Origin of the sequence: Rathayibacter sp. VKM Ac-2805 (assembly GCF_009834265.1) — a bacterium.
Classification (GTDB): Bacteria; Actinomycetota; Actinomycetes; order Actinomycetales; family Microbacteriaceae; genus Rathayibacter.
The window spans coordinates 1-907,000 of the sequence record NZ_CP047185.1; the positions used below are offsets into that span (position 1 = coordinate 1).

Consider the following 907,000-nt stretch of genomic DNA (forward strand, 5'->3'; position numbering starts at 1 on the left):
ATGGCAGACGACACGTCGATGGTCGACGCGTGGAACGTGATCCTCGGCGCACTGTCCCAGGACGAGCGGATCACCGCTCCCCTCTACGGGTTCGTCTCGCTCGTGGAGCCCAAGGGCATCATGGCGGGCACCTTCTACCTGGAGGTCCCGAACGAGTTCACCCGCGGGATGCTCGAGCAGCGCGTGCGCGTGCCCCTGCTCAGCGCGATCGGGACGCTCGACGACTCCTTCGGCGTCACGACGTTCGCCTTCGTGGTGAACCCCGACATCGAGCACGAGCCCCTCAGCTCCCCGTCGTCGCAGGAGTCGATGAACCCGTTCGAGCCGATCACCGCCTCCTCGGCGACGGTCGCGCCGACCCGCGGGGTCGAGGAGCTGCGGACCGTGCCGGCGACCGACACCCGGCTGAACCCGAAGTACAGCTTCGACAACTTCGTCATCGGAGGCTCCAACCGGTTCGCGCACGCCGCGGCCGTCGCCGTCGCCGAGGCTCCCGCCAAGGCCTACAACCCGCTCTTCGTCTACGGCGACTCCGGGCTCGGCAAGACGCACCTCCTCCACGCCATCGGCCACTACGCGATGAGCCTCTACCCGGGGATCCGCGTGCGGTACGTCTCGAGCGAGGAGTTCACGAACGACTTCATCAACTCGATCGCGAACAACCGGGGCAACGCCTTCCACGGCCGCTACCGCAACGTCGACATCCTCCTGATCGACGACATCCAGTTCCTGCAGGGGAAGGCGGAGACGCAGGAGGCGTTCTTCCACACCTTCAACCAGCTGCACGACCACAACAAGCAGGTCGTGATCACGTCCGATCTGCCGCCGAAGGCCCTGACGGGCTTCGAGGACCGGATGCGCTCGCGCTTCGAGTGGGGCCTCATCACCGATGTGCAGGCTCCCGACCTCGAGACCCGCATCGCGATCCTCCGCAAGAAGGCGGTCAGCGAGAAGCTGCTCGTGCCCGACGACATCCTCGAGTTCATGGCGTCGAAGGTGTCGAGCAACATCCGCGAGCTCGAGGGGACGCTCATCCGCGTCACCGCGTTCGCGAGTCTGAACCGCACGCCGGTCGACATGTCGCTCGTGCAGACGGTGCTCAAGGACCTGATCACGCTCGACGAGGACAACGTCATCTCGCCGGTCGACATCATCAACCACACCGCGGACTACTTCAAGCTCACGGTCGACGACCTCTACGGCTCGTCGCGCTCGCAGGCCGTCGCCACCGCGCGCCAGATCGCCATGTACCTGTGCCGCGAGCTGACGAACCTCTCGCTGCCCAAGATCGGCCAGCTGTTCGGCAACCGCGACCACACCACGGTCATGTACGCGAACAAGAAGATCTCGGAGCTCATGAAGGAGCGCCGCAGCATCTACAACCAGGTCACCGAGCTGACCACCCGCATCAAGACGAACCGCTAGCCGGCAGTCGTGCGGTCCCCGGGACCGCCTGTCGCGGGTGGCGCGCCCCGAGGTCCATCAGCGTCCGTGCCCGGTGGTCGGGTAATCGCTCCCCTCCTTCCTCGCGTGAGGGGAGGCGGAGGCGACGGGGGTCGCGGCGCGAGCAGCAGGACGTCGGTGTCGGCGCGCGTCGAGATCGGGCGAAGGAGCCGGCGGGGGTCTCGATACGCCGCGCTGCGGCTACTCGACCAGCACGAACCGGACGTGCTCAGGGGTGCTGCTGAGCGGCTGAGCGGCCGGCGTGCGATCGGACGGTGTCGATCCGCCGTGCGTTGGCCCGGAGGGCAACGCGGGGGAGAGGGAGCGCGCACTGTCTTCCGGGCCGCTCGGACGGCGGCAGCTGCCCTCGACGGTCTCCGTCGTGACCGGAGAAGTCGTCGACGGACTCCTCGGACCTTCCGCGCGCGCCTCGGACACGCCGCCTCGCGCACCCCGGAGGGCCGATTTCCACAGTGTGAGGAACCTGTGGATAACTGTGGACAACCGCCTCGGGACTGTGCGCCGGGAGAGCCCGCCTGTGGAGGGCGACCGGTCGGCTCGGATCCCTCCACAGGGCGTCCACGGGCCCGCTCACACTCCCTCCACAGGGGCGGGTCCCTCCGATCCCACCCAGGAGTAGGGGTCCGAAGCGTTTTCCACAGTTTCCACACGTGTTAACACTGTTAACGCAGTTCTCTCTTTAATGAAGCCTCGACCGGCAACCTCTCCACAGCGGCTCGGGAGTGCTCGGCGGTCCACCCCCTTCCGAGCTCGTCGAGCCCGGCGGGTACGATGGGCGACGGTCTTCGTCCGCGACTCGTCAGGGGTGTACTCGTGAGGTTCCAAGCCAACCGCGATGTCTTCAGCGAGGCGGTGTCCTTCGCGGTCAAGCTGCTTCCGCAGCGCACGACCCTGCCGATCCTCTCCGGAGTCCTCATCGAGGCGACCGCCGAGGGTCTGACGCTGTCCTCCTTCGACTACGAGGTGTCCGCGCAGACGCAGATCGCGGCCGACGTGGAGGAGACGGGGACCGTGCTCGTCTCGGGCCGTCTGCTCGCCGACATCGCGAACCGCCTCCCCAACGCTCCCGTGCGCATCGCCACGGAGGAGTCGCGCGTCTCGGTCTCGGCCGGCTCGGCGCACTTCACGCTCCTGCAGATGCCCGTGGAGGAGTACCCGAGCATCCCCGAGATCGACGCCTCCACCGGCCTCGTCCCGGCCGACGCCTTCGCGGCCGCCGTCTCGCAGGTGGCGGTCGCCGCCTCCCGCGACGACGTGACCCCCGTCATCACCGGCGTGCAGCTCGAGATCACCGAGAACACGATCGGCCTCGTCGCGACGGACCGCTACCGCGTCGCCGTCCGCGAGATCGACTGGGACAACGGGGACAACCCCGCGCCCACCCAGCCGCTCACCGCCCTCGTGCCCGCGCGCACGCTGCAGGAGGTCGGCAAGACCTTCGGCCACTCCGGCACCGTCTCCGTCGCGATCACCAACCGCGACGAGCGCGAGCTGATCGCCTTCACCGCGGACCGCAAGACCGTCACCTCGCTGCTGATCAAGGGCAACTTCCCGCCCGTGAAGCGCCTCTTCCCCGCCTCCGTCGAGAACTACGCGGTCATGTCGACCAGCGACCTCATCGAGGCCACCCGCCGCGTCTCGCTCGTGCTCGAGCGCGAGGCGGCCCTCCGCTTCAGCTTCAGCAGCGACGGCCTCACCCTCGAGGCCATCGGCTCCGAGCAGGCGCAGGCGTCCGAGAGCATCGACGCGATCGTGACCGGCGACGACGTGGTCGTCTCGCTCAAGCCGCAGTTCCTGCTCGACGGCCTCGCCGCCGTCCACTCGGAGTTCGTGCGCATCGCGTTCACGAAGACCGAGAACCCCAACAAGCCCGGCCCCGTCCTGATCACCGCGCAGACCTCGCGGGAGCAGCCCGGCAGCGACAGCTACCGCTACCTGCTCCAGCCCAACCTGCTGCTGCGCTGACCGCTCCCCGGATCGCAGAGCCGCGACCGCCCCGCTCCCGACGAGCGCCCGCCCGCCGGACAACGAATCCAGGAAGGTTCACCATGCACATCGGACTCGTCGGCCTCGGCAAGATGGGCGACAACATGCGCTCCCGCCTCCGCTCCAAGGGGCTCGAGGTCACCGGCTACGACCGCAATCCCGACGTCTCGGACGCGGCCTCTCTCGACGAGATGATCGCCGCACTCCCCTCGCCCCGCATCGTCTGGGTGATGGTGCCGGCCGGGGAGATCACCGACGCGGTCGTCAAGGACCTGTCGGAGAAGCTCAGCGAGGGCGACCTCGTCATCGACGGCGGCAACTCCCGCTTCACCGAGGACTTCAAGCACGACGCGCTGCTGAAGCCCAAGGGCATCCACTACATCGACGCGGGCGTCTCCGGCGGCGTCTGGGGACTCCAGAACGGCTACGGCCTGATGGTCGGCGGCCCGAAGGAGCTCGTCGAGTACGCCATGCCCGTCTTCGACGCGCTGCGCCCGGAGGGCCCCCGCGAGGAGGGCTTCGTCCACGTCGGCGAGGTCGGCGCCGGCCACTACGCGAAGATGGTCCACAACGGCATCGAGTACGCCCTGATGCAGGCGTTCGCCGAGGGCTACGAGCTGCTCGAGACCCGCAGCGACATCATCAAGGACGTCACCGGCACCTTCAAGGCCTGGCAGCGCGGCACGGTCGTGCGCTCCTGGCTGCTCGAGCTCCTCGTCCGCGCCCTCGAGCAGGACCCGGACTTCAAGAACATCGAGGGCTACGTGCAGGACTCGGGCGAGGGCCGCTGGACCATCGAGGAGGCCATCAACAACGCCGTCCCGGTGCCCACGATCAGCGCCTCGATCTTCGCCCGCTTCGTCTCCCGTCAGGAGGACTCCCCCGCGATGAAGGCCGTCGCAGCGCTCCGCAACCAGTTCGGCGGGCACTCCGTCAAGGCCGTCGACTGAGTCGGCTGGTGAGGACTGCCTCCGGCAGTCCTCACGTCGGTCGGCTTCCCGAGGGGGGCGCGTTCCGTAGAGCCGGTGACGGACGGCGGACTGCGGCCCGCCGCCCCCGTGAGGCAGGGATGCTCTCACGGAGGCGGCGGGCCTCCGGCCGCCTCCACCTCGCCACGAACGTCGGGCGGCGGGCCTTCGGCCGCCTTCACGGGCGGGGACGGGGCTCCGCCGATCACGCTGGTCGAGTAGCCCCGCGACGGCGCATGGAGACCAGCCCGACGGATGGTCTTGCCAGCATGCTGGTCGAGTAGCCCCGGAGGGGCATATCGAGCCTCGAGGCGAGGGCCTGGCGGGAGCTGGGAGAGCGGATCGCAGGCGCCGGGGCGGGTGGACCGGCCGAGCGAGACGGGCGAGGAGCCCGCAGGGGTGCAGTGAAGGCCCGCGACGACGGGTGGAGGAGAGGAGCGCGACGTGCAGGTGACGCAGCTGGCGCTCAGCGACTTCCGGAACTACGAGTCGGTCGATGTCGAGCTCGTGCCCGGACCGAACCTCTTCGTCGGCCGCAACGGCCAGGGCAAGACGAACCTCGTCGAATCGCTCGGCTACCTCTCCACCCTGGGCTCGCACCGCGTGTCGAGCGACCAGGCGCTCATCCGCGCCGGCCGGGACAGCGCCGTGGTGCGCGCCCGCCTCCGCAACGGCGAGCGCGACCTGCTGGCCGAGGTGCAGATCAACCGCTCCTCCCCCAACCGCGCGCAGATCAACCGCGGCGGGATCAAGCCGCGCGAGCTCCCCCGCTTCTTCTCCAGCGTCCTCTTCGCGCCGGAGGACCTCCTCCTCATCCGCGGCGACCCGTCGGCCCGCCGCCGCTTCCTCGACCAGCTGGTGATCCTCCGCTCCCCGCGGATGAGCGCCGTCCAGGCCGACTACGAGCGGGTGCTGCGCCAGCGCAACTCGCTGCTCAAGTCCGCACGGGCGAGCGGCGTCCGCGACCCCTCGAAGCTCGGGACCCTCGACATCTGGGACGAGCGCCTGATCGCGCTCGGGACCGAGATCATGCAGTCGCGCCTCACCCTGGTGGAGGAGCTGAGCGGACCGGTGCGCGCCGCGTACGAGGCGGTCGCCGGTGCCGACCAGCGTCCGGTGCTCCGCTCCCGCCTGAGCATCGAGGGCGCGGTCGACGACGACGGCGAGCCCGTGGAGCAGCCGGGCGCCGCGTCACCGGCGGCGGGCGAGGGACTGGCGGAGGCGTTCGCGTCCGCGCTGGCCGGGGTGCGACGTCGCGAGCTCGACCGGGGCGTCTCCCTCGTCGGCCCGCACCGCGACGACGTGCAGTTCGAGCTGAACGCGCTGCCGGCCAAGGGCTACGCCAGCCACGGCGAGAGCTGGTCGTTCGCGCTGGCGCTGAAGCTGGGCGCCGCGGAGCTGCTCCGGCGCGACTCCCCCATGGGCGATCCGGTGCTGATGCTCGACGACGTCTTCGCCGAGCTGGACGCGCGCCGGCGCGAGCGGCTCGCCTCGGTGGTCGCCGACTACGAGCAGGTCCTGATCACCGCGGCCGTCTTCGACGACGTCCCGGAGGCGCTGGCCGCGCACACCGTGCGGATCGAGGCCGGCCGGATCGTCGGCACGGGCGCCGCCGCCGCGCCGATCGCCGTGCCGGAGCCGATCGCACCCGACTCCGCCTCGTCCGATCCTGTGTCCTCCGACTCCCCTCCTCCCGGTCCCGAGTCCTCCCGCTCCTCTTCTCCCGATCCGGTCTCGTCCGACTCCCCTTCTCCTGGTGCCGTCTCCTCCGCCGCGGCCTCCTCCTCGGAGACCGCGTCCCCAGCGCCGGCGTCCACAGATCCCGCGTCCCCGGAGCCGACCGCCCCCGCCCCGTCGGAGCCGTCCGATGGCTGACTCCCCCCGCCGCGGAACCCCCGCACCCGACTCCGAGGCCGCCCGCGTCTACCGCCACCTCAAGGAGGTGTTCGGCGCCGACGGCCCGCGCCGCATCCGGAAGACCGTCGAGCGCGCCGAGCCCAAGGGCGACGCGATCCCGTTCGGCAAGGGCCGCGACCCGCACGACCTCGGCGACGTCCTCGACTCCCTCACCGTGAAGCTCGGCTGGACGGCGCCGCTGGCGCAGGGCGACCTGATGTCGTCGTGGACGGCGATCGCCGGCGAGGAGACCGCGAAGCACTCGACTCCGGTGGGCGTCGTCGACGGCGTGCTGACGGTCGCGTGCGAGTCCACGGCGTGGTCGACGCAGCTCCGGCTGATGCGGATCGAGATCATGAACCACATCGCGGTGAACTTCCCCGACGCGGGCATCGCGTCGATCCGTTTCCAGGGCCCGGACGTCCCGAACTGGAAAAAGGGTCCCAGGTCGATTCCAGGGCGTGGTCCGCGCGACACCTACGGCTGAGGACGCATTTTCGGTCGACCGCCGATCTTTCGCGCCTCAGATCGCCGTCCAGCGCTTCGGATCGACCCGGCACGCGGTAGAATGGAGGGCCGCCGAACCGCAGTGACGCCGCCGCGCGGGCGATCTCCAGATCACCGTGCGCGTCGCGACGGACCGTCAGAGGAGAACTCCACAGCTATGACTCACGAGCCGAACGACTCCACGTCACCCGCAGCGAACGACCTGGACGCGAACGGCTCAGCAGCCCCCTCCGCTCCGCACGAGAGCATGTCGACCAAGTCGTCCGGCGACTACGGCGCGAACCAGATCCAGGTCCTCGAGGGCCTCGAGGCGGTCCGCAAGCGCCCCGGCATGTACATCGGATCCACGGGTCCGCGCGGTCTGCACCACCTGGTCTACGAGATCGTCGACAACGCCGTCGACGAGGCGCTCGCGGGCTACTGCGACAACATCGAGATCCTGATGCGCGCCGACGGAGGCGTCACCGTCTCCGACAACGGCCGCGGCATCCCGGTCGACATGCACCCGACCGAGGGCATCTCCACGGTCGAGCTGGTCCTCACCGTGCTGCACGCCGGCGGCAAGTTCGGCGGCGGCGGCTACGCGGTCTCCGGCGGCCTGCACGGCGTCGGCTCCTCCGTGGTCAACGCGCTGTCGACGCGCCTCGACGTCGAGGTCAAGCGCCAGGGCGCCGTGTACCGGATGAGCTTCACCGACGGAGTGCCGGACGCCCCGCTCGAGAAGGGCGAGGCCAGCGACGAGACCGGCACGACGATCACCTTCTGGCCCAACGCCGGCATCTTCGAGACGGTCGAGTTCGACTACGAGACCCTGCGTGCGCGCTTCCAGCAGATGGCGTTCCTCAACAAGGGCCTGCGCATCGCGCTGACCGACCAGAACGAGGTCGAGTTCGAGGGGGAGGGCGAGAACGAGACCGAGGGCGACCGGACCGACGTCTTCCACTACGAGAAGGGCCTCGTCGACTACGTCGAGTACATCAACTCGCTGAAGAAGTCGGACCTCGTGCACTCCGAGATCATCGACTTCGAGTCCGAGGACACCGAGCGCCGCATCTCGCTCGAGGTCGCGATGCAGTGGACCACCGCCTACACCGAGAGCGTCCACACCTACGCGAACACCATCAACACCCACGAGGGCGGCACCCACGAGGAGGGCTTCCGCGCCGCGCTGACCACGCTGGTCAACCGCTACGCGCGCGCGAACAACCTGCTCAAGGAGAAGGACGAGAACCTCTCGGGCGACGACATCCGCGAGGGCCTCACCGCCGTCGTGTCGATCAAGCTCGGCGAGCCGCAGTTCGAGGGCCAGACCAAGACGAAGCTCGGCAACACCGAGGCGAAGGCGTTCGTGCAGCGCGTGGCCGGCGAGCAGCTGGCCGACTGGTTCGACCGCAACCCGAGCCAGGCGAAGGACATCATCCGCAAGGCGATCCAGGCGGCCTCGGCCCGCATGGCGGCGCGCAAGGCGCGCGAGACCGCCCGCCGCAAGGGCCTGCTCGAGGGCGGCGGCATGCCGGGCAAGCTCAAGGACTGCCAGTCCAAGGACCCGTCGATCTCCGAGATCTTCATCGTCGAGGGCGACTCGGCGGGCGGATCCGCGGTGCAGGGCCGCAACCCCGAGACGCAGGCGATCCTCCCCCTCCGCGGCAAGATCCTCAACGTCGAGAAGGCGCGGCTCGACCGCGCTCTCGGCAACAACGAGGTCCAGGCGATGATCACGGCGTTCGGCGCCGGCATCGGCGAGGACTTCAACCCCGACAAGGCGCGGTACCACAAGATCATCCTGATGGCCGACGCCGACGTCGACGGCCAGCACATCACGACGCTGCTGCTGACGCTCCTCTTCCGCTACATGCGCCCGCTGATCGACCTCGGCTACGTCTACCTCGCGCAGCCGCCGCTGTACCGCCTCAAGTGGTCGAACTCCCCGCACGAGTACGTCTACAGCGACCGCGAGCGCGACGCCCTGATCGCGCACGGCTCGGCGACCAACAAGCGCATGCCCAAGGAGAACGGCATCCAGCGCTACAAGGGCCTCGGCGAGATGGACTACAAGGAGCTGTGGGAGACCACGATGGACCCCGCCACGCGGACCCTCCTCCAGGTCACGCTCGACGACGCGGCCGCGGCCGACGAGATCTTCTCCACCCTCATGGGAGAGGACGTCGAGTCCCGCCGCTCCTTCATCCAGAAGAATGCGAAGGACGTGCGCTTCCTCGACATCTAGCTGTCGAGGAAGCGGACGTCCTTCGAGAGGCGGCAGTCTGCGGATCGCACCGCGATCCGAAAGGCGGCAGCCCCGCGGCACACGGCCGCGGACCCGTCCACCTGAAGAAGGTGACGGCGGCCCCCAATGGGCCGCACGAACATCGCCGAACCGCCACCCGTCCCCGACACACCACCCACCGACACCTGACACCCAGCGCGACCGTCGCCCCCGCTCCTCCGGGGCACGGACCCACCTGAGAGACCAGAGACCATGGCAGAAGAACCCACCACCCCCACCGGCCCGGACGAGAGCGACGACATCGTCACCGAGACCGGTGTGGTGATCCACGGTCACGACAAGATCGAGCCGGTCGACCTGCAGCTCGAGATGCAGCGCTCCTACCTCGACTACGCGATGAGCGTCATCGTCGGGCGAGCCCTGCCGGAGGTGCGCGACGGCCTGAAGCCCGTGCACCGCCGCGTGATCTACGCCATGTACGACGGCGGCTACCGCCCCGACAAGGCGTTCTCGAAGTGCTCGCGCGTCGTCGGCGACGTGATGGGCCAGTTCCACCCGCACGGCGACTCCGCGATCTACGACGCGCTGGTCCGTCTGGTGCAGCCGTGGAGCCTCCGCTACCCGCTCGCGCTCGGGCAGGGCAACTTCGGCTCCCCCGGCAACGACGGCGCGGCCGCCCCCCGGTACACCGAGACCAAGATGGCGCCGCTCGCGCTCGAGATGGTCCGCGACATCGACAAGAACACCGTCGACTTCCAGGACAACTACGACGGCCGCACGCGCGAGCCGGCGATCCTGCCGGCCCGGTTCCCGAACCTGCTCGTCAACGGCTCCGTCGGCATCGCGGTCGGCATGGCGACCAACATCCCGCCGCACAACCTGCGCGAGGTCGCCGCCGGCGCCAAGTGGGCGCTCGAGAACCCCGACGCGACGCGCGAGGAGCTCCTCGAGGCGCTGCTGCAGCGGATCAAGGGACCCGACTTCCCCACCGGTGCGCAGATCCTCGGGGTCCGCGGCATCCAGGACGCGTACCGCACCGGCCGCGGCTCGATCACGATGCGCGCCGTCGTCTCCATCGAGGAGATCCAGGGCCGCACCTGCCTCGTCGTCACCGAGCTGCCGTACCAGGTGAACCCGGACAACCTGGCGATCAAGATCGCCGAGCTGGTCAAGGACGGGCGCGTCTCGGGCATCGCCGACATCCGCGACGAGACCTCCGGTCGCACCGGCCAGCGCCTCGTCGTCGTCCTCAAGCGCGACGCCGTGGCGAAGGTGGTGCTGAACAACCTCTACAAGCACACCCCGCTGCAGGAGAACTTCGGCGCGAACATGCTCGCCATCGTCGACGGCATCCCGCGCACGCTCTCGCTCGACGGCTTCATCCGCGCGTGGGTCGACCACCAGGTCGAGGTCATCGTGCGCCGAACCCAGTACCTCCTCGACGAGGCGGAGGCGCGGATCCACATCCTGCGCGGCTACCTCAAGGCGCTCGACGCGCTCGACGAGGTCATCGCCCTCATCCGCCGCTCCCCCACCGTGGAGGAGGCGCGCGACGGCCTGATGGAGCTGCTCGACATCGACGAGGTGCAGTCCCGCGCCATCCTCGACATGCAGCTGCGCCGCCTCGCGGCCCTCGAGCGCCAGAAGATCATCGACGAGCACGACCGGATCCAGGCCGAGATCGAGGACTACAAGTCGATCCTCGCGAGCCCCGAGCGCCAGCGCACGATCATCTCGGACGAGCTCGACGAGATCGTCGACCGCTTCGGCGACGACCGCCGCACCGAGATCCTCTTCGGGTTCGACGGCGACATGAGCGTCGAGGACCTGATCCCCGAGGAGGAGATGGTCGTCACCGTCACCCGAGGCGGTTACCTCAAGCGCACCCGGAGCGACTCCTACCGGGCCCAGCACCGCGGCGGCCGCGGCGTGCGCGGCGCGCAGCTGAAGGCCGACGACATCGTCGAGCACTTCTTCGTCACCACCACGCACCACTGGCTGCTGTTCTTCACGAACACCGGCCGCGTGTACCGCGCCAAGACCTACGAGCTGCAGGAGGCCGGCCGCGACGCCAAGGGCCAGCACATCGCGAACCTGCTCGCGCTCGAGCCGGGGGAGCAGATCGCGCAGATCCTCGACATCCGCGACTACGAGGCGGCCCGCTACCTGGTGCTCGCCACGCGCGACGGCCTCGTGAAGAAGACGGCCCTCTCGGAGTACGACACGAACCGCTCCGGCGGCATCATCGCGATCAAGCTGCGCGACGGCGACGAGCTCGTCTCGGCGCTCCTGGTCGAGGAGGACAGCGACGTGCTGCTGGTCTCCCGCAAGGGCATGTCGATCCGCTTCACCGCGTCCGACGAGGCGCTTCGTCCGATGGGCCGCTCCACCTCCGGAGTCCGCGGCATGTCGTTCCGCGGGGAGGACCGCCTCCTCGACGCCAACGTCGTCAGCGACGAGGGCTTCGTGTTCGTGGTCACCGAGGGCGGCTACGCCAAGCGCACCGCGGTCGACCAGTACCGCCTCCAGGGACGCGGCGGGCTGGGCATCAAGGTGGCCAAGCTGGAGGAGAAGCGCGGCGACCTCGTGGGCGCCATCATCACCGGAGAGGACGACGAGGTGCTCGTCGTGCTCGCCAGCGGCAAGGTGGTACGCTCTGCGGTGGCCGAGGTACCGGCCAAGGGTCGCGACACCATGGGAGTCGTCTTCGCACGATTCGCTGAGGACGACCGCATCATCGCACTCGCCAAGAACACCGAACGCAATCTCGACGCCCAGGACGAGGATCCCGACGCCGCGGCGCCGGCCGAGTCCGCCCCGGTGTCGGAGGAGGATGGGTCCGTAGATGAGTAGCACCGTCGCCGAGAAGCTCGCCAGGAAGTCCGCGAAGAGCCCGGCGGCGAAGCAGGTCCGCCTGAAGCTCGTCTACGTCGACTTCTGGTCGGCCGTGAAGCTCTCGTTCCTGCTGGGCCTGACGCTCGCGATCATCACGATCGTCGTCGTCTACCTGGTCTACACGGTCCTGGCCCAGACGGGAGTGTTCGACGAGGTCAACGGCCTCGTGCAGGACATCGCCGGCGCGGAGGCGTTCGACCTCAACACGATCATCTCGCTGCCGCAGGTCATGGGCTTCGCGATCGTCGTCGCGGTGCTGAACACCATCGTCACCACCGCGCTCGGCGCGATCGTGGCGCTGCTGTACAACCTCAGCGTCAAGATCACCGGCGGCCTCCTGGTGGGCTTCACCAACCAGTAGGGCGCACGGTCCGGCCGATTGGGATTCCTGCTCGATGTCGGGTAGAGTCTCCTCTGGCCATTCCGGGGGTATAGCTCAGGCGGTTAGAGCGCTTCACTGATAATGAAGAGGTCCCAGGTTCAAGTCCTGGTACCCCCACCCGGTCCGAACGGCCCGTCACCTCGCGGTGGCGGGCCGTTCGACTCTCGGAGACGGATCGCCCCGTCTCCGGCCCGGGGCCTTAGCTCAGTTGGTAGAGCGCCTGCTTTGCAAGCAGGATGTCAGGAGTTCGAATCTCCTAGGCTCCACACTTCCTCCCCGCTCGCGGGTGCTCCCAGTCGCCAGATGCGCCCATGCAGTTGTGCCGATGCAGCTCGGACGGCTCTCGAGGGTGCACGAAGCAGGCATATCCTCGCAGCAAGGCGCCGCGGGCCGTCCACTCGGAGCGACCACCGCATCTCCGTGCTGGGACGATAGTGTGACCGTCGTGGGGGACGCGACGGAGAAGAAGGCTCAGAGGCGCGGTCTGCGGTTCTGGGAGATCGTGGTCTACGTCATCGGCGCGGCTCTGGTCGTGCTCGGCGGTTGGGTGTGGGTTCTTCGCGCGAGCGTCGAGGGGGACCTGTCGCTTCGCTTGTCGCAACTATGGGACTCCATCGGGCTCATTTCGCTCGGTCTCGCCATGGTTGCCATCGGACTCACTCTCTCCATCCTTCGCGTGCAGAATCGCGAAGCCGCGCGAGCCGACCGCGAGACGAAGACCCGCCAGGACCAGCACGAAGAAGTGCTGAGGCGGGTCGAGGCCATCGCCGAGAGAACGCACGTCGCCGTCAGCGAGACGGGGGTGGACGTCAAGGACATGAAGCAACTCCTCGGGTCGCAGATCGAGTCAGCTCAAGCCGCGAGCCGGTCGGAGCCGGAGCCGGATCCGGGAACGTCATCGACGACGGAGTCCGAGACTGACGCGCTCTTCGACGACCTGTCGCTCGAAGGTGTCCGCGATGGCGACATCTCGAACCTCCCGCTCGATACCCACGCTCTCGCAGACAACCGACTGCTCGAAGAGGTGAGAATGCGCGAGGGTGTCTTCTATCCTGTCGGTGCTGTTCCCATCGGCGTGCTCGCCGACATCTTCGACGCTTGGGAAGCCGCCTATCCCGAGTCGAAGGCTCAGTGGAAGGTGGGCGCGCTCGTCGGCGCGTACCGCTCCTACTCAGCGAAGGCTCTGGCCAAGGGGCGCCGGTCGTTGCAGGGCGCGCCCTGGTACGTCACCTTCCGTCCTTCGCACGACACTCTCGTCACGTACTACCTGTCGAGATCCGGCCGTCTCCGGCGCGGCCAGACCGAGCGAACACCAGTCGTGAAGCGTCTGATGGGCGAAGGTGAGGATGCGCGCTGGGTGCCTCTCAGTGATGCACCCGACTTCACATGACGCGCTCACAACCGACGACGTAGACATCAACACGACGATCGGGCGATGGAGCCCCGGCTCACCCTCGGCTCGCACGCGAGTCCGCCGTGCTGACGATTGAGCGGTGTCGTCGCGCACCTTCGGGGCGAGCAGACACCGTCACGGGTGCGAGTACGTCGCGGCGCAGCTAGCCACTACGTCGAATCTCCTGCGCTCGACGGCTCCACCGCGAGTCCTCTGCCGTCGCCTGACCGCCGTTGGTCGCGGAGGGTCCGCGTCGGGGTCCACGGGCCGGCGGCCTCTCCTGTCGCCGACCGTGCGGTCGTGCGATCGAGGCCGCCGCTCGGACGGCCGCCCGCTCAGCGGTCCACGCAGGCGAGGCCGAGGAACTGCTGGACCGAGAGGGTCTCGGACGTGCCGTCGCGGATGTCGCCGACGATGATCTCGCCGACGGAGAGCGTGTCGAACTGCTCGGCCGTGAAGACGACCGGGCGGGCGAGCACGGAGCGGTCGGTCGCGTAGGCGCCCAGCGCGAGGTCGACGCCGAGCGGGAACCGCTCGATCACCGTGTCGGCCGGCCAGACCGTGGATCCGGAGAGGTCGGTCGCGCCCAGCTGCGTGACCGGTGACGGGGAGACCCAGCGGGTGACCCTCCGCAGCCCGTCGCCGATGGTCAGGGGGGCGGAGTCGGAGGCGGCGAGGTCGAGGCCGTCGACGGATCCCGAGCACACGACGACGACGCCGAGGACCTCGCCGCGCTCGCCGCCCCGTCCGAGCCCGACCGCGGCCGTGGTCACCGGCTCCTCGGAGGCGCATCCCGAGAGCGCGAGGGCGCCGAGCAGAACGACGGTGCTCGCGAGCGCAGCGCGACGGTGCATGGGTCCTCCCGCGGCCACCCTACGCGGGCAGGGCGAGGGCCAGAGCGGCGAGAGCCTGCGGGAGGGAGGGGGCGCCCTCCGCCCGGAAGACCACCTCTCCGGCCGTGTCCCGCACGACGACCATGGGGGTCGAGCGGATGCCGGCGGCCTCGGCCTCGACGGGGTGGAAGGCCACGTCGCGCTCGCGGATCTCGGCGGCGGGGACGAGCTCCGCGGCCCGCTCCAGCACCGAGCGCGCGGCATGGCACGCGCCGCAGAAGGCGGAGGTGTAGAGCTCGACGATCACGACGAAGGGAACGCCGGGGCGCGGCCGGGGATTCCCGGGCACCGTCAGCGGAGGAGCCAGGCCTCGTTCATGGTGAGGGCCGCGTCGACGAGCTCGACGCGCTCCAGCTCCTCGACGTCGCTCAGGGGGAACCAGGCGGCGGCGTCCGTGGAGCCGTCCACCTCGTGCGTGAGCTCGCCGCCCACGATGCGGGCGCGGTACACGACGCGGATGGCGTGCAGGGGGCCGGCCTCGGGATCGCTGCGGCGGTGCGCGGGGATCACGTGCGAGTCCACGCCGATGAGGGCCTCGAGCTCGGCACGGTAGCCCGTCTCCTCGAAGATCTCGCGGACCGCGGCGTCGGCGGGCGACTCGCCCTCGTCGATCCCGCCGCCCGGAAGCGTCCAGGCCGACCACGGCCCCTGGCTCCAGTGCGCGAGCAGCATCCGCTCGCCGTCGATGATCACGCCGTACGCGGCGACCCGGATGTCCACCGCAGAAGCCTAACCCGGGCATACGAAGGAGCCGGACCCCCTGAGGGGCCCGGCTCCAGCGACGAGAACGTCAGGAAGCGGTCGAGGCCGCGTTCTGCGCGGCGCTCTGCGGCTCGTCCTCGGCGACCCACAGCTCGTCGTCGGCGCGGAACGTCTGCCAGACGGCGTAGCCGATGCCGCCGACCGCGACCAGCGCTGCGCCGATCGCGAAGACCGTGCCGACCTTGCTCTTCTTCTTCGGGGGAGTGGTGAGCTCCTCCCAGCGCGCCTTCGAGATCTCGGCGAGCTTCGCGCGGTTCTTCGAGTCCTTGGCGGCCTCGAAGGCGGCGGCGGCCGTGCCGCCCACAGCGGCGAAGGTCGGGACGACTTTGTGCTTGTAGGCGTGGCGGGCCGAGGAGTACGTGCCCTCGACGGCCGAGACGCCGTTGTCGTAGACCGGCTTGACGCGCGAGTCGTACGTGTCCTTGACGAAGGGGACGAGCTCCTTCTTGGCGTACTTCGACGCGTGGCGGCGGCTCTTCTCGAGCACGGAGGCCGCGTGCGCCAGCACCTCCTGCTGCTCGCCCCAGACCGCCTCGGCGTTCTTGCGAAGACGCTTGAGGTCCTTCTTGTGCTTACGTGACAGACCCATGTTGGTCCTCCATCGGCTACGAGCAGCGAACGCCTCAATACTGCCACTCATCGATCGGCGTCCGCATCGCGCACCCAGCGCATTGACACCGGGCGTTGCAGGGGCCTACAGACGCGCTGTGCGAGAATCCGAGCATGCCTTTGCACACCGCAGTCGCGACGTTCCACACCAACAAGGGCGACATCGTCGTCAACCTCTACGGGAACCACGCTCCCAAGACGGTCCGCAACTTCGTCGGTCTCGCGACCGGCGACATCGAGTGGACCCACCCCGCCACGGGTGCGAAGACGAAGGAGCCGCTCTACAACGGCACCGTCTTCCACCGCATCATCCCCGACTTCATGCTCCAGGGCGGCGACCCGCTCGGCCAGGGCATCGGCGGCCCGGGCTACCAGTTCGACGACGAGATCAACTCGGAGCTCGACTTCACCCAGCCCTACATCCTCGCGATGGCGAACGCCGGCAAGCAGGCGGGCCGCGGCACCAACGGCTCGCAGTTCTTCATCACCGTGGCGCCGACCACCTGGCTCCAGGGCAAGCACACCATCTTCGGCGCCGTCGCCGACGAGGAGTCGAAGAAGCTCGTGCAGTCGCTCTCGGCGGTCCCCACCGACGGCCGCGACAAGCCGCTCGAGGACGTCGTGATCGAGAGCGTCGAGATCACCGAGGTCTGATCGCCTCATCCACCACTCATTCGAGGGCCGGGTCCGTCAGGGCCCGGCCCTCGTTCTCCCCGGAGGCACGTCCGTGACCCAGGTCCCGCCGAGCAGCACCTACTCCTGCTACCGACACCCCGACCGGCAGAGCTTCGTGCGCTGCCAGCGGTGCGGCCGCACCATCTGCGGCGAGTGCCAGACGCCCGCTCCGGTCGGCGTGATCTGCCCGGACGACATGGCGCAGCAGCGCGCCACCGCGCCGCGCACCCGCGGTCCCCTCCTCTCCCGAGTGCGGGCCATGACCCGAGCCGACCAGCCGACGGTGACCTACGCGATCATCGCGCTCTGCATCGTGCTGTGGATCGTCGAGATCCTCCCCTTCGTCGGCGGTCCGGCGGTCAACGCGCTCCTGTACGCCCCCGCCTACACGCTCCCCGGCTTCGGTGCCGGCTTCGAGCCGTGGCGGATGCTCACCTCGGTGTTCCTCCACAGCACGTCGCTCTTCATCGTCATCCCGTTCCACCTGGTGCTGAACATGTACACGCTGTGGGTGTTCGGCATGGTGCTCGAGCGCATGCTTGGCCGCGGGCGCTACCTCACCCTCTTCCTCCTGAGCGGTTTCGCCGGATCGGTGGGCGTCCTGCTCCTCGCGAACCCGTTGACCCCGGTGATCGGCGCCTCCGGTGCGATCTTCGGGCTGATGGGCGCGTACCTGGTGATCCTCCGGCACCTGGGCGGTCAGGCGTCGCAGCTGCTGGTGCTGGTCGGACTGAACCTCGTCATCGGCTTCCTGCCCGGGATGAACGTGGCGTGGCAGGCGCACGTCGGCGGTCTGGTGGCGGGCGCGCTCATCGGGCTGGTCTTCACGAAGACGCGGCAGCGCGCCCAGCGGCGCACGCAGAACCTCCTCGTCGGGCTCATCGGAGTCGGACTGGTGGCGATCACCGCGGGCGCCTACGTCCTCGGCTGATCCCCCCTCCCGCAGCGGCGGGTCCGGCAGTGCCTCGCGCACTCCCGGGCCCGCCGCTTCGTCGTTCCCGCGGCGACCGTCTCCACCGCTGTCCACAGGTGCTCTCAACAGGTGGGGAGGAAGTTATCCACAGAGTTGTTAACACTGGGGAGAACGTCCCGGGTGTCCTCCTCGGGAGGACGATCCGGGGACGGCGGCGCGTCCGAGGACCGGCGGACTGGTGCGGATCCGGGCCCTCCTCGCCTCGAGCAGGCCAGCGCGGCGGGGACCGCGGAGTTCTCCACAGGAGATTCCACAGCTGGGGATAATTACAGCGGTGTAGTTCTCCGGCGGACGGCCACCAGGGCCGTCGCCTCACGGTCGTCGTCGCGGTGCAGCGAGGTGGCGAACCCGGCCGCCTGGAACGCGGAGGCACTCGCCGCGGCCTGATCCGCGCCGACCTCGATCACGACGACGCCGTGGGGTGCGAGCCACGCTCCCGCCTCCTGAGCGATGCGGCGGTGGAGGGCGAGCCCGTCCGACCCGCCGTCGAGCGTGAGCATCGGCTCGTGCACCCGGGCCTCCGGCGGCATGAGCGCGATCGCCGCGGTGGGGACGTAGGGGGCGTTGACGACGACGACGTCGATCCGCCCGCGCTCACTCCGGGGGAGGGCGTCGAAGAGGTCGCCCTCGTGGACGTCGGCGCGGCCTGCGAGCGTGCGGCGCGCGCAGGCGACGGCGGCGGGGGAGAGGTCGGCCGCGAGCAGGCGGACGTCCGGCCGCTCCTCGGAGATCGACCGGGCGAGGGCGCCGGATCCGCAGCAGAGGTCGAGCACCACGGCACCGCCCGGGAGGACCTCTAGGGCGCAGTCGACCAGCCACTCGGTGCGCACGCGGGGCACGAAGACGCCGGGTGCGACGGGGACGCGCAGGCCGCGGAAGGCGACCCAGCCGAGGATCTGCTCGAGGGGCTCGCCCGTCTCGCGGCGGCGGAGCAGCAGCTCGAGGTCGGAGGAGGAGTCGGCGGCCTCCTCGAGCAGGCCCGCCTCCTCCTCGGCGAAGACGCAGCCGGCGGTGCGCAGACGCTCCACCGACGACGAACGCCCCGTCGGCGGACCGGACGGGGCGTCGTTCACGACTGGGGGAGGCTCAGCGCCAGCGCGTCGTCATCAGGAAGCCGATGAACGCGATGCCGAAGCCGATCAGGATGTTGAGGTTGCCGAGATCGGGGATCGGCAGGGTGCCCTGGCTCACGTAGAAGACGATGATCCAGGCGAGTCCGAGCAGCATGAAGCCGAACATCACCGGCTTGAACCAGACCGGATTCGGTGCGTTCTCGCCGGTCCGGGCCTCGTCGCGCTCGGGCTTCGGGCTCTTCGTCGCTCGTGCCATGCCGACCACTGTACCGGGCGGAGGCTCCGGGCCGGGAGCGCCGGGGCTGCGCGGGTGCTGTGCGGACTCGCGGAGCGGCCGGTGCAGGCGCTCGAGTGGTCCCATCGGCCCTCCTCAGGCGGCGACTCGGGAGGGCTCTCCACAGGTCCGGATCATGCGCCACAGCCGGTCACGGCTCGCGCCTAGACTCGTCGCATGACCGCCCAGAACCCCGACGGGGCGGCTCTGCGGCCGCGAGCGAAGCGACGGAGGGCCCGCCCGGTCCGACGACTCTCGTTCTTCGGAGTCGTCGGCGAGCTCCTGATGACCGCCGGCGTCCTGGTCCTGCTCTTCCTGGCCTGGCAGCTCTGGTGGAACGACGCGGTGATCGCGGGCCGGCAGACGACGCAGGCCGCGGAGCTCCGCGAGACCTGGGGCGACTCCTCTCCGGCACCGCAGCCGACCGAGGCCGCCCCGGCGGAGCCGGTCGTCGCGTCGGTCGCCGCCCTCGACACCTCCTTCGGCAACCTCTACATCCCGCGCTACGGCGAGGGGTGGGTGCGCACGATCGCCGAGGGCATCGACGCCGAGAACGTGCTCGACGAGGGGAGCATCGGCCACTACCCCGGGACGCAGATGCCCGGCCAGGCCGGCAACTTCGCGCTCGCCGCGCACCGCAGCGCGTACGGCGGAGGCATGCACCTGATCGACGAGCTCCAGCTCGGCGACCCGATCTACATCGAGACGGCGGACGGCTGGTACACCTACCGCTTCCGCAATCTCGAGTACGTCCAGCCCTCCGACGTCCAGGTGATCGACCCGGTTCCGTGGACTCCGGACGCGGCTCCGACCGATCGCCTGATCACGCTGACGAGCTGCAACCCGCTCTACTCGACGGCCGAGCGGATCATCGCGTACGGCGTCTTCGACTCGTTCCAGCCGCGGTCCGCGGGCGCCCCCGCCGAGATCGCCGCCTCGCTGGCTCAGGAGGGCTGACCGTGTACGCAGCGCTGTGGCGGCTTCTGCCCGGGCCGTGGTGGGTCCGGCTCCTGATCGTCCTCGTCCTCGTCGCGGCGGTCCTGGTCGCGCTCGACGAGTGGGTGTTCCCCTGGGTGCAGTCGCTCGTGCTCGACCGGAACGTGACCGTCGGCTCGTGACCGGCGGCGCGGCCCCGCGGATCCTGGTCGTCGACCACCACGACAGCTTCGTCTTCACGCTCGTCTCGTATCTCCGCGAGCTCGGTGCCGAGGTCGACGTGGTCGAGTTCGACGACCTCGGGACGACGGCGCTCCTGGCTCTCGCGGAGGAGGCGGACGGAGTCCTGGTCTCACCCGGACCGGGCCGCCCCGAGGACGTCCCCGCGTCGACGGCGCTCGTGCAGCGGGCGGAGGCGACCGGGCGGCCGCTGCTCGGAGTCTGCCTCGGCCACCAGGTGCTCGCTCACGCTCTCGGCGCCCGCGTCACGGAGGCGCCGGAGCTGCTGCACGGCCGGACGTCCGCGGTCCTCCACGACGGAGATCCGCTCTTCGACGGCCTGCCCTCCGGCTTCGCCGCGATGCGGTACCACTCGCTCGCGGTCGACCGCGAGAGCCTTCCCGAGGAGCTGCGGGTGACGGCGCGGACACCGGAGGGAGTGGTCATGGCCGTCCGGCACCGGAGTGCTCCGCTCGTGGGCGTGCAGTTCCATCCGGAGTCGGTCCTCACCGAGGGCGGGCGGCGCCTTCTCGAGAACTGGCTGCGCGAGGTGAGGCCGGGCGGAGCGTCCGTATCGGCCGACGACACGCCCGGACTCTCGATCCCGGCTCGATGAGGCGGAATTCGCCGGGCTTATCGGGCTCGTTATCGAGTCGAGAGCATTGAGAATGATCAGCGACCACCGTCCCCCGAACGGGGATGCCGCCCTGAGTGCGTTCTCACGTAGAAATCCGCCATCTGACGGCTAAATGACGGCGGGCGGAGGAGAATGCCGCGACAGGGTATGAGTGTGACCTTGTCCACCCCCTTGCGGACCCCCCGATCAGGTGGCGGGATTTGACGGGCTCCCGGCGGAGGATGCGGCCCCTTTTCCCTGCATAATCAGAGGGCGTCGACAGGGGGTCGGCGCCACAAGAGAAGTCCGGGGGGACCAGATGGTCGCATCGATCTCCTGGGCTTTCTCGGGAATCCGAGAGCTCGAGAATCTCGGACCGCGCATCGTCATCAAACCCGGCACCGTTCCGAGCATCACCGGTTCGGGATTCGGCACCGCCGATCTGAGCGTCGTGCTGATGACGGTCTCGCCGCTGCGCGTCCTCCGCGGGACGTGGCCGGCCGACGACACCTCCTTCCTCACTTTCAGCTTCCTCATCGACGGCTTCGTGCGCATGGTCGCCCCGGACCGAACGGTGCTGCTGCGTCCGGGCTCGATCTCGTACCAGCAGGGGACGACGACGTTCACGACCGAGTCGACGACTCCGGCCACGATCCTCCACCTCTCGCTGCGCGCCGACGAGATGCGCCGCTACGGCTTCGACACGTCGGCCTCGGTCTACGCGCTCGATCCCGACGCCCGGTCCACCCGCGCCGCATACGCCTTCACGACCGCCTTCGCCCTCGCGGCGGAGTCCGGGACGGGGCTGCCCGGTGAGGGCGAGGTCACCGGCTTCGCCCATGTGGTCAAGCAGCTCCTCACCAGCGCGTTCCTCGCGGCGGCGAGCTCGCAGCCCGGCACCACGAGCGTCCGGGCCGCCACGCTCGGGCGCGCGCGCACGGTCATCGACCGGACGCACCGCACGCCGCGCTGCACCCCGGAGGCGGTGGCCGACGCGGTCAACGTGTCCACCCGCTCCCTCCAGCGGCTCTTCGAGGACGCGGGCACCACGGTCGCGAGCGAGATCGAGCGCTCCCGGGTCGCCAGCGCCGTGGAGCTCCTGCGCCGCCGCCCGCGGGAGGTCCCGCTCGAGGCGATCGCCGCCGCGTCCGGATTCTCCTCGGCGGACCACCTCCGCCGTGCGCTCAAGCGCCGCGAGGGGCTCACCCCGAGCGACATCCGCGGCAGGATCGCACGCCCCGCCGACGGATCGGCAGGCGGCGAGGTCGTGCGGCTCCAGCCCCCGCTCGCCGACGCGCGCCGGGCGTAGCCGTTCACCTCGGGGCTGTCGGCCTCGCGGAGCATCGACCCGACGAGCAACGTCCGGACGAGCCCTTCTCGGCGCGCAGAGCAGCGGCCCGGCCTCCACCGGGCGCCGTCGGCCGACGCCGCAGCCGCAGCGGGCCGCAGGCCGGGTCAGCCCGCGCAGTATCCGAGCTGGACGGTCGATCCCTGCGGGACGTCGCCCGGAGCCAGGGACTGGGTCGTGATGGGCGGGTTCGCCCGGGTCGCGTCGCAGGTCTCGTCCGGGACCTCGACCCCCACGAGCTGCAGCTTCTCGGAGGCGAGGGTGGCCAGCGCGCTGCTGAGGGACGTCCCGACGAGGTCGGGGAGCGTGACCTGGCCGGAGGAGACGGTGAGGTCGACCGGCGTGCCCGGGGCGACCTGCTGTCCCGCTCCGGGGGAGGCGGAGAGCACGACGTCGCCCGGGACGGTCGGCGAGTTCTCGCGGGTCTGGGAGCCCTCGACGAAGCCGACGGCGGTGAGCGCGTCGATGGCCTCGGCGAGGCTCTGCCCGACGGTGTCCGGCACGGCGACGGGCTGCGGACCCTGGGACACGACGATGCGGATGACCGTCTCGGGCGCGACGATCGTGCCCGAGCCCGGATCCGTGCGGATCACCTCGCCCTCGGGGACGGTCGAGCTGTACTCCGCGACCTGGCTCGGCACGAGGTCGAGCTCGGTCAGGGTCGACTGGGCGCTGTCGTAGGTGGTCTCGGTGAGGGTGGGGACCTCGCGCGACTGCGACGGGAGGGTCGACGCGGGCTGGAGCGTCAGCACCCAGATCACGAGTGCGGCGACGATCACGGCCAGCACGACGATCGAGGACCAGATCCAGAGGACCGGCGGGCGGCGCTGGGTGCGGACGATCGAGTTGTCCTCGGCCAGCTGGCGGAGGGCGAGCTCGGAGTCGTTGACTCCACCCTGGCTGCGGGCCGCGAAGAGCGAGGTGGTCAGCTCGTCGATCGGGCGGTGGTCGGGGAGGCGTCCGGCGGCGGCGTCGCGCAGGTCGTCGCGGAACTCCGCAGCTCCCTGGAAGCGCTCGTAGCGGTCCTTCGACAGCGCGCGGGCGACGACCGCGTCGAGCGCCGGCGTGACGGCCGGGTTGATGGAGCTCGGCGCCGGCGGCGTCTCGCTGACGTGCTGGTAGGCGACGGCCACCGGGGTGTCGCCGCGGAAGGGCGCACGGCCGGTGAGGAGCTCGAAGAGCACGATGCCGGCGGAGTAGAGGTCGCTGCGGGCGTCGACCTGCTCGCCCTTCGCCTGCTCGGGGGAGAAGTAGGCCGCGGTGCCGAGGATCGCCGTGGTCTGAGCGACCGTGGCGGCGGAGTCGGAGACGGCGCGGGCGATCCCGAAGTCCATCACCTTCACCTGGCCCGACGGGGTCAGCATGATGTTGCCGGGCTTGATGTCGCGGTGGACGACACCTGCGCGGTGCGAGTACTCGAGGGCGGTGAGGATGCCCTCCGTGATGCGGACGGCCTCGTCCACGTCGAGGGGGCCCTCGGCGATCAGGTCCTTGAGGAGGCGGCCCTCGATGTGCTCCATGACGATGAAGGGCCGGCGCGACTCGGCGCCGTTGTCGTCGAGCGAGACCTCCTCGCCCGCGTCGAAGACCCGGACGATCGTGGGGTGCGACATGCGCGACGCGGACTGCGCCTCCTGCCGGAACCGCAGGCGGAAGGCGGAGTCGGAGGAGAGGGAGAGCTTCAGCTCCTTGATGGCGACGGTGCGGCCGAGCCGGGTGTCGGTGCCGAGGTACACCTCGGACATCCCGCCGCGGCCGAGCCGGGGCCCGACCTGGTACCGTCCCGCGATCAGGCGACCCTCATCCGTCACGCGCACGCTCCCGCCCTGTACTTCCGTGTGGTGCGGCCCCGAGGAGCCACGGCAAGTGTACCTATGGGCCCCTGGTGTTCCGGGCGGGGGCGCGACGCGACGGCCCCGAGGCGCCGGGCCGGAGCGATGCCCCGGGCCGGCGCGCCGCCGCTACTCGGAGGGGGTGGGCGTCGAGGTGGCCTTCGAGGTGGGGGTCGGCGCCGGGGTCGGAGCCGGCTCCTCGACGGTGACGGACAGGGTGGGCGAGGCCGCCGACTCCGACTCGCCGCAGAGCACGGTGTACGTGACGTCGATCGTGCCCGCCGTGGTGCCGGCCTGGATCGTCGCGGTCGTCGAGTTCGACGGGTTGGTGCTCGTCACGCTCGCGCCCTCACCGGTCGCGGTCACCCGGTAACCGCTCACGGAGGTTCCGCTCGGGCACTGGTTGTAGTTGCTCCAGGTGACGTTGAACGTCGCGCCCGCCTCGACGCTGGAGGCGGCGGGGGTGACGGTCGGCACGGCGGTCGGTGCGTCCGGGGTCGCGACCTCGGTGAAGACGGAGACCTCGATGGTCGTGCCCTTCACCACGTTCGCGGTGGGGTTCACGTCCTCGACGAGTCCGACCTGCTCGGCGGTGGGGGCGCTCGGGCCGTCCGCGCGGCGGACGCCCATGCCCAGGGCCTCGAGCTCGGTCTCGACGTCGTCGAAGGAGCGCCCGACGTAGTCGGCCTTGTCGATGACGACCGTGTTCGAGGTCGGCGTCGGCGTGGGACTCGGAGTCTCGGACGGCGTCGGCGACGGGGCCGTGCTGGTCGTCGCGGTGGGGGAGGCGGCCGGGTCGCTGCTCCCGCCGGTCGTCAGGGCGAAGATCGTGCCCGCGATGACGACGGCGAGGATCACGATGAGGGCGATCAGCGGCCAGGTCCAGGGGCTGCGCCTGCGCGGCTCCTCGGAGGCCTCGAGCGGCTCCTCGATCGGCACGAACGGAGCGGCGGCCGCGGCCGCGGGCGCGCCGGAGGGGAGCACCGTGGTCGCCTGCGTCGCGCCCTGGTTGGAGGGGAGGACCGTGGTCGCCTGCGTCGCGGGCAGGTCGCTGAGGACCGCGGGGACGGCCAGCGCCGCTCCGCGCACGTCGCCCGAGCGCAGCGCCTGGGCCGCCCGCGCGAGGTGCGCGGCGGTGGCGGGGCGGTCGGCCGGCTTCTTGGCGATGCAGGAGTAGACGAGGTTGCGCACCGGCTCCGCGACCGTGACCGGCAGCTCCGGCGGGGTGTCGTTGATCTGCGCCATCGCGATGGCGACCTGCGACTCGCCCGTGAAGGGGCGGCGCCCGGCCAGGCACTCGTACGCGACGATGCCCAGCGAGTAGATGTCGGTGGCGGGGGAGGCGGGCTGGCCGCTCGCCTGCTCCGGGGACAGGTACTGGACCGTGCCCATGACCTGCCCGGTCGCCGTCAGCGGGACCTGGTCGGCGATGCGCGCGATGCCGAAGTCGGTGATCTTGACGCGGCCGTCCGGCGTGATGAGCAGGTTGCCCGGCTTCACATCGCGGTGCACGAGGCCCGCGGCGTGCGCGGCGTGCAGGGCGAGCGCGGTCTGCGCGACGATGTCGAGGACCTTGTCGGTCGACAGGACGCGCTCGCGCTCGAGGATGGTCGAGAGCGCCTCGCCGGGGACGAGCTCCATGACCAGGTAGGCCGAGCCGTCCTCTTCGCCGTAGTCGTAGACGTTGGCGATGCCCTCGTGGTTGACCAGCGCCGCGTGGCGGGCCTCGGCGCGGAAGCGCTCGAGGAAGCCGGGGTCGCCGAGGTACTCGTCCTTCAGGATCTTGATCGCGATGGTGCGGCCGATGACCAGATCGGTCGCCTGCCACACCTCTCCCATGCCGCCGATGGCGATCCGGGACTGCAGCTCGTAGCGTCCCCCGAAGGTGAGGCCTGTCGTGGGTCTCATTTGTTCAGCACCGCCTCTAGTACCTGTTGTCCGATGGGTGCGGCGATCAGGTTGCCGTACCCGGTCTGGCCGAGCCCTCCACCGTTCTCCACGAGCACGGTGATGGCGTACTGCGGGTCGTCCGCAGGCGCGAAGCCGGTGAACCAGAGGGTGTACGGGTCGTCCCCGCCGTTCTCGGCGGTACCGGTCTTACCGGCCACAGTGACGCCCCCTATTGTTGCATTCGTCGCCGCGCCGCCCTGGACGCTGGCGACCATCATCGCCTTGACGGCGTCCGCGGTCTGCGTGCTCACAGCCCGGCCGAGCGACTTCTCCTGGAACTGCTGCAGCACGCTGAGGTCCTGCGAGCGGATCGAGTCGACCAGGTTCGGCTGCATCACCTCGCCGCCGTTCGCGATCGCCGCGGAGACCATGGCGATCTGCAGCGGCGTCGCGCGCACCTCGTACTGCCCGAAGGCGGTGAGGGCCGTCTGGGCGTCGTCCGTCTTCGTCGGGTAGGTGCTCGCCTCGACCGACATCGGGATCTCGAGCTCGGTGTCGAAGCCGAACTTCTCGGCCTGCGAGCGGATCGCGTCCGCTCCCAGCTGCACGCCCATCTCGGCCATCGGGACGTTGCAGGAGAGCGAGACGGCGGTGGCCAGCGTGACCGTCTCTCCGGAGCCGCAGAGACCGCCTCCGGAGTTGATCACCTGCGACGAGGAGCCGGGCAGCGTGTAGGACTCGACGTTGGGGAAGCTCGAGTCGGCCGTGAAGCGGCCGGACTCGAGGGCGGCCGAGGCCACGACGAGCTTGAAGACGGAGCCGGGCGGGTTGAGCGAGCCGCCGATCGCACGGTTCACGAGGGGCTCGGAGGAGTCGTCGTTCAGCGCCCGGTAGGCGGCGAGGACGTCGTCGGTGTCGTGGGAGGCCAGCGCGGTGGGGTCGAAGGTGGGCTTCGAGACCATCGCGAGGATGCGGCCGGTGGCCGGCTCCGTCACGACGACGGCCCCCGTGTAGTCGCCGAGCGCGTCGAAGGCGGCCTGCTGGGCGACCGGGTCGATCGAGAGCTCGACCGACGCGCCCTTCGGGTCCTGGCCCGTGACGAGGTTGTTGATCTCGTCGAAGAACTGCGAGTTCGAGGTGCCCGAGAGGTAGTCGTTGAGCGTGCGCTCGATGCCGGTGGTGCCCTGGTTCAGGGTGAAGTAGCCGGTCACGGCGGAGTAGAGCGGGCCGTTCGCGTACTGCCGCTGGAACTTGTAGAGGTCGTCCGACGGCGTCGAGGAGGCGATCGGCTGACCGCCGGCGAGGATCGCACCGCGCTCGGTCGAGAAGCTCTCGTAGAGGGTCCGCGTGTTGCGACCGTCCTCGTCGAGGGAGTCGGCCTGGATCACCTGGATGGTGGTGGTGGAGAGGAAGAGGGCCACGAACATCGTCAGCACGACGAGGCTCACCCGTTTGAGTTCTCGGTTCATCGACGGATCACACCACCAGACGAGGCTGACTGCGGACTGTGTCGGACAGGCGCAGCAGCACCGCCACGATCATCCAGTTCGCCACGAGGGAGGAGCCGCCGGCGGCGAGGAACGGCGTGGTCAGGCCGGTCAGCGGGATGACGCGGGTGACGCCTCCGATGACGATGAAGCACTGCAGGGCGATCACGAACGAGAGGCCGACTCCCAGGAGGCGCCCGAAGTCGTCCTGCCCGGCGAAGCCGATGCGGAACCCGCGCGAGACCAGCAGGAGGTAGAGGCCGAAGATCGCGAAGAGCCCGGCGAGGCCCAGCTCCTCGCCGAGGCTGGCGATGATGTAGTCGGACTGCGGGACCGGCGTGAGATCCGGCATCCCCTGGCCGAGGCCCGTGCCGAGCAGCCCGCCGTGCGCGAGCCCGAAGAGGCCCTGCACGAGCTGGTAGCTGCCGCCCGGATCCGCCCCGTAGCGCTCGGCGCTGAACGGCTCGAGCCAGTTGGCGAAGCGGTTGCCCACGTAGTCGAGCGTCTGGCTCGCCAGCAGCGCACCGCCGAGGAACAGGCCGACGCCGATGAGGACCCAGCTGGTGCGCCCGGTCGCGACGTAGAGCATGACCAGGAACAGGCCGAAGTAGAGCAGCGCCGTCCCCAGGTCGCGCTGGAAGACGATGACGCCCATCGTGACAGCCCAGACCACCAGGATCGGGCCGAGGTCGCGCAGGCGCGGGAAGCGCATCCCGAGGACGGTGCGGCCCACCATCGAGAGGGAGTCGCGGTTGCGCACGAGGTAGCCGGCGAAGAAGACCGCGAGGGCGATCTTGGCGATCTCGCCGGGCTGGAAGCTCGCCACGTCGCCGATCCCGATCCACACGCGCGCGCCGCTGACCTCGCGGCCGATGAAGGGCAGGAGCGGCAGCAGGAGCAGCACGATCGCCGCGAACCCGGCGACGTAGGTGTAGCGGAACAGCACGCGGTGGTTGCGGATGACCAGCAGCACCACGATCGCCGCCACGACGGCCAGGGCGCTCCAGAAGATCTGCCGCACCGCCACCGACTCCCAGCCGGTCGCGCCGTCGGCGATGTCGATCCGGTAGATCTCGGCGACGCCCAGGCCGTTCAGCACGGTGGCGATCGGGAGGAGGAAGGGGTCGGCCGCCGGGGCCGCGAAGCGCAGCACGACGTGCACGGCGAGCACGAGCGCCGAGAGGCCGGCGCCCAGCGAGACCAGCGTGGTGTCGATCGAGCCGAGGGCGCCGAGCTGCACGAGCACGATGGCGCCGGCGTCGATCAGGCATGCGCCGATCAGGAGCAGGAGCTCGAGATTGCGCAGCTTCTGGCGGAAGAAGCCCTGCCGCTCGGGGGCGGGGCGGGCGGTGGCCGTGGCGGCGTCCGTCATGGTGCTCCGTTCGCGTCCGTGAGGCGCTCGACGATGTCGACCGCGCCGGCGTAGGAGTCGGCGCTGATCGTCTGCTCCAGCTGCTCGACGTCGTAGGCGCGGAGGGAGTCGAGCGGGATGCCCGTGTCCTCCTTCACCTCCGAGAGCGAGAGCGGGCCGACCGACTGCTGGATGCCCTGGTAGATGATCACGGTGTCCCCGTCGGTGCCGACGTAGAAGCGGGACTGCGTCCAGTCGTAGGCGAAGAGGATCCCGAGGAATCCGATGATGAGCACGAGGGACAGGCCGACGAGCCAGGTGATGCGGCGGCGCAGGTGCCGGCGGCGGTCCTCCTCGATCAGCTCGTCGAGGTAGTCCTCGGACGCGGGCTCGAAGTGGGTGGGGCCCTGCGCGGCGGGAGCCCGGGTGTGCAGGCGGAGGCCGGGGATCCGGACGCGGTTCTGCGAGTCGTCGGTGCTGAAGGGCGTGGGCGCGGCGGCGGATCCGACGACGACCGGCTCCTCCACGGGGGCGAGGATGCGCGCGGTGTCGCCCGCCCCGGGGATGTCGAGGACGACGACGGTGACGTTGTCCGGGGCGCCGTGCGAGAGGCTGTCGCGGATCAGGCGGTCGGCCACCTGCTGGGCGGTCTCGTCGCGGCTGAGCTCCTTGAGGATCTCGTCGTGCGGGACGACGCCGGAGAGGCCGTCGGAGCAGATCAGCCAGCGGTCGTGCGGCTCGGTCTCGAGCGTGAGCGTGTCGATCTCGGGGTTGGTGTGCACATCGCCGAGGACCCGCATCAGGACGGAGCGGCGCGGATGCGTCATCGCCTCCTCCTCCGTGATGCGGCCGGAGTCGACGAGGCGCTGCACGAAGGTGTGGTCGGTCGTGACCTGCTCGAGCCGGCCGTCGCGGAGGACGTAGATGCGGGAGTCGCCGATGTGCGCGATCGCCACCGACTCGCCGACGCGGGCGATCGCGCTGACGGTGGTGCCCATGCCGGTGAGCTCGGGGTGGTCGACCACGGCGTCGGCCAGCAGGGTGTTGGCCGCCAGCAGGGTGCGCTTGAGCTCGTCCTCGGCCTCGTAGGTGGAGGCGTAGACGCGGTCCGCCTCCGCGATGCGCTTGATCGCGATGGAGGAGGCGACGTCGCCGCCCGCGTGACCGCCCATGCCGTCGGCGACGACGAAGAGCTGCCGGCCCGCGTAGCCGGAGTCCTGGTTGTTGGAGCGGATCCTGCCGACGTGCGAGACGGCGGCGCTCTCGCGCACCGCGCCGTGGCCGGAGCCGCTCTCCGGAGTGGGGGCCACGCGCTACGACCGCCGCAGTTCGAAGGTGGTGGTTCCGACCTTCACGGGCGTGTCCAGCGGCACCTTGGTGGGCGCGCCGACGCGGCGGCCGTCGAGGAAGGTGCCGTTGGTGGAGTCGAGGTCCTGGATCATCCACTCGTCGTTCCAGAGGAGAAGGCGCGCGTGGTGGGTCGAGGTGTAGTCGTCGCGGATGACCAGCGTCGACTCCGCGGAGCGGCCGATCGTCAGCGGGTCGCCGGTCAGCTCGAGCTCGGTGCCCCGCTTGGGGCCCGAGGTGATCACGAGGCGCTGCGCCGTGTGGACGGTGGCGGCGCCTCCCTGCTCGGCGCGCTCGGCGGCGGCCTCGCGGCTCCTCCGGGCCGAGGGGGCCGACGGGGAGGCGGGCTGCGCGGGCGCGGGAGCCGGGGCGGCCGCGGCGACCACGGGCTGGGCCGCCGTCACGAACGGGGCCTCGGGGGACGCGGCCTGCGCGCCGGGCGGCAGCTTGCGCACGCGCTGCCCGAACAGGTCGGAGCGCAGCGCGTAGACGATGCCGAACACGAAGAACCACAGCAGCGCGAGGAACGCGATGCGCAGGAGGAAGAGAGTGAGCTCGCTCATAGCCGGTCGTCCCAGAATCCCTCGGAGCCGCGTCCGGCTGCCCTGCCGGACGACGGGCGGTCGGTGCGTGCAGGCGCGGAGCCCTGCACGACGCGGTAGACGATCGAGGTGCGCCCGATCGTGATGGTCTGCTCGGGGGCCAGGGGCGCCTGCGTGACGGGCCGGCCGTCGAGCTTCGAGCCGTTCGTGGACCCGAGGTCGTGCACCTGGGCGCGGGAGCCGTCCCAGAGGATCTCGACGTGCTTGCGGGACGTGCCCGAGTCGTCGACGGTGATGTCGGCGTCGCTGCCGCGGCCGATGACGGTGCGCGCCTTCGTGATCGGGTGCCGCCGGCCGTCGATGTCGAGGACGGGCGTGTAGGCGACGGTGCCCTTCACGCTGCGGGAGTCGACCTCGACCATGCCGTCGCTGAGCGCCGGATCGACGGCGAGGGAGATGTCGATCGGTCCGGGGAAGCGGAAGCCCTGCTTGGTGGCGTGCTCGGTGGCCACGGTGGTGAGCTCGTCGATCAGCGTGGCGCCGAGACGCTGCATCCGGTCGAGGTCGGTCGCGGACATCCGCAGGACGAGGCTGTTGGGGACGAGGATGCGGTCGCGGCTGACCACGGCGGCGGTGGTGTCGAGCTCCCGGCGGAGGGCGGAGGCGAGCTCGACCGGCTGCAGACCCGACTTGAAGGTCCGCGCGAACGCGCCGTTGACGACGCGCTCGAGTCCCTTCTCGAAGTTGTCCAGTATGCCCACAGTCTTCCGATCTTCCGGTTCTTCGCCTTCTCGGCGGTCGCGCACGGATCGAGATGTCTGCGCGCCCGTCGCCGCTTCCTCTTCTTGGTCTGCGCCGCGCACGGCTACGGGCATGTTACTGGGATGGTCTGGATGCGCGATCCTCCGCGGTGGTTTCGCGGCCGGAGTGCCGTGTGCGCGCTCTCACCGGGGCGGCCCGGTGGCGGCTCCCGGGGGAGCTCCGGCCCGGGGCGGCGGGTGCCGGTTCGGCTCGGAGGCCGGGGGATGCTACGATTTCTCGTCGGCGCTTCGGTGCCGCTGGTGAGCGCGAGTGGCGGAATAGGCAGACGCGCACGGTTCAGGTCCGTGTGCCCGAAAGGGCGTGGGGGTTCAACTCCCCCCTCGCGCACCAGAGTTCATGAGAACCGGAGTTCGTGAGAACCGGGTTCGAGGGAACCGGCGAGAAGCCCCCGATCGGATGTCCGGTCGGGGGCTTCTCCCGTTTCCGGGTGCGGTGCGCTCCGGGGCGGGCTCCTGTCGTGTCGTTCTCGCGGACGGCGTCCCGCGGAGGGGCGGTGTTCACCGGGAGGTCGGCGGGAGGTCGTCCGGCGCGGGCACGCTCGCGGGGTGATCGCCCTCCGTGCCGACGTGTCCGCCCTCGATCCGCGGGCGCTGCCCGAGCTGCTCCGACGTCTCCGCCGGCACCGGAGCGTGCAGGTGGGCGAGCGCCAGTGGATCGCGGTGCTGCCCGGATCGGGCCCGGTGCTGCTGACGGCCGGCGACCGCCTCGTGCTCGACCTGCTGATCGAGCGGCGCGCGCTGCTCCCCGTGGTGATCGACGCGCTCGAGGCGGAGGTGCGCAGCGGCGGCTTCCGTGAGCGGATCGCGCTGAGCTGGAGCACGCCGGACACGGTGCCCGTGCCGCTGCGCTGACGAGCCGCGGTCAGCGGCGGGTGAGCTCCACGACCGGGATGATGCGGGTGGTGCGCTTCTCGTAGTCGAGGAAGCCGGCGGAGGCGGTGGTGAAGCGGGCCCAGCCGGCGTCGCGCTCCTCCCCGGCGAGGACGCGCGCCCGGACGTCGACGGTGCCGTCGTCGGGGGTCTCGATCGCCAGGTCCGGGTGGGCGATCATGTTGTGGAACCAGGCGGGGTGCTTGGGCGCACCGGCGGCGGACGCGGCGAGCAGCCAGACGTCCTCGGAGGGGTGCAGCGCCATCAGCGGAGTCACGCGCTCCTCACCGGAGCGGGCGCCGCGGTGGTGCACCAGCACGAGGCTCCTCCGGAAGCCGCCCGTGGTCACGGTCCCGCCGTTCGCGCGGAACTCCTCGATGATCGTGTCGTTCCAGTCGGCCATGCTCGTCCTCCTCGACGCGGTGCCGGCACTCGAGTGCCGGGGTCAGGCTCGGGCGCCCAGGGCGTCCTCGCGGCTGCTGCTCCCACCCGGCGGCTGCACGCCCCCGGTGACGGCGGCGGGATCCGCCAGCGCCCGCCGCCAGGGTAGCTCCGCGGCGCCGACGAGTTCCAGCCTCGAGCGCAGGGCCGCGCGCTCGATCCGCACGCCGCGCGCGAGGTCGCTCAGGGCGCGGGCGGAGACGCGGGCGGCGAGGCGCTCGCGGTCGACGGTGAGCAGCGAGCCGAGGAAGCCGCCGAGCACGACCGCGGTGGGGTTGAAGAGGTTGATGTAGGTGGACAGGCCCTCCGAGAGCAGGTCGACCTGGCGGGCGACCTCGCCGAGGACGGCGGGGTCGCGGGAGGTGCCCAGGGCGATGTCGAGCTCGTCCTGGTCGAGGACGCGGGCGCCGAGGACGTCGAGGAGGGAGCGCATCCGGACCTCGGCCTCGAGGCAGCCGCGCCGGCCGCAGCCGCAGAGGCGGCCGTTCGTGGCGACGAGGGTGTGGCCCAGCTCGGCCGCGAACCCCGAGGAGCCCTGGAGGGGGACGCCGCCGATGATGACTCCTCCGCCGATGCCGCCCGCGCCGCCGGTGACGTAGACGACGTCGGCCACGCCGTGCGCGGCTCCGAAGAGGGACTCGCCGATGGCGCCGAGGGTCGCGTCGTTGCCGACGGCGACCGGGAGGTCGAGGGCGCGGCTGAGCTGGGTGGCGAGGTCGACGTCGCGCCAGCCCAGGTGCGGGGCGCGGTGGACGAAGCCGGAGTCGGCCTGGACGAGGCCGGGGACGGCGACGCCCGCGCCGACCAGCGTGCGGAGCGACTCCCGCTCGGAGCGGAAGCCCTCGACGATGCCGGTGACGACGCGGACCACCGTGACCGGGCTCGCGGGCTTGGGGGTGTCGAAGCGGACGCGGCGCAGCAGCTCGCCGTGCAGGCCGACCAGGCCGACGATGATCGCGTCGGTGTCGAGGTGGACGCCCACGGCCGCGAACCGGTCGCCGGGGACGACGGTGGCGCTGGGGCGGCCGATGCGGCCGTCGGGCGCGGTGGTCTCCTCCGCCACCCAGCCGAGCTCGCTCAGCTCGCCGACGAGGTTCGCGACGGCGGAGCGGTTCAGCCCGGTGAGGCGGCCGAGCTCGGCGCGGCTGGTGGGACCGGAGCGGTGCACCAGGGTCGCGAGGCTCGCGAGGTTCGTGCGGCGCAGCAGCGCGTTGCTGGAGGCTCCGACTGCTCCTGCCATGATCGCCTGCCTGTCGCTGGACCCCGACGGGTCTCGGATGCACTCGGGCGCGGCTCCCCCGAGGAGAAGCCGCGCCCGAGAACTGTAGAAGAGAAGGACGAGGAGCGCCGCTGGGCTGCGCCCGGCGTTCGCCTAGCGGCCGCCGGCGCGGCGCTTGTTGAAGATGTCGAACGCCACCGCGAGCAGGAGCACGAAGCCCTTGATCGCCATCTGCCAGGCCGCGTCGACCGAGAGGATGGACAGGCCCATGTTGAGCACGCCCATCACGAGTCCGCCGATGACGGCTCCGACGACGGTGCCCACGCCTCCCTGGACGGCGGCGCCGCCGATGAAGACCGCGGCGATCGCGTCCAGCTCGTAGTTCTGTCCGGCCGAGGCGACCGCACCGCCGGCGCGGGCGGTGCTGACGATGCCCGCGACTCCGGCCAGTGCGCCCATGTTGACGAAGATGAAGAAGTTGACCCACTTCGTCTTGACGCCGGACATCATCGCAGCGAACAGGTTGCCGCCCATCGCGTAGATGTGGCGGCCGAAGACCGTCCGGCCGAGCACGAAGCTGTAGGCGAGGATCAGCACGGCGAGCACGATCAGGATGATCGGGGTTCCGCTGTAGCCGGCGAGCAGCCAGGAGAGGGCCATGATCGCGATGACGGCGATGGCCGACTTCGCGACCAGCGAGCCGATGGGCTCGCGGGGCAGCTCGAGACGGCGGAGGGTCGCGCGGCTGCGGAGCTGCTGGGCCACGAGGACGACGCAGACGATCAGGCCGAGGACCAGGGTGAGCGCGTCGCGGCCGGCGATGCCGCCGAGGACGCCCGGCAGCCAGCCGGCGCCGATCGCGGTGAACTCGGTGGGGAGGCCGTTGATCGTTCCGCCGGTGAGGAGGACGAGGGTGAAGCCGCGGAAGATCAGCATGCCCGCGAGGGTCACGATGAACGCCGGTATGCCGACGAAGGCGACCCAGAAGCCCTGCCATGCTCCGACGGCGGCGCCGGTGACGAGGGCGACGACGACGGCCGCCCACCAGGGCAGGCCCCAGTTGTTCATCGCGATCGCCGAGATGGCGCCGACCATCGCCACGACCGAGCCGACCGAGAGGTCGATGTGGCCGGCGATGATGACCATCACCATGCCGATCGCGAGGATCAGCACGTAGGCGTTCTGCTGGATCAGGTTGTTGACGTTGCCGGGCAGGAGCAGGCGCCCGCCGGTCAGCACCTGGAAGAGCAGGATGATGATGGCCAGCGCGGCGAGGATGCCGTACTGCCGGAGGTTGATGTTCAGCCGGCGCGAGCGCTTGGGCGGGGTGGAGGGCGTGTTGGCGGGCGTGTCCGCCGGCGCTGTGGTGGTCGTGGCGCTCATCGGGCCTGTTCCTTTCCGGCGGTCATGTAGTGCATGAGGTGCTCCTGGGTGGCATCGGCGCGATCGATCTCGCCCGTGATCCGTCCCTCGGAGATGGTGTAGATGCGGTCGGCGAGGCCGATCAGCTCGGGCAGCTCGGACGAGATGACGACGACCGCCTTGCCCTGGGCCGCGAGCTCGTTGATGATCCCGTAGATCTCGTACTTGGCTCCCACGTCGATGCCGCGGGTGGGCTCGTCGAGGATCAGCACGTCGGGACCGGAGAAGATCCACTTCGAGAGGACGACCTTCTGCTGGTTGCCGCCGGAGAGCTTCCCCGTGACGGCCGAGACGGTCGGCGCCTTGATGTTCATCTTCGATCGGTACGAGTCGGCGACCTTGTACTCGCGGTGCTTGTCGATCACGCCGAGCCGGGCCAGGCGCGAGAGCGCGGCGGCCGAGACGTTGACGGTGATGTCGCCGATGAGGTTGAGCCCGTAGCGCTTGCGGTCCTCGGTCGCGTAGGCGAGGCCGTTGCGGATCGCCTCGTCGACGGTGCGGGTCTGGATCTCCTTGCCGTCCTTGTAGACGCGGCCGGAGATGCCGGTGCCGTAGCTCCTCCCGAAGATGCTCATCGCGAGCTCGGTGCGTCCGGCGCCCATCAGGCCCGCGAAGCCGACGATCTCGCCGGCGCGGACGGTGAAGGAGGCGTCGTCGACGACCACGCGGTTGATGTCGACGGGGTGGTGGACCGTCCAGTTCTCGACGCGCAGCTTCTCCTCGCCGATCTGCGGGTCGCGCGGCGGGAACATGCTGTTGAGGTCGCGGCCGACCATCGCGCGGATGATCCGGCTCTCGGACGCCTCCTCGCCGGCCATCGGGAAGCTCTCGATGGTGCGGCCGTCGCGGATGATCGTGACGGTGTCCGCGATGGCGCGGATCTCCTTCAGCTTGTGGCTGATGATGATGCAGGTGATGCCCTGCTTGCGGAGCTGGTCGATCAGGCCGAGCAGGTGGTCGCTGTCCTCGTCGTTGAGGGCGGCGGTGGGCTCGTCGAGGATGAGGAGCTTCACCTCCTTGGCGAGGGCCTTGGCGATCTCGACGAGCTGCTGCTTGCCGACACCGAGCTCGAGGATCTTGGTCGCGGGGCTCTCGGCGAGGCCGACGCGGGCGAGCAGCTTGGCCGCCTCCGCGTTGGTCGCGTTCCAGTTGATGACGCCGCGGGTCGACTTCTCGTTGCCGAGGAAGATGTTCTCGGCGATGGAGAGGTAGGGGCTGAGGGCGAGCTCCTGGTGGATGATCACGATGCCGTCGGCCTCGCTGTCGTTGATCGACCGGTACTGCGCCTCCTCGCCCTCGAACTCGATGGTGCCCTCGAAGCTGCCGTACGGGTACACGCCGGAGAGGACTTTCATCAGGGTCGACTTGCCGGCGCCGTTCTCGCCGCAGATGGCGTGGACCTCGCCGGGCTGGACCGAGAGCGAGACGCCGTCGAGGGCGCGGACGCCGCCGCCGAACTCCTTGACGATGTCGCGCATGATGAGGATGGGACTGGCCAACAGGGCCTCACTTCGTTGGGGGGGGGGGAGTGGTGTGCGGACGGGGAGGCGGGGGCGGGGAGGATCGCTCCTCCCCGCCCCCGCCCGACGGATCAGAGTCCGACGTCGCCGGCCTTGAGGAAGCCGGAGTCGACGAGGACCGACTGCACGTCGTCCTTCGTGACGACCTGCGGCTCCAGCAGGTAGGACGGGACGACCTTCTCGCCGTTGTCGTAGGTCTCGGTGTCGTTGACCTCGGGCTCCTCGCCCGCGACGATCGACTGCACCATCTGGAAGACGCGGTCGCCGAGGGTGCGGGTGTCCTTCCAGACCGTCATGGACTGCTCGTCGGCGAGGATCGCCTTGACGTTGGCCTTGTCGGCGTCCTGGCCGGTGATGACCGGGTAGTCGGCGCCGGGGGTGTAGCCGGCCGACTTCAGCGAGGCCTCGATGCCGATGGCCAGGCTGTCGTTGGGGGAGAGCACGACGTCGACCTTCTGGCCGCCGGTGTAGAAGGACGAGAGGCGGTTGTCCATCTCGGACTGCGCCTTGTCGGAGGCCCAGCCCTGGATGCCGATCGAGGCCCAGTCGTCGTCCGACGCGGGCGACTTGCCCGAGGGGACGGTGAGCTTGCCGCTCTCGATGTAGGGCTGCAGGACGTCCCACGCGCCGGAGAAGAAGAACTTCGCGTTGTTGTCGTCGGGGCTGCCGGCGAAGGGCTCGAGGGTGAAGGGACCCGCGGCGTTCTTCAGGTCGAGGGTCGACTCGATGTACTGGCCCTGGAGCTGGCCGACCTTGTAGTTGTCGAAGGTCGCGTAGTAGTCGACGTCCGCGGTGCCGTTGATGAGACGGTCGTAGGCGATGACGGTGGCGTTCTGCTTCTTCGCCTCGGCGAGGACGGGCGCGAGCGCCTCGCCGTCGATCGCGGCGATGACCAGGATCTTGGAGCCGCCGGCGATCTGGTTCTGGATCTGCGAGATCTGCTGATCGGTCTTGTTGTCGGCGTACTGGAGGTCGACGGTGCAGCCGTCGCCCTCGAGCTGCGACTGGAGGCCTTCGCCGTCGTTGATCCAGCGCTCGAGGCTGCGCGTGGGCATCGAGATGCCGACGGTGCAGTCGCCTTCCGCGCCGGCGCCGGCAGCGGCGCCTCCGGAGTTGGCGGGGCTCGCGGAACAGGCCGCGAGGCCGAGGGAGATGATGCCGGCGGCGGCCAGCGTGGTGATGCCGCGGGAGAACTTCATGGAGTGCATTCCTCTCTGAAAGCAGTGTCCGAGGGAGAGGACGACAAGAGGCGTGCACGTGTGGCGCACGTCGTCGTGTCGTCGCCCGGGAGGGCGGGAGAGCCCCGAGGGGCTTTGTCCACGGAGAGAACATATTCCTTCGATCGGGGGGAGTAAAGCGCGGGCGGCGAATTTGTCCAGGCGATGCCGAAATGTGATCTTCGGGACGCCGATCCCCGCCGTTGCTGCGGGAGAACGCTCTCAGCGCCCGGCTCCCGCCCCTCCGCCGGGCGCCCGTCGCCGTCCGCGTGAGGGAAACGCGAGGACTCCGGGCCGGGCCGTAGGGGAACCGTGAGGACCGCTCCGAGGAGCCCCCGCGAGGTGTTGCATCGCTTCCTGTGCCGCTTCCCGGCAGGCGTCCGGTCCCGGGCGTCGTCCGCTCCCCGGATGGAGTCCTCCGTGCTCGACCTCGCCTACCTCCTCGGCGTGCTCGCCCTCTTCTCGCTCATCGCTCTCGCCGCGAAGGGGGTCGAGCGGCTGGGCGGACCGCCCCCCTCGGCGACCCGCGGGACCCGCGAGAAGGAGGCGGGCCGGTGATCGTCTTCGACGCCCTCGCGGCCGTGCTGGCGCTCGCCGCCGTCGTCTACCTCGTCGCGGCCCTGATCCGACCGGAGCGCTTCTGATGGATCCGCTCCTCGCCGTCCTCCAGGTCGCGACCGTCGGCCTGGCCGTCGCCCTCCTCCACCGCCCCCTCGGCGACCACATGTTCCGCGTCTACACCTCGACGCGCGACCTCGCCCTCGAGCGCGGCGTCTACCGCCTCATCGGCGTCGACTCCGCGGGCGAGCAGAGCTGGCGCGCCTACCTCCGGGCCGTGCTGGCCTTCTCGCTCGTCGGCGTGCTCCTGCTCTACGGGATGCAGCGCCTCCAGGCGGTCCTGCCCGGCTCCCTCGGGCTGCCCGCGGTGCCGGAGGGGCTGGCCTTCAACACCGCCGTCTCGTTCGTCACCAACACCAACTGGCAGTCCTACTCGCCGGAGGCGACCCTCGGCTTCGCGGTGCAGCTCGGCGGCCTCGCCGTGCAGAACTTCGTCTCGGGGGCAGTGGGCCTGGCGGTGGCGGTGGCGCTGATCCGCGGATTCGCGCGCCGCTCCTCCGGCACGCTCGGCAACTTCTGGGTCGACCTCGTGCGCGGCACGCTGCGCCTCCTGCTGCCCCTCGCGGTGGTGGCAGCGGTCGTGATGATCGCGGGCGGCGTGATCCAGAACCTGAACGGCCCGCTGACGGTGACGACGCTCACCGGCGGCGAGCAGAGCATCCCGGGCGGCATGGTCGCGTCGCAGGAGGCGATCAAGCTGCTCGGCACCAACGGCGGCGGCTACTTCAACGCCAACTCCGCGCACCCGTTCGAGAACCCCTCGGCGTGGGTGTCGCTGCTGCAGATCGTGCTGATCCTCGCGATCCCGTTCTCACTGCCGCGCACCTTCGGCCGGATGGTCGGCGACGTGCGGCAGGGGCGCGCGATCCTCGCGGCGATGGCGACGATCTTCGTCGTGTCGCTCGCGGCCCTCACCGCGCTGGAGGCGGCGGGCGGCGGGTCCGCGGCGCAGGCGGCCGGAGCTGCGATGGAGGGCAAGGAGACGCGCTTCGGCATCGCCGGCTCCGCCCTCTACGCGACCGCCTCGACCCTGACCTCGACCGGCGCCGTCAACGCGATGCACGACTCCTTCACCGCGCTCGGCGGCATGCTGCCGATGCTCAACATGATGCTCGGCGAGGTCGCCCCCGGCGGCGTCGGCTCGGGCCTCTACGGGATGCTCGTGCTCGCCGTGCTGGCCGTGTTCGTCGGCGGGCTGCTGGTCGGCCGGACGCCGGAGTACCTGGGCAAGAAGCTCGGCCCGCGCGAGATCAAGCTCGCGAGCCTCTACATCCTCGTGACGCCGACGCTCGTGCTCGCCGGCACAGCCCTGAGCTTCGCGATCCCGGCGGTGCGGGAGGACGTGGAGGGCACGTCGATCCTCAACCCCGGACTGCACGGGCTCTCTGAGGTGCTCTACGCCTTCACCTCCGCGTCCAACAACAACGGCTCGGCGTTCGCGGGGCTGACGGCGAACACGCCCTGGCTCAACACGGCGCTCGGCGTCGCGATGCTCCTCGGCCGCTTCCTCCCGATCCTGCTGGTGCTCGCCCTGGCCGGCTCGCTCGCGGCGCAGTCGCCGGTGCCCTCCAGCGCCGGCACGCTGCCCACCCATCGGCCGCAGTTCGTCGGCCTCCTCGTGGGCGTCACGGTCGTCGTGACCGCGCTCACCTACTTCCCCGTACTCGCGCTGGGCCCCCTGGCGGAAGGACTGCGACTCCGATGACCACTGCACTCACCGAGGCCCCCGCGGAACCCGCGCGCCCCACCCGCGCCGCCCTCGGGCCGCGCCAGCTCGCCGCCGCCCTCCCCGGAGCGCTGCGCAAGCTCGATCCGCGCCTGATGTGGCGCAACCCCGTCATGTTCATCGTCGAGGTCGGCGCCGTGCTGACCACGGTGCTGGCGATCGCCGAGCCGTTCCTCGGCGGGCCGGAGGAGTCGGGCGGATCGACGGTGCCCGTCACCTTCACGGCCGGCATCGCGATCTGGCTCTGGCTCACCGTGGTGTTCGCGAACCTCGCGGAGTCGGTGGCCGAGGGCCGCGGCAAGGCCCAGGCCGAGAGCCTGCGCGCCACCCGCACCAGCACTCCGGCCCGGCGCGTGGTCGACTACGACCCCGCGGACCCCTCCGCCCTGTCGGCCCGCCTGGTCGAGGTCTCCTCGGCCGAGCTGCAGCTGGGCGACGTGGTCGTGGCGGAGGCGGGCGACCTCGTCCCCGGCGACGGCGACATCGTCTGGGGCATCGCCTCCATCGACGAGTCGGCGATCACGGGCGAGTCGGCCCCGGTCGTCCGCGAGAGCGGAGGCGACCGCAGCGCGGTGACGGGCGGCACGCGAGTGCTCTCGGACCGGATCGTGGTGCGCATCACCTCCCGGCCGGGCGAGACCTTCGTCGACCGGATGATCGGCCTGGTCGAGGGCGCGTCGCGGCAGAAGACGCCGAACGAGATCGCGCTCGACATCCTCCTGGCGAGCCTCTCGATCGTGTTCGTCGTGGTCGTGCTGACCCTGAACCCGATCGCCTCGTTCGCGGGAGCCTCCGTGAGCGTCCCGGTGCTGGTCGCCCTGCTCGTCTGCCTCATCCCGACCACCATCGGCGCCCTCCTCTCGGCCATCGGCATCGCCGGCATGGACCGGCTCGTGCAGCGCAACGTGCTCGCGATGTCAGGCCGGGCGGTGGAGGCGGCGGGCGACGTCACGACGCTCCTGCTCGACAAGACGGGGACGATCACCTACGGCAACCGCCGCGCGGTGGCGTTCCTCCCGCTCGACGGAGTGGCGCAGGCCGCCCTCGTCGACGCGGCCGCCTCCTCCTCGCTCAGCGACCCGACGCCCGAGGGGAAGTCGATCGTCGACCTCGCGGGCGACTCGGGCCGCCCCGCCGTCGAGCCCGCTCAGGCCGCCGTGGTGCCGTTCACCGCGCAGACCCGGATGAGCGGGCTCGACCTCCCCGACGGCTCCTCCATCCGCAAGGGCGCCGGCTCGGCCGTGCGCGCCTGGGTGGAGGAGGAGGGGCCGCTGCCGTCCGCGGTCGCGGCGCGCCTCACGGTGCTCGTCGACGGCGTCTCGGAGAGCGGCGGCACGCCCCTCGTCGTCGCGGTGAAGGACGCCCACGGCGCCCGCCTGCTCGGCGTCGTGCACCTGAAGGACGTGGTGAAGGACGGGCTCGCCGAGCGCTTCTCGGAGCTGCGCGCGATGGGCATCCGCACCGTGATGATCACGGGCGACAACCCGCTGACCGCGAAGGCGATCGCGGCGGAGGCGGGAGTCGACGACTACCTCGCCGAGGCGACCCCCGAGGACAAGCTCGCCCTGATCCGGCGCGAGCAGGAGGGCGGCGCGCTGGTCGCGATGACCGGCGACGGCACCAACGACGCCCCGGCCCTCGCGCAGGCAGACGTGGGCGTGGCGATGAACACCGGCACCTCGGCGGCGAAGGAGGCGGGCAACATGGTCGACCTCGACTCCGACCCCACCAAGCTCATCGACATCGTGCGGATCGGCAAGCAGCTGCTGATCACCCGCGGCGCGCTCACCACGTTCTCGATCGCGAACGACGTGGCGAAGTACTTCGCGATCATCCCGGCGATGTTCGCGGGGGTCTTCCCCGGGCTCGCGGTGCTGAACGTGATGCAGCTGCACTCGCCGGCCTCGGCGATCCTCTCGGCGATCGTGTTCAACGCGCTGGTGATCGTCGTGCTGATCCCGCTCGCGCTGCGGGGAGTGGCGTACCGCCCGGTCGCCGCCTCGCGCATCCTCAGCCGCAACCTCCTGGTCTACGGGTTGGGCGGAGTGATCGCTCCGTTCCTCGGGATCAAGCTCGTCGACCTGATCGTCGCCGCGATCCCCGGCTTCTGACCCGCCCGTCCCGACCACCGAAGACAGAGAGAAGAGACCATGTTCCGTCCCTACGGTGTCGCGCTGCGCGCGATGATCGTGCTCACCGTGCTGCTGGGAGCGGCGTACCCGCTCGCGGTGCTCGGGATCGGGCAGCTCGCCCTGCCCGCCCAGGCGAACGGCTCGCTGCTGCGCCAGGACGGCGCGGTGATCGGCTCGTCGCTGATCGGCCAGTCGTTCACGGACGCCGACGGAGCGCCCCTGCCGGAGTGGTTCCAGTCGCGTCCCTCCGCCGCGGGCTACGACGCCGCGGCCTCGACCGGCAGCAACCTCGGCCCCGAGAACGCCGACCTGGTCGCGTCCGTCGAGGAGCGCCGGGCCGCGATCGCGGCCTTCGAGGGCGTCGACCCGGCCGCGGTTCCGGCCGATGCGCTGACCGCCTCCGCCTCGGGGCTCGACCCCGCGGTCAGCCCCGCCTACGCGCAGCTGCAGGCGCCCCGCGTCGCCGCCGCCCGCGGGCTCGACGTGAGCGCCGTGCGCGCGCTGGTCGACGAGCACACCGCGGGCCGCGAGCTCGGGTACCTCGGCGAGCCGACGGTGGACGTGCTCGAGCTCAACGCCGCTCTCGCGCGGCTGTGACCGCTCCGGTGGCGCCTCCGGCTCGTAGAATCGCGATCGGCTCGTCGGGACCGTCCGATCGAGCGGATCGACGCCGGACCCGCGAGCCCGGGACACCCCGGATCCGCGAGCACGAGGGGAGGCCGGGAGCATGACGAAGGGCCGCCTGCGCGTGCTCCTCGGAGCCGCGCCCGGAGTGGGCAAGACCTACACGATGCTCGAGGAGGGCCGCCGGCTCGCCGCTGAGGGCCGCGACGTCGTGGTGGCCGTGGTCGAGACGCACGGCCGCACTGCCACCGCCGCGATGGTCGAGGGGCTGGAGGTCGTGCCGAGGAGGGCCGTCGAGCACCGCGGCGTGCTGCTCGACGAGATGGACCTCGACGCGGTGCTCGCCCGCCGGCCCGACGTCGCGCTGGTCGACGAGCTCGCGCACACCAACGCCCCCGGCTCCCGGCACGAGAAGCGCTGGGAGGACGTCAGGACGCTCCTCGACGCCGGCATCACCGTCTTCTCGACCGTGAACATCCAGCACATCGACTCGCTCAACGACGTCGTGCACGCGATCACCGGAGCGCCGCAGCGCGAGACGATCCCGGACGCGGTCCTCCGCGCCGCCGACCAGATCGAGGTCGTCGACCTGGCGCCCCAGGCGCTGCGCGACCGCCTCGCCGACGGCCGCGTCTACCCGCCCGAGCGCATCGACGCGGCGCTGTCCAACTACTTCCGGCTCGGCAACCTGACCGCCCTGCGCGAGCTCGCGCTGCTCTGGCTCGCCGACGAGGTCGACAGCGCGCTCCGCGACTACCGCGTCGAGCACGGCATCGACAGCACCTGGGAGGCCCGCGAGCGCGTGGTCGTGACCCTCACCGGCGGGCCGGAGGGAGAGACCCTGCTGCGGCGCGGCGCGCGGATCGCGGCCCGCGCCTCCGGGGGCGACCTGCTCGCCGTGCACGTGGTGACCCCCGACGGCCTCCGCACCCCGCGCCCGCACGTGCTCGAGGCGCAGCGCGTGCTGGTCGAGAAGCTCGGCGGCAGCTACCACCAGGTGGTCGGCGAGGACGTGCCGCGCACGCTGGTCGAGTTCGCCCGCTCGGTGAACGCGACGCAGCTGGTGATCGGCGTGAGCAGGCGGAGCCGTCTCGCCTCGGCGCTGACGCCCGGCACCGCGTCGACGGTGATCCGCGAGTCCGGCAACATCGACGTGCACATCGTCAGCCACTCCGCCGCCGGGCGCACCGCGGTGCTGCCGAGGCTCGACGGGGCCCTGACGCTGCGGCGCCGCCTCCTGGGACTGGCACTCGCCCTCGTGGGCGGCCCGCTGGTGACCTGGCTGCTCTCGAGCCTCCGCAGCGACGAGTCGATCACGAGCGACGTGCTCTCGTACCAGCTGCTGGTGGTGGTGGTCGCGCTGGTCGGCGGGCTCTGGCCGGCCCTCTTCGCGGCCGTGCTCTCGGGGCTGACCCTCGACTTCTTCTTCGTCGATCCGCTCTACACGATCACCGTCGACGAGCCTCTGCACGCGCTTGCGCTGGTGCTCTACGTGCTGAATGCGGCGCTCGTCAGCGCCGTGGTCGACCGCGCGGCCCGGCGGGCGCGGGCCGCCAAGCGGTCGGGGGCGGAGTCGGAGCTGCTGGCGACGATCGCGGGCGGCGTGATCCGCGGGCAGGGGGCGCTGCAGGCGATCCTCGAGCGCTCGCGCGAGGCGTTCGGGCTGACCGGCGTGCGGCTGCTGCGCGGCGGCGAGCTCGTCGCGGCGGACGGCGAGCCGCAGCCGGAGGGCGATCCCGCGCGCATCGCGGTGGGCGAGGGCGCGGTGCTCGAGCTGCACGGCCGTGAGCTGGAGGGGAGTGAGCGGCGACTGCTCCAGGTCGTCGCCGCCCAGCTGGACTCGGTGCTCGAGAACGCGGCCCTCAGCGAGACGGCCAGCTCCCTCGCTCCGCTGGCCGAGACCGACCGGGTGCGCAGCGCCCTGCTCTCGGCCGTCAGCCACGACCTGCGCCGGCCCCTCGCCGCGGCCACCGCGGCCGTCAGCGGTCTGCGCTCGCCCGAGGTGGTCTGGAGCGAGCGCGACCGGGAGGAGCTGCTCGCCACCGCCGACGAAAGCCTCACCGTGCTGGCCGCGCTGGTCACCGACCTGCTCGACGTGACGCGGCTGGAGGCGGGGGCGCTCGCCGTGGCGCTCGCTCCGCTCGACGCCGCCGACGTGGTGCTCCCCGCGCTCGACGAGCTCGGTCTCGGACCCGGCGAGGTCGACCTCGACCTCGATCCGGAGGGCCCGGCGCTGCTCGCCGACGCGGTTCTGCTGCAGCGCGTCGTGGTCAATCTGCTCGCGAACGCCGTCCGCTACGCGCCGTCCGGCACCCGGGTGCGCGTGGCCGCCAGCGCCTTCGGCGGGAGCGCGCAGCTGCGGATCGTCGACCACGGCCCCGGGGTGCCCGAGGAGCGCCGCGCGGAGATCTTCGTGCCGTTCCAGCGACTCGGCGACGACGACAACCTGACGGGCCTCGGCCTCGGCCTCGCGCTCTCGAAGGGGTTCACGGAGGGGATGGGCGGCACGCTCGAGACGGAGGACACTCCGGGGGGCGGGCTGACGATGGTGGTGACGCTGCCGCTGGCGCCGGAGACTGCTGCCGCTGCTCCTGCGGCTCACGTCGCTCCTGCCGCCCCGCACGACGGCGGGTCGGGCGCCGCCCCGCACGAGGACTCCGGAGGAGCCGCATGAAGATCCTGATCGCCGACGACGACCCGCAGATCCTGCGCGCCCTGCGCATCACCCTCACCGCCCGCGGATACGACGTGGTGACAGCCGGCGACGGCACCGAGGCGATCAACCGCGCGGTGGACGAGCATCCGGACCTCTACATGATCGACCTCGGCATGCCACGGCTCGACGGGGTGGAGGTCATCCACGGACTGCGCGGCTGGACGAGCGCGCCGATCCTGGTGGTGTCGGGGCGGACGGGCGCGGCCGACAAGGTGGGCGCGCTCGACGCCGGCGCGGACGACTACGTGACCAAGCCGTTCTCGATGGACGAGGTCCTCGCGCGCATCCGGGCCCTCTCGCGGCGGGTGCAGCCGGCCGACGGCGAGCCGCTGGTCGTGATCGGCGAGGTGACCGTGGACCTGGTGGCCAAGAGCGCGACGCGGGACGGCGCCTCCGTGCGGCTCACCCCGACGGAGTGGCAGGTGCTCGAGATCCTGATCCGCAACGCGGGCAAGCTGGTCACCCGCCGTTCGCTGCTGGCCGAGATCTGGGGCCCCGCGCACGTCACCGACACCGGCTACCTGCGCCTCTACCTCGCGCAGCTGCGCAAGAAGCTCGAGCCCGACCCCGCGCATCCGCGCCACCTGCTGACCGAGGCCGGCATGGGCTACCGCTTCGTGCCCTGACCGGCCTGTGCCCGGCGGGGGGAACCCCGGACCGTCGAGGGGGCCCGCTGGTCGTGGCTCCCGCGACGGTCCGGGATCGCCTCGGCGGAGGGGGGCAGGTCACCAGTCGTGGACGGTGCCGTCGGCGAGGCGATTGAAGGGCAGGTACGCGCGCACGTAGGGGTACTTCCCGGCGGCGTCGACGTCGAGCTCCACGCCCAGACCGGGGGCGTCGCCCGGGTGCAGCCGTCCCTCGCTCCAGGTGAACGACTGCTGGAAGACGCTGTCGGTCCGCTCGCCGTGCTTCATGTACTCCTGGATCCCGAAGTTGTGGATGGCCAGGCCCAGGTGCATCGCGGCCGCCATGCCCACCGGGGAGACGTCGGTGGGTCCGTGCATCCCGGACTTGATCTGGTACTGCGCGGCGTGGTCGAGGATCCTCCGGAGGTGGGAGACGCCTCCGGTGTGCGTGACCGCGCTCCGGATGTAGTCGATCAGCTGCTCGCGGATGAGGAGCTGGTAGTCCCAGACGGTGTTGAAGACCTCGCCGATCGCCAGGGGCGTCGTGGTGTGCTGCCGGACGAGGCGGAGGGCCTCCTGGTTCTCGGCGGGCGTGCAGTCCTCGAGCCAGAAGAGGTCGTACGGCTCGAGGGACTTGCCGAGGGCCGCGGCCTGGATCGGCGTCATCCGGTGGTGGCCGTCGTGGAGGAGGGGGAGCCCCGGCCCGAACTCGTTGCGGACGGCCTCGAAGACGCGGGGGACGTGGCGCAGGTAGGCGCGGGTGTCCCAGTCCTCCTCGGTCGGCAGACCGCCGCGCTGCGCCGGCTCGTGGTCGTAGCGCACACCGGCGTTGCCCTCGAGGACGGCGTTGGAGGCGATGCCGTAGATCGAGGTCAGCCCCGGCACCGCGGTCTGCACGCGGATCGCGCGGTACCCCTGCTCCTGGTGCTCGCGGATGCTGTCGAACAGCTCCGCGTCCGTCCGCCCGGACGCGTGGCCGTAGGCGAGCAGGCCGGTGCGGGACGCGCCTCCGAGCAGCTGGTAGAGCGGCATGCCGGCGGCCTTGCCCTTGATGTCCCAGAGGGCGGTGTCGACCGCCGCGATCGCCGCCATCGTGACCGGCCCGCGGCGCCAGTAGGACGACCGGTAGAGGAACTGCCAGGTGTCCTCGATGCGCGAGGCGTCACGGCCGAGGAGCAGCGGCACGACGTGGTCGGCGAGATAGGAGACCACGGCGAGCTCGCGGCCGTTGAGGGTCGCGTCGCCGAGGCCGGTCAGCCCGTCGTCGGTCGTGAGCTTGAGGGTGACGAAGTTGCGGTCGGGACTGGTGACGACGACCTCGGCCTTGTCGATCTTCATGGGATGCCTTTCGTGGTGGGGGATCGGGTCAGGGGTTCCGGCCGGGAGCGCGGTCCATCGAGAACGCGGCGGTCGAGAGGCCGGGCGCCACGGGCGCGGCCTGCCCCGTGCTCTCGCGGCGCTCGGCGATCTCGGCGACGATCTGCGCGTGCCGACGGTCGGTCAGCGGGTAGAACGCCATGATCAGCACCGCGAGCAGGGCCGCGACGGCAGGGATGAGGCCGGCGGCGGCGCGGATGCCCCACTCGGCGTGCTCGCTCTGCTCCGCGGCCCCGGCCACGTAGCCGCCCCAGGCCAGCGCGTACGCGGCGAGGGCGCCTCCGACCGCCTGGCCGGTCTTGCGGGTGAAGGAGAACAGGGCGTAGATCGTGCCCTCGGAGCGGATGCCGGTCTTCCACTCCCCGTACTCGACGGTGTCCGCCTCGATCGCCCAGACGAGCATGTTGACGAGCTGGATGCCGACGTAGGCGAGAACCAGTCCGCCGAAGCCGACCGCCACCGCGTCGCCCGGGGCGAGGAAGACGACCGTTCCGCCGCTGATCAGGACCCCGACTCCGGCCATGTAGGCGTTGCGCTTGCCGAACCGCCGCACGATCGTCGGGACGAGGGCGGCCAGGCCGAAGGTCAGGGCGAGCTGGATCAGCGACATCGCGGCGTAGAGCTGGACCGATCCGAGCACGTCGCGCAGGTAGTAGAGCTGCACGGTCTGGAGCGCGAGCGTCCCGGTGAGGAACAGGAACGAGCTGAGGCAGAGGAAGAGCAGCGGCCGGTTGGAGCGGAGGGTCGTCATGCTCTGACGGAACGTGACGTGCGCGACGTCGCGCTGGACGCGCTCCTTCGCGGTCAGGATCGTGAAGAGGTAGAGCGCGGAGCCGACGACGACGAAGCTCAGCGTGACGATCGAGAAGAGCGACTGCAGATCGGCGCCGGGGACGACCAGCGGGGCCATGAAGGTGCCGAGCCCGGCCCCCACGATCGCGCCGCCGATGGCGCGGGCGCTGGCGAGCTTCGCGCGCTCGGTGCCGACCTGCGTCATCGCTCCGGCGAGCGAGCCGTAGGGGATGTTGACGAGGCTGTAGGCGAGGCCGAGCGCGGCATAGCTCAGGTAGGCGTAGAGCAGGGTTCCGCTCTCGCCGATCTGCGGGACGGAGAAGGTCGCGGCCGAGAGCAGCAGGAGCGGAACCGACCCGAACATCAGGAAGGGCCGGAACTTGCCGAAGCGCCTGCTGTAGGTGCGGTCCACGACCCGGCCGGCGAAGACGTCGGCGAACGCGTCGAAGATCCGCACGACGAGCAGCAGCGTGCCCGCCGCGGCCGCGGAGATCCCGGCGACGTCGGTGTAGTAGACGAGCAGGAACATCGTGGCGGTGGTGAAGGCGAGGTTGTTCGCCGTGTCGCCGGCGCCGTAGCCCACGATGCTCAGCTTCGAGAGCTTCTCAGCGGCGGGCGCTCCGGGCGCGGTGGTGCGGGGGGTCATGCGGGCTCCTTTACCCGGGCGCGGACCCGTCGGGGATCCGCGCCGCATCGAGACGGTGCGAGGGTGGCAATCGGTTGCCGACAGTGCCGGAAGGCACTGCGCGGAGAGGCGGGGTGGAGGTCTAGGCCGCCTGAGCGGCGACCGCGGCGACGAGGGCCGGGTCGTCGACGAGGCGCGGGTCGACGAGCCGCAGCAGCGCCTCGACGGGCCGGGCGGAGCCGAGGGCGCGGTCGAGGGCGGGGCGCTGCGCGTCGGGCAGGTGGTCGCCCTGGAGCAGCAGTGCGATCCAGTCGGCGACGGCACGGAGGGAGGCGGCTCCGCCGTGTCCGCCCGCGCGCTCGGCGAGGAGCACGGGCACGATCCGGATGCGGAGCTTGGCGGTCGCGTCGGCGCCGATCTGCTCGAGGCGGTGCTCGATCCGGGGGTTGCCGAAGCGCCCGAGGAGGGCGGCGCAGTAGGCGTCCGCGTCGAGACCGGCGGGGAGGCCGGCCGCCGCCTCCGCCCAGAACGCCTCGACGGCGCTCCGGCAGGCGGGGTCGGCGATCGCCTCCGCGACGGTGGCGAGGCCCCGCCGGCGGCCGGTGGCGGCGAGGAGCGTGTGCGCGCCGTTGAGGAGTCGCAGCTTGCGCCGCTCGAAGGGCTCGATGTCGTCCACGAAGCGGGCTCCGGCGCGCTCCCAGGCGGGTCGGCCGGCGGGGAAGCCGCCGCAGAGGACCCAGTCGCGGAACGGCTCGGTCACGACGGACGCGGCGTCGCTGATGCCGGTGAGCTCGGCCGCCGCCTCCCGGTCCGCCGCCGTGGCGGCCGGAGTGATCCGGTCGACGGAGGTCGACACGAACGAGACGGTTCGGTCGATCCAGTCGGCGAGCGACGGGTCGAGCCGCTCGGCGAGCAGGAGCAGCCCACGGCGCACGAGAGGGCCGTTGCCGGAGAGGTTGTCGCAGGGGACGACGGCGAGCGGGCCGGAGCCGGCGTCGCGCCGGGCGGTGAGGCCGAGGAGGAGGCGGCCGAGCGCGGTCGTCGGCGCTCCTCCCGATCGGAGGGCGGCGAGGTCGCTCCGGACGGCGGGGTCGTCCAGGTCGGGGCCGCCGTCCGCGGCGAGACGGTACCCGGCCTCCGTGATCGTCAGCGTCACGATCGCCGTCCCTGGAGCCGCGACGAGCTCGACGAGACGCGCGACGTCCGCGCCGTCGACCGCCTCGACGATGCTGCCCACGACCGTCGCCGAGTCGCCCTCCGGTCCGCGCTCGATCAGCGTGAACAGGCCGTCCTGCGCGGCGAGCTCCTCGGCCGCGCGGGGGCTCCGGCCGGTGAATGCGGCGATGCCCCACTCGTGGTCGTCGTCGACGGCGTGCGTGTACCAGGCCTGATGCGCTCGGTGGAAGGCGCCGAGGCCGAGGTGGACGATGCGGACGGGAGCCGCCGGCAGGCCCGTGGACGCGCGATCGAGCGCGCCTCCTCCGCCGTGCCCGCTCACAGCTTGAAGACCTTCCGCGGCTGGGCGTCGACGAGGTCCAGGATGACGGCGCTCGCCGTCTCGGAGTCGATGCGCCCCTCGGCGACCAGGCGAGCGAGGAACGCGGCGTCCAGCCTCCGCGCCATGTCGTGACGGGCCGGGATGGAGAGGAACGCGCGGGTGTCGTCGATGAAGCCGGAGCTCCGCGAGAAGCCGGCGGTCTCCGTCACGGCGGCGCGGAAGCGCAGCACCGCGTCGGGCGCGTCGAGGAACCACCACGGCGCTCCGAGGAACACCGACGGGTAGTAGCCGGCGAGGGGAGCGAGCTCGCGCGAGTGAGTGCTCTCGTCGATCCCGAAGAGGACGAGGTGGAAGCCCGGTGCGTTGCCGAGCTCCTGCAGCAGCGGGCGGAGGGGCTCGGCGAACCGGGTCGCGACGGGGATGTCGTGGCCGGTGTCGGGACCGAAGCGCTCGAAGGTCAGCCGATCGTGGTTGCGCAGCACCCCGGCGTGGACGGTCATCACCAGGCCGTCGTCGACGCTCATGCGGGCGGACTGCAGCAGCAGGTGCGCGGCGAGGACGCGGCTGCCCTCGGCGTCGATCGTGCCGGCGCGGGCGCGGGCGAAGAGGGACTGCGCCTCGGCGGGGTCGAGGTCGACGGTCAGCGGCTCCAGCACTCCGTGGTCGGCGGAGACGGCGCCGTGGTCGAGGAAGTACCGGCGCCGGGCGCGGAGGGCCTCGAGGAATCCGGGGAAGCTGGACTCCTTCGTTCCGGTGGCGGCGGCCAGGGCGGCGACGCGCTCGGGCCAGCCGGGGGTGGAGGGATCGAGGTAGGCGTCGGGGCGGAAGGTCGGCAGCACGCGGCCCGGGAACGCCGGATCCTCTGCCAGAGCCCGGTGGACGGCCAGGTCGTCCAGCGGATCGTCGGTCGTCGCCAGCACCTCGATCCCGAACCGCTCGAAGAGCGCCCGCGGGCGGAAGGCGGCGGACGACAGCCGGGCCCCGATCGCCGCGAAGAGGGCGTCGGCGGTGGAGGCGTCGGGCTGCTCGGTGATGCCGAACTGCTCGGCGAGGATCGACTGGAGCCAGTAGCCCGAGGCGGTTCCCGCGAAGATCCGCCAGTGCGCGCAGAACGTGCGCCACACCTCCTCCGGGCCGGCGAGGCGCTCGCCTCCGGGGATGCCGAGATCGCCGAGGTCGATCCCGGCGGAGTGGAGCAGCCGGGTGACGTAGTGGTCGTGCCGGAGGAAGAGCTCGGACGCGTCGGCGAAGGGGCGGTCCTCGAGCAGGAGGCGCGGATCCACGTGCCCGTGCGGGGAGAGGATCGGCAGGTCGGCGACGCTCGAGTGGAGGTCGCGGGCGATCGCCCGGGTCGTCGGGTCGATCGGCAGGAGTCGGTCGGGATCGTTCAGCAGCTTCGTCGGCACGGGGCCATCCAAGTATGGGTGCCGGAAACTGTCAACCGATTGCCAAGACTGTCGCACCGGTTGGCGCGCCATGGCGCGGACCGGGGTCAGGAGTCGCGGCGGGGTCCCGTCGAGGCGCGCGGGACGAACTCCGTCGGCAGGTCGTCGGCCCGCTCCGGAGGCTCCTCGTCGCCGAGCACCCGGCGGACCGCCCGCTCGCCCATCCGGCCCAGCGGTGCGCTGATGGTCGACAGCGGCGGCGAGGTGAAGTCGCTGCCGAAGATGTCGTCGAAGCCGATGATGCTGAGCTGCTCCGGGATCGCGACGCCCGACTCCTGAGCCGCGCGCATCAGTCCGATGGCGACCAGGTCGTTGTAGGCGATCACCGCGCCGACGCCGGAGGCGGTCACCCTCGCGAGCGCGCTCCTCCCGCCCTCGAGGGTCGAGACGCCCGGCCCGATCTCGACGACCGTCATGCCCCGCTGCGGAGCGCGGTCGAGGAGGAGCTCCCATCGCGCGGCACTCATCCACGAGTCGGGCGGACCGGCGATGAAGGCGAGGGAGCGGTGGCCGAGGGCCGCGAGGTGGTCGAGCGCGGCGTCGATCCCGGGGGCGAGATCGGGCACGATCCCCGCGACGCCGGGGACCACGCGGTTGAGGACGACGACCGGGATGCGCCCGGCCAGCGCGATGATCTCCTCGTCGCTGAGGCGGGTGCTGACGAGGACGAGCCCGTCGGTGGAGGCGGCGATGCGGTCGGCCGCCTCGGCCTCGCGCTCCCCGGACTCCTGCGACTCGGCGAGGATCATCGTGAAGCCGCGGAGCGACGCCGCCCGCTCCGCTCCGCGCACGGCGGGGAAGAAGGCCGGGTTGGTGATGTCGGCCACCAGGAGCCCGAGGGTCGAGCTGCGGCCCGTCGGCAGCGCGCGCGCCATCGGGTTGAGCCGGTAGCCCAGCTCCTTCGCGGCGGCGCGGATCCGCTGCTCGGTCGCGGCGTTCAGCCGCCCGGGCGTGCTCAGCCCGCGGGAGACCGTGGAGGGGGCGACTCCGGCGAGGCGGGCGACGTCGTAGATCGTCGTCGCGGAGCGGCCGCGGCGTCTCGCGGCGGAGGGGCCGGTGGGCGCGTCTTCGCTGGGCACGATCGCGGTCTTCTCTCGAGGGGCACGGCGGCGGACGGGGCGCCGTCCGCCGCCCATGCTGCCACAGGGCCGAGAAGCCCGCCCGGCCCGTCGCTCGCGTCCGGGTCGGGCCGGATCGGGGAGCCCGCGCTCCGGGAGGCCGCCGTCGCCGGTCGGCCGCCCACCGCTCCGGCCCCTCCAGCGCGGGTCCGCGCGGCTCCGCCCCGTCAGCTCCGCTCCGGGAACGCCCCCTCCTCGCGGATCCGCTCGTTGAGCGCCGCCAGGAACACGCCCTCGTCGAGGTCGAGCGGTACCTCGCGTCCCGTCCAGCTCGAGTAGTGGATGGCGTTGGCGAGCCGGACCCCGAGGATCCCCTCCGCCCCGGGTGCGAGCAGCGGCGTGCCGTGCAGGATGCTGTCCGCGAAGTCCTGCAGGACGGCCGTGTGCTGCTCGCCCCAGACCGACGCCGACTCGATCCGCTCCGTCGTGGAGAGGCCCGCGGTGTCGTAGCGACCGCTGAGCAGGAGGCCCACGTCCTCGGCGCTGAGGGCGGCGCTGACCTCGCGCTCGGGGGCGTTCAGCCGGGTGATGGTCGCGACCCGGGAGTCGTCGACGACGATCCGGCCGCGGTCGCCGACGATCTCGAGGCGGTCGGTGCCGATCGGGTCGTGCGTCGTGGTGACCAGCACGCCGGTCGTGCCCCCGCCGAAGTCGGCGAGCACCGTCACCTCGTCCTCCACCGCGATGTCGCGGCACCGCCCGTAGCCGGCCTTCGCGACCACCGACTCCGGCACTCCGCACAGCCACTGCCACAGGTCGAGCTGGTGGGGCGCCTGGTTGACCAGGACGCCTCCGCCCTCGCCTCCCCAGGTCGCGCGCCACGCGCTCTGGTCGAAGTAGGCCTGCGGCCGCCACCAGGTCGTGATGATCCAGTTCGAGCGCAGGATCCGGCCGATCCCGCCCTCGTCGACGACCTCCTTGAGCCGGCGGTAGAGCGGGTTCGCCCGCTGGTTGAACATGATCGCGAAGCGCTGACCGGGACGGGCGGCGGCGGCCTCGTTCAGCTCCGCGACCTGCGCGGCGTAGACGCCCGCCGGCTTGTCGACCAGCACGTGCAGCCCGTGCTCGAGAGCGTCGATGCCGATCCCGGGGTGGAGGTAGTGCGGAGTGCAGACGACGACGGCGTCGACCTCTCCGCTCGCGAGGAGGGAGCGGTGGTCGGCGTGGAAGGACGCTCCGGGTGCGAGCGCGGCGGCCGCCGCCTGCCGGGCGGGGTCGACGTCGGCGACGGCGGTGACGACGAGGTCGCGCACTCTGCCGTCGGCGAGGAAGCGGGCGTAGGAGGAGCCCTGGGCGCCGAATCCGATGATGCCGAGGCGGACGGTGGTCATGGGAGGAGTCCTTCGTTCGGGGTGGAATGGGGGATCCGCGCGGGCGCGCTCGGGGCGTAGGCGGCCTGGACGATCGCGAGCGACCTCGCCGCCTCGCGGGGCGAGATCCAGAAGGGCTCGTCCTCGCCGAGGCGGGCGTAGAAGTCGTGCACGAGCAGCTCGTGCGAGGCGCCCCAGTACGAGCGCCCGCCGGATCGGCGCTCCGTGTCCGGGACGACCTCGACGGATCCGTCGTCGCGCCGCACGGTGAGGGCACCGCGCAACGAGACGGTGGCGCGCTCGGTGCGCAGGCGGAGCTCGACCGGCTCGTCCCACGCGTTCGCCACGGTCGCGTAGAGGACGCTGCGCGCGCCGGAGGCGTGGGTGAGCACCAGGTCGGCGGTGTCCTCGACCTCGATCGGCAGCAGGCGCGTGGAGGCGGAGCCGCTCACCGCGACCACCTCGCCGAGGAGCCACTGCAGGAGGTCGACGGTGTGGATCGCCTGGTTCATCAGCATCCCGCCGCCGCCCTCGGCCCGCATCCCGCGCCAGGGGCGGTCGAGGTAGTAGCCGGGAGCGCGGTGCCAGAGCACGGTCGCGGCCGCACCTGTCACGGCACCCAGGGAGCCGGACGCCAGCAGCTCGCGGAGGCGCTGCACGGGCGGGTTGTAGCGGTTCTGGAAGCAGACGCCGATGCGCGCCCCGCCCCGCTCGGCCGCGGCGATCACCTGCTCGCCCTCGGCGACGGAGGAGGCGAGCGGCTTCTCGAGGAGCACCGCGACGCCGCGGTCCAGGGCCGCGACCGCCAGCGCGGCGTGCGTGCTGTGCGGAGTGCAGACGTGCACGACGTCGGGGCGGACGGAGTCGAGCATCCGGACCGCCTCGGGGAAGCCCGGCACCGCGTGCCTCTCGGCGGCCGCGGCGAGCCGGCCCGGGTCGGTGTCGCAGACCGCCACCAGCTCCGCGCCGGGTGCGGTGCCGATCGCCGCGAGGTGGACGGAGGAGATGTCGCCGCAGCCGATCACCGCCGCGCGGACGGTCATCGCAGGTCGATCCCGAGCGAGGAGGCGAGCCCCCGGAAGGCCCGAGCGGCCACTCCGAACGACTCGGGGCCGGAGAATCCGCCGAGGGCGTCCGTGATCGCGAGGTGCGGCTCCAGCGAGGCGACGCCCGTCCAGCCGTCGTCGCGCAGGGCGGTGAGCGTCTCGCGCAGCTGGCCGTCGCCCTCGCCGGCGGGCACCACGGTGCCGGTCGCGGCCACCGCGTCCTTCACCTGCAGGTAGTCGACGTAGGGCCGCAGCGCCGTCCAGCCGTCGTCGAAGGGCCGCACCCCGCACTGCACGAAGTTCGCGTTGTCCCAGGCGAGGCGCAGGGCGGGCGAGCCGACGGACTCGACCAGGTCGAGGATCCGCTCGGGGACGTCGCCGTAGATGTCCTTCTCGTTCTCGTGCAGCAGCACCACGCCCTCGCGCTCGGCGCGATCGGCGAGCCTGCGCATGCGCAGCAGGACGTCGTCGCGGATGCTCTCGACCGGCACTCCCTCGCCCCGGTAGAACGAGAAGACGCGGATGCTCGGTGTGCCGAGGGTGTGCGCGACGTGGATGACGCGGTTGAGGCGCGCCACCTCGAGCTCGGGGTCGAGGGCGACGTCGACCTTGCCGATGGGCGAGGCGACGGCCGAGACGGACTGGCCGCCGCGCTCGAGCACGGCGGCGAGGCGGGCGAGGCGCTCGTCGTCGAGGTCGACGACGTTCCGGCCCCAGGCGCTGCGCACCTCGATGCTGTGCGCGCCGAGCGCTCGGAGGACGGCGACCTGGACGACCGGGTCGGGGTCGATCTCGTCGCCGAAGCCGGAGAGGGTCCAGGGTGCGGGGTTCGCGGGTGCGGTCGTCGCGGGTGCGGTGGTCACGGTGCGTGCCTCGTTCTCGTCGTCGGGAACCGGCGGGCAGGAGCGCCGCCGTGCCACGACCATACGCGTATTGGCAACCGATTGACAAAATCGGAAGCGCGCCTCTACCGTCGGGGGCGTTCCGGGCCGCGGAGACGCCGGCCCCCACCGCGACCGGGAGGACTGCCGTGACCAGGATCGGCGTGCAGGCGATGATGCTGAAGGACGCGTTCGCCTCGGCGGGCGCCTTCGCGACGCTCCGGGAGGTCCGAGCGATCGGCTACCGGTCGGTGGAGATCTCGCAGATCCCGCTGACGGCGGCCACCGTGGCCGAGCTGCAGCGGGCGCGGGACGAGCTCGGCGTCGAGATCGCGGCGATCTCGGCGGGCCTGGCACCGGGGGACTCCCCGGGCGCCGCGCTCGAGGGCGGGCTCGCCGGGATCGTCGCCGACGCCCGCGCGCTCGGCACGCGCACGGTCCGGATCGGCATGCTGCCCGCCTCCGCGGCGGCCTCGCCGGCCGCTCTGCTCGACTTCGCCGACCGCTGCCAGGCCGCCGCGGCGAGGCTCCGCGACGACGGGCTGCGGCTGCTGCTCCACAACCACCACCACGAGTTCGCGCGGCACGACGGCCGCCTCCTGCTCGACGTCGTCGCCGACCGGGCTCCGCTGCTGGGGCTCGAGCTCGACGTGCACTGGGTGCAGCGGGGCGGGCTCGATCCCGTGACGACGCTGCGCCGGTACGGGGAGCGCGTCGCCCTGGTGCACCTGAAGGACTACCGGGTCGGGCCGCCCGCCGACATGTCCGGCGGGTGGTCCGTGCACGCCTTCACCTCGAACGTGCAGTTCGCCGAGGTGGGGGAGGGCAACCTCGACTTCCCGGGGATCATCGGGACGAGCCTCGCGCTCGGCGTCGACCACCTCCTCGTCGAGCAGGACGAGCGCTACGGGCGGAGCGCGCTCGACTGCCTGCGGACCTCGCACGCGAACCTCGTCGCGATGGGCTTCGCCGACCTGTTCTGAGGCGCGGTCCAGGCTCCTCCCCAGGTATCGGAGCGGCCCGTTCTCCACTGATCAGGGGGCCCGGGTCCCCGTCGCGCCGGGCGCCGCGGCACGCTCGATCCGTCGACGGAGGAGGTGGTGGCGATGGTCGTTCCGGACAGCGTGCTCGGCGTGATGGCGCTCGTCGCTCTGGTGCTGCCCGGGGTGCTCTACGCCTCGGTGCGGGTCTGGGCGGCGGGGTTCCGCTGGACCGACCACACGGTCTCCGCGCGTCTGTTCGAGGCGGTCCTGGTGAGCATCGCGCTCGACGCGGCGTACCTCGTCGTGGCGGGCGAGGAGCTGATCCGCCTGGCGGCCGATCCCCGTGCGGCGGTCCTGCGGGAGCCAAGGGCCGTGGGCTGGTGGATCCTCGTGCTCGGAGTGCTGGTGCCGGCGGCGCTCGGCTCGGCGCTGCACGTGCGGCTGCGGTGGTGGCGGCCGCCGTGGCGGGTGCTCCGGAGGCGGGGGCTCGGCTGGGTGCGCGTCCCGGCGGGGCGGACGACGGCCTACGAGAGCGTGCCGACCGCGTGGGACAAGGTGGCGCCGAGGATGAGGGAGACGTGGGTGCGCGTGCAGCTGCCGGACGGTCGGCGGGTCGGCGGGTGGATCTCGGTGGCCAGTTTCGCGTCCACCTACCCCCGATCTCGCGACATCTACATCGAGGAGCAGTTCGAGGTCCTCCCCGACGGTGCCTTCGGTGCGAGAGTGGAGGGGACTCGCGGGGTGTGGCTCTCCGTGCCGGACCAGTCCGTGGTCGAGTGGACCGAGAACGCCGCCCCGAACGCTGAGGAGGAACGATGACCGAGAAGACGACTGCGAACTACGGCTCGATGGCCCGCGGCTACCCGCCCGCATACGGTCGGCCTGCTCCGGCCACCCCTCCGCCCGGACGGTCGGGGATCTACGTTCCGCCCTCGCATCCGGGCGCAGCCCCGGAGAAGAAGTAGCGGGATCCGCCGGGGTCCGCCTCCGCTCGGCGCAGCGGAGGACAATGGAGGGACCCCCAGCGAAGGAGACCACCGTGGATCAGCCGCGCATGAACGTCGAGTCGTTCAACCTCGACCACCGCACCGTCGCCGCGCCGTACGTGCGCCTCGCCGACGCGAAGACGCTTCCCGGAGGCGACCACCTCGTCAAGTACGACGTGCGCTTCACCCAGCCCAACCGCGGGCACCTCGAGATGCCCACCGTGCACTCGCTCGAGCACCTGTTCGCCGAGAAGTCCCGCAACCACTCCGACCGCGTGATCGACTTCTCGCCGATGGGCTGCCAGACCGGCTTCTACCTGCTCCTCTCGGGCGAGCCCGAGCTCTCCGAGGTGCTCGGCCTGGTCGAGGCGACGCTCCAGGACATCACCGAGGCCGACGAGGTCCCCGCGGCCAACGAGACCCAGTGCGGCTGGGGCGCCAACCACTCCCTCGAGGGGGCGCAGGAGGCGGCGCGCACGTTCCTCGCGCACCGCTCGGAGTGGGAGACGGTCACCGCGTGAGCACGGCGATCGTCCTGGTCGCGATGGACGAGGAGGCCGTGCCGTTCCTCGCCGCCGCGACCAGCGCCTCCGAGCCTCGCGCCGTCGGCAACGCGCTGCAGTGGGAGCTCGAGCTCGACTCCCGCGCGGTGCTGCTCGTCCGCACCGGCATCGGTCTCGTCAACGCGTCCGGCGGTCTCACCGGGGCAATCCTGCGGGAGGACGGCGAGCGGCCGCTCGTGGTGAGCGCGGGGACCGCCGGCGGCCTGGGCGCCGACGTCCGCGTGGGCGAGGTCGTGATCGGCACCGAGCACGTGCAGACCGACGCCGATGCGCGGGCGTTCGGCTACGCGCTCGGGCAGGTCCCGGGGATGCCCGCCCGCTACTCCGGGGACGACGCGGCGCTCGCCGCGGAGCTCGACCTGCCCGAGGGGCCGCCGGTGCGCCGCGGCCTGATCGTCTCGAGCGACGTCTTCGTCTCCAGCGCCCATGTGGACCGCGTGAGGAGCGACTTCCCCGGCGCGCTCGCCACCGACATGGAGTCAGTCGCACTCGCGCAGACGGCGCACGTGCACGGGCTGCCGTTCGTCTCGGTCCGCGGGATCTCGGACCTCTGCGCCCCCGGCGAGTTCGAGGCGCACGTCGACGACGCGGCCGACCGCTCCGTCGCCGTGGTGCGGGCTCTGCTGCGCGGGCTCGGCGACCGGGACTGACGGACGAGCGGCCCTCCGCGACAGCGCGGGAGGGCCGCCCCGCGGGGTCAGTCGTTGCCGACGTGCTGGTCGCCGGCCTCCTGGGCCTTGTCGACCTGGCCGGCGAACTTCCCGCCGGTCGCGGAGTCGGCGGCGTCGCCCGCCTTGTCGAGTCCCTTGTCGGTCAGCTCCTCGCCCTTGTCGCTGCTCGCGGCGTTCTTCGCCTTGTCCGCGAGTCCTCCGAGATCCACCATGGGGTCGTTCCTTCCGTCGATGAGCGCCCGTCGAGCAACGGGCCGTCGCCAGTCTCCGCCGCTCGGCGAGGGTCTGCGCGGGGGTTGCGGCTCACGGCCGCGCCGAGGACGATGCGCCTCCGGATCCGCTGTTCCCCCGGAGCCGCCGACGCGCCAGAGTGAGCGGTGCGCCCCCGCGCACCGACTCCAGGGAGACCCGATGAAGTACATGCTGATCATGCGCGCGACCGATGCGGCGAAGGAGGCCTACGCCTCCATCCCGTTCGACGAGATCATCACCCGGATGGGGCAGTTCAACGAGGCGATGATCGAGGCGGGCGTGCTGCTCTCGGGCGACGGCCTGGCCGACGACGTGGCCTCCTCCGGCTTCGTGGTCGACTTCTCCTCCGAGCCGCCGACCGTCGTCGACGGCGCCTACGGCCCGACCGAGTCGCTCTTCAACGGCTTCTGGATCATCGGGGTCGACTCGAAGGAGCAGGCCCGCGAGTGGGCGCTGCGCTGCCCGCTGGTGCCCGGCAACCGCCTCGAGGTGCGCCGGATCACCGACGAGAGCGACTTCGCGGAGTTCGCCGACAACGAGTACGTGCAGAAGGAGGCCGGCTGGCGCGAGGACGAGGCGGCCCGCGCCTCCGGGGACTGACGCGGCGGCGGGCGTCACGCCTCCGTGACGACGCCCGCCTCGACGTGCCAGTGCCGCGTCAGCTGCACCGTCTCGAGCATCCGCCGGTCGTGGGTGACCAGCAGCAGGGTGCCCTCGTACGCCTCGAGCGCCTCCTCCAGCTGCTCGATGGCGACGAGGTCGAGGTGGTTGGTCGGCTCGTCGAGCACCAGCAGGTTCGTGCCGCGGGCCTGCAGGAGCGCCAGGGCGGCCCGCGTCCGCTCGCCCGGCGAGAGCTCGCCGACGCGGCGGCCGACGTGGTCGGCCTTCAGCCCGAACTTCGCCAGGAGCGTGCGGACCTCGGCGGTCGGCCACTCGGGGACCAGCGCCTCGAACGCGTCCGCGAGCGGCACCTCGGCGGCGAGCATCCCGCGGGCCTGGTCGATCTCGCCGATCGCCACGCTCGCGCCGAGTGAGGCGCCGCCCTCCTCCGGCTCGGCGCGGCCGAGGAGGAGCGACAGCAGCGTCGACTTGCCGGCGCCGTTGGGCCCGGTGATGCCGATCCGGTCGCCCGCGTCGACCTGGAGCGACACCGGACCGAGCGTGAACGCGCCCCGGCGGGCGACCGCGCCGTTCAGCGTCGAGACGACCGAGCTCGAGCGCGGGGCGCTCCCGATCGTGAAGGCGAGCTGCCACTCCTTGCGCGGCTCCTCGACCTCCTCGAGCCGCGCGATGCGGCTCTCCATCTGGCGCACCTTCTGCGCCTGCTTCTCGCTCGACTCCACCGAGGCCTTGCGGCGGATCTTGTCGTTGTCGGGGGCCTTCTTCATCGCGTTGCGCACGCCCTGGCTCGACCACTCCCGCTGGGTGCGGGCGCGGGAGACCAGGTCGGCCTTCTGCTCGGCGAAGTCCTCGTACTTCTCGCGGCGCTGACGGCGCGCGGTCTCGCGCTCCTCCAGGAACGCGTCGTAGCCGCCGCCGTAGACCCGGTTGGTGCCCTGCGCGAGATCGAGCTCGAGCACGCGGGTGACGCTGCGGGCGAGGAACTCGCGGTCGTGGCTGACGAGCACCGCACCGCCGCGGAGTCCGCGGACGAAGGCCTCCAGGCGCTCCAGGCCGTCGAGGTCGAGGTCGTTCGTCGGCTCGTCGAGCAGGACCACGTCGAAGCGGGAGAGGAGCAGGGCCGCGAGGCCCACCCGCGCCGCCTGCCCGCCGGAGAGGGAGGTCATCGTCGAGGAGGCGGCCGCGGCGCCGAGCGACAGGCCCAGGTCGGCCAGGACGACCGGGGTGCGCTCGTCGAGGTCGGCCGCGCCGCTCGCGAGCCAGCGGTCGAGCGCGAGGGCGTAGCGGTCGGCGATCGAGCCGTCGGGATCGGGGTCGGCCAGCGCGGAGGCGGCGGCGTCGAGCTCGGCGGAGGCCTCGGCGCAGCCGGTGCGGCGCGCGATGTAGCCGGCGACGGTCTCGCCCTCGCGGCGCTCGTGCTCCTGCGGAAGCCAGCCGACGAAGGCGTCGCCCGGCGAGAGCACGACGGAGCCCTCGAGCGGAGCCGTCTCGCCGGCGAGGATGCGCAGCAGCGTCGACTTGCCGGCTCCGTTCGCCCCGACGACGCCCACCACGTCCCCGGGGGCGACCGTCAGGTCGAGTCCGTCGAACAGGGTGCGGTGCGCATAGCCTCCGGAGAGGCCCTTGGCGACGAGGGTGGCGGTCACCGGTCCAGCGTAGGCGCGGGCGACTCGCTAGACGGTCTGGTGAGCAGCCGGTCTAGGATGTGCGGATGAGCGACACGAGCCTGCGGAGCGGCGCCGGGTACTGGTACCCCGACGAGTCGTCCACCCGCCGTGCGGTCGAGGTGCTGAGCGCCATGCGCACCTACCGCGTCTCCGAGGTCTCGATGCGCCGCCGCACGCGCGAGCGGATGGCGATGGGCGAGACGGACCTGATCGCCATCCAGTACCTGCTCCGCCAGCAGCGCAAGGGCGAGCTGGTGACCGGCAAGGATCTGGCCTCGCACCTCTCCATCTCGTCCGCGTCGACCACGGTCCTCATCGACCGCCTGGTCCGCAGCGGCCACCTCGTGCGCAAGCCCAACCCGACCGACCGGCGCGGGATCGTCGTGGAGGCGACCGTCGACAGCGACGACGAGGTGCGCGCCACGCTCCAGGAGATGCACCGCCGGATGCTCGAGATCGCCGAGGACCTGGACGCCCCCGAGGCCGAGGTCGTCGTCAACTTCCTCCGCCGGATGAGCGCGGCCGTCGACGAGATCGACGCGGAGCACGGCGACGGGCACGATACGGACGAAGCGGACGACGCGGAACCCTCCGCAGCCAAATAGCTAGACGGACTAGTAATAAGCCGAGGGGCCTATAGTCTGGCGGCATGGGTCAATTCCTCTACGGCACTCCTCCCGCCGTCATCGAGATCGAGGACCGGACCCTGGCCCACCTCCAGATCGTGATCTACGCGAAGTTCCGCCGCGACGAGCGCTTCAGCCTCACCCTCGACTCGATGCCCGAGGGCGCGCGGGGCCGCCACTCCTTCTGGATGAACCCGAACATCGCCCTGCAGTTCCACTTCGCGGGGAGCCGGCAGCCGACGATCAACCCGACCTGGGTCGAGCTCCTGATGGACGCGGCGAACAGCGGCGGCGGGCTGCGCCTGCTCACCGAGCCCCCGTCCTGACCTGGTCCCGGTGAGGCCGACCCGGCCCGGACGACCGCGGAGCTCCCTGCACGACGGTGGATCCGCAGCACCGGCCTCCTGCGACAGCGCACGTGCCCCCGGCCGCCCCGTCTCCTAGGGTGGAGCGGGCGCCGCGGGGCGCGCGGAGGGCGGGGGACATGCGCAGGACGGTCATCGGAGCGACGGCACTGGCCGGGGTGCTCGCGCTCGCGGGGTGCTCGGCGCCCGCTCCGGCTCCCACGGTCACGGTCACCGTGTTCGCCACGGCGACGCCGACTCCGGTGCCGGACCCGACCGTCACGGCGGCGCTCCCGCAGGCGACGGCCACGGTCTTCGCGCCGGTCCCCGAGGCGACGGTCACCTTCACGCCGAACGCGACACCGGACATCCCCGAGACCGCCTTCGCGGTCGACAACGGCGCGGTTCCCGGGGCGAACGGCGAGCCGACCCGCGACGGGGAGGGGGACATCGTGAGCTACACCGTGGTGCAGGGCGACACGTTCTTCGACATCGCGCAGCGCTTCGGGATCCCGGTGCAGCAGCTGCTCCGGATGAACCCGACGATCGCCGGAGCCGGCGAGGCGGTCTACATCAATGCAGTCATCAACCTCGACGCGAGCACGCTGGGCTGAGCGGAGCGGCGAGCCGCGGAGGCGGTCGCCCGGAGCGACCCGGCTACTGCGACTTCGGCAGGACGTGGAACGCGACGGCCAGCGATCCCGAGATCATCAGGATGCCGCCGACGAAGAGGAATCCGGCGATGTCGGGCAGCAGGAACGAGTTGCCGAGAACGAGGATCCCGCCGAGGAACAGCACGAACGAGAGGACGACGCCCAGACCAGTCATGCCCTCATCGTACGCAGGTCACGGGAGCAGGAGGTCCGCGAGCTCCTCGGCACCGGACACCAGCGCGATCGTCCCGACCGCCTCGAGCGGCGATCCGTAGCCCCACTCGACCATGATCGTCGGCACGCCGTGGGCTGCGGCGCCCTGCACGTCGTGCTCGCGGTCGCCCACCATCACCGGCGCCGAGAGGTCGACGCCGAGCTCGCGGAGCCGGCGCAGCGCCTCCTCCACGACGTCGGCCTTGGCGCTGCGGACCTCGTCCTCGGAGGCGCCGCAGATCACCGTGAAGTACTGCGCCAGTCCGTAGTGCTCGAGGATGCGCGTGGCCGCCGACTCCGGCTTGGAGGTCGCGAGCGAGAGCGGCACGCCGGCCTCGGCGATGCGCGCCAGCACCTCGGGCAGCCCCGGGTAGACCGAGGAGTCGAACAGCCCGCCCGCGTTGTAGCGGCGGCGATAGACCACGAGCGCGGCCTGCGCCTCCTCGACGGTCATCCCGCCGAGCTCGCGGAACGCCTCGAGCAGCGGAGGGCCGACGTAGGCCAGCAGCTCGGCCGGAGCGGGCACGGGGCGGCCCAGCTCGACGAAGGTCTCGACGAGGGTGCCGGTGATGCCGGGGGCCGAGTCGGTGATCGTGCCGTCGAGGTCGAACAGGATGCAGGACCAGGTGCCGGCGCGCGCGTCGAGGCCGGTGGCGGCGAGGGTCGTGTCGGACATGGCGGGCTCCTGACCTCGGAGGACGGGGTGACGCCGGCGCTGCCCCGCCGGGGGCCACACTCTACGGCCGTTCGGCGTCCAGAGCCCGTTCGACGAACGAACGGGTGACGACCTGGGCGATCGAGCCGGGGTCGAGCTGCACGGCGACGAAGTCGGCGGTGCGGATCAGCGCGAAGGCCTCGCGTCCGGGGAGGACCAGCATCTGCACCCGCGGATGCTGCTGCCGGGGGACCGCGGTGCGCACCTCGTCCGTGGAGGTGAACAGCGGCAGGACCTGCTCCCCGGTGGTCGTCGCGACGGTGCGGACGTGCGGCACGCCTCCGGGCTGGGAGCCCGTGACGTCGACCACGAGGGAGCCGTCGAGGCAGGCCTCGAGCAGCCGGTCGACGGCCTCGGCGGTGGGAGCGGCGACGAGCGCCTCCAGTGCTTCCCGTGCCTCCGCATTGCGGTACGGACCGGGTCGCGCCGGGCGTGCAGGGGGTCCGCCTCGTCGTGCCATGACTCCACGCTAACGAAGACCCGGGCGTGGTCGGAATCGCCGGGACCGGTTCCCGGGAATGCGCGCGATCGGTGTCCGGAATCGTTACGGCCACGTGCGGACACCGTGTCCTCTATTCGACGGCTGATGGCGAAGTGCTCGAATCCGCCGTGATTGCCTCCGCTTATCCTGAACATTCCCCTCGACATGGCGCGAGAAAGCGACGAATGGCGCCATTCATGACGCAGTCGATTGTGAAAGGGGGTAATGTCTCTCCCGGTCCGGGTCGAGACAGTCCGGTCCCGCGAACTCCAGGAGGAAAAGTGGCCCAGAAGATCACGCTTGTCGACGATATCGACGGAACCCCTATCGATTCGGGTGACGGCGGTACCGTCCGCTTCAGCATCGAGGGCGCCAACTACGAGATCGACCTCGGCCCCGACAACATCGCCGAGCTCCACTCGGCCCTCGAGAAGTTCGTCTCGAGCGCCCGCCGCGTCGGCTCGCGCCCCGCGGCCGCCACGAGCGTCGCCACCGCCTCCAAGAGCGACCCCAAGCAGCTCAAGGCCATCCGCGAGTGGGCGAACGCCAACGGCCACCCCGTCTCCGACCGCGGACGCATCCCCTCCGAGGTCCAGGCCGCCTACCAGGCCGCCCACAAGTAGGAGCGGCCGCCGGGCCCTCGGCCCGGTGGGACGCCGCATTCCCGGGCTCCGGACCCGACGCGCAGAAGGCCCCCGCGATCCGATCGCGGGGGCCTTCGCCGTGCCTGTCGCCGTGCCTGTCAGAACAGGCGCGTGTGCGAATCGTCGGTGCCGCGCATGGCCTCGTAGTCGAGCACCACGCAGCGGATTCCGCGGTCCTCGGCGAGGGTCCGCGCCTGCGGCTTGATCTCCTGAGCGGCGAAGACTCCCGTCACCGGGAAGAGGTGCGGATCGCGATTCATCAGCTCGAGATAGCGGGTGAGCTGCTCGACTCCGTCGATCTCGCCGCGGCGCTTGATCTCGACGGCGACGGCGGCTCCCGAGGAATCGCGGGCGAGGATGTCGACCGGGCCGATCGCGGTCATGTACTCGCGCCGGACGAGAGTGTGCCCCTCTCCGAGGAGGCCGATCTGCTCGGCGAGAAGGCGCTGGAGATGCGACTCCACTCCGTCCTTCACGAGTCCCGGATCGACGCCGAGCTCGTGCGCCGAATCGTGCAGCACCTCGTGGATCGAGACGACGAGAGCGTCGCCGGTCTTGCGGTGCGCGACGGTCCACTGCTGCGTCACTCCCGCGGCGCGCGCCTCCTCGTCGGGCTCGCCCGTGATCAGCGTGCAGGGAGGGCTCATCCAGTTCAGCGGCTTGTAGGAGCCGCCGTCGGAGTGGATGAGGACGCTCCCGTCGGCCTTGACGAGCAGGAGACGGGTGGCGAGCGGGAGGTGGGCGCTGAGACGGCCGGTGTAGTCGACGGAGCAGCGCGCGATGACGAGACGCACCCGTCGAGGATAGACGGCGCGGCTCCGGCGGGCTCCCGGCTCAGCGCGCGGCGACGGGAGGCCGGCGGCCGAGCGGAGGAGCGGGCGGCGGCACCGAGAGCGAGGCGCGCAGCGCGACCGCGAACTCGGCCGGCGCCTCCGCCCACGGGTGGTGGCCGCTCGACTCGATGACGGCCAGGCTCGCCTGCGGCAGGAGCGCGGTGAGCGCCTCCAGAGCGGCGACGCCCGTCACCGGATCGTCCTCGCCGCCGAGGACGACCGCGGGGCAGTCGAGGCGCTGCAGAGCGTCGCGGATCGCCGCGGTGTCGTCGGAGCCGGCGGGAGTCGTGTGACCGGCAGCCCGGTCGTCGATCCCGAGCCAGGCGGTGCTGGGGGCGATCAGGAGCAGGTGGGCGACGCGCTCGGGAGCGTCCACGGCGGCGAGCAGGACGGCGCGGCAGCCGGAGTCGTGCGCGGCGAGATCGAGCGCGTCGACGCCGAGGTGGCGGCGCAGGTCCTCCACGTCGGCGGCCGTCGTGGCCGGGGGAGCGGGAGGCAGCTCCGCGGAGCCGCCCACTCCGCGCGGGTGCAGCACGAGGACGCGGCGCGTGCAGGCGATCGAGGCGAACGAGCCGAGATAGGAGGGGTGGCGCTCCGGCTCGCCGGGGACGACCACCAGGGGTCGCCCCTGACCGGCTCCGTGCTCGTCGACGTGGAGCAGGGCGCCGTCGCGCGCTCGGTACCGCATCCGCTCCCCCTCCGCCGCCGTCCTGGGAAGCCTAGGGGGAGGCGCGTCGGAGCGCCCGGGCCCCACGGGGGCTTGCGGAGGCGCGTGGAGCGGGGCGGTCAGCTCCGTCGGCTGCGGGCGGCGGGGGAGGCGAGCCCGGCGACGACCACCAGGGCCAGCACCAGGAAGAGGGCGTTCAGCAGGCCGTAGTGCTCGCCGAGGAAGCCGATGGCCGGCGGTCCGACCAGGAACGCGACGTAGCCGAGCATCGCCACCGCGCTGACGCGGGCGGCCGAGTGCGGCCCCTCCGCCGCGGCCGACATGCCCACCGGGAAGCCGAGCGAGCAGCCCAGACCCCAGGCGACCGCGCCGACGACGACGAGCGCGTCGACCGGGGCGAGGATGAACAGCATGATGCCGACGATCGCGAGCCCGGCGGAGGCGCGCAGCACCGGGACACGGCCGAAGCGGTCGAGCACGGGTCCGCCGATCACGCGTCCGACGGTCATGGCGGCGACGAACACGCCGAACACGACGGCGGCGGTCGTCTTGTCGGTGCCGTGGCCGTCGACCATCGCCAGGGTCAGCCAGTCGTTCGCGGAGCCCTCGGCGAAGGCCATGCCCAGCATGATCAGGCCGATGAGGACGAGGCGGCCGTCGCGCCAGACGCCGAGGGAGGCGGCGACGCGCTCGCGGACCGGCGGCTTCACCGTGGTCGCCGCGCCGGAGGTGTCGAGCTCCTCGCGGACCGGGACGAAGCGGATCGCGATCACCGCGGTCACGGCGATCACCACGGCGATCGCGCCGAGGTGGACGGCGACGGGCACGGCCTGGGCGGAGGCGCCCGCGCCGATCAGCGCGCCGGCCACGGTGCCGAGGCTGAAGAAGGCGTGGAACAGCGGCAGGAGCGTCTTGCCGAAGGCCTTCTCGTTGGCCGCTCCCTCGACGTTCATCATCACGTCAACCGCACCGTTGCCGAAGCCGAGCATCGCCATGCCGGCGAAGGCCGCGGGGAGGACGCCGATGACGTCGGCCGAGACGCCCAGCACCGCGAGCCCCGCCGCCGAGACGGTGAGGCCGAGCGCCATGCCGCGCCGGGCGCCGATCGCGCCCATGACCGGCGTCGAGAACGCGAGTCCGACGATCGCGCCGATCGACATCGAGAGGATCAGCAGGCCCACTCCGGCGGTCGAGAGCTGGAGCTCGTCGCGGATGGCGGGGGTGCGCGAGACCCAGGTGGCGATCGAGATCCCGCTGAGGACGAAGATCGTGAAGACGGCGTTGCGCCAGGCGACCAGCTGCGGGCGCGTGAGCGCGGACGTCGAGGTCATGGCGGTTCTCCTGGTGCGGGCGGGATCCGGACACCGGATCGAGAGGCACGGTCGAATCGATTCGAAGCGAGCCGGTCTAAGCTATCCGGAACCCCGGGGACGGTCAACCGACGACGAGCGCGCCGCCCCCACGAGGAGGAACGTGGAACCCCGCAAGAGCCCCCGGCCGACGCTCGCCCGCGTCGCGAGCCGGGCCGGAGTGTCCCCCTCCACCGCCTCGCTGGTCTTCAGCGGCTCCGGCCCCGTCTCGGAGGCCACGAAGGAGCGGGTGCTGCGCGCGGCGTCCGAGCTCGACTACGCCGGTCCCGACCCGCGGGCGCGCTCGCTCCGCCGCGGCCGCTCGGGGATCGTGGGGGTCGTCGTGGACGAGCGGATGCTGCACGCGTTCCGCGACCCGATCAAGATCGCCATGCTCGACGGGATCGCCGACGTGCTCGGCGGGGTCGACGCCGGGATCCTGCTGCTCACCGAGACCGGCGACGGCGCGGGCCTGCTGGCGACCGCCCCGGTCGACGCGATGATCCTGGTCGGCTGCAGCCCGTCGGTCGACGACTCCGTCGCCGTGCTGCGTCGCCGGGGGGTGCCGGTCGTCGTGGTCGAGGGCCTCTCGGAGCTGGGCGGCGCCGTGATCTCGCTCGACAACCGCGAGGCCAGCCGCACCCTCGCGGAGCACCTGCGCGAGCTCGGCCACGAGCGGGTCGCGGTGGTCTCGCTCCCGTTCGCGAAGGACCGCCGTCGCGGCGCGATCCCGGCGGGCTGGCGCTCGAGCCCCAGCATCACTCCGGTCGACCGCCTCCTCGGAGTGCAGGACGTCTTCCCGGAGGCGTCGGTCGTCGCCGCCGCGGCGAGCTCGGTCGACGAGGGCGTCGCCGCGGGCCGCACGCTGCTCGAGGGGGCGGAGCCGCCGACCGCGGTCGTCGCGCAGAGCGATCTGCTGGCCGCGGGTGTGATCCTCGCGGCGGAGGAGCGCGGGCTGCGCGTGCCCGAGGACCTCTCGGTGGTCGGCTTCGACGGCGTGCAGGTGCCCGGTCTCGCGGCCGAGTACGACCTCACGACGATGGCCCAGCCCGCGGTCGAGAAGGGCCGTGCGGCGGGACGGGCCGCGGTCGCGCTCCTGGCCGACGAGGAGGCGGAGGCGGTCTGCTTCCACGCCGTCTTCCACCGCGGGAACACCAGCGCACCGCCGCGCTGACCGGAGTTGTCCACAGGCTTCTCCACAGGGGAGGAGTGCGGTCAGCGGAGCCAGACGTCGCTGCGGACCCGGAGCCCGAGGGTGACCGCGCGGGCGCCGAGGAAGCCGACGGCGAAGGCGAGCCAGAGCGCGAGGAGGCGCCATTCGGCGGGCGCGGCGGGGGCGAGCAGGGCGAGCGGGACGAAGGCGGCGAGGTTCGCGAGGCCGCTGAGCGCCAGGTAGCGGCCGTCGCCGGCGCCGATCAGCACGCCGTCGAGCACGAAGACGTAGCCGCCGAGCGGAGCGGTGAGGCCCACGACGGCGATCGCCGCGGGCAGCAGCCGCAGCACCTCCGGGTCGCTCGAGAAGACGTACGGCAGGACACCGCTCAGACCGGTGACCAGCGCTCCGAGCACTGCTCCCGCACCGATTCCCCAGGTCACACAGCGTTTCGTGACGACACCGGCCTGCTCGGTCTCGCCCGCGCCGAGGAGGCGGCCCAGCAGCGCTTGCGCGGCGATCGCCACCGCGTCGAGGGCGAAGGCGACCGTCGAGAACAGCGTCATCGCCACCTGGAAGGCGCCCAGCTCCTCCGCCCCGAGTGAGGTGGCGGTCGCGACCGCGAGAAGGATCGCCGCGCGGAGGCTCGCTGTGCGCAGCAGCATCCAGCCGCCGGATCCCGCGGAGGAGGCCAGGCCCGCGAGGTGCGGCCGCAGCGGCGCGCCGACCCTCCGGGCGAGCCGCAGCGCGACTCCCGCGTAGGCCGCGAGCATGGCCCACTGCGCGATCACCGTCCCCAGCGCGGAGCCGGTTATCCCCAGGCCGGCCGGGTAGATCAGCACGGCGTTGAGAGCGGCGTTGAGGGCGAATCCGCCGGCGGCGATCACCAGCGGAGTGCGGGTGTCCTGGAAGCCGCGGAGGAGCCCGGTGAGCGCGAAGACGCCGAGCATGGCGGGGATCCCGGCCATGCTCACCGCCAGGTACCGCACGCCCGCCTCGGACACCGCCGGCTCCGCGCCGAAGAGCGCCACGACGGCCGGAGCGGTCAGCGCGCCCACCACGGCGATGCCGGCGCCGAGGAGCAGGGCCAGCCAGCCGCCGTCGATCCCGGCCGCCACGGCCCTCCGCTCGTCGCCCTCGCCGAGGGCCCGGCCGACCCGCGGAGTGGTGCTGTACGCGAGGAAGACCATCAGGCCGACGATCGTCTGCAGCACCGTGCCGCCCAGCGCGAGCCCGGCGAGCGGGACGGCGCCGAGATGGCCGACCAGGGCGGAGTCGGTGAGCAGGAACAGCGGCTCGGCGACCAGCGAGCCCAGCGCCGGGACGGCGAGCCGGAGGATGCTGCGGTCGAGGGCGGAGGTCACCGCTCGACGCTAGCGGCTGCCGCAGCTCCGGGACGGGCGTACCGTGGGCGGGATGCAGCGCTTCGGGATCGGGCTGGCGGCCGTGGGCCGGCCGGCGTACATCACGGCAGGGCGCGACGACGACCTCGGCCCCGCGGCCGAGCGGAGCGTCGACGCGCTGCGGGAGCGCACGCACCTGCTGCTCGACGCGGCGTGGGACGCCGGCGTCCGCTTCCTCGACGCCGCGCGCTCCTACGGGCGGGCGGAGGAGTTCCTCGGCGGCTGGCTCGCCCGGCACCCCGAGCGGCGGGCGGCGCTCACGATCGAGTCGAAGTGGGGCTACGAGTACGTCGGCGGGTGGGCGATGGATGCGCCGGTGCACGAGCGCAAGGAGCACTCGGTCGCGATGCTCGACCGCCAGTGGCCGCTCACGCTCGACGCGCTCGGCTCGGCGCCCGACTCCTACCTCGTCCACTCGATCACTCCCGAGAGCCCGGCCCTCACCGACCGCCCGCTGCTGGACCGCCTGCGCGGCCTCGCCGGCTCCGGAGTGCGCGTCGGCCTCTCCACCAGCGGACCCGAGCAGGCGCGCGTGATCGAGCTCGCCCGCGCGATCCCGGAGTCGCCGTTCAGCGCGGTCCAGAGCACCTGGAACCCGCTCGAGCAGTCCGCGGGCCGGGCGCTCGCCGCCGCGCACGACAACGGCTGGCTGGTGGTGGTCAAGGAGGCCCTCGCCAACGGGAGGCTCGTGGCGCACCCGATCGAGCACGCCGGCGCCGCGCCGGACGCCGTCGCCCTGGGGGCCGCCCTCGCGCAGCCCTGGACCGACGTCGTGCTGAGCGGCGCGGCGACTCCGGAGCAGCTGCGGGCCAACCTGCGCGCGCAGCCCCTGGAGCTCCCGGACCTCCCGGCGCTCGCCGTGGATCCGGCCCGCTACTGGGCCGAGCGCTCCGCTCTCGACTGGACCTGAGAGCACTCGAACGAAGTGAGGCGTGCGCTCCGGCGCCGCACGGGATAGCGTTCCTCTCAGCGCCCCGTCTGCCCTCTCTGCGAGGGCTGGCGCGCGGATCGGCCCTCGTGATATCGCCCGAGGGGATCCGCCCCGGCCCGCCACCCCTCTTCGAGTGCGGGCGAATCGAGCTTTCCTCCGCGCCCGTCCGAGCACCTCCGCCGGTCCTAGCGTGACGCGCAGGTCGTCGATGCGGCCGGCTCGCCACCACCCCCAGGCGAGCGTTCGATCCTCGATCCGACGCCCAGCGGAGTGCCCCCATGTCCCGTGCCCGAACAGTCCTCCTCGTCACCGCCGCCCTCGTCGCGGGCCTGCTCACGGCGCCGAGCGCCGCGTCGGCCGCGACTCCCGGGACCACTCCCGTGACGGGCTTCGAGAGCGGCTCGGCCGCGCTCACGACGGTGACCGGCACGGCCTCCACGGCCGTCTCCGACGACAGCACGGAGGGCGACTCGTCGCTCGAGGTCTCGTACGACGTCACCGGGGGGCTCGCCGAGCTCGGCTTCGACCCGCTGCAGGCGCCCGTCATCCCCGCGCCCGCCTCGGCCCTGACGGTCGACCTCCGCGGCGACGGCTCCTACAACACCGTCTACCTGCGGGTCCGCGACACGAGCGGCGAGACCTTCGTGCACCGCGTCGACGCGATGCGCTCGACCCAATGGCAGACGCTCACCGTCGACCTGACCGCGGAGCCGGTGGCCCGCGACGGCGGCGACGGCAACGGAGTCATGGACGCGCCGCTCACCGTGGCCGGCGTCCTCGTGGTCCGCAACGGCGAGCAGCCGCCCACCGGCACCTTCGCCCTCGACGACGTGCGCGCGGACACCACCGGCTGGACCCTCCCCGTCGCCGCGTCGACCTACGTCGCCGCCGGGGCGAGCGCAGCGCTCTCCTTCGACGCGGGAGCCGCGGGCGACTGGGAGCTGCGGCTCGCGGACGCCGCCGGGCTCTCGCGCACCCTCACCGGCACGGCCGGCGCGGCGGGACCCGTCGCCGTCGACTGGGACGGACTCGACGACTCCGGAGCCGCGATGAGCGGCGACGTGCGCGCGGTGCTCCGCCAGGACGACTCGGCCGACGGCTCCCTCGGCGCCGCGACGACGACCGGCGTCCCGTTCCTGCTGACCCTGGCCGCGGCCGACGACCCCGACGCGACCTCGGTGGTCGAGGCCTTCGACGGCGGGGACGCCGGCTGGGGAGTGGCCACCGGATCCGCCACCCTGCGCCGCGCCTCCGCGGCCGAGGCGAAGGGCGGCGCGACCGGCACCGAGGGCACCGACGCGCTCGCCGTCGACTACGACCTCACCGACGGCATGGCCGGCATCACCCGCACCGCGCCGCTCGACGTCGCCACCGGCCCGGTCACGGGACTGAAGGTCGACCTCAAGGGCGACGGCAGCTACAACACGGTCTACCTCCGCGTCACCGACGCGAGCGGCGAGGCGTTCACCTACCGGATGGACGCGATGCGGCAGACCACCTGGACCACGGTGCCCATCGACCTCACCCAGGACCCGGTGCTCGCCGAGGGAGGCAACGCCGACTCCGTGCTCGACATGCCGCTGACGCTGACCGGCTTCTACGTCGTGCGCAACGGCGAGCAGTCCGCCACCGGCTCGCTCGTGCTCGACAACCTGCGCGCGGTGAGCAGCCGGTGGACGATGCCGGTCGCCGACACCGAGTTCCTCGTGCCGTCGGAGGGCGGAGTCGCCAGCCTCGCGTTCTCGGCCGCCACGGCCGGCGACTGGATGATCGTCCTCCGCGACGGCACCGGCCGCAGCCGCTCCCTCACCGGCACCCTCGCGGAGCCCGGCGAGACCGCCGTGCAGTGGGACGGGAAGGCCGACGACGGCCAGGAGATGGACGGCCCGATCCGCAGCACCTTCCTGCAGGACTCGACCCCGGACGGGCAGTTCTCCGCGTCGCGGACCCGCTCGGCGACTCCGACCCTGCTGACCGTCGCCGCGGCGCAGCCGTCGACGACCAGCGTGGTCGAGGGCTTCGAGGGTGCGGCGTCGGGCTGGAGCGTCGCGATGGGCTCGGCGGCGGTCTCGCGCACCAGCGCGCAGAAGACCCAGGGCTCCTACGCCCAGCGGATCGACTACGACGTCTCGTCGGGCCTGGTCGAGACGGTGCAGAGCACCCCCGCGACCGTGATCGCGAAGCCGGCCTCGTCGCTCCGGATCGACCTCAAGGGCGACGGCACCTACAACACCGTCTACACGCGCCTCCGCGACGCCTCGGGCGAGACCTTCACCTACCGGCTCGACGCGATGCGCTCGACGGCGTGGGCGACGATCGACGTCGACCTCACCGCTCCGGCCGCGCTGATCGAGGGCGGCGACGGCGACCAGGTGCTCGACTTCCCGGTGAAGCTCTCCGGCGTGATCATCGTGCGCAACGGCAGCCAGCCCGCCACCGGGACCGTCGTGCTCGACAACCTGCGCACCCTCGCCACCGGCTGGTCGCTGCCGACGGCCGCGACCGCGTTCTTCACCCCCGGCGCCTCGGCGACCACCTCGTTCTCCTTCACCGCGGCAGGCCCGGGCGACCACCGCCTCGAGCTGCGCGACAAGGAGGGGCGCGTGAAGACGATCACCGGGCGTGCGGCCGCGGCCGGCCCGGTCACCCTGACCTGGGACGGCTCGGACGACTCCGGGACCCGCATGCGCGGCGACGTCAGCGGCGTCTTCTCCCAGGACGGGACGGACGACGGCGTCCTCGCCTCGAACGCCACCCGCAGCGGGATCCCGCTCCTGCTGACCCTCGCCGAGATCGACGCGGACGCGAGCCTCGCGCAGTCCTTCGACTCCGCCGGGACCGACTGGGTGCAGGCCGCCGGCACCGCGACCCCCTCGACCTCGGCCACCCGCACCGAGGGCTCGGGCGCGCTGAGGATCGCCTACGACCTCTCCCGCGCGGACGCCGAGATCGAGACCGCGACGACTCCAGCGCCGCTGCTGACGCAGCCCGCGACCGCGCTCAAGGTCGACCTGCTCGGCGACAGCAGCTGGAACACCGTGTTCCTCAAGCTGCGCGACGCCACCGGCGAAATGTTCTTCTACCGCGTCGACGCGATGAGCCTCAGCCGGTGGACGACCGCGACGATCGACCTCCGGTCGCCCGCCGCGAACACCCACCTCGGCAACGACGACGGCGTGCTCGACTACCCGGTCTCGCTGGTGCGGATCAACGTGGTGCGCAACGGCGCCTCGGCCCCCGCCACCGGCACCGTCGTGCTCGACAACCTGCGCGTCCTCGACAAGGACTGGACCCTGCCGACCGCGAGCGCCGCCCGCTTCTCCCGCGAGAACGCGGCCACCACGACCGTCCGCTTCACGGCGGGCGGGCCCGGCGACTACGCCCTGGTGCTGCGCGACAGCGCCGGCCGCACCCGCACCTACGGCGGGACCGCCGCCGCCGCGGGCGAGATCACCGCGACCTACGACGGCACCGACGACAGCGGAGCCGCGATGGCCGGCAGCATCGCCGGACGCCTCACCTGGGACACGACCGCCGACGGCGCGCTCTCGGGAGCCGCCACGGCGACCCGCCCCTACCTCACCGGAGTGAGCGCCCGGGTCACCGAGGCGTCGCCCACGTCGATCAGCGGCATCAACAGCTTCCTCACCGAGCAGGACTCGCCCGTCGAGGCCGACCGGCAGGCCGCCCTCCTCGAGGACGCGCAGGTGCGCTGGGCCCGCGAGGAGTTCGAGTGGAAGCGCGTCGAGCCGCGGAAGGGCTTCTACGACTGGGCGAAGTTCGACCAGGCCGTCGCGATCAGCCAGGCGCGCAACGTCGACATGATCGGGAAGCTCGCCTACTCCGCGCCCTGGGCCTCGTCGGCCCCGGCCGGCACCGCGGCGGAGGACGCCCAGTACTACCCGCCGCGCAGCAACGCCGACTTCGCGTCGTACGCCGCGGCGACCGTGGCGCGGTACAAGGACCGCGTGCACGTCTGGGAGGTGTGGAACGAGCCGAACACCGACTACTACTGGCGCGGAGGCGCCACGGCCGGCCAGTACGGCGAGATGCTCAAGGCCGCGTACACGGCGATCAAGGCCGTGGACCCGACCGCGACCGTGCTGGTCGGCGGGCTCGACCAGTTCAGCGACCCGTTCATGGCGGGCGTGCTGGCGGCCGGGGCGGGCGACTCCTTCGACGGACTCGCGATCCACACGTACACGGTCGACGGAGCGCCCGAGACGGGAGCGATCCCGACCTACCTCGACGCGGCGCAGAACTTCCTCACCCGCAGCGCGCCGGGCCGGAGCCTGTGGATCACCGAGGTCAGCTGGGCGACCTGCACCACCTGCACCGGCGCCACCAGCGAGGCCGACCAGGCGTCGTACCTCTCGCGCTCCTACCTCGACGCCGCGGCCCGCGGGATCAAGGCGATCGCCTGGTACAACCTCGTCGGAGGCCCCGACCCGCAGGCGCCGCTGGACACCTTCGCGGTGACCGAGCGCTCCGGACGGCAGAAGCCCGCGTACGCGGCGCTGAAGGAGGTCGGCGCGGTCCTCGCGACCGGCACCGCGGTCGGCCGGGCGAGCGCGACCGCCTCCGCCTCGCCGGTGAAGGTCGACGACCTCTCCACCACGAGCGGATGGGCCGTGGCGCCGATCGGCGGCGGGACCGCCTCACTGGCCGCGACCTCGGCCGGCTACTCCGGCTCGGGCGCGCTGAAGCTGACCTACGACTTCTCCGGCACCTCGAAGGGCGCGCAGCTGCACACCTCGCGCACCCTCCCCGGCTCGCCGACGGCGGTCTCGGTCTGGGTCAGCGGCGACGCGAGCACCAGCCCCGTCTACCTGAAGCTGCAGGACGCGACCGGGGAGACCTTCCAGGGCCTCGTGGGCAACGTCGGCGGAACGCCTTGGCAGAAGATGACGCTGTTCTCGGACGGGCTGAACGCCAACTACACGCACTCCGGCGGCGACGGGGACGGGGTGTGGGACTACCCGGTGAAGCTCGTGGACGCCTTCGTCTACAAAGCGATGTCGGGCATCTCCTCCGGCACGGTCTCGATCGACGACGTGACGGCCGACTACGGAGTGAATCTGCACGGGACGGTGCTGCAGACGCCGACCGAGACGGTGCAGGCGCTCTACACCGCGGGCCCGTCGACGGCCTCGGTGCAGGTCTCGGGGGCGACGGCGTCGATCCGGACCACCGCGGGCAGCACGGCGCTGACCGTCGCCGACGGCCACGCGACCGCGACGCTCGGCCGGACGCCGGCGTTCGTGGTCTCGGCGCCCGCGGTGACCCGCCCCGGCGGCACGACGACGCTCGACTGGATGACCGGCGACGGCGCGACGACCAGTGTCGCGGTGCTCACGGCGTCCGGCGGAGTCGCGAAGCAGCTGACCTCGTCGATCCGCCACCTCGCGGGCCGGCAGACCCTCGCCTGGGACGGACGCCTGACGAACGGAGCCGTCGCCCAGGCCGGGTCGTACAGCATGCGCATCACGACGACGACGCTCGACGGACGCACCAGCGTGCAGAAGGTCGCGTTCACGCAGCCCTGACGCGGGCCGCTGCGGGGCGGCCGCCCCCTCGACTCCCGGAGTCTCGGGGCGGCCGTCCTCCTCGACCCTTCAAAAGTCGTCGCATTCGGCGTCGAGTGCGACGACTTCTGGACAATGGGGAGCGACGGCCGGCGCTCAGAGGGCGGCGAGGATGGCCGCCGCCGTGGCTGCGTCCGTCACGAGCGTGTTGATCAGCGAGCCGCGGACGGCGCCGATGATGCTCGCGGTCTTCTCGGCCCCGACCGCCCCGCCCACGGCGTGCGGCACGGCCGCCAGATCCTCGCGGGAGACGCGGACCATCCGGTCGCTGCCGGGGAACTCGAGGGCGCTCCCGTCGGCGTGGAAGAAGTCGAGGCACGCGGAAGCGCACCGCCCCCGGAGAGACGGCGCGCTTCTGCGGCGGATCAGACCGCGACGAGCCAGGTGAGCTGCGAGTGCGGCTCGACGATCAGCGGGCCGAGCTCCCTGTTGAACTCGGCTCCGTAGTCGGCCGAGATGTGCGCCTGGAAGGCGTCCTCGTCGCGGTAGACCTCGTAGACGAAGAACCGGGCCGGATCGTCCTCCCGCCGGTAGGGCGTGAACTCGACATTGCCCGGCTCCCGGCGGACCAGGACGGCGAGGTCGGCGATCATGCCGGCGACCGTCTCCTCGTGACCGGGCTTCGCGGTGAACTCGGCGTAGAGGATGCGGGCGCTCATGCCGTCGCCGCCCCGGTCATGATCGCGACCGCGTCGGTCATCGAGTGCGACTGCGGGGTGATCGTCGCGGCCTTCTTGCCGAGGCGCTGGATGTGGATCCGGTCGGCCACGTCGAACACGTGCGGCATGTTGTGGCTGATCAGGATGACCGGGATGCCGCGGTCGCGCAGATTGCGCACGAGCTGCAGCACCTGGTTCGACTCGCGGACTCCGAGGGCGGCGGTCGGCTCGTCGAGGACGACGACCTTCGAGCCGAACGCGGCGGCGCGGGCGACGGCCACGGCCTGGCGCTGTCCTCCGGAGAGGTTCTCGACCGGGACCGTGACGTCCTGGAGGGTCGAGATGCCCAGCTCGGTCAGCTCGGCGCGCGCCTCCTTGCGCATTCCGGCGGTGTCGAGCATCCGGAAGACGGAGCCGAGGATCCCCTTCTTGCGCTTCTCGCGGCCGAGGTAGAGGTTCGAGGCGACGTCGAGCGCCGGGGAGACGGCGAGGTTCTGGTAGACCGTCTCGATGCCGGCGCCGCGGGCGTCCTGCGGGCGCTTGAAGGTCACCGGCTGCCCGTCGAGGAGGATCTCGCCCTCGTCGGGGATCTCGGCGCCGGTGAGGCACTTGATCAGCGTCGACTTCCCGGCGCCGTTGTCGCCGATGATGGCGAGGACCTCGCCGGGGTAGAGCTCGAGGCTCACGCCGTCGAGCCCGACCACGCGGCCGAAGGTCTTGACGAGGCGCTTGGCCTGCAGGACGGGGGTGCGGGCGGCGGCGGGAGCGGTGCCCGCGGCGTCGATGAGGGTCACTTGCGAACCTTCCGGATCCACTGGTCGACCGAGACGGCGACGATGATGAGGACGCCGACAGCGAGCGTCTGGTAGAGGACGTCGAGCCCGGCGAGCGAGAGCCCGTTGCGGAAGACGCCGACGATGAGGGCGCCGAGGAGCGTGCCCCAGACCGTGCCGCGCCCGCCGAAGAGGCTGGTGCCGCCGATGACGACCGCGGTGATGGAGTCGAGGTTGAGGTCGGCTCCGGCGTTCGGGCTCGCCGCGTTGGTGCGGCCGATCTGGATCCACGCGCCGATGGCGAGGATCGCGCCGGCGGCGAGGTAGACGCTCATCAGGACGCGGTTCACGCTGATGCCGGCCAGGCGGGCGGCCTCCTTGTCGTCGCCCACCGCGTAGACGTGGCGGCCCCAGGCGGTCTTGCCGAGGATGAACGCGATCACGATGTAGACGAGGAGCATCAGCAGGACGCCGTAGCTGATGCGGACGCCGAGGATGTCGAAGGTGCCGCCGGTGGAGGGCAGCAGGGCCGGCATGTCGGTGCCGCGGACCGTCGAGCCGCTCGAGTAGAGGAGCGTCAGCGCGACGAAGATGTTGAGCGTGCCGAGGGTGACGATGAACGGGGGGAGCCGGAGCTTCGTCACGAGCAGGCCGTTGAAGGCGCCCGCTGCGAGGCCGACGATCAGGCCCAGGAGCAGGGCGACGACCGCCGGGAGCCCGTTCTCGGTCGCGGTCTGCGCGATGACCATCGAGGTGAGGACCATGACCGCGCCGACCGAGAGGTCGATGCCGGCGGTGAGGATGATCAGCGTCTGCGCGACGGCGAGGGTGCCGACCACCGCGACCTGCTGCGTGATGAGCGAGAGGTTCGACGGGTCGAGGAAGCGGTCGTTCAGGAGCCCGAAGACGATGACGGCCAGGACGAGGACGACCGCCGGGCTGACGGCCGGATAGCGGTGCAGGACTCCGCGGACGCGGTCCAGCGGCGTGCGGCGGTCGAGGAACTCGCTCGCGAGGTCGAGTGCGGAGGTCGGCGGATTCGGGTCGGTGGTCTTCTGAGCCACGATGGCCTTTCTGGAGTCGCTGGGAGCGGGAGGAGGAGGGCGGGGCGCCGGAGCGCCCCGCCCGTGGTGGGCTACTCGCCCCAGCAGATCCCGGCGGCGTCGTCGGAGGTGATGCTGTCGAGGCCGTCGACCGGGGTGTCGGTCACCAGCTGCGAGCCGGTGTCGAAGAAGTCGAGGCCCTCGCTGGTGCTGGGCTTGGTGCCGTCCTCGGCGAGCTGGGCGATCGCCTCGACGCCGAGCTGGGCCATCTTCACCGGGTACTGCTGCGCGGTGGCGCCGATGAGGCCCTCCTTGACGTTCTTCACGCCGGCGCAGCCGCCGTCGATCGAGACGAGCAGGACGTCCTTCTCCTTGCCCGCGGCCTGGAGGGCCTGGTAGGCGCCGTAGGCGGCGGGCTCGTTGATCGTGTAGACCACGTTCACGTCGGGGTTCTTGGACAGGAGCGTCTCCATGGCGGTGCGGCCGCCGTCCTCGGCACCCTGGGTGGCCTCGTTGCCGACGATCTCGTAGTCGCCGCCGCTGTAGCTGCCGGTCTTCGCCTCGTCGCCGTTGGTCTGGTCGTCGGCGACGTCGATCCCCATGCCGGTGAGGAAGCCCTGGTCGCGGTTGTAGTCGACCGAGACGACCTTGTCGTCGAAGAGGTCGAGCATCGCGATGGTCGCCTTCTTCCCGTCGAGCTGCGCGGCGGTCCACTCGCCGATGGCCTCGCCGGCCTTGAAGTTGTCGGTGGCGAAGGTGATGTCGACGGCGTCGGCGGGGTCGGGCGCCGTGTCGAGGGCGATGACGAAGAGACCGGCGTCGCGCGCCTTCTGGATGGCGTCGACGACGGAGGGGCCGTTCGGGGTGATCAGGATGCCCTTGTCGCCCTTCGAGATCGCGTTCTCGATGGCCTGGATCTGGGTGTCCTCGTCGCCGTCCTCCTTGCCTGCGGCGAGCGTGAGGTTCACGCCGGCGGAGGTGGCCGCCTCCTTGGCGCCGTCCTCCATCGCGACGAAGAAGGGGTTCGTCGTCGTCTTGACGATGAGGGTGACGCCGACGCCGTCTCCGCTGCCGGCGGTGGAGCCGGCGTCGGACGAGCCGGGGCCGGAGCTGGAGCAGGCGGTCATGCCCAGGGCCGCGAGGATCGCGACGGAGCCGAGGCCGATGTACCGGGTGAGGCGAGGGGAACGGTTCGTCATTGAAAGTCCTGTTCATAGGGCGGGAGCAGCCTCCCGACAACGATGTCAGAGGTAGGTCTATCGGGTCGGTGACGCTAAGGTCAAGCGATCCTCCAGAAAGCGAGACCCGACCGTGACATCGTTGTCAGATCGAAGCGGCGCCGGTGCAGGCCGCCGTCCGACCATGAAGCACGTCGCCGCTCTGGCCGGAGTGGGCATCAAGACGGTCTCCCGGGTCATCAACGGCGAGCCGAACGTGTCGGCCGCCACGATCGAGCGGGTGCAGGCCGCCGCCTCGCAGCTGCAGTACCAGCCGGATCTGCACGCCGGGAACCTCCGCCGCTCCAACGGGCGCACCAACACGCTCGGACTGCTGGTGGGCAGCGTGGCGAACCCCTTCTCGGGTGCTCTCCACCGTGCCGTCGAGGATCTCGCGAACGAGCGCGGGGTCGCGGTCTTCGCGTCGAGCCTCGATGACGACCCGGCCCGTGAGCGCTCCTCGGTGAACGCCTTCGTCTCGCGGCGCGTCGACGGGCTCATCCTGACCACGGTCGCGCCCAGCCAGGCCTACCTGGGCGTCGAGGTCGACCGCGGCACGCCTGCGGTGTTCGTCGACCGCGTCCCCTCGGGGATCACGGCAGACGCGGTGATCACCGACAACGCCGCCGGCATCGCCCGCGCAGTGGGGCACCTCGCCTCCTTCGGGCATCGCCGCATCGCGTTCCTGGGCGACCGGCCCGAGATCTTCACCGCTCAGGAGCGGGAGCGCGGCTTCCTCGAGGAGATGAGCCGGCTCGGTCTGCCGGTGCCGCCCGCGTACGTGCGCCACGGCGCCCACGACGAGCACGCGGCGGAGGAGATGGCGACCGCTCTGCTCGACCTCGAGGTGCCGCCGACCGCGATCGTCGGCGGGCAGAACCTGATCACGATCGGCGTGCTCGCCGCGCTCCGCCGTCGTGGCGCGCACGGAAGAGTCGCCCTGATCGGCTTCGACGACATCCCCCTGGCGGAGCTCCTCGAGCCCGCCGTCTCGGTGATCGCGCAGAACCCCGCGGTCATCGGGCGGACGGCCGCCGAGCGGGTGTTCCTCCGCCTCGACGGCGAGGACGAGCCGGCGCAGACGTTCGTGATCCCCACCGAGCTGATCGCCCGCGGCTCCGGCGAGGTGCCCTGCCCCGACTGAGAGGCGGTGGGACGGGATCTGATCTTTCTCGCAGACCGCTCTTGAATTGTCCGGAGGACAGTCCGTAGATTGCCCAGCAATTGACAACGTTGTCACTCGTGACACGCGCAACGAAGGGCGTTCTTCCGTGCTTTCTCCTCATCGCTCGCTCCCACGGCGCAGCGGCCTGGTGGCCGTCGCCGCCGCGCTCTGCCTCGTCGGCGGCGGGCTCTCCGTCCCCGCTGTCTCCGCCGCTCCGCTCGACGCGGCAGCGGAGACCTACCGTCCGGCGATCCATTACTCGCCGACGAAGAACTGGATGAACGACCCGAACGGGCTCGTGTACTACGAGGGGGTCTACCACCTCTACTACCAGTACAACCCGCAGGGGACGCGCTGGGGGAACATGAGCTGGGGCCACGCCACCAGCACCGACCTCACGCACTGGACCGAGCAGCCGCTCGCGATCCCGGGCGATGCGGAGTCGGACATCTTCTCCGGCTCGATCGTCGTGGACAAGGACAACACCTCCGGATTCGGCACCGCCGAGAACCCGCCCCTGGTGGCGATGTACACGGCCGCGTACAAGACGGGGGAGCAGGCGCAGGCGCTCGCGTACAGCACCGACGCCGGGCAGACGTGGACGAAGTACGAGGGCAACCCGGTCATCGACCGTGACCAGAACGACTTCCGCGACCCGCACGTGTTCTGGTACGACGGCGGCACTCCGGAATCCTCCTACTGGGTGGTCGTCACCGTGGAGGCCGACGACCACAAGGTCCTCCTCCACAAGTCGACGGACCTGCGGAACTGGACCGAGCTCAGCGAGTTCGGCCCGGCCAACGCGACCGGAGGCGTCTGGGAGTGCCCGGACCTGTTCCCGCTGGCGGTCGACGGCGACCCGTCGAACATCAAGTGGGTCATGGTCGTCAACCTCAACCCGGGGGCGGTGGGCGGCGGCTCCGGCGGCCAGTACTTCGTCGGCGACTTCGACGGCACCACCTTCACCTCCGAGTCGACCGTCGGCTCCGACACCCTCCCCGAGGGCACGACCCTCGCCGGGTTCGACGACGGGACGTACAACGGCTGGACCGTGGACAACGAGCCCGGCAACGGGAAGAACGGGCCCTTCGGCTCCGCCCCCGCCACCGGTCCGATCGACGGCCAGCAGACCGTCACCGGCTTCTCGGGGACGGGACTGATCAACGGCTTCAACGACGGCGACTGGCCGGTCGGCACGATGGAATCGCCCGCCTTCACCCTCGACCAGGACCACCTGAACTTCCTCGTCGGCGGCGGGAACCACCCGCACGTCGACGGCACGCAGCTCGCCAACGACCCTCCCGCAGGCAGCGAGCTCCTCTTCGAGGGCTTCGAGTTCCCGGACCAGCAGAGCCTCGCGGACAACGGCTGGACCGTGACCGGCGACTTCGCCGGCGGCACGAACCCCTCCACGAACGGCGGCGAGTTCTTCCTCGGCCAGAAGCGGATCAACACCTTCGAGGGCGGTCCGAAGGGCGACGACAACACCGGCACCATGACCTCGCCGGAGTTCACGATCGACAAGAGCAGCCTCAGCATGCTCGTCGGCGGCGGCTTCCGCCCCGAGGGCGACGCCCAGACCCTCGAGGTGCAGCTCGTCGTGGACGGCGAGGTGGTCGAGACCACGGCCGGGACGAACGACGGCGCCCTTAACTGGAAGAGCTGGGACGTCTCGGCGTACCAGGGGAGGACGGCGACGATCGTGGTGCAGGACGGCGCGACCGGCGGCTGGGGCCACCTCACGGTCGACCACATCGTGCTCGCCGACGCTCCGGCGCAGGTCCGCTCCAACGAGACGAGCGTGAACCTCGTCGTCGACGGGGAGATCGTCCGCACTGCGACCGGCAGCGACAGCGAGACGCTGGACTGGAAGAGCTGGGACGTCGCGGACCTCGCCGGCCGCACGGCGCACCTGCAGGTCGTCGACAACAACCGCGCCGGCTGGGGCCACATCCTCGCCGACCAGTTCATGCTCGCCGACGAGCCCGCGCAGAGCCGCCTCGTCGACTACGACTGGCTCGACTGGGGCCGCGACTACTACGCAGGGGTCACCTTCGACAACGCGCCCGACGACAAGCGGATCATGATCGCGTGGATGAACAACTGGCAGTACGGCGAGGCCATCCCGACCGGGACCTGGCGGGGAGCGATGGCCCTCCCGCGTGAGCTCTCCCTCGAGACCGTCGACGGCGCCCCGAAGCTCGTGCAGAAGGTCGTCGATCAGACCGCGGCCCTCGAGCGCGGCGACGAGGCGTTCACGCTGGGCGCCACGGACATCGCCGACGGTGAGACCGCACTCCCGGCTGCCGCCGAGGGCAGCGTCTACAAGCTCGACGCCGTCTTCAGCGCCGGGGACGCGGACTCCTTCGGCCTCTCGGTCCGCAACTCCGCCGACGGCTCCCAGCGCACGCCGATCACCTACGACGTCGCGTCCGGTCAGCTGAGCGTCGACCGCACCCGCTCGGGCGACGTCGGCTTCGACGCCGACTTCCCGTCGGTCGAGACCGCACCCGTGGCGCTCGACGACGGCGAGCTGCACCTCGAGCTCTACGTCGATCACGCCTCCGTCGAGACGTTCGCGCAGGGCGGCCGAGCGACGATCACCGATCAGGTCTTCCCCGACCCGAGCAGCACGGGAGTCTCGCTCCTCTCCTCCGGAGGGACGGCGCGCCTCGAGAGCCTGACGGTCACACCGCTCACTCCGTCGATGTTCACCGATCCGGCGGCGGTCGCCTCCCTGACCCCTGCGGGCGCGGCTCAGACCGTCGAGACCGGAGCGGCGATCACCGGCCTCGGAGTCACCGCTGCGAACGCGGCCGGCGAGCCGGTGGCGGGCGCGGACGTCGCGTACACGATCGAGGGTCCGGCCCGCTTCGCCGGCGGAGGCACGACCGCCCCCGCGACGACCGGCGCCGACGGCTCCGCTCCGCTCCCCACGGCCACGGCGGGCCCCGGCACGGGTGCCGTCTCGATCACCGCGGTCTCGGGAGGCGTCAGCCGGCTCCTCCCCGCCGTCACCGTCGTCGCCCCGGCGACCCGGGTCGACGTCGACGTGACGATCACCGGCGTGAAGCGCGGCGGCTCGGTCGTGCTGACCGCCACCGCGACGAACGAGGGGAGCACGCCGGTCCGTCTCAGCATCCCGACGGCCTTCGGTGAGCTGAAGGTCGCCTCGCTGGCGGCGGGCCGCACGAAGACCGTCTCGGTCGACACGCACCTCTCCCGGGTGCCGTCGGGCTCGTTCCGCGTGACGGCGACCGCACCGGACGGGACCCGGGAGACCTTCCGGGTGGCGTACCGCGGCACCGGCAAGTAGCGGCGACGAGCGGCGAGGAGAGGGGCGGAGGCTCGGGGCTGGACCCCGGGCCGCCGCCCCTCTCCTGCGCCCGCTGCCGGATCGCGCGTCCGACGAACGCGTCCGGCACCACGCCCGGTCTCCCGCCGCGAGGGCGGGCATCGATGCATCACGAACGGTCGTCAAACGCGCCCGGAAGCGACCGTTCGTGACGCCTCGATCGCGGGCCGCGGAACGTGTGCGGGGAACGCTGCACGGAGAGAGGCCGTCAGGCGAGCGGCTCGCGGTCGCGCGTCAGCGGGGCCGCCCGCAGCGCCCGCATGTAGACCCCGTACCGCCGCAGCTGGCCGGCCGCCGCCGCGGCGCGTCCGGGGCGCAGGCCGGACAGCCGGTACACCAGCATCCGCGACGCCATCCCCGCGAGCACGACCGCCCGCCAGACCTGCTGCTGCAGGTCCGAGCGCGCCATCCGCCAGCCGTACAGGTCGAAGAGGTTGACGATCCAGGCAGTGCCGACGCGGCCGTCGACGCCGCTCGAGGAGCCGCCCATCGCGTGCAGGGCGTGCAGGCGCGGATCGAGGACCACGCGCAGGCCCTCGGCGCGCAGGCGGAGGCAGATCTCGACGTCCTCGGCGTACATGAACCAGCGGTCGGTGAGTCCGCCGACGCGGTCCCAGACGGCCAGCGGGATCATCAGGCAGCCGCCGCTCACCCAGTCGACGTCGCGCGGGCGGCCGTGCAGGTCGGCGGCGAACAGGTAGTGGCCCTCGAAGGAGGGGAAGCGGCGACCGAGGCGCGAGAGGCCGGTCTGGTGCAGGAGCATCCGACGGACTGTGGGGGCGTGGCCGGCGGCGACGATCACGACGTCCTCGCCCTCGTTCTCGAGGAGGGGGGAGACGGCGCCGATCGTCGGATCGCTGTCGAGAAGTGACGCGAGCGAGCCGACGACCTCCGCCGAGATCTGCGCGTCCGGGTTCAGCAGCAGCAGGTGGCGGCCGGTGGCGTGGGCGGCGCCGAGGTTGACGGCCCGCGAGAATCCGGCGTTCTCGGTGTTCTCGACGACCTGGACGTCCGGGTACTCGGCGCGCAGCACGGCGACCGTCTCGTCGCGCGAGAGGTTGTCGACCACCAGGACCTCGACGCTCTCGTCGCGGCCGGCGAGCGCGTCGAGGCAGGAGCGGATGACGCCGATGCTGTTGTAGGTGACGATCACGATCGACACGGACGGCCCGCTCACGGCAGCACCGCCACCATCGCGGCGCGCAGCCGGGCGACCACGGCGTCCCAGCTGTAGTACTCGAGCACCGGAGCCGGATCGAGCGGCTCCGGCGGGTCGGCGACGAGCTCGCGGATCGCCGCCGCGATCGCCGGCACGTCTCGCGGATCGACCAGGCGGGCGTGCTCGCCGAGGATCTCGCGGAACACGGGGATGTCGCTGGCGAGGATCGGCGTGCGGCAGGCCAGGGCCTCGAGGGTCGGCAGGCCGAAGCCCTCGTCGAGGGTGAGGAAGAGGAACAGCGCGGCGTTCTCGTAGAGCCAGCGCAGCTCCTCCGTCTCGATCCGCCCGAGCAGGCGCACCGAGCCGTCGTCGAGCGCGGCGCGCACGGCGGGAGGGAACTCGGTGGGCACTCCGGAGGCCTCGCCGACGACGAGGAGCGGGAAGGAGGGGGAGAGCACCTGGGCGGCGAGTGCGGCCTCGATCGTGGTCGCGAGGTTCTTGCGGGCGTTGAGGCGTCCGACGGCGAGGAGGAAGCCGTCGAGTCCGTCGACGCCCGAGGGCGCCATGGGCTCCGCGTCGGCGAACGCCCGGTTGAGGCCGAGGCCGACGGGCACGGCGCTCGGCGCGGCCGACGTGCGGACGATGCGGTGCGACTCCGCGACGCTGCTCGCGATCACCACGTCGGCGCGGCGGACGGTGAGAGGCATGAGCGAGAAGTAGGCGCGCTCCCTGCGGGTGAACCACTCCGGATTCGTGAGGAAGAGGAAGTCGTGGATGAACACCGCGGACCGCCCCAGAAGGGGGGTGAAGTTGTGCGTCAAGGTGATGTCCGGACGGAGTCGGAGAGAGAGCAGGGCGAGTTCGAGAACGGCACTGACGCCCTGCGGCCGGAGCCTTGTCGGTACCACTCGGGCGAGTCCCGCTAATTCCCGTCTCGCCGTCTCCACCCCCGTCAGGGGGACGGCAATGACAAGTGAATCCTCAGGAAAGAGTCGTGCCCAGGAGAAGGCGATCTCTCGCATGACCTCACGGTTCGAGATCGGGCCGCGAATCCACCAATTACCATCGAGCAGGACCCGTAGGGATCCTCGGTGCGAACCTGTGCCGGGCATTCGACCCCTGTCTGGGAATGGGTTCTCATGGATGTCCCGACTGTAGCGAACGGACTCCTGCACCGGACGCCCACGAGTACCGGCCCGAGGGCCGCCGCACCGAGGAGAGGGCCCCATGAGAGCTCGACGCCGCACTGCACTCGTCCGCTGGGCCGTCGCCGCGCTGGGGGCGGTCGTGGTGCTCGACGCGGTCGTCGTCGCCCAGACGCAGGTGGGCTCGGACGCGACCGCCGACTTCCTGAGCTCGGTCACGGCGCTGACCAACATCCTCTCGGTGGTCTCCTTCGCGATCGCGGGGCGGAGCGCCTGGCGATCCGCGCGATCCGGCGGCAGGAGGAGCGCCGCGGCGCACGGGGAGTCGCGGGCGGTCACCGCGATGCGCACCCTCAACGCCGCCACTCTGCTGAGCATGTCCGGCCTGTTCCTGGTGATCTACGGGCCCGCCGTACTCGGCGACCCGGCCCAGCTGAACCCGGGCACGGTGGTCCTGCACGTGCTCGTGCCGGCACTCGCGCTGATCGAGCTGCTCGCGGTCCCGGGCGCCCGCCCGGTCGACCTCCGGCTGGTCTGGGCGGTGATGGTGTTCCCCGTCCTGTGGTTCGTCTACACCTTCGTCAGGGGCGCCCTCACCTCGCGCTACGTGTACGAGTTCCTCGATCCGGAGCTCTCCGGCGGGGAGCGGATCATCGTCGGGATGACCGTCCTGATCCTCTCGATCTTCTTCCTGATGGGTGTCGCGATCCTGTCCCTCCAGCGGTGGCGGACGGCGGTCCGTTCGCCGCTAGTATGAGCGCCGATACCCGCCTTCGGGGGTGCAAGTAGGCCGTCGAATGAATGCTGTGCACCGTCGCATCGCCTGGTATTGCGACAGCAGAGTTTCGTCGGGCGCGCCCCTTTCTCACGGCGCCGCACAACAAAGGGAGAACCGGGACATGGGCAGGTCGGTCGCCATTATCGGCACGCGGGGCTATCCCAGTTACTACGGGGGATTCGAGACAGCCGTCCGACGTCTCGCGCCATTCCTTGCGGAGCAGGGATGGGAGGTCACGGTCTACGGAAGGCCGGGCACCACGGCCCGCCAGGACCCGGATCGCGACGAGCGGGTGATCACCCGGCAGACGCGGGGTGTCGAGAGCAAGTCGCTCAGCACCCTCTCCTACGGACTCACGGCCGCTCTCGACGCCGCGAAGCGCAAGCCCGACGTCGCGCTGGTGCTCAACTGCGCCAACGGCTTCTGGCTGCCGATCCTCAAGCAGCGCGGCATCCCCACCGTCGTCAACGTCGACGGCATCGAGTGGGACCGCGCCAAGTGGGGCCGGTTCGCGAAGTTCGTCTTCCACCAGGGTGCGGTCTGGACCGCCCGCCACGGCGACCGCATGGTCTACGACGCCGCGGCGATCGAGACGCGCTGGAAGCGGGAGTTCGGCCGCGACGGCGACGTCATCCCCTACGGCGGCGACGTCCCGCCGGAGCACCCGGTCGAGCCGGGGCTCACCCACCGCGGCTACGCGCTGATCGTGGCGCGCTTCGTCCCGGAGAACACGGTGCCCGAGTTCGTCGAGGCGGCCGAGCGGATCGCGCGGACCCACGACGTCGTCATCGTCGGCTCCTCCGGCTACGGCGGTCCGATCGACCAGGCGGTCAGCGCCCTCGCGCAGCAGAACGCGCGGGTGCACTGGTTCGGGCACGTCAGCGACGACACCCGGCTCCACTCCCTCTGGCAGCACGCCGGGGCCTACTTCCACGGGCACAGCGTCGGCGGCACCAACCCCGCGCTCGTGCAGGCGATGGCCTGCGGAGCTCCGGTCGTCGCCCGCGACACCGTCTTCAACCGCGAGGTGCTCCAGGAGGCGGGGCGCTTCGTCGCTCCGACCCCGGACGCGATCGCCGAGGGCGTGCTCTCGGTGCTGAACGACCCGATCGAGCAGGAGCGGCTCTCGTACCGGGGGCACCTGCGGGCCCTGCACTCCTACTCCTGGGCCGAGGTGAACGCCGGCTACGAGCGCTCGCTGCTCAGCGTCATCGCCGAGCGGGCCTCCGCGGGGGCGAGCAGGAGCCGGGCGTGAGAGCCCCGCGCGACCTCGGCTACGACGACCTCCTGATCGGCTACCACGTCGGTCCGCTGACCGGCGTGACGGCGGAGCGCGTGCGTGCCGCTCTCCGTGACGTCCTGCTCTCGCCGCGCGGCGCGGTGCTCCTGCGCCGCCGCAGCCGGTACCGCGGATGGCATCGGATCAGCGCGGCGGCGGCCCTGGACGCCTCGGAGCGCGCTGTCGACGTCGTCGCCGGCCCGCTCGAGCGCGAGGTGCTGGCGCACCGCCTGATCGGCGCGCAGTTCGCTCCGGGGGAGCTGCCCGTCCGCATCCTGTTCGACGGCGCGACGGTCGGCTTCACCCTCCCGCACAGCCTCTTCGACGGCACCGGAGCGACCGCGGTCGTCGCGCTCGTGATCGAGAAGCTGGGCGCCCCGGGGATCGACGCCGTCGCTCCGAAGCCGCTCGCCGCCGCTCCGCTGCGCGAGGTCGTGGAGCGCTTCGAGCTGACCGGCCTCGCCGGCGTCCGGAAGGCCCGCGACACCTTCCGCACGCTGACCGCCGCCACGGACGCGGGCTACCAGCTCGACGCGACCCTCTCGAAGCAGGAGTCGGACCGCCTCTCCCGCCTAGTGACGACGGTGCTCGATGCCGACGCGCTCCGCCGGATCGCCGCGACGCCCGAGACCGCGCGCGACGGGAAGCGCCCGGCCCGCCCACCGGTCTCGCTCAAGGTCGCGAGCCTCGTGCTCCGCTGCCTCCAGGACTGCGCCGCCGACGGCCTCGACTTCCGCGTCGTGGTCCCGGTCGACGGCCGCCGCTGGGTCGCCAAGGGCACCGAGGTCGCCGGCAACCTCTCGCCCTCCCTCCCGCTCGGCCGGCTCCGCGCCGACGACTGGTCGGCCACCTCGCTCCTCGAGCGGCTGTCCGCCGCGACGAAGTCCGGGCTCCCCGCGACCTGGCTGCTGGCCAGCGCGCTGGTGAGCGTGAAGAACCTCGTGCAGCACCCGCTGGCCGCGGTCCGCCCGCCGAGCGGGACGCCCCGCGTGCCGTTCGAGATCCACGTCTCCCTGCCCTCGACCGAGGTGCCGGTGCCCGAGGAGCTCCTGCCGCGGATCGAGGCGGACACCATGATCGGCGGGATGCCCGCGCACCTGCGCTTCCCGCTCGGCGTCTGGGTCGAGGTGGCTCCGATGCGCGACAGCATGCACCTGACCGTGCACGACGAGACCGGCACCTTCGCTCTCGACGGCTTCGAGGAACGGCTGCGCGCCGCCGTCGGCGCTTCGGCCGCGGAGGCCTCGTGAGCGGGCTGCTGCGCCTCCTGAACTCCCCGATCGCCATGCTCGCCAGCCGCCTCTCGGTGGCGGCGCTCGGGCTGGTGAGCGCCCCGCTGATCGCCCAGTCCCTCGGTCCGAGCGGACGCGGCGAGACGGCCGCGGCCCTCGCCTCGATGTACCTCGTCCCGATCCTGCTCGCTCTCGGGATGCCGCTGGAGATCCGCCGGCGCGTGCTCGCCGCGGCGGGCGACCTCGGCGCGGTGCGCACGGCCCGGCGGCTCGCGCTGCTGACCGCGATCCCGGCCGCGCTGATCGCCTGGCTGCTCACCTCGACCCTCCTCTCGGCGCTCGACGAGGCGGCCACGGTCGCGGTGTTCGTCGCGCTCACCGGCACCCCGCTGATGGTCTGCTGGATGATCGACATCGGCGTCGTCGGGGCGCAGCGCCGCTTCGGAGCGGTCGCACTGCTCCAGGCCACGCAGCCGCTGGTCTACGTCGGCGGGATCGTCGTGCTGTTCCTCCTCGACTCGATCACCGTCTCGGGCGTGATCTGGTCGAACTTCGCCGGCTCCGTGACGACGGCGCTGATCGGCTCGCTGCTCAACCGCCCCCGCGGAGCAGCACCGGCGCCCTGGCGGCCGCTCGTGCGCGGCTCCGTCACCTTCTACGGCGCGCAGGCCTCGGACGCCGCGTACCAGCGCCTCGACCAGGTGATCATGCTGCCGCTGATCGGCTCGCACCAGGCCGGCCTCTACTCCGTCGCCGTGACGATCGGCACCCTGCCGGTGTTCCTCGCGCACGCGGTCGCCGCTCCGGTCTTCTCGGACATCAGCCGGACGGAGGGGGGCGCCCGCGTCACCGCGATCGGCGACGCGCTGCGCTCGGCCTTCGCGGTCGGCCTGGCCTCGGCCGTGTTCCTCGCCGTCGTCACCCCCTGGGGCGTGCCGTTCCTCTTCGGCGACGAGTTCGCGGAGGCGATGCCCGCGGTCTTCTTCGCGATCCTCGGCTCCGTCTTCGTGGTCGTCACCGTCAGCGCCGGCGAGGTGCTCTCGGCGCGCAACCGCGGCATCAGCCTCACCGTCGCGCAGGGCGCCGGGCTGATCACCTGCCTTGTGCTCCTGTTCGCCTTCGGCCCGGCGAACGGCGCGATCGCCGCCGCCATCGCCAACGCGAGCGGGATCCTGATGGCGCTGGTGGTGATGGTGCTCGCGATCCGGCCCCCGGCGCGGACCATCGTCCCGCGGCCCTCCGACGTGCCGCTGGTCGTCCGGCGCCTCACGATGCGGGGCGGCGCGGCATGACCCGCACCGCGGCGCCGCTGCCCCGGGCCGGCTCCCGCACGGTCGCCCGCGGACCGGTGCGCACCCGCCGCACGCTCCGCGCCCTCCTCGGCCGTGACGGGCTCGGCCTGCCGTGGCTGGGCGTCCTGCTGCTGGTCTTCGCCCTCCCCGCGAACGGAGTCGCCTCCGCGTTCCTGCCGGGCGCCTCGGCGACCGCGTTCGGCGCGATCAAGGACGCCACCATCCTCGGACTCTTCCTGCTCGTGCTGGTCAGCGGGCGGATCAAGCGGGTGCCGGTGCCGATCGTCGTGCTCGTACTGATGATCGTCGGCCTCGGCGCCGTCTCGGCCGTGTGGACGGAGAACCCGATCCAGGCCGCCTACGGCTGGCGCAACGACTTCCTGCCGTTCCTCGCGCTCATCGTGGTGCCCGCGGTGCTCGAGAAGCGCCACCTCGGGATCCTCGCGGCCGCGTTCGTCGTCGCGCTGCAGCTCTCCTCGATCACGACCATCCTCACCTGGAACCAGGGGCTCGACTGGCTGTTCACCCTCGGGGTGTTCCCGCTGGCTCCCGGGACGCCGTTCCCCTCCTCCCTCTTCGTCGCCGGGAGTATCGTGCCCCGCGGCTTCAGCCCCTACAGCGCCCCGAACGAGAGCGCCGTCGCCGTCACGATCGCGCTCGCCGTGCTGTGGACCCGCCCCCGCTGGCCGCTGTGGCTGAAGGGCGCTCTGACGCTCCTGCCGCTGGTGGCCGTCTACCTGACGCAGTCCCGGAGCGGCTACATCGGCCTGGCGATGCTCGCGGTGACCCTGGTGGCCTGGGCGCTGTTCCGCGCGAAGCCGATGCTGGTGTGGGCGATGCTCACCGTGACCACGGCCGCGGCCGTCGGCGGAGTCACGCTCTACCTCTACATCGACAAGGTGATCTCGCACGTCGCCGACCCGTCGCTGATCGGCCACAGCGACAGCCTGCTCGAGAACATCCCGCTGCTCGTCGCGCACCCGTTCGGCTTCGGCCTCGGCAAGGTCGGCCCGCGCGCGCAGCTGTACTCGACCGACAGCGTCCTCGTCGAGAGCTTCTTCCTCGTGCTCGCGATCGAGTCGGGGATCATCGTGATGCTGCTGTTCGCGGCGCTGCTGGTGTACCTGTTCCTCCGCGGGCTGCGCGCGCCGACCCTCGACGGCTTCCTGCCCACGGCCGTGGTCGCGGGCACGCTGGTCAGCTACACGGTGCTGCCGACGCTCCAGGAGGGTCCGGTGGCGTACACGCTCTGGATCGTCTGCGGCATGGGCGTCGTGGCGGGGCGGGCCGAGCAGGCGGTGCGCGCGGGCGCCGCCCGGGTCCGCGAGCCCTCACCCTCGCGCAACGCCGCCCACCTCGACGGGCCGCGCGCCGGCACCGGGGCGCACGTCGTCACTCCCCGCGGGGAGGGGCGCCGGCACCGGCTGCAGCGCTCCCGGGTCTCAGGCGGACGCCGTCGCCGCGGCGGTGACGACCGTGCTGCGGGGAGCCTGCGCGACCACGGTCCCGAGGACGTCGCCCCCGACGTCCCGTAGCCGGTCGGCCGCGGCGACGAGGTCGGCCGAGGACGAGACCCCGGCGCCCGCGACGAGGACCGTCGTGGCGACCATCTTGCCCAGCAGCACCGCGTCGGTGGCCGAGAGGATCGCGGGGGAGTCGACGATCACGTGGTCGTAGCGGCGCGAGAGGTGCGCGATCACGCGCTCCATCGCGGGGGTGCCGATCAGGTCGCTCGGGTTCGCCTGGCTGCCGCCGGCCGTGAGCACCGTGACGCCCTGCGCGCTGACGGGCAGCGACCCGTCGGCGGGCAGGGTGCCGGTGCGGAGCAGGTCGGCGAGGGTCGGTCCGCCCGTGGGGACGCGGAAGACCGTCGACTGCGCCGGGTCGCGCAGGTCGGCGTCGATCAGCACCACAGTGCGGCCGATCTGGGCGATCGAGACGGCGAGGTTCGCGGCCACCGTGCTCTTGCCGTCGCCCTCGCGGGCGGAGGTGACGAGCAGGGTGCGCTCGTGGGTGCCGGAGCCGAACAGGAGCGTCGTGCGCAGCATCCGGAACGACTCGGCGACGGCGCTGCGGCCGTCCACGACGAGGGGGGAGCGACGGACGGCCGTGTCGAAGGGGATCGACTCGAGCACCGGCAGGGTGGTGCCGGCGGCGACGTCCTTGGCCGAGCGGATGCGGGAGTCGCCGAGCGAGCGCAGCACGACGACGCCGACGCCGAGGATGAGGCCGGTCGCTCCGCCGAGCACGAGGTAGACGAGGAGGTCGGGGCTGAGCGGCGAGCCCGGCACGGACGCCGCCTCGAGCACCTTCACGTCGACCCGGCTCGCGCCGCCCGTGACGGGGCGCTCGATCTGCGCGACGTAGCTGCGCAGGCTCTCGGCCACCGCGTCGGCGATCCGCGCGGCCCGCTCGGCGTCGGCGTCGACCACGTCGATGCTCATGATGACGGTGCCGGGGAGCGCGGCCGGAGTGACCTCGCCCGCCAGATCGCCGACGGTCATGTCGAGACCGAGGTCGTCGATGACGGGCTGCAGCACCGAGCTCGAGTCGACCAGCGCGACGTAGGAGGCGACCCGCGCCTCCGCGCTGGTGAAGGAGGCGCCGACCTCGGCGCTGGACTGGTTGTCGGCGGTCGCGACCGAGACGAACACGGTCGTCTGCGCCCGGTACTCCGACTCCGACGCCATGGTCGCCACCGACGCGGCCGCGAGGCCGAGGGCGACGAAGATCGAGATGACGAGCCAGCCCCGGCGGAGGAGTCGTCCGTACTCGCGAATTCCCACAGTGCCGTCCTTGTCGAGGAGGGATCCGGCGGAGCGGATCGAGACGATGAGCGTGCTGCTGTCGATCCTGGCAGAAGCGCGCCGCGTGTCCCCGGCGCCGGGCCGCAGCGGAAGCGCCGTCATCGCGGCGCGGACGTGAACGGGGCCGGATCCGTCGCGTTCGCCCCGGCCCGTGGCGTCGATCGACGGACGTCAGCCCCGCCGCACCCGCAGCCGCGTCTCCTCGAGGTCGAGCAGCGACTGGGCGTCGCGGAGGATGCGCTGCGGGTAGGCGCGGCGCGAGCGCGCGTCCAGCAGTGCCTCCCGCTCGGCCGCGACCACAGCGAGCCGCAGGGCCCGGTACAGGCGGTGCGGAGTGTCCGCGACCGACCGCTCCGTGCCGCGCGAGCGCTCCCAGGCGGCCTCGGAGCGGAGGAACGACGTCTGGCGCACCCGCTCCAGGACGTCCGGAGCGACGTCGTCGGCGCCCTCGACGGCGTCACCCGGACGCTCCAGCACCGAGAGGCCCTTCTCGGTGATCTCGTCGAGCAGGCCCGCGAGCGCGCGCTGGTCCTCGGGCACGTCGATCCCGCGGATGCCCAGGGCCCGGATCAGCAGGGGCAGCGTGCTGCCCTGGATCAGCAGGGTCGCGACGGCCACGGTGAAGGCGATCAGCACGAGCTGCGGGCGGTAGGGGATGTCCTCGGGCAGCGACTGCGCCGCCGCGAGGGTCACCACTCCGCGCATCCCGGACCAGCCGAGCACCAGCCCGCCGCGCCAGCCGATGCCGTTGCGGCTGAAGTGCCGGTAGTCGCTGCGCCGCAGCAGGTAGCGCCGCTTCGCCCTGCCGCGCTCCTCCTTCGGCAGCTCCTGCCCTTCGGGCGACTCGAGCAGCTCCTTCTGCTCACGGGCCCGTCGCTCGGCCCGGCGCGTCTGCCAGCGCTCGCCGAGGAGGACCGGGCCGACCCAGAGGAAGCGCACGACGATCAGCCCGACCACCGCGATCAGCCCGATCCCGACCGCTCCGGGCACGGAGAGGCGCGCGCTGTCGGCGTCGTGGATCAGCGAGCGGATCTCGAGACCGATCAGCAGGAACACGCCGTTCTCGAGCAGGAACTGCACGGTCCGCCAGTTGATCCGGTCGTTCACCCGCGACTGCGCGGTGAAGGCGCGGGAGGAGGCGTGCCCGGTGTGCAGGCCGGCGACGACCACGGCGAGCACGCCCGAGGCGCCCAGGCCCTCGGCGGGGATGAACGCGACGAAGGGGACGATGAAGGAGAGGACGGTGTTGAGCACCGGGTCCTCGAGCCGCGAGCGGACGAAGACGGTGACGACGCTGGCCACGAACCCGACCACGACGGCCACGACGACCGCGTAGAGGAAGTCGCCGATCGCGGCCCACGGCGTCGCGAGCGTCCCCGCGGCGGCGGCGAGGGCCGAGCGGAGGAGGACCAGCGCGGTCGCGTCGTTGATCAGCCCCTCGCCCTCGAGCAGGGTGAGCAGCCGCGGCGGGAGGCCGAGCCGCCGACCGACCGAGGTCGCGGCGACGGCGTCGGGCGGGCTGATGATCGCGCCCACGGCGATCGCCAGGCCGAGCCCGAGCTCGGGGAGGAGGAGGAAGAGGAGCGCGCCGACGCCGGCCGCCGAGATCAGCACCAGCACGACCGACAGGCCGGTGATGGTGGTCAGATTCCGGCGGAAGTCGATGAACGGGACGCTGAGCGCCGCCGCGTACAGCAGCGGCGGCAGCACGCCGTCGAGCACCCACTCGTGCGGGACGACCACCTCCGGCACCCCGGGGATGTACGAGAGGCCGACGCCGGCGAGCACGAGGACGATCGGGGCGGCGACGCCGAGGCGCCGCGAGAAGACGGCGACCGCGACGAGGACCGAGACGCCGACGATCGCGGCGATGCCCAGCTCCATCAGCGGAGGCTCTCGAGGGCGCAGAAGGGCATGGTCTCGTCTCCAGGGGTGGCGGGCGATCGCCCGGGACGAGTCTGCGCCTCTCGGCGGATGCGGGGCAGGGGGTTGCGAGCACCCGGCGTCCCGCGCCGGGGTCAGCCGTCGTCGCGAGCGGCGCGCCGGTCGAGCAGGCGGGCGAGCGCGAGGAGGAGCGCCATGGCGCCGAGCGCCGCGACGGCCAGGGCGAGCGCGGCGCCGGGCTCGAGCGTGATCCCGCGCTCGACGACCTGCGCCCGCAGCACCGGGTCGGCCGAGACGACGAGCAGGCCGATCGAGGCGGCGGCGAGGACGAGTCCGTAGAGGACGGCGCCGACGCGGATCCGCGGGCGGGCGGTGGCGGGGGTGGGCGTGGTGGTCATCGTGCGGCTCCGGTCTCGGGGGTGGGGCTCGGGGTGGGTGTCGGGGTGGCGTCGGCGTCCGGCGCAGTGGTGCCGGAGTCGGCGTTCGGTGAGGAGTCCTGGACGCGGATCGACCCGCCCTCCTGGGCGATGCGGACCACGAACGGCTCGGCCTCGGGATCGCCGAAGGTCTGCGTCCACAGCTGACGGCCGTCGGCGGTGCGGACCTCGCGGGGCGCGTCGATCGCGCCTCCGTCGGCGTCCAGTACGAGGAGCTCGGTGTCCTCCGTGGTCGCCTCGAGGCGGACCGCCGTTCCCGCCATCGTGGCGACGGACACGTGCCCGTAGCCGATCCAGAGGTCCAGCGGCTCGCCGGAGGTCTCGTAGCCGGGTGCGACCGTGACGCGCAGGTCGCTCGCCGCGAGCGTCGCGTAGCGGCCGGGAGCGGCGCTCGAGAAGCCGTAGGTGCCCAGTACGGGGAGCAGCTCGCGGTCGGTCGGCAGCACGGCGGCGCAGGCGGCCGTGACCAGCGCGACCGTCGCGAGGGCGACCAGCGCGATCGCGCGCCTCCGGAACAGGCCGGCGAGCACGATCACCACGGCGAGCACGAGCGCGGCCGAGGCGGCTCCGACGACGAGGGCCGTCGGCCCGGAGGCGGTGAGCGAGACCAGTGCGCCGGTCAGTGCGGCGGCGCCCAGGGCGAGCAGCGTGAGGCTCGCCCGCAGCCGGGGGTTCGCGGCGCGTCGGAGGCGCTGGCGCTCCAGGCGCGCGGCGGTGACGGCGGCGGCGGCGACTCGCGCCTCCTCCGCCCGGGCGCGGGCCGTCTCGCGGGCCGACGCGCTCTGCTGGGCGCGGAAGGCCTCCCGCTCGGCCCGCCAGGCCTCCTGGCGCTCGCGCCACTCGGCGACGGCCTCGGGGGACGAGGGGCGCTCGTCCTGCAGCCCGGGGTCGGGTGCGGGGTAGGCGGGAGCGGAGGGCGCGGGGTAGGGGAGCGTCGCGGAGGGGTGTGCGGACGGGGAGCCCTGGGCCGGGTGAGCGGCCGCGTCGTCCGATCGCCGGCTCCGCCGCACGATCCAGACCACGAAGGCCACGATCAGCCCGAGCACCACGAGCGACCACAGCGTCCGCCCGGTCGCGGGCGCCCAGGGCATCGCCCCGGTGTACGCGCCGCCGAGCGACCAGAAGCCCTGCGCCACCGGCAGCATCGAGGCGAGCACGAGGACGCCGATCCCGGCGTGCACCCGGTCGAGCGAGCCGCGGAGCAGCCGCTCCACCGGCAGGGCGCCGTCCTGGTCGGGCAGCAGCAGCCAGGCCGCGGCGTAGAGGAGGAGCGCGGGCCCGCCCAGCACCGCGACGACGAGCACGATCCCGCGCACGATCAGCGGGTCGATGCCGAGCCGGTCGGCGATCCCCGCGCAGACGCCGCCGATCCAGCCGGGACGGCGGGGCAGGTCGAGGCCGCGCAGCCAGAGCACGAAGCGGTTCTCGGGCGCAGGGGGCGGATCGGCGGGGCCGGAGGCTCCCGGGTCGGGGCTCTCGGGGCCGGTGCTGTCCGGGCCGGCGCTGTCGGGTCCGGCCGCTCCGGGATCCGTCCCGATCGGCGTCGTCGCTGTGCCTGCCGCCTCCGTGCCGTCCGGCTCCGCGGAGCCCGGCGGGGTCGTGCTCTGTCCTGTCATGCTGCGAGTCTCCCGTGCGCTCCACAACCCGGACCATCGGGGGAACCCCTGATCCGACCCCGAGAGCACCCCCGATCGCGCGGCCGACCTGTTTGGATGCAGGGGTGAGCACAGTCCCCGGCACCGCCGTCCGCCCCCCGCTGCGGCGCCCGCGGACGATGCTGCTCGGCGGAGTGTGCACCGCGGTCGCCGACCACCTCGGCTGGAGCGTGCGGAGGACCCGCGTCCTGGCCCTCCTCACGACCGCGCTCGGCGGGGGCGGCGCGCTCCTCTACCTCTGGCTCTGGGCGCTGGTGCCCCTCGCGCCGCTCGACTCGCGCGACGCGGATCCGGCCGTCCGCCGCTCCGCTCCCGTGGCCGGCCTGCTGACCCTCGCCGCCGCCGTCGCGGCGCTCGCCGTGCTGATCACCGTCGACAGCGGCGACGACGCCGACATCACGCGCGCGCTCGTCGCCGTCGGCCTGCTCGCGGGAGGAGCCGTCGGCTGGAGCCTCGGGCTCGACCGCGGCGACGCCGTCCGCCCCGCCCGGTACGGCTCCGCGGTGCGCCTCGCCTCCTGCGCGCTGCTGGTGCTCGCCGGAGCGGCCGTGCTCACCGGCCGCCCGAGCGCCCTCAACGCGGTGCTCGCCGTGGGCGTGCTGCTGATCGCCGCCGGCGTGCTGGCCGCGCCCCGGGTGGTGACCCTCTGGTCCGAGCTGATGGGCGAGCGCGCCGCCCGCGTGCGCGAGGAGCAGCGGGCCGAGATCGCCGCGCACCTGCACGACTCCGTGCTGCAGACCCTCGCGCTCATCCAGAACCGCGCCGGAGCCTCGAGCGAGGTCGCCCGCATCGCCCGCGCCCAGGAGCGGGAGTTGCGCGACTGGCTGTTCGAGCGCGACGTCCCGGTCGCCAACGACCTGGCCGCCGAGGTCCGGGCGATCGCCGCCGCCGTCGAGCTCGACTACCCCGTGCACCTCGAGGTGGTGGCCGTCGGAGCGTCCGTCCCCGGCGCCGCCGCGCTCCTCGCCGCGACCCGCGAGGCCGTGCTCAACGCGGCCCGGCACGCGGGCGGCGACGTCTCGGTGTACCTCGAGTCCTCCGTGCAGGGCGTCGACGTGTTCGTGCGCGACCGCGGCCCCGGCGTCGTCCTCGACGAGGTGCCCGGCGACCGCCTCGGCATCCGCGAGTCGATCATCGGCCGGATGGCGCGCGCGGGCGGCAGCGCGACCGTGCGCCCCGGAGTCGGCGGCACCGGCACCGAGGTGCATCTGCGGCTCCCCGCGGAGGTCGAGCGGTGACCCGCGTGCTGCTGGTCGACGACCACTCCATCTTCCGCTCCGGCCTGCGGGCCGACCTCGCCCCCGAGCTCGAGGTCGTCGGGGAGGCGGCCGACGTCGACTCCGCCGTCGGCCTGGTCGCCTCGCTCGCGCCCGAGGTGGTGCTGCTCGACGTGCACCTGCCGGGCGGTGCGGGCGGAGGCGGGGCCGAGGTGCTGCGGCGCAGCGCCGGGTCGTCGTCGCGCTTCCTGGCGCTGAGCGTCTCGGACGCCGCGGAGGACGTGGTCGGCGTGATCCGCGCCGGCGCCCGCGGCTACATCACCAAGGCCAGCTCCGGAGCCGAGGTCAGCCGGGCCGTGCTCGCGGTGGCGGGCGGGGACGCCGTGTTCTCGCCGCGCCTGGCCGGCTTCGTGCTCGACGCCTTCGGGGCGCTGGCAGGCGAGCAGGCGGAGTCGGGGGACGAGCTCGACCGGCTCTCGGCCCGCGAGCGCGAGGTGATGCGCCTGATCGCCCGCGGCTACGCCTACAAGGAGGCGGCCGCCGAGCTCTTCATCTCGGTCAAGACGGTCGAGTCCCACGTCTCCGCCGTCCTCCGCAAGCTGCAGCTCTCCTCCCGCTACGAGCTCACCGCCTGGGCCTCCGCCCGCCGCCTGCTCTAGGAGTCGAGGGCGGCCGGCGTGCGATCCGCAGGGGATCCGCGCTCTGCGGGACGCGCCGTGCGGCGGAACGCCCCTTCGCGCGCGGATCCCCTGCAGATCGCACGTTCGGCGGGCCTACGAGGGGCGCCGGTCCGGGTGCCACTGTGCAATTCGCAGGAGATCTGCCATCCAGGGGGCGCATCAAGTGGCAGAACGCCCCTTCGCGCGCGGATCCCCTGCGAATCGCACAGCCCACCTCACACCTCCGGGTCGCCCTCAGCTGCCGCGCGGCGGCGCGCTCCGAGTCCGAGCGCGGTGGCGCCCGCGGCCAGGAGTGCGGTGGCGCCCGCGATCAGGCCGACGCTCTCGACTCCGGTCGAGGCCAGTCCGCCGCCCGAGCCGCCGACGGGCAGCGGGGTGGGCGTGCCGGTCGGCGCGGTCGTGGGCACCGGGGACGGAGCCGCGGTGGGCGCCGCGGTCGGCCCGGCGGTCGGCGCCGTGGTGGGAGTCGCCGTGGGCGCGGTGGTCGGCGGGGTCGTCGGTGCCGTGGTCGGCCCGGCGGTCGGCGTCGGAGTCGGCGCCACCACCTGCGACGCCGGCAGGATCTGCACGATGGTCGGACGCGGTGCCGCCACCGCTCCCGCCGCCGTCGATCCGTAGTCAGGGAAGAACGAGGTCGGCGCCTCGAAGGTGCCCTCCTCGCCCGGGTGCTGCACCGCCACGAACACGTGCTGGTCGAGGTCGTGGACGATCGGTCCGCAGGTCTCGGCGTCGCGGGGCACCGAGAGGAACTGCTCCACCCTGCCGCGCGTCGCGCCCTCGAGCGCGACCTTGAAGAGCCCGTCGTTGTAGCCGATGCCGCTCGGGGCGCCGTCGGTCGAGATCCAGAGGTTCCCGACCGAGTCGAAGGCCAGGTTGTCCGGGCACGAGATCGGCGAGACCTGGTCCGCCGGGAAGCCGGAGAAGTAGACGACGTCGCCCTGAGCCTGGTCGCCGCAGAGCATCAGCAGGTTCCAGGTGAAGGTGCGGCCGGTCTGGTCGCCGCCGTCCTCGATGATCTCGACGATGTGGCCGTCGCGGTTCTCGGTGCGCGGGTTGACCTCGGTCGCGCCCTCCTTGGCGCCCTCGGTGCCGCGGGCGGAGTTGTTGGTGCAGGCCACGTAGATCCGGCCGCTGACCAGGCTGGGCTGCACGTCCTCGCAGCGGTCCATCTTGGTCGCGCCCGCGGCGTCCGCCGCCTGGCGGGTGTGCACGAGCACCTCGGCGACGCTCATCCCGGCGATCGTCGAGGCGCCGTTCAGCACCAGGGGCAGCCACTCGCCGATGCCGTCGAAGCCGCCGTCCGAGGGGACCGCCCCGGTGCCGGTGATCTCGGCCACGGGGGAGTCGCCGGTGAAGCGGGCGACGTAGAGGTCGCCCTCCTCCAGCAGGGTCTTGTTGTGGGCGCGGTCGCCCTCGATGTAGCGCTTCGTCGAGACGAACTTGTAGAGGTAGTCGAAGCGCTCGTCGTCCCCCTGGTACGCGACCACGCGGCCGTCCGGGGCGATGATGACGTTCGCGCCCTCGTGCTTGAGCCGGCCGAGCGCCGTGTGCTTCTTCGGCGTGGAGTCGGGGTCGAAGGGGTCGAACTCCACGATCCAGCCGAAGCGGTTCGGCTCGTTCTCGTAGCCCGGGGTGCGGGCGTCGAAGCGGGGGTCGTCGAGCTCCCAGAGGCGCGAGGTCTCGGAGTCGGCGAGGCCGTAGCGCTTCTCGGCGTCGCTCGTGCCGACGGCGCGGAAGTAGCCGTTGAAGTTCTCCTCGCCCGAGAGGATCGTGCCCCACGGCGTCGTGCCCCCGGAGCAGTTGCCGAGCGTGCCGAGCACGGTGCGGCCCTCGGGGTCGGCGACCGTCTTCAGCAGGTCGGTGCCGGCGGCGGCGCCGGTCACCTCGTAGGGGGTGTCGAGCAGGTAGCGGCGGTTGCGCTCGCCCCCGCGGACGTAGGCCCACGGGCGGTCGACCGCGGTGCGGACCAGCTCGACGACGCTGAGGCCGTGGGCGGCGCGGCCGACGGCGCGCACGCGCTCCGGCTCCGCCTCGAGCTGCGCGGCCGGGAACATGATGCTCTCGTTCGTGTACTCGTGGTTCACGACGAGCAGGGCGCGGAGGCGCTTCGAGCCCGGGATCTCGACGATGTCGGTGTAGTCGTTGTTGTAGCCGAACTGCGCGGCCTGGGCGGCCTCCGTCTGGTCGGCGATGTCGAAGGCGGGGCTGTCGGCGAAGAGCGGGTCGCCCCAGCGGATGATCGGCTGCCAGGCGAAGCCCTCGGGGACGGTGAACCGGTCGACCGTGTACGGCACCGGAGCGATCGGAGTGAAGGCGAGCGGCGAGCCGTCGGCCGCGGTCGCCACGGCCGCCTCGGCGGTGGGCGCTCCTCCGGCGGAGGCGACGGCGACGGTGACCGCGCCGGCCAGGCCGAGGCCGAGGGCGCTGCGGCGGGAGAGCTGCGACGAGACGATGTCGCGGAAGTAGCTGTTGTGCGACGTGTTGCAGGTCGCGGTGGAGCAGGCGTTGGCGCACTTCAGCGCGCAGGTGACGGGGCTGCGCTTGCCGCGCACGTGGCCGGCCATCGGGAGGAGGAGCGGGCGGCGGGCGGTGTCTGACATGGAGGTCCTTCGATCACGAGCAGGAGACGCGATCGAGGCAAGCAGGGGGAGGGGGCGCCGATGCCGCCGGGTGGAGGCTCCTCCCTGAACGGGACGTGAACGTTCTCACAAGAAGGTGAGGCTCACCTTCCCTCCCGGCGGCCCTCCGAGCGCGCCTCCAGGACCGCCCCGACGTTCCCCGCGATCCACTCGACGACCGGCAGCAGCCGATCCGCCAGCTCCGCTCCCAGCGGCGTCAGCCGGTACTCGACGTGCGGCGGGACGACCGGCCGCGCCTCGCGGTGCACGAAGCCGTCCTCCTCCAGGATCCGCAGCGTCTGAGCGAGCATCTTCTCGCTGATCCCGCCGATCCGGCGCCGCAGAGCGCCCCAGCGCAGCGTGCCCGGAGCGAGCGCCGCGAGCACCAGGACGCCCCACTTGCTGGTGACGTGCCCGAAGACCTCGCGGCTCGGGCAGTCGGCGGAGTAGACGTCCCCGGCGAGCAGGGGGGAGTCGGCGATCGTCATGGGGGTGCTCCTCGGGACAGGGGTGGTGACTGTACTAACGAAATAGTGGGTACTGCATTCCGGGAAGCAGGAGGAGTATTCGCCGGTTGCACCCTCCTGGCGGCGGACCCCGCCCGCCCCACCCGTCAGGAAGGACCCCTCATGACCCTCGTCGTCACCGGAGCCACCGGCCACCTCGGCCGTCTCGCCGTCGAGCACCTGCTCGCCCGCGGCACCGCCGCCTCCGACATCGTCGCCACCGGCCGCGACGCCGCGAAGCTCGAGGCGCTCGCCGCCGACCTCGGCGTCCGCACCGCCGTCGCGGACTTCGACGACCCCGCCTCGCTCGACGCCGCCTTCTCCGGCGCCGAGGCCGTCCTCCTCGTCTCGGGCTCCGAGGTCGGCAGGCGCGTCGCACAGCACACCGCCGCGATCGACGCCGCCGTCCGCGCCGGCGCGCGCCTGGTCTACACGAGCGCCCCGAAGGCGACCACGAGCGCGCTCATCCTCGCCCCCGAGCACAAGGCCACGGAGGAGGCGATCGCCGCCAGCGGAGTCCCCGCCGTCGTCCTCCGCAACGGCTGGTACAACGAGAACTACGAGCAGACCGTCGCCGAGCTCGCCTCCACCGGCAGCACCCTCTCGAGCGCCGGCGAGGGCCGCGTCGCCAGCGCCGCGCGCACCGACTACGCCGAGGCCGCAGCGGTCGCCCTGACCGACCCGTCCCTGGTCGGCACCGTGCACGAGCTCTCCGGCGACACCGCCTGGAGCTTCGACGAGCTGGCCGCGATCGTCGCCGAGGTCGCCGGACGCGACGCCGCGATCAGCCACGTCTCCTCCGACGAGCACGCCCGCGTCCTCACCGGCGCCGGCGTCCCCGAGGGCGGAGTCGGCTTCGTCGTCGGCCTCGACGCGAACATCGCCGACGGCCTCCTCGGCGGGACCGACGGCTCGCTCGCCCGCCTGATCGGGCGGCCGACCACGCCGATCCGCGCGTACGTCGAGGAGCAGCTCGGGCGCTGACGCTCCGGCGTCCCCGTCGGCCGGGTCCGGCTCGCAGGAGCACCCCGCTCCCGCGAGCCGGACGGTGGCGCGCCCGGCCTCCCGCGGCGCCGCGCCGGTCACTCCCTTCCGCGGCTCCGCGCCCGCCCTCCGCGGCTCCGCGCCCGACCCGCCGCACCTCGCGCCACCGTGTCGGCGCCCCGACGTAGGCTGTCCGCCATGACCTCGACGACGCCTCGCTCCGGTATCGACCGCTCCGAACTCGACCCCGCGACGCGCCCGCAGGACGACCTCTACCGGCACGTCAACGGGCTCTGGATCGACCGCACGGAGATCCCCGCCGACAAGGCGCGCTACGGCTCCTTCCACGTGCTCCAGGAGGAGGCGGAGAAGGCCGTGCGCGACATCATCGTCGAGGCGCAGACCGCGCAGCACGGCACCGAGGAGCGACTGTTCGGCGACCTCTACGCCTCCTTCATGGACGAGGAGCGGGCCGAGGAGCTCGGCGCCGCCCCGATCGCCGACGACCTCGCCGCCGTGCAGCGGGTCGACTCGATCCCCGGCCTGCTCCGCGCGGTCGGCGCCTTCGAGCGCACCGGCGTCCCCGGGCTCTTCGGCCTCTTCGTCGACAACGACCCGGGCAGCCCCGAGCGCTACCTCGTCTTCGTCAACCAGGGCGGCCTCGGCCTGCCGGACGAGAGCTACTACCGCGAGGAGGAGTTCGCCTCCGTCCGCGAGGCCTACACGCCGTTCGTCGCGCGGATGCTGGCCCTGGCCGGCATCGACGCCGCCGAGACCCGCGCCGAGCGCATCGTCGCCCTCGAGACCGACCTGGCCGCCGCGCACTGGGACAAGGTCCGCAGCCGCGACAGCCAGGCGACCTACAACCTCCGCTCCTGGTCCGAGGTCGAGGAGCTCGCCGCGGGCGTCGACCTCGGCGTCTGGCTCACCGCGATGGGCGCTCCGGAGGGGGCGCTCGCCGAGGTGGTCGTCCGCCAGCCGAGCTTCCTCCAGGGCCTCGCGGGCCTGCTCACCGAGGACCGGCTCCCGGCCTGGCGCGACTGGCTGTCCTGGCAGGTGATCCGCGGAGCCGCGGCCTACCTGTCCAGCGGCTTCGTCGACGCCAACTTCGACTTCTACGGCCGGACCCTCACCGGCACCCCGCAGAAGCGGGAGCGCTGGAAGCGCGCCGTGTCGCTCGTCGAGGGCTCGCTCGGCGAGGCGGTCGGCCGCACCTACGTCGCCCGCCACTTCCCCGAGACCGCGAAGGCCGCGATGGACGTCCTGGTCGCGAACCTCATCGAGGCGTACCGCCGCTCCATCGTCGACCTGGAGTGGATGAGCCCCGCCACCCGCGAGCGCGCGCTCGAGAAGCTCGCGAAGTTCACGCCCAAGATCGGCTACCCGGTCCGCTGGCGCGACTACTCCGCCCTCTCGATCGATCCGGCCGACCTGCTCGGCAACGCGCGCCGCGTGGCCGAGTTCGAGTTCGCCCGCGAGCTCGGCAAGATCGGCCGCCCGCTCGACCGCGACGAGTGGTTCATGACCCCGCAGACGATCAACGCGTACTACAACCCGGGCTTCAACGAGATCGTCTTCCCGGCCGCGATCCTGCAGTTCCCCTTCTTCGACGAGGCCCGCGACCCCGCCGCGAACTACGGAGCGATCGGCGCCGTCATCGGTCACGAGATCGGCCACGGCTTCGACGACCAGGGCTCGCGCTTCGACGGCGACGGCCGTCTCACCGACTGGTGGACCGAGGAGGACCGGGCCGCGTTCGAGGAGCGGACGAAGGCGCTCATCGCGCAGTACGACGCGCTCGCTCCCGCGACCACGCCCGGGCACTATGTGAACGGCGCCCTGACCATCGGCGAGAACATCGGCGACCTCGGCGGTCTCGGCATCGCCTGGAAGGCGTACCTGCTCTCGCTGGACGGCGAGGAGCCGCCCGTCGTGGACGGCCTGACCGGCGCCGAGCGCTTCTTCCTCTCCTGGGCGCAGGCCTGGCAGCAGAAGTCGCGCGACGAGGAGACGATCCGCCTCCTCGCCATCGATCCGCACGCTCCGGCCGAGTTCCGCTGCAACCAGATCGTCCGGAACATCGACGAGTTCTACGCTACTTTTGACGTCTCCGAAGGCGACGCCCTCTGGCTCTCCCCGAGCGAGCGCGTCACCATCTGGTAGTCGCCGCCGACCACCTCCGCACCACGGACGAGGAGCCCCGGGCATCGAGAGCCGACCGATGCCGCGGGGTCGTCCGCCGATCGCGCGTCCCGCCGGCGCGTGAGGACCCAGGTCCCCCCTCCGCACGACCGCACTCCCGACCCGTAGAGGGGCCGTACCCGTGGTGATCCCCACCAGCGAGACCCGCCGTGAGAGCCGACGCAACCGCCGGGGGCGCCACAAGGGCGGCGGTGACCGCGAGAACTTCCAGCGCGGCTTCGACGCCCTCGGCCGTCTCGCGATCGACGGGGTCGTCGTCTCGGCGCGCGCCGTCGACCTGGCGACCGGCCGCACCCTGTTCGCGGTCGACGACTCCGTCTCGATGCCCACCGCCTCCCTCGGCACCGTCGTGCTGCTGATCGAGGTCGCCGCCCGGCTGGCGAACGAGCCGCAGGAGAACCTGCGCCTGGTCGACCGGACCGCGGCGGACGCGGTCTCGGGCTCCGGGCTCTGGCAGCACCTCCAGGTGCCGTCGATGCCGATCGCCGACCTCGCCGCCCTCGTCGGGGCCTCGAGCGACAACCTCGCGACCAACGTCCTGCTGCGCCGCGTCGGCCTCGACGCCGTGCGCGAGCGGGCGGAGGCGCTCGGCCTCTCCCGCACCGCCCTGCTCGACGTCGTGCGCGACGAGCGCGGCCCGGACGACGCGCCGCAGCTCTCGATCGGCTCCGCCCGCGAGCTGACCTGGCTGCTCGCCACCCTCGCGAACGGCGAGATCGTGGACGCCGCCGTGAGCTCGCGGGTGATCGGCTGGCTCTCGCTCGGCACCGACCTCTCGATGGTCGCCGCCTCGTTCGGGCTCGACCCGCTCGCGCACCGCCACCCCGACCACGGGGTCCTGCTCGTCAACGCGACCGGCACCGACGTCGGCGTCCGCGCGGAGGCGGGCGTCCTCCGCGGCCCGCGCGCCGGAGTCGCCTATGCCGTCGCCACCCAGTTCGACGACACGACCCTGCACTACCGCCTCGCGGTGCTGGAGGGCATGCGCACCCTCGGAGCCGACCTGCTCGAGTACGTGCACTGACGGCTGCCGGGGCGGAGGCTCCTCCGGAGCAGGCCGACCCCGCGGGGCCCCTCGGGTGCCCCGTCAAGTCCGTGACCGCCTCCGGGGGCGCGACCTAGGCTGCCCGCAGCGGCGCCGCCTCCCGGGCGCACCGCGGAGAGGGAACCATGAGCAGCTTCGGCTTCGACGCCCCCGAGGACGTCACCGACACCACCCGCCCCGACGGCGACTCCCTGCCGGTCCCGCCGGAGGACCCGGCCGAGATCGACGACCCGGAGTCGATCGACGAGGCGCTCGACGAGGGCGCCGACGCCCGTCTCGGCGACGACCAGGACCCGCCGGAGCACCCCTTCATCCCGTCGCCCAGCTGATCGGCGGAGCCGGGCGCCCGAGCGGCGTCCGGCTCCTCCGAGCGGACTGCACCTCCGAGCGGACTACTCCTTCGACCCCGGCTTCAGGCGGTGCGCGAGCCGCTTGATCGGGTGGGCGGGCTCGCGCTCCGCCGGGTCCTCGACCTCGAGGCCGTAGAACGTGCCGATGTCGCCGACGAACGCCCTGCGGCGGGCCTTGTCGTAGGCGCGGATCTCGCGGCGGAAGGCGATCACCGTCGCGATGCACATCAGGATCATCACGACGCTGAACGGCAGGGCCGAGAGGATCGCGGCGGTCTGCAGGGCGTCGAGGCCCCCGGCGATCAGGAGCGACAGGGCGAGCAGCGCGGTCGCGACGGCGAAGAACACGCGGATCGGGTTGCGCGGCTCCGCCTGGCCGCCGGTCGCGATCATCGCCATGACCAGCGCGCCGGAGTCGGCGGAGGTCACGAAGAAGATGCCGATCAGGATGATCGCGCCGATCGTCAGCACCGAGCCAGCGGGAAGCCCCTGCAGCATCGAGAAGAGCGCCAGGTTCGTGTCCACCGAGCCGTCGGCACCGACGAGGCCGCCGTCGCCGTACAGCTCGCGGTAGATGGCGGTGCCGCCGAGGACGCTGAACCAGAGGAAGGTCATGATCGTCGGCACGAGCAGAACACCGCCGACGAACTCGCGGACCGTCCGGCCCTTGGAGACGCGGGCGATGAAGATGCCGACGAACGGCGCCCACGACATCCACCAGCCCCAGTAGAACGTGGTCCACGAGGCCTGCCACTGCTCGCCCTCGCGGCCGGAGTAGGCGCTGACCGTGAAGGTCAGGCCGATGAAGTTCTGCAGGTAGTTGCCGAGCGACTGCACGAACTCGCGCAGGAGGAACTGGGTCGGGCCGGCGACGAGCACGAAGACGAGAAGCGCCGCGGCCAGCAGCAGGTTGCCGGTCGAGAGCCACTTCATGCCCTTGCCCACGCCCGAGATCAGCGAGAAGACGGTCAGGCCCGTGACCACGGCGATGACCACGATCTGCACGGCGAGCGACGACTCCACGATGCCGCTCGCCTCCAGGCCCGCCGAGATCTGGGTGACGCCCAGGCCGAGCGAGGTCGCGACTCCGAACATGGTGCCGACCAGGGCGACCACGTCGATCGCGTTGCCCCAGCCTCCGCGGACCCGGCGGCCCAGCAGCGGCTCCAGCGCCCAGCGGATCGACACCGGCCGCTTGCGGCGGTGGATCGCGTAGGCGAGGGCGAGGCCGACCACCACGTAGATGGACCACGCGTGGACGCCCCAGTGCAGGTAGGTCTGCGAGATCGCGCTCTGCGCGAGCTCCGTCTCGGTGCCGGTGACGCCCGGGCGCGGAGTGGCGAAGTGGGTGAGCGGCTCCGCGACGCCGTAGAAGACGAGGCCGATGCCCATGCCGGCGGCGAAGAGGAGCGAGATCCAGGCGAGCATCGAGAACTCGGGCTCGTCGTCGTCGGCGCCGAGCTTGATGTCGCCGAAGCGGCTGACGCCCATCCAGATCGCGAAGGCCACGAAGACCGCGGCGATCAGCACGTAGTACCAGCTGAACGTGTTGACGACGGTGGTCTGCAGCGTCGAGAACACGGAGGTCGCGGCGTCGGGCGCGAGGATCGCGAAGGCCGCGATCGACAGCGTGAGGGCCGCCGCGGGCCAGAAGACCCACCGCGCGAGGCGGTGCGGAGGAGTGGGGGTGCCCGCGGTGGCGGGGGCGGTGTCCGGGGAGGACGGGTGCTCGGACATGGGGTCCTCTCGTCGGCGGCAACCGTCCACGGTACACGGGGGCCTGTCGGCGGCCCCGGCCGGGGGAGCCGGGCTGGCACGATCCGGCCCCGGTGCGGGAGGCTGGACCCGTGCAGTTCAGAGTCTTCACCGAACCCCAGCAGGGCGCGAGCTACGAGGACCTCCTCGCCGTCGCGCAGGCCGCCGAGAGCCTCGGCTACGACGGCTTCTTCCGCTCCGACCACTACCTCCGGATGGGCGACGGCGACCCCGGCGTCGGGCCGTCCGACGCGTGGACGACGCTCGCCGGCCTCGCCCGCGAGACCGAGCGGATCGCGCTCGGCACCCTCGTCTCCTCCGTCACCTACCGGCCGCCGGGGATCCTCGCGATCCAGGTCGCCCAGGTCGACGCGATGTCCGGGGGCCGCGCCGAGCTCGGCCTCGGCACCGGCTGGTTCGAGCAGGAGCACGCCGCGTACGGCATCCCCTTCCCTCCGCGCCGCTTCGACCTGCTCGAGGAGCAGCTCGAGATCGTGACGGGCCTGTGGTCGACGCCCGTCGGCGAGCGCTACTCCTTCGCCGGCGAGCACTACACGCTGACCGACTCCCCGGCCCTGCCCAAGCCCGCGCGCCTGCCGCTGCCGGTGATCGTCGGCGGCGGAGGGCCCAAGCGGACCCCGGCGCTCGCGGCGCGGTTCGCGAGCGAGTTCAACCTGCCCTTCCCCGAGTTCGACGCGATCCCGGGCGCCTTCGAGCGCGTCGACGAGGCGTGCCGGGCGATCGGGCGCGAGCCCTCGTCGCTCGTGCACTCGGTCGCGCTGATCGCGGTCGGCGGAGGCGACGAGGCGGAGTTCACGCGCCGTGCCGCGGCGATCGGCCGCGAGCCCGCCGAGCTGCGCGAGCACGGAGTGGCCGGCGGCGTCGACGAGGCGGTCGACCGCCTCGAGTCCCTCCGCGAGGCCGGCTGCGAGCGCGTCTACCTGCAGTTCATGGACCTGCAGGACCTCGACCACCTCGACTTCTTCGCCCGGGAGGTCCTGCCGCGCCTGTCGGCCTAGGCCGGCCGCGGCCTCTGCGCCGAGTGTCCAAAAGTTGTCGCACTGGACGCCGAGTGCGACAACTCCTGGACACTCGCGGGCTCTGGTCACCGCGCCCGGTCGCCCATTGTCCAGGAGTTGTCGCACTCGCGCTCGACTGCGACAACTCCTGGACACTCGCGGGCTCCGGTCCGCGCGCCCGGGCGCCCGCTCGCGCCGCCGCCTACGCTGGAGGGATGGCGGACACGATCGAGCGCGCGGACGAGCGCCTGGCGACCCGCTCGGCGGCCGAGGTCCCGTGGATCGTGCTGGTCTGGGACGATCCGGTCAACCTGATGTCGTACGTCTCGTACGTCTTCCGCAGCTACTTCGGCTTCGGCCGGGCCGAGGCGGAGCGGCTGATGCTGCAGGTGCACACCGAGGGGCGCGCGGTCGTCGCGACCGGCAACCGCGAGGAGATGGAGCGGCACGTGGAGGCGATGCACGGCTACGGCCTGTGGGCGACGCTGCAGAAGGCCGACGCGTGAGCGCCCCGCTGCGTCCCGCGGCCGCCGAGACCGGAGAGCACCCCGCTCGCGGCATCCGAGGACTCGGCTGATGCGCGCGTTCCGCCGCGACTCCTCCGGAGCGGCCGTCGCCCGTTTCGACCGCGAGGAGGCCGGGATCCTCCGCCATCTGGCCGGCGAGATGCTCGAGCTGCTCGATCGCGGGGCGTCCTCGGAGGAGGCCCGCTCCGATCCGGCGCTCGCCCGCCTCCTGCCCGACGCCTACCGCGACGACGCCGAGGCGGCCGACGAGTTCCGCCGCTTCACCGCTCCGGACCTCGCCGCCCGCAAGATGGACGACGCCCGCGCCGTCACGGCGGCCCTCGACGCCGGCGACGGCACGAGTCACGGCCGGATCTTCGAGGGGCTGGGCGAGGTCGCGGTCCGTCTCGAGGAGCCGCAGGCGATCGCCTGGCTCCGCGCATTGACCGATATGCGGCTCGCTCTGGCCGTGCGGCTGGGGATCGACGACACCGACGACGTCGTCCCGGAGGAGGGGAGCGCGGCCGCGATCCGCAGCGTCTACGACTGGCTGGGCGGCGTGCAGGACGGGCTCGTCCGCGCCGTCGACGTGTGATCCGCTCGTCCCTCTAGCGATTCCACAGCTGTGGACAACCCTGTGGAAAGGTGTGGAGAACCGGCTCCGGGAGCAGCTCCGAACGGCGGAGCGCCGGGCGCGGGGGTGTGGAAACGCGTAGCGTCCACCCTGTGAACACTCCGAGCACCGCCGACGCCCAGCGCACCGCCGACGACATCCAGGACTCCCGGGCGGTGCGGACCCTCGCCCGCGGCGGCTTCGCGGCGAACGGCCTCGTCCACCTCCTGATCGGAGTGATCGCGCTCGGCGTGGCCCGCGGCGGCGGAGGCGAGGCCGACCAGAGCGGTGCTCTCGGCGCCCTCGCGGCGCAGCCCGGCGGTCTGGTGGTCCTCTGGATCTGCACGGTCGGCCTCTTCGGCCTGGCGCTCTGGGGGCTGCTCGAGGCGTTCCTCGTCCGCCCGCGCGAGAGCGCCCTGAAGACCTGGGGCAGCCGGCTGAAGGAGGCGGGCAAGGCCGTCGTCTACGGCGCCCTCGGCGTGACGGCGCTGAAGTTCGCGACGGGCGGCGGGTCGAGCTCGTCCGAGTCGTCCGAGAGCGCGAGCGCGCAGGTGCTCTCGGCGCCGGGCGGAGTCGTGCTGCTCGTGATGGCGGGACTGGCCGTCCTCGCGGTCGGCGGCGTCTTCGTGTACCGCGGAGCGAGCAGGAAGTTCCTCGAGAACGTCGCGGAGCCGGGCGGCACGGCGGGCACCGTCGTCACCGTGCTCGGCGTCGCCGGCTACGTCGCCAAGGGCGTGGTCCTCGGCGCTCTCGGCGTGCTGCTGATCGTCGCCGCCGTCACCCATGATCCGGAGCAGGCGGGCGGGCTCGACGAGGCGCTGAAGTCGCTCGTGGAGCTGCCGGCGGGCGTGTTCCTCCTCGGCTTCGTCGCCGTCGGGCTCATCGCCTACGGGCTCTTCTGCTTCGCCCGCGCGCGCTGGCCGCGCCTCTGATGTCGGATAGCGGATCAGCTCCATACCTGTCACCCCCCTTCCGCGCAACTGGTCCCGCCGTCCCGGAGTCGGTGACACGCTGAGGCCTGTGAGTGCTGGAGGCGAGGACGCGACCGGAGGACGGGTGCGTCCGCCGCTGACGCAGGACGCCGCTCGTCTGCTGGCCCGCTCCGCCACGGGGGACGCCTCCGCTCTGGGAGAGCTCGTCGACCGCTTCGGCGGCCTCGTCTCGGCGTGCGTCGGCACGGTCCAGGCCGACCCGGCCGGCCGCGACCGGCTCTGCACCGACGTCTTCACCGCCGTCTGGCGCCGCTCCCGCGAGGGCGCCCGCTCGCCGGAGCCCGTGCTCTGGGTGCTCGAGGTCCTCTGCGAGACCCTCGGCTCCGCGCACGAGCTCGCCCGGCGTCCGCTCGGCAGCGGCCTGCTCGCCCTCGACTGCCCGGACCGCGAGCTCCTGCTGCTGGCTGCGGCCGGCGGCTTCTCGCAGGCCGAGATCTCGGCGCTGACCGGGGTCGACGAGCTCCGGCTGCGCTCGATCCTCCGGAACGCGCTCGAGACGCTCCAGGGCCGCGACAGCGATCTTCTGACGGCCTGATCGCCGGAGCCGTCGCGGGAGTAAAGTTGAGTCCGTCGAACTCAACTTTCGAGCCACGGAGGAGACCACCATCATGCAGGCCGGTCGGATGCCCCAGCAGGACGAGAAGTCCGCACTCGAGCAGTACGGCGTCAACCTGACCGCCATCGCGGCGAGCGGCAAGCTCGACCCGGTGATCGGGAGGGACGCCGAGATCCGGCGCGTCAGCCAGGTGCTCACGCGCCGCACCAAGAACAACCCCGTCCTCATCGGCGAGCCCGGCGTCGGCAAGACCGCCGTCGTCGAGGGGCTCGCCCAGCGGATCGTCGCGGGCGACGTCGCCGAGAGCCTCAAGGGCAAGCAGCTCGTCAGCCTCGACCTCTCGGCCCTGATCGCCGGAGCGAAGTACCGCGGCGAGTTCGAGGAGCGGCTGAAGGCCGTGCTCCAGGAGATCGAGGAGTCCGACGGCCGGATCATCACCTTCATCGACGAGCTGCACACGCTGATGGGCGCGGGCGGCGGCGAGGGATCGGTGGCGGCCGCGAACATGCTCAAGCCCATGCTGGCGCGCGGCGAGCTGCGGATGATCGGCGCGACGACGCTCGACGAGTACCGCCAGTACATCGAGAAGGACGCCGCTCTCGAGCGCCGCTTCCAGCAGGTCTTCGTCGGCGAGCCGACCGTCGAGGACACCGTGGCGATCCTCCGCGGGCTGAAGGAGCGCTACGAGGCGCACCACAAGGTGGCGATCGCCGACTCCGCCCTGGTCGCCGCCGCGTCGCTCTCGAACCGCTACATCACCTCCCGCCAGCTGCCGGACAAGGCGATCGACCTGATCGACGAGGCCGCGTCGCGGCTGCGCATGGAGATCGACTCCGCTCCCGTCGAGATCGACGAGCTGCGCCGCTCCGTCGACCGGCTGAGGCTCGAGGAGCTGGCGCTGAAGAAGGAGAAGGACGAGGCCTCGAAGGCACGGCTGGAGAAGCTGCGCGAGGACCTGGCCCGCCGCGGCGCCCAGCTCGAGGAGCTGCAGGAGCGCTGGGAGCGCGAGCGCGCCTCCCTCAACCGCGTCGGCGAGCTCAAGAACCGGCTCGACGCCCTGCGGATCGCCGCCGAGCGGGCGCAGCGCGAGGGCAAGCTCGAGCGCGCGTCGAAGCTGCTCTACGGCGACATCCCGGTGATCGAGCGCGAGCTCGCCGCCGCCGAGGCGGAGGAGGAGCCGGCCGAGGGCCGCATGGTCAACGAGCAGGTGACGGCCGACGACATCGCCGCGGTGATCGCCGCCTGGACGGGGATCCCCGTCGGGCGCCTCCTGCAGGGCGAGACCGAGAAGCTGCTGCACCTCGAGACCGAGCTGCACCGACGACTGATCGGCCAGGACGAGGCGGTGTCGGCCGTCGCGGACGCGGTGCGCCGCACCCGCGCGGGCATCTCCGACCCCGACCGGCCGACCGGCTCCTTCCTCTTCCTCGGGCCGACCGGCGTCGGCAAGACCGAGCTGGCGAAGGCGCTCGCCGACCACCTCTTCGACGACGAGAAGGCGATGGTCCGCATCGACATGTCGGAGTACGGCGAGAAGTTCGCCGTCTCGCGGCTGGTCGGCGCCCCTCCCGGCTACATCGGCTACGAGCAGGGCGGCCAGCTCACGGAGGCGGTCCGCCGCCGCCCGTACTCGGTGGTGCTCCTCGACGAGATCGAGAAGGCGCACCCCGAGGTGTTCGACGTCCTACTGCAGGTGCTCGACGACGGCCGGCTCACCGACGGCCAGGGGCGGACGGTCGACTTCCGCAACACGATCCTCATCCTCACCTCCAACCTGGGGTCGCAGTTCCTCGTGGACCCGGCGCTGTCGCGGCCGCAGAAGGAGGAGGCGGTCCAGCAGATGGTGCGCCAGGCCTTCAAGCCCGAGTTCGTGAACCGGCTCGACGACATCGTGATCTTCGACGCACTCGACCGCACCGAGCTCGGCGAGATCGTGTCGCTGTACGTCGACCGGCTGTCGAGGAGGCTCTCGGAGCGACGGCTCGACCTGGCGGTGACGCCCGCGGCCCGCGGGTGGCTGGCCGAGCGCGGCTACGACCCGCAGTACGGCGCGCGGCCGCTGCGCCGGCTGATGCAGCGGGCGATCGACGACCAGCTGGCGACGGCGCTGCTCGGCGGCACGGTGCGCGACGGGGACGTGGTGCTGGTGGACGTGGCGCCGGACGGCGAGAGCCTGTCGGTGACGGCGGGGATGCCCGCGTCGGACTGACCGGGGTGCTCGAGCCCTGTCGCGAGTCCGCAGACGTCGCGGTGGTCGCGGTCGAGTACCGCTACTCCTGCGTTCCCGCAGGGGGAGGAGCGCGGGGGCGGCGACGGGATGTCCCTCCACAGGGCGCGCGAGGGCGGGAGTCGTCCACAGTCGCGGGATCCGCGGCGCGCCCGTCCGGCGGGCTCCGTAGCGTCGGCGGCATGTCCTTCGAAACGCCCGGCCCCCGGATGGCCGACCTCCCTCCCGAGGAGAGGCCGAGGGAGCGCCTCCGCGCCTACGGACCGGAGGCGCTCACCGACGCCGAGACCCTCGCCGTGCTCATCGGGGCCGGCGTCCGCGGCGCCAACGCGACCGTCGTCGCGCAGCGCCTCCTCGCGCGCTTCGGCGGCATCGACGCCGTCGCCCGGGCCGGGGTGGGCGATCTGATGCGGCACCGCGGAGTCGGCGAGGTCGCCGCCTGCCGCCTGGTCGCCTCCTTCGAGCTGCGGCGGAGGATGAACCGCGCCTCGCGCGCCGCCCGGGTGACCGACGCCGCCGGCCTGGCCGGGCTCGTCGCTCCGCTGCTGGCCGCCCGGCCGGTCGAGACCGTGCTGGCGGTGGCGCTCGCCGAGTCCGGAGCCGTCCGCGACGTCCTGACGCTGGCCGACGGAGCCCCGGCGCACGCCGAGATCCCCGTCGCCGCCGTGCTCGCCGAGGTGCTGGCGCGCGGCGCGGCGGGCATCGGCCTGGCGCACAGCCACGCGGGCGAGGCCGTGGTGCTCCCCTCCGACCGTGCGGCGACGCGGGCGATCGCCGACGGGGCAGAGGCGTGCGGCCTGCGGTTCCTCGCGCACGTCGTGATCGGGCGCGACGGCTGGGCCGAGGCGCAGCCGTGACGCGGCGCAGGGCTGCTGCGAGGCTGCTCCGATCCGGCAGGACGCCTCCCGCCCCGCGCCGGACCGCCCCCGGCCGTGCCCCGGCTCTCCACCCGTGCCGCGTCGGCGCGCGTTCGTGCAAGCCCCCGCCTCTCCGGCACCCGCGGCCGGTCGCGGGCGTACCGTGGACGCCGACCCCACCCCCCTCCCGACCAGGAGCACCCATGCGAGCAACACTCATCCACGGCGAGCGCGACATCCGACTCGAGGAGGTCCCCGACCCGCAGCTCTCGACGGGGCGCGACGCGATCGTCCGCGTCACCGCGGCCTGCGTCTGCGGCTCAGACCTCTGGCCCTACCGCGGCGTCACTCCCACCAAGGAGGCGCACCGCATCGGCCACGAGTTCGTCGGCGTCGTCGAGGAGATCGGCGACGACGTGCACGACGTCGCGGTCGGCGACTTCGTGATCGCTCCGTTCTACGTCTGCGACGGCACCTGCGCGAACTGCGCCAACGGCGTCTCCACCTCGTGCCTCACCGGCGGCTGGTGGGGCGCCGAGGTCCGCGAGGAGGGCTTCGCGGACGGCGCCCAGGGCGAGAAGGTGCGCGTGCCCCTCGCCGACGGCACGCTCTTCCGCGTGGGCATCGACCCGGATCCGGCGCTCATCCCCAGCCTGCTCACCCTCGCCGACGTGATGGGGACCGGCCACCACGCCGCGGTCTCGGCCGGTGTCACCGCGGGCTCGACCGTCGCGGTCGTCGGCGACGGCGCGGTCGGCCTCTGCGCCGTCCTGGCGGCCAAGCGCCTCGGCGCGACCACGATCATCGCGATGTCGCGGCACGAGTCGCGGCAGAACCTCGCCCGCCGCTTCGGGGCGACCCACATCGTCGAGACCCGCGGCGACGAGGGCGTCGCGCGCGTCCGCGAGCTGACCGGCGGGATCGGCGCCGACTGCGTGCTCGAATGCGTCGGCACCAAGGAGTCGATGCAGCAGGCCCTCGACTCCGCCCGCCCCGGCGGCATGGTCGGCTACGTCGGCGTCCCCAACGGAGGCCCCGAGCTGCCCGTCCGTCAGATGTTCGGCTCGAACGTGGGCGTCAACGGCGGAGTCGCGCCGGTCCGCGGCTACATGGCCGAGCTGCTGCCGGACGTGCTCAGCGGCGCGATCGAGCCCGGTCTGGTCTTCGACCTCGAGCTGCCCCTCGAGGAGATCGCCGAGGCGTACGCCGCCATGGACGAGCGCCGCGCGATCAAGACCCTCGTGCGTCCGTAATCCCGCGGAGGGGCGCCGGCACGGCCGCGAGGAGTAGCCTCCCGCGCATGACCGCGTCAGCCCGCACCGCCGCGACGGCGCCCCTCTTCCACCCCGACCTCGCGCTCGGCCGCTTCCTCCCGCCGATCGTCCTCGGCCCGCGACTGCTGCGCCTCGCCACGCGACGCGCCGCCGAGGGAGGCGAGGCCCCGCCCGACATCGTGGTCGACGACGTCGAGATCCCCGCCGCCGGAGCCGCTCCCGTCCGGGCCCGCAGCTACCGGCCGCGCATCCTCCGCGGTACCGCTCCCGCGCTCCTCTGGGTGCACGGCGGCGGCATGGTGCTCGGCAGCCACCTCCAGGACGAGGCGTCCTGCATCGACTTCGCCCGCACCCTGGGCATCACGGTCGTCTCCGTCGACTACCGCCTCGCGCCCGCGCATCCGGCCCCGGCTGCCGTCGAGGACGTGCTGGCCGCGTTCGACTGGCTCGTCGAGCACGCGCAGGAGCGCGGCGTCGACCCGGCGCGCATCGCCGTCGGAGGCGCGAGCGCGGGCGGCGGCATCGCCGCGGGTGCGACCCTCCTCGCCCACGACCGCGGAGGAGCGCAGCCCGCGTTCCAGCTGCTCGTCTACCCGATGCTCGACGACCGCACCGTCACCCGGCCCGGTCCTCCTCCGCGCGGAGTCCGCGTCTGGACCCCGGGCAGCAACCGCTTCGGCTGGACCGCCTACCTCGCCGGCGAGCCCGGCGGCCCCGGCGTCACGGCCTACGCCGCCCCCGCCCGCCGCGACGACCTCACGGGCCTGCCGCCGGCCTGGATCGGCGTCGGCGGCCTCGACCTCTTCCACGACGAGGACGTCCGCTACGCCGAGCGCCTGCGCGCGGCCGGAGTGCCGTGCGGGCTCGAGATCGTGGAGGGCGCCTTCCACGGCTTCGACGCCCTGTTCCGCCGGACCGGCGTGGCGAAGCGCTTCTGGGCGGCGCAGGCCGCGGCGCTCGGCGAGGCCCTCCTCGCCTGACCTCCGCGTCGACGCGCCGGGCCGATTCCGTCTCCGGCGCTCGGCACTGCGAGGCTGAGGGGCGACGGCCGCCGCCCGCGCGTCATTTGTGCCGTGCCTGCCGCGCATCCCTCTCCGCCCGCCGCCCCGCCCCGTCTCCCGGAGGACCCATGGACATCGACCGCCTCGCCACCCGCTACGAGATCGCCCTGCCCGCCTGGATCGGTGACGCCCTCCGCGACGTCCCCGAGGTCCTCCCGAGCCTCGAGGACCGGATGGCCCTCGTGCACGCGCTCGCCGACCGCAACTTCCGCGAGGGGAACGGCGGCCCGTTCGCGGCGATCGTCGTCGAGCGCGACTCCGGTCGTCTCGTCTCGGTCGGAGTGAACGTCGTCCTCGGCAGCGGGGTCTCGTCCGGCCACGCCGAGGTGACGGCGCTCGGTCTCGCGCAGACCGCGCTCGGCACCTGGGACCTCGGCGGCGAGGGCCTCCCCGCGCACGACCTGGTCGTCAACTGGCGCCCGTGCGTGCAGTGCTACGGAGCGACGATGTGGTCGGGGGTGCGCCGCCTGGTCGTCGCGGGCTCCGGCCCCGAGCTCGAGGAGATCAGCACCTTCGACGAGGGGCCGATGCGCGAGGACTGGGCCGCGCAGTTCGAGGCCCGCGGCATCGAGGTCGTCGACGGCGTGCTCCGCGACGAGGCCCTCGACGTGTTCCGCGCCTACCGCGCCTCCGTCGACTCCGGCGAGGTGCTCGTCTACAACGCCCGCGCCGACTCCTGACCTCGCGGCGGGTCCGGTCCTCGCATCGGTTCCGCGCCGGACGCACGGGAGCCCCGCCTCAGCGGGGCCCCGTGCGGTCCTGAGCTGCCGGCCGCTGGAAGCGGTCAGCGGCGGCTCAGCGCCACCAGTCGTCGAACATCGACAGCGGCACCTGGCGCTTGTGCTCGGTCGCGGCGTACCGCGCCTCGATGGCCTCGGCGACGGCCTGGTCGACCTCGCCGCCCTCGAGGTACGTGTCGAGGTCGGCGTAGGTGAGCCCGAGGTTCGTCTCGTCGGTCTGGCCGGGGTTGTCGTCGAGCAGGTCCGCCGTCGGCGCCTTCTCGTAGAGCCGGGCCGGTGCGTCCAGGTGCTCGAGGAGCGAGCGCCCCTGCCGCTTGGTGAGGCCGGTGAGCGGGAGGACGTCGGCGCCGCCGTCGCCGTACTTCGTGAAGAAGCCGGTGACCGCCTCGGCCGCGTGGTCGGTCCCGACGACGAGCATCCCGGCCTGGCCGGCGATCGCGTACTGCGCGATCATCCGCATCCGCGCCTTCACGTTGCCCTTCACGAAGTCGCTGATCGGCTCGTCGACCGCGTCGCCGAACGCCGCGGCCACGCCGTCGACGCCCTGGTGGATGTCGAAGACGACCTGGCGGTCCGGGCGGATGAACGTGAGGGCGAGCTGGGCGTCCTCCTCGTCGGCCTGCACCTTGTACGGCAGGCGGACCGCGATGAAGGAGGCGTCGCCGCCGCTCGCGCGGACCTGCTCGACCGCGAGCTGGCAGAGGCGCCCGGCGAGGCTCGAGTCCTGGCCGCCGCTGATGCCGAGGACGAGGCCCTTCGCGCCGGTGCTGCGGAGGTAGTCGGCGAGGAAGCCGCTGCGCCGTTCGACCTCGACGGCCGGATCGACGGCGGGGGAGACGTGGAGCTCGGAGATGATCTGCTGTTGGACGTCGCGCACGGCTTCACGCTACTCCGGATGCTCCCCGGCGGCCCCTCCTCGCCGCGGACGCGCAGGCTCCCGACGCCTCCCCGAAACAGGGGCCGCCCGCCGCGTCCGCTCGGCGCGGCGCCTACCCGCGCTCGGCGACGATGCGGGCGATGCGCGCCGGGACGGTGTCGTCCTGCAGGCTCGTCACGTCTCCGAGCGGGCGGCCGTCGCGGATGTCGCCGAGCAGCCGCCGCATGATCTTGCCGGAGCGGGTCTTGGGCAGATCCGGCACCACCACCACGTCGCGCGGCTTGGCGATCGGACCGATCGCGACCGCCACGTGGTCGCGCAGGAGCACCGAGAGCGTCGTGCCGAGCGCGGCCCAGTAGGCCGGGTCCTCCTCGGCGCGGTCGACGGCCTCGTCGGAGGGGATGACGAACGCCGCGATCGCCTGGCCGGTCGTCGCGTCGGCGACTCCGACGACTCCGGCCTCGCCGACGGCCGGATGGGCGACGAGTGCCGACTCGATCTCGATCGTGGACAGGCGGTGCCCGGAGACGTTGATGACGTCGTCGACGCGGCCCAGCACCCAGACGTCGCCGTCGGCGTCGTACTTCGCGCCGTCCCCGGAGAAGAACCACCCCTGGGACGCGTAGCGGGCCCAGTAGGAGTCGCGGTACCGCTCCGGGTCGCCCCACACGGTGCGGGCGAGCGCCGGCCCGGTCCGGTCGACCACGAGGTAGCCGCCGGAGCCGTTCGGCACCCGCTCGCCGTGCTCGTCCACCACGAGGACGCCGAGCCCGGGCAGGGCTCCGAGAGACGAGCCCGGCTTGAGGGTCGAGACGCCCGGCAGCGGGCACATCACCGCGGCGCCGGTCTCGGACTGCCACCAGGTGTCGACGATCGGGCAGCCTCCGCCGCCGATCGCCTCGTGGAACCAGACCCAGGCCTCGGGGTTGATGGACTCGCCGACGGTGCCGAGCAGGCGCAGGCTCGACAGGTCGTACCGGGCGGGCACGCCCTCGGGGAACCAGGTCATCAGGGTCCGGATCAGCGTCGGCGCCGTGTAGTAGACGGTCACCCCGTACCGCTCGATGATCTCGAAGTGCCGGGCCGTGTGCGGGGTGCTCGGGGTGCCCTCGTAGATCACCTGGGTGAGCCCGTTCGAGAGCGGTCCGTAGATCTCGTAGGTGTGCGCGGTGACCCAGGCGAGGTCGGCGGTGCACCAGTGCACGTCGTCCGGCTTCGCGTCGAACACGGCCCAGTGCGTCCAGGAGGCCTGCGTGAGGTAGCCGCCGCTGGTGTGCACCAGCCCCTTGGGCTTCCCGGTCGTGCCGGAGGTGTAGATGATGAACAGCGGCGTCTCGGAGTCGAAGGCCTCGGCCTCGTGGACGTCGCTCTGCGCATCGACCAGCTCGTGCCACCAGACGTCGCGGCCCGGGGTCCACGGGACGTCGGTCTCACCGGTGCGGCGGACGACGAGGACGTGCTCGATCGACGCGACGCCCTCGACCGCCCGGTCGGCGCTCGCCTTGACCGGCACCGCCGCTCCGCGCCGGAACTGCCCGTCCGTGGTGACCAGGAGCTTCGCGCCGGTGTCCTCCACACGGAACCGCACCGCCTCGGCAGAGAAGCCGCCGAAGACGAGCGAGTGGATCGCGCCGATCCGCGCGATCGCGAGCGTGATGACGATGGTCTCGGGGATCACCGGGAGATAGACGACGACGCGGTCGCCCTTCCCGATCCCGAGCGCGGTCAGCGCGTTCGCGGCGCGGGAGACCTCGCGCTGGAGCTCGGCGTAGGTGATCGACCGCCGGTCGCCGCGCTCGCCCTCGAAGTGGAGGGCGGTCTTCCCGCCGCGTCCCGCGTCCACGTGGCGGTCGACGCAGTTGACGGCCACGTTCAGCCGCCCGCCCTCGAACCAGGTCGTGCGCGGCACCGAGAGCGAGCCGTCGGGCAGCGGAGCGGCAGGCTCCCAGCTGTGGGCGGTGTGCCACGGCTCCGCCCACTCGAGGCGGCGGGCCGCCTCCTCCCAGAACGCGACCGGATCGGCGGCGGCTCGCGAGTACTCCTCCGCGCCCGCGTTCGCCTGCGCGGCGAAGGCCGCGGGCGGGGGGAACCGGCGGTGCTCGTCGAGCAGGTTGGCGATCGTCCCGCTCACGCTCGGAGCTCCCTCCCCGGCGCTCACGCCCACTTCCTCACGGCGTAGCGCTGGAACACGCCGACGACGGCATCGGTGAGCTTGCCCAGCACGGCCAGCAGGACGATCGCCAGGAACACCCGGTCGATCCGGCCGTTGTTCTGGCTGTCGATGAGGCGGAAGCCGAGGCCCATCGAGGAGGCGATGAGCTCGGAGGCGACCAGGAACAGCCACGACTGGGCGAGCGCGAGGCGCAGCCCGGAGATCACGGACGGGATCACCGCGGGCAGCTGCACCGTCGTGAAGAGCCGGACGCCCGAGAGGCCGAAGGCGCGGCCGGCCTCGACGAGGTGCCGGTCGACGTGGCCGAGCGCCGTGGCCACCGTGGTGAAGACGGGGAAGAACGCGCCGATCGTGATCAGCGTGATCTTCGACTCCTCGCCGATGCCCATCCAGAGCAGCAGCAGCGGGACCCAGGCCAGCGACGGGACCGCCCGGATCGCGCCGAGCGTCGGCCCGAGGACGACCTCCCAGACGCGGGAGAGCCCGAAGAGCGCGCCGACCACGAGCCCGAGCGCCGAGCCGAGCGCGAACCCGATGAGCACGCGCTGCGTCGAGATGGCGACGTCCTGGCCGAGGTCGCCGCGCTGGGCGAGGTCGACGCCGGCCGCCCAGACCATCGCGGGCGAGGGGAAGACCGCCACCGAGACCATCCCGGTCGTCGTCGCGATCTGCCAGGCGGCGAGCAGCAGCACGGGCAGGATCGCGCCTCCCGCGACCACGAACCACCGTCGCGTGGTGAGCGGGTGGGAGCGGTCCTCGCGGAGGCGGCGCTGGGAGGCCGCGACCGACGGGCCCGCCGTCACGAGTCCGGGCTCACCCGGCATCGGCGCGGACAGCGCGCTCCGGCGCAGCACATCGGCGTCGGTCGCGGTGTCGTCGTCGCGGATCGTCATCGTCGGTCTCCTCGGATCACGGGGTCGGGGGCGGAGGGCGGGACCCTCAGGCGCCGATGGCGCTCGGGTCGGCCGCCGAGGCGTAGGTGTCGTCGAGCAGCGAGTCGAGCGCGTCGTCGACCTGCTGCTGCGAGGCGACGTCGCCGTTCTCGACGAAGATCGGGCCGATCACGGCGAGCACGTCGGTCTGCGCGGAGCCTGGGACGTTGTCGACGTCGAGGTTGCTGCGCTCGGTGATGACCGTCGTCGCCACCGCCACGTCGAGGCCGGCGACGGAGGCGAGGATGCTCGCCGTCTCGTCCTGGTTCTCGAGCGCCCAGGCGCGGGCGTGCTCGTACGCGTTCACGACGGTCTGCGCGAGGTCCGGCTTCTCGGCGAGGAAGCTCTCGGTCGCGTTGAGCAGACCGTAGGAGTTGAAGTCGACGTTGCGGTAGAGCAGGGTCGCCCCGGCCGCCTCGGCGCCGGCCATGATCGGGTCCAGGCCCGCCCAGGCGTCGACGGAGCCGTTCTGCAGCGCCGCCCAGCCGTCGGCGTGCTGCAGGTTCTGCACCGTCACGTCGCCGATGCCCAGCCCGGCGGCCTCGAGCGCCTGCACCAGGAAGAAGTAGGGGTCGGTGCCCTTGGTGGCCGCGATCTGCTTGCCCTTGAGCTGCTCGACCGACGTGATCGCCGAGCCGGCGGGGACGACGAGGGCCGACCACTCCGGCTGCGAGAAGATGTCGATCGTCCTGATCGGCGAGCCGTTCGAGCGGGCGAGCAGCGCGGCGGAGCCGGCGGTGGAGCCGACGTCGATCGCTCCGGCGCGCAGGGCCTCGTTGGCCTTGTTGGAGCCGGCCGACTGCACCCAGGCGACGGTGACCTGCTGCTCGGCGAGGGCGGCCTCGAGCCAGCCCTTCTCCTTGATGACCAGGCTCAGCGGGTTGTACGTCGCGAAGTCGAGCGTGAGCGTGCCGCCCTGAGTTCCTCCGGAGGCGGCGTCGGCGGTCGCGGCCGCCGCTCCTCCTCCGCCCTCGCCCTGCACGCAGCCCGCGAGGAGCGGGACGGCGGCGGCGGTGAGCAGACCGGCGAGAGCGGTGCGGCGGGTGAGTGGGGAGCTGGTGAACGACATGGGGGCCTCGGCTTCGGGGATGCGGTGACAGCGAGTGTGGACGCTGCAGGGGAGGGGCGGTGCGGGGAGGTGCTCGTGCGGTGGAGAGCGGGAGGAGGAGGCGGCTGGGGAGGGAGGTCGTGCCGCCCGGACCGTGCCGCCCGGGTGGAGGGACGCGGGTCGATCCGCCCGGGGTCAGTGCCGCTCGATGCCCAGCCCCGCGAGGAGCTCGGCCCGGTGCTCGGCGAGCTCCGCCGAGCCGCGGTCGCGGGGCCGCGCGCCGGGGACGGTGACGATCCGCTGGATGCGCGAGACGCCTCCGGGCTCGTCGCGCCCGAGGAGCACGATGCGGTCGGCCAGCTGCAGGGCCTCGTCGACGTCGTGGGTGACGAGCAGGATCGTCGCCGGAGCCGCCGCGTGCACGTCGAGCAGCAGGTCCTGCATCCGCAGGCGGGTCAGCGCGTCGAGCGCCCCGAAGGGCTCGTCCAGGAGGAGCACGCCGGGGTTCCGGGCGAGGGCGCGGGCGAGGGAGGCTCGCTGGGCCATCCCTCCGGACACCTCGCGGGGCCGCGAGCGGGCGTGCGCGGTGAGGCCGACCAGCGAGAGCAGCTCGTCGACGGCGGCGCGGGCGGCCGGGCGCGGGGTGCCGCGCGGCAGTCCGAGCGCGACATTGTCGGCGATGCTCCGCCAGGGCAGCAGCCGCGGCTCCTGGAACGCCACCGCGCAGCGCGGGTCGATGCCGGAGACGGGGGCGCCGTCGATGAGGACGGACCCCTCGGAGGCGGTGTCCAGGCCCGCCGCGATGCGCAGCAGCGTCGACTTGCCGCAGCCGCTCGGGCCGAGGATCGCGATGACCTCGCCCGCGGCGGCCTCGAGCGTCACGTCCGTCAGCACGGGGGCCCCGGGCGCGAAGGTGCGGCCGACCCCCTCGAAGCGCACGGGGAACGCCGACTGGCCGAGCTCGGCGTCGAAGGCCAGGCTCGTGCGGGCGGCGGGGGTGGCGGGCATGTCTCTCCGGGCAGCGGGACGGGCGGGCGGATCGTCCGATCGTACGGAGAGGCTCCCGGCGGCACAGCGGGGACCGACACGGGGAGTAACACAGGGGGTGGGACGCGGAAGGCCTCCCCGGTCCGCGGACGGGGGAGGCCTTCCGCCGGAGGGCTACGCCTGGACGAGCACGAGCTCCTCGAGGGGCAGGCGGGTGCGCGGCGCGGTCTCGCGCTCGCGGAGGGTCTCGTTCGCCAGCGCGTCGGCGTCGGCCGCGACTCCCACCGCGGCGATCGTCACCGGGTCGAAGCGCTCGTCGACGCCGAACGCGGCGCGGACGGCGTCCTTGTCGAAGCCGGCCATCTGGTGCACGTGCAGGCCCTCGTGGTGCGCCTGGACGCTGAGGTGGGCGATCGACTGGCCGAGGTCGTAGACGGCCCAGGGGCGCGGCTTCCCCTCGGAGTCGACGGTCTCGGCGAGCGCGACGACCAGGACGGCGGCGGAGCCGGCCCAGGCGCCGTTGAAGCCGGCGAGCGTCGCGACGATGCGGTCGAACCCGTCGGTTCCGCGGCGGGCGACGATGAAGCGCCACGGCTGCGAGTTGCTGGCGGACGGGGACCAGCGCGCGGCCTCGAGGAGGGACGCGAGGGTCTCGTCGGAGACGGTCGCGGTCGCGTCGTAGGAGCGGGGGCTCCAGCGCTCCGCGAGGACGTCGAGGATCGGGGCGCTGGTGCTGGCGGTGCGGGAGGCGGTGGCGGACATCGCGGGGCTTCTTCCGTGCGGGGGACTGGGGGAGGGGCTCCGTCGCCCGTGGAGCCCAACCGCCCCCGCCCCGCGGGCATTCCCGCGCGTGCACGGCAGGCGCCCGCGCGCGCGTTCGCCCACGGAGGAGCGGGCCGCCTCCGAGCCCCGGAACGGTACGGTGGGAGACGGCGTGGTCACCCCGCGCACCACCATCCACGACTCTGGAGGATCATCCATGGCCCAGCACTTCGACGTCGTCGTCCTGGGGGCAGGCCCCGGCGGATACGTGGCCGCGATCCGCGCCGCCCAGCTCGGCAAGTCCGTCGCCGTCGTCGAGAAGCAGTACTGGGGCGGTGTCTGCCTCAACGTCGGCTGCATCCCGTCCAAGGCGCTGCTGCGCAACGCGGAGCTCGCCCACCTCTTCCACACCCAGGCGAAGCAGTTCGGCATCTCGGGCGACGTCTCGTTCGACTTCGGCGCGGCGTTCGACCGCAGCCGCTCGGTCGCGGACGGCCGCACCAAGGGCGTCCACTTCCTGATGAAGAAGAACAAGATCGCCGAGTTCGACGGCGTCGGCTCCTTCACCGGCCCGCAGGGCCTCGACGTGCAGCTGAGCAAGGGCGGCACGGAGTCGCTGACCTTCGACGACGCGATCATCGCGACCGGCGCGAGCGTCCGCCTCCTCCCCGGCGTCGAGCTCTCCGAGAACGTCGTCACCTACGAGACCCAGATCATGACCCGCGAGCTCCCCGACACGATGGCCATCGTGGGCGCGGGCGCGATCGGCATGGAGTTCGCCTACGTCCTCAAGAACTACGGCGTCGACGTGACGATCATCGAGTTCATGGACCGCGCCCTCCCCAACGAGGACCCGGACGTCTCCAAGGAGATCCAGAAGCAGTACAAGAAGCTCGGCGTCGAGATCCTGACCTCGACCAAGGTCGAGTCGGTCGTCGACAAGGACGGCTACGTCACGGTCACCTACACCGCGAAGGACGGCACGCAGTCGACCCTCGAGGTCGACAAGGTGCTCATGTCGATCGGCTGGGTCCCCCGCACCGAGGGCTTTGGCCTCGAGAAGACGGGCGTCGAGCTCACCGAGCGCGGCGCGATCGCGATCGACGACCACATGCGCACCAACGTGCCGCACATCTACGCCATCGGCGACGTCACCGCGAAGCTGCAGCTCGCGCACGTCGCGGAGGCGCAGGGCGTCGTCGCCGCCGAGACCCTCGCCGGTGCCGAGACCCAGACCCTGGGCGACTACCGGATGATGCCGCGCGCGACGTTCTGCCAGCCGCAGATCGCCTCCTTCGGCCTCACCGAGAAGCAGGCGACGGACGAGGGACACGAGATCACCGTCTCGACCTTCCCCTTCATGGCGAACGGCAAGGCCCACGGCCTCGGCGAGCCCACCGGCTTCGTGAAGCTCATCGCGAGCAAGAAGTACGGCGAGCTCCTCGGCGCCCACATGATCGGCCCGGACGTCTCGGAGCTGCTCCCCGAGCTCACGCTCGCCCAGAAGTGGGACCTCACGGCGACCGAGCTGGCCCGCAACGTGCACACCCACCCGACGCTGTCGGAGGCGCTGCAGGAGGGCTTCCACGGCCTCAAGGGGCACATGATCAACATGTAGGGCTCGTCCCTCCACGGCCTCCGGCCCGCAGGATCCCGCTCGGCTCGTCCGCGGCGGATCCTGCGGGCCGGAGCCGTCTCCGGGGCGTCCGCGGGGCTCCGGCGCCGCTCCCGCTACCGTGGCCCGATGGATCCGCGCCTGCTCGACCGCCTCGCCGCCGACGCCTGGCCCGCGCTCGTGCGGCGCCCCCTCGGCCCATGGGAGCTGCGCGCCTCCGCAGGAGTCACCAAGCGCGCGAACTCGGTGCTCGCGTCCGGCGACGTCGTCGACCAGGAGGCGGCCCTCGACACGGCGGAGGCGTTCGCCCGCGAGCACGGGATCGCGCCCCTCGTGCAGATCGGGCCGCCGAGCCCCGCCGGTCTGACCGGGCTGCTCGCCGAGCGCGGCGCCGCGCCGATCGACCGGACGCTCGTGCTGACGGGTTCGGTGCAGGAGGCGCTCGCCGCCCTGTCCACGACGTCGGGGTCCGCGCCGTCGAGGCCAGTGCCGCCGAGGCCCGCGCCGCAGCCTCGCGTCCGCCTCGCCCCGGCTCCCGACGAGGACTGGCTCGCCCTCTGGTGGTCGGTGGACGGTCGCGGTGGCGCGGAGGAGCGTGCGGTCGCCGAGCGCATCCTCGCGGGCTGCCCCTCCTCCTACGCTCTCGCCGTCGACGGGGACGGCCCGGCCGCGACCGGCCGCCTCGCGCTCGTCACGGCGCCGGACGGCGAGCTCTGGGGCGGCCTCTTCGCCCTGGCGACCCGCCCGGACGCCCGGCGCCGCGGGCTCGCCTCCGCCGTGATCCGCGCCCTCCTCGAGGACGCGTCCGGCCGGGGCGTCGCGCGCTTCTGGCTCCAGGTGCTCGCCGAGAACGCCGGCGCCCGCCGCCTCTACGCGTCCCTCGGCTGCCGCGAGTCGTCCTGGTACGAGTACTGGCGCTGACCCGCTCGCGGAGGAGGAGCGGGGCGCCCGGGTCAGGCGTTCGCGAGCACGGCGCGGGCGACGGCCTCGGCCTTCGCCGCGTCGCCGGTGACGGTCACGCGCCACCACACGTCGTCGGCCAGCGCGTCGATCTCGCAGACGCCCGCCGCGCAGCCGGTGAGGGCCTTCTCGCCGAAGCCGTCGAGCGGCTCGAGCGGGATCGCCAGGCCCGAGGTCAGCGAGAGGTTCCGCCAGCCGTCGTCGCCGTTCGGGAGCGCGTCGACCGTCACGCCCGAGTAGGCGGCGCTGGAGGCGTCGCTCCAGCTGCAGGAGGCGTACCCGGCCCGGGCGGCGGCAGCGGCCGACGCGGTGGTCGGCGTCCCGGTCCCCGTCCCCGCGGTCGCCTGCGCGAGACCGGCGGCACCGGACAGCTGCTCGGCCGTCAGGACCTCGGTGCAGACGGGCGCCGTCGCGGTGACCGGCTCGTCGAGGCTGCCGAGCGCGGCGGAGGCGGTGCCGGTCGCCAGCGCGGCGAGGTCGACCGCGGCCGGGGCGCCGCGCAGCTGCAGCGTCACCCAGGTGGCGCCGGCGAGCAGGTCCAGGTCGCAGCTGCCGTCGGTGCAGGAGCCGTAGGCCTCGACGCCGGTCTCGAGGCGCGGGCCCGGACGGCCGGCGAACGCCTCAGCGGCGTCGTCGACCGCCGCCGCGGTGATCGAGGCGTCCTCGTCGTACCAGGCGCAGCGGAGCACTCCGCCGTTCTCCTCCGCGGCCTCGCGGATCAGCTCGCCCGAGGAGCGCGTCGTCACCTCGCGGCTGCCCTCGAGAGCGCTGCGGGAGACCCCCAGCGCCGAGGCCGCCCGTGTGGCGGGGAGGAGGGAGTCGCAGCCCAGGCGGGTCGAGGCCGTGGGCGAGGGCGTCGGAGTCGCGGAGGGAGTCGGAGCGGCGGTCTCGGACGCCGACGGGGTGGCCGCGACGTCCGAGCGCTCGGCCGACGTGCAGCCCGTCAGCGCGACGAGAACGGCGAGCGCGGCGCCGACCGTCGCCAGGCGCGGGAGGCGGGCCCTCACGCGGCCAGCTCGCGCTCGATCGCGGCCGTGAACGCGTCGATGTCGTCCTCCGTCGTGTCGAAGGAGCAGACCCAGCGGACCTCGCCGGTCGCCGGGTTCCAGTCGTAGAAGCGGTAGGCGGTGCGGAGCCGGTCCGCGACTCCGGGCGGCAGCGTCGCGAAGACCGCGTTGGCCTGGGTCTGCTGCGTGAACTCGAGCCCGGTGATCCGGCCGGCGGCGATCGCCTCCTCGAGCCCCGAGCGCAGGCGCGCCGCCATGGCGTTCGCGTGCCGGGCCGAGCGGAGCCACAGGGGCTCCTCCTCGCCGCCGTCGCCGAGCAGGGCGAGCAGCTGCGCCGAGATGAAGCGCATCTTGGAGGACAGCTGCATGTTGGTCTTGCGGAGGAAGGTCAGCCCGGTCGAGGCCGCCGGGTCGAGCACGACGATCGCCTCGCCGAGCAGGATGCCGTTCTTGGTGCCGCCGAACGAGAGCACGTCGACGCCCGCGTCGGTCGTGAAGGACCGCAGGGGCAGGCCGAGGGCGGCCGCGGCGTTCGCGATGCGCGCCCCGTCCATGTGCAGCCGCATGCCGAGGCCGTGCGCGTGGTCGGCGAGCGCGCGCACCTCCTCGGGGGTGTAGACGGTGCCGAGCTCGGAGGACTGGGTGATCGAGACCACGAGCGGCTGGGCGCGGTGCTCGTCGCCGAAGCCCCACGCCTCCTGGTCGACCAGGGCCGGCGTCAGCTTGCCGTCGGGCGTGGGGACCGTGAGGATCTTGATCCCGCCGACCTTCTCGGGTGCTCCGCCCTCGTCGGAGGTGATGTGCGCGGTGCCCGCCGACACGACGGCGCCCCAGCGCGGCAGCATCGACTGCAGGCCGGTGACGTTGGCGCCCGTGCCGTTGAAGACGGGGAAGGCCCGCGCCTGCTCGCCGAACTCGTGCCGGAACGCCTCCTGCAGGCGCTCGGTGTAGACGTCCTCGCCGTAGGCGATCTGGTGCGCTCCGTTGGCCGCGGCGATCGCGGCGAGGACCTCGTCGTGCACTCCGGAGTAGTTGTCGGAGGCGAAGCCGCGGACGTCGGGATCGTGCAGAGCGCTCATCCCTCCATCTTCGCAGCCCGCCGCCCGGAGGAGCCCGGGAGGCGCCCTCCGCGACGCCCCTCCTGCCCCCCGTTTGTTTCGGGCAGGTGAACGGACGACGACCCGAAAGCCGATCTCCGTCAAGAAGTTGGTATCGGCTGGGAGGCAGGCCACTCTTGACCTATGCGCATGGACACCTCGGGAGCTGTCCGCGACATGCCCGCCCCTCCCGGGGTGGACGAGATCGCGGCACGCTTCGGCGATCCCGTCCTCGCGTTCGCGCCCCAGCCGCGGCTGGAGGAGTTCGCCGCCGCGCAGACGATGGCGCTCGGCCGCTTCGTCGAGATCTCGCTCTCGTACTCGTTCTACAAGAACCCGCGCAACCGCGCCGACCCCGTCAACCACGTCCCGCTGACCCCCGAGCAGAAGCGCGCGATCGAGCGGGCCGAGAACGACCACCTTCCGCCGTGGATGGTCGACCAGGTGACGCGGATGCGGTACCCGGTCCTCTGGGAGGCGGTGCGCACCTCCGTGCCGATCCCCGCCGAGCGCAGCCGGCCTCTGGAGTCCCGCCTCGCGGCCCACATGGGCGACGTGCTCCGCAACACCTTCCCGGGCCGTGTGCGCAGCCGCCGCGGCGGGATGCCGGTGGTCGCGGCCGCTCTCCGCGACGAGGACGTCGTGCGCGGCGTGCCGGTGATCGTCGACGGGGAGGCGCTGCGCGGCTACCGGGTGGACACCGACCCGGACGTGGTCGCGATCGGCGCCCGCGTCGACGGCCGCTACATGACGGTCGTGCTCGACCGGAAGATCGTGCCGGAGATCCGGATGGAGTTCGTCCGCCGCACCCCGCCGCGCCCGGCCTCGAGCCAGCCCCGGCGCTGACCGCCCGACGTCGAGCACCCGAGAGCCGACCGCCCGCCCACCGCTCAGGGGCGCCCCGGCACCGCGATCCCGTGCTCGTAGGCGAACACGACCGCCTGGATCCGGTCGCGCACGCCGAGCTTCATCAGGATCTTCGAGACGTGCGTCTTCACGGTCGCCTCGCCCACGAACAGCTCGGCAGCGATCTCGGCGTTCGACCAGCCCCGCGCCAGGTGCACGAGCACCTCGCGCTCGCGGTCCGTCAGGTCGGCGACTCCGGAGTGCTCGGCGGCGGCCGGCGTGCGCTCGGGCACGGACGCGAACCGCTCGATCACGCGCCGGGTGACGTCGGGGGCGAGCATCGCGTCGCCGCGGGCGACCACCTGCACCGCCTCGACCAGCTCCTCCGGCGACGCGTTCTTGAGCAGGAACCCGCTCGCGCCGGCCGAGAGCGCCTCGAAGAGGTAGTCGTCGCGGTCGAAGGTGGTGAGGATGAGCACCCGCGAGCACAGGCGCGGGTCGGCCACGATCTCGCGGGTCGCGGCCAGGCCGTCGAGACCGGGCATCTGCACGTCCATGCAGATCACGTCGGGGCGCAGCTCGGAGGCGCGCTGCAGGGCCTCGAGCCCGGTGCGGGCCTCGCCGACCACCTCGATCCCCGGCTCCGACTCGAGGATGATGCGGAAGCCCACGCGGACGAGCTCCTGGTCGTCGACGAGCAGCACGCGCACGTGCTCGGTCATGGGCGGCCCCCGCTCGCTCGCTCCTGACGCCCCCGCGACGTCTCCGACGACGGTACCGGGTCGTCGGCGTCCGGCACGCTCGCCCGGACGGGGGACAGCGGCACCCGGGCGTGCACGAGGTACCCTCCGCCCCTCGGCCCCATCTCGATCCAGCCGCCGACCGCGGCCGCACGCTCGCTCATGCCGGTGTGCCCCAGTCCGCAGGAGGCGGGAGCGCTCGGGTGCGGGCCGGACCCGCCGTCGTCGGCGATCTCGAGCTCGACCGCGTCGGGGGCGTAGCGGAGGCGCACCTCGGCGTGCGCGCCGCGCCCCGCGTGCTTGCGGACGTTCGTGAGCGACTCCTGCGCGATGCGGTAGAGGCTGAGCCCCACCGTCGCGGGGATCTCGCGGGGCGTGCCGAGGGTGAGGAAGACGGTGGGCAGGCCCGATCCGCTGGACGCCGCGACCAGCTCCTCGAGCTGGGCCACCCCGCGGGTGGACGCGGCGTCGGTGAGCGGATTCGGGACCGCGTCCTCGGCGCGCAGCGCGACCAGGATGCGGTGCAGCTCCTCGATCGCCGAGCGCGCGTCGCCCTCGATGGCGCTGAGCGATGCCGCCGCCCGCTCCGGATCCCGCGCCAGCACCCGTCGCGCCGCTCCCGCCTGCACGCCCATCACGCTGACGTGGTGCGCGACCACGTCGTGCAGCTCGCGCGCGATCCGCAGCCGCTCGGAGGACACGGCCTGCCGCGAGGAGCGCTCCCGCTCGTCGTCGAGCTCGGCCGTGCGCGTCTCGAGCGCCTCCAGCCGGCGGGCCGACTGCCACGACGCCTCGCCGAAGACGTAGGCGCTGCCGAAGTAGAGCAGGTTCGAGACGACCGCGAGGGCCGACTCCGCCGCGTAGGGCGAGAGCAGGCCGGGGGAGTCGTCGACCGGCACGGAGCTGCCGAAGTACTCGCCCGTGGCGAGGGTGGTGAGCAGCCAGCCCAGCATCCCGACCGCGATCGCCACTCGGACGACGAGCGCCGTGCGCCGGTTCCGGCCCCACGCGCCGACCGTGTAGAGCGCGAGGAACAGGCAGATCTGGCCGAAGAGCGACTCCGGCACCTGGAGCACGATCCCGAGCGCGTAGACGACGGAGAGCCCGGCCGCCACGCTCGCGGGGAACCGGCGGCGCAGCGCGAGGGGAAGGGTCATCAGGACGGCCCAGTGGGCGCTGACGACGGGGTGCGCCGCGTCCGGGAAGCCCGCCGAGGAGTACAGCGCGACGGAGACGATCGTCGCCACCAGCAGGATCCCCGCAGTGACCGCATCGCGCACGTATCCGGCCCGGCTCGGCGCTCGCCGGATCCAGCCCGCGTCGAGCGGGTCCGCGGCTCCGTCACCTGAGGGCATGCGCCCCACGCTAACCGACGCCGGTCGGACGGGGCCCCGGGAGGCGGAGGAGCGCACCCCGCCGCCTCCCGGGCGCGACGTCAGTCCCGGCCGGTGATGCCCCGGGTCGAGGCGATGACGTCGCCCATCTTCTTCCCGAGGGCCTCGTAGAACATCGACAGCGGGAACTCGTCGTCCAGCACCGCGTCGGTGAGCCCGCGCGGGGCGCCGAGCAGCACCTCGTCCGGGAGCCCGCGGGCCCAGGCGGAGGCGGGGTGCGGAGTGAGAGTGGCCGCGATCAGCTCGTGCGCGGCCAGCCAGTGCGCCGTCTTCGGCCGGTCGATCGAGCGCCAGTAGAGCTCGTCGATCGCGTCCGAGAGGGCGACGACCACGTCGGCGACGCCGTCCCACTCGAACGCCAGCCGGGTGTCGGTCCAGTGCAGGACGCCGTGCTGGTGCAGCCAGGCGAAGAGCAGCTGGCCGCCGAGGCCGTCGTAGTTGCGCACCCGCGACCCGGTGAGCGGGAAGCGGAAGAGCCGGTCGAACAGGATCGCGTACTGCACGAAGCGCGAGCGCTCGGCCAGCGCCTCCTCCTCGTCGTCGCGGCGGTCCAGCGCGCCGAGGCGGCGCTCGATGGCGACGGCCTCGCGGAAGGCGGTGAGGTCGCACCGCAGCTCCTCCAGCGAGTAGAGGAAGAAGGGCATCCGCTGCTTGATCATGAACGGGTCGAACGGCAGGTCGCCGCGCATGTGGGTGCGGTCGTGGATGAGGTCCCACATCACGAAGGACTCCTCCGCCAGGCGCTGGTCGGCCAGCAGGCGCTGCGCGTCCTCCGGGAGCTCGAGACGGGTGATCCGGGCCGCCTGCGTGACGACGCGGCGGAACCGGGCCGCCTCGCGGTCGGCGAAGATCGCGCCCCAGGTGAAGGACGGGACGGAGCGCATCGCGACCGTCTCGGGGAACAGCACGGCGCTGTCGGTGTCGTAGCCGGCGGTGAAGTCGACGAAGCGCACGGGCACGAAGAGGGCGTTGGAGTAGTCCCCCGCCTCCAGCTCGGCGACGAACCGCGGCCAGACGACCTCGACGAGGACGGCCTCGACGTGGCGGTCGCGGCTGCCGTTCTGGGTGTACATGGGGAAGACGACGAGGTGGCGGCGGCCGTCGACGCGCTCGAGCTGCGGCTGGAACGCGGTGAGCGAGTCGAGGAAGTCGGGCAGGCCGAGGCCGTCGGCGCTCCAGCGCTCGAGGTCGACGACCAGCGCGTCGAGGTACGCGGCGTCGTGCGGGAACGCGGGGGCGAGGGTGCGGACGCCGGCGACGATCCGCTCGACGAGGGTGCGCGCCTCCTCGAGCCTCTCGGGCTCGGCGAGCGAGCCGTCCTGGGACTGGAGCGGCTGCAGCGCGGCGGCGGCCGCCTTCAGGTCGAGCCAGGCGGCGGACTCCTCCACGCGGTCCTCGACGACCTCGGGTTCTCCGACGACGGTGCTCTGCACGGCTTGCGACATGGTGATCCTCCTCACGCTGGTGATACGGGGCTGCAGGAGCGGAACGCGCTCCGACTCCGAGCGTATGGGCTCGTGCGCGCGCTTTTCTTGCGTCTCAGCGGAGCGAAGCGGCGATCTCGCGGGGGTGGGCGCACGTCTCCGCCGCCCCTCGGAGGCCCCGCAATCAGCGGTTGCCCAGGTGTTGTGCAGGTGCCACCCCCCGTCCGGGGCTAGATTCCTCACCGCTTCCGTTTCCCTCCCCTGATCGGGTCGAAGATGGGGCGACACCGTGTCCGCATCCCGAGTGCGGAGACATCCGATCGGACAGGCGCGCCGAACACCCTGGCGGCGCGCTCGATCGGCGAGCCATCCTGAGAGAGAGGATCGGAGCGCGTGACGGGACCCGAACCCGGAAGCGACCAGAGAACAGCCAGCATCGACCACCACCCCGAGAACCTCCGCCTGCTCCCCTGGCCGCAGGCGGACGCCTCCGTCCTGCGCGACACCCTCGCGCACGCGGGCGGCGGACTCGAGAGCGAGAGCGAGATCCTCGCGCGCCACGACCGCTACCTGCGCGGTTGGGCGGACGGCGACGCGTTCTTCTACGTGGTCGAGCTGGACGGACTCTCCGTCGGCTCCATCGGCTATTGGTACGGCTGCTCGCGCGGCGTCGTCGCCTACGAGGCGGCGTGGAGCATCGCTCCGCACGCCCGCGGCATCACCGCGGACTCCGTGCGGATGCTGCTCGAGGAGGCGGCGGCGTTCCCCGTGCCCCGCTTCGTGCACGCCTTCGTGGCGGAGAGCGACCTGGACGCCGGCGCGACCTGCGTCGAGGCCGGCTTCGACCGGATCGACCTCGTCGAGCAGGGCGAACCGCCGGAGCTCTACGTGGACTGGGCGTTCGACCTGGCCGCCGTGGCCTGATCAGATCCCGTGGCGCTCCAGCCACGGCCGCAGCACCGCGAGGAACTCCTCCGGGTGCTCGAGGCCGGGCAGGTGCGCCGCGTCCTCGAGCACGTGCAGCTCGGCACCGCTCACCTCGGCGGCGAGGTGCTCGCAGACCGGCAGCGACTCCGAGAGGTCGTGCGCGCCCGCCACGACGAGGGTCGGCACGGCGATCTCCCCGAGCCGCTCGCCCGCCGGCCCGGAGGGCTCGATCGGGCGGGGGGCCTCCGCCTCGTGGCCGACGCCCGTGAGCGCGAGCTCCCGGACCCGCGCGAGGAACTCCGGAGCGACGTCGTCCGCGGAGCGGTCGGGACCCACGGCCCAGAGCTCCGCCTCGACGATCGCCGCGGCCTCCCGCTCGCCCGCGAGCTCCAGCGCCTCGACCTCCCCGAAGCGGCGCTCCTCCTCCGCCGTCAGCGCGGGGTAGTCGAAGCCCGCCAGGCCCGGGGCGATCACGACCAGGCCGGTCACCCGCTCCGGATGCTCGAGCGCCAGGTCGAGCGCGAGTGTTCCGCCCCGCGAGCAGCCGACGACCACCGCGCGCTCGACGCCGAGGTGGTCGAGCACGTCCAGGGCGTCCCGGCGCGGGTCGTACTCCACGTCCTCCGTGCTCGTTCCGCCCGCGCCGCGGACGTCGTAGCGGACCACCAGCCGGTCGCGGGAGAGGTCGGGGACGAGCGGGTCCCACATCCGCAGGTCGGCGATGCCCGCGTGCACGAGCAGCAGGGCGGGCGCGGAGGCGTGGCCGTCCGCCTCCCAGTGGAGGCTCGCGCCGGGGACCTCGAGATGCGGCATGCCGCACACCGTAGGCGCGTCGCGCCGGCGCTGCAACGCCCGGCCACTGCCTAGGGTGGAGGCGCGACAGCGGACGGGCCGCGGCGGGGAGGCGGCGGCGTGGAGGGCGTGCTCACCGGCTTCTCGATTATCGGGGTCGTCATCGCGGTCGGCTACCTGATCGCGCGGTTCCGGATCGTCCCGCCCGAGAGCCGGCTGATCCTGTCGCGGATCGCCTTCTTCGTCACGACGCCGGCGCTGCTGTTCACCGTGCTGTCGCGGGCCGACGTCTCCGTCCTCTTCTCCTCGTTCCTCCTCGTCTCGCTCCTGACGGTGCTGACCGTCGCCCTGCTCTACGTGCTGGCCTCACGGCTGCTCTTCCCCCGCCCGCTGCCGGAGACGGTGATCGGGACCGCGGCCTCCTCCTACGTCAACGCCAACAACATCGGACTGCCGGTCGCCATCTACGTGCTGGGCGATCCGCAGTGGGTGGCGCCGACGCTCCTCCTGCAGCTGATCGTCCTCGCGCCGACGATCCTGACGCTGCTCGACGTCTCGACGAGCGGGCGGACCTCGGTCGGCGCGATCCTCACGCAGCCGCTGCGGAACCCGATGATCATCGCCTCCGCCCTCGGCCTCGTCGTCGCCCTCACCGGCGTGGAGCTGCCCGCGCCCGTGCTGCAGCCGTTCTCGATCATCGGCAACGCGTCGATCCCGCTGGTGCTGATCGCCTTCGGGATGTCGCTGCGCGGGCAGCGGCCGCTGGAGGCGGGGCCGGCGCGGGTCGAGGTGGTCGTCGCCTCCGTGCTCAAGTCGCTGGTGATGCCGGCGGTCGCGCTGCTGCTGGGGCGCTTCGCGTTCCACCTCGACTCCGAGCACCTCTTCGTGGTGACGGTGACCGCCGCGCTGCCGACCGCGCAGAACATCTTCACCTTCGCCTCGCGCTACGACCGGGGCGTCGCCGTCGCCCGCGACACGGCCCTCGTGACCACGGTCGCCGCGGTGCCCGTGCTCATCGGGGTGTCCCTCCTGCTGGGCTGAGCGGAGCAGCATCCCCGCCTCCCGCTCGGTCCCGGCGGAGGCGCCGGACGGCCCGCGCATCCGCGTCGCGTGTCCCTCGTCCTGGGACGGGGCCGGTGGCGCGGGCCCGGTCGCACTCCGCCGACCGTCGCTTAGGCTCTCTCGAATGAGCACCACCACGTCAGCCGACCGCTCCGCCCGCGGGAGGCCGCGCCGCCGTCGCGGCCTCTGGATCACGCTGATCGTCCTCCTGGTCCTGCTGATCGGTGCCGTCGTCGCGGTGCTCCTCGGCGTGCGCACCTACGACAAGGCGATGACCGTCCGCGACAAGCTGACCGAGGCGATCCCACTGGTGTCGCAGGTGACGGACAGGCTGACGACGTTCGACACCTCCGGTGCGGAGGAGACCGCGGGCCGGATCGCGACCCTCACCGGCGAGGCGCGCGACGAGACCGAGGACCCGGTGTGGCGGGTGATGGAGGTGGTGCCCGTCCTCGGGCCGAACCTGTCCGCGGTCCGCGCCGCGACCGAGATCGCCGACGACGTCTCCGGCCGGATCGTCACGCCGCTCTCCACGACCTCGCTCGACATCCTCAAGCCCGTCGACGGCAGGGTAGACCTCGCGGCGATCACCGAGCTGTCGCAGAAGATCACCGTCGCCAAGGAGGTCGTCGACGCGGCGCAGACCCGCGTCGAGGGCATCGACCGCGGCCCGCTGGTGCCGCAGGTGGCCTCGGCCCTCGACTCCTTCACTCCGCAGCTGGCCACCGCCACCGCGGCGATGGAGCAGGTCGAGCCGCTCACCGCGATCCTCCCCGACTCCCTCGGAGCCTCCGGCCCGCGCCACTACCTGGTGATGTTCCAGAACCTGGCGGAGTCGCAGGCTCTGGGCGGCGGCGCGTCGTCGGTGATGCAGCTCGACGTCGACGGCGGCGCGATCTCGATCGGCCGTCAGCTGGGCAGCGGCGACTTCCGCGGTCTGGCGCCCGTCACCGTCGACCAGAGCGCGCTCGACACCATCGGCGAGAACATGGCGACGACCTTCAACGTCTCGACCAGCCGCCCCGACTTCCCGACGGCCGCCTCGATCGCCTCGCAGTTCTGGGCGCAGAAGTTCCCCGAGCAGAGGATCGACGGCGTCCTCGCGATCGACCCCGTCGCCCTCTCCTACCTCCTCGGCTCGACCGGGCCGGTGACCCTCACCGACGGCACGGTCCTCACGAGCGAGAACACCGTCTCGACCCTGCTCAACGAGGTCTACTTCCGCTACCCGGAGTCGGTCGTGGCCGAGCGCACCGACGAGTTCTTCTCGGAGGCGAGCGCGACGGTCCTGGGGAAGATCCTCGGCGGGGAGATGGAGCCCACGAAGATGCTCCCGGCGATCGTGAAGGCGGTCGACGAGAGCCGCATCCTCGCCTACAGCTCCGACGCCGACGAGCAGGCGCTCCTCGCGCCCACGCCGATCGCGGGGGTCCTGCCGCAGACGACGACCGACGGCACGACCACCGGAGTGTTCTTCCAGGACGCCTCGGGCGGCTCGAAGATGGACTACTACCTGAGCACGGCGGTCACGCAGTCGAGCGCGGGCCGGTGCGCCGCCTCCGGCGCGGTCTTCACCACCTCCGTCACCGTGACCAACACGATCTCGAAGGCGGTCGCTCGGACGCTGCCCGGCTACGTCGCCGCGGCCGGCGGGCGCGGTGCGTACCCCCTGGGCGACTTCGTCACCAACATCTACGTCTACGGCCCTCCCGGGACCACGGTGTCGAGCGCGGCCTGGGCCGACGGCACGGGGTACGGACCCGAGAGCCTCGACGACCTCGGCCGTCCCGTCTCGAAGGTCGCGGTGCAGCTCTCGCCCGGCCAGTCCGAGACGTTCGACGTGCAGTTCAGCGCCGGCGACGCCTCCGGCTTCGGCGATCAGACCGTGCGGGTGACCCCGATGATCAACCCCACCGCGGTGACGCTGAACGACGAGCCCGCCTGCGGCTGACCTCGCCGGCGGTCGGCGCCCCGGGTCGGTGCTGGACCAGCGCTGACCGCGCCGACCGCTGACGCGCCCCCCGGGTAAGTGCTAGACCAGCGCCGAACCGGGGATCGAGCTCGTCACGAGCGAGGAGGCGAGGAACGCGGTGGCGATGCAGAGCACGAACCCGATGACCGGCACGAGGAACGCGCGTCGGCCCACGAGGTAGCGCACGACCGTCACGACCACGGCGATCAGCGTCAGCGCGGGCGGCCCGATCAGCGCGATCGAGACGCCCCAATCGATCCGGTCGAAGTCGCAGGCGAAGTTCTGGCCCTCGCACTGCGCGGGGAAGACCGAGAGGATCGCGGCGAGGTAGCCGAGCACGATCGTGAGCAGGCCGAGGGCGAGGCAGCCGAGGATCGAGAGCACGAGGTCCCAGCGGCGCCGGCGCGGCTTCCCGGCGGCGATGATCTCGCCCACCGAGCGGTAGGCGTCGGACCGGAACTCGTCGTGCGCGGCTCCGGGGCGGGCGGTCGCAGGGCGCGCCGTCGCGGGTCGGGCGGCGGGGCGGGAGGCGCCGGCCGAGGCGGCCTCGGCCCGCGCGCGCTTCTTCTTCGACGAGGCCATGCTCAGAAGATCATCGGGCGGTCGTCGTCGAGGGTCGTCTCCAGGTCGAGGTCGACCACCACCGGGACGTGGTCGCTCGGGGCGTCGCCCTTGCGCTCGTCGCGGTGGATCGAGGCGCCGGTGACGAGCTCGCCGAACGCGGGGGAGCCGAGCACGAAGTCGATCCGCAGCCCCTCGTTGCGCGGGAAGCGGAGCTGCTTGTAGTCCCAGTAGGTGTAGCCCTCGGGCACGAGCGGGCGGACGACGTCGCGCAGGCCCGCGTCCTCGAAGGCGGCGAAGGCGGCGCGCTCGGGGATCGAGACGTGCGTGGATCCGGGGCCGAGGCTCGGGTCGCCCACGTCGCTGTCGAGCGGCGCGACGTTCCAGTCGCCGACCAGGGCGAGCGGCAGGTCGGGCTCGGCGGCCAGCCACTCGCGGGTGCTCGCCTCGAGGGCTGCGAGCCACTCGAGCTTGTAGAGGTAGTGCGGGTCGTCGACCGCGCGGCCGTTCGGGACGTAGAGGCTCCAGACGCGCACGCCGTCGACCGTGGCGCCGATCGCGCGGGCCTCGAGCGGGTAGGAGCCGTCGGCCGCCGCCTCCTTCGCGAAGCCGGGCATGCCCGGGAAGCCGATCTGCACGTCCTCCATCGGCAGGCGCGAGGCGATGCCGACGCCGTTCCACTGGCTGAGCCCGACCATCTCGACGTGGTACCCGGCGTCGGCGAAGGCCTCGTGCGGGAACTGCTCGGGCTTGCACTTGAGCTCCTGCATGGCGAGGACGTCCACGTCCTCGCGCACGAGCCAGTCGACGACGCGGCCGGTGCGGGCCCGGATGGAGTTCACGTTCCAGGTGGCGATGCGCATCCTGGAAGTGTAGGAGCCGCCGCCGACACGTCTCCTGCGCGTCCTCCGCGCGTCCCGGCGGCCGCGGGCCGGGGTAGTCATCCCCTCGGCGGATTGCGGAACCGGTGTCGGTGGTCGATGGTTGTCTAGCGCCGTCCCGACCGGCCGTTCGTCGTGCCGTCCGGACGCCGCCGCCGCCCGCGCCGTGCGGGCCCGACGGGCTCCTCGGCGCTCCGCGCTCCCGAGCCCGGTCCCCTCCCCTCCCGCTCCTGCTCCGCCCCTCCGGAGGACCCATGATCCTGCTCCGCCTCGCCTCCGCCTACGCGAAGCCCTACGCGCGGTGGGTGGCCGCCGTCGTCGTGCTGCAGCTCGTCGCGACGCTCGCCGCGCTCTACCTGCCGAGCCTCAACGCCGAGATCATCGACCAGGGCATCGGCCGCGGCGACACCGACTTCATCTGGGGCACCGGCATGACCATGCTCGGCGTCTGCGTCGTGCAGGTCGCCGCGGCGATCGGAGCCGTCTACTTCGGCGCCCGCACCGCCATGTCCGTCGGCCGCGACCTGCGCCGCGACGTCTACCGCCGCGTCGACTCGCTCAGCGGGCTCGAGGTCGGCGGCTTCGGCACGGCCACCCTGATCACCCGCGGCACGAACGACGTGCAGCAGGTGCAGATGCTCGTGCTGATGACCCTCAACTTCATGGTGTCCGCGCCGATCATGTGCGTCGGCGGCATCGTCTTCGCCCTGCGCGAGGACGCCGGCCTCTCCTGGCTGGTCTGGGTGTCGGTGCCGCTGCTGTTCGTCGTGGTCGGCTTCCTGGTGTTCCTGCTGCTGCCGCTGTTCCGCCTCATGCAGGACCGGATCGACGGGATCAACAGCGTGCTGCGCGAGCAGATCACGGGCATCCGCGTGGTGCGCGCCTTCGTGCGCGAGCCGTTCGAGTCCGAGCGGTACCGCAAGGCCAACGCGGCGATCACCGAGGTGTCGATCAAGGTCGGCAACATCTTCGTGCTGATGTTCCCCGCGATCATGATGATCCTGCACCTGGCCACCGCGGCCGTGCTGTGGTTCGGCGGGCAGCGGGTCGACGCAGGTCAGATGCAGGTGGGCTCGCTCACCGCGTTCCTGCAGTACCTCCTCCAGATCCTCACCGCCGTGATGATGGGCGTCTTCATGGTGATGATGATCCCCCGCGCGGTCGTCTGCGCCGAGCGGATCCAGCAGGTGCTCGACGCCCGCACCAGCCTCACCACGCCCGAGGGCGGAGTCCCGACGCCCGCGCGCGGCCGCGTCGAGTTCTCCGGGGTCGTCTTCGGCTACCCGGGCGCCGAGCGCCCCGTGCTCTCGGGCATCGACATCGTCGCGGAGCCGGGCCGCACCACGGCCGTCGTCGGCTCCACCGGCGCCGGCAAGACGACCCTGCTCGGCCTCGTGCCGCGCCTGTTCGACCCGCAGGAGGGCACCGTCACGATCGACGGCGTGCCCGTCTCCTCCCTCGACCGGGCGCAGCTCGCCGAGGTGATCGGGCTCGTGCCCCAGCGCCCCTACCTCTTCTCGGGGACGATCGCCTCGAACCTGCGCTTCGGCCGCCCCGACGCGACGGACGCCGAGCTGTGGGAGGCGCTGCGCATCGCCCAGGGCGAGGACTTCGTGCGGAGCAAGGAGCACGGGCTCGACGAGCCGGTCTCGCAGGGCGGCACCAACGTCTCCGGCGGGCAGCGCCAGCGGCTCTGCATCGCGCGGGCCCTCGTCGCGAAGCCGCGGGTCTACCTGTTCGACGACTCGTTCTCGGCGCTCGACGTCGCGACCGATGCGCGGCTGCGGGAGTCGCTGGCCGACGCCACCACCGACGCGACCGTGATCATCGTGGCCCAGCGGGTGTCGACCATCCGCCACGCCGACCAGATCGTCGTGCTCGACGCGGGCCGCGTCGTCGGCCGCGGCACGCACGACGAGCTCCTCGAGACGAACGCGACCTACCGCGAGATCGTCGTATCCCAGCTGAGCGTCGAAGGAGTGTCCTGAGATGGCGCGCATACGCGACACCACCGCCCCCGAGGAGACGACGTCCCCCGAGCCCGAGTTCGAGCCCGGCGAGGGCGACGGCGGCATGTTCGGGGACGGGCCGCCCGCCCGCAAGGCGCAGAACTTCTGGCCCTCGGCCAAGCGCCTCTTCTCGCTGCTCGGCCCCGAGCGCGCCCGGATGGTCCTCGTGGTCGCCCTGGTCTCGCTGTCGGTCGTCCTCACCGTCATCGCGCCCAAGATCCTCGGGCAGGCGATGGACACGATCTTCAACGGCGTGATCGGCTCGCAGCTCCCCGCCGGCGTCCCGCTCGAGCAGATCATCGAGCAGCAGCGCGCCTCGGGCAACGGCACCTTCGCCGACATGCTGGCCAAGACCGACATCGTGCCCGGCGCGGGCATCGACTTCGTGGTCCTCGGCCGCCTGATCATCATCGTACTGCTGATGTACGTCGTCGCGTCGGTGCTCATGTGGGCGCAGGGCTACATCCTCAACGGCCTCGTGATGCGGGTGGTCTTCGGCCTCCGCCAGGACATCGAGGCGAAGCTCAACCGCCTCCCGCTGCGCTTCTTCGACACCCGGCAGCGCGGCGACGTGATGTCGCGCGTCACGAACGATGTCGACAACATCCAGACCGCGCTGCAGCAGGCCTTCTCGCAGCTGGTGCAGTCGGTGCTCACCATCATCGGCATCGCCGCGATGATGTTCATCGTCTCGTGGCAGCTCGCGCTGATCGCGCTGATCTCGATCCCGCTCTCGGGCGTGATCGCAGGCGTGATCGGCGCCCGCTCCCAGAAGCTCTTCGCCGCCCAGTGGAAGAACACGGGCGCGCTCAACGGCCACATCGAGGAGACCTTCTCCGGGCTCGAGATCGTCCGCGCCTTCGGCCGCGACCGCGAGATGCTCGAGGAGTTCGACCGCCGCAACGACAGCCTCTACACCGCCTCGTTCGGCGCCCAGTTCGTCTCGGGCATGATCATGCCCGCGATGACCTTCGTCTCCTACCTCTCCTACGTGCTCATCGCCGTGGTCGGCGGCCTGCGGGTCGCCTCCGGTCAGCTGACGCTCGGCGACGCGACCGCGTTCATCCAGTACTCGCGCGAGTTCACCCAGCCGGTGACCCAGCTGGCGAGCATGGCGAACATGCTGCAGTCCGGCGTCGCCTCGGCCGAGCGCACGTTCGAGCTGCTCGACGCCGAGGAGCAGGAGCCGGAGACGGCGACCGCGTCGCTCCCGCAGCGCACCGACGGCCACGTGGAGTTCGAGGGCGTCTCGTTCTCGTACGACCCGGAGCAGCCGCTGATCGAGGACCTGACCTTCTCGGCGCAGCCCGGGCAGACGGTCGCCATCGTCGGTCCGACCGGCGCCGGCAAGACCACGCTGGTCAACCTGGTCATGCGCTTCTACGAGCTCACCGGAGGGCGCATCCTGCTCGACGGCGTCGACATCACGAGCCTCGCGCGCGGCGACCTGCGCTCGCGCGTGGGCATGGTGCTGCAGGACGCGTGGCTCTTCCAGGGCACCATCCGCGAGAACATCCGCTACGGGCGCCTGGACGCGACCGACGAGGAGATCGTCGACGCGGCGAAGGCCACCATGGTCGACCGCTTCGTGCGCCAGCTGCCCGACGGCTACGACACGGTGCTGGACGCCGACGGCGGCAGCGTCTCGGCGGGCGAGCGGCAGCTGATCACGATCGCGCGCGCGTTCCTCGCGAACCCGTCGCTGCTGATCCTCGACGAGGCCACCTCCTCGGTCGACACCCGCACGGAGCTGCTCGTGCAGCACGCGATGAACGCGCTCCGCACCGACCGGACCTCGTTCGTCATCGCGCACCGGCTCTCCACGATCCGCGACGCCGACACCATCCTGGTGATGGAGTCGGGCCGGATCGTCGAGCAGGGCGCGCACGAGGCGCTCCTGAAGCAGCGCGGTGCCTACTACGAGCTCTACATGACGCAGTTCCGCGGAGGAGGCGACGAGGCGGGCGAGCACGCCGCAGCGGGCGCGCTCCCGAGCGGGGGAGGGGTCTCCCCGTAGAGTAGGCGCGTGACCGACGCACGCCAGCAGCTCATCGAGTACATCGGCTCCGACGCCGTCTTCCACGGGGACTTCACCCTCACGAGCGGCAAGAAGGCGTCGTACTACGTCGACCTGCGCCGCGTGAGCCTCGACCACCGCGTCGCGCCGCTGATCGGGCAGGTCATGCTCGACCTCATCGCGCCGCTCGAGCGCGTCGACGCCGTCGGCGGCCTCACCATGGGAGCCGACCCGATCGCCGCCGCGATCCTCCACCAGGGCGCCGCTCGCGGTCTCGCCTACGACGCGTTCGTCGTGCGCAAGGAGCCCAAGGACCACGGCCGCGGCCGGCAGGTCGAGGGCCCCGACCTCGAGGGCAAGCGCGTCGTCGTCGTCGAGGACACGTCCACCACCGGCGGCTCGCCGCTGAAGGCGATCGAGGCCCTGCTGAAGGTCGGCGCCGAGATCGCAGGAGTCGCCGTCGTCGTCGACCGCGCGACCGGGGCCCGCGAGATCATCGAGGACGCCGGCTACCCGTACTTCGCCGCGATCGGTCTGGCCGACCTCGGCCTGAGCTGATGGTCGACGAGGGGGGACGCGGCGGGGGCCCGGGAGGCGGCGACCACCCGGAGCCGGAGCGCCGCGGGTCCGAGGGCCGCGAGCCGGAGCCTGCCGGATCGGAGGCCTCCGAGCCGGAGCGTGCCGAGCCGGAGCGTGCCGAGCCGGAGCGACCCGAGCCGGAGCGTCCCGTCGGCAGCAGCGAGTGGCTGCTCCAGCAGCTCAGCGGCGGCCGCCTGAAGAGCATCTTCGACTCGCCCCGCCCCGTCCCTCCCGTGGAGGAGTCGCGCGCGGAGCGGACGTCCGGTCCTGCTGAGTCCGCAGCCGACGAGGCCCACGCGTCAGCGGAGGAGCGGAGCGTTGCGAGTGAGTCGGCCTCCTCTGCCGACGCGGCCGCACCGTCTTCGAGCGACCGCGACCGCGACAGCGACAGCAACTCCGACACTGCGCCGCGCCGTGCCCCTGCCGCTCCGGTCGGCCTGTGGCCGGGGGAGCCCGTGCTGAGCGCGACGCCCGCCGCCGAGGAGGCCGACGGCGACCTCCCGAAACCCGCGGACGACTCCGCTCGGGTGGAGGAGCAGGACGCCGACGCCGACCGCGGAACGGTCGTGGAGCCGGAGCGCTCCTGCGGCCGCGACGGCGTCCCCGCCGAGGGACGGAGCTCTCCGGGCCCTGACACGGGAGCCCCCGACACGGGAGCCCGCGCCATGGGAGCGCCCGAGACGAGTGCCCGTGAGGCGAGTGCCCGCGAGACGGGTGCCGGTGGGACGACTGCCCGCGACACGAGTGCCTCCGACGCGGACGTGTCCGACGAGGACGCCTTCGACGCCTTCTTCGCCCCCCTCCGCGACGACAACGCCGACGGCTCCGGCTCCGACGCCTCCACCGATGCCGGCCGCACCGAGGTGCACCGCCGCGGGGCGGACTCCGTGCGCCCGGTCCTGCCGCACACCGACCCTCCCGCCGACCTGCCGACCGCCCCCGCCGGACTGCGCAGCGCGCACCGGCCGGACGACGAGCCCGATGCCGGATCCTCGGCCGACGTCGACCCGGCGGGCCGCTCCGGCGTCCCCTACCCCGCCGACGGACGCCCGGTCGGCGCCACCCCGCCGACTCCGCGCGAGCCGACTCCGCCCGCCGTCTACGAGTGGCCCGACCCGCGCGGGGACTGGGACCAGCCGCCCGTGTGGGAGCAGGTCGTCGCTCCGCATGACGAGCCCGACGAGGACGGCGGCGACGAGGAGCTGTGGCGCGAGACCGCCGGCGCCTACTCGTGGAACCTCGAGCCGGCCGCCGAGCCCGCCGACCGCGCCGAGCCCGCGCCCTTCCGCACCGCTCCCGCGGCCGCCCACGTCAACGCCGCTCCGCCGCGGAAGCGCCGCTCCGCCCGGTCCCGACCCGAGAGCCGCGAGCGCGACTCGGCGCCCGCCGCAGCACCCGCGTGGCGCACGCTCAGCCGACGCCGGCTCCTGATCGGCCTGATCGCGGCGGGTGCGGTGATCCTCCTCGCCGGGCTCTTCGCGATCGGCATCGCCGTCGGGAGCGCCGGCGGCCGAGCAGAGCCGCAGGCCGCCCCGGTCGTCAGCGAGACGCCCACGGCGGAGCCGACCCCCTCGCCCACGCCGACCGCGACCCTCCCGACCGTCGGACCGCTGCCCGTCGGCACCTGGGCCTGGAGCGCGCTCCTCGGCGGCGAGTGCGTCGATCCCTTCGACTCCGTCTGGGCGGAGGAGTTCACCGTCGTGGACTGCGCGGCGGCTCACTCCGCCCAGCTCGTCGCCACGGCGGAGCTGACCGACGCGGCGTTCCCCGGCCAGGACGCTCTGGCCGTCACCGTCTCCTCGCTCTGCCAGGCGCAGGGCGTCGTGGACGTCGCGGCGGCCGAGACCTACGGCGACGTGCAGGTCGCCGGTGCGTTCCCCGTCACCCAGGAGCAGTGGGACGCGGGCGAGCGCAGCTACTACTGCTTCGTCGACCGGGCGGGCGGCGGCGAGCTGACCGGCTCCCTCGCCGGCACTCCCGCGGCCTGACGCGCGCCGTCCCTCGGGCCTCGGAGGATGCCGCCGGGCACCGGCCCGGTGCACCCGGCCGAGCCGCGGAGCGCCCAGTAGGATCGCTCGTCGTGCAGGAGAACGAGGCGACCCCCGCGACCGGACCCACCGCCTCCGTGGAGCTCACGACGAGCGGCGTCGGCCCCTGGCAGGGGGAGTGGCCCGAGGACGACCGCCTCGACCCGGAGCTGCTGGAGCGCGGCGACGCGCGCAACGTGGTCGACCGGTTCCGCTACTGGCGGATGGACGCGATCGTCGCGGAGCTCGACCGCACGCGGCACCCGTTCCACGTCGCGATCGAGAACTGGCAGCACGACATGAACATCGGCTCGATCGTCCGCAGCGCCAACGCGTTCGGCGCGGAGGGCGTCCACATCGTCGGCCGGCGGCGCTGGAACAAGCGCGGCGCGATGGTCACCGACCGCTACCAGCACGTCCAGCACCACGAGACGGTGGCCGACCTCGCGCAGTGGGCCGCGGAGGCGGACGTGCCCCTCCTCGCCGTCGACAACGTCCCCGGCTGCGTGCCGCTCGAGACCTACCGGCTCCCCGAGCGCTGCCTCCTGCTGTTCGGGCAGGAGGGACCCGGCCTCTCGGAGGAGGCGATCGCCGCCTCGGAGGCCGTGCTCGAGATCACGCAGTTCGGCTCGACCCGGTCGATCAACGCCTCGGCGGCGGCAGCCGTCGCGATGCACGCCTGGGTGCTGCAGCACGTCCGCTTCTGACCCCCGCGAGCCGCGGTGCCGTGTCAGGAACCGGCGCCCGGCCCGCTGCCGGGCCGCCGGGACTCAGACCGCTGAATCCGGCGGGAACTCCGACTCCAGCGGCTCCGACGACAGGAGCTCGTGCACCCCGCTCAGCACCTCGTCCGGGCGGAACGGGTAGCGCTCGATCTCGGCCTCGTCGCTGATCCCCGTCAGCACCAGCACGGTGTGCAGGCCCGCCTCGATGCCCGCGACGATGTCGGTGTCCATCCGGTCGCCGATCATCCCGGTGTTCTCGCTGTGCGCGCCGATCTTGTTCATCGCCGAGCGGAACATCATCGGGTTCGGCTTGCCGACGACGTACGGATCCTTGCCCGTCGCCTTCGTGATGAGCGCCGCGATAGCCCCCGTCGCCGGGAGCACGCCCTCGGCGCTCGGCCCCGTCGCATCGGGATTGGTGACGATGAAGCGCGCACCCGCGACGATCAGGCGGATCGCCTTCGTGATCGCCTCGAAGCTGTAGTTGCGGGTCTCGCCCACGACCACGTAGTCCGGCGCCGTCTCCGTCATGATGAAGCCCGCCTCGTGCAGCGCGGTGGTGATCCCCGCCTCGCCGATCACGAACGCGCTCCCGCCCGGCTTCTGCGACGCGCAGAAGTCCGCCGTCGCCAGAGCGCTCGTCCAGATCCGCTCCTCCGGCACGTGCAGCCCCGACCCGCGCAGCCGCGCCGCCAGATCCCGTGGCGTGAAGATCGAGTTGTTCGTCAGCACCAGGAACGGGGTGCCCGAATCGGTCCACTCCTGGATCAGCTCGGGCGCGCCGGGGAGCGCCTTGTTCTCGTGCACCAGCACGCCGTCCATGTCCGTGAGCCAGGCCTCGACTTCACTGCGGTTCGTCGCCATGGGTCGATGCTATCGGCGGCACCCCCGCGCACGACGGCGACGACCGGCGAACCGCCCGGCTCCCTCCGCTGACGCCCCTGTGGAGGGACGACCGTCGTGCGCCGGACGGCCGGACCCCGGACCCGCACAGCCCCGAGCGGGATAGCCTGGGAGGCATGAGTGGCGAGAACCTGCTGGGCCCCGAACCGACCCTCCTCCCCGACGAGCCCGCGGTCACCGCGGCCCTCGCGAAGCACGCGAACCCGGGAGCCGTCGAATTCGCCGCCCTCGCCGCCGCCCACCCGCGCTCCCCGCTGGCCTGGGCACTGCTCGCCGACAGCGTCTGGGGCATCGACGCGGCCCTCCCCTCCTACGCCTACGCCCGCGTCGGCTACCACCGCGGCCTCGACCTCCTCCGCGGAGCCGGCTGGCGCGGCCAGGGCCCCATCCCCTGGCGCCACGGACCCAACCGCGGATTCCTGCTCTCCCTCTACGCCCTCCGCCGCGCCGCCGACTCCATCGGCGAGACCGAGGAGGTCACCCGCCTCACCCAGTTCCTCCAGCAGGCCGACCCGATCGCCATCGAGGAGATCGAGCGGTACCACGAGGACGCGTTACCCCCTACCGCCGCCATCATCATCCTCGGCAACGACTAGGCGCCGCCCGGGTGCGGTTCTGGCGGCGTTGTCGTCGGGCGCCGTAGCGCCGCTACGGCTTCCTCCTCCGCCTTGCCAGAACCGCACCCGGACGCCGCCTAGCCCTGTGCTGGTGGGGTGGGCGCCGTGCCTGCGGCACGAGCGCGGGGCGCCGTGCCGGGGCACGAGCGGCCGCGGGGGGCTTGAGCGGGGGGCCGTGCCTGCGGCACGAGCCTGGTCCGGGGGGAGTGCGGGGGCCGTGCCTGCGGCAGGATGGGGGGATGGACGGCGGGGCGGTGGAGCGGCTTCTCGAAGGGCTTCCGGGGGCGGAGGCGGGGTTCCCGTTCGGGGAGGGGATCCGGGTGTGGAAGGTCGCGGGGAAGGTCTTCGCGCTCGAGTCGGAGCGGTTCGGGCGGCCGGTCGTGAGCGTGAAGGCGCTGCCCGAGAACGTGGTGCACCTGGTCGCGGGGGTCGACGGGATCGAGCCCGGCTACCACCTGAACAAGAAGCACTGGGTCACCGTCGACGCCGGCGGGACCGTCGAGCCCGAGCTGGTGCTCGAGCTCATCGAGGAGTCGCACGCGATCGTGGTCGCGAACCTGCCGAAACGGCTCCGCCTCGCCCTCGACGGCACGGCGTCCGGATCGCTGAACGAGGACGTCTGACAGCGGCCGGGACACGAGGACCCGGACGCGCAGACCCCCGAACCGGCTGAGCCCGGACGCGCTGCGCCCGAGGCCCCGACGGAGCACCGGACGCCTGACGGTGCCCGCGCGCGCAGTGCCTGGACGCGTGGGTGCACAGGACCCGCGAGGGGGCGCCGACGCCTGACGGCAGCTGGACGCGCACCGCCCACGACGTCCAGCGCCCGAGGCCTGCGACGACCCCCGGATGCACGGAATCCCCCGCCGCAGCAGGGGATCCCGGAACGTCTCGCGCGGAGCGGCTACAGGCCGTAGGAGCGGAGGTATGCGGCGGTGTCGTGCCAGCCCTCGACGGCGAAGCACTCGACGCCCATCGCCTTGACGGGGTAGTCGTTGCCGTCGGGGTCGAGGCGGTCGCCGACGAAGATCATGTCGTCGAGAGGGATGCCCGTCAGCTCGGTGAGCTTGTTCATCCCGTACGCCTTGTCGATGCCCTTGCGGGTGATGTCGACCGACGTCGAGCCGCCGGAGCGGACCTCGAGGTCGGGGAGCACGGCCTGCACGGCCTCGCGGAGGGTGTTCTTCTTCTCGCCGTCCGGGTCCCAGGCCTGCTTGACCTCGACGGGCGCGGACTGGCCGAGGGCCGAGAAGGTGATCTGCGAGTCGCGGTCCTCGAGGATCGGGCCCCAGGTCTCGGACTCCCAGTAGCCGAGCTCCTTCGCCTTCTCCTCGACGGCGGCGAGCGCGCGCGACTTCTCGTCCTCGGTGAGGTTCTCGGCGTAGATCTGCGCCCAGTCGCCGTTCTCGTACCGGTAGTACTGCGTGCCGCAGGTGGGCATGAGGTGCAGCTTCGCGAGGACCTCGGGGTCGGCGCCCTCGAGGCGGTCGAGCACCTGCATCCGGAACTGGCCGATCTGGCCGCCCGAGATGATGCACACCTCGGTGGCCTGGAGCAGCTTCACGAAGAGGTCGGCCATCGCCGGGTCGACGGGGGACTTCGAGGCGGCGAGGGTGTCGTCGAGGTCGAAGGCCATCAGGCGGGGCAGGGTGCTCATGGAACTCGTTTCACGGTCTGCGGACGGGGCGGTAACGAGGATACGGGGCGCCGCCGGAACGCGCTCGCGGTCGGCGCGAGCGGGCTCCGAGCGCAGACTGGGGGCATGACCGCCGCCACAGCTCACGACGGAGGACGCCGCTCCCTCCCGCGCACTCTCGCCCGCATCCTCCTGGGCCTGCTGCTCGTCACGGCCGGCACGGCGCACCTGACGGTCGCGCGTCAGGCCTTCCAGGCGCAGGTCCCGCCGTGGCTGCCGGCCGACCCGGACCTGGTGGTCGTCGCGTCGGGCGTCGTCGAGATCGCGCTCGGGCTCGCGCTCGTCGTGCTCGTGCGGTGGCGCGTGATCGTGGGAGTCGTGGTGGCCGCGTTCTTCGTCGCGGTCTTCCCCGGGAACATCTCGCAGCTGGTGACGCGGACGCCGGCGTTCGGCCTCGAGACGGACGCGGCGCGCGCGGTGCGGCTCGTCTTCCAGCCCCTGCTGGTGATCTGGGCGCTCTGGTCCACCGGCGCGTTCTCGGCCTGGCGGGCCCGCCGGTCGCGACGCCGCGGCGACTGAGCCGCCGGTCCGCGGCCCGATCGTCCCGCGATCCTCCGGAACGGCGAACGGCGGCCGGCGGGAGACCCCGCCGACCGCCGCCCGTGCCCTGCTCGGCTAGGCCGCGAGGCGGCGTCGCGCGACGACCAGCGCGAGACCCGACAGCAGCAGCACGAGGGCTCCGCCGATCAGGCCGGCCGCGTCGGCGCCGGTGTTCGCGAGCGAGCCCGGGCCGGAGCCTCCCGCGACGGGGGCCGCCGTGGTGGTGGGGTGCGGCGACGGAGCGGTGGTGGGCTGCTCCGTCGGGGTGCCGGGCTCGGTCGGCGCCGGGGTGACCGGGACCTCGGCGGCGGGCTCCGTCGTCAGCGACCAGTTGGGGTCGTAGAAGTCGGCCTGGTCGATCACGCCGCGGGCGGTCGACCAGTCGATGAGGAGCTGGCGGATCTCGAGACGCTCGTCGTAGACGAGCGGTGCCTGCGCGACGGCCGGGTAGGCGCCTCCGCCGCTCTGGCGGTAGTTGTTGACCGCCATCACGAAGCGCTCGTCGTCGGCGACCGGGGTCCCGTCGGCGTGGGCGAGACCGCGGATCCGCGAGCCGGCGGGCTGGGAGACGTCGACCACGTAGTCCAGGCCAGAGATCGCGTCGTAGTTGTAGTCCGGGATGCCGTCGGGGCGGTCCTCGGTCGTCGCGTTGGTGCCGGTCTCGGGGTCGAACACGGCGCCCTCGGCGGTCTGCACGAAGTAGCGGGCCGAGAACTCGAGGTAGTCGCGCACCTCGGCTCCGGTCAGCTCCACTCCGCGGAGGGTGTTCTCGTAGATGTACAGTCCCGCGATGTCGCGGATGCTGACCTGCCCCTTCGGGAAGACGGCGGTGCGCGAGAACGGCGACGCCTGCGAGATCACCGGCAGGTCGGCCCACTCGGTGCCCTCGAGCGCCGTCTCGACGGTCTCGGCCTGGACGGTGTTGATGAAGTCGATGATCGGGGTGTCCTCGTAGCGCGAGGTCGCGGCCGAGAGCTCCTCGACCGAGTCGGCGACGGGGGTGTTCACGTACTCGATCGTGGCGGCGTGCTGCTCGGCGAGGGCGTCGACCAGTGCGGGCGACTCCTCGGCGATGTCCTTCGCGTAGACGGGCTGCGTGACGGGTGCGTTCCCGGCCGACCAGTCGACCTCGAGGCCGCCCGCGGCGTCCGGCACCAGGTTCAGGGTGACCTCGGTGAGGCCCTGCGCCCAGAACTCGGGCTGGGTGACCAGCACCTGCTCGCCGGCGACGTTGGTGAACAGCGTCTGCGGCAGGTCCTTGTGGCTGTGGCCGGCGACGACCACGTCGATCCCGGGGACCTGCGTCGCGATGTTGTTGACGACGTCCTCGTTGAGGTCGGCGGCGTCGTACTCGGCGTCCGGCACCGTGCCCTGGCCGGTGTGCGCGAGGACGACGACCACGTCCGCCTGCTCCTGCACGATCGGGACCCACTGCTTCGCGGCGGCGACCATGTCCTGGAACTCGAGGACGCCGTCGACGTACTGCTTGTCCCAGACGCGGACGCCGGGAGTGACGAGGCCGAGGACGCCGACGGTGACCGTCTTGCCGTCGATCTCGCGCTCGATCAGCGTGTAGGGGTCGTGGTACGGCTTGCCGGTGGCGACGTCGACGACGTTCGCGCCCAGCAGCGGGGCGTTCAGGTCGCCCTCGTACGCGCTGAGCATGTCGAGCCCGTAGTTGTACTCGTGGTTGCCGACGACCTGCGCGTCGTAGCCGATGGTGTTGAACGCGGTGGCCATCGGGTGCGTCGTCTCGCCGGAGAGGACGCCTGCGGCGCCGTCGCCGAGGCCGTAGTAGTAGGTGAGCGGCGTGCCCTGGATCGCGTCGCCGTTGTCCATGACGAGCACGGACTCCTCGCCCTTCTCGGCGCGGAGGCGGTCGACCTCGGTCGCGACGCGGGTGAGGCCGAGCGCACCGTCGGCCGGGTACGGCGCGTTCGCGAAGTAGTCCCAGTCGTAGACGTGCCCGTGCGTGTCGGTCGTCGACACCAGGGTGAGCTCGACGCCGTCGTCGAGAGGGGCGGCCGAGGCGATCGGAGCGGCGGTGGCGGCTCCGAGTGCGACGACGGCGAGGAGGCTTGCGGCGCGGAGTCTGCGCATCGTGGTCCTGTTCGCGTGATGAGTGGAGTGTGAACGTCCTCGAATCTATGCGCCGCGTGTGAACTGCGCATGACGGGATCGAGAGCATTGCTCGGCGATGCGTCCGCGGTGCCGGCCCGGAGCCGGGGGAGTCCGCGGGGCCGACCCCGAGCGCTGGAGGCGTCCTCCGGCCCCTCCGCTAGAATCGAGCGGCTGGTCGCGCGGAGGCGGCACGACTGCCGCGCCGCACCCGCCCACCCCCGCCCCTCCCGTCGAGAAGGACACGCCATGCCAGCAATCGTCATCACCGGCGCCCAGTGGGGCGACGAGGGCAAGGGACGCGCCACCGACCTCCTCGGCAGCCGCGTCGACTACGTCGTGAAGTTCAACGGCGGCAACAACGCCGGGCACACCGTCGTCGTGGGCGACGAGAAGTACGCCCTGCACCTGCTCCCCTCCGGCATCCTCACCCCGGGCGTCGTCCCGGTCATCGCGAACGGCGTCGTCGTCGATATCGAGGTGCTGTTCCACGAGCTCGAGGCGCTGAGCGCCCGCGGCGTCGACGTGTCGAAGCTGCTCGTCAGCGCCAACGCGCACGTCATCACCAGCTACCACCGCACCCTCGACAAGGTGACGGAGCGCTTCCTCGGCAAGCGCCAGATCGGCACCACCGGCCGCGGCATCGGCCCGGCGTACGCCGACAAGATCAACCGCGTCGGCATCCGCATCCAGGACCTCTTCGACGAGAACATCCTCCGTCAGAAGGTCGAGGGCGCCCTCGACCAGAAGAACCACCTGCTGGTGAAGGTCTACAACCGCCGCGCGATCCTGGTCGAGCAGGTGCTGGAGGACCTGCTGCAGTACACCGAGCGCCTGCGCCCGATGGTCGCCGACACGTCGCTGGTCCTCTCGCAGGCGCTCGACGCGGGCAAAACGGTGCTGTTCGAGGCCGGCCAGGCCACGATGCTCGACGTCGACCACGGCACCTACCCGTTCGTCACCTCCTCCAACGCGACCTCGGGAGGAGCGGCCACCGGCTCCGGAGTCGCGCCGAACCGCATCGACCGCGTCATCGCGGTCATCAAGGCGTACACGACCCGCGTCGGCGCCGGACCGTTCCCGACCGAGCTCTTCGACGAGTGGGGCGAGTACCTCCGCCGGCAGGGCTTCGAGTTCGGCACCACGACAGGCCGCCCGCGCCGCTGCGGCTGGTACGACGCCCCGATCGCCCGCTACTCGGCGCGGATCAACGGCGTCACCGACTTCGTCCTCACGAAGCTCGACGTGCTCTCGGGCCTCGAGACCATCCCCGTCTGCGTCGCCTACGACGTCGACGGCGTGCGCCACGACGAGGTCCCGGTCTCGCAGAGCGACTTCCACCACGCGAAGCCGATCTACGAGGAGTTCCCCGGCTGGCAGGAGGACATCTCCGGCTGCCGCGAGTTCTCGGACCTGCCGCAGACCGCGCAGGACTACGTGCGCGCGCTCGAGGCGATGAGCGGTGCCCGGTTCTCGGCGATCGGCGTCGGGCCGGAGCGCGAGCAGGTCGTCGTGCTGCACGACCTGCTCGACTAGAAGCGGCGAGGAGCCGGGCCGGGCAGCCCTCTCGGAGGCGGCCGACGTGGTCACAACGGAGCAAGAATATCGGTGACCTCGCGGAGAGACGCGGATCCCGGGCCCTGTCGACGAATCCTTCCTGCGGTGTGGACACGAACGCCGCCGAGCGCGCCGGATAATCGGCGCATGCAGATCTACGCCGACCTCCCGGCCGTCCGCGCGCGGCAGATCCTGGCCGACGCCCTCGCTCTCGGCGTGGCCGTCGTGGCGATCGCCGCGGGGATCGCGGTCGGCTCGCTGATCGCCGGCCTGGCCGAGATCGGCCGTCGGCTGGAGAGCGCCGGCAGCGGCTTCGGCTCGACCATGAGCGACGCCGGGACCACCCTCGGCGGCATCCCCCTGCTCGGCGACGCCGTGCGCGCGCCGTTCGACGAGGCGAGCGGGGCCGGCTCCGTGCTGGCCGCCGCCGGACGCGACCAGCAGCAGCTCGCGAGCGCCCTGGCCGTGGTCGCCGGGCTCGCCGTCGGGGGTCTCCCGCTCCTGCTCCTGGCCGTGCTCTGGCTCCGGCCCCGGCTCCGCTTCGCCCGCCGGACCGCCGAGCTGCGCGCCCTCGGCTCGACCGGCGGCGGAACCGAGCTGCTGGCCCTGCGCGCGCTCACCCAGGCGTCCCCCCGCGACATCCTCGCCGCGCACCCGGACGCCGCCGCGGGCTGGCGGACCGGCGACCCCGCCGTCACCGCCGCGCTGGCGGCCCTCGCCCTCCGCCGGGCGGGACTCCGGCCCCGCTGACCCCGCAGGACCACCGCGGGTCCGCCGGAGGGATGACGCCGCGAGCCACTGCGGACGACGCCGGCGACACGGGTGCCTCCGTAGCGTCGAGGACATGCAGAACCAGACCTCCTCCGTCGTGGCGCGCGTCGAGGGCGTGCGCAAGCTCTACGGCAGCACGCCGCCCGTCGTCGCCCTCGACGACGTCACGCTCTCGATCGAGCGGGGCGAGTTCACCGCGGTGATGGGCCCCAGCGGATCCGGCAAGTCGACGCTCATGCACGTCCTCGCCGGCCTCGACACCGCCTCCTCCGGCCGCGTGTTCCTCGGGGACGCCGAGATCACCTCGATGAGCGACGCCGAGCTGACCGTGCTCCGCCGCCGCAGCGTCGGCTTCGTCTTCCAGGCCTTCAACCTCGTCCCCACGCTCGACGTGCGCGGAAACATCCGCCTCCCGTTCGAGCTCGACGGCCGCTCCGTGACCGGCGACGAGGAGCAGTGGATCGCCCGGCTGATCGAGTCCCTCGGGCTCCGCGAGCGCCTCACGCACCGGCCCCATGAGCTCTCGGGCGGGCAGCAGCAGCGCGTGGCGATCGCCCGCGCCCTCGCCACCCGGCCGCAGCTGATCTTCGCCGACGAGCCCACCGGCAACCTGGACTCGCGCACCGGCCGCGAGGTCCTCAGCCTGCTCCGGGCCTCCACCCGCGAGTACGGCCAGTCGATCGCCATGGTCACCCACGACCCGATCGCGGCGGCCTACGCCGACCGCATCGTCTTCCTCCGCGACGGGGCCGTGGTCGACGACCGCCGCGGGATGAGCGCCGAGGAGATCTCGCGCGCGATGCTCACGATGGAGGGCGCGGCGTGAGCGGCGTGCGCACGGGCTCGAGCCAGGGCGGGGGCGCCATCGTCACCGTCGCCGCACTCGCCGCGGCGTTCGGCGCCGTGCTCGTGCAGGTCATCGCCGACATGGTCGCGGCCTTCGCGGCAGCGGGGATCGACGGCATCGGCCAGGTCGCCCTCATGCTCGGGATGGTCGGCGCCGTCTTCTTCGGCATCGCGGTGTTCGTGGGCGGGATCGTCACGGCCAACGCGGTCTCGACCGTCATCGCCGGGCGCACCCGCGAGATCGCCCTGCTGCGCCTGCTCGGCGCCTCCGGCCGGTCGCTGCGCAGCGGGATCGTCCGCACGGGCCTCCTGCAGGGGCTCCTCGGAGCGGCGATCGGCCTGGTCGCCGGCGTCGCTCTCGTGGCGCTCGCCGCGGAGCTCGCCATCCGGAGCGGCACCCTGCCCCGCTTCGACTACCCGCTCGTCTCGCCCGGCCTCGTGCTGCCGCTGATCGCCGTGGTCGCCTCGACAGTCATCGCCTCGTGGTCCGGATCGCGCCGCGTGCTCGCGGTCGCGCCGTCGCAGGCCGCCGGATCCTCCGCCGAGCCCCGCTACGAGGAGCTGCGAGGCCGCACCGCCCGCAACGTCACGGCGATCGTCTTCGTCGTGGTCGGCGCGCTGCTGCTCGCCGCCGGTGTGGTGTTCGGGCTCGCCAACCCCGGCGGCGTCCTCCTCGGGCTGGTCGGAGGCATGGCGTCCTTCACCGGCGTGATCCTCGGGGCGCCCGTCCTGCTCCCTCCGCTCACGGCCCTCGTGGGCCGCGCCTTCGGCCGGGGCCCCGTCGCCCGACTGGCGTCGGCCAACGCCGTCCGCAATCCGGCGCGCAGCGCCCGCGCCGTCATCGGACTGGTCATCGGAGTGTCGCTGGTCACGATGTTCGCGGTCGCCGCCGCCACCTTCGGCACGATCATGGAGCGCTCGGGCGAGACGAATCCCGAGGTGATCGCGGCGTTCGAGCAGTTCATCCAGGTGAGCACCGCGGTGATGAGCGTCCTGCTCGGCTTCTCGGTCGTCCTGGCCGCCGTCGGCATGGTCAACACGCTGTCGCTCAGCGTGCTGCAGCGCCGGCGCGAGCTGGGCCTGCTCCGCGCGCTCGGCTTCACCGGCTCGCAGGTGCGGTCGATGGTGGTGCTCGAGGCGGCGCAGATGATCATCGCTGCCGCGGTGCTCGGCATCGTGCTCGGGATCGTCTACGGCTGGTGCGGCGCGATCTCGGTGTTCGGCTCGCTGCCGGGCATCGGACTGATCCCGCCGACCGTCCCGGTGCCGATCCTGGTGGCGGTGCTCGTGGTCGGTGTCGTGATCACGGTCGTCTCGGCCGTGCTGCCCGCCCGCCGCGCCACGAAGGTGTCGCCGGTCGCCGCTCTCGCCGTGGCCTGAGGACCGGCACCACGTAGAACCCGCGGCCCTAGGATCAGCGCCCTCACCACGGAGGACCCGGTGGCCGAAGGGCCGGCGCCGCGCAGAACCCGCAGCCGGAGGGCCGGCGCCCTCACACCACCGAGAACCCCGCGGCGAGGGGCTCCCGCCCGCTCAGCGCGAGCAGGAGCTCCTCGCCGCGTCCGGCTCGAGCGGCCAGCCCGCCGGTCAGCGCGCAGCACGCCTCGACGGCCTCGCCGGGCAGCACGTGCGGGATCCCGGTGGCCCGCGAGAGGTCGAGCGTGTGCACGACCAGCTCGAGCAGCCGGGTCCGGAGGTACTCGTCCAGCTCGATCGCGTGGCCGCCCACGGCGACGAGGCGGCCGGGACGCTGGGCGGCGACCAGCTCGACCGCGCGGCCCGCCGCCTCCGCCAGCGCCTGAGCCGGCCTGTCGCCGAGCAGCAGCCCCGCCTCGACCCCGCGCCGCGCCACCGCCGCGGGGTCGGCGACGTTCCCGGCCAGCGCGGCGTAGTAGTCGAGCGCGTCCTCGATGGTCGGCTCGGGCGGCTCCGGAGCGAGGAGGTACGCCTCGACGGTCAGCACCGCCCGCGAGGCGTGTCCCGCGAGGCCGCGGACGTCCCAGACACCGAGCCCCGGCTGCTCCCACTGGTCCTCCCGCACCTGCGCGAGCAGGCCGACGAGGGCGGCGGCGGCGGACTCGAACAGCGCGGCGGTGCTCATGGAGCCATGCTGGCACGGTGCCCCACACTGATCGCATGAGCAGTCCCCGCCGCCCCGGTCCCGTCACGCTCGTCGGCCGCTCGATCGTCCTCGAGCCGCTCGCCGTCGAGCACGTCGAGCCGCTCGGGCGGGCGATCGGGCGTCCGGAGGTGTTCGCCGGCGGCTACGGAGGAGGACCGTCCGGCCTCCCCGGCACCCCGGAGGAGTTCCGCGCCTTCGTCGACCGCTACTACCCCTGGGGCACGGGCCTGCCGTTCGCCGTGCTGCAGGAGGGACGCGTCGTCGGCACGACCTCGCTGGCCGACTTCGACGAGGCGCGCGAGGCGGCCCACCTCGGCTGGACGGCCTACGCGCCCGAGACGTGGGGCACCGTCGTGAACCCGGAGGCGAAGCGGCTGGTGCTCGGGCTCGCCTTCGACAGCGGCTACGAGCGGGTGAAGCTCCAAGCGGATGCGGTGAACGCGCGCTCGCGGGCCGCGATCCTCCGCCTCGGCGCCGTGTTCGAGGGGGTGCTCCGCCACGACCAGCGGCGGGCCGACGGCTCGTGGCGCGACACGGCCGTCCACTCGATCCTCGCGGCCGAGTGGCCGGCCGTCCGCGACGCGCTCGACCGCCGGATCGACGCGGCGCTAGCGCTCCCCGCCTCGCCCGCGCAACCGCTGACCGGGCGGCCGCCCGAGGAGTAGGAATAAGGCATGGAACGCATCCACTACGCCGGCAGCTCCGTACTGACGGGTACCGCCATCGCGCGGTCGCTGCTGGCCTACGCGGAGGCGCTGGCGCTCACCAAGGGGTCGATCACGGTCGACATCCCGATCCGCCAGGAGTCCGGCCGGCCCGGACGGGCGGCGCTGCTGATCGGACCGGCGAGCCAGCTGTTCTCGGAGTCCGAGGACGACGGAGCCGAGGAGCTGCTCGACGAGGAGCTCGTCGAGCGCTTCACCCGCGAGACGGCTCGCCTGGGTGTCTCGCACCCCGTGGCCGAGGAGGACGGCGGCGCCGGGCCCCTCTCCGCCGTCGACACCGAGATCCCGCACTTCCACGGCGAGGACGACTCCTGGTGAGCATCCGGGGCGCCGGTAGGATCGACACTCACGACTCCGCCCGATCCTTCGCGGACGGGCGACTTCCCGAACGGAGAACCGCCTGATGGGGCGACTGATCTACGACTCGACCCTCGAGGCCGACTTCGACGACCGTCTGCTGGCGCACCTGCAGATCGTGATCGGCTCGAAGCTCGCGCGCAACGAGTCCTTCTACTTCTCGTGGAAGGACTCGCAGGCGGTCGGCGACGGACGCACGTCGATCTGGCTGCACCCCGCCATCCCGTTGCGCTTCAAGTACCACGGCGGCCGTGCCCCGAACATCAACCCGGACTGGATCCGACAGCTGCTCGCCGACTCGCACACGGCGCACGGGCTGCGGATCAGCGAGGAGCCCCACGGGACCGCCCGTCAGAGCGAGGAGAGCATGCTGTGAAGCGCGTCGAGATCATCTACGGCGGAGCGCCGTTCAGCCTGAGCGAGACGTCGGCCGCGGAGGTGCGCGAGAGCATCGACCGCGCCCTGGACGGCTCCGCGTCGCGCTGGATCACGGTGAACCAGGGCGAGGGCGAGCCTCGCGAGACCTCGATCCTGATCACGCCGGGAGTGGCGTTCTCGGTCGCCGACGTCGCGCACTGAGGTCGACGCCGCGGTCACGGTGATCGCCGCCGCTCACGCCGCCGGCTCGGTCCGGGGCGCTCGCACCGCCGGCCCGCCTCGGAACGACTGCCGTCCTCAGCGCACCCGCGCCGCTCAGCCCGCCAGCACGCGGGGGAACTCCCCCGGGATCTCGCTCGCGAGGTACCCGGCCGGGCCGATCCGCGCGGAGAGGCGCGAGTCCGCCTCCGTGTGCAGGAACGCGCCCCACGCGGCCGCGCCCATCGGATCGACGCCGCGCCCGCGCAGGCCCGCCGTCGCTCCGGCGAGCACGTCGCCGCTGCCCGCGGTGGCCAGCCCGGGGTGCTCGCCCTCGATCCGCACCGCGTCGCCGTCGGGCGAGGCGATCGTGTTGAACAGGCTCACCACCGCGCCGTAGCGCTCGGCGACCGCGAGGGCGGCCCGCTCGACGTCGTCGACCTCCTCGCCGAGGAGCCGGGACGCCTCCTCCGAGTTCGGGGTCAGCAGGAGCCGGCCCGCGAGCCTCCGCGCGAGACGGCGCTGCCCGGGCAGGACTCCGAGCGGGAAGGCGTCGAGGTGCACGGCCGGCACGTCGTCGAGGAGCGGAGCGAGGGCGCGGAGGGTCGCGGCGGTCGCGCGCGGGTCGTCCAGGCCGGGTCCGATCAGGGCGACGTCGGCGGAGGAGAGCTCGCCGGCCAGGACGTCGAGCCCGCTGCCCGAGACGGAGCCGGTGCGCGTCTCCGCGAGCGGGACCACTCCGCACTCGGGTAGCGCGACTGCGGTGGCCGACGCGACCGACTCGGCGACGCAGAGCGTGATGCGCCCCGCGCCGGTCCGCAGCGCGGCGATCCCCGCGAGGATCGCGGCGCCGGGCGTCTTGCGGGCGCCGCCGACGACGACCACGTCGCCGCGGGAGTGCTTCGAGCCTCCGGGCTCCGGGAGGGGCCAGCGCTGCTCGAGCAGGGCGCGGGAGACGAGGTCACTCATGAGGGTCTCCTTCTCCGGCTGCGCGGTCGTCGTGCCGGGTGACGGGTGCGCCGGAGCGCTCGAGGTGGGACGTGCGGTTGAAGAGCTCGAGGCGCCACGCGTCGCCGTCGCGGACGAGACGCGTGACGGAGCCGTTGGCGACGGGCGTCGAGGCGCCGATGTCGAGCAGCTCGTGCTCGGAGAGGCCCTCGAGGACGTAGCGGAGGACGAGGACGACCGCGTCGTGGCAGAAGAGGATCGCCGGCCCGGGAGGCGCGGCGACGGCGAGGTGGTCGACGAAGGCGCGGACGCGGAGCGCGAGGTCCGTCCAGGCCTCGCCTCCCGGCGGCCGGTAGTAGAACTTGCCGAGCCACTCGCGCCGCGCCGCCTCCTCGGGCATCCGGGCCCGCACGCCGGCGGAGGTGAGGCGGTCGGTGACGCCGAGGTCGCGGTCGCGCAGGCGCTCGTCGGGGCGCAGCCGCAGGTCGATGCCGGCCTCGCCGAGGGCGAGGCGGGCGGTCGCGGAGGCGCGGCGGTAGGGCGACGTCCAGGCGGAGGCGGGTCGCGCCTCCTCGGCCAGCCAGCGGCCGAGCGCGCGCGCCTGGTCCTCGCCGGCGGGGGAGAGCTCGACGTCGGGGTCGCGGCGGTCGACGGCGATCTCGTGCGCCCCCGAGGCCTCGGCGGCGCTCGCCGCGATGTTGGCGAGGCTCTCGCCGTGACGGACGAGGAGGAGCTCGGTCGGGCCGGTGGAGGAGGCGGGCATGGCTCCACGCTCCGCCTCGCGGGCCGGAGGCGCCAGGGGGTTCCGCCGCGGCGACGCGGGTTGCTACGGAGGGGTTCCGCCGTCGTCAGGGCGCCTCTCCGTCGGCGCGCTCCTCCGCCGAGACCGCCGTGACGACCGCGGTGAGCGTCTCGGGGTCGCTCAGGATGCGGAAGTGCCCGCCGGTCTCGATCCGGACGTTGACCGCGCCCTCGAGCATGCTGCCCTCGGGGATGTGCGGATCGAAGAGGCCGAACACGGACGTGATCCGCGCGTTCGCTCCGGAGCGGCTCGACAGCAGCAGGGTCGTGGCGTCGCGCGGCGAGAAGGCGCGCAGGCTCCGGAGGACCAGGTAGGGCGCGTAGCGGGAGCCTCCGAACGGAGTCGCCACGGCGACCATCCGGTCGACCCGGCCGTCCGGGTCGAGCTCGGTCATCACGTACTTGCCGATCAGTCCGCCCTTGCTGTGGGCGACGATCACCACGTCGCGGAGCCCGTGCTCGGCGAGGTAGGCGGCCACGTCCTCGGCCGTCCGGGCGACCGGGCGGCCGTTGCGGCCGAGGCTCGTCAGCACGTGGAGAGGGTGCCCGCGCTCGTGCAGCGGATCGATGATCGGGCGGAGGAAGGACCAGGTCTCCCAGATCCCCGGCAGGACCACGACGGGCCGCCGGTCGCCGTCGAGGTAGTCGTCCGGGGCACGGCGCGAGAGGACGCCGCGCACCTGCCAGGCGACGGCGTAGGCGTAGTCGCGGATCCACCAGACGGCGTCGCGGACCAGGCGCCGGAGCCGACTCATGCGGCCGGCTCCGACCGGAGGGGGAGCGGGGCGGCGGGCCTCTCGCCGAGCGCGGCGGCGAAGCGGAGGATCTCGCGGGCGAGCGCTCCGGGCTCGGTGCGGGGGACGACGTGGCGCGAGCCGGCGAACTCGACGAGCCGCCCCTCGCGCGCGTGGGCCGTGAGCCGCTCGCACCAGTCCCGGGTGGCGATCGGATCGTCGCGGCCGCGGGCGACGAGGACCGGCACCTCCAGCTCGGCGACGCGCACCTGGACCGGATGCCGCAGCATCTCGGGCAGCTGGCGCAGGTACCAGCGCAGGCCGCCGCGCAGGTAGTCGGCCAGCAGGATCGCGTCGACGCCCACCGGCTCGCCGAGGCAGTCCCGCAGCAGCGCGAGCCCCTGGCGGACCGCTCCGGGCCGCTGCGGATCCACCACCGGCCCGATGAGCACCGCGCCGTCGACCAGGCCGGGCGCGCGCAGCCCCAGCTCGACCGCCACCTGCGACCCCATCGAGTGCCCGACGACGACCGCGCGCGAGACGCCCAGTCCGCGGAGGACCTGCTCGACCTGCCGCGCGTGGTCCTCGAGGCCGATCCTCCGCCGCGGGCGCGTATTCGGGCCGAAGCCGGCGAGGTCGACGCCGATCACCCGGCCGTGCCGCTTCAGGCGGGCGGCGAGCGGCGAGAAGGTGTGGTGCGACATCCCGATCCCGTGGATCAGGACGAACACCGCGCCCGCCCCGGCCGGACCGGTGTCGACCGTCCGCAGCGTGACGCCCTCGACCTCGTGTCGCACGGGGAGGACGCGGCGGGGCGGTGTCGGCAGCATCGTCCCAGGCTAGGGATCGGCGGCCGGCCGCGCGGGGGGATGCGCCCGCTCCCGCCGTGGTCTAGGCCGCATCCACCCTGGGGAGGAGCGTTCACCCCGCCGGCCGCCGGCGGTCTCCGCCGAGCGTCCCGTCGTGCCCGCTGTCAAGCGGCTCCTCCGCGGCGGCGCCCCTGCCTAGCCTCGGAGGAGGGGGCCGGCGTGCGCCGCTCCCGGAGGGATGACGCCATGCGGATCGCGATCGTCGGGGCGACCGGCAACCTGGGGACGGCCCTGCTGCGGCGCCTGCACGGCGAGGCCGGGGTGGAGGAGATCGTGGGCATCGCCCGCCGGGCCCCTCGGCTCCGCTCGGAGGAGTACCGCGACGTGCGCTGGGTCGAGATCGACCTCGCGTCGAGCGTCGCCCCGCGGCGGCTCCGCGAGGCCTTCGCCGGCGTCGACGCCGTCGTGCACCTCGCCTGGGCGCTGCAGCCCAGCCACGACGAGCCGTTCCAGCGGCTGGTCGACGTCGGAGGCACTGCGGCCGTGCTCGAGGCGGTCGCCGCCGCGGGAGTCGGCCAGGTCGCCGTCGCCTCGTCCGTGGGCGCCTACAGCGCCGCGCCGAAGTCGATCCGGGTGACCGAGGACTGGCCCACGGGCGGCCTGCACACCTCGACCTACAGCCGCCACAAGGCCGCGAACGAGCGGCAGCTCGACGCCTTCGAGGAGCGGCACCCCGAGATCGTCGTCACGCGCCTGCGCCCGGGGCTCGTCTTCCAGCGCGGAGCGGCGACCGAGATCGCCGGGCTCTTCGCCGGACCCCACTACCCGACGCGGTGGCTGAAGGCGGTCCGGATCCCGGTCCTTCCGCTGCCGAGAAGCATCGTCTTCCAGGGCGTGCACGCCGACGACGTGGCCGACGCCTTCTGGCGCGCGCTCGACCGGCGCGCCGGCGGGGCCTTCAACATCGCGGCCGAGCCGGTCCTCACTCCGGAGCGGCTGGCGCACGCCTTCGGCGCCCGCCTGGTCACGGTGCCGTTCGGGCTGCTCCGCTCCGTCGTCACCGCGACCTGGCACCTGCGCCTGCAGCGCACCGACGCGGGCTGGCTCGACATCGCGGGCAACGTCCCGGTGATGTCGACCGAGCGCGCCCGCGCCGAGCTCGGCTGGGCGCCGACCCGCACGGCCGAGGAGGCGCTCGCCGAGCTCGTGGCCGGCCTGGCCGACCGCTCGACCGTCCCGGGCTCGCCCCCGCTCCGGGGATGATCCGGCCGGTCGTCGATCGGAGGCGAGCCCTCCCGGTCAGTCGGCGACGCGGATGAGCACCTTGCCCGTCGCGCCCTGCTCGACCGCGTCGTGGGCGGCCGCGGTCTCCTCGAGCGGGAACCAGGTCAGCGGGAGGCCCGCCTCCTCGCCCACCGGGAGCGCGCCGTCGGCGAGCGCCGCGGTGATGTCCTCGGCCGCGGCCTGCAGCGCCTCCTCGCCCACGGTGTAGAGCAGCAGGCCCTGCCAGCGGGCGTTCTTCGCGAAGCTCGCGACGATCGGCACGGTGAACTCGTCGCCGTTGTTGTTCGCGTAGTACCCGATGCTGCCGTGGTTGGCGAGCACCTCGACGTCGAGCGCGGCGTTCTGAGCCGGTGCGACCTCGACCACGTGCTGGACGCCCTCGGGGGCGAGCTCGCGGATCCGGTCGGCGAGCGCGTCGTCCGGGTACTGCAGCACGTGCTGCGCACCGGCCGCACGGGCGAGCCGCTCCTTGGAGTCGCTGCTCACCGTCGCGATGACGGTCGCCCCGGCCCAGACCGCGAGCTGGATCGCGGCGTGCCCGACGGCTCCGGCGCCACCCTGGACCAGGACGGTGCGGCCGGCGAGGGCGCCGGGGGCGAGGCGTGAGGGGCCGTGCTCGTGCACGGTGAGGGCGCGGTGGGCGGTCATCGCGGGGACGCCGAGGCTCGCGGCGACGTCGGTGCCGACGCCCTCGGGCAGGCGCACGACGTGCTCGGCGGCGAGCACCGCCGACTCCTGCGCGGTACCGGTGGGGCGGCGGTGCGCGGAGAGGTACATCCAGACCCGGTCGCCGACGGCCAGGCCCTCGACGCCCTCGCCGACCGCCTCGACGACACCGGCGCCGTCCTGGTTCGGGACGACCTCGTCGAACGCGAGGTCGCCGTCGGCGCGTGCCTTCCAGTCGGTCGGATTCACGCCCGACGCCAGGACGCGGACGCGGACCTCGCCGGCGCCCGGCGCCCGCTCCTCCCGATCGACGAGGGAGAGGACGGAGGAGTCACCGGTGCGGGAGTAGACGATCGATCGCATACGGAGGGCAAGGAGCGCGGGCGGCGGTGTATTCCCGGCGGCACGACGAAGGGCGGCGGGCCCGGAGGCCCACCGCCCTGTCAGCGCCGACGGATCAGTGCTGCACGTCCTCCTGGACGGCGTGCTTGGCCTCGCGGGCCGAGTCCTTCACGTCGTCGGTGGCGGACGTGCCCGCCTCCTTGACGTTCTGCGCGGCGTCGGTCGCGGTCTCCTTGACGGAGGCGAAGGCCTGCTGCGCGGGCTCGCGGAGCTCGCTCGCCGCCTCCTTGGCCGCGTCGGTCACCTTGTCGACGACCGGCTGGGCCTGCTCCTTGACGCGGCTCGCCGCCTCCTTCTCCTTGCTGGAGGCGGGGATGAGCGAGGCGACGAGGAGTCCGGCGCCGAGGGCGATGAGCCCCACGGCGAACGGGTTGCCCTCGGCCTTGGCCTTCGCCGAGCCCGCACCGCTCGAGAGCGAGTCGGAGGCGTCGTGCGCCGAGCCCATCACCCGGTCGCGGACGGAGCCCACGGCCGACTTGACCTTGTCGGTCTGACGCTGCGCGATGGCGGACGGGCTGACCTTCTCGGCCAGCGCGTCGACGTCTCCGCCGAGCTCCAGGCGCGTGCGCTCGATGTCCGCCCGGATCTCCTCGGGTGTCTTGTTCTGTCCTGCGTCGTACGTCATCGTCCTGCCCCGTTCGGCTTGAGGGTGTCGGGAATCTTCTTGAGGGAGTCGACCGTCTCGGGAGCGCCGTCGACCTGCTTCAGGCTCTTGCGGCCCACCGCGTAGAGGATCGCGGCCACGATCGCCCAGATGACGGCCACGACCACTCCGGACCAGCCGTTGCCGATCAGAGTGCCCAAGCCCCACCAGAGGGCGATCGAGAGGAAGAGCACGGCCATCAGCGCGGCGTAGCCCGCCCCGCCGAGGAGGCCCGCTCCCTTGCCCGCCTTGCCGGCGGACTCCTTGAGCTCGGCCTTGGCGAGGGCCATCTCCTGGCGGATCAGCGTGGAGAGGTCGCGCGAGACCTCGCCGAGCAGATCGCCCAGCGACGTCGACCCGGCCCGCTGGTCGGGCGTCTCCGTCGAGCGGTGGACGCCCGTCGGGTCGGTCACAGCCGGCCGCCGTTCGGGAAGCCGCCGTCGAGCGGGTCGGCGACGGGCTCGGTCGGCGCGTAGTCGCGCTCGAGGGAGCTCGAGCCGACGGTGCCGTAGGCGGACGCGACGGGCGCGTCGTACGCGGAGGCGTCGGAGTGCGCGGTGGTCGAGGCGGGGGCGTCGAACTCGGGCCCGTCGGTGCGGGTGCTCGTCGCCTCCTTCTCGTCCTTCGCCTCGGCGGTCAGGGCGCGGATGAGGCGCCCGCCGACGAGTCCCGTCGCCGCGGCGATGAGGATGAAGGCACCCGGGCGGCGGCGGGCGAACGCGCGGACGTCGTCGAGGAGCTCGGACGGGTCGCGGTTCTCGAGCCACGAGGCCACACCCTGCACGCGGGTGGCCGCCTGGGAGACGAGCTTCGCGGCGGCGTTGTCGCTGCCGCCCTCGCCGTTGGCCAGCGCGGTCAGGTCGTCGCTGAAGGCGCGGGCGCCCTTGGCGGCGTTCTCCTTCTGGGCGTGGGCCTGCTCGGTGAGCTGGGTGCGGCTCTGGTCGTAGAGGTCCTTGACCTGGACCTTGGCCTCCTGGACCACGTTGGCGGCCTCGTCCTTGCCGGTCGAGAGCACTTCGCTCGCGGCCTGCTTGGCGTCGCCGGCGACGGCGCCGGCCTGGTCCTTGGCGGTGCCCGCGGCGGCGCTCGCCTTCTCCTTCGCGGAGTCGGCCGTGCCGCCCGAGGAGGAGCCGGAGGAGGTGTCCGTGGAGGCGACGTGCGCCCCGCTGTCGATGGGGGTCTCGGTCGCGCCGAAGTTCGCGGCGCCGTCTCCGAACGGAGGTGAAGCGGGATCGATGTTCGACATCGTCTGTCCCTTCCAGGATCGAGTGGGGAATGAATGCGTGCCGGCGTCGCCAGTCTGTTCGGGCCCTCGAGTACCGGGAAGGGCATAGCGGCTGACCCCCCGATGGGGCTACCATCCCGCGCCCACGAGGGCGGGGCCCGAGAGCCCGTGGATCGACTGCTCCGCCGCCGCGTCAAGCCCCTTCTGACCCGCGAACGGGGCTCCCTACCGTCGAGAGGACAGACATCGGACGTCCGCACCCGGATCCGCCCGGCTACCCCGGAAAGGCAACCAGTCATGTTCTTCCACCGTCAGGAACTCCAGTTCACGTCCACGCCCTCGAAGCCCGACGCGGTCTTCGCCCGTCGCTTCCAGGAGGTGCTCGGCGGCCAGGAGGACCTGCCCGTGCCCTCGAACTTCCCGATCTCGAAGGAGGAGCGCTCCGTGTCGTACGAGTACATCAACTTCTCGGACGGAGCAGCGGCCTCCGAGGGCAGCTGGGCCTCGGGCCCGACCCCGGACGGCAAGGGAGAGTTCAGCTACCGCGTCGCGGAGCCCGGCGGCAACGTCCCGATGCCCCCGCCCACGCAGCCGGACGAGCGCCTCTACGGCACCGACCCGAAGCCGAACATCGTCGAGAAGGCAGTGGGGGCCGTCAAGGACGCGGTGACGGGCAAGTGAGCGCCGCACGGGTCCTCGGGGCGCTCGGCGCCTCCGCCCTGACGATCGGCCTGCTGGCCGGCTGCACCGGCGACGCCCAGACGCCGTACCAGTCGGGGAGCGCGGTGCCCACCAGCGCCGACGACGGATCGTCGCAGACGCCCACGAACGCGCCCTCGCAGTCCGCTCCGTCCGAGTCCGCCACCCCGGCGACCTGATCCCGCGCCCTCGGCCGGCCGGCCCCGGTCGAGGGCGCGAATCATCGCAGTCCAGCGGGCACCCGGGCAAGCCCCTTCCCGCTCCCAGGAAGCGGGCAGTTCCCGGTCCTACGGTCGTGCCAACGATCAGCGAAGGAGGCACCACCATGGGGCTCGATGACAAGATCAAGAACGCCGCTCAGGACATCGCCGGCAAGGCGAAGGAAGCCCTGGGCGACCACAAGAACGACGACAGCCTGAAGGCCGAAGGCCAGAAGGACCAGGCCGCGGCCTCGGCCAAGAAGGCCGGCGAGGACGTCAAGGACGTCTTCAAGTAGGTCTCGGCAGTACCGCGAAGGCGGCGCTCCCCTCGGGGGGCGCCGCCTTCGCTGTTCCCCGGCTAGGGGTGCAGGACGACCTTGATGCAGCCGTCCTCCTTCTTCTGGAAGGTCTCGTAGAGGGCCGGAGCGTCCTCGAGCGGCGCCCGGTGGGTCACGAGGTCCATCACGCCGAGCGGATCGGAGGAGTCCTCCACCAGCGGCAGCAGATCGTCGATCCAGCGCTTCACGTTGCACTGGCCCATCCGCACCGTCACCTGCTTGTCGAACATCGACTTCAGCGGCATCGGGTCGGCCTCTCCGCCGTAGACCCCGCTCAGCGAGACGGTGCCGCCGCGGCGGACCAGGTCGAGGGACGCGTGCACCGCGGCGAGGCGGTCGACGCCGACCGTGTCCATCGCCTTGCGGGCGATCGGGTCGGGCAGGAGCCCCGCCATCGACTGAGCGAACGAGCCGACCGGCGAGCCGTGCGCCTCCATGCCGACCGCGTCGACGACGGAGTCGGGGCCGCGCCCGTCCGTGAGGTCGCGCAGCTGCGCGGCGATGTCATCGGACAGGTCGAACGTCTCCACGCCGTACCGCTCGGCCATCGCGCGCCGCTCGGCGACGGGCTCCACGGCGAGGACGCGGTAGCCGCGGTGGGCGCCGATCCGCGCCGCGAACTGGCCGACCGGGCCGAGTCCGAAGACGACCAGGGTCCCGCCGTCGGGCACCTGCGCGTACTCCACGCCCTGCCACGCGGTGGGCACGATGTCGCTGAGGAAGAGGTAGCGCTCGTCCGGCAGGTCCGTGCCGACGACGATCGTGTTGTAGTCGGCCAGCGGCACGCGGAGCAGCTCGGCCTGCCCTCCGGGGACCTGGCCGTACATCTTCGTGTAGCCGAAGAGCGCCGCTCCCGAGCCGTACTCGGTGACCTGCGTCGTCTCGCACTGCGACTGCAGCCCTCGGCGGCACATGAAGCACTCGCCGCAGGCGATGTTGAAGGGCACGACGACGCGGTCGCCGGGCTTCAGGGTGGTGACTCCGGAGCCCACCTCCTCGACGACGCCCATCGGCTCGTGGCCGAGCACGTCCCCGCGGTCGATGTAGGGCCCGAGGAGGCGGTAGAGGTGCAGGTCGGAGCCGCAGATCGCGGTCGAGGTGATCCGGACGATCGCGTCGGTCGGCTGCTGGATGCGGGGGTCGGGGACGGTCTCGACCGAGACCTTCTCGATGCCCTGCCAGGTGAGTGCTCGCATGCTTGTGTCCGTTCTCCGGCTCGCGCCGGTCGGGGTCGGTGTCCCTCCACCGCACACCCGGAGGGCGCCGAGGGGGAGGGGCTTGACGCTCCCCGGAGCGCTTCCGAGGGGGATTCCCGGGAGAACGCACGGACGTGCATCCCGCGTTCACCCGACTCACGGCGGCCGAGTGGTGGGATGGGGGGATGGATGCTCTCTACACCGCCATCGCCCACGCCTCCGGTGGAGGACGCGACGGCCACGTCCGCACCGAGGACGACCGTCTCGACCTCGACACCCGCGCCCCGCAGGAGCTCGGCGGCTCCGGCGAGGGGACCAACCCCGAGCAGCTGTTCGCGGCCGGCTACTCCGCCTGCTTCCTCAGCGCCCTGCACGGAGCCGGTCGCCAGCTGAAGATCGACACGACCGACGCGGCCGTCTCGGCCAGCGTCTCGATCGGGAAGAACGACTCCGACGGCTTCGGCCTCTCGGTCGAGCTCGACGTCTACGTGCCGAAGGCGAGCTCCGAGGACGCGCAGAAGGTGGCCGATGCGGCGCACCAGCTCTGCCCGTACTCCAACGCCACCCGCGGCAACATCCCCGTGCAGATCAACCTGGTCGACTGACCGGGCCCTCTCGACGGCCCCTCCCGGACTCCGGGCAGGGGCCGTCGTCGTGTCCGGGGGCGGTCCGTTAGGGTCGGGGCATGACCGAGGAGCTGTCGCACGAGGAGCCGTCGCACGAGGAGTCCCTGGCGCGGGCCGAGCTCGTGCAGATCCGTCAGAGCATCGACAACATCGACGCGGCGCTGATCCACCTGCTCGCCGAGCGCTTCAAGTTCACGCAGAAGGTCGGCCGGCTGAAGGCCGCGCACGGGCTGCCCGCCGCGGACCTCGAGCGCGAGGCCCGCCAGATCGCGCGGCTGCGGGCGCTCGCCGAGGAGTCGCACCTCGACCCGGCGTTCGCCGAGAAGTTCCTCGGGTTCATCGTCGCCGAGGTCATCCACCACCACCAGCGCATCGCCGACGGCGCCGAGGACTGAGGCTCAGCCCTCGATCCGCAGCAGCCCCGCCGTGCGCTCGCGCAGCACGCCGAGCAGCAGCGGGTAGTCGGGGAAGAGCTGGTCGCGCCGCAGCGTCGGCACCCGCAGCCCGAGGGGGACCTCCGTGATGCGGCCGTTCGTCTCGGTGAGGGTCAGGCGGAGGCTATGGCTCCCCGTCGGGCTCGAGGCGACGACCGAGCGCAGGGCCTCGAGCGGGAAGATCAGCCCGTCGATCTGGATGGCCGACTCCGACACCACGATCGAGCCCGGCAGCCCGGGCCGCAGCGCCAGCCGCGCGGCGACCAGCCCGAGCGGGAGGGAGAGCGCCACGACGACCGCCCCCAGCGCGATCTGCGCGCGGTCGCCCGACGGGGATCCCGCGAGGGCGACGGCCAGGACGCCGGCGGCGAACGCCTCCGTGGCGACGACGACCAGGGCGACCGCCCGGCGCTGGAGCGGAGCGCGGTGCGGCCGGAAGCGGACGGCCGAGGCGGGCCCGGCCAGAGCGGGCTGCAGGGCGTCGCGGACGCGGGCGGCGGCGCCGAGGTCGGCGAGCAGGGCGGCGAGGTCCTCCGGGCGGAAGTGCGCGCAGCGGACCTCGACTCCGTCGCCGCGGCACCAGGCGACGAAGCCGTCGCCGTCGGCGGACTCGAGGAAGCGGACCGACCGGCGGGGCCACTGCTCGCGGCGGCGACGGCCGCGCATCAGCACGACCTGCGTCTCGGTCGTCATCACGCGGGTGGGGGAGACGACGAAGAGCGAGACCGCCGAGGCCAGTCCGATGACGACGGTGAGGGCGAGGAGGCCGAGCGCGAGCACCGACTCGTCGAGGACCCCGCGGCGGTCCGCGAGGACGGCGAACGGGATGAGCACGGCCGCGAGGCCGGCGCCGAGGAGCCGCAGGAGGAGGGCGCGGAGGCGCCGCAGGACCGATGGGCCGTACACCCGTCGCGTCCGGATCGCCATCGGTTCCGACTCCATCGCGTCAGGCTAGCCCCGGCCGGGATCGGTCGCCCGGAGAGGCGCGTCGGTGGCGCGATCCTCGCGCCACCCGTCCCCGGTTCGGGGGAGGAGTGGCGCGAGGCGCGGCCTACGCCTCCGCGGTGCGGTGCAGGGCGCGGACCGAGACGACCCGGCGACGGGCGATCGCGGCGACGGTGAGCAGCAGCCCGAACAGCAGCCAGATCACCAGGCCGACGACGGCGCCGGCCGTGCCGTCGGTGCCCTCGACCACTCCGGACAGCGCGTTCTGCGCCGCCGAGAGCGGCAGGAACCCGAGCACGTCGTCGAACAGCCCGGGGACCGTCGAGATGATGCCCGCGCCGAGCGCGATCACCGCCGCGACCATCGCGAGGAAGCGGCCGATCCCTCCGAGCAGGGCGACCAGCCCCTGGTTCACCGCGGCGAACGAGGCGCCGGTGAGCATCGCCAGAAGGGCGAAGCCGACCCAGCGGCCCGGCTCCAGGCCCGCGACCCCGCTCATCACGATCGCGACCGCGAGTCCCTGCACCACGCCGATCACGAGCGCCGGCACGTAGGAGGAGAGGGCGAGCGCGGCGGAGGAGCGGGTCGAGGAGAGCGCGCGGTGCGAGAACGCCGCGAGCACCAGGAACGTCGCGAGGGCGCCCAGCCAGAGGGCGATCGTCGCGAAGAACGGGACGCTGGAGGCTCCGAACAGGTCGGTCGCGCTGCTCGCGTTCTCGACCGGGTCCGAGACGACGTCGGCGAGGTTCGTCGACTCCGACTCGGTGTAGGTCGGGAGCTGCGCGACGGCGGCGTCGAGGCCGGTGGCGAGCGTGCGGGTGCCGTCGGCGAGCTGCACGGCGCCGTCCGAGACCCCGCTCGCGCCGTCGGCGAGCTGGTCGGCTCCGTCGGCGGCGGAGGAGGCTCCCGTCGCGAGGTCGGCGGCGCCGCCCGCGGCGGTGGTGGCGCCGGTCGCGAGGTCGCGGGCGCCGGCCGCGGCGGTGGTGGCGCCGGTCGCGAGCTGCGCGGACCCGGCCGCCGTGGTGTCGAGGCCGTCGGCGAGCTGGGAGGCTCCGCCCGCGGCGTCGTCCGCGCCGTCGGCGAGCTGCGTCAGGCCGCCGGACAGCTGTCCGATGCCTCCCGAGAGAGTGCGCGCGCCGGTGGCGGACTGCCCGACCGCGTCGATCAGCGAGGGCTGCCCGTCGCCGCCGAGGCGGATGCCCGCGTCGATCCCGGCGACGGCTCCCGCGGTCGTCGTGGCGAGGGTGGTCGCGCCGGTGGGTCCGTCGGCCGAGGCGATGACGGCGCGCGCGGCGAGGCACTGCGTCGTCTCGCAGCCCTCGAGCGCGGCGCTGAGCGCCTCGAAGGTCCCCGCGGTGGCGGCGGCGGCGCCGGCGCTGAGGGCGGCGACCTGCTGGGTCCCGTCGCCGGTCCTCACCACTCCCTCCCTCAGCTGGTCGAGCCCGTCGGCCAGGTCGGAGGCGCCGCCCTGCAGCGCGGTCGCCCCGGTCGCCGAGTCTCGGGCGCCCGTCGCGAGCTGTCCCACTCCGCCGGAGAGGCCGCGCGCACCGGTGGCCAGCTGCGCGACTCCGCCGGAGAGGTCGGAGGCTCCGGTGCCCAGCTGCCCCACGCCGTCGGCGAGGGACGAGGCTCCGGTGCCGATCTGCCCGACGCCGTCCGAGAGCGAGGAGGCGCCGGAGGCGAGCTCATCGATCCCGTCGGCGAGGCTGCTGGTGCCGTCGGCGAGGGTGGAGGCGCCGGTGCCGAGCTGGTCGGCGCCGTCGGCGAGCGTGCCCGCGCCCTCGGCCGCCTGGCCGATCTGCTCGTTGAGGGTGTTGAAGCCGACGTAGACGTTCTCGAGGTAGGCCGTGGTCAGCTGCGTGTTGAGCAGCGAGGTGGCGGTGCTGGTCACCGTGGCCGAGATGGCGTCGTCGACGAGCTTGGCCTTCTCGCTGGTGGCGATGTCGATGGTCGCCTTCGTCGCCTCCGCGGCGTCGCCCGAGTACGAGGTGGCGGCGGCGGAGAAGGAGGAGGGGATCGTCACGACGGTCGCGTAGCTGCCGTCGGCGAGGCCCTTCGCGGCGTCGTCCTTGTCCGTGAGGACCCAGGTGAAGTTGCCCGTCGAGTCCGAGCCGGAGACGTTGGGCACCGGGGTCGTGCTCGCGGACGGCGTCGCGCTCGCCGAGGGGGTGGAGGAGGGGGCGTCCGAGCTCGCGGAGTCGGTGCCGCCCGTCACCAGGCCGGCCGCGAGCTGGCGCCCGAGCGGCACCGTCTGCCCGTTGATCTCGACCGGGGTGTCCTCGTTGACCACGGCGGCCGTGATCGTGTCGAGGCGCTCGGTCGGGTTCCAGAGCGCCCACACCAGGAGGCCGCCGATGACGAGGGGGACCAGGACGATCCCGAGAAGGGTCAGCCAGGACACCTTCTTGACGCCGCGGGGGCGTTCGAGGGAGAGGAGAGCCATCTGTCAGAGGACCTTTGCGATCGCGCGGCGCTCGGCCGCGGGCGAGACCGCGAGCACGCCGCGGTCGGAGGGGAGGAGGTCGTCGAGCGCCTCGGCGTCGACGGAGGAGGCGACCACGGTGAACGCGTCGTCGGCGGCGCGGGCGGCGTCGAGCTCGGCCCGGATCGCGCCGCGCAGCTGCGGGTCGGTGACCGTGTCGAGGTCGTCGAGCACCAGGATCGGCGGGGCCGACTCCAGGGCCGACCGGACGTCGGCGACGGGGTCGGCGGCTCCGGCGAGGCGCACCAGCCCGACCCGGCCGCGCACGGCGGCGGAGCGGATCGGCACGACCAGGCCCGCGACCTTCAGGCGCCCGGAGTCGGGAGCGAGCCGGCCGGCGATGCTCAGCAGCAGCGCGGTGCGGCCGGAGCGGTGCGGCCCGTGGACCACGAGGGAGGAGCCGGGAGCGACCCGCAGCGAGACGCCGCTGTAGACGGGACCGTCGGGTCCGTCGAGGCGGAGGTCCTCGGCCGCGATCACGTCCGTGGATCCGGGCTCCGGCCAGTCGGCCAGCGCGAGCTCCTTCGTGAGGCCCTCGCCCTCGACGTCGAAGGACGGGAGGATGCGGTCGAGCCAGCGCGGCATGTGCCAGGCGCGGTCGCCGAGCAGGTGCAGCACGGCGGGCACCAGCGTCATCCGCACGATGAACGCGTCGACGAAGACGCCCACGGCGAGCCCGAGCGCGATCGGCTTGATGTTGGTGTCCCCCTCCGGCACGAAGGCGGCGAAGACCGAGAACATGATGACCGCGGCGGCCGTGACCACCTTGGCCGAGCCGACGAAGCCCGACTCGACGGCGGCGCGCGCCGGCCTCCCGTGCACGTAGTCCTCGCGCATCCGCGAGACCAGGAACACCTCGTAGTCCATCGCGAGGCCGAAGAGCACGCCCATCAGGATGATCGGCATGAAGCTGATGATCGGGCCCGTCTTGTCGACGTGCAGAGCGTCCGAGAACCATCCCCATTCGAACACCGCCGCCACGGCGCCGAAGGACGCACCGACCGACAGCAGGTAGCCCAGCGTCGCCTTGATCGGCACCCAGAGCGAGCGGAACACCATCGTCAGCAGCACCAGCGACAGGCCCACGACGAGCAGGCCGAACGGCAGCAGGGCCTTGGCGAGAGTGTCCGAGATGTCGATCCCGACCGCGGTCTGGCCGGTCACTGCGAGGTCGACGCCGTACTCCTGCTGGAAGTAGTCGTGCTTGTCGCGGATCTCGGCGACCAGCGCCTTGGTGGCCTCGGAGTCGGGGCCGCCCTCGGGAATGACCTGGATGATGCCGGTGTCGGCGGTCTCGTTGGGCGTCGCGAGCGGCACCGAGGCGACTCCGTCGAGCTTCTCGATCTCGCCCTTGAGGTCGTCCATCAGGCCGAGCGGATCGGTCGAGCCGATGATCGTGCCGGTGACGATGAGCGGGCCGTTGTAGCCGGCGCCGAAGTTCTCGGCGAGCAGGTCGTAGGTGGTGCGCGCGGGAGTGCCCTCGGCCTGGTAGCCGGCGTCCGGCAGGGCGAGGCGGAGGCTGAGCGCCGGGATGCTCGCGACGCCGAGCACGCCGATCACCGCGATGATCGTCACGATCGGGAAGCGCGTGACGACCCGGACCCAGCCGCGGAAGAACCCGCGCGGGACCTCGGCGTGCACGTGGCCGCCGGGGGAGGCGGTCGCCGCCTCCTCGTGCGCCTCGGTGTCGACGTGGGTGCCCGCGGCGGCGGCGGCCTTCGCCGCCTTCTTCTTCGCGCGGCGCTCCTTCGGGCGCAGCCGCGCGCCGGCGAAGCCGAGGAGGGCGGGGGTCAGGGTGAGCGCGATGACCACGGCGATCGCGACTCCGCCCGCCGCCGCGACGCCCATCGTGGTGAGGAACGGGATGCCCGCGACCGAGAGGCCGACGAGCGCGATGATCACGGTCAGGCCCGCGAAGACGACGGCGGAGCCCGCGGTCGCGGTCGCCCGCGCGGTCGACTCCTCCGGGTCCATGCCCTGCTTCAGCTGGTCCTGGTGGCGGCTGATGATGAAGAGGGCGTAGTCGATGCCGACCGCCAGGCCCAGCATCAGCGCCAGGAGCGGCGTGGTCGAGGAGATCGAGGCGAAGCGGGTGGCGATGAAGATGGCCGACATCGAGAGGGCGACGCCGAGCAGTGCGGTGACCAGCGGCATGCCGGCGGCCAGGAACGAGCCGAAGGTGAGCACGAGGACGACGAGGGCGACCACGAGGCCGATCGCCTCCGTGATGGTCACGCCGGGGAGGTTCTGGGCGAAGAGGTCGCCGCCGAGCGAGACCACGGAGCCGGCGGGCAGCGCGTCCTGGAGGGTCGTCGCCTCGGCCTTCAGCGCGTCGCGGCTCTCGGGGCTCGTGGTGGTGGCGGAGCCGTCCATCTGCGCGGTGATGACGAGGGCGTTCCCGGCGTCGGAGATCGTGCCGGACACGCTGTCGGAGTAGGGGTCCGTGACGGCCGCGACCTCGTCGACGTCGCCGAGCGCGGCGACCGCGTCGCTGACGGGGCCCTTCACGTCGGCGTCCTGGACGCTGCCCCCGTCGGGCGCGACGACCACGTACCGCGCGGACGTGCCGCTGACCTGGGGGAAGGTGCGCTCGAGCTGGTCGAGGGCGGTCTGCGACTGCGTGCCCGGGATGGAGAACGTGTTGTCGGTGCCCTGGTTGAGCAGCAGCGCTCCTCCTCCGCCCGCCACCACGATCAGCAGCCACAGGACGGCGACGAGGCGGTGGGCGCGGTACACGCGACGACCGAGACGGTAGAGCAGCGACGACACGCGGTCTCCTGACGATGGGTGGGGAGGATGGCGATACGTCTCTGTACCAGGGCGGAGCCGGGCTCCGATACACGAGCGTATCCGATACAGGACCGTATTCGATACGTGAATGTATCGGATAGGGTGAACGGTGTCGAAGGTGTTGACAGGGCGGGCAGGAGGCTGGTGATGACGGCGATCGACTCCACCCCTCCCGAGACCTCCCGCCGCGGCCGCACCCGCGAGCGCCTGCTCGACGCGGCCTACGACGTCTTCGCCGAGACCGGCGTGCACAGCGCGTCCGTCGAGCAGATCTGCGAGCGCGCCGGGTTCTCGCGCGGCGCCTTCTACTCCAACTTCTCCACCAAGGAGGAGCTGTTCTTCGCGCTCATGGAGCGGGAGAACGGCGCCCGGGTGACCGCCCTCGTCGAGCAGATGGACCGCACGATCCCGCGCGTCGTCTCGGCCGACGAGCCGCTGACGGCCGAGACGCTGGCCGTGGTCATCCTCGACTTCCTCCAGGGACCTGCCACCGACAACCGCCGCTGGTGCGTGGTCGAGTCGGAGTTCGAGCTGCTCGCGCTCCGCGACCCGCGGATCGCTCCGCAGTACCGCGACTTCCGCGCCGGCTTCGACGCCTCGCTCGTGCAGATCGTGCACGGGGCGCTGCGCCAGGTGCGCCGCGAGTTCTCCCTCGAGCCGACGACCGCCGTGCGCCTGCTGGTGGCGGGCTACGACGACGCGGTGAAGCAGTCGATCCTCGAGGACGAGTCGGAGCCCGCGTCGCTCGAGCGCCTGCGGGCGACGCTGACGGCGATCGTCCTCGCGATCTCGTCCGCCGACGCCTGAGCCGGGCCGGCCCTCGCGACGGCCGCCGCCGTACCAGACGGCCGGCTCCGCACTGGGAGGCCGAGCGGCCGCTGGGGAGTGCCGGGTCCGGTCCCCGCTCCTCCGCCCGCGCGACGAGGATGGACCCATGGAACTGCGACAGCTCGAACACTTCCTCGCCGTCGCGAAGGAGCAGCACTTCACCCGCGCCGCGAGCGCCCTGCAGATCTCGCAGTCGGGCCTCTCGGCGTCGATCCGTGCGCTCGAGAGCGAGCTGGGCAGCCCCCTCTTCACCCGCAGCACGCGCCGGGTCGAGCTGACGCCGGCCGGCCGGGCGATGCTCGCGGAGTCGGAGCGCTCGGTCGCCAGCGCGCTCGCCGCCCGCGACGCGGTTCTCGCCGTGCAGGGGGTGCTCCGCGGGAGCCTCGCGGTCGGCACGGAGGAGTGCCTCGGCGGCGTGCACCTGCCGCGCGAGCTCGCGACCTTCCGCGAGCAGCACCCGGGAGTCGCGCTCAGGCTGATCCACGAGGGGTCCGGCACGCTGCTCGACTCCGTCGCCGCCGGCCGCCTCGACCTGGCGCTGGTCGCCGACATCGGAGCCGTGCCGGGCGGCGTGCGGACGATGCCGCTGGCGAGCGAGGGCTTCACGGTGCTCGTGCGCCCGGGTCACCCGCTCGCGAGCCGCGTCGGCTGCCGCATCCCGGACCTGGCGGGCGAGACGATCGTGGGGCTGCAGGAGCACTGGGCGGCGAGTCACCTCGCGGCGCGGGCGTTCGCGGCGCACGGCCTCGCGTTCGAGGTCGAGCTCGAGGTGAACGACGTGCACACGCTGCTCGACCTGGTCGAGTACGGCATGGGGATCGCGGTCGTGCCGGCGCACTTCGCCGAGAAGCGCCCGGCCGGGCTGCGGGCGGTGGCCCTCGCCGATCCGCTCCTGGTGTGGCGGACGATGGTGGCGGTGCCGGAGCGGCCGAGCGCCGCGGCCCGCGCGTTCGTCTCGGCCCTCCCGCAGCCGCTGCAGGACGCGGTCTGAGCCGGATCGTGCTCGCAACGGAGGAGGGATCAGCGCCGAGATCCCGCGATCCGCGTCGGACCGGTGCCTCGACCGGATCCCTCCTCCGTCCTGAACGGGCTCAGTCGAGCGACGCCAGCTCCTCGGCCGTGAGCTCCAGGTCGGCCGCCGTCGCGGAGTCGCGGATGCTCTCGGGGCGGGAGGCGCCCGGGATCGGCAGCACGACCGGGGCCTTCGCCAGCTCCCAGGCGAGGCAGACGACCTGCGGCGTCACGCCGCGGGCCTCGGCGACCGCCGCGAACGCGGAGTAGCGCGAGCCGAGCTCGCCCGCCGAGGAGATGCCGCCGAGCGGGCTCCACGGCAGGAACGCAAGTCCCAGCTCGGCGCAGAGCTCGAGCTCCGGCTCGCTGGAGCGGAACGACGGCGAGAACTGGTTCTGCACCGAGACCAGGCGCTCGCCGAGGATGCCGTGCGCCTCGCGGATCTGGTCCGGGTCGGCGTTCGAGATGCCCGCGCGGAGGACGACGCCCTCGTCGAGCAGCTCGGCCAGCGCTCCGATCGAGTCGGCGTAGGGGACCGCCGGGTCGGGCCGGTGGTACTGGTAGAGGCCGATCGCGTCGACGCCGAGGCGCTTCGCGGACGCGCGAGCCGCCTCCTTGAGGTACTCGGGGCGGCCGTCCTGATCCCAGGGGCCGGGCTCGCGGCGCAGGTGGCCGCCCTTGGTGGCGACGAGCACGGCGGAGGTGTCGCCGCCGTAGCTGCGCAGCGCCTCCGCGATCAGCAGCTCGTTGTGGCCGAGGTCGTCCTGGGTGGCGAGGTGGTAGGCGTCGGCCGTGTCGATCAGGGTCACGCCGGCGTCGAGGGCGGCGTGGATCGTGGCGATCGAGCGCTCGCGGTCCGGGCGGCCCTCGATCGACATCGGCATGCCGCCGAGTCCGATCGCGCCGACCTGGATATCGCCGAGAGTGCGCTGCTTCATGAATGCTCCTTCGCAGTGGGGTGGGTGGTCACCAGGCGTAGTCCTCGGGGGCGGTCCGGTGGCCGGGGAAGATCTCGTCGAGGCGCGCGAGGGCCTCCGAGTCGAGGGTGATGTCGACGGCGGCGACGGCGCTCTCGAGCTGCTCGAGCGTCCGCGGCCCGGTGATCGGACCGGTGACGGCGGGCTGGTGGAGGAGCCACGCCAGCGCCAGCTCGCCGGGCGCCTCGCCGCGCTCGCGGGCGAACGCCTCCCACTGCTCCAGGGCGGGGCGGTGCTCCTCGATCGCGGCGAGGGTGCGCTCGGAGGAGCGGCGCCCGCCCTCCGCGGTCTTCTCGAGCACGCCGCCCAGCAGTCCGCCCTGCAGCGGCGACCAGGGGATGACGCCGAGCCCGTAGTGCAGCGCGGCGGGCAGGACCTCGCGCTCGACGTCGCGGACGAGCAGGTTGTAGATCGACTGCTCGGAGGCGAGGCCGGTGAAGTGGCGGGCGCGCGCCGCCTCCTGCGCCTGGGCGAGGTGCCAGCCGGCGAAGTTGCTGGAGCCGACGTAGAGGACCTTGCCCTGCTGGACGGCGACCTCCATCGCCTGCCAGATCTCGTCCCAGGGCGTCGTCCGGTCGACGTGGTGGAACTGGTAGAGGTCGATGTGGTCCGTCTGCAGGCGGCGGAGGCTCTCGTCGAGCGCGCGGCGCAGGGTGAGCGCCGAGAGGCGGCCGCCGTTGGGCCAGGAGTCGCGGCCGCGCTCGGCTCCGGGAGCGGCGAACTCGCCCATGTCGCCGAAGACCTTGGTCGCGAGGACGGTGCGCTCGCGGCGCTCGCCGCCCTGTGCGAACCAGCGGCCCACGATCTCCTCGGTGGCGCCGCGGCCGGCCTCGCCTCCGTACACGTTGGCGGTGTCGAAGAAGTTGACGCCGAGCTCGTGCGCGCGGTCCATGATCGCGAACGAGTCGTTCTCCTCGGTCTGCATGCCGAAGTTCATGGTGCCGAGGACGGTGCGGGAGACGGACAGGCCGGTGCGGCCGAGGTGCGTGTACTGCATGGTCCCAGTCGACTCCGGTTCGGGCCGCGTGTCCAACAGGTGCTCGGCATGGGTGCGATCGACGGGGGAGGTCAATCGGGGGCGCGCCGTCCAGGGGCCGCCCGAGCCCCGCCTCGGTCGGGCCTGCGCGTCGGCCGGGTCCAGCGGCCTCGACCGGATCGCCCGCAGCCCGCTGGGCGCGGTGGCGCCCGGCCGCCCGGGTGCCGGGTTAGAGTCGCGGAATGGTCCGGACGACGCAGCGCCTCGTGATCGCCCTCTCCGCCGTGGTCCTGCTCGCCGGCTGCACGGCGGAGGCGACGAGCCCCGCCGCCGCACCCGCCGAGCCGACCGCCTCGACCGCGCCGCCCGCCGCCGGAGCCGAGTCCACGCCGCGGCCGGTGCCGAGCGTCTCGACCACTCCCGCACCCGTCGAGGACGTCTCGGGCGAGTGCGTCGTCCAGGCGCTCGACGAGGGGACGCTCGACGGCGTCGACCTCGAGCGCGTGCGCGACCGCGGCACCCGCGTCGGCGCGACCGGGACGGCGAGCACCGCCTCCGACGGCGCCCCGGCCTCCTATCTGGTGGCAGCGGGCGACATCAGCGAGCGGATCGCGGACCGGTTCTGCATCAGCTCCGACTACCTCTCCGCGCTGAACTCGGTGCGCCGCGACGGCGTCGACATCGACAGCCTCTACGGCGGCGACACCCTCAACCTCCGCCCGACGACAGTCCTGAGCGTCGGCGACCAGAACGGCCGCGTCCTCGACAACGCCGAGCCCGACGACCTCCCCGCGCAGACCGGCTGACGCCGCTCCCGCCCGCGCCCGCCGCCACTCCTCCCGCCTCGCAGCAGCACGCGACCACCGCGGAAGGCGCGGATCCGACGGCACGTGCGCGGCACTCAGCCCAGGACGCCGATCAGGACCGCCGATACGGCGACGGTCGCCGCGAGCCCGGTCGTCCGCGAGCGGCGGCGCGCCGGATCCTCGAACCACGGCAGCCCGCCCCAGCGCAGCACGGCGCCGGCCGCCCCGGCCGCGGTGAGAGCCACCAGCGCGGCCCAGGGGAGCAGCGTCAGCGCCGACCAGTCGACGAGCGCCCGCCCGAGCAGCAGCACGGCGACGGCCTCGACGCCGCGGGCGAGCGTCCGGACGCGGTCGCGGTCGAGGAGCCCGGCCGCCCGGCGCCGGGGGACGCTCCCCAGGGCGAAGCGGCCGACGGTGAACGCGACGACGAGCAGGACGAGGATCGAGGCGATCATCACGACTCCTCCCCGGCGCGCTCCAGCAGGCGCAGGCCGAGCTCGTCGACCGAGCTCGCCGTGTCCCCGTTGACGAACACGGCAACGCCGCGCTCCCGGTCCATCGCGAGCATCGTCGAGTAGCCGGAGGTCCCTCCGTTGTGCCAGGTGACGGATCCGCCGTCCTCCGACTCCGAGGTGAACCAGCCGAGGCCGATCCGCGCCCCGTCGGCATCGAACCGCGGATCCAGGACGCTCGCCGCGGGCACCCCCAGCGCGGGGTCGTCGGTGAGGAGGGCCTGCGCGTAGCGGGCCATGTCCGCCGCCGTGGAGCGGACGCCGCCCGCCGGCGCGTAGCCCGCCATCGTCCACGCGTCGACGGACCGCCCGCTCGCCGAGAAGCCGGTCGGCGCGTCGGCGGGGAGGGCGTCCGCGGTCTCCGGGACGGAGGTCGCGGTCATCCCGAGCGGATCGAGGACGCGCTCGCGGAGGAGGTCGGCGTAGTCGCGGCCCTCGGCGCGGGCGAGCGTCTGGCCCAGCACCGCCGCACCGAGGTTCGAGTAGGCGTGCACGTGCTCGCCCTGGTCCGCCTCGGCGGCCTGCCGGAGGACGTCGTCGGCCGACCAGCCCGCGTAGGGGTCCGTGCCGCGCAGCTGGGCGACGAGCGTCGAGGCGAGGTCGCCGACACCGGTGGGGAGGCGCGGCAGGCTGGAGCGGTGGGTCGCCAGCTCCTCGAGCGTCCCGGTGAAGCCGCCGACGTCGGCGTGCTCCGCGGCGGGGTCCTCGAGCCCGACCGTCCCCTCGGAGGCGCTCCGGGCGAGGAGGAGCGCGGTCATCGTCTTCGTGACCGATCCGATCTCGACCTCGGTCCGCTCGTCGGCTCCGAGTCCGCCGTAGCGCACGCCGTCGGGCGTGATCACGGCGGCGACGAGGTGGTTCCGCGCGCCGTCTCCGACGTCGGTCCGGAGCCACCCGGCGATCTCGGCGTCGCCGGTCGCCTCGGTCGAGAGGGTCGGAGCGGAGGGACGGAGCAGCACTCCGCCGAGCAGGACGACGGCCGCGGCGGAGGCGGCGGCGAGGGCGAGGCGGCGGCGGGTCATCGGGGTCCTCCGGAGGCGAGCAGGATCACGAGCAGGGGGACGAAGCGCTCCGGCGGGACGCCGTAGCGGCCGCGGCCGCGCGCCTCCAGCCAACCGGCGGCGACCAGCTGGTTGACGTGGTGGTAGATCTGCCCGGTGGTGCCCGCGCCCTCGCTCTCGGCGAGCTGCGCGACGGTCTCGACTCCGCCGGCCACCGCCTGCAGGAACCGCAGACGCACGGGGCTGCCCAGCGCGGCGAGCGCGGTCGGCCCGGGGCTCGCTCCCCAGTCGCGCTCGAAGAACGCGTCGGTGCTGAGGCCGTACTGCCACTCGACGGGGCCGGCCGGAGTGGCGACCGAGCCGGCGAAGACGACTCCGCCGGGAGAGGGCAGGCGCTCGCGGAGAGCGGTCAGGGCCCAGAGCGGATCGTCGGCGGCGGGCGCGGCGGGGGTGTCGGCGCGCTCGAGGCGGTCCAGCCGCGCTCGGAGCTCGTCGACCTCGCCGGCGAGGTCTCGGGAGGAGGTCATGCCTCCACTATTGCAAACATTCCGTAATCACGGAACTCCGGAGCGGAGCCGGTACCGCAGAAGTCGCGGTGGTCCAGCTCGACCACCGCGACTCCTGCGGACTCGGATCGCCCGGAGGCTCAGCCGAAGTGGCGCGGCAGCACGGCGCCGTTCACCGAGCGCAGCTCGTCCAGCGGCAGCGTGAAGAGGCCCTGCACCTCGACCGCGGGGGTCGCCGCGTCGGTCACGCCGATGCGCAGCACCGGGTAGCCCCGGCCCTCGCAGAGCCCGCGGAACTTCACGTCGTCCTCGCGCGGCACCGACACGAGCACGCGGCCGGTCGACTCCGAGAACAGCGCGGCCGTCGCGTCGACGCCGTCGCGCTCCATCAGCTCGTCGAGCCAGATGCGCGCCCCGACGCCGAAGCGCAGCGCCGACTCGGCCAGCGCCACCACGAGCCCGCCGTCGGCGAGGTCGTGGGCGGAGGCGATGAGCGACTCCTTCGCGCCCGCCGAGATCAGCTCGGCCAGCGCGCGCTCGGCGGCCAGGTCGAGCTGCGGGGGCAGCCCGCCGAGGTGGTCGTGGATCGTGCCGGCCCACGCGGAGCCGTCGAGCTCGTCGCGGGTGGTGCCGAGGAGGTAGAGGTTGTCGCCCTCGTCCTGCCAGCCGGAGGGGATGCGGCGCGCGACGTCGTCGATCACGCCGAGGACGCCGACGACGGGGGTCGGGAAGATCGGCACGTCGCCGGTCTGGTTGTAGAACGAGACGTTGCCGCCGGTGACGGGGATCTCGAGCTCGAGGCAGGCGTCGGCGAGCGCGCCCACGGCCTCGCGGAACTGCCACATCACCTCGGGGTTCTCGGGGCTGCCGAAGTTGAGGCAGTCCGAGACGGCGACCGGGGTCGCTCCGGTGACGGCGACGTTGCGGAACGCCTCGGCCAGCGCCAGGCGGGCGCCCTGTGCCGGGTCGAGCTGGCACCAGCGCCCGTTCGCGTCGGTCGCGACCGCGAAGCCGAGGCCCGACTCCTCGTCGACGCGGACCATGCCGCCGTCGTCGGGGTAGCTGAGCGCGGTGTTGCCGAGCACGTAGCGGTCGTACTGCGAGGTGATCCAGCTCTTGTCGGCGAGGTTCGCCGAGCCCAGCAGCGCCAGGGTCTCGGCGCGCAGCGCGTCGCCGCCGGTCGAGCGGGGCAGGCGGGAGGAGGAGTCGGCCTGCAGCGCGTCGAGCCAGGAGGGGTACTCGATCGGGCGCTCGTAGACCGGGCCGTCGACCGCGACGGTGCGCGGGTCGACGTTGACGATCTCCTCGCCGTGCCAGTTGATGATGAGGCGGCCGGAGTCGGTGACCTCGCCGAGCACGCTGGTCTCGACGTCCCACTTGCCGACGACCTCGAGGAACGCGTCGAGCTTCTCGGGCGTGACGACGGCCATCATCCGCTCCTGCGACTCCGACATGAGGATCTCCTCCGCCGTGAGCGAGGGGTCGCGCAGCAGCACCGAGTCGAGCTCGATGAACATGCCGCCGTCGCCGTTGGAGGCCAGCTCCGAGGTGGCGCACGAGATGCCCGCGGCGCCCAGGTCCTGGATGCCCTCGACGAGGTCCTTGCGGAACAGCTCGAGGCAGCACTCGATGAGCACCTTCTCGGCGAACGGGTCGCCGACCTGCACCGCGGGGCGCTTGGTCGGTCCGCCGTCGGCGAAGGTGTCGGAGGCGAGGATCGACGCGCCGCCGATGCCGTCGCCTCCGGTGCGCGCCCCGAAGAGCACGACCTTGTTGCCGACACCGCGGGCGTTCGCGAGGTGCAGATCCTCGTGGCGGAGGACGCCGACGGCCAGCGCGTTGACGAGCGGGTTGCCCTGGTAGACGGAGTCGAAGTAGGTCTCGCCGCCGATGTTCGGCAGGCCGAGGCAGTTGCCGTAGAAGGAGATGCCGGCCACGACGCCGTGCACCACGCGCGCGGTGTCGGGGTCGTCGATGGCCCCGAAGCGCAGCGCGTCCATGACCGCGACCGGCCGGGCGCCCATCGAGATGATGTCGCGGACGATGCCGCCGACCCCCGTCGCCGCACCCTGGAAGGGCTCGATGTAGCTCGGGTGGTTGTGGCTCTCGATCTTGAAGGTGACGGCCCAGCCCTCGCCGACGTCGACCACTCCGGCGTTCTCGCCCATGCCGACCATGAGGTTCTTCTTCATGGCGGGGGAGACCTTCTGCCCGAACTGGCGGAGGTACATCTTCGACGACTTGTAGGAGCAGTGCTCGCTCCACATCACCGAGTACATCGCGAGCTCGCCGCTCGTGGGGCGGCGGCCGAGGATCTCGCGGATGCTCGCGTACTCGTCGGGCTTGAGTCCGAGGGCCGCGTAGGGCTGCTCCCGCTCGGGCGTCGCCTCCGCGTTCGCAGTGGTGTCGGGAACGGCGGTGCGGCTGTCTGCCATGTGCTGGAGGCTCCAGGGGAGGGGGACGGGATGCGCGTCGATCCTACCCGCCGCGGTCGCCGGGGCCCGGGCCCTCCGGTGGAGCGGTGCGGGCAGCGGCGCCTAGGATCGGGCGGGTGAAGCGGGCGGCTCTGATCGGGACCGTGCTGTGGGGGCTCTACCAGTGCTTCGGGAACCTCGGAGCGGCGAACATCTCGTCGGACGAGCCCGTGTACCTCGCCGCGGGGTGGGACTACCTGCACGGCGACGTGAGCGCGAACCTCGAGCATCCGCCGACGGCGAAGTACCTGATCGGGCTCGCGCAGGTGCTGCTCGGCGAAGGGCTGCTCGCGGGCAGGATCGCCGCCGGCGCGGCCGCGTTCCTCACCGGGCTGGTGCTCTGGCTCTGGTTCCGGCGCGAGCTCGGCCCGACCCTCGCGCTCGTCCCGGCCGGCCTGTTCCTCCTCCTCCCGCGCACCGCCGTGGGCGCCGGCACCCGGATCGACCGCCTCGCGCTCCTGGAGCCGTTCATGGTGCTCTTCGCCGTCGCGGCGATGGCGGCGGCGTGGACCTGGTCGCGCGCCTCCCCGGGCAGGCGGAGCGGCTGGCTGATCGCGCTGGCCGGTGCGCTGCTGGCGCTGTCGGTCACCTCGAAGCTGACCACCGCGGTCCTCGCGCCCGTGCTCCTGCTGCCGCTGCTGTGGTCGGGGAGCAGGGCCCGGGCTCTGCGGGGCGGCCCGCCCTCTCCGTCGCGTTCGTCGTCACCGGGGTGCTCGCCTACCTGCCGGTGCACCCGGTCGAGGCGATCCGGTACCTGCTCGAGTTCCAGTCCGAGCACAACGCCGACGGCCACCTGATCGAGGTCGCCGGGACCGCGTACGTCTTCCCTCCGTGGTGGGCGAACCTCTGGTTCATGCTCGTCGGCATCGGGCCGGCGGCGCTCGCCGTGCTGCTCCTCGGGGCCCTGCTGGCACTGCTCGCTCCGCGGCGCCGCGCGCTGGTGCTCTACCTGGGCGCCGCGACGCTGCTCCTCCTCGTGTTCCACCTGGCGATCAGCTCGGTCGCGCTGCCGCATTACTACGCGGCGTGGGCGTGGCTCCTCTGCGCGCTGGCGGGCATCGGCATCGCGGAGGCGCTGCGCGGCGGGATCGTGCTGACCGCACCCCTCGCCCGCGGCGTCGGCGCGGTGCTGGTGGCCGCCTCCCTCGTGATCGCGATCGCCACCTCGGCGGGGATCGCCCAGGAGCGGCCGACCGGGATCGCGCGGGTGGCCGACGTGCTGCGCGAGCGCGGCCTCGACGGCGGCCTGGTCCTCGCGCAGGGCATGTCCTCGGGCGTCTACGTGCCCTACATCGGCGACCGGGTGACGACCGATCCGTCGTCCGCCGGGATCGTCGCCATCGCGATCGAGCGGTCGGCGCGCTTCCCCGTCGATCCGCGCGTGTCCGTCTACCTCGAGTCGGCGCGGCCCGAGACGGTGCGGCTCGACGACCTCACCCTCGTGCTGGTCGACGGACCGCTGCCGTGACCGCTCACTTCGAGCGGCAGGCCCCCGGATCGACGGCGTCCGTCAGCGAGGCGGCCTGCTCGACCACGGGAGTGAGAACCGAGAGCGGGATGGCGTAGCCGACGTTGTCGACGGAGGCGGCCTTGCCGAAGACGACGCCCGACACGGTGCCCTCGAGAGAGAGCAGCGGGCCGCCCGAGTTGCCCTGGTTGACGACGGCGGCGAGGGTCAGCACCTCCCGTGAGGTCGGTGCTCCGTCGACCATCAGCGAGACCGTGGCGTCGGAGGAGATCTCGGCCGAGCCGAGGGTCAGCGGGCCGCCGAAGGGGTAGCCCGCGACCACGGCGTCGTCCCCGGCGGCGACGGCGTCGTCGAGCGGGAGCGGAGAGGCGTCGAGCCCGTCGACGGCGATCACGGCGAGGTCGGCGGCGGGGTCGAGGTAGACGACGCGGCCGGTGCGCGGGGCCTCGCCCGGCGCCTCGACGACCGGCTGCGAGACTCCGCCGACCACGTGCGCGTTGGTGATGACGCGGTCGTCCGAGACGACGAAGCCGCTGCCCGTCACTCCGACGTCGCAGGCCCAGGCCGTGCCGGAGACGCGCACGACCGAGCGGGTGGCGGCGGCGACCTCCGGGTCGTCGGTGGAGACGTCCGGGATCGCGGGCGCCCGGGTCGGAGCGTCGAGCGCCTCGACGACCCAGGACGTGCCCTCGTCGACCACGGTCGACTGCAGCTGGGCGAGGAAGGCGCGGACGGGGGAGGGGGTGAGGTCGTCGATCGTGCGGATGACCGTCGAGCCGGCGACCGAGGTCGTGACGAGGGGGACGCCGAGGAGGGAGACGGCCGAGGTGACGGCGATCCAGACCAGGCCGGAGATCGCGACGCCGGCGACGCCGCCCGCGAGCCGGTCGAGCAGGCCGAGCTTCACCCGGTCGGCTCCCCGGCCGATGACCGCGCCGAGCGTCGCTCCGATCGCGTAGCCGACGCCCAGCAGCAGCACGGCGGTGCCGATCACGGCGAGCAGGCGCCACTCGCTGCCGGCCGCCCACGACGAGACGGCGGGCACGGCGAACGAGGCGCCGATCGCGCCCGCGACGATCCCGGCGAGACCGCCGAGGGTCCGGAGCAGGCCGCGCCGCAGGCCGTCGACGAGCGCGCCGATGAGGCTCAGCACGACGAGGACGTCGACGATCACGGATGCACCCACGCGGAACTCCTGCCGGTGTCGGGGACGGGTCCTCCAGCATGACCGACGCGGGATGCGCGGACGCCCGGAGGCGGCTGGCAGTCCGCGGCGGCTGAGGTGCGCGGGACGGCGGCGGCGGCGCGGGAGCCGGACACCGCCGGCAGCGCGCTGCCGCCGGCCGGGCGCTGCAGCCGAGCGGGCGGTGCCTCTTAGAAGAACGAGATGCAGTACGGCGTCGCGATCGGCGCGAACAGGCGGTCCATCCGCCCCGCCTCGCCCGTCACGCGCGCCAGCCCGGCCTTCGCCAGGATCGACGGCCGCACCGAGCCCAGCAGCAGCGAGCCCAGGTCGGCCACGTCCAGCGCGAGCTCGGCCTCGTCCCCGGTGCGCTCCACGGTGGCGGAGCCGCCCGAGGCGGTGAGGCGGTAGCGGCCGTCGGCGAGCCCGAGCCCGTCGGCCACCTCGACCACGACCGAGCCGTCAGCGGTCCACGGCCGGGCCGAGAACGCGGCGGCGACGTCGAGGATCCGCAGCCAGATCAGGTCGCCCACGTGGCTCACCTGCACCACGCGCGCGTCGCGGAGCGCCCAGGTCAGCGGATCGTCCACCGGCGCCATGTCCCAGGTCACCGCGGAGGCGAGGTCGACCGCGCCGAGGTAGCCCCAGAGCGCGAGGTAGGCGTCGGCGCCGGGGGCGACGAGGTCGACGATCTCGAGGGTCTTGTCGTCCTCGGGCCCGACCGCGCGGTAGGTCACGAAGCCGTCGAGCGTCCCCTCCTCGTCGAGGTGGACGGCCGAGCGGACGTCGAGGCCGGGCGTGGTCTCGCCGGACGCGGTGCCGACGGAGTTCGCCTCGTAGCGCGACTGCCGGGTGAGCGAGCCGGGGGTCGACGCCTGGAACGCGGCGAACACCGCGGGGATGCGCGGCTGCAGCCAGCTCGTCGCGACCACCTCGACGCGACCGGCGGGCTCGGTCTGCAGGCCGAAGCGCGGTCCGGTGTCGACGCGGATCGAGCGGGTGAAGGCCGAGCGGCCGAAGCCGAACCGGCGGTAGATGGAGGCCTCGCTCGCCGTGAGCGCGGCGACCGGGGTGCCGGCCTCCTTCGCCAGGCGCAGGTCCTCGGTGATCATCGCGCGCAGGATGCCGCGGCGCCGGTGCGTGGGCCGCACGGTCACCTGCGACACCAGGTGCGCCGGCAGCTCGCGTCCGCCGCCGACCTGCAGGGCCCCGGGGAACGCCGCGTAGGTGCCGACCGGCACGCCCGCGCCGTCGAGCCCCTCGGGGGCGGAGGAGTCGACGACCGCGGTGAGCACGCGCTGGTCGGCGACCATGTGCTCGGCCCAGTCGCGCAGCTTCTCCGGCGTGAACTCCTTCTCGTGGAAGCCCGCGTTGATCGCGGTGGCCCACGCGGCGGTGGCGGCGTCGGGACCGCCCTCGTCGTTCAGGGCGGCGGGGAAGCGGCGGAGGTCGAGACCGGTGAGAGGCATCCGTCCAGCCTATTCACCCGGGGTGCGCGGGGGCTGAACCGGTGCGCGAACGGTCACCGCGACGGGCGCGCCCGTAACGCGGACCGCCGTCAGAGCACGGTCCACCGCTTCTCGAGCGCCGCGTCCACCGCCTGCGCGAGCTCGTCCAGCCGCCGGGAGTCGAGGCGCCCCGGGTCCGCGGCCGCCCGGATCCGCCCGCTCATCGCTGCGATCGCCGAGCGCCGCCGCGGCAGGGTCGCGGTGAACGCGCAGTCGCGCAGCAGCACCAGCAGCTCGCTCGCCCGGCCCTGCGCCTCCGCGAGGACCTCGAGCCGCCGCTCGAACGGCGACTCCGGGACCGTCACGCGCAGGAACCCGTCCGGATCCTGGAACGCCGCCGGCGGATCCGGGACCCGCGCGAGCAGCGCCAGAGCGGAGCCCAGCTCGTCCAGACCGCCCTCGTGCGCCAGCTCCCGCAGCCGCGAGTCCACGTCCTCGGCCGGCCCCGCCCCGAGTTCCACCGTCCGCAGCACGAGCGCGTCGAGCCGACGCTCCTCCTCCTCGCCCGGGACCGACGGAGTCGCCGACCACCACGAGAGCACCGGAGTCGCGGCCACCGCGTGCTCGCCGATCCGCCGCTCCAGCGCGATCAGCAGGTCCTCCCGCGCGGCGAGCGCCACCAGCGCGTCCACGTCGACGTGGAGCAGGGTGCCCGAGGCGGGCGGCGCTACCAGCCGGCGTCCGGAGGGAGGGACGGTCTCCGCCCGCGTCCTCGCCCCGGGTCCGCGCTCGCTCGCCCGCAGGATCTCCTCCTCGAGGGTCCGCCGGGGTCGTCGTCGTCCGCTTCCGCGCGCCATGCCGTCACGCTACCGTCGGCCGCATGACCCGGTTCCTCGCCCTCCTCCGCGGAGTGAACGTCAACGGCCGCACCGTCCGCAGCGCCGAGCTCGCCGAGACGGTCGCCGGGATCGGCGTGGACCGGGTGCGGACGGTCCTCGCGAGCGGCAACGCGGCCTTCGACTCCGACCGCCCGGCCGCCGAGCTGAAGCACGCGCTCGAGGCGGCGCTCGCCGAGCGGTTCGGCTACGACGCCTGGATCGTGCTCGTGACGCAGGAGGCGCTCGCCGCGGTGCTCGCCGCCTACCCGTTCCCGCGGATCGACGAGGAGGCGCATCCGTACGTCGTCTTCGGCTCGGACGAGGAGGCGCTCGACGCCGCGCAGGCCGCGATCGGCGAGCCGGATCCGGCGGTCGAGCTCGTCGCCCGGGGCGCCGGTGTCCTCTACTGGCGCTGCCCGCGCGGCTCCTCGACGGACACTCCGGTCGCGAGGATCCTCGCCCGTTCCGCCTGCCGCTCGAGCACCACGACCCGGAACCTGCGCACCGTCGAGAGGCTCGCGACGGCGTGACGTCCGCGGCCGTGGCAGGGCCGTCTCCGGGCTCTGCGAGCGGCACCTCGGGGCGCCTGCGACCTCGGGAGGCGAGGAATCGGGGCTGAGAGCACGCACATTCTTTGGTTAGGCTGTCCTTAGTGCCGGTCCACTCGGACCCTGCGCCGCCTCCCGCACAGCCTCTCGAAAGGGACCCATGCCCCGCGCCACCACGCCCCTCGCCCTGCTCGCCGCCACCGCGCTGACGATCGGCCTCGCCGGCTGCAGCGGCTCGGCCGCCGGAGACGACGCCGTCGCCGACAGCGACTTCACGCCGATCACGATCGAGCACGCTCTCGGCACCACCACCATCGAGTCGGCGCCCGAGCGCGTGGCGACCGTCAACTGGGCCAACCACGAGGTCCCGCTCGCGCTGGGTGTCGTCCCAGTGGGCATGGCCGCCGCCAACTTCGGCGACGACGACGGCGACGGGCTCCTCCCCTGGGTGAGCGAGAAGCTCGACGAGCTCGGCGCCGAGACCCCCGTCCTCTTCGACGAGACCGACGGCATCGACTTCGAGGCCGTCTCGGACACCGACCCGGACGTCATCCTCGCCGCCTACTCCGGCCTCACGCAGGAGGACTACGACACCCTGAGCGAGATCGCCCCCGTCGTCGCCTACCCCGAGACCGCCTGGGGCACCTCCTGGCGCGACATGATCACGCTGAACAGCGAGGCGATGGGCAGGGCCGACGAGGGCGCCGCCCTGATCACCGAGCTCGAGGGCGAGATCGAGGAGAAGGTCGCCGCGCACCCGCAGCTGGCCGGCACCTCGGCGATGTTCCTCACCCACGTCGACCCGACCGACCTCAGCCAGGTCAGCTTCTACACCTCGCACGACACCCGCCCCGCGTTCTTCGAGGACCTCGGCATGGCCACCCCGGGCAGCATCGCGACCGCCTCCGCCGCGACCGACAAGTTCTCGCTCACGCAGAGCGCCGAGCAGGCCGACGCGTTCAGCGACGTCGACGTGATCGTCACCTACGGCGACGACGAGCTCGTGAGCACCCTCAAGGCCGACCCGCTGCTCTCGCAGATCCCCGCGGTCGCCGACGACGCCATCGTGCGCCTGCCCTCCACCCCGCTCGGCACCGCCGCCAACCCGACGCCGCTCTCGATCTCGTGGGTCCTCGACGACTACCTGGACCTGCTCGACGAGGCCGCCGCCAAGGCCGCGCAGAGCACTCCGGCCGCCTGAGCCGGGATCCGACCCGCGTGACCCTCGCCGCTCCTCCCGCCGCCTCTGGCGTCGCCGCCGTGCGCCGCCCGAGGCGGCTGCGCGCCCTCTGGCTGCTCGCGGCCGTGGCCGTGCTGCTCGCCGCCGCCGTGGTGTCGGTGCTGGTGGGGTCGCGGGAGGTGGCGTGGAGCGACGTCGTCGCCGCGTTCGGCGGGTCCACGGACGGATTCGCGCAGGCCGCGGTCGCCAAGCGCATCCCGCGCACCGTGCTCGCCGCGATCGCGGGCGCGGCCCTCGGCGTGGCCGGCGTGCTGATGCAGGGGGTGACCCGCAATCCGCTGGCCGACCCCGGCATCCTCGGGGTGAACACCGGAGCCTCGCTCGCGGTCGTGACGGGCATCGTCTTCTTCGGACTGACGAGCTCCGCCGCCTACGTCTGGGTCGCGATCGGCGGGGCCGCGGTCGCCGCGGTCTTCGTCTACACGGTCGGGTCGCTCGGGCGCGGCGGCGCGACTCCGCTCAAACTCGCCCTGGCCGGGGCCGCCACCTCGGCCGCGCTGGTCTCGGTCATCAGCGCGATCGTCCTGCCGCGCGCCGACATCGCGGGCGGCATCCGCTCCTGGCAGATCGGCGGAGTGGGCGGCGCCACGTCCGCGAGCATCGCGCAGGTGCTCCCCTTCCTCCTGGCCGGCCTCGTGCTCTGCGTGCTCTCGGCCAAGAGCCTCAACACCCTCGCGCTCGGCGACGAGCTCGCCGCGGGCCTGGGGGAGCGGGTCGCCCTCGCGCGCGGCGGGGCAGCCCTGGGCGCGGTCGTGCTCTGCGGAGCGACGACCGCGGTCACCGGGCCCATCGGCTTCGTGGGCCTGGTCGTCCCGCACGCCTGCCGCCTGATCGTCGGCGTCGACCACCGCTGGCTGCTGCCGTTCTCGGCGGTGACCGGCGCCGTGCTCCTGATCGCCGCGGACATCGTCGGCCGCGTCGTCGCGCGCCCGAGCGAGATCGACGTGGGCATCGTCACCGCGCTGGTCGGCGCTCCGGTGTTCATCGCGATCGTCCGCCGCCAGAAGGTGCGCGAGCTGTGACCGCGCTGCTCGAGGCGCCCTCCGCCACAGCCCTCGCCGTCGCCGCTGGCCGCCGCCGCCGCGGGGCCCGCCGCCGGGTCGTCGTCGCCGTCCTCGCCGCCCTGATCGTCGCCGTCTTCGCCGTCTCGCTGCTGGTCGGGCAGACCGTCTACTCGCCCGACGAGGTGCTGCGCGTGATCCTCGGCGAGCAGGTCCCCGGGGCGAGCTTCACCGTCGGGCGCCTCCGCCTCCCGCGCGCCGTCCTCGCCCTGCTGGTGGGCCTGTGCTTCGGGCTCGGCGGAGTGAGCTTCCAGACCATGCTCCGCAACCCGCTCGCCAGCCCCGACATCATCGGGATCAGCGCCGGGGCGAGCGCCGCCGCGGCCTTCGCCATCGTGACGCTCTCGCTCGGGGCCGCGCAGGTCTCGGCCCTCGCGATCGTCGCGGGACTCGTGGTCGCCCTGCTCGTCTACGCCCTGTCCTACCGCAGCGGAGTCGCCGGCACCCGGCTGATCCTGATCGGCATCGGGGTCGCCGCGATGCTCGACTCCCTCACCGCCTACGTGCTCTCGCAGGCCGCCGCGTGGGACCTGCAGGAGGCGTCCCGCTGGCTCACCGGGAGCCTCAACGGCGCGAGCTGGAGCGAGGTCGTGCCGGTCCTCGCCGCGGTCGTCGTCCTCACCCCCGTCCTGCTCTCGCGCTCGCGCGACCTCTCCGCCACGCAGCTCGGCGACGACACCGCCTCCGCGCTCGGCATCCGCGTGAACGCCACCCGCCTCGTCGTGATCGTCGCCGCGGTCGGGCTGATCGCCTTCGCGACCGCCGCCGCCGGCCCGATCGCGTTCGTGGCCTTCCTCTCCGGCCCGATCGCCGCCCGCCTGATCGGGCCCGGCGCGTCGCTCCTCATCCCCTCGGCCCTCGTCGGCGCGCTGCTCGTGCTCGTCGCCGACTTCGTCGGGCAGTTCGGGCTGGGCCTGCGCTACCCGGTCGGAGTGGTCACCGGCGTCCTCGGGGCGCCGTACCTCGTCTACCTCATCGTCCGCAGCAACAGAGCGGGAGGCTCACTGTGACCACCGCGCACACCCTGACGGCCGAGGGGGTCACCCTCGGCTACGGCGACCGGACCGTCGTCGACGGCCTCGACCTCGTCGTCCCGCCCGGCCGCATCACCGCGATCGTCGGAGCGAACGCCTGCGGCAAGTCGACGCTCCTGCGCTCGATGTCGCGCCTGCTCGCGCCCCGCTCCGGCGCCGTGCTGCTCGACGGCAGGGCCGTGCACCGGACGCCGGCGAAGCAGCTCGCCCGCACGCTGGGCCTCCTCCCGCAGTCGCCGATCGCCCCGGAGGGCATCACCGTCGCGGATCTCGTCGGCCGCGGCCGCCATCCGCACCAGGGGATGCTGAGCCGCTGGAGCGCCCACGACGACGAGGCCGTCGCGACCGCGCTCGACGCGACCGACACCGCCGCCCTGGCCGACCGCTCCGTCGACGAGCTCAGCGGCGGGCAGCGCCAGCGCGTCTGGATCGCGATGGCCCTCGCGCAGGAGACCGACGTGCTGCTGCTGGACGAGCCGACCACCTTCCTCGACGTCAGCCACCAGATCGAGGTGCTCGACCTGCTCGTCGACCTCAACCGCACCCGCGGGACGACGGTGGTGATGGTGCTGCACGACCTCAACATGGCCGCCCGCTACGCCGACCACCTCGTGGCCATCGCGCACGGCGCGGTGCACGCCTCCGGCACCCCGGCCGCGGTGCTCACCGAGGAGACGGTGCTCGCCGTGTTCGGCCTCGACAGCCGCATCATCACCGACCCGACCTCGGGCACCCCGCTGATGCTCCCCCTCGGGCGGCACCGCCTCGCCCCCGAGCGGATCGACGCCCCCGGCGGCGCGCAGATGACGGACGTGTAAACGGTTCCACACGGCGGCCGGGGGGCGTATACGATACCTGCAGTCCGCGGCGGACGACCGTCATCGGCGGAACCGCCGAACGCCTGCCCCCGATCAGAGGTCCTCCCCGCCGTGACTGCATCCCCGACGCGCCCCGACGCCTCCGCCCTCCGCGGCGTCCGCGCGCTCCTGTTCGACCTCGACGGCGTGCTCACGCCGACCGCCGACGTCCACATGCAGGCCTGGTCGCGGCTGTTCACGGAGTACCTCTCCTCGCGCGGGATCGCCGAGGGCTACACCGACGCCGACTACTTCCGGTACATCGACGGACGCCCGCGGTACGACGGCGTCCGGGCGCTCCTCGCCTCGCGCGGCATCACCCTCCCCGAGGGCGCGCCCGAGGACGACCCGTCGCTCGAGACCGTCTGCGGGCTCGGCAACCGCAAGAACGACGCCTTCAACCGCACCCTCGCCGAGACCGGCGTCGCTCCCTACCCGGGCTCGCTCCGCTTCGTCGACGCCGCGATCGCCGCGGGCGTGCAGGTCGCCGTCGTCACCTCCTCCCGCAACGGCGTGCCGGTGCTCGAGGCGGCCGGCCTCCGCGACCGCTTCGAGGTCGTCGTGGACGGGCTCCTCGCCGCCGAGCGCTCGATCGCCGGCAAGCCCGCGCCCGACACCTACCTCTACGCGGCCGAGCTCCTCGGCCTCCCGGCCGCCGAGTGCGCCGTCCTCGAGGACGCGCACTCCGGAGTCGCGGCAGGCCGCGCGGGCGGCTTCGGCCTCGTCGTCGGCGTCGACCGCGGAGTCGGGGCCGACACTCTGCTCGAGCACGGCGCCGACCTGGTCGTGGACGACCTGGCCGAGATGCTCCCCTTCCTCCCCACCGCTCCCGCCCCCGAGGACGCCGCATGAACCCCATCACCTCCGACCCGCTCGACCGGAACCGCTTCCCGATCGACGAGTGGGCCCTCGTCGAGACCGAGTTCGCCTCCGAGCTGCAGGGCCGCACCGAGACGCTCTTCGCCACCGGCAACGGCTACCTCGGCCTCCGCGGCAACGTGGAGGAGGGGCGCGACGGCTACGCCTACGGCACCTTCATCAACGGGTTCCACGAGACCTGGCCCATCCGCCACGCGGAGGAGGCGTTCGGCTTCGCCCGCGTCGGCCAGACCATCGTCAACGTGCCGGACGCCAAGATCATCCGCCTCTACGTCGACGACGAGCCCTTCGTGCTGAGCGAGGCCGACGTCCTCGCCTACTCGCGCCGCCTCGACTTCGCGAACGGCGTGCTCACCCGCGAGCTGGAGTGGCGCACCCCCTCCGGCAAGCGCGTCCTGATCCGCTCGCGCCGCCTGGTCTCGTTCACCGACCGGCACCTCGCGATCCTCGACTACGAGGTCGAGATGCTCGACCACGACGCGTCCGTGCTGATCTCGAGCCAGATCCTCAACCGCCAGGACGGCGTCGACGAGTACCACGCCCCCTCCGGCAGCGAGGGGGCCGGCTTCGACCCGCGCAAGGCGGAGTCGTTCGAGGACCGCGTGCTCCAGCCGCGCCTCAAACGCGTCAGCGGCACCCGCTACCTCCTCGGCTACCGGACCACCAACTCCCAGATGACCGTCGCCTGCGGCGCCGAGCACCAGCTCGAGACCGAGAACGAGTGGGACCAGACCTCCCAGATCGACGACGACCTCGCCAAGCACGTCTACCGCGTGAAGGCCAAGGCCGGCCGGCCGGTCCGCCTGGTCAAGACGCTGACCTACCACACCTCCCGCGGCGTGCCCGTGCGCGAGCTCGCCGACCGCTGCGACCGCACGCTCGACCGCGCCCGCGAGACGCCGGTCGAGGAGCAGTTCGTCAAGCAGCGCGAGTGGCTGGACGACTTCTGGACCCGCTCCGACGTGCAGCTGGACGGCCAGCCCGCGATCCAGCAGGCCACCCGCTGGAACCTCTTCCAGCTCGCCCAGTCCACCGCCCGCACCGACGGCGGCGGAGTCGCGGCCAAGGGCGTCTCGGGCTCCGGCTACGGCGGCCACTACTTCTGGGACACCGAGGTCTACGTCCTCCCGTTCCTCAGCTACACGGCGCCCCTCGTCGCCCGGAACGCCCTGCGCTTCCGGCAGAACATGCTCGAGGCCGCCCGGGCGCGCGCCTCCGAGCTCAACCAGCGCGGCGCGCTCTTCCCCTGGCGCACCATCAACGGGCAGGAGTCGTCGGCGTACTACGCCGCCGGCACCGCTCAGTACCACATCGACGCCGACATCTCCTACGCGCTCATGCAGTACGTGGGTGCCACGGGCGACGACGACTTCCTCGCCCGCGGAGCGATCGACATCCTCGTCGAGACCGCGCGGATGTGGGCCGATCTGGGCTTCTGGCGCAGCAACGGCGACGACCACTTCCACATCCACGGAGTGACGGGGCCGGACGAGTACACGACCGTCGTCAACGACAACCTGTACACGAACGTCATGGCCCGGGCGAACCTCCGCTCGGCCGCCCGCGCCGTCGAGCTGCTGAAGGCCGTCGAGCCCGCCGCGTACGAGCGGATGGCCGACCGCCTCGCTCTCGACGAGGGCGAGGTGCTCGAGTGGGCGCGCGCCGCCGAGAAGATGCACATCCCCTTCGACGCGCGGGCGGGCATCCACCCGCAGGACGCGGCCTTCCTCGAGAAGGAGCTGTGGGACCTCGAGAACACCCCGGCGAGCAAGCGCCCGCTGCTGCTGCACTTCCACCCGCTGGTGATCTACCGCTTCCAGGTGCTCAAGCAGGCCGACGTCGTGCTCGCGCTGCTGCTGCAGGGCAACGAGTTCACCGCCGAGCAGAAGCGCGCCGACTTCGAGTACTACGACGCGCTGACCACCGGCGACTCGACCCTGTCGGCCGTCGTGCAGTCGATCATCGCCGCCGAGGTCGGCTACAGCGACCTGGCCCGCCACTACTTCCTGTCCGCGCTGTTCGTCGACCTCGCCGACCTGCACCGCAACACCGCGGACGGCATCCACGTCGCCTCGACGGGCGGCGTCTGGAGCGCCCTCGTCTACGGCTTCTGCGGGATGCGCGACCACGGCGGCCGGATCACGCTCGACCCGCGCCTGCCCGACGACTGGGGCCGCCTCGCCTTCCGCATCACCCTCCACGGCACGCGCGTGCGCGTCGAGGTGACGCAGGCCGAGGTCCTGCTGACGGTCGAGACCGGCGACTCCGCCGCGATCACCGTCCGCGACGAGCGCGTGCACGTCGCCGCCGGCAGCCCCGTGCGCGTCCCGCTCACGCACCAGGGCCGCCGCCTGCACGGAGCGCCGACCACGTCCGACATCGAGGGCACCCGCCGCTCCGACGGCACCGTGATCACCGCCTCGATCCCCACCATCTCGATGACCCCCGAGCCCGAGGTGCTCACCGGTCCCTGAGTCCGTCCCCGCCCGAGTCGCGGGAGGCGTCCGGCCGTCGACGATGTCCTCCGCAGGTGCGGAGGACATCGTCCGTGAGGACCTGTCCGCCGGCCTGATCGGCCGAGCACGGTCCAGGCGGGACTCGGCCGGATCGTCCCGGACCTCGACCTCCTCGTCCTCCGACGTCCACCTCCTCGTCCTCCGACGTCCACCTCCTCGTCCTCCGACGATCCAGCACCGCGGTCCTCCGAGCCGATCCGGCGGAGGCGCGCCGCTCGGCAGCATGGGCGTCGTGGTCCTGCGAGAGGGCCTCCCGCCCCGGGAGGCCGATCGCGGACGGGGGAGGAGGCGCTGTGACGACCGCGACCGAGGGGAACGGGACCTACACGGGTCTGGTGGCGGAGCTGCACGACCGCATGTACCCGGACGCCCTGGGCGACATCGCACAGCTCATCGCCTGTCTCCAGCGCGTCGCCCCCGGGCCTCGGGTGATGGAGTTCGGCATCGGCTCGGGCCGGGCGGCGCTGCCCCTGGCCGAAGCGGGCCTCGACGTCTCCGGTGTGGAGATCTCGTCGGACATGCTCCGGCTCCTCGCCGAGCGCGACACGGAGAAGCGCATCACGGCGCGCCGCGCCAGCTTCATCGACGACGAGCTGGAGGGCGAGTACGACGCCGTCACCCTGCTGCTCAACACGCTCCTCGTCGCCACCACGGCCGAGCAGCAGCTCGCGGTGCTCCGGAACGCCCGCCGGTGCCTCGCTCCGGGCGGCGTGCTCCTCGTCGAGTGCTTCACCCCCTCGCGCTACCACGGGCTGACGGCACCCGCGATGTCGCTGAGGGACCTGGGCGACGGCGACGTCGTCATCGAGCAGTACACCGTCGAGCCGTCGCTCCAGCTGCTGGTCTCGCAGAACCTCGTCTTCGTCGGCGAGAAGCGGAGCACCTACACGCAGGTCCTGCGCTACGTCTTCCCCGCCGAGCTCGACTCCGCCGCGCGTCTCGCCGGCCTCGAGCCGCTCGGCCGCATGGCCGACTGGCAGGGCGCTCCGGTCACCGCGGCGTCCGAGCGCTTCATCTCCGCCTATCGACGGAGCGCGGAGTGATCGCGTCCGCCGAGCAGAAGCACCTGCTGGACCGCATCGCTCCCCTCCTGGCCCGGCTCGGCCGGACCCGGGACGAGATCGAGGACGCGCCGGTGCTCCTGGGCCGCAACCTCAACGCCCGCCTCCGTTTCTCCGACGGCGACGACGTCTTCGTGAAGGCCGTCCGCGGCCTCGGCGCCGCGGGCCGGTACCAGCGGGTCACCACCTTCCACGACGTGATGGACCTCACCGGGCTCCCCCTCCGCACCCCGGACCTCCTCGCCCGTGACGACGCCGGACTGGTGCTGGCGCAGACCGTGGTCGACGCCGAGAGCACCTTCGCCGAGCGGGTGCGCGAGAGCACCGTGAGCTCGGAGGAGCTCGAGCTGGTCGCCGGCGCGCTCGCCGCGGTGCACGGCGCGACTCCCTCGGACGCGAGCAGAGTCGAGAACCGGCCGCCGTCGCTTCCTCCGCACGGGCTCGACGCGATGCCCATCGACCTGTTCGAGGGATCGACGATGGGACAGCTCGAGATGTGGCGGCTCCTGCAGGGCGACCCCGTCCTTCGGGACCGGCTGGACGCGCTGGTGCGCTCCGCGCCGAGCGGCGACGACGCCTCTCCGATCCACGGGGACCTGCGCTCCGACCAGATCCTCCTCGACGGCGCCACCTGCTGGATGCTCGACTGGGAGGACTTCCGGCTCGGAGACCCCGCTCGCGACGTCGGCGGCCTTCTCGGCGAGCTGTTCTACCACCGGGCGCGCCGTCTGGTGCACTCCATCGTCGCCGAGGGCGAGGAGGTGACCGACGCGTCGATCATCGCCCACGGCGGCCGCATGGTCGACGAGGCCGTCCCCTCCCTCCGCACCTTCTGGAGGGCGTACACCCGCGCCCGTGCCGTGGAGGAGGGCTTCGCTGCGCGAGCGGTCGGTTTCCTCGGGTGGCAGCTGTTCGACAGGGCTCTCGCCTCGGCCACCTACTACGGGCGGATGTCCGCGATGGACCGAGCCCTCGCCGGGATCGGCCGCGAGGCGATCGTCAACGCCACCGGGTACACCGACGTCCTCGGGCTGGGGGCGGAATGAGCGCGCCGACCCTCGCTGCGACCGAGCAGGGGCTCGCGAGCGGGGTCTCCTGGATCCTCTCGCGCATCGAGATCGGGGACGACCAGCGCTCGGCCCGCGCCTTCGGCACGGAGATCGAGACCGCCTCCGCGTCCGAGCTCGGCCAGGTCCTCGCTCGGCGCATCTACCAGTTCGCGCACGCGGGGATCGGCCTGCGGGACGACGCCCCGGGCGGCAGCCTCACCAGCGAGGACCGGATCATGGAGGAGCGGATCGCCTCCGCGACCGCGCGGCGGGCGAGGGCCGCCCGGGTCCCGCTGCTCGAGACGGTGCCCCAGTACAACGGTGTCGTCGTCCTGCATCAGGGACTGCGCGTGTTCGTCCCGGACTCCCGCGTCCTGGACCGCACGTCGGCGACGGCGCACATCGCGCTCAACTCCCTCGCGACGCGCCTCTCGGTGGGCTTCTCGTTCTTCACCTCGAGCGCGGGAGCGGGCAGCGGATCCCGTCCGCTCCGCCTCTACCGCGCCGCCGCCGACGCCGACGACGCCCTCGACGCGTGGGGGCGGCTGACGGAGCGGCTGGAGTCGGCGCACGTGCCCGCTCGGGCGAAGATCCTCTCGTCGAGCGAGGCCTATCCGCGCACGGACGCGATCGTCCTCTACCTCCCCCAGGAGTCCTGGGGGCGCGTGCGGGAGTTCGCCGATCTGCTGGCGAGCGACGACCCCCGGGCGGGCGCCTCCGTGCTCGCCGGTCGCCTCGCTCCGGGAGTCGGATACGCCTGGGAGCCCGACGATCCGGCCCGGTCCCGGCGCACCCTGAGCTTCGGCGAGCACCGGGCCGAGACCATCGCGAAGGCGCTCGTCGAGCCCGGCGGGGAGTCGACCGCCGATCGCGTCCGCCTGGCGCTCCTCGCGGCCAACATCCACCCCCTGCGGGTGCACGAGAACCTCGACTCGCCGCAGCTCCCGGGCTGAGCGAGCAGGTCGACGGCCGCCGACGCGGACGTCGAGCCGACACGGCACAGGAAACACGATCACAGAAAGCGAGAACGACATGAGCAGCACGACAGCCGAATCCCTCATCGCGGGATACCGCTCCTATGCGGTCCAGGCGCCCGACCTCTCCGGCATCACCGAGGCGGCGCCGGCAGCGACCCCGGGCGTCCTCAGCTTCATCGCCGCCTCCACGGTCGCCTGCGGAACGGCGATCAGCGTCGTCGGCGGCTCCGTCGTCGGAACCACGGTCAACGCGGGCTGCTGACGCCGCACCCCCACCTCTCGTCGGAACCTCTCGGAAAGAAGGACATGCCATGACCTCGAACCAGACCCTCATCGCCGGCTTCGCGAGCTACGCGAGCGCCGAGGAGCTCGTCTCCACCTCGCTCGAGTCCGCTCCCGGCGCGACTCCGTCGCCCATCTCGGCCGTCTCGGTCTTCGTGACCGCGTCCTCCCCCGAGTGCGCGCTCGTCTCGGTCGGCGTCACCGCGGGCGGAACCACCACCACCCTCGCCGCGGGCTGCTGACGACCCGGGCCCGGGGGCTCCGGTCCCCGGGCCCTCCACCTCTGGAGGAGACCATGACCGGATCCGCACTGACCAGTGCCGGGAGCAGCGGACCGCGGACCTCGATCGCCGAGGTCCCGGGAGCTCGGAGCGTGGCCGTCACGCTCGCCGTCGGCGCGGGCTCGGTCGACGAGCGACCGGGCGAGGCGGGCGCGGCGCATCTGGCGGAGCACCTCCTCTACAGCGAGGCGCGCCTCGAGACCGGCCGGCTCGCCGAGCAGTCGGTCCTGCACCGCGGCGGAGTCAGCAACGCTCAGAGCTACCCGTTCCACACGGAGTACTCGGTCGTCCTCCCGGTCGAGGACGACCCCCTGGCGGTCCTCGGCGAGGCCGCCGACGTGGCGCTGGCCCGGGCCTCCCTGACCGAGGTGCCGGTCGCGGCGATCGAGCGGGAGCGCTCGGTGATCGCCCGCGAGATCGAGGAGCGGCGCACGGACGGCGCGCTCGCGACCTTCCCGTGGAACGGCGCCCTGGCGACACGGGGGAGGCAGCGGACCGACGACTCCTTCACCACTCCGGTCCTCGCACCGGACGAGCTCCTGGGCTTCCTCCGCCGTCTGCACTCCACGCGCGAGGTCGCTCTCGGTGTCGCGTCGGCGCTCGACCCGCACCTCGTCGAGGAGGTCGTCGCCCCGGTCGTCGCGCTCCTGTCCCCGCGGAGCCCCGTTCCGGACTGGAGATCGCGGCTCGGAGCGGTCCGGACGGTGCGCCGGCGGGTCCTGCCCCGCGGAATGTCCGCGACCGCCGAGACGCGCCTCCTGCCGGAGCACGGTCCGCGCGAGCGCGAGCGCGCCGTCGCGGCCGTGCTCGCCCGGGCGGTGGACGCCGCGTCCACGGGAGCGCACTGGCGCGCCGGGCTCTTCGGCGTGCACGAGGGCCCGGAGACCGCCCTCCTCATCGGGTCGTCCAGCGTCGCCGGGCCCGCGCCCGACCGACCGGCCACCACCCTCCCCGACCGGCTGGACCTCGACCGGCTCGACGCGTGGCGGCGGGCCGAGCTCCACAGCCTGCAGCGCAGGCTCTCCGGAACCGCCACGGCGAGTTCCCTCCTGGCTCGCGACAGGCTCTTCGGCCTCGACACACGGCGCACGGCGGCGGAGCTGACGGCGGTGCGCTCCGTGGACGTGGCGGAGGCCTTCGACCACCTGCGCCGCGACGAGCCGGGCTTCCTGGTCTGGGAGCACGGGGGAGGAGAGGCCGCGTGACGGCGACGACTCCCGCCCCGGAGGCGCTCGATCGCCACGCCGACGGACTCCGCGTCCTCGGCGGAGGGCGCGGCGCCGTCGTGGCGCTCGTCGTCGAGACCGGACCGCTCTCCTGGCAGGGCCGGCTGCGGGCCGCGAGCCTGCTCCGGCGCGCCCTCGAGCCGGCGAGCGCTGAGATCGACGTCCGTCCGGGTCCTTCCGGCGTGAGCGCGATCCTCCCGCTCGCCGAGGCGACCCCCGAGGACTGGGACCGCCTCCTCGGACGCCTCGGGAGCTGGCGCGAGCTCGTCGGCGCCGATCCCGCGCCCGAGACCCCTGCTGTGCCCCGCTCCCTCGGCGAGCTCGGCCTGGCGCTCGCGCTCGGCGATGCGGGCGAGTCGCCGACGCCGGGCGAGTTCTCGCGCCGACCGGTCGCGGTCGCCCTCTCCGCCGGCTCCGGCCTCCTGCCGCTCGATCTCGGGCAGAGGCTCGAGGAGCTGATCGAGGCGGCCGGCCGCCGGTGCGAGGGCCACCCGCCCCCGCCGCCGAGCACGGCCGGACCGGTGACGGAGTCGGGCGTTGTCCCGGTCCCCGGGATCCGCTCCTCCCTCGTCCGGATCCTCGCTCCGCTCCCGGGCGCGAGCGAGGCGAGCGAGGCTCTCGCCCGCTCCCTCGCCGCGCTGATCCTGGGCGGTACCGCCGCCGGCCCCCTCGCCCGGCGCCTCCGGGACGACCACGCGCTCAGCTACAGCCCCGGCAGTGCGCTGACCCGTCTGCCGCAGGGCGAGTACTTCGCGGTGGAGGCGCCGGTCGCCGCGGGCGCGGCGGAGCGGGCGGACGGGCTGATCCGCGACGTCCTCACGGAGCAGTCGGTGTCGCCGCCGGACGACGGCGTCGTGGCCTGGGCACTGCGGTACGCCCGGGGACGCCGGCTCGTCGACGCGGACTCCCCGCTCACCGCGCACCTCGGCTTCGCGGCCCGCCACGACGGGAGCGACCCCTGGGGCCTGCTCGAGCGCCACGCCCCCGCGGTCGACGCCGACCTCGTCCGCCGCCAGTTCCTCCTCCTCTGCCGCGCTGTCCTCGAGACACCGGCCCTGATGCTCGTTCCGACCCCGGAAGAAGGGAGCCGACCATGGACGTCGGCGTGATGTACCCCAAGATGCCCACGACGCTGGGCGGCGTGCTCCCCTACGCCGACCTCGCCCGCCGTCACGGCGGCCGGCTCTGGTTCGGCCACTCCGATGCGGTCGACTCGCTGACGATGATGGCGGCGCTCGCCGGACGGGGTGCCGCGATCCCCCTCGGGACGGCCGTCACCCTCCACCCGCTGTGGTCGCCGAGCGCGCTCGCACGCCAGGCGCTGTCGATCTCGCGCCTGAGCGGCGCCTCCGTCGTGCTCGGCATCGGCCCCGGCGGGGCGCGCTTCCAGGAGTCGGCACTCGGCGCGCCCCTCGCCCGCCCGGTCGCCGAGACGGAGCGCTTCGCCCGCCAGGTCCTCGCGGCCACCGAGCACTCGCCCGCCGCTGTCCAGCTCGGCTTCGGAGTGCTCCGGCCGGCGATGGCGGAGGCAGCGGGCCGCGCGGCCTCCCACGCGATCACCTGGCTCACCCCGGGCTCCTGGATCCGCGACTCGATCGCTCCCGCACTGGCGCGCGGCGCCGCCTCCTCGGAGCGCCCCGTCCCGCACCTCGAGGCCGTCGTGCACGTGGGAGTCCGGCGCCCGGGGCGCGATCCGGTCTCGCTCGTGGACTCCGCCGTCCACGCGCATCTCGCCGCACCGCACTACCGCGACATGCTGCGCCGGGCCGGGATCGACCTGCCCGACGACGGTCGGGGCGCCGCGCGGGCCGTCGTCGACCAGGGGGTCTACCTCTTCGGATCGCCCGAGGAGATCGCCGACGGCCTCGAGCTCCTCCACGCGGACGGTGCCGACGAGGTCGTCGTCAACGTCTTCGGGGTCCTCGCGTCGCACGGCGAGGCGGCCGCCCTCGCGGATCTCGAGGAGGTCCTCGCCGTGCTCACGGAACGCCGCATCGCCCGGGAGCGGGCGCGCACCGAGGCGCTCGACTCGTTCCTCGCCGGTGCCGAGGACGTGCTCGCGTGAGCGCCGTCGACGAGCAGGCCCGACGCCTGAGCGGTCTCGCGGACCGCAGGATCGTGATCGCCGCGACCGGGGCGCTCGGCACCGCCTTCCTCCCGAGCTGGATCGGCTGGATGCAGGAGGTGTGCCCGAGCACCCGGTTCCGAGTCGTGCTGACTCCGCGCGCCCGGGCCTTCGTCGGCGTCTCGGCGGTCACGGCGCTGACGGGCGAGCGGCCGATCATCGACGAGTGGGGCGACCGGCACGACGACCCCGTCCACGTCGGGCTCGAGCAGTGGGCCGAGGGCTACCTCGTGCACCCGGCCTCGATGGACTTCCTCTCGCGGCTCAGCCTGGGGCTGTGCGACTCCCCGCTGCTGCTCGCCCTCCAGGGCACCGTCAGCCCGCTCGTCGTGGCCGCCGCCGCACCGCCCGGATTCACGTCCGGCCCGAGCTGGCCGCTCTACGCCGAGCGGATGTCGGCACGCGCGCGCACCGTCCTCCTGCCTCCGATGGACGGCGTCAGCGTCGCGGCGCCCGAGCGCGTCGGAGCGCCCCCGCAGCTCTTCCCCGTCGCGGCCGCGGCCCTCGGCGAGCTCCTGCAGCAGGAGGCCGCATGAGCGCCGGCACCGTCTGGAGCGTCCGCACCCGCGTGTGGCGCCAGAGCATCGAGGCGCTCGACGAGGGGTACCTCCTCCGCCGCGAGTACGCCGCGGCCCCCGCCGGGCGGCCTCCCGCCGAGGCCGTGCGGACGGCGCACGCCGCCGTCGTGCCCGCTGCGCTCGACGCCTCCGGCACATGGGCCGCGCGGATCGGAGCAGCGGGCCCCGTCGCGGCGGATCTCCTCCCCGGCTCGCCGGCCTCGGGACGCGAGGCGTTCGCGGCGACCGCCGAGCGTCTCGGCGCCGTGCTCGCGGCCCTGCACGCCGGCGAGCGCGGCGCGGGACCCGTGCCCCTGCCGCTGCGCCGTCTCGAGCAGGACCTCCGCGACGCCGCTTCGTCGCCCGTCGGCCGCGCGATCACGACCGCGCTCGGTCCGGACCGCTCCGCGCGGCTCGCGTCGCTCCTCGACGCCGTCCCGTCCGAGGGGGTCCGCGTGCACGGGGCGTTCGGCCTCGGCTCCGTGTTCGTCGACCCGTGCGGAGACGTCGTCGTCGTCGCCGGACCGGAGAGCGGGTTCGGGCCCCCCGAGCTCGATGCGGGCTGGCTCCGCGGCGAGCTCACCGAGCTCTCGCTGGCCGCGGCCGCGGCGGGGGAGTCCGACGCGCCCTTCGCCCGAGCGGCGGAGTCCTTCGACCGCGGCTACGCGGAGGCGGGCGGCGGGCCGCTCGATCCGAGCCTCCTCGACGCCGTGGTCGCTCTGCGCTTCGCCCTGCACCAGTGGGACTTCCACGAGACCCACGGCTCCCTCCCCGCGTCGACCGATCTGGCGTTCCTCGCCTGGCTGCTCGACCGCAGGCCCGTCGACCACTCCATCCCCCAGACCACTACCCACCGGAGGTGACCATGAAGACCTCGCAGCACTCGCCGGCCATCAGCGTCGAGGGTCTCCGCATGCGCTACGGCGCCAAGGACGTCCTCGCGGGCGTGACGCTCGACGTCGAGCGGGGCCAGCGCATCGCCGTGCTCGGCCCCAACGGCGCGGGCAAGAGCACCATGATCGAGATCCTCGAGGGATTCCGGCGCCCGTCGGCCGGACGCGTCCGCGTCCTGGACGCCGACCCTCTGGACGCGCCCTCGGTCTGGCGCTCCCGGATCGGGATCGTCCTCCAGGCGTGGCGCGATCACGGGACCTGGCGGGTCCGCGAGCTCCTCGAGCTCGTGGCCGCGTCTCACGACGCCGCCCGTCCGGGCGTCGCGCTGCCCGTCGGCGAGATGCTGCGCTCCGTGGGGCTCGAGGACCTCGCGGACCGGCGCCTCGCGACACTCTCCGGGGGCCAGCGGCGTCGCGTCGACGTGGCCGCCGCGCTGATCGGGCGCCCGGAGCTGGTCTTCCTCGACGAGCCGACCACCGGGTTCGATCCCGAGATCCGCGCCGCCTTCCACGAGCTCATCCGTGCTCTGACGCCGGAGACGACCGTCCTCTGGGCGACGCACGACCTCCACGAGGCCGAGGCGATGTGCGACCGGATCGTCATCCTCGCCCGAGGCTCCGTCGAGGCCGACGGCTCCCCGGAGGAGCTCCGCGACCGCTTCGCCTCCGGGACCACCGTCCGCTGGCGCGCCGACGGCGGCCTGCACACCGAGCACGTCGGTGATCCGGCTCCGGTGCTCGCCCGGCTGTCGGCGCAGGGCGTCGACCTCTCCGGACTCGAGGTCCGTCGCGCCTCCCTCGAGGACGCCTACCTCGCGATCGTCGCCGGCTCGGAGGCCGTCGACGCCGCGCCCGAGCTCGCATCCACCGAGAAGGAGACCCGCCCGTGAGCACCGCCACCACGACCACGTCCGCCGCGCCTCGGAGCAGTCGCGCCCGCGCGGCCCGGGGCATCGCCCGTGTCGCCGCCGTCCAGGCCAGGATCGAGCTCCGCCGCCGGTTCCTCCGCTGGACCGCCGTCTCCTTCCTGGTGCCTCCCGTCGTCCTGTTCCTCGTCTTCCGCTTCCTCGATCTGGACCTGTTCGGAGGCGCGGACGGCGTGCGCTCCGTGCTGGCCGGCTTCGCCGCCGCGTCGATGTTCGTCGGCGGCATGGTCGGCATCGCGAGCGAGCTGGTGACGGAGCAGGAGGACGGATCGGTCCTGCGGGCCAAGACCCTCCCGTTCGGGATGGCCTCCTACCTCTCGGGCAAGCTGATCGCGCTGAGCGTCACGAACCTCGTCGCGCTCGTCCTCATCCTGATCAGCTCCGACCTCGTCATCGGAGGCGTCCTGCCCCGCGACCCGGTGGGATGGATCGGAGTGGCGGGACTCGCGGTGCTCACCCTCGCCTGCACCGTCCCGCTCGGGGCGACCCTCGGCAGCCTCGTGTCCTCGCCCTTCGCGGTCCTGCCCCTCTCGCTGGTCGCCTACGGCCTGATGCTGGTCTCGGGCGTCTTCTTCCCGGTCGAGCTCCTCCCCGAGTGGCTCCGCGCCGTCGTCTCGGTCTTCCCCGTCTACTGGCTGGGCGAGCTCGCCCGCGCGGTCCTCCTGCCCGGGTTCGTGCTCGAGGGCGGGCGGCTCGTCCTGGCGGTCGTCGTCCCGCTCGCCTGGGGAGTCCTCGGGATGATCCTGGCACCGCGCGCCCTGGGCGCGATGGCCCGCCGCCAGTCGGGTCGGCGCCTCGAGACGATCCAGGAGCGACGCGCTCAGCGCGGGTACTGACCCACGGGTCAGGCTCCGCGGTGCAGGTCGGTGATCAGCAGAGCGAGGGCGACGCGGCCGGAGATCTCGAGCTTGGCATAGGAGTTCGACAGGTGGGTCTTCACCGTCGACTCCGAGAGGTGAAGGGCCTGCGCGATCTCGCCGTTCGAGCGGCCGTCCGCGACCAGGCGGACGACGTCGCGCTCCCGATCGCTCAGCACGGCCAGGGTCTGCTCGATCCGCTCGGCGGCCCCGCGGTCCTCCGCCGGGTCGTCGAGCGTGAGCGCGAGTGCGCCGCGGCCGGCCAGCCGACGGGGCACGAGGACGCTCCCGGTCGCGACCGCCCTGATCGCGTTGACGACCGCGGTGGCCCCCGAATCGCGGAGGACGTAGCCGCTGGCGCCGGCGGCGAGCACGCGCGCCGCGAGCGCGTCGTCGTCGAGTGCCGAGAGGACGAGCACCGCGCAGGCCTCGTTCCCGGCGAGTCCCCGCACCGCGGGCTCGCCGCTCGGCTCGTCGATCGAGACGACGACCACGTCGGCGTCGCACACGTCCGCTCGCCCGTCGCCGTGATCGAGGAGCTCGAGGTCCTCCTCGGCGGCGATCAGGCGCTGCAGACCGGCGACCACGATCTCGTCGCCGACGAGGCTCACCCGGATCGTGTCTCGTCGGATCTCTGCCACCCCCCGGAAGCGTCTCGGGCGGAGGGACCCCCGACCGGCTGCCACCCTAGCCAAGGGGCCCACCGCGAACCTGAGAGAATCAAGACACTCCTGCGCACCACCACCCAGGCACGTCCTAGTCCTCCGGGACGAGGCCGCCGGCTCAGAACGGCACGTCCGTCCCATGGCGGTCCGCGGACCCGCGGGCGAAGATGAGGACGCGTGCGGTCTTCCGCGTCGCGCACCTCACGACGAGAGAAGGGAACTCACCATGGCATCTCCCCTCAGCGGTCTCCTCGGAGACCACGCCGACCCGACCGAGGAGCTCGTCTCCCTCTTCGGAGACGGGGCATCGACCACCCCCGCGGCCGTCGCGTCAGCGGTCGACTGGGGTCGTGGCGTCCTCGCCGAGCGCGGGATCGAGCCCAGGAAGCAGGTGGCCGCCATTCACGCCTTCCGTCAGGCGGAGCCCCGCCTGTCCCTCAAGCCCGCGACGTACCTGGCGAAGCTCGTCGCGGCCTGAGCCGGGCGGCCGCGCAGGCCGCTCGAGACGAACGAGACCCCCGGCCGCTGGAGCCGGGGGTCTTGCTCGTCGTGCCCCGGGAGGACCCGGGCCGGATACGTCAGGCGGAGGCGAGCAGCGAGCGCAGCGCGGACGTGAAGAAGGTCAGTCCGTCGACTCCGGAGCGCATCGCGGCGGCCGTGTCGGGCCCGAAGCCCTCCTCGACAGCGTGCTCCGGGTGCGGCATGAGGCCCACCACGTTGCCGCGGCGGTTGCTGATGCCGGCGATGTCGTTCATCGAGCCGTTCGGGTTGTGGCCGAGGTAGCGGACGACGACGCGTCCCTCCGCCTCGAGCTCCAGCAGCGTCTCGGCCGAGGCGATGTAGCCGCCCTCGCCGTTCTTCAGCGGGATGGTGATCTCCTGGCCGGGCTCGAAGCCGTTCGTCCAGGCGGTCTCGGTGCTCGCGACGAGCAGGCGCTGGTCGCGGCAGACGAAGGAGCCGATGTCGTTCGCGATCAGGCCGCCGGGCAGCAGGTGCGCCTCGGTGAGCATCTGGAAGCCGTTGCAGATGCCGAGGACCGGGGTCCCGGCGTTCGCGGCGTCGACGACCTCGCGCATGATGGGCGAGTGCGAGGCGATGGCGCCGCAGCGCAGGTAGTCGCCGTAGGAGAACCCGCCGGGCAGGACGATCGCGTCGACCCCGTCGAGATCGTGGTCGCCGTGCCAGAGCGCGACCGGCTCGGCACCCGCGAACCGGACGGCGCGCTGGGCGTCGCGGTCGTCGAGCGAGCCGGGGAAGGTGATGACGCCGATCCTCATCGGGCGGCCTCCGCCGGGTAGTGGATCCCGACGACGTCCTCGATCACCGAGTTCGAGAGCATCTCGTCGGCGATGCGCTGCACCGAGGCGCGCACCTCGTCGGTCACCTCGTCGACGGTGATCTCGAAGCGCTTGCCCACCCGCACGCCGTGGAGGGCGGAGTGGCCCAGTCGCGCGAGCGCGCCGGCGACGGCCTTCCCCTGCGGGTCGAGCAGCTCGGCCTTGGGCATGACTTCAACGACGATCGTGGGCACCGTGTTCTCCGGAGTCTCGGGGGAGTGCGGTCTTCCGCGCGACCATCGTACCCGCGGGGGTCCCCGCGGTCGGCGGCGCTCAGGAGGTCGTGACGCGGATCGCGTTCGCCCAGGGGTCCTCGAAGGCGAGGGTGCGGCCGTCGTCGCGGGTGGCGACTCCGGAGCGGGCCAGCCGCTCGCCGAGCGCGCCGAGGTCGTCGGCGCCGGGCACCACGATCTCGACCTGTCCGAGGCCGAGGGCCTGCTGCCGGCGTCCGGCGCCCGCCGAGTTCCAGGTGTTCATCGCCATGTGGTGGTGGTAGCCGCCCGCCGAGACGAAGAGCGCCTGCCCGCCGTACGCGATCGTCGTCTCGAAGCCGAGCCGGTCGACGTAGAACTCCTTCGCGGTGGCGACGTCGCCCACGCTCAGGTGCACGTGGCCGACGGAGGCGCCGCCGAGGCGCGGCTGCGCGATCGACTCCTCGGTGAGGTGCTCCTGCAGGAACGCGTTCGGGTCGAGGAAGAGCGTGCTCATCTCGATCCGCCCGTGCGTCCACGACCACTGCGTGCGGTCGCGGTCCCAGTAGAGCTCGACGCCGTTGTGCTCGGGGTCGTCGAAGTAGAAGGCCTTGCTGACCAGGTGGTCGGAGCTGCCGGTGAAGGAGCCGGGGTGCCGGGTCGCGACGCTGTACACGGCCGCGGCGAGCGCCGCCTCCGATTCGAAGAGGATCGCCGTGTGGAAGAGGCCGGCGCTGCGCGGCGAGGCGTGCACCAGCTCGGGCGCGTGCTGGAGGATCACGGCCGGCACTCCGCCGCGGCCGAGCACCGCGACCGGTCCGTCGTGCGAGAGCAGCTCGAGCGTCACGGCGTCGCGGTAGTAGGCGATCATCCCGTCGAGGTCGGCGACGCGGAGGGTCACCGCGCCCATCGCGGTGTCGGGAGCGAGCAGGTCGGGGGAGGAGGTGGTCACGGCGGAGACGCTACCCGCTTTTGGTTGACGCTACAACCATTCGGAGGGGCGAGCGCTCATAGGAACCGCATAAGCAGCGTCCAGGCGGCGCCGGGAGGCCGGGCGTGGAATGGGAACCGGTCGCCGTCAGGGGCGGCCCCGGCACGAGGACGACACCATGAACGAGCGACACGAATCCGACGAGCGAGAGCTCACCGACCAGCCCGCCATCACCGAGGCGACGGGCGCCGACGAGGTGCGCACGCTGCGCGCGGACGACCGTCGTCGTCGTCGTCGGGCGCTGATCGCCGGCGGCCTCGGCCTCGCCGTGCTGATCGGAGTGACAGCAGGCGGAGTCGCCACCGCCGGCCGCACCGAGGCGGCCTCCTCCGCCTCGGCCGGCGCCGCCACGATCGTCTACCCCGGCGGCTCGCGGGGATCCTTCGGCGGCGGGTACGTGATCGTCCCCTCCTGGGGCGGATCGACGCAGGGCGGCTCGACGCAGGGCGGCTCCTCCGCCTCCGAGCCGGCCACCGGCGCGACCGACGCCGTGGCCGCGAGCACCGCGCAGACCGCCGGCGTCGTCACGATCACCTCCGAGCTCACCTACCAGGGCGCCCGCTCGGCCGGCACCGGCATGATCCTCACCTCCGACGGCATGATCCTCACCAACAACCACGTCGTCGAGGGCGCCACCGCGATCTCGGTCACGGTGGAGTCGACGGGCCGCAGCTACACCGCCCGCGTCGTCGGCACCGACGCGACGAACGACGTCGCCGTCCTGCAGCTGGAGGACGCCTCCGGCCTCACCCCCGCCTCGCTCGACACGGACGGGGTCGCTGTGGGCGACACCGTGACCGCCGTCGGCAACGCGGGAGGGACGGGCGACCTGGTCGCCGCCACCGGCACGGTCACGGGTCTCGATCAGCAGATCACCACCCGCTCCGAGTCGGGGATCTCCGCCGAGACGCTGACCGGGCTGATCCAGACCGACGCCGATATCGTCTCCGGCGACTCCGGCGGCCCGCTCGTCGACTCCGCCGGCCGCGTCGTGGGGATGGACACCGCCGCCTCCAGCGGGACGGCCGACATCACCGGCTTCGCGATCCCGATCTCGAAGGCCCTGGACATCGTCACCACCATCGAGGCGGGCGCCGACACGGCCACCGTCGAGATCGGCTATCCGGCCTTCCTCGGCGTCTCCCTCTCCTCCGGCACCGCGTCGCCGACCTCGCGCGCGCTCGCGACCACCGCGTCCGGCGCCGTGATCGGCGGAGTCGTCGAGGGCGGGCCGGCCGCGCAGGCGGGCCTCGAGGCGGGGGACGTCGTCACCGCGGTCGACGGGGTCGCCGTCGCCTCGGCCGACCAGCTGTCCGCCTCGCTCGCGCAGCGCGAGCCCGGGGAGTCGGTGACGATCTCGTGGACCGACTCCGCGGGCGCCGCCCGCTCCGCCCAGGTCGTGCTGGTCGAGGGTCCGGTCGCCTGATCGGAGCCTCCGCGTGGCCGCCGGAGCGTTCCCGGCCGTTCACCCGGACGAGCGCGCCACGCCGCCCGTTGTTTTGATCCGCTCAAGACAACTCGGGTAGTGTCCTCGGCATGACGACAGTGGACGAGCGGCTCCGAGCCTCCGGGCTCAAGGTCACCGCCACCCGGCGCGCGGTGCTCCTCGCTCTCGAGGAGCACCCGCACTCCGGGGTCGACGCGGTCCTGGCCCGAGTGCGCGAGGGCCTCCCCGAGGCCTCGGCGCAGGCCGTCTACGGAGTGCTCTCGGCGTTCACCGACGCCGGGATCGTCCGCCGCATCGAGCCGGAGGGCCACCCCCGCCGGTTCGAGCTGCGGGTCGGCGACAACCACCACCACGTGGTGTGCCGGCGCTGCGGGGCCGTGGCCGACGTCGACTGCGTCGTCGGGGAGGCGCCGTGCCTGCATCCGCAGACCGCGAGCGACTTCGCCGTGGACACCGCCGACGTCACGTTCTGGGGCACCTGCCCCGACTGCCTGGCCCTGGCCCTGGCCCACTGACCGACATCCGCTACACCGCAGCGGCGGGCTCCGTGCCCCTCGCCGACAGGAGGAACATGACCGAGGAACGATTCACCACCACGAACTCCGGAGCACCGGTCGCGAGCGACGACCACTCGCTGAGCGTCGGAGCCGACGGACCCCTCGCGCTCCACGACCACTACCTCGTCGAGAAGCTGGCCCAGTTCAACCGCGAGCGCATCCCGGAGCGGGTCGTCCACGCCAAGGGCGGCGGAGCCTTCGGACGCTTCACCACCACCGCCGACGTCAGCGCCTACACGCGTGCCGCGCTCTTCCAGCCCGGAGTCGAGACCGAGATGCTCGCGCGGTTCTCCACGGTCGCCGGCGAGCAGGGCTCGCCCGACACCTGGCGCGACCCCCGCGGCTTCGCGCTGAAGTTCTACACGAGCGAGGGCAACTACGACCTCGTCGGCAACAACACCCCCGTCTTCTTCATCCGCGACGGCATCAAGTTCCCCGACTTCATCCGCTCGCAGAAGCGCCTGCCCGGCAGCCACTTGCGCGACCACGACATGCAGTGGGACTTCTGGACCCTCTCGCCCGAGTCGGCCCACCAGGTCACGTGGCTCATGGGCGACCGCGGCCTCCCCTCCTCGTGGCGGCACATGGACGGCTTCGGCTCGCACACCTACCAGTGGATCAACGCCGCCGGCGAGCGCTTCTGGGTCAAGTACCACTTCAAGACCGATCAGGGGGTCGAGATCCTGAGCCAGGAGCAGGCCGACCAGATCGCCGGTGAGGACGCGGACTTCCACATCCGCGACCTGTCCTCCGCCATCGACCGCGGCGACTTCCCCTCGTGGACGCTGTCCGTGCAGGTCATGCCGTACGAGGACGCGAAGAGCTACCGGTTCAACCCGTTCGACCTCACCAAGGTCTGGCCCCACGCGGACTACCCGCTGATCCAGGTCGGCACCATGACGCTCGACAGGAACCCCGAGAACTACTTCGCGCAGATCGAGCAGGCGGCGTTCGCCCCCTCGAACTTCGTGCCCGGGATCGCGGCAAGCCCCGACAAGATGCTCCTCGCGCGCATCTTCAGCTACGCCGACGCGCACCGCTACCGCGTGGGGACCAACCACGCGCAGCTGCCGGTGAACGCGCCGAAGTCGCCGGTGCACTCGTACTCGAAGGACGGCCCCATGCGGTTCGACTTCCAGAAGTCCGAGGTGCCCGTCTACGCGCCGAACACGATGGGCGGCGCCCACGCCGATCCCGCCCGGGCGGCGGAGTCGGCCGGCTGGGAGACCGACGGCGAGCTGACGCGCGCCGCGGCGACCCTCCACCCGGAGGACGACGACTTCGGTCAGGCGGGGACGCTCTACCGCGAGGTCCTCGACGACGACGCGCGCGCCCGCCTGGTCGCGAACATCGCCGGCCACGTGTCGAAGGTCACCCGTCCGGAGCTGCGGCAGCGCGTGCTCCAGTACTGGGCGAACGTCGACTCGTCGCTCTCGCAGCGCGTCGCCGAGGCGCTCGAGCCCTCGGCTCCCGGTGCGGACGTCTCCCCCGAGGCGGTCGGCATCGGGGCGTAGTCCCGGCATCCCCTCGAGGAGCGCGCGGTACCGGAGCGATCCGGGTCGCGCGCTCCTCGTCGTTTCCGGGGAGGGTCCTTCCACTCGGTGGAGTCGGATCCCGCGCGCGCGGGTGCCCGCCTCGGTCCGATGCAGCCGGCTCGGACCCCGGATCCGCCCGCGGAACCGGGCGCCGACGGGGAGGACCCCTGATCCCGACACGCCCGGGATGTGCGATTTCGGCCCGTCGTTTGACAGCACCGCGATCGCTGCGTAACTTATTCCGAGTCGCCACAAAGGCCGCAGGGAAACGGAAAGAGCAGCAGCTCCTACGTCCCGGCCTCAATCGGGACCATCCACTCGGCAAGACAGCTTTTCGGAGCAGGTCTGCCGCACGGATGTAAAGCCTTCGCAGGATTCCTCGGATCCAGCAACTTCGCCGCCCGGCGCAGGACTCAGGTCCTGAACCGAGCAACGTCGGAGCGCCTACGAGCGTGACGACATCGCGAAGAAGCCGGATTTGACACGGCCTGCGGATGTGCTAAGTTATACAAGTTGCCACGGCGACAGGGAGAAAGAAACTTCTCCTAGTCTACCGAGAAGACGCGTATGACGCAAGCAACATTATCTTCGATCACTTCCGTTGTGAAGCACCGTTCTGGTGTGGAGGCGGGATGTGTCCGATTCTTGAGAACTCAACAGCGTGCACTATGTTCAATGCCAATTTTATACCCCGGCCTTGATCTTCGGATCGGGTTGGGATTCCTTTGGAAATTGATGTCAGCTTCCGGCTTTCGGGTCGGAGAGATGTCTTATTTGCTAGAGGTCAAACTTGACTCTCCTTCTCTTCGGGGTTGGGGGTCGTAATTTTTTTACGGAGAGTTTGATCCTGGCTCAGGACGAACGCTGGCGGCGTGCTTAACACATGCAAGTCGAACGATGAAGCCCAGCTTGCTGGGTGGATTAGTGGCGAACGGGTGAGTAACACGTGAGTAACCTGCCCTTGACTCTGGGATAAGCGCTGGAAACGGCGTCTAATACCGGATACGACCTGCCCTGGCATCGGGTGCGGGTGGAAAGTTTTTCGGTCAAGGATGGACTCGCGGCCTATCAGCTAGTTGGTGAGGTAATGGCTCACCAAGGCGACGACGGGTAGCCGGCCTGAGAGGGTGACCGGCCACACTGGGACTGAGACACGGCCCAGACTCCTACGGGAGGCAGCAGTGGGGAATATTGCACAATGGGCGAAAGCCTGATGCAGCAACGCCGCGTGGGGGATGACGGCCTTCGGGTTGTAAACCTCTTTTAGTAGGGAAGAAGGGCTTCGGCTTGACGGTACCTGCAGAAAAAGCACCGGCTAACTACGTGCCAGCAGCCGCGGTAATACGTAGGGTGCAAGCGTTGTCCGGAATTATTGGGCGTAAAGAGCTCGTAGGCGGTTTGTCGCGTCTGCTGTGAAAACCCGAGGCTCAACCTCGGGCCTGCAGTGGGTACGGGCAGACTAGAGTGCGGTAGGGGAGAATGGAATTCCTGGTGTAGCGGTGGAATGCGCAGATATCAGGAGGAACACCGATGGCGAAGGCAGTTCTCTGGGCCGTTACTGACGCTGAGGAGCGAAAGCGTGGGGAGCGAACAGGATTAGATACCCTGGTAGTCCACGCCGTAAACGTTGGGAACTAGATGTGGGGACCTTTCCACGGTCTCCGTGTCGCAGCTAACGCATTAAGTTCCCCGCCTGGGGAGTACGGCCGCAAGGCTAAAACTCAAAGGAATTGACGGGGGCCCGCACAAGCGGCGGAGCATGCGGATTAATTCGATGCAACGCGAAGAACCTTACCAAGGCTTGACATATACCGGAAACTTCCAGAAATGGTTGCCCCGCAAGGTCGGTATACAGGTGGTGCATGGTTGTCGTCAGCTCGTGTCGTGAGATGTTGGGTTAAGTCCCGCAACGAGCGCAACCCTCGTTCTATGTTGCCAGCACGTCATGGTGGGAACTCATAGGAGACTGCCGGGGTCAACTCGGAGGAAGGTGGGGATGACGTCAAATCATCATGCCCCTTATGTCTTGGGCTTCACGCATGCTACAATGGCCGGTACAAAGGGCTGCGATACCGTAAGGTGGAGCGAATCCCAAAAAGCCGGTCTCAGTTCGGATTGAGGTCTGCAACTCGACCTCATGAAGTCGGAGTCGCTAGTAATCGCAGATCAGCAACGCTGCGGTGAATACGTTCCCGGGCCTTGTACACACCGCCCGTCAAGTCATGAAAGTCGGTAACACCCGAAGCCAGTGGCCTAACCGCAAGGAGGGAGCTGTCGAAGGTGGGATCGGTGATTAGGACTAAGTCGTAACAAGGTAGCCGTACCGGAAGGTGCGGCTGGATCACCTCCTTTCTAAGGAGCATCTGGACACCGCAGGGTGTTCCAGGCGCCAGATCAAAGCGAATGTCTTTGCTGGTAGCTCATGGGTGGAACATTGAACTAGGTGCTCGGTGAGATCGTCTCGCGTCAGTACAGCCTTCGGGTTGGGAACGCGTCGGGGCGGTGGAGTCGGGTACATGCACGCTGTTGGGTCCTGAGGGACCGGGCCGGCTGCCTTCGGGTAGCGGGGTCGACTCTCCGGATCCTTTTCTCACGCCTGGGTGTGTGGGAGAGGGATACCGCCCGTATTTTGAGAACTACACAGTGGACGCGAGCATCTTAGATTCACGGCTTCGGTCGTGGATCGACAAGATTCGCATGGCGCGGCTTTCGGGCTGCGGTCATGCAAATCATTGGATCTGCAACTTTTCGAGTTGTAGTTTCTTAACTCATGTGATTAGCAAGTTCATAAGAGCAAACGGTGAATGCCTTGGCATCTGGAGCCGAAGAAGGACGTCGTAATCTGCGATAAGCCTCGGGGAGCTGATAAACGAGCTGTGATCCGAGGATTTCCGAATGGGGAAACCCCGCCAGGCCCCTTGTGGTGACCTGGTGACTCCCGCCTGAATATATAGGGCGGGTAGAGGGAACGTGGGGAAGTGAAACATCTCAGTACCCACAGGAAGAGAAAACAACAGTGATTCCGTCAGTAGTGGCGAGCGAACGCGGAAGAGGCTAAACCGAGTCATGTGTGATACCCGGCAGGGGTTGCATGGCCGGGGTTGTGGGACTTTTCATTCCGGTCTGCCGGCCGGTGAACGTTACAGCGCATCATAGACGAACAGGTTTGAACGCCTGGCCAGAGCGGGTGCGAGCCCCGTAGTCGAAATGGTGTTATGGCGTGAAGAGTATCCCAAGTAGCACGGGGCCCGAGAAATCCCGTGTGAATCTGTCAGGACCACCTGATAAGCCTAAATACTCCCAGATGACCGATAGCGGACAAGTACCGTGAGGGAAAGGTGAAAAGTACCCCGGGAGGGGAGTGAAATAGTACCTGAAACCGTTTGCTTACAAACCGTCGGAGCCTCCTTGTAGGGGTGACGGCGTGCCTTTTGAAGAATGAGCCTGCGAGTTAGTGCTCTGTGGCGAGGTTAACCCGTGTGGGGCAGCCGTAGCGAAAGCGAGTCCGAATAGGGCGATTCAGTCGCAGGGTCTAGACCCGAAGCGAAGTGATCTATCCATGGCCAGGTTGAAGCGACGGTAAGACGTCGTGGAGGACCGAACCCACTTCAGTTGAAAATGGAGGGGATGAGCTGTGGATAGGGGTGAAAGGCCAATCAAACTTCGTGATAGCTGGTTCTCTCCGAAATGCATTTAGGTGCAGCGTTGCGTGTTTCTTGCCGGAGGTAGAGCTACTGGATGGCCGATGGGGCCCAAAAGCTTACTGACGTCAGCCAAACTCCGAATGCCGGTAAGTGAGAGCGCAGCAGTGAGACTGTGGGGGATAAGCTTCATAGTCGAGAGGGAAACAACCCAGACCACCAACTAAGGTCCCTAAGCGCGTGCTAAGTGGGAAAGGATGTGGAGTTGCACAGACAACCAGGAGGTTGGCTTAGAAGCAGCCACCCTTGAAAGAGTGCGTAATAGCTCACTGGTCAAGTGATTCCGCGCCGACAATGTAACGGGGCTCAAGCACGCCACCGAAGTTGTGGCATTGACATTAGTGGTAGGCCTTCGTGGTCCAGCCGTGTTGATGGGTAGGAGAGCGTCGTGTGGCGAGTGAAGCGGCGGTGTGAACCAGCCGTGGATGCCACACGAGTGAGAATGCAGGCATGAGTAGCGAAAGACGGGTGAGAAACCCGTCCTCCGGAAGACCAAGGGTTCCAGGGTCAAGCTAATCTTCCCTGGGTAAGTCGGGACCTAAGGCGAGGCCGACAGGCGTAGTCGATGGACAACGGGTTGATATTCCCGTACCGGCGAAGAACCGCCCAAGACAATCCAGTAGTGCTAAGTATCTGAATCCCTTTGATGGATCCCTTCGGGGTGAAGCGTTGGGCCTAGCGTACGACCCCGTGCTGGTGCGTTTAGCGTATTAACAGGTGTGACGCAGGAAGGTAGCCGAGCCGGGCGATGGTTGTCCCGGTCTAAGGATGTAGGGCGAACGATAGGCAAATCCGTCGTTCATATAGCCTGAGATCTGATGGGTAGACGCAAGTCGAAATCGGTGATCCTATGCTGCCAAGAAAAGCATCGACGCGAGGTTCTAGCTGCCCGTACCCCAAACCGACTCAGGTGGTCAGGTAGAGAATACTAAGGAGATCGAGAGAATCGTGGTTAAGGAACTCGGCAAAATGCCCCCGTAACTTCGGGAGAAGGGGGGCCTGAGGCGTGAACGGACTTGCTCCGGGAGCGTTCGATGGCCGCAGAGACCAGTGGGAAGCGACTGTTTACTAAAAACACAGGTCCGTGCTAAGTCGCAAGACGATGTATACGGACTGACGCCTGCCCGGTGCTGGAAGGTTAAGAGGAACGGTTAGCCGCAAGGCGAAGCTGAGAATTTAAGCCCCAGTAAACGGCGGTGGTAACTATAACCATCCTAAGGTAGCGAAATTCCTTGTCGGGTAAGTTCCGACCTGCACGAATGGCGTAACGACTTCCCAGCTGTCTCAACCGCGAACTCGGCGAAATTGCATTACGAGTAAAGATGCTCGTTACGCGCAGCAGGACGGAAAGACCCCGTGACCTTTACTATAGTTTGGTATTGGTGTTCGGTGTGGCTTGTGTAGGATAGGTGGGAGACTGTGAAGCGGGCACGCTAGTGTTCGTGGAGTCATTGTTGAAATACCACTCTGGTCACTCTGGATATCTAACTTCGGACCCTAATCGGGTTCAGGGACAGTGCCTGATGGGTAGTTTAACTGGGGCGGTTGCCTCCCAAAGAGTAACGGAGGCGCCCAAAGGTTCCCTCAACCTGGTTGGCAATCAGGTGGCGAGTGTAAGTGCACAAGGGAGCTTGACTGTGAGACTGACAAGTCGAGCAGGGACGAAAGTCGGGACTAGTGATCCGGCAGTGGCTTGTGGAAGCGCTGTCGCTCAACGGATAAAAGGTACCTCGGGGATAACAGGCTGATCTTGCCCAAGAGTCCATATCGACGGCATGGTTTGGCACCTCGATGTCGGCTCGTCGCATCCTGGGGCTGGAGTAGGTCCCAAGGGTTGGGCTGTTCGCCCATTAAAGCGGTACGCGAGCTGGGTTTAGAACGTCGTGAGACAGTTCGGTCCCTATCCGCTGCGCGCGCAGGAAATTTGAGAAGATCTATCCCTAGTACGAGAGGACCGGGATGGACGAACCTCTGGTGTGTCAGTTGTTCCGCCAGGAGCACCGCTGATTAGCTACGTTCGGAACGGATAACCGCTGAAAGCATCTAAGCGGGAAGCCGGCTTCGAGATGAGATTTCCATCCCTTCGGGGGAGAGGCTCCCAGCCAGACGACTGGGTTGATAGGCCGGATGTGGAAGACAGGACTAAAGACTGTCGGAGCTGACCGGTACTAATAAGCCGATAACTTGATAATCACTACACTCATACCGTTGTAAAGGCTGGTAGGAGTGGTCAGAGATTGCTTGCGTCCACTTTGTGGTTCCCAGAAGACGGGCACCCCGCATCCTCCTTCGGGAGGAGCGGAACAATTGAATACACGCACGGCGTGTAACCCAGATTTGACCATGTGCCCTCGGGTGCGTGTGTCGCCAGGGTTACGGCGGCCATAGCGAGAGGGAAACGCCCGGTCACATTCCGAACCCGGAAGCTAAGACTCTCAGCGCCGATGGTACTGCAGGGGGGACCCTGTGGGAGAGTAGGACACCGCCGGACACCATTCACGATGGCCACCCAGAAATGGGTGGCCATCGCTGTTTAACCACCACCTCGGATCCCCGCTGCTCACTGGAGCGCGGTGCGGGTTAGGGTGGTGCGACGGTTACGGCCGTCCTCCCCGCCCTCGGGCGGGTCAACTCCACAGAGCATCACCGACAGGCGAGGAACGCATGGACGACTCAGGATCCGACCGCAACGACCGGGACTCCGGACGTCGTGACGAGCGGCCGCCTCGCGCCGGCGGCCCCGGCCGCTCCTCGAACGATCGCGGCGGCTCGGGCGATGCCCGCCCCCGCCGCGACGGTGATGCTCGTCCTCCCTATCGTGGCGGTGGCGACTCCCGTCCGCAGCGTGATGGTGACTCGCGTCCTCCGTACCGCGGTGGTGGCGATTCCCGTCCGCAGCGCGACGGGGACTCTCGTCCTCCGTACCGTGGTGGTGGGGACTCCCGTCCGCAGCGTGATGGTGACTCGCGTCCGCAGCGTGACGGGGACTCCCGTCCTCCTTACCGTGGCGGTGGGGATTCGCGTCCGCAGCGTGATGGTGACTCGCGTCCTCCTTACCGTGGTGGTGGGGACTCCCGTCCGCAGCGCGACGGGGACTCCCGTCCTCCTTACCGTGGCGGTGGGGATTCGCGTCCGCAGCGAGACGGCGACTCTCGTCCTCCTTACCGTGGTGGTGGGGATTCCCGTCCGCAGCGCGATGGGGACTCCCGTCCTCCTTATCGCGGTGGTGGAGACTCGCGTCCGCAGCGCGATGGCGACTCCCGTCCTCCTTATCGCGGTGGTGGGGACTCGCGTCCGCAGCGCGATGGCGACTCGCGTCCTCCTTATCGCGGTGGTGGAGACTCTCGTCCGCAGCGTGACGGGGACTCTCGTCCTCCTTACCGCGGGGGTGGGGATTCCCGTCCTCAGCGCGACGGGGACTCCCGTCCTCCTTACCGTGGCGGTGGGGACTCCCGTCCGCAGCGGGACGGTGACTCGCGTCCTCCCTATCGCGGTGGCGACTCGCGTCCGCAGCGGGACGGTGACTCGCGTCCTCCCTATCGCGGTGGCGACTCGCGTCCCCAGCGTGACGGGGACTCCTGGCCTCCTTACCGTGGAGGTGGGGACTCGCGTCCGCAGCGGGATGGAGACTCCCGCCCTTCCTACCGTGGTGGTGGCGACTCTCGTCCGCAGCGGGATGGGGACTCGCGTCCTCCGTTCCGCGGTGGATCGCGCGACGGCGGAAGCCGGCCGTGGTCGGACGATCGTCGGGGCGGCGGAGACCGCCAGGGCGGCGGACGCGGACGCGAGGGCTTCGGCGGCGGACGCGGCGGCCCCCGCGAGGAGCCGGAGCTCACCGAGGAGGAGCGCGAGCGGCGCTCCCTCCAGTCGGTGCGTCCGCGCCACGACGACCCGGACCTTCCGGACGACGTGCAGGCCAAGGACCTCGACAAGGTCGCCCGCAACGAGCTGCGCACGCTCTCGAAGGACAACGCCGAATGGGTCGCCCGTCACCTGGTGATGGCCGGCCGCCTCCTCGAGGAGGACCCCGAGCTGGCGCACCGCCACGTGCTCTCGGCGGCCCGCCGCGCGGGACGTATCGCCGTGGTCCGCGAGTCGCTGGCCATCTCGGCGTACGCGACGGGCGACTTCGCCCTGGCGCTGCGCGAGCTGCGCACCTTCCGCAGGATCTCCGGCTCGGACGAGCAGGTGCCGCTGATGGTCGACTCCGAGCGCGGCGTCGGCCGACCCGACAAGGCGCTCGAGCTGGGACGGTCGATCGACCGCACCACGCTGAGCCCCGGCGCGCAGGTGTCGCTGGCGATCGCCATGTCCGGCGCCCGCCTCGACCTCGGGCAGGCGGAGCTCGCTCTCATGGAGCTCGAGATCCCGCAGCTGGACCCGGACCGCGCGTTCTCGTACAGCCCGGATCTCTTCGCCGCCTACTCGCTCGTCCTCGAGGAGGTCGGCCGCTCCGAGGAGGCGGCCGAGTGGCAGCGTCGGGCCGACATCGCGGCGCAGGCCGTCTTCGCGGCCGAGGGCGGCGGTGACGACGAGACGATCGAGGTGATCGAGGAGGAGCACGAGTCGGCCGACGCAGCGTCTGCTCCCGATCGCGCCGAGGAAAGGACCGCGGTCGACGACGCGGACGACTACCTGGACGACGAGGACGGCCCGACCGCCGTCGACGACGCGGACGAGGACGAGGTCCACCGGACTGTGTCCGAGGAGATCGACGACGACGACGCGGACGCGGACGACGCCGATGCGACCGCTGACGCCGAGGCCGACCTCGTCGACACGGACGAGCCGACCTTCGCGGACGAGTCCCTCGAGTCCGACGATCTCGCCGAGACGGACGCGGACGAGGCTCTCGACTCGGCCGAGCCGACCGCCGACGAGTCGGTCGAACCCGCCGACACCACCGAGGAGGACGCCGATGTTCCGCAGCAGCAGGACTGAGCCCACTCCGCTCGACGGCCGCGACTCCGTCCTGGCCGACCTCGACGGGGTCGTCTACAAGGGCGCCGACGCGATCCCCTTCGCGGTGGAGAGCCTCAACCGCGCGGCCGAGACGCTGCGGGTCGGCTACATCACCAACAACGCCTCCCGCACGGACGCCTCCGTCGCCGGGCACCTCTCCGAGCTGGGGCTGAGCGTCCGGCCCGAGGACGTCGTCACCTCCCCCCAGGCGGCGGTCGTGCTGCTCGCCGACCTGGTGCCGGCCGGCTCGACGATCCTCGTCGTCGGGGCGGAGGGCCTCACCTCCGAGGTCGAGCGCGCCGGGTTCACCGTGACGCGCAGCGCGGAGGACTCGCCGGCGGCGGTCATCCAGGGCTTCGCGCCCACGGTCGGCTGGGAGCAGCTGGCCGAGGCCTCGTTCGCGCTCCACACGGGGATCCCGTGGGTCGCGACGAACACCGACTGGACGATCCCCGTCGCGCGCGGCATCGCCCCGGGCAACGGGACCCTCGTCTCGGCCGTGCACACCGCAGTCGGTCGGCTCCCGGTCGTCGCGGGCAAGCCCGAGCGGGCCATCTTCGACGCGGCGACCGCGCGCTTCGGCTCGACGAACCCGCTGTTCCTCGGCGACCGGCTCGACACCGACATCGCCGGCGCGAACGGCGCAGACATGGAGAGCGCCCACGTGCTCACCGGGATCGACCGGGCCAAGCAGCTCCTCGCCGCGGAGCCCAAGCTCCGGCCGACGTACATCCTCGGCGACCTGCGCGAGCTGCACCTGCCCTACCCGGCGACGACGGTCTCGCGGAACGGCACGCACGCCGTCCGCGGCGCCAAGGTCCGCCTCGACGGCGACTCCGTGGTGATCGTGGACGCCGGCGACGACGCGACCGATCTGCTCCGGGCCGCCTGCTCGGTGATCTGGTCGTCCGGCCGCGCGATCTACGGCCTCGACGTGCCGGAGTCGCTCTACAGCTGAGCCTGCTCGGCGGGCTCCCGGCGTCCCTCGCGGCGCAGGAGTCCGTCGAGCCGGCCGGCCAGACCGACTGCGACGATCGCGATCAGCGCGGCGTACGAGAAGGTCGCGGCGAAGACCCCGGTCCCGGCCCCGATCAGGCCGGTGACCGCCGCCGCGAGGAGGCCCGTCAGCGCGAGGGAGACCGAGGCGCCGGTCGAGTCGGCGATCTGCAGGGCCGAGCTGTTGAAGCCCTCCCGGCCCGGAGCGGAGAGCGCGAGCGTCATCGTCCCCATCCGCGGGAACATCGTGCCCATGCCGCCGCCGGCCAGGAACCAGCCCACGCCCGCGACGATCGGGCTGAGGGCGAGCACCGTGACGAGCAGCACGACTCCGATGCCGGCGAGCACGAGCGACGTGCCGAGCCGCATCGCTCCGCCGTGGCTGAGGCGGGTACCCGGGCGTCCCTGGATGTTCGAGCCGAGAGCCCAGGAGACGGCGCCCGCGGTGAGCATGGCGCCCGAGAGCCAGGGCGGCAGGCCGTACTGCTCCGAGAGCAGCAGCGGCAGGTAGACCTCGGTGCCGAAGAACGCCGCGGCGACGAGGGCGCGGAGGAGGATCACCGACGGCAGGACGCCCCGGGCGCGCAGCGTGCCCGCGGGCAGGAGCGCGCGAACCGCCACGACCACGACCACCACGGCGGCCGCGGCCAGGAGCCCGGCGAGGTCGGGCGCGAGCTCGGCGCTCGTGCTCAGCACGACGACTCCGGCCGAGACGACCACGGCGCGGGCGATGCGGCCCACTGCCCGGCGATCGAAGGGGAGGCGCTCGCGCGGCTCGAGCGAGCGGAGCGTCGGCGCGATCGCGGCGCTCGCGAGGGCCACCAGGGCGACGACTCCGAAGAAGACCCAGTGCCAGCTCGCGAGCTCGGCGACGACTCCGGCCACCAGCGGCCCCACCAGCGACGGCACGACCCAGGCCGCGGCGAAGGCGCCGAAGATCCTCGGATGCAGCTCGCTCGGGTAGACCCGCGCGACGAGCACGTAGAGGGTGACGGTGATCCCTCCGCTGCCCAGCCCCTGCAGCAGGCGGGCCGCCACGAAGACCGGCATCGACTGCGCGGCGCCCGCGGCGACGAGGCCCAGGGTGAAGAGCAGGATCGCGACCACGAGCGACGGCGTCGGGCCGCGGCGGTCGGCGGAGGAGCCGGCCGCGACCATCCCGACCACGGCGGCGGCGAGCGTCGCCGCGAAGGCCAGGGGGTAGAGGGCGCGACCGTCGAGGTCGGCGCTGACGATCGGCATGATCGTCGTCACGGCGAGCGACTCGAACGCGCAGAGGAAGACGAGGCTCGTCGTTCCGATGGTCGTCAGGAGGAGGGGAGCCGAGGTGATGCCGCGGCGATCACGAGAACGCACCTGCTCAACAGTACGCCGAGCGCAGAGCCGGTCAGCGGTAGACGGCCCAGTCGTCCTTCGCGAGCACCGTCGGGGTGCCCTCGATCTCGACCAGCCAGCCGCGGTCGTCGCGCTCGAGGTAGCGCCCCTGCACGATCTCGGGAGCCCAGCCGCCGTCGCGGGAGGAGATCCAGCGGACGAAGCGGACGGTGCCTCCGCGCCGGAACAGTGTGCCGTTGTGGTCGCTCATGCGGGGATCTTCTTCACGGAGAGGTCGTCGGGCGACGAGGTTTCGGGGAGGAGGTGGAGGCCGAGGCGGCCGTTCGAGGCGTTCGAGAGCTCGCGCAGCCAGTGCGGGTTCAGCTCGATCGCGGCGGTGCCGTCGTACTCGTAGCGGGTGGGGATGCCGGGGTGGAGCCACAGTTCGGACCGGCGGCCCTCGGCGTCCTCGATCGTCAGGAGGAAGCCCTCGCCGCGGCGGAACCGCGAGGTGATCACGGTCTGGAGGTGAGCCAGGGCGCGGTCCTCGAAGGAGTGCGAGCTGGCGGGTGCGCCGTAGAGCAGTCGTCCCATCGCGCGCACCTCCTCACCGTCGGCGGCGCACGGAAGGCGTGCCGCACCGTCGACACTAGGTATTGCTAAGTCGGTTGACTAACAGTCTCGGCGCCGACTGCGCTTTCGGGACACACGCCGTCCGATCGCCGGAGAAGTGGTTCGATGGGGGCAGCGAGTTCCCGTCCGGGGCGCCTGCCGCTCGGAAGGTGCACCTCGATGGACGCTCGGCCAGACCTGTTCGCTCTGCTCACGCGATTGCGCACGGCGGAGCGCGACTACGACGGCCGCGTGGAGCGCCGCCTGGGCATCGGCGCCACGGATCTCGCGGCCCTGCGGCTGATCGGGGTCGGGGAGCGGCGCGACGAGATCGTCCGCGCCGTCGACCTGTCCGCGGCCCTGTCGATCACGACGGCGGCCGTCTCCCTCCTCGTCGACCGCCTCGCCCGCGCCGGCTACGTGGACCGCACTCCCGACCCGTCCGACGGCCGCGGCCGCATCCTCTGCCTGACGGAGCGCGCGCAGAAGGCCATCGTCGGCACCGACGACCCGACCTACGAGCAGATCCGCGCGATGGTCGCGAAGGTGCCCGAGTCGGAGGCCGCGACCGTCGCGGTGCTGCTCGACGGCCTCAGCCGCATCCTCGAGGGGCAGCCGCCGCCCGAGCTCGTCGACTGATCAGCTCTGCAGGGTGGCGCTCGGCGACTCGCCGAATCGCTCCGCGTAGGCCGCGCTGAAGCGGCCCGCGTTCCCGAAGCCCCAGTGCCGGGCGACGGCGGCGACCGTCGTCCCGTGGGGCGGACTCACGGCGAGCTCCTCCCGGGCGCGGTCGAGCCGCACCAGGCGCAGGTAGGCGATCGGGCGCATCCCGAGCACCCGCTGGAACGCGGACTGCAGGCCCCGGACGGTCAGGCCCGACGCCGCCGCCATCTCGGCGGGGCCGATCGGCTCGCTGCAGTGGGCGTGCACGTACTCGACGGCCGTGCGGATCCGTGCGTTCCGGGGGGCGAGGAGCTCGGGCGGGACCGGAGCGGACTCCGGAGGGTAGAGGTCGAGCAGCGCGGAGGCCGTGGCACGGGTGAGCTCGTCCCAGAGCAGCGGCTCGACGCGCTCGCTGCGCAGCGCGCGGGCGGAGTCGGCGACGGCCGTGCGCCAGCGGCGGATCGCCGCGGCGTCGGGGCGGTGCTCGGAGTCGAAGACGAGGGAGCCGACGAGGCCGCGCTCGGCGGCGACCCGGTCGACCACTCCCCGGTCGAGGTGCACCAGGCGCTGGTCGAAGTCGACGTAGTCGAAGGCGAACGGCCGGCCGACGGGGAAGAGGACGGGACGGTTCTCCTCCATCGCGATCGAGGCGCGGCCGACGTCGATCCGGCCGGAGCCGCCCACGATCCACTGCACGACGACGTCGTCCGAGTCGCCCACGCCGCCCGCGAGGCGCCCGGACATCCGCGAGGTGCGGAGGGTCATCCCGCCGTCGCCGATCGCCGCGTAGCGGTAGCTGAAGTCGGCCGCGGTGGTGGCGGCGCGCCACTCGTCGCCGTTGTAGAGCCGCGCGAGGCTGTGCCGCGCCTCGTCCGGATCCTCGCCGCGGGCCTCCAGCCGGACGCGAGGGTGGTGATCGTCCACAAATCGTTCCGGTGCCTCAGCGCGTGAGACGCTCGATGAGCTCGCGGTAGCGCGCGGCCGTGCGCTCGACGATCTCGGACGGGAGGGTCGGCGGGAGGCCCTGGCCGTCCCAGTTGTCGGAGAGCCAGTCGCGCACGATCTGCTTGTCGAACGAGCGGCCGCGGATGCCGGCGTCGTAGTCGTCGGCGTCCCAGTAGCGGGAGGAGTCGCTCGTGAGGACCTCATCGCCGAGGGTGACGACTCCGGTCCCGCGGTCGACTCCGAACTCGAACTTCGTGTCGGCCAGCAGCACGCCGCGGGCCAGGGCGATGGTGGACGCCTCGCGGAAGACGGCGAGCGAGAGGGTGCGCAGCGCCTCCGCGGCCTCCTCCCCGACGATCTCGACCGTGCGCTCGAAGGTGATGTTCTCGTCGTGCTCGCCCTGCGGGGCCTTCCAGGCCGGGGTGTAGACCGGCTCGGGGAGCGCGTCGCCGTCCTGGAGGCCCTCGGGGAGCGGGACGCCGCAGACGGAGCCCGTCTCCCGGTACTCCTTCCAGCCGCTGCCGGAGAGGTAGCCGCGCACGACGCACTCGATCGGGAACATGTCGAGCGTCTTCACCAGCATCGACCGGCCGCGGACCGCCTCGGGGATCGCGCCCGGGATCAGATGGTTGGGGACGTCGGAGAGCTGCGCGAACCACCAGAGGGAGAGCGTGGTCAGCAGCTCGCCCTTGCCGGGGATCCCTGGCTCGAGGACCGCGTCGTACGCGCTGACCCGGTCGCTGGCGACGACGAGCATGCGGTCGGCGCCGAGCACGGGGTCGGCGTCGTCGGGGGTGTAGAGGTCGCGCACCTTGCCGGAGTAGGCGTGCTGCCAGCCGGGCAGCGGCGCCGTGGTGTCGAAGGACAGGGAGTCGTCGCGGGTCACCGCACCATTCTCCCCGATCCGGGAAGCCTCGCGGCTCCTGAAGACCTCCTGTGTCCTGGCGGATCGGGGCTGTCAAGCACGCGCGGTCGCCGATCCCGCGCGCCTAGCGTCGAGACATGACTTCGCAGAACGACCAGACTCCGCAGAACGACCAGTACACGTTCCAAGACCCGACCGCGATGTTCGCCGACATCGACACGGAGGCCCAGTACCAGGAGGGCTCCGGCCTCGACTCTAAGATGGACGATCCCGCCGACCGCGGCGAGTCGACCTACCGCGGCTCCGGCCGCCTGACCGGGCGCAAGGCGCTCGTCACCGGAGGCGACTCGGGCATCGGCGCGGCCGTCGCCATCGCCTACGCCCGCGAGGGCGCCGACGTCGCGATCGTCTACCTCCCCGAGGAGGAGTCGGACGCGAAGAAGGTCGTCGCGCTGATCGAGGAGGCCGGCCGCACCGCCGTCGCCATCCCCGGCGACATCACCGACCACGACTTCGCGGTGGGCGCCGTCGCGAAGGCCGTCGAGGGCCTGGGCGGACTCGACATCCTCGTCAACAACGCGGGCAAGCAGCAGCACGTCGAGGACTTCCTCGAGCTCTCGGACGAGCAGTTCGACGAGACCTTCAAGACCAACGTCTACGCGATGTTCTGGATGACGAAGGCGGCCGTGCCGCACCTCGCCCCGGGCTCCGCGATCATCAGCACCTCGTCGATCCAGGCCTACCAGCCGTCGCCGATGCTGGTCGACTACGCCAGCACGAAGGCCACGATCAACACGTTCTCGAAGGCGCTCGCGCAGCAGCTCGCGCCCAAGGGGATCCGCGTGAACGTCGTCGCCCCGGGCCCGATCTGGACGCCGCTGCAGACCGCGGGCGGCCAGCCGTCCGACAAGCTGCCCGAGGTCGGCTCGCAGACGCCGCTCGGACGCTGGGGCCAGCCGGCCGAGCTCGCTCCCGCCTACGTGTTCCTCGCCTCCCCGGAGTCGAGCTACGTCGTCGGCGAGACGCTGCACGTCAACGGCGGCATGCCCACGCCGTAACACTCGGCGCTCACGGCGGGCCCGGTCGCGGCGCGGAGGAACCCTCTTCCGCGGCGTGGCGGGGCCCGCCGTTTTGGTTGTCGTAACAATCGACTGCTGTGCAGGTTCGTGCGCGAGAGTCGGTGCATGACCGATTCCCTGCCGATCCTCGACCTGTCCCGCCTCGACCAGGGGGAGGCGGAGGCCGCCGCCTTCCGCCGCGACCTCCGGGAGACCACGCACGACGTGGGCTTCTTCTACCTCGTCGGCCACGGCGTGCCCCAGGACCTCCTCGACGACGTCGTCGCCGTCTCCCGCCGCTTCTTCGACCTGCCGGAGGAGGAGAAGCTCGCGATCGAGAATACCCTCAGCCCGCAGTTCCGCGGCTACACCCGCTTCGGCGCCGAGCTCACCAACGGCGACATCGACTACCGCGAGCAGGTCGACATCGGCATCGACCGACCGGCCGTTCCCGCCGGGCCCGGCGTCGCCGACTACGAGCGCCTCGAGGGGCCGAACCTCTGGCCCGAGGCGCTGCCGGAGTTCCGCGAGGTCTTCGAGCGCTGGCACGCGGAGCTCGCCGCGGTCGCGATCCGACTGCTGCGCACCTGGGCCGTCGCGCTCGACGCCCCGGAGGACGTGTTCGACGAGGCGTTCGCCGAGCGGCCGTTCTCGCTGGTGAAGGTCGTCCGCTACCCGGGCACCTCCGACCCGGAGCCCAAGCAGGGCGTGGGCGCGCACCGCGACGGCGGCGTGCTGACGCTGCTGCTGGTCGAGCCCGGCAAGGGCGGCCTGCAGGTCGAGCACGACGGCTCGTGGATCGAGGCACCCGCGATGGAGGGTGCGTTCGTCGTCAACATCGGCGAGATGCTGGAGCTCGCCACGGGCGGCTACCTCAAGGCCACGCTGCACCGCGTGATCTCGCCGCTGATCGGAACGGACCGGATCTCGATCCCGTTCTTCTTCAATCCCGCGCTCTCGGCCACCATGCCCTCGCTCCCGCTGCCCGAGGAGCTCAAGTCCGGCCTCTCGGTCGACCCGACGAACGCGCCGATCCTCGAGACCTACGGCGAGAACGCGCTGCGCTACCGGCTCCGGGCCCACCCGAACGTGGCGGCCGCCCACCACGCGGACCTGCTCGCTCCCACCGTCTGACCCGGGAACGACGAAGGGCCCCCTTCCGCGCGAGCGCAGGAGGGGGCCCTTCGTCGTCAGTGCGTCAGCAGCGCGCGGCGGCCACGGGGACCGTCGCGGTGAACGCGGGCTGGCCGGTCGCCGATCCGGTCACCGTCACCGTGCCGGCCGGCATCGAGGCCAGGCGGGTGGTGAAGGCGGCGGAGGCGGACGAGCCGGGAGCGACCGCGGTGAACGACTTCGAGCCGTAGGCCGAGGTGATCGTGACGTCCGCGGCAGTGGTGTCGGTGTTCTTCACGGTCGCGGTGAGCACGATCTTGCCGGCGACGCAGCGCGTGGCGACGGCGGGGACGAGCTCGAGGGTGTCCAGCGGGACGGCGGCCGAGACCGACGTGCGCACCAGCTTGTCCGCGTACCCGGTGTAGGAGGCCGTGACGCCGGTCACGTCCGCCGGGACCGAGACGCTCGCCGAGCCGCCGGAGAGCGGGACGGTCGAGGTCCACGAGCCGCCGGTGAAGGTGACCGAGCCGACGACGTCGCCCCTGTCGGCCGCCGCGACCGTCGCCGTGACCGTGCGGCCGTCGGCGGTGAGGGTCGTGGTGGAGTCGACGGCGGTGACGCCGGTCCAGTTCTTCATGGCGGTGAGGACCGTCTGCGGGACGCTCACGAACGCACCGTGCCGCGGGCTGGCCGGGAGGCCGGCGCGGCTCTTGGGCGAGACGTTCCAGTCGGCCGACTGCGAGAGGCGGTTCGTCTGCGAGCTGCCGGCGATGGCCGCTCCGGAGGTGAGGAAGGCCTTGTAGCCGCCGTCGCCGTAGTTGTCGACGAGGAACGCGTAGCCGTCGCCCGTGCCGGTGGTGTCGTTCGGGTCGCCCGCGTTCAGCTTGATGATCTCGGGTCCCTCACCGGCCTGGCCGGTCTCGAGCGAGGTCATCCGAGTGTCGGTGAGCTGCCAGGTGGTGTTCGGGTCGGCACTCCAGTTCGAGAAGGTCGTCCCGGCGGTCAGGACCTTCGACTTCTCGAGGAAGATGTCCTTCCCGGCCTCGAGGGTGCCGGCGGCGCCGCCCTCCTCGTTCTTGGTGAAGCGGTAGTAGTAGTCGCCGATCTTCGTGATCGTCGAGTCGATCCGCGCGTAGCCGGTGTCCTGCCAGGTGGCGGGAGGAGCGGTGAAGGTGCGGAAGTCGCGGGTGATCACGGAGAAGACGCGGGAGTAGAGCTTGTCGTTGTTGCTCTTCGTCGCGTCGGAGTAGAGGCGCGAGGAGAAGAACACGACGTAGGACTGCAGGGCGTCGTCCCAGTACGCCTCGGGCGCCCAGGTCATTCCGGCGGCCGGCTGGTTCACCGTGATGCCGGTGTCGGCGCCGTTGGTGCGGGTCCACTGCACCAGGTCGGTCGACTCCCAGACCTCGATCTTCAGGCTGCCCTTGGACTGGGCGTCGCCCCAGCCGGTGCCGCAGGAGATGCAGAGGTCGGTGGCGACCATGTAGTACTTGTCGCCGTTGTGCGAGCGGAGGATGAACGGGTCGCGCAGGCCCTTCGTGTCGGTCGTCGAGGTGATGACCGCCTTCCCGCCGTTGACCGGCGAGAAGGTGAAGAAGTCGTTGCCCGAGGTCGCGGCCTGGTAGATCTTCTCGTCGCCGTCCGACTTGAAGTACGCCGAGGCGTAGCCCGCGTCGGGAGCGGTGCGGCCGAGCTCGGCGACCGTCAGCGTGAAGGCGCGCGTCTCGGTGACGCCGTTGAGGGTGGCCGTCGCCGTGAGGGTGACTGTCCTGTCCCCGGAGCCGTAGGCCGGCCGGGTGACGACGCCGCCGCCGCGGTAGGGGTCGGCCGCGCCGACCGCCGGAGCCGCGTAGGAGGTGTTCGTCGGCGTGACGAGGGCCGGGTCCGAGGAGGTCCAGGTGATGTCGGTGCCGTTCCGGGCGCCCTTCACCGCGAGGGGGAGGTTCTCGGTGGTGCGCGTGGCGAGCTTCAGCGCGTCGAGGTCGTCGTTGATGCTCGGGGCGAGCACGACCACCTCGAAGGCGATCGTCGCGCCCTGGGCGGTGGTCGCCGTCAGGGTGACCGGGGTGTTCTGCGCGATCGAGCGCGAGACGACGCCGGTGGCCGAGACGACCGCGCTGTTCGAGGAGGTCCAGGTGAGCGGGACGCCGCTGCTGGAGGCGGGCAGCGTCAGGTTCGAGGAGACCTGGGTCAGCGACGGGTTGCCGGCCAGCAGGACGGGCTGGATGTCCGAGCGCAGCAGGGCGGAGGTCGCGGACGCCTTCGCCGCGGCGGTCGGCATGCTCGAGGCGACCTGCTCGGCGGTGAGGGAGGTGTCCCAGAACTTCACGTCGGTGACGTCGGCGGTCACGAGCGCGTCGCCGGAGTAGAGCGAGCGGCCGAGGTAGCCGAGCGTGGACCCGGTCGGGACGATGCTCGCCATCGACTTCGTGGTGTTCGCCGTCGAGATCTGCGTGCCGTCGCGGTAGAGCGTCAGCACGGTGCTCGACCCCGTGCCGGTGCCGACGAGCGTGAGCGTCGTGAACCCGGGGTTCAGCGTGCCGCCGAACGGCATGCGGGTCTCGCCGTTGCTGGTGGGCTCCTTGACGCGGATGCCCGCGAGGACCTGTCCGCTGGGCGAGCCGTCGGGGTTGCGCGGGTTCACGAAGACGTGGTTGCCGAGCTGCGTGGTGTTCCACGGGCCGACGCCGTCGCCGATGACCCAGCCGAACTGGTTGGCGGTGGTCTGCGTCTTCACCGTGTACTCGACGGCGAAGGCGTTGTCGGCTCCGGTGACCAGGCCCTGGGGGAGGCTCGCGTAGCCGTCGTTCTTGAACCGGGCGACCTGGTCGCCGCCGGCGTTCGCGAAGGACGCGTCGGTGAGGCCGGTCAGGGTGGCGTTGCGTCCGTTGCCCGAGATGTCGAGCAGGGCCGAGCCGGCGTGCGACATGTCGTAGTGCGCGGTGGGCGCCGGGACGTCGACGGCCTGCGCCGAGACGGGGACGAGAGCGCCGGTGAGGGCGACGCTCGTGCAGGCGAGAGCGGAGAGGAAGAGGGATCGCACGCCGCGCCGAGGCGCGGCGGCAGGGGGCTCCGGGGAGCGTCGTCTCATCGTCGAGACCTTTCCTTCAGGGGAGGGATGCGTCGAGCCGAGGGGACCGACGCGTGTGTTCACGTTAACATGTGAGCCGCCTCAGAGCCATGGGGGAATTGCTCCGGCGTCGGGAGCGAACCATGCGACAGGGGCGCGCCTCGGCGCAAGACCTGCACCCGCGAGCGCCCGGGGCGTAGCGTGAGCGCACCGCATCCTGGCCCCCGGTGACGGAACCATGCCCATCCGCCTGCCCTGCGAGGAATTGACCATGACGACGCTCTTCCACACCGGTGGCTCCCTCTCCCTCGACGACGCGACCGCCGACGCCGTCGTCCGCTACTCGCTCGCGCTCGCGCAGCAGCATCGGATGAGCACGGTCAGCGTCGCCGACGACTCGGCCCCCTCCTCCGTCGTGACGCTCACCGTCGGGCTCGGCGTCCCCCTGGTGGTCGCGGGCAGCGGCAGCGCAGCGGCGGAGTCGAGCGACGAGATCCTCGAGCGCCTCGACGCGCTCGACGGCGCCGGCGGTCCGGTGCCCGCCTCGGACGTCGACCCCCGCGCGACGTGGGAGCTCGAGAACGAGTACTGAGCTCCGAGCCGCGGCGCCGCCGGCGCGGATCCGCCCCGCTCCTGCTCCGCTGGCGCGGAGCGTCAGCGCCGGTAGTCGCGGATGATCTCCTGGGCGAGCGTCGTGATCGGGGTCGACGTCGCTCGCGCGCGGACCCGCAGCACCTCGAAGGCCTGCTCGACCGTGGTGCGGTGGGCGTAGGCGAGTATCCCCTTCGCCTGCTCGATCAGCACCCGGCTGTCGAGCGCGTGCTGCAGCTGCTCCTGGGTGACCGTGCTCTGCTGGAGCGCGCGCTGGTGCAGGATCCCGATCGTCGCGACGTCGGCGAACGCCTGCACGACCGCGATGTCGTCCGGATCGAGCCGGCCGGGCCGGGCCTGGAAGAGGTTGAGGGAGCCGATCGTCGTCCCCGCCGAGCGCATCGGCACGCAGTGCGCCGAGAGAACGTCGAGCTCGACCGCCAGCGTCCGGAACTCCGCCCACTCCTCGCCCACGGCGCGGGCGTCCTCGACGATGACAGGCCGCCCGGTCTCGAAGCACTGGATGCACGGGCCCGATCCGCTGTCGAGCTGGAGCAGCTCGATCAGCCGGGTGTCCTCGTCCGTGGAGGCGAGCACCTCGAGGGAGCCGGTGGAGTCGGCGAGGACGAGCCCCGCCGAGACGGCGTCGAAGAGGGTCGCGCTGCTCTCCACGAGGGTCTGCGTGAAGTCGACGACGTCGTAGTCGGCGACCAGCGTGTCGGAGAGGGCGACGAACGTCTGGATGACGCTGCGCTCGCGGGAGTTCGTCACCATGTGTCGTCCTGGGCGGTGAGAGGGCGGTCGGGGAACCCGTCGTGCCGGGCCACGATGCCGGAGGCGACATCGACGACGGAGCGCTGCTGGGCGAAGGCGTGGGCGCGCAGCAGCAGCTGCGCCTCCTCGGCCGTGCTGCCGTAGCGCGCGATGATCATGCCGGTCGCCTGGTGCACCACGCGTCGCGAGCGCGGATTCGTGCTCTCCTCGACCTCGTTGTCGCGCAGCACCGCGGCCAGCACCAGCAGCGCCGTCGCGGTGGTCGAGGCGCTGATCCGGCCGAGGAGGGAGTCGCTGAGCGACGTGGGGCGGCGGGAGTAGAGGTCGACCGCGCCGATCGAGAGCCCCGCGATCGAGAGCGGGAAGGCGAAGACCGCGCGCACCGCCGTGGGGCCGATCGCCTCGGTGAAGAGCGGCCAGCGCTCCTCCGCGCCGGTGTCCGGCACCGAGACGGGGCCGGCAGCGCGGATCGCCTCCCAGCACGGGCCCTCGCCGAGGTCGATCTGGATCTCGTCCAGCCGGCTCGCGGTGCTGTCGCTCGCGGCGACGGTCTCGCCGCCGAAGGGGCTGCCGAGCGTGGAGATCGCGACGCCGTCGATCGGATACCCGCGCAGATACGGGTCGCAGAGAGCGTCGGAGTCGGTCACCGCGCCCATTTCAGCCGTCGGCTCCGCACGGAGCGACGCTCCCCCGGACCGGCGGGGACCACGACACGGTGACGCGCGGGAGCCCGCCTGGCTGCGCTGCCCGGGCGCACGAGGCGACGGCCCGTGAAGCGGCTCGTCGGGCGCGGACGGTGCGCGGTGCGGGGCGACGGGAGCCGGAGGACGGCGGCCTGCACGGCGACGGAGCGGCTCAGGCCGGGGTCGATCGAGCCGGGACGCTCGAGGGCGGCGATGAGGTCGTCGAGGACGGCGAAGGCGGGATCTGTCATCACGGCTCCTGGCCGGGTGTCCGCGGCCGTTGTTCTGCGCGCCGGGGCGCGGGCGGTGTCGATCGGGTGTCGCCGTGCGGGGTCCGCGCACGACGTCGACGAGGTCCTGCCTGACGGTACGGGGCGCGGATCGACCGGACGACGTGGTTGACCTCCCGGAGGTCCGCCGCTACTCGTACTCTGCGTTGAGCTTGTCGAAGTCGTTCGTGATGATCGACAGCGGGGTGTACGGCGTGATGAGGAGGAGCGCCGGGTTCGCGCGACCCTCGCCGTAGTTGACGGTCAGCCACTGCGGGGTCGGGGAGGCCAGGGCGGCCTCGACCTCGGCGCGGAACTCCTCGAGGCTCCTGTTGTTGACGGTGTAGGCGGTGCCGTTGTAGATCAGGTCGATGCGCTTCACAGCTGGTCGCCCTTCGCCGGGGGACGCACCGGTTCGGCGGGTTCCGAGATCACGTACAGCCCGCCCGCGGAGTTCGCGAGGTCGGTGAGCGCGGAGATCCAGGCGGGGTTGATGCGGGGCATCCGGCCGCCGAAGTACTTGTAGCGGAGCGCGTGGGAGGGGTGGATCCAGATCGCGCTGCGGCCGTCGCCCATGCTGTGATCGTCGCGCCAGCTGAGCAGGAACGACTCGTTGCGGCGCAGCTTCGCGGTGATGACGATCTGCAGGTGCGCGAGCACGCGGTCCTCGAAGTCGATCTCGACGGTCCCGTCGTAGTGCAGCTTCCCCATCAGCGTCTCCAGCCCCTGATCTCCGGCAGGCAGACGCCCGCCGTTGCCTCCACCCTTCCGCAGACCGGACGGATCCGACAACCGGGTCTGCCATTCTCTGCTCGATCTGTCCAGGTCTTCCGTCAGCGGCGGTCATCTGTCAACCTCCTCCCTCCACGCAGCCGGCGTTGCCGAGCATGGGCGGCATGAAGCACATCCTCTTCGCCGACAAGACGATCCTGGTGGGGGACGAGGCGGCCGACGCACTCGTCGAGTACGCCGTCGCCCTCGCCTCGAAGGGCGCGGCCGACTCCGTCGAGTACACGGGGATCGGCGCCGACGGCGGGACGGTCGACGCCACCTTCCTCGTGAACGCCGCGGCCGCCCTCATCGTCGAGACCACGCCGAGCGACCTGCCCGAACCGGACAACGCGGCGGAGGTGGCACGGCTGCGCGAGCGGATCGACGCGCTCACCGGCGAGCATCCCGTGCAACCCGGCGACGGCGAGCTGACCAGTGGTGCCGGCTACGAGGACTCCTACGAGCAGTGAGTGGTTCCCCGTCGTGCGCGTCCGGGCGCGACCGGCGTCCGCTACCACTGCGAGGCTCCGCAGTGAACCCCCTGATCGGCTGAGGGGAGGCGGACGTACCGTGGCCCTGCGGGTCGCCGACGACACGATCACCGGTCGACCGCTACGGGCACGGCCGCGGGTCGGCCGGGGAGGACGGACACCATGACCGGAGACCATCCCTTCTGGGTGCGCCTCGCGCGCAAGGAGCCGCAGTGCGCCATCGTGCGCGGCCGGGTCTTCGAGATCGGCGCCCCCGACGAGCGGGACGGCGCCTTCCTCCTCACGGTCTGGGAGAAGGGGCGGCCCGTCGGGCACGTCCTGAACGTGGATCCGCCCGCCTACAAGCCGTGCGGACCCGGGCACCCGGTCGAGCCGCAGCGGGTCGACGGGGTCGAGGAGCTGCTCGAGCTCCTGGTGCCCCAGCGCACCCGGCTCGCGGCGCACGGCTGACGCCGCTCCCGTCCGCGGGGGCCGCCCGAGTCCTGTGCACCGGGAGCGGGGCGAGCGCTGAGCACCCGCCGGCGGACGCCCGGGACGGGGGAGTCGTGCGGCCGGGCGGCGGCTGGCATCCTGACCTCGGTGCGACGAGCGCGCCCGCGAGGGGGAGCCCGATGAGCACCACCGAGGACGTCGACGACGGGACCGCCGAGTTCGGGTACCGCCCCTCCCTCACCCGCGGGATCGGCCGCTTCGGCAGCTTCGCCGCGGGCGTGAGCTACATCTCGATCCTGACCGGCACGTTCCAGCTCTTCTCCTTCGGCTTCGCGCTCGGCGGTCCCGCCTACTGGTGGTCCTGGCCGATCGTGTTCGCCGGGCAGCTCATGGTGGCGCTGTGCTTCGCCGAGCTCGCCGCCCGCTACCCGGTCGCCGGCTCCGTCTACAACTGGAGCAAGCGCCTGGCCGGTCCGACGGTGAGCTGGCTGGCGGGCTGGCTGATGGCGACCGCCTCCGTGGTCACGCTCGCGGCCGTCGTGCTGGCGTACCAGGCGACGCTCCCGCAGATCTGGAGCGGGTTCCAGCTCGGCGGCTCCGCGGGGGTGAGCGCGGTGGTCTGGGGAGCGCTGCTGATCGCGTTCACCACCGCGGTCAACGCGCGCGGCGTGCGCCTGATGGCCCGGATCAACAGCGTCGGCGTGCTGATCGAGCTCGTCGCGGCGGTGCTGCTGGTGGCGGTGCTCGCGGTGAACGTGGTGCATCCGCCGACCGTGCTGCTCGACACCAGCGGCTACGGCGGGAGCACGCCGGGCGGGTACGCCGGCGCGTTCCTCATCGCCGCGATCGCGTCGGCGTACGTGATGTACGGGTTCGACACCGCGGGCTCGCTCGGCGAGGAGACGGTCGATCCGCGCCGGACCGCGCCGGCGGCGATCCTGCGGGCGGTGACCGCCTCCTTCGTCCTCGGCGGCCTCATCCTGCTGCTGGGGATCCTCTCGGCGCCCGACCTCGCCGACCCGGCGCTCGGGCAGGCGTCGGGCGGGCTGCAGCGGATCGTGCTGCAGGTGCTCGGCGGCCCCCTCGGATCGGTCCTCCTGCTCTGCGTGGTCGTCGCGATCACAGTGTGCGCGCTGGCGGTGCACACGGCGGCCATCCGACTGATCTTCGCGATGGCCCGCGACAACGCCCTGCCCGGCAGCCGCGTGCTCGCCCGCGTCGAACCGCGGCGCGGGACCCCGATGGCGCCGGCGCTGGTCGTGGGGGTGCTCGCGGTGCTGATCCTGGTCGTGAACATCGGGACGCCGGCGATCTTCACGGCCGTGACGAGCGTGGCGGTCATCCTGATCTACCTCGCCTACCTGCTGGTGACGGTGCCGCTGCTGATCGCCCGGCTCCGCGGCCGGTGGCCCGCAGCCGCGCCCGGGCGCTTCTCGCTCGGCCGCGCGGGCCTGCCGGTGAACGTCGTCGCGGTGCTCTGGGGCGCGGCGATGACGGTCGACCTCGCGTGGCCGCGCGTCGAGGTCTACGGGGAGGAGCTGCGCTGGAGCGCGGTCGTCGTGATCGCCGCGGTCGTCGGGATCGGCCTGGCCTGGTTCCTCCTCCGCGGCCGGCACCGCCTCGGCACCCTGCCCGCGCACGCGCTCCCCTCGCCGCCGCCGCAGGGCTGAGCCGGAAGGCCCGTTCTCGAGGCGGGAGGACGGGCGTGCCAGGGCGGGTCGGTGGCGGCACCGGGAGGAGGATGGGGGAGCGGGTGCTCGGCCGAGCGCCGCGGGAAGGAGCGCGCGTGCGGAACCGCCTGGCGACTCCGTCCCTGCTCGCGCACGCCGTGCTCATCCAGGCCGTCGCGTTCCTGCTCCGGCCGGCCGCCGTCTACCAGGCGATCCGGCTCGACGTGCCGGCCTGGGCACTCGGGGCGCTCGGCGCCTCGTTCGCGCTGGTGCCGCTGCTGATCGCGCTGCCGGTGGGCGGGCTGGTCGATCGGGTCGGCGCCCGGGCCGTGATGGCCGTCGGCTCGCTCGTCGCGGTGGGAGCGGCCGCGGTGCTGCTCCTGGCGGGCGGGAGCGTCGCGGGGCTGCTCCTCGGCATCGCCCTGCTCGGCGCGGGGCACCTGGGCTGCGTGGTCGGGCAGCAGACCGTCGTCGCGGGCGGCACCGGAGGGACGCGGCTCGACAGCCGCTTCGGCTACTACACGTTCGCCGCGTCGCTCGGGCAGGCGATCGGGCCCGCATTCATCCCGGTGCTCGCGGGCGGCTCGGTGCGGCCCGACCCGGCGCCGCTGTTCCTCGTGGGCGGGATCCTCGCGGTGCTGCTGCTCGTCTCGACGGCGGGGATCCGCAGCCCGTCCCCGCGCGGACCCGCGGCGGAAGGGGCGGCGGCTCCGGGCTCGACGCTCGGTCTCCTCCGGGTGCCGGGCCTCGCGCGCGCCCTGCTGACCAGCGCGACCGTCGTCGCCGCCGTCGACCTGACCGTCGTCTACCTCCCCGCCCTCGGCGCCGAGCGCGGGCTCCCGGCCGGCGTCGTCGGGGCCCTGCTCACCGTGCGCGCGCTCGCGTCGATGGCCTCGCGGCTCCTCCTCGGCGCGGCCACCGCCCGGCTCGGGCGCACCCGGGTGATGGTGGGCGGCATCCTGATCTCGGCGCTCTGCCTGGTGCTGGTCGCCCTGCCCGCGCCGACCGTGCTCCTCTTCGTCGCGGTCGCCGCCCTCGGCCTGGGCCTCGGGATCGGCCAGCCCATCACGATGTCCTGGCTGATCGAGCGCACCCCCGCCGACCGCCACGGCCGCGCCCTCGCGCTGCGCCTGGCCGGGAACCGCCTCGGGCTGATCGCCCTGCCCAGCCTCCTCGGCGTCCTCGCGGCGGCGGCCGGAGCGGGCGGTGTCCTCATCGGCACCGGTGCCGCGGTCGGCGCGACCCTCCTCCTGCTGCGCGGGGTGCGCCTGGACTGAGGTGCCGGGGGCGCAGCGGATCGCCGGCGCGCGCCGCGTTCCCGGGCCTCTCCGTCGGAAGACCGGAGGGTCAGCTGCCCGGCTCCTCCACGCGGACGTCCGCGGCGGCCTTGTCGGCGCGCCAGCCGCGCCAGACCGGCTGGCGGAGGGTGCCGGAGGCGGTGCGCTCGCGGTAGCGGACCTCGCCGACCAGGACGGGCGACACCCAGTGCACGCCGCGCGACTCGAGCGGAGGGACGGAGACGGCGGGCTCCTCGGTGGCGTGCTCGGCCAGGCGGTCGACCAGTCCGCGGCGCTCGCGGTCGCTGAAGCCGGTGCCCACACGGCCGGAGTACGCGAGCCCGTCCTCGCCGGGGATCGCGGTCAGCAGCGCCCCGACCGACCCCTGCAGGCCGCCGTCGCCCTCGCGCCAGCCCACGATCACGACCTCCTGCAGCCGGTGGTGGGTGAGCTTGATCCAGTCGCGCGAGCGGCTGCCCTCCTGGTAGCGCGAGTCGCGGTGCTTGGCGACCACGCCCTCGAGGCCGAGGGCGCGGCTGGTGGCCATCGCCTCCTCCAGGTCGCCGTCGAACACGGACGGGACGTGCACGCGCTCGTTCTCGGCGACGAGGTTGACCAGTGCCGAGCGACGGGTGTCGTAGTCGCTCCCGGTCAGGTCCTCTCCTGCGCGCTCGAGCAGGTCGAAGACCATCAGGTGCACCGGAGTGGACCGGGCGGCCGCCTCGATCTCGCGCGGCTTCGTCAGCCCGCCGCGGGTCTGCAGGGCGCCGAAGTCGGGGCGCCCGCGAGCGTCGAGGGCGACGATCTCGCCGTCGAGCACGGCGTCGGCGGCGGCCTCGGCGAGCGGGGCGAGCAGATCGGGGAACGCTGCGGTCAGGTCGTTGCCGTTGCGGCTCGTGAGGGTCGCGGTGCCGCCCTGCACCCGCACGAGAGCGCGGTAGCCGTCCCACTTCATCTCGATCGCGGCCCCCGGGTCCACGTCGCCGCGGCGTCCGGCCGTGGCGAGCATGGGGCGGTGGCGGCGCGGGGCGGAGTCCTCGGCCGGGCGGTCGGCGGAGGGTGCGGGGCGGGGAGCGGGCGACGCGGCGGACGCGGCCGCCCGGCCCCGTCGCTGCGTCCCGTGCCCGTGAGCGGGACCCGGCGCCATCAGGTGCAGGAGCCAGTTCTTCTCGGCGCCCTCCCCCGAGCCCGTGTGCAGCAGGGCGTAGCGGCGGGGCTCGCCACCGAGCCCGCCGTCGTGGCGGCCGGTCAGCACCGCGATCACCTCCTTCCCCTCGCGCCACTTCTCGAGCGCGTAGGTGCCCTCGTCCCAGATGCGCACCTCGCCGCCGCCGTACTCCCCGGCCGGGATCGTGCCCTCGAAGGTCGCGTACTCGAGGGGGTGGTCCTCGGTCTGCACCGCGAGCCGGTTCGGGTCGCCCTCCAGCGGCGGGCCCTTCGGCACCGCCCAGCTGACCAGGACGCCGTCGTGCTCGAGCCGGAAGTCGTAGTGCAGGCGCCGCGCGTGGTGCTCCTGGATGACGAAGGAGTCGCCCGAGGAGGTGCCCGCCGACCCCGCCTCGGGCACCGGCTCCGGCGTCCTCGACGCGTCGCGCATGCTGCGGTAGGTCGCCAGGCGGTCGGAGGAGGCGTCCGTCGCGGCGAAGCCCGCCATCCGCTCCGGGGTCGGCTCGAGCCCGGCACCCCGGGTGGCGAGCAGCGGGCGGAGGAGGTCGCCGTCGCTCCGCAGCCGCTCCACCACCTCGTCGGGCGACAGGTGGCGCAGGTCCTCGGCGCCCAGCTCCTCCCACGTCCGGGGCGCGGCGGCGGCCGGCCGGAGGCGCCCGCGGAGGGAGTAGGGGGCGATGGTCGTCTTCGCCGCGCTGTTCTGGCTCCAGTCGACGAGGACCTTGCCCTCGCGCAGGGTCTTCTTCATGTCCGAGACGACGAGGTCGCGGTGGTCCGACTCGAGCGCGCGCGCCAGCTCGTGCGCGACCGCCGAGATCTGGTCGCTGGAGGCGGAGGCGTCCAGCGGGCAGTAGAGGTGGATCCCCTTGCTCCCGCTGGTCACCGGCAGCGGAGCCAGCCCCATCCCCTCCAGCAGGTCGCGGGCGAGGAACGCGACCTCGGCGCACTCGGCGAGGCCCGCCCCCTCGCCCGGGTCGAGGTCGAGCACGAGGCGGTCGGGCGGACGGCGCTCGCCGTCGGAGCCCACCCGCCACTGCGGGACGTGCAGCTCGAGCGCCGCCTGCTGCGCCAGCCAGGTGAGCCCGGCGACGTCGTCGACCAGCGGGTACTCGACGTCGCGCGACGAGTGCGCGAGCCGGGTCCGGCTCAGCCAGTAGGGGGCGGAGGAGGGGAGGTTCTTCTCGAAGAAGACCTCGCCCGGATGCTCGGCGGTGCCCACTCCGTCGACCCAGCGCTTCCGGGTGACCGGGCGGCGCGCGAGATGGGGAAGCATCGCGGAGGCGACGGAGGCGTAGTAGGAGAGCACATCGGCTTTGGTGAAGCCCGTCTCCGGGTAGACGACCTTGTCGAGGTTCGTCAGCCGCAGCCTCCGCCCGCCGACCGAGACGATCTGCTGCGAGGCGGCCATCCCCCCATGGTGGAGGCAGGCGCGCGCGGAGGGAACCCCGGACCGTCGCGGGAACCCGCAGCGAGCCGCCTCCACGACTCGGGGTTCCCTCGGCGGCGGGGAGTAGCGTCGACGCACCACGTCCGAAGGAGCCCTCCGTGCCCGACACGATCGCCGACATCCCCCTCACCACGATCGACGGCACCACGTCGACCCTCGCCGACTACCCGCCCGTGCGGCTGATCGTCAACGTCGCCTCCCGCTGCGGCCTCGCCCCGCAGTACGAGAAGCTCGAGGCCCTGCAGAAGAGCTACGGGGAGCGCGGATTCACGGTCCTCGGCTTCCCGAGCAACCAGTTCCTCCAGGAGCTGAGCGACGAGGACAAGATCAAGGCGTACTGCTCGACGACCTGGGGGGTCACCTTCCCGATGTTCGAGAAGGTCCGCGTCAACGGCCGCTCGGCGCACCCGCTCTACGCGGAGCTCACCAAGGCGGAGGACGAGAACGGCAAGGCCGGCCGGGTGAAGTGGAACTTCGAGAAGTTCCTGATCACGGCCGACGGCACGGTCCACCGGTTCCGCCCGACGGTCGAGCCCGACGACCCGCGGATCGTCGACCTGATCGAGGCCTCGCTCCCCGCCTGATCCCGCTCAGCGGCGGGCGCGGGGCGGAGCACCCCGCCCGTCGCTGATCAGCGGTCGCGGAGCCCCAGGGCCGAGCGGGCGTCCGCGGGCTCGACGCCCTCGGGGCAGACGATGTCCGAGACGTCGAACGGTGTTGCGCGCGAGAACGGGATCATCTCGATCCCGTCGACATGGCGCAGCAGCACGAGTCCGCCCTGGCCCTCGCGCAGGCTCCTCCGCACCTGGCGCAGGAAGATGCCGGCCATGTCGAGCTCGACGACGAAGGAGCGGCCGCTCACGTCGATCCGGCAGCCGATGACCGGCTGGGAGCCGACGGAGACGGAGTCCGGCACGCGGCGCGGCTCGATCGGCTGCTCCTTGCGGAGCGTCCGCACCGGGGTGAGGGTGGGCAGGCCGGTCGCTCGCGCGGTGTCCGTCATGGTCGTCTCCGTCCGTCGACGTCCGCCGATGGTTCCGGGGACGTCTTCTCGACGGTACTTCGCGTCCCCCGCAGAGGGGACGGGGTTGACGGCCGTGCGATCAGGGGGCAGCGGGGCCCAGGAGCGGCGGAGCTCAGGAGCTCAGGAGCCCTGGCGCTGCTCCTCGGGCTCCGGCAGGACCGAGAGCTCGCCGTGCATGCTGGCGACGCTGAGCATCTGCTCGATCCACGCGCGGTTGAGCTTGGGCTGGTGCGCCTCGGTGAAGCGGAAGTGCAGCGGCACCGACGGGTGCAGCCAGACGGAGCTCCGGCCGTGTCCGGTGGAGGCGTCCTCCATCCACGAGAGCGAGAAGGCTTCGTTGCGGCGCAGCTTCGAGAGGACGGCGACCTTCAGGTGCGCGAGGACGCGCTCCTCGAATTCGATCTCGAGGTTCTGCGGTCCGTAGATGAGCGTGGCCACGGGCCCCCTTCGTTCATCGGGCCGACCCTGGCGGACGGCTCCTCGGGGGACGGTATCCGCTCGGACCCCGGTGCGGGGAATCGGGCGGGAGACACGCCGGACCCCCATTGACAGTCCCGCGGACGGGACGTAGCACTGCCGGGCGTGCTGGGCGCCACGTTAGCCGACGCATGTAGCGAGAGTCGATGCTCCGTCGCGGATCTCCCGTCGGCCGGGGCCGGCCCGGGAGCGAGCGCGGGCACCTCCGGCTGCCGGCCGCGCCGCTCAGGATCCCGTCACGGCCCGGCCGGCGCGTCCCACCCCTCCTGCGGAGTCGCGCAGGTGCCGCGGAAGACGTACTGCGACGGAAGCTTCCGCTGGTGCGAGGACCAGTCGATCGCCGGCCGCCGCTGCTCCGGAGGCAGGTAGCCGAGCCGGTACACCGCCATCAGCTCCAGCTCGTCGGGCACGGCGAGCAGCGACTCGATCCGCGCCCACGCTCCCGGCACCTCCATCGGGAACGACACGAACTGGATCCCCATCCCCAGCTCGACCGTGCTCAGCCAGACGTTCTCCATCGCGGCGCCCATGCTGAACACCGAGTAGAAGGAGGAGAGCTCGCCCGGCCGGTACTCGGAGCGGTCGAGCATCACCCCGAGCAGCAGCGGCGATCCCGCGACGAGCCGGCGGTTCTCCTCACCGAGCGTCTGCGGGACGCGGAGGGAGTTCATCAGGAACTGCCCGCGCTTCGTGAAGACCTGCTTCGTGAAGGGGCGGAGCGGAGCCGGCAGCTTGTCGAACAGCATCCCGTCGCGCCGCTGCTCCATCTCCTCGCTGCTGAAGCGGAAGTAGGGCTTGTAGCGCTCGAAGAACGTGCCGTTCGACATCGCGGTGGTCATGCTCTCGCCGCTGATCGCGGCGATCCGGTCGATCGTCTCGCGCTCCTCGACGAGCACGAACCGCCACGGCTGGCTGTTGAGCTGCGAGGGCGCCCGGCCGGCCACCTCCATCAGGAGCCGCTGGTGCTCCTCGGAGACGGGGTCGGGCAGGAACGCGCCGTTGGTGGTCTTCCGGCGCCGGACGACATCGAGGAACTCCATGCCTCGATCCTGCCCCGACCGATCGCGCAGAGGGGGGAGCGGCGGCGGCCCGGGGCGCGCGCGGTAGCATCGAGGGTCCTGTGCAGGCTCGAGGGAAGCGGTGGAACGGTGAAGACGAGGGTCATCTTCTACCTTCTCGGAGGTGTGTTCGTGCTCGGCGCGGGCATCAACTCGGTCGTGGGCAGCGGCTTCTCGGTGCCGAACCTGCTGACGATGCTCTGCGGCGCGCTGATCCTCGCGATCGCCGGCTGGCAGGCGCTGCGCTCGTACCGCTCCGACCCCGACCGCGACGTCGAGCCCCCGCGCTAGAAGCCGGGGCGCGTCAGCGCAGGGCTGACCCGGCCCTGAGACACTGGAGCACTCCTCGGCGCCGCGCCGGCCGCCGCGTCCGCCCGAGAGCGGCGAGCACGAACGGAGCCGCCGCCAGCGCGATCGCCGGGTGCCGACGTCCGTGCGTCCCCGCGAAGGGGATCACCGCCAGCGGGACGGCGGCGGGAGCCAGCGCGGACGCGGCGCGGGTGTCCGACCGTCGCAGCGTCGCCCAGGCCAGAGCGGTGAGCGTCGACGTGCAGATGTAGAGCGCGTGATGGATCCAGTGCCAGCGGCCCGTGCGGAGAGCGCCGGCGGCGACGGCGGTGCCGAGGGCGCAGTTGGCGGAGTAGCTGACAGCGGCGGCGCGCAGCCAGAGCGGACCGGACGCGCTCGCCCTCCGCCGCGTCCTCACACCTCGCCCCGCGCGAGCAGCAGCCGGTAGGGCGCCGCGCGCTCGACCCGCCACCCCTCGGGCGCCACCGCCCGCAGCTCGGCGGCGGTGAAGCTGCGCCGCACCGACAGCGACCCGTCGTAGTGGAGGAACGAGCCGGCCGCGATCGGGCGCGTCGCCAGCAGGTAGGCCGTGTAGGCCAGCCGCGAGCGCTCGATGTCGTTGTGGAGGGCGCGCGGGGCCAGGCGCTCGCTGTCGGCGAGCAGGTCGGCGAGTGATTCCGGCGACAGGTGGTGCAGCACGTGGTTGGAGGTCACCAGGTCGAAGTGCTCGCCCTCGGCGACCAGGTCGGCGCTGCTCGCGCGGCGGAACTCGACTCCGGGCGGCGCGGGCGTCGACGTGGCGAAGGCGGAGGCGCGCTCGTCCGGATCGACGGCGGTGATCGCCAGGCGGAGGCCGTCCTCGCGGGCCCAGCCGGCGAGGGAGCGGGCGACGTCGCCGCCTCCGGAGCCGATGTCGAGCAGGCGGAACGGCTCGTCGAACCGCAGCAGCGGACGCAGGCGCGAGCGGTAGAGGCCACGCCACCCCGAGACCAGCCGGTTCACGGTGCCGAAGCGGGCGTAGGTGGCGTCGAGCAGGGTGCGGTCGCAGTCCGGGTCGTCCATCAGCTCCTGCTCGGAGACCTCGCGGTGGCGCAGGTCCGGCGCGAGAGGGGCTCGCGGAGTCACTCCCCGCCCCGCTTGGTGAGCAGCGCGAGCTCGACGGTGAGGCCGGGGCCGAACGCCATCGCGCCGATCCGCTCGCCGTCGGCCGCCTCGCCGTGCAGCAGGCGCCGCAGGATGAAGAGGACGGTCGCGCTCGACATGTTGCCGTTGGTCCGCAGCACCTCGCGCGACGGGGCCAGCTGCTCGTCGCTGAGGGCGAGCGAGGCCTGCACCTTGTCGAGGATGCTGCGGCCGCCGGGGTGGATCGCCCAGCGCTGCACGTCGCTCCGCTCGACCTCGGCGCCGGCCAGCAGCGGGGCGACGGCCGCCTCGATGTTCGCTCCGATGATCGAGGGCACGTAGGTGCTCAGCCGCATCGAGAAGCCGTGGTCGCCGATCGTCCACGCCATCTCGGTCTCGCCCTCGTCGGTGAGCGTCGTGGCGAGCGCGTCGAGCTCGAGCACCGGGGTGCCGGGCGCGGCCTCGCGGGCGGTGACGACGGCCGCCGCACCGCCGTCGGCGAAGACGGAGGTCGCGACGATCTGCTCCGGGTCGTTGGAGCTCGTGAGGTGGATGGTGCACAGCTCGACCGCGACGACGAGGACGACCGCCTCCGGGTCGGCCTCGCAGAACTGGCGGGCGGCGCGCAGACCGGGGAAGGCGCCGTAGCAGCCCATGAAGCCGAGGTGGAAGCGCTGCGTCGAGGGCGCGAGGCCGAGGCGGCGGACCAGCTGGTAGTCGGGCCCCGGGGCGTAGAAGCCGGTGCAGGAGACCGTCACCACGTGGGTGACGTCCTCGGGGGTCATCGACGCGGACGCGAGGGCGCGGCGGGCCGCCTCCGTGAAGAGCTCGGGAGCGCGCTCGGTGTAGACGGCGTTGCGCGCGGCCGTCCCCGGGTCGAGCACCAGGCCGCTCCCCGCGTCGTAGAAGACGCTCGCACCCTCCCGCTCGACCCGGTCGAGCTCGTCGACCACCGTGCTGCGGGTGTCGATCCCGGACGCGTCGAAGGCCGCGCCGATCAGGCGGGACCCGAGCCGGGTCATCGCGGGCTGGGACGCGAAGAGGTCGCGCACCTCGGACTGGCGCAGGACCGTGGTCGGCACCGCCGTCTCGATGCTGCGGATGTGCACACTCACCCGCAGGAACCTATCGCGGAATCCTGCGGGTGAGCGGTGCCCTGGAGCCTGATCAGAGGATCGGCTTCCCGCCGGTGACGGCGATCGTCGACCCGCTGATGTAGCTCGCCTCGTCGGAGGCGAGGAGGACGTAGGCGGGGGCCACCTCGGCCGGCTGCCCGGGGCGGCCCAGCGGGACCTGCTCGCCGAACTCGGCGACGGCCTCCTCCGGCATGGTCGAGGGGATGAGCGGCGTCCAGATCGGGCCGGGCGCGACCGAGTTGGCGCGGATGCCCTTCTCGCCGAGCGCCTGCGCGAACGAGGCGGTGAGGCTGAGGATCGCCGACTTCGTGGCGGCGTAGGGAAGCAGCTGGTACGACGGCTGGTCGGACTGCACCGAGCTCGTCGCGATGATCGACGCGCCCTCCTTCAGGTGGGGCAGCGCCGACTTCACGAGGTGGAAGTAGGCGCTGATGTTCGTCGCGATCGTGCGGTCCCACTCCTCGTCCGGGATGTCGGTGACGCTCTCGCGGCTCATCTGGAAGGCGGCGTTGCTGACGAGCACCTCGAGGTGGCCGAAGCGCTCGACGGTCTCGGTGACGACGGCGCGGCAGTGCGCCGGGTCCTGCAGGTCGCCGGGGAGGAGCAGCGCCTCGCGGCCGGCCTCCCGGACCCACTTGGCGGTGTCCTCGGCGTCATCGTGCTCGTCGAGGTACGAGATCGCGACGTCGGCGCCCTCGCGCGCGAACGCGATCGCGACGGCCTTGCCGATGCCGCTGTCGCCGCCCGTGATGAGGGCGACCTTGCCGCTGAGGCGGCCGGTGCCGCGGTAGGTGGTCTCGCCGTGGTCGGCCTTCGGCGTCAGCTCGGCCTCGGTGCCGGGCGGTGTCTGCTCGGGGGATTCCGGAGTCATGACTCTCCCTCTCGTGTCGTCGGTCGGTCCCTCCATGCAAGCGGGTGGGAGGGAGGGGGCGCAGGGGGTTGACGCCCGGACCGCTCCGTCGTGTCGTCAAGCCCGCGACACCGAGGGCTCCCTGGGTCTTGACTGAGCGTGTCGCCCTTCTTCGGGGCGCTCGGCCAGGAGGTTCGACATGAGCACGACAGACAGGGATCCGGCTGACGGCGGACTGCCGCGACGGGCAGAGGGCTCGGCGGCGGGCGGCACGGCGCGCATCGACTCCGCGGGGGACACGGGAGCGGCTGCGGCGACGGACCGCTCCGCGACTCCGGACCGTTCCGCCTCCTCGGACCGCTCCGCTTCGACGGACCGCTCCGCTTCGACGGACCGCTCCGACTCCGCGCATTCGGCTCCCGAGCACCGCGCGCCCGTCGACCCCGACTCCGCCGAGGCGAAGCAGGCCCGTGCGGCCGCGCGCAAGGACATCCACCAGCGCGAGCGCGACCGCTTCGGCGGCTTCAAGATCGGCTGCGCCTTCTTCGGCTGGCTCGCCGCCACCGGACTCGCCGTCCTCCTGACCGCCCTCGTCACCGCGATCGGGGCCGCCGTCATCGGCACCCAGGACGTCACCGGCGACCTCGCGGCCGACCCCGCCGCGTTCGGCTGGGCGGGCGCGATCGCACTGCTGGTCATCCTCCTCGTCGCCTACTACTGCGGCGGCTACGTGGCAGGCCGCATGGCCCGCTTCAGCGGAGCGAAGCAGGGCGTCGGAGTGTGGGCCTGGGCGGTCGTCGTCGCGATCGTCGTGGGCATCGTCTCGGCGATCACCGGCGGCAGCCAGGCGCTCTCCGCGGTGAGCGGCTTCCCGACGATCCCCCTGGACGCCGGCGACGCCACGGCCGCGGCGGTCGTGACGGCGCTCGCCGCCCTGGTCGTCGCGCTGGTCGGCGCCGTGCTCGGCGGTCTCGCCGGCATGCGCTTCCACCGCCGCGTCGACCGCGAGGGCCTCTCCGGCCTCTCCGTTTGACGCTCCCGTCCCTCCTCCTCTCCCGCGAGATGCCACTTCGGTACGCCACGCACGGCGTGTCGCGCACCGAAGTGGCATCTCGCGGAGGGGAGGTAGGGTCCTTCGCGTGACGGGGGAGCGAGGGACGCGGCTGGCGGGCGAGCTGCGGGAGTGGGACGCGGGCGCGCTCGCGGACCTGCGGGACGAGTACCTGGCGTTCCTCGAGCAGCGCGGCGAGTCGGCGCTCGAGCGCGACGGCGGCCCCGAGCACGTCACGGCGAGCTGCTTCGTGCTCTCGCCGAATCTGGCGCAGGTGCTGCTCTGCTTCCACCGCAAGGGCCGGTTCTGGGTGCAGCTCGGCGGTCATGTCGAGCCGGGCGACGGCTCCGTGGCCGCCGCGGCCCTCCGCGAGGCGCGGGAGGAGAGCGGCCTGGCTCGGCTCCGCCCGCTCGGCGAGCTCCCGCTGGATCTCGACCGCCACGGGCTCGGCAGCGGCTTCGGCCGGTGCGCCCGCCACTGGGACGTGGGCTACGGCGCTCTCGCCGATCCCGACGCCCCACTGATCGTGAGCGACGAGAGCGACGACGTGGCCTGGTGGCCGGTCGATGCCCTGCCCGCGGAGGTGCCGCCCGGCTTCCCGGAGCGGCTCGCGGGTGCGCTCGAGGCGGCGCGTCTGCTCTGACCCGCTCTGCGCGCCGGGGACCTCGGCCGTGCGGTGTCGAACGAAGGAAGGAAGTGCTTCCACTGCGGCGGATCCGCCTGACACCAGTCGCTCGCGGGCGTTCCTCCTTCGTTCGGAACACCGCCGCCGCGTCGGTGCGGCACGATGGGGCGATGAGCAGCACCGCTGGCCCCGTCGTCGTCCTCGCCGGAGCGAGCGGCTTCCTCGGCACCGACCTCGCCCGCCGCTTCACCGCAGACGGCTGGACGGTGCGGAGGATCGGCCGCTCCGGGCCGGACGCGCGCTGGGGCGACACCGCCGGCATCACCCGGGTCCTCGACGGTGCGCGCCTCCTGGTGAACCTGGCCGGCAAGAGCGTCGACTGCCGGTACACCGCGGCGAACCGCGCCGAGATCCTCCGCTCGCGCGTGGCGACCACCGCGGAGCTGCACCGCGCGGTAGCGGCGGCCGCGACTCCTCCTCCGGTCTGGATGAACGCGAGCACGGCCACGATCTACCGGCACGAGGAGGAGCGGGCGAACACCGAGGACGAGGGCGTGCTCGGCGAGGGCTTCTCGGTCGACGTGGCGCGGGCGTGGGAGTCGGAGTTCTTCGCCGGGGAGACGCCCGGCGTGCGGCGCGTGGCGCTGCGGATGTCCATCGTGCTCGGAGACGGTCCGGCGACGGCGATCCTGCTGCGGCTGGCGCGGCTCGGGCTCGGCGGTCCGCAGTTCGACGGGCCGTGGCCCTCGACGCGCGCCCGCCGCGAGGCCGGTGTGCACCACGAGCACCGGCGCACCCGCGGCCGTCAGCACTTCAGCTGGATCCACGTGGAGGACGTCCACCGGTCGATCCGCTTCCTCGAGGAGTCGACCCTCGACGGGCCGGTGAACCTCGCGTCGCCGAATCCGAGCGACAACACCGAGCTCTCCCGGCTGCTCCGCGCCGCCGTCGGCCGCCGGATCGGCGTGCCGGCTCCGCGCTTCGTCCTCGAGCCCGCGACGCTCCTGCTCCGCACCGAGTCCGAGCTCCTGCTCAAGTCCCGCTGGGTCGTGCCCGCCCGCCTCGAGGACGCCGGCTTCACCTTCGCGCACCCCCACCTCGCCGAGGCCCTCCGCACCCTGGCCTGACCCGCCCCCCGCGAGGCGACCGACCTCCGCCGCGAGCCCGTGTCGCGGAGGTCCGAGTCCGAGCGCGGATCCACCCCACCCCCGGCCACCCTCGAGGCGTCGACCGGAACGCGTGCCGAGCGTGTCGGACGCGCCGATCGCTCCCCGGTCTCCGAGACCCGGCCACTCTCCCAGTCGACCGCGCCACGCCGCGCGGGGAGCGGCGTGGCCGACATCACGGCGAAGGTCGCGCTACCGCGCGACCTTCGCCGCGATGTCGCTCCGATACAGTCCGCCATCGAGGTGGATCAGGTCGAGCGCGCGGTACGCCCGCTCCCGCGCCTCGGCGAAGTCGGCGCCGCGTGCGACGACGTTGAGCACGCGGCCGCCGGTGGCGACGAAGCTCCCGTCGACCAGCTGGGTCGCCGCGTGGGCGATGGTGACGCCGGGGACGTCCGCCGCCGCGTCGAGTCCGGTGATGGTCCGTCCGGTGACGGCGTTCTCGGGGTAGCCCTCGCTCGCGAGGACGACGGTGACGGCGACCTCGTCCGTGAACGCGGGCCACGGGACGGAGGCGAGCGCGCCGGTGGCCGCCGCGTGCAGCAGCGCGGACAGCGGGGAGGCGAGGCGGGGGAGGACGACCTGGGTCTCGGGGTCTCCGAAGCGGGCGTTGAACTCGATCACGCGCAGGCCCGCGTCGGTCACGATGAGGCCGCAGTAGAGGAGTCCGACGAAGGGGGTGCGCTCGCGCTCGAGCTGGCGGATGGTCGGGATGGCGACCGTGTCGATCACCTCGTCGACGAAGGCGCGCTCGCTCTCCCAGCGGTCGGCGAGCCAGGGGAGCGGGGAGTAGGCGCCCATGCCGCCGGTGTTCGGCCCCTCGTCGCCGTCGCTCAGGCGCTTGAAGTCCTGCGCGGGGGAGAGGGGGACGACGTCGTGGCCGTCGGAGAGGAGGAAGAGGGAGACCTCCTGGCCGGCGAGGAACTCCTCGATGAGGACGTCGCCGGACTGCAGCCAGAACTCGGCGTGCGCGATCGCGGCGCTGCGCGACTCCGTCACCAGGACTCCCTTGCCCGCGGCGAGGCCGTCGGCCTTGACGACCGAGGGGAGTCCGTACTCGTCGATGGCGCGGGTGGCGTCGACCAGGGTGGAGACGCGGGTCGCGCGGCCGGTGGGCACGCGGGCCATGTCCATCACGCGCTTCGCGAAGGTCTTCGAGCCCTCGAGTGCGGCGGCGGCCCGGTCGGGGCCGAAGGTGGGGATGCGGCGCTTGCGGAGCGCGTCGGCGACTCCGGCGACCAGGGGCGCCTCGGGGCCGATGACGACGAGCTCGATGCCCTGCTCCACCGCGAAGTCACTGACCAGCCGGGGGCTGTTCGTGTCGAAGTGGATGACCTCGACGTCGCGCGCGATGCCGGCGTTGCCGGGCGCCGCGATGATCTCGTGGTGCTCCTCCTCCGCGAGGAGAGCCGTGATGATGGCGTGCTCACGGGCACCCGAACCGAGGACGAGGATCTTCACCCTGACAGGATAGGGCGCCCCGCGCCGGGGCTGGTCCCTGTGACGTCCTCCTCCGCAGGGCGGCGCTGCGGACGCCGACACGCCGGGCGGAGCCCCGCGGAGGCCTCCGGGAGCGAGCGGCGGCGGCAGGATGGGTGCATGGCCAAGGGCAGGATCGACGAGGCGAGCGGGCAGTCCGCGGTGCGGGCGGCGCTCGCCGGAGGAGCGGACCGGAACACGACGGCGACGGCGGTGCGGTTCCTCCTGCAGATCATCGAGACGAACGTCCCCGGGCGCAGCGTCGAGGTGCGCGTTCCGCCGTTCGGCGCGGCCCAGTGCGTCGAGGGCCCGGGCCACACCCGCGGGACTCCGCCGAACGTGATCGAGATGGACGCGGCGACCTGGCTGCCGCTCGCGACCGGCTCCCTGCCGTGGAGCGAGGGCCTCGCGAGCGGGCGGATCCACGCCTCCGGAGTGCGCGCGGACCTCACGCCGTTCCTCCCCATCCTGCGCGTCGGCTGAGCGTCGGCGAGTTAACTTCTCGTAAACGCGGCGGCGAGCCGTCGTCAGAACGTTTGACCTGGGCTCCGCCGTCGGGTTGTCTGGGAATAACCCCCTCACGCGGCACGAATCCTCTCCGGATCCACCGCTCGATGCTTGGAGTCCCCTTCACGATGCGCAGTACTTCCCCGGGCCGACGCGGCCTCACCCGACTCCTCTCCGCGACCGCCGTCGGCGCCGTCGCCGGAGCGGCCCTCCTCGGCGCCACGCCCGCCGCGGCGGCCGAGGGCGATGTCGCCATCGACATCCTCTCGATCAACGACTTCCACGGGCGGCTCGCCGCCGACCGCGCCGTCGCCGGAGCCGCCGTGCTCGCCGGTGCCGTCGACTCCTACCGCGCCGCCAACCCGAACACGCTGTTCGTCTCGGCCGGCGACAACATCGGCGCCTCGACCTTCGTGTCGAAGGTGCAGGGCGACATCCCCACGCTCGACTCGCTCAACGCGATGGGCCTCGACGTCAGCACGCTGGGCAACCACGAGTTCGACCAGGGCCGCGCCGATGTCGACGGCCGCGTCGTGGACGCCTCGGCGTTCCCCTACGTGAACGCGAACCTCTACGACACCGCGACCGGCGAGCGCGCCTACTCCCCGTACGTGATCACCGAGCAGGACGGCGTCTCCGTCGCCTTCATCGGCGCGATCACCGAGGACCTCGGCAAGCTCGTCAGCCCCGCCACGATCTCGACGCTCTCCATCGAGCCCATCGCCGAGAACGTCAACGAGGTCGCCGCGCAGCTCCAGGACGGCGACGCCGCCAACGACGAGGCCGACGTTGTCGTCCTGCTCCTGCACGAGGGAGCCGACGCCGACGCGGCCGAGCTGAACACTCCGGAGGCGGACCCCAAGTTCGGCGCGATCGTCAACGCGGTCGCCCCGAACGTCGACGCGATCGTCTCGGGCCACAGCCACCAGGAGTACGACGCGGGCATCGACGCGGGCCGGGCCTTCCCGACCGTCGTGTCGCAGACCGGCAGCTACGCCGAGAACATCGGCCGCATGTCCCTGACCGTCGACCCGGCGACCAAGCAGCTCACGTCGCTCACCAGCGAGGTCGTGCCGCTGACGAAGGTCGTCGACGACCCGACCTCCGACGACCCGGCCAAGACGATCGTCGTCGGCGCCTTCGAGCCCGACCCCGAGGTCGAGACCATCGTCGCCGACGCCCAGGCCGTCGCCGTCCGCGAGGGCAGCGTGAAGGTCGGCACCATCACCGAGGACATCTCGCGCGCCTACCGCCCGGACGGCACCACGACCAACCGCGGCTCGGAGTCGACCCTCGGCAACCTCGTCTCGGACGCCCAGCTGTGGGCCACCCGTGAGCTCGGCACGCAGATCGCCTTCTCGAACGCGGGCGGCCTGCGCGACGACCTGTCCTACACCGCGACTCCGGACCAGCCCGGCGACGCGGACGGCGTGGTCACCTACGCCGAGGCCTCCGACGCCCAGCCCTTCGCGAACACCCTGGTGACCCTGCAGCTGACCGGCGAGCAGATCTCCGACCTGCTCGAGGAGCAGTGGGTGGGCAGCTCCAGCCACCCGCAGCTGAACCTCTCCACCTCGAAGGACCTCACCTACGTCTTCGACGCGACGGCGCCCGAGGGCTCGCGCATCTCGCAGGTGTTCTTCCAGAACGAGCCGATCGACCCGGCCGCGACCTTCACCGTCGTGACCAGCAGCTTCCTCGCGAGCGGCGGCGACGGCTTCAGCACCTTCACCGAGGGCACTGGCACGGCCGACTCCGGCCGCATCGACCTGGACGCCTTCGTCGGCTACATCCAGGACCTCGGCACCGTCAGCCCCGACCCCGTGCAGCGCACGATCGGCCTGACCGACAACGTCCCGGACTCGGGCGAGTACGCGGTCGGCGACACCATGACCGTCGACCTCTCCTCGCTCCTGTTCAGCACCGGAGCCGCGGCCGACACCACCGTGACCGCGAGCGTCGACGGCACCGTCGTCGGCACCGCGACGATCGATCCGACCCGGGCCGTCACCGACGACTCGACCGGTCGCGCCTCGTTCTCGGTCCCGATCGACGAGAGTCTGGCGGGCGGCGCGCACACCGCGACGTTCGCGCTCGACACCACCGGCACCGAGATCAGCGTCGGCTTCGCCGTCGCGGCCGGTGCCGGAGCGGGCACCCCGACTCCCGGACCGACCACGGAGCCGACGCCCGCGCCGACCACGCCGCCCACCACGGGCCCCGCGCCGACGCCGACCACTGCTCCGGTCGCCGGCTCGCACCACCTCGCCGAGACCGGAGTGGACGCGACCCCCGCGTTCGCCGCCGGGATCGCCGCTCTGCTGCTCGGTCTGGGCATGACGGTCGCGCGCCTGCGCCGCCGCACCGCCGCGAAGTAGCCGCACCACGCGCACGACGGGCCCTCGACTCCGGTCGGGGGCCCGTCGTCGTGTGCGGGGCGAGCCGATGGTCGACCCCCGGGAGCCGCGGCGGGGAGGCGCTCCCCGAGGAGCGGCGCCAGCCCCCGGAGACGCGAGAACGCCGCCTCCCGGTCGGGAGACGGCGTCGGAACGCGATGAGGTGCTGTCGCGGAGCGGCGGGGCTCAGTGCTGCGCGGGGACCTGACGGTAGCCGTCGCGGCTGGCGACGAGCACCGTCGACACCGTGCCCCATGCGGCGAGGCCACTGAGGACGACGAGGATTGCGATGCTCATGAGTGTTCTGCCTTTCGTTGCGGCGGCTTCTGATCGATCCGCCGGGATGCTGTGTACAACGTCCAGTGTCCGGCCGCGTGTTCCGTAGGACAATCGAACTGTTCTTGCCCTGACGTGTAGTTTCTCTACATGGACGTGCGACGGCTGGAACTGCTCCGCGAGCTCTCGATGCGCCGCTCGATCACGGCCGTGGCGGAGGCGACGCACCGCACGCCCTCCGCGGTCTCGCAGCAGCTCAAGGTGCTCGAGCGCGAGGCCGGCGTGCCGCTGATCGAGCGCTCCGGCCGCGGTGTGGTGCTCACGGCGGCGGGACGCGAGCTCGCCCGGAGCGCCACCGAGATCGCGATCGCGCTCGAGCGGGCCGACGCCGTCTGGCAGACGTTCAAGAACAACCCGATCGGCGAGGTCACCATCGCGACCTTCCCCACTGCGGGCCAGATGCTCCTCCCGAACGCGCTGGTCGCGCTCCGGAGCGTCGAGGGGCTCGTCGTGCAGTGCGAGGACGCGGACCCCGGCACCGACGAGTTCGCCGACCTGACCGCCGACTTCGACATCGTGCTCGCCCACTCGCCCACCGGCAGAAGCGCCTGGGCCGGTCGCGGCCTCGCGATGGCGGAGCTGATGATCGAGCCCCTCGACATCGGCCTGCCGGCCGGGCACCGCCTCGCGGACCGGGCGACGGTCTCGGCGGCGGATCTGGTCGGCGAGACCTGGATCGGCGTCCCGGACGGGTTCCCGTTCGAGCGCGTGATGCAGGACATCGAGACCGCGTCCGGCGAGGCGGTGCGGGTGGAGCAGCGCTTCGCGTCGACCCGCGTGACGGAGGCGTTCGTCGCGGCGGGCCTGGGCATCGCGGTGCTCCCGCGCTACACGGCGGGCGGCGCGGGAGTGGTGGTGAAGCCGCTCCGCGGGGTGAACTCCGTGCGGCACATCGTCGCGCTGATGCGGCCGGACCGGGCGGAGCGGCTCTCGGTCCGCACCGTCGTCCGCGAGCTGCGCGCGCAGGCGGGCCGGCTCGTGCACGCGCTCTGAGCGATCACGGTGCCTTGCCCTCGCCCGCGCGGGGGAGAATGGAGGCATGAGCGATCCCGCCCGCCCCGAGGTCACCCGCGAAGAGGTCGACGTCCGCCGCTCCCCGCGCGTCTGGCGCATCCTGACCCTCGGCGTCGGGCTCGGAGCGATCGCGGCCTTCGTGCTGACCTTCGCGCTGCCCGAGACGCAGGGCTTCTCCCGCGGGCAGGTCTTCGGCTTCAGCCTGCTGCTCTTCGTGACGCTGTTCGGCGCTCTCGCGGGGCTCGTCGTGGTGCTGCTCGACCGGGTCGTCGGCGGGAAGGTCGTCCGGACCACCGCCGAGCGGATCGTCGAGCGCGAGGACGCGGCCGAGGAGCCCGGGGCCGAGGAGGCCCTGCCCGACGCGCGGACGACGTCCGATGAGGACGACCCGCAGACGGGGTCCGACCGGGTCTAGCCGGCGGAGGCGGGCCGCCCTGCGGCCGCTGCACTCCGCTCTGCGCTGAAGGTCCCGCCCGCGGCTCGCGCTCGCGGACGGGACCGCGGCGTCAGCGTCCCCGGCGCGACGAGGAGCGGCGGCTGCTGCTCGGGGTGGACGTCGGGCGCTTGGCGGCCGCGCGCTTGGCCTTCTGCGACTTCGAGATCTTCTTGGCCACGAAGGTGAGCAGGAACGGAAGGATTCGGTAGATCACGGGGGACTCCTCGGGTGCATGCGCGCGGGGCCGCGCACCCTCCGATCATGGAGCGGCGCACGGATCCGCGGCACCCGTTGCGCCGCGCCCGGCGCTGTGCAGAGCTCAGCTCAGCTGCGTGCGCTCCACCCAGTCGAGGTACTCCGGGGTGACGGTGCCCGTGACGTACTCTCCGGTGAAGCAGCTGGTCTCGAGGTCGGTGACGTCCGAGCCCTCGAGGATCGCCGCCTTCATGTCGGCGACCTCCTGGTAGATCAGCTGGTCGGCGCCGATCGCCTCCGAGATCTCGGGGATGCGGCGGTTGTGGGCGACGAGCTCCTGGCGCGAGGGCATGTTGATCCCGTACACGTGCGGGTAGCGCACGGGAGGCGCGGCGGACGCGAAGGTGACCGTGTTCGCGCCGGCCGCGCGGGCCATGTCGACGATCTCCTTGGAGGTGGTGCCGCGGACGATCGAGTCGTCGACGATCAGGACGTTCTTGCCCTTGAACTCGCTCGACATCGCGTTGAGCTTCTGCCGCACCGACTTCTTGCGGACCGCCTGCCCGGGCATGATGAACGTCCGGCCGACGTAGCGGTTCTTGTAGAAGCCCTCGCGGTACTCGATCCCGAGCTTCTGCGCGACCTGCATCGCGGCGGGGCGGGAGGAGTCGGGGATCGGCATGACGACGTCGATCGCTCCGCCCGGGGTGTACTGCGCGATGGTGTCGGCGAGGCGGTCGCCCAGGCGCAGGCGCGCCTCGTAGACCGAGATGCCCGACATCACGGAGTCGGGGCGGGCGAGGTAGACGTACTCGAACGAGCACGGGATGAGTCGCGGATCCTTCGCGCACTGGCGGCTGGCCATCCGGCCGTCGGGGGTGATGAAGACCGCCTCGCCGGGAGCGACGTCGCGGACGATCTCGAAGCCCTGCGCCTCGAGCACGAGCGACTCGGAGGCGACGACCCAGTCGTCCGGCGCCCCGGTGTTGCTGCGGCGGCCGACGATGAGCGGGCGGATCCCGAAGGGGTCGCGGAACGCCAGCAGCCCGACGCCGGCGATCAGCGCGATGGTGGCGTAGGAGCCCTCGACGCGCTCGTGCACGCGGGCGACGGCGTCGAACACCTCGTCGGCGTCGAGGTCGCGGCCCGACATCGAGGCCTGCAGCTCGTTCGCCAGCACGTTGACCAGCAGCTCCGTGTCGGAGGTGGTGTTGAGGTGGCGGCGGTCGATGCGGAAGAGCTCCTCGGTGAGCTCGCGCGTGTTCGTGAGGTTGCCGTTGTGGACGAGGATGATGCCGTACGGCGCGTTCACGTAGAACGGCTGGGCCTCCTCCTCGCGCTCGGCGTTGCCCTTCGTCGCGTAGCGCACGTGGCCGAGGCCCATGGATCCGAGCAGCGAGCGCATGTCGCGGGTGCGGAACGCCTCGCGGACCTGTCCCGCGGCCTTCTTGATGTGCAGGGTGCTGCCGTCGGCGGTCGCGATGCCGGTCGAGTCCTGGCCGCGGTGCTGCAGGAGGGAGAGGCTGTCGTAGATGGACTGGTTGACCGGTCCGGAGGACACGATCCCAACGATTCCGCACATGCCGGAGGGGCTCCCAAGGGGATAGCAGGGGGGTTTGACGGTCCATCCTGGCACGCGGGGGACTCATCCCCTAATGGTTCGCCGTGGGCGGATCCGTGGTCGTGGGGGTACTCAGGGCGGCGTCGACCGGCGGATCGGCCGGGCGGTCGGTCGGGGAGCCGCGCGGCCGCTCAGCTGCTCGGAGCCGTCCAGGCGCCGGCGAGGCTGCGGTCCAGGACGCGGCGCCAGCCCTGCGGAGCCGCGGACTCGCGGCTGGTCGTGCCCGCCATCCAGAGCAGGGCCATCAGGTCGTCGTGGGTGAAGTCGGGGGAGAGGGATCCGTCGCGGTGGGCGGCCTCGACGAGATCCCGGCCGAGCTCGATCGAGCGGTCGCAGGCCTCGATGAGGGCGACCGCGTCGGGGAAGCGGCGCAGCATCGCGTCGTTGAGGGCGGGGTCCTCCAGCTGGAGGTCGATCATCCCGGAGACGAAGCGCTCCAGGCGTCCGCGGGAGGACCGCTCGGCGAGAGCGCGCTCGGTCAGGCCCTTCAGCTTCTCGCCGGCGACGGCCGGGACGACGGCGTCGATGAGCTCCTCACGGGAGCCGACGCGGTTGTAGAGGGTGCCGATGCTCACGCCGGCGTGACGGGCGATGTCCTCGAGGGGGGCGGCCAGGCCGCGGGAGCCGAAGACCTCGAGGGCGGCGGCGTGCAGCTTCTCGACGTTCCGCTGCGCGTCCCGGCGCAGGGCCTTCTGCTCGTCCATGCGATCCTCCCGATGATCTTGAGGTACCACTCAACTTATGGTGCACTGGGTCTTGAGGCTGACCTCAACTTAGCAGCCCCGCTCATCGCGCCCCGGGGCGCACGACGACAGGACCCCCATGCCCCTTCTCACCGTCATCGGCGCGGGCCCCGGCCTCGGCCTCGAGATCGCCCGCGTCTTCGGCCGGGCCGGCTTCACCGTCGCTCTCGTCTCGCGGAACCAGGAGAAGCTGGACGGCCTGGCCGCCCGCCTCGCCGAGGAGGGCATCGAGGCGACGGGGTTCGCCGCCGACATCGCGCAGCCCGAGACCCTGGCCGCCGCGCTGCGGGCGATCCGTGCCGACCTCGGTCCGATCGACGTCCTCGAGTTCTCCCCCGCCGACTCCGCTCTCACCCCGGTCGGCGTCCTGGACGTCACGTCCGAGAACCTGCAGCCGCAGATCGACTTCTACCTCGGCGGCGCGCTCCGCGCCGTCGGCGAGGTGGTTCCGGACATGATCGCCGCCGGCAGCGGGACGATCCTCGTCACCACCGGCGGCGGCTCCGTCTCCCCGCACGCGGCGCTGGCGAACATCAACATCGCCGCCGCGGGCCTGCGGAACTGGGTCCTCAACCTCCACTCCGCGCTCGAGCCCCGGGGCGTCTACGCCGCCCACGTGGCGATCACCGCGCTCATCGACGGCGGCCACCCGGACGCGGCGGCCGAGGTCATCGCCCGGTCCTACCTCGACCTCCACCGCAGCCGCGACCGCGCCGAGCTGCACTACGTGGCCTGGGACGCGTGACCGCGGGCGCGGAGCGGGAGCTGCCGGCGAGGCGGACCCGGATCCGCGCCGCGGCGGGAGAGGGCAGTCGGTAGGGTCGTCGCGTGAGTGATGAGACGAGCAGCTACGCCCGCGCAGGAGTCGACACGGCGGCGGGGGACCTCGCCGTCGAGCTGATGAAGTCGGCGGTGTCGGCGACGCACGACAGCCGGGTCCTCGGCGGGGTCGGCGGCTTCGCGGGCCTGTACGACGTCTCCTTCCTCCGCGACTTCCGTGCCCCCCTCCTTGCCACCTCGACCGACGGCGTCGGCACCAAGGTCGCGCTCGCCCAGGCGATCGACAAGCACGACACCATCGGGCAGGACCTCGTCGGCATGGTCGTCGACGACATCGTCGTGGTCGGCGCCCGCCCGTTCTTCATGACCGACTACATAGCGTGCGGCAAGGTGGTCCCAGCCCGCATCGCCGACATCGTCGCCGGCATCGCGCGCGCCTGCTCCGAGACGGGCACCGCGCTCGTCGGCGGCGAGACGGCCGAGCACCCGGGCCTGCTCGGACCCGACGACTACGACGTGGCGGGCGCGGCGGTCGGCGCGATCGAGGCCGACCAGGTGCGCGGCGCCGACCTCGTGCGCGACGGCGACGTCGTGGTGGCGATGGCCTCCTCCGGACTGCACTCGAACGGCTACTCGCTCGTGCGCCACATCCTCGCCGAGCGCGGCATCGGCTTCACCGACCGCTCCGAGGAGCTGGGCGGCGTGGTCGGCGAGGTGCTGCTGGAGCCGACCCGCCTCTACACCCGGCCCCTCCTCGATCTGCTCGACGACGCCGAGCTCGGCCCGGCCGTCCACTCCATCAGCCACGTCACCGGCGGCGGGATCGCGGCGAACCTCGCCCGGGTGCTGCCGCGCGGCTCCTGGGTCGAGGTCGAGCGGGCGAGCTGGAGCCCGTCCGACGTGTTCCGCGCGCTCGCCGGGATGTCCGGCGCGACGCTCGAGAGCACCGAGGGCACCTGGAACCTCGGCATCGGCATGTTCGCCGTGGTCGCGGCGGAGGCGGCCGACGGCGTGATCGCACGCCTCGAGCGCTCGGGCGTCCCGTCGTGGGTCGCGGGCCGCGTCTCGACGGCCGCGCGCGGGTTCGAGGGCTTCGAGCAGGGCGCGAAGGGCGTCGACGGCGGAGCGGTCCGCCTGGTCGGGTCCTACGCGGGCTGATCCCCGGAGGCGCCGCGGATCAGCGCGGTACGGCGTGCGCGCGCTCCCAGGAGTGCTCGTGCCGGGTCAGCAGCCACGAGCCCGCCGCGCAGAGGGCGCAGGCGGCCGCGGTGGCGAGCAGGGCGGTCGCCCAGGTCGGGGCGTCGCGGCTGACGAGCAGATTCGCACAGGCGACCAGCACGCCGAGGCCGGCGCCCGCGCTGGTGCCGAGCACGAACGGGCCGTCGCGGCGGCTCGCGACGCGCACCGCGACCATGCCGGCGACCGCTCCCGCGCCTCCGACGACTCCGATGCCCGCGCCGGAGGCCGCTCCCATGAGCAGGCCGAAGCTCACCAGCCCGGGCGGGCCGTCGGCGGCGAGGACGCCGGGCAGGTAGAGGACCAGGGCGACGGCGGCGCCGACCGCGCCGCCCACCAGGATCGCGCCGACCAGCAGGGCGGCGGTGACGTAGCCGACCCGCGCGACAGGCCGCGCGGATCCTCCGGGTTCGAACATTCGCGGCTCCATCGACGCGGCCCGCGGGGCAGCGGGCGGTCCTCGGACAGTACGCCCGAACGCCCCTCGGCGGAACCGCCGTCGGGGATCGGCGGGACTAGCGCCGGAGGGTCTCGCTCGGGAGCTCGCCGAACCGCGTCGCGTAGTGCTGGGCGAAGCGGCCGCCGCTGATGAACCCCCAGCGTGCGGCGACGTCGCCGACCACCAGCGAGCCGATCGATCCGGCCGAGAGCTCCTCGTGCGCGCGCTCGAGGCGGACGTCGCGCAGGTAGTGCCGCGGGGTCTCGCCGAAGGCGCGCTGGAACGCCAGCTGCACGCCGCGGACCGTGAGCCCGGCCGCGTCGGCGATGTCGGCCACTCCGAGGGGCAGGTCGGCGTTGGCCTGCACGAACTCCACGGCCCGGCGGAGGCGCCGCGCGCTGACCGAGGGCGGCACGGCCGGCAGCGGGGCGATGCGGTGGGCGAAGGTCTGCAGGGCGGCGAGCGCGGCGATGCGGGCGACGCCGTCGCGCTGCAGCACGGTGGGCGTGTGCGGGGAGGCGAGGGTGTCGCGCAGGAGCCGGATCGCGGCCCACCAGGCGGTCGTGTCGCGCGCCACGGGGGCGAACCGCAGCGGGCCGGGCTCGGTGCCGTGCAGCTCGGCGGCGATCGCCTCGAGGTGGGCGGCCTCGAAGTGCACGAGCGCGTCGCGGTACTCGAGGGCCTCGAAGCCGAAGGGCCGGCCGCTCGGGAACATGGCCGGGCGGCCGACGACGAGGCGGTGCTCGTCGCGCCCCAGGTCGAGGGAGGCGCGCCCCGCGGTCAGCCAGAGGGCGACGTAGACGTCGCTCGGGGCCACCGTGCCGCGCACCCGGCCGAGGAAGGAGGCGGAGTGGAGGCTCACGGGCCCGGGCCCGGTCGTCGTGTAGCGGAACGCGAACGGCACGACCGAGCGCTCGGCCCGGAAGCCGGAGCCGTTGTACGAGCCGGCGTAGAACTCGCGCGCCTCGTCGAGGTCGCTCCCGCGACGCTCCGACTGCCACACGGGCAGCCGTGCGGGCGGGGAAGTGCTCATCCGGTCAGTGTCCCAGGGGGCACCGACATTCTGCACTCAGTGGCGGAAAGCGGGAGAACGTGCTCAGCCGAGCGACCCGCGCTCCAGGTCGGGTCCCTCACCCGCCGGATCCCCGTCCGCACGCGAAACGGGGCCGCCCCGAGGGAGCGGCCCCGATTCACGGGAGGAGTCACGCACGCTTCTGGTGCGGCTCCTCGACGAGGTCCGTGTCGTCGCCGTCGTCCTCGGCGTCGATCCACTTCGAGTAGTCCGGCTCGTCCGGGTGGCTGAGCTCGCGCTCGAGCGCGCTGTAATCGACCGCCGGGCTGAACGACTTCAGCTCACGGGCGATCTTGGTGTTCTTCGCCTTCTGACGGCCGCGCCCCATGGGTGACCCCCTCACGATGACAGGCCAGACGGGCAGTGAGCCGGCTGGGGAAAAGAGCAGACAGGGAAAGTTGAAATCTACGCGGTAGTTTAGCAGACGGGGGACACGCCACCCCGGGCCTCGATCTGCCGGACGGCCGCCCATCCTCGACCGCGTCAGGAGCACCGTGGACAGCGTCGCCCCACCGCGTCCCGTCGTGGTGATCGGCGCGGGCCAGGCGGGTCTGTCCGTGGCCTACTACCTGCGCCGTCTCGGCCTCGTCCCCGGGCGCGACCTGATCGTCCTCGACCGCGGTCCGGAGCCCGGCGGGGCCTGGCAGTTCCGCTGGGAGGCCCTGCGGCTCGGCTCCGCGCACCGCGTGCACGATCTCCCGGGCATGGAGCGGATGGGGCTCTCGTTCCGCACGGCCGATCACCGGCGACCGGCACGGGACGTGGTCCGCGAGTACTACGGGCGCTACGAGGAGGAGCTCGGTCTCGAGATCCGCCGTCCGGAGTCGGTGCGGCGCGTCACGAGTGCGACGCCGCACGACACGGGGTCGCCGCTCGTCGTCGAGTCCGACCGCGCGGTCGAGCGCGCGAGCCTGCTCGTCAACGCGACCGGCACCTGGGGATCGCCCTTCGTCCCGCACTACCCCGGGCGCGACCGCTTCCGCGGAGTGCAGATCGACCCGACCGAGTACGTCCGCGCCGAGGACTTCGCCGGGAAGCAGGTGCTCGTGGTCGGCGGCGGCACCTCGGCGATCGGCTTCCTGCTGGAGCTCGAGCGGGTGGCGCGCTCCCTGACGTGGGCGACGCGGCGACCGGTCGTCTACCACGACGGCGAGCAGCTGGCGATGGAGTCGGCGGTGGAGGCGGTGGCCGAGCAGGACCGCGCCGCCCGCGCCGGGCTGCCCCTCCCGAGCATCGTCGGCGGCACGGGCGTGCAGCGCACCCGCCGGGTGGTCGCCGGGATCGAGCGCGGGCTCCTGCACGAGCGGGGGATGTTCTCGTCGATCGAGGAGGAGGGCGTGCGCTGGCCCGACGGCTCCTTCACGCGCGCCGACGCGATCATCTGGGCGACGGGCTTCCGGCCGGAGCTGCGCCACCTCGCTCCGCTCGGGCTGCGCGAGCGCGAGGGCGGCATCGCGGTCGCCGACGGAGCCTCGCTGACGGATCCGCGCGTCTTCTTCGCCGGCTACGGCCCGACGGCCTCGACCATCGGGGCGAACCGCTCGGGCCGGCGCATCGCGCGCGCGGTCGTGGCGCGCCTGCCCTGAGCGCGCCTGCCCTGAGCCGGCCTGATCTGAGCCGGTCTGCCCTGAGCGGCGCGGCGCCTCAGATCCTGCCGTCCCAGTCCACCGGCACCACGGAGCCGCGGTAGCGGATCCCGTCCACGCGGATCGGCCCGGCGAGCGCGGGCGAGAGCGGCGCGACGACCAGGGTGTCGCCTCCGGGAGCGAGCCCCAGCGCCGCCGACAGCACGGCGACGGAGGCGGCCGCCGACCAGGCCTGCGGTCGGCAGGCCGCCGGGTACGGCACCGGCGCGTGCACCTCGGCGGCGGGGTCGCCCGAGTGCAGCTCGGGCATCCGGTAGCCGAAGCCCTCGGCCGCGGCGATCAGTCCGCGCGAGAGGGTCGTCGCCTCCGCCCCGAAGCCCTCCCGGGCGAGCCCGGTGACGGCGATCGCGGTGTCGTGGGCCCAGACGGAGCCGCCGTGGTACGACAGCGGCCAGTAGCCGCCCGAGCCGGTGTCCAGGGTGCGCAGGCCGAAGCCCGAGTCGAGCCCGGGGGAGACCAGCAGCTCGGCGACCCGGGCGGCGTGCTCGGGGGAGAGGATGCCGGTGCCGAGGAGGTGGCCGAGGTTGCTGGTGATCGTGTCGACCGGGCGCCCGGCCGCGTCGAGCGCGATCGCCGGGTAGCCGCCGTCGGCGTCGTCGATCCAGAACGCCTCCGCGAAGCGCGACTTCAGCGTCGACGCCGCCTCGCGCCACTCCGAGCCGTCGCGGCCGAGGTGCTCGAGCAGCGCCGCTCCGCCGACCATGGCCTCGTGGGCGTAGGCCTGCACCTCGCAGAGCGCGATCGGACCCTCCGCGAGCGTGCCGTCGCGCCACTGGATCGAGTCGCCCGAGTCCTTCCAGCCCTGGTTGGCGAGGCCGTGCCCCGTGGTGTCGACGTACTCGAGGAACCCGTCGCCGTCGGAGTCGCCGTCGTCGCGGAGCCAGCGCAGCGCCGCCTCCAGAGCGGGCAGCAGCTCCTCGACCTCGTCGTCCGGGAGCCCCCAGCGCCAGGCGTCGTGGAGGAGGCAGACCCAGAGCGCGGTGGCGTCGACCGTGCCGAAGTAGAGCGGGGGCAGCGAGACGCCCTCGCCGGGGATCTCGAGGGTCGTGGCGCGCAGCTCGTGCATGATCCTGCCCGGCTGCTCGGCGGTGTCCGCGACGTGGCGGGTGCCCTGCAGGCCGGCCAGGACGCGGAGGGTGGAGGCGGCGATCCCGGTCCCGAGGGGGAGGAGCATCCGCGCCGCCCAGATCGAGTCGCGGCCGAAGAGGGTGAAGAACCACGGCGCTCCCGCGGCGAGGAACGGCTCGCCGGGGCGCTCCACGGTGACCATGCGCAGGGCGTCGAGGTCGTCGAGCGCGGCGCGGCACCAGGAGGCGAGGCGGGAGTCGCCGGTCTCGAGCGCGGTCCCCGCCCATTCGGCCGGTCCGGACGCGGCGGCGACCACGGCGGAGGCGTCCTCCGCGGCGACGCTCCACACGACCTCGACGCTCCCGCGGGCCGGGACCACGACGCTCCAGGTGAGCACCGTGCCCGAGATCGAGGCGCCGGGCGCGCGCAGCTCGGCGCGGACCGGGCCGTGGGTCCAGTCGAGACCGCCGTCCACCGGAGCGGTCGCGAAGGAGGGCTCGTCGCGGAGCCCCGCCTTCACCACGTGCACGAGCGAGAAGTCGGGGTCGAGGGTCAGCTCGACGGTGGTCGCGACCTCGTCGGGGAGCGCCGACTCGAGGCGGATGCTCTCGCGGACGCCTCCGGCGGAGACCTCCCGCGAGCGGACCACGCGGATCCGCGGGTCCGCGGCGGCGTCGTCGAGATGGCGGGCGAGCGCGGTGAAGCGGGCGGAGGAGGCGCCGTCGCGGCCGGTCGCGATCGCCTCGAGCGCCGCGCCGCCCACACGGAGCGAGGCGCCCGCGAGCACGCGCACGTCGCCGAGGTAGAGCCCGTGCACGGGGCGGGAGCCGACCTCGCCCGCCTCGTCCGACCACAGCTGCACGGGTGCGCGGAGCAGGACGAGGGAGTCGTGGAGGAGGGGCTGGCGGGGCGGGGTCTGTCGGTCGTCGCGCTCGGTCGTCACTGTCGACTCCTCACTGGATCGTCGGTGCTGGGGGCGTGCCGCCGATCGTCCTCCGCCGGCTCCGGGAGTGCCGGAGCGTGGCGGACGGTTGACGGCAGCGTCGTCGGAGGTAACCTTACCGAAGGATTTGATCGATCAAACCGGTGGATCCCGCCAGGTTGGAACGATCAAGATCACGTCGAGGAGGACGCATGGCACTGCCGACCGTCGAGGACGTCGCCCGTGCCGCCGGCGTCTCGCGCCAGACCGTGTCGAACGTGCTCAACAGCCCGCACATCGTCCGCGACAGCACCCGCGAGCGCGTCGAGAAGGCGATCGGCGACCTCAACTACCGGCCGCACGCCTCCGCCCGCCGCCTCCGCACCCGCAAGTCCGGGACCATCGGCGTCCGGATGGACCGCGTGCTCGACGGCATCTCCGGCAGCCTGCTCGACCGCTTCCTCCACGCCGTCACCGAGCAGGCCGACGCGCGGGGCATGCGCATCCTCCTCTACACGGCGAAGAGCCCGGAGGAGGAGATCGAGCGGATCGGGCGCCTCCGCGACGGAGCCGACGTCGACGCCTTCGTGCTCACCTCCACTTTCTACGGCGACCCCCGGACCGCCTGGCTGATCGAGCAGGCCGTGCCCTTCGTCACCTTCGGCCGTCCCTGGGGCGTCGACGACCGCAACGACCCGCAGCACCTCTGGGTCGACGTCGACGGCGCCGCCGGGCTCGCCCAGGCCACGGCGCACCTCGCCGACAGCGGCTGCTCCCGCATCGGCTTCCTCGGCTGGCCGAGCGGATCCGCGACCGGCGACGACCGCCGCAGCGGCTGGGAGCGGGTGCACCGCGAGCGGTTCCGCGACGCGCCACTGCTCGCCGCCTCCTCCGAGGACGACGTCCAGCAGGCCCGGATCGCGGCCATCGAGTTCCTCCGCTCGACCCCGGAGCTCGACGGGCTGGTCTGCGTCTCCGACTCGCTCGCGCTCGGCGCCTCGATGGCAGCCGTGGCCGTCGGCCGGCCCTCCCTCCCGATCGTCGGCTTCGACAACACCCCGGTCGCCGCGGCCGTCGGCCTGCCGAGCATCGAGCAGGACCTCGACGCGGTGGCCGCGGGCGCGCTCGAGCTCCTGCTGGGCGAGCGCGGCGACGACGTCGTCCACCGCTCGCTCGCGCCGGGCGAGGCCCACCGCCTGATCGAGCCCCACCTCGTGCTCCGCACACCCCTCCACCACCCCGCCGACTGAGGCGCCGTCACTCCGACCGGCGCCCCTCCCCACGAAAGGCCAGACCATGACCCCCACCCACCGCGCGGCACGCTGGGGTGCCGCGATCCTCGCCGGAGGCCTGCTGCTCCCGCTCGCCGCCTGCTCGAGCGGCTCCGACTCCGGTGACGCGGGCGGCGACTCCGCCCTCACCGTGATGATCGGCTCGTCCGGCGACGCCGAGACGACCGCCGTCACCGACGCCGTGAACGCCTGGGGCGAGCAGAACAGCACGACGGTCGACGTGGTCGCCGCCAGCGACCTGACGCAGCAGCTCGGCCAGGGCTTCTCCGGCGGCAACCCGCCCGACCTCTTCTACATGAGCTGGGACCAGTTCCAGACCTACGCGAGCAACCGCTACCTGGAGCCGTACGCCCAGGACGCCGGGAACGCCGACGCCTTCTACCCGGCGCTGCGCGACGCGTTCAGCTACGACGACCGGTTCTACTGCGAGCCCAAGGACTTCTCCACGCTCGGCCTCGTGATCAACACGGACCTCTGGGCGGCGGCCGGCCTCACCGACGCGGACGTCCCCACCGACTGGGCCTCGCTCGAGTCGGCGGCGACGAAGCTGACCGCGAACGGAGTGACCGGGCTCTCCTTCGGCGCCGAGTACGCGCGCATCGGCACCTTCATGAACCAGGCCGGCGGATCGCTCCTCTCGGAGGACGGCACCACCGTCACCGCGGACACCCCCGAGAACGTCGCGGGCCTGACCGAGGTGAAGACGCTGCTCACCGACGGCGTGCTGAAGTTCCCGGCCGCGCTCGACTCCGGCTGGTCCGGCGAGGCGTTCGGCAAGGGCGCGGCGGCGATGGTCATCGAGGGCCCATGGATCAACGGAGCGCTCGCGGCCGACTACCCCGACGTGAACTACCGCGTCGCCGAGCTCCCCGCCGGCCCCGGCGGGAAGTCGACCTTCACCTTCAGCAACTGCTGGGGCATCCCCGTCGGCAGCGCCACGGCCGAGAAGACGGAGTCGCTCGTGTCGGCCCTGACCTCGGACGAGCAGCAGCTCGCCTTCTCGGACGCCTTCGGAGTCATCCCCTCCACCGAGACCGGAGCCGCCGAGTACGCGACGAAGTACCCCGAGAACGCCGCCTTCGTCTCCGGCAACGACTACGCGGTGAGCCCGGTGGCCTTCGCCGGCGCGGCGACCGTCATCACCGACTTCAACTCGGCGCTCGAGGGCCTCGCGACCGGCGACCCGGAGTCGATCCTCGGCGACCTGCAGACCAACCTGCAGGACGCGCTCGACACCGCGAACGCGAAGTAGCCCGGCCGGGAGGCGGCGGACCCGACCGCCGCCTCCCCGTGCCGACCGGCACGCCCCACCCCGCGCACGTGAGTCGAAGGAGACGCATCGATGAGCACCACCGCCGCCCCCCGGAGCCGCCGCTCCGGCATCCGCGGGCACGAGGCCCGCTACGGCTGGCTCTTCACCCTCCCGGCGATCGTCGTGATCGGCGTGTTCCTCGTCGTCCCGATCGGCCTCGCCCTCTGGGTCAGCGTGAGCAACTGGAACGGGCTCGGCTCGCCCCTCGGGCCGACCGCGCAGTTCGTCGGAGCCGACAACTACCGCGCGGTGCTCACCGACTCCGGCCTGGCGCAGAAGGACTTCGGCACCGCGATCCGCAACAACGTCTACTACGTGCTGCTCGTGGTGCCGCTGCAGACCGCGCTCGCGCTCTTCCTCGCCGTGCAGGTGAACCGGCGGATCCTGCGGGGCCGGGGCTTCTTCCGCACCGCCTTCTACTTCCCCTCCGTCACCTCCTCGATCGCGATCACCGTGATCTTCCTGTTCCTCTTCTCCGCCTCGGGCGTCGTCAACGCGGTGCTCGGCTGGTTCGGCGCCGACGGGCCGACCTGGATGGCCGACCCGACCGGTGTCCTGCACTCGCTCCTGGGCGCCGTCGGCGTCGACGGCTCCGGGCCGCTGGCCGCGGGCGCCCCGCTCGGACTCACCTGGTGGGACTGGCTGTCCGGCCCGTCCGTCGCGATGTGCGTGCTGATCACGATGGCGATCTTCACCACCTCGGGCACGTTCATGCTGCTGTTCCTCGCGGCGCTGCAGAACATCGGCGCCGAGATCGACGAGGCGGCGCTCATGGACGGCGCCGGCCCGCTCCGGAAGTTCTTCTCGGTCACCCTGCCGATGCTCAAGCCCACGCTCTTCACCGTGCTGACCCTCGGACTGATCGGCACCTGGCAGGTGTTCGACCAGATCTACCTCACCGGAGGAGGGGCGCCGGGCAAGACGCTGCTCACCCCGGCGTACCTCGCCTACGAGTCCTCGTTCACGGATCTCCGCTGGGGTCAGGGCGCCGCGATCGCCTTCATCCTCTTCTTCATCATCGTCGTGCTGACGCTCCTGCAGCGGGCGCTCCTCCGCGAGAAGGGGGAGCCGCGCCGGCGCCCCCGCCGCGCCGCTCGCGCCGACGCCGCGACGACCCTCACCACGGGAGGCATCCGATGAGCACGCTGACCGAGCCCGGCACCCGCGCCCCCGAGAGCCCCGAGCCCGCCGCGCCGGTCCCGCACCGCCGCATCCGCCTCGGCGCGCGCGGCCGCGCGTCGCTGATCGGCGGCTACCTGCTGCTGATCGCGCTGGCGCTGGTGTACATCTACCCGTTCCTGATCTCGGTCGCGTCGTCGTTCAAGTCGGACGCCGACGCCACCGCGAACCCGCTGTCGCTGCTGCCCGCGACCTGGTCGTTCGCCTCCTACGAGCGGCTGTTCACCGACGTCCCGCTGCCGCTGTGGACGCTCAACTCGGTGATCGTCACCGTGTTCGTCACCGTCGGCCGGGTCTTCTTCGACTCGCTGGCCGGCTACGCGCTGTCGCGGCTGCGCTTCCGCGGACGGGGTCTGCTGTTCGCGCTGTTCATCGGAGTGATGAGCGTGCCCGCGGTGGTGCTGCTGATCCCGCGGTTCCTGATCCTCAAGCAGCTCGGCCTCTACGACAGCTACGCGGGGATGATCGTCCCGCTGATCGTGGACGCGGCGGGGATCTTCATCATGAAGCAGTTCTTCGACTCGATCCCGCTCTCCATCGAGGAGGCCGCGCGGATCGACGGGGCCGGAGTGTTCCGGACCTTCCGCTCGATCGTGGTGCCGATGGCGCGTCCGGCGATCGTGACGCTGTTCATCCTGTCGTTCCAGGGCTCGTGGAACGAGTTCTCGCACTTCGTGGTGTCTCGGCAGTCGCCGGAGCTCAACACGCTGACGACCGGAGTCGCGTCGCTCGTGTCGGGGCAGCTGGGCACCGGCAACCAGTACCCGCTGCAGCTCGCGGCCGCGGTGCTGATGTCGATCCCGGTGGCCGTGCTGTTCTTCGTCTTCCAGCGGCGGATCATGAACACGACCGAGGGCGCGGAGAAGGGCTGACGCGGGGGCTCCGGCTCCTGCTGAGCGAGCATCGCGCGTGGGTGACCGGTTCCTGCTGATCGAGCAGCGCACAGGGCGCGTATCGAGATCCGTGTCCGTGCGACGGGCCTCGATACGCCCCTGCGGGGCTGCTCGACCAGCATGCGGGAGTGCCGCCGCTACTTCGCGAGGAACTCCAGGACGACGCGGTTCCACTCCTCCGGGTGGCTCACGGTCACTCCGTGCGGGGCGCCGTGGACGACGTGCAGCTCGGAGCCGGGGATCGCCGCGTGGGTGCGGGCGCCGGAGCCCTCGAACGGAACCGTGCCGTCGCCGTCGCCGTGGATGACGAGCGCGGGCACCGACACGTTGGGCAGGTCCTCGCGGAAGTCGGTGGTCGCGAACGCCGTCATGCAGGCGAGGGCCGCGTGCTTGGCCGACTGCTTCGCCAGAGCGATCGCCTCCTGGCGCTGCTCCTCCGTCACCTTCAGCACGCCGTCGACCGAGAAGAAGTCGGTGGTGAACTGGTCGTAGAAGTCGTCCTCGCTCTTCGTGAGGCCCGCGGTCATCTGCGCGGCCTGCGCCTTCTCGAGCGGGCCGTCCGGGTTGTCGTCCGTCTTCATCAGGTACGGCGGGACGGCCGAGGCGAAGACGACGCTGTGCAGGCGATCGGCGCCGTACTTCGTGAAGTAGCGGGCGACCTCGCCGCCGCCCATCGAGAAGCCGACCAGGGTGACGTCCTGCAGGTCGAGCTCGGTGAGGAGGGTGTGCAGGTCCTCGGTGAGCGTGTCGTAGCTGTAGCCGGTGAGCGGCTTGTCGCTGCGCCCGAAGCCACGGCGGTCGTAGGTGACGACGCGGTAGCCTGCCTCGGCGAACGCGGGGACCTGCTCCTTCCACGACTCGCCCGAGAGGGGCCAGCCGTGGATGAGGACCACGGGGCGGCCCGATCCGCCGGTGTCGTCGACGTGCAGGTCCGTGTCCTTGAAGAGTCCGTGGTGGGCGGTGATCTCGGCCATGGCGAGTGCTCCTTCCGGCGCCGACGATCGGCGTCACTCGATGTTCGAGGACGTCCCTGCGAGCGGATGGCCGGGGCGGGGAGGGTTGACAACTCCCGTCACTCCGCGACGACGGCCGCGGCGAGGCCCCGCAGCGCGGTGTGCAGCCCGGGGCTCATGGGCAGCCCGGCGTCGAGCACGGCGTTCGCGGCGGCGACCAGCACCGGTGCCGCGGGGGAGGAGACCACGGTGAGGCCGACGGGCGGATCCGTGTCGCCCGAGGGCCGCACGACCAGGACGAGCCGGGAGCTGGGAGCGCTCGTGCTGATCGTCGCTCCCGATCGGGCGGGCAGCACCGCGAGGGTGCCGCGGCCGACGAACTCGCGCTCCTCCCGGCTGGCGACGGTGAACGCGCCCTCGAGCGGGAGCAGGAGCACCACCGACCCCGGGTCGGCGCGGGGGCTCGGGCGGAAGTCGATCGTGCCGGCCGTGTGCCAGATCCGCCGGAGGAGCACGCCCTCGGCGGCCGCCTCCTGCCCGGTGACGGCGAACGCGGGGTCGGGCCCGGCCTCGGCGTGGCGGGCCCGCAGCCAGTGCCGGGCGGAGTCGCCGCGGAGGGGCATCGGGCGGATCAGCGGATCGGACACGGCGGCTCCCGAGGAACGCGGACCTGAATCGGCCGAGACAGTGAGGAACCATCATCCTAGGAGCGGCGGGAGGCGTGGTCCCCGGAGTGGCGCGTCCTCACGTGCCGATGCCGCCCCGGCCGCGCTGAGCGCGGCGCCGGAGCGGCATCCGAAATGTGGTGCGGACTACTGGAATCCGCCGCCGCGGTCCTCCGGGTCCTCGATCGGGTCGGAGTCGGGCGTGTCGATCGAGTAGGTCACGTGGACCGCCTCGCCGACCTCCTTGGCGGAGACGGCGTTGTAGACGAGGTGCGTCTCCTGGCCGTCGACGGCGGCGTAGACGTCGACCTCCTTCTCGTAGCTCCCGTCGGTGCTGACGCGGTTCTCGGTCTGGCCGTCGAACGGCCCGCCCTGGAAGAAGACGAGGTAGCTCTCGCCCTCGGCGAGTGCGCGGATGTCGTTGCTCATGCCCCCAGGTCTACCACTCGGCGACTCCCCGCCGCTCGGCCTTGCGCTCGGCGGGCGGAGGAGGGCCGGGGCGCCGCATTCCTCACGCCGGTCGTTCTCGGCTCCGCGGCCGGGGTCAGGAGGCCGACCGTTCCATCCGGCGCCAGGCTCCGCCGAGCAGCGGAGTGCCGGCGGCGACCACGTAGACCACGGCGGTGACGGCGAAGGTGAGGCGGAGGCCGAGCGTGTCGGCGGCGAGCCCTCCGAGGACTCCGCCGAGCGGCATCCCTGCCCAGGTCCCGGCGGACACGAGTCCGAGCACGCGCGCCTGGAGGGCGGTCGGGATGCGATCGAGGAAGACCGCGCCGAGGATCGGGTTCAGGGCTCCGGCGGCGAGCCCGCAGACGGCGGCCGAGGCGGCCAGCCCCACGACACCGAGACCGAGAGCCGGCGCGGCTCCGTAGGTGGCGGCGACGAGGAAGCAGGCGGCGAAGGGGATCCGGCGCGGCAGGCGGTGCGCGACGAGGCCGAAGGCGAGCGTTCCGGTCAGGGCGGCCGCGCCGAACACGCCGGAGACGAGGCCGAGGGACGACGCGCCCTCGAGGTGCCGCTCGGCGTAGAGGGGGAGGAGCGTGCTCGACCGGGCGGCGTCGAGGGTGTTGGTGACGAGGACGAGGGCGATGATGCAGCGCAGGAGGGGATCCCGGCGGATGAAGCGCAGACCCTCCCGGAGGTCCGACCAGTAGCCCGTCGAGCTCTCCTCCGGCCCCTCGGGGGTGGTCGACGGTGCCCGGACGAGTGCCGCCGTGAGGATCGCGGACGCGGCGAAGGACACTGCGGTCGCGAGGAGGGCCGCATCGGCGCCGAGAGTGCTGACCATCACCCCCGCGAGCGGCGCGCCGAGCATGGTGGAGAGGCGGGTGGTGGCGTCGAGGAAGCCGACCGAGCGCTCCAGCGGGATGCCCGCCGTCTGGGAGAGGCGGGGGAGGAGGACGCGTCGGGCGGTCTCCCCGGGGACGTCGAGGAGGCCGCTGACGAAGACGATCGTCAGGAGGACCGGGAACGGCAGCGCGTCGAGCGCGGTCAGGAGCGGGATGAGCGCGAGACTCGTGCCGCTCACCGCGTCGGAGAGCACGGACGACCGCACGAGGCCGACACGATCGACGAGTGCGCCGCCGAGCGGCCCGCCGAGGAGGACGGGTGCGGTCGCCGCGGCGGCCGCTGTCCCTACCTCCACCGGTCCTCCGCCCGCGCTGAGCACCAGGAACGGCACGGCGAACAGGGTGACGACGTTGCCGGTTCTGGAGAGGACGTGCCCGACGAGGAGTGCGGCGAGGGGCCGCGAGGAGCGCTCCGCCGCGCTCATCGCGGCCGGCGGTAGGCCTGGACGAGGAAGAACACCTCTTCCGACCCATCGTCGGTCCGGTGGTCGTCGCTGATCCGCGCCCACTTCCGGTCGAGCTGCGCGAGCTCGTCGCGCAGCTCCCACAGCTGATCCGCGCTCAGGCGCCAGCGGCGGTCGCTGCTCGTGCCGGCGCTCACCCACTCCTCCGGCAGCGTCGGCGTCGACGCGAGGTACTCGTCGTACTGCTGCGCGTAGACGCGGGAGATCGCCGCCGCCATCTCACGGAGGGCTCCGAGCTTCTCCGGGTCGCGTGCGACCTCGCTCTCGTCCCACACGGTCTCGAGGTGCTTCGCCCTCCACCAGCGCTCCCGCCGATCCCGGCCCGACTCCGGCGCCTCCTCGATCAGCCCGGCTCCCGCCAGCTTCGTCAGGTGGTAGCTCAGCGTCCCCGGCGCCTCGTCGATGTGCTCCGAGAGCTGCGCGGCGGTTCGTGGGCCGAGCTCTCGGAGCAGCCCGAGCAGGCGTAGGCGGGTGGGGTGAGCAAGGACGCGCATGTGAGCTGCGTCGTGCAGATTCGATCGGTCGACCATGCGCTCAGCCTAAAGCACAAGAAAGATTGTGCAAGAAGCGTTGTGTATCTGGGTGGCGGCGCGGTACTTCGACGACCCGTCAGGGCACGAGCCGCTGCGTGATCGAGGCCGTCGGCCCGCTCAGCGCGATCTCGGCGAGCGCGCCGTTGACCAGGGGCATCTGCGGCGGCTGGTGCCCGATGTCGACGTCGAGGATCACCGGCACGCCGAGATCGCCGAGGGCACGCCGCACCGCGTCCTCCTGGCTCAGCTCAGGCAGGGAGGCGCTCTCGGTCCGTCCGATCAGGACGCCGGTCGCCTGCTCGAACCAGCCCGCGAGCCGGAGGGAGGTGAGCATCCGGAGCACCGAGGCGGAGTCGGATCCGGCCGCCTCCAGGTAGACGACGGTGCCCTCCGGCGCGTGCCGTCGAGCGAAGCCCGGAACGTCGCCGTAGGGCGTGCCCGCGAGCAGGGACACCGTCTCGAGGCATCCGCCGATCAAGCGGCCGGACATCGCCGCGTCCGCTGACCCGTCGAGCGAGCGCCAGCGGGTCGGCTCCTCGTAGGCCCGCTCGCGGTCGAGCGGCTCGTCCATCCACGCGCCCCAGGGTCGGCTCCGGCGTCGCGGTGCGGCGTGCTGCGTGAACGCGGCTCCGGGCTCGAGGCCGGCGACCTCGGTCCAGCGGTGGAACCCGACCGGCAGCTCCCACGGCTCGTCCATCAGGTTGGCGCCGTGGATCGTCGCGAGCCCGGTCATCGTCGTCAGCGGCAGGAGCAGCGTCGAGACGTCCGACCAGCCGACGAACCAGGGCCGGGCCTCCGCGAGGGCGCGCCAGTCGAGCCTGTCCAGGAGCTCGACGGCGAGCTCGCCGCCCCACGGAGGAAGGACCGCGTCTCCGCTCCGGAAGGCGTCGTGCAAATCGGCCGCGCGATCCGCGGCGGACGCCGGAACGAGTCCGCCCGTGAGAGCGTGCGGCCGCACCCGGACGTCGTAGCCCACCGAGCCGAGTCGGCGCACGGCGTCCTGCAGCCGGTCGTGCAGGTGCGCGGGGACTCCCATCGAGGGCGCGGGCACCTCCACCCGGCCTCCGACGCGAAGGGGCGCGGGGTACGTGATGCTCGCCATCCGACGACGCTAACGCCCCTCGCTACGACGGGCCGCGGATGCACCGCGGCGTGAGGGCCTACGCGCCCGTCCCGCCAGCCGGCCGCCGAGCGCGATCGCGAGGAGGGTCAGCGCGAGTGCCGCGCCGCCGATCCACTCGCGCGCCGCGCTGGCCGCCGGGAGGAGGGGTGCGACCAGGAGGCACGCGACGACGCCGACGGCGAGAGCGCCGACGGTCCACCACGAGCGCAGGGCGAAGCGCCGAGAGGAGCCGCCGCTGTCGTCAGCGCGCTCCGTCACGGCCGACCCGTCCCGGATCGGCTGACCGGCTGCTGCTCCTCGTCCCGGTGGAGGTGCCGCGCTCGGCGCCCGGAGAGCACGACCCCGGCGATCGCGGCGCCGCCCCAGAGCACGGACCACCCGTGTCCGAGCCCGGCGTGCACGAGGAACGCGACGGCGAGGAACGCGCAGGCGGCGGCGTACACGACGCAGATCCACGACGTCGGAAGGAGACCGTTCACGCTCGTACCCTAGCGGCGGCGACTCCGCGGCTCGCCGCAGGCGTCTCGGGCACGCTGCTGCCGGCGGTCATCCGCGCCACGCGGCTCCCTCAGCTCGTGAGGCGGCCGATCTCGTCCTCGGAGAGGAGGCGGTCGGAGTAGAGCACGATGTGAGCCGCGGGGTCAGGGCTGTGCGCGTCGGGGCCCGCCCACCTCCGTTCGAGACCGAGTCGAGCGACCGTGCGGTGCGATCGCTCGTTCCGTTCCGCGACGACCGCGGTCACGGGGAGCTCCGGCCCGAGCCGCCGCGCCCGAGCGATCCCTGCGGAGGCGACCTCCTGGGCGTACCCCCTGCCCCAGTGGTCCGGATGGACGGTGAACGCGACGTTCCAGGCCGTGTCGGCGAGGAGGGTGCATCCGCCGATCCCGATCGCGCCGTCCGCGCCGCCTTCGGGACTCCGCAGCCGGACGACCCAGCTGCTGAGGTCGTCCCGTGCCCACTGCGCCGTCCGGCGGGCGAGCACCGCCCGGGTCTGCTCGACGGAGTCGTGCCGGAGGAGGGGGTCGCCCGCCGCGATCCGCTCGTCGGAGTACAGCCGCCACAGCTCGTCCAGATCGCCCTCGGCGGGACGGAACAGCCGGAGCCGCTCGGTCGTCTCGTCGGGGCGATCACCGGCGCCGATGCTGCTGCCGCTCGCTCGAGGAGGGACTCGGGGCCATCGGGGCGGTCGCCGAGGAGTGAGGCGAGCGCGGTGACCGTGCCTGGACGTCCACCTGCTCAGCCCGTGATCAGGCCGGTGAGGCGGTCGGCGGCGGCTCCGACGGTCGAGACCGCATTGACCGTGACGAGGCAGGCGACGCCCCAGAACCAGGTGCGACCGGGTGCCCCGGCGCTGCGCCGCTCGAAGGCGAGCCACCAGGCGCCGACCACCGAGACGCACGCCGCGACCACCGAGCCGAGCGCCATGCGGACGTACTCCTCCGGTCCGGGGGAGGACCAGGCCGTGGTCGCGAGGACGATGAGCAGCGGGACCACGATCATGCCCAGCGCGCCGAGCAGCACCGCGTGGAGGTGGCTGCGGGGAGGGGCCCCGGCCGTCGTCGTCGCGGTCCGCGTCCGTGTCGTGTCCATGCCGCGTCCCCCGTCACCGCGGACCGGTCCGCGCTGCCCCGACGCTATCCGCTCGCCGTCCCGCCGTCACCCCGCACCTCGAAGCGGGCCGCGTGCCCGGGTGGCGTCAGCACCACGCCGCCCGCGCCGCCCCGGCCGAACGCCGAGAACGTAGGATGTCCGGGATGACGATCGGACGCCGCCTCTTCCTCTCGGGAGCCGCCACGGGAGTCGGGCTCCTGGCCCTCGCGGGCTGCACGCCGTCGCGTCCGACGCCGACCCGCTCCGTCACGAAGGCCCCCGTGCCCACGCCGAGCACCACCGCCGTCCCCGCGCCGGCCGCCTTCGTGCGCTCCGCCTGGGCCGAGGATCCGTACGCGCTCGGCTCCGTCTCGTACCTGCCCGTCGGCGCGACGCCGCAGCACCGCACCGACCTGGGCACCGCGGTCCTCGACCGCGTCTTCCTCGCGGGCGAGGCCACCGACACGGAGGCGCCCGGCACGCTCCAGGGCGCCTGGAGCTCCGGGGTCCGCGCGGCCGCCGAGATCAGCGCCGTCGCCGACGAGGGCGAGCGGATCGCGATCATCGGGGCCGGTCTCGCCGGAGCGGTCGCCGCGCGGCGCCTGTCCGACGCGGGCTTCGACGTCACCGTGGTCGAGGCGCGCGAGCGCACCGGCGGCCGCATCGCCACCGCGACTCCGGACGGCTGGCCGATCGCCGTCGAGACCGGAGCCTGGGCCCTCACCGGCGCGGGAGCCGCCCTGCGCGAGAGCATCGCGGACGCGGGCGTCGTCACGACCGCGGTCGACCTCGCCGACGTCCGCTCGAGCGACGCCGGCGGCGCGGCCCTCGACACCGGCACCACGGGCGCCGACGCCCTGACCCGTGCTCTCGAGTGGGGAGCGGAGCAGCCGGAGGACCTGGCGCTCGCCGAGTCGTTCGCCGGCTCCGGAGCGCCCGACCCCGCCGAGGCCGAGCCGGGCTCCGGCGACGGCGACGCCGCCCGCGTGGCGGCGCACCTCGCCGGGACGACCGCGCTGCGCACCGGCGCCGCTCCCGAGGAGCTCTCCTCCTGGTACGGACTGGGCGACGCCTCCGCCGCCACGACCGCGGAGGAGCTGAGCGACGACTCCGGCGACGCGCTGCTGACCGACGGGCTCGCGCCCCTGGTCGACACCTTGCTCGCCGACGTCGAGGTCTCGCTGCGCGCCGTGGTGAGCGGCATCGGCTACACGGAGACCGGCGTCAGCATCCGCCTGGGCACCGGCGAGTCGTTCACAGCCGACCGGGTGCTGGTCACCGTGCCGATCGGGGTGCTCCAGACGGACGCGATCGCCTTCGACCCGCCGCTCCCGTTCGCGCAGCGCGCGGCCGTCGCGGCCCTCGGCTCCGGCGTCGTCGAGACGCTGTGGCTGCGCTTCGACGAGGCGTTCTGGGAGGCCGACGCCCCCGCGCGCTGGTCGCTCGTCGGCTCCGAGGCGGGCATCACCGAGTGGCTCAACCTCCAGCCGTCGACCGGCGAGGCGGTGCTCGTCGGGCTGGTCGGAGCGGATCAGGCCCTCTCGCTGCAAGACCTCAGCGACGACGAGCTGGTCACCCTCGCGCAGACGGCGCTCGAGCCGTTCGCCGTCGTCCCCGGCTGACGAGCTCGCGGAGCCGCGCCAGCGGCCCCCGCCACTCCGACGCGTGCGCCGCCCCGAGTGGCCGCACCCGGCTGAGCGCGAGGACGAACGCCGCGATGCCGGAGATCAGGCTCAGCACGATCACGTCGTAGAGCACGAACATCACGGGTCCGTCGACCTGGCCGGGGTCGAGGAAGAAGTACGGGTACCAGCCGATGAGGGCCCCGCGGACCAGGGTGATGACGCCCCAGACGATCGGGAAGCCGAGCACGGTCAGCGCCCCGCGCCAGGCGACCGGGCGGCGGCCGGGTCCGAGGATCCAGTCGAGGATCGCGAGCGTGGGGATCACGAAGTGCAGGAGCGCGCTCGACCAGGGCACGTCGACCCGCACGCCGCGGTTGTTGGCCTCGACCGCGATCAGCCCGAAGACGATCCCCGACACGACCATGTAGGTGAGCACGAGCGCCCGCACCGTGCTGAGCCAGCGCGGCTCCCGCTCGCGCGCGAGGGCGACCAGGCCGGACAGGCCCAGCACCACGACCCCGGCCATGTTCGACTGCGTCGTGAAGTAGGCGAAGAAGTTGTCGATCTGGAACGCGCGGAAGCCCAGCGTGTAGAAGAAGTCGCCGACGAGTCCGACCGCGCCCAGCCCGGCGAGGGCCAGGCGGAGGATCGCGAACGCCTTCCGCACACCCGCTCCGATCCGTCGCCGCTGGGCCCGGAGGGCCGGACTTCCGGACGATTCTACGGTCGCCGCGCTCGGAGCTCCCCGAGCGCGCGGCTCCGCCGGACGGGGGAGGCGGGCCCCGCGGAGGCGATCTAGCGTGGAGTGATGGCGCGCGCACAGGACGGGAAGGGTTCGGGTCGGATGTCGTCGGAGGAGGCGTCTCGGCGCTGGAACGCGGTCACGGGTCCGCTGTTCCTCGCGGCGGGAGCGGTCTTCGCGGTCCTCGGGAATCCGGTCTGGCCGGTGTTCCTCGTCCTGGGGATCACGTTCCTCGGGCTGACCGCCGGCCCCGGGAGGCCGACGAGCCGGAGCGGAGCCCAGGAGCCGGACCGCGATCGGTGACGCGCGCTTCGCGACGCGGACACTCGCCGGCCGCGTTGCCGGGATAGCGTGCGTGTCATGCCCTTCACGCCGAGCCACGCCGTCGTCGCGCTCGCGTTCTCGAACGGCCGGATCCCCGCCGCGGCCGTGGCCATCGGCGCGATGGTCCCGGACATCGGCATGTACCTCCCGATCGCCGTCGCCCGCGAGTCCACCCACTCCCTCCTCGGCGTCGTCACCGTCGACCTGCTGCTCGGGATGCTCGGCCTCGCGCTGTGGAGCGCGGTCGTCGCTCCGGCCTGGCGCGACCTCGCGCCCGCGCTGGTCCGCTCGCGCCTGCGTCCCCGGCGCTCGCCGCCCCGCGGGGCCGCCGAGTGGATCCGCGTGCTCGTCTTCGCGGCCGCCGGCATCGCGATCGGAGCCGCCAGCCACGTGATGTGGGACGGCTTCACCCACCGGGGCGGCCTCTTCGTCTCGGCGATCCCGCTGCTGCAGCAGGAGCTCGGGCCCTTCCCCGGCTTCCGATGGGCGCAGTACGCGAGCGGCGTGCTCGGGCTGCTCGGGCTCGGGATCGGAGCGGTGGTCTGGTACGTCGGCCGCCGTCCCCGGAAGCTCCGCTCCGACGGCCGGCAGCCGGTGCGCATCGCGGCCGCGGCCGTGGTGCTCGCGGCCGCGGTGGTTCCCGCCGGGATCGTGCTGGCGGGGGCGGGCATCGATCCGCTCGACGCCGCCTACCGGGCGCACGTGGTGCGGGCGGCGATCCTGCTCGTGGGCGGCGGCGCTGCGGCCGCGGTCGCCGTCGCGGCGGTCTGGTGGCTCACCGGCCGAGGGGTGCGCGGGGCCGTCGTCTGAGACGACGGAGGACGAGCCTGTCGTCTCAAGGGAGCACGGGCATCCGTCGCGAGGAGGATGCGCCGGTGCATAGCCCACCGATAGCGTCGGACACGGCCCGTTGGGGCGGGCCGCCTTCGGGGGAAGGCACTAAGGGGAAATCGGGGGCTCGCGGCACACGCCGCGGGCCCTCTACCCGTTTCCGGGCCCCCGCCGCCTCAGCGCCGCTTCGAGCGCGGCCGGTTCTGCGCGGCCGGGCGCTGCGGGATGCGCGGAGCGCCCTCGCCGGCGGCACCCTGGGGGAGCGAGGACGCGGGCGGGATCGGGCGGCGGGTCACCGGGCGGACCGGCTCGCCGCGGCGCGTCTGGCCGGGGATCGGTCGCGAGCGGCGTCCGTAGATCAGCTCGGACGAGTCGAGCAGCCACGGCACCAGCGCCACCGTCACTCCGTGCACCAGCAGGAGCTTCTGGCGGATCCGCCGCGACTTGTGGTTGTGGAGGAACGCCTCCCACCAGTGCCCGACGATGTACTGCGGCATGTAGACCGTCGTGATCTCGGAGCCGTGCTCGAGGCGGTGGGCCTTGATGTACTTGATGAGCGGGTACGAGATGTCGCGATAGGGAGAGGCCACGCAGCGCAGCGGCACCTCGATGTCCATCTGCGCCCAGTCGGCCTTGAGCTGCGCGGTCTGCGCGTCGTCGATGGAGGAGTGCACCGCCTCCAGCGTCTCGTGCCGCGCCGCGATGGCGTAGTCGAGAGCCTTCAGCGTGGGCTTGTTCATCCGGCCCACCAGCACGATCGCGTGGTCGCCGTTGGCGCCGAAGGTCGTGGTCGGGTCGACCTCGATCTCCTTCTCGACGTCGCGGTAGTAGCGGTAGACGCCGGCCATCAGGACACCGAGGATCGGCATCACCAGGTAGACGAGCCAGGCGCCGTGGGTGAACTTCGTGATCGTGACGACGACGAGCACCGCGAACGTCAGCGTCGCGCCGAACAGGTTGATGGCCAGGCTCGTGTAGACGGTGCGCGAGCCCTCGCCGTTGCGGATCATCCGCACCCAGTGCTTGACCATGCCCGACTGCCCGAGCGTGAACGAGACGAAGACGCCGATGATGTACAGCTGCACGAGGCTCGTGAGCGAGGCCTGGTAGACGAGCAGGATGATCGCGGCGACGAGCGCCAGGATGATCACTCCGTTGGAGTAGATGAGGCGGTCGCCGCGGGTGTTCAGCGACTTGGGCGCGTAGCCGTCGCGGGCCAGCACGGAGCCCAGCAGCGGGAAGCCGTTGAACGCGGTGTTCGCCGCGAGGAGAAGGACGGCGGCGGTCGCGGCCTGGATGATGAAGAACAGGATCGTGTTGTTGCCGAACGTGGCGGCGGCGACCTGCGCGATCACGGAGCGCTGCGGGGTCGTGGCGCAGTCGGCGAAGCCCACCAGATGGCAGGCGTTCTCGGCGTAGTGCACGTTCGAGAGCAGGGCGAGGGCGGTCAGGCCGACGAAGAGCACGATCGCGATCGTGCCCATCGCGACGAGGGTGCGCTGGGCGTTCTTGACCTTCGGGGCGCGGAACGCGGGCACGCCGTTCGAGATGGCCTCGACGCCCGTGAGCGCCGCGCAGCCGCTCGCGAAGGAGCGCAGCAGCAGGAGGACGACGGCCGCCTGCGTGAGCTGCTCGCCCTGCACGGTGAAGCCCGCCGACTCCGCGACCGGGGTGTCGCCGAAGGCGGTGCGGACCAGGCCGACGACGACCATCACGAAGACGCTCGCGACGAAGAGGTACGTCGGGACGGCGAAGGCGCGGCTCGACTCCGAGACGCCGCGGAGGTTCACGGCCGCCAGCAGCACCACGAAGAGGATGGCCAGTTCGACCCGCAGCGGCGCCAGCTCGGGCACCGCGGAGATGATGTTGTCGACTCCGGAGGCGACCGACACGGCCACGGTGAGCACGTAGTCCACGAGGAGGGCGGCGGCGACCGTGAGGCCCGCCGTCTCGCCCAGGTTGGTGCGGGCGACCTCGTAGTCGCCGCCGCCGGACGGGTACGCCCGGATCAGCTGGCGGTAGCTCAGCACCACCACGACGAGGAGGACGACCACGCACGCGGCCACCCAGGGGGCGAAGGTGAGGAAGGAGAGTCCGCCGAGCAGCAGGATCATCAGCAGCTCCTGCGGAGCGTAGGCCACGGAGGAGAGCGGGTCGCTGGCGAAGATGGGGAGCGCGAGCCGCTTCTGCAGCAGCTGTCCCTCGAGCTTGTCGCTGGGGAGCGGCTCGCCGATGAAGAAGTGCTTGGCGGTGCGCAGCTCGGTCGCGTCGGCCGATGATCCGTCCGCGGCGGACGGGGGGCCCTCGTGTGTCACGAGCGATGACACTACTCCGTGCGAGGGGGCAGTCAAGACGGCCGGGAGCGGGCCGGGCGGAGGCTGATCCCGCGCTGTGACCGGGAGTTTCCCGGTGCGACGGGGAGCGGCGGCCGGCGTGCTCGCGGCCGGCGCCCCGAGCGGGGGGTCAGCGGCCGTCGCGGGTCGCGGCTCCGATCAGGCCGGTGAGGCTGTCGCGGAGCGCGGTGAGCTCCTCGAGGGGGACGTCGAGCCGCTCCAGGATCTGCGGAGGAACCTGCAGGGCCTGCTCGCGGAGGGCCGCTCCGGAGGGGGTCAGCGCGACGTCGAGGCGGCGCTCGTCGTCGCTGCTCCGGGCCCGCGTGACGTGGCCGCTCGCCTCCAGGCGCTTCACGAGCGGGCTGAGCGTGGCCGGCTCGAGGCGGAGGGCGGAGCCGAGGTCGGCGAGCGAGCGGGGGCTGCGCTCCCAGAGCGCGAGCATCACGAGGTACTGCGGGTGCGTGAGTCCGAGCGGTTCGAGCACGGGGCGGTACAGCCCGATGACGGTGCGCGCCGCGACGGCGAGGGAGAAGCAGACCTGGTTCTGGAGGGCGAGCGGGTCGGTTTCCACGGCGTCATCCTCTCATCGTGCCGTGATGGTTAGTACACTAAGGATATGACGCGGAAGAAGACCGGCTCCCTCTACCAGCGCTTCAACGCGCGGCTGTTCCCCTGGATCGGCCCGCCGCCGCTCGGCCCGTACGACCAGCCCGAGCAGGAGGCGCCCGCGGGGCAGGCGTGCCCGCTCTGCGGCCGGCCGATGTCCGAGCACGTCATCGACCGCTCCGGTCCGCGCACCCAGCTGTACTGCCCGAGCGACCCCTCCTGAGTCGCACGCCCCCGTTCGGGGGTCAGGGGCTTCGGGCGGCGGGGGCGGATGATGAGCGCATGTCCCGTCTGAGCCCCACCGCCGCCCGCGTCGTCCAGTACAGCCGTTTCGGCGACGCGGACGTCCTCGAGATCGTCGAGGTCGAGCGGCCGAAGCCCGGGGCGGGCGAGGTGCTGGTCGAGGTGCTCTCCGCCGGGGTGAACCACATGGAGGCGTTCATCCGGCAGGGCCAGTTCGACTCCGACCACTCCGCGGCCTTCCCGATGCGCCAGGGCACCGACTTCTCGGGCGTCGTCGTCGCCCTCGGCGAGGGCGTCACCGACATCAAGCTCCGCAGCGACGTGGTCGGCCACGCGCTCGTCGGCTCGCACGCGACCCACGTCGTGGTGCCGCGCCGCAACCTCGTCGCCAAGCCCGCCTCCGTGAGCTGGGAGGTCGGCGGCGCGCTGTTCCTCGCCGGAGTGACCGCGTGGCGCGCGCTCGAGGCCACGCACGTCGGACCGGACGACACCGTCCTCGTCTCCGCCGCGGCCGGAGGAGTGGGCAGTCTCGAGATCCAGCTGGCGAAGCTCCGCGGCGCGACCGTGATCGGCACCTGCGGCGAGCGCAACTTCGACTACCTCCGCCAGATCGGCGTGAAGCCGGTGGTCTACGGCGACGGGATCGCCGACCGCATCCGGGCCGCGGCGCCCGGCGGGGTCACGGTGTTCCTCGACAACTTCGGCGGGGAGAACGACGCCCTCGCCGACGAGCTCGGCATCGCGGCCGGCCGCTTCCACTCCAGCGACGACCGCAAGGAGATCGAGCTGCGCGCCGTCTGGCCCGACGCCGAGACCGCCCAGCGCGACACCGAGATCCTCGGCGAGCTGGTCGGCCTCGTCGGCGAGCAGAAGCTGCGGGTGCTCGTCTCGGGCTTCTACCCCTTCGACCAGGTGCAGGACGCCTTCGACGACCTCGAGAAGCGGCACTCGCGCGGCAAGATCGTCCTCGGCATGAACCCGGTGGACCCGGCGAAGGTCACCAAGGCGCGCGACATCCACGAGGCCGGCCGCTAGCCGCACCCTCCCGGCGGCTGTCCGGGCTGCTCTCCGGGCGGCCACAATGGGGCCGTGGCGCGCGGACGCCCGGGAGGAGTGACGCGATGGAGGAGCCCGTCGTCGCGATCGTCTGGATCGTCTCGTTCGTGGTGGTGACCGTCCTGGTCACCGGGCTGTCGGGGCGGGTGAACTGGTCCGCTCCCGTGGCGCTCGTCGCCGTCGGAGCCCTCGCCTCCTTCGTCCCCGGGATCCCGGAGGTGGTGGTCGAGCCGGACGTGGTGCTGTTCGGGATCCTGCCGCCGCTGCTCTACGCGGCGGCGATCCGCACCTCCGTCCTCGACGTCCGCGCCCGCGGCGACAGCATCCTCCTGCTGTCGGTGGGGCTGGTCGTGTTCACGGTCGCGGTGGTCGGCGCGGTGGCCTGGATGGTCGTGCCGGCGATCACGGTCGCCGCGGCCCTCGCGTTCGGCGCGATCGTGGCGCCCACGGACGCGGTGGCGGTCACGGCGATCGCGGGGCGGCTCCGCCTGCCGCGGCGCATGCTCACGGTGCTCGAGGGCGAGAGCCTCCTCAACGACGCGACCGCACTGGTGGCGCTGAACGCCTCCCTCCTGGCGATCGTCAGCACGGTCACTCCCGGGCGCATCGCGCTCGACTTCGTGCTGGCCGTGGCGGTGGGCGGCGGGGTCGGGATCGGCATCGCCGTGCTGCTCGGGTTCGTGCGCAAGCAGGTGCAGTCGTCCGTCCTGGACACGAGCCTCTCGCTGGTGACGCCCTACGTCGCGTTCATCCCGGCGCAGCTGCTGCACGGCTCCGGGGTGCTGGCGGTCGTGGTCGCGGGGCTCTACCTGGGCTACCGGGCGCCGGTCATCCAGTCCGCGCAGGCGCGGATCGCGGAGTCGCTCAACTGGCGGACGATCCAGTTCCTGCTCGAGAACGCAGTGTTCCTCTTCATCGGGCTGAGCCTGTCGTCGGTGGTGGAGGCGACGGCCGACTCGGGCATCGGGGTCTGGCAGACGGTCGGCATCGGCGCGGCCGTGCTCGCGGCGCTGGTCGGGAGCCGCGTGGCCTGGATGTGCATGACGACGCTGCTGTTCCGGCACGGTCCGCGCCGGCTGCAGCAGCGCGGGTGGACCTGGCCGACCGCGATCGGGGTGTCGTTCGCGGGCATCCGCGGCGTGGTCACCCTCGCCGCCGCGTTCCTCCTGCCCGCGGAGACGCCGCAGCGCGCGTTCCTGCAGTTCCTCGCCTTCATCGTGGTGGCGGGGACGCTCGTCGAGGGGCTCGCGCTCCCGCGGCTCGTCCGCGCCCTGAAGCTGCCGGCCCCGAACGAGATGCAGGAGCACGTCGAGAAGCAGATGCTGCTCGCGGAGGCACAGGCCGCCGGGCTCGCCCGGCTCGACGCGGAGCCGCAGGACGGAGTGGAGGACCGCGTTCTCGACCGGCTGCGGCGGAACGCGACGTTCCTCGCCGACGCTCTGGAGAACCCGCCGGAGGGCGAGGGTGTGGAGCCGCTCCCGCAGGCCTACAACCGACTCCGGCGCGTGATGATCGCGGCCGAGCGGGAGGCGGTGCTCCGCGCGCGCTCCGAGGGGCGGTACCAGGAGCCGGCGGTGGTGAGCGCTCTGGCGTTCCTCGACGTGGAGGAGGAGGCGCTGGCGGTCGGGCGGCAGTAGCGCCGGGAGGGCGGGGACCCCGGGCGGGATCCCCGCCCTCTCGGCGGTACGGTGTCCGGGCTCAGTCCAGGGTGGAGCGGACCGAGGCGCGGGCCTCGTCGAGCGCGGCGCGCAGGGCGTCGACGCTCGCGGTCGTCACGGATCCCGAGGAGGCGGCGGTGCGCAGCTCCGCGCGCAGCTCGTCGCGGAACTCGGTGAGCAGCACCTCGGCGTCGCGCAGGGCGATCCGCGAGGCGGTGCGCGCGTCGGGCGAGGCCGGCGCGGCCTGCCCCGGCGCGGGCTGCTCGGAGGGGGTGCCGGACGTGTCCTGCGGGCGCGGCTCCTCGGCGGAGTGCTCCGGTCGGCGTCCGGGCTCCCGCGAGTCGCGGGCGGCGCTGGCCAGGTCGGCGCGGAGGCTCTTCATCGCCTCCGCGACGCCGAGGCGGACCTCGTCGGCGAGCCGGCGGACGGAGTCGGTGAGCTCCTCCTCGATGTCGCCCAGGTCGGTCGCGCGGTTCGCGAGCTCGGCGCGGCCGGCGTCGGTGATGGAGTAGACGGTCTTGCGGCCGTCGGCCTCCTTCGTGACGAGTCCCTCCTCCTCGAGCTTCGCGAGGCGCGGGTAGACCGTGCCGGCGCTGGGCGCGTAGGTGCCGCCGAAGCGCTCGCTGAGCGCCTGGATCAGCTCGTAGCCGTGGCGCGGCGACTCGGCGAGGAGGTTGAGCAGGTAGAGGCGCAGGCGGCCGTGCGCGAAGACGGGGCTCACAGCGAGCTCCCGTCCATCGGGCGGCGGTCGTCGGCGGGGCCGGTGTCGGGGGAGCCCCAGCCCTCGCCCACCGAGGCGGAGGACGCGGCGACGGACCGGCGGACGACGACCACGTCTCCCGAGACGGAGTTGGCGGCGACGTCGACCCACTTCGAGTCGAGCGAGCCCGTGGTCGAGGTGAAGCCCCGGCCGAAGGTGCCCTTGACGACGGAGCCGTCGAGCTGGAGTGTGCCCGAGACGGTGTTGATGCGGTAGCGGGCGCCGAGGCCCTCGTCGACGCGGATCGTGAGGTCGCCGCTGACGGTGTTGGCCTGGATCCGGTCGGGGGTGCCCTCGGCGTCGACGAACACGCTGCCCGAGACGCCGTCGACGGTGAAGCGGGTGAGCTCGCCGGTCGCGGTGACGTCGCCGGAGACGGTGCGCGCGGTGACGCGGCCGGTGTGGCTGCGGACCGAGAGCTCGCCGTGGACGGTGTTCACCTCGATGTCGCCGTGCAGGCCGTCGACGACGATGTCGCCGCCGACCGTCGAGACGCGGGCGTCGCTGTGGAGGCCCGAGACCAGGCCGTCGGCCGAGACGGTGTCGAACTTGAGGTCGACGCCGCGGGGGACGAGGAGGCTGATGTCGGCGCGGTCGCCGCGGCGGCCGAGGCCCTTCACGACGTCGACGATGGTGTCCCAGCGGAGCTGGACGTGGTCGATCTCGAGGCGGTCGCCGTCCATCGAGACCTTGAGCGGGCGGCCGTCGACGCTGTGGACCTCCACGCGAGCGGTCGGCTCGTCGTGGGCGATGACGTCGATCTGGCCGCCGACGAGGGCGACCTTGACCGAGCGGACGACGTCGAGGTCGATGACCTTCGTCTCGCCGGCCTGTACGAGCCATTTCTCGAGGGACATGAGCTCCTCCTCCTGCACCGGGGTGCCTTTCTGAAACGCGATACATCGCGAGTGGACGAGAGTCACGATATATCTCGATCGCTGCGCTCGGCAACGGGGCTCGGCCGGTTCCCAGCGTCGAGCGGCCGGGACCGGGGCGGCGCCGCGGCGCGGCTATGCCGGGGGCCGGAGCCGACGCCACCGTCGAGGGGGTGAGGCCGCGGCGGGCGCCGTGGTAGACCGGGCGCATGGACCCGATCGCGGCACTCGAGGAGATCGCAGCACTGCTCGAGCGGGAGCGGGCCTCCCGCTACCGGGCGAAGGCGTTCCGCCGGGCGGCCGCGGTGCTGGAGGGGATGGCGTCCGCCGAGCGGGACGACCTCGCCCTCGTGCGGCGGGCCTCCGGGATCGGCGACACGACCTTCACGGTGATCGAGCAGGCGCGGTCGGGCCGGGTGCCCGACTACCTCGCGGAGCTGCGCGGCTCGGCTCCTCCGCCCGCGAGCGCCTTGCGGGGACGGCTGCGCGGCGATCTCCACAGCCACAGCGAGTGGTCCGACGGGGCGACGCCCGTCCTCGCGATGGCGGACGCGGCCCGCGCGCTCGGCCACGAGTACCTGGCGCTCACCGACCACTCGCCGCGGCTCCGGGTCGCCCACGGTCTCAGCGCGGAGCGGCTGGAGGAGCAGCTGGCCCATCTCGCGGGCCTCGACACCGGGCCCCTGCGGCTGCTCAGCGGGATCGAGGTGGACGTCCTCGAGGACGGCGCGCTCGACCAGACGGACGAGCTGCTGGACCGCCTCGACGTGGTAGTCGCGAGCGCCCACTCGAAGCTGCGGCTGCCCTCCCGCGAGATGACGGCCCGGCTGGTCGCGGCGGCCTCGGATCCGCGGACCGACGTCCTCGGCCATGTCACGGGGCGGCTGGTGTCGGGCGAGCGCGGCACCCGCCCGCCGTCGACCTTCGACGCCCGGGCCGTGTTCCGGGCGTGCGCCGACCACTCCACCGCGGTCGAGATCAACGCCCGCCCCGAGCGCGAGGACCCGCCGGACGAGCTGATCGCGGTCGCGCTCGAGGAGGGCTGCCTGTTCTCGATCGACAGCGACGCGCACGCTCCGGGCCAGCTGGGCCTGCTCGACTACGGGGCCGAGCGGGCGGAGCGGCTCGGCGTCCCGGAGGAGCGGATCGTGACCACCTGGCCGGTCGAGCGGCTCCTGGAGTGGACCCGCGGTTGAGGATCCTCGCGCGTTGCGCAAACGAACTGCGGCCATCACCCCCTTGACAGGAGGCCGTACCGCGGGAGGAGATCCGACGCAAGTGGCGAAATCCCAGCCGCCCACGCGGCATGCTCGGTACCGGTCCGCTCCTCCTGGGCCGCTCCAGCGGTCGGGAGTCGCGCTCCGTCGTACTCTCCGCTCCGACAGACCAGGTGAACCATGGCCACGCAGACCGCTCTCGACGCCGTGCGCGCCGCTCCCACTCTGCTCGAGGCCGTCCGGATGGCGGACGAGCTGACGGTCGCCGCGGTGAGCGACGGTGGTGGCCGCGCGGTGCGCCTGCTCACCCGCGCAGCCCTGGACCCCTCGGACCAGCTCACTGCGATCGCGGCCGTGCACTCGCTCGCGCAGGTCTTCGACGAGGAGGCCGACCTCGCGCTGCTGATGCTACTCGAGGACGAGCGCCCGTACCTCCGCGAGCACGCGGCCTGGGCCTTCGGCGGGCGCCTGCCCCGCCCCGCCGCGCTCGGACCGCTGCTGCGCCTGGTCCGCGACGGCGGCTTCTCCGGCATGCTCGCGCAGCGCACCGTCCTGCTCTGGGCCTCCTCGACCCCCGACCTCGTCGCCGTCGCGCTCGAGGGCGCGCTGCTCGGCGAGCGCGAAGCGGCGGCCCGGGCACGGCTCGTCGAGACCCTGGGCCTCGTGCCCGGCGCGATCGCCGAGCGCACCCTCCTGCACGTGGCCGCCGATCGCGCGGAGGGGCTGGAGGCGCGGGCCGCCGCGACGGACGCGCTCGGCGAGCGCGGCTCCGACGACGCCGAGCTCCTGCTCACCGGCCTGGCCGAGGAGGCGGCGCCGATCGGGCCCCTCGCCCTGCTCGCCCTCGGCGACCTCGCCCCCGCACCGGCCGTGGAGGCCGGGCCGACGGTCGCGCAGCTCTTCGTCCACGCCGACATCGACGGCACCCTGACGCGGGTGGGCGCGGGCGACAACGGCGGCATCGCGACCCTGCTGGTGCGCCTGGGCGACTCGCTCGTCGAGCAGGAGGGCATCGACCGGGTGCTCACGCTCTCGCGCGGGACCCCGGCCGAGGCCGAGCGCGCGCTCGGCGAGCTGCCCGACTCCGGCCACGGCTTCGCTCCGGTCCCGTTCGTGGGGCCGCCCGTGGCCATGCCTCAGGCGTGGAGCCGTCGCATCGCCGCCGAGCGCGGCATCCGCCGGATCCTGCGCGCGGCCGGCCGGGTCGACGTGCTGCACCTGCGCATGGCGGACGTCGGATCCCTCGCGGCGGCCGCGGTCGCCCGGGAGCTCGAGATCCCCGTCGTGTTCACCCTCGCTCCGGACCCGCACGCCCTGATCGCGGGCCTGGACGCCTCCGGCGCCCTCACCCGCGCGGACTTCGGTGAGCGCGACGCCGCCGAGCACTTCTGGTTCCGCGTGCGCCTGGTGCAGCGCCTGGCCGCCGACGCCGCGCACACCGTCCTCTTCCCGCGGGAGGAGCTGGCGGCGACCATCCGCGAGCTGATCGGCGTCGACATCACCGCGCACCCGGAGCGGCACACGATCGTCCCGGAGGGGATCGACGTCGGCCTGGTCGAGCGCGGCGAGTCGGCCGCACGGGCCTCTGCCGCCGGTGAGCCGGTCGCGCTGGACGAGGGCGGGGACCTGGCCTCGCTCGACCTCCTGCTGGAGGAGCTGCCCGAGCACCGCCGCGGCCTCCCGCTGCTGCTCAGCGTGGGTCGCCTGCACCGGGTGAAGGGGATGGCGGCGCTCGCCGAGGCCTGGGCGTCCGACCCCTCGCTCCGGGAGCGCGCCAACCTGCTCCTGGTCGGCGGCGACCTCGCCGACCCGAGCCCCGACGAGCTCGAGCAGCTCGACCGCATCCGCGCCGTCGCGTCCGACGGGCTGCTCCTGGCCGGCCACCGCCCGAACGGGACCGTTGCCCGCTGGCTCGGCGCGATCCGGCACGGCCGACCGGGGCTCTCTGCTCCGGGAGGCGCCTACGTCTGCGCGAGCGTCAAGGAGGAGTTCGGCATCGCCCTCCTCGAGGCGCTCTCCGCAGGACTGGTCGTCGTCGCTCCGGCGACAGGCGGGCCCGCGACCTACGTCGAGGAGGGGGAGACCGGCTTCCTGGTCGACACCGCCGACCCCGCGGCGCTCGCCGCCGGCGCCGCCGCCGCACTGGATCTCGCAGGAGGGCCTCTCGGCGAGCACGCCGCGGCCCGCGGGCGTGCGATGGTCGCCGAGCGCTACACGGTGCAGGCCATGGCTCATGCCCTCTCGGGCGTCTACGCGCACGCGACCGCGGACCAGGAGCGTCCCCTCCGCTCGCCGCTCGTGCTGGGGGCCTCGTGACCCTGCTGATCATCAGCCCCGACTACGCGTCGCACCTGCTGCCGCTGGCGACCCTCGGCACGGCGTGGCAGGAGGCGGGCGAGCGCGTCGTCGTGGCCACCGGCGACGCGACGCGCTCCATCGTCGACGGCTTCGGATTCGAGCACATCGCGCTCCGGCTGGGGCGCGGCTCCAACCCGGGCACGATCCGCGCGGAGGAGCAGGCGCCCGACGAGGGCGCGTCCCTCCGCGGCTTCTTCGACGCCACCCGGCGCGGGATGGTCCCGACCCTCGCCTACCAGGCGCGGGAACGGCTCACCGACCTGCTCTGGGATCCGTCCGGCGTCGCCGCGCGCCTGCGCGTGATCCTCGACGAGGTGCAGCCCGACGCGATCGTGGTCGACCACCTCGCCTTCACCGCGCGCGTGGCGCTGAAGGCACTCCGCGTGCCCTACGGCGACGTCGTGCTCGGCCACCCCAGCGCGCTCACGGTGCCCGGCGAGGTCTACGGCTTCCCTCCGGTCTGGCCGGACGCCTTCGCTCCGGAGCCCGACGACCTCGATGCGCTCCGCGCCCTCTGCGAGCAGGTGCGCGACTCCTTCACCGCGGAGTGGAACGCCGCCCTCACCACCCTCGACCCCGGGGCGGCGCCCAGCGCCGACGCCTTCGCCGAGAGCGGCGACGTCCTGCTGCTCAACTACCCGGGCGAGCTCCACGACTCGGCCCGCACCGCTCAGCTGCCGCCGCACGCGTTCCTCGGCTCCGCCGTCCGCGAGGAGCCCGACGACGCGGAGGTCGAGGAGTGGCTCGCCGCGTCCGAGGACCCGGTCGTCTACGTGAGCTTCGGCAGTTTCCTCTCGGTGCGCGACGACGTGCTCGCCCGGGTCGTCGAGGCCCTGGCCGGCGTCGAGGCCGGGGGCAGGCCCGTCCGCGTGGCTCTCGCCTCCGGCGCGACCGAGCGCGCGGCTCTGGGCGAGATCCCCGAGGGCTGGCTGGTCCGCGGCTTCCTGCCGCAGGTCGCGCTCCTGCGCCGGGCCGCGCTCGCGGTCAGCCACGGCGGCAACAACAGCGTCACGGAGGCGATGACCGCGGGCGTGCCGCTCGTCGTCCTCCCGTTCTCGACGGACCAGTTCGCGGGGGCGGCCGCACTCGAGGACGCCGGGTTCGCCGCCGTGCTCGACCCCAACGCCGCCTCCGCGCGACAGCTCGCGGAGGCTGCGCGGCGAATGCTCGCACTCGACGATCCCGCCCGGGAACGGCTGGCGGCGCTCGCCGAGGGCCTCGCCCGCGATACGGGACCGCAGCGGGCCCTCTCCGCCCTGAGCGGAGCGACCGTCCAGCGCTAGCCTGGGCCGATGGTCGAGCCGACACCCCAGGACGCGCCGCTGCGTGCCGAGCGGAACGCCGCGCGGGCGGAGCCGATGCTGGCTGCTCTCGGCGCGTTCGGGCGCTTCGAGGGGATCGTCCCTCCGCTGTTCGAGGCGGCCGTGCGGATCCTGCACCCCTCCGACGACCCGCCCCGGCGCTGGCGCGAGGTCGCCGAGCGGGAGGGGACGCTCCTGCATCCGCTCGCGCAGTGGGACTCGCTCACCGGCGAGCATCCCGACGAGTACGCGGAGCCCCGCCTCGGAGTGCTCCCGCTCGACGAGCTCGCGGCCGTCGCGGCCGTGCTCGCGGAGCACACGAGCGCTCCCGAGGACTGCCTGGCCGTGTTCTGGGAGGGGTTCGGCGTGCTGAGCGGCGGGTCGCGGATCCTGATCTCCCGCTCGGACGCCTCGGACGAGCTGCCCGAGTGGATGAGCGACACCCGGCCGACCGGCTGGGAGCACCCCGAGACCGCCGCCGCGGCGACGGTCGAGCTGCCGGGGCGGGAGGGGCCTCTGCTCTCGCTCGACGTCAGGGTGCTCGAGGACACCGCGTGGGCGCGCTCGGCGGGCTTCGCCGACGCCTCCGGGCTCGTCGTGCAGACTCCGCTCGCGCTCTGGCCGGAGGACCGGGCCTGGTACCTCGCGAGCGAGGTCGACTTCGACTCGACGCTGATCGGCGGCTCGCGCGCCCTCGTCGACGACCTGCTGCGGCTCTCCGCCGCGGGGCGGATCGAGGCGCTCCTGCTGCCGGAGCAGGTGGACCTCACGAGCACCGGTGACCGGCTCAACCCGAGGCGGCGGTGACGGAGTGAGCGACGAGGACGACGAGCGCTGGCTCGTCGTGAAGGGCCGCCGATGGCGGCGCACCGACCCCTCGCTGCCGGAGGACGTGGTCGCCGGCCTCACCTCGCACCTCGGGCGCGGGCGCTCGGGAGTGCGCTCGGCCAGGATGCACGAGGACGCGGAGGCGGAGGCGCTGGCGCGCAGGAGGGTCGGGCTCGCCAAGCACGGGCTGGGCGAGCGCGGACCGGCATGGTGGGACGAGCCCGAGGCCGATCGGCTCGAGCGCGCCCGCGAGGCGCTGCGGGCGCTCGAGGAGCTCGACGCTCCGGAGGACTGACTCGGCTTCTGCATCCCCCGAGCGTGCTCGTCGGGCGAGGCGGGCGGGGAGTGCCCGAGCGGATCCGGGGAGAGCGCGCGGAACCGCGGCCTGTGGAGGAGGACCGCCCCCGCCGAGGCCGCGAGCCGAGCCCGCCCGCCCCTAGCGGAACCTCACCACGAAGCCGTCCTCCGGCCCGGTCGGAAAGCTCTGCAGGCTCACGCGCAGATCCTGCCCGTCCTCGGCGTCGTACGGGTGCCCCGCGGCCAGGAGCTCCAGCGCCGCGGACAGCAGGTCGACGGTCGCCGGCTCGCCCGGGCACCGGTGGTCGCCGCCGTAGTGCCCGCCGCCCTGGGCGATGAAGCCGTTGCGGTCGACCGGCGACCGGAACCGCTCCGGATCGAAGCGGCCCGGCGCCTCCCAGTGCGAGCCGTGGTCCGTCGCGTAGAGGTCGAGCAGCATCCACTGCCCCGCGGGAAGCGTCTCGCCGCGGAAGTCCAGCTCCCGGCGGGCCCTTCCTCCGACCATCGGGAAGAACGGGTAGAAGCGCCGCACCTCGTTCGCGAACGCGACGCGCTCCTCCTGGTCGGCGAGCCGCTCCCGCCACTCCGGATGCCGGTGCAGCGCGAGCGCCGCCAGGACCACGAAGCGCCCCACCGCGACCGTGGGCCGCAGCACGTTGATCAGCTCCACCGCGGCGACCTCGACGGGCAGGAGGCCGCCGTCCTCCTTCTCGTGGGCGATCCGGTGCAGGGGAGTCGGGGAGGGTCCGGCCGTCCGGCTCGCCTCGATCAGGCCGCGCGCCCACCGCTCGGTCGAGCGGCGGCGGAGTCGCGCGGCCCAGTTGGGCGGGCCGAAGCGCCCGGCGTTGTCGATCATCGCCCGGAGCTCGTCCGTGCGCCGCAGCACCTCCTCCTCGTCGGCCTCGATGCCGGCCCACGACAGGACCGCGCGGCCCAGGACCTCCGCGGCGACGTCCTGGAGGCGGACCCGCTCGCCCGTCAGCCGGGCGGCGGACGCCTGCCACTCCCGCGCGAAGGCCGAGACCAGCCTCGACCGCTGCTCGGGCGTCTCCACCAGATCCAGGAACATCCGCTTCCGCCTCCGGTGCGGCTCGTCCTCGAGGGTCTGCACGCTGCCCTCGTCCTGCAGGAGGTGCAGCACGGAGCCGGGCAGCGCGCCCTCGCGGTCGAAGCGCCCGCCCTCGTAGAAGAAGCGCGCCGCCTCGATACCGCGCGCCATGATCACGGGGCGTCCGAGGATCCGGGTGCGGAACGCGTCCGCGCCCACGTCGTCGAAGCGCCGCGTCCCGAAGAGGTAGCCGTCGGCGAGGACGGCCGCGCTGCTGTCGACGGCGGGGAGGACGGGGATCGAGGCGGCGATCAGCCGGCCGATCCCTCGGTGTCGTCGCCCTCGGCCTGCGAGGGCTTGTCTACGCCCGCGTCGTCGACGTGGTCGTGGTTCTGCGGGTTCTCCTGCGGCTGCTCGGTCCGGTCGGTCATGGTGCTCCTCTCGCGTCGGCGCGGTGCGCGCCTCGCGGCCACGGTAGGAAGAGCGCGGCGGACCCGGGTACCCCGTTGACTCGCGGGGGAGGGGCGGGCAGACTCCGCCGCCCTCAGCGCCTCCGCAGGAGGACCGGCGCGGTCGCCCAGACCACGGCGAGCAGCAGCAGCACGCCTCCGCCCGCCCAGAGGCCCGCCGGCCCGCCCAGCACGACGTCGAACACGAAGCCCACGACTCCGACGAACAGCAGCGATCCCGCCGCGAGGCACACCGTGACCACCCGGTTGCCGAACCGCACCAGCTCGGCCTTCCTCCGCCGCTGGAACAGCAGCCGGTGGGCGATGACGGGCGCCAGCGCCAGGATCGTGACGCACGCGGCGAGCAGGACGAGCACGAGGTAGAGCGCCACGTCGGGCGGCGCGAGGTCGGCGAAGCGCTGCTGGAAGCACAGCGTCAGCAGGAAGCCGCCCAGGATCTGCGTGCCGGTCTGCACGACCCGCAGCTCCTGCAGGATCTCGTTCCAGTTGCGGTCGGATCGCTCCTCCACCGTCTCGTCGCGACCGGAGTCGGGGGCGGAGGGGTCGACGGGTCGGTCGCTCATGGGACGAGGGTAGAGCTCAGGCGAGCAGGGACTCCGCCAGCGAGATCGCCCCGCGCACCCCGGACTCGTCGCCGAGGGCCGGGCGCACGATGCGGATCCGCCCGCCGCCAGTCCCCGTCGCTCCGGGCGCGCCCATCAGCCGCTCGACCTCGGCCTCGACCGCGGGGACGAGCCCAGGCGTCTTCGACACGCCTCCGCCGACGACCGCGAGCCGCACGCCCGCGACGTAAGCGAGCGTCGTGACGAGCTGCGCGAGGTAGTAGGAGCTGAAGCGGAGGTTCGCGGCCGCCTCCTCGGTGCCGAGGCGGGAGCCGTCGACGCCCCAGCGCGCTGAGATCGCGGGACCGGCGACCAGGCCCTCGAGGCAGTCGCCGTGGAACGGGCAGGTGCCGGCGAAGCCGTCCCCGGGGTGGCGGCGGGGCAGCAGGTGCGCGACCTCGGGCCAGCCGCTGCCGGCGAGGAGCCGTCCGCCCGCGATCACGCCGCCGCCGACTCCGGTGCCGACGGTCAGGTAGACGAAGTCGTCGACTCCGGCTCCGGCGCCCCAGCGGGCCTCGCCCAGGGCGGCTCCGTTGACGTCGGTGACCAGCGCGAGCCGGGCGCCCGGTGCGGCCGCGCCGATCGGGCCGAGGACGTCAGTGCCCTCCCAGCCGAGTTTCGGCGTGGAGGTGAGGTGCCCGTAGGTCGGCGAGCCGGGATCGATGTCGAGCGGGCCGAAGGAGGCGACGCCGACCGCGGCGACGGTGCCGTCGACTCCGTGGCCGCTGACGAAACCGGCCAGATCGGCGAGAGTCTCGGCGGGCCCGCGGGTCGGCAGGGTCGTCGTCGCGAGGATCCGCTCGGGATCAGCGGCGTCGGCGACCGCCGCGACGACCTTCGTGCCCCCGGTCTCGATGCCGACGAGGAGGGGACGGTCGGCGGTGGCGCTCATGGATCTCCAGGGCTCGTGCGGTGCGTCTCGGGTCTCAGCAGGCGGACAGCGAGCGCACCTGCGCCGACAGGGTCAGGGGGCTGCCGAGGAGCAGCACCTGATCGAGGTCGTGGCCCTGCATCTTCACACGGGTGCTGCGCGGCAGGCAGGTCGGCTCGCTGAGGTAGAGCGGGGCGCCCTGCTTCGCGGCGACCGGGCCCACGGCCAGCGCGTCGGCGAAGCCGGTGGCGGTCGCGAGGTAGACGGTGTCGCCCAGCTCGGACGGCGGGAAGACGTCGTTGAGGCGTCGGCTGGTGTCGTGGCGGTCCGTCCCGGCGATGCGCGACACGGTGTCGGCGATCTTCGCGGCGCGGAGGTCGGCCTCCACGGCGGTCGAGATCGACGGCGCACCGCCGAGCAGCTGCACGGAGGAGGGGTCGAGTCCGGCGAGGGTGTCGCGGGTCGGCTGGTCGAGGCGCGAGCGGGCGCCGTCGACGAGGAGGACGGGCTCGGCGCGGCGGCCGGCGATCGGCGCGACCGAGAGGGCGTCCGGGAAGTTGGTGCCGGTCGCGACGAAGACGTTCTCGTAGCTGCCGTCGGGGAAGGCGTCCTCGACGATCCGGCGCGAGGTGTCGTAGCGGTCGACGCCCTCGATGCGCTCGGTCGGGATCCCGAGGGCCCGCACCTGCTGGAGCACCGAGTCGCTCACGGAGAGGGCGCTGCCGACCACGACGATCCGCTGCGGGGCGAGGCGGCGCAGCTCGGCCGCCACCACGGCGGGCAGGACGCTCGGGTCGGTGAGCAGGAGGGCGCCGCCCTGCTTCGCGGCGGCGGGGCCGGCGCTCAGCGCGTCCGGCCAGTTCGCTCCGCTGGCGAGGTAGACGACGGGGGCGCCGTCGGCGAATCCGGAGGTGGTCACCGCGACAGCGGTCGCGTATCTGTCGGTCCCGGCGAGGCGGGCGACGTCGGAGGAGTAGGCCGACGGGAAGAAGTCGATGCCGCTGCGGCCGCCCGGCGGCACGGTGACGACCGCGCGCTCGTCGAGGCGGGCCAGGCGCGAGAAGTACTGGTCGTCGTAGGCGGGGTACCCCGGCTCCACGAGGCGCAGGAGGTAGTCGCCGGCGGGCAGGGCGAGGTCGCCCGTGTCCCACGCGCGGGCGGCGCCGGGGGCTCCGGTGACGGGGACGGTGTCGAGGAGCGAGTACGTCCCTCCGTCGACCCACCAGGCCTGCACGTCGAAGGAGGGGGAGGAGACGCCCGGGACCGCGTCGGCGGTGACCGATCCGGACAGCTCGGCGGTGCGCAGGAGGGAGATGGCGATGGACTCGTCGGTCCCCCGGGTCGTCCTCGCGGCCTCGGCGACCGGGGTGTCGCCGAACCAGGTCGGGAACCAGTCGTCGCTGCCGATCAGGTTCGCGCGGACGGTGAGGGGCTCGCCGCCGGGAACGGGGAGGGAGAAGTCCGCGCCCGTATCGGCCTCGGCGACCACGTCCCCCTCGGCGTTCTGGACCTGGATGTAGAAGGACGGGTTCGCGGGGGCGGGGTGCTCCTCGTCGGCGTCGCGGAGCGCGATGGTGCCGGAGAGGACGACCTCGGCGGACGCCTCCTGCGCGGCGCTCGCGCTCGGGAGATCGGGGGCGGCGACGGCCGGACCGGCAGCGAGGCCGGCCAGCAGGAGAGCGGAGACGCCGATCGCGGCGAGGGAGCGTGCGGGCACGGCGGGCCTTTCGGCAGGATCCGCGGGAGGCCGCGGCGGACACGGTGTCTGAATGCTAGCCGTCGCTCGCCTCCGGGCGAGGGCGGGTGTCGGCGGGATGGGCCCCCGTCCGGGGGGGCGATGGTGGTGGATTCCCGGGGCCGCCGGAGGAGTCCGCGCGAGCAGGCTCCCCCGGCGACCCGGGTCGGATCCCCTACTTGACGACTGCTGCGGTGGCGGCGGAGGTGCGCGTCGCCGTCGTGTAGTCGGCCTTCTTGCCGGTGACGGTCACCGTGATCTTCTTCCCCACCGTGGCGCTGGTCGGCTTGTACGTGGCGGAGGTCGCCCCGGAGATCGCCGTGCCGTTCGCCTTCCACTGGTAGGTGAGGGTCACCGGCGAGGGCCCCCAGGTCCCCGGCTTGGCGGTCAGGGTGGAGCCGACCTTCGCGGTTCCGGAGATCGTCGGGGTCGCGGCGGAGAGGGTGCCCGCCGCCACGGCGCTCGTCTTCGCGGAGGTCTTCGTCACGGCGGTGAAGCCGGACTTCGACCCCGTGACCGTCACGGTGATCGTCTTGCCGAGGGTGGCGCTCGTCGGCGTGTAGGTCGCGGACGTCGCCCCGCTCAGAGCGGTGCCGTTCGCTTTCCACTGGTAGGCGAGGGCGACGGGGGAGGGGCCCCAGGTGCCGGGCTTCGCGGTGAGGGTCGAGCCCACCTTCGCGGTGCCGCCGATGGTCGGCGTCGCGGCGGTGATCGCACCGCCGGTCACGGCAGGGGTCCCGGAGGAGACCCGCGTGGTCGAGACGTAGCCCGACTTGGAGCCCGTGACGGCGACGGTGATCACCTTCCCTGCGTCGGTCGAGACCGGGCGGTACGTGGTGCCCGTCGCTCCGCTGATCGCAGTGCCGTTCGCGCGCCACTGGTACGCGAGGGCGACGGGGGAGGGGCCCCAGGTGCCGGCGCTCGCCGTGAGCGTCGAGCCGACCGCGGCGGTGCCGGTGACGGTCGGAGTCGCGGCGGTGAGGGCGGTGCCGCCGATGACGATGCTCCTCGTCACGGCGTAGCTCTCTCCGGCGGAGTTCAGAGCGCTCACCCGCAGCGTGTAGGCGGAACCGATGGTCAGATTGGAGAAGGTCTGCGAGAGCTTCGACGCCGACACCACGGTGGACCAGGGACCGGCTCCACTGTTGTCGATGCCGTCGCGCGACACGCGGTAGCCGGTGATCGAGGTTCCTCCGGTGTCGGTCGGCACCTTCCAGTTCAGGGTCGCGCTGCGGGTGGAGCTGTCGGGGATCGCTACGACGGAGTTCGGCTCCGAAGGGGCGTGGTGCGGCTCGACGACGATCGTGGTCGTCGCGGACTCGCCCTGACCGATCTTGTTGAAAGCGGTGACCGAGAAGGTGTACTCGGTATTCGCCTTCAGATTCGTGAAGGTCTGGCTGTAGGGCTGAGCGGAATCGCTCCGCACGGTGCTCACAATGGTCGACCAGGGTCCGCTGCCGCTCGCGTCAGTGCCGGACCGGCCGACGCGATAGCCGAGAATCGGCGAGTTGCCGTCCCCGACGGGTGGCTGCCAGCTCACGACGACTCGGCGATCCGATCCTGCCGTTGCTTGGAGCGATGAGACGGAGGCTGGCGCGGAGGTGCTCCACGTCGCCGTCGCGCACGCGGGTTCACCTGTTGCGTACTCCGGAGTTTCCTCGCCCGAGTACTCGTAGGTCTCCGCGGCGACGCAAAACTCGTACTGCTGACCCGGCTTCATCTGAAAGGAGGCTTCATTCGTCCGAGAGTCGACGACATCTTCGTGGTGATCCGAATACTCCTGAGTCGACGCGTACCAGCTGTATTGATCGAAGGCGCACAGCAGTCCGTCCTTCGTAGGCGGGGCCCATCGCCACGTCACGGTGCCAGTGCTCGACACCTCTCCGGAGACCTGAGGCGGAGCCGGAGCGGTCCAGAAGTGGTCGATCTCGGCGGTCGAGGTCGTGCTCTGAGTACTGGAGGGCACGAGCAGGACTCCATCGGAACCTCCCTCGAAAGGAACACCGAAATCGGTGACGCTCGCTACTTCGAAGTGGTAGGGCTTCCTATAGGAGCCGAGGTCGACCGTGATGGACGTGCTGCCGGAAGTGGAGTAGAGCCGGACGGTGTCCTTCCAGCCGCCTCCGTCCCACACATCACCCTCAATCGTGTAGATGTGCACGCGATAGCCGGCGACCTTCTGCGCGGGTGCCGTCCACGAGATGGTGACGGCGTCCGTGCAGCTGTTGTCAGACGCGACGACGTTCGTCGGCGCGGCCGGCGAGCCCGCGGCCTGGGCCGGGGTCGCGACGAAGAGGGAGAGGAGCAGGGCGAGGAAAAGGGAGACGCTGAGGGTCTTCGTTCGCATGGAGGAGGGCATCCGGATTCGTCGGAGCGAGAAGGCCGACGACTGTCGGGCCGGAGGGATCGTCCCATGCCGCTTATCGCTGCACTAAGTCCCCCATTCAGGGCGGAATTTGGCGGAATGGAGAAGTGTCATCAGCGCGATGACAAGCGAGGGATAAGGCTCTTCCTCCGAGAGGCGCCGCGTCATCCCTCCGGAAGCCGCCTCAAGGCGAGAGTCGCGGCGGCATAACAGCGCCCCGCGCGAGAGCCGCGGCGGTTTCCCGCGCCGCATCCACCGTTCACGCGCGTTCCGTGCGCCCCACGGCGAGAACCGCACGATCGGCGCGTGCAAGACTGGGCGCGAGCGTGCTCCATCCCGCTGCGTCATGCGCGGGGCACGGAGCCACTGGACCCGGTCCGCTCATCCGCATCCTTTCGCAGGAGGACTCGAATGACCGATACCGCCGTGCTCGCCGAGGCACCCGCCCGAACCCCCGTCGCGAAGACGATCCTGATGTGCCGTCCCGAGCACTTCACCGTCGTCTACCGCATCAATCCGTGGATGGACCCGCAGGTCCCCACCGACACCTCCCTCGCCGTCCGGCAGTGGCAGACCCTCTACGACACCTACGCCGATCTGGGCTTCACCATCGAGCTGATCGAGCCCGAGGCCGGACTGCCGGACATGGTCTACGCGGCCAACGGCGGATTCGTGATCGACGGCATCGCCTACGGCGCCTCCTTCACCTACCCCGAGCGCCAGCCGGAGGGCCCGGCGTACATGGACTGGTTCCGCTCGGCCGGCTTCGACGTCCGCGTCCCCGAGGAGATCAACGAGGGCGAGGGCGACTTCCTCCTCGTCGGCGAGCGGATCCTCGCCGGCACGGGCTTCCGCTCCGCCTCCGACTCGCACGCCGAGGTCGCCCGCGTCTTCGGCCGCGAGGTCGTCACGCTCGAGCTCGTGAACCCGTCGTTCTACCACCTCGACACCGCGATCGCCGTGCTCGACGACACGAACATCGCCTACCTTCCGAGCGCGTTCAGCGAGGAGGGCAACCGCACCCTCCGCGAGCTCTACCCCGACGCGATCCTCGTCTCGGAGGAGGACGCGTCCGTGCTCGGACTCAACTCCTTCTCCGACGGCCTCAACGTCGTCATCGCCTCCCGCGCGACGGGCTTCGAGCGCCAGCTGCGCGAGCGCGGCTACAACCCGATCGGCGTCGACCTGTCCGAGCTGCTGCTCGGCGGCGGCGGCGTGAAGTGCTGCACGCTCGAGCTGCGCCGCTGACCCCACTCCACCGGCCGGCGACGCCCCTGCGCAGCGCCGACCCACCCTCCACTGTCCACGATTCGTCGCACTCGACGCCGAGTGCGACGACTCCTGGAGAGTCGATCGTCCCCTCAGGAGGAACGACATGAGCATCACCGACACCGACACCGCCCGCTCCGCCGCCCTCATCGCCGCGGAGGAGGAGCACGCCGCCCACAACTACCACCCGCTGCCCGTCGTCGCGGCCACCGGCGAGGGCGCCTGGATCACCGACGTCGAGGGCGTCCGCTACCTCGACTGCCTCGCCGCCTACTCCGCCGTGAACTTCGGCCACTCGCACCCGGTGCTGCTGGAGGCGGCCCGCGAGCAGCTCGGCCGCGTCACCCTCACCAGCCGCGCGTTCCACAACGACCGCCTCGGCCCGTTCGTCACGGCGCTCGCCGCGCTCGCCGGCAAGGACATGGTCCTGCCGATGAACACGGGCGCGGAGGCGGTCGAGTCGGGCATCAAGGTCGCCCGCGCCTGGGGCTACCGGGTCAAGGGCGTCGCTCCGGGCCGGGCGAACATCATCGTCGCGGCGGGCAACTTCCACGGTCGCACGACCACGATCATCTCGTTCAGCGACGACGCGGAGGCGCGCGACGGCTTCGCTCCGTTCACGCCCGGATTCCGCACGGTCCCGTTCGGGGACGCGGAGGCCCTCGAGGCCGCGATCGACGACGACACCGTCGCCGTGCTGATCGAGCCGATCCAGGGTGAGGCGGGCATCGTCGTGCCGCCGGCCGACTACCTCCCGGCCGTCCGCGAGATCACCGCGCGCCGCAACGTCCTCTTCATCGCCGACGAGATCCAGTCCGGCCTCGGCCGCACCGGCGCCACCTTCGCCTGCGACCTGGTCGGAGTCGTCCCCGACGTCTACCTGCTCGGCAAGGCGCTCGGCGGCGGCATCGTCCCCGTCTCGGCCGTGGTCGCGGACGCCGACGTGCTCGGCGTCCTGCAGCCGGGCCAGCACGGCTCCACCTTCGGCGGCAACCCGCTCGCCGCTGCCGTCGGCCTGGCGGTCGTCGAGATGCTCGCGACCGGCGAGTACCAGGCCCTCGCCCGCGAGCGCGGCGCCCAGCTGCATGCCCGCCTCGAGGCGCTGATCGGCCGCGGAGTGGTCGCCGTCCGCGGCGCCGGACTCTGGGCCGGCATCGACATCGACCCGGGGCTCGCCTCGGGCCGCGCCGTCTGCGAGGCCCTGATGGCCCGCGGAGTGCTGGCCAAGGACACGCACGGCTCGACGATCCGCCTGGCGCCGCCGCTGGTGGTCACCGCCGCCGAGATCGACTTCGCCGTCGACGAGCTGGAGGCCGTGCTCGCCTCCCTCCGCTGAGGCGCCCCGCCCTCCCTGCCTCCGCGAGATGCCACTTCGGTACGCCCGGCACGGCGTGTCGCGTACCTAAGTGGCATCTCGCGGAGGGGAGCGGGGTCAGCAGGCGGCGCCGGCGGTCGCCGACTCGGGGAGGTTGCTCATCGGGAGCGTGTACTCGCCCTTCAGCGCCGAGATCCAGACGGTGGTCGGGGCGACGGCGGCGAAGTTGGAGTTGAGCAGCGCCATCAGCGTGGTGTGCAGGGAGTGGGCGTCGATCGAGCCCGCGTCGTTCGAGATCGCGATCGCGCCCGTCGCGTCCGAGAGGACTTCGGCGCGGAGCCCGTGGGTCTCGGCCTCGGCGGCGGAGGCGAGGATGCAGTTGTTGGTCATGTAGCCGACGAGGGTGATCGTGTCGACGTCGTGCTCGCGCAGCCAGTCGAGCAGGTCGGTCCCCGCGAAGACGGTGCCGAACTGCTTCGTCACGCTCTTCCACGAGTCCGAGCGGCGCTTCTCGATCTCCGGGTGCAGAGCGAAGGACGGGCCGGACGGGTCGAAGATCGGGGCCCCCTCGCCCGCGCTGTGCTGGACCACGGCGATCGGGAGGCCCGCGGCGGCGGCGGAGTCGAGAGCGGCGGCGATCCTCGGCAGCGACTGCGCGTGCGGCGGGTACTGGATCTCGAGCGGACCGCTGAAGTACTCCTGCTGCACGTCGACGAGGATCAGTGCGCGGCGCGGTGTGGTCATGAGGTGCTCCCATCGGTGGCGGACGTCGCCGATCCTCCCGCCCGGGGCTGGGAGCGGCGGTCAGCCACGCGGCCCGCCACCCGGTCGTGCGCGCAGGCCCACACCTCCTCGTGCTCGAGCGGGGTGAGGACGCCGGCATCGAGCAGCCGGTCGGCCCGGCGCAGCGCGGCCGCGATCGAGGCCAGCTCGGCGACGGCGGGGGAGTCGACGTCCGCGATCACGAGATGGCGGGCACAGGCGCAGCGGAGGCGGCGGGTGGAGCGGGCCGAGAGGAGCAGGAGCGACGCGGTCGGCAGGGCGAGCGCGGCCAGCAGGAGGAGCGACAGCCGGTCGAGGGCGAGCGTCCCGACGGCTCCGGCGGTCATCGCGGCGAGGACCAGCTGCGGACCGGCCGCGTGCAGGCGGAGGAGCCTCCGCTCCTCGAGGGAGGTGCCGGGTGCGAAGACGACGAGCTCGCTCCGGACGACGCCGTACCGGCTCGAGCCGACGGTGTGGCGGCCCCAGCGGGGCCCGGCGTCGAGGAGGCGGAGGAGCAGGTGCACGAGCGCCATCCTCGGCCCGTGACGGCGGCATCCGAGGGGGTCCTGACGGAATGCAGGCGGGCCCCGACCCGATCCGCACGATCCGCTCGCGCGACACTCACGACCCCCTCACGACGCGGGATCGCGCGCCGACGTCCCTCCACAGCCGATTACCCGTGAGGAAAGCGTGAGGATCCGCTCATTCAGGGCGGGCGCGCTCCTCACGGCGAGTAGAAACATCCAGTGACCTCTTCCGTCGTCCGTGGCGACCCCGACGCCCTCGAACCCTCCCCCCTCTCCTCCGCGCGCGCGGGCGGGGTGAAGGCGTGGCTCCTCGAGGGCCTCCGCGACGACTCCGGAGCCCACCCGGGCCCCCACGCGGCCACCGCCAAGACGCACTCGTGGTGGCGGGTGATGTGCCTCACGGGCGTCGACTACTTCTCCACCCTCGGCTACCAGCCGGCGATCGCGGCGCTCGCCGCGGGCCTGGTCTCGCCGCTCGCGACGATCGTCCTGGTGGTGCTGACACTCCTGGGCGCACTCCCCGTCTACCGCCGCGTGGCCCGCGAGAGCTTCCGCGGCGAGGGGTCGATCGCGATGCTCGAGCGCCTGCTGCCCTGGTGGGGCGGCAAGCTCTTCGTGCTCGTGCTGCTGGGGTTCGCGGCGACCGACTTCATGATCACGATCACCCTCTCGGCGGCCGACGCGACGGCGCACGCGGTCGAGAACCCCTTCGCTCCCGCCTGGTTCCACGGCGCGGAGGTGCCGCTCACGCTGGGCCTGATCGCCCTGCTGGGGATCGTGTTCCTCCGCGGGTTCCGCGAGGCCATCTCGATCGCGGTCGTGCTCGTGGCCGTGTTCCTCCTCCTCAACGCGATCGTCATCGCCGTGGCGATCGGGCACGTGGCCGAGAACCCCGTCGTCATCGGCGACTGGTGGTCGGCGCTCACGACCCAGCACGGGAATCCGCTCGTCATGGTCGGCATCGCGCTCATCGTGTTCCCCAAGCTCGCGCTCGGGCTCTCCGGCTTCGAGACCGGGGTCGCGGTCATGCCGCAGATCCGAGGCGACGCGGGCGACACCGAGGACGCCCCGGTCGGCCGCATCCGCGGGGCGAAGCGGCTGCTCATCACCGCCGCCGTCACGATGTCGGCGTTCCTCATCACCTCGAGCTTCGTGACCACGCTGCTCATCCCGCAGGCGCAGTTCCAGCCGGGCGGCGAGGCCAACGGCCGCGCGCTGGCCTACCTCGCCCACGAGTACCTCGGCGAGGGCTTCGGCACGGTCTACGACGTCGCGACGATCTGCATCCTCTGGTTCGCGGGCGCCTCCGCCCTGGCCGGCCTGCTCAACATCGTCCCGCGCTACCTGCCCCGCTACGGCATGGCGCCGCAGTGGGCCGGCGCCGTGCGTCCGCTCGTGCTGGTCTTCACCGTCGTGGCCTTCGTCATCACGATCCTCTTCCGCGCCGACGTCGACGCGCAGGGCGGGGCCTACGCGACCGGCGTGCTGGTGCTGATCACCTCCGCGTCCGTCGCCGTGTTCCTCTCGGCGAAGCGGAAGAAGCAGCGCAAGCGCGCGGTGGGCTTCGCAGTCATCGCCCTGGTCTTCGTCTACACGACGGTCGTCAACGTGATCGAGCGGCCCGACGGCGTGCGGATCGCGGCGGTCTTCATCGTCGGCATCCTCGCGGTCTCGCTCGTCTCGCGGGTGCACCGCTCGTTCCAGCTGCGCGCCACCTCCGTGGTGTTCGACGCCGCCGCGATCGACTTCCTCACCACGGACGCCGACGACTACGGCGTGATCCGCATCCTCGCGAACGAGCCCGACGACGGCTCCGAGGCCGAGTACCGGGACAAGCTGGCGGAGGAGCAGCGCGACAGCAACCTGCCCATGCGCGGGCCGGTGCTCTTCCTCGAGGTGCACACCACCGACTCCTCCGACTTCGAGGAGGACCTGGTCGTGCAGGGCCGCGTCTGCCACGGCTTCCGCGTGCTCATGGTGACCAGCGGCAACATCCCGAACACCATCGCCACGGTGCTGCTCGAGATCCGCGACCTCACCGGCGTGATCCCGGACGTCTACTTCGAGTGGACCGAGGGCGGCCCCCTCTCGAACATGTTCCGCTTCCTCATCACCGGCACCGGCGAGGTCGCCCCCGTCACCCGCGAGGTCCTCCGCCGCGCGGAGTCCCGCCGCGACCGCCGGCCGGGCGTGCACGTGGGCTGACGCCTGCTGCGCGGCGGGGGCGTGGCGGCGCCGAGGTGCCGCTCCTGCTGCGGGATGCCGCCGAGACGCCGCTCCGTCATCGAGACACCGCGGCAGGAGCGGTGCGTCGGCGGAGGAGGCGGTGTTCCGGCGCGCGGCGGCCCCGTAGCGTGGGCGCGGGCGCCCGTCGGGGCGCCGACACCGACGAACGGACGACGATGACCCTCGAGGACCAGCGCGCGCACATCCTGACCGGCGCCGTGTACGACGACATGACCCCCGAGCTCGTCGCCGCGCGTGAGCGGGCGGTCCTCGCCTCGAACGCGTACAACGCGAGCTTCGGGCGCCCATCGGTCGAGCGGGAGGCTCTGCTCCGCGAGCTCGTCGCCTCGGTGGGCGCGGACGCGCACCTCGAGCCGACGTTCCGCTGCGAGTTCGGGTTCAACATCACGATCGGCGACCGCTTCTACGCGAACTTCGACTGCATCCTGCTCGACGGCGCCCCCATCACGATCGGCGACGACGTGCTGTTCGGCCCGCGCGTCTCGATCTACACGTCGAACCACGCCCTCGACCCGGCGGAGCGCGCCGCCGGCGCCTGCACTGCGAAGCCGGTCGTCGTCGGCGACGGCGTCTGGATCGGCGGCGGCGTCACGATCAACCAGGGCGTCACCATCGGCGACGGGGCCGTGATCGGCTCGGGCAGCGTCGTCACCCGCGACGTCCCTCCGCTCACCATCGCCGCCGGCGTCCCCGCCCGCGTCCTCCGCTCGATCACCCCCGACGACCGGACGGGCTACCGCCCCAGCCACTGACCGAAGGCGCGTGGCCGAGCTGGCGTCACCGAGACGAAGAGCATCTCGATCAACGCAGCGTGCCATGAGGCTCCATAGGGCGCCATCTCGACGATCGATGCCCCCGGGATGTGAGGATAGGTCGCATTATCTCCGAACAATCATAGGAGCTTTATGCGGTTAAGAAAGTCCAAGGCAATTGTGGCACTACTCGTCGCCGTCGGTATCGGAGCCCCTGTGGCGGCAGGTCAGCCAGCAGACGTGCGCGGCGATCCGATCGTTCTCATGCAATCACTTGCGGGCGAACTCCTGCTTCCATCATCCCCTGAAACCACTATAAGTCTCGGCCCGAGCTCTACTGCATTCGAGGGTCTTGCTGGTCCGGCTGTCTCTGTGACCACTATCGATCAAACTTCTTCCGTTGATCTGGCTTTGAGTTCAGGCGCGGAGCAGGAGCGCTCCGCGCAAGACGACTTCACTTTGTTCTCAACGCCTAATAACGAGTTTGCGACTGCTATCCGTTCCACTCCGACGGGAGCGCAGATTCTCTTCTCAACGTACAACTCCGAGCATCTCGATGAGATGCGGGTTTCCTTCCACATCGAGAGTCATCTCGACAACGTCGATGGAAGTGTTTATCTTTTCCTCGAGAACGGGAAGACTCTTTATGTGGAGAAGCCCTGGGCGAGAGACGCATCGGGTGCTGATGTCTCAACGCATTTTGAGGTAGATGGAGACTATCTACGTCAAATCATCGAGAGTCCGGAAGATGTTAGGTACCCTCTCGTAGCCGATCCCGCATGGAGTTATACCATGGACTATGGGATCGGCTCTACAACTCCGGGAGTGGCGCAGAAGGTTCTTCACGGATGCTTCAACTGCTATTTCCCCGTACCCGGGGCGCCAAGAGATTTTCCCGCTGCAGGAGGGGACTTACCCCTGAGTATCGGCCTGATGAACCTTCACTGTACTTTCAATCAAGAGCGAGTGGGGCCCTTCCCAGACGAGCCCACCTACTCTTTCATGTTCGATTCAGCCGAGGGTCATGTGGATGGCCTCGGCTCTCGAATAACCTTCGCCTTCTTCAAGAAGCCAGGTGAGGGAACCTTCACTCTTAGTGTCCACGGCTACATCGTCAACGACAATCCGGGGGGCTTCGGCAGGCCCGCCTACCTGACCGGGGCAGCCGGTCAATGGTCGATCTTCCAGAAGAACATGAGTAATCTCACCATCAGGAGTTGAAACTGAGAGGCGATTCGATGAGGACCCTTGTGGCTTTCGCGGGTATCGGAGCGCTGGTGGTCGCCGTGACCTTCGCTGCCGCTCCTTTCCTCGGGGGCGCGCTCATGGTCGGATTCGTTCTGTATCTGGTCGTAGCAGCTACGGCCTCCGCGCTGACCACCTGTCGCCGCTCTCATGAGGCCACCGAGAGTCACGCTTACGCAGCCCCGCTCCCGTCCTGGGTCGTGTCGGTGATTGCGTACGCCTGTCTCGATGCGCTCTCCACAGGAACGGTCGACGTCGCCCGACTGCCGGGTTTCGCGGCGATGTTCTCTGTATGGCCGGTTCTCCATCTCCTCGTCGTGTTCTCAGCGCGACGCTGTCGCCGAGGAGTCGATGCGCTCGGGCGCGCCGACCCCTGACTGCGCGCCCGGTGACCGCGAGATGCCATCTGCGTCCGGGACAGGCCGAGGAACACCGTCACAGGTGGCATGTTCTGGGAAAGGGCGGCACCTCAGTACCCGGCGGCGCCCCGACGCAACGACCCAGCGTGGAGGCATGATCGACGTGACGCCCGCGGGCACCCCCGCCTCAGTCTTGAGCGAGGGGCCGTCTGGGATCCGGACACCGCCCGCCGCTCGGGCAGCGTCGTCACCCGCGACGTCCCTCCGCTCACGATCGCCGCCGGCGTCCCCGCCCGCGTCCTCCGCGCGATCACCCCCGACGACCGGACGGGCTACCGCCCGGCCCACTGACGACCGCCGCCCACCACCGCCCGGCTCCGCTCGCGAGATGCCACCTGTGAGGGCGACACGCCGCCAGGGAGCGTCACAAGTGGCATCTCGCGGGAGGGAGAGGGCGAGCCGTCCCTCAGGACTTCACCGTCGACAGGGGCTCGGTGATGTCCTCGAGGCTGCGGCGCTCGGCGTCGACGCCGAAGAGCAGGGCGATCACGCCGCCGAGGATCATCACGGCGGCGCCGACGAAGTAGCCGATCGTCAGCGGGCCGCGGTCGCTGCCGTCGCCGATCAGGGCGCCGTAGAGGGCGGGCGCGACCGCTCCGGCGATCTGGCCGAGGGTGAAGAAGTACGAGATCGCCTGGCTGCGCAGCTCGAGCGGGAAGATCTCACTCACGGTGAGGTAGGCGCTCGAGGCTCCCGCGGAGGCGAAGAAGAACGACACGCACCAGAGGATCGTCTGCGTCGTCGCGGTCAGGACGTCCATGCTGAAGAGGACCGCCGAGACGGCCAGGACCGCTCCCGAGACGCCGTAGGTGAGGAAGATCATCTTCCGCCGGCCCCAGACGTCGAACAGGTGCCCGAGCACCAGCGGCCCGACGAGGTTGCCGATCGCGAACGGGAAGAAGAAGTACGAGATCGCGCTCTGCTCGACCCCGTAGAAGTTCTCGAGCACCAGCGCATAGGTGAAGAAGATCGCGTTGTAGAGGAAGGACTGGGTGATCATCATCGTCGCGCCCACCAGCGTGCGCTTCGGGTACTGCCTCAGCAGCACACCGGCGATGGTGCGGAACGGGATGCTCTCGGTCGCCTTCACCGTGATCGCCTTCGAGTCGTCGACCGGCTCGAGCACGCCGCCCTCCGCCTCCACTCGGCGCTCGATCTCGTCGACGGTGCGCTCCGCCTCCTCCTCGCGGCCGTGCGTCATCAGCCAGCGGGGGCTCTCGGGGATGTGGCGGCGGAGGTAGATGATCGCCAGTCCGAGGATCGGGCCGAGGAAGAAGCCGAGGCGCCAGCCGACGTTCTCGGCGAAGAGCGCGTCGTTCAGGAAGAACAGGTTGGCCGCGGAGCCCAGAGCCGCGCCGCCCCAGTAGGTGCCGTTGATCGCGATGTCGACGCGGCCGCGGTACTTGGAGGGGATGAGCTCGTCGATCGCGGAGTTGATCGCCGCGTACTCGCCGCCGATCCCCATGCCCGCGAAGAAGCGGAACACGGCGAGGAAGACGTAGTTCGGCGCGAGCCCCGCCAGGCCGCTGGCGACCAGGTAGATGACGAGCGTCAGGATGAACAGCTTGCGCCGCCCGAGCTTGTCGCTCAGCCGCCCGAAGATCAGGGCGCCCGCGATCTGCCCGCACAGGTAGATCGTGCCGAGCAGGCCGACCTCGAAGGCCGAGAGCCCGAACTCCTTCGCGAAGCCGGCGGAGGCGACGATCTGGATCTCGAGTCCGTCCAGCACCCACGAGAAGCCGAGGCCGACGACGATCGACCAGTGGAAGCGGGTCCAGGGGAGCCTGTCGATGCGGGCGGGCACGAGGCTCCGGACCGGGCCGCGCGGACTGGTGGATGTCGACATGGCGAGCGCCTTCCTGTCGCCCCGGCGTCGTTGCGGAGGAACGCTGTCCCGAGCGCGGCGAGACGACACTAGACCCGCGGGCGGCTCCATATCGCCGGGCTATTCACCCCTTGTCACCGACCGCCGAGCGGGTGTATTCCGGGGGTCGGTGCCCACCCGGATCCGGAGCGCGGCGCGGTGGACGCGAGCCCGGATCCGTCCCGCGGGGCCTGACACCGCCCGCCTCCTCGGCCTAGCGTGGGGGCATGATCGACGCGACGCCCGCGGGCACCCCCACCTACGTCCTCAGCGAGGCGCCCGTCTGGGATCCGGACACCGCCCGCCTCACCTGGGTCGACATCGAGGCCGGCGCGGTCCTGTCGGCCCCCGTCACCGCGGAGGGGATCGGGGCGATCTCGCGCACCGACGTCGGCGAGCAGGTCGGCGCCGCGCTGCCGCTGGGCGACGGCCGGACGCTGGTCGCGCTGACCCGACGGCTCGCGATCCTCGAGGTCGACGGCTCCCTCACCCGCGGCTCCGAGCTGCTGCCGGAGGGGCACCGCTTCAACGACGGCACGATCGACCCGCAGGGGCGCCTCCTCGTCGGCTCGCTGACGCTCGGCGAGTCGGCGGGCGACGACGTCCTGCTGCGCATCGAGCGCGACGGATCCGTCACCGTGCTCGACGACGACCTGCGGCTCTCCAACGGGCTCGGCTTCTCGCCGGACGGCTCCGTGCTGTACTCGGCCGACACCGAGTCGGGCGTGATCCGCCGCCGCTCCTACGCGAACGGCGAGCACGGCACGCGGGAGCCCTTCGTCGAGCTCGAGGAGGGCGTGTTCGCCGACGGGCTGACCGTGGACGCGGACGGCCGCGTGTGGGTCGCGGTCTGGGGCGGGAGCGGCGTCCGCGTGTTCGAGGCCGACGGCAGCCCGGTCGAGGGCGAGGGCATCAGGATCGACGCCCCGCACTCCTCCAGCATCGCCTTCGCGGGGGAGGACCTGGACATCGCGGTCGTCACCTCCGCATCACGCGACCTCTCGGCGGACGAGCGGGCGCGTCATCCGCACGCCGGCGGACTGTGGATCGCGCAGCCCGGAGCCCGCGGCCGCGCCGCCACGCGCTGGGTGGAGGGCCCTCTGCCCTAGGCGCGGCCGGTCGCCCGTCAGGCGGCGGGCGCCGTCGGCGGGCTCGGCTCCGACGCGGGCTGCGGCACGAGGGTCAGCCGCGAGATGCGGTAGCGGTCCGTCTCGGCCACGCGGAGCAGGTGGTCGCCGACGAGCACGGAGTCGCCCACCACGGCCACACGCCCGATCCGGTCGAGGACGAATCCGCCGACCGTCTCGTACGGACCCTCGGGCAGCTCGATGCCCAGCTGCTCCGCCAGGTCCTCGAGGATCATCCCGCCGTCGACGTCGTGCAGCTGCTCGGCCGCCTTCGCGTCGACCGCCTGGCGGGCGCCGTCGTACTCGTCGTAGATCTCGCCGACGAGCTCCTCGAGCAGGTCCTCCAGCGTGATGATGCCGTCGGTTCCCCCGTACTCGTCGATGACGACGGCGATCTGGTGGCCGTCCTGGCGCATGGTGCGCAGGGCCGCGAGCACCTTCGTCGTGCCGGGGACCGCGAGGATCGGGCGGGTGATGTCGGCGACGCTGCTCGCGGTGCCGGCGCGGCCCGCCTCCGGGAACGCGGACATCAGGTCGCGCACGTGGACGAAGCCGAGCACGTCGTCGAAGTCGTCGCCGACCACCGGGTAGCGCGAGTGCGGCTGGTCGAGGACCGCCGCGTAGCCCTCGGCCACGCTGAGCGCGCCGCGGAGGAAGTCGACGTCCGGGCGCGGGCGCATCACCTCGGCGACGCGGCGGTCGTCCGCGCGGAAGATGTCGGTGAGCAGCCGGCGGCTGTCCTCGTGGATCTCGGTGTTGCTGGAGATCATGTCGCGCACCTCGTCGGCCGAGACGCTCTCGCCCTTCTCGCGCGGGTCGGCGCCGAGGAGGCGGACGACGGCGTCGGTCGAGACGGACAGCAGCCAGATCACGGGGCGCATCAGGCGCGCGAGGGCGTTGAGCGGGGGCGCGAGGGCCTTGGTGAACGCGACGGACTTCTGCATCGCCAGGCGCTTGGGGACCAGCTCGCCCAGCACCAGGGAGAGGTACGCGATGACGAGGGTCATCAGGATCAGGGCGACGGTCGAGGCGGCGGAGGCCGAGAGGCCGAGCGACTGCAGCGGCGGCACGAGGTCGGGCGCGATGGTCGAGGCGCCGTACGCCGAGGAGAAGAAGCCGGCGAGCGTGACGCCGATCTGGACCGCGGAGAGGAACGTGTTGGGGTTGCGGACGAGCTCGGCGATGCGCCGGCCGCGCTCGCTGCCGGCCTCGATCGCGCGGACCTGGCTCTCGCGGAGGCTGACGATGGCCATCTCGGTGCCCGCGAAGACGCCTCCGAGGAGGACGAACAGCACGACGAGGCCGATGTTGAGGAGGGTGTCGAGATCCACGCCGACCAGAGTAGGGATGCCGGCCGTGAGAACGCCTCGTGGACTCTCAGGGAGCGGGGTCGGGCGGGACGACGCCCCGCCCGCCCCTCGCTCAGGACGCGTCGGCCGGGCGCACGCCGATCGTGAGGATGAGGTTCGCGTAGATGCGGCGGTCGCCCGAGGCGATGGTGAGCGCGACGTCGGGCGTGCGCGCCTCGGCGTAGAAGGCGTGCCGCTCGAGCGAGGTGAAGGGGACGCCGTCGAGGGACCGGCGGAAGGCGTCCTGCGCGGGGACGTCGATCCCGGGCGCGGGCGTCATGACCGTCGCCTCCTCGACGACGATCGCCGAGAGCAGGGCGTCGAGGATCTCGTCGACGGTCAGCATGTCGGGCCGGAGGTTCAGGTGCACCAGCGCGGAGTTCGGTCCGAGCGTGGTGCCGACGGGGTAGTTGCCGTCGGCGATGAGGACGCGGGAGCCGTGGCCCGCGCGGGCGAGTGCGTGCAGGATCTCGGGGTGGAGGAGGGTCGTGGTCAGCAAGAGGAGCTCCTAGAGGTCGTGGAGGTGGGCGACGGACGAGCCGGCGAGCAGGCGGCCGGGGAGCCTCCGCTCCTGGGGACCGGGCTGCTCCGCCCCGGAGTCGAGGCGGAGGCGGACGAGGGCGGCGGCCTCGGCGGCGATCGCCTCGGTCGGCTGGGCGATCGTGGTCAGGTGCGGGCGGACCACGCGGGCCAGCTCGACGTTGTCGAAGCCGACGACGGAGAGGTCCGTCGGCACGCGCAGTCCGGAGTCGCCGAGCGCGATCAGGGCGCCGACCGTCAGCTCGCGGTTGCTCGCGAACAGGGCGGTCGGCCGGGGGCTCAGGGCGAGGATCCGCTCGACGGCGGCGACTCCGCTCTCGACCGTCAGCGGGCCGCGCACCACGGCGTCGGCGGCGGGGTGGACGCCGCGCTCGGCCAGGGCGGCGAGGAAGCCGGCGGTCCGCTCCCGGGTGGAGGACACTCCGTCCTCCCCGCCGAGCACCGCGATCCAGCGGTGGCCGTGGTCGAGGAGGTGGCGGGCGGCGGAGGCGCCGGCGCCCGCGTTGTCGAGCGCGACGCGATCGGTGACCAGTGCGTCGTCGATCCAGTCGACGGCCACCACGGGGGTGCCCTGCTCGGAGGCGCGGCGCAGCGCGTCGACGTCGCCCGCGGACGGCACCGCCACGATCCCGTCGACCATCTTCTCGAGCAGCAGGTCGACCGCGGCTCCCGGCTCGGGGCGGCTCACACCGACCAGCACGCCGATGCCCTCTCCGCGCAGGGCCCGCTCGAGGCCCGCGATGATCGAGAGGTGGAACTCGTTGTCGAGGGCGGGCAGCAGCACTCCGACCGTGCGGGAGCGCCGCGAGCGCAGGCCTCGAGCGAAGCCGTTGACCCGGAAGCCGACCTCGGCGGCCGCCGCCTCGATCGCCGCCCGGTTCTCGGGGCGCACGGGGAGCCCGTTGTAGTGCTTCGAGATGGTCGAGAGCGAGAGGCCGGTCAGCCGCTGCAGGTCCTTGTAGGTGGCCACGTCACAGGGTGGCGCGGGGCGAGCCGTAGCCGCTCCAGCCCGGGATCGTGCCGTCGGCGTCCCACAGGTCGAGCCAGCCGGTGCTGCCGGGCCAGAGGAAGACCTGGCCCTTGATCAGCCGGTTGTTGCGCTCGGCGCCGCGCAGCGCCTCCTGCTCCTCGGCCGTGAGCACCAGGGAGGCGGCGGCCAGGTTCGCCTCGATCTGCTCCGGCTTCACCGCGAACGGGATCGGGATCTGGCCGCGGTTCACCGCCCAGGCGAGGCACACGACGGCCGGATGCACGCCCCGCTCGTCGGCGATCGCCCGCACCGCGGGGTGCTCGATGTCGACGATGTCGCCCTCCACCCGGTCGCGCTCGGGCCGCGACGGCGAGCCCAGCGGCGAGTAGCCGATCGGCTGGATGCGGTGGTCGAGGCAGAAGCGGAACAGCTCCGGCTGCTGGAAGCAGGGGTGCAGCTCCATCTCGTTCAGCTGCGGGGCGATGCGGACGTCGGCGAGGATCCGCTCGAGCTTGGGGATCGTGACGTTGGAGGTGCCGAGGTGCCGGACGAGGCCCCGGTCGACCAGGCTCTCGAGCGCGCACCAGGTCTCGAGGAACGCCTCGTGGATGTAGGGGCGGGCGTGCGGATCGCGCGCGTCGGTCTCGGCGTGCGGCGGGTGGTGGTTGGGGAAGGGCCAGTGCACGAAGACGGCGTCGAGCACGTCGAGGCCGAGATCGGCGAGCGAGCGCTCGACGGAGGCGACGGCCGCCGCGGGCTCGTGCGCGTCGTTCCAGATCTTCGACATGACGAAGAGCTCGTCGCGGTCGACTCCGGAGTCGGCGATCGCCCGGCCGACGCGCGGCTCGTTGCCGTAGACGGTGGCGCAGTCGAGGAGGCGGAAGCCGGCGCGGAGGGAGTGCTCGACCGCGAGGCCGACGGTCTCGGCGTCGTAGCGGTCGGAGCCGAACGTCCCGGCGCCGATCGCGGGGATGCGGCCGCCGCTCGCGAGGACGCGGTGGCTCGGCGGAGTGGGGGCCATGCGGATCCTCCTGGTGCGGCGGCGGGCGAAACGTTGCGCTTCACGGTAGGCGGGAGGACGTGGCGTCGTCAACCGGGCTTCGGATGCTCGTGTGCAACGTTTCGTCTGGAGCGCGCTCTCGTCCACCCGTCTCGCTGCTCCGCCTCTCTCGAGACTCCAGTAGTTGTCGCACTCGAGGTCGACTGCGACGACTTTCGGAGAGTCGAGCCGACCGAGCTGAGCGCGAATCGAGCGCGGTCGCTGCACGCGTGCACTCCACCGCCAGACTCCAGAAGTTGTCGCATTCGAGGTCGACTGCGACAACTTCCGGACTCTCGGGTGGGAGCGGCGGGCGCGCGACGAGCGGCCTGCGGAACGACGTCCGGAGGCCGGCACGCCGCTCAGACCAGCCGGCGCGACTCCTCCGTGACCACGCGGAACCAGCGCGCGCCGTAGCCGTCGAGGGGTACCGACACGGCGCCGTCCTCGCCGAGCGGGAGCGACTCGCCGCCGAGGGAGTCGACCAGCCGCGCCCCGGCGGGGGTGTCGGGGAGCGTCAGGTGCGCCGTGCGCGGGTTCGACGCCAGGTTGTGCACCGCGACGGTCGTGCCGGTCGACGCGGACATCCGGTGCGCGAGCACGCTCGGCTCGTCGCAGGGGAGGTGCGTGTACTCGCCCCAGCCGATCTCCGGCGACCGCCGGTACAGCCAGGCGAGGCCCTTCACGTGGGCCAGGAGGGAGTCCGGATCCTGGAGCTGCGCGGCCGCGTTCACGTGCTCGGGTCCGAAGCCGCCGCCGGGAGGGGCGGCGATCAGGTCGGCGGCGTCGGCGCGCGAGAACCCGCCGTTGGCGGCGCTGCTCCACTGCATCGGGGTCCGCACGGCGCTGCGGCCCGGGATGTCGGCGTTCTCGCCCATCCCGATCTCCTCGCCGTAGTAGAGCACCGGGGTCCCGGGCAGCGAGAAGACCAGGCTGTGGACCAGGCGGACGCGGCGCGGGTCGCCGTCGACCATCGGCGGGAGGCGGCGGACGATGCCGCGCCCGTGGATCCGCTGCGACTGCTCCGGAGCGAACGCCGCGAAGACCTCGTCGCGCTCGTCGTCGCTCAGCTGGTCGAGGGTGAGCTCGTCGTGGTTGCGCGCGAAGTTCGCCCACTGGCTGCCGACGGAGATCTCGGGGCGGCTCGCGAGCGCCTCGACGAGCGGCGCCGCCTCCTCCCGGGCCAGCGCGAGGTAGAGGCGCTGGTTGCCGATGAAGTCGAACTGCATCGACAGCTCGTCCGCGTCCTCGCCGCCGAAGAAGCCGAGCTGCTCCTCGCGGGTCACGTTGACCTCGCCCAGCAGCATCGCCTCGCCGGAGCGCCGCGAGACGAAGCGGCGCAGCAGGCGCAGCCACTCGTGCTCGTCGCGGGCGCCGGGCTCGATCAGGTACGGCACCGCGTCGACCCGGAAGCCGTCGACGCCCAGCTGCAGCCAGAACCCGATGAGCTTCGCGATCTCGTCGCGCACGGCCGGGTTCTCGGTGTTGAGGTCGGGCTGGTGCCGGTAGAAGTGGTGCAGGTAGTACTGGCCCGCCTCCTCGTCACGGAACCAGACGCCGTCCTCCGCGTCCGGGAACACGTTCGCGGGCTGATCGGCGGGCGGCTCGTCGCGCCAGACGTAGTAGTCGCGGTACGGGCTGTCGGGGGAGGAGCGGGCGGCCTGGAACCAGGGGTGCTGGTCCGAGGTGTGGTTGACGACGAGGTCGACGATCACGCGCATCCCGCGGTCGTGGGCCGTCCGGATCACCTCGACGACGTCGCCGTGATGCCCGAAGCGCTCGTCCACTCCGTAGAAGTCGCTGATGTCGTAGCCGTTGTCGCGGCCGGGGGACCGGTAGAACGGCGCGAGCCAGAGGCAGCTGACGCCGAGCTCGGCCAGGTAGTCGATCCGGTGGACGAGGCCCTCGAGGTCGCCGACGCCGTCGTCGTCCCAGTCCATGAACGTCTTCACGTCGAGGTTGTAGAAGACGGCGGTGCGCCACCACAGGTCGCTGGTGTCGGTGACCCTCATGCGCGGGGCTCCGGGCGGGAGGAGGCGGAGGGTGCGGGGGTGAGTGGCGCGGGCGCGGGCGTCCGGGTGGCGGCGGTGGGGGTGGCGGCGTGCTTGTGCTCGTGATGCGTCACGGAGGGGCTCCAGGGGTCGAGGGAGGCGGCGGGGGCCGTCCTCGGAGGCTAGGCGGGGCGGAGGGCGGCGTCCGCCCGTTGACTTCCCAGGTGCGCGGCCGTGCTCGCGGGTCCGGGGGCGCTCGCCGGCTCGCGCTCCGTCCTCCTCCGGCTCCCGCTCCGTTCTCCTCCGGCTCCCGCTCCGTTCTCCTCCGGCTCCCGCGACTGTCCAGGAGTTGTCGCACTCGAGCTCGAGTGCGACGACTTCTGCGCACTCGGCGACGACCGCTGGGACAGGCCCGGCGGCTCGCGACCACGCGGAAGCGGCCGTACTGGAGCGCGAGTACGGCGACTTCGGAGCAGTGGCGACCGGCTCGCGTCTGCGGGTCCGCGAGTGCCCAAGAGTTGTCGCAGTCGACGCCGAGTGCGACGACTTCTGGACAGTGGGGGGAGGGGCTCCGGGTGAGGGCTCGCGAGTGCTCAGGAGTTGTCGCAGTCGAGGCCGAGTGCGACAAGTTCTGGACAGTGGGGGAGGCTCCGGGGTGAGGGCTTGCGAGTGCTCAAGAGTTGTCGCAGTCGACGCCGAGTGCGACGACTTCTGGACAGTGGGGGGCTCCGGGGTGAGGGTTCGCGAGTGCTCGGGAGTCGTCGCGGTCGCGGCCGAGTGCGACGACTTCTGGACGGTGGGCGGCGTCCGAGCGGCGTCAGGGGCCCCGGCAGCACCCGTCTGGGACCCCGGCGGCACGCATCCGGGGCCCCGGCGGCACGCGTCGCGCCCGGCGCCCGCGACCTAGGGTGAGGGCATGCATCCGCTCGACGCCAAGGACCCGCTCGCGCACTGCCCCGAGCTGTTCGTCCGCACCCCCGAGGTCCGCTCCTACCTCGACGGCAACTCGCTCGGCCGGCCGCTGCGCGCGAGCGTCGCCCGGCTCGCGCGGTTCGCGGAGGAGGAGTGGGGCGGCCGCCTCATCCGCGGCTGGGAGGAGGGCTGGCTCGACATGCCGCTCGAGGTCGGCGACGCCCTCGGCTCCGCGGTGCTGGGAGCCGCGGCCGGCCAGACGATCGTCGCCGACTCCACGACCGTCCTGCTCTACAAGCTCGCCCGCGCGGCGATCGCCCGCCAGGCGGAGCAGGGGCGCGACGAGATCGTCGTGGACACCGACAACTTCCCCACCGACCGGTACGTGCTGGAGGGCATCGCGGCCGAGACCGGCAGCACTCTCCGCTGGATCGACTCCGACCCCGGGAGCGGCGTCGGCCCCGACGACCTCGCCCCCGTGCTCGGCGAGCGGACGGCACTGGTGCTGCTCAGCCACGTCGCGTACCGCTCGGGGTTCCTCGCCGACGCCGCGGCGATCACCGCCCAGGCGCACGAGGCCGGCGCGCTCGTGCTCTGGGACGCCTCCCACTCCGTCGGCTCGGTGCCGCTCGAGCTCGACGAGTGGGGCGCGGACCTCGCGGTCGGCTGCTCCTACAAGTACCTGAACGGAGGCCCGGGGGCGCCCGCGTGGGCGTACGTCGCGTCGCGGCACCAGGGCTCGCTCGCGCAGCCGGTGCAGGGCTGGATGGGCGTCGCCGACATGTTCGAGATGGGACCCGGCTATCGTCCGGCCGAGGGGATGCGGCGCTTCCTCAGCGGCACCCCGCCGATCACGGGGATGCTCGCGATGCAGGACATGATCGCGCTGATCGCCTCGGTCGGCATGCCCGCGGTGCGCGCGAAATCGGAGGCGATGACGGCGTACGCGCTGGAGCTGGCCGACGCGTGGCTGGTGCCGCGCGGGGTGCGGGTGGCGACTCCGCTCGACCCCGCCCGGCGCGGCTCGCACGTGACGATCGCGCACGAGTCGTTCGCCGGCCTCGTCCCGCGGCTGCAGGCGGACGGGATCGTGCCGGACTTCCGCCGACCCGACGGCATCCGGATCGGCCTCTCGCCGCTGTCGACCAATTTCGCCGAGCTGGAGCTGGGCATGGCGGCCGTCCGGGACGCGCTGGACTGAGCGGGGCCGGGGCTCGGCGGGGCGGGTGTTCCCGGCCCCGCCCCCTGCCCCTACCGCGCGTCGCGCGTCCGTCGAGTGCTCTCCTTCTGCAGGGCCTCGACGAGCTCGGCCTTCGTCATGCGCGAGCGGCCGGAGACGTCCAGGCGCTTGGCGAGGTCCATCAGGTGCGCCTTGGTCGCGTTCGCGTCCACTCCGCCCGCCGTCTCGCCCCCGGGGGAGCGGCCGTGGCCCTCGGCGCGGGAGTCGGAGGGGCCGCTCTCGGCCTTGCGCTCCCAGTGGTCGCCGACCTTCTCGTACTCGTGCTTCAGTGCGGCGAAGGCCGTGCGGTGGGCGCGCTCACCGTCGCCGTAGCTGTCGACGGCCGAGTCGTGCGCGGCCGACCAGAGCTTCTGCGCGTGCTCGTCGGAGCGCTCGATGGTGGACGGGATCTGTTCCTCGCGGGGCATGGCGGCCTCCCTCTCGTCCTCCGACGCTACGTCGGGTCGGAGGCGCCGGTCACCCCGTTGACGAGCGCGCGGCGGGCGCCTCCGTCCCCGGAGCGCACTCGGGAGGCCGCCGCCGGTGTTCTCACCGGGCCGACGCCGATGATGGGGCGATGTTCATCCCGACCAGAGCCGCCGGCCTCGAGGCGCTCGACGACTTCGTCGCCCGCGCGGGCTCCGCCTACGCCCGCGACCGCAACCACGACCTCGGACCGTCCCGGGACAACGTCTCCGGGCTCTCGCCCTACCTCCGCCACCGCCTCGTCACCGAGCGGGAGGTCGTCGCCGCGGTCCTCGCGCGGCATCGCCTGACCGCCGCGGAGAAGTTCGTGCAGGAGGTGTTCTGGCGCACCTACTGGAAGGGCTGGCTCGAGCAGAACCCGGATGTCTGGCGCCGCTACCGCCGCGAGGTGGCGGACTCCTCCGCGGGTGATCCTCCGCCCGGCTACCTCGACGCGATCGGCGGACGCAGCGGCATCGACGCGATGGACGCGTGGGTGAGCGAGCTCGTCGAGACCGGGTACCTCCACAACCACACCCGCATGTGGTTCGCGAGCATCTGGATCTTCACCCTCGGACTGCCCTGGCAGCTCGGCGCCGACTTCTTCTACCGGCACCTGCTGGACGGCGACGCCGCGTCCAACACCCTGTCGTGGCGATGGGTCGCCGGCCTGCAGACTCCCGGCAAGACCTACCTCGCCTCCGCGTCCAACATCGCCCGCTACACGGAGGGGCGCTTCTCGCCGAGCGGCCTCGCCACCACGGCCCCCGCGCTCACCGAGGAGCCCTTCCCGCCGCGGGCACCGCTCGAGCAGGAGGACGTCGTGGGGACCGTCGGCGGCCGCCCCGGCCTCCTGCTGCACGAGGAGGACCTCGAGGCGGAGAGCCTGCTCGCCGAGCAGCCGGGTCTGGCCGAGCGCCTCGTGGCGTGCGCCGTCGCCGGGGACGCGAGCGGGCGCTCGCCGTCCGGAGACTCCGACGCGGTCGCCGCCTTCACCGCCGCGGCGCTCGCCGACGCCGCCGAGCGCACCTCCGACTCCAGCGGCCGGCCGGCGAGGGTGCTCGCGGACGCGCGTCCCGCAACTGTCGTCGACTGGGCGGTCTCCGAGCGGATCGACACCGTGGTCGTTCCGTACGCGCCGGTCGGGCCCGTCGGCGAGCGGGTGGAGGCGCTCCGCTCGGCTCTCGCCGACGAGGGGGTCGCGCTCGTCACCGTGCGCCGCCGCTGGGACGGTGCGGCGTGGCCGTCGGCGTCGCGGGGGTTCTTCCCGTTCCGGAAGCGGATCCCGGCGCTGGTGCGCGACCTCGTCGAGCCCGCCGACGCGGCCCGCCTGTTCTGAGCCGCGTCCTGTGAGCCGCGGCCTGTGACCCGCGTCCTGTAGGCCGCATCCCGCATCCCGCGAGCCGCGAGCCGCGAGCCGCGAGCCGCGAGCCGTGTCCTGTGAGCCCCGTCCCGCGACCCACGTCCTGTGAACCCCGTCCCGCGGAACCTGCCTGGTCCCGCGGGGCGGGTGCCGCTCAGCCGAGCAGGCGGTCGCGGAGGAAGTCGCTCGCGAAGCGGCCCGAGGGGTCCCACTCGGAGCGGAGGGTGCGCCACTCCTCGAGGTGCGGGTAGAGCGGCGCGATCTCGTCGGCTCCGGCGAGGAAGTGCTTGCCCCAGTGCGGCCGGGCGCCGAGCGGCAGCAGCGCGCCCTCGACGGCGGGGAGCACGGCGTCGACGCCGGCGCGGTCCTTCTTGAAGGTGAAGTGCACGCCGACGCTGTCGCGGCCTCCGGCGGGGGAGAGCCACTGGTCGTCGCCCGCCATGGTCCGCAGCTCCGTGATGAGCAGGACGTCGTCGATCCGCTCGCCGATCGCGCGCAGCGCCACGATCGCCTCGCGGACGTTCGCGCGCGGCAACATGTACTCGCTCTGGATCTCGTCGCCCGCGCTCGGCTCGCGGTCGAGGCGGAAGTGCGGCAGGCGCTCGGACCACGGTCCGACGGAGCCGCCGAACGGGTTCAGGTTGGAGTCGACACCCTCCGAGACGGCGAAGAGGCTCGCGGAGGCGGCGACCGCGCCCAGGTGCGTCACGTCGACGTCGGCGACGGATCCCGCCGCCACCTTGGTCTTCAGCCACAGCTGCTCCACGGTCGGCGAGGACCAGTGGGTCATGAGGCTGACGCTGTAGGCGGAGGAGGTGATCGCGTCGAAGTCGTCGAGCACGCGCTCCCAGGGCAGGTCGACGAACGCGTCCTGGCGGACGTCGAAGGTCGGCTGGATGTCGAGGGTCACGCGGGTGACGATGCCGAAGGCGCCGAGGCCGACGACGACGCCCTCGAAGCCCGGCTCCCCGCGGCGGATCGTGCGCAGCGAGCCGTCGGCGGTGACGAGCTCGAGGGCAGAGACGGCGGAGGAGAGGTTCGCGTTGCGGTCGCCCGAACCGTGGGTGCCGGTCGCGATGGCGCCGGCGACCGAGATGTGCGGGAGCGAGCCCATGTTGTGCAGGGCGTAGCCGTTGCTGTGCAGGTGTGCGGCGACGACGCCGTAGCGGGTGGCGCCGCCGACGGTGACGGTGCTCGCCTCCGCGTCGATCACGGGGTCGGAGGCGAGGCGCCCCAGGTGCAGCAGTGCGCCGGGGGTGTCGGGCAGGGAGTTGAAGGAGTGGCGGCTGCCGAGGGCGCGGACGCGCTCGTTCTCGCGGACGAGGCGCTGCACCTCCTCGACGGACTCCGGCTCGATGATGGCGGCGGCGCGGTACTCGTAGGTGCCCGCCCAGTTGCTCCGTGAGGTCATGGGTCCATTCTGCCGGGTGCTCAGGGGATTTGTTGTTGGTTGCAACGAATGGCCTGGTGACGCACGGGTCGCGGCAGGACGGAACGGCGTGGATTTTGTTCGGGGCGCGCTCCGGGCCCCTGACGGGGAGGGCGGCGATGACCGCGCGCAGACGATCCCGCTCCGATCTGTTCCGGGTGAGCGTGAGCCTCCTGGTCACCATCGTGGTGGTGCTGCTCGTCCTGGCGACGGGGACACCCGCTCCGGGCGACGGGGCCGTCGATGCGACGGCGACCCTCGTTCCGGTCTCTCTGCTCGGCCGGCCGCTCTCCACCGCCCTCTCCGTGGGCTGGAGCGCCGCCTCGTACTCGCGCCTCGACGAGCAGGCGCTCCGGAGCGCCGCCTCCTTCTCGCGCCTCGACGAGCAGGCGCTGCGGAGCACCGCCGAGGAGGAGGCGCGCGGCGAGCGGCGCCTCCTCTCGCGGATGGCGGGGGCGACCGGGGCGACCGGCACGACGCTGCCGGCGGCGGTGCGGGCGATCGTGGTCACGGTGGCGATCGCGGTCACGGTGGCGATCGCGCAGAGGACGGAGTCCCGCAGCGAGCCCCCTTCTATCGCCGCCGCCCTGCTCGCCGTCGCGAGCTCGTGGGTGCTGATGGTCTTCTCGGTCGCACAGGCCTGCCTGCGCCTCGAGTCGCGGTCGCCCCGGCGGTCGCAGGTGCGCTCCGCCTTCGAGGAGGCGCCGCACTTCAGTGACGACGCGACCCTCGCGCTCCTGCTGTCCACGACGGCGGCCACGGTCTCGGCAGAGATCCGCTCGAGCGAGGGCCGGCGCCTGGTGCGCGCGAACGTCGTCATCGCGTCCGCCTTCGACTCGGTCATCATCGCGATGACGGTGTCGCTGCTGTTCGGCGGACTCACGGCCTGAGACGGCGGGAGCGGAGCGTCCGGCGGAGCCGGGGGCGGTGGGGTCGGGGCGGGTTCGAGCGGGGCGGGTTCGAGCGGGCCGGGTTGGCCGGGTCGGGCCGGCTCGAGCGGGCCGGGTTCGAGCGGGGCGGGTTCGAGCGGGCCGGGTTCGAGCGGGCGGGGGTGGCCGAGTCGGGGCGGGTTCGAGTGGGCCGGGTTCGAGCGGAGCCGGGGGCGGCCGGGTCGGGGCGGGTTCGAGCGGGGCGGGTTCGAGCGGACGGGTTCGAGCGGGGCGGGCGGCGCGGGCTGGTGCTCGGCTCAGGAATCGCGCGGACAGCGGTGCGCGAGCCCGCGCTCGCCGGCGGTCCGTCCCTCCACAGGCGGGGTACCGGCTCCGTTGTCCCGATCCTGGTCATGGGCCCCGGCCCGATGTCGGTGGTCGCTGATTCAATACAGGTATGACAAATTCGGGTGACGCGGTGCAGGCGGTCGAGGCGGTGCAGGCGGGCGAGACGGCGCGGACGCTCGACGCGGTGCGCGCGCTCGCCGGTCTCGCGGCGGGGCTCGCCCGCTCCTCGGCACCGGTGCTGCTCGCGGGGGCGGTCGCCCTGCACACGGCGTACCGGGCGGCGCTGCTCGTGCCGGAGTCGTTCGCGCGGGGGAGTCGTCTCTCCCGGAGCGAGGCGGGAGACCTCGTGGAGCGCTCGATCCGAGCCGAGTTCGCGACTGCGCTCGGGATGTCGGAGCGCGCGGCGTCTCGGCGTCTCGAGCATGCTCGGCTCCTCATCGAGGACCTCCCGGAGACCCGCACCCTCCTGGCCGAGGCCCGGATCCTCTGGGAGGCCGGCGAGGTCGTCTGCGCCGCCGCCGCGACCCTCCCCGCTCCGTCGCGCGCGCCCTTCGACGAGCGGGCCGCCGCCGCGGCGCTCACGCAGACGCCCACCCAGCTCCGCCGGACCGTGGCGCGGTTGCGCGACGAGCTGCACGAGCAGCCGTTCACCGAGCGCCACGCCCGCGCCCGCGAGGACCGCAGCGTGTGGCTCGGCGCCGAGGCCGACGGCATGGCCACGCTCTGCGCCCTGCTGCCGGCCCCGGTCGCGGTCGGCGCCTACAACCGTCTCGACCGCATCGCCCGCTCGCTCCGCGACGGGGCGGACGCGGCGAGGATCGGGCTCGGTGCAGGTGCAGGTGCAGGTGCAGGTGCAGGTGCAGGTGCAGGTGCAGGTGCAGGTGCAGGTGCAGGTGCAGGTGCAGGTGCGAGTGCGAGTGCGAGTGTGACTGCGACTGCGACTGCGACTGCACAGAGCGGTGCTGGTGCCCGTGGCGATGCCCGGGTAGCAGTCGGTGCGGGAACGGACGCTGGTGCTGGTGCTGGTGCTGGTGCTGGTGCTGGTGCTGGTGCGCGTGCTGGTGCCGTGCTCGGCGCGGAGACGGGTGGCGGCGCCGGTGGAGACGCTGACATCTCCCTCGGCGACGGCCGGACGCTCGCGCAGCTGCGGGCCGACGCACTCGTCGATCTGCTCATCGACGGCGACATCTCCGCAGACGGATCCTCGGGCGACGGATCCTCGGGCGAAGGAGCGAGCGGAATCCCCGCCTCTGTACTCGGAAGCCCCGCCTCGGTCTCCGGAGTCCGCGCCGACGTGCGCCTCACCCTCGCCGCCAGCACCGCGGTCGGCCTCGACGACGCGCCGGCCGAACTCGACGGCTACGGTCTCGTCCCCGCCGACGTCGCCCGGGAGCTCGTGCGCACGGCGGCCGCCTTCACGCGGGTGCTGACCGATCCGGACACGGGAGTGGTGACGTCGGTCGGCAGGACCCTCCGCGTCCCGCCCCCTCGGATGCGCCTCCAGCTGCAGCTGCGCGACCGGACCTGCCGGTTCCCCGGCTGCACCCGCTCGGCCTCGACGGCCGAGGCCGACCACACCCTCGAGTGGCGGAACGGAGGCGAGACCGCCCTCGGCAACCTGGCCTCGCTCTGCGTCGCGCACCACCACGTCCGCCACGGCGACCGCTGGACCTACGCCCTCCATCCGGACGGCACCGTCGTCTGGACGACACCCACCGGCCGTCGGATCACCGACCGACCGCGGGCGCTGCCCGGGGCTCCGCTGCCGCCCACGCGACGACCGACGCCGCAATCGGCGCAAGAGCCGGAGCCGGAGCCGGAGCCGCAGCCGCAGCTGAAGCCCGAGCCCGAGCCGGAGCCGGAGCCGCAGCCGCAGCCGCAGCCGCAGCCGCAGCCGCAGCCGCAGCCGCAGCCGCCACGATCTTCGTCCTCGCTGCTGTGGTCGTCGCGACCGTCGTCACCTCGGGCGTCTCCCTCGGTTCTGTCGCCGACGCGGCCGAGGTTCGTGGACGCGTCTCCGCCGTTCTGATCCGCAGCCCGACCTGCCGGGCGATTCGACACTCCGTCGGACGCGAGGCGGTGCATCGCCGTGCCTGGACACGCCCAGGCGCCCTCGCGCTCTCGCACCTCCGGCGCCGCGAGGTCCGTCGGCACGTTGGCGCTTCGTCGAGCCTCGAGTTCCGAGCCCCGAGCCCCGAGCCCCGAGCCCCGAGTCCCGGAGCTCCGAGCCTCGAGCCCCGTCTCCCGTCGTGCTTCGGCGCTTCGGGGCGTCGGCCACCGCGTCCCGGTCCGCCCCTGTCCCTGGTCCGCCCCTGTCCCTGGTCCGCCCCTCCGTCCCGGTCCGCTCCCGTCCCGCTCCGGCTGGCGGACGCCCCCGCCACGCAGGAGAGCCGTCGAACTCGGGAGATCACGACCGGACGACCTCCACGTGGTTCTCGTTCTCCGCCGCCCGCCGCCCGCAGCGTCCGTCGGCACTCTCCTGCCCCGTCCTCTCCGGCCCTGCTCTGTCCTCTCCTTCCACGTCCTCTCCTGCCCCGTCCGGTCAGGAGCGCCCGGCCGCGGCGACCGCTCCACGCCACCCGTGCCGCCACCCGTGCCGCCACCCGTGCCGCCGCCCGTGCCTCTGCCCGACCTCACCGGATGCCGCTGCGCGCGAACCCCTGCACGAAGTAGCGCTGGAAGCACAGGAACAGCAGCACCATCGGCAGCACCGACACCAGCGCCAGCGCCATGCTCGCGCTGTAGTCCGGCGTCGACTGGCCCTTGAGGTAGAGCAGGCCGATCGGCAGCGTGAACAGCTCGTTGTCCTTCAGGGCGATCAGCGGCCAGGCGAAGTCGTTCCAGCTGCCGAGCAGAGTCAGCAGGATCAGGACGGCGATCAGCGGCTTCGAGAGCGGCAGCACGATCTGCAGGAACACCCGCAGGTGGCCGGCGCCGTCGATCCGCGCCGCCTCGATCAGCTCCTCCGGGATGGAGAGGAAGAACTGCCGGGCGAGGAAGATCCCGAAGGCCGCCGCTGCTCCGGGCAGGATCACCGACCAGTAGGTGCCGTAGATCTGCAGTCCGGTCACGAGCTTGAACTGCGCGACCATGATCGCCTGCACCGGGATCATCATCGTGGCCAGTGCGAGCAGGAACAGCAGGTTCCGCCCGGGGAAGCGCAGCCGCGCGAAGCCCCAGCCGGCCAGCAGGTTCACCACGACGGTGAACACCGTGACGAACGCCCCGATCACGACCGAGTTGACGAACCACTCGCCCACGGGGAAGCGCGCGAACACCGTCGCGAAGTTCTCGAACGAGATCTCGCTCGGCCAGAAGCGGGGCGGGCCGGGCGCGAACACCTCGCCGCGCGGCGAGAAGGCGATGACGAGCATCCAGTACAGCGGGAAGAACACGACCGCCGAGGCGACGATCGCGACGACGAGGCGGACGACGAGTCCGGAGCGGGAGCCGTCGCGGCGGGAGGGACGCCGGCGCGGGGTCTCGCGGGCGGTGGCCGCGGCGACCGCGGCGGGCGTGGTGACGGTGGAGGACGACATGAGGGCTCCTAGTCGACGAGGTCGCGCGTGCGGCTCGTGCGCCACTGCAGATAGGTGAAGGCGAGGGAGACCAGCAGGATGACGACGCCGAGCGCGGCGCCGTAGCCCTGCTCGCGGACCTGGAAGCCGTTGCGGTACGCGTAGGTGCCGAGCACCGACGTGGAGAAGCCGGGGCCGCCGCCCGTCATCACGAAGACGATGTCGAAGACCTGGAACGAGGCGATCACGTTCATGATCAGCAGGAAGAAGGTGGACGGGCCGACCAGCGGCACCGTCAGTGCTCGGAACTGCTGCCAGCGCGTCGCTCCGTCGATCCGTGCGGCCTCGTAGAGCTCGGGCGAGACGCTCTGCAGGCCCGCCAGGTAGATCACCATGTTGAAGCCGATCCGCAGCCACACCGCGGTCAGCATCACCGAGATCATCGCCGCGGAGCCGTCCGACTGCCAGGCGACCGGCGAGGCGCCCAGCGAGCTCAGCACCTTGTTCACGATGCCCGAGGACTCGCTGAAGATCGTGACCGCGATCATCCCGGAGGCGACGCCCGAGATCACCAGGGGCAGCACGATCACCGTGCGGAAGATCCCGCGCGCGGGCAGGACGGAGTTGAGCAGCACGGCCAGGCCGAGGCCGCCGGCGAGCTCGAGCGGCACGGTGACCGCGGTGAAGAGGAGCGTGTTGCCCAGGCTCTGCCAGAACACCGGGTCGGCGCCCATCCGCAGGTAGTTCGCGAAGCCGACCCACTCGGGCGTGCCGAAGCCGCGCGACTCCTGGAACGAGAGCTGGATCGCCCAGAGGATCGGCACGAACAGGAACAGCGCCATCAGGAGCAGGTTCGGGCCGACGAAGCCGAAGCCGGCGAGGGCCTCGCGCCTGCGGGCCGACCGCGGCCGGGCGGAGGAGCCCGCCCGGCCGCGGAGGGTGGTGGCGGTCATCAGCTGGTCGCCTGCTGGATGGCCGCGTCGAGGCCGGAGAGGGTCTCCTCGGTGCTGCGTCCGCCGACGAACGCCTCCTCGAGCTGGTCCTGCATCGCGACGGAGATCTTCGCGAGGAACGGCGAGGTGAGCTGCTGCACGTCCCGCGGGGTGATCGTCGCGGCCTGCTCGACGAACACGGGCATCACGTCCGGGCGCACCGCGAAGTCGATCGACGCGGGGTCGATGTCGGACCGGGTGGGCAGCTCGTTCGTCGCCGCGCAGAACTCGGCCATGGTGTCGGCCTGCGTCATGAACGAGAGGAACTCGGTCGCGAGCTCGGGGTTGTCGGTGTCGGCCGTGGCGACGAGGGCGTTGCCGCCGAGGTCGGTCGCGCCGCGCTCGTCGACGGGCATCGGCGTGGCGGTCCACTCGAAGTCGGCGAGGTCGTCGATGTCCGGCACCAGGAAGGACCCGGCGAAGGCCATCGCCGCGGTCTGCTCCGTGAAGAAGGAGTCGGCGTAGGTGGCGGACTTCACCGAGCTGGTCGGCGGGACCCAGTCGTTGTCGAAGAAGCTCTTCGTGAAGTCCAGCGCCTTCGCGCCGGCGGCGGAGTCGATCGCCGGAGTGGTGCCGTCCTCCTCCAGGAGCGTGCCGTCGGCCTCGAACAGCCAGCTCAGCCAGCGGGGCGTGCCGCCGAGCTGCCAGTTGTAGACGAACGGGTACTGCTCGGCGGGCAGGCTCGCGCGCAGCTTCGCGGAGGCGTCGGCGAACTCCTCCCAGGTCCACGCCTCGTCGGCGGTGGTCGGCACGTCGGTGATGCCGGCCGCCGCGAGCAGCTGCGTGTTCACCAGCAGCGCCGACACGTCGGTCTGGTGCGGGACGCCGTAGGGCTTCCCCTCGAACGAGACGGCCTCCTGGAACGCGGGCGTGAAGGAGTCGAAGTCGTCGATCCGGTCGGTCAGGTCGAGCAGCTGCTCCTGGCTGGAGTAGACGCCGAGGTTGCCGTAGTCGACGCGGAACACGTCGGGGGCCTCGCCCGACGACAGCTGCGCGTCGATGTTGCTGAACATCTGGTCGTAGGGGACGACGTTGAGCTCGACGCTCGCCCCCTCGTGCTCGGCCTCGAAGTCGGTGATCAGCGACTCGAAGGCCGCCTGCTCGGACTCGCTGGCCCAGGTGGTGAAGGTGATCGAGTCGGCGTCGGCCGAACCGCCGCCTCCTCCGCCGAAGCCGCTGCAGCCGGTGAGGGCGGCGGTCGACGCCAGGACGGCGGCGAGTGGGATGAATCGTCTGCGCATGGGTGGTCTCCTGCTGTGAAGGGTCGGACGGGGGCGGGGTCGGAGGGCCGCGTCAGGCGGGGCGGCGGAGGGCGGTCTCGACGAGCGAGACGAGGCCGTGCGGGCCGAGCTGGCCGGCGAGCAGGTCGAGCGGAGTGGGGACGGGCAGCGCCGAGGCGGCGCGGCCGAGGCGGGAGGCGGGCACGGGAGCGGCCTCGCGCTCCTCCGGCTCCGGGTCGGCGAGGGCCAGCGCGACAGTGGCCGCCACGTCCTCGACCGCGCGGACGCAGCCGAAGCGGACGATCCGCTCGTCGTCGATCAGGGCCTCGCCGTAGCCCGCGCGGAACGCCGAGCGCTGCACGTCGCTGATCGGCCGCGAGTAGATGACTCCCAGCTCGATCAGGAGCAGGTCGGCCTCCCGCGGGGCGACGGTGGCCTCGTCGAAGTCGATCAGCCAGGGGCGGCCGCTCTCGTCGATGACGACGTTGCCGGGATGCGGGTCGCCGTGGAGGGGCACGCGGGAGGTGGGCGTGCGGGCGCGCTTCAGCCGCCGCTCAGCGTCGGCGAGGGCGTCGAGGCGGGAGCGGTTCGCGCGCCACAGCGCGGTGAGGCGGGGGCGGGACTCCGGCTGCGCGTCGATCCTCTCGTCGGTCTCGGCGAGGAGGTCGGCGAGCGGACGGCGGACGCGGCGGATGCCCCGCCGCACGGGAGGCGCGAGGGTCGGCGGCTCGGCGTCGTGCACGGAGCGCAGGACCGCGCCGAACCCCTCCCAGTCGAGGGCGTCCTCGCCGGAGTCGACCGCGTCCTCGCCGAGGATCCACGGCGCGACCGAGACCCGCAGCCCGCGGTCCTCCGCCCAGGGGCGCCCGTCGGAGGCGCGGTGCGGCGCCGCGACGCCCGGCACGCCCGACTCTCCCAGCGACGCCGAGAGCGCGAGTCCGAAGCGCCCGTCGCGGGCCGACGCCTTGACGCTCCACAGCGCCCCGGAGCCGTCGGCCGCGCACCAGACGCGCGCTCCGTGGTCGAGTCCGCCGACGACGGGCTCCAGGTCGACGAGGCCGATGCCGAACTCGCGGCGCACCAGAGCGCGCGCCCAGGCGCCCGCCTCCTCGATCGTGTCCATCCCGCTCATGCTGACGTGCGGGCGCCCCGCGAGCAGGTGCTTGCGCGATCGGTGATCGTAGGCATGGGTGCGGGCTGAGCCGCGTCTCAGGCTCGCGCGGGGAAGAGGGCGAGCCGCTGCTCCGTCCCCTGCTGCCGGACCGTGAGAACGGGAGCCGCGAGCGCGTGACCGTGGTGGTAGCCCGTCACCGACTCGGGGGCGTCCGCAGCGGTGAGGGGTAGGAACGCTATCGGCGAGAGGTCCGCGTCGGCGCGGAACAGCGAGAGCGCCCTCGAGGTGACGACGGCCAGCAGCACGGGGTCCGGCTTCGCCGCGCGCAGCGCCGGGAGGTCGACCGCGGCTCCGGCGACCGCGAGCGTCCGCAGCGAGGCCAGCGTCTCCGGAGTGTTCAGCACCGCGGTGACGCCGCCGTCCGGATGCTCGGCCCGCAGCCTCTCGAGGCTCGGCCGGGACCACCGCTCCTCGACGCGCCGCCGGAGCCCGAAGCCGAGCCCCGCGACGATCACCGCCGCCACCGCGAGCACCACGCCCCACCCTCCGTAGAGCTGGTAGGCCCGAGCGCCCGACCACGCCGCCGCGACGACCACCGTCGCCCCGAAGAACGCCTCGCTTCCGAGCGATCGCAGCCGGGTCGACTGCACTTCCTGCGTCACGAGCGCTCCTCCGGGTCGGGCGGACCTCCGGGCGGGATCACGTCAGCGCATGATCGCACCGGCGCCTGCGGGTCGGGCGGGGATCCGTCCCCTCGCGCGAGAGGCCGGCTCAGCGCCCGCGCCGCGCCCGCGGATCGGTGAGGAGTCGGACCGGGGGGAGGTCGGCCAGGTCGGGGGACACGAATCCCAGCACGTCGGAGTGGTGGTCGGCGGAGGCACGGCGGAGGAAGGACCAGCACTTGAGCGAGGACGGGCGCCGGTCGAGGGGGAGGGGAGCGGCCTCCACGATGATCACGGTGGCGGAGCGGTGCAGGATCCGCACGGGCACGCGGCTCTCGCGGCCGTCGACGGTCCAGCTGGAGACGCCGCGGATGCGGCCGTCCTCGCGGTCGACCCCGACGGTGAGGACGCTCCGGAAGTCGTCGGACGCGGCGCCCATGCCGATCTGGAAGTCCCCCTCCGCGCCGTCGAGCACGAAGGCGACGTCGAGTCCGCGGCGGTGCCGGACGGTGAAGGTGGCGAGCAGGGGACCGCTCCCGAACCTCGGGGCCTCGTCGCGGGCCTGCCGGACACGCTGCTCCGCGTCGTCCTTGTCCATGGAGCCACTCCTGCCGTCCCGGCGGAGCGGGGCCCGCGCGCCCGTCGAGCCTAGGGGGAGCGGGAGGGCCTGCGGGTCAGCGGGCGCGCGGCAGGGTCACGCGGAACCGCGCTCCCACCGGTCCCGCCTGCGCCACCAGGTCGCCGCCGAGGGCCCGGGCCAGCCCGCGCGCGATCGGCAGGCCGAGGCCTGAGCCGCCGTCGGCGCGGTTGCGGGCGTCGTCGAGGCGGACGAGGCGGTCGAAGACGCGCTCGCGGTCGGCCTCGGCGATGCCGGGGCCGTCGTCGTCGACGGTGATCGTGACGGAGTCGGCGGCCGCCTCGACGGCGACGTCGATCCGGGAGCGGGCGAAGCGGGCGCCGTTCTCGAGGAGGTTGCCGAGCACCTGGGCCAGCCGGTCGGCGTCGGCGCTGACCAGGAGCGGCTCGGCGGGCCGGTGCAGCTCGATGGCGAGGCCCGGGCGGCGCAGCTCCTGGCGCTCGATCGCGGCCTCGGCGACGCCCGCGGGGTCCAGCGGACGCGACTGCAGAGCCAGGCCCTCGTCCAGCCGCGCCATCAGCAGCATGTCCTGGATGAGGCGACCCGCGCGCAGCGACTCCCGCACGACGTGCACCGAGAGGCGCTCGCGCTCCTGCTCGCCGCCGTCGGCGCGGACGAGCGCGTCGGCGGCGGCCTGGATGCCGGCGACCGGCGTCCGCAGCTCGTGCGCGGCGTCCGAGACGAACGCGCGCATCCGCTGCTCCGCCGCGAGGGCCGTCGCCTCGGCGGCGAGGGCGCTGCGCTCGGCCTGCTCGAGGTCGTCGAGCATCTCGTCGAACGCGATCGCGGTGCGGCCGAGCTCGGTCCGCGGACGGGAGGGGCGCAGCCGCCGCCCGCGGTCGCCGTGCGCGATGTCGCGGGCCACGTCGGTCATCCGCTCCAGGGGCCGGAGGGTCGCGCGGACCACGACGATCAGCGCGAGCGCGGCCAGCAGGAGGAACACGGCCGACGCGCCGAGCAGGATCCCGTTCAGCTGCGCGAGGGTGCTGCCGACCGATCCGGCCTCGCTGGTGAGCTCGAGGCGGGTGCCGTCGCTGAGGGTCGACTCGAGGGTGATCAGCTCGTCGTCGGCGGCGACGCTGCTCGAGACGACGGTGACGGCGGCGGAGGCGGCTCGGGGCGAGACGGCTCCGGAGGAGGAGCTCGTGCCGGGCGGCGACGGCGGCTCTCCGAGCTGGTCGGCGGCTCCCGGGCCCAGGCGCAGCTGCTCCGGGCTCGGCCCGGCCACGACGTCCTCGCCCTCGGGGCTCGTGATCCGCACCGAGACGCCCTGCGCCGAGAGGCGGGAGGCGAGGGCGTCGTCGGCGATCGTGCCGACCAGCGCGGCGGCGGCGGAGGCACGGTCCTGCAGCCGCTCCTCGATCTGGTCGCGGAGGCGCTCGCCGAGCACCGCCTGCACCGTCGCCGAGAGGGCCAGGAGCAGCACGGCCAGCAGAGCGAGCACGGCCAGGACGGTGCGGAGGCGGAGCGAGCCCGTCCGCAGCGCGCCCGGCTGGGCGCGGCTCACGCCTCCACCCGGTAGCCGAGGCCGCGGACGGTGTGCACGAGCCGGTCGCCGTGCGCCTCCATCTTCTTGCGGAGGGAGCTGAGGTGCACCTCGACGAGGTTCGGGTCGACGTGGTCGTAGCCCCAGACCTGCGTGAGGATCTGGGTCTTGGTGAGGGTGCGGCCGCGGTTACCGGCGAGGAAGGCGAGGAGGCGGAACTCGGTCGCGGTGAGGTCGAGGGCGACGCCGCCGCGGCGGGCGCGGCCCGACTCCGGGTCGACGACGAGGTCGCCGATCTCGACGACGGACGGGATGCGGCCGCGGCGCCGCAGCACGGCGGTCACGCGCTTGACGAGCTCGGCGAGCACGAACGGCTTCACCACGTAGTCGTCGACGCCCTCGTCGAAGCCGCGGAGGCGGTCGTCGACGGCGTCGCGGGCGGTGAGCATGATCACGGCCGCGTCGCTGCTGCGGCGGATCCGCTCGGCGAGCACGATGCCGCTCGGGCCGGGGAGCATCCAGTCGAGGATCACCAGGTCCGGAGCGAAGGTGCTCAGCTCGCGGGCGAGGTCCTCGCCGGAGACGAGACCGCGGACCGTGAAGCGCTCGCTGCGCAGCGCGGACTCGACGGAGGAGCGGATGGCGTCGTCGTCCTCGATGAGGAGCACACGGGCGGAGGAGGGCATGTGGTCGAACCTAGGGGCCGCGGATCGGGGCGCACCCGGCGTCTGCTGTGGAGGGTCTGTTCTTAAGTCCGGCTTCAGATTCGCCTTCGAATCTGAGATGGAACCGGCCGCAACCGATCCCGAACGGGGTCGGCACCGGGCCGGAACGAGGAGACACCCATGACCGAGTCGACCACCCCCGCCGAGAAGGGCTCGAGCTTCGGGCCGCGCCGTCCGAAGAAGCGCGCCCTGACCATCGGCATCGCCGTCGGCGCCCTCGGACTCGTCGCGCTCGGCTCGACCGCCGCGTTCGCCGCGACGCCGTCGAGCACGCCGACCTCCAGCGCCACCCCGCTGCACTCCACCTCGACCGACGCTCCGTCCACCGGTGCGCCGTCGACCGGTGCGCCGTCGACGGACGCGCCCGCCGAGGGCACCGCTCCCACCCCGCCCGGCCCCGGCCGGTGCGGCCCCGCCGGCCCCGGCCCCGCCGCGCTGCCGACCCCGCCCGCCGACGGCACGGCGCCGACGCCGCCGACGGATGCGCCGACCCCGCCCACCGACGGCTCCGCGCCGACGCCGCCGGCCGACGGCTCGATGCCCACGCCTCCCGCGGACGCTCCGACTTCGCCCGCCGCCCCGACCGACGGCTCGGCGCCGACTCCTCCGACCGACGCGCCCACGCCCCCGGCCGACGGCACGATGCCCACGCCCCCGGCCGACGGCACGATGCCCACGCCTCCGGCCGACGGCACGATGCCCACGCCTCCGGCCGACGGCACGATGCCCACGCCTCCGGCCGACGGCACGATGCCCACGCCTCCGGCCGCCGCTGACGGCACGGCACCGACCCCGCCGGCTCCGGGCGAGTGCGGCCCCGCCGGACACCCCGCCCCGCCGGCCCCCGCTGACGGCTCCGGCCCTGCCGCGCCCGTCGCCCCGCAGGCGCCCTCCGAGAGCACCTCTCCCGACACCGAGGACGCCCCCACCGGAAGCTGACACCGGAAGCTGACACCCGACCACTCGCCCCACCCGCCCCGCTCGCGGCGGGAACGCCGACGGCCCGGAGGACACTGTCCCCCGGGCCGTCGGCGTCCGTCAGCGCGCGTCGCGGCGGCGGCGCGTGACTCCGAGCGCGAGCGCTCCACCGGCGAGCAGGGCGAGAGCCGCCGCGGCGGTCCAGCCCGTCTCGACGCCGGTGCTCGCGAGTCCCGAGCCGGTCCGCGGAGGAACGGCGCCGGCCGGAGCAGGAGCCGGCGTGCGGGTCGGCTCGGCCGTGGGCGGCGCGGTCGGCTCAGCCGTCGGCGCGACCGTGGGCTGCGCAGTGGGCTGCGCGGTCGGCGCCGTGGTCGGCTCAGCCGTCGGCGCCACCGTCGGCTCGACAGTCGGTCCCGGAGTCGGCACCGTCCCCGCCCCGAACACGGACGCCGCGGAGCCGAGCGATGCGAGCACCGTCTCGCCGTTCGCGTCGTCCACGCCGTCGTTGTCGGTCACCGCGAACACCTCGCCGGAGCCGGTGATCCCGAGGCCCTCGAGCTTCTCCTGGGTCCAGCCGTTCCCGGCCTGCAGCGCGGGCAGCACGTCGACCGCGAGGGTCTTCTCGAGCATCGGCAGCGTCTCGCCGACCGCCGCGCCGGCCTCCGTCGGCAGCGGCACCGTGTACACGGCCTTCAGCGCGGCGTCCGGCCCGTTGAGCTTGTCGCGCTCGATCACCGCGAGCGTGCCCGCGGGGGTCAGCGTGATCTCCGAGAGCCCGTTCCAGTCGCCGTCCGCCCCGGACACGGCCTCCAGCGGGTAGCCGAAGAAGCTCCAGCTGTCGGCGGCGACGTCGTAGCGCCCGATCCGGACCACTCCGTCGGCGTCGATCGAGGCCTCGCGCTGCAGCGCCGTCCAGACGATCTCACCGGCGGCGCCGTCCTCGACGGTCACTCCCTCGAAGCCCTGCTTGCCCAGCGCGGTGGCGAGCTCCGCGGGCAGGGCGATCCGCTCGGTCACCGCGGCGTCCGCGTCGAGTCGCAGGAGCGCGTTGCCGTCGCCTGTCCCTCCCTCCGTCACGGCCCAGAAGCCGCCGTCGACGCGGGCGGCGATCCCCTCCAGATCCAGAGCGGCGGGCTCGCCGCCCTCGGTCACCGTGAGGGTCGTGTCGAGCAGCGCCGGCGAGACGGAGGTGTCGATCGAGTGGAGTGTGCTCGGCGCGTAGGCGCTGTCGCTCACCGCGTACAGGCGGTCGGGCGCCGCCGGGTCGGTCGAGAGGCCCGAGAGCGCGCCCCAGGGCAGCGGCGATCCGTCGACGTCGGCCGACAGCACGGTCGGGAACGCGGGGGCGGAGGCGCCGAGCGCGTAGAGCTGCACGCTCGCGCGGACGGCGGCCTCGGCGTCGTCGGTCTCGCTCGAGACGACCAGCAGGTCGCGCTCGGGCAGGGCGAGCAGCCCCTCCGGGCCGGGCGTCGACGGCAGCGCCTGCACGAAGCGCGGCGCGGTCGGCTCCGACACGTCGTAGACGGCCACGAAGTTGGCCCGCTCGGCGCCGACGAACACGTAGGGGACGCCGTCGAAGGTGGCCGAGAGCAGGCCCTCGGGCTCGGAGCCCTTCGCGTCGGAGCGCTTGTCCGGGTAGAGCCCGAGGCGCACCGCGAGGTGGTCGAACGAGTTCCCGGCGTCCCACTGCACGGCCCCGGTCGCGGCGTCGAGGATCGACCAGCCGCGCGTGCCGCCCTTCCAGTCGCCCTCGTTCGCGATCGCGACGTGGTCGTCGCCGACCCAGCCGATCGCGTCGGGCTCGCGCGGGACGTCGGTGATCGAGCCGGTCAGCGAGATCGAGTCGTCGTCGAGCGTGTCGATGCCGCTGACGGAGGCGGTGCCCGCGGTGTACGAGGCGGTGACGGAGCGGGTGGCCAGGTCGACGATCGCGACGGCGTTGTTCTCCTGCAGCGTCACGGCGACGGCCGTGTCGGCCGGGTTGATCGAGACGTACTCGGGCTCCGGGTCCGACGGGGTGTCGAGGCCGGCGAGACCGGTGAAGTCGACGTGCTCCGGCACCCAGGCGGAGGGGTCGCCCGCGAGGTCCATCACCACGAGCTCCCCGGCGGGCGCCTGCGGGAGGTCGCCCTCCTCGCCGCCCTCGGGGGCGAGGTCCTCGTCGCGCTGGTTCTCGATCGCGATGACCGCGGTCGAGCCGTCGGTGGTGACGTCGATGGAGTCGGGCTGGCCGCCGAGCTCGATGCTCGCGACGGGCGCGAGGTCGTCGGCGTGCAGCACGCTGACGTGGCCGGAGGGGTTCGCGAAGTCGCCGTCGCTCGTGTCGACCACCGCGAGCACGTACTCGCCGGTCGCGTAGACCGAGGTCGGCTCGCCGCCCACGCCGACGCCGCCGAGCGGCTCGGGGGAGTCGGGGTCCGAGATGTCGAGGACGTCGATGCGCTGCCCGGCGGAGTCCGTCGAGTAGACCAGGCGGCCGTCGGGCGACGCGCTCGAGATCTCCGCGACGGCGGAGTCGGCGGACGGGTCGGCCGCGTTCAGGTAGGCCGGCACCGTGGCGATGCGGGTGAAGAAGGAGTCGCCCGCGGCGGAGGCGGGCAGGGCCGCGGCTCCGAGGGTGCAGCCGGCGAGGGTGACGGTGAGGGCGAGGGCGGCGGTGCGGGTGCGGGTGTGACGAGAGGACACGGGTCTCCTGAGCGGCTTCGAAGGAACCCGCCCACGCTGGCCGCCCCCGGTGAACGCCCCGCCGCCCGCAGGTGTCCGCCCGGCGAACGCGCGGTGGCGGAGCCGCGACCGGGCGGGGTCTCGAGACGCCGGCACGGACGCCTCGAGATCCGCCAGGCGGCGTGGTCAGCGCGCGAGGCCCTCCGCGGCCGAGCCCCAGGAGCCGAGGGCCGCGCGGACGCGCTCGTCGCGCGCGAGCGTCAGCGCCTCCGCGTACCCCTCCTCCAGCACGTCGTCGAGCCGCACCCGCGCGCCCGTCTCGGAGGAGCGGACCGCCGCCTCCACCATCGCGAGGCTCCGCACGTTCGAGTGCACCTCGCCCGAGGGCACCGCCCCCGAGCCCAGCACCCGCACGAACTCCGCGAGCGAGCCCGCGATCTCCTCGGGCACGGGCTCGAGCGTGGCGGTCCGCACCGCCTCCGACTCGCGCGACTGCCACTCCGGAGCGCCGTCGCCGTCCCAGTGCGCGGTGCCGCCGGCCCCGTTCACGCGCCAGTCGCCGTTCCACGAGGTCTCGAGGCCGTCGGCGCACCAGCTGCCGGTGTAGCTGAAGCGCACTCCGCCGGCGAACTCGAACACGGCGCTCGCCGCGGCTCCGTCGGCGTACCAGCTCCAGCCCGGGTTGTACTCCTCGCAGTAGACCGCGACCGGGTCGCTGTCGAGCAGGTACCGCGCCGCATCGAAGGCGTGGATCGCCATGTCGACCAGGAGCACGTGGTCCATCTCGTCGCGGAAGCCGCCGAAGCGGGGCGCCTTCGCGAAGTGCACGGAGGCGGTGCCCAGCTGCCCGAGCCCGGCGATCTGCTCGCGGAAGGCGGTGATCGCCGCGTAGTAGCGGCGCGACTGGCTGGTCATCAGGAGCCGGCCCGAGGCCTCTGCCGTCGCCGCGAGCACCAGCGCCTCGGCGATGGTCGGCGCGATCGGCTTCTCGGAGAGCACGGGCAGCCCGGCGAACAGCGCCTCCGAGCTGACGGGCAGGTGCGCCCGCGGCACGGTCACGTTGACCACGGCGTCGGCGCCGGAGCGCGCGGCGACCTCGGCGACGGAGGTGCCGACCGCGACCGGGCCGACCCCCTCCTCCTCCGCGGCAGCCGTGGCGAGGTCGACGTCGAGGTCGACCAGGCCGACGAGCTCGGCGTCCGGGGAGTCGCGGATGGTGCGGATCCAGGCGCGGCCCATCGCGCCGGCGCCGACCTGGACGAGGCGGACCGTCATCGGACGAGCGCTCCCTCGTAGTCCTGGCCGTTGTGGAAGTCCTCGGTCTCGTAGCGCTGCAGCACCGGGAGGCTGCGCTCGGGGCGCGAGGAGCGCACCCACTCGACGCCGTTCGCGATCACGCGGCGCACCTCGGCCTGGTGGTAGACGGGGTAGTCCTGGTCGCCGGGGGAGAAGAAGAAGATGCGCCCGTGGCCGCGCTTCCAGGTCATGCCGGAGCGGAACACCTCGCCGCCCGAGAAGGTCGAGAGGAACACGAGCTCGTCGGGCGCCGGCACGTCGAAGAACTCGCCGTACATCTCCTGCTGCGGGATCAGGAAGGGGTGCGGGATCCCCTGGGCGATGGGGTGCGTGGGGTCGACGGTCCAGACCAGCTCGCGGTCCTGCTCCGAGCGCCAGCGCAGCGTGCAGGTGGTGCCCATGAGCTTGCCGAAGATCTTCGACCAGTGGCCGGAGTGCAGGACGACGAGGCCCATGCCCGAGAGGACGTGGCGCTGGACGCGCTCGACGATCTCGTCGGAGACGTCGCCGTGGGCCATGTGGCCCCACCAGACGAGCACGTCGGTGGCGTCGAGGACGTCCTCGGTGAGGCCGTGCTCGGGCTCGTCGAGCGTGGTGGTGGAGACGGTGGCGCGCTCGCCGAGGTTCTCGCGGATGCCGTCGGCGATCGTGCTGTGCATGCCGTCGGGGTAGATCGCGCGGACCTTCTCCTCGATCTGCTCATGGCGGTTCTCGCCCCAGACGAGGACGCGGACGGGGGAGGAGGGTGTGGTCACGGTGTTCCTTCTTCGACGGTGGAGACGGTGCGGCAGTGGGCGGCCCGACACGGGGTTAACCGCTTTACCGGCCGCGTCTCCTAGGATGCGGGAGACGTCCGCCCCGCGTCAACCACGGCCGGGCGGCGCGAGCGGAGGAGGCGCGGTGGCCACGATGAGGGACGTCGCGCGCCTCGCGGGGGTCTCGATCGCGACGGTCTCGTTCGTGGTCAACGACACCAAGCCCGTCTCGCCCGAGACCCGCGAGCGGGTGCGGGCGGCGATGCACGAGCTCGGCTTCCGGCCGCACGCCCTGGCCCGCGCCCTCGCGCGGCGCCGCTCGGGGATCGTCGCGGTCGTCTATCCGCTCGTGTCGAGCCGGCCGCTCAACACCGCCACCTCGTTCCTGCTCGGAGCCGCCGAGGCCGCGGCGGAGCAGGACCACTCGATCGTCCTGTGGCCGACGGTCGGCGGCTCCGACCGCCTCGCCGACCTGCGCGCCGACGGCCTGATCGACGGCGTCGTGCTGATGCAGGTCACCAGCGAGGACGAGCGCGTGCCGGTCCTGCGGGACTCCGGCACGCCCTTCGCCCTCATCGGGCGCACCCGCGACCCGTCCGCCCTCGACTGGGTCGACATCGACTTCGAGGGGATGGTCGAGGAGGCGCTCGGCCGGCTCGCCGGCCTGGGGCACGCGCGGGTGGCGCTCGTGCTCGGCCCGGACCGCGACGCCGCGGCCGACTTCGGCCCCTACGCGCGCACCCAGGAGGCGTTCGCGCTCGCCTGCGCGGCCCGCGGCGTCGAGGGCGTGCTGCTGCGCTGCGAGGAGTCGCCCGCCGGTGGCCGCACCCTCGCCCGCTCGTTCGACCCCGCCTCCGCGACCGCCGTGGTGATCGTCAACGGGGGCGCCGCCGTCGGGTTCGCGCACGAGGTGCGGCACGGCGGGCTGCGCGTGCCCGAGGACCTCTCGATCGTCCTGCTCGCCTCCGACCCCGACGTCGCCGACCTGGCCGACCCGGCGCTCGACCTGCTCGTCGCGCCCGGCCGCGAGCTCGGCCGCCGCGGAGTGGAGGCGCTGCTCGCCCGCCTCGCCGACCCGGCGGCGCCGCTCCTCCAGGAGCGCATCGGCGGCCCGTGGCGCCCCGGCGGCTCGGTCGCCCCTCCGCGCTGACGGCCGGCGCCCCGGGAAGCCCCGGGAGCGCGCGCTACGGCACGATCGAGTCGATGTAGCCGCCGTCGACGCGCACGGCGGCGCCCGTGGTGGCCGAGGCGAGCGGGGAGGCGAGGTACGCCACCATGTGGGCGATCTCCTCCGGCTCGATGAGGCGCTTCAGCAGCGACTGCGGCCGGTGCAGGCGCATGAACTCGCGCTGCGCCTCCTCCCACGGGAGCTCGCGGTCGACCAGCTCGTAGACGAAGTCCTCGACGCCGCCCGTGTGGGTCGGCCCGGCGAGCACGCTGTTCACCGTCACCCCGGTGCCGGCGGCGGCCTTGGCGAAGCCGCGCGAGACGCCCAGCAGCGCGGTCTTCGACACTCCGTAGTGGATCATCTCGGCGGGCGTGACGACGGCGGAGTCGCTGCCGATGTAGAGGACGCGGCCCCACTCGCGCTCCATCATCCCCGGGAGGTAGGCGCGGGTGAGGCGCACGCCGGTGAGCACGTTGACCTCGAAGTAGCGGCGCCACTCGTCGTCGTCGATGGAGAGCGCATCGGCGGAGCCGAAGATCCCGAGGTTGTTGACGAGCACGTCCACGTCGGCGGCCGCGCGCAGGAGGGAGGCCGTGCCCTTCTCCGTCGACACGTCGGCCGCGACTCCGCGCACCCGCGCCTCCGGCACCGCCGCGCCGACCGCCTCGATCGCCCGGCGGATCGACCGCTCGGAGCGGGCGTTCACGATCACCTCGGCGCCCGCCTCCGCGAGCGTCGTCGCGATGGCCAGCCCGATGCCCTGCCCCGACCCCGTGACGAGGGCCGTGCGCCCGGTGAGATCCAACCCGATCATGCTGCTCCGCTCCGCGCCGCCGCCCGCCGGCCGCGCTCGGGGTCGAGCATGCCACCGAGCCCTGACATCCGGCCCGCTTCCGGCTGAGGACGCCCGCGGGTCGCCGCGGCATCGCTCGGAACATCGGAGACCGTTGCCAACCGGACACTCGTGCGTTACGGTCTAACCAACCGGCAATACGTATTACCCGCGGGTAGTAGGCCGATGACCCAGACTGTCGACGAGGACGAGGCGGACGCGTGACCCCGATGCAAGCAGATGTCGCCGTGATCGGCGGCGGCCTCGGAGGAGTGGCGGCGGCGATCGCCCTCGCCCGCAACGGCCTCTCGGTCGTGCTGACCGAGCAGTACCCGTGGCTGGGCGGCCAGCTCACCTCGCAGGGCGTCCCGCCGGACGAGCACACCTGGGTCGAGCAGTTCGGCGTCACCGCCGACTACCGGCGCCTCCGGGACGGCATCCGCGGCTACTACCGCCGCAACTACCCCCTCACCGCCGAGGCGATGCGCGACGACCGCCTGAACCCCGGCCGCGGACTCGTGAGCCGGCTCTGCGCCGAGCCCCGCGTCGCCGTCGCCGTGCTCGACGAGATGCTCGCCCCCTACCGCTCGAGCGGAGCGATCCGCGTCGTCACCGGCGTCGTCCCCTTCGCCGTCGACGGCGGCCCGGGCCGGATCGAGCGCGTCCTGCTGCGCGACGCGGTCTCGGGCGAGGAGCTCGCCGTCTCCGGACGGTACGTGGTCGACGCGACCGAGACGGGGGAGCTGCTCCCCCTCGCGGAGGTCGACTACGTCACGGGGTCCGAGTCGCGCGACGAGCACGGCGAGCCCAGCGCTCCCGCCGTCGCCGACCCGATGAACGTGCAGGCCGTCACCTGGTGCTTCGGCTTCGACAGCGCGGACGGCGACCACACCATCGAGCGCCCGGCCGACTACGACTACTGGCACGAGTACGAGGTGCCGTTCTGGGGCGGGAAGCTCCTCTCCTTCACCGCGCCGAACCCGAGGACGCTGCGCCCCGAGACCCGCACGATGCACGTCAACGCCGTGGGCGACACCCGCACCGCCGACCAGCGCGCGCAGGGCGGGGACACCGACCTCTGGATGTTCCGCCGGATCCTCGCGACCGAGACCCTCCGACCGGGCGCGCTCGACAGCGACATCGTGCTCGCGAACTGGCCGATGCTCGACTACCTCGACAGCTCGATCCTCGACGTGCCGGAGCCGGAGAAGCACCTCGCCGGCGCCCGCGCGCTCTCGCTGTCGTACTTCTACTGGCTCCAGACCGAGGCGCCCCGGCCCGACGGCGGCCGCGGCTGGCCCGGGCTCCGGCTCCGCGGCGACGTGATGGGCACCGCCGACGGCCTCGCGCAGGCCCCCTACATCCGCGAGTCCCGCCGGATCCGCGCGCTCACCACGGTGCGCGAGCAGGACGTCTCCGTCGCCGCCCGCGGGACGGGGAGCCCCGCGCGCTTCGACGACTCCGTCGGCGTGGGCATGTACCGGATCGACCTGCACCCGACCACCGGAGGCGACAACTACCTCGACGTGGAGTGCTCGCCGTTCGAGATCCCGCTCGGCGCCCTCGTGCCGCGCACCCCGACGAACCTGCTGCCCGGGGGCAAGAACATCGGGACGACGCACATCACCAACGGCGCGTACCGCCTCCACCCCGTGGAGTGGAACATCGGCGAGGCCGTCGGCGAGCTGGCGGCCCTCGCCCTCGCCGAGGACCTGTCGCCCCACGAGATCGCCGCCGACCCCGCCCTCGTCGCCCGCCTGCAGGCGAGGCTCGAGTCGCGCGGCGTAGAGACCCACTGGCCCGACGTCGTCGGGTACTGACCGGGAACACCGAGAAGACCATTGGAGAAAGAGAGACGATGAGACCAGCGAAGAAGCTGATGGCCTCGCTCGCCGCAGTCGGAGTGATCGCCGCCCTCTCGGGCTGCGGCGCCGCCGGCGGCGGGGACGACTCAGCACCCGTCGCTCTGAGGATGTCCGTCTGGACCTCCGACGAGAAGCAGCTCGCCCTGTTCGACTCGATGGCCGACGAGTACATCGCCGACCACCCCGAGATCGAGTCCGTGACCTTCGAGTCCCTCCCGTTCGCGGACTACAACTCGACCCTGACCACGCAGGCCGCGGGCGGCAACGCCCCCGACCTCGCCTGGGTCGGCGACATCGCGAAGGACCTGATCGACGCCGGAGCGCTCGCTCCGCTGACCGAGACCTTCGAGGGGACCGAGGGCTACGAGTACGACGACATCCTGCCCAGCGTGGCGCAGTCGTTCAGCCAGGACGGCGAGCTCTACGCGTACCCGTTCTCCAACTCGCCGTTCGCGCTGTACGTGAACCAGGACCTCATCGCGCAGGCCGGGCAGACCGTCGACCCCGCGACGCTCAGCTGGGAGGACGTCGACCGCATCGGCGCGGCCGTCAACGAGTCGACCGGCAAGGCCGGCTACATCATCCGCGACTTCGACTTCTCGGGCTGGCTGAGCCTCGCGAACCTCTGGGCGGGCTGGGGAGCCCAGCCGTGGAGCGACGACGGGACCCAGTGCACGATGGACTCGCCCGAGATGGTGGAGGCGTTCCAGTTCTTCCACGACTCGGTCTACGTCAGCGGCGCGACCCCCGGACCCGGCGTGACGGCGGACTTCTTCGCCGGCGACGCCGCGTTCACGACCGCGCAGGTCTCGCGCGCGAGCCTGCTCGACGGCTCGTTCCCGTTCGAGATCTACCCGCTGCCCGTCGGCCCCGCCGGCGAGTACGGCAACATCGGCCAGGCCGGCATGGCCGCGCTCGCAGGGGGCGACCACGTGGAGGAGGCGACCGGCTTCCTCTCGTTCATGACCAACCCGGAGAACTCCGCCAAGCTCGCGCAGTTCTTCCCGCCGCCCCGCGAGTCGCTGCTGTCCGGTGAGGAGCTGGCGAAGGTCAACACCCTCCTCAGCGCCGAGCAGCTCGACCGCGTCGTGGTCGACGAGCTCGCCGACGTGTCCGCCACCCCTCCGGTGACGAGCCCCGCCGAGATCACCTCGGTCGGCAAGACGGCGCTGGACCGCATGTGGTCGGCCGACGCCGACGTCGCCGAGGTGCTCGGAGGCGTCTGCGACGCCATCGCGCCCGTCCTCCAGGGGAAGTGATCCCGTGACCGCGACCTCGACGGACAGCCGCCGATCCGCTCCCGCCGGCGCCTACTGGAACCTCCGGCGCCGCGACGCGCTCGCCGGCTGGCTCTTCATCGCGCCCCAGCTGCTCGGTGTGATCGTGTTCGTGCTGCTGCCCGTCGGGCTCGCGGTCTGGTTCAGCCTCAACGAGTGGAACGTCTTCACCGGCTCCATGACCTTCGTGGGCGGCGAGAACTACGAGCGGGCGATCAACGACCCGAGCATCGGCGCGGTGCTCGGCACGACCGCGGTCTTCTCCGGGGGAGTGGTCGTCCTGAACCTCGCCCTCGGGCTGGGCCTGGCCGTGCTGCTCAACCGGAGGATCCCGGGCGGCGCCCTGTTCCGCACGCTCTTCTTCTCGCCCGTCGTCATCTCGGTGGTCGCCTGGACCCTCGTCTGGGGCTTCCTCCTCCAGGACAACGGCGCGATCAACGGCCTGCTCTCGCTGGTCGGCCTCGACGGGCCGAACTGGCTCCAGGAGGGACCCACCGCGATGGCGAGCGTCATCGTCACGCAGGTCATCCGCAGCGTCGGCGTCAACATGGTGCTCTTCCTCGCCGCGCTGCAGGGAGTGCCGGGCGACCTCTACGAGGCGGCCCGCCTGGACGGCGCGAGCCCCCGCGCGATCTTCTTCCGGATCACGCTCCCGCTCATCTCGCCCACCCTGCTCCTCACCGCCATCCTCACGATCGTCGGCTCGCTGCAGGCGTTCGCGCAGGTCGCCGTCCTGACCGAGGGCGGGCCGGAGCTGTCGACGACAGTGCTCGTCTACTACGTGTTCCAACAGGCCTTCGAGTTCAGCGACATCGGCTACGGCGCGACGCTCTCGCTGATGCTGCTCCTCTTCGTCCTGATCCTCACGGTCGTGCAGTGGCAGCTGCGCAGGAAATGGGTCTTCTATGAGAACTGACGCCGTCGTCGAGCAGGGGACCCCGCTCACGCCACGCCTCGAAGCCGTCCCGGAGCCGCCCGTCAAGCGCCGCCGCGGCCGCAGCCCGCTCATGACCGCCCTGCTCGTCGTGACGCTGATCCTGCTCGTGCTGCCGTTCGCGGTGCCGACGTTCTGGATGATCGCCTCGTCGTTCAAGCCGGTGAACGAGATCTTCTCGAACCCGCCGACCCTGCTGCCGGACTCGCCGAGCCTGGCGGGCTACGCCGAGGCGTTCCGGTTCCAGCCGTTCGCGCTCCAGTACTGGAACAGCCTCTACATCGCGGTCACGGTCACCGTGGTGACGCTGCTGGTCTCGAGCCTGGCCGGCTACGCCTTCGCCCGGATCCCGTTCCCGGGACGCAACGCGGTGTTCCTCGTCGTCCTGACCGGCCTGCTGGTGCCGACGGAGGTGACGATCATCCCGCTGTTCCAGATCTTCCGGCAGCTCGGCTTCATCGACACCCACGTGCCGCTGCTGCTGGTGCCGATGGTCGGAGCGCCGGCGGTGCTGGGCACGTTCATCATGCGGCAGTACTTCATCGCGATGCCCGGCGAGCTCGAGGAGGCCGCGCGCCTGGACGGCCTCGGCCGCTTCGGGATCTGGCGGCGCATCTTCCTGCCGCTGTCCAAGCCCGCGCTGTCGGCCGTCGCGATCCTGACCTTCCTCGGGTCCTGGAACATGTACCTCGAGCCGACGGTCTACCTGACCTCACCCGAGCTCTTCACCCTGCCCCAGGCGCTCACCCGCTTCACCGACGCCTACGGCGGGGAGATGTGGGACGTGCAGCTCGCCGCGGCGACGATGACGGTCGTGCCCGTGCTGGCCGTGTTCCTCCTCGCTCAGCGGCAGTTCGTGGAAGGGCTCGCGCACTCCGGTCTGAAAGGCTGACCCGGTGTTCACGGATCGCCCCCTCGCCGCCCTCCGCGAGTTCCGTGCGGAGGTCGCGGAGCCCGACGACTTCGACGCCTTCTGGCGGGCCACCCTCGCGCTCGGGCGGGAGGGCGGCCCCGGCGTCAGCGCCGCGCCGGTCGACGCGGGCCTCCCGCTGGTGCGGGTGCGGGACGTGCTGTTCCCCGGCTTCGCGGGCGAGCCGATCGCCGCCTGGCTGGTGACCCCCGCGGTCGACCCGGGCGCCCCGCTCCCCGTGGTGATCGAGTACCCCGGGTACGGCAGCGGACGGGGCCGTCCGATCGAGCACCTCTGGATCGCCTCCGCCGGGTACGCGCACCTGGTCGTCGACGCGCGAGGCCAGGGAGCCGGCCGCCTCGCCCGCTCCGGAGCCACCCCCGACCCCCACGGCAGCGGACCCGCGTACCCCGGGGTCACGACCCGCGGCATCGAGTCGCCCGAGACGTACTACTACCGGCGCCTGATCGCGGACGCGGCGCTCGCCGTCGACGCCGTGGAGTCGCTCCCCGGGCTGGACCCGGATCGCGTGGCCGTCTTCGGCGGCAGCCAGGGCGGAGCGCTCGCTACCGCCGCGGCGGCGCTGCGTCCCCGGGTGAGGGCCGCGATCGCCCTGGTGCCCTTCCTCTCCGACGTCCTGCGCGCCACGACGATCACGAACGAGGCGCCCTACGTGGAGATCGCCCGCTACCTGGCGACCCGCCCCGAGGACCTCGCCGCCGTCGAGCGGACCCTCTCCTACGTCGACGGCGTCCACTTCTCGCAGCGGCTGCGCTGCCGGGTGCACCGCTCGGTCGGCCTGATGGACCCGATCTGCCCGCCCTCGACGGTCTTCGCCTCCCACAACGTCTCCGGCGGCGAGACGTCGATCGACGTGTGGCCGTACAGCGGGCACGAGGGCGGCGGGGTCGGTGACCGCGAGCGGGCGCTGGAGGTGCTGCGGGAGGTCCTCGGGTGACCGGACGGGCGTGACTCCGCGTCTCAGGACGTCGCGGCGTGCGCGCTCCGGGAGCCGAGGGCGGACAGCGCCGCGTCCACCCGGCGTCGCGCGTCGGCTGCTCCGCGCGCGGAGATCAGGGCGGACGCCAGGGCGGCGGCGTCGACCGCGGTGAGGTCGACCGCGAGAGCCTCGAGCTCGGACTGCTGGGCGCGCGAGAGCGCGACGCAGCGCGCGCCCGTCCCGAAGAGCGCCGCCAGCCACGATGCCGTGGCGGAGGGGGGCACGCTGACGAAGGTGGGCACGGCGGCCGAGGCCGTCAGTGCCAGCCGCAGGATCGCGAGGAGGGACGGGTGCCACAGGATCTCGTCGGCCCGCTCCTGGGCGTCCCGCCGGCCGGACGGGGAGGAGCAGGCGAGAGCGAGCCTCCCCGCGTCGATGTGGACGAAGTCGCTCTCCTGCGCGATCGACGACGTGAGCAGGGCGGCGGCGGGGGAGGCGATGGAGGCGCCGACGGTGTGGAAGCCCGCCCAGCGGGCCGCCTCGACCTCGCGGCCGATGGCGTCGGAGTCGTGCACGCCTGTCACCGCCAGCCACAGCCCCGTGCCGGGATGCTCGCGCTGCCTCTCCGCCAGGCGGCGTCGACGGGCCGGGTCCTCCTGGAAGCGCTCGACGTCGGCCTCGACGATCGCCACCCGGCAGCCGCTGCCGGCGAGCACGGCGTCGATCCCGGCGGCGTCGCACCCGCCCGCGGCCCCCTCGCCCGCCGTGCCGGACGGCGCCGGCACGAACGCCACGTCCGCGCCGACGGCGGCCGCGAGCGGCTCGAGGGCGTCGGAGCTCACGACGGACAGTGCCGAGCCGTCCGCCCACACGATCCGGGCGAGTGCGGTGTCGAGCACGGTGCCTCCCCTGCCGAAACGATTTTGCAGGAGCATAGCGTCTCGCCGCGACGCGGGGACGCCGCGGTCACCGCTGCGTGCTCGAGCGCGGGACCAGGACCGGGGCGATCGAGAGCACGGAGGGGGCCGCGACCGCGCCGGGGGAGTCCGTCGCCGAGACCGCGAGGCGGGCGCACGCGGCACCGACCTCCCGCGGGCGCAGGTCGACGGCGGTGACGCCCGCCGCCCTCAGCGCCGCGTGGTCGACGTAGCCGGCGATCAGCGGGCGCCCCTCCCGCTGTTCCGCGAAGGCTCGGACGAGCGGCTCGGCCGATCCCATCGGCACGCCCACGATCGCGTCGGCTCCGGCGGCGGCCAGTCGCCGAGCCGCCAGGAGGACCGTCTCGTCGGAGGAACCGGGCAGGAGCGTCTCGCTCAGGTCCGGGATCGAGCGCTCCTCGAACCAGGAGGCGGAGGCCGCGCAGAGCCGGCGGCCCCACATCACCGTGGTCATCGGAGCGAGCAGCGCCGGGCGCGTCGCACCGCGCTCGACGAGGTGGTCGAGGAGGCTCCGGATCCCCGCTCCGTGATCGATCGCGACGACGGCAGAGGGGGTCGGCGCCCCGTCGGGGACGGTGTCCGCCGTGACCACCGGGCGCCGATCGGCGACGAGCTCCGCGAGACGGGGGGAGTCCACGTCGACGTCCGGCACGAGGAAGGCGTCGACCGGCAGCCGCGGGATGTCGTCGAGCATCGCGCCGGTGATGATCGAGACCGCGACCCCCTGGGTGGCCGCCCACTCCGCGGCTCCCATCGCGAACTCCAGGTAGAAGGAGTCCTCGGCGTCGATCCGGGGCAGCACGAGCCCGATCGAGCCCGCGCGGGAGCGGCGGAGATTGCGGGCGCCCGCGTGCGGCGCGTAGTCCAGGGTCTGCGCGACGCGCTTGACCCGCTCGCGCGTGGCGTCGCTGACCCGTCCGGTGCCGGCGAGCGCGGAGGACGCCGTCCCGACCGACACCCCGGCGGCGAGCGCCACGTCACGAAGGCTCGTCCGCTGGTCCTGCACGCTCCGAATGTACCCGCCGCTCCGGGAGCGGGGCTCGGGAGCGACCCGTCATCTCCCGGCAACACGGCGGGAAACCTGTCCGACATCTTCGGCTCGAGAACTGTCCGCCAGGGGTAACACGACCGACACGGCGCGGAATCGGCGGGCTGCGACTGTCGTCCTGCCCGCCTACGAGAGGAACTGCCTTGCATCCGAACACCCTTCGCCGTCGCGGACGGCTGCTCGCCGCGACGGGAGCACTCGCCGCCGGCGCGCTGGTCCTCGCCGGGTGCACGCCCGACGCCGCGGACGACTCCGCGAGCGCCCGCGCCGACCTCTTCGTCCTCGAGGAGGCGACCATCGCCCAGGCGCAGCACGCGCTCGAGTCCGGAGCGCTGACCAGCGTCGAGCTGACGGCGATGTACCTCGATCGGATCCACGCCTACGACGTCAACGGGCTCTCGCTCGACTCGATCCCCGTCCTCGACCCCGGGGTGATGGCGGCGGCCGAGGCGTCCGATGCGCGCCGTGCGGCCGGGGAGACCCTCGGCCCGCTGGACGGCATCCCGTACACGGTCAAGGACAGCTACATGGTCGAGGGGCTCACCGTCGCCTCGGGCTCTCCCGCCTTCGCCGATCTCACCGCGGCGAGCGACGCCTTCACGGTCGAGAAGATCCGTGAGGCGGGAGGCGTGCTGATCGGCAAGACGAACATGCCGCCGATGGCCGGCGGCGGGATGCAGCGCGGCGTGTACGGCCGCGCCGAGAGCCCCTACAACGCCGACTTCCTGCCCGCCGCCTGGTTCTCCGGCTCCTCCAACGGCTCCGGGACATCCACCGCCGCGAACTTCGCGATGTTCGGCATGGGCGAGGAGACGGTCTCCTCCGGGCGCTCCCCCGCGTCGAACAGCGGGCTCATCGCCTACACGCCCTCCCGCGGGATGATCTCGATCCGCGGCAACTGGCCGCTGTTCCCGGTGCGCGACGTCGTCGTGCCGCACACCCGCACGGTCGACGACATGCTCACGCTGCTCAACACGATCGTGGTCGAGGACGAGAACACGGAGAACGACTTCTGGCGCGACCAGACCGCCGTCGACCTGCCGTCCGTCGAGGACGTGCGCCCCGACGACTTCACGAGCCTGGCCGACGCGGGTGCGCTCGAGGGCGTCCGCCTGGGCGTGCCGAAGATGTACATCGGCGAGGACCTCGGAGGGTCGAACCCGATCCGGATCCGGCCGTCCATCAAGGCGAGCTGGGACGAGGCGGCGGACGACCTGCGCGCCCTCGGCGCTGAGGTCGTGGAGGTCGACCTTCCCGTCCAGCACAATCAGGACCTGGACCGGGTGGGGGCGGTCTCGCCCGAGTCCCGCGGCCTGATGCCCGCGGACTTCGGGGAGATCGAGTTCAGCCGCATCAACCCCTACGCGGCCGAGAAGTTCCTCAAGGCCGTCGGCGACCCGGAGCTGACGTCGTGGACCCAGGTCGACACCTCGAAGGTGTTCCCCAACCCGCCAGGATCCCTCGCGGAGCAGGACGGTGTCAGCTACGGCGGCTACATGGACGCCTACCCCGCCGCGGTGGCGGACGGCGTGCCGGCGGAGTGGTCCGAGGTCGACGGACTGCAGGAGTCGCTCCAGGGGCTCGAGGACACCCGGAAGGTCGACTTCGAGGAGTGGCTCGACGCGGAGGGGCTCGACGGGATCGTCTTCCCGGCGAACTCGGACATCGGAGAGGCGGACGCGGACGTCGACCGCGAGGCCAACACGGTGGCCGATCGGAACGGCAACTACTTCTCGAACATGAACTACACCCTCCGGATGCTGGGGATCCCGACGGTCTCGGTGCCGATGGGGCTGATGGACGACACGCACATGCCGGTCAACCTCACGATCGCCGGTCCCGCGTACGACGATGCCGCGCTCCTCGGCTACGCGTACGCCTACGAGGCGGGCACGCACAACCGCGAGGCGCCCACCCGCACGCCGGCGCTCGCCGGGGAGACCGTCGACCTCGCGGCCTCCCCCTTCCCCGAGCCGGAGCGGCGGTCCGAGTCGGACGCGCCCGAGGCGGCACTCGAGGCCGCGCTCGTCGACGGTGCCCTGCGGCTCTCCGGCACGGCGACGGACGCCAGCGAGCTCGACAGCGTGCGGGTGTCCGTCAACGGGGAGAGGATCGCCGTCGACGGGGGACCGGCCGAGTGGAGCGCGACCCTCGACACGGCGAAGTACCGCCTGCCCGGCGCCTTCGCCGCGGCCGAGCTGTACGTCTCGGTCGTCGTCAAGGACGCGCAGGGCAACACGGCCGTGGTCAGCGAGTCGGTACCGCTCGGCTAGAGGCGGGGCGCCGGCCCCGTTCAGGACGCCGGCGCCTCCTCCATCCCGAGCCGCATCGCCAGGTCCATGGCACGCAGGCGGGCCGGCGAGACGTCGTAGGGCAGGCTCCGGATGATCTCGCCGGCGCTCCGGGCGCGGGAGCCCTGTGCGGGATCGGGGGCCGGCGCGGGGTCCTCGGGCGGATGCGCCTCGTCCCACGCGTCGAAGATCGCCTCGTCCTCCTCGAGCTGACCGGACTCCTCGACGACGCGCATCAGCCGGGCCTCGAAGGCGTGCCGCTCCCGCGCCACCTGCTCCACCCGGGGGTCGTCCTCGGCGACCGTGTCGTCGAGGGCCTCCTCGGCGGCGTCGACGCGGTCGGCCTCCGCCCGCAGCGCCGGATCGGCGGCCAGGACCACGAAGCGGCCGGCCTGGGAGACGGCGCCCAGCGGGCCGAACATCCGCTCGGTGACCAGCAGGTTGTCGAGGTCGGCCTGGCGCAGCGAGCCCTCGGGTGCGCCCTCGAGGCGGCGCGAGACGATGTCGTCGAGCAGCCCCAGCCGGCCGCCGAGGGTCCGCATGCGCCGGACCGAGGCCCGCTTCCGCTGCAGCTCCTCCTCCTGCGCGGCGAGCGCGGCGTCCAGCCGCGCGAGGACGCCCGCGACCTCGTCCTCGCGGTCGGCGCTGTCCTCGGCGCCGGCCGGGGCTGCGACGGCGAAGGCGTCCCGGATGTCCTCGAGTGCGACCCCGGCGTCGGCCAGGCGGCGGATCCAGAGCAGCCGGATGATGTCGTCGTAGCCGTAGCGCCTGCGGCCGTCGCCGCCCCGCTCGCGCTCGGGGAGCAGGCCGAGCCGGTGGTAGTGGCGGATCGCCCGCGGAGTGACGCCGGCGAACGCGGCGGCGTCGCCGATCTGCACCTGGCGGGGCGGGGCGGGGAACGACTGCATGGGGGACCTCTCCGATCGGGACGGTGTGCATCGAGCAGACCACATGACGCAGGGGCAGGAGCAAGCCGGCCCGGCACGGGTCCGAGACCCGGACCGGCGGTCCGGGGGAGTCACAGCGGGGCGTCCTGTCCGGTCAGGACTGATGACTGGACAGGAAGAAGGTCATCCCGTGAAGCACATCCTCATCGTCGGCGGCGGATACGCCGGTTTCTACACGGCCTGGAAGCTGGAGAAGAAGCTGCGCCGTGGCGAGGCGCAGGTCACCATCGTCGATCCGCGCCCCTACATGACGTACCAGCCGTTCCTGCCGGAGGTGGCGGCGGGATCGGTCGAGCCGCGCCACGTCGCCGTCTCCCTGCGCAGCCACCTCCGCCGCACGCGGGTGGTGGCCGGGTCGGTCTCCGGGATCGAGCACGCGCAGCGGCGCGTCACCGTCCTGCCGGAAGCGGGCGAGCCGTTCGTCCTCGGCTACGACGTCATCGTCGTCACGGCCGGGGCCGTCACTCGGACGTTCCCCGTCCCCGGGCTCTCGACCGAGGCCATCGGCATGAAGAACGTCGAGGAGGCGGTGGCCATCCGGGACCGCCTTCTGACGGCGTTCGATCGCGCATCGATGCTGCCCCGGGGGCCGGAGCGCGCGCGCCTGCTCACCGTCACCTTCGTCGGGGGCGGATTCTCCGGCGTCGAGGGCTTCGGCGAGACGCTCGCCCTCGCCACGGCACTGCTGAAGTCGTACCCCGAGCTGTCGGAGTCCGACCTGTCCTTCCACCTCGTCGAGGCGATGGGACGGATCCTCCCGGAGGTCACCGACGAGCCGGGCGCCTGGGTCGTGCGGCACCTCGAACGGCGCGGGGGCCGCGTGCACCTGAACACGCAGATGCTCTCCGCCGAGGGCGGTCACGTGGTGCTGTCCTCGGGGGAGGAGTTCGACTCGGACCTGATCGTCTGGACCGCGGGCAACGCGTCGAATCCGGTGGTCGCGAAGCACACGGACCTGCCGGTCGACGGGCGCGGATTCATCCGGGTCCGAGCGGACCTCCGAGTGGAGGACCAGGGGCGCATCGTCCCTGGTGCGTGGGCCGCCGGCGACGACGCGTACGTGCCCGACCTCGCCTCCGAGGTCCCCGGCAGCCGGACCGTGCCCAACGCGCAGCACGCGGTCCGGCAGGGGAAGCGGATGGCCGCGAACCTCGTGGCCGTGCTCCGAGGCGAGGAGCCCCGCGACTACGTGCACCACAGCCTGGGCGTCGTCGCGACCCTGGGCCTCGGGAAGGGCGTCTTCCAGTACAGAGGCCTGGTGATCACGGGCGTCGTCGCCTGGATGATGCACCGCGGGTACCACGCCCTCGCGGTTCCCACCTGGGAGCGCACGATCCGCGTCCTCCTGGTCTGGGCGGGCGCTGCTCTGACCGGCCGGGACATCGTCTCCCTCGCCTCGACCACTCAGCCGCGGCACGCCTTCGTGACCGGCGGTGAGCCGGATGCCCGTTGAGCGCCGCCCCGGCCGCGGGGTGAGGAGCGGCGTCGGGCGTCTGCGGCGGAGCCCGGCGGGCCGTCTCCTCGACGGTGCGCTCGTCACGGCGCGGCGCCGGCGCGTCCCGCTGCACTGGACGAGCGTCTGGGGAGTCGTCACCGCCGCCTCCGCAAGCGTCTTCATCGCGTCGGGCGTCTTCCTGATGGTCGTGTTCGTGCCGTCCAGCGACCCGACCGTGTACGACGGCGCGTATGCACCGATGCGGGGTCGGGAGATGTCCGAGGCGTACGCGTCCACGCTGCGCATCGTCTTCGACATCCCTGGCGGGCTCCTCGTGCGGCAGGCGCACCACTGGTCGATGCAGCTGCTTCCCGCGTCGATCGTCCTGCAGCTGCTCACGACCTTCTTCACAGGCGGCTTCCGCCGGCCCCGGCGGACCGGATGGGTGCTCCTGCTCCTCCTCTTCGTGGTCGCCCTGGTCGGCGGCTGGAGCGGATACGGCCTGCCCGACGACATGCTCTCCGGCACCGGTCTGCAGATCGTGCAGGGCATCACCCTCGCCCTCCCCGTGATCGGCGCGTGGGCAAGCGGCCTCCTGTTCGGGGGCGCCTTCCCGGGCGTGATCATCGAGCACCTCGCCGTCATCCACTTCCTCGTCGTCCCGCCGCTGCTGATCCTCCTGCTGGCACTCCGCGCCGCGCTCGCGTGGCGGCGGCAGCCGGCGCAGTTCCCCGCACCGGGACGCACGGAGGAGAACGTCGTCGGTGTGCCGCTCCTCCCGACCGCGGTGCTCCGGCTCGGCGGCCTGTTCCTCCTGGTGACCGGCGTCCTCCTGCTCGTCTCGGCGACGGTGACGGTGAGCCCGGTGTGGCTCTACGGCCCCTCCGATCCGGGGAACGCGTCCGCCGGATCCCAGCCGGACTGGTACACGGGGTTCCTCGACGGAGCACTGCGCCTGGTGCCGTCGGGATGGGAGTTCGTCTGGCTCGGCCGCACCTGGACCCTGTACGTCCTCGTGCCTCTCGCCGTGGTCGGCCTCTTCCTGGTCGTGGTGCTCGCCTACCCCTTCCTCGAGGAGTGGGCGAGCGGAGACCACCGCGAGCACCACCTGCTCCAACGCCCTCGGGACACCCCGACGCGCACCGGCATCGGCGCCGCAGGGACGACCTTCTCCGCCGTGCTCTGGGGCGCCGGAAGCGCTGACGTCATGGCGCACCGGTTCCAGCTGGCGTTCGAGCAGATCATCCTGCTCGAGCAGGCGGCCCTTCTCATCGGACCCGCCGCCGCCTTCGCCCTGACCCGCTCGGTCTGCTCCGCTCTGCAGCGCTCGGACAGAGACCTGCTGCTCCACGGCCGCGAGACCGGCCGGATCGTCCGGCTCCCCGGCGGAGAGTTCATCGAGGTCCACGAGCCCGCGAGCGCGGGTGAGCGGTGGCGCATCCTCGCCGCCGAGCAGCACGACGACCGCCTCGCCCCCGAGCACTACTCTTCCTGAGCCGCCGGTCGGCCCTCCGCCCTGCATTCCGAGGACCGGTGTCACAGATCGGCACGTCATCCGGTCACAGTGGTGAGGGATCCCGCTCTCGACCGGGGAAGGAGCGCAATCGGTGGACGATCAGTCGGATGTGGACAGGGTGGTGGCGTCCTTCATGGGTGCGCGGCCGAGGATGTTCGGGATCGCCTACCGCATGCTGGGCAGCGTCTCCCAGGCCGAGGACGTCCTGCAGGAGGTGTGGATCCGATGGCAGGGGACCGACACCGACGCGATCCGGGAGCCCGTCGCCTTCCTGACCACGGCGACCACGCGCATCGCCATCAACGTGCTGCAGTCGGCCCGGCATCGCCGGGAGACCTACATCGGCCCCTGGCTCCCCGAGCCGGTGGACACCTCCAGCGACCCCGCTCTCGGAGCGGAACGGGGGGAGGCGCTCGAGATGGCGGTGCTCCTGCTGCTCGAGAAGCTCACCCCCACCGAGCGCGCCGCCTACGTCCTCCGCGAGGCGTTCGACTACCCCTACGACCGCATCGCCGACATCGTCCGCATCTCCCCGGCCGGCGCGCGTCAGCTGGTGAGCCGAGCGCGGAAGCATCTGGGAGAGGAGCGCAGCAGGTCCGTCCCGGATCAGCAGCGACGGCGGCTGCTCGACGCCTTCGTCTCGGCCGCCCGTCGCGGAGACATGGACGCGCTCGAGCAGCTGTTCGACGAGGACATCGTCAGCGTCTCCGACGGCGGCGGCGTCGTCAGGGCGTCGCGCATCCCCGTCGTCGGCCGAGGACGGGTCGCCGCGTTCGTCCGCGCGTTCGCGCCCCGGTTCTGGACGGACGTCGCCGTCCATCCGGTGGACGTCAACGGAGAGAGCGCCGTCGCGCTCACCAGGGCGGGGGAGGGTCGTCCGTTCGCCGTCGTCACCATCGTCACCTCCGACACCGGGATCTCCCGCCTGCTGTGGCTCATGAACCCCCACAAGCTGACGGGGATGCCGGACCAGGTGGCGGGGTGAACGGCGCCGGTGCACTCCGGCGCCTCGCCCTCGGCCTGCGAACGGGGGCGGAGAGCACGATCCGCTCCTCGCTGGCCTCCACCGTCGCACTGACCGTCGACTCCGGAGCCCGCGCCCCGTGGCCTCAGCACCTGGTCACGGGCCGGCGGCCTGTCGCGGAGGTCCTCACGCGGCTCACGGGACACGGCTCCACCGTCGAGCCGTCGCGTGTCAACAACGGGTCCGGCGTGGTGCTGCGGCACGACGGCCGCGTCGTGGCCGTCGTCGTCGCCCGTACGGCGCGGTGCCGCATCGCCGAGCTGTGGGTCGTCACGAATCCCGACAAGCTCTCCGGCTGGAAGCCGACGCGGAGCGCGTGAGCGTCGACTCGTCACAGATCCCCGTCATGGCCGGTCACTCCTGTCGAACGGCCGCAGCCTCCCGGCTCCCAGGCCACCTCTCGGAAGGAACACCATGAGAATCGTCATCGTCGGAGGATCCGGACTCATCGGCAGGAGACTGGTCGAGCTGCTGCGCGGAGCAGGGCACGACGTCCTCGCCGCGTCCCCCTCGACCGGCGTCGACACGGTGACGGGTGCCGGTGTCCGCGAGGCCTTCGCCGGCGCGGACGTCGTCGTGGACATCCCCAACTCGCCGTCCTTCGCCGACGGGCCGGTCATGGAGTTCTTCCGGACCTCGACCCGCACCATCGCCGAGGAGGCCGAGCGCGCCGGCATCGGACACCACGTGGTGCTCTCCATCGTCGGCGCCGACCGCATGCCCGACATCGGCTACATGCGCGCCAAGGTCGCTCAGGAGGACATCGTCAAGGAGAGCGGCACCCCGTACACGATCGTCCGCGCCACCCAGTTCTTCGAGTTCATCGCCGGAATCGCGGAGGGGACCGCGGACGACACCGTCGTCCGCCTGTCCCCGGTGCTCATGCAGCCGATCGCAGCATCGGACGTCTCGGAGGTCCTCGCGGAGGTCGCGACCAGGGCGCCCGCCGACGCGACCTGGGAGCTGGCCGGACCCGAGGCCCTCCCGATCGTCGAGCTCGGCCGCCGCGTGCTCGCGAAGGCCGGCGACACCCGCGAGATCGTGGAGGACCCGGCGGTCGGCTACTACGGCGGGAACGTCGACGACCGGTCCCTGACGCCGGGCCACGACCCCGCCCTCGCTCACCGGCTGGCAGAGACGACCCTCGAGGAGTGGCTGGCGCGATGACCCGGGAACGGCAGTGCTGATGCGGACGGGAACGGCCGCGCGTCCGCGGAGCGGGGGATGGAGCGCGACCCGGGTGGGCCTCGCACTCATCGGTCTCGGAGCGGGGATCGGGCGGTCCACCGACCGCAGAGCGGTCTCGGCGCTGCGTGCCGCGATCGACGACGGCGACCCGAGCGGGATCGGCCGCCTGCTGAGCCCCTCGGTCAGCGTCGTCGTCGATCCCGGCCGGCCCGACCGGCAGGGTGCTCGCGTCGTGAGCGGTGTCGTCGACGCCGTGCGGGTGCTGCTGCACGGCACGACGCCGACCGCCGGCCGAGTGCTCACGCTGCGCGACGTGAACGGCCGACCCGGACTGGTCCTCCTGCGCGGGGACGACGCGGAGGCGGTCATCGGCGTCGACGTCGAGGACGGAGCGGTCTCGGTCCTCTGGGTGCGTCTCCACCCCGACTACCGGCGTCACGGCAACACCACGTAGCCGGTCGCGGAGGGGCTGCCTTCCGCGACCGGCCGCGTCCCCTCGCGCTCAGCGCGCCAGGCGCACCGTCGCGATCTCGAACGGGCGCAGCTCGAGCCGCACGTCGGCCGACTCCGCCTCGACGGAGCTCTCGATGCGGACCTGCTCGGTCTGGCGCTCCATCAGGTCGGTGCGGGTGACCGCCCGGACGGCGAAGGCGGCGCGGAGGGTCGCTGCGGCGCGGCGGCCGAGCGACTCGTAGAGCCGCACGATCACGTCGCCGCTCCCGTCGTCCGCCGCCTTCACGGCCTCGACGATCACCGAGGGGTCGTCGATCGACACCAGGGGAGCGACGGGCGCGGCGCCGGTGAGCCTGCGGACCGGGGTGTTCAGCGCGTAGCCGGCCTCGACGGCGTCGGGCAGCTCGGCGCCGACCACGAGCGAGACGGCGAGGCGGTGGCGGCCCTGGTCGGCGTCCGGGTCGGGGAACAGCGGCGCGCGCAGGAGCGAGAGCCGGACCGTGGTCGTCGGGGTGCCGGCCGCGGCGCGGTCGCGGGTGATGTCGTGCCCGTAGGTGGAGTCGTTGACGACCGCGACGCCGAAGCCCGGCTCGCCGACGTGCACCCAGCGGTGCGCGACGGTCTCGAAGCGGGCGGCGTCCCACGTCGTGTTCACGTGGGTCGGGCGGTGCACGTGGCCGAACTGGATCTCGGACGTCGCCCGGTCCGAGAGCAGGTCGAGCGGGAAGGCGAGCTTGAGCAGCTTGCGGCGCTCGTGCCAGTCGATGTCGAGGTCGAGGTCGACGGCCGCCCGGCCGATCTGCAGCGAGACGGTCTGCACGACCGTGGAGCCGCCGAACGAGCGGGTGATCACGACCGCCGGCACCTCGCGGCCGAGCGGGTCGCTCACGGTGCCGGCGCGGACCGAGTCGACGCCGACGAGGTCCTCCACCGTGCGGCGGTAGTTGTCGTCGAGGTCCCAGGCGTCCCACTTGTTCGGGGTGTCGCGGTGGAGCTGGAGGAGCCCCGCGGCGGCACCGGCGGGCACGACCTCCCGGCCGCTCGCGAGGTCCACGACCGACTCGAGGAGCCCGGAGGCGCCGATCCGCACCCGGACGAGCCCGTTGTCGAGGACGTGGGCGTCGCCGTCGGAGCGGAGCGTCGGGGCCGAGTGCTCCGCGGCGGGGTCGGCCGCGGCCGCGCCGAGCGCCGGCACGCCCCCGACGGCGAAGGGGGAGGAGTTCACCAGCAGCTCCGCGGAGCCCTCGCCGGCGAGGGCCCGGACGGTCTCGGCGATCATCTCCTCGATCCGCTGCGCGATGCGGGCGTAGTTCTCCTCCGCCTCGCGGTGCACCCAGGCGATGGAGGTGCCGGGCAGGATGTCGTGGAACTGCTGCAGGAGGACCGTCCGCCACATCTCGCGCAGCTCGTCGGCCGGGTACGGTACCCCGGCGCGGACGAGGGCCGTGGTCGCCCACAGCTCGATCTCGCGGAGCAGGTGCTCGCTGCGGCGGTTGCCCTGCTTGGTGCGCGCCTGCGACGTGTAGGTGCCGCGGTGGAACTCGAGGTAGAGCTCGCCCGACCAGGTGGGCGCGTCCGGGTACTCGGCCTGCGCCTCCTCGAAGAAGCGGCGGGGTGTGGACAGCTCGACGGTCGGCGAGCCCTCGAGGCTGCGCGTGCGGCGGGCGGCCGCGATCATCTCGCGGTTGGGGCCTCCTCCGCCGTCGCCGTAGCCGAAGGGCACGAGCGACATGGTGCCGCTGCCCTTCTCGGCGTACTGGCGCTCGGCGCGGGCGAGGTCCTCGCCGGAGAGGTCGGAGTTGTAGAGGTCGACGGGCGGGAAGTGCGTGAACACGCGGGTGCCGTCGATGCCCTCCCACCAGAAGGTGTGGTGGGGCATCGTGTTGGTCTCGTTCCACGAGATCTTCTGCGTGAGGAACCAGCGCCCGCCTGCTCCGGCGATGATCTGCGGCAGCGCGGCGGAGTAGCCGAAGGAGTCCGGGAGCCAGACCTCCTCCGTGTCGATCCCGAACTCGTCGAGGAAGAAGCGCTTGCCCTCGAGCAGCTGGCGCACGAGCGCCTCGCCGCCGGGCATGTTCGTGTCCGACTCGACCCACATCCCGCCGACCGGCACGAAGCGGCCCGCGAGCACGTGGCCGCGGACGCGCTCGAACAGCTCCGGGTGGTCGCGCTTCAGCCACGCGTACTGCTGCGCGGAGGAGGCGGCGAAGACGAAGCCCTCCTCGCGCTCGATCAGATCGCAGACGTTCGAGAAGGTGCGGGCCACCTTGCGAGCGGTCTCGCGGGCGGGCCAGAGCCAGGCGGAGTCGATGTGGGCGTGGCCGACGGCGTGCAGGTGGTGCGCGCTGGCCGAGGCGGGGCGCTCGAGGACCGTCCGCAGCGCCTCCCGGCCGGCGGCGGCGGTGCCGGACACGTCGTCCGGATCGAGGACGTCGACGGCGCGGTCGAGGGCGCGCACGATCTCGGCGCGGCGCTGGGAGGACTCGGGCAGCTGCCCGATCAGCCCGACGAGCACGGCCATGTCCTGCTCCAGCTCCCAGACCTCCCGGTCGAGCAGCCCGAGCTCGAGGCGTCGGAGGCGGTAGAGCGGGTCGGACGGCAGGGCGCCGTCGGCGGGGCGGCCGCCGAGCGCCGTGGGGGTGAAGGACCAGTCGCCGGTGATGTTCGGGTTGGCGGCGGCCTCGATGTAGAGCTCGACCGTGCGGTCGCCCGCCTCGCGGCCGGGCAGACGGTCGAGCGGGACCGACTGGTTGAACGGCTCGACGGCCTTCACGACCGTGCCGGTCGCGGTGAAGACGAGCCCCTCCGCCTCGAAGCCGGACTGGGCGCCGGTGTAGCCGAGGTCGACGACGAGCTCGGGCTCGCAGCCGTCGACGCCGACCCAGGAGGCGGGGATCTCGCCGCGCACGTGGAACCACACGGTGCCCCACGGGGCGCCCCACGGCTCCCCGATGCGGGCGGGCGCGTAGGACGCGGCCCGCGCCTGGTCGAAGGGGACCGGCTCGCCCGGAGCGGTCCACGACTCGATCCCGAGCGGCTCGACCGCCCGGTGGATCGCCGGCCGGAGGCTCTCGGCGCGGAAGCGGGCGATGCGGGCTTCGATGCGGGTGCTGTCGTCATGCATGCGTTCTGGTGCTCGTTCCGTGTGCAGTGGGGGAGGGCGGCGGCGCGGAGGGCGCCGCCGCCCGGGGTCAGGAGGCGATGACGACGCGGTGCCCGTCGGGGAAGACGGCCACCTTCCGCCAGGTGTCGCCGGAGCGCTCCCAGCCCTCGTTGACCTGCCCGGCCGGAGGGGTCGGGATGGTCTCGGGGGCGCGGGCGACCGTGGTGTAGCCGGCCGCGCGCTCCACCCGGCCGCGGCCGAGCTCGAACGAGGTCAGGCGTCCGTCGTCGACGATCAGCGAGCCCTCGTCCACTCCCGCGGCGCCGCGCTCGATGAACGGGTTCACGAGGCGCGTCTGGGAGGAGTCGCTGCCCAGCACGATCGCCTTCTGCTGCGGGAAGCGGCCGAGGCTGAGCCCGTAGAAGCCGCCGAGGACGGTGAGGTTGCGCACCTCGAAGTCCGCTCCGCCGTTCGTCAGGCCGACGCCGAGGCAGTTCGCGCCCGAGGTCGGGAAGAAGTTCGGGTTCACGATCATGTGGCTCGTGCCGGCCTCGATCAGCACCTCCCAGCCGTCGCGGGAGCCCTCCGAGCGGAAGTTGATCAGGGTCAGGCCGGAGTTGACCGAGCGCCGGTTCTCGTTGCGGATCGACCGGAGGCCGACCGTGCCGCCGATGGCCTGGCAGTCGAGCAGCGTCATGTTCGTCGGCGCGAGGAGGAAGCCGCCGAGGCCGGGGCTGATCGCCTCGACGTTGGTCATCGAGCCGCCGATGGAGGCCTTGCCCGAGTCCTCCACGCCCCAGCCCGCGGGGGCGACGATCTTGATCTTGTTCCAGGAGTTGGCGTACGAGTACTCGTCGTCGACGCCCGACACGAAGGTGGCGCGCTCGCGGAAGATGCCCGACTTGCCGGTCTTCTGGATCCACAGGTTGCGGAACTCGCAGTTGACCAGCGAGCGCAGCGACATCCCGTGGCCGCCGGAGGGCGTGCCCGTCATCTCGAAGTCGGCGAGGACGACGCCGGTGGCCTTGTTGTTGTTGGCGGGGCCGGCCGCGTCGCCGGTCTGGCCGGAGACGGTGAAGATGTCGCGGGTCGAGCCCTCGATCTGGACGATCCTCGTCTGGCGCATGCCGGCGCCGACGATCTTCGGCCCGGCGTAGCCGTAGGGCGGCCCGTTCTCGGGCTGCACCGGGTAGCCGCGGTAGTCGACCGCGAGGCCCGTCACCCGGATCTCGCCGGCGGGCAGCGACACCTCGCCGCCCGGAGCGGTCATCGCCTTGTCGATGGCCGCCTGCACCGCGCGGGTGTTGTCTGCGCCGGCGCGGTCGTCCCAGCGGAACTCCTTGTCGAGCGGTGAGATCGGCCCCTCGGTGACGCTCAGGCGCTTCTTCTGCCCGGGAGCGTCGGCCGGGGGCGCGGCGGCGGCCGGAGTGGCGGCGCCGACGGCCCCTGCCGCGCCGGCGAGAGCGGCGGCGCCCCCGGCGAGGAAGAGGCGGCGCGAGTTGTCGGGCCTGCGCTGCGGATCGTGCTCGGGCTGCTGATCGGGCTTGTGCTGCCGATCGGGCCTCGGGGAGGCCGTGGTCTGGTTGTCTGGGTCTGCGGGATTCATCATCGTCGACGTTCCGCCCTCTCTCGCCCCGGATGGGCGTACGGCGATCCTTCGTCATCGGTAGCCTGAGGTCAAGACGTAATACCTATTACCAGGATGAAGCGGAGGTGTCCGGGTGCCGCGGATCACGCAGAAGGACATCGCGCGTCTCGCGGGAGTCAGCCAGACGACGGTGTCGTTCGTGCTCAACGACAAGGGCGAGCAGCTCGCCCGGGTCCCGGAGGCGACGCGGGCGCGGATCCTCAAGGCGATCCAGGAGACGGGGTACGTCGCCGACCCCATCGCGCGCCGCCTCAAGCAGGTCGGCACCGGCATGATCGGCGTCTACACCTACGAGAGCCTGTTCCCGCTCGACCGCGAGGACTTCTTCCACCCGTTCCTCGCCGGCATCGAGGAGGAGGCGCAGAACCGCGACATCGACCTCCTCCTGCTGACCAGTGGTCGCGTCGGCGGCCGCCGCGGCGGCCTGAGCGGCGGCACCACCCGGCTGCGCCTGGCCGACTCCTGCATCCTCCTCGGGCAGCACATGCCCCGTGAGGAGCTCGAGTTCCTCAACGCGAGCGGCTTCTCCTTCGTCAGCGTCGGCCGCCGCGACGACGCCGGCGGGCCCGTGCCCTACGTGGCCGCCGACTACGCGTCGATCGTCCGCGAGCTGATCTCCTGCGCGCGCGCCCTCGGCCACACCCGCTTCGCCTACGCCGGCCACGGCGAGGGTGTCGAGTCGTACACCGACCGCATGGCCGGCGCGCGGTCCGAGCTCGGCGACGGCTTCCTCCACCTCGTCCCGGGGCCGGAGGCGTCGCCGCGGGAGTGGATCCGCCGGATCGCCGCCGAGGGCGTCACGGTCGTCCTCGCCGAGCAGGAGGAGCAGTTCGTCCTCCTGCAGGAGGCCGCCGAGGCCGAGGGGGTGGCGGTGCCGGGCGACCTGTCGCTGGTGTCGCTCTCCGGATCGGCCGACCGCACCGGCTGGCAGGCCGGCTTCGAGCTGCCCCGGCGCGACATGGGCCGCCGCGCCGTGCAGATCCTCATCGAGGGCGACCCCGCGCGACGGGAGCAGCAGCTCCTCCGCTGCACGCTCGTCGACGGCGCCTCCCTGGCCGCGGCCCCGGCCTGACCGCTCAGCCCTGAACGGCCGGCCGGGCTCAGCCCGAGTGGTGGCGCCCGATCGGCAGCACCAGCGGCGTCCGCGAGACCGGGTCCTCGATCACGCGCGACTCCATCCCGAACACCGCGCGCACCGTCTCCGGCGTCACCACCTCGGCGGGCGTGCCCGAGGCGTACAGGGCTCCGTCGCGCACGGCGACGAGGTGGTCGGCGTAGCGGGCGGCGAGGTTGAGGTCGTGCAGCACGATCACGATGGTCGTCCCGCGCGAGCGGTTGAGGTCGGTGAGCAGGTCGAGCACCTCGACCTGGTGCGACACGTCGAGGTAGGTCGTCGGCTCGTCCAGGAGGAGCACGTCGGTCCGCTGGGCGAGGGCCATCGCGATCCACACCCGCTGGCGCTGCCCGCCCGAGAGCTCGTCCACGGGGCGGTCGGCGAGCTCGAGCGTGCCGGTGTCGCGCAGCGCCTCCTCGACGATCGCGTCGTCGTCCGATCCGGACCCGCGGCCGAAGAGGCCCCGGTGCGGGTAGCGGCCCCGGGCGACCAGGTCCGAGACGGCGATCCCCTCCGGCGCGATCGGGGTCTGCGGCAGCAGCCCCACCTGCTGCGCGACCTGGCGCGTCGGGAGCCGGTGGATCGCGCGCCCGTCGAGCAGGACGCTCCCCGAGCGCGGGGTGATCAGCCGCGCCATCGCGCGCAGGAGCGTCGACTTGCCGCAGGCGTTCGCGCCGACGATCACCGTGATCCGGCCGGGCGGCACGGCGAGCGAGAGCCCGTCGACCACCACGCGCTCGTCGTAGGCGAGGGTGACCGCGTCGGCGGCGAGGGTGGGCGGGGCGTCGGTCACAGGGAGCCTCCGGAGCGGTTGCGGCGGGCGAGGAGCCAGAGCAGGAAGGGCGCGCCGAGGGCGCCGGTGACGACGCCGACCGGGAAGCGCGCGCCCGAGAACAGCGCGCCGACGACGTACTGGGCGAGCAGGTCGGCGGCGAGCACCACGACCGCGCCGACCAGGGCGGAGGGGATCAGCAGCGTGCGCGCGCTCGGCAGGACCCGCCGCGCGATCGGCCCCGAGACGAAGGCGACGAACGCGATCGGGCCGGTGGCGGCGGTCGCGACGGCCACGAGGCCGACTCCGACCGCGAGCAGGGCCAGCCGGCTGCGCCGCACGTCGAGCCCGAGCGCGGTCGCCGACTCGTCGCCGAGCTGCAGCACGCCGAGCCGGCCCGAGAGCAGCAGCGCCAGCGGCACCAGCACGAGCATCGTCAGCGCGAGCGGCGGGACGGAGGGCCAGGCGGCCGAGTTGAGGCTGCCGGTCAGCCAGCGCAGCGACTCCTGGACGTCCTCGAAATCGGCGCGGGTCTGCACGTAGGCGATCACGCTCTGGAACATCGCCGCGACGCCGATGCCGATGAGGATCAGCCGCGCCCCGATCACTCCGCCGCCCTCGGCCAGCCCGGCGATGATCAGAGCCGTCGCGAGCCCGGCCGCGACCGCGATCACCGAGACCGCGCCTCCCGAGAGCCCGAAGAACGCGATCGCGACGACGGCCGCCGCGCTCGCCCCCGAGGTGATGCCGATGATGTCGGGGCTGGCGAGGGCGTTGCGCAGCATCGTCTGGAAGATCACGCCGCCCATTCCGAAGCCCACGCCCACCAGGACGGCGGTGATCGTGCGCGGCAGCCGCAGCGTGCCCACGGTGAAGGAGGCGCCCGGCACGGTCTCGCCGAGGATCACGCGGACGACCTCCGGCACCGAGTAGACCGTGCTGCCGACCGTGAGCGAGACGACGACGAGCGCCAGCGCGAGCACCGCGAGGACCGCGCAGCCGATGACCGTGCGTTGACGGCGCAGCGTGCGGCCGGCCGCGATGCCGACCGCAGCGGGCGCCTCCGCGGTCCTCACAGCGCCCGCACCTTCGAGCGGCGCACGATCGCGATCAGCACCGGGGCGCCGATCAGCGCGGTCACGATGCCCACCTCGACGTCGCTCGGCCGGGCGACCACGCGGCCGACCACGTCGGCGACGAGCAGCAGCAGGGCGCCGAGCAGAGCGGAGGAGGGCAGCAGCCAGGCGTGCGCGGGGCCGGTGACGCGGCGGGCGAGGTGCGGGACGACCAGGCCGATGAATCCGATCGGTCCGGCGATCGCGGTCGCGGCGCCGCAGAGCAGCACGGCCGCGAGCCCCGCGACCAGGCGGATGCGCCCCACGCGCCGGCCGAGGCCGGTCGCCAGGTCGTCGCCGAGCGCCAGGGCGTCGAGCCCCCGCGCGCTGGACAGAGCCAGCACCGCGCCGACCGCGAGGAACGGGAGGACCTGCAGGATGCTCGCGGTCTCGGCGCCGCCGACTCCGCCGACCTGCCAGAAGCGGAAGCGGTTCAGCGTGGTCTCCTGGGTGAGCAGGACCGCGCTGATGAGGGAGGTGAGCGCGGCGGCGGTGGCGGCTCCGGCGAGGGCGAGCTTCAGCGGAGTGGCGCCCTCGCGGCCGAGCGAGGCGACCGCGTAGACGAACGCCCCGGCGGCGGCGGCTCCGAGGAACGCGAGCCAGATGAACTGCGGCAGGCTCGTCGCGCCGACCCCGGCGATCCCGAGCACGACCGCGAGCGAGGCGCCGGAGTTGAGGCCGAGGATGCCCGGATCGGCGAGCGGGTTGCGGGTCAGGCCCTGCATCACGGCTCCGGCGAGCCCGAGCGCGGCGCCGACCAGGATCGCGAGGACCGTCCGCGGCACCCGCCCCTGCACCGCTGCGTCGACGATGGACGCCGGATCGGGCGAGGTCAGCGCCGGCCAGACCTCGCCGAGCGGGATCTCGCGGGAGCCGTACACGAGCGAGAGGACCGACGCGACGGCCAGCGCGACGAGGGCGACCGCCAGCGCGGTCGCCCTCGTCTTCCGGGTGGGTGCGGTGCGGGTCACGACACCTTGTCGGCGGCCGCGGCGAGGCCGGCGGTGTACTCGTCGAGCACCCACGGGATGCTGAGCAGGTTCGGCGACGAGGTGGCCATGGCGGCGGAGGAGCCGTCCTCCAGAACGTAGACGGAGCCGCGCTCGACGGCCGGGATCTTGGAGAGCAGCGGGTCGGCCTGCAGTGCGGCGAGGGTCGTGTCGTCGCCGTAGACGACGAGCACGTCGGCGTCGAGCTGGTCGGCGTTCTCGGAGCTGATCGTGCCGCTGAACGCCTCCGAGTCGCCGGAGAGCTCGGCGACGCTCGGGGCGACGTCGAGTCCGAGGTCCTCGACGAACTTCACGCGCGCGTCGTTCGGCGTGTAGTAGGTGAAGGTGCTCGCGTCGGTCGGGTCGTACCAGCCGTACATGAACGTGGTGCCCGCGAGCTGCGGGTAGGACGCGGTGGTCTGCGTGATGTCGCTCTCGATCTCGCCGACCTTCGCGACGGCCTCGTCCTCGAGGCCCAGTGCGGCGCCGTCGAGTTTCGCGGAGTCCTGCCAGGTCGTGCCCCAGGGCAGGCCCGGGTAGGCGACGGTGGGGGCGATCTGGCTGAGGGTGTCGTAGTCCTGCCGGGTGATGCCGGAGTAGGCCGAGAGGATCACGGTCGGGCTGAGGTCCGAGATCGCCTCGAAGGGCACGCCGTCGGTCTCGTCGAACAGGGTCGGGGTCTCGGCGCCGGAGGCGTCGAGCGCCTCCTTCGTCCACACCAGCAGGCCGTCGCCGTCCTCGTCGCCGTAGGAGGCGCGGGTGAAGCCGACCGGGGTCACGCCCAGCGCGAGCGCCACGTCCTGGTTGGTCCAGCTCGTCGCGACGACGCGGTCGGCCGACTCGACGGTGGTGCTGCCGAAGGCGTGGTCGACGGTGACGGGGAAGCCCTCGCCGCTCTCGGCGGCGCTGCTCTCGGACGTGCCCTCGGAGCCGGCGCCGGCTCCTCCCGAGCAGGCGGTGAGCAGCAGCGCGGCGAGGCCGAGCGAGGCGACGGCGGTCAGGCGGAGGGGGGTGCGAGTGGCGGGCACGGCGATCCTTCGAAGGGGGTGGTGTGGGTTGCGAAGGTTAACCTAACCTAACCGCCTGGACGGGGCCAGTGGCCGGGGGGATCAGCGGCGGTGGGACGCGACCAGGCGGCGCAGGTGCTCGCGGGGAGCGTCGACGATCCGGACGGGGTCGTCGAGCACGAGCGTCGTGCGCTCGGATCCGTACTCGGGCCAGCCGGCGTCGCCCGTCGCCGCGAAGGCGGCCCAGCGCGACGAGACCTCGTCGCTGAGGCGCTGCGGGGCGGGCCCGATCGTGCCACGGGCGTCGTCGAGGCTGCGGAAGAGGAAGGGCAGCTCGAGGGAGTGGGTCGCGCCGCGGGAGTCGTCGGCGCGCCAGGCGAACAGGGCGGCGCGCGTCGATCCGGTCGCTGCGGCCCGGGCGTCGAGCAGCCGCAGACTCGGCTGCCGGTAGATCTCGTCGGCGAGGCACGCCTCCAGGGCCTCGGCGTCCGAGGGGGTGCGGCCCAGGTCGGCCGCCAGAGCCTCTCGATAGGCCCCCGCGTCCCCTCCCGGAAGCAGGTCGGCGACGTGCCGGTCGAGCTGTGCGCGCAGCTCGACGGAGTCGGGAGCCCGGAGGTCGACGGAGCCCGAGCCCTCGTTGACGTTCGTCGTCACGACGAGATCCACTCCGCTCGAGGCTCCCGCCGCGACGGCGGACACCGGGTCGCGGGTCAGCAAGCGGCCGTCGAGGCCCGCCCGGAACACGGCGACGGTGTTCGGACCCGCGGCCGAGCGGCGGGCGAGCAGGCGGTCCTGCGCCTGGATCAGGCGAGGCCAGGGCAGGTCGAGGAGCCGCTCCGGCGGCGCGCCGAGCAGGTCCAGCAGCTCCGCCGTCGCCTCCTCGCCGTACTCGCGGGACCCGACGCGCTCGGGGTTCGCGCTCTGCAGCACTGCTCGCGCGAAGAGGCCCTCGGCGCGGGGCGCTGCGAGCAGCATCGCGGCCGACGTCGCGCCGGCGGACTGGCCGGCCAGCGTGATCCGACCGGGGTCTCCTCCGAACGCCGCGATCTCGTCGCGGACCCACTCGAGCGCGGCGACGGTGTCGTGCAGGCCCGCGTTCGCGGAGTCGCGGTACTCGTGGCCGAGGAGGTGGTCCACGGTGAGGAATCCGAGCGCGCCGAGCCGGTGGCCGAGCGCCACGACGACGGTGCCGGTCCGGGCGGCGAGCCGTGCTCCGTCGCAGAAGGGCTCGGAGGGGGAGCCGGCGACGTGCAGCCCTCCGTGGATCCAGACGATCACCGGGCAGGCCTCGGCTGCCTCCGGCGTCCAGACGTTCACGGTCAGGCAGCCGGTCTCGCTTCCACCCGACGTCTGCGGAGCGCGCGGTCCGGGCTCCAGCGCCTCGCGCCGTCCGCTCCAGGCCTCGAGCGGCGGAGCCGGGAGGAAGCGCCGGGGGTCGCCCGCGTAGGGCACCCCGAGGAACGCGTGCGCCGCTCCGTCCGGCGTCTCGACGGTCCGCCCGAGCAGCCGGCCGGCGGAGACGACGGCCTCAGCCATCGCGCCCTCCGGGCTGCAGGAGCACCGGCCCGTGCCCGGGCGAGAGGGTGCTCTGCAGCACGAGGGAGGACGCTCCGACGGCGGCCGCGTCGCGCGGGTTGCTCGAGAGCTCGACCTCGATCGGGTGGGCCCGGCGGGCGAAGCGGCGCTCGTCGAGGCGGGCGCGGATCGCGCGGGTGTGGATCGATCCGGCGATGGCGACTCCGGGGCCGGTGAGGACCAGCTCGTCGAGGTCGAACAGGTTGGCCAGGATCAGAGCGCCGTCGGCCAGGTGCCCGGCCGCGCGCTCGATCAGGGCGAGGGCCGCCGGATGGCCGTTGATCGCCGCCAGGCTGAGCACGTCGAAGTCGCGGGCGTGCTCCTCGGCGCGGAAGGCGAGGTCGAGGTCGGCGAACGCGGCGCGGTCGGAGCGCGCCTCCTCCACGACCACCGTCGGCGAGGCGTACCGCTCGAGGCAGCCGACGTTGCCGCAGAAGCACTCGCGCCCGCCCGGCACGATCGTGACGTGGCCGATCTCGACCGCGTTCGAGCTCGCCCCGCGCAGCAGTGCGCCGTCGAGGACGACGCCGGCCCCGATGCCGGTGCCGACGTAGATGCTCCCGAAGGTGCGGTGCCGCGAGACGCCGCGGCTCCAGAACTCGCCGATCGCGGCGGCGGCGGCGTCGTTGTCGAGCAGGATCGGCGCGCCCAGACCGGCGCCGAGCTCCTGGCGGAGCGGGTGGTCGCGCCAGTGGTGCAGCGTCGGCGGGCCGAGGACGCGGCCCGCGGCCTGGTCGATCGGGCCGGGAGCGACGACCGCCACGCCCGCGATCGAGCCGCGGTCGATCCCGGTCCCGCGGATGAAGTCGTCGTAGGCCCGGACCAGGCGCGCGGTGACCTCCTCCGGGGAGGCGAGCGCGGCGCCGTCGATCTGCTGGCGTGCGATCACGCCTCCGCCCGTGTCGGTCGCGACCAGGGTGATCGACTCGAAGCCGAGCTGCAGGCCGATGGCGATCCTCGCCCGCGCGTTGATCTCGAGCAGCTGCCGCGGCTTGCCCCCGGTCGAGGTCGAGCCGGTCTGGCGGACGATGCCGTCGGTGAGGAGCTTGCGCACGATCATCGAGATGGCGGGCTGGGTGAGGCCGGTCGCGGCGGTCAGCTCGACGCGGCTGATCGGCCCGGAGGAGCGGATCAGGTCCACGACGAGGGCGCGGCTCCCGGGGGCCGCGGGTGTCGATTCGCGCCGTGCCATGCCGTCACCTCCCGTTCCGCTCGTCAGCGTACGGGACGGCTCCGGCGCCGATCGGCCCCCTACTCTGGACGGGCGACGAAGGGCGGTGGCGATGACGCGGACGAGACCGATCGGCCTGGCCCTGGTGCGGGCGACCGAGATCATGGGCGCGGAGCCGTACTTCCACGAGTTCATCGCCGGTGTCGAGCGGGCGGTCCGCCCCTCGGGCTACTCGGTGCTCCTCAACGTCCTGCCCGACGCCGACGCCGAGCTCGCGACCTATCGGCGGTGGAGCGAGGACGGCGAGGTGAGCGGCGTGATCCTGGTCGACCTCGAGGACGGGGATCCGCGGCCGGAGTTCGTGCGCGGCCTCGGCCTCCCCGCCGTCGTGATCGGCCCGCCGAGCGCCGCCGTCGGCTTCCGCGCGGTGTGGACGGACGACGACAACGCGATGCGCGCGGCCGTCGACTTCCTCGCCGGTCAGGGCCACTCCCGGCTCGGCCGCGTCGCCGGACCCGCGGAGCTGCTGCACACGCGCATCCGCGAGGAGACGTTCGCGCAGGAGTGCGCGCGGCACGGAGTGTCCGGACCGACGGCCGGGGGCGACTACTCGCGGGCCTCCGGGGCCCGAGCTCTGGCGGCCCTGCTCGACGGCGACGAGCGGCCGACGGCGGTCGTCTTCGACAGCGACCTGATGGCGCTCGGCGGACTCGACGAGGCCCGCGATCGCGGTCTCGTCGTCCCGGGCGAGCTCTCGCTCCTCGCCTGGGACGACTCCGCGCAGTGCCAGCTCAGCGAGCCCCCGCTCTCGGCGGTCTCGCACGACGTGCAGGTCATCGGGATGCTCGCCGGCCGGGAGCTCCTGGCCGGAATCGCGGGTGGCGAGAGCCGCGCGATCAGCAGCCCTGCCGTCGTGATCGTCCCGCGCGGATCCACGGGCGCGCCGGCGGCCTGAGCATCTCCGACCGCCGGTCGACGGCCGTCACCACGCCCCGCGTGCTCGCACTGCCGTCTCGATTCGTTACATAAATTATTTACTTTTGATATTGACCTCGACGGGGAGGACAGGGGAGTCTGTCCGAGGACCGGCCGACGAGGGCGGGGCGACGAGCCCCGATCCCGAGAGCGGAACGACGCGAGCCGGTCCTCCACCCCGGTCGAAGGAGCCCTGGAACACACATGACCCGTGCCGCAGCACCGCCCGCCCCGAGGCGCTCCCGCCTCCGCTCGGCCCTCGCCGGCGGAGCGATCGCCGCCGTCGTCGCCTCGACCCTCGTCGCGACCGCGTCCTCCGCCCAGGCCGCCCAGGCCGCGCCGGCCGACTGGACCAGCGCCAACACCGCGTTCGTCCAGCGCGACGGCAGCGCCCTCACCCTCGACGGCGAGCGCTTCCGTGCCAGCGGGACGAACATCTACTGGCTCGGCCTCGACGAGAACGTCGGCGGGATCGACTACCCGACCTACTTCCGCATCAAGGACGCCCTCGACACGGCGGCCGGGCTCGGTGTCACCGTCGTGCGCTCGCACATGATGACGTCGACCAGCCAGGACGACGCCGACCCGCTCGCGCTGATGCCGCGGCTCGGCGAGTACAACGAGGAGGCGTTCCGCACCATCGACTTCGCGGTCGCCTACGCGGGCACTCTCGGCATCCGCCTGGTGCTGCCGCTCACCGACCAGTGGGAGTACTACCACGGCGGTCACCGCGACTTCACGACTCCGCTCGGCCTCGAGTCGGACGACTTCTACACCGACCCGGCCGCGATCGCGGCATACCAGGACTACGTCGACCACGTGCTCGACCACACGAACACGATCACCGGGACGCGCTTCGTCGACGACCCGACGATCATGGCGTGGGAGCTGGGCAACGAGCTCGAGGGCATGACCCGCGAGTGGATCGACGCCCAGGTCGCGCACCTGAAGGAGAAGGCCCCGGAGCAGCTCGTCGCCGCCGGCCGCCGCTTCGACATCGATCCCGACACCCTCGCGTCGCCGGACCTCGACATCGTCGACGTCCACTACTACCCGCCGACCGCCGAGCGGGTCTCGGCCGACGCGCGGACCGTCGCGGACGCGGGCAAGGTCTACATCGCGGGGGAGTACGCCTCGACGGCCGCCTCCGCCACGCTGCTCGACGCGGCCGCGGCCGACCGGAACGTCTCGGGCATGTTCTTCTGGTCGCTGTTCGGGAACAACGACCGCGGGGGCTTCGTCCCGCACGACGACGGCTTCACCCTCCACTACCCGGGCGATTCGGCGCGGGAGCGGGAGAGCGTGGACGCGGTCGAGCGCTACAGCGCGGCCGTCGGCAGCACGCCCGGCCGGCACGAGCTCGGCGCCCCGCTCGTCACGGCCCTCGACCAGGTGTACGGCATCACCACCGTCTCGTGGCGCGGGACCGCGGGAGCGCAGGGCTATCTCGTGCAGCGCTCGGTCGACGGCGGTGCCTGGAGCGACGTGACCGACGGCGCCGTCTCCGCCTCCGCCTCCCCGGTCACCGAATACGACTCGCCCGACGGAGCGCGCTACCGCGTGGTCGCGGTCGGCGAGGGCGATCGCCCCGGCCCCGCCTCCGACCCCGTGACCGCGCCCGAGGCCGGCACGGTGCTCGTCGACCCGCTGCAGACCTGGACCCTCAGCTCGGCACACGAGAACGCGCGGCTCGAGCCGACGCCGGCCGGCGGAGTCGTCGCCGCGACGGGCGCTGCGAGCATCACCTGGCAGCGCGACGGCGTGACCGCCGCCGAGTTCCTCCTCTCGGACCCCTCGGCCGCGACCGTCTCGACGAGCACCGACGGGACGACCTGGACTCCGGCCGCGACCACGGTCGACGGCGGCGCCCTCCGGGCGGTCGGCCTCGACGGCGACGCCGTCCGCCTCTCCTGGAGCGGCAGCGCCACCCTCGAGCGCGCCACCGTCACGAGCGCGGCGGAGGCGGTGGCCCTCGCGGACCCGCTCGACGACTTCTCGAAGGTGTCGGCCCGCACGGGCAGCCTCGCGATCGACTCCGGCTCGCCCGCGCAGTTCGGCGGAGACGTCTCCCGCGTGAAACGCGAGAGCACCGATCCGGCGAGCCTCACCTGGAGCTTCGACGACATCAGCGGCGCCGACGTGACGGCCTGGTACTGGCCCGACCAGCCGGTCGCCCCGCTCACCGTGGAGGGCTCGGCCGACGGCGCGACGTGGGCGCCGATCGCGGTCGACACCCGCGGCGGCACCGGGAACTGGAAGCAGTACACGCTGTCGGTGCGCGGCCTCTCCGGCGTGAACCAGCTGCGCGTCTCGTGGCCGCAGGGCCCGGGCGAGGCGTGGACGCCGCAGATCGGCTCCGTGAACCTCTTCTCGCCGAACGCCGCTCCGCTCGGCGCCCCGGCCGCCCCCGCGCTCGTCGCGCCGGCCGCCGGCGCCGACGGGATCACCGCGACCCCCGCGTTCTCATGGGAGCCCGCCGCCGACGCCGCGTTCTACCGCTTCACCCTCTCGGCATCGGAGGACCTCTCCGACCCGATCGTGGAGACGACCGGGCTCACCGCGACCACCGTCCGCCCGGACGTCGACCTCGCCCCCGAGACGCGCTACTCCTGGCAGGTGACCGCCGTGAACGGCGTCGGCTCCACCGTGTCCGAGGTCCGCTCGTTCGAGACCTCGGCCGTGCCGACGGAGCCCGTCGTGGTCGACGACTTCGAGGGCTACGCCGACGACGCGGCGGTCCGCGAGGCCTACGTCCGGAACAGCGGGGGCGGCACCATCGCGCCGACGCTGGTGCCCTCCGGCGCCGGCAGCGCCGCGCGCTTCGACTACGACACGGGCACGGCCGGCTACGCGGGCGTCGTGAAGACGTTCGATGCTCCGCAGAACTGGTGGGGCTACTCCGGGCTGACCCTCGACGTGGACGCCGCGGCCCCGTTCTCGGTGCAGTTCGTCGCGAACGGCGCCTACTGGGAGGCCTCCGTCACCCCGGCGACGGAGGGGCCGACCGTCGTCCCCTTCTCAGCCTTCGCTCCGCCGTCGTGGGCCCCGGAGGCCGATCTCGACCTGACCTCGGTGACCCAGTACGCCCTCTACGTGAACGGATCGGGGACCGGAGTCCTCACCGTCGACGACGTGGCGACGGTGGTCGCCGCCGGGCCCGCCCCGACGCCGACGCCGACCACTCCGCCCACGACGACGCCGACCACCCCGCCGACGACGACGCCCACCGCACCGCCGACGACTCCCACCGCGCCGCCGACGGCCGGACCCTCGCCCCACCCCCACGTGCCGTCGTGGCTGGAGTCGCTGGTGCGCCAGTACCTCCCGACGATCCGGCACTGGTGGCAGGCCCGTCACTGACCTCCGTCCCGCACCCACTGCACTCACCGTCGCACCGCGACGCCCTACCGAGGAGAACACCCGTGCAACGACCCACCAGAAACCGCAGGACCACGCTGATCGGCATCGTCGCCGTCGCCGTCACGTCCTCCCTCGCGCTCGCCGGCTGCTCCGGCGGATCGGCGGGGAACGACTCCGGCGAGCCGGCCGGCGAGATCACTGTGCTGACCAACCGCACCGACCTGGTCGACACGACCTTCGCCGACTACGCGACGACGTTCGAGGGGAAGTACCCCGGGACGACCGTGAAGTTCGAGGCCCTGACCGACTACGAGGGCGACACCAAGATCCGCCTGAACTCGAAGGACTACGGCGACGTGCTGCTCATCCCGAGCTCCAACGTCACCAAGGACGACTACTCCGACTACTTCGAGCCGCTGGGCTCGACGGAGGAGCTGTCGAAGACCTACCGCTTCACCAACGAGGGCTCGTTCGACGGCACCGCCTACGGAGTCTCGACCTTCGGCTCGGCCATGGGCTACGTGTTCAACCGCGACGTCTGGACCGCGGCGGGCATCACCGACCCGCCCGCCACGGAGGAGGAGTACCTCGCCGACCTCGAGAAGATCAAGGCCGACGGCGTCGTCCCCTATTACACGAACTACAAGGACGGGTGGCCCCTCGCGACGATCGAGGGCAACCTCGGCACGGTGCAGGGGGCGGACGTCCGCACCGAGATGATCGCGGACGACGCGCCCTGGACCGAGGGCAACGACCAGTACAACATCGACGGCCTGCTCTACGACACGGTCGCGCAGGGCCTCAGCGAGGCGGACCCGACCACCACGAACTGGGAGGAGTCGAAGGACCTCCTCGCGAGCGGGGAGATCGGCTCGATGGTGCTCGGCTCCTGGGCCGTCTCGCAGATGCAGGACGCGGCCGAGAAGGCCGGGAAGTCCCGCGACGTCATCGGCTTCTGGCCGATGCCGTGGGCGCAGGACGGGACCTTCACCTCGGTGACCGCCTCGGACAAGTTCCTCGCGATCAACAAGAACTCGGACAACAAGGCCACCGCCCGCGCGTGGATCGACTGGTTCACGAACGAGTCCGGCTACGCCGAGAGCCAGGGCGCGATCAGCCCCGTGATCAGCGACCCCGCTCCCGACACCCTCGCGGACTTCGACGCGCTCGGCGTGCAGTACCTCGAGCTCGCCCCGGACCCGGTCGGCAAGGAGGCGGTCATCAACGACATCGCCAACGAGGCCGAGATCGACCTGTTCGGCAACGCCTACCGCCAGGAGCTGATCGACGCCGCGCGCGGTGCGGGCGCCGGCGACAAGGAGTCGCTGTTCGCCGACCTCAACTCGCGCTGGGCCGCGGCCCGCGCCGACGTCGCCGAGTAGTCCCCGCGGGCGGCCGCCTCCCGCGGCCGCCCGCCCCCTCCGGAGCTCCACAGCTCCTGCACCCCCGAACGACGGAAGGATCGACCATGGCGATCACCGACGCTCCGCCCATCGAGGTCGGAGCGAGCAAGCGGATCCGGCCCCGCCGCCGGCAGCGCCTCACCGGCAGGCGCATCACCCCCTGGCTCTTCCTGGCGGTCCCGCTGGCGTTCCTGGTCGTGCTGACGTACATCCCGGTCGCGAACATGTTCTGGTACAGCGTCACCGACTGGGACGGCCTGGACCCCGACAAGACCTTCGTCGGCCTCGAGAACTACGTCGAGATCTTCACCCGGCCCGAGATCTTCCGCGTCTTCTTCGTCAGCCTGTTCTACCTCGCCGGCGCGATCGCGCAGCTCGGCCTCGCCCTCTTCTTCGCGACGCTGCTGAGCTTCCGCACCCGGTTCCGCAACTTCTTCAAGGGCGTCATCTTCTTCCCCTACCTGATCAACGGCGTCGCCATCGGGCTGATGTTCCTCTACTTCTTCCGTCCGGACGGCACGCTCGACGCGGTGCTCGGCGTCTTCGGCGTGCAGGACACCCCGCAGTGGCTCGGCGACCCCTCCGTCGTCAACGTGTCCCTCGCGGCCACCTCGGTCTGGCGCTACATGGGGCTGAATTTCGTGCTGTTCCTCGGTGCGATCCAGTCGGTCCCGGAGGAGCAGTACGAGGCGGCGGATCTCGACGGCGCGAGCGCGTTCGACAAGTTCCGCTACATCATCGTGCCGAGCATCCGGCGCATCCTCGGGCTGTCCTTCATCCTCGCGATCGCCGGGGCGCTCTCGGCCTTCGAGATGCCCTACATCATGACCGGCGGCGCGAACGGGTCCGAGACCTTCGTGATCCAGACCGTCGACACCGCCTTCCGCTACTCCAAGGTCGGCCTCGCGTCGGCGATGGCCGTGGTGCTGCTGGCGATCGTGCTGATCATCACGGCCGTGCAGCGGCGCGTGTTCCCCGACGAGAAGGCGAGCCAGGAATGACCAGCACCCAGCAGCGCCCCCCGGCGGTCACCGGTCTCCCGGTGACGCGGCAGGCGGCCGTGAAGGAGCGGCGCACCCGCCGGTCGGCGGGATCCGTCCTCGGCTCGATCGGGAAGTACGGCTCGCTGATCGTGGCCTGCCTCTTCGCTCTCGTGCCGATCGTCACGATCGTGATGCTCGCGTTCAAGACCTCGGCGGAGTACCGGGGCACCGGACCGCTCACGCCGCCCTCGAACTGGTTCAACCTCGAGAACTTCGCCATCGCCTTCACGCAGGGCGGGATGGTCACCGGGTTCCTCAACACCGGGATCATCCTCGTCGTCTCGATCGTGGGCACCGTGCTGATCGGCACGATGGCCGCCTACGCGATCGACCGGTTCCGCTTCCGCGGGCGGAGCCTGGTGACCGGGCTCTTCCTGCTCGCGACGCTGGTCCCGTCCGTCACCACGCAGGTGGCGACGTTCCAGGTGATCAACGCCCTCGACCTCTTCAACACCCGCTGGTCGGCGATCCTGCTGTTCACGGGCACCGACATCGTCGCGATCTACATCTTCCTGCAGTTCATGCAGTCGATCCCGGTCTCGCTGGACGAGGCCGCGATGCTCGACGGAGCGAGCCGCTTCACCGTGTACTGGCGGATCGTGCTCCCGCTGCTGAAGCCCGCGATCGCGACCGTGGTGATCATCAAGGGCATCGCGGTCTACAACGAGTTCTACATCCCCTTCCTCTACATGCCCTCCCGCGACCTCGGCGTGATCTCGACCTCCCTCTTCCGCTTCATGGGCCCGTTCGGGGCCCAGTGGGAGGTCATCGCGGCGGGCACGATCCTGGTGATCGTGCCGACCCTCGTCGCCTTCCTCTTCCTCCAGCGCTTCATCTACAACGGACTGACCTCAGGAGCCACGAAGTGACCCACACCATCGACACCGACAGCCGGGCGACCACCGCGGCCACCCGCCGCCTGCACGAGGGCTGGAGCGTCCGCGCGACCCGCGGGCCCGTCCCCGCCGAGCTCGTCGCCGCCGTCGTCCCCGCGGTCGTGCCCGGCCTGGTGCACACCGACCTGCTCGCCGCGGGTCTGATCCCCGACCCCTATCTCGACCAGAACGAGAAGAAGGTCACCTGGATCGGCGAGACGGACTGGGAGTACTCCTCCTCGTTCGACTGGGCCCCCGACGGCCGCGACGTGCACGAGCTCGTCTTCGAGGGCCTGGACACGGTGGCCGTCGTCACGCTGAACGGGCGCGAGATCGCCCGCACCCGCAACCAGCACCGCACCTACCGGATCCGCGTCGACGAGGCTCTGCAGGAGGGGGCGAACGAGCTGGTCGTCGCCTTCGCCTCGCCCGTCGCCGAGGCCGACCGAGCGAGCCTCGAGATCGGCTACCGGCCGCACACCTACTCCCACCCCTTCAACGCCCTGCGGAAGGCCGCCTGCAACTTCGGCTGGGACTGGGGGCTGGACGCCGCCTCCGCCGGCATCTGGAAGCCGGTGACCCTCCATGCCTGGAGCGGTGCGCGCCTCGCCTCGGTGCGCCCCGTGGTCACGGTCGACGGGACGACCGGCCGCGTCGAGCTGCACGTGGGGCTCGACCGGGCCTCGGACGCCGAGGTGGAGGTGCGCGCCTCCGTCGCCGGCGCGGAGGCCGTGGCGAGCGTCCCCGGTGGCGAGCGCACCGCGGTCCTCCACCTCGAGGCGGCCGAGGTGGCCCTGTGGTGGCCGCGGGGCTTCGGCGGGCAGCCGCTCCACGACCTCGAGGTCGCGCTCCTGCAGGGCGGAGCCGTCATCGACGAGCGCTCCCAGCGGATCGGCTTCCGGACCCTGGAGGTGCAGCTCGACCGCGACGACGAGGGCACCTCGTTCCGCTTCGTCGTCAACGGCGAGCCCGTCTGGATCCGCGGAGCCAACTGGATCCCGGACGACGCCTTCATCACCCGGGTCGACCGCGAGCGCCTCGCCCGCAGGATGGACCAGGCCGAGTCCGCGAACCTCAACCTCCTCCGCATCTGGGGCGGCGGCTACTTCGAGTCCGACGACTTCTACGACCTCTGCGACGAGCGCGGCATCCTCGTCTGGCAGGACTTCCTCTTCGCCTGCGCGGCCTACGCGGAGGAGGAGCCGCTCCGCAGCGAGGTCGAGGCGGAGGTCCGCGACAACGTCACGCGGATCATGCCGCACCCGAGCCTCGCGCTCTGGAACGGCAACAACGAGAACATCTGGGGCTTCGAGGAGTGGGGCTGGGAGAAGCGCCTCCAGGGCCGCACCTGGGGCCTGGGCTACTACCTCGATCTGCTCCCGCGCCTGGTCGCCGAGCTCGACCCGGCGCGCTCGTACACGCCCGGGAGCCCCTGGTCGGGCGACCCGCAGATCTTCGCGAACGACCTCGACCACGGCTCCGTGCACCTCTGGGAGCTGTGGAACCGCGTCGACTACCCCGCCTACCGGGACGCCCACGCGCGATTCGTCGCCGAGTTCGGCTGGCAGGGGCCGGCGTCGTGGTCGACCATCCAGCGCTCGATCTCGGACTCGCCGCTGACTCCCGAGTCGCCCGGGATGATCCACCACCAGAAGGCGACCGACGGCAACGACAAGCTGACCGACGGTCTCGTCGCTCACCTCCCGCTGCCCGACGACACGGAGGACTGGCACTGGGCGATGTCGCTCAACCAGGCGCTCGCGGTGACGCTCGCGATCGAGCACCAGCGCTCCGAGAGCCCGCGCTGCATGGGCTCGATCGTCTGGCAGCTCAACGACTGCTGGCCGGTCACCTCGTGGGCCGCGGTGGACGGCGACGGCACCGCCAAGCCGCTCCTCTACGCGCTCAAGCACGTCTTCGAGGACCGTCTGCTCACCGTGCAGCCGCGCGGGGAGGGGCTCGCCGTGGTCGCCGTGGGCGACTCCCCCGAGGAGTGGGCCGGCGAGTGCGTCGTGCGCCGCCTGGCGTTCGACGGGACGGTGCTGGCGGAGGAGCGGCAGGAGCTCGCGGTCGGGGCGCGCTCGGTGCGCACCCTGCCGATCGGGTCCGGCGTGGCGACGCCCGAGGACGCCGCCGCCGAGCTGCTCGTCGTCGACTTCGCCGGGACGCGCGCGTTCTGGTTCTTCGCCGAGTACCGCGACTCCGCCCTGGAGGCCGCGCGCCTGCGCACGAGCGCCGCCCCCGTCGAGGGCGGAGTGCAGGTGACCGTCACCGCCGAGAACCTCGTGCGCGACGTCACCCTCCTGGTCGACAAAGTGGACCCGTCCGCCGTCGTCGACGACCAGCTGGTCACGCTGCTGCCGGGCGAGAGCGTCGTCTTCACGGTGCGCGGCTCCGGTCTCGACACCGAGGCGCTGGTGTCGCCGAGCGTGCTGCGCACGGCCAACCAGCTCGTCGCCGACTGGGCCTGATCCGCGGTGAGCACGCAGCCCGCCCTGGCCGTCGACGTCGGCGGCACGAAGATCGAGACCGCCCTCGTCGACGCCGGGGGCGGGCTCGTGCCCGGCACGCGGCACCGGCGCGCGACCGGCCCCGCCCTGACTCCTGAGGAGTTCGAGCGGGCGCTCGCGGAGTGCGTCGCCGCCTCGACGGCCGGGGCGGACGTCGTCGGCGTCGGCGCCGGATCCGCGGGGCCGATCGACCTCGACGGCGGCCGGATCCGACCGAAGAACCTCCCGCTGCTCCACGGCGTCCCGCTCCGGGAGGCGCTCGAGCGGCTCGTGCCCGGTCGGCCGGTCGAGCTGCGCCTCGACGGGACCTGCATCGCCCTCGCCGAGCACTGGTACGGGGCCAACCGGGGCGCCGTCTCCTCGGTGAGCCTCGTCGTGTCGACCGGGATCGGCGGCGGGATCGTCCTCGACGGCCGGGTGCTGGCGGGCCGCTCCGGCAACGCCGGCCACCTGGGCCAGGTGCACGTCGCCGACGCCGACCCCGAGGAGGGGAGCGACGGGACGCTCGAGAGCATCGCCTCCGGACCGAGCACCGTCGCCTGGGCCCGGCGCCGGGGCTTCGCCGGGAGCACCGGGGAGGAGCTCGGGCGCGCGGCCGCGGACGGCGACGCCGTGGCCCTGTCCGCGGTCCGCCGCTCCGCCGAGGCCGTCGGCACGGCGATCGCGGGCGCGGCGACCCTGCTCGACGTGCACGACTTCGCCGTCGGCGGCGGTTTCGCGGGCGTGACCCGCGACTACCTCCACCTCGTGCAGGCGAGCGCCCGGGAGCACGCTGTCCTGGACTACGCCCGCGGTCTCGACGTCCGCCCGTCCGGGCTCGGGGGGGGAGGGGCCTCTGATCGGCGCGGCCGCCCTGATCCTCCGATCGACGGCGGCGGCGCGCGAGCCCGCCCTCGTGCCGTGAGCGGCATCTCCTCCGAGCATCCGCTCCGCTCGGCCCTGCGCCCGTCGCGGCACCGGGTCGTCGGGGCGGCGCTCGCCTACGTCGTCAAGGACAGCCCGCTGTGGATCCTGCCGCTCGTCACCGCCGCCGTGGTCGACGCCCTCGTCGACGGCCGGTCGCCATCGGCGCTCGTCGTGCCGGCCGCGGCCGCCGCGGCGACGATCCTCGCGAACATCGGGGCGAACGCGGTCTACGTGCGGCTCTCCTCGTCCGCCGTCCGCGCGCTGGGCCTGCGGCTGCGGGAGGCGCTCGCCGAGCGGCTGCAGAGCCTCTCGCTCGACTACCACTCGCGAGGCAGCGCCTCCATCGCCCAGACGAAGGTGGTGCGCGACGTCGAGAACCTCGAGCTGATGCTGCAGCAGGCCTTCGGGCCGGTGCTGACAGCGCTGGTGGTGCTCGTCGGAGCCGGAGTGGCGACGGGCACGAGGGTGCCGCAGTTCCTGCTGGTGTTCGCGCTGACCGTCCCGGTCGCGGCCGCACTCGTGCTCTGGCTCCGTCGGCGGACAGCGGCCGGCAACGAGGCGTTCCGGCGCCACGTCGAGACGATGTCCGGCACCGTCGGCGAGATGTCCGCGCTCCTCGAGGTCACCCGCGCCCACGGCCTCGAGAAGGTCTCGGTCCAGCGGGTGGTGGAGGCAGCCCGCCGCGTCGAGCGGGCGGGCGTCGCCCTCGACCGCCTGAACGGGCGCTTCGGGGCGCTGTCGTGGAGCAGCTACCAGCTCATCACGCTCGGCTCGCTCTTCGGCGCAGCCGTCATCGCGATGACGGGCGTCCTGCCGGTGACGGTCGGCGAGGTCGTGCTGCTGAGCTCCTACTTCGCGCTGCTCACCGGGACGATCACGGCGGCGTTCCAGACTGCTCCGCTGGTCACCCGCGGCCTCGAGTCGCGCCGCTCGATCGCCGAGGTCCTGGCGGACCCCGACGTGGAGCACAACGAGGGCGAGCCGGTCGTCGACGCCCTCGCCGGAGGAGTCGAGCTCGACCGGGTGAGCGTCGACTACGGCGACCGGCGCGTGCTGCACGACGTGTCGCTCCGGATCGCCCCGGGGGAGACCGTGGCCTTCGTCGGCCCCTCCGGCTCGGGGAAGTCGACGCTGACCCGGGTGGTCCTCGGATTCGTCCGCCCCTCGCAGGGCCGCGTGCTGCTCGACGGCCGTGACATCGCCGCCCTCGACATGCGCACGGCCCGCCGCTTCGTCTCGGTCGTGCCGCAGGAGTCGGTGCTCTTCCGCGGCAGCATCCGCGACAACGTGCTCTACGGGACAGCGGACCCCGACGACCACCGGCTCGAGGCGGCGCTGCGGCGGCGAACGCGGAGTTCGTCCTCGAGCTGCCCGACGGCTGGGACACGGTCGTGGGGGAGCGGGGCGCCCTGCTGTCGGGAGGCCAGCGCCAGCGCCTCGCGATCGCGCGGGCCCTGATCCGCGACCCCCGTCTGCTCGTGCTCGACGAGGCGACCGCCGCACTCGATCCGCGCACCGAGCGCGAGGTCCGGCTCGCCCTCGAGCGGCTGCGCGAGGGGCGCACGACGCTGATCGTCGCCCACCGCCTGAGCACCGTCCGCACGGCCGACCGGATCGTGGTGCTCAGCGAGGGGCGCGTCGTGGAGCAGGGGACGCACGATGAGCTGCTCGCGACGGGCGGCGCGTACGCCGCGCTGCACGCGACGGCCTGAGCGGGCCGCCGCCGCGTCCATCCGTCGTCCGCGGCCCGTGCCCTCCGCCGGGACGGGCCGCTGCTGACGGATCGATCGCGGGTGCGGCCCAGCGGGAGCATCGTTAGCGTGGAGGTCCGCGCCGATCGCCGGCGCCGAGGGGAGCCCCATGGACCAGACCGTCGAGATCGACGCCCGGGCGGAGGCCCTGCGCGCCGACCCCGAGAGCTTCGCCGCGATGGACGCGCTCTGGCGCAGCGTCTACGCCCTGCCGATGTGGTGCTTCATCGCGCGGGGGCCGGACGACGCGCCCACCCCCTTCGTCGGCGGCCTGGAGTCGGGGCCGATGGTCTTCGCCTTCACCACGGGGGAGCGGGCGCGCGCCGGGGCGCTGCACGCCGGCCTCTCCGACGAGGACGCGTCGCGCGTGCTGAAGGTGCCGATGCCGGCCGCGCTCGAGTGGATCGCGGCGATGGGATCCTCCGGAGTCGCGGGAGTGGTCTTCGACCTGCCCCGCTTCGGGTACTTCGCGCCCCTCCAGAACCTGCTGCCGATGCGCGACTTCATGGCGGCGAACCCGCCGGCCTGAGCCCTGCCCCGTCGAGACCAGCGGATCCGCCGGTACCAGCTGATCCGGTGGTTGTCGCCGCCCCGAACTGGTCACTGGACGACACCCGAGGATGGTGGGCCGGAGGCGCGCCCGTCCTCCGAGGACGAGGCCGGGAGACGCCGAGGGGGAAGCTGCACTACGACGGATCGGTCGAGATCGACGTCGAGGACCGGGTGCTCGCCCACCTGCAGATCGTCCTCACCGCGAAGCTGCGCCGGGGGGAGTCGTGCCTGCTCACCTGGCGCGACGAGAACGGGATGAGCGACGGCCGCAGCGCGATCTGGCTGCACCCCTCGCACACGCTCCGCTACACCTACGCCGGCGGCCGCATGCCCCGCATCAACCCCGCCTGGATCGCGGCGCTCACCGATCTCGCGAACTCCGCCGGCGGCCTCCGCTTCGTCCCCGAGCCGCCGGAGCCCGTGCATCCCCCCGGCGGGAGCGCTCGCCGGTGACCGGCGGCCGGCCCCGTGCCCGGCCTCGGGCTCAGCAGCCGGAGTCGGCGGCGTCCGCGTCGAGCGCCGCCGCGGTGCCGAGCGCGATCAGCGACTGATCCGTCGCGACCGCGACCCTCGGGAAGCCGAGCGCTCGCAGCAGCCCGGCGCGCTCGCGGTCGCCCGCGTAGGCCCCGGCACCCTTGCCCGCGCGCCGGGCCGCCGCGGCGATCCTCGGCAGCGGGTCGTCGGGCCCGTCGGCCGCGAGCAGGTCGGACAGGTCCCGTCCGAGGCCGATCGCGAGGTCGAACGGGCCGACGAAGACTCCGCTCACGCCCGGCACCGCGAGGATCCGATCGACGGCGTCGAGGCCGGCCTGCGTCTCGATCATGACCCAGAGCGCGGTGCGCGCCTCGGCGGCCGACGGGGGAGCGGCGCCCCAGAGATCGGACATCGGCCCCCAGCTGCGTCGGCCGAGCGGCGGGTAGTGCGCGGCGCTGACGGCCGCGAGCGCCTCCTCGACCGTCTCGATCATCGGGACGACGACGACGTCCGCTCCGGCGTCGAGCGCCCTGCCGATCAGCGCGTCGGAGAGTCCGGCGACCCGGACGCCGACGGGCGGCCTCCCGCTCACGGCGTCGAGCACGCGAAGGGAGGCGAGGACCGCGGCGTCGTCGAACGCGCCGTGCTGCGCGTCCAGGCACAGCCACGCGGGCCCGCCGCGAGCGATCTGCGCGACCGTCAGCGGCTCCCCGAGCCGGCACCACACCCCGTCGGCACGTCCGTCTCCGAGAACCCGTTCCGCATCCACGGGTCCGATCCTCGCGCACGCGGGGCCGACGTGCTCGCCGGAACGCCTACCCCAGATGGGGTAGACGTCCAGAGACTCGTCGGAGCGGTTCTCCGCGCCGTCCGCGGGTTCTCGGGGCTGGTCGCCCCTCCGCCCGGCCTGAGAGTCTTGACGACCTTTGTTCACGGTAACAAGCTGGCGCCACTCACACGACGATCCGGTCGCCCGGTGATGTTGTCGCGCACGAGCGCGGCAAGGGCGATCGTTCAGCGGCTGCAGAGCTGCAGCCTTCAGAGAGGGAATCCAATGGTGGATCAGGACAAGCCGGGTACGGGACGTCGCAGCTTCCTGCAGGTCAGCGGGCTGGGTGCGGCTGCGGCCGTCGCCGCAGGAGTCGGCGGACTCGCCCCCGCAGCGAGTGCCGCTCCCGGAGGTGTCGCGGCAGCCGCTGCGATCGCCGCCGCCGCTCGGATGGCGACGGCGAGCAGGCCCGGGAAGGTGCCGCTGGACGGCGCCGACATCCGGAACACGTACATCAATCCCATCAACCTGTCGTTCATGGAGGTCGCGAAGGCCCCCCGCCCGCTGGCGCCGACGGAGGAGGGCGTGGCGGACTCCTCCGGCATGCCCGCGGTGCTCGCCAAGGAGACCTGGGTCGAGGCCGATGGGCGCGCCCTGGTCCGGGCGGCCAAGCGCGGGCTGCAGGTGCTCACGGAGAACGGCTACCGCACGGCGGCGGACTTCTCGCCGGTCGCCATCGGCGACACGGTCTACGTCTACGCCTCGGGCAACATCTCGGGGACTCCCGAGAGCAAGGCCGTGTGGTCGACGAAGGACTACATCACGTGGGAGCACCACGACATGAACCTGGGCCTCACGGCCCCGTCGGTGGTCAACGTCGGCGCGAAGTTCTACATGATCGGCAACAACAGCCCGGTGTACACCGCTGACTCCCCGACCGGGCCCTGGAGCGAGCTCGGCGGATTCGTCAAGCGCGACGGCACGCCGCTGGCGACGGGGGACATGCAGTTCTTCCTCGACACCGACGGCCGCCTGTACCTCACCTACAACATCGGCGCGCCCATCATGGGCGTCGAGCTCGACGCGAACGACCCGCGGAAGATCCTCACCGATCCCGTCGTCCTCTGGGACTTCGATCCCGCGCAGGAGTGGCTGCACTTCGGCGACAACAAGCAGCACTCGACCCAGGGCTGGGTCGAGGGCTCGCAGATGTTCAAGATCGGCTCGACCTACTACCTCTCCGTCGCGGCCGGTGGAACCGAGCACACCACCTACGCGACCGGAGTGATGTCCTCGAAGTCGCCGCTGAGCGGCTACACGATGCAGGCGGCGAACCCGATCGGGCAGGCCCTCGGCAACTCGGCCGACTACCCCAACGCCGGCCACGGCGGCTTCGTGGTCGACAAGGCCGGGCACCTGCTGTTCTTCTACTCCTACGTCATCGCGTACGAGCAGGGCTTCGAGCGCCGCCTCGGAATGGACATCTGCACGGTCGAGAAGGACGGCACGATCAGCTGCCGGCTCTCCAACACGCCTCGCCTGGCCCCGGGTCGCGAGGTCGGAGGGAAGGACGATCTCGGCCTCTACAACCTCAGCACGATGACGAACGCCTACTGGGCCAGCAGCTTCTCCCCCGGCCGCACGCCCTACTACGCCGGCGACCGCACGCTGGCGACCTGGTGGCAGCCCGCCGCCGACGACGCGAACCCGACGTACATCATGGGCTTCGCCAGCGCGTTCCACATCTCGGCCCTGCAGATCCACTGGAAGGAGATCGGCTTCGACTTCACCAAGAACAACGCGATCCGCTACACGCTCGAGTACCGCGACATCGACGCCAACACCTGGAAGATGCTGGTCGATCGGAGCGGGAACACCACGCCCTACACGGCCGAGTACCAGACCTTCGACCGGACCTTCACCCACGCCGTCCGGCTCAGGCTCCTCGGCACGACCGAGAACACGCCCGTCGGCATCGCGCAGCTCAACGTCTTCGGCGAGAACTACACGCTGGCGAAGCAGAAGGGCCTCTTCGCCCTGACCCCGCCGCCGGTGCGCCCGCTGAAGGTCGACCTCACCGCGAAGCTGACGACGGTCGGGAACAAGCCGCGGATCACGGTCGCCGTCAAGAACAACGAGGCGGTGCCGATCGACGTCGCGTTCAACACCGACTACGGCTCGAAGGAGTTCAAGAAGGTGCAGCCCGGCAAGTCGGCCACGGTGGCCTTCACGGCTCCCCGCAGCGTCACCGCTGCGGCGGGCGAGGCGAGCGTCGTGGTCACCGCGGTGATCGACGGGAAGACCGTCACGGAGACCAAGACCGTGACCTACCCCGCGCTCACCAAGGGCTGATCCGGCCCCTGCGGTGAGGAGCCCGGTCGACCTCGGTCGCCCGGGCTCCTTCCCGTTCCCGTGATCACCGTCCGGAGCGGAGGTCGGCGACCGCTCCGAGACGGTGCGCCAGGGCGACGAGCCCCGCGCGGTCGTGCGAGCCGAGCTTCCTCATCGCGTTCCGCACGTGGGTCTTCACCGTCGCCGACGAGATGTCGAGCCGCCGCCCGATCTCGTCGTTCGTGAGTCCCAGGGCGGCCAGCCGGACGATGCCCAGCTCGCGCGGCGTGAGGTCGATGTCGTCCAGCGTCGGTGCGCCCCGCTCCGCCGGCTCCCTCCGGGCGACACGGCGCGAGACCGGGGCCCGGCCGCGGGCCACGGCGTGGATCGCCTGGACCAGAGCGTCCGTCGAGAAGCCCTTCCCGATGAAGCCGTCCGCTCCGGCCGCCCGGCAGGCGCGCGCCACCTCGGCCTCCTCGAAGGTCGTGACCACGAGGACGCGCGTCTCCGACGGACCCGGCAGCGCCTTGATCCGCACCGTCGCCTCCACCCCGGAGAGGCCGGGCATGCGCACGTCCATCAGCACGACGTGCGGACGGAGCGCGGCGACCTGCTGGACGGCCTCGATCCCGTTCCTCGCCTCGCCCACGACCACCACGTCCGGACGGGGCGCCAGCAGTGCGCGCAGTCCCGCTCGGATCAGGTCCTGGTCGTCCGCGAGGACCACCCGTACCGGCTCGCCCGTCATGAGCGGCCCAGCGGGATGTCGATGCGGAGCGCGAAGACCCCGCCCTCCACGGCGGAGCGGGACGACCCTCCGAGTGCGCGAGCGCGCTCCTCGACGCCGAGCAGCCCGAAGCCCCGGGAGGCTCCCGGTGCCGCGACGGCCGTGACGGGATTGGTCACCGCCAGGCGCACCGACAGCGGGCCGGCCGTGATCGCGGCACGGACGGGCTCCCCGGCTCGACCGTGCTTGTAGGCGTTGACCAGCGCCTCCTCGACGATCCGGTAGACCGCTTCGTCGACCGCCGCGGACAGGTCGGGCAGATCCTCGGCCAGCTCGAGCTCGACGCGGAGCCCGCCGGCGGACAGGGTCGCCGCCAGCCGTGGGAGGGTCTCCCGGATCGACGCGGTCGGAGGGACGCGCGCGTCGCTCCGGCGCAGCTCGTTGAGGAGCTCGCGGATCTCGTCCATGATGCGCGCTGCGCTCTGCTCGATCAGGAGCAGCGAGTCCCTCGCGTTCTCCGGAGCCGAGCCCAGGGCCTCGGTCGCGACCCGGGCGTAGAGATTGATGACGGCGAGCTCGTGCCCGACCGCGTCGTGCAGGTCCCGCGCGGTGGCGAGCCTCTGCTCCGCGACCCGCGTCGCCGCCAGCGCCTCCCGCGTCCGCTCGGCTTCCGCGGCACGCCGGAGGGTGGCCGAGAGCAGCCGCTTCCGTGCCGTCAGCAGCTGCCCGATCGTGAGGGCGATCGCCATCGACGTCGCCATCAGGAGGGGGATCAGATGGAACACGGTCGTTCCGCGCACGAGGACGACCCCCGCCACGAAGACGGCCACCGCGATCGAGGCGGTCGCCACGGCCGCTCTCATCGTCATGGTCGAGAAGACCGCGGCACCGCTGACCGTCATCAGGAGGACCAGGCCCACCAGGGAGACCCGCGGCTCGAACCCGAACGCGAACGCGAGCGCGAGCGCGAGCGCACCGCCGAACGGGACCCAGGGCGCGCGCGAGCGGAGGAGGACCGAGAGCGTCAGCAGCACGAGGACGACGGACATGACCGGCGCCACCGGGAGCCAGGCGAACGCGATCTGCCACTCTCTCGGCTGGAAGAAGGTCAGGAAGAGGAAGGCACCCTGGATCAGCAGGGTCAGCGACCACCACACGGGTGCAGAACGCCCACGTCGGCGCCCGGCAGTGGGGGCACTGCGCATCTGCTCAGTCTAGTCGTCGACCCGCCGTCTCCGAGGGGCTCAGCGAGCGTCCTCCGGTCGCCTAGGCGAGGACCGCCAGCGCCGTCGACAGGATCCCGAGGACGACGCCTGCCCCGAGCAGGATCAGGCCGGTCAGGCGCAGCGCCCGCACCGCGTCGCTCCACCGGTGCAGGCGGATGCGGTGCGGATCCTCCTCGCGGTAGTGCACCTCCCGCTGGTCCGACCGCGTCGGCGTCAGCGGGTCCCCGGCGGACAGCGGACGCGATCGGACCTCGCCGGCCCGGGTCACCCAGTGCAGCGCGAGGGGCGGACCCTCCTCGAGGTAGGCGGTCGTCGTCAGCCAGCGTCCGTCGATCAGCGCCGCGACGAAAGCGGCGAGCAGGAACAGCACGCCGAGGGGGAGGGTGACCAGCGAGAGAGCCTCGGAGATCGTCTCCAGCATGCAGCGTCCCTCCGACCGGATCCGGTGCTGAGCGTACCGAGTCGGCGGCCGGCGCGTCCGCAGTGCAACGCGCCCCGCCGCCGAGCCCGCGGGCCTCAGCCCCAGGCGACCTCGAGGTCGACGACGAACGTCACTCCGAAGCGATCGCGCAGCATCCCGTAGAGGGGCGACCAGGCCGCCGGGGCCAGGGGCACGACGACCGCCGCCCCCTCCGAGAGGCCGTCCCAGAGGCGGTGCAGCTCGTCGGCGTCGGAGCCGCGCAGCGACACGAACACCGGGATCGTGCCCGGGTCGTAAGCCGTGTGCGCGGGGACGTCGTACGCCATGACGCGGAAGCCGGCCTCGGAGACGACCTGGCCCCACATCAGCTGGTCGGCCTCGTCGGGCGCGGTGACAGCGTTCGCGTCCGCGTAGGACATCGCGTCGACCCGGCCTCCCGTGACCGAGGCGTAGAACTCCAGCGCCTCGCGGGCCTGTCCGCGGAAGTTGAGGTGGGTCGTCGTGGTGATGCTCATGGTGCGCTCCTCGCAGTCGTGCCGGGTCGATCACCCGGTGCCCCGACGCTCCCAGGAGAAGAGGACGGTGACGGTCCTCTTCTCGGAATACCCTCGGGACGTGCCCACGACGACCGAGCGGCTCCTCCTGCTCCTCTCCCTCCTGCAGACCCGCCGCGACTGGCCGGGCGGAGTGCTCGCCGAGCGCCTGGGGATCGCGCCGCGCACGGTGCGTCGCGACGTCGACCGACTCCGCACGATGGGCTACCGGATCGACGCGGCGAAGGGCCCCGACGGCGGGTACCGGCTCGAGGCCGGCGCCGAGCTCCCGCCGCTGCTCTTCGACGACGAGCAGGTGCTCGCCCTCACCGCCGCCCTGCGCGCGCCGATCGCGGGGCTCGAGGAGGCGTCGGCCCGTGCGCTGGCGACGGTGCGGCAGGTCCTGCCCGCCCGGCTCCGGCCCCGAGCTGATGCGCTGCGCTTCACGGTCGCGGCGGCGCCGGCCCCCGCGGTCCCTCCGGAGCGGCTGGTCGCGGTCGCGGCGGCCGTCCGGGCCTCGGAGGTGCTCCGCTTCGCGTACGCGGAGGCGGTGCGCCGCGTCGAGCCCCACCACCTGGTCGCGCGTCAGGGCCGCTGGTACCTCATCGGCTTCGACCTCGACCGCGACGACTGGCGGGTGTTCCGCGTCGACCGGCTCGAGCCGCGCTCGCCCCGCGGTGCCCGCTTCCGCCGCCGGGCGCTGCCGGTCGGGAGTCCCGCCGAGTTCCTGGAGGCGCGGTTCCGCGGCGGAGCGCCCGGGGAGGGGTGGCCGTGCCGCGGCTCGGTGGTGCTGGAGGCGCCCGCCGCCGAGGTCCTGCCCTACGCGGGCGACGGGGAGGTGGAGGACCTCGGCGACGCGGGCTGCCGACTCGCCCTCGGCGCCTGGTCGTGGGAGGCGCTCGCCGCGTCGTTCGGCCGGTTCGACGCTCCGATGGCCGGGGCCGAGCCGCCCGAGCTGGCCGCCGCGTTCCGCGTGCTCGCGGAGCGGTACGCCGCGGCGGGAGCCTGACCGGACCGCGGCGGCCGTCCGGCGCCGCTACTTCACCGAGTACCGGGCGCTCCCCGTGCTGCCGTCCGCCGTCGTGACCGTCAGCGTCCAGCAGGTGCCCCGCTTCGCGGGCACCGTCCACGCCTTCACGTAGCGGTTCGTCGCGGTGTCGTAGCGGAGGCGTCCGGTCAGGGTGGTCGTCGGCGCTCCGGTGAGGACGGCGCCGGCGGTGCAGGAGGTCTGCTTCTGCGTGACGCTGCGCACGTCGGCGAGGGCGGAGTGGCGGAACGTTCCCGCGGAGGACGTCGAGGTCACCTGGAACGTCATGCCGGTCGCGGCTCCGGCGGCCACGCTCTTCACCGAGGTGCTGAGCCCGCCGATCGTCCACGGGGTCACGGTGTAGGACGCGGTGAGGGTCGAGACGTTGCCCGCCCGGTCGGTCGCGGTCGCCCGGTACACGTGCGGTCCGACGGAGCGGCCGCCGCCCGTGATCACGCAGTCGCCGGTGAGGCCCGAGAGCGCGTCGTCCGCGAGGCAGCGCGCCTCCGGGAGCACGGTGCCGAAGGGGTAGGACCCCTCGGGCCTCGACGTGAACGAGAGCTGCGGCTTCGTGGTGTCGATGGCGATGCCGCTGCGGGTCGTCGTGGCGCGGTTGCCCGCGTTGTCGACGGCGGTGCCGGTGACGCTCTGGCCGGGGCCCTCGCGCAGGATCCGCGCGGGGGTGCAGCTGCGGATCCCGGAGCCGCTGCCGTCGGCGCAGGAGAAGCCGACGGAGACGGGGGAGCGGAACCAGCCCGCGGCGTTCGGAGCCGTCGGCGCGGTCGTCGCGGCGATGGTGGGGACGCCGGTGTCGACGATCCGGTAGGTCGCGGCGGCGGTCGTGGTCAGTCCTCCGGGGTCGGTCCAGGTGCAGGTCGCCGTGCGGGTGCCGAGGCCGTTCACGAGCGTGCCGGTGACGACGGCCTCCTCGCTGAACGTTCCGCTCTCCGCATCCGTGATCGCGCAGGCGGCCCTCGGCTCCGAGCCCTTCTCGTAGGAGGCGCCGTCGGTGGCGGAGGCGACCGTCACGACGGGCGGGGTGTTCGCGGGGACCACGGTGACCGTGTGCGGCACGCCGGCCGTGGTGCCGTACGCGTTCCGCGCGCTCACCGTGAAGGTGGAGTCGCCTGCGGTGGTCGGCCTGCCCGAGACGACGCCCTCCGGCGAGAGGGCCACCCCCGCGGGAAGGGCGCCGGACGAGACCTCGAAGGTCGCAGCCGGGCCGGACGCCGTGAAGGTCGCGGAGTAGCGGGTCCCGGTCTTGACGAGCGTCTCGGCGGTGTCGGCGGTGAGGGTCGGCAGCGGGCCGATCGCGAAGGCGTGGTTGAAGCCGACCGCGATGCCGGTGGCGCCGGTGATCCCGGCCGGGACGTCCAGCTCCGTGTCGCCGTCGGGGTGCAGGGAGACGACGGTGCCGTCGGACGTCAGCAGGACGCTGAAGCCGATGCCGGCGGCGATCGCGGTGATGCCGCCGAGATCGGCGGGGACCCGCGGCAAGCCGGAGTCGGCGGGGTCGCCCCAGGTGACGACGGTGCCGTCCCGCTTCAGGGCGAGGCTGTGGGAGTAGCTGACCGAGACGGCGACGACGTCGCGGAGGCCTGCTGGGGCGGTGTACGCGCCCCTGTCGTCGCCGCCCCACGCCACGACCGTCCCGTCGGCGCGCAGCGCGAGGCTGTTCCAGCCGCCCGCGGCGAGCGCGACCACTCCGGAGAGACCCGCCGGCACGTCGGTCGCTCCGAACTGATCGGAGCCCCAGGCCGCCACGGTCCCGTCGCCCCGCAGAGCGAGGGTGTGGTAGCTGCCCGCGGCGACGGCGGTCACGCCGCCGAGTCCGGCCGGGACGTCGGTCTGGCCCCGGCGGTCGTCGCCCCACGCGACGACCGTCCCCTCCATCGTGAGGGCGATGCTGTGGAGGTACCCGGTCGAGATCGCGGTCACCTCGCGGAGCCCGGCCGGCACGTCCCGCTCGCCCTCCAGATCCGCTCCCCAGGCCTCGACGGTGCCGTCGGTGTGGAGCGCGAGGGTGTGGCTGTAGCTGCTCGCGACGTCCGTGAGGTCGGACATGCCCGCCGGCACGTCCCACTCCCCGTTGAGGTAGCGCCCCCAGGCGGCGACGCCGTTGGCGAGGTGGTCGTTCCCGACCGGCACCGGGTCCGGCTCGGCGGAGGCGAGGGGGGCCGCAGTGCCGGCGAGCAGCGCGACGGTCGCGGTCAGAGCGAGCAGAGTGCGGCGCAGACCCGCGGCGGTGCGGGCGGGGCGCGGAGAAGCGGGGTCGGTCACGGGCTCACGCTAGGGGCCGGCTCTCCTCCGCGGCGGGGGCGGGGGCGCCCTGTAGCGGACATGTCCTCTAGAGGGCGGAGCGCCGCTTCTCCAGGGCGGAGCCTGGCCCCTCGGGGCCCGCGGCGGAAGGGCTTGCCCGGATCCGCGGCGGGCGATTGGCTGGAGGGCAGGAGAGAGAGGTGTCACCATGACGCAGACCTTCCCCGCCTGGTTGCGGGATCAGCAGAAGAGGGACGACGAGGTCGGCCGCTTCGCGCAGGCCTTCGGCGGTCGCGACGACCTGCCCGAGCACGGCGGCCGCGCGATCTACGACGGCTACTTCGCCAGCGAGCCCGAGTCGGCGCAGGCCGATCTGGACCGCGCCTGGATGGAGTTCGAGGCGCACCCCGAGCCGTCCGCCACGTCCGACGAGCCGGAGGGACTCCGATGAGCGACCAGACCCCGAGCCCCGTCGAGGACCCGGACGACCAGTCCGACAAGCCGTCGCAGGCCGAGGGCGAGGACGAGCGCGACACCCCGCACGAGGTCCTGCCCGCCGAGGGCAAGCCCTCGAAGGCCGAGGGCTGAGCCGACGCCCTGAGCCGACGCACTGAGCCGACGCACTCCCCGGAGGGGCGCATCCTGCAGAGGGTGCGCCCCTCCGTCGCGTCAGCGCCCGGTGACCGCCAGCAGCTCGTGCGCCGCGGCGCTGTCCGGGTAGCGGGAGAGCACGCGCTCCAGATCGCGCCGAGCCGGAGCCGTGCGCCCGTCCGAGAGGAGCGTGCTCGCGCGCTCGAGCAGCGCCTCCGCCCGCAGCTCCACGGGCCGCGCACTGGTGACGGTCGGGCGCACCACGCGGTCGAACGCCTCGAGGGCGCCCTCGATCAGGCCGAGCTCGCGGAGAGCGACGCCGCGGCGGATGAGCACCGCGGCGGAGGCGGCGTCCACGTTCTCGACGGGCGCCGAGAACTCGGCCACGTCGCCCCAGCGGCGGCGGGCGGAGTAGAGGGAGGCGAGCGTCGACGCCGCGAGGGTCGACGGCTCCAGGGTCTCGACCGCCACGACCGCCGCGGCCGGATCCATCGGTGCTGCCAGCTCGGCGTAGAGCAGGCGCAGCGCCGGGGCGTCGAGCGGCACCTCCACGTCGAGGCCGCCGCTCAGCGGCAGGCGGACGGTCAGCGCGATCCCGTAGCGGCGGAGGAAGGAGTCGGCCGACGGGTCGTAGCGGATGCGCACCAGCCAGCCGGTGAGCCGCAGAGCGCGGTCGTCGTCCGCGGAGTGAAGGGCGTCGCGGACGAGCTCGACGACGGCCGCGAGGCGCGAGCCCTCGGGGGAGCCGGTGGTCGCCTCGTGCAGGTCCTCCGCCGGCGCTCCGGCGCGCACGAGCCGGAGCAGGGGCGCCTCCCACGCCGGAGCGAGGGCGGAGGGGCGCACGAGACCCGGCCCGCCGGGCATGCCGAGCCAGCCGGACAGCCGGGAGCGGTGGTCCTCGGGGGAGAGCGGGTCGCCGACCGCCCGGAGCCGGGGGCGCGTGAGGGCACGGAGCTCACCGCTCCGCCGGAAGCCGACTGCCACGGCCGATCCCCCTCCGCGTGCGACGGCGGCTGAGGACCGTCGATCCGCCGAGTCTACGGCGTCGCGCCCCGCCGTCACCCCCGAACGGGGAGCGACGCGCTGGCGGCGATCCCCCGCCTCCCGTCGTCGCCCCCCGGCGCTGTCAGGCGCCGATCGAGCCGGCCGTGCGCAGCGGCATCACGTCGGGCTTCTCGGCGGTGCTCGCGATCGTCACGACCGCCTTCTCCTCGTTCGAGCGGAGCACGGCGTCCATGATCTCGAGCACGTGCAGGGCCACGCGGCCGGAGGCGCGGTGCGGGCGGTCCTCCGCGATCGCCTCTGCGAGGTCGGCCAGTCCCACTCCGCGACCGGTGTCGATCACGCCGGCGGAGTCGGGGACGACCCGCCAGTCCTCGTCGCGGACGGCGACCTCGACCGGGTCCGAGAACATGTTCGGATCCGGGACCGAGATGGTGCCCTCGGTGCCGTAGACCTCGAACTTCGGGGCCCGGCTGCGCCAGACCTCGAAGCTCACGGTGACGGTCGTGGCGACTCCGCTCGCGTGCTCGAGCAGCGCGGTGATGTGCGTGTCGATCGTCACCTCGATCGGCGTGCCCGCCTTCGGCCCGGTCTCGATCGTGCGCGGGCGGTCGGAGCGGTTGGCCAGGCCCGTGACGCGGACGACCGGCCCGAAGAAGTGCACGAGCGCCGTCAGGTAGTACGGGCCCATGTCCAGCAGCGGGCCGCCGCCGGGCTGGTAGTAGAACTCGGGCGCCGGGTGCCAGCGCTCGTGGCCGGGAGCGGCCCAGTGCACCTGCGCGGCGATCGGGGTGCCGATCGCGCCGGAGTCGAGGGTGAGGCGCGCGGTCTGCACGCCGGTCCCGAGCACCGTGTCCGGGGCGCTCGCGAAGCGCAGGCCCAGCTCGTCCGCGAGGTCGAGCATCGGCGCGGCCTCGGCCGGGTTCAGCCCGAGCGGCTTCTCGGCGAAGACGTGCTTGCCCGCCTTCAGGGCGCGGGTGCCGATCTCGACGTGCGCCGCCGGGATCGTGAGGTTCAGCACCGCGTCGATCTCCGGGTCGTCGATCAGCGCGTCGACGGTGAGGGCGCGGACGCCCTGCTCGTCGGCGACCTGCTGCGCCCGCTCCTGGTTCAGGTCGGCGACCGCGACGAGGCGGAGGCCGGGGAAGGTCGGGAGGTTCGCGAGGTACTGCTCGCTGATCTTCCCGACGCCGATGATGCCGACTCTCAGCGGGACGCCCACAGCATTCCCCTCTCGATGATCGTGCGGACGTTGTCGTCCTGGAGGATCTCGACGCGGTGGCCCGGCGTCGAGACGAAGATGCGGCCCTCGCCCCAGAGGCGGGTCCAGATCGCGGGGGAGGTGATGGGGCGCTTCCACGGGTCCCACGGGCGGACGGCCTGCGTGGTCGTGGCGAGCACGTCGTTGTAGTCGTCGTGCAGCACCCAGTACTGCTCCGTGACCAGCTCGAAGTCGGAGATGCCCTGCGTGATCGGGTGGTCGGCGGCGAGGGCCGTCATCTCGATCGTGTGCGGCATGTAGTTGTCCGACTGCTCGCCGGTGCGCTCGTCCGGGTGCTTGCCGGGGTGCGAGGCGAACTGGCCGCCGATCAGCTGCAGGTAGTCGGAGTTGTCGCGGTAGGAGTCGGCGATCCCGCCGTGCCAGCCGGCGAGGCCCGTGCCGCGCTCGACCGCCGCGCGGAGGCCCAGGAACTCCTCCCACTGGATGGAGGTCATCGTGTTCGACTGCACGATCAGGTCGACCGTCCGCATGTAGGCCTCATCGGCGTACACGGCGGTCGACTCCTCGACGCGCACGTCGTAGCCGTTGTCGCGGAGGAACGGCAGGAACAGCTCGGTCGCCTCGACCGGTTGGTGGCCGTCCCAGCCCCCTCGGACGACGAGGGCCGTCTTGCCGGGAGTGGTCGGGGAGTGGTCGGTCATCGTCGTCCTCACGTGCGGGCGGATCGCTCCGCGGTTCGTCATCGAACAGGACTTGCGCAACTTCTGCGCGGGAGCCCCGGCGTCCGACCATCATGCACCGCGGTTCCCGGCGGGAGCAAGCCATCCGCGCGCCTGTCCAGTTGCGAAAGTCGGTATCCGCTACGGTGAGCACATGCCCGACCACGACGACGTCTCCGGAGCGACCACCCGCCCGACCATGGCGCTCATCGCCGAGCGCGCCGGGACCAGCGTCCCCACCGTCTCGAAGGTGCTCAACGGCGGCACCGACGTCTCGGAGGCGACCCGTCTGCGCGTGATGGAGGCGGCGCACGCGCTCGGCTACCGCCGCCGTCCGCGCCTGCGCCCGCCGGTCGAGGATCCGCACTCCGCCCAGATCGTCGACGTCGTCGTCGGCCACATCGGCGGCACCTGGATCGGCCCGGTCCTCGAGGGCATCGAGGCCGAGGCCTCCGCCGCCGGGGTCGACCTGGTGCTCACCCGCGCCCGCGACGACGGCGCCTGGATCAGCCGCCTCCTCCGCCGCCCCTCGCTCGGCGCCATCGTGGTGCTGGTCAACGTCTCGGCCGCGCAGCTGCACCTGCTGACCACCGCCGAGCTGCCCGTCGTCGTCGTCGACCCCAGCACGCGGCCGCCGGCCGACGTCGCGAGCGTCGGCGCGACCAACTGGGACGGGGGCCGCATGGCCGCCGAGCACCTCCTCGACGCCGGCCACACCCGCTTCGGCGTCCTCGGCGGCACCCGCACCCAGCTCTACAGCAGCGCCCGGATCGACGGCTTCACCACCGCGCTCCGCGCCGCCGGAGTCGAGGATCCGCGCGTCGCCTACTGCGACTGGGACCGCGAGCTGGCCCGCGAGGCCGCCGGGCTGATGCTCGCCGAGCCCGCCGCGCCGACCGCCTTCTTCGCCTGCTCCGACGTGATGGCGCTCGGCGTCTACGAGGCCGCCGACGACGCCGGCCTCCGCATCCCCCGCGACCTCAGCGTCATCGGCTTCGACGACGTCGAGGAGTCGGCCTGGGCGACCCCGCCGATGACCACGATCCAGCAGCCCATCGGCGAGATGGGCGCCATCGCCTTCCGGATGCTGCACCAGGCGCACCGGTCGGCGACCCCGCTCGCCTCGGGCGCCTCGGCCACCCGCATGGAGCTGGAGACGCGGCTGATCCGCCGCGCCTCCGTCGCACCCGTGCGCGTCTAGCGCCGCCCGCTCGCCCTCCCACCCCCGCCCCCTCGGGATCGATGCGTCACGAACGGCCCCTCTCCCGCGCCCGTGACGACCGTTCGTGACGCATCGACCCCGGTGGGCGCCGCGGTCCCGCGGCCCCCGCCCTCAGTGCCCCGCGCCGAGATTCCCGGCGAGGCGGCCGTGCATCCGGGTGGAGGCGTCGTTCATGCCCTCGATCACGGCGCGGGTGCCGTGGCGCTCGTACTTGGTGGTGACGGCGTCCAGCGCGGCGACGGTCGAGGCGTCCCAGATGTGGGAGCCGGAGAGGTCGATGACGACGTGCGCGGGGTCCTCCGCGTAGGAGAACTGCGTGGTGAGGTCGTTGCTGGAGGCGAAGAACAGCTCGCCGGTGACCGTGTAGTGGGCCGTCGATCCGTCGGCCGAGAGGGTGCGCTCGACGGTGGCGAAGTGGGCGACCCGGCGGGCGAAGACGACCATGGCGGCGAGGACGCCGACGACGACTCCGATCGCCAGGTTGTGGGTGAGGACGACCACGACGACCGTGGCGATCATGACGACCGTCTCGCCCACGGGCATCCGCTTCAGGGTCGACGGGCGGATGCTGTGCCAGTCGAACGTCGCCACCGAGACCATCACCATCACCGCGACCAGCGCGGCCATCGGGATGATCGCGACGAGGTCGCCGAGCGCGACGACGAGGATCAGGAGGAACACGCCGGCGAGGAAGGTCGAGATGCGGGTGCGGGCGCCGGACGCCTTCACGTTGATCATCGTCTGGCCGATCATCGCGCAGCCGCCCATGCCGCCGAACAGGCCGGAGAGCACGTTCGCGGCGCCCTGCCCGAGCGACTCGCGGGTCTTGCGGGAGGGGGTGTCGGTGATGTCGTCGACGAGCTTCGCGGTCATCAGCGACTCGAGGAGCCCGACGAGCGCCATCGCGACGGCGTACGGCGCGATGGTCGTGAAGGTCTCCCAGGTCAGCGGCACGTTCGGCACGAACAGCTCGGGGAGGCTGCGGGGCAGCTCGCCCTGATCGCCCACGGTGGGGACGGCGACCGCCGTGACGACGACCGCCGCGGTGATCAGGACGATGGCGACGAGAGGCGCCGGAACGGCCTTCGTCAGGCGCGGCATCACGACCATGATCACGATGCCGACGGCGACCAGCGGGTAGACCAGCCAGGGCACGCCGATCAGGTTGGGGATCTGCGCCGAGAAGATCAGGATCGCCAGCGCGTTCACGAATCCGACCATCACGCTGCGGGGGATGAAGCGCATGAGCTTCGCCACTCCGAGCAGCCCGAGCACGATCTGGAACACGCCCGCGAGGATCACCGTCGCGATGAAGTAGTCCATCCCGTAGTCGCGGGCGACGGGGGCGATCACGAGGGCGACGGCGCCGGTGGCGGCGGTGATCATCGCGGGGCGGCCGCCGAGGAAGGCGATCGACACGGCCATCACGAACGACGAGAAGAGGCCGACCCGCGGATCCACGCCCGCGATGATCGAGAACGAGATCGCCTCGGGGATGAGCGCGAGCGCGACCACGAGGCCGGCGAGGACCTCGCGGGTCAGGATGCGGGGGGTGCGCAGCGCCGTCATCACGGTGGGCTCGGCGTGCGGGCGGGCAGGGGTCTTCGAGGCGAGGGCCATTGCGGCGGCTCCAGGGAGTGGGAGGGGTGCTCGACGAGGAGCGCGGAGGGCTGCGGCATCGGGTCGGCGGAAGCGGGCGGGGATGCCAAGCTTGCAGAGGCGTGTCAGCAGCACGGGCAACCCTACCCTCACGTAAGGGTAGATCTGAAGGGGTGAGCAGGATCGGCACCATGCACATCGGCGAGCTCGCCGAGCGGACCGGCCTCTCGCTCCGGACCCTGCGCCACTACGACGAGATCGGCCTCGTGAAGGCGTCCGGCCGCACCGAGGGCGGCTTCCGCCTCTACACGTCCACCGACTACGACCGCCTGATCCTCATCCGCCGCATGAAGCCGCTCGGCTTCTCGCTGGAGGAGATGGCCGCGCTGCTCCGCGTGATCGACACCCTCGAGGCCGAGGGCGACGACGCGCCGGCCGAGGTCCGCGCGCAGCTCGACGCCTTCGTCGCGCAGGCCCGCGAGCGCCGCGAGGCGCTGAGCGCCCAACTCGCGATGGCCGACGAGTTCGTCGAGCTGCTCACCAGCCGCTGAGCCCGGCCGCCTGCGCGATCGATGCGTCGCGAACGGCTCCCACGCGGCTCCGATGACGACCTTTCGCGACGCATCGGATCCCCGGGAGCGCGGGAGAGCCGCTCAGGTCGCGCTCGCGTCGGGCAGCTGCTCCGGGCAGTCGCCGCCCGGCTCGGTGGCGAGCTCGAAGTGCCAGATCTCGTTCGCGTAGATCTGGCAGAGCCCGTAGTCGGTGCCGTGCTGCGCGAGCCAGCTGTCCGCGTCCGTGTAGCCGATGTCGACCGCGCCGCCGGTGAGGTGGGCGGAGGAGGTGACGGATGCGACGCGGCGGCCCGCCTCCTCCGCGCCGTACTCGCGGACGGCGTCGTCGACCAGCGCCTGCTGGTAGCGCTCGCTGCGCCAGCCGCTGGTCACCACGAAGGGCACCTCGTCGGCGGCCGCGTCCGCGGCGGCGGCCTGGACGGCCGCGCGCAGGGCGGGGTCGAGGCGGGCGATCGCCGGGAGGTCGTCGGCGAAGGGCGAGACCGACTCGCCCTCCTCGATGTAGCCGTCCTCGTCGCCGAGGGGGTCGGAGAGGAGCTCGGCCGCCGCGGGCGCGCTGCCGCGCCGCTCGCTCAGGAGGGCCCACGACGCCGCTCCGAGGAGGGCGGCGAGCAGGACGACGGCCAGGGAGGCGGCGATCACGGCGGAGCCGGCGCGGTGAGGGCGGTGAGGGGAGACGAAGGTGGAGCGCATGCAGCGAGCACACCAGGGGAGGGGTGACGGGAGCGTCAGGGCCGAGCAGACGCCGACCATACGCCGGGAGGGGGGAACCGCACCGTCACCGTGAGCCCGCCCTCGTCGCGGGCGTCGAGGCGCAGCTCGCCGTCGTGCACCTGGACGATCCGGGCGGCGAGCGCGAGCCCGAGCCCGGCGCCGCGCGGGCCCGCCCCGCCCGCGGTGCGTCCGGCGCCGCGCACGAAGGGCTCGGTCATCGCGGCGAGCAGCGCGTCGGGGACCACCGGTCCGGTGTTGACGACCGCGACCTCGACCGCTCCGTCGGGGGCCGTCCGCGTCGCGACGACCACCCGGCCGCCCTCCGGCACGTTGTGACGGACGCCGTTCAGCACGAGATTGCCGAGCAGCTGCCGCACCAGCACCGGATGCCCGTCGAACGAGCCCTCGCCCAGCTCGTCGATCACGACGATCCCGGAGGCCTCGGCCAGCGGGCGCAGCTCGTCGACGACGTCGGAGGCGGTCTCGGCGATGTCGACGGGCTCCCGGAGGAGCGGCTCGGACGAGTCGAGGGCCGCCAGGGCGAGCAGCGCCTCCACGATCTCGGTGCCCCGCCGGTTCGTCTCGTCGAGGCGCCGGAGCGTCTCGCCCGGGTCGCCGTTCCCGGGGTCGGCGAGGGCCGCGTCGAGGATGCTGCGCGCGATCGCCTGCGGGGTCCGCAGCTCGTGCGAGGCGTTCGCCGCGAACCTCCGCTGCTCCGCGAAGGAGCGCTCCAGCCGCTCGAGCATCGAGTCGAAGGCGTCGGCGAGCAGGCCGAACTCGTCGGGTCGGCCCCCGAGCCCGACCCGCCGGTCGAGCGAGCCGGCGGCCACCTCCCGGGCGACCGCGCTGATCCTCGCCAGCGGGCGCAGGATCCGCCCGGCGAGGAACCAGCCGCCGATCAGCCCCACCACCGCCAGGGCGAGGAGCACCTGCCACACCCGCGGGAGGAGCGCCTCGATCAGGTCCGTGCGGCTCGGCACGAAGGGGCCGCCCGCGTCGATCTGCTCGTCGGGCACGAAGCGGAGGACGTAGAACAGCAGGGCGATGAGCGCTCCGCCCGCGACGAGGAGGAACCCCGCGTAGCTGAGGGTGAGGCGGAGGCGGACGCTCACGGTGCCGTGGCGCCGGGGTCGACCATCCCGTAGCCGACGCCCGGCTCGGTGCGGACGACCCAGGGGTCGCCGAGCCGCTTGCGCAGCGAGGAGATCGTGATGCGGACGGCGTTGGTGAACGGATCGGCGTTCGCGTCCCAGGCCCGCTCGAGCAGCGTCTCGGCGCTCACGATCCCGCCGCGCGCGGCCATCAGGACCTCGAGCACGGCGAACTCCTTGCGCGTCAGCGCCACGTAGCGGTCGCCGCGGTAGACCTCGCGGCGGAAAGGATCGAGCCGGAGCCCGGCGAACTCCAGCACCGGGGGCGCGCCCTCGGCCGGCCGGCGCGCGACGGCCCGCAGGCGCATCACCACCTCGCGGAGGGCGAAGGGCTTGGTGATGTAGTCGTCCGCCCCGAGCTCGAAGCCGCGCACCTTCTCGTCGAGCCGGTCCGCCGCGGTCACCATCAGCACCCGCACCGGCAGCGCGTCCGCGACGATCCGCCGCAGCACCTCGTCGCCGGGGATGCCGGGCAGGTCGCGGTCGAGCAGCACGGCGTCGTAGTCGGTGACCGCCAGCTGCTCGAGGGCCGTCTCGCCGTCGGGAGCGATGTCGGCCGCGATCGCCTCGAGGCGCAGCCCGTCGCGCACCGCCTCGGCGAGGTAGGGCTCGTCCTCGACGATCAGCACGCGCATGCCGTCATGCTACGGACCGGGGCGTATGGCGGGCGTCTGGTCTCCCGGGGCTCGCTCCCCGCACTCTGCTCCCCGGCGTCTGCTCGTGGCCGCGTCAGCCGAGCACGCGGATCGGCGCTCCCGAGACCCAGGCGCGGATGCACTCCAGCGAGTCGGCGAAGAAGCGTCGGTAGGTGTCCTCCGTGACGTAGCCCAGGTGCGGGCTGAGCACGGTGCGCGGGGCGCTGCGCCAGGGGGAGTCCGAGGGGAGCGGCTCCTCGTCGTGCACGTCGAGGGCCGCGCCGCCGAGCGCGCCCCGGTGCAGGGTGTCGAGGAGGGCGGGTCCGTCGACGAGGGCCGAGCGGGCCGTGTTCACCAGCAGAGCGGTCGGCTTCATCGCGGCGAGCTCGTCCTCGCCGATCAGGCCGCGCGAGCCGGGAGTGAGGCGGGCGTGCAGGCTGACCACGTCGGAGGTCGCGAGCAGCTCCTCCTTCGACACTGCGGAGGCCCCGGCGGCGACGGCCCGCTCGGTGTCGAGGTGCGGGCTCCACGCCACCACGTCCATCCCGAACGCCGCGCCGACCCGGGCCACCCGCGAGCCGATCGCCCCCAGCCCGAGGAGGCCGAGCCGGCGCCCGGCGAGGTCACCGCCGATCGTCCGCTGCCAGCCTCCCTCGCGCACGGAGCGGTCCTCTTCGGGCAGGTGCCGCAGGGCGGCGAGGATCAGCGCCCAGGTGAGCTCGGCCGCGCCGGTGGTGCCTCCGGAGGCTCCGCTGGACACCACGACGCCCGCGCGGGAGGCGGCGGCGAGGTCGATCGCCGAGTTCGCCCGGCCGGTGGTGACGAGCAGGCGGAGGGAGGGGAGCGCCGACAGCACCGCCTCGTCGAAGCGGGTGCGCTCGCGCATCGCGACGACCACGTCGAACGGCGCGAGCGCGGCGACCACCTCCTCCGCGGTGCCGAGGTGCTCGCGCAGCACCGAGACCTCGGCTCCGCCCGGCACGTCCGTCCAGTCGACGGCGCGGCCGGCGACCCCCTGGTAGTCGTCGAGGACGGCGATGCGGATCGGACCGGGCACGGTGGGCTCCTTCGGACGGACGGACGGACGGACGGACGGACGGACGGGCGGGCGGGCGGTTCGGCGGCGGCGCGGATCAGGCGAGCGCCGACGGCAGCACGACGAGCAGCAGCCAGCAGATCGCCGGCGCGATCGCGACCACGATCCCCGCGTTGACCAGCAGCTGACGGTAGAACCGGCCCCTGTCGATGTTCTGCGCGTTGGCCAGCACCAGGGCGCCGTTCGTCGAGAACGGCGACACGTCGACCACGGTCGCCGCGATCGAGAGCGCGGCCACGACCCCGACCACCGGCAGCTCCCCGAGCTGCAGCAGCGGCAGCGAGAGGGGGATGATCGCGGCCAGCAGCGCCGTCGAGGAGGCGAAGGCGGAGGAGATGCCGATCACGTAGCAGAGCACCAGCGCCACCAGGAGGGGCGCCCCGATGAGCAGCGCCATGTCGGCGAGGTCGTCGATCGTGCCGAGCTCCTCGAGCATCGCGATGTAGGTCACCATGCCGGCCACCAGCAGCACGGTCGGCCAGCTGATCCCGGCGATCGACCGGCTCGTGTTCTTCAGGTCGGTGAAGGAGAGGAGGACGCCCGCCGCGATCGCGACGAAGCTGATGGGCTGGTGCAGGACGAGCACGATCAGCAGGATCGCGGCGATCAGCACCAGCGTGAGCAGGCGGGTGCGGGTGAGCGGGATCCGCTCGGCCTCGACGGCGTTCGGCCCGACCGTGCGGATGGAGCCGGTGGCCGTGTACTCGAGGGTGCGGACGCGGGAGGCGACGGCGTAGACGACGACGGTGAGCACCGAGAGGAGCGTGTTGATCCCGAAGCTGGAGAGGAACAGCTGCCACGGGTCGAGCGTGAGGCCGGCGTCCTCGACGATGCCGCGGACGAGCACACCCGAGACCGAGATGGGGGAGAAGGCTCCGGCGTGGGCGCCGTTGATGGTCATGATGCCCATGACGAGGGGGCTCATCCGGGTGCGGCCGGCGAAGCTCATCGCGGCGGGGGCGATCAGCGCGACCGCGGCCGGACTGAAGGTGCCGAGCGAGGTGAGGAAGGCCGCGACGAGGAAGAACACCCACGGGATGAGGTAGACCCGGCCGCGCACGGCCCGGATGCAGGCGTTCACCATCAGGTCGATGGTGCCGTTCTGCTTCGCCATGCCGAAGAAGTAGGTCACGCCGATGATGGTGAGGACGATCGACGCCGGGAAGACCTCGAGGATCTCCTTGTCGTCGTAGCCGAATGCGATCGCGCCGACGAGGAAGGCTCCGATGAAGCCGAGGAAGCCGATGTTGATCGGGAACACGGTCGCGATGACGAACATCACGACGAGGCCGATGAGGGGGATGATCTCGATAGACGACACTGTCTTCTCCTGATTGGTGCTGACGGTAGCGCGTCAGCGCGCGAGGGTCTGGTGGGTGAGCAGCTCGGAGTCGGCGATCCGGCGGGCCGCGCGCTGCAGGAGCACGCGGGTGGTGCCGGCGTCGGCCTGCACCTCGCAGCGGAGGGGGCCGCCGAGGGTGCCGATGCGCAGGGCGGTGGTCGACGGATCGACCCCCGTCGCGGTGAGGACGGAGCCGTCGACGCCGGCCGCGAGGGCCACGGCGACGGCGCTGGTGAGGCCGATGGTCGGGTGCGGGGCGTTCATCGAGAGCATCCGCACCGAGACGTCGTAGTCGGCGGCGGCGACGTGCTCGCCGAGCGAGGTGACGTAGTCGACGGCCGGGCCGACGACTCCGACCTTGGGCACCGCGTCGCCGGCCGCCTCGACCGACGGAGCCAGCCCCATCGCGACCGCGGCGTGCGCGCGGATCCGGCGCAGCAGCGGCACGTGGGCGAGCAGGTCGATCTCGCCGGCCGCCGGTCCGAGGCCGAGGGCGCTCGCCGCGACGAGCACGACGGGGGCGCCGGCGTCGGCGAGGGTGACCTCGAGCTCCCGTCCGTCGACCGCGAGCGTGGTGAGCGGGCCGCCGCCGGGCCAGAGCGAGCCGGTGGAGGAGCCGGCCGGGTCGACGAACGCCAGGTCGACCGCCGTGCCGGTCCCGCGGACGCCGGGGACCGAGACCTCCTCGGAGGAGCCGCCGGCCACGCGGGCGTCGACGACCGCCGAGGTGTTGAGGTTGCGCATCCGCACGCCGGTGAAGCCGTTCTCGTCGCGGGGGAGGCCGAACTGCTCGACCGCCCAGAGGGCGACGGCGGTGGCGCAGTTGCCGCAGTTGCTGCCCCACTCGACGACGTGGGCGCCGATCGCGACCTGGGCGAACAGGTAGTCGATGTCGATGCCGGGCTCGGTGCTGCGGCCGACGACGACCGCCTTCGAGGTGACGGAGGTGCCGCCGCCCACGCCGTCGAGCTGGCGGGGGTCGTCGGCGCCGAAGAGCTCGATGAGGAGCTCGGCGAGGGCGTCCCGATCGGCGGGGACGGCGTCGCGATCGAAGAGCCAGCACTTGCTGGTGCCTCCTCGCATGAGGGTGGCGGGAATGCGCACGGTGCCTCCTGAGCGTCGGTGATGGGCTCACGCTACGAATCAGGAGGCTTCGGCAAAATCTCGAAATGCTACGGAGGCCTTAAGCAGAGCTACACTCGCCCATGGCCACCTTCGATCTCGTCACTCTCGATCTGCTCCTCGACGTCGTCGAGACGAGCACCCTGACGGGCGGCGCCGCCCGCTCCCGGATGACCACCTCGGCCGCCTCGCAGCGCATCGCCAAGCTCGAGCAGCTCATCGGGCAGCCGGTCCTGGACCGTCTTCCGCGGGGCGTCCAGCTCACCGAGGCGGGGCGGGTCCTGGTCGAGCGGGCGCGGGCGGTCCGCCGGGAGCTCCGGGCCGCCGAGGGGGAGCTCGAGGCGATCCGCGGACTCGAGCGGGGCACCGTGCGCCTCGGGTCGTTCCCCACCGTGAGCGCCTCGCTCCTCTCGGACGCGCTGAAGGACGCCCACGCGGCCTGGCCGGGGATCGAGATCCGCGTGCAGTCCGCTCTCCGCCCGCAGCTGATCGACATGCTCAGCTCGGGCGAGATCGAGCTGGCGCTGCTGTGGAGCTACGCCTGGACGGAGGAGACCGAGAAGAACCTCGTGCTGCGCCGCCTCGTGCAGGACGAGACGATGCTGCTGGTCGCCGCGGACAGCCCCATCCAGGACGGCGTCCCCCTCCGCTCGCTCTCGCGCGAGCAGTGGATCACGCGCAACGGAGGCCACCCCGCCGCCGACGTGCTGTACCGCAGCTGCGCGCGCGCCCGCATCACTCCGGACGTCGTCTACGAGGCGTACGACTACCAGGAGGTGCAGGCGATGGTCGCTGCGGGCGTGGGCATCGCGATGGCGCCGCGGCTCGCGCTGGCGACGCACCGGGACGACGTCCGGGCCGTCTCGTTCCGGCAGGCCGACGCCGTCCCGGCGCGGACGATCTACCTCGCGACGCTGGCCCGGCGCGTCGAGACCCCGGCGATCCGGGCGCTCTCGGAGGCGGTCACCCGCGCCGCCCGGGCCTTCGCCGCCGCGGCCTGACGGCGGCTCTCAGCCGCGCGGGCCGCGGGCCAGCAGGGCGTGCAGAAGCGGCAGTGCCGACGCGATCATCAGCACCGTGCCGAAGCCGCTGTCGTCCGGGCGCACGACGGCACCCGCGATCAGCAGGCCCGCGAACAGCACGGCCGAGATCACGCGGCGGACGGTGCCCTCGAGCCGGTTCAGCCGGCGCTCGATCGTGGGGACGGTGACCGCGAGCTCGCCGTCGTCGAGGGTCGTGACGAGCTCGTCGAGCCGGCGCGGCAGGCGCCAGATCAGGCCGAGCGTGTCGACGGCCTGCTTGCCGACGTCCTGCACGACGGAGCCGCGCTCCTCGCGGATCAGCTGCTGCGCGTAGGGCTCGACCGAGTCCCACAGGTTGAAGGCCGGGTCGAGCGCGCTGCAGACGCCCGAGGTCAGCGACATCGCGCGGATGACGAGCAGGAAGTTCTCGGGGAGCTGGAACGGCAGCGCGCGCACGACGTCGCCGAACTGGACGGCGAAGTCGCGGAACTCGCGCGGATCCACCTCCCGCAGCTCGGCGAAGCCCATGCCGCCGAAGCGGGCGAAGAGCTGCGTGAGCGCCCGCTCCAGCTCTCGGGAGTCGGCCGAGGGGAGGAGGACGCCGACCGCGCGGGCCGCGTCGACGAGACCCTTGCCGTCGCGGGAGGCGGCGGCGATCAGCATCCGGCGCAGGCCCGCGCGGGTGCTCGGCGGCACCTCGCCCATCATCCCGAAGTCGATGAAGGTGAGGCGCCAGGGCAGCTCGCCCCCGGGGGTCGGCGTGACGAAGACGTTGCCGGGGTGCGGATCCGCGTGGAAGTAGCCGTTGGTGAAGAGCTGGTCGAACATCACGGCCGCGAAGACCGGAGCGACCTCCCGCGGGTCGATCCCGGCGGCCAGCAGCGCGGCGTGGTCGGTGATCTTGATCGCGGTGACGTCCTCGAGCGTGAGGACCTTGCGGGTCGAGCGCTCCCAGACCACGTCCGGGACGGCCACCCGGGCGTCGCCCGCGAAGTCGGCGGCGAAGCGGACGGAGTTGGCCGCCTCCTGCAGGTAGTCGATCTCCTCGAGGCTGGTGACCGCGAACTCCTCGACGAGGGCCGGGGCGTCGACGCGGTCCGAGACGAGGCGCACGTGGCTGAGCCAGCCGCCGACGCGGCGCAGAGCCGCGAGGTCGACCTCGACGATCTGGTCGATCCCCGGCCGCTGCACCTTCATGATGGCGGCGGAGTAGCCGGTGTCCTCGGCGTCGACGGGGGAGAGCCGGGCGCGGTGGGCCTGCCCGAGGGAGGCGGCGGCGACGGGCGACTCGTCGACTCCGGCGTACGCGCGCTCGAGCGGCAGCCCGAGCTCGGACTCGGCCAGCGCCCGGATCCGCGGGAACGGGACGGGCGGGACCTCGTCCTGCAGCCCCTCCAGCTCGCGCGTGATCTCGGGCGGCAGCACGTCCAGGCGCGACGACATGAACTGGCCGACCTTGATCATCAGGCCGCCGAGGTCGACCGCGAGCACGTGGAAGCTGCGGGCGAAGCGGCGCATCCGGCCGGGTCGGGTGCGGAGCGCGACGCGCGTGAGCCCCACCCGAGGCAGGAGCAGGTCGAAGAACCAGGTGACCGCGAGATGCCACGCGGCGAAGCGGAGGATCCGGCGGTAGCGCCGCCGGTCCTCCCGCTCTCGGTGGCCCGGGGCGGCAGGACCCGGGCTGACCGAGGCCACCCGGGTCAGTCCTGCGCGAGGATCGCGTACAGGCGGCGGCGCACGTCCTCGAGTTCGGCGACGGCCTTGCGGATCTGCTCGGGGGTGCCCGAGCGTCCGACCTGGGCCGCGGCCTGGGCGAGCTCGAGGCCCGCCTTGGGCAGGGCGCCGAAGTCGACGTGGTCGGAGTCGTTCCACGGGGTGGAGGTGCCGTGCTCGGCGACCGTCGCGCGGCCGGCGTCGGTCAGCGTGTAGGTCTTGCGGCCGTTCTGCTCGTCGGCCGTGATGAGACCCTCGTCCGCGAGGAGCTGGAGGGTCGGGTAGACCGAGCCGGGGCTCGGCTTCCAGTCGCCTCCGCTGCGCTCCTCGATCTCGCGGATGATCTGGTAGCCGTGCATGGGCTGCTCGGCGAGGAGCGCGAGCACCGCGGTGCGCACGTCCCCGCGGCCGACCCGGGAGCCGACGCGCTTCTCCATGCGGGAGCGGGCCTGCTCCATCGCGCGCCAGATGCTCTCGATGGGCGTGCCGGTGCCGAACGCGCCGGTCGATGACGATCCGTTCATGATGACCTCCTGTTTCTCCGAACGATACTCAGCGATATGGGTGGCGACTGTGAACGACTGCCGCGTCGGCTCAGAGCTTCGCGAGCTTCGCCCGGGCGACGAGGAACAGCCCGTACATGACCAGTCCCGCGCTGACGAGGGTCAGGGCGATCGTGCCGTACGGAGGGACGTCGAGGAAGCGGATGGCTCCGTCGAGCCCGGTCGCCTGGCGGGCGTCGCCGGTCAGCGCCGCGACCACGAAGATCCCGCCGGCCAGGCCCAGAGCGAGCCCCTTCGTGATGTAACCGGTCGCGCCGAGGATCAGCACGGCCGTCCCCGTCGGGCCCTCGGGGATGCGGACGAGCTTGCGGAAGCCGCGCCGGATCCCGATCGCGACGAAGCCGATCCCGCTGCCCAGCACGATCCCGCCGACGATCACGAGGATCACGACGCCGACCGTGCTCGTCAGCAGCTCGGTGTTGATGCGGCGGATCGTGGCCGAGGAGCTCGTCGAGCCGCCGAGCGCGAAGACGAGCGTGGTGCCCGCGAGCGTGAGCGAGGCGAAGCCCTTGCCCGACTCGACGATCCGGCGGCCCAGGCGGGCGGGGAGCCCCGGCGCGGAGGAGCGCCCGCCGAGGGAGAGCTGCCAGAGGCCGAGCGCGACCAGCCCGACCAGCGCGGCCCAGACCACCACGAGCCCGACGGGGGAGTCGGCCATGCGCCCGATCGCTCCGGACGCGTCCGCCTCCCGCGAGGTCTCGTCGCTGACCGCGACGCGCAGGGCGAGGCCGCCGATCAGGAGGTGGATCAGTCCGTTGACGGCGAAGCCCGTGCGGGCGAGGCGCCGGAAGCGCCGGGTCCGGACTCTGGCGCGCGGCGACGGCACGCTCGCAGTGGACATCGCGCAACCCTCTCATCCCCGGCGGCCCCGGCGCCTCCTGACCCGCCGACGCGCGCGTGGCGACCCTCTCCCCGGCCGGGTGCCCGAGTCGTGGGATGGAGGTGCGGCGCGGTTCGCACCGCAGCAGGACGAGAGAAGGAACCCCATGCGTGCACGCCGACGTCGCGCGGGCGGTCGCCGAGGGCCGAGGCGGGGCGGACGTCCCGGACCGGTCCCGAGCGGGGGAGGGCGACGACGATGACCGGAGCGACGCTCCTGGTCCGCCACCCGTCGAGCCCGGCCTCGCGGGTGCTGGTGCTCCACGCGACCGCGGTCGAGCTGGAGCTGCTGGTGAACGCGCTGCTCGGGCTCGCCGAGGCGACGTCGTGCCTCGATGTGCGGGTGGCGGCGAGGTCGCGGGCGGCGGTCCTGCTGGCGACCGTCGATCCGGAGGTGGTGCTGCCGCTGGCCGAGGCGCGGCGGGTCCGCGTCGGGCTCCGCCGCGAGCGCGAGGAGCTGGAGCGCGGCGGGATCGGGTGCCGGCACGTCGTCGAGGCGCGGGTCGGCCGTCGGTAGGTCCGGAGCGGGTCCGATCGGCCGTCGGCCTCGCGTCGAAGTCCTGACGGAGGTCGTTCACCGCCGATGTGCGCCGCGCCGTCCCTCCCTCTTCAGCAGCAGCCGCAGGCCTCGGAGTCCTCCCTCGTCAGCGCGGAGATCGGCGTCGTGCAGGACTCGCCGCGCCAGGCCTCCAGGCCTTCGCGGACGGCGACCGCGGCGATCACGAGGCCGGCGACGGGGTCGGCCCACGTCCATCCGAGCGTGCTGTTCAGCAGCAGGCCCACCAGGACGGCGGCGGAGAGGTACGAGCAGAGGAGCGTCTGCTTCGAGTCCGCGACGGCCGAGGCCGAGCCGAGCTCGCGGCCGGTCCGGCGCTCGAGCAGGGAGAACGCGGGCATCAACAGCAGGCTGACGGCGGCCAGCACGATGCCGACGGGGGAGTGCTGGGCCTCCGAGAATCCGAGCAGCGCCCGGACCGAGTCGACGGCGACGAACGCGGCCAGGCCGAGGAACGAGACGGCGATCACCCGCAGGGCGGTGCGCTCGCGCGCCTCCGGATCGCGGCCCGAGAACTGCCAGGCGACGGCCGCGGCGGAGAGCACCTCCACCACGGAGTCGAGGCCGAAGGCGACGAGTGCGGTGGACGAGGCGACCGTCCCGGCGGCGAGGGCCACGATCGCCTCCACCACGTTGTAGGCGATGGTCGCGCCGACGATCCAGCGGATGCGCCTCTGCAGCACGCGGCGGCGGGCGGGGAGGAGCGGAGCGCGCAGGGCGCTCATGCGCAGCGGCAGTCGTCGCCGGAGCAGCAGTCCGGATCGACGACCAGGGCCAGGCGGAGCAGGTGGTCGAGCGCCCCGGCGATCCGGGTCTCGGCCAGCCGGTACCAGGTGTACCGGCCGTCCTTCACGGCCTCCACCAGCCCGCATCCGCGGAGGCACGCCAGCTGATTCGACATCACCTGCCGCGAGACCCCGAGCGCGTCCGCGAGGTCGGAGGGGACGGCCGGAGCCTCTCGCAGCGCGAGCAGGATCCGGGACCGCGTCTCGTCGGCCAGGGCGGATCCGAGGCGCGCGAGAGCAGCGGAGTGGGTGAGGGTCGCGGTGGCGAGCACGGGAGCGACGGTACACGCGATGCTGTATCGAGCGCGAGGGCGGTGGTCTCTCCTCGAACGTGCGAGCCCCCCCTCCTGCTCCCCCCGTCGGGTGGGCGGACGGGCCGCACTGCCGCGGATCCCCGGGGCCGGCCTCCACGGCGCGCCCCGAGCGGCCCGCGCGCCGTGCCAGGATCCCCTTGATCACGGCGCCCGTCCGCCGCTCCGCCGCTCGGTCTCCTGGAAGGGCCACGGACCCGCCTTGCTCGATGCCACGACCCTCCGCGTCGCCTTCGGGGTCACCGCCCTCACCCTCTTCCTGCTGTTCGCGCTGGTCACCTACCGGTCGACACGCTCGTCCTTCAGCTTCTGGTGGTGCACGGCGCTCGCGCTGTTCATGGGCGGCTCGCTCGCCTACCTCCGCGACGGCACGGCCGACCAGGTGTGGGCGAATCCGCTCGGCAACGGGCTCATCGTGGCCGGCGCCGCCGCGGTCTGGGCGGCGAGCCGCTCCCTCCGCGGCAGGCCGACGCCGTGGTGGCTGGTGGTCGCTCCGACCGTGGTGGTGACGAGCGTGTCCAGCCTCGACTCGCCCGCCGTCAACGACTGGTCGGGAGGGCCGCTCTACCTCGCCTCGATGGCGCTCCTCATCGGCCTGTCGACCCGCGAGATCGCGCTGCTCGGCGCCGGGCGCTCGCGCACGCGCTGGCCGCTGCTGCTGAGCTCCGGCGCCCTCTCCCTCTACTACGCGCTCCGGTTCGCCGTGTTCCTGGCCGCGGGGCTGCGCAGCGAGCTGTTCGCGACCTGGTTCGGGACCCCGACCACCACGCTGATCACGCTGGTGCTGCTGGTCGTGGTGTCGTTCAGCATGGCGTCGCTCAGCGGCGAGCAGGTCGCGCAGATGCTCACCGCCGGCGCCGCCCGCTCGCGGCAGGAGCTCGCCGACGGCGAGAGGGTGCAGCGGCGGCTCGAGCCCCGCTCGGTCCCGGATCTCCCGGGCTACGACGTCGCCGGCGCCTGCGTGCCCAGCGGGACGGTGAGCGGCGACTTCTTCGACTGGCGCTGCACGCCCGACGGGCTCGCCGTCACCGTTGCCGACGTGATGGGCAAGGGGGTCGGCGCCGCGATGATCGCGGCCACGGTCCGCGCCGCCCTGCGCGTCACTCCTCCCGCTCTCGGCCCCGCGGCGACGATGGCGCTCATCGACCGGGTCGTCGAGCCGGATCTGTCGGCGAACGACGCGTTCGTCACGCTCCTTCACCTGCGGCTCAGCGCCTCGACCGGCGACATCGCGCTCGTCGACGCCGGCCACGGACTCGGGATCGTCTGCCGCACCGACGGCTCCCGCGAGCGCATCCCCTCCGCCCACCTGCCGCTCGGCCTCCTCGGCACGCAGGAGTGGGAGCCGACCGGCCTCCGGCTCCACCCCGGCGACCTGCTGCTGATCTGCAGCGACGGCGTGCTGGACCTCTTCGACGGCTCCCTCGCCGCCCTCGACCGGGTGGCCGACGCGGCCGTCGCCGCCCCCGCGACCGCCGCCGACGCGGTCGCCGGCGTCACCCGCCTGGCGGCCGAGGGGCTGCTGGCGGACGACGTGACCGTGGTCGCGATCCGGCGGACCTCGGGGAGCTGACCCGGCTCGTGCCCGCCCCGCCTGCAGGCGCAGCGTGTCGGCAGCAGGTCGGGGCAGGGAGCGTGCCTCACGATCGGGCTCCGATCGCCGACGTCGCTCCGGCGACGAGGTGCCGCGGTGGCCTCAAGACCGGCGACAGGACGAGACGTCCGGAGGAGCACGGACGTCGTCGGAGGAAGGACGCAGACGTCCGCGCTGCTCGTCTCAGCTGCGGGGCCGCGGCAGCAGGCGTTCGAGCTGGGTGACGTGCTGGGGGGTGAGCTCTTCGAGGGAGTGGGCGCCGAGGAGCTTCATGGTGCGGACGATCTGGTCGGAGAGGATCGCGATGGTGCGGTCGACGCCCTGGCGTCCGCCGGCCATCAGGCCGTAGAGGTAGGCGCGGCCGATGAGGGTGAACTTCGCGCCGAGGGCGATGGAGGAGACGATGTCGGCGCCGTTCATGATGCCGGTGTCGACCATCACCTCGGTGTCGCCACCGACCTCGCGGACGACGTCGGGGAGCAGGTGGAAGGGGATCGGTGCGCGGTCGAGCTGGCGGCCTCCGTGGTTGGAGAGGACGATGCCGTCGACGCCGAAGTCGGCGAACCGGTGGGCGTCCTCGACGCTCTGCACGCCCTTGATGACGAGCTTGCCGGGCCACATCTCGCGGATGACCTTCAGGTCCTCGAAGCTGATGGTGGGGTCCATGGCGAGGTCGAGGAGGTCGCCGACGGTGCCGCCGGTGGCGCTGAGGGAGGCGAACTCGAGCTTCTGCGTGGTGAGGAAGTCGAACCACCACCAGGGGCGCGGGAGAGCGTCGAGGACGGTTCCGACGGTGAGCTGCGGCGGGATGGAGAAGCCGTTCCGCTTGTCGCGGAGCCGTGCGCCGGCGACGGGGGTGTCGACGGTGAAGAAGAGGGTCTCGTAGCCGGCCTGCGCGGCGCGCTCGACGAGGCCGTAGGAGATCTCGCGGTCCCGCATCACGTACAGCTGGAACCAGTTGCGGCCGTCGGGGTTGACCTTCTTCACGTTCTCGATCGAGGTGGTGCCGAGCGTGGAGAGGGTGAACGGAATGCCCGCGGCGGCCGCGGCACCCGCTCCCGCCGTCTCGCCCTCGGTCTGCATCAGGCGGGTGAACCCGGTCGGAGCGATCCCGAAGGGCAGGGCGGAGGGCGCCCCGAGGACGGTGGCGGTGGTGTCGACGGCGGCGACGTCGCGGAGCACCTGCGGGTGGAATTCGACGTCCTCGAAGGCCTGGCGGGCGCGAGCGATCGAGATCTCGCCCTCGGCTGAGCCGTCGGTGTAGTCGAATGCGGCCTTGGGGGTGCGGCGCTTCGCGATGGTGCGGAGGTCCTCGATCGTGAGGGCGGCGTCGAGGCGGCGCTTGCGGCCGTCGAGCTCGGGCTTCTTGAAGCTGAGGTACTCGAGCAGCTCGACGGGCTTGGGGAACTGGCGCTGGACCATGCTGGTCAGCCTTTCTCGGGGGAGGAGGTGGGGCGGGGGTCGTAGCGGACCGGCGGGAAGGCCCGGAGCACGAGGGAGCGGAGCGATTCGAGGGATCCGTGCGCGAGGCCCTGAGCGCGGGCCTGGACGAGGATGTTGCCGATCGCGGTCGCCTCGACCGGACCGGCGAGCACGGTGAGGCCGGTGCGGTCGGCGGTCAGCCGGCAGAGCAGCTCGTTCTGCGATCCGCCGCCCACGATGTGCACGGTGTCGATCGGTGTGCCCGAGAGCGCGGACGCCTGCTGGAGGGTCGTGGCGTAGGCCTCCGCGAGGGACTCGAGGATCGAGCGCACGAACTCCGCGCGGGAGCGGGGCTGAGCGACCCCGCGCTCGACGCACCACTCCACGATCCGGCCGGGGATGTTCCCCGGTGCGACGAAGCGCTCGTCGGCCGCGTCGAAGGTGGTGACGCGGCCGCGGATCGCGGCGGCCTCGGCGAGGAGGAGCGGCAGCTCGATCCGCTCGCCGGTCTGCTTCTCCCAGGTCCGGATCGACTCGGACAGGAGCCAGAGTCCCGACACGTTCTTCAGGAAGCGGACACGCCCGTCGACGCCGCCCTCGTTGGTGAAGCCGGCGGTCCGACCCTCCAGCGAGACCACCGGCCTCTCGAGCTCGACGCCGACGAGCGACCAGGTTCCGCTCGAGATGTACGCCACGTGATCGCCCGTCGAGGGCACCGCGACGACGGCGGAGGCCGTGTCGTGGGAGCCGACGGCGACGACGCCCAGGCTCTCCGGTGCGCCGAGGTCGGCGGCGACGGAGGGCAGGAGCGTGCCGAGCCGGGTGCCCGGCTCGATCAGAGGCGCGAGGATCTCGCGCGGAAGGTCGAGGCGCGTGAGGAGGTCCTCGTCCCACGCCCGGGTGTGCGGGCTGAGGAGCCCGGTGGTGGAGGCGTTCGTGATCTCGGTCGCCGCGACACCGGTCAGCCAGTAGCTGATCAGGTCGGGAACGAGCAGCGCCTGATCGGCGAGCGCCAGCACATCGCGCTCGGCGGCGAACTGGAACAGCGTGTTGAACGGCAGGTGCTGCAGGCCATTGCGCCGGTACAGCTCGTCGCCGTCGATCCGGGCGTGGACGTCGGCGACGCCGCGCACGGTCCGCTCGTCGCGGTAGTGGTACGGGGCTCCCAGCATCCGGCCCTCCCGCAGGAGCGCGTAGTCGACGGCCCACGAGTCGACGCCGATCGAGACGGTCTCCGGCTCCTCGCGGAGAGCGCTCGCCAGCCCCGCTGTCAGCGAGCGGTACAGCTCCAGGATGTTCCAGTGAAGAGCGGAGGAGGCGCCCTCGTGGGTGCGCACCGGCTGGTTCGGGAACCGCGCGACGTGCCGCAGCCGCAGCTCGTCGTGGCTGACGGAGCCGAGGATCACCCGGCCGCTTGTCGCGCCGAGGTCGACGGCGGCGACGGCCTTCATCGGAGGAACGCCGCCGCGACTCCAGCGTCCACGGGAATGTGCAGACCCGTGGTGTGGGAGAAGTCGGACGTGCAGAGGGCGAAGACGGCGTTGGCGACGTTCTCGGGGACGACCTCGCGCTTGAGGATGGTGCGCTTCGCGTAGAACGCGCCCAGGTCCTCCTCGTCGATGCCGTAGGTCTTGGCGCGGTTCGCGCCCCAGCCGGAGGCGAAGATGCCGGAGCCGCGGACGACGCCGTCGGGGTTGATGCCGTTGACCTTGATGCCGTGCTCGCCGAGCTCGGCCGCCAGCAGGCGCACCTGGTGGGCCTGGTCGGCTTTGGTCGCGGAGTAGGCGATGTTGTTCGGGCCCGCGAAGACCGAGTTCTTCGAGGAGATGTAGACGATGTCGCCGCCCAGCTTCTGGTCGACGAGCACCCGGGCAGCCGCCTGCGAGACGAGGAACGAGCCCTTCGCCATCACGTCGTGCTGGAGGTCCCAGTCGGCCTCGGTGGTGTCGAAGAGCGACTTCGAGAGCGAGAGACCGGCGTTGTTGACGACGAGGTCCAATCCGCCGAAGGCGAGCACGGTCGCGTCGATCGCGGCCTTCACGGCAGCGGCATCAGCCACGTTCGCCGCGACTCCCACCGCGACGTCGGTCGAGCCGAGCTCGGCGGCCGCGGCCTGCGCCTTCGCGAGGTCGAGGTCGGCGACGACGACGCAGGCGCCCTCGGCCGCGAGACGGGTGGCGATGGCCTTGCCGATGCCGGAGGCGGCCCCGGTGACCAGGGCGATGCGGGAGGCGAGGGGCTTGGGCTCCGGCATCCGCTGCAGCTTCGCCTCCTCGAGCGCCCAGTACTCGATGCGGAACTTCTCGGCCTCGTCGATGGGTGCGTAGGTCGAGATCGCCTCGGCGCCGCGCATGACGTTGATCGCGTTGACGTAGAACTCGCCGGCGACGCGGGCGGTCTGCTTGTTCGCGCCGTAGGAGAACATGCCCACGCCCGGAACGAGCACGATCAGCGGATCGGCGCCGCGGATCGCGGGGCTCTCCGGCGTCGCGTGCGCGTCGTAGTAGGCCTGGTAGTCGGCGCGGTACGCCTCGTGCAGGGCGGGGAGGCGCTCGAGGATCTCCTCGACGGAGGCGGTGGCCGGCAGGTCGACGAGGAGCGGCTTGACCTTGGTGCGGAGGAAGTGGTCGGGGCAGGAGGTGCCGAGCGCGGCCAGGCGCGGGTGCTCGGTGCTCGCGAGGAAGTCGAGGACCTCGGCGGAGTCGGTGAAGTGGCCGACCTGGGGACGGTCGTGCGAGGCGATCGCGCGCAGGTGCGGGGCGAGGGCGGCGGCCTTCGCGCGGCGCTCCTCCTCCGGGAGGGTGGTGAAGCCCTCGAGGGCCGGGCCGAAGGGCTCGGGGCGCCCGTGCTCGGCGATGTAGGCGCTCGCGGTCCGGATGATGCGGAGCGAGTTCGCCTCCGCCTCCTCGCTCGTGTCGCCCCAGGCGGTGATGCCGTGGCCGCCGAGGATCGCACCGATGACCCCGGGGTGCGCCTCCTTGACGGCGGCGATGTCGAGGCCGAGCTGGAACCCGGGGCGGCGCCACGGGACCCATGCGACGGTTCCGCCGAAGGCCTCGGCGGTGAGGCGCTCGCCGTCGGCGGCGGTCGCGAAGGCGATGCCGGAGTCGGGGTGGAGGTGGTCGACGTGCGCGGCGTCCACGAGGCCGTGCATCGCGGTGTCGATCGAGGGAGCGGCACCGCCCTTGCCGTGCAGCGTGTAGTCGAAGGCGGCGACCATCTCGTCCTCGCGCTCGGTGCCCGGGTAGACGTTCACCAGCGCACGGAGGCGGTCGAGCCGGAGCACGGCGAGGCCGGACTCGGTGAGCGTGCCGAGGTCTCCTCCGGAGCCCTTCACCCACAGCAGCTCGACGGGCTCGCCGGTCACGGGATCGGTCTCGACGCCCTTCGCGGAGGTGTTCCCGCCCGCGTAGTTCGTGGTGCGCGGGTCTGCTCCGAGGCGGTTCGAGCGGGCGATGAGCTCCGCGGCCGTGTCGTTCGTCATGAGGTGCGAGGGTTCCTGTTCGGAGTGGAGAGGAGGAGGAAGGAGGGGTCGGGTCGAGACGGGGCCGTGCGCCGTGAGGATGCGCGGCCCTGCCCCGGATCGGTCAGGCGCCCCAGGAGCTCTGGGTGCCGCCGATGCGCTCCTCGGCGAGCTGCTGAGCCCGGCCCGAGTCGGCGTAGGCGCGCATCGGGTCGGCGGGGAGGCCCCGGGTCTCGCGCCACGCGGCCAACGCGGGGCGGACGTCCGAGTAGAAGGCGTCCATCAGGATCCCGTTCGCACCGAGCACGTCGCCCGCGAGCTGAGCGGTCTCGAGCTCCGCACTGTCGACGAGCAGCGCGCGCGCCGTCATCTCCTGCACGTTGAGCACGGAGCGGATCTGGCCCGGGATCTTGTCCTCGACGTTGTGGCACTGGTCGAGCATGAACGCGACCGGCGAGTCGGGACCGAACCCGCCGCCGCGCACCACTTCGTAGAGGATGCGGAAGAGCTGGAACGGGTCGGCGGCACCGACGATCAGATCGTCGTCCGCATAAAAGCGCGAGTTGAAGTCGAACGAGCCGAGCTTCTCGAGACGCAGCAGCTGCGCGACGATGAACTCGATGTTCGTGCCCGGCGCGTGGTGGCCGGTGTCGAGGCAGACGAGCGCCCGATCGCCGAGAGCGGCCACGTGGGCGTAGGAGGTCCCCCAGTCGGGCACATCCATGTGGTAGAACGCGGGCTCGAAGAACTTGTACTCGAGGACCATCCGCTGCTCGGTGCCGAGGCGCTCGTAGATCGCGGCGAGGGAGTCGGCGAGGCGATCCTGGCGACCGCGGATGTCCTGCTGACCGGGGTAGTTGGAGCCGTCGGCGAGCCAGATCTTGAGGTCGCGGGAGCCGGTCGCGTCCATGATGTCGATGCAGGCGAGGTGGTGATCGATCGCCTTCTGCCGGATCACCAGGTCGGAGTGCGTGAGCGAGCCGAACTTGTAGTCGTCGTCCTGGAACGTGTTCGAGTTGATCGTGCCCAGCGAGACGCCCTTCGACGCGGCGAAGTCGCCCAGAGCGGAGTAGTCGTCGACCCTGTCCCACGGAATGTGCAGCGCCACCGTCGGCGCGAGTCCGGTGAGCTCGTGGACGGTCGCCGCGTCCGAGATCTTCTCCTCGATGGTGCGAGGGATTCCCGGAGTGGTGAAGACCTTGAAGCGGGTGCCGGCGTTGCCGAAGGCCCACGAGGGCAGCTCGATCGCCTGCTGCTCGAGCCGGCTGAGGAGATCGGGGGAGAGGTCGGTCACGGGCGGATCCTTCGAGACGGCGGTGGCGGAAGGCGATGGATGAATCGTTTCATCGCTCGGCAGCGACCCTAGTCGCCCCCTCCGCCCGGTGTCAAAGGACTCGGCCTCCGGCGGCCCGGACGGGGAGGGGATGGCCTACCCTCGGGCCCGGGGCTCCGAGCGTCGGAGCCGACCCGACCAGGAGGCGGATGCGCTGTGGCCGTGAGCATCCGGGACGTCGCCGCCCGCGCGGGTGTCGCCGTCGGGACCGTGTCGAACGTCCTCAACGGGCGATCGAGCGTGAACGCCGACACCGTCCGCCGGGTGCAGGACGCGATCACCGAGCTCGGCTTCGTGCGCAACGACGCCGCCCGCCAGCTCCGCGCCGGACGCAGCCGCAGCATCGGCCTCATCGTCCTCGACGGCGGGAACCCCTTCTTCGCCGAGCTCGCCCGGGGTGCCCAGGCCCGGGCTGCGGAGGCCGGTCTCGCCGTCCTGCTGGCGAGCACCGACGGCGACGCGGAACGCGAGGGCGCCTACCTCGACCTCTTCGAGGAGCAGCGGGTGACCGGTGTCCTCCTCTCGCCGCAGGGTGAGAACCCGACGCGGCTCGCCCGTCTCCGATCGCACGGCATCCCCTGCGTCCTGGTCGACAGCGAATCGGACGACCCCGCCGTCTCCTCGGTCTCGGTCGACGACGTCGCAGGGGGGCGCCTCGCCGCGGAGCACCTGCTCGGTCTCGGTCGCCGCCGCCTCGCCGTGATCGGGGGTCCGGAGTCGATCCGGCAGGTCGCCGACCGTCTGGCCGGTGCACGCGCGGCCGTCGCCGCCGTCGAGGGCGCGGTCCTCGAGGAGATCCCCACCGACGCGCTCTCGGTCCTGGCGGGCAGGGAAGCCGGCCGGGCTCTCGCCGAGCGGGACGCGGAGGATCGCCCGGACGCGGTCTTCTGCGCCAACGACCTGCTCGCGGTGGGGGTCCTGCAGGCGCTCGTGCTCCTCGGCCGGGTCCGCGTCCCCGAGGACATCGCCCTCATCGGCTACGACGACATCGCCTTCGCGACCGCCACGGTCGTGCCGCTCTCGAGTGTCCGGCAGCCGAGCGCGCTCCTCGGCGCGACGGCCGTCGAGCTCCTCCTCGAGCGGGAGCCGCGTCAGGTGCGCTTCCAGCCCGAGCTCGTCGTACGGCGCTCGTCGAGCTGTCGCGGGTCCCGGGACGAGCAGTAGGGGCGTCTCGCCGGAGGCCTCAGCCCCGCCCCGCCTGCAGTCGGAGCCCGGCCAGCAGCAGGTCGAGGCCGGAGCGGAACACGTCGAGGTCGTCGTGCGTCGCCATGACGTCGGCCGCGTGGTGGCCGAAGGGGAACTTCTCCGGATCGAGGGCGCGCCAGCGGTCGGCCAGGTGCTCGAGGAACTCGCCCCTCTCCATCCCGCTCTCGAGGAACTCGCGGGGCGGCGGCTGCGCCAGGTCGGCCGCGACTCCGACTACGTAGCTGACGATGGACGACACGGCGTGGAACCGCTGCCGGGGCGTCAGATCGAGAGCCATGAGCTGCTGCCCGAGGCGCTCGTACATCGCCATCGAGTTGGGCTGCACCCCGGTCGTGCGGAGCATGTAGAGGCCGAACCAGGGTCGGCGGACGCACTCGTCGAAGAGGGCCAGCGCGACGCCGCGGACGTTGTCGATCGGGTCCGGCCCGTGGGTGAGCGGCTCGCTCTCGGCGAGGACCCGGCCCATGACCTCGTCGGTCGCCCGCTCCAGCAGCTCGTCGCGGCTGCCGACGTACCAGTAGATGCTCGCCACACCGCCGCCGAGTCGGGCCGCGAGCGCGCGGAACGTGAGGGCCGACTCCCCGGACTCGTCGAGGATCGCGATCGCCTCGGCCAGCACGGTGTCGAGCGAGTGCGACGCTCGGCGGCGGCCCCGGGCGAGGGAGGGCGCGGCAGCGGTCTCCGTCGGGCGATCTGCAGGCATGGCTTGCATCTTACCGAACGGCGTTCCATACTATCGAACGCCGTACGAGAGTCGAACGGCGTTCGATAGGAAGGCGCCTCGATGTCCGCTCCGACGACCACCTCCTCCGAGTCCCGCGCTCACACCTCCCTCCGCTCCGCGGCACTCCCGCTCGCCGCTCTCTGCCTCGCGTTCTTCGTCGAGATGGTCGACAACACGCTGCTCTCGATCGCCCTCCCGACGATCGGACGCTCACTCGACGGGTCGACCGCCGGACTGCAGTGGGTGACCGGTGCCTACTCCCTGACCTTCGGCGGGCTGCTGCTGACAGCCGGGTCCGCCGCCGACCGGTTCGGCCGCCGCCGCGTGCTCCTCACCGGCCTCGCCGCGTTCGGGCTGATCAGCCTCGCCGTCGTCCTCGTCACCGACATCGGCCAGCTGATCGCCCTCCGCGCGGCGCTCGGCTGCGCCGCGGCCGCCATGGCGCCCGTCACGATGTCGCTGGTGTTCCGGCTCTTCGACGACGAGAGACTCCGCATGCGGTCGATCACGATCGTGATGATCGTCGGGATGTCCGGCATGGTCCTCGGCCCCCTCCTCGGCGGCTCGATCCTCAGCACCGTCAGCTGGCAGTGGCTGCTCGTCGTCAACGCCCCGATCGCGCTGCTGGTCTGGATCGGCGTGCGCCTCGGAGTCCCCGCGGACCGGCGCGCCGACCTCACCTCCGGTCGGCTCGACCTGCCGGGGACCGCCCTCACCGTCGCCGCGGTGGGGCTCGGCTGCTACACACTCACCAGCGGAGTCGAGAACGGCTGGCTGTCGCTCCTCACGATCGCCTGCGCCGCGGGGACCGTCGCGGCCGTCGCGGGATTCGTCGTCCGCGAGCGCCGCGCCGTCTCGCCCATGATCGACCTCGCGATCTTCCGCGCCGGCCCCGCGCGGGGAGCGGCGCTCACGCAGCTCGGCGCCTCGGTCGCCTTCGCGAGCGTCCTGTTCGGCCTGATCCTGCACTTCCAGTACGCCTACGGCTGGAGTCCGGTGCGCGCCGGCCTCGCGAACCTGCCCGTCATCGTCACGATGCTCGCCGCCACTCCGGTCACCGAGCGCCTCGCCGCGAAGCTGGGGCACCGCGCGGCCTGCCTGATCGGCACCGGGCTCCTGGTCGGCGCGCTGCTCGGGATGTCCTGGGCGGTGGACCGGGGCTACCTCGCGATCGCCGTGATGATGGTCGTGATGACGGTGGGCCTGCGGACGATCATGACCATCTGCGCCGTCGCCCTCGTCGAGGCGATGCCCGCGAACCGCACGTCGATCGGTGCGGCGCTCAACGACACGGCCCAGGAGATCGGCACCAGCATCGGCACGGCCGTCGTCGGAACGCTGATCGCCGCACTGGTGGCGACCACCCTCCCGGCGGGCGCGTGGAGCGCGGACCTCGTCCGGAGCTTCTTCGCGGGTGAGCGGGTCGCTTTCCTGGTCGTGGCGGTCCTCGTCGGCGTGATCGCGACGATCGGCTCGCTGTCCCTCAGCGACTCCCGCTCCACCGAGGAGCCGGCGGCGGCCTAGTCCGTCGGGTCGCGCCGGGCGTCCTCGAGGTCGGCGATGTCCGTGTACTCGAGGAAGTCCAGCGGAGGGACGTCCGTCATCTCCTCGCTCCACGAGGGACGGGCCGGCTGCATGCGGTGCGTCTCGAGCTCGATGCGGGCGATGACCTCCGCGTCGTCCGGCTCCTCCACCTCGCTGCTGTCGATCGGCAGCGTCCAGAGCTGGCTCGCCGGCCCGATCAGCAGGTGGGCGTAGGCGCGGCCGCCGCCCTCGGTCAGGACAGGCACCGAGACGACGTCCGACTTGTTGACGTCCGCGAGGGCCCGGGCGTACCGGAGGACCGCCTTGCAGGTCAGGTCGCCGACGAGGAGGTGGCCGCTGGAGTAGTGCAGTTTCCGCATGCGTCCAGCCTCCGCGCGCCGCCCGCGGGCCCTCAAGAGGGTTGCCGCGGGGAGGCGGCTCCCCTCATGGGCCGGGAGGTCCCGCCCGATCGGGGTCATCGCTCCGGGTGTCCGGCGCTCTCGCGGAGCTCGCGGCCGTCGGCGACGTCCTCGGCGTGCTTCTCGGCTTTCTTGTCGCTCTGCCGGGTGTCGCGGGGCGGGAGCTGGATGTGCTCCTCGGCTTCGATGCCGGCCTGCAGCTGGCGGCCGCGCTCGAGCTCGGCGTCGAACTCCGCCCCGAAGAGCAGGGCGAGGTTCGTGATCCAGAGCCAGAGGAGGAAGACGATCACGCCGCCGAGCGCGCCGTAGGTCTTGTTGTAGTTGCTGAAGTTGGCGACGTAGAACGCGAAGCCGGCCGAGGCCAGCGCCCAGACGACGAGGGCGAGGATCGAGCCCATGCTGGTCCAGCGGAACTTCGGCTGCCGCACGTTGGGGGACCAGTGGTAGAGGACCGCGACGATGACGACCATGATCGCGATCAGCACCGGCCACTTGGCGATGCTCCACACGGTCAGGGCGACCTCGCCGAGGCCGATCGCGTCGCCGATGGTCTGCGCGATCGAACCGCTGAGCACGAGGATCAGTCCGGCGATGACGAGCAGGAGGACCGTCACGAGGGTGACGGCGAGCATCGTGGGGCGCAGCTTCCAGATCGGGCGGCCCTCGTCGATCTCGTAGACGCGGTTCATGCCGCGCCCGAACGCGCCGACGTAGCCGGAGGCGGACCAGAGGGCGCCGAGGACACCGGTGACGAAGGCCAGACCGGCGGCGGGGCTGGAGGTGAGCTCCTGGATCGGGCCGCGGACCGTGTCGAGGACGTCGGCCGACACGAATCCGCCGGCGATCTCGAGCACAGTGTCGGTCGTGGTCTCGGCCTGGCCGAAGAGGCCGAGGATCGAGACGATCGCGAGCAGCCCGGGGAACAGCGCGAGGACGGCGTAGTAGGTGAGTCCGGCCGCGATGTCCGTGCACTGGTCGGCGCCGAATTCACGGAGCGTCTTCTTGAGGACGTAGCCCCAGGAGCGCTTGGTGACCTCGGTCGGTCCGTCGGGCTTGCGGGAGTCGTCGGGGTCGGGCGCGGTGCGGTCGCGCTCGGTGCTGGTCTGGGCCACGGTCGTCCTCCATCTCGAGCGTCTGCGGATCGTCGGGGACGGAAGGACCGCCTGCGATCGCTCCGCGCCCCGACGACGCCGTGCTCGCCACCGACCGTAGGAGCGCCGGACGCTCAGGGCAGGACGGTTGACAGCCGCCCGTCGAATCCGGTGGGGGAGGTGTTCCGCGGTGGCGCCCGCGCTCAGAGCTGCGCGAGCAGCCTCTCGCACGCCTGCTCGCAGCGGCGGCAGGCCTCGGCGCAGATCCGGCAGTGCTCGTGCATCCCGGCGTGCTGCTCGCAGTCGTCGGCGCAGGCGCGGCAGGCCAGGAGGCAGGCCTCGACGAGGGCGCGGACGGCCGCGGATCCGACGACGCCGCGGCGCGAGAGCACGGCGCCGGTCGCGGCGCACACGTCGGCGCAAACGAGGTCGGTGCGGATGCAGTGGACCAGCTCGGCGACCGACTCCTCGCCGAGGCACGCGTCGGCGCAGGCGGTGCAGGTGAGCGCGCAGGCGCCGCACGCGTCGATGCACTCGGCCAGGACCTCCGGATCGACGCCGCGCAGCTCCTCGGGGTGGCTCCGGATCATGTCGCTCGTGCTGCTCATGGCGCGTCCTCTCGCCGTGACCCCGGCGGGTCGATCGGTCCGGGCGACGCTACGGGCCCCGCCCGCCACCGGGCGAGGGCCTGGCCAGGCACCGCGGCCGGTGATAGCCGGGCGGTCAGCCCCTCACGACGAAGGCGTCGTGGATCAGGTTGCCCCCGGTCGCCGCCGGATTCCGCGTGCTGCCGCGGGTGATCGTGACGGTGTGGGTGCCGGCGGGCAGGGTCCCGCTGGTCCAGACGGTCTGGGCGGAGCGGGTGGTGGCGCTGTAGCGGTCGACCGAGGCCACGAGGACGCCGTCGAGGCGGACCTCGTCGATCCCGGACGTGCTGGACCGGCGGCTCACCCACGAGACTCCGGTGCCGGTGAAGCGGAGGGTCGCCGAGGCGCCCCCCGTCGACGAGAAGGAGACGCCGCCGCCGCTGTCCGCGGAGGAGGAGGTCGTGGACCAGGTGCCCGTGACGGCGACGGCCGGCGAGCCGTTCTGGTGGGTGCCGGCCCCGACGGCGGCGAGCGGAGTCGCGGTGGCGGTCGGCGTGGAGGTCGGCGCGGGGGTCGCGGTCGGTGTGGGCGTGGCCGTCGGCGCCGGAGTGGCGGCCCTCTTCGCGAGCACGATGGACGCCGTCGCTCCCTTCAGCCCGTTCGGCCGGAACGTGATCGTCGTCGCGGTGCTCGTCCTGCTCGTCACGCTCAGGGCGGCGCTCGAGGACACCGTGCCCGCGGTCGGCCGCGCGAGCGTCACGGTGAGCGCGCTCGTCGAGACCTGCGTCGGGTCGACGGTCGAGACGGTCACCGTGTCCGCGTCCTCTCGGATCGAGACCAGTCCGGCGCCGGTGATGCTCGCGACCCGGGTGCCTCCGACGAGCACGGGGCTCGTGGTCCCGGCCTTCCACGACACGGCGCTCACGGTGCCGGTCGAGCGGTCGCGGGCGGCGCTCAGCTGGGGTGTGTTGCTGAGCACGGTCACGTCCGGGTCCGAGGCGTACGCGGCGGTCGCCGCCTCGGAGGCGCCGGGGAGGACCGTGTACGCGTACGAGGCGCCGGTCGGGTTCGTGCCGTGGCTCGTCGTGAGGGAGTAGTAGTGGCCGGTCACCGGCGCCGGCGAGCCGGCGGCGCTCACGGCGCTCCAGGCTCCGGTGCGGGTCCGTCCCTGCGCGGTCAGGGCGATCGGCGCCGGGAAGACGTAGCCCACCGACTCCGCGGAACCGGTGATCGAGGCCCAGCGGGCGGTGCTCGTGGCGGTCGCCTCCGCACCGCGGAGGACGCCGTCCACGCGGAGCCTCGCGTCGGGAGCGACGTCGCGGCGGTCGTCGATCACCGTCTCCGCGCGCCGGCGCACCCCGTCCCAGCCGGTCCCGGACATGTCGGTCGCCGTGATCCCGGAGCCGAGCGCGAGGATCTCGTCGTCGAAGGTGAACCAGGCCTTCTTCGCGACCAGGCTCACCGACGCCGCGTCGAAGTCGAGCGCCGCGATCCCCGTCCGCCGCGACGGGCTCTCGAGGCTCCCGGTGAAGGTCGTCGTCGGGCGGGACGACGCGCCCTCGCCCGCGCTCCGGACGATCGTGTCCTCGGTGGTGCCGGGCATCCGGTACGGATTGGCCGTGGCCCAGTAGCCGTCGTCGTACTGGCGCCCGCTGCCCAGGTGGAGCGAGGTCGCGCCGTCGCCGGTGTACCAGCCGCTGCGGTTCTCGCCGTTGAGCGACTCGTAGCGCGCGATCCGCGTGCTCGACAGGCCGACGGCGAAGCCCGAGGTCGCCGTGGTCCGCGTGAAGCGGTCCATCCCGGCGAAGGCCCGGACGCCCGAGCCGATCGGGGTCGCGGTCAGGCCCGTGTCGGCGAGGACGAGCCGCGCGCGCACGACGTCGCTGACGGATCCGGCCGTCTCGATGCTCACGGGGCTGCCGGCGTTGCAGGCCAGCCAGCTCTTCGCCAGCGCGTTCGTCCGTGTCCTGGCCGAGGGAGGGGCGCTGTCGGCGAGGCGCAGCACCGCCGCCTGCAGCTGGACGCCGACGTCGCCGTCCTCCGACTCCGCCCGCGCGGTCTCGCGGCCGCGGACCGTCGACATCACGGCGCCGCACCAGGTGACGGGGGCGAAGGAGGAGGCGAGCCGGTCGTACACGCCGAGCCCCTCCGGGCTCGTGATCTCCCAGCGGGAGCCGTCGAGCAGCGCGTACAGGTCGTCGAGGGTGTCGAGCATCGAGAGCCCGTACCCGCCGCTGTAGGCGAAGACGCTGTGCTGCACGAAGGAGCCGTCGGCGTGGAAGCCGTCGCCGGACGCCACCGTCCGCAGCGCCGGGTCGATGCCGGCGGCCGCCTCCGCGATCTTCGTCGGCTGCTTCAGCAGCACCGCCCGCCCGGCGATGACCGCCGCCGTCCAGACGCGGTTGGCGCCGGTCCGGGTGACGGTGTCGGCGAAGCGCGTCGAGGCCGACAGGTAGGCCTGCACCTGCGCCGCCGAGAGGTCGGGGTAGAGGAGGGCGGTGATGCTGTTCAGCTCGAGCGGGATGCCGATCTGCTGCTCCCACCAGCGGGAGGTGCCGGTGGTCGAGCGGTTGTAGCGGTTCGCCGAGAGCCAGTCGGCGGTCGTGACGACGTCGCGGAGGAGCGCCGGGTCGCCGCTGAGGGCGGTGCCGGGGGTCTTCAGCGCGGTCGCGAGGACGGTGACCCGCTTGTAGGCGGCCCACACCTCCACCGCCGAGGTGCCCGTGACCAGGTCGGGCCAGGGCTCGCCGCCGTCGGTCTCGAGCGTCGACCAGTAGCCCTCGGCCTCGGCGACGAGGCGGCCCTTCGCCGCGGCGAGGCCGCCGACGCTCGCGCTGCCCGGGATCGTGCCCGTCAGGTCGGCGACGAGGCCGAGGCGCATCGCGTCGTACTCGTCGCCCGCCGAGTCGACGGCGGACGCGGTCGGCGCGGCGGCGAGCGGGAGGATCAGGGCGGTCACCAGCAGGAGCGCCGCAGCGAGCGGGCTCCCGCGCCGGGGCGCGTCGGATCGAGAGGGTCGGTTCGTCTCCGCGCGCGTTCGGCGGAGGGGACGCGGCTGGGTGGGCACGGGCGCTCCTGAGGCGACGCCCACGAGCCTGCGGGCTTCGGGTGCTCGCGGGTCGCCGGGGGAGCGTCGGGTGAAGAGTAGGGGTCCGCTCCGTCCGGCGGCAAGAGACGGAGGCGAGGACGGCCGGGATCGGCCACCGCCGACGCTCCCGACCGCGCGATCTGCGACAGCCGTACCCCGTGAGGGGTACAGAGGCGCCGAAGGTCCCCCACCCGTCAAGCGGGGCGATACGGTCGGAGGTGCGTGTGCGCTCCGGGGAGTCCCGGCGCGGCGCGCAGGGGGAAGGGGGCACGGATGATCGAGGCCGAGCAGGATCCGCGGCTGGTGGCGCTCGAGGCGCTCGAGATGATGGGGTCGGCTCCGGAGGAGCGCTTCGACCGGATCACGCGGATGGCCGAGGAGCTGTTCCGCGTGCCCGTGGCCGAGATCCACTTCCTCGACGACACCACGCTGTTCACGAAGTCCCCACAGCGTCCGGACGCCGTGCTCGCCTACCCGCGCGCCGGCACCTTCTGCGACGCGACGCTCGAGAAGCGCACCACCTTCGTCGTGCCGGACCTCGGTGCCGACGAGGCGTGGGTCGGGCACGAGCACGTCGCGGGGTACCCGCACGTCCGCTTCTACGCCGGGCGGCCGCTGTCGGTCGAGGGCGACCTGCAGCTGGGCACCCTCTGCCTCATCGACTTCGTGCCCCGGAGCCTCACCCCGGACGAGCGGCAGCTGCTCGAGGAGTTCGGCGAGTGGGTCGAGCGCGAGCTGCGCGACACGGCGGAGCGCGACCGCGCCGCCGACATGCAGACGCAGATGGCTCCCTCCTCCCTCCACCACCCCGCCGGCTACGAGCTCTCGGGGCTCTCGCTGCCGCGGTGGACGATCACCGGCGACTTCTACAGCTGGCGCGGCGACGACGAGACGGTCGACCTGACCCTCGTGGACGTGATGGGCAAGGGGACGGCAGCGGCGATCGTGGCCGCCTCGATCCGCTCCGCGTTCCGGGCGCGCCTGGGCGGCGACCCCGACGCGGTCGTCAGCGCGGTGAGCGCCCAGCTGCACGACGACTTCACGGCCACCGAGACCTTCGCGACCCTCTTCCACGGGCGCCTCGACACCGCGTCCGGCCGGATCGACTTCGTCGACGCGGGCCACGGGCTCACCGTCCTCCTCCGCGCCGACGGCTCGTTCCAGCGGCTCGCGGCACTGGGCCTCCCGCTGGGCATCGCGGAGGACGGCGGCTGGATCACCCAGACCGTGGAGCTCGCGGTCGGCGACTCGCTCCTGGCCTTCACCGACGGCGTCCTCGACCTCTACGACGGGACGCTGCAGTCCCTGGCGCGCGCGGTCGACCTCGCCCGCGACTCCGCCGACACCGCCGCGTTCCTGCAGGCGCTGAGGGCGCTCGCCGCCTCCGGCTCCGCGTCCGACGACATCACCGCCCTCGTGCTGACCCGCACGGGCGCCGACCGCTCCGCCGAGAAGGACCCCGCATGACGTTCACGACCGAGACGACCGCCCCCGACATCGCCGTGCTGCGGGGGGAGGGGCGGCTCAACGCGGCCTCGGCTCCGGAGCTGCGCTCGGCCGTCCGCCGGGCGATCGACGAGGGCAGCCCCCGCATCGTCGTCGAGCTCAGCGCGGTGACGTTCATGGACTCCTCCGGCCTCGGCGCCCTGGTCGGCGCTCTCAAGACCGCGCGGCAGGCGGGCGGCGACCTGCGGATCGCGGCGCCCAGCGAGCAGGTCGTGATGGTGCTGCAGCTGTCCAATCTGGACCGGGTGCTCACCCTCTTCGACACGGCCGGCGACGCGTACCGTGACTGAGCGCAGCGTCGGGTTCCGCACGCCCCCGGACGACACCGAGGTCGTCCACGAGATGCTCGCCGGGCTCTGGGGCGAGCGGCCGGACCTGCCGGCCCGCGACCGCATGGCCATCGAGACGGCGCTGGTCGAGCTGGTCGACAACGTCATCCAGCACGCGACGTCGACGACGACGATCGTCTGCCGCCTCGTCGTGCGCGTCGAGGGCGACGCGATCCACGCGGAGCTGGTCGACACGGCCGATCCGCCGGACATCGGCACGGGGCCGCGGGAGATGCCGGACGTCTTCGCGGAGTCGGGCCGCGGGCTCGCCCTCATCCAGGCGCTGACGACCACGTTCGAGCACGAGCGCTCCGAGGGGCGCAACGTCTGGACCCTGACCCGGGCGCTGGACTCCTAGCGACTGGCGCGGATCAGCGGATCGTATGCGCGGTGATGACCGCGGCGGCACGCGCCAGGTCGTCCGCCATGCCGTTCAGCCCGGGGGAGGCCTTCAGCACCTCCGCGCTGACCTCGTCGTAGCGCTCGTCCACCTGCGCGAGCAGCTGCTCCCCGGAGGCGGTGAGGCGCAGGAGGACGCTGCGGCGGTCCTGCGGGTTGGCGAGCCGGTCGACGTGGCCGGCGGTCGCCAGCCGGTCGAGGAGCGCGGTCACGGCGCCCGTCGAGAGGGAGAGCTCGAGACCCAGCCACTTCGGCGTGAGGTCGGGCGACTCGCCGAGGACCTCGAGCGCGGTGAGCTCCGAGATGCCCACGCCCACGCCCGCGGCGATGCTCGCGCGGAGGTGCCGCTGCGCGTTCTCGAGCAGGCGGAGCGACTGCCGCAGCTGCACGGCGGGCGCGTCCTGGTCGACGTCGCGCGGGGTCGGTCTCTCGGTGGTCATTCGTCCTTCTCGGGGTAGGGCTGGGGTCATCGTACGGGTCGCCCTCGGGGGTCCCGGCCTGTCACCCGGACAGGGGGTGAAAGAACGATTGCAATGTATCTTTGCCATCAAGTAACTTAGCGATCAATCGAGTTCGGCGGAACACCAGCCGGACCCTCCCCCTTCAGCACCAGCCCGCCCCACCCGATCAGGAGTCCTGCCATGTCGACCCACACCGCCAAGTCCAAGCGCGTCCGCTTCGCCCCCCTCGCCATCGCGACGAGCATCGCCGCCGCCGCTCTCCTCTCCGTCTCGATGTCCGGCACCCTGTCCGGCTTCGTCGCGAGCATCTCCAACACCGGCAACACCGCCGCCTCCGGCTCGCTCGTCATGGAGGAGAAGTCGACCGGCGCCAGCCCCATCACCTGCCTCAGCACCGACGGCGGCTCGATCAGCACCAACACCGCGACCTGCGCGACCATCAACAAGTTCGGCGGATCGACCACGATGGTCCCCGGCCAGACCGTCACCACCGCGATCACGCTGAAGAACACCGGCACCGTCGCCGCCAACACCTTCACGCTGACCCCCGGCGCCACCTGCTCGCAGAGCAACAACGTCGCGGCCGGTGCCTCCGGCTCCGCCACCGACTTCTGCGGCAAGCTCAACGTCGTGATCACCTCCGGCGGGACCACCGTCTTCACCGGCACCGCCGCGACCCTCGCCGGCTCGGCCGTCAAGACCCTCAACACCGCCCCGGTCACCCCCGGCACCTCCACCCCCTTCTCCATCGCCGTGACCCTCGACTCGTCGGCCACCAACGCCTACCAGGGCCTGTCCGCCTCGCTCCCGCTCACCTGGACCTTCGCGAGCTGATCCCCTCTCCACCCGGCCCGGAGCGCCCCCGCGCGACGGGCCGGGGGAGGAGCGTCCCGCAGCGCTCCTCCTGCACCGCCCCCGAGAACCCCCCTCTCCCCCCCGAGAACCGCGCCGCACGGCGCACGCCCCCGAGAACCCCTCTCCCCCCGAGATCCCCCCACCCCCACCACCCACACCCTGAACCGCGAGCGGGGCCGGCCCCCCACGGCCCCGCTCGCACCACGCCGGAGGAGGCGGACACGATGACCCTCGTCGACACCGCCGACCTCCGCCTCCCCGAGTCGCCCGCCCCGACGGCTCGCCCCCGCACCGACCGCCCCCGCCGGTCCCTCCTCCGCACCGCCCTGATCGGGACGACGACCGCTCTGCTGGCCGTCCTGGTCGCGGCGGCGCTCCTGTTCCACGCGTCCGGCGGACGCTGGTTCATCGTGCAGACGCCCTCCATGGGCACGGCCGCCCCGGTCGGCACCCTCGTCCTCACCGAGCCGACGGCCCTCGAGGACGTCCGGGTCGGCGACGCGGTCAGCTTCCACCCCACCACCACGCCCGACGAGACCTACACCCACCGGGTCGTCGAGATCGCCGACGACGGCACGCTCCGCACCCAGGGCGACATCAACGGAGCCGTCGATCCGTGGGCCACCGGCCAGGACCAGCTCATCGGAGTCGTCACCACGGCGCTGCCGGTGCTCGGCTGGCTCGTGCGCGGCCTGCCGCTGCTGATCATCGGCGCCGTCCTCGTGCAGCTGCTCACCCGCGTCATCGCCTCGCCCACCCAGCGGGCGTCGATGCGGATCCTCGGCCTCTCGCTCGTCGCGTCCGTCACCGTCTTCGTGCTCCGCCCGCTGGTCGGCATCGTCGTCCTCGAGGCCACCGTCGACAGCGGCACGACGAACGCCACGCTCGTCTCGACAGGCGTCCTCCCCATCCGCGTGAGCGCCGAGGGTGCCGACCCCGTGGACCTGGTCTCCGGACAGGTCGGCCGCCTGCAGATCCCGGCGCACGACGGAGACGCCTACGCCCTCTCCTCCGCTCTGCACCTGCCGTTCTGGGGCTGGGTCCTCTTCGTCCTGCTCTGCGCGATCCCGGTGCTCTACACGGTCTTCGTCGGCCTCCCCGGCGAGCCGGAGCGGACCGCCGAGCGCGGCCGCCGCGCCGCCCGCGAGGAGGAGACGGCATGAGCCGGCACCGCCTCTCCGCCGCCTCGCCGGCCGCGCGGCTGCGCACTCTCCTCGCCCGCCCGAGGTCTGTCGTCGCCGCCCTCGCCGCCGCCGCCCTGGCCGCCGTGCTGCTCACCGCCCCGGCCACCTCCGGCGCGTACACCGCCTCGATCCTGAACTCGACCAACACGGTCGGCAGCGCCGCCGCGTTCTTCACCTGCGACGGCGCCCTCGCCGCCGACCGCGGGGCCGCGCTCTTCGCCTACACGCTCGCGCAGCCGAGCGGATCGACGACCGCTCCCGACACGGACTCCGGCCAGTACCCGGGCACCTACCGCTCCACCGGCCTCTTCCCGACCGCGATGGTCAGCTCCGCCGCGACGCCCAAGGCCTGCCCGCGCGACGCGGGCGGCTCCTGGACGCCGAACGGCACCAACCAGTACCTGAGCACGCCGCTGGAGATCAGGAACCCCGCCACCTTCAGCACCGAGATCTGGTTCAAGACCACGAACGCGGGCGGCAAGCTCTTCAGCTTCAGCGCGGGAGCCACCGCTCCCGGCGGCCAGTACGACCGCCACACCTACATCGGTGCCGACGGCAAGCTCGTCTTCGGCGTCTACAACGGCGCCGCGCAGACCATCACGAGCACCCGAGCCGTCAACGACGGGCTCTGGCACCACGTCGTCTCCACGCTCTCGCCGACGGCGGGCATCGCGCTCTGGGTCGACGGCGTGAAGGTCGCCTCGAACAGCACGTACCGCACGGCCGAGAACACGACGGGCACCTGGAAGATCGGCTACGACAGCCTCGGCGGCCAGTGGCCGAACGTCGGCTCGTCGTACTTCGGCGGGAGCCTGCGCTACGCCGCGGTGTACTCGACGGTCCTCACGCCGGAGCAGATCCAGACGCACTACGCGGCAGGACGCTGAGCGAACGGCCCGGTCGGCGGCGCCTCCGCAGCCCTAGGGTGAGCGGATGACCGCCCCCGCCCTCTCGCGCCGCGCGCGCTTCCACCAGCGGTTCCTCGTGGAGGAGCGCGTGATGGCCCCGGAGGCGCGCCGCGGCCTCGACCGCGCCGGCTTCGGCCTCATCGGCATCGGAGTGGTCCTCTTCGCGGCCTTCACCGCGCAGGTCGCGAGCGGCACCGGCCTCACGGTCCTCGACCCGGTCGTCGCCGAGTGGTTCCGCGAGAAGCGCTCCGCCGAGGGCACCGTCGTGATGGACGCGCTCGCCACCGTCTTCGGGCCGGTCTACCTGCCCGTCATCATCCTGGCGGTGCTCGTGCTCTGGTTCGTCCTCGCCCGGCACCTCTGGCGGCCGATCCTCCTGGCCGGCGGCATGCTCGTCGGGATGCTCAGCGTGCAGCTGGCCGCTCACCTCGTGATGCGGATGCGCCCGCCGGTCGAGTACATGCTGCTCGGGCCCGACGGCACGTTCTCGTTCCCCTCCGGCCACGTCACCGGCGTGAGCGACTTCTTCCTGATCACCACGTTCCTCCTCGCCTCCCGCCGCTCCTCCCGGAGCTGGATGATCGGGGGCTTCGCGCTCTCGCTCGGGATGATCGCCGGCCAGATCGTCGCCCGGCTCTACCTCGGCTACCACTGGCTGACCGACACGCTCGCCTCGGTGTCGCTCGCCCTGATCGTGCTCGGCTCGGTGATCGTCATCGACACCCGCCGGACCGCGGTCGTGCGGGGCGGCGCGGGCTGACCGGCGGGGCGGCTGCTCGCAGCGGGGAGCCGGAGCCGCGGCTGTCGTGGCCGCACGACGGAGGCGGGCCGACCCGAGGGGGTCGACCCGCCGAGAGGAGGAGCCGTGCTGTGCGGAAGGAGCTAGTTGCGGGAGCTGGCCGAGTTGTCGATCGCGAAATACCGGTCGCTGACGTCGCGATTGTTCTCGGCGTTCGAGTCGACGGCGCCCGACGACCCCACCATGATGCGCGATCGCGACCGCATCGAGAGCGAGTCGTACTTCGGGAAGCCCACTCCTGACGGGTTCGACGGGCGATCCCGGAGCTGGGCCTTGTAGGTCAGGTTGAAGATCTCTCCCGGAGCGAGCGGCTTCTCCACGCGCTGGGACCACCACTTGATGTTGACCGAGACGTTGGGATCCTCCTCGAGTTTGGTGGTCGCGCTGGTGTCGATGCCGAGGTCGGTCAGCGGGATCGAGGCGGGGTTCTCCTGCACCGCGAGCGAGTCCCAGTAGCCGGCGAAGGCCAGGCCGAAGCCGATGACGGAGCCGGCGGGCACCGTGTCGGGCCCGTTGTTGCGGTAGGTCGCGACGAACGTCAGGTCCCGGTAGCCCTTGTACATCGGATTGCCGCTGAAGGTGCCGCCCCCCGAGACCGCCCCGTCAGGGGCCTCGGTCGGGCGCCGGACCACCGTGGCCAGGTCGACCTGCGGGTCGGTCGGGACCGTCGACGCCGCGGCGAGCGGGGCGGCGATCGTGGCCGCCACGACCGGCGCGGCCCAGACGGCTCCGCGCACGATCGTCCGGCGGGAGGTCGCCTCGCGCGCTTCGGAGGACAGGGCGTCCGTCGACGTCGCGTCGAGCTGAGGGGTGTGTGACATGGGGTCTCTCCTAGAGGACGGTGGTCCGTCCGGTTCGCGGTGTCGGGTCGACGCCGGCGGTGGGGCACCGCAGGCGATCGCTCCGTCCGGTCGCCTCGAAGGGCGGCCGGCCCGGGTGCGCGCGTCGGATTCCGATCAGCGGCCTCGGGTGGATCTGACCGATCCTCACCGAGCCGCGTGCGCGGATCGAGGCCGGGGCCGCGATCGGACGGATTCTCGTCGGAGAGTGGCGGATTACCGTCCACCGAGCACCGCCCAGACGCGTGTGGTGGAGTTCGGAGGATGATCGACCACGGAGAGGGGAAGCGCATGCTGAGGAGCGACCCGTCGAGGATCGAGCGGAGAGTGGGCCTGGGGGGCGCGGACGCGACCGCGTGGCTCGGCGCACGCGGGTTCGCCACCGTGCCGTCCGCACGAGCGTTCCGGCTGGCGGCCGACGCCTGCCGCGCGCCGGATCTCGCCCTCGCGCGCATCCTCCGGGGGCCGGGGGAGACCAGGCAGGGGGGTGCGCGTGCTCCCGGCGTCTCCGTCTCGCTGGTCACCGAGGGAGCACTCGAGTTCCTCCTGCCCGCGGGCGGCGTCCGGGTGGAGCGCGGGCAGGCCGTGTTCAGCCGGACCACGCGCGCCCTCGAGACGAGGAACACCGACTCGGTCGGCACGATCGAGATCGTCTTCGGTTCGAGCTCCTCCTCGCGGTTCGATCTGCAGCTCGGAGGGGAGCCGGTGATCGTCCAGGACGACGTCCGCAGCGTCCGTGCGCTCTCCGCCCTCGCCAACGAGGTCCTCGGGGGCGCCGACGACTCGGCGGCCCTCCTCCCGACCGGATACCGCATCGCGCTGGAGGCGCTCGCCTCCGACGTCCTCGATCGGATCGGGCCCGACCTGCCGAGGACGCTCGATTCTGCGGACCGCCGCCTCGTCCTCGCTGCTCGCCGCGTCGTCCGCGAGCGGCTCGGCGACCCGGGCTTCTCCGTCCGCGCCCTCGCCTCCGATCTCGCGGTCGGCGAGAGGCGGTTGCAGCGTGCTTTCGCTCCGACCGGCACGACGGCGAAAGGATTCCTCCGACGCGCGCGAGCGGAGGCCGCGGAGAGGCTGCTCCGCACGCACCCGGCGGTCACGCCGGTCGAGCTGGAGCTCGTCGCGCGCCAGGTCGGGCTGCCCGGCGCCCGCGCTCTGAAGGACCACCTCGCGGTCCACGGCCTCTCCGTCCCCGGCTCCGCGCGGCCCGTCAGCCCCGGTCCGCAGGATCCTCCTCGCTGACGACCGGTACCGGCTCCGTCACGCCGATCGTGCTGACGATCGGGACGACTCCGGTGCGGACGAACGGCTCCTCGGCCGGGGGCGCCGGCTCGTCGGGCGGCGATGCGGGCTCACCCGGGGTCGGTGCCGCCCGGTCGGACGCCGCGACGCCCGCCTGCCCGAGGTCGGCCTGCGCGATCTCGGGCGCGTCCTGGTAGAGGACGTCGGCGGCGAGGGCCTGCTCGATCCCGCGGTCCCGGCGGGTCCGGGCGCGGACCGGCGCCACCGCCCGCACGATCGGGGTGCGCAGGCGGCGGTAGGCGATCCGGCCGAGCGTGACTCCGCCGGCGAGGCCCAGCGCGATCATGCCCGCCTGGAGCAGGAGCTCGATCCCGGCGCTCGGGCCGGCGTTCGAGGTGAGGCCGAGGACGCCGCGGTAGAGGGTGAGGCCGGGCAGGAGGGGGACGATCGCGCACGCGGTCGTCACCACGGCGGGCACCCGCATCCGCTCGGCCAGCATCTCGCCGAGCAGTCCGATCGCCAGGGCGGGGAGCGCGTTGGCCATCAGCGGAGCGAAGCCCGAAGTGGTCAGGGAGTCGGAGACCAGGAACGCGCCGGCTCCGGTGAGGGCGGCGATGAGCGCGGGCCGCGGCGGGGTGTGCGACGAGAGCGCCCACGCGCCCGCCGCGACCCCGGCGCCGAGCACCTGCACGGCGGCCGGCCAGGGGCGGGCGTAGGAGTCGACCAGCACCAGCTCGACCCCGAGCGAGCGCGCGCCGTCCAGCACCACGGCGATGCCGACGACGATGCCCAGCGTCAGCAGCCCGACCTCGAGCAGTCGGCCGCCCGCGGTGATCGGGAACCCGTTGATCGCGTCGTCCGCCGCTCCCACGAACGAGAGCCCGGCGAGGAGCACGACCACCCCCGACGCGACGACGAGCGCGGGCGGCAGAACCGCCAGCTCCACGGGCAGCCGCGGCACGACCGCGAGGAGCACCACCGCCACTCCGGTCGCCAGCGCGGCGCCGGCGATCTGCTGGAAGAAGGCGGGCAGGCCCCAGCGGGCGAGCAGCTGGTTGACCAGGTCGATCGCGGCGGCCGTCGCGGCGGCGAGGAGCACGACGAGGGGTCCGCCCCCGAGCAGGAGCGCGACGCCCGCCGCCATCAGGGCGAGCGTGAGGGTGACGACCCCGCGGCGGTAGCGGTGCGGCTGGACGAGGATCGCGTCGAGCCGGTCGTGCGCGGCCTCGAACTGGTGCCGCGCCTCCTCGCGGGCCTCGGCGGAGTCGACGGCGTCCGCGACGCGCACCTCCGGCGAGCCCTCGGTGATGGCGGTGACGAGCGCCGTCACGCGGGCGAGCCGCTCGTAGTCGGCGCTGCGGGAGGGGACGACGCGCAGCACGCTCACGCTGGGGGAGTCGTCGCCTCCGTCGTGCACGACCAGGATCGACGTGAAGGTGAGGTCGACCTGGCACTCGATGCCGTACGCGCGGCATACCCGCTGGATCGTCTCGGTCACCTCGGCGGCCGCGGACCCCAGCGAGAGCAGCGTCTCGCCCAGCCGCACGGCCAGCTCGAGCACCCCGCGGACCGTCTGCTCGGCGAGGAGCGCGCGCTGCGCTCGACGGCTCACCGGGGCCGCGGGCCGCTGCCCGCCGAGCTTGCCGACGACCTGCTGCAGAAGACGAGGAGAGCGCACCGTCCAGGGTAGGCACGCCGGGGCCGGTCCGGGGACGGGTTGCGGCGGCTTTCCTGCGGATGTCCGAGCGGCAGTCCTCAGAAGCAGGCGAGCACCCGGGTCGACAGCCAGAGGGCGGCCTCGAGCTCGGTGTGCAGCTCCCGGCCGAGGGCGAGCCAGCGCTCCTCCGCCTCGGCGCTCCTCCAGCCCTCGAACACGTCGCATCCGGCGGCCCAGAGCTCCTGCCAGCGGAGCAGTGGTCCGTGCAGGGCCTCCGGGACGCCGATCGCACCCGGGTCGTCGACCGGGCCGTCGACCGCCCAGAGCGGATACTCCGCGCAGTGGTCCGGGTACAGGCGGAGGTCGGCGAGCCGCCCCTCCCGATCGGCCCGCGCGCGGGCGAGGGTGTCCTCCTCCGTCGCGAACGGCGGGACGATCCACTCGATCTGCGTCACGGGATCGACGACTCGGCGTTCCACGGCTCCTCCTCCGCTCCTCGATGCGCGCACGACGGTAGCAGGGCCGTTCCGCGCCGCATCGGAGGGGGCCTGCCTACACTGGCGAGCGACTGCGTCCGCGAACGGGCGGGCGGGGCGAGGGGTGGGAGCGCATGAGGGTTCACGAGCGCGCGGTGCGGCACGGGCGGCTCCGGCGGCGGTCCGGGGTGCGGACAGTGGTGGTCGGGATCGCGGCGGTGGTCGGCGTCCTCGCCGTCAGCGCCACCTCGCTCGTGGCGATCGCGACGGTGAACATCAGCCGGAACGTCGCCGACAACGCGGTCGATCTGGGCGTCGCTCCTCCCACCGCCGGGAACGTGCAGATGGGCGCGGTCGAGGGCGGCTTCGACGTCCTGGTGGTCGGCACCGACAACGACGCCACGCAGGGCGACACGTTCGGCGTCCGCGACGACACGCTCAACGACGTCAACATCCTGCTCCACGTCTCGGCCGACCACCGCAGCGCGACGGTGATCAGCTTCCCGCGCGACCTGATCCTGGACCGTCCCGCGTGCACCGACCCCGAGACGGGCGTCGTCACCGAGGCCGCCGCCGGCGTCCCGCTCAACTCCGCGTTCCAGTACGGCGGGCTCGCCTGCGTCAACGACACCCTGCAGCAGTTCACCGGCCTGACGGTGCCCTACGCCGGCTGGGTGTCCTTCAACGGCGTCATCGAGATGAGCAACGCCGTCGGCGGCGTCCCGATCTGCCTCACGGGTCCGATCCTCGACACCGACTCGGGACTCGACCTGCCCGCCGGCACCTCCACCGTCTCCGGGTCGATGGCCCTCTCGTTCCTCCGCAGCCGCCACGGCGTCGGCGACCAGAGCGACCTCAGCCGCATCTCGTCGCAGCAGCAGTACCTGGCCTCGCTGATGCGCACCGTCCGCTCGGCCGACACCCTCTCGAACATCCCCGCCCTCTACGGACTCGCGCAGGCGACCTCGTCGAACGTGCACCTGTCGACGTCGCTCACGAGCCCGGCGACGATGATCTCGCTCGCCCTCGCACTGAAGGACGTCGACCTCTCGAAGATGGTCTTCGTGCAGTACCCGGCGCTCGACGACCCGGACTACCCGGGCAAGGTCGTGCCGAACGCCGAGGTCGGCGCCGAGCTGATGAACCGCGTCCTCAACGACCAGCCGGTGACCCTCGCCTCCGACGCTCCGGCTGAGGAGGCGCCCGCGGCGGAGGCGCCCGCGGACGGCGGCGCGGCTCCGGCGGATCCCGCTCCCGTCGCCGTCGACGCTCCGGGCCAGACCGCGGCGGAGGAGACCTGCGCGGTGCCGTCCGACTGACCCGACGGGTCTCGCGACGACGAAGGCGCCCGGGCGGTGTGCCCGGGCGCCTTCGTCGTGCGCGGTGCGCGGCCGTCTACGCGCGGCGGCGGCGGAGCACCGTCAGGGCGAGACCGCCGAGGATGCCGAAGGCGGCCAGGGCGAGCGGCGCGGTCGTCGAGACGCCGGTCGAGGCGAGGACAGGGCGGTGGCCGCCCGTCTGCGCAGCGGGTCCGGAGCCGGCCGGGTGCCCTGCAGGCCCGGCGCCGACAGGGTGCGCCGTGACCGCGGCGACCGCGGCGGAGCAGTCGGCCTCTCCGGCGATCGGGTCCTCCTCCGTCAGCGTGTAGTCGTAGGAGGTGCTCGCCACGAGACCGCTCGACGTGCCGCGGGCGATGACGCAGTAGATCTCGCTCGCCGGGTCCTGCAGCGGGTACTGGCCGAGGGAGATCAGGCTCCAGCCGAGCGCGTCGACGCCGACCTCGAGGCTCGAGCCGCCGCCCGTGAGCGTCTGGCGCGCACCCGAGGTCGAGAAGACGCCGATCGAGACGGTCTCGTCCGCGCCGAAGCCGAGGAGAGCGCCACCGCTGGTGGGCTGTCCGTCCGCCGGGGCGGGCTCGGGCGAAGCCCCCTGGGGCCAGATCCGGATCGCGGTGCGCGAGGGGACCTGCTCGAGCGACGACGTCACGGAGCGTCCGCTGCTCTCTCCCGTGGCGGTGACGGTGAAGGTGCCCAGCTGGTCCGCCATGGTGTCGGCGTCGAGCAGGACGAAGGCCTCGCCCGAGAGCGGGGTCGGCGCGGGGGGCACGAGGGCGGAGGTGCTGCCGTCGGGCGCGGTGAGCGTGACGGACACGTCCTCGCCGCGGTCGAATCCGCGGAACGAGGCGACGACGCCGTAGATCCGGAACTCACCGACCTGGATGTCCGCACCGGCCGGGAGCACCCCGCCGTCCTCCCGGTTCTGGAAGACGACGCTCGTGTCGGGCTGCGTCACGGTCAGCTCGACGGCATCGGAGGCGACACGGGCGCCCGAGGCGTCGAGTCCCTCCGCGACGACGGAGATCGTCTCGCCGGGGAGCGGGAGGTGGGGGTCCACCGCGACGCCGTCCGCGTCGGTGGGGAGCCAGTCCTGGAGGCGGAGCTCGCCGGAGGCGGTGATCACGCTGGTGGTGACGGCCTCCTCCGAGTCGCCGTCGCGGAGCACGACGACGGCGACGGTGCCGGGCTGGAAACCGGTCCCGGACACGTCCAGGCCGCCGGCCCAGCCCTCCGCCGACGGGATCGCGGAGAACGCCGAGCCCGCTTCGTAGGTGGTGCGGTCGAGGGCGATCGCCAGGGGCGACTGCGCGCTCTCGACGGGCGCGATGGTCGGAGCCGGAGTGGGCGCCGGAGTCGAGGCCGGCTGCGGCGTCGCCGTGGGCTCCGGAGTCGCGGTCGGCTCCGCGGTGGGAGCCGGCTCGGCCGGTGCAGGACTCGAGGCGGCGTCCGGGACGACCTCGGTGGCCAGAGCGACGGACGGGAACGCGAGCGCCCCCAGCAGTGCCGCAGTGGTGATGACGGTGACGCCGTGGCGTCGTCGCGCAGAGCGCACGATTCCTGCTTCCTCCGAGCCGCTGATCGCGGTCGGCTTCCCCATGAGCGGGGGACGCTCGCCCCCTGTCGCTGAGTGTGTCCTATGCGGAACCTCAGCCGGTGCCGGATCCTGCAACGATCCGATCACGCCGCGCGGCGCGAGGTGACGGTTCGGTCACGGGCGCGCGCGGCGACCCGGACAGACTGGTGGGCGACGCTCCCCGGGGGGTCCTCAGGCCGGCGGCACGACCAGCAGCACCACGCCGATCGCGGCACTCATCGCGGCGACCACGCACCAGCGCTCCGCCCGGGTCCCCGCGGGTCCGCGCGTCCGCGCCATGGCGCCGAGACCGATCGCGAGCACGGCGATGCCGACCTGCAGCGCCACGGTGGTGCGGATCAGCGTCCAGGCCTCGAAGACGCTCGCTCCAGCCGATCCCGTGGCGAGCAGCGGCACTCCGCCGACGCCCGCCGGCACCAGCAGCAGGCCTGATCCGATCGCGAGCGCCGCGACCAGGTGGGCGAGCACGTCGTCCAGCGCGGTCCGTGGGGGCGCGCCGACCGGCCCGAGAGCGGCGGCGCCGGGCCTCATCGCGACAGTGCGGAGGTGCATGGGGTGAGCGTAGGCCCGGACCGCACCCGGGCGGACCCCCTGTGGAGGCCCCTGTCCGGTGGGCATTCCGGGGGAGGATCGGCGCTGAGCGAGTAGTCGAGGGCCCCGCCCTCCGGTCGCTCATCGACGCCGTCCGGGCGGCTCGCTTCACGCCCGTCAGTCGCTGCTCCCGGTCCAGGTCCCTTCGATCACCTGGATCAGGTCGTGCCGCTCATCGGGGCCCAGATCCGGTTCGAACTCGACGACGAGCCGGTCCGACCGGTAGACGTCCCTCGTGTTGTACACCGTCGCCTGCCGCGCGAGATCGAGGGAGTGGTAGCGGTGGATCGACGCCCCGGGCCCGTCGACGCCCTCCACGCACCCACGACGATCTCCGCAGGCCTCCCTGCTCGGAGCGGCAGCGCGCTCGAGTCCGTCCAGCTCCGCGCGGGTGACGTCCCGGATCGTGATCCTCGATCTCGAGTCGTCGAGGAGGAGCCCCGCTCCGAAGACGGCGGCTCCGCCGACGACGGCCCCGACGACGAGACCCGCCGCCCCGAAGACGACGGCGGTCCGGCCGACCGTTCCCGTGGCTCTGCTCGTCGCTGTCATGGAGGTCCTCTCTTCGGCCGGCTGCTCGGGCGGACGGCGGAGTGCCACCGCATCCGGAGAACCTCCCAGCGCTCATCGGCGGAGTCAAGAGCGCACACCTCGATGGCAGGAGATGTGGCGCGATCGTCGACGCAGAGGGTGCAGCAGCAGGCTCCGCATCCGCCCGGCGCCTCCGCCTCAGGCGCCGTCTCCGGCAGGATCAGGGGATGCGCCTGCAGACCCTCACCACCGGATCCGGACCGCGACACGTCGGGCTGGTGCACGGTCTCGGCGCGTCGGCGGCGACCTGGGGGCCGTTCGTCGAGCGGCTCGTCGCGACCGGCCGCTGCACAGTCACGGCCGTCGACCTGCGCGGGCACGGCGCGAGCCCGCGGGCGGAGTCGTACCGGATCGACGACATGGCCGCCGATCTGGTCGAGTCGCTGCCGACGGGGCTCCACAGCGTGGTCGGCCATTCGCTCGGCGGCGCAGTGCTGCAGCGGGCCGTCGCCGGACTCGCGCCCGGCCGAGCCGTCTACCTCGATCCCGGATTCGCCCTGTCGCTGCCGACGAGCGGCCTGGCCGGACGGCTGTTCTGGGCGGCGCCGCTCCTGTCGCTCGGCATCGCCCAGCTCGGGCAGGCGCGGGCGAGCGCCGCGGTCCGCGCCGCCTACAGCCCGGAGATCCGCGCGCTGCTCGACGACGCGAAGAAGAGGTTCGACGCGCGGATGGCCGTCGGCGTGTTCCGGGACGTCGCCTTCCACCCGGTCCCGGTCGAGGCGCCGGCGGTCCCGTCGACGATCGTGCTCTCCGACCAGTCGCCGGCGGTGCTGCCCGACGCCCTGGCCGCGCGGCTCGAGCAGCGGGGCTGGCAGGTGCGCCGGCTCTCGGGCGTGCACCACGACATGCAGCTCGAAGATCCGGACCGGACGTTGGCCGCGATCGTCGACGTGCTCTAGGCGCGCCCCTCCGCGGGTCGGGCGCCGGTGAGCGGGAATTCCCCGGATGCATCCGTACCCGCGGATCGAGACGGCGGGCGATCCCGGAGGGCCGCCCGCCGTCCTCCTGCGCCCGCGGTCAGCGGACGGTCGTCGCGGCGGTGTCGGTGTTGCTGCGGATCGACGGGTCCGGCGTCCTGACCGAGAACGCGGTGGCGAAGGCGGTCGCGGTGCCGGTGCCGGTGGCCGTGACGGTGATCCTCTCGGTGACGGTCCGCCCGTTCGCGAGACTCGAGCGCGGGAAGATCACGATGCTCCCGATGCGGCTGTACGAGCCCGTGGCGGACACGAACTGCACGGTCGGGGGGAGGATCACCTTCGAGTAGACGGACGTCGACGCGGAGGGTCCGGCGTTCTTCGTGATGAGCGTGTACGTGAACGTCCTCCCCTTCGCGGCCGTGGTCGGAGCGGAGACGTCGACGCGCAGGTCGGCCCGCGTGGTCGCCTTCTGCGGAGAGACGGTCAGAGTGCTCGCCGCCTCGACCGTGCCCGCCGGGTTCGCCGCGCGGAGGGTGAAGCCGTAGGTCCCCGCGGTGGTCGGGGTGCCGGTGAGGCGGCCTGAGCCGTCGAGGGCGAGCCCGGGAGGCAGAGTGCCCGACGCGACGGTGACGACCGGTGCCGGGGATCCGGTCGCCGTGTACGTGAAGTCGTAGGCGGAGCCGACCACGCCGGCCGCGGCCGTCCCCGAGAGGGTCGGAGCGGTCGCCGCCGGCCCGACGGTGAGGGTGTGCGGCGCGCCGGTGGTGGTGCCGAAGGTGGTGCGGGCGGACACGGTGAAGGAGGACGCTCCCTCGACGGTCGGGGTGCCGGAGAGGACGCCCGCGGAGGTGAGGGCCAGGCCGGCCGGGAGGGACCCGGACGCGAGCTCGAACGTCGTCGCGCCGCCGGTGGCGAAGGTGTAGGAGAAGGGCGTTGCGAGAGGTGTCGTCGCCGGAGGGGCGTCGGCCGTGAAGACGGGCCGAGCGCCGAGGGCGATGCTGTGGAAGCTGCCGCCGGACACGGCGGTGGCGCCGGTGAGTCCCGCCGGCACGGAGGCCTCGCCGAAGCCGTCGTAGCCCCAGGCGGTGACGGTGCCGTCGCGGCGCAGAGCGATGCTGTGGTAGCCGCCGGCGGCGACGGCGGTGACGTCCGCGAGGCCGCCGGGGACGTCGGACTGGCCGTCGCTGTCGCTGCCCCAGGCGACGACGGTCCCGTCCGCGCGCAGCGCGAGGCTGTGGGTGGCTCCGGCGGAGACGGCGGTGACGCCGGTGAGTCCCGCGGGCACGTCGGTCTGCCCGAAGGCGTCGTCTCCCCAGGCGGTGACGGTGCCGTCGCGGTGCAGCACGAGGTCGTGGAATCGGCCGGCGGCGATGGCGACGACTCCGCTGAGCCCGTCCGGCACGGTCGCCTGGCCGGAGAAGTCGTATCCCCAGGCGGTGACGGTCCCGTCGCCGTGCAGGGCGAGGTTGTGGTAGCCGCCGGCAGCGATGGCGGTGACGTCGGCGAGCCCGTCCGGCACCGTGGCCTGCCCGTCGCCGTCGTCGCCCCAGGCGGTGACGGTCCCGTCCCTCCGCAGGGCGAGGCTGTGGTTCACGCCGGCGTCGACGGCGACGACGTCGTCCAGACCGGTCGGCACGGTGGCCTGCCCGCTGCTGTCCTCGCCCCAGGCGGCGACGGTGCCGTCGCTGCGCAGGGCGAGGCTGTGGGAGCCGCCCGCGGCGATCGCCGTCGCGTCGGTGAGCCCAGCCGGCGCAGCGACCTGCCCGCTGGAGTCGTCACCCCAGCCGACGACACCGGTCGCCGCGGGAGCCGCGGCGACCGCGGACAGGGGAGCCGTGGTCCCGAGGAGGAGCGCGACGGTCGCCGTCAGCGCGAGCAGGCCGAGCGCCGGCCGGGGCCTCGTCCTCCGCTCAGGGGTCGAGCGGGCCGTGCCGGCGTCCGGGTCGGTCGGGCGGGAGGCGGAGGGAGAGCGCATGCTGGAGCCTTCGATCGAGTCGACCGTGGGCGGCCGTCTCCGAACAGTGGCACCCGGTCCCACCGCCGACAACAGCCTCTAGAGGACATGTCCGCAACAGGGCAGGGGCCGGTGCGCGGAGGACGCGTCGGCCTCGGAACGGGCCCGCGGAGCATCCCCCACCGGCGCCGAGGCCGGTCCCGACGGATCGCGCGCAGGCGTCTCGCGCGGACCGATCGCGGCGAGACGTTCTCCTCCCGGCCACCCGTGCCGGACGCCCCGGCCCCTACCGTGGCCGCATGACAGCAGCGGAGTCAGGACGTCCCGACGCCCGTGAGCGGGGCTCGAGCGGGATTATCGCGGCCGGCGCTCTGATGCTCGCCTCGGCCGGGCTGCAGCAGCTCGCAGCCGTCCAGCGCTGGGCCGTCGCCGGGCCGATCCTGGGCGAGCAGGCGATCGAGGACCACCGGTACGACTACTCGTGGCCCTCCGATCCGTGGGAGAACGTCGGATCGGCAGCGCAGCTGCTCGGGATCGGGCACCTCCTCGTCGCTCTCGCCGTCCTCGCCGCGGTCGGTCCGGGACGGCGGCGCCCGGTCGCGGTGCTGCGGATCGTGGTCGCCGCGTCGTTCGGCTGCCTCGGCCTGCACTCGGTCCTGTCCGGGATCCTCGGCGCACCGACGATCCTGCAGGCGATGCTCCCGGCGGTCCTGCTGGGACTGGCCGCACCCGCCGGCCTGCTCGTCCTCGCGGTCCTCGTGGCGAGGACGTCACCCCTCCGCGCCGTCTCCTTCGTCCTCCTGATCGGATCGACGCTGCCCGGCTACCTCGTCGCGACGTTCGCGATCGCTCCCGCGCTCGTCGGCTCCCAGTCGTACGACACCACGCCCTGGACGGAGTCGGTGGTCGCCGCCTCGGTGGCGCTCGCCGGGGCGGCGCTGCTGCTCGAAGCGCTGATCCGCTCGATCGTGCAGCGCGCGGGGGCCGTGCCGCATCGCGACCGGTCGCCGGGAGCCGCGGCCTCCTGAAGGCGGGCTCACCAGCCCGCCGTGTCGGCAGTGCCCTGGCGCGAGGAAGGGCCGCCCCGGGGGACGGCCCTTCCCGCGACTCCGTCGGCCCTGCGCTCCTCGGCAGGAGCGCGGTCGCCGGGGTCGGGTCAGCGCTGGACGAGCGGAACGGCGATGTCCGTGACGTTCGCGCCGATGGCGCCGAGCGGAGTCGCCGTTCCGTTCAGCAGTCCGATCTCGTAGAGCGACCCGTTGACGGCGGCGAGGCCGACCGAGCCGATGGAGCTGCCGTTGCGGAGGACGGAGTAGATGTCGAAGCCGGTCGCACCCACTGCGTCGAGGCCGAGCTTCCCGGTCGGCGCCAGGGTGCCGGCGTTGGCCGGGGACTGGATGGCGATCTGGTCGAGGGCCGTGTCGAGGACGAACAGGGTGGTCGCGCTGTTCGCGTCGAGGTCGTTGTTCGTGTACGCGGCCCCGGCGACACCGGTGGCCACGGCGGGCGCGGCGTAGCTGAGCGTGCCGTCGGCGACCGTCGCGGCGCCCGCGGTGGCGAACGGCTGACGGAGGTTCTGGCCCGTGTCGCTGACCACGCGGAGCGCGTTCGCGGCGGGGTTGAAGTCGACGCCGAAGGAGGTGCCGCTCAGCGCCACGGTGAGACGGGTCACCTGGGTGGCCACGCCGGTGGACGGGTTGATGGAGTAGACGCCGGCGCTCGCCGCGTTGTCCCCGACGCCGTAGAGGGCGCCGTCCTGGACCCGGTAGTCGATGCCGATGAGCGCGGTGTCGCCGCCGGTGAGGCCGGTGACGGCGACGCGGTTCGTGACCTTGCCGGGCTTGGTCGGGTTGAACTGCACGAGCTTCGTGCCGCCGTCGGAGAGCCCGACGACCCGCAGCTTCGCCGCCACGGAGCGGACCGCGTTGATCAGGTTCCTGTCCGACGCGCTGCTGGAGTCGCTGGTCGCCGCGGCGGGAGCGACGCTGCTCGCACCGGCGAGCACGGGTGCCACCGCCATCACGCCCGCGACGGCGACAGCTGCGATACCGACTCTGATGTTCCTGGTCATCGTGCACTCCTCGAGACTTGCGGTCGCCGGAGATCGGCGGCTCGGAGGGGGATACCGTCCGGAGCGCGCGAGCGTTCATCCGATCCGGAAACCGATCTCCGCGACGACGACCGGATGTCGGAGCCCGACGCGCACGGAACGCCACCACCACGACGACGGAAGCCGCCGTCGGACTCGTCGCCGTACTTCCGGGAGCCGTGCAGACGGCGGGTACGACCGAAGCCGCGACGATCCGCCGGCGACGGGCGCTGCTCTGCGGCCGAGCGAGAGGAGCGGCGCCTGGAGGGTGACACGGAGAGGCCCGTGACGGCAGTGGTCGTCACGGGCCTCTTCGTGTCGAAGACGCTCGAGCCCGGTCACCGGGTCCGAGCGTCAGCGGCGGGGATCAGTGCCTGATGCTGATGGCGGTGCTGCGGCCCTCGTTGCCGGCGGCGTCGAACGCGCGGGCGGTGATGCTGAAGGTGCCGGACGGGTAAGCGGAGGTGGAGACGGTCAGGCGCCAGGTCCCGTTGGACGCCCTGGTCGCGTCGCCGAGCCTGGTCGAGCCGCTCCAGAAGCTGACCCGGGTCGTGGCGACGTCGTCGGTCGAGGAGGCGATGAAGGTCACGCTCGAGCCGACGGTCGTCCCTGTCGTGGGAGACGTGATGACGACGGACGGGGCGGTCGTGTCCGCACCGGGCGTCGGGGTCGGCGTGGGCGTGCCTCCGGAGTCACCGGAGAGGCCCCAGGCCTCCCAGGTGGTCCTCGCGATCGTCGCCTGACCGGACACGCTGGGGTGGAAGTAGTCCACGGTCGAGACGGCGCTCGCCGGGACGGCCATGCGCGAGAGCGCTCCTCCATCCCATCTGCAGTCGTTCGTCGTCGCGGCGCAGGCGTCGGAGAGCGCCCTGTTGTAGGCGGTCGCGCGGCTCGCCGCTTCTGCGAGCAGGGCTGTGTACTGGGTACCGGTCTGCTGCACTCCGGCCTCGCTCACGCCGCGGAACTTCCCGCACAGGTCCGCCGCCTGCCAGATCACGGCGCCCTTCGTCGCCTTGACGGTGCTCCACTCCGCGGCGATGTTCGGAACCGAGCCGACGAGCACGGTGGCGTCGGGCCAGGCGGAGGCGATCTTCGACATCACGCCCTTCGCGGAGGAGGTGAAGCCCGCGACGGAGGTCATGTCGTACGTCTGGCAGAGGTCGTTCCCGCCGATGAGGAGCGTGACGTAGTCCGGTTCCGCGCCGGCCGCGACGGCCTCGTCGATCTTGGCGCCCACGCCGCCGATGAAGCTGCCCGACCTCGCCGCGTTGACCGTCGTCAGGCTCGTGGTCGAGCTCGAGGCCTCGAGACGCGCAGCGATCGAGTCGACCGCCGGGTTCGTTCCGGTCGACCAGTTGCTCGCGACGCAGTCACCGGTCCCGTTGCAGGTTCCCGCCCCGCGCGAGATCGAGTCGCCCAGGGCGAGCAGGGTCTGCGTCCCGGCGGCCTGCGCCGGCCCGGCGACGAGGAGGCTGCCGAAGAGTGCGGCGGCGCCCAGACCAGCGCCGAGTGCGGCACGCCAGCGGCGATGAGTGGTGGATCGTCGTGATGTGACGGTCATGGTGGAGTCCCCCCGGGATTCGATGATGGAGCACGTAGGAGAGCGCGTGACTGCGATGCCCCCTGATGGGAGGCAAGTGCAGGGGAGTGCGCTCGTCAACCACGAGGGGTCCGTTGACTCTGACGGGGGTGACGGAGGCGGCGACGGAGAGGGAGTGGCGGGGGTCCGTCACTCCGGCGAGCCGTCGGCGAACCGTCGGAGCGCGGCGGCGTAGCGGTCCGGGTCCCGGTGGTCGCTGTCGGTCAGGATCAGCACCGTGCCGGAGACGGCGCGCGTGTACTCGCCGCGACAGGGGAGGGTGACCACCGTCGTCAGCCCGGCCTCCCAGGCGGGGACGAGGGAGCCGAGGCAGCGCCGCTCGGGGGCGGCGTCCAGAGGGACGTCCCGTGCGTCCATCCGGGCGGACCGCAGCTCGTCGTGCCAGGCGCGGAAGGGAGCTCCGAGGGAGTCGTCTCCGAAGCGCTCCCGCCAGCCGGGGCCGCGATCGAGGTCGAGGAGGCGTGCGCGCTCGGGCGATCCGTCGGCGGTGCTGGAGAGCCGTCGGAGGAGCGGGCCGGTCTCGACCGCCAGATGCTCGACGCAGTCCTGCCACAGCTGAGGCCAGGCGCGCTGCTCGTCGGCGCCGGGCTCCGCCGACCCGACCCGCTCCGGGGACCGCTCGAGCGGCGGCGGCCCGTCGCCCGCCGGGGTGAGGCCCCGCGCCTCGCGGATCCAGAGGAGCTCGAGCAGCGCCGAGGGGTTGTCCTCGACCGTGATGACCATCTCCGACGGCCAGGGGTCGCCGGGAAGGGGACGGGATGCGCGCATGGGAGGGGCTCCTTCCGAGGGGATGAGGTCGGATCGTGCCGGAGAAGGCTCCAGGGAGGCTGGGCTCGCGTCGGCCGACGCGCCACTCCTCCGTGCTCCCAGCGGCGTCGCCGGTGATCCTCCGCGCCGGCGGTCCAGGACGGCGCCGAGCGCCTCCCGAATGTCGGTGCCCCCGACCTACACTCGGACGCATTCGAACACACGTTCGATGAGACGAGGAGGGGGCCGACCATGGGCGTGACCGTCGTGGAGCGCATCGCGACCCCCGCCTCGGACGCCGTCGCCGTCATGTTCCTCGTCGCCAGCGAGGCGGTGGCGGCCGGATTCCCGTCGCCGGCGCAGGACTACTTCGACGGGTCCCTCGACCTCAACGACCACCTGATCCGCGACAGGACGTCGACGTTCATCGTCCGCGTCTCGGGCGAGAGCATGGTCGGCGCGGGCATCAGCGACGGCGACGAACTCGTGGTCGACCGGTCGATCACGCCGACGCACGGGAGCGTCGTCATCGCTATCCTCGACGGCGAGCTGACCGTCAAGCGCCTCGAGCTGCACCCCGGGGGAGTGGTGCTGCGGGCCGAGAACCCGGAGTACCCACCGATCCACGTCGCCGAGCTGAGCGACCTCCAGGTGTGGGGCGTCGTCACCGTCTGCCTCCACCGGCTGCACCGTGCGCTCTGAGCGGCGCATCGCCCTGGTCGACGTGAACTCGTTCTACGTCTCCTGCGAGCGGCTGTTCGATCCGAGGCTCGCGGGCCGGCCGGTCGTCGTCCTCTCGAACAACGACGGCTGCGTGGTCGCGCGCTCCGACGAGGTGAAGAGGCTCGGGATCGAGAACGGCACGCCCTGGTTCCAGATCGAGCCGCTCATCCGCTCCGGTCGCCTCCCGGAGGTGATCGCCCGATCGAGCAACTACGAGCTGTACGGCGAGCTGTCCGCGCGCGTCATGGAGCTGCTGGGCCGCTACTCCGCCTGGCAGGAGGTGTACTCGATCGACGAGTCCTTCCTCGGCGTCGACGGCGATGTGGCGGAGCGGGCGAAGATCGGCCGGGCGATGCGGGCGGCCGTCGCGAAGAACGTCGGCCTGCCCGTCTGCGTCGGATTCGGGCCGAGCAAGACTCTCGCGAAGTTCGTCAACAAGGGCGGAGCGAAGAAGCACCCGCGCCTGGGCGGCGTCTGCGACACCGACTGGTACACCCCCGAGCAGCTCGACGCGCTGATGGCCTCGCAGCACGTCACCGAGCTGTGGGGGGTCGCCGGCCGCATCGGCAAGCGCCTCGCGGAGCTGTCCATCCACACGATCCGGGACCTCCGCGACGCGGACCCCGCGCTCATCCGCAAGAAGTTCTCCGTCGTCCTGCAGCGCTCCGTCTACGAGCTGCGCGGCGTCGACTGCATCCCGCTCGAGGCCGCCCGCACCGTCCGCGACCAGCTGATCTTCTCCCGGTCGTTCGCCACTCCCGTGACGACGATCAGCGACATGGAGCAGGTGCTCTCCGTCTACGCGCAGCGCGCCGCCCACCGCCTCCGCGCGCAGGAGTCGGTCACCAGGACGATGAGCGTGTTCGCGTCGACATCGCCGTTCGCGGACGCGCCCTACGAGTCCGCCGGCGGCCTGGCCGGCTTCCCCGTGCCCACGGACGACCCGGTGGCGATGGTGAAGGCCGCGATCGGCACGCTCCGCCCGCGCCTCCGCGAGGGCGCTCGCTACGTGCGGGCCGGCGTCATCCTCACGAACCTGTCGCCGCGGAACTCCCACGCGCTGCTCGAGATCTTCGACACCGCCTTCGACACGAAGGGCCTCGGCGCCACCATCGACGCCGTGACGAAGCGCCACGGCCGCTCCGCGGTCGGCCTCGGGCTCGCGGGGATCCGCAAGGGTCCGGTCTGGACGATGAAGCGCGACGCCCTCTCGCTCCGGGCGACGACGCACTGGGGCGAGCTGGCGACGGCGCACGCGCGGTGACCTCGTGGCCGGGGAGATCGGGTCATCCGACGCGTAGGCGCTCGGAGCGCTCTCGGGCAGGCTCGTCGCCATCGACGAGTGTCGGTGCGGGTACGGCGGGAGGACCCATGGCCGAGAGCTGGCAGGACGCGTCGGTGCGGGGCGTCGCGATGATCGAGAACGAGCTGGTCGTGCGCGACTTCCTCGAGGTCTGGAGCGCTCGCGACAGCCGCCAGCTCATCCCGTTCCTGCATCCGGAGGTCGTCTACAGCGCGTCGAGCTCGCAGGAGATCGCGGGGCGGGCGCGGGTCCTCGAGATGTGCGACGAGGTCCACCGGGCGTTCACCGAGATCCGGATCGCCCTCGTCACGATCGCCGTCGCCGGCAGCGTCGTCCTCACCGAGCACGCCCTGCACCTCCGCTCGGACACGGGGGAGGGCCACTGGCTCCGATGCTTCGGGAGCTACGAGCTCCGCGGCGATCAGGTCGTCACCTGGCGGCAGCTCCATGGCTGAGGATCCCGCGTGACGGCGGTGACCGGACCTGCGCGCCTGCGGCTCGCCCTGGTGCTGCTGGCGATCGCCTCGGGCGCGACCGATGCGTTCGCGTTCCTCCTGCTCGGCGGCATCTTCACCGCGAACATGACGGGCAACCTGGTCCTGCTGGGGCTGTACCCCCGCTCCGCCTGGCTGACGACCGCGGCCGGAGCGGTCACGGCGATCGTCTTCTTCGCCGGAGCGGTCTACGCCGGGTTCCGCACGACGCGGGCGCGCACGTCGTCGACCGGCGACGGGAGACGTCCGCTCCGCGCGATCGCCCTCGCGGGGGTCGTCCTCCAGCTCGCCGTCGCGGTCGCCTGGCCGACGGTGCAGGGCGGCCGGCCGCTGCTCGTGGACTGCGCCTTCATCGCGACCAGCGCGGCGGCGCTCGGGCTGCAGACCGTGCTCGCGAAGCGGATCTCCGGCTCTGCCGGCCTGACGACGACCTTCGTCACGGGCACGCTCACCAGCCTGATGCAGGAGCTCGCCGAGCGCTCGTCCGGGTCGAGGACCCTCCAGGCGCTCATCGTCGCGAGCCTCGCGGGCGGGGCCGTCGTCGGAGCGGCGACCGTGACGCTCGCTCCGGCCTGGTCTCCGACGCCGGCCCTCGTGCTCTCGGCGCTCGCCGTCGTGCTGCTCTTCGCGCACCGGGCGCCGGCCGTGCACGCGGGAGCGGAGCCCGGGGCCCCGCGTCCCGCGTGACCGGGATCAGGCGTCGAGCGCCCACTTCGGCCGGACCCAGTGGCAGGTGTAGCCGCCGGGGTGCTTGCGCAGGTAGTCCTGGTGCTCCTCCTCGGCGTCCCAGAACTCGCCGGCCGGCTCGACCTCGGTGACGACCGGTCCGGGCCAGCGGCCCGACGCGTCGATCTCGGTGATCGTCTCGCGCGCGACCCTCTCCTGCTCGGGGGAGAGGAAGAGGATCACGGAGCGGTACGCCGTGCCGATGTCGTTGCCCTGACGGTTCTTCGTCGTCGGGTCGTGCACCTGGAAGAAGAACTCGAGCAGGTCGCGGTAGGAGAGCTGCTCGGGATCGAACTCGATCTCGACCGCCTCAGCGTGGTCGCCGTGGTGGCGGTAGGTCGCGTTCGGCGTGCTGCCGCCGGCGTACCCGGCGCGGGTGCTGAAGACGCCCGGCATGTCGCGGATGAGCTCCTGGAGCCCCCAGAAGCATCCGCCCGCGAGGATCGCGCGCTCCTCGGCCATCAGACGCCTGCCTTCGTGTCGTGCGCGGACTCGCGCGGAGAGATCATCATGCGGGCAAGTCCATCACGACCGGAGACGTCGCGGCGAGCGTCGGACGACTCTCGGAGCAGACCGTCGGCGGGCAGCGCGGCTCGATCCTCGGCCCGGCGGCCCCGGGATCCGGATGCGCCGACGACGAGCGGGGACGGTCCGGCCGATCGAGCGCGGCTGCCGGCCGAGCTCCGCCGGACACGGCGCCGACGGAGTGCGGTCGCTGTGCTCTTGTTCAACGGACCCGGCGAAGCCCCCAGGCCCGGGTACCGCAGGCTGCCCGAGCATGGCGGCATGACGCACCTCACCGATCAGCGCCGACCTCCGCTCCCTCGGATCCGCTCACATCTCGTCGCCGGCCGGTACGCCGCCTCGACGGTGCCCGAGGCGACGGCGCTGTTCTGGATCCTCAAGGTGCTGACGACGGGGATGGGCGAGACGGCGTCGGACTTCCTCGCGACCGCGTTCGACCCGGTGATCGTGGTCGGCGCGACAGGGCTCGCGTTCCTCGCGGCCCTCGCGCTGCAGTTCGCGGCCCGCCGGTACATCCCGTGGGTGTACTGGACGGCGGTGCTGATGGTGAGCGTCTTCGGCACGATGGCCGCCGACGTGCTGCACGTGGTCGCCGGAGTCCCGTACCTCGTCTCGACTCTCGGGTTCGCGGTGGCGCTCGCCGCGGTCTTCGCCCTGTGGTGGCGGGCGGAGCGGACGCTGTCGATCCACTCGATCACGACGCCGCGCCGCGCCGCGTTCTACTGGCTCGCCGTCTCCGGGACCTTCGCGCTCGGCACGGCCGCGGGCGATCTGACCGCGTCGACGCTCGGGTTCGGCTACCTGCCGTCCGCGGTCCTGTTCGCGGCGGTCATCGCGGTGCCGGCGCTCGCGCACCGGTTCACGGGGCGGAACGCGGTCCTCGCGTTCTGGGCCGCCTACGTCGTCACGCGACCGCTCGGCGCCTCGGTCTGCGACTGGCTCGCGGATCCGGTCGACCGGAAGGGCCTGGGCCTGGGCACCGGCCCGGTCACGCTCGCGGCCCTCGCGGTGTTCCTGCTGCTGGTAGCGGTGATCGCGCTCCGCCGACCGCGCCCGACCCGTTGAGCGCGGCGCTCAGGCGTCGCGGCCGGCGCGGTTCTTCTGCCGCCAGTACGTGAGGGCGATGCCGGCGAGGCTGATCACGACGATGCCGACGAGGACGATGTCGATGTACGTCCCCACGAAGTCCGCGACGCCGGGGATCTGCCCGAGGAAGAAGCCGAGGAGGATCACGCCGGTGGACCAGACGGCGGCGCCGAGGGCGTTGAAGCCGACGAAGTGGCCGTAGTGCATCTTGCCGACGCCCGCGGCGACGGGGGCGAAGGTGCGCACGACCGGCACGAAGCGGGCGATGGTGACCGCCCAGCCGCCGAACCGGTCGAAGAACGACTGGGTGCGGGCGACGCTCGAGCGGCTGAAGAGCCCGCTGTCCTTGCGCTCGAAGATCCGCGGCCCGCTCGCGCGGCCGATGACGAACCCGAGCTGGTCGCCGAGGAACGCGGCGGCGGCGACCATCAGGATCACCAGCGGCACCGGCAGGGAGATCACGCCGGTCGCGACGAAGACACCGGTGAAGAAGAGGAGGGTGTCACCGGGGAGGAAGAACCCGATCAGCAGGCCCGTCTCGACGAAGGCGATCAGGCAGACCAGGGCGATCGCCCAGGGGCCGGCGCCGTCGAGGAGGGATTGAGGGTCGATCATCGGTTCTCCTTGCGAGAGGTCGGGTGGGGCTGCGTCGCGGGGATGCGGACGTCGACACCGAGGCCGTGGGGGACGAGGTTGCGGAGTCGGAGCTCGCCGCCGGCGGCGCGGCTGAGACCGGCGACGATCGCGAGCCCGAGGCCGGCGCCGCCGTCGCGGGAGCGGGCGGCGTCGGGGCGGGTGAAACGGTCTGTCGCGACGGCGAGGAACGCCTCCGGAACGCCGGGGCCGTCGTCGTCCACCGAGAGGACGGCCTCTCCCGAGCGCTCGACGAGGGTCGCGGTGATGCTGCCCCCGTCCGGAGTCGCGGCGACGGCGTTGGCGAGCAGGTTGTCCAGAATCCGGCCGAAGTCGGTCGGCGAGACGGCATACCGGGTGGCGCGAGCCGACGCGGGGGCGACGAAGTCGATCGCGAGGTCACGGTCGCGGGCGAGCATGCGAGCGCGGTCGACGCTGTCGGTCACCTCCTCCCGCAGTGCCGTCGACGGCGCATCACCGACGGCGGTGCCGGCATCGATCCTCGACAGGATCAGCAGTCCGTCCGTCAGGGACTGGAGGCGGTCGATCGACCGCCGCGCGTCGACGACGTCGGCGTAGAGAGCGGCCGGGTCGTCGCGCACCCGCTCGGCGAGCTCCAGCCGCGTGCGCAGAGCGGCGAGGGGGGTCCGCAGCTCGTGGCTCGCGTCGGCGACGAGCCGCCGCTCCCGGTCCGCGGACTCCCGCAGATCCTCGATCAGCGCGTTCAGAGTCGAGGCGAGGTCGGAGAGCTCGTCCTGCGCCGGGCCGACGGGGAGCAGCTCGGTGGAGTGTCCGCGGCGCAGGCGGTCGGCGATCGCGCGCATCCTGCCGACGGGGCGCAGCGCGAGGCCGACGAGGACCCAGGAGGCCACCGCGAACACGACGAAGAGGATCGCCAGGGCGAGGAGGAGTGTCCTGCTGACGCCGCCGACGACCGCCTCGGCGGTGTCGCGGCTCTCCTCGATCAGCGCCTGCGACGCTCCCGAGCGGACCAGCTCGATGGTGGAGGCGTCGAGGATGTGGTCCAGCTGCTCGCGGACGATGATCGCGACGATCCCGAAGAACAGCATCGCGACCAGCAGGCTCGACACCGTGATCCGCACCCGGATCGACAGGGACCGCCACCTCACGGCTTCACCCCGAGCCGGTAGCCCGCACCCCGACGGGTGACGATCTCGACCGACGCGGCACCGGCGACGAGCTTGCGGCGGAGGTAGCTGATGTACTGCTCCGCGATGTTGTGGTCCACGAACTCCGCCGACCCCCACACCTCGAGCAGGAGCTCCTCCCGCATGACGAACCCGCCCGCACGCACGGCGAGCACGCGGAGGACGCCGAACTCCTTCGGGCTCAACGGCAGGACGGCGCCGTCGACCGTCGCGGAGTGGGTGTACGGGTCCATGCGCAGGTTCCCGATCACGACCGGCGCGCGGTGTGTGAGGCGCTCGCGGCGGATCATCGCGCGGAGGCGGGCGGAGAGCTCCTCGAAGTGGAACGGTTTCGCGAGGTAGTCGTCGGCCCCCGCGTCCAGGCCGAACACACGGTCCTGCAGCGCGTCGCGGGCGGTGAGCATGATCACCGGGAGCGTGGCACCGCTCGCGCGCAGGTGCCGGCAGATCTCGAAGCCGCTCATGCCGGGGAGCATCACGTCGAGGACCGCCGCGGCGTAGTCCGCGTCGCGCGCCGCGTTCAGCGCGTCGACTCCGTTGGAGAAGAGGGCGACGTCGTAGCCGTCGCCGAGGAGACCGCGCTCGAGGAGCCCGCCCATCTCGACGTCGTCCTCCACGACCATCACCGCATCACGCATCCGTGCCTCCTCCGGTCATGCTCGCATCCGCGGCGGGCCGGGACCGGCCCGTCGCGCCCGGATGTGCGGCTTCTCAGCGGCACGGCCCGGATGCGGGGGCGGCTCACGTGCGGACCGTCCGAGGAGGAGTGCGGGACCGGCCGGGGCAGGGGGCGGCCGCAGGGCGACGGGCAGCGGGCCCGCCGGCAGAACGAGTCATCTGACCGGGTCGCTCCGGGTGCCCCCGTTCCTACGCTCGTCGGTACAACCGAGGAGAGAGCGGAGCGGACCATGGAGCAGCCGAACGTCGAGACGCGCAGTGCACGGCGGGTGATCGAGACCCTGACCGCCAACGGCGTGAAGTACGTCTTCGGGATCCCGGGAGCGAAGATCGACGCGGTCTTCGACGTCCTCGCCGACGAGGGGCCGGAGCTGATCGTCTGCCGCCACGAGCAGAACGCCGCCTTCATGGCCGCCGCGGTGGGGCGGCTCACGGGCAGCCCGGGCGTCGTCCTGGTGACCTCCGGCCCCGGCACGACCAACCTCGCCACCGGCCTGCTCACGGCCAACACAGAGCAGGACCCGGTCGTCGCGCTCGCCGGGGCCGTGCAGCTCTCCGACCGCCTCAAGCGCACGCACCAGTCGATGGATGCGGCCGCCTTCCTCACCACCGTGACGAAGTACACGGTCGAGTCGACGGATCCGGACGACGTCTCGGAGGCGGTCAGCAACGCCTTCCGCGCCGCCGTCACCGAGCCCCGAGGCGCCGCGGCGGTCGTCCTGTCGGCCAGCGTGATGGCCGCGCCGACCTCGCAGGTCATCACCCGGGCGGCCACGGGGCCGACGAGCGGTCCGGCGCGCGCCGAGGACCTCACCCACGCCGCCGACCTGATCAACACCGCGGAGCGGCCCGTCCTCCTCGTGGGACTCCGCGCGTCGGAGCCGGCGACCGTCGCGGCCCTGCGGGTCCTGATCAGCGAGACGGAGCTGCCGGTGATCGAGACGTTCCAGGCGGCCGGCCTCGTCTCCCGCGAGCTCGAGGACCACTACCTCGGCCGCGTCGGCCTGTTCAAGAACCAGCCCGCCGACCTCGCCCTCGCCGAGTCCGACCTCGTCGTCGCGATCGGCTACGACGCCGTCGAGTACGACCCGGTGATCTGGAACAGCGACGTCGACCGCCGGATCGTCCACATCGACTCCGTCGACGCCCCGCTGGACAACCACTACCTGCCTGCGCTGGAGCTGAAGGGCGATCTCGCGCAGACCGTCGCTGCCCTCACGCCCCTCGTCTCCGGCCTGCAGCTCGACGAGGACGCGGCCGACCGGGTCGCCCGGCACCGGAGCGAGCTGGAGCGGATCGACGACGCGGCGCGGACGGCCGAGGCGGCTCCCGGGACCGTCGATCCCGCCCGCCTCGTGCTCCTGATGCGCGACCTGCTCTCGGACGACGCCACCGTGGCCTGCGACATCGGCTCGAACTACATCTTCATGGCCCGGCACTTCCGCGTGTACGAGCCGAAGCACCTGCTCTTCTCGAACGGGCAGCAGACCCTCGGCGTCTCCTTCCCGTGGGGCATGGCGGCGAGCCTCCTGCGCCCCGGGACCCCGGTGGTCTCCGTCTCGGGCGACGGAGGCTTCCTGTTCTCCGCGACGGAGATCGAGACGGCGACGCGGCTCGGCCTCTCGTTCACGCACGTGATCATGCGGGACGACACCTACGACATGGTCGGCTTCCAGCAGCTGCTGAAGTACGGCCGCAAGTCCGGAGTCCAGCTCGGCGACTACGACATCGAGAAGTTCGCGGCGGCGTTCGGCGCCACGGGCAGGCGGGTGAGCGGCCTCGCCGAGTTCGAGGAGGCCTTCCGGGCGTCGCTGGCCGAGCCGGGCGTCTCGATCATCGACGTCGCGGTGGACTACAGCCGCAACGTCGACATCGCCGCCCACCTGGTCGAGGACGCCTTCGAATGAGCACGCACACGGTCGACTCGACCGACGACTACGCGATCTACCAGAGCTCGACCATGGCCGCGCTGCTGGCCGGGGTCTACGACGGGGACCTGACGATCCGCGAGCTGCTCACCCACGGCGATCTCGGCCTGGGCACCTTCAACCACCTGGACGGCGAGATGGTGATCGTCGACGGCGTCTGCTACCACCTGCGCAGCGACGGCTCCGTCCAGGTCGCGGACGGCGACGACCGGACGCCCTTCGCCGCCGTGCTGCCCTTCCACGCGACCACGACGTTCACGGTGGAGGAGCCGACCGGTCTCGCCGGCCTCACCCGGCTGATCGACGACGCGGTCGACGGCGGGAACATCCCCGTCGCCCTGCGGATCGACGGCCGGTTCACCGAGGTCCGCACCCGGACCGTGGGCGCGCAGACCGAGCCGTACCCGCCCCTGATCGAGGCGACCGCCCACCAGAGCGTCACCGGCATCGCCGACACCCGCGGCACGATCGCGGGCTTCCGCACTCCGCAGTTCGAGCAGGCCGTGTCGGTCCCCGGGTACCACCTGCACTACGTCGACGACGCCCGCGAGAAGGGCGGGCACGTCCTCGACGTGACCGTGGCCGAGGTGACGGTCTCGCTCACGACCGTCGCCGGACTGCACCTCGCGCTTCCGGAGACGGACCAGTTCCGCCGGGCGGACCTGGCGATGCAGGACATCGCGGCGCAGGAGGCGCGAGCGGAGGGGTGAGGCGGGCGGGACCTCCGGGGAGACGGGCCGGCCGCGACCCGTCTCCCCGGAGGCCGGTCAGGGCGCGAGCTCCTCGCGGACGATCGCTGCTCCCGCGCTCAGCGCGCTGAGCTTCCCCCAGGCGAGGTCGCGGGGCAGCGGTGCCATGCCGCAGTTCGTGCTGGGGAGGAGCAGGTCCGCGTCGACGAACCGGAGGGCGCGGCGCAGGGTGTCGGCGACCTCCTCGGGCGTCTCGACGGTCCCGCTCGCCACGTCGATCGCTCCGAGCATGACCTTCTTGCCGCGGACGAGCTCGATCAGCTCCATCGGCACGTGGGAGTGGTGGCTCTCCAGCGAGACGATGTCGAGCGAGGACTGCTGGAGGAGCGGCAACGACTCCTCGTACTGCCGCCACTCCGACCCGAGGGTCGCCTTCCAGTCGGTGTTCGCCTTGATCCCGTAGCCGTAGCAGATGTGCACCGCGGTCTCGATGCGGAGTCCCTCCGCCGCCCTCTCCAGCGCGGCCACGCCCCAGTCCTGCACCTCGTCGAAGAAGACGGTGAAGGCGGGCTCGTCGAACTGGACGATGTCCACTCCGGCGTCCTGGAGGGCTCGCGCCTCCTCGTTGAGGATGCTCGCGAACTCCCATGCCAGCTTCTCGCGGCTCCCGTAGTGCCGGTCGGAGAGGGTGTCGATCATCGTCATCGGGCCGGGCAGCGCCCACTTGATGGGCTGATCGGTCTGCTCGCGCAGGAACCGGGCGTCGTCGGCGAACACGGGCCTCTCGAGGCCCACGGCGCCGACGACGGTCGGCACGCTCGCGTCGTACCGGTCGCGGATGCGCACCGTCTCGCGCCGCTCGAAGTCGACGCCGGTGAGGTGCTCGATGAACGTCGTGACGAAGTGCTGGCGGGTCTGCTCCCCGTCGCTGACGATGTCCAGGCCCCGGTGGTGCTGCTCGTGGACGGCGGCGCGCAGGGCGTCCTGCTTGCCCTCGGCCAGGGCGTCGCCGGTCAGCCGCCACGGGGACCACAGGGTCTCCGGCTGCGCGAGCCACGACGGCTTCGGCAGGCTGCCGGCGATCGAGGTGGGCAGGAGCGGGAGGGACGTCGAGGATCCGCAGGCGCTCATCGGACCGCTCCCGCGTACCCGGCGGCCCACTGCCGCAGCCGCTCCCCGTGCGGCTTCATGAGGTGCTCCTCCGCGAACCGCCCCTGCTCGACCGCGAGCCGGCCGCGCTCCTCGCGGTCGTAGGAGACCGCGGGCCGCACGTAGTCCTGCTGCTCCAGGTCCGGCCGGTAGACGTCGGCGGCGGCCGAGCGCGCGCCGTAGATCTCGGGCCGGTAGATCCTCTGGAACGTCTCCATCGTGCTGATGGTGGCGATGAGCTGGAGGTCCGAGTAGTCCTCCAGCAGGTCGCCGCCGCAGTAGAACGCGAGCGGCGCCGTGCTGCCGGGCGGCATGAAGAAGCGGACCCCGAGGCCCATCTCCGAGAAGTACCGGTCGGTCAGCGAGAGCTCGTCCTGCCGGTACTCGACGCCGAGGATCGGATGGAGGGTCCCGGTGCGCCGGTACGTCCTGCTCGTCGAGACGCTGATGCAGATGACGGGCGGCGTCGACGAGAGCTCCGCGTACTGCGCGGAGTCCCGGAAGTGCTGGAAGAGCGCGCCGTGCAGGACGCCGAAGTCGTCGGGGACGGTGAAGCCGGCCTGCGAGGCGTTGACCGCAGGCAGCCGCACGCTGAAGTCGTGGTCGCGGAGGTAGGAGGAGAAGTTGTTCCCCAGTGTCCCCGGCTGACATCGGCCGGTGCGGCGGTCGAGGATCCGGGTGCGCAGGACCTCCAGCAGCGGGAACTCCCGGTCCTCGCCGTCCGCGGTGAGCCGCAGCCCGACGGAGACGATGTCGAGCCCGACCGTGTAGCGGCCGCGGCTCGGATCGTCGCCCGGCACGAGATCGTTCAACCGGTCGTCGATCATCCGCAGCGCGGTCCGGAGGTTCTCCCGGCGGCGCTCGCCGCGGGCCAGATTCGCGAAGTTGGTGGTGATCCGGGAGCTCCGGGCCGGCGAGTAGTCCTCGTCGAAGGGGGTGAGGGTGATGCTGAAGGCGGGTTCGTTCGTCATGATCGGCCGATCGGTAGGAGGGACAGGGGCGGGGGCACGATCAGTGCGGGTGGTCCTCGGTCAGCTTGAAGCCGAGTCGGCCGTGCGCGAAGGCGGCTCCGGCTCCGATGGCGGCCGCGACCCAGGCTGATTCGGCGAGCTCGGTCTCGGTCGCACCGGCGCGCACGGCGTTCTGGCCGTGGCCGTCGATGCAGTAGACGCACTGCTTGCTGATGCCCACGGCGTAGGCGATGAGCTCGCGGTACTTGAGCGGGATCTCGCGACCCTGCGGAGCGAAGACGGCGGTGTCGAAGGCGGTGAACGCCGCAAGGACGTCGGGGGTCTCCTTCTTGTAGGCGGCGGTGTAGCGGCGGTCGGCTGCGCGGTCGTAGTAGGCGTCGGTCATGGTCTTCCTTCGGAGGTCGGAGAGGGGGCGGAGGGGATGAGGTCACGGCCGGGCGGGGATCTCCAGGCCGAGGTTCTCCCGCAGGGTCGTGCCCTCGTACTCGGTGCGCAGCGAACCGCGCTCCTGCAGCAGCGGCACGACGCGGTCGACGAACTCGTCCAGACCACCCGGGTGCAGGTGCGATCCGAGGACGACCCCGTCGCCGCCTCCGCTCTGCACGAACTCGTCGAGACGGTCGGCGACCTGCTCAGCCGTGCCCACGTACTCCGTGCGGTCGAAGACGGTCTCGGCGAGACCGCGGAGGGTGAGGTCGCGCTCCTGAGCGAGCGCACGCCAGGCGCGCACGGTCCCCGCGCGATCACCGTGGATCAGTGCGCGGCCCTCGATCAGCGGCGGCGCCTCGAGGTCGGGCTCGAGATCGGGTACCGGCCCGTCGACGTCGAAGCCCGACAGGTCCCGGTTCCAGACCTGCTCGAAGAGCACCTGGATCGTGCGCGGTGTGAGTTGCTGATCGCGGATCCACCGCGCTCTCTCCTCCGCCTCCGCAGCGGTGCCGCCGAGGACGACGGCGGCTGACGGGAGGATCCGCACGGAGCCGGCCGGGCGACCCGCCGCCGCGACCCGGGCCGCGATGTCGCGCGCGAACTCGTGCGCCTCAGGTCCCCGGTGGTAGGGGGAGAAGATCACGTCGGCGCTCGACGCCGCGAAGTCGCGGCCCTGCGGAGAGACGCCCGCCTGCACGATCACCGGGCGGCCCTGCGGGCTTCGCGGCACGGTGAAACGGCCGGAGACGTCGAACTGGCTGCTCGAGACGGCGAACGACCCCGTCGACGAGTCGGCGAGGAACTCGCCGGAGGGGGCATCGGCTCGCACGGCGTCGGAGGTCCAGGTGTCCCAGAGCGTCGTCACCGCGCGGACGGCCTCCTCGGCACGGGCGTAGCGGTCGGCGCGGTCGAGGAAGCCGCCGCGGCGGAAGTTCGCGCCCGTGAAGGCGTCGAAGGACGTGACCACGTTCCACCCCGCTCGTCCGCCTGAGAGGTGGTCGAGGGTCGCGATCTGACGGGCGAGCTCGAAGGGCTCGTTGAACGTCGCGTTGAGCGTGCCGACCAGGCCGATGTGCTCCGTGACCGCGGCCAGCGCGGCGAGGAGCGGCAGAGTGTCCGGTCGTCCGGCGATGTCATGGTCGAACGGGCGCCCCGCGCGCTCCCGCAGGGCCAGACCCTCGGCGAGGAAGAAGTAGTCGAACCGCCCGCGCTCCGCGGTCTCTGCGACGCGGCGGAACGTCGAGAAGTCGACCTGGCTGCCGGCGTCGGGGTGCTCCCACAGGGTGTGCTCGTTCACCCCGCCCACGTAGGCGGCGAGGACGATCTGCTTCGGTCGCCGCGTCATGACTGCTCCTCGGAGGCGTAGCGGTTCGGGATCGACGTGGGCAGGCCCAGGGCTGAGCGGAGGGTGCGGCCCTCCTCCGTCCCGACGAGCAGACCGCGTCGGCGCAGCTCGGGCACGAGGTCGTCGGCGATCAGCGGCAGATCGGTGGCGAGAACCGCGGGTCGGAGGCGGACGCCGTCGTAGCCGAGCCGTGAGAGCTCGGCGATGCGGTCGGCGACGGACGCGGCCGACCCGGCGGCGACGGCGGCGTCGCCGGTGAGCGGTCGGCCGAGAGCGTCGAGGCGCGAGAGTCTGGCCGCGGCGGACTCCGCCGGGGTGTCGAGGACGACGACGAGGTCGGCGAGGACCCGCAGGCGCTCGCCCGTCCGCCCCGCCCCGCGCTCCGCCTCGGCGATCTCCTGGAGGATCCTCTCGGCGTCCGCTGCGTTCTGAGGCGTCGCGAACACGACGTCGGCCGAGCGCGCGGCGAAACGGTACGGGATGTCGGCGTGTGCGAGCGCGGCGACGACGGGCTGCCCCTGCGGCGGCCGGGGAGTGATCGCGGGGCCGCGCACCGAGAACCAGCGTCCTGCGAAGTCGACGCGGTGCACCTTGTCGGCGTCGAGGAAGCGATCGGTGGCGACGTCGCGGATCTCGGCGTCGTCCTCCCAGCTGTCCCAGAGTCTCCGTGCGACCTCGACGGCGTCGGCCGCCTCCTCGAAGAGCTCGTCGACGACGGCGCGGATCGCGGGGTCCTCGAGAAGGGGCGTGCCCGGCTCCGGCGGCACGATCGCCGCGATTCGTCGTCCGACGTGCGAGGCTTCGTCGACGCGTGACGACACCCTGACCTGCCAACCGCCCCGGCCCCGGCTCAGGTGGTCGAGCGTCGCGACGGCCTTCGACACGTGGAAGGGCTCCGTGTGCGTCACGGTGACCGTGGGCACGAGACCGATGCGGCTCGTGAGGGGGGCGACGTAGGAGGCGATCAGCAGCGCGTCGAGCCGGCCGCGGACCTCGTCGGTGCGGTCGTCGGCCAGGAAGGGGTCCGCCGATTGCAGGGCGAAGGAGTCCTCGATCGTCACGAAGTCGATCCCGCCGCGCTCCGCCCGCTGCACGATGTCCGCCCAGTACGCGCCGGTGAAGAGCGCGTCGGGACGGGCGCCAGGCTCGCGCCAGGACGCGGGGTGCCAGCCGGCGCCCTCGAGGGCGACGGCGAGGCTGAGGGGTGGGGCGGCGGTCATCGTGCTCCTCGGATCAGGGTGCCGGCTCGGACGAGCTCCTCGTCGTCGAGTGCGCGGAGGCGGCGCAGCAGCGCGCGCGCGACCTTGTCGTTCTCGCGGAACGACACCGCGTTCGTGCCCGGCCGGGAGAAGGCGCCGACGAACGGCGAGTCGGTGTACGGGCCGATCGCGTACCGGCGGCCGACGCGGCCTCCCGCCGTCGAGCGCAGCAGGGTGTCGTCCTGGTGCACGCGCAGCCTCCCGGTCGACAGGAGAGTGTCGCCGACGTCGACGAGGTCCTCGACCGCCGACCCCGACGCGACGAGCGCTCGCATCAGCGCGTCGTCACTCCTCGCAACGGACGTCCGGGGGAGGCGCGCGTCGACGAGAGCGTCGGCGAGGACGACCTGATCGGTCGCCCCGCCGCTCGCGACGAAGCGGCCCTCCTCTTCGGAGGTCTCCACACGGATGCCCGGGCCGAGGAAGTCGACGACGCCCGCGTCCGAGAGTGCGAGCAGCTCCTCGAGACGGTGCGCGGGCGGCCCGCTCGCGAGGAAGCTGAACCAGCCGAGCCACCATCCGTGCAGATCCTCGATCCGCGAGCGGGGCGTCCACCTCGCGGACGCGGTGAGATCGGCGACGAGGAAGTGGCTGCGCAGAAGCGCGAGGAAGAGCGCCATCGTGGCGCTGTGCTCCTGCCGGCTGCGCAGAGCCAGGTCGTCCCGGATGTAGGCGCGCACCGCCTCCTGCAGCGCCGAGCCGTCGGCGAACCGCACATCGGCGAACGGGCGGTCGAGATCGGGGAGGAGCAGCCTGTCGAGGCTGTCCGGCACAGTGTCCGCGACGAGCGCGGTCAGGGTCCGCGCATCTCCGAGGACCCGCTCGGCGTCGGCCCCGAGTGCGGGGAGAGCGTACCCCTGTCCCGCTTCGGGTCGCGGGCCGCGGGAGCCGGCGAGGACCGAGGCGCGCGGGTCGAGCCGCGAGAACACCTCCGAGAAGTGCGTCCAGTCGGTGCTCACCCGGTCGGGGTGCCCGGTGAAGAGCTCACGGTAGTAGCCCCAGAGCATCTCCTGGGCGATCAGGGGCCAGACGTCCTCGCTGAAGTCGAGCGGGCGGTGTCGCGAGCGCAGCTCCTCGACGACGGACGCCGAGAACCAGCGGGGCTCGGGCGCGGCTCCCTGGAGCGTCGAGCCGATCTTCGAGTGGTAGGGGACCCCGCGGCGGCTGCCGATCAGGATGCGCGGCTCACGTCCCGACGGGTGGTAGCGCAGTCCGCCGGCGTCGTCCCGTTCGAAGCGGCCGCCCCGGCCCTCGGTGAGCAGCACCAGGAGGTCGACCGCGACGAGGCCGAGGCCGCGCACGATCACGTCGTGTCCGGCGCGAAGGGATCCGAGGTCGGCGTCGGCCGTGAACGACGGCGGCAGGTAGGCGAGGCCGTGGCGCTCGGCGAACCCGGCCAGCCGGGTCTCGTCGACCGTCGGCAGAGCGCCGCTGTGCCCGAGCGAGAACAGGACCAGGTCCGCCTCGATCACGTCGCCGGAGTCGAGGACGACCCGCTGCGCACCGTCGTCGCGACCGAGCACCTCGACGACGCGCGCCGCGTGCTCGCGGACCTCGACGTCAGGGCGGAGAGCGGCGAGCGCCTCCCGGTGGAACCAGCGCAGATAGAGGCTCTGCAGCCGGCGGGTGGGGAAGCTGTCGGCGCGGAGCCCGTCGAGCTCGCGGCGCACGGCTTCGTCGCCCTCTGCGAGCGCGATCCGGCCGGCCCGCACCGCCTCCGCCCACTCGATCAGCGAGGGTCCGGGGCGCACCGGCCCCTCGATCGTCGCGCTCGCGTCGGTGAACATCGTCACGTCGGCTGCGAGCGAGTTGAGCTTCAGCAGCGGCGACTGCTCGTAGCGCCAGATCCGGCCGGGGCCGACGGGGTACGGGTCGACGACGTGGACGACGAGCGCGGCCGGCCCGAGGGCGTCCTCGGCGGCGTTCGCGGCGAGGCGCTCGAGGACCCCGACCGCGCGGGGACCTCCCCCGACGATCACGAGGGAGCGGGTCCCGTCCGATGGCGCTGACATGCGTCCACGATGACCCTTCCCCCGTGAGGACGCCGCTCTGTGACGACTCGTGACGATGTGAAGAAGTGTGTAGCGGCGGGTTGGAGCCGGGTGGCCGCGGACCCTAGCGTCGGCCCCCACGGCGTGCAGAACGGTGCGCCCCGACAGGCAGGAGCCTCGAGTGCCCATCGAATTCCTCGGCATCGCCGCGCTCAACGACGGCAGCGAGACACGAGCACGCAGCGGCGCGAGCTTCGACCCGGAGTACACGGTGCGTCTGGCCGCGGCTCATGAGGACAGCGGGTGGGACCGCATCCTGTTCGCCTACCACTCCGGAGCCCCCGACCCCGCCGTCGCCGCCGCTTTCATCGCGTCGCGGCTCGAGCGCATCCAGCTGCTGCTGGCGCACCGGCCCAACGTCTCCTACCCCACGGTCGCGGCGAAAGCCTTCGCGACCCTCGATCAGCTGAGTGGAGGCCGCCTGAGCGTCCACGTGATCACGGGCGGGTCGGACGCGGACCAGGCCGCGGAGGGCGACTACCTGAGCAAGGACGAGCGCTACGCGCGCACCGCCGAGTACATCAGGATCGTCAAGCAGGTCTGGACGACCCGTGAGCCGTTCGATCACGTCGGGGAGCACTACCGCTTCTCCCGGTTCGTCAGCGACGTCTGGCCGGTGCAGCAGCCTCGGCCGCAGATCTCGTTCGGAGGCTCCTCTCCCGCCGCTCTGTCCGTCGGTGCCGCCGAGAGCGACGTCTACGCGCTCTGGGGCGAGCCGCTGCGGGACACCGCCGAGCAGATCCGCAGCATCCGGGAGGCGGCGGCGGCGGCCGGCCGCGACGTCGCGCCGCGCATCCAGGTCGCCTTCCGACCCATCCTCGGGGCCACCGAGGAGCAGGCCTGGGAGAAGGCGGAGGGGATCCTCCGCCGCATCGAGGCGCGCACCCGCGAGACCGCCCCCGGAGGCCTCGCCGCGCCGGAGAACACCGGCTCGCAGCGCCTCCTCGCGATCGCCGCCGCAGGCGACCGTTTCGATCGCGCGCTCTGGACCAGGGCGGGAGTCGCCGCGGGAGCGCGCGGCAACTCGAACGCCCTCGTCGGGACGCCGGAGACGGTGGCCGCCGCGCTGCTCGACTACGTCGATCTCGGGGTCGACATCATCTCGGCGCGCGGCTACGACTACGTCGACGACACCCTCGACTTCGGTCGCCACGTGATACCGCTGGTGCGCGAGGAGGTCGCTCGACGCGACGCCGCGGCCGCCCAGGCCGCCGAGGAGGCCGCTCGTGTCCTCGTCTGACACCGTCGCGGCCGACGAGTTCGTCCATGTGCGGGCCGATGACCCGCGGGCCCGGCCCCTGCTCGACGAGCTCGAGCGCGAGTACGACACCCGCTACGGCACCGCCTGGGGCGAGCCGGCATCGGCCGAGCTCGCGCGCTACCCGAGCGAGGTGTTCGCCCCGCCGGAGGGATCCTTCGTCCTGCTTCTGCGCGACGGCACCGCGATCGCCGGAGGCGCGCTGAAGAGATTCGACGACACGACCGCCGAGCTCAAGCGCATCTGGACATCCTCGGCGCACCGTCGGCAGGGACTCGCCCTGCGCGTGGTCGCCGAGCTCGAGGCGGAGGCCCGCCGGCTCGGCTACTCGACCGTCTACCTCACGACCGGGCCGCTCCAGCCGGAGGCGCAGCGGCTCTACCTCACCGCGGGCTACACACCGCTCTACGACGTGACCCAGCCTCCGGAGGTGGTCGTCCTGCACGGCTATGCGCGGACGCTCACCGATCGGCCGCTCGACGTCGCGAGGATCCGGACCGCGCACGACGACTCCTTCGCGCAGCTCACCGCGTCCCTGCCCGACGGCGGAGCACGCCTGCGCGGTGGCGTCAGGGGGCGTGCCTCATGAGCGGCACGATCGCGCCGCCTCGACCGCGGGACACGTCCGGCCCCCTTCCCGGAGGCATCGACCTCGCCCGACTCGGCGAGCGGCCGGTGCTGCCGCTGCGCCACCCGGTGCGCTGGGTGGTCGCCGCACTGGTGCTCGTGCTCCTGCTGAACGCCGGACAGACCCTCTTCACGAACCCGTCGTGGGAGTGGCCGAAGGTCGGGACCTGGCTCTTCAGTCCGGCGATCCTGAAGGGGCTGCAGCTGACGCTCCTCGCCACCGCCATCAGTGCCGTGATCAGCTTCGTCGGAGGCATCGTCGTCGCCGTCGCCAGGCTCTCGGGCAATCCGGTGCTGTCGACGCTCAGCTGGGTCTACATCTGGCTGTTCCGCTCGGTGCCGCTGATCCTCGTCCTCATCTTCCTGTTCAATCTCGGCAACCTGTATCCGACCGTCGGCATCGGCATCCCCTTCGGTCCGCAGTGGTCGGTGCCGACGGTGTCGCTGCTGCCTCCGCTCGCCCTCGGCGTGATCGGCCTGAGCCTGTCCGAGATCGCCTACAGCGCCGAGGTCGTCCGTTCCGGGGTGCTCGCGGTCGATCAGGGGCAGCACGAAGCGGCGAAGGCGCTCGGGATCCCGCAGCGCCGCCAGTTCACCCGCATCGTCCTCCCGCAGGCGCTCCGCTCGATCGTGCCCGCCTACGTGAACCAGATCATCGGCCTGCTGAAAGCGAGCTCGCTGCTGTTCTACGTCTCGCTGCTCGACCTGTTCGGGGTCGCTCAGAACCTCGGCAGCACGTACCCGACGGACATCATCCCCCTGCTCGTCGTTGCGACGATCTGGTACCTGGTGCTGACCTCGGCGATCTCGGTCGTGCAGTTCTACATCGAGCGCTTCTACGCCCGCGGCGCGCACCGGGAGCTCGCGCCCACGCCCCTCCAGCGGGTGCGGCGCTCGCTCGCCGGCCTGAGGAGTGCGCGATGACCGCCGCCATCGAGATCCACAACGCGACCAAGTCCTACGGCGACCGGACCGTGCTCCGGGGAGTCGACCTGCGCGTCGAGGCGGGCACCGTCACGGTCATCCTCGGTCCGAGCGGCTCGGGCAAGTCGACCCTGCTGCGGGCGATCAACCATCTCGAGAAGCTCGACGAGGGGTTCGTCTCCGTGAACGGCGAGCTGATCGGGGTGCGGCTGCGCGGCGGTCGGCTCAAGGAGCTGCGCGAGAAGGAGATCCTGCGCCAGAGGGCGAGGATCGGCTTCGTCTTCCAGAGCTTCAACCTCTTCCCGCACCTGACGATCCTCGAGAACGTCACCGAGGCGCCGATCTCGCAGGGGCAGCCGCCGGCGGAGGCCCGCGAGCGGGCACGCGCCCTGCTCGAGCACGTCCGTCTCGCCGACAAGGCGGCGGCCTATCCGAGGCAGCTCTCCGGCGGCCAGCAGCAGCGCGTGGCCATCGCGCGTGCGCTCGCGCTCGACCCCGAGGTGATCCTCTTCGACGAGCCGACCTCGGCTCTCGATCCCGAGCTCGTCGGGGAGGTGCTGCAGGTCATCCGGTCGCTGGCCGAGAGCGGCCGCACCCTCATCGTCGTGACCCACGAGATCGGCTTCGCCCGCGAGGTCGCCGACCGGGTGGTGTTCGTCGACGACGGCCTCGTCGTCGAGCAGGGCAGCCCGAGCGAGGTCCTCGACCGCCCGCAGAATCCGCGGACCCGCGACTTCCTCGGCCGAGTCCTCGGCTGAGCCCCCGCACTCCTCCTCCTCTCCATCCGCACGACAGACACAGGAATCGAATCATGACCAGACCGCGCATCACTCGTTGGACCAGAGTCGGGGCGCTTCTCGCTGCCGCCGCGCTGACGACGGGCCTCGCGGCCTGCTCCGGTGCCGCCGCCTCCGACCCGGCCTCCCCGGGAGCCGCCTCCGGCACCACCACCGTCACCGTGGGTGCCCTCTCCAACGGAGCGGCGACCGAGACGGACATCGACGTGCCGGTCGTCGACGAGATCCGCGGCACGCTGCCGCAGGAGATCCTCGACCGCGGGACCCTGACGATCGGCGTCGGCGCTCTCCCCGCAGGCTTCCCTCCGCTCGCGTTCACCGGGACCGACACCGAGACCCTCACCGGCTCGGAGCCCGATCTCGGCCGCCTCGTCGCCGCCGTCCTCGGGCTGCAGCCCGAGGTGGAGAACTCCACCTGGGACAACCTCTTCGTGGGCATCGACACCGGAGGCAGCGACGTCGGCTTCTCGAACATCACCGTCACGGAGAAGCGCAAGGAGAAGTACGACTTCGCCTCCTACCGCGCCGACACCCTCGCGTTCCAGGTCCTCGCCTCGAACGACTGGGAGTTCGACGGCGACTACGAGAACCTCGACGGACTCACCGTCGCGGTCAGCAGCGGCACCAACCAGGAGAAGATCCTGCTCGAGTGGCAGGCCCGTCTGCAGTCCGAGGGCAGGTCCCTGGAGATCACGCGACTGCCCGATGCCAACTCCGTCACTCTCGCTCTCGGCTCCGGCCGGATCGACGCCTACTTCGGGCCCAACCCGACGACGGTCTACCAGAACCGGATCTCGGAGGACGGCGCCGACCCGACCCGCAACGCCGGCACGTTCTCCGGAGCGGGCGAATCGCTCGACGGGCTGATCGCGGCGACTGTGAAGAAGGACTCCGGACTCGCCGAGCCGATCGCCCAGGCCCTCGGCTACCTCATCGGGAACGGTCAGTACCAGGACTGGCTGTCGGCCTACGGCCTGCAGGACGAGGCCGTGGACGAGGCCCTGGTGAACCCGCCCGGGCTCCCGCTCGACAACAGCTGAGCCGCCCCCGCCTCGGGCGCCCCGATCGACCAGCGGGGCGCCCTCCGCCCGCTTCCCCGAGGACTCCCATGCACCTGTTCGACTCGCTCACGCGCGAACGACTCGACCGCCCGACGAGCCGCAAGTGGAGCCTCCGCCCCGGCACCATCGGAGCCTGGGTCGCCGAGATGGACTTCGGTACGGCGCCGGCCGTTCGGAGGGCACTGCACGACGCCGTGGCCGGCGACGTGCTGGGCTATCTGTCCCCCTCGACTGCGGGCGAGCTGGGCGAGGCCGCCGCGGAGTACCTCGCTGAGCAGTACGCGTGGACGGTCGACCCCGCCCGCGTGCACTCCGTCTCGGATGTCATGGCCGCGCTCGGAGTGGCCGTCACCGAGTTCTCCCGCCCCGGCTCACCGGTGATCGTGCCTACCCCCGCTTACATGCCGTTCCTCACCTACCTGTCGGCCATCGGACGCGAGGTGATCGAGGTCCCGGGAACGATCGTCGACGGCCGCTGGGAGCACGACCTCGACGGGATCGATGCGGCCTTCGCGCAGGGAGCGGGCACCCTGGTGCTCTGCAATCCGCACAACCCGACGGGCTCGGTCCTGCCGCGGTCCGAGCTCGAAGGTCTCGCCGCTGTCGTCGAGCGCCACGGCGGGCGGGTCTTCGCCGACGAGATCCACGCGCCGCTGCGGTTCGACGGCGTCCCCCACATCCCTTACGCCTCGGTCTCGGAGGAGGCCGCCCGGCATTCCGTCACCGGAACGAGCGCCTCGAAGGCGTGGAACATCCCCGGCCTGAAGGCCGCGCAGCTGATCACCACGAACGACGCAGACGAGGACGTCTACTCGCGCTTCGGGTTCGCGGTGCAGCACGGCGCTTCGAATCTCGGCGTGATCGCCTCGACGGCCGCCTACCGGGAGGGCGGAGCGTGGCTCGACGAGGTCGTCGACTACCTCGACGGCAACCGGCGCCTCATCGCCGACTTCCTCGCCTCCGAGCTGCCCCGGATCGGGCACCGCACCCCGGAGGCGACGTATCTCGCCTGGTTCGACCTGGGTGCTCTCGGCCTCGCCGATCCCGCGCAGCACCTGCAGCGCGAGGCGGGAGTGACGCTCACCTCCGGACGCCTGTGCGGCGCCGGCTACGCCGACCACGTGCGTCTCGTCTTCGCCATGCCGCGTCCCCTCCTCCTCGAGACGCTCGAAGCCGTGCGGGCCGCCGTGTGAACGGCGGAGCGCCTTCGCGGGGACTCGACGAGGTGGGACGGCGGAGCACCGAGGCGGGCGGCATCGCACGACAGTGGCGAGGAGCCGTCCTTCAGCGCCTCCGCTCCCTCTGCACCCCCGATGAGGCCGGGCCGCCGGCGGTGGACCGGGCGGCCTCGCGTGTCGAGGCTGTGCAGCTCGCCCACGAGATCGAGCACGGATCCTTCCGCCCGGTGCCCGGCCGGGCGCAGGATCCGGAGTGAGACGGGGCGGACCCCCCCTACGTCCCGAAGAGGTTGGCGCGGGTCCCGCCGGGAGCGAGCTCGTCGCGGAGGATCCCGCGGCGGCGCAGCACGGGGACGAGGTCGTCGAGCATCCGGTGCAGGGTGACCGGGTGCAGGTCCCCGGAGAGGAGGAGCCCGTCGCTGCCGCCGTCGTCGCCGAGCTCCTCGACGAAGTCGGCGAACTCCTCCGCGGTGCCGACGAAGCCGGCGCGCTCGGCGACGCGGCCCTTGCGCGCCTTCCTTGTCAGCAGCTCCCGCAGCGGAGCGTCCTCCGTACCGCCGTAGAGGCCGGCGATGGTGCCGTGCGAGACGTGCTCGCCGAACACCGACCGCGGGACGGGGAGGTCCAGGTCCAGCCCGGTGAGGGCGGTCTCCAGGTCGCTCGACCAGCCGAGCGCGATCCGCCGCAGCGCGTCCTCGTCGGGGTGGCGCGACGCCTCGACGACGCGCGCGGCCTCCTCCGGGCTCGACACGATCTCGGGCTTCACGACGAAGAGCACGCGCAGGTCGTCCGCGGTCCGCCCGTGCTGCTCGGCCGCGGCGAGCACGCGCGCCCGGTAGTCGCGCACCGCCCGGGCCTCCAGAGGGGCGAGGGCGAGCTGCACGTCCGACTGCGTGCCGGCGAAGGCCAGGCCGCGCGGAGACCCGCCGGGGGAGACGACGATCGGGTCGCCGTTCGCGAAGGGGACGGCGTTAAGGGGTCCGTCCACGCGGAAGTGCTCCCCGCGGTGGCGGAACGCGTCGATCCGGGTGCCATCGGCGTAGCGGCCCGACTCGGGGTCGGCGACCAGCGCGCCCTCGCCCCAGCTGTGCCAGAGCCGGCGGACGACCGCCATCCACTCGTCGGCCCGGTCGTAGGCCGCGTCGTGCGACAGCGGCTCCAGGCCCACGTGGCGGGCGCTGCCGACGTCGGTGACGAGGTTGATCCCGAAGCGGTCGGAGCTGAGGTGCTGCAGTGTCGCCGCCTGCCGGGCGGCGAGGTACGGGGGCGTGATGCCGGCGTTGATCGTCGGCGCCAGCCCGATCCGCTCGGTCGCCGCGAACAGGTACGGCGCCAGGAGGAGCGGATCGTGCTTCGGCCCGCCGTACGCTCCCCGCACCCGCAGGTCGAGCGTCTCCGGGGAGCCGAGCGAGACGGCGTCCTCCATCACGATCAGCTCGAAGCCGGCCTGCTCCAGCTCGCGGGCCGACTGCTGGTAGAGGCCGGGCTTCGTCCAGTCGTGGTTCCACTCCCGGTAGGGGTGCCCCCATCCCTGCGGTCCGAAGCCCCGGGAGAAGAACCAGCCGAAGTGCTGACGGCGCGCCACGCTCACACCTCCGCGAGCGCGGGGAGGGCGCGTGCGCGCACCGCGGCGAGCCCGCGCTCGAGGTCGCGGAGGAGGTCGTCGACGTCCTCGATCCCGATCGAAAGCCGGAGGAGCCCGGGGTGGATCCCGGCGGCGGCGCGCTCGGCGGGGGTGCGTCCGGCGTGGGTGGTCGACGCGGGATGCAGCACCAGCGAGCGCACGTCGCCGAGGTGGGTCATGTGGCTGAACAGCTCGACGGCGTCGATGAAGGCGGCCGCGCCCGCCTCCCCTCCGGCCACGGTGAAGGAGAAGACGGAGCCCTGCCCGCGGGGGAGCAGGCGCTGCGCGAGGGCGAACGACGGGCTCGACTCCAGGCCGGAGTAGTCGACCGACACGACCTCGGGCCGCCCCTCGAGGAAGCGGGCGACGGCGAGGGCGTTCGCGGAGTGCCGCTCGACCCGCAGCGACAGCGTCTCGACGCCCTGCCGCAGCAGGAAGGAGTTCAGCGGTGACGGCGTCGGTCCGAGGCGGGAGACCACGATGTCCCGCGTGTACGAGACGAAGGCGCGCCGGCCGTGCTGCTCGGTCCAGCTGCGGCCGCCGAACGACCGCTCCTCCTGGTTGAGGTGCGGGAAGAGCGCGGGGCGCGCCGCCCAGTCGAACGTGCCGGCGTCGACGATCACGCCGCCGAGGGCGGAGCCGTGCCCGGCGAGGAACTTGCTGGTCGAGTGCACGACCACGTCGGCCCCGTGCTCGATCGGGCGGAGGAGGTACGGGGTCGCGAGCGTGTTGTCGACCACGAACGGGAGCCCGTGCCGGTGCGCGATCGCGGCCAGCGCCGGGAGGTCCAGCAGATCGTTCTTCGGGTTCGGGATCGGCTCGCCGAAGAGGACCCGGGTGTCGGGCCCGATCCGCCGCTCCCACTCGCCGAGGTCCGACGCGTCGTCGACGAAGTCCACGCCGATCCCGAGCCGACCGAAGTTCTGCACCAGCAGCCCCCGGTTGCCCTCGTACAAGCGGCGCGACGAGAGCACCCGGTCGCCGGCCTGCAGGATCCCCAGGAGAGCGGAGGCGGTGGCCGCCTGGCCGCTCGCCACCAGGATCGCCTCGGCGCCGCCCTCGAGATCGGCGAGCCGACGCTCGACCTCCTCGGTGGTCGGGTTCCCGTTGCGGGTGTAGAGGTAGCCCTCGTCCTCGCCGGCGAACCGCTCGCGGGCGTGCTCGAAGCTGTCGAACACGAAGCCGGCGCTGAGGTGCACGGGCGTGACGCGCGCTCCGTGGGCGCCGTCGGGCGCGGCACCGGCGTGCACCTGGCGCGTGGTGAAGCCGGCCGCCGCGGAGGCACGGTCTTCGGGCGCCGGGGTCGAGGTCGCGGCGCTCGCCGCAGTGGTCGCTGTGGTCGCCGCAGCGGTGGTCGCGGTGGTCGCCGGTGCAGTGATCGTCACGGTGTGCTCCTGTCCAGACGCCCTGAAGGCGGATGCCGGGAGCCTGTCAGGCCGAGGGGAGTGCGCGCCGGATCGTGACGGAGTGTGACTGCGAGGGCGCGCCGTCGCGGGTCGTGGACGTCGACCGCTCGGCGTCCGCGGGTCGTGACTCAGCTGTGCGTCGTGTTCGCCCGGATCTCCTCGACGGACAGCTCCGGCGCACCGCCCGCCGCAGCCGCCGGGTCCATCCAGACGAAGTCCCAGTGGTGGCCGTCGAGGTCGTCGAAGCTCTTCGAGTACATGAACCCGTGGTCCTGCTTGCCGGCCGGGGTCGCGCCCGCGGCGAGGGCCTTCCCGTGGAGGGTGTCGACCTCCTCCCTGCTGTCGGCGCTGAGGGCGAGCTGCACCTCGGTCGAGGTGGTGGCGTCGATGATCGGCTTGCTGGTGAACTCGGCGAAGAACTCCCGCGTGAGCAGCATCGCGGTGATCGTGTCGCTGATCACCACGCTGACGGCGTTCTCGTCGCTGAAGCCCTCGTTGATCGAGTAGCCGAGCGATTCGTAGAAGGCCCTCGCCCGGGCGAGATCGGCGACGGCCAGGTTGACGAAGAGCATGGTGGGCATCGGTGCACCGTTCCTGTCGGGACGCCGGTGGCGCGCCGCCGCCGGTCGTGACTGCATGATGATGACCGGCCGGCGGCGGTGTCAAGGAAGCGCTGCCGGGAAGGCGGTGGATGCCCGGTGCGGGGCGACCGGCGGAGGACGCGGCGCACGGATGCCGCGGATCTGCTGGACTGGCCTCGAGCACCGCAGCACGAGCAGGAGGGAGCGGAGATGATCCGGACCCTCGTTCCCACCGTCCTCGCGGCCGCCCTCCTCGCGGCCGGCTGGACCGCGATCGGACCCTCGCATCCGGTCTTCGCCGCGGTCGCGCAGATGGTCCTCACCAGCTGGGCGGCACTGACCTTCGGCGGGCGCACGCGTCCGCTCGAGCCGTCCTGGTTCGACGTGGGTCGCCGCGAGCCGGCGCTGCTGCGAGCGCTCGGGGTCGGCGTCTTCGGCCGGCTGCTCGACGTCGTCGGGTGGAACCGCCTCGTCACCCGCGAGCGCGGCTTCGACGGCACGCGCGCGGGACTGACCGCTCTCGATCAGCACACCCGCCGCTCCGAGGCGGTGCACCTCGCGTGCACGGCCGTCGGAGTCGCGCTCGCCCTCGCCGCGACGGTCACGGGTGCGACGGGCGGCGCGGCCTGGCTGCTCGGATCGACGATCGCCGTCCAGCTCTACCCCGCGCTGCTGCAGCGGCTGGTGCGGGCGCGCATCCAGCGGGCGGGGCGGGCGGCGCGCGGCGCGCTTCACGTCGCGGACTCGGGAGACAGCGCCCCCGGCGGCGGACCGACCACGGCTCTGGAAGGGCGGTGATCACGGGGTCACCGACGCGCCGCGATCGTCACCGGGATCGGCCAGGGGATGGCGGCGCGCGAGGACATCGCGAGCCACGTCGGGCGGATCGCGCCGGTCGTGCTCCGCCGCCGTCAGCAGGAGAGCGAGGGCCGTGTCGGCGGGGACCCGCTGCGCTGCGCTGATGAAGCCGACGGCCTGCAGCACGGCGATCGTCCCCGGCGTGAGCGGGGCGCGGGACGCCGCTCAGCGACGGACCTCGGCGTCGTCCGTGTCCTCGGTCAGAGCGTCGGCCAGGAGGCGTGGAGGGAGGGCATGGGCGGGCCGGTCAGTACCCGAAGCCGTGCTCGAGCTCGACGTCGAAGGTGACGTCGTCCTCGCTCGGCTGCACGGGGAACACCCCCGTGAGCGTCCTGGTGCGTTCGCGGATGCGGGCGACCTCGGCCGTGTTGTCCGGCTCCGGGAGATCGGAGGGAGTGGTCTCGGCGACCAGGGCGGCGCCGGCGTTGAGCAGGAACACCGCCTGCACGGTGCCGCCGTCGCCGCCGATGCCGGTGTACTCCACGCGGTCCGCCGTGCTGCTCACGGCGAGGGCGACGCCGTACTCGATCAGAGCGTCCGCCGCGTCGTCTCCGACCAGCATCGTCTTGTTCGCGAAGAGGAGATGCTTCATGCCCCCAGCGTGCGCAGCGCCGAGGCCGACGGGGGAGAGACTTGACAGCTCCTGGGGCGGTCGACAGACGCGACCGCGGCACCCGGTGACGCCCGGTCGTCCTCGGCGTCGCCGAGACGGCACCCGTGGCGTCGGCCGTCCTCTGAGCAGGTGCAGATGAGCGCCTTCAGGCCGATCGCTCGGCGGTCAGGCCGACGAGGGACCCTCGGGACGCGAGGAGTCGGGCTCGGGCAGGACGAGCAGCCCTGGCGGGGCGTAGGAGTTCCCGAGGAGCAGTCGCACCCACTCCGCGCTGATCACGGGTGGTCGCCCGCCGTGGTACTTGAACCGCAGCGCGATGGCCGGATGCAGCCAGAGCGACGTCCGTCCGCTGCCGGCGCTGACGGACTCCCTCCAGCTGAAGTAGAACGACTCGTCCTTGGTGAGCTTGGATCCGATCACGATCTGCAGATGCGCGAGGGTGCGGTCGTCGAAGTCGGCGTCGAAGGAGGAGTCGTAGGACAGGCGTCCCATGGGGGCCTTTCGTCAGCAGCACGCGGTCGTGGGGGACGACTTCTCAGAAGGGATCGGACCCGCCTTCGTCGTTCCAGCGGTCGAGGTCCTTCTCCTCCCCGGCGCTGGATGCGGCACCGCGCCATGCGACGGCGGCCGCATCCGCCCAGGCCGTGGAGGAGGAGGGGTCGGTGTCGAAGGAGGCCCGGAATCGGATCTCGCGGTCGGCCCCCTCGCTCGCCTGCGCGAGCAGGTCGTGCCGTGTGGATGTCCCGACCGTCGCCGGCTGGGCGCTTCGATCAGCGTCGCCGTCGGCACGAGCCGGGATCGCGAGGGGTGCGGTCATGCTCGGACTGTACGCCGAAGGAGGTGCCCGGAACGGGATCGGTCGATATCGAGGAGTCGACGGTGAGGACCCGCCCCGAATGCCTCCGAACGCCTCTACCGGTGCGTCGGTGGAGGGCGTACGGTGGGGCGCCGCACCGCGCCGCGGAGGTGCACGAACCCTCTGCCGGACGACCCGGACCTGATTGTCGGACGGAGAGGGCTTCTCCTCGCCGAACCGAGCAGCCATGTCCCGAGCAGACGACAGCACCGCCTGATCCCGCGCGGTGCTCGACGAGGTGATCGCCGCCTTCTCGCTCCCCGGGGCTGTGGATCCCGGCCTCGCGGCTCTCGTCGTCGCGAACGCCACCCGCCTCCGCGACCGGACCATCCCGGCGCCGGAGGAACGGAGGCGCCGGCGGATGCCGATGCCCCTCGATCGACGCGCAGCCGCGTTCACCGAGCCGGACCCGCCACCCATCCCTCCGGCGGCGCTGTGAGGGGTGGCGCCTCGCGATCCGCGTCACAGGGACGTGGATCGACGGACCCGTGCTGATGTCGGCCGCCGAGACACCCGGCCGAGAGCAGGGCGACGTGACAGGCGGTGTCAGCGGACCATTCGCCGACGCCCGCGCCGCTTCTCCCCTCTGAGGATCAGGGCCGCGAGGAACGCGGCGAGGAGTGCGCCGATGGTGTTCATGAACCAGTCGTTCGTGTCGCAGGAGCGGCCGATCGCCGGAACGCCCGCCTGGACCAGCTCGATCAGGGCGGACAGGCCGGAGACGGCGGCGGCGACGAGCAGGGGCCGGCCGACCGCGACCGCGAGCAGCAGGGCCCCGGGGAGCAGGAGCGCGATGTTCGCGAGGGTGTCGATGCCGTCGAACGGCACCGAGAACTGCACGGTGCAGAAGACCCGCGGCGTCCCGTCGGGCGGATACACGGTCAGCGCGATCCCCACGACGAAGGCGAGCGCGGCGAGGACGAGAAGAGACCTTTCCGCGCCGCGCCGGTGCAGCAGCCAGGCGATCGCCGTGACCACCGCGACCGCGATCCAGAAGGCGATCGGGACGAGCGCGGCGTGGTCGACGAGGAACGTGCTGATCACGGTGCTCCGCTTCGAGGTGTCGGGGTGGCGGGAGAGGAAGAGGTCTTCCGTTGACGGACGGCCCGCTCACTCCAGGTCGGCCTGTGCCGACGGCCGGCAGGCCTTCGGCACGAGTCAGCTCCGGAGGGGAGAGCCTGCTGCGTCGAAGCGGTAGCCGCCGAAGGCGCCGCTGAGCAGCGGGCGCGCCGTCGCGATCGCGGCCTGGACCCGGGGGAGGGCGAGGGAGGCCCGATGCGCCTCAGCGCTCTCCCACAGCTCGACGACGAAGACGGTGTCGGGCTGCTCGTCGTCGACCCCGACCTCGTAGAGCAGGCAGCCGGCGTCGACGAGGTCGTCGTTGTGCTCGGTGAGGACGGCGACGAGCTCGTCGCGTCTGCCGGGGACGGCCCCGAGGGTGCCGACGTTCACGAAGGTCATGCCGCGAGGGTACCGCCGAGGACACCGGCGGCGGGTGGCCGTCCCGACGGTCGGAGTGCGGTCGGGACGTCACGCTGGACGGAGTCGCCGTGCTCCCGCCTGCGAACCGCAGACCGGTCGCGGTCGGCCCGAGGCCACGCCGGCTCGGGAGGATCGCGTCGCGAGAGAGGATCCCCGGTGGTCTCCGCGATCCCCGTCGGGTCCCACCGGCCAGGCGTGAGCGTGCTCGGACCGACGGAGTGCGCCCGATCAGCCCGCGGGCCTGCTGAACAGGTTGACGACGTTCCCGTCCGGGTCGCGGACGAGGGTGGAGCGGTTGCCCCACGGCATGGTGCTCGGCGGGAGCACCACGTCCTCGCTCCGGGGTCCGAGCCCGGCGAAGGCGCGGTCGACGTCGGGCACCTCGAACTCGAGCAGGACGGAGCGGTTCGACGCGGGGACGACGGCGCCGTCCAGCACGGCGACCGTCGAGGTGTGGGCGATCGCGAGGGTCGCGCCCGCTCCCGTGAACTGCGCGAAGACCGGCGCCGGGCGCTCGGCCGGTCGGCCGACGACCTGCTCGTAGAAGGCGACGAGGGCGTCGAGGTCGTCGGTGACGATGCGGAGGGAGGTGAACGACATGGGGCTCCTTCAGGGGCGGGGATGAGGTGGAGGCACCAGGCTCGCCGGTCGCCGCGACACCGTCCTGTCGGTGTTTCCGCAGATCGTCCGCGTCTCCGCGAGGCCAGCGGGGCCCGTCCCCGGAGCGGGTCAGCCGTCGACGACGGACCGCAGCCGGCCGTACTGGAGCGCGAGGTCCTCGGCCCGGAGGGTGCGCTGCGGAGGCCGCTCGTCGGTCACCTCGACCGACAGCATCCGGTCGCCGCGGAACGCCCGGACCCCCTCCCGCAGCCGGCACCACGCGATCAGGTACCAGTGCTCCTCCTTCCCGATCGAGCCGAGCGGTTCGACGTCGCGGACCGACTCCGCGCCGCTGCTGTCGCGGTAGCGCAGCCGGACGACACGATCCGCTCGGAGGGCCGTCGCGAACTCCGCCGGGACGACCGCCTCCTCCTCGCTCTCGAGGAAGTGCACCCGGGACGCGACCGCGCCGGCGCGGGCGGCCACGTCGTCCGGCAGGACCGCGAGCGTCTTCCGTGCGGCGGTCCCGGCCGCCTGCCGGAACGGACTGCGCCGCAGCGCACTGAGGCCGATCAGCACGGCGACGGCCTCCTCCACCGTGAACCCGGCCGGACCGAGGGTCGCCGACGCGTCGATGACGTAGCCGCCCGTGCGGCCGGGCTCCGCCCAGATCGGCAGACCCACCTGCTGCAGCGCGGACAGGTCCCGCTCGATGGTCCGCACCGACACCTCGAACCGCTCGGCGAGACGGCGCGCGCTCCGCGGCCGGGGCGAGACCGCCCGCAGCTCCTCGACGAGCCCGTACAGACGATCGGTGCGGTTCACCCGACCATCATCCGCCCGGGGCCGCCGCGAGCGGCCGCAGCGCTGGGCTCAGTACTGCGCCTGCTCGTGCACCTCGACCGAGCCGTAGAGGGGGGCGCGTCGGGCGTACCGCACGGCGTCGTCCCGGGTCGGGCAGTCGAGCAGGTAGTAGCCGACGAGGGCTGACCGCTCCTCCGCTCGGGAAGGGGCCGGAGTGCCGCCTTCTCTTCGCGCCGCGGTCAGATCCGTCTCGACGGAGACGTCGCCGGAGGCGTCGGCGAAGCGTCCGGAGTCGACGAGGACGCCGTCCGCCTTCAGCGACGCGTCGTAGTCCGCCCAGGCCGCGTAGTCCTCGGGGGTATCGCCCCCGGCGTAGCTGCCGTCGGACCGCATCACGAGCATGACCTTCATCGCGCCTCCTGGTCCATCCGACCACCGTTCCCCCGGCGGCCGCCTCCGCGGTCGGATCGCCCCCGGGAACCGGCGCGCCGAGCCTCCGACCATTCTGGGTCGAGGCGACCGTGCGGGGAAGGGATCGCTACGGAGCGGGATCGTCTGCGTCGAGGGCCTGCTGGAGGAGCCGGAGCGCCTTCGGCCCGACTCCGTGGAGGGTTGCGAGACGGTCGAGGCCCACCCGCCTCACGTCGTCCAGATCGTGCACGCCCGCGTCCTCGAGCGCACGCGTGGCCGGGGCGCCGACGGCGGGAAGCGGTCGCGGATCCCTGCGTCCGACACGACGAACCGGTCGGCCACCCGACAGCCGATCCGGCTCGGCGCGGGTCGCACTCGCGACTCTGCGTCTCAGGGCGTCGACGAGTGCCGCCACCGAGGCGTCCGGTACGGCACGAGTGACGGCCAGGACGGTGCGCTCGAGGGGCGGGTGCAGTCCGACGGCGACCATCCCGTGCGCGAGGGCGCTCCGCGGGACGGGGGCGGCCCCGACACCGGCGGAGGCGAGGGCGGCGGCCTGCTGCACAGACCGGGTCTGGAGGGCGTAGGAGACGAGCACTCCGGTTCCCGCGAGCCGCTCGGCCAGCCAGGCGCCGTACCCGTTCGACGCGTCCACGCCGATCAGGCCTCCCGCCTCACCGAGCTTGGCCATGGGGAGCCGGCCCGCCGAGACCTCTCCGGCGGGCCGGCCGACGACGACGATCTCCTCCGTCCCGAGGCGCTCGACGTGCAGTCCGTCCACCGTCGCCGGCCCGGGGACGACGACGAGGTCGAGGAGGCCGGCGCGCAGGTCGTCGATCGAGGTGGCGGCGCTGGTCGTCTCGACGAGCTGCAGCGGCGTGCGTCCGTCGGCGTTCCACCGGGTGACCACGGGGACGAGGAAGGGCAGGGTGAAGCTCTCGGCGACGGCGAGCCGGATCGGCTGCTCCGCGTCCGCCGTCCGCGCGGCCGCCACGGCGCGTTCGGCGGCGTCGACGGAGAGGCGGGCGTGCTCGACGAGCGCGCGACCGTACCGGGTGAGGGTCGCGCCGGCCGGATTCCGGTCGACGAGGGGCACCCCGACCTCGCGCTCGAGGGACGCGACCTGGTGGGAGACCGCGGGCTGCGAGAGGTGCAGCGCGCGCGCGGTCGCGCCGATCGATCCGACCCGCGCCAGCGTCACCATCACCTCGAGGGCTCGAAGACTGGGCATAGACGAACCCTATCCCTGACCTCAGATAAGCGACAGTCGTTTATGGACTGATGGTGTCCGTCCCCTGGTTGTCACGAACGAAGGAGCCGCACCGGCTCCTCGACAGGGAGGCACCATGAACGAGAAGAAGAACCGCGTGCTCGTCGTCGGAGGGGGATCCGGCATCGCCCGCGCTCTCGTGCGCGAGCTGCTCGAGAGAGGTGACGACGTGATCGTCGGCGGACGTCACCCGGAGGCGCTCGGTGATGACGCGGGGGAGTCCGGCGGCCGGCTCCGGTCCGTCCGGATCGATCTCGCCGATGAGTCGAGCATCGCGGCGGCCGCCGATCTCGGGCCCCTCGACTTCGTCGTCTCGTTCGCGGCGGCGCACGCGAACGGCCCGGTCACCGGGCTGGAGCGCGATGCCGTCGTGATGGCGTTCGACGCGAAGGTCATCGGCCCGATCCTGCTCGCCAAGCACCTCGCGTCCTCCGTCCGGCCGGGCGGCGGCTTCCTCTTCTTCTCCGGTGTCGCCGCCTGGAGGCCGTCGGCGGGTCTCGCGGTGATGGCGACGACCAACGGAGCGGTCTCCTTCCTGGTCGAGGCGCTCGCGGTCGAGCTCGCCCCGGTGCGCGCCGTCGCGATCTCGCCGGGGATCATCGACTCCGGCGCCTGGGACGCACTGGGCGAGCAGGAGAAATCAGCGATGTTCGCCGAGACGGCGGCCGGGAATCCTGCTCGCCGGATCGGCTCGGTCGACGACATCGTGTCCGCCGTGCGCTTCGCCATGGACAACACGTTCGTGACCGGGACGACGCTGCACGTCGACGGCGGCGGGCGGCTCGCATGAACCGCCGCGCACCCCTCCTCGCCGTCGGTCTCGCCGCACTCCTCGCCACCGCCGGCTGCGCGAGCACGGTCGCGACGGAGGACCCGGCCGCGGCGGTGAGCGGCGACGACGGCCTCGTGCAGCCCGGGACCGTGCATCTGGGGGACTCGAGCGTCGAAGCGAGCCGACCCGTCGTCCTCCGCGCGCAACAGCTCTACTCCTTCTGGAACACGGGCGACGAGACCTGGCTCGAGCTCGCCGTCGACGACTCCTTCCTCGACCGCACCCTCCCGACGGGGCGACCCCAGGGAGTCGAGGGGCCGATCACCGCCTCGGAGCAGTTCCGCGCGGCGGTGCCCGACCTGGCGTGCTCGCTCGACGACCTGTACGTCACGGGCGACACCTTCACCGCGCGCCTGACCTTCACCGGCCACTTCACCGGCGTCTCCGGCGGAGTCCAGGGCCAGGGCCAGCCGATCGAGTTCGGCGCGATCGACATCCAGCACGTCGGCGCGAGCGGGCGGATCGTCGAGGACTGGCACCTCGAGGACGACCTGACCTTCCAGCAGCAGGCGGGCCTGCTGCCGGCACCCGCCTCCTGATCTCCCCTCCGACAGGCGACCGTCCTGCACGAGCCCCGTTCGACGCCGTCGTGGGCCCGCGATCGATGGTGGTCTCCGGATCCGGCGAGCGCAGGAGCGCGGGACGCGAGTCGTGTCACGGTCGTCCGCTCAGAAGGCGCGTCGTCCACCCGGCCAGCGCGGAGACGGCGGTTCGCGACAGCTCGGCGCCGGGCATCATGCTGGTGAACCCGTGGAACGCGCCGGGCCAGACGTGGAGCTCCGCCTGGACTCCGGCTTGCCGCGTCGAGACGGTCGAATCGCCGTCGTCGAGCATCGGGGAGATCAGGGCCTCGGCCCGGTCCGTTCACCGGGGCGGGGTCGAGGGAGAAGCCCCTCCGCCGCGAGGAACGGCAGAACAGCACGTGCGGGCCGCTTCGAACGGCCGGCAGATGCGAGCACGTCGACGGAGCACCGGTGCTCGAGGTTCATGGAGGGCACCCGATCGACGTGTCGTCACTGGTCCACCCCCCCGCTCGACCCTCAAGCGGTTCGGACCTCTACCGTTGCACCCGTGCCCCTCCTTCTCGCCGACCTGCTGTCGTGAGAGCGCTCGTCGCCTGGCTCGAGCACCGCCAGATCCCGCTCTACCTCGCCGCGATCGCCGCCGGCGCCGCTCTCGGACTGCTGCTGCCCGCCGCGCACCACCTCGAGGTCGCGATCGAACCGGTGCTCGCGCTGCTGCTGTTCGCCACGTTCCTCGGGGTCCCGTTCGCCGCGATCGGACGGTCTCTGCGCGACGGCCGCTTCCTCGCCGCGGTCGGGGTGCTGAACTTCGTCGTCGTGCCGCTCGTCGCCTACGGGCTGTCCCGACTCGTCGCCGACACTCCGGTGCTGCTGTTCGGGGTCCTCCTGGTGCTCCTGACGCCGTGCATCGACTACGTGATCGTGTTCGCCGGGCTCGCCGGAGGGGCGTCCGACCGACTGCTCGCCGCCGCACCGCTGCTGATGCTCGCGCAGATCCTCCTCCTCCCCGTGTATCTGCTGCTCTTCATCGGTCCTGCGGGGGTGGCGGTGGTCGACGCCGGTCCGTTCGCGCGAGCGTTCCTGCTGCTGATCGTGGTGCCGTTGTCCGCGGCCGGGCTGGTGCAGGCACTCGCGCGCCGACACGGGTCCGGACGGATCGTCGAGTCCACGATGCTCGGGCTCCTGGTGCCGCTCATGACGGCCACGCTCTTCACCGTCGTCGCCTCCCAGGCCGGCGCCGTGGGCGCCTCGGCCGGCCGGCTTCTCGTCCTCGTCCCGCTCTACGCGGGATTCCTCGTGGTCATGACCGCTCTGGGGCTGGGTGCTGGACGCGTCTTCCGACTCGACGTGCCCGCGACGCGCGCCCTCGTGTTCAGCGGCGCGACCCGCAACTCGCTCGTCGTGCTGCCCCTCGCACTCGCGCTCCCGGCACCGCTGTCGCTCGCGCCCGTCGTCGTCGTCACGCAGACCCTCGTGGAACTCGTCGGCATGGTCGTCCTCGTCCGACTGCTCCCTCGGCTCGCCCGAGACCGAGCAGCGCGGGCCGGCCCGGTCTGACGCGGACTCACCAGCGCCCGAGACGACTCGGGCCTGCAGAAGGGTCGCCCGGGGAGTCGCCCGGGAGGTGCTCGCCGGTCAGTCCTTCTCCGGTCTGCCCGCAGTCCCCGCGTCAGCGGGCTCATCGGCCGGGGCGACAGGAGCTGCGGACTCGACCGCGGTGGGCTGGACCTCGGCTGATCTCGCATTCCTGGCGGCGAGGCGCTTCTTCTGGGACTTGCCGGTGCTGAACGGGCTCACCCACAACCAGGAGAAGCGCCGCAGCGACTGGAAGAGGAACAGCGACGCCCAGAGGGAGAACACCGTCAGGGCGAACGGGAAGACCGTCGCCGGGCCGGTCGGGACATTCGTCTCGCCGAGCAGGGGGACGAACGCGACGACGACAGCGATCACGAAGAGGTGCAGGAGGTAGATCTGGAAGCTCTGCTGCCCCATGGTGACGAAGATCTTCAGTACGCGGACCTTGACGAGGTACTGGGAGCCGGCGATGCCCGCGATGATCGCGACCGAACTGGCTATCAGGATGACGCCCGGAATGCGGTTGGCGTCGAAGGCGACGATCACCGCGATGATGCCGATGTAGGACACTGCGAGCGCGAGCACCTGCCAGAGCTTCACGCGGGCGGCGAAGCGGTAGAAGGTGCGGGGGATGAACATCGCCACGAGGAAGAAGATGAAGTTCTGGAGCACCCGGTCCCAGCCGATGTTGTCGGTGTCCAGCAGGCCGGTGGTCGTGGACGCGACGGACAGCAGCCCGGCCACCGAGAGCTGGATCCACCGGGGCACCTTCCGGATCGCCCAGGCGAGGATGCTGAAGATCGCCAGAGCCCAGATGAACCAGTAGCTGCTCGACGGCAGGATGGGCAGCACCAGCACGTTGAGCGGGTCCGTCGGTGAGGTGGCCTCCGACCGCGAGAACGGGACGATGAGGTAGAAGACGACCCGGATGAACGACCACAGCAGGTAGAGGTACACCAGCGCGAGGACCCGGCGGCGCCACAGCTCGGCGAACGTCCACGTCAGCATCCGGGCGGCCGTGAGGCCCGCGATGAAGAAGAACACGGGCATGGGGAAGTAGAGCAGCACCGTGCGGAGCTTCGGAACGTACCCCTCGAGGCCGAAGAATCCCAGGAACAACGACGAGTGGTAGAGCACGACGAGGCTGATCGCGATGCCCTTGGCGAAGTCGATCCACTCCCGCGACTCGGGGCGCTTCACCAGGGCGCCGGTCGTGCTCGACCCGGTCATCCGCCGCTCCTCGCGTGGGCGCACACGGCGCGATCACTGTTCACCGATTGCTGCGGATCCATTGCGCCCCCAAGATGTCGAATTCGAACCGGATGCGAATGAGCCCCCGGTTCATTCCCCGTACGGGTCCTGAGAGTACGGGAAAGTTTCCGATCACGGACGAGTCGATGGAGTATCGAGGCGGCAAGGGAAGTCCGGACGCCTCGCAGCCGCCTGTCCGCGGACATCGCCCGTCCGATCCCGGAGTCGCGCGTTCGATCGGGACGGACGGCGGAGGATCGCAGACGAATGGACAGTCCAGAGACGTGCAGACGGCGCTTTCGTCCAGCTCTCGGGACCGCGGACCCGAAGAACGAGACGAAACCGGCGTGCGGCCAGGACGCCTCGACCTCTCCGGCATACTCCATGACGTGAACGACGCCACCACCGCCCCCAGTCTCGACGGCCGCGAGTTCGTGATGACCTCCTCGACCAACAGCGCGGTCGACCCGGAGTCGCCGTCGCGGTTCCACTACTCCGAGCGCGACGGAGTGGTCTGGGGCGACTACGTCGGCGACACCGTGACCTTCGGCCGGTTCGTGGGCACGCGCACCGGCGACGCGCTGCAGGTCTCGTTCGTGCACCAGCTGCTCGACGGCGGGACCGTGGTCAGCGGCACCGGCGGCAGCCGCGTCGAGCTCGACGGCGAGGGCCTGCTGCGGCTCGTCGAGGAGTTCGAGATCGACGGCGACGACCACGTCAGCATCTGCGTCGAGGTCTGACGCTCAGCGCGCCGCGTCGCGGCCGTTCCCCGCGGTGGTGAACCGCGTCATGCCGAGCCGGTTCGTCGATCCGGAGCGGTCGGGGATGTCGGAGGGCAGCAGGTAGGCCTTGCGCACCACCTCGTCGAGCACGACGACCGAGACCACCGACTTCACCTCGGGCCGGGCCGCGACCACGCCGGTGACGAAGTCGTGCACGCCGCCGATGTCGAGCGAGCGGACCAGGAGCATCGCGTCGTGCTCGCCGGTCGTGATGCAGCAGTACTCGACGTCGGGCATCTGGAGGATGCCCTCGCGGAACCGGTGCCACGACTGCGGATGCACCGTCACGAACACCAGGGCGCAGACGTCGAGCCCCACCTTTCCCGGATCGACCAGGGCCGAGAATCCGGTGATGACGCCGGATGCGGTCAGCTGCTCGACCCGGTTGTAGACGCTCGCCCGCGAGACGTTCACCCGCTCGGCCAGGGCGGACATCGAGATGCGCCCGTTCTCGCGCAGGACGGCGAGGATGCGCAGATTGAGGTCGTCGAGCCCGCCCGCGCTTTGTCCAGCGACCGCACCGGCGGCCGGATCGGTGATCGACATAATCCACTCCTTCGTCGCTGCGGGCGGCAGTTCGTCCACGATAGCGGCCCTCTGGAAACGGAGTGCGTCGCGATGTGCCATCGTTTCGCAACACGTCCAGCCGAACCCTCGCCAGGAGGCCTCCATGGTTGTCCGCTCCACCCGCACCCCGCGCTCCGCCCCGACGCGAGTGGTGATCGCCGCTGCGGCGGTCTCCCTCGCCCTTCTGGTGGCGGGCTGCTCCTCGGGCCGCGTCGACACCGCCGACGGCAGCAGCGCGACGCTCACCATCAACAAGGCGTTCGACCTCAAGACCGCCGACCCGGGCCGCATGTACGAGCCGACCGGCCAGATGGTCGACAAGGCGCTCTACGAGACCCTCCTCACCTTCGAGGGCGGCGACGTCTCGCAGGTCGTCGACGGCCTCGCGAGCCTCGAGCAGTCCGACGACGCGAAGACCTTCACCCTCACCCTGAACGGCGAGCACACCTTCTCGGACGGCACCGCGATGACCGCCGACGACGTGGTGTTCTCGCTGCAGCGCGTGATCGGCCTCAAGGGCAACCCCTCGTTCCTCCTCGACGGCGTCACCGTCACGAAGAAGGACGACACGACGGTGGTGCTGACCACCGAGAACCCCACGCCCGCCCTGCCGGCGATCCTGGCGAACCCGGCGCTCGGCATCCTGAACTCGAAGGTCGTGAAGGAGAACGGCGGCACCACCGACGAGACCGACACCGCCGAGACGTTCCTCAACACCACCTCCGCCGGCTCCGGCCCGTACGTGCTCGACACGCTCGACCTCGCCTCGCAGGTCGTGCTGACCGCGAACGAGAACTACGACGGCGACGCCCCGGGCTACGGCCGCGTGGTCATCCAGAACGTCGAGGGTGCGACCCAGAAGATCAACGTCGAGGGCGGCAGCGCCGATGTGGCGCTGGACCTCTCGGGCACTCAGGCGGAGGCGCTCGGCGACTCGGTCGCGGTGACCAGCGACCCGTCGGCGAACGTGATCTTCCTGCTGCTCAACCAGAACCCGAGCGTCTCGGCGATCACGTCGAACCCCGACTTCGTGAAGGCCGTGAAGGAGGCCGTCGACTACGACGACCTCGTCTCGATCGCCGGCAACGGCACCGCCCAGGCGTCCGGCGTCATCCCGAGCATGCTGCTCGGCGCCCTGCCCGAGAGCGGCGCGCTCACCCAGGACCTCGACGCCGCGAAGGCTGACCTCGCGAAGAGCGGCTACGCCGGCGAGTCCGTGACGCTCAACTTCCCGAGCGACATCAGCCTGAACGGCATCGACTTCCCGACCATCGCGCAGCGCATCCAGTCGCAGCTGAAGGACGCCGGCATCACCGTCGAGCTCGCCCCGGCCCCCGTCGCCACCGAGCTCGACGCCTACCGCAACGGCACCGAGACCATGGGCCTCTGGTACTGGGGCCCGGACTACCCGGACCCGAGCGACTACCTCGTCTTCACCCCGGGCGACGTCGTGGGCCTCCGCTCCGGCTGGACCGACGGTGCGGCCCCCGCGATCTCGGCGCTGGCCGACGCCGCGGCCACCGGCGGCAGCGACGACGAGCGCCAGTCGCGCTTCGAGGAGCTGCAGACCGCGCTGAACGCCGACGGCCCCTTCATCCCGCTGCTCCAGCCCGGCAACAACATCGCCGCGGCGAAGGACGTCTCGGGTGTCGTCTACAACGCGGTGTGGACCATCGACATCGCGGCCCTCGCCGCGCAGTAGCCCGTGTCCACCACCACGACGGCCGTCCGGACCCCGCGTCAGCGCGGGGGCCGGGCGGCCCACCCGTTCCTCCGCTACGCGCTCCGCCGCGTGCTCACCTCGCTGCTGCTGGTGGTGGGCGTGACCCTCGTCACCTTCATCCTGACCAACCTCGTGCCGGGCGACCCCGTGGCGGCCGCCCTCGGCCAGCGCGCTGCGGAGGATCCGGAGATCGTCGCGCAGTTCCGCGCCCAGTACGGTCTCGACCAGCCGCTCGTCGTGCAGTACTTCACCTATCTCGGAAACCTGCTGCACGGCGACCTCGGCGTCTCCACCACCACGCACAACCCGGTGGTCGCCGACCTGGCGAAGGCGCTGCCGGCCACCCTCGAGATCGCCTTCGGCGCCATCGTGCTCAGCGTGATCATCGGCGTGCTGTTCGGCACCGTCGCCGCCTACCGGCGCGGCAGGGCCTCCGACCACGTTCTGCGCGTCGTGTCGCTGGCCGGCCTCAGCGTGCCGACCTTCTGGCTCGCGCTGGTCCTCTACTACGTCCTCTACTTCCAGCTGCGGATCGCGCCGGGTTCCGGCCGGCTGAGCAGCGACTTCACCACGCCGCCGACGGTGACGGGCCTCTACACGGTCGACGCCCTGCTCGCCGGCCAGCTCGACACCTTCCTCGACGCGGCGTCGCACCTCTTCCTCCCCGTCCTCGTCCTGACGCTCTACACGGTGGGCCTGCTGACCCGGTTCGTGCGCACCGCGGTGCTCGAGATCCTCGACCAGGACTACGTGCGGGCCGCCCGCGCGAAGGGGCTGCCGAACCGCGCGGTCACCTTCTCCTACGTGCTGCGCGGGGCGAGCATCCCGATCCTCACCGTCGTGGGCCTCGCCTTCGGCAGCCTGCTCAGCGGCACCGTGCTCGTCGAGGCGGTCTTCGGCTGGCCCGGGATCGGCTCCTACGCCTACCAGGCCGCGTCGCACCTCGACCTGCGCGGCATCATGGGCGTCGGCCTGCTCATCGGCGTGATGTACCTGCTCGTGAACCTGATCGTCGACCTGCTGTACGGCGTGCTCGACCCGAGAGTGAGGCTGGCCTCGTGACGGATCCGCGAACCACTCGGTCCGACCCGCGCGACGGCGCTCCGGCCGGTCCGCGCGACGGCGTCGGTGCCGGAGTGCTCGACCCGGTCGCCGCCCCCGGCCTCCGCCTGCGTCGCCCCCGCCTGCGCCTGGGCCGCTGGTCGGCGCCGCTCGGACTCCTCGGCGCCACCGTCGGCGTGCTCTGGATCCTCATCGCCGTGCTCGCCCCCGTCATCGCCCCGCACGATCCGCTCGCGCAGGACCTGCCCCTCCTCCAGGCGCCCGGTGAGGGCACGCTGATGGGGACCGACGCGCTCGGCCGGGACGTGTTCTCGCGGGTGATCTGGGGTGCCCGGGTCACCATCCCGCTCGCCCTGCTGCTCGTCGTGATGTCGGTGCTGATCGGCGCGATCGTCGGATCCGTCGCCGGATTCTTCGGCCGTGCGGTCGACGAGGTCGCGATGCGCATCACCGACCTCGTGATGGCGTTCCCCACGGTCATCCTGGCGATGGTGATCGCGGCCGCGCTCGGAGCGTCGCTCCTGAACGCGGTGCTCGCGGCGCTGATCGTGTCGTGGCCGTCCTATGCCCGGCTGACCCGAGGCCTCGTGCTCGGCCTCCGCTCGTCGAACTACGTCGTGTCCGGCCAGCTGCTCGGCTTCTCGCCGCTGCGCTCCCTCGTCCGCGACATCGCGCCCAACATCGTCGGCCCGGTGCTCGTCCTGGCGAGCCTCGACATCGGCACGGCCATCCTCCTGCTGTCGGGCCTGTCGTTCCTCGGGCTCGGTGCGAAGCCGCCGACCGCGGAGTGGGGCTCGATGGTGTCGGACGCCATCCAGAACTTCGACGCGTGGTGGATCGGGGTCTTCCCGGGCCTGGCCATCCTCACCGTCGTCATCGCGTTCAACTTCGTCGGCGACGCCCTGCGCGACGCCCTGGACCCGCGGTCGCAGACGATCCGCGGAGGAGGCGCCACGCTGTGAGCGACGCACTGACCATCAGCGGGCTGCGCATCCGCACCCGCAGCCACGCCGTCGTCGACGGCATCGATCTGGCGCTGCGCCGCGGCGGCATCCACGGTCTCGCCGGCGAGTCGGGCTCGGGCAAGACCATGACCGCCCTGGCGGTGCTCGGACTGCTGCCCGGATCGATGACGGCCAGCGGCAGCATCCGCCTCGCCGACGACACCGGCGACGGCACGACGGAGCTCGTCGGCGCGTCCCGGCAGGTGCTCGGCGCGGTGCGCGGACGCCGGGTCGCCATGGTCTTCCAGGACCCGTCGACGAGCCTGCACCCGCAGCTCACCGTGGGCCGCCAGCTCACCGACCATCTGCGCCATCACCTCGGTCTCGGCAAGGAGGCCGCGCGGTCCAGGGCCGAGGCCCTGCTCGAGCGGGTGCGGGTGCCGGACACCCGGGCCTCCCTCGGGCGCTATCCCCACCAGTTCTCCGGTGGTCAGCGGCAGCGCATCGCGATCGCGGTGGCGCTCGCGTGCGAGCCCTCCGTGCTGCTGGCCGACGAGCCGACGACCGCGCTCGACGTGACCGTGCAGGCCGGAGTGCTGCAGCTGCTGCGGGAGCTGGTCGACGACGGCGGGCTGAGCATCCTGCTCGTCACCCACGATCTCGGCGTGATGAGCGCTGTGGCCGACGAGGTGACGGTGATGCGCCAGGGGCTCGTCGTCGAGTCGGCTCCGCGGGAGCGGCTGTTCACCGCGCCCGAGGACGAGTACACGCGGGCGCTGCTCGCGGCTCTGCCCGGCTCGAGCTTCGAGGAGAGCCCGGAGGAGCTGGTCGCCGAGCTCGTCGAGGGGCACGAGAGGGCCGCCGCCGCGGACGATCCGGGCGCGGCCGCGGCAGGCGACGTCGAGAGGGGTGCGCGATGAGCGCGGGAGTGGTTCTCGAGGCCGATGGCATCGTCGTCGAGTACGGGCGGAGACCGCCGCTGCGTGCCGTCGACGGGGTCGGCTTCCGGGTGGCGGCCGGCGAGGTCGTGGCGCTGGTCGGCGAGAGCGGCTGCGGAAAGTCGAGCCTCGCGCGCGCCGTCGTCGGCATCGAGAAGCGCCGCGGTGGCGACGTTCGCCTGAACGGCGTCGACGTGCCCGCGCTCGGACTCCGTCGGCGCAGTCCGGCGATGACTGGCGTGCAGATGGTCTTCCAGGATCCGAACTCCTCGCTCAACCCCCGTCGCCGCATCGGCGAGCAGATCGGCGACGGCGTCCGGGCGGCTCTCGCCCGGGGAGCCGAGGGCTCGGACCCGGCCGACTGGCTGCGCCGCGTCGGGCTCGACCCGGCGATGGCGAGCCGGTTCCCGCACGAGTTCTCCGGCGGGCAGAAGCAGCGCATCGCCATCGCGCGGGCCCTCGCGGCGCGGCCGCGGATGCTCGTGGCCGACGAGCCGATCTCGGCCCTCGACGCCTCGACCCAGACGAGCGTCGCCGCGCTGATGCGCTCGCTCAGCGTCGAGGCCGGCGCGGGCATGCTGTTCATCTCGCACGATCTCTCGGTGGTCCGGCGCATCGCCGACCGGGTGCTCGTGATGTACCGCGGCCGGGTCGTGGAGTCGGGGGACACCGAGACGGTGTGGCAGAGCCCTCTGCATCCGTACACCCGGGCGCTGCTCGCGGCGATCCCGCTGCCGGACGGGCTGGGGCGGCTGCCGCTGGCCCCGCTCGACTCCGACCGGGCGGCCTGGCTCGAGGAGCTGCCCGACGCGCTGGAGCGGACGGGCGCGTGAGCGCGGTGGAGGAGGCCCGGGCCGAGGAGTCCGCACTCTGGAGCATGCCGAGGGCCGTGAACCGCAGTCCGCTCCCCGGGGACGGCGCGTTCATGACCGCCGGCTGGGCCGATCCGGAGCCGGTGATCGACCCCGACGAGCCGGTGCTCGCCTACACCGCGGAGCGCCGGTCGCGACTGGCGCAGGCGCTGCCCGCCGAGCTGCTGATCATCCCCTCCGGCCTGCCGCGGGTGCGCTCGAACGACAGCGACCACCGCTTCCGCCCGGGCACCGACCACGTGTGGCTGACGGGCAACGGAGTCGCCGAGAGCGTGCTCGTCGTCGACACGACGGGAGGGGAGGCCGGCTCGATCCTGTACCTGCGTGCTCCCTCCGGCCGCGACGGCGACGAGTTCTGGCAGAACGACGCGCTCGGCGACCTCTGGGTCGGGCCGCGGCCGTCGCTCGCCGAGACGCAGGCAGCACTGGGCATCGAGACCCGGCCGCTGGCCGACTTCACTCGCGACGTGCAGCGGGCTGCGCGGCGGGCCCGGCGCATCCGGGTCCTGCCCACCCTCGACGAGAGCGTCGACGAGCTGGTGCGGAGCATCTGCGGGCCGGAGCTCGGACCGCACCTCGTGCTCAAGTCGACGCTCGACGAGCTGCGCCTGATCAAGAACGACTGGGAGATCGGACGGCTGCAGCTCGCCGTCGACGGCACGGCGCGAGGATTCGACGACTGCCTCGAGGCGTGGCCGGTCGCCCGCGCGATGCCCCGCGGCGAGCGCTACCTCGAGGGCACCTTCGCCCGCCGCGCCCTGGTCGAGGGACAGGGGCCGGCCTACGGATCGGTCGTCGCCTCGGGAGCGCACGCCACGACCCTGCACTACACGCGGAACACCGGGCCCCTCGCCGACGGCGACCTCGTCCTGATGGACATGGGCGTCGAGCTGCCCTCGCTCTACGCCGCCGATATCACCCGCACCTTCCCGGTCAGCGGGGAGTTCACCCCGCTGCAGCGGGACGTGTACTCGATCGTGCTGCGCGCGCAGCAGGCCGGCATCGACTCCCTGCGCGCGGGAGTGCGCTTCCAGGACTACCAGGACGCGTGCGGGCGAGCCCTCACCGAGGGGCTGATCGACCTCGGCTTGATCCGCTGCTCCGTCGACGAGGCCATGGCCCCGTCCGCGTCGTACCACCGCCGGTGGAGCATCTCCCGCGCCGGGCACATGCTCGGGATGGACGTGCACGACTGCAACCACGCTCCGCACGAGACGTACCTCGGCGGAGTGCTCGCGGCCGGCCACACGCTCACCGTGGAGCCGGGCCTCTACTTCCAGCCGGGCGACCTGACGGTCCCCGCCGAGCTGCGGGGCCTGGGCATCCGGATCGAGGACGACCTCGTGGTCACGGAGACGTCGTCGATCCTGCTCTCGGCGGCGATGCCGCGCACGCCCGACGCGGTGGAGGAGTGGATGGCGAGGCTGGCGGGCTGAGAGGTCGGGCGCGCAACGCGAGGGGCTGACGCGTCGAGGCCTGCCGCGAGGCGACCTGCGGCCGAGCCCGCGCCGACGTCGCCGCTTGGACCACCGGACACCGTTGCGCGCCGGGCACGGTCGCCCGCCGCATCGACCGGCTCGATACCGGCATTCGCGGACGCACGCGGAAGATCGAGGGCAGCTCGCACGACTTCGACGGAACCCGCCCCTCCACAGTCGCTCACAGCGACGTGCAGGGACACCACAGCGCCACCGACGCCGAGGGGGCCCGTACCGCGGTCGCCGAGAAGGCCGCCTCGAGCTGAACGGTTGCGAGCTTCCTACCTGGACACCCTGGCAGGAAGCTCGTGAGGGGCGGGCCCCTCACACTCTCTAATGATTCCGGCTGGCCTGGTGCCGGCTGTCAGGCTGGTTCTGGCTTGCTCGGGCGTGACTCATCACACTCTTGACCGTTGTGTCTTGCTGGGGACCTGTCCGGCCGAGCGAGCTAGTACCGGCGTGACGCTGCGATGGCTTGATAGAAGGTTGTCCGCGACTTCGGTCGTGTGACTCGTTAGAGAGATGCCTCCGCGGCGCATCCCACCCGGATGACCCTGAGAGAAGAGGCCGCATGATCGTCGCCCACCACTACAACCATGTCGTCGGAGTCGACACCCACGCCCGCACCCACACTTACGCGATAGTCGCCACCAAGACGGGCGAGATCCTCGGCACGAAAGCGTTTCCGGTCACGGCGACGGCGATCGACAGAGCGATCGCCTGGGTCAGAGGCGTCACGAGTGGATCAGTCCTGTTCGCGCTGGAGGGCACCGGCTCGTACGGTTCTTCGCTGGGGCGGGCGCTGGCGCGCGACGCGATTGCGTTCTGCGAGATCCGCCCACCGAAGAAGTCGAGCCGCCTCCGCGGCAAGACTGATGAGATCGACGCGATCGCTGCCGCGACGTCAGCGATGGGGATCGAGCTCGACGCGCTGACCCGTCCGAAAGTCGACGGGCTCCGCAACGCCCTCCGGGTCTCGCTCGACGCCCGCCGCGACATGGAGGTCCGTCGCACGAGCGCCCGGAACCAGCTCAACGCGCTGGTCCGCACCGCCGACTTCGGCCTGGACACCAGACGCGCGCTCACCGACCGCGGCGTGCGGCACCTCGCTGATCTGGATGTGGAGCGCACAGATGTTGCAGAGCGCATCATCCGCGCGGAAGCGGTCCGGCTGGCTTCCACCGTGATTGAACTCGGCCATCAGATGCTCAGGAACCGCGCCTCGCTCGCCGAGCTCGTGGAGCTTCTCGCGCCGGGTTTGCAGCAGATCTACGGCGTTGGGCCGGTCACCGCCGCTGTTGCTGTTGCTGCGTACTCGCATCCAGGGCGGGTACGGAGCGAAGCCGCGTTCGCGGCACTCGCTGGGGTGAGCCCAATTCCTGCCTCATCGGGGAACACGATTCGGCACCGACTGAATCGAGGTGGCGACCGGCGCCTGAACCGGGCACTGGACGTCATCGCGAAAGTGCGAATGGTGTCCGAGGCCCGCACACGCGCCTACGTCACACGCCGCACCGCCGAAGGGCGAACTGCTCGAGAGATCCGGCGCTGCGTGAAGAGATACATCTCGCGGGAGCTGTTCAAAGCGCTGCAGAGCCGGATGACGCCGATGACGCCACCGGGATGACGCGCGAGGCGCAGGTTGCCCTCGTTACGTGGCGCAGGAGCGCCGCGAGGGCTGGCTACTCGCGGGTGGAGTTCGGAGCGCGATTCACGCCGTAGGTGTGGAGTGGGTCAGGGCCGTCGAGAGTTATCGACGTACCGGGCTCGCCGTCGAACTCGTCCGCCGTGCGTTGCTCTGTCCCTCGGCCGGCGTACACGTCGCGGAGAACACTCGCCGCAGCACCAGCTGGCGCCGCGGCTTCACGGAAACGTCGCCGCCTGATGACCCCCACGGCGAAACCAACCGCTACGACGAGGCCCAGAGCCATGATCAGAAGTGCTTCGGACATCGAGATCTCCGATCGTTGATGTCGGTTCAGTCCAACACGCCCGCCCGAAGGAAGCAATCGTTCGGGGCGACTCTCCCCAGGCTCCGGCGCTCCGTTCAGGTGCAGGGGACCGCCGACCGGGGACGTCAGTGTCGGCACAAGAACACGTCTGACCGCAACCGACCGCCGCACCCGATCTTCGCCAACGGATCACGGCCAGCGGGCGTATCGCTGCGTCAACTTGACGAGCACCCATAGAAGGGTCTCCGGGATTCCCGTTCCGGGAGGCACGAGCTGCGCTCGTGTCACTGCGAGTCACGTCAGACGCAGTGCCTCGCGAATTGCGCCGTCGTACTGCTCCCTCTCGAAGGTGAGGGTCCGAACAAGCTCTCCGTTCGGACACCATCCGGCGAACTCATCGGTCACGCCGAAGCCAAGTCGCAGGCTGAGCCGGCCGAGAAGCGTTGATGGAGGTGGAAGCGGTCGAAGAGTCTCTGACTCCCACCGGGAGTCCTTCCACTGGACGATCTCGCCGTTGCGCACGAGTTCTGCGCTGAAGAGGATGCCGCAGCTGGAGTCGCCGCAGGACGCGCAGCTGGCCAGCGCGATCCGGCCAGGAAGCATGGCCGTGACGACCGATGGTCCTTCTCCGAGAAGCGAGAGAAGGAACGGACGCCACTCGCCCCAGGGTGCCGTGAAGACGTCACCCGTACCCTCCGGATCGTCGTCGGTCACGAAATCCCCGATGGGACGTCCGTCGAGGGTGATGTCCGGTTCTTCCGTCACGCTCGAGGTGACGACCGCTATCACCGTGCGTTCTCTCATGGACACATCGTGACATCGGCGACCGCGAGCGGTCCGACTATGACAAAGCGGGCGCGAGCTGCGCTCGTGCAGCGGCGACGGAGCGCCGCCAAGAGGTCGCCCGGCTGCGCCGGCCGCCGTTGGTCGCCCTACGGGCTCACACCCTTTTTTGCCGTGAAGCCTTCGGCGGCTCCCTCCGCTTCGCTGCGGTCGTAGCTACCTACGGGCTCCGTTCAAGTGGCTGCGCCACCGGCTCCTCCGAGACTTTCGGCACGCGGGAGCTTTGCTCCCTCACATCGCGCCGAAACTCTCTCCACCGCCGCCCAGCGGGTTGCACTGCGCCCTCCGGTTGCTAAGGCGGAGAACCGCCTTCCTTACCGTTATTTCCGTGGATTCGGGGCAGTTGTAGGCTCCGGAACGCGCCAGGGGTCTCGGGTATGGCTGACCGCCTTCGGCCGCCTGATGGCACGCCGTGATGAGCCGCCCGGGACCCCGCAACGGCAGGACCGCTCATTGAGAAACGCGACCAGATCGCCCAGTAAGGACATGCCGGCACGGTCGTTCACGGCGCACCGCACCCCTCAACGGAAGGACCCTGCGTGCCCCAACTCTGGGCCGGTATCGACGCCGGCAAGACCGAACACCACTGCGTCGTCATCGACGGCAACGGAACCAAACTGCTCTCGCAACGGTTCAAGAACCGAGAAGCGGCGATCCTGACCCTGATGGGCGACGTCGCATCCCTGCCGGGAGGAACCGACGTCGCCTGGGCGACGGATCTGAACCACGGCGGGACGGGGCTGCTGCAGACGCTGCTCAGCTCGCATGCGCAGCCGCTGTTCTACATCTCGGGCCGCGTCGTGCACCACGCCTCGGGCGCCTACCGGGGTGAGGCGAAGACGGACGCGAAAGACGCGGTGATCATCGCCGACCAGGCGCGGACTCGGCGAGACGTGACGTTGATGCGGCAGGTCGACGAGGTCACCGCGGAGCTGCGCCTGCTGTCGGCGCGACGGGAAGACCTGGTGCACGATCGCACCCGCGCCGTGAACCGGCTGCGCGCCATCCTGGTCCACTACTTCCCGTCACTCGAGGGGCGTTCAACTACGCGACGACCAGGGGACCTCTGGTGCTGCTCACCCGGTACGCGACACCGTCCGCGATCCGGAGGATGGGGGAGAGCCGGCTGGCGTCGTGGTTGAAGGGGCAGGGGTGCTGGAAGTCAGCGGCCGTGGCCAAGACGGCGGCCGACGCTGCTCGCGAGCAGACGTCGGTCGTTGTGGGGGAGGGGGCGGCGGCCCGGCTGGTCAGTCGCTCTGCGCGTGATCTGCTCCACATCCGGGACGAGGTGGCGGAGCTCGACGCGGAGATCGAAGCCGTTCTGCAGGACAGTAGGTCCGCGGATCTGCTGGTATCGATTCCGGGGTTCGGGCGCAGGCTCGCTGCGGATTTCCTTGCCGCGACCGGTACTGACCTCGCCGCGTTCGAGACGCCCGACCGGCTGGCCAGCTTCGCGGGCCTCGCCCCGGTGCCGCGTGACTCCGGGAAGATCTCCGGCAACCACCACCGGCCACGGCGCTACGACCGGCGGCTGTTGAATGCCTTCTTCCAGGCAGCGTTCATCGCGTCGAAGAACTGCCCGGTCTCGCGCTCGTTCTACGAACGGAAACGACGAGAGGGCAAGTCGCACAAGCAGGCACTGATCGCTCTCGCCCGGCGCCGGATCAACGTCATCTGGGCGATCTTCCGCGACCAGACCAGCTACAACCTCACCCCGGCAGGGCCAAACGATCCCGTCCCTCTGCTTCTGCAGAACGGTCCAGCTTCGCCATCGAGGAACAGATCTTCCATCGCCCTCGCGGGCTAGGTGTGCAGTTCGGTCTTTATCAGAGCAGCGACCGCCTCGCGGAGGATGGACGTTCTCGGTCCTCTAGCCGGCTGAGTGATGCCCACAGAATCTTCAGCCGACGGAAGCTTGGAGCGAGGGGACTCCGGCCGCCTGCGCAGGATGGGGCCTGTCGATAGACAGCGCTGTCAGAAGACTGTATGGTCCTTTCTGACAGCGCTGTCTGATCTGACAGCGCGGTCCGATGGAGGTTCCCATGGGTGAGGTCAAGCTGCCGACGATGGCGGACGTTGCCGAGCGTGCCGGTGTTGCCTTGAAGACGGTGTCACGAGTGGTAAACGGCGAGACCTACGTGTCCGACGCTGTGCGCGAGAAGGTGCAGTTCGCGATCGGCGAGCTCGGATACCGGCCTAACCGCGCTGCTCAGTCGTTGATGCGAAAGCGGTCCGGGGTGATGGGCATCGTCGCCTACGGCAGCCCGCTGTACGGGCCGTCGATGTCTTTGCTGGGGCTGGCGGAAGCGGTGAAGCGCCGCGGCCTGATGCCGTCGCTGATCACGACCGAGGCCAACGATCACGCCGAGATCCAGAACGCGATCGGGCGCCTCATCGACATGGGAGTGGACGGCGTGCTGATCGCCGAGCCTGTCGTGGACATGGACTTCGAGGGCGCCAACCACGGATCCACCCCGATCGTCGTGGTCGGAGGCCGCGCCCTTCAAACCTCCCCGACCGCTGGTACATCGATCCGGTCGGGTGCGCACCAGGCGGTCGAGCACCTGCTGCAGCTGGGGCATCAGACCGTGCACCACCTCGCGGGCGCCCCTAACTGGTACGCCACGCAGGCTCGGATCGACGCGTGGCGGGAAGTGCTCGAGCAGTCCGGCCGCGACATCCCCGCGATCGTCGCGGGGGACTGGACGCCGGCATCCGGCTACGAGGCCGCTCGCGCTCTGCTCGCCGAGAAGCCGACCGCAGTGTTCGTCGCGAACGATCACATGGCTATCGGCCTGTTGAAGGCATGCCATGAGCTCGGGGTCCGCGTCCCCGAGGACCTCTCGATCGTCGGCTTCGATGACGTCCCCGAGGCCACCTACCTGACCGTTCCGCTGACCACCGTGCGCGTGGACATGACTCGGAACATGGCGGACGCGGTCGATGAGCTGCTGCGCCGCATCGACGGCGACGACGCCTCGGTGAGCATCGCCCCACAGATCAACGCGGAGCTCATGGTCCGCGAGACGACAGCCCGACCCCGCCCGAGCGCGCCGGCCTCCACCTCGGACGCCCAGTGACCGGCCACGACCTCGTCCCGAGTGGAAGAACCGCATGAACCCCTTCATCGACCGTCAGAAGTCCGTCCACTTCGGTGCCGCGTACTACCCCGAGTACCACCGCACGGACCGCCTCGACGTCGACCTGGACCTGATGGTCGAGGCCGGATTCACCGTCATCCGCGTCGGCGAGTCGGTGTGGTCCACGTGGGAGCCCGAGGAGGGCGTCTTCAACCTCGACTGGCTCCGCCCGGTCATCGACGCCGCGCACGCTCGCGACATCTCTGTCGTCGTTGGAACCCCGACCTACGCCGTCCCTCTGTGGCTCGCCCGCCGGTACCCGGAGATCGCGGGGGAGCGGCGCGACGGCCGCACGATCCCGTGGGGCGCCCGCCAGGAGGCCGACTACAGCCACGCCGCCTACCGCTTCTACGCGGACCGGATCACCGAGAAGGTCGTCGCCGCATACCGCGATCACCCCGCGGTCATCGGCTTCCAGCTCGACAACGAACCGGGACTGGAGTTCTTCCACGGGCACGCCGTGTTCGAGTCGTTCAAAGACTGGCTGCGCCGCAAGTACGAGACCGTTGACCGCCTCAACACGGAGTGGGGCCTGACCTACTGGTCGCACCGGCTCGCCACCTGGGACGACCTCTGGCACCCGCGCGGCAACGCCCAGCCGCAGTACGCCATCGACTGGCGTCGCTTCCAAGCCGAGATCGTCAACGACTTCATCGGCTCGCAGCTGGACATCGCCCGCCGCCTCAAGCGCGAGGACCAGTTCGCGATGACCTGCGTCGCGCTGGACCGGCCCGTCTCCAACGAACGCGACCTCGCCGGCGAGCTCGACGTGACGACGGTGAACATCTACTACACGATGCAGGCAGGACTGAACGTCCCTCGCCGCGTCGGAGACGTCCCCGCCAGCTGGATCACCAACGGCGCCGGAGACCTCGTCTTCACCGCCGACCGCGCCTTCGCTGCCCGCGAGGAGCCGTTCTACATCACGGAGACCAACGCAGGCGCCGCCGGCCGGTCTGCGATGAACTACCCCGCCTTCGACGGGCAGTGGCGCCAAGCAGCGTGGGCGCTGGTCGGGCGCGGAGCGTCGATGATCGAGTACTGGCACTGGCACTCCACCCAGGACGGCACCGAGACGTTCTGGCTCGGCGTCCTCCCGCACGACCTCACCCCGGGCCGCGCCTACGAGGAGATCGCCCTCATCGGCGACGAGCTGCGCCGCGCCGGCGACCGCGTCGTGGGCCTGGAACCCCTCGCAGACGTCGACTTCCTCTACTCGGTGCCGTCGAAGTGGGGAATGGCGTCGGCCCCGCCCCACCTGGACCGCCCCGTTCTGGGCGAGCTGCAGCACGACGAGGACGCCTACCACCGCTTCTTCAGCCCCTTCTACGTCGGAGCGTTCCAAGCAGGCCTGCAGACCCGCATCGTGCACGATGCGGCCCTCGTCGCCCCCGACGGCTCCTGGCTCGCCGACCCCGCCCAGGAAGCGCAGAAGCGGCCCGTCCTGGTCGTCCCGGCGCTCTACATCGTCAATGACGAGACCCTGGACTGGCTCGCGGCGTACGTCGACGCTGGCGGGCACCTCGTGCTCGGCCCGCGCACCGGCTATGCCGACACAGCAGCGCGCGCGCGAACCGAGGTGAAACCCGCCCGTCTCGCCGCGATCGCAGGCGTCTCCTACCAGGAGTTCTCGAACCTGCCCACCCCGATGACCGTCACCGAGAACGACGACACCCTCGGCGCGGTGAAGACCTGGACCGACCTCGTCGTCGCCGACACCGCGCGCACGGTCCTGGAGTACTCCGACCCGATGTGGGCCCGGTGGGCCGTGTTCACCGAGGCCGACCACGGGAAGGGGAAGGTGAGCGTCATGGCGGCCCTCCCCGACGACACCCTCGCGAAGACCCTGTTCGCCCGGATCGCTAGCAGCGCCTGGGGCAACGGCGAGAGCGTCACCGCGATCCGCGCCACGAACCGCCACGGGGAGGAGATCGTCATCCTCCACAACTGGTCCTCCACCCAGGCCACCACCGTCATCCCCGTCGACGTCGAAGACGTCCTCACCGCCGGCATCCTCTCGAGCGGATCGACACTGACGATGCCGGCCTGGGACGTCCGCGTGCTCGCCGTCACCGCGCCCACCGAGGTGCCGCAGGCATGACCCGGCCCGACCTCGAAGAAGTGAGGACCAGCCCTCCACCCGCCCAGACACCCCGGTTGATCGTCGTGATGGGCGTCTCCGCCGCAGGCAAATCCAGCGTCTCGGCCGCCCTGGCTCAACAGCTCGATCTCCCGTGGCTGGACGCCGATGACCTCCACCCCACCGCGAACACCGAGAAGATGGCTACCGGGCAGCCCCTCACCGACGAGGACCGCTGGCCGTGGCTGGAGGAAGTCGCCCGCCGCCTGGCCGTCACCAGCGACACCGGCGGGGTGATCATCGCGTGCTCCGCGCTGCGCCGCGCCTACCGCGACCACATCCGCCGTGACGCGCCCGGTGCGGTGTTCGTGCACCTCACAGGACCCCGTGCTCTGCTGCGTGATCGCGCCGAGAGCCGCGTCGGGCATTTCATGCCCGCCACGCTGCTCGAATCTCAGCTCACCCTCCTCGAACCACTCGACCCGGACGAAGCAGGGACCACCCTGCAGATCGACGCGTCGGTGTCCGACATCGCCCGCGCCGCAGCAGCCTGGGTAGCCTCTCGTGACTGAGCGGCAGCCCGGCCGGCGGTGGCGATACCGCCCCACTTCCGCGCGCCGTAACGGCCGCCGCGGCCAGCTGATCACGATTCAACCGGCCCGCTTGACTACGAAGTCAGCGATGTGGTCAACTCCTCCACGGCACACTGACTACGAAGTCAGTCAGGACGAAGGAATTGGCATGGACGACAACACGGCACGCGCCGAACGCTCGGGCGCACTGCGCGCAGTGTCGATGACCGACGTTGCCCAGCGCGCCGGCGTATCCCAGAAGACCGTGTCCCGCGTCGTGCGCAGCGAACCCAACGTCGCCGCCGCCGTCCGCGAGCGCGTCAACCAGGCGATCCAGGAGCTCGGGTTCCGCCCGAATGCGGCAGCTCGCGCGTTGAAGATGCAGCAGCGATCACGTCGTATCGGCATGCTCACCCTCGGCACCGCCCTGCACGGCCCCATGTCGGTCCTCGCAGGAGTGGAGAGCGCGACGCGTCGCGCCGGCTACTCCCTCTCCGTCATCCGCACCGACGAGTCCGATCCTGACGGCCTCCAGCCGGCCGTCGACGCTCTCGTCGGCGAGGGGGTCGAGGCGATCATCATCTCCGAACCCGCCGACCAGGACCTCAGCGAGCTGCGCGTGCCCGAAGGGATCGCGGTCCTCACCTTCGACGGAACCTCCGCGGACGACCACACCCGCGTCCTCACGCAGCGCGTCGACAACGCCGGCGGCGCCCGCAGCGCCACGGAGCACCTGCTGGCACTGGATCACGAGACCGTGTGGCACATCGCCGGCCCCGACTCCTGGACGGGCACCACCAGCCGCCTGGAGGGTTGGCGCATGGCCCTGCAGGAGGCCGGCGCCGCTGAGCCTCCCGTGCTTCAGGGCGACTGGAGCGCCCGCAGCGGCTTCGAGGCCATGAACCGCGTCGTGCACCGTCCCGACGTGACGGCCGTGTTCGCCTCCAACGACCAGATGGCCATCGGCGCGATGTCCGCGATCCTCGCGGCCGGTCTGCGCGTACCCGAGGACGTCAGCGTCGTCGGATTCGATGACGAGCCCATCTCCCAATACCTTCCCATTCCCCTCACCACCGTCAGGCAGGACATCGACGAGAGCACCCGCGTCGCGATGCACCGCCTCTTCCGCTTCCTCGAGGGCCACCCGCCCGTCGAGAGCGAGCGGCTCATGCCCGTGACGCTCGTCGTCCGCGGCAGTACAGCCTCACCCAACCCGGCGCGCGGATCCGTGCGCCCCGTCCGCTGACCGGGGACCACCCCGTCCGCTGATTTCAGGGACCCACCCCGTCCCTGCTCGAGCCGAGCGCCCACCTAGGCGCTGTCGCGGCGTGCGCTCTTCCAGAGCGCCGTCCGCCGCTTCCTCACCCACCCACGACGACGACGTCAGGAGACCTCCATGACACCCCCGCTCGATTCGCGCCACTCACGGCGCGACGTTCTCCGCCTGGGCGCGGCGATCGGCGGCAGCGCCGCTCTCGCCGGCCTGCTCGCGGCCTGCTCCAGCAGCGCACCCGCCACGATGATCAGCAACGGCGCCGTCGACTTGTCCTTCTGGACCCACGACGACGGCTACATCAAGTTCTTCACCGAGGCGATCCCGCTCGCCGACGAGGCCACTGCGTTCGACTACAGCCTCTCTTTCACGAAGTCGCAGTCCGACGACGTGGTGACCAAGATGATCGCCCAGGCCGTCGCGAACACCGGCACGCCCGACGTCGTAGGCCTGGAAGTCGGCGCGTTCCCCCGCACCCTCCGCGGCGACATCGCCTCCGAGCTGCTGGTGGACCTCACCGACTCGATCGCGGAGTACCGCGACGACCTCATCGAGGCTCGCCTCTCGCCGTTCGCGAAAGACGGCGCCGTGTACGCGCTCGACTCCGATACCCCCATGTGCGTCTACTACTACCGCGAGGACGAGTTCAAGCGGCTCGGGATCCCGGACGACGTCGCCACCTGGGAAGAGATGGCGAGCATCGGCAACGCCCTCTACGAGAGCGAGCAGGTCTCCTTCGGCGCCCTCGCGGTCAGCGACCCCCGCGGCACCGTGCAGAGCGTGCACATCCTGCTCCTGCAGCGCGGCGGTGACCTCTTCGACGCCGACGGCAACCTCACCATCGAGACCCCCGAAGCGGAAGAAGCCCTCGCGTTCGCCGCGAACGGCATGCAGTCCGGCTTCTACCAGGGCGTCGCCGACCTCTACGGCCCGAGCATGCAGTCCGGTCTGAAGCAGGGCCGCATCCTCGCCGTGGACATGCCCTCCTGGTACTCCAGCTACGGCATCAAGCCCAACGTCCCCGAGCAGGAGGGCCTGTGGCGCGTGCGCACCCTTCCGCGCTTCGCCGGCGGCGGCGTCGGCACCGCCGTCGCAGGCGGCACCGGCTTCGCGGCGCTGCGGAACAAGGCGAACACCGAGGCCTCCACGGACCTCGTGATCGCCGCGTACCTCGACCCCTCCCAGCAGGCCAAGCGCTACCGCGACCTCGGCTACCTGCCGACGCTGCGCTCGTCGTTCGAGGACCCCGAGCTCGCCGCGATCGGCGACGACTACTTCGGCGGCCAGCAGCTGTTCGGCGTCTACCGCGAGGTGGTCGATGAGGTCCCGGCGATGCACCAGAGCCCGGACCAGCCGATCCTCAACACCGTCCTCAGCGGCTACATCCTCCAGGCCTACAAGGGCCAGCTCACCCCGGCGCAGGCGCTCACCGCCGCTGCGAACGACTTCCGCGGCCAGACCCGCAGCTAAGGATCGATGATGTCGACACTCACCACGACCGGAGCACCCGCCTCCGCTCAGGACGGCCGCGGCGGCTCATCGCTCGAGGCCCGCGCCGCCAAGCGCAAGCGCCTGAACACCTCCGGCGGCAAGGCCCCCTACCTGTTCATCGCGCCGTTCTACGTGCTCTACGGCCTGTTCATGATCGTTCCGATCTTCGCCGCGATCTTCCTCAGCCTCACCGAATGGGTGGGCCTGGGCTCGCCCGATTTCGTCGGCCTGGCCAACTACGGCGCCCTGCTCGCCGACACCAGCTTCGGCGTCGCCCTGGTCAACACGCTGATCTACACCCTCATCGCGGTGTTCATCGTCGTCCCCTGCTCGCTGCTGATCGCCCAGGGCCTCAATGCCCGCGGGCTGAAGGCCCGGGACCTGTTCCGGCTCACCTTCTTCATCCCGATGGTGCTCTCCCCGATCGTCATCGCGCTGATCTACAGCCTGATCTTCGACCGCAGCTACGGCCTGCTCAACGCCTTCCTCCAGGCCGTCTTCGGCCTCGGGAACATCGACTGGCTCGGCGACCCCACCCTCGCCAAGGGCGCCATCGGCTTCGTGCTGCTGTGGCGCACCGTCGGCTACCTCACGATCTTCTTCCTCGCCGCCCTGCAGGCGGTCCCGAAGGAGCTGTACGAGGCCGCCGAGCTCGACGGTGCCGGCGTACTCGCCCGCTTCCGCAATGTGACCCTGCCGGCCATCCAGCCGGTGACCGCGTTCGTGGTCGTCACCTCCTTCATCAGCGCCGCCCAGATCTTCGATGAGCCCTACCTGCTCACCCGGGGCGGACCCGGCGAGGCGACCCTGTCCGTCTCGATGTTCATCTACCGCGCCGCATTCGAACGCCAGCAGTTCGGCTACGCCGCCGCGGCCGGAGTCGTGCTCTTCGTCATCGTCTTCGCCGTCAGTCAGATCCTCAACCGCGCCCTCGCCATCGGGAGAACCTCATGACCGCCACCACGGGAATCGTCACCGCCGACGCACCGGACCGCCGAAAGAACGCGGGACAGCGCAAGAACGGCGGCCAGCGCAGAGCCTCAGGAGGCGAGCGCGCCCGCCGCGGACTGCTCTACGTCACCCTGTCCGCGCTGCTGCTCGTGTTCATCTTCCCGCTCGCGTGGGCGCTCAGCGGATCGTTCAAGAACCGCGGCGACATCTTCTCCACGCCGCCCACCCTCATCCCCAACCCCGCGACCACCGAGAACTACACCAACCTGCTCACCACCCAGCCCTTCTGGGCCTGGTTCGGGATGAGCGTCGGCACCGCCCTGCTGGCGACCACCGTGTCCGTCTTCGTCTGCGCGATGGCCGGCTACGGCTTCGCGAAGTTCGCGTTCCGCGGGAAGAAGGTGCTCTTCACGATCATGTTCTCGTCGCTGTCGGTGCCGTTCGTCGTGATCCTCGTGCCGCTGTTCATCCTCATCGTGAAGACCGGCCTCTCAAACCCCTGGTTCGCGCTGATCGTCCCGTGGGTCGCCCCCGCGTTCGGAATCTTCATGATGCAGCAGTTCATCGTCCAGTCGATCCCGGACGAGATCATCGAAGCCGCCCGCATCGACGGCAACTCGGAATTCGGCACCTTCTGGCGCGTCGTGCTGCCGCTGCTGCGCCCCTCCCTCGGAGCGCTCGGCGTGTGGGGCTTCCTGCAGACGTACAACAGCTTCCTCTGGCCGCTGGTACTGCTCTCGGACTCCTCGCAGTACACGCTTCCGCTGGGACTGAACGTGCTCTACGCATCCGAGAACCGCTCCTACGACCTCGTCCTCGCCGGCGCAGTGCTCGCCTCGGTCCCGACGATCCTGGTGTTCTTCCTGCTGCGCAAGCAGCTGCTCGACGGCCTCACCGCCGGCGCCATCAAGGGCTGACCGGCCCGCCCTCGAACCTCCCCATTCCACCTCGGAAGGACCCTATGCAGCACCTCACCGACTCCGTCCTGTTCGGCGCGGCGTACTACCACGAGTACCACCCCTCGCCGCGGCTCGAAGAAGACATGCGACTCATGCAGGAGGCCGGCTTCACCGTCATTCGCGTCGGCGAATCCGTCTGGTCGACGTGGGAGCCCGAGAACGGCGTGTTCGACCTCGACTGGCTCCAGCCCGTCCTCGACGCCGCGCACGCGCACGGCATCAACGTGATCCTCGGCACCCCCACCTACGCGATCCCCATGTGGCTCGCGCGGGAAGTACCCGAGATCAACGCCGAGCTCGAGACCGGCAAGCGGCTCGGCTGGGGCGCGCGGCAGGAGATCAACTACCTCCACCCCGCGTTCCTCTTCCACGCCGAACGCGTGATCCGCAAGATCATCGCCCGCTACGCCGAGCACCCCGCCGTCATCGGCTACCAGGTCGACAACGAGCCCGGCTTCTACCCCCTCCACAACGACCAGGTGTTCCAGCGCTTCGTGGATCACCTCCGCCACGAGTACGGCACCGTCGAGAAGCTCAACGACGAGTGGGGCCTGACCTACTGGTCACATCTGCTCACCACCTGGGCCGACCTCTGGCGTCCCGACATGAACGCGCAGGCGCAGTACGACCTCGCCTGGCGCCGCTTCCAGGCGCAGGTCACCACCGGCTTCATCTCCTGGCAGGCCGACGTCGTCCGCGAGTACTCCCGCGAGGACCAGTTCGTCACCACCTGCATCTCCTACGACCGCCCCACAGCGGAAGAAGGACAGCTCGGCGCCGCCCTCGACATCACCGCCGGAAACCCCTACTACCGGATGCAGGACTCCCTCGAACTGCCCCTGCGCGAGCAGTCGGAGCAGTTCTGGATGACGACCGGCGCGTGGACGATCATCCTCTCCGCCGACCGGATGTACGGCACCAAGCAGGCGCCGTTCCTCATCACCGAGACCAACGCGCAAGCCATCGGCCCCGAATGGCTGAACGAGCCCGCCTACACCGGGCAGTACCGCCAAGCAGCCTGGGCCCTCGTCTCGCGCGGCGCCACGATGATCGAGTACTGGCACTGGCACACGCTGCACTACGGCACCGAGACCTACTGGGGTGGAATCCTCCCGCACAGCCAGGAACCCGGCCGCGTCTACCGCGAACTCGCCGCCCTCGGCGCCGAGTTCAAGCAGGCAGGGGACCGGGTCACCGAGCTCACCCCCCACGCGGACGTGCAGATCCTGTGGTCCTCGGAGAGCAAGTGGGCCCAGAACGAGCACCCCTCGCTCGGCACCCCTCACACGCCCGACCGGCGGGCGTACCACACCGTCGTCGACGCGTTCGCGCGCGGCACCTTCGACGCCGGCCTGCAGAGCGGCATCGTGCACCCCCGCCAGCTCGCAGAAACCACACCCGAGGAGTACGCAGCTGTACACCCCGTGCTCGTGGCCGCAGCGTTCACCATCGCCGACGACTCGCAGCTGCAGTGGCTCGAGAAGTACGCCGCCGCCGGCGGACACCTCATCGTCGGTATCCGCACCGGCTATGAGGACCAGGAGCAGCGCGCCCGCCTCGAGCGCAAGCCCGCACACCTCACCGACGCGGCCGGCATCTGGTACGAGGAGTTCAGCAACCTGCAGAACCCCCTCCCGCTCCTGCCCGGAGCAGGAGCAGCAGGCGCAGGTTTCTTCGACCTGCCCACCGACGCGACAGCAACGCTCTGGGCAGACGGAGTCGAGGTCGAAGACGCCGAAGTGCTCGTGCGCTACGACCACCCGCACTTCGGCCAGTGGGCCGCCGCCACGACCCGTGTCCACGGCTCCGGCCGCGTCACGTACGTGGGCACCGTCCCCAACCCGGAGCTTGCGACCGCGCTCATGGACTGGGCCGTCGAGGTCGGCTCGGGCACCCCGTCGTGGCGACCGGAAGGACCCACCCAGACCGTGCACTCCGCGATCAACCGGCACGGCGAAACCGTGCACGTGATCCACAACTGGACGTGGGAGCCGAGCACCTACACGCTCCCCAGCGGAGCGCGAGACGTCCTTTCCGGCGAAGACCTCGCAGAAGGCGCCACTCTGCAGCTCGGGGCCTGGGACGTGCGGGTGGTTACCGTCTCCTGACCGGAAGTAGAGCGGCGTCGACCTCAGGGTTGACGCCGCTCTCGTGCGCTCATGGCCGACGAAGCAGTAGCCGCAGGCCAGTGGCGTCCGTGCCTCAGTCCAGCTCGTGCGCCTTCGCGATCTCGTCAGCCTCTGCGGTGTAACCGCGAGCGCGAAGCTCCTTGACGAAGACGTCGATCGGAGGGGTGCACGACATGTAGGGCTCGTCGCATCGGCCCGTGTAAAGACCTCCGCCAGGCGAGCTGTCGAGGCCCCCCTTGTTGTACTTGTCGAGGCCGCCGCCGTTGTAGCGATCGAGCCCGCCCCCGTTGTACTTGTCCAGGCCGCCGCCGTTGTACTTGTCGAGCCCACCGCCGTTGTACTGATCGAGGCCGCCGCCGTTGTACTTGTCGAGCCCGCCGCCGTTGTACTTGTCAGCTCCGCCGCCTCCGTGAGCGTAGAGTCCCCCGCCCTCATTGGCGTTGAGTCCTCCGCCGGTACCGGTGTACCTGTCGCGCGGCCACTTCCTCTTCATCGCAGTTCCTCTCGTCGCGCTCAGTCCCGAAACCTTGCCAGGGACGTCCGACAGTAGCCGCGTCACCAGTCCGAGAACCCGTCCGCCAGGTCGAAGTCAGCGCTCTATCGACACCAGGCGGACGCCGCTCGACGCGTAGCTGGTGGAAAGCCGACAGCCTCCCAGGAGGGGGCGCATCTTGAAGCCGGCTGAAATCTCTCGGCGGAAGACTCCGCGAGCAAGTGGACGCCGACCTCTGGTCGGCGCGGTGTTGTGCGCTGCGCGCATTTTTGCCTGGAAGCCTTCGGCAGCGTACGGGCCTCCGGCGTCCACGCAAGCCGCTTCGCGGCCGGCTCCTCCGACGTTCTCGGCACGCAGTCGCTGCGCTCCCTCACACCGCGCCGACAACCTCTCCTCCTCCGCCCTCCGGGTTGCGCTCCCGTCTTCGACCCTGCTCGGCACTACGTGCCTTCCAGGCAAAAAAACGCTGGGAGAGAAGGAAGGACGACCGAGCCAGACCACCCCCGCTGGCTTGACAAATCTGATTGAGAATCCTTCTGTGACTTCGTCGCAGCGAAGACGACGCCATGATCATGCTCGGCGGCGCCGCGTGGACATGATGACCAGCCCACCGAGTGCGATCAGGGCGATCGATGTGGCGAGGAGCAGGAGTCCTTCCACTCCGGTGGATGCGAGTCCGCCACTGTCAGCTGCTGGTCGCGGCGAGTGGTCGGTCGGAAGATCGCCGTTCACCGGGCCGCTCGTCGTGGAGGGGGAGGGGCTGGCCGCGGGGTCGGTAGTGGGGGTCGGCGCTGGGTCGGAGGGCCCACTGCCGGGGGTCTCCGAGAGGTTGTCGGACAGCGGCGGCGCCTTCAGGGGTGTGAGGAACAACGCCGCTACAGGCTGCGAGACGGCCTCAGCGAGACCCGTTCCCCCGATGGTCCTGAAGTTGACGGAGCCGTTCGACGGGTCGACGGCGGTCGATTGGAGGTACCAGCGCTGGTTGTCGTCGCTGTCCGCGCACGGCTCGAGTGTGACGATCTGGTTGAAGCTGAGAACTCCCCGGCCTGTCGCGCAGTTCCCGGTGACCGTGTCCAGGAGGCGGACGATCGGGGTTCCGCTCGGAGAGACGCTCGCCGGTTCGGCGACCGTTCTCCACTCGACGATCGACGAGTCGGGCAGCAGGTCTTGCGGAACATCTGCGCGAACGGACTGGTCGGCTCGAACGAGCACCCACTCGAACTGACTGTCCACGAAGCCGATGGTGAATTCCGGTATGACGACCGGGGTGATGGTCACGGACCCGTTCGTCCCGGAGTCGTTGGAGCCGACGGTGAACGAGGAGCTCAGCGCGCCGTCCGCGACGAAGCTGGTGCCTCCGGTTCCGCCGCCGAGACGGCTCGCGCCACCGCCGATGAAACCTCCGCCTCCGCCTCCGCCGAGGCCGTTGTCACTGTACGGATCCTCTCCTTCTCCGTCGGGGGCCGTAGCGCCGGTCAAGTAGCTGTTCGTTGCGAGCGTGCTGTCGCTGTTCGAAGGGATGCAGCCGTTCATCACGCAGGAGTTCCCTCCGTCTCGCGCCGCGTCAGCATCGAAAGCCGACGCGGCGGCGCCGGCGCCGCCACCGCCGCCGGCGACGACCAGCGGAAGGAGGCACTCGTCATCCAGAGCGATGGAGGACAGGCCACCTCCTCCCGCGCCCGCCTGCCGCCCGAGATCGGTGTCGCTGGTCCAGGTGCCACCGCCGCCACCACCGCCGATGCCTCCCGCTGCTCCTCGCTCTCGCTGGCTGCCGTCGACGAATCCACCGGCGCCTCCGACACCGGCGAAGAGCTGTGTGCCCGCGCTGACGGGAAGGACCGCGTTCACCACTCCGCCCCGTCCTCCGTACCGGTAGCTCTCATCGAAGATGACGTCCTCGCCTGCGCGCGAACCACCCGCGGCACCCGAGACCGTGACACTGATGCCGTTGTAGCCCTGCGGCTGGACGTAAGGGTCGTCGGTGTTGCACTGCGCCGGCGCCGTGTACGTCACGGGGCTCGCGTCGCCGATCGCGGAGCTGTTCGAGAGGGTGGAAGCGGACGCGGACGGCGGTGCTGCGGCGCTTGCCGCCTCCTCGACAGCGTCCGCTGCGCGGGAGTCCGCGGACGCGTCCGGGTACAGGGGTGTGTCGGGCGGTCCGACAGGCAGGTCCTGCACGAGCATCAAGCGTCCGCCGAAGCTCGCGGTCGGATCCATGCCGTCCTCGGCGAAGGTCAGGCGCTCCGGGCCGGAGTAGGGGTTGCTGGTGAAGACGAGAACCTGTGCGCTGTCGGAGTCGACGACGACCGGTGGAATGGTGTTCGACGTGTCGATTCCATTGGAGATCGGCTGGTACTGGAGGGCGGGGACGTTCTCGATCTCCGCCCACTGCGAGACGCCGTCCTCGACTCGGGGAATCGTGATCAGGGACGGCGGATTCTTGATGCGCGAGGGACGGGTCATGACGAGGGAGGCGAAGTCGTCGTCCGTGGGGACGCGCCAGCCGGTCAGACCGAGCTGCTCGGCACCGACAGAAAGGCTCAGCGGTGGGAAGTTCGGCAGAACGGAGGCGCGCAGCACAGCTTCGCTCCGAGCGCTCGACGTCGCTGCCCACTCCGGGGCGTAGCAGGTGACGGAGGCCATGCAGTACGAGTTCTGAGCGGAGCCCGCGAGCGTGACCGTCTCCGTGGTCCACAGACGGATGGTTCCCGAGACGTCTCCGTTGCTCGGATCCGTCAGCTTCTCCTGGAGCAGGTCGACGCTCGTGCCGGCCGGGAGGGTGGGTAGATTGCGATTCCCGAGGAGGGACCACTCCTGGATCGCCGGTACCCAGCTGTTGTCGTAGTACTGCTCGAGCAGTGCGGGGCGCGTCTGAACCTGAGGAGAGTGGACGACCTCGGCGAACGCTTGAAGATGAAGAGTGGCGATGTTCCCGTAGTAGGCGACCTGCGACTGCAAGGTGTTCGCGTCCTCAGCGGACAGGAGTGTCGCGGAGGGGCTCGAGCTGCCGACCGCCTTCACCGACCACAGCACGTCTCGGTACGCTTCGAACAGTCCGCCCGTGATGTCGTCTCCGACGAGCACGGCACTGAGCGCGTTGAAGTTGGCCTGACCGTTCTCGGCGACCTCCTTGAGACTGTCGATCTCCTCCTGCGTCAGCGACTCGGTCACACCCGATGCTTCGGCGTCGTCGCGGTGGAGCTCGGTGATCTCGCACACCTGCTGGATGTCGTCCTCGACCTTCTGCAACGCCGTGTTCGCTGCAGTCGACTTCGTGACGAAGGTCTGCCACTTCGCGTCCTGATCGATCTCGGTCGCGAGGGCACTCACATCGGTCTGGATGGTTCTGCCGAGGTCCGCGATCTCCGTCTGCACCTGAGTGACCTGCGCTTTGAGGTCCGCGAGGTCCTGCAGCTCCTCCGCCTCGATCTTCGTGGGCTTCGTCGGGCCGGTCAGCTCGCTGACCACCCACCCGAAGGCGACGTCACCGACCTTCCCGAGAGCGCTCCCCACGACACTCTTCAGCAGATCCTTCGCGGTGGAGGAGAACAGCGATTCGCCGACCTCGGCTGCGGCAGGCGGGCTTCCCAGGTCGGGCGGCGGACTTCCCACCCCGAGCTCCCCGACGCTCCGCTGAATCGCCGGGCAGTCGATGGAGCCCGTGGCCGATCCGCCCACCGAGTCCTGAGCGAAGACAGCGTCGACGCCTGACACGGCGAATCCGGATCCCAGGAGCGCGATAGCCGCGACGACGCCGGCTGTACGGTTCCAGCGGCGCTTCGCTCGATGGGCAGGGAAGAACGGCACAGGGGCCTCCGAATCCGAGGCGATCTACACTGCGCCGTCAGCCCACTCTGTCCTATGGTCTGCGCGCACTGCCGCCCCCCAAGCAGGGCTGGCGGTCTCACCGTCTCGACGTGCGTCGAGCCGACTCCGAACCGTCGCGCTCGACGAGAACGACACGACGCGCCCCTGCTTGCCGGTGATCAGCCGAACCGCCTCACACCGAGGCTGGTCAGTGGCCCGGCTCGCGCTCGGCATCGCGTTCCGCCTGCGAGACGCCGTTCCGGCACCAGTGAGGCAGCGGAGTCGATCCTGCCGCTACACGCGTCAGGGGAGCGGTCGGTGGTCGAGACATCGAGAACCGGACGAGATGCGATAGCCGACGCGGCCTACGGGAGCTGCGGGGGCGCGATCAGTTCGAGGAATCCGCCGAGGGCACCTTCGAGGTAGATGATGCGCGTGCCGGCTCGGGCGCCACCGGTCATCCGGTGAGGTGTCCCGACCGGTCTCCAGCCGTGTCCAGCGCAGAGCTCGAGGACACGATCGAGGTCCGAGACCGTGAGCGCGATGTGCACCGTGCCGACCTGTGCGGGCGAGCCGGCGGATTCGAGCTGTCGGGGCGGGTCGTACTGCAGCAGCTCCACCCGGTGGGGGCCGAGTGCCAGCGTCGCTGCGCGGATCACGGCTCCACGGACGCCGGTGGTCGCCGCCGTGACGTCGACGTCGAGCGTGAAGGTGCGCTCGAGCACGAACCCGAGACCGGAGCACCACAGCACCAGCGCGTCGTCGAGGTCGGCCACGGTGAGACCGGAGTGAGCGACGTCGGAGACGAGGGGTGATGCCATGACATCAGTATCGAGCTCCGACACGCCTGCCTGAGGATGTGCGGCGCTCCTCACCCTCCCTGGGTGAGGCCGGTGATCAGGTTGATGGCGACGGCGACGACGAAGGTGCCGAAGAAGTAGGACAGCAGGGCGTGGGCCAGGGCTACGCGGCGTGAGGGGGTGGAGGACTGGGTGATGCTGCTCGCGCTGTAGGCCATCCCGATCGAGAACGCGGTGTAGGCGAAGTCGCTGTAGGACGGGTCCTCGTCCTGGTCGAAGTCGAAGCGGTGGCGGTCGTCGAGGTAGTACATGCGCGCGTACTTGAAGGCGTAGACGGTGTTGACGAGCGCCCAGGCCGCGACGACCCCGACGACCGCCAGGATCGCGGCCGCGGATCCGACGGGGTCCTTCTGCTGGCTGCGGAGGAGTGCGACGACCACGAGGACGAGGCTGAAGAAGGTGGCGGCGATGATGAGCGAGTCGACCAGCTTCCGGGACCGGTCCTCGTGGCGGGCGAGGTCGCGGGTGCGTTCCGGGCCGGCCGGCCACGCCGTCGACCAGGCCCAGACGAGGAACACCGCCGCGGCGATCGCCCAGCCGAGCAGAGGCGACAGATCGGGGACACCGAGGAGCGCGGCGATCGCCGCGACGGCGACGCCGACGACTGCGGCGACACCGGCCTTGACGGACAGGTGGGACATGACGGTTCCCTTCTGATCGGTGGGTCGTCGTCCGGTCGCGCAGTGCAGTGATGCTCCGCGCGGAGCTCATCCGGGCCGGGCTCGCGAGAGGGGGACGTAGAGGCCGGCGCGCTCGGCGCGAACGGCCGCGAGCGTGCGGGACGTGGCGTCCAGCTTGACCAGGATGTGCTCGAGGTGAGCGGCGACCGTGCGGGGAGCGACTCCCAGCGCCCGGGCGATCTCGAGATTGGAGCACCCCTCGATCACGTGGCCCAGCACCTCGAGCTCCCGCGGTGTCAGCCCCCGCAGGCGTGTCGCGGGGGAGAGCACGACGACTCCGCGGGTCACTGCGGCGAGTTCTCTCTCGCAGGCCAGCACCGTCACCCGCACGTAGCCGTCCGGCGACTGCCGGCGTCAGCGGGGCCACAGGAACGAGGCGTAGTCCTGCCCCTCGGCGATGACGTCCCTCGCGGCGTCGATCAGAGCCGAATCGGCGGTGAGCAGCTCGTCCGGGGAGAGGCCCGGAAGGGAGGTGACGCCGTGGTCGGGGAGGAGGACCACCCCTGCTCCGGCTCCGCCGACGACCGAGGCCGACGCGGCGAGCGAGCGGACGGGGTCGATGCCCGAGGTGAGCGTCGGCACGAGTCGAGCGAGGCGTCGGCGGACCGCAGGCGACGGCGGTTCCGCGCTTCGGAACAGCACCGTCATGAAGCCCACGTGCCGGCCGCCGTCCTCGAACAGAGCGACGGACAGGGTCTCGTGGAATTCCGCGGGGAGCAGGCACTCCGCCCAGGTCTGCAGGTCCCTCGGGGAGTAGGGGACGTCCGACAGGCTGATGGGGGGCCGTTCGCGATCCGCACCGGTCCTCTCGATGTCGAGCGCCATCTGCGGACCGCTCAGGTAGCGGATGCAGGACTCGTCGAGGTCGGTGCTCGCGACCGAGCGGTATCCCGTGCCTTTCGGCTCGGCCAGCGCCAGCCACGCGCCGTCGAAGGGGATGTGGTGCTGCAGCTCGTCCAGCATCGCCTGCGCCCGCTCGTGGACCGGGCCCGGGCGCGCGGCCGTCTCGGCGAGGTGGAGCGCGGCAGTGCGTGACACGGGACTCGACCACCTCAGGACCAGGGGCAGGGGAAACGAAGGGATTGTCCGAAGACCGTTGCTACCGGGATACCACCAGGACTCCCTTCACGGGGACCCCCTCGACGGCAGACCGCATCGGCAGTCCTGCCGATGGCGCCTCCCGGTCCGTGGGCGTGAGATCGAGGTGTCGCCGGGTCGACCGGCGCGCGGCGGCTTCGACGGAACGTCGCGAACGGGAGGGGAACGAGCATGAGAGCAGTGGTGTACGAGGGGCCGCGCACAGTCGCGGTGAGAGACGTCCCGGATGCGCGGATCGAGCGCTCCACCGACGTGCTGGTGCGCATCACGACCACGAACATCTGCGGGTCCGACCTGCACATGTACGAGGGGCGCACCAGCTTCGAGACCGGGCGGTGGTTCGGTCACGAGAACATGGGCGAGGTGATCGAGGTCGGCGACGGCGTCGACAAGGTGAAGGTGGGGGATCACGTCGTCCTGCCGTTCAACGTGGCGTGCGGGCACTGCAAGAACTGCGAGCGCGGGCTGACCAACTACTGCCTCACCGCTCAGCCCGTCCCGGAAGGGGCCGGTGCGGCGTACGGGTTCGCCGACATGGGGCCGTGGGCCGGAGGCCAGGCCGAGCTGCTGCGGGTGCCGTGGGGCGACTTCAACTGCCTCCGCCTGGGAGAGGACGCGGAGGAGAAGTCCGCCGACTACGTGATGCTCGCCGACATCTTCCCGACCGGCTACCACGCGACCGAGATGGCGGGAGTGAAGCCAGGAGACCAGACCGTCATCTACGGCGCCGGCCCCGTCGGACTCATGGCCGCGCTGTCGGCCACCATCAAGGGTGCGAGCCGGGTCATGGTCGTGGATCGGCATCCGGATCGACTTCGACTGGCGGAGTCCATCGGGGCGATCGCGATCGACGACTCGAAGGTCGATCCTGTGGAGGCCGTGCTCGAGCACACGATGGGGCTCGGCGCCGACAACGGCTGCGAGTGCGTCGGCTATCAGGCGCACGACCCCGGCGGCGACGAGCAGCCGGACCTCACGCTGAACCGCCTGGTCCGGTCGGTGCGCTTCACCGGGCGGATCGGCACCGTCGGCGTCTTCGTGCCGCAGGACCCCGGCGGCCCCGACGAGCTCGCGAAGGAGGGGCGGATCGCCTTCGACATCGGCCTGCACTGGTTCAAGGGCCAGACCATGGGAACCGGACAGGCGCCCGTCAAGAAGTACAACCGCCGGCTCCGCGACCTGATCGCCGCGGGAAAGGCGACGCCGTCGTTCATCGTCAGTCACGAGCTGCCGCTCGAGCAGGCGCCGGACGCCTACGAGCACTTCGACAACCGGGACGACGGGTGGACCAAGGTCGTCCTCAAGCCGGGAAAGGCGGCGTGATCATGGCCGGAAGAGCAGCTGCGGCAGTCGGAGTCGGCATCGCAGGGGTCGCGGTGGGCCTCGTCGCCCGTTCCCTCGTCAAGAAGGAACGGGAGTCCGACGGGGACGGGGCCCACCCGGAAGGGTGGAAGGCGGTCACCGTCCTGGGCGAGGCCCGGGACTTCGAGAGCGGAGGATATCCCGAGCCGCTGGCGCGTCTGGCGGAGTCGCTCGAGATCCGGATCGATCCGGCTCCCGGCGACAAGGGCTTCGAGGTGCACGCCCGGGTCCGCGAGGGTGCCGACGCCGGAGTGGGCGACGATCCGGGGAAGGCGCTGCGCGAGTCTCTGCGCGACGCCAAGCAGATCTTCGAGACGGGTGAGGTCCTGCGGGCGACCCCGAGACCGCACGGAGAACGACCGCGCACCCTGCTCGGTGGCGCGGTCGACGAAGCAGAGGACGAGGCGAAAGGCGGAGGTGTGCTGTGAAGGCTCTGTGCTGGACCGGAGTGAACGAGCTCTCGGTCGAGACCGTCGAGGATCCCGGGATCCAAAATGCTCAGGACGCGATCGTCAAGGTGACCCTGAGCACGAGCTGCGGCTCGGATCTCCACCTGCTCGGCGGGTACGTCCCGACCATGCGGGCGGGCGACGTGCTCGGTCACGAGTTCATCGGCGAGATCGTCGAGGTCGGATCGGCCGTCACGAAGCACCGGGTGGGCGATCGTGTGGTGGTCTGCTCGTTCATCAGCTGCGGGAAGTGCTGGTACTGCCGCAACGAGCTCTACTCCCTGTGCGACAACGGAAACCCGAACGCGGGGATCCCCGAGATGCTCTGGGGCCAGGCGCCCGGCGGCTGCTACGGCTACTCCCACGCGCTGGGCGGGTGGGCCGGCAGCCACGCCGAGTACATCCGCGTGCCCTACGCCGACCAGGGGGCCTTTTCCGTCCCGGAAGGGGTGAGCGACGAGCGGGCGCTCTTCGCTTCCGACGCCGCCCCGACCGGATGGATGGGCGCGGATCTGGGTGGTGTGAAGCCCGGAGACACCGTCGCGGTCTGGGGTGCCGGCGGCGTCGGCCAGATGGCGGCGCGCGCGTCGCTGCTGCTCGGCGCCGAGCGCGTCATCGTGATCGACCGCTTCCAGGAGCGGCTCGCCCAGGTCGAGCAGGTCATCGGCGCGGAGACCATGAACTACGAGACCAGCGAGGTGACGGCCGAACTCCGCGAGCTGACCGGCGGGCGCGGCCCCGACGTGTGCATCGAGGCGGTCGGCATGGAGGCGCACCGCGACGGACCCGACTTCGCCTACGACCAGGTGAAGCAGCAGCTGCGGCTGCAGACGGACAGGCCCACCGCCGTCCGCGAGGCGATCTTCGCCGCGCGCAAGGGCGGAAGCCTCTTCGTGCTGGGCGTCTTCGGCGGCTTCGTCGACAAGTTCCCTCTGGGGGCGGTGATGAACAAGGGCCTCACGCTCCGGTCCGCTCAGCAGCACGGGCACCGGTACATCCCGATGCTCCTCGAGAGGATGGCGCGAGACGAGATCGTCACCGAGCACCTCGCCACGCACGTCATGCCGCTCGAGGACGGCCCCGCCGGCTACGCCATGTTCAAGGAGAAGACCGACGGATGCGTGCGGGCGGTCTTCCGACCCTGACCGTCGAGGGAGCCGCTCCTCCTCCGCCCTCCTTACCGTTATTTCCGTGGATTCGGGGCAGTTGTAGGCTCCGGAACGCGCCAGGGGTCCCGGGTATGGCTGACCGCCTTCAGCCGCCTGATGGCACGCCGTGATGAGCCGCCCGGGACCCCGCAGCGGCAGGACCGCTCATTGAGAAACGCGACCAGATCGCCCAGTAAGGACATGCCGGCACGGTCGTTCACGGCGCACCGCACCCCTCAACGGAAGGACCCTGCGTGCCCCAACTCTGGGCCGGTATCGACGCCGGCAAGACCGAACACCACTGCGTCGTCATCGACGGCAACGGAACCAAGCTGCTCTCGCAGCGGTTCGAGAACCGAGAAGCGGCGATCCTGACCCTGATGGGCGACGTCGCATCCCTGCCGGGCGGAACCGACGTCGCCTGGGCGACGGATCTGAACCACGGCGGGACGGGGCTGCTGCAGACGCTGCTGAGCTCGTACGCGCAGCCGCTGTTCTACATCTACGCGACGACCAGGGGACCTCTGGTGCTGCTCACCCGGTACGCGACACCGTCCGCGATCCGGAGGATGGGGGAGAGCCGGCTGGCGTCGTGGTTGAAGGGGCAGGGGTGCTGGAAGTCAGCGGCCGTGGCCAAGACGGCGGTCGACGCTGCTCGCGAGCAGACGTCGGTCGTTGTGGGGGAGGGGGCGGCGGCCCGGCTGGTCAGTCGCTCTGCGCGTGATCTGCTCCGCATCCGGGACGAGGTGGCGGAGCTCGACGCGGAGATCGAAGCCGTTCTGCAGGACAGTAGGTCCGCGGATCTGCTGGTATCGATTCCGGGGTTCGGGCGCAGGCTCGCTGCGGATTTCCTTGCCGCGACCGGTACTGACCTCGCCGCCCCTTGGACGTAGGAGTAGTACCGCGCCATCAGAAGGCGTTTCCGGGCCGACGCATCTTCCACTCTTCGCCGGCGCCTGGTCAGGTCGCCGACGACATACAGGGGAATTGGGCGACCACCGCGGGTCTCCCGAGCCTCGTGCTCGATGACCTCCTCCGCCTCCAAGTTGCGGGCGGCCGTGGTGAGGTGATGAGGTTCGAAGGGAGTCGAGCCGAGGTGGACCTCGATGAGCTTCGCCTCGAGCTCGATGCGGCTGACCACCAGGTTCGACTCCATGAAGTCGCGGAGCGCGGCTGTCGCGGCAGCTACGCGGGCTTCGCTAGCAGCACCCTCGCTCACGACGCCTCCCGTGCGGTTCCACCCAACGTAACCCGTCTATAGATAGAAGTTGTTCCCCTCCGCCCGTCACGGCTCCTGGGCGAGGACGTGGTCTGCCGCGATGCCAGGAAGTTCGGTCGTGTACTGCCTAATGGCTAGAACGAGAGCTCGTAAGCGCTTGTCGAGCGACCCCCAGGGCCGACCAGGCCGCCCCGAGGGGCCGATGCTCTCGGTCACATCAGTTACGTCGACGTCGAACTCGAGTGTCAGGTCGAAGTTGTCAGGGGAGAGGGTCACGCTGTCTGCGAGACGAAGACGCACGATCTGGTCGCCGTCGCCGATGATGCCCGGGTGTCCCCGGCTGAGGACCTCGATGTAGCGGAGGTCCACTTTCATGCGCAGGTGAGAGAGGTAGAGCCCGAGGCCGTGCATCGATCTGTGCCGGTCCACTCGCGCGAGCTCGTGAAGGATGGCGAGGCTGTTCCACCCAGGAAGCTTGGCTTGGTAGGGCTGGACCTTCTCGAGCGCCTCCTGAATCACCGGCGGAAGGTCTCGGTACCTGCTGGCCTGGTTCTTCCACTCCGTCGGAGTCCCTCTGATCGGCCATTCGAGCCTCGCAGCGCTGGGCGGCGGGTTCTCGCCGGAGACGAGCACGGCAACCGCGTACAAGCAGTTGTCGAGCGCTGCGCGAAGCTCGTAGAGCAGTTCACCGAAGACCACCGACAACTCGACGGGTAGCGGCTTGATCCTCCCAAGCCGCACGATCAGAACTCCGTCTGTCTCTGCGGTGTGTTCCAGTCGGTGCGGTCTGGTGTCAAGGTACTCGTCCCAGATCTCTCCGAACTTCTGAACGTGTTGATCGGCACGATCGAGCCGCGCCTGCACGAGCCGGATCTCGAAAGCAATCGGATCGAAGACAGCAGGAAGCGGTTCGGTCATGACGCATGATCGCTCGCGTTCCGCGCGTCCCGTATGGAGATGGGCCACCGGGACGTCGCGCACATTTCAAAGCTGGTGTCCGACGGTCGCTGGCCGCGTTGGCGGCCGTAGCTACGATGATCGACGTGGTTCGCTCTGAGAGTCCGTCGATGATCGCGAGGCTCGCTGTGCCCCTAATGGGGAAGGACGGTGCAGGTCTCGGGACGGCGATGCAGGCGATCGTTACCTGGGGCACATCCACCGCGTTCCGTGAACGCCTGATGACCTCGAGCGGTTTTCCGCTCCCCGATGACCTCCCCGCGTTCCTGCTGGTGAATCAGCTCGTCTACCGCGGCGCCGCCCGGCCCACCGATCTCGCTGACGCCATCCAGACCGGTCGCTCGAACGTCAGCAAGATCGTCCGGCGCCTCGAAGAGGCGGGGCTGGTCGTTCGCGGTGTCGATCCGGGTGATGAGCGAGGAGTGGTCGTGGTCCTCTCAGACGATGGCCGAGCTGTGGGGCAGAGGATCGTCGACACGATGACGGTGGAGTTCGGCTCTGCACTGAGCGAGTGGCAGCAGGGTGACCTGGATCTGCTCCAGCGTCTCCTTGTGAAGCTCGCGACCTCGCTCGATGCGCTTCCGGGCCATCCGTTGGAATCGGCTGCAGGAACGGCTTTTCCGAGCTGATCAAAGTGTTGTCCTGAGGACAACATCTCTGTAGGGTGACGACGTCGCCCGCACTGTGCGACGTCGTTGCTTCGAAGGAGAAGTCATGTCACGTCTGGGTCAGTCGCGCCCTGTGCGCCCGTGGTGGGTCGGCCTCGTCTGCGGGATGGCGTCCTACGTCGACGCCGCCGCGATCATCACCTTCGGCATCGCGGTGATCATCTTCCAGCAGACTCTCGGACTCGACGCTTTCCAGGTCGGCGTCGCATCGGGCGCGCTGACTCTGGGAGTGGCGGTGGGCGCGCTTCTTGGCGGACGGCTCGGGGACCGTTTCGGACGCCGGCCGGTGTTCACGATCACGATGGTCGTCAACATCCTGGCTCTGATCGTGCTGATGATCTCTCCGCCGTTCGCGGTCCTCTTCGCGGCCGCTCTGCTGCTCGGCCTCGGAACCGGAGCGGATCTCCCGGTCTCGCTGTCGACGATTTCCGAGGCCGCGACCGACGAGAACCGTGGCAAACTCCTCGGCTTCTCGCAGCTGCTCTGGCTGGCCGGCGCAGTGGTCAGCTCGATCGTCGCCTCGTCTGTGGCGAGCCTGGGCTCGCTCGGTATCGCCGTGATGTTCGGGCAGATCGCCTTTTTCGCGCTGCTCAGCCTGCTCGGTCGCCTCTCTGTCCCGGAGTCCGAGAGCTGGCGGGCGGCGCAGGCTGAGCAGAAGAGCGGCGCGAGGACCGTCCGCGCTCAGCGCGCCGGCGTGAGCGAGCTGTTCCGCTCGCGCTACGGAGTGCCCCTCGTCGCCTTGATCGTGTTCTACTCGCTCACCAACCTGGTCGCGAACACGACTGGGCAGTTCGGCACCTACGTCCTCGTCAACTACGGCGGCGTCGACCTCAGCATCGCGCCCGTTCTCGGCCTCGCGCTGCTGCCGCTGTCGATCATCGGGTCGCTGATCTTCATGCGCATCGCGGACAAGCCGGTGCGATACCGCTACTTCCTCGTCGGAGGAGTCGCCCTCGTCATCGGTCCGCTCATCTACACCTTCTTCGGAGTGAACGTCGTCACCTACCTCCTCCAGACCGTGTTCCAGGTCGTCGGAACGTCCTTCGCGTTCGAGGGGATCATGAAGGTCTGGACGCAGGAGTCGTTCCCGACCCTCCTTCGCACCACCGCACAAGGCGTCATCCTCTCCGTGGCACGCTTCGCCGCGGCCGCGCTGGCGAGCGTCACTCCTCTTCTGCTCCAGGTGGGCCCGGGCCTGATGTACGGGATCCTCTCCGCCGTCTCCCTGGTGGGCGTCGTCTGGGCGGGCGTCGTCTTCCGCACCCGCGACCGCGACAACGTCTTCGACACCGAGACCGCGCTCGCCTCCGCGGACGAGCGAGCATCCGTCGCCTGACGGAGCCTCTGACTTTCCCTGCCGATCTTCACGAGGAGAACCCCATGTCCCAACTCGACGACCACCGCGACGCCCTGCGCCGGCCGCCCATCGACTACCGTCCAGAGCTGCGCTGGTGGCTTGCGGAAGGACTGCACACCGACGTCACCCTCCGATCGGAGATTGACGCCGCGCACCGCCTCGGCTTCGGCGGCATGGAGTTCCTCGCCATGGACGAGCAGGCCGTCGACCACGCCCGCTACGGCTGGGGTGCGGAGGAGTGGGTCCACGACTCGGCGATCGTCGTGGAGGAGACGACCGCGCGCGGCATGTCCGTCAGCTTCACCTCGGGTACGAACTGGTCGAACGCGAATCTCCCCGGAATCGACGCCGACCACCCCGCCGCGGCGCAGGAGCTGAACTTCGTCGCACTCGACGCGACGCGCGCAGCTCCCGTCTTCGGCGACCTGCCCCGCATCGATCTGACCGAGGACCGCAGCGGCAGCATGCTGCCCGGTCACCGTGTAGCTCCGACGAAGCAGACGCTGGAAGCGGTCGTCGCGGCCGCCATTCTCGAGGACGGCGTCCTCGACTCGTCGTCGGTGACCGATCTCACCGCCCTCGTCGCCGGGCACGCACTTGACTGGGCGCCGGAGGACGACCGGGACTGGCGCGTCTTCGTCTTCTGGTCCCACGGCACGGGCCAGACCGCCAATCCCTCCGCGAGCGTGAACTACACGGTGAACTACCTCGACCGCGCCGGCGTCGACGCCATCACCGCGTACTGGGACTCGACCGTTCTCACGGCCGGCCTGCGAGAGCAGATCGCGAAGAACCCGCGTACGCAGATGTACATGGACTCCCTCGAGCTCTCCACCTGGGGCGCCGGCGGGATGTTCTGGGGAGCGAGCGTCGCGGAGGAGTTCCGCCGCCGCCGCGGCTACGACATCACGCCCTGGCTACCGTTCCTGGTCCGCTCGGTGCAGATGATGGCCTCTTCGACCGTCTACCACTACGACGCCGGCGCCGACCAGCGCGCGATCGTCGAGAAGGTCCGCTACGACTACGTGCGGACCCTGACCGATCTCTACATCGAGAACATGCTCCAGCCGTTCTCCGAGTTTTTGCATGCCAACGGGATCACCTTGCGGTCCGAGATCAGTTACGGACTGCCGTTCGAACTGACCCGTCCCGGAATCGCGGTCGACGGCATCGAGACGGAGTCGCTGGAGTTCGGCTCGCAGATCGATGCGTACCGGCTCCTCGCGGGCCCAGCGCATCTGTTCGGCAAGCAGTACTCGTCCGAGACGGGAGCGACGACGCGCCATCACATGCTCGACCACCGCTTCTACGATCAGATCATCCGTACCCAGCTCGCCGCCGGGGTCACGAAGACCGTCCTGCACGGATGGGCGAGCGTCGCCGGCGCCGAGGAGACCACTCAGTGGCCCGGGCACGAGGGCATGTGGCCGATGTTCTCGGAGCGCTTCGACCTCCGTCAGCCGGGATCGGAGTTCTACCCGCTGTGGAACGACGCGATCGGGCGCTACCAGTACCTCCTGCGCCAGGGGAGGCCGCGCATCGACGTCGGGATCCTCCGCACCGACCACTTCGTCGACAACCTCTCGGGCATGGCCTTCATCGATGATGACGGATCGCGCGTCCCGGACGAGGTCGCCTACGGCACTCGCTGGATGCGGAACCGCGAGAACCACTGGTGGCAGGACCTCGGGATGCAGGACGCCGGCTGGTCGTACGAGTTCCTCGACGCCTCACTGCTGCTCCACGACGACGTCTCCTCCAGCGAGGGACTCGTCCAGCCCGACGGTCCCGGTTACCAGGCACTCATCGTGTATCAGGAGACGCTCGATCCTGACGCCGCCACCCTTCTGCTCGACTGGGCCCGAGCGGGACTGCGCGTGCTGATCGTCAACGGTGCCCGCGAGCTGAAACTGCTGATGGCGAAGCAGTACACCCACCACGGGAGCGCGGCCTCCCGCACACCCGGACTCGACGGACGCGACCAGGAACTCGCCGACACCCTCGCCGCGCTGCGCACCCTGTCGACCGTGCGCGAGATCGACGACCCGGCGGAGACCGTCGGAGCGCTGCGCGCGCTCGGCGTGATCGGGCGCGCCGAGTTCACCGCCGAGAACCGCGACGTGCTGACGTACCTGCGCGAGGACGGCGACCAGCTCCACCTCTTCGCCTACCACTTCCTCTACGAGACGGCCGCGGAGACCACGGTCGAGATCGCGCTTCCGGGGACTGGGCTCGTCTCGCGCATCGACGCGAACACCGGAGAGGCCCGCCCGCACCAGGGCGTGCGCACCGCCGGCAGAACGACCGTGCTCGAGCTCACCCTCGCCCCCGGCGAATCCGCGCTACTCACCCTCGACAGGTCGGAGCCGATTGCGGATTCCACCCCCGCACAGCGGACGGACATCGCCACGATCACGGGGTGGGACATCACCGTCGAGAGCTGGGACGCCGGCAAGAACGAGCTCATCACCGAGGACCGCGGACTTGGCTACGAGACCCGCGAGATCAAGCCGACCACGGCCGTCACGCACCTCGCGAGCTCCGACAGGACTTTGCTCCCCTGGAAGGACCTCGCCGGAGTGGGCCCCGAGGTGTCGGGCGTGGGGGAGTACCGCGCGGTGATCGACCTGGGCGAGGAGATCACGGGTCGCCTGATCCTCAACCTCGGATCCACGTCCGGCGGACTCGGATCGGTGAGTGTCAACGGCGGCCCCGTCCGCGGCTTCGACACCTCACACCCCGTCGTGGACATCACGGACGACGTCCGCAGCGGTTCGAACGAGATCGTCGTCCGAGTGGCGAGCTCGCTGAACAACCGGCTCATCGCCCGCGGCTACTACGACCGGATCCCCGACATCGCGCTGATGTCCACGGGCAGCGCGGGTCCGCACGTCACGCCGATCCGGGACTACGGCCTTCTCGGCCCGGTCACCGTGTCGCGCGTGCTCTAGCCGGGCGGGGTGGCGGCCGGGCGACAAGACCAGCCGTCACCCTCGCCGACGGACAAGCGGGGACGGTTCTTCAAAGTCGAGACATCGCTCAGCCGAACCCGCGTCGCACCGTTGCTCGCTGCGTCCCGTATGGGGATCGTCCACCGGTACGCGCAGACCCCACACTGAGCGCCGCGAAAATCTTTGGATCGCGGCGTGAAGTGACGGTGTTCTAGCGCCGCTTCATGTCGCATCCAGATGAAGGGCTGGGCTGGCGGAATCTGACGGCGCGTCAGGTCGACGTCGAGAGAGACGGCTGCCCATCATGCTGACGGCCTGTTGCGACGGGGGTTCAGGGAGTGGAGTCTCGATCAAGAAGTGATCCCGCGTCGCGCCAAAGCTCGAAGAGATCAAGAGCCGGGTCTCGAAGCCAGCTGATCTGAACTCCGTCCAGCAGTGCCAGCACTACTGTTGCGAACGCTTCGGGCCGGGGGTGCCAGCACTCGATAGATTCGACAAAGGTCTTCCGCGCGGAGCGGGCGCGCTCCTGGAAGTAGTCGTGCGCCGGATGCGCCGGGTCGAGGGATTCGGAACCCAGCACGGTGTAGAGCCGCACGATCTCGCGCTGCGACGCATTGCGACGGACGGCGTCGTCCAGGGCGCGCCACGTGGCTTCTCGATCCCTGGGCGCCCCGGTGTCACCGAGAAGCGCGATGTCCTCCGAGTCGCGGTGACGCAGGACGGCGATGAGGATCTCGTCGCGGGAGCCGAAGTAGTGATCGAGCCCTCGCCGCGTCATCCCGCACGCTTCAGCGAGCCCCAGCAGGGTGAAGGCGTTGAACCCGCGCTCGGAGATCAACGTCGTGGCGCGCTCAACGATCATCGCGCGCCGCACCTCGGGAGCCAAGCGTGTGCGCGAAGGCGTGCCGGCCGAAGCCCCACCCGGCACTTCTTGCGCAGTCACAGGTTCATGTCTACCATCTCCTTACCCGCACTGATGCGGGTAACGGTTCCACCCTGGAAGCACCTCAGTCGGCGGCGAACGCCGACGGAGGTCGATCGGAGGAAAGTCGATGACGACCACTCACACCCTGTTCGATGACGCCGTAGAGCGCGTGCGCGGGGGTCGCGCCGCGCAAGCGGAGGCCGCTGCGCTCCTCGCTCAGCTGACGGCGGAGGAGAAGCTGGGTCTTCTCGACGGCGACGACGACTTCTGGCCGGGCATGGGGGAGATGGCGCAGCGATACAACAGCGTCCCCATCGTCATGGGCCGGATCGATCGAATCGGCGTGCCGGGGCTCCGGTTCAGCGATGGGCCCCGCGGCGCGGTCATGGGTGCTTCGACCGCCTTCCCGGTCTCGATGGCTCGCGGAGCCACCTGGGATCTCGCGCTCGAGGAGCGGATCGGGATCGCCATCGGCGCGGAAGTCCGGGCCCAGGGCGGGAACTTCTTCGGAGGTGTCTGCATCAATCTGCCTCGCCACCCCGCGTGGGGGCGCGCGCAGGAGACGTACGGCGAGGACAGCTACGCGCTCGGTGAATTCGGGGCAGCTCTCACTCGCGGGGTCCGACACCACACCATGGCCGTGTCGAAGCACTTCGCGCTGAACTCGATGGAGAACGCTCGGTTCGTGGTGGACGTCACCGCCGATGACGCCGCCCTTCACGAGGTCTACCTCCCGCACTTCCGGCGCACGGTCGAGGAGGGCGTCGATGGGATCATGACCGCCTACAACAGCGTCAACGGCGAATGGGCGGGAGAGAACGAGGCCCTGATGGAGGGCGTTCTGCGGGAGAGGTGGGGCTTCCAGGGGGTCACCGTCTCGGACTTCATCTTCGGGCTTCGCGACGCCGCGAAGTCCCTGCACGCCGGTCTGGACGTCGAAGAGCCCTTCCGTCAGCAGCGGGCACACTCCCTGCCGGCCGACCTCGATGCCGGGCGGGCGTCCTGGGACGACGTCGAGCGCGCCGGGACGCGCATCCTCGCTACACAGCTCGCGTTCTTCGCGCGCGAGCTCGACGCAGAGCCGTCGATCGAGGTGGTCTTCTCGGATGAGCACCGAGCGCTGGCCCGTGAAGCCGCCGCCACTGCGGCAGTTCTTCTCAAGAACGATGACGTGGACGGCCGCCCGCTGCTGCCCCTGGACGCGGCTTCGCTGCGGCGCGTCTCGGTGATCGGTCGGCTGGCGGGGCTGGCCAACACCGGCGACGAGGGCTCCTCGAACGTCCGTTCTCCGCAGGTGGTCACGCCCCTGGACGGGATCCGCGCCGCTGTGCCAGGTGCGAGAGTCGACTTCGTGGAAGCCGATGACCCGGCGGCGGCCGCAGCCGCGTCCGCCGACGCCGATGTCGCGATCGTCGTCGTCGGCTACACCTCAGCCGATGAGGGCGAGTACCTCGGCGACCTCATGAACGACCCCTCTCTCCTCGCCCTCTTCCCCCCCGCCCCGGAAGGCGTCGACCTGAGTGCCCTCATGACCGAGGCCAGCGGCACTGTGATGGGATCGGCGACGGGCGGCGATCGCCGATCCCTGCGCGTTCGCCCCATCGACGCGGACATCATCCGCGCGACTGCGACGGCGAATCCGCGCACCGTCGTGGTCGTCGTGACGGCAGGAGCCGTCATCACCGAGGAGTGGCGGGACGAGGTTCCGGCCGTCCTCATCGGCTGGTACAGCGGCACAGAGGGAGGGTCGGCCCTCGCGGACGTCCTCCTCGGCCACCACGACGCCACCGGCCGACTGCCGTACTCCATCCCCGCCGATGAAGCTCACCTGCCCTTCTTCGACATCGACGCCACCGCGATCACCTACGACCGCTGGCATGGACAACGGCTCCTCGACCGCGACGGAAACCGCGCCGCGTTCCCCTTGGGATTCGGTCTGTCGTACACGACGTTCAGCATCGATCGCGTCACCGTGAGCGCCGTCGAACAGGAGCACTTCGACGCCACCGTCACCGTCACGAACACCGGTGATCGAGCCGGTCGCCACGTCGTGCAGCTCTACGCCCTCATCGACGCTCACGACTTCCCGCATCGCGTGCTCGTCGGGTTCGCCCCTGCGTGGATCGACGCCGGCGCAACGGCAACCATCACGATCGACGGCTCCACTCGCCCCACCCACCGGTGGACCGACGACGGTTTCGTCCCCGCCGCTTCGTCGGCGATCATCGAGGCCGCCGCTTTCTCCGGAGATGCGGCAGCCGCAACGACGACGATCGACCTGCTGTAAGAGGCGCTTCGTCGGGACGCGGATACCGTCATCGCCGCTGAGCTCGGAGGCGTCGCGGGCCCGTTCGCCACCGTCGTGGCGGGCGGTCCCGCGACCCTCACGATCCGCCCGGCTCCGGGCCTGGAGCCGTCGACCCGCGAGTGCTGACGTCAGTGCGCCGAGCCGGCCGATTGATGGGCGCCTTCAGGGCTTTGTGCAGAGGGGACGACTTCGAGGTGGCGCGTGCGGTCAGCAGCTGTCTCCTGCAACCACCCACGCGACGTCGCTCGGCTCGAGAGCCGTGACCTCATCCGCCGTTGCAGCTCCGGCACCGCGGATCACGGTCAGTTGACCGAGGAACAAGTCGATGATCCGAGGGAGGTCGATGTGCACACTCGTCAGACGCGGTGCGACGAGCTGACCGAGCATCGTGTGATCGACCCCGATCACGCCGACTCGGGAAGGCACCGGGAGCTCCAGCCTGCGTGCGGCAGCGATGACGGCGATGGCGACGTCGTCGTTGTAGGCGCACACGGCGACGGCGTCGTCTCCCGTCGTCTCGAGCGCTGAGCTGAGCGCCTGTGTGGCGGAGTCCTCATCGAGTTCCACCCTGATCACGACGGGGTCCGCCAACCCGTGAGCGGAGCACTCCGATCGGACGCCCTGGAGCCGGAAATCCCCGTAGGGGGCTGCTCGGGAGTCCTGCAGCTGGGCGTAGATCACGTGCCTCTTCCCGCGGAGGACGAGTTCACGCACCTGGAGGCGTCCGACGAAGACGTCGAGCTCGTCCGTCGCATCCTGCCCGGATTCGGGAATCGGTGGGAAGAGCCGACTGCCAGCGGACTCCAGGGTCCGCCCCTGCTCGGGTGTGAACACTCCGAAATCGATGATGACCATCGGTCGCAGGTCCAGGACCGAGGTGAGAGTCGCGGCCGTGTCGCGGCCGGCGAACCGAACGACGACGCTCATCCCCAGAGTCGCCGACGCTTCAGTGATCTGATCGACCGCGTTCTGCAGATTCGGGCCGAAGGTGGCGCTGGGAATCGCGAGAACGATCATGTCGCTCACGCCGGTCGCGAGAGCGCGGCCGGCCCGAGAGGGGCGGTAGTTCAGCTCCGCCGCGGCGGCCGAGACGCGATCGCGCGTCTCCTGCGGGAAGCTCGCCACGTTCCCGTTGAGGATCTGACTCACCGTCGTCCGAGACAGCCCGGCGCGTCGGGCGACGTCCGAGCTCGTCGCTCGGCGAGCGGGAGTCGTCGAGGTCATTCCTGAAGTCTGACACAGCCCTGTTGACGGCCGAAGCGGACACGCCTACTGTGGTGACGCGCGTTAGTGACGCGCGTCAGTAACACGCGTCAGTCGCCGTTCGGCGAACTACGAGTGCTCGATGTGACGAAGGAGTCATTCATGGCGAAAGATCCTCGACGGGTGCAGGGCGAGCAGATGCGCGCCGCCGTCGCCCTCAGCACGGAGGAGTCGGTCACCGCCGCCTTGTCGGCAGACGCTGTCGGCCAGGCGATCCGCGAGGACCGCTCAGGCGAGAAGCTGAAGCTGCGGGAGAAGCTCTCCTACGGAGTCGGCGATATCGGAGCGAATCTGATCTTCGCGCCGGTGTCCGCTTTCCTGCTCTTCTACTTCACCGACACGGTCGGCATCGGCGCCGCGATCGCCGGAACGCTTCTCCTGTTCGGACGCGTGCTCGACGGCACACTCGACCTCATCATCGGCACGCTGGTCGACAAGACCTCGACCCGCTGGGGCAAGGCGAGGCCGTGGATCCTCTTCAGCATGCCGGTGCTGGTGATCTCCTTCGTCCTGCTGTTCAACGTTCCCGCGGGACTGAACGAGACAGGCAAGGAGATCTACGCCTTCGTCTTCTACTTCCTCTGCCTCGGCGTCGGGTTCGTCAGCTCGAACCTCGCCTATCACACGCTGCTCTCCGTGATCACCTCCGACTCCCGGACGCGCGTGACGCTGACTGTCATCCGGACCTTCTGCGCGATCCTGACGACCCTCCTGGTGAACTCCTTGACCGTTCCGCTGCTGACCGCGTTCGGCGGCGGTCAGGGCGGGTGGACGGCGACGACGTTGATCTACGGCGGCATCGCGGCGATCACGCTGCTCATCGTGTTCCTCGGTACGAAGGAGCGCGTCACGAGCACTGTCACCACGACGGCCGGACCGAAGATGCCGCTGGGCAAGATGATCCGGATCCTGTTCCGCAACCCGTACTTCTTCCTCGTCTTCGGCTTCTTCCTCCTGCAGTTCATGGTCCAGGGCACCGCCAGCGTCGGCATCTACTTCGCCTCCGACGTCCTCGAGGACCCGAGCCTGTTCGGCCTCCTCAGCATCGCCGGACTCGCGCCCCTCCTGCTGGGCATGTGGTTCATGCCCGCGATCATCGGCCGCTTCGGCAAGCGCAAGCCCATCCTGTTCGGCACGAGCCTGACGGTCATCGGCGCGATCATCACGCTCGTCGACCCGTCGAACCTCACCCTCCTGATCGTCGGAAGCCTGATCCGAGCGGTCGGCGGTATCCCGACTGCCTCGGCCCTCTTCGCCCTCGTCGCCGACGTCGTCGACTACGGAGAGTGGAAGAGCGGCGTCCGTCTGGACGGGATGACCTATGCGGCCGCGACCGCCGGCCAGAACTTCGGCGCCGGACTGGGCACGGCCCTCGTCGGCTGGCTGCTCGCCTTCGGCATGTACGACGGCCTCGCGGATTCGCAGCCGCAGTCGGCGCTCGACGTGGAGATCTTCCTCTACCTGTGGCTGCCGATGATCGTGGCGATCCTGATGGCCGTGATCATCTACTTCCTCGACATCGACAAGAACATGTCTCAGATGCAGCGCGACCTCGCCGAGCGGCGCGGAAGCGCCGCGGCCGTGGCCGAGTAGGGACCGGTGACGGCCTCGGAGAGCCGACTGACGTGGGGTGTCGTCGGTACCGGCGACATCTCACGCTCCATCTGCTCCGACCTCGCCCACCTCGATACCGCGCGTCTGCTCTCGGTCTGCTCGCGGGCGGTCGCGACCGCAGAGCAGTTCGCTGCGGAGACCAGAGCGGAACGAGTGCACGGAGATCTCGACGAGATGCTCGCCGACGACGATCTCGACATCGTCTACATCGGCACCCCGCACGCGACACACCTGCCGATCGCGCTCGCGGCGCTGCGTGCCGGCAAGCACGTCCTGATCGAGAAGCCCCTCGGCGTGAGCGCCGACGAAGCACGCATCATCGCGGACACGGCGCGCCGATCGGGTAGGTTCGCGATGGAGGCGATGTGGATGAAGTTCGCACCCGCTTACCGCAGTCTCCTACACGCGGTTCGAGCGGGAGCGATCGGGCAGGTGCGCAGCATCCGAGCCTCGTTCGGGCTCCCGTTCGACACGGCGGACTCCGAGCGCTGGTCCGCAGCGCGATCCAGCAGCACCCTGCTCGATCAAGGGATCTACCCGGTCACCCTCGCCCTCGACGTGCTCGGAACCCCATGGCGGATCCACGCAGACCATCTGCTGCGCGACGACGGCGTGGACGTCGTCAGCCGCGCGACCCTGGAATACGCCGGCGGACGACGCGCGGACCTCGCAGCGTCGATGACCGAGTACATCGATCCCAGCGCCTCCCTCAGCGGATCCCTCGGCTGGATCGACGTCCCTGCCCCGTTCTGGGCGACAACCCGCTTCACCGTCCACGCGGGGACCATCGCAGACGCATTCCGCTCGCCGAAGACGACCGCACTCGAACCAGAAGGTCACGGGTACGTGCCCATGCTGCGTGCCGTGACCGACGCCGTCCGACAAGGCCTCACCGAGCACCCACTGCACCCGCTGGAGGCGTCGATCCGGACCTTCGTCGCCCTCGACCGCATCCGATCCGCCGCGAACGCGACCCGCGCCGCCTGACTCCGCCTGCCACCGCGGGCTTCCCCCACCACCGCAACCCGGGCGACCGCCCCGCACGAAGGAGAGACCATGACGACCACATCGTTCAACGACGGCTGGAGCGTCCGCGACAAGAAGAGCATCTTCGAGGCTCTTCAGAGCGCGACCGCCGACGCGGTGTCCGTTCGACTCCCGCACGACGCGCTGATCCACCGCGACCGCACCGACGCCCCGGGACGCACGTCGCACACGGGCTACTTCCCCAGCGCGGTCGTCGAGTACTCGACGACGCTCGATGTCCCGGAGGAGTACCGCGACAAGCGCGTCACCCTCGAGTTCCAGGGCGTCCACCGCGACGCGATGGTCTACGTGAACGAGGTGTTCGCTGCGCAGCGCCCGTTCGGGTACTCCACGTTCTCCGTCGAGCTCGACGCGTTCCTGCAGTACGGCGCCGCCAACACGATCCGCGTCGAGGCCCGCGCACACGAGGACTCCCGCTGGTACACCGGCGTCGGCATCCACCGCGACGTCCTGCTGCACGTCACCGAGCTCGTCCACGTCGCTCCCGAGGGCGGCGTGCAGATCACGACCCCGGACATCGACGCCCGTCGGGCCGTCGTCGAGATCGCGACCACCGTGCGGAACGAGAGCACCGGCACCGCGCAGCGCTCGGTCTCCACCGTGCTGCGCGCCGCCGACGGACGGATCGTCGCGACCGACACCGCTCCGATCACGCTCCGTGCAGGCGCGGCCTCCGTCGTGCGTCAGCGGCTCTACGTGCAGGCTCCGCAGCTGTGGGACGTCGACAGCCCCTTCCTGTACACGGCGGCCACCACCCTCGGCGACTCCGGCACCGCGGTGGAGGAGCGCACGACCCGCTTCGGCATCCGGACCCTCCAGCTCGACCCGATGGAGGGCCTGCGCATCAACGGGACGACCGTCAAGCTGCGCGGTGCCTGCATCCACCACGACAACGGCGTTCTGGGAGCCGCCACCATCGGGCGTGCTGAGGAGCGCCGCGTGCAGCTGCTCAAGGACGCCGGGTTCAACGCGATCCGCAGCTCCCACAACCCGCTCAGCCAGGCGATGCTCGACGCCTGCGACCGCCACGGGATGCTCGTGATGGACGAGACGTTCGACATGTGGACGATCGGCAAGTCCGCCTTCGACTACTCCCTCTCCTTCCCCGAGTGGTGGGAGCGCGACGTCGAAGCGCTCGTCGCGAAGGACTTCAACCACCCGTCGGTGATCTTCTACTCCATCGGCAACGAGATCCCCGAGACCGGGAACCCGCTGGGCACCGACTGGGGCCGGCGGATCGCCGAGAAGATCCGCTCGCTCGATGAGACCCGCTACATCACGAACAGCATCAACGGGTTCGTCTCCGTCCTCCCGGAGGTCGCCGCCCTCATGAGCGCCCAGGCCGACGGCGGCGCGCCGGCCGGCGTGAACGCCGCAAGCGATTTCATGGGCATGATCAACGCCTCAGACCTCGTCACGGAGAAGACCGCGGAGTCCTTCGCCGCCGTTGACGTCGCCGGCCTCAACTACGGCGACTCCCGCTACGTCGGCGACCGCGAAGCGTTCCCCAACCGCATCATCGTCGGCACCGAGACGTTCCCCACGAACATCGACGTCAACTGGCGGCTCGTCGAGGAGAACCCGCACGTCATCGGAGACTTCACCTGGACCGGCTGGGACTACCTCGGAGAAGCCGGCATCGGACGAGTGCAGCACCTCTCGGACGACGAGGCGCCGCTGTTCGCGGCCCCCTACCCCTGGCTCGCAGCCTGGTGCGGCGACCTCGACATCACCGGACACCGCCGGCCCGCCTCCTACTACCGCGAGACGGTCTTCGGTCTGCGCCACGAGCCCTACATCGCTGTCCACCGCCCCGAGCACCACGGCGCCACCCGGCACTCGAGCCCGTGGACCTGGTCCGACAGCATCGCCAGCTGGAGCTGGGACGTCGCCGTCGGCTCACCCATCACCGTCGAGGTCTACAGCGACGCCGACGAGGTCGAGCTGCTCCTCAACGGCGACAGCATCGGACGCGCACCCGCCGGACGCGACAATCGCTACCGCGCCACCTTCGAGACGCAGTACGCACCCGGCGAGCTCACCGCGGTCGCTGTCACCGGCGGCGCCGAAGTCAGCCGCACGAGCCTCCCCACCGCCTCCTCGGACCTGCTGATGAAGGTGAACGCGGACCGCGACCAGCTCGTCGACGACTCCTCCGACCTCAGCTTCATCACCATCGAGCTGCACGACGACAAGGGGACCCTCGTGACCTGCGATGACCGCCTCATCACGGTCAACGTCAGCGGGGCAGGAATTCTCCAGGGTCTGGGCAGCGCGCGTCCCGACACGACGGAGAAGTTCGACGCCCGGGAGTTCACCACCTTCGACGGGCGCCTTCTCGCCGTCATCCGCCCCACCGGCGCAGGACGCATCACCGTCGACGTGACAGCCAACGGTCTCGACCGTGTGCAGGTGACGCTGGACGTGCTCAGCGAGTCCCGGACGACGCCGTCCGATGCGGCGCGCCTCACCGTTCTCTGAGATGCGACCTCACTGATGAGCGGGCGCGGATGCGCTCGCCATCGGTGAGGTGGTTGATGTGCGTTCCCGGTCGTTCGAGTGTCCCGTCAGGGGATCGGTCAGCGGTGCACTGTCAGTGACGTCGACCGAGCCGTGCTGTTTCGTCAGCATCAGACTTTGGTTCCGAGGCGTCGTCTTCGGGGGTCGGGTATCCGAGGAAGTACCCGCGCAGCTGCTCGAACCCGTCGGCGGGTCGTCCCTGTCGGTTTCGACGAGACGCGAACCCGAATATCTCGTTGACTCTGTGGCCGAGGCTAGCTGCGAGGCAGAGGAGGAGCAGCACCCACCACGTCGTCCTGAAGATCGGCTCGTCATAGCCCAGCGTGATGGGGATGATGCCGATGAGGGTTGCGAGGCACGCCAGCACGTACAGCGCGATCAGCGCGAGCCAGACGTTCTGACGCTTCGTTCGCTGCATGGGGCAACCCTCAGTCAGCCCTCTCGCGCGAGCGAGGTCGCTCAGCAGTCGTTTCATATGGGGATCGTTCACCGCGTCAGTTGTGGTCTTCGGTAATGAGGGCTGCTAGATCGTCGCGGGTCAGCGATTCGACGGGCGCGTGCTCGACCATGGCTGAGTATGTGCCGTCCGCCTCCTCGTAGCTGCCGGCGCCTCCGCCGAGGAGGTACGGGCGTTCGCCGTCGGAGAGGAAAAGGAGGTAGGAGGTTCCGGGCGCGAGCAGGGGTTCCTGGGTGGTCGTGTAGAGAACGCCGTCCATGACCCCGCCGGTCTGGGTGATCGTGATCTGCTCTTCCGCTGCTCCCTTGTGAACGACGGTCACTTCGAGCTGGACCTCTGTGGCAGCGATGGCGCCCTCGCGGGCTGCAGTTCGTTGTTCCTCCTCCGACAGGTCACTCAGCGGGTTCACCAGAGGGTCGTCGCCCTCGTAGGTCGGATATTGGATGACATCGCTGGTCGAGACGGCTGTGCCTTCGATGATGCGATCAGCTTCCTGCACGAGTTGAGGTAGATCGTAAAAGGGGTACTGGACGGCCATCTGCGCAGTCCGCTCAATGACCGGCTGCTCGGGAGCGCCTGCACAGCCGGCGAAGAGGGTGATCGACAACAGTGAGGAGCCGGCGGTGCCTTGGTACCGGGGCGGCGACACCATCGATGGAGCATGCACACAGTCTGAGGGAGGAAACGACTAAACGAGTGAAGATGACGCATGTATGCCCATGGACCGGGCCGAGGTTGGCTATACGACGTCTCGTGAGGCGATCGGTGAGCGGACGGTGCAGCTAGCCGTGGCCCATCGGGCGCGGTGCTGTCGATGCAAGGTAGGTGGTGGCGAGCTGGACGACTTCTTCGCTGTAGCGGCGAGCAACTTTCCTGGAGCGGCGGGAGACCGTGTACAGGTCGAGTACGTCGTCCATTTCGACAAAAGGCTGCGCTGCTTCCGGCTCATCGTGGCCGATCAGGTCATGAGCCCACGAGGAGAACGCCCGGAGGTCCAGGTCCCCGTCTAGAAAGCGTCGGCATGCGACTCGAAGGGCGAGGAGCGGGATCTCCTCGCTGTCTCTGTCGAGCGGCGGGTCACCAGCTTCGGCGAGTGCGCTCGAGCTGAGGTCGAAGATCTCAGGGGACGTTGCGCTTGCGTAGAGGGAAGCAAGAGCGATCAGCGAAGGACTGTCGTGTCCATCCGCGAGAAGATCGGCTGCTAGCGCGATGACACCTTTGGTGGTGGAAAGGCCTAGGAGGAGCGCTGCGGTCTGTTCGCGCAGGTCCGCTGTTGAGGGCCGACTCGGCTCTCTCGAGTCGTCTCGCATCCGACCTCCTCACGACGACACTCACGCTAACGCTCTTCAGTCGAGCCGATCTGCCCAAGAGCACTCGCGACGTCCCGTATGGGGATCGGTGACCGGACGATCCACCGCCTTGGCGTTGCCACCTACGCGACGCCCCCGACTCCGGCGCTCGATCAGGAGCGCAGCGTCATGCGCCGTCGCGACGCCGCTGTCGCCGCCGCACGAGAACGATTCCGACATTCACGACGAACAACGTCAAGCAGGTAATCGCGCCACTCGCGCCGTTGAGGTCCGTCGTGAGCTCGAGGACCACGAACGCGATGGCAGCGGCGAGAAAGATGCACGCGGCAATGGTGAACACGCGAATCTGCCGTGCGTCGTTTCGCCGCTCCTCGTCACTGCTCATAAATGAGACCTTCCCGCAACTACTCGTTGGAGAGCGTGACGAGTCTTCGAGCTCCGAGCCATGGGAACTGCGTACCGATAGGGGATAGTCGGCCGGGCGTCGAGCATCTAGTGGCCGGAACCGCGGGTCGTACGACAGGCTGAGCCAAACGGAAGGGGCGAGTGATGGCGGCAGGGTTCAGAGGTGGACGTTCGTCGTCCGAGGTGCGACTCACTCAGTGGAACTGGTTCAGTCGCGCAGGAGCACCGACGGAGCGAGTCCTCATCGGAATCACTGTCGTTGCGATCATCGGCGGCAACGTGATCTTCGACGCACTGAACCCGGACGCCCTTCCCCTTGCTGCTCGCCTGGCGGTACTCGTCGGTGCGCTCGTGGTGTTGAACGTTCTGCCGCTCGTCGTGCACGCCATTCGCCAACCTGCACCGTACGCCGACCTGTCAGCCGAGACGGTGCGCGTGCGCTCACGGGTCACGCCGTTCGCGTCGTTCACCACAGCACGCAGGATCGAGACCGGCCGGTCGAAGCAGGTCGTCCTCGAGGTGTCCGCGCCAGGCCAGAAGGTGCTTCTCGAACTGCGCGACAGGCTGGGCCGAGTCACCACCGACCCCACACACGACGCGATCCTGACGTTCCTCCAGGGGAGCAGTGTCGCGATGCCATCCTCCTCGGACGATCCCACCGGCCGGTTCGCTCACGTGAACTTCCCGCAGCACCTCACCCGCGAGCAAGCCATCGAGCTCGCCTCCCACCCGCTGACTGCCCCCGACAGCGGCGCCGGCCATCACGACGTCGGAACGCCATCGCGCGGCGAGTCGCCGTCCCAGTAGGGGATGGTCTATCGGGTGCGGACGTTCAGCGTGTCAGGCGTTCCTCTCGAAAAGGCTGCCGGAGTGCGCCGACGAGCCGACCCACGCTTCGCGTGCGTTCACTCGGCCAGCGAAGAACGTGGTCCAGGTCTGCTTCGAAGCGGGCTCGGGGAACGTCGTGACTGCTCGGGTAGGCGGCTCCTGCTCCGATGTCGATTCCGAAGAGCCCGATGTAGAACGCGTGGACGAGTAGGAAGCCGGGAACTAGATGCACGCCGACGGCGGCCACAGCGAGCATCGCAACCGGAGTGCGCGGATCGCGTTCCTTCCGAATCGATGACCGGTGATTCACGCGGAGAACACCATGAGAGCTCGTGCGCGTTCCACGACGAGTCGGGGCGCTCGGGATGCTCCTGGGGTGACGCGGGTGCTGGCAGCGATGCCTGGCGATGCCCGCTAGCGGCGCAGCGGCGTCACTGTTCCGTGCTGGAGGGCGGCACTCGAGCGGCTGCGAGCTGGCGGGTGCCGGGATCACCGACACCCAGGATGAGGACGCTCTCGATGCTGCCGATCGTGTCGGGATCGATGATCTGCAATTCCTGATCAGCATCCGATGTCAGTGACCCGACCTCGCTTCCGACGTCCGAAGGGAACCTCAGCTCGCCGTCGTTTTCCTCGAGCGGAGCGCTCGTGAAAAGGACCCGCGGTTCCACTGCTCCGGTCAGGCTCAGCCCGCTGAGGGACAGCCACACCGTCCCGTCCTCTCGCTCCTCGATCAGCAGATCGCCGGTCGCATCGTCGGACACGCTCTCGAGTGACGTGCGGATGGGCAGCTGCTCCAGAAGCGACTGGGCGGCGGGAGAGTCCGTCGCGTCAGAACCGTCCGTGGGAGTGCTCGTAGGAAGGCTGGGAGCGGCGGACGTCGCCGAGGGGCTGGCGACGGCGGTTCCATCGAAGGGTGCCGTGCACCCGGCCAGGGCCAGAACGAGCCCGGTCGCAGCGGCCACGGCCGAGAGTCGACCGATCGCGTTCGTGTCTGTCATGGTTTGTGCTGCTCCGTCCGTCGAACTGTCGCTCAGCCTACGCAGGGCGCGATTCTCATCGCCCTGTCGAAGGGTCTCTGCGGGGTCAGTGGTGTGAACGCCTGTCGATCAAATCGTCGAGCGAGTAGCGCCGGGCATCAGTCGCGCTCCACCCCTGTCCCTCTTGGCATCGTGAGCCAGAGGATGAAGGTGAGGATGAGGCCGAGGATGCCGCTAACGAGCAGCGCGGCGACGGCGAAGGCGGAAGCGCCGAACGACCCCTGAGCATCGTTGCTCATATCCACCGGCACGAACCAGTAGACGACGGCTCCGACGATGAACAGCAGGCTGACGACGAGAGCGCCGATGCAGGTGTCCCGCCGCACCTTCTCTTGGGACCCGTCGCCTGAGAGGTTGACGAGCCACAGGATTCCGATAACGGCGGGAGCGCCAGCGAGGAACGCTAGAAACACGGGTGCTCCTGGTTGGTGACGGGTCGCGACAGTATCCGCAGCTGGGGCAGGAGGAGCGCCGCAGCCGATACGGCGACCATCACGCTCCTCCGTCGAGGGCGACCGAGTGGCTCGCGGTCATCGGGCGGCAACGGTGAGATTCAGGTCCTCACCGACGCGGAGGATCTCGTCCGAGGGGAACCGGAACGGGTTGAGGTAGAACAGGTCGTCGGCCGTCATGCCGAATCGTCGGGACCGAAAGACGCGGCGGGGATGACGAGCTCGTCGGATGTCAGGGCCAGCCGGCCGTCCGCCGCGCTCAACTGGACGGCGCCGGTGGTCCCGTCGCTCCCGGTGAACGTCGCCACGCCTAGATCGCCGGTCAGCGGGGAGGTGAAGCCGTCGTCCGTGTTCGTCGCCGGTGGCGGAGTCGGTGGTGCAGGCTGCGCCGTGCATCCCGTCACGACCGCCAGGCATGCCGCGACCGCGACCGTGTTGCGCACTTTCGAGAACGTCCCCACCGGCTCAGGTTAAGCGACGTCACCGCTTTCCTCGTGGTCGCGTCTCGGCCTGAAATGCTCAGCACGGTTCGGAAAGGGGAACGTCTGTCGCGGGCCAGCAGGAAGCCCAACGGCTCCTAGGCTGACCCGATGAGTTCCCCGGCACCGACCCGCCCATTCGTGGGTGTAGCGCGCATCGCCGTCGGTGCAGCCGCGGTCGCGGTGATCCTCCACACCTACGCGCTGAGCATCGTGGCCGGCGACCCGAATCCGTTCGACTACTTCGGCTACTTCACGAACCAGACCAGCCTCCTCGCGAGCGCGGTGCTCATCGTCGCCGGATCGGTCGCGCTCGCCCGCCGTCCGACGCCGGTGTGGCTGAGCTACGTCCGCGGCGCGGCGACGGCCTACTCGATCGTCGTCGCCGTGATCTACAACACCCTCGTACCCGGTACCGGGACGGCTCCGCCCTGGGTCAGCGCCGTCCTGCACGTGGTGCTCCCCGCGCTCGTCCTCCTCGACTGGATCGTCGTCGCCGACCGCGGACCGCTCTCCTGGCGCCGGCTGTGGGTGGTCCTGCCCTACCCGATCGTCTGGGTCGTCGTCGTGCTCGTCCGCGGAGCGACCGACGGGTGGGTGCCGTACGGTTTCCTGCTCCCCGAGAACGGAATGCCGTCGCTCGTCCTGCACGTCGCCGGGCTGACCTGCGCGGTGCTCCTCGCGGGCGCGCTCGTCTGGGCACTGAGCCGACGCCGCAGATCGGCCGGTTGATGTCCTGTTCTCCGTCGCCGTGAATCATGAGGCGTGCTGATTCCCGACGTCGGGCGCGTCACCTCTCGTGCGCCGCGGCTCGGCCGCAGCGGGCTCTGATCACGCGCGACACGAGATCGATGACCAGCAACCCCGACATCAGTTCAGTCTCGCGAACCCGAGCGCCTTGTGCGCGTCCCGTATGGGGATCGTCGAGCGATCACCTGAACGCCGATTCGTGGACCGACGCACGCCGCATCGCGACGGCGGGACGATAGAACCCCTGGGAGCCGCCGTCTCTCACCATTCGTCGCCCAGCTTGCGGAGCCGGTTGTCCTCCGGCAGGGTCTGGCGCGAGAAGTCGTGCAGAACGTCGGACGACGCCGTTTCCTGTCCGTCGCGTTCAGCTCGTCGGATGGCCGCGAGGACGACGCATGTCACAGCCACGATCAACGCCGCAGCAGTCGTCAACGTCATCCATGTCGGCTGAACGGTCGAACCATCCGAGCACAGCGGGTTCCAGAGGAACCCCTCTCCGGTCAGGCTGCCTCCGCCGCGGGTCCGGCACGTCTCGCTCGGGTCCCACATGTAGATGGAGGCAACCGCTCCCATGACGGCTGCGAGACCGCCGGAGACCAAGGCGAGAACGACGGGCGTCGCTGCACTCGGTCGCGGGGGCTCTCCAACGGTCATCGGGACATCATGCACTGCACTCCACGGGATCGATCAAGAACCGGAACAACAGAGGCGGCTGCGAGCGCCCCGCAGGGAGGTCATCGCGCAGCGACAGAGGACTTCAGCACTTCACCGACACGCAGAATCTCGTCCGAAGGGAAGCGGAACGGGTTGAGGGAGAGCAGGTCATCCGCCGTCATCCCCGCTCTTCCCTTTCTCGTGAGGTTGGGGCGACCGGATGGAGTGGCCGCACTTCCCTCAGGGGCCACAGCGCATTGCTCGTGGCCGGGCTCGTGGATGAGCCCAGAGAGCGCGGACGCCCTTTCGTCGTCGCGGGAGCGACGATCGCGGCTGCAGCCGTTCTCTGCGCTCCCGTGTACGACGCCGGTCTAGCCGTCCTCCGGACCGAGGGGGACGTGCCGACAGCTGCTCTCGGTGCGCCCGCCCGACGCGATGATCCCGAACAGCTGTCGAGCCAGCTCGGAACGACGCCGCAAGCGCGCATCAGCTACGGGCAGCGGTAGGTCTTCGCGAAGTCGGTTGCCGTGAACTGCCTTCCCTCGGTCATGGAGTTCAGTGACGGGCAGATGTCGTTGTTGTGCGCCGCCGCTACGAAGGGGGTCGCTGCTTGTGGGACGCAGCCGTAGTCCTGGTCGGGCTGGTCGAGGATGCGCAGCTGACCTGTCTCCCCGGCGGCGAGGTGAAGATCGGACCAGGAGCAGGACCAGGTGAGTGAGGCTCCGGTGTCGTTGGTGATGCTGACGTAGTGGGAAGGGCCATGCACTCCGAACAGCAGATCACCCACCCACAGAACCGCGGCCGCCACGACGGCTAGAGCGCCCAGCGCGATCGACAGTCTCACCGACCGTCGTTGGCGGGGTGGCGTCTGCCGGTCCGGCGAGAGTCTGCTCGGGTCCCAACTGTCCAGACCTTCAACCACGGCGTCTCCCCTCAATGGGCGAGAAACGGCCTCGACCGCTGCCCAGCTCGAGTCCGCCCACGGGAGAAGAGTAGGCGTGATGCGGCTCTCACCACGAGGAGCAACCGGCTCGCGACCGAGAGCGTCCGCAAGGCGATCGTTCACAGACGCATTGCGGGACTGGCGATGTTCGTTCGTGAAGTTTGAGACGAAACGGCGCTCTGAGGGCATTCACTACTGAGGGGGTGATGTCGGGTGGTCGGTGCTGCTGAGGTGACGCTGGTGGATCGTCTTCGCGGCGGTGACCCTTCGGCGCTGGACGTTCTCTTCCGGATGCACGGCCGCGCGGTCTACCGCGCCGCGGGAAGCTTCCTCGCGGACGCCGGTCACGCCGAGGACGTCGTGCAGGAGAGCTTCTTCCTGCTCTGGCAGCGCCGCACGAGCGTGCGCATCGTGGGGGAGTCGGTGCTGCCCTGGCTGCTGGTCACGGTACGCAACCTCAGCTTCTCGACCAATCGCCGCGAGCAGCGCCGACGCCACCTGCCCCTCTCCGACGACACCGCCTCTCGCGGCGTCGACGCGGAGGCGAGCGACCGGCTGCTGGACGTGCGACGTCTGGTCGAGCAGATGAGCGCGACGGACCGCGCGATCTGGACGGCGTGCATCGAGGACGACCTCAGCTACAGCGATGCCGCGCGTTCCCTCGGCCTGTCCCGCGGGACGGTCCGCAATCGCCTCTCGCGGGCACGGGCATCGGTGACGAGAGCCCTGACGGAACGGACAGAGGACCATGGACAGTCGTGACCTGAGCGATGAGCAGCTCGAGCGCATCAGCGCACGCCTCGCGCACCGCATCCGCCGCCGCCGACGTCTTCGCCAGGCCGCGGCGGTGACGCTCGCCGGCATCGCCGGCGCCGTCCTCAGCGCGGCAGTCCTCACGGCGGTGACGACCGAGCGCGGCACTCCGGTCGCAGCGCCCGTCACCTGCTGGGAACCGGACGGGCAGGGCGTTGCCCTGTCGGGCGAGATCCAGACGCCCGCGAAGCAGTCCACTGCGTCGCTCGCCGCGGCGTGTGCTGCGCTCGCGGGCACCAACGGAGACGGAACGGACGCCGCCTTGTTCTCCCTCGCAGGAACCCAGGTGTGCCGGGAGGGCGGCCGGATCGAGATCTTCACGGGACTGCCCACCACAGTCGACTGCACCAACCCGCCCGCGACGCGGACCGGAGTCGACCAGTGACCTTCCGACGCACGAGAACACTCGCCCTCACCATCCTCTGCCTCTCCGCGGCGCTCCTCGTCAGTGGATGCGCGACGAGCGCCAGCAGCCCCGGGTCGCCGTCGACGGCGCAGCTGCCGGGTGAACTGCTCAGCGCCGAAGACGCGACCAAGCCCGTCTACGAGACCACCGCTGTCATCGGCGATCAAGGATCAGGCGGATGGCTGCTCGATCACCCCGTCAGCCTTCGCATCACCGGCACCGACGGCCGGTCGCAGCTCAGCGTCGACGGTCCCTGCAACACGCTCACCTACGACCTCCAGTCCGCCGGCCTGCAGACCTCCGTATGGGTCGTCACCGGAGGCCCCGCGACGACGTACGTCGGCTGCCTCGCCGCCGTTGGCGAACGAGAGCAGTGGCTGATGGACGTCCTGGGCGCCGAGGACGTCAGCCTCACCCAGACCTTCACGACGATGCGCATCCGCTCCGGCCCCGTCACCATCGACGCCACCGCCAGCACGACCCCCATCTCCACCGAGACGCCTGCCCAACCAACGGAGACGACGGAGGCCCTGACACCCACCGTCCCGACGGAGGGCCCGCCGGGCACCCCCATCGCCGCCGCCGCCTCTGAGGGGCCGATCATCGACGTCCAGCAGCTGACAAATCCGGCGCTCGACCTGGCCAACGGCACCGGAAGACTCCTCTCGACGCTCAGTGCGGAGGAGAAGAAGCAGTACCCGATCTACGCGGTCGGAACCACGTACGAGGAGCTCGCCGCGTATGACCCCGCTCTCGCGGACCACTACTGGGTCGCACAGGACGAGCCGGTCTGGGCGCTGACCGTGCACGCGCCCGCGGAGAGAACAGACGTGCCCTATGGCTTCGACCTCCATCGGGTGGACGTCTTCACCGCCGTCTACGACGGGATCAGCGGAGAGCTCCTGACGTCACAGGGCGATGTCGACCTCGCTTCTCTCGGTGCGCCCGGCGAGCTGATCACTGCCGGATAGATCCTTAGTTACCGTGCCTGGAGGGGATCGTCCTACGAGCGGTCGAGTTCGGCTAGTCGACGGTCGTAGTCGGCGAGCTCGTTCCGCATCTGCTCGATCGACCTCGGCGTGAAGCGTCTCACCTGCAAGTCAAGGATCGCGTCGGCCACCACGTCCCTGACCTCGAACTCTGCGGCGACGGCTGCCCTCTCGTCGTCGCGACCTCCCGACACATTCGCGCACACCCGAAACAGCTTCTCAGGATTCTCGACAGCTCTGATGTAGGCGCTGACGATCTCGGTCCGCGTCTCAAGGTTCTGACGTTCGTGGTCGTCGTCCATGCGGTCACCGTACCGGCCCGAAGCGACCTGCCTCCGGGCACTCATCGCATCATCTACTGACGTGAGCGATCCATCCCGTAGGGGGATGGTTCTTCGGACGCATTCAGGCCGACGGCAGAAGTGGAGTCCTCCGGTTCGAAGCATCGGTCTGTGTGCGCCGCTGAACGCCGACACCGAGGAAGGCGATGCTCCCGCCGGTGATCGCGAGGGACACCGGCAATGCGAGTGCGCTGCCGACGAGGACGAGGGCTTGAGTGACGCTCGTCGGCAGGCCGAGTGACGCGAGGATCCAGGCGCCGGTGACGGGTGCTGCGGCAGTGGCGCCGATACTCCACTGCGCGGCCGGCTCGAGAATTGCGGCGCGCACAGCGGCGATGGCGGCGGCGAGTGGTGCCGCCAGAGCGACGGCGCTAAGGAGGATCAACATCACCGGCGTTCGCCCGTCGACCGGTGCGGCGAGACCTGACCAGGCCAGCTCATATGTCGTCCATGCGGATGCTGCGCCACCGACGGCGATGACAAGCGAAAGCCACCGACGGCCGCGGTGGAGAGCGACGATCGCCATGAGCAGCCAAGCGAGGGCGACGAGCCCAGCGGTGATCAACACCGGTGCCTCATACGAGCGACCCACGAGGTCCACGAACCCGCCGGTGACGACGGTCATAATCCGTCCCCCCACTCCGAGAGTCACCGATCCCAGGAAGGCTGCGGTGAGGAGCAGAATCACGCCAATGACTGTCGTCACCAGCCTCGACGGACGAAGTGTCCCCAGAATGGTCTCCATAGCTCCCGCGCACGCCAAGTCGAGCCGGTCCTTCCGGGATGGGCCGTTCGCTCCGGTCGCCTCGTCGCGATCGAGGTATGCGCCGATCACGGCGTCTCCTCGGCTTCGCAGCCATGCTGTCGGGTACCAGCGCAGAGCCCGCCGGTAGTTGTCGAGCGGAGACCTGCTCATGCTGGCGCGATCCGGCCGAGGTGGCGAGTAGCACTGGATGCGGCGCGTTCGAGCTGCGCCAGGCGCTCGGCGTCCGCTGCGAGGCGGGCGGCGCCGGCGTCGGTGAGCCGGAAGTAACGGCGCCGACGCCCGTTGACCTCTTCATCGCCATCCGCGGCGACGAGCCCTTGACGCTCGAGACGCTCCAACGCGGCGTAGAGAGTCGGGATTTTCATCATCATCGCGCCGTCGGAGAGCTCGCGCACCGCCGTCACGATGCCGTAGCCGTGCGCTCGTCCAGTGGCTAGGACCGTCATGATCCACACCCGTGGTTCGCGTATCTCTTCCATGCCCGAAACATACTCTGCGTCACGGAGTATCGCCAGCGACTGAATCACTCGGCAGCCGTTCAGTATGGGGATCGTTCAGCGGATGGCGGCGGCCGGCTGAGGGCGCCGATCAGTGGTCTCTGTCGCCCGCAGCGGAACGAGTCCAAGTGCGCGTCTGAAGCCGAACGCGCCCGACGCTGGCCCGGACAACTCTCGCCGTCGCCGGTCGTAGGTTCAGCTAGGTTCAACTCGTGCCCTCGAGTCGACCAAGTGACCTTCCCGCTTCGGCAACAACAGGAGCAAGTTTTCTTGCACACGCGTGGATGGCCCTGCTTGTAGGGGTTTCTTACACGGTATCTGCTCTTATGATCGCTGGACCGATGCGTGAAGCGGCTTCGGGAGTTCACTACACGCTGGCGCATGCAATTTTCGAGTATGCCTGGCCATTTGCTTTCGCTGCTGTAGTCCTTCTGGCGCTGTCGCTCTTGACCTCGAAGATATCGAGGTCAATTAGTGGCAGCACTAATGGGAGTTCTCGTCAACCACTGAGCATCGCGAGACAAGCTTGGCTTATTTCGTTAGTTGCGTTTGGGGTCTGTATAATTCCCGCAACCCTTGCCAGCGCTTTTGGGTTTCTGATAATACCATTCTTGCTAATCATCGGCGCGCCGTCGTCCTTTTGTATAGTGGTGCTTTTCTTGCAAAGGGCAAACGTGCGCAGTGCGCGGCAAATCAAACCTTGAAACAGGTGGTCGCGTGTTCGCCATGTACTCACCGGAGGGGCCGGCGCTTGCTCCGTACGTTGCTGCGCGGCGATCCCGCCCGAGGGTCAGAGGGTGGGGAACCAGCTTGAGTTGTCCACGATCCACAGCGAGACGGAGTTCCAGTGACCCGAAGTCCGTCCCGTAAGCGGATCGTGTAATGGGAGCTAGGCCTGGTTGAGGGGGGCGGCGGTAGGGCTGGGGTGGGAGGCTGATCGGAACGAGAGGTTGGGTAGTGGCGGCGAAGTCGAGAAGTGGTCGGTCGGGCTCCGAGGTGCGGCTCACGCAATGGGGGTGGTTCAGTCGGTTGGGGGCGCCGACGGAGCGTGCCCTCATCGGAGGGTCTGTCATCTCGATCGGCGTCGGCTTACTCCTCTCTGACCTGCTGAATCCCGGCGCGCTGCCGTTCGCTGCTCGGCTGGCGATACTCACGGGAGCGTTCGTGTTGCTGTTCGTGGTGCCTCTAGTGGTCCACGCGATTCGCGAGCCTGTGCCGTACGCCGATCTGTCCGCGCGATCAGTGCGCGTGCGCTCCCGCGTCACACCGTTTACGGATTTCACCACAGCGCGGAGGGTGGAGACGGCCCGGTCTAAGCGGGTCGTTCTGGAGGTGTCAGCGCCGGCACAGAAGGTGCTTCTCGAGTTGCGCGACCGACTCGGCCGGGTTACAACCGACCCGACTCGAAGCGCGATCGTCGCGTTCCTGGAAGGAAGCAGCATCACGATGCCGTCTTCGCTGCACGACCCCACCGGCCGCTTCGCTCACGTCAACTTCCCGCAGCACCTCACTCGCGAGCAGGCCGTCGAACTCGCGACCCGCCCGCTGACCGTCCCGGACGTCGGCGCCGGACATCACGGCCTCTGAGCGTAGAGCGGCTCCGAACTCCATCCCCCAGTTGCGAGACCGGCGCTCACGAGCGAGGTCGGCAGCGATCAGCGGCTACGTACGTGGGGGTCTTCCTCCGGCGTCGTATGCGGGCCTGGCGCCGCGCTCTGTCGGCGGCGTCGAACGACGATGTCGCCGAGCGTCACAGCGGCCAGGAGGAGCCAGAGGACGGCGAACACGCCGTTCACGGGATCGCCGCCGGACAAGGCTCGCACGATGCCGGTCACGGCGAGGATCACCAAGAGCATGGCCAGAATCATCCGGATCCGCTCTCGCCGGTTCGCTTTCGGCGCGTCGTTCACCTGCTCAAGCTAGCCATTGCGGCCGCAACTCGCGATATCCGACGTCCGTCCGGCCCGGTGAACACGGCACCCACGCTGATCGGGCCAGACAGTACCCCAACACGACGAGGCTTGTCCGCCGACGTATCGTTCGGCGAAGGAACCGCGTCCCGTATGGGGATGGTTCTCCGGTACACGCGCACGCAGCAGAACCGGCCGCGGGATCCCGCGGCTCGCAGTGTCCCGACAACCCCGTCCGATGAAGAGTCCCGCTGAGGCACCCCACTCGGGACGGTACTCGTGGCGACCCGACGAAGGCGAGCTGCTCAGAGGCGCCGCTGCCTGTGTGCTCCGCCCGTCCGTGACGGCGACGTGTTCCGGCGGAACGACGCCCTCGGCGACCTGCGGAAAGACGCCCTCGGCGACCTCCGGGTCGGGCCGCGGCCGTCGCTCGCCGAGACCGAGACGGCGCTCGGCATCGAAAGCGATCTCGGCGACCCTCCCTCCGCCCGGCCGCCCGGCCGCTCGAGCAGCGGGGGAGCGCCCCCGGTCTCGTGGTGAACGTTCACGTGCGGGATCCGCGACGCACTTGTCCCGGCCCCTCCCGCCCGCCTAGCGTGGTGCGTGAACGTTCACGTCGACGACGCCGCGAAAGGGTCCCCATGACCGACTCCACCTCGACCACTACCGCACCCGGCTGGGCGGTGCTCGGCCCCGGCAGCATCGCGCGCCGGTTCCTCTCCCAGCTCCCGGCGAGCGACCGCGGCGCCCGGCTCGTCGCGGCGGGCAGCTCCGACCCGGGGCGCGCCGCCGCTTTCGCCGCCGAGGCCGTCGACGCCGGCTTCCCGGACGCGACCGCCGGCGACTACGCCGCGGCCCTCGCCGATCCGCGGGTCACCGCGGTCTACATCTCCACCGTGCACACCGGTCACGCCGCGCTCGTCGTGCAGGCGCTCGAGGCCGGCAAGGCCGTGCTCTGCGAGAAGCCGCTCGCCGTCAACCACGGCACGGCGATGGCCCTGGTCGACGCCGCCCGCAGCGCCGGTCTGCCGCTGGTCGAGGCGTACATGTACCGCTTCCACCCGCAGACCGCCGCGCTGCTCGAGCTCGTCCGCGACGGCGCGATCGGCGAGGTCGTGCACATCGACGCGTCCTTCTCCTTCCGGACCCCGTCCCGGGAGGGCCGCCTGTACGACGTCGCGACGGCCGGAGGAGGCGTCCTCGACGTCGGCGGGTACACCGTCACCGCCGCGGCGGCCGTGGTGCAGGCCGCGACCGGTGCCGCCGTCGCGGAGCCCGTCGAGCTCGACGCGAGGGGCAGCCTCGGCCCGACCGGCGTCGACGAGTGGAGCGTCGCCCGCGCGACCTACCGCGGCGGCATCACCGCGACCCTCCGCACCGGCGTGGCACTCGACGACGTGAACGCCCTGACGATCCACGGCACGCGCGGCCGTCTGCACGTGGCCGACCCGTGGTTCGGTGCGTCCGACACGGGCATCGAGATCAGCGTTGTCGGGGAGGAGCCGCGCATCCTCACGTTCGAGGGGGAGAGCCCCTACGCGCTCGAGGCGGATGCGACGACCGACGCCCTGGCGGCCGATTCGGTCGAGGCGCCGCAGATCACGCTCGAGGAGACGCTCGCGACGGCCCGCACGCTCGACCGCTGGCGCGCCGCGATCGGCCTGCGCTTCCCGTTCGAGGCCGAGACCGCGGACATCCCGACGGTGTCCGGACGGCCGCTGAGCGTTGCGTCGGACACCCCGATGCTCTTCGGCGAGATCCCCGGTGTCGGCAAGCGGATGTCGCGGCTCGTGATAGGCGTCGACAACCAGCCGGATCTGGCGCACGCCTCGGCGATCTTCGACGCGTTCGTCGAGCAGGGCGGCACCGCCTTCGACACCGGCTACATCTACGGCGACGGCGAGATGGAGGGCCGCCTCGGCCGGTGGATCCGCAACCGCGGCATCCGCGAAGACGTCGTCGTGATCACCAAGGGCGCGCACACCCCCTACTGCGATCCGGAGTCGCTCTCCCGGCAGCTGCTCGAGAGCCTCGAGCGGCAGGGCACCGACTACGCCGACATCTACCTGATGCACCGCGACAACCTCGAGGTGCCGGTGGGTGAGTTCGTCGACGTGATGGACGAGCACCAGCGCGCCGGGCGGATCCGCGCCTACGGCGTCTCGAACTGGACGCCGGCGCGCTTCGACGAGGCGCAGGAGTACGCCCGCACTCACGGGCGGGCCGGGTTCCAGGCGCTGAGCGACCACTTCGGCCTGGCCGAGGCGTACGACGTGCCGTGGGAGGGCTGCGTGCACGTCACCGACCGGGCGTCGAAGGAGTGGCTGGTCGAGCGGCAGATCCCGCTGCTGCCGTGGTCCTCGCAGGCCCGCGGCTTCTTCACCGGCCGCGCCCGCCCGGACGACACCAGCGACGCCGAGCTGGTGCGCTGCTACTACGGGCCGGACAACTTCGAGCGCCTGCGCCGAGCCGAGCAGCTGGCGGCCGAGCACGGCGTCGGAGCGACGGCGATCGCGCTGGCCTACGTGCTCGCGCAGCCGTTCCCCACCTTCCCGCTCTTCGGTCCGCGCACGATCACCGAGCTGCGCTCGTCGATGCGCGGTCTGTCGATCGAGCTGACCCCGGAGCAGACGGCATGGCTCGACCTCCGCGCCTGAGCGGAGCCGAGGCCGGCGGCCGCGCGACGATCCACGACGTCGCGGCCGCCGCCGGGGTCTCCCGCCAGACCGTCACCCGCGCGATGAACGGCATGCCGGGCATCAGCGAGGAGACGAAGCGGCGGGTCCTCGACTCCGCGGAGCAGCTGTCCTACCGCCCGTCGCGGTTCGGCCGCGGCCTGGTCACCGGCGGCGAGCACCAGCTCGGGCTCGTCGTCGACGACCTGCGGAACCCGTGGTCGCCGGAGCTCGCCTCGGCCGTCGTGCGGGTCGCGGCGGCGCGGGGATGGAACGTGTCGCTCGCGGACGTGGGCCTCGCCGCCGACTCCGACCGGATGATCCAGGCGCTGGGCGCGCAGACCGATGCGGTGATCGGCACCTTCGGCGATCGTGCCGCGGAGTGGATCGAGCGGCTCGGCTCCGTGCCCGTCGTCGAGCTCGACCCGACCGGCGACCCGCTGCGCGCCGCGGTGCTGCTCGACCACTCCGAGGCGGTCGAGGCGCTGGCCGAGCGCCTGGCCGGAGCGGGAGTCCGGCATCCTGTGGTCGTCGACGTCTCCCGGGATGCCCGGCCGAGTCGGCGAGCGGAGCTGCTGATCCGGGCCTTCGCCGCGCACGGACTCGAGGCCTCCGTGGTGCGCGCGGAGGGTCCCACGGCCCAGGCAGCGGCGGACGCGACCGAGCGGATCATCGCCCGGCCGCGGGCCGCCGACGCGATCGTCGCGTTCAACGACCTCTGCGCGCTCGGCGTCCTCTCCGCCTGCCGTCGGGCGGGCGTCGACGTGCCCCGCGACGTCCGGGTGGTCGGCATCGACGGCCTCTCGATCGGGCGGCTGCTCGCACCGACGCTGACGACCCTCGCCGTCGACCTCGACGAGCTCGCGCGGCACGCCCTCGACCTCGCGGTCGCCATGATCGCCGGCGAGCTCCCCCCGGGCGGCCCGGACGTCCACCGCACCGTCCGCCACCAGCTGGTGCTCCGCGAGTCCGCCTGATCTCGCGCCGAGGGCGCAGAGCGACTCGTTCCTCGAGCGCCGTAGTGAGGACGTCGTCCAGCGGATGTGGAGGTGTCGGTACGAAGTCGTCCGTCGTCGGGTTCACGCCGAAGCCCGCCTCTTCGATCCGCTCCGAGCGGGAATCGTTCCTCGAGCGGTAGACGTGACGGACCGCGCGACCGGATCCGGGCTCGAATCCGAAGTGGTAGATCGTTGCCGTGATCCTCGGCCGGCTTCGTCACGCCAGCGGGGTGGTCTGGCTCGTCCGGTCCCTCGACTTCCTCTCCCCGGACATGGCGGTGACGAGGGTCCGGCCGCGCATCCACGAGCACACGTTCCCGGACCACCTCACGCTCGCGAACATCCACGGGGATTCAGGATCGTCGCGAAGACCGTGCACGAGATCTGATGGGACATCCGCGGAACCGGGATGCTCGGGTGAACCTCACCGGACGAACGTCTCGCGGACGGCTAGTGGTCGCCGGCTGGAGGTCCCACGATCGTGTCGTCCCGGTGGTTGCCGTAGAAGACCGACTGGCCGTGCATGAGGTCGCGCATCGACACGTCGTTGCCCACCCCGTAGACGGTCCGACCGAAGCCGAGTTCCCGTTGGACGGCCCAGATCTCGTCGTGTCGGTCCGGCGAGAACAACTGAGCGGGGTCGCCGACAGCGATCCAGCCGATCGGAACCACCACCCCCTCACCGACCACGGTGTTGACCTGGACGACAGCGTTGATCCGCACCTCGGCTCCGGCACCGATCCGGCTTCCGGGGAAGAGAGCAGCCCCCGTAGCGATGAAGGCCTCATCGCCCACGATGCTGCCGTTGATGTGCGCGTGGGGGCCGACCATCACAGCTGAACCGACTGCCGAGTGGTACCCGGCACGGCCGCGGATCAGAGCATGCTCCATGACCACCGTGTCTTCACCGATGGATATCGCGCCATCCTCTGCCGAGAGAACGGCACCGTGAAGCACACGTGCACCGGCAGCAACTCTGACGTCACCCACGAGAACGGCTGTCGCAGCAACGAAGGCGTCCGGGTGGACGTCGGGCTCGAGACTCCGGTGCCGCATCAGCATGCTCTGTCTGCGATCGGCTCGTCCCGCGTGTAGGTCATGACCTCACCGTAGCGAGCCGTTGGTCGCCCTACGGGCTCACACCCTTACTGCCGAGCGAGAGTCTGACGACCTTGTTCCGGAGATGTCCCGAGGGCCACGCGATGCAGAGGTGCACTGAGTAGTGAGCGCTACATTCGGGATATGACGGACCCCGACCCGCGACACGCCCGTAGGCAATTCGCGGGCGGCAAGAGACTCGTGCGCCGCCGCCTTCCGCCGGTTGTCACAGAGGGAGTCTCATGGCTCGTCCTGGCACTGGTGGCCTCCGCCGGCGTCGTCGTGATGGGGATGCAGGCTCTCGGGGCGGTCGGATGCGCGGGGATCTGTCGATACGACCTCATGCGGATCTCGTTCTGGGTTCTTCTCGCAGGTCTACTGGCGGTGGTCGTGCTTGCCGCCGTGGCGAGGACGATCCTCCGGAAGCGTCATCGCCCCGCTTTCTGTGCTCCGCTCGGCGGAACCGCGCTCGTCATCGTCGTCATCGGGGTCTCGTTCGCGATACTGCAAGCCGGGTACTCCCCGATGCGCGAGCGCAACGAAGGTGCCGCGGACATACGATCCGATCGGGGATTTTCAACGACCCCCTGACCGACGCGGTGTGGTCGGCTTCGGTGCGCTGCGCGTATCTCTGCCACAGGTGCTCGACGCCCGTCGGTTGTCGGCTCGAACCGCAAGCGGCCCGCGCCGCGCGCTGACCCGGCTGCGGAGAGCGCCTGGCGGAAGACGCCTCGCCCAGTGCAACCCAGGTTGACAGGGCCGCGACTAGCAACCTAGGTTGACAGCGTGGAGTCCTCAGAGATCGCGGCAGTGGCGGCCGACACCAGCGACCCGAGAGCGGGGCTGCGAGCCGTGGCGACGTTGCGTGTGCTGGCGGACACCTTGGAGCTTCAGCAGGTCGAGGCCGCGCTGCGGGCGGGTATGACGTGGCAGGACATCGCCGACGCGCTCGGGGTCACCCGGCAGGCCGTCCACAAGAAGCACTCCAGACGAGTCGACCCCACGATCCCGATCCACAGGAGGAACGCATGAGCAAGCTCGCTCGCGTCGCTCAGACCACTCAGGCCCTCTCCCTCGCCGCTATGGAGGAAGCCTCCCGAGCCGGGCTCCGCGTAGCCGACCTCGAGCATCTGTTCCTGGCCCTGGTCATCAACGATCAACCCGCCGGAGAAGCCCTGCGCGGCATGGGCATCGACCTGGACGACGCCCGCCGCGCGGTGGAGGAGCAGCATGCGGCACAGCTGGCGTCCTTCGGTATCCGAGCGTCGTTCCCCGACACCGGACGGATCGTGTTCCATGAGACGGCCGGGTACGAGTGGAGCAAGCGCGCGATGGACCTCATCACTCGCTCGAGCGGAAGGAAGAAGGAGGGTGACGCCGCCGCCGTGCTCCGAGACCTCGTGTCCGAGCCGAGCGGACTGATCGCCGACATCCTCGGGCGCCTGGGGACGTCACCCGGGGCCGTGCTCGAGCAGCTCGACCAGTTCGACGTGCCTGTCGAACGAACCGCGACGACGATGAAGGGGCGGGTATCGGCGTCGACGGAGACGTTCGTTCCAGCACCGATCGAGGAGGTGTGGGAGTTCCTCGCCGACCCGGCATGCGTCCCCGACTGGGAGATGACCGTCGGCTCGATCGATCGTGCGGACCAGGACGTCGCGCCCGGCGCGGTCTGGCACGGCCGCGCACGCGGACGTCTTCCTGACGGGAAGCCGATGAAGGTGAAGCCCCGGTTCCGCCGCCGCAGGATCGACCTCGTGGTCGCGCACCGACCGGACCGGATCGCGTGGAGCTTCGCGTATCCCGATGTGCTGCACGGCAGCTCGGTTCTGACCGACTTCACCGTGGTGAGCACGACCGGCGGCGCCCGAGTCCGGATCGTCAGATCGTGGTCTGTACAAACGGGCTGGCGGAGGCTCGTCGCGTTCCCGCTGCGTCCCCTTCAGAGATTCTTCGCGTGGATCACCGTGTTCCAGACGGGCAGCGCGATCAGCCGGACATTCCGCTGACGCGTCAAGCGAGATCCCCTGAGTGGACGTGAACGGGAGTGCGCCCGCCTGCGTCGGCTGCGCCACCGCCGATCAGACCGCCCTCGTCCTCACGACCTTCCGCGACGACGACCCGGAGAACGGCACCGCGACCGACGCGGAGACCCTGGGGCTCACCGGCAACGTGCTCGGACAATCGGGCGGAGTGCGGACCCGGCGGGATGCCTGTCTACGACGACGGCACCGGATCCCTCCGCGGAGCAGCCCACCCGGACGATGCCGTCCGAGCCGGCTCACCGAGCTCGCCGAACCGCTCGTGGGGGAGGAGACGCCGCGGCTCGCGGAGGAGCTCCTGCTCGTCGTGACCGATGAGCTCGCCATGCGTCTGCGCGGCGGTGATCGCGCCACGGATCCGGCGTCGCGATCGTCGGGCTTCAGCTGGCGCTGCGTCGGCCGGAGCTGCTCACTCTACAAAAGCGGTGTCTGAGACAGTCGTCAGCGCACTCGGTGGTTCCCAGCCGACCCGGCTGCGGAGTGATCGGGGGCCGCAACGCATCTCTGCACGTCATCTCCAGCGTTCGATGGCGGAACGCAATGAAGTCATTGCCTCGACGGGAAGCTTCGGGTGGCTCATGTGCACTGCTTGCCCGACCCATTCGACGCCATTGTCATCTTCCGTGCTCGATGCGTTTCCCAAGGGTTCGGAAAGCTCCTGGGCTGCATCCATACCACTGAGGACCGCGGCCTCTGCTCCGTTCGACGCGGGAAGTCGTTCGCGCCACCCGAAGACACTGGAGGGTCCTCTGCGGTATCGATAGAGGATGAAGGCGCTGTCAGGCACCTGCGCCCAGCAGTGGATCAATTCGATGTCCGTAGCACGGTCTTCTTCCAAGAAGACGCGTACACCTCGCAGGAAGGCGTCGGCTGCATCCTCATCGGGTGTCATAATCAATCCCTTCTCCGCGACAGCAGGCCTTGTCGGTGATGTGCGTGTATCCCGAGAGACAAGAGGTCTTGCGTCGTTTCGCTCAGAGGAGGGCACCTCTGTGGGCGTCGCCCTCATAGCTTCTTGCAGGTCCGATGGCGGAGGATGCCGAGAACGGCGGAAGCGAGCGCGAGCATCGTGCCGCCTATCGCGAAACCGAGGTTGTTCAGAGCGATCCCCCAGGCGCCGAGGCAGGCCCAGAGGATCGCAAGCGTGAACGAGGTTCGTGCGGTCATTTCTCCCCTTACGCTGTTCTCCAGCGACGACCCCTCATGCGTGATCGAGAATTCGTGGAATGTACCGGGATCTTCATCGTCGGAACTCCTCGCGACTGATGGTGATACGACACCGACGACGGCATTGCAGGACTCTCTCAATGCCTACCTTCAGTGTCAAGAGAGGCGGCGCATTCGGCGAATCAGATGGCACGATGATGATCCTCACCGAGTCGGCGACTCCCCTGCCCAGCCGGTGCGAATGCTCTTCTCGACGACGTCCCTCGAGGCGCGCCGGAGCGAACGACGGCGCACCGGCTCGTTTCGGCGGATCCGGAGGGAGAGAATCCGAAGAGTCGGCGAGGGGCGGCCGGAGGAACCGTCAGCGGCCCTCGCCCGCCCGCTCCCCGAACTCCACGAGCTTCGCGAACAGGTCCTCGATCAGCCAGCGGGTGTCGAACGCCTCGCAGACACGGATCGTGTGCGGCCCTGCGTCGGGCAGGAGCTCGCCGTCCGCGGAGAACCGCGGTGCTCGGCACTCCCGCCAGCGGCCGCCGGCGGGGTTCATCACGGCGCCGATGGCCGGACTGTCACCCAGCGATCGGAAGTCGAGCGGCCCGTACGGGATGGTGTCGTTGAACGCGATCAGCTGGTCCACCAGGTAGTCGCCGAGGGGGCTGGTTCCGCGCAGGCGCGTCCGCAGCTCGGCGTGCCCGACTCCGACTCCGGAGTACACGGGCATCGGGATCTGCCACACGGCGATGCCCGACTCGAGGACGCCGTTCGCGGCGTCGACGTCGTTGATCAGGTTGAACTCGGGGCTGTAGGCGGGGATCTCGTCGTAGGGCGGGCCGCCGACCCAGACGACCACGACGTCGCGGGAGGCGATCGACGGCTCGAGCAGCAGGGCGGCGGCGACGTCGGTCAGCGGCCCGAGGACGGCGATCCACAGCCGGCCCGCGTCGCGCAACGCTTCAGCCACGATCAGGCGGGCGCCGTCCGACGCCTCGGCGGGCAGGGCCGACTCGGCGCCGTCGACGACGGTCACCGTCGATCCCGACAACTCCACGATGCGGTCGATCTCGGCGCGCGACTCCGGCATGCTCCCCGGCCGGCCGAAGTGCGCCGCCACCAGACCGCGGACGTCGAGGGTGTCGGTCAGCAGCGCCTGGACGATCGCGAACTGGTCGTCGGCCTCGTTCGCGGCGTCGGTGCAGACGATCAGGCGGTGCGGGGGAGGCGGGGTCATGCGGACTCGCGCTGCACGAGTGTCGTCGCGAGGATCGGCTGCCGGTCGACCGGGCGGCCCTGCACGACGGCGACGACGGTCTCGGCGGCGACGCGGCCCATGTCCTCGAGGGGCTGTCGGATGGTCGTGAGGGTCGGATCCGAGGTGGTCGCGATGACGACGTCGTCGAAGCCGATGACGGAGACGTCGGCGGGGACGCGGCGTCCGGACGCCTGCAGCACGCGGATCGCGCCGTTGGCCATCAGGTCGGAGGAGGCGAAGACGCCGTCGAGGTCGGGGTGGCGCTGCAGGAGGCGCGCCATCGCGGCGGAACCGCTCTCGAGGGTGAAGGCGCCGTGCACGATCGGGCTGGAGTCGAGACCGAGCTCGGTCAGCTCGTCGCGCCAGCCGCGGATGCGGTCGCGGGCGGGCTCCATGTCGTGCGGGCCGGCGATGATGCCCAGGCGCCGGCGGCCGGAGTCGGCGAGCGCGCGGGCGGCGAGGCGACCGCCTCCGTAGTTGTCGGAGTCGATGACGATCGCGTCCTCGGGCAGGGCGACCCGCGGGCGGCCGACCCAGGCGATCGGCACGGGGGAGTCGGCCAGCGCCTGGGCGAGGTGGGTGATCTCGTGCTGGAGGATCACGATCGCGCCGTCGACGGCCCGCGAGCGGAGGAAGCGGGGGATGCGGTCGCTGTCGTCGTGGTCGGCGGGCAGCAGCACGGGCTGCACCTCGCCGGCGTAGAGGCCCTTCGCGGCGCCCTTCAGCACCGAGGTGAAGAACGTCCCGGTGAGGCTGTCGAGCTCGTTGAAGGCGACGATCAGGGCGATGGCCCCGGCCCGCCCGCCGCGGAGCATCCGGGCGGCGCTGTTCGCCTCGTAGCCGAGGGACTTCGCGGCGCGCTCGACCGCGGCGGTCATCCGGACGTCGACATTGGTGCCGCCTGCGAGCACCCGGGCGGCGGTGGCGCGCGAGACGCCCGCGGCCTGGGCGACGTCCACCAGCGTGGGTCGAGTCATGCTGCTTCCTTCTGCGAGGGGAGGTTCCGGCTTCCGCGCCTCCCCGCGGAGCACGGTGGGGAGAACGTCGAGGTGAAGACTCGCACGGGGCGGCGGGCGGCCGTCCGGAACTGCTCGATTTGCGAAACTTCCCTTTGATACTAGGCGGAGATCGTTATCTCGCGGAGACCGGTTCTCGCTTGCATCGTGCTCGCGGGCGGGTTAGGTTGGCCGCCAAGAGATCGTTCTCTGAGGCCCGCCCTCACCGAAACCCTGCGAATCCCCAACGAAGAGGAATTGTCGTGAAAAGAAGCCTGACGGCCGTAGCCGCCGCAGCAGCAGTAGTCGCGCTCACCCTGACCGGGTGCTCGTCCGGAGGGGGAGGAGGCGCCTCGGACGACCCGAACGCCGAAGCCACCTTCTGGTCCTTCACCGGCATCAACGCCAAGGACAGCGTCGACGAGTACCTCGCGAAGATGCCCGACGCGAAGATCAAGCTCTCCGAGGTCGGCAGCACGACCGAGACCGCCACCGCCCTCACCGCAGCCCTCGCCGGCGGCAAGGTGCCCGACCTGGTCATGATCCAGAACGACGACCTGCCCCAGTTCGTCGCCAACAGCTCGAACTTCCTCGACCTGCGCACCCTCGGCGGCGACGACGTCGCCTCGACCTACCTCCCGTGGGCCGCCTCCGCCGCGACCGCCGACGACGGCTCCGTCGTGGGCGTCCCGACCGACGTCGGCGGACTGGGCTTCGCCTACCGCGCCGACCTCTTCGAGCAGGCCGGCCTGCCGACCGAGCCCGACCAGGTCGCCGAGCTCTGGAAGGACTGGCCGTCCTTCATCGAGACCGGCAAGAAGTACACCGAGGCGACCGGCAAGCCGTTCGTCGACAACATCGAGACCAGCGTCTTCTTCTCGACCGTCAACCAGGTCTCGGAGAAGTACTACTCGCCCGACGGCGAGCTGGTCTACGACACCAACCCGCAGGTGAAGGACGCGTTCCAGGTCGCCGTGGACACCAAGGACGCCGGCATCAGCGCCGGCATCGCCGCCTGGTCCTCGGGCTGGGCCCCGGGCCGCGCGAACGGCGCCTTCGCCGTGACGATCGCCCCCTCGTGGATCCTCGCCGGCATCAAGACCGACGCCCCCGACACCGCCGGCAACTGGCGCGTCACCAGCGTCCCCGGCATCGGCGGCAACTGGGGCGGCAGCGTCATCGCCATCCCCGCCCGCGCCGAGCACCCCGAGGCCGCCTGGCAGTACATCAAGACGATGATGTCGGCCGAGGGCCAGACCGACCACTTCAAGGCCTCGGGCACGCTGCCCGCCGCCACCGAGGCGGTCGCCAGCGAAGAGGTCCAGTCGTACACCGACCCGTTCTTCGGCGACTCGAAGATCGGCGAGGTCATGGCGACCTCCGTCGAGCAGTTCCCGTCCTTCTACAACGGACCGGACACCACCCCGATCAACGGGGCGCTCCTCAACACCCTCGTCGAGCTGGAGGCCGGCAACGTGACCTCCGACAAGGCGTGGTCGACCGCACTCGACACGGCCAAGCAGGCCATCGGCGGCTGATCGCCCCACCCACCCGAGCGGCCCGGCGCCTCGCGCGCCGGGCCCCTCCCCCCTTTCTCGACGGAGGTACTCCCGTGTCAACGGTGACAGCAGCACCACCCCGCAAGCAGCGCAAGCAGCCCAGCGCGCCGGTCCCGAAGGCCGCGCGGATCCGCAACTCCCTCTCGGAGCGGATCGCCCCCTACGCGTACGTCGCGCCCTTCTTCATCATCTTCATCGTCTTCGGGCTCTTCCCGCTCCTGTTCACGTTCTACGTCTCGCTCTTCGACTGGAACCCGATCGGCGAGCAGACCTTCGTCGGCATCGCGAACTTCCAGCAGCTCTTCGCCGACTCCCGGTTCTGGAACGCGCTGGTCAACACCTTCGGCATCTTCATCATCTCGACGGTGCCCCAGCTGCTGTTCGCCCTCTTCCTCGCGCACCTGCTGAACCACGCCCGCCTCCGCTGGGCGAACTTCTTCCGCATGGCGCTGCTGGTGCCGTACATCACCTCCGTCGCGGCGACCGCGATCGTGTTCGCGCAGATCTTCGACAAGAACTTCGGCCTGATCAACTGGTTCCTCGGCATCTTCGGACTGCCGTCGATCAACTTCCTCGCCACGAACTACGGCTCCTGGATCGTCATCTCGACGATGGTCTTCTGGCGCTGGTTCGGCTACAACACGCTCCTCTACCTGGCGGGCCTGCAGTCGCTGCCCCGCGAGATGTTCGAGGCGGCCTCCGTCGACGGCGCGTCCAGCTGGCAGCAGTTCCGCCACCTGACGATCCCGGCGCTGCGCCCGATCATCGTCTTCACCGTGATCATGTCGACCATCGGCGGTCTGCAGATCTTCACGGAGGCGCTCCTGGTGGCTCCCGAATCGGGCCTCACCTGCGGCGCCGGCCGGCAGTGCCAGACGCTGGCGCTCTTCCTCTACGAGCAGGGCTTCGGCCAGTTCAAGTTCGGCTACGGATCCGCCATCGGCGTCGTGCTGTTCGTGATCGTGGTCCTCGTCTCCCTCCTCAACTTCTACCTCTCCACCCGCACCCGGAAGGAGGCCGTCTGATGTCGGATGTGATCGACCAGGCCGTCCCGCAGACGCTGGCCGCCACGGTCCAGAAGGCACAGCTGCCGAAGCGGCGCGGGAAGGGCGGCGGAGTCGGCTGGCCGACCTACGTCTTCCTCGTGATCGCGGTGCTCGTCTCGATCTTCCCGCTCTACTACATGTTCGTCGTCGCGTCGGTCGGAGCGACCGCCGTCACGTCGATCCCGCCGCGCCTGTACCCGGGCACGAACTTCATGGCCATCGCCGAGAAGGTGTTCGACACCGTCCCGTTCGTCGCCTCGATGCTGAACAGCCTCATCGTGTCGCTGAGCATCGCCGTCATCTCGGCGATCCTCTGCGCGATGGCCGGCTTCGCCTTCGCGAAGCTGCAGTTCCCGGGCCGCAACGTGCTGTTCCTGATCGTGCTGCTGACCATGACGGTGCCGGCGCAGCTGAGCATCATCCCGCAGTACCTGATCGTCTCGGCGCTCGACTGGGTCGACACCCTCCAGGCAATCATCGTGCCGGGCCTGGCCAGCGCCTTCGGCATCTTCTGGATGCGGCAGCACATGTCCACGACGGTCAGCGACGAGCTGATCCAGGCGGCCCGCATCGACGGCGCCAACTCGTGGCAGCTGTTCTGGCGCATCGCCTTCCCGGTGGTCCGCCCCGCGGCGTTCGTCCTCGGACTGATCACGTTCACCGCGGTCTGGAACGACTTCATGTGGCCGTTCATCGTCCTCAAGTCGCCGGAGCTGTTCACGGTGCAGATCGCGCTGAAGCAGCTGCAGGCCAACCGCTCGATCGACGTCGCCCTGGCGATGGGCGGATCGTTCATGGCCACCCTCCCGCTGCTGATCGCGTTCTTCTTCGTCGGCCGCCGGATGGTGTCCGGGATCATGGACGGGGCGTTCAAGGGCTGATGCACGACGCTTCCCCAGCACTGCCCGGGACGGACGCCGTGCGTCCTCCCGGGCGGGACTGGCGGGACCGCGCTCTGCCTCCGGCCGAGCGCGCCCGCCTCCTGACCCAGGAACTCACCCTCGAGGAGAAGGCGGCGCAGCTCGGCTCCGTCTGGCTCACCGACTCCGCCGACGACTTCGCCCCGAAGCTCGACGACGGGCCCGCCGCGGGCGACGACCTCTTCACCGGCGGCCTCGGCCAGCTGACCCGCGTGTTCGGCACCGAGCCGGTCACCGTCCCGGAGGGCGTCCGCCGGCTCCGCGAGCTGCAGGAGCGCGTGGTCGCCGGCAGCCGCCTCGGCATCCCGGCCATCGCGCACGAGGAGTGCCTCACCGGGCTGGCCGCGTACGGCGCGACCGCGTTCCCCACTCCGCTCGCCTGGGCGGCCACCTTCCACGAGGAGCTCGTGGGCGAGATGGCGGAGGCGATCGGCTCGGACATGCGCGCCCTCGGCATCCACCAGGGCCTCGCCCCGGTCGTCGACGTCGTGAAGGACTACCGCTGGGGCCGCGTCGAGGAGACCCTCGGCGAGGACCCGTACCTCGTCTCGCAGCTCGGCGCCGCCTACGTGGCGGGGCTGGAGGGGACCGGCGTCGTCGCGACGCTGAAGCACTTCGCCGGGTACGCGGCCTCCCGCGGCGCCCGCAACCACGGACCCGTGAGCATGGGGCCGCGCGAGCTCGCCGACACGGTGCTGCCTCCGTTCGAGGCCGCGCTGCGGCACGGCGGCGCCCGCAGCGTGATGACCTCGTACACCGACATCGACGGCGTGCCCAGCAGCGCCAGCCGGCACCTGCTGACGACGCTGCTCCGCGACCGCTGGGGCTTCGAGGGCACGGTCGTCGCCGACTACTGGGCGGTGCCGTTCCTCCAGGCCATGCACCACGTGGCGGTCGACGCGGCCGACGCGGGGCGCCTGGCGCTGCACGCCGGGGTCGACGTCGAGCTGCCGCAGACGGCGGCGTACGGCGAGCTGCCGCGCCTGATCCGCGAGGGCGTCGTCGACGAGGCCGACCTCGACCGCTCCGTGGCCAGGCACCTGCGCCACAAGTTCGAGGCGGGCCTGCTCGACGGCGGCCCGCTGGTGCCCGAGGGGGCCGAGGAGGTCGACCTCGACAGCGCCCGCAACCGCGCGATCTCGTCGCGGATCGCGGAGGAGTCGGTCGTGCTGCTGCGCGACGAGGACGTCGCGGGGCTGCTGTCCTCCGGCTCGCTCGCCGTCGTAGGACCGGCCGCGGACCAGTTCCGCAGCCTGGTCGGCTGCTACGCGTTCCCCAACCACGTGCTCTCCAAGCACCCCGGGCACGACCTCGGCCTGTCGATCCCGACGGTGCTGACGGCGCTGCAGGAGGAGTTCGGAGCGTCGCGCGTGCGCTTCGCGGAGGGCGGCTCGATCACCTCCGCGTCGACCGACGGCGTGCAGGAGGCGGTGGACCTCGTCCGCGGCTCCGATGCGGCGGTCGTCGTGGTCGGCGACATCGCCGGGCTCTTCGGCGACGGCACCTCGGGCGAGGGCTGCGACGCGGCCGACCTCCGCCTCCCCGGCGCGCAGGAGCCGCTGGTGACGGCCGTGCTCGAGACCGGCGTGCCCACCGTGGTGGTCGTCCTCTCGGGCCGGCCCTACGCGCTCGGGGCGTTCGGAGCGGCGCGCGGACTCGTGCAGGCGTTCTTCCCGGGAGCGGACGGGGCGGCTGCGGTCGCCGGCGTGCTCTCGGGCCGCGTGGCTCCGACCGGGCGCCTGCCCGTGCAGATCCCGCGGCTCCCGTCCGCGTCGACCACGTACCTGCAGCCGTCGCTCGGGCTCTCGAACCCCGGGATCACGGCGCTGGACGCGACTCCGCTCTACCCGTTCGGCTACGGGCTGACCCGCGGCGCGGTGACGTACACGGAGCTGGCGACGGCGGCGGAGCTGCCGGTCGGCGGATCGCTCGACGTGGCGGTATCGCTCCGGAACGACGGCGCCGACACGGTCGAGGTGGTGCAGCTCTACGCGGGCTACCCGACCTCGGCGGTGGTGCGGCCGGTCGCGCAGCTGATCGGCTTCGCGCGCGTGCCGATCGCGGCGGGCGAGACGCTGACGGTGCACTTCCACGTCGACGCGGCCCGGCTCGCGGTGACGGGGGAGGACGGCCGGCTCGCCGTGGACTCGGGGCCGCTGCGGCTGACGGCCGGCGCCTCGGCGGCGGACGCGGCGGTGACGGCGGAGGTGTCGATCACGGGGGAGCGGCGGCTGCTCGCCGAGCGGGCGCTGCGGACCCCCTGGTCGGTGGCGCGAGGCTGAGCGGTCGGCGCCTCAGGGGGGAGGCGCCGGCCGCTCGCGGGGGCGGGCCGGTGGTGCCGGCTCGCGAGTCCGCAGAAGTCGCGGTGCTCGAGCGCGAGACCTGCGACTTCTGCGGGGTCGGCGGACGGGAGCGCGACGGCCGCGTAGCACCGGAGGCGCACAGCGCAAGGGGCCCGCGCGAGCCGGGGGCCCGGCCTAGCGTGGAAGGAGCGGCGCCGCCGGTGGCGGGCCGCGGAGAAGACCGATGCAGAGGAGAGTCATGCCCGCCCTGACCGACACGTTCACGCTGTCCAACGGAGTCGCCATCCCGAAGATCGGGTTCGGCACCTGGCAGATCCCCGACGGCCCCGAGGCCTACGACGCGACGACCGCCGCGCTCGAGGCCGGCTACCGCCACATCGACACCGCCCGCGCCTACGGCAACGAGGCGAGCGTCGCCCGGGCACTGCGCGACAGCGGCGTCCCGCGCGACGAGGTGTTCATCACCACCAAGCTCCCGGCCGAGGTGAAGGACTACGAGGGCGCGAAGGCGAGCTTCGAGACCACCATGGCGGCGCTCGAGCTCGACCACGTCGACCTGTACCTCATCCACGCCCCGTGGCCCTGGCAGGACATGGGCTCCGACCACCGCGAGGGCAACATCGCGGCGTGGAAGGCGATGGAGGAGATCCTCGAGGCCGGTCGCTCGCGCGCCATCGGCGTCTCGAACTTCCAGGTCGCCGATCTGGAGTCGCTGATCGCGGCGACCGACGTGGTGCCGCACGCCAATCAGATCCGCTGGTTCGTCGGCAACACCCAGGACGAGACGACCGCGTACTGCAAGGAGCGCGGCATCCTCGTCGAGGGCTACTCGCCGCTCGCGACGGGCGGCCTGCTCGACAACTCCGACATCGGAGAGATCGCCGCGAAGTACGACAAGTCGGTGGCGCAGCTCTGCATCCGCTACCTGCTCGAGAAGGACGTGCTGCCGCTGCCGAAGTCGACGACGCCCTCGCGCATCGTCGAGAACGCAGAAGTCGACTTCGAGATCTCGTCCGAGGACCTCGCGCACCTCGACTCGCTCGTCGACACGGAGTCCTGACCCGCGGTCGCCCGCTCCTGACGGTCCGGAGGCCGTCGCACTCGAGCTCGAGTGCGGCGGCCTCCGTCGTCTCGGCGGGTCCTGCGCCGCCTCCGCTCGCGAGTGCGCAGGAGTTGTCGCAGTGGGCGTCGAGTGCGACAAGTCCTGGCTTCTCGCCGGACTCCTCCGATCGCGGTTCCGCGAGTGCGCAGGAGTTGTCGCAGTCGGTCTCGAGTGCGACAACTCCTGGAGTCTCGGGGTGCTCGGCACAGGAGCGACGGGCGTCCGGCGTCCCGAGGCCGGTCGCGAGTGCGCAGGAGTTGTCACAGTGGGCGTCGAGTGCGACGACTACTGGCTTCTCGTCGGGCTCATCCCGATCGCGGTTCCGCGAGTGCGCAGGAGTTGTCGCGGTCGGTGTCGAGTGCGACGACTCCTGGCTTCTCGCCGAGGCGAGCCGGGGCGGGCCGGGGCGGGCCCCGCCCGCCCCGGCCGGCGCCCGCGCGTCAGGCCAGGCGCAGCAGGCGGCAGCCGTGCGGCTCGAGCTCGAGCTCGACGGCGCCGCCGACGATCGGCAGCTCGGCGCCGCTCCACACGTCGACGGCCGAGGTCGCGCCGGAGCAGCCCAGGTCGGCCAGGTGCGCCGAGTAGGACCGCGCCGACGAGCCCAGCCAGAACACTCCGCGCCACTGCTCGTCGCCGCGCCACGCCGACCACACCACCAGGTCGCCGTCGCGGACGATCTCGCGGCTGCCGTCGCCGCCGAGGAGCGCGAGGACGTCGCCGTTCGTCAGCAGCGCGAGAGTGTCGGCGGGCGTGTCCGGGAGGTGCCCGCCCATCATCAGCGGCGAGCGGAGCAGGCACCACAGCGTCACGAGCGTCCGCTGCTCCGCGGGCGTGAACCGCGAGAGCCGGTCCTCGCCCACGTGCGCGCGCACGCCGATCCGCCCCAGCGGCAGCATGTCGGCGTCGGCCCACGCGCCGGGGCGCTGGTGCGGCGCCCAGCGCGCGGCCCGCTGGAACTGCTCGTGCAGGTGCGCCCAGTCGTCCCAGAAGTCGTCCGAGATCCGCCACATCTGCGCGGTCGACCGCAGCAGCTCGAGGTTCTCGAGCGAGAGCTGCTTGCCGGGCGAGAGGCTCAGCACCATCGGGCGGCCGGTCGCGTCGATCGCGCGGGAGAGGGCGGCGATCTCCTCCGCCTGGATCGGCGGGTAGAGCACGTCGTCGAGCTTCACGAAGTCGACGCCCCACGAGGCCAGCTGCGCCATCACGGAGTCGTAGTACTGCTGCGCGCCGGGCGCGCTCATGTCGACGCCGTAGTTGTCCGGGTTCCACGGGCAGACGTTCCCGCGGTCGGCGATGTCGGCGCAGGTCGCCTCCGCCCCGAGCACCGGCAGGCCGAGCTCGGCCGCTCGGCGGGGGACGCCGCGCATCAGGTGCACCCCGAAGCGGAGGCCGAGGGCGTGCACGCGCGCGGCCAGCGCCGTGAACCCGCCCGTCGCCGCGGAGGGGAAGCGTCCGACGGCGGGCTGCGGGCGGCCCCAGTCGTCGAGCACCGGCTCCGACACCTCCTGGTAGTCGCTCGTGCCGGGATCGGGCTCGTACCACTGGATGTCGACGACGACCGTGTCCCAGCCGTGCGGCAGGAGGTGCTCGGCGAGGTACTCGGCGTTCGCGAGCACCTCCTCCTCCGTCACCGAGGCGCCGAAGCAGTCCCAGCTGTTCCAGCCCATCGGCGGGCGGCGGGCGGCCTCCGTGCGCGCGGCGATCACGACAGCTCCAGCGTCACGGTCGCGAAGGAGTGCGGGGGCAGCGTGACCCGCAGGCCTGTGGCCGTCGTCTCGATGCCCTCGAGGGCGACGGGGCTCACCTCGTCGGCGGCGCCGGGCCGGTTGTGCGCGTCGGGGCGGTCGGCGGTGAGGAGGCGGCCGGTCGCGCCGGTCACGGTCCCACCGCGGAAGTCGAGGGAGACCTCGAGCGGCTCCTCCAGGTCGACGTTCGTCAGCGAGACCAGGACGCGGCCGTCCTTCGTGGAGGCGGAGGCGGAGGCGACGGGGATCTCGCGGCCGTCGACCGCGTGCGTCGGGCCGGCGACCGTGGTCGGCAGCACCGTCGCGTCGTGGTGCCCCTTGTTCATCTCGAACACGTGGTACGTCGGCGTGCGGACCATCTCGCCGCCGTCCGGGTCGGTCAGCAGCATCGCCTGCAGCACGTTCACCGTCTGGGCGATGTTCGCCATCGTCAGGCGGTCGGCGAAGCCGTGGAAGACGTCGAAGTGCCAGGCCGCGACCATCGCGTCGCGGATCGTGTTCTGCTGGAAGAGGAAGCCCGGGTGGGTCCCCGGCTCCACGTCCCACCAGGTGCCCCACTCGTCGAGCACCATCCCGTACTTCTTCTCGGGGTCGTGGACGTCCATCACCGCGGCGTGCGAGCGGAGCAGCTCCTCGATCCCCTGCGCGGCCACGATCGTGCTCCAGTAGGTGTCGGCGTCGAAGTCGGTCGCGCTGCCCTTCGCGTGCCAGCTGCCGCCGATCGTGTAGTAGTGCACCGAGACCGACTCCCACTGCACGGAGGAGAAGGGATGCCCCTCGATCTCGGGGATCACCTCCATCAGCGTCTGCGTCCAGTGGGTGTCGGCGCCGTCGGCTCCGGCGGCCACGCGGTAGAGCGGAGTGTCGTTGCCGCTCTGCACGAAGGTCCCGAACTGCCGCGCCAGGTCGGCGTAGGCGCCGGCGCGCATGTTGCCGCCGCAGCCCCAGGTCTCGTTGCCGAGCCCCCAGAAGCGGACGGTCCACGGCTCCTCCCGGCCGTGGGAGCGGCGCAGGTCGGCCATCGGCGACTTCCCCGCGCCGGTGAGGTACTCGGCCCAGTCCGCCATCTCCTGCACGGTGCCGGAGCCGATGTTGCCCGAGATGTAGGCGTCGGCGCCGAGCAGCTCGCAGAGCGCCATGAACTCGTGGGTGCCGAAGGAGTTGTCCTCCGCGACTCCGCCCCACTGCGTGTTGATCAGACCGGGGCGCTCCTCGCGCGGGCCGATGCCGTTGGTCCAGTGGTAGCGGTCGGCGAAGCAGCCGCCGGGCCAGCGGAGGTTGGGGATGTCGAGGGCGCGGAGGGCCTCGACGACGTCCAGGCGGATCCCGCCCTCGTTCGGAACGGGCGAGTCCTCGCCGACCCAGAAGCCGTCGTAGATGCACCGGCCGAGGTGCTCGGCGAAGTGGCCGTAGAGGTGGCGGCTGATGGTGGCGCCGGGGCGGTCGAGGTCGACGGTGACGGTGCTGTTCACGGGGTGCTCCAGGGTGGTGGCGGACGAATCGGCGGCGGCGGTTCCGGCGGCGGCGGTGTCGAGGACGCCGGGATCGGCGGCGGTGCTCACGCGGTCTCGCGGACGAGCCGCAGGACGATCGCGCGGTCGGCGTGGAAGGTCGGCAGGTCCAGGCCCGCCTCGCCCAGCAGGCTCCCCGGGTAGGCGGGGGCCGGGGCGTCGGAGTCCAGCGGCACCGTCGACTCCAGCCAGTGCGGGCTCTGCCAGGGCGGGCCGAGCGAGCCGGGGCGCGCGGTCTCGATCCGGTAGCGCGCCCGCGGATCCAGGCCCGGGAGGCGGACGCGGCAGCGCGAGTCCGCGGTCAGCGCGGGCGTGACCAGCGTGTACAGCGCCTCCGAGCCGTCCGGCGCGACGACGCCGCGCAGCGACGGCGCGTCGGGGTCGGAGTCGTCGCCCCCGACGACCCGGCCGGTCGCGATCAGGCCGCGGTGCTCGCGGTACGCCGCGATCCAGCCCGCCAGCACGGGCTCCTCCTCCGCGTCCAGCTCGCGGAGGTCCCACTCGATCCCGAAGTGGCCGAGGAAGGCGATCGCGCAGCGGGTGTGCAGGTCGCTGGTGCGACCGGTGACGGAGTTGACCGGCGAGGCGACGTGCGAGCCGAGCATCTCCGGCGGCACGAGCAGCCCGGTCCAGCGCAGCATCCGCGAGCGGTCCAGCGGGTCCTGGTTGTCGGAGGTGTGCACGCGGTCGGTGCGCTCGAGGATCCCCAGGTCGACCCGGCCGCCGCCGGAGGCACAGCTCTCGATCTCGAGCTCCGGGTGCCGGGCGCGCAGCTCGTCGATCAGCCGGTACAGCGCGAGCGTCTGCTCGTGCACCGCGGCCGTCCCGGTGGCGGGGTGGCCCGCGTCGATCAGGTCGCGGTTGTGGTCCCACTTGAGGTAGGCGACGCCGAGGTCGGCGACCAGGCCGTCGAGCACGCCGAGGATGTGCGCGAACGCGTCGGGGTTCGTCAGGTCGAGCACCTGCTGGAAGCGGAACCGCGGCGGCAGCTCCTCGCGGGCCCGCAGGATCCAGTCGGGGTGCGCGCGGGCGAGGTCGGAGTCCTCGTTGATCATCTCGGGCTCGACCCAGAGGCCGAACTCCATGCCCAGGCCGCGGACGTGCTCGGCGAGGGGGAGGAGGCCGTCGGGCCAGGCGACGGGGTCGGGCGTCCAGTCGCCGAGGCCGGCGCGGTCGTCGCTGCGGCCGAGGAACCAGCCGTCGTCGAGCACGTAGCGCTCGACCCCGAGGGCGGCGGCGCGGTCGGCCAGCTCGGCGAGGACGGCGAGGTCCTGGTCGAAGTAGACCGCCTCCCAGACGTTGAGCGTCACCGGGCGCGGCCGGCGCGAGGAGCGGGAGACCCCGCGGAGGTGGGCGTGGAAGCGGGCGGCCGCAGCGTCGAGGCCGTGGCCGAAGCTGCCGGAGATCCAGGGGGAGGAGTAGCTCTCGCCGCTCGCGAGGCGCACCTCGCCGGGCAGGAGCAGCTCGCCGCCGCGGAAGGCGAGCCAGCCGTCGCCGCGCTCCACCGCGTGCTCGTGGTTGCCGCCGATGCCGACGTGGCAGAGCCAGACCCGCCCGTCGGCGGAGTCGAAGCCGGGGGTGCCGACCGCGACGACCGTCGTCGCGTCCAGGCCGGTGCGGCCGCGCCGCGAGGAGCGGGAGTGGGTGCCGGTGACGACGGGGTGGCGCTGGGGGATCTTCTCGGTGCCCCAGCGGCCGGAGAAGTCCAGGATCTCGCGGGCCTCGGTCGGGATCCGGAGGGCGGGGTCGACGCCGATCACCTCCAGGTGCCCGGCGCCGTCGTTGCGGACCGAGACGCGGGTCCTGAGCAGTCCGGTAGGGGAGAGAACGATCTCTAGGACCACCCCGATCCGGGCCTGCCCGTCGTGCGCCTCGATGGTCACGGCGGCGCTGCCGGCCTGCGCGACCGCGCCCTCCGCGAGGGCCTCCCCGTCCACCGAGACGGTGTCCACGGTCAGTCTCGGCGACCAGCCGGCGCCCTCCCGGTGCACCCGGAGACCCGGCAGGCCGGCCCAGCCGAAGGTGTGCTCGGGCAGGATCCCGGGCTCGTAGGGGACGTCGGAGGAGCCCTCGATCCCCGTCCGCACGGGAGTTCTTGCGAAAGCTGCGAGATCGTCGTCGCTCGCGTCGAGTCGCGGACCCCAGTGCAGCAGCACGGGCAGGTCGCCTCCCGACTGAGTGAGGAGGGCGGACACGTCATCGGCGACGAGATGGATCACTCTCGGGGATTGCATGTCCCCATTCCTATCGTCGATCCTGGTCTGAGTACAGCGAGAGATCGATCTCGACCTCGGTCGGATGGACCACCGCGCGGATCGACCCGCGCCGATCGACCACCGCTCGCACCGCTCATCCCCACCACCCACCGCCTCGACGAGGAGCACCCATGCCGCTGACCCACCCGGCCCCGCACGAGACCCGCCTGGAGCGCGGGGTGCTCGACGCGCGGCGGCGGCTCAACCGCGACTACCTCCTCTCGCTCACCGACGAGGGGCTGCTGCAGAACTTCCTGATCGAGGCCGGGATCGGCGACCAGGGCTGGCACCTGCACCCCTCGCAGGACTCGCGCGAGGCCCGCGGCCTCGACCGGCACTGGGGCTGGGAGACGCCGGGCTCGCAGCTGCGCGGGCACTTCCTCGGCCACTGGCTCTCCGCAGCGGCCCGCGAGGTCGCGGTCACCGGCGACCCGCTGCTGCGCGTCCGGATCGACTCCGTGCTCGACGGACTCGAGCGCTGCCAGGAGGAGAACGGCGGCGGCTGGATCTGGGCGATCCCGCGCGGCTACCTCGACCGCCTCGCGACCGGCCGCCCCATCTGGGCGCCGCAGTACGCGATGCACAAGCTGCTGATGGGCCTCGTCGACCTGCACCTCGACCTCGGCGACGAGCGGGCGCTGCGGATGGCGCGGGCCGCCACGGTCCCGCTGCTGGAGTGGGTCCGCGGATTCGACGACGCCGCGTTCCAGGAGATCCTCGAGGTCGAGACCGGCGGCATGCTCGAGGTCTGGGCCGACCTCCTCGCGATCACCGGCGACCCCGTCTACACCGAGCTGCTCGGCCGCTACGACCGCCGCTCCCTCTTCGAGGGCCTGCTCGAGGGCCGCGACGTGCTGACCAACATGCACGCCAACACCACGATCCCCGAGGTCCTCGGCGCCGCCCGCGCCTACGAGGTCACCGGCGACGAGCGCTGGCGGAGGATCGTCGAGGCCTACTGGGAGCAGGCGGTCACCCTCCGCGGCACCTTCTGCACGGGCGGTCAGACCTCCGGCGAGATCTGGACGCCGCCCTTCGCGTTCGCCGCTCGCCGCGGCGAGAAGACGCAGGAGCACTGCGTCGTCTACAACATGATCCGGCTGGCCGACGTGCTGCTGCGCTGGACCGGCGACCTCGCCTACGCCGACTACATCGAGCGGAACCTCTGGAACGGCCTCCTCGCCCAGCAGAACCCGCGGACCGGGATGGTCGCCTACTTCCTGCCGCTCGAGGGCGGCGCCCGCAAGGACTGGGGCAGCCCGACCGAGGACTTCTGGTGCTGCCACGGCACGCTGGTGCAGGCGCACACGCGCCACTCCGGGCTCGTCTTCTACCGCGGCGGCGACGCCGAGCTGACGATCGCGCAGCACGTCGACGCGAGCCTGCGCCTGCCGTCCGCCGCCGGCGACGCGGCGGTGCGGGTCGAGGTGCTCGACACCGCCGGCTACGTCGGCCCGGACGCCAACGCGGGTGCCGCGGGCGACGTGCACCGCCCCACCGCCTCGCGGATCCGGGTCGAGATCGTCTCGGAGGAGGGGGTCGCGCTGCACGTGCGGCTGCGGGTGCCGGAGTGGACCGTCGGCGAGCCGGGGGTCGCGGGCGACGCCGAGCGCGTCCGGGCGGGCGACGGCGCGCTCCTGATCGAGCACCCCGGCGGCCGCACGAGCGTCGACCTCGCCTTCGGCACCGAGATCCGCGCCGTGCCGATCCCGGACGAGCCGGGCACGGTCGCCTTCGTCGAGGGCCCGATCGTGCTGGCCGGCCTCGTCGACCGCGAGATCGCGCTGCGGGGGCGCCTCGAGGACGCCCCCGCCCTGCTCGCCCCCGACAACGAGCGGCAGTGGACCCAGTGGCTGCGCGGCTACCGCGCCGTCGGCCAGCCCGCCGCCGTCCGCTTCCGGCCTCTGCACGAGGTCGTCGACGAACCCTTCTCTCTCTACTTCCCGGTCTCGGCCGGGAGCTGATGGACAGGATCCCCTCCGTGATCTGCGCTCCGCGCTCATGACCGCCTCCACCGCCTCCCCCGCCGTCCAAGCGATGCCCCGCGGCCGCCTCCTGCTGCCGATCTTCGCGATGCTCGTCGGCTTCGGGCCGCTCACCATCGACCTGGTGCTGCCGTTCCTGCCGACGCTGCAGGACGATCTCGGCGTCTCGGTGGCGACCGCCCAGCTGGTCGTCACCGGCGCCACCTTCGGCTTCGCGGCCGGCCAGCTCGTCTCAGGACCGCTCAGCGACGCGGTCGGCCGCAAGTGGCCGCTCGGCGTCTCGGCGGCGCTGCACATCGCGGCGAGCCTCGTCGCGGCGATGACCTCCGACACCGCCGTGCTGCTCTCGGCTCGCTTCGTCCAGGGCGCCGCCTGCACCGCCGCGGGTGTCGTCGTCACCGCCATCGTCCGCGACCTCTACAGCGGCAAGCGGCTCGTCACGATGCTCGCGAACCTCGCCGTGATCGTCTCGGTCTTCCCGATCCTGGTGCCCTCCGTCGGCGCGCAGCTGACCAAGGTGATCGACTGGCGCGGCTCCTTCCTCGCGGTCGCCGCCTGGGGAGCGCTCGCGACCGTGATCGCGCTCCTGGTGCTGCCCGAGACGCTGCCCCGCGAGCGGCGGCACCAGGGCGGGCTCGGCCCGTCGCTGCGCAACTCCTTCGGGATGCTCCGGCGGCCGCGCGTGCTGGCGCTCGCCGCCGCCTCGGCCGCGGGCTGGTCGGTCGGCTTCGCGTATCTCGCGACCGCTCCCTTCCTCTACACGAACGTCTACGCGGTCGGGCCCGACCTGTACGGGCTGCTGTTCCTGGTCACCTCGCTCGTGACGATCGCGGTCGGGCAGACGACGGGACGGGTGATCGTGCCGCGGTTCGGACCCCGGTTCGCGATGTTCGCCTCGGCGATCGTCACGGCGCTCGGCGCCGTCGTGGTCGCGGTGCTCGCGCTCACCGGCACGCAGCCGCTGCTCGTCGTCGTCGGCGCGCTGACGTTCGCGCTGGCCGGCCGCTCGCTCGGCTTCGCCCCGGTGCAGTACCTCTCGCTGCAGGGCCCGTCGAGCGAGGCGGGCAGCGTCACGGCGATCCTCGGCACGGTCAGCTTCACGGCGGCCGGACTGGTGATGCCGGTGATGGGCGCGTGGGCCGAGATCTCGCTGATCCCGTTCGCGATCCTGCTGCTGCTCGCGGGCATGGTCGAGGGCGGCGTGGCGCTGCTGTTCCGGCCGGGCTCGCGGCGCTTCGATCCCGGGGCGCAGCGGCTCGAGGACGAGCCGGCGGGGGCCGCCCCATCGGCCGGCCCCCGCGCGCACGACGAGAAGAGCTGAGATGACCCTCCGGGAAGGAACCACCGTGGAACTGCGCTCCGGCGACTACACCCTCCGCGTCGAGGCGGGCGGCCTCGAGGTGCTCGCGGGCGAGCGCGTCCTCTACGCGAACGACCGGCCGCTGCGCGTCACGGTCAAGACCGTCGCCGCGATCAGCGAGTACTCCGGCGCGCCCTACGACGACGTCTCGCTGTCGGAGGGGGCGATCACCGCGAGCGGGACGATCACCGTCCGCTCCGGGTCGGCCTTCGCCGTCACCGACGTCTGGCGCGTTGCGGGCGACGGCTTCTCCGTGCACCGCGACGTCGAGGTGGTGGCGGCCGGCGGCGACCTCGGCTTCTCCACCGCCGTCTCGCTCGGGCTGACCGGGTCCGACGACCTCCGCGACTACGAGTGCTTCGCCCCCGGCGCCTGGTACCGCGACAACGCCTTCGGGCCCGCCGACGCGATGGGCCGCGACCCCGGCAGCGAGTACTTCTGGCGCACCGAGACGCACTACGCGCTGCCGCTGTTCGCCGCGCAGAGCCTCGCGACCGGCGAGACCGTGGCGCTCTCGCGCTGGGCGGCCGACGCGACGCTGCCGCGCCTGGACGTGGTCCGCTCGGAGAACTTCACCGACCCGGAGTGCACCGTCGGCTCGATCGGCCTGAGCCGCCCGCAGGGCACGACGCTGAACTACCTCTACTACGGCTTCGGCGTGCGGACCCCGCTCGACGTGCCGCCCGCGGGCCTGTCTATCGACTACGTCCACCCGGGCGCCGACGGCGAGCGCCCGATCGACAACCCCTACTCCGGCCTCGACTACGACGCCGCCCCGAAGGCCCTGCAGCGGGTGAACCACCCGGTCGAGGTCGGCTTCCGCCAGCGCTACGCCGTCGCGGTCGACCTCGGCCGGTACGACGACTTCGCGACGATGATGCGCGCCACCTGGCGCAGCACCTACGCCCGGCTCCGCGACGACCTGTTCGAGGTCGACAACGAGCGGCACTTCCATCACGGCATGGGGATCCTCCAGCGCCTCACCCGCCGCTACGGCGACTCCTGGGGCCTGCCGTTCGCCTGCCAGCTGCCGGACCTCGACGTCTCGAGCGTCTCCTTCCAGTTCGGCTTCGTCGGGCAGCAGCCCGGCATCGGCTACCAGCTGCTGCGCTACGGCGACCGCGAGGGCGTGCCGGAGGCGTTCGAGCAGGGCGTCGGCATCGTCGACTTCTGGGCGCGGACCGCGCTGCCCGAGTCGGGCCCGCCGCGGATGTGCTTCAACCCCTCGCTCGGCGGCTTCGAGCCGTACCCGCACTACCTGCGGATGCTCGCCGACGGCGTCGAGGCGATCCTCGACGCCTACCTTCACCTGCGCGACCTCGGCGACGAGCGCCCGCTCTGGCTCGAGTTCTGCCGGCGGACCGCCGACTGGCTGCTCGAGGTGCAGGACGCCGACGGCAGCTTCCACCGCGCCTACAACGCCGACGGCTCGGTGCGGATGGACTCGCGCTCGAACACCCCGAGCGTGATCCGCTTCCTCGTGCAGCTGCACCTCGTGACGGGGGAGGGGCGCTACCGCGCGTCCGCCGTGCGCGCCGGCGAGTGGTCGTTCGCGAACATCCACCGGACCCTGGAGTACCGCGGCGGCACCTGCGACAACGCCGACATCCAGGACAAGGAGGCGGGCATCTACGGGCTGTTCGGCTTCCTCGCGCTGTACGACCTGACGGAGGAGCCGCGCTGGCTGGAGGGCGCCGTCCGCGCCGCCGACTACACGGAGACCTGGACCTACGCGTGGTCCTTCCCGGTCCGCGCGCCCTGGGCGCATCCCTTCAACCGGTACTCGATCAGCGGACAGAGCATCATCACCCTCGGCGGCGGCGCCGACGTCTACATGGCGGCCTGCTCGTACAGCTACTACCGACTGCACCTGATCACGGGCGACGAGCACTACCTCGATTTCGCCGAGTTCCTGCACCGCAACACCCGCCAGTCGACCGACGTCGACGGCAGCATCGGCTACGCGATGCCCGGCCTCGGCCACGAGAGCGGCGACTTCGCGACCCAGACCCTGCGCAGCCACCACCACTGGCTGCCCTGGTGCACCTTCGTCGAGGTCGACCCGGCCTCGCGCCTGCGCGACACCTTCGGCGTCTACGAGATCGCCGACGCGCAGCGCCTGCCCGCCGCCGAGCGGGCGGCCCGCAACCGCGTCTACGACCGCTACGGGCACTCGCGGAGCTGACCCGACCCCACCCACCGCATCCTGCTCGCGTCTCGTTCTCACGTCGACGCGGCCACACGGCGGGTCCGGCGGCCAGCCGGGACGACACCCGGTGCGCTGCTCCGCCTCCGTCGGCGTACCGGAGCTCGTTCCGCGTGCTGCAGCCGTACCCTCCGCAGTGCCCTCAGCCGCGCCACTCCACGTCCACGCGCACCGCCTCCGCACCGAGCTCCAGCCCGCCCGACACCTCGCGCCCGTCGACCCGCAGCACCGCGTCGCGCAGCGTGCGCACCCGCGTCCCGCCCGCCGGTGCCAGCCACTCCGCGCTCGGCACCCGCCGCACCCACAGCGACGCCCGTCCCGGCGACCACTCCAGCCGGTCCACGACCACCCCGCCGCGCGCGCGCAGCCCCGTCACGGCACCCCGCGCCCACGCGGACGGCAGTGCCGGCAGCACCGTCAGCGTCTCGTCATCCGATCCCAGCAGCATCGCCGCCACGAGCCCCGGCAGTCCGCCGCTGGCGTCGAGGTTGAAGATCCTCCCCGCATCGTGCCGGGTCGTCAGGGTCGGTGACCAGTGCTCGACCGCGAGCCACTCCGCGCAGGTCAGCGCCGCCTCCCCGTCACCCAGCGCCGCCGCCGCGACGCCCACCTGCACCAGCCCGAACGCCATCTCCATCCGCCCGGGAGGAGCGGTCGGCGCCTCGGCCCGCCACGCGATCTTCGCCGCCACCGTCGCCGCCGCGGCGGCCCGCAGCCGCACCGCGGAGGCGCCGGGGCCCTCGAAGGCAGCGTCGCCCGCGTACCAGAGCGGGTACAGCTGCGACGCGTGCCGGTGCGCGATCTCCTCCGCGAACCGCGGGTCGATCCACTCCGCCAGCGTGCCGTCCTCGGCGACCCGGTACTCCGGCAGCTGCGCCACCACCCGCGCCCAGCGCTCGTCGAGCGAGTCGTCGCCGCGGGCCCGGCCGAGCAGCGCCGTCGCCCGCGCGGCGTCCCGCAGCACGGCGACGTCGATCGTCGCATCGACCGCTATCGGCGAGCGCGCACCACCCGGTGTGTTCTCGGGGGAGTAGGAGGGGACGATCCGGCGCACCCCGTCGACCACGGTCGTCCCGGTCTCGGCGAAGCGCAGCACGCCCTCGGCCAGCTCCCACAGCCGGTCGTCGACGATGCCGCGGTCTCCCGTGGCCGCGACGGCGTCGGCGGCGAGGCGCAGCACCCAGCCGCCGCAGCCCGTCCAGAAGAGGTGCGGGTAGCTCGCCGCGAAGTGGTCGGCGCGGCCGTGGGTCGACATCCGCGACGGCAGGAGCATCCCCTCCGCCCCGTAGACGAGGCGCGCGTTCTCGCGGTAGTCATCGAGGTGCGGCAGCACCAGCTCCAGGATCGACAGCGCCAGCTCGGGCGTGCCGGTCGGGATCATCCCCGCCATCGCGCCGTTCTGCACGTTGCCGTTCAGCGTGTAGTCGGCCGACCAGGCCGGCCGCCAGGTGCCCTGCCAGACGCCCTGCAGCGTCGGCGGCAGCTCGCCGGTCGACGCGACGATGTTCGCGCGGCCGCTGAGGTACGCCAGCTCGACGACGCGGCGGCGCGCACCCTCGTCGCCGGCACGCGCCTCCTCCCAGAGGTCCTCGGTGAGCACCGCGGAGGAGGCGCCGGCGAGATCGAGGGAGGAGGCGCCGACCAGCCGGCCGTGCCCGTGGCGCTGGGCCTCGCGCAGCTCCGCCCACGAGGCGTCGTCGCCCGTCGACTCGCCGCCCGCACGCTCCCGGCTCGCCGGCTCGTCGCCCGCCAGCGACAGATCGACACGGAGGAGCGCGCCCGCACCGGCCGGGACCGACACCGTCGAGCGGGTCACGACGCCCTCCACGTCCCACGGCACCCCGGTCGCCGCGGTGACCGTCGCGCGGATCCGCTCGCCCCCGGTCTCGGCACTCCCGGTCCCGGCGACGGCCAGCAGTCGTCCGACCGCACCGCCCTCGACCGTCGCCTCGACCACGGCCGACGCGTCCGGCACGCCCGTGTCGAACGAGGTCGCGTCCCCGGCGCCCAGCCCGAGCTCGACCGTGCTCTCGCCGTCGCGCTCCGACTCCACCCGCAGCCGGACGCTCTCGCCTCCGTGCGGAGCGATCAGTCGCACCGCGTGCCGCCCGCCGTCGAGGTCGGTCCACTCGACCGCGACCTCGCCCAGCAGCGGGTCGAGCAGGCGCCGACTCGACGCGACCCCGCCGGCCGTGCGGATCGACAGCGTCGCGCACAGCCCGAGCGGATCGGTCCAGATCAGGCCGCCGTCGTAGCCGCTCGCCCGCGCCCCGCGCTCGAGCAGGTCGCTCGCCGCGTCGGCGTCCCCGGCCAGCAGGGCACTCCGCAGCTCGTCCCGCACCGGGGCGAGGTCCGGGGCGGCGGGCCGCGCGTTGACGGGGAGGAAGTAGCGCTCGTGCGCCAGCGAGACGGTGAGCGCGTCGGCCGGGCCGTGCACCACGGCGCCGACGCGGCCGCTGCCGACGATCAGGCCCTCCTCCCAGGTCGGGGCTGCGGTGGCGGTGACGAGGGTGGGCGTGCGCGACAGTGCGCCGTCGATCGGGGCGATGATCGGTTCCTTTCGGGCTCGCGGGAGTGCCTGATATGTTGCGTGGACCCTCAAATTACCTCTCCCAGTGCGACGGCGCGCGGGAGTCGAGAGTTAGGAATCCGCGATGACGCGACCGATCACCCTCTTCACCGGCCAGTGGGCGGACCTCCCCTTCGAGGAGGTGGCCCGCCTCGCGGGGGAGTGGGGCTACGACGGCCTCGAGATCGCCTGCTGGGGCGACCACATCGACGTCGCCCGCTGGGACGACGCGGAGTACGTGCAGAGCCGCAAGGACATCCTCGAGCGCAACGGCCTCCAGGTCTTCGCCATCTCGAACCACCTCACCGGCCAGGCGGTCTGCGACGACCCGATCGACGAGCGCCACCGCGACATCCTCAGCGACCGCGTCTGGGGCGACGGCGACCCCGAGGGCGTCCGGCAGCGCGCCGCCCAGGACCTCAAGGACACCGCCCGCTTCGCCGCCGCGCTCGGCGTGACGCAGGTCAACGGCTTCTCCGGCTCGTCGATCTGGAAGGGCGTGGCCATGTTCCCGCCCGCCTCCGACGAGTGGATCGCCGCCGGCTACCAGGACTTCGCCGACCGCTGGAACCCGATCCTCGACGTCTTCGAGGAGGTCGGCGTCCGCTACGCGCTCGAGGTGCACCCGAGCGAGATCGCCTACGACTACTGGACCGCCAAGCGCACCCTCGAGGCGATCGGCCACCGCGCCTCGTTCGGCTTCAACTTCGACCCGTCGCACTTCGTCTGGCAGCAGCTCGACAGCGTCGCGTTCGTGCTCGACTTCGCCGACCACATCTTCCACGTTCACGTGAAGGAGTCGGTCACCAACCTCGACGGCCGCAACGGCGTCCTCGGCTCGCACCTGCCGTGGGCGAACCCGCGCCGCGGGTGGACCTTCGTCTCGACCGGGCACGGCGCCGTCCCGTGGGAGCCGGTGTTCCGCGCGCTCAACGCGATCGGCTACACCGGCCCGACCAGCGTCGAGTGGGAGGACGCCGGCATGGACCGCCTCGACGGCGCCCCCGAGGCCCTGGCCTTCGTGCGGAAGCTCAACGCGATCACGCCGCCGGCCGACGCCTTCGACGCGGCGTTCTCGACCTCGCGCGACTGACCGCCCGCCGCACGCCTGCATCTTGGAGGCCGGAAGGACCGACTGCCCGCGAGGGCCGTCCGGACCTCCCGGCCTCCGTCGTGCTGCGAGCGCGTCCGCAACCGGGGCCGGGACGCTGCAGCGGGCGCCGAACGGGCCGGAGAGGGCGATCCGCCCTCGATCGCGGACGCGATCCAGGCCGGTCTCGGCGGCGGGCCCCCGCCCCGACCCGGCGGCTCGCCGGGAACGACGGACGGCCGGCCCCCCGCAGGGAGCCGGCCGTCCGGCCTCGCAGGATCTACAGGCCCTGGGAGAGGCGGTAGTACGCCGCGTTCGAGCGGATGTCGGACTCGAAGCCGCGGAGGGTGGTCGACTCGTCGATCACGAGGAGCTCGACGCCGGCGATGCGGGCGAAGTCCTCCCACGCCTCCAGGCCGATCTGCGTCGTCATCACCGTGTGGTGCGCGGCACCGGCGGTGATCCAGGCGGCGGCGCTGGTGCCGAAGTCCGGAGCGGGCTGCCAGACGGCGCGGCCGACGGGCAGGTGCGGGAGCGTCTGGGGCGGCTCGACGTTCTGGACCTTGTTCGCGACCAGGCGGAAGCGCTCGCGGACGTCGCTCAGGGCGACCACCACGGCGGGTCCGGCGTCGGCGGTGAAGACCAGGCGCACCGGGTCCTCGCGGCCGCCGATGCCCAGCGGGTGGATCTCGAGCGAGGCGCGCTTCGACGACAGGGACGGCGACACCTCGAGCATGTGCGCGCCGAGGATGAGCTCCTCGCCGGGCGTCATGTCGTAGGTGTAGTCCTCCATCAGGCTGGTGCCGCCGGGGAGGCCGGCGCCCATGACGGCGGCGATGCGGATGAGGACGGCCGTCTTCCAGTCGCCCTCTCCGCCGAAGCCGTAGCCGTCGGCCATGAGGCGCTGCACGGCGAGTCCCGGGAGCTGGCGGAGCCCGCCGAGGTCCTCGAAGCTGTCGGTGAACGCCTCGAAGCCGCCCTCCTCCAGGAACGAGCGCAGGCCGATCTCGACCGCGGCGCCGTAGCGGAGGGACTCGTGGCGCTCGCCGCCGGGGATCAGCTCGGGGACCACGTCGTAGCTCTCGAGGTACTCCGCGACGAGGGCGTCGATCTGCTCGGAGGTGGCGGCGTCGACGCGCTCGACGAGCTCGTTCACGCCCCAGGTGTTGACGCTGACGCCGAGGCGGATCTCGGCCTCGGTCTTGTCGCCCTCGGTGACGGCGACGTTGCGCATGTTGTCGCCGAAGCGGGCGACCTTCATGCTCTGCGAGGCGGACCAGCCGGCGGCCGCGCGCGACCAGGTGCCGATGGCCTCGGTGACGCGGGCGTCGCTCGCGTGGCCGACGACCGTCTTCCGGGGCACGCTCATCCGGCTGAGGATGTAGCCGTGCTCGCGGTCGCCGTGCGCGGCCTGGTTGAGGTTCATGAAGTCGAAGTCGATGTCCTGCCACGGCAGGGCGACGTTCGCCTGGGTGTGGAAGTGCAGCAGCGGCTTGGCGAGCGCGTCGAAGCCGTGGATCCACATCTTCGAGGGGCTGAAGGTGTGCATCCAGGTGATGACGCCCACCACGGAGTCGTCGGAGTTCGCCTCGATCATGGTGCGGCGGATGGCATCGGAGCTCTTCAGCACCGGCTTCCACTCGACGGTCACGGGGATCGCGCCCGCCTCGTTCAGCTGCGCGACGACGGCCTGCGACTGCTCGGCGACCTGGCGGAGGGTGTCCTCGCCGTAGAGGTCCTGGCTGCCGGTCAGGAACCAGACGGTGCGGGTGGCGAGGTCGGGGATGATGCTCTGGTACACGCTCATGCGATGGCTCCGGTGGGGTTCTGTCCGTAGACGTTCTGGTAGCGGTCGAACAGGGCGTCGATCGACTCCTGCGGGATGGGGACGAGCTCGCCGCCCTGGCGCGCGAGGTGCACGGTGCGGGCGACGTCCTCGGCCATGACGGCCGCCTTGACGGCGTCCTTCGCGTCCTTGCCGATGGTGAAGACGCCGTGGTTCTGCATCAGGACCGCGCGCGAGCGGTGCCCGCTGAGGGTCGCGACGATGCCGCGGCCGATGGAGTCGTCGCCGATGATCGCGAACGGGCCGATGGGGATCTCCCCGCCGAACTCGTCGGCCATCGCGGTGATGACGCAGGGGATCGACTCGGCGCGGGCCGCCCACGCGGTCGCGTAGGTGGAGTGCGTGTGCACGACTCCGCCGACCTCGGGCATCTCGCGGTACACGTAGGCGTGCGCCGCGGTGTCGCTGGAGGGGCTGCGGTCGCTGCCGGGGGTGCCGGGGACGACGTTCCCGTCGAGGTCGCAGAGGATCATGTTCTCGGGCGCGAGGTCGTCGTAGGAGACGCCGCTGGGCTTGATCACGAAGAGGTCGGCGCCGGGCACGCGGCCCGAGATGTTGCCGCCGGTCCAGATGACGAGGCCGTAGCGGACGAGCTCGGAGTGCAGCCGCGCGACGTCCTCGCGGACGCGGGCGATCGCCTCCTCGACGGCGGGGGTCTGGGTGGTCATGCGGTGGCTCCCTGGTTCTGCGGGTCGGTGAGGGTCTCGACGGCGGTCTGCTCGACGGCGAGGCCGGCGCGGTAGCGCTCGAGGTAGGCGGAGAAGCCGGCGATGTCGTCCGCGTCGGGGGCGACGGTCTCGAAGCCGGAGTCGCCGAAGACCTGATCGGTGAGGTACGCGTCGAGCGCGACTCCGCTCTGCAGTCGGTAGGCGGCGAGCACCGCCATGCCCCACGGGCCGCCCTCGGAGGCGGTCGCAGCGACCGAGACCGGGGCGTCGAGCGCGCCGGCGAGGAAGCGCTGGGCGACCCCGGCGGTGCGGAACATGCCTCCGTGCGCGAACATCTCGTCGATCCGGACGCCCTCGCCCGCGAGGACGCGCATGCCCAGCGCCAGGGTGCCGAACACGCCGTAGAGCTGCGCGCGCATGAAGTTGGCGAGCGTGAGGCGCGAGTCGGGGGTGCGCACGACGAGCGGGCGGCCCTCGACCAGGCCGGCGATGGGCTCGCCCGCGAGGTGGTTGTAGGCGAGCAGTCCGCCCGCGTCCGCCTCGCCCTCGAGCGCCTCGGCGAAGAGGGTGCCGTAGACGGCGTCGCTGTCGGAGGGCCCGCCGGACGCGGCGGCGAACCGCGAGAACAGGCCGACCCAGCCGGCGAGCTCGCTGGCTCCGTTGTTGCAGTGGACCATCGCGACGAGGTCGCCGGCGGGGGTCGCGACGAGGTCGAGCTCGTGGTGGACGCTCTCCAAGGGGCCCTCGAGGACGACCATGGCGAAGATGCTGGTGCCGGCGCTGACGTTGCCGGTGCGCGGGGCGACGGAGTTGGTCGCCACCATGCCGGTGCCGGCGTCGCCCTCGGGCGGGCAGGCGGGGGCGCCGGGCCGGAGGGCGCCGGTGGGGTCGAGCAGGAGCGCGCCCTCGGCGGTGAGCGAGCCGGCGTCGGCGCCCGCGGGGAGCACGGCGGGCAGCAGCTCGCGCAGGGGCTTCACGGCGCCGGCCGCGCGCTCGTCGTAGAGGTCGACGACGCGCTGGTCGTAGTCGCGGGTCGCCGGGTCGGTCGGGACCATGCCGGAGGCGTCGCCGACTCCGAGGACCTTCTCGCCGGTGAGGCGCCAGTGCACGTAGCCGGCGAGGGTGGTGAGGAAGTCGATCCGCTCGACGTGCGGCTCGGAGTCGAGGACCGCCTGGTGCAGGTGCGCGAGCGACCAGCGCAGCGGGATGTTGGCGCCGAACAGCTCGGTGAGCTCGGCCGACGCGGGCCCGGTGCTGGTGTTGCGCCAGGTGCGGAAGGGGACGAGCAGCTCGCCGTCCGCGTCGAAGGGGAGGTAGCCGTGCATCATCGCCGAGACGCCGAGCGCTCCGACGGAGGAGAGCTGCACGCCGTGGCGCGACGAGGCGTCGGCGACGAGGTCCGCGTAGGCGGCCTGGAGGCCCGCGTGGACGGCGTCGAGGGAGTAGGTCCAGCGGCGGTCGACGAACTGGTTCTCCCACTCGTGGCTGCCGACCGCGAGGACCACGGACGGGTCGGCCGCGTCGACCAGGCACGCCTTGATCCGGGTGGAGCCGAGCTCGATGCCGAGGGCGGTGGCGCCGCTCGTGATCACGTCGGCGGGGGTGGGCCTGCGCTGGTCCATCATGCTCCTCGCTCGGGCGATGTGACCGTTCACAAAGCCCCGGGTCAGCGTAGGCGAAACGGCTCGGGGTCGGCAAGCGAGGGGCCGGCCGGCGGGGTCCGACTGCTCCTCCTCCGCCGCAAGCCCCTTCCGCCGTGCCCGCCCGCTTGGTCGCATGAGGCATGCGTGAGATCAGACTCGTCAGACTCGTCACCCGCCTCGAGAACGCCGCCGCCCTCGATCCGCTCGTCGGCCGGGTGAAGCGGGCCGTGAACGCGGTGGTCCGGCCGCAGCCGGTGCGGGACGTGCTGCACGGCGTCCCGGTCGGCCACCCCGTCCATCCGCTGCTCGTCCTCGTGCCCACCGGCGCCTGGGTGTCGGCGGCGGTGCTCGACCTGCTGCCCGGGAACGAGCGCGCCGCGCGGACCCTCGTCGGCGTCGGCGTGATCAGCGTCCTGCCGACCGCCGCCTCCGGCTTCACCGACTGGTCGGAGCTGCACGAGCAGCAGGCCCGCGTCGGGCTGGTGCACTCGGCGGCCAACGTGGTCGCGACGGGCCTCTACGCCGCGTCGTGGCTGCAGCGCCGCCGGGGGCGCACGACGAGCGGGAAGGTGCTCGGGATGCTCGGGCTCGCCGTCGTCTCGGGCGGCGGCTACCTCGGCGGCCACCTCAGCTACCGGCAGGCGGCGGGAGCGAACCACGCCGAGGACGTCCCGCACCGCTTCCCCTCCGGGTGGCAGGAGCTCGGCGCCCTGGCGGACCTGCCGGAGCGCACCCCGGTGAGGAAGGAGGTCGCGGGTCTTCCCCTGCTCGCCTTCCGGCGGGGCGAGCGGATCGACGTGCTGTCGAACGTCTGCAGCCACCTCTCCGGCCCGCTCGACGAGGGCGAGGTCTCGGCGGACGCCTCGGGGGAGGCGTGCGTCGCCTGCCCGTGGCACGGCAGCGCCTTCTCGCTGGAGACCGGCGAGGTGCTGCGCGGGCCGGCCACCTCCCCGCAGCCGCGGTTCGAGACGCGGGTGCGCGACGGGCGCGTGGAGGTGCTGCTGCCGCACGCGGGGTGAGGCGGGGGGCTGCCGGGCGATCAGGCCCGAGCGGTCGACGCCCGCTCCACCAGCACCGGCGGCACCGGGCGGTCGACGGCGGGCTCCTCGCCGCGCAGCTCCGCGAGCACGACGCCGATCGTGCGGCGGCCGACCTCCGCGAAGTCCTGGCGGATGGTGGTCAGCGGCGGCTGGTAGTGCGCCGCCTCGGGCACGTCGTCGAAGCCGACGACGCTGAGGTCGTCGGGCACGCGCAGTCCCCGCTCGGTGCAGGCGTGCAGGAGTCCGAGCGCCATCTGGTCGTTGCCGGCGAACACCGCGGTCGGCAGAAGCGCGGCTCCGAGGAGGCGGAGGCCGGCGCGGTAGCCGGACTCGGCGCTCCAGTCGCCCTCCACGACGGCGACGGGGTCGAGGCCGGCCGCGCTCATCCCGGCGCCGAAGCCCTCGAGCCGGGCCTGCGCCTCCACCCAGTGCTGCGGACCGGCGAGGTGCGCGATGCGGGTGTGGCCGAGGCCGACGAGGTGCTCGGTCGCCAATCGCGCTCCGGCCGCCTGGTCGACGAGGAGCAGGGAGTCGGCGCCGCGGTCCGTCGCGCCGAGCGTCACCGAGGGGACGCCGATCGCGAGGCTCTCGATCGCCTCCAGCGCGCGCTCCTGCGGGGCGAGGACCACGATCGCCTCCACCGACTCCCGCTGCAGGTGGGCGAGACCGTCGGCCAGCGACTCCGCGTCCGGCGCCGCGTTCACGACCGGGACCCGGTAGCCCGCGTCGCGCGCCGCCTGCTCGATCGCGGCCATCGCGGTGGCGGTGCCGTAGAAGCTGTGGCTCTCGGCGGCGAGGATCCCGATCAGGCCGGAGCGGCTCGTCGCCAGGGCGCGGGCGGCGGCGCTGGGGCGGAAGCCGAGGTCCTCGATCGCGGCGAGCACGCGCTCCCGGGTGCGCGGCCGCAGCTGCGTGCTGTCGTTGAGCACCCGCGAGACCGTCTGGTACGACACTCCGGCCCGCACCGCGACGTCGCGGATGGTCGGCGCGCGGTCGAGGGGCATGGCGACACCGTAGCGGTGCGTGAGCCCCCGTCCCCCTCCTGCGAGATGCCACTTCGGTACGCGTTCGTCGGCGTGTCGCGTACCGAAGTGGCATCTCGCGGGCGGGTGGCCGGGCCGGGTCAGGGGCCGCCGAGCCAGTGGTCGATGCGGTGGTGGTCGGGGGTGAAGCCGTGGTCGACGCCCCAGAGGACGGCCTGCGTGCGGCTGGTCGCGCCGATCTTGCCGTAGACGCTGCGGATGTAGGACTTCACCGTGTTGGGGCTGAGGTAGGTGAGCGCGGCGACGTCGGCGTTGCTCTTGCCCTGCGTGATGAGCGCGAGGATCTCCGACTCCCGGTCGGTGATGCCCTCGTGGCGGCCCGGCCAGTCGAGGCCCGGTGCGCTGCCCGCCCGCCGCGGAGGATCGCTGACGACGACCTCGCCCGCGGCCACCCGCTCGAGCGCGGCCACCAGCTCCCGCGCCGGCAGGGTCTTGGAGAGGTAGCCGTGGACGCCCTGCTCGAGGGCGTCCGCGATGAGCGTCGGCGCGAAGTTCCACGTGTAGACGACCACGTGCTCGGCCCGCTCGTTGCGCACCAGCTCCGCGATCTCGTGGTGGTCCGACTCCGGCTGGGCGAACGAGTCGTAGAGGACGACGTCGATCCGGTCGGAGAGTGAGGCGTTCGCGTCGATCTCGGCGACGACCACCCGGTCGCGGTAGTGGTCGAACATGTGCGCGAGGCCCGTGAGGACGACGTCGTAGTCGTCGACGAGCGCGACGGTGAGGGGCGCACGGCGGGTCATGGTCGGACGCTACCGCACGGCTCGTCGGGGCGAGCACACCCCCAGGGGTGTACCGCCGCCTCCTCCGGGGTGGTTGCGTAGCCACCGGTCCCGCAACCGCGGAACCGATCAGCGGGCCCCCGCCCGCACAACGGAAGGACGACCGCCATGCTCGGTCTCATCATCAGCCTCATCGTCGTCGGACTCATCGCAGGAGCGCTGGCCCGCCTCATCGTCCCCGGGAAGCAGAGCATCAGCATCGGCATGACCATCGTGCTCGGCATCGTCGGCTCGTTCGTCGGCGGCTTCCTCGGGTTCCTGATCTTCCAGCACGACCCGATGGACGGCTTCTTCCAGCCCGCCGGCATCATCGGCTCGATCATCGGAGCGATCATCGTCCTGCTCGTCTACACCCGCTTCGCCGGCCGCTCCGCCGCGCGCCGCTGACCCGCAGCGCACGGCGACAGCGAGGTCGCTGCCGACCCGCGCTCCGCGGGCGTGCAGGCACCACGCTGACCGGCGGCCCCGGCCCGGCTCCCTCCACGGGCCGGGCCGTCGTGCTGTCCGCGAGCGCCGGTGCTCCGGCCGGTCCGGTCCGACGCGCCTCGTCCGCTGACCCCCGCGCCTCGTCCGCGGACCCCGCGCCTCGACCGCGACCGCGACCGTCGGACCTCGCGCCGCCGGGTGACTCCGTCGCCGCGGCATCCGTCGCCGCCCAGCCGCTGCGCACCGGCGTGCGGGATGCTCGGGCGATGCCGCTCGTCGTCCCCGATGCCCTCGTCCCGCTCGCGCTCCGGCTCGCCCGCGCGAACCGCACCTTCGTCAGCGCGGAGGGAGCCCGCCGCCGCATCCGGGAGCGCGCGCTCCGTCCCGCCTCCTACGGACCGCCGCCCCGCCTCCGGCCCGGCGTGCGCGTCGACGTGGAGCAGGTCGGCTCCTGGCCGGTCTACACGATCCGCCCGCGGGTGATCCGCGGCGGCGTCGTCTACGTCCACGGCGGCGGCTGGGTGAACGAGATCGCGCCCCAGCACTGGTGGCTCGCCGCCCGCATCGCCGACGAGGCCTCGGTCGCGGTCACCCTGCCGATCTACCCGCTCGTGCCGTTCGGCACCGCGCTCGAGGCGCGCGACAGCGTCCGCGCCCTGGTGCTGCGGAGTCTGGAGCAGCACGGCGCGACCTGTCTCGCCGGCGACTCGGCGGGCGGCCAGATCGCCCTCTCGACGGCCCTCGCCCTGCGCGACGACCGGGTGGTCCTGCCGCGCACGACCCTCGTCTCGCCGGCGCTCGACCTCTCCTGGAGCAATCCGCGGATCCCGGAGGTGCAGCCGACCGATCCCTGGCTCGGCACCCCGGGCGGTCGCGTCCTCGCCGAGAGCTGGCGCGGCTCCCTCGACCTGCTCGACCCGGTCGTCAGCCCGCTGTTCGGCGAGCTGGCGGGCCTCGGGCCGCTCACCGTCTTCACCGGCACTCGCGACGTCCTCAACCCGGACGCTCACGTGCTGGCCGAGCGGGCGGCGGCGGCCGGCGTCCCGTTCGAGCTGCACGAGGCCGTCGGTCAGGTGCACGTCTACCCGCTCGTGCCCACGCGCGCCGGGCGCGAGGCGCAGCAGGACCTGGTCGAGGGGTTCCGCGCGGCGGTCTGACGAGGAGCCCGCCCAGGCGTCCGGCGGGCTCCTCTCAGTCCGTCTTGCGGACGGCCGTCGGCGCCTCCGCCCGCTCGTCCACGACGTCGAGGCGCGCCAGCGCGTTCGCCGTCCCCCGGCGGCCCCGGGTCGCGATCAGGCCGATCACGGCGGCCGCCCCGAGGAGGAACGCGAGCAGCCCCCAGAACCCGCCCTCGACGGCGAGCAGCGTCGACCAGCCGCCCGAGCCCGCCGCCCAGCGCACGAGCCGCTGCCATGCGACCGGCCGCGGCTCGGGGCGAAGGCGCACCACCGTCTCGCCGAGGGTCCGGCCGGTCCGCAGCACGATCACCAGCTGGAGCAGCGGGGCCGCGAACGGCAGGGCTCCGAGAACCACGTCCGCAGGGCTCGACCGCGTGTCCACCCCCGCGAGCACGAGGCCGACACCGGTGATCGAGACGAGCGCGCCCGTGATGAGGCTCAGGGCGAGCGCGTCGCAGAGCATGCCGAACGCGCGGCGGCGGATCGTGACCGGGCGCGCCAGCTCCGGCACCGCGCCCTCGGTCCGGCGGGTGAAGACGAGGAGGACGGGGGAGAGGAGCGCGCCGAGCAGGGCGCCGACGGTGTTCGCCAGCAGGTCGTCGACGTCGAAGAGCCGGTAGGCGCACGGGTAGAGGAACCAGTCGCCCGTGAGCTGCGTGACCTCGATGAGGAGCGAGACGGCGAAGCCGACGACGGTGCCGCCGATCAGCCCGGCGACGAGGCGCCCGCGCAGAGCGAGATGGCGGACGAGCATCCCGAGGGGGACGAAGAAGACCACGTTCAGGAGCACCTGCGCGGACGCGGGATTCGTCAGCAACGCGCGGGGCCCGTCGATCCCGCCCTCCTTCGCGATGTCGCCGACGAAGGCGAACAGGCGCAGCTGCGGACCCGATCCGGCACGGCAGGCGGCGGCGACCGTCGCCTCGTCCGGCAGGGGGAGGAGCGTGTAGGTGACGAGGGCGAGCGCGTAGACCACGGCGGCGAAGGCCAGCACCGCGTTGCCGACTCCGAGGACGCCGCGCCGCCGGTACTGCAGGGCGGCCCAGGGCACTAGGCCGACGACGGCGATCGCGGATCCGAACACCAGGGCGAGCACGGCGGAGGTCATGCGTCGACAGTAGGAGAGCGGGCATCGATCCACCTCGCCTGGCGCGTCAGGCACGTCCGCCAGCGCGATTCGTCCCTCCCCAGCAGGGGATCCCGTCACCCGTCCACAGATCCGCGCGACCACCGTCAGCAGGCCCGACGCCCTGCTAGCGTTTCCTGGGTCGCGTCCAAGAAACGCGAACGCCCCCGACCCCTCCACGAAAGACGTCATGCCGCTGCGCCCCCGCCTCCTCGCCCTCCCCGCCGCCGTCGCGGCCGCCGCGCTCCTGCTGAGCGGCTGCACCGCCGAGGCTCCGAGCGCCTCCACCACCCCCGTCGACGGCGGCACGCTCACCTACGCGTCCGGCGACGCCGAGCCCACCTGCCTCGATCCGCACGTCGGCGGCAACTACCCGCAGGCGCTCCTCGCGACGCAGGTGCTCGAGTCGCTCGTCTCGCGCGACGCCGACGGCATCATCACGCCGTGGCTGGCCGAGTCGTGGACCGTCTCGGACGACGCGCTCAGCTACGACTTCACCCTGCGCGAGGGCGCGACCTTCACCGACGGCACCGCCCTCGACGCGGAGGCGGTCGCCGCGAACATCGCGCACCTGCAGGACCCGGCGACCAAGTCCTCCACCGGCTACCTCGCCGTGGCGAAGGTCGCCTCCGTCACCGCGGTCTCGCCGACCGTCGCCCGCTTCACCCTGACTGCGCCGGACAGTGCGCTGCTCGAGTCGCTCGCGCAGCCGTGGACCGCGATCGAGTCGCCCGCCGGCATCGCCCGCGGCGAGGAGGCGAACTGCGAGGCGCCCGTCGGCACCGGCCCCTTCACCGTCTCGGAGTGGGTCAAGCAGGACCACGTGACCCTCACCCGCAACGAGGCCTACGACGCGTCGACCGGCCCGACCGGGGACGGCCACGAGGGCCCCGCGCACCTGGCGAGCATCACCTGGCGCTTCATCCCCGACTCCGCCACCCGCTACGCGGCGCTGCAGTCGGGCGAGGTCGACGTGCTCGACAACGCCCAGCCCGACACACTGAAGGCCGCGACCGGAGCCACCGACCTCGTCGAGCTCGACGCGCCCCGGCCCGGCTCGGTCAACCGCCTCGAGCTCAACTCCGGGCAGGCGCCGTTCGACGACGAGTCCGTCCGCGAGGCGTTCGTCCGCGGCGTCGGCGTGAACGACGCGATCGACTCCCTCTTCTTCGGCACCGCCGAGCGCTCCTACTCCCCGCTGTCCAGCCGCGAGGCGACCGCGTACTCCGACCCGTCGCTCTTCGAGGACGCCGGGTCCGACTCCGAGACGGCCGCCGCCGAGGACCTGCTCGAGAAGGCCGGCTGGGTGGACTCGGACGGCGACGGCATCCGCGAGAAGGACGGCACGCCGCTGACGCTGCGATTCCCCGTCAGCACCAACCAGTCGATCCCGGCCGAGCAGTCGCTGTTCGAGCAGATCCAGGCCTCGGCGAAGACCCTCGGCTTCGACGTGCGGATCAGCCTGCTCGACCTGTCGAGCTGGTACACCGCGCTCGCGTCGAACGAGTACGAGCTGGTGAGCGCCCCGTACACGAAGGTCGGACCCGACGTGCTGCGGATCCTCTACTCCTCCTCGGGCATCACCCCCGCGCCGAGCGGCTACTTCGCCAACCACGCGCAGATCGCCGACCCCGCGCTCGACTCGCTGCTCGAGCAGGCCAGTGCCACGACCGACGAGGACGCCCGCGCCGACCTGTACGAGCAGGCGCAGCGGATCGTCCTCGAGGGCTACTGGATTGTGCCGCTCTACGACCAGCAGAACCACTACCTGCACCGGTCGGCCGTCCAAGGCCTCGTCGCCCTCGACACGGTGTCGACCCCCTGGTTCGCGGACGCCTGGGTCTGACCCGGCTGAGGAGAGCCGCCTGCACCGATCGAAGAGCGGACGCATGCCGGTCGAGTAGTCGCCGCGGCGGCGCTCCGAGACCCCGCGGTCGGGACGGGCGGATCTCGATGCGTCCGCTCCGCGGGCTGCTCGATCAGCAGGGGTCCGTCCTCCATGCTGGTCGAGCAGCCGCCGTCGGTCGCGCATCGCGTGCTCCGGAGGGAACGGACCTCGACGACGCCCCCCTCCACCGCCCCGACCAGAGAGGACGTCCGCCCGCATGATCCGCCGCGTGCTCCTCCGCCTCGGCGGCGCCCTCGTGGTGCTCTGGGCCGTCGCGACCGCCGTCTTCGTCCTCATCCGCCTCGTCCCCGGCGATCCGGCGCAGGCGATCCTCGGCGGCCCGGGCTCGCAGGCGTCGCCCGAGGCGCTCGCCGCGGTGCGGGAGCAGTACGGCCTCGACCAGCCGCTCCTCGTGCAGTACCTGGTGCAGCTCGGCCGGCTCGCGCGCGGCGACCTCGGCACCTCCTACTCCCTCCGCACCCCGGTCGCGCAGATCCTCGGCGAGCAGCTGCCCGGCACCCTCCTGCTCGCCGTGCTCGCGCTGACCGCCGCGTGGATCCTCGCGCTCGCGACGGCCCTCTGGTCGACCCGGGGCGGCCGGCTCGCCGCCGCGATCGGGTCCGGCCTCGAGCTCACGGCGGCCGCGCTCCCGCACTTCTGGCTGGCGACCGTGCTGATCGCCGTCTTCGCGACCGCGCTGCGCTGGCTGCCCCCGGTGAGCACCGGAGCCCCCGCCGGACTGGTCCTGCCGACGCTCACCCTCGCGATCCCGCTGGCGGGCTTCCTCGGCCAGGTGATGCGCCGCTCCCTCCTCGACGCGCTGGAGTCGCCGTTCGTGCTCGCCGCCCGGGCGCGCGGCGAGGGCGAGCTCGGCGTCCGCACCCGCCACGCGCTGCGCCATGCGGTGCTGCCGGGGGTCTCGCTCTCGGGCTGGGCGTTCGGCTACCTGATCGGCGGAGCCGTGGTGGTCGAGACGATCTTCGCGAGGCCGGGGCTCGGCCGGACTCTGCTCGCGGCGGTGACCGTCCGCGACGTGCCGGTGGTGACGGGAGTCGTGCTGGTCACGGCGCTGGCGTACATCGTCGTGACCCTCGCCACCGATCTGCTGACGCGCGTGATCGACCCGCGTCTGGCCCGGCGGGAGTCGGTCGCGTGAGCGAGCTCGAGCTGCGCGCCGCCCGCCCGCTCCGCCGGGGTGCGTCCCGCCTCCGCGCCGGCGAGGTGCTGGCCGCGGTCTTCGTGGTGCTGCTCCTGCTCGCCGCCGTCGCGCCCGGGCTGCTCGCCCCCTCCGATCCGCTCGCCGTCGCCCCGCGCGACGCCTTCGCGCCACCGGGCGCCGCGCACCTGCTCGGCACCGACGAATCCGGCCGCGACGTGCTCAGCCGCCTCATCGCGGGGGCGGGCGCGTCCCTCCTGATCGGCGCCAGCGCCACCGCGATCGGCCTCGTCCTCGGCGCGGTGCTCGGGGTGGTCGCGGCTTTCGGCGGCCGCGTCGTCGACGGCGTGATCGGCCGCGTGCTCGAGGTGCTCTTCGCCTTCCCCGCACTCCTGCTCGCGCTGCTCGTGATCGTGGTCACGGGTCCCGGAGTCGTCCCCGCCACCATCGCGGTCGGCCTCTCGACCGCGCCGGGGTACGCCCGCATCCTGCGCACGCAGCTGCTCGGCATCCGCGACTCCGGCTACGTCGAGGCGGGGCGCGTGCTGGGGCACGGACCCGTCCGCATCCTCGTCCGGCACGTCCTCCCCAACACCTTCGGGCCGCTCGCCGTGCTGGCGACCCTCGGCGTCGGCCAGGCGATCGTCTGGGCCTCGGCCCTCAGCTACCTGGGCCTGGGCGCCGAGCCGCCCGCGCCGGAGTGGGGCGCGATGCTCTCGGCGGGCCGCACCTACCTCGCGAGCGCGTGGTGGCTGACCGTGTTCCCGGGACTGGCGATCGTGCTGACCACGATCGCGACGACGGTCCTCGGCGGGCGTCTGCGGGGTGCGCGGTGAGCGCGGTCGTCGTCGAGGGGCTCCGGGTCGCCTTCGACGGAATCGAGGTGGTGCACGGGGTCTCGTTCCGCGTGGAGCCGGGGGAGTGCGTCGCGATCGTCGGCGAGTCCGGGTCGGGCAAGAGCGTCACCGCGCGAGCGCTGCTGGGGCTGAGCGGAGGCGCCGTGACCGGGAGCGTCCATGTCGGCGGGACCGAGGTGGTCGGAGCGGGCGAGCGGGAGCTGCGGCGGCTGCGCGGCGGATCCGTCGGCTTCGCCCCGCAGGACGCGCTGCTGTCGCTCGACCCGCTGCGCCCGATCGGCCGCGAGATCGGCGACGTGCTCCGCCTCCACGGCCGCCTGCCCGCTGCCGAGCGCGCGCAGCGGACGGTCGAGGCACTGGCGAGCGTCGGGATGCCGGAGCCGGCCGAGCGGATGCGCGAGCGCTCCGGCGACCTCTCCGGCGGGCTCCGCCAGCGCGCCCTCCTCGCGGCCGCCGTGGCGCTCGATCCGCCGCTGCTCGTCGCCGACGAGCCGACCACCGCGCTCGACGTCACCGTGCAGGCCCGCGTGCTCGAGCTCTTCGCCGAGCAGAAGGCGCGCGGCCGGGCGCTCGTCCTGGTCTCGCACGACCTCGCCGTGGTGGCGGGCCTCGCCGACCGCATCCTCGTGCTCGCCGACGGCCGCGTGGTGGAGGAGGGGACCGCGGCCGAGGTGCTGCGCGCGCCCCGGAGCCCCGAGGCCCGCGCACTCGTGGCCGCTGTCCCCGCCGGGCGCCCGCGCGGCTCCCGGCTGACGGACCCCTCCGCCCCGGTCCTCCCGCCGACGGCCGCAGGGGAGACGGTGCTCGCCGCGCGCGGCCTGTCGGCCCGGTTCCCGATTGCCGGCGGAGGCGTGCGCACCGCCGTCGACGGCGTCGACCTCGAGCTGCGGCGCGGCGAGACCCTCGGCCTGGTCGGCGAGTCCGGCTCCGGCAAGAGCACGGTCGCCCGCCTCCTGCTCGCGCTGCGCCGCCCCGATGCCGGCACCGTCGAGCTGTCCGGCGAGCCGTGGTCCGCGGCGACGGAGCGCTCCCGCCGACCCCGCCGCCCGCGGATCGGCGCCGTCTACCAGGACAGCCTCTCCTCGTTCGACCCGCGCTGGAGTGTCGGGCGGCTCCTCCGCGACGCCGGCGCCGCCTCCGTGCCCGAGCTGCTCGAGAGCGTGGGGCTCGACCCCGCCCTGGAGCGGCGCTCGCCGCGCACCCTCTCGGGCGGCCAGCGCCAGCGCGTCTCGATCGCCCGGGCCCTCGCCACACGCCCCGACGTGCTGATCTGCGACGAGCCCGTGTCAGCCCTCGACGTGTCGGTGCAGGCCCAGATCCTCGACCTGCTCGACGACCTGCAGCGCCGTCACGGCCTCGCCCTCCTCCTCATCTCGCACGACCTCGGCGTGATCGCCCACATGAGCGACCGCATCGCGGTGATGCGCGAGGGCCGGATCGTCGAGGCGGGGCCGGCCGCGTCGCTCCTCGCCGCGCCGCAGGAGGAGTACACGCGCCGCCTGCTCGCCGCCGCCCCTCGACTCGAGCGCTGAGCCGTCCGCGGCGCGGCCCCCGCGCAAGCCCGCGCCGCGAATCCGCCGAACCTCCACCACGTGTCGGACCTGCGGCGTAGCGTTGCCGAGGTGATGCGCCCGACGCCCCAGACCCTCGGCCAGCTCCGTGCCTCCGGGCACGTGCAGAAGAGCCTCCGCACCGAGATCCGCGACAACCTGCTCGACGCCCTGCGCGAGGGCCGCGATCCCTGGCCGGGCCTGCACGGCTTCGCCGAGACGGTCATCCCGCAGGTCGAGCGCGCCGTCATCGCCGGTCACGACATCGTCCTGCTGGGCGAGCGCGGCCAGGGCAAGACCCGCCTCCTGCGCACGCTCGTCGGCCTGCTCGACGAGTGGACGCCCGTCATCGAGGGATCCGAGCTCGGCGAGCACCCCTACGAGCCGATCACCACGGAGAGCCGCCGCCGCGCGGAGGAGCTGGGCGAGGACCTGCCCGTCGCGTGGAAGCCCCGCGAGGAGCGCTACGTCGAGAAGCTGGCCACCCCCGACACCAGCGTCGCCGACCTCATCGGCGACGTCGACCCGATGAAGGTGGCCGAGGGCCGCAGCCTGGGCGACCCGGAGACCATCCACTTCGGTCTCATCCCGCGCAGCCATCGCGGCATCGTCGCGATCAACGAGCTGCCGGACCTGGCCGAGCGGATCCAGGTCGCCATGCTCAACGTGATGGAGGAGCGCGACATCCAGATCCGCGGCTACGTCCTCCGCCTCCCGCTCGACGTCCTCGTCGTCGCGAGCGCGAACCCGGAGGACTACACGAACCGCGGCCGGATCATCACGCCGCTGAAGGACCGCTTCGGCGCCGAGATCCGCACCCACTACCCGACCGCGCTCGTCGACGAGGTCGCCGTGATCCGGCAGGAGGCGGACCTCGTCGCGACCGTGCCCGACGCGCTCATCGAGATCCTCGCCCGCTTCACGCGGGCCCTGCGCGAGTCGAGCTCCGTCGACCAGCGCAGCGGCGTCAGCGCCCGCTTCGCCATCGCCGGCGCCGAGACCATCGCCGCCGCCGCCCTGCACCGCGCCACCCGCCGCGGCGAGGAGGAGGCGGTCGCCCGCCCCATCGACCTCGAGACCGCCGTCGACGTGCTCGGCGGCAAGATCGAGTTCGAGTCGGGGGAGGAGGGCCGCGAGGACGAGATCCTCGACCACCTGCTCCGCCAGGCCACCGCCGAGACCGTCCGCGCCCACCTGCGCGGCGTCGACCTCGGGCCGCTCGTCGAGGCGGTCGAGAACGGCGCGATGATCACGACCGGCGAGCAGGTGACCGCCCGCGAGTTCCTGGCCGGCCTGCCGCTGCTGGGCGAGGCCCGCGTCTACGACGAGGTCGCCGAGCGCCTCGACGCCGTGGGGGAGGGGCGCCGCGCCGGAGCCGTCGAGCTCGCCCTCGAGGGCCTCTACCTCTCGCGCAAGCTGAGCAAGGAGACGGGCGGGGGCGAGGCCGTCTATGGCTGATGCTCCGCGCGGCAACCGGCGGCTGAAGCGCGACGCGCGCTACGCGAAGTACGACGGGGGACCCGATCCGCTCGCTCCTCCGGTCGACCTGAAGGAGGCCCTCGACGCGATCGGCGAGGACGTGATGGGCGGCACCTCGCCCGAGCGCGCCCTGCGCGAGTTCCTCCGCCGTGGCACCCGCGACCGCGAGGGCCTGGACGACCTGGCCGCCCGCGTCGCCGAGCGGCGTCGCGAGCTCACGCAGAGGAACAACCTCGACGGCACGCTCCGCGAGATCCGCGAGCTCCTCGACAAGGCCGTCCTTGCCGAGCGCAAGCAGCTCGCCCGCGACACGCAGATGGACGACGGCGACCGCGCGCTCGCAGAGATCCAGCTCGACAGCCTCCCGCCCTCACCGGCCGCGGCCGTCTCGGAGCTGAGCGACTACCGCTGGCAGAGCCCCGAGGCGCGCGCCGACTTCGAGCGGATCCGCGAGCTCCTGGGCCGCGAGATGCTCGATCAGCGCTTCGAGGGGATGAAGCAGGCCCTCGAGAACGCGAGCGACGAGGACCGCGCCGCGATCGACGCGATGCTCCGCGACCTGAACGAGATGCTCGAGGCGCACGCGCGCGGGGAGGACACCCCCGAGCAGTTCGACGCCTTCATGGAGCAGCACGGCGAGTACTTCCCCGAGGGCCCGGAGTCGGTGGACGAGCTGATCGACGCGCTCGCCGCCCGCGCGGCCGCGGCTCAGCGGATGCGCAACTCGATGACCGCCGAGCAGCGCGCCGAGCTCGACGCCCTCGCCCAGGAGGCCTTCGGCACGCCGGAGCTCATGCAGTCCCTCGGCCGCCTCGACGAGACCCTGCGGGGGCTCCGTCCCGGCGAGGACTGGGGCGGCTCCGAGCGGATGGACGGCGAGCAGGGGCTCGGCCTCGGCGACGGGACGGGCGTGTTCCAGGAGCTGGCCGACCTCGACGCCCTCGCCGACCAGCTCGCGCAGACGGACCGCTCCTCCCTCGACGACCTCGACCTCGACCTGCTGGCGAAGCGCCTCGGCGAGGACGCCTCCGTCGACGCGCAGACGCTGAAGCGCCTGGAGCGGGCCCTGCGCGACTCCGGGACCCTGCGCCGCGGCTCCGACGGCCGCCTCGCCCTCAGCCCGAAGGCCATGCGCCAGCTCGGGAAGGCGCTCCTGCGCGACATCGCCGAGACCGTCTCCGGCCGTCAGGGCGCCCGCGACGTCCGGCGTGCGGGCGCGGCGGGCGAGCGCTCCGGAGCGACGCGCTCGTGGGAGTTCGGCGACACCGAGGCCTGGGACATCCCCCGCACGGTGACCAACGCCCTCACCCGCAGCGCCGGCGAGGGCCGGCCGGTCGGCTCGGGGGTGCGCATCCGGATCGACGACGTCGAGGTGCAGGAGACGGAGGCGCGCACGCAGGCCTGTGTCGCGCTCCTCGTCGACACGTCGTTCTCGATGGCGATGGACGGCCGCTGGGTGCCGATGAAGCGCACCGCCCTCGCCCTGCACACCCTGATCAGCAGCCGGTTCCGCGGAGACGCGCTGCAGCTCGTCGCCTTCGGCCGCCGCGCCGAGGTGATGGACGTCGAGCAGCTGGTGGGCCTGGACGCGGAGTGGGACAAGGGCACGAACCTGCACCACGCGCTGCTGCTGGCCAACCGGCACTTCCGCAAGCACCCGAACGCGCAGCCGGTGCTGCTCATCGTCACCGACGGCGAGCCGACCGCGCACCTCGAGCCCGACGGCGGCGTCTTCTTCGACTACCCGCCGGACCCGCTGACGGTCGCCGTCTCGGTCCGCGAGCTCGACGCGTCGCTCCGCCTCGGCGCGCACACCACGTTCTTCCGCCTGGGCGACGACCCGGGCCTCGCGCGCTTCATCGACTCGCTCGCCCGCCGGGTCGGCGGCTCGGTGGTGAACCCGGAGGCGGAGGACCTGGGAGCGGCCGTCGTCTCCTCCTACCTCGGCGCTCGCGGCGCGGGTCCGGGAGGCGGCGGGACGCCCGGCGAGGAGCTGTTCGGCCGCGGCTGGAGCTTCTGAGCCGTTCAGGATGCAGGAGGGATCAGCTCCCGCGCCTGAGGATCAGCGCGTCCCCGCCGCTCCTGCGGCGTTCGTCCTGATCTCCGACCGCCCCCGGCTCAGAACAGCGGCCAGGGCACCGCGGGCATCCCGCCCCGCGGGCCCGGGAAGCGGCCGAAGGAGCCGAGCCGCTCGCAGCGCTTCGCGAACGCGGCGACCTCGTCCTCGGTGAGCAGCTCCGAGAGCGCCTCGCCGAGCGGTCCGTCGATCTGCGCGCGCAGGAGCGCCAGCGCCGTCAGCTCCTCCTCGAGCAGCGGTTCGCCGATCCAGCCCCAGAGGACCGTGCGCAGCTTGTGCTCGGAGTGGAAGGTGAGGCCGTGGTCGACGCCGTAGCGGTGGCCGTCGGGCAGCGCGAGCACGTGCCCGCCCTTCCGGTCCGCGTTGTTGGCGACCACGTCGAACACGGCCATCCGGCGCAGCGCCGTCGAGTCCTCGTGCACGAGGGAGATGTCCCGGTCCTCCTCGTCGCTGCCGTCGAGGACGTGCCGCCATCCGTCGGGCACGGCGTCGGCGGGCACCAGGTCGACCGCGTCCTGGTCCGGATCGATGTCCTGCCAGAGCTGGACCATGCCCGGCCCGAGCGGACCGTCGCGGAGCCACGTGCGCGGCACCACGTTCCAGCCGAGCGCCTCCGAGACGAGGTACGCGGCGACCTCGCGGCCCGCGAGCACGCCGTCCGGGAAGTCCCACAGCGGCTTCTCGCCCGAGATCGGCTTGTAGACGACGGACGTCTCGCCGAGCTGCGCGAGGAACGTCGCGTTCGAGGCGATCGTGATCCGGCCGGCCAGCTCCAGCTCGCCGTCGAGCCCGCCCGGGTCGCTCATGCGAGCGGGCAGTCGTGCCCGTCGGGATCCATCGGCTCGCCGCAGCGGGGGCAGAGCGGACGTCCGGCGCCGACGACCTCGAGGGTGCGCTTCGCGAAGGCGCGCGCCGTCCCGACCGGGATCTTCACCTGCAGCATCTCGCTGGGCTCGGGCTCCTCCTCGGAGTCGTCCTCCGCCTCGGTCAGCGGGTAGGCCTCGATCACGATCTGCGCGGTGGACGGGTCCCAGCCGAGGCTGAGACCGCCGACGCGGAACTCGGGCTCCACGGGCTGGTCGAGCGGGTCGTTGTCGACGAGCTCCGGGGGAGTGCCGGCGGGGACGCTGACCGGGTTGCCCTGGGCGGTCATCAGCTGGTCGAGGATCTCGTCGATCTTCTCGGCGAGGAGGGCCGACTGCTGCTTCTCGAGGCCGACGCTGACCACGCGGGGCCCGGTCTTGGCCTGGAGGTAGAAGGAGCGCGAGCCGGGTGAGCCGACGGTCCCCACGACGACGCGATCGGGCCAGTCGAATCCGTGCACGATCGGAGGCATGCCCCCAGTCTACGAGCGCCCGCCTCCGCAGTGGCTGCGCGCGTCGGGCTCGGGCGGCCTGCTGATCGAGCAGCCGTCTCTTCTGCTGGCCGAGCCCCCCGCGGAGCGGGCGCATCGAGATCCACCGCCGCCGAGCACCCGCATCCCTGCCGCTCGATCGAGCCCTGAAGCGGCCCTCCCGAACCCGCGCCTACTCGTGCCCCGCCCCGCCACCCACGGCGGCGTCCGCCACGGGGGCCGCCTTCCGCAGCCAGCCCAGGTCCCCGGCGTCCGTGTTCATCGAGACGACCTCGGGTCGCCCCGCGCCGTAGCGGATGATCGACACCGACGCCGGTCCGACGCTGAGCCTCTGGAACAGGTCGAGGTGCATGCCGAGCGCGTCCGCGAGGATCGCCTTGATCGTGTCTCCGTGGCTGACCGCCGCCCACACCGCGCCGGCCCCGTGCTCCTCCGCCACCGCCGCGTCGTGCCGGCGGATCGCGGACACGGCCCGGGCCTGCATCGCGAGCATCCCCTCGCCGCCGGGGAAGACCACCGCGGAGGGCTGGTTCTGCACCGTCGCCCAGAGCGGCTCCGTCGCGAGATCCCGCAGCGAGCGCCCCGACCAGTCGCCGTAGTCGCACTCGGTGATGCCCTTGTCGATCACGGTCGCCGGCGATCCCGTCTGCCGCTCGAGGACGAAGCGCGTGGTCTGCCGGCACCGCTCGAGCGGGCTCGACACCACGGTCGCGAGCTCGACCGCCGCCAGCCGCTCCCCGGTGCGCGCCGCCTGCGTGCGTCCGACGTCGTCGAGCCGTACTCCGGCGGTGCGTCCGGCGAGGATCCCCGCGGTGTTCGCGGTGGTGCGTCCGTGCCGGACGAGGAGGAGCGTGGGCATGGGGCCAGCGTAGGCGGCCGTGCTCCCGCCCCGCCCCGTCGAGGGGCCGGGGCCGCGCGACTCCATCGCGGGACGGATGCCCCGGCCGCAGCGCCTGCCTAGGGTGGAGGAGCGGCCGCCCACCGCGGCCCGGAAGGGACACACATGGACGGGACGACGCCCCCCGGCATTCCCCAGGACGGCACGGACACCGAGAGCCCCGCCGCGCGCACCGCCGCCGACGGCACCGCCGCCGAGCACACCGACTCCGCGCACACCGACTCCGCGACCCCCGCATGGGCCGCCCCCGAGGCCTCCGGCCGCCACGGCGAGGTCGCCCTGCGGATCCGCGGCCTCCGCAAGCGCTTCGGCGACAAGGAGGCCGTGAAGGACATCGACCTCGACGTCCCCGCCGGGTCCTTCTTCGGGCTCGTCGGCCCCAACGGCGCGGGCAAGACGACGACCCTCTCGATGGCCACGGCCCTGCTCCGCCCCGACAGCGGCGTCGTCACGATCCACGAGGTCGACGTCTGGAAGGACACCCTCGAGGCGAAGCGGCTGATCGGCGTCCTCGCCGACGGGGTCAAGCTTTTCGACCGCCTCACCGGTCTCCAGCTCGTCACCTACTACGGCCTGCTCTGCGGGCTCGAGCGCTCCGTCGTCGTCGAGCGGACCGACGACCTCCTCGCGCTGCTCGGCCTCGACCCGGCCGACCGCACCCTCGTCGTGGACTACTCCGCGGGCATGACCAAGAAGATCGCGCTCGCCTGCGCGCTCGTCCGCGCCCCGCGCCTCCTGGTGCTCGACGAGCCGTTCGAGTCGGTCGACCCGGTCTCGGCGGCGAACATCCGCGACATCCTGACCGGCTTCGTCGCGTCGGGCGGCACGGTCATCGTCTCGTCGCACTCCATGGACCTCGTCGAGCGGATGTGCGACCGCGTCGCCGTCATCGCCGACGGCCGCGTGCTCGCCTCCGGCACCCTCGAGGAGGTCCGCGCCGGCTCCAGCCTCGAGGAGCGCTTCGTCGAGCTGGTCGGCGGCCGCACCCACCAGGAGGGACCGGCATGGTTGCGCATCTCCTGAGGCTGCGGCTGCTCCTGCTCCGCAACTCGCTGACGCGGAACGTGTGGCAGCTGATCGGCGTGATCCTCGGCGGTCTCTACGCGATCGCGGTGCTCGGCCTGGTCGCGGCCGGCCTGGTCGCGCTCGGAGGCACGGACCCGGCGTTCGCGAACGTCGCGATCGTCCTCGGCGGATCCGCTCTGATCCTCGGCTGGGTGCTCGGGCCGATCTTCCTGTCCGGCTCCGACCAGAGCCTCGACCTGCCCACCCTCGCGACGTTCCCGATCCCGCTGCGGACCCTCCTCCTCGGGCTCGCCGCCGCGGGCCTCGCGGGCATCCCCGGCGTGGTGACCACGCTCGGGGCGCTCGCCTCCGCCGCCGCCTGGTGGAGCCGTCCGATCGGCATCCTGCCCGGCCTCGTCGCCGCGGTGATCGGCGTCGCGACCTGCGTGGTCGCGTCCCGCCTGATCGGCGCGCTCACCACGGGCCTGGGCTCGAGCCGCCGCTACCGCGAGGTGATCGGCGGCGTCGTGCTCGTCGTCGTCATCCTGCTCGGACCGCTCTTCTTCGGCCTGACGAACGTGATCCGCGACGGCCTGGACGTCCTGCCCGTGATCGCGGGCGCCCTCGGCTGGTCGCCGCTCGGCGCGATCTGGGCCGTCCCCGGATCCGTCGTCGCGGGCGACTGGGTCGCGGCGATCGCGCGCCTGCTGATCGGGCTCGCGACGCTGGCCGTCCTCGTCTGGGCATGGGCCCGGGCGCTGCGGCACGCGCTCGCGGAGCCCGCCGCGTCCGGCGCGCACTCCGCCTCCGGATCCGCGGGCCTGGGCCTGTTCGGGCGCTTCCCCGGCACCCCGACCGGCGCCGTCGCCGCGCGTGCCCTCGGCTACTGGTGGCGCGACCCGCGCTACAGCCGCGGGCTCCTCGTCATCCCCGCCGTCGTCGTCCTCGCGGTGTTCTACTCCGCGATCGGCAGCGGCGGCGACACCTTCGTGCTGCTCTCGGCCGTGCTCATCGGCCTGATCTTCGGCGTGACCCTCTGCGCCGACGTGTCGTACGACGGCACCGCCTGGGCGGCGCACGTCAGCTCCGGAGTGACGGGGTCGGCCGACCGCGCCGGTCGCGTCGTCGCCGCCGCGATCATCGGCGTCCCTGCGGTGGTCGTCGTGGCGGTGGGCACCGCGCTGTACGCGGGACGCGCCGACGCGGTCCCGGCCGTGCTGGGCATGGCGCTGGCCCTCGTTCTCAGCGGGTTCGGAGTGTCGAGCGTCGCCTCGTCGCTCGTCGTCTACCCCGTGCCCGGGCCGGGGGACAGCCCGCTGAAGACGCCGCCGGGCTCCGGGATGATCTCGAGCGTCGTGATGCTGGGGAGCATGGCCGCGACCGGCCTGCTGGCGCTCCCGTCGATCGTCCTCGGCGCGATCTCGCTCATCGGCGGCGACCCGGCCTTCGGCCTGATCGGACTGGCGGCCGCCCTCGTGCTGGGCACCGTCTTCGCGCTGGTCGGCATCCGCGTCGGCGGTCGGATCGTCGACCGCCGAGCGCCGGAGCTGTTCGCCGCCCTCGTGACGATCGGCTGACGCGGGTGGCGGGGCGCGGGTGGGCGGTTCCCGCCCGCCGCCCGCCACCGCCCCGCTCCCCGCCCCCGCGAGTGCGCGAAAGTTGTCGCACTCGAGCTCGAGTGCGACAACTCCTGCACACTCGCGGGAGCGCCGAGTGCCGAGTGCCAAGCACTCAAGAGTCGTCGTAGTCGAGCGCGAGCACGATGATTTCTGCGCACTCGAGGGTCGCTCGAGTGGACGAGTGTCGAGTCTCCAAGAGTCGTCGCAGTCGAGGGCGAGTGCGACAACTCCTGCGTGCTTGCGAGTGCGACGACTCCTGCGCACTCGCGGGAGCCGACGAGGACCGCGCGCCCGCGAGTGGCCGCGCGCCCGCGAAGGCCCGCACGCAGGAGCCGCGGCAGAATGTGGACATGCGCAGCCTCGAAGTCCTCCTCGATCCGGAGTCGGAGGCTCGCGTCCGCAGCCAGTGGGAGGCGCTCGAGGCGGCCGGCGTCCCGAGCCTCGCCCTGCACACGTCCGCCAGCAACCGCCCGCACCTCACCCTGGTCGCCGGGCCCGAGCTGACCGCCCCGGAGCCGGGCGCGGTCGGTCCGCTGCCGGCGACGGTCGACCTGGGTGCTGTCCTCCTCTTCCCGCACGCCGGGCGCTTCGTCCTCGCCTGGGGAGTGGTCCGCTCGCCCGCCCTCGACGCTCTGCACGACCGGGCCACGCGCCTCGTGCCGGGCGGCGTCGACACCTCGCTCCCGGACGCCTGGACGCCGCACATCAGCGTCTCTCGCCGCCTCCGCGCCGAGCAGCTCGGCGACGCCGTCCCCCTCCTCGGCGAGCCGTTCACCGTCGGCCTCGCGGGCGTCCGCTTCTGGGACGGCGACACCCGCACCCTCACCGACCTCTGATCCGGGCGCCGCAGAAGACCCCCGACCTCCCCGCAGCCGCCTCCCCAGCTCCCTCCCTGCAGCCCTTCTCCACAGTTCCCCGGACCCCCGGGGCGGCGTCGGAGGCGGCGGGTAGAGTTCCCCGGGTGACAGAGCCCACCGCGACAGCCCTCCCCGCCCCGCCGCTCGCCGACCCCTCGGCGGAGTCCCGCGGCGGCGTCCGGAGCGACGCGGCGAGCGGCGCCCCGGGATCCGGATCCTCCGAGGCGCAGGCGATCCTCGAGAAGGTCTTCGGCTACGGCTCCTTCCGCGGCGAGCAGCAGGCCATCGTCGAGCAGGTCATCGGAGGCGGCGACGCCGTCGTCCTGATGCCCACCGGCGGCGGCAAGTCGCTCTGCTACCAGATCCCCGCCATCGTGCGCCCCGGCACCGGCGTGGTCGTGTCCCCGCTCATCGCGCTGATGCAGGACCAGGTCGACGCCCTCCGCGCGAACGGCGTCCGCGCCGAGTTCCTCAACTCCACCCAGGACGCGGGCGAGCGCAGCCGCGTCGAGCGCGCCTACCTCGACGGCGAGCTCGACCTGCTCTACGTCGCCCCGGAGCGCCTGGGCAACGAGGGCATGAAGCAGTTCCTCGCCCGCGGCCGGATCGCCCTCTTCGCGATCGACGAGGCCCACTGCGTCAGCCAGTGGGGCCACGACTTCCGCCCCGACTACCTCGCACTGGGCGAGCTCGCCGAGCGCTGGCCCGACGTCCCGCGCATCGCCCTCACCGCGACCGCCACCGAGGCGACGCACCGCGAGATCACGTCGCGCCTGCACCTCGGCGCCGCCCGCCACTTCGTCTCGAGCTTCGACCGCCCGAACATCCAGTACCGGATCGTCAACAAGGTCGAGCCGCGCAAGCAGCTGATCGACTTCCTGCGGCGCGAGCACGCGCACGACGCGGGCATCGTCTACGCCCTCTCCCGCAAGAGCGTCGAGGCGACGGCCGAGGCGCTGCGCTCGGCGGGCTTCGACGCCGTCGCGTACCACGCGGGACTCGACTCGCGGGTGCGCGCCGCCGCCCAGTCGCGGTTCCTCCGCGAGGAGGGCGTCATCGTCTGCGCGACCATCGCCTTCGGCATGGGGATCGACAAGCCGGACGTGCGGTTCGTCGCGCACATCGACCTGCCCAAGTCGGTCGAGGGCTACTACCAGGAGACGGGTCGCGCCGGCCGCGACGGACTGCCGTCCACCGCCTGGCTCGCCTACGGCCTGCAGGACGTGGTGCAGCAGCGCCGGATGATCGACGAGTCGCCGGGAGACCTGGCGCACCGTCGGCGGATGTCCGCGCACCTGGACGCGATGCTCGCGCTCTCCGAGACGGTCCAGTGCCGCCGGGTGAACCTGCTCGCCTACTTCGGCCAGGAGAGCACCGCCTGCGGCAACTGCGACACCTGCCTCGAGCCGCCCGCCTCCTGGGACGGCACCGTCGCGGCGCAGAAGTTCCTGTCGACGGTCGTCCGCCTCAAGCGCGAGCGCAACCAGCAGTTCGGCGCCGGTCACATCATCGACGTCCTCCGCGGCAAGACCACGCCGCGCACCACCCAGCACCAGCACGACGGCCTCGCCACCTGGGGCATCGGCGCCGAGCTCAGCGACACCCAGTGGCGCGGAGTCGCCCGCCAGCTCCTCGCGCAGGGCCTTCTCGGCGTGAACGACGACGGCTTCGGCACGCTCGTGCTCACGCCCGCGTCCGGCTCCGTCCTCGGCGGTGAGCGGAAGGTCGAGCTGCGGCAGGAGCCGGAGAAGCCGGCCCGCTCCAGCGGATCCTCCCGCTCCGGGCGGTCCACCGTCGCCGAGCTGTCGGGCGAGGCTCAGCCGCTGTTCGAGCGGCTCCGGGAGTGGCGCGCCGCGCAGGCCCGCGCGCAGGCGGTCCCGGCCTACATCGTCTTCAACGACGCGACCCTCCGCGAGATCGCGACCGCCGAGCCGGCGACGATGGACGCGCTCAGCATCATCGGCGGCGTCGGCCAGAAGAAGCTGCTCACCTACGGGGAGGCAGTGCTGGCCGTCGTCGCGGGGGAGAGCCCCGAGATCGCCGTCCCGGAACCCGGTGACGAGGCTCCCGCTCCCCGCCGCGCGCCGGCCGCCCGTGGCGGGTCGTCCCGCTCGCAAGGGGCGAAGCCCTCGTTCGGCCGCGAGTCGTCCGGTCCGCCGGTGTCCGCCGCGCAGCCGCCGGAGGACGACTGGGTGCCGCCGGACGAGCCCGACTGGGAGCCCGGCTGGGACAGCTACTGATCCGTCGCTGAGGCGCGCGGTTCACCGCCCGCGACGGAGGCGGGCGCCGGCGCGGGCGATCGTGTTCCGGCGTCCGCGTCGACGATCGTGCCCACCTCGTCACCGACGCGAGCGTCCTCGGCCCGACGCACCGACGAGCGCCCTCAGCCGTTCGCGCCCGTCGACGCCATCCACCCGCCGAGCAGCGTGCAGCAGAACGACACCGCGAGACCCGCCACCGGCACCCAGAACGCGATGCGCCGCCGCACCAGCAACACGATCGAGACGACCAGCGCCGCGACGAACGGGACCCACACTCCTCCTGCGGCGAGGACCATCCCGCCCTCGATCAGGCCGATGTCGCAGGCGTTCGATCCGCCGCACGAGTCGCTGGCCATCGCGAAGAACAGCCCGAAGAACGACAGCAGCAGCGTCACCGCGGAGGCCACGAGGATCAGCACGATCGTCAGCACCAGATCCCAGACGCGGACCGGACGGCGATGCGGCACCCCGGATCCCGGCGCGGCCGGAGGCCCGGGAGGCGCTGCCGCGACGTCCGAGGGCGGCGCACCCGGAGTCCCGAGAGACGCGGGCGAGCCGACCACGGGCGGCCCGGCCGCCGGCTGTCGGGCGGGCGGAGGGGGAGGCAGCGGCGGCTCGCTCATGCCGAGAGACTAGCGACGCGTCATCCGATGAGGCGCCCCTCCTCCGCTGGGGTCCGCAGGGACAGCCCGTTCAGCACACGGACGAGCCGCCCCCTCCTCCGCTCCCGTCGGCAGGGACAGCCCGTCCAGCGCACAGACGAGGCGCCCCGCCTCCGCCTGGTCGGTTCCGACAACGCGCTTGCGCCTCCGCCCGGCGCCGTTTGTGCCCGGGCGACGGAACGTTTCCGCCGCGCCGCCGCGCGACCTACCGTGCGAGGACCGCCTCCGCTGCCGCGCCCGTCGGCGCACGACGCACCGGGAGCGGCCCGAACCGCAGACGGTCGAAGGGACACGAACACCATGGTCAGCACCGCTCCCCACCCCCGCTCCGCCGCCGACGCCGCCGACCGGGCGGCTACCGGACGCACGCGGGCCCGGCGCTCCCGCTCGGGCTCCATCGCGCCCACGCCGCCGGTGGACTCCCTCGGCTCCGAGGTCGACGCGCGCCTGGACGAGGACGGCGCCCCCTCCGTCGACGTCGCCGCCCTCGGCGAGACCCTGCTCGGCGCCTGGCGCGAGCAGCGCCTCGCCAGCCGCGCCCTGACCGCCCGCCCCGAGCTGCACCGCACCGACGGCCTCCCGATGAAGGAGCACCGCCTCCGCGTCTCGGAGCAGATGCGCGTGCTCGCGGCCGAGGGCGGCGTGCACCGCGCCTTCCCGATCGACCTCGGCGGCGAGGCCGACCACGGCGGCAACATCGCCGGCTTCGAGGAGCTGGTCACCGCCGACCCGTCGCTGCAGATCAAGTCCGGCGTGCAGTGGGGGCTCTTCGGCGCCGCGGTCCTGCACCTGGGCACCCGCCCGCACCACGAGAAGTGGCTGCCGGGGATCATGAGCCTCGAGATCCCGGGCGCCTTCGCGATGACCGAGACCGGGCACGGCTCCGACGTCGCGTCGATCGCCACGACCGCCACCTACGAGGACGGCGAGTTCGTGCTGCGGACGCCGTTCCGCGCGGCCTGGAAGGACTACCTCGGCAACGCGGCGGTGGACGGGCGTGCGGCCGTCGTCTTCGCACAGCTGGTCACCCTAGGGGTGAACCACGGCGTCCACGCCTTCTTCGTCCCGATCCGCGACGAGCAGGGCGCGTTCCTGTTCGGCGTCGGCGGGGAGGACGACGGCCTCAAGGGCGGTCTGAACGGGATCGACAACGGCCGCCTCCACTTCGACGGCGTCCGCGTCCCGCGCGAGAACCTGCTGAACCGCTACGGCGACGTCGCCGCCGACGGCACCTACTCCTCGCCGATCGCGAGCCCGGGCCGCCGATTCTTCACCATGCTCGGCACGCTCGTGCAGGGCCGTGTCTCGCTCGATGGAGCCGCGGTCGCCGCGGCGAAGATCGCGCTGACGGTCGCCGTCACCTACGGCGATCAGCGCCGCCAGTTCACCGGCGGCGGCGAGCGGGAGGAGGTGCTGCTCGACTACCAGCGGCACCAGCGCCGCCTCCTGCCGCGCCTGGCCACCACCTACGCCGCCGCCTTCGCGCACGAGAAGCTGCTGACGGCGTTCGACGAGGTCTTCTCCGGCGCGAACGACACCGAGCAGTCGCGGCAGGACCTCGAGACCCTCGCAGCGGGGCTGAAGGCGCTCTCGACCTGGCACGCTCTCGACACGCTGCAGGAGGCGCGCGAGGCCTGCGGAGGCGCGGGCTTCCTTGCGGAGAACCGGCTCACGCAGCTGCGCGCCGACCTCGACGTCTACGCGACCTTCGAGGGCGACAACACCGTGCTCCTCCAGCTGGTCGCCAAGCGCCTGCTGACCGACGTCGGACGCCGCTTCAAGGGCGCCCAGCCCGCGGAGCTGGCGCGCTACGCCGCCTCGCAGGTCGCGGGGGCGACCGTCGACAACTCGGGTCTGCGCCGTCTGGCCCAGGTCGTCGCCGATCGCGGATCGACGGCCCGTTCGGTCGGCCAGCTGCGGGAGGACCAGCGCGAGCTGCTCACCGGCCGCGTCGAGAGCATGGTCGCGGGGATCGCCTCACGGCTGCGCCCGGCGTCGAAGCTGCCCTCCGACGAGGCGGCACGCCTGTTCAACGCGCACCAGAGCGAGCTCATCGAGGCGGCGCGCGCTCACGCCGAGCTGCTGCAGTGGGAGGCGTTCACGGAGGCGCTCGCCGGCGTCGAGGACGCGGGCACGCGCACCGTCCTCACCTGGCTCCGCGACCTGTTCGGCCTGGGCCTGATCGAGAAGCACCTCGACTGGTACCTCATCCACGGGCGCCTGTCGTCGCAGCGAGCGGTCGCGGTGACGTCCTACATCGACCGCCTGCTCGCGCGCATCCGCCCGCACGCCGCCGACCTGGTCGCGTCGTTCGGCTACGGGCCCGAGCACGTGCGCGCGGCGATCGCGACCGGCGCCGAGGCGGAGCGCCAGGAGGAGGCGCACGCCTGGTACGAGGCCGCCCGCGCCTCCGGCACCCTCCCCACTCCGGAGAAGCGCCGCTGACCCCTCCGCGAGATGCCGCTCCGGTACGCGACACGCCGCGCGAGGCGCACCGGAGTGGCATCCCGCGGAGACAGGACGGGCAGGGGCGCGTCAGGACGCGAGGAACGCCAGTGCCTGGTCGCGCTCGGCGCGCAGCTCGAGCACGGACTCGTCGATGCGCGCGCGGGAGTGCGCGTCGATCTCGAGCCCCTCGACGATCCGCCACTCGCCGTCGACGGAGCGGACCGGGAACGAGGAGATCAGCCCCTCCTCCACCCCGTAGGAGCCGTCCGACTCGACGGCGGCCGAGGTCCACGACGTGCCGTCGACCCAGTCGCGCACGTGGTCGATCGCGGCGGAGGCGGCGGACGCGGCCGAGGAGGCTCCGCGGACCTCGATGATCTCGGCGCCGCGCTTGGCGACCCGCGGCTCGAACTCCGTGTGCAGCCACTCGGCGTCGACCAGCTCGGGCACCGGCCGTCCGCCGACGGTGGCGTGCGTCGCGTCGGGGTACTGCGAGGCGGAGTGGTTGCCCCAGATCGCGACGCCCTCGATCGCGTCGACGGGGGCGTCGAGCTTCGCGGCGAGCTGCGCGAGCGCCCGGTTGTGGTCGAGGCGCGTCATCGCGGTGAAGCGGCCGGCGGGGATGTCCGGGGCGCTGCGCCGCGCGATCCAGGCGTTGGTGTTGGCCGGGTTGCCGACGACCAGCACGCGGATGTCGGAGGCGGCGTGCGCGTTCAGCGCGGCGCCCTGGGGTCCGAAGATGCCCGTGTTCGCGGCGAGCAGGTCGGCGCGCTCCATGCCCGCGCTGCGCGGCCGGGCGCCCACGAGGAGGGCGACGCTCGCGCCGTCGAACGCCGCGGCCGGGTCGTCCGTCGCCTCGATCCCGCGGAGGAGGGGGAAGGCGCCGTCCTGCAGCTCGAGCGCCGTGCCCGCGGCCGCGCGCAGGCCGGAGGGGATCTCGAGCAGGTTCAGGCGGACGGGGACGTCCGGCCCGAGGAGCTGACCCGAGGCGATGCGGAACAGGAGCGCGTAGCCGATGGCGCCCCCCGCTCCCGTGACCGTGACCGTGACCGGAGTGCGCTGCTGGTTCATGCGCCGAGCGTATTCCCGCCGGCTGGGGGAGGGGGAGGAGTCAGCCGGACTGCGGGCCCTCGGCAGGAGGCGCCGTCGACCCGCGGAGCACGAGCTTGTTGCGCAGCCGCACGTGCGGCTCGGCCACGCTCCCGCCGTCGATGAGCGTCAGGAGCGCCCGGGCGGCAGCGCGCCCGACGCGGTGCAACGGCTGCCTCACCGTCGTGAGCGCGGGGACCACCCGGGAGGCGTCGGGCACGTCGTCGTAGCCCACGACAGACAGCCGCCCCGGCACCGAGAGGCCCAGCGCCCGGGCCGCCTCGATCACGGCGATGGCGGAGGCGTCGTTCGCGGCGAAGACCGCCGTCGGCCGGTCGGGCAGCAGCAGCAGCTCGTGGGCGGCGACGAGGGAGGGGTCGTGCCGGTAGTAGCCGATCCGCACGAGCGCGGGGTCGTAGGGGAGGCCGGCGTCCGCGAGCGCCCGCTGGTAGCCGGCGCCGCGCCGGTGCGACGACTCCAGGTCGGGGCGGCCCGCGACGAAGCCGATGCGGCGGTGGCCGAGCCCGATCAGGTGGCTCGTCGCCAGCTGCGCTCCGCCGAAGTCGTCGGTCGCCACCGAGTGCAGCTCGGTCTGCGCGGTCAGCGGATCCACGACGACGAGCGGCAGGTCCGACGGGGGGATCACGCCGGAGGGAGTCACCAGGATCGCCCCCGCTACGTGCGCCTCGGTGAGGCGCCGCAGGGACTCCTGCTCCCATCCCGCCCGGCCCCGGCGGCTCGCCCCGCTGCCGGCGAGGAGGTCGAACCGGGTCCCCCGGAGCGCCGTCGCCACTCCCTGCAGCACCTCCGTGCCGAACGGCTCGAAATCGCCCAGGAGCACGCCGATGACGCCCGAGCGCTCCGCGCACTCCGTCGTCACGACCTCCTGCTCGGCCTCCGCCGTCGCCGCCCCTGCGGACATCCTCGTCCCCTCCCGCCGTCCCCGCCCGGCCGCGGCGGAACGCGGTGATCGCCTCGCTGCGCTGCTCCGGACGGTTGAGAACACGTCCTTGCAATCGGGAATGTTCCCGGTAACATTGCCCGCAAGACTAGCTGAGGGAAAGCTCAGCAGTCGAGAGAAACGAGTGTCGGGCAGCCTTTCTCCCCTCAGTGCTGAGGGGGTCGAGAGCTGGAGCTCGCGTGGCCACGCTGTGGAAGCCGCCGCGCACGAGCCGTCCGCCGCTCTCCGCGCGTCCTGCGCTTCAGGCGCGGCCGAACGCCCCTCGGGCTGCGCCGCGCTCCGTCCTCTCGCGGCCTCGGGCCGCGCCACCACTCCGCGCCGTCCGGCGCTCGACCTGATCGGCGACGATGCCGATCGAGTGAGGAACACCATGTCCACGCGACGCACCCCCCGACCCCTCTGGCTCGTCCGCTCGGGCGCCGCTCTCGCCGGCTGCCTGCTCCTGTCCGGCGTCGCCGCCGCGGCCGCGGCCGCCGACACCGAGTACGGCTCCGACGACGTCGACGTGAACGTCAGCATCGAGGAGCTGGAGCAGCCCGGCGCCCTCTCGATGTCGATCGACGGCACCTCCGCCACGCTCGCCGAGGAGGGCTCCACCCCGACCGTGCGCGCCTTCACGGGGCAGCTGCCCGACGTGACCGTGACGGACACCCGGACCGTCGACGAGATCCCGGCCGGAGCCGGCTGGTACGTCCTCGGCTCGGCGAGCGCCTTCACCGGCGACGCGGACCAGGAGGACATCTCCTCCGACCACCTCGGCTGGACGCCGGTCCTCGTGGACGGCGGCGAGTCGGGCCTCGTGTCCGAGGGCGACCCGGTCGACACGATCCTCGACGAGGGCGCCGACGCCGTGGGCCTGTTCGACCAGGAGCTGCTCGCGCTGTCGCTCGACTCGCAGGAGACCGCGACGGACGGGTCCTGGACCGTGTCCGCGGGCCTCACTCTGAAGACCGAGGCCGACGTCGCCCCCGGCGACTACTCCTCCGTCCTGACGCTGTCGCTGTTCGAATGACCCCGATGCGCGCAGTCGCCTCCACGGCGATCGGCGCCCTCCTCGCGGCGGGCCTGCTCGCCTCCGGCGCGGCTCCGGCGACCGCGGCCGGCGCGTGGTCGCCGAAGGCCTCGTACACGTCGACGGACCGCGGCGACGGCACCTACTCCGTGCCGCTGCTGAACGCCGACGTGCCCGACGTCAGCGTCGAGCGCGTGCCCGCGTCCGAGAACGACGAGGGCCGCGACATCTACTACATGATCAGCACCACGATGCACCTGAGCCCGGGCGCCCCGATCATGAAGTCCTACGACCTCGTCAACTGGGAGATCGTCAACTACGTCTTCGACCGGCTCGAGATCGGCGACCGCTTCTCGCTCCGCAACGGGCAGAACTCCTACGGCAACGGCCAGTGGGCCTCGTCGCTGCGGTACCACGACGGCCGCTACTACGCGGTCTTCAACACCAACAACCTCGGCGGCTCCTACCTCTACTCGACCGACGACATCGAGGACGGGGCCTGGACCCGCACGGCCCTCGGCCGCGCCTTCCACGACCCGTCGCTCTTCTTCGACGACGCGGACGGCGGCACGCCGTACATCTTCTACGGCTCCGGATCCACCAGCGCCGTGAAGCTCAGCGAGGACCTGACGACCGTCGTCGCCGAGTACCCGAACATCCTCCGCACCTCGGACTACCCGGGGGCCGGCTACCTCGGCGGCCTCTTCGAGGGCGCGCAGGTGCAGTACATCGACGGGCAGTACTACATCGTCATCATCACCTGGCCCTCGGGCCAGGGCCGCCAGGTGGCGCTGTTCCGCTCGTCCGAGCTGCTGGGCCGCTACGCGACCGCCGACGGCAGCAACCCCTACGAGGGCAAGGGCGTGCTGAACTCCAGCGGGTTCGCCCAGGGGAGCCTCGTGCCGATCGCGAAGGAGGACGGCTCGACCGCCTGGCACGGCATGTTCTTCCGCGACAGCTTCCCGACCGGCCGCATCCCCGGGCTCATCCCGGCGACGTGGAAGGACGGCTGGCCGACGTTCGGGACGAACGGCTCGGTGCCGGTGGGCGGGAGCTTCCCGAAGCCGATCCGCCTCAGCCCCGAGGAGGAGCTGTTCGAGCGGCAGAAGAGCATCGTCGTCTCGGACGACTTCGACAACGACGCCCCGGCGAAGGCCTACCAGGACGAGTCGTGGACGATCCCGCCCGCGCCCGCCTACGACGCGTCGCTGCTCGGCGTGCAGCTGCTCCAGAACCCGGGAGCGGAGTCGGGGACGGCGCCGTGGGCCGGCCAGTTCGGCGCGACGCTGTCGGCCGACACGACCGACCCGGCGTCCGGCACCGCCGCGCTCCGCGTGGGCACCCGCACGCTCAACGGCTCAGGCCCGAGCCAGGTGCTCGCGAACAAGCTGCAGCGCGGCGTGACCTACACCGTGTCCGCGAAGGTGAAGTACACGACCGGCCCCGCGTCGGTCCGCTTCAACCTCTGCGCCGACTTCGGCGCGGGACCCGTGACGATGGCGTCCGCCGCCGTCACGCAGGGGCAGTGGACGACGATCACGGGGACCTACACGGTGCCCGAGACCGCGAACGTCGGCAGCGTGAAATTCGCCGTCGAGACGCCGTGGGGCAATCCGCAGCCGGCGTCCTCGAGCACCGAGTACCTGCTCGACGACGTCTCGCTCGTCGGCGCCGCTCCCACCCTCGAACGCCCGACGGCCGCCGAGATCGAGCCGAACGGCTCGACCCTCGCCCTCCCCTGGCAGTGGAACCACGCCCCCGACAACCGCTACTGGTCGCTGACCGAGCGCGAGGGCTGGCTCCGCCTCACCAACGGGAAGGTGCTCAGCGGAACGGCCGCGCACACGCGTCTCTCGGGCTCGCCCGAGATGACGTACCTGGAGGAGGCGCGCAACACGCTCTCCCAGCGCATCGTGGCTCCGAAGCAGTCGGCGGAGGCGGCGTTCGACGTCTCCGGGATGAAGGACGGCGACGTCGCCGGGCTCGCGGCCTACAACCGCGGCTTCTCCTACGTCGCGGTCAAGCGCGTGGACGGCGTCACCACCGTCGGCGTCGTGAACCGCAGTCAGCCGTTCGCGACCACGTTCGACCAGGCGGCCGTGGAGTCCTTCCTCCCCGGCACCACCGCCGCCCTCGGCGACGCCTCGCAGGTGCGCCTGAAGGCCGATCTCGAGCTCTCGGCCCCGGCCGGACAGCTCTGGACGACCTTCTCGTACAGCCTCGACGGGACGAGCTGGACGAAGCTCGGCAGCCGCGTCGGCCCGCAGACCCTCGACGGTCAGCTCACGCACTTCATGGGCCACCGCCTCGGGCTGTTCAGCTACGCGACGAAGACCGCCGGCGGCCACGTCGACGTCGACGAGTTCCTCCTGAGCGACACCCTCTCCTCGGAGGGGAAGGCGCTCGACCGCTCGCAGCTCGACGCGGCCGTCGCTCACGCGGCGACGCTCCGCTCCGACGACTACCCGGCCGACGCCTGGTCCGACCTCCAATCGGTCCTCGCGAAGGCGCAGGCGGTCGGCACCGCGGGAACGCAGAACCAGATCGACGCCCCGGAGCGCGCGCTCAGCTACCAGCTGGCCCGCCTCGGGACGCTGAAGGAGGCGTCGCTCGAGGTGACCGCCGCCGCCGCGACCCGCTGCATCGCGGGGAAGGTCGTCGTGACCGTGCGGGCCACCAACGCCGACGACGTGCCCGTCGCCCTCCGGATGGAGAGCGCGTCCGGCACGAAGACGGTCGCCGCGCTCGCACCCGGCGCCACGACGAGCCACGCCTTCACCACGCGGGCGGCCTCGGTCCCCGCCGCCGAGGTGGTCGTGAACGCGACCGCCACCCTCGACGGCGAGCCGGTGACGACCACGGTGAGAGCGCCCCACCCGGCCGCGTCCTGCGGCTGAGCACTCCGGGGGCGGCCCGCGCGGCCGCCCCCGCCCCCGAACGCGTCAGCGGCACCCGCCGCCGACGATCTCCTGCACGACACGATCAAGGAGGATCCGTGAGATCACCACAACGAGAAGCCGCTCCGAAGGGGCGGTTGCGGCTGAGGCTGCTGGCCACGGCCGCGCTGACCGCGCTCCTGGTGGCCCCCTTCGCCGCCCAGACCTCGTCCGCCGCTGAGGCGGAGCTCATCGTCAACGGCGGCTTCGAGAGCGGCATCAGCAGCTGGTTCGTCAACAACGGCAACGCCGCCGACGCCGGCACCATCGCGACGACCACGGATGCGCGCACCGGCACCGCCGCAGCGCTCGTCACGGGCCGCGCGACCACCGGCGCGGGCGCCATGCAGGACCTCAGCGGCAAGGTCGTCGCCGGCCAGACCTACCAGGTCAAGGCGCAGATCAAGTACGAGAACGCCGCGAGCCCCGCGACCAAGCAGTTCTTCGCCACCATGCACTACGGCGGAGGCACCTACACGAACCTCGCGAGCGTCACCGCCACGAAGGGGCAGTGGGCGACGATCAACGGATCGTTCACCATCCCCGCCGGGCAGAGCGTCGCCACCGCGCGCCTCTTCTTCGAGACGCCGTGGACTGCGACTCCGTCGGCCGCGCCCGAGACGCACCTCATGGACTACAAGCTCGACGACGTCTCGCTGGTCGGAGCGGCGCCGCCCGCGCCCGCTTCGCGCACCATCGAGGTCGTGGGCAAGATCCCGGGCGACCACAACCCGCTCATGGGCTGGAAGTTCGGCGCCGACGGCTTCGGCTTCGTCGAGAACGGCCGCGTGTACATGTACATGACGAACGACACCCAGGGCTACGCTCCGAACCCCGCCACGGGCGTCTCGGCGGGCATCGACTACGGCAAGATCAACCAGATCACCGTGATCTCCTCGGACGACCTCGTCAACTGGACCGACCACGGCGAGATCCAGGTCGCCGGCTCCACCGGAGTCGCGCCCTACACCGGCAACTCGTGGGCTCCCGGCATGGCGAAGAAGACCGTGAACGGCGTCGACAAGTACTTCCTCTACTACGCCAACGGCGGCGGCTCCAGCAACGTGATCACCGGCGACTCGCCGGTGGGCCCGTGGACCAGCCAGCGGACCTCCACGCTCATCAACGCGTCCACCCCGGGCGCCGAGGCGGTCGCGTGGAAGTTCGACCCGGCACCGCTCGTCGACGACGACGGCCAGGGCTACCTGTTCTTCGGAGGCGGACCCGCCTCGACCGCGCTCCCCGCGGCCGAGCGCTTCAACAACCCGAAGAACATCCGCGTGATCGAGCTCGGCGACGACATGATCTCGACCCAGGGCACTTCCGCCGTCGTGGACGCGCCCGTCGCGTTCGAGGCGGCCCAGGTGTTCAAGCGCCAGGACAAGTACTACCTCTCGTACTCGTCGCACTTCGGCGGCAACGACTTCGGCGGCAACCAGACCCGGGAGCCCGGCTACCCGGGTGGCGGCGAGATCGGCTACATGATCTCGGACGACCCGATGTCGTGGCCCAAGGAGGCCTACGCCGGCGTGATGTTCCCGAACCAGAGCCGCTTCTTCGGAGCCGGCACCGGCGGCAACAACCACCAGTCGGTCTTCGAGATGGGCGGGAAGTACTACTTCACCTACCACGCGCCGACGCTCAACAAGCGCATCAACGGCGACACCACCCAGGGGTACCGCAGCCCGCACATCCAGGAGCTGCAGTTCAACGCCGACGGCACGGTGAAGCAGGTGGTGGGCGACTACAAGGGCGTCGACCAGGTCAAGGACTTCGACGGCTACCGCACCTTCCCCGCCGAGACCATCGGCTGGAGCAAGGGCATCGCGACCGCTCCGATCGGCACCCCCGCCGCGGGCGCGACGCAGAACCTCGTGCTGAAGGACCTCGACAACGGCGACTGGACCGCGCTGTCCGCCGTCGACTTCGGGGACACCGGAGCCGCGACGTTCACGGCGAAGGCCAAGGCCCTGCAGGCCGGCGGCTCCATCACCGTCCGCCTCGACTCCGAGACCGGGCCCGTCGCGGGCACCGTCGCGGTGAACGGGACGACCGGCGAGTGGACCGACGTCAGCGCCGCGCTGACCGGAGCGACCGGAGTGCACGACGTGTACTTCAGCTACTCCGGACCGACCGGCGACCTGTTCGAGCTCGACACCTTCGCCTTCACCGAGGGCGAGGCGGCTCCGGCGCTCGACATCACGGCGAGCGCGGCGACCCGCTGCATCGCCGGCAAGGCGATCGTCACCGTCCAGGCGAGCAACGGCTCCGACGTCCCCGTCGGCGTGACCTTCACGTCGACGTCCGGCACGAAGTCGTTCACCTCGGTGGCGCCCGGCAAGACCGTGTCGCACGCCTTCACCACCCGTCAGGCGAACCTGCCCGCCGGTGCGGTGACCGTCGAGGCCACGGCCACGATGAACGGCGCCCCCGTCGAGACGGAGGTGAGCGCTCCGTACGCGGCGCGCCCGTGCTCGTAGCGCACGGCTGAACCATCGGGGAGCGCCCCCGGCCCTGCGGGGCCGGGGGCGCTCCTGCGCGTGCGGGGGGTCTCGATGCGCCCTCCGGGGCCGCTCGATCAGCATGTCCGCCGTACTGCTGGTCGAGCAGCGGCGCCTCGAGCCCCCCGCTCGGTCAGCGGCTGTCGGCCAGGCGCATCGTGCCGCCGGCCTGGGCGGCGAAGGCGCGGGCGGTCGCCGCGATGGTGCGCTGCATGACCCGCGCCGCGGCGGTCGGCGCGAGGTCCGCCGGGCGCGCGAGGCTGATCGTCCGGGTCAGCGTGGGCTTCTCGAGCGTCGGCTCCTCGATGCGGATCGAGCGCAGCCCCGGGCGCCCCTGCAGCACCATCGCCGGGACGACCGCGACGCCCAGGCCCCGCTCGGCGAAGCGCAGCACCGCGTCCATCTCGGCGCCCTCCAGCACCACGTCCGGCTCCAGGCCCGCGGCGGCGAACGCGGCGTCGGTCGTGCGGCGCAGGTCGTAGCTGGAGTTGAAGACGATCTGCGGGAGGCGGGCGACCGCCGCCAGGTCGAGCGCGCCGGTCGCGGCGAGGGGAGGCTCCGCGGCGGAGGAGACCACGACGAGCTCCTCGACGAGCAGCGGCGTCACCGTGAAGGCGCCGGGAGCGGCCGCGGTCGAGGTCGTCACCAGCGCCAGGTCGAGCTCGCCCCGTGCCAGCCGGTCGAAGAGGCTCCGCGACCCGTCCTCGGCGAGGTGCAGCTCCACGGCGGGATGCGCGGAGTGGAACGCGTGCAGCACCTCCGCGACGAGGCTGATGCAGAGCGTCGGCGTCGCGCCGAACCGCACCCGGCCGCGCTCGAGCCCGGCCAGCTCGGCCAGCTCGCGGCGCACCGATCCGGCGTCGGCGAGCATGCGCCGGGCGAGCGGCAGCAGCAGCTCCCCGGCCGGTGTGAGGGTGCTGCCGGAACGCGCCCGGTGGAAGAGCTCGGAGCCGAGGTCCTGCTCCAGCGCGGCGATCCGGCGGCTCAGCGAGGGCTGCGCGAGATGCAGCTCCTCGGCGGCGCGGGTGAAGCTGCCGAGGCGGGCGACCTCGACGAATCCGGTGAGCTGCTCGAGATCCACATGCATACCCTATGCGCATGGCCGTACCCAGCATTATGCATTGGAGTAATCGAAGCGCCGTGCCTAGCGTGGAGGCATGACCACTTCAGAGACCACCGCACCGGAGCGTCGGATCTCCACCTCCGTCCTCGTCATCGGCACCGGCGGATCGGGCCTGCGCGCCGCGATCGAGCTCGCCGAGGCGGGCGTGGACGTCCTCGCGCTCGGCAAGCGCTCGAAGTCGGACGCGCACACCTCCCTCGCCGCCGGCGGCATCAACGCCGCCCTCGCCACGATGGACCCCGACGACAGCTGGCAGCAGCACGCGGCCGACACCATCACCGAGTCCTACCAGCTCGCCAACCCGCACACGGTCGAGATCGTCACCTCCAACGCCGCCCGCGGCATCCAGGACCTCGAGCGCTACGGCATGCCGTTCGCCCGCGAGGACGACGGCCGCATCTCGCAGCGCTTCTTCGGCGCGCACACCTACCGCCGGACCGCCTTCGCGGGCGACTACACCGGCCTCGAGATCCAGCGCACGCTCGTCAACCGGGCCGCCCAGCTCGAGATCCCGATCCTGGACACCGTGTACGTCACGCGCATCCTCGTCAACGAGGACGGAGCAGTGTTCGGCGCCTACGGCTTCGACCTCGTCGACGGCACCCGCTACCTGATCCACGCGGATGCGGTGATCCTCGCCGCGGGCGGGCACAACCGCATCTGGCGCCGCACCTCCTCCCGCCGCGACGAGAACACGGGCGACTCGTTCCGCCTGGCCGTCGAGGCCGGCGGCCGCCTGCGCGACCCGGAGCTGGTCCAGTTCCACCCGTCGGGCATCATCGAGCCCGAGAACGCGGCGGGCACGCTGATCTCCGAGGCCGCGCGCGGCGAGGGCGGCATCCTCCGCAACGGCCTCGGCGAGCGCTTCATGGGCAAGTACGACGCCGAGCGCCTCGAGCTCTCGACCCGCGACCGCGTCGCCCTCGCCTGCTACACCGAGATCAAGGAGGGTCGCGGCACGCCGAACGGCGGGGTCTGGCTCGACGTCTCGCACCTGCCGCGCGAGACGATCATGACCCGGCTGCCGCGGGTGTACCAGACGATGCTCGAGCTGCAGATGCTCGACATCACGAAGGACCCGATCGAGATCGCGCCCACGGCGCACTACTCGATGGGCGGGGTCTGGGTGCGCTCGGACGACCACAGCACCGACGTCCCCGGGCTCTACGCGATCGGAGAGGCCTCCAGTGGACTGCACGGCGCCAACCGCCTCGGCGGCAACTCGCTGATCGAGCTGCTGGTCTTCGGCCGGATCGTCGGGCAGGCGGCGGCGGAGTACTCCGCCTCACTGACCGCCCAGACGCGCTCGGCCGCGTCCGTCCAGGTCGCCCGCGACGAGATCGCCGGCCTGCTCGCGGCCGACGGCACCGAGAACGTCCGCGCCCTGCAGCGCGCGATCCGCAACACGATGACCGAGCACGCCGGAGTCGTCCGCGACGAGGAGGGCCTGCTCGCCGGGCTCGCCGAGCTGGACGCGATCGAGGCGCGCATCGCCGACATCGGCGTGCACCCGGACATCGCCGGCTTCCAGGACCTCGCCCACGCCTTCGACCTCAAGTCGGCCGCGATGGCCGCGCGGGCCACGCTTGAGGCCGCCCTCGAGCGCCGCGAGAGCCGCGGCTGCCACAACCGCAGCGACTACCCGGACATCGACCCGGCCCTCCAGGTGAACCTCGTCTGGTCGCCCTCCACGGGGATCACCCGCGAGGAGATCCCCGCGGTGCCGGAGGAGATCCAGGCGCTCATCAGCGGTGAGGTCGCCACCGCGGGCAAGCTGCTCGAGTAGTCGGAACCGCGACAGCACGACGCCGGCTCCCTCCCGAGGGGCCGGCGTCGCGCTGTGCGCGGCGCTCGCCGCCCCGCCCGGATCCGCACCGCCGGTTCGTCGGCGCAGGCGCCGCGCTGGTCTACGGTGAAGCCACGGTGCCGCCGGAGCATCCGTCCAGGAGGAGCAGACGATGCCGCCCGAAGGCCAAGGATTCTCGCCCGAGCCGCTGCAGAACATCGTCGAGCGCCTGGCGGGGGTGCTGGGGCGCTCGGTCGCCGTCGACGACGCGGAGCTGCAGCTCCTCGCGCACAGCGCCCACTTCGGCGACGAGGACTCCGCCCGGGTGGAGTCGCTGGTGGGTCGCTCGGTGACGCCGGAGCGGGCGGAGTGGGCCCGGCGGGCCGGCGTGCTGCGCGCGACCGCGGCGTTCTTCACCGACGCGGCGCCCGAGCTGGGCCTCCGGCGGCGGTACGTCGCTCCCGTGCGGGTCGACCGCGAGCTCGCCGCGGTGATCTGGATCATCGACGACGAGACCCTCACGGCCGCGGACTTCGACGCCGTCGACCGCGCGGTCGACGACATGCGGACCGTGCTCGTCCGCCGCGCGATGACCTTCGACGACGGCCTCCAGCAGATCGAGGCGCAGGTGCTCGCGCTCCTCTCGGACCGGTCGGACGACCGGGTCGACGCGGCCGAGGAGATCGCGGCGGCGGGGATCTTCCGCGGCTGCGTCGCGTACCAGGTGCTCGGCCTGGTGATCGCGAAGGGCGAGGGCGACCGCTCGATCGGCGCCCCGGTCCGGGTGATCGCGCGGGCCGTCGCCCAGCACAGCTCCGGTGCCGCCGTCGCGCGGACCGACCAGGGCGTCGTCGTGCTGGTCGGCTACTCGGTCGCGCCCGCCGAGGACCGGATCGCCGCGCTAGTCGAGTCGCTCCGCCGCGGCCTCGACGGCGCGGGCATCGCGGCGACGATCGGGGTCGGGGCGCTCGTGCCCGGGCTCGACGGCGTGCTGCACTCGCACGAGCAGGCCGAGTGCGCGGCGCGGGTCGCGGGAGCGACGGAGGCGGGCGCGGTCCGCTGGGACGAGTCGGGGCTCGACGGGATGCTCGCGGCGCTGCTCCCCGAGGCGCTGCGGTCGCACCTGGTGCCGCCCGAGCTCGGGCGGGCCATGCAGGAGCAGTCCGAGGACAACATCCTCGCGGTGCGGACCTTCCTCGCGAACGCGGGCAACGTCGTGCAGACCGGCGCCGACCTGCACCTGCACCGCACCACCGTCTACTACCGGCTCGGGCGCTTCGCCGAGACGACCGGGCTCGACCTCGCCGACGGCGACACCCGGCTGATGCTGCAGCTCTGGTTCCGGATGTCGCCCTACGTCCGGATCACCGAGGGCTGACCCTCCGACAGCCGTCGAGCCGCCCCCTCCGCCCCTTCGACAGCAGCACGTGCCCCCGGGACCCCCGCTCTGCCTACCATCGGGCATGCCTTCGAATCCTGGACCCGTCTGCGTCGTCGGCGCGGGCATCATCGGCGCCTCGGCCGCCCTCCACCTGATCGAGCTCGGCGCCCGCGACGTCACGGTGATCGACGCCGGCTCGCCGCTGAGCGGCACCACCCCGGCCGGAGCCGGCTTCGTCGCCCGCTACGGCGCCGACAGCAACCGCCGGATCGGCACCCACGCCGTGCCCCTCGAGGAGTACGGCCTCTCCTTCTACCGGGGCCTGCACGACGCCGGCGTCGAGATCGAGTTCGCCGCCAACGGCAACATCGCGATCGCCCGCACCGAGACGACCCTCACCACCCTCGTCGAGGGCATCGTGCGCCACCCGCTGGCGTCCCCCGGGACCCGCGCGCTGGACGCGGACGAGGTCGCGTCGATGACCTTCGGCGCGGTCGACCCGGCGAGCGTCGTCGGCGGAGTGCTGCTCCCCGAGGCGATCCAGGTCACCACCGGGCTCGCGCTCCAGGAGGTCCTCCGCCGCGCGGAGGCGCTGGGCGTCCGCTTCTCGTGGGGCACCGAGGCGACCGGGATCCGCCGGGACGGCGACCGGGTGACCGGTGTCGAGACCACGGCGGGCGTCGTCGACGCGGCGACCGTGGTGCTCGCCGCCGGAGCCTGGACCCCGGCGCTCCTGGGCACCGTGGGCCGGGCGCTCCCGCTCATCCCCACCGTCGCCACCCGCTTCGTCTCGGAGCAGGCCGGGCTCTCGCCGCTGATGCCGACGATCCAGAGCCTCGACCTGGGCCTGTGGCTGCGCGAGCTGCGCGGCGCGTTCTCGTGGGGCGGCGGCTTCGCCTACCGCCGCGTCTCGGTGCTGGAGCGCGAGGAGGGGCTGGCGCGCGCCTTCGCCCGCCCCGTCTCGCCGCAGCTGATCGAGGCTCAGCGCGACTACCAGGCGTCCGTCGCCGAGGTGTTCCCGGCGCTCGCAGGGCTCGGCACCGCCGAGATCATCCAGGGCATGCCCGTCTACTCCGTCGACGGCGGCCTCTACATCGGCCCCGTCCCCGCGTGCGACGGACTCTGGGTGCTGGCGGGCGACAACGAGTCCGGAGTGACGCACGGGCCGGGCATGGGCCGTCTCGTCGCCGAGATGATCACCGGCACCGAGCCCTTCGCCGATCCGGAGCCGTTCCGCCTCGACCGCGTCGACCCCGCCCTCTACCCGGACGAGGCGTCGATGATCGCCGAGATGGCCGGCGACCGGGTGCTGAAGGCGATGCGCTGAAGGCCGTGCGCTGCCACCCGTGCGCTGAAGGCCCGGCGCTGAGCCGCTGACGTGCACGAGAGCCGGCCGTCCCTCCCGCTGAGCGGTGGGGGCGGCCGGCTCTCGTCAGTCCTGCGGCAGGGCCAGGGCGTCGAGGACCGCGGCCTCCGCGGCGACGGCGCGGTCCAGCTCCCGCAGGTCGACGTTCTCGTCGGGCCCGTGGACCCTCGACTCGGCGTCGGCGACGGCCGTGATGCAGAGGACCGACTCCGGGAACGCCGCGGAGAGGGCGCTGACGACGGGGATGCCGCCGCCGCCTCCGAGCAGGTCGGGCGAGCGCCCCCACGCGTCCTGCAGCGCGGCGACCACGACGCCGGAGATGCGCGCGTCGCTCCACGGCTCGCTCCGGCTCACCTCGTCCACGCGCACGTGCGCACCGAAGGGCCGCTGCGCGAGCAGGTGCGCTCGGAGCGCGGCGGCCGCGTCGTCCATCGCGAGCCCCGGCGGCACCCGGAGCGAGAGGCGCGCGCGCACCCGGGGGAGCAGCACGTTCGCCGACTCCGCGATCCGCGGCGCGTCGATCGCGAGCACGGAGAGGGCGGGAGAGGCCCAGAGGGCGGTCGCGAGGTCGTCGGCGACGTGCACCCCGTCGAGCAGTCCGAGCCGGGCCCGGAAGGCGTCCGGATCGACGCGGGCGGTCGCCGGTGCGCCGACCCGCAGCCCCGGCACGGCCACCTCGCCCCGCTCGTCGTGGAGGGAGGCGGCCAGCCGGCAGAACGCAGTCAGGGCGTCGACCGCCCCTCCGCCGTTCACGCCGCTGTGCGCGGGCTCGTCCATCACGGCGACCTCGACGTCGACGGCGAGAAGCCCGCGGAGCGACTGCGTCAGCGACGGAGTGCCGCGGGCCGCGTTCACGCCGTCGTTCACGAGGACCAGCGCGGGCGCCTCCTCCAGGGCGAGCCCGGCGAGCAGGGCGGGCGCTCCGGGGGAGCCGACCTCCTCGCCGCCGTCGAGGACGACGATCAGGCCGAGCCGCCGGTCGGGGCCGAGCTCGTCGATCGCCGCGAGGTGCGCCACGACGCCGGCCTTGTTGTCGGCGCTGCCGCGTCCGGTGACCACGTCCCCCCGGTGCAGCGGCACGAAGGGGTCCGACGTCCAGCCGGCGCCCGCGGGCTGCACGTCGTGATGCGCGTAGAGCAGAGCGGAGGGGACACCGGGGAGCAGTCCGCGCGTGCCCACGACCGAGGGGCGGCCGGCGTCGTCCTCGACGAGCCGGGCGTCGAAGCCGCGCTCCCGCAGGGCGTCGGCGAGCAGGGTGGCGCTCCGGCGCAGGTCGCCGAGGCGCGAGGGATCGGCCGAGACGGTCGGCAGGGCGATGAGCTCGTCGAGCAGCCGGGCGCGCTCCCGCCGGTCCATCAGGCCACCGCCCGGACGGCGTCGTCCTCGGCCGCGACCTGGGCCAGCGCGGAGGCGAGCCGGTCGACCGCGGTCCGGGGGACGCCGGCCAGGTTGATCCGCCCCGACGGGAGCCCGTAGGCGCCGAAGTCGTGCTGGAGGCGGTGCATGGCCGTCGGCGACAGCGGGAGGGAGAGGAACAGGCCCCGCTGGTCGCGGAGGGCGGCGAAGCGGGCGGGGGCGCCGGCCGCGAGAGCGCCGCCGATGAGGCCGTCCCGGAGCCGGGTGACCCGGTTCCGCATCCGCTCGAGCTCGTCGCGCCACGAGCGCTCGAGCTCCTCGTCGCCGAGGATCGTCGCCACGATCGCCGCTCCGTGGTGCGGGGGCTGCGAGTAGGCCGCCCGCGCGATCGCCTCGAGGGTGCTCATCGCACCCGGAGTGCCGGACGGGTCCAGGAGGAGGAGGGCGCAGCCGACGCGCTCGCTGTAGAGGCTGAACGCCTTCGAGCAGCTGACCGAGACGACGCCCTCCGGCACGCGGGCGAGCAGCCGCCGCATCCCCGCGAGGTCCTCCTCGAGGCCGTCGCCCAGCCCGTAGTAGGCCTGGTCGATGAAGGGGATCACGCCCGCCCGGACGATCTCGTCGGTCAGCCGGTCCCACATCGCGGGCGTCAGCGAGGCTCCGGAGGGGTTGTGGCAGTTGCCCTGGAGGAGCACCGCGTCGCCGGGCCGGGCGGAGCGCAGGGCGTCGACGGTCGGCTCCAGCCAGGGGCGGCCCGACGCGTCCAGGAAGGGGACGGCGTGGATGTCGAGGCCGGCCGCGCGCAGCACGGGGGCGTGGTTCACGTAGGAGGGGGCGCCGAGGATCACGCGCCGCCCCGGCTCGAAGTGCGCGAGGAACTCGGCCAGCAGCCGCAGCGCGCCGGTACCCGCGACGGTCTGCACGCCGATCGCCCGCTGCGCCAGGTCCTCGCCGAGGAGGAGCGAGCTCATCCGCGCCGTGAAGGCGGGGTGCCCGCTCGGCCCCCGGTACTGCTTCGACTCGCGCCGCCCGAGCAGGAGGCGCTCCGCGTCGTGGACGGCGTCCATCACGGGGGCCTGCAGGTTCTCGTCGCGGTAGACGCCGAGGGTCAGGTCGAGGCGGTCGGGCCGGGGGTCGGCGGCGTAGCGGCGGGTGAGCTCCCAGACGGGGTCGGGAGCGAGGCTGTGCGCGGTGACGATCATCGGTGGCTCCTGGAGGGGGTCGGTCGGGGGAGGGAGGGGGCGGGGTCGGGCACGGGCGGGGCGGTCCGGCGCGCCGTGCTCGCGACGATCACGCCGAGCACGATCAGGGCGAGGCCGACGATCTCGCTCGCCGGCAGCGTCTCGCCGAAGAGCGGCAGCGCGACCAGGGCGGTGACGACGGGGCTCAGCGATCCGAAGGCCGCGGCGCGGCCCGCGCCCAGGGAGCGGACGGCGACGGTGTAGGCGAGCGCGGCGACGATCCCGACGCCGACGCCCTGGACGAGGCCGAACACCGCGACGGCGCTCGGATCGGCCGACCCCGAGAACAGGGTGGAGGGCAGGGCGCCGGTGACCGCCGCGACGAGGCTCAGGAGGAAGGAGGGGGCGCAGACCACCACGAGCACCGCGACCGGGGTCAGCCGGGTCCGCCGGAGGCCCAGCGTGTACACGGCCCAGAGGATCCCGGCGGCGAGCAGGATGCCGATGCCCAGGGCGACCGACGCCGCCGAGGTGAGCACCACGATGACGACGACGCCGACGACGATCGCGCCCAGTCCCGCCAGGCGGGCGCCGCTCGGGCGCTCGCGCATCAGCAGGAGGGCGAGCAGAGCGACGAAGACCGGCACCGAGCCGGGGATCACCAGGCCCACGAGCGCCGCGCTCGTCAGGCTCCCGCCCGCCGCGGCCGTGAGGAAGTAGGGCAGCCCGGCGCCGACCGCGAGGCAGGCGAGGGTGAGCGGCGACTCGCGCCGGATCGCCCGGAGCGCGCCGGGGAGCGCCGGTGCCAGCACCAGCAGCGGGATCCCGAAGCGCAGGAGCGCGACGTCGACCGTGGTGAGGCCCGACCCGCCGATCCCGCGGATGCTCAGGGCGAATCCGGCCCAGGTGGCCACGGTCGCGATCATCGCGACGGTCCCGGTGAGGGCGGATCTGGTCATGGCGGTCCTCTCGGCGGGGCCGGTGGATGCCGACCCTCCGAGGCTAGGTCGGGGGAGGAGGCGGGCGATTGCGGATCCGAGCGCGGAATTCGGTGGTCGCGGCAGGATCTGCCAGGATCGGCGGTATGGACGACATCGACATGCGCATCCTGCAGGAGCTCCAGCAGGACGGCCGGCTCAGCAACCAGGACCTCGCCGACCGGGTGGGCCTCTCGCCCTCACCGTGCCTGCGCCGCGTGCGCCGGCTCGAGGAGGACGGCGTGCTGATCGGCTATCGCGCCGTCGTCGACCCCCGCGCGGTGGGCCTGGCCATCACCGCCTTCGTGCGCCTGCGCCTCGAGAGCCACAGCCCCGAGATCGTCGAGCAGGTCGAGACGGCCATCCGCGGGATCCCCCACGTGACGGAGGCGTACCTGATGGCGGGCGACAGCGACTTCCTCCTCAAGATCGCCGTCGAGGACCTCGAGGGGTACGAGACGCTGGTGCGCACGAGGATCCGGATGATCCCCGCCCTGGCCTCGATCGAGACCTCCTTCGCCTACGGAGTGACCAAGCCGCAGTCCCCTCTTCCCGCGCGCAGGTGAGCGCGCGAGGCGCTCCGGAGCCGTTCAGACAGCTGTCGGAACGGCCGCTCCGAGAACGCGAATCCTGACGGCGAGGAGCGCGGGACCCACTCCCTAGCGTGAGACGGGCCGGAGCGACCGGCCCTGCCGGAAGGAGCCCCGTGTCCGTCTCACTGCCCCTCGTCCTCCCCGGGCGTCGCGGCGTGAAGAGCGCCTCGAACCCCCTCCTGCGCTATCTCTTCCTCCGCTTCCTGCTGATCGTCCCGACGGTGCTCATCCTCGTCACGATGGTCTTCTTCCTGATGCGCCTGACCGGCGATCCGATCACCGCCGCCCTCGGCGGACGGCTCTCCGGGGCCGAGCTGGCAGCCCGGGTGGCGGCCGCCGGCTACGACCGCCCCGTGCTGGTGCAGTACGTCGAGTACCTCGGGGGCGTCCTGCGCGGCGACTTCGGCACCACCATCAGCGACAACCGCCCGGTCACCGAGGTCCTCGCCGTGTACGGCGCCGCCACCTTCGAGCTCGCCGTCTACGCGCTCCTGGTCGCCCTGGTCGTCGGCGTGCCGCTCGGCGCGATCGCCGCCCGCAAGCGGGACCGGATGCCCGACATCGTCCTGCGGGTCCTCGCGATCCTCAGCTACGCGACCCCCGTCTTCTTCGCCGGGCTCCTGCTCAAGCTCGTCTTCGGCGTCGTCCTCGACGTGGTGCCCACGGCGGGCCGCTCGAGCACCGGGACGGAGCTGATGCTCACGACGCTGCAGCAGCCGACCGGGCTCTTCCTCGTCGACGCGCTGCGCTCCGGGAGCAGCTCCGCGGTGACCGACGTGCTCGCCCACGCGGTGCTCCCGGGCCTCACGCTCGGCCTGCTCACCGCGGGCACCTTCCTCCGCCTCGTGCGCACCAACATGATCGGCACCCTGCAGGCGGGCTACGTCGAGGCCGGCCGCTCCCGCGGGGTCTCGGAGGGGAGGCTCGTCTCCCGCCACGCCTTCCGGCCCGCCCTCATCCCGATCATCACCGTCATCGGCATGCAGATCGCGATGCTCCTGGGCGGTGCGGTCCTCACCGAGACCACGTTCGAGTGGCGCGGGCTGGGCTTCATGCTCGGCCAGTACCTCGCCGCCCGCGACTTCGTCGCCGTGCAGGGGATCGTCGCGGTGCTCGCCATCATCGTCGCCGTCACGAACTTCGCGGTGGACGTCCTCGCCGCCCTGATCGACCCCCGAGTGAGGTTCTGACATGACGACCGTCTCCGCTCCGCCGCGTCCGCTGCGGGACCGCCTCCCCCTCGTCGCGCAGGTGCGCAGCAGCACCGGGTCCCAGCGGGCGATGCTCCTGATCGGCCTCGCGCTGGTCGGCGTCCTCGTGATCGTCGCCGCGTGCGCGCCGCTGCTGGCCCCGTTCGGCTACGACCAGCTCGCCGTCGACGGCCGCAACTTCGGCGCGCAGCAGCCGCCCGGCGGGCAGCACCTGCTGGGCACCACGGTCGGCGGCTACGACGTCCTCTCGCGCACCCTGTGGGGAGCGCGGACCGCGGTCCAGGTGATCGCCCTGTCGCTCCTGACCTCGGTCGCGGCGGGCGTGCTGCTCGGCGCGGTGTCGGGCTACGTCGGCGGCTGGCTCGACAGGATCCTCGTGGTCGTCGCCGACGCCGTGTACGCCTTCCCGAGCCTCCTGCTCGCGATCGTCCTGTCGATCGTGATCTCGGGCGGCCAGTCGAGCCTGTGGGGCGGAGTCCTCGCCGCGGCGATGTCGATCACCGTCGTCTTCGTGCCGCAGTACTTCCGGGTGGTCAGGGCGGAGGTGCTCCGGGTCGTCTCCGAGTCCTTCGTGGAGTCGGCGCGCGTGATGGGCGCGCGGGACCGGCGGATCCTGATCCGCCACGTGCTCCGCAACTCAACCCGCACCCTGCCCGTGATCATCACGCTGAACGCCTCCGAGGCGATCATGACGCTGGCCGGCCTCGGCTTCCTCGGCTTCGGCATCGAGCCCACCTCCGCCGCCGAGTGGGGCTACGACCTCAACCGCTCGGTGCAGGACGTCACGAGCGGGATCTGGTGGACCTGCGTCGCTCCCGGCGCCGCGATCATGATCGTCGTGCTCGGGATCACCCTCGTCGGCGAGAGCCTCAACGACCTGTCCGACCCCCGCCTGCGCGTCCGCCGCCGCAGCCAGAGAAAGGCCCGGCGATGACCGCCGTACTGAGCATCCGCGACCTCCGCGTCGTCTTCGACACCGACCACGGCCCGGTCCAGGCGCTCGAGGGCGTCGACCTCGACGTCGCGCCGGGGGAGATCGTCGCCCTCGTGGGGGAGTCGGGCTCTGGCAAGACCGTCACCGGCAAGGCGGTCCTCGGGCTGCTGCCGGAGTCGGCCGTCGTCTCCGGCAGCATCCGCCTCCGCCACGGCGGGAGCGACGTCGAGATCGTCGGCGCCCCCGAGAAGACGATGCGGCGGCTGCGGGGAGCGGCGGCGGCGATGGTGTTCCAGGAGCCGTCGACCGCGCTCAACCCGGTCTTCACTGTGGGCTGGCAGATCGTCGAGGGGCTCCGCGCGCACACCTCCCTCGGCCGCCGCGAGGCGCGGGCCGAGGCCGTCCGGATCCTCCGGACCGTCGGGATCCCCGATCCCGAGCGGCGGATCGACGACTACCCGCACCAGTTCTCGGGCGGGCAGAAGCAGCGGATCGTGATCGCGATGGCGCTGATCCAGGGCGCCCCGCTGATCGTGGCCGACGAGCCGACGACCGCGCTGGACGTGACCGTGCAGGCCGAGATCCTCGAGCTCCTGCGCACGCTGCGGCGCGATCTCGGCGGGTCGATGCTCCTCATCACGCACAACATGGGGGTCGTCGCCGACCTGGCCGACCGCGTGATCGTGATGAACGGCGGCCGGATCGTCGAGACCGCGGACGTGCAGTCGCTGTTCTCCGCTCCGCAGCACGAGTACACCCGCTCGCTCCTGGCCGCGGTCCCGCGGATCGGCGCGCCCGGCGCTGCGGGGCCCGAGCCCGCTCCGGGAAGCGAGCCGCTCGTCGTGGCGGAGCGGCTCGAGATCGTCTACCCGGGGCGCCTGGGCAAGCCCTCCTTCACGGCGATCGCCGACCTCTCGCTGACGCTCGCCCCCGGCGAGGTCCTGGGCCTCGTGGGGGAGTCGGGCTCGGGCAAGACGACGCTCGCCCGGACGATCGCCGGGCTGGTCCCCGCGACCGGCGGCTCGCTCCGGGTCCTCGGCTCCGAGCTCGTCGGGCGCCGCGCCTCCCTCGGTGCCGCCGCGCGCGCCGACCTCGGCTTCGTCTTCCAGGATCCGGCGACCAGCTTCAACCCGTTCCTGACCATCGGCGAGTGCATCGCCGAGCCGTTCGTCATCCACGGGCGCGCGGAGTCGGCCGCCGGCGTGCGCGAGGAGGTCCTGGATCTGCTCGACGCGGTCCGCCTGCCCCGCGCCTTCGCCGACCGCTTCCCCCACGAGCTCTCCGGCGGGCAGCGGCAGCGGGCCTCGCTCGCCCGGGCCATCGCGCTGCGCCCGCGCCTGCTCATCGCCGACGAGCCGACCAGCGCGCTCGACGTCTCCGTGCAGGCGACCGTGCTCGAGCTGTTCGCCGAGCTGCAGGGCGCGCTCGGCTTCGGCTGCCTCTTCGTCAGCCACGACCTCGCCGTCGTCGACCGCGTGGCCGGCCGGGTGGTCGTCCTGCGGCAGGGCGCGGTCGTGGAGCAGGGGCCGGCCGCCGAGGTGCTCCGCGCGCCCCGCGAGGCGTACACGCAGAAGCTCCTGGCGTCGCTCCCCGTGCCGGATCCCGCGCTCCAGCGCGCGGCCCGGGAGGCGCTGGCCGCCGCGAGCCGGGACGAGCTGGCGGCTGCGAGCTGACGACGGGTCGGACCGGGCGGCACCCGGTCCGGCTCAGCGGGCGTCCGTTCCTGTGGGCGCCCGCTTCGGCGCGCGTCCGGTCGGGCAGGCGTCGGCTCGGGTGCGCGTCCGATCGGGCAGGCGCCGGCTCGGGTGCGCGTCCGGTCGGGCAGGCGTCCGCCCCGGTGCGCGCCCGCTCCGCAGGCGGTCCGCTCTACAGGACCGGACCCGCGAGCACCGGACGCGCCGTCGCGGCGAAGCGGCGGGGGGCGGCGACGCCCTCGGACAGGTCCGCGAGGACCCGCCCGATCGCCGGGGTGAACTTGAACCCGTGGCCGGAGAAGCCCGCTCCGACCACGATCGGCCCGCTGCGGTCGAGGATGAAGTCCTCGTTGCGGGTCATCGTGTACGTGCAGCTGATGACGTCGCAGACCTCCGCGTCGGCGCCCGGGATCCACTCCGCCACGTAGCGGCGGAGGGCCGCGAGCTGCTCGGCGACCGGGCGGCGGGTGCGGGCGTCCGGATCGACGCTCCTGCCCACTCCGTGCCAGCCGACCTTCAGGCCCTCGCCCGGCGTGAGCATGCCGTAGACGGGGCTGAGGAAGTACGCGTGGTCGGCTCGGTCCGGGTCGGGCGTGTGGTTGAAGCTCGGCCACGCCGCGTCGGGCATGCGGAGCCGGAAGTGCGCGGGGTGCTCCTCCGAGACCCGGAGGGGGCGCAGCGGCACGAGGCCGGCGAGGAGGGGCTGCGTCCACGCTCCCGCGGTGACGACGACCCGCCGGGCGCGGTACTCGGTGTCATCGGTCGTCACGATCACGGTGTCCGGTCCGACGACGTCGATCCCGCGGACGGGGGTGTCGTAGCGGAAGCGGGCGCCGCGGCGCTCGGCGCCGGCCCGCAGCGCGAGCAGAGCGTCGGCGGCGCGCACGCGTCCGCTGCTGGGGACGTGCAGCACCTCGCTCTCGAAGCGGAGCGCCGGCCAGCGGTCGCGGGCCTCGGCGGCGGAGATCAGCTCGCTCGCGACGCCGTGGGCGCGGTGCGCCTCCCGGACCGCGCGGAGGGGTCCGACGGGTCCGAGGTTCACGAGGCCGACCCGGTCGAGCAGCGTCGTGCCCTCCTCGACGCTCAGCCGGTCCCAGAGTCGGGAGGCCTCGCCGAGGAGCTCGAGGTAGTCGTCGGCGGCGTAGGCCTCGTTGAAGTTCCGGGTGCGGCCGTGGGACGCGCCGTTCTCGTGGCCGGGGCCGAACTGCTCGAGGAGCACCACGTCGGTGCCGCGCTGGGCCAGCTGCCAGGCGGTGGCGGAGCCCATCGCGCCTCCTCCGATGACGACCGTGTCGACGTTCTCGCGCACCGCGACCTCTCTCTCCCGGTCCGACCCGCGCGGAACCGTGAGGTCTCCACTCTGACGACGCGGAGGGTCGGCGGCCATGGACAGGTGGCGAGGGCGGAGGGCCCGGGGCACAGCAGACGTCGAACCCGGGCCCTCCCGGCCGGGCGCGGCGCCGGAGCGCGGTGCGACAGTTGTCGAAGCGAGCGGCCGCAGACCCCGACGACTACTCGACGCCGGACGCACGCTCCCTCGGCACCATGGACCCAGCGCCCCGGCGTCCCTCCCTCATCCCCGCCGCACGGCTGACCCGCAAGGAGTTCCCCATGAGATCCCGAGTACTGGCTCCCCTCGTCGCCGGTGCGGCGATGGCCGTCGCCCTCACCGCCTGCTCGCCGGGCACCACCGGAGCCCAGGCGCCCCCCGGGATCCTCCTGGGGACCACGGACAAGGTCACCGCCCTGGATCCCGCCGGCTCCTGGGACCTCGGCTCGGCGACGCTGCAGAACCAGGTCTTCTCCTGGCTGCTGACCTCCGCCCCCGGATCGACGGATCCCGTGCCGGACCTCGCGGCCTCGGCCGAGTTCACCGACCCCACCCACTACCGCGTCGCCCTGCGCGAGGACGCCGCCTTCGCCAACGGCAATCCGCTCACCGCCTCGGACGTGGTCTTCACCTTCGAGCGCCAGGTGGCGATCGCCGCTCCGAACGGCCCCTCGTCGCTGCTCTCGGACATGGTCTCGGTCGAGGCGGAGGACGACTCCACCGTCGTCTTCACGCTGGCCACCCCGGACAACGCCCTCTGGCCCCAGATCCTCACCAGCCCCGCCGCCGCGATCGTCGACGAGGACGTCTTCTCGGCCGACTCCCTCACCACCGACGACGACATCGTCGCCGGCGACGCCTTCAGCGGGCAGTACTCCATCACGAGCTACAAGCTGAACTCGCTCGTGCAGCTCACCCGCAACGACTCCTACGACGGCCTCCTCGGCGCCGCCGCCAACGAGTCCGTGATCGTCCGCTACTACGCCGACGAGAGCAACCTCAAGCTCGACATCCAGCGCGGCGAGATCGCGGTCGCCTACCGCACGCTGAACGCGACCGACACCGAGGACCTCCGCGGCGAGGAGGGCCTGACGGTGCACTCCGGTCCCGGTGCCGAGATGCGCTTCCTGGTCTTCAACCCCGAGACCATGCCCTACGGCTCCGCGACCTCCGAGGCCGACGCCGACAAGGCGCTCGCCGTCCGCACCGCCGTCGCCGACCTGATCGACCGCGACGAGCTGTCGGACCAGGTCTACAAGGGCACCTACGCGCCGGTCTACTCGATCGTCCCCAGCGCTCTGACCGGATCGACGCCGGCGTACGAGCAGGCCTTCGGCGACGGGAGCGGCGGTCCCAGCGCGGACGAGGCCGCCGCAGCGCTCCAGGCGGCCGGGATCACCGGTCCCGTCGACCTCAAGCTGCAGTACAACACCGACCACTACGGCTCCAGCACCTCGGACGAGTACGCGCTCATCAAGAACCAGCTCGAGCGCAGCGGCCTGTTCACGGTCGACCTGCAGTCGACGGAGTGGACGCAGTACGTGAAGGAGAAGTCGACCTCCTACCCGCTCTACCAGCAGGGCTGGTTCGCGGACTACCCGGACTCGGACAACTACCTGAACCTGCTCTACGGCACCGACGAGGCCCCCTCCATCCTCGGCGCCGCCGTGAAGGACGACGCCTACAACGAGGTCGTGCTGCGCGAGCGGAGCCTGGCCCCCGGCGACGAGCGCACCGCGGCGATCGAGGAGGCGCAGCGCCTCGCGGCGGAGAAGGCGATCACCGTGCCGCTCCTCGAGGGCACGGAGACCGTCATCGCCTCCTCCACGATCTCGGGCATCGACGACACGCTCGACGGCTCCGGCCGGTTCCGCTTCGGGCTGCTCCGGAGCGAGTGATCGGGGCGCGCTGATCGGCCGGACGGGCCGCGGTGCCGCAGGAGGGGAAGACCCTCGGCGGCCGCTGCGGCCCGTCCGCGCGTCCGGGGTCTCTGTCAGGGCCGTGCTGCCGGGCGGGGCACCCGGATCGATCAGCGCGCCAGCGCCGCCAGCTCCGCCCGGGTGCGGGCCCCGGCCTTGCGCAGCAGGTTCGACACGTGGAACTTCACGGTGTTGCCGCTGATGCCGAGGTCGTCCGCGATCCGCTGGTTCGAGGCGCCGAGCGTGATCAGGTTCAGCACCTCCCGCTCGCGGGCGCTGAGCTCGGCGAGGTCGAGCCCGTCGGGCTGCGCCGGCGGATCGAGGGGGAGGCGGATCGACAGGGTCGACCCCCAGCCCGCGGTCGACGAGACCGAGAGCTCCCCGTCGAGCCCGCGGACGCGCTCGGCGATCGGGCGCAGGGCGTCGTCGCGGGTCGTCAGCTCGCCCCGGCCGTCGTCGCGGATCTCGATGAGCAGGTTGAGCCCGTCGCAGTCCCACTGGATCCGCACCCGGCGCGTCTGCTCCGACTCCACGAACGCCAGCACGGCGCTCCGCACGATCGCGCGGGCCGCGTGCGCCACCTCGCCGGGGAGGGCGCGCCCGGTGGCGGGCGGCTCGACGAACTGCACGTCGAGGTCGCCGAAGCGCACGAGCGGGCGCAGGTCGCTCCGGAGCCGCGCGAACGCGCCCACGACGGGCTCCAGCATCGCGCTGCGCTGCTCGTCCGAGGCGGTGCGCAGCTCGACCAGGGCGTTCGCGGCGATGTCGATCGCGACGGTGCGGGCCGCACGGTCGTCGAGGCGCTCGGCGCGCAGGGCGGCGAGCACCGACTCCAGCGCCACCGCGTGCCGGTCGGCCTGCTCGGCGACCGTGCGGGCGTGCTGCTGCAGCAGGGTGCGGGAGGCGGGGGACTCGGCGGGATCCATCCCCCGAACCTACCCGTCCTACCCGGGAGCGGCACCGCCCACCCGATCGGGTAGGTGGGCCTCCTCGATCAGGTGGCGCGCGGATCCGGTCGCCGAGCGCACTGTGGATCCATGCCCGCTGACGACCGCACCACCGACCCCGCAGAGGCGCTCGCCGTGATCGCCGCCGAGGTGTCCGCCGCGACCGCCTCGCTGACGACCGACCGGCTCGAGCCCGTCCTCGAGCTGCTCGCCGGCGCCGACCGCGTCTTCGTCCACGGCGCCGGCCGCTCCGGCCTCGCCCTGCGGATGACCGCCATGCGCCTCATGCACCTCGGACTCGTCGTGCACGTGGTCGGCGACGTGACGACCCCGGCGATCCGCAGCGGCGACGTGCTGCTCACCGCGAGCGGCTCCGGCACCACCGGGGGCATCGTCCGCGCCGCGAAGGCCGCCGTCGACGCCGGAGCGCGGGTCGCGGCGATCACGACCGCCGCCGACTCCCCGCTGGCCGGGCTCGCCTCCGCCGTGGTGGTCGTGCCCGCCGCCGACAAGCTCGACCGCTCCGGGGCCGCCTCGGCGCAGTACTCCGGCGGGCTCTTCGAGCAGGTCGTCGTGCTCACCGGCGACGCCCTGTTCCACGCGCTCTGGCAGCGCCGCGGCGACAGCGCCGACGAGCTCTGGCCGCGCCACGCGAACCTCGAATGACCCGACTCCCCACCTCGACAGGAAGAAGAACCCCGTGAAGCTCCAGTTCGCCATGGACACCCTCAGCACCGACGCCGCCCTCGAGCTCGCCGCTGCCGCCGCCCCGCACGTCGACATCCTCGAGCTGGGCACCCCGCTCATCAAGAGCGCCGGCCTCTCCGCCATCACCGCCATCAAGGAGGCGCACCCCGACAAGACGGTCTTCGCCGACCTCAAGACGATGGACGCGGGCGAGCTCGAGGCCGACATGGCCTTCGCGGCCGGCGCCGACCTCGTGACGGTCCTCGGCGTCGCCGGCGACAGCACCATCGCCGGCGCGATCGCCGCCGGGAGGAAGCACGGCAAGGGCGTCGTCGTCGACCTCATCGGCGTGCCCGACAAGGCCGCCCGCGCCCGCGAGGTCGTCGCCCTCGGCGCCGAGTTCGTCGAGATGCACGCCGGTCTGGACGAGCAGGCGGAGGAGGGCTTCACCTTCGAGACCCTGCTGCGCGACGGCGAGTCCTCGGGCGTGCCGTTCTCGGTCGCGGGCGGCGTGAGCACCGCCACCATCGAGTCGGTGCAGCGCGCCGGCGCCCTCGTGGCCGTCGCGGGCGGGGCCATCTACGGCGCCCCGGACGTCGGCGAGGCCGCCGCGGCCCTCCGCGCCGCCATCGTCTGACCCGTCGGCGCCGCCGCCCCCGAGGCCCGCTGATCCGGGTCGCGAGGGCGGCGGCGCCCTCGTCCGCGCGGGAGGCGGCAGCGCATCGCCGCCGGACGCCCGCCCCCTCTCGACTCGCCGACGGCGCGGTCCTACAGTGGCTGCGACGACCCTCGACTCCCGCCGCGGGACCGACGGCGCCGTCGCGAGCGGAGGGAAGCCGTGTCCTCGACCGCCCCCGTGCCCGGAGCCGCCGTCGACGCCTCGACGAGGCTCCGCGACTTCCACCAGATCCTCCTCAACACCGCCGTCGCGAACGTGACGACGAGCTTCCTCTGGTTCGCGCTCACGTTCTGGGTGTACCTCGAGACGCGCTCGGTCCTGGCGACCGGGATCATCGGCGGCGCCTACATGCTGCTCGTCGCGGTCTTCGCGATGGCCTTCGGCACGATCGTGGACCGGCACCGCAAGTTCCGCGTCATGGTCTTCGCCGGCGCGGTCACGCTCGTGTCGTTCGGCGTCGCGGGCGGTCTCTTCCTCGCGCTGCCCGAGGCGGCGCTCCTGGACTTCCGCGCCCCCTGGTTCTGGGTGTTCTCGGGCACGATCCTCTTCGGCGCCGTCATCGAGAACATGCGCAACATCGCCCTGTCCACGACGGTGACCCTGCTGGTCCCGGTGGAGGGGCACGCCCGCGCGAACGGCCTCGTCGGGACGGTCCAGGGCCTCGCCTTCGTGGTGACGAGCGTCTTCAGCGGGCTCGCCATCGGCCTGCTCGGCATGGGGTGGACGCTGGTGATCGCGATCGGCCTCTCCGCCGCCGCGCTCCTGCACCTCCTGTTCCTGCGCATCCCGGAGGACCGGCCCGCTCCGACGGGGGAGAGGGCGCCGCTGATCGATCTGCGCGGCAGCATCACCGCGGTGCGGGCGGCGACCGGGCTGTTCGCGCTCATCGTCTTCTCGACGTTCAACAACCTGATCGGCGGCGTCTACATGGCGCTGATGGACCCGTACGGCCTCGAGCTGTTCCCGGTCGAGCTGTGGGGCGTGGTGCTCGGAGTGACGGCGACCGGCTTCGTCATCGGCGGTCTGCTCGTCGCGAGGTTCGGGCTCGGGAGGAACCCGATCCGGACGATGCTGCTGCTCGTGATGGCGATGGGCCTGATCGGCGCGGTCTTCACCCTCCGCGACTGGTGGTGGCTCTACGCCGGCGGCATCTGGATCTACATGACCCTGATCCCGGCGGTCGAGGCCGCCGAGCAGACGGTGATCCAGAAGGTCGTCCCCTTCGAGACCCAGGGGCGCGTCTTCGGCTTCGCGGCGGCGTTCGAATCGGCCGCCGCTCCGATCACGTCGTTCCTCATCGCCCCGATCGCCGAGTTCGCGCTCATCCCGTACATGGAGTCGCCGTCCGGGCGCTCGGCGTTCGGCGGGCTGCTCGGCGACGGCATCGGCCGGGGGATCGCGCTGGTGTTCCTGGTCGGCGGAGTCGTCATGATCATCGCGGCCGGCGCGGCGATGCTCACCCGCTCCTACCGCGTCATGTCGGCGCAGTACCTGCGGGAGGCGTCGGCGGCCGGGGATACCACAATGGGGATCTCTCCTCGAAGTACATCCGGTCTAGGGGCCTAGGAGCGCCGCCCCTTGTCGACCCAGCTCCTGGAACGGTCTGGTTGCCCGCGGGCCAGAATGGCAATGCATCGACCATGCTCGCCGATTACCGGCGTCCGAGAAACCGCAGACACGACTCGCGCGACCATCGGCAATATGGTGCGCCCTGTTCGACCTTCGGCGATGAGCGCTACGGCAAATGAGTGTCCCGCGAACTCACGCTGTCGCGGCCGCGTGCGCGACGTTGAAGCTACGGCAATATCGTTTCCATGAGGGTCTGCCGACACATTCCGGCGGTGCCCTGGACGGAGACCCGGAGCGCGCGGGCACGCGCAACGCGAGGAAATCGTCTTCCATTGTCCGGCAACCTAAACCCGTGATACTGACGATTAAAGTCAGCCGCTAGCGTTAGGTGAAGCTCGGCAAGCATTTCTTCAAATTGATCTGAGTCGGCTCCTGCGCCAAGACCGGTGCCTTGAGATTGCAGGGTTACGGGTGCCAAAACAAAAGGTCCTCGGTCTAATCGCAAGCCTGGTGGACCGATTTGTAGTCTGATCGGCTTTGCCCGTTCGTGATTCCCTAGGACAGACAGCAAATTTGCCCACGTTACAGGGACCACCGCCCTGGACGGGTCGCTGCAATTCACTCTGGCTAGCGTTACGTGCGGACGCGCATCAAACTTGCCCTGACCGAATCCTATTCGCGCGAATCCGAGCCTTTTCAGCGCTCGATTCTCGGAAATGCAAGCAAGCTCAGTTGCTCGGTCTAGTTGAAAATTTAGATTTAGTTTCATCGCGCCCCTGCTAGATCATCGTCGAGAGCCAGCGATCGGGCAGTCCGATGCGGACTTCGGCAAGATCGCGAGGCTCGAGTTTGACTAATCCTGAGACGTAGTTTCGGCCGTGTCGTACAAATTCCTCGCTGGGGACGGCCCTCAATGCATCAAACACCTGCGCCCAGATTGTGTCGTCGTTCTCGGCAGCCTCGCGCAAGTGATCCTTCATCGTGAGCGCGAGATAATTATTCAAGACAACAGCGCGAGATCGATTCCTGATGAAGCGTCCCCTGCCATCTACTCCGCGTTTGGCCATATAAACAAAAACAAAATCCGCAGGCTTGCGCTTCTCCTGCTTATAAAAAGGACGACGCTGGCGTACTAGTGTTCTTTGTCCAACGCCTGCCTCTATCTCTTCGAGGTAATCTGCAAATTTCGGTGACCGGCTGCGGATCTTCGAGATGGACTCGTCAGTGTCGATGAGCCACCGCCGATCGCTCACCAATGGATTTCCGTGAATGTCTGCTTCGATCTCATATGAGTCAAGCGTACGAGCCTTCGGAAGCACAGGGCGCACCCACTCCTGGGCGACCTCCAGCTCAAGCAGCTGGTCAGATCGAAGAACAAAAGCCGCATTGGCGCCGGTGGCGATACCGCGCTTCAAATCGAAGTAGTCGCCTATCGAAACCGAATTGCTCGAATAAGGCTGAGTTAGGGTGAGCCAGTTCCATTTTCCGCGTCGCTGAAGAATTTCCAGAGGTACATCGACCTCTTCGACCGGCCGCTCCAATGTCCCGCCACGTGTAACCTTAATGGCCATTTGACCACTGGGAAGCGTTCTTTCGTAGGTGACAACCGAGGAGGAAATTCGCGCATTATCGAAATAGGTGGAATCCTGATCGTAAAAGTGAAGACGGCGAAGCTGGACATGATTTGTGAAATATGTGCGCAGTGATTGCCCGAAATCTGTAGATGCGAACTCCGACGGGAGAAGCCAGGACGCTATAGCACCTTCACGGAGCCAGTCGTGCGCCGAGAGAACAAAATACACATACAAGTCAGACCGACCGTCTATCTCCACTCCAATTCTCTTCGCGAGGGCAATGCGCAACCAGAGAAGCGATCGATTAATCTCCTGATGACGGACATAAGGCGGATTCGCGAGTAAAAGATTCCACTCCTGATCTGCTGGTTTCCTTGTGAGGAAGTCCCCAAGCAGCACGCGAAGTCCCGCCCGACGCCACCGGTGTGCAGTAGCGCGCGCACGAGCCGGACTAATTTCTACGCCAACAGCGGATCGAATATAAGCTGGTCTAGCCAACTTGCGCAAAGCTGCGAAGAAGATCCCGGGCCCGACGGCGGGGTCGCCGAAGTCAATTGCGGTGTTTTGCGGAAAGAGCGAAATAGAGGCGGAAGCCATATCGTATGCAAGTTCGGGAGGCGTAAGAAACATCGCAGCTTCCCGTTCCTCGGGAATAGGCACCTGATTGGCAAAACCTTCGAGCGTCGGATCGCCCAGTGGCTGATCTTGCCCGGCGTACCGAGCTATCCACTCCTCGTCTAAATCAATCGGATGGTCGCCGGCCGGCGCAACTTCGGATGAATTGTGAATGTACTTGCACAGATCCGAAACCAGGCGAAGCCTTTCCTCTCTGGACATGCTGACGAGCGGCGCGAAGATTCGCGTTTGCGCTTTAAGCTGAGATAAAAGTTTTCCGGCAGCGTCGCTAAGGACGGGAGTGTCGCTCTTCGCCAGGCTTCCTCGGCTTTTTTCGTATGGCTCGACCCGCTCTTCCGCGCCGATAATGCGCAAATTCCAGGGAAATTGCTTCATCACCTGCAGCACTTGCCAGGCGAAGTCGGAGCTGGGTCCATCATAAATTGTGAAGTGAAAGACACTATCGGGAAAATCAGGCTTATAAGAAAGCCATTCGAGGTCTTCAGATTCACAACGGAGAATAACTGTGCGGACTTGTCCGTCTGATCGGGCTAAGTCATCGAACGTCGTGACTTCCCCGAGGATTAGATCGTTCACTAGAGCGTTGGAGTAGTGGTAGAGCGCTTCTGGCCGTACCTGCAAGCTCGAATAGCGCGCCGTGATGTGAGGTAAGGAGCGCGAGTTCGGTTCGCATACCCGCCGGAGTAACTCGAGCGCTGGAGCCACGACCCCGGACGACAGGTACAGCATGTATTTACTAGGAGCCATTAGATCACCAGGTATCGAATTAGAGGCGGTTCGTAGTTGCGGTCTGCATCTATTTGTGCCAGTAAGTCATACATCATGCCGCCAAAAAGTTCGGCTCTGCTCGAGAGAGCCTCTTTTCGCCCGTCCGACGCAAACTGAGCGTAGAGTTCCGACTTCGTCAGCGACGTTTGTTCAAGGAACCAAGAATACTCATCGAGAATCTCGAGAACTTGCGCTTGAGTGCCGGGCCGGTTCTCAACTACGCTGGCGAGGCGCTCTTGCGGTGTGGATAGAGCCATCTGCAAAATATCATTTTGGTTTGCGGGGCTGCGGTGGCTAGCAAGAGCGGCGATCGTTGCAAAACAGGTAAGCATGCGACTATAACGAAGCTTGAAATTCTTGACGCGCCATTTTGCTTTCTCCTCAACGTCTCCCCCAAAGTTTCGTCGATTCTCGTAGTTCAGCAGTAACGTCTTCCAGTATCGCATAATATCGTTGATGAGGAACCAAGGTTGGAAGGTGTTCTCATTACCGGCGAAATCACGATAGTACGATTCGATCACGTCGGTTAATGCGGAAATATAGGAAGCCTCCCCGAAGACGCACTTACTTTCGAGAATCATAAGCATACGAAGAGTAAAGTAATTTTCGGCGTCGTCGACTGGACCGCCCAAATTGCGTAATATCTCAGCAATGTCATGGGTTCGGAGGAATTCACCATCATTTGAAAACGCAGGAAACTTGAGTTCTTCGATGATTTCGATTAAATGCGCAAATAGCTTGTACTCGTTTGTCCGACGTGACTCAATGGCTGTTCCGGAGGGGTGGTACGTGAAAAAGAGGTCGACATCGGAGTGTTGCCCCGCTTCATGTCTTGCAAAGGAGCCGGCTGCAAAGATTGACAGGCCCGCCAGCGACACATCAGTCATCCGGCTTGCCACGGTCTCCCTCAGCGTGTCCAGGCGCTGTTGTGAATATTGTGCTCGTTCGAGCAAGAATTGTTCGGTCACGCGTGTAGTGTACGGATGGTTCCGTCTGCTGGGTAGGTCGCTTCGGCCAGCTGAGAGGTGCGACATCGGGGAAGGATGGTCGAAGGTGATGGTCAGCTCGGACGAGCCCGAAGCCGTGCCTGGTCGGTTTCAGGTTCTCGCGATGGACGGCGGTGGCGCGAAGGCGTTGTTCACTGCGCATGTGCTCGCTCGGTTAGAAGATGATCTGAAGGTTTCGATTCGGGATTCGTTCGACCTGATCGCGGGCACTTCTGCGGGCGGGATCATCGCGCTGGCTCTCGGGGCCGGTGTTCCACCTGCAGAAATTGTCGAGGATTATTCGCGTCTGGTCCGAAGCGTTTTTCCCCCTCGTAGACAGCGTCTGATGGGACTACCGCGTCGAGCGTTCTCAGCCGGCTACTCCCAAACTGCACTTCGGGACGCCTTGCTTGAGGTATTCGGCGATCGAAATCTTGGCGACAGTGACAAGCGCCTCGTCATTCCTACGTGGAATTCGCAGCGCGGAGGAGTCTATCTCTTTAAGACACGTCACCATCCCGAGCTACGACGGGATTGGAAGCTTCCGATGGTGGACGTCGCGTTGGCAACGTCGGCCGCTCCGTCATTCTTTCCTGCGGCTCGAGTCGATAGCCAGCGGTTCATCGACGGCGGAGTCTGGGCGAACAACCCGTCGGTTGTGGCTATCGCTGAAGCCGTGAAAACGCTAGCTGTTCCTCTTGGGGATATTCGATTGCTAAACATCGGAACTACTGAAGCCTCCGCTGTGAGTTCAGACCACCTGGACGATGCTGGCCTCATTGGCTGGGCGCCGCGGGTCGTTGACTTAGTTTTGGCGGCAAGTAGTCGTGGTGGTCAAGCTGTTGCGCAGAACCTTCTTGGAAAGCAGCGGTATCATCGCTTCGACGCCGTAGTCCCTCGAGGGAAATTTGTTTTAGACCGTGTGGACGCGGTTGGGATTGCGGGTGTGGCCGCGGATGCGAGTCGAGTCTTAGCTCCGATCTACGAAAAGTACTTCAAGAGTCACAAAAGCCCACCGTTCTCGCCTTTTGTGGACTAGCCGAAGTTGGTCGTTTCAAGCGCTTTATAGGCTTCTTGTGCCGCATTGCGGCACTAGTAGGTTGGCGCATAGTTCGCATGTTAGGCCGGTGCCCCCCCTCCCGCCCCCGCCCAAGTCAGTGCCCGCGCGCGATCCACTCCTCGCGGTGCGGCGCCTCCGCCCCGATCGTCGTCGAGTCGCCGTGACCGGTCCGGACGACCGTCTCGGCGGGCAGCGTCAGCAGGCGCTCCGTGATCGAGTCGATGATCGTCGGGAAGTCGCTGTAGGAGCGGCCGGTGGCCCCCGGCCCGCCCTGGAAGAGGGTGTCGCCGGTGAACACCGTGCCGAGCGCCTCGGCGACGAAGCAGACGGCGCCGGGGGTGTGGCCCGGGGTGTGCCGCACCTCGAGCTCGACGCCGGCGACGGGCACGATCCGCCCGTCGACCAGGCCGCCGCTCGGGGCAGTGCCGGGGTGCACGGCGTCCCACAGCATCCGGTCGGCCTCGTGGAGCAGCACCGGGGCGCCGGTCGCAGCGCGGACTCCCTCGACCGCGTCGAGGTGGTCGTCGTGCCCGTGGGTCAGCAGCACGGCGAGGAGCCGGCGCTCGCCGACGGCCGCGAGGATCGCGTCCGCGTCGTGGGCGGCGTCGATGACGACGCACTCGGAGTCGTCGCCGACGATCCAGACGTTGTTGTCGACGTCCCAGGTGCCGCCGTCGAGGCTGAAGGTGCCGCTCGTGACGAGCTGCTCGATCCGCGCGCCCATCAGAGCACCACCACCGAGCGGAGCACGTCGCCGCCCGCCATCGTGGCGAAGGCCTCCTCGATGTCCTCGATCCCGATCCGCTCGCTCACGAACTCGTCCAGGGGCAGGCGGCCCTGGAGGTAGAGGCCGGTCAGCATCGGGAAGTCCCTCTCCGGCAGGCAGTCGCCGTACCAGCTCGACTTCAGCGAGCCGCCGCGGCCGAAGACGTCGAGCAGGGGGATCTCGAGCGTCATCTCGGGAGTCGGCACCCCGACCAGCACCACGGTCCCGGCGAGGTCGCGGGCGTAGAACGCCTGGCGCCAGGTCTCGGGGCGGCCCACGGCGTCGATGACGACGTCCGCTCCGAAGCCGTTCGTCAGGGCCTGCACCGCCGCGACGACGCCCGCCTCGTCGAGGCCGCTGGAGTCGATGACGTGCGTGGCGCCGAGCTTCTCGGCCGCGACCAGCTTCTTGGGGTCCCGGTCGATCGCGATGACCGTGCCGGCGCCCGCGAGAGCGGCGCCGACCACGGCGGCCGTGCCGACTCCTCCGCAGCCGATGACCGCGACGGAGTCGCCGCGCGTCACGTTCCCGGTGTTCATCGCCGCGCCGAGGCCCGCCATGATCCCGCAGCCGAGCAGGCCGACCGCGGCGGGGTCCGCCTCCGGATCGACCTTCGTGCACTGTTTCGCGTGCACGAGGGTCTTCTCGGCGAAGGCCCCGATCCCGAGGGCGGGGCTGAGCTCGGTTCCGTCCTCCAGGGTCATCCGCTGCGTCGCGTTGAAGGTGTCGAAGCAGTACCAGGGCTCGGCCCGGGTGCAGGCCCGGCACTCGCCGCAGACCGCGCGCCAGTTGAGGACCACGAAGTCGCCGACCGCGACGTGGGTGACTCCCTCTCCGATCGCGCTGACCCGTCCGGCCGCCTCGTGACCGAGGAGGAAGGGGAAGTCGTCGCTGATCCCGCCCTCGCGGTAGTGGAAGTCGGTGTGGCAGACACCGCAGGTCTCGATGTCGACCACGGCCTCGCCCGGGCCCGGGTCGGGGACGACGATGTCGACGAGCTCCACGGGAGCGCCCTTCGACCGGGCGATGACGCCGCGCACAGTGGTGGGCATGGGGGCTCCTTCGACGGGGGCGTGCAGGTCCGCTCCACAGTAACGACCGCGGGAGGGGTGCGCAGGGTGGACGCGGGCGCTCCCGGCCTCTCCTGTGCCGGGCCGCCCGCCTCGCGGACCGCGACCCTGACAGTCGGTAGGGTGCGAGCCATGCGCACTCTGTACCCCGAGATCGAGCCCCACGACTCCGGCATGCTCGACGTCGGCGACGGCCACTCGCTCTACTGGGAGGTCTCGGGCAACCCCGAGGGCAAGCCCGTCGTGTTCCTGCACGGCGGCCCCGGAGCCGGCACCTCGCCCGCCCACCGCCGGCTGTTCGACCCCGAGAAGTACCGCATCGTGCTGTTCGACCAGCGGATGTGCGGCCGCTCCACCCCGCACGCCGGCGAGCCGGAGGCCGACCTCTCGACCAACACCACCTGGTACCTGGTCGCCGACATCGAGCGCCTCCGCGAGCACCTCGGCGTCGAGCGCTGGCTCGTGCTCGGCGGCTCCTGGGGCTCGACCCTCGCCCTCGCCTACGCCGAGACCCACCCCGAGCGGGTCAGCGAGATCGTCCTCCGCGGGATCTTCACCCTCCGCCGCGCCGAACTCGAGTGGTTCTACGAGGGCGGCGCCGCCGCGGTCTACCCGGACCTCTGGGAGGGCTACACCTCCGTCGTCCCGGCCGGCGAGCGGGGCAGCCTCATCGAGGCGTACTACCGCCTGCTCCACGACGCGGACCCCGCCGTGCACGGCCCCGCCGGTGTCGCCTGGACCACCTGGGAGGCGTCGACCATCACCCTCCTGCAGAAGCCGGAGCTGATCGCGGACTGGTCCGATCCCGTCTTCGCGCTCGCCTTCGCCCGCATCGAGAACCACTTCTTCGTGCACAGGGGCTGGCTGGAGGAGGGGCAGCTGATCCGCGACGCCGGCGTCCTCCGCGACATCCCGGCCGTCATCGTGCAGGGCCGCTACGACATGTGCACCCCGGCCTTCACCGCCTGGGACCTGCACCGGGCCTGGCCCGAGGCCGACTTCCGGATGATCGCCGACGCGGGCCACGCCTTCGACGAGCCGGGGATCCTCGACGCGCTGATCGAGGCGACGGACCGCTTCGCGTCCTGACGGGCGGGGCGGTCCGCGCCCCGCGGCCGGGATGCCCGGGCGCCCGTGCCTGAGCGTGCCGCGCCCGGTGCCGTCGTGTCCCGGGAGCGGGTCTACCCTGATCAGATGCGCGCGGACGACGCCTCCGGGATGGAGGACTGGCCCACCGGTCGGCTGCTCTCCACCGCCTCCCGGATGGTCGAGCACGCCTGGCACGGCGCCCTCGCCGAGATCGGCCTCACCCATGCCGGCCTGATCGTGCTGCACCTCCTGCAGGCGGGTCCCGTCGCGCAGAAGGAGCTGGCCGCCGCGGCCCACGTCGAGGTGCAGACCATGTCGCGCACCATCGAGCGCCTCGAGCGCGAGGGCCACGTCTCGCGCACCACGGATCCGTCGGACCGCCGCCGGCAGCTCGTCGCGCTCACCGACGCGGGCGGCGAGGCCTGGCGCCGGGCGCACCGCCTCGAGGTCGACATGTTCCCGGGCTCGCTCGAGCACGGCCCCCTGCGCGAGGCGCTGCTCGAGATCATCCGCTCGGCCAGCGAGTCGCGCTGGGGCTGACCGCAAGCCCGAGCGGAGCCCGTCCGCGGAGCGCTAGCTTCGTCGGCATGACCTTCAACGACGACTCCCAGCTCAGCGGCGGCAAGGTCCGCCGCCGCGGCCGCACCACCGGCATCGCCGTCGGCGGGGGCGCGGTGGGCGTGGTCGTGCTCGCGCTGCTCTCGCAGCTGCTCGGCGTGAACCTCTCGGGCCTCGGCGAGGTGTTCGGCGGAGGCGGGTCCTCGCCGGAGGGCGTCACCTCCACCGCGGTGGCCTGCGACAGCGGCGCCGACGCGAACACGCAGGTCGACTGCCGCCTCGAGGGTGCGGCCGAGTCGCTCGACCGCTACTGGGGCGAGCAGACGCCCACCCTCGGAGTCGCCTACACGACCCCGACCGGCGTCGACCTGTTCGAGGACAGCACCACCACCGGCTGCGGGAGCGCGACCGCCGCGGTCGGCCCGTTCTACTGCCCGCCGGACCGGACGATCTACCTCGACACCGACTTCTTCGACGAGCTGCGCACCCGGTTCGACACCTCGGGCGGATCGCTCGCGCAGATGTACATCCTCGCCCACGAGTGGGGCCACCACATCCAGAACCTGACCGGCGCGATGGAGTCGGCGGACCGCTCCGGCACCGGCCCCGAGTCGGACTCGGTGCGCCTCGAGCTGCAGGCCGACTGCTTCGCCGGAGCCTGGGTGGGCGACGCCTCGACGGTGCCCGACGAGACCGGCACGCCCTACCTCAAGCCGGTGACGGCGCAGGAGTACCAGGACGCGCTCGGCGCCGCGGCCGCCGTCGGCGACGACCGCATCCAGGAGCAGGCCACCGGCACCGTCGATCCGGAGGGATGGACGCACGGCTCGGCCGAGCAGCGGCAGCGCTGGTTCCAGGCCGGCTTCGAGGGCGACGCCACCAGCTGCGACACCTTCGCGGCCGCGCAGCTCTGACCGGGCGCCGCTGAGGGCTCCTCGCCACTCCCTGGGGACCCGCGCGGGTCAGGACACGGAGTCGGCCGGCTCCTCCATGTACCACTCGGTGAACGAGCGCGCCCGCCCGTCGGGGGCGAAGCGGATGACCCAGAGGTTCAGGTAGGTGCGGTCGCCCGGGTAGACGGTGCGCGCCTCCACCACGGCGGTCTCCTCCGTCAGCGCGACCAGGCCCCACGCGAACGTCGGGTCGGCGGGCTCCTCCTCCGCCAGCCACCACTCCACGATCGCGTCGCGCGGAGTGATCGCGTCGCGGTGCGGCGCCGTGAAGTACTCGGCGTCCTCGGTGAACAGTGCGGCCACATCTGCCGCGTCGTCCGTGGCCCAGGCCTTCTCGTAGCCGGCGATCCAGCTCTCGATGTCGATCATCCGCCCATCCTCGTCCTGCCCGACGCGCGCGGGAAGGAGGAGGAGGGAACAAAGCGGCCGCCCGCGCTGTTGAGCCCCGAGCCGGTCGAAAGCAGAGCCGAGCGATACGATCCCGCCGACGACGGCCCGCCCGCCGCTGCGGTCCGGGTGCGCGTCCGCCGCCGACACGAAGGACCGCCGTGCCCGACTCCGACAGACGCTCCCTGACCCGCTCGCCGGACCCGCGCCTCATCACCGCCGTCCTCGCCTTCGCGGGCATGAGCGCCTCCTTCATGCAGACGCTGGTCGTCCCGATCCAGTCCGAGCTGCCGACGCTGCTCGGCGCCGACCGCACCGAGACCGCGTGGGTGATCACCGCGACGCTGCTGAGCGCCTGCATCCTCACCCCGGTCTCGGGCCGCCTCGGCGACCTCTACGGCAAGCGGCGGATGGCCGTGGCCGCGCTGGTCGTCCTCGTGATCGGCTCGATCGTGTGCGCCTTCGCGGGCGACGTGTGGACGCTGGTCGTGGGCCGGGCCCTCCAGGGCGCGGTGATGGGCGTCATCCCGCTCGGCATCTCGATCCTCCGCGACACCCTCCACCGCGACCGGCTCCCCGGCGCGATCGCCCTGGTCAGCGCGACCCTCGGCATCGGCGGCGCGCTCGGCCTGCCGCTCAGCGCCCTCATCGCGCAGAACACCGACTGGCACGTCCTGTTCTGGATGTCCGCAGGCCTCGGCGTCCTCGACATCGTCCTCGTCCTCCTGGTCGTGCCGGTGTCGACGCTGCGCTCGCCCGGCACCTTCGACGTGGTCGGCACGATCGGCCTCGCCCTCGGACTGAGCGGCGTGCTGATCGCCGTCTCGCGCGGCAACGACTCCGGCTGGACGAGCCCCGCGATCCTCGGTTCCGGCCTCGGCGGCATCGCCGTCCTGCTCCTCTGGGGCTGGTACGAGCTGCGGCAGGAGAGCCCGCTCGTCGACCTCCGGGTGGCCGCCCGCCCCGCCGTGCTCTTCACCAACCTCGCCTCGGTGGCGGTCGGCTTCGCGTTCTTCGGCGCCCAGATCACCCTGCCGCAGCGCCTCGAGCTGCCCGCCGCGTCGGGCGTCGGCTTCGGCCTGAGCCTGATCGTGGCGAGCCTCGTGCTCGCCCCCTCGGGCCTGGCGATGATGGCGACGTCCCCGCTCGCCGCCCGCCTCTCGGCGCAGTCCGGGCCGCGGCTCGTGCTGATCGCCGGCTCCGGGCTGATCGCGGTCTCGTACCTGCTGATCCTCCCGTTCGGCGGCGAGGTGTGGCAGATCCTGGTGATCAACGCCCTCATCGGGGTCGGCCTGGGCCTCGCCTACGCCGCGATGCCGACGCTCATCATGCACGCCGTCCCCGCCTCGGAGACCGCCGCCGCGAACGGGCTGAACTCGCTGATGCGCACCCTCGGCACGACGCTCTCCTCCGCCGTGACCGCGGGCGTGCTCGCGCAGCTGACCGTATCGGTCGGCGGCGTGCAGCTGCCGAGCTCGCAGGGCTTCGAGACCACGTTCGTGATCGGCGCGATCGGAGCGCTGGTCGCCGTCGCCCTCGGCCTGCTCATCCCGCGGGCGCCCCGCCCGGAGGCGCGACCCGCTCTGCCCTGACCGGACCGCGCGTCGTCGGCCGCGAGTGCTCCTCGCCGAGGAGACCTGGTCTCGGCCGGCGACGCGCGTCCGCTACTCGTCCTCGAGAAGCATCCGCTCGATCTGCAGCTCGCGCAGCCGCGTCGAGGCCTGCAGGTTCTCGCGCGCGGCGAGCACCAGGCGGCACAGCAGCACCAGCAGGACGATCGCGAGCACCGCGACCGCCGTCACGACGACTCCGTACAGCGCGGTCAGGACTCCCCAGGTCTGGATCATCCCTCGACGCTACGGAGCCGCGCCCGCCCTCGCGTCCCCCGCCCGACGGAGGGCGCGGGGCGAGGCGAGCGGCCCGTGCAGGGGCAGCGGACGCGCAGAGCCCGGCCCGCGGCGGCTCAGCCCGCGAACGCCCCGCGGTACGCCCGCGCCGGGTGCGTCGCCGGCAGCTCGTCCGTCCCGAACAGCTTGCGGCGCAGCGTCCCCTCGGCGTACTCGGTCTGCGCGAGGCCCCGCTCCTGGAGCACCGGCATCACCCGGTCGACGAACTCCTCGTAGCTGCCGGGCAGGATCCAGTTGACGACGTTGATCCCGTCGATCCCCGCGTCGCGCCAGCCCGCCAGGTGGTCGGCGATCTGCTCGGGAGTGCCGACGACCCGTCCGCGCAGCTTCGCCGAGAGCCGGGCCAGGTCGCGGACGGTCGGCTCGCGGTCGGGGGAGGCGTCCCGGATCCACTGCAGGTGGCTCTGGCCGGCGTAGGTCTCGATCGCCGAGAGCGGCAGGTCGGGGTCGAGCTTCTCGCCCGTCGCCGGGTCGAAGCCGAGGTTCGAGTGCACGAGGAAGGCGTCGGAGGAGAGGTACTCGTCGATCTCGCGCTCAGCGCGGCGCGCCTCCTCCTCCGTGTCGCCGGTGATGAAGGAGAGCCCCAGGTAGAAGGAGGGCGCACCCGCTCCGCGACCGGCCGCCGCGGCGAGGGCCCGCGTGTCCTCGATCAGCTCGCGGGTCTTCTCCGGCGACCCCGAGAACACGAACTGCGCCTCCGCGTTCCGCGCGGCGAAGCGCCGGCCCGCGGGGGAGGAGCCGGCCTGGAAGAGCACGGGCGTGCGCTGGGGCGACGGAGCCGAGAGGTGCGGCCCCTGCACGCGGTAGCGCTTCCCGACGTGGTCGATGCGGTGGATGCGCGCCGGGTCGGCGAAGGAGCCGCTCTTGTCGCGCAGGAGCGCGCCGTCGTCCCACGAGCCCTCCCACAGCTTGTAGACCACGTCGAGGTACTCCTGCGCCCAGGCGTAGCGCTCGTCGTGCTCCTCGAGCCGGTCGTAGCCGAAGTTGCGGGCCGCGCCGTCGAGGGCGCTGGTGACGATGTTCCAGGCGATCCGCCCCTTCGAGAGGTGGTCGAGGGTCGAGACCTTCCGGGCGAAGTCGAACGGATGCGACTGCAGCACCGAGCTCGTGAACGCGAAGCCGAGGTGCTCGGTGCTCACCGCCAGGGCCGAGAGCAGCACCGACGGGTCGTTGCTGGGCAGCTGCAGCCCCTCGCGGGCGTTGACGTCCCAGTCGCCGTCCGCCGGACCGTAGAGCCCCGCCACGTCGGCGAAGAACATCGCGTCGAAGCGGCCGCGCTCCAGCGTCCGGGCGAGGTCGATCCAGAGCTGCACGTCGTCGAACTCGTGCTGCCGGGCGTCGGGGTGGCGCCAGAGGCCGTGCTGGATGTGGGAGGCGGTGTTCATGACGAACGCGCAGAAGCGCAGCGGGCGGGGCTCGGTGATCACGCTCCCAGGCTAGGCCGGGCGCCTCCCACCGGTCTCGAACGACTCCGCGCGTAGGGTGTCCGACTGTGGAATCCCGCATCCCCGAACCCGCGCACGCCGTCCCTCCGCTGACGGATGCCGTCGCCGAAGCGCTCGACGCCACCACCGTCGCCGAGATCCGCGCCCTGCGCGACGACTTCGCGCGCTTCATGCTCCAGTACAAGTTCGGGATGGACGAGATCGTCACGAAGGTGTCGATCCTGCAGGAGGAGTTCCGCGAGCTGCAGGAGTACAACCCGATCGAGCACGTCACGAGCCGGCTCAAGTCGGCCGACAGCCTGATCGAGAAGATCGAGCGCAAGGGCTGCGAGACGACCTTCGACGGCATCGCCGACGCGATCACCGACATCGCCGGCGTGCGGATCACCTGCAGCTTCGTCTCGGACGTCTACCGCGTCTTCGACCTGCTCACCTCGCAGTCCGACGTGACGGTGCTCGAGGTGAAGGACTACATCGCCGAGCCGAAGGAGAACGGCTACAAGAGCCTGCACGCGATCGTCGAGGTGCCCGTGTTCCTCTCCGGCGGATCGGTCGACGTCTGCGTCGAGGTGCAGTTCCGGACCATCGCGATGGACTTCTGGGCGAGCCTGGAGCACAAGATCTACTACAAGTACGACCGCCAGGTCCCGCAGGAGCTCCTCGACGGCCTCGCCGACGCGGCTCGCACCGCCGCCACCCTCGACGCCGACATGGAGCGCCTCCACCGCCAGGTCCGCGGCCCGCTGCCCGGGGCGCGCACCTACGACGTCTGACGCGCCGCCCCACGCCCACGATCGGGCCGCCCCGACTCCTGCCGATCGAGCAGCCCGCGCAGCGGGCCTCTCGAGATCTCCCTACGGAGTCAGCAGCGGCAGCAGCGCCAGCAGCAGCACCGCGGTGCCGTTCAGCGTCGCGTGCGAGACGATCGCCGCTCCGAGCCGCCCGGTGATCGTCGCGATCCAGCCGTGCGCGAGTCCCGCGGTGACCGTCGTCACGCCGAGCGTCACGATCGTCGCCGGGTTCACCATCTGGTGCCCGTGCAGCAGGGCGAAGACCGCCGTGGACGCCAGGATGCTGAACACCATCGCCCAGACGCGGCGGCCGCGGGTGGGCGGCGCCGACTCCGCCGAGCCCCGGAGCATCCGGTTCCGCACCGCGCGCATCACGACGCCGCGGCAGAGGACCTCCTCGACCAGCGGCGCGACGACGACGGGGATGAGGACCGAGCTCAGCACGAACCACAGCGGGTCGGGGTCGATGTCGAGGTTCCCCTGCGCGTCCTGGAGGAGCGGAGCGAACGCGGCGAGCACGAACAGGATCACGACGCGCACAGCGATGCCGAGCCCGATCCCGATGGGCACGTCGATCCAGCGGAACCGCAGCCCGAAGTCGGCCGCCATCGTGCCCAGCCCGCGCAGCCGAGACGCCGCGAACGGGACGATCAGCGCGACGAGGTAGCTCGCGAGCGCCCCCGCGAAGGCGAGTCCGGCGGAGTAGGGGAGCACGCCGAACCCGAACAGCAGGATGAGCACGGCCAGCGGCAGGACGATCCCGACGATCGTGAGCACGGCGGTCGGCAGACCCCAGCGGACCCGAGGATCGGGCAGGTAGAGGAGGGAGGAGTAGGGCGCGTGGACCGAGGCGAGGGGCTCGGCCGACCACGAGGGCGCCCCAGCGGAGTCGGGCGCGAGAGTCGCGGGATCGGGCGGCGGGAAGGCGTCGGGTCGCATGGCCGGGCCAGCCTACGCAGACCGCCTGGACGGGATCCGGGCCGCAGTCACTGCTCGGCGCGGGCCGGAACGGGAGGGATGTGCGGCGGATCGCGGCGGCGAGGACCTCCGGGTACGAAGAAACCCCCGCCATGTAGAAGCTAGGCGAGGGTTCCAGTGGCTCCGACGGGCGTCGATCCCGTGACCTCACGATTTTCAGTCGTGCGCTCTACCAACTGAGCTACAGAGCCGTTGCGACGTGATGTCGCTGGAGAGGTGATCTCCTGAAAAAGGCCCTTCCTCTCGGAAGGGCCTCTTTGCGACCCTGACGGGACTTGAACCCGCGACCTCCGCCGTGACAGGGCGGCACGCTAACCAACTGCGCTACAGGGCCTCGTTGCGAAGACAAGCATACTGCCTTCGAGGCTGTTCTATTTTCACGCCCCGACCCTCGCGAGCCGATGCACTTTCCGGTGGTGCTGGTACTTCTGGTGGTGCTGGTAGTACCGACCCATCCGTGACCCCAACGGGATTCGAACCCGTGCTGCCGCCGTGAAAGGGCGGTGTCCTAGGCCACTAAACGATGGGGCCGGAGACTCGCGGGGCGACCCTGCGGCCGACCCCCCATGACTACCGACACGCAAGCATAGGGGGCTGCGGCGCAGGATGCAAAATCGACGGTTCCGCAGGCGGCGTGCACCCCGTCCGGGGTTGACCCGGGTCTAGGAGATCGGGCAGGGCCGCGGTTAGGGTGGGGCGGAATCGCTCTTCCCCCCACCCGCGCGCCGGAGCCGCACCGCCGCGGAGGGAGGGCCCCCTATCCCCGAGGTCCCATGCCCCACTCCCTGCGCCGTCCGCGTCCCGCCCGCCTCCCCGGCGCGCCGCGACTCGGGCGACTCCGAGGTGCTGCCCTGGCCTCCGCCGTCGTCGCGCTCGTCGCCGGCCTGCTCGTCGCCACTCCCGCCCAGGCGGTCGAGTACCCGTCGTGGGCCGACGTCGAGGCGGCGAAGGGCGACACCGCCGCCGCCGCGGCTCAGGTCGACCGGATCACGTCCCTGATCGGCGACCTCCAGAGCGAGGTCGCCTCCGCCCAGCAGCTCGCGCAGCAGCGCGGCGACGAGCACTTCGCCGCTCAGCAGGCGTTCGACGAGGCCTCGGACCAGTCGAAGAAGCTCGAGGACCGGGCCGCCGCCAGCGCCGAGGAGGCCGACAAGGCCTCGCAGCAGGCGGGCCTGCTCGCCGCGCAGCTCTACCGCAGCACCGGCACCGACCTGTCCGTCAACATCTTCCTCGACCAGAAGGCCGGCCAGGCCGACCAGCTGCTGTCGAAGATCGGGAGCATGACCAAGCTGGTCGAGCGCTCCTCCGCGATCTACGAGCAGGCCAGCACCGCCCGGAACACCGCGTCGTCCCTCGCCGACCAGGCCGAGGTCGCGCAGACGGAGCGCGAGCGCCTCCGCGTCGCCGCCGAGCAGAAGCTGGCCGAGGCGACCGCCGCTCAGGAGGCGTCCGAGGCCGCGCTCGCCGAGCAGCAGGAGCAGAGCGTCGTGCTCGAGCAGCAGCTCGCCGCGCTCCGCGACACCGAGTCGAAGACCGTGGCCGAGTACGAGGCCGGCGTCGCCGCCCGCGAGGCCGAGCGCCTCCGGAAGCTCGCCGAGGAGGAGGCCGCTCGTCAGGCCGCCGCCCAGGCCGAGGCCGCGCGCCGCGAGGCCGCTCGGGCCGCAGCCGCATCCAGCGGCGGCAGCGGTGGCGGTGGCGGTGGCGGGTACGTCGCCCCCTCGGGCGGCGGCGGCTCCAGCGCCGTCAGCGACTCCGGCTGGGTCCGCCCTGCCGGAGGCCGCATCACCGGCACCTTCGGCCCGCGCGACAGCATCTCGACCGGCGGAGGATCCTCCGGCTCGTACCACCGCGGCACCGACCTCGCGGGCGGCTGCGGCATCCCGATCTTCGCGGCGCACAGCGGCACCGTCTCCTACGCGGGCCCCAACGGCACCTACGGCAACTGGGTTCTGATCGACCACGGCAGCGGCATCAGCACCGGCTACGCCCACATCATGTCCGGCGGGATCTACGTCCGCGTCGGCCAGCAGGTCCAGGCGGGCGAGCAGATCGCCGCCGTCGGCTCGACCGGCGCCTCCACCGGCTGCCACCTGCACTTCGAGACCCGCGTCAACGGCTCCGCCGTCGACGCCCAACCGTTCATGGCCCAACGAGGAGTCACCCTTGGCTGACGCACAGACGACCGCACGCACCTTCACCCCGGCACCCCGGGAGCGCGCCTGGAAGGGCCGCCTCCCGCTCGTCATCTCCGCCGCCTTCGCGGTCACGGCGGTCACCGCGTCCCTCGGCATCACCCCGGCCCTCGCCGACGACGCGAAGTACCCCACGTGGGACGACGTGCAGAACGCCAAGAAGGACGAGGCGAGCAAGCAGGCCGAGATCGACTCGATCACCGGCCTCATCGCGAGCCTGCAGACCGCGGTCGACGAGAAGTCGATCACCGCGATGAAGAAGGCCGAGGCCTGGCGCCAGGCCAAGGAGGCGCTCGACGCCGCTGCGAAGGCCGTCGCCGACCTCGAGGAGAAGGCGACCACCGCCTCCGCCAAGGCCCAGACCTCGAAGATGCGCGCCGGCCTGCTGGCCGCGCACCTCTCTCGCGCCGCCGGCGGCGACCTCTCCGCCAGCCTCGTGGCCAAGGGCAAGGACGCGGGCGACCTGCTCTACCAGCTCGGCGCGATGTCGCAGCTCTCGGAGCAGTCGCAGAAGGTCTACGCCGACGCCCTCGCCGACAAGCAGAACGCGGAGTCGCTCGGCGACCAGGCAGACCGCGCCGTCACCGAGCACCAGGCGCTCTCGGACGAGGCCGACGCCGCGCGCAAGGACGCCGACGCCGCCGCCGAGTCGGCCCGCGCGTCGCTCTCGGCGCAGGAGGAGAAGTCGCAGGAGCTGGTCGCCCAGCTCGCTCTGCTGAAGGACTCCTCGGTCGAGGCCGAGACCCAGTACCTCGCGGGCGAGCAGAAGCGCCAGGCCGACGAGGCCGCCGCTCAGGCGCAGGCCGAGGCGGAGGCCGCCGCTCAGGCGCAGTCCACCGCCCGCTCCGCCCAGCAGCAGTCCTCGGCGCAGGCCGACACCGCCGCCCCGTCGCGTCAGACCGCGTCCCTCCCGCAGCCCGCCGCGCCGCAGCCCGCGCAGCAGCAGCCCGCTCCTGCTCCGGCCCAGCCCGCTGCTCAGCCGGTCGCCCAGCCGGCGGCTCAGCCGCTCCCGCAGCCGGTGACCGCTCCGGTCCTGGTGCCGACCAGCGGCGCCGTCGAGAACGCGATCTCGTACGCGATGGCTCAGCTCGGCGAGGAGTACGTCCTCGGCGGCATGGGCCCGGACCAGTGGGACTGCTCGGGCCTCACCAAGGCCTCGTACGCGTCCTCGGGCATCTACATCGGCACCCACTCGGCGACGAACCAGTACAACACCATGGCCGGCGCCGGCAAGCTCGTCCCCTACAGCCAGCGCCAGCGCGGCGACCTGATCTTCTGGGGCGGCGGCGGAGACTACTACCACGTGGCCATCTACCTCGGGAACAACCAGATCATCGAGGCCGCCGACTACGGCAAGCCCGTGCGCATCTGGAACACCTGGGGCACGCCCGCCGGCATGGTCGGCCGCCCGGCCGCCTGAGCTGCGGCCGCACCGCGCAACGAGAGAACCCCCTCCTGTCGAGACGACGGGAGGGGGTTCCTTCGTTGGTGCGAGGGGTCAGTGACCCTCTTCGGCCAGCTTCTTGATGCCGTCCTGGACGATCTGCTCCGCCTCGGCGGCGTCGCCCCAGGCGTCGACCTTGACCCACTTGCCGGGCTCGAGGTCCTTGTAGCGCTCGAAGAAGTGCTTGATCTCGTTCTTCGTCTGCTCCGGGACGTCGCCGATGTCCTGGATGTGCTGCCAGCGCGGGTCCTTCGCGGGGACCACGATCACCTTCGCGTCGGAGCCGGCCTCGTCGCTCATGTTGAGCACGCCGACCGGGCGGACGGAGACGCCCACGCCCGGGAAGACGGGGTACTCGAGCAGCACCAGCGCGTCGACGGGGTCGCCGTCGAGGCCGAGGGTGTTCTCGAAGTACCCGTAGTCCGTCGGGTAGACGAAGGAGGTGAAGAGCACGCGGTCGAGGTAGACGCGACCGGTCTCGTGGTCGACCTCGTACTTGTTGCGGCTCCCCTTGGGGATCTCGACGACGACGTCGTATGCGGCCATGCTCTCTCCTTGAGTCGGTGGCGCCGTGAGCGGCGCATCGGCGGACGGATCGGCCTCCGGAACGCTCGCGCGGGTGCGCGCGCGGGAGGGGCGGATCGCTGGCATTACGTTACTTGATGTGCCCGATCGCCCCCGCCTGACCCCCGCCGTCGCCGATCTGCGGCGGGCGGTGCGCGAGAGCCTCGACGGGCTCGACCCCGGAGCGCTCGTGCTGGTCGCGCTGAGCGGGGGAGCGGACTCGCTCGCGCTCGCGGCGGCGGTCGCCTTCGAGGCCCCGCGGGGCGGGAGGCGGGCCGGCGCGGTGATCGTCGACCACGGGCTGCAGGAGGCGTCGGCGGAGGTCGCGCGGCGGGCCGCGGAGCAGGCGCACGCGCTGGGGCTCGCGCCGGTGCTGCGCGAGGTGGTGACGGTGTCCGCCGAGGGCGGTCCGGAGGCGGCCGCCCGCAGCGCGCGCTACCGCGCCTTCGACGACGCGCTGACCGCGACGGGCGCCGCCGCGATCCTCCTGGGCCACACCCTCGACGACCAGGCCGAGACGGTGCTGCTGAGGCTCGCCCGCGGAGCCGGTGCGGCCTCGCTGCACGGGATGGCGCCGGTGAGCGGGCCGCTGAGGCGGCCGCTCCTGGGCCTGCGGCGCGAGACGACCCGCCTCGCCTGCGCCGACCAGGGGCTCGTACCGTGGAACGACCCGCACAACGACGACCCCCGCTACTCGCGGGTCCGGGTGCGGAACCGCGTGCTGCCCGTGCTGGAGGACGAGCTCGGGCCGGGAGTGGCACAGGCTCTGGCGCGCACGGCCGAGCAGCTGCGGGAGGACGGGGACGCGCTCGACGCGCTCGCCCTCGACTGGGCGCTCGAGCTGGTGGGCCAGGACGAGGCGGGGCACGTCACGGTCGACGCGCGCGGGCTCGCCGCGGACCCGCCGGCGCTGCGGCAGCGGATCATCCGCCTGGTCGTGGCGAACGAGTTCGGAGTCGCGCTCTCGCGCTCGCAGACGCTGGCGGTCGCCGCGCTGGTCACCGACTGGCACGGCCAGAAGGGCGTCGACCTCCCCGGCGTCCTCGCCACCCGCCGCGGCACCACCCTCGTCTTCGCACCCGCCTCCTCCTGACCCCGTTTCCGCGAGGCCGGTCCCCGCGGGGCGCCCGACCCCTCCCCGCGAGATGCCGCTCCGGCACGCGACTCGCCGACGGAGGTGTACGAGAGCGGAGTCTCGCGGAGGGGAGACGGGGGCCGGTCACCCGTAGAGTGGCCGGGTGGAAGCAGCCGACATCGCCGACGACATCACCGAGGTCCTCTACACCGAGGCCGAGATCCACGAGCGGATCCGCGACCTGGCCCGCGCCATCGAGCGCGACTACGCGGGCGAGAACCTGCTCATCGTCGGGGTGCTGCGCGGCGCCGTGATGGTGATGGCCGATCTGGCCCGCGAGCTCAAGCTCGACATCGTCATGGACTGGATGGCCGTCTCGTCCTACGGGAGCGGCACCAAGTCCTCCGGCGTCGTGCGGATCCTGAAGGACCTCGACTCCGACATCACGAACCGCAAGGTGCTGATCGTCGAGGACATCATCGACTCCGGCCTCACGCTCTCGTGGCTGCAGGGCAACCTCCGCAGCCGCGGCGCCGAGTCCGTCGAGATCTGCGCGCTGTTCCGCAAGCCCGCGGCCGCCAAGGTCGAGGTCGACGTGGCCTACGTCGGCTTCGACATCCCGAACGAGTTCGTGATCGGGTACGGGCTCGACTACGCCGAGCGCTACCGCAACCTCCGCGATGTCGCCGTCCTCGCCCCGCACGTCTACGAGTAGCCCCGCGGACACCGCGCAGGAGAGCCTCGAGCGGCTCTTCGCGGTGCCGCTGCTGGGCTACCACATGAGCTACCCGACCTCGCTGCGGGCCGACCTCGAGTTCAACTACTGGTGGCTCGCGCACGCGATCGACGCGGCCGTCGACGCCTTCGAGCGCACGGGCGACGAGGCGCACCTGGAGCGTGCCCGGCGGATCCACCGCGCGATCCGCCTCCGCAACGGCGGGCGCCTGGTCAACGGCTACTTCGACGACATGATGTGGCTCGGCGGCGCGCTCGCCCGCCTCGGGGAGGCCTCCGGCGACCCGCGGTTCCTCGACCGGGCCGACCGCCTGTGGCGCTTCGCCGTCGCGAAGGGCTGGAACCTCCGCCACGGGGCGAGCCTCGCCTGGCGCCGCCGGCAGCTGGACTACAAGAACGCGCCCGCGAACGGCCCGTTCGCGATCCTCGGCGCGCGCCTGGAGCGGCTGCGGCCCGACGGCCGGGAGGAGCTCTCGCGCGCCGCCCTCGACTGGATGCACGTGCGGCTCCGCGACGACGACACCGGCTTCGTCGCCGACGGCATCGGACGCGAGGGAGGCTCCGCGCGCGACGACTGGGCCTTCAGCTACAACCACGCCGTCTACATCGGGGCGGCGCTCGCCCTGCACCGCCTGCGGCCCGACCCCCGCCTGGTCGCCCACGCCTCCCGCACGGCCGAGGACCTGCTCGACCGGCTCGCCCCCGACGGCGTCTTCGTCGACCAGGGCTCGGGGGACGGCGCCCTGTTCGGGGGCATCGCCTACCGGCACCTCGTCGACCTCGCCACGACGAGCGGAGTCGCGCCCGCGGTGGCGGCTCGCGTCCGCGGCTTCGTCGCCGACAGCGTCGCCGCGCTGCAGAGCTCGAGCGTCCGCCGCGGCGTGCTGCTGGCCGGGCCCCGCTGGGACGCGCCTCCGTCGCTGCCCGCCACGCTCTCGGCCGAGATCGGCGCCGTGCTCGCCCTGGAGGCGTCAGCGCGACTGGACCGGTCGCCGGTGCCGTCAGACTGACGGGGTGAAGGCACCCGAGAAGCGCACCGTCGCCGTCGTGATCAACCCGAGCAAGTTCGACGACGTCGGCGCCGCGGAGGACCTGGTCGCGACGATCGCGCGCCGCCACGGCTGGAACGAGCCGCTCTGGTTCGAGACCAGCCCGGGCGACTCCGGTGCCGCCGCGGCCCGCGCCGCACTCGAGGCGGGCCCGGACCTGGTCTGCTCGATGGGCGGCGACGGCACCGTCCGCGCCGTCGCCACGGTGCTGCGCGGGACCGGCGTCCCCTACGGCCTGCTGCCCAGCGGCACGGGCAACCTCCTCGCGCGGAACCTCGGGATCCCGCTCGGCTCGCTGCCCGAGGCGGTCGAGATCGCCCTGCTCGGGCAGGACCGCGCCATCGACGTGGGCACGGCCGCGTTCGACGACGGCGAGGAGCGGGTGTTCATGGTGATGGGCGGGGTGGGCCTGGACGCCGAGATCATGGACAAGACGGACGAGGAGCTGAAGAAGCGGGTGGGCTGGGGCGCCTACTTCGCGGCGGGCGCGCCGGCGATGTTCAAGGCCGGATTCGAGGTGACCCTCACGATCGACGGCGCGGAGGAGCCTCCGCAGCGCTGCTTCATGGTGCTGGCCTGCAACTGCAGCTCCGTGGTCGCGAACATCGAGCTGGCCGCAGGAGCGGTGCTCGACGACGGCGACCTGGAGCTGGTGCTGCTGCGTCGGCGCTTCGGCCTCGCGCTGGATGTCGCGACCGGCAACCGCAACGGGCTCGCCTCCCTCCGGCAGTGGCCCGGCCGCGAGTTCTCGTTCGAGCTCGACCAGCCGGTGCTCGCCGAGCTGGACGGGGATCCGGTCGGCCGCACCCGCTCCGGGCGCTTCGGCGTGGATCCGGGCGCCCTCCTCGTGCGCCTGCCGGTGCCGACGCCGCGGAGCCCGGGACTGACTCCGCACGACTCGGTGATCGTCGACACGTCCGCCATCGCGACGCTGCTCCCGGAGCCGCCCTCCTCCTGACGCTTGCGCGCTCTTCTTTACGGTTGTAAGTTATCTGACGGACGTAAAGAAGGCGCTCCTCGCGCCGGGAAGAAGGACCCCGTGACCGATCCGCGGCTCACCCGCTCGCGCGAGCTCCTGCTCACCGCGATCACGACGGCCCTCGACCGCCCGGGCGACGACCAGCCCTCCATCACGGAGCTCTGCGGCGCCGCGGGCGTCAGCCGCCCCACGTTCTACCAGCACTTCGGGGATGTGCCGTCACTGATCGAGGCCGCCGCGGTGGAGCGGATGCACGCGCTGTTCGGTGACGTCGCTCCCGGCACCGCCCCCGCCGATTGGGAGGGCGCGGTCCCCCGCATCGTCCGCGGGCTCCTCGAGGGCCTGCTCGTGCACGCCGACTTTTACCGCCGCGTGCTGAGCGGAGGCACGGCCCGCGCCGTGCAGGAGTCGGTCGTCGCGTTCCTCGCGCAGCGGCTCCTCGCCTTCTCGCCCCTCGCCGAGCGCGGATCGGGCGGCGGCGACCACGCACGCGTCGAGCGCTTCGCCGTCCTCCTCGCCGCCGGCACCACCTGGCTTGTCGTCGGCTGGCTCCTCGACGGCGACGCCCGCCGTCCCGCGGCCTCGGCCTCCGCCGACATCGCCGAGCTCCTCGTCACCGGAGTCGCCTCGCCGCGGCTCGCCGCCCTGCACTCCACGAAGTAGAAGGACCATGACCACCTCCCCGCTCCGCCGCGCCCTGCGCGCCGTGAACCCGCGCCTCGTCGTCGTCTTCGCCGCGATCGCGCTCATCCCGCTGATCTACGCGGGACTGCTGACCTCGGCCAACCTCGATCCCACGCACCACCTCGACACGGTGCCCGCCGCGATCGTCAACGAGGACACCGGCGCGACCGCCTCGGACGGCTCCGCGCTCGCCCTCGGCGACGACCTGACCGAGCAGCTCACCACCGACACGTCCGGCTCGGACTTCGCCTGGACGGCGACCGGTGCCGACGAGGCGTCCCGCGAGCTCGCCTCCGGTGACGTCCTCGCCGTCCTGACGGTGCCGGCCGGCTTCTCGGCCGACGTCGCCTCGGTCGGCGGCGACGACCCCGCCGCGGCCGTGCAGGCGAAGCTGTCGATCGAGACGAACGACGCGGCCAACCTGATCGTCGGCAACATCGCCTCCACCATCGGCACCACCGTGACGAAGACGCTGGAGGAGAAGGTCGGCGCGACGTACCTCGAGAACGTCTACCTCGGCTTCACCGACGTGCACTCCAGCCTCGAGCAGGCCGCCGACGGCGCCGCTCAGCTGGCGGACGGCGCAGGGACCGCGGCGTCCGGCTCCTCCGAGCTGGTCGTCGGGCTCGCGCAGCTGCAGGACGGCACCGCGCAGCTGGCGACCGGCGCCGACTCCCTCCGCTCGGGCGCGGGGAGCGCGGCCTCCGGAGCGTCCGACCTCTCGTCGGGACTCCAGCGGATCGCGAGCGGGACCGGGCAGCTGCCCGACCAGGCGGCGGCGCTCGACACGGGAGCCCGCACGGTCGCCGACGGCGCCCAGCAGCTCGACGGCGGAGCGGCGTCGCTCGCCTCGGGCGCCACCGACCTCGCCGCGGGGACGTCGACCCTGAAGGACGGCGCGGCCTCGGCGGCGTCCGGCGCCGAGGCGTTGGCCACCGGGTCCGCCTCCCTCTCCGACGGAGCGGGGAAGGCCCTCGCAGGAGCCCAGCAGCTCGCGACCGGCGCGGGAGCGCTCGCGACCGCCACTCCGCAACTCGCCACCGGAGCGACCGGAGTCGACTCCGGCCTCGCCTCCCTGCTCTCGCGGTACGACTCGCTGTCCGATGCCCAGCGTGTGGCCGAGCTGACCGCCCTCGAGCAGGGTGCGGCCGCTCTCGCGGGCGGAGCCGCCTCGGCGGACGCGGGCGCGCAGACGCTCGCCTCCGGTGCGACCGCGCTCGTCGGCGACGACGGCAGCGGACTGACGGCGCTCGCCGCCGGTGCCGCCACGGTCTCGGGCGGAGCCGCCGACCTCGCGACCGGCACCGCCGCCCTGTCCACCGGGGCGACCTCCGCCGCCGACGGCGCCCAGAAGCTGCAGACCGGTGCGCAGGCCCTCGCCCAGGGAGCTGCGACCCTCGACGGCGGAGCCGCGCAGGTCGCCGGCGGAGTGGACACCCTCTCCGGCGCGGTCGGCCCGCTCACCAGCGGAATCGCCTCCGCGGCCGCCGGCGCCTCCGACCTCGCCTCCGGGACGGCCGCCCTCGCGACGGGCGCCTCGGACCTCGCGGACGGCGCCGAGACCGCCGCGACCGGCTCGGCCGACGCGGCCACCGGTTCGCAGGACCTCGCCGACGGCATCGACTCGCTCGCCTCCGGATCGCGCACCCTCGACACGAAGCTCTCGGACGGCGCGGACGACGTGCCCACCTACACCGGCGAGCAGGCTCAGGAGCTCAGCACCGTCGCGGCCGCCCCGGTCGGGATCGACGCCGAGCGGATGAACCGCGTGCCGTCCTACGGCTACGGCCTCGCTCCCTACTTCATGGCGCTCGCGCTCTGGGTCGGCGCGCTCGCCTTCTACCTGATGAGCGCCCCGCTCAGCTCCCGCCTCCTCGCCGCGCGTCGGCCCGCCTGGGTCATCGCACTGCGCAGCTACCTGCCCGGCGCGCTGATGGCGGTCGCCCAGGGCGTCCTGGCCGCGCTCGTCATCCGCTTCGGAGTGGGCGTCGAGGCGTCGAACCTGCCCGGGCTGATCGGGATCGCCGTGCTCACGAGCCTCACCTTCGTGGCGATCAACCAGGCGCTGATCGCGCTGCTGGACGCCCCGGGCCGGTTCCTGGCGCTGCTGATGATCGTGCTGCAGCTGTCCTCGGCCGGAGGCACCTACCCGGTTGAGACCGCTCCCGCCTTCTTCCAGGCGATCCACGGGGTGCTGCCGCTGACCTGGACGGTGGAGGCGTTCCGCTCGCTGATCGCCGGCGGCAGCATCGGAGTCGCGCACGCGGTCCTGGTGCTCGTGCTCTGGCTGGTCGGGGCGCTCGCCGTGACCGTGCTGGCCGCCGCCCGCCGCCGCCGCGGCCTCGTGCCCGCCCTCCGCGACCCGGAGCCCCTCCTCGAGTCGGCCTGACGCGGACCGGGCGGGCCCGATCCGTCCGCGCCTGCTGCCCCTCGTCGCGGCGCGCCCCGCTCGGACACCTTCGCCTCCTTCCCGAGACCGCAGTAGTTGTCGCTGTCGAGCTCGAGTGCGACAACTCCTGCGCTCTCGCGGCGCGCCCCGCTCGGACACCTTCGCCTCCTTCCCGAGACCGCAGTAGTCGTCGCTGTCGAGCTCGAGTGCGACAACTCCTGCGTTCTCGCGGCCCGTCCTGCCCGTGAGACATCCGCCTCCACCCGCAAGGCAGAGGACGCGGACCGGGAAACGCGTGCCAGCGTTTCCCGGCAGTCCGACGCACCCCGCTCTGCGGAACGCACCATCTCGTGGAGCCGACCGCGCGCGGGGATGCGGCCCGCCGCATCCCCGCCGGACGGTGCCGACGCGTGCCAGCGTTTCCCGGCAGTCCGACGCACCCCGCTCTGCGGAACGCACCCCGTCGCGAAGCCGACCGCGCGCGGGGATGCGGCCCGCCGCATCCCCGCCGGACCACACAGCCCGCGGCCGTTCGGCCCACGGCGAACGCGTGGGCGGCGCTCAGAGTGCGGGAGGTAGCCTGGCAGGCACAATCTCCTCGTCAGAAAGGCGCCGGGTGTCGCACCCGCAACAAGCATGAACGTGAAGCGCATCTTCCGGGGTCCCATCCTCTACGTCGTCCTGGCGATCGTCGCGGTGTGGATCGGCTCCTCGCTGATCACCATGTCCGGCTTCCGGCCGGTCACGACGCAGGAGGGTCTCGACCTCCTGAAGGACGGCAAGGTCGACTCGGCGAAGATCGTGGACGGCGAGCAGCGCGTCGACCTCACGCTCAAGCAGGCCGACGGCGACAACGGCACGCAGGTGCAGTTCTACTACGTGGCCCCTCGCGGCGCGGAGGTCGTCGACGCGGTGTCCGCGGCCGATCTCGGCAGCACCGGCTACAACGACGAGGTCCCGCAGACCAACTGGTTCCTCTCGGCTCTCGGCTTCCTGCTCCCCATCCTGCTGATCGGCGCGTTCTTCTGGCTGATGCTCTCGGGCATGCAGGGCGGCGGCAACCGCGTCATGCAGTTCGGCAAGTCGAAGGCGAAGCTCGTCTCGAAGGAGTCGCCCAAGGTCACGTTCGGCGATGTCGCCGGCGCCGACGAGGCGATCGAGGAGCTGCACGAGATCAAGGAGTTCCTCAAGGAGCCCGCGAAGTTCCAGGCCGTCGGCGCCCGCATCCCGAAGGGCGTCCTGCTCTACGGCCCTCCCGGCACCGGCAAGACCCTGCTGGCGCGCGCGGTCGCGGGCGAGGCGGGCGTCCCCTTCTACTCCATCTCCGGATCGGACTTCGTCGAGATGTTCGTCGGCGTCGGCGCGAGCCGTGTCCGCGATCTCTTCCAGCAGGCGAAGGAGAACTCGCCGGCCATCATCTTCGTCGATGAGATCGACGCCGTCGGCCGCCACCGCGGCGCCGGCATGGGTGGCGGTCACGACGAACGCGAGCAGACCCTCAACCAGCTGCTGGTCGAGATGGACGGCTTCGACGTCAAGACGAACGTCATCCTGATCGCGGCGACGAACCGCCCTGACATCCTCGACCCCGCACTGCTGCGTCCGGGCCGCTTCGACCGCCAGATCGGCGTCGACGCCCCCGACCTGCTCGGCCGCAAGCGGATCCTCGAGGTCCACGGCCGCGGCAAGCCGCTCGCCGGCGGAGTCGACCTCGAGGTCGTCGCCCGCAAGACCCCGGGCTTCACCGGCGCCGACCTGGCCAACGTCCTCAACGAGGCCGCACTGCTCACCGCCCGCTCCAACGCGCAGCTGATCGACAACCGCGCGCTCGACGAGGCCATCGACCGCGTCATCGCGGGGCCGCAGCGCCGCACGCGGGTCATGCGCGACAAGGAGAAGCTGATCACCGCCTACCACGAGGGCGGACACGCTCTGGCGGCGGCGGCGATGCGCCACACCGACCCCGTGACCAAGGTCACGATCCTTCCGCGCGGTCGCGCCCTCGGCTACACGATGGTGCTCCCGCTGGAGGACAAGTACTCCACGACCCGCAACGAGCTCCTCGACCAGCTCACGTACGCGATGGGCGGCCGCGTCGCGGAGGAGATCGTCTTCCACGACCCCACCACCGGAGCGTCGAACGACATCGAGAAGGCGACCTCCATCGCCCGCAAGATGGTCACCGACTACGGCATGTCCGCGAACGTCGGAGCGGTCAAGCTCGGCCAGTCGTCGGGCGAGATGTTCCTCGGCCGCGACATGGGCCACCAGCGCGACTACTCCGAGCAGATCGCCGAGACGGTCGACGCCGAGACGCGCCAGCTCATCGAGCAGGCGCACGACGAGGCGTGGCAGGTCATCAACGACAACCGCGACATCCTCGACCGCCTCGCGATGGAGCTGCTCGAGAAGGAGACGCTCGACCACGACCAGCTGGCCGAGATCTTCAAGGACGTCCGCCGCATCGACGAGCGCCCGCAGTGGCTCTCGAGCGACAAGCGCCCCCTGTCCGACCTGCCGCCCATCGCGGTTCCGGTCGCCAAGGCGCCGATCGACTCGGGTGCGACCGACGGGGGAGTCTCCTCCGCTGGTGCCGACGAGGTCGCGCCGAAGCGCCCGCCGCTGATCAACCCGCGCCCCGCGACGGCGTAGCGCGCGCGTGCCCGTCGACAAGGCGCGCATCGAGGCGGCCGTCGCCGAGATCCTCGCGGCCATCGGGGACGACCCGGGCCGCGAGGGACTCCTCGACACGCCGCGGCGGTTCGCCGAGGCGTACGAGGAGTTCTTCGGCGGGTTCGACGACGACGCCGCAGCCCAGCTGACCGAGACGTTCGCGGTGGTCGAGGGCGGCCAGGAGTCGCCGCTCGACCAGACGGTGATCATGCGCGACCTCGCCTTCCGCTCCGTCTGCGAGCACCACCTCCTGCCGTTCCTCGGCGTCGCGCACATCGCCTACCGGCCGCGCGAGCGGGTCGTCGGCCTCGGCCGGCTGCCGCGCGTGGTCGAGACGGTCGCGTCGCGACCGCAGATCCAGGAGCGGATGACCGAGCAGATCGCCGACGCGCTCGAGCAGGGCCTCGCTCCCGAGGGAGTGCTCGTCGTGGTCGACGCCGAGCACGGCTGCGTGCGGATGCGCGGGCCGCGCCAGACTGCGAGCTCGACCGTGACGGTCGCCGCCCGCGGCTCCCTCGCCGACCCGGCCGCCCGCGCCGAGATCATCGCGCTGATCGGCGCCGCCCGGGAGGAGTGACGTGGCCACCACCGTCGCCGACCTCACGCCGACCGGACGCGCCGCGCTCCTCGGGATCCTCAACGTCACTCCGGACTCGTTCAGCGACGGCGGCCGCTGGCTGTCCGTCGACGACGCCGTCCGTCACGGCCTCGACCTGACCCGGCCCGCCGGGGACGGACCCGCCGCGTTCGGCGCGGACCTGGTCGACGTCGGCGGCGAGAGCACCCGCCCCGGTGCGGCCCGCGTCGACTCCGCCGCCGAGCAGGGCCGCGTGCTGCCCGTCGTCCGCGCCCTCGCCGCGGAGGGGGTGCGCGTCAGCATCGACACGATGAGCGCCGCCACGGCGGAGGCCGCCCTGGACGCCGGCGCCGTCGTCGTCAACGACGTCTCCGGCGGCCTCGCCGATCCGCGGATGCTCCCGCTCGTCGCCGAGCGCGGCGCCGTCTACATCGCGATGCACTGGCGCGGGCACAGCGCGGGCATGACCGCTCTCGCGTCCTACGGCGACGTGGTGGCGGACGTCCGCGGCGAGCTCGAGCGCCGCGTCGACGCCGCCCGTGAGGCCGGGATCCGGGACGACCGCCTCCTGCTCGACCCCGGCCTCGGCTTCGCGAAGGTCGGCGCGCACGACTGGGCGCTGCTGGCCGGGCTCGACGCGATCGTCTCGCTGGGCTTCCCGGTCCTGGTCGGCCACTCGCGCAAGCGGTTCCTCGCTCCGTTCGCCCCCGCCGGCGCCCCGGCCGCCGAGCGCGACGAGGTCTCCGCCATGCTGAGCCTCATCGCCGCCGAGCACGGCGCCTGGGGCGTCCGGGTCCACGACGTCCGCTCGTCCGCCCGTGCCCTGGCCCTCGCCGCCCGACTCCAGGAGGAGACCCCGTGACCGCGATCGACCCCGCCGCCCTGGCCGTGCGCGACTCCATCACCCTCACCGGGCTGCGCGTGCGCGCGCACCACGGCGTCTTCGACTTCGAGCGCGAGAACGGACAGGACTTCGTGATCGACGCGACGGTCTGGCTCGACACCGCGCCGGCGGCCGAGGGCGACGCGCTGGCCGAGACGGTGCACTACGGCGAGCTCGCGATCGCCCTGGCCGACGCGGTGACCCGCGACCCGGTCGACCTCATCGAGACCCTGGCCGAGCGCCTCGCCCGGGTCGCCCTGGGCTTCGCCGCCGCCGACGTCGTCCGCATCACCGTCCACAAGCCGGACGCGCCGATCCCGCTGCCGTTCGAGGACGTCGCCGTGCAGATCACGAGGACCCGCTCGTGAGGCCGCGGCAGGAGCGCGTCCGCCCGGTGCGCCACGTCGTGCTCGCGCTCGGCAGCAACCTCGGCGACCGCCTGGCGCACCTCGAGGAGGCGCTGCGGGCCCTCGCCACGACGCCGGGCCTGCGCATCGAGGCGGTGTCCAAGGTCGTCGAGTCGCCCGCGTGGAAGCCCGAGGGCGTCGACGAGGACGCGCCCGGGTACCTCAACGCGGTCGTGACCGGCTCGACCGTCCTCGAGCCCGACGACCTGCTCGCGGCGACGGCGGCGATCGAAGCGGCCGGAGGCCGGATCCGCGGCGAGGGCGAGGAGCGCTGGGGCGACCGGACACTCGACATCGACGTGATCGCGGTCGGCGGCGTGCTCCGCGACGACGCGCACCTGACCCTCCCGCACCCGCGGGCGGCCGAGCGGGCGTTCGTGCTCGAGCCGTGGCTCGACGCCGAGCCGGCGGCGGTCCTTCCCGGAGCCGGACCCGTGGCCGAGCTGCGCGCACGGGCGACCGACCGCGTGACCGACCACCCGGCCGGGTTGACCTGGCCGGGGCGCGACTCCGCCCGCGGCAGCACCGCCGACCCCGAGAGCAGGACCCCGTGAGGCGCACCCGCATCAGCACCCTGCTCGGACTCGGCCTCGCCGGGGCCGTCGCGGGGTTCCTCCTCGACCTCGCGATCGCCGCCGCCGGCCGCCCCGTGCTCATCCCGCCGCTGACGGTTCCGCTGACCCTGATCGTGGTCGCGGCCCTCGTGCTCGGCTTCGCCGTCCCGATCCACCGCGCCACGAAGGGCACGCTGCGCCGGCCCATCGATCCGTTCCGGGCGATGCGCGTCGTGGTGCTGGCGAAGGCGTCCAGCCACGTCGGTGCTCTGCTGCTCGGAGCCTCCGGCGGCATCCTGGTGTACCTGCTGAGCCGTGCGATCCCTTCGCTAGGCTCCGTGTGGCAGGACGTCGCGACCATCGTGGGTGCGCTCGTCCTGCTGGTGGCCGGCCTGGTCGCCGAGCACCTGTGCACCATCCCGCCGAGCGACGACGACGACAGCGCCGTCGGCGAGGTGAACCACGCCTGACGCCGACGCCCGGATCGCCGCGGGCAGTGAGGACGACGCCATGCCCGCCGAGCCCGAGGACGCGTCGCCGACGACCCGCCGCGACGCGAGGGGACGCCGGCGGGACCGCCTCGACATCACGGGGGAGTGGCGCCGCGTCTCGCCCCGGTACGTCGCGGTCGAGATCGTGTCGGCCGTCGTGTCGAGCGTGCTGCTGCTCGCCGTGCCCGTGGTGCTGATGCTGATCGGCCTGCCGTGGGGCTGGGTCCCGCTGGCCGCCGCGGCCGCCCTAGCGGTGACCCTCCTGATCGTGGCCCCGCGCCGTGCGCGCGCCTACGGCTACCTCCTGCGCCAGGACGACCTGCTCTTCCGCCGCGGCATCATGTTCCAGCGCTTCGTGTCGGTGCCGTACGGGCGGATGCAGCTCATCGACGTCAACCGCGGGCCGCTCGCCCGGGCGCTCGGCCTCGCCGACCTCCGCTTCGTCACCGCCGCCGCGGCGACCGGCGTCAGCATCCCGGGCCTGGCCGAGCAGGACGCGGAGGAGCTCCGCGACCGCCTCGTCGAGCTCGCCGAGTCGCGCCGGGCCGGCCTGTGACCGAGCTCCGCGCCGTCGAGACGGACCTCGCCGACGGGGAGTGGCACCGCCTCCATCCCGCGACCCCGGTCCTCAAGGGCGGGATCGGCCTGCTGGTCGTCCTCGGCATCGTGATCACGAACCTCCGCGAGCGCCTGGTCGAGCTGTTCCTGCCCGGGCCGGAGGGGTTCGAGAGCGGCGATCCGGTCGACGAGCTGCTGCGCCGCGGTCTCGTCGGCTGGGCGCTGCTGGCGGTCGCGGTGGGCCTGGCGGTCGCCGTCTTCGCGTTCTGGCTGTCCTGGCGGATGCACACCTTCCGCATCACGGACGAGCTCGTCGAGGTGCGCTCCGGCGTGCTCTTCCGGACCAACCGGCGGGCGCGGCTGGACCGCATCCAGGGCATCGCGGTGCAGCGTCCGCTGTTCGCGCGGCTGTTCGGAGCCGCGAAGCTCGAGGTGAGCGTGGCCGGGCAGGACGCGAACGTCCAGCTGTCGTACCTCGGGTCGCGCTTGGTTGACGCCCTGCGCCGCGACATCCTGCGGCTCGCGTCCGGGGTGCGCGAGCGGGAGGCGACGGTCGACGGTGCGGCTCCGGCGGGCGGGTTCCTGGCGCGCCGGCTGGAGGAGTTCGGCGAGCCTCAGGACGAGACGCCGCCCGAGTCGGTCGTCTCGATCCCGCCGGGCCGGCTCCTCGGCTCGCTCGTCTTCAGCGGCTTCACGCTGTTCCTGGCCGCCTCGGTCGTCGCCGTGGTGTTCGTCGCCGTCTACGGCTCGCCCTACGTGCTCTTCGCGATCCTGCCGGGCCTGATCGGCTCGGGCAGCTACTACGTCCGCCAGTTCGTGCGCTCGCTCCGGTACTCGATCGCCGCGACGCCCGACGGCGTGCGGGTCGGCTACGGCGTGCTCTCGACCAGCAGCGACACGATCCCGCCCGGCCGGATCCACGCCGTCGAGATCACGCAGCCGCTGCTCTGGCGCCCCTTCGGCTGGTGGCAGGTGCGGATCGACCGCGCCGGCCACGCGGCCTCCCGCGGGGCGAACGGCGAGCCGAACACCACGATCCTGCCGGTCGGCGACCTCGCCGCCGTCGAGCGCGTCCTCGCCCTCCTGCTGCCCGGACCGGCCGAGGGAGCGGAGTCGACGCCCGTCGGAGACGCACTCCGGCACCGCGACGCGGCCGGCTTCACCCGGGCGCCGCGCTCGGCGGTGTGGCTCCGCCCCTTCTCGTTTCGGAGGACCGGGTACCGGCTGACGGACGAGGTCGCGATCCTGCGCAGTGGAGCGGTCTGGCGGCGGGTCGCCGTGGTGCCCCTGGCGCGGATGCAGAGCGTCGGGGTCCAGCAGGGACCGCTCCAGCGCCTGCTCGGGCTGGCCTCGGCGCGCGTGCACACGGTGGCCGGCCCCGTCACTCCGCTCGTGCCGGTGATGAGCGCAGCCGACGGACTCGCCTTCTTCGAGAGCCTCGCGACGGCCGGAGTGCGGGCCGCCGACCGCGACGCGAGCCACCAGTGGGGGCGGCGGGCGGCCGCACCCGCCCTGCCCGACTGGCCCGCTCCGGAGGGGGAACCGCATGCCTGAGAACCGCCGCGACGGACGCCTGGGCGTCGGCGTGATCGGTGCCGGACGCGTGGGACCGGTGCTCGGTGCCGCGCTCGCCGGGGCCGGCCACGCCGTGATCGGGATCGCCACCACCAGCGAGAGCGGCCGCGAGCGCGCCGACGCGCTGCTCCCCGGAGTCCCCGTGCTCGCGATCCCCGAGCTCGTCGAGCGCAGCGAGCTGGTGATCGTCGCCGTCCCCGGCAGCGAGATCGCCGCCCTGGTCGCGGGGCTCGCCGCGACCAGGGCGTGGCAGCCCGGCCAGCTGGTGCTGCACACGGCGCCTGAGCACGGCTACGGGGTGCTCGCTCCGGCGCTCGCCTCCGGGGTCATCCCCCTGGCAGTCCACCCGGCGATGGCCTTCAGCGGCACCAGCCTCGACCTGGCGCGCCTCGCCGAGACCTACTTCGCCGTGTCGGCACCGGGCCCGGTGCTGCCGATCGCGCAGGCGCTGGTGGTCGAGATGGGCGGGGAGCCGGTGACCGTGGCGGAGTCGGACCGCGCCGCCTACGCGGAGGCCGTCTCGACCGCCACGACCTTCTCGACGGCGATCGTCGACCAGGCGGCGGGACTGCTGGCGGGCATCGGCGTCGAGAAGCCGGGCTTCTTCCTCTCCAGCCTCGTCCGCTCCTCCGTCGACGACGCCCTGCGCCGCGCGGCGGGCTGACGCGCGGTGCCGCTCGTGACGCCGCTCCCCGGGTGGGACGCCGCTCGGGAGGCGGTGCCTCGCGGAGGAGCACGGCGTCCCGGTGCCGAGGGCCCCGGCGGCCGCGGGACCGCCGGTAGCATCGTCGGGTGATCAGCACCGTCCACCGCATCGGCGACCTCCGCGAGCGGCTGCAGGAGGCGCGGCGGGCCGGTCGGCGCATCGCGCTCGTGCCGACGATGGGCGCCCTGCACGCCGGGCACCTCGCCCTCGTCGAGCGGGCTCGCGAGCTGGCCGACGTCGTCGTCGTGTCGGTGTTCGTGAATCCGCTGCAGTTCGGCCCGTCCGAGGACCTGGACCGCTACCCGCGCGACCTCGAGGGCGACACCGCCCTGCTCGACGCGGCCGGGGCCGACCTCCTCTTCGCTCCGGGAGTCGCCGAGATGTACCCCGACGGGCCGTCCTCGACGCGGGTCGTCGCGGGCGAGGTCGGCGGCCTCTACGAGGGGCGCGCGCGGCCGGGCCACTTCGACGGGATGCTCACCGTCGTCGCCAAGCTCCTGAGCATCGCCCAGCCGGACGTCGCGGTCTTCGGGCAGAAGGACGCGCAGCAGCTGTTCCTCGTGCGCCGCATGGTCCGCGACCTCGACCTGCCCGTGGAGATCGAGGGCGTCGGCATCGTGCGGGAGGAGGACGGGCTCGCCCGCTCCAGCCGCAACCGCTACCTCGACGAGGAGCAGCGCCGCGCGGGCCTCGTGCTGCCGCGCCTCCTCGCGGCCGCCGCGGAAGCCGCGGACCGCGGTGCCGCCGCGGCGATCGAGGCCGCCGAGGCCGTCGCGCACGCCGAGCCGCTCGTTAAGCTGGACTACCTCGTCGTCGTGGATCCCGCGACGCTCCTCCCGGTCGACGCCGACCACCGCGGCCCGGCACTCGTGCTCGTCGCCGCGATCGTCGGCACCACCCGCCTCCTCGACAACGCCCCGATCCTGCTCGCCTGATCGCGGCCGTCCGCCCCGAACCGAAAGCACCGCGACCCCTCATGGCCGACACCCCCGACGTCCCCGAGTCCACGACCCCCGCCGCCGAGCAGTCCGCCGCCGAGCAGGCCGCCGCCGAGCGGGCCGCGCAGCAGGAGGCCTCCGAGCAGAAGGCCGTCCGCCTCGCCAAGCGCGAGCGCCTGCTCGAGCTCGCGGGCGACGACCTCGGCGCCGGCGCCTACCCCGTCGCGGTCGGAGTCACCGACACCATCGCGGCCGTCCGGGCGCGCCACGAGGGCATCGAGCCGGACGTGAAGACCGGCGAGCGCGTCGGCCTCGCGGGCCGCGTGGTGTTCCAGCGCAACACGGGCAAGCTCTGCTTCGCGACGCTGCAGGCCGGCGACGGCGAGCGGATCCAGGCCATGGTCTCGCTCGGCGACGTGGGCGAGGAGTCGCTCGCGGCGTGGAAGGAGCTCGTCGACCTGGGCGACCACCTCTTCGTCGAGGGCGAGGTCGTCTCGAGCAAGCGCGGCGAGCTGAGCGTGTGGGTGTCGGAGTGGACGATCGCCGCGAAGGCGATCCTGCCGCTGCCGAACCTGCACAACGAGCTCGGCGACGAGACCCGGATGCGCCAGCGCTACCTCGACCTGATCGTGCGCCCCCAGGCCCGCGAGACGGTCGTCACCCGCGCCCGCGTGAACGCCTCCCTCCGCGACACCTTCGCCTCGCACGAGTTCCTCGAGGTCGAGACCCCGATGCTGCAGGTGATGCACGGCGGCGCCTCCGCCCGCCCCTTCGCCACGCACTCGAACGCGTTCGACACCGAGCTGTACCTGCGCATCGCGCCCGAGCTCTACCTCAAGCGCGCCGTCGTCGGCGGCATCGACCGGGTCTTCGAGATCAACCGCAACTTCCGCAACGAGGGCGCCGACTCCACCCACTCGCCCGAGTTCGCGATGCTCGAGGCCTACCAGGCGTACGGCGACTACAACTCGATCGCCGACCTCACCCAGGAGCTGATCCAGAACGCGGCGCAGGCCGTCGCGGGCTCGCACGTGGTCACCTGGGCCGACGGCACCGAGTTCGACCTCGGCGGCCGGTGGGACCGCATCTCGATGTACGAGAGCCTGTCGCTCGCGGCCGGCATCGCGATCACGCCGGAGACGGAGCTCGCCGAGCTCGAGGCCCTCGCCGCGCGCGAGGGCGTCGAGGTGCACATCCCCACGCACGGCAAGTACGTCGAGGAGCTGTGGGAGCACTTCGTGAAGGGCGGCCTGACGCGTCCGACCTTCGTGATGGACTTCCCCGTCGACACCTCGCCGCTCGTGCGCGCGCACCGCAGCATCCCGGGCGTCGTCGAGAAGTGGGACCTCTACGTCCGCGGCTTCGAGCTGGCCACCGGCTACTCCGAGCTGATCGACCCGGTCGTGCAGCGCGAGCGCTTCGTCGAGCAGGCCCGCCAGGCCGCCGCCGGCGACGACGAGGCGATGCGCCTGGACGAGGACTTCCTCCGCGCCCTCGAGCACGGCATGCCCCCCACCGGCGGCATGGGCATGGGCATCGACCGCCTCCTGATGGCGATCACCGGCCTCGGGATCCGCGAGACGATCCTGTTCCCGCTCGTCAAGTAGGGTCGCAGGAGCCGAGGGGGAGACATGGTCAGGGCATCGAGCATCGTCGCGGCCGTCGCGGCGGGCGTCCTCACGATCGCGCAGTTCGGAGTGGGGACCGCGGTCGCCGCGAGCATCCTCACCTCCTCCGGCGACGTCGGCACCGCGCTGGCCGACCGGCGGGCGGCCGAGGCGTTCACGCCCGACCCCACGATCGCCGGCTTCGCGGAGCGGACCGCCATGTCGGACCGCGGCCGCGCCCTCTACTACGCGTCGAGCCCGTCGGTCGAGCCGACCGCCGGCTTCAACGACCTCTGCGGCTACGGCGCCTCCGACGACATCGTCCTCGGCTGCTACACCGGCACCAGCATCTACATCTCGGACGTCGCTAATCCCGACCTCGACGGGATCCGCGACGTCACGGCGGCCCACGAGATGCTGCACGCCGCGTGGGTGCGGCTCGACGCGGAGGAGCAGGCCGAGCTGGGCGCCGAGCTCGAGGCCGCGTACGAGACCCTCCCGCAGGACGGCACGATCGCCGAGCGCCTCGAGCTGTACCGCACCGGCGGCCTCGGCGAGCGCGTCAACGAGCTGCACTCGATCCTGGGGACCGAGGTGGCCGACCTGCCGCCGGCGCTCGAGGCGCACTACGCCGAGTTCTTCGACGACCGCTCCGTCGTCGTGGGCCTGAACGCCCGCTACGAGGCGGTCTTCACCGATCTCGAGAACCGCATCGAGGACCTGGTCTCCCGGATCGAGACGATGTACGCCGACCTCACGGCGCGGGTCGACGCGAACAACGCCGAGTACGACGCGCTCAACGTCGAGATCGACGACTTCAACTCGCGCGCCGACAGCGGCGACTTCGGATCGACGGCCGAGTTCGAGGCGGAGCGCGCCGATCTGCTCGCCCGCAGCCAGGCCGTCGACGCCACCCGGGCCGCCATCGACGCGGACATCGCCGTGTACGACGGCCTGCGCTCGGAGCTGGAGGGCCTCAACTCCGACGCCGCGGCGCTGAACAAGTCGGTCAAGAGCCAGTAGCGGCAGCGCCCGGGAAGGCCGGTGGGCGCACGGGCCGCCGGGCTCACGGCTCCCGCGCCGGTGCCGCGGGTAGGATCGCCGCATGGACTGGGAGCTGTGGAACCAGGGGCTGTGGGCCCTCGTGCCGACGATCACGGTCGGAGCCATCTTCTGGTTCGTGATGCGCGCCCTCATCCGCTCGGACCGCAACGAGCGCCGCGCGTACGACCGCATCGAGGCCCGCGAGCGCGAGCGCCGCGGCCTGCCTCCCCGCGACGCCTCCTGACCACCGCCGCCGCGCGGGTGCCTCCCGCGCCCGGTGAGCGGCTCCGCACGACGAACGAGGAGGCGCGGTGCCCGCTCCCGACTGGGGGGTGATCCTCCCGATCGCGGCCGTCGTCGTCGAGCTCGTGGTGCGCGTGATCGCCGTCATCGTGGTGCCGCGCAACCGCCGTCCGACGACCGGCCTCGCCTGGCTGATGGCGATCTTCCTGATCCCGTACGTCGGCATCCTGCTGTTCCTCTTCATCGGGAGCTACCGGCTGCCGCGCAAGCGCCGCCGGAAGCAGCAGGAGATCAACCGGTTCATCCTGGAATCGACTGACGGCATCGACCGGGTCGCCCGGGAGCACCCGTGGCCGCAGTGGCTGGAGTCGGTCGTCACCCTCAACCGCAACCTCGGCGCGATGCCGCTGGTCGGCGGGAACGACGCGCGGCTCCAGGGCGACTACGAGCAGACCATCCGTGCGATGGCCGCCGAGATCGACCGCGCCCGCCGGTACGTGCACTGCGAGTTCTACATCCTCGCCGCCGACTCGACCACGGCGCCCTTCTTCGACGCGCTCGACCGCGCGGTGGCCCGCGGGGTGCGGGTGCGGATCCTCCTCGACCACATCGCGTCGATCCGCGTGCCCGGCTACTACAGCGGCACCCATCGCCGGCTGCGCGCCCTCGAGCGGGCGGGCGCCTCGTGGTCGTACATGCTCCCCGTGCGGCCGTGGCGCGGCCAGTACCAGCGGCCGGACCTGCGCAACCACCGCAAGCTGCTGATCGTCGACGGCAACGCGGCCTTCATGGGCTCGCAGAACGTCGTCGACTCCAGCTACAACAAGCGCGGCAACATCCGCCGCGGCCTGCACTGGCACGACCTGATGGTGCGCCTCGAGGGGCCGGTGGTGCAGGGCATCAACGCCATCTTCATCACCGACTGGTACAGCGAGACCGACGAGCTGCTCCTGCGGGAGTCGGAGCCGATGGAGGCGCTGCAGCAGCGCGACACCATCGACTGCCAGGTGGTGCCGAGCGGGCCGGGGTTCGAGGGCGAGAACAACCTGCGCCTGTTCCTGACGCTGCTCTACTCGGCGCAGAAGTCGATCATCATCACCAGCCCGTACTTCGTGCCCGACGAGGCGATGCTCTACGCGATCACGACGGCGACCCGGCGGGGCGTGCACGTGGAGCTCTTCGTCTCCGAGATCGGCGACCAGGCCGTGGTCTACCACGCCCAGCGCTCGTACTACGAGACGCTGCTGACCGCGGGCGTGCGCATCTGGATGTACCGCAAGCCGACCATCCTGCACGCGAAGCACTTCACGATCGACGACGACGTCGCCGTGATCGGCTCGAGCAACATGGACATGCGCTCCTTCACGCTCAACCTCGAGGTCTCGCTGATGGTGCGCGGCGCGGAGTTCGTCGAGGACCTGCGCCAGGTGCAGCAGGACTACCGCGAGCACTCCCGTGAGCTGACCCTCCGCGAGTGGCGGCAGCAGCCGCTCCGCTCGACCCTGCTCGACAACCTGGCGCGGCTCACCTCGGCGCTGCAGTAGCGCGGCTCCCGTCCGCTGCCCTCGCGGGACGGCGGAGGATGCGATGCCCCGGCTCGTGACGCAAGGGCCTGTGCGCGGGACCGAGCAGGCGTAGCGTCGGAGCGTCCTCAGCACCATCCGGTTCCGCCTGCCCGGCGCCGGGTTCGAGAAGGGAACGGACATGACGGCATCCCGTACGACGCGCATCCTCGTCCTCGGCGGCGGCTACGTCGGCCTGTACACGGCCTGGGGCCTCGAGAAGAGACGGGGGGAGGCGCCGATCGACGTCACCGTCGTCGAGCCGAACCCCTACATGACCTACCAGCCGCTGCTGCCCGAGGTCGCCGGCGGGCACGTCCAGCCGCGCCACGTCACGGTGCCGCTGGTCTCCGCGCTCAAGCGCACCCGCGTGATCCGCGGCGCGATCACCGGCGTGAGCCTCGCCGAGCGCAGCGCCACCGTCGCCGCGATGGACGGCTCCACCCGCACGATCGAGTTCGACCAGGTCGTCTTCGCGCTCGGAGCCGTCACCCGCACGTTCCCCACACCGGGTCTCGCCGAGCACGGCATCGGCTTCAAGACGGTGGAGGAGGCGGCGCACCTGCGCGACCGCGTCATCGAGAACATCGCGAAGGCGGCGCTCACCACCGATCCCGCCGAGCGCCGGCGCCTGCTCACCTTCGTCTTCGTCGGTGGCGGCTACACCGGCGTCGAGGCGCTGAGCGAGCTGCTCGACCTCAGCCGCAAGACCCTCGCCGCGCAGCCCTCCCTCTCGATGGGCGACGTCACCTGGCACCTCGTCGAGGCACTGGACCGGGTCGCCCCCGAGGTCGGTCCCGAGCTCTCGAAGTGGACGCTCGACCACCTCCGCTCGCGCGGCGTGCACGTGCACCTGAAGACGACGATGCCCTCCTGCGAGGACGGCGTCGTGGAGCTCTCCTCGGGCGAGCGCATCCCGACGGCCACGATCGTGTGGACCGCCGGCGTGAAGCCGAACCCGATCCTCGACGCGACCGACGCGCCCCGCGGGCCGAAGGGCCACGTCATGGCGGATGCGCGCCTGCGGGTCATCCGCGAGGACGGCGAGCCGGTGGGCGGCGCCTGGGCGGCCGGCGACGGCGCGCAGGTGCCGGACCTCACCAGCGAGAAGCAGCCCGCGTACTACCCGCCGAACGCGCAGAACGCGGTCCGGCAGGCCAAGCTCCTGGCGCGCAACATCATCGCCGACCTCACCGGAGGCACCGTGGAGGAGTACCGCCACGCCTCCGTCGGGACCGTCGCCGAGTACGGCATCGGCAAGGGCGCGGGCCTGATCAAGGGCGTGAAGCTGCGCGGCCTCCCCGCCTGGCTCGCGCACCGCGCCTACCACGGAGCGGCGATGCCGACCCTGGACCGCAAGTGGCGGATCATCACGGGCTGGCTCGTCGACGCCGTCACTCCGCGCGACCTCTCGCCGATGAGCGCGCTGCAGGATCCGCGCCGCGCCTTCCGCGAGACGGCCGAGGCCACCGATCGCGAGGCCGCTGCGAAGGCCGCCGCGAAGAAGGAGTCGGACGCGTCCTGACGCACCGGTGAGAGCGCGGGAGTCGCGGTGGTCGAGCAGGATCATCGCGACTTCCGCGCTCCCGCTTCGGCGGCACCGCCTCGGAGCGCCTCGGACTGACGGTCTCCGCTCAGGCCCGGCGGCGCGGCTTGAGGCGCACGGTCGGCAGCACGGGCGCGGGGAGCGCGCGTCCGCCGTACCCGTCGACGGTGCCGAACGGGCCCGTCGGATCCGCGCCGGCGATCACGTCGGACTGCCAGCGCTCGCGGGCGGCCGCCACGTCGTCGTGGCTGCGGCCTACGAAGTTCCACCACATCACCAGCTCCTCGGCGAACGGCTCGCCGCCGAGCAGCACCACGCGCCCGCCCGCGTCCCCGGCGGTCAGCACCAGGTGCGAGCGGCCGGGCGCCAGGTAGGCGAGGTCCGAGCGCGGGACGTCCGCGCCCTCGACCGCCACGGGGCCGGCGTCGACGAGCACGCCGTACTCCCACGACTCCTCGACCGGCAGCTCGACCCGGGCACCCGGCTCGAGGTCGATCTGCGCGGCGACCAGCGGAGTGAAGGTGCTCGCGGGCACCGACGCGCCCAGCATCCCTCCGACGAAGACGCGCACCAGCGCGCCGGGCAGATCCACGGGCACGCCGCGGTGGTGCTCGAAGAACGGATCGACGAGCCGCGCCTCCTCGGGCAGCGCGACCCAGAGCTGCACCCCGTGCAGGACGGGCGCGCCCCCGGTCGAGACCTCCGAGTGCGAGATGCCGCGTCCGGCCGTCATCAGGTTGAGCTCGCCCGGGCGCACCACGGCGAGGCTGCCGACGCTGTCGCGGTGCTCGATCTCGCCCTCGAAGAGCCAGCTCACGGTCTGCAGGCCGGTGTGCGGGTGCGGCGGGACGTCCATCCCGGCCTCCTCGCCGAGCCGCACCGGGCCGTAGTGGTCGGCGAAGCACCATGCGCCGATCGTCGAGCGCGAGCGCTGGGGGAGGGTGCGGCGCACCTCGATCGCGCGCGGACCGCCGAGCGGGACGAGCCGCGCCTCCAGGATCTCGACCGCGCCGGGCTCGCGAGGGACCGGCTCCGCGGCGACGGGGAGCTCGTCGGGATGCTCCTCCAGGTTGCTCATGCGGGAAGTGTATGCCTTCGCATGGACCGGTGGACCGGACCGCCGCCCGCACCCCTCCGGATCGCGTGCACGCCCAGGGCGAACAGGCCTGCTCACCGGGGGGAGCGCTGGTTACAGTCGACGTATCGGAGCCCACCCCTGCGGGTTCTGTAGGGAGTGACAGCATGTTCGAGAGATTCACCGATCGCGCGCGGCGCGTCGTCGTCCTGGCCCAGGAAGAGGCCAAGATGCTCAATCACAACTACATCGGCACGGAGCACATCCTGCTCGGCCTGATCCACGAGGGCGAGGGAGTGGCCGCCAAGGCGCTCGAGTCCCTCGGGATCTCGCTCGACGCTGTGCGCGAGCAGGTGCAGGACATCATCGGCCAGGGGCAGCAGCAGCCGACCGGCCACATCCCCTTCACGCCTCGGGCGAAGAAGGTCCTCGAGCTGTCCCTGCGCGAAGCGCTGCAGCTCGGCCACAACTACATCGGGACCGAGCACATCCTGCTCGGCCTCATCCGCGAGGGCGAGGGCGTCGCCGCTCAGGTGCTGGTCAAGCTCGGTGCCGACCTGAACCGCGTGCGCCAGCAGGTCATCCAGCTGCTCTCCGGCTACCAGGGCAAGGAGCAGGTCGCCGTGGGCGGTGAGCAGCAGCAGCCTCAGGGGGGATCGCAGATCCTCGACCAGTTCGGACGCAACCTCACCCAGGCGGCGCGCGACAACAAGCTCGACCCGGTCATCGGGCGCGAGAAGGAGATCGAGCGGGTCATGCAGATCCTCTCCCGCCGCTCCAAGAACAACCCCGTCCTGATCGGCGAGCCCGGCGTCGGCAAGACCGCCGTCGTCGAGGGCCTCGCCCAGGCGATCGTGCGCGGCGACGTGCCCGAGACGCTGAAGGACAAGCAGCTCTACACGCTCGACCTCGGCTCGCTCATCGCCGGATCCCGCTACCGCGGTGACTTCGAGGAGCGCCTGAAGAAGGTCACGAAGGAGATCCGCACCCGCGGCGACATCATCACCTTCATCGACGAGATCCACACCCTCGTCGGCGCAGGGGCCGCTGAGGGCGCGATCGACGCCGCCTCGATCCTCAAGCCGCTGCTCGCCCGCGGCGAGCTGCAGACCATCGGCGCGACCACGCTCGACGAGTACCGCAAGCACTTCGAGAAGGACGCCGCTCTCGAGCGCCGCTTCCAGCCGATCCAGGTCGCGGAGCCGTCGCTGCCCCACACGATCAACATCCTCAAGGGGCTGCGCGACCGCTACGAGGCGCACCACAAGGTGTCCATCACCGACGGCGCGATCGTCTCGGCGGCCAATCTGGCCGACCGCTACATCAGCGACCGCTTCCTCCCCGACAAGGCGATCGACCTGATCGACGAGGCCGGCGCACGCCTGCGCCTCTCGATCCTCTCGGCGCCGCCGGAGCTGCGCGACTTCGACGACCGCATCGCCGTGGTCCGCTCCGCCAAGGAGGCCGCGATCGAGGACCAGGACTTCGAGAAGGCCGCGTCGCTGCGCGACGAGGAGAAGCAGCTGCTCGGTGAGCGCCTGCGCCTCGAGAAGCAGTGGAAGTCGGGCGACGTCAAGGCCACCGGCGTGGTCGACGAGGGCCTGATCGCCGAGGTCCTCGCCCAGGCGACGGGCATCCCGGTCTTCAAGCTCACCGAGGAGGAGTCCTCGCGGCTCGTCTTCATGGAGAAGGCCCTGCACCAGCGCGTCATCGGCCAGGAGGAGGCCATCGCGGCCCTCTCGCGGACTATCCGCCGCACCCGCGCGGGCCTCAAGGACCCCAAGCGCCCCTCGGGCTCGTTCATCTTCGCCGGCCCCACGGGCGTCGGGAAGACCGAGCTGGCCAAGGCGCTCGCCGAGTTCCTCTTCGACGACGAGAACGCGATGATCTCGCTCGACATGTCGGAGTACGGCGAGAAGCACACCGTCTCGCGGCTGTTCGGCGCCCCTCCCGGGTTCGTCGGCTTCGAGGAGGGCGGCCAGCTCACCGAGAAGGTGCGCCGCAAGCCGTTCAGCGTGGTCCTCTTCGACGAGATCGAGAAGGCGCACCCGGACATCTTCAACTCGCTCCTCCAGATCCTGGAGGAGGGTCGACTGACCGACGGCCAGGGCCGTGTCGTCGACTTCAAGAACACCGTCATCATCATGACCACCAACCTCGGTGCTCGTGACATCGCCGGTGGTCCCGTCGGGTTCCAGATCGAGGGCGACAACGCCACTGGGTACGACCGCATGCGCGGCAAGGTCAACGAGGAGCTCAAGAAGCACTTCAAGCCCGAGTTCCTCAACCGCGTGGACGACGTCATCGTCTTCCCGCAGCTGTCGAAGCCCGAGCTGCTCCAGATCGTCGACCTCTTCATCAAGCGCCTGGGCGACCGCCTGCTCGACCGCGACATGACGGTGGAGCTGACGCAGCCGGCCAAGGAGCGCCTGATCGAGGTCGGATTCGACCCGGCCCTCGGTGCGCGCCCCCTGCGCCGGGCGATCCAGCGCGAGATCGAGGACCAGCTGTCCGAGCGGATCCTGCACGGCGAGCTCGGCGCCGGAGACCACATCCACGTGGACTTCGCCGACAACAAGTTCGTCTTCACCACGACCCCGCGTCTGATCTCGATCAGCGCCGGCGCGTCCACCGGAGCAGCCACGGCCGGCCCGGCGACGCCCGACCTGATGTCGTAGCAGGCTGCCGAACGACCCCGTGCCCGTCCCCTCTCGCGAGGGGGCGGGCACGTCGTCGTCCGGGGGGTGGGCGCCTGCTCGCAGGATCCCGCGCCCGGTGCGGCCTAGGCTTGTCGAATGGCCGATTGGAAGTACCCGGTGCGCCGCGCGCGCACGAGCGATGTCCCCTTCATCCAGGAGCTCAGCGAGCCGCTCGTGAACGAGCGCATCCTCCTGGGCAAGGACCGCGTGGTGCTCTACGGCGCCGTGCAGGAGTTCCGCATCGCCGAGGACGGCCACGGGACGGCGATCGGCTGCGGTGCGCTGCATGTGATGTGGGACGACATCGCGGAGGTGCGCACCCTCGCGGTCGCGCAGGACTGGCTCGGGAGGGGTGTGGGCCACCACATCCTGGAGCGCCTCGAGAACGACGCGCGCGAGCTCGGCCTGAAGCGCCTGTTCTGCCTCACCTTCGAGGTCGACTTCTTCGCCCGCCACGGCTTCGAGCCGATCGGCGAGAAGGTCGTCGACCCCGAGGTCTACGCCGAGCTGCTCCGCTCTCCCGACGAGGGAGTCGCCGAGTTCCTCGACCTCGCCCGGGTGAAGCCGAACACGCTCGGCAACACCCGCATGCTGAAGACGCTCTGACCGCCGCCACGTCGTAGCCTGTCCCGGTGACTCCGCCGCCCCGCCGCCTGCCCTCCCGGGTCTACCGGCGACGCCGCGCCGGAGTGCTGCTCGCGCTGGTCGTCATCGTCGCGGGCCTGGCGGTGGTGCTGTCGCTGCTCCCGCGGATGACCGGCTCCGACGCCGCGTCGAGCCCCACGCCGACCGTCGTGCTGCCGACGCTCTACCCGACCACCTCGCCCGGTGCGACGCCCGGCGCCGCACCCGCCTGCACGGCCGACTCCGTCGCCGTCACCGCGGTCACGGACGCCACGAGCTACGCGCCCGGCGAGGATCCGCAGCTCTCGCTCTCGCTGGCCAACATCTCGAGCACCGACTGCGTGATCGACGCGGGCACGAGCAAGCAGGTCTTCACGATCACGAGCGGCTCCGAGCAGATCTGGACCTCGACCGACTGCCAGACCGGCGCGGCCGATCTGCCGGTGCTCCTCCAGGCGGGCCGCTCGGTGACGGGCAGCGCGCTGACGTGGGACCGCACCCGCTCCTCCGCCGACACCTGCTCCGGCGGTCGCGAGGCGGTCGAGGCGGGCGGCGCCGCCTACAACCTGTCGGTATCGGTCTCCGGCATCCCCTCGGGTTCGCCCACGCAGTTCCTGCTCCAGTAGTCCGCCCGGGGGACGTGCCGGGCGAGCGTCGGCGCGTAGCATCGCAGGCATGTGGGGGCTGCTCGGCACGATCCTGTCCGCCTCGACCGGCCGGGCGGGGGTGGTCGCGCGGCGCGCGGCGGCCGTGGCCCTCGCGGTCCCGCTGCTGGTCGGCGGAGCGGCGGCGCAGGCCGTGGCGGCTCCGCAGCCCGTCGCGGCTCCGCAGCCCGTCGCGGGTGTCGTGCGCGCGGACGTGGACGGCTTCCGGTTCTCGGAGTACTCGGCCGACTTCCGTCTCGACCGCGACGAGGAGGGCCGCTCGACGCTGACCACTGTCGAGACCTTCGTCGCCGAGTTCCCGCCGTCGCAGAACCGCGGCATGCAGCGCGCGATCCCGCTCGACTACGAGGGGCACCCGACCGACGTCGACCTGGTGTCCGTCACCGACGGCGACGGGGAGGCGCGGCCGGTCGACACCGAGCGCGAGGACGGCTTCCTCCTGGTCACCAGCGCGGCGGACGAGTTCGTCAGCGGCAGCCAGACCTACGTCTTCACCTACACGCAGCACAACACGACCCTGCCTGGATCCGGCACGCGCAGCGGCGAGGACGAGTTCTACTGGGACGTCAACGGCACGGGCTGGCGCCAGTCCTTCGACCGCTACGACGTGCGCGTCGAGCTCGCCGGTTCGCTGGCCTCCGCCGCGACGGGGACCGTCAGCTGCTACCGGGGACCGGAGGGCTCGACGACGCCCTGTCCGATCGGCCGCGACGGCGCGGTCGTCACGGCATCGGGGGAGTCGCTGGCTCCGGGGGAGAACGTGACCGTGGCGATCGGCTTCGCTCCCGGGACCTTCACGCCGCGCGACGACCGCTACCTCGCCTCCGGCTGGTCCTGGGTGCAGCTGGGCGGCCTCGCCGCGGTCCTGATCGGCCTCGCGCTCGCTGTGCACCGCCGCCGGACCGTGCTCCGCGACGCTCCCGGCCGCCCGACCGTCGTCGCCGAGTACGACCCGCCCGCGGAGGGGCTGTTCCTCTCCGCCGCGCTGCTGCGGAAGACGTCGAAGGCCCCCGCGGCCGGACTCCTGGACGCCGCCGTCCGCGGTCTCGTCCGCATCGAGGAGACGGGGGAGGGGCGGAAGCAGGAGTACGCCGTGCGGGTGCTCGACCCTGCGACGACGCCGACGCGACGCGCGGGACGCCCGCGGCCCCTCGCCTCCGACGACCGCGAGTTCCTCGACATCGCACTCGGCCAAGTGCCGGGGACGGTGCGTGAGCTCTCCGGCAAGGACAAGGAGTTCGGCAAGGCCGTCGGACAGTTCCGGACCGCGCTGGGCAACCGGGTGACCGAGGCGGGACTGAAGAAGGCCGGGACGATCGGCGGCAGCGTGCTCGTGATCGTCCCGCTGCTGCTGGGTGTCATGGCCGCCTTCCTGGGCGCGATCCTCCTGATGACCGGCTCCTTCGGCGGAGCGCTCCCGCTCGTGCTGATGCTGGTCGCGATCGTTGCGGCCGTCGTCGGGACGATCCTGGTCTCGAGGGTGCCGCTGACGGCCGCGGGCGCGGAGCTGCGCGACCATCTGCGCGGGCTCGAGCTGTACATCCGCCTGGCCGAGGCCGACCGGATCGCGATGCTGCAGTCGCCCCGCGGGGCGGACCGGCGCACGGTCGGACCGGTCGAGGTGGTCGAGGTGACGGAGCGCCTGCTGCCGTGGGCCGTGCTCTTCGGTCTCGAGAAGGAGTGGTCGGCGGAGCTCGCGTCGGCCTACGAGCGCACCGGCGAGGAGCCGGTCTGGTACTCCGGACCGAACGGCTTCCACGCGGCGGCCTTCGCCGGCAGCGTGTCCTCGTTCTCGTCGTCGACGTCGAGCTACGTCGGATCCTCGTCGAGCTCCTCGAGCGGCGGCGCGGGCGGCGGCGGCAGCTCGGGCGGGGGCGGCGGAGGCGGCGGCGGGGGCGGCGTCTAGGGGCAGGCTGCGACGGGCGGACGCGGCGGAGCGGACACGTGCGGTGGTCGCGCGGAGCTGTCGGGTAGTGCCCATGTAGCCCGTGTTCGCCTCCGGTGTCGATCCTCGACCATGCGGTGGACGGGGGCGCCGGCGGCTCCGAGCGGTGGACGGGTGCGTGTGCAGCGTGCCGGGGACGCGGCCGTCAGTGCGTGGGCACCCGCTCCGGACGGATGCGCTCGGGAACGGGGACGAGCGCGTGGGTGATCGCGCTCGAGAGGGTGAAGGCGCTGGAGTCGAGGTGCGAGGAGTGCCCGAGTCGTGTCGCTTCGGAGGCGCGCTGCTTCGCTCCGGAGGCGGGCCGGATGTCTCCCGAGAGGCTGATCTCGCCGAACGCGGCGATCCCGGGCCGCAGCGGCGTGTAGGCGTGGGCGGAGGCGATGGCGACCGCGATCGCCAGGTCCGCCGCCGGCTCCATGAGCTTCACGCCGCCGACGGTCGACACGTAGACGTCGCAGCGCCGCAGGGGGATGCCCGCCTGCCGCTCGAGGACCGCGAGGATCATCGCGACCCGGGACGCGTCGACTCCGTTCGTCACGCGGCGGGGGTGCTCGCCGTCGTTCGCGATCACGAGCGCCTGGATCTCGACGGGGAGCGCGCGGCGCCCCTCCATCGCGACCGTGACGCAGATGCCCGGGGTGGGGAAGCGGGTGCGGCTGAGGAACAGACCGCTCGGGTCGGGGATCTCGGCGATGCCCTCGGCGGTCATCTCGAAGCAGCCGACCTCGTCCGTCGGGCCGAAGCGGTTCTTGAGCGAGCGGACGAAGCGCAGCGCCGTCTGCCGGTCGCCCTCGAAGTGGCAGACCACGTCGACCAGGTGCTCGAGCAGGCGCGGCCCCGCGATGGAGCCGTCCTTCGTGACGTGTCCGACGAGCACGAGGGGGAGCGCCCGCTCCTTGCAGACGCGGATGAGGGTCGCGGCGACCTCGCGGACCTGGCTGGGACCGCCGGGCAGGCCGTCGACGGTGTCGCTCGCGACCGTCTGCACCGAGTCGACGATGAGCAGGTCCGGCCGGACCTCGTCGATCTGGCCGAGCACGGTGGCGAGGTCGGTCTCGGCCGCGAGGAAGAGGCTGTCGTGCATCGCGCCGGTGCGCTCGGCCCGCATGCGCACCTGCGCGGCCGACTCCTCCGCGCTGACGTAGAGGACCCGCTGGCCCTCGGCCGCGGCGCGGCTCGCGACCTCGAGCAGGAGGGTCGACTTGCCCACGCCGGGCTCTCCCGAGAGCAGCACGACCGCACCGGAGACGATCCCGCCGCCGAGGACGCGGTCGAGCTCGCCCACGCCGGTGGGGCGGTGCGCCGCCGACGTGGTCTCGATCTCGGTGATGGGCCGCGCGATGCGGCCGGCGGCCGGAGCCACAGCGGCGACCGCGCGGACGAGGCCGGTGCGCTCGGTGCTCTCGATCACGGAGCCCCACTGCTGGCACTCGCCGCAGCGGCCGACCCACTTCGCGGTCGTCCATCCGCACTCCGAGCAGCGGTACGGGGCGGTGCGCGTCTTCGAGGAGGCCATGAGGTCCTTTCGGGGCGGAGGAGGGGGACGAGCGCGACGCTACGGGGAACCCCCGACACCGCCGCTCGTTCGAACGTGTCTTCGACAGTACCGTCGACCACCGACGCGGGGAGCGGGGCGCGCCAGGCCGGGGGAGAGGTCTCACGGAAGCCGGCTGTGGAGGAGCGTCGATGCAGAGGAGCGGAGGTGGAGGATCGCGCCACGGAAGATGCCTCCGCCCCGAGCGCCGCCCGGTCGGCGTCGGACGTCTGCGGGAGACTGGGGGACATGCCCTCGACAGTGCACGTCCTCAAGTCCGGCCGCCCGCTCGGAGTCAGCTGGTCCGGCCCCGAGGGCGCCGAGCGGGTCGTCGTCCTGGCGCATCCCGCTCCCGGCTCCTCGGACTTCGACCCCGACCCGGAGGCGACCGCGCGCCACGGGGTGCGCCTGCTCTCGTTCGACCGCCCGGGCTACGGCGCCTCCTCCCTCCTGACCGACCTCGACCCCGCCGGAGCGGGCGTCGGAGCCAGCCCCGAGCAGGCCGCCGCCGACATCGCCGAGTACCTCGCGACCGTCGGCATCGCCTCCGTCAGCGCCGCCGGCTGGTCGGCGGGAGGCCGCGTGGCCCTCGCACTCGCCGCGAACTACCCCGGCCTCGTGGAGCGCGTCGCCGTGATCGGCACGCCCGCTCCCGACGACGCCGTGCCGTGGGTCGGCGACGAGAACCGCGCCGAGCTCGTCCGCCTGGCCGAGCTTCCGCTCGACGAGGCCGTCCGCTCGCTCACCCGCACGCTCGAGGGCGCCTTCGGCCCGACCCCCGCCCCGGACGCCCTGCTCGGGATGCTCGGCTCCGGCGACGCCGACACCGCGGTGCTCGAGACCCCCGGCGTCCGCGAGCGCCTCTCGCGCATGCTCGAGCGCGCCGTCGCCCAGGGCGCCCTCGGCATGGCCGCCGACCTCATCGGCTACGGCGTGCAGGAGTGGGGCTTCGCCGTCGAGTCCGCCGAGCCGCCCGCGCTCCTCCTCTACGGCGCCGAGGACGCGGTCGCCGGCCGCCGCCATGCCGAGTGGTACGCCGCCCGGCTGCCCGACTCCCGCCTCGAGGTCGTGCCCGGCCGCGGCCACCTGCTCGCGATCCCGGAGTGGGACCGCGTGCTCGGCTTCCTCCTCCCCGCCTGACGGCGGCACGTCCGCTCGATTGGCGCGACTTCCGGCCGTCGCGTACACTCGACCCCGGTACCGTGTCCGAGCGGCCGAAGGAGCATGTCTCGAAAACATGTGTGGGCTTGCGTCCACCGTGGGTTCAAATCCCACCGGTACCGCCAACGAGAAGGCCCCCCGCTTCCACGGAAGCAGGGGGCCTTCGTCGTTCTCGGCGTCGTGCGGCGGTCGCGACGTGCGGGTCAGTCGGCGTGGAGCAGCCAGGAGCGGCCGGCGCGCAGGGCCCGGTACAGGCGCCTGACCGCGTGGTCGGCCTCGGCCGAGCCGACGTCCGAGAAGGAGCCCGCCCCGCCCCAGAGCCCGAGCGCGTCGGCGGCCGCCGCCCGGACGTCTCGGCGGGTCGTCGCTCCGGCGAACAGCTCGTCGAGCCGGTCCGCGACGCGGGCCCGCGCGCCGTCCTGCTGCGACCGTGCGACGTCGCGCACCTCGGCGACGGCCGCCGTGATCTCGGCGAGCACAGCGGGGATCGTGCGGTCCATCCTCCTGAGCCTAGGAGCGGGAGCGCGAGCGCTGCGAGGCGGCGTGGGTCAGGAGCGTCGCCACGACTCCGACGAGCACGCCCAGCGCGGTCTCGAGCGCCCGGTCACGCAGCAGCACGAGCTCGTCGACGGGGTGCGCGAGCTCGACCATGAGGATCGCGAGCGGAGTGACGAAGGCGAGGGTCAGACCGTAGTTGCGGCCGACGACGAGCTCGGCGGTCATCTGGAGGAGCACCACCACCACGATCACGGCGAGCGGGGAGAGCGGCAGGGCGAGGAGCGCGGCCGCGATCAGCACTCCGACGATCGTGCCGAGCATCCGGTGGCCCGCGCGCACGAGCCGGGCGCCGGCGTCCGCTCCCGAGACCGCCGCGACGGCGGAGACCATCGCCCAGTAGGGATGACCCAGGCCGGTGGCGGTGGGGATGACGCCCGCCACGAGGACGACGGCGCCGAAGCGGAGCAGGGCGGCGCGCGTCGCCGGACGGGCCGCCGCCGCGCGGAAGGAGGTGCGCCACGGCGTCGGAGCGAGCCGCCGGGCGCGGGGGAGGGCGAGACCGCTCAGGCCGACGACGAGCGAGAAGGCGGCGGAGCCCGCGGCGAGAGCGACGGCGAGCGGGATCCGCGAGGGCTCGGACGGGACGGACGCGCACGCCGTGACGGCGAACACCGGGAACAGCGGGCCGGGCGGATGCCAGTGCAGGGCGTCGCTGAGATAGGCGGCCGCGACGGTCACGGCGACCACGACGGGGATGATCAGCCAGTCGCGGTGAGGAGAGAGGGAGACGACGGTGCCGAGGGTCACGGTGGTGACGAGGAACGCGGCGGCCGACAGCTGCATCAGCAGACGGGGACGGTGCGTGTGCTGGCGTCCGTAGAGGGCCGTGAAGGCGCCGAAGGTCGCATAGAGGGCGAGATCGGTGCGGCCGAGCGCCCAGAGGACGAGCAGCGGGACGGCGATGGAGACGCCGGCGCGCAGGGCGACGCGATGGGCACCGGCGTGCGGGCCGAAGGCGAGGAGCTCGCGGGGGTGGGGCAGAACGGGGGTGGCGGCCATCGGGTCCTCTGATCGGGGTCCGAGCGGCGGCGGCCGGAGAAGTGTTTCACGGGTGAAGCAGATATACTTTACGCGTGAATCAGTCTGAAAGCCAGCCGGGCGACGCGGTCGACGAGATCAGGGCGGGCTGGGCGGTGCTGCGGCCCGAGCTCGACACCTCCGCCGTCGACGTCGTCGGGCGGGTGATCCGCGCCTCCGCGCTGATCGTCCGGGCGACGGAGGAGCTGCTCGCCGCCCACGGGCTGACCCGAGGCGAGTTCGACGTGCTCTCCACGCTGCATCGCGCCGGCGCTCCGCAGTCGCCGACGACCCTCCGGACCATCGCCCTCGCCTCCGCTCCCGCGATCACCAAGCGCGTGCACTCGCTGGAGCGGCGGGGTCTGGTGCGCCGCGCCGCGAACCCGGCGGACGGACGCGGCTCGCTCATCACGCTGACTCCCGAGGGGGAGGAGCTGGTCGACCGGGCCTTCCCCGAGGTGCTCGACGCCGAGCGGGCGCTGCTCGCGCAGGTCCCCGCCGATCTGCGGGCGGACGCGTCGCGCTCGCTCCGTGCGGTGCTCGCGAGCGTCGAGGCGGCCGCGAGCCGGTGACCCGCGTGGTGACCGCGAGGCGGCGGGCGCTCGCTACCGTGTTCCCATGCGCCTGACCTCGAGCTTCACCGTGCCGACGCGGCCGCCGGTGCTGCAGCTGGTCAAGACGGCGGCGGCCACGGTCGTCACCTGGCTCCTCGCGGCCGTCGTCTTCCCCGGGACGCTGCCCGTCTTCGGCGCGATCGCGGCGCTCCTGGTCGTCGCGCCGAGCATCAACCAGTCGTTCTCCAAGGCCCTCGAGCGCTCGGTCGGCGTCATCATCGGCGTGATCGTCGGATCGGTGATCGGCACCGTGCTCGGGGGCGAGAGCATCATCGTGCTCCTCGCGATCGTGGCCGCGATCGCCGTCGGGTGGGCCGTGCGCCTGACCCCCGCCTCCGCGGTGCAGATCCCGATCAGCGCGATGCTCGTGCTCTCGGTGGGCGCGGTCACGCCGAACTACGCGCTCGACCGCATCCTCGAGACCCTGCTGGGTGCGGCCGTGGGAGTCGTCATCAACGTGCTCATCGTCCCTCCGGTCGTGCTGGCGCCGGCCGAGCGGGCGATCGGAGACCTCACCGCCCAGCTCGCCGCTGCCCTCGACGACCTCGGCGACGCCCTCCAGGCGGTTGTTCCGCGACGCCGGCTCGACGAGCTGCTGATCAACGCGCGGCTGCTGCAGACCATGCAGAGCAAGGCCGAGGAGGCGATCGCGACCGGCGAGGAGTCCCTCCGGCTGAACCCGCGCCGCTCCGCCCACCGCGACCGGCTGCTGGCCCTCGACTCCGTCGTCCCGCGGCTGGGGCGCATCGTGACCCGGGTCCGGGGCATGACGCGGACCGTGCACGACCTGTACGACGACGAGCTCGTCGGGGAGCCGACGATCGCCGGTATCGCCGTCCAGCTGCACCGGGCCGCCCATGATCTGCGCCTCCTCGTGCAGTCCTCGGTCGACGTTCCCGAGCCGGAGGCGATCACCGACGAGCTGCCCGCTCTCACCGCGCCGCTCGTGATCGCGACTCCGCATCCGCAGCACTGGATCCTGCTGGGGGCGCTCGCCGAGGACCTGCGGCGCATCCGCGAGGAGATCGTCGGCGCGGAGTCCTGACGGGCGGGCGCCGAGTGGCGTCGGCGAGAGGGCTGCTCTCGCGGGGGCTCGGCGTCTCGGGCGCCGGGCGTGCGGGTGCTGCCGGTGCGCGGTGATCAGCCGTCCTGCTCGCCGTCCTTCCTCGATCCGCCGCCCTCGACGAGCTCGCCGTCGCCCGGGTCGGGAGCGATCTGGTGCAGCGCTTCGGGGTCGCTCGCCTCGGCGTGGAGTGTCTTGCCCTCGGCGATGAGGGAGTCGTCGTCCACGAGGATCCCGGCCAGCTCGGTGATGCGTCCGCGGAGAGCCCCGATCGGGTCCTCGGTGGGCGCGTCCTCCTCGGAATGGTCGACCTCCGAATCGGGGTAGCGGCGGAGGGCGGCCTCGTCCCGGTCGGGCCGAGGCGCACGGGCGTGCTCGACGCAGAGGCGGGCGACCTCCTCCGCGTGCGCGTGCATCACGGAGTGGGAGGCGTCGGGGATCTCCCAGGCCCGCGCGTGCGGCATCGACCGGGCGATCTCCTCCGCCCACTCGCGCGGCACGAGCCGGTCGAACTCGCCGCGGATGACGAGGGCGGACGCGCGGATCCGGGGGACGGTCTCCTCGATCCGGTAGTGCATCATCTCGGGCAGCACACGGGAGAACCAGCGCGGTCCGCAGAGGAGGTAGGCGCCGGCGGCGAGGATCGCGACCTTGAGCGGCTCGCGGACGCTCGACTGGGCGAAGCGGAGCGCGGCGGTCGGGAGGCGGCGCTCGTGCCGGTTCATCACCGGTCCGAGCAGGACGATGGTGGTCAGCTCGGGGCGGCGGGCGGCGAGCTCGGCCACCACCTGGGTCCCCATCGAGTGGCCCAGGACGACGGGATCGTCGAGGCCCAGCTCGTCGATGACGGCCCCGACCAGCTCGGCGTAGTCGCCGATGTCCATGCGCCGCGCGTCGATCGGGTGCGGTACGCCGCCGAAGCCCGGCAGGTCGAGAGCGTGCACCGGACCGAACTCGTTGAGCGCGGGCGCGAGGCGCTCGAAGTAGGTGGCCGCGACTCCGATCCCCGGCACGAGGACGAACGTGCGCTCGCCGTCGCGCCCCACTGTGCTCACCCGCGCCCAGACGTCTCGGTGGTGCACCCGCTGGACCGAGACGTCGGTGCTGCGGGTGCGGCGGTGCGGATCTCGCCCCCGAGAGCGCGTGGTCGCGAAGACGTCGCGGACTCCGCGCCGCAGAGTCGTGGCGAGAGTGGGGAGGAGGTCGCTCGGGCGGAGCACGGGGCCTCCTTCGATCGGGGGAGTCGGTCGCTGCGAGCCTAGGCGCTCGCCGCCGGGCTCAGATCAGCATGTCGTCCGACCTGTGGAGGATCAGGCGGGCCGGCCCGGTGTGGAGGACGCCGTTGGTCAGGGGGGCGGTGCGGACGCCGCCGCGCCTCCGCATCGCCCGGAACGCCCCGGGGGCGAGCACGACGTCCATCCAGGCGCAGGGGTTGGCCGGTCGTCCGCCCTGGAACTCGATCCGCTCCCCGCCCTGCTCGATCGCGAACGTGCGGCCGGCGAGCGCATCGACGTCGGCGCCGCGGACGATGATGTTGCGGCGGGCGTCGGCGGGGTCGAAGGGCCCTGCGCCGAGCTCGGCGGCGATGTGCTCGAGGGTCTCGACCGCGAAGAGCGTGATCGCCGCGGGGCGGTGCGCGCGCTGGGCGAAGAAGCGGTCGCCGACGATGCCGAGGCCTGCGCGGATCTCGATCCGCTCGGGCTGCTCGTTGCCCTCGGACGGCACCGGGCCATCGGCGGGGCGGCCCTCGTAGCGGTGCAGCGGAGAGACGACGAAGCCCACGAGCTCGATCGCGGCGGCCTCCATGAGCCCACGGTACGCCGTGAGGGGGAGCAGCGGCGTCCGCCCGTCGGAGGCTCTGCGAGCGCTCCGGGACACCGCGACGGAGCCTGGGTTCTCGTGGCTGCGGCGGCGTCCCGAGACGGAGCCGTCTGCGCCGCCGCCGCCGATTCGCGGAGGGGGCTCCCGGCATGTATAGTCGTACCTCGTTGCGTGCGCCTCTGGCCCACGCGATGGACTGCGCCCGTAGCTCAACGGATAGAGCATCTGACTACGGATCAGAAGGTTGGGGGTTCGAATCCCTCCGGGCGCACTCTGGTTGAGACAGAGCAGAACGGCCCGCTTCGGCGGGCCGTTCTCGTTTTAACGGTCGCTCGTTCCGGTGGCTGTCGGCGTCGGCCTCCCGGAGAGCGCAGGGCGGCGGAACGGCCGGTTCTCCGCCTCGCAGGACGCCTCTTCGCGCCGTCGACGGCGCCGACCGTCTTCCGCCCGCACCCGCGATCAGTCCGCGCCCGCGCTCGCGATCACTCCTCGCAGGCTCCGCGATCACCCGTCGCGAGCACGCCGCTCGGCTCTTCTCGCGCGCCGTTTCCTCCTCCACAGCGCCCATCTCGCGCCGTTCTCCACGGATGCAGCCGTACCGGCCGCGGTGACGTCGAACCGAGCAATACTCTCCTTCCGTGGGGCTGAACGGTCGCCGCCGACGCAGTGCGCTCGGTCGGCAGAGGAGAGGACATCGGATGAGTCGAACGGAACAGTCGGGGCGGGACGAGCGCGGACGACCCCGAGCGCGGACGGCGCGGGCGCTGGTCGGCACGACGGCGGGCTGCGTGCTCGTGAGCGGGCTGCTGGGCGGAGGCCTCGCGCCGCCGCCCGCCCTCGCCGCCGACGGTCCTCACACGACGATCGAGAACACCCTCCTGCAGGGAGGCGCGACGAACGCCGGCGTGACGACCGTCTCGGCCTGGGTCCAGAAGGGCGAGACGCTCCGGGTGGACCTCCACCCGCTCCAGGCGGGCTCGGGCACCGGCGAGGGCGAGACCGGCGGCGGTACCGCCCGGGTGACGGCTCCGGGCGGAGCCGTCCTCGACGAGCAGGACTTCGCGCCCGGAGCGGCGCCCTCGGTATCCGCCGGCGGCTCGTTCGTGGCGGACGAGACCGGGGTCTTCCAGATCCGGGTGTCCGACGACGACGTGACGGCGCCGGTGAACCTCGTCTGGAGCATCGGCGTCCAGGACGCGCGGGGCGCGGCGGTCGCGGGCCGGGTGTGGTCCGAGTCCTATGCGATCCAGTCCGGGGCGAAGGAGTCCTACTCCTCGCCCGAGGAGCGGCGCTCCTCCTTCACGCTCCACGCCGTCACGGAGACGGGTGCCCGCTACGAGCTCGGGCTGCGCGGCTACGACGGGGTCGCCTCGACGGTCCAGGCCACGAACAAGGGCAACGTGAAGGTCGGGTCGTCCGATCCGTCCTACCTCTCGGTCCCCATGCCGCAGTCGAGCGAGGAGGGCGGGATCGGGGCTCAGTACGTGCAGGCGTCCGGACGCTCCGGGATCGACGGCCTGCAGACCTACAAGCTCTTCCTGGACCCGCCGTCGTCCGACCTGCCGGAGTCGATCGCTCCGGCCTACCGCGCGCCGACGATCGAGGGCCTCGCCTTCCGCCGGTCGACCGCCGGCTCCGACGCGGGCACGCTGACCGGCGTCCTGGGGACGCAGCCGGGCACCGTCGTCGTGGACGTCGATGCGGACGGGGACGGCTCCTACGACGGCGAGCGCGACGTGCACCTCACCCGGATCGCGGGGACGACCGGTCCCTTCTCGGTCGACTGGGACGGACGGGACGCGAAGGGCGGGACGGTCGACGTGACCGACCCCGACGTCACCTTCCGCGCCTCCATCGGCCGCACGAACGAGTTCCACTTCACGCGGGTCGACGCCGAGACGTCCGCCGGCGGCGTGTCCGTCGTGAGGTCGACCGGCGGCGGCGACGACCCGTCGATGGTCCACTGGGACGACTCGCTCCTCGCCGGATCGAACTCGGAGCGGTACTCCGGCACCTCCGCGGTGACGTCCGGCGACGGCGGCACCGACTCGTCCGGCGGGGTGCACCGCTGGGAGGGCGACGACTCCGGGCGAGGCCGCGTCCCCAACGCCAACGACTCGGTGCACGGCTCCTACGGCGACCTGCGGGCGATCGACGACTGGGCCTACGGCTCGGACGGTGCGGTCGCGGTCGCACGCCTCGATCCGCTCGCGCCGCACGTGAGCATCGCGAAGACCTCCTCGGTCGACTCCGCCACTCCGCTGCTCCGCGGCGCCCGCGTGCCCTACCGGGTGACGCTGACCTCGGACGGGACCGGGGACTACTCCGACGCCGCCGTCATCGACTACCTCGACAAGGGCGTGCTCGACGACGCCGAGCTCGACGCCGACTCCCTCCGCGCCTCGCAGGGCACGGCCACGATCGACGCGGAGACGGGCCGCATCTCCTGGGCGGCCGGCAACCTGCCGGTCGGGGCGACGGCCGAGCTGACCTTCGACGTGATCGTGACCGGCGAGGGGGACCGCGCGCTGACGAACACGGCCTGCCTCGCCGATGCGCCCTTCGCTCCCGCCTCGTCCGGCACGGGGACCGACGCGAACCCCTGCGCCACCGTCCCGCACGACATCGGCGAGGGGTCGCTCCAGATCCGGAAGGCCGCGTCCCAGGCGAGCGCCGAGCACGGCGGCACGGCGGGCTTCGACATCGTCGTGGCGAACACCGGAACGGTCGACGCCACGGACGTGACCGTGACCGACGTCCCGACGCTCGACCACCTGCTCGAGGCGACCATCGAGAACGGCGCCGGAGGAACGCAGCCGGCCACGGAGCCCGTCACGGGTCTCGACATCCCCGCCGGCGGTCAGGTGTCGCTGCACGTCAGCGGCCGGGTCGCCGACGGGTACGACGCCGCGACCCTGCCCAACCGCGTCTCGATCACCCACCAGCCCGAGGGCTTCGACCCGCCGACGGTCGAGAACGCCTGCGCTGACGATGCGACGTCGTCCTGCGCCGAGATCCCGGTGCCGCCCGTCGAGGGCAGGCTCTCCATCGAGAAGACGGCGATCGGGAATCAGGTCGACCACGGCGGGCGTGCCGGGTTCCGGATCGTGGTCGCCAACGAGGGGGCTCGGCCGGCGGACGGGGTGACCCTCACCGACGTCCCCGAGCTCGCGCACCTGAGCGACGTCACGATCTCCCGGGACGGCGGCCCGGCGTCGTCCGACCTGACTGTCGAGAACCTGTCTCTGGCCCCGGGAGCGTCGACGACGTTCACCGTGACCGGACGGGTCGCCGACGGCGTGGACGCGTGGACCATCCCCAACCGGGCACGCCTGACCGAGGTCCCGGAGGGCTTCGATCCGACGACCGTCCTGCACCCGTGCGCGGACGACGGCGGAGCCAGCTGCGCCCAGGTGGCGGTGCCTCCGGTCGGACTCGTGCCGACGGTCCTCGCCTCGACGGGAGCGGCGGCCGGACCCCTCGCAGCCGGAGCCGGAGTCCTGCTCCTGGCAGGTGGAGCCCTGACTGCCCTGCGCCGACGCTCGACCCGCACCTCGTGAACCGGAGCCCGGGCTGCCGCAGTGCGGCCCGGGCTCCCTGGACCATCTCCTCGAAAGGCACTACTGCATGACCGAGCACGGCCTCCCGTACCGCATCACCGAGCGCTTCCCTCTCACCGACGGACGCGTCGGCGTCAGCACCTGGTGGTCCGCCGACCCGGAGCAGCTGGAGCAGCAGCTCCGGACGCGCTCCGGGCATCCGCATCCGGAGAGGGAGCCGGACCGGCGGCTGCACCGATCGAGCCCGACGGTCGTGCTGATCGAGGAGCGGACCGCGGAAGGCTTCCGCCCGCTCGACCCCCACGTCCTTGCCCGCACCGATCCGCGCTGGCGCCGCGCCCTCCTGCGATCGCGCAGGCCGGCCGCGCTCCGGCTCGTCATCGGCCCTCGGGACCTGCCGCAGACGGAGCCGCCGCAAATCGACAGCCGGTCGGCGGAGTAACGGCCCTCATCGGCAGCACTTCCCCATCGCGCTCGTCGGGACTTAGTGTCGCATTATGAATGCTCCCGCCGCTTGGTATCCGGATCCGACTGACGCCGCTCTTCTCCGTTACTGGGATGGTGTCGCTTGGACGGTGCACACTCATCCAGTGGCAGCTGCGCAGCAGGAGACTCCGGGGGTGCAGAATTCCGCGACGCCCTTGTCTCGACGTGAGCGGCGGGCTGCGGAATCCCGAGAGGAGACCGAGCGGGAACAGCTTCGCGCGAATGCTGGCGGACACGAGGATCCGCTCAGCACTGCCTCCGAGGTGGCGAGGACAGGGGACGAGTCGGACCGGTCGCCTTCCCCTCAGCGCTCCAGCGAGACCCGCGCAGGCGGAGACGTCCCCTTCTTCGGAGCTCGGAAGATCGCCAGGGAGCTCCAAGCGCGGGTGGCGGAACTCGAGGCCTCGATGGACCGCTACGGTCTGCTGGAACTGGTGGCGCTCGACGCGGAGAAGAGTCGGCGACGAGAGGAGATCGCAGCGGACCGGGCGGCGAACGAAGTCCGCGAGGAACAGCTCGCCGCAGAAGCGCACCGCCGAGCGGCTCGACTCGAGGCGACACTGGCTGCGCTTCAGAACGAGATCACCCTGCGACAGACGGAGCTGGCCGACCTAGAACGAGAGATCATTGGGGTCCGCCACTCGATCGAAGTCCAGGAGCTCGGTCTCTACGACTACGAGCATCCCGCTGAATCCTCAGCCGACCTCGCTACTCGTCTGGAAGCTCTCCGCTCCGAAATCAAGAGCGCAGTTCGGGAGAAGCGGGCGGCCCACGCGGCGAGCAACTTCACCTATAACAATTCGCAGGCGCAGGGACGGAAGTTCGTCGGTGACATGACCAAGATCCTGCTTCGGGCGTACAACGCGGAGGCGGAGAACTGCGTCAAGTCGGTTCGAGCGGGGAATCTTGCAACGGCTCAAGCGCGGCTGAGCAAGGCGTCGGAGATGATCGAGCGCCAGGGCTCAATGGTGTCGCTCACGATCGATCCGCAGTACCACCACATGAGACTCACCGAGATCCAGCTCGCCAACGACTACCTCCAAGCGATCCAGCGCGAGAAGGAACTCGAGCGCGCACGTCGCGAAGAGCTCCGCGAGCAGCGCAAGGCCGAGCAGGAACTGGCTCGTGAGCACGAGCGTCTCGACAAAGAGCGCGCGCACTACGTGGCGACGCTCGCTGCCCTCGAGGCGAACGGAGACATTGCCGGAGCGGCCAGACTGCGAGCCCGGATCGAGGATGTGGACAAGGCGCTGCACGACGTCGACTACCGTGCGGCGAACATCAGAGCCGGATACGTCTATGTCATCTCCAACGTCGGCGCGTTCGGCGACGAGGTCGTCAAGATCGGGATGACTCGTCGACTCGAGCCGATGGATCGGGTGAACGAGTTGGGCGACGCCTCCGTGCCCTTCCGCTTCGACGTGCACGCGCTGTTCTTCGCGGACGACGCGGTCGGCATCGAGGCGATGCTGCACCAGACGTTCGCGGAACGACGCGTCAACCGGATCAACCTGCGTCGCGAGTTCTTCTACGTCAAACCTGAGGAGGTGCTCGCACAGCTGAAGATGCACTCCGTCGAGATCGTCGAGTTCAGAACGGACGTCGCGTCCGAGGAGTACCGGGCGAGCGTCGCGCTCGCCTCCCCTGGTCGCTGACGCCATCCGCAATGGGTCAGGCGGCTTCCTCGAGGTCGTCCTCGACGTCGACGGGCGCGTCGACCGGGGCGCACGGGGGAGCCGACTCGGCCGGGGGCGCCGAGGCCGCGATGCGCGAGCGCTCGAGCCCGGCGAGGAGCACGGCGAAGGCCTCCTCGAGCTCGGCGGTGTCGCGGAGCAGGACGCGTTCGCCGCTCGTCGGGTCGAGGCGGACAGTCCGGTAGGCCGGGCGGGGGAGGTCGGAGACCAGGGTGATGATGCCGAGGACGACGCCGCTGCGGCGGGCGCGCGCGGTCCAGCGGTTGGCGTGGGTGCGGAGAAGGATCATGACCGGGGCCGTCCTCGGTGACGTGGTGCAGGAGCGGGGGGAGGGGGGTGTCGCTGGCGGTGCGGGGATCCTCTCGAAGCTTGCTGCACGAAGGGCCTCCGCTTCCTGTGCTTGACAGCAGAGCCGAGCAGCGGTCACCGGCGCCGGGCGGCCGCCGCGGCGTGCAGGGCCCGCAGGAACTCGGGGACGACCGGGTTGCCGGTGTCGCGGGCGAGCACACCGATCTCACGGCTCGCGCCCGGAGCGTCGATCGGGATCTCGCGGACGTCGTCGTCGACCGAGGACGGGCTCGGCGGCAGGATCGTGAGTCCGAGGCCGGCCGCCGCGAGTCCCCGGGCGGCGCGGTAGTCGCCGACCTCGAACGCCGGCACGGGGTCACGGCCGTCCACGGCGAGCAGGCGCCGGGCCGACTCGTGGAGGCCGTAGCCGGGCGCCAGCATGATCAGGGCGAGGCCGCGGAGGTCCTCCACCGTGACCGAGCGCCGCGAGGCCAGCGGATGACGGGGGTCCACGACCGCGAGGAGAGGCTCCGAGTAGAGGGTCGTCGTGGTGGTGCCGGGGAGATCGGGCGGATCCGCGACGATCGCCAGCTCGGACTCGCCCTCCGCCACGGCCCGCAGGCAGAGCGCTCGGGAGCCGTGCCGGAGCCCGAAGCCGACCTGCGGCCAGCGGCGGCGGAACCGGCGGATCACATCCGGCACGAAGCTCTCCCCGAGGAGCGTCTGGAAGGCGAGGTCGATCCGGCCGTGCTCCACGTCACCCGCCTGCCGTACCTCCGCGAGGCCGGCGCGGATCACCGACATGCCGTCCTGAGCGGCCTCGGCGAGACGGGTCCCCGCCTCCGTCAGCACCACCCCGCGGCCCTCCCGGCGGACCAGGGGAGTGCCGACCAGAGCGGACAGCCGGGCGAGCGACCGGCTCGCGGTCGGCTGCGGGATCCCGAGCTCGGCGGCCGCCGCCGTCACGCTCCCGGTCTGGGCGACCGCGACGAGCAGGGGCAGGAGGCGGAGGGTCGCGGGCCAGTCGTCGGACACGCCACCACCCTAGATCCGGACATGACCAGAACGCATGAACAGTACGAGAAAGGACATTAGTCATGCAACCGTGGGCGGTCTACCGTCGGAACCATGAGCACCGCCGCAAGCACCCGACCGATGCGCGCAGCGGCACCCTTCTCGCAGCGGCGGCTGACCATCGCCCTCCTCGCCGCCGGAGTCGCGACCTTCGCCGAGCTCTACGCCGTGCAGAGCGTCCTCCCGCAGCTCGCGCGGGAGTGGGCCCTCGCCCCGTCCGACGCCGCGCTCACCGTCTCGGCCGCGACCCTCGGACTGGCGCTCTCAGTGCTGCCGTGGGCCTCGGCGGCCGAGCGCATCGGACGGCTCGAATCCATGCGGATCGCGGTCCTCACGTCCGTGGTCCTGGCGCTGCTCGCCTGCGTCGCCCCGACCTTCGAGCTCCTCCTCGTCCTGCGCTTCCTCGGGGGAGCGGCACTGGGTGCCGTCCCGGCCCTCGCCGTCGCGGCGATCCACGACCGGGTCGGAGGCGCCGGAGCGACGGCCGCCGCGACCGCCTACGTCTCCGGGACCACGATCGGCGGTGCCGCCGGACGCCTGCTCGCCGGACCGCTCGCGGCGGCGCTCGGATGGCGCGGAGGTCTGCTCGTCGTGACGGCCGTCTGCGCGGCGGCGGCGATCGTCTTCGCCGTGCTCGCGCCCCGGGGCGGCGGCGCGCGCGAGGCGGCCCCCGGCGGCTGGCGAGCGAAGACGGCGCAGGTGCTCCGCGATCCGATGCTCGTCGCGATCGCGCTGCAGACGTTCCTCGCGGTCGGCGTGTTCGTCGCGGTCTACAACTACCTGGCGTTCCGGCTCGAGGCGCCGCCGTTCGCGCTGGCGCCCGCGCTCGTCTCCCTCCTCTTCGCCGCCTACCTCGCGGGAACCGTCTCCTCCCGGCTCGCGGGGAGATGGGGGCCGCGGATCGGTCCCCGCCTCGTCATGCGGATCGGCGTCGCCCTGATGATCGTCGGACTGCTGGTGATGCTCGCCGAGAACGTCGCCGTGGTGATCGCCGGACTCCTCGTCTTCACGGCCGGCTTCTTCGCCCTGCACGCGACCGGCGCCGCCTGGACGGGAGCGCGCGCGGCTCCGGCACTCCGCGGGCACGCCGGCGCGGTCTACACGATCGCCTTCTACGCGGGCTCGGCCGCTGGCGGCTGGCTCCTCGGCCTGGCCGTCGGATCCGGTGGCTGGCCGGCGCTGACGGCGGTGACGATCGGCCTGCTGCTGGTCGGAGCGGGGATCGTCAGCCTCCCGTCGCGCACCACCGCGGCCGGGCGCTGAACCCCCGCCTCCGCCGACCGCACCCCGAGCTCCGCCCGGCACCTCCCCGCAGCGGGCGAGGTGCGACATGATGGCCCGACTGCACGAAGCGGGGGACGGCATGGCGCGGAGCACCGGAGCGGACGGCTCCCCACGCGAGAGCGGCGGGACGGGCGAGGGCGGCACCGACCCGCGCTACCACGCGGGCTTCCAGCGCGGCTACGACGGACGCGGCGCCGAGCGGCGCGGCAGCGGCGAGGAGCGCCTCCGCTCCCCGTTCCTGTCGGGCGGGGCCGCGGGCACCGGGCGCTCGGCCGGCCGGAGAGGCGGCCGGTCCGCTCCCGATCAGGAGGACGTGCGATCGGTCGGCGGCCCGACGGGCTCCCGAGCCTCCGGCCGACGGACCGCTCCGGAGCGCGAGAGATCGGCGGTGCGGGCCGTCCCGACACCTGCGGAGCCGACCGCGCCCCGACCCGCGGAGCCGACAGTCCCACTCCCGACCGAGCCGACCGTCCCGCTTCCCGCCGAACCCGACCCCGCTCCCGGCGACGCGGCACCCGACTCCGGTGACCGCCGCGACGCGACCGACGCCGACCCCCGCCCCGCTGTCCCCACTCGCCGCATCGCCGGAGCCCTGGCGGTCGTCGGCGCCGTGAGCGTCCTCGTCGGACTCCTCGCCCTCTGGAACAGCTCCCACAGCTGGTACGACTACTCGCCGTCGCAGAGCGCCTTCGGGCCCGAGCAGTACCTCCGCGTGCTCAGCGACAACGCGATCGGACCGTTCCTCACCGTCGGCCTGATCGCGCTCGGCCTGGCGGTCGTGGTCCCGCTGCTGAGGGCTCCCCGCTGATGACGCGGGTCCGCCTGCTCTGGGCCGCCGCGATCGCGGTCACCGTCGTCCTCTGGGCCGCAGTGCTCGCGCTCCCGGTCGTGGTCCTCCTGCTGCCGAACCAGTACCAGGGCGACTCGATCACGGTCCCGCCGGAGCTCTACGTGCGGCAGGCGCTCGCGATGGTCGCGCCGCCGCTGCAGACCGCCGCCCTGGTGATGCTGGGGGCGCTGATCGTCGTCGCGGTGGCTCGGCGCGCGCCCGCGAAGGCCCGTGCGACGGAGGCGGCGAGCGGCTGGGACGACGCCGTCCTCCTCGACCCGGACGGCCGCGAGCAGCGCGGAACAGGCCCGGCAGGCCGCTGAGCATCCGCTGCTCGATCGGAATCCGCCTCCCGGGAGCACCCGCTGCTCCCCGGTCGGAAGCCGCTCCTCCGGGCGCACACGCCCCTCACGTGGGCAGCAGCTGGAACCGCTCCCGCGCCGCTCCGCCGGCGACGAGGTCCGCGAGCAGCTCGCCCAGGACCGGTCCGAACGTGAAGCCGTGCCCCGAGAACCCGGTCGCCAGAGTCACGCGGCCCACGCGGTCGAGCACGAAGTCCTCGTCGGGCGTGCTGTCGTAGAGGCAGCTGATCGGAGCGGCGCTCGCCGCGTCCGCGCCCGGGATCCACTCCGCGACGTAGCCGACGAGGCGGGCGAGCGCTCGGGGCTCGGGCTCGAAGGTGCGCTCGTCGGGATCGACGACGACACCGGTGCTGTGCTCGCCCACCTTCACCCCGACTCCGGGCGTCGCGAGCCCGTAGACGACGGGCAGGCCGGCGCGGTGGTGGGCGAAGCTCGGCCAGGAGTCGAGGGGCAGGTCCGTCGCGAAGTGCGCGGGCTGCTCCTGTGTGACGCGCAGCGGAGGGAGGCGTCGGCCGGCCGCGCGGACGAGGCCGTCCACGAGCGGAGGCGTCCAGGATCCGCCGGCCACGACGACCGCGTCGGCGTCGAGGGCGCCGTCCGAGGTCAGCACGCGCACGTCGTCGGCGCGCTCCTCGATGCCCAGCACTCGCGTCCGCGTCCGGAGGACGGCGCCGCGTCCGAGGGCGGAGTCGAGCATCGCGTCGATCGCGGCCGCCGCGTCGAGGCGTCCGCCCTCGGGGTGCAGCAGGACGTCGGTCTCGAAGCGGAGTCCCGGCCAGCGCCGCTCCGCCTCGTCCGCCTCGATCCGCACCACGGGGATCCCGTCGCGCAGGAGGACAGCCTCGACGGCGGCCAGGACGGCGGGGTCGCCGTGGTCGATCGCGCCGACCGGATGCAGCAGGCGGCGGCCGGTCTCGGCTTCGAGCCGTGCCCAGGCGCGCCCGGCCCGTCAGGTGAGGGCGCGGTAGTCGTCCTCGAGGTAGCCGCGCCGGAAGATGCGCGTCTCGCCGTGGGACGACCCGCGGTCGTGACCCCGCTCGAACTGCTCGACGAGCACCTCGCGATCGCCGCGCTCGGTGAGGGCGCGGGCTGTCGCCGCTCCGACCAGGCCGGCTCCGACGACGACGACCTCTCGGGTCACGGGGTCTCCCGGGAGGCGCGGCGCACGCCGAGCAGGACGACCAGGCGGAGGAACCCGACGAGTCCCATGCCGATCAGTGCGGCGATCAGCATCAGCACGGCGACGCCGGCCACCCAGGTCGTGTCGCCGGTCACCGACTGAGCCGCGAACTCGGTGCAGAACAGCGCCAGCCCGGCGTAGCTCAGGATGAGGACGGTGATCGTCCCGGGGCGGCGGAGGCGCTGCGCGGGCGTCCGCCAGAGGGCGGGCGGCTCGAGCCAGCGGCGCAGCAGCCGGATCACGAGGGTGCCGACCAGGCCGAGGAAGCCGGCCGCGATCAGGATGATGCCCGCGCCGCCCAGCCCCGACGCCTCGACGCCGGCCAGCTCGAGGGCGATCCCGATCGCGACGCCGACGGCTCCTGCGCCGCCCGCGATCATCGCCGCCCACACTCCGAAGCCGCCGCGGAGGACGCTCTCACGCTCGGGACGTGACGGGTCGGCGTCCCTCGGACGCTGCTGACGCGGCCGGATCGGCGCAGGGGGAGCCGACGCCGGCGCTGCTGCCGGAGCGGCCGCGGCCTCGGACACGCCCCAGACCGGAGCGGCGTCCGGCGTCTGCGACTCGATCACGTTCTCGCGCACCGGCACGTAGCGCAGCGGCGCGTCGATCCGCACCTGCGGCCGCCCGCGCACGACGATCGTCGCCCCCAGGTCGGCCCCGCGCTCCAGCGCGACGGGTCCGAGCAGGAGCCCGACCGCCGGATCGATCCGCCACGCGTCCGACCGGGGAGCCGACCCGTACCACTCCGCCGACACGGCCCCGCCGAGATCGACCGAGATCGGCCGCCCGTCGCTGTAGCTCGTCACCGGCACGAGCGAGCGGCCGGAGTTGCGCACCCGCGCGCCCACCCGCCACCAGTCGTCCCCGGCGTGCGTCAGCCGCACCTCGACGTCGACCAGCGACGCCGGCACCGCCCGCCGCCGTCCGATGACCACCGCGACGACCGCGAGCCCGGCGATGACCAGCCCGCCGAGCAGGCCGACCACTCCGATGAAGATCTCCATGGGAGCAGTCAAGCAGGCGCGGGTCGACGGTGTGGGCGCGACGAGGTGGCCTCCGCGACGCTCGATCCCGGCCGTCGACGCCGTCGCTCCGCGCGGCCGCCACCCCCGTTCCCGACGCTCCGCCCGACCGTCGAGCCCGGAGCGGGTCGCTCCGCATACTGAGGAGGCGCGTCGCGTCGACCGCATCGCGGTTCTCATCGCAGGAGGGGTCGATCATGCGTAACTGGTTCGCTTCCCCCGTGCGCCGGCGCCCTCGTCGACGGGTCGGTGCGATCCTCGCTCTGCTGGGGGCCGCGGCGCTCGCCGTCGCAGCCGTCGCACTGTCGGACACGGCGGGAGGAGGCGGACCGGAGGCGGTGTCCTCCTCGGCCAGTGCTTCTGCGGCGTCGAGCAGTCCCGCTGCTCCCGCGCCGAGCAGCCCCTCGGCGGACGTCGAGCCGTCCGCTCCGGAAACGGAGCCGTCCGCTCCGGAAACGGAGCCGTCCGCTCCACAAACGGAGCCGTCCACTCCGCCCCTCGCGACGCTGGCCGCTCTCGCCTCGGTCGAGGGCCCCGCCGCCGTCCCCTACGACCGCGACCTCTTCGGGCAGGCGTGGTCGGACGTCGACCGCAACGGCTGCGACACCCGCAACGACGTCCTCGGCCGTGACCTGCTCGCCCCCGTGTTCAAGCCCGGCACCCGCGACTGCAAGGTCCTCACCGGCACCCTGATCGACCCCTACGACGGCACCTCGGTCGCCTTCGTCTCCGGGACCGACACGTCCCGCCTTGTGCAGATCGACCACGTCGTCGCCCTGGGCTGGGCGTGGCACCACGGCGCCTGGTCGTGGACGGACGACCAGCGCCTCGCCTTCGCGAACGACCCCGCGAACCTCGTCGCCGCCTCCGAGCAGACGAACCGCGCGAAGAGCGACGCCGGCCCGGGGGAGTGGCTGCCACCGGCCGCGGAGCTGCGCTGCGGGTACGTGGAGCAGTTCGTGGAAGTGCTCAGCGACTACGGGCTCGGGATCGACGCGCGGGACCGGGCGGCGTCGGAGGCGGTGCTGGCGGGGTGCGGGGAGTGAGGGGGAGAACCTCTTTCCTCTGATGGAGGGTCATCCCGACGCCGCAACAGCGGCAGACGCGACCGCAGTAGCGTCTTTCCACTACGACAATAGTGAGTAATGGTCTCTTCCGTGACCTCTGTTCTGGGACCCATGCGGCACAAAGTTCAGCACTTACGCAAAATGAGTAACTCTGTCGCTAACACGAGTGCATCTCGACAGAACGTGCTCCGAGCATTTCTAGTCTCGCGAGATGCCTCCCGTTACTCCCGCCACACTCTCACTTGAACTAGGCGTTTCTCAGCGTCGAATCCGAAGCCTCCTCCGCTCCTCCTACGGAACTCTTCCGGCCGAGGAATCTCGGTGGGATCTGACCGAAGAGCAGGCGGAGGCTGTCCGCTCCCGTCTGCTTCGACGAGACACCACCGAGCGTCGGTTCACCTTGGAAGTGGGCGACCAGGTCCTCCGGCGTGATATTCACCGCGCATACGGAGGGCAGCAGCAGCAGGGGATCGTGACGCCGCGAGCGCTCCGTGAAATCTTCATCTTCACCGATCCAACGAAGGGAGCTCGATACGGCTACGACCGGTTCGAGGGACTTCGCGAGGACGGGTCTTACTCCTACACGGGAGAAGGGCAGGTCGGTGACCAGGTTTTTCTTCGCGGCAACAGGGCTCTCCGGGACGCGGCGCAGGATGGGCGGGTGCTTAGGCTCTTCACGGTGCAGGGAACGAGCGTGACCTACATCGGTGCCTTCACGACAGGGACTCCGACCTACCGGTGGGAGATCATCCCGGACACCGAAGGGACGCAGCGACGCGGCATCATCTTCACTCTCCTGCCGCTTGCGGCGGACATCACTCGGCTGCCGACCTACGGTGGCATGCAGGAGTCCGCTGCCTCGCTCGGCGACTGGACGCCTCCCGAGCACTCCGACATCGTCATCGCGGGTGCGGATGTCAGCCCTCTCGATGACCGGGTCGTCTCCCGAATCGAGTTCGAGCTGCAGTCCGACTTTGGGCTCTGGCTGACCGAGAACGGCACGCCGCCCAGTCGTCTGACGCTCCCGGTCGGCAGCTCACGGGTCGAGCCGGACCTCTATGTCCGATCGAGCGGCTGGATCGTCGAAGCCAAGAAGTCGACCGCCCGGTCCTTCGTCCGCATGGCCATCGGGCAGGTGCTCGACTATGCGCATCTTGCGCAGCGCGAGGGCTACGCGGCAGTCCCCGTCATCCTGCTTCCCGGTCGCCCGGAAGAGGACATGCTGGATCTCATCCGCAGCCTCTCGATCATCACAGCGTTCAGGTCTGACGAGGGCTTCGACCTTATCGATCCCTAGAGGAAAGAAGCCGAACGGCCGGCAGATCGGGGTGAGCCCACTCCAGTCCGGGGAGTTCGCTCGGAAGGAGCCAGAGGAGTTGGTCGTGGTCGGTGCTCTCCGTGGGGCGTGGGCCACGAACCACGGCTCGGAAGCAGTGCAACCGAATGGTGAGAGCGCCGACCTCCGTTTCGTCTGACGTCAGCATGGGGCCGACCTCGATCTCCACGCTCAGCTCCTCGCGGATCTCTCTCACGAGGGCGCCTTCAGCCGTTTCGCCAGGTTCTCTCTTGCCGCCGGGAAATTCCCAGAGCCCGCCCGCCGCCTTGTCCGCCCGCCGACGGCAGGCAAGAATACGGCCGCGATCGCTGATGACCGCCGCAACGACGTCGAGAGTGTCCACGTGTCCATCATGCCGACACCGGTGCAACAACCGCCCGTACGCGATGGCCGTGCGCACGCCCCCCCTCTTTGACGCCCCACCCACCCCCGTGTTACGTTCGCTCCCGGACATGTGACTGGTCGTGCAGGCAGGATCCGACGAAACGCGTAATGAGCGTCGTCGGGTCCTTTTTTTGTGCCCGGATGCCTCCTAACGCTCCGCCGGAGCACCGATGACGGTGCCGGAGGGGGCGGGGACGGCGACGGACGGCCGGGCAGCACAGCGCAGGGAAGCGCGCGTCCCCACACACCCGGAGGAGTACCGATGAGTACCCAGGAGAGCGCGAAGGCGATCCTCGAGCACGTCGGCGGCGCCGCCAACGTGGCGAAGCTGCAGCACTGCTCGACCCGTCTGCGGTTCGCGCTGGCGGACGACGCGAAGGCCGACGTCGAGGCGTTGAAGGCGGTGCCCGGCGTGATCGGCGTCGTCACCGGCCCGCAGACGCAGGTCATCGTCGGCAGCGGCGTCAGCGAGATGTACGCGGCGGTCGAGAAGCTGCGCGGCGGCACCACCGCATCCGCGGAGCAGGCGAAGCAGCCGCGGTCCCTCAAGCGCCTCGGCGCGACGATCATGGACTTCGTGGTCAGCGTGTTCACGCCGATCATCCCGGCCATCGCGGGCGCCGGCATCTTCAAGTCGTTCCTCGTCCTCGCCTCGGCGCTGGGCTGGCTCGACCCGGCCTCGGACAACTTCAAGCTGCTGTCCGCCATCCCGGACGCGGTGTTCGGCTTCCTGCCGCTGCTCGTCGCGTACACGAGCGCGAAGAAGCTCGACGTGAACCGGCCGCTGGCGCTCGGGCTCGTCGGCGTCCTGGTCTTCCCGGCGTTCACGACGCTGCTCAACCAGGAGGGCGGAGTCGCGCTCTTCGGTATCCCGGTGCCGGTCATCGCCTACAACGCGCAGGTGTTCCCGGCGATCCTGGCCGTGCTGCTGCTCTCGGTCGTCGAGCGCTTCTTCACGAAGCACTCGTGGGGCCCGATCCGCACGTTCTACGTGCCGCTGATGTGCCTCGTGATCGTCGCTCCGGCCACGATCTTCCTGCTCGGCCCTCTCGGCTACTGGCTCGGCTCGATGCTCACCGGCGCGATGATCGGCCTCTACGGGGCGCTCGGCTGGGTGGCCGTCGCGCTGCTGGCCGGCGTGCTCCCGCTGATCATCTCGGTCGGCATGCACAAGGCGTTCATCCCGCCGACCATCGCCACCATGGCCAGCGCGGGCAAGGACACCTTCTACCTCGCCTCCTCGCTCGCCCACAATGCGGCGGAGGCCGGCTCCAGCCTCGCGATCGCCCTGCGCACCAAGAGCGCGACCCTCCGCGCCACCGCCTTCTCGGGCGGCCTCTCGGCCCTCTTCGGGATCACCGAGCCGGCGCTCTACGGCGTCACGCTGCAGAACAAGCGCGCCCTGGTCTCCGTCATCACGGGCAGCGTCGTCGGAGGCGCCTACATCGGCGCCACGCAGGTCGCTGCGTTCGCGCTGGTCAGCCCCGGCGTCGCCAGCATCTCGATGTTCATCGACGGGCTGAACCCCTGGAACCTGCTCAACGCCGTGATCGGCCTGCTGATCTCGGTCGCCGTCTCGTTCGTCGTCTCCTTCGTCATCTGGCGCGACGACGCCTCCGCCAGCGTCCAGGCGCTCGGCGACGTGGCGGCCGACGCCGGGAGCCCGCTCGCGCTGCAGGCGCCGCTCACCGGCTCCGTCATCCCCCTCTCGGAGGTTCCGGACCCCGTGTTCTCGGCCGGCGTGCTCGGCGAGGGGCTGGCGATCCGCCCCACCGACGGAGCCGTCCGGGCGCCGTTCGCCGGCGAGGTCATCGCGCTGCTCTCCTCCCGCCACGCCGTGGGGCTCCGCCGCGCGGACGGCGTCGAGGTGCTCATCCACGTCGGCATCGACACGGTGCAGCTGGACGGCGCGCCGTTCGAGGCGCACGTCGCGGTCGGCGACCGGGTCGAGGCCGGGCAGCTGCTCCTCACCGCCGACCTGGCCGCGATCACCGCGGCCGGCTACGACACCACGACCCCGGTGCTCGTGACCAACTCCGCCGAGTACACCGTGCTCGTCGAGGCCGCCGAGCGGATCACCGCCGGCGACCGGATCATGACCGTGACGCATAAAGAGAAGGAGCTCGCCGATGGCGCTTCCTGACGGATTCCGATGGGGCGGCGCCCTCGCCGCCAACCAGGTCGAGGGCGCGTGGCGCGAGGGCGGGCGCGGCCCGGCGGTCAGCGACGTCGCCTCCTACAAGCCGAAGGCGGACCCGAAGGAGTACGCGATCCACCACCGCAACACGGTGGAGAGCATCACGGCGGCGATGTCCGACGACGACACCGAGTACTACCCCAAGCGCCGCGGCATCGACTTCTACCACCGCTACCCCGGCGACCTCGCGCTGTTCGCCGAGATGGGCTTCACCACCCTCCGCGTCTCGATCGCCTGGACCCGCCTCTACCCGACGGGGGAGGAGGCGGAGCCGCTCGAGGAGGGCATCGCCTACTACCTCGCCCTCTTCACCGAGATGCGGCGCCTCGGGATCGAGCCGCTGGTCACGCTCTCGCACTACGACCCGCCGCTCGCGCTCGCGCTGAAGCACAACGGCTGGGTCGACCGCCGCACGATCGGGCTGTTCGAGCGCTTCGCCCGGACCTGCTTCGAGCGCTTCGGCCACCTCGTCGACATGTGGCTGACCTTCAACGAGATCGACGGCATCATCCGCCACCCGTTCACCTCGGGCGGGATCATCGAGGAGACCGTCGAGGGCAGCGTGGAGCAGGCCTGCTACACGGCCCTGCATCACCAGTTCGTCGCCTCCGCCTCGGTCACGAGGACGCTGAAGGAGCTGTGGCCCGAGTCGCGGATGGGCTGCATGCTCACGATGCTGACCACCTACCCCAACACCTGCCACCCCGACGACGTCGCGGCGACGCAGGCGAAGGAGCGGATGCTCTACCTCTGCACCGACGTCCAGGCGGGCGGCGCCTACCCGCGCCTGGCGCTGCGGGCGCTCGAGAGCCGCGGGGTCGAGATCCCGTTCGAGGCGGGCGACGTCGAGCTGCTGCGCGAGCACCCGGTCGACTTCATCTCGTTCAGCTACTACATGTCGATGACGGAGTCGGTCCGCCCCGACGCCGAGCGCACCCCCGGCAACACGGTCCTCGGCGTCAAGAACCCGTTCCTCGAGTCGAGCGAGTGGGGCTGGCAGATCGACCCCGTCGGGCTGCGGATCTCGCTGATCGACCTCTACGACCGCTACGGCAAGCCGCTGTTCATCGTCGAGAACGGGCTCGGGATGCGCGACGAGTTGACCGAGGACGGCCGGGTCCACGACCCGTACCGGATCGACTACTTCCGCGCGCACTTCGAGCAGATGATCCAGGCGGTGGACGAGGGCGTGGAGCTGCTCGGCTACGTGAGCTGGGCGCCGATCGACCTGATCAGCGCCTCCAGCTCGCAGATCTCGAAGCGCTACGGGTTCGTCTACGTCGACATGGACGACCTCGGCCACGGCAGCACCGAGCGCTACCGGAAGGACTCGTTCTTCTGGTACCAGAAGGTCATCGCCTCCAACGGCGCGGATCTGGGATGATCCTCCTCTGCCCGGAGGCGCCGTCCGGCTCTCCGGGCAGAGGCCCCGCCACCCCCCCCACCCCAGCCCTGACGCGGCCGTCGACGGAGACACGCATGCAGACCATCAAGAAGGTGCTCAACTCGAGCGTCGTCCTCGTCGTCGACGAGCGCGGCGTCGAGCGCGTGCTCCTGGGCAGGGGGATCGGCTTCGGAGCGAAGGCCGGCGAGGCGATCGAGCCCTCGAGCGTCGACCAGGTGTTCGTGGCGCTGGACGACTCGGATCAGCGCAACCTCGTCGAGCTCCTGGCGCAGATCCCGCCGGAGTTCGTCGAGCTCACCCGCGCGGTCGTCGCCGATGCGGAGGAGCAGGGGCTGAAGCTCGACCCGCACGTGTACCTCGCGCTCACCGACCACCTGCACTTCGCGGTGGAGCGGCAGCGGCGCGGGCTCTCGGTCGCCAACCGGCTGGCCTGGGAGATGCGGACGGTCTACCCCGTTCAGTACGCGGTGGGGGAGCGGGCGGTCGAGCGGATGCGCGAGCGCCTGGACGTGGAGCTGCCCGCCGACGAGGCCGCGAACGTCGCCTTCCACCTCGCCAACGCGGAGCTCGGCAAGGTCGGGATCGACTCGCTCCGGATCGTGCAGCTCATCCGCTCGGTGACCGCGATCATCCAGCACTCCAGCGGAGCCGCGCTCGACCGCGACGACCTCCGCTCCGCCCGCTTCGTGGCGCACCTGCAGTACTTCGCCGAGCGCTTCTTCTCGGGCGGCCTGCTCGAGAGCGAGGACGACTTCCTCTTCACCAGCCTCAGCGCCCGCTACCCGCGCGCGATCGCCTCCGCCGAGCGGGTCCGCTCCTTCGTGGCGGCCGAGTACCAGGCCGCCCTGCCCAACGAGGAGGTCGCCTTCCTGGCCCTCCACATCGCGCGCGCCGCTCCGGAGTAGCGCGCTGACCCCGGAGAACCGCATGCACCGCACCACCCCCGCCCGCCCGACGACGCCCGCGAGCGAGCGCCCGTGAGCGGCACGATCCACCTCGTCCGCCACGCCGAGACCCTCTTCAACGTCGCCGGCCAGCTGCAGGGCTGGTGCGACTCGCCGCTGACCGAGCGCGGCGAGCGCCAGGCGGCGGCCCTCGGCGAGCGGATGCGCGCCGTGCCGCTCGTCGCGGCGTTCACGAGCGACCTCACCCGCACCCGCACCACGGCGGCGGCGGCGCTCGCCGGGCACCCGTCGCTCGAGGCCGAGCCGATGGTCGAGCTCCGCGAGTGGCACTTCGGCGCCTTCGAGGGGCAGCCGAACGCCTCGCTCTGGGAGCCGGTGTTCGCCGACCACGGCTACTCCTACGTGCCCTCCTCCGCCGACTGGCCGCGGATGACCGACGCCGGTCTCGACTCGGTGCTCGACGCGATCCACCGCCACGACCCCTCCGGCCGGGCCGACAGCGGTGCCGCCGTGCGCGCCCGCGTGGAGGCCGCGATCGCGCGGTTCGTGCCGGCGGCCGAGCACGGGGACGTGCTGGTCGTGACGCACGGAGCGGTGCTCGGGAGCATCCTCCGCGCGCTCGACCCCGCGCACCGGCCGCAGCGGGGCTACCCGAACTGCGCGGTCGTGTCGGTGACGGACGGCGTCATCGGCGAGGTCGACGGGAGCTGCGCGACGGCCTGACCCGCCCCGGGCCCGGCCGTCACTTCAGCGGGTCGTTGCCCCAGTTCATCAGGGAGTAGCGCCACTTCGTCTCGGTGACATCGCCCGAGGGACGCTGCTTCGCGTGCCGGTGCACGTAGCCGACGACCTTCGTCATGTGGGCGTAGTCGTCGTCGCTCAGGTCGGCCTGCTTCGTGCCGAGCAGCTCGACGATGCGGCGCCCGCTCTCGTGGCCGACGGACTCGCCGCCGCCCTCCGGCTTCTGGCCGACCTCCTTCGACTCGTCGGTGCCGAGCCACTCCTCGAGCTCCTTCGCGGTCATGTTCACGGCGTCGTGGAACTCGTCGCGGGTCGTCCGCTTCTCGTCGTCGGTGGGCATCGCGGGACTCCTCGGGTCGGTCGGTCCGGGTCGGTCGGTGACCTCCAGCGGAGCGTGTCGGAGGGGGAGAGGTCAAGCCCCGTGCGCGGTTCCAGGGCGCGCGTAGCGTCGGAGGAGTCCGCACCAGCCGACCACCGCCGGCGTCCGCCGCCGGCAGAGAAGAGGCCCACATGCCCTCCCGCAACACCCTCGTCCGCAGTCTCCACGACCTCGGAGCCGCCGCCTGGTTCGGCGGCTCGCTCATGGGCGCCGTCGGCCTGAACGGCGCCGCGTCCACCTCGTCCGACCCGGCGGAGCGCCTCCGCCTCTCCTCCAACGGCTGGGCCCGCTGGACCCCCGTGCAGCTCGCCGCGATCGCCGCCCACGGCGTCGGCGGCATCGGCCTCGTCCTCGCCAACAAGACCCGCCTGGCCAACCAGCAGGAGAGCCGCACGAACACCGTCGTCAAGACCGTCGTGACCGGGCTCGCCGGTGCCGCCTCGGTGATCGCCGCGGTCGCCGGAGCGACGCAGGCCAAGCACGCCGACGAGGGCGCCCCCGGCGTGACCGAGGCGTCGGAGCAGAACTCGCAGGAGCTGACCACGGCCCTCCGCGTGCAGAAGGTCACCCAGTGGGCCATCCCCGTGCTGACCGCCGTCATCATCGTCCTCGGCGCCCAGCAGGGCGAGCAGCAGCGCCCCGTGAAGGGCCTCTTCGAGACCACGGCGCGGATGTTCCGCAGGTAGTCCCCGCGCTCGCGCGCAGAACGTCGGCCGAGAGTGCCCGCCGTCCCCCGAGGGTGGAGGGCGGCTGCTCCCGGCCGACGTTCTGCGTGCGGGGTCCGGCTAGCGGCGCGAGGGCCGGCGGCGGACGGTCAGCGCGAGGGCTCCCGCGCCTCCCGTGATCAGCGCGAGGGCCAGGGCCGCCAGACCGGTCGTCCCCTGGGCGCCGGTGTGCGCGAGGGCGGCTCCGGGCCTCGGAGTCGAGGTCGGCGCCGGTGCGACCGGTGCCGTGCTCGGCGTGGCGGTCGGCTGCGGGCCCGGCGCCGTGGTCGGCGCAGTGGTGGGGGCCGAGGTCGGCGCCGTCGTCGGCTCCACCGGCGGGGCGGTCGGCGTGGCGGTCGGCTCGGGCGTCGGCTCGGTGACGGCGAGCTCCGGAGTGGAGGCCGGAGCCACGCGGTGCAGCGTCGCCTGCTCGTAGTCGTACGACATCGCCAGCAGCGACGCGTCGGCGCCGCGCGGAGCGGCCAGCTCGAGGCCTGCCGCCGCACCCGTGGAGGTGAAGCCCGCGGGGAGCGAGACGGTCGGCACGCCCGTGTTCGCTCCGACGTCGCAGAACGTCGTGCCCGCCCAGTCGGGGGTGGCCGAGGTGGCGCTCGTGGGCATCGCCAGAGCGTCGAGCTCGTGGTCCTCGAAGTACTGGTCCATGGCGGCCTTGCCGGCGTCCTGCTCGGCGACGGCCGCGTCGTAGGCCGGGTTCGGCACGTCCTCGTTGCTGAGGAAGTAGTCGATGTCGCCCTGGGTCAGGGACGACTTCCCGTCGGCGATCACGTCTGAGAAGGTCAACGCGTCGGCCGGCTCGGTGAGCGCGGCGAGACCCTCGGGCCAGGTCGCCTCCGTCGACGCGAAGAAGGAGTCGATGCTCGGCCGCATGTCGATCCATCCGCCGGGCTTGAGGGTGCCCGAGACGAACTCCCGGGTGAAGTCCGGCACCTCCACGACCTCGGCGCCCTGTGCGCGCAGGTCGGCCACCGCCGCGTCGACCAGAGCGGTGGTCTCGGTCAGACCCGGGCGGGCCGGGTCCTCCTCGTAGTCCCAGCGCACGTAGCCGATGCGCTTCCCCTCGAGTGCGGTGTCGCTCAGCCCCGCCACGAAGGAGTCGGAGTCGATGCTCTGCGCGATGACGGTCTGCGGGTCGGTCGGGTCGTACCCGGCCAGCACCTCCATCAGGAGGGCCGCGTCGGTGACGGTCGTCGTCATCGGTCCCGAGACGTCCTGGCGCAGCGACAGCGGCACGATGCCGGTGACGCTGGTGAGGCCCATGGTCGGCCGGTACCCCACGAGGCTCTGGTGCGCGCTCGGCCCGACGATCGAGCCGCAGGAGTCGGTCCCCAGCCCGGCTGGGGCGTAGCCGGCGGCGACCGCGGCTCCCGTGCCGCCGCTGGATCCGCTGGCGCTGTTCGCCTGGTTGTACGGGTTGTTCGTCCGCCCGCGCTCGGAGCTCAGCGTGTACGTGCCGTGCCACGCGAACTCCGCCATGTTCGTCTTGGCGAGGATGATCGCGCCGGCGTCGCGGAGACGCTGCACCGCGGTGGAGTCCAGAGCCGTCCGGTAGGTGTGCAGGGAGGCGCTGCCGGCGGTGGTCGGCATGTCGAAGGTGGCGTAGTTGTCCTTCACCAGGATCGGGACGCCGTGGAGAGGTCCGCGGATCGAGCCCGCGGCGCGCTCGGCGTCGAGGGCCGCGGCGGTGGCGAGGGCGTCGGGGTTGGCCAGGATCACGGCGGCGAGTCCGGGCTGGTCGCCGTAGGGGTCGTCGTAGGCCGCGATGCGGTCGAGGTAGCGCTGAGTCAGGGCGACCGAGGTCGTCGCCCCCGACTCGAGGAGCGCGAGTGCGTCGGTGATGCTCAGGTCGACGACGGCGGGAGCCGGGGCGGCGTCCGCGACGGACGCAGCAGCGGAATGGGCCGTCACCGCTGCTCCGAGCGCGAGCCCGGAGCAGACAGCTGCCGCGGCGGTGAGCCGGACGGCACGACGGAACGAGGAGGGAGAGGGGGAGGGAGACAAGCGTGCACCTTCGGATCGAGTGAGAGGGAGCTTGGAACCTCCCCAGTATCCGAAGCGCTCATTGCGGCGCTGTTTCAGCGGAGTGACGATCGACGGCGCGGTCTCGCGCGTCAGGTCGTGAACCAGGGCGAGCGGCGCGTCGACGGCCTCGGGTCTCTCGGCATGCGCGTGATCGATCGCGTCCGAGCCGCCCGTCGACAACTCTCCGGAGCAGTTGACCGCCCTATCTCTACATAGGTAGCGTCATCCGTGTGCAGCCACTCCCTCGCCTCACGTCCGCCACCGCGGACGTCCTCCGGACCCTCCTCGACGCCGACGGCCCGACCTGGGGCATGGTCGTGATCAAGGCCACCGGGCGACCGGCGGGCAGCGTCTATCCGATCCTGGAGCGGCTCGAGGGAGCGGGCTGGGTGGTCTCGGAGTGGGAGGCCGCGAGCGAGCGGAGCGGCCCGCGTCGCCGGCTCTACGAGCTGACCGCGGAGGGCGCCCCGGCAGCCCGGGCCGCCGTCGAGCGGATGCGGTCGACCGCGCGGTCGGCGCCGCGAGCGGCGGAGGCGACCGCGTGAGCGCGCTCCTGCGGCTCCTGTCGCTGCTGCTGCCCCCGCTCGCCCGCGAGCGCTACCTCGAGGAGTGGCGGGCCGACCTGGCCGGGGCCGCCGAGCTGGGACTGCCCCGGCGCGGCGTCGTCCTCGGAGCGCTCGCCCTGCTGGTGAGCGTCGACCGCGACCTGCCCGCGCACACCGGCGAAGCGCGGGGCACGCTCCCGCGCCGCCTCGCCCGCCGCGGACTCGCGCTCTTCGCCGCGGCCGCGCTGATGCTGAGCGGCATCGCGCTGACCGGCGGCGGGATCGTCCCCGAGCCGGGTGCCGCCTCCGACACCGCCCTGGCCGCCGTCGGCGCCGTGCAGACCGCGGTGCTCGTCGCCGCCGTCGCGGTCGCGGTCCTCGGCGCGGTCCACCTCCTCGGCGCTGCGGCGTCGGCCCGCACGGTGCTCGCGCGGATCTCCCTGGTCGCCGCCGTCGTCGGCCCGGTGCTCACCGCGGCCGGCCTCCTCCTCCCCGGACCCCTCGCCCTCGTCGGCCTGCCCGTCTCCCTCGCCGGACTCGTCTGCGGGGCGATCGTCCTCGGCGGCTCGCGGACCATCGCCCTCGCACCGCGGACGGCGACCCGCGCTCAGCGCCTCCCCGTCGCCCTCGCGGGCCTCGCGCTCGTGGCGGGCGTCACGGTGGTGGGCGCGGTGGATCTGCTGGTCTGGAATCCGCAGGCGAAGGTCCCCGGCGTGGCCCTGGCGGAGATCTACGCGACCATGTCCGAGCGCGACGGCTTCGAGTTCGGCTCCCACGCGATCTGGGTCACCGGGTGGGCCGCGTTCTGGACGGCCGCCGCGATCGTCGTGACGGTCGGCGCCCTGGTCGGCCGGAGGTCGCCGCTCACTCCGCGGCGGATCGCGGTGCTCATGCTCGCCCTGGTCGCCGGCGCCGTCGTCTTCCGCTTCTTCGCCGGGTTCGGCTTCGGGATGTCGGTCGCCGACACCTTCGTCACGTCCGGCGGCGACGGCTCCCTGGTCTCGGCGATCCTGCCGCCGCTCGGACAGCTCGCGCTCGCCGGCGCCGCGATCGCGGTGGGCTGGGCGCCCCGGGTCGCCCGGCCGACGGCGCCCTCCGCGGCCTGATCGTGCTCGTGCCGGCGGAGACTTTCGCCCGGGCGGCCCGGGATCCGCGAGAACGGGACTGCCTGCCGACGTACTTCCCTCCGTGGTGAACACGAACGGCCCGTTCCGGCGCGGCCGAGCGCCCTCCGGCCTACTCCAGTCGCCGCAGGAAGCGGGCCGGCTGGTCGAGGAAGCCGCGCCAGGTCCGCACCAGGTCGAGGTCGTCGTAGCGGCAGGGGTGCAGGCCCGTCTCGTCGAGCTCGTAGAGGTCGGCTCCGGGGAGGGCCGCGAGGATCGGCGAGTGCGTGGAGAGGACGACCTGCGAGCCGCCGGCGACCAGGTCGCGCAGCTGTCCGATCAGGGCGAGGCAGCCCGACACCGAGAGGGCCGACTCCGGCTCGTCGAGGAGCCACAGCCCGCTGATCCGGGAGCGGTTCGCCACGATGTCGAGGAACGACTCGCCGTGGCTCCGCTCGTGGTATCCGCCGTCGATCCCCACCTCCTCCAGGTAGCTGAAGAAGCCGTGCATCGTCTCGGCGCGGAGGAAGAAGCCGCGCTTGGACGCCCCGGCCCCGCGGACCAGCTGGAGGTGCTCGGCCAGGTCCGACTCCGAGGCGCGGGAGGAGTGCATGGCACCCGTGGATCCGCCCTCAGCGTTCAGCCCGTAGGCGAGGGCGACCGCCTCGAGCAGCGTCGACTTGCCCGAGCCGTTCTCGCCGGTGATCACCGTCACCTGGCCGAGATCCCAGCCCTCGGCCAGCACCTGCCGCACGGGCGCGAGCGTCGCGGGCCAGCGCGCGAGGTCGGCGGGGTGCTCGGGTCGGGCCTGCACGCGGCGCACCGGGAGGGTCGAGAACACCCGATCAGTCAAGCAGGTCGACGCTCCAGCCGGCCTCGGCCAGCGCGCGGGCCGTGTCGGCGCGAGGGGAGTAGGGGAGGTCGTCGGCGCCGACCACGCGGTAGTCGGTGTCGCCGGGGCCGACCCAGAGGACGGAGTCGGACGGGCCGGCCCGGTGCAGCGCGGCGCGGACGGCGTCGGCCGGCTCCGCTATCTCGAGCACCTCGCAGCGCTCGACGCGGCGGGCGCCGTCGACCAGGGCGCGACGGATCCGCGCCGGGTCCTCGAAGCGCGGGTGGTGGTCGGTGACGATCACCAGGTCGGCGCGCTCGGCGGCGGCCCGGCCCATCGGCGCGCGCTTGCTCGAGTCGCGGTCGCCGTCGGCGCCGAGGAGGACGAGCACGCGGCCGGGCGTCACCTCGCGGAGGGCGTCGACGGTGCGCGCGACCGAGTCGGGCGTGTGCGAGAAGTCGAGGAAGACCCGCGGCCCGTCGGCGCCGGACACGAGCAGCGTCCGCCCGGGCACGGTGACGTCGATCCCGGAGCCGACCGCCGCGGCCACCCGGTCGCGCGCGTGGCCCGCCTCGATCAGCATCACCAGCGCGAGGGCCGCGTTCGAGGCCATGTAGCGGCCGAGGAGCGGGATGGAGGTGGTCGTCGACCAGCCGTCGCGGGCGGTGAGCCGGAAGCGGGTGCGGTCGACCGCGGTCTCGAGCACGTCGATCCGCCAGTCGGCTCCGTCCCCGGCGGAGAGCGTCACGACCGGGACGGAGGCCTCGCGGGCGACCCGGCGCCCCGCCTCGGTGTCGACGACCACGACGCCGCGGCGGCTCCGCTCGGGCGTGAACAGGCGCTGCTTGGCGCGGAGGTACTCGTCCAGGTCGCCGAAGTCGTCGAGGTGGTCGTGGCTGAGGTTGGTGAACCCGGCGACGTCGAGCACGATCCCCTCCATCCGGGAGCGCACGAGCGCCTGAGCGCTGACCTCGATGGCCGCCGCCTCGACGCCGTCCTCCGCCATCCGGGCGAGGAGAGCGTGCAGCTCGGAGGCCTCGGGCGTGGTGAGGCGGCTGGCGACCACGTGGTCGGCGCTGCGGCGCTCGGCGGTGGAGCTCAGCCCCGAGACGACGCCCAGCTGCCGGAGCACCGCGTCGAGGAGGTGCACGGTGCTGGTCTTGCCGTTGGTGCCGGTCACGCCGAGGAGCACCGGTCCGCTCCTCGTGCCGTACACCCGCGCCGCGACCGGGCCGAGGGCGGTGCGGGGGTCGTCGCTGAGGAGGACGGGCAGTCCGGAGGCGCGCGCCTCGTCGAGCCCGCCCGCGTCGGTGAGCACGGCGACCGCTCCTGCCGCCGCCGCGTCGGCCGCGAACCGGGCCCCGTGGCTCCTCCTGCCGGGGAGCGCGGCGAAGAGGGCGCCGGGGCCCGCCTCGGTGTGCGCGACGGTCACCGCGGTGATGCGGACGTCGGAGCCGTCGCCGTGGAGGCGGAGCCGATCGCTCACGAGGTCGGCGAGCGCGACACCGGCGGCGTGGAGCGGTTCGAGGAGCCGGAACACCGGCATGCGGGCCTCCTGCGGGGCGGGCGGGGCGGTGTCGCCGAGGGCCCGCGGGCGCCGCCGGGCGACCGGAGGGGGAGGGCCGGGAGGCCCATGCCTCAGCCTGCGCGCCGCTCCCCCCGATCGGGGAGGCCCTTGCCACCGCCCGCCCGGGCCGCTACCCGCCTCCGCCTACTGCCGCGAGAACGCCTCCTGGTACAGCGCCGCGAGCTCGGGGGAGCTCTCGCCGCTGAGGCCGCAGGTCAGGATCGTGTCGCCGTCGGCCGCGACCAGGTAGTCGACCCCGGTCTCGAAGACGATGGGGGCCCCGTCCACCGCCGTCTCCCTGCCCTGGGTGACCGTGACGCCGTCGCCGACCTCGCCCGCGTAGCGCTCGAGCACGTGCAGGGTGACGGTGCTCCCGTCGATCGAGCGGACCTCGGCCCGGAACGCGAACTGAGCAGGGGCCAGCGCGGCGGCCGTCACCGGCGAGCACGCGGCCATCGGCCCGCCCGTGCTCGGCAGGATCAGCGTCGAGGTGCTGCCCCCGCCCACGCCGAGCGCGAAGGGCAGCAGGAGGGAGGCGGCGGCCCCGGCGCTCAGCGCGCCGACTCCCACGATCAGCCAGGGGGAGCGGCGGCGGGAGTGCACCGTCCGCGTGCCCTCGCCCGTGGCGGCGGCGATCTGCTCGGCGAGCTCGTCGCGGTCGAGCGCAGGGAGGCTCCGCGCGGGGTCGACCGTGCGGAGGAGGCGGCGGACGTCCTCGTCGTCGGTTCCGGTCATCGGAGTCCCCCTTCGGGCGCGTGCGGGTCGGTGGAGTCGTAGAGCTCGGCGAAGCGGCGCCGCGCGCGGTGCAGGCGGATCGAGACGGCGTTCGCCGTGACTCCGAGGACCGCGGCGATCCCGCGGACGTCGAGCTCCTCCCACGCCCAGAGGCGCAGCAGCTCGGCGTCCTGCTCGCGCATCCGGGCGAGCACCAGGCGCACGGTCTCCTCCGCGCCCGACGCCTCGCCCTCGTCGATCTGCACCTGGGGCGGATCGACGACCGCGATCCGCTGGGCGAGCATGACCTGGCGGCGCTGCATCCGCCGGGCGTTCTGCAGCTGGAGCCGGGCGACGCCGATCGCCCACGGCACCGGGTCGTCCTCGGGGACGTCGGCGCTGCGGCGCCAGAGCACCGAGAGCGTCGCGGCGAGCACGTCGTCGGCGGTGGCGGAGTCGGTGCGCCGCCAGAGGTAGCGGCGGACGGGATCGGCGACCGCGGCGGCGACTGCGGCGAACCGGTCGGGACCCGCGAGGGGAGCTGGCATGTGCCTCATGCTCCCTCCTGTCCGGGATCGGCGCACATCTTTCACCGGCGCGCCGGGCGGGACTCCGCGCTCTCCCAGCAGCGCGGGAGCGCGGGTCGTCGCTCAACGCCGCGAGGCGCCGACGAACTCCAGCCAGCCGGCCACGAACGGCTCGATGTCGTCCACCTCGTCCAGCGCGAGAGCGTCCAGATCGACTCCGCGGCACTCCAGCGTGAGGACGTGCCCGCGCACCCACGCGGCCGCGCGCACGGCCCCGGCTCCCTCCCACACCTCGAAGGGCTCCGGAGCCCCGTCGACGGGGATCTCCGCGATCCGCGTAGGAGCGGGCAGCGCCTCCGGCTGCACGAACGAGACGGGCGCCTCCTCCCGGCAGCAGAGCAGCGCGACGTCGTGCCGCGGATCGCCGAGGGTCGTGCGGATCTCGACGGAGGGCCCCGGCCCGCCCGGGACCGCGTCGTCGGCGAGGAACGAGAGCCCCCGCGGCCCGCCCGTCAGCGTCCACTCCGCCAGCAGCCGCGGACCGCTCCAGCCCGAGACCGCCCAGAGCGGGAGGTCGCCGAACGACCCGCGGATCCGCGCGACCCGCTCGGCGAGGTGCGCGGAGAACTCCTCCTCGCCGAGACGCCGCGCTCCGTCCATGGCCCGATCGTAGGTCGGGTGCCGCGGCACGGCCAGACCCCTCGCTACTGTGAACGTCGACCCCCGCCTCCCTTCCCCGCCGAGGAGCCCCATGCCCATCTGGACCCTGCACGGAGACGGCCGCACCGTCGAGCCCGGCGCCGTCGTCGCCCCCGGCGAGCGGCTCGCCTGGCCGGCCACGATCGCCATCGGAATCCAGCACGTCGTCGCCATGTTCGGAGCGACGTTCCTCGTGCCCGTGCTCACCGGATTCCCGGTCGCCACGACCCTGCTCTTCTCCGGAGTCGGGACGCTGCTGTTCCTCCTGATCACGCGCAACCGGCTCCCCAGCTACCTCGGCTCGAGCTTCGCCTTCATCGCGCCCGTCACGGCCGCGACCGCCGTCGGAGGGACGGGGTCGGCGCTCGCCGGAGTCGTCGCCGTGGGCCTCCTCCTGGCTGCCGTCGGCGTCCTCGTGCAGGTCGTCGGCCTGGGCTGGATCGACAGGCTGATGCCGCCGGTCGTCGCCGGCGCGATCGTGGCCCTGATCGGGTTCAACCTGGCTCCGACCGCGTACCTCAGCTTCAAGCAGGCGCCGATCACCGGGACGATCACGCTCGCCGCGATCATCCTGTCGAGCGTGTTCCTCCGCGGCTTCCTCGGCCGCGTCTCGATCTTCCTCGGCGTGGTCATCGGCTACGTCGTCGCCCTGCTGCGGAACGAGATCGACTACTCCGCGGTCGGCGCGGCCGACTGGTTCGGCCTGCCGCCGTTCACCTTCCCCGACTTCGGCTCCGGATCCACGTGGTCGGGCATCGCGATGTTCCTGCCGGTCGTGCTCGTCCTCATCGCCGAGAACGTCGGCCACGTCCGCGGCGTCGCGACGATGACCGACGCCTCCGCCAACGCCAGCACCGGCCGGGCCCTGATCGCGGACGGTGTGGCGACCACCCTCTCCGGCGCCTTCGGCGGCTCCGGCACCACGACCTACGGCGAGAACATCGGAGTGATGGCGGCCACCCGCGTGTACTCGACGGCCGCCTACTGGGTCGCCGGCGTCACCGCGATCCTGCTCAGCCTCTCGCCCAAGGTCGGCGCCGTCTTCAACTCGATCCCGGCCGGAGTCCTGGGCGGCGCGACCACCGCGCTCTACGGCCTGATCGGCGTGATCGGCATCAAGATCTGGATCGACAACCGCGTCGACTTCTCGCGCCCGGTCAACCAGTACACCGCCGCGGTCTCCCTCGTGATCGCGATCGCCGGCTTCTCGTTCTCCTCCGGCGGCTTCGAGCTCGGCGGCATCGTCCTCGGCGCCGGCGCCGCCCTCGTGATCTACCACCTGGGCAACGCCATCGCCCGCTGGCGCCGCACCGGCGCCGACGACGGCGGCCCCCTCCCCGCCATCGGCCAGCTCGGCGGCGACCCGCAGGACCGCTGACCACGGCCTGCTCCGTCCTGCCGCTCCCGAGACGCCGCCGTGCCGTCCGGACGCCGCCCGCCCGCGGACGTCCCGGCGTGCGCGGCGGCGTCTCGGGCGCCCGCCGGAGCCGTCCCGGCGCGCGCACCGCAGCACCGCCTCCGCTTACCACGTTCGGGTCAGTCCGCAACCCGGTGCGTTCCCAGGCGGCTCCCGCCTAACGTCGAGCGTGACGACCGCAGCAGCGGAACGCCGCACACCGAGTGAGACAGCAAGGAGCACCACCGTGCCGCAGATCATCGAGACCGTCGACGTCAACGTCCCCGTGTCCGTCGCCTACAACCAGTGGACCCAGTTCGAGGAGTTCCCGCGCTTCCTCGACGAGGTCGAGTCGATCCAGCAGGTCACCGACACCCTCACCGTCTGGAAGGTGAAGGTCGGCCCCGTCGAGCGCGAGTTCGAGGCGAACATCACCGAGCAGCACCCCGACGAGCGCGTCGCGTGGAACAGCACCGGCGGCGAGACCGACCACGCGGGCGTCGTCACCTTCCACAAGCTCTCCGACACCGAGACCCGCGTCACCGTGCAGCTCGACTGGGAGCCCAAGGGCTTCCTCGAGACGCTCGGCTCGCTCGTCGGCGCCGGCAGTCACGCCGTGAAGAAGGACCTGAACAACTTCAAGGAGTACATCGAGAAGCAGGGCACCCCCGACGGTGCCTGGCGCGGCGACGTCGAGGCCTGAGCCGTGACCGACGCAGCCACCTCGTCCGAGGGCGAGAAGAAGGCGAACGGTCTCGGCGACGACGAGACCATCCCGCACTCCGAGGACGGGCTGGCGGTGGGGGTCTCCGGAGACTCGCACTTCAACCCCGAGGAGGACGCTCCCGAGGAGCCCTCCGAGAGCTGACGCTCTCCTCCGGGGAGCCCGACCGCTCTCCTCCGCGAGATGCCACTTGTGCACATGACACGCCGCGAGGCGTGCGCACAGGTGGCATCTCGCGGTTGAAGGCTCAGCGCCAGGCCCGGGTGTACTGCGGGGGCACCGGCAGGTCCGCGCCGAGCTCGTGCGCCATCCGCACCGGAGCGTTCGGGTCGCGCAGCAGCTCGCGGGCGAGCAGCACGACGTCGGCGTCGCCGTTCGCGACCACGCCCTCCGCCTGCTCCGCCGTGGTGATGAGTCCCACGGCGCCGACCAGTGCACCGGTCGCCTTCCGCAGGTCGCGCGCGAACGGCACCTGGTAGAGCGGCGCCACCGGGATGCTGGCGTGCACGAGTCCGCCGGTCGACACGTCGAAGAGGTCCACGCCCTCGGCGCGCGCCCACTCCGAGACGGTGATCGTCTCCTCCAGTGTCCAGCCGCCCTCGGCCCAGTCGGTCGCGGAGAAGCGGACGAGCAGCACGATCTCCCCGATCTCGGCGCGGACCGCGCGGACGACCTCGAGCAGCAGGCGCGCCCGGTTCTCGAGCGAGCCGCCGTAGGAGTCCTCGCGGGTGTTCGAGAGCGGCGACAGGAACTGATGGAGCAGGTACCCGTGCGCGGCGTGCAGCTCGATCACGTCGAAGCCGGCGTCCGCGGCGCGGCGGGCGGAGGCGCGGAACGCCTCGACGAGGCCGGGCAGCTCCTCCGCGGCCAGCTCGCGCGGCTCCGCGTAGCCCTCGAACGCGACGGCCGAGGGAGCGACGGTCGGCCAGCCGCCGTCCTCCAGCGGCACGGATCCGCGTCCGCTCCACTCGCGGTAGGTCGACGCCTTCCGGCCCGCGTGGGCGAGCTGCACGCCCGCGAGCGCGCCCTGTCCGTGCACGAAATCGACGATCGGAGCCCAGGCGTCGCGCTGCTCGTCGTTCCACAGCCCCGTGTCCCAGGGGCTGATCCGCCCCTCGGGGACGACGGCGGTGGCCTCCGCGATGACGACGCCCGATCCGCCGCGCGCGAGCCCGCCGAGGTGCACGAGGTGCCACGAGGTGGGCACGCCGTCCTGCGCCTCCACCGAGTACTGGCACATCGGTGCCGCCCAGAGGCGGTTGCGCGCGGTCCTCGAGCGGAGCGTCAGCGGCTGGAACAAGGCGGTGTCGGTCATGTCTCTCCTGTCGTGCTTCTCCGCGGAACGCCGCTTCGGTAGGCGATACGCCGGTGAGGGCGCACGCCGGCGGCATCTCGCGGAGGGGGTCACGTGCTCCAACCGGGAGGAGAGCCCGGCTATGCCCGGATCAGCGCGGCCAGGTCGCCCCGGGCGCGTCCTGCCAGACGGTGCTCGGCGGAGCGAGCGACTCCAGCTCTTCGAACAGCGCGTCGGGGATCTCGAGCGCGTCGTCGGCCACGAAGGAGTCGTAGTGCTCGGCGGAGGTGGCGCCGACGACCGTCGTCGTCACGCGGGGGTCGCGCGTCGAGAACTGCAGCGCGGCGGCGGCGAGCGGCACGCCCGCCCGGTCGCAGGCCGCTCCCATCGCCGCGACGGCGTCGACGATCTCGCGCGGCGCCGGCCGGTAGGCGTAGGAGGCGACCGGCTCCGGCCAGCGCGCGAGGGCGCCTCCGCCGTAGACCGCCGCGTTGACGACGATCACGCCGCGGTCGACGGACGCGTCGATCAGCTCCTCGGAGGAGCGGTCGACCAGCGTGAAGCGGTTGTGGGTGATCACGGCGTCGAAGAGGCCGGTGTCGACGTAGTGGCGCAGCATCGGCGCGGGTCCGCCCGAGATCCCGATCGAGAGGGCGACGCCCGCCTCCTTCATCGCGACGAGCGCGCGGACCGGGCCGTCCTCGGCGAAGGCCTCGTCGTACGAGATGCGCTCCGGGTCGTGCAGGTAGAGCAGGGGGAGGACGTCCATCCCGAGGCGCTCGCGGCTCTCGTCGAGGCTGCGGCGCATCCGCTCGGCCGAGTAGCTGCCGGTGCTCGGGTCGCGGTCGAGCTTGGTGACCACGGTGATCCCCTCGGGGACGCCGCCGCGGGCCTGCAGGGCCTCGCCGATCAGGCGCTCGCTGTGGCCGCCGGCGTACTCGTTGGACGTGTCGACGACGGAGACGGCGCGGGTGGCGGCGTCGGAGTCGAGGACGCGCTCGAGGGCCGGCACCCGGTCGAGGTCGGCGACGCGCTCGGGGCGCCAGGAGGTGCCGAGGGTCAGCCGGGTGACGGTGGCGCCGGACGGGCCGAAGGGCCGGAGGCGGGAGGACTGCGGAGTCATCCGCTCAGCCTGGCAGCGCCGGGGTCCTCCCCGCATCCCGCGGAGGATGAACGGTCAGTGGACGAGAGGGCTCTGCCCGACGACGCCGAAGCCCAGGAGCGTCGTCGAGAGCGTCCCGGCGGAGAGGTGGGCGATCCGGAAGACGGCGATGGAGCGGAGCGCCGCGGCAGCCTCCGAGGTCGACGAGGTGTCCTGCTCGACGGGATCCCTCCGCGGGGCCTTCCGCGGGGCTCGACGACCGGGCGGAGGACCGGCCCGAGGCCGCCCTCACGGCGGGACGCGGGCCGGTGGTGCGGCCTAGGCTCGGCGCGTGACCGTCGATACCGCCACCGCCGACTCCTCCGCCCGCTCCGCCGTGCTCGACGCTCTCGCCACTCCGGCGCTGGTGCTCGACGAGGCGGTGCTCGACCGCGACATCGCCGCCGTCGCCTCGGCTGCCCGCGAGCGGGGTCTGGCGCTCCGCCCCCACGCGAAGACCCACAAGTCGCTCGAGATCGCCCGGCGCCAGCTCGCCGCGGGGGCCGTCGGGCTCACCGTCGCGACCGTCTCGGAGGCCGAGGTCTTCGCCGCGGGAGGGATCCGCGACCTCTTCATCGCCTACCCGCTCTGGCTCGACGCCGAGCGCGCCGGGCGGCTCCGCCACGTCCTCGCGAGCGCCCGTGTGCGGGTCGGCGTCGACTCGGCGGAGTCGGCCGAGCGCCTGGCCGCGGCCCTGCCCGAGCGCGACAGGCTCGAGGTCGTCGTCGAGATCGACTCCGGCCACCACCGCAGCGGCGTGCTCCCCGCCGAAGCCGGCGCGATCGCCGCGGCCGCCGTCTCCGCCGGGCTCGACGTCGCCGGCGTCTTCACCTTCCCCGGCCACAGCTACGCGGCCGGCAACGGAGCGGCGGCCGCCCGCGACGAGGCGCGCGCGCTCGCCGAGTCGGTCGCGTCGCTCGCGGCGTCCGGAGTCGAGGCCCGCGTGGTCAGCGGAGGCTCGACCCCCTCGGCCGCGTTCGCCGACTCCTCGGTGCTCACGGAGCTGCGCCCCGGAGTCTCGGCCCTCGGCGACGCCCAGCAGTGGGAGATCGGCACGATGGCGCCCGAGGACATCGCCGTCACCGTCCTCGCCACGATCGTGTCCCGCCGCGGCGACCACCTGATCGCCGACGCGGGCAGCAAGGTGCTCTCCTCCGACCGCGGCGCGGCCTCGAGCGGCTTCGGCCGCCTCCCGGAGCACCCGGAGGCGCGCATCCCGGTGCTCTCGGAGCACCATGCGACGATCACCGGAGTCGACCTCCCGGTGGGGACACGGGTGCGGATCGCGCCGAACCACGTCTGCGTCGCGGTGAACCTGGCCGACGAGTACCGCGTCCTCCTCCGCGACGGCGGCGGCTCCGTCTGGCCCGTCGACGCCCGCGGGCGGAACAGCTAGGCGATTCGCGAGCGCGGGATCCGCAGGCCGAGCAGCGCGCTCGCCGCCAGCAGCACGAAGGCGGAGGCGAAGGCCGCGGTCGGCGATGCGGCGTCGGCGAGAGCGCCCGCGAGCAGCGGCCCGATCACGCCGCCCAGGTCGGACGCGGCCTGGAACACCGAGACCGGCTTGCCGCCGCGCTCGCCCGCCGCGTCGCCGACCAGCGCGCCCGGGGCCGTGCCCATGAAGGCGGCCGCCGCTCCGTAGACGCAGAGCAGCACGACGAGCAGCCACAGCTCCGAGACGAACGGCATCGCCAGCATCGCCACCGCCGCGACGGAGAACCCGCCGATGAGCGCCGGGCGCCGGCCGACCGTGTCGACGAAGCGGCCGGCGGGCGCGAGCGCGATCGTCTGCACCACCGCGGCGATCGCGAACGCGATGCCGGTCCAGGCGGGCTGCCCGCCGAGCCCCTCGACGACGAGCACGGGGACGAGCGTCGCGCGGACTCCCATCGCCGACCAGCCGAGGGCGAAGTTCGCCAGCACCGCGCTCTGGTACCGGCGGTCGCGGGCGACCTCGCGCAGGGGCTTCGTCCTCGCCGCGGCGGACGGTGCCGCGTCGCGCTCCGGCCGCTGCAGCAGGATCAGCCCGACGAGCCCCGCGATCGCGAGCGTGCCGGCGTAGAAGAAGAAGGGGGCGGTGAGCGAGATCGCCGTGAGCACGCCGCCCACCGCGGGGCCCGCCATGCCGCCGAGCAGGAAACCGCCCTGGTAGAAGCCGATCGAGCGGCCGCGCCGCTCCGGGCTCGCGGTGCGCAGGAGGAGCGTCATCGCCGCGACGGAGAACATCGCGGAGCCGATGCCGCCGACTCCGCGCAGCAGGAGGAGGTGCGGGTAGTCGGAGGCGAAGCCGACCAGCGCCGAGGAGAGCGCGACGATGCCGATGCCGACGGCGAGCACGACCCGCTCGCCGAACCGGTCGACGAGCGGCCCCACGAACGGATTCGCGACCAGCCGCATCAGCGCGAACGCCGAGACGACCGCGCCGACCGCCGTGTAGTCGACGCCGAAGCTGCGCACGTAGGTCGGCAGCACCGGCACGACGACGCCGAACCCCAGCATCACGAAGAAGGCGACGACCCCCAGCACGAGCACGTCCCGCGGCAGTCGCTCGCTGTCTCGGGAACGCCACGGGAATCGCACCTGTCGACGCTACCCCTTCTCGAGGGCCCGGCCCGCGCCTCGATGTGTCGAGTTCGCGCCGACCGTCCGACACCCTCTCCGCGATGGCTACGGTCCCAGGACCCGATGGATCTGCCGGCGAATGAGGAGACGTCATGAAGAGTTCTCTGTGGTTCGGGTCCGGTCTCGCTGTCGTCGCGCTGGCGCTGACGTCGGTTCTCGGGGCGCAGGTGGCCTCGGCCGCTCCGATTCAGCCGAACAAGAACTGCGAGGACGAGTTTCAAGGGGGGTGCGTGAAGTGGTACACCGGCGTCTCGACCTGCGATCACATCGTCGAGACCAGTGCCCCGGAATATCGCAAGAAGGCCTGCGCGGTCTGGGTCACGACGGGGACGATGCACATCGAGCGATGAACGATGGTGGACCGCACGACCGCCTCATCGGCGGTACTCGTATCCGTGCTGCTCCTCGTAGGCTGCACCGAGCCGGGAGGCGATCAGGAGGCCGCTCCCTGCGTCCCGCTCGAGCGCACGTGGAACGACTACGCGCCGGAACTCGATCCCGTTCTGCGTCCACCGTTTCGCGAAGCCCTCGAGGGCTTCGACGGAAGCTCCTCGAACTCGATCGCGTCCGACGCTGCTCGTCTCGCCACGAGCAATCTGCTCTCGGCGATCTCCGGGGATCGACGAGCGAGCGAGTACTTCTGGAACGCCATGGACCTGATCGGCCGTGAGTGCGCCGAGGCGGGAGTCCCGCTGTCGTTCGACCACCACGGCGAGCAGCTGACGACGGGGAGCAGCGCCGACCACGGGCGCCCGCCCTGGGTCGTCGATCCGCCGCCTCAGTCGGAGAGCGGCACGATCGAGCCGACGATCCCGGAGTAGCTCACGTAGTAGAGGACGCCGTCGCGGTGGAGGACGCCGCGGCCGGGGTAGCTCTCGTCCGGTCCGTCGGGCCCGTCGAGGAAGCCCGGAGCCGCGGTGTCGTCGGCGGTGAACCCGTCCGCGAGGAGCTCGGCGCTCCGGTCAGGCCACTCCGCGTCCGGGACCGCCAGCTGCCCGACCACGACCGACACGTCGCCCTGGCCGCTCCACCGGCAGAGCACCCCGTCCTCGGCGATCTCCTGCACGACGGGGTAGTCGACGTCGTAGACCGTCGTCTCGGGCGAGAGGGCGAGACCGTCCTCGGCGAGCGACGCCTCCTCCTCGGCGGTGAGCAGGTCCTCGCAGGGGAGCAGGGCGGTGGCCGGGGTCGCGGTGGGCAGCGGAGTCGCGCTGCCGGCGCTCGCGGTCGGCACGGCACTGCTCGGCGTCGGAGCGCTCGAGACCAGCGGTGGAGCGGTCGTCGGGGCCGTCCCCTCGTCGGCGCTTCCCGTGCAGCCGCTCAGCGCGAGCAGCCCCGCCGCGCAGGCGAGCAGCGCACCGGCGCCCCTCGCGGTCGTCGTCCGGATCATCGCGAGCCCCCTCGTCCGCGGCGGCCGCGTCGCCGCCCCCTCGATCCTCTCCTCCGCCCTTGTCGGCTGTCCACCGCCCCCGGCCGGCGCAGACGCGACTACCGCTTCGGCCCCGCGCCGATCGCCCAGACCCGCGGCGGCACGGTGCCGTTGACCGCGTGGTCGCCGACGATCCGCGCCTTGAACACCCACGGATTGTGGCTCGCGGCCGTGCGCGCGTTGCGCCAGTGCCGGTCGAGGTTCTTGCGGGTGCTCACCCCGGAGGCGCCCAGCGCGTCGAAGAGGTCGGAGGTCGCCCGGGTGGCCAGCTGCGTCAGGACGATCTGGGCCTGCGCCGTCTCGAGCTCGGCGAGGTCGTTCTGCCGCTCGTCCTCGAGCGGGTCGCCGTCGAGGGCCGCGTCGTGCGCCCGCTGCAGCGCGATCGCCGCGCGCTCCACGATCGCCGCTCCCGCGTAGGCGGCGGCCGAGACCTGCCCCACCACCTGCAGGATCTGCGGATCCGCCGCGAACGACTCGGCGTTCCCGTGCGAGAAGATCCGCGTCCGCGCCCGCACCTCGGCTGCGATCTCGCGCTCGGCCCCCGCGATCGAGCCCGCCAGCACGGCCAGCAGCACCGCCTGGTAGAACGCGGTCTGGTAGCGGAACCGGGTCTCGAAGTCGATCACGTCCTCGGCCGCGACCACCGCCTCCGTGAAGGTGCTCGTCCCCGAGCCTGTGGTGCGCTGGCCGAAGCCGTCCCAGTCGTCGGCGTGCTCGACGCCCGCCTGGCGAGCGTCGACGATCGCGATCACCTTCTGCCCGGTGTCGGTGCGCTGGGCGAAGGTGTCGATCCAGTCGGCGAAGACGCTGCCGGTGGAGTAGTACTTCGTGCCGGTCACCGTGAACCGCGTCGGGTCGCCCTCGACCGGAGCGACCTTCGTCTGCACGTCGCCGATCGCGACCGTGCCGACCTCGGTCCAGGCGTTGCCGCCGAGCTCGCCGTCGGCGAAGCGCCGGAGCCAGCGCTCGCGGGTCCCGTCGGTCGCGAGCAGCCGGTCCTCGACCAGGGCGAAGTGGCCGCGGAGCGCCTCGGGCAGGTTGGAGTCGGCGGCGGCCAGCTCCGTCAGCAGGCGGAACAGCTGGGGGAGGCTCGCGCCGGCCCCGCCGGACTCCAGCGGCACGCGCACCGCGCCGAACCCGGCGTCCGCCAGCGCTCGGATCTGCGCGACCGGCAGCTCGCGCGCGCTCTCGCGCGCCGCCGCTCCCGCCGCGATCTCGGCGAACAGCGGCCGGAACCGCCCCGCCAGCTCCTCGTAGTCCACCTCGGGCACGGCCCGCAGATCGGTCGCGGTCATCGTCGGCTCCTGTTCCGCTGCGCCCACCCCGGGCGGCTCGTGCTCGACGGTAGGGGAGGAGCCCGGTCCGCGGTCCGCCCGTGACGCCCGGTGTCCCTCCGTGACCTCCGGTGTCCCTCCGTGACGCCCGGATCGGGGAATGCCTCGCCCCCGGGGCTGTTGGCCCAGGGGATGTCCTCCACCACTCCCGTCCCCCCGTCCGACCCCCGCAGCGCCCTCGTCGTCGGTGCGACCGGCATCGGCGGCTCCGCCCTCGTCGACCTGCTCACCGAGCAGGGCTGGCCGGTGACCGCCCTCTCGCGCCGCCCGATCGACGCGCGCCCCGGCGTCACTCCGCTCGCCGCCGACCTGCGCTCCGCCGAGGACCTGGCCCGCGTGCTCGCCGACCAGCGCCCCACGCACGTCTTCTTCACCGCCTGGTCGCGCCAGGCGACGGAGGAGGAGAACATCGCGGTCAACGGCGGCATGGTCCGCGACCTCCTCGCCGCGCTCGCGCACGCTCCCGTCGAGCACGTCGCGCTGGTGACCGGCCTCAAGCACTACCTGGGCCCGTTCGAGGCGTACGGGCAGGGCGCGATGCCCGACACCCCGTTCCACGAGGAGGAGGAGCGCCTCGACGCCCCGAACTTCTACTACGCGCAGGAGGACGAGCTCTTCGCCGCGGCCGGGCGCGCCGGGTTCACCTGGTCGGTGCACCGCTCGCACACGGTCATCGGGCACGCCGTCGGCAACGCGATGAACATGGGGCTGACCCTCGCGGTCGCGGCATCGATCCACCGTGCCGAGGGCACGCCGTTCGTGTTCCCCGGCTCGCTGACGCAGTGGAACGGACTCACCGACATGACCGACGCGACGATCCTCGCCGAGCAGATGCTCTGGGCGTCGACGTCGGAGGCGGGCCGAGACCAGGCCTTCAACGTGGTCAACGGCGACGTCTTCCGCTGGCGCTGGATGTGGACCCGGATCGCGGAGCACTTCGGCGTCGAGCCGGTCGGCCCGGGGGAGGAGCCGCAGCCGCTCGAGCAGCAGATGGCCGATGCCGAGCCCGTCTGGCGGCGCCTCGTCGACGAGCACGGGCTGATCGAGCCCGACCTCTCCCGCGTCGCCTCCTGGTGGCACACCGATGCCGACCTCGGCCGGAGCCTCGAGGTCGTCACCGACATCGGCAAGTCCCGCCTCGCCGGCTTCACGGCGTTCCACCGGACGGTCGACTCGTTCACGGCGCTCTTCGACCGCTACCGCGCGGAGCGCCTGATCCCCTAGCCCGTCGGCCCTCATCCGTCGCCGCTCCGTCGTCCGCCGGACACCCCGTCGACACCCCTCGTCTCCCCGCCGTGCCTAGCGTCACGGCATGGCGGCGAGCGGATGATCGAGCGGGTGGACCCGTTCCTGGGCACGGAGGCGACCGCGCTCCCGGAGCCGACCGGGGTCGCAGCGACGTGGTGGTCGCCGAAGCCGCAGATCGGGAACACGCACCCCGGAGCCACCTACCCCCTCGGCATGGTGTCCGCGTGCTCCTACTCCGGCGCTTATCCGACGGGCTACGGCCGCTACGACCTCGCGCTCGAGGGGGTCCCGCCGACGCTCCACGACGGCCTCGAGGCGAGCGGATTCACCCACTTCCAGCAGTCGGGCACCGGCGCGATCCGCAAGTACTACAACTACCTGCGGGTCACGCCGATGCTCGAGCCGCTCGACGAGCTCGGGTGCAGCTGGGCCCTCGAGGACGAGGTGGCGGAGCCCGGCTACTACGCGGCGACCCTCTCCTCCGGCGTACGGGCCGAGCTCACCGTCGGGCCCGCCTCCGTGGTGCACCGCTACACCTTTCCCGAGCACCGCAGCGCCCGCGTGGTGGTCGACCTCTCCCTCGGAGGTCTGGCGATCCCGAGCGGAGCGACGGTGCCGCTGCGCGCGCAGCTGCACTCGATCTCGCCCGGCGTCGCGGCCGGCGAGGTCGTGATGGAGGGGGCGCCGCTCGCGGTGCACCTGGAGTGCGACGCCCTGCAGTGGCGGCAGATGCTCTGGTACGACCGCCGGCTGATGCCCGGCGGGACCCGGCTCGACTTCGACCACATCCGTCCCACCACGCTGCGCCCCTTCGGGCTGATGTGGGCGGGACCCAGCACGGCCGGGCAGACCGTCGAGCTCCGGATGGGCTTCTCGCTGCGGGGCACCGACCGCGCCCGCGAGAACCTGCATCGCGACGTCCCTCCTGCGGGCACCGGGTTCGACCAGCGCCGTGATCGCACCCGCAAGACGTGGCGGAAGCGCCTGCGCACGATCGCCGTCGACACCCCATCCGCCGAGCGCGAGACGGTCTTCTCGACCGCGCTCTACCACTCGCTGATCAAGCCGTGCCTCGCCCCCTCCGAGAGCCCGTTCTGGCCGACGGACGGACCCTTCGTCTTCGACATCAGCACGATGTGGGACATCTACCGCACTCAGCTCCCGCTGCTCACGATGCTGCTGCCCGAGCGGGCGGTCGAGATCGCGGCTGCGCTCCTCACCATCTGCGAGGAGGAGGGCAACTTCCCGATCGGCTACCGGATGGCCAAGGGCAGCGACCGGTTCTCGCGCCAGGGCAGCGCCCTCGCGCACACCTTCCTCGCCGACCTCTGTCGGCTGGGGCTGCCCGGCATCGACTGGGACGCCGCTCTCGTGCACATGAGCGAGGACCTCAAGCGGATGTACGGCGAGGAGTTCCTCGCCGCGGGGGAGGCTCACCCGATCAGCCACACGCTCGACCTGGCGCACGGCTACTGGTGCACGGCCGTCGTGGCCCGCCACGTCGGCGATCTCGAGCTCGCCGAGCAGCTCGAGGAGCGCGCCGCGCAGTGGGTGAACGCGTTCGACCTCCGCTCCGGCCTGCTCAAGGACTCGACGTACTACGAGGGCACCCGCCACAACTACTCCTTCCGCCTGCTGCACGACATGGCCGGGCGCATCGCCCTCAGCGGAGGGGACGAGGGCTTCATCGCCCAGCTGGACGAGTTCTTCGGCTACGGAGCCGAGCCGGTCGTCCAGCCCGGGCTGCGCCCCGAGCGGAGCGAGATGCTCGCGGGAGCCGAGCTCGGACGCTTCGAGGGGCTCAACAACGAGCCCGACATGGACTCGCCGTGGGCGTACCACTACGCGGGACGGCCCGACCGGACCGCCGAGATCGTGCACGGCGTGCTGCACCAGCGGTTCGGAGCGGGCCGGGGCGGCCTGGCGGGGAACGACGACTCCGGCGGCCTCAGCTCCTGGTACGTGTGGGCGAGCCTCGGGCTGTTCCCCGTCGCCGGGCAGGGCCTGGTGCTGGTCAACGCGCCGAGCTTCGCGCGCGCGTCGGTGGCGATCGGAGGGGCCGACCTCGAGATCCGGACCACCGGCTTCGTCGAGCCCGAGCCGGGTGGGCCGGTCCAGTACGTGCAGTCGGCCGAGTTCGACGGCGCGCCCCTCCTGACGAGCGTCCTGACCGCGGCCGCCCTCCATCGCGGCGGCGAGCTGCTCCTGCACCTCGGTCCGGAGCCCTCCGACTGGGGGACCCTGCCCGAGCACCGGCCGCCCTCGTGGCCGGCGCGCCGGCACTGACTCCCGCTCGCCGTCACCCCCGTCACCACCGACCCCGCGCGTCCGGCCTCCGCCGCCGCACCCGACCGACGACCCCTGAAGGAGACCCATGGACCAGAGCACGCACGCGAACACCGTGCAGAACAGACTCGTCATCGTCGTCCGCGCCGATCCGGTGATCTGCGGGCACTCCGTCGAAGCGCGCAATCTCGCCGAGACCGCCCGGGAGCGCGGATTCGACGAGGTCCGGATCGTCACCTGGCCGATCGACCGGCTCGAGGCCGCGGGCCTCCCGCTCAAGCCGCTCGACGCCGTGCTGCCCTACAGCGACGGCATCGTCGTGGAGCGGCCGGGACCCGTGGGCGACTACAAGGTCCCGGACGGCCGCTGGCTGGCCGGGATGACCGGACGCCTGATCGAGCTGTTCACCGACGGCGTCCCGACCGTCTGCCTCTCGCTCTACCTGAGCCCGCACACGCTCGTCGTGGCCGACGCCCTCCGCGCCGCCTGGAGCACCGGACTGCCCGTCGAGGTGACCACGATCGCCGAGGCCGTCGGCTCCGACGTCACGAACGTGGTCCGCCGGGCGGTGGAGGAGGGCCGGCTGGGCGCCGCCGCCCACATCCTCTCCTCCTACCTCTCGCAGGACCACTGCGTCGCGGTGTCGGAGTACACGCGCGACCTGATCATCGAGGAGGCGGAGCGCGTCGATGCCGCGCACGGGACGCGCTTCGCTCCGCAGTGCCGGGAGCGCATCGCCGTGTCCTACCCGGCGATCGACGCGGACGCCTACCTCGACCTCGACCCCGGCGTCGTCGAGGAGGTCGTGCGGGCCCGCGGACTCCGGACCGACGGCTACGTCCTCTTCCTCTCGCGCCTGACCGAGGCGAAGGGCGTGGAGGATCTCATCACCGGCTACGAGCGCAGTGCCGTCCACGAGCGCCACGAGCTCGTCATCGCGGGTCGCGGTCCGCAGGAGGCGGAGCTGCGCCGGATCGCGGCGGCGTCGCCGCTGGCGCACCGCATCCGCTTCCTCGACGACGTCGGCGACGCGGAGAAGCCCTTCCTGATGGCGGGCTGCGCGGCGTTCGTGCTCCCGAGCAAGCCGCGGCCCGAGTTCGTCGAGACCTTCGGCATCGCGCTGGCCGAGAAGATGCTCGCCGGGGGCGGCCCGATCATCACCACGCTGACCGGCGGCATCGGCGAGGCGATCGGCGAGCACGCCTTCGTGACCCCGGTCGACAGCCCGGACACGATCGCCGCGCTCCTCGACCACGCCGTCCTCGAGCTCAGCGCCGACGATCGCGCACGCCGAGCGGCGGCCGCCCGGGAGTACGCCCTGCAGTTCGATCGGCGGGTCGTGTTCGACCGCCTCTTCGCCCGCCTGGCGCGTCCCGCCGTGGCGACGGCGTCGCTCTAGCGGCGGGAGTCCGGAGAGGCCGTCGCTGCGGCGTCCCTCGCGATGAGCACGTCCGGCGAGAGCTGGTGGCGCACGAAGCGGAGCGTGAAGCTGCGGCGGTCTCCTCCGGAGACCCGCTCGGCGAGGACGCGGATGCCGAGGACGGCGACGACGCGCCACTGCTCGGTCTCGTGGGCGACGACGGCGCAGAAGAGGTCGCCCGGGCGCACCTCGTCGACGGTGGTGGTGAGGCTGTTCGTTCCGTGGGTCATCTGGCCGCTCCTGGTTCCGGCGGACCTCGCGGACGGCGCTTCGGGTGCGCCGCGCAGCCGTCCGCCGGTCGCTCGAGAGGGGGGCCCGAGCGGCCGGCGGCCGGTCATGCGTGCGACAGCAGGGACGAGCCCGCCGGAACGACCCCGTGCCGCAGGAGCAGTGTAGGACTGCGACCCTGACCGTGGCGCGGAATGTCAACCACTTGCGAGCGCGCTCCCGGGGTTCTCAGGCCCGGAGACGACGGAACCCGTCTCCCGGGCGGGAAGGCGGGTCGTGTCGGTGTGCGGCGGCGGCGCCTGATCGGGAGCGGCTCCGGCGCGGAGGGTCAGGCGGCGGGCTCGGCGCGGCGCAGCGGGACGGCGGCGTTGCTCGTCGGCTCGGGCACGATGCGGAGGCCGGCGCCGCTGTTGGCGCGCTCCATGAGGGACTCGACCCACTCCGGGTTGATCGTGGGCTGGCGGCTGCCCTTGAACTCGAACTGGATCGGGATGGTCGGGTGCATCCACACGCCGCGGCGGCCGGTGCCGGCCTGGGGGCTCGCGTCGAGGGTGAGCAGGAAGCGCTCGTCGCGGCGGAACTTGTTGATGATGACGATCTGGAGGTGGGCGAGGGCGCGGTCCTCGACCTCGATGGCGGCGGGGGGAGTGCCGTACAGGATGTTGCCCATGGTGTGCTCCGATCTGACGTGCGAGTGGCTGACGTCCGTCACTCTATATCGCTAGAAAGACTTCCTACTAGTTGAGCTAGCTACTTACGTCGCGGAGTGCGTTTTCTGTCCATCGCCGCCGGACGCCTCGATTCTCCGACGGATCCAGGGCGCGACAGAAGACCCTCGGAGTGAACTCTCGGGGACGCGCGGCCACGGCCGCGGGGACGCCGGTCAGGCGCGACGCTGCTCCCGCACGCCGTCGGCGTACTCGCCGATCGGCTCGCCCGCGAGCTCCTGGGCGGCGTCGACCGTCTCGGAGTCGGCCGGGCGCTCGACGATGTCGCGCATCGTCTGCAGGAAGCGGATGACGGTCCCGGCCTCGGAGGGGTTGAGCGTCTCGGCCGCCTCGAGCATGCGGCGGTGCATCTCGTCGAGCGTCTCGCGCACCTCGCGGTGGGAGGTGGGGGTGGCGACGATGCGGATGGCACGGCGGTCGCTCGGGTGCGGCTCCCGGACCACGTGCCCGCTCTTGACCAGCCGGTCGATCAGCACGGTCGTGGAGGCGGAGGAGATGCCGAGGTAGGAGGCCAGGTCCTTCGGGCTGACGTGCACGCCCTTCTGCTGGCGGCGCATGAGGAACTGCACGGCCAGCAGGTCGTTCTCGCCCATGCCCATGGATCCGCGGGTCCGGCGGCGCATCGCGGCCTCCGCCGTGCGGAAGGCGCGCATCGCGGCGAGGACCTCCACCGCTCCGGGCTCGGTCGCCTCACCCGAGAACCAGAAGGCCCCGGGTCGCTTCAGCGTGACCTCATCCATGCCGAACAGTCTAGACAGTCTCGTAGCAAGAACATCTAGATAAGCCAACCTCCCCCGAGGTGCTTGCCCGAAAGGGCGGCGACCACTACGAAGGGACTACTAGTTAGACGAGCTAGTGACTCATTCGCGAAGGGAGCTGCCCGTGCTGGACGAACTCGACCGCCTGCAGCCGCTCCCCGCCGACGTCGTGGATCCGCTGGTCGGCTCCACCCTGGCCGGTCGCTACCTCGTGCTCGAGCGGGTGGGGGAGGGCGGCAGCGCCGTCGTCTACCGCGCCCGCGACCTCCGCCTCGCCCGCCAGGTCGCGGTCAAGGTCCACCGCGACGTCCCGGACACCCCCAATGAGCGGGCGCGTCGCGAGCGCGAGATCCGCTTCCTGATCGACTCGCGTCACGCCTCCGTGGTGGACGTCCTCGACCAGGGCGAGATCCTCGGCGAGGAGGGCGACCTCGCGTTCCTCGTCCTCGAGTACTTCGACCGCAGCGACCCGGCGGCCGACTGGTTCGGCTCCGGCGATCCGCGGCTCATCGCGGAGGTCGGGGCTCAAGTGGCGGATGCTCTCGCGCACCTGCACGCGCAGGGCGTCCTCCACCGCGACGTGAAGCCCGAGAACGTCCTCGTCCGCTCGCGCGCCACCGCATCCGGCTTCTCCGCGCACGAGGCCAAGCTCAGCGACTTCGGGATCGCCCGCTCGGTCGACGACGCCCGGCTCACCCGCTCCGACGTGCTGGTGGGCACCGCCGCGTACCTCAGCCCCGAGAGCCTGGGCTCCGGCCCGGTCGGACCGGCGTCCGACGTCTACTCGCTCGGGCTGGTCCTGCTCGAGGCCGTCTCGGGCCGCAGGGCCTACACCGGCACGACGCTCGAGATCTCGATCCAGCGCCTCCACCACGCGCCCGTCGTCCCGGAGTCGGTCCCGGCGGAGTGGCGCGAGCTGCTGACCGCGATGACCGCTCTCGACCCCGCCGACCGCCCCTCCGCCGAGGAAGTGGCACGCCGGCTGTGGGCGCGCCTGGCCGGCGGCCCCGCCGCGGCCGCCTCCCGCAGCGGAGTCACGGGCACGGTCGCCCTCGTCGCCGCGGGCCTGGTCGGCGCGGTGACGGCCCTCTCGCTCACCGGCTGGCTGGGCTGAGCGCCCCGAGCGGTCCCCGTCCGCTCAGGTTCCTCGCGAGCGTGCTCCCGTAGGCTCCGGGCGACCCTCGACCGACCCCGAGCCGCGTCGCCGCGGACCGAACGGAGCCGATCCCATGAGCCCGCGCCGCCTCTTCCGCCTGCTGTCGATCGTCGAGGCGGTGACCTGGACTCTCCTGATCGTGGGGATGCTGCTGAAGTACGCGGCCGGAGCCGGCGACTGGCCGGTGAGCGTCGCCGGGCCGATCCACGGGTTCGCGTTCCTCGCCTACGGAGCCGCGGCCCTGGTGCTCGCGGTGAACCAGCGGTGGTCGGCGGGCGCGACGGCGCTCGCGGTCGTCAGCGCGGTCGTGCCCTATGCGACGGTCCCGCTGGAGCGCGGCTTCGAGCGCCGCGGCCTGCTGGAGGGCCCGTGGCGGACGCACGCCACGGACGACCCGCGCGACCGGCGCGTGATGAGCCGGCTCCTCCGCTGGGCGCTCGCGCGGCCCGTGCTCGCCGGGGCGCTGGTCCTGGCTCTGGTCGCCGTGGTCTTCGCGGCGCTGCTCGTGGTCGGCCCGCCCGGGGGCGGCGAGGCCTGATCCCGCGCGCGGCGTGCCTCAGACGGGGCGCGTCTCCGCGTCGATGAGGATCTCGGCGGCGCGACGCGCGTGCAGGGCGGCCTCCGGGGTTCCGGCGATGGCCGCGGTGGTCTGGGCGCCCTCGGCGAGGATCGCGAGCTGCGCGGCGAGCTCGGCGCCGCCTCCCGCCTCCTCGGCGAGGGTCGCGAGGAAGCGCTGGAACGTCTCCTTGTGGTCGCGCGCCATCTCGGCGACCATCGGGTTCGACGAGCCGAGCTCCCCGAAGGCGTTGATGAAGCCGCAGCCGCGGAACGAGTCCTCGGAGAACCAGTCGAAGAGGAAGTCGTAGATCGCGAGCAGCTTGCCGCGGGGTCCGTCCGCCGCGGCGACCCGGGTGGTCACGCCGAGGGTCCACTGCTCGTGCCGGCCGTGCAGGACGGCGACCACCACCGACTCCTTGCTCGGGAACTCCGAGTAGAGGCGCTTCAGCGAGACGCCCGCGGCCGTGCGGAGCTCGTCCATCCCGACGGACTGGATGCCGCGCTCGTAGTAGAGCCGGTCGGCGGCCGCGAGGATCGCCTCGCGGGGAGGGCGCTCGTCGAGGATCGGGGACATCCCTCCATGGTAGGCGGTACCAGAACGGGCGTTCTCGGTCGGCTGCCGCGCTCGCCGCAGGGGGTCCGGGGGTCGGACGCTGCTGCTAGCGTCGCGCTCGGGTGCGCAGGCGCCCGGGGACGGGAGGCGGACGCATGGTCGTCGCGATGCAGGCCGAGGGATTCGACGGGCCGGAGGCGCTGCGCGCCGTCGAGGTCGATCCGGGGGAGCCGACGCCCGGCAGGGTGCGGATCGCGGTACGCGCCGCGGGCGTGAACCCGGCCGATGCGAAGCTCCTGCGCGGGATGTTCGGGCGCGGTCGGGTGCCGGTCCGGCCGGGCAGCGAGGTCTCCGGAGTCGTGACCGCGGTCGGCGAGGGGGCCGAGGGGCCGCTCGGACCGATCCGCGTGGGCGACGAGGTCGTGGCGTTCCGGGTCTCCGGCGGCTACTCCGACGAGCTGGTCGCGCCCGCGAGCGCGGTCCTGCCCAAGCCCGCCGGGCTCGGCTGGGCGGCGGCCGCGGGCCTGCTGCTGGCCGGGACGACCGCCGAGCACCTGGTCGAGGCCACCCGCGTCTCCTCCGGGGTCACCGTCCTGGTGCACGGGGCGAGCGGAGCCGTCGGCTCGCTCGCTGTGCAGCTCGCGGTCGCCCGCGGAGCACGGGTGCTGGGCACCACGAGCGAGCGCGGCGAGGAGGTCGTCCGCCGCTTCGGCGCGGAGCCGGTCCGCTACGGCGCCGGGCTGGAGGAGCGCGTGCGCGTCCTGGCCCCCGGCGGCGTCGACGTCGCGCTGGACACGGCGGGCACCGACGAGGCGCTGGACGCCTCGGTGGCTCTGGTCGCCGACCGCTCGCGCATCGCCACCGTCGCCGGCTTCGAGCACGCCGCCCGCCTCGGCGGGATCCTGATGCTCGGCGGCGGACCGGGAGCCGATCCCGGCACCGCGCTCCGCGACGCCGCCCGGCCGGGCCTGCTCGACCGCGCCGGTCGCGGGGAGCTCGAGGTCGTGCTCGGGCCCTCCTTCCCGCTGACCGAGGCGGCCGCCGCGCTCGCCCTCGTCGAGTCGGGCCGCGCGCGCGGCAAGACGGTCCTGCTCCCCTGAACGAGACGTCCTCCCTCGACCTGCCGGCCCTCGGGCCCTTCGACTCCGCCGGCGCCGCGAGCCTCCTCCGCAACCACGCCCTCCCCGGAGTGGAGCGGGTCTCGGCCGACGGCCGGCGCCTGGAGCGCCTGCTCACCCTCGACGGGGCGCCGCGGCCGATCGTGCTCGAGGTGACGGAGACCGGGCTGCGGGTGGAGGCGGAGCCGGACGTGCTGACGCCGGCGGCCGCGGTCGTCCGTGCCTGGTTCGACCTCGACTCCGACGTCGTGGCGATCGGCGCCGAGCTCTCGCGGGACCCGCTGCTCGCCCGCTCCGTCGCGGCCCGACCGGGGCTGCGCGCGACGCAGTACCCGGAGGCGTTCGAGGCGGCGGTGATGGCGGTCCTCGGCCAGCAGGTGTCCGTCGCCGCGGCCCGGACCTTCGGCGGACGGACCGCCGCGGCCTTCGGCGCCCCGGGGGAGCGCGGTCTGCTGGCGTTCCCCGAACCCGCCGCCCTGCTCGCGCCGGAGTTCGAGGCGCTGCGCTCGGCGATCGGGATCACCAACGCCCGGGCGCGGACGGTCCGTGCCGTCGCCGAGGCCTTCGCCGCCGGACCCGTGCTCGACCGCGCGGGCGACCTGCCGGAGCAGCGGCGCGCGCTCCTCGCGATCCCGGGCATCGGGCCGTGGACGGCCGACTACCTCGCGCTCCGGTTCCTCGGCGATCCGGACGCCTTCCCCGCCGGCGACCTGGTGCTGCGGAAGGCGCTCGGCCGGGTGAGCACGGCGGAGGCGGAGGCGGCGTCGCAGGCGTGGCGGCCGCACCGGGCGCACGCGGCGTTCCACCTGTGGGCGAGCACCGGAGCGGTCTGAGCGGGCGGACGACCCGAGTCGAGAGCCGCGCCCGGACCGGCGGCCGGGACCGGCCGCCGACGGATCAGGTCAGGTACTCGACGTCGTCGTACAGGATCGGCGCGTCCTCGGCGTCCGGATCCTCGACCGGGACGTCCTCGTGCTCGAGGATGACCGCGACGCCCGGGGAGACCAGCACGCAGACCTCCCGCTCGCCGGCGACCGTGAAGCTCACCATGTCGCCGCGGTTGCGCACGGCCTCGACCAGGCGCTTCTCGAGCTCCTCGGTGTCGAGGGAGACGGCGAGGAGGAAGCGGCGGCCGTCGATGCTGAGCGTGGTGCGCCGCATCGTCGCCTCGGGCTCGGGAGGCGTGCCGCGTCCGCCGCGGCCCGGCGTGACCGCCTTGACCCGCAGCGACGAGGCGTGCATCCGGATGACGGCGTTCACGAGCCCGCCTCCGGGCGCGACTCGTGGTGGCGGCGGCCGCCGGAGCGGCGGTCCTCCTTCATCTCGGACTCGAAGAGGTGGCGGCGTCCGCCGGCGAGCTCGTCGCGCGCGGCGCGCTCCTGCTCCCGGAACGCGGCGTAGTAGGTGTCGTCGTAGTCCTCGACGATCTGGAAGGTCCAGCGCCCCTCGATGACGTTGCGGCCGACGAGCTCGGCCTCGATCCGCTCGGCGGTCGCGGCGTGGCCGGCCTCGCGCAGCGCGTCGACGGCCTCGCCCAGAGCGAGGTCGGCCGCGCCGGTGAGCCGGTGGAAGCCGTAGAGCAGACCGCGGGCGTGCTCGACCGTCTCGAGCGCCTCCGAGAGCTTCCCGAGCGCCGCCACGGTGGCGTCGTCGAGACCCTCCGGGCGCAGGTGCGCGGAGTCGGGGTGGTCGTGTGAGCTGCTCATCCAGGTGAGCTTAGGCCGACCTAAATGCTCTGTGACCCCCTTGCGCCGCCGCCGGGAATGGTTCGTGCCCGGAGCGGCAGGGCGGTCAGGTGCACGTCGCGGAGCCCTCCGTCGTCGGCGACAGCGGTCAGGAAGGTGCAGGCCGGCTGGCGCCTCCGATCCGTCGGGGAGCCCGGATTGAGCAGGCGGAGACCCGCCGGGGAGACGGTGTCCCAGGGGATGTGGCTGTGCCCGAAGACGAGCACGTCGGCACCCGGATGGGCGGCGTCGGCGCGGGTCTCGCGGCCGGTCGCCGCTCCGGTCTCGTGCACCACGCGGACGTCGAGGCCGGCGATGCGGGCGCGCGCGACCTCGGGCAGGCGGGCGCGCAGCGGCTCCGGATCGTTGTTGCCCCACACGGCCAGCAGGAGCGCCGCCCGCTGCTCCAGCGCGTCCAGCGTCGCCTCGTCGACCCAGTCGCCCGCGTGCACGACCAGGTCGGCCTCGTCGACCGCGCCCCACACCTCGTCCGGGAGGACCTTCGCCCGCTTCGGGAGGTGCGTGTCGGCGAGCAGGAGGAGGCGGACCGGACCGTCGACCTCGGGTGGAGAGCCGTCGGGGCCGGGCTGGAGCAGGGGCATCAGCGGGCGGGGCCGGGCGTCGGCTCCACTCCGCCGTCGGCGCCGGGCTCGGTCGCGGTCCCGGAGCTGCGGAGGCGGGCGTCGAGCGCCTCGAGGTCCGCGGCGAACCAGAGGTGGTCGCCGCGGTTCGACTCGACGACGAAGGCCTGCAGCGCGCTCGACTCCGCCACCGGCCCGCTGACGTCGCCGAGGATCACCAGCCGCTTGCCGTACGACACGAACTTCTGCACGAACTCCCCGGCGATCCCGGAGCGCAGGCGGAGGAACTCGGGGTCCAGCCGCACGACGGGCACCACGATCGTCTCGACGTCGCCGCCGTAGGTCTCGCCGATCAGCGCGATCGCGTCGTCCGGGGTCGAGAGCGCGCCTCCGTCGTCGTCGACGAGCAGGAGGGGGACGCCCTGGCGGGTCTCGGTTCTCATCGGGCCAGCCAATCACGTCGGCCGGGGAGAGGCGAGCGGTGCCGTCCGGGCCTCCGCTCAGATCGTCCATTCCTGGGCCGGCCGTGCTCGCGGGGACAGCCGATCGGGCGTCCGGACGGGCGGCCCGCACCGCCGCTACGAGCCCGGCAGCTCGACGCGGCGCTTGAAGCCCACGTGCGAGTCGACGAAGCCCAGGCGCAGGTAGAAGCGGTGGGCGTCGGTGCGGGCGGCGTCCGAGGTCAGCTGGACGAGCGGCGTGCGGAGCTCGAGGGCGGCGACGTCCAGCACCCAGCGCATCAGGGCCGTGCCGATCCCCGCCGACCGCTCGGCGCTCGCCACCCGGACCGCTTCGACGAGCAGGCGGGAGCTGCCGCGGCGCGCCATCCCGGGGATCACGGTCAGCTGCAGCGTGCCGACCACGGCTCCGGCGCCGTCCACCGCGACCACGAGATCGTTGCCCGGGTCCTGCGCGATGCTCCGGAAGGCGGCCTCGTAGGCGGCCTCGTCCTCCTCGGCGGCGACGTCTCCGCGCCCGGCGCTGATCGGGTCGTCGGAGAGGAGCTGGACGAGCGGGGGGAGGTCGTGGAGCACCGCGCGGCGGAGGAGGAGGCTCCTCTCCCCGGGGCCGGCGTCGCGGGGGAGGGTCAGGTCGGCGATCATGCCCTCATCCTCCCTCTGCTCCACGGCGGGAGCGGTCGTCGGAGGCGGGCAGGACGCGGCTGAGAGCGGCAGGGGGATCCTGGTGCCCGGTCCGCACGTCCACGCGCCGCGTCCCGCAGCCGGCGCAGCGGACGTACACGACGACGCCCTCGCTGGTCCGGTGGGCCGACTCGGTCGTCCAGCCGTGCTCGTGCGGATCGACGGCGGGGGCGAGCGGCTCGGAGGGGTGCGGGGAGGGTGTGGAGGTGCGCATGGGAGCCACTGTGCTGTCATGGTCTTATGCAGCTCAACCCTTACGGCGAGTACGCGGTCCTGCTCGCCGCCTCCCTCGCGAACGACTGGCCGTCCGACCGCGAGGGCATCGAGGCTCGAACGCGCGAATACGGCATGACGATCGCCTTCGAGTCCGGCCCGGACGACCACGCCCGGACGCGCGACGTGATCGACGAGTGGCTGGAAGTGGTCGACGCGCCGACTCCGAGCGACCGGGCGACGTCGCTGAACCGCCAGATGGCCGCGATCGCCGCGTATCCGCGCCTGACCGACCACGACGACGAGGGCTGGCACCTGCACTACCGCGACCAGGACCAGTCCCTGGCGCACGTCCTCCACGCCGTCATGGCGGTCGGCACGGCGCTGCACCTGACGACCCGGGGGATGAGCCGCCTCCTGCGGTGCGAGGCCGGTCGGGCGCCGGGCGACCACTGCAGGAACGTCGTCGTCGACGTGACGCGGAACGGCCGGCAGCGGTACTGCTCCGTCCGCTGCGCGAACCGGGCCGCGGTCCGGCGGCACCGCCTGCGGCACGCGGAGTGAGTCCGCGCGGCCCCGTCACTCCGCCGCGTCGGCGCCCGGCTTCATCCAGAACGGGGAGTAGTGGTAGCCGTCGAGGTCGTCGAACTGGCGCTGGTACATGAAGGGGTAGTCGTCGGTGTCGCCGATCCGGCCTCCCGCGGCGGCGGCCCGCTCGACGAGCTCGTCGACGGCCTCGCGGCTGTCGAGGTCGAACGAGACGGTCACCTTCGAGGGGGTGCCGGGGGCGCCGATCAGCTCCTCGGTGGCGCCGACGCTCTCGTACATCGCGCGGCTCGCGAGCATGACGGACGTGCCGGGACCGATCGCGAAGCAGGAGACGTCCTCGCGGGACATCTCGGCGTTCAGGGTCCAGCCCAGCGCGGTGTAGAAGGCGGTGGCGCGCTCGACGTCGTCGACCGGGCAGGTGATGAAGAGGCTCATGCGCTCACCCTCGCCACCTGCGGGCGGGCCGTCAAGAGCTCCGCGGGGGAACTCCGGACGGCCCGCCGGGACTCAGCGGAACGACCGCAGCCGCAGGCTGTTCAGCACGACGAAGACGCTCGAGAACGCCATCGCGGCGCCGGCCACGAGCGGCCCCAGGAGTCCGGCCATCGCGAGCGGGATCGCGGCCACGTTGTAGGCGAAGGCCCAGAAGAGGTTGCCCCGGATGACCGCGAGGGTGCTGCGCCCGAGGCGAAGGGCGTCGGGCACCCGGCCGAGGTCGTCGCCGACGAGGGTGATGTCGCTCGCCTCGATCGCCGCGTCCGATCCGGCGCCCATCGCGATCCCCACGTCCGCGGCGGCCAGCGCGGCGGCGTCGTTCACACCGTCGCCGACGAAGGCGACGTGGCGGCCCTCCGCGCGCAACCGCTCGATCACCGCGAGCTTCTCCTCCGGCAGCACCTCGGCGACGACCTCGTCGATGCCGACGGCCGAGGCGACGGCCTGCGCCGCCCGCGGGTTGTCGCCGGTCAGCACCATCACCCGGAGGCCCCGCTCGCGCAGGGCGCGGACGGTGCGGGACGCCTCCGGCCTCGGCTCGTCGCGGAGGACCGCGAAGCCGCGCAGCGCCCCCTCCCAGCCGACGCCGACGACGGTGCCGCCCTCGGCGGTCGCTCGCTCGGCGCGCTCGGCGAGACCGCCCGGCGCGAAGCCCCACTGCTCCTCCAGCCAGCGCAGCCGGCCGGCGACGACCAGGCGGCCCTCGACCCGGGCGCGCACGCCGAACCCGGTGCTGGAGCGGAATCCGGTCGCCTCGGGGACGTCGAGGTGCGCGGCCCCGGCCACGATCGCTGCGGCGAGCGGATGCTCCGACCCGCGCTCGACGGCGGCGAGCATCCGCAGGCTCTCGTCGTCGCTGGACTCGACGACCTGGAACGCGCCGGTGGTGAGCGTGCCGGTCTTGTCGAGCACGACCGTGTCGATCCGCCGCCCGGCCTCGAGCACCTCCGGCCCGCGGAGGAGGATCCCGAGCTGGGAGCCGCGGCCGGTGCCGACGAGGACGGCGGTCGGGGTGGCCAGGCCCAGCGCGCACGGGCAGGCGACGACCAGGACGGCGACGGCGGGAGAGACGGCGGCGGCGAGGTCGGCGCCGGCGATCAGCCAGCCGAGGAGGGTGGCCAGAGCGAGCACTACGACGACCGGCACGAAGACGGAGGAGACGCGGTCGGCGAGCCGCTGGACGCGCGCCTTGCCGGCCTGGGCGTCCGAGACGAGGCGGCCCATCCGCGCGAGCGTGGTCTCGGAGCCGACGCGGTCGACGCGGACGGTGAGCAGGCCGTGGGCGTTGAGCACCCCGCCGGTCACGGTCGAGCCCGGGCCGACCTCGATCGGCACGCTCTCGCCGGTGAGCATGCTCGCGTCGATCGCGCTCGAGCCCTCGAGCACGGTGCCGTCGGCGGCGACGGTCTCGCCGGGGCGCACGCGGAGGACGTCGCCGACGGCGAGCGAGGACGCGGGCACGCGCTCCTCCTGTCCGTCGGAGGCGACGCGCACGGCGTCCTTCGCGCCGAGGCGGAGGAGCGCCCGGAGCGCCGCACCGGCGTCGCGCTTCGACCGCGCCTCCAGGTAGCGGCCGGCCAGCACGAGGACAGGGACGGCGGCGGCGACCTCGAGGTAGATCTCGTCGTGGCCGGAGCGGCTGCCCAGCAGCTCGAAGGGCATGCTCATGCCGGGCCGCCCGGCGTCGCCGAGGAACAGAGCCCAGACCGACCAGGCGAAGGAGGCGCTGACCCCGAGGCTGATCAGGGTGTCCATGGTGGTGGAGCCGTGCCGCAGCGCCCGCCAGGCGTTGCGGTGGAAGGGCAGCGCGCCCCAGACCGCGACCGGTGAGGCGAGGGCGAGGCACAGCCACTGCCAGTTCGCGAACTGCAGCGGCGGGATCATCGAGAGCAGGACCACCGGCACGGCGAGCAGGGCGGAGACGCGGAGCCGGGTGCGCAGGGCGCGGCGCTCGCGGTCGTCGTCGCTCTCCTCCTCCTGCTCCTCCGCGGGAGCCGCCCCGCCGGTGGAGGGGACCGTCGCGCTGTAGCCCGCGGCCTCGACGGCGGCGATCGCGTCGGCGGGAGTCGTGCCGGGCGGGAGGGTCAGCGTCGCGCGCTCGAGAGCGAGGTTGACGCTCGCGTGCACGCCGGGGAGCGCGTCGAGGCGCTTCTCGACCCGCGCGACGCACGAGGCGCAGGTCATCCCCCCGATGGCGAGCTCGAGCGGAGTGCCGGTGGTCTCGGCCATGTCAGCTCAGGGGAGCGAGGCGGTAGCCCGCGTCGGCGACGGCGGCTGCGATCTCCTCGCGGCCGAGCGGTCGGGAGGAGCCGACCGTGACGGTCGAGACCCCGTCGGGGGCGAGCGACACGTCGACGGCCGAGACCTCGGGGTAGGCGGCGAGCTCCTCGGTGACGCTGCGGACGCAGTGCTCGCAGGTCATGCCCGCGACGCCGAAGCTCTGGACGGACGCGGCCGGCAGGGAGCCCTGAGCGGCGTGGCCGACGTCGGAGCGGCTCGCGCCGCCGTGGCCGCCGCACGCGCAGGCGCCGCCTCCGCCGCAGCCGCAGCCTCCCGTCGATCCGCTCGCGGTCAGGCCGAGGTCGATCCTGGTGCTCATGGGTCCTCCTGTGTCGTGCGTCCGGTCCGATCCGGTCGATCGGCCCGGTGGGCGTCCGGTCGGCACGCCGGTCGCGGCATACCCCCGGGGGGTACTCCATGGTAAGCCCGCCGAGCCCTCTCGGCAAGGCGGGAGGGCGGAGGAGGGATGATCTCAGGGGCGGCTCGGAGCCGCGCGAGGAGGGAGGGGCGCATGGATCCCGCATCGACGCCGCACTGGGGCGAGCCCCCGCCGCGCACGCCGCCGGCGGTCCCGCTGCCCCCGCGCACGCGGTTCGAGCCGACGGCGCTGCTCGCCGCGCCCCTGCCCGCCCCGGCCGCCGTCCGGGCCCGGGTCCGTCAGGCCGCCCCGGAGCGGCAGCGCCGGCTGGCGGCGCTCGCCGCGGTCACCGAGGGGTTCGCCGTCCTGCGCACTCCCGAGCTCGCCCGGGCGCTGCGCCGGATCGCGGCACCCGCCTCCGCCGCTCCGGCCGCCGCCGCCGCGGTGCTGGCCGTCGGCCGCGACGGACTCGAGCTCGCCGCCGAGCGCGCGGACGCCCTGCGCATCGCCGAGTGGGATCGGATCGTCTCGGTGGGCGTCGGCACCTCGCCCTCGGGTGCCCACCGGGTCCGCGCGCTGGTCCTGTCGGTCCTCGCGCCGCCGCCCGCCTCCGCCGTCCTGCGTGCGGCGAGGCGGCGCCCGCGCACCGTCCTCGTGCCCCTGGTCGTCGCCGCCCCGGCCGCCCTCGGCTGGCGCGTGGCCGACGACCGCACGTTCCTCCTCGCTCTCGACCGCCTCCAGCGCGCCCTCGAGGAGCGTGCCCGGTGAGGGCGCGGTTCCGCTTCGCCCTCGCGGCCGTCGCCGTGCTCGGCCTGGGCCTGGCGCTGCGGTTCGTGCTCACGGGGCTGCTCGCCGACCTCGCCGGCGGAGTGGCCTACGTCGTCCTGGTGGCGCTGCTGATCGCGGTGCTCCTGCCGCGCATCCCGGGCGTGACGGCTGCCGGGATCGCGCTGGCCTGGTCGATCGCGATGGAGCAGCTGCAGGCGATCGGAGTCGCAGCGCGCCTGGTCGAGCTGTGGGCGCCGCTCCGCCTCGTCGTCGGCACCACCTTCTCCTGGCTCGACATCGCGGCCTACGTCCTCGGCGCGGTCGTCGCCGCGGCCGTGCACCTCGCCGTCGCTCCGCGCGAGCAGTCCGCCTGACGGGAGTCCGCGCCCGGCGTCTCCCGCTCGCCTCGTCAGCGGGGCTCCCGCGGGGCGGCCCGGCGTCCGCCGAGGCGCCGGCCCCGCCCCCGGGCCACGGCCGAGGTGTCCCTGCGCTTCCCGGGGCGCCGCCGTCCCCGCGGTGCCTCGCCGGCGGACGCGGTGTCTCGGCGGAGGAGCGACGCCGGCCGCCGGAGGGGCGCGGTCCCTCCGCCCCCGCGCCCCTGATTAGGGTGAAGCCATGAGCGAGCCGGCACTCCCCGAGACGACGGCCCCGCGGGCCTCGGCCCCGCACGACCACCGCCGCGACCGGCGCATCCCCGAGCCCGTCGACCGGTTCGCCACCGGCGAGGAGTACCCCGAGTACCGCGTCGACCTGGAGCGGATCCGCTTCTCGCCGTACTTCGCCCGACTCTCCGCGGTGACCCAGGTCATCTCGCCCTCGGGCGTCGGCCAGGTCGTGCACAACCGGCTCACGCACTCGATCAAGGTCACCGCGGTCGCCCGCGCGATCGCGATGCAGCTGACCACCACCGATCCCGCCCAGCGCGAGCTGGTCGAGCGGCTCGGCGGCTGCGACCCGGTGGTCGTGCAGGCCGCGGCCAGCGCGCACGACCTCGGCCACCCTCCGTTCGGCCACCTCGGCGAGCAGGCGCTCGACCGCCTCGCGCGCGAGCGGCTGGGGCTCGCGGAGGGCTTCGAGGGCAACGCGCAGTCGTTCCGGATCCTCTCCGAGCTCGACGTCTGCGAGACGGTGGAGGTGGGGCTGAACCTCACCGCCGCCTCCCGTGCCGCAGTGCTCAAGTACCCGTGGGGGCGGACGGTCCACCGCCCCGGCATCGACTCCGCCGACCCGACCGAGCTGCCCCGCGGCTCGACCGCCAGCCGGTGGGAGACCGCGCCGCCGAAGTTCTCGGCGTACACCCTCGACCTCGACGACCTGCTCGACGCCCGCTCCGGCTTCGCCGCGATCGCCCCCTGGCAGCAGACCCTCGAGTGCTCGGTCATGGACGTCGCCGACGACATCGCCTACTCGCTGCACGACCTCGACGACTTCTACCGCGCGGGAGTGCTGCAGCAGGCGGCCGTCGCCGTGGAGTTCCGCGCGTTCCTCCGCGAGCAGAACGCGCTCGCCGCCCTCGACGCCGAGGAGCTGTGGGCGCGCGCGCCCGGGCACTCGCTCGAGATGCTCCGCCGGAGGCTCGTGGCCCGCGACCCGTGGATCGCGAGCGACGAGCACTTCCGCGCCTCCGTGGAGAGAGTGTCGACCGAGCTGGTCGAGGGGCTCCTCGCGCTCCCGTTCGACGGATCGACGCGCACCGAGCGCGCGATCGAGGCGTTCGTCTCCTCCTGGATCGGCCGTCTGCAGCGCTCCGTGGTGGTGCTCGCCGAGCCGAACGTCCGCTCGGGCCACCTCTCCCTCCTCCCCGACGCCTGGCACGACGTGGCCGTGCTGAAGTTCGTGCACACCCGCTTCGTGATCGACCGGCCGGACTTCGCCACCTACCAGCGCGGCCAGTCGCAGGTGCTCGAGACGCTGGTGACCCACCTCGACGCCTGGCTCGAGGACCCGCGCGACGGCTCGCGGGCTCCGCAGAAGCTGCTCGACCTGATCGAGCTCGCGACCGACGGCTACTTCCGCCTGCGCGCCGACCACCCCGACTGGCTCCCGTCGGACGAGCGCGGCCGGCCGACCTCCGACCCGGCCGCGCTGCAGCGGCTCGGCCGGGGGCGCGGTGTGGTCGACTACGTCGCGACCCTGACCGATGAGCAGGCGATGGCGCTCGCCGCCCGCCTCCGCGGCGATCGCGAGCCGTGGGCGATGGGGACCTGACGCCCCGGCGGGTGGGTTGACACCGCGCGTCGCGTGTGGCCTCGGCGGCTCCTCGCCCGTCGTTCCGGGGGAGGAGCATCCGCCGGGCCGCCGAGGACGCGTTCCGCGACCGCCCAGCGGGCGTCCAGGAAGCGCAGCCTGAACGACAGCGTAAAATCACGGAGGCACATGCCAGGATCGACAACTCGACAGGGAGTTCCGTTGGACGGAAACGCAACGACCACGCACCGCAACGTCGCATTGCTGTCCGTCGCGACCACGCTGGCTCCGCGCGTGACCACCTCGGCCGAGATCGAGGCGCGGCTCGCTCCGGCGCTCAAGCGCCTGCGGCTCCCCACCGGGCTCCTCCAGCGCGTCGCCGGAGTGCACGAGCGCCGCAACTGGGGCTCCGAGCAGGGCTTCGACGGAGCGGCGATCGACGCGGGCAAGCGCGCTCTCGCCGAGGCCGGCGTCCGCGCCGACCAGATCGGCCTGATCATCAACACGTCGGTGACCCGCAAGCACCTCGAGCCCTCGGTCGCCGTGCGCCTGCACCACGGGCTCGGCCTGCCCTCGTCGGCCATCAACTTCGACATCGCGAACGCGTGCCTCGGCTTCGTCAACGGCATGACTCTCGCCGCGCAGCTGATCGACTCCGGCCAGATCCGCTACGCGCTCATCATCGACGGCGAGGACGCCGACGAGATCCAGGTCAACACCATCGAGCGCCTGAGCCGCGAGGGCGTCAAGCGCAAGGACTTCATGAGCGAGTTCGCGAGCCTGACCCTCGGCTCCGGCGCCGCCGCGGCCGTCCTCGGCCCGGCCGACGAGCACCCCAAGGGCCACCGCATCCTCGGCGGCATCACCCGTGCGGCCACGCAGTTCAACGAGCTCTGCGTCGGCAGCGTCGACGGCATGTTCACGGACGCGAAGGCGCTGCTCAAGGGCGGCATGGAGCTCGTCCTCTCGGCGTGGAAGGAGGCCACCCGCGACTGGAACTGGAGCGGGATGGACCGCTACATCACGCACCAGGTGTCGGACGTGCACACCGACGCCCTGGTGAAGGCCGTCGGCATCGACCGCAGCCGCGTCCCCACGACCTACCCCACCCTCGGCAACGTCGGCCCGGCGTCGATCCCGATCACCCTGGCCCAGGAGGCCGAGACCCTGCAGCCCGGCAACCGGGTGCTGCTCATCGGAGTGGGCTCGGGCATCAACACCGCGATGCTCGAGATCGCCTGGTGACCGCGCCCCACCCGGCCGAGCGGATCCGCGGAGCGCTCGGCTCCACGGCCGCCGCGCAGCTGCCCCCGGCCGGGCTCGACGGGCTCGACCCCGCGTGGTCGCGCCTCGTCGACGCTCCGGACGCCCAGGGCGTGCCGCGCCGCTGGCACCTGCTCGACACGGGTGGGGCCCTCGGCACGGAGCCCGTCGGCACCGTCCTCTGCGTCCACGGCAACCCCACCTGGTCCTACCTCTGGCGCCGCCTCGCGGCCGCCACGCTCGAGTCGGCCCGCCACGGAGGCCCCGCCTGGCGGGTGGTCGCTGTCGACCAGCTCGAGATGGGCTTCTCCGAGCGGACCGGCGCCCTGCACACGCTCGCGGACCGTGTTCGCGAGCTCTCCAACCTCACCGACGTGCTCGGCCTCGACGACGTGGTCACCCTCGGCCACGACTGGGGTGGAGTCGTCTCGCTGGGCTGGGCGGTCGACCACCCGGAGCAGCTGCGCGCCACGATGCTCCTGAACACCGCGATCCACCAGAGCGCCGACGAGCCGATCCCGGCCCCGCTCCGGCTCGCGCTCGCCTCGGGCGTGCTCGGCGCCTCGACGGTCGGCACGCCGGCCTTCCTCGAGACGACCCTCGCGCTGGGGCACCCGGCGCTGCCCTCCGCGGTGAAGGAGGGGTACCGCGCGCCCTACCGGTCCGCGTCGCGCCGCGGCGGAGTGGGCGGCTTCGTCGCCGACATCCCGGTCGACTCCGCGCACCCGAGCGACCCGGAGCTGCAGCGCATCGCCGAGGGCGTCAGCGCCCTGACGACGCCGGCCCTGATGCTCTGGGGCCCGCTGGACCCGATCTTCTCCGACCGCTACCTCGACGACCTCGTCGACCGCCTCCCGCACGCGCAGGTCCACCGCTACGAGGGATCGGGCCACCTGGTTGCCGAGGACGTCGACTACTCGTCCGCCGTCCTCACCTGGCTGGGCGACCTCTCCGACGGCGAGGAGCCGTTCGGCGGCGACCCCGCCCCCGACGTCCGCCGCCCGACCGCGCCGGTCGAGCCGCTGTGGGCGCACCTCGACCGCAACGCGCAGGACGACTCGCTCGCCCTGGTCGAGATGGCGCCTCCCGGAGGCGGCGGGCCCCGCTCGGTCTCGTGGCGCCTGCTCTCGCAGCGGGTCCGCGAGCTCGCCGCCGGGCTCCGCACCTCCGGCGTCTCCCCGGGCGACCGCGTCTCGCTCCTCGTGCCGCCCGGTGCCGACCTGACGGCGCTGCTCTACGCGTGCCTGCGCATCGGAGCCGTCGTGGTCGTGGCCGACGCGGGCCTGGGCCTGCGCGGTCTCACCCGCGCGGTCCGCGGCGCCTGGCCGGATCTGGTGGTCGGCGCCCTGCCCGGCCTCGCCGTCGCGCGGGCCCTCCGCTGGCCCGGCGGCCGGGTCTCGACGCAGACCCTGCCCCGCGCCTCCGCCTCGGCTCTCGGGGTCGACACCTCGCTCGGGCAGCTGATCGAGCTCGGCCGCGCCGAGCTGGCCGCCGACCCGGAGGCGCTGGGCGAGGCGCCCGCCGCCGACGCCGTGGCCGCGATCCTGTTCACCTCCGGCTCGACCGGCCCTGCCAAGGGCGTCGTCTACACGCACCGCCAGCTCGCCGGCGTCCGCGACGCGCTCGCCCGCCAGTACGGGATCGGACCGGGCACCGGCCTCGTCGCGGGCTTCGCGCCGTTCGCCCTGCTCGGCCCCGCGCTGGGCACGCGCTCCGCGACTCCGGACATGGACGTCACCGCGCCCCGGACGCTCACCGCGGCCGCCGTCGCCGCGGCCGCCGCCCGGGTCGACGCGACCGTGCTGTTCCTCTCGCCGGCCGCACTGGCCAACGTCGTGGCCACCGCCGGCGCGCTCGACACTGACGACCACCGCGCCCTCGCCGGCGTTCGCACCTTCCTCTCGGCCGGCGCCCCCGTCTCGGCGGGACTGCTCGGCGAGGCGCAGGCGCTCATGCCGAACGCCTCCGCCCGCACTCCCTACGGCATGACCGAGGGGCTGCTGCTCACCGACGCGTCGCTGGAGGGCATCCGCGAGGCCGCCTCCGACGACGATCCGCGCGGAGGCGTCTGCGTGGGCGTGCCCGCCGCGGGCGTCCGGCTGCGGATCGCCCCGCTCGACGCCGACGGCCGCGCCGCGGACGAGCCGGAGGAGATCACCGGCACGACCGGCGAGATCGTCGTCTCGGCAGGTCACGTCGAGGACCACTACGAGCGCCTCTGGCTCACCGACCGTGCCGCCCGCGTCGGCGCCGTCCCGGGCGAGCGCTGGCACCGCACCGGGGACGTCGGGCGGATCGACTCCGCCGGCCGCCTCTGGGTCGAGGGCCGCATGCCGCACGTCGTCGTCACTCCCGACGGCGTGGTCACGCCGGTCGGACCGGAGCAGCGGATCGAGGCGCGCGTCGCCTCGGTCGCCCGCGCCGCGATCGTCGGAGCCGGCCCGCGCGGAGTCGCGCAGCTGGTCGCCGTGGTCGAGCTGCGCTCGGGCGCGCGCCGCGTGGCACTGGCCGAGGAGGCCCTCGCCGCCGAGGTGCGCGCGGCCGTCGGCCGGCCCGTCGCCGCGGTGCTCGTCGTCCCGGCGCTGCCCACCGACATCCGCCACAACTCCAAGATCGACCGGGCCGCGCTCTCGCGCTGGGCCGAGGGCGTGCTCGGCGGCGGCCGGATGGTGGCGCCATGAGGGTCCTGGTCACCGGCGCGAGCGGCCTGCTCGGCGGCGCGGTGGCCGCGGGCCTCGTCGCGCAGGGGCACGAGGTCCGCACCTTCCAGCGCCGGCCCTCCGGGGTCGCGGGCGTCGAGGAGGCACGGGGTTCGCTGACCGATCCGCGGGCGGTCGAGGAGGCGGTCGAGACGGCCGAGGGCGTCGTGCACCTCGCCGCGAAGGTCTCGCTCGCCGGCGATCCGGGCGACTTCGACCGCGTGAACGTCGACGGCACCCGGCGCCTGCTCGCCGCCGCCGCCCGCGTCGGGGTGCGCCGCTTCGTCCAGATCTCGTCGCCCTCGGTAGCCCACTCCGGCTCCTCGATCACCGGCGACGACGCCGAGCCCGCCGATCCGGACCGGGCCCGCGGCGACTACGCGCGCACCAAGGCCCGCGCCGAGCTGCTGGCCCTCGCGGCGGACGCCCCCGGGTTCGCGGTGGTCGCCGTGCGCCCGCACCTGGTCTGGGGTCCGGGCGACACTCAGCTCGTCGCCCGCATCGTCGAGCGGGCGCGCGCCGGCCGGCTGCCGCTCCTCGGTCACGGCCAGGCGCTGATCGACTCCACCTACATCGACAACGCCGCCTCGGCGATCGTCGCCGCTCTCGGGCGGGCGGAGGAGGTGCACGGCCGCTCCTACGTCGTCACCAACGGCGAGCCGCGCCCGGTCGCCGAGCTGCTCGCCGGGATCTGCCGCGCCTCGGGCGTCGAGCCGCCGCGCTGGTCCGTCCCCGCCTCCGTCGCCCGCGCTGCGGGCTCGCTCGTCGAGCGCGTGTGGGCCGTGCGGCCCGGCGCCGATGAGCCGCCGATGACCCGCTTCCTCGCCGAGCAGCTCTCGACCGCGCACTGGTTCGACCAGCGCCGCACGCGCGCGGATCTGCAGTGGAGCCCGTCGGTCACCCTCGACGAGGGTCTGGCGCGCCTGTCCGCCGCCCGCTGAGGCGCCGGGTCCGGAGACGACGGAACGGACGGGACCCCGTCGCCGAGGCGAGGGGGTCCCGTCCGTCCGGGGCTCCCGCGACGGATCGCGGGAGGGGAGCCGAGGTCAGTCGGCGAGGATGAGGTACAGCGCGCGACGGGTCTCGTCGAGCTTGGCGGAGGCGGCGGCGCGCTGCGCCTCGGTCGCTCCGCGGAACTGCTGCACGACGCCCATCAGCTTGCCGACGTTCTCCATGAAGGCGCGATCGGCGTCGCTCGCGCCGGGAGTGGCCTCCCAGGCCGCGTCGAGCTCGTCGGCGTGCTCGCGCACGTAGGTGCCGCCCGCGTCCGTGAGCTGGTACTCGGTGCCGCGGCCCTCGCCGACGGCCGTGATGAGGCCCTCGTCGACGAGCTGCTGGAGGGTGGGGTAGACGGAGCCGGGGCTGGGACGCCACGATCCGTTCGTCTTCTCGGCGATGGCCTTGATCAGGCCGTAGCCGTTCGAGGACTTCTCGGAGAGGAGGGAGAGGAGGGCCGCGCGGACGTCACCGCGTCGGGCGCGTCCTCCGCCGCGGCCGAAGGGGCCGCCGAAGCCGGGGCCGAAGCCCGGGCCGAAGCCGAAGCCGGGCCCGAAGCCGCGGCCGTGACCGCCGGGTCCGCGGCGCTGTCCGCGGCCGGGGTGCTCGTGGCGGGAGGAGTGGTCGCCGTCGCAGGAGTCGCGGCGGTCGTCGGAGAAGAAGGTCCTGGAGTTCATGGGTGTGCTGCTCTCTGTCGTGAGGGGATCCCTTTCGATCGGATCCGGTCGCCCGTCGGGAGCGGCTGCTTCCGATCTGTCGGCGATGCAGTAACGATATATCGGCGACGGCTCGGATGTCAACACCTGAACTGCCCGTAGCCTGGGAGCTCCCCGTCGATCGAGAGGTCCCGCATGCCGCGTCCCGACTCCGAGCTCGAGGCGTACCTCGACTCCTCCCTCCTCGCCGGGGACGTCCTCACCGGCCGCGCGAGCAACCTCGGCAACCTCCGCCGGCTCGCCGCCCGCGAGCCCGCGCACCTCTACGGGGTGGATGTGGCCGAGCACTGGACGCTCGAGAGCCTGCTCGCCCTGATGGGGGAGCGCGTGGGGATCAGCACCGACCCCTCCTTCGAGAGCGGGCAGGACCGGATCGACGCCCGCCTGACGGTCGCGGGTCTCGCCCGCTACCGCGACCGGTTCGCCGCCGCTGTCCGCGAGGGGGCGCTCCTCCTGTTCGCCACCGCGCACCCCGCGACCCTGATGGACGTCTACCGCCGCTTCGCTGCTGCCGCGACGGAGCGGGGCGCTCGCGTGATCGACGTGAACGCGCTCCCGTTCGCCGCCCCCGACGGCATCCGCGTGCCTCTCGCGGACGAGCACCAGGCCCTGTGGTGCACAGGCGGGGTCACCTGCGTCTACCGCGGGGGAGGGCTGCAGCACACGCACTCGCCGGAGCCGATGGACGCGCTGCTCGACCGCCTCGACGAGCTCGGCGTCCGCCCCGACCTGGTCGTCGCCGACCACGGCTTCGCGGGCGCGGCCGGCCGGCGGGGGCTGCCGGTCATCGCGATCGCCGACTGCAACGACCCGGCGGTGTTCGTCGCCGAGGCGCAGGGCTCGATCGAGGTGGTCGTCCCGATCGACGACGGGCTGGCCGTCCACCTCTACGAGCCGGTGATCGACTTCGTCCTCCGCGCCCTCTCGGAGCCCGCGCGCACCTGACGGCTCGTAGAATCGCCTTCGGCTCGTCGCGATCCCGGATCCGACGGGCCGACCGTTCTCCCGAGTCCCCGCACTCGCCACCACTGCAGACGGAGCATCCGTGACCCAGCCCCACGACGGCCTCCTCCCGCGCTTCGCCGTCGGCGTCGACATCGGGGGGACGTCGATCAAGGCGTCCCTCGTCGACGTCACCACCGGCGAGCGGGCGGCTCGGCGCTTCGCGGTCGCGAACCCGCTGGGCAAGGAGCCCGAGGACTTCGCCGAGGCGATCGCCGGCATCGTCCGCGACGTCTCGCCGATCGCGGGCACGCCCGTCGGCGTCGGCTTCCCCGGGATCGTCCGCGGCGGCGTCGTCCGCCAGACCACCCACGTCTCGCAGCGCTGGGTCGGGCTCGACGCGCAGGCCCTCCTCTCGGAGGCGACCGGGGTCGACGTCGTCGTCGTCAACGACGCGGACGCGGCAGGAGTCGCCGAGCGCGAGTTCGGGGCCATGCGCGGACGCGAGGGCCTCCTCCTGCTGACCACCCTCGGCACCGGCATCGGGACGGCGCTCGTCCACGAGGGCGTGGTGATCCCCAACTCCGAGCTCGGTCACCTGCACATCGACGGTCCCGACTTCGAGCCGCAGGTCGGCTTCTCGGCCGTCCGCCGCGAGGGCATCACCCTCGAGGAGTGGGCGGGTCGCCTCAGCGTCTACTACCGGCACCTCGAGATGCTGCTCTCGCCGCAGCTGTTCGTGATCGGCGGCGCGGCGGCGCACGTCTTCGACGAGTTCGCCCGCTTCCTCGACATCGGCACCGAGATCGTCCCCGCCCGCTTCGGCAACGACGCCGGATTCACGGGCGCCGCGATGGTCGCCGTCTCGCCCGACCGCCTGGCGCCCTGGTACCGCTCCACCCGCGGCGCCCGCCTCGACCCCGGGGCCCCCGCCATCGCCGACTGACCCCCACCCTGCACCGAGGGGACCCCGACCCGTCGAGGTGACCCGGCGGAGCGGGGTCCGTCGACGGTCCGGGGTTCCTTCAGTGAGCCGACAGGCTGCGGTAGACGGCGTCCAGCCGGGCGGCGGCGGCCGGCCAGGAGTGGGCGGCCGCCCAGTCGACGCCGCCGCGGCCGAGACGCGCCAGCTCACCGGGCGAGCCCAGCAGGGTCAGGATCGCCTCGGCCCACGCCGCGGGGGAGTCGGAGTCGAGCAGCACGCCGCTCCCGCCGTCGCGCACCGCGTCCACCAGGCCGGTCGTCCTGCGCGCGAGCACGGGAGTGCCGCTGCCGGCCGCCTCGAGCGCGATCAGCCCGAAGGTCTCGGCCGCCGAGGGCACGAGCGCCAGCTGCGCACTCCGGAGCCGCTCCGCCACCCGGTCGCGGTCGGCGGCCCCCTCGATCAGCACGCGGTCTCCCAGCGGAGCCGCCGCGGCGCGCACCGCGTCGAGGTACGACTCCCGGCCCGGTGCCGCCCCGCCCACCAGCCGCAGCACCGGCCGCTCCGCCGGCGCGATTCTCGCGAGCGCCTCGACCGCCAGCAGCTGGCCCTTGAGCGGCTGCACCCGGCCGACCAGGACGACTCCGGAGCGCTCGCCGCCCGGGCGGAACCGCGCGTCGACTCCGGGCGGCACCACGACGACCCGGTCCGGATCCGCGCCGTACCCGCCGACGACGTCCTCCCGCTCCGAGGCGCCCGCCACCACGATCGCGTCGGCGGAGGCCAGCACGGAGCGCTCCGCGTCGATCCGCTGCTGCGGCTCCGCGACGTCGCCCGGGGCGAGCCGGGCGTTCTTGGCGAGGGAGCTCGAGTGCATCGAGTGCACGTGCGGCCTGCCGGTGAGCGCCCCCGCGAGGCCCGACACCCAGTAGTGCGAGTGCACGACATCGGCTCCCGCCGCGGCGCGCGCGAACTCCGGCGCCGCGGACGCCAGCGCGTACTTGTCGCCCGCCGGCACCGGCACGCCGACCACCCGCACACCCGGCGCGAGAGTGCGGACGCCCTCGCCACGGGTCAGCACCTCGATCTCCCAGCCGAGCGCCGCCAGCTCCGGCAGCACCGCCGCGAGGTACACGTTCATCCCGCCCGAGTCGCCCGTCGACGGCTGCTCGAGCGGGGAGGTGTGCGCCGAGACGACGGCCAGACGGGGCATCCCTCCATCGTAGGGACGGCCGTGCGTCCTCCACGGATCCCGGCCCGCGGCTCGCAGCGCCTCCGGAATCGGGTTGAATAGACGGATGCGCTCGTTCGAGCGCGGAGAGCGTGAGGTCCATGGCCCGCCAGAGTCCCCCCGGTGAGGTGCTGCCGTCGGCCGCACCCGGGCCGGTGACCGCCGGCCACGAGCCCTTCTCCGAGCAGGACATCCGCGCCCTCGTCGGAACCGCCGCCGTCGAGAAGGGCACCGCTTACGCGGACGAGGGCCGCGTGCGCGAGCTGCAGTGGTTCGGCGGCCGCACCCGCCTCTTCGGCCAGGTCCGCGGATCCGGGCGCTCGCCGTACGCCGTGAGCGTGCAGCTCCGCGACGAGGGCGAGCACTGGACCCTCCTCGGCGGCGCCTGCAGCTGCCCGGTCAAGCACGAGTGCAAGCACGTCGCGGCCGTCCTGATCGAGGCCCTGCGCCGCGAGCGCGAGGGCGGAGTGGCCGGTCCCTTCCCGGGCGAGGCCGCTGTCGACGCCGTCCCGGAGTGGCGCAGCGCGCTCGCCCCGCTCCTCGCCGGCGCGGAGCGCTCGCACACCGGCATCCCGCTCGGCCTGCAGTTCGAGCTGCTGCCCGGCGAGCCCGTGCGTCGCCCGCCCGGCCGCTACAACTCCTACCGGCCGCCGCCCGAGCCGCGCCCGCGCCTGGGCGTGCGCCCGGTGCGGATGGGCGACCGCGACCGCTGGGTCCGCACCGGCACCAGCTGGCGCGACCTCGGCTACCTGCACTACAGCCACGACTACGACGAGCGCCAGATCGACGTGATCCGCGAGATGCAGGGCCTGCTCTCCGGGCACAGCGCCTCCAGCTACTACTCGCCCGACACCTGGCTCTACCTCGACCAGTGCCGGAGCGAGGCGATCTGGGCGGCACTGCACGGCGCCGTCCGCGCGGGCATCGGCCTGGTGATGGGCGACCGCGACCAGACGCCGCTGAAGATCCTCGACACGACGGCCACCGCCTCCATCGACGTCACGCGCACCGCCGCCGGCCTCGAGCTGCGCTCGCTCGTCGCGATCGGCGACCACCCGGCGCCCGAGGAGTTCGGCTTCATCGGCGACCCGGCCGTCGGCCTCTACACGTGGGAGGGCGGCGACGAGATGCGCGCCCGCCCGGTCACGCTCATCCCGTTCGCCGCGCCGCTGCTGTCCTCCGCGCGCACGTTCCTCTGGAGCCGTGAGGCCATCCGCATCCCGGTGGCCGAGGAGTCGGCGTTCCTCACCGAGCACTACCAGCGGCTGCACCGGCTGTTCGACATCGTCTCCCGCGACGGCTCCTTCGAGGCGCCGGCGGTGCCCGAGCCGCGCCTCGGCCTCACCCTCGAGCACACCGACGGCGCGGGCCTGCGCGGCTCGTGGTGGTGGCGCTACGGGGTGGAGGGAGCGCGCGGCGGCGTGGACGCCGAGCGGCTCCCGCTGCGGGTCGGCGAGGACGCGGGCTACCGCGACCCCGAGGCCGAGCAGCGGATCCTCGACTCCCTCGTAGGAGCGGGTCTCGACCCGGAGTCGACGCCGGCCCTGGTGTCCCCGTCGAGCAGGCGCCTGCGCCCCACCTTCGACCTGCGCGGCATGCAGACCGTCGGCTTCCTCACCGGCGAGGTCGAGCGGCTCCGCGAGCTCGGCACCGTCGAGATCGAGGAGATCGGCGAGCGCGTCGAGTACCGCGAGGCGCAGACCGCGCCCGTGGTCGCCGTGCAGACCGTCGCCCAGCCCGACAGCCGCGACTGGTTCAACCTCGAGATCTCCGTCACCGTCAACGACGAGGCGGTCCCGCTGGCCGAGATCTTCCTCGCGCTCGCCCGCGGCGACGAGTACATGGTGCTGCCCAGCGGCGTCTACTTCGCCCTCGACGACGAGCGGTTCGGCCGCCTCCGCGAGCTGATCGCCGAGGCCCGCGAGCTCTCGGACGACCCCGGCGAGACCCTGCGGATCAGCCGGTTCCAGTCCTCCCTCTGGGACGAGCTGGTCGAGCTGGGCGTCGTGGAGGCCCAGGCCGCCGCGTGGCGCCGCTCCGTGGAGGGGCTCTCCGGCTTCACCGCGACCGGTGCGCTGGAGTCGCGGGTCCTGCCCGAGGGCTTCGCCGTGGAGCTGCGGCCCTACCAGCAGCTCGGCTACGACTGGCTCTCGTTCCTCTACGACAACCAGCTCGGCGGCGTGCTCGCCGACGACATGGGCCTGGGCAAGACCGTGCAGTCCCTCGCCCTGGTCACCCGGGTGATGCAGGAGCAGCGCGCCGCGGCCGCGGAGGCGGGCACCTCGCCGCGCCCGTTCCTCGTCGTCGCGCCCACCAGCGTGGTGCCCAACTGGGTCGGCGAGGCCAAGCGCTTCGCCCCGGACCTCCGCGTCGTCGGGATCGACGAGACGTCGAAGAAGAAGCGGAAGGCGCTCTCGAGCGTCATCGGCGAGGCCGAGCTGGTCGTCACCTCCTACGCCCTGTTCCGGCTCGACTACGAGTCGTACTCGGGCATCCAGTGGTCGGGGCTCCTCCTCGACGAGGCGCAGTTCGTCAAGAACCGCCAGTCGGCGACGCACCAGCTCGCGCGCCGGCTCGACGTGCCCTTCAAGCTCGCCATCACGGGAACGCCGATGGAGAACAACGTGATGGAGCTCTGGTCGCTGCTGTCGATCGTCGCTCCGGGCCTGTTCCCCTCGCCCGCCGGGTTCGTCGAGTTCTACCAGAAGCCGATCGAGCGCGAGGCCGACAGCGAGAAGCTCTCGCAGCTGCGGCGGCGCATCCGCCCGCTGATGCTGCGGCGCACCAAGGAGCTCGTCGCCAAGGAGCTGCCGCCCAAGCAGGAGCAGACCCTCGAGGTCGAGCTCGGCCCGAAGCAGCGGAAGGTCTACGACACGTACCTGGCGCGGGAGCGGCAGCGCGTGCTGGGCCTGATCGGCGACTTCGAGAAGAACCGCTTCGCGATCTTCCGCGCGCTGACCGTGCTGCGCCAGGTCGCGCTCGACGCGGCACTGGTCGACGAGGCGCACGAGAGCGTGCCCTCGACCAAGCTCGACCTGCTCGACGAGCTGCTGGGCGACGCCCTCGGCGAGGGGCACCGCGTGCTGGTGTTCAGCCAGTTCACGCGGTTCCTCGGCCGGGTCCGCGGCCGGCTGGACGCGGCGGGCATCGAGTACGCCTACCTCGACGGAGCGACGAAGAAGCGCGACGAGGTCATCGAGCGGTTCCGCTCGGGCGCGGCGGGCGTGTTCCTGATCTCGCTCAAGGCCGGCGGCTTCGGGCTCAACCTCACCGAGGCCGACTACTGCATCCTGCTCGACCCGTGGTGGAACCCCGCCACCGAGTCGCAGGCGGTCGACCGTGCGCACCGCATCGGCCAGACCCGCTCGGTCATGGTCTACCGCCTGGTCGCGAAGGACACGATCGAGGAGAAGGTGATGGCCCTCAAGGAGGCGAAGGCCGCGCTCTTCGCCGCGGTCATGTCGGACGACGGCGCGGCGGCCACCGGCGGGATCACCGCCGAGGACGTGCGCGAGCTGCTGGGCTGAGCGCCGCCGCTACTCGCGCACCTGCTCCAGCAGGGTCGTGACGGCGGCGCGGGTGTCGGCGGCGAGTCGTCCGAGGCGGTGCGCGGCACGGATCGACACCGGCCGGTACGGGTGCACGAGCCGCCGGGCCGCCGTGCAGGGCAGCGCGAACGCCGCGACGACGCCCGCGTCGATCCCGTCGAGTCCGCCGTCGTCCCGGCCGAAGACGAGCTCCCGACCCTCGCGGGCGAGAGCCTCCGGCAGGTCGGCCTCGCCGATCGGGAGGCGCAGCACGGCGAGCAGGCCGGCCGCCTGCACCCGGCGCGGCAGCGGGCGTCCGAGGCGTCCCGCCGCGTGCACCGTGAAGAAGTCGGCCTGCCGCTCGAGGATGCCCGTGACCGTCTCGGCGAGGCGCTCCATCTCGGGGTGCAGCGAGAGCCGGGCGAGCCGGCGGTAGCCGTGCACCGCGACCCGGGCGTCCACCGCGAGGGCCAGCGCGACGGGGCCGGCGAGGGAGGCCGCGGCGCGGTCGAGGAGCGGGCGCGACCTCACCGTCGGCTCCGGCGGGCGGATGTCGATGCCGCGGATCTGCGGCGAGGCCGCGAGCACGTCGCCCAGGGCGTCGGCGATCCGGTGCCGCTCGGCGGCCCAGACGGACGCGAACGCGCGGACCTGCTCGTCGGGGTGGGCGCGCGCGAGGGGGAGCACCCGGGCCACGGTGGCGTGCTCGATCGCCCGCAGGTACGCGGTGGCGACGATGGCCTCGCGGTCCAGCGGCACCTCCTCGAACTCGCGCACTGAGAAGTGCTCGCGCAGGGCGCCGTGCGCGCTGCGGTGGTGGTCCTCGAGGTCGAACGGTTCCGCGATGCCCACGTCGTGCTCCTCCGCTAGTCCGGTCCCTCCATCCTGGGCCCCCGGTGCGAGAGGCGGAAGAGCACGCGCCCATCCCTGGGACACTGGGAGCCGGTCATCAGGCGGCCGGGGGAGCAGGGCGGGATGAGCGGGGCCCGGACCTCGGCGATCGGCGCCGTCCTCCTCGCCGCCGTCTGCTTCGGCACGACGGGGACCGCCCAGGCCCTCGGAGCGGCGGGCGTGGATCCGCTCCTCCTCGGGGCGGCGCGCATCGTCCTCGGCGGCGCCCTGCTGGCCGCTCTCCTCGGCGTGGAGGCTCTGCGCCGGCGGAGCCGCTCCCGCCCGACCCGCGCCGTCGTGCTGCTCGTCGTGCTCGGAGCGGTCGGCGTCGCCGCGTACCAGCCCGCCTTCTTCACCGGCACCGCGCAGAACGGCGTCGCGGTCGGAACGATCGTCGCCCTCGGCTCCGCTCCCGCCTTCACCGGCCTGCTGGAGTGGCTCGTCCTGCGGACGACCCCGAGCCCGCGCTGGTTCGCCTCGACCGCGCTCGCCGCGGTCGGCGTGGTGCTCCTCAGCGGAGGCGGATCCGGCGGCGTGACGCTCCCCGGCCTCGCCGCCTCGGCCGGCGCCGGCGCCTCCTACGCGCTCTACGCCGTCTGCGGCAAGCTGCTGCTCGAGCGCGGGCTCAGCCCCGTCGCCGCCATGGGAGCCCAGTTCGGGGCCGCGGCGCTGCTGGCGCTCCCGTTCCTGCTGCTGGGCGATCCGTCGCGGCTCTCCGGCTCGATCCCGGCCGTGCTCTGGCTCGGAGTGGTGACGGTCGCCGTGGCCTACACCTTCTTCGCGCGCGGCCTGCGAGCGCTTCCCGCGGCGACCGTCTCGACGCTCACCCTCCTGGAGCCGGCGACCGCGACTCTCCTCGGCGTGGCGGTGCTGGGGGAGCTGCTCACCGCGGGAGCCGTCCTGGGCATCGCGGTGCTGGTGGCGGCGGTGCTGCTGCTGGCGGTGCGGGGGCGCGGCCGGCGGTCGAGACGGGCCGAGTGAGGATCTGCGACGATCCGGAGGCGGTCGTCACGCGGTGGAGAGGTCCGCGGCCGTCGAGTCCGCAGCCCAGCTCGCCAGCAGAGTCAGGCCGTCCTGGGAGCGGGAGCCGGCAGCGGCAGTGAAGACCAGCAGCTGGAGTCCCGGCTCCGAGGCGAGGTCCATGGCCTCGAAGTGGAGGTCGAGATCGCCGACGAGCGGGTGGCGGATGCTCTTCGCGCCGGTGCTGTGCTCGCGGACGTCGTGGGAGGACCACAGGCGGCGGAAGAGATCGCTGCCCGTCGAGAGCTCGTCGACCAGGTCGCCGAGGACCCGGTCGAAGGGGCTCCGCCCCGCCTCCCTGCGCAGGACGGCGACCATCTGCCCCGCACCGTTCTCCCAGTCGCGGTAGAAGGTCCGGGCACGCGGGTCGAGGAAGGTGAACCGAGCCGCATTCGCAGGGCCCGCCCGGTCGACGAGCATCTCCGAGAAGAGCGCTCGCCCCAGACGGTTGGTCCCGATGCAGTCGAGTCGCCCGTTCTGCACGTAGACCGGCACCGTCGACATCGCGTCGATCATCCGCTGGACGTCGGGACGGAGGGTCCGCGCGCGCGGCGCGGGGCGGCTTCCGCGGGTCGGGCGCCCCGGCGCGGCGCCGCGGACCAGGTCGAGCAGATGGGCGTGCTCCGCCTCGTCCAGGCGCAGCGCCCGGCTGATCCCCTCCAGGACGGCCTCGGAGACGCCGGCCGCGGTACCGCGCTCGAGTCTGCGGTAGTACTCCGGGCTCATCCCCGCGAGCAGGGCGACCTCCTCCCGGCGCAGTCCCGGGACTCGTCGACGACCGCCGAAGTCGGGCAGCCCGGCCTGCTCAGGCGTCAGGCGGGCGCGCCTGGTCGTCAGGAACTCCCTGAGGTCGTCGTGGCTGTCCATGTCTCGACGCTAAGGCCTGCGGCTGCTCGGAGCGGGGTACTGCCGGTGACCCCGTCGGCAGGGCCTCCCGCTACTCCGAGCGACGAGCCGAGACTGGGGCGTCCCGATACGACAGAAGGAGCAGGGCATGAAGAACGCACGTCTCGGAGGCCTGACCGTCTCGAGGATCGGCCTCGGCGCCATGACCATGGCCGGCACTTACACGACCGGGGGAGCTCTCGACGACGACGAGTCGATCCGGACGATCCACCGGGCGCTCGATCGCGGAGTGACGCATCTCGACACCGCGGAGATCTACGGTCCCTTCCACAGCGAGGAGCTCGTCGGCCGGGCCGTCCGCGGCCGCCGCGACGAGGTGCGGATCGCGACCAAGTTCGGCCTCGTCTCGCACTCCGGGGGAGGACCGGGCGTCGTCGACAGCAGTGCGCGCAACATCCGGGCCGCTGTCGAAGGCTCCCTCCGCCGGCTCGGCACCGACCGCATCGACCTCTACTACCAGCACCGGGTCGACCGCGGGACGCCGATCGAGGAGACCGCCGGAGCTGTCGCCGAGCTGATCTCCGAAGGCAAGGTCCTCCACTTCGGGCTCTCCGAGGCCTCGCCTGCGACGATCCGGCGCGCCCACGCCGTCCAGCCGGTGTCGGCGCTCCAGACCGAGTACTCGCTCTGGACGCGCGACGTCGAGGCGGAGATCCTGCCGCTCCTCCGCGAGCTCGGGATCGGATTCGTGCCCTATTCGCCTCTCGGTCACGGGCTGCTCACCGGTCAGCTGCGCTCGGTCGACGACATCCCCGAGGGGGACTGGCGGAAGTCGAACCCCCGCTTCATCGGCGACAACTTCCGCCGCAACCTCGCGCTCGCCGACGAGGTCCGCGCCATCGGTGCGGAGATCGGAGCGACTCCGGCGCAGACCGCGCTCGCGTGGATCCTGACCCGCGGAGACGACATCGCCCCGATCCCGGGGACCCGCCGCGTCGCGCGGGTGGAGGAGAACACCGCGGCCGACGCTGTCGAGCTCGGTCCCGAGCTGATCGAGCGCCTCGAGAGGCTCGAGCCGGCCGCGGGGGATCGGCACGACGAGGCGAACACGGCGACCATCGACCGGTGACCGCACCCGCTGCGGACCGGTCGCCTCGGTGCGGACACGTGCGACAGAGGCGCCGCCGCGCTCCGCGGAGTAGCGTCGACTCCCACCGACCCGACGACGAGGCGGAGCGCATGACCAACCCGTGGCTGGCCCGCCCTGGCAGCGGTCGGCGGCGCGCGCTGGTCGAGGAGTCGTGGGAGCGCGCACGGCGGCGGCGCCTCGATCCGGACCGGCTGACGGCACCGCTCTCGTTCTCGGGCGACGACCTCCGCGAGTACCGCACCGGGCATCCGCTCGCCTCGGTCCTCCCGGTGATCCGTCGCCTGCTGGTGCGCGACGCCGACGAGGACAGCGGCGTGCTGGTCGCGGTGGGCGATGCGCTCGGGCGGCTGCTCTGGATCGACGGGGACCAGCACCTCAAGAGCCTCGCCGAGGGGATGTCGTTCGTCGAGGGCGCCGCGTGGGCCGAGCCCGACGTCGGGACGTCCGCGCCGGGGACGGCCCTCGTGCTCGATCACGGCGTGCAGATCCACGGCGCCGAGCACTTCGCCTCGCTCGTGCACCCGTGGAGCTGCACCGCCGTCCCCGTGCACGACCCCGAGACGCACGAGATCCTCGGAGTGATCGACATCACCGGCGGCGCCGACGTCGTCGCCCCGCAGACCCTCCCGCTGATGGAGGCGACCGCCGCCGCCGTCGAGAGCGAGCTGATGGTGCAGCGGCTCCTCCGCCCGCGGCGGCCCGCTGCACGGAGCACAGCGGCGGCCCGGGCGCCGAGCCTGCGGGTCCTCGGGCGCGAGACGGGCCTGGTGACGGCCGCCGGAGCGACGCTCGAGCTGAGCACCCGGCACGCCGAGATCCTGACCCTGCTCGCCTGGCACCGGGCCGGGCTCTCGGCCGAGCAGCTCGCCCTCCTGCTCCACGGCCGGGACGACGCGGTGGTCACCGTCCGCGCCGAGATGGTGCGGCTGCGCCGCGCGCTCGAGCCGACCCTCCCGCGCCTGGTGCCCCTCTCGCGCCCCTACCGCCTGGCGAGCCCGGTCGACCTCGACGCCCGCCAGGTGCTGGGCCTGCTCGACCGCGGCTCCCACCGCCTCGCCCTGGACGCCTACCGGGGCGCGCCGCTGCCCTCGTCCGAGGCGCCGGGGATCCGGGCGATCGCCGGCGAGCTGCGCCTGCGGGTGCGGGCGAGCGTCCTCGCCGATGCGGCGCCCGCGACCCTCCTCGCCTGGGCGGAGGGCCCGGACGGCCGCGACGACGCGGAGGTGTGGCGGGAGCTCCTGCGCGTCCTCCCGCCCCGCTCGCCGCGGCGTGCCGGTGTCGCCGCGCACCTCGAGACGATCGAGGCGGAGCAGCGCTGAGCCGTCCCGTCCGCTCCCGGGAGTCCCGCCGGAGCCGTCCGGCCGCGGAACCGTCTCGCTAGCCTCGACGCATGAGCACCCTCGCACCACCTCCCCGGGCCCTCGCGAGCGGAGTCGCGGGGGGCCTGCTCCTGATGGCGGTCTTCACGATGTGGTGGGCGAGCGACACCACGGTCGGCTGGCCGGCACCGGCGGCGACGACCGCCGTGACCGTCTGCGCGCTCGCGGCCGTGGTCTTCGCCGTGCAGGCCGTCCGCCTCCTCGTCGCCCGGCGGAGGATGGCGGTGGAGCTCACCGACGCCGACCGCGCGGCGAAGCCGAACGGCGTGCTCTTCGGGGCGGTCTTCGCCGCGGAGGGCGTGCTGATCGGTGTCGCGGTGGGAGTCCTCACCGGCACCGGGCTCGACCGCTTCCTCGTGCCGGCCATCGCCGTGATCGTGGGCCTGCACTTCTACCCGATGGCGAGGATCTTCGGCCGGACCCTCGACCTCTGGCTCGCCACCTGGACGACGCTGGTCGGAGCGATCGGAGTCGTCGTGCTCCTCGTCGACGGCTCCGCCTGGCCGCAGGTGTGGTCCTGGGTCGGCGCGGGGGCCGCAGCGGCAACGGTGACCTACGGCGTCTACATGAGCCGGATCGCCCAGCACCTGCTCGCCTGCGTCTGAGGTCCGGGGTCGCGGGGCCGTCCTCCTCGGGCGGCCGCGTCTCCGCCCGGCCGGTCCGGTCTCCGTCCTCGCCGCTCCCGCCGGTACGTCGACCCGTGCAACGTCGTGCAACCCCCCGCGACGTAGCGTCAGGACCGGGCGCCCACCCCGCGCCCACGACAACGACGTCGATGGAGGTCCACATGACGCTGTACGCCGACCAGGTCGCCGAGCAGGCACCGCAGGAGCCGGGTTCCACGGTCTACGCGAATCCAGGCACCGAGGGATCCGTCGCCTCCTTCCGCTCGCGCTACGACCACTACATCGGAGGCGAGTACGTCGCCCCCGCGAGCGGCCAGTACTTCGAGAACATCACCCCGATCACCGGGAAGCCCTTCTGCGAGATCGCCCGCGGCACCGCCGCCGACGTCGACCGTGCCGTCGAGGCGGGCTGGAAGGCGTTCGCGAGCTGGGGGAAGACCAGCCCCGCCGAGCGCTCGAACATGCTCCTGAAGATCGCCGACCGCATGGAGGCGAACCTCGAGCTGCTCGCCGTCGCCGAGACGTGGGAGAACGGCAAGCCCGTGCGCGAGACCCTCGCCGCCGACATCCCCCTCGCGATCGACCACTTCCGCTACTTCGCCGGAGCGATCCGCGCGCAGGAGGGAGGCGTCTCCGAGATCGACCACGACACGATCGCGTACCACTTCCACGAGCCGCTGGGCGTGGTCGGGCAGATCATCCCCTGGAACTTCCCGATCCTGATGGCCGTGTGGAAGCTCGCGCCGGCGCTCGCCGCGGGCAACTGCGTGGTGCTGAAGCCGGCCGAGCAGACGCCGGCGTCCATCCACGTGCTGCTCGACCTGATCGGCGACCTCATCCCCGCCGGCGTGCTCAACGTCGTCAACGGATTCGGGTTCGAAGCGGGCGCACCGCTCGCCTCCCACCCGCGCATCCGCAAGATCGCCTTCACCGGCGAGACGACCACCGGCCGCCTGATCATGCAGTACGCCAGCGAGAACCTCATCCCGGTGACGCTGGAGCTGGGCGGCAAGAGCCCCAACGTGTTCTTCGCCGACGTCGCCGCGGAACGCGACTCCTTCTACGACAAGGCGCTCGAGGGCTTCTCGTTCTTCGCCCTCAACCAGGGCGAGGTCTGCACCTGCCCGTCGCGGGCACTCGTGCAGCGCTCGATCTACGACGACTTCGTCGGAGACGGCCTCGAGCGGGTCAAGCGGATCAAGCAGGGCAACCCGCTCGACACCGCCACGATGATCGGCGCCCAGGCCTCGAACGACCAGCTCGAGAAGATCCTCTCCTACATGGACATCGGCAAGCAGGAGGGAGCGAAGCTGCTCATCGGCGGCGACCGCGCCGACCTCGGCGGCGAGCTCAGCGGCGGCTACTACGTCAACCCGACCGTGTTCGAGGGCCGCAACTCGATGCGCATCTTCCAGGAGGAGATCTTCGGACCCGTCCTCGCCCTCACCTCCTTCGACGACTTCGACGACGCGATCGGCATCGCCAACGACACCCTCTACGGCCTCGGCGCCGGAGTGTGGAGCCGCAACGGCGCCCAGCTCTACCGCGCCGGCCGGGCCATCGAAGCCGGCCGCGTCTGGTCGAACACCTACCACCAGTACCCCGCGCACGCGGCGTTCGGCGGCTACAAGCAGTCGGGCATCGGACGCGAGAACCACAAGGTGATGCTCGACCACTACCAGCAGACGAAGAACCTCCTCGTCTCCTACGCGGAAGGACCGATGGGCTTCTTCTGAGTCGGTTCGCGCGGGCTCCTCGTTCCTCGTCGCCCGTGCCGCGGTCGGCTCGCCGACGTGGCCGGGTGGGGAGGAGCGGGGAGCGTCCGCACCGAGACGGATCCGCTGGCACGCGGATCCGCCGTTCGGTGCTGGTTGGCACGGGCTCCTCGTTCCTCGTCGTCCGTGCCGCGGTCGGCTTGCGGAGGTGGCCGGGTGGGGAGGAGCGGGGAGCGTCCGCACCGAGACGGATCCGCTGGCACGCGGATCCGCCGTTCGGTGCTCGGCCCTGCGGGCGAGGCACCTGGCGGCGCGCGGAAGGACGGTGCTCGGCCCTGCGGGCGAGGCACCTGGCGGCGCGTGGGAGAACGGTGCTCGGCCCTGCGGGCGAGGCACCTGGCGGCGCGTGGGAGAACGGTGCTCGGCCCTGCGGGCGAGGCAGCTGGCGGCGCGTGGGAGAACGGTGCTCGGCTCTTCGGGCGAGGCATCGGACGAGGGGGCGCCCCCTCATGTTGATCGAGTAGTCCGCGCAGCGGCGTATCGAGACGCCGCCCGGAGGAGCGTCCGGCGTCAGCGGGCGGGCGCACACAGACATTCCGCACCACGAGCGAAGGAGCACCAACCATGACCTCCACGAGGGTCGACGTCACTGCGGAGGCGGCCGGCATGCTCCGCCGGATGACGGCTCTGCACGGGCCGCTCATGTTCCACCAGTCGGGCGGATGCTGCGACGGCAGCTCCCCGATGTGCTTCCCCGCCGGGATGTTCCGCACCGGCGCCTCGGACGTGCTCGTCGAATCGCTCCGGCTCGACGGCCTGGACCCGATCGACTTCTGGATGTCCCGCTCCCAGTTCGAGTACTGGAAGCACACCCACCTCACCGTCGACCTCGTCGACGGGCGGGGCAGCGGATTCAGCGTCGAAGCCCCCGAGGGCAAGCGCTTCATGATCCGCAGCCGACTGCTCACCGACGACGAGCTCGTCGAGTTCGGGCTGCTCCCCGCCGGAGCCGTCGAGCCCTGAGCCGGCTTCCCTGACCCGTTCCCCCTGACCCGTTCCCGTCGCAGATCCTCGCCGACCGGCGACGTCCCGGTCCAGCGGTGTCAGCCGCTCGGAGCGGGAGCGGGCGGCGCCTTCCCCGTGCTCAGCTGCACTTTCACCACCGAGCCCTTGTCCACGCGGGTGCCCGCGGCCGGGCCGGTGCCGGCCACGGTGTTCATCGGCTGCGTCGAGTCGACCTGCGACGTCGCTCCGGGAGTGAGCCCTGCTGCGGTCAGCGCCTGCGCGGCGGAGTCGCTGGTCCGGCCCGACAGGTCCGGCACGGTGACCTGCGGCGCCGCGATGAGCGACTGGTCGGCCTGCGGGAAGTCGGAGCCGCCGTAGCGGGAGTCGATCGCCGTCATCAACGGCTTCCAGATCCGGTGGCGTGCCGAGGGCGCCCAGCCGCTGTCGAAGTCGATCGAGTCGAGGTTCACCCTCGAGCCGTCCGCGCGTGCCGAGATGCTGCCGACCCAGACCGCGAGGGAGGTCTCGGTCGAGGCGCCGATGGCCCAGGTGTCGGCGGAGTTGTCGGTGGTGCCCGTCTTGGTGATGTGCTGGATGCCGTTCTTCGGATCGTCCTCGACACCCGTGCCCTCGGCGGTCACCTTGAGCATCGTGTACTGCATCGCCGAGGCGACCCTCGACGACACCGCCCGGCTGCAGGTCGTCTCCACCGGCTCGATCTCGCGGCCGTCCGCTCCGACGATCGCCGTGATCGCGACGGGGGTGCAGGTCGTGCCGTTCGCGGCGATGCCGGAGTAGGCGGTCGCCATGGTGAGCGGTGCGATCTCGTTGGTGCCGAGGACCGCTCCCGGCGACTGCACGAGCGCGGTCCCGTCCGCGCGGTGCACTCCGAAGGCCTCGGCCTGCTTGCGGATCTCGCACTGGTCGAGCAGGTGCGACATCCCGGTGAAGCCCGTGTTCAGCGAGTAGATCGTCGAGTACAGCGCCGTCTGGGTGTCGGTGTAGCCGCCGTCGCCGGCGTTCTTGGGGTTGTAGGAGTCGTAGTCCCAGGTGCCCTCGCAGCTGTCGGCGAAGCCGGTCCAGTTCTTCTGCTTCGAGTCGAACTGCTCGAGCAGGGTGTGCCCGCGGTCGAGCCACTCGGCGAGCGTGAACACCTTGTAGGCGGAGCCGGTCTGGAAGCCGTTGCCGCCGCCCGCGGACGCGTCGACGTTGAGGTTGATCGCCGAGAACTCCGGCCCGCTCGCGATCACGTCCGGGTCCTGGCTGTAGCGCTTGTTCTGCACCATCGTGAGGATGCGCCCGGTGCCGTTCTGGACGGCGACCGCCGTCGCCCCGACGTCGAAGCGCGGATCGGAGGAGGGGACCTGCTCGTCCATCAGCTCCTGCGCGGTCCTCTGCAGATCGAGATCGATCGTCGTGTAGACCTTGATCCCGCCCTGCTTGATCGCCGCGTAGCGCTCGTCGTCGGTCGCTCCGAGCGCCGGGTCGTCTCGGAGGACGTGGGTCACGTAGTCGCAGAAGTAGGCCGCGCTGCCGGCCGTCTGGCAGCCGGTGGACGGCGGGGTGATGTCGGGGGTGATCGCCTCGGCGGCCGCGGCGTCGTGCGCGGCCTGGTCGATGCTCCCCGTCTCGAGCATCCGGTCGAGGATGTAGTCGCGCCGCTCCCGGGTCTGCGCGTAGCCGTTCGCTTCGCCGTTGGCCGTGTCGTCCGGACGGTCGAAGCGGAACTTCTCGGGGTTGTTCACGATGGCCAGGAGCGAGGCGGACTGCGCGAGGGAGAGGTCGGCCGCCGGGATGCCGTAGTAGTACTCCGCCGCGGCCTCGATGCCGTAGACGGTGCCTCCGAACAGCGCGATGTTGAGGTAGCCGAGGAGGATGTCGTCCTTCGAGGACACCTTCTCGAGCCCGATCGCGAGCCGCATCTCCTTGAGCTTGCGCTCGGCCGTGGTCGCCGTCGCCTCCGCGTACGCGCGGTCGCGGTCCGCCTCGTCCGGGATCGACTCGGCCTTCTGCACCAGCACGTTCTTCACGTACTGCTGCGTGATCGACGAGCCGCCCTGGGTGTCGCCGTCGAGGAGGTAGGTGCTGGCGATGGCGCGGAGGGTGCCCTGCAGGTCGATCCCGCCGTGGTCGTAGAAGCGCGGGTCCTCGCTCGCGACGAGCGCGTCCTTCACGGAGTCGGCGATCCGGTCGGCCGGCACCTCGATCCGGTTCTGGTCGTAGAAGGAGGCCAGCAGCGTCGGATCGTCCGGGTCGCCCGCGTAGACGTCGCTCTTCTGCATCAGGCGCCCGACCTCGAGGTAGCTCGGGAGGGACTGGAACGCCGAGATGGTGCCGGAGGTCGCCGCGCCGGTGAGCGCGGCGGCGGGGGCGACCACGAGCGAGGCGAGCAGACCCGCCAGGACGCTGACGATCACGAATCCGAACAGCGCGCCGAGAGCCCCGTGGACGGTTCGACGGGGCTGGAAGACGGGGACGTTCGGTCGCTTCAGGATGGATCCTCTCGCTGCACCAGCACCCTAGGCGAGGCCTGCGACATCCCCGACGAGGCGCGCCACGGCCGCGCCGGACGCCCGTCCGCCCGGAGTCGGCGCGACGGCGCCCGCGCAGGCCCGGCGCCTGCGACAGCAGAAGGGGCCGACCCCGGAGGGATCGGCCCCTTCACGGGACGGGCGACGTCTCTACTCGATCAGGTCGCCGTTCAGGTCCGAGATGTCGTTCGGATTGGCCGGAGCCTTGCCCGTGCTCACCTGGAGGGGGATCACCCCGCCGGCGACCGCCGTCTCCTCCGCGCTCGGCGTCGTCGACACGACGGAGCCCTCAGGGATCGTCGCGGAGTCGACCGACTCGTGCATCCCGACGACGAAACCGGCGGCGGTGAGGATCGCCGTGGCGCTCTCGACCGTCTCGCCCGTGACGTCGGGGACCTCGGAGTTCGCCGCCGATCGCGGCGAGTACGCGAGCATCGAGGCCGGCGGTGCCGTGAAGTCGTCGCCGCCGTACTTCTCGTCGAGCGCCGTCATGATCGGCTTCCAGATGGCGTGCCGGGCGTTGGAGGCGCGGATGGTGCCCTTCTCGCCCGTCAGGCTGATGAAGCGCAGGTTCTGCTTGGTGTTGTCGGCGAAGCCGTTGATGCTGCCGACCCAGACCGCCAGGGAGGCGGCCTTGCTGGCGCCCGCCGTCCATACGTCGGCGGCCTCGTCGGTGGTGCCCGTCTTGCCGATGTGCTCGATCCCGTCGAAGGGGTTCGAGGCGTAGGCCGTTCCGGAGGTCATCACCCGCTGCATCGCGTACTGCATCCCTCGGGCGACCTCGGGCGACACGGAGGGCGTGCACGCCGATGCCGGGGCGGCGACGGCGTTGCCCTCGCTGTCGGTGATCCGGTCGATGACGATCGCCGAGCAGGTCGTGCCGTCGTTCGCGATCCCCGCGTAGGCGTTGGCCACCGTCAGCGGCGCGATCTCGTTCGTCCCGAGGACCGAGGCCGGCCCGTTGGCGAGCTCGCGGCCGTCGGCGCGGTGCATCCCGAACGACTCGGCGGTGGTGCGGATGTCGCAGAGGTCGAGCTGCTGCGCCATTCCCATGAAGCCGGTGTTGATCGAGTTCGTGGTCGCGCCGAGCGCGCTCATCGAGCTCGCGTCCTCCGACGGGTCGTCGTTGCGAGGCGAGAACTTGCCGTAGTAGCCGCCGTCGCCCTCGACGTTGCACTTCTGGGGGTAGGAGCTGAAGCCGGAGGTGGGGGAGGCGAACGACTCGTTGACGGTGTGCCCCGCCTTCAGCCACTGCGCCAGCGTGAACACCTTGTAGGTCGATCCGGTCTGCACGCCGGAGCCGCCGCCCATGCTGAGGTCGACGTTGAGGTTGATCGCGCTGTAGCCGGGGTTCGCGGCGAGGAACTGCTCGTCCTGGCTGTACTGCGTGTTCTGCACCATGGAGAGCACGCGGCCCGTCTTCGCCTCGACGGAGGCGGCCGTCGCGCCGACTTGGAAGCGCGGGTCGACGGAGGGGATGTAGGCGTTGAGCGCCGCCTGCGAGACCTGCTGGATGTCGAGGTCGAGGGTCGTCACGACGTCGAAGCCGCCCTGGCGGATGCGCTGATAGCGCTCGTCGTCGGTCGCCCCGAAGACGGAGTCGTTGCGGAGGACGTTCAGCACGTAGTCGCAGAAGTACGCGGCGTTGCCGGCGGTGGTGCAGCCGGTCGAGGGCTCCGTGATGTTCGGGGTGATCGGCTCGGCGACGGCGGCGTCGTGCGCGGCCTGGTCGATCCGGCCGTGCTTGAGCTCCTCCGAGAGGATGTAGTCGCGGCGCTCCTTGGTGGCGGCGTAGCCGTTGGCGGCGCCGTTCGCCTCGTCGCCCGGGTTGTCGAAGCGGAACTTCGCCGGGTTGTTCACGATCGCCAGCAGCGCGGCCGCCTGCGAGGTCGAGAGCTGGCTCGCGGGGATGCCGTAGTAGTAGTTCGCCGCGGCCTCGATGCCGTAGACGGTGCCCCCGAAGAGGGCGATGTTGAGGTAGCCGAGCAGGATGTCGTCCTTCGACGCCTCCTTCTCGAGGCCGATCGCGAGGCGCATCTCCTTGAGCTTGCGCTCGGGGGTCGGGTCCGTCGCCTCCTGGTAGGCCTTGTCGCGCGCGGCCTCGTCGGTGATCGACTCCGCCTTCTGCACCAGGACGTTCTTCACGTACTGCTGCGTGATCGACGACCCGCCCTGCAGGTCGTCGCCCGTGAGCGTGACGGCGATGGCCCGGAGCGTGCCCTGGAGGTCGATGCCGCCGTGCTCGTAGAAGCGCGGGTCCTCGCCGGCGACGGCCGCGTCCTTCGCGGACTGCGCGACGTCGTCCCAGCCGACCTCGACGCGGTTCTGGTCGTAGACGGAGGCGAGGAGGGTCGTCCCGTCGCTCGCGTAGACGTTGGTGCGCTGCATCAGCTGGCCCACGTCGAGGTAGCCCGGCAGGTTCTGGAACATGCCGATCGTGTTGCTCGTCGCCAGGCCCGTCAGCGCGAGAGCCGGCGTGACGCCGACGGTGATCAGGACGCCCGCCACGGCGCTCATCCCGATGAACCCCATGACCGCCCGCAGCGACATCCCGAGCGGCCGGACGGAGCGGCGGGATGCAGTGGGAAGTGCCATGGAGCGGTCGTCCTTTCGACGCGGCGCCGGGCCGCGGAGATGTGAGGGAGGGTGGCGAGAAGCCTCGCGAGCAGTCGCGCGATCCCCCGGGTTCATGGTACGTGACGGGTGCGCCCGCGGGGCGTCCTCCTCCCGGTGGAGATCAGGAGCTGGCGGGTGATGCGCAGGAGCGGGCGCGTCCGGGGTGCTGACCTCGGGTCGATGCATCCGTATCGTGGGGGGAGCGCCGCTCCGAGGGGCGCTGCAGCACCCGTTCCACCCACCGCTCCGGGGCCCCGGACGGCCGGCCCCGGCAGAAAGCGCACACCATGGCACGCATCCACGACGACGTGACCCAGCTCGTCGGCAGGACCCCTCTCGTCCGCATCAACCGGCTGGAGGGCGCCGACCAGGCGACGGTCCTCGCCAAGCTCGAGTTCTACAACCCTGCGAACAGCGTGAAGGACCGCATCGGCGTCGCCATCATCGACGCGGCCGAGGCCTCCGGCGAGCTGCACCCCGGCGGGACGATCGTCGAGGGCACGAGCGGCAACACCGGCATCGCGCTCGCGATGGTGGGTGCCGCCCGCGGCTACAAGGTCGTCCTCACGATGCCCGAGACGATGTCCGTCGAGCGCCGGGTCCTCCTCCGCGCCTACGGAGCCGAGATCGTGCTCACCCCCGGCAGCGAGGGCATGCGCGGAGCGGTCGAGCGCGCCCGCGCGATCGTCGACGAGACCCCCGGCGCGATCCTCGCCCGCCAGTTCGAGAACGCCGCCAACCCCGAGGTGCACCGCCGCACCACCGCGGAGGAGGTCTGGGAGGACACCGACGGCGAGGTCGACGTCTTCGTGGCCGGCATCGGCACCGGCGGCACCATCACCGGAGTCGGCCAGGTGCTCAAGGAGCGCAAGCCCGGTGTGCAGATCATCGGAGTGGAGCCGATCGACTCCCCGCTCCTCACCCAGGGCACCGCCGGTCCGCACAAGATCCAGGGCATCGGCGCCAACTTCGTCCCCGCGATCCTCGACCGCGAGGTCTACGACGAGATCATCGACGTGACGCTCGACGACTCCGTGCGGGTGGCCCGCGAGATGGCCGCGCAGGAGGGGATCCTCGGCGGCATCTCCTCCGGCTCGATCATGTGGGCCGCGCTCGAGGTCGCGAAGCGCCCCGAGAACGCGGGGAAGACCATCGTCGCCATCGTCTGCGACTTCGGCGAGCGGTACATCTCGACCGTCCTGTACGAGGACCTCCGCAGCTGAGCCCCTCGAGACGAGGCGGGACGCCCCGCTCCGGACGCGACGGTCGGCCGGAGCGCCGCGTCCCGTCCGGACCGGAGCGTCCCGGGCTCCTCGCCCTGCTCCGCGAGGACGTCCGCACCGCCCGGGAGCGCGACCCCGCCGCCCGGAGCGCGGTGGAGGTCGTCCTCTCCTACCCGGGAGTGCACGCGGTCTGGGTGCACCGCGTCGCGCACGCCTGGTGGCGGCGGGGCCTCCGCCTGCCCGCCCGGCTGCTCAGCCAGGCGGCGCGCGCGGCGACCGGAGTGGAGATCCACCCCGGTGCGACCATCGGCCGGCGTCTGTTCATCGACCACGGCATGGGCGTCGTCATCGGCGAGACCGCGCGGATCGGCGACGACTGCATGCTCTACCACTCCGTCACGCTGGGCGGGAGGTCGGCCCGGCGCGAGCGTCGGCACCCCACGCTCGGCGACCGGGTGGTCGTCGGCGCCGGCGCGGTCGTCCTGGGCCCGCTCGTGCTCGGATCCGACGTCAGCGTGGGCGCGAACGCCGTCGTGGTGAAGGACGCGCCCGACGGAGCGGTGCTCGTCGGCATCCCGGCCCGCGATCTGCGCGATCAGGGCGGGGAGGAGGACCCGCTCGCCGGGTCCGGCCGCTCCACCGGACCGGCGGGACGCGTCTAGCCGGCGACGCTCAGTCGTCGCCCCGCGGCGAGATGTCGCGCGGGGCGCTCTTGATCTGCGCGAAGGCGTCGAGTGCGTGCGCCCGCGTCTCCTTGAGGTCGACGAGGGGCGCCGGGTAGCCGTCCGCGCCTCCGGTCAGCGTGTCCTCGAGCGTCCACGGCTCGTGCACGGCGGCGCCCTCGACTCCGCCCAGCTCCGGCACGTTGTGGCGGATGTACTCTCCGGCCGGGTCGAACTTCCTCGACTGCGTGACCGGGTTGAAGACCCGGAAGAACGGCGACGCATCGGCTCCCGAGCCCGCGACCCACTGCCAGTTCGCGGCGTTGCTCGCCGGGTCCGCGTCGACCAGGGTGTCCCAGAACCACTCCTCGCCCACCCGCCAGTCGACCAGCAGGTTCTTGATCAGGAACGACGCGGTCACCATCCGGACCCGGTTGTGCATGTAGCCGGTGCTCCAGAGCTCGCGCATGCCGGCGTCCACCAGGGGGTAGCCGGTGCGCCCCTGGTGCCAGGCGTCGATCGCCTCCTGGCCGGGGCGTCCCCACGGGAAGGAGTCGAACCGGGTGTCGAAGTTCGCGGTCGCCAGATCCGGCCAGTGGAACAGCAGGTGGTAGCAGAACTCGCGCCAGAGCACCTCGGAGAGGAACCGGTCGCTGCCGTCGCCGCGGTGCAGGCCCTTCGCGTGCGCCTCCTCCAGGGCGTGCCACACCTGGAAGGGGCTGATCTCGCCCCACCTCAGGTGCGGGGAGAGGTTCGAGGTGGCGTCCTCCGCCGGCCGGTCGCGGCCGTCGGCGTAGTCGTCGAGCTGCTCCGCGAGGAACGCGCGCAGCCGGTCGGCCGCCGCCTTCTCGCCGGGGACCCAGCGCTCGCGCAGCCCTCCCGCCCAGTCGGGACGCGTGGGCAGCAGCTCCCAGTCGTCGAGGGCGTCGGAGGCGATCTCTCCCGTGACGCCGTCGAGCGAGCGGGGGCGGGGGAGCGGCGCGCGCGGCGTCGGCTTGGCGCGGCAGGCGCGGGCGAAGGGCGTGTAGACGGAGTAGGGGCCGCCGGCGCCGGTCTGCACGGTCCACGGCTCGAACATCAGCGAGCCCTGGTGGCTCTCGGCCTCGAGGCCGCCGTTGCGGAGCGATTCCTTCACCGCCGCGTCGACGGTGCGCTCGGCCCTCCCGTAGCGGCGGTTCCAGTGCACGGCTCCGGCGCCGATCTCCTCGGCGAGCTGGAGGACGACGGCCTCGGCCGGCCCACGGCGCAGGATCAGCCGGGCGCCGTGCTCGCGCAGGTCGGCGGCGAGGGCTGCGAGGCTGCCGTGCAGCCACCAGCGCGAGGCGCCCCCGAGCGGACGGATGCCCGCCGACTCCTCGTCGAGCACGTAGCAGACCGCGACGGGGTTGCCACGGTCGATCGCGGCGCGCAGAGCGGGGTTGTCGGCCAGGCGCAGGTCGTCGCGGAGCCAGACGAGGGTGGGGGAGGTGTCACTCATGGTGATCACCATGATCCGCGAGTCCCGCGCCGCGGCGAAGACCTGGCCGGTCGCTGCGGCCCGTGCTAGCGGGGACGGATCAGGAGGAGGCGATGCCGTCGCGGAGCTTGTCGCAGAGCGCGGTCAGCTGCTTCAGCTCGTCCTCGTCGAGGACGCCGCCGACCTTCTCCGAGATGGTCCTCATGTGGGTGAGCGCGACGCGGCGGAAGAGCGCGTAGCCCTCGTCGGTGATCGCGATGATCGTGCCGCGGGCGTCCGCCGGATCCTCGCTCTTCTCGACGCAGCCGCGGGCGGCGAGCCTATCGATCAGCCTGCTGACGCTGGGCTGCGTCAGGAGGACGTGCCGGTTCAGGTCGCGCAGCCGTGCGCGCCGACCGGGCTGCCGGGTGAGGTTGAAGAGCACGTCGTACTCGTTCATCGAGATCTCCCGCGAGGGGAACTCGGTGCTCAGGGCGCGCATCACCTGGACCTGGGCGCGGAAGAGCGACTCCCAGGCGGCGACGGCCTCTCTCGACCCCACTGGTCCTCCTTCTCGGCGCTCAGGAAGCGGTTCCCTGACATCCAGACGCCGTACAGCCTACGCCGGGGTGCTGAGAGGAGGGGAGTCGGAGGAAGGGGCCGGGGGAACGACAGAAGGCCGGCCGCTGAGGCGAGCGGCCGGCCTTCATTCCCTTGCACCAAGAGTGTCCTGCAATCACTTCTCGCGCTTCCCGCCACAGCAAACGGTCGACGCACTTGAACTATATAACGACCCGGTAACGACGCAACCCTCTCTTTCCTGAATCCTCCCTGAGCCGCCCCGCCCCGCCCGTCGCCGCGCCCGCCCGCGCTCCGCACGACTCTCTCCTGACCCAGGACGCCCCGTCTGCTGCCTCCGACGTCCGCACCGAACCGCAGCCCATCCCTGACCGTCGACGGACACGACGAGCACCCCCTGCCCTCGTCCCCCGCCGACGCGGCCCGGCCCCGTCGTCCTGCCCCGCGAGGCGCGACCCGCCCCGCCACGGCTTCGACCACGCAGCGGGCCGTCGAGCAGCCCTCCACGTGTGAGGAGCGGTCGCGCACATCCGTCGAGGTCGAGAGGACGTTCCGCCCTCAAGGCGAACGCGGGAAACGCGTGTCAGCGTTTCCCGCTAGCCGGTCGCGGCCCGCTCTCCGAATCGCGACCACCGGTGAAGCCGACCGCGGTGAGGCGAGCGCAAGCGCTCTCCTCACAGTTCAGAACAGATCCGGCGACGGCGTCGACGCGTAGCGGATGGCGACGTCGGCGTGGCGGTCGAAGCGGTAGCCGACTCCGCGGACGGTGCGCACGATCTCCTCGTAGCGGCCGAGCTTGGCGCGGAGGCGGCGGACGTGGACGTCGATGGTGCGCTCGTTCGGCGCGTCGTCGTCCGCGGCGCCCCAGAGCGAGGCGATGAGCTCGGCGCGCTCGATGGTGCGGCCCTCGCGGAGCACGAGGTACTGGAGGAGCTCGAACTCCTTGTAGGTGAGGGGGGTGGTCTCCTCGTCGAGGATGACGCGCTTGCGGGAGATGTCGATGACGACGCCGCCGGGTGCACGGTCGGGGTCGGGCTCGGCGTCGGAGCGGCGCTTGGCGACGGCGGCCGGGTCCTGCAGTGCGAGGCGGACCACGTCCACGTCGCGGCCGCCGGCGCCCTGCGGGGCGAGGGCGACGGAGGCGTACGTCTCGGCGTCGGGGGCGAGCTGCGCCGTGACGCGCTTGAGCTCCTCGACCAGGCGGCCGAGGTCGACTCCGGCGGCGCGGGCCTTGGCCTCGTCGATGCCGACGTAGAGGGCGAAGCCGCGGGCCTCGGTCCCCTGGGGGACGGCGCGGAGGCGGGGCGCTGCGGGCGCGGCGTCGGCGACCGGCTGGAGGCGGGGCGCCTCGGTGGGGGTGGCGGCGGGGACGGTGCGGGTGTGGAGGAGGGTCATGACGAGTCCTTGGCTGGTCGGATCCGGGACGAGTGTCCGAGGGAGCGGATCCGGGTGTGCGCGATCGAGCCGGCCCGCGGTGCGCGGTTGCGGCAGAGACGGATGCGGGGCATCCAGGGGATCGTCCGCGCCTCGGACGCTCAGCCGATCGTGACGATCAGCGGGCGGAGGCGGTGCGGGGATCCGGCGAGGTCAGTTCCTCATGCACACATTCGACAGCACATGACGGGGCCACCGGCCATCATCATGCCGGCATTCCCGATGGCCTCGAGGGAGGTCGGGGCGTGCAGGGTGTCAGTCATGTCCGTCAGTAAAGCGGAGGCTGATGCAGTGCGTCAACACTTCCGTGGGGATGGACGGCGCGTCGGGGGTGGTTCCGGTGCTCGGGAGGAGGCGCGCGCCGTGACGGGATTCTCGATGCGCCCGCTGAGCGGGCTGCTCGATCAGCAGGACGGCGGTGCCGGACGGCCGCGGCGGGGTGTCGAGACCCTCGCTGCGCCGGCCGACCGGCACTGCTCAGCGGGGCTCCGTGTTCCGGGGCCCGACGCGGGGCCCGCTCGTCCGGGGGTCGGCGGGCTCAGCCCGCGAGGCCGTAGAGGCGGTCGCCCGCGTCGCCGAGGCCGGGGACGATGTAGCCGAGCTCGTTGAGCTTCTCGTCGAGGGAGCCGAGGACGATGGTCACGTCGCGGTCGCCGAAGGCCTTCTCGACGGCGGCCAGGCCCTCGGGGGCGGCGAGCAGGCAGACGGCGGTGACGTCGACCGCTCCCCGGTCGAAGAGGAACTGGATGGCCGCGACGAGTGAGCCGCCGGTCGCGAGCATCGGGTCGAGGACGAAGCACTGGCGGTTCGACAGGTCGTCGGGCAGGCGCTCCGCGTACGTGGTCGGCTCGAGCGTCTCCTCGTTGCGCGCCATGCCCAGGAATCCGACCTCGGCGGTCGGGATGAGCTTGACCATGCCCTCGAGCATCCCGAGGCCGGCCCGGAGGATCGGGACGACCAGCGGCTGCGGGTCGCTGAGCGCGAGGCCGGTGGTCTGCGTCACGGGCGTCTCGATGGTGACGGTGCGGGTGCGGACGCCGCGGGTGGCCTCGTAGGCGAGGAGCGTCATCAGCTCCTCGGCGAGCTGCCGGAAGGTGGGGGAGGGGGTGCGCTTGTCACGCAGCACGGTGAGCTTGTGGGTGATCAGCGGGTGGTCGGCTACGTGGACGCGCATAAGCTCAATCTACTGGCCGGAGCGGCGCCCCACCGGCCGCAGCGGGCCGCCGCAGGAGGGGGAGCGATGCGCGACAGCGATCTCCGCGTCCCCCGCCGCTCCGAGGAGTGGATGGGCCTGGCGCTCGACGAGGCGCGGCGGGCCGCGGGCTGGGGCGACGTCCCCGTGGGCGCGGTGGTCCTCGACTCGGAGGGTGCGGTGCTCGGGCTCGGGCGCAACGAGCGCGAGCTGCGGCGGGATCCGACGGCGCACGCCGAGGTGGTCGCGATCCGCGCGGCGGCCGAGGCTCGCGGCGACTGGCATCTCGAGGGCTGCACGCTGGTGGTCACGCTCGAGCCGTGCGTGCTCTGCGCCGGAGCGATCCTGGCGGCGCGGATCGACCGCGTCGTCTTCGGCGCGTGGGACGAGAAGGCGGGCGCCTCCGGATCCGTGCACGACCTCCTCCGCGACCGCCGGCACAACCACGTGGTCGAGGTGTACCCCGGGGTCCGCGCCGCGGAGTGCTCGCGGCTCCTGCTCGACTTCTTCGCCGAGCGCCGCTGACGCCGACCGCCGCTGACGCCGAGCGCCGCCGAACCCCTCAGCTCGGAGCGCCCAGCCACTCCGTCAGCGCGAGCCGCGTCGCCGCGTGCATCCGCTCGAAGCGCTCCGCCGCGACGTCGTCGGCGAGCACGGCGGCGTCGTAGCCCGCCGCTCCTGCCCACTCCCCGTCGCCCTCGAGCCACTGCGCGGCCATCGTGCCGGTCAGCTCGGGGTGGAACTGCACGCCGAGGAGCCAGTCCTCCACGGCGAACGCCTGCACCTCGCCCGCCGGCGACGACGCCAGCAGCGCCGCTCCGCTCGGCAGCGCGAAGGTGTCGCCGTGCCACTGCATCACGTGGACGCCGGCCAGGTGCCGGAGCGGGGAGCCGGCGCCCTCCTCCGTGAGCACGACCGGCCGGAAGCCGACTTCGCGAGCCGATCCGGGATGGACGGACTCGCCCAGGGCGGTCGCGATCAGCTGCGCTCCGAAGCAGACGCCGAGCGTGGGACGGCGGTGGTGCATCCGGTCCTGCAGGAGCGCGATCTCGGGGCTGATGAAGGGGTGCCGCGAGGTCTCGTAGACGCCGGCGCTGGAGCCGAGCGTGACGACGAGGTCGGGGGCGAGGATGTCGATCGCGTCGAGGTCCGTCCCTGCGACGGCGTCGACGGCGAACCCCCGCTCGGTCAGCATCGGCTCGAGCGCGCCGAGCCCGGCACCGCGCTCGTTGACGATCGCCAGGGCCCGGCGCATCTCAGGCGCTCCCGTGCGGCGCGGCCGGCGGGGAGGCGGCGGGCGGAGCGGCGGCGGCCGGAGCGGCCGCGGCGGCCGTCCCTTCCGCCTCAGTCACGGCCGGACGGGCCGCCGCCGATCCTGCGTGTCCACGGTCGACGTCGGGCTCGAGGTAGATCGTGGTGGCGGCGGGAACGGCCTCGCGGATCCGCTTCTCGGCGGCGTCGATCCCGGCGGCCACGTGCTCGAGGGTCTCGGCGGCCGGGAAGGCGAGCTTCGCGGCCACGAGGATCTCGTCCGGTCCGAGGTAGAGCGTGCGCATGTGGATGACGCGCTCGACGTCGCGCCCGGCCTCGAGCGCGGCGCGGATCGAGGCGGCGTCGGCGGGAGTCGCCCCCTCTCCGACCAGCAGGCTCTTCGTCTCGACGCCCAGCACGATCGCCACCACGATCAGCAGGGTGCCGATCATGATCGTTCCGATCGCGTCGTAGACCGAGTCGCCGGTGATCACGGTCAGCCCGACTCCGAGCAGCGCGAACGTCAGACCGGTGAGCGCGGCGACGTCCTCGAGGAGCACGACCGGCAGCTCCGGCGCCTTCGCCCGGCGGATGAACTGCAACCAGGACTGCGAGCCGCGGACCCGGTTCGACTCCTTCACTCCGGTGCGCAGCGAGTAGCCCTCGAGGCAGATCGAGATCACGAGGACCAGGATCGGCAGCCAGGCGTTCTCGAGCTCGTGCGGCTCGGCGATCTTCTCGATGCCCTCGTAGAGCGAGAAGACGCCGCCGACGGAGAACAGGATGATCGACACCACGAAGGCGTAGACGTAGCGCTCGCGCCCGTAGCCGAACGGGTGCTCCTGGTCGGCGGCCTTCCGCGACTTGCGGCCGCCGAGCAGCAGGAGCAGCTGATTGCCGGAGTCGGCGAGCGAGTGCACGCCCTCGGCGAGCATGGAGGCGGATCCGGAGAAGAACCAGGCGACGAACTTCGTCAGGGCGATGCCGAGGTTGGCCGCGAGCGCCGCGATGATCGCGGTGCCGCCTCCGGATGCGCTCACGTGGTCTCCTCGGGCTCGCCGCTGAATGGTCGGGCCATCCTACGAGGCGCCGGGCAGCCCCTGGACCCCCTTGCCGCGGGCTCTTCGTAGGATGAGCGGCGTGACCGATGCGCCCGTCCTGCTCCCGTCCATCGCCGTCCTCGGCCTCGGCTCGATGGGGGGCGCGATCCTCCAGGGCCTGCTGGCTCCCGGCGTGCGCGTCGAGGGGGGCGTGCGGGTGACCAACCGCGACTCCGCGAAGGCCGCCGCGTGGGACGGCCACCCGGTGGTCACCGCCTTCGCCACCGCGGACGACCCGGAGGCCAACCGGCGTGCGGTCGAGGGCGCGGCGATCGTGCTCGTGGCCGTCAAGCCGCACATGGTGCCGGACCTGCTCGACGAGATCGCCGACGCGCTCGCCCCGGGCGCGGTCGTCGTCTCCGTCGCCGCCGGCGTGACCGCGGCCACGTTCGAGCGGCACCTGCCCGCGTCCGTCGCCGTGCTCCGCTCGATGCCGAACACTCCCGCGGACGTGGGCCGTGCCGTCACCGGACTCAGCGCGGGCACGCGGTCCGGCGAGGAGGACCTGGCGCTCGTGCGCCGCCTGTTCGAGACGGTCGGCGAGGTGGTCGAGGTGCCGGAGTCGCAGCTCGACGCGCTCTCGACGATCTCCGGCTCAGGGCCCGCCTATGTGTTCCTGCTGATCGAGGAGCTGATCGCGGCCGCCGTCGCGAAGGGCTTCACTCCGGAGCAGGCGTCGACGATGGTGGTCGGCACCTTCCGCGGCGCGGCCGAGCTGCTCGCCCACTCCGGCGAGGAGCCCGCGGAGCTGCGCCGCCGGGTCACCAGCCCGAAGGGCACCACCGAGCGAGCCGTCGCGGTCCTGCAGGAGGCCGACCTCGCCGCGCTCTTCGCGCGGGCGACCGACGCCGCGCTGGCGCGCGCCCGCGAGCTCGCCGCCTCCTGACCCGCCCTCACTCTCCGCGAGATGCCGATCCGGCACGCGACACGCCGGAGCGCGCGTACCCGAGTGGCATCTCGCGGAAGCGGAAGCGGGAGAGGGAGGGCGCGGGTCAGGAGCCGAGGGCCGCGAAGCGCTCGATGTCGCTGGGGGTGCCGCTGACCACGATGAGGTCGTGGTTCGAGACCACGGTCTGCTCGGTCGCGTAGGTGAAGGGCTTGCCCGGGCTCTTGACGCCGACGACGGTCACGCGGTGCTTGCGGCGCACGCCCGACTCCGTGAGCGTCAGCCCCCGGATCGGCTTGGGCGGGTACATCTTCGCGAGCACGAAGTCGTCGTCGAACTCGATGAAGTCGAGCATGCGGCCCGAGACCAGGTGCGCGACGCGCTCGCCCGCCTCCGCCTCGGGGTAGATCACGTGGTTCGCGCCGATCCGCTCGAGGATCTTGCCGTGCGAGCGCGAGATCGCCTTCGCCCAGATCTGCGGGATCTTGAGGTCGACGAGGTTCGCGGTGATCAGCACGGACGCCTCGATGGAGGAGCCGACCGCGACGACGGCGACCTGGAAGTCCTGCGCGCCGATCTGCGCGAGGGCGTCGAGCGAGCGGGCGTCGGCCTGCACCGCGTGGGTGACCCGCTCCGACCACTTCTGCACGAGACCGGCGTCGGCGTCGATGGCGAGGACCTCGCGGTCGAGGCGGTCGAGCTGGCCGGCCGTGGCGGCTCCGAAGCGCCCGAGGCCGATCACCAGGACCGGGGCGTCGTACCTGATGCGGTCAACCAACGATGGGCCTCTCTTCCGGTCGTCTGAACAACTGCCTCCGCTGGCTCGCGGCGAGCGCGGCGGCGAGAGTCACGGTACCAACGCGGCCCATGAACATCGTCAGCGCCAGGATGTAGACCCCGGACGGCGGCAGCTCCGCGGTGAGCCCCGTCGAGAGCCCGGAGGTCGCGAAGGCCGAGATCACGTCGAAGAGCACGTGGTCGAGCGAGGCCTTGGTGATGTGCAGGATCAGGACGCTCGACACGGCGACCGTCGTCGCGCCCCACAGCACGACCGAGACGGCCAGGCGCAGGACGTCGTTCGGGATCCGGCGGCCGAACGCCTCCATGTCGTTGTTGCCTCGGGCCTCGGCGAAGGCGGCCAGGAACAGGATCGCGAGGGTCGTGACCTTGATCCCGCCGGCCGTGGAGGCCGATCCTCCGCCGATGAACATCAGCATGTCCGTCACGAGCAGGCTCGAGCCGTTGAGGTCGGGGACCGAGATCGTCGAGAAGCCGCCCGACCGCGTCATGGTCGAGAGGAAGAAGGACTGGAAGACGGTGTCTCCCGCATCGAGGCTGCCGAAGGTCCTCGGATTGTCGAACTCGAGCACGATGTAGAGGACGGCCCCGGCGACGAGCAGGATCACGGAGGTGACCAGCGTCAGCTTCACGTGCACCGACCACTTGCGCGGGCGCCGCCAGCCGCGGGAGAAGGCGTAGATGACGGGGAAGCCGATCGAGCCGAGGAAAACGCCGAGCATCAGGATGCCGAGGAACCAGTAGTCGTCCTCGAAGGGGGTGAGTCCCGCGGCGTTCGGGGCGAAGCCGGTGTTCGTGAACGCCATCGCGGAGTAGTAGAAGGAGTGCCAGACGGCCTCGCCGATCGGGATCCCGTCGATCAGCATCCGCGGGAACAGCAGCAGCGCGACGATGATCTCGATCGCGGCGGCGCTGATCGCGACGGTGGCGAGCAGTCCGCCGATCTCGCCCAGGCGCACGGCCTGGCCCTCGGCGACGGGGCCGGAGTGGATCCGCAGCGGATTCGAGTCGCTGGCGACCATGAGCTTCGCCCGGAGCCCGAGGCGGCGCGAGATCGCCAGGCCCATGATCGAGGCGAGCGTCAGCACTCCCAGAGCGCCGATGTTCACGCCGACGAAGATGATCGAGTGGCCGAACGCCGACCAGTGCGTCGCCATGTCGACCGTCGCGAGGCCGGTCACGCAGATCACCGACATCGCGGTGAAGAAGGCGTCGTGCAGCGGAGTGACGGTGCCCGTGGTGCTCGACACCGGCAGCGAGAACAGCAGGGTGAAGACGAGCACGAGCGCCGAGAAGATGAGGATCGCGAAGCGGGACGGCGAGCGTCCGGCGAAGTCGTCGATGAGGTCGCGGGCCCGCTCGAACCCCGACCAGGGGGAGACGGGCGAGACGCCCACGGGGCTGCGGAACTGCTGCCGAACCACCACGGCGGATCCTCCACTCGATCGCGGCCATGCTACCCGCTCGGTGCCGGGCCCCCGGGGCGCTGACTAGCCTGGGCGCATGGCTGACATCTTCGGGGTGATCGCGGACGGGACCCGCCGGGACATCCTCGCCCTGCTGCTCGAGCAGCGGCGGGACGGCTCGGCCGAGGGCATGAGCGTGTCGCGGATCGTGGCGCGCCTCGAGCTGAGCCAGCCGACCGTCTCGAAGCACCTCAAGGTGCTGCGCGAGACCGGCCTCGTCACGGTGCGCGAGAGCGGACAGCACCGCTTCTACGCGCTCGAGTACGCGCCGCTGGCGGAGGTCGAGGACTGGCTGCTGCCCTTCCTCGCCGAGGACGAGGCGGCCGGCGCCCTGCTCGACGCTCCGACCGCGGCCCGGGCGGAGTCGCTGGGTCGGGCGCTCGCCGAGCGCACCCACCAGGTCAGCACCGTGGTGCAGGACATCCAGCGGGGCGTCAGCGAGGGAGCGACGAAGGTGGCGGAGGCGCTGCGCATCCGCAAGTGAGGGGCGCCGAGGAGCCGGAAACGGTGGAGCCCCGGGTCGTGTAAGCTCGCGGGAGCCAGTTTTTCGTAAGCGGCCGCCCGTCGGGCGGTCGACCCCCTGAACGTTGTGAGGTCTTCGTGGGTTCTGTCATCAAGAAGCGTCGCAAGCGTATGGCGAAGAAGAAGCACCGCAAGCTGCTTCGCAAGACTCGCCACCAGCGTCGCAACAAGAAGTAGGCTTGCGCCTCTTCCCACTCGAGCGTCCGCCCTTCCGGGGTCGGGCGCTCGTCTGCGTTCACGGATCATCCCGGCGGCGCTCGCCGTCTCGGCGCCCGTCGCCGGGGCCGCCGTACACTGACCGCATGGTGGACGTGGAGCTGACGCTCGTGGGCAAGCCGGGCTGTCATCTCTGCGACGACGCGCGGACCGTGGTCGAGCAGGTGGTCGCCGACCTGGGCGCCGAGGCGTCGGTCGCCGTCTCGGAGGTGTCGATCCTCGACGATCCCGAGCTGCACGAGCGCTTCGTCGAGGAGATCCCGGTGGTGCTGATCGACGGGCGCGTGCACACCTTCTGGCGGGTCGATCCCGTGCGGCTCCGGCGGGCCCTCCTCGATCGCGGGTGAGCCTCGACCGGGCCGTCCGGACGGAAGCACGACCGCGACGTCCCTCTGACGGGGGACAGGACGGCTCGCGATAGCTCGCCTCTCGCCCTTACCCTCGTGAGGGGGGAGTGCGCTCCTCTGTGCGCGGACGCAGATCGTCGCCCGTGGAGGAAGGAACCGCCATGCCGTCATCCCGCCGACTCGCCCTGCCCGCCGCCGCTCTCGCGGCGCTCGTGCTCGGCCTGGCCCTCCCCGGAGCGGCCGTCGCGGCCCCCTCCGCCTCGACGGTCTCGACCACGGTCGAGCAGCCGGCCGCGACGACCATCCCCGGCGTGCCGGAGGATCCCGAGCAGCCGGGCGACGGCGGCTCCGACCCCGTTCCCGGCGTCCCCGAGGAGCCGTCCGTTCCCGGAGTGCCCGAGGAGCCGGCAGAACCCGAGCAGCCCGCTCCCGTCGACCCCGCGCCCGTGGACCCCGCGCCGGTCGATCCGGCACCGGTCGACCCCGCGCCCCAGCAGCCGAGCCAGCCCTCCACCGGCGGCGGATCCACCGGCGGTGGATCGACCGGCGGCGGCTCGACCGGCGGCGGTCAGCAGGGCGGCTCCGGCGGCGGTCAGCCCTCCACCGGCGGCGGATCGTCCTCCGGCGGCTCCGGCTCCGGCGGCGGCACCGCCGGCGGAGCGACGTCCGGCGGCACCTCCGGCGGCGGCACCACAACCGGCACCACCACGTCCGGCACCGCCGGCTCCTCCGGTGCGGGCGCCGTCACTCCGGCGGCGTCGGCCCCCGGACGCACCGAGCTCGGCACCTCGACCGAGGGCGCGAAGCCGGCGGCCGGTGCCGCGACCGCGGACGTCTTCCTCACCCGGGAGCTCGCCGTGCAGCCGGAGGCGCTCACCGTCGAGCTCGCCCGCTTCTACGGCGTCGGCTTCTCGTACACCGGCTTCGCGAGCGGCGAGGCCGTCTCCGCGGTCCTCCGCGACCCGAACGGCACCAAGACCCCGCTGACCCTCGAGGCGGGGAGCGGCACCGCGACCGTGCCGACCGCGCTGATCACCAAGTCGGGCGCCTTCACGGTCGACCTCACGGGCGACCAGGGCTCCGCCGCCAAGGTCGTCTTCCGGCTCGCGCCCTCCACCGGCAACGGCCTCCTGCTCGAGCCGCGCGAGCTCGGCGACGGCAGCACCGAGGCGCCCCGCGGCGCCGTCTGGGGCTTCGACGCCGACGAGGAGGTCGCCGTGGGCGCCTTCGAGACCTCCGGGTCCCGCGCCGACCTGGCCGCCGGCGACGTCGCCGTGCAGTCCGACTCCATCGGCTGGGCCGAGCTGGCGCTGGGCGACGCGGTCATCGCCGACCCCGACCCCTCCGTCTACTGCGTCGTCGCCTTCGGCCGCGAGTCGCACCGCACGGCAGCCGTGACCGTCTCCTACCGTGACAGCGACACCACGGCCGCACCGTGGGAGGCGCAGCAGGTCTGCGGCACCGCGATCAGCGCCGCGCGCACCGCCTTCCTCAGCACGGCCGCCTCGGCGGGACCGGCCGGCATCACGCCGACCACCGCGCTGATGATCGGCGGCGGCGCGGTCGCCGCGTCGCTCGTCGCCTGCGCGGCCGTCCTGGTCGTGATGCGCCGCCGGCGCATGAACACGGACCTCTTCATCGGCGGACCGCTGCCGCGCACGCAGAGCGACTGACGCGTCCCGAGGACGAGGGAAGGCCCGCGGGACGCGATCCCGCGGGCCTTCCCTCGTTCTCTCCCGGCGCTCAGCCGGCCGCGGTGAAGCGGAGGAGGATCGTCCGCGCCTCCGGCCGCAGCTGGAAGTCGGGCCACACGTCCGGACCGCACGCGCGGGAGCCCAGGCCGTGCTGGGCGGCGTCGATCACGAGGACCGCGCGCTCCGATTCCGGCAGCTCGTGCGGGTGCGCGGCGGCCGTGATCTCCTGCGGCGTGTGCCGCGCCAGGGTGAAGCCGGGGAGGCGCCCGTGCAGGTCGCGCGCGGCTTCGATGCGGAGGCGGGGCGAGCCCGCCTCCGTCAGCGTCAGCTCGCGCACGCTGCTGCGGTGACCGCTCTCCTGCGGGCGGGCGTACGGAGTCGTCAACCGGTCCATCTCCGCCGTGAATCGCCCCACCCGCGCGGCCCGGAGGCTGTCGGGGTAGGACTCGAGCGGGCCGGTGCCGAACCACTCCGCGCCGTCGATCGACGCGGGCAGGTCGATCCGGATGCCCAGCCGCGGCCAGACGGAGTCCCAGCCCCGGGTCGGCACGAGGTCGACGCGGAGGACCGTGCTCTCCCCGTCGACGCTCCAGCGCTCCTCCATCAGGAGTCCCGCATCGAGGTCCGCGGCCGAGAAGCGGGTCACGCGGCGGAGCCCGGCGGAGGCGTCCACCTCCTGCACGCGGCCGACCAGGCGGTCGAGTCCGGCCTCGCGCCAGCGGGCGGCGGAGGAGGGGGCCGGCGTCCCGCGGCCGTCGCCGTCGTACGGGTCGCCGGTGACGTAGCCGGGGAAGCCCGCGCCCTCGTCGTTGTCGGTCGGGGCGCGCCAGAGCTCGGCGCGCGGTCCGTCGACGGGCAGGCCGGCGAGGGAGGCGAGCCGGCCGTCGCGGAACCGCGCGACTCCGAGCGCGCCGCCCTCGAGGGGCGGAGCGGCGCGGACGGCGCGGGTCCACGCGGGCACCGCCGACGGCACGGCGAGGAGGTGCTGACCGGTGGAGAGCACGTGGCCCTCCTCCGCCCAGGCGGTCGAGGCGTCGAGGACCGCGTCGACGGTGAGCCAGGTCTCGCCGCCGGGGCGCACGTCGAGCGGGGGGAGCTCCACGTGCACGGCGTCGCCGGCCGCGATGACCGGGGCGTCGAGCACTCCCTCTGCGGTGACCCGCCCGTCCCGCTCGACCCGCCACGCGAAGCGCAGATCGGCGGTGGAGGCGTCGTGTCGGCGGTTCTCGATGACGACGCCGTCGCCGCGGACCGTGAGGCGCACAGGAGCGACGATCTGCTTCCACTCGAACAGGCCCGGGCTGGGCGTGCCGTCGGAGAGCACCATGCCGTCCATCACGAAGTTGCCGTCGTGCACCACCTCGCCGAAGTCGCCGCCGTACGCGTAGTACTCGACGCCCTCCGGCGTGCGCGCCCGCAGGCCGTGGTCGCGCCACTCCCAGACGAAGCCGCCGTGCAGCCGCGGGAAGCGGTCGACGAGGTCCTCGTACTGGTCGATCGCTCCCGGGCCGTTGCCCATCGCGTGCACGTACTCGCAGAGCAGGAAGGGCTTGGAGCGCTGCCGAGCGGACTCGCCGGGGGAGCAGCCGAGCAGCGGAGTGAGCGAGCCGTCGGTGCCGATCCGCTCGGTCTCGGGGATCGAGGAGTACATCCGCGAGTACACATCGGTGTACGCGCCGGTGTAGTCGCCCTCGTAGTGGACGGGGCGCTCCGGGTCGCGGCCGTGCACCCAGGCGGACATCGCGGCGAGATTCGCGCCGGTGCCCGCCTCGTTGCCGAGGGACCAGAGCACGATGCTCGGGTGGTTCTTGTCGCGCTCGACGGTCCGCTCGATGCGGTCGAGGTAGGCCTCGCGCCAGGCGGGGTCGTCGCTGGGGTTGCCCGCCCAGCCGACCCGCTCGAAGCCGTGGGTCTCGAGATCGCACTCGAGGACCACCCAGAAGCCGAGCTCGTCGGCGAGGTCGAGCAGACGGGGATGCGGCGGGTAGTGGCTGGTGCGGATGGCGTTCACGTTGAAGCGCTTCATCATCGCGAGGTCCTCGCGGGCGGAGTCCTCGTCGAACGCTCGACCGCGGTCGGGGTGCGTCTCGTGGCGGTTGACTCCGTGGAAGACGACGCGCTCGCCGTTGACCAGGAAGCGGTCGCCGCGGATCTCGACCGTGCGGAAGCCGAGCCGCAGCGAGACCGTCTCGCCGGCGGAGGCGAGCGTCGCGTCGTAGAGGCGCGGAGCCTCCGCCGACCACGGCTCGACCTCGGGGACCTCGATCGCGGCGATCTCCTCCGCCGAGGCCCAGACCGTCTCGATCCCGAGCCCGGGCACGCGCAGCGTCAGCGGGAACGCGTCGGCCGCGGCGGTCACCTCCGCCTCGATCCGGCCCGCGCCGCCGGCGAAGGAGGAGCGCAGCCACACGTCCTCGATCCCGCCGACGGGGCGCGCGAGCAGGTGCACCGAGCGGAAGATCCCCGGCAGCCACCACTGGTCCTGGTCCTCCACGTAGCTCGAGGCCGACCACTGGTGCACGCGGACCACGACGAGGTTCTCGCCCGGGCGGACGACGCCGGTGACGTCGAACTCCTGCGCGAGCCGGCTGCCGGAGCCGATGCCGATCTCGACGCCGTTGACCCAGACGCGGTAGCGGGACTCGACCCCGTCGAAGCGCAGGACGACCGCCTCGGCGGAGTCCCACTCCTCCGGGACCACGACGGTGCGGCGGTAGTCGCCCGTCGGGTTCGCGTCCGGCACGAACGGCGGCTCGGTCGGGAACGGGAACTGCACGTTCGTGTAGGCCGGCAGTCCGTAGCGCCCGTCGCCCTGCAGCACCCAGTGCGAGGGCACCGGCATCAGGTCCCAGCCGGAGTCGTCGAACGACTCGTCCCCGACGGCGTCCACGCCCTCGTCCTCCGGCAGCACGCCGGCGCCGCCCGGGGTCCCCGGAGCGGCGGGGAGCAGGCGGAAGCGCCACTCCCCGTCCAGCGGGAGCGCCGGGGCGTCGGTGTGCAGCCACGAGCGGGGGGCCCGGCGGCGGCCGGAGCCCGGTCCGGTGTCCGTCAGGTAGTGGGAGGTCGTCGGGGGAGTCGTCACTTCACGGAGCCTTCCGTCAGGCCGCCGCGCCAGAAGCGCTGCAGCACGATCATGGCGATGGCGAGCGGGATGATCGACAGCAGGACGCCGCCGGTCGTCAGCTCGTAGAACTCGGGCAGGCGGTCGACCTGTCCGAGCCAGTTGTTCAGTCCCAGTGTGATCGGGAACAGGCTCGTGTCCGAGAGCATCACCAGGGGCAGGAAGTAGTTGTTCCAGATCCCGACCAGCTGGAAGAGGAACACGGTGACCAGCGCGGGAGTCAGGATGCGCAGCCCGAGCGTGTGGAAGATCCGCAGCTCCCCGGCGCCGTCGATGCGCGCCGCCTCGATGATCGCGGTGTCCACCGTCGCCTGAGCGTAGATCCGGCAGAGGAACAGCCCGAACGGCGAGACGAGCGAGGGGATCAGCACGCTCCAGTAGGTGTTCGCGATGCCCATCTGGCTGAAGAGCAGGAACAGCGGCAGAGCGGTCGCGGTGCCCGGCACCAGGACGCCCGCGAGGATCGTCCCGAACACGAGCCTGCTGCCGCGGAACTCGTACTTGGCCAGCGCGTAGCCGCCCGCCGCGGCGAGGTAGGTCGCGAGCAGGGCGCCCACTCCGGCGTAGAGGACCGAGTTGAGGAACCAGCGGACGAAGATGCCGTCGCCGTAGGTCAGCACCTGCGTCAGGTTGTCCCAGAGCGCGAACGTCGGGGCGAACCAGAAGCCGTAGGTGGCGAAGAGGTCCTCGGTGGTCTTGGTCGCCGCGACGACGACCCAGTAGACGGGGATGAGGAAGTAGACCGCCACGACGACGAGGATCGCGGTGACGATGATGGTCGAGGCGCGGTTGCGGCCGGCCGAGCGGTCGGGCCCGCGTCCGGCCTTCACGGGGCGGTCGGCGGTGACGACTCCGGTGGTCGTGGTCGGCGGGGTCTCGGTGCGGCTCATGACGACCTCCTGTTCGAGATCGACAGGAACGTGAAGGAGAGCAGGAACGCGACCAGCGCGATCAGGACGGCCTGGGCGGCGGCGACGTTGTAGTCGTTGTAGGCGAAGGCCGTGGTGTACGCGCTGAGGTTCGGCGTGTACTGGCTGTCGATCGCCGGAGCGACCGTCTTCAGCACCTGCGCCTCGGCGAACAGCTGGAGCGTTCCGATGATCGAGAAGATCGTCGTCAGCACCAGCGCGGGGCGGATGAGCGGCAGCTGGATGCTGCGGGCGACGCGCCAGGTGGAGGCGCCGTCGACCTTCGCCGCCTCGTAGAGCTCGACCGGGATCGCCTTGAGCTGGGCGACGATGATCAGCATGTTGTAGCCGGTGTAGCTCCAGAGCGAGATGTTCGCGATCGACCAGAGCACCGTGTCCGCACCGAGGAAGTCGGGCTGGAGCCCGACCACGTTCGCCGCGTCGATGAGCGGGCTGAGGCCGGGCACGTAGAGGAAGGACCACAGGATCGTCGCGATCACTCCGGGCACTCCGTAGGGGAGGAAGTAGGCCGCCCGGAAGAAGCCGGGGAACTTCGCCGACGCCGACTCGAGCATCAGCGCGAGGACGGTGCAGAGGGCGATCATCACCGGCACCTGGACGATGCCGAAGAGGAACATCCGCCCGATGGAGGCGATGAAGTTGCCGTCGGCGAGGGCCTGCGCGTAGTTGTCGAAGCCCGCGAACCCGCTGGTGACCCCGGCCTCGCCGAAGAGGCCGGAGCGCGTCACCTTCGTGAAGCTGGAGCCGACGGCGACGACGATCGGGACGATGAACGTGAGGACGAACAGGGCCAGGAAGGGTCCGAGGAGGATCCACGGGGCGCGGGCGACCGCGCGGCTGCGCCGGGGCGCGCCCGGCGTCCGCGTGGTGGCCGCGACCGCGGCGGCGGCGGGGGAGGTCGTGGTGGTCATGCGGAGGCCCTCCTGATGCTCAGGCCCTTGTTCTCGAAGACCGTGATGATCTGCTGCTCCGCCTCGGCGACCGCGTCCACGAGCGAGAGCCCGGACGCCTTCTTCCGGAAGCCGTCGCTGAGGATGTTGAAGGACTGCTGCGTGACGGGCCACCAGGACCAGTCCGGGTTCTGCTCCTTCGATGCGGGCACGAGGACGTCCTCGTTGTAGTTCTGCCCGCTGAAGAAGTCGCTCGGACCCTTGCGGGCCGTGCCGATCTCGCCGACCGCGGGAGACCAGCCGATGCCGCTGTTGGCGATCATCGCGTCGATGCCCTCCTGCGTGGTGGTCATCCAGACGGCGAACTCGATCGCCTCCTCCGGGTGCTTGCTGCTCGAGAACACCGCCGCGGTCGATCCGCCGAGGAAGCTCGAGCCGAAGCCGGTGTCGCCCCAGACCGGCATGGGAGCAGCGCGCCACTTGCCCGCGCCTCCGCTGACCCCCTCTATCAGGGCGTCGCCCCAGCTGCCGGTGGCGCAGGAGGCGATCCCGCCCTTCGCCGCAGCCGCGAACCACGCGGGGGAGTACGCGCCGTAACCGGTCTGCACCAGGTCCTGGTCGATGGCTGTGTCGAAGAAGGAGGCGACGCGCGTCGTGGCGTCGTCGGTCATGTCGATGACCCAGCCGTCCTCCTCCGGGCGCAGCCACTGCGCACCGGCCTGCGTCGCGAACGCGGCGAAGACCGAGGCGTCGGCGAGGGGGAAGCAGTCGATGTAGGAGCCGGCTCCGCGCAGCTCCGTCGCCACCGCTGCCCAGTCGTCCCAGGTCGTCGGCGGCTCCGCACCCACCTTCCCGAACACCTCGGGCTGGTAGAAGAGCGCCATCGGGCCGCTGTCCTGCGGGATGCCGTAGACGCCGCCGGTGTAGCTGACCTGGCCCCAGAGCGTGGGGTCGTACAGGTCGCGGTACTGCTCGACGCCGTACCGGGTGAGGTCGACCAGGCCGTTGACGAGCATGAACTCGGGGACGGAGCGGATCTCGACCTGGCCGAGGTCGGGCCCGCCGCCCGCGGCGAGGGCCGAGTAGAGCTTCTGGTACCCGCCCGCGTTGCCGCCGGGGATCCAGACGGCCTCGACCTGGATCTCGGGGTGCGAGGCGTTCCAGACGTCGCAGACCTTCTGCAGGTCCTTCAGCCAGCCCCAGTACTGCAGGCGGACCGGGCCGGTGGCCGGCGCGATCGTCGGCGCCGTGTTGACCGAGACGGTGCCCGGTGTCGCGCAGGCCGTCAGGCTCCCGAGTGCTGCGGTGCCGAGACCGGCGGCGATGAGCTGTCTCCGGGTGAACGGATGCATCTTCCCTCACTTCGTCGTGGTGGAGAGCCGGGGAGTCTCACCCGGCGATGATCGGGACGCTACCACGAATTCGAGTAGGTACTCGAAATTGGCGGCACTGCTCCTCCGCCGCCGCTACGCTGGCCGTTCGAGGGGCACGGCGAGGCGCCTCCAGTGCGGAGGAGGGGTCGATGGCGGAGGCGACGAGGCGACGCGGCCCGTACGCGAAGTCGGCCGAGCGCCGCCGCGCCATCATCGAGGCCGCGCACCAGGTCTTCGCCGCACGGGGCTACGCCCGCGGCTCCCTCCAGGAGGTCGCCGACCGCGTCGGGCTCAGCCAGACGAGCCTCCTGCACTACTTCCCGTCGAAGACCGACCTGCTCTTCGCGGTCCTCGAGCACCGCGACCTGATCACGGGCGACGGTTCCTCGCCGCCGGACCCGGAGGAGGGGCTGGTCGCCGGCATCCTGCGGCAGACCCGCTACAACGAGACGGCGCCCGGAGTGATCGAGCTGTACGCCGTGCTCTGCGGCGAGTCGACGACGCAGGAGCACCCGGGGCGCGACTTCTTCGCCGCGCGGTTCCGCCGCCTCCGCAGCGAGTACACGGCCGAGCTGCGCGAGCTCCAGGCCGCCGGGCGCCTGCGCGATGGGTCCGATCCGGAGCGGGTGGCGGCGTCGATCATCGCGCTCTGGGACGGCGTGCAGCTGCAGTGGCTGCTCGAGCGCGACGCGGTGGACATGGTGGCGTGCCTGGCCGACTACCTCGACCTCGTGGTGCTGCCGGCTCCCTAGCCGCTGGCGCGAGGGAACCCCGGCCCGTCGAGGGGACCCGCCGTCCGCGGCGGTCTCGATGGTCCGGGGTTCCCGCGACCGTGGTGCGCGCCTAGGGCAGCAGGCGGGTCGGGCCGCGGAACAGGTAGGTGACCTCGCGGAGGTTCGCCTGGTTCAGCATCAGCATGATCACGCGCGAGAGGCCCATGCCGAAGCCGCCGTGCGGCGGGACGCCGTAGCGGAAGAAGTCGAGGTAGAACTCGAGCTCCTCCGGGTCCAGGCCCTTCTCGCGGGCCTGCTCGACGAGGACGTCGACGCGGTGCTCGCGCTGCGCTCCGGTCGAGATCTCGACGCCGTTGTAGATGAGGTCGTAGCTGTTGGTGATCGTCCCGTCGCCCTCGCGTCGCATGTGGTAGAACGGCCGGATGCTCGACGCGTAGTCGGTGAGGAACACGAAGTCGTGCCCGAACTCCTCCTGCACGTAGGCCGCGATGCGGCGCTCGCCCTCGGGGTCCATGTCGTCGTCGGCGCGGGGCACCTCGTAGCCGCGCTCGGCGACGATGCGCTTGGCCTCGGCGAGCGGGATGCGCGGGAACGGCGTGGTCGGGACGGTCAGGTCGATGTCGAAGAGCGCCTTGACCTCGGCGCCGTGCTTCTCGACGACGGCGGTGAGGCCGGCGACCATCAGCTGCTCGTGCAGCTCCATGACGTCCTCGTGCGAGTCGATCCAGGAGACCTCGGCGTCGACGCTCGTGAACTCGGTCGCGTGACGCGAGGTGAAGCTCGGGTCGGCGCGGAAGGCGGGGCCGACCTCGAAGACCTTGCCGAAGCCGGCGGGCTGCGCCATCTGCTTGAAGAACTGGGGGCTCTGCGCCAGGTAGGCCTTCGTCTCGAAGTACTCGACCTCGAAGAGCTCGGCCCGCGACTCCGAGGCGCTCGCCATGAGCTTCGGGGTGTGGATCTCGATGAAGTCGTGCTCGATCCAGTACGTGCGCAGCGCGTGCTCGAACGTGGTCTGCACGCGGGCGATGAGGTTCTGCTCGGGACGGCGCAGATCGAGGAAGCGCCAGTCCATGCGCTTGTCGATGCCGGAGTCGGGCGCGATCGGCGCCTCCGGGATCGACGCGGCGACGACCTCGAGCGTCTCGAGCTTGACCTCGATGCCGCCGAGCTTCACGCGCTCGTCGTGCTTGAGCGCGCCGGTGACGGTGATGAAGGAGCCCTGGGCGAGGCCGGAGATCTCCTCGGTGATCGCGAGGCGCGCAGCCGACGCGTCGTCGCCCTCGACGGCCTCGCGCACGGCCGGGTTCACCAGCTGCACGGCACCCGACTCGTCGCGCAGGACGACGAACTGCACCTTCTTCTGGTCGCGCACGGTCTCGACCCAGCCGGACACGCGGACGGGTCCGTCCTCGAGCGCGGCGAGCTTCTTGACAGTGGTTCGGGGGAGGCGGGTCTCGTCGGTCACGGTAGGGGAGTCTACTCGGGGGCCGCCGGGCGGCGACGGGTAGCGTCGGAGCATGAGCACCGCACTGATCACCGGCGCGTCCTCCGGCATCGGCCTCGCCTTCGCCCGGGCGTTCGCGCGCCGCGGCTGGAGCCTCGTCCTCGTCGCCCGCAGCGAGCAGCGCCTCCAGGAGGCGGCGGCCGGACTGCGCGGCCTCGGCGCCGCGGCGGTCGAGGTCCTGCCCGCGGACCTCGGCGACCGCGAGCAGGTCGAGCGCGTGCGCGCGCGGCTCGTCGATCCGGGCCGGCCCGTCCGCGTCCTCGTCAACAACGCCGGCTTCGGGATCGACGGGACCTTCGCCGAGCCGGACGTCGCCGCCCAGGACCACGCCTTCGAGGTGATGGTGCGCTCGGTCGCCGTGCTCTCGGGTGCGGCGGCGGAGGCGATGACCACCCGCGGCCGCGGCGCGATCCTCACGGTGTCGAGCGTCGCGGGCTTCGTGCACCTCGGCCCCTACTCCGCGGTGAAGGCGTGGGCGACCGCCTTCGCGCAGTCGCTGGCCGTCGAGCTGCGCGGCACCGGCGTCCGCTCGGCCGCGCTCTGCCCGGGCTGGGTGCGCACCGAGTTCCACGAGCGGGCGGCGATGGACACCTCCTCCATCCCCTCCTTCCTCTGGCTCGATGCGGACGCGGTGGTGGAGGAGTTCCTCCGCGACGTCGCGCGCGGCTCCGTCGTCTCGGTGCCGTCGGTGCGCTTCGGGGTCCCGATGGCCGTGGTACGGCACCTGCCCGGACCGCTCGTGCGGCGGCTGTCGGCGGCGGTCTCGGCGCGCCGCTGAGGCTCCGCTCAGGTCCGGCTCAGGCGACCCTTTCCCGGCGTTCCCCCACGCCGCGTTCCGTACACTTGACGCTCGTGGTTGCCGATCAGATCCATCTCGTGCGGCACGGCGAGGTGTTCAACCCCGACCGGGTCCTCTACGGACGACTCCCGAACTTCCGGCTCTCGGATCTGGGCCACCGCATGGCCCGCTCCGCCGCCGACGACCTGCTCGAGCGCCGGCGCCACGTCACGGCGCTGATCGCGTCGCCGCTCCAGCGCACGCAGGAGTCCGCGCAGCCCATCTCGCAGGCGTTCGAGCTCGAGATCCGCACCGATGAGCGGGTGATCGAGCCGAGCAACCGCTTCGAGGGGAAGTCCCTCGCCGCGCGCAGCTCCGCCCTGCGGAACCCCAAGCACTGGCCCTGGCTCCGCAACCCCTTCGAGCCCAGCTGGGGCGAGCCGTACCTCTCCATCTCGGCGCGGATGTACGCAGCGATCGAGGCGGCGTGGGAGAGCACGGAGGAGGGCGACGCCGCGATCGTCAGCCACCAGCTCCCCATCTGGACGGTCCACCGCGCCCTCGCCGGCGAGCGCCTCTTCCACGATCCGCGCAAGCGCCGCTGCGCCCTCTCGAGCATCACGACCCTCGAGCGCCGCGGCGACGGCTTCGTCGAGGTCGGCTACTCCGACCCGGCCGCCGGCCTGCAGGGCCTGGCCACCGACGTGGGAGCGGTCTGATGCGCCGGACGGGGCGGCTCCGCGCCGCGGGCGTCCTCGCGCTGGCTGCCGCGCTCGCGCTGACGGGCTGCTCCGAGGATCCGCTCGCCGACCAGTACCGCAACGGCAGCAACAAGGGCTACATCTCGGGGGACGGCACCGTCACCGAGATCGCCGCCGCCGACCGGGACGACCCCATCGTCTTCTCCGGCACCGACGAGACCGGCGCCACCATCGACTCCGCCGACCTCGCCGGGCAGGTCGTCGTCGTCAACTTCTGGTACGCCAGCTGCGCCCCGTGCCGCGCCGAGGCCGCTGACCTCGAGACGGTGAACACGGAGTTCGCCGACAAGGGCGTGTCGTTCGTCGGCGTCAACGTGCGCGATCAGGCCCCCACCGCGGCCGCCTTCGCCGAGACCTTCGGGCTCGTCTACCCCTCCATCGTCGACACCGACTCGTCGGTGCAGCTCGCTTTCACCGGCACCGTCCCGCCGAACGCCGTGCCCACGACGCTCGTCCTCGACAGGGAGGGGCGCGTCGCGTCGCGCATCCTCGGCCAGCTCCAGGAGGCGTCGATCCTGTCGACCCTCGTGGGCGACACGCTCGCCGAGGGGCAGTAGCGGCGTGGGCGACATCGTCGTCAGCGGTCAGCTCCTGCTGGCCGTGCCGATCGCGCTCCTGGCCGGGCTCGTGTCCTTCGCGTCGCCCTGCGTGCTCCCGCTGGTGCCCGGCTACCTCGCCTACGTCGGCGGATTCACCGACGCCGACGAGCGTGCGGCCCGCGGACGCCGCCGGGTCGTGCTGGGCGTCCTCCTCTTCGTGCTCGGATTCTCGCTGGTGTTCGTCCTCTACGGTGCGGCGGCGGGCACGGTCGGCTTCTGGCTGCGCCAGTACACCGACCTGATCACCCGCGTCCTCGGGCTCGTCGTGATCGCGATGGGGCTCGTCTTCATCGGGCAGTTCTCCTTCCTCCAGCGCACGCTCCGGCCCGGGATCCGTCCCGCCACCGGGCTGATCGGAGCGCCGCTGCTCGGCATCGTCTTCGGCGTCGGCTGGACGCCCTGCCTCGGCCCGACGCTGAGCTCGATCCTCGCCCTCAGCTACGGCGTGGGCTCGCCCTGGCGCGGCGCCCTCCTCGCCCTGGTCTACTGCCTCGGACTCGGCATCCCCTTCCTCCTCGTCGCCTTCGGCTTCAGCTGGGTGACCAGCACGCTCGCCTTCGTGAAGCGCCACATCCGCGTGGTCAACATCCTCGGCGGCGCCGCCCTCGTCCTGATCGGAGTCCTGATGGTCACGGGCATCTGGAACACCCTCGTCTACGGCTCCCTCGCGGCGGTGATCGATGGCTTCCAGCCGGCGATCTGAGCCCGAGGAGAGCACGCGCCGCCCCGACGAGGCCGCGCAGCGGAGGACGGACGCCTCCTTCCGCCCCGCCGACCACTACGACTCCGACGGCACCGTCACGCAGCCGGCGCTCGGGTTCACCGGCTGGCTCCGCTGGATGTGGCGCCAGCTCACCAGCATGCGCACGGCGCTGTTCCTGCTGCTGCTGCTGGCGATCGCGGCGGTCCCCGGATCGCTCGTGCCGCAGCGCTCCTCCGACCCCAACGGCGTGACCCAGTACTTCGTCGACAACCCCGACCTCGCGCCCCTGCTCGACAAGGTGCAGGCGTTCGACACCTACACCTCCGCCTGGTTCTCGAGCATCTACCTGCTGCTGTTCATCTCCCTGATCGGCTGCATCGTCCCGCGCACGCGCCACCACTTCCAGGCGATGCGGTCGCGCCCGCCGCGCACCCCCGCGCGCCTGCAGCGCCTCGCCGGCTACACCGTCCGCGAGGTCGGGGGCGCGACGGAGGAGGAGGCCGTCGCCTCCGCCCACTCCGTCCTGCGCCGGGCGGGCTACCGCGTCGAGCGCTACGACGACCCGCGCGGCCGCTGGTCGAGCGTCTCGGCCGAGCGCGGCTACCTCCGCGAGACCGGCAACCTGGTCTTCCACTCCGCCCTGGTCGGCATCCTCGTCGCCGTCGGAGTGGGCGGCGGATTCGGCTACAGCGGGCAGCGCGTGCTGGTCGAGGGCTCCCAGGGGTTCGCGAACAACCTCGCGGCCTACGACTCCTTCAACCCCGGCCGCTTCTTCGACAGCAGCCAGCTCGACCCGTACCAGCTGACCCTCGACAGCCTCGACGTGAAGTACGAGGAGCAGAACCAGTCGGCGCTCGGCCAGCCCGTCGACTTCACCGCGAACGTCACGACCTCCGAGCGCGGCGGGGGCACCGAGGACCGCACGATCAAGGTCAACGACCCGCTGGCGATCGGCGGCACGAACGTCTACCTCCTCGGCAACGGCTACGCCCCGACGATCACGGTCCGAGACCCCTCGGGCCGGGCGATCTTCACCGACTCGGTGCCGTTCCTCCCGCAGGACGCGAACCTGACCTCCGTCGGCGTCGTGAAGGTGCCGGACGGGCTCTCGGAGCAGCTGGGCCTCACCGGCTTCTTCTACCCGACGCAGGACACGCTGGCCTCCGGGGCGTCGACCTCGATCTTCCCCGACCTGCAGTACCCCGTGCTCTCGCTGAACGTCTTCGCGGGCGACCTCGGCCTCGACGGGGGAGTGCCCACATCCGTCTACGTGCTCAACACCGACTCGCTGACCCGGCTCACCGGCGGCACCACCGGCGTCGCGCCGATCACCCTCAAGCCCGGCGACACGGCCGAGCTCCCGAACGGGCTCGGCAGCGTGACCTTCGACAACACGGGCGCCGACCCGACGCGGATCGGCACCGACAGCGTCAAGCGCTTCGCCTCGTTCGACATCCACCACGACGCGACCCAGGGCTGGGTGCTGCTCTTCGCGATCCTCGTGCTCGCCGGGCTCCTCACCTCGCTGTTCGTCCCGCGGCGCCGCGTGTGGGTGAAGGCGACCGCCCAGGACGACGGCGGCCTCCTCCTCGAGTACGCGGGACTCGCCCGCGGCGAGGACCCCCAGCTGGTGCGCGCCGTTCGGACGATCGCCGACCGGCACGCCCCGCTCGACTGACCCGCCTCCCGGACGCCCCGGAGGCCCCTCCACAGGCGCCGCCCGGCTGGGCAGGGGCCGAGTCTGTGCAAGCGCGAAGGGGCGGGCGGGGCGGCGAGCGATTACCCTGAGGAGGTGATCGCGACCCTCTCGCAGTACTCGGTGCTGTGCCTCTCCTCCGCCATGGGCATCTACGCCATGGCGTTCGTCTTCTTCGCGATCGACCTCGCCCGCCGCGCCTCCCTGGCCGACGGCGAGTCGATCGAGGTCGTGCAGGAGGCGGAGCGCGTCGCCTCCGCGGCCGCCGCCGACCGCGCGGCCAGCGGCAAGGCCACCGTCGCCGCCGCAGGCTCCGGACGCACCGCGACGCTCTCCCGCATCGGCAGCCGCGTCGAGGACGAGGTCTACCGCGCCCCCGCCCGCTCGAAGACCATGCGCATCGGGTTCTCGCTCACGCTCCTCGGCTTCGTGCTCCACCTCGCCGCGACCGTCCTCCGCGGCGTCGCCGCCGGCCGCGTCCCCTGGGCGAACATGTACGAGTTCTCGATGACCGGGACGCTCATCATCATCGGCGTCTTCCTCGCCGTCCAGCTGCGCTGGGACCTCCGCTTCCTCGGAGCGTTCATCACCGGCCTCGTCCTGGTGCTCCTCGGCATCGCGACCGTCAACTACTACGTCGCCGTCGTCCCGCTCCCGCCGGCACTCCAGTCCTACTGGCTGGTCATCCACGTGCTCGTCGCGATCCTCGGCACCGCGTTCTTCGCCCTCGGCTTCGCGCTCTCGGTCACCCAGCTCCTCCAGGCCCGCCGCGAATCCTCCGGCGACAGCCCCCGCTCGGTCCTCCGCTTCCTGCGCACCCTGCCCAGCTCCCTCACCCTCGAGAACCTCGCCTACCGCGTCACGATCCTCGGCTTCATCCTCTGGACCTTCACGCTCATCGCCGGCGCCGTCTGGGCCGAGAAGGCCTGGGGCCGCTACTGGGGCTGGGACACCAAGGAGGTCTGGACCTTCATCATCTGGACCATCTACGCCGGCTACATCCACGCCCGCGCCACCCGCGGCTGGCGCGGCACCCCCTCCGCCTGGCTCGCCATCGTCGGCTTCGCCGCCGTCATGTTCAACTTCGGCGTCGTCAACGTGTTCTTCAAGGGACTCCACGCCTACTCCGGCCTCGACACCGGCATGTAATCGGGTCGGCGGGGCCTGGTGGGGCCGCTCGCGGCGTTGTCGGCGACGAACGTAGCTCCGCTACGCCCGACCCCTCCGCCTTGCGATCGGGTCGGCGGGGCCTGGCGGGGCCGCTCGCGGCGTTGTCGGCGACGAACGTAGCTCCGCTACGCCCGACCCCTCCGCCTTGCGATCGGGTCGGCGGGGCCTGGCGGGGCCGCTCGCGGCGTTGTCGGCGACGAACGTAGCTCCGCTACGCCCGACGCCTCCGCCTTGCGATCGACCCCACCAGGCCCCGCCGACCGCTTACCAGGAAGCGAACGAGGACGGCTCCGCTTCGCGGTCGCCGCGGGAGGCCTCCGCTTCGCGGTCGGGTCTGGCCGGGCTCCGCTATGCGGTCGGGTTCGTTGGGCTCCGCTTCGCGGTCGGGTCCGGGTGGGCTCCGCTTCGCGGTCGGGTCTGATGAGCTGGGCTTCGCGGGAGGGCCGGGGTAGACGGCGGTCGACGGAACATGCTGATCGGGTAGCGCGCGCGGCGCGCGTATCGAGATCCCATGGCGCGAACGCGGGGAGCGGGCCGGTCGAGTTCCCGCAGATGGACGCGCAGGGGGCGGTGCCTGCTGATCGAGTAGTGCGCGGAGCGGGCGTGTCGCGCACAGGGGGCATGGACGGGCTGCGGGCGGATCCGTGCCTGTCGAGTGGCGGTGGTGGACGCCGGGGGCGACGGCGGAAGGGTCAGACGGCGGTGACGACGTCGATGAGGTGGGGGGCGAAAGGGGCGTCGAGGGCGAGGACGACGCGGGTGCGGGCGTCGAAGGGGTGGACGCCGCGATAGATGCCGCGGAGGTCGGCGACGGTCTGGCCGCGGCCGGGGCCGTGAGTGGCGTCGACAGTGACGTGGACGCGCGGGGCGGAGGTGAGGGCGACGGCGTCGACGGCGATCGCGGCGGCCATCGGGTCGTGCATGGCAGCGGTGCGCTCGCCGAAGTGGCCGACATAGAAGTCGAAGTAGAAGTCGAGCGCCTGCCCGATGGCCTGCGCGAGGGGATCGGGCGACGCGAGCAGGACGGCGCGGTCCTCCTCCGTCAGCAGGTGCCGCATGGTCACGTCCAGGGGCACGAGCGTGAGATCCCAGTCGGCCGCGACGACCTCGGCGGCGGCCGCAGGGTCGTGCCAGATGTTGGCCTCCGCCACGGCGGTCACGTTGCCGGGGACCAGCGCGGCTCCGCCCATCACGGTCACCGAGTGGACGAGGGACGCGATCTCCGGGTGCGCACGGAGGGCGAGCGCGAGATTCGTCAGCGGGCCGATCGCGACCAGCCGCAGCTCGCCCTCGTGCTCACGAGCGAGACGGAGGAGGAGGTCGGCCGGATCCTCGTCGACCGGCTCGCCGCCCTCGGGCAGCGCGACCCCGCCGATGCCGTCATCGCCGTGCACGTGCGGAGATCCGCCGGCGTAGTCCTCCTCGAGGAAGTGGTGCGCCCCCACGGCGACCGGCACGTCGTCGCGGCCGGCCAGCGCGAGCAGGCCGAGGCTGTTGACGGCGGCCCGGCGGGCGTCGGTGTTGCCGCTGACCGTGCTGATCCCGACGAGGCGGGCCCGGGGCGAGCGGAGGAGGTAGGCCAGGGCGAGCGAGTCGTCGATGCCGGTGTCGCAGTCGAGGAAGACGGGGACGGTCGATGCGCTCACGGGGCTCCGATGCTCGAGGGTGGGGGACGCGTCGGGCACCGGCGGCCGACGCTCCCATTCTGCCGCCCCTCCGACACGGCGCCCGCCGCCGACGATCAGAGCAGCGCGTAGGAGTCGCGGAGCCGCGCCCGCCACCAGGCGAGCCGCTCCGGCGACACGGCGTGACGGGAGAGGAGCTCCTCCGAGACCTCCACGCGGCCGACGGGGATGCCTCCATCGACCGGCCGCAGCGGCCGCTCCGTGACGTCCGCGGCGAGGAGGGACGCGGTGCCGAGTCCGCAGTCGAAGGGCAGCTCGGGGAGCGCCGCGGCCAGGGCGGCGCCCATGGCGAGTCCGACCGAGCTGTCGATCGCGCTCGAGACCACCGCCGGCAGCCCCGCCTCGGCGACGAGCGCCAGCGCCCGGCGCGTCCCGCCGAGCGGCTGGGCCTTCACGACCAGCAGGTCCGCGGCTCCGGCCCGAGCGACGGCGAGCGGATCGGCGGCCCTGCGGACGCTCTCGTCGGCGGCGATCGGGATGCCCATGTACTTCACCCGGTAGCGCAGCTCCGCCAGCTCGTCGACGCTCGCGCACGGCTGCTCGACGTACTCGAGGTCGGACTCCGCGAGGGCGTGGACGGCGTGCTCGGCCTCGTCGAGGTTCCAGCCGCCGTTCGCGTCCACGCGGATCCGGCCCTCCGGACCGAGCAGTCGGCGGACCTCGACGACCCGGGCCACGTCGTCGGCCAGCGTCTGGCCGCGCTCGGCGACCTTCACCTTCGCCGTGCGGCAGCCGTGGTAGCTCGCGAGCACGGCGGCGACCTCGTGCGGCGCGACGGCCGGGATCGTCGCGTTCACCGGGATGCGGTCGCGCAGCGGTGCCGGCTGCTCGCTCCAGCCGTAGTCGATCGCCGCCCGGAGCCACGCCGCCGACTCCTCTGCGCCGTACTCGAGGAAGGGCGAGAACTCGGTCCAGCCCTCGGGGCCGCGCACGAGCGCGATCTCGCGGTGGTCCACACCGCGGAAGCGGGTGCGCAGCGGCAGAGCGACGACGCGGAGTCCCGCGTCGATCTCGCCGAGGGAGGGGAGCGGGGAGGCGGGCACGACGTCGTCCATCCGGCCATTGTCCACCGGCCGGGGCGACGCGGCGGCCACCCGGGCGCAGGAGGTCGGCGACGCGCGCGCAAGCCCCCGGGGTCCCTCCTCCGAGCGCCCGCCGAGGTGCCAGACTGACGAGGCTGCCGTTGGAGTCCGGAGGAGTGCGATGAGCCAGATGCCGATGAGCCCGCCGCCCGCGCCCGCCCCGGGCCCGACGCAGGGCTCCGTCCCCTCCCACCGCCCGCTCGGCAGGGGCGCCTGGATCGCGCTGGGCACGAGCCTCCTCGTGGGCGTCGTCTACACCGGCGTGCTCGGCACGCTCGTCGCCGTCGGAGTGGGCGGCGCGCTCGACTCCGCCGCCGGCAGCGCGTCGACGAGCGCTCCGGCCGAGCCGTTCGGCGACCCGACGGACGACCCGTTCGGCAGCGGGGACCCGTCCGATCCGCTCTACGACTACCCCGGCTACCAGGACGGCGACGCCGCGACGATCCTCGGCCAGCCGTCCGCGGAGGACGTGCGCGCGAGTGCCGAGAAGGCCGTCGCGGCCGTCGAGGGCGCCGTCCCCGAGGAGTGGACCTCGGCCGACGACGAGTACTACGAGCAGTCGCAGAACGCCTACGGCGGGCCCTCCCTCCTCTACGACTACATCTCGGCGACCGAGTACGCCGCCGCCGACGTCTCGGCCGACGCCGATAGGCAGGCGGCGGTCGACCGCTTCACGGCAGCGCTCTCGCCCCTCGGCTTCGACGACGTCGAGGTGGCCGACACCCCCGAGGAGTGGTCGGAGGCGGGCTACGAGCTCGACGGCGACCTCTCGGACGAGGAGGCCTCGGCCGCGCTCTGGATCGTCACCGCGCGCTCCTCCGCCGACCTCGTGCCCGCTATCGAGCTGGGCCTCGTCGACCTCGACGCCGATCCGACCGGCCTGGTCGCCGACATGCTCGACGGAGTCGGCCTCTCGCCGGACCCGCAGGGCGCGTTCCTGGCGGGGTACGCGAACGGGGTCCTCCAGGACGAGGACCGCGGCGAGTTCACCGACCGCCTCGAGGAGTACGGCGGAGTCGCCGCGACCTGACCGGGCGCTACAAGCAAGCCCGTCCGCCCGCAAGCCCGAATCGGCGCACCGCCCGCGCCCTACGGTGAGGGGATGGCTGCACCTCGCTCGACCAGGCCCCTGCGCGACTACGCCGCGATCGGAGACGGTCGCACGGTCGCCCTGATCGCGAAGGACGGCAGCGTCGACTGGATGCCCGTCCCGGACCTCGGCTCCACCCCCGCCTTCGCCGCCCTGATCGACGCCGAGTCCGGCGGCTGCGTCGAGCTCGCCCCCGAGGAGCCCGCCGAGGTCTCGCGCGCCTACATCCGCGACACGAACGTCCTCGAGACCACCTTCACCACCGAGTCGGGCACCGTCCGCGTGACGGACGCGCTCGTCACCGGGATCGCGGGCCGCCTCCCGTGGGCCGAGCTCGCGCGCCGCGTGGACGGTGTCGACGGCGAGGTGCGGATGCGGTGGGCCGTGCGTCCCGGAACGGGACTCGGCCGGTTCTCCCCGTGGATCCAGAACGCCGACGGCCGCTCGCTCATCCGCGCCGGAGACATCACCATCGGCGTCACCGGGCAGGAGCACGGGCCCGACGGCGACGACGCGCCCTCCGGCGCCGGCGACGAGCTGACGGGCTCCTTCGTCGTGACCGCGGGGAAGGACGCCGTGCGGCACGTCCTGGTCGTGTCGGCCACGCACGACGAGCCGCTGCACTTCCCGGTCGCGAAGAACGTCGACCGCGGCATCGACCGCACCATCCGCAGCTGGCAGGACTGGTCGGAGGAGTTCTCCTACGACGGCCCGTGGTCCGAGGCCGTCCAGCGCAGCGCCCTCGCGCTCAAGCTGCTGATCTACTCGCCCACAGGAGCCATCGCCGCGGCCGCGACCACGTCGCTCCCGGAGTCGCCCAACGGCGGCAAGAACTGGGACTACCGCTTCGCCTGGGTGCGCGACGCCGCGTACACGATGCACGCGCTGGTGCGATTCGGCCTGCGCGAGGAGACGCACGCCGCGCTGTCCTGGCTCCTCCGCACGATCAAGGAGCACGGGCCGGACCTGCACATCTTCTACGGACTCGACGGCTCCATGCCGACCGTCCTGGAGGAGTTCGACGTCCCGGGCTACGCCGGCATCGGCCCGGTCGTCGCCGGCAACGCAGCGCAGAGCCAGCTGCAGCTGGGCGTCTTCGGCGACCTCTTCGACATCTGCCGCATCTACGTCGACGAGGGCAACGTCCTCGACATCCAGACCGGTCGGCTCCTCGCCCGCGTCGCCGACACCACCTGCGACCTGTGGCGGAACCGCGATGCAGGAATGTGGGAGCTGGAGGAGGAGCAGCACTACACCTCCTCGAAGATGGGCTGCTGGCAGGCGCTCGACGCGGCCGTGCACCTGGCGGAGCTCGGCCAGGTCGCGGGCAGCCCCGACCGATGGCGCTTCGAGCGCGACCGCATCCGGGAGTGGATCGAGGAGCACTGCTGGTCCGAGGAGCTCGGCTCCTACGTGATGTACCCGGGCAGCGAGGAGCTGGACGCCTCGGTGCTCCTGCACGCGCCCAGCGGCTACGAGCGCGGCGAGCGGATGATCTCCACCATCGACGCCCTGGTGAAGGAGCTCGGCCGCGGCGCGCTGCTGTTCCGCTACTCCGGCATGGAGGGGGAGGAGCACCCGTTCGTGGCCTGCTCGTTCTGGCTCGCGTCCGCCCTGGCCTGCGTCGGTCGGCACGACGAGTCGGTCGCCCTGATGGACGAGCTCGTCGCCACGGTCCCGAACGACGTCGGGATCATGTCCGAGATGATCGCGGTCGACGACCTGGCCTTCTGGGGCAACCTGCCGCAGGGGCTCAGCCACCTCGCGCTGATCAACGCGGCCATCACCATCGAGGAGCTGGCGCCGGAGAAGGTCGGCCGCGCGTAACCCCGCCGACGGCGTCCGCGCAACCCGTTGAGGGCCGGCTCCGAGGGGCGTAGACCGGTACCACCCCCTCGCACCGCACCCACAAGGAGCACCTCAGCATGGATCTCGGCATCAGCGGCCGCATCGCCCTCGTCACCGGAGGCGACTCCGGCATCGGCCTGGCCACGGCGCAGCTCCTCCTCGCCGAGGGCGCGACCGTCGTGATCACCGACAAGGACCAGGCGGAGCTCGACCGGGCGGCGGCCGGGCTCGACGCTCCGGAGGGCCGCCTGCACGCCTTCGCCGCCGACGTCACCAGCACGGAGCAGCTCGCCGAGCTGCACCGCCGCGTGGCCGGAGCGGTCGGCGCGATCGACATCCTCGTGCAGTGCGCCGGAGTCACAGGGGCGCAGGGCCTCTTCCACGAGATCGACGACGAGGGCTGGACCAGCACCCTCGAGGTCGATCTGCTCGGGCCTGTGCGGCTCGTGCGCGAGTTCCTCCCCGACCTCCGCACCGGAGGCTGGGGCCGGCTCGTGCTCACCGCCTCCGAGGACGCCGTGCAGCCCTACGACGACGAACTGCCCTACTGCGCCGCGAAGGCGGGCGTCCTCGCCTTCGCCAAGGGCCTCTCGCGCTCCTACGCGCAGGAGGGCCTGCTCGTGAACACGGTCTCGCCCGCGTTCATCCGCACTCCGATGACCGACGCGATGATGTCCAAGCGCGCCGAGCAGAGGGGCACCTCGGTCGACGAGGCGATCTCGTCCTTCCTCGACGAGGAGCGCCCGTACATGGAGCTGAAGCGCCGGGGCGAGGCCGAGGAGGTCGCAGCCGTGATCGCCTTCCTCTGCTCCGACCGCGCCTCGTTCGTGAACGGCTCGAACTACCGCGTCGACTCCGGATCCGTCGCCACGATCTGATCCCCGCAACCACGGGCCCCGCCCAGCGCGCGCACCCCGCGCGTGCGGGCGCCGTCCAGCCGAAGAAGCCAGACTCGGGGCGGGACACCGCACCCGGCACTGCAAGAGAAAGGAACGGTCCATGACCACCACCCTCGAACGCCACGTCGAAGCCCCCGCGGGCTCCGGTGCCAAGACCAGCCGCCGTCAGAACGCCGAGAAGGGCTTCAAGGCCTCCAAGGAGCTGCTCGACAGCCTCCAGATCGTCCTCGTCGACCTGATCGAGCTCCACGTCCAGGGCAAGCAGGCCCACTGGAACGTCGTCGGCAAGAACTTCCGCGACCTCCACCTGCAGCTCGACGAGATCATCGAGGCCGCGCGCGAGTTCAGCGACGACATCGCCGAGCGCATGCGCGCCCTCCACGGGATCCCGGACGGCCGCAGCGACACCGTCGCCGCGACCACCACCCTCCCCGAGTACCCGCACGGCGAGATCGACACGGCCGAGACCGTCGACCTGGTCACGATCCGCCTCGAGAACACCGCCGCCACCATGCGCGAGGTCCACGACCAGGTGGACGAGGAGGACCCGACCAGCGCGGATCTCCTCCACGCGATCATCCAGAGCCTCGAGCAGTACGCCTGGATGGTGTCGGCCGAGAACCGCACCACCTCCGCCGCCAAGTAGGGGCGAGCACCGGAAGGGGACTCCGCGTCAGCGGGGTCCCCTTCCGTCTGCCCGGGCGGTGTCGAGTCGCCGTGCAGTCCGGATCAGTAGGGTCGTGGCATGAGCACGCAGGTCTCCGAACTGTTCGACGCCCACCGCTGGGCGGCCGTCGACGGCTTCGACGCACTCGAGGACATCACCTACCACCACGACCGCTCCGGCCGCATCGCGCGGGTCGCGTTCGACCGGCCCGAGGTCCGCAACGCGTTCCGGCCGCGCACGGTCGACGAGCTGTTCCGCGCCCTCGAGGACGCCCGGACGAACCCGCGCATCGGCGTCGTCATCCTCACCGGCAACGGCCCGAGCCCGCGCGACGGAGGCTGGGCCTTCTGCTCCGGGGGAGACCAGCGGATCCGCGGCCGCGACGGCTACCGGTACTCCGACGGCGAGACCGCCGAGGGCATCGACTCCGCGCGGAACGGCCGCCTGCACATCCTCGAGGTGCAGCGCCTCATCCGCTTCATGCCGAAGGTCGTCATCGCGGCCGTCCCCGGCTGGGCCGCAGGAGGCGGGCACTCGCTCCACGTGGTCTGCGACCTCACCCTCGCCTCCGCCGAGCACGGGCGCTTCAAGCAGACGGACGCCGACGTCGGCTCCTTCGACGCGGGCTACGGCTCGGCGTACTTCGCCCGCCAGATCGGGCAGAAGGCCGCGCGCGAGGTGTTCTTCCTCGCGCGGGAGTACTCCGCGCAGCGCGCCTACGAGATGGGTGCCGTGAACGCGGTCGTCCCGCACGCCGAGCTCGAGACGACCGCGGTGGAGTGGGCCGAGACGATCCTCACCAAGTCGCCCACGGCCATCCGGATGCTGAAGTACGCGTTCAACGCCGTGGACGACGGCCTCGTGGGCCAGCAGCTCTTCGCGGGCGAGACCACGCGCCTCGCCTACGGCACCGACGAGGCCGTCGAGGGACGCGACTCCTTCCTCGAGAAGCGCGAGCCCGACTGGTCGCCGTTCCCGTGGCAGTTCTGAGCCGGAGGGCACGCAGGTGACCCGCCCGCTCGCCGGTGTCGACGCGACGGTCGAGGCCGTCCTCCTCGCTCTTCGCGCGGCCCTGGACGGCAGCGGCCCGGCGATCCGCGTCTCCGCCCCCGGCGCTGCGACCGCCTCCGAGGATGCCGTCGTGCCGCAGCGCGTCGCCGTCGTCGTCGAGACCTCGGGCTCGTCGGGGCCGCCCAAGCGGGTCGCGCTCTCGACAGCGGCCCTGCTCACCAGCGCCTCCGCGACCCTCGCCGAGCTGGGCGGGCCGGGACGCTGGCTGCTCTGCCTGCCGACCCACTACGTCGCGGGACTGCAGGTGCTCGTCCGCTCGCTGACCGCGGAGGCCGACCCGGTCGTCCTCCCGGCCGGCGGCTTCGACGCGGCGGCCTTCCTCGCTCTCGCTCGGACGATGCCGGCGGGGGAGCGACGGTACTCCTCGCTGGTCCCCGTGCAGCTCGCGCGGCTGCTGGACCTCGCCGATCGCGATCCGGCCGCGGCCGAGGCGCTCCGCTCGTTCGACGCGCTCCTGATCGGCGGCCAGGCGACGCCGCAGCCGCTGCGGGACCGCGCCGCCGCCCTCGGCGTGCGCATCCGCCTGACCTACGGATCGAGCGAGACGTCCGGTGGCTGCGTCTACGACGGCGTCCCGCTCCACGACGTGCGGATGCGCGTCGAGGACGGGCAGGTGCTGCTCGGCGGGCCGACCCTCGCGGAGGGCTACCTCGACGCCGACGGCGCGATCGACCACGAGCGCAGCGCCGCCGCCTTCCTCGAGATCGACGGGGAGCGCTGGTACCGCACGGGCGACGCGGGCTCGATCGTCGACGGGCGCCTCCGGGTGACCGGTCGGCTCGACCGCGTGATCGTGTCGGGCGGGGAGAAGGTCTCGCTCGACTCCGTCGAGGCCGTGCTCCGCGAGGGGACCGTCCCCGACGCGGTCGTCGTGCGGCGAGCGGACGAGCAGTGGGGCGAGGTCCCGGTCGTCGTGACGGCGGAGGAGGCTCCCGCGCTCACCGACCTGCGCGCCCTGATCGCCGACCGCCTCGGGCGCGCCGCCGCTCCCGCGGCCGTGCTGCCGGTAGGCCGCATCCCCCTCCTCGCCTCCGGGAAGCCCGACCGCCGCGCCCTCGAGGTGCTCGCCGAGCAGGCCTGACCGGCTCCGAGCGTCGACGGGCCGGTGGGTAGGATTCCCTCCGTGTCGAGTACGAGTCGCAAGAAGAAGTCCTCCAGCGGCCGCCCCGGGGGCAGCCCGCGAGCGGTCGTCGTGAAGCCCGCCGGTCCCCGCGAGTGGATCGCCGGCGCCCGCCTCCGCACCCTCCCGCTGGCCGTCGCCCCCGTGCTCATCGGCACCGGAGCGACCCAGGTCGTCGACGAGGGCTGGCACTGGGTGCGCGCCCTGCTCTGCCTGGCCGTCTCGCTCGCCCTGCAGATCGCCGTCAACTACGCCAACGACTACTCCGACGGCGTGCGCGGCACCGACGCCAACCGCGTCGGACCCTCGCGGCTGACCGGCTCCGGAGCGGCGAAGCCCCGCCAGGTGCTCACCGTCGCCCTGGTCTTCTTCGGGATCGCGGCCGTCGCCGGCCTCGTGCTCACCGCCCTCTCGGGGCAGTGGTGGTTCCTGATCGTCGGCGCGGCGGCGATCGCGGCCGGCTGGTTCTACACCGGCGGACGCCGCCCCTACGGCTACCTCGGGCTCGGCGAGCTCTTCGTCTTCGTGTTCTTCGGCCTGGTCGCCACCGTCGGCACCACGTTCGTGCAGATCGGCCGCACCAACCAGGAGTCGTGGCTCGGCGCCGTGGCGGCGGGCCTGTTCGCCTGCGCCGTGCTCATGGTCAACAACATCCGCGACATCCCGACCGACCGCCTCTCGGGCAAGCGGACCCTCGCGGTGCTCGCAGGACCGGCCGTGTCCCGAGCGATCTACACGGGTTTCGTGCTGATCCCGTTCGGCATCGCGGTGATCCTCGCGCTGTTCTACCCGCTGGCGTGGCTGACGCTCTTCGTGCTTCTGATGATCCTGCCGGCCATCCTGATCACCCTGACGGCGAAGACGGCGAAGGAGCTCATCCTGGCGCTGCAGCTGACAAGCCTGGGCGGGCTCGCCTACGCGGTCATCCTCGGGGCGGCGCTAGCGTTCTAGAGCGGCGGCTCGCACGAGGCGGGCTCGGGTGGGCCGGATTCGGGTGATACCGGCTGTTGCGTGCCGGGCCTGGTGCGAGCGGGGTCAGCGCGTCCGAGGGGAGCCCTCGCCGGCGGGATCGCCCGGCTCAGCGGTCGTCGCGGGTCGCGTCGACCGCGGCGTCCTCGACGTCGTCGTCGGTCGGGGCGCGCGGGACGTCCTTGCGGCGCTCGTAGATCGCCTCCGCGATGCGCTCGCGGGGCTTCCTCAGCAGGATGTAGGAGAGGGACAGGCTCGCGATCGCGGCGACGAAGCCCGCGGTGACCGCTGCCGTCAGCTCCGAGTCGACGAAGGTGCGCGCCGGCAGGTACACCAGCACGAAGACGCCGGCGAACATCGCCAGGCGCAGGAGCGAGTAGACGACGACCGCGCGGCTCAGTTTCACCGGGACAGTGTACGTCGGCCCCTGCACGCGCTTCCGTGAGCACCGTGGGAGCCTCCTGTCCAGCGTCCGTGCGGACCCTCCCCGACGGGGGTGCCGGACGTAGACTCGTGTCCATGATCCGCCTCGTCATCGGCCTGCTCGTGGCCCTCGCCGTCTTCACGGTCTACACCGTGATCGACGTCGCGATGAGCAACCGTCACGCCGTGCGGGCGATCCCGAAGTGGTCCTGGCTCCTGGTGGTGCTGATCCTCCCGGTCATCGGTGCGGGACTGTGGTTCTGGATCGGCCGTCCCCGCAAGCAGCGCGCCGCCGGCCGCCGCTACACCGCTCCGGACGACGACCCCGACTTCCTCGGCACCCTCCGCACCGAGCGCGACCCCGAGGAGGAGCGCCTGCAGGCAGAGCGCATCGCCCAGCTCGAGCGCGACCTCGCCGACATGGACGAGCAGGGCGAGGCCGACGGCCCCGGCCGCCGGGATGCCTGAGCACCGGCCGGTCGCCCCCTCCACCCGATTCGCGGTCGACCTCCTCACCCGCTTCGTCGCGCTCGGCGTCCGCGACGTCGTCGTCGCTCCGGGCTCCCGCTCGCAGGCGCTCGCCCTGGTGGCGGCCGAGCTCGAGACCCGCGGCGACATCCGGCTGCACGTGCGGATCGACGAGCGCTCCGCGGGGTTCCTGGCGCTGGGCCTGGCCCTCGAATCCGGGATGCCGGCGCTCGTGATCACGACCTCCGGCACGGCGACCGCGAACCTGCACCCGGCCGTGCTCGAGGCGGACGCCTCGGACGTGCCGATGATCGTGCTGACCGCCGACCGGCCCGACGAGCTGCGCGGCATCCGCTCGAACCAGACGGCCGAGCAGCGCGAGCTGTACGGGCGTGCCGTGCGGCTGTTCGAGGACGTCGCTGCTCCGGCCGACGCCTCCCGGCCCGAGGACGCGCGTGCGCTCGCCGATCGTGCCGTCACCGCGGCGCGCCGCGGGCCGGTCCACCTGAACCTCTCCTTCCGCGACCCGCTCTCCTCCGCTCTGCCCGACATGGAGGGGATCGAACCGGTCTCGTCGCCCGCTGTCGGATCCGGGATCCCGCGTGCCGTCGTGACCGCCGGTCCCGGTGAGCCGCTCACGGTCGTCATCGCCGGGGACAAGGCGGGCGCCGCGGCCGAGGAGATCGCTCGCGCCGGCGACTGGCCGCTGCTGGCCGAGGTCTCCTCCGGCGCCCGCTTCGGACCGCAGCTCGTCGTCGCCTGGCGTCGCCTGCTCGGCGAGCCCGACTTCGGCGGACGCATCCGCCGGGCGATCGTGCTCGGACACCCGACGCTCTCCCGCGAGGTCCCCGAGCTGCTGCGGCGCGAGGACGTCGAGGTGATCGTCGTGGACGCCGTGCGCGAGCAGTTCTACAACCCCGGCCGACGCGCCCGCCGCGTCGGAGGCGTCGACGTGGTCCGCCCCGAGGGGTCGCCGCGTCCCGAGCGCGGCGAGCGCGCCTGGGCCGGATCCTGGGTGTCCGCGAGCCGCGCCCTGACGGTCGACCCCGACGAGCTGGACGAGGTCCCCGACGCCGGGTCGATGTCGGTCGAGGACCGCCGCGGCTACGCGCGCAACGCCCTCGCCGCGATCAGGGCACCGCTCACCCGCGACTTCGTCGTCGCCGCGGTCTGGAAGGTCACCTGGCCGCACGACCGGCTGCTGTTCGGAGCGTCGCGGCTGATCCGCGTCGCCGACGGGACCCTGCCTGGCAAGCGGATATCCGTCCTGGCGAACCGCGGCCTCGCCGGCATCGACGGCACGATCTCGACGGCTCTCGGGATCGCGGTGGCTTCGCAGGCGACCGAGCAGGGAGCCGGCGGAGTCACCCGGGCGGTCCTCGGCGATCTCACTCTGCTCCACGAGGCCGGCGGCCTCCTCCTCCCGCCCGGAGAGCGACGCCCGCGCGTGCAGCTCGTCGTCGTGAACGACGGGGGCGGCACGATCTTCGACGGACTCGAGGTCGCGTCGAGCTCGCATCCCGATGCGTTCGACCGCGTGCAGTTCACCCCGCAGAGCGCCGATCTGGAGGCTCTCGCGCGCGCCTACGGGTGGGGCCACCGTCGTGCGGCGACACGCGGCGAGCTGGAGCAGGCGCTGACCTCGCCGGGTGACGGGCCGGGCATCGTGGAGATCCGGCTCGAGCGCTGATTCCGCGCGGGTCCGGTCGGACGGTCCTCCACAGGTCGTCGTCGGACGCTGTTCTCCCGGGGACGCCTCGTTCGAGCTCCGCAGCTCGTCAGCTGCTGCTTCGCTGGAGGAATGGCTGATGCGGAGACCATGCGAGGAGAGGTCCTCGCCCTCGGCGACCGGGCGGCGGCGCTCGCGAGGAGCGCCTCCCCGGTGCTCCTGTCCGCGGCGGAGGCGCTGCACGCGGGACACTGCGCGGCGCTGACCTGTCCCGACGCGTTCGCCCGAGGCTCCTCGGCGGACAGCAAGGATGCGACGGACCTCGTCGAACGGTCGATCCGAGCGGAGTTCGCCGTCGCCCTCGGGGTCTCCGAGCGCACCGCCGCCAGGGAGCTGCTGCACGCCTCGCTCCTGATGGAGGAGCTGCCGCGGACCCGTTCCGCGCTCGCCGACGCCAGGATGCGCTGGGAGGCCGGCCAGCTCGTCTGCTCCGTCGCGGCGACCCTCCCGGCAGCGGCGCGCGCGGCCTACGACGACCGGGCCGTCGACCTCGCGGAGACGCTGACCCCGGGGCAGCTGCGCCACGCCCTCGCGCGGGTGCGGGAGGAGCTGCACGACGAGCCCCTCGCCGAGCGGCACGCTCGCGCCCGTGAGGACCGCCGGGTGTGGATGACAGCCGGGATCGACGGCATGGCGACGGTGTGCGCGCACGTCCCCGCGCCCGAGGCCGTCGGAGCGCTCGCCCGGCTCGATCGCATCGCGAGGGATCTGCGGGACGGCGCCGAAGGGGACCGCGATCTGCGGACGCTGGCGCAGCTCCGCGCCGATGCGTGGGCCGACCTGCTCTGCCACGGGGACGTGGCGGGGACCACTCCGGAGGGAGCCGCGGCGCCCTTGACCGGGCTGCGGGCCGAGGTGAGAGTCACCGTGGCGGCGAGCACCGCCGCGGGTGACGACGAGGCGGCCGCCGAGCTCGACGGCTACGGGCCGATCCCTGCCGAGGCGGTGCGAGCGCTCATCGACGACGCCGCCGCCTTCACTCCCGTGCTGACCGACGAGGAGACCGGCGCGGTTGTCTCCGTCGGGCGCCGCCACCGCCTCCCGCCGCCGAGGATGAGGCTGCTGGTCCGCCTCCGCGACCAGACCTGCCGCTTCCCGGGCTGCACCCGGCCGGCGTCCTCGACGGAGACCGACCACAGCGTCGAATGGCGGAACGGGGGAGAGACGACTCCCGACAACCTCGCCTCCCTGTGCGTCGCCCACCACCACGTGCGCCACGGCGACCGGTGGACGTATCTGCTCCATCCGGACGGCACAGCGGACTGGACCACACCGACCGGCCGTCGCGTGACGACCCGGCCGCCGGCACTGCCCGGGCGTCCGCCGGTGGGCGCAGGACGACGGCCGGGTGCTCCCCGGCTCGACGGGGACCCGGCGGGGTAGGCGCCGGGTAGCCGACGGCTTCAACGACTCCCGACGTGCGTCAGGCCAGCGCGTCGGTGATCGGGCGGAACTTCATGCGGGTCTCGGCGAGCTCGGACTCGGGAACGCTGTCGGCCACGATGCCGGCGCCCGCCCAGGCCGTGACCGCGCCCTCGGCCGTGACCTCGGCGCTGCGGAGTCCGACAGCCCACTCGCCGTCGCCGTTGCCGTCGATCCAGCCGACGGGTCCTGCGTACCGACCGCGGTCGAAGGGCTCCAGGTGCTCGATGAGCGCAAGGGCGTCGGCGGTCGGAGTGCCGGCCACTGCGGCGGTCGGGTGAAGAGCATCGACGAGATCGAGCGCGCTGGAGGAGTCGTCCAGAATTCCTCGCACGTCCGTCGCGAGGTGCCAGAGGTTCGGCAGGCGGAGCGTGAACGGGGCGGCGCCGGCCGTCAGCTCCCGTGTGTGGGGCTCGAGCTCCCGGACCAGACTGGCGAGAGCGAAAGCGTGCTCTGAGCGGTCCTTCGGACTCTCGAGCAGAGCGGCTTCCACGTCCGCGTCGGCGAGGGGGTCCGCTCCGCGTGCAGCCGTGCCGGCCAACACCCTCGCCGAGATCTCGCCCCGATCGACCGCGACCAGCGTCTCCGGACTGGCGCCGAGGAATCCGTCCACGGCGAAGCCCCAGCAGTCCGGGTAACGCTCGGTGAGCGCACCCAGCATCCGACGCAGGTCCGCCCCCGGCGGGAGCCGCCCCTGCAGATCGCGCGCGATCACGACCTTGGACAGCTCGCCCGACCGGATCGTCTCCACCGCGGCAGCGACCGCCGCGCGGTACCCGTCCGGCGACAGCGCACCCGGCGAGAGCGGCACGTGGTACTCCGCCCCCAGCGGCTCCTCGCCCGGCGTATCCGGTCCCTCCGCCTCGCCGATCGTGATCCGCGTCAGCCATGACCGGCCGTCGCGCGTCCCGATCACGGTGCGCGGCACGATCAGCACGCTCGTCGCCTCGGATCGGCTCGAGAAAGCGAAGGTCCCGAACGCGACCAGCCCCGTCCCGGGCAGTCCGACCCGGTCCTCCACCGTCGCCGCGTCGCAGAGCCGACGCCAGGCCGCCGCGGCATCCCGCAGCCGTTCCGGGCCCGAGAACTCGAGGCGCAGGGCCTCGCCGCGTCCGCTGAGGCCGGCGCCGTCGCGCTGCCAAAGGAGGGGCCGCCTCGGGTCGGAGTGGGAGAGGAGCGACTGCGGAGAGTCCAGTGGAGTCGTCTCCGCACGCAGCAGGGGGGTTCCAGCGCCGATGAGCGTCACCTCAGCAGGGTACGCCCGCGCCAGAAGGTGGGACGTCCCATGCCGCGGGGCTCGGGGCGCAGGGCTCCGTTGCTACCGTGATCCGGTCCGGGGCCGCCGCGCGAGGCGGAGCGGGGCGGTCCCGGCGCTTCCCCAGGGGGGAGCGCGCCGACCGGGCGCGGGACGGCGGATGCACAGCCGCCGTCCCGCGTCTCGCCGTAGACTTGCGGATCGTGACGAAGGCAGACCTCACCAAACGGCCCGACGAGGTCGCCTCGATGTTCGACACCGTGGCTCCCGCCTACGACCTGGTGAACGGACTCCTCTCGGTGGGGAACGACCGGCTCTGGCGGATCGCGACGACGCGCGCCGTCAACCCTGCTCCCGGTGAGCGCATCCTCGACATCGCGGCCGGCACCGGCACGTCGAGCGCGTCGCTGGCGCGGTCGGGCGCCCAGGTCGTCGCAGCCGACTTCTCCCCGGGGATGATCGCCGTCGGCCGTCGCCGTCAGGCGGGCAACGACCGGATCGAGTTCGTCCAGGCCGACGCGATGGATCTCCCGTTCGAGGACGAGTCGTTCGACGCCGTGACCATCTCGTTCGGTCTGCGCAACGTGGCCGAGCCGAGGACGGCGCTCGCCGAGTTCCTGCGTGTGCTGAAGCCCGGCGGCCGGGTCGTGATCTGCGAGTTCTCGACTCCGCCGATCGCTCCGCTGGCCGCCGCGTACGACTTCTACCTGTCGAGGGTCATGCCCGCCGTCGTGCGCCTCGCGTCGTCGAACAATCCCGCGTACGACTATCTCGGCGATTCCATCCGGGCCTGGCCGGAGCAGAGCGTCGTCGCCGCCTGGCTCCGCGCGGCGGGCTTCGAGCGTGTGGCCTACCGCGATCTGACCGCGGGCATCGTGGCGCTGCACCGCGGCGTCAAGCCGATCGCGGCGACCCGATGACGACCGGGGTCCGCACAGGCCGAGACGTTAGGGTTTCCCTGTGAACGCCACTGCGCCCGTCGCCCGTCGCAGCCCGTCTCTGACTGCGCAGCTCGGCCTCTCCGAGCGCATCTTCTCCTCCTCGTCGGACCGGGCTCTCGCCCGCACGATCGACGCGGGTCTGGAGCAGGTCGAGGAGGGTCTCGTCCGGCAGCTGTCCTTCGCGGACGCCGTGGCCGACGTCTCCACCCGGTACCTCCTCGAGGCGGGCGGCAAGCGCGTGCGCCCGATGCTCACCCTCCTGGCCGCGTCGCTGGGCCGCGGCAACACGCCGCAGGTCCTGCTCGGTGCGCAGGCGATCGAGATCACGCATCTCGCATCGCTCTACCACGACGACGTCATGGACGAGGCGGAGAAGCGCCGCGGCGTCCCGTCGGCGCAGACCGTGTGGGGCAACAACGTGGCCATTCTGACGGGCGATCTGCTCTTCGCCCGCGCGAACCAGCTGATGGTCGAGCTCGGCGACAAGGCGATCCGGCTCCAGGCCGACACGTTCGAGCGGCTCGTCCTCGGGCAGCTGCACGAGACGGTCGGCCCGACCGACGGCGAGGACCCGGTCGAGCACTACCTGTCCGTCCTGGCCGACAAGACCGGGTCTCTGATCGCCGCGGCGGGCCGCACGGGAGTCGCGTTCTCGGAGGCTCCGGAGGAGTACGAGGAGGCCATGCGCGTCTTCGGCGAGAAGATCGGCGTCGCCTTCCAGATCGTCGACGACGTCATCGACCTCTCTCCCCAGCCGGAGGAGACCGGCAAGAACCCCGGCACGGACATCCGCGCCGGCGTGTCGACGCTGCCGATCCTGCGCCTGCGCGAGCGCGCATCCTCCGATAGGGAGGCCGCGGCTCTCCTCGCCCGCATCGAGAGCTATGTGAGCCGCTCGAACGACGCCATCGCGCACACGGAGGAGCAGAGCGCCGACATCTCGGACGCCATCGCTCAGCTGCGCGATCACGACGTCACCGCGCAGACCCTCGCCGAGGCCCACCGGTGGGCCGACGAGGCCGTCGCCGCCCTCGCTCCGCTGCCCGACGGCTCCGTCCGCAAGGCGCTGACGCGCTTCGCCGACACCGTCGTCGAGCGCAACGGCTGACCCGATCGTCGCGGCGCGCCCTGCGCCGCAGGAATGAGACCGGTTGTGCGCTGCGGCGCCCCGGCAGGAGGAACGCAATGACCAAGCTCAGGCTGGCCATCGTCGGCGCGGGTCCCGCGGGCATCTACGCCGCCGACCTCATGATCAAGGCCGAGAAGAAGTACGACGTCTCGATCGATCTGTTCGAGCACCTGCCCGCGCCCTACGGCCTGGTCCGCTACGGCGTGGCGCCCGATCACCCGCGCATCAAGGGGATCATCACCGCGCTGCGGGAGGTGCTCGACCGGGGCGACATCCGCATCTTCGGCAACGTGCACTTCGGGACCGACATCACGCTCGAGGATCTAAAGCGGCACTACCACGCCGTGATCTTCGCGACCGGCGCCGTCCGCGACGCTCCGCTCGACGTCCCGGGTGTCGAGCTCGAGGGCTCCTACGGTGCGGCCGACTTCGTCAGCTGGTTCGACGGCCACCCCGATGTGTCGCGCACCTGGCCGCTGGAGGCGTCCTCCGTCGCCGTCATCGGCAACGGCAACGTGGCGCTCGACGTCTCGCGGATGCTGGCGAAGCACGCCGAGGACCTCCTGCCCACCGAGGTCCCGCCGAACGTCTACGAGGGGCTGAAGGCGTCTCCCGTCACCGACGTGCACGTCTTCGGGCGCCGCGGTCCCGCTCAGGTGAAGTTCACGCCGCTGGAGCTGCGCGAGCTGGGCGAGCTGCGCGACGTCGACATGATCGTCGCCGACGAGGACTTCGACCTCGATCCCGCTTCGGAGGCCGCCATCGCGACCAACAAGCAGGTCATGGTCATCAACCGGGTGCTCAACCAGTGGCGCACCCGTGAGGTCGGGAGCGCCTCGCGTCGTCTCCACCTGCACTTCTGGGCGAAGCCGCTCGAGTTCGTGGACGACGGATCCGGTCGGGTCGGCGCGATCCGGTACGAGCGCACCGAGCCGGACGGCGAGGGCGGCGTGCGCGGCACGGGTGAGATCCGCGAGGTCCCGGTGCAGGCCGTGTACCGCGCGGTCGGCTACTTCGGCTCGCCGCTCGACGGCCTCCCGTTCGACGAGATGCGCGGCGTGATCCCGAACCGCGAGGGCCAGGTCCTGGACGACGAGGACCAGCAGGTCCACGGCGTCTACGCGACCGGCTGGATCAAGCGCGGACCGGTGGGCCTCATCGGGCACACCAAGTCCGACGCCATGGAGACCGTCGCGCACGTGCTCAACGACCAGGCGTCCTGGTGGACGCCCGAGCACCCCGAGGAGGCGGCCGTGGTCGCCCTGCTCGAGGAGCGGGAGATCGCCTACACGGATCTCGACGGCTGGCACCGGCTGGACGAGCACGAGATGGCGCTCGGCGAGCCCGAGGGCCGTGCGCGGGTGAAGGTCGTTCCCCGCGAGGACATGATCGCGATCTCGCGGGCGGAGCCGGCAGCGCTCTGACGCGTGGTCTCCGAACGGCCCTCCGGTGCAGTCCGGAGGGCCGTTCGTCGTTCCGGCGTGGACGCCTTGCGCCTCCTCTAGGATTCGGGCACCGCTCTGGACGGAGACAGCATGACCACGGCCGCGCCCCACGACGTCATCCGGGTGCGCGGTGCGCGCCAGAACAACCTCCGGGGGATCGACGTCGACATCCCGAAGCGGAGGATCACCGTGTTCACCGGGGTCTCGGGCTCCGGCAAGTCGTCGCTGGTCTTCGGCACCATCGCGGCCGAGTCCCAGCGCCTCATCAACGAGACCTACTCCGCCTTCGTGCAGCAGTTCATGGGGTCGCCGGCCCGCCCGGACGTGGAGTCGCTCGACGGACTGTCGGCCACGATCGTCGTAGATCAGGAGCGGATGGGGTCGAACGGCCGGTCCACGGTCGGCACGGCGACCGACGCGTACACGATGCTGCGGATCCTCTTCAGCCGGCTCGGCGACCCGCACGCGGGCACGAGCGGTGCGTTCTCCTTCAACCTGCCGGAGGGGATGTGCCCGCGGTGCGAGGGGACGGGCCGGGTGTCGAGCATCGACCTCGACGCGCTGATCGACCGCTCGAAGTCGCTCGAGGGCGGCGCTCTCGATGCGATCCCCAACTTCGTCGTCGGCGGCTGGTACTGGAAGGGCCTCGCCGAGTCGGGCCTCTATCCGGCCGATGTGCCGATCGCCGATTTCACGCCCGAGCAGATGGACGCGTTCCTCCACCGTCCGGCCACCAAGATGGCCATCGCCGGGATGACGATGACCTACGAGGGCCTCCTGGTGAAGGTCACCCGCCTCTACCTGGCGAAGGAGGCGGCCCAGCCGCACATCCGCGCCTTCGCCGAGCGGGTGGCCACCTTCGCCGCCTGTCCCGAGTGCGGAGGCGGCCGGCTCACCCGGGCGGCGCTGGAGTCGCGCATCGGGGGCCGGAACATCGCCGAGTGCGCCGCGCTGCAGGCGACCGACCTCGCCGCGTGGCTCCGCGGACTGCAGGCGCCGTCCGTCGCTCCGATCGTCGAGACCCTCCTCGGGACGCTCGACGCCCTCGTCCAGGTCGGCCTCGGCTACCTGTCGCTCGATCGGGAGTCGGGCACCCTCTCGGGCGGTGAGGCGCAGCGGGTCAAGATGGTGCGGCATCTGGGGTCGAGCCTCACGGACGTCACGTACGTCTTCGACGAGCCGACGGCGGGTCTGCATCCGCACGACGTCTCGCGGATGATCGAGCTGCTGCGCCGCCTGCGGGACAAGGGCAACACCGTCCTGGTGGTCGAGCACAAGCCGGAGATCATCGAGATCGCCGATCACGTGGTCGACCTCGGTCCGAGGGCCGGCGCGCACGGCGGCGAGCTGCGGTTCGAGGGGACGGTGGCGCAGCTGCGCACGTCGGACACCCTGACGGGCCGTCATCTCGGTCACCGCGTCCCGCTGAAGGAGGCCGTGCGCCGTCCGACCGGGGCGGTGGAGATCCGCGGGGCCTCCACGCACAACCTCCGCGGCGTCGACGTGGACGTCCCGCTGGGCGTGCTGACCGTCGTCACCGGAGTCGCCGGCTCGGGCAAGTCGTCGCTCCTGCACGGCTCGCTCGCGGGTCGGCCGGGCGTGGTGGTGGCCGACCAGTCGCCGATCCGCGGCTCGCGGCGCAGCAATCCGGCGACCTACACCGGGGTCCTCGACGCGATCCGGGCGGCCTTCGCGAAGGCGAACGGTGTGAGACCGGCGCTCTTCAGCGCGAACTCGGCAGGCGCATGCCCCGTCTGCAAGGGGGCCGGGATGATCTTCAGCGAGCTGGGCCCCGCCGCGACGGTCTCGTCGGTCTGCGAGGAGTGCGACGGCAAGCGGTTCACCGCTGAGGTGCTCGAGTACCGCCTCCGCGGGAGGAACATCCACGAGGTGCTCTCGATGCCGATCGTCGACGCCGCGGAGTTCTTCGCGAGCGGACCGGCGCACACGGTGCTCGCCCGTCTCGTCGACGTCGGTCTCGGCTACCTCACGCTCGGACAGCCGTTGAACACGCTGTCCGGGGGCGAGCGTCAGCGCCTCAAGCTCGCGATCAACATGGCCTCGTCCGGATCCGTCTACCTGCTCGACGAGCCGACCACGGGCCTGCACCTCGCGGACGTCGACACGCTGCTCGGACTGCTCGACCGGCTGGTCGACTCCGGGAACTCGGTCGTGGTGATCGAGCACCACCGCGCCCTGATGGCGCACGCGGACTGGATCATCGACGTGGGGCCCGGAGCCGGGCACGACGGAGGGACGATCGTCTTCGAGGGGACTCCGGTCGGGCTCGCGGCGGCGGACACGCTGACCGGACGCGCCCTCGCCGAGTACGCGCGCTGACGCGTCCGCAGCCGCGACGTCCGCGGGTCAGCGCGAGAACGGGCCGGACAGGGCCGCCCACTGCAGGAGCATGATCGTCTTCGCGTCGACGATCTGCACGCCGATCTGGGTCAGCGCCTCGTCGAACGAGAGCTCGAGGACCTCGATGTCCTCGCCCTCGTCGGCGAGTCCCGCGAACGCTCCGCTGCGGGTGCCCGCGCGGTAGCGCCCGGCGTAGAAGTGCAGCTTCTCGGTGACCGAGCCGGGGCTCATGAACGCGTCGAACACGTGCTCGAGCCGGCCGACCTCGAGTCCGGTCTCCTCGGACGCCTCGCGGCGGGCGCCCTCCTCGGGCCCGTCCTCGTCCAGGAGACCGGCGGGCACTTCGAGGAGCATCCCGTCGAGGTCGCCGTTCACGTACGCGGGGTAGCGGAACTGCCGGATCAGGACGACGGTGCGCGCGTCGGCGTCGTAGAGCAGGACCGCCGCGCCGTTACCCCGGTCGTAGGTCTCGCGCTGCTCGCTCGTCCAGCTGCCGTCGCGGTGCCGGTAGTCGAAGCGGGTGGTGCGGAGGACGTACCAGTCGCTCGAGAGGAGGGTGACCTCCTTCACGACGACGTCGGGGTTCCCGACGAGGTCGAGCCCGTCCCTGTCGAGTCCGGTGCGGCCCCGCCGGTCGGGCTCGTCTATTCCGGCGGTCACGCGCGTGCTCCCGTGTGCGTCATTCCTCAGCGGAAGTTGACGAACTGGAGGTCGAGCTCGAGGTCGGCCCCGCGCAGGAGCGCCATGGTCGCCTGGAGGTCGTCGCGGCTCTTCGAGGAGACGCGGAGCTCGTCGCCCTGGATCTGCGACTTGACCGACTTCGGCGCCTCGTCGCGGATGAGCTTGTTGATCTTCTTCGCGTGCTCCTGGTCGATGCCCTCCTTGAGGGTGGCCTCGATCCGGTACTCCTTGCCGGACGCGAAGGGCTCGCCCGCGTCGAGGCTCTTGAGGCTGATGCCGCGCTTGATCAGCTTCGACTGGAAGACGTCGAGGATGGCGTTCGCCCGCTCCTCGGTGTTGGCCTTGATCAGGATCTTCTCGCCGCTCCAGGCGATCGAGGCGCCGACGTTCTTGAAGTCGTAGCGCTGCTCGACCTCCTTGTGGGCCTGGTTCAGGGCGTTGTCCGCCTCCATCTTGTCGATCTTGCTGACGACGTCGAACGTTGAATCTGCCATGGCTCCGAGTTTAGCTTTCAGGCGTGGCGGAGCCCGGCCCCAGGCGCGGCTGGTACCTCTGAGGGGTGCGCCGCCTCCCCGTTCTCGTCCTCGTCCCGCTCGCCGGCCTCCTCCTGGCCGGCTGCGGCCAGCGGCCGCCCGCGCTGACGGTCGAGGAGGGCCTGTCCACCGTCCCTCCCGCGGCGACCGCTCCCGTCGCGGCCGACCCCGTCGTGCTGGAGGATCCCGAGCAGGCCGCGGCGACGCCGGTGCGACTGCTCGCCGACGAGGCGTGGCTGGGCTCGGCGTCCGAGGGGAGCGGCATCCCGCTGCGTGCGCTCACCGCCTACGCGGGCACGGCCCTCCTCACGGCGTCGGTCGACCCCGACTGCCGGTTGGACTGGGCGACCCTGGCCGGCATCGGCTACGTCGAGAGCAGGCACGGCACGATCGACGGCGGCGAGCTGGGCGAGGACGGGCGGCCGACGGAGCCGATCTACGGTCCGCGCCTGGACGGAACGCGCTTCGACCGGGTCCCCGACAACGACGGCGGGGCTCTGGACGGCGACGCCGAGGTCGACCGGGCGATGGGTCCGCTGCAGATCATCCCCGCGACGTGGATGGCGTGGGCGTCGAGCGGATGGGATCCGCAGAACGTGGACCAGCAGGCGGTGACCGCCGCCCGGTACCTCTGCGACGCCGGCGGCGACCTCTCGACGGAGTCGGGATGGCGGGCGGCGATCGCGGCCTACAACCCGGCCGGGAGCTACGCGGGGAAGGTCGCGGAGGCGGCGTCCCGCTACGCGGCGGAGGCGGACTGAGGCCTCGCGGCACCGATTTCCGATCCGCCGGTCGCGTGGGTATCCTTGCTGAGCGCCTCCGGTTGTGAACACGCGGTCGGGTGCGCCACGGCGAGTTACCCTAGCGGCCAAAGGGATCTGACTGTAAATCAGACGGCGTAGCCTTCGGGGGTTCGAATCCCTCACTCGCCACCGAGCAGGAACACCCGGCAGACGCCCCGGCATCACGAGATGCGCGGGGCGTTCCGCATGTCGGGGGATCGCCGTTCCGGCGGAGTGCCTTTCCGGGGGAGCACCGGTCCGGCGGATCGCCGGGCCCGGCGTCTTCGTCCCGTCGCACCCCGCACGCCGTCGGCCCGGCCCGCGTCGTCGGCCTGGCCCGCGCCGTCGCCTCAGACCCGCGCCTCCTGCTCCAGGAACCCCGCGAGGGAGAGCGGCGGCCGTCCGGTGAGCCGCTCGACGTCGGACGAGACGTGCTCCAGCTGTCCGGCGGCGATCGCGGAGTAGGTGCTGACCCAGGCGTCCAGCTGCCAGTCCGGTGCGTTCCAGCGGCGGCGTGACGCGTACGCCTCCTCGAGGGTCTCGTCGACGTAGACGGCGGGGCGGCCCGCCGCCGTCAGTGTCGCGGCGACCTCGTCGAGGGTGAGGGCCTCGGGCCCGGTCAGCTCGTAGGCGGCTCCGCGGTGCTCGGAGGGGGAGCGGAGGACAGCCGCGGCCGAGCGGGCCACGTCCTCGCGCGCGACGACGGCGGCCCGGCCCGATCCCGCGGGTCCGCGGATCGCGCCGTCCTCGCCGAGCATCGCGGGCAGGAAGTCGAGGTAGAGATTGTCGCGGAGGAACGTCCAGCCCATGCCGGAGCGGCGGATCGCGTCCTCGGTGGCCGCGTGGTCTCGGGCGAGGGTGAAGACCGCGTCGGGTGCGGCTCCGGCGAAGGAGGTGTAGACGACGTGCTCGACACCCGCGGCGGCGGCTGCGTCGACGAACGCGAGGTGCTCGGCGCGGCGCTCCTCGTTCTCGGAGGCGGAGACCATCAGGAGGAGGCGCACGCCCTCGAGCGAGTCGCCCGCGTCGGCGAAGGAGGAGCGCACCACCTCGGCCCCGGGGAGCTCGGGCGCGCGGGACGGGTCGCGGACCAGCAGGCGGAGGGCGTGACCGGCGTCGGCGAGCTCGCGCGCGACGCGACCGCCCACGGCTCCGGTGGCTCCCGTGAGGGCGATAGGGGTGCTCATCCCCCCATGATGGGCCCGATCCCTAGGCTGGGGCCATGAGCGACAACGCCCCCCTCCTCGCCATCGCCCGCTCGATCGCCGTCGAGGCGGCGCACCTCGCCCGCCAGCGGCGGCAGGACGGTGTCGAGATCGCCGCGTCGAAGTCGTCCCCGGAGGACGTGGTGACGGCCGCGGACCGGGAGGTCGAGCAGCTGATCCGCCGGCGCCTGGCCGAGGCGCGTCCGGACGACGGCTTCCTCGGCGAGGAATCGGGGTCGGGGGGCGGCACGAGCGGGCTGACCTGGGTCGTCGATCCGATCGACGGGACCGTCAACTACCTCTACGGCATCCCCTCCTACGCGGTCAGCATCGCTGTGGTGGAGGGGGAGCCGGATCCCGCGACCTGGACCGCGCTCGCCGGCGCGGTCGTGAACGGAGCGACGGGCGAGGTGACCACGGCCAGCCGAGGCGGGGGAGCCGAGCGGGACGGAGTCGCGCTGCAGGTCTCGGCTCCCTCCTCCCTCTCGCTCGCGCTGGTGGGCACCGGCTTCGGCTACGACGCGGGCCGCCGGATGCGCCAGGGCGCCGTGGTGCAGGAGCTCCTGGGCTCGGTCCGCGACATCCGCCGCATCGGCTCGGCGGCGCTCGACCTGTGCTCGGTGGCCACCGGGCAGCTGAACGCGTACTACGAGCGGGGCCTGAATCCGTGGGACCTCGCTGCGGGCGCCCTCATCGCCGAGGAGGCGGGCGCGCGGGTCGCGGGACTCGACGGCGCGCCCTTCGGCTCCGGCCTGCTCATCGCGGCACCGGATCCTCTCTTCGCCGAGCTGGAGGATCTGCTGCGCCGCCTGCGCGCGGACGAGGTGTAACCGCTCTCCCAGGCCGGGCCGACAAGGATTCCGTGCGCCGAGAGGCGGATAGGCGCAGGATCCCGCCGGGGCTCGCCGCGCGTCATGCCCCGATCACGCCTGTGCGCGGCGGCCTCTGGCCGGATCCCGCCGGCCGTGGTTATCCTTTATGAATTCGTGATGTTCGCACAGGCTGCGCTCACGGAGCCGAGCGGTGCCTCTCCCTGGAGGCCCGCTCGTCCCCTGCCCCCGACGGAAGACATCGATTTCGTGAGCCCCGATTCGCCCGCCCCCGCTGCCCCTGCATCGACCCCCGGCGAATCGACTCCACCCCTCTCCCGTCGCGAGCTCCGCGAGCGCGAGCGCGCTCTGGCCCTCGCCTCCGACGTCTCGCTCGCGAGCGGCTCCGACGACCTCCTCGCGGCTCCCACGGCGGAGCAGTTGCGCGAAGCGGAGCGCCGCGTCGCCTCGGTCCGCAGTGCCCCGGCGCCCGTCCCCGCTCCGCGCGCGACGCCGCTCCGGCCCGTGCGCCGGGCCCGGGTCGGCGGACTCGTCGCCCTCTCCTTCGTCGCGGCCATCGTGGCGGCGACCTCTCTGCCGGCCACATCGCTCCTGACCGCGGAGGACGTGCAGGCGCAGAGCCTCTCGACCCCCTTCGGCGCCGACGCCCGCCGCGGCGCGCAGTCGTTCGTCGCCGGCGAGGTCAGCGCCGAGACGGTCGCCCGCGACGGGTTCGGCGTGCAGGAGCGCAAGACGCAGACCAACGTCGCCGACATCGTCCGCACCTCCGACACCGGCTTCACGAACGACCCGAACGCGTCCATCCAGTGGCCCTTCGCCGTCGGCGTGCCGGTGGGCGACCGCTTCGGCTACCGCAACTGCGCGGGCTGCTCGGTGAACCACGGCGGCACCGACTTCAACCCGGGCGACGGCTCGCCCATCCAGGCGATCGCCGACGGCGTCGTGCGCACGGTCATCGACGGCGAGGGCTCGCTCGGCGTGCACGTGATCGTCGACCACGAGATCGACGGGCAGCTCGTCTCGAGCGTGTACGCGCACATGCAGCACGGCTCGGCGGCCGTGTCCGAGGGCGACCCGGTGAAGGTCGGTCAGCTCCTCGGCCTGGTGGGCACGACCGGCATGTCGACCGGCCCGCACCTGCACTTCGAGATCCGCCTCGACGGCGTGACGAAGGTCGACTCCTACCTCTGGCTCAAGGCCAACGCCGGGCGCTGACCCGGCGGCGGGACGCGGGAGCCGCCGGGCGGACCCCGCGGCCCGCTACTCCGCGCGCAGCCAGACCGTGGTGTCGGCGGGCAGCGCCGGCTCGTGCAGCTCCTCCGAGGACAGCACCACGGAGCCGACGGGCAGCTCGACCGGAGCCTCGCCGAGGTTCGCGATCACCGTGACGGCTCCGTTGCGGAACGCCACGACGTCCTCCGGGTAGCCCTCGAGCCATTCGACGGCGCCGGAGCCCAGGTCCTCGGCGCGGCGCACCGCGAGCAGGGACCGGTACAGCTCGAGCGTCGAGCCCGCGACACCGCGCTGGCGGTCGCGCGCGAGCGGCGCCCAGTCGCCGGGCTGCGGCAGCCAGGAGTCGCCGGTGCCGCTGAAGCCGTACGCGGGTGCGTCCGCCTCCCATGGGATCGGCACCCGGCAGCCGTCACGGCCGTAGCGCTCGCCGCCCGTGCGGAACCAGGTCGGGTCCTGACGCGCCGAGTCCGGCAGGTCGATCGCCTCGGGGAGCCCGAGCTCCTCGCCCTGGTAGACGTAGGCGGAGCCGGGGAGCGCGAGCATGAGGGCGGTCGCGGCACGGGCGCGGCGCAGCCCCAGGACGGGGTCGGGGAGTCCGGGCGTGCGCGGGCCGATGCCGTAGCCCTGCGGGTTGTCGGACGTCAGTGCGAGGCGGCTCGCGTGGCGCACGACGTCGTGGTTCGACAGCACCCAGGTCGACGGGGCGCCGACGGCGGCGAAGGCCTCGACGGACGAGTCGATGATGTCGCGGAGGGCGGGTGCGCTCCACGGGGTCTCGAGGTAGGCGAAGTTGAAGGCCTGGTGCATCTCGTCGGGGCGGACCCAGCGGGCGAGCTTGGAGAGCGGCTGCACCCACGCCTCGGCGCAGAGCACGCGGTCGTCCGGGTACTCGGCGAGCAGGGAGTGCCAGTCGCGGTAGATCTCGTGGACGCCGTCCTGCGCCCAGTAGGGGGCGGTGGCGGGCTCCTCGCCGTCGGCGGGAGCGACTCCGCCCATCGACCCGCTGTCGGCGGGCGGCGTGTAGTCGGGCAGCCCCTCGGCCTTGATCATCCCGTGCGCGACGTCGACGCGGAAGCCGTCGACGCCGCGGTCGAGCCAGAAGCGGAGGACCTCCCGGAAGCGCTCGCGCACCCACTCGTTCGTCCAGTCGAAGTCGGGCTGCGAGGTGTCGAAGAGGTGCAGGTACCACTGGCCGGCCGAGCCGTCGGGCTCCATGACGCGGGTCCACGCGGGGCCGCCGAAGACAGACTCCCAGTTGTTCGGGGGCAGCTCGCCCGACTCGCCCCGGCCGTCGCGGAACAGGTAGCGCGCCCGCTCGGCGCTGCCCGCGGGAGCGGCGAGCGCCTCCTGGAACCAGCGGTGGGCGCTGGAGGAGTGGTTGGGGACGAGGTCGACGATGATCCGGATGCCCAGGGCGTGAGCGCGGGCGAGCATCGCGTCGAAGTCGGCGAGGGTGCCGAAGAGCGGATCGACGTCGCAGTAGTCGGCGACGTCGTAGCCCGCGTCCTTCTGCGGCGAGGTCATGAAGGGCGAGAGCCAGATCGCGTCGACGCCGAGCTCGGCGAGGCTCTCGAGGCGCGAGGCGATGCCGGGCAGGTCGCCGATGCCGTCGCCGTCCGCGTCCGCGAAGGAGCGCGGGTAGATCTGGTAGATGACGGCGGTGCGCCACCACTCGGCTCCCCGGCGGTGCTCGGCCTCGGAGTCGGGGCCGGGGGAGTTCTCGGGCGCGCCGGAGGTAGCGGAGTCCAGGGTCATGAGGTCCAGTTTATCGGGCGGCTCGTGGGCGCCGGGGGCACGCCCCCACCGTCCCGTACAGTCGACGGGTGATCGATGAGACGCCGGACGAGGCCCGAGCCCGACGCCGACGGGCGCTGCTGTGGGTGGTGCCGCTGCTGGTGCTGCTGGTCGGCGGCCTGGTCGCCGTCACCCTCGCGATCGGCGGATTCGCGCTGCGCAGCATGACCGGCGCCTCCGCCGTGCAGCTCGTCCTCGTCGCCTAGGCGGTCGCGGCCGGGCCGTCCTCGTCCTCGGGCGGGGGCGCGGAGGAGGTGCGCGCCCGCTCCTCGGACGCGTGCGCGGTCTCGGGCCCGGTCGCGCGGGCCTGCTCGTCGGCGCGGGTGACCGCCTCCGCGAGCTCGTCGGCGACGAGGTACCCGGGAGAGACGGCCTCGGCCCGGTAGGCCGCCCGGCCGACCATGTGCGCCGAGACGGGCACGGTCAGCAGCTGGAAGCCGATCACCAGCACGATGGTCCCTGCGGCGGCGAAGCCGGGGTTCCGGATGGCGACCGCGAGCATCACGCAGATCAGTCCGAGCACCTGCGGCTTCGTGCCCGCGTGCATCCGGGAGAGCAGGTCGTCGAACCGCATCAGGCCGATCGCGGCCAGCAGCGAGAGCAGGGCGCCGACCAGCAGCAGCACAGCGGTGAGCACGTCGAAGAACAGGTCCATGTCAGTCCTCCTCGCGGTTGGCCATGAACTTGGCGACGCTGATCGATCCGAAGACGGCGAACAGCGCGAGCCCGAGCGCGACGGGCAGGGTCCGCGCGTGGTGGTTGACCGCCATCTCGGCGCCGATCCCGCAGATGATCGTCGCGACGAGCACGTCGGCCGCGACGACCCGGTCGAGCACGGACGGACCGCGGAGGATCCGCACGAGCGCGAGCAGGCAGGCGGCGCCGAAGACCGGCACCAGGATCCAGATCAGCCAGTCGATCACCGGACCACCCCCGATCCGGCCTCGATCGGCCGGTTCACGCGCTGCACGTCCTCGCGGGAGCCGATGGCCCGGACGATGCGCGCTTCCGTCCGGAGGACCGTCCGGCGCACCTCGTCGATCCGCTCGCCCTCGTCGTGGGTCACGCCGAGCACGTGCAGGTAGAGGACGTTCAGCTGCGGGTCCACGTCGATCACCAGGGAGCCGGGGACGAGCGAGACGGCCTCCGTCGTCCAGACGAGCATCCCCTCGGAGCGGCTGCGCAGGTGCACGGCGACGATGGCGTTGTGCACCGGGACCGGCAGGGTCAGGATCTGCCAGGACACCCGCACCGAGGCCACCGCGATGTCGGCCAGCAGGCGCAGGAGGAAGAGGAGCACGAACCACGGGTTGATGCGGTTCGAGAACTCGACCGGCGGCAGGTAGAACACCCGGGTGATCAGCAGGGCGACCAGGAAGCCGGTGACGATCGACAGCACCGAGACGTCGTCCCAGAGCAGCACCCAGATGCCGACGAGGGTCACGAACATCGCGACGCGGTTCCAGATGTCGACGCGGCGGCGGGGGCTCATCGCGGCCCCTCCTCTCCGAAGGACGAGTCGCGGTAGACGGTCGCGATGTAGGTCGCGGGGTCGGCGACCGCGCTCGCCGCTCGCTCGCTCGCGTCGTAGAGGGGACCGGCGCCGACGGTCAGCACGACGCCGACCACGACCATCCCCGCGGTGGCGAGCACCATCATCGGCGGCGAGTGGCGGGTGCGGATGCTGCCCGTGTCGTGGGGGTCCTCCTGCAGCTGGTCGATCAGGGGCGACTCGTAGCCGGGCACCTCCTCCTGGCGGCGCCAGAAGACCATGTTCCAGACGCGCGCGACGGCGTAGAGGGTCAGGAGCGAGGTCACGGCCCCGGCGGCGATGACGGCCCAGATCAGCCACGACGGCTGGTCGACGGCCGACTCCGTGCCGGCGACGAAGAGCCCCACCTTGCCGAGGAAGCCGGTGAACGGCGGGATCCCGCCGAGGTTCATCGCGGGGATGAAGTAGAGCAGCGCCAGCAGCGGCGAGGCCTTGAGCAGCCCGCCGAGGCGCAGGATCGAGGTGGTGCCGCCGACGCGCTCGATCAGGCCGGTCGCGAGGAAGAGCGTCGTCTGCACCGTGATGTGGTGGATGACGTAGAAGATCGTCGCCGCGTAGCCGGCCGGGGTGCCCACGGCGATCCCGAAGACCATGTAGCCGATGTGCGAGACCAGCGTGAAGGACAGCATCCGCTTGATGTCGGCCTGCGCGACCGCACCGAGGATGCCGACGATCAGCGTCAGCAGCGCCACCACCAGCAGCACTTCGCTCAGCCTCCCTCCCGGGAAGAGCAGGGTCTCGGTGCGGATCAGCGCGTACACGCCGACCTTGGTGAGGAGTCCGGCGAAGACGGCGGTGACCGGCGCCGGAGCCGTGGGGTACGAGTCCGGGAGCCAGAACGACAGGGGGAAGACGGCCGCCTTGATCCCGAAGCCGAGCAGCAGCACCACGTGGAGCACCAGCTGCACGTCGGCGGGGAGCTCGGCGATGCGGATCGAGAGCTGCGCCATGTTGACCGTGCCGGTGGCGCCGTAGAGCAGGCCGATGGCCGAGAGGAAGAACACGCTCGAGACCAGGCTGACGACCACGTAGGTCGTGCCGGCGCGGATCCGCGGCGCGGTGCCGCCCAGGGTGATCAGCACGTAGCTCGCGGCCAGCAGGATCTCGAAGCCGACGTAGAGGTTGAACAGGTCGCCCGCGACGAAGGCGTTGAGGATGCCCGCCGAGAGGATCAGGTAGGTCGGGTGGAAGATCGTGACCGGCGTCTCGCGGTTGCCGTCGACGAGGCCCTGGCCGACCGAGAACAGCAGGACGCCCAGCAGGGTGATCGAGGTGATCACGAGCATCAGCGCGGCGAGCGGATCGACGACCAGCACGATGCCCCACGGCGGCTCCCAGCCGCCCACGTAGACGGCGCTGCCGCCTCCGTCGCCGGTGAGGACCAGCACGAGCATCACCGAGGAGATCACCAGCACGCTCGAGAGCGTCACGATGTTCACGGTGATCTGCGCGCGCCGGTGGCGTCCGAGGATCAGCGCGACGGCCGCTCCCAGGAGGGGGAGGGTGACGACGAGCGGGATCAGGGCGTTCATCGGTCCTCCTTCCTGTCGTCGGTCATGGCGCTCTCCCCGTGCTTGGCGGCGGTGCCCTCGTCGCTGGACTCGAGCAGGACGTCGAGCGCCCGGTCGTCGGCGGTGGTCTGGGCCGAGATGCCCGCCGCGTCCTCGCGGACGGAGGCGTCGGTCTCGTCGTCCTCCACCTGGTCGGCGTTGGCGAGGCGCCAGCGCCGGTAGATCATCGCGAGGAGGAAGGCGGACACCCCGAAGGTGATCACGATCGCGGTGAGGATCAGCGCCTGCGGAAGCGGGTCGGCCATCTCGGCGGCGATCTGCTCGTAGGAGCGCCCGTCGTCGGTGACGAACGGCGCGATGCCCGAGCGGCCGGCCATCAGCAGGATGAGGATGTTGGTCGCGTTCCCGACGAGCAGGAACCCGATCAGGATGCGGGTGAGGCTGCGCTCGAGCATCTGGTAGACGCCCGCCGCGTACATCACCGCCATCACGACGACGAGGACGAGGGTGATGCTCATGCGCCGTCCCCCCTGCCCGGTCCGCCGACGACCGTGGAGCCGGTGGGGAGCGAGGTCTCGAGCCCGTCGACCGTGCCCTGGCCGGGGCCGGGGGTGCTGTCCGTCGAGTGCGTGACGCCGTCGCCCGAGGGGGAGCCCTGCTCGGCCTCCTCGCCGTGGCGGTCGACCTCGCCGCCGAGGCTGCGGAGGATGTCGAGGGCGAGGCCGATCACGATCAGGTACACCCCGATGTCGAAGAGGGTGGACGTGCCCAGGTGGAGCTCGCCCAGCACCGGCACCTCGAGGTCGAGCCAGCTCGATTCGAGGACCTCGAGGCCGAAGGCGAGGGAGGAGACGGCGGTGCCGACGGCGAAGAAGAGGCCGAGTCCGAGGACCTTGCCCGCGTCGATCGGCGCGGCCTCGCCGAGCTCGAAGCGGCCGCCGGCGAGGTAGCGCGCGACGAGGGCGAGACCGGCGAGCAGGCCGCCCGCGAAGCCTCCGCCCGGGGTGTTGTGACCGGTGAAGAGCAGGTAGACCGACACGATCATCGCGGGGTGGAAGAGCAGGCGCACCAGCACCTCGAGCACGATCGAGCGGTTCTCCGGCCGGAGCGTGCGCCCGGCGACGAGCCAGGAGCCGCGGTCGCCGTCGCGCTCGGCGTCGGCGGAGGAGGCGGTCAGGTCCATCGCGCGCTCGCGGCGGTCGTCGGCGCTCTGCGACTCGAGGCGGGGAGCGCCTCCGGCCCGGCTGGAGAGGAAGATCAGGCTCGCGACGCCGGTGGCGACCACGACGAGGACCGAGATCTCGCCCATCGTGTCCCAGGCGCGGATGTCGACGAGCAGGACGTTGACGATGTTGCGGCCCTTGCCCTCCTCGTAGGCGAGGCGGGGCAGCTCGGCCGAGATCGGCGTCGCGGTCCGGGCGCCGAGGGCGATGGTGGCGGCGAGGGCCATGACCGCTCCGACCGCGATGCCGATGACGGCGCGCAGGCGCTTGCGCATCGGCTGGTGCTTCGCGGCGATGCGGGTCGGGAGGCGGCGCAGCACCAGGACGAAGACCACGAGGGTCACCGTCTCGATCAGCGCCTGGGTGAGGGCGAGGTCCGGTGCACCCTGCAGGGCGAAGAGGGCCACCATCCCGTAGCCGGTGGCGCCGGCCAGCAGCACGGCGGCGACCCGGTTGCGGGCGATCGCGCACAGCACCGCCGCGAGGATCATCACGGCCGCGACCGCGAGCTGGCCCGGGCTGTCCCAGAAGACGAGATCGCCCGGCCAGGTGCGGTTGAGGGCGGCCGCACCGCCGACGCCGAGGACGAAGACCGCGAAGATCACCGTCAGGTAGCGGGGGAGCGAGCCGCGCTGGACGAACTCGGTGACCGTGCTGGCGACACGGTCGAGCCAGCGGACGGTGGCCCAGTAGCCCTCGGCCGAGTCGATCCGGTTGGGCAGCATCGACTGCGCGCGCGCGACGGCGACGCGCTTGGCGAAGAGCAGGAGTCCGACGGCGATCACGAGGGCGCTGAGTGCCAGCGCGGGCTCGAAGCCGTGCCAGAGCGCGAGGTGGTAGCCGCCGTGGTCGGAGGCCTCCGCGGCGGCGGCGAGCTCCGGGTCGGCGTCCGGAGCGGCGTAGGGGAGGGTGTCCGCGTAGACGGCGACGAGCGGGTCGAGCACGGAGGCGGCGATCCCGCCGATCACGCTGGCGGCGGCCAGCAGCACCGGGGCGGCGGTGAAGGTCCACGGCTCGGCGTGCAGGTGCGTGTCCTCGAGCCCCTTCTTGCGGGCGAAGGCGCCCCAGAAGAAGCGCGCGGAGTAGGCCACGGTCAGGATCGAGCCGAGGACGAGGCCGACCAGCGCGACCCAGGCCCAGAACGAGCCCTGCTCGATCGCCGAGATCAGGCTCGTGAACACGGCCTCCTTGGCGACGAAGCCCAGCAGCGGCGGGATGCCCGCCATCGACAGCACGCCGACGAGGGCGGCGCCCGCGAGCACCGGCGCCTGCCGTCCCAGGCCGCTGAGCTTGCGGAGGTCGCGCGTGCCGGCGCGGTGGTCGACGATGCCGACGGTGAGGAAGAGCAGCGCCTTGAAGAGGGCGTGGGCGACGAGCAGGGTCAGTCCGGCCAGCGCGGCGTCGCGCGAGCCGAAGCCGACGGCGACGGTCAGGAAGCCGAGCTGGCTGACGGTGCCGTAGGCCAGCACGAGCTTGAGGTCGTACTGCCGGAGCGAGCGCCAGCCGCCGACGAGCATGGTCCAGACTCCGACGCTCACCACCACGGGCAGCCAGACGGAGTCGTCGGCGAAGCCCGGCGCGAGGCGCGCGACGAGGTAGATGCCCGCCTTCACCATCGCGGCGGCGTGCAGGTAGGCGCTGACCGGCGTGGGAGCGGCCATCGCGGCCGGCAGCCAGAAGTGGAACGGCACCAGGGCCGACTTCGAGAACGCGCCGAGCAGCACGAGCACCAGCGCCGTCGACACGATCGGGCCGGAGGGGGCGGCGGCGACGATCCCGGAGAGGCTGGTGGTGCCGGCCTGCACGATCAGGATCACGATGCCGACCAGCATCGCCAGGCCGCCGAGGGTCGTGACCAGGAGCGCCTGGAGACCGGCACCCCGGCTCTCCTTGCGCCCGCTGTAGTGGCCGATGAGGAGGTAGGAGAGGACGCTCGTCGCCTCCCAGAAGACGAAGAGGATGATCACGTCGTCGGCCGTGACCAGCCCGTACATCACTCCGGCGAACGCGGACAAAAGCGCTGCGAACCGGCCCAGCGAGGGCTCGTCGCGGCTGAAGTACGTCGCGCAGTAGGCGAGGACCAGGGCGCCGACTCCGCTGACCACGAGGGCGAGGACGATCGAGAGCGCGTCCAGGCGGAAGGAGAGGGCGATGTCGAGCGCGGGGATCCACGGCACGGACTCACGGATCTCGCCGCCGTCGAGGATCGTCGGCAGGGCGGTCGCGGTGGCGACGAAGCTCGCGGCCGGGATCAGCGCCAGCGCGTAGAACGTCTTCGGCCCGAATCGGTCCACCAGCCAGGGGGTCGCCACGGCGATCGCGAACGAGATCACGAGGATGAGGAGCATCACATGTTCCTCCCAAGGTGTACCCAGCGCATAAGTCGGTCAAGAATAACGGAGGGCCCTCCCTCGGAACCTGAGTGCGCGGAGGCTTGACGGCCCCGTCGCGATCCGCCAGGGCTCTACCGTGGGGAGCATGGCCCGCTCGCTCCTGCCCGACCAGCTTTGCCGACTCCGCGTCCACGACCTCGCGACGGGGGAGTCGACGACCGTCTTCGAGTCCGACTCCGTCCTCGTGGAGGCGCCGAACTGGACTCCGGACGGCTCCGCCCTGATCGTGAACGGCGACGGCGGCCTCTTCCGGCTGCCGCTCGAGGGGGCGCCCGTGCTCGAGCCGATCCCGCTCGACGGGGTGCCGGCCGAGCTCAACAACGACCACGTGCTCGCCCCGTCCGGCGGGCTCGCCTACGTCTCGGCGCGCGACGGGCACCTCTACGCGGTCGAGCTCGACGGCTCCGCCCCCGCCCGCCGCCTGACCGCCGAGCGCGAGGGCGCGCGCTTCAAGCACTACCTGCACGGCGTCTCGCCCGACGGCGCGACCCTCGCGCTGATCGGCGGCGGCGACGCCTCCGGGCGGTGGCGGACCGATGTCTACACGATGCCGGTCGGAGGGGGCGCGCTCACCGCCCTGACCGACGACGAGCCGGCCGACGACGGCGTCGACGTCTCGGCCGACGGCCGCACCCTCGTCTTCAACTCCGAGCGGGCCGGAGGCGGGGCGCAGCTGTTCCGCATCGGCCTCGACGGCTCCGCGCTCTCCCGCCTGGTCGAGTCGGACACGGTCGACTGGTTCCCGCACGAGTCGCCCGACGGCGCGCACCTGCTCTACCTCGCCTATCCGGAGGGGACGGCCGGGCACCCCGAGAACGTCGACGTCGAGCTGCGGCTGCTCGACCTCCCCGGGCGCTCGACGCTCGAGCCCGGCCGTGTGCTGGAGCGCCTCCACGGCGGGCAGGGGACGATCAACGTCTCCGGCTGGGCGCCGGACTCGACGCGCTTCGCCTACGCCGACTACCCGCGGCGCTGACAGCCTGAGTCCTTGCCGCGCATGCGCGGGAGGGGGATCGATCGGGGCGGGGTGCGGGTCTTGAATCGGGGGATGACCATCGACAGCGCAGCATCCTCCTCCGTCACCCGCTCGCCGCTCGGCGACTCCGGCATCGACGTCTTCCCGCTCTCGCTCGGCGGCAACGTCTTCGGCTGGACCGCGGGGCGGCAGACCTCCTTCGACGTCCTCGACGGCTACACGGCCGCGGGCGGCGACTTCATCGACACCGCCGACGCGTACTCCGCCTGGGTCCCGGGCAACACGGGCGGCGAGTCCGAGACGATCATCGGCGAGTGGCTCGCGCAGCGCTCGGGGGACCGGGACGACGTGGTGATCGCGACGAAGGCAGGCCGCCACCCGCAGTTCACCGGTCTCGCGCCCGACACCGTGCGCGCGGCCGCCCGCGCCTCCCTCGAGCGCCTCGCGACCGACCGGATCGACCTCTACTACGCCCACTTCGACGACGAGGCCGTGCCGATGGCCGACATCGCCGCCGTGTTCTCGGAGCTCGTGGACCAGGGCCTCGTCCGCGCGATCGGAGTGTCGAACTTCAGCGCCGAGCGCGTCGCGGAGTGGCTGCGCATCACGGGCGAGGAGGGCCTGCACGCGCCCGTCGCGCTGCAGCCGCACTACAACCTCGTGGAGCGCGGGATCGAGGCCGACCTGCTGCCCCTCGCCCGCGAGGCGGGGCTGGCCGTCGTCCCCTACTCCGCCCTGGCGTCAGGATTCCTGACCGGCAAGTACCGCGACGGATCGACGCCCGAGGGCCCGCGCGCCGACGGCGCCTCCCGCTACCTCGACGGCCGCGGCCGCCGGGTGCTGGCGGCGCTCGACGCGGCGGCGGAGGCGCACGGCGCCGAGGTGGCGACGGTGGCGCTCGCGTGGCTCCGCTCGCAGCCCGGAGTGGTCGCGCCGATCGCCAGCGCCCGCGTGATGGAGCAGCTGCCGGCTCTGATCGCCTCGGCCTCCCTCGAGCTGAGCGCTGAGGAGCTCGCCGCGCTCGACGAGGCGAGCCGGGCGTAGCCGCAGACGGGTGGCCGCGGGGCGCATCCCCCGCGGTCATCGACGCTCCGCGGAGGTGCTATCGTCTAACGGTGCCAAATCGCGGGCACGCCCCGAGAGGGGCTGTCAGACCCGCAGGTGCGCCCCCTTAGCTCATTGGTAGAGCACTTCCTTGGTAAGGAAGAGGTAGTGGGTCCGATTCCCACAGGGGGCTCCGTTCCCCGCAGGCCAGGCCTGCGAAGAACGCGCGGCGGGGTAGCTCAGGTGGTTAGAGCACACGGCTCATAATCGTGGTGTCGCGGGTTCAAGTCCCGCTCCCGCTACAGCGAGAAGGCCCCGGTTCGCGCGTCGAGCCGGGGCCTTCGGCGTTCCCGGGCGAGGTCCTGCCCGCGGGAGAGGTCTCAGACCGCGCAGCCCGCGAAGAGCACGTCGTCCGAGGAGACCAGATCCTCCAGGGTCAGCAGGCGGTCGAGGTCGTGGCCGGCGGCCAGGGCGTTGGCGCGCTCCGGTGCGGTCTGGGGGGCGAGGCGCCCTTCCATGACCCCGCCGAGGGCGCGGACGGCGCAGGCGGCGACCACTCCCTCCGGGGTTCCGCCGATGCCGAGGACGAGGTCGACGCGGCCCGCGGGATCGGCCGCCTCGATCGCGACCGACACGTCGCCCTCGCCGCGCAGCTCGAGCGCGACCCCGGCCGCGCGCAGAGCCGCGATGAGCCCGGAGTGACGCGGCTTGTCGAGCACGACGACGATCAGCTCCGCGACGGGCTTCCCGAGCGCCGCCGCCAGCCGTGCGGCGTTCTCGGCGGGAGGGAGGTCGAGCGAGACGGCGCCCCGGCCGGCTGCAGAGCAGACCAGCTTGTCCATGTAGAACACGTCGCGCGGGTCGAACAGCGTGCCGCGCGGGGCGAGCGCGATCACGCTCACCGAGCCGGGGAGCCCCTCCGCCGTGAGCCGGGTCCCGTCGAGCGGATCGACCGCCACGTCGCAGGAGGGTGCGGAGGCGCGGCCGAGGCGCTCGCCGTTCGCGAGCATCGGGGCCTCGTCCTTCTCGCCCTCGCCGATCACGACGACGCCGTCGAACGGAGCGTCGGCCAGCACGGCGCGCATCGCCGCGACCGACGCCTCGTCCGCCGCGATCTTGTCGCCGCGCCCGTACCAGCCGCGCGCCGCCTCGGCCGCCGCGCGCACGGCGGCGGCCACCGCCTCCTGCAGCTCGGCCGGGTAGGCGGGCGACGCGATCAGCCGCAGGCCGCTCATGCGCGCGCGGGCTGGGCGGTCGCGGTGCGGACCAGCCGCTCCAGGGTGCGCAGGCCGTCGGAGGAGAGCACCGACTCCAGGTGCCCCTGCACCGACGCGACGTGCTCGCCGCGCAGGGCGTTGACCACTCCCGTCTCCGGGTCGACCGAGACCTCGAGCCCCAGCCGGGGCGTGCGCGCGACGCCGGGGGCGACCGAGGAGAAGGTGTTGTAGAAGCCGATCGCGGCGTCCTCGCCGAACACGTCCACCGCCAGGCGCACGCCCTGGCGGGGCGCGGGCAGCGGCTCGACCGGGAGGCCCGCCAGCAGCGACAGCATCTGGTGGCTGAGGCAGACGGCGAGCATCGGCCGCTCCGCCTCGAGGCGCGTGGTCATCAGCGAGCGCAGGTGCGCGATCCGCGGCTCGGACTCGTCGCGGGGGTCGCCCGGGCCGGGGCCGAAGACGACGAGGTCGTCGCTCAGCACGTCGGCGACCTCCGACCAGCGCTCGACCCGGGCGTCCATCCCGAGGTGGCGCAGCTGGTGGGCGAGCATCGTCGTGAACTGGTCCTCGTTGTCGACGATCAGCGCGGTGTGCCCGGCGAGGCCGGCGATGTGCTCGGGCGCCTGGGGTCGGAGCCAGAACGAGGCGAGCCGCTCGTTGCGCGCCTCGAGCGCCTCCTGCACGCCCGGCTGCGCGTTCAGGTCGATGGCCGGCGGCACCTCGCGGTGCGGCAGCAGGCCGAGGGCGGAGAGGACGCCCGACGCCTTCGCGCGCGTCTCGGCGACCTCGCCCTCGGGGGTGGAGTGGCGGACGAGCGTCGCGCCGGCCGGCACGGTGAGGCGGCCGTCCGCGCGGAGGTAGGCGGTGCGGATGAGGATGGGGGCGTCGACCGTGTAGCCGTGCTCCTCCGGCTCGAAGAGGGCGAGCACGCCGGAGTAGTAGCCGCGGGGCTCCTTCTCGTACTCGGCGATCACGGCGCACGCGTTCTCCATCGGCGAGCCGGTGACGGTGGGCGCGAACATCGTCAGCCGCAGGACCTCGCGCACGTCGAGTCCGGTGCGGCCCTCGAGCAGGTACTCGGTGTGGCTGAGCCGCGACATCTGCTTGAGGAACGGCCCGAGGATGCGGCCGCCGTCCGGGCAGACCGCGCTCATCATCTTCATCTCCTCGTCCACGACCATGAAGAGCTCCTCGCTCTCCTTGACGTCGGCGAGGAACGCGAGCACCTCCTCCCCGGTGGGTCCGGCCGCGGGGTGGCGGAAGGTGCCGCTGATCGGGTTCATCATGGCGACGCCGTCGCGCACCGAGACGTGGCGCTCGGGGGTCGCGCCGACGGCGGTGACCGTCTGCGCGCCGTCGACGCCGGGGGTGTGGATCGCGAAGGTCCAGTACGCGCCGGATTCGTCGGTGAGCAGGCGGCGGAACCAGGCCAGGACCGCCTCGACGGGCGGCGCGTCGGTCTGCGCGACGAAGGCGCGGTTGATGACGAAGTTCGCGCCCTCGCCGCGGCCGATCTCGTCCTCGATCACCCGGCGGACGATGTCGGCGTACTCGTCGTCCGGCACGTCGAAGCCGCGCTCCTCGACCGGGATCTCCCGCTCGGGCAGGAGCCGCAGCACCTCGGCCAGGGGGACGCTCTCGCGCTCGCGCACCACGAGGTTGCGCAGAGGGGCTCCGTCGTCCTTCGCCGCGAAGCCGCGCTCGCGCACCTGCCGGTAGGGCACGAGGGTCAGCACGTCGTCGCCGTCGAGCGGGATGTCGGCCAGGCCCTCGACGTCGAGCACGTCGCCCGTGAACACGTCGACGGCGTCGCGGCCCTGGCGGAGGACCACCGCGAACGGCAGCGTCCCGTCGGAGGCGAGGATGCGGGAGAGGAGCGAGGTCATCGTGGTCCTTGAATCGGGTCGTGCCCCACCCGGGCCCTGACATGCAGAACGACCGCCCGGAGGAGGCGGTCGCGTGCGAGGGGTCTGCGCGTCGGTCCGCCTAGGAGGCGGGCCACCAGGGGCTTCGGATCGACGTGCGCACGCGGCGAGTCTAGGGGAGAGCCGGGCGGCGGCCAAGCGGTGTCAGGCGGCCGGCCGCTCGGTCGGCTCGCCCCGCAGGGTCCGGAGCAGGAGGGTCGCGCCGGCGGTCGCGGCGGGGGTGGCGACGACCGCGCCCCCGGGGACGAGGAACGCCAGGTAGACGGCGATGCCGAAGCCGAGCGAGACCGCGCGGTGCTCGCCGAGGAGGCGGCGGCGGTCGCGGAGGGAGAGCCCCCGGGCGTCGCCCGCGAACCCGGTCAGCTCGAGCGCGAGGGCCCTCCCGCCGACCAGGGCGCCCGCGACGAGGCCGACGATCGAGCCGACCAGCGGCACCAGGCCCAGCAGCACCAGGACCACGCCGATCCCGAGGGAGGTGGCGACCAGCACGGCGGAGTCGCGGAGGCCGCGGCCGACCCCCTGCCAGAAGGTGCTCTCGCGCTCGTCGGGCACGCCGCCGAGGTCGTCCTCGACCCGCCGCCAGATCCGCTCGTAGAAGGGGTCGCCGACCAGCAGGGTCACCGCGGCGAAGAGGACCACCCCGAGGGCGAGCACCGCCCCGACCACCGCGATCGAGAGCACCAGGCGGACGGTGGCGGCCGTGCCCTCGTCCCAGCCGCCGGCGAACGGCGTGAGCGCGGTCACCGCGTCCTGCACCCGCGTGAGCACGAGGATCAGCACGCCGACGAAGACCAGGCCGACGATCAGGGGCGGGATCGCGCCGAGGAGCATCGCCCGCGGCGAGCGGACCCAGGTGCGGAAGCCGCGGAGGAAGAGCCGGGCACCGAGGCCGAGATCGCGGAGGACGCTCATCCCCCGATCCTCGCAGGTGGGTCCGGCCCGGCGGTCCGGTAGAACACCCGACCGTGCGGGGCGCGGAGCCTCAGACCCGCTCGAACGGAGCGAGCAGCCCCGCCATCGCCTTCGTCCGCGGCGCGGCGTACTCGTCGCGCCGCGAGGTGCTGACGCCCATCGCGACGAGCCCCTCCACCAGGCGCACCGCCGAGGCGACGCCGTCGATCACGGGCACGCCCAGCTCCCGTGAGAGGTCGCGGCACAGGTCGGCCATGCCCGCGCAGCCCAGCACGATCGAGTCGGACCCGTCGACGGCCAGCGCTGCGGCGCACTCCGCCAGGATCGCGCGGCGGGCGTCGGAGCGGGGGTCGTCGAGCTCGAGCACCGGGATGTCGCAGGCGCGCACCTGGCGGCAGGCGTCGCCGAACCCGGCGCGGCGGGCGATGTCCCAGGCGCGGCCGCTCGTGCGCGAGAGCGTGGTGACCACGCTGAAGCCCCGGCCGACGAGCGCGGCCATGTGCATGGCGGCCTCGGCGATCCCCACGACCGGGCCGCTCGCGATCTCGCGCGCGGCATCGACACCCGGGTCGCCGAAGCACGCGACGACCGCGCCGTCGCAGCCGGCCGCCTCCGCCCGGGCGATCTCGTGCAGGACGCCGGGCACGGCGAGCGCCTCGTCGTAGTGGCTCTCGATCGACGCCGGACCCATCGGCGGGGTGACGGCCGTGATCTCGGTGCCGAGCGAGGCGACGGAGCGGGCGGCCCGGCCGATCGCCGCGGTCATCGCGGTGCTGGTGTTCGGGTTGACGACGGTGATGCGCATGGTGGTTCCTCGCTTCGGGTGCCGGGAGGGGGAGGGGCCCGCCCGGCCGCCGGTCCGCGGGATGCGGAGCGGCCGGATCGGATCCCTCCTCCGTGCCGGCCGGATCAGACGGTCGAGCCGTCGCTGACGTTCTCGAGGTCCTCGTCGAGGCGCCCGATCCGCGGCGCGCGCCGCTCGAGCACGGCCATCGCGACGAAGCCGAGCCCGCAGCCGAGGAACCAGCTGTAGTCGCCGAGCCAGGTGAACTCCGCGCCTCCCGCCTCCGCGATCCAGCGCGGCACGAGCACCGAGGCGACGGAGGGGACTCCGCCGATCACGGTCGCCCAGACGGCGTTGGGGTTGAAGCCGCGCGAGAACCAGTAGCGGCCCTTCTCGCTCATCGTGTAGAGGTCGTCCACCCAGACGCGCTGGCGGCTGATCAGGTAGTAGCCCGCGATGAGGACGCCGAACAGCGGTCCGATCAGCGCGCCGAGGATGCCGAGCGTGTAGTGGATGGCGGTGTCGTTCGAGTACCAGTTCCACGGGGTGAGCAGCACCGAGCCGACGGCGGCGATCATGCCGCCCATCCGCCAGCTGATCTTCTTCGGGTTGACGTTCGAGAAGTCGAACGCGGGGGAGATGAAGTTGGCGACGATGTTGATGCCGATCGTCGCGATGACGAAGGTGAGCCCGCCGAGGAGCACGGCGAACCAGGTGTCGATCCGCTCGACGGTCTCGATCGGGTCGGTGATCAGCTCGCCGAAGACCGGCACGGTCGCCGAGGCGGTGATCACGGTGAGGAGGGAGAAGAAGAGGAAGTTGATCGGGAGGCCGAGCAGGTTGCCGCGCTTCACGGCGCCGTAGCTGCGGGCGTACCGGGAGAAGTCGCCGAAGTTGAGCATCGGGCCCGAGAAGTAGGAGACGACCAGGGCGACGGCCGAGATCATCACCGGCACCGCGGCGGCGAGGTCGAGCGGCTCGCCGGAGCCGAGGGTGAGCGAGATGTTCTCCCAGCCCGCCTGCGACACCAGGTAGACGGCCAGCACGAGCATCACCACGTAGACCGCCGGTCCCGCCCAGTCGATGAAGCGGCGGATCGACTCCATGCCCCGCCAGAACAGCGCGGCCTGCGCGACCCAGAGGATCGCGTAGGAGAGGTAGCCCAGGGCCGAGAGGCCGAGGAACGACGCCTCGGGCGTGTTCAGGGCGGCCATGCCCGGGAAGAACTTGAGGAAGACGATGTTCAGCGACTGCGCCGCCAGGTAGGTCTGCACGCCGTACCAGGCGATCGCGATCAGTCCGCGGATGATCGCCGGGATGTTCGCGCCGCGGATGCCGAAGATCGCGCGGTTGATGACGGGGTAGGGCACGCCGGTGACCTGGCTGGGCTTGGCGACGAGGTTGCAGAAGACCTGCACGATCACGATGCCCACCACCAGGGCGACGAGCACCTGCCAGCCGGCCAGGCCCAGCGCGAAGAGCGAGCCCGCGGTCACGTACCCGCCGACGCTGTGCACGTCCGACATCCAGAACGCGAAGATGTTGTAGCTCGACCAGCGCTGCTTCCGGAGCGGGGCGAGGTCCTCGTTGGAGAGGCGGTCGTCGTAGCCGGCGCTCGCCGCGGCGGCGGGATCCGGATCGACGGGAGGAGCGGTGACTCGGGGTGCGGTGACGCGGTCGGACATGGGTGGATCCACCTCTCGGGCGGTCGTGCGCAGAGCGGCACGGAGCGGATGTGTCAGGGTGGTCGGGACGTCCGGCCGAGGAGGCGGGGCGTCGCGGAGAGCGTTCCGAGTGAAGTGATCACTTCACGCGGGCCACGCTACGAGTCGGGAGGCCGCCGCTCGTTTCGGCTCCGTTACGGCTGTGTGACGATCCGCGAGAGGGGACGGGCCATGCCCTCCGACGACACCGCGCCCGACGAGGCGGCCGCCCGGGCGATCGCGGACGGGGCCGGACTCGGCGCCCGGCTGCGGGAGCTGCGGCTCTCGGCGGGCCTGTCGCTGAAGGCACTCGCCGGGCGACTCGGCATCTCCGTGAGCGCCGTCTCGCAGATCGAGCGCGGAGCCATGCAGCCCTCGGTCGGCCGGCTGATCGCCCTCGTGGACGCGCTGGGGGTCCCGCTGTCCGCCGTGTTCGACCAGGGCGCGTCGGCGCCGGTCGAGACCGCGGTCGTCCGGGCGCGCGAGTCGGCGCCCGTGGCGCTCGAGGGCGGAGTGCTGTTCCGCCGTCTGGCGCCGCGTCCGCTGGACGCCGTCGACTTCTTCGAGTCGACCTACCCGCCGGGCTCGACCTCGACGGCGCACCGGCAGCTGCTCCGCCACGACGGGTTCGAGATGGGGACGGTGACGCTCGGAGAGCTGACGGTCGAGTTCGAGGACGAGTCGGTCGTCCTCGGGCCGGGCGACGCCATCACGTTCCCGTGCGAGCGGCCGCACCGCATGGTCAACACGGGCTCGACCACGGCGATCGCGACCTGGCTGATCGTCCACCGCTGACACCGCGCCGGTGCTTCGTGCCGGACCCCTGGCGGCACCACCTGCGTATGGGACCCTGGTCCTCGCTCCTCCACAACGGGCGGACGACCGTCTCCTGTCCACACCCCGGTCGGGATCGGGGCGCGGCGGGCCCTCGGTGTCGGTACCGCCTGGTGGGCTGGTCTCCTCGACCGAGGGGTGCGGAACGTGGAGGAGCGGATGGACGGCAGGAACGACGAGGGGTGCCCGCGCTGGTGCGCGGGCGAGCACGACGAGCTGGTCGCGGCGGGGGAGCGGCTGCACCGCTCCGCGGCGAGCTCGCTCCCGGTGGTGCTCTGGGCGGGCCGAGACGGGGCCGCGGGCGCGACGGTGCACGTCTCCCTGTGCCGCCCGGGGGAGTCGGGGGAGGACAGGCTCCGCCTGGAGGCCGACGGGCTCGGCGAGGTCGACCTCGATCTCAGCTCGGGGTCGCGGCTGGCCGGCGCGGTGCTCCGGCTACTCGGCGCCGCGTGAGGTGCGCGGCGGGTCGGGCGGCAGGAGGTCCGTCAGCTCGATCTCGAGCGCCTCGCAGAGCGCGAGGAGGGTGTGCAGCGTGGGGTTCGCGGGCGAGCCGGGCTTCGACTCGCCCTTCTCGAACTTCTGGTAGGTGTAGCCCGCGAGCCCGGCCGCGTGGGCGATCCGCTCCTGGCTGGCGCCTTTGGCGATGCGGGCCCGGTGCATGTTGGTGCCGAGCTCGCGGGCGTAGGTCGCCCAGTCGCGCTCGGGAGTGGGTGTCGACATGCCCGCCAGCTTCGGAGAAGTTCGGCCGCGGGTCAGCCATACACGGATGGGAAATTCCCGGTGGTCATACCCGGGTGACCACAGGCGGCGCCTCCGGAGCCCCGAGGGCCCCGCGACGGCAGCGCCTAGTATGGCCGGGTGCCAGTGAACCCCGAACTCGTCGGGCGCGTCTTCGCGCCCACGGAGCCCTATCAGGTGGGGCGCGAGAAGGTGCGCGAGTTCGCCCGCGCCGTCTCCGCGACCTCCCCCCTGCACCACGACGTCGAAGCCGCCCGCGCCGCCGGGCACCCCGACCTCGTCGCTCCGCCCACCTTCGCCGTCGTCGTGCAGGAGTTCACGCTCCAGCAGCTGCTCGCCGAGCCCGACGGCGGGATCGACTTCAGCCGCGTCGTGCACGGAGACCAGCGCTTCGTGCTGTCCCGTCCGGTCGTGGCCGGCGACGAGCTGACCGCGACCCTCTCGGTCGCCGCCATCAAGAAGCTCGGCGTCCACTCGATGGTCACCACCGAGTCCCGCATGGTCGACGCGAGCGGCGAGCACGTCGTCACCGCGATCTCGACCCTCGTGGTCAGGGGAGACGAATGAGCACCGCACTGCCCGCTCTCGCCGAGCTGAGCGTCGGCCAGGTCGTCGCCGAGAGCCGCTTCCCGATCGACCGCGGCACCCTGGTGCGCTACGCGGGCGCCTCGGGCGACTTCAACCCCATCCACTACCGCGACGACGTCGCCGCCGAGGTCGGCCTGCCCGGCGTGCTCGCGCACGGCATGCTCACGATGGGCACCGCGGTGCAGGTCGTCGTCGACTGGGTCGGGGACCCCGGACGCGTGGTCGACTACCAGGTGCGCTTCACCCGCCCCGTCGTGGTGGACCCGCGCGACGGCGCCGCGATCGACGTGGTCGCCAGGATCGGCGCTGTGAACGCCGAGGAGGGCTGGGTCCGCGTCGACCTCGCCGTCTCGGTCGAGGGCCAGTCCGTCCTCGGCAAGGCCCAGGCACGGGTCCGACTCGCGTGACCTCCGCGCCGCTGCTCTCCGCCCTGACCACCCTCCGCGTCGGCGGACCCGCCGAGCGCCTCGTCGAGCCCGCCACCGAGGCGGAGCTGGTCGAGACGCTCGTCGGCCTGTGGTCGGACGACGAGCGGTGGCTGCTGCTCGGCGGCGGCTCCAACCTCCTCGTGGGGGACGACGGGGTCGAGGGCACGGTCGTGCGCGTGCGCACCACCGGCGTCGAGCGGCTCCCCTCCGACGAGCCGGGGCGCGTGCTCCTGCGGGTGCAGGCGGGCGAGTCGTGGGACGGCCTCGTCGCGACGACCGTGGAGCGCGGCTGGGCGGGCCTCGAGGCCCTCAGCGGCATCCCCGGCACGGTCGGTGCGTCGCCGGTGCAGAACATCGGCGCCTACGGCCAGGAGCTCTCGGACACCCTGGTCGCGGTCGACTTCCTCGACGAGGGCGCCCGCGAGCCCGTCCGGCTGACGGCGGAGGAGCTGCAGTTCGCCTACCGCACCTCCGTGATCAAGCAGGGCCGCCGGGGCGCGGTGCTGGCCGTCGAGTTCGCGCTCGAGGAGGTCGGCGCCGAGGGCGACGGCACTCCCGTCGCCTACGGTCAGCTGGCGTCGGCGCTCGGAGTCGCTCTCGGCGACCGCGTGCCGCTCGCGCGGGTGCGCGAGACCGTGCTGGCGCTGCGCGCGGGCAAGGGCATGGTCCTCGATCCGGAGGACCCGGACACCGCGAGCGCCGGCTCCTTCTTCACCAACCCCCTCGTCACGAGCGCGTTCGCCGACTCCCTGCCGCCCGAGGCGCCGCGCTGGCCGGTCGAGCCGACGGCGGAGGCGCCCGTCATCACTCCGCTCGCCGCGGTCGAGGCCGGAGCGCCCGTCGGGCTGCCCGTGCCTCCCCGCGCCGACGGCCTGGTGAAGCTCAGCGCCGCGTGGCTGATCGAGCACGCCGGCGTCTCGCGCGGTTTCGCCCTGCCCGGCTCGCGGGCCGCCGTGTCGAGCAAGCACACCCTCGCCCTGACCAACCGCGGAGGAGCGACGGCCGAGCAGGTCGCCGAGCTCGCCCGGTACGTCCAGGGCCGCGTCCTGGCGGAGTTCGGCGTGCTGCTGCACCCCGAGCCCGTCGTGGTCGGCACCGCGGTCTGAGTCCGCGCGGTCTGCGCGCGCAGGCCCCGCGCTCCCGGGGACGCGCGCCCTCCGCCCGCGGCCTCCTCCGGCTCAGCTGTCGCGGCGGATCCAGCGGAAGCCGAAGCGGCAGGCGACGAGCCCCACGACGAGCCAGATACCGAGCACCAGCGCGACGCCGCCGAGGTCCCACGACCCGTTCACCTCCGCCTCCTCGAACCCGCTCGGCAGGAACACGGCGCGCATGCCCTGCGCGATCCACTTGAGCGGGAAGACGCTCGCCGTGTTCTGCAGCCAGTCCGGCAGCGTCGTGAACGACAGGTACGACCCCGAGATGAACTGCAGCACGAGCAGCGGCGGCACGATCACGGCGGTCGCGCTCTTGCCCGAGCGGGGCAGCGCGGAGACGGCGATGCCGAGGATGGCCGACGTCGCGACTCCTGCCAGGTAGACCCAGGCGAAGGTCGCCCAGCGCCCGCTGTCGGTGGGCAGCTCGACCGAGAACACCGTCGCCGCGACGAGGAGCAGCAGGGCCGTCTGCGCGAGGCTCGTCACGAGCACCTGGCCGAACTTGCCGATGAAGTAGCTGAAGACCGGCAGCGGTGCTCCCGCGAGGCGCTTGAGCGTGCCGTCGCCGCGCTCGACCGCGATGTCGACGCCCAGGTTCTGGACGCCCGAGAGCAGGATCCCGGCCGCGGCCAGGCCCGGCACGTAGTACTCCGCCATCGGGATGCCCGGGTCCTGCGGGTTCGCCTGCATCACCGCGGTGTCGCCGAACGCGACCGAGAAGATCGTCAGGAGCAGCACCGGGAAGAGGAAGGTGAAGAACACCTGGTCCGGAGCGCGGAAGTACGAGCGGATCTCGTAGCGGGCCCGGGCGAGTCCGAGGCGGACGGTGCGTCCCGGGCCGGTGGAGAGGGTGCGGGGGCGGGTGGCGACGGCGGTCACGCGGGCTCTCCGATCAGGTCGACCGCGTCGCGGTCCTCGCGGATGAGGTCGAGGTAGATGTCCTCGAGGCTGGGGCGGACGACCTCGAGGGCCGTCGGCTCACCGATCCGGGAGTGCAGCTCGGCGACGGTCCGGGCGGGCTCGGTGGTGCGCAGCCGGTGCAGCACGCCGTCCTCGCGCCACTGCACGATCGGGACGCGCGCCTCGTCCCCTCCGATCGCGCTCATCGGGCCGATGGCCAGGAGCCGCCCGCCGGAGATCACGGCGGCGCGGTCGCCGAGGCGGGCGGCCTCGTCGAGGTAGTGGGTGGTGAGCAGGATGGTCGTGCCCTCGCTCTTGAGCAGGGCGATCAGGTCCCAGAAGGAGTGGCGGGCCTCGGGGTCGAAGCCCGTGGTGGGCTCGTCGAGGAACACCAGCTCGGGGCGGCCGATGATGCCGAGGGCGACGTCGACGCGGCGGCGCTGGCCGCCCGAGAGGCGTCCGATGCGCGAGCGGGCCTTGGACGTCAGCCCGACGGCCTCGATGGTCTCGTCGACGTCGCGCGGTCGCGGATAGAGGCTGGCGAAGTGCGCGATCTGCTCGCGGACCGTCGCGTTGCCGGACTCGCCGCTGGACTGCAGGACGATCCCCAGACGCGCCTTCCACGTCAGGTCGCCGTGGCGCGGGTCGACCCCGAGCACCGACACATCGCCGCCGGAGCGGTCGCGGTAGCCCTCGAGGATCTCGATGGTCGTCGACTTGCCGGCGCCGTTGGGGCCGAGGAGCGCGAAGGTCTCGCCCCGGTGGATGTCGAAGGAGACTCCCGCGACCGCCGGAGCGCCCCCGTAGTCCTTCCGCAGGTCGCGGACTCGGACGGCGTGGTCTTCGCTCATCCTCACAGCGTGCCCTGTCGCACCCCTCCGGCGACAGTGATCCCCGATTTCCGCCTCCCTCTTGCCCTCCCCGCCCCGAGATGCCAGGCACCCCTCACCTGTCGGACAGGCCCGTCGCAGTACCTGCCGGTCACCGTGAGGCGCGGTCGAGCGGCGACCGGCGATCCGCGTGTCGGCGGATCGTCGTCCGCGCTGCGCATCCCGCTCTCTGCGACGCACCCCGTCGTCGAGCCGGCCGCGGCCGATCGACGACGCAGGAGGAGAGGGGCTAAACGGTGCCGAAGAGTCGCTGCAAGCGGCGCACGCCCTCGAGGAGCGCGTCGTCGCCGAGGGCGTAGGACAGGCGGAGGTAGCCGCTCGGTCCGAAGGCCTCGCCGGGGACGGTGGCGACCTCGGCCTGCTCGAGGACGAGGTCGGCGAGCTCGAGGGAGGTCGTCGGGGTGGTGCCGTTCCACTCGCGGTTCAGCAGCCCGTTCACGTCGGGGTAGACGTAGAACGCGCCGCCGGGGGTGGGGCACTCGATCCCGTCGATCGCGTTCAGCTCGGCGACGATGGTGCGGCGGCGGCGGTCGAAGGCCAGGCGCATCTCCTCGGCCGGCTCCTGCGGGCCGGTGAGGGCGGCGATCGCGGCGCGCTGCGAGATGTTCGAGACGTTGCTCGAGAGGTGCGACTGCAGGTTCGAGGCGCCCTTGATCGCGTCGGCCGGGCCGACCATCCATCCGACGCGCCAGCCGGTCATCGCGTAGGTCTTCGCGACGCCGTTGACGAGGATCGTCCGGTCGCGCAGGGCCGGCACCGCCTCGACGATCGAGGTCGCGTGCTCAAGCGGGCTCGCGTCGTCCTGGTCGCCGGTGGAGTAGACGAGGTTCTGGTAGATCTCGTCGGCGATGATCCAGAGGCCGTGCTCCTCGGCCCACTCGCCGATCTCGCGGGTCTGCTCGGCCGAGTAGACGGCGCCGGTGGGGTTGGAGGGGGAGACGAACAGGAGCACCTTGGTGCGCTCGGTGCGCGCGGCCTCCAGCTGCTCGACCGTGACCAGGTAGCCCTGGTCGGCGCCCGCGAACACGTCCACCTGAACGCCGCCGGCGAGCTTGATCGCCTCGGGGTAGGTGGTCCAGTACGGGGTCGGCACCAGCACCTCGTCGCCGTCGTCGAGGAGGGTCTGGAAGGCCTGGTAGACGGCCTGCTTGCCGCCGTTGGTGACCACGACCTGCGAGGGGTCGACGGCCCATCCGGAGTCGCGCGCCGTCTTCTCCGCGATGGCCGCGCGGAGGTCGGGGAGGCCCGCCGCGGGGGTGTAGCGGTAGTTCCTCGGGTCGAGCACGGCGGCCGAGGCGGCCTCGACGATGTGCTCGGGAGTGAGGAAGTCGGGCTCGCCGGCGGCGTAGGACACGACCGGGCGGCCCTGGGCCTGGAGGGCCTTCGCCTTGGCGTCGACCTTCAGAGTGGCGGACTCGGCGATGGCGGCGATGCGGGCGGAGATGCGCGTGGTGGAGGACACGACGGCCAGCGTATCCTGCGCGCGCACGGGGCTCCGAGGCCCCCCGCCGCTCGGCTGGACACGCCCTGCGGGTCCACGTACACTCGTCCGAGGTAGTCGATCTCTGCCCTCATCCACAGCGCCCGCGAGGGTCGCGGCGGTGGGGTGGCGGGTCGGTCTCCTCCTCGGATGCTCGCAACGGCATCCATAGGGCGGTGGCTCAATTGGTAGAGCAGCGGTCTCCAAAACCGCAGGTTGCAGGTTCGAGCCCTGTCCGCCCTGCACATCGATGCCCGTCGCACGCGGTCCCCGCGACGCTGCGGTCATCGGTCCAGGGCCGCCCATGACGGGCGGTCGGCCACACCGGAGGTTCCGGTGCGGGAAAGGTGCGTGCAGGTGGCCGGGAAAGCAGTCGACGAGCCGAGCGAGGACGTCGTCGCGATCGCCAATCAGCAGCGAGCCGCGCGGCGCAACCCGTTCGCGCGCATCGCCCTCTTCATCCGGCAGGTCATCGCCGAGCTGAAGAAGGTCGTGACGCCCACCCGCAAGGAGCTGGGCAACTACGTCGTGGTCGTGCTGATCTTCGTCGTCATCATGATGGCGCTGGTGTCCTTCCTCGACTGGGTGTTCGCCCTGGCCGTGACGTACGTGTTCGGCACACCCGCCGCCTGACCCGAGAGCATCCGGGCCGCGCGAGCGGAGGGTGCCGGCGACAGCGGGACGCGCCCCGAGGGGCGCGACCGATCGATCGAGAGAGAGTTGTGACGAGTGTCTGACAGAAACCGCGACGACGTCGACTGGGCGACGGCTGCCGAGCAGTCGTCGGAGGTCGAGGAGGAGCAGGAGGGCGACGTCCAGTCGCAGGCTGAGGACGCCGTCGAGCCCGCCGAGCAGGGTGCGCTGAGCATCATCGACGAGAACGAGTCCGAGGACGACCTCGCCTCCGACCTCGAGGCAGCGCTGGACGCCATCGGCTCCGTCGACGACCCCGAGGCCGACTCCGCGGTCGACGAGGCCGCGCACATCGACACCGTCGAGGAGGCCGAAGCGGCCCTCGAGGCCGTCGAGGACGAGGCCGAGGTCGCCGCCGAGGACGCCGAGGCCGCAGGCGAGGACCTCGCCGACATCGACCCGTACGAGGCCTTCCGGACCGAGCTGCGCGGCAAGCCGGGCAAGTGGTACGTCATCCACTCCTACGCCGGCTTCGAGAAGCGCGTGAAGTCGAACATCGAGAACCGCAAGGTCTCGCTCGAGGCCGAGGACTACATCTTCGAGGTCCAGGTCCCGATGGAGGACGTGGTCGAGATCAAGAACGGCCAGCGCAAGATGGTCACCCGCGTGCGCATCCCCGGCTACGTGCTGGTGCGCATGGACCTCAACGAGGACTCGTGGTCGGTCGTCCGCCACACCCCGGGCGTCACCGGCTTCGTGGGCAACGCCCACAACCCGACCCCGCTGCGCTTCGAGGAGGCCTTCACGATGCTGAAGAGCCTCGTCGAGATCAAGGACGTCGCCCCCTCGAAGACCTCCGGTGCCAAGGGCCAGAAGCAGGCCCAGCGCGTGCTGCCCGCCGAGGTCGACTTCGAGATCGGCGAGACGATCACCATCAAGGAGGGCTCGTTCGCGGGTCTTCCCGGCTCGATCAGCGAGATCAAGCCCGAGAGCGGCAAGCTCACCGTGCTCGTCTCGCTCTTCGAGCGCGAGACCCCGGTCGAGCTGTCGTTCGACCAGGTCACCAAGCTCTGACGCGTCGCCTCCGCGCCGCGTGAACGCCCTCTCCGCACGTCGGAGGGGGCGTTCGCCGTTCCGGGCGGCGCCCCCTCCGGCACCGCCCCACGCGCCCCCGGGCGTCGGCCCCTCCTCAGCCCTGTCGGGGGTGGGTCCGCTCGTGTAAGCTCGTACGGGTTTTCGTGTCGGCGCCCGCCCCTGTGCGCGCCGGACGACCCTCCTCCACCGCGATCCGGCACCGTCGGATGCGCGGGAGAGCGGCCGGGAGCCCCCGACCGCTCGAACCCTGAGAAAAGGAATCAGAATGGCCCCCAAGAAGAAGGTCACCGGCCTGATCAAGCTCCAGATCAAGGCCGGCGCGGCCAACCCCGCGCCCCCGATCGGTCCGGCGCTCGGTCAGCACGGCGTCAACATCATGGAGTTCTGCAAGGCGTACAACGCGCAGACCGAGTCGCAGCGCGGCAACGTCATCCCCGTCGAGATCACCGTCTACGAGGACCGCTCGTTCACCTTCGTGCTGAAGACCCCGCCCGCGGCGGAGCTCATCAAGAAGGCCGCCGGCGTCGCCAAGGGCTCCTCGACCCCGCACACCGTGAAGGTCGCGAAGCTCACCCAGGCGCAGGTCCGCGAGATCGCCGAGGCGAAGCAGGTCGACCTGAACGCCAACGACATCGACGCCGCCGCGAAGATCATCGCCGGCACCGCCCGCTCGATGGGCATCACGGTCGAGTAGCGCGACGCGCTGCTCGACGGCGGGAGCGACGCGCCCACCGGCGCGGACCCACCGCGGAAGCCTCGAGAACCCGACGGCGGCCCCTCAGCGGTGTCGCACGCCCGGTCCGGAAACGCCTCCGCAGGACCTCTCCGCCTCCCGCGAGCAGCAGTCACGGCCGCGATCGCGGCACCACCAGAACTCCATCACCCCCGTGGGAGAGCCCGCCAGGCTCTAGAACCACATTCTCGTTTCAAGGAGAAACAACATGGCACAGAAGTCGAAGGCCTACCGGGCCGCCGCGGCCAAGCTCGAAGAGGGCAAGTTCTACACGGCCGACGAGGCCGTCGCGCTCGCCCGCGAGACCGGTTCCGCCAAGTTCAACAGCACCGTCGAGGTCGCCCTCAAGCTCGGTGTCGACCCCCGCAAGGCCGACCAGATGGTCCGCGGCACGGTCATCCTGCCCCACGGCACGGGCAAGACCGCCCGCGTCATCGTGTTCGCGACCGGTCCGGCCGCCGAGGCCGCGCTGGCCGCCGGTGCCGACGAGGTCGGCGGCGCCGAGCTCATCGAGAAGGTCGCGGGCGGGTACACCTCGTTCGACTCCGCCGTCTCGACCCCGGAGCTCATGGGCCAGGTCGGCCGTCTCGGAAAGGTGCTCGGCCCCCGCGGCCTCATGCCCAACCCGAAGACCGGCACCGTGACCCCGGACGTGGCGAAGGCCGTGACCGAGATCAAGGGTGGAAAGATCGAGTTCCGCGTCGACAAGCACGCCAACGTGCACCTCGTCGTGGGCAAGGCCGCGTTCTCCGAGGAGCAGCTCCAGGAGAACTTCAAGACCGCGCTCGACGAGATCCTCCGCCTCAAGCCGTCCTCCTCGAAGGGCCGCTACATCCAGAAGGCCGCCGTCTCGACGACCTTCGGCCCCGGCATCCCGCTGGACGTCAACGTCCTGGCCTGAGCCGAGCGCGCACTGACGTGAGGAGGGGGTCCGCTTCGGCGGGCCCCCTCCTTCGTCGTCCCGGCATACTGGACCGGTGATCCGCCGCTCCACTCCGCCGCGCCTCCCGTGACCGTCCGCCGCGCGTCGGCCGCCGACGCCGAGGCCCTGGCCGAGCTGGCCGCCGCGACCTTCCCGCTGGCCTGCCCGCCGCACACCACCGCGGAGGCGAAGGCCGAGTTCGTGCGCACCGTGCTCTCGGTCGAGCGCTTCCGCGACCACCTCGCCGATCCGCTCCGCTCGCTCCTGGTCGACGACGACTCCGGCGCGCTGACCGGCTACGCGATGCTCGTGCGCGGGGAGCCCGCCGACGCCGACGTCGTCGCGGCGATCCGGCTGCGTCCGACCGTCGAGCTCAGCAAGTTCTACCTCCTGCCCGGCCGGCACGGCTCCGGAGCGGCGGCCGCGCTGATGGCCGCGACCCTCGAGGAGGCGCTGGATCACGGTGCCGCGGGCGTCTGGCTCGGCGTCAACGAGGAGAATGCGCGTGCTCAGCGGTTCTACTCCAAGCACGGCTTCGCGGTCGTCGGCCGCAAGCGCTTCCTCGTCGGCGACCGCTGGGAGGACGACTTCGTCCTCGAGCGCTCTCTCGCCTGACCCTCCCCGCGAGACGCCACCCGGGTACGCGACGCGCACCGCGTGGCGTATCCGAGTGGCCTCTCGCCGAGGTCAGCCCTCGGAGACGGTGAGGACGATCTTGCCGCGGGTGTGGCCCGTCTCGAGCTGCTCGTGCGCCTCGCAGGCGCGGGCGAGGGGGAAGATGCCGTCGATGAAGACGCGGACGTCGCCCGACTCGAGAAGGCGCGAGACCACGCCGAGGGTCGCCCCGTCGGGAGCGACGCGGTAGGTGGAGGCGCGCACGCCCGCAGCGGCCGCCTCCTCGAAGAACCCGGGCCAGCTCCCGGTGGGCGCGTTCACGATCAGGCCCCCGGGGCGGAGGACCCTCAGCGAGCGCGAGCCCGTGTCGTCGTGCACGTTGCCGACCAGATCGATGACCACGTCGACGCCGGACAGCAGCTCGTCGAAGCGCTCGGCCGTGTGGTCGATCACCTGCGCGGCGCCGAGCTCGCGCAGCCACTGCAGATTGCGGGTCGAGCCGGTCGCGATCACCGAGGCGCCGAAGTAGGCGGCGAACTGCACGGCGAAGTGGCCGACTCCGCCCGACCCGGCGTGGATGAGGATGCGCTGGCCCTCGTGCGCCTTGGCGAGCTCGACGACCATGCCCCAGGCGGTGAGCGCCGCGAGCGGGACGCCGGCCGCCTCCACGTGCGAGAGCGTCGACGGCTTCCGCGCGATGGAGACGCTCGGCACGCTGACGTACTCCGCGTAGGAGCCCGAGTAGCGCGGCACCATGACGAAGCCGTAGACCTCGTCGCCCGGCCGCAGCGGATGCGCCGGGTAGGGGCTCGAGACGACGACGCCCGAGAAGTCGTGGCCGAGGACCGCCGGGTAGGAGGCGATCTGCGAGGCGACCCCCTGGCCCGCGCGCGTCTTCGCGTCGAGCGGGTTCACGCCGGCCGCGACCACCTTCACGGTGAACTCGGCGTTGATGGCGGAGGGGGTCGGCACGGTCGCCAGGTGCAGGGCGGAGGCGTCGCCCGGCGCGTCGATCACCGCCGCCGTCATAGTGTCGGGGAGGACGACCTCCTCCGGGATCTCGCCGATCGCGAGGCCGTGCCCGAGCGCGCTGGTGTGCATCGTCGCCTTTCCTGTCGCTGAGGCGTGCGGGTGGAGCGTGCCGAGGACGTCGCCCCCGATCCCCGCATCCGACGCCTCGACCAGTCAATCGAGGCAATGAGTCGGCGCTGTTACGGGGGTGTCACCCTCGGGAGAAGATTGGCGCGCGGAGCCGCGGGCGCCCGGTCTGGCACGATGAGGGGATGCGACGCCGACGTACCCTGCTGGTCGGCGGTGCCCTCCTTGTCCTGGCCGGGCTCGTGGTCCTCCTGGCCGCCCGGATCAGCATCGGCACCAGCCGCTGGGTCTACGTCAGCGAGATGGGCGCGCCGGACCTGCCGACGGCGGGCGCCTTCGAGGCCGCTCTTCTGCTCGTGGCGGCCGGCGGCGCGCTGATCGCCGCGGGCGCCTGGCCGGTGCGCGCCCGCCTGCTCCCCGCCCTCCGCCCGGCGGGCGCGATCCTCCTGGCGGCCGCCTGCTTCGCGCTCGCCTCGCAGGTGACCTGCACGGCGGGCTGCCCGCTGCCGGTCGGGCCGGCCTTCCGCTGGCAGGACCTCATCCACACCTCGGCCGCCGTGCTCGGCTTCGGGGCCGCCTGCGCCGCGATGCTCCAGCTGGCGACCGTGCGGGGGCGCCCTGCGGTCGCGCGGCTCTCGCTCGCCGCCGGGATCTCGGTGGCGGTCGTCGCCGGGACGGGCGGGATCCTGTCCCTCCTGCGCGTGTGGCTGCGGCTCGGCGGGACGCTCGAGTTCGTGGCGACGGCGATCGCAGTGCTCTGGCTCGCGTTCGTCGGCCTGGTGCTCGCGCTCGAGGACCTCAGCGCTGAGCGAGCCAGCCGCGGACGTGCCCGCGGATCCGGTCCTGCTGAGCGGCGAAGCCCTCGTCCCGCGCCGGCACCCGCTCGCAGTCCGCATCCGGAAGAGCCCTAGCCCACGCCTCCGCGACCTCGACCGGATGCACGGGGTCGCGCTCGGCCGCGATCACCAGGGTGCGCGCGATGACCTCGCCCAGCTCTCCGGAGTCGCGGTAGGCGGCGTTCCGCGGGATCTGGGCGAGCCGGACGGCGCGCTCGGCCGCCCGCGGGGAGCGGAACTGCAGCGTCAGCGCCTCCGCCGACGCGGGGGACACCTCGGCGGCGCGCGCGAACAGGCCCGAGGCGCGGAACATCCGCTCGCCGCGCTTCGCTCCGTGGTCGTGCAGCAGCTGCGCGATGACGGGGAACACGGTGAGGTTCTCGGGCAGCGGCTCGGCGGTGAAGGCGGGGCGCACGAAGACGGCGCGGTCGATCGGCAGCACGCGTCGGACGGCGAGGCGCAGGGCGATCGCCGCGCCCATCGAGATGCCGAGCACCGTGAGCGGCTTGTGCGCGGCTCCGGCGCGCACGACCTCCTCCGTCACCTCGTCGGCGAGCGCCTCGAGGGCGAAGTCGCCGGGCGCGCCGAGCAGCTCGGAGGCGCCGTGGGCGCGGACGTCCGGAGCGATGACCTCGCTGCCGGCGGGGAGGGCGGAGCGCAGCAGCCCCAGCGGCTGGGAGCGGTCGCCGCCCAGGCCGTGCAGGAGGAGGACCGTCACCGGGCGCGCGTCCGCTCGTGCAGCTCGGCCATCAGCATCCCCGCCAGGCGGACGAGGATGTGGATCTCGTCCTCGTCGCGGTCGACCCAGCGGGAGTTCGGCTCGCCCTCGATCGGCACGAAGTCGCGGTGCTGCTCCCAGACGACGAGCGTGCGCTCGGCGCCGAGGACGTACTGCTGCCAGAAGACCTGCCGCAGGTAGTGGCGCGGGATGCTCCGCCACGGCTTCGTCGTGGTCTTGATCTCGCAGAGCTCGAGCCGGCCGTCCTCGCGGAGGCCGATGCCGTCGGGCGTGGCGAGGTGGCGCCGCTCCTGGCTCGCGTGGAAGAGGGTGCTGCTGGGCTCGATCGCGTGCTCGCTCCGTACCCAGGCGGCGATCTCGGGCTCGCGGGCGCGGCCGTGGTCGGTGAAGGCGTTGCCGCCGAAGCCGGTGCCGTAGAGCTTGTCGAGCGCTGCCTTGCCGATCGCGGCGGGGGAGGAGAGGCGGGCGACGTCGGTCGCCGTGATGCCGCGCGAGCGGGCGCGGAGCCAGGCGACGCGGTCCGAGGAGTCGGCGACGACCCTCCGGAGGTGCGGGGGCTCGGCGTCCGTGAAGACGGGCTGCGTCTCCCAGGGGAAGGAGAGCTGCAGGTCGGGCACCGATTCATTCTCTGCCCCCTGCGGCGCCCGGTCGAATCGGCACGCCGACCCGCGGCGTCTCACCGGGGCGGGACGGCTCGCGCCGGCGGCTCAGGCGTCGAGGAAGGCGTCGACGTGCGCGGGGGAGAGGAGGTGGCGCCGGACCATCAGGGCGGCACCGCGGACGCCTCCGCCCTGGGCCGCGGCCTGCACGATGTCGAGCGCGCGGGTCGCCAGGGGGAGGGAGCGGCGGTAGACGACCTCGCGGACCCCGGCGAGGACCTCGTGGCTGGCCTGGGCGATGCTGCCGCCGACGACGATGACGGACGGGTTCAGGAGGTTCACGCAGGTGGCGAGCACCTCGCCGATGTCGCGGCCCGCGGCGCGCGTGAGCTCGACGGTGGTGGGGTCCCCGCCGGTCAGCAGGGTGACGACGTCGGAGGTGCTGGCGGCGTCGATCCCGGACTCGGTCAGCCGGCGGGCGATCGCCGAGCCGCTCGCGATCGCCTCGAGGTCGGCCTCGCCGCGGTCGCCGGGGACCTGCACGTGGCCCAGGTCGCCCGCCGCTCCGAGGGCTCCGCGCTGCAGGGCGCCGCCGCTGACGATCCCGGCTCCGATGCCGGTGGAGACCTTCACGTAGAGGAGGTCGTCGACGTCGGCGTAGTGGTCGGCGTGCTCGCCGAGCGCCAGCAGGTTCACGTCGTTGTCGACGAGGACGGGCACGGGGAGGCGGCGGCCGACGAACTCCGGGATGTCGAAGCGGTCCCAGCCGGGCATGATCGGCGGCTTCACCGGGCGGCCCGTCGCGTGCTCGACGGGTCCGGGGACGCCGACGCCGACTCCCGCGAGCGGGCCGGCCGCCGGAGTCCGGCCGAGCAGGGCCGCGGCGACGTCGAGGGCGTGGCCGAGGACGGCGAGGGGGCCGTCGGCGATGGCGATGCTCTCGCGGCGGCGGGCGAGGACCGTGCCGTCGAGGTCGGTCAGGGCGACGACGGCGTGCGCGGCGCCCAGGTCGACGGCGAGGAGGCTGCGCGCCCGGGGGTCGAAGGCCACGCGGGCGGCGGGACGGCCGCCGGAGGAGGGGGCGTCGTCCTGCCGGGCGACCAGGCCGGAGGCGGTGAGGACGTCGAGCTGGGCGGAGACGGCCGCACGCGGCAGGCCCGTCTCGGCGACCACGTCGGCCCGCGTCCGGGGCGCCCCGTCGGCCAGCAGGAGCAGCAGCTCGCCGACCGCGCTGACGGTGATGCGGCGGCGCGGGGACATGGCCAGAGTCAACCACAGCGCCCGTGCTTCTGTGCGGCGGGCGCCCGACTTGGCGGGCGTGCAGGGCGAGTTTTGCTTGTCCGTGAGCAAAAGTCCGCGTAGGGTTCGAGGCACACCTTCCGATGCGATCAGGAGCCCCACCGGTGGCCACACCCCCAGACCTCTCTGTCCAGCTGTACTCGGTGCGCGAGCCGCTCGCGGCCGATCTGCCCGCCACCCTCGACCGCCTCGCGGCGATCGGCTTCACCACGGTCGAGCTCTTCGGGTTCGTCGACCTGGCCGACGCCTACCGCGCGGCGCTCCCGGCCAGCGGACTGCGCGCTCCCAGCGCCCACGCGCGCCTCCTCGGCCCGCAGGGCGGCGCCACCGTCGACGAGATCCTCGACACGGCCGTCTCGCTCGGCGTCGAGACCGTGATCGACCCCTTCGTCGATCCGACCCGCTGGACCACCGCGGACGACGTCGCCCGCATCGCCGACGAGCTGAACGCGCTGGTCGACTCCGCCGCCGCGCGCGGCCTGGTGCTCGGCTACCACAACCACGCCTTCGAGTTCGAGAACCGCGTCGACGGCCGCAGCGCCTTCGAGCACCTCGCGGGCCTGCTCGACCCGCGCATGGTCCTCGAGCTCGACACCTACTGGGCGGCCGTCGGCGGCGACGACCCGGTCGAGGTGCTCGGACGCCTCGGCGACCAGGTGCGCTTCCTGCACGTGAAGGACGGTCCGATCTCGGCCGACACCCAGGAGCAGCTGCCCGCGGGCGAGGGCGCGATGGACGTCCCGGCGATCCTCGCCGCCGCTCCGCAGGCCCTGCCCGTGCTGGAGTTCGACGCCTACGCCGGCGACATCTTCGAGGGCCTGGAGTCGGCCCACCGCTACGTCTCGGGGCTCGGCGCATGAGCGGCACCGGCCGCGTGGGCGTCGGCGTCATCGGCGCCGGCAACATCAGCACCCAGTACCTGACCAACCTCACCGTCTTCCCCGACCTCGAGGTGCTCTTCGTCGCCGACATCGACCTCGAGCGGGCGAGGACCCAGGCCGAGGCCTTCGGCGTCCCCGCCTCCGGCACCGTCGAGGAGCTCCTCGCGCACGAGGGCATCGAGATCGTCGTCAACCTCACGATCCCGGCCGCGCACGTCGAGGTCGCGCGCCGCGCGGTCGAGGCGGGCAAGCACGTGTGGACCGAGAAGCCCTTCTCGCTCGACCGCGACAGCGGGATCGAGCTGCTCGCGCTGGCGAAGGAGAAGGGGCTGCGCGTCGCGACCGCTCCCGACACCTTCCTGGGCGCGGGCCTCCAGACGGCGCAGCGCGTGATCGAGAGCGGAGCCATCGGCACGCCGCTCTCGGCCCTCACCCTCTTCCAGGGCCCCGGCCCCGAGTCGTGGCACCCGAACCCGGAGTTCTTCTTCGCCGAGGGCGGTGGACCGCTGCTGGACATGGGCCCGTACTACATCACCACGCTCGTGCAGAACCTCGGCCCCGTCGAGAGCGTCACCGCCGTCTCGTCCCAGGCCCGCGCCACCCGCGTGGTGGGCTCCGGCCCGAAGGAGGGCACCGAGTTCCCGGTGACCATCCCGACGCACATCGGCGGGCTGCTCCGCTTCGAGTCCGGGGCCTCGGCCCAGGGCGTGTGGAGCTTCGAGTCGAGCCTGCCGCGCACCGGCTTCGTCGAGATCAACGGCTCCGAGGGCACCCTCGTCCTCCCCGACCCGAACCAGCACGACGGAGAGATCACCCTGCACCGCCGCGGGTCCGCCGAGCCGGAGGTCATCGCGGCGACCGGCTCGACCGCCTCCCGCGGCACCGGCGTGCTCGAGCTCGCCCGTGCGATCCGGGCCGACCGCCCCGAGGCCGCCTCCGGAGACCTCGCGTACCACGTCACCGACGTGATGCTCTCGCTCCTCGAGGCCGCCGAGACCGGCGAGAAGGTCCTCGTCACGAGCTCCGTGACGCCCCGCCCCGCACTGCCCGAGAGCTGGGACCCGACCGAAGCGACCCTCTCCTGATGCCCGCGCCCCTGCGCGTCGGCGTGCTCGGCGGCGGCTTCATGGCGGCCGTGCACAGCCGCGCGGCCCGCAGCGCCGGAGCGGTGCTCGCCGGAGTCGCCTCCTCCACCCCGGAGAAGGGCGAGCGGGCGGCGGCCGAGCTCGGCGTCGAGCGCGCCTACCCGGACGCCCGGGCCCTGATCGAGGACGAGAGCATCGACCTCGTGCACGTCTGCACCCCGAACGCCACGCACGCCGCACTCGCGCTCGCGGCGATCGAGGCGGGCAAGCACGTGGTGTGCGAGAAGCCGCTCGCCGCGACGCTGCGGGAGGCGGAGTCGCTCGCTGCGGCCGCGTCCTCCGCCGGCGTGGTGGCGACCGTCCCGTTCGCCTACCGCTTCCACCCGATGGTGCGCGAGGCCCGTGCCCGCGTCGCCTCCGGCGAGACCGGCCGCCTGGTCACCGTCCGCGGGAGCTACCTCCAGGACTGGCTGCTGGGCGCCTCCGACGACAACTGGCGCGTCGACCCGGCCGCCGGCGGCCGCTCGCGCGCCTTCGGCGACATCGGCTCGCACCTGGTCGATCTGCTGGAGTTCGTCACCGGCGACCGGATCGACTCGCTCGCCGCGATCACGAGCACCGTCCACGCCGAGCGCGGCGGCCGCCCCGTGAGCACCGAGGACGTGGCCGGCCTGATCGTCCGGCTCGAGGGCGGCGCCGTCGGCACGCTCCTCGTCTCGCAGGTCACCGCGGGCCACCGCAACGAGCTGGTGCTCGAGGTCTCCGGGCTGGAGGAGTCGCTGCGCTTCGAGCAGGAGCTGCCCGAGACTCTGTGGGTCGGTCGGCGCGACAGCGCCCTGCTGGTGCCGCGCGACGCCTCGATCCTCGCGCCCGATGCGGCCCGGCTCTCGATCGTGCCGAGCGGTCATCCGATGGGCTACCAGGACGCCTTCACAGCGTTCGCCCGCGACACCTACGCCGCCGTGGCGGGCGCCGACGTGGAGGGTCTGCCGACCTTCGCCGACGGCCTCCGCGCGGCGCGCATCACCGAGGCCGTGCTCGACGCGGCCGAGACAGGCGCCTGGGTGACCGTGCCCGCCGCCGACGACCGGACGGAGATCGCCGCATGAGCGACGAGAAGACCTACCCCGCCACCCACCCCGTGACGCTGTTCACCGGGCAGTGGGCCGATCTGCCCTTCGAGGAGGTCGCCCGACTCGCCGCCGAGTGGGGCTACGACGGCCTCGAGATCGCGGCCTCGGGCGACCACCTCGACCTCAAGCGCGCGGACGAGGACGACGCCTACGCCGCTTCGCGCCTGGAGATCCTCGACCGCTACGGCCTCGAGGTCTTCGCCATCTCGAACCACCTCACCGGCCAGGCCGTCTGCGACGACCCGATCGACTTCCGCCACAAGGCACTCGTGCGCGACTACACCTGGGGCGACGGCGACGCGGAGGGGGTGCGGCAGCGCGCCGCCGAGGACATGAAGCGCTCGGCGCGGGTCGCCCGCAAGCTCGGCGTGGACGTGGTCGTCGGCTTCACCGGCTCGAAGATCTGGCCCTACGTGGCGCAGTTCCCGCCGGTGCCGGCCTCCGTCATCGACGAGGGCTACGAGGACTTCGCGACCCGCTGGAACCCGATCCTCGACGAGTTCGACGCGAACGGCGTGGTCTACGCGCACGAGGTGCACCCGTCCGAGATCGCCTACGACTACTGGTCGAGCGTGCGCACCCTCGAGGCGATCGGGCACCGCCCGGCCTTCGGCTTCAACTGGGACCCGTCGCACATGATGTGGCAGGACATCGACCCGGTCGGCTTCATCGTCGACTTCAAGGACCGGATCTACCACGTCGACTGCAAGGACACCCGCCTGCGCCCGAAGAACGGCCGCGCCGGCGTGCTCGGCTCGCACCTGCCCTGGGGCGACCCGCGCCGCGGCTGGGACTTCGTCTCGACGGGGCACGGCGACGTCCCGTGGGAGGACGCGTTCCGGGCGCTGGAGTCGATCGGCTACTCCGGCCCGATCTCCATCGAGTGGGAGGACGCCGGGATGGACCGCCTCCACGGCGCGAAGGAGGCCGTCGGCTTCATCCGCTCGCTGCTCTGGAGGACCCCGACCGCGTCGTTCGACGCCGCGTTCTCGAACCAGTAGCCGCGCGGCTCCCCTCGGCGGGATCCCGCTCCGGTCCGCAGGCCACGTCGCCCGCGCCGGATCGGGGTCCTGCAGGCGGGGGTGGGGTCAGTCGGCGGCCTTGGCGGCGCGCTCGGACTTGATGCGGGCCTGCTCGCGGCGGACCTCCGCGTAGCGGTTCTGCTCGACGCGCAGCCACTCGGGGACCTCGTCGAGCAGGGCCTGGATCTCGGGAGTGGTCAGCGCCTCGGTGACGCCGCCGCGGGCGAGCCCCGAGATGGAGACGTTCAGCCGGGAGGCGATGACGGAGCGGGGGTGCGGCCCCTCCTCGCGCAGCTGCACGAGCCAGGCGGGCGGGTTCGCGGCGAGCTCGTCGTACTGCTCGCGCGTGATCGCCGACTCCTGGAACTCCTCCGGGGTCGCGGGCAGGTAGACCTGCAGCTTCTTCGCCGCGGTCGCAGCCTTCATCGTCTGTGTCGCCTTGGCCATGCGGCAACCCTACCGGCGCGGCGCGGACCACCTACCCTGAGGGGATGAGCGAGCAGCCCGAGACCGTCGACCCGCAGGCCGCTCCCGAGGCGGAGGGGCGTCCGGAGGGCGGGGCGGACGCGGCGGCTGTCGACGCGTCGGCCGGATCGGGCGCGGTCGGCGCCGGAGCCGGAACCGAGTCGGACGACACGGACGGCGCCTCCGAGGACGGCGACTCCGACGACCTCGACTCCGACCACCTCGACTCCGCCGACCTCGACGCCGAGGACAGCGACGCCGGGGACAGCGATGTCGACGACGCCGCCGACGCCGCCGACTCCGACGCCGCCGACTCCGACGCCGAGGACGCCGTCCCGGCCGGCCCCGTGCTCGCCGTCGCCCTTGTGCCCGGCGTCACCCCCACCAAGTGGACCCGCGTCTGGGGCCAGCGCCGCTCCGATCTCCCGCTGCGCATCACCGTCGTCGCCGAGCGCGAGCAGGAGCAGGCGCTGCTCGACGGCCGCGCGCAGCTGTCGTTCGTCCGCGGCGACGTCTCCTCCTCCGCCCTCAGCTCCATCCACCTCTACGACGAGCAGCCCGTCGCCGTCGTCGGCCGCGAGCACGTCCTGGCCGCCGCGGAGGAGCTCGACGTCGCCGAGCTGGCCGGCGAGCACCTCCTCCAGGACCCGGAGGACGTGCCCGAGTGGGCCGCGGTCGCCGAGGAGCTCGCGGACGGCTCGCGGCGCCCGCTGCCGCGCATGGCCGGCCTCGACGACGCGGTCGAGCAGGTCGCGGCCGGCGTGGGCGTGCTGATCGTGCCGCAGTCGGTGGCGCGCGTGCACAGCCGCAAGGACGTCACCGCGGTGCCGGTGACCGGCGTCGCTCCCTCCTCCGTCCGCCTCGCCTGGGTGACGGACGACAAGGGCGACGACGTCGAGGACTTCATCGGAGTCGTCCGCGGCCGCAGCGCGAACACCACGCGCGGAACCGCCGCGACGCCGAAGGTCGAGTCGCGGGCGAAGGCCGCCAAGGCGAAGGCGCGGGAGGCGCGCGAGAAGGCGGAGAGGGCCGGCGGCGGCAAGAAGAAGCCGGCCCGCGCCAAGGCGTCGGCGCCGGCGGTGCGGCGCACCCGCAAGCCCCGCGGCCGCTGACCGTGGCCGACGACGCCGGCTGGTCGCTCCGCCCCGCGACCTCGGAGGACGCCGCGGCGATCGCCGAGCTGCGCGCGGTCGTCATGCGCCCGTCGCTCGAGTCGCTCGACCGCTACGACGAGCACCGCGTGCGGCACCGCTTCCTCGACGGCTACCGGCCCGAGCTCACCCGGGTGATCGAGCTCGACGGCGCCTTCGCCGGGAGCATCGCCGCGCGGGTCGAGCCGGACGCGGTCTGGATCGAGCACTTCTACCTGGCGCCGCACGCACAGGGACGCGGAGTCGGCGGCGCCGTCCTGCGCCGGGTGATGGCGGAGGAGGCGCGGCCGGGTCTGCCCTTCCGGCTCGACGTGCTGAAGCGCAGCGACGCCCGCCGCCTCTACGAGCGGCACGGCTTCCGGTTCGAGCGCGCTCTGGAGTGGGACGACATCCTGGTCGCGCCGCCTGTCTCCTGACCCCTGATCGGGGAGGACGACGGGGCGCGGGCCGCCGCTAGCATGAGCGCGATCCCCTCCGCCGGGTCGGCCGCAGGGCGACCTCCTCCTGGAAGCAGGCACTCCGCCGTGTCCCCGCTCGTTCTGAGGTCCGCCGCCTCCGCGGTCCTCGTCGCCGCCCTGGCGATCACCTCCGGCCCGCTCGCCTCCGCCGCATCGGCGGCCGCGCCGTCGGCCGCCCCCGTCGCCGCATTCGACGCCGCCTCCGACGCGCCCCGCTCGATCGTGCTCCCCGAGGGGCAGCCGCTCTGGCAGCCCAGCGCCGAGTCCCCCCTGCCCGCCGTGCCGGACGAGGCGCCGAGCGCCGCCCGTGCGAGCGCTGCGGCGTCGATCAGCGGCCGTGTCGTGGTCGAGGAGGCCGACGGCTCGATCGCGACCACCACTCCCCGCGGCGCCCTCCTGAACGTCGAGGTCTGGTCGAGCGAGGCGGGGCTCCTCGGGAACCACTCCGTCGCCGGCGACCTCACCTTCAGCATCGACGGGCTCACCGCCGGGCAGACCTACTACCTGCTGATCAAGGACAACGCCGACCTGTACGCCGACCTCTGGTCCGGCGGCAGCGCCGTCGCCCGCAGCGCCGAGCCGCTCCAGGCCCCTGCGGCCGGCGTGCAGCTGCGCACCGCACGGCTGGGCTCGCTCGAGGGACGCCTGAGCGGCGTCGCGGGCGACCAGCGCGTCGACATCTGGTACCGCGACCCGGGAACCGACGGCTACTTCCGCACCGGCGAGCTCGACCTGATCACGGGCGGCGACAACCCGTACTCGTTCCAGCAGGTCGTCCCGGGCGACTACCTCGTCCGGGCGTCGAGCCGCGACGACGTGATCGACGACAGCTACTGGGACCACGTCCTCCGCTCGGGCGACGCGGGCGACGTGCGCGTCCCGGTGGGCGGATCGGCCGCCGGGATCGACCTCTCGCTGAGCAGCGACTACCAGCAGTACACCGGCCGCCTCGCCGGATCGGACCGCTACGCGACCTCGGTGGAGGCGACGGGCTACTTCTCCCCGGGCATCCCGGTGCTCTACGTGGCCAGCGGGGCGAACTGGCCGGATGCGCTGAGCGCCGGCCCGGCCGCCGCCGCCCTCGGAGGCGCGCTCCTGCTCACCGATCCCGACCGCCTGCCTCGGGTCGTCTCCGACGAGATCCGCCGCCTCCGCCCGGAGCGGGTCGTGGTCGTCGGCAGCGAGCTGAGCGTGAGCCCCGGGGTCCTCTCCGCGATCCGCTCGATCGTCGGCGGCACCGAGCGCATCGGCGGGACGGACCGCTACGACACCTCCCGCCGGATCGTCGCCGACGCCTTCGGCACCGGCCCCTACTCGAACATGTTCGTCGCGACCGGCACGAACTTCCCCGACGCACTGTCGGCCGCGCCGATCGCCGGCTGGCGGGCGCAGCCCGTGCTGCTGGTCGACGGTGCGACGTCGGGCGCCGACTCCGCGACCGCGACCGCGGTGCGCGACCTGGCGCCGGAGCACGTGGAGTTCCTCGGCGGCGACCCCTCGATCCGGGACGCGTACGTGGCGGACTTCGCGCGTCGCGGCCTCGCCCCCTCGGTCTCGAGGATCGCCGGCCGCGACCGCTACGAGACCAGCGTCGAGCTGAACAGCGCCTACCCCCAGTCGCTGCTGCAGGACAGCGTCTTCCTCGCCGCGGGGTCCTCCTTCGCCGACGCCCTCTCGGGAGCGACGACAGCGGCGGCCCTGGGCTCGTCCGTGCTGCTGACCGAGCGCGACTGCGTGCACGACTCGACGCTGCGCTTCCTGGCCTCCAACTCGAAGAACTACGCGTTCCTGCTCGGCGGGGAGCCGACGCTCACCGAGGACGTGGCGAACCTCCGCAACTGCGAGTACGACTTCTGACGACGCGTGCTCCCGGGCTCCGGGGCTAGGGTGCGAGCATGCCCACGAGCGATGAGACCTGGACCCTGGCCGAGCACGACGTACCGGTGTACCGCAGCGGTGAGGGCGGCCGCGCGCTGATCCTGATCCACGAGGTCTGGGGGGTCGACGGGCACATCCGCTCGGTCGCCGACCGCTACGCGGCCGAGGGCTACAGCGTCGTCGCCCCCGAGCTCCTGGCCGACAGCGGCCTGCTCGAGCAGCTCGACGAGGAGCAGCGCGCCGACTACGACCACCCGGTGCGGCGCCTGCCGCGCCAGGTCGAGCTGCGCACCTTCTTCGCCCCCGTCTTCACTCCGGAGCACGCGACGCGCACCGTCGCGATCCTCCGCGCCCTCGTCGAGCGGCTCCTGCGCCAGGAGGGCGCGACCAGCGTCTCCGTCACCGGGTTCTGCTACGGCGGCACCTTCTCGTGGGCGCTCGCGCTGGCCGAGCCGCGGCTGGCGGCGGCCGTGCCGTTCTACGGGCACGTCACCGCGTCCGCCGAGGAGCTCGGCGCGCTGCAGGTGCCGGTGCTGGCGTTCCTGGGCGATCAGGACGCTCCCCTCGTCGAGCAGGTGCCGCGCCTCCGCGAGGCGACCGAGGGCAAGGACGTCGAGGTCGTCGTCTACCCGGGAGCGGGCCACGCCTTCTTCAACGACGCGAACGAGCAGACCTACCAGGCCGAGGCGGCGACCGACGCCTGGCCGCGGGCGCTCGCGTTCCTCGGAGCGCACGCGGGCTGAGCGGGCCCTCGACGGACGGCGCCCGGCTCCGCGGCGCTGAGCTCGCCGACGGCCTGCGTCAGCGCGGCCGGACCGGCAGCCAGCCCCGCCGAGACGCGAGCACGCCCGCCTGGAAGCGGCTCTCGGCGCCGAGCAGCTCGAAGAGACCGGCGATGTGCCGACGGCAGGTGCGCACGCTGAGGTCCAGCCGTGCCGCGAGCGCCTCGTCGGTGAGCCCGGCGGCGAGGCCCTGCAGGATCGACCGCTGCACCGCGGAGAGGGAGGGCTCCTCCTCGGCACCTGCCGCGTGCAGGGGCGCTGCGAACTCCCACGCCGCGTCGAACACGCGCGCCAGGGTCGCCGCGAGCTCGGGGGAGCGGACGACCAGGGCGGCGCGGTCGTCCTCGTCGCGGGAGCGGGCGACGATCGCGAGGGAGCGGTCGAAGACCACCAGCCGGAAGGGCAGCACCGGGAGGGTCCGGAACCGCGCGCCCAGCGGCTCCAGCTCCGCGACCGAGCGCCGGAGGGCCGCGTTGTCGCGGCGGCGGTCGTGGTACAGCGTCCGCCTCGCGATGCCGCGCCCGAGCAGCTCGCGGTCGACGGCGTCGCTCGCCTCGTGCCGCTCCACGCTGCTGGTGCCGGGAGCGGCGATCAGCACCTCCTCCGAGGCTCCGCGCTGCAGGTCGAGGAGCAGCCGGAGGACGGTCGCCGGGTCCTCGATCACCTCCACCTGCTCCGCGGCGGCGAGGGCGCTGCGGGCGCTCCGGTAGGCGGGGACGAGGGCCATCAGCTCGCTGCGGCGGCGGGTGATCCCGGTCTGCAGCTCGAGGAGGCGCCGCTCGTCCTCGGCGATCAGCTCGGCCAGGGCGATGTCCGGTGCGGCCGTGGCGAGCGATTCCGCCCCCGCGTGCAGCGGAGCGAGCAGCCGGAGCCCGATCAGCTCGTCGCGCGCCTCGCGGAGGCCGTCGACGGTGACGCCGAGCTCGTCCGACGCGCTCTCGAGCGACCAGTCTCCGCGCACGGACGCGTGCAGGTACAGCGCGATCGCGTTCTCGCTCAGCACCGGCGGCCCCCCGTTCTCCCGACCCTCCCGAGTGTAGGAGGCGCGCACTCAGCGCCGCCGCGCGAGAACCGCGACGACGGCGAGCTCACCGGCGAGGACCAGCGCCACCGCTCCGAGCACGGCCGGGCCGACCAGCGCGGCGAGCGGAGTGAGACCGGCGTTCGCGAGGAGGGGGGCGAGGAGACCGATCACGACGCCGGTGCGGCGGGCGGGGGGCTGCCGGCGGGCGACGGCGACGACGCTCAGCGAGGTCGCGGCGGCGGCCGCGAGCACGAGCACGAGGACAGCCGCGGGGTGCGGCTCCCCGAGCAGGAGCAGCGCGGCCAGCGCGGCCCAGGCGAGGGCGCCTCCGGCGGCGACGGGGCCGAGGTGCGGGGTGGCGGCGGGTGCAGTGGCGGTCATGGTCCGTCCTCTCGTCGTGGTCCTCCGAGCCTCGCGGAGGGCCGTCGGCCGCACCAGATCAGCATCCGGGCACGGCAGCATCCGGACATGCGGCGGACCCCCCGGCTCCGCGCGGGCCGGAGGGTCGGGGGACCACCGGACGCCCGGGCAGGCTCCGGCCGTGGCAGCATCCGGTCAGCCGGCCTCGCGCAGCCTCCCGCCGGCGAGGTGGAGGCTGCGCTGCGCACGGCGCGACGGCGGAGTCGTGGGTGACGTCGACTCCTGCTCCCCGGGCGCCCGCTCTTCCCGGGGCGGTGCCCGCGGTCGTAGGCTCGCGCTCATCCGCAACGGGAGGGGCCGACGATGACCGCCACGAGAGAGACGTCCGCCCCGCCCGAGCTCAAGCGGGTGCTCGGCCCCAAGCTGCTGCTGCTGTTCGTGGTCGGCGACATCCTCGGCACCGGGATCTACGCCCTCACCGGGCAGGTCGCGGCCGAGGTGGGCGGGGCCGCGTGGCTCCCCTTCGTGATCGCGTTCGTCGTCGCCACGCTCACCGCCTGCTCCTACCTGGAGCTGGTGACGAAGTACCCGCAGGCGGCGGGCGCCGCGCTCTACGCGCACAAGGCGTTCGGGATCCACTTCGTCACGTTCCTCGTCTGCTTCACCGTGATGGCGAGCGGGATCACCTCGGCCTCCGCCGCCTCGGGCGCCTTCGCGAGCAACTTCGCGATCGGCTTCGGGCTCGGGGACGGCGCCGGGACGCGGTTGAGCATCGCGCTGGTGTTCATGGTCTGCATCGCCCTGGTGAACCTGCGGGGCGTCGCCGAGAGCGTCGGGCTGAACGTGGTGCTCACCCTGATCGAGCTCTCGGGCCTGCTGCTCGTGATCTTCGTGTGCTTCTTCGCGGTGTTCGGCGGGCAGGCCGACTTCTCGCGGGTGGTCGCGTTCGAGGCGCCGGAGGACAAGTCGCTGCTGCTCGCGGTGAGCACCGCGACCTCGCTGGCGTTCTTCGCGATGGTCGGCTTCGAGGACTCGGTGAACATGGCGGAGGAGACGAAGGAGCCCAGCCGCATCTTCCCGCGCGTGATGCTCACGGGTCTCGGCATCACCGCCGTGGTCTACGTGCTCGTATCCACGCTCGCCGTCGCGATCGTCCCCGTGGGGGAGCTGGCCGGCAACGACACTCCGCTCGTCACGGTCGTCGAGGCCGCGGCGCCCGACTTCCCGATCTCGACGCTCCTGCCCTTCATCTCGCTCTTCGCCGTGGCCAACAGCGCGCTGATCAACATGATGATGGCCAGCCGCCTGCTCTACGGGATGAGCCGCCAGGGCGTGCTGCCGCCGTTCCTGCAGAACGTGCTGCGCGGACGGCGCACGCCGTGGGCCGCGATCCTCTTCACGACGGTGATCGCCCTGCTCCTCACCGCCTACGTGTCGCGCGACCCCTCCGACCCCATCGCGGTGCTCCTGGGCGGGACCACGTCGCTCCTCCTGCTGGCGGTCTTCGCCGTCGTCAACGTCTCCGTGCTGGTGCTGCGGCGGCAGCCGGTCGAGCACCGTCACTTCCGGACCCCCACCGTGCTGCCGGTGCTGGGCACGATCGCCTGCGTCTACCTGGTGCTGCCGATCACCTCGGGACGCGACACCGCCCAGTACGGGATCGCGGGGGTGCTGCTCGTGATCGGCGTCCTGCTCTGGGCGGCGACCTTCATCGACCGGCGGGTCCGCGGCTACGCGCGCACCGCGGCGATCGCTCCGGAGGAGCTCGACGCCGATCCCGCGGAGGACGCATCGGGAGCGCACAGCGACGGCATCGGCCGGTCATAGCCGATCCATAGGGAACTCCCGATACTGGAGTCATGAGCACCCCGGCCCCCTCGAAGCACCTCGCCCCCGCGCAGCGCACCCGCCTGAAGCGGGCCGACGGGACGCCGATCCGCGTCCTCGTCGTCGACGACGAGAGCACCCTCACCGACCTGCTCCAGATGGCGCTGCGCTACGAGGGCTGGGAGGTGCGCACCGCCGCCGAGGGCCGCGCCGCGATCACGATCACCCGCGAGTTCCGGCCCGACGTGATCGTGCTCGACGTGATGCTCCCCGACATCGACGGCCTCCAGGTCCTGCAGCGGGTCCGCGCGGACGGCAGCGAGACCCCGGTCCTCTTCCTCACCGCGAAGGACGCGCTCGACGACCGGATCGCCGGGCTCACCGCCGGCGGCGACGACTACGTCACCAAGCCCTTCTCCCTCGAGGAGCTGGTCGCCCGGATGCGCGGACTCATCCGCCGCAGCACCCTGCTCGCCAACGACGCGGACGACCCCGAGGTCGTCGTGGGGGACCTGGTGCTGAACGAGGACAGCCACGAGGTCCGCCGGGGCGGCGACGAGATCGAGCTGACCGCCACCGAGTTCGAGCTGCTGCGCTTCCTGATGCGCAATCCGCGCCGCGTGCTCAGCAAGGCCCAGATCCTCGACCGGGTCTGGTCGTACGACTTCGGCGGCAAGTCGAGCGTGGTCGAGATCTACATCTCGTACCTGCGCAAGAAGATCGACGCCGGCCGCTCGCCGATGATCCACACCGTGCGCGGCGCCGGCTACCTCCTGAAGCCCGCCGACCAGTGAGCCGCACCGGCCGCCCGTCGCTCGGCGACTTCGCGACCCGCTCCGCCCTCCGCAGCTCCCGCAGCGGCCGGCGCGCGCCGTGGACTCTGCGGCGGCGGATGGTCGTCGCCGTGGTCGCGCTCGTGGCGGTGACGGCGGGCGTCGTGGGAGCGGTGAGCGTGCTCTCGGCGCGGTCGATCCTCTACGGCAGCACGGACGCGTCGCTCAGCCAGTCGGTCACGCGCCTCCAGGACTTCGACGGGCCGAGCCGCTTCGGCGGGTCGAGCGCGATCGAGCAGGCCACGACCTGCCCGAGCGGATCCTTCGGCGGCGGCCCGAGCCAGAACCTCAGCACCATCACCGCCGTCCAGGGCTCGGACGGCTCCTTCATCGGCGCCTACGTCGACGCCGACGGGGTCTGCCGGCAGTTCTCGGACCCGGCCGACTCGGTGCTCGCGGCGGCCGTCGCCGCGGGGGGCGAGGAGGCGACCATCGAGCTGCCCGGGAGCCTCGGGACCTACCGCGTGCGCGCGGCGGCGGTCGAGGGCTCCGTCGTCGTCGTCGGCGTCCCCCTGGGCGAGGTCGCCGAGACGCTCGCCTCCCTCACCTGGGTGGTCGTCGTGGTGGTGCTGCTGGCGATGCTGCTGGTCGCCCTCGTCGCCACCGCGATCATCCGCGTGGCACTGCGGCCCCTGGAGCGGGTGGAGGCGACGGCGACCCGCGTGGCCGAGCTGCCGCTGGACCGCGGCGCCGTCGAGCTGGTCGAGCGGGTCCCGGAGGAGGACGCCGACACCCGCACCGAGGTCGGCCGCGTCGGCGCCGCCTTCAACCGCATGCTCGACCACGTCACCGGTGCTCTGGAGTCGCGGCAGGCGAGCGAGGACAAGGTGCGGCAGTTCGTCGCCGACGCCTCGCACGAGCTGCGGACCCCCCTCGCGGCGATCCGCGGCTACGCGGAGCTGCCCCGGCGCGGCGGGACCGAGCTGCCGGAGTCGGCCGCCTACTCCCTCGATCGGATCGAGTCCGCCGCCACCCGGATGACCTCGCTGGTCGAGGACCTCCTCCTGCTCGCCCGCCTCGACGAGGGCCGCGACCTCGAGAAGGAGCCCGTCGACCTGACGCTGCTCGTGATCGAGGCGCTGTCGGACGCGCACGCCGCGGGCCCCGACCACGAGTGGGATCTCGAGCTCCCCGAGGAGCCGATCGAGATCCGCGGCGACGGCTTCCGGCTGCACCAGGTGGTCGCCAATCTGCTGCGGAACGCGACCGTGCACACGCCCCCCGGCACCCGGGTCGTGGCGGCCCTCGCCGAGGAGGTGTCGGAGGGGCGGCCGATCGCAGTCGTGACGGTCACCGATTCCGGTCTGGGCATCGCGCCGGAGCTGGTGCCGGTGCTGTTCGAGCGCTTCGCCCGCGGCGACTCCTCCCGAGCGCGCACGACCGGATCGACGGGGCTGGGCCTGGCGATCGTGGCGGCGGTCGTCGACGCCCACGGCGGGCGCGTCCTCGTCGCGTCCCAGCCGGGGCGGACGAGCTTCCGCGTCGAGCTGCCGGCGGGCTGAGGGCCGGGACCGCGGTCTCCCGCCGCCCGCCCTACACCGAGACGCCCAGCCGGCGGCGCGCGTCGTCGAGGGTCCGCACCACGGCGACCACCTCGTCGAGCGGGTGCAGCGGCGACTCGGTGCGCCCCTCCGTCACGTACTGCGCGACGTGCAGCGCCTCCCAGGCGAGGCCCTCGCCGCCCTGAAGCGGCGTCTCGTCGATCCACGACCCGCTCTCGGAGCCGCGGGTGAGCGTCACGCCGCCCGGCGTCCAGAACGACGGGTGCACGTCGATCCGCCCCGCCCGCCCAGCGACGCTCGCCGCGTGCCGGGTGTCGGCCAGCACGGTCGAGGTGGCCACCGACTGCACCCCGTGCGCGTGGCTGCCGACGATCGTCGCGGTCGCGTCGACGCCGGTCGAGGTCATGCTGCCGGCGACGACGGTGCTCTGCGGGGTGCCCGCCACCATCGAGACGAAGGAGGAGGCGTAGACGCCGACGTCCAGCAGGCCGCCGCCCGCGAGCGCCGGGTCGAAGATCCGGCTGGAGGGGTCGAAGTCGAAGGCGGCGCCGAAGTCGGCCGAGACGACGGCGGGCGCGCCGACCGCCCCGTCGGCGAGCAGCTGTCGCACGACGTCCATGTGCGGCAGGTAGCGCATCCACATCGCCTCCATCGCGAAGACTCCGGCGTCGCGCGCGGCGTGCACCATCATCTCGGCCTCGCCCGGGGTCGGCGCGAACGGCTTCTCGACCAGGATGTGCTTGCCCGCGGCGATGGCGAGCAGCGCCTGGCGGGCGTGCTCCGAGTGCGGGGACGCGATGTAGACCACGTCGACCTCCGGATCCTCGACCACGGCCTCGTAGCCGGCCGAGGCCCGCTCGATCCCGAACCGGCTCGCGAACCGCTCCGCGCGCTCCAGCGAGCGGGAGCCCACCGAGACCACGCGCTGCCGGGTGTGCTTCTGCAGCGCCTCGACGAACGAGCCGGCGATCGAGCCGGGCGCGATCACCCCCCAGCGCAGGACGGGGGAGTCGAGGAGGGAGGGGAGTCGGGGCTCGGGGAGCGTCAGTGCCATGCGTCCACGCTAGGGCCCCGTGCCCGGCGGGGGCGAGGGGGTGCGCGGCGGTCCCCTAGGGTGTGACGGCACGCGCAGTCGCGGGCGGAGGAGGACGTCATGCCCGAGTGGTACACCCTGGGCGTCGTCGCCCTCGTGATCGTCGTGGTGGTCGTCGCGATCGTGCGCTTCCGGTTCAACCCGGTGCTGGCGCTGGCCGTGGGAGCCGCCGCGATCGGCCTGCTCACCGGGCTCGGCCCCGTCGACACCGTCTCCACGATGACCACCGGCTTCGGCGAGGTGATGATGGAGGCTGGCCTCCTGATCGGCTGGGGCGTGCTCATCGGCGCGATGCTCAACGAGATGGGCGCCGTCGTCCGGCTCGTCGAGGGCCTGCTGCGCGTCTTCGGCCGCCGCGGGATCCCCTACGCGCTGGGCCTGTCCTTCGCCACGTACCTGCAGACGATCTTCGTCGACGCGCTGATCGTGATCGCGGCCCCGCTCGCGCGCCGGATCGCGCCGCGGCTGGGGCGCGCGGGCACCGGCATCGTCGCCGTGACCTTCGCCGTCGGGCTCGAGACGGGCATCGTGATGATGGTGCCCGGCTTCGCCGCGGTCGCGCTCGCGGGGCTGCTCGGAGTGCCGCTGGGCGTGATGATGCTCGGCGGATTCGCGGTGGTGGCGCCGACGGTCGTGGTCACGATCCTGCTGATGTCGCTCGCGTTCCGCCTCGGCTTCTGGGACCCGGCGCGCGACGAGCAGCTGGTCGTGCGCGACGACACGACCGGGCTCGCGACGGTGGGGGCGTCGCCCGCCGCGGACGGCGGACGGCTGCCGTCGTTCGGAGCGCGGGGGAGCGGCGGGGCGTCCTCGAGCGGAGCCGGAGCGGCATCGGGCGGCTCGTCCGGCTCGTCCGTCGAGGACGCGGAGGGTCCCGCCGGAGCGCAGGACGCCCACGCCGCCCGCGAGCGCCCGCTCCTGCTCCTCTTCGCGCCCATGCTCCTCGCCCTCCTGCTCATCGCCGCGCAGGCGGTGCTCACCGTCTCCGGGGTCGAGCTGCCGGTGCTGCAGTTCCTCGGGAACCCCGTCATCGCGCTCCTCCTCGCCGTGATCGGCACCGGAGTGGTCGGCCGGTCCACCGTGGGAACCGCGCGGATGGAGAAGGCGGTCGCCAAGGGCTTCCAGGACGGCGGGCAGATCTTCCTGCTCACCGGCGTCGGCGGGGCGCTCGCCGCGGTGATCGCCCAGGGCGACCTCGGCGAGATCCTGAAGGGCTACTTCACGACCTCGGCGACCGCGCCGCTGCTGCTCGTCTGGGTGATGGCGGCCGTGCTGCACATCGCGGTCGGCTCGGTCACCCTCTCGGCGATCACGGCGGCCGGAGTCGTCGCGCCGGTCGCCGCGACACTCGGCCTCGACCCGCTGCTGATCGCACTCGCCGCGGGCTCCGGCGCGCTGTTCTGCATCCACGTCACCTCGAACACCTTCTGGCTGCTGCAGAGCTTCCTCGGCCAGTCGGTCCGCGGCGCCCTCAAGTCCGTGACCGTCGGCGTCTCCCTCGCCTCCGTCCTCGCGCTCGGCGCCACGCTCGTCCTCTCCCTCTTCCTCTGACCGGGCCCTCCTTGCTCCTCTCGCCGGATGCCACTCGGGCACTCGAGTCGCCGGGCGAGGCGTACCGAAGAGGCATCTCGCGGAGGTGACCCGGCCGACACGTGACGGAAACATGGAGCCTCTATCTTCCTGAGAGGGTTCACATCCGATTCGGAGATCCAGACGCCGACGGGGGCCCGATCCGTTCCGTCACGCCTCGACAAGGGAAGAACTCCGCTTGAGATCTCGTACCGCCCTCGCCTCCGGATGCACCGCGCTCGCGCTCGCCGCCGGCGGTCTCCTGGTCGCCCCGCCGGCGACCGCCACGACCGCAGCACCCGCCGACTACACCCGCGTGGACATCGTGCGTCCGCCGTCCGCTCCGATCGCGGTGCCGACCAGCTACCCGCAGCAGACCCCGCTGACCGAGGTGCCCGTCGACCCGACCGACGCCTCGCTCCTGCGCGGAGTCACCCCCTACGACGCCATCGCGCCGCAGCTGAACGCGCTCGCTGCCCGCTCCGACCGGGTCTCGACCCAGGTGGTCGGGAAGTCCGGCCTCGGCCGCGACATCTACCTGGTCACCGTCACCGCCCCCGAGACCGAGGCCGAGACGGCGCAGCAGGCCGAGTGGCGCGACCGGCTCAAGTACGAGCCCGCCGCCGCGGCCGCCGACGCCGAGCTGATGGACGGCTACAAGGTGCCGGTCTGGTTCAACGGCAACATCCACGGCAACGAGTGGGAGGGCAGCGACGCGATCCTCGAGTACATCGAGGGCGTCGCCACCGCCGAGGACGCGGAGACCGAGGCGCTGCTCGAGGGCAACCGCCTCTACTTCACCGTCACCAACAACCCCGACGGCCGCGCCCTCGGCCAGCGCGCCGTCGCCGCGGGCTACGACCCGAACCGCGACATGATCACCGGAGCCACCAGCGAGGCGGCCGTGATCCGCGACCTCTCGAGCGTGATCCAGCCCACGTACTTCATCGACATCCACGGCTACACCGGGATCCTCCAGGTCGAGCCCTGCGGCCCGCCGCACGGCGAGAACTACGAGTACGACCTCTTCCTCCCGCACGCCTACGCGACCGCGCTCGAGATCGAGCGCCGCGTCGTCGAGGCCGACGTGCCCGGCAACACCTACCTCGCCGAGGACGGCAGCGCCACCACGGACAACACCGGGAAGATCCTCATCCCCTACCGCGACATCCGCGCGGGCTGGGACGACTGGCCCCCCATCTTCGCCCCGCAGTACGTCGCCTTCCAGGGCGCGATCACCAACACGGTGGAGCTTCCGCTCGGCCGCACGGCCAACAGCACTCCGGAGGAGATCGCCCAGGGCCAGGCCAACGCGGACATCGACGTCGAGGTCGCCGGGATCGTCATGGACGCCTCCGTCGACTACATCGAGGCCAACCGCGACGCGCTCCTGAGCAACCAGGTCGCCATCTTCGAGCGCGGCGTCACCGGCGCCCCCGCCGTCGAGATCCCCGCCGACGTCTCCGCGGCCGACCTGCCCGCGGGCGTGCCGACCGAGTGGACCGAGATCTGGGACGAGACCGACGTCTACACGACCGAGTACCCGCGCGCCTACGTCATCCCCGTCGACGGCACGCAGCGCTCCGTCTCGGACGCCGAGACCCTCGTCGCGCAGCTGCTCGCCCACGGCGTCGAGGTGTCGCGGACCACGGCCGCCACGAGCGTCGGAGGAGTCTCCTACCCCGCGGGCACCTACCTTGTCGACATGCACCAGTCGGTCCGCGGCCTCGCCAACGTCCTCCTCGCCGACGGCAGCGACATCTCGAGCCGCGTGCCCGAGATGTACGACGTCTCGGCCTGGAGCCTCTCGCTCCTCTGGGGCGCCGACGTGCAGGCGATCGGCTCCACCACCGACGCCCTCCCGGCCGTCGGCCTGGAGCCGGTGACCGCCGTGGCTCCGGTCGGCTCCGTCCCGGCAGGCGCCGACTACCTCGCCTTCGAGCCGCGCGGCGTCCTGGAGTACCAGGCCGTCAACGCGCTGCTGGCCGACGGCGTAGCCCTCGAGCAGTTCGAGGACGGCACGATCGCCCTCCGTGCAGACGCCGCCGGGCTCGCGGCCGCCGAGGGAGCCGCCGCCGCCTTGGGCGTCGACTTCACGGCGACCACCGCCGACCGCGTGCGCGCCGAGGACGGGAAGGCGCTCGACGCCCTCCGCGTCGCCTACTCCGGCACGAACGAGGACCGCGACGCGCTGGCCAAGCTCGGCTTCGCCGACGCGGTCGCCGTCGACGCGGCCGCGCTCACCGCGGGCACCGCGACCCTCGAGGGCGCCGACGTGCTCTACGTGGGACGCGCCCTCTCCTTCACTGCGGAGCAGGCCGTGGGCCGCACCGTGGTCGAGGAGTTCCTCGCGGCGGGCGGCGACGTCGTCGGCCGCGGCGGCGCAGGAGCGGCCTTCGTGTCCGACTTCGGCCTGGCCGAGCTGACTGCGCAGACCGGCACGAGCGGCTCCAACGGCATCGTCTCGGTCGAGACGCCCGGCGGCGGAGTCCTCGGCGACTACCCGCAGGACACCGCGTTCGTCTCGCCGGCACTGTGGTTCGCCGGCTTCGACGAGTCGGTCGCGGTCGAGCAGAGCTACTCGGAGGACGGCACGTTCGTCGCCGGGCACTGGGTCGACTCCGACGGGCAGTCCCGGAGCGACGCGGCCGGGCAGGCCTCGGCCGTCTCGTTCTCGACGGAGTCGGGCACCGAGGGCTTCCTCTTCGGCACCTCGCCGGTGTTCCGCAACCACCCGGTCGGAGCGTTCAGCGACGTCGCCCGGGCGCTGCTCGCCGTGGCGCCGGAGGGCGCCGCCGTCGAGCTGCCGGGGACTTCGGAGCCCACGCCGACGCCGGAGCCGACCGGCTCACCGGAGCCGACCGGCTCGCCGGAGCCGACCGCGACTCCCGAGCCCACGGCGACTCCTGAGCCGACCGGCTCACCGGAGCCGACCGCGACCCCCGAGCCGACGGCGACTCCTGAGCCGACCGTGACGCCCGAGCCGACCGTGAGCCCCGAGCCCACGTCGACCCCGGAGCCCACCGTCGTGCCGACGGCCGGACCGACCGCCACGGCCGCGCCGATCACCGCGCCGACCGGCCCCGGCGGCCTCCCCTCCACCGGAGTGGAGACCGGCTCCTGGCTGCTGCTCTCGGGAGGTGCTGTCGCCCTCGGCCTCGGCTCGCTCCTGATCGCCCGCAGCCGTCGCCGTGAGGACCAGGAGGCCTAGCCTCCGCCTCGGGGAGGGATCGGGCGCCCGCCGCCCGGTCCCTCCCCGTTCCTGTTCGCCGTCCCCCTCGTCGCGCCCGCTCCCTCCCGCCCGTCGGTCGCGTCAGTCCGGCCCCGCGCCCCTGTCCCACCCCGTCTCTTCCGTCCCGTCCCGTCCCGTCCCGTCCCGTCCCGTCCCGTCCCGTCCCGTCCCGACCCGTCCCGTCCCGACCCAGGAGGACCGATGCCGTCCCGCTCCGCCCGCACCACCGGGATCGTCCTCGCCGCCCTCGGACTCGTCGCCGTCGTCCTCGCGATCGTGCTGCTCGTCCGGCCCGCCGGCGGGGGAGCGCCCGGCGCAGCCACGGCGTCCGCGGGCTCGTCCTCGGCGCCGTCCGGGACCGCTCCGGCGACGTCCGCCGCTCCCGGCTCCGCGGAGGCGGCCGACGGCGCCGCCGCCCCCGCGCCGACGGCCTCCGCCGCTCCGTCCGGCACCGAGCCGGGCACCGCATCCGACGCTCCTCCCGTGATCGTCTCCTTCGCCTCCACCCCCGCCTCCGTCGACTGCGAGGGCGACCGCACCGCCTCCGTCCCGCTCGCCCTGTCGTGGGAGACGAGCGGAGGCGCCACCGCCCGCCTGGCCGTCGGCACCACCGACGCGAGCGCGGGCGAGCCCGTCGACCTCGTGGAGTCCGGCTACGCCGCCGTCACCGCCGACTGCCGCGACTCCGAGACCCTGATCACCCTCGCCGTCCTCGCCCCCGACGGCACCACCGCCCAGCGCACCCTCGTCGTCCCCGCCTCCTGAGCCGCTCCGCCCGCGTGGAGGCGGTCACGGAGGCGTCGAGCGGCCCCGGCACGGCAGAATGGGACACGATGACCTCCACACCCCCTCCGCTCGGCCTGCTCCTCGACGTCGACGGGCCCATCGCGAGCCCCGTCACGCGCACGATCTCGATCCCCGAGATCGCCGACGACCTCGTCACCCTGGCCAACGCCGGCATCCCGATCGTGTTCAACACGGGCCGCTCCGACGCGTTCCTGCGCGAGCGGGTCCTGCCCGCGCTCCTCGAGCGCGGCGTCTCGGCCGAGGCCCGCATCGTCTGCGTCTGCGAGAAGGGCGCCGTCTGGTTCACCGTCGACTACCGCGGCACCTCGGAGCCGATCGTCGACGAGTCGCTCGCGATCCCCGAGCCGGTGGCCCGCGACCTCGAGCGGATGATCCGCTCCGACTACGACGACCTGGTCTTCTTCGACGAGACCAAGCGCGCCATGGTCTCGGCCGAGCAGCTGGTCGACCTGCCGAGCGAGGACTACCTCGAGCGCCAGCTCGTCTTCGACGCCGACGCGCTGCAGATCATGACCGCCGCGGGCCTCGGAGTCGAGCGCCGCGGCATCCGGTACCCGAACGAGGAGGGGACGGTCGACTTCCGCATCGACCCGACCGTCATCTCGACCGACATCGAGTCGAACCGGCTCGGCAAGGACCTCGGCGCCCAGCGCGCCGTGGAGCTGCTCGGAGCGACCGGCGCGATCCCGCAGCGCTGGCGCACGGTCGGCGACTCCCGGAGCGACTACGCGATGGCCGACTGGCTGTTCGAGCACGCCTACGACGTCGCCCACGTCGACGTGCGGCCCGCAGAGGGCGTGCCCGAGAAGCCCTACCCGGTCCTCGTCGTCGACGGAGCCGTGAACGACGCGGCCGGCGCCGCCGTGCTCCGCCGCTGGACGGAGCTCGTCGCCGACGAGACGACGCCCGAGGTCGGCGGCGCGATCTCGCTCCATGCCCGGAGCTGATCCGCAACCCTCGTCCCTCGTCGCTCAGGCCCGTTAGCGTTCGAGCATGAGAATCGCAGTCACCGGTGGATCCGGCAAGCTCGGCCGCCACGTCGTCACCCGCCTCCGCGCTTCCGGGCACGAGGTCTTCAATCTGGACCGTGCGGGGGACCGCGGCGCGGGCTTCGTCCGCATCGACATCGCCGACTACGGCCAGGTCGTGGACGCGCTGCAGTCGGTGAACGACCAGTACGAGGGCATCGACGCGCTCGTGCACCTCGCCGCGATCCCCGCGCCGGGCCTCGTGCCCGACGTCGCCACGTTCCACAACAACATGATCGCGACGTTCAACGCGTTCCACGGAGCGATCCGTGCCGGCATCCGCAACGTCGTCTACGCCTCCAGCGAGACCGTGCTGGGCCTGCCCTTCGACGTCCCGCCGCCCTACATCCCGGTCGACGAGCAGTACCCGGCGCGCCCGGAGTCGGTCTATTCGCTCACCAAGCACCTCGAGGAGCAGATGGCGATCGAGCTGTGCCGCTGGCACCCGGACCTGAAGATCACGGGCCTGCGCTTCTCGAACGTCATGGACGAGGCCGACTACGCCGAGTTCCCGTCGTTCGACTCCGACGCGCTGCTGCGCAAGTGGAACCTCTGGGGCTACATCGACGGACGCGACGGAGCGCAGGCGGTCGAGAAGGCGCTGCTCGCCGAGACGACCGGGTTCGACCGCTTCATCATCGCCGCGGCCGACACCGTGATGACGCGCCCCAACGCCGAGCTGGTGGCCGAGGTGTTTCCCGGCGTCGAGCTGCGCGGCGACCTCGGGACAACCGGCACCCTGCTCTCGATCGACCACGCCCGCGAGGTCCTCGGCTACGCCCCCGAGCACTCCTGGCGCGACCCGCAGCAGGGCTGATCCGCGGGCCCGGCGCATCGGGATCCGCGCTGTTCGTCGGTGGTGGACCTCGATGCGCGGGCTGCGCCCGCTCCTCGATCAGCAGGGGTGCGGTCGGCCCGTGACCGTGCCGGTCGAGGAGCGGCAGAGCGGCGTATCGAGACCCGCCCTGTTCGTGCGCGGCTCGGCTCGCCGCCCCACGCACGAGCGCGCCCGGTCCGCAGGACGACTGCAGGCCGGGCGCGCTCCGTGGAGCCGAGGATCAGCTCGGGATGTAGTTGAAGGTGTCGGGGTCGGGGCCGGTGCGGTGGCCGCGGTCGAGCGCCGTGATGTCGGTCATCGCCTCGTCGTCGAGCTCGAAGTCGAAGAGGGCGAAGTTCTCCTCCACGCGCTTGCGGGTGACCGACTTCGGGAAGACGATGTCGCCGCGCTGGATGTGCCAGCGGAGCACGACCTGCGCCGGGCTGCGGTCGACGTTGCGCGCGATGCGGGTGATGGTGTCGTCGTCGAGGACGAGGCCCTGCGCGATCGGCGACCAGGCCTCGGTCGCGATGCCGTGCTCGGTGCCGTAGGCGCGGAGCTCCTGCTGCACGAGGTAGGGGTGCACCTCGATCTGGTTCACGGCCGGGACGATGGTCGCCTCGGCGCGGAGCCGGTTGAGGTGGTTGGTCTGGAAGTTGGAGACGCCGATCGCCTTCGCCTTGCCGCTGCGGTAGATCTCCTCCATCGCCTTCCAGGTCTCCAGGTAGTCGCCCACGTTCGGGAGCGGCCAGTGGATGAGGAAGAGGTCGACGTAGTCGAACTTCAGCTCGCCGAGGGTGACGTCGATCGCGGCGAGAGCGTCCTCGCGGGCGTGGAAGCCGTTGTTGAGCTTGCTGGTCACGAAGACCTCGGAGCGGTCGAGGCCGGAGGCGCGGACGGCCTCGCCGACGCCCGCCTCGTTGCCGTACATCTCGGCGGTGTCGATGTGGCGGTAGCCGACCTCGAGGGCCGCCAGGGTCGCGTCCTTGGTCTCGGCCGGGTCGATCTGGAACACGCCGAAGCCCAGCTGCGGGATCTCCACGCCGTTGTTCAGGGTGATCGTGGGGACCGTTGCGGTGTCGTCGCTCATGAGCGAGTACGTCCTTTCGTCGGGGCGAAGGCGCAGTGGAGCCGCGCCGTCGTGCCTCCAGTCCATCGCCTGCGGCTCCCAGCATCAACCCCTTGCGCGCTCGGCGGACATCCAGCTTCTCCGCGGAGGAGGAGTCGGATCCCCCGACCACAGGTGTGCCCTCCCGGGAACGCCGAAGGCCCCCGGCACGGATGCCGGGGGCCTTCGGGGAGCGCGACTTACGCGCGGGACTTGCGGCCGGTGATCGCGCCGTAGATGAGGAGGACGACGATCGCACCGAC

General features: G+C 72.4%; 827 protein-coding genes, 12 tRNA genes, 3 rRNA genes and 4 pseudogenes (1 of these 846 cut by a window edge). 457 read left to right on the plus strand and 389 right to left on the minus strand.

From position 1 onward, the window contains the following. The 11 genes and pseudogenes from dnaA (at position 1) to GSU40_RS00055 (ending at position 13,715) form a co-directional block, all read left to right on the plus strand. Positions 1-1,425 (plus strand): chromosomal replication initiator protein DnaA, encoded by a 1,425-nt coding sequence (dnaA, locus tag GSU40_RS00005; RefSeq protein WP_104225789.1) that lies wholly within the window; start codon positions 1-3, stop codon positions 1,423-1,425. 852 nt (positions 1,426-2,277) lie between these two features. Beyond that, positions 2,278-3,429, plus strand: coding sequence for a DNA polymerase III subunit beta (gene dnaN / locus GSU40_RS00010; protein WP_104232992.1), 1,152 nt, complete (start codon positions 2,278-2,280; stop codon positions 3,427-3,429). 83 nt (positions 3,430-3,512) lie between these two features. Further along, positions 3,513-4,400: a phosphogluconate dehydrogenase (NAD(+)-dependent, decarboxylating) gene (gene gnd / locus GSU40_RS00015; protein ID WP_104222677.1), complete on the plus strand. Its 888-nt coding sequence runs from the start codon at positions 3,513-3,515 to the stop codon at positions 4,398-4,400. A 462-nt stretch (positions 4,401-4,862) separates the two neighbouring features. Continuing rightward, a pseudogene (recF, locus tag GSU40_RS00020) lies at positions 4,863-6,017 on the plus strand (DNA replication/repair protein RecF); the annotation flags it as partial. A 268-nt stretch (positions 6,018-6,285) separates the two neighbouring features. Continuing rightward, on the plus strand, positions 6,286-6,801 hold the full coding sequence (locus GSU40_RS00025; protein WP_104268818.1) for a DciA family protein: 516 nt from the start codon (positions 6,286-6,288) through the stop codon (positions 6,799-6,801). 267 nt (positions 6,802-7,068) lie between these two features. Continuing rightward, entirely contained in the window at positions 7,069-9,048 is a 1,980-nt protein-coding gene (gene gyrB, locus GSU40_RS00030) for a DNA topoisomerase (ATP-hydrolyzing) subunit B (RefSeq protein ID WP_208543372.1), read from the plus strand. A gap of 252 nt (positions 9,049-9,300) precedes the next feature. After that, positions 9,301-11,901, plus strand: coding sequence for a DNA gyrase subunit A (gyrA, locus tag GSU40_RS00035; RefSeq protein WP_104222674.1), 2,601 nt, complete (start codon positions 9,301-9,303; stop codon positions 11,899-11,901). Beyond that, entirely contained in the window at positions 11,894-12,304 is a 411-nt protein-coding gene (locus GSU40_RS00040; RefSeq protein ID WP_104222673.1) for a DUF3566 domain-containing protein, read from the plus strand. The genes gyrA and GSU40_RS00040 overlap by 8 nt, the downstream gene beginning before the upstream one ends. 64 nt (positions 12,305-12,368) lie before the next feature. Further along, positions 12,369-12,442 (plus strand) — tRNA-Ile (locus tag GSU40_RS00045). A gap of 76 nt (positions 12,443-12,518) precedes the next feature. Then, positions 12,519-12,591, plus strand: a tRNA-Ala gene (locus tag GSU40_RS00050). Positions 12,592-12,770: 179 nt separating this feature from the next. Then, positions 12,771-13,715, plus strand: coding sequence for a hypothetical protein (locus GSU40_RS00055; RefSeq protein WP_159940300.1), 945 nt, complete (start codon positions 12,771-12,773; stop codon positions 13,713-13,715). Between the two features lie 338 nt (positions 13,716-14,053). Here GSU40_RS00055 and GSU40_RS00060 read toward each other — a convergent pair whose 3' ends face one another. The 4 genes from GSU40_RS00060 to GSU40_RS00075 all read right to left on the minus strand — a co-directional run bounded on the left by GSU40_RS00060 (position 14,054) and on the right by GSU40_RS00075 (position 15,962). Then, positions 14,054-14,572, minus strand: a complete 519-nt coding sequence (locus GSU40_RS00060) for a hypothetical protein (protein ID WP_104222672.1) — start codon at positions 14,570-14,572, stop codon at positions 14,054-14,056. Between the two features lie 19 nt (positions 14,573-14,591). Then, on the minus strand, positions 14,592-14,858 hold the full coding sequence (locus tag GSU40_RS00065) for a glutaredoxin domain-containing protein (protein WP_160032996.1): 267 nt from the start codon (positions 14,856-14,858) through the stop codon (positions 14,592-14,594). Between the two features lie 44 nt (positions 14,859-14,902). Continuing rightward, on the minus strand, positions 14,903-15,331 hold the full coding sequence (locus GSU40_RS00070) for an NUDIX hydrolase (RefSeq protein ID WP_104222671.1): 429 nt from the start codon (positions 15,329-15,331) through the stop codon (positions 14,903-14,905). 70 nt (positions 15,332-15,401) lie between these two features. Beyond that, on the minus strand, positions 15,402-15,962 hold the full coding sequence (locus GSU40_RS00075) for a hypothetical protein (RefSeq protein WP_104247539.1): 561 nt from the start codon (positions 15,960-15,962) through the stop codon (positions 15,402-15,404). 134 nt (positions 15,963-16,096) lie between these two features. On the opposite strand from GSU40_RS00075, the gene GSU40_RS00080 reads away from it, so the two are divergent. Next, complete coding sequence (locus tag GSU40_RS00080) at positions 16,097-16,636, plus strand: peptidylprolyl isomerase (protein WP_104222669.1); 540 nt, start codon at positions 16,097-16,099, stop codon at positions 16,634-16,636. Positions 16,637-16,709: 73 nt separating this feature from the next. Beyond that, positions 16,710-17,588, plus strand: a complete 879-nt coding sequence (locus GSU40_RS00085) for a rhomboid family intramembrane serine protease (RefSeq protein WP_104222668.1) — start codon at positions 16,710-16,712, stop codon at positions 17,586-17,588. A gap of 308 nt (positions 17,589-17,896) precedes the next feature. Here GSU40_RS00085 and GSU40_RS00090 read toward each other — a convergent pair whose 3' ends face one another. Together GSU40_RS00090 and GSU40_RS00095 are read right to left on the minus strand one after the other, a co-directional pair. Beyond that, positions 17,897-18,703, minus strand: a complete 807-nt coding sequence (locus GSU40_RS00090; protein ID WP_208543339.1) for a putative protein N(5)-glutamine methyltransferase — start codon at positions 18,701-18,703, stop codon at positions 17,897-17,899. Between the two features lie 13 nt (positions 18,704-18,716). Continuing rightward, positions 18,717-18,959: a cell division protein CrgA gene (locus GSU40_RS00095; protein ID WP_104222667.1), complete on the minus strand. Its 243-nt coding sequence runs from the start codon at positions 18,957-18,959 to the stop codon at positions 18,717-18,719. Positions 18,960-19,154: 195 nt separating this feature from the next. Here GSU40_RS00095 and GSU40_RS00100 point away from each other — a divergent pair, with 195 nt between their 5' ends. The 4 genes from GSU40_RS00100 (at position 19,155) to GSU40_RS00110 (ending at position 22,057) form a co-directional block, all read left to right on the plus strand. After that, entirely contained in the window at positions 19,155-19,934 is a 780-nt protein-coding gene (locus tag GSU40_RS00100) for a class E sortase (protein ID WP_104232997.1), read from the plus strand. Between the two features lie 2 nt (positions 19,935-19,936). After that, positions 19,937-20,095, plus strand: coding sequence for a hypothetical protein (locus GSU40_RS16840; RefSeq protein WP_167299010.1), 159 nt, complete (start codon positions 19,937-19,939; stop codon positions 20,093-20,095). Further along, a complete protein-coding gene (locus GSU40_RS00105) occupies positions 20,092-20,748 on the plus strand; it encodes an aminodeoxychorismate/anthranilate synthase component II (protein WP_160032998.1) in 657 nt (218 codons plus the stop codon). The genes GSU40_RS16840 and GSU40_RS00105 overlap by 4 nt, the downstream gene beginning before the upstream one ends. A gap of 319 nt (positions 20,749-21,067) precedes the next feature. After that, a complete protein-coding gene (locus GSU40_RS00110; RefSeq protein WP_160033000.1) occupies positions 21,068-22,057 on the plus strand; it encodes a helix-turn-helix domain-containing protein in 990 nt (329 codons plus the stop codon). 146 nt (positions 22,058-22,203) lie between these two features. On the opposite strand, the gene pknB is transcribed toward GSU40_RS00110, so the two are convergent. From pknB to GSU40_RS00145, 7 genes are all read right to left on the minus strand, one after another. Continuing rightward, positions 22,204-23,907: a Stk1 family PASTA domain-containing Ser/Thr kinase gene (gene pknB / locus GSU40_RS00115; protein ID WP_104222663.1), complete on the minus strand. Its 1,704-nt coding sequence runs from the start codon at positions 23,905-23,907 to the stop codon at positions 22,204-22,206. A 150-nt stretch (positions 23,908-24,057) separates the two neighbouring features. Further along, entirely contained in the window at positions 24,058-25,836 is a 1,779-nt protein-coding gene (locus GSU40_RS00120) for a protein kinase (protein WP_160033002.1), read from the minus strand. Next, entirely contained in the window at positions 25,833-27,287 is a 1,455-nt protein-coding gene (locus GSU40_RS00125) for a penicillin-binding protein 2 (protein ID WP_104232999.1), read from the minus strand. The genes GSU40_RS00120 and GSU40_RS00125 overlap by 4 nt, the downstream gene beginning before the upstream one ends. Positions 27,288-27,294: 7 nt before the next feature. Further along, positions 27,295-28,677: an FtsW/RodA/SpoVE family cell cycle protein gene (locus GSU40_RS00130; protein WP_104225777.1), complete on the minus strand. Its 1,383-nt coding sequence runs from the start codon at positions 28,675-28,677 to the stop codon at positions 27,295-27,297. After that, positions 28,674-29,966, minus strand: coding sequence for a Stp1/IreP family PP2C-type Ser/Thr phosphatase (locus GSU40_RS00135; RefSeq protein ID WP_244229533.1), 1,293 nt, complete (start codon positions 29,964-29,966; stop codon positions 28,674-28,676). Before GSU40_RS00135 ends, GSU40_RS00130 begins: the two co-directional genes overlap by 4 nt. A 3-nt stretch (positions 29,967-29,969) precedes the next feature. Continuing rightward, a complete protein-coding gene (locus tag GSU40_RS00140; protein ID WP_104225776.1) occupies positions 29,970-30,566 on the minus strand; it encodes an FHA domain-containing protein in 597 nt (198 codons plus the stop codon). Then, complete coding sequence (locus tag GSU40_RS00145; protein ID WP_104222658.1) at positions 30,563-31,306, minus strand: DUF3662 and FHA domain-containing protein; 744 nt, start codon at positions 31,304-31,306, stop codon at positions 30,563-30,565. The genes GSU40_RS00140 and GSU40_RS00145 overlap by 4 nt, the downstream gene beginning before the upstream one ends. 304 nt (positions 31,307-31,610) lie before the next feature. Between GSU40_RS00145 and GSU40_RS00150 the strand changes: the two genes are divergently transcribed. Further along, positions 31,611-31,697 (plus strand) — tRNA-Leu (locus tag GSU40_RS00150). A gap of 215 nt (positions 31,698-31,912) precedes the next feature. Beyond that, on the plus strand, positions 31,913-32,218 hold the full coding sequence (locus GSU40_RS00155; protein ID WP_160033004.1) for a hypothetical protein: 306 nt from the start codon (positions 31,913-31,915) through the stop codon (positions 32,216-32,218). A gap of 10 nt (positions 32,219-32,228) precedes the next feature. Here GSU40_RS00155 and GSU40_RS00160 read toward each other — a convergent pair whose 3' ends face one another. From GSU40_RS00160 to chvE, 5 genes are all read right to left on the minus strand, one after another. Further along, on the minus strand, positions 32,229-32,639 hold the full coding sequence (locus GSU40_RS00160) for a nitroreductase/quinone reductase family protein (protein WP_160033017.1): 411 nt from the start codon (positions 32,637-32,639) through the stop codon (positions 32,229-32,231). 42 nt (positions 32,640-32,681) lie between these two features. Then, positions 32,682-33,917, minus strand: coding sequence for an ROK family transcriptional regulator (locus tag GSU40_RS00165; protein WP_160033019.1), 1,236 nt, complete (start codon positions 33,915-33,917; stop codon positions 32,682-32,684). 132 nt (positions 33,918-34,049) lie between these two features. Next, on the minus strand, positions 34,050-35,279 hold the full coding sequence (mmsB, locus tag GSU40_RS00170) for a multiple monosaccharide ABC transporter permease (RefSeq protein WP_104222654.1): 1,230 nt from the start codon (positions 35,277-35,279) through the stop codon (positions 34,050-34,052). Continuing rightward, the gene (gene mmsA / locus GSU40_RS00175) at positions 35,276-36,796 is read right to left on the minus strand and encodes a multiple monosaccharide ABC transporter ATP-binding protein (protein WP_104255654.1); all 1,521 of its coding nucleotides are present in this window, start codon (positions 36,794-36,796) and stop codon (positions 35,276-35,278) included. Before mmsA ends, mmsB begins: the two co-directional genes overlap by 4 nt. 113 nt (positions 36,797-36,909) lie before the next feature. Then, positions 36,910-38,046: a multiple monosaccharide ABC transporter substrate-binding protein gene (gene chvE / locus GSU40_RS00180; RefSeq protein WP_104222652.1), complete on the minus strand. Its 1,137-nt coding sequence runs from the start codon at positions 38,044-38,046 to the stop codon at positions 36,910-36,912. A gap of 417 nt (positions 38,047-38,463) precedes the next feature. Between chvE and GSU40_RS16845 the strand changes: the two genes are divergently transcribed. From GSU40_RS16845 to GSU40_RS00210, 7 genes are all read left to right on the plus strand, one after another. After that, entirely contained in the window at positions 38,464-38,613 is a 150-nt protein-coding gene (locus GSU40_RS16845; RefSeq protein WP_167299012.1) for a hypothetical protein, read from the plus strand. Continuing rightward, the gene (kdpF, locus tag GSU40_RS00185) at positions 38,610-38,699 is read left to right on the plus strand and encodes a K(+)-transporting ATPase subunit F (protein ID WP_068209492.1); all 90 of its coding nucleotides are present in this window, start codon (positions 38,610-38,612) and stop codon (positions 38,697-38,699) included. The genes GSU40_RS16845 and kdpF overlap by 4 nt, the downstream gene beginning before the upstream one ends. After that, positions 38,699-40,378, plus strand: a complete 1,680-nt coding sequence (gene kdpA / locus GSU40_RS00190; protein WP_160033021.1) for a potassium-transporting ATPase subunit KdpA — start codon at positions 38,699-38,701, stop codon at positions 40,376-40,378. Before kdpF ends, kdpA begins: the two co-directional genes overlap by 1 nt. Then, the gene (kdpB, locus tag GSU40_RS00195) at positions 40,375-42,510 is read left to right on the plus strand and encodes a potassium-transporting ATPase subunit KdpB (RefSeq protein ID WP_104314194.1); all 2,136 of its coding nucleotides are present in this window, start codon (positions 40,375-40,377) and stop codon (positions 42,508-42,510) included. The genes kdpA and kdpB overlap by 4 nt, the downstream gene beginning before the upstream one ends. 39 nt (positions 42,511-42,549) lie before the next feature. After that, positions 42,550-43,128, plus strand: coding sequence for a K(+)-transporting ATPase subunit C (kdpC, locus tag GSU40_RS00200; protein ID WP_160033023.1), 579 nt, complete (start codon positions 42,550-42,552; stop codon positions 43,126-43,128). Between the two features lie 130 nt (positions 43,129-43,258). Then, positions 43,259-45,829, plus strand: a complete 2,571-nt coding sequence (locus GSU40_RS00205) for a DUF4118 domain-containing protein (RefSeq protein ID WP_160033025.1) — start codon at positions 43,259-43,261, stop codon at positions 45,827-45,829. Further along, positions 45,826-46,497 carry a response regulator gene (locus GSU40_RS00210; protein ID WP_104275506.1) on the plus strand — a complete coding sequence of 224 codons (672 nt, stop codon included), beginning with the start codon at positions 45,826-45,828 and terminating at the stop codon, positions 46,495-46,497. Before GSU40_RS00205 ends, GSU40_RS00210 begins: the two co-directional genes overlap by 4 nt. Before the next feature lie 99 nt (positions 46,498-46,596). Here GSU40_RS00210 and manD read toward each other — a convergent pair whose 3' ends face one another. The 8 genes from manD to GSU40_RS00250 form a co-directional block, all read right to left on the minus strand. Further along, positions 46,597-47,835: a D-mannonate dehydratase ManD gene (gene manD / locus GSU40_RS00215; protein ID WP_104222646.1), complete on the minus strand. Its 1,239-nt coding sequence runs from the start codon at positions 47,833-47,835 to the stop codon at positions 46,597-46,599. 28 nt (positions 47,836-47,863) lie between these two features. Then, complete coding sequence (uidB, locus tag GSU40_RS00220; RefSeq protein WP_104257955.1) at positions 47,864-49,312, minus strand: glucuronide transporter; 1,449 nt, start codon at positions 49,310-49,312, stop codon at positions 47,864-47,866. A 121-nt stretch (positions 49,313-49,433) separates the two neighbouring features. Continuing rightward, the gene (locus tag GSU40_RS00225) at positions 49,434-50,789 is read right to left on the minus strand and encodes a mannitol dehydrogenase family protein (protein ID WP_244229534.1); all 1,356 of its coding nucleotides are present in this window, start codon (positions 50,787-50,789) and stop codon (positions 49,434-49,436) included. Continuing rightward, positions 50,786-52,195: a glucuronate isomerase gene (gene uxaC, locus GSU40_RS00230; RefSeq protein WP_244229535.1), complete on the minus strand. Its 1,410-nt coding sequence runs from the start codon at positions 52,193-52,195 to the stop codon at positions 50,786-50,788. The genes GSU40_RS00225 and uxaC overlap by 4 nt, the downstream gene beginning before the upstream one ends. A gap of 86 nt (positions 52,196-52,281) precedes the next feature. After that, positions 52,282-53,313: a LacI family DNA-binding transcriptional regulator gene (locus GSU40_RS00235; RefSeq protein ID WP_160033029.1), complete on the minus strand. Its 1,032-nt coding sequence runs from the start codon at positions 53,311-53,313 to the stop codon at positions 52,282-52,284. A gap of 206 nt (positions 53,314-53,519) precedes the next feature. After that, positions 53,520-54,683 carry a Gfo/Idh/MocA family oxidoreductase gene (locus GSU40_RS00240; RefSeq protein ID WP_160033031.1) on the minus strand — a complete coding sequence of 388 codons (1,164 nt, stop codon included), beginning with the start codon at positions 54,681-54,683 and terminating at the stop codon, positions 53,520-53,522. Further along, positions 54,680-55,705, minus strand: coding sequence for a Gfo/Idh/MocA family oxidoreductase (locus GSU40_RS00245; RefSeq protein ID WP_104247552.1), 1,026 nt, complete (start codon positions 55,703-55,705; stop codon positions 54,680-54,682). The genes GSU40_RS00240 and GSU40_RS00245 overlap by 4 nt, the downstream gene beginning before the upstream one ends. Beyond that, a complete protein-coding gene (locus GSU40_RS00250; RefSeq protein WP_244229536.1) occupies positions 55,702-56,571 on the minus strand; it encodes a sugar phosphate isomerase/epimerase family protein in 870 nt (289 codons plus the stop codon). The genes GSU40_RS00245 and GSU40_RS00250 overlap by 4 nt, the downstream gene beginning before the upstream one ends. Before the next feature lie 167 nt (positions 56,572-56,738). Between GSU40_RS00250 and GSU40_RS00255 the strand changes: the two genes are divergently transcribed. The 4 genes from GSU40_RS00255 (at position 56,739) to mtnN (ending at position 59,771) form a co-directional block, all read left to right on the plus strand. Next, complete coding sequence (locus GSU40_RS00255; RefSeq protein ID WP_244229537.1) at positions 56,739-57,572, plus strand: sugar phosphate isomerase/epimerase; 834 nt, start codon at positions 56,739-56,741, stop codon at positions 57,570-57,572. A 123-nt stretch (positions 57,573-57,695) separates the two neighbouring features. Continuing rightward, the gene (locus GSU40_RS00260) at positions 57,696-58,391 is read left to right on the plus strand and encodes a DUF6338 family protein (protein WP_160033035.1); all 696 of its coding nucleotides are present in this window, start codon (positions 57,696-57,698) and stop codon (positions 58,389-58,391) included. Positions 58,392-58,581: 190 nt separating this feature from the next. Beyond that, positions 58,582-59,079 (plus strand): S-ribosylhomocysteine lyase, encoded by a 498-nt coding sequence (locus tag GSU40_RS00265; protein ID WP_308470742.1) that lies wholly within the window; start codon positions 58,582-58,584, stop codon positions 59,077-59,079. Then, the gene (gene mtnN, locus GSU40_RS00270) at positions 59,076-59,771 is read left to right on the plus strand and encodes a 5'-methylthioadenosine/S-adenosylhomocysteine nucleosidase (RefSeq protein ID WP_244229538.1); all 696 of its coding nucleotides are present in this window, start codon (positions 59,076-59,078) and stop codon (positions 59,769-59,771) included. The genes GSU40_RS00265 and mtnN overlap by 4 nt, the downstream gene beginning before the upstream one ends. 47 nt (positions 59,772-59,818) lie before the next feature. Here the strand turns inward: mtnN and GSU40_RS00275 are convergent, their stop codons facing one another. Then, positions 59,819-60,004 (minus strand): antitoxin, encoded by a 186-nt coding sequence (locus tag GSU40_RS00275; RefSeq protein ID WP_104282784.1) that lies wholly within the window; start codon positions 60,002-60,004, stop codon positions 59,819-59,821. Positions 60,005-60,203: 199 nt separating this feature from the next. Between GSU40_RS00275 and GSU40_RS00280 the strand changes: the two genes are divergently transcribed. Continuing rightward, the gene (locus GSU40_RS00280) at positions 60,204-60,644 is read left to right on the plus strand and encodes a YciI family protein (RefSeq protein WP_160033037.1); all 441 of its coding nucleotides are present in this window, start codon (positions 60,204-60,206) and stop codon (positions 60,642-60,644) included. 14 nt (positions 60,645-60,658) lie between these two features. Here GSU40_RS00280 and GSU40_RS00285 read toward each other — a convergent pair whose 3' ends face one another. Beyond that, complete coding sequence (locus GSU40_RS00285) at positions 60,659-62,311, minus strand: ABC-F family ATP-binding cassette domain-containing protein (RefSeq protein ID WP_160033039.1); 1,653 nt, start codon at positions 62,309-62,311, stop codon at positions 60,659-60,661. 65 nt (positions 62,312-62,376) lie between these two features. Between GSU40_RS00285 and GSU40_RS00290 the strand changes: the two genes are divergently transcribed. The 3 genes from GSU40_RS00290 (at position 62,377) to GSU40_RS00300 (ending at position 63,916) form a co-directional block, all read left to right on the plus strand. Next, the gene (locus GSU40_RS00290) at positions 62,377-62,937 is read left to right on the plus strand and encodes a MarR family transcriptional regulator (protein ID WP_104250276.1); all 561 of its coding nucleotides are present in this window, start codon (positions 62,377-62,379) and stop codon (positions 62,935-62,937) included. Between the two features lie 44 nt (positions 62,938-62,981). Further along, positions 62,982-63,284 carry a hypothetical protein gene (locus tag GSU40_RS00295; RefSeq protein ID WP_068250131.1) on the plus strand — a complete coding sequence of 101 codons (303 nt, stop codon included), beginning with the start codon at positions 62,982-62,984 and terminating at the stop codon, positions 63,282-63,284. Positions 63,285-63,442: 158 nt separating this feature from the next. After that, positions 63,443-63,916, plus strand: a complete 474-nt coding sequence (locus tag GSU40_RS00300) for a LysM domain-containing protein (protein WP_104222627.1) — start codon at positions 63,443-63,445, stop codon at positions 63,914-63,916. 43 nt (positions 63,917-63,959) lie between these two features. Here GSU40_RS00300 and GSU40_RS00305 read toward each other — a convergent pair whose 3' ends face one another. The 3 genes from GSU40_RS00305 to GSU40_RS00315 all read right to left on the minus strand — a co-directional run bounded on the left by GSU40_RS00305 (position 63,960) and on the right by GSU40_RS00315 (position 65,343). Beyond that, on the minus strand, positions 63,960-64,130 hold the full coding sequence (locus GSU40_RS00305; RefSeq protein ID WP_159911733.1) for a hypothetical protein: 171 nt from the start codon (positions 64,128-64,130) through the stop codon (positions 63,960-63,962). Between the two features lie 18 nt (positions 64,131-64,148). Then, on the minus strand, positions 64,149-64,844 hold the full coding sequence (locus tag GSU40_RS00310) for an HAD hydrolase-like protein (RefSeq protein WP_104222626.1): 696 nt from the start codon (positions 64,842-64,844) through the stop codon (positions 64,149-64,151). A gap of 61 nt (positions 64,845-64,905) precedes the next feature. Then, the gene (locus GSU40_RS00315; protein WP_104222625.1) at positions 64,906-65,343 is read right to left on the minus strand and encodes an SseB family protein; all 438 of its coding nucleotides are present in this window, start codon (positions 65,341-65,343) and stop codon (positions 64,906-64,908) included. A gap of 302 nt (positions 65,344-65,645) precedes the next feature. On the opposite strand from GSU40_RS00315, the gene GSU40_RS00320 reads away from it, so the two are divergent. After that, entirely contained in the window at positions 65,646-65,987 is a 342-nt protein-coding gene (locus GSU40_RS00320; protein ID WP_181110125.1) for an Lsr2 family protein, read from the plus strand. Positions 65,988-66,106: 119 nt separating this feature from the next. On the opposite strand, the gene nucS is transcribed toward GSU40_RS00320, so the two are convergent. The 3 genes from nucS to GSU40_RS00335 form a co-directional block, all read right to left on the minus strand. Continuing rightward, on the minus strand, positions 66,107-66,802 hold the full coding sequence (gene nucS, locus GSU40_RS00325) for an endonuclease NucS (RefSeq protein WP_104222623.1): 696 nt from the start codon (positions 66,800-66,802) through the stop codon (positions 66,107-66,109). A 40-nt stretch (positions 66,803-66,842) separates the two neighbouring features. After that, positions 66,843-67,529: an alpha/beta fold hydrolase gene (locus GSU40_RS00330; protein ID WP_160033041.1), complete on the minus strand. Its 687-nt coding sequence runs from the start codon at positions 67,527-67,529 to the stop codon at positions 66,843-66,845. A gap of 98 nt (positions 67,530-67,627) precedes the next feature. Next, positions 67,628-68,839 carry an MFS transporter gene (locus tag GSU40_RS00335; protein ID WP_160033043.1) on the minus strand — a complete coding sequence of 404 codons (1,212 nt, stop codon included), beginning with the start codon at positions 68,837-68,839 and terminating at the stop codon, positions 67,628-67,630. Between the two features lie 142 nt (positions 68,840-68,981). Here GSU40_RS00335 and GSU40_RS00340 point away from each other — a divergent pair, with 142 nt between their 5' ends. Continuing rightward, on the plus strand, positions 68,982-70,031 hold the full coding sequence (locus tag GSU40_RS00340) for a substrate-binding domain-containing protein (protein WP_244229539.1): 1,050 nt from the start codon (positions 68,982-68,984) through the stop codon (positions 70,029-70,031). Between the two features lie 41 nt (positions 70,032-70,072). On the opposite strand, the gene GSU40_RS00345 is transcribed toward GSU40_RS00340, so the two are convergent. Beyond that, complete coding sequence (locus GSU40_RS00345; protein WP_160033045.1) at positions 70,073-71,374, minus strand: MATE family efflux transporter; 1,302 nt, start codon at positions 71,372-71,374, stop codon at positions 70,073-70,075. A gap of 52 nt (positions 71,375-71,426) precedes the next feature. Here GSU40_RS00345 and GSU40_RS00350 point away from each other — a divergent pair, with 52 nt between their 5' ends. Then, a complete protein-coding gene (locus GSU40_RS00350) occupies positions 71,427-72,323 on the plus strand; it encodes an aldo/keto reductase (RefSeq protein ID WP_160033047.1) in 897 nt (298 codons plus the stop codon). A gap of 299 nt (positions 72,324-72,622) precedes the next feature. Further along, the gene (locus GSU40_RS00355) at positions 72,623-77,890 is read left to right on the plus strand and encodes a FlgD immunoglobulin-like domain containing protein (RefSeq protein WP_160033049.1); all 5,268 of its coding nucleotides are present in this window, start codon (positions 72,623-72,625) and stop codon (positions 77,888-77,890) included. 135 nt (positions 77,891-78,025) lie between these two features. Here the strand turns inward: GSU40_RS00355 and GSU40_RS00360 are convergent, their stop codons facing one another. The 5 genes from GSU40_RS00360 to GSU40_RS00380 form a co-directional block, all read right to left on the minus strand. After that, entirely contained in the window at positions 78,026-78,313 is a 288-nt protein-coding gene (locus GSU40_RS00360; RefSeq protein WP_160036040.1) for a sugar-binding domain-containing protein, read from the minus strand. Further along, positions 78,295-78,588 carry a putative quinol monooxygenase gene (locus tag GSU40_RS00365; protein WP_104250283.1) on the minus strand — a complete coding sequence of 98 codons (294 nt, stop codon included), beginning with the start codon at positions 78,586-78,588 and terminating at the stop codon, positions 78,295-78,297. The genes GSU40_RS00360 and GSU40_RS00365 overlap by 19 nt, the downstream gene beginning before the upstream one ends. Next, positions 78,585-79,382 carry an ATP-binding cassette domain-containing protein gene (locus GSU40_RS00370; protein WP_104238957.1) on the minus strand — a complete coding sequence of 266 codons (798 nt, stop codon included), beginning with the start codon at positions 79,380-79,382 and terminating at the stop codon, positions 78,585-78,587. Before GSU40_RS00370 ends, GSU40_RS00365 begins: the two co-directional genes overlap by 4 nt. Next, the gene (locus GSU40_RS00375; protein ID WP_104256431.1) at positions 79,379-80,425 is read right to left on the minus strand and encodes an ABC transporter permease; all 1,047 of its coding nucleotides are present in this window, start codon (positions 80,423-80,425) and stop codon (positions 79,379-79,381) included. Before GSU40_RS00375 ends, GSU40_RS00370 begins: the two co-directional genes overlap by 4 nt. A gap of 71 nt (positions 80,426-80,496) precedes the next feature. Continuing rightward, positions 80,497-81,603, minus strand: coding sequence for a substrate-binding domain-containing protein (locus GSU40_RS00380; protein ID WP_104238959.1), 1,107 nt, complete (start codon positions 81,601-81,603; stop codon positions 80,497-80,499). A gap of 112 nt (positions 81,604-81,715) precedes the next feature. On the opposite strand from GSU40_RS00380, the gene GSU40_RS00385 reads away from it, so the two are divergent. Beyond that, complete coding sequence (locus GSU40_RS00385; RefSeq protein WP_244229540.1) at positions 81,716-82,765, plus strand: LacI family DNA-binding transcriptional regulator; 1,050 nt, start codon at positions 81,716-81,718, stop codon at positions 82,763-82,765. A 127-nt stretch (positions 82,766-82,892) separates the two neighbouring features. Further along, positions 82,893-86,102: a GH32 C-terminal domain-containing protein gene (locus GSU40_RS00390; protein WP_279630835.1), complete on the plus strand. Its 3,210-nt coding sequence runs from the start codon at positions 82,893-82,895 to the stop codon at positions 86,100-86,102. Between the two features lie 247 nt (positions 86,103-86,349). Here the strand turns inward: GSU40_RS00390 and GSU40_RS00395 are convergent, their stop codons facing one another. Together GSU40_RS00395 and GSU40_RS00400 are read right to left on the minus strand one after the other, a co-directional pair. Continuing rightward, positions 86,350-87,303, minus strand: coding sequence for a glycosyltransferase family 2 protein (locus GSU40_RS00395; RefSeq protein WP_208543341.1), 954 nt, complete (start codon positions 87,301-87,303; stop codon positions 86,350-86,352). Positions 87,304-87,314: 11 nt separating this feature from the next. Continuing rightward, complete coding sequence (locus GSU40_RS00400; RefSeq protein ID WP_160033053.1) at positions 87,315-88,121, minus strand: glycosyltransferase family 1 protein; 807 nt, start codon at positions 88,119-88,121, stop codon at positions 87,315-87,317. Positions 88,122-88,527: 406 nt separating this feature from the next. On the opposite strand from GSU40_RS00400, the gene GSU40_RS00405 reads away from it, so the two are divergent. The 5 genes from GSU40_RS00405 (at position 88,528) to GSU40_RS00425 (ending at position 94,561) form a co-directional block, all read left to right on the plus strand. Next, the gene (locus GSU40_RS00405) at positions 88,528-89,202 is read left to right on the plus strand and encodes a Pr6Pr family membrane protein (RefSeq protein ID WP_159911763.1); all 675 of its coding nucleotides are present in this window, start codon (positions 88,528-88,530) and stop codon (positions 89,200-89,202) included. Positions 89,203-89,344: 142 nt separating this feature from the next. Beyond that, on the plus strand, positions 89,345-90,478 hold the full coding sequence (locus GSU40_RS00410) for a glycosyltransferase (RefSeq protein WP_160036044.1): 1,134 nt from the start codon (positions 89,345-89,347) through the stop codon (positions 90,476-90,478). Then, entirely contained in the window at positions 90,475-91,752 is a 1,278-nt protein-coding gene (locus tag GSU40_RS00415; protein ID WP_160033055.1) for a hypothetical protein, read from the plus strand. The genes GSU40_RS00410 and GSU40_RS00415 overlap by 4 nt, the downstream gene beginning before the upstream one ends. Beyond that, a complete protein-coding gene (locus tag GSU40_RS00420) occupies positions 91,749-93,026 on the plus strand; it encodes an oligosaccharide flippase family protein (RefSeq protein WP_160033057.1) in 1,278 nt (425 codons plus the stop codon). Before GSU40_RS00415 ends, GSU40_RS00420 begins: the two co-directional genes overlap by 4 nt. Then, positions 93,023-94,561: an O-antigen ligase family protein gene (locus GSU40_RS00425; protein ID WP_160033059.1), complete on the plus strand. Its 1,539-nt coding sequence runs from the start codon at positions 93,023-93,025 to the stop codon at positions 94,559-94,561. The genes GSU40_RS00420 and GSU40_RS00425 overlap by 4 nt, the downstream gene beginning before the upstream one ends. Here the strand turns inward: GSU40_RS00425 and GSU40_RS00430 are convergent. The 4 genes from GSU40_RS00430 to GSU40_RS00445 form a co-directional block, all read right to left on the minus strand. Then, the gene (locus GSU40_RS00430; protein ID WP_160033061.1) at positions 94,469-95,935 is read right to left on the minus strand and encodes a polysaccharide biosynthesis tyrosine autokinase; all 1,467 of its coding nucleotides are present in this window, start codon (positions 95,933-95,935) and stop codon (positions 94,469-94,471) included. The two genes, GSU40_RS00425 and GSU40_RS00430, sit on opposite strands and share 93 nt — an antisense overlap. 69 nt (positions 95,936-96,004) lie before the next feature. Continuing rightward, the gene (locus GSU40_RS00435; protein ID WP_160033063.1) at positions 96,005-97,717 is read right to left on the minus strand and encodes a cation:proton antiporter; all 1,713 of its coding nucleotides are present in this window, start codon (positions 97,715-97,717) and stop codon (positions 96,005-96,007) included. Positions 97,718-97,851: 134 nt separating this feature from the next. Further along, positions 97,852-98,115 carry a hypothetical protein gene (locus tag GSU40_RS00440; RefSeq protein WP_104225751.1) on the minus strand — a complete coding sequence of 88 codons (264 nt, stop codon included), beginning with the start codon at positions 98,113-98,115 and terminating at the stop codon, positions 97,852-97,854. Next, on the minus strand, positions 98,112-99,770 hold the full coding sequence (locus tag GSU40_RS00445) for a PspC domain-containing protein (protein WP_160033065.1): 1,659 nt from the start codon (positions 99,768-99,770) through the stop codon (positions 98,112-98,114). Before GSU40_RS00445 ends, GSU40_RS00440 begins: the two co-directional genes overlap by 4 nt. A 104-nt stretch (positions 99,771-99,874) precedes the next feature. Between GSU40_RS00445 and GSU40_RS00450 the strand changes: the two genes are divergently transcribed. Together GSU40_RS00450 and GSU40_RS00455 are read left to right on the plus strand one after the other, a co-directional pair. Further along, entirely contained in the window at positions 99,875-101,047 is a 1,173-nt protein-coding gene (locus GSU40_RS00450; RefSeq protein ID WP_160033067.1) for a PspC domain-containing protein, read from the plus strand. Continuing rightward, positions 101,044-101,685: a response regulator transcription factor gene (locus GSU40_RS00455; RefSeq protein WP_104222839.1), complete on the plus strand. Its 642-nt coding sequence runs from the start codon at positions 101,044-101,046 to the stop codon at positions 101,683-101,685. The genes GSU40_RS00450 and GSU40_RS00455 overlap by 4 nt, the downstream gene beginning before the upstream one ends. A 581-nt stretch (positions 101,686-102,266) precedes the next feature. Here the strand turns inward: GSU40_RS00455 and GSU40_RS00460 are convergent. Together GSU40_RS00460 and GSU40_RS00465 are read right to left on the minus strand one after the other, a co-directional pair. Further along, a pseudogene (locus GSU40_RS00460) lies at positions 102,267-104,306 on the minus strand (PhoX family phosphatase); the annotation flags it as partial. 122 nt (positions 104,307-104,428) lie between these two features. After that, complete coding sequence (locus GSU40_RS00465; protein ID WP_160033071.1) at positions 104,429-104,812, minus strand: helix-turn-helix domain-containing protein; 384 nt, start codon at positions 104,810-104,812, stop codon at positions 104,429-104,431. A 141-nt stretch (positions 104,813-104,953) separates the two neighbouring features. On the opposite strand from GSU40_RS00465, the gene GSU40_RS00470 reads away from it, so the two are divergent. The 4 genes from GSU40_RS00470 (at position 104,954) to GSU40_RS00485 (ending at position 109,390) form a co-directional block, all read left to right on the plus strand. Further along, on the plus strand, positions 104,954-105,814 hold the full coding sequence (locus GSU40_RS00470; protein WP_104250704.1) for an NmrA family NAD(P)-binding protein: 861 nt from the start codon (positions 104,954-104,956) through the stop codon (positions 105,812-105,814). A 198-nt stretch (positions 105,815-106,012) separates the two neighbouring features. Next, positions 106,013-107,977: a M13-type metalloendopeptidase gene (locus tag GSU40_RS00475; RefSeq protein WP_160033073.1), complete on the plus strand. Its 1,965-nt coding sequence runs from the start codon at positions 106,013-106,015 to the stop codon at positions 107,975-107,977. Between the two features lie 160 nt (positions 107,978-108,137). After that, positions 108,138-109,040 carry a serine hydrolase gene (locus GSU40_RS00480; RefSeq protein WP_104222833.1) on the plus strand — a complete coding sequence of 301 codons (903 nt, stop codon included), beginning with the start codon at positions 108,138-108,140 and terminating at the stop codon, positions 109,038-109,040. A 146-nt stretch (positions 109,041-109,186) separates the two neighbouring features. Then, positions 109,187-109,390, plus strand: a complete 204-nt coding sequence (locus GSU40_RS00485) for a hypothetical protein (RefSeq protein WP_159911790.1) — start codon at positions 109,187-109,189, stop codon at positions 109,388-109,390. Between the two features lie 63 nt (positions 109,391-109,453). Here the strand turns inward: GSU40_RS00485 and GSU40_RS00490 are convergent, their stop codons facing one another. Continuing rightward, positions 109,454-111,148: a BCCT family transporter gene (locus GSU40_RS00490; RefSeq protein ID WP_160033075.1), complete on the minus strand. Its 1,695-nt coding sequence runs from the start codon at positions 111,146-111,148 to the stop codon at positions 109,454-109,456. Positions 111,149-111,258: 110 nt separating this feature from the next. On the opposite strand from GSU40_RS00490, the gene GSU40_RS00495 reads away from it, so the two are divergent. From GSU40_RS00495 to GSU40_RS00540, 10 genes are all read left to right on the plus strand, one after another. Beyond that, positions 111,259-112,185, plus strand: coding sequence for an LLM class F420-dependent oxidoreductase (locus tag GSU40_RS00495; protein WP_104222830.1), 927 nt, complete (start codon positions 111,259-111,261; stop codon positions 112,183-112,185). Between the two features lie 215 nt (positions 112,186-112,400). Then, complete coding sequence (gene clpS, locus GSU40_RS00500; protein WP_104222829.1) at positions 112,401-112,691, plus strand: ATP-dependent Clp protease adapter ClpS; 291 nt, start codon at positions 112,401-112,403, stop codon at positions 112,689-112,691. Between the two features lie 70 nt (positions 112,692-112,761). Next, positions 112,762-113,286 (plus strand): DUF2017 domain-containing protein, encoded by a 525-nt coding sequence (locus tag GSU40_RS00505; protein ID WP_104225742.1) that lies wholly within the window; start codon positions 112,762-112,764, stop codon positions 113,284-113,286. Positions 113,287-113,417: 131 nt separating this feature from the next. Next, positions 113,418-114,236 carry a DUF1206 domain-containing protein gene (locus GSU40_RS00510; RefSeq protein WP_160033077.1) on the plus strand — a complete coding sequence of 273 codons (819 nt, stop codon included), beginning with the start codon at positions 113,418-113,420 and terminating at the stop codon, positions 114,234-114,236. 88 nt (positions 114,237-114,324) lie between these two features. Further along, positions 114,325-114,831: a hypothetical protein gene (locus GSU40_RS00515; protein ID WP_160033079.1), complete on the plus strand. Its 507-nt coding sequence runs from the start codon at positions 114,325-114,327 to the stop codon at positions 114,829-114,831. Between the two features lie 73 nt (positions 114,832-114,904). Next, positions 114,905-117,061 (plus strand): AAA family ATPase, encoded by a 2,157-nt coding sequence (locus GSU40_RS00520; protein WP_104225739.1) that lies wholly within the window; start codon positions 114,905-114,907, stop codon positions 117,059-117,061. 200 nt (positions 117,062-117,261) lie between these two features. Continuing rightward, the gene (locus GSU40_RS00525) at positions 117,262-117,936 is read left to right on the plus strand and encodes a UPF0758 domain-containing protein (RefSeq protein ID WP_104225738.1); all 675 of its coding nucleotides are present in this window, start codon (positions 117,262-117,264) and stop codon (positions 117,934-117,936) included. A 203-nt stretch (positions 117,937-118,139) separates the two neighbouring features. Further along, on the plus strand, positions 118,140-119,189 hold the full coding sequence (locus tag GSU40_RS00530; protein WP_104222823.1) for a zinc-dependent alcohol dehydrogenase family protein: 1,050 nt from the start codon (positions 118,140-118,142) through the stop codon (positions 119,187-119,189). A gap of 47 nt (positions 119,190-119,236) precedes the next feature. Beyond that, the gene (locus tag GSU40_RS00535) at positions 119,237-120,190 is read left to right on the plus strand and encodes an alpha/beta hydrolase (RefSeq protein ID WP_160033081.1); all 954 of its coding nucleotides are present in this window, start codon (positions 119,237-119,239) and stop codon (positions 120,188-120,190) included. 149 nt (positions 120,191-120,339) lie between these two features. Further along, positions 120,340-120,951, plus strand: a complete 612-nt coding sequence (locus GSU40_RS00540) for a nucleoside deaminase (RefSeq protein ID WP_181027247.1) — start codon at positions 120,340-120,342, stop codon at positions 120,949-120,951. A gap of 115 nt (positions 120,952-121,066) precedes the next feature. On the opposite strand, the gene nadE is transcribed toward GSU40_RS00540, so the two are convergent. The 6 genes from nadE to GSU40_RS00570 form a co-directional block, all read right to left on the minus strand. Further along, positions 121,067-121,888 carry an ammonia-dependent NAD(+) synthetase gene (nadE, locus tag GSU40_RS00545; RefSeq protein WP_104225736.1) on the minus strand — a complete coding sequence of 274 codons (822 nt, stop codon included), beginning with the start codon at positions 121,886-121,888 and terminating at the stop codon, positions 121,067-121,069. A gap of 112 nt (positions 121,889-122,000) precedes the next feature. Next, positions 122,001-124,019, minus strand: coding sequence for an acetate--CoA ligase (acs, locus tag GSU40_RS00550; RefSeq protein WP_160033083.1), 2,019 nt, complete (start codon positions 124,017-124,019; stop codon positions 122,001-122,003). Between the two features lie 23 nt (positions 124,020-124,042). Then, entirely contained in the window at positions 124,043-124,954 is a 912-nt protein-coding gene (locus GSU40_RS00555) for an ABC transporter permease (protein ID WP_244229541.1), read from the minus strand. 46 nt (positions 124,955-125,000) lie between these two features. Continuing rightward, the gene (locus GSU40_RS00560) at positions 125,001-126,062 is read right to left on the minus strand and encodes an aliphatic sulfonate ABC transporter substrate-binding protein (RefSeq protein ID WP_104250694.1); all 1,062 of its coding nucleotides are present in this window, start codon (positions 126,060-126,062) and stop codon (positions 125,001-125,003) included. Positions 126,063-126,236: 174 nt separating this feature from the next. Continuing rightward, positions 126,237-127,049 (minus strand): ABC transporter ATP-binding protein, encoded by an 813-nt coding sequence (locus GSU40_RS00565; protein WP_104239205.1) that lies wholly within the window; start codon positions 127,047-127,049, stop codon positions 126,237-126,239. 153 nt (positions 127,050-127,202) lie between these two features. Beyond that, positions 127,203-127,790, minus strand: a complete 588-nt coding sequence (locus GSU40_RS00570; RefSeq protein WP_104292823.1) for a nitroreductase family protein — start codon at positions 127,788-127,790, stop codon at positions 127,203-127,205. A gap of 217 nt (positions 127,791-128,007) precedes the next feature. On the opposite strand from GSU40_RS00570, the gene lpdA reads away from it, so the two are divergent. Next, the gene (gene lpdA, locus GSU40_RS00575) at positions 128,008-129,408 is read left to right on the plus strand and encodes a dihydrolipoyl dehydrogenase (protein ID WP_104222818.1); all 1,401 of its coding nucleotides are present in this window, start codon (positions 128,008-128,010) and stop codon (positions 129,406-129,408) included. Positions 129,409-129,534: 126 nt separating this feature from the next. Further along, positions 129,535-130,326 (plus strand): GNAT family N-acetyltransferase, encoded by a 792-nt coding sequence (locus GSU40_RS00580; protein WP_160033085.1) that lies wholly within the window; start codon positions 129,535-129,537, stop codon positions 130,324-130,326. Between the two features lie 32 nt (positions 130,327-130,358). On the opposite strand, the gene GSU40_RS00585 is transcribed toward GSU40_RS00580, so the two are convergent. Further along, positions 130,359-131,372, minus strand: a complete 1,014-nt coding sequence (locus tag GSU40_RS00585; protein ID WP_104269038.1) for a hypothetical protein — start codon at positions 131,370-131,372, stop codon at positions 130,359-130,361. Further along, positions 131,369-132,451: a beta-eliminating lyase-related protein gene (locus GSU40_RS00590; protein WP_160033087.1), complete on the minus strand. Its 1,083-nt coding sequence runs from the start codon at positions 132,449-132,451 to the stop codon at positions 131,369-131,371. Before GSU40_RS00590 ends, GSU40_RS00585 begins: the two co-directional genes overlap by 4 nt. A 162-nt stretch (positions 132,452-132,613) precedes the next feature. On the opposite strand from GSU40_RS00590, the gene GSU40_RS00595 reads away from it, so the two are divergent. Continuing rightward, the gene (locus GSU40_RS00595) at positions 132,614-133,315 is read left to right on the plus strand and encodes a hypothetical protein (protein ID WP_146082167.1); all 702 of its coding nucleotides are present in this window, start codon (positions 132,614-132,616) and stop codon (positions 133,313-133,315) included. 44 nt (positions 133,316-133,359) lie between these two features. On the opposite strand, the gene GSU40_RS00600 is transcribed toward GSU40_RS00595, so the two are convergent. From GSU40_RS00600 to GSU40_RS00610, 3 genes are all read right to left on the minus strand, one after another. Next, a complete protein-coding gene (locus tag GSU40_RS00600; RefSeq protein ID WP_104234377.1) occupies positions 133,360-134,037 on the minus strand; it encodes a response regulator transcription factor in 678 nt (225 codons plus the stop codon). After that, entirely contained in the window at positions 134,034-135,410 is a 1,377-nt protein-coding gene (locus tag GSU40_RS00605) for a histidine kinase (RefSeq protein WP_104260958.1), read from the minus strand. Before GSU40_RS00605 ends, GSU40_RS00600 begins: the two co-directional genes overlap by 4 nt. Positions 135,411-135,490: 80 nt before the next feature. After that, complete coding sequence (locus GSU40_RS00610) at positions 135,491-136,894, minus strand: DUF6421 family protein (RefSeq protein WP_160033089.1); 1,404 nt, start codon at positions 136,892-136,894, stop codon at positions 135,491-135,493. A gap of 372 nt (positions 136,895-137,266) precedes the next feature. Between GSU40_RS00610 and GSU40_RS00615 the strand changes: the two genes are divergently transcribed. After that, positions 137,267-137,797, plus strand: a complete 531-nt coding sequence (locus GSU40_RS00615; RefSeq protein ID WP_104346018.1) for a GNAT family N-acetyltransferase — start codon at positions 137,267-137,269, stop codon at positions 137,795-137,797. On the opposite strand, the gene GSU40_RS00620 is transcribed toward GSU40_RS00615, so the two are convergent. Next, positions 137,798-138,613, minus strand: a complete 816-nt coding sequence (locus tag GSU40_RS00620) for an alpha/beta fold hydrolase (protein ID WP_104353041.1) — start codon at positions 138,611-138,613, stop codon at positions 137,798-137,800. A gap of 99 nt (positions 138,614-138,712) precedes the next feature. On the opposite strand from GSU40_RS00620, the gene GSU40_RS00625 reads away from it, so the two are divergent. Both GSU40_RS00625 and GSU40_RS00630 read left to right on the plus strand, forming a co-directional pair. Continuing rightward, positions 138,713-139,633, plus strand: coding sequence for an AEC family transporter (locus tag GSU40_RS00625; protein WP_104222809.1), 921 nt, complete (start codon positions 138,713-138,715; stop codon positions 139,631-139,633). 145 nt (positions 139,634-139,778) lie between these two features. Beyond that, positions 139,779-141,605, plus strand: a complete 1,827-nt coding sequence (locus tag GSU40_RS00630) for a DUF4012 domain-containing protein (protein ID WP_104222808.1) — start codon at positions 139,779-139,781, stop codon at positions 141,603-141,605. A gap of 81 nt (positions 141,606-141,686) precedes the next feature. Here GSU40_RS00630 and GSU40_RS00635 read toward each other — a convergent pair whose 3' ends face one another. Together GSU40_RS00635 and GSU40_RS00640 are read right to left on the minus strand one after the other, a co-directional pair. Further along, entirely contained in the window at positions 141,687-142,208 is a 522-nt protein-coding gene (locus tag GSU40_RS00635; RefSeq protein WP_160033091.1) for a DUF6264 family protein, read from the minus strand. Positions 142,209-142,210: 2 nt separating this feature from the next. After that, positions 142,211-143,050 (minus strand): exodeoxyribonuclease III, encoded by an 840-nt coding sequence (locus GSU40_RS00640; protein ID WP_104295563.1) that lies wholly within the window; start codon positions 143,048-143,050, stop codon positions 142,211-142,213. 272 nt (positions 143,051-143,322) lie between these two features. Here GSU40_RS00640 and GSU40_RS00645 point away from each other — a divergent pair, with 272 nt between their 5' ends. The 5 genes from GSU40_RS00645 to GSU40_RS00665 all read left to right on the plus strand — a co-directional run bounded on the left by GSU40_RS00645 (position 143,323) and on the right by GSU40_RS00665 (position 150,407). After that, on the plus strand, positions 143,323-145,056 hold the full coding sequence (locus tag GSU40_RS00645; protein WP_160033093.1) for an ABC transporter ATP-binding protein: 1,734 nt from the start codon (positions 143,323-143,325) through the stop codon (positions 145,054-145,056). 1 nt (position 145,057) lies between these two features. Continuing rightward, positions 145,058-147,094 carry an ABC transporter ATP-binding protein gene (locus GSU40_RS00650; RefSeq protein ID WP_160033095.1) on the plus strand — a complete coding sequence of 679 codons (2,037 nt, stop codon included), beginning with the start codon at positions 145,058-145,060 and terminating at the stop codon, positions 147,092-147,094. A gap of 9 nt (positions 147,095-147,103) precedes the next feature. Next, entirely contained in the window at positions 147,104-147,652 is a 549-nt protein-coding gene (gene pyrE, locus GSU40_RS00655) for an orotate phosphoribosyltransferase (protein ID WP_104225724.1), read from the plus strand. Then, on the plus strand, positions 147,652-149,661 hold the full coding sequence (locus GSU40_RS17130) for a septum formation family protein (protein WP_160033097.1): 2,010 nt from the start codon (positions 147,652-147,654) through the stop codon (positions 149,659-149,661). Before pyrE ends, GSU40_RS17130 begins: the two co-directional genes overlap by 1 nt. Positions 149,662-149,753: 92 nt before the next feature. Continuing rightward, entirely contained in the window at positions 149,754-150,407 is a 654-nt protein-coding gene (locus GSU40_RS00665) for a TrmH family RNA methyltransferase (protein WP_160033099.1), read from the plus strand. A gap of 63 nt (positions 150,408-150,470) precedes the next feature. Here the strand turns inward: GSU40_RS00665 and GSU40_RS00670 are convergent, their stop codons facing one another. Further along, positions 150,471-151,289, minus strand: coding sequence for an HAD-IIA family hydrolase (locus tag GSU40_RS00670; RefSeq protein WP_104225721.1), 819 nt, complete (start codon positions 151,287-151,289; stop codon positions 150,471-150,473). Between the two features lie 155 nt (positions 151,290-151,444). On the opposite strand from GSU40_RS00670, the gene GSU40_RS00675 reads away from it, so the two are divergent. Then, a complete protein-coding gene (locus GSU40_RS00675) occupies positions 151,445-151,924 on the plus strand; it encodes a DUF3151 domain-containing protein (RefSeq protein WP_104234388.1) in 480 nt (159 codons plus the stop codon). Between the two features lie 260 nt (positions 151,925-152,184). Next, entirely contained in the window at positions 152,185-152,568 is a 384-nt protein-coding gene (locus GSU40_RS00680) for an MmcQ/YjbR family DNA-binding protein (RefSeq protein WP_104258040.1), read from the plus strand. Between the two features lie 281 nt (positions 152,569-152,849). Here GSU40_RS00680 and GSU40_RS00685 read toward each other — a convergent pair whose 3' ends face one another. Then, on the minus strand, positions 152,850-153,602 hold the full coding sequence (locus GSU40_RS00685) for an HAD-IIB family hydrolase (RefSeq protein ID WP_104222786.1): 753 nt from the start codon (positions 153,600-153,602) through the stop codon (positions 152,850-152,852). A 105-nt stretch (positions 153,603-153,707) separates the two neighbouring features. Between GSU40_RS00685 and GSU40_RS00690 the strand changes: the two genes are divergently transcribed. Further along, positions 153,708-154,160 carry a DoxX family membrane protein gene (locus GSU40_RS00690; RefSeq protein WP_104239678.1) on the plus strand — a complete coding sequence of 151 codons (453 nt, stop codon included), beginning with the start codon at positions 153,708-153,710 and terminating at the stop codon, positions 154,158-154,160. Between the two features lie 96 nt (positions 154,161-154,256). On the opposite strand, the gene GSU40_RS00695 is transcribed toward GSU40_RS00690, so the two are convergent. Further along, entirely contained in the window at positions 154,257-156,281 is a 2,025-nt protein-coding gene (locus tag GSU40_RS00695) for a 5'-nucleotidase C-terminal domain-containing protein (protein WP_160033101.1), read from the minus strand. A 267-nt stretch (positions 156,282-156,548) separates the two neighbouring features. Here GSU40_RS00695 and GSU40_RS00700 point away from each other — a divergent pair, with 267 nt between their 5' ends. The 4 genes from GSU40_RS00700 (at position 156,549) to GSU40_RS00715 (ending at position 160,853) form a co-directional block, all read left to right on the plus strand. Then, entirely contained in the window at positions 156,549-157,835 is a 1,287-nt protein-coding gene (locus tag GSU40_RS00700; protein WP_104250676.1) for an adenylosuccinate synthase, read from the plus strand. A gap of 168 nt (positions 157,836-158,003) precedes the next feature. Further along, positions 158,004-158,606 (plus strand): hypothetical protein, encoded by a 603-nt coding sequence (locus tag GSU40_RS00705; RefSeq protein ID WP_104234281.1) that lies wholly within the window; start codon positions 158,004-158,006, stop codon positions 158,604-158,606. Positions 158,607-158,700: 94 nt separating this feature from the next. Beyond that, positions 158,701-159,453 (plus strand): ABC transporter ATP-binding protein, encoded by a 753-nt coding sequence (locus GSU40_RS00710; RefSeq protein WP_104222781.1) that lies wholly within the window; start codon positions 158,701-158,703, stop codon positions 159,451-159,453. Then, on the plus strand, positions 159,450-160,853 hold the full coding sequence (locus GSU40_RS00715) for an FtsX-like permease family protein (RefSeq protein ID WP_160033103.1): 1,404 nt from the start codon (positions 159,450-159,452) through the stop codon (positions 160,851-160,853). The genes GSU40_RS00710 and GSU40_RS00715 overlap by 4 nt, the downstream gene beginning before the upstream one ends. 112 nt (positions 160,854-160,965) lie before the next feature. Here the strand turns inward: GSU40_RS00715 and GSU40_RS00720 are convergent, their stop codons facing one another. Then, the gene (locus GSU40_RS00720; RefSeq protein ID WP_104282712.1) at positions 160,966-161,574 is read right to left on the minus strand and encodes a maleylpyruvate isomerase N-terminal domain-containing protein; all 609 of its coding nucleotides are present in this window, start codon (positions 161,572-161,574) and stop codon (positions 160,966-160,968) included. A gap of 35 nt (positions 161,575-161,609) precedes the next feature. Between GSU40_RS00720 and GSU40_RS00725 the strand changes: the two genes are divergently transcribed. The 4 genes from GSU40_RS00725 (at position 161,610) to GSU40_RS00740 (ending at position 163,256) form a co-directional block, all read left to right on the plus strand. Continuing rightward, on the plus strand, positions 161,610-162,260 hold the full coding sequence (locus GSU40_RS00725; protein ID WP_160033105.1) for a GNAT family protein: 651 nt from the start codon (positions 161,610-161,612) through the stop codon (positions 162,258-162,260). 9 nt (positions 162,261-162,269) lie between these two features. After that, on the plus strand, positions 162,270-162,638 hold the full coding sequence (locus GSU40_RS00730) for a hypothetical protein (protein ID WP_104222777.1): 369 nt from the start codon (positions 162,270-162,272) through the stop codon (positions 162,636-162,638). Positions 162,639-162,723: 85 nt separating this feature from the next. Beyond that, the gene (locus tag GSU40_RS00735) at positions 162,724-163,053 is read left to right on the plus strand and encodes an ATP-dependent DNA ligase (protein WP_104222776.1); all 330 of its coding nucleotides are present in this window, start codon (positions 162,724-162,726) and stop codon (positions 163,051-163,053) included. Further along, a complete protein-coding gene (locus GSU40_RS00740) occupies positions 163,050-163,256 on the plus strand; it encodes a hypothetical protein (protein ID WP_104222775.1) in 207 nt (68 codons plus the stop codon). The genes GSU40_RS00735 and GSU40_RS00740 overlap by 4 nt, the downstream gene beginning before the upstream one ends. Positions 163,257-163,370: 114 nt before the next feature. Here GSU40_RS00740 and GSU40_RS00745 read toward each other — a convergent pair whose 3' ends face one another. From GSU40_RS00745 to GSU40_RS00760, 4 genes are all read right to left on the minus strand, one after another. Beyond that, the gene (locus GSU40_RS00745) at positions 163,371-164,222 is read right to left on the minus strand and encodes an NAD(P)H-hydrate dehydratase (protein WP_160033107.1); all 852 of its coding nucleotides are present in this window, start codon (positions 164,220-164,222) and stop codon (positions 163,371-163,373) included. After that, the gene (locus GSU40_RS00750; protein ID WP_160033109.1) at positions 164,215-164,964 is read right to left on the minus strand and encodes a histidine phosphatase family protein; all 750 of its coding nucleotides are present in this window, start codon (positions 164,962-164,964) and stop codon (positions 164,215-164,217) included. The genes GSU40_RS00745 and GSU40_RS00750 overlap by 8 nt, the downstream gene beginning before the upstream one ends. Before the next feature lie 85 nt (positions 164,965-165,049). Beyond that, positions 165,050-165,757: an alpha/beta hydrolase gene (locus GSU40_RS00755; protein WP_104239324.1), complete on the minus strand. Its 708-nt coding sequence runs from the start codon at positions 165,755-165,757 to the stop codon at positions 165,050-165,052. Next, the gene (locus tag GSU40_RS00760; RefSeq protein ID WP_160033111.1) at positions 165,754-166,566 is read right to left on the minus strand and encodes an alpha/beta hydrolase; all 813 of its coding nucleotides are present in this window, start codon (positions 166,564-166,566) and stop codon (positions 165,754-165,756) included. The genes GSU40_RS00755 and GSU40_RS00760 overlap by 4 nt, the downstream gene beginning before the upstream one ends. Before the next feature lie 225 nt (positions 166,567-166,791). Here GSU40_RS00760 and GSU40_RS00765 point away from each other — a divergent pair, with 225 nt between their 5' ends. Further along, on the plus strand, positions 166,792-167,808 hold the full coding sequence (locus GSU40_RS00765; protein WP_104222770.1) for an NAD-dependent epimerase/dehydratase family protein: 1,017 nt from the start codon (positions 166,792-166,794) through the stop codon (positions 167,806-167,808). Positions 167,809-167,844: 36 nt separating this feature from the next. Here GSU40_RS00765 and GSU40_RS00770 read toward each other — a convergent pair whose 3' ends face one another. From GSU40_RS00770 to GSU40_RS16990, 4 genes are all read right to left on the minus strand, one after another. Beyond that, complete coding sequence (locus GSU40_RS00770; RefSeq protein WP_104250667.1) at positions 167,845-168,858, minus strand: NADPH:quinone reductase; 1,014 nt, start codon at positions 168,856-168,858, stop codon at positions 167,845-167,847. A 94-nt stretch (positions 168,859-168,952) separates the two neighbouring features. Next, positions 168,953-169,522, minus strand: coding sequence for a DUF3618 domain-containing protein (locus tag GSU40_RS00775; protein ID WP_104222768.1), 570 nt, complete (start codon positions 169,520-169,522; stop codon positions 168,953-168,955). Further along, positions 169,519-169,953, minus strand: coding sequence for a phage holin family protein (locus GSU40_RS16985; RefSeq protein WP_104222767.1), 435 nt, complete (start codon positions 169,951-169,953; stop codon positions 169,519-169,521). The genes GSU40_RS00775 and GSU40_RS16985 overlap by 4 nt, the downstream gene beginning before the upstream one ends. Beyond that, positions 169,950-170,786, minus strand: coding sequence for a hypothetical protein (locus GSU40_RS16990; RefSeq protein WP_104297354.1), 837 nt, complete (start codon positions 170,784-170,786; stop codon positions 169,950-169,952). Before GSU40_RS16990 ends, GSU40_RS16985 begins: the two co-directional genes overlap by 4 nt. Positions 170,787-171,158: 372 nt before the next feature. On the opposite strand from GSU40_RS16990, the pseudogene GSU40_RS17000 reads away from it, so the two are divergent. From GSU40_RS17000 to GSU40_RS00800, 3 genes and pseudogenes are all read left to right on the plus strand, one after another. Beyond that, positions 171,159-171,446, plus strand: a pseudogene (locus GSU40_RS17000) (manganese catalase family protein); the annotation flags it as partial. Then, positions 171,443-171,643: a hypothetical protein gene (locus GSU40_RS00795; RefSeq protein WP_104222764.1), complete on the plus strand. Its 201-nt coding sequence runs from the start codon at positions 171,443-171,445 to the stop codon at positions 171,641-171,643. The pseudogene GSU40_RS17000 and the gene GSU40_RS00795, both read left to right, overlap by 4 nt. 146 nt (positions 171,644-171,789) lie before the next feature. Beyond that, positions 171,790-171,960: a CsbD family protein gene (locus GSU40_RS00800; protein ID WP_104222763.1), complete on the plus strand. Its 171-nt coding sequence runs from the start codon at positions 171,790-171,792 to the stop codon at positions 171,958-171,960. A gap of 62 nt (positions 171,961-172,022) precedes the next feature. On the opposite strand, the gene GSU40_RS00805 is transcribed toward GSU40_RS00800, so the two are convergent. Then, positions 172,023-173,198, minus strand: coding sequence for a zinc-dependent alcohol dehydrogenase (locus GSU40_RS00805; protein ID WP_104247475.1), 1,176 nt, complete (start codon positions 173,196-173,198; stop codon positions 172,023-172,025). 185 nt (positions 173,199-173,383) lie between these two features. Here GSU40_RS00805 and GSU40_RS00810 point away from each other — a divergent pair, with 185 nt between their 5' ends. Further along, positions 173,384-173,803, plus strand: a complete 420-nt coding sequence (locus GSU40_RS00810; protein WP_104222761.1) for an organic hydroperoxide resistance protein — start codon at positions 173,384-173,386, stop codon at positions 173,801-173,803. A gap of 80 nt (positions 173,804-173,883) precedes the next feature. After that, positions 173,884-174,219: a chorismate mutase gene (locus GSU40_RS00815; protein WP_104222760.1), complete on the plus strand. Its 336-nt coding sequence runs from the start codon at positions 173,884-173,886 to the stop codon at positions 174,217-174,219. A 3-nt stretch (positions 174,220-174,222) separates the two neighbouring features. Here the strand turns inward: GSU40_RS00815 and GSU40_RS00820 are convergent, their stop codons facing one another. From GSU40_RS00820 to GSU40_RS00830, 3 genes are all read right to left on the minus strand, one after another. After that, positions 174,223-175,200 carry a hypothetical protein gene (locus GSU40_RS00820; RefSeq protein WP_160033115.1) on the minus strand — a complete coding sequence of 326 codons (978 nt, stop codon included), beginning with the start codon at positions 175,198-175,200 and terminating at the stop codon, positions 174,223-174,225. A gap of 109 nt (positions 175,201-175,309) precedes the next feature. Next, positions 175,310-177,646, minus strand: coding sequence for a YhgE/Pip domain-containing protein (locus GSU40_RS00825; protein WP_104247474.1), 2,337 nt, complete (start codon positions 177,644-177,646; stop codon positions 175,310-175,312). A gap of 3 nt (positions 177,647-177,649) precedes the next feature. Next, entirely contained in the window at positions 177,650-180,454 is a 2,805-nt protein-coding gene (locus tag GSU40_RS00830) for an MMPL family transporter (RefSeq protein WP_104250664.1), read from the minus strand. 168 nt (positions 180,455-180,622) lie between these two features. Here GSU40_RS00830 and GSU40_RS00835 point away from each other — a divergent pair, with 168 nt between their 5' ends. Both GSU40_RS00835 and GSU40_RS00840 read left to right on the plus strand, forming a co-directional pair. After that, positions 180,623-181,282, plus strand: a complete 660-nt coding sequence (locus GSU40_RS00835; RefSeq protein ID WP_104292731.1) for a TetR/AcrR family transcriptional regulator — start codon at positions 180,623-180,625, stop codon at positions 181,280-181,282. 127 nt (positions 181,283-181,409) lie between these two features. Beyond that, positions 181,410-182,294, plus strand: coding sequence for a LysR family transcriptional regulator (locus GSU40_RS00840; protein WP_160033117.1), 885 nt, complete (start codon positions 181,410-181,412; stop codon positions 182,292-182,294). Positions 182,295-182,394: 100 nt separating this feature from the next. Here the strand turns inward: GSU40_RS00840 and GSU40_RS00845 are convergent, their stop codons facing one another. Both GSU40_RS00845 and GSU40_RS00850 read right to left on the minus strand, forming a co-directional pair. Beyond that, positions 182,395-183,252: an aldo/keto reductase gene (locus GSU40_RS00845; RefSeq protein ID WP_160033119.1), complete on the minus strand. Its 858-nt coding sequence runs from the start codon at positions 183,250-183,252 to the stop codon at positions 182,395-182,397. Positions 183,253-183,280: 28 nt separating this feature from the next. Beyond that, positions 183,281-184,288 carry an aldo/keto reductase gene (locus GSU40_RS00850; protein WP_104262635.1) on the minus strand — a complete coding sequence of 336 codons (1,008 nt, stop codon included), beginning with the start codon at positions 184,286-184,288 and terminating at the stop codon, positions 183,281-183,283. A 221-nt stretch (positions 184,289-184,509) separates the two neighbouring features. On the opposite strand from GSU40_RS00850, the gene GSU40_RS00855 reads away from it, so the two are divergent. After that, complete coding sequence (locus GSU40_RS00855) at positions 184,510-185,073, plus strand: hypothetical protein (protein WP_160033121.1); 564 nt, start codon at positions 184,510-184,512, stop codon at positions 185,071-185,073. 95 nt (positions 185,074-185,168) lie between these two features. Here GSU40_RS00855 and GSU40_RS00860 read toward each other — a convergent pair whose 3' ends face one another. The 4 genes from GSU40_RS00860 to purL all read right to left on the minus strand — a co-directional run bounded on the left by GSU40_RS00860 (position 185,169) and on the right by purL (position 189,527). Then, positions 185,169-185,528 (minus strand): hypothetical protein, encoded by a 360-nt coding sequence (locus tag GSU40_RS00860; RefSeq protein WP_104225688.1) that lies wholly within the window; start codon positions 185,526-185,528, stop codon positions 185,169-185,171. Next, positions 185,528-186,607 carry a serine hydrolase domain-containing protein gene (locus tag GSU40_RS00865; RefSeq protein WP_160033123.1) on the minus strand — a complete coding sequence of 360 codons (1,080 nt, stop codon included), beginning with the start codon at positions 186,605-186,607 and terminating at the stop codon, positions 185,528-185,530. The genes GSU40_RS00860 and GSU40_RS00865 overlap by 1 nt, the downstream gene beginning before the upstream one ends. After that, complete coding sequence (locus GSU40_RS00870) at positions 186,604-187,113, minus strand: winged helix-turn-helix domain-containing protein (RefSeq protein WP_160033125.1); 510 nt, start codon at positions 187,111-187,113, stop codon at positions 186,604-186,606. Before GSU40_RS00870 ends, GSU40_RS00865 begins: the two co-directional genes overlap by 4 nt. A 119-nt stretch (positions 187,114-187,232) precedes the next feature. After that, positions 187,233-189,527, minus strand: a complete 2,295-nt coding sequence (purL, locus tag GSU40_RS00875) for a phosphoribosylformylglycinamidine synthase subunit PurL (RefSeq protein WP_104234263.1) — start codon at positions 189,525-189,527, stop codon at positions 187,233-187,235. Positions 189,528-189,643: 116 nt separating this feature from the next. On the opposite strand from purL, the gene GSU40_RS00880 reads away from it, so the two are divergent. Next, positions 189,644-190,363: a glycosyltransferase family 39 protein gene (locus tag GSU40_RS00880; RefSeq protein ID WP_160033127.1), complete on the plus strand. Its 720-nt coding sequence runs from the start codon at positions 189,644-189,646 to the stop codon at positions 190,361-190,363. Next, a complete protein-coding gene (locus GSU40_RS00885) occupies positions 190,276-191,034 on the plus strand; it encodes a hypothetical protein (protein WP_160033129.1) in 759 nt (252 codons plus the stop codon). The genes GSU40_RS00880 and GSU40_RS00885 overlap by 88 nt, the downstream gene beginning before the upstream one ends. 4 nt (positions 191,035-191,038) lie before the next feature. Here the strand turns inward: GSU40_RS00885 and GSU40_RS00890 are convergent, their stop codons facing one another. The 3 genes from GSU40_RS00890 to GSU40_RS00900 all read right to left on the minus strand — a co-directional run bounded on the left by GSU40_RS00890 (position 191,039) and on the right by GSU40_RS00900 (position 194,522). Beyond that, positions 191,039-192,220: a MarP family serine protease gene (locus tag GSU40_RS00890; RefSeq protein WP_244229542.1), complete on the minus strand. Its 1,182-nt coding sequence runs from the start codon at positions 192,218-192,220 to the stop codon at positions 191,039-191,041. A gap of 188 nt (positions 192,221-192,408) precedes the next feature. Continuing rightward, positions 192,409-193,686, minus strand: coding sequence for a GNAT family N-acetyltransferase (locus tag GSU40_RS00895; RefSeq protein WP_104222746.1), 1,278 nt, complete (start codon positions 193,684-193,686; stop codon positions 192,409-192,411). Between the two features lie 89 nt (positions 193,687-193,775). Next, positions 193,776-194,522 carry a DUF2254 family protein gene (locus GSU40_RS00900; protein ID WP_160033131.1) on the minus strand — a complete coding sequence of 249 codons (747 nt, stop codon included), beginning with the start codon at positions 194,520-194,522 and terminating at the stop codon, positions 193,776-193,778. 23 nt (positions 194,523-194,545) lie between these two features. Between GSU40_RS00900 and GSU40_RS00905 the strand changes: the two genes are divergently transcribed. The 19 genes from GSU40_RS00905 to GSU40_RS00995 all read left to right on the plus strand — a co-directional run bounded on the left by GSU40_RS00905 (position 194,546) and on the right by GSU40_RS00995 (position 212,891). After that, positions 194,546-195,073, plus strand: coding sequence for a DUF1697 domain-containing protein (locus GSU40_RS00905; protein ID WP_160033134.1), 528 nt, complete (start codon positions 194,546-194,548; stop codon positions 195,071-195,073). 178 nt (positions 195,074-195,251) lie between these two features. Beyond that, the gene (locus GSU40_RS00910; protein ID WP_160033137.1) at positions 195,252-196,292 is read left to right on the plus strand and encodes an iron-siderophore ABC transporter substrate-binding protein; all 1,041 of its coding nucleotides are present in this window, start codon (positions 195,252-195,254) and stop codon (positions 196,290-196,292) included. Positions 196,293-196,309: 17 nt separating this feature from the next. Then, positions 196,310-197,353, plus strand: coding sequence for an iron ABC transporter permease (locus GSU40_RS00915; RefSeq protein ID WP_160033139.1), 1,044 nt, complete (start codon positions 196,310-196,312; stop codon positions 197,351-197,353). Then, the gene (locus GSU40_RS00920) at positions 197,350-198,402 is read left to right on the plus strand and encodes an iron ABC transporter permease (protein ID WP_208543342.1); all 1,053 of its coding nucleotides are present in this window, start codon (positions 197,350-197,352) and stop codon (positions 198,400-198,402) included. Before GSU40_RS00915 ends, GSU40_RS00920 begins: the two co-directional genes overlap by 4 nt. Then, positions 198,399-199,244 carry an ABC transporter ATP-binding protein gene (locus GSU40_RS00925; RefSeq protein WP_104222740.1) on the plus strand — a complete coding sequence of 282 codons (846 nt, stop codon included), beginning with the start codon at positions 198,399-198,401 and terminating at the stop codon, positions 199,242-199,244. Before GSU40_RS00920 ends, GSU40_RS00925 begins: the two co-directional genes overlap by 4 nt. Positions 199,245-199,355: 111 nt before the next feature. Then, a complete protein-coding gene (locus GSU40_RS00930; protein WP_160033141.1) occupies positions 199,356-200,135 on the plus strand; it encodes a beta-phosphoglucomutase family hydrolase in 780 nt (259 codons plus the stop codon). After that, positions 200,132-202,636 (plus strand): glycosyl hydrolase family 65 protein, encoded by a 2,505-nt coding sequence (locus tag GSU40_RS00935; protein WP_160033143.1) that lies wholly within the window; start codon positions 200,132-200,134, stop codon positions 202,634-202,636. The genes GSU40_RS00930 and GSU40_RS00935 overlap by 4 nt, the downstream gene beginning before the upstream one ends. A gap of 335 nt (positions 202,637-202,971) precedes the next feature. Further along, entirely contained in the window at positions 202,972-203,721 is a 750-nt protein-coding gene (locus GSU40_RS00940; protein WP_104282691.1) for a class I SAM-dependent methyltransferase, read from the plus strand. Continuing rightward, positions 203,718-204,785, plus strand: coding sequence for a phosphotransferase (locus GSU40_RS00945; RefSeq protein ID WP_160033145.1), 1,068 nt, complete (start codon positions 203,718-203,720; stop codon positions 204,783-204,785). The genes GSU40_RS00940 and GSU40_RS00945 overlap by 4 nt, the downstream gene beginning before the upstream one ends. Next, positions 204,782-205,741 (plus strand): T3SS effector HopA1 family protein, encoded by a 960-nt coding sequence (locus GSU40_RS00950; protein ID WP_104282689.1) that lies wholly within the window; start codon positions 204,782-204,784, stop codon positions 205,739-205,741. The genes GSU40_RS00945 and GSU40_RS00950 overlap by 4 nt, the downstream gene beginning before the upstream one ends. A gap of 79 nt (positions 205,742-205,820) precedes the next feature. Next, the gene (locus tag GSU40_RS00955) at positions 205,821-206,027 is read left to right on the plus strand and encodes a hypothetical protein (protein WP_104282688.1); all 207 of its coding nucleotides are present in this window, start codon (positions 205,821-205,823) and stop codon (positions 206,025-206,027) included. Positions 206,028-206,076: 49 nt separating this feature from the next. Next, positions 206,077-206,289 (plus strand): LxmA leader domain family RiPP, encoded by a 213-nt coding sequence (locus GSU40_RS00960; protein ID WP_104282687.1) that lies wholly within the window; start codon positions 206,077-206,079, stop codon positions 206,287-206,289. Between the two features lie 53 nt (positions 206,290-206,342). After that, the gene (locus tag GSU40_RS00965) at positions 206,343-207,533 is read left to right on the plus strand and encodes an insulinase family protein (RefSeq protein WP_160033147.1); all 1,191 of its coding nucleotides are present in this window, start codon (positions 206,343-206,345) and stop codon (positions 207,531-207,533) included. Further along, a complete protein-coding gene (locus tag GSU40_RS00970) occupies positions 207,530-208,663 on the plus strand; it encodes an insulinase family protein (protein WP_104282685.1) in 1,134 nt (377 codons plus the stop codon). Before GSU40_RS00965 ends, GSU40_RS00970 begins: the two co-directional genes overlap by 4 nt. Then, positions 208,648-209,619 (plus strand): LLM class flavin-dependent oxidoreductase, encoded by a 972-nt coding sequence (locus GSU40_RS00975; RefSeq protein ID WP_160033149.1) that lies wholly within the window; start codon positions 208,648-208,650, stop codon positions 209,617-209,619. Before GSU40_RS00970 ends, GSU40_RS00975 begins: the two co-directional genes overlap by 16 nt. Then, positions 209,616-210,215, plus strand: coding sequence for a flavoprotein (locus tag GSU40_RS00980; protein ID WP_160033151.1), 600 nt, complete (start codon positions 209,616-209,618; stop codon positions 210,213-210,215). Before GSU40_RS00975 ends, GSU40_RS00980 begins: the two co-directional genes overlap by 4 nt. Next, positions 210,212-211,099: a phosphotransferase gene (locus tag GSU40_RS00985; RefSeq protein ID WP_104282683.1), complete on the plus strand. Its 888-nt coding sequence runs from the start codon at positions 210,212-210,214 to the stop codon at positions 211,097-211,099. The genes GSU40_RS00980 and GSU40_RS00985 overlap by 4 nt, the downstream gene beginning before the upstream one ends. 2 nt (positions 211,100-211,101) lie before the next feature. After that, positions 211,102-212,019 carry an ABC transporter ATP-binding protein gene (locus GSU40_RS00990; RefSeq protein WP_104282682.1) on the plus strand — a complete coding sequence of 306 codons (918 nt, stop codon included), beginning with the start codon at positions 211,102-211,104 and terminating at the stop codon, positions 212,017-212,019. Further along, positions 212,016-212,891, plus strand: a complete 876-nt coding sequence (locus GSU40_RS00995; protein ID WP_160033153.1) for an ABC transporter permease — start codon at positions 212,016-212,018, stop codon at positions 212,889-212,891. The genes GSU40_RS00990 and GSU40_RS00995 overlap by 4 nt, the downstream gene beginning before the upstream one ends. An 8-nt stretch (positions 212,892-212,899) precedes the next feature. Here GSU40_RS00995 and GSU40_RS01000 read toward each other — a convergent pair whose 3' ends face one another. Next, on the minus strand, positions 212,900-213,553 hold the full coding sequence (locus GSU40_RS01000) for a DNA-binding response regulator (RefSeq protein WP_160033155.1): 654 nt from the start codon (positions 213,551-213,553) through the stop codon (positions 212,900-212,902). Positions 213,554-213,803: 250 nt separating this feature from the next. Between GSU40_RS01000 and GSU40_RS01005 the strand changes: the two genes are divergently transcribed. Further along, the gene (locus tag GSU40_RS01005; RefSeq protein ID WP_104282679.1) at positions 213,804-214,055 is read left to right on the plus strand and encodes a hypothetical protein; all 252 of its coding nucleotides are present in this window, start codon (positions 213,804-213,806) and stop codon (positions 214,053-214,055) included. A 100-nt stretch (positions 214,056-214,155) separates the two neighbouring features. On the opposite strand, the gene purQ is transcribed toward GSU40_RS01005, so the two are convergent. The 3 genes from purQ to GSU40_RS01020 all read right to left on the minus strand — a co-directional run bounded on the left by purQ (position 214,156) and on the right by GSU40_RS01020 (position 216,015). Further along, on the minus strand, positions 214,156-214,854 hold the full coding sequence (gene purQ, locus GSU40_RS01010; protein ID WP_104277579.1) for a phosphoribosylformylglycinamidine synthase subunit PurQ: 699 nt from the start codon (positions 214,852-214,854) through the stop codon (positions 214,156-214,158). After that, positions 214,851-215,108, minus strand: coding sequence for a phosphoribosylformylglycinamidine synthase subunit PurS (purS, locus tag GSU40_RS01015; protein ID WP_104222736.1), 258 nt, complete (start codon positions 215,106-215,108; stop codon positions 214,851-214,853). The genes purQ and purS overlap by 4 nt, the downstream gene beginning before the upstream one ends. Positions 215,109-215,187: 79 nt before the next feature. Next, complete coding sequence (locus GSU40_RS01020; RefSeq protein WP_104239376.1) at positions 215,188-216,015, minus strand: VOC family protein; 828 nt, start codon at positions 216,013-216,015, stop codon at positions 215,188-215,190. A 199-nt stretch (positions 216,016-216,214) separates the two neighbouring features. Between GSU40_RS01020 and GSU40_RS01025 the strand changes: the two genes are divergently transcribed. From GSU40_RS01025 to rrf, 6 genes are all read left to right on the plus strand, one after another. Continuing rightward, on the plus strand, positions 216,215-217,522 hold the full coding sequence (locus GSU40_RS01025) for a trypsin-like peptidase domain-containing protein (RefSeq protein ID WP_160033157.1): 1,308 nt from the start codon (positions 216,215-216,217) through the stop codon (positions 217,520-217,522). 110 nt (positions 217,523-217,632) lie between these two features. After that, the gene (locus tag GSU40_RS01030) at positions 217,633-218,058 is read left to right on the plus strand and encodes a Fur family transcriptional regulator (RefSeq protein ID WP_160033159.1); all 426 of its coding nucleotides are present in this window, start codon (positions 217,633-217,635) and stop codon (positions 218,056-218,058) included. A gap of 56 nt (positions 218,059-218,114) precedes the next feature. Next, positions 218,115-219,614 carry a catalase gene (locus GSU40_RS01035; RefSeq protein ID WP_104222734.1) on the plus strand — a complete coding sequence of 500 codons (1,500 nt, stop codon included), beginning with the start codon at positions 218,115-218,117 and terminating at the stop codon, positions 219,612-219,614. Positions 219,615-220,464: 850 nt separating this feature from the next. Further along, positions 220,465-221,987 (plus strand): 16S ribosomal RNA (locus GSU40_RS01040). A 425-nt stretch (positions 221,988-222,412) separates the two neighbouring features. After that, a 23S ribosomal RNA gene (locus tag GSU40_RS01045) occupies positions 222,413-225,528 on the plus strand. Positions 225,529-225,710: 182 nt separating this feature from the next. Next, a 5S ribosomal RNA gene (rrf, locus tag GSU40_RS01050) occupies positions 225,711-225,827 on the plus strand. Together the 16S, 23S and 5S rRNA genes form the textbook arrangement of a ribosomal RNA operon. A gap of 182 nt (positions 225,828-226,009) precedes the next feature. Here the strand turns inward: rrf and GSU40_RS01055 are convergent. Further along, complete coding sequence (locus GSU40_RS01055) at positions 226,010-227,221, minus strand: hypothetical protein (protein WP_160033161.1); 1,212 nt, start codon at positions 227,219-227,221, stop codon at positions 226,010-226,012. Between GSU40_RS01055 and GSU40_RS01060 the strand changes: the two genes are divergently transcribed. Together GSU40_RS01060 and GSU40_RS01065 are read left to right on the plus strand one after the other, a co-directional pair. Further along, entirely contained in the window at positions 227,207-228,277 is a 1,071-nt protein-coding gene (locus tag GSU40_RS01060) for a hypothetical protein (protein ID WP_244229543.1), read from the plus strand. The two genes, GSU40_RS01055 and GSU40_RS01060, sit on opposite strands and share 15 nt — an antisense overlap. Further along, complete coding sequence (locus GSU40_RS01065; RefSeq protein WP_104226795.1) at positions 228,255-229,256, plus strand: HAD-IIA family hydrolase; 1,002 nt, start codon at positions 228,255-228,257, stop codon at positions 229,254-229,256. Before GSU40_RS01060 ends, GSU40_RS01065 begins: the two co-directional genes overlap by 23 nt. Here GSU40_RS01065 and GSU40_RS01070 read toward each other — a convergent pair. From GSU40_RS01070 to GSU40_RS01080, 3 genes are read right to left on the minus strand one after another with little or no spacing between them, the layout of a single operon-like run. Next, entirely contained in the window at positions 229,247-230,650 is a 1,404-nt protein-coding gene (locus GSU40_RS01070; RefSeq protein WP_104335879.1) for an MFS transporter, read from the minus strand. The two genes, GSU40_RS01065 and GSU40_RS01070, sit on opposite strands and share 10 nt — an antisense overlap. Before the next feature lie 31 nt (positions 230,651-230,681). Continuing rightward, a complete protein-coding gene (locus GSU40_RS01075; protein ID WP_068256013.1) occupies positions 230,682-230,879 on the minus strand; it encodes a hypothetical protein in 198 nt (65 codons plus the stop codon). Beyond that, positions 230,876-231,202, minus strand: coding sequence for a hypothetical protein (locus tag GSU40_RS01080; protein ID WP_104223794.1), 327 nt, complete (start codon positions 231,200-231,202; stop codon positions 230,876-230,878). Before GSU40_RS01080 ends, GSU40_RS01075 begins: the two co-directional genes overlap by 4 nt. A 198-nt stretch (positions 231,203-231,400) precedes the next feature. Here GSU40_RS01080 and GSU40_RS01085 point away from each other — a divergent pair, with 198 nt between their 5' ends. Beyond that, positions 231,401-231,859 (plus strand): MarR family transcriptional regulator, encoded by a 459-nt coding sequence (locus GSU40_RS01085; RefSeq protein ID WP_159940166.1) that lies wholly within the window; start codon positions 231,401-231,403, stop codon positions 231,857-231,859. Here GSU40_RS01085 and GSU40_RS01090 read toward each other — a convergent pair whose 3' ends face one another. Together GSU40_RS01090 and GSU40_RS01095 are read right to left on the minus strand one after the other, a co-directional pair. Further along, positions 231,860-232,807 carry a helix-turn-helix domain-containing protein gene (locus GSU40_RS01090; protein WP_160033163.1) on the minus strand — a complete coding sequence of 316 codons (948 nt, stop codon included), beginning with the start codon at positions 232,805-232,807 and terminating at the stop codon, positions 231,860-231,862. Between the two features lie 16 nt (positions 232,808-232,823). Beyond that, positions 232,824-233,714 carry a phosphoribosylaminoimidazolesuccinocarboxamide synthase gene (locus GSU40_RS01095; protein WP_244229544.1) on the minus strand — a complete coding sequence of 297 codons (891 nt, stop codon included), beginning with the start codon at positions 233,712-233,714 and terminating at the stop codon, positions 232,824-232,826. Positions 233,715-233,830: 116 nt separating this feature from the next. Here GSU40_RS01095 and GSU40_RS01100 point away from each other — a divergent pair, with 116 nt between their 5' ends. Next, a complete protein-coding gene (locus GSU40_RS01100) occupies positions 233,831-234,751 on the plus strand; it encodes a glucose 1-dehydrogenase (RefSeq protein ID WP_104223791.1) in 921 nt (306 codons plus the stop codon). A 126-nt stretch (positions 234,752-234,877) separates the two neighbouring features. Beyond that, a complete protein-coding gene (locus tag GSU40_RS01105; RefSeq protein ID WP_160033165.1) occupies positions 234,878-235,885 on the plus strand; it encodes a 2-oxoglutarate and iron-dependent oxygenase domain-containing protein in 1,008 nt (335 codons plus the stop codon). 64 nt (positions 235,886-235,949) lie between these two features. Here GSU40_RS01105 and GSU40_RS01110 read toward each other — a convergent pair whose 3' ends face one another. After that, positions 235,950-238,907 carry an immunoglobulin-like domain-containing protein gene (locus GSU40_RS01110; protein WP_244229545.1) on the minus strand — a complete coding sequence of 986 codons (2,958 nt, stop codon included), beginning with the start codon at positions 238,905-238,907 and terminating at the stop codon, positions 235,950-235,952. Between the two features lie 298 nt (positions 238,908-239,205). On the opposite strand from GSU40_RS01110, the gene GSU40_RS01115 reads away from it, so the two are divergent. Continuing rightward, positions 239,206-239,526: a hypothetical protein gene (locus GSU40_RS01115; RefSeq protein ID WP_104282669.1), complete on the plus strand. Its 321-nt coding sequence runs from the start codon at positions 239,206-239,208 to the stop codon at positions 239,524-239,526. A 62-nt stretch (positions 239,527-239,588) separates the two neighbouring features. Here the strand turns inward: GSU40_RS01115 and GSU40_RS01120 are convergent, their stop codons facing one another. The 5 genes from GSU40_RS01120 to GSU40_RS01140 all read right to left on the minus strand — a co-directional run bounded on the left by GSU40_RS01120 (position 239,589) and on the right by GSU40_RS01140 (position 241,962). Continuing rightward, complete coding sequence (locus GSU40_RS01120) at positions 239,589-240,299, minus strand: GAF and ANTAR domain-containing protein (RefSeq protein WP_160033168.1); 711 nt, start codon at positions 240,297-240,299, stop codon at positions 239,589-239,591. Beyond that, entirely contained in the window at positions 240,293-240,946 is a 654-nt protein-coding gene (locus tag GSU40_RS01125; protein WP_104351715.1) for a GAF and ANTAR domain-containing protein, read from the minus strand. Before GSU40_RS01125 ends, GSU40_RS01120 begins: the two co-directional genes overlap by 7 nt. Beyond that, positions 240,943-241,233 carry a hypothetical protein gene (locus GSU40_RS01130; RefSeq protein WP_160033170.1) on the minus strand — a complete coding sequence of 97 codons (291 nt, stop codon included), beginning with the start codon at positions 241,231-241,233 and terminating at the stop codon, positions 240,943-240,945. The genes GSU40_RS01125 and GSU40_RS01130 overlap by 4 nt, the downstream gene beginning before the upstream one ends. A gap of 169 nt (positions 241,234-241,402) precedes the next feature. Beyond that, a complete protein-coding gene (locus GSU40_RS01135; RefSeq protein ID WP_104282666.1) occupies positions 241,403-241,633 on the minus strand; it encodes a hypothetical protein in 231 nt (76 codons plus the stop codon). Further along, the gene (locus tag GSU40_RS01140) at positions 241,630-241,962 is read right to left on the minus strand and encodes an ATP-dependent DNA ligase (RefSeq protein ID WP_104223784.1); all 333 of its coding nucleotides are present in this window, start codon (positions 241,960-241,962) and stop codon (positions 241,630-241,632) included. The genes GSU40_RS01135 and GSU40_RS01140 overlap by 4 nt, the downstream gene beginning before the upstream one ends. Positions 241,963-242,147: 185 nt before the next feature. Here GSU40_RS01140 and GSU40_RS01145 point away from each other — a divergent pair, with 185 nt between their 5' ends. The 4 genes from GSU40_RS01145 to GSU40_RS01160 all read left to right on the plus strand — a co-directional run bounded on the left by GSU40_RS01145 (position 242,148) and on the right by GSU40_RS01160 (position 245,892). Further along, a complete protein-coding gene (locus tag GSU40_RS01145) occupies positions 242,148-242,492 on the plus strand; it encodes a hypothetical protein (protein WP_160033172.1) in 345 nt (114 codons plus the stop codon). 183 nt (positions 242,493-242,675) lie between these two features. After that, positions 242,676-242,963 carry a hypothetical protein gene (locus GSU40_RS01150; RefSeq protein WP_104223782.1) on the plus strand — a complete coding sequence of 96 codons (288 nt, stop codon included), beginning with the start codon at positions 242,676-242,678 and terminating at the stop codon, positions 242,961-242,963. Between the two features lie 161 nt (positions 242,964-243,124). Beyond that, the gene (locus GSU40_RS01155; RefSeq protein ID WP_160033174.1) at positions 243,125-244,615 is read left to right on the plus strand and encodes an amino acid permease; all 1,491 of its coding nucleotides are present in this window, start codon (positions 243,125-243,127) and stop codon (positions 244,613-244,615) included. Positions 244,616-244,731: 116 nt separating this feature from the next. Beyond that, the gene (locus GSU40_RS01160) at positions 244,732-245,892 is read left to right on the plus strand and encodes an MFS transporter (RefSeq protein ID WP_159940156.1); all 1,161 of its coding nucleotides are present in this window, start codon (positions 244,732-244,734) and stop codon (positions 245,890-245,892) included. A 70-nt stretch (positions 245,893-245,962) separates the two neighbouring features. Here the strand turns inward: GSU40_RS01160 and GSU40_RS01165 are convergent, their stop codons facing one another. Further along, positions 245,963-248,467 carry an ATP-dependent DNA ligase gene (locus GSU40_RS01165; RefSeq protein ID WP_160033176.1) on the minus strand — a complete coding sequence of 835 codons (2,505 nt, stop codon included), beginning with the start codon at positions 248,465-248,467 and terminating at the stop codon, positions 245,963-245,965. A gap of 137 nt (positions 248,468-248,604) precedes the next feature. Here GSU40_RS01165 and GSU40_RS01170 point away from each other — a divergent pair, with 137 nt between their 5' ends. Further along, on the plus strand, positions 248,605-249,090 hold the full coding sequence (locus GSU40_RS01170; protein WP_244229546.1) for a glutathione peroxidase: 486 nt from the start codon (positions 248,605-248,607) through the stop codon (positions 249,088-249,090). A 47-nt stretch (positions 249,091-249,137) separates the two neighbouring features. On the opposite strand, the gene GSU40_RS01175 is transcribed toward GSU40_RS01170, so the two are convergent. The 3 genes from GSU40_RS01175 to GSU40_RS01185 all read right to left on the minus strand — a co-directional run bounded on the left by GSU40_RS01175 (position 249,138) and on the right by GSU40_RS01185 (position 251,047). After that, a complete protein-coding gene (locus GSU40_RS01175) occupies positions 249,138-249,509 on the minus strand; it encodes a hypothetical protein (protein WP_160033177.1) in 372 nt (123 codons plus the stop codon). A gap of 141 nt (positions 249,510-249,650) precedes the next feature. Further along, positions 249,651-249,968: a hypothetical protein gene (locus GSU40_RS01180; protein ID WP_244229547.1), complete on the minus strand. Its 318-nt coding sequence runs from the start codon at positions 249,966-249,968 to the stop codon at positions 249,651-249,653. A gap of 275 nt (positions 249,969-250,243) precedes the next feature. Beyond that, a complete protein-coding gene (locus GSU40_RS01185) occupies positions 250,244-251,047 on the minus strand; it encodes a nitroreductase family protein (RefSeq protein ID WP_104256039.1) in 804 nt (267 codons plus the stop codon). Between the two features lie 108 nt (positions 251,048-251,155). Here GSU40_RS01185 and GSU40_RS01190 point away from each other — a divergent pair, with 108 nt between their 5' ends. Next, entirely contained in the window at positions 251,156-251,356 is a 201-nt protein-coding gene (locus tag GSU40_RS01190) for a hypothetical protein (RefSeq protein ID WP_104223776.1), read from the plus strand. Between the two features lie 411 nt (positions 251,357-251,767). Here the strand turns inward: GSU40_RS01190 and GSU40_RS01195 are convergent, their stop codons facing one another. From GSU40_RS01195 to GSU40_RS01205, 3 genes are read right to left on the minus strand one after another with little or no spacing between them, the layout of a single operon-like run. Next, positions 251,768-252,478 carry a class I SAM-dependent methyltransferase gene (locus tag GSU40_RS01195; protein WP_244229548.1) on the minus strand — a complete coding sequence of 237 codons (711 nt, stop codon included), beginning with the start codon at positions 252,476-252,478 and terminating at the stop codon, positions 251,768-251,770. Continuing rightward, positions 252,475-253,590 carry a 3-oxoacyl-[acyl-carrier-protein] synthase III C-terminal domain-containing protein gene (locus tag GSU40_RS01200; protein ID WP_104250783.1) on the minus strand — a complete coding sequence of 372 codons (1,116 nt, stop codon included), beginning with the start codon at positions 253,588-253,590 and terminating at the stop codon, positions 252,475-252,477. The genes GSU40_RS01195 and GSU40_RS01200 overlap by 4 nt, the downstream gene beginning before the upstream one ends. 52 nt (positions 253,591-253,642) lie before the next feature. Then, complete coding sequence (locus tag GSU40_RS01205) at positions 253,643-254,482, minus strand: SDR family oxidoreductase (RefSeq protein WP_104233826.1); 840 nt, start codon at positions 254,480-254,482, stop codon at positions 253,643-253,645. Between the two features lie 178 nt (positions 254,483-254,660). Here GSU40_RS01205 and GSU40_RS01210 point away from each other — a divergent pair, with 178 nt between their 5' ends. From GSU40_RS01210 to GSU40_RS01220, 3 genes are all read left to right on the plus strand, one after another. Then, the gene (locus GSU40_RS01210) at positions 254,661-255,494 is read left to right on the plus strand and encodes a hypothetical protein (RefSeq protein WP_244229549.1); all 834 of its coding nucleotides are present in this window, start codon (positions 254,661-254,663) and stop codon (positions 255,492-255,494) included. A gap of 106 nt (positions 255,495-255,600) precedes the next feature. After that, positions 255,601-256,155 carry an NUDIX domain-containing protein gene (locus GSU40_RS01215; protein WP_244229550.1) on the plus strand — a complete coding sequence of 185 codons (555 nt, stop codon included), beginning with the start codon at positions 255,601-255,603 and terminating at the stop codon, positions 256,153-256,155. Positions 256,156-256,307: 152 nt separating this feature from the next. After that, positions 256,308-257,264, plus strand: coding sequence for a DUF1731 domain-containing protein (locus GSU40_RS01220; RefSeq protein WP_160033179.1), 957 nt, complete (start codon positions 256,308-256,310; stop codon positions 257,262-257,264). A 231-nt stretch (positions 257,265-257,495) separates the two neighbouring features. On the opposite strand, the gene purD is transcribed toward GSU40_RS01220, so the two are convergent. Beyond that, entirely contained in the window at positions 257,496-258,764 is a 1,269-nt protein-coding gene (gene purD, locus GSU40_RS01225; RefSeq protein ID WP_160033181.1) for a phosphoribosylamine--glycine ligase, read from the minus strand. 138 nt (positions 258,765-258,902) lie between these two features. Between purD and GSU40_RS01230 the strand changes: the two genes are divergently transcribed. From GSU40_RS01230 to GSU40_RS01245, 4 genes are all read left to right on the plus strand, one after another. Continuing rightward, positions 258,903-259,265: a sterol carrier family protein gene (locus GSU40_RS01230; RefSeq protein ID WP_104223770.1), complete on the plus strand. Its 363-nt coding sequence runs from the start codon at positions 258,903-258,905 to the stop codon at positions 259,263-259,265. 152 nt (positions 259,266-259,417) lie between these two features. Further along, positions 259,418-261,667: a bifunctional UDP-sugar hydrolase/5'-nucleotidase gene (locus GSU40_RS01235; protein WP_104282656.1), complete on the plus strand. Its 2,250-nt coding sequence runs from the start codon at positions 259,418-259,420 to the stop codon at positions 261,665-261,667. 444 nt (positions 261,668-262,111) lie between these two features. Further along, the gene (locus tag GSU40_RS01240; RefSeq protein ID WP_104223768.1) at positions 262,112-263,014 is read left to right on the plus strand and encodes a LysR family transcriptional regulator; all 903 of its coding nucleotides are present in this window, start codon (positions 262,112-262,114) and stop codon (positions 263,012-263,014) included. Between the two features lie 46 nt (positions 263,015-263,060). Further along, positions 263,061-263,450: a hypothetical protein gene (locus tag GSU40_RS01245; protein WP_160033183.1), complete on the plus strand. Its 390-nt coding sequence runs from the start codon at positions 263,061-263,063 to the stop codon at positions 263,448-263,450. A 91-nt stretch (positions 263,451-263,541) separates the two neighbouring features. Here the strand turns inward: GSU40_RS01245 and GSU40_RS01250 are convergent, their stop codons facing one another. From GSU40_RS01250 to GSU40_RS01260, 3 genes are all read right to left on the minus strand, one after another. Continuing rightward, positions 263,542-263,685, minus strand: a complete 144-nt coding sequence (locus GSU40_RS01250) for a hypothetical protein (protein WP_159940146.1) — start codon at positions 263,683-263,685, stop codon at positions 263,542-263,544. Positions 263,686-263,790: 105 nt separating this feature from the next. Continuing rightward, a complete protein-coding gene (gene purF, locus GSU40_RS01255; RefSeq protein WP_104223766.1) occupies positions 263,791-265,248 on the minus strand; it encodes an amidophosphoribosyltransferase in 1,458 nt (485 codons plus the stop codon). 170 nt (positions 265,249-265,418) lie between these two features. Beyond that, on the minus strand, positions 265,419-265,991 hold the full coding sequence (locus GSU40_RS01260; protein ID WP_104282655.1) for a TetR/AcrR family transcriptional regulator: 573 nt from the start codon (positions 265,989-265,991) through the stop codon (positions 265,419-265,421). Between the two features lie 118 nt (positions 265,992-266,109). Between GSU40_RS01260 and GSU40_RS01265 the strand changes: the two genes are divergently transcribed. After that, positions 266,110-266,775 (plus strand): SDR family NAD(P)-dependent oxidoreductase, encoded by a 666-nt coding sequence (locus GSU40_RS01265; RefSeq protein WP_160033185.1) that lies wholly within the window; start codon positions 266,110-266,112, stop codon positions 266,773-266,775. A gap of 83 nt (positions 266,776-266,858) precedes the next feature. Beyond that, a complete protein-coding gene (gene purM / locus GSU40_RS01270; RefSeq protein ID WP_160033187.1) occupies positions 266,859-267,968 on the plus strand; it encodes a phosphoribosylformylglycinamidine cyclo-ligase in 1,110 nt (369 codons plus the stop codon). Between the two features lie 19 nt (positions 267,969-267,987). Here the strand turns inward: purM and GSU40_RS01275 are convergent, their stop codons facing one another. The 3 genes from GSU40_RS01275 to GSU40_RS01285 form a co-directional block, all read right to left on the minus strand. Then, entirely contained in the window at positions 267,988-268,464 is a 477-nt protein-coding gene (locus GSU40_RS01275; protein WP_104354929.1) for a hypothetical protein, read from the minus strand. A 97-nt stretch (positions 268,465-268,561) separates the two neighbouring features. Continuing rightward, positions 268,562-269,518, minus strand: coding sequence for a helix-turn-helix domain-containing protein (locus GSU40_RS01280; protein ID WP_104282652.1), 957 nt, complete (start codon positions 269,516-269,518; stop codon positions 268,562-268,564). 169 nt (positions 269,519-269,687) lie between these two features. Continuing rightward, complete coding sequence (locus tag GSU40_RS01285) at positions 269,688-269,885, minus strand: DUF3073 domain-containing protein (protein WP_097167615.1); 198 nt, start codon at positions 269,883-269,885, stop codon at positions 269,688-269,690. A gap of 166 nt (positions 269,886-270,051) precedes the next feature. Here GSU40_RS01285 and GSU40_RS01290 point away from each other — a divergent pair, with 166 nt between their 5' ends. Then, a complete protein-coding gene (locus GSU40_RS01290; protein ID WP_104226818.1) occupies positions 270,052-271,143 on the plus strand; it encodes an FAD-dependent oxidoreductase in 1,092 nt (363 codons plus the stop codon). 58 nt (positions 271,144-271,201) lie between these two features. On the opposite strand, the gene GSU40_RS01295 is transcribed toward GSU40_RS01290, so the two are convergent. Next, positions 271,202-273,214, minus strand: coding sequence for a glycogen debranching N-terminal domain-containing protein (locus GSU40_RS01295; RefSeq protein ID WP_160033189.1), 2,013 nt, complete (start codon positions 273,212-273,214; stop codon positions 271,202-271,204). 191 nt (positions 273,215-273,405) lie between these two features. Here GSU40_RS01295 and GSU40_RS01300 point away from each other — a divergent pair, with 191 nt between their 5' ends. The 4 genes from GSU40_RS01300 (at position 273,406) to GSU40_RS01315 (ending at position 277,848) form a co-directional block, all read left to right on the plus strand. Continuing rightward, entirely contained in the window at positions 273,406-274,443 is a 1,038-nt protein-coding gene (locus GSU40_RS01300) for a LacI family DNA-binding transcriptional regulator (RefSeq protein WP_104247390.1), read from the plus strand. Between the two features lie 46 nt (positions 274,444-274,489). Beyond that, positions 274,490-275,737, plus strand: coding sequence for an extracellular solute-binding protein (locus GSU40_RS01305; RefSeq protein WP_104282650.1), 1,248 nt, complete (start codon positions 274,490-274,492; stop codon positions 275,735-275,737). 90 nt (positions 275,738-275,827) lie between these two features. Beyond that, complete coding sequence (locus tag GSU40_RS01310) at positions 275,828-276,937, plus strand: sugar ABC transporter permease (RefSeq protein WP_104238714.1); 1,110 nt, start codon at positions 275,828-275,830, stop codon at positions 276,935-276,937. Continuing rightward, positions 276,934-277,848: a carbohydrate ABC transporter permease gene (locus GSU40_RS01315; protein ID WP_104238713.1), complete on the plus strand. Its 915-nt coding sequence runs from the start codon at positions 276,934-276,936 to the stop codon at positions 277,846-277,848. The genes GSU40_RS01310 and GSU40_RS01315 overlap by 4 nt, the downstream gene beginning before the upstream one ends. Before the next feature lie 158 nt (positions 277,849-278,006). On the opposite strand, the gene GSU40_RS01320 is transcribed toward GSU40_RS01315, so the two are convergent. The 10 genes from GSU40_RS01320 to GSU40_RS17005 form a co-directional block, all read right to left on the minus strand. Further along, the gene (locus GSU40_RS01320; RefSeq protein WP_104223760.1) at positions 278,007-278,843 is read right to left on the minus strand and encodes an alpha/beta hydrolase; all 837 of its coding nucleotides are present in this window, start codon (positions 278,841-278,843) and stop codon (positions 278,007-278,009) included. A 98-nt stretch (positions 278,844-278,941) separates the two neighbouring features. Next, positions 278,942-279,469 carry a hypothetical protein gene (locus tag GSU40_RS01325; protein WP_104309843.1) on the minus strand — a complete coding sequence of 176 codons (528 nt, stop codon included), beginning with the start codon at positions 279,467-279,469 and terminating at the stop codon, positions 278,942-278,944. 165 nt (positions 279,470-279,634) lie between these two features. After that, positions 279,635-279,916, minus strand: coding sequence for an oligoribonuclease (locus GSU40_RS01330; protein ID WP_159912046.1), 282 nt, complete (start codon positions 279,914-279,916; stop codon positions 279,635-279,637). A 115-nt stretch (positions 279,917-280,031) separates the two neighbouring features. Next, on the minus strand, positions 280,032-281,261 hold the full coding sequence (locus GSU40_RS01335; protein ID WP_181028792.1) for an MFS transporter: 1,230 nt from the start codon (positions 281,259-281,261) through the stop codon (positions 280,032-280,034). After that, positions 281,258-281,830: a winged helix-turn-helix domain-containing protein gene (locus GSU40_RS01340; RefSeq protein ID WP_104295673.1), complete on the minus strand. Its 573-nt coding sequence runs from the start codon at positions 281,828-281,830 to the stop codon at positions 281,258-281,260. The genes GSU40_RS01335 and GSU40_RS01340 overlap by 4 nt, the downstream gene beginning before the upstream one ends. A 79-nt stretch (positions 281,831-281,909) precedes the next feature. Beyond that, on the minus strand, positions 281,910-282,935 hold the full coding sequence (locus GSU40_RS01345; RefSeq protein WP_160033192.1) for a S66 peptidase family protein: 1,026 nt from the start codon (positions 282,933-282,935) through the stop codon (positions 281,910-281,912). Between the two features lie 9 nt (positions 282,936-282,944). Next, on the minus strand, positions 282,945-283,214 hold the full coding sequence (locus GSU40_RS01350; protein ID WP_160033194.1) for a hypothetical protein: 270 nt from the start codon (positions 283,212-283,214) through the stop codon (positions 282,945-282,947). After that, positions 283,211-283,435, minus strand: coding sequence for a hypothetical protein (locus GSU40_RS01355; protein WP_160033196.1), 225 nt, complete (start codon positions 283,433-283,435; stop codon positions 283,211-283,213). Before GSU40_RS01355 ends, GSU40_RS01350 begins: the two co-directional genes overlap by 4 nt. Before the next feature lie 89 nt (positions 283,436-283,524). Continuing rightward, positions 283,525-284,286 (minus strand): GNAT family N-acetyltransferase, encoded by a 762-nt coding sequence (locus GSU40_RS01360; protein WP_244229635.1) that lies wholly within the window; start codon positions 284,284-284,286, stop codon positions 283,525-283,527. Then, positions 284,193-284,546 (minus strand): hypothetical protein, encoded by a 354-nt coding sequence (locus tag GSU40_RS17005; RefSeq protein WP_244229551.1) that lies wholly within the window; start codon positions 284,544-284,546, stop codon positions 284,193-284,195. The genes GSU40_RS01360 and GSU40_RS17005 overlap by 94 nt, the downstream gene beginning before the upstream one ends. Positions 284,547-284,710: 164 nt before the next feature. On the opposite strand from GSU40_RS17005, the gene GSU40_RS01365 reads away from it, so the two are divergent. Then, complete coding sequence (locus GSU40_RS01365) at positions 284,711-286,168, plus strand: NAD(P)/FAD-dependent oxidoreductase (protein WP_160033200.1); 1,458 nt, start codon at positions 284,711-284,713, stop codon at positions 286,166-286,168. On the opposite strand, the gene GSU40_RS01370 is transcribed toward GSU40_RS01365, so the two are convergent. Continuing rightward, entirely contained in the window at positions 286,119-286,838 is a 720-nt protein-coding gene (locus GSU40_RS01370) for a Pr6Pr family membrane protein (protein WP_104233845.1), read from the minus strand. The two genes, GSU40_RS01365 and GSU40_RS01370, sit on opposite strands and share 50 nt — an antisense overlap. A gap of 141 nt (positions 286,839-286,979) precedes the next feature. On the opposite strand from GSU40_RS01370, the gene GSU40_RS01375 reads away from it, so the two are divergent. After that, entirely contained in the window at positions 286,980-287,216 is a 237-nt protein-coding gene (locus GSU40_RS01375) for a hypothetical protein (protein WP_146076574.1), read from the plus strand. 57 nt (positions 287,217-287,273) lie between these two features. Beyond that, positions 287,274-288,047, plus strand: a complete 774-nt coding sequence (locus GSU40_RS01380) for a DUF4184 family protein (protein WP_104256060.1) — start codon at positions 287,274-287,276, stop codon at positions 288,045-288,047. 197 nt (positions 288,048-288,244) lie between these two features. Here the strand turns inward: GSU40_RS01380 and GSU40_RS01385 are convergent, their stop codons facing one another. Together GSU40_RS01385 and GSU40_RS01390 are read right to left on the minus strand one after the other, a co-directional pair. Beyond that, entirely contained in the window at positions 288,245-290,326 is a 2,082-nt protein-coding gene (locus GSU40_RS01385) for an APC family permease (protein WP_104223800.1), read from the minus strand. Between the two features lie 205 nt (positions 290,327-290,531). Beyond that, positions 290,532-290,972 carry a MarR family transcriptional regulator gene (locus GSU40_RS01390; protein ID WP_160033202.1) on the minus strand — a complete coding sequence of 147 codons (441 nt, stop codon included), beginning with the start codon at positions 290,970-290,972 and terminating at the stop codon, positions 290,532-290,534. 45 nt (positions 290,973-291,017) lie between these two features. Here GSU40_RS01390 and GSU40_RS01395 point away from each other — a divergent pair, with 45 nt between their 5' ends. From GSU40_RS01395 to GSU40_RS01405, 3 genes are all read left to right on the plus strand, one after another. Then, a complete protein-coding gene (locus GSU40_RS01395; RefSeq protein ID WP_104223750.1) occupies positions 291,018-291,230 on the plus strand; it encodes a hypothetical protein in 213 nt (70 codons plus the stop codon). 59 nt (positions 291,231-291,289) lie between these two features. Continuing rightward, positions 291,290-292,285, plus strand: coding sequence for an NADP-dependent oxidoreductase (locus tag GSU40_RS01400; protein WP_104223749.1), 996 nt, complete (start codon positions 291,290-291,292; stop codon positions 292,283-292,285). 86 nt (positions 292,286-292,371) lie between these two features. Next, positions 292,372-293,943 (plus strand): sodium:proton antiporter, encoded by a 1,572-nt coding sequence (locus tag GSU40_RS01405; RefSeq protein WP_104223748.1) that lies wholly within the window; start codon positions 292,372-292,374, stop codon positions 293,941-293,943. A gap of 61 nt (positions 293,944-294,004) precedes the next feature. Here GSU40_RS01405 and GSU40_RS01410 read toward each other — a convergent pair whose 3' ends face one another. Continuing rightward, complete coding sequence (locus GSU40_RS01410; RefSeq protein WP_160033204.1) at positions 294,005-294,685, minus strand: PadR family transcriptional regulator; 681 nt, start codon at positions 294,683-294,685, stop codon at positions 294,005-294,007. Continuing rightward, positions 294,682-295,581 carry a hypothetical protein gene (locus tag GSU40_RS01415; protein WP_244229552.1) on the minus strand — a complete coding sequence of 300 codons (900 nt, stop codon included), beginning with the start codon at positions 295,579-295,581 and terminating at the stop codon, positions 294,682-294,684. Before GSU40_RS01415 ends, GSU40_RS01410 begins: the two co-directional genes overlap by 4 nt. Positions 295,582-295,808: 227 nt before the next feature. Here GSU40_RS01415 and GSU40_RS01420 point away from each other — a divergent pair, with 227 nt between their 5' ends. The 5 genes from GSU40_RS01420 to GSU40_RS01440 all read left to right on the plus strand — a co-directional run bounded on the left by GSU40_RS01420 (position 295,809) and on the right by GSU40_RS01440 (position 301,598). Continuing rightward, on the plus strand, positions 295,809-296,795 hold the full coding sequence (locus tag GSU40_RS01420) for a PHP domain-containing protein (protein ID WP_104263102.1): 987 nt from the start codon (positions 295,809-295,811) through the stop codon (positions 296,793-296,795). Positions 296,796-296,996: 201 nt separating this feature from the next. Next, positions 296,997-299,132 (plus strand): glycosyltransferase, encoded by a 2,136-nt coding sequence (locus GSU40_RS01425; protein WP_160033206.1) that lies wholly within the window; start codon positions 296,997-296,999, stop codon positions 299,130-299,132. Next, positions 299,129-300,457, plus strand: coding sequence for a glycosyltransferase (locus tag GSU40_RS01430; protein WP_160033208.1), 1,329 nt, complete (start codon positions 299,129-299,131; stop codon positions 300,455-300,457). Before GSU40_RS01425 ends, GSU40_RS01430 begins: the two co-directional genes overlap by 4 nt. 9 nt (positions 300,458-300,466) lie before the next feature. Further along, on the plus strand, positions 300,467-301,282 hold the full coding sequence (locus GSU40_RS01435; protein WP_160033210.1) for a hypothetical protein: 816 nt from the start codon (positions 300,467-300,469) through the stop codon (positions 301,280-301,282). Positions 301,283-301,286: 4 nt separating this feature from the next. After that, a complete protein-coding gene (locus tag GSU40_RS01440; protein ID WP_104256066.1) occupies positions 301,287-301,598 on the plus strand; it encodes a biopolymer transporter Tol in 312 nt (103 codons plus the stop codon). A gap of 141 nt (positions 301,599-301,739) precedes the next feature. On the opposite strand, the gene GSU40_RS01445 is transcribed toward GSU40_RS01440, so the two are convergent. From GSU40_RS01445 to GSU40_RS01465, 5 genes are all read right to left on the minus strand, one after another. Then, positions 301,740-302,867 carry a cytochrome P450 gene (locus GSU40_RS01445; RefSeq protein ID WP_160033212.1) on the minus strand — a complete coding sequence of 376 codons (1,128 nt, stop codon included), beginning with the start codon at positions 302,865-302,867 and terminating at the stop codon, positions 301,740-301,742. 325 nt (positions 302,868-303,192) lie between these two features. Further along, positions 303,193-303,681, minus strand: a complete 489-nt coding sequence (locus GSU40_RS01450) for a DUF6328 family protein (RefSeq protein ID WP_104223741.1) — start codon at positions 303,679-303,681, stop codon at positions 303,193-303,195. A 16-nt stretch (positions 303,682-303,697) separates the two neighbouring features. Continuing rightward, the gene (locus GSU40_RS01455) at positions 303,698-304,612 is read right to left on the minus strand and encodes an ROK family protein (RefSeq protein ID WP_160033214.1); all 915 of its coding nucleotides are present in this window, start codon (positions 304,610-304,612) and stop codon (positions 303,698-303,700) included. A gap of 34 nt (positions 304,613-304,646) precedes the next feature. Continuing rightward, positions 304,647-306,308, minus strand: a complete 1,662-nt coding sequence (locus tag GSU40_RS01460) for a cell wall-binding repeat-containing protein (RefSeq protein ID WP_160033216.1) — start codon at positions 306,306-306,308, stop codon at positions 304,647-304,649. Positions 306,309-306,501: 193 nt separating this feature from the next. Then, positions 306,502-308,673 carry a fibronectin type III domain-containing protein gene (locus GSU40_RS01465; protein WP_160033218.1) on the minus strand — a complete coding sequence of 724 codons (2,172 nt, stop codon included), beginning with the start codon at positions 308,671-308,673 and terminating at the stop codon, positions 306,502-306,504. A gap of 429 nt (positions 308,674-309,102) precedes the next feature. On the opposite strand from GSU40_RS01465, the gene ddaH reads away from it, so the two are divergent. Further along, on the plus strand, positions 309,103-309,939 hold the full coding sequence (gene ddaH, locus GSU40_RS01470; RefSeq protein ID WP_159940103.1) for a dimethylargininase: 837 nt from the start codon (positions 309,103-309,105) through the stop codon (positions 309,937-309,939). Between the two features lie 127 nt (positions 309,940-310,066). Next, positions 310,067-311,296 carry an ornithine--oxo-acid transaminase gene (gene rocD, locus GSU40_RS01475; RefSeq protein ID WP_167299014.1) on the plus strand — a complete coding sequence of 410 codons (1,230 nt, stop codon included), beginning with the start codon at positions 310,067-310,069 and terminating at the stop codon, positions 311,294-311,296. Between the two features lie 96 nt (positions 311,297-311,392). Here the strand turns inward: rocD and GSU40_RS01480 are convergent, their stop codons facing one another. Then, on the minus strand, positions 311,393-312,019 hold the full coding sequence (locus GSU40_RS01480; RefSeq protein ID WP_160033220.1) for an isochorismatase family protein: 627 nt from the start codon (positions 312,017-312,019) through the stop codon (positions 311,393-311,395). Then, the gene (locus tag GSU40_RS01485) at positions 312,016-312,561 is read right to left on the minus strand and encodes a DUF6611 family protein (RefSeq protein WP_160033222.1); all 546 of its coding nucleotides are present in this window, start codon (positions 312,559-312,561) and stop codon (positions 312,016-312,018) included. Before GSU40_RS01485 ends, GSU40_RS01480 begins: the two co-directional genes overlap by 4 nt. Before the next feature lie 297 nt (positions 312,562-312,858). Between GSU40_RS01485 and GSU40_RS01490 the strand changes: the two genes are divergently transcribed. The 3 genes from GSU40_RS01490 (at position 312,859) to GSU40_RS01500 (ending at position 316,784) form a co-directional block, all read left to right on the plus strand. Further along, positions 312,859-314,769: an amino acid permease gene (locus tag GSU40_RS01490; RefSeq protein ID WP_160036060.1), complete on the plus strand. Its 1,911-nt coding sequence runs from the start codon at positions 312,859-312,861 to the stop codon at positions 314,767-314,769. Positions 314,770-314,966: 197 nt separating this feature from the next. Further along, entirely contained in the window at positions 314,967-315,563 is a 597-nt protein-coding gene (locus GSU40_RS01495; RefSeq protein WP_160033224.1) for a sugar O-acetyltransferase, read from the plus strand. A gap of 180 nt (positions 315,564-315,743) precedes the next feature. After that, on the plus strand, positions 315,744-316,784 hold the full coding sequence (locus tag GSU40_RS01500; RefSeq protein ID WP_160033226.1) for a hypothetical protein: 1,041 nt from the start codon (positions 315,744-315,746) through the stop codon (positions 316,782-316,784). Between the two features lie 849 nt (positions 316,785-317,633). Here GSU40_RS01500 and GSU40_RS01505 read toward each other — a convergent pair. Next, positions 317,634-319,073, minus strand: a complete 1,440-nt coding sequence (locus tag GSU40_RS01505; protein WP_160033228.1) for an MFS transporter — start codon at positions 319,071-319,073, stop codon at positions 317,634-317,636. Between the two features lie 245 nt (positions 319,074-319,318). On the opposite strand from GSU40_RS01505, the gene GSU40_RS01510 reads away from it, so the two are divergent. Then, positions 319,319-320,200, plus strand: coding sequence for an SMP-30/gluconolactonase/LRE family protein (locus tag GSU40_RS01510; protein WP_160033230.1), 882 nt, complete (start codon positions 319,319-319,321; stop codon positions 320,198-320,200). A 17-nt stretch (positions 320,201-320,217) separates the two neighbouring features. Here GSU40_RS01510 and GSU40_RS01515 read toward each other — a convergent pair whose 3' ends face one another. The 5 genes from GSU40_RS01515 to GSU40_RS01535 all read right to left on the minus strand — a co-directional run bounded on the left by GSU40_RS01515 (position 320,218) and on the right by GSU40_RS01535 (position 326,128). Then, on the minus strand, positions 320,218-321,549 hold the full coding sequence (locus tag GSU40_RS01515; protein ID WP_104355260.1) for a hemolysin family protein: 1,332 nt from the start codon (positions 321,547-321,549) through the stop codon (positions 320,218-320,220). 91 nt (positions 321,550-321,640) lie between these two features. After that, complete coding sequence (locus GSU40_RS01520; protein WP_104225080.1) at positions 321,641-322,066, minus strand: RbsD/FucU family protein; 426 nt, start codon at positions 322,064-322,066, stop codon at positions 321,641-321,643. 9 nt (positions 322,067-322,075) lie between these two features. Further along, positions 322,076-323,077 (minus strand): LacI family DNA-binding transcriptional regulator, encoded by a 1,002-nt coding sequence (locus GSU40_RS01525; RefSeq protein ID WP_160033232.1) that lies wholly within the window; start codon positions 323,075-323,077, stop codon positions 322,076-322,078. A gap of 1 nt (position 323,078) precedes the next feature. After that, the gene (locus tag GSU40_RS01530) at positions 323,079-324,098 is read right to left on the minus strand and encodes an aldo/keto reductase (protein WP_160033234.1); all 1,020 of its coding nucleotides are present in this window, start codon (positions 324,096-324,098) and stop codon (positions 323,079-323,081) included. Positions 324,099-324,478: 380 nt separating this feature from the next. Further along, positions 324,479-326,128 carry an alpha-amylase family protein gene (locus GSU40_RS01535; protein ID WP_160033236.1) on the minus strand — a complete coding sequence of 550 codons (1,650 nt, stop codon included), beginning with the start codon at positions 326,126-326,128 and terminating at the stop codon, positions 324,479-324,481. 895 nt (positions 326,129-327,023) lie between these two features. Between GSU40_RS01535 and GSU40_RS01540 the strand changes: the two genes are divergently transcribed. Beyond that, positions 327,024-328,220 carry an aminotransferase class V-fold PLP-dependent enzyme gene (locus GSU40_RS01540; RefSeq protein WP_160033238.1) on the plus strand — a complete coding sequence of 399 codons (1,197 nt, stop codon included), beginning with the start codon at positions 327,024-327,026 and terminating at the stop codon, positions 328,218-328,220. A 50-nt stretch (positions 328,221-328,270) separates the two neighbouring features. On the opposite strand, the gene GSU40_RS01545 is transcribed toward GSU40_RS01540, so the two are convergent. After that, positions 328,271-328,666, minus strand: coding sequence for a ChaB family protein (locus tag GSU40_RS01545; protein ID WP_104225169.1), 396 nt, complete (start codon positions 328,664-328,666; stop codon positions 328,271-328,273). Between the two features lie 149 nt (positions 328,667-328,815). Between GSU40_RS01545 and GSU40_RS01550 the strand changes: the two genes are divergently transcribed. After that, positions 328,816-330,042, plus strand: coding sequence for an FAD-binding domain-containing protein (locus GSU40_RS01550; protein WP_160033240.1), 1,227 nt, complete (start codon positions 328,816-328,818; stop codon positions 330,040-330,042). Between the two features lie 178 nt (positions 330,043-330,220). On the opposite strand, the gene GSU40_RS01555 is transcribed toward GSU40_RS01550, so the two are convergent. After that, on the minus strand, positions 330,221-331,477 hold the full coding sequence (locus GSU40_RS01555) for an FAD-binding protein (protein WP_160033242.1): 1,257 nt from the start codon (positions 331,475-331,477) through the stop codon (positions 330,221-330,223). Positions 331,478-331,614: 137 nt separating this feature from the next. Here GSU40_RS01555 and GSU40_RS01560 point away from each other — a divergent pair, with 137 nt between their 5' ends. Next, entirely contained in the window at positions 331,615-332,385 is a 771-nt protein-coding gene (locus GSU40_RS01560; protein WP_160033244.1) for a DUF1345 domain-containing protein, read from the plus strand. A gap of 436 nt (positions 332,386-332,821) precedes the next feature. Beyond that, positions 332,822-334,741 (plus strand): HNH endonuclease signature motif containing protein, encoded by a 1,920-nt coding sequence (locus GSU40_RS01565; RefSeq protein WP_160033246.1) that lies wholly within the window; start codon positions 332,822-332,824, stop codon positions 334,739-334,741. Between the two features lie 604 nt (positions 334,742-335,345). Here the strand turns inward: GSU40_RS01565 and GSU40_RS01570 are convergent. The 8 genes from GSU40_RS01570 to GSU40_RS01605 form a co-directional block, all read right to left on the minus strand. Beyond that, on the minus strand, positions 335,346-336,251 hold the full coding sequence (locus GSU40_RS01570) for a carbohydrate ABC transporter permease (protein WP_104315509.1): 906 nt from the start codon (positions 336,249-336,251) through the stop codon (positions 335,346-335,348). Between the two features lie 8 nt (positions 336,252-336,259). Further along, positions 336,260-337,183, minus strand: coding sequence for a sugar ABC transporter permease (locus GSU40_RS01575; protein ID WP_104239656.1), 924 nt, complete (start codon positions 337,181-337,183; stop codon positions 336,260-336,262). Continuing rightward, entirely contained in the window at positions 337,183-338,463 is a 1,281-nt protein-coding gene (locus GSU40_RS01580; RefSeq protein ID WP_244229553.1) for a sugar ABC transporter substrate-binding protein, read from the minus strand. The genes GSU40_RS01575 and GSU40_RS01580 overlap by 1 nt, the downstream gene beginning before the upstream one ends. Before the next feature lie 52 nt (positions 338,464-338,515). Beyond that, the gene (locus tag GSU40_RS01585) at positions 338,516-339,565 is read right to left on the minus strand and encodes an aminoglycoside phosphotransferase family protein (protein ID WP_160033248.1); all 1,050 of its coding nucleotides are present in this window, start codon (positions 339,563-339,565) and stop codon (positions 338,516-338,518) included. Positions 339,566-339,651: 86 nt separating this feature from the next. Then, positions 339,652-340,218, minus strand: coding sequence for a hypothetical protein (locus GSU40_RS01590; RefSeq protein ID WP_160033250.1), 567 nt, complete (start codon positions 340,216-340,218; stop codon positions 339,652-339,654). Positions 340,219-340,327: 109 nt separating this feature from the next. Continuing rightward, entirely contained in the window at positions 340,328-340,816 is a 489-nt protein-coding gene (locus GSU40_RS01595; RefSeq protein ID WP_160033252.1) for a hypothetical protein, read from the minus strand. A gap of 76 nt (positions 340,817-340,892) precedes the next feature. Further along, complete coding sequence (locus tag GSU40_RS01600; protein ID WP_160033254.1) at positions 340,893-342,362, minus strand: HAMP domain-containing sensor histidine kinase; 1,470 nt, start codon at positions 342,360-342,362, stop codon at positions 340,893-340,895. After that, a complete protein-coding gene (locus GSU40_RS01605; protein WP_104283959.1) occupies positions 342,359-343,027 on the minus strand; it encodes a response regulator transcription factor in 669 nt (222 codons plus the stop codon). Before GSU40_RS01605 ends, GSU40_RS01600 begins: the two co-directional genes overlap by 4 nt. Before the next feature lie 159 nt (positions 343,028-343,186). On the opposite strand from GSU40_RS01605, the gene GSU40_RS16890 reads away from it, so the two are divergent. Further along, positions 343,187-344,005, plus strand: coding sequence for a hypothetical protein (locus GSU40_RS16890; protein WP_208543343.1), 819 nt, complete (start codon positions 343,187-343,189; stop codon positions 344,003-344,005). 99 nt (positions 344,006-344,104) lie between these two features. Here the strand turns inward: GSU40_RS16890 and GSU40_RS01615 are convergent, their stop codons facing one another. The 3 genes from GSU40_RS01615 to GSU40_RS01625 all read right to left on the minus strand — a co-directional run bounded on the left by GSU40_RS01615 (position 344,105) and on the right by GSU40_RS01625 (position 348,699). Continuing rightward, positions 344,105-346,669 (minus strand): esterase-like activity of phytase family protein, encoded by a 2,565-nt coding sequence (locus GSU40_RS01615; RefSeq protein WP_160033256.1) that lies wholly within the window; start codon positions 346,667-346,669, stop codon positions 344,105-344,107. A gap of 165 nt (positions 346,670-346,834) precedes the next feature. After that, the gene (locus GSU40_RS01620; protein ID WP_104267971.1) at positions 346,835-347,923 is read right to left on the minus strand and encodes a Gfo/Idh/MocA family oxidoreductase; all 1,089 of its coding nucleotides are present in this window, start codon (positions 347,921-347,923) and stop codon (positions 346,835-346,837) included. After that, complete coding sequence (locus tag GSU40_RS01625) at positions 347,920-348,699, minus strand: ThuA domain-containing protein (RefSeq protein ID WP_160033258.1); 780 nt, start codon at positions 348,697-348,699, stop codon at positions 347,920-347,922. Before GSU40_RS01625 ends, GSU40_RS01620 begins: the two co-directional genes overlap by 4 nt. Before the next feature lie 154 nt (positions 348,700-348,853). On the opposite strand from GSU40_RS01625, the gene GSU40_RS01630 reads away from it, so the two are divergent. Further along, entirely contained in the window at positions 348,854-349,849 is a 996-nt protein-coding gene (locus tag GSU40_RS01630) for a LacI family DNA-binding transcriptional regulator (RefSeq protein ID WP_244229637.1), read from the plus strand. Between the two features lie 34 nt (positions 349,850-349,883). On the opposite strand, the gene GSU40_RS01635 is transcribed toward GSU40_RS01630, so the two are convergent. Next, entirely contained in the window at positions 349,884-350,678 is a 795-nt protein-coding gene (locus GSU40_RS01635; RefSeq protein ID WP_104238803.1) for an SDR family oxidoreductase, read from the minus strand. A gap of 251 nt (positions 350,679-350,929) precedes the next feature. Here GSU40_RS01635 and GSU40_RS01640 point away from each other — a divergent pair, with 251 nt between their 5' ends. The 5 genes from GSU40_RS01640 to GSU40_RS01660 are packed head-to-tail and all read left to right on the plus strand — an operon-like array spanning position 350,930 to position 356,643. Then, positions 350,930-352,519, plus strand: coding sequence for an FAD-dependent oxidoreductase (locus GSU40_RS01640; protein WP_104234052.1), 1,590 nt, complete (start codon positions 350,930-350,932; stop codon positions 352,517-352,519). Positions 352,520-352,557: 38 nt separating this feature from the next. Further along, positions 352,558-353,823, plus strand: coding sequence for a sugar ABC transporter substrate-binding protein (locus tag GSU40_RS01645; RefSeq protein WP_160033262.1), 1,266 nt, complete (start codon positions 352,558-352,560; stop codon positions 353,821-353,823). 4 nt (positions 353,824-353,827) lie between these two features. Continuing rightward, positions 353,828-354,757, plus strand: a complete 930-nt coding sequence (locus tag GSU40_RS01650; protein ID WP_104234014.1) for a sugar ABC transporter permease — start codon at positions 353,828-353,830, stop codon at positions 354,755-354,757. Continuing rightward, on the plus strand, positions 354,747-355,667 hold the full coding sequence (locus GSU40_RS01655; protein WP_244229554.1) for a carbohydrate ABC transporter permease: 921 nt from the start codon (positions 354,747-354,749) through the stop codon (positions 355,665-355,667). The genes GSU40_RS01650 and GSU40_RS01655 overlap by 11 nt, the downstream gene beginning before the upstream one ends. 4 nt (positions 355,668-355,671) lie before the next feature. After that, complete coding sequence (locus tag GSU40_RS01660) at positions 355,672-356,643, plus strand: acetylxylan esterase (protein ID WP_160033264.1); 972 nt, start codon at positions 355,672-355,674, stop codon at positions 356,641-356,643. 23 nt (positions 356,644-356,666) lie between these two features. On the opposite strand, the gene GSU40_RS01665 is transcribed toward GSU40_RS01660, so the two are convergent. Then, complete coding sequence (locus tag GSU40_RS01665; protein WP_160033266.1) at positions 356,667-357,524, minus strand: hypothetical protein; 858 nt, start codon at positions 357,522-357,524, stop codon at positions 356,667-356,669. Positions 357,525-357,591: 67 nt separating this feature from the next. Beyond that, positions 357,592-358,569, minus strand: coding sequence for a LacI family DNA-binding transcriptional regulator (locus GSU40_RS01670; protein WP_160033268.1), 978 nt, complete (start codon positions 358,567-358,569; stop codon positions 357,592-357,594). Between the two features lie 185 nt (positions 358,570-358,754). Between GSU40_RS01670 and GSU40_RS01675 the strand changes: the two genes are divergently transcribed. Next, positions 358,755-360,884, plus strand: a complete 2,130-nt coding sequence (locus GSU40_RS01675; RefSeq protein WP_244229555.1) for an amidase — start codon at positions 358,755-358,757, stop codon at positions 360,882-360,884. Between the two features lie 20 nt (positions 360,885-360,904). On the opposite strand, the gene GSU40_RS01680 is transcribed toward GSU40_RS01675, so the two are convergent. Beyond that, positions 360,905-361,810, minus strand: coding sequence for a MerR family transcriptional regulator (locus tag GSU40_RS01680; protein WP_208543345.1), 906 nt, complete (start codon positions 361,808-361,810; stop codon positions 360,905-360,907). Positions 361,811-361,979: 169 nt separating this feature from the next. On the opposite strand from GSU40_RS01680, the gene GSU40_RS01685 reads away from it, so the two are divergent. From GSU40_RS01685 to GSU40_RS01710, 6 genes are all read left to right on the plus strand, one after another. Then, entirely contained in the window at positions 361,980-363,302 is a 1,323-nt protein-coding gene (locus GSU40_RS01685; protein WP_160033272.1) for an FAD-dependent oxidoreductase, read from the plus strand. After that, positions 363,292-364,779 (plus strand): cytochrome b N-terminal domain-containing protein, encoded by a 1,488-nt coding sequence (locus GSU40_RS01690; protein ID WP_160033274.1) that lies wholly within the window; start codon positions 363,292-363,294, stop codon positions 364,777-364,779. The genes GSU40_RS01685 and GSU40_RS01690 overlap by 11 nt, the downstream gene beginning before the upstream one ends. A gap of 112 nt (positions 364,780-364,891) precedes the next feature. Then, positions 364,892-365,785, plus strand: coding sequence for an RNA polymerase sigma-70 factor (locus GSU40_RS01695; RefSeq protein ID WP_244229556.1), 894 nt, complete (start codon positions 364,892-364,894; stop codon positions 365,783-365,785). After that, positions 365,782-366,144, plus strand: coding sequence for a hypothetical protein (locus GSU40_RS01700; RefSeq protein ID WP_160033276.1), 363 nt, complete (start codon positions 365,782-365,784; stop codon positions 366,142-366,144). Before GSU40_RS01695 ends, GSU40_RS01700 begins: the two co-directional genes overlap by 4 nt. A gap of 94 nt (positions 366,145-366,238) precedes the next feature. Further along, positions 366,239-366,991, plus strand: coding sequence for an SDR family oxidoreductase (locus GSU40_RS01705; RefSeq protein WP_160033278.1), 753 nt, complete (start codon positions 366,239-366,241; stop codon positions 366,989-366,991). 73 nt (positions 366,992-367,064) lie between these two features. Then, positions 367,065-367,466: a hypothetical protein gene (locus GSU40_RS01710; protein WP_159940065.1), complete on the plus strand. Its 402-nt coding sequence runs from the start codon at positions 367,065-367,067 to the stop codon at positions 367,464-367,466. Between the two features lie 48 nt (positions 367,467-367,514). On the opposite strand, the gene GSU40_RS01715 is transcribed toward GSU40_RS01710, so the two are convergent. Continuing rightward, a complete protein-coding gene (locus tag GSU40_RS01715; protein WP_160033280.1) occupies positions 367,515-370,589 on the minus strand; it encodes a glycoside hydrolase family 38 C-terminal domain-containing protein in 3,075 nt (1,024 codons plus the stop codon). 67 nt (positions 370,590-370,656) lie between these two features. Beyond that, positions 370,657-372,177 carry a hypothetical protein gene (locus GSU40_RS01720; protein WP_104234018.1) on the minus strand — a complete coding sequence of 507 codons (1,521 nt, stop codon included), beginning with the start codon at positions 372,175-372,177 and terminating at the stop codon, positions 370,657-370,659. Positions 372,178-372,289: 112 nt separating this feature from the next. Between GSU40_RS01720 and GSU40_RS01725 the strand changes: the two genes are divergently transcribed. Continuing rightward, complete coding sequence (locus tag GSU40_RS01725) at positions 372,290-373,288, plus strand: LacI family DNA-binding transcriptional regulator (RefSeq protein ID WP_160033282.1); 999 nt, start codon at positions 372,290-372,292, stop codon at positions 373,286-373,288. A gap of 28 nt (positions 373,289-373,316) precedes the next feature. Here the strand turns inward: GSU40_RS01725 and GSU40_RS01730 are convergent, their stop codons facing one another. The 6 genes from GSU40_RS01730 to GSU40_RS01755 form a co-directional block, all read right to left on the minus strand. Further along, entirely contained in the window at positions 373,317-374,123 is an 807-nt protein-coding gene (locus GSU40_RS01730; protein ID WP_104224308.1) for an ABC transporter ATP-binding protein, read from the minus strand. Then, positions 374,120-375,178, minus strand: coding sequence for an iron chelate uptake ABC transporter family permease subunit (locus GSU40_RS01735; protein ID WP_160033284.1), 1,059 nt, complete (start codon positions 375,176-375,178; stop codon positions 374,120-374,122). Before GSU40_RS01735 ends, GSU40_RS01730 begins: the two co-directional genes overlap by 4 nt. Continuing rightward, a complete protein-coding gene (locus tag GSU40_RS01740) occupies positions 375,175-376,188 on the minus strand; it encodes an iron ABC transporter permease (protein WP_104224306.1) in 1,014 nt (337 codons plus the stop codon). The genes GSU40_RS01735 and GSU40_RS01740 overlap by 4 nt, the downstream gene beginning before the upstream one ends. Next, complete coding sequence (locus tag GSU40_RS01745) at positions 376,185-377,234, minus strand: iron-siderophore ABC transporter substrate-binding protein (protein ID WP_160033286.1); 1,050 nt, start codon at positions 377,232-377,234, stop codon at positions 376,185-376,187. Before GSU40_RS01745 ends, GSU40_RS01740 begins: the two co-directional genes overlap by 4 nt. Before the next feature lie 81 nt (positions 377,235-377,315). After that, positions 377,316-378,749 carry a carboxylesterase family protein gene (locus GSU40_RS01750; RefSeq protein WP_160033288.1) on the minus strand — a complete coding sequence of 478 codons (1,434 nt, stop codon included), beginning with the start codon at positions 378,747-378,749 and terminating at the stop codon, positions 377,316-377,318. Beyond that, positions 378,742-379,980 carry an ROK family transcriptional regulator gene (locus tag GSU40_RS01755; RefSeq protein ID WP_104234022.1) on the minus strand — a complete coding sequence of 413 codons (1,239 nt, stop codon included), beginning with the start codon at positions 379,978-379,980 and terminating at the stop codon, positions 378,742-378,744. Before GSU40_RS01755 ends, GSU40_RS01750 begins: the two co-directional genes overlap by 8 nt. A 91-nt stretch (positions 379,981-380,071) precedes the next feature. Here GSU40_RS01755 and GSU40_RS01760 point away from each other — a divergent pair, with 91 nt between their 5' ends. The 10 genes from GSU40_RS01760 (at position 380,072) to GSU40_RS01810 (ending at position 393,787) form a co-directional block, all read left to right on the plus strand. Continuing rightward, positions 380,072-380,914: a substrate-binding domain-containing protein gene (locus GSU40_RS01760; protein ID WP_208543346.1), complete on the plus strand. Its 843-nt coding sequence runs from the start codon at positions 380,072-380,074 to the stop codon at positions 380,912-380,914. A 224-nt stretch (positions 380,915-381,138) separates the two neighbouring features. Then, positions 381,139-384,294 (plus strand): carbohydrate binding domain-containing protein, encoded by a 3,156-nt coding sequence (locus GSU40_RS01765; protein WP_160033290.1) that lies wholly within the window; start codon positions 381,139-381,141, stop codon positions 384,292-384,294. A 62-nt stretch (positions 384,295-384,356) separates the two neighbouring features. After that, positions 384,357-385,676, plus strand: coding sequence for an ABC transporter substrate-binding protein (locus GSU40_RS01770; RefSeq protein WP_104234024.1), 1,320 nt, complete (start codon positions 384,357-384,359; stop codon positions 385,674-385,676). Positions 385,677-385,762: 86 nt separating this feature from the next. Further along, complete coding sequence (locus GSU40_RS01775; RefSeq protein WP_104234025.1) at positions 385,763-386,698, plus strand: sugar ABC transporter permease; 936 nt, start codon at positions 385,763-385,765, stop codon at positions 386,696-386,698. Next, complete coding sequence (locus GSU40_RS01780) at positions 386,695-387,609, plus strand: carbohydrate ABC transporter permease (RefSeq protein WP_104255948.1); 915 nt, start codon at positions 386,695-386,697, stop codon at positions 387,607-387,609. The genes GSU40_RS01775 and GSU40_RS01780 overlap by 4 nt, the downstream gene beginning before the upstream one ends. Continuing rightward, entirely contained in the window at positions 387,606-390,086 is a 2,481-nt protein-coding gene (locus GSU40_RS01785; RefSeq protein ID WP_244229557.1) for a glycoside hydrolase family 2 protein, read from the plus strand. Before GSU40_RS01780 ends, GSU40_RS01785 begins: the two co-directional genes overlap by 4 nt. Positions 390,087-390,092: 6 nt before the next feature. Further along, entirely contained in the window at positions 390,093-392,489 is a 2,397-nt protein-coding gene (locus GSU40_RS17010; protein WP_279630836.1) for an ROK family protein, read from the plus strand. Beyond that, complete coding sequence (locus GSU40_RS17140; RefSeq protein WP_208543347.1) at positions 392,423-392,743, plus strand: ATP-binding cassette domain-containing protein; 321 nt, start codon at positions 392,423-392,425, stop codon at positions 392,741-392,743. The genes GSU40_RS17010 and GSU40_RS17140 overlap by 67 nt, the downstream gene beginning before the upstream one ends. A gap of 148 nt (positions 392,744-392,891) precedes the next feature. Continuing rightward, positions 392,892-393,311: a hypothetical protein gene (locus GSU40_RS01805; protein ID WP_104224305.1), complete on the plus strand. Its 420-nt coding sequence runs from the start codon at positions 392,892-392,894 to the stop codon at positions 393,309-393,311. 47 nt (positions 393,312-393,358) lie between these two features. Then, positions 393,359-393,787 carry an ATP-dependent DNA ligase gene (locus GSU40_RS01810; protein WP_348271955.1) on the plus strand — a complete coding sequence of 143 codons (429 nt, stop codon included), beginning with the start codon at positions 393,359-393,361 and terminating at the stop codon, positions 393,785-393,787. A gap of 31 nt (positions 393,788-393,818) precedes the next feature. On the opposite strand, the gene GSU40_RS01815 is transcribed toward GSU40_RS01810, so the two are convergent. Continuing rightward, positions 393,819-394,577 carry an aldolase/citrate lyase family protein gene (locus tag GSU40_RS01815; protein WP_160033294.1) on the minus strand — a complete coding sequence of 253 codons (759 nt, stop codon included), beginning with the start codon at positions 394,575-394,577 and terminating at the stop codon, positions 393,819-393,821. Positions 394,578-394,862: 285 nt separating this feature from the next. Between GSU40_RS01815 and GSU40_RS01820 the strand changes: the two genes are divergently transcribed. Next, a complete protein-coding gene (locus GSU40_RS01820; protein WP_160033296.1) occupies positions 394,863-396,929 on the plus strand; it encodes a family 43 glycosylhydrolase in 2,067 nt (688 codons plus the stop codon). A 64-nt stretch (positions 396,930-396,993) separates the two neighbouring features. On the opposite strand, the gene GSU40_RS01825 is transcribed toward GSU40_RS01820, so the two are convergent. From GSU40_RS01825 to GSU40_RS01840, 4 genes are all read right to left on the minus strand, one after another. Further along, a complete protein-coding gene (locus tag GSU40_RS01825) occupies positions 396,994-397,635 on the minus strand; it encodes a response regulator transcription factor (protein ID WP_244229558.1) in 642 nt (213 codons plus the stop codon). Positions 397,636-397,652: 17 nt separating this feature from the next. Beyond that, positions 397,653-398,840: a histidine kinase gene (locus GSU40_RS01830; RefSeq protein ID WP_160033300.1), complete on the minus strand. Its 1,188-nt coding sequence runs from the start codon at positions 398,838-398,840 to the stop codon at positions 397,653-397,655. A gap of 61 nt (positions 398,841-398,901) precedes the next feature. After that, positions 398,902-399,282: a hypothetical protein gene (locus GSU40_RS01835; RefSeq protein ID WP_104267914.1), complete on the minus strand. Its 381-nt coding sequence runs from the start codon at positions 399,280-399,282 to the stop codon at positions 398,902-398,904. Between the two features lie 95 nt (positions 399,283-399,377). Next, a complete protein-coding gene (locus GSU40_RS01840) occupies positions 399,378-399,797 on the minus strand; it encodes a VOC family protein (RefSeq protein ID WP_104224302.1) in 420 nt (139 codons plus the stop codon). Positions 399,798-399,897: 100 nt separating this feature from the next. Between GSU40_RS01840 and GSU40_RS01845 the strand changes: the two genes are divergently transcribed. After that, on the plus strand, positions 399,898-400,824 hold the full coding sequence (locus tag GSU40_RS01845; protein ID WP_244229559.1) for a WYL domain-containing protein: 927 nt from the start codon (positions 399,898-399,900) through the stop codon (positions 400,822-400,824). A gap of 27 nt (positions 400,825-400,851) precedes the next feature. Here the strand turns inward: GSU40_RS01845 and GSU40_RS01850 are convergent, their stop codons facing one another. After that, entirely contained in the window at positions 400,852-403,122 is a 2,271-nt protein-coding gene (locus GSU40_RS01850) for a PxKF domain-containing protein (RefSeq protein ID WP_160033302.1), read from the minus strand. A gap of 187 nt (positions 403,123-403,309) precedes the next feature. Between GSU40_RS01850 and GSU40_RS01855 the strand changes: the two genes are divergently transcribed. Together GSU40_RS01855 and GSU40_RS01860 are read left to right on the plus strand one after the other, a co-directional pair. After that, positions 403,310-403,552 (plus strand): hypothetical protein, encoded by a 243-nt coding sequence (locus GSU40_RS01855; RefSeq protein ID WP_104227148.1) that lies wholly within the window; start codon positions 403,310-403,312, stop codon positions 403,550-403,552. Next, entirely contained in the window at positions 403,549-403,689 is a 141-nt protein-coding gene (locus tag GSU40_RS01860) for a hypothetical protein (protein WP_159940045.1), read from the plus strand. The genes GSU40_RS01855 and GSU40_RS01860 overlap by 4 nt, the downstream gene beginning before the upstream one ends. A gap of 81 nt (positions 403,690-403,770) precedes the next feature. Here GSU40_RS01860 and GSU40_RS01865 read toward each other — a convergent pair whose 3' ends face one another. From GSU40_RS01865 to GSU40_RS01875, 3 genes are all read right to left on the minus strand, one after another. Then, a complete protein-coding gene (locus GSU40_RS01865) occupies positions 403,771-404,676 on the minus strand; it encodes a tetratricopeptide repeat protein (RefSeq protein ID WP_160033304.1) in 906 nt (301 codons plus the stop codon). A gap of 142 nt (positions 404,677-404,818) precedes the next feature. Beyond that, complete coding sequence (locus tag GSU40_RS01870; RefSeq protein WP_160033306.1) at positions 404,819-405,916, minus strand: Gfo/Idh/MocA family oxidoreductase; 1,098 nt, start codon at positions 405,914-405,916, stop codon at positions 404,819-404,821. After that, positions 405,901-406,617: a ThuA domain-containing protein gene (locus GSU40_RS01875; protein ID WP_104224320.1), complete on the minus strand. Its 717-nt coding sequence runs from the start codon at positions 406,615-406,617 to the stop codon at positions 405,901-405,903. The genes GSU40_RS01870 and GSU40_RS01875 overlap by 16 nt, the downstream gene beginning before the upstream one ends. 172 nt (positions 406,618-406,789) lie before the next feature. On the opposite strand from GSU40_RS01875, the gene GSU40_RS01880 reads away from it, so the two are divergent. After that, positions 406,790-407,836, plus strand: a complete 1,047-nt coding sequence (locus GSU40_RS01880) for a LacI family DNA-binding transcriptional regulator (RefSeq protein WP_160033308.1) — start codon at positions 406,790-406,792, stop codon at positions 407,834-407,836. A gap of 132 nt (positions 407,837-407,968) precedes the next feature. Here GSU40_RS01880 and GSU40_RS01885 read toward each other — a convergent pair whose 3' ends face one another. Beyond that, positions 407,969-409,477: a SulP family inorganic anion transporter gene (locus GSU40_RS01885; protein WP_104247742.1), complete on the minus strand. Its 1,509-nt coding sequence runs from the start codon at positions 409,475-409,477 to the stop codon at positions 407,969-407,971. A 170-nt stretch (positions 409,478-409,647) separates the two neighbouring features. Here GSU40_RS01885 and GSU40_RS01890 point away from each other — a divergent pair, with 170 nt between their 5' ends. Further along, positions 409,648-410,007, plus strand: coding sequence for a MerR family transcriptional regulator (locus tag GSU40_RS01890; RefSeq protein WP_104227142.1), 360 nt, complete (start codon positions 409,648-409,650; stop codon positions 410,005-410,007). Positions 410,008-410,109: 102 nt separating this feature from the next. Here the strand turns inward: GSU40_RS01890 and GSU40_RS01895 are convergent, their stop codons facing one another. The 6 genes from GSU40_RS01895 to GSU40_RS01920 form a co-directional block, all read right to left on the minus strand. Next, positions 410,110-410,721 (minus strand): D-alanyl-D-alanine carboxypeptidase family protein, encoded by a 612-nt coding sequence (locus GSU40_RS01895; protein ID WP_160033310.1) that lies wholly within the window; start codon positions 410,719-410,721, stop codon positions 410,110-410,112. Between the two features lie 35 nt (positions 410,722-410,756). Next, complete coding sequence (locus GSU40_RS01900) at positions 410,757-411,854, minus strand: HAMP domain-containing sensor histidine kinase (RefSeq protein ID WP_160033312.1); 1,098 nt, start codon at positions 411,852-411,854, stop codon at positions 410,757-410,759. Then, positions 411,851-412,528 carry a response regulator transcription factor gene (locus tag GSU40_RS01905; protein WP_160033314.1) on the minus strand — a complete coding sequence of 226 codons (678 nt, stop codon included), beginning with the start codon at positions 412,526-412,528 and terminating at the stop codon, positions 411,851-411,853. The genes GSU40_RS01900 and GSU40_RS01905 overlap by 4 nt, the downstream gene beginning before the upstream one ends. 94 nt (positions 412,529-412,622) lie before the next feature. Continuing rightward, positions 412,623-413,585 carry a D-2-hydroxyacid dehydrogenase family protein gene (locus tag GSU40_RS01910; RefSeq protein ID WP_160033316.1) on the minus strand — a complete coding sequence of 321 codons (963 nt, stop codon included), beginning with the start codon at positions 413,583-413,585 and terminating at the stop codon, positions 412,623-412,625. Positions 413,586-413,661: 76 nt separating this feature from the next. Beyond that, a complete protein-coding gene (locus tag GSU40_RS01915) occupies positions 413,662-414,945 on the minus strand; it encodes an SLC13 family permease (RefSeq protein WP_160033318.1) in 1,284 nt (427 codons plus the stop codon). 33 nt (positions 414,946-414,978) lie between these two features. Continuing rightward, entirely contained in the window at positions 414,979-416,070 is a 1,092-nt protein-coding gene (locus GSU40_RS01920; protein WP_104314125.1) for a PrpF domain-containing protein, read from the minus strand. Between the two features lie 101 nt (positions 416,071-416,171). Here GSU40_RS01920 and GSU40_RS01925 point away from each other — a divergent pair, with 101 nt between their 5' ends. Next, positions 416,172-417,089, plus strand: a complete 918-nt coding sequence (locus tag GSU40_RS01925) for a LysR substrate-binding domain-containing protein (RefSeq protein WP_160033320.1) — start codon at positions 416,172-416,174, stop codon at positions 417,087-417,089. A 9-nt stretch (positions 417,090-417,098) separates the two neighbouring features. On the opposite strand, the gene GSU40_RS01930 is transcribed toward GSU40_RS01925, so the two are convergent. The 3 genes from GSU40_RS01930 to GSU40_RS01940 all read right to left on the minus strand — a co-directional run bounded on the left by GSU40_RS01930 (position 417,099) and on the right by GSU40_RS01940 (position 420,227). Continuing rightward, positions 417,099-418,805: an AarF/UbiB family protein gene (locus tag GSU40_RS01930; protein ID WP_104267906.1), complete on the minus strand. Its 1,707-nt coding sequence runs from the start codon at positions 418,803-418,805 to the stop codon at positions 417,099-417,101. Positions 418,806-418,810: 5 nt separating this feature from the next. Further along, positions 418,811-419,347, minus strand: coding sequence for a PadR family transcriptional regulator (locus GSU40_RS01935; protein WP_104224292.1), 537 nt, complete (start codon positions 419,345-419,347; stop codon positions 418,811-418,813). 70 nt (positions 419,348-419,417) lie between these two features. Beyond that, positions 419,418-420,227 carry a DUF1206 domain-containing protein gene (locus GSU40_RS01940; protein WP_160033322.1) on the minus strand — a complete coding sequence of 270 codons (810 nt, stop codon included), beginning with the start codon at positions 420,225-420,227 and terminating at the stop codon, positions 419,418-419,420. Between the two features lie 237 nt (positions 420,228-420,464). Between GSU40_RS01940 and GSU40_RS01945 the strand changes: the two genes are divergently transcribed. Next, the gene (locus GSU40_RS01945) at positions 420,465-420,782 is read left to right on the plus strand and encodes a hypothetical protein (RefSeq protein ID WP_160033324.1); all 318 of its coding nucleotides are present in this window, start codon (positions 420,465-420,467) and stop codon (positions 420,780-420,782) included. 92 nt (positions 420,783-420,874) lie between these two features. Here GSU40_RS01945 and GSU40_RS01950 read toward each other — a convergent pair whose 3' ends face one another. Both GSU40_RS01950 and GSU40_RS01955 read right to left on the minus strand, forming a co-directional pair. Continuing rightward, positions 420,875-421,546, minus strand: a complete 672-nt coding sequence (locus GSU40_RS01950) for a cation transporter (protein ID WP_160033326.1) — start codon at positions 421,544-421,546, stop codon at positions 420,875-420,877. After that, a complete protein-coding gene (locus GSU40_RS01955; protein ID WP_104333938.1) occupies positions 421,543-421,878 on the minus strand; it encodes a metalloregulator ArsR/SmtB family transcription factor in 336 nt (111 codons plus the stop codon). Before GSU40_RS01955 ends, GSU40_RS01950 begins: the two co-directional genes overlap by 4 nt. Before the next feature lie 241 nt (positions 421,879-422,119). On the opposite strand from GSU40_RS01955, the gene GSU40_RS01960 reads away from it, so the two are divergent. After that, the gene (locus tag GSU40_RS01960; protein ID WP_160033328.1) at positions 422,120-423,490 is read left to right on the plus strand and encodes a PP2C family protein-serine/threonine phosphatase; all 1,371 of its coding nucleotides are present in this window, start codon (positions 422,120-422,122) and stop codon (positions 423,488-423,490) included. 204 nt (positions 423,491-423,694) lie between these two features. On the opposite strand, the gene GSU40_RS01965 is transcribed toward GSU40_RS01960, so the two are convergent. From GSU40_RS01965 to rhaI, 4 genes are all read right to left on the minus strand, one after another. Next, positions 423,695-424,933: an alpha-hydroxy acid oxidase gene (locus GSU40_RS01965; protein WP_160033330.1), complete on the minus strand. Its 1,239-nt coding sequence runs from the start codon at positions 424,931-424,933 to the stop codon at positions 423,695-423,697. A 5-nt stretch (positions 424,934-424,938) separates the two neighbouring features. Then, on the minus strand, positions 424,939-426,384 hold the full coding sequence (locus GSU40_RS01970; RefSeq protein ID WP_160033332.1) for a rhamnulokinase family protein: 1,446 nt from the start codon (positions 426,382-426,384) through the stop codon (positions 424,939-424,941). Beyond that, positions 426,381-428,417, minus strand: a complete 2,037-nt coding sequence (locus GSU40_RS01975; RefSeq protein WP_160033334.1) for a bifunctional aldolase/short-chain dehydrogenase — start codon at positions 428,415-428,417, stop codon at positions 426,381-426,383. The genes GSU40_RS01970 and GSU40_RS01975 overlap by 4 nt, the downstream gene beginning before the upstream one ends. Positions 428,418-428,520: 103 nt before the next feature. After that, a complete protein-coding gene (gene rhaI, locus GSU40_RS01980; protein ID WP_160033336.1) occupies positions 428,521-429,690 on the minus strand; it encodes an L-rhamnose isomerase in 1,170 nt (389 codons plus the stop codon). Positions 429,691-429,885: 195 nt separating this feature from the next. Between rhaI and GSU40_RS01985 the strand changes: the two genes are divergently transcribed. Beyond that, positions 429,886-430,893 (plus strand): LacI family DNA-binding transcriptional regulator, encoded by a 1,008-nt coding sequence (locus GSU40_RS01985; protein ID WP_104346206.1) that lies wholly within the window; start codon positions 429,886-429,888, stop codon positions 430,891-430,893. Positions 430,894-430,912: 19 nt separating this feature from the next. Here the strand turns inward: GSU40_RS01985 and GSU40_RS01990 are convergent, their stop codons facing one another. Beyond that, entirely contained in the window at positions 430,913-431,638 is a 726-nt protein-coding gene (locus GSU40_RS01990) for a TetR/AcrR family transcriptional regulator (protein WP_208543348.1), read from the minus strand. Positions 431,639-431,719: 81 nt separating this feature from the next. Between GSU40_RS01990 and GSU40_RS01995 the strand changes: the two genes are divergently transcribed. Next, positions 431,720-433,183, plus strand: coding sequence for an MFS transporter (locus GSU40_RS01995; RefSeq protein WP_160033340.1), 1,464 nt, complete (start codon positions 431,720-431,722; stop codon positions 433,181-433,183). Here GSU40_RS01995 and GSU40_RS02000 read toward each other — a convergent pair. The 4 genes from GSU40_RS02000 to GSU40_RS02015 form a co-directional block, all read right to left on the minus strand. Continuing rightward, positions 433,180-433,563 carry a hypothetical protein gene (locus GSU40_RS02000; protein ID WP_160033342.1) on the minus strand — a complete coding sequence of 128 codons (384 nt, stop codon included), beginning with the start codon at positions 433,561-433,563 and terminating at the stop codon, positions 433,180-433,182. The genes GSU40_RS01995 and GSU40_RS02000 overlap by 4 nt on opposite strands. 95 nt (positions 433,564-433,658) lie before the next feature. Continuing rightward, positions 433,659-434,714 carry a YihY/virulence factor BrkB family protein gene (locus GSU40_RS02005; RefSeq protein WP_104340150.1) on the minus strand — a complete coding sequence of 352 codons (1,056 nt, stop codon included), beginning with the start codon at positions 434,712-434,714 and terminating at the stop codon, positions 433,659-433,661. A 182-nt stretch (positions 434,715-434,896) separates the two neighbouring features. Continuing rightward, entirely contained in the window at positions 434,897-435,301 is a 405-nt protein-coding gene (locus GSU40_RS02010; RefSeq protein WP_160033344.1) for a four-helix bundle copper-binding protein, read from the minus strand. Between the two features lie 115 nt (positions 435,302-435,416). Further along, on the minus strand, positions 435,417-438,239 hold the full coding sequence (locus tag GSU40_RS02015; RefSeq protein ID WP_160033346.1) for a polysaccharide lyase 8 family protein: 2,823 nt from the start codon (positions 438,237-438,239) through the stop codon (positions 435,417-435,419). A gap of 402 nt (positions 438,240-438,641) precedes the next feature. Here GSU40_RS02015 and GSU40_RS02020 point away from each other — a divergent pair, with 402 nt between their 5' ends. From GSU40_RS02020 to GSU40_RS02030, 3 genes are read left to right on the plus strand one after another with little or no spacing between them, the layout of a single operon-like run. Beyond that, complete coding sequence (locus GSU40_RS02020) at positions 438,642-439,835, plus strand: GAF domain-containing SpoIIE family protein phosphatase (protein ID WP_104282584.1); 1,194 nt, start codon at positions 438,642-438,644, stop codon at positions 439,833-439,835. Next, positions 439,832-440,164, plus strand: coding sequence for an STAS domain-containing protein (locus GSU40_RS02025; RefSeq protein WP_104227127.1), 333 nt, complete (start codon positions 439,832-439,834; stop codon positions 440,162-440,164). Before GSU40_RS02020 ends, GSU40_RS02025 begins: the two co-directional genes overlap by 4 nt. Further along, on the plus strand, positions 440,157-440,561 hold the full coding sequence (locus GSU40_RS02030; RefSeq protein ID WP_160033348.1) for an ATP-binding protein: 405 nt from the start codon (positions 440,157-440,159) through the stop codon (positions 440,559-440,561). Before GSU40_RS02025 ends, GSU40_RS02030 begins: the two co-directional genes overlap by 8 nt. A 13-nt stretch (positions 440,562-440,574) precedes the next feature. On the opposite strand, the gene GSU40_RS02035 is transcribed toward GSU40_RS02030, so the two are convergent. Further along, entirely contained in the window at positions 440,575-441,042 is a 468-nt protein-coding gene (locus GSU40_RS02035) for a MarR family transcriptional regulator (protein ID WP_104224277.1), read from the minus strand. A gap of 201 nt (positions 441,043-441,243) precedes the next feature. On the opposite strand from GSU40_RS02035, the gene GSU40_RS02040 reads away from it, so the two are divergent. The 4 genes from GSU40_RS02040 to GSU40_RS02055 all read left to right on the plus strand — a co-directional run bounded on the left by GSU40_RS02040 (position 441,244) and on the right by GSU40_RS02055 (position 444,770). Continuing rightward, entirely contained in the window at positions 441,244-441,897 is a 654-nt protein-coding gene (locus tag GSU40_RS02040) for a hypothetical protein (protein ID WP_104234050.1), read from the plus strand. A 245-nt stretch (positions 441,898-442,142) separates the two neighbouring features. Continuing rightward, on the plus strand, positions 442,143-443,081 hold the full coding sequence (locus GSU40_RS02045; protein ID WP_160033350.1) for a S26 family signal peptidase: 939 nt from the start codon (positions 442,143-442,145) through the stop codon (positions 443,079-443,081). Then, complete coding sequence (locus GSU40_RS02050; protein ID WP_160033352.1) at positions 443,078-443,989, plus strand: LamG domain-containing protein; 912 nt, start codon at positions 443,078-443,080, stop codon at positions 443,987-443,989. The genes GSU40_RS02045 and GSU40_RS02050 overlap by 4 nt, the downstream gene beginning before the upstream one ends. A gap of 46 nt (positions 443,990-444,035) precedes the next feature. Then, entirely contained in the window at positions 444,036-444,770 is a 735-nt protein-coding gene (locus GSU40_RS02055) for a phosphatase PAP2 family protein (RefSeq protein ID WP_160033354.1), read from the plus strand. A gap of 122 nt (positions 444,771-444,892) precedes the next feature. Here GSU40_RS02055 and GSU40_RS02060 read toward each other — a convergent pair whose 3' ends face one another. After that, a complete protein-coding gene (locus GSU40_RS02060) occupies positions 444,893-445,630 on the minus strand; it encodes a hypothetical protein (protein ID WP_160033356.1) in 738 nt (245 codons plus the stop codon). Positions 445,631-445,912: 282 nt separating this feature from the next. Here GSU40_RS02060 and GSU40_RS02065 point away from each other — a divergent pair, with 282 nt between their 5' ends. After that, entirely contained in the window at positions 445,913-446,890 is a 978-nt protein-coding gene (locus GSU40_RS02065) for a hypothetical protein (protein WP_160033358.1), read from the plus strand. Here the strand turns inward: GSU40_RS02065 and GSU40_RS02070 are convergent. Further along, entirely contained in the window at positions 446,859-448,568 is a 1,710-nt protein-coding gene (locus GSU40_RS02070; RefSeq protein ID WP_160033360.1) for a threonine/serine exporter family protein, read from the minus strand. The two genes, GSU40_RS02065 and GSU40_RS02070, sit on opposite strands and share 32 nt — an antisense overlap. Positions 448,569-448,645: 77 nt before the next feature. Then, positions 448,646-449,026 (minus strand): hypothetical protein, encoded by a 381-nt coding sequence (locus tag GSU40_RS02075; RefSeq protein WP_160033362.1) that lies wholly within the window; start codon positions 449,024-449,026, stop codon positions 448,646-448,648. 131 nt (positions 449,027-449,157) lie between these two features. Here GSU40_RS02075 and GSU40_RS02080 point away from each other — a divergent pair, with 131 nt between their 5' ends. Then, the gene (locus GSU40_RS02080) at positions 449,158-450,342 is read left to right on the plus strand and encodes an LCP family protein (protein WP_160033364.1); all 1,185 of its coding nucleotides are present in this window, start codon (positions 449,158-449,160) and stop codon (positions 450,340-450,342) included. A gap of 76 nt (positions 450,343-450,418) precedes the next feature. On the opposite strand, the gene GSU40_RS02085 is transcribed toward GSU40_RS02080, so the two are convergent. From GSU40_RS02085 to GSU40_RS02095, 3 genes are all read right to left on the minus strand, one after another. Then, positions 450,419-451,957, minus strand: coding sequence for an LPXTG cell wall anchor domain-containing protein (locus tag GSU40_RS02085; RefSeq protein WP_160033366.1), 1,539 nt, complete (start codon positions 451,955-451,957; stop codon positions 450,419-450,421). 168 nt (positions 451,958-452,125) lie between these two features. Then, complete coding sequence (locus tag GSU40_RS02090; RefSeq protein WP_160033368.1) at positions 452,126-452,506, minus strand: hypothetical protein; 381 nt, start codon at positions 452,504-452,506, stop codon at positions 452,126-452,128. A 156-nt stretch (positions 452,507-452,662) separates the two neighbouring features. Further along, positions 452,663-453,097, minus strand: a complete 435-nt coding sequence (locus GSU40_RS02095; protein ID WP_104226555.1) for a hypothetical protein — start codon at positions 453,095-453,097, stop codon at positions 452,663-452,665. A 206-nt stretch (positions 453,098-453,303) separates the two neighbouring features. Here GSU40_RS02095 and GSU40_RS02100 point away from each other — a divergent pair, with 206 nt between their 5' ends. Then, complete coding sequence (locus tag GSU40_RS02100) at positions 453,304-454,035, plus strand: alpha/beta hydrolase (RefSeq protein ID WP_160033370.1); 732 nt, start codon at positions 453,304-453,306, stop codon at positions 454,033-454,035. A gap of 118 nt (positions 454,036-454,153) precedes the next feature. Here the strand turns inward: GSU40_RS02100 and GSU40_RS02105 are convergent, their stop codons facing one another. Further along, complete coding sequence (locus tag GSU40_RS02105; protein ID WP_160033372.1) at positions 454,154-456,028, minus strand: DUF11 domain-containing protein; 1,875 nt, start codon at positions 456,026-456,028, stop codon at positions 454,154-454,156. A 278-nt stretch (positions 456,029-456,306) separates the two neighbouring features. Between GSU40_RS02105 and GSU40_RS02110 the strand changes: the two genes are divergently transcribed. Next, positions 456,307-457,035, plus strand: a complete 729-nt coding sequence (locus GSU40_RS02110) for a hypothetical protein (protein WP_160033374.1) — start codon at positions 456,307-456,309, stop codon at positions 457,033-457,035. A gap of 128 nt (positions 457,036-457,163) precedes the next feature. Here GSU40_RS02110 and GSU40_RS02115 read toward each other — a convergent pair whose 3' ends face one another. The 3 genes from GSU40_RS02115 to GSU40_RS02125 all read right to left on the minus strand — a co-directional run bounded on the left by GSU40_RS02115 (position 457,164) and on the right by GSU40_RS02125 (position 460,464). Next, positions 457,164-458,078 (minus strand): DUF4394 domain-containing protein, encoded by a 915-nt coding sequence (locus GSU40_RS02115; RefSeq protein ID WP_208543349.1) that lies wholly within the window; start codon positions 458,076-458,078, stop codon positions 457,164-457,166. A 385-nt stretch (positions 458,079-458,463) separates the two neighbouring features. Beyond that, a complete protein-coding gene (locus tag GSU40_RS02120) occupies positions 458,464-459,657 on the minus strand; it encodes an SGNH/GDSL hydrolase family protein (protein ID WP_160033376.1) in 1,194 nt (397 codons plus the stop codon). A 168-nt stretch (positions 459,658-459,825) separates the two neighbouring features. After that, positions 459,826-460,464 (minus strand): hypothetical protein, encoded by a 639-nt coding sequence (locus GSU40_RS02125; protein WP_160033378.1) that lies wholly within the window; start codon positions 460,462-460,464, stop codon positions 459,826-459,828. 231 nt (positions 460,465-460,695) lie between these two features. Here GSU40_RS02125 and umuD point away from each other — a divergent pair, with 231 nt between their 5' ends. The 4 genes from umuD (at position 460,696) to GSU40_RS02145 (ending at position 463,650) form a co-directional block, all read left to right on the plus strand. Further along, positions 460,696-461,145 carry a translesion error-prone DNA polymerase V autoproteolytic subunit gene (gene umuD, locus GSU40_RS02130; RefSeq protein ID WP_244229560.1) on the plus strand — a complete coding sequence of 150 codons (450 nt, stop codon included), beginning with the start codon at positions 460,696-460,698 and terminating at the stop codon, positions 461,143-461,145. After that, complete coding sequence (locus tag GSU40_RS02135; protein ID WP_160033380.1) at positions 461,135-462,430, plus strand: Y-family DNA polymerase; 1,296 nt, start codon at positions 461,135-461,137, stop codon at positions 462,428-462,430. The genes umuD and GSU40_RS02135 overlap by 11 nt, the downstream gene beginning before the upstream one ends. A gap of 107 nt (positions 462,431-462,537) precedes the next feature. Then, on the plus strand, positions 462,538-462,924 hold the full coding sequence (locus tag GSU40_RS02140; RefSeq protein ID WP_160033382.1) for a nuclear transport factor 2 family protein: 387 nt from the start codon (positions 462,538-462,540) through the stop codon (positions 462,922-462,924). Between the two features lie 9 nt (positions 462,925-462,933). Next, the gene (locus GSU40_RS02145; protein ID WP_160033384.1) at positions 462,934-463,650 is read left to right on the plus strand and encodes a YoaK family protein; all 717 of its coding nucleotides are present in this window, start codon (positions 462,934-462,936) and stop codon (positions 463,648-463,650) included. Positions 463,651-463,656: 6 nt separating this feature from the next. On the opposite strand, the gene msrA is transcribed toward GSU40_RS02145, so the two are convergent. Further along, positions 463,657-464,151, minus strand: a complete 495-nt coding sequence (gene msrA / locus GSU40_RS02150; RefSeq protein WP_159912307.1) for a peptide-methionine (S)-S-oxide reductase MsrA — start codon at positions 464,149-464,151, stop codon at positions 463,657-463,659. Positions 464,152-464,475: 324 nt separating this feature from the next. Between msrA and GSU40_RS02155 the strand changes: the two genes are divergently transcribed. After that, positions 464,476-465,279: a hypothetical protein gene (locus tag GSU40_RS02155; protein WP_160033386.1), complete on the plus strand. Its 804-nt coding sequence runs from the start codon at positions 464,476-464,478 to the stop codon at positions 465,277-465,279. Between the two features lie 9 nt (positions 465,280-465,288). Here GSU40_RS02155 and GSU40_RS02160 read toward each other — a convergent pair whose 3' ends face one another. From GSU40_RS02160 to GSU40_RS02170, 3 genes are read right to left on the minus strand one after another with little or no spacing between them, the layout of a single operon-like run. Beyond that, entirely contained in the window at positions 465,289-465,915 is a 627-nt protein-coding gene (locus GSU40_RS02160; protein WP_160033388.1) for a VTT domain-containing protein, read from the minus strand. Next, positions 465,912-467,063, minus strand: a complete 1,152-nt coding sequence (locus GSU40_RS02165; RefSeq protein ID WP_244229561.1) for a HAMP domain-containing sensor histidine kinase — start codon at positions 467,061-467,063, stop codon at positions 465,912-465,914. The genes GSU40_RS02160 and GSU40_RS02165 overlap by 4 nt, the downstream gene beginning before the upstream one ends. Next, positions 467,060-467,740, minus strand: a complete 681-nt coding sequence (locus GSU40_RS02170; protein ID WP_160033390.1) for a response regulator transcription factor — start codon at positions 467,738-467,740, stop codon at positions 467,060-467,062. Before GSU40_RS02170 ends, GSU40_RS02165 begins: the two co-directional genes overlap by 4 nt. Before the next feature lie 270 nt (positions 467,741-468,010). Between GSU40_RS02170 and alsS the strand changes: the two genes are divergently transcribed. Beyond that, positions 468,011-469,687 carry an acetolactate synthase AlsS gene (gene alsS, locus GSU40_RS02175; RefSeq protein WP_104283990.1) on the plus strand — a complete coding sequence of 559 codons (1,677 nt, stop codon included), beginning with the start codon at positions 468,011-468,013 and terminating at the stop codon, positions 469,685-469,687. Next, positions 469,684-470,418 carry an acetolactate decarboxylase gene (budA, locus tag GSU40_RS02180; protein WP_160033392.1) on the plus strand — a complete coding sequence of 245 codons (735 nt, stop codon included), beginning with the start codon at positions 469,684-469,686 and terminating at the stop codon, positions 470,416-470,418. The genes alsS and budA overlap by 4 nt, the downstream gene beginning before the upstream one ends. Before the next feature lie 57 nt (positions 470,419-470,475). On the opposite strand, the gene GSU40_RS02185 is transcribed toward budA, so the two are convergent. Genes GSU40_RS02185 through GSU40_RS02210 form a run of 6 tightly spaced genes read right to left on the minus strand, consistent with a single transcriptional unit; the run spans position 470,476 to position 477,562 of the window. Continuing rightward, entirely contained in the window at positions 470,476-471,528 is a 1,053-nt protein-coding gene (locus GSU40_RS02185; RefSeq protein WP_160033394.1) for a methionine synthase, read from the minus strand. Next, a complete protein-coding gene (locus GSU40_RS02190) occupies positions 471,525-472,517 on the minus strand; it encodes a putative oxygenase MesX (protein ID WP_160033396.1) in 993 nt (330 codons plus the stop codon). Before GSU40_RS02190 ends, GSU40_RS02185 begins: the two co-directional genes overlap by 4 nt. Before the next feature lie 40 nt (positions 472,518-472,557). Next, the gene (locus tag GSU40_RS02195) at positions 472,558-472,902 is read right to left on the minus strand and encodes a carboxymuconolactone decarboxylase family protein (RefSeq protein ID WP_104223293.1); all 345 of its coding nucleotides are present in this window, start codon (positions 472,900-472,902) and stop codon (positions 472,558-472,560) included. Positions 472,903-472,944: 42 nt separating this feature from the next. Then, on the minus strand, positions 472,945-474,291 hold the full coding sequence (locus tag GSU40_RS02200; RefSeq protein ID WP_104223292.1) for an NtaA/DmoA family FMN-dependent monooxygenase: 1,347 nt from the start codon (positions 474,289-474,291) through the stop codon (positions 472,945-472,947). Then, positions 474,288-475,511, minus strand: a complete 1,224-nt coding sequence (locus tag GSU40_RS02205; protein ID WP_104226542.1) for an LLM class flavin-dependent oxidoreductase — start codon at positions 475,509-475,511, stop codon at positions 474,288-474,290. Before GSU40_RS02205 ends, GSU40_RS02200 begins: the two co-directional genes overlap by 4 nt. Beyond that, the gene (locus tag GSU40_RS02210; protein ID WP_104338848.1) at positions 475,508-477,562 is read right to left on the minus strand and encodes an FAD/NAD(P)-binding protein; all 2,055 of its coding nucleotides are present in this window, start codon (positions 477,560-477,562) and stop codon (positions 475,508-475,510) included. Before GSU40_RS02210 ends, GSU40_RS02205 begins: the two co-directional genes overlap by 4 nt. A gap of 160 nt (positions 477,563-477,722) precedes the next feature. On the opposite strand from GSU40_RS02210, the gene GSU40_RS02215 reads away from it, so the two are divergent. From GSU40_RS02215 to GSU40_RS02240, 6 genes are all read left to right on the plus strand, one after another. Continuing rightward, positions 477,723-478,841 carry an LLM class flavin-dependent oxidoreductase gene (locus GSU40_RS02215; protein WP_104223289.1) on the plus strand — a complete coding sequence of 373 codons (1,119 nt, stop codon included), beginning with the start codon at positions 477,723-477,725 and terminating at the stop codon, positions 478,839-478,841. After that, on the plus strand, positions 478,828-479,448 hold the full coding sequence (locus tag GSU40_RS02220) for a GNAT family N-acetyltransferase (protein ID WP_208543350.1): 621 nt from the start codon (positions 478,828-478,830) through the stop codon (positions 479,446-479,448). Before GSU40_RS02215 ends, GSU40_RS02220 begins: the two co-directional genes overlap by 14 nt. Beyond that, complete coding sequence (locus GSU40_RS02225; RefSeq protein ID WP_104233982.1) at positions 479,445-480,410, plus strand: amino acid ABC transporter permease; 966 nt, start codon at positions 479,445-479,447, stop codon at positions 480,408-480,410. Before GSU40_RS02220 ends, GSU40_RS02225 begins: the two co-directional genes overlap by 4 nt. Further along, positions 480,407-481,168: an amino acid ABC transporter ATP-binding protein gene (locus GSU40_RS02230; protein WP_104223287.1), complete on the plus strand. Its 762-nt coding sequence runs from the start codon at positions 480,407-480,409 to the stop codon at positions 481,166-481,168. Before GSU40_RS02225 ends, GSU40_RS02230 begins: the two co-directional genes overlap by 4 nt. 53 nt (positions 481,169-481,221) lie before the next feature. Further along, positions 481,222-482,247, plus strand: coding sequence for a transporter substrate-binding domain-containing protein (locus GSU40_RS02235; RefSeq protein WP_160033398.1), 1,026 nt, complete (start codon positions 481,222-481,224; stop codon positions 482,245-482,247). A 68-nt stretch (positions 482,248-482,315) separates the two neighbouring features. Further along, positions 482,316-483,461 (plus strand): aminotransferase class I/II-fold pyridoxal phosphate-dependent enzyme, encoded by a 1,146-nt coding sequence (locus GSU40_RS02240; RefSeq protein WP_104247108.1) that lies wholly within the window; start codon positions 482,316-482,318, stop codon positions 483,459-483,461. A 259-nt stretch (positions 483,462-483,720) separates the two neighbouring features. Here GSU40_RS02240 and GSU40_RS02245 read toward each other — a convergent pair whose 3' ends face one another. From GSU40_RS02245 to GSU40_RS02255, 3 genes are all read right to left on the minus strand, one after another. Then, the gene (locus GSU40_RS02245) at positions 483,721-485,031 is read right to left on the minus strand and encodes an LLM class flavin-dependent oxidoreductase (RefSeq protein ID WP_160033400.1); all 1,311 of its coding nucleotides are present in this window, start codon (positions 485,029-485,031) and stop codon (positions 483,721-483,723) included. A gap of 2 nt (positions 485,032-485,033) precedes the next feature. Continuing rightward, positions 485,034-486,320, minus strand: a complete 1,287-nt coding sequence (locus GSU40_RS02250) for a PLP-dependent transferase (RefSeq protein WP_104247137.1) — start codon at positions 486,318-486,320, stop codon at positions 485,034-485,036. Between the two features lie 284 nt (positions 486,321-486,604). Continuing rightward, entirely contained in the window at positions 486,605-487,057 is a 453-nt protein-coding gene (locus tag GSU40_RS02255; protein ID WP_160033402.1) for a VOC family protein, read from the minus strand. A 210-nt stretch (positions 487,058-487,267) separates the two neighbouring features. Here GSU40_RS02255 and GSU40_RS02260 point away from each other — a divergent pair, with 210 nt between their 5' ends. Beyond that, positions 487,268-487,855 (plus strand): hypothetical protein, encoded by a 588-nt coding sequence (locus GSU40_RS02260; protein WP_160033404.1) that lies wholly within the window; start codon positions 487,268-487,270, stop codon positions 487,853-487,855. Here GSU40_RS02260 and GSU40_RS02265 read toward each other — a convergent pair whose 3' ends face one another. The 10 genes from GSU40_RS02265 to GSU40_RS02310 all read right to left on the minus strand — a co-directional run bounded on the left by GSU40_RS02265 (position 487,856) and on the right by GSU40_RS02310 (position 493,912). Continuing rightward, on the minus strand, positions 487,856-488,041 hold the full coding sequence (locus GSU40_RS02265; RefSeq protein WP_104247105.1) for a hypothetical protein: 186 nt from the start codon (positions 488,039-488,041) through the stop codon (positions 487,856-487,858). It lies immediately after the preceding gene. A gap of 121 nt (positions 488,042-488,162) precedes the next feature. Beyond that, the gene (locus GSU40_RS02270) at positions 488,163-488,507 is read right to left on the minus strand and encodes a hypothetical protein (RefSeq protein ID WP_104255912.1); all 345 of its coding nucleotides are present in this window, start codon (positions 488,505-488,507) and stop codon (positions 488,163-488,165) included. Positions 488,508-488,693: 186 nt separating this feature from the next. Next, complete coding sequence (locus GSU40_RS02275; protein ID WP_160033406.1) at positions 488,694-489,020, minus strand: ATP-dependent DNA ligase; 327 nt, start codon at positions 489,018-489,020, stop codon at positions 488,694-488,696. 43 nt (positions 489,021-489,063) lie between these two features. Then, entirely contained in the window at positions 489,064-489,345 is a 282-nt protein-coding gene (locus tag GSU40_RS02280; RefSeq protein ID WP_104283983.1) for a hypothetical protein, read from the minus strand. Between the two features lie 585 nt (positions 489,346-489,930). Continuing rightward, positions 489,931-490,428 (minus strand): VanZ family protein, encoded by a 498-nt coding sequence (locus GSU40_RS02285; protein ID WP_104345534.1) that lies wholly within the window; start codon positions 490,426-490,428, stop codon positions 489,931-489,933. Between the two features lie 114 nt (positions 490,429-490,542). Further along, positions 490,543-490,845, minus strand: a complete 303-nt coding sequence (locus tag GSU40_RS02290; protein ID WP_104226533.1) for a putative quinol monooxygenase — start codon at positions 490,843-490,845, stop codon at positions 490,543-490,545. 249 nt (positions 490,846-491,094) lie between these two features. Continuing rightward, the gene (locus tag GSU40_RS02295; protein ID WP_160033408.1) at positions 491,095-491,466 is read right to left on the minus strand and encodes a VOC family protein; all 372 of its coding nucleotides are present in this window, start codon (positions 491,464-491,466) and stop codon (positions 491,095-491,097) included. 129 nt (positions 491,467-491,595) lie between these two features. Then, positions 491,596-492,291 carry a YafY family protein gene (locus tag GSU40_RS02300; RefSeq protein WP_160033410.1) on the minus strand — a complete coding sequence of 232 codons (696 nt, stop codon included), beginning with the start codon at positions 492,289-492,291 and terminating at the stop codon, positions 491,596-491,598. Positions 492,292-492,339: 48 nt separating this feature from the next. Further along, positions 492,340-492,681, minus strand: coding sequence for a YciI family protein (locus GSU40_RS02305; RefSeq protein WP_160033412.1), 342 nt, complete (start codon positions 492,679-492,681; stop codon positions 492,340-492,342). A 127-nt stretch (positions 492,682-492,808) separates the two neighbouring features. After that, a complete protein-coding gene (locus tag GSU40_RS02310; RefSeq protein WP_160033414.1) occupies positions 492,809-493,912 on the minus strand; it encodes a LysR family transcriptional regulator in 1,104 nt (367 codons plus the stop codon). Between the two features lie 115 nt (positions 493,913-494,027). Between GSU40_RS02310 and GSU40_RS02315 the strand changes: the two genes are divergently transcribed. Beyond that, positions 494,028-494,741, plus strand: a complete 714-nt coding sequence (locus GSU40_RS02315; RefSeq protein WP_160033416.1) for an SDR family oxidoreductase — start codon at positions 494,028-494,030, stop codon at positions 494,739-494,741. After that, positions 494,738-495,322, plus strand: a complete 585-nt coding sequence (locus GSU40_RS02320; protein WP_104283975.1) for an ester cyclase — start codon at positions 494,738-494,740, stop codon at positions 495,320-495,322. The genes GSU40_RS02315 and GSU40_RS02320 overlap by 4 nt, the downstream gene beginning before the upstream one ends. Positions 495,323-495,437: 115 nt before the next feature. On the opposite strand, the gene GSU40_RS02325 is transcribed toward GSU40_RS02320, so the two are convergent. Further along, the gene (locus GSU40_RS02325; protein ID WP_244229562.1) at positions 495,438-495,617 is read right to left on the minus strand and encodes a hypothetical protein; all 180 of its coding nucleotides are present in this window, start codon (positions 495,615-495,617) and stop codon (positions 495,438-495,440) included. Positions 495,618-495,883: 266 nt separating this feature from the next. Between GSU40_RS02325 and GSU40_RS02330 the strand changes: the two genes are divergently transcribed. Continuing rightward, complete coding sequence (locus GSU40_RS02330) at positions 495,884-496,864, plus strand: bile acid:sodium symporter (protein ID WP_160033418.1); 981 nt, start codon at positions 495,884-495,886, stop codon at positions 496,862-496,864. A gap of 78 nt (positions 496,865-496,942) precedes the next feature. Here GSU40_RS02330 and GSU40_RS02335 read toward each other — a convergent pair whose 3' ends face one another. Then, positions 496,943-498,112 (minus strand): acyltransferase family protein, encoded by a 1,170-nt coding sequence (locus GSU40_RS02335; RefSeq protein ID WP_160033420.1) that lies wholly within the window; start codon positions 498,110-498,112, stop codon positions 496,943-496,945. A 410-nt stretch (positions 498,113-498,522) separates the two neighbouring features. Here GSU40_RS02335 and GSU40_RS02340 point away from each other — a divergent pair, with 410 nt between their 5' ends. After that, positions 498,523-498,873, plus strand: coding sequence for a hypothetical protein (locus tag GSU40_RS02340; RefSeq protein WP_244229563.1), 351 nt, complete (start codon positions 498,523-498,525; stop codon positions 498,871-498,873). 3 nt (positions 498,874-498,876) lie between these two features. Here the strand turns inward: GSU40_RS02340 and GSU40_RS02345 are convergent, their stop codons facing one another. Next, positions 498,877-499,461, minus strand: coding sequence for an Lrp/AsnC family transcriptional regulator (locus tag GSU40_RS02345; RefSeq protein WP_104223259.1), 585 nt, complete (start codon positions 499,459-499,461; stop codon positions 498,877-498,879). Between the two features lie 124 nt (positions 499,462-499,585). On the opposite strand from GSU40_RS02345, the gene GSU40_RS02350 reads away from it, so the two are divergent. From GSU40_RS02350 to GSU40_RS02380, 7 genes are all read left to right on the plus strand, one after another. After that, complete coding sequence (locus GSU40_RS02350) at positions 499,586-501,184, plus strand: ABC transporter substrate-binding protein (protein WP_104291804.1); 1,599 nt, start codon at positions 499,586-499,588, stop codon at positions 501,182-501,184. A gap of 3 nt (positions 501,185-501,187) precedes the next feature. After that, a complete protein-coding gene (locus tag GSU40_RS02355) occupies positions 501,188-502,267 on the plus strand; it encodes an ABC transporter permease (protein ID WP_104223257.1) in 1,080 nt (359 codons plus the stop codon). After that, entirely contained in the window at positions 502,264-503,229 is a 966-nt protein-coding gene (locus GSU40_RS02360) for an ABC transporter permease (RefSeq protein ID WP_244229564.1), read from the plus strand. The genes GSU40_RS02355 and GSU40_RS02360 overlap by 4 nt, the downstream gene beginning before the upstream one ends. Then, positions 503,226-504,131, plus strand: a complete 906-nt coding sequence (locus GSU40_RS02365) for an ABC transporter ATP-binding protein (RefSeq protein WP_160033422.1) — start codon at positions 503,226-503,228, stop codon at positions 504,129-504,131. Before GSU40_RS02360 ends, GSU40_RS02365 begins: the two co-directional genes overlap by 4 nt. Further along, positions 504,128-504,982 (plus strand): ATP-binding cassette domain-containing protein, encoded by an 855-nt coding sequence (locus GSU40_RS02370; RefSeq protein WP_104351538.1) that lies wholly within the window; start codon positions 504,128-504,130, stop codon positions 504,980-504,982. The genes GSU40_RS02365 and GSU40_RS02370 overlap by 4 nt, the downstream gene beginning before the upstream one ends. Further along, on the plus strand, positions 504,979-506,457 hold the full coding sequence (locus GSU40_RS02375) for an aminopeptidase P family protein (RefSeq protein ID WP_208543351.1): 1,479 nt from the start codon (positions 504,979-504,981) through the stop codon (positions 506,455-506,457). Before GSU40_RS02370 ends, GSU40_RS02375 begins: the two co-directional genes overlap by 4 nt. 613 nt (positions 506,458-507,070) lie before the next feature. Next, entirely contained in the window at positions 507,071-508,126 is a 1,056-nt protein-coding gene (locus tag GSU40_RS02380; protein WP_160033424.1) for an IS110 family transposase, read from the plus strand. Positions 508,127-508,745: 619 nt separating this feature from the next. On the opposite strand, the gene GSU40_RS02385 is transcribed toward GSU40_RS02380, so the two are convergent. After that, positions 508,746-509,255 (minus strand): hypothetical protein, encoded by a 510-nt coding sequence (locus GSU40_RS02385; protein WP_160033426.1) that lies wholly within the window; start codon positions 509,253-509,255, stop codon positions 508,746-508,748. Positions 509,256-509,833: 578 nt separating this feature from the next. On the opposite strand from GSU40_RS02385, the gene GSU40_RS17185 reads away from it, so the two are divergent. From GSU40_RS17185 to GSU40_RS02430, 10 genes are all read left to right on the plus strand, one after another. Further along, positions 509,834-510,436, plus strand: a complete 603-nt coding sequence (locus GSU40_RS17185; protein WP_348271956.1) for an IS110 family transposase — start codon at positions 509,834-509,836, stop codon at positions 510,434-510,436. Between the two features lie 29 nt (positions 510,437-510,465). Then, positions 510,466-511,101, plus strand: coding sequence for a transposase (locus GSU40_RS17190; RefSeq protein ID WP_348271957.1), 636 nt, complete (start codon positions 510,466-510,468; stop codon positions 511,099-511,101). A 235-nt stretch (positions 511,102-511,336) separates the two neighbouring features. Then, positions 511,337-512,374: a LacI family DNA-binding transcriptional regulator gene (locus GSU40_RS02395; RefSeq protein ID WP_160033428.1), complete on the plus strand. Its 1,038-nt coding sequence runs from the start codon at positions 511,337-511,339 to the stop codon at positions 512,372-512,374. Positions 512,375-512,408: 34 nt separating this feature from the next. Further along, the gene (locus tag GSU40_RS02400) at positions 512,409-514,535 is read left to right on the plus strand and encodes a beta-galactosidase (RefSeq protein ID WP_160033430.1); all 2,127 of its coding nucleotides are present in this window, start codon (positions 512,409-512,411) and stop codon (positions 514,533-514,535) included. Then, positions 514,532-515,086 carry a gluconokinase gene (locus GSU40_RS02405; RefSeq protein ID WP_160033432.1) on the plus strand — a complete coding sequence of 185 codons (555 nt, stop codon included), beginning with the start codon at positions 514,532-514,534 and terminating at the stop codon, positions 515,084-515,086. Before GSU40_RS02400 ends, GSU40_RS02405 begins: the two co-directional genes overlap by 4 nt. Then, positions 515,079-516,332 carry a LacI family DNA-binding transcriptional regulator gene (locus GSU40_RS02410; protein ID WP_244229565.1) on the plus strand — a complete coding sequence of 418 codons (1,254 nt, stop codon included), beginning with the start codon at positions 515,079-515,081 and terminating at the stop codon, positions 516,330-516,332. The genes GSU40_RS02405 and GSU40_RS02410 overlap by 8 nt, the downstream gene beginning before the upstream one ends. 150 nt (positions 516,333-516,482) lie before the next feature. Next, on the plus strand, positions 516,483-517,829 hold the full coding sequence (locus GSU40_RS02415; protein ID WP_160033436.1) for an ABC transporter substrate-binding protein: 1,347 nt from the start codon (positions 516,483-516,485) through the stop codon (positions 517,827-517,829). 9 nt (positions 517,830-517,838) lie between these two features. Beyond that, the gene (locus tag GSU40_RS02420) at positions 517,839-518,804 is read left to right on the plus strand and encodes a sugar ABC transporter permease (RefSeq protein WP_160033438.1); all 966 of its coding nucleotides are present in this window, start codon (positions 517,839-517,841) and stop codon (positions 518,802-518,804) included. Further along, complete coding sequence (locus GSU40_RS02425; protein WP_160033440.1) at positions 518,801-519,718, plus strand: carbohydrate ABC transporter permease; 918 nt, start codon at positions 518,801-518,803, stop codon at positions 519,716-519,718. The genes GSU40_RS02420 and GSU40_RS02425 overlap by 4 nt, the downstream gene beginning before the upstream one ends. Positions 519,719-519,762: 44 nt before the next feature. Next, positions 519,763-521,868 (plus strand): beta-galactosidase, encoded by a 2,106-nt coding sequence (locus tag GSU40_RS02430; RefSeq protein WP_160033442.1) that lies wholly within the window; start codon positions 519,763-519,765, stop codon positions 521,866-521,868. 94 nt (positions 521,869-521,962) lie between these two features. On the opposite strand, the gene GSU40_RS02435 is transcribed toward GSU40_RS02430, so the two are convergent. From GSU40_RS02435 to GSU40_RS02455, 6 genes are all read right to left on the minus strand, one after another. Continuing rightward, positions 521,963-522,382 carry a hypothetical protein gene (locus GSU40_RS02435; protein ID WP_160033444.1) on the minus strand — a complete coding sequence of 140 codons (420 nt, stop codon included), beginning with the start codon at positions 522,380-522,382 and terminating at the stop codon, positions 521,963-521,965. Between the two features lie 570 nt (positions 522,383-522,952). Further along, positions 522,953-526,189, minus strand: coding sequence for a glycine-rich protein (locus tag GSU40_RS02440; protein ID WP_160033446.1), 3,237 nt, complete (start codon positions 526,187-526,189; stop codon positions 522,953-522,955). Positions 526,190-526,554: 365 nt separating this feature from the next. After that, complete coding sequence (locus GSU40_RS02445; RefSeq protein WP_160033448.1) at positions 526,555-527,010, minus strand: VOC family protein; 456 nt, start codon at positions 527,008-527,010, stop codon at positions 526,555-526,557. A 50-nt stretch (positions 527,011-527,060) separates the two neighbouring features. Next, a complete protein-coding gene (locus GSU40_RS02450) occupies positions 527,061-527,690 on the minus strand; it encodes a DUF1345 domain-containing protein (protein ID WP_160033450.1) in 630 nt (209 codons plus the stop codon). 66 nt (positions 527,691-527,756) lie between these two features. After that, positions 527,757-528,017, minus strand: a complete 261-nt coding sequence (locus GSU40_RS16895) for a LuxR C-terminal-related transcriptional regulator (RefSeq protein WP_208543352.1) — start codon at positions 528,015-528,017, stop codon at positions 527,757-527,759. A 66-nt stretch (positions 528,018-528,083) separates the two neighbouring features. Then, positions 528,084-528,767 carry a hypothetical protein gene (locus GSU40_RS02455; protein ID WP_208543353.1) on the minus strand — a complete coding sequence of 228 codons (684 nt, stop codon included), beginning with the start codon at positions 528,765-528,767 and terminating at the stop codon, positions 528,084-528,086. Positions 528,768-528,998: 231 nt separating this feature from the next. On the opposite strand from GSU40_RS02455, the gene GSU40_RS02460 reads away from it, so the two are divergent. The 4 genes from GSU40_RS02460 to GSU40_RS02475 all read left to right on the plus strand — a co-directional run bounded on the left by GSU40_RS02460 (position 528,999) and on the right by GSU40_RS02475 (position 532,679). Further along, positions 528,999-530,150 carry a glutathione-independent formaldehyde dehydrogenase gene (locus tag GSU40_RS02460; protein ID WP_160033452.1) on the plus strand — a complete coding sequence of 384 codons (1,152 nt, stop codon included), beginning with the start codon at positions 528,999-529,001 and terminating at the stop codon, positions 530,148-530,150. A 2-nt stretch (positions 530,151-530,152) separates the two neighbouring features. After that, on the plus strand, positions 530,153-530,617 hold the full coding sequence (locus GSU40_RS02465) for a hypothetical protein (RefSeq protein ID WP_160033454.1): 465 nt from the start codon (positions 530,153-530,155) through the stop codon (positions 530,615-530,617). After that, positions 530,614-531,783, plus strand: coding sequence for a zinc-dependent alcohol dehydrogenase (locus tag GSU40_RS02470; protein WP_160033456.1), 1,170 nt, complete (start codon positions 530,614-530,616; stop codon positions 531,781-531,783). Before GSU40_RS02465 ends, GSU40_RS02470 begins: the two co-directional genes overlap by 4 nt. 257 nt (positions 531,784-532,040) lie before the next feature. Further along, on the plus strand, positions 532,041-532,679 hold the full coding sequence (locus GSU40_RS02475; RefSeq protein ID WP_160033458.1) for a transposase: 639 nt from the start codon (positions 532,041-532,043) through the stop codon (positions 532,677-532,679). Positions 532,680-533,071: 392 nt separating this feature from the next. Here the strand turns inward: GSU40_RS02475 and GSU40_RS02480 are convergent, their stop codons facing one another. After that, on the minus strand, positions 533,072-533,923 hold the full coding sequence (locus GSU40_RS02480) for a hypothetical protein (RefSeq protein WP_160033460.1): 852 nt from the start codon (positions 533,921-533,923) through the stop codon (positions 533,072-533,074). A gap of 149 nt (positions 533,924-534,072) precedes the next feature. On the opposite strand from GSU40_RS02480, the gene GSU40_RS02485 reads away from it, so the two are divergent. The 3 genes from GSU40_RS02485 (at position 534,073) to GSU40_RS02495 (ending at position 538,938) form a co-directional block, all read left to right on the plus strand. Continuing rightward, positions 534,073-534,591, plus strand: coding sequence for a MarR family transcriptional regulator (locus GSU40_RS02485; RefSeq protein WP_160033462.1), 519 nt, complete (start codon positions 534,073-534,075; stop codon positions 534,589-534,591). Between the two features lie 85 nt (positions 534,592-534,676). Then, a complete protein-coding gene (locus GSU40_RS02490; RefSeq protein WP_160033464.1) occupies positions 534,677-535,966 on the plus strand; it encodes an MFS transporter in 1,290 nt (429 codons plus the stop codon). A 44-nt stretch (positions 535,967-536,010) separates the two neighbouring features. Next, positions 536,011-538,938 carry a glycosyl hydrolase gene (locus GSU40_RS02495; RefSeq protein ID WP_160033466.1) on the plus strand — a complete coding sequence of 976 codons (2,928 nt, stop codon included), beginning with the start codon at positions 536,011-536,013 and terminating at the stop codon, positions 538,936-538,938. 331 nt (positions 538,939-539,269) lie between these two features. Here GSU40_RS02495 and GSU40_RS02500 read toward each other — a convergent pair whose 3' ends face one another. Next, complete coding sequence (locus GSU40_RS02500; protein WP_160033468.1) at positions 539,270-539,881, minus strand: TetR/AcrR family transcriptional regulator; 612 nt, start codon at positions 539,879-539,881, stop codon at positions 539,270-539,272. Between the two features lie 109 nt (positions 539,882-539,990). Here GSU40_RS02500 and GSU40_RS02505 point away from each other — a divergent pair, with 109 nt between their 5' ends. Then, entirely contained in the window at positions 539,991-542,150 is a 2,160-nt protein-coding gene (locus GSU40_RS02505; protein WP_160033470.1) for a glycoside hydrolase family 3 C-terminal domain-containing protein, read from the plus strand. Between the two features lie 228 nt (positions 542,151-542,378). Here the strand turns inward: GSU40_RS02505 and GSU40_RS02510 are convergent, their stop codons facing one another. Continuing rightward, complete coding sequence (locus tag GSU40_RS02510; protein WP_279630837.1) at positions 542,379-543,395, minus strand: LacI family DNA-binding transcriptional regulator; 1,017 nt, start codon at positions 543,393-543,395, stop codon at positions 542,379-542,381. Between the two features lie 141 nt (positions 543,396-543,536). On the opposite strand from GSU40_RS02510, the gene GSU40_RS02515 reads away from it, so the two are divergent. From GSU40_RS02515 to GSU40_RS02525, 3 genes are all read left to right on the plus strand, one after another. Beyond that, complete coding sequence (locus GSU40_RS02515) at positions 543,537-545,027, plus strand: glycoside-pentoside-hexuronide (GPH):cation symporter (RefSeq protein ID WP_160033474.1); 1,491 nt, start codon at positions 543,537-543,539, stop codon at positions 545,025-545,027. A 6-nt stretch (positions 545,028-545,033) separates the two neighbouring features. Further along, positions 545,034-546,035, plus strand: a complete 1,002-nt coding sequence (locus GSU40_RS02520; protein ID WP_160033476.1) for a Gfo/Idh/MocA family oxidoreductase — start codon at positions 545,034-545,036, stop codon at positions 546,033-546,035. 69 nt (positions 546,036-546,104) lie between these two features. Then, positions 546,105-548,576 (plus strand): glycoside hydrolase family 2 TIM barrel-domain containing protein, encoded by a 2,472-nt coding sequence (locus GSU40_RS02525; protein ID WP_160033478.1) that lies wholly within the window; start codon positions 546,105-546,107, stop codon positions 548,574-548,576. 112 nt (positions 548,577-548,688) lie between these two features. Here GSU40_RS02525 and GSU40_RS02530 read toward each other — a convergent pair whose 3' ends face one another. The 4 genes from GSU40_RS02530 to GSU40_RS02545 form a co-directional block, all read right to left on the minus strand. After that, positions 548,689-549,033, minus strand: a complete 345-nt coding sequence (locus tag GSU40_RS02530; protein WP_160033480.1) for a hypothetical protein — start codon at positions 549,031-549,033, stop codon at positions 548,689-548,691. Between the two features lie 76 nt (positions 549,034-549,109). Continuing rightward, a complete protein-coding gene (locus GSU40_RS02535; RefSeq protein ID WP_160033482.1) occupies positions 549,110-549,724 on the minus strand; it encodes a hypothetical protein in 615 nt (204 codons plus the stop codon). Positions 549,725-549,854: 130 nt separating this feature from the next. Then, positions 549,855-550,382, minus strand: coding sequence for a hypothetical protein (locus GSU40_RS02540; protein ID WP_160033484.1), 528 nt, complete (start codon positions 550,380-550,382; stop codon positions 549,855-549,857). A gap of 166 nt (positions 550,383-550,548) precedes the next feature. Further along, positions 550,549-550,767: a hypothetical protein gene (locus tag GSU40_RS02545; RefSeq protein WP_160033486.1), complete on the minus strand. Its 219-nt coding sequence runs from the start codon at positions 550,765-550,767 to the stop codon at positions 550,549-550,551. Positions 550,768-551,066: 299 nt separating this feature from the next. On the opposite strand from GSU40_RS02545, the gene GSU40_RS02550 reads away from it, so the two are divergent. After that, the gene (locus GSU40_RS02550; RefSeq protein WP_160033488.1) at positions 551,067-551,594 is read left to right on the plus strand and encodes a hypothetical protein; all 528 of its coding nucleotides are present in this window, start codon (positions 551,067-551,069) and stop codon (positions 551,592-551,594) included. Positions 551,595-552,046: 452 nt separating this feature from the next. Here the strand turns inward: GSU40_RS02550 and GSU40_RS02555 are convergent, their stop codons facing one another. The 3 genes from GSU40_RS02555 to GSU40_RS02565 form a co-directional block, all read right to left on the minus strand. Further along, entirely contained in the window at positions 552,047-552,616 is a 570-nt protein-coding gene (locus GSU40_RS02555; protein ID WP_160033490.1) for a hypothetical protein, read from the minus strand. 137 nt (positions 552,617-552,753) lie between these two features. After that, complete coding sequence (locus GSU40_RS02560; protein WP_160033492.1) at positions 552,754-552,981, minus strand: hypothetical protein; 228 nt, start codon at positions 552,979-552,981, stop codon at positions 552,754-552,756. Positions 552,982-553,283: 302 nt separating this feature from the next. Beyond that, positions 553,284-553,568 carry a hypothetical protein gene (locus tag GSU40_RS02565; RefSeq protein ID WP_160033494.1) on the minus strand — a complete coding sequence of 95 codons (285 nt, stop codon included), beginning with the start codon at positions 553,566-553,568 and terminating at the stop codon, positions 553,284-553,286. A 159-nt stretch (positions 553,569-553,727) separates the two neighbouring features. Here GSU40_RS02565 and GSU40_RS02570 point away from each other — a divergent pair, with 159 nt between their 5' ends. Beyond that, positions 553,728-554,318 carry a Pr6Pr family membrane protein gene (locus tag GSU40_RS02570; protein ID WP_244229566.1) on the plus strand — a complete coding sequence of 197 codons (591 nt, stop codon included), beginning with the start codon at positions 553,728-553,730 and terminating at the stop codon, positions 554,316-554,318. 279 nt (positions 554,319-554,597) lie between these two features. Here the strand turns inward: GSU40_RS02570 and GSU40_RS02575 are convergent, their stop codons facing one another. Both GSU40_RS02575 and GSU40_RS02580 read right to left on the minus strand, forming a co-directional pair. Then, complete coding sequence (locus tag GSU40_RS02575) at positions 554,598-554,990, minus strand: hypothetical protein (protein WP_160033496.1); 393 nt, start codon at positions 554,988-554,990, stop codon at positions 554,598-554,600. A gap of 490 nt (positions 554,991-555,480) precedes the next feature. After that, positions 555,481-555,756 carry a hypothetical protein gene (locus tag GSU40_RS02580; RefSeq protein WP_146076568.1) on the minus strand — a complete coding sequence of 92 codons (276 nt, stop codon included), beginning with the start codon at positions 555,754-555,756 and terminating at the stop codon, positions 555,481-555,483. 417 nt (positions 555,757-556,173) lie between these two features. Between GSU40_RS02580 and GSU40_RS02585 the strand changes: the two genes are divergently transcribed. From GSU40_RS02585 to GSU40_RS02595, 3 genes are read left to right on the plus strand one after another with little or no spacing between them, the layout of a single operon-like run. Further along, on the plus strand, positions 556,174-556,695 hold the full coding sequence (locus GSU40_RS02585) for a sigma-70 family RNA polymerase sigma factor (RefSeq protein ID WP_160033498.1): 522 nt from the start codon (positions 556,174-556,176) through the stop codon (positions 556,693-556,695). Next, positions 556,682-557,131, plus strand: a complete 450-nt coding sequence (locus GSU40_RS02590) for a hypothetical protein (RefSeq protein ID WP_160033500.1) — start codon at positions 556,682-556,684, stop codon at positions 557,129-557,131. Before GSU40_RS02585 ends, GSU40_RS02590 begins: the two co-directional genes overlap by 14 nt. Continuing rightward, the gene (locus tag GSU40_RS02595) at positions 557,128-558,123 is read left to right on the plus strand and encodes a hypothetical protein (protein ID WP_160033502.1); all 996 of its coding nucleotides are present in this window, start codon (positions 557,128-557,130) and stop codon (positions 558,121-558,123) included. The genes GSU40_RS02590 and GSU40_RS02595 overlap by 4 nt, the downstream gene beginning before the upstream one ends. Positions 558,124-558,155: 32 nt before the next feature. Here the strand turns inward: GSU40_RS02595 and GSU40_RS02600 are convergent, their stop codons facing one another. From GSU40_RS02600 to GSU40_RS02610, 3 genes are all read right to left on the minus strand, one after another. Further along, positions 558,156-558,443 carry a hypothetical protein gene (locus tag GSU40_RS02600; protein ID WP_160033504.1) on the minus strand — a complete coding sequence of 96 codons (288 nt, stop codon included), beginning with the start codon at positions 558,441-558,443 and terminating at the stop codon, positions 558,156-558,158. A 103-nt stretch (positions 558,444-558,546) separates the two neighbouring features. Next, positions 558,547-559,317 (minus strand): hypothetical protein, encoded by a 771-nt coding sequence (locus GSU40_RS02605; protein ID WP_160033506.1) that lies wholly within the window; start codon positions 559,315-559,317, stop codon positions 558,547-558,549. A gap of 77 nt (positions 559,318-559,394) precedes the next feature. Further along, positions 559,395-559,727 (minus strand): helix-turn-helix transcriptional regulator, encoded by a 333-nt coding sequence (locus GSU40_RS02610; protein WP_160033508.1) that lies wholly within the window; start codon positions 559,725-559,727, stop codon positions 559,395-559,397. Between the two features lie 975 nt (positions 559,728-560,702). Here GSU40_RS02610 and GSU40_RS02615 point away from each other — a divergent pair. Then, complete coding sequence (locus GSU40_RS02615) at positions 560,703-561,332, plus strand: hypothetical protein (protein WP_104328211.1); 630 nt, start codon at positions 560,703-560,705, stop codon at positions 561,330-561,332. Positions 561,333-561,400: 68 nt separating this feature from the next. Here GSU40_RS02615 and GSU40_RS02620 read toward each other — a convergent pair whose 3' ends face one another. Then, positions 561,401-561,655, minus strand: a complete 255-nt coding sequence (locus GSU40_RS02620) for a hypothetical protein (RefSeq protein ID WP_146082076.1) — start codon at positions 561,653-561,655, stop codon at positions 561,401-561,403. Positions 561,656-562,296: 641 nt separating this feature from the next. Between GSU40_RS02620 and GSU40_RS02625 the strand changes: the two genes are divergently transcribed. Together GSU40_RS02625 and GSU40_RS02630 are read left to right on the plus strand one after the other, a co-directional pair. Continuing rightward, complete coding sequence (locus GSU40_RS02625; RefSeq protein WP_160033510.1) at positions 562,297-564,312, plus strand: aldo/keto reductase; 2,016 nt, start codon at positions 562,297-562,299, stop codon at positions 564,310-564,312. Beyond that, positions 564,291-565,307 (plus strand): LacI family DNA-binding transcriptional regulator, encoded by a 1,017-nt coding sequence (locus GSU40_RS02630; RefSeq protein WP_160033512.1) that lies wholly within the window; start codon positions 564,291-564,293, stop codon positions 565,305-565,307. The genes GSU40_RS02625 and GSU40_RS02630 overlap by 22 nt, the downstream gene beginning before the upstream one ends. Before the next feature lie 471 nt (positions 565,308-565,778). Here the strand turns inward: GSU40_RS02630 and GSU40_RS02635 are convergent, their stop codons facing one another. Further along, positions 565,779-566,390: a transferase gene (locus tag GSU40_RS02635; RefSeq protein WP_104233625.1), complete on the minus strand. Its 612-nt coding sequence runs from the start codon at positions 566,388-566,390 to the stop codon at positions 565,779-565,781. 180 nt (positions 566,391-566,570) lie between these two features. On the opposite strand from GSU40_RS02635, the gene GSU40_RS02640 reads away from it, so the two are divergent. The 4 genes from GSU40_RS02640 (at position 566,571) to GSU40_RS02655 (ending at position 568,901) form a co-directional block, all read left to right on the plus strand. Beyond that, positions 566,571-567,017 (plus strand): hypothetical protein, encoded by a 447-nt coding sequence (locus tag GSU40_RS02640; RefSeq protein WP_160033514.1) that lies wholly within the window; start codon positions 566,571-566,573, stop codon positions 567,015-567,017. 195 nt (positions 567,018-567,212) lie between these two features. Then, positions 567,213-567,458: a hypothetical protein gene (locus GSU40_RS02645; protein WP_104233627.1), complete on the plus strand. Its 246-nt coding sequence runs from the start codon at positions 567,213-567,215 to the stop codon at positions 567,456-567,458. Next, complete coding sequence (locus GSU40_RS02650; protein WP_160033516.1) at positions 567,455-568,435, plus strand: Clp protease N-terminal domain-containing protein; 981 nt, start codon at positions 567,455-567,457, stop codon at positions 568,433-568,435. The genes GSU40_RS02645 and GSU40_RS02650 overlap by 4 nt, the downstream gene beginning before the upstream one ends. A 22-nt stretch (positions 568,436-568,457) precedes the next feature. Further along, positions 568,458-568,901, plus strand: coding sequence for a hypothetical protein (locus GSU40_RS02655; protein WP_160033518.1), 444 nt, complete (start codon positions 568,458-568,460; stop codon positions 568,899-568,901). A 78-nt stretch (positions 568,902-568,979) separates the two neighbouring features. Here the strand turns inward: GSU40_RS02655 and GSU40_RS02660 are convergent, their stop codons facing one another. The 4 genes from GSU40_RS02660 to GSU40_RS02675 form a co-directional block, all read right to left on the minus strand. Beyond that, on the minus strand, positions 568,980-569,360 hold the full coding sequence (locus GSU40_RS02660; protein WP_160033520.1) for a hypothetical protein: 381 nt from the start codon (positions 569,358-569,360) through the stop codon (positions 568,980-568,982). A 113-nt stretch (positions 569,361-569,473) separates the two neighbouring features. Beyond that, on the minus strand, positions 569,474-569,635 hold the full coding sequence (locus GSU40_RS02665) for a hypothetical protein (protein ID WP_160033522.1): 162 nt from the start codon (positions 569,633-569,635) through the stop codon (positions 569,474-569,476). A gap of 361 nt (positions 569,636-569,996) precedes the next feature. Next, complete coding sequence (locus GSU40_RS02670) at positions 569,997-570,863, minus strand: nucleoside hydrolase (protein ID WP_160033524.1); 867 nt, start codon at positions 570,861-570,863, stop codon at positions 569,997-569,999. Then, positions 570,860-571,861: a LacI family DNA-binding transcriptional regulator gene (locus GSU40_RS02675; RefSeq protein WP_104224675.1), complete on the minus strand. Its 1,002-nt coding sequence runs from the start codon at positions 571,859-571,861 to the stop codon at positions 570,860-570,862. Before GSU40_RS02675 ends, GSU40_RS02670 begins: the two co-directional genes overlap by 4 nt. A 281-nt stretch (positions 571,862-572,142) precedes the next feature. Here GSU40_RS02675 and GSU40_RS02680 point away from each other — a divergent pair, with 281 nt between their 5' ends. The 5 genes from GSU40_RS02680 to GSU40_RS02700 all read left to right on the plus strand — a co-directional run bounded on the left by GSU40_RS02680 (position 572,143) and on the right by GSU40_RS02700 (position 578,767). After that, positions 572,143-573,417 carry an extracellular solute-binding protein gene (locus GSU40_RS02680; protein WP_104226495.1) on the plus strand — a complete coding sequence of 425 codons (1,275 nt, stop codon included), beginning with the start codon at positions 572,143-572,145 and terminating at the stop codon, positions 573,415-573,417. Between the two features lie 83 nt (positions 573,418-573,500). Beyond that, entirely contained in the window at positions 573,501-574,463 is a 963-nt protein-coding gene (locus GSU40_RS02685; RefSeq protein WP_160033526.1) for a sugar ABC transporter permease, read from the plus strand. Continuing rightward, positions 574,463-575,365, plus strand: coding sequence for a carbohydrate ABC transporter permease (locus GSU40_RS02690; protein WP_160033528.1), 903 nt, complete (start codon positions 574,463-574,465; stop codon positions 575,363-575,365). Before GSU40_RS02685 ends, GSU40_RS02690 begins: the two co-directional genes overlap by 1 nt. Further along, positions 575,365-577,686 carry a glycoside hydrolase family 3 N-terminal domain-containing protein gene (locus GSU40_RS02695; protein ID WP_160033530.1) on the plus strand — a complete coding sequence of 774 codons (2,322 nt, stop codon included), beginning with the start codon at positions 575,365-575,367 and terminating at the stop codon, positions 577,684-577,686. Before GSU40_RS02690 ends, GSU40_RS02695 begins: the two co-directional genes overlap by 1 nt. Before the next feature lie 259 nt (positions 577,687-577,945). Further along, positions 577,946-578,767 (plus strand): aldo/keto reductase, encoded by an 822-nt coding sequence (locus tag GSU40_RS02700; RefSeq protein WP_160033532.1) that lies wholly within the window; start codon positions 577,946-577,948, stop codon positions 578,765-578,767. A gap of 482 nt (positions 578,768-579,249) precedes the next feature. Here GSU40_RS02700 and GSU40_RS02705 read toward each other — a convergent pair whose 3' ends face one another. The 3 genes from GSU40_RS02705 to GSU40_RS02715 are packed head-to-tail and all read right to left on the minus strand — an operon-like array spanning position 579,250 to position 584,299. Further along, positions 579,250-580,515: a glycoside hydrolase family 27 protein gene (locus GSU40_RS02705; RefSeq protein WP_244229567.1), complete on the minus strand. Its 1,266-nt coding sequence runs from the start codon at positions 580,513-580,515 to the stop codon at positions 579,250-579,252. Next, positions 580,512-582,116 (minus strand): alpha-L-arabinofuranosidase C-terminal domain-containing protein, encoded by a 1,605-nt coding sequence (locus GSU40_RS02710; protein WP_348271958.1) that lies wholly within the window; start codon positions 582,114-582,116, stop codon positions 580,512-580,514. Before GSU40_RS02710 ends, GSU40_RS02705 begins: the two co-directional genes overlap by 4 nt. Then, positions 582,113-584,299 carry an alpha-galactosidase gene (locus GSU40_RS02715; protein ID WP_160033533.1) on the minus strand — a complete coding sequence of 729 codons (2,187 nt, stop codon included), beginning with the start codon at positions 584,297-584,299 and terminating at the stop codon, positions 582,113-582,115. The genes GSU40_RS02710 and GSU40_RS02715 overlap by 4 nt, the downstream gene beginning before the upstream one ends. Positions 584,300-584,451: 152 nt before the next feature. Here GSU40_RS02715 and GSU40_RS02720 point away from each other — a divergent pair, with 152 nt between their 5' ends. The 3 genes from GSU40_RS02720 to GSU40_RS02730 are packed head-to-tail and all read left to right on the plus strand — an operon-like array spanning position 584,452 to position 589,850. After that, positions 584,452-586,284 (plus strand): beta-L-arabinofuranosidase domain-containing protein, encoded by a 1,833-nt coding sequence (locus GSU40_RS02720; protein ID WP_160033535.1) that lies wholly within the window; start codon positions 584,452-584,454, stop codon positions 586,282-586,284. A gap of 37 nt (positions 586,285-586,321) precedes the next feature. Beyond that, the gene (locus GSU40_RS02725) at positions 586,322-587,626 is read left to right on the plus strand and encodes a multidrug effflux MFS transporter (RefSeq protein ID WP_160033537.1); all 1,305 of its coding nucleotides are present in this window, start codon (positions 586,322-586,324) and stop codon (positions 587,624-587,626) included. A 25-nt stretch (positions 587,627-587,651) separates the two neighbouring features. Continuing rightward, positions 587,652-589,850: a hypothetical protein gene (locus GSU40_RS02730; protein ID WP_160033539.1), complete on the plus strand. Its 2,199-nt coding sequence runs from the start codon at positions 587,652-587,654 to the stop codon at positions 589,848-589,850. A gap of 163 nt (positions 589,851-590,013) precedes the next feature. On the opposite strand, the gene GSU40_RS02735 is transcribed toward GSU40_RS02730, so the two are convergent. Beyond that, positions 590,014-592,473, minus strand: a complete 2,460-nt coding sequence (locus tag GSU40_RS02735; protein ID WP_160033541.1) for a glycoside hydrolase family 95-like protein — start codon at positions 592,471-592,473, stop codon at positions 590,014-590,016. A gap of 52 nt (positions 592,474-592,525) precedes the next feature. Between GSU40_RS02735 and GSU40_RS02740 the strand changes: the two genes are divergently transcribed. Next, on the plus strand, positions 592,526-593,533 hold the full coding sequence (locus tag GSU40_RS02740; protein WP_104226056.1) for a sugar phosphate isomerase/epimerase family protein: 1,008 nt from the start codon (positions 592,526-592,528) through the stop codon (positions 593,531-593,533). A 277-nt stretch (positions 593,534-593,810) separates the two neighbouring features. On the opposite strand, the gene araA is transcribed toward GSU40_RS02740, so the two are convergent. From araA to GSU40_RS02755, 3 genes are read right to left on the minus strand one after another with little or no spacing between them, the layout of a single operon-like run. Beyond that, positions 593,811-595,337: an L-arabinose isomerase gene (araA, locus tag GSU40_RS02745; RefSeq protein WP_160033543.1), complete on the minus strand. Its 1,527-nt coding sequence runs from the start codon at positions 595,335-595,337 to the stop codon at positions 593,811-593,813. Next, a complete protein-coding gene (locus GSU40_RS02750; protein ID WP_104224687.1) occupies positions 595,334-596,044 on the minus strand; it encodes an L-ribulose-5-phosphate 4-epimerase in 711 nt (236 codons plus the stop codon). Before GSU40_RS02750 ends, araA begins: the two co-directional genes overlap by 4 nt. Continuing rightward, entirely contained in the window at positions 596,041-597,666 is a 1,626-nt protein-coding gene (locus GSU40_RS02755) for an FGGY-family carbohydrate kinase (RefSeq protein ID WP_160033545.1), read from the minus strand. The genes GSU40_RS02750 and GSU40_RS02755 overlap by 4 nt, the downstream gene beginning before the upstream one ends. Before the next feature lie 161 nt (positions 597,667-597,827). Here GSU40_RS02755 and GSU40_RS02760 point away from each other — a divergent pair, with 161 nt between their 5' ends. Then, positions 597,828-598,706, plus strand: coding sequence for a Rieske 2Fe-2S domain-containing protein (locus GSU40_RS02760; protein ID WP_160033547.1), 879 nt, complete (start codon positions 597,828-597,830; stop codon positions 598,704-598,706). 20 nt (positions 598,707-598,726) lie between these two features. On the opposite strand, the gene GSU40_RS02765 is transcribed toward GSU40_RS02760, so the two are convergent. Together GSU40_RS02765 and GSU40_RS02770 are read right to left on the minus strand one after the other, a co-directional pair. Continuing rightward, complete coding sequence (locus GSU40_RS02765) at positions 598,727-599,731, minus strand: LacI family DNA-binding transcriptional regulator (RefSeq protein WP_160033549.1); 1,005 nt, start codon at positions 599,729-599,731, stop codon at positions 598,727-598,729. A gap of 119 nt (positions 599,732-599,850) precedes the next feature. Beyond that, positions 599,851-600,513, minus strand: a complete 663-nt coding sequence (locus GSU40_RS02770; protein WP_104225041.1) for a response regulator transcription factor — start codon at positions 600,511-600,513, stop codon at positions 599,851-599,853. A 147-nt stretch (positions 600,514-600,660) separates the two neighbouring features. Here GSU40_RS02770 and GSU40_RS02775 point away from each other — a divergent pair, with 147 nt between their 5' ends. Both GSU40_RS02775 and GSU40_RS02780 read left to right on the plus strand, forming a co-directional pair. After that, a complete protein-coding gene (locus GSU40_RS02775; RefSeq protein ID WP_104225042.1) occupies positions 600,661-600,939 on the plus strand; it encodes a GlsB/YeaQ/YmgE family stress response membrane protein in 279 nt (92 codons plus the stop codon). Between the two features lie 305 nt (positions 600,940-601,244). Further along, the gene (locus GSU40_RS02780) at positions 601,245-602,135 is read left to right on the plus strand and encodes an alpha/beta hydrolase fold domain-containing protein (protein ID WP_160033551.1); all 891 of its coding nucleotides are present in this window, start codon (positions 601,245-601,247) and stop codon (positions 602,133-602,135) included. A 34-nt stretch (positions 602,136-602,169) separates the two neighbouring features. On the opposite strand, the gene GSU40_RS02785 is transcribed toward GSU40_RS02780, so the two are convergent. Continuing rightward, complete coding sequence (locus GSU40_RS02785; RefSeq protein WP_160033553.1) at positions 602,170-603,264, minus strand: VanZ family protein; 1,095 nt, start codon at positions 603,262-603,264, stop codon at positions 602,170-602,172. Between the two features lie 208 nt (positions 603,265-603,472). Between GSU40_RS02785 and GSU40_RS02790 the strand changes: the two genes are divergently transcribed. The 6 genes from GSU40_RS02790 to GSU40_RS02815 all read left to right on the plus strand — a co-directional run bounded on the left by GSU40_RS02790 (position 603,473) and on the right by GSU40_RS02815 (position 612,232). Then, positions 603,473-605,128 carry an ABC transporter substrate-binding protein gene (locus tag GSU40_RS02790; RefSeq protein ID WP_160033555.1) on the plus strand — a complete coding sequence of 552 codons (1,656 nt, stop codon included), beginning with the start codon at positions 603,473-603,475 and terminating at the stop codon, positions 605,126-605,128. Between the two features lie 259 nt (positions 605,129-605,387). After that, a complete protein-coding gene (locus tag GSU40_RS02795) occupies positions 605,388-606,326 on the plus strand; it encodes an ABC transporter permease (protein WP_160033557.1) in 939 nt (312 codons plus the stop codon). Next, a complete protein-coding gene (locus tag GSU40_RS02800) occupies positions 606,323-607,162 on the plus strand; it encodes an ABC transporter permease (RefSeq protein WP_160033559.1) in 840 nt (279 codons plus the stop codon). Before GSU40_RS02795 ends, GSU40_RS02800 begins: the two co-directional genes overlap by 4 nt. Beyond that, positions 607,159-608,715, plus strand: a complete 1,557-nt coding sequence (locus GSU40_RS02805) for an ABC transporter ATP-binding protein (RefSeq protein WP_160033561.1) — start codon at positions 607,159-607,161, stop codon at positions 608,713-608,715. The genes GSU40_RS02800 and GSU40_RS02805 overlap by 4 nt, the downstream gene beginning before the upstream one ends. 93 nt (positions 608,716-608,808) lie before the next feature. Continuing rightward, positions 608,809-610,191, plus strand: a complete 1,383-nt coding sequence (locus tag GSU40_RS02810; protein WP_104313789.1) for a magnesium chelatase — start codon at positions 608,809-608,811, stop codon at positions 610,189-610,191. Then, positions 610,184-612,232 carry a VWA domain-containing protein gene (locus GSU40_RS02815; RefSeq protein ID WP_160033563.1) on the plus strand — a complete coding sequence of 683 codons (2,049 nt, stop codon included), beginning with the start codon at positions 610,184-610,186 and terminating at the stop codon, positions 612,230-612,232. Before GSU40_RS02810 ends, GSU40_RS02815 begins: the two co-directional genes overlap by 8 nt. Before the next feature lie 98 nt (positions 612,233-612,330). Here the strand turns inward: GSU40_RS02815 and GSU40_RS02820 are convergent, their stop codons facing one another. The 3 genes from GSU40_RS02820 to GSU40_RS02830 all read right to left on the minus strand — a co-directional run bounded on the left by GSU40_RS02820 (position 612,331) and on the right by GSU40_RS02830 (position 614,502). After that, positions 612,331-613,095, minus strand: coding sequence for an SCO1664 family protein (locus GSU40_RS02820; RefSeq protein ID WP_104226043.1), 765 nt, complete (start codon positions 613,093-613,095; stop codon positions 612,331-612,333). Then, complete coding sequence (locus GSU40_RS02825; RefSeq protein ID WP_160033565.1) at positions 613,092-613,625, minus strand: DUF3090 domain-containing protein; 534 nt, start codon at positions 613,623-613,625, stop codon at positions 613,092-613,094. Before GSU40_RS02825 ends, GSU40_RS02820 begins: the two co-directional genes overlap by 4 nt. A 190-nt stretch (positions 613,626-613,815) precedes the next feature. Further along, positions 613,816-614,502 carry a histidine phosphatase family protein gene (locus GSU40_RS02830; RefSeq protein ID WP_104238837.1) on the minus strand — a complete coding sequence of 229 codons (687 nt, stop codon included), beginning with the start codon at positions 614,500-614,502 and terminating at the stop codon, positions 613,816-613,818. A gap of 144 nt (positions 614,503-614,646) precedes the next feature. On the opposite strand from GSU40_RS02830, the gene GSU40_RS02835 reads away from it, so the two are divergent. The 4 genes from GSU40_RS02835 (at position 614,647) to recQ (ending at position 620,262) form a co-directional block, all read left to right on the plus strand. Further along, on the plus strand, positions 614,647-615,564 hold the full coding sequence (locus tag GSU40_RS02835) for an ABC transporter ATP-binding protein (protein ID WP_104225053.1): 918 nt from the start codon (positions 614,647-614,649) through the stop codon (positions 615,562-615,564). Continuing rightward, the gene (locus GSU40_RS02840) at positions 615,546-617,123 is read left to right on the plus strand and encodes a transporter (protein WP_160033567.1); all 1,578 of its coding nucleotides are present in this window, start codon (positions 615,546-615,548) and stop codon (positions 617,121-617,123) included. The genes GSU40_RS02835 and GSU40_RS02840 overlap by 19 nt, the downstream gene beginning before the upstream one ends. A 392-nt stretch (positions 617,124-617,515) precedes the next feature. Then, positions 617,516-618,001 (plus strand): 2'-5' RNA ligase family protein, encoded by a 486-nt coding sequence (locus GSU40_RS16850; RefSeq protein ID WP_167299008.1) that lies wholly within the window; start codon positions 617,516-617,518, stop codon positions 617,999-618,001. Between the two features lie 125 nt (positions 618,002-618,126). After that, positions 618,127-620,262 carry a DNA helicase RecQ gene (gene recQ, locus GSU40_RS02845; RefSeq protein ID WP_244229568.1) on the plus strand — a complete coding sequence of 712 codons (2,136 nt, stop codon included), beginning with the start codon at positions 618,127-618,129 and terminating at the stop codon, positions 620,260-620,262. A 143-nt stretch (positions 620,263-620,405) separates the two neighbouring features. Here the strand turns inward: recQ and GSU40_RS02850 are convergent, their stop codons facing one another. Further along, positions 620,406-620,906, minus strand: a complete 501-nt coding sequence (locus tag GSU40_RS02850) for a DUF6264 family protein (RefSeq protein ID WP_244229569.1) — start codon at positions 620,904-620,906, stop codon at positions 620,406-620,408. A gap of 339 nt (positions 620,907-621,245) precedes the next feature. On the opposite strand from GSU40_RS02850, the gene GSU40_RS02855 reads away from it, so the two are divergent. Then, the gene (locus GSU40_RS02855; protein WP_160033569.1) at positions 621,246-623,390 is read left to right on the plus strand and encodes an acyl-CoA dehydrogenase; all 2,145 of its coding nucleotides are present in this window, start codon (positions 621,246-621,248) and stop codon (positions 623,388-623,390) included. Between the two features lie 90 nt (positions 623,391-623,480). Here GSU40_RS02855 and GSU40_RS02860 read toward each other — a convergent pair whose 3' ends face one another. Together GSU40_RS02860 and GSU40_RS02865 are read right to left on the minus strand one after the other, a co-directional pair. Beyond that, positions 623,481-624,464 (minus strand): malate dehydrogenase, encoded by a 984-nt coding sequence (locus GSU40_RS02860; RefSeq protein ID WP_160033571.1) that lies wholly within the window; start codon positions 624,462-624,464, stop codon positions 623,481-623,483. Between the two features lie 40 nt (positions 624,465-624,504). Next, on the minus strand, positions 624,505-625,404 hold the full coding sequence (locus GSU40_RS02865; RefSeq protein ID WP_160033573.1) for a substrate-binding domain-containing protein: 900 nt from the start codon (positions 625,402-625,404) through the stop codon (positions 624,505-624,507). A gap of 409 nt (positions 625,405-625,813) precedes the next feature. Between GSU40_RS02865 and GSU40_RS02870 the strand changes: the two genes are divergently transcribed. From GSU40_RS02870 to GSU40_RS02880, 3 genes are all read left to right on the plus strand, one after another. Next, positions 625,814-626,455 carry a hypothetical protein gene (locus tag GSU40_RS02870; RefSeq protein WP_104233676.1) on the plus strand — a complete coding sequence of 214 codons (642 nt, stop codon included), beginning with the start codon at positions 625,814-625,816 and terminating at the stop codon, positions 626,453-626,455. A gap of 5 nt (positions 626,456-626,460) precedes the next feature. Further along, complete coding sequence (locus GSU40_RS02875) at positions 626,461-629,352, plus strand: family 43 glycosylhydrolase (protein WP_244229570.1); 2,892 nt, start codon at positions 626,461-626,463, stop codon at positions 629,350-629,352. A 98-nt stretch (positions 629,353-629,450) separates the two neighbouring features. After that, entirely contained in the window at positions 629,451-631,871 is a 2,421-nt protein-coding gene (locus GSU40_RS02880; RefSeq protein ID WP_208543354.1) for a family 43 glycosylhydrolase, read from the plus strand. A gap of 154 nt (positions 631,872-632,025) precedes the next feature. On the opposite strand, the gene GSU40_RS02885 is transcribed toward GSU40_RS02880, so the two are convergent. Beyond that, positions 632,026-632,979 (minus strand): LysR family transcriptional regulator, encoded by a 954-nt coding sequence (locus tag GSU40_RS02885; RefSeq protein ID WP_104224383.1) that lies wholly within the window; start codon positions 632,977-632,979, stop codon positions 632,026-632,028. A gap of 70 nt (positions 632,980-633,049) precedes the next feature. Here GSU40_RS02885 and GSU40_RS02890 point away from each other — a divergent pair, with 70 nt between their 5' ends. The 3 genes from GSU40_RS02890 (at position 633,050) to GSU40_RS02900 (ending at position 637,509) form a co-directional block, all read left to right on the plus strand. Further along, the gene (locus tag GSU40_RS02890; protein WP_104224384.1) at positions 633,050-634,801 is read left to right on the plus strand and encodes an FAD-binding protein; all 1,752 of its coding nucleotides are present in this window, start codon (positions 633,050-633,052) and stop codon (positions 634,799-634,801) included. 172 nt (positions 634,802-634,973) lie between these two features. After that, positions 634,974-636,179 (plus strand): PucR family transcriptional regulator, encoded by a 1,206-nt coding sequence (locus GSU40_RS02895; RefSeq protein ID WP_160033577.1) that lies wholly within the window; start codon positions 634,974-634,976, stop codon positions 636,177-636,179. Between the two features lie 85 nt (positions 636,180-636,264). Then, positions 636,265-637,509, plus strand: a complete 1,245-nt coding sequence (locus GSU40_RS02900; RefSeq protein ID WP_159939811.1) for an FAD-binding oxidoreductase — start codon at positions 636,265-636,267, stop codon at positions 637,507-637,509. Between the two features lie 105 nt (positions 637,510-637,614). Here GSU40_RS02900 and GSU40_RS02905 read toward each other — a convergent pair whose 3' ends face one another. Genes GSU40_RS02905 through GSU40_RS02915 form a run of 3 tightly spaced genes read right to left on the minus strand, consistent with a single transcriptional unit; the run spans position 637,615 to position 641,044 of the window. Beyond that, positions 637,615-638,904, minus strand: coding sequence for a M20/M25/M40 family metallo-hydrolase (locus tag GSU40_RS02905; protein ID WP_160033579.1), 1,290 nt, complete (start codon positions 638,902-638,904; stop codon positions 637,615-637,617). Further along, a complete protein-coding gene (locus GSU40_RS02910; RefSeq protein WP_160033581.1) occupies positions 638,904-640,106 on the minus strand; it encodes an aromatic amino acid transaminase in 1,203 nt (400 codons plus the stop codon). The genes GSU40_RS02905 and GSU40_RS02910 overlap by 1 nt, the downstream gene beginning before the upstream one ends. After that, positions 640,103-641,044: a DMT family transporter gene (locus tag GSU40_RS02915; RefSeq protein ID WP_160033583.1), complete on the minus strand. Its 942-nt coding sequence runs from the start codon at positions 641,042-641,044 to the stop codon at positions 640,103-640,105. The genes GSU40_RS02910 and GSU40_RS02915 overlap by 4 nt, the downstream gene beginning before the upstream one ends. 125 nt (positions 641,045-641,169) lie before the next feature. On the opposite strand from GSU40_RS02915, the gene GSU40_RS17145 reads away from it, so the two are divergent. The 4 genes from GSU40_RS17145 (at position 641,170) to GSU40_RS02935 (ending at position 645,473) form a co-directional block, all read left to right on the plus strand. Beyond that, positions 641,170-641,628, plus strand: a complete 459-nt coding sequence (locus GSU40_RS17145; RefSeq protein WP_104282519.1) for an Lrp/AsnC family transcriptional regulator — start codon at positions 641,170-641,172, stop codon at positions 641,626-641,628. Between the two features lie 152 nt (positions 641,629-641,780). Next, positions 641,781-642,845, plus strand: a complete 1,065-nt coding sequence (locus GSU40_RS02925; RefSeq protein WP_244229639.1) for an ABC transporter permease — start codon at positions 641,781-641,783, stop codon at positions 642,843-642,845. A 1-nt stretch (position 642,846) separates the two neighbouring features. Next, positions 642,847-643,800, plus strand: coding sequence for an ABC transporter permease (locus GSU40_RS02930; RefSeq protein WP_160033587.1), 954 nt, complete (start codon positions 642,847-642,849; stop codon positions 643,798-643,800). Beyond that, a complete protein-coding gene (locus GSU40_RS02935; RefSeq protein WP_160033589.1) occupies positions 643,797-645,473 on the plus strand; it encodes an ABC transporter ATP-binding protein in 1,677 nt (558 codons plus the stop codon). The genes GSU40_RS02930 and GSU40_RS02935 overlap by 4 nt, the downstream gene beginning before the upstream one ends. Before the next feature lie 193 nt (positions 645,474-645,666). Here the strand turns inward: GSU40_RS02935 and GSU40_RS02940 are convergent, their stop codons facing one another. After that, complete coding sequence (locus GSU40_RS02940; RefSeq protein WP_244229571.1) at positions 645,667-646,803, minus strand: FAD-dependent oxidoreductase; 1,137 nt, start codon at positions 646,801-646,803, stop codon at positions 645,667-645,669. 302 nt (positions 646,804-647,105) lie between these two features. Between GSU40_RS02940 and GSU40_RS02945 the strand changes: the two genes are divergently transcribed. Continuing rightward, positions 647,106-648,722 carry an ABC transporter substrate-binding protein gene (locus tag GSU40_RS02945; protein ID WP_104328281.1) on the plus strand — a complete coding sequence of 539 codons (1,617 nt, stop codon included), beginning with the start codon at positions 647,106-647,108 and terminating at the stop codon, positions 648,720-648,722. A gap of 131 nt (positions 648,723-648,853) precedes the next feature. Here the strand turns inward: GSU40_RS02945 and GSU40_RS02950 are convergent, their stop codons facing one another. Further along, positions 648,854-649,669, minus strand: a complete 816-nt coding sequence (locus GSU40_RS02950; RefSeq protein ID WP_160033593.1) for a LuxR C-terminal-related transcriptional regulator — start codon at positions 649,667-649,669, stop codon at positions 648,854-648,856. Between the two features lie 111 nt (positions 649,670-649,780). On the opposite strand from GSU40_RS02950, the gene hxlB reads away from it, so the two are divergent. The 3 genes from hxlB (at position 649,781) to GSU40_RS02965 (ending at position 652,622) form a co-directional block, all read left to right on the plus strand. Further along, entirely contained in the window at positions 649,781-650,356 is a 576-nt protein-coding gene (gene hxlB, locus GSU40_RS02955) for a 6-phospho-3-hexuloisomerase (RefSeq protein WP_160033595.1), read from the plus strand. Positions 650,357-650,390: 34 nt separating this feature from the next. After that, positions 650,391-651,014 (plus strand): 3-hexulose-6-phosphate synthase, encoded by a 624-nt coding sequence (gene hxlA, locus GSU40_RS02960; protein ID WP_104224387.1) that lies wholly within the window; start codon positions 650,391-650,393, stop codon positions 651,012-651,014. Between the two features lie 219 nt (positions 651,015-651,233). After that, positions 651,234-652,622 (plus strand): MFS transporter, encoded by a 1,389-nt coding sequence (locus GSU40_RS02965; RefSeq protein ID WP_208543379.1) that lies wholly within the window; start codon positions 651,234-651,236, stop codon positions 652,620-652,622. A gap of 782 nt (positions 652,623-653,404) precedes the next feature. Here GSU40_RS02965 and GSU40_RS02970 read toward each other — a convergent pair. Together GSU40_RS02970 and GSU40_RS02975 are read right to left on the minus strand one after the other, a co-directional pair. Next, positions 653,405-655,411, minus strand: a complete 2,007-nt coding sequence (locus GSU40_RS02970) for an Eco57I restriction-modification methylase domain-containing protein (protein ID WP_160033599.1) — start codon at positions 655,409-655,411, stop codon at positions 653,405-653,407. A gap of 170 nt (positions 655,412-655,581) precedes the next feature. After that, positions 655,582-656,571 carry a hypothetical protein gene (locus GSU40_RS02975; RefSeq protein ID WP_160033601.1) on the minus strand — a complete coding sequence of 330 codons (990 nt, stop codon included), beginning with the start codon at positions 656,569-656,571 and terminating at the stop codon, positions 655,582-655,584. A gap of 88 nt (positions 656,572-656,659) precedes the next feature. Here GSU40_RS02975 and GSU40_RS02980 point away from each other — a divergent pair, with 88 nt between their 5' ends. Then, entirely contained in the window at positions 656,660-657,628 is a 969-nt protein-coding gene (locus tag GSU40_RS02980) for a CBASS cGAMP-activated phospholipase (RefSeq protein WP_160036090.1), read from the plus strand. 115 nt (positions 657,629-657,743) lie between these two features. On the opposite strand, the gene GSU40_RS02985 is transcribed toward GSU40_RS02980, so the two are convergent. Both GSU40_RS02985 and GSU40_RS02990 read right to left on the minus strand, forming a co-directional pair. After that, positions 657,744-658,373: an MBL fold metallo-hydrolase gene (locus GSU40_RS02985; RefSeq protein WP_104226022.1), complete on the minus strand. Its 630-nt coding sequence runs from the start codon at positions 658,371-658,373 to the stop codon at positions 657,744-657,746. Further along, positions 658,373-659,467, minus strand: a complete 1,095-nt coding sequence (locus tag GSU40_RS02990) for an S-(hydroxymethyl)mycothiol dehydrogenase (protein ID WP_104226021.1) — start codon at positions 659,465-659,467, stop codon at positions 658,373-658,375. Before GSU40_RS02990 ends, GSU40_RS02985 begins: the two co-directional genes overlap by 1 nt. Before the next feature lie 150 nt (positions 659,468-659,617). Between GSU40_RS02990 and pip the strand changes: the two genes are divergently transcribed. The 3 genes from pip (at position 659,618) to GSU40_RS03005 (ending at position 662,046) form a co-directional block, all read left to right on the plus strand. Continuing rightward, positions 659,618-660,574, plus strand: coding sequence for a prolyl aminopeptidase (gene pip, locus GSU40_RS02995; RefSeq protein ID WP_104226020.1), 957 nt, complete (start codon positions 659,618-659,620; stop codon positions 660,572-660,574). A gap of 105 nt (positions 660,575-660,679) precedes the next feature. Continuing rightward, entirely contained in the window at positions 660,680-661,114 is a 435-nt protein-coding gene (locus GSU40_RS03000; RefSeq protein WP_104224399.1) for a MarR family transcriptional regulator, read from the plus strand. 47 nt (positions 661,115-661,161) lie between these two features. After that, positions 661,162-662,046 (plus strand): neutral zinc metallopeptidase, encoded by an 885-nt coding sequence (locus GSU40_RS03005; protein ID WP_104224400.1) that lies wholly within the window; start codon positions 661,162-661,164, stop codon positions 662,044-662,046. Between the two features lie 48 nt (positions 662,047-662,094). Here GSU40_RS03005 and GSU40_RS03010 read toward each other — a convergent pair whose 3' ends face one another. Further along, entirely contained in the window at positions 662,095-662,454 is a 360-nt protein-coding gene (locus GSU40_RS03010) for a nuclear transport factor 2 family protein (RefSeq protein ID WP_104255526.1), read from the minus strand. Positions 662,455-662,633: 179 nt separating this feature from the next. On the opposite strand from GSU40_RS03010, the gene GSU40_RS03015 reads away from it, so the two are divergent. Further along, positions 662,634-664,064, plus strand: coding sequence for an MFS transporter (locus tag GSU40_RS03015; RefSeq protein ID WP_244229572.1), 1,431 nt, complete (start codon positions 662,634-662,636; stop codon positions 664,062-664,064). A gap of 72 nt (positions 664,065-664,136) precedes the next feature. Here the strand turns inward: GSU40_RS03015 and GSU40_RS03020 are convergent, their stop codons facing one another. Both GSU40_RS03020 and GSU40_RS03025 read right to left on the minus strand, forming a co-directional pair. Continuing rightward, positions 664,137-664,319: a hypothetical protein gene (locus tag GSU40_RS03020; RefSeq protein WP_104224402.1), complete on the minus strand. Its 183-nt coding sequence runs from the start codon at positions 664,317-664,319 to the stop codon at positions 664,137-664,139. Positions 664,320-664,435: 116 nt separating this feature from the next. Continuing rightward, positions 664,436-665,803 carry an NtaA/DmoA family FMN-dependent monooxygenase gene (locus tag GSU40_RS03025; protein ID WP_104224408.1) on the minus strand — a complete coding sequence of 456 codons (1,368 nt, stop codon included), beginning with the start codon at positions 665,801-665,803 and terminating at the stop codon, positions 664,436-664,438. 191 nt (positions 665,804-665,994) lie between these two features. Here GSU40_RS03025 and GSU40_RS03030 point away from each other — a divergent pair, with 191 nt between their 5' ends. Continuing rightward, the gene (locus GSU40_RS03030; protein WP_104224409.1) at positions 665,995-666,597 is read left to right on the plus strand and encodes a GTP pyrophosphokinase family protein; all 603 of its coding nucleotides are present in this window, start codon (positions 665,995-665,997) and stop codon (positions 666,595-666,597) included. 81 nt (positions 666,598-666,678) lie between these two features. On the opposite strand, the gene GSU40_RS03035 is transcribed toward GSU40_RS03030, so the two are convergent. The 4 genes from GSU40_RS03035 to GSU40_RS03050 form a co-directional block, all read right to left on the minus strand. Continuing rightward, a complete protein-coding gene (locus GSU40_RS03035) occupies positions 666,679-667,554 on the minus strand; it encodes a type II CAAX endopeptidase family protein (RefSeq protein ID WP_160033603.1) in 876 nt (291 codons plus the stop codon). A 157-nt stretch (positions 667,555-667,711) separates the two neighbouring features. After that, positions 667,712-667,784, minus strand: a tRNA-Phe gene (locus tag GSU40_RS03040). A gap of 69 nt (positions 667,785-667,853) precedes the next feature. Next, positions 667,854-667,927 (minus strand) — tRNA-Asp (locus GSU40_RS03045). A gap of 124 nt (positions 667,928-668,051) precedes the next feature. Continuing rightward, positions 668,052-668,124, minus strand: a tRNA-Glu gene (locus tag GSU40_RS03050). Positions 668,125-668,366: 242 nt separating this feature from the next. On the opposite strand from GSU40_RS03050, the gene GSU40_RS03055 reads away from it, so the two are divergent. Together GSU40_RS03055 and GSU40_RS03060 are read left to right on the plus strand one after the other, a co-directional pair. After that, positions 668,367-669,764 (plus strand): M23 family metallopeptidase, encoded by a 1,398-nt coding sequence (locus tag GSU40_RS03055; RefSeq protein ID WP_104238398.1) that lies wholly within the window; start codon positions 668,367-668,369, stop codon positions 669,762-669,764. After that, entirely contained in the window at positions 669,757-671,205 is a 1,449-nt protein-coding gene (locus tag GSU40_RS03060) for a C40 family peptidase (RefSeq protein WP_244229573.1), read from the plus strand. The genes GSU40_RS03055 and GSU40_RS03060 overlap by 8 nt, the downstream gene beginning before the upstream one ends. Before the next feature lie 78 nt (positions 671,206-671,283). On the opposite strand, the gene ppa is transcribed toward GSU40_RS03060, so the two are convergent. After that, complete coding sequence (gene ppa / locus GSU40_RS03065; protein ID WP_068255683.1) at positions 671,284-671,775, minus strand: inorganic diphosphatase; 492 nt, start codon at positions 671,773-671,775, stop codon at positions 671,284-671,286. 118 nt (positions 671,776-671,893) lie between these two features. On the opposite strand from ppa, the gene tilS reads away from it, so the two are divergent. The 21 genes from tilS to GSU40_RS03170 all read left to right on the plus strand — a co-directional run bounded on the left by tilS (position 671,894) and on the right by GSU40_RS03170 (position 694,047). Next, complete coding sequence (tilS, locus tag GSU40_RS03070; RefSeq protein ID WP_160033605.1) at positions 671,894-672,886, plus strand: tRNA lysidine(34) synthetase TilS; 993 nt, start codon at positions 671,894-671,896, stop codon at positions 672,884-672,886. Positions 672,887-673,031: 145 nt separating this feature from the next. After that, positions 673,032-673,583 carry a hypoxanthine phosphoribosyltransferase gene (gene hpt / locus GSU40_RS03075; protein ID WP_104224109.1) on the plus strand — a complete coding sequence of 184 codons (552 nt, stop codon included), beginning with the start codon at positions 673,032-673,034 and terminating at the stop codon, positions 673,581-673,583. After that, a complete protein-coding gene (locus GSU40_RS03080) occupies positions 673,549-674,613 on the plus strand; it encodes a glycoside hydrolase family 76 protein (protein ID WP_160033607.1) in 1,065 nt (354 codons plus the stop codon). The genes hpt and GSU40_RS03080 overlap by 35 nt, the downstream gene beginning before the upstream one ends. Positions 674,614-674,617: 4 nt before the next feature. Continuing rightward, positions 674,618-675,610 (plus strand): diacylglycerol kinase family protein, encoded by a 993-nt coding sequence (locus GSU40_RS03085; RefSeq protein ID WP_104234307.1) that lies wholly within the window; start codon positions 674,618-674,620, stop codon positions 675,608-675,610. Between the two features lie 81 nt (positions 675,611-675,691). Beyond that, on the plus strand, positions 675,692-676,294 hold the full coding sequence (locus GSU40_RS03090) for a TetR/AcrR family transcriptional regulator (RefSeq protein ID WP_104248069.1): 603 nt from the start codon (positions 675,692-675,694) through the stop codon (positions 676,292-676,294). Between the two features lie 7 nt (positions 676,295-676,301). Then, the gene (locus tag GSU40_RS03095) at positions 676,302-678,704 is read left to right on the plus strand and encodes a YhgE/Pip domain-containing protein (protein WP_104287741.1); all 2,403 of its coding nucleotides are present in this window, start codon (positions 676,302-676,304) and stop codon (positions 678,702-678,704) included. Positions 678,705-679,340: 636 nt separating this feature from the next. Continuing rightward, positions 679,341-681,356: an ATP-dependent zinc metalloprotease FtsH gene (gene ftsH / locus GSU40_RS03100; protein ID WP_104224104.1), complete on the plus strand. Its 2,016-nt coding sequence runs from the start codon at positions 679,341-679,343 to the stop codon at positions 681,354-681,356. 7 nt (positions 681,357-681,363) lie between these two features. Next, positions 681,364-681,954: a GTP cyclohydrolase I FolE gene (folE, locus tag GSU40_RS03105; protein ID WP_160033609.1), complete on the plus strand. Its 591-nt coding sequence runs from the start codon at positions 681,364-681,366 to the stop codon at positions 681,952-681,954. Position 681,955: 1 nt separating this feature from the next. Beyond that, positions 681,956-682,816: a dihydropteroate synthase gene (gene folP, locus GSU40_RS03110; RefSeq protein WP_104224102.1), complete on the plus strand. Its 861-nt coding sequence runs from the start codon at positions 681,956-681,958 to the stop codon at positions 682,814-682,816. Further along, a complete protein-coding gene (gene folB / locus GSU40_RS03115; protein WP_104347803.1) occupies positions 682,813-683,205 on the plus strand; it encodes a dihydroneopterin aldolase in 393 nt (130 codons plus the stop codon). Before folP ends, folB begins: the two co-directional genes overlap by 4 nt. Next, a complete protein-coding gene (gene folK, locus GSU40_RS03120; RefSeq protein ID WP_160033611.1) occupies positions 683,202-683,798 on the plus strand; it encodes a 2-amino-4-hydroxy-6-hydroxymethyldihydropteridine diphosphokinase in 597 nt (198 codons plus the stop codon). The genes folB and folK overlap by 4 nt, the downstream gene beginning before the upstream one ends. Continuing rightward, positions 683,795-684,268: a DUF3180 domain-containing protein gene (locus GSU40_RS03125; protein ID WP_104238407.1), complete on the plus strand. Its 474-nt coding sequence runs from the start codon at positions 683,795-683,797 to the stop codon at positions 684,266-684,268. Before folK ends, GSU40_RS03125 begins: the two co-directional genes overlap by 4 nt. 40 nt (positions 684,269-684,308) lie before the next feature. Further along, entirely contained in the window at positions 684,309-684,845 is a 537-nt protein-coding gene (locus GSU40_RS03130) for a PH domain-containing protein (RefSeq protein ID WP_160033613.1), read from the plus strand. Beyond that, positions 684,842-686,401 carry a PH domain-containing protein gene (locus tag GSU40_RS03135; RefSeq protein ID WP_104238409.1) on the plus strand — a complete coding sequence of 520 codons (1,560 nt, stop codon included), beginning with the start codon at positions 684,842-684,844 and terminating at the stop codon, positions 686,399-686,401. The genes GSU40_RS03130 and GSU40_RS03135 overlap by 4 nt, the downstream gene beginning before the upstream one ends. Then, complete coding sequence (locus GSU40_RS03140; RefSeq protein WP_160033615.1) at positions 686,394-687,086, plus strand: DUF2520 domain-containing protein; 693 nt, start codon at positions 686,394-686,396, stop codon at positions 687,084-687,086. Before GSU40_RS03135 ends, GSU40_RS03140 begins: the two co-directional genes overlap by 8 nt. 128 nt (positions 687,087-687,214) lie before the next feature. Continuing rightward, a complete protein-coding gene (gene panC, locus GSU40_RS03145; RefSeq protein ID WP_160033617.1) occupies positions 687,215-688,063 on the plus strand; it encodes a pantoate--beta-alanine ligase in 849 nt (282 codons plus the stop codon). Between the two features lie 41 nt (positions 688,064-688,104). Further along, positions 688,105-689,673, plus strand: coding sequence for a lysine--tRNA ligase (gene lysS / locus GSU40_RS03150; RefSeq protein ID WP_160033619.1), 1,569 nt, complete (start codon positions 688,105-688,107; stop codon positions 689,671-689,673). A gap of 24 nt (positions 689,674-689,697) precedes the next feature. Next, positions 689,698-690,696: a hypothetical protein gene (locus GSU40_RS03155; RefSeq protein WP_160033621.1), complete on the plus strand. Its 999-nt coding sequence runs from the start codon at positions 689,698-689,700 to the stop codon at positions 690,694-690,696. An 82-nt stretch (positions 690,697-690,778) separates the two neighbouring features. Beyond that, positions 690,779-690,961, plus strand: coding sequence for a hypothetical protein (locus GSU40_RS03160; protein ID WP_104224094.1), 183 nt, complete (start codon positions 690,779-690,781; stop codon positions 690,959-690,961). A gap of 67 nt (positions 690,962-691,028) precedes the next feature. Further along, positions 691,029-692,504 (plus strand): cardiolipin synthase, encoded by a 1,476-nt coding sequence (gene cls, locus GSU40_RS03165; protein ID WP_160033623.1) that lies wholly within the window; start codon positions 691,029-691,031, stop codon positions 692,502-692,504. A gap of 160 nt (positions 692,505-692,664) precedes the next feature. Beyond that, positions 692,665-694,047 (plus strand): FAD-dependent oxidoreductase, encoded by a 1,383-nt coding sequence (locus tag GSU40_RS03170; RefSeq protein WP_160033625.1) that lies wholly within the window; start codon positions 692,665-692,667, stop codon positions 694,045-694,047. Positions 694,048-694,156: 109 nt separating this feature from the next. Here the strand turns inward: GSU40_RS03170 and GSU40_RS03175 are convergent, their stop codons facing one another. Next, positions 694,157-695,146, minus strand: a complete 990-nt coding sequence (locus GSU40_RS03175; protein ID WP_160033627.1) for a pirin family protein — start codon at positions 695,144-695,146, stop codon at positions 694,157-694,159. 164 nt (positions 695,147-695,310) lie between these two features. Between GSU40_RS03175 and GSU40_RS03180 the strand changes: the two genes are divergently transcribed. From GSU40_RS03180 to GSU40_RS03195, 4 genes are all read left to right on the plus strand, one after another. Beyond that, entirely contained in the window at positions 695,311-697,821 is a 2,511-nt protein-coding gene (locus tag GSU40_RS03180) for an ATP-dependent Clp protease ATP-binding subunit (protein WP_104224090.1), read from the plus strand. Between the two features lie 117 nt (positions 697,822-697,938). Continuing rightward, entirely contained in the window at positions 697,939-698,448 is a 510-nt protein-coding gene (locus tag GSU40_RS03185) for an amino-acid N-acetyltransferase (protein ID WP_104224089.1), read from the plus strand. Positions 698,449-698,474: 26 nt separating this feature from the next. Further along, complete coding sequence (locus GSU40_RS03190) at positions 698,475-699,092, plus strand: hypothetical protein (RefSeq protein ID WP_160033629.1); 618 nt, start codon at positions 698,475-698,477, stop codon at positions 699,090-699,092. Between the two features lie 49 nt (positions 699,093-699,141). Then, positions 699,142-701,037, plus strand: coding sequence for a DUF2207 domain-containing protein (locus GSU40_RS03195; protein ID WP_160033631.1), 1,896 nt, complete (start codon positions 699,142-699,144; stop codon positions 701,035-701,037). A gap of 184 nt (positions 701,038-701,221) precedes the next feature. Here the strand turns inward: GSU40_RS03195 and radA are convergent, their stop codons facing one another. Beyond that, the gene (radA, locus tag GSU40_RS03200) at positions 701,222-702,592 is read right to left on the minus strand and encodes a DNA repair protein RadA (RefSeq protein WP_104224086.1); all 1,371 of its coding nucleotides are present in this window, start codon (positions 702,590-702,592) and stop codon (positions 701,222-701,224) included. Between the two features lie 267 nt (positions 702,593-702,859). Here radA and GSU40_RS03205 point away from each other — a divergent pair, with 267 nt between their 5' ends. Further along, positions 702,860-703,750 carry an alpha/beta hydrolase gene (locus GSU40_RS03205; protein WP_160033633.1) on the plus strand — a complete coding sequence of 297 codons (891 nt, stop codon included), beginning with the start codon at positions 702,860-702,862 and terminating at the stop codon, positions 703,748-703,750. 56 nt (positions 703,751-703,806) lie between these two features. After that, positions 703,807-703,896 (plus strand) — tRNA-Ser (locus tag GSU40_RS03210). 78 nt (positions 703,897-703,974) lie between these two features. Here GSU40_RS03210 and GSU40_RS03215 read toward each other — a convergent pair. Both GSU40_RS03215 and GSU40_RS03220 read right to left on the minus strand, forming a co-directional pair. After that, a complete protein-coding gene (locus GSU40_RS03215) occupies positions 703,975-704,271 on the minus strand; it encodes a hypothetical protein (RefSeq protein WP_160033635.1) in 297 nt (98 codons plus the stop codon). Positions 704,272-704,281: 10 nt separating this feature from the next. Further along, the gene (locus tag GSU40_RS03220) at positions 704,282-705,328 is read right to left on the minus strand and encodes an FUSC family protein (RefSeq protein ID WP_160033637.1); all 1,047 of its coding nucleotides are present in this window, start codon (positions 705,326-705,328) and stop codon (positions 704,282-704,284) included. Positions 705,329-705,402: 74 nt separating this feature from the next. On the opposite strand from GSU40_RS03220, the gene GSU40_RS03225 reads away from it, so the two are divergent. Both GSU40_RS03225 and GSU40_RS03230 read left to right on the plus strand, forming a co-directional pair. After that, on the plus strand, positions 705,403-705,918 hold the full coding sequence (locus GSU40_RS03225) for a MarR family transcriptional regulator (protein WP_160033639.1): 516 nt from the start codon (positions 705,403-705,405) through the stop codon (positions 705,916-705,918). A 46-nt stretch (positions 705,919-705,964) separates the two neighbouring features. Then, entirely contained in the window at positions 705,965-707,005 is a 1,041-nt protein-coding gene (locus tag GSU40_RS03230) for an FUSC family protein (protein ID WP_160033641.1), read from the plus strand. Between the two features lie 95 nt (positions 707,006-707,100). On the opposite strand, the gene GSU40_RS03235 is transcribed toward GSU40_RS03230, so the two are convergent. Both GSU40_RS03235 and GSU40_RS03240 read right to left on the minus strand, forming a co-directional pair. Then, complete coding sequence (locus GSU40_RS03235) at positions 707,101-708,243, minus strand: alpha/beta fold hydrolase (protein WP_160033643.1); 1,143 nt, start codon at positions 708,241-708,243, stop codon at positions 707,101-707,103. 58 nt (positions 708,244-708,301) lie between these two features. Next, a complete protein-coding gene (locus GSU40_RS03240) occupies positions 708,302-708,829 on the minus strand; it encodes an MOSC domain-containing protein (protein WP_104248232.1) in 528 nt (175 codons plus the stop codon). A gap of 213 nt (positions 708,830-709,042) precedes the next feature. Here GSU40_RS03240 and GSU40_RS03245 point away from each other — a divergent pair. From GSU40_RS03245 to GSU40_RS03260, 4 genes are all read left to right on the plus strand, one after another. After that, positions 709,043-709,115: transfer RNA gene (locus tag GSU40_RS03245), tRNA-Arg, on the plus strand. Positions 709,116-709,542: 427 nt separating this feature from the next. Then, complete coding sequence (locus GSU40_RS03250; RefSeq protein WP_160033645.1) at positions 709,543-712,404, plus strand: DUF11 domain-containing protein; 2,862 nt, start codon at positions 709,543-709,545, stop codon at positions 712,402-712,404. A gap of 67 nt (positions 712,405-712,471) precedes the next feature. After that, a complete protein-coding gene (locus tag GSU40_RS03255) occupies positions 712,472-712,846 on the plus strand; it encodes a hypothetical protein (RefSeq protein WP_160033647.1) in 375 nt (124 codons plus the stop codon). A 55-nt stretch (positions 712,847-712,901) separates the two neighbouring features. Further along, the gene (locus GSU40_RS03260; RefSeq protein ID WP_160033649.1) at positions 712,902-714,545 is read left to right on the plus strand and encodes a DUF4041 domain-containing protein; all 1,644 of its coding nucleotides are present in this window, start codon (positions 712,902-712,904) and stop codon (positions 714,543-714,545) included. A gap of 16 nt (positions 714,546-714,561) precedes the next feature. Here GSU40_RS03260 and GSU40_RS03265 read toward each other — a convergent pair whose 3' ends face one another. Together GSU40_RS03265 and GSU40_RS03270 are read right to left on the minus strand one after the other, a co-directional pair. Continuing rightward, positions 714,562-714,873 carry a hypothetical protein gene (locus tag GSU40_RS03265; RefSeq protein WP_160033651.1) on the minus strand — a complete coding sequence of 104 codons (312 nt, stop codon included), beginning with the start codon at positions 714,871-714,873 and terminating at the stop codon, positions 714,562-714,564. Positions 714,874-715,007: 134 nt separating this feature from the next. Beyond that, positions 715,008-715,907, minus strand: coding sequence for a LysR family transcriptional regulator (locus GSU40_RS03270; RefSeq protein WP_160033653.1), 900 nt, complete (start codon positions 715,905-715,907; stop codon positions 715,008-715,010). 93 nt (positions 715,908-716,000) lie between these two features. On the opposite strand from GSU40_RS03270, the gene GSU40_RS03275 reads away from it, so the two are divergent. The 3 genes from GSU40_RS03275 to GSU40_RS03285 all read left to right on the plus strand — a co-directional run bounded on the left by GSU40_RS03275 (position 716,001) and on the right by GSU40_RS03285 (position 718,382). Further along, positions 716,001-717,209 carry an MFS transporter gene (locus GSU40_RS03275; protein ID WP_160033655.1) on the plus strand — a complete coding sequence of 403 codons (1,209 nt, stop codon included), beginning with the start codon at positions 716,001-716,003 and terminating at the stop codon, positions 717,207-717,209. A 67-nt stretch (positions 717,210-717,276) separates the two neighbouring features. Beyond that, the gene (locus tag GSU40_RS03280; protein WP_160033657.1) at positions 717,277-718,038 is read left to right on the plus strand and encodes a hypothetical protein; all 762 of its coding nucleotides are present in this window, start codon (positions 717,277-717,279) and stop codon (positions 718,036-718,038) included. Next, a complete protein-coding gene (locus tag GSU40_RS03285) occupies positions 718,038-718,382 on the plus strand; it encodes a hypothetical protein (protein WP_160033659.1) in 345 nt (114 codons plus the stop codon). The genes GSU40_RS03280 and GSU40_RS03285 overlap by 1 nt, the downstream gene beginning before the upstream one ends. An 85-nt stretch (positions 718,383-718,467) precedes the next feature. Here the strand turns inward: GSU40_RS03285 and GSU40_RS03290 are convergent. Then, a pseudogene (locus GSU40_RS03290) lies at positions 718,468-719,562 on the minus strand (FAD-dependent oxidoreductase). Continuing rightward, positions 719,559-720,608, minus strand: a complete 1,050-nt coding sequence (locus GSU40_RS03295) for a hypothetical protein (protein WP_160033661.1) — start codon at positions 720,606-720,608, stop codon at positions 719,559-719,561. Before GSU40_RS03295 ends, GSU40_RS03290 begins: the two are co-directional and overlap by 4 nt. Before the next feature lie 215 nt (positions 720,609-720,823). On the opposite strand from GSU40_RS03295, the gene GSU40_RS03300 reads away from it, so the two are divergent. Together GSU40_RS03300 and GSU40_RS03305 are read left to right on the plus strand one after the other, a co-directional pair. Beyond that, on the plus strand, positions 720,824-721,672 hold the full coding sequence (locus GSU40_RS03300; protein WP_160033663.1) for an HNH endonuclease family protein: 849 nt from the start codon (positions 720,824-720,826) through the stop codon (positions 721,670-721,672). A 427-nt stretch (positions 721,673-722,099) separates the two neighbouring features. Next, positions 722,100-722,990 carry a hypothetical protein gene (locus GSU40_RS03305; protein WP_244229574.1) on the plus strand — a complete coding sequence of 297 codons (891 nt, stop codon included), beginning with the start codon at positions 722,100-722,102 and terminating at the stop codon, positions 722,988-722,990. Here the strand turns inward: GSU40_RS03305 and GSU40_RS03310 are convergent. Then, positions 722,977-723,372 (minus strand): (deoxy)nucleoside triphosphate pyrophosphohydrolase, encoded by a 396-nt coding sequence (locus GSU40_RS03310; RefSeq protein ID WP_244229575.1) that lies wholly within the window; start codon positions 723,370-723,372, stop codon positions 722,977-722,979. The genes GSU40_RS03305 and GSU40_RS03310 overlap by 14 nt on opposite strands. A 303-nt stretch (positions 723,373-723,675) precedes the next feature. On the opposite strand from GSU40_RS03310, the gene GSU40_RS03315 reads away from it, so the two are divergent. The 4 genes from GSU40_RS03315 to GSU40_RS03330 all read left to right on the plus strand — a co-directional run bounded on the left by GSU40_RS03315 (position 723,676) and on the right by GSU40_RS03330 (position 728,643). Then, entirely contained in the window at positions 723,676-725,556 is a 1,881-nt protein-coding gene (locus tag GSU40_RS03315; RefSeq protein WP_160033669.1) for a beta-glucoside-specific PTS transporter subunit IIABC, read from the plus strand. Beyond that, positions 725,543-726,994 carry a family 1 glycosylhydrolase gene (locus GSU40_RS03320; protein WP_104256263.1) on the plus strand — a complete coding sequence of 484 codons (1,452 nt, stop codon included), beginning with the start codon at positions 725,543-725,545 and terminating at the stop codon, positions 726,992-726,994. The genes GSU40_RS03315 and GSU40_RS03320 overlap by 14 nt, the downstream gene beginning before the upstream one ends. Before the next feature lie 95 nt (positions 726,995-727,089). Then, positions 727,090-727,920: a PRD domain-containing protein gene (locus GSU40_RS03325; protein WP_104225973.1), complete on the plus strand. Its 831-nt coding sequence runs from the start codon at positions 727,090-727,092 to the stop codon at positions 727,918-727,920. A gap of 72 nt (positions 727,921-727,992) precedes the next feature. Further along, positions 727,993-728,643, plus strand: coding sequence for a histidine phosphatase family protein (locus tag GSU40_RS03330; RefSeq protein ID WP_160033671.1), 651 nt, complete (start codon positions 727,993-727,995; stop codon positions 728,641-728,643). A 19-nt stretch (positions 728,644-728,662) separates the two neighbouring features. Here GSU40_RS03330 and GSU40_RS03335 read toward each other — a convergent pair whose 3' ends face one another. Further along, positions 728,663-729,001 carry a DUF3140 domain-containing protein gene (locus GSU40_RS03335; protein ID WP_104282476.1) on the minus strand — a complete coding sequence of 113 codons (339 nt, stop codon included), beginning with the start codon at positions 728,999-729,001 and terminating at the stop codon, positions 728,663-728,665. 170 nt (positions 729,002-729,171) lie between these two features. Here GSU40_RS03335 and GSU40_RS03340 point away from each other — a divergent pair, with 170 nt between their 5' ends. After that, positions 729,172-729,726 carry a hypothetical protein gene (locus tag GSU40_RS03340; protein ID WP_160033673.1) on the plus strand — a complete coding sequence of 185 codons (555 nt, stop codon included), beginning with the start codon at positions 729,172-729,174 and terminating at the stop codon, positions 729,724-729,726. Positions 729,727-729,825: 99 nt separating this feature from the next. Here the strand turns inward: GSU40_RS03340 and GSU40_RS03345 are convergent, their stop codons facing one another. Continuing rightward, positions 729,826-731,670, minus strand: coding sequence for an amidase family protein (locus GSU40_RS03345; RefSeq protein WP_244229576.1), 1,845 nt, complete (start codon positions 731,668-731,670; stop codon positions 729,826-729,828). Between the two features lie 344 nt (positions 731,671-732,014). Here GSU40_RS03345 and GSU40_RS03350 point away from each other — a divergent pair, with 344 nt between their 5' ends. Both GSU40_RS03350 and GSU40_RS03355 read left to right on the plus strand, forming a co-directional pair. Further along, positions 732,015-732,329 (plus strand): helix-turn-helix transcriptional regulator, encoded by a 315-nt coding sequence (locus GSU40_RS03350; RefSeq protein ID WP_104233471.1) that lies wholly within the window; start codon positions 732,015-732,017, stop codon positions 732,327-732,329. Further along, complete coding sequence (locus GSU40_RS03355) at positions 732,326-733,435, plus strand: hypothetical protein (RefSeq protein WP_160033677.1); 1,110 nt, start codon at positions 732,326-732,328, stop codon at positions 733,433-733,435. Before GSU40_RS03350 ends, GSU40_RS03355 begins: the two co-directional genes overlap by 4 nt. Positions 733,436-733,565: 130 nt before the next feature. Here GSU40_RS03355 and GSU40_RS03360 read toward each other — a convergent pair whose 3' ends face one another. From GSU40_RS03360 to GSU40_RS03380, 5 genes are all read right to left on the minus strand, one after another. Next, positions 733,566-734,273, minus strand: coding sequence for an AAA family ATPase (locus tag GSU40_RS03360; protein WP_244229577.1), 708 nt, complete (start codon positions 734,271-734,273; stop codon positions 733,566-733,568). Between the two features lie 4 nt (positions 734,274-734,277). Further along, positions 734,278-735,810 (minus strand): UDP-N-acetylmuramoyl-L-alanyl-D-glutamate--2,6-diaminopimelate ligase, encoded by a 1,533-nt coding sequence (locus tag GSU40_RS03365; RefSeq protein ID WP_160033679.1) that lies wholly within the window; start codon positions 735,808-735,810, stop codon positions 734,278-734,280. A gap of 165 nt (positions 735,811-735,975) precedes the next feature. Further along, positions 735,976-736,566 carry a hypothetical protein gene (locus tag GSU40_RS03370; protein ID WP_160033681.1) on the minus strand — a complete coding sequence of 197 codons (591 nt, stop codon included), beginning with the start codon at positions 736,564-736,566 and terminating at the stop codon, positions 735,976-735,978. Continuing rightward, on the minus strand, positions 736,563-737,093 hold the full coding sequence (locus GSU40_RS03375; RefSeq protein ID WP_160033683.1) for a sigma-70 family RNA polymerase sigma factor: 531 nt from the start codon (positions 737,091-737,093) through the stop codon (positions 736,563-736,565). Before GSU40_RS03375 ends, GSU40_RS03370 begins: the two co-directional genes overlap by 4 nt. 102 nt (positions 737,094-737,195) lie before the next feature. After that, positions 737,196-737,732 (minus strand): hypothetical protein, encoded by a 537-nt coding sequence (locus GSU40_RS03380; RefSeq protein ID WP_104246989.1) that lies wholly within the window; start codon positions 737,730-737,732, stop codon positions 737,196-737,198. A 91-nt stretch (positions 737,733-737,823) separates the two neighbouring features. Between GSU40_RS03380 and GSU40_RS03385 the strand changes: the two genes are divergently transcribed. The 3 genes from GSU40_RS03385 to GSU40_RS16860 all read left to right on the plus strand — a co-directional run bounded on the left by GSU40_RS03385 (position 737,824) and on the right by GSU40_RS16860 (position 740,035). Next, entirely contained in the window at positions 737,824-739,149 is a 1,326-nt protein-coding gene (locus tag GSU40_RS03385) for a solute carrier family 23 protein (RefSeq protein WP_104266697.1), read from the plus strand. A 265-nt stretch (positions 739,150-739,414) separates the two neighbouring features. Further along, a complete protein-coding gene (locus GSU40_RS03390; RefSeq protein ID WP_104224157.1) occupies positions 739,415-739,870 on the plus strand; it encodes an SRPBCC family protein in 456 nt (151 codons plus the stop codon). Between the two features lie 3 nt (positions 739,871-739,873). Next, positions 739,874-740,035 carry a hypothetical protein gene (locus GSU40_RS16860; RefSeq protein WP_167299017.1) on the plus strand — a complete coding sequence of 54 codons (162 nt, stop codon included), beginning with the start codon at positions 739,874-739,876 and terminating at the stop codon, positions 740,033-740,035. Between the two features lie 103 nt (positions 740,036-740,138). Here GSU40_RS16860 and GSU40_RS03395 read toward each other — a convergent pair whose 3' ends face one another. Further along, positions 740,139-741,206: an NADH:flavin oxidoreductase/NADH oxidase gene (locus GSU40_RS03395; protein WP_160033685.1), complete on the minus strand. Its 1,068-nt coding sequence runs from the start codon at positions 741,204-741,206 to the stop codon at positions 740,139-740,141. Between the two features lie 130 nt (positions 741,207-741,336). Continuing rightward, positions 741,337-742,308, minus strand: coding sequence for an aldo/keto reductase (locus tag GSU40_RS03400; RefSeq protein WP_104249740.1), 972 nt, complete (start codon positions 742,306-742,308; stop codon positions 741,337-741,339). 310 nt (positions 742,309-742,618) lie between these two features. Here GSU40_RS03400 and GSU40_RS03405 point away from each other — a divergent pair, with 310 nt between their 5' ends. Continuing rightward, positions 742,619-743,722 (plus strand): alanine racemase, encoded by a 1,104-nt coding sequence (locus tag GSU40_RS03405; protein ID WP_244229578.1) that lies wholly within the window; start codon positions 742,619-742,621, stop codon positions 743,720-743,722. Here GSU40_RS03405 and GSU40_RS03410 read toward each other — a convergent pair. Further along, positions 743,719-744,906: an MFS transporter gene (locus GSU40_RS03410; protein WP_244229579.1), complete on the minus strand. Its 1,188-nt coding sequence runs from the start codon at positions 744,904-744,906 to the stop codon at positions 743,719-743,721. The genes GSU40_RS03405 and GSU40_RS03410 overlap by 4 nt on opposite strands. A gap of 134 nt (positions 744,907-745,040) precedes the next feature. On the opposite strand from GSU40_RS03410, the gene GSU40_RS03415 reads away from it, so the two are divergent. Both GSU40_RS03415 and GSU40_RS03420 read left to right on the plus strand, forming a co-directional pair. Beyond that, a complete protein-coding gene (locus GSU40_RS03415) occupies positions 745,041-745,298 on the plus strand; it encodes a hypothetical protein (RefSeq protein ID WP_104328873.1) in 258 nt (85 codons plus the stop codon). 45 nt (positions 745,299-745,343) lie between these two features. Beyond that, positions 745,344-745,769 (plus strand): hypothetical protein, encoded by a 426-nt coding sequence (locus GSU40_RS03420; RefSeq protein ID WP_160033687.1) that lies wholly within the window; start codon positions 745,344-745,346, stop codon positions 745,767-745,769. Here the strand turns inward: GSU40_RS03420 and GSU40_RS03425 are convergent. Next, the gene (locus GSU40_RS03425) at positions 745,727-746,338 is read right to left on the minus strand and encodes a hypothetical protein (protein WP_160033689.1); all 612 of its coding nucleotides are present in this window, start codon (positions 746,336-746,338) and stop codon (positions 745,727-745,729) included. The genes GSU40_RS03420 and GSU40_RS03425 overlap by 43 nt on opposite strands. Before the next feature lie 98 nt (positions 746,339-746,436). Beyond that, positions 746,437-747,672, minus strand: a complete 1,236-nt coding sequence (locus GSU40_RS03430; RefSeq protein ID WP_160033691.1) for an acyl-CoA dehydrogenase family protein — start codon at positions 747,670-747,672, stop codon at positions 746,437-746,439. 171 nt (positions 747,673-747,843) lie between these two features. On the opposite strand from GSU40_RS03430, the gene GSU40_RS03435 reads away from it, so the two are divergent. The 3 genes from GSU40_RS03435 (at position 747,844) to GSU40_RS03445 (ending at position 752,644) form a co-directional block, all read left to right on the plus strand. After that, entirely contained in the window at positions 747,844-748,935 is a 1,092-nt protein-coding gene (locus GSU40_RS03435; RefSeq protein ID WP_104295860.1) for an SDR family oxidoreductase, read from the plus strand. Positions 748,936-749,049: 114 nt separating this feature from the next. After that, complete coding sequence (locus GSU40_RS03440; protein WP_244229580.1) at positions 749,050-751,245, plus strand: glycoside hydrolase domain-containing protein; 2,196 nt, start codon at positions 749,050-749,052, stop codon at positions 751,243-751,245. An 88-nt stretch (positions 751,246-751,333) separates the two neighbouring features. Continuing rightward, positions 751,334-752,644, plus strand: a complete 1,311-nt coding sequence (locus GSU40_RS03445; RefSeq protein WP_104328867.1) for a glycosyltransferase — start codon at positions 751,334-751,336, stop codon at positions 752,642-752,644. On the opposite strand, the gene GSU40_RS03450 is transcribed toward GSU40_RS03445, so the two are convergent. The 3 genes from GSU40_RS03450 to GSU40_RS03460 all read right to left on the minus strand — a co-directional run bounded on the left by GSU40_RS03450 (position 752,641) and on the right by GSU40_RS03460 (position 754,361). Continuing rightward, on the minus strand, positions 752,641-752,895 hold the full coding sequence (locus GSU40_RS03450) for a hypothetical protein (RefSeq protein WP_160033695.1): 255 nt from the start codon (positions 752,893-752,895) through the stop codon (positions 752,641-752,643). The genes GSU40_RS03445 and GSU40_RS03450 overlap by 4 nt on opposite strands. Positions 752,896-753,221: 326 nt before the next feature. Further along, positions 753,222-753,563, minus strand: coding sequence for an ATP-dependent DNA ligase (locus tag GSU40_RS03455; protein ID WP_160033697.1), 342 nt, complete (start codon positions 753,561-753,563; stop codon positions 753,222-753,224). Between the two features lie 213 nt (positions 753,564-753,776). Then, positions 753,777-754,361, minus strand: a complete 585-nt coding sequence (locus GSU40_RS03460) for a MarR family transcriptional regulator (RefSeq protein ID WP_160033699.1) — start codon at positions 754,359-754,361, stop codon at positions 753,777-753,779. Between the two features lie 142 nt (positions 754,362-754,503). On the opposite strand from GSU40_RS03460, the gene GSU40_RS03465 reads away from it, so the two are divergent. Beyond that, positions 754,504-755,493, plus strand: a complete 990-nt coding sequence (locus GSU40_RS03465) for a serine/threonine-protein kinase (protein ID WP_160033701.1) — start codon at positions 754,504-754,506, stop codon at positions 755,491-755,493. A 115-nt stretch (positions 755,494-755,608) separates the two neighbouring features. Beyond that, complete coding sequence (locus tag GSU40_RS03470) at positions 755,609-756,073, plus strand: DUF3817 domain-containing protein (RefSeq protein WP_160033703.1); 465 nt, start codon at positions 755,609-755,611, stop codon at positions 756,071-756,073. A gap of 18 nt (positions 756,074-756,091) precedes the next feature. Here GSU40_RS03470 and GSU40_RS03475 read toward each other — a convergent pair whose 3' ends face one another. Next, a complete protein-coding gene (locus tag GSU40_RS03475; protein WP_104224170.1) occupies positions 756,092-756,667 on the minus strand; it encodes a TetR/AcrR family transcriptional regulator in 576 nt (191 codons plus the stop codon). A gap of 134 nt (positions 756,668-756,801) precedes the next feature. Between GSU40_RS03475 and GSU40_RS03480 the strand changes: the two genes are divergently transcribed. Then, positions 756,802-757,746, plus strand: a complete 945-nt coding sequence (locus GSU40_RS03480; protein WP_244229581.1) for an NADP-dependent oxidoreductase — start codon at positions 756,802-756,804, stop codon at positions 757,744-757,746. 20 nt (positions 757,747-757,766) lie between these two features. Next, complete coding sequence (locus tag GSU40_RS03485) at positions 757,767-758,597, plus strand: AlkA N-terminal domain-containing protein (protein ID WP_244229640.1); 831 nt, start codon at positions 757,767-757,769, stop codon at positions 758,595-758,597. Between the two features lie 64 nt (positions 758,598-758,661). Here GSU40_RS03485 and GSU40_RS03490 read toward each other — a convergent pair whose 3' ends face one another. The 6 genes from GSU40_RS03490 to GSU40_RS03515 all read right to left on the minus strand — a co-directional run bounded on the left by GSU40_RS03490 (position 758,662) and on the right by GSU40_RS03515 (position 761,425). Continuing rightward, positions 758,662-759,024 (minus strand): hypothetical protein, encoded by a 363-nt coding sequence (locus GSU40_RS03490; protein ID WP_104224172.1) that lies wholly within the window; start codon positions 759,022-759,024, stop codon positions 758,662-758,664. After that, the gene (locus GSU40_RS03495) at positions 759,021-759,470 is read right to left on the minus strand and encodes a hypothetical protein (RefSeq protein WP_104224173.1); all 450 of its coding nucleotides are present in this window, start codon (positions 759,468-759,470) and stop codon (positions 759,021-759,023) included. The genes GSU40_RS03490 and GSU40_RS03495 overlap by 4 nt, the downstream gene beginning before the upstream one ends. A 20-nt stretch (positions 759,471-759,490) precedes the next feature. Further along, positions 759,491-760,090: a metallophosphoesterase gene (locus tag GSU40_RS03500; protein ID WP_160033705.1), complete on the minus strand. Its 600-nt coding sequence runs from the start codon at positions 760,088-760,090 to the stop codon at positions 759,491-759,493. Next, on the minus strand, positions 760,090-760,512 hold the full coding sequence (locus GSU40_RS03505; RefSeq protein ID WP_104237796.1) for a DUF4180 domain-containing protein: 423 nt from the start codon (positions 760,510-760,512) through the stop codon (positions 760,090-760,092). Before GSU40_RS03505 ends, GSU40_RS03500 begins: the two co-directional genes overlap by 1 nt. 135 nt (positions 760,513-760,647) lie before the next feature. Beyond that, a complete protein-coding gene (locus tag GSU40_RS03510) occupies positions 760,648-761,172 on the minus strand; it encodes a GNAT family N-acetyltransferase (protein WP_160033706.1) in 525 nt (174 codons plus the stop codon). Between the two features lie 4 nt (positions 761,173-761,176). Next, the gene (locus GSU40_RS03515) at positions 761,177-761,425 is read right to left on the minus strand and encodes a hypothetical protein (protein WP_104224177.1); all 249 of its coding nucleotides are present in this window, start codon (positions 761,423-761,425) and stop codon (positions 761,177-761,179) included. Between the two features lie 26 nt (positions 761,426-761,451). Here GSU40_RS03515 and GSU40_RS03520 point away from each other — a divergent pair, with 26 nt between their 5' ends. Then, the gene (locus tag GSU40_RS03520; RefSeq protein WP_160033708.1) at positions 761,452-761,988 is read left to right on the plus strand and encodes a CGNR zinc finger domain-containing protein; all 537 of its coding nucleotides are present in this window, start codon (positions 761,452-761,454) and stop codon (positions 761,986-761,988) included. A gap of 15 nt (positions 761,989-762,003) precedes the next feature. Here GSU40_RS03520 and GSU40_RS03525 read toward each other — a convergent pair whose 3' ends face one another. From GSU40_RS03525 to GSU40_RS17195, 3 genes are all read right to left on the minus strand, one after another. Further along, complete coding sequence (locus GSU40_RS03525; RefSeq protein WP_160033710.1) at positions 762,004-762,408, minus strand: VOC family protein; 405 nt, start codon at positions 762,406-762,408, stop codon at positions 762,004-762,006. Positions 762,409-762,480: 72 nt separating this feature from the next. Then, positions 762,481-764,697, minus strand: coding sequence for a heavy metal translocating P-type ATPase (locus tag GSU40_RS03530; protein WP_160033712.1), 2,217 nt, complete (start codon positions 764,695-764,697; stop codon positions 762,481-762,483). Position 764,698: 1 nt separating this feature from the next. After that, the gene (locus tag GSU40_RS17195; RefSeq protein WP_348271959.1) at positions 764,699-765,067 is read right to left on the minus strand and encodes a heavy-metal-associated domain-containing protein; all 369 of its coding nucleotides are present in this window, start codon (positions 765,065-765,067) and stop codon (positions 764,699-764,701) included. A 192-nt stretch (positions 765,068-765,259) separates the two neighbouring features. Between GSU40_RS17195 and GSU40_RS03540 the strand changes: the two genes are divergently transcribed. From GSU40_RS03540 to GSU40_RS03565, 6 genes are all read left to right on the plus strand, one after another. Beyond that, the gene (locus GSU40_RS03540; RefSeq protein WP_160033713.1) at positions 765,260-765,874 is read left to right on the plus strand and encodes a hypothetical protein; all 615 of its coding nucleotides are present in this window, start codon (positions 765,260-765,262) and stop codon (positions 765,872-765,874) included. Continuing rightward, positions 765,871-766,248: a DUF2809 domain-containing protein gene (locus GSU40_RS03545; RefSeq protein WP_160033714.1), complete on the plus strand. Its 378-nt coding sequence runs from the start codon at positions 765,871-765,873 to the stop codon at positions 766,246-766,248. Before GSU40_RS03540 ends, GSU40_RS03545 begins: the two co-directional genes overlap by 4 nt. A gap of 241 nt (positions 766,249-766,489) precedes the next feature. Beyond that, positions 766,490-768,082: a dGTP triphosphohydrolase gene (gene dgt / locus GSU40_RS03550; protein WP_104224182.1), complete on the plus strand. Its 1,593-nt coding sequence runs from the start codon at positions 766,490-766,492 to the stop codon at positions 768,080-768,082. Positions 768,083-768,250: 168 nt separating this feature from the next. After that, positions 768,251-769,306, plus strand: coding sequence for a 3-oxoacyl-ACP synthase III (locus tag GSU40_RS03555; RefSeq protein ID WP_104224183.1), 1,056 nt, complete (start codon positions 768,251-768,253; stop codon positions 769,304-769,306). Then, on the plus strand, positions 769,303-772,005 hold the full coding sequence (locus tag GSU40_RS03560) for an alpha/beta fold hydrolase (RefSeq protein ID WP_244229582.1): 2,703 nt from the start codon (positions 769,303-769,305) through the stop codon (positions 772,003-772,005). The genes GSU40_RS03555 and GSU40_RS03560 overlap by 4 nt, the downstream gene beginning before the upstream one ends. Beyond that, positions 772,002-772,964 carry an NAD-dependent epimerase/dehydratase family protein gene (locus GSU40_RS03565; protein ID WP_160033715.1) on the plus strand — a complete coding sequence of 321 codons (963 nt, stop codon included), beginning with the start codon at positions 772,002-772,004 and terminating at the stop codon, positions 772,962-772,964. Before GSU40_RS03560 ends, GSU40_RS03565 begins: the two co-directional genes overlap by 4 nt. A 105-nt stretch (positions 772,965-773,069) precedes the next feature. Here GSU40_RS03565 and GSU40_RS03570 read toward each other — a convergent pair whose 3' ends face one another. Then, positions 773,070-773,696 carry a PadR family transcriptional regulator gene (locus GSU40_RS03570; RefSeq protein WP_104224185.1) on the minus strand — a complete coding sequence of 209 codons (627 nt, stop codon included), beginning with the start codon at positions 773,694-773,696 and terminating at the stop codon, positions 773,070-773,072. 174 nt (positions 773,697-773,870) lie between these two features. On the opposite strand from GSU40_RS03570, the gene GSU40_RS03575 reads away from it, so the two are divergent. After that, on the plus strand, positions 773,871-774,680 hold the full coding sequence (locus GSU40_RS03575; protein WP_104257141.1) for a phosphatase: 810 nt from the start codon (positions 773,871-773,873) through the stop codon (positions 774,678-774,680). 100 nt (positions 774,681-774,780) lie between these two features. After that, a complete protein-coding gene (locus GSU40_RS03580; RefSeq protein ID WP_244229583.1) occupies positions 774,781-775,623 on the plus strand; it encodes an ROK family protein in 843 nt (280 codons plus the stop codon). Positions 775,624-775,702: 79 nt separating this feature from the next. Here GSU40_RS03580 and GSU40_RS03585 read toward each other — a convergent pair whose 3' ends face one another. Then, positions 775,703-776,812, minus strand: coding sequence for a glycosyltransferase (locus GSU40_RS03585; protein WP_160033716.1), 1,110 nt, complete (start codon positions 776,810-776,812; stop codon positions 775,703-775,705). 119 nt (positions 776,813-776,931) lie between these two features. Between GSU40_RS03585 and GSU40_RS03590 the strand changes: the two genes are divergently transcribed. Beyond that, positions 776,932-780,357, plus strand: coding sequence for a DEAD/DEAH box helicase (locus tag GSU40_RS03590; protein WP_104224188.1), 3,426 nt, complete (start codon positions 776,932-776,934; stop codon positions 780,355-780,357). Positions 780,358-780,366: 9 nt separating this feature from the next. Here the strand turns inward: GSU40_RS03590 and GSU40_RS03595 are convergent, their stop codons facing one another. After that, positions 780,367-781,209: a hypothetical protein gene (locus GSU40_RS03595; protein WP_104225933.1), complete on the minus strand. Its 843-nt coding sequence runs from the start codon at positions 781,207-781,209 to the stop codon at positions 780,367-780,369. Positions 781,210-781,332: 123 nt separating this feature from the next. On the opposite strand from GSU40_RS03595, the gene GSU40_RS03600 reads away from it, so the two are divergent. Then, positions 781,333-782,229, plus strand: coding sequence for an EamA family transporter (locus GSU40_RS03600; protein WP_160033718.1), 897 nt, complete (start codon positions 781,333-781,335; stop codon positions 782,227-782,229). A gap of 27 nt (positions 782,230-782,256) precedes the next feature. On the opposite strand, the gene GSU40_RS03605 is transcribed toward GSU40_RS03600, so the two are convergent. Then, entirely contained in the window at positions 782,257-783,135 is an 879-nt protein-coding gene (locus GSU40_RS03605) for a helix-turn-helix transcriptional regulator (protein WP_160033720.1), read from the minus strand. A gap of 127 nt (positions 783,136-783,262) precedes the next feature. Between GSU40_RS03605 and GSU40_RS03610 the strand changes: the two genes are divergently transcribed. The 5 genes from GSU40_RS03610 to GSU40_RS03630 all read left to right on the plus strand — a co-directional run bounded on the left by GSU40_RS03610 (position 783,263) and on the right by GSU40_RS03630 (position 789,007). Next, a complete protein-coding gene (locus GSU40_RS03610; RefSeq protein ID WP_104328855.1) occupies positions 783,263-784,243 on the plus strand; it encodes an aldo/keto reductase in 981 nt (326 codons plus the stop codon). Positions 784,244-784,353: 110 nt separating this feature from the next. Next, positions 784,354-785,583 carry a GAF domain-containing protein gene (locus tag GSU40_RS03615; RefSeq protein WP_104224191.1) on the plus strand — a complete coding sequence of 410 codons (1,230 nt, stop codon included), beginning with the start codon at positions 784,354-784,356 and terminating at the stop codon, positions 785,581-785,583. Between the two features lie 71 nt (positions 785,584-785,654). Next, positions 785,655-786,248, plus strand: coding sequence for a hypothetical protein (locus GSU40_RS03620; protein ID WP_160033722.1), 594 nt, complete (start codon positions 785,655-785,657; stop codon positions 786,246-786,248). Positions 786,249-786,430: 182 nt separating this feature from the next. Then, positions 786,431-788,005 (plus strand): aldehyde dehydrogenase family protein, encoded by a 1,575-nt coding sequence (locus GSU40_RS03625; RefSeq protein WP_104233506.1) that lies wholly within the window; start codon positions 786,431-786,433, stop codon positions 788,003-788,005. A 603-nt stretch (positions 788,006-788,608) separates the two neighbouring features. Beyond that, complete coding sequence (locus GSU40_RS03630) at positions 788,609-789,007, plus strand: DUF779 domain-containing protein (RefSeq protein ID WP_104249764.1); 399 nt, start codon at positions 788,609-788,611, stop codon at positions 789,005-789,007. A gap of 80 nt (positions 789,008-789,087) precedes the next feature. Here GSU40_RS03630 and GSU40_RS03635 read toward each other — a convergent pair whose 3' ends face one another. Together GSU40_RS03635 and GSU40_RS03640 are read right to left on the minus strand one after the other, a co-directional pair. Beyond that, positions 789,088-791,406 carry a transglycosylase domain-containing protein gene (locus GSU40_RS03635; RefSeq protein ID WP_160033724.1) on the minus strand — a complete coding sequence of 773 codons (2,319 nt, stop codon included), beginning with the start codon at positions 791,404-791,406 and terminating at the stop codon, positions 789,088-789,090. Between the two features lie 264 nt (positions 791,407-791,670). After that, a complete protein-coding gene (locus GSU40_RS03640) occupies positions 791,671-794,115 on the minus strand; it encodes a penicillin-binding protein (protein WP_159939720.1) in 2,445 nt (814 codons plus the stop codon). A gap of 308 nt (positions 794,116-794,423) precedes the next feature. Here GSU40_RS03640 and cysK point away from each other — a divergent pair, with 308 nt between their 5' ends. Together cysK and epsC are read left to right on the plus strand one after the other, a co-directional pair. Further along, positions 794,424-795,359 (plus strand): cysteine synthase A, encoded by a 936-nt coding sequence (gene cysK / locus GSU40_RS03645; RefSeq protein WP_104237779.1) that lies wholly within the window; start codon positions 794,424-794,426, stop codon positions 795,357-795,359. 95 nt (positions 795,360-795,454) lie between these two features. After that, entirely contained in the window at positions 795,455-796,021 is a 567-nt protein-coding gene (gene epsC, locus GSU40_RS03650; protein WP_104224204.1) for a serine O-acetyltransferase EpsC, read from the plus strand. Positions 796,022-796,031: 10 nt separating this feature from the next. Here epsC and GSU40_RS03655 read toward each other — a convergent pair whose 3' ends face one another. The 4 genes from GSU40_RS03655 to upp form a co-directional block, all read right to left on the minus strand. After that, positions 796,032-797,498, minus strand: coding sequence for a deoxyribodipyrimidine photo-lyase (locus tag GSU40_RS03655; RefSeq protein ID WP_160033726.1), 1,467 nt, complete (start codon positions 797,496-797,498; stop codon positions 796,032-796,034). A gap of 79 nt (positions 797,499-797,577) precedes the next feature. Continuing rightward, positions 797,578-797,958 carry a MarR family winged helix-turn-helix transcriptional regulator gene (locus GSU40_RS03660; protein WP_160036103.1) on the minus strand — a complete coding sequence of 127 codons (381 nt, stop codon included), beginning with the start codon at positions 797,956-797,958 and terminating at the stop codon, positions 797,578-797,580. 758 nt (positions 797,959-798,716) lie between these two features. Beyond that, positions 798,717-799,430 carry a winged helix-turn-helix domain-containing protein gene (locus GSU40_RS03665; RefSeq protein ID WP_104247920.1) on the minus strand — a complete coding sequence of 238 codons (714 nt, stop codon included), beginning with the start codon at positions 799,428-799,430 and terminating at the stop codon, positions 798,717-798,719. A gap of 577 nt (positions 799,431-800,007) precedes the next feature. Continuing rightward, on the minus strand, positions 800,008-800,643 hold the full coding sequence (gene upp, locus GSU40_RS03670; RefSeq protein WP_104224850.1) for a uracil phosphoribosyltransferase: 636 nt from the start codon (positions 800,641-800,643) through the stop codon (positions 800,008-800,010). Positions 800,644-800,709: 66 nt separating this feature from the next. On the opposite strand from upp, the gene GSU40_RS03675 reads away from it, so the two are divergent. Then, the gene (locus GSU40_RS03675; RefSeq protein ID WP_208543356.1) at positions 800,710-801,186 is read left to right on the plus strand and encodes a nucleoside deaminase; all 477 of its coding nucleotides are present in this window, start codon (positions 800,710-800,712) and stop codon (positions 801,184-801,186) included. Between the two features lie 37 nt (positions 801,187-801,223). Here GSU40_RS03675 and GSU40_RS03680 read toward each other — a convergent pair whose 3' ends face one another. Beyond that, positions 801,224-801,916, minus strand: coding sequence for a gamma-glutamyl-gamma-aminobutyrate hydrolase family protein (locus tag GSU40_RS03680; protein ID WP_104266722.1), 693 nt, complete (start codon positions 801,914-801,916; stop codon positions 801,224-801,226). 1 nt (position 801,917) lies between these two features. Next, positions 801,918-802,952 (minus strand): cation diffusion facilitator family transporter, encoded by a 1,035-nt coding sequence (locus tag GSU40_RS03685; RefSeq protein WP_160033728.1) that lies wholly within the window; start codon positions 802,950-802,952, stop codon positions 801,918-801,920. Positions 802,953-803,052: 100 nt separating this feature from the next. On the opposite strand from GSU40_RS03685, the gene proC reads away from it, so the two are divergent. Next, entirely contained in the window at positions 803,053-803,898 is an 846-nt protein-coding gene (gene proC, locus GSU40_RS03690; RefSeq protein WP_279630839.1) for a pyrroline-5-carboxylate reductase, read from the plus strand. 106 nt (positions 803,899-804,004) lie between these two features. Here the strand turns inward: proC and GSU40_RS03695 are convergent, their stop codons facing one another. Beyond that, entirely contained in the window at positions 804,005-804,676 is a 672-nt protein-coding gene (locus tag GSU40_RS03695; protein WP_068255410.1) for a TrkA family potassium uptake protein, read from the minus strand. Further along, entirely contained in the window at positions 804,669-806,039 is a 1,371-nt protein-coding gene (locus GSU40_RS03700) for a potassium transporter TrkG (RefSeq protein ID WP_244229642.1), read from the minus strand. The genes GSU40_RS03695 and GSU40_RS03700 overlap by 8 nt, the downstream gene beginning before the upstream one ends. Positions 806,040-806,199: 160 nt before the next feature. Between GSU40_RS03700 and GSU40_RS03705 the strand changes: the two genes are divergently transcribed. The 4 genes from GSU40_RS03705 (at position 806,200) to GSU40_RS03720 (ending at position 808,920) form a co-directional block, all read left to right on the plus strand. Further along, positions 806,200-806,646 (plus strand): metalloregulator ArsR/SmtB family transcription factor, encoded by a 447-nt coding sequence (locus GSU40_RS03705; protein WP_104224854.1) that lies wholly within the window; start codon positions 806,200-806,202, stop codon positions 806,644-806,646. A 116-nt stretch (positions 806,647-806,762) separates the two neighbouring features. Further along, the gene (locus tag GSU40_RS03710; RefSeq protein ID WP_003792170.1) at positions 806,763-806,861 is read left to right on the plus strand and encodes an AURKAIP1/COX24 domain-containing protein; all 99 of its coding nucleotides are present in this window, start codon (positions 806,763-806,765) and stop codon (positions 806,859-806,861) included. A 125-nt stretch (positions 806,862-806,986) separates the two neighbouring features. Next, positions 806,987-807,247 (plus strand): glutaredoxin family protein, encoded by a 261-nt coding sequence (locus tag GSU40_RS03715; protein WP_104233428.1) that lies wholly within the window; start codon positions 806,987-806,989, stop codon positions 807,245-807,247. 161 nt (positions 807,248-807,408) lie between these two features. Further along, a complete protein-coding gene (locus GSU40_RS03720; RefSeq protein WP_160033732.1) occupies positions 807,409-808,920 on the plus strand; it encodes a hypothetical protein in 1,512 nt (503 codons plus the stop codon). A 70-nt stretch (positions 808,921-808,990) separates the two neighbouring features. Here GSU40_RS03720 and GSU40_RS03725 read toward each other — a convergent pair whose 3' ends face one another. Genes GSU40_RS03725 through GSU40_RS03740 form a run of 4 tightly spaced genes read right to left on the minus strand, consistent with a single transcriptional unit; the run spans position 808,991 to position 815,233 of the window. Next, complete coding sequence (locus tag GSU40_RS03725) at positions 808,991-812,023, minus strand: glycoside hydrolase family 2 TIM barrel-domain containing protein (RefSeq protein ID WP_208543357.1); 3,033 nt, start codon at positions 812,021-812,023, stop codon at positions 808,991-808,993. Further along, positions 812,020-812,952: a carbohydrate ABC transporter permease gene (locus tag GSU40_RS03730; protein ID WP_160033734.1), complete on the minus strand. Its 933-nt coding sequence runs from the start codon at positions 812,950-812,952 to the stop codon at positions 812,020-812,022. The genes GSU40_RS03725 and GSU40_RS03730 overlap by 4 nt, the downstream gene beginning before the upstream one ends. Then, positions 812,949-813,902 (minus strand): sugar ABC transporter permease, encoded by a 954-nt coding sequence (locus tag GSU40_RS03735; RefSeq protein ID WP_104225918.1) that lies wholly within the window; start codon positions 813,900-813,902, stop codon positions 812,949-812,951. Before GSU40_RS03735 ends, GSU40_RS03730 begins: the two co-directional genes overlap by 4 nt. Then, the gene (locus tag GSU40_RS03740; RefSeq protein WP_104224859.1) at positions 813,899-815,233 is read right to left on the minus strand and encodes an extracellular solute-binding protein; all 1,335 of its coding nucleotides are present in this window, start codon (positions 815,231-815,233) and stop codon (positions 813,899-813,901) included. Before GSU40_RS03740 ends, GSU40_RS03735 begins: the two co-directional genes overlap by 4 nt. 170 nt (positions 815,234-815,403) lie before the next feature. Here GSU40_RS03740 and GSU40_RS03745 point away from each other — a divergent pair, with 170 nt between their 5' ends. Further along, positions 815,404-816,006, plus strand: a complete 603-nt coding sequence (locus tag GSU40_RS03745; RefSeq protein ID WP_244229584.1) for a TetR/AcrR family transcriptional regulator — start codon at positions 815,404-815,406, stop codon at positions 816,004-816,006. Between the two features lie 91 nt (positions 816,007-816,097). Here the strand turns inward: GSU40_RS03745 and aspS are convergent, their stop codons facing one another. After that, positions 816,098-817,453 carry an aspartate--tRNA(Asn) ligase gene (gene aspS, locus GSU40_RS03750; RefSeq protein ID WP_244229585.1) on the minus strand — a complete coding sequence of 452 codons (1,356 nt, stop codon included), beginning with the start codon at positions 817,451-817,453 and terminating at the stop codon, positions 816,098-816,100. 52 nt (positions 817,454-817,505) lie between these two features. On the opposite strand from aspS, the gene GSU40_RS03755 reads away from it, so the two are divergent. From GSU40_RS03755 to ccsB, 6 genes are all read left to right on the plus strand, one after another. Beyond that, positions 817,506-818,270 (plus strand): SDR family NAD(P)-dependent oxidoreductase, encoded by a 765-nt coding sequence (locus tag GSU40_RS03755; protein WP_160033738.1) that lies wholly within the window; start codon positions 817,506-817,508, stop codon positions 818,268-818,270. Between the two features lie 74 nt (positions 818,271-818,344). After that, a complete protein-coding gene (locus tag GSU40_RS03760) occupies positions 818,345-818,989 on the plus strand; it encodes a histidine phosphatase family protein (protein WP_160033740.1) in 645 nt (214 codons plus the stop codon). Further along, complete coding sequence (locus tag GSU40_RS03765; RefSeq protein ID WP_160033742.1) at positions 818,989-819,588, plus strand: TlpA disulfide reductase family protein; 600 nt, start codon at positions 818,989-818,991, stop codon at positions 819,586-819,588. The genes GSU40_RS03760 and GSU40_RS03765 overlap by 1 nt, the downstream gene beginning before the upstream one ends. 4 nt (positions 819,589-819,592) lie before the next feature. Continuing rightward, on the plus strand, positions 819,593-820,333 hold the full coding sequence (locus GSU40_RS03770) for a cytochrome c biogenesis protein CcdA (RefSeq protein ID WP_244229586.1): 741 nt from the start codon (positions 819,593-819,595) through the stop codon (positions 820,331-820,333). Then, on the plus strand, positions 820,311-822,011 hold the full coding sequence (locus tag GSU40_RS03775; RefSeq protein ID WP_160033744.1) for a cytochrome c biogenesis protein ResB: 1,701 nt from the start codon (positions 820,311-820,313) through the stop codon (positions 822,009-822,011). Before GSU40_RS03770 ends, GSU40_RS03775 begins: the two co-directional genes overlap by 23 nt. A gap of 162 nt (positions 822,012-822,173) precedes the next feature. Beyond that, positions 822,174-823,178, plus strand: a complete 1,005-nt coding sequence (ccsB, locus tag GSU40_RS03780; protein ID WP_104249832.1) for a c-type cytochrome biogenesis protein CcsB — start codon at positions 822,174-822,176, stop codon at positions 823,176-823,178. 713 nt (positions 823,179-823,891) lie between these two features. On the opposite strand, the gene GSU40_RS03785 is transcribed toward ccsB, so the two are convergent. Both GSU40_RS03785 and GSU40_RS03790 read right to left on the minus strand, forming a co-directional pair. Further along, on the minus strand, positions 823,892-824,845 hold the full coding sequence (locus tag GSU40_RS03785) for a nucleoside hydrolase (protein WP_104350920.1): 954 nt from the start codon (positions 824,843-824,845) through the stop codon (positions 823,892-823,894). A 95-nt stretch (positions 824,846-824,940) separates the two neighbouring features. Further along, entirely contained in the window at positions 824,941-825,939 is a 999-nt protein-coding gene (locus tag GSU40_RS03790) for an o-succinylbenzoate synthase (protein WP_160033746.1), read from the minus strand. A gap of 148 nt (positions 825,940-826,087) precedes the next feature. Here GSU40_RS03790 and GSU40_RS03795 point away from each other — a divergent pair, with 148 nt between their 5' ends. The 7 genes from GSU40_RS03795 to GSU40_RS03825 all read left to right on the plus strand — a co-directional run bounded on the left by GSU40_RS03795 (position 826,088) and on the right by GSU40_RS03825 (position 833,612). Beyond that, positions 826,088-826,996 (plus strand): hypothetical protein, encoded by a 909-nt coding sequence (locus GSU40_RS03795; protein WP_160033748.1) that lies wholly within the window; start codon positions 826,088-826,090, stop codon positions 826,994-826,996. A 72-nt stretch (positions 826,997-827,068) separates the two neighbouring features. Then, positions 827,069-828,883, plus strand: coding sequence for a glycoside hydrolase family 15 protein (locus GSU40_RS03800; RefSeq protein ID WP_104247930.1), 1,815 nt, complete (start codon positions 827,069-827,071; stop codon positions 828,881-828,883). 98 nt (positions 828,884-828,981) lie between these two features. Next, a complete protein-coding gene (locus tag GSU40_RS03805) occupies positions 828,982-829,782 on the plus strand; it encodes an SDR family oxidoreductase (RefSeq protein WP_104225910.1) in 801 nt (266 codons plus the stop codon). A gap of 121 nt (positions 829,783-829,903) precedes the next feature. Beyond that, a complete protein-coding gene (locus tag GSU40_RS03810; protein WP_104223596.1) occupies positions 829,904-830,449 on the plus strand; it encodes a DNA starvation/stationary phase protection protein in 546 nt (181 codons plus the stop codon). Positions 830,450-830,548: 99 nt separating this feature from the next. Further along, complete coding sequence (locus tag GSU40_RS03815; RefSeq protein WP_068255374.1) at positions 830,549-831,460, plus strand: 1,4-dihydroxy-2-naphthoyl-CoA synthase; 912 nt, start codon at positions 830,549-830,551, stop codon at positions 831,458-831,460. A 16-nt stretch (positions 831,461-831,476) separates the two neighbouring features. Further along, on the plus strand, positions 831,477-832,622 hold the full coding sequence (locus GSU40_RS03820; RefSeq protein WP_104329352.1) for an AMP-binding protein: 1,146 nt from the start codon (positions 831,477-831,479) through the stop codon (positions 832,620-832,622). Positions 832,623-832,733: 111 nt separating this feature from the next. Then, positions 832,734-833,612, plus strand: coding sequence for a 1,4-dihydroxy-2-naphthoate polyprenyltransferase (locus GSU40_RS03825; protein ID WP_104223598.1), 879 nt, complete (start codon positions 832,734-832,736; stop codon positions 833,610-833,612). A gap of 127 nt (positions 833,613-833,739) precedes the next feature. Here GSU40_RS03825 and GSU40_RS03830 read toward each other — a convergent pair whose 3' ends face one another. Next, a complete protein-coding gene (locus GSU40_RS03830; protein WP_104239140.1) occupies positions 833,740-834,036 on the minus strand; it encodes a DUF4229 domain-containing protein in 297 nt (98 codons plus the stop codon). 113 nt (positions 834,037-834,149) lie between these two features. Here GSU40_RS03830 and GSU40_RS03835 point away from each other — a divergent pair, with 113 nt between their 5' ends. From GSU40_RS03835 to GSU40_RS03845, 3 genes are all read left to right on the plus strand, one after another. Further along, positions 834,150-834,521: a PLD nuclease N-terminal domain-containing protein gene (locus tag GSU40_RS03835; protein ID WP_104225908.1), complete on the plus strand. Its 372-nt coding sequence runs from the start codon at positions 834,150-834,152 to the stop codon at positions 834,519-834,521. Then, on the plus strand, positions 834,514-836,211 hold the full coding sequence (menD, locus tag GSU40_RS03840; RefSeq protein ID WP_160033750.1) for a 2-succinyl-5-enolpyruvyl-6-hydroxy-3-cyclohexene-1-carboxylic-acid synthase: 1,698 nt from the start codon (positions 834,514-834,516) through the stop codon (positions 836,209-836,211). The genes GSU40_RS03835 and menD overlap by 8 nt, the downstream gene beginning before the upstream one ends. Before the next feature lie 111 nt (positions 836,212-836,322). Then, the gene (locus GSU40_RS03845) at positions 836,323-837,633 is read left to right on the plus strand and encodes an HNH endonuclease signature motif containing protein (protein ID WP_160033752.1); all 1,311 of its coding nucleotides are present in this window, start codon (positions 836,323-836,325) and stop codon (positions 837,631-837,633) included. A 40-nt stretch (positions 837,634-837,673) separates the two neighbouring features. Here the strand turns inward: GSU40_RS03845 and GSU40_RS03850 are convergent, their stop codons facing one another. Further along, complete coding sequence (locus tag GSU40_RS03850; RefSeq protein WP_244229643.1) at positions 837,674-838,909, minus strand: isochorismate synthase; 1,236 nt, start codon at positions 838,907-838,909, stop codon at positions 837,674-837,676. A 221-nt stretch (positions 838,910-839,130) separates the two neighbouring features. On the opposite strand from GSU40_RS03850, the gene ubiE reads away from it, so the two are divergent. The 4 genes from ubiE to GSU40_RS03870 all read left to right on the plus strand — a co-directional run bounded on the left by ubiE (position 839,131) and on the right by GSU40_RS03870 (position 844,782). Next, positions 839,131-839,847 carry a bifunctional demethylmenaquinone methyltransferase/2-methoxy-6-polyprenyl-1,4-benzoquinol methylase UbiE gene (ubiE, locus tag GSU40_RS03855; RefSeq protein ID WP_104326264.1) on the plus strand — a complete coding sequence of 239 codons (717 nt, stop codon included), beginning with the start codon at positions 839,131-839,133 and terminating at the stop codon, positions 839,845-839,847. A 40-nt stretch (positions 839,848-839,887) separates the two neighbouring features. Beyond that, entirely contained in the window at positions 839,888-840,976 is a 1,089-nt protein-coding gene (locus tag GSU40_RS03860; protein WP_104249782.1) for a polyprenyl synthetase family protein, read from the plus strand. Between the two features lie 77 nt (positions 840,977-841,053). Next, complete coding sequence (locus tag GSU40_RS03865; RefSeq protein WP_104249783.1) at positions 841,054-842,421, plus strand: FAD-dependent oxidoreductase; 1,368 nt, start codon at positions 841,054-841,056, stop codon at positions 842,419-842,421. A 111-nt stretch (positions 842,422-842,532) separates the two neighbouring features. Continuing rightward, positions 842,533-844,782: an excinuclease ABC subunit UvrA gene (locus GSU40_RS03870; RefSeq protein ID WP_160033754.1), complete on the plus strand. Its 2,250-nt coding sequence runs from the start codon at positions 842,533-842,535 to the stop codon at positions 844,780-844,782. A gap of 27 nt (positions 844,783-844,809) precedes the next feature. Here the strand turns inward: GSU40_RS03870 and GSU40_RS03875 are convergent, their stop codons facing one another. Next, positions 844,810-845,463 (minus strand): NUDIX domain-containing protein, encoded by a 654-nt coding sequence (locus tag GSU40_RS03875; protein WP_104223605.1) that lies wholly within the window; start codon positions 845,461-845,463, stop codon positions 844,810-844,812. A gap of 26 nt (positions 845,464-845,489) precedes the next feature. Next, positions 845,490-845,978: a YajQ family cyclic di-GMP-binding protein gene (locus GSU40_RS03880; protein WP_104223606.1), complete on the minus strand. Its 489-nt coding sequence runs from the start codon at positions 845,976-845,978 to the stop codon at positions 845,490-845,492. A 65-nt stretch (positions 845,979-846,043) separates the two neighbouring features. Here GSU40_RS03880 and GSU40_RS03885 point away from each other — a divergent pair, with 65 nt between their 5' ends. Together GSU40_RS03885 and GSU40_RS03890 are read left to right on the plus strand one after the other, a co-directional pair. Continuing rightward, positions 846,044-846,778: a hypothetical protein gene (locus GSU40_RS03885; RefSeq protein ID WP_104319312.1), complete on the plus strand. Its 735-nt coding sequence runs from the start codon at positions 846,044-846,046 to the stop codon at positions 846,776-846,778. Positions 846,779-846,867: 89 nt separating this feature from the next. Then, positions 846,868-846,949 (plus strand) — tRNA-Tyr (locus tag GSU40_RS03890). 200 nt (positions 846,950-847,149) lie between these two features. Here the strand turns inward: GSU40_RS03890 and GSU40_RS03895 are convergent. Beyond that, positions 847,150-847,986, minus strand: coding sequence for an SDR family oxidoreductase (locus tag GSU40_RS03895; protein ID WP_160033756.1), 837 nt, complete (start codon positions 847,984-847,986; stop codon positions 847,150-847,152). 35 nt (positions 847,987-848,021) lie between these two features. Here GSU40_RS03895 and GSU40_RS03900 point away from each other — a divergent pair, with 35 nt between their 5' ends. After that, positions 848,022-848,834, plus strand: coding sequence for an inositol monophosphatase family protein (locus GSU40_RS03900; RefSeq protein WP_160033758.1), 813 nt, complete (start codon positions 848,022-848,024; stop codon positions 848,832-848,834). 249 nt (positions 848,835-849,083) lie between these two features. Beyond that, positions 849,084-850,049, plus strand: a complete 966-nt coding sequence (locus GSU40_RS03905) for a M23 family metallopeptidase (protein ID WP_104266745.1) — start codon at positions 849,084-849,086, stop codon at positions 850,047-850,049. A gap of 45 nt (positions 850,050-850,094) precedes the next feature. Here the strand turns inward: GSU40_RS03905 and GSU40_RS03910 are convergent, their stop codons facing one another. After that, positions 850,095-851,822 (minus strand): glycoside hydrolase family 13 protein, encoded by a 1,728-nt coding sequence (locus GSU40_RS03910; protein WP_104268586.1) that lies wholly within the window; start codon positions 851,820-851,822, stop codon positions 850,095-850,097. A 68-nt stretch (positions 851,823-851,890) separates the two neighbouring features. On the opposite strand from GSU40_RS03910, the gene GSU40_RS03915 reads away from it, so the two are divergent. Then, complete coding sequence (locus GSU40_RS03915; protein WP_159939698.1) at positions 851,891-852,067, plus strand: hypothetical protein; 177 nt, start codon at positions 851,891-851,893, stop codon at positions 852,065-852,067. Here the strand turns inward: GSU40_RS03915 and mnhG are convergent. The 6 genes from mnhG to GSU40_RS03945 are packed head-to-tail and all read right to left on the minus strand — an operon-like array spanning position 852,064 to position 858,495. Further along, the gene (gene mnhG, locus GSU40_RS03920) at positions 852,064-852,516 is read right to left on the minus strand and encodes a monovalent cation/H(+) antiporter subunit G (RefSeq protein WP_244229587.1); all 453 of its coding nucleotides are present in this window, start codon (positions 852,514-852,516) and stop codon (positions 852,064-852,066) included. The two genes, GSU40_RS03915 and mnhG, sit on opposite strands and share 4 nt — an antisense overlap. A 1-nt stretch (position 852,517) precedes the next feature. After that, complete coding sequence (locus tag GSU40_RS03925; RefSeq protein WP_308470711.1) at positions 852,518-852,784, minus strand: monovalent cation/H+ antiporter complex subunit F; 267 nt, start codon at positions 852,782-852,784, stop codon at positions 852,518-852,520. Beyond that, the gene (locus GSU40_RS03930; protein WP_104234245.1) at positions 852,781-853,353 is read right to left on the minus strand and encodes a Na+/H+ antiporter subunit E; all 573 of its coding nucleotides are present in this window, start codon (positions 853,351-853,353) and stop codon (positions 852,781-852,783) included. The genes GSU40_RS03925 and GSU40_RS03930 overlap by 4 nt, the downstream gene beginning before the upstream one ends. Then, the gene (locus tag GSU40_RS03935; RefSeq protein ID WP_104223613.1) at positions 853,350-854,945 is read right to left on the minus strand and encodes a Na+/H+ antiporter subunit D; all 1,596 of its coding nucleotides are present in this window, start codon (positions 854,943-854,945) and stop codon (positions 853,350-853,352) included. The genes GSU40_RS03930 and GSU40_RS03935 overlap by 4 nt, the downstream gene beginning before the upstream one ends. After that, positions 854,942-855,442, minus strand: coding sequence for a Na(+)/H(+) antiporter subunit C (locus GSU40_RS03940; protein ID WP_104223614.1), 501 nt, complete (start codon positions 855,440-855,442; stop codon positions 854,942-854,944). Before GSU40_RS03940 ends, GSU40_RS03935 begins: the two co-directional genes overlap by 4 nt. Next, positions 855,439-858,495: a Na+/H+ antiporter subunit A gene (locus GSU40_RS03945; protein WP_160033760.1), complete on the minus strand. Its 3,057-nt coding sequence runs from the start codon at positions 858,493-858,495 to the stop codon at positions 855,439-855,441. The genes GSU40_RS03940 and GSU40_RS03945 overlap by 4 nt, the downstream gene beginning before the upstream one ends. 130 nt (positions 858,496-858,625) lie before the next feature. Between GSU40_RS03945 and GSU40_RS03950 the strand changes: the two genes are divergently transcribed. The 4 genes from GSU40_RS03950 (at position 858,626) to GSU40_RS03965 (ending at position 860,862) form a co-directional block, all read left to right on the plus strand. Beyond that, entirely contained in the window at positions 858,626-859,516 is an 891-nt protein-coding gene (locus GSU40_RS03950; RefSeq protein WP_160033762.1) for a PD40 domain-containing protein, read from the plus strand. 72 nt (positions 859,517-859,588) lie between these two features. Further along, positions 859,589-860,560, plus strand: a complete 972-nt coding sequence (locus GSU40_RS03955) for an aldo/keto reductase (RefSeq protein WP_160033764.1) — start codon at positions 859,589-859,591, stop codon at positions 860,558-860,560. Between the two features lie 121 nt (positions 860,561-860,681). Continuing rightward, positions 860,682-860,753 (plus strand) — tRNA-Thr (locus GSU40_RS03960). A gap of 35 nt (positions 860,754-860,788) precedes the next feature. Further along, positions 860,789-860,862, plus strand: a tRNA-Met gene (locus GSU40_RS03965). 78 nt (positions 860,863-860,940) lie between these two features. On the opposite strand, the gene GSU40_RS03970 is transcribed toward GSU40_RS03965, so the two are convergent. The 5 genes from GSU40_RS03970 to GSU40_RS03990 form a co-directional block, all read right to left on the minus strand. Next, positions 860,941-861,795 carry a fructose-bisphosphatase class II gene (locus GSU40_RS03970; protein ID WP_160033766.1) on the minus strand — a complete coding sequence of 285 codons (855 nt, stop codon included), beginning with the start codon at positions 861,793-861,795 and terminating at the stop codon, positions 860,941-860,943. Continuing rightward, a complete protein-coding gene (locus GSU40_RS03975) occupies positions 861,792-863,663 on the minus strand; it encodes a chorismate-binding protein (protein WP_104223619.1) in 1,872 nt (623 codons plus the stop codon). Before GSU40_RS03975 ends, GSU40_RS03970 begins: the two co-directional genes overlap by 4 nt. 183 nt (positions 863,664-863,846) lie before the next feature. Next, positions 863,847-864,614 carry an EI24 domain-containing protein gene (locus tag GSU40_RS03980; protein ID WP_160033768.1) on the minus strand — a complete coding sequence of 256 codons (768 nt, stop codon included), beginning with the start codon at positions 864,612-864,614 and terminating at the stop codon, positions 863,847-863,849. A 70-nt stretch (positions 864,615-864,684) separates the two neighbouring features. Beyond that, entirely contained in the window at positions 864,685-865,419 is a 735-nt protein-coding gene (locus tag GSU40_RS03985; RefSeq protein WP_160033770.1) for an aspartate/glutamate racemase family protein, read from the minus strand. 104 nt (positions 865,420-865,523) lie between these two features. Beyond that, positions 865,524-867,083 (minus strand): NCS1 family nucleobase:cation symporter-1, encoded by a 1,560-nt coding sequence (locus GSU40_RS03990; protein WP_159939692.1) that lies wholly within the window; start codon positions 867,081-867,083, stop codon positions 865,524-865,526. A gap of 210 nt (positions 867,084-867,293) precedes the next feature. On the opposite strand from GSU40_RS03990, the gene GSU40_RS03995 reads away from it, so the two are divergent. After that, the gene (locus GSU40_RS03995; protein ID WP_104227043.1) at positions 867,294-867,896 is read left to right on the plus strand and encodes a helix-turn-helix domain-containing protein; all 603 of its coding nucleotides are present in this window, start codon (positions 867,294-867,296) and stop codon (positions 867,894-867,896) included. A gap of 198 nt (positions 867,897-868,094) precedes the next feature. Beyond that, positions 868,095-868,388 (plus strand): hypothetical protein, encoded by a 294-nt coding sequence (locus GSU40_RS04000; protein WP_104254833.1) that lies wholly within the window; start codon positions 868,095-868,097, stop codon positions 868,386-868,388. Here GSU40_RS04000 and GSU40_RS04005 read toward each other — a convergent pair. Next, positions 868,371-868,655, minus strand: a complete 285-nt coding sequence (locus GSU40_RS04005; protein ID WP_104223625.1) for a helix-turn-helix transcriptional regulator — start codon at positions 868,653-868,655, stop codon at positions 868,371-868,373. The two genes, GSU40_RS04000 and GSU40_RS04005, sit on opposite strands and share 18 nt — an antisense overlap. Before the next feature lie 138 nt (positions 868,656-868,793). On the opposite strand from GSU40_RS04005, the gene GSU40_RS04010 reads away from it, so the two are divergent. The 3 genes from GSU40_RS04010 to GSU40_RS04020 are packed head-to-tail and all read left to right on the plus strand — an operon-like array spanning position 868,794 to position 870,795. Further along, positions 868,794-869,240, plus strand: a complete 447-nt coding sequence (locus GSU40_RS04010; protein WP_160033772.1) for a MaoC family dehydratase N-terminal domain-containing protein — start codon at positions 868,794-868,796, stop codon at positions 869,238-869,240. Then, positions 869,237-869,668: a MaoC/PaaZ C-terminal domain-containing protein gene (locus GSU40_RS04015; RefSeq protein ID WP_104238284.1), complete on the plus strand. Its 432-nt coding sequence runs from the start codon at positions 869,237-869,239 to the stop codon at positions 869,666-869,668. The genes GSU40_RS04010 and GSU40_RS04015 overlap by 4 nt, the downstream gene beginning before the upstream one ends. Beyond that, on the plus strand, positions 869,665-870,795 hold the full coding sequence (locus tag GSU40_RS04020) for a UDP-N-acetylmuramate dehydrogenase (protein ID WP_160033774.1): 1,131 nt from the start codon (positions 869,665-869,667) through the stop codon (positions 870,793-870,795). The genes GSU40_RS04015 and GSU40_RS04020 overlap by 4 nt, the downstream gene beginning before the upstream one ends. A gap of 72 nt (positions 870,796-870,867) precedes the next feature. Here the strand turns inward: GSU40_RS04020 and GSU40_RS04025 are convergent, their stop codons facing one another. The 3 genes from GSU40_RS04025 to GSU40_RS04035 form a co-directional block, all read right to left on the minus strand. Continuing rightward, a complete protein-coding gene (locus GSU40_RS04025; protein WP_104223629.1) occupies positions 870,868-871,722 on the minus strand; it encodes an ABC transporter permease in 855 nt (284 codons plus the stop codon). Beyond that, positions 871,719-872,594: an ABC transporter ATP-binding protein gene (locus GSU40_RS04030; protein WP_160033776.1), complete on the minus strand. Its 876-nt coding sequence runs from the start codon at positions 872,592-872,594 to the stop codon at positions 871,719-871,721. Before GSU40_RS04030 ends, GSU40_RS04025 begins: the two co-directional genes overlap by 4 nt. A 268-nt stretch (positions 872,595-872,862) precedes the next feature. Then, positions 872,863-874,095: a pyridoxal phosphate-dependent aminotransferase gene (locus tag GSU40_RS04035; protein ID WP_160033778.1), complete on the minus strand. Its 1,233-nt coding sequence runs from the start codon at positions 874,093-874,095 to the stop codon at positions 872,863-872,865. 188 nt (positions 874,096-874,283) lie between these two features. On the opposite strand from GSU40_RS04035, the gene GSU40_RS04040 reads away from it, so the two are divergent. The 6 genes from GSU40_RS04040 (at position 874,284) to GSU40_RS04065 (ending at position 878,111) form a co-directional block, all read left to right on the plus strand. Continuing rightward, a tRNA-Trp gene (locus tag GSU40_RS04040) sits at positions 874,284-874,356 on the plus strand. A gap of 114 nt (positions 874,357-874,470) precedes the next feature. Then, positions 874,471-874,746 carry a preprotein translocase subunit SecE gene (gene secE, locus GSU40_RS04045; protein WP_068208793.1) on the plus strand — a complete coding sequence of 92 codons (276 nt, stop codon included), beginning with the start codon at positions 874,471-874,473 and terminating at the stop codon, positions 874,744-874,746. Between the two features lie 96 nt (positions 874,747-874,842). Next, entirely contained in the window at positions 874,843-875,820 is a 978-nt protein-coding gene (gene nusG, locus GSU40_RS04050) for a transcription termination/antitermination protein NusG (RefSeq protein WP_104234235.1), read from the plus strand. 286 nt (positions 875,821-876,106) lie between these two features. Then, complete coding sequence (rplK, locus tag GSU40_RS04055; protein WP_104223632.1) at positions 876,107-876,535, plus strand: 50S ribosomal protein L11; 429 nt, start codon at positions 876,107-876,109, stop codon at positions 876,533-876,535. A 247-nt stretch (positions 876,536-876,782) separates the two neighbouring features. Continuing rightward, positions 876,783-877,475, plus strand: a complete 693-nt coding sequence (gene rplA, locus GSU40_RS04060) for a 50S ribosomal protein L1 (protein WP_104257179.1) — start codon at positions 876,783-876,785, stop codon at positions 877,473-877,475. A 108-nt stretch (positions 877,476-877,583) separates the two neighbouring features. Next, the gene (locus tag GSU40_RS04065; protein WP_104249802.1) at positions 877,584-878,111 is read left to right on the plus strand and encodes a GNAT family N-acetyltransferase; all 528 of its coding nucleotides are present in this window, start codon (positions 877,584-877,586) and stop codon (positions 878,109-878,111) included. Between the two features lie 72 nt (positions 878,112-878,183). On the opposite strand, the gene GSU40_RS04070 is transcribed toward GSU40_RS04065, so the two are convergent. Then, complete coding sequence (locus tag GSU40_RS04070; RefSeq protein WP_160036113.1) at positions 878,184-879,140, minus strand: NADP-dependent oxidoreductase; 957 nt, start codon at positions 879,138-879,140, stop codon at positions 878,184-878,186. Positions 879,141-879,394: 254 nt separating this feature from the next. Between GSU40_RS04070 and GSU40_RS04075 the strand changes: the two genes are divergently transcribed. Next, positions 879,395-880,120, plus strand: a complete 726-nt coding sequence (locus GSU40_RS04075) for a DUF998 domain-containing protein (RefSeq protein WP_104282412.1) — start codon at positions 879,395-879,397, stop codon at positions 880,118-880,120. On the opposite strand, the gene GSU40_RS04080 is transcribed toward GSU40_RS04075, so the two are convergent. The 3 genes from GSU40_RS04080 to GSU40_RS04090 all read right to left on the minus strand — a co-directional run bounded on the left by GSU40_RS04080 (position 880,008) and on the right by GSU40_RS04090 (position 882,643). Further along, complete coding sequence (locus GSU40_RS04080) at positions 880,008-880,763, minus strand: alpha/beta fold hydrolase (protein ID WP_160033780.1); 756 nt, start codon at positions 880,761-880,763, stop codon at positions 880,008-880,010. The two genes, GSU40_RS04075 and GSU40_RS04080, sit on opposite strands and share 113 nt — an antisense overlap. Continuing rightward, positions 880,760-881,392, minus strand: a complete 633-nt coding sequence (locus tag GSU40_RS04085; RefSeq protein ID WP_104223661.1) for a YqaJ viral recombinase family protein — start codon at positions 881,390-881,392, stop codon at positions 880,760-880,762. Before GSU40_RS04085 ends, GSU40_RS04080 begins: the two co-directional genes overlap by 4 nt. A gap of 99 nt (positions 881,393-881,491) precedes the next feature. Continuing rightward, positions 881,492-882,643 (minus strand): ROK family transcriptional regulator, encoded by a 1,152-nt coding sequence (locus GSU40_RS04090; RefSeq protein ID WP_104223637.1) that lies wholly within the window; start codon positions 882,641-882,643, stop codon positions 881,492-881,494. A gap of 143 nt (positions 882,644-882,786) precedes the next feature. Here GSU40_RS04090 and GSU40_RS04095 point away from each other — a divergent pair, with 143 nt between their 5' ends. The 4 genes from GSU40_RS04095 to GSU40_RS04110 are packed head-to-tail and all read left to right on the plus strand — an operon-like array spanning position 882,787 to position 886,782. Further along, positions 882,787-883,542 carry a sugar phosphate isomerase/epimerase gene (locus GSU40_RS04095; protein ID WP_244229588.1) on the plus strand — a complete coding sequence of 252 codons (756 nt, stop codon included), beginning with the start codon at positions 882,787-882,789 and terminating at the stop codon, positions 883,540-883,542. After that, a complete protein-coding gene (locus GSU40_RS04100) occupies positions 883,539-884,648 on the plus strand; it encodes a Gfo/Idh/MocA family oxidoreductase (protein WP_104234231.1) in 1,110 nt (369 codons plus the stop codon). Before GSU40_RS04095 ends, GSU40_RS04100 begins: the two co-directional genes overlap by 4 nt. After that, entirely contained in the window at positions 884,648-885,757 is a 1,110-nt protein-coding gene (locus GSU40_RS04105; protein WP_104223640.1) for a Gfo/Idh/MocA family oxidoreductase, read from the plus strand. Before GSU40_RS04100 ends, GSU40_RS04105 begins: the two co-directional genes overlap by 1 nt. Further along, entirely contained in the window at positions 885,754-886,782 is a 1,029-nt protein-coding gene (locus tag GSU40_RS04110) for a sugar phosphate isomerase/epimerase family protein (RefSeq protein ID WP_167299019.1), read from the plus strand. The genes GSU40_RS04105 and GSU40_RS04110 overlap by 4 nt, the downstream gene beginning before the upstream one ends. Before the next feature lie 87 nt (positions 886,783-886,869). Here GSU40_RS04110 and GSU40_RS04115 read toward each other — a convergent pair whose 3' ends face one another. After that, positions 886,870-887,250 carry a DUF5997 family protein gene (locus GSU40_RS04115; protein WP_104223641.1) on the minus strand — a complete coding sequence of 127 codons (381 nt, stop codon included), beginning with the start codon at positions 887,248-887,250 and terminating at the stop codon, positions 886,870-886,872. A gap of 44 nt (positions 887,251-887,294) precedes the next feature. Here GSU40_RS04115 and GSU40_RS04120 point away from each other — a divergent pair, with 44 nt between their 5' ends. From GSU40_RS04120 to GSU40_RS04135, 4 genes are all read left to right on the plus strand, one after another. Further along, positions 887,295-888,380: a LysR substrate-binding domain-containing protein gene (locus GSU40_RS04120; RefSeq protein WP_160033784.1), complete on the plus strand. Its 1,086-nt coding sequence runs from the start codon at positions 887,295-887,297 to the stop codon at positions 888,378-888,380. A 2-nt stretch (positions 888,381-888,382) separates the two neighbouring features. Next, positions 888,383-888,835, plus strand: a complete 453-nt coding sequence (locus GSU40_RS04125; RefSeq protein ID WP_244229589.1) for a GNAT family N-acetyltransferase — start codon at positions 888,383-888,385, stop codon at positions 888,833-888,835. Positions 888,836-888,943: 108 nt separating this feature from the next. Beyond that, entirely contained in the window at positions 888,944-890,734 is a 1,791-nt protein-coding gene (locus GSU40_RS04130) for a cell wall-binding repeat-containing protein (protein WP_160033786.1), read from the plus strand. Between the two features lie 38 nt (positions 890,735-890,772). Continuing rightward, on the plus strand, positions 890,773-891,498 hold the full coding sequence (locus GSU40_RS04135) for a dienelactone hydrolase family protein (protein WP_104282054.1): 726 nt from the start codon (positions 890,773-890,775) through the stop codon (positions 891,496-891,498). A 58-nt stretch (positions 891,499-891,556) separates the two neighbouring features. On the opposite strand, the gene GSU40_RS04140 is transcribed toward GSU40_RS04135, so the two are convergent. Both GSU40_RS04140 and GSU40_RS04145 read right to left on the minus strand, forming a co-directional pair. After that, positions 891,557-892,540 carry a LuxR C-terminal-related transcriptional regulator gene (locus GSU40_RS04140; RefSeq protein WP_160033788.1) on the minus strand — a complete coding sequence of 328 codons (984 nt, stop codon included), beginning with the start codon at positions 892,538-892,540 and terminating at the stop codon, positions 891,557-891,559. A gap of 48 nt (positions 892,541-892,588) precedes the next feature. After that, entirely contained in the window at positions 892,589-892,942 is a 354-nt protein-coding gene (locus GSU40_RS04145) for a hypothetical protein (RefSeq protein WP_160033790.1), read from the minus strand. A gap of 342 nt (positions 892,943-893,284) precedes the next feature. Between GSU40_RS04145 and GSU40_RS04150 the strand changes: the two genes are divergently transcribed. Genes GSU40_RS04150 through GSU40_RS04160 form a run of 3 tightly spaced genes read left to right on the plus strand, consistent with a single transcriptional unit; the run spans position 893,285 to position 897,083 of the window. After that, positions 893,285-894,748 carry an APC family permease gene (locus GSU40_RS04150; RefSeq protein ID WP_104247764.1) on the plus strand — a complete coding sequence of 488 codons (1,464 nt, stop codon included), beginning with the start codon at positions 893,285-893,287 and terminating at the stop codon, positions 894,746-894,748. Between the two features lie 32 nt (positions 894,749-894,780). Then, entirely contained in the window at positions 894,781-895,542 is a 762-nt protein-coding gene (locus tag GSU40_RS04155; protein WP_104223650.1) for a response regulator transcription factor, read from the plus strand. Beyond that, positions 895,539-897,083 (plus strand): HAMP domain-containing sensor histidine kinase, encoded by a 1,545-nt coding sequence (locus GSU40_RS04160; RefSeq protein WP_244229590.1) that lies wholly within the window; start codon positions 895,539-895,541, stop codon positions 897,081-897,083. Before GSU40_RS04155 ends, GSU40_RS04160 begins: the two co-directional genes overlap by 4 nt. 31 nt (positions 897,084-897,114) lie before the next feature. Here the strand turns inward: GSU40_RS04160 and GSU40_RS04165 are convergent, their stop codons facing one another. After that, positions 897,115-898,137 (minus strand): Gfo/Idh/MocA family oxidoreductase, encoded by a 1,023-nt coding sequence (locus tag GSU40_RS04165; protein ID WP_104234222.1) that lies wholly within the window; start codon positions 898,135-898,137, stop codon positions 897,115-897,117. 99 nt (positions 898,138-898,236) lie between these two features. Between GSU40_RS04165 and GSU40_RS04170 the strand changes: the two genes are divergently transcribed. From GSU40_RS04170 to GSU40_RS04190, 5 genes are all read left to right on the plus strand, one after another. Beyond that, complete coding sequence (locus GSU40_RS04170; protein ID WP_160033792.1) at positions 898,237-899,727, plus strand: SLC13 family permease; 1,491 nt, start codon at positions 898,237-898,239, stop codon at positions 899,725-899,727. Positions 899,728-899,944: 217 nt separating this feature from the next. Next, positions 899,945-902,956 carry a M14 family zinc carboxypeptidase gene (locus GSU40_RS04175; protein ID WP_160033794.1) on the plus strand — a complete coding sequence of 1,004 codons (3,012 nt, stop codon included), beginning with the start codon at positions 899,945-899,947 and terminating at the stop codon, positions 902,954-902,956. 222 nt (positions 902,957-903,178) lie between these two features. Continuing rightward, positions 903,179-903,742, plus strand: coding sequence for a hypothetical protein (locus tag GSU40_RS04180; protein WP_160033796.1), 564 nt, complete (start codon positions 903,179-903,181; stop codon positions 903,740-903,742). A 68-nt stretch (positions 903,743-903,810) separates the two neighbouring features. After that, complete coding sequence (locus GSU40_RS04185) at positions 903,811-904,731, plus strand: hypothetical protein (RefSeq protein ID WP_104234599.1); 921 nt, start codon at positions 903,811-903,813, stop codon at positions 904,729-904,731. A gap of 46 nt (positions 904,732-904,777) precedes the next feature. Next, the gene (locus GSU40_RS04190; RefSeq protein ID WP_160033798.1) at positions 904,778-905,629 is read left to right on the plus strand and encodes an NAD(P)-dependent oxidoreductase; all 852 of its coding nucleotides are present in this window, start codon (positions 904,778-904,780) and stop codon (positions 905,627-905,629) included. Positions 905,630-905,870: 241 nt separating this feature from the next. Here the strand turns inward: GSU40_RS04190 and GSU40_RS04195 are convergent, their stop codons facing one another. Then, entirely contained in the window at positions 905,871-906,719 is an 849-nt protein-coding gene (locus GSU40_RS04195) for an aldo/keto reductase (protein ID WP_104224329.1), read from the minus strand. A gap of 218 nt (positions 906,720-906,937) precedes the next feature. Beyond that, on the minus strand, positions 906,938-907,000 hold the 3' portion of the coding sequence (locus GSU40_RS04200; RefSeq protein ID WP_068255196.1) for a GlsB/YeaQ/YmgE family stress response membrane protein. Its footprint extends 204 nt past the window's final position; the window shows 63 of its 267 coding nt (coding positions 205-267); its start codon lies off the right edge, out of view; the stop codon is at positions 906,938-906,940.

Coding starts and splice junctions, on each gene's coding strand:
- GSU40_RS02350 (WP_104291804.1), top strand. CDS start 499,586: ATGGTTGTCCGCTCCACCCGCACCCCGCGCTCCGCCCCGACGCGAGTG.
- GSU40_RS03175 (WP_160033627.1), bottom strand. CDS start 695,146: ATGAGCAACCTGGAGGAGCATCCCGACGAGCTCCCCGTCGCCGCGGAG.
- GSU40_RS02190 (WP_160033396.1), bottom strand. CDS start 472,517: ATGACGAACGAACCCGCCTTCAGCATCACCCTCACCCCCTTCGACGAG.
- GSU40_RS00425 (WP_160033059.1), top strand. CDS start 93,023: ATGACCCGCACCGCGGCGCCGCTGCCCCGGGCCGGCTCCCGCACGGTC.
- GSU40_RS01550 (WP_160033240.1), top strand. CDS start 328,816: ATGTTCATCCCGACCAGAGCCGCCGGCCTCGAGGCGCTCGACGACTTC.
- pip (WP_104226020.1), top strand. CDS start 659,618: ATGCGCACTCTGTACCCCGAGATCGAGCCCCACGACTCCGGCATGCTC.
- dnaA (WP_104225789.1), top strand. CDS start 1: ATGGCAGACGACACGTCGATGGTCGACGCGTGGAACGTGATCCTCGGC.
- GSU40_RS01345 (WP_160033192.1), bottom strand. CDS start 282,935: ATGGCGAGCATCACGTACCCCGCGCCCCTTCGCGTCGGAGGCCGGGTG.
- GSU40_RS02740 (WP_104226056.1), top strand. CDS start 592,526: ATGACGCGACCGATCACCCTCTTCACCGGCCAGTGGGCGGACCTCCCC.
- GSU40_RS02855 (WP_160033569.1), top strand. CDS start 621,246: ATGGTCAGCACCGCTCCCCACCCCCGCTCCGCCGCCGACGCCGCCGAC.
- kdpA (WP_160033021.1), top strand. CDS start 38,699: ATGGATCCGCTCCTCGCCGTCCTCCAGGTCGCGACCGTCGGCCTGGCC.
- GSU40_RS01895 (WP_160033310.1), bottom strand. CDS start 410,721: ATGCGCTCCACCTTCGTCTCCCCTCACCGCCCTCACCGCGCCGGCTCC.
- GSU40_RS02090 (WP_160033368.1), bottom strand. CDS start 452,506: ATGCACCTCCGCACTGTCGCGATGAGGCCCGGCGCCGCCGCTCTCGGG.
- GSU40_RS03675 (WP_208543356.1), top strand. CDS start 800,710: ATGCGCGACAGCGATCTCCGCGTCCCCCGCCGCTCCGAGGAGTGGATG.
- GSU40_RS03215 (WP_160033635.1), bottom strand. CDS start 704,271: ATGGACCGCACGATCCCCGCTGTGCTCGCCGAGATCACGGCGGCCGTC.
- GSU40_RS03945 (WP_160033760.1), bottom strand. CDS start 858,495: ATGCTCCTCATCCTCGTGATCTCGTTCGCGATCGCCGTGGCGACCCCC.
- GSU40_RS02000 (WP_160033342.1), bottom strand. CDS start 433,563: ATGCGGAAACTGCACTACTCCAGCGGCCACCTCCTCGTCGGCGACCTG.
- GSU40_RS00735 (WP_104222776.1), top strand. CDS start 162,724: ATGGGGCGACTGATCTACGACTCGACCCTCGAGGCCGACTTCGACGAC.
- GSU40_RS01875 (WP_104224320.1), bottom strand. CDS start 406,617: ATGACCGACCACTCCCCGACCACTCCCGGCAAGACGGCCCTCGTCGTC.
- GSU40_RS01300 (WP_104247390.1), top strand. CDS start 273,406: ATGGCACTGCCGACCGTCGAGGACGTCGCCCGTGCCGCCGGCGTCTCG.
- budA (WP_160033392.1), top strand. CDS start 469,684: ATGAGCACGCACACGGTCGACTCGACCGACGACTACGCGATCTACCAG.
- GSU40_RS01495 (WP_160033224.1), top strand. CDS start 314,967: ATGACCCTCGAGGACCAGCGCGCGCACATCCTGACCGGCGCCGTGTAC.
- GSU40_RS01285 (WP_097167615.1), bottom strand. CDS start 269,885: ATGGGGCGCGGCCGTCAGAAGGCGAAGAACACCAAGATCGCCCGTGAG.
- GSU40_RS03935 (WP_104223613.1), bottom strand. CDS start 854,945: ATGAACGCCCTGATCCCGCTCGTCGTCACCCTCCCCCTCCTGGGAGCG.
- GSU40_RS01245 (WP_160033183.1), top strand. CDS start 263,061: ATGAGCGATCCCGCCCGCCCCGAGGTCACCCGCGAAGAGGTCGACGTC.
- GSU40_RS03130 (WP_160033613.1), top strand. CDS start 684,309: ATGCCCGCCGAGCCCGAGGACGCGTCGCCGACGACCCGCCGCGACGCG.
- GSU40_RS02590 (WP_160033500.1), top strand. CDS start 556,682: ATGGACAGTCGTGACCTGAGCGATGAGCAGCTCGAGCGCATCAGCGCA.
- purL (WP_104234263.1), bottom strand. CDS start 189,527: ATGGCAGACAGCCGCACCGCCGTTCCCGACACCACTGCGAACGCGGAG.
- GSU40_RS01140 (WP_104223784.1), bottom strand. CDS start 241,962: ATGGGGAAGCTGCACTACGACGGGACCGTCGAGATCGACTTCGAGGAC.
- GSU40_RS02770 (WP_104225041.1), bottom strand. CDS start 600,513: ATGACCCGCCGTGCGCCCCTCACCGTCGCGCTCGTCGACGACTACGAC.
- GSU40_RS03455 (WP_160033697.1), bottom strand. CDS start 753,563: ATGGGCAACATCCTGTACGGCACTCCCCCCGCCGCCATCGAGGTCGAG.
- GSU40_RS02335 (WP_160033420.1), bottom strand. CDS start 498,112: ATGACCGGGTCGAGCACGACCGGCGCCCTGGTGAAGCGCCCCGAGTCG.
- GSU40_RS02170 (WP_160033390.1), bottom strand. CDS start 467,740: ATGCGTGATGCGGTGATGGTCGTGGAGGACGACGTCGAGATGGGCGGG.
- GSU40_RS03315 (WP_160033669.1), top strand. CDS start 723,676: ATGAGTACCCAGGAGAGCGCGAAGGCGATCCTCGAGCACGTCGGCGGC.
- GSU40_RS03605 (WP_160033720.1), bottom strand. CDS start 783,135: ATGGACAGCCACGACGACCTCAGGGAGTTCCTGACGACCAGGCGCGCC.
- GSU40_RS01990 (WP_208543348.1), bottom strand. CDS start 431,638: ATGCCTGCAGATCGCCCGACGGAGACCGCTGCCGCGCCCTCCCTCGCC.
- GSU40_RS03230 (WP_160033641.1), top strand. CDS start 705,965: ATGCGCCTGACCTCGAGCTTCACCGTGCCGACGCGGCCGCCGGTGCTG.
- GSU40_RS03205 (WP_160033633.1), top strand. CDS start 702,860: ATGCCCTCGACAGTGCACGTCCTCAAGTCCGGCCGCCCGCTCGGAGTC.
- GSU40_RS03565 (WP_160033715.1), top strand. CDS start 772,002: ATGAGGGTCCTGGTCACCGGCGCGAGCGGCCTGCTCGGCGGCGCGGTG.
- GSU40_RS04110 (WP_167299019.1), top strand. CDS start 885,754: ATGAGCGACGAGAAGACCTACCCCGCCACCCACCCCGTGACGCTGTTC.
- GSU40_RS17145 (WP_104282519.1), top strand. CDS start 641,170: ATGGACGACATCGACATGCGCATCCTGCAGGAGCTCCAGCAGGACGGC.
- GSU40_RS00355 (WP_160033049.1), top strand. CDS start 72,623: ATGTCCCGTGCCCGAACAGTCCTCCTCGTCACCGCCGCCCTCGTCGCG.
- GSU40_RS04120 (WP_160033784.1), top strand. CDS start 887,295: ATGAGCGAGCAGCCCGAGACCGTCGACCCGCAGGCCGCTCCCGAGGCG.
- GSU40_RS00485 (WP_159911790.1), top strand. CDS start 109,187: ATGAGCAGCTTCGGCTTCGACGCCCCCGAGGACGTCACCGACACCACC.
- GSU40_RS17005 (WP_244229551.1), bottom strand. CDS start 284,546: ATGGACACGACACGGACGCGGACCGCGACGACGACGGCCGGGGCCCCT.
- GSU40_RS02935 (WP_160033589.1), top strand. CDS start 643,797: ATGACCGCCGTACTGAGCATCCGCGACCTCCGCGTCGTCTTCGACACC.
- GSU40_RS03640 (WP_159939720.1), bottom strand. CDS start 794,115: ATGGCACTTCCCACTGCATCCCGCCGCTCCGTCCGGCCGCTCGGGATG.
- GSU40_RS00850 (WP_104262635.1), bottom strand. CDS start 184,288: ATGCAGTACACGCACCTCGGCCGCACCGGCCTGTCCGTCTCCCGCACC.
- GSU40_RS03620 (WP_160033722.1), top strand. CDS start 785,655: ATGAGCACCCTCGCACCACCTCCCCGGGCCCTCGCGAGCGGAGTCGCG.
- GSU40_RS00670 (WP_104225721.1), bottom strand. CDS start 151,289: ATGGCGACGAACCGCAGTGAAGTCGAGGCCTGGCTCACGGACATGGAC.
- GSU40_RS03240 (WP_104248232.1), bottom strand. CDS start 708,829: ATGGAGGCCGCCGCGATCGAGCTCGTGGGCTTCGTCGTCTCTCCGCTG.
- GSU40_RS03740 (WP_104224859.1), bottom strand. CDS start 815,233: ATGCATCCGTTCACCCGGAGACAGCTCATCGCCGCCGGTCTCGGCACC.
- GSU40_RS01100 (WP_104223791.1), top strand. CDS start 233,831: ATGACTTCGCAGAACGACCAGACTCCGCAGAACGACCAGTACACGTTC.
- GSU40_RS02495 (WP_160033466.1), top strand. CDS start 536,011: ATGTCCCAACTCGACGACCACCGCGACGCCCTGCGCCGGCCGCCCATC.
- GSU40_RS00900 (WP_160033131.1), bottom strand. CDS start 194,522: ATGGCGCGCGGAAGCGGACGACGACGACCCCGGCGGACCCTCGAGGAG.
- GSU40_RS02530 (WP_160033480.1), bottom strand. CDS start 549,033: ATGCAGCGAACGAAGCGTCAGAACGTCTGGCTCGCGCTGATCGCGCTG.
- GSU40_RS02225 (WP_104233982.1), top strand. CDS start 479,445: ATGAGCGGCACGATCGCGCCGCCTCGACCGCGGGACACGTCCGGCCCC.
- GSU40_RS00530 (WP_104222823.1), top strand. CDS start 118,140: ATGCGAGCAACACTCATCCACGGCGAGCGCGACATCCGACTCGAGGAG.
- GSU40_RS00700 (WP_104250676.1), top strand. CDS start 156,549: ATGCCAGCAATCGTCATCACCGGCGCCCAGTGGGGCGACGAGGGCAAG.
- GSU40_RS03715 (WP_104233428.1), top strand. CDS start 806,987: ATGGTGGACGTGGAGCTGACGCTCGTGGGCAAGCCGGGCTGTCATCTC.
- GSU40_RS03660 (WP_160036103.1), bottom strand. CDS start 797,958: ATGCGCGCCCTGAGCACCGAGTTCCCCTCGCGGGAGATCTCGATGAAC.
- GSU40_RS01105 (WP_160033165.1), top strand. CDS start 234,878: ATGACCGATTCCCTGCCGATCCTCGACCTGTCCCGCCTCGACCAGGGG.
- GSU40_RS00555 (WP_244229541.1), bottom strand. CDS start 124,954: ATGACGATCCGCGACGACGACACCGCGACCGACGCCGATGTGCTGCGC.
- GSU40_RS02985 (WP_104226022.1), bottom strand. CDS start 658,373: ATGGGCGCGCGGATCGAGCAGCTCGTCACGAGCGGCACCTTCAGCCTC.
- GSU40_RS01885 (WP_104247742.1), bottom strand. CDS start 409,477: ATGGCCCTCGCCTCGAAGACCCCTGCCCGCCCGCACGCCGAGCCCACC.
- GSU40_RS01260 (WP_104282655.1), bottom strand. CDS start 265,991: ATGGACGAGCAGAAGGCCCTGCGCCGGGACGCGCAGCGGAACGTCGAG.
- GSU40_RS00570 (WP_104292823.1), bottom strand. CDS start 127,790: ATGTCCGCCACCGCCTCCCGCACCGCCAGCACCAGCGCCCCGATCCTC.
- GSU40_RS00755 (WP_104239324.1), bottom strand. CDS start 165,757: ATGAGTCGGCTCCGGCGCCTGGTCCGCGACGCCGTCTGGTGGATCCGC.
- GSU40_RS02025 (WP_104227127.1), top strand. CDS start 439,832: ATGACGTTCACGACCGAGACGACCGCCCCCGACATCGCCGTGCTGCGG.
- GSU40_RS01335 (WP_181028792.1), bottom strand. CDS start 281,261: ATGAGCGCGGCGGAGCGCTCCTCGCGGCCCCTCGCCGCACTCCTCGTC.
- GSU40_RS00260 (WP_160033035.1), top strand. CDS start 57,696: ATGGTCGTTCCGGACAGCGTGCTCGGCGTGATGGCGCTCGTCGCTCTG.
- GSU40_RS01275 (WP_104354929.1), bottom strand. CDS start 268,464: ATGTTCGAACCCGGAGGATCCGCGCGGCCTGTCGCGCGGGTCGGCTAC.
- GSU40_RS01970 (WP_160033332.1), bottom strand. CDS start 426,384: ATGAAGGCCGTCGCCGCCGTCGACCTCGGCGCGACAAGCGGCCGGGTG.
- GSU40_RS02505 (WP_160033470.1), top strand. CDS start 539,991: ATGACGACCACTCACACCCTGTTCGATGACGCCGTAGAGCGCGTGCGC.
- GSU40_RS03255 (WP_160033647.1), top strand. CDS start 712,472: ATGACCGAGCACGGCCTCCCGTACCGCATCACCGAGCGCTTCCCTCTC.
- GSU40_RS04190 (WP_160033798.1), top strand. CDS start 904,778: ATGAGAATCGCAGTCACCGGTGGATCCGGCAAGCTCGGCCGCCACGTC.
- GSU40_RS03610 (WP_104328855.1), top strand. CDS start 783,263: ATGAAGAACGCACGTCTCGGAGGCCTGACCGTCTCGAGGATCGGCCTC.
- mmsA (WP_104255654.1), bottom strand. CDS start 36,796: ATGCGCGACATCGTCAAGGAGTTCGGCGGCGGCGTCCGCGCCCTCGAC.
- GSU40_RS01705 (WP_160033278.1), top strand. CDS start 366,239: ATGAGAATCGTCATCGTCGGAGGATCCGGACTCATCGGCAGGAGACTG.
- GSU40_RS03480 (WP_244229581.1), top strand. CDS start 756,802: ATGGTCGTCGCGATGCAGGCCGAGGGATTCGACGGGCCGGAGGCGCTG.
- GSU40_RS02055 (WP_160033354.1), top strand. CDS start 444,036: ATGACCGCCCCCGCCCTCTCGCGCCGCGCGCGCTTCCACCAGCGGTTC.
- GSU40_RS02395 (WP_160033428.1), top strand. CDS start 511,337: ATGGGTGAGGTCAAGCTGCCGACGATGGCGGACGTTGCCGAGCGTGCC.
- GSU40_RS00520 (WP_104225739.1), top strand. CDS start 114,905: ATGCAGGCCGGTCGGATGCCCCAGCAGGACGAGAAGTCCGCACTCGAG.
- GSU40_RS02295 (WP_160033408.1), bottom strand. CDS start 491,466: ATGTCGTTCACCTCCCTCCGCATCGTCACCGACGACCTCGACGCCCTC.
- GSU40_RS03415 (WP_104328873.1), top strand. CDS start 745,041: ATGAAGAGTTCTCTGTGGTTCGGGTCCGGTCTCGCTGTCGTCGCGCTG.
- GSU40_RS02305 (WP_160033412.1), bottom strand. CDS start 492,681: ATGAAGGTCATGCTCGTGATGCGGTCCGACGGCAGCTACGCCGGGGGC.
- GSU40_RS02575 (WP_160033496.1), bottom strand. CDS start 554,990: ATGACCGTTGGAGAGCCCCCGCGACCGAGTGCAGCGACGCCCGTCGTT.
- GSU40_RS00985 (WP_104282683.1), top strand. CDS start 210,212: ATGAGCGCCGGCACCGTCTGGAGCGTCCGCACCCGCGTGTGGCGCCAG.
- GSU40_RS02555 (WP_160033490.1), bottom strand. CDS start 552,616: ATGACAGACACGAACGCGATCGGTCGACTCTCGGCCGTGGCCGCTGCG.
- GSU40_RS01425 (WP_160033206.1), top strand. CDS start 296,997: ATGGCCACGCAGACCGCTCTCGACGCCGTGCGCGCCGCTCCCACTCTG.
- GSU40_RS02885 (WP_104224383.1), bottom strand. CDS start 632,979: ATGCATGTGGATCTCGAGCAGCTCACCGGATTCGTCGAGGTCGCCCGC.
- GSU40_RS00820 (WP_160033115.1), bottom strand. CDS start 175,200: ATGGAGTCGGAACCGATGGCGATCCGGACGCGACGGGTGTACGGCCCA.
- GSU40_RS16845 (WP_167299012.1), top strand. CDS start 38,464: ATGGAGTCCTCCGTGCTCGACCTCGCCTACCTCCTCGGCGTGCTCGCC.
- GSU40_RS00910 (WP_160033137.1), top strand. CDS start 195,252: ATGCCCCGCGCCACCACGCCCCTCGCCCTGCTCGCCGCCACCGCGCTG.
- GSU40_RS00990 (WP_104282682.1), top strand. CDS start 211,102: ATGAAGACCTCGCAGCACTCGCCGGCCATCAGCGTCGAGGGTCTCCGC.
- GSU40_RS01965 (WP_160033330.1), bottom strand. CDS start 424,933: ATGGTCCAGCGCCAGTTCCCCAAGCCCGTCGAGCTGCTCGAGTACCTC.
- GSU40_RS00440 (WP_104225751.1), bottom strand. CDS start 98,115: ATGACCACCACGCCCACCCCCGCCACCGCCCGCCCGCGGATCCGCGTC.
- GSU40_RS03970 (WP_160033766.1), bottom strand. CDS start 861,795: ATGAGCGGCCTGCGGCTGATCGCGTCGCCCGCCTACCCGGCCGAGCTG.
- GSU40_RS03630 (WP_104249764.1), top strand. CDS start 788,609: ATGACCTCCACGAGGGTCGACGTCACTGCGGAGGCGGCCGGCATGCTC.
- GSU40_RS03625 (WP_104233506.1), top strand. CDS start 786,431: ATGACGCTGTACGCCGACCAGGTCGCCGAGCAGGCACCGCAGGAGCCG.
- GSU40_RS01880 (WP_160033308.1), top strand. CDS start 406,790: ATGCCCGACCACGACGACGTCTCCGGAGCGACCACCCGCCCGACCATG.
- GSU40_RS03765 (WP_160033742.1), top strand. CDS start 818,989: ATGCGCCGGACGGGGCGGCTCCGCGCCGCGGGCGTCCTCGCGCTGGCT.
- GSU40_RS03035 (WP_160033603.1), bottom strand. CDS start 667,554: ATGCGACCCGACGCCTTCCCGCCGCCCGATCCCGCGACTCTCGCGCCC.
- GSU40_RS03280 (WP_160033657.1), top strand. CDS start 717,277: ATGATGGCCCGACTGCACGAAGCGGGGGACGGCATGGCGCGGAGCACC.
- GSU40_RS01075 (WP_068256013.1), bottom strand. CDS start 230,879: ATGAGCGACCACAACGGCACACTGTTCCGGCGCGGAGGCACCGTCCGC.
- uidB (WP_104257955.1), bottom strand. CDS start 49,312: ATGACCCCCCGCACCACCGCGCCCGGAGCGCCCGCCGCTGAGAAGCTC.
- GSU40_RS03195 (WP_160033631.1), top strand. CDS start 699,142: ATGTGGGGGCTGCTCGGCACGATCCTGTCCGCCTCGACCGGCCGGGCG.
- GSU40_RS01945 (WP_160033324.1), top strand. CDS start 420,465: ATGACCGGAGCGACGCTCCTGGTCCGCCACCCGTCGAGCCCGGCCTCG.
- GSU40_RS01330 (WP_159912046.1), bottom strand. CDS start 279,916: ATGAGCAACGACATCCGCGCACTCGCCGAGGGCGAGAGCTACCTCGTC.
- GSU40_RS02100 (WP_160033370.1), top strand. CDS start 453,304: ATGCGCCTGCAGACCCTCACCACCGGATCCGGACCGCGACACGTCGGG.
- GSU40_RS02345 (WP_104223259.1), bottom strand. CDS start 499,461: ATGTCGATCACCGATCCGGCCGCCGGTGCGGTCGCTGGACAAAGCGCG.
- GSU40_RS02865 (WP_160033573.1), bottom strand. CDS start 625,404: ATGTCCGCAGGGGCGGCGACGGCGGAGGCCGAGCAGGAGGTCGTGACG.
- GSU40_RS02020 (WP_104282584.1), top strand. CDS start 438,642: ATGATCGAGGCCGAGCAGGATCCGCGGCTGGTGGCGCTCGAGGCGCTC.
- GSU40_RS01950 (WP_160033326.1), bottom strand. CDS start 421,546: ATGAGCGCCCTGCGCGCTCCGCTCCTCCCCGCCCGCCGCCGCGTGCTG.
- GSU40_RS00080 (WP_104222669.1), top strand. CDS start 16,097: ATGCCTTTGCACACCGCAGTCGCGACGTTCCACACCAACAAGGGCGAC.
- GSU40_RS02650 (WP_160033516.1), top strand. CDS start 567,455: ATGAGCAAGCTCGCTCGCGTCGCTCAGACCACTCAGGCCCTCTCCCTC.
- GSU40_RS02840 (WP_160033567.1), top strand. CDS start 615,546: ATGGTTGCGCATCTCCTGAGGCTGCGGCTGCTCCTGCTCCGCAACTCG.
- GSU40_RS02125 (WP_160033378.1), bottom strand. CDS start 460,464: ATGCGCGCATCCCGTCCCCTTCCCGGCGACCCCTGGCCGTCGGAGATG.
- GSU40_RS02195 (WP_104223293.1), bottom strand. CDS start 472,902: ATGACCGACGCCTACTACGACCGCGCAGCCGACCGCCGCTACACCGCC.
- GSU40_RS02140 (WP_160033382.1), top strand. CDS start 462,538: ATGGCCGAGAGCTGGCAGGACGCGTCGGTGCGGGGCGTCGCGATGATC.
- GSU40_RS01540 (WP_160033238.1), top strand. CDS start 327,024: ATGCATCCGCTCGACGCCAAGGACCCGCTCGCGCACTGCCCCGAGCTG.
- GSU40_RS02310 (WP_160033414.1), bottom strand. CDS start 493,912: ATGCCCAGTCTTCGAGCCCTCGAGGTGATGGTGACGCTGGCGCGGGTC.
- GSU40_RS03285 (WP_160033659.1), top strand. CDS start 718,038: ATGACGCGGGTCCGCCTGCTCTGGGCCGCCGCGATCGCGGTCACCGTC.
- GSU40_RS03590 (WP_104224188.1), top strand. CDS start 776,932: ATGGCCCGCCAGAGTCCCCCCGGTGAGGTGCTGCCGTCGGCCGCACCC.
- GSU40_RS02260 (WP_160033404.1), top strand. CDS start 487,268: ATGATCCGGACCCTCGTTCCCACCGTCCTCGCGGCCGCCCTCCTCGCG.
- GSU40_RS00160 (WP_160033017.1), bottom strand. CDS start 32,639: ATGGCCGACTGGAACGACACGATCATCGAGGAGTTCCGCGCGAACGGC.
- GSU40_RS00445 (WP_160033065.1), bottom strand. CDS start 99,770: ATGACAGGACAGAGCACGACCCCGCCGGGCTCCGCGGAGCCGGACGGC.
- GSU40_RS01905 (WP_160033314.1), bottom strand. CDS start 412,528: ATGCGCGTGCTGATCGTCGAGGACGAGCCCTACCTCGCCGAGGCGGTG.
- GSU40_RS03505 (WP_104237796.1), bottom strand. CDS start 760,512: ATGAGAACCGAGACCCGCCAGGGCGTCCCCCTCCTGCTCGTCGACGAC.
- GSU40_RS00960 (WP_104282687.1), top strand. CDS start 206,077: ATGACCTCGAACCAGACCCTCATCGCCGGCTTCGCGAGCTACGCGAGC.
- GSU40_RS01690 (WP_160033274.1), top strand. CDS start 363,292: ATGCCCGTTGAGCGCCGCCCCGGCCGCGGGGTGAGGAGCGGCGTCGGG.
- GSU40_RS03080 (WP_160033607.1), top strand. CDS start 673,549: ATGTCGCCGTCCTCGCCCCGCACGTCTACGAGTAGCCCCGCGGACACC.
- GSU40_RS03805 (WP_104225910.1), top strand. CDS start 828,982: ATGGATCTCGGCATCAGCGGCCGCATCGCCCTCGTCACCGGAGGCGAC.
- GSU40_RS00605 (WP_104260958.1), bottom strand. CDS start 135,410: ATGCCCTCAGGTGACGGAGCCGCGGACCCGCTCGACGCGGGCTGGATC.
- GSU40_RS00560 (WP_104250694.1), bottom strand. CDS start 126,062: ATGTCGTTCACCAGCTCCCCACTCACCCGCCGCACCGCTCTCGCCGGT.
- GSU40_RS01560 (WP_160033244.1), top strand. CDS start 331,615: ATGACCGCGCGCAGACGATCCCGCTCCGATCTGTTCCGGGTGAGCGTG.
- GSU40_RS02480 (WP_160033460.1), bottom strand. CDS start 533,923: ATGACCGAACCGCTTCCTGCTGTCTTCGATCCGATTGCTTTCGAGATC.
- GSU40_RS00770 (WP_104250667.1), bottom strand. CDS start 168,858: ATGCGATCGATCGTCTACTCCCGCACCGGTGACTCCTCCGTCCTCTCC.
- GSU40_RS02445 (WP_160033448.1), bottom strand. CDS start 527,010: ATGGCATCACCCCTCGTCTCCGACGTCGCTCACTCCGGTCTCACCGTG.
- GSU40_RS03500 (WP_160033705.1), bottom strand. CDS start 760,090: ATGCCCCTGCTCCAGCCCGGCCCCGACGGCTCTCCACCCGAGGTCGAC.
- araA (WP_160033543.1), bottom strand. CDS start 595,337: ATGAGCGTGTACCAGAGCATCATCCCCGACCTCGCCACCCGCACCGTC.
- GSU40_RS01510 (WP_160033230.1), top strand. CDS start 319,319: ATGATCGACGCGACGCCCGCGGGCACCCCCACCTACGTCCTCAGCGAG.
- GSU40_RS00410 (WP_160036044.1), top strand. CDS start 89,345: ATGGGCAGGTCGGTCGCCATTATCGGCACGCGGGGCTATCCCAGTTAC.
- GSU40_RS03795 (WP_160033748.1), top strand. CDS start 826,088: ATGAGCCAGATGCCGATGAGCCCGCCGCCCGCGCCCGCCCCGGGCCCG.
- mmsB (WP_104222654.1), bottom strand. CDS start 35,279: ATGAGCGCCACGACCACCACAGCGCCGGCGGACACGCCCGCCAACACG.
- GSU40_RS03475 (WP_104224170.1), bottom strand. CDS start 756,667: ATGTCCCCGATCCTCGACGAGCGCCCTCCCCGCGAGGCGATCCTCGCG.
- GSU40_RS01365 (WP_160033200.1), top strand. CDS start 284,711: ATGACGATCGGACGCCGCCTCTTCCTCTCGGGAGCCGCCACGGGAGTC.
- GSU40_RS03555 (WP_104224183.1), top strand. CDS start 768,251: ATGCCAGGATCGACAACTCGACAGGGAGTTCCGTTGGACGGAAACGCA.
- GSU40_RS03140 (WP_160033615.1), top strand. CDS start 686,394: ATGCCTGAGAACCGCCGCGACGGACGCCTGGGCGTCGGCGTGATCGGT.
- GSU40_RS02785 (WP_160033553.1), bottom strand. CDS start 603,264: ATGACCTCCGCCGTGCTCGCCCTGGTGTTCGGATCCGCGATCGCCGTC.
- GSU40_RS00290 (WP_104250276.1), top strand. CDS start 62,377: ATGAGCGACACGAGCCTGCGGAGCGGCGCCGGGTACTGGTACCCCGAC.
- GSU40_RS01305 (WP_104282650.1), top strand. CDS start 274,490: ATGACCCCCACCCACCGCGCGGCACGCTGGGGTGCCGCGATCCTCGCC.
- GSU40_RS03260 (WP_160033649.1), top strand. CDS start 712,902: ATGAATGCTCCCGCCGCTTGGTATCCGGATCCGACTGACGCCGCTCTT.
- GSU40_RS04115 (WP_104223641.1), bottom strand. CDS start 887,250: ATGGCCAAGGCGACACAGACGATGAAGGCTGCGACCGCGGCGAAGAAG.
- rplK (WP_104223632.1), top strand. CDS start 876,107: ATGGCCCCCAAGAAGAAGGTCACCGGCCTGATCAAGCTCCAGATCAAG.
- GSU40_RS02980 (WP_160036090.1), top strand. CDS start 656,660: ATGGTCAGCTCGGACGAGCCCGAAGCCGTGCCTGGTCGGTTTCAGGTT.
- GSU40_RS04030 (WP_160033776.1), bottom strand. CDS start 872,594: ATGAGCGAAGACCACGCCGTCCGAGTCCGCGACCTGCGGAAGGACTAC.
- kdpC (WP_160033023.1), top strand. CDS start 42,550: ATGTTCCGTCCCTACGGTGTCGCGCTGCGCGCGATGATCGTGCTCACC.
- GSU40_RS02870 (WP_104233676.1), top strand. CDS start 625,814: ATGTCCACGCGACGCACCCCCCGACCCCTCTGGCTCGTCCGCTCGGGC.
- GSU40_RS00935 (WP_160033143.1), top strand. CDS start 200,132: ATGAACCCCATCACCTCCGACCCGCTCGACCGGAACCGCTTCCCGATC.
- GSU40_RS03395 (WP_160033685.1), bottom strand. CDS start 741,206: ATGACCGACACCGCCTTGTTCCAGCCGCTGACGCTCCGCTCGAGGACC.
- GSU40_RS00610 (WP_160033089.1), bottom strand. CDS start 136,894: ATGTCGCAAGCCGTGCAGAGCACCGTCGTCGGAGAACCCGAGGTCGTC.
- GSU40_RS02990 (WP_104226021.1), bottom strand. CDS start 659,467: ATGCCCACCACTGTGCGCGGCGTCATCGCCCGGTCGAAGGGCGCTCCC.
- GSU40_RS00330 (WP_160033041.1), bottom strand. CDS start 67,529: ATGCGGTACCGAGCGCGCGACGGCGCCCTGCTCCACGTCGACGAGCAC.
- GSU40_RS04000 (WP_104254833.1), top strand. CDS start 868,095: ATGGACGGCAGGAACGACGAGGGGTGCCCGCGCTGGTGCGCGGGCGAG.
- GSU40_RS01455 (WP_160033214.1), bottom strand. CDS start 304,612: ATGAGCGCCACCGCCGACCGTCCCCTCCTCGTCGGCATCGAGACCGGG.
- GSU40_RS01620 (WP_104267971.1), bottom strand. CDS start 347,923: ATGACGGTCCGCCTCGTCCAGGTCGGCGCCGGCGCGATGGGCCGCGCC.
- GSU40_RS02230 (WP_104223287.1), top strand. CDS start 480,407: ATGACCGCCGCCATCGAGATCCACAACGCGACCAAGTCCTACGGCGAC.
- GSU40_RS03655 (WP_160033726.1), bottom strand. CDS start 797,498: ATGAGTGACACCTCCCCCACCCTCGTCTGGCTCCGCGACGACCTGCGC.
- clpS (WP_104222829.1), top strand. CDS start 112,401: ATGGCGGACACGATCGAGCGCGCGGACGAGCGCCTGGCGACCCGCTCG.
- GSU40_RS01605 (WP_104283959.1), bottom strand. CDS start 343,027: ATGCCCTCCTCCGCCCGTGTGCTCCTCATCGAGGACGACGACGCCATC.
- GSU40_RS01420 (WP_104263102.1), top strand. CDS start 295,809: ATGGACCCGATCGCGGCACTCGAGGAGATCGCAGCACTGCTCGAGCGG.
- GSU40_RS00690 (WP_104239678.1), top strand. CDS start 153,708: ATGACCGCCGCCACAGCTCACGACGGAGGACGCCGCTCCCTCCCGCGC.
- GSU40_RS03705 (WP_104224854.1), top strand. CDS start 806,200: ATGGCTGACATCTTCGGGGTGATCGCGGACGGGACCCGCCGGGACATC.
- GSU40_RS02490 (WP_160033464.1), top strand. CDS start 534,677: ATGTCACGTCTGGGTCAGTCGCGCCCTGTGCGCCCGTGGTGGGTCGGC.
- GSU40_RS03010 (WP_104255526.1), bottom strand. CDS start 662,454: ATGATCGACATCGAGAGCTGGATCGCCGGCTACGAGAAGGCCTGGGCC.
- GSU40_RS01155 (WP_160033174.1), top strand. CDS start 243,125: ATGAGCACCACCGAGGACGTCGACGACGGGACCGCCGAGTTCGGGTAC.
- GSU40_RS00865 (WP_160033123.1), bottom strand. CDS start 186,607: ATGACCCGCCGCCGCCTCGCCCTCGCCGCCGCCTCCGCCGCGGCCGTC.
- GSU40_RS16850 (WP_167299008.1), top strand. CDS start 617,516: ATGCGCAGCCTCGAAGTCCTCCTCGATCCGGAGTCGGAGGCTCGCGTC.
- purQ (WP_104277579.1), bottom strand. CDS start 214,854: ATGAGGATCGGCGTCATCACCTTCCCCGGCTCGCTCGACGACCGCGAC.
- GSU40_RS01805 (WP_104224305.1), top strand. CDS start 392,892: ATGGACCAGACCGTCGAGATCGACGCCCGGGCGGAGGCCCTGCGCGCC.
- GSU40_RS01220 (WP_160033179.1), top strand. CDS start 256,308: ATGAGCAGCACCGCTGGCCCCGTCGTCGTCCTCGCCGGAGCGAGCGGC.
- GSU40_RS00565 (WP_104239205.1), bottom strand. CDS start 127,049: ATGCCCGCCACCCCCGCCGCCCGCACGAGCCTGGCCTTCGACGCCGAG.
- GSU40_RS03515 (WP_104224177.1), bottom strand. CDS start 761,425: ATGCGCACCTCCACACCCTCCCCGCACCCCTCCGAGCCGCTCGCCCCC.
- GSU40_RS04075 (WP_104282412.1), top strand. CDS start 879,395: ATGCGACGCCGACGTACCCTGCTGGTCGGCGGTGCCCTCCTTGTCCTG.
- GSU40_RS01750 (WP_160033288.1), bottom strand. CDS start 378,749: ATGGCTGAGGCCGTCGTCTCCGCCGGCCGGCTGCTCGGGCGGACCGTC.
- GSU40_RS03895 (WP_160033756.1), bottom strand. CDS start 847,986: ATGAGCACCCCTATCGCCCTCACGGGAGCCACCGGAGCCGTGGGCGGT.
- GSU40_RS01115 (WP_104282669.1), top strand. CDS start 239,206: ATGACGACGCTCTTCCACACCGGTGGCTCCCTCTCCCTCGACGACGCG.
- GSU40_RS03180 (WP_104224090.1), top strand. CDS start 695,311: ATGTTCGAGAGATTCACCGATCGCGCGCGGCGCGTCGTCGTCCTGGCC.
- GSU40_RS00730 (WP_104222777.1), top strand. CDS start 162,270: ATGGAACGCATCCACTACGCCGGCAGCTCCGTACTGACGGGTACCGCC.
- GSU40_RS02405 (WP_160033432.1), top strand. CDS start 514,532: ATGACCCGGCCCGACCTCGAAGAAGTGAGGACCAGCCCTCCACCCGCC.
- GSU40_RS03030 (WP_104224409.1), top strand. CDS start 665,995: ATGCTCCAGTACAAGTTCGGGATGGACGAGATCGTCACGAAGGTGTCG.
- GSU40_RS00955 (WP_104282688.1), top strand. CDS start 205,821: ATGAGCAGCACGACAGCCGAATCCCTCATCGCGGGATACCGCTCCTAT.
- GSU40_RS01580 (WP_244229553.1), bottom strand. CDS start 338,463: ATGCGCAGACGATTCATCCCACTCGCCGCCGTCCTGGCGTCGACCGCC.
- GSU40_RS02780 (WP_160033551.1), top strand. CDS start 601,245: ATGCCGCTCGTCGTCCCCGATGCCCTCGTCCCGCTCGCGCTCCGGCTC.
- GSU40_RS04180 (WP_160033796.1), top strand. CDS start 903,179: ATGCCGTCCCGCTCCGCCCGCACCACCGGGATCGTCCTCGCCGCCCTC.
- alsS (WP_104283990.1), top strand. CDS start 468,011: ATGGAGCAGCCGAACGTCGAGACGCGCAGTGCACGGCGGGTGATCGAG.
- GSU40_RS02700 (WP_160033532.1), top strand. CDS start 577,946: ATGCCCGCCCTGACCGACACGTTCACGCTGTCCAACGGAGTCGCCATC.
- GSU40_RS01780 (WP_104255948.1), top strand. CDS start 386,695: ATGACCAGCACCCAGCAGCGCCCCCCGGCGGTCACCGGTCTCCCGGTG.
- GSU40_RS02835 (WP_104225053.1), top strand. CDS start 614,647: ATGGACGGGACGACGCCCCCCGGCATTCCCCAGGACGGCACGGACACC.
- GSU40_RS01020 (WP_104239376.1), bottom strand. CDS start 216,015: ATGGGCGCGGTGACCCTCCGCGTCGCCGACCTCGACGGGATGATCGCC.
- GSU40_RS01995 (WP_160033340.1), top strand. CDS start 431,720: ATGTCCGCTCCGACGACCACCTCCTCCGAGTCCCGCGCTCACACCTCC.
- GSU40_RS01530 (WP_160033234.1), bottom strand. CDS start 324,098: ATGGCCCCCACTCCGCCGAGCCACCGCGTCCTCGCGAGCGGCGGCCGC.
- GSU40_RS03265 (WP_160033651.1), bottom strand. CDS start 714,873: ATGATCCTTCTCCGCACCCACGCCAACCGCTGGACCGCGCGCGCCCGC.
- GSU40_RS01435 (WP_160033210.1), top strand. CDS start 300,467: ATGGTCGAGCCGACACCCCAGGACGCGCCGCTGCGTGCCGAGCGGAAC.
- GSU40_RS01005 (WP_104282679.1), top strand. CDS start 213,804: ATGGCATCTCCCCTCAGCGGTCTCCTCGGAGACCACGCCGACCCGACC.
- GSU40_RS02065 (WP_160033358.1), top strand. CDS start 445,913: ATGATCGACCACGGAGAGGGGAAGCGCATGCTGAGGAGCGACCCGTCG.
- chvE (WP_104222652.1), bottom strand. CDS start 38,046: ATGCACTCCATGAAGTTCTCCCGCGGCATCACCACGCTGGCCGCCGCC.
- GSU40_RS01720 (WP_104234018.1), bottom strand. CDS start 372,177: ATGATGAATCCCGCAGACCCAGACAACCAGACCACGGCCTCCCCGAGG.
- GSU40_RS03450 (WP_160033695.1), bottom strand. CDS start 752,895: ATGACCCACGGAACGAACAGCCTCACCACCACCGTCGACGAGGTGCGC.
- GSU40_RS00140 (WP_104225776.1), bottom strand. CDS start 30,566: ATGAGCGAGCTCACTCTCTTCCTCCTGCGCATCGCGTTCCTCGCGCTG.
- GSU40_RS02035 (WP_104224277.1), bottom strand. CDS start 441,042: ATGACCACCGAGAGACCGACCCCGCGCGACGTCGACCAGGACGCGCCC.
- GSU40_RS02425 (WP_160033440.1), top strand. CDS start 518,801: ATGACCGCCACCACGGGAATCGTCACCGCCGACGCACCGGACCGCCGA.
- GSU40_RS01395 (WP_104223750.1), top strand. CDS start 291,018: ATGACGCGGAAGAAGACCGGCTCCCTCTACCAGCGCTTCAACGCGCGG.
- GSU40_RS00125 (WP_104232999.1), bottom strand. CDS start 27,287: ATGAACCGAGAACTCAAACGGGTGAGCCTCGTCGTGCTGACGATGTTC.
- GSU40_RS02910 (WP_160033581.1), bottom strand. CDS start 640,106: ATGATCGTCACCGCGCACAGCCTCGCTCCCGACCCCGTCTGGGAGCTC.
- GSU40_RS01480 (WP_160033220.1), bottom strand. CDS start 312,019: ATGACCACACCGCGCCGCGCACTGATCCTCGTCGACGTGCAGCAGGAG.
- GSU40_RS00710 (WP_104222781.1), top strand. CDS start 158,701: ATGCAGAACCAGACCTCCTCCGTCGTGGCGCGCGTCGAGGGCGTGCGC.
- GSU40_RS02895 (WP_160033577.1), top strand. CDS start 634,974: ATGCCGCCCGAAGGCCAAGGATTCTCGCCCGAGCCGCTGCAGAACATC.
- GSU40_RS00975 (WP_160033149.1), top strand. CDS start 208,648: ATGGACGTCGGCGTGATGTACCCCAAGATGCCCACGACGCTGGGCGGC.
- GSU40_RS00280 (WP_160033037.1), top strand. CDS start 60,204: ATGAAGTACATGCTGATCATGCGCGCGACCGATGCGGCGAAGGAGGCC.
- GSU40_RS00680 (WP_104258040.1), top strand. CDS start 152,185: ATGGACGGCGGGGCGGTGGAGCGGCTTCTCGAAGGGCTTCCGGGGGCG.
- GSU40_RS00435 (WP_160033063.1), bottom strand. CDS start 97,717: ATGGAGCTGGGCATCGCCGCGATCGTCGGCGTCTCGGTCCTCGTCGCG.
- GSU40_RS02380 (WP_160033424.1), top strand. CDS start 507,071: ATGATCGTCGCCCACCACTACAACCATGTCGTCGGAGTCGACACCCAC.
- GSU40_RS03425 (WP_160033689.1), bottom strand. CDS start 746,338: ATGATCCGGACGACGACCGCGAGGGGCGCCGGTGCGCTGCTCGCCTGC.
- GSU40_RS03980 (WP_160033768.1), bottom strand. CDS start 864,614: ATGAGCGTCCTCCGCGATCTCGGCCTCGGTGCCCGGCTCTTCCTCCGC.
- GSU40_RS03570 (WP_104224185.1), bottom strand. CDS start 773,696: ATGAACTCCAGGACCTTCTTCTCCGACGACCGCCGCGACTCCTGCGAC.
- GSU40_RS01715 (WP_160033280.1), bottom strand. CDS start 370,589: ATGCATGACGACAGCACCCGCATCGAAGCCCGCATCGCCCGCTTCCGC.
- GSU40_RS03790 (WP_160033746.1), bottom strand. CDS start 825,939: ATGGACGACGTCGTGCCCGCCTCCCCGCTCCCCTCCCTCGGCGAGATC.
- GSU40_RS01505 (WP_160033228.1), bottom strand. CDS start 319,073: ATGTCGACATCCACCAGTCCGCGCGGCCCGGTCCGGAGCCTCGTGCCC.
- GSU40_RS03320 (WP_104256263.1), top strand. CDS start 725,543: ATGGCGCTTCCTGACGGATTCCGATGGGGCGGCGCCCTCGCCGCCAAC.
- GSU40_RS00245 (WP_104247552.1), bottom strand. CDS start 55,705: ATGACCGTCCGCGCGGCGGTGATCGGCTGCGGCGACATCTCCTCCGTC.
- GSU40_RS04100 (WP_104234231.1), top strand. CDS start 883,539: ATGAGCGGCACCGGCCGCGTGGGCGTCGGCGTCATCGGCGCCGGCAAC.
- GSU40_RS03735 (WP_104225918.1), bottom strand. CDS start 813,902: ATGACCACCACGACCTCCCCCGCCGCCGCCGCGGTCGCGGCCACCACG.
- GSU40_RS01380 (WP_104256060.1), top strand. CDS start 287,274: ATGCCCTTCACGCCGAGCCACGCCGTCGTCGCGCTCGCGTTCTCGAAC.
- GSU40_RS03340 (WP_160033673.1), top strand. CDS start 729,172: ATGCCCTCCCGCAACACCCTCGTCCGCAGTCTCCACGACCTCGGAGCC.
- GSU40_RS01130 (WP_160033170.1), bottom strand. CDS start 241,233: ATGACAGATCCCGCCTTCGCCGTCCTCGACGACCTCATCGCCGCCCTC.
- GSU40_RS03955 (WP_160033764.1), top strand. CDS start 859,589: ATGACCATCGACAGCGCAGCATCCTCCTCCGTCACCCGCTCGCCGCTC.
- GSU40_RS03930 (WP_104234245.1), bottom strand. CDS start 853,353: ATGAGCCCCCGCCGCCGCGTCGACATCTGGAACCGCGTCGCGATGTTC.
- GSU40_RS00305 (WP_159911733.1), bottom strand. CDS start 64,130: ATGACTGGTCTGGGCGTCGTCCTCTCGTTCGTGCTGTTCCTCGGCGGG.
- GSU40_RS02610 (WP_160033508.1), bottom strand. CDS start 559,727: ATGGAAGAGATACGCGAACCACGGGTGTGGATCATGACGGTCCTAGCC.
- GSU40_RS01210 (WP_244229549.1), top strand. CDS start 254,661: ATGAGCACGACAGACAGGGATCCGGCTGACGGCGGACTGCCGCGACGG.
- GSU40_RS01585 (WP_160033248.1), bottom strand. CDS start 339,565: ATGGACACGATCGAGGAGGCGGGCGCCTGGGCGCGCGCTCTGGTGCGC.
- GSU40_RS02625 (WP_160033510.1), top strand. CDS start 562,297: ATGACCGACTCCACCTCGACCACTACCGCACCCGGCTGGGCGGTGCTC.
- GSU40_RS01775 (WP_104234025.1), top strand. CDS start 385,763: ATGGCGATCACCGACGCTCCGCCCATCGAGGTCGGAGCGAGCAAGCGG.
- GSU40_RS00750 (WP_160033109.1), bottom strand. CDS start 164,964: ATGCCCGCCTCCTCCACCGGCCCGACCGAGCTCCTCCTCGTCCGTCAC.
- GSU40_RS02790 (WP_160033555.1), top strand. CDS start 603,473: ATGCCGCTGCGCCCCCGCCTCCTCGCCCTCCCCGCCGCCGTCGCGGCC.
- GSU40_RS03095 (WP_104287741.1), top strand. CDS start 676,302: ATGACCACCTCCCCGCTCCGCCGCGCCCTGCGCGCCGTGAACCCGCGC.
- GSU40_RS02860 (WP_160033571.1), bottom strand. CDS start 624,464: ATGAACCAGCAGCGCACTCCGGTCACGGTCACGGTCACGGGAGCGGGG.
- GSU40_RS03995 (WP_104227043.1), top strand. CDS start 867,294: ATGCCCTCCGACGACACCGCGCCCGACGAGGCGGCCGCCCGGGCGATC.
- GSU40_RS02945 (WP_104328281.1), top strand. CDS start 647,106: ATGAGATCCCGAGTACTGGCTCCCCTCGTCGCCGGTGCGGCGATGGCC.
- GSU40_RS03990 (WP_159939692.1), bottom strand. CDS start 867,083: ATGTCCGACCGCGTCACCGCACCCCGAGTCACCGCTCCTCCCGTCGAT.
- GSU40_RS04170 (WP_160033792.1), top strand. CDS start 898,237: ATGCCCGAGTGGTACACCCTGGGCGTCGTCGCCCTCGTGATCGTCGTG.
- msrA (WP_159912307.1), bottom strand. CDS start 464,151: ATGGCCGAGGAGCGCGCGATCCTCGCGGGCGGATGCTTCTGGGGGCTC.
- ddaH (WP_159940103.1), top strand. CDS start 309,103: ATGACCGATACCGCCGTGCTCGCCGAGGCACCCGCCCGAACCCCCGTC.
- GSU40_RS03600 (WP_160033718.1), top strand. CDS start 781,333: ATGAGCGGGGCCCGGACCTCGGCGATCGGCGCCGTCCTCCTCGCCGCC.
- GSU40_RS02720 (WP_160033535.1), top strand. CDS start 584,452: ATGCCGCTGACCCACCCGGCCCCGCACGAGACCCGCCTGGAGCGCGGG.
- GSU40_RS00025 (WP_104268818.1), top strand. CDS start 6,286: ATGGCTGACTCCCCCCGCCGCGGAACCCCCGCACCCGACTCCGAGGCC.
- GSU40_RS00695 (WP_160033101.1), bottom strand. CDS start 156,281: ATGCGCAGACTCCGCGCCGCAAGCCTCCTCGCCGTCGTCGCACTCGGA.
- GSU40_RS00110 (WP_160033000.1), top strand. CDS start 21,068: ATGGTCGCATCGATCTCCTGGGCTTTCTCGGGAATCCGAGAGCTCGAG.
- GSU40_RS00350 (WP_160033047.1), top strand. CDS start 71,427: ATGCAGCGCTTCGGGATCGGGCTGGCGGCCGTGGGCCGGCCGGCGTAC.
- GSU40_RS03615 (WP_104224191.1), top strand. CDS start 784,354: ATGACCAACCCGTGGCTGGCCCGCCCTGGCAGCGGTCGGCGGCGCGCG.
- GSU40_RS02460 (WP_160033452.1), top strand. CDS start 528,999: ATGAGAGCAGTGGTGTACGAGGGGCCGCGCACAGTCGCGGTGAGAGAC.
- GSU40_RS00040 (WP_104222673.1), top strand. CDS start 11,894: ATGAGTAGCACCGTCGCCGAGAAGCTCGCCAGGAAGTCCGCGAAGAGC.
- GSU40_RS03540 (WP_160033713.1), top strand. CDS start 765,260: ATGGATCCCGCATCGACGCCGCACTGGGGCGAGCCCCCGCCGCGCACG.
- GSU40_RS02320 (WP_104283975.1), top strand. CDS start 494,738: ATGAACCGCCGCGCACCCCTCCTCGCCGTCGGTCTCGCCGCACTCCTC.
- GSU40_RS00165 (WP_160033019.1), bottom strand. CDS start 33,917: ATGGCAGGAGCAGTCGGAGCCTCCAGCAACGCGCTGCTGCGCCGCACG.
- GSU40_RS03575 (WP_104257141.1), top strand. CDS start 773,871: ATGCCGCGTCCCGACTCCGAGCTCGAGGCGTACCTCGACTCCTCCCTC.
- GSU40_RS00240 (WP_160033031.1), bottom strand. CDS start 54,683: ATGACCACCGTCCGCCTCGGCATCATCGGATTCGGCGCCCAGGGCTCC.
- GSU40_RS03400 (WP_104249740.1), bottom strand. CDS start 742,308: ATGACTCCGCAGTCCTCCCGCCTCCGGCCCTTCGGCCCGTCCGGCGCC.
- GSU40_RS03020 (WP_104224402.1), bottom strand. CDS start 664,319: ATGATCCAGACCTGGGGAGTCCTGACCGCGCTGTACGGAGTCGTCGTG.
- GSU40_RS03325 (WP_104225973.1), top strand. CDS start 727,090: ATGCAGACCATCAAGAAGGTGCTCAACTCGAGCGTCGTCCTCGTCGTC.
- GSU40_RS01185 (WP_104256039.1), bottom strand. CDS start 251,047: ATGGAGTTCCTCGATGTCGTCCGGCGCCGGAAGACCACCAACGGCGCG.
- GSU40_RS03460 (WP_160033699.1), bottom strand. CDS start 754,361: ATGGATGAGGTCACGCTGAAGCGACCCGGGGCCTTCTGGTTCTCGGGT.
- rocD (WP_167299014.1), top strand. CDS start 310,067: ATGAGCATCACCGACACCGACACCGCCCGCTCCGCCGCCCTCATCGCC.
- GSU40_RS02905 (WP_160033579.1), bottom strand. CDS start 638,904: ATGGACCGGCGGGAGCGCGCCCGGCTGCTCGACGAGCTCATCGCCCTG.
- GSU40_RS00870 (WP_160033125.1), bottom strand. CDS start 187,113: ATGACCTCCTCCCGAGACCTCGCCGGCGAGGTCGACGAGCTCCGAGCG.
- GSU40_RS02485 (WP_160033462.1), top strand. CDS start 534,073: ATGATCGCGAGGCTCGCTGTGCCCCTAATGGGGAAGGACGGTGCAGGT.
- GSU40_RS00100 (WP_104232997.1), top strand. CDS start 19,155: ATGACCGCCCAGAACCCCGACGGGGCGGCTCTGCGGCCGCGAGCGAAG.
- GSU40_RS00725 (WP_160033105.1), top strand. CDS start 161,610: ATGAGCAGTCCCCGCCGCCCCGGTCCCGTCACGCTCGTCGGCCGCTCG.
- GSU40_RS01680 (WP_208543345.1), bottom strand. CDS start 361,810: ATGCAGTCGTTCCCCGCCCCGCCCCGCCAGGTGCAGATCGGCGACGCC.
- GSU40_RS03295 (WP_160033661.1), bottom strand. CDS start 720,608: ATGGAGATCTTCATCGGAGTGGTCGGCCTGCTCGGCGGGCTGGTCATC.
- ccsB (WP_104249832.1), top strand. CDS start 822,174: ATGGGCATCTACGCCATGGCGTTCGTCTTCTTCGCGATCGACCTCGCC.
- GSU40_RS02830 (WP_104238837.1), bottom strand. CDS start 614,502: ATGCCCACGCTCCTCCTCGTCCGGCACGGACGCACCACCGCGAACACC.
- GSU40_RS17195 (WP_348271959.1), bottom strand. CDS start 765,067: ATGAGCACCAGGATCGACCTCGGCCTGACCGCGAGCGGATCGACGGGA.
- GSU40_RS00490 (WP_160033075.1), bottom strand. CDS start 111,148: ATGTCCGAGCACCCGTCCTCCCCGGACACCGCCCCCGCCACCGCGGGC.
- GSU40_RS00130 (WP_104225777.1), bottom strand. CDS start 28,677: ATGACGGACGCCGCCACGGCCACCGCCCGCCCCGCCCCCGAGCGGCAG.
- GSU40_RS00705 (WP_104234281.1), top strand. CDS start 158,004: ATGCAGATCTACGCCGACCTCCCGGCCGTCCGCGCGCGGCAGATCCTG.
- GSU40_RS04090 (WP_104223637.1), bottom strand. CDS start 882,643: ATGTCCCCGCGCCGCCGCATCACCGTCAGCGCGGTCGGCGAGCTGCTG.
- GSU40_RS01640 (WP_104234052.1), top strand. CDS start 350,930: ATGCAAGCAGATGTCGCCGTGATCGGCGGCGGCCTCGGAGGAGTGGCG.
- GSU40_RS16890 (WP_208543343.1), top strand. CDS start 343,187: ATGACCGAGTCGACCACCCCCGCCGAGAAGGGCTCGAGCTTCGGGCCG.
- GSU40_RS02890 (WP_104224384.1), top strand. CDS start 633,050: ATGACCACTTCAGAGACCACCGCACCGGAGCGTCGGATCTCCACCTCC.
- GSU40_RS01570 (WP_104315509.1), bottom strand. CDS start 336,251: ATGTCGTCCTCCACCGTCACCACGCCCGCCGCGGTCGCCGCGGCCACC.
- GSU40_RS03430 (WP_160033691.1), bottom strand. CDS start 747,672: ATGACCGCGACCGATCTGCGGGCCGTGCCCGAGGTGGACTACGAGGAG.
- GSU40_RS01085 (WP_159940166.1), top strand. CDS start 231,401: ATGGACGCTCGGCCAGACCTGTTCGCTCTGCTCACGCGATTGCGCACG.
- GSU40_RS00720 (WP_104282712.1), bottom strand. CDS start 161,574: ATGAGCACCGCCGCGCTGTTCGAGTCCGCCGCCGCCGCCCTCGTCGGC.
- GSU40_RS02080 (WP_160033364.1), top strand. CDS start 449,158: ATGAGGGTTCACGAGCGCGCGGTGCGGCACGGGCGGCTCCGGCGGCGG.
- GSU40_RS02540 (WP_160033484.1), bottom strand. CDS start 550,382: ATGCGAGACGACTCGAGAGAGCCGAGTCGGCCCTCAACAGCGGACCTG.
- kdpB (WP_104314194.1), top strand. CDS start 40,375: ATGACCACTGCACTCACCGAGGCCCCCGCGGAACCCGCGCGCCCCACC.
- GSU40_RS00965 (WP_160033147.1), top strand. CDS start 206,343: ATGACCGGATCCGCACTGACCAGTGCCGGGAGCAGCGGACCGCGGACC.
- GSU40_RS02255 (WP_160033402.1), bottom strand. CDS start 487,057: ATGCCCACCATGCTCTTCGTCAACCTGGCCGTCGCCGATCTCGCCCGG.
- GSU40_RS00835 (WP_104292731.1), top strand. CDS start 180,623: ATGACGGCGATCGACTCCACCCCTCCCGAGACCTCCCGCCGCGGCCGC.
- GSU40_RS02045 (WP_160033350.1), top strand. CDS start 442,143: ATGACCCTCGTCGACACCGCCGACCTCCGCCTCCCCGAGTCGCCCGCC.
- GSU40_RS01175 (WP_160033177.1), bottom strand. CDS start 249,509: ATGACGGACACCGCGCGAGCGACCGGCCTGCCCACCCTCACCCCGGTG.
- GSU40_RS03865 (WP_104249783.1), top strand. CDS start 841,054: ATGACCAAGCTCAGGCTGGCCATCGTCGGCGCGGGTCCCGCGGGCATC.
- GSU40_RS01025 (WP_160033157.1), top strand. CDS start 216,215: ATGAACGAGCGACACGAATCCGACGAGCGAGAGCTCACCGACCAGCCC.
- GSU40_RS01450 (WP_104223741.1), bottom strand. CDS start 303,681: ATGAGCGACCGACCCGTCGACCCCTCCGCCCCCGACTCCGGTCGCGAC.
- GSU40_RS04145 (WP_160033790.1), bottom strand. CDS start 892,942: ATGACCGCCACTGCACCCGCCGCCACCCCGCACCTCGGCCCCGTCGCC.
- GSU40_RS02815 (WP_160033563.1), top strand. CDS start 610,184: ATGGCTGATGCTCCGCGCGGCAACCGGCGGCTGAAGCGCGACGCGCGC.
- GSU40_RS01630 (WP_244229637.1), top strand. CDS start 348,854: ATGAGGGACGTCGCGCGCCTCGCGGGGGTCTCGATCGCGACGGTCTCG.
- GSU40_RS03720 (WP_160033732.1), top strand. CDS start 807,409: ATGCCGTCATCCCGCCGACTCGCCCTGCCCGCCGCCGCTCTCGCGGCG.
- ftsH (WP_104224104.1), top strand. CDS start 679,341: ATGAACGTGAAGCGCATCTTCCGGGGTCCCATCCTCTACGTCGTCCTG.
- GSU40_RS01280 (WP_104282652.1), bottom strand. CDS start 269,518: ATGAGCACTTCCCCGCCCGCACGGCTGCCCGTGTGGCAGTCGGAGCGT.
- GSU40_RS02675 (WP_104224675.1), bottom strand. CDS start 571,861: ATGACTCGACCCACGCTGGTGGACGTCGCCCAGGCCGCGGGCGTCTCG.
- GSU40_RS01575 (WP_104239656.1), bottom strand. CDS start 337,183: ATGACCGCCACCACCCTCCGCGGCCGGGCGGGCTCCTCCGCCCGGCCG.
- GSU40_RS03155 (WP_160033621.1), top strand. CDS start 689,698: ATGGTCAGGGCATCGAGCATCGTCGCGGCCGTCGCGGCGGGCGTCCTC.
- GSU40_RS00675 (WP_104234388.1), top strand. CDS start 151,445: ATGAGTGGCGAGAACCTGCTGGGCCCCGAACCGACCCTCCTCCCCGAC.
- GSU40_RS00805 (WP_104247475.1), bottom strand. CDS start 173,198: ATGCGAGCACTCACCTGGCAGGGCATCGAGAAGGTCTCGGTCGAGACC.
- GSU40_RS01760 (WP_208543346.1), top strand. CDS start 380,072: ATGACGCGGACGAGACCGATCGGCCTGGCCCTGGTGCGGGCGACCGAG.
- GSU40_RS02525 (WP_160033478.1), top strand. CDS start 546,105: ATGACGACCACATCGTTCAACGACGGCTGGAGCGTCCGCGACAAGAAG.
- GSU40_RS02050 (WP_160033352.1), top strand. CDS start 443,078: ATGAGCCGGCACCGCCTCTCCGCCGCCTCGCCGGCCGCGCGGCTGCGC.
- cysK (WP_104237779.1), top strand. CDS start 794,424: ATGGCACGCATCCACGACGACGTGACCCAGCTCGTCGGCAGGACCCCT.
- GSU40_RS04165 (WP_104234222.1), bottom strand. CDS start 898,137: ATGGCACTGACGCTCCCCGAGCCCCGACTCCCCTCCCTCCTCGACTCC.
- GSU40_RS02210 (WP_104338848.1), bottom strand. CDS start 477,562: ATGTCAGCGCCATCGGACGGGACCCGCTCCCTCGTGATCGTCGGGGGA.
- GSU40_RS02670 (WP_160033524.1), bottom strand. CDS start 570,863: ATGACCCCGCCTCCCCCGCACCGCCTGATCGTCTGCACCGACGCCGCG.
- GSU40_RS00380 (WP_104238959.1), bottom strand. CDS start 81,603: ATGACGAACCGTTCCCCTCGCCTCACCCGGTACATCGGCCTCGGCTCC.
- GSU40_RS01405 (WP_104223748.1), top strand. CDS start 292,372: ATGGAGGAGCCCGTCGTCGCGATCGTCTGGATCGTCTCGTTCGTGGTG.
- GSU40_RS03300 (WP_160033663.1), top strand. CDS start 720,824: ATGCGTAACTGGTTCGCTTCCCCCGTGCGCCGGCGCCCTCGTCGACGG.
- GSU40_RS03950 (WP_160033762.1), top strand. CDS start 858,626: ATGGCCCGCTCGCTCCTGCCCGACCAGCTTTGCCGACTCCGCGTCCAC.
- GSU40_RS03665 (WP_104247920.1), bottom strand. CDS start 799,430: ATGACCCTCCTCCACACCCGCACCGTCCCCGCCGCCACCCCCACCGAG.
- GSU40_RS01205 (WP_104233826.1), bottom strand. CDS start 254,482: ATGACTCCGGAATCCCCCGAGCAGACACCGCCCGGCACCGAGGCCGAG.
- GSU40_RS00815 (WP_104222760.1), top strand. CDS start 173,884: ATGACCGAGGAGCTGTCGCACGAGGAGCCGTCGCACGAGGAGTCCCTG.
- GSU40_RS01890 (WP_104227142.1), top strand. CDS start 409,648: ATGCACATCGGCGAGCTCGCCGAGCGGACCGGCCTCTCGCTCCGGACC.
- GSU40_RS01565 (WP_160033246.1), top strand. CDS start 332,822: ATGACAAATTCGGGTGACGCGGTGCAGGCGGTCGAGGCGGTGCAGGCG.
- GSU40_RS01400 (WP_104223749.1), top strand. CDS start 291,290: ATGTCCCGTCTGAGCCCCACCGCCGCCCGCGTCGTCCAGTACAGCCGT.
- GSU40_RS03845 (WP_160033752.1), top strand. CDS start 836,323: ATGGCTGATGCGGAGACCATGCGAGGAGAGGTCCTCGCCCTCGGCGAC.
- GSU40_RS02545 (WP_160033486.1), bottom strand. CDS start 550,767: ATGAGCAGTGACGAGGAGCGGCGAAACGACGCACGGCAGATTCGCGTG.
- GSU40_RS02755 (WP_160033545.1), bottom strand. CDS start 597,666: ATGGACCAGCGCAGGCCCACCCCCGCCGACGTGATCACGAGCGGCGCC.
- GSU40_RS03375 (WP_160033683.1), bottom strand. CDS start 737,093: ATGCCAGCTCCCCTCGCGGGTCCCGACCGGTTCGCCGCAGTCGCCGCC.
- GSU40_RS00650 (WP_160033095.1), top strand. CDS start 145,058: ATGGCGCGCATACGCGACACCACCGCCCCCGAGGAGACGACGTCCCCC.
- GSU40_RS02235 (WP_160033398.1), top strand. CDS start 481,222: ATGACCAGACCGCGCATCACTCGTTGGACCAGAGTCGGGGCGCTTCTC.
- GSU40_RS00300 (WP_104222627.1), top strand. CDS start 63,443: ATGCGCAGGACGGTCATCGGAGCGACGGCACTGGCCGGGGTGCTCGCG.
- GSU40_RS00630 (WP_104222808.1), top strand. CDS start 139,779: ATGAGCACCACCACGTCAGCCGACCGCTCCGCCCGCGGGAGGCCGCGC.
- GSU40_RS00855 (WP_160033121.1), top strand. CDS start 184,510: ATGGTCCGGACGACGCAGCGCCTCGTGATCGCCCTCTCCGCCGTGGTC.
- GSU40_RS02775 (WP_104225042.1), top strand. CDS start 600,661: ATGCTCGGTCTCATCATCAGCCTCATCGTCGTCGGACTCATCGCAGGA.
- GSU40_RS00760 (WP_160033111.1), bottom strand. CDS start 166,566: ATGCTGCCGACACCGCCCCGCCGCGTCCTCCCCGTGCGACACGAGGTC.
- GSU40_RS02010 (WP_160033344.1), bottom strand. CDS start 435,301: ATGAGCAGCACGAGCGACATGATCCGGAGCCACCCCGAGGAGCTGCGC.
- GSU40_RS02435 (WP_160033444.1), bottom strand. CDS start 522,382: ATGAAGAGGAAGTGGCCGCGCGACAGGTACACCGGTACCGGCGGAGGA.
- GSU40_RS03445 (WP_104328867.1), top strand. CDS start 751,334: ATGGACCAGAGCACGCACGCGAACACCGTGCAGAACAGACTCGTCATC.
- GSU40_RS01830 (WP_160033300.1), bottom strand. CDS start 398,840: ATGCGCAGTGCCCCCACTGCCGGGCGCCGACGTGGGCGTTCTGCACCC.
- GSU40_RS03585 (WP_160033716.1), bottom strand. CDS start 776,812: ATGCCCCGTCTGGCCGTCGTCTCGGCGCACACCTCCCCGCTCGAGCAG.
- GSU40_RS01595 (WP_160033252.1), bottom strand. CDS start 340,816: ATGGACAAGGACGACGCGGAGCAGCGTGTCCGGCAGGCCCGCGACGAG.
- GSU40_RS01465 (WP_160033218.1), bottom strand. CDS start 308,673: ATGCGAACGAAGACCCTCAGCGTCTCCCTTTTCCTCGCCCTGCTCCTC.
- GSU40_RS00265 (WP_308470742.1), top strand. CDS start 58,582: ATGGAGGGACCCCCAGCGAAGGAGACCACCGTGGATCAGCCGCGCATG.
- GSU40_RS02315 (WP_160033416.1), top strand. CDS start 494,028: ATGAACGAGAAGAAGAACCGCGTGCTCGTCGTCGGAGGGGGATCCGGC.
- GSU40_RS01145 (WP_160033172.1), top strand. CDS start 242,148: ATGAAGCACATCCTCTTCGCCGACAAGACGATCCTGGTGGGGGACGAG.
- GSU40_RS02665 (WP_160033522.1), bottom strand. CDS start 569,635: ATGACCGCACGAACCTCGTTCACGCTTGCGATCCTCTGGGCCTGCCTC.
- GSU40_RS03160 (WP_104224094.1), top strand. CDS start 690,779: ATGGACTGGGAGCTGTGGAACCAGGGGCTGTGGGCCCTCGTGCCGACG.
- GSU40_RS02915 (WP_160033583.1), bottom strand. CDS start 641,044: ATGACCAGATCCGCCCTCACCGGGACCGTCGCGATGATCGCGACCGTG.
- GSU40_RS02060 (WP_160033356.1), bottom strand. CDS start 445,630: ATGTCACACACCCCTCAGCTCGACGCGACGTCGACGGACGCCCTGTCC.
- GSU40_RS00845 (WP_160033119.1), bottom strand. CDS start 183,252: ATGAAGCAGCGCACTCTCGGCGATATCCAGGTCGGCGCGATCGGACTC.
- GSU40_RS01230 (WP_104223770.1), top strand. CDS start 258,903: ATGGCCAAGGGCAGGATCGACGAGGCGAGCGGGCAGTCCGCGGTGCGG.
- GSU40_RS02725 (WP_160033537.1), top strand. CDS start 586,322: ATGACCGCCTCCACCGCCTCCCCCGCCGTCCAAGCGATGCCCCGCGGC.
- GSU40_RS03220 (WP_160033637.1), bottom strand. CDS start 705,328: ATGGCCGCCACCCCCGTTCTGCCCCACCCCCGCGAGCTCCTCGCCTTC.
- GSU40_RS02900 (WP_159939811.1), top strand. CDS start 636,265: ATGCCTTCGAATCCTGGACCCGTCTGCGTCGTCGGCGCGGGCATCATC.
- GSU40_RS03470 (WP_160033703.1), top strand. CDS start 755,609: ATGAGCCCGCGCCGCCTCTTCCGCCTGCTGTCGATCGTCGAGGCGGTG.
- GSU40_RS02825 (WP_160033565.1), bottom strand. CDS start 613,625: ATGCCTCCGATCGTGCACGGATTCGACTGGCCCGATCGCGTCGTCGTG.
- GSU40_RS01765 (WP_160033290.1), top strand. CDS start 381,139: ATGACCCGTGCCGCAGCACCGCCCGCCCCGAGGCGCTCCCGCCTCCGC.
- GSU40_RS02765 (WP_160033549.1), bottom strand. CDS start 599,731: ATGCCCCTCGACCGCGCGCCGACCATCCGCGACGTCGCGGTGCGGGCC.
- radA (WP_104224086.1), bottom strand. CDS start 702,592: ATGGCCTCCTCGAAGACGCGCACCGCCCCGTACCGCTGCTCGGAGTGC.
- GSU40_RS03380 (WP_104246989.1), bottom strand. CDS start 737,732: ATGGACGGAGCGCGGCGTCTCGGCGAGGAGGAGTTCTCCGCGCACCTC.
- GSU40_RS03275 (WP_160033655.1), top strand. CDS start 716,001: ATGAGCACCGCCGCAAGCACCCGACCGATGCGCGCAGCGGCACCCTTC.
- GSU40_RS00465 (WP_160033071.1), bottom strand. CDS start 104,812: ATGACGATCGCCGACTCCCCCCTGCTCGCCGGGGACGTCTACTCCGCC.
- GSU40_RS00595 (WP_146082167.1), top strand. CDS start 132,614: ATGCGCATGGACACCTCGGGAGCTGTCCGCGACATGCCCGCCCCTCCC.
- GSU40_RS02185 (WP_160033394.1), bottom strand. CDS start 471,528: ATGAGCGCCTGCGGATCCTCGACGTCCCTCCCGCTCCTGCCCACCTCG.
- GSU40_RS02095 (WP_104226555.1), bottom strand. CDS start 453,097: ATGACAGCGACGAGCAGAGCCACGGGAACGGTCGGCCGGACCGCCGTC.
- GSU40_RS02420 (WP_160033438.1), top strand. CDS start 517,839: ATGTCGACACTCACCACGACCGGAGCACCCGCCTCCGCTCAGGACGGC.
- hxlB (WP_160033595.1), top strand. CDS start 649,781: ATGCCCGCTGACGACCGCACCACCGACCCCGCAGAGGCGCTCGCCGTG.
- GSU40_RS03900 (WP_160033758.1), top strand. CDS start 848,022: ATGAGCGACAACGCCCCCCTCCTCGCCATCGCCCGCTCGATCGCCGTC.
- GSU40_RS01120 (WP_160033168.1), bottom strand. CDS start 240,299: ATGGTGACGAACTCCCGCGAGCGCAGCGTCATCCAGACGTTCGTCGCC.
- GSU40_RS02515 (WP_160033474.1), top strand. CDS start 543,537: ATGGCGAAAGATCCTCGACGGGTGCAGGGCGAGCAGATGCGCGCCGCC.
- GSU40_RS01415 (WP_244229552.1), bottom strand. CDS start 295,581: ATGTCCCTCGAGAAATGGCTCGTACAGGCCGGCGAGACGAAGGTCATC.
- GSU40_RS04135 (WP_104282054.1), top strand. CDS start 890,773: ATGCCCACGAGCGATGAGACCTGGACCCTGGCCGAGCACGACGTACCG.
- GSU40_RS03985 (WP_160033770.1), bottom strand. CDS start 865,419: ATGCGCATCACCGTCGTCAACCCGAACACCAGCACCGCGATGACCGCG.
- GSU40_RS02450 (WP_160033450.1), bottom strand. CDS start 527,690: ATGTCCCACCTGTCCGTCAAGGCCGGTGTCGCCGCAGTCGTCGGCGTC.
- GSU40_RS04185 (WP_104234599.1), top strand. CDS start 903,811: ATGACCTCCACACCCCCTCCGCTCGGCCTGCTCCTCGACGTCGACGGG.
- GSU40_RS02930 (WP_160033587.1), top strand. CDS start 642,847: ATGACGACCGTCTCCGCTCCGCCGCGTCCGCTGCGGGACCGCCTCCCC.
- GSU40_RS01150 (WP_104223782.1), top strand. CDS start 242,676: ATGACCGGAGACCATCCCTTCTGGGTGCGCCTCGCGCGCAAGGAGCCG.
- GSU40_RS02695 (WP_160033530.1), top strand. CDS start 575,365: ATGCACGACGCTTCCCCAGCACTGCCCGGGACGGACGCCGTGCGTCCT.
- GSU40_RS00860 (WP_104225688.1), bottom strand. CDS start 185,528: ATGATCGCCTCGATCCTCGTCCTGCTCGTCGTCGCGTTCACCGTCGGC.
- GSU40_RS03680 (WP_104266722.1), bottom strand. CDS start 801,916: ATGCGCCGGGCCCTGGCGATCGTCAACGAGCGCGGTGCCGGGCTCGGC.
- GSU40_RS01820 (WP_160033296.1), top strand. CDS start 394,863: ATGGTGGATCAGGACAAGCCGGGTACGGGACGTCGCAGCTTCCTGCAG.
- GSU40_RS03810 (WP_104223596.1), top strand. CDS start 829,904: ATGACCACCACCCTCGAACGCCACGTCGAAGCCCCCGCGGGCTCCGGT.
- GSU40_RS04150 (WP_104247764.1), top strand. CDS start 893,285: ATGACCGCCACGAGAGAGACGTCCGCCCCGCCCGAGCTCAAGCGGGTG.
- GSU40_RS01315 (WP_104238713.1), top strand. CDS start 276,934: ATGAGCACGCTGACCGAGCCCGGCACCCGCGCCCCCGAGAGCCCCGAG.
- GSU40_RS00505 (WP_104225742.1), top strand. CDS start 112,762: ATGCGCGCGTTCCGCCGCGACTCCTCCGGAGCGGCCGTCGCCCGTTTC.
- GSU40_RS00950 (WP_104282689.1), top strand. CDS start 204,782: ATGAGCGCGCCGACCCTCGCTGCGACCGAGCAGGGGCTCGCGAGCGGG.
- GSU40_RS03385 (WP_104266697.1), top strand. CDS start 737,824: ATGCCCATCTGGACCCTGCACGGAGACGGCCGCACCGTCGAGCCCGGC.
- GSU40_RS01645 (WP_160033262.1), top strand. CDS start 352,558: ATGAGACCAGCGAAGAAGCTGATGGCCTCGCTCGCCGCAGTCGGAGTG.
- GSU40_RS02415 (WP_160033436.1), top strand. CDS start 516,483: ATGACACCCCCGCTCGATTCGCGCCACTCACGGCGCGACGTTCTCCGC.
- GSU40_RS01855 (WP_104227148.1), top strand. CDS start 403,310: ATGACGCAGACCTTCCCCGCCTGGTTGCGGGATCAGCAGAAGAGGGAC.
- GSU40_RS02660 (WP_160033520.1), bottom strand. CDS start 569,360: ATGACACCCGATGAGGATGCAGCCGACGCCTTCCTGCGAGGTGTACGC.
- GSU40_RS01545 (WP_104225169.1), bottom strand. CDS start 328,666: ATGCCCCGCGAGGAACAGATCCCGTCCACCATCGAGCGCTCCGACGAG.
- GSU40_RS01655 (WP_244229554.1), top strand. CDS start 354,747: ATGAGAACTGACGCCGTCGTCGAGCAGGGGACCCCGCTCACGCCACGC.
- GSU40_RS04015 (WP_104238284.1), top strand. CDS start 869,237: ATGAGCACCGCACTGCCCGCTCTCGCCGAGCTGAGCGTCGGCCAGGTC.
- mnhG (WP_244229587.1), bottom strand. CDS start 852,516: ATGGACCTGTTCTTCGACGTGCTCACCGCTGTGCTGCTGCTGGTCGGC.
- GSU40_RS02085 (WP_160033366.1), bottom strand. CDS start 451,957: ATGGGGAAGCCGACCGCGATCAGCGGCTCGGAGGAAGCAGGAATCGTG.
- GSU40_RS00310 (WP_104222626.1), bottom strand. CDS start 64,844: ATGTCCGACACGACCCTCGCCGCCACCGGCCTCGACGCGCGCGCCGGC.
- GSU40_RS01240 (WP_104223768.1), top strand. CDS start 262,112: ATGGACGTGCGACGGCTGGAACTGCTCCGCGAGCTCTCGATGCGCCGC.
- GSU40_RS01860 (WP_159940045.1), top strand. CDS start 403,549: ATGAGCGACCAGACCCCGAGCCCCGTCGAGGACCCGGACGACCAGTCC.
- GSU40_RS00775 (WP_104222768.1), bottom strand. CDS start 169,522: ATGACGTACGACGCAGGACAGAACAAGACACCCGAGGAGATCCGGGCG.
- dgt (WP_104224182.1), top strand. CDS start 766,490: ATGAGCGAGCCGGCACTCCCCGAGACGACGGCCCCGCGGGCCTCGGCC.
- gnd (WP_104222677.1), top strand. CDS start 3,513: ATGCACATCGGACTCGTCGGCCTCGGCAAGATGGGCGACAACATGCGC.
- GSU40_RS00335 (WP_160033043.1), bottom strand. CDS start 68,839: ATGACCTCGACGTCCGCGCTCACGCGCCCGCAGCTGGTCGCCTGGCGC.
- GSU40_RS03365 (WP_160033679.1), bottom strand. CDS start 735,810: ATGCCGGTGTTCCGGCTCCTCGAACCGCTCCACGCCGCCGGTGTCGCG.
- GSU40_RS01165 (WP_160033176.1), bottom strand. CDS start 248,467: ATGGCCGCCTCGCAGCAGATCGTCTCGGTCGGCGGGCGGAGGCTGCGG.
- GSU40_RS03185 (WP_104224089.1), top strand. CDS start 697,939: ATGGCCGATTGGAAGTACCCGGTGCGCCGCGCGCGCACGAGCGATGTC.
- GSU40_RS01065 (WP_104226795.1), top strand. CDS start 228,255: ATGTTCCGCAGCAGCAGGACTGAGCCCACTCCGCTCGACGGCCGCGAC.
- GSU40_RS02750 (WP_104224687.1), bottom strand. CDS start 596,044: ATGACCACCCAGACCCCCGCCGTCGAGGAGGCGATCGCCCGCGTCCGC.
- GSU40_RS00590 (WP_160033087.1), bottom strand. CDS start 132,451: ATGAGCGCTCTGCACGATCCCGACGTCCGCGGCTTCGCCTCCGACAAC.
- GSU40_RS03495 (WP_104224173.1), bottom strand. CDS start 759,470: ATGAGCAGCTCACACGACCACCCCGACTCCGCGCACCTGCGCCCGGAG.
- GSU40_RS01840 (WP_104224302.1), bottom strand. CDS start 399,797: ATGAGCATCACCACGACGACCCACCTCAACTTCCGCGGACAGGCCCGC.
- rplA (WP_104257179.1), top strand. CDS start 876,783: ATGGCACAGAAGTCGAAGGCCTACCGGGCCGCCGCGGCCAAGCTCGAA.
- GSU40_RS03525 (WP_160033710.1), bottom strand. CDS start 762,408: ATGAGCCTCTTCATCACCTGCCCGGTCGACGACGTCGAGCGCGCCACC.
- GSU40_RS00825 (WP_104247474.1), bottom strand. CDS start 177,646: ATGGCTCTCCTCTCCCTCGAACGCCCCCGCGGCGTCAAGAAGGTGTCC.
- GSU40_RS02640 (WP_160033514.1), top strand. CDS start 566,571: ATGACGGACCCCGACCCGCGACACGCCCGTAGGCAATTCGCGGGCGGC.
- GSU40_RS02465 (WP_160033454.1), top strand. CDS start 530,153: ATGGCCGGAAGAGCAGCTGCGGCAGTCGGAGTCGGCATCGCAGGGGTC.
- GSU40_RS03250 (WP_160033645.1), top strand. CDS start 709,543: ATGAGTCGAACGGAACAGTCGGGGCGGGACGAGCGCGGACGACCCCGA.
- GSU40_RS02715 (WP_160033533.1), bottom strand. CDS start 584,299: ATGCAATCCCCGAGAGTGATCCATCTCGTCGCCGATGACGTGTCCGCC.
- GSU40_RS03000 (WP_104224399.1), top strand. CDS start 660,680: ATGCGCGCGGACGACGCCTCCGGGATGGAGGACTGGCCCACCGGTCGG.
- GSU40_RS03815 (WP_068255374.1), top strand. CDS start 830,549: ATGAGCACGCAGGTCTCCGAACTGTTCGACGCCCACCGCTGGGCGGCC.
- GSU40_RS03755 (WP_160033738.1), top strand. CDS start 817,506: ATGAGCACCGCACTGATCACCGGCGCGTCCTCCGGCATCGGCCTCGCC.
- GSU40_RS03880 (WP_104223606.1), bottom strand. CDS start 845,978: ATGGCAGATTCAACGTTCGACGTCGTCAGCAAGATCGACAAGATGGAG.
- GSU40_RS00800 (WP_104222763.1), top strand. CDS start 171,790: ATGGGGCTCGATGACAAGATCAAGAACGCCGCTCAGGACATCGCCGGC.
- GSU40_RS03530 (WP_160033712.1), bottom strand. CDS start 764,697: ATGGCCGAGACCACCGGCACTCCGCTCGAGCTCGCCATCGGGGGGATG.
- ppa (WP_068255683.1), bottom strand. CDS start 671,775: ATGGCCGCATACGACGTCGTCGTCGAGATCCCCAAGGGGAGCCGCAAC.
- gyrB (WP_208543372.1), top strand. CDS start 7,069: ATGTCGACCAAGTCGTCCGGCGACTACGGCGCGAACCAGATCCAGGTC.
- GSU40_RS00765 (WP_104222770.1), top strand. CDS start 166,792: ATGCGGATCGCGATCGTCGGGGCGACCGGCAACCTGGGGACGGCCCTG.
- GSU40_RS00645 (WP_160033093.1), top strand. CDS start 143,323: ATGATCCTGCTCCGCCTCGCCTCCGCCTACGCGAAGCCCTACGCGCGG.
- GSU40_RS02105 (WP_160033372.1), bottom strand. CDS start 456,028: ATGCGCTCTCCCTCCGCCTCCCGCCCGACCGACCCGGACGCCGGCACG.
- GSU40_RS00315 (WP_104222625.1), bottom strand. CDS start 65,343: ATGGCACGACGAGGCGGACCCCCTGCACGCCCGGCGCGACCCGGTCCG.
- GSU40_RS02370 (WP_104351538.1), top strand. CDS start 504,128: ATGAGCGCGGGAGTGGTTCTCGAGGCCGATGGCATCGTCGTCGAGTAC.
- GSU40_RS02810 (WP_104313789.1), top strand. CDS start 608,809: ATGCGCCCGACGCCCCAGACCCTCGGCCAGCTCCGTGCCTCCGGGCAC.
- GSU40_RS00640 (WP_104295563.1), bottom strand. CDS start 143,050: ATGCGCATCGCCACCTGGAACGTGAACTCCATCCGGGCCCGCACCGGC.
- GSU40_RS00635 (WP_160033091.1), bottom strand. CDS start 142,208: ATGGCCTCGTCGAAGAAGAAGCGCGCGCGGGCCGAGGCCGCCTCGGCC.
- purF (WP_104223766.1), bottom strand. CDS start 265,248: ATGTGCGGAATCGTTGGGATCGTGTCCTCCGGACCGGTCAACCAGTCC.
- GSU40_RS02795 (WP_160033557.1), top strand. CDS start 605,388: ATGATCCGCCGCGTGCTCCTCCGCCTCGGCGGCGCCCTCGTGGTGCTC.
- GSU40_RS03170 (WP_160033625.1), top strand. CDS start 692,665: ATGACGGCATCCCGTACGACGCGCATCCTCGTCCTCGGCGGCGGCTAC.
- gyrA (WP_104222674.1), top strand. CDS start 9,301: ATGGCAGAAGAACCCACCACCCCCACCGGCCCGGACGAGAGCGACGAC.
- lpdA (WP_104222818.1), top strand. CDS start 128,008: ATGGCCCAGCACTTCGACGTCGTCGTCCTGGGGGCAGGCCCCGGCGGA.
- GSU40_RS02510 (WP_279630837.1), bottom strand. CDS start 543,395: ATGACCTCGACGACTCCCGCTCGCCGAGCGACGAGCTCGGACGTCGCC.
- GSU40_RS03055 (WP_104238398.1), top strand. CDS start 668,367: ATGCCCCACTCCCTGCGCCGTCCGCGTCCCGCCCGCCTCCCCGGCGCG.
- GSU40_RS00120 (WP_160033002.1), bottom strand. CDS start 25,836: ATGAGACCCACGACAGGCCTCACCTTCGGGGGACGCTACGAGCTGCAG.
- GSU40_RS02205 (WP_104226542.1), bottom strand. CDS start 475,511: ATGACCGCCGCCCCACCCCTCAGCCTCGCCGTCGCCCTCGAGGGCGCC.
- GSU40_RS02110 (WP_160033374.1), top strand. CDS start 456,307: ATGACAGCAGCGGAGTCAGGACGTCCCGACGCCCGTGAGCGGGGCTCG.
- GSU40_RS00295 (WP_068250131.1), top strand. CDS start 62,982: ATGGGTCAATTCCTCTACGGCACTCCTCCCGCCGTCATCGAGATCGAG.
- GSU40_RS01310 (WP_104238714.1), top strand. CDS start 275,828: ATGAGCACCACCGCCGCCCCCCGGAGCCGCCGCTCCGGCATCCGCGGG.
- GSU40_RS03520 (WP_160033708.1), top strand. CDS start 761,452: ATGCAGCTCAACCCTTACGGCGAGTACGCGGTCCTGCTCGCCGCCTCC.
- GSU40_RS03370 (WP_160033681.1), bottom strand. CDS start 736,566: ATGACCGGAACCGACGACGAGGACGTCCGCCGCCTCCTCCGCACGGTC.
- GSU40_RS00470 (WP_104250704.1), top strand. CDS start 104,954: ATGACCCTCGTCGTCACCGGAGCCACCGGCCACCTCGGCCGTCTCGCC.
- GSU40_RS00895 (WP_104222746.1), bottom strand. CDS start 193,686: ATGCCTCTCACCGGTCTCGACCTCCGCCGCTTCCCCGCCGCCCTGAAC.
- GSU40_RS02430 (WP_160033442.1), top strand. CDS start 519,763: ATGCAGCACCTCACCGACTCCGTCCTGTTCGGCGCGGCGTACTACCAC.
- GSU40_RS00365 (WP_104250283.1), bottom strand. CDS start 78,588: ATGAGCGCCCGCATCCTCTACGCCGAGTTCACCGCGAAGCCCGGTCAC.
- GSU40_RS02325 (WP_244229562.1), bottom strand. CDS start 495,617: ATGCTCGACGACGGCGATTCGACCGTCTCGACGCGGCAAGCCGGAGTC.
- GSU40_RS01925 (WP_160033320.1), top strand. CDS start 416,172: ATGGCCACCTTCGATCTCGTCACTCTCGATCTGCTCCTCGACGTCGTC.
- GSU40_RS02120 (WP_160033376.1), bottom strand. CDS start 459,657: ATGACCGTCACATCACGACGATCCACCACTCATCGCCGCTGGCGTGCC.
- GSU40_RS00210 (WP_104275506.1), top strand. CDS start 45,826: ATGAAGATCCTGATCGCCGACGACGACCCGCAGATCCTGCGCGCCCTG.
- GSU40_RS04070 (WP_160036113.1), bottom strand. CDS start 879,140: ATGACGGCGGCGGTGATCGACGCGCCGGGCGACGCCTCCGCCCTGCAC.
- GSU40_RS01265 (WP_160033185.1), top strand. CDS start 266,110: ATGCCCCTTCTCACCGTCATCGGCGCGGGCCCCGGCCTCGGCCTCGAG.
- GSU40_RS02850 (WP_244229569.1), bottom strand. CDS start 620,906: ATGAGCGAGCCGCCGCTGCCTCCCCCTCCGCCCGCCCGACAGCCGGCG.
- GSU40_RS16990 (WP_104297354.1), bottom strand. CDS start 170,786: ATGTCGAACATCGATCCCGCTTCACCTCCGTTCGGAGACGGCGCCGCG.
- GSU40_RS02635 (WP_104233625.1), bottom strand. CDS start 566,390: ATGCTGATGCGGCACCGGAGTCTCGAGCCCGACGTCCACCCGGACGCC.
- GSU40_RS02275 (WP_160033406.1), bottom strand. CDS start 489,020: ATGGGACGCCTGTCCTACGACTCCTCCTTCGACGCCGACTTCGACGAC.
- GSU40_RS02270 (WP_104255912.1), bottom strand. CDS start 488,507: ATGAAGCATCTCCTCTTCGCGAACAAGACGATGCTGGTCGGAGACGAC.
- GSU40_RS00405 (WP_159911763.1), top strand. CDS start 88,528: ATGAGAGCTCGACGCCGCACTGCACTCGTCCGCTGGGCCGTCGCCGCG.
- GSU40_RS03435 (WP_104295860.1), top strand. CDS start 747,844: ATGTCCTCCACCACTCCCGTCCCCCCGTCCGACCCCCGCAGCGCCCTC.
- GSU40_RS03910 (WP_104268586.1), bottom strand. CDS start 851,822: ATGACCCTGGACTCCGCTACCTCCGGCGCGCCCGAGAACTCCCCCGGC.
- GSU40_RS04195 (WP_104224329.1), bottom strand. CDS start 906,719: ATGAGCGACGACACCGCAACGGTCCCCACGATCACCCTGAACAACGGC.
- GSU40_RS02400 (WP_160033430.1), top strand. CDS start 512,409: ATGAACCCCTTCATCGACCGTCAGAAGTCCGTCCACTTCGGTGCCGCG.
- GSU40_RS03005 (WP_104224400.1), top strand. CDS start 661,162: ATGACCTTCAACGACGACTCCCAGCTCAGCGGCGGCAAGGTCCGCCGC.
- GSU40_RS03335 (WP_104282476.1), bottom strand. CDS start 729,001: ATGCCCACCGACGACGAGAAGCGGACGACCCGCGACGAGTTCCACGAC.
- GSU40_RS02290 (WP_104226533.1), bottom strand. CDS start 490,845: ATGACCTTCGTGAACGTCGGCACCCTCGGGGCCGTCCCCGGCAGACGC.
- GSU40_RS02385 (WP_160033426.1), bottom strand. CDS start 509,255: ATGAGAGAACGCACGGTGATAGCGGTCGTCACCTCGAGCGTGACGGAA.
- GSU40_RS02240 (WP_104247108.1), top strand. CDS start 482,316: ATGCACCTGTTCGACTCGCTCACGCGCGAACGACTCGACCGCCCGACG.
- GSU40_RS00745 (WP_160033107.1), bottom strand. CDS start 164,222: ATGAGTGACCTCGTCTCCCGCGCCCTGCTCGAGCAGCGCTGGCCCCTC.
- GSU40_RS01535 (WP_160033236.1), bottom strand. CDS start 326,128: ATGAGGGTCACCGACACCAGCGACCTGTGGTGGCGCACCGCCGTCTTC.
- menD (WP_160033750.1), top strand. CDS start 834,514: ATGCCTGAGCACCGGCCGGTCGCCCCCTCCACCCGATTCGCGGTCGAC.
- GSU40_RS03835 (WP_104225908.1), top strand. CDS start 834,150: ATGATCCGCCTCGTCATCGGCCTGCTCGTGGCCCTCGCCGTCTTCACG.
- GSU40_RS02155 (WP_160033386.1), top strand. CDS start 464,476: ATGACGCACCTCACCGATCAGCGCCGACCTCCGCTCCCTCGGATCCGC.
- lysS (WP_160033619.1), top strand. CDS start 688,105: ATGGCCGACACCCCCGACGTCCCCGAGTCCACGACCCCCGCCGCCGAG.
- GSU40_RS00475 (WP_160033073.1), top strand. CDS start 106,013: ATGACCTCGACGACGCCTCGCTCCGGTATCGACCGCTCCGAACTCGAC.
- GSU40_RS02115 (WP_208543349.1), bottom strand. CDS start 458,078: ATGACCAGGAACATCAGAGTCGGTATCGCAGCTGTCGCCGTCGCGGGC.
- GSU40_RS01375 (WP_146076574.1), top strand. CDS start 286,980: ATGGCGCGCGCACAGGACGGGAAGGGTTCGGGTCGGATGTCGTCGGAG.
- GSU40_RS00540 (WP_181027247.1), top strand. CDS start 120,340: ATGGACATCGACCGCCTCGCCACCCGCTACGAGATCGCCCTGCCCGCC.
- GSU40_RS01755 (WP_104234022.1), bottom strand. CDS start 379,980: ATGGCACGGCGCGAATCGACACCCGCGGCCCCCGGGAGCCGCGCCCTC.
- manD (WP_104222646.1), bottom strand. CDS start 47,835: ATGAAGATCGACAAGGCCGAGGTCGTCGTCACCAGTCCCGACCGCAAC.
- GSU40_RS02535 (WP_160033482.1), bottom strand. CDS start 549,724: ATGGTGTCGCCGCCCCGGTACCAAGGCACCGCCGGCTCCTCACTGTTG.
- GSU40_RS02690 (WP_160033528.1), top strand. CDS start 574,463: ATGTCGGATGTGATCGACCAGGCCGTCCCGCAGACGCTGGCCGCCACG.
- GSU40_RS01935 (WP_104224292.1), bottom strand. CDS start 419,347: ATGAACGGATCGTCATCGACCGGCGCGTTCGGCACCGGCACGCCCATC.
- GSU40_RS02040 (WP_104234050.1), top strand. CDS start 441,244: ATGTCGACCCACACCGCCAAGTCCAAGCGCGTCCGCTTCGCCCCCCTC.
- GSU40_RS04105 (WP_104223640.1), top strand. CDS start 884,648: ATGCCCGCGCCCCTGCGCGTCGGCGTGCTCGGCGGCGGCTTCATGGCG.
- GSU40_RS02280 (WP_104283983.1), bottom strand. CDS start 489,345: ATGACCGCACCCCTCGCGATCCCGGCTCGTGCCGACGGCGACGCTGAT.
- GSU40_RS02875 (WP_244229570.1), top strand. CDS start 626,461: ATGCGCGCAGTCGCCTCCACGGCGATCGGCGCCCTCCTCGCGGCGGGC.
- GSU40_RS01320 (WP_104223760.1), bottom strand. CDS start 278,843: ATGGCCGAGATCACCGCCCACCACGGACTCTTCAAGGACACGGACCTG.
- GSU40_RS00840 (WP_160033117.1), top strand. CDS start 181,410: ATGGAACTGCGACAGCTCGAACACTTCCTCGCCGTCGCGAAGGAGCAG.
- GSU40_RS04155 (WP_104223650.1), top strand. CDS start 894,781: ATGAGCACCCCGGCCCCCTCGAAGCACCTCGCCCCCGCGCAGCGCACC.
- GSU40_RS02600 (WP_160033504.1), bottom strand. CDS start 558,443: ATGGACGACGACCACGAACGTCAGAACCTTGAGACGCGGACCGAGATC.
- GSU40_RS03975 (WP_104223619.1), bottom strand. CDS start 863,663: ATGACCTCGCTCCTCTCCCGCATCCTCGCCTCCGACGGGACGCTGCCG.
- GSU40_RS03510 (WP_160033706.1), bottom strand. CDS start 761,172: ATGATCGCCGACCTGACCCTCCCCCGCGACGCCGGCCCCGGGGAGAGG.
- GSU40_RS00525 (WP_104225738.1), top strand. CDS start 117,262: ATGTCCTTCGAAACGCCCGGCCCCCGGATGGCCGACCTCCCTCCCGAG.
- GSU40_RS03940 (WP_104223614.1), bottom strand. CDS start 855,442: ATGAGCATCACCCTCGTCCTCGTCGTCGTGATGGCGGTGATGTACGCG.
- GSU40_RS00685 (WP_104222786.1), bottom strand. CDS start 153,602: ATGAGCACCCTGCCCCGCCTGATGGCCTTCGACCTCGACGACACCCTC.
- GSU40_RS03730 (WP_160033734.1), bottom strand. CDS start 812,952: ATGAGCCGCACCGAGACCCCGCCGACCACGACCACCGGAGTCGTCACC.
- GSU40_RS02160 (WP_160033388.1), bottom strand. CDS start 465,915: ATGATCGACCCTCAATCCCTCCTCGACGGCGCCGGCCCCTGGGCGATC.
- GSU40_RS02200 (WP_104223292.1), bottom strand. CDS start 474,291: ATGACGCGGCGACCGAAGCAGATCGTCCTCGCCGCCTACGTGGGCGGG.
- GSU40_RS01030 (WP_160033159.1), top strand. CDS start 217,633: ATGACGACAGTGGACGAGCGGCTCCGAGCCTCCGGGCTCAAGGTCACC.
- GSU40_RS02630 (WP_160033512.1), top strand. CDS start 564,291: ATGGCTCGACCTCCGCGCCTGAGCGGAGCCGAGGCCGGCGGCCGCGCG.
- GSU40_RS01975 (WP_160033334.1), bottom strand. CDS start 428,417: ATGACGAACGACACGGCCGCGGAGCTCATCGCCCGCTCGAACCGCCTC.
- GSU40_RS17130 (WP_160033097.1), top strand. CDS start 147,652: ATGGTCGACGAGGGGGGACGCGGCGGGGGCCCGGGAGGCGGCGACCAC.
- upp (WP_104224850.1), bottom strand. CDS start 800,643: ATGCGCGTCCACGTAGCCGACCACCCGCTGATCACCCACAAGCTCACC.
- GSU40_RS00060 (WP_104222672.1), bottom strand. CDS start 14,572: ATGCACCGTCGCGCTGCGCTCGCGAGCACCGTCGTTCTGCTCGGCGCC.
- GSU40_RS00600 (WP_104234377.1), bottom strand. CDS start 134,037: ATGACCGAGCACGTGCGCGTGCTGCTCGTCGACGACCAGGAGCTCGTC.
- GSU40_RS01235 (WP_104282656.1), top strand. CDS start 259,418: ATGCGCAGTACTTCCCCGGGCCGACGCGGCCTCACCCGACTCCTCTCC.
- GSU40_RS00075 (WP_104247539.1), bottom strand. CDS start 15,962: ATGGGTCTGTCACGTAAGCACAAGAAGGACCTCAAGCGTCTTCGCAAG.
- umuD (WP_244229560.1), top strand. CDS start 460,696: ATGGGCGTGACCGTCGTGGAGCGCATCGCGACCCCCGCCTCGGACGCC.
- GSU40_RS00810 (WP_104222761.1), top strand. CDS start 173,384: ATGGATGCTCTCTACACCGCCATCGCCCACGCCTCCGGTGGAGGACGC.
- GSU40_RS01835 (WP_104267914.1), bottom strand. CDS start 399,282: ATGCTGGAGACGATCTCCGAGGCTCTCTCGCTGGTCACCCTCCCCCTC.
- GSU40_RS03775 (WP_160033744.1), top strand. CDS start 820,311: ATGGCTTCCAGCCGGCGATCTGAGCCCGAGGAGAGCACGCGCCGCCCC.
- GSU40_RS03870 (WP_160033754.1), top strand. CDS start 842,533: ATGACCACGGCCGCGCCCCACGACGTCATCCGGGTGCGCGGTGCGCGC.
- GSU40_RS01080 (WP_104223794.1), bottom strand. CDS start 231,202: ATGGGACGACTGCTCTACGGCGCACCCGCCAGCTCGCACTCCTTCGAG.
- GSU40_RS01340 (WP_104295673.1), bottom strand. CDS start 281,830: ATGGTCGACCGATCGAATCTGCACGACGCAGCTCACATGCGCGTCCTT.
- GSU40_RS00535 (WP_160033081.1), top strand. CDS start 119,237: ATGACCGCGTCAGCCCGCACCGCCGCGACGGCGCCCCTCTTCCACCCC.
- GSU40_RS03745 (WP_244229584.1), top strand. CDS start 815,404: ATGGCGGAGGCGACGAGGCGACGCGGCCCGTACGCGAAGTCGGCCGAG.
- GSU40_RS01940 (WP_160033322.1), bottom strand. CDS start 420,227: ATGTCCACTGCGAGCGTGCCGTCGCCGCGCGCCAGAGTCCGGACCCGG.
- GSU40_RS00580 (WP_160033085.1), top strand. CDS start 129,535: ATGGATCCGCGCCTGCTCGACCGCCTCGCCGCCGACGCCTGGCCCGCG.
- GSU40_RS00275 (WP_104282784.1), bottom strand. CDS start 60,004: ATGGTGGATCTCGGAGGACTCGCGGACAAGGCGAAGAACGCCGCGAGC.
- GSU40_RS00205 (WP_160033025.1), top strand. CDS start 43,259: ATGACGAAGGGCCGCCTGCGCGTGCTCCTCGGAGCCGCGCCCGGAGTG.
- GSU40_RS03800 (WP_104247930.1), top strand. CDS start 827,069: ATGGCTGCACCTCGCTCGACCAGGCCCCTGCGCGACTACGCCGCGATC.
- GSU40_RS04005 (WP_104223625.1), bottom strand. CDS start 868,655: ATGTCGACACCCACTCCCGAGCGCGACTGGGCGACCTACGCCCGCGAG.
- GSU40_RS00905 (WP_160033134.1), top strand. CDS start 194,546: ATGACCCGGTTCCTCGCCCTCCTCCGCGGAGTGAACGTCAACGGCCGC.
- GSU40_RS02820 (WP_104226043.1), bottom strand. CDS start 613,095: ATGAGCGACCCGGGCGGGCTCGACGGCGAGCTGGAGCTGGCCGGCCGG.
- GSU40_RS02760 (WP_160033547.1), top strand. CDS start 597,828: ATGCGTGAGATCAGACTCGTCAGACTCGTCACCCGCCTCGAGAACGCC.
- GSU40_RS00620 (WP_104353041.1), bottom strand. CDS start 138,613: ATGCCGCATCTCGAGGTCCCCGGCGCGAGCCTCCACTGGGAGGCGGAC.
- GSU40_RS00095 (WP_104222667.1), bottom strand. CDS start 18,959: ATGGCACGAGCGACGAAGAGCCCGAAGCCCGAGCGCGACGAGGCCCGG.
- GSU40_RS01035 (WP_104222734.1), top strand. CDS start 218,115: ATGACCGAGGAACGATTCACCACCACGAACTCCGGAGCACCGGTCGCG.
- GSU40_RS02950 (WP_160033593.1), bottom strand. CDS start 649,669: ATGGATCCCGCCGAGTCCCCCGCCTCCCGCACCCTGCTGCAGCAGCAC.
- GSU40_RS00430 (WP_160033061.1), bottom strand. CDS start 95,935: ATGACGGCGCTTCCGCTGCGGCCCGGCGCCGGGGACACGCGGCGCGCT.
- GSU40_RS01555 (WP_160033242.1), bottom strand. CDS start 331,477: ATGACCTCACGGAGCAACTGGGCGGGCACCTACGAGTACCGCGCCGCC.